The sequence below is a fragment of the Exiguobacterium sp. BMC-KP genome (assembly GCF_001275385.1).
GTDB lineage: Bacteria > Bacillota > Bacilli > Exiguobacteriales > Exiguobacteriaceae > Exiguobacterium_A.
In genome coordinates, this window is record NZ_LGIW01000015.1 from 737,567 (window position 1) to 1,655,326 (window position 917,760).

Sequence of the window (917,760 nt, forward strand, 5' to 3'; positions counted from 1 at the left end):
CACCCGGTTCAATCTTACCGCCGACGCCGTTCCACATGCCCATCGCTAGTCGTTTTTGGCGATTGACGAGTAAAAAACTGTCCGCGTGACGGATTAAACAAAGCGTATAACAATCCATGTTCATTACTCCTGTCCTAAAAAATGTGTTTGGTACAGCATCTCGAATTGAGTGGGACCTGCGACCGGCAATTCGGTCGTCGTCGTGTCTTCGATTCGTAACGTCCGCTCGGTTAACGTCTTTTGCCCGCTTGGCGTTCGCATCGCGACGAGACGACCTTTGTTGAACGGGGAAGCGTCGCTCTGCTGAATGATCTGTTCCATCTTCGATAAGTCGTCCGTCGTAATGGCTGTCTCACGGTCGAAGCGATAACCGGTCACAAAGTCTGCTTGTCCCGTCCGTAGCATTTCAAGAACATCACCTTTGCCAATTCGGTAACTACCGCTTGCGGAATGAACCGTCTCCCCATTCAATGGAACCGGAACGAGCGGTAAATTGACGCCGAAGCCGGTATCAAGTAGATGTGTCTCATCCCAAATGATTGCAACGTGTGTCGGACCCGTCGCTGACCAGGCTGCTGATTTCTGATCATAGACGGTCGCTTGCACGAGTCGGACGGGACAGTTCAATTCTAGAAGGACACGATGTAGCAGTCCGTTCAAGTCATAACAGACACCGCCGCGTCGCTCGATCAAGAATGTTTCGATGAAACGATCGTCGGTAAAGGGACGCATGCGTTTCTCGAGCACGGTCGTATTCTCGAACGGTAAATGATAGGCGAAGGCTTCCAGTAAGCTCGGTAATTGATCGAACGTGATCGTCTCAAGCGGATACTCAATCCGCTGTGCTAAGTCTTTCATCCAAGGCATCTCTAGTTCCTCCTTTATTAACTACCTGATTATCCCATATTCCTTCAGAAAATGTGGATTTCAGCCTATATTATCTGAAAATAAGGATAACCCTTTTGTTCGATGGAAATCTTTGATATGCTGAGACGGGATTAATTAAGAATGATTCTCAATGTCGAATCACGAATTAAAGGGGGTCTCACCATGAGACGGAAAACTTGGATGACAGCGTTGACGCTCCTCGTGTTGAGCAGTTTGATGCTTGCAGCTTGTTCAGGTCAAGCAGAACAAACAGATCAAAAGACGCGGACGATCACGCACGAAGCAGGAAAAACGAAGGTACCAGAAAAGCCGAAAAAGGTCGTCGCGCTTGAATTCTCATTCGTTGATGCACTAGACGAGCTCGGTATCACACCAGTCGGGATCGCACAAGAAAACAAGACCGATGTCTCCGGATTACTTGGAAAAGACATCTCGTTCACGGAAGTCGGTACACGCCAACAACCAAACCTTGAAGTGATCAGTTCTTTGCAACCGGACTTGATCATCGGCGACTTCAATCGTCACAAAGGAATTTATAAGCAATTACAAGAAATCGCACCGACGATCATTTTGAAGAGTCGCAATGCGACGTATGAAGAGAATATCGATTCGTTTAAGAAGATTGCGGAAGCGGTCGGTAAAACAAAACAGATGGACGATCGCCTTGCCCTGCATGAAGAGCGGTTAGAGGCAGCGAAGAAGAAGGTTGATCCAAAAGATGACCGTAAAGTCATGGTCGGTGTCTTCCGCGCCGATTCACTCACAGCACACGGTGAGACGTCGTTTGACGGTGAGTTACTCGAGAAGATTGGGATCGAGAACGCTGTTACGAAAACAGCGGAACCGACTGTTACGATCACGCTAGAGCAGATGGTCAAATGGGATCCGGATGTCATCTTCATGGCGGAAGCCGATCCGAAACTGCTGAAGGAATGGAAAAACAATCCGCTCTGGAATCAGATCACGGCGGTCAAGAACAAGGAAGTCTACGAAGTTAATCGTGACCTCTGGACACGCTATCGTGGACTTGACGCTGCTGAACAGATCGTTGACGAAGCGATTCAATTGTTACAACAGAAATAATGAACGACAAAAGCCGGAGCAATCTGGCTTTTCGTCTTGATGAAAGGGGAACCATCCGGTGCAGCGGAAACGTCTGATCTTTGTACTCATATTGCTCGGTTGCTTGGCAGTTTATAGTAGCCTGTTCTTTGGCATCACACAGATGAATCCGATTCACTTAGTCCAAGAGTGGATCAGTGGCACGACATCAAAAGCGGGGCTCGTCCTAACGAATCTGCGCTTGCCACGGCTTTTACTCGGATTGTTGCTCGGAGCGAATCTCGCCGTCGCGGGGGCAATCATGCAAGCCGTGACACGAAATCCGCTCGCATCACCGCAAGTGTTCGGAGTCAATGCCGGAGCGTCATTTCTCGTCGTCCTCAGTCTACTCGTCTTTCCGTCGCTCGGAACGGCAAATTTGATCTACTTCGCCTTTGCTGGCGCCTTAGTCGGCGGGGTGCTCGTCTTTTCGTTCGCCTCCGTTCGCGGGATGACAGCATTAAAACTTGCCCTCGTCGGGATGGCGATTCATCTCTTGTTAACGTCGCTGACGAAAGGCTTGATTCTCTTTAACGACCGAATCACAAACGTCTTGTACTGGCTGTCCGGTTCGCTCAGTGACGCAAGCTGGCTTGAACTACGGATCGTCTTACCGTGGTCACTTGCCGGATTGCTTCTTGCTGCAAGTCTTGCGAAATCGCTCGCTGTCTTCCAACTCGGACAAGACGTCGCGGTCGGTCTCGGTCAAAAAGTGACACGGATTCGCTTGCTTGCTGGGATCAGCGTCGTCTTACTCGCAGGCGTCACCGTTGCCGTCGCCGGAGCGATCGGCTTCATCGGATTAATGGTTCCGCATATCACGCGGCGACTCGTCGGGGAGGATTACCGGATCGTTCTGCCGGTCGCTGCCGTCATCGGTGGACTTCTACTGACGTATGCCGATGTCCTCGCACGGTTCATCGCCTATCCGTATGAGTCACCGGTCGGCATCGTGACATCGCTACTCGGTGCACCATTCTTCCTTGTTCTGGCACGACGCCAGATGAAAGGGGGATTACGATGAAAGACATGCGCCGGATCCTGATTGTCGCGGTGCTCGTGATCTTCGCGAGTTTTGCCTTACTGTCGGTCGGATCAATTCAATTATCGTTATCGGAACTATGGCAGTCATTCTTTGGTGGAAAAGATGCTTTTATCGTTCAAAATTACCGCCTACCGCGAACCGTCCTGGCCTTTTTAGCAGGTGCGAGTTTTGCCTTAGCTGGCGTCGTCTTACAAAGTGTCATCCGTAATCCATTGATTTCGCCGGATGTGATCGGAGTGACGAACGGTGCATCCTTGTTTGCCGTCTTGACGATCGCACTTGTGCCGGATGGTCCGCTCTTGTTAACGCCAATCGCCGCTTTCATTGGTGCGGCGCTTGTCATGATCGCCTTGTTGATGCTTGAGCGGGGTGGGAATGTCTCCCGTAGTTCGTTCGCGTTGCTTGGGATCGCGGTCAGTGCGATCTGTGCTTCCGGGACGGAATACCTGTTGATCAAGTTTCCACTGCAGACGAACGATTCACTCGTCTGGCTCGCTGGGAGTCTGTTCGGGAAAGGGTGGCAGGAAGTGATGATCTTAGCGCCCGTGCTCGTTGTGATTGGTGCAATCATCTTTTATCGCCATCGTCAACTCGATGTCTTATCATTAAGTGAAGAAGTCAGTATCGGTCTTGGGTTACCGATTCAGCGGACGCGGCACGTCTTCTTGGCGCTTGCTGTCGTTCTAGCTGGTGTCGCCGTCGCAACGGTCGGTGCGATTGGCTTCATCGGTTTGATTGCTCCACATATGGCACGGCGTCTCGTCGGTCATAAGCATCTAGCTGTGTTACCGATGGCACTGTTGCTCGGTGGTGGGTTACTTGTCGTCGCGGATGCGCTCGGTCGAGGGATACATCCACCACTTGAAGTACCAGCCGGATTGATCACAGCAATCATCGGTGTGCCGTATTTCCTATATCTCTTACGGAGAGAACGGACGGCATGATGTTCGATCTACCAAAAATGGAGTCCTAGCGATTACGCGAAGGACTCCATTTTTTATGAAAGGAAAGAAGTACACACCTGACGAATCATGGCGACATCTTTCTATATTTATTTGGCTTCAAGTTGGTTTGATTTTTCTACTTCTTCTTTATAGTTTGCTAAAAACTCATCAACGGAAACGTTATTAGCGTTTGGATTCGATTTAATGGTTAATTTACTCGAAGAAATCGATGTGCTTTGATCGTCTACATGGGATGGGATTTCAAGTACCAATTGATCACCTAAACCTGTCTCAAGACCACTTTTTCCAAAGTTAAAAGTTCGTGTGACATACGCTTCAGCATAATTTTTTTGATTCTCTGAATAGACTTTGACATCAGAAATTTTGTATTTGAATGAATTCAGCTGCTTTTTATCGACTTCCGTAGTGGACAAAAAAATCAATACAGCCTCATCCCCTTTAGATAACTTTGAAAGGTTAGTATGTGCTAACGGAGTGTTGTCTAAGAAATCTGCTTTTTGTTGCTCAAGCACTGTAGTGAAAAAATTGAAGGCTTGTTCCTCGGTGATGCTACTCTTAGATTTTTCTTGTGCAACATTAGAATCGGCAATCGCATTACTCCATAAGAAACCAGCATATAGGATGACACCTAAAGTGAGGGTGGAAAAAATAGCTTTTTTCACTATCGCGACCTCTTTCTGTTATTTGATTAATGTTATTATATAACAAAAAAACCAAAAAAAGGAAAGGGTATAAAAATGAGTAAATCGAATTCTAAGAAAAAAAGGAAAAAGAAATTTTTAGTACTATTTTTAGGAGTTATAGCTCTCATTGTATTACTCATGCCGGTCCTATCACCTATTCTGTTTACGGATGCTACGCCTAGAGGAGCTCTTCGACACGAACTATACAAACAAGTCTATTACTATCAAAATTACTTTGCGATTATTACGGAACAAGATCCTGTTGCAGAACCTTACCATATGTTTTGGTATGACTGGAAAAGTGAAACGGGAGGAACGCCTTTTATCTGCTATTCGAAGAAGGTCAATGAGGAAAAATATGCTGTTTCCTGCGGTACGGGTCCTTAAAGTGGTATCTTATATAAAATAGAATTGAGCTACATAAATCAGGCTTCCTGACATCGTGTAATCACGATGCTAGGTAGCCTAATTTTTAATTCATAATGTATCGATTCAAGGAGAATCTTTATGCCGAGCGGATTTCTGTACCTAGATTCAAGAAGATTTCTTCTAAGGACGCTTCTTCTACCTCGAGTCGATAAACATGGATCTGTTGTGAGACAAGATAAGCATTGATCGTCGCAATATCCTGTTCACTTTGGACGATGAACGTTGACTGAGTCGAGGAGACATTGACGTCTTTCGCAAGCGTCGACAACTTGGACTGCAAGTGTAGTTGCATCTCATTGTCGAGTAACGCATGTTTGACGTGAACGGTAATGTTGTTCTGATGCTGTTCCCGTAGCTCCTCCATCGTGCCTTGCGTCTGAATCGATCCATCCTGCATGATCGCGATTTCCGTACACAGTTTTTCGACCTCGTCCAAGTTATGAGACGTTAAAAAAATCGTCGTTCCGTCTGCTGCAATCTTACGAATCAAAGTATGGATCCCGAGAATCGAGTTGGCATCGACGCCAGAGGTCGGTTCATCTAAAAACAAGATATCCGGTCGATTGATTAAAGCTTGAGCGATGCCGAGCTTTTTTTTCATCCCGAACGAATAGTTCTTCGTTTTCATATCGATCGCGTCTTCGAGTTGTACTTCACGGAAGACTTGTTTCAACTCGTCCGTCGTCGTCTTCAGACCGAGGACTTTGCTGAAATACTTCAAGTGATCGAGCGCCGTGAAGTTTTCGTAAAAGGTCGAGTAATCCGGCAGAACGCCGATTCGGGTCCGGACGTCCTTCAAAGAATCGTTCGGCGCTCCGAGTAACTCGAACGTCCCGGACGTCGGGCGGACCAGTCCCGTGATCATATTGATGAACGTTGATTTACCGGCTCCATTTTGACCTAGGAATCCGAAGATAGCCCCTTGCTCGATCTCGAGATTCAGCTGGTTGACGACGGTCTTGTTGCCGTATTGTTTCGTTAAATTGGTTGCACGAAGGGCTAACATCAGAGATCTCTCCTTTTAAAGATAATTAGACTCGTCAAGACGAAAACAGCGATATGAATCAAGACAAGATAGGTGTAGGCAGTATTTTCTTGCGTGTAGTAGTAATACGGTGTCAGGTAAGAGATCGTATCGATGATGACATTCTTTGAAATAAGACTCCACATCCCGATGACCGGTAGCGCGATCGAGATGAAGATTCCGACGAACATCGTCATCGAGGAATTACTGACGACTGTTGAAAGAAACAACGATAATCCGATGAAATAAGAGACGAAGATGATACTTTGAATTAAATCGACGAAATGAAACGACTTTGAAAATGGAACGATCAATAAGAGGGCAACTGTCAGACAAAGCACCCAAAAGGATACGTTGCCTAAAAACTTACCGAAAATGATGTTTTCACGGGACGTTTTTGTCGCAAGAAACCGAATCGTCTTCGACTCAATCTCTTTATTGACGCTACTGTGGGAGATGCTCGTCACGAATAAGGGAGCAGCTAAAAACAGAAGTAACATCAATCCGATGATATACGCATTGTTACCTAAACCGAGTTCACTGAGTTGCCCTTTGAACTGGCTGACGAGTTTAGCAGAACCATTCGTCACCCCGAACAAGACGACGATGATCAGGATGGCACGGATGCTTTGAAAAAGTGATTTGAATTCGCGAAGCGTAATGGCAAACATATGTAGACGCACCTTTCTCTAAGTAAAATTAATATTGTCGCGCTAGCTTCTTATTCTTCGATACATTCGTGATACCAGCAATCAAGTAAGCGATTGAACCGAAAAGTCCAGCGAGTAACGTAAAAATTCCTCCGAGAATCGCCGTAATAATCAACAGCTTTCCAGCAGAACCACTTTTGCGAATCCGGACGATTGAGAAGATGCCTCCTAATGTACATAAGAGTGAGACAGCACCGATGTACAAGAAGAATTGTTGAAAGGATATGAGGATTTGAGAAGCCGTGACATCCGTGATGTTCTCGTCACGAATGAATTGATCGACCAAGTCCTTCATCCCAGCGTGATCAGCAATCGATCCAGATAACAGGAAACCTCCTAAACACAATGATCCGAACAAAACGATACCGATGACAGCAAAGATGTACTCTGTTGCTCTTTTCAAGTAAAACACTCCTTTTCCTTATTTTTCCTATTTGACATTCCTAAACTACCATGACTTGAATCTCTATTACAAGTGAAAAAATGAATATATTTTAATTATTTATTGGTTAAATGTTTAATTAATATCAAAAATACTTTAACTTTGTTTAAATAAATGCTATTGTGAATACATGGGAGGGAAATGGAAAATGAAGAAAGATGATGTTCCGGATTGGATTTTATCTCTAGAATTGGAAGAAGTGGAATTCGTGAAAAAATTTATCGTCAGTTCAGGTTCCTTGAAGGAGCTAGCAAAACATTATGATGTCTCCTATCCGACCGTCCGGATTCGCGTCGATCGTATTATTCAGAAAATCGAAGTGAATGAGAAAATCGAGAATGAACCGTTCATTACATATATTAAACAAATGGCAATTGAGGATCGCATTACGATTGAGGATGCAAAAAAAATAATCGGAAAATATCGACTTGAGAGGGGTAACAACGAATGAACTTTATCATTTCTGCTTTATTCATCACCGTCGGATTAGGATTACAGCAACTATTATCGAGTCGAAATAATCCGTATCTTGGCGTCATTATGCCAATTCTATTGACAATCGTCATGACATGGCGATACCTCGCTGGTGGGTACAATAGTTTTCTTGCCTATGCTTTAATTTTAGGATTCGGTTGGATTGTACTGTTAGTCGAATGGTCAAATGGTCGGAAATCTTTTAAAAGGCAGCAAGAAAAAGAACTAGAGCGGATGCGTGTGCACGATACATTATGATGGGGAGCATACATATTTTCTATAGGAAGACGACTTAAAAGAGGTCGTTTTTTTAGTAAACAGAAAAGAAAGATACTGCAGATCAAAGCATACAAACAGGTAAAGTAATGATTGTCAAAAGAAGCAAACGACTTTAACTTCTTCAATACAGAGTCTACGAATTCTAAAAAAAGTGAGTGGAAAAAATGAACCGTAAAATAATGACTTTCTTAACAGTATTGAGTGTTACTTTAACTAGTTCCTTCATGTATGTGGTATCTGCGGGTGGAAAACAAAAGACGCTCACGCAACAACAAAAAAATCAATATTATGAACAGTATACGATCATACTAAAGACCATAAATAAAAAGTACCAAAACGCAGAACTAGAACTAATCGAACAAAAGGATTTCAAAGAAAACGATTGGGTGACACCGAAACGTTTTCAAAAATTAGTTGATCAGCGAGTACAAGTAGAGTTCGGATCGACATTCGATTTCTCTGAAAAAGAAGCTTACTCCAAATCAAAATCGGTTCATGCAAAAGGGACGTCAGTCGCTATTTCGATCACTGGTACATTTGATACAGAACTTCGTGAGGAGGCAGGAAGACAAGTCTTTGACACTCTCACGTCTATGACGTCAAAACCTTCATCGAGTAAGGGGACATGGACGCAGCTTGGGTATAACACTACTTTGATGGATGGCGGAAGAGCATACGATGTGACGGTCAGTGGGGAATTCATTCAACATGGTATTTCTTCCAAACATAACATTTCACTGGAGTTTTATTGTAGCGCAGAAGGTGCAATCAATTAATTCAATAATTTTTTTAAGCAGAACAATAAGAGGCACTGATATGTATCATAAATGGTAGATAAAAGAGACTCTTGCATAAGGTGTAAGCGTCTCTTTTAACTGCCTTCATACGTTAAAGAAGCAAGGCAATCGACAAGTGACTTCGACATTTTTTCACAAAAATCATACGTATGATATACTAATTTATGTAAAATTTCGAAAAGAGGTGAATGATATGGATGATAAAACACAAAAAACCTTACGGATGTGGCTGAGTATTCCTAGATGGATGCGTACTCTTGTTCCGGTTCTCATATCTTTACTTGTTGTACTCGGTGCAATTTTTAAAGCAGTAGAGATGCTGATTCATCCTACTTCACTTTCGATTTCACTCTCGGATCTAGTGATTTGTTTCATCCCGTCCCTTGTTTTAACTGTAGTGATTATTAAAAATACGAAGTAATCGACAGAACACTCATATGTATAAAGGAGATGAGACGATGGATCCGCGTAAGAAAAAAGTATATTTTGTTGGATATATTCTCTTTTTAATCGTGCTATTGATAGATTATTTGTTCGTCCCGAATACAACGTTTTATTCTGTCTTATGGGTGCTGCTTAGTCTTTTCATGGCATTTAACATTTATCTGTTCTTTCTTAAACCCAAAACGGATTGAGAAAGAGCTGAAGTCATTTTTAGTAATTCGCTAGTCTAGAAAACAGCCATATTCGAATTATTAGGATGTAAAAGAAGAGGGTTAATCATTTCAATGACGAAATGATTAACCCTCTTTACTTTGATTAAATAAGATAAGTGATGTGTTGCTTACTCTACTCTATCTAGAGCAGCAGCTCCGATGACGCCTGCCTGTCCTTTCAATTCGGCAAGACGGATATCGATTTTTGAACGAAGGGACGGATATACAAGTTCCCGAACACGTTCCAGCAACGCTTCCCAGTATAACTCAGCAGATCCCGTAACACCTCCTCCAACGACGATGACTTCCGGATCAATCGTGTGGATAATGTTCGCAAGTCCAGTGGCTAGATGATTAATAAACCGATCCCGCTCTTGCGGATGGGCGAGTAATCTCTCAATGGACGAGGCATTTAGTTCAAAGGCGCGTGACTGTAGTGCTGTACCACTGGCATATCCCTCAAGTGATCCTCTATTTAACACAGGGTGCACGGGACCTGATGAGTCGATAATCGTATTGCCAATCTCACCAGCGTATCCATTAGCTCCACGGATCAGTTTTTGCTCATAGACATAACCTCCGCCTATTCCTGTACTGACAGTAACATAGTAGACAGATGATGAGTGACGTCCTGCACCGTATAACGCTTCACCGAGAGCCGCAGCATTAGCATCGTTCTCAAGCGAGACAGGTAAATCGAAGGCAGAGGAGAGTGGAGTTACTAGGTCGACCTCATCCCATCCTGGTAAATTTGGTGGAGATAACAGAAGTCCAGTTTTTGCATCGAGAGGACCGGGGGCAGCAATTCCGATGTTCGACAGGTCGAATTCTTCTGAAAAAACGTGTATTGCGTGCTTGATATTCAATAGCGTCTGGGATGGCCCTGCCATTGGATTGGTCGGGAACGATAGCTGTTTAATGATTTTATGTTGATCGACAACAGCGACACGAGTCTGCGTCCCACCGAGATCGATACCGATTCGATGTAGGGTTGTTGTTTTTAGAGAAGGACCTGTGATCAAGACGATCCCGTTTCCTTTGATGAGAAATGTGCTATCTGCCGGAAGAATCGCAGTCACTCCAACAGACAGGAGGACGTGATCCAATTCAATCGTCCCTTCGATGACTGTAATGACGCGAAATAGAGGGCTTGAATCTAACTTATGCATCGTTCTAATCGTCCATTCTTCGACAAAGAAGTCCGGTGTCTGCGTTAATCTCTTACGAAAAGGAGTGAGCATGACGGTAGGCTCTGTGTACTGAAAATGGGGGAAACGAATCACGCGACGGGCTTGTGCCAGATGGAGTGGCCGCTTCTCTCCAGACACTGGGTCAGGCCGGTCATAATCATATAGTCGATAGGTTGTATCTGAATTTTGCTGGATTTCAAGTACGACGCAACCTTTTGTCAATGCATGTACTGTTCCAGCTGGTACATAGAAAAAATCGCCTTTAGAAATCGGGACATGCTGAAGGGATTCTAGAAAAGTGCCTTGACGAATGGCTTCATCAAGATCAAAGGGAGAGAAGAAGGAATGTCCATATATGAGGGATGCGTCTTCCGGACAGTCCACGATATACCAGCATTCATTTTTTCCGAATGGTTGCTGTTCATAACGTTTGGCATCCATGTCGCTTGGGTGCACTTGAACGGATAAGTCCTCCGCAGCATCAATCCATTTTAACAACAGTGGAAAATCAGAGTTGGTCTCCATGCCAAAGATTTCAGGGTGATTTGACCATAATTCTTCTAAGGTGAGTCCCATCTTTGGACCTGACTGGACGCGTGACATGCCGTTTGGATGACTCGCTACTGTCCAGACTTCTCCCGTCCGTTGTTCTTCAGGTATCGAAAATCCGTACTCTTGAAGCTTCTGTCCGCCCCAGATTCGGTCTTTTAAAAGCGGCGTAAGATAAATTGGTTTTGGCATACAAATTCCTCCTTCATCGTATTTTCATAAACAACTCTACACTTTTATGAAATAAAAATAAACAAATTAATTATCAAGTATAGACATGGGATAATTAATCCGTATAATCAAAGTTGTAAGCGATTACAAATGAGGAGGAAATTTTAGATGAAAAAAATCATGTTGGCGTGTAGTTCAGGGATGTCGACAAGCATCCTGGTGTCAAAGATGCAGGAACATGCGAAAGAACTCGGGGAAGAAGCTAAGATTTGGGCAGTTGGACAAGATCAGGCAATGAAGGAAATGGAGGGTGCGGATGTCATCTTGATTGGACCACAAATGCGATTTCTACTATCAAAATTTCAGCAAGCGACAGAGAAACCGGTCGAAGTCATCGATATGATGGCATATGGGATGGCGGACGGAAAAGCAGCTTACGAACAAGCTGTGAAGTTAATGGGGTGAACGATATGCAGACAAATGAACAGACGATGGAGCAAATCGCATTCACGATGATCCTACACAGTGGAAATGCAAGAAGTACGATTCGTGAAGCAATCGAAGTGTACAAAGATGGCACATTCGAAGACTTCGAACTTTTGTTAGCAAATGCGAGATCTCAATTGCAAGAAGCGCACCAAGTGCACTTTAGTCAGGTTCAGAAAGAAGCAAGCGGTGAACCAACCACCCTTTCCTTACTGTTATTACATGCTGAAGATCACCTCATGTCGACGCAGACGATGCTTGATTTAACGACCGGACTCATCGAACTCATGGAACATAAGTTTTCCAAAAAATAATAAGGAGTGTTTGAAATGACTGAGAATAGTAAGTGGTTTGATTTGCTAAGTCGTTTTTTGATGCCGATGGCGGCATTTTTGAACAATAGTCGTTACTTGCAGACGTTACGTGATGCATTCATGCTTGCTTTTCCGATTACGATGTTTGGTTCCTTGATTGTCGTCGTCGCGAATCTACCGTTCCTTGATAAGTTCATGTCCCCGGGTGTCTTGGATGCCTTTAAGACATCACTTGGAAACGCTCCATCCGCCACAATGGGCATCATGTCATTGTTCGTCGTATTCGGTATCGGCTATTATCTGTCTAAAAGTTATGAGGTCGAAGCTGTATTCGGTGGTGTCATCGCACTTGTTTCGTTTTTATTACTTACTCCTTTCTTTGTTTCAATCGAAAATGTCGCCGATCCAGTAGGCAACGTCATCCCACTCGACCGTCTCGGCGCAAAGGGCATGTTCCTAGCCATGATCACGGGATTCCTAGCAGGAGAGATTTATCGCTTCATCGTTCAAAAAAACTGGACGATCAAAATGCCTGCTGGTGTGCCGACAGCAGTCGCCAAATCGTTCTCTGCCCTTGTCCCGGCATTACTTACGCTCACCGTATTCCTCGGTATTAACATTGCCGTCACTTCACTGTTAGATACGAACTTACACGATCTCATCTTCAATCTTGTTCAAAAACCACTCGTCAATCTAGGGAACGGACTCTTCCCGACATTAATCGCCATCTTCTTTGTTCAACTGTTCTGGTTTTTTGGATTGCACGGACAAGTCATCGTCAACTCGGTCATGGATCCGATTTGGAATACACTATCCCTTGAAAACTTGAATGCGTACACGTCGAACGGAGAAATTCCGAACATCATCAGTAAACAATTCATCGAGATCTACACGGTTGGAATTGGTGGTTCCGGCTCGACACTCGCTGTCGTGGTTGCCATCTTGTTATTCATGCGATCGAAACAGATGAAACAAATTGGAAAGCTGTCAATCGGACCTGGTATTTTCAACGTCAATGAACCGATGATCTTTGGACTACCAATCGTCATGAATCCATTGATCATGATTCCATGGATTGTCGCACCACTGATTACGGTGACGGTGACGTACTTCGCGATGTCAACGGGGATCGTTCCACCTCCGACTGGTGTTGCTGTACCTTGGACCGTCCCGATGTTCATCAGTGGGATGATGGCAACGAATTCGCTAGCCGGAGGGCTACTACAACTAGTCAACTTTGCAATCATCATGGCAGTCTGGTTCCCGTTCCTCGTCTTCATTGACCGATTGAATTTGAAGAAAGAACGGGAAGAAGCGAATACTACACAAGAGAAAAATCAACAGATCGGATAACGTCTACCGGATGAGTGAAAAATAAGAGATAGGATGTGCTAATAATGAATCAGATAGAGAACAAGACGACTACGATTAAAAAATATGATTTTCCGACGGATTTCTGGTGGGGTACAGCTGCCTCGGCGACTCAAATGGAAGGAGCCGCCTATGAAGGTGGAAAAGGCCCGAACATTTGGGATCACTGGTACGAGGTCGAACCGAACCGCTTTTTTGATGGTGTCAGTGCTTCAGTAGCATCTGACTTTTATCACCAGTACAAACAAGACATCGCTTTAATGAAGGATCTCGGGCACAATTCATTTCGACTATCGATTTCTTGGTCTCGTCTATTTCCAACGGGAGAAGGAAACATCAATCCGGAAGCGGTCGATTTCTACAATCGTGTAATTGACGAGTTGATTGAAGCAGGGATCGAACCGTTCGTCAATTTATATCATTTCGATATGCCGCTTGCCTTACAAGAAAAAGGAGGATGGGAAAGCAGGGAAGTCGTGATGCATTATGTTGCTTATGCCAAAACCTGCTTTGAACTGTTCGGAGACCGTGTCGGAAAATGGTTTACCCATAACGAACCAATCGTCCCGGTCGAAGGGGGCTACTTGTACGATTTTCATTATCCGAACGTCGTAGACTTTAAGCGAGCAGTCCAAGTCGCTTATCACTCGATTCTATCAAGTGCCCTTGCAATCGAAGCATACAGAGATACACAACAAACAGGGAAAATCGGGATCATTCTCAATCTGACACCGTCTTATCCAAGAAGTCAAAGTGAAGCAGATCGACAAGCGGCGCATCTCGCGGATATCCTGTTCAATCGTTCCTTCTTGGATCCATCTGTTTTAGGTACATTCCCCCCCGAATTAATCGAACTGTTAGACGAGCAGAATGCCCTCCCGACGATGGACGAGACGGACCGGCAGAAAATCGCCATGTATACGGTCGATGTGCTTGGTATCAACTACTACCAGCCGAGACGTGTCAAGGTGAAAGAACATCTTCCGAACCCGAAGGCGCCGTTCATGCCAGAGCATCTTTTCGATTACTATGAGATGCCGGGACGAAAGATGAACCGGCATCGTGGTTGGGAAATCTACGAGAAAGGCATCTATGATATCCTGACAAACGTACGTGAGAATTATGGGAACATCGAGTGCTTCATTTCAGAAAACGGAATGGGGGTAGAAGGAGAAGAACGCTACCGAGACGCGGATGGTAGTATCCAGGATGATTACCGGATCGATTTCATCGCAGAGCATCTGAAGTGGGTGCACAAAGCCTTAGAAGAAGGATCGAACGTCAAAGGCTATCATCTCTGGACCTTCATGGACAACTGGTCATGGAGTAATGCCTATAAGAACCGATATGGTTTCGTCGGTGTCGATTTGACGAATCAGACGCGAATAGTGAAAAAGAGCGGTCACTGGTTCAAGCATCTCATCGAAGGAAATGGATTCGTAAGATAAATCAAAGAGGATCAGGGTATATCTAGCCTTGATCCTCTTTTTTTGTTATATTATATGTATATGTCTATACATGGGGTGTTGTCATGTCTAATAAAAAGAAACCAAAGTATGAAAAAATTGCAGATGAATTACGGGAACGAATTCTTAATGGCGGATACAATGTCGAAGAGGCGATGCCAGATGAGATTCAACTAGCAGAAGAGTTTGAGGTCAGCCGGATGACGATGAAGCGTGCTTTAGAAATCCTCGTACTCGAGGGAATCATTTATCGTCAACGGGGGCAAGGAACATTCATCTTACCGTCAAGCTTTTCCCAAGGAAGAATCAACGTGTTAAACAAAGAGTCACAAGGGTTGACGAAGCTGCTCGGGGAGCGGGCTGTCAGAAGTGAAGTGCTTCAGTTTGAGGTTCGTTTTCCGGAAGCCGAGGTCGCGCGCCATCTGATGATCGAAAAGACCGATCCCGTCTATGAAATACGGCGTGTTCGATATGTTGACGACGAACCATATGTGATCGAACATACGTTCATGCCGTCTTCGTTGATTACTGGAGTGACGCGAGAAGTCCTCGATAGTTCGATTTACCGATATATCCAAGAAGAACTCGGTTATACGATTACGAGTTCACACAAGATGATTCGTGCAGACAAGCCGAATCAATGGGATCATGAATATCTCGGGAACGAGGAGACTGATCCCGTCATCGAAGTGGAACAAGTCGTATTCCTCGGTAATGGGAAACCGTTCGAGTATTCGTTCTCAAGACACCGTTATGATAAATTCGTCTTTACGTCTGTATACATCGGTAGATAATGCAAGCGTCGGATCACGTATACGTTTGATTTCGGACTGATGCTACGGTCATTTGTTTGATTAAATTGACTTAAGTTAGAAAGAGGATGGATTTCGACAGAGTGATTCTGCGAAGTGGTCCTCTTTTTTACTGTGTTTTAAAACTGAATGAGACGATGAGATCTTTTGACAATAAACGTTTGTCGGCGATCTTGAGAACCTGAAGCCGGTACTCCACCGTGCTCAGGTTTTTAGTCGTTTCTTGACACGACGATGAATAAAGTACGTGTTATAACGATGGAGTTTCCAGTTGAAAGGATTCATGTCATCTATCTCCTCCGAGACCTAGGAGCACTAAACTGAATATGGTGAAAAAGCTTTCGATGACTGGCAGTTACCCTTACAGGACATACTTTGTGAGACAGTGCTCACGGAACGTACGATGAAAGTTCGATATTGAGAGTATTAATCTTGTTCGGACTGGAGAATCGGTCGTGATTCCTTGCCGAGTCTCCCCATTACCTTTTAAAAGAGAGACGTAATAATTATTCGAAATAAATAAAATGTTATTTTAAGTTAATTCATTGTATAATAATTACTTATAAATGTAATTGATGTCATTTTAAAGGGGTAATGATTTTGAGAATATGTGTAGCATTCTTTTTTTCAATACTCATCTGTTTTGTATCAGGGTGTTCATCCCAACCGATGCAGCCGGCTGAGAAATCAAAGTCCACTATTCGAGAAGTTGAACTAGCGAAGGACCAGCATGCAAAAATCATCACGTTGTACCCAGCCTATATCGACTACATCAAAAAAGTTCAGAAAAAGATGAAGGATACAAACGTGACAGACGAGGATTTACAGCAAATCTTCGATAAAACCGTCCGTCGGGAACTGGATCGCATTCAGAAAGACCAGGATATCTATTTTGACTTTAAGGGGTTCAATGACGTGACTAACGCCACTTCCTATGTGAACGATTTAAAACGATTGACGAAGCGTCTGATGGATGAAGAGAAAGAAAATATGAAATCTGTTCATGAGGCACTCCGTAAATCAGCTGACCAAATTCCTGGTAAAGATAAAATCATCCTGATGTTACCATTATCGGAAGAGTATCGATATGCCGCAAAGGCGACGAGCGGGTTGATGGGTTTTGCGATGAGCGATGGTAGCATGGTGATTATGTTAGGTGAAGAGTATACGCCCGAAATTCTGAAGTACGCCGTCGCACATGAGTATAATCATTCCGTAGTGAACGAACATCCTGAAATCAGGCAACCAAGTTCCATCGACTATCTCATATTCGAAGGTAAAGCGGAGGTGTTTGCGCAAGAACTTTATCCAGAAGCTCCCCCTATAGAAACGGAGAAGATGGCCTCCAGCGATAAAAAGAAGATACTCGAACAGGTCAAGAACAACTCCTTAAGCTATGAAGAACTTAGCACTGGAAGTGAAGCGAAGGAGATTCCTCGATTGACGATTTACAGCCTAGGAACGGAGTTAATGTCAGATTTTCGACAAAAAAAATCTGAGCAGACGTTACAAGAGTTCTCATTAACACCGCTTTCAGATGTCATTCATAAAGGAAAGTTTAAATCGGTTCTTGAGTAAAAATGAAAAGGTGTATTTCTAAAAAACTGACTTTTGCAGAGGATAGTAAAAACTTTGATCTAAAAGGTCAAAACTCCAAAAGCAATCGAAGATATAATGGGGGATGTGAAGAGAGTACGGTCAGATAAAGTTGTGATGAAATGGTTGCGTGACGATCTACTGAATATATAAGAACGTTTTCTCTCTTGCATATGTTCTAGAGGGGGAACGTTTTTTTTAGACAGTCATATCTTTTTAAAAGGATAGACATTCGACATCCTGTTTGAACTATACGATTTTATGCGAATATCCCTAAAAAATTCAAGACAGATAGTACAAACAAAATTAAAAGAACTGTCATTAAAATAAAGGCTAACACTTTACCTACACCTCTATTACTAAAGATAGCAGCTAATAATGCAAGGACCAGACCACCAATGAGGATGGCGTCGCCCCAAAACCCGTTGATCGGGAATGTAAAAAGTACCAAGAAAGTAAGAATCATTAATCCGATAGAAATCCAGCCGAGTTTTGCTCTCAAGAAAATACCTCCTTTTATTTCTATAAATTCCATTATTAGTATACAAAAAAGAGTGATGTTAAAACAATTAAAAGTGTATGTTTTACTTCTAGACGTCTGTCTTCCTATCTATTGTATTAGAAATTTATTGATGCTAATTTAAAATAAATTACTGCCTATAGCCAGTCCAAATTTTTGTACAGAAAAGAAAATTTTTTGAACAAACACCGTAAAAAAATTCTTTTTCAGTTACTTAACGCGTCAGATTTCATTATTCCCTTATGCATCTTTTTATAATGACAAGAGTTTTTGGTAAAAATCATTAAAATAAACTTACTTTTTAATACAAATAGAAGGTCGTATGGTAGAGTGATGGTGGTCGAGTATTAGCTACGAACAAAGGAGATTTGAAGATGTTATCTTGGCTCGGTATACATAAGATAGAGAAACAAAGACGTCAATTTTTTGGGAATATTGAAAAGCGAACTACAACCTTAGTTTTACTGACATCTTTGTTGGTTTCATATGGAATCAAGATGTTGTTTACGTATTTAATTCCATTCGCATATTCGAAGGATCCCATCGTTGCTATTTTGCCAGGAATAATAGGAGTATTGGTTGCCGTAATATACGTATTAGTTCTAGAGAGACGACTTCAAGAGAAACACAGTGAAAACATTAAGCAAAGCTGACGAATAAATAATATAAATTGATAGATTCATGCTTGGAGGTACTTATCATGTTTACAGTCGAAAACTATATTGATTCAATTGAGGTCCATCTTGAAAAGCAGTCAGGTTTAGTGGTGGACCAACTTCAGAAAATCTTTTCTTATCCGTTCTCAAAGGACATCGAAGTACTGGACTTCACAGCATTCATTGAACCGACTAGATTTGAACTTTCGGTCATCATGTTCTCAATGGATAAAGAAGCAAATGAAGTATTTAACGAAGGAAGCGATTCAACTGTTTTTGCTGGGAGCGAAGATGTATTACAAGAAGTCGAATATCATCAAATGAACGACAGTCAACTCGATACTTTTTTTGATTTTCATGAGCAAAATGAAGAAATATTAATTTCAAAAGAACAAAACCTTTTTGCACAGTGGTTCAAAAGATGTTGGGAAAAAGCTGGTGGAGCGTCACTAGATCTTCCATCGTACTTTACTTTGCACGATAGTGATGACTCTCTTGATTTAAAAAACAATTGTTGGGTGGATGCTGAAGAAAAATGGTCTTGAATCACTAAGAATGTCTATATAGGCATTCTTTTTTGTAGATTAAAATCAATCAAGCGAGATGTTTTAGAGTTGCTTAAATAAAGGGGACGTAGAGTGGAATGAATAAAACCTTAATTGGCTCGTTCCTATTCGGAAATATTTTTCTCTCCGCATGTAGCGAACATAGCGAATTTCAGAATAAGCCAATCCATGAAAAAATTGATCTAAACGTTGCTGTTGTAGGACGTTTTCCGACAGTCACGACTGAACCGAAAGTCAAGAAGATATCACTGACTGATTTAAAAGGTGATCTACAAAAGTTTGATGCGGTATTCATAGACAAGCAGCACTTACAAGCAGCATCTGAAAAAGAGTATGCGACTGTCTACAAAAAATCTAGAGTTCCTTTTTTCTTCATCGGGAGTAAAAAATCGTATGCGCCTTTCGTTGATCCAGAGATATCATATAAGGATGAAATCGAGACCGGGAGCAATAGCTATGTCACAGGAGTTTATTATGCAAAGGAAAAAGTGGAGAAGAGTTGGGAATATGGCATACATAACCCGAAACCGGACCAACAAGAAAAAGAAAACATTTTTGAAGAAATCTATAAGACGATCCTTACAGTAGATCACCCTGCTTCAGACGGAACAAGCAGTTCGTAGTAAGAGGTTAATTGTAAAAAGAATGAACGTAAGAGGTAATTGGAGATATGGGTATATCATTCTTTAGTTGTGTTAGGAGGAGCGTTACATATGTCAAAGTATGCATTGAATGACTATGCTTTTCAAGGGGAGCTAAAGAAGGTCCGAAAAGCGATCAGAAGCGGAGCAGATATCGATATGCTGGATGAGGAAGGATACAGTCCGCTACACTGGGCGATTCAAGAAGGATATCTGGATATTGTCCGGCTTTTGATTGAGAGCGGCGCAGATCTTGAAAAACTGAATCGGGAAGGGTTCTCACCCTTACATATCGCGCTACTTGATAATCAAACGGAGATTGCGATTGAAATCATTCAGCAAGGAGTATCATTCGAGATCGATACGGATGGATATAATGCGTTGCACGTGGTTGCGAGTAAAACTGGCAATTCAAAAATTCTTGAGGCGCTCGCTCGCGAAACACAATACATCAATCGATTTGATGGGGGTGGAGATGGATACGCGCCACTCCACTATGCTGCACAAGAAAATAAAGTGAAGTGTATCAACGTATTACTTCAAGCCGGGGCGGATGTGAATTTGCGCACAGTACATGGATTCACCCCATTACACACTGCGGCGGGAGAAGGAAATGCCAAAGCCGTTAAAGCACTGATTGAGGGACAGGCGGAAGTGGAAGCTGAAAACCCGCTTGATAGTCACGCGACGCCGCTGATGTTAGCAGTTAGTTATAATCACGCTAAGGTCGTTCATGAATTACTACAACACGGAGCAGATCCGAAGCATCAGGATGCCAATGGAAAAACGGCCATTGATTATGCGAAAAAATATAAAAATAAAAAAATCCTAAAATTCTTCGATGGAATGCGTTAATGGATAAATTGTCGCCCTCTTCTTTTTGAGTCTAAAAGGAAAGGGTTTTTATATGGAGTACTTCTTTCATATCAAAACTTCTTAACAAAGTAATATAAGAAACAATAAATAAAAATTCCTAAAAATGTATTATGAAATATATAATATATAGTAGAGGTTATTTTTTGGAAAGGATATTTCCTTCATGTCATGAAATGAGGATATAAAATGAATTACATCGAACATTTAGAAGCTCATTGCGGTGAAATTACAGGTCATCTCGAGATGGAAGAATTACAAGAGCAGGCGATTCAATTGGTTCAGTTTCAAAATGCACCGTTTACGAATGCGAGGATGGTGACATCACTCGGACTATTGCGCTACCCGTTGCAATTTGAGAACGGTGCCGTCGTCCATCAAGAAGTGATGCTCTCCTTCATGCAACAAGAGGCGGAGTCGGACATGATTGAATTACTCCATCGCTTGACGCTGGAAGCATTAAAGACTGGACACGCTTATGATTTAGGCGAGTACTTACCGATGCCGAATGGCTTGTTATCGAAGTATGGTTTCGCTGCCCTATACGTGACGACACCGTTCTACTTTGAAGAATCATTTCAAGTCTATAAAGGGAATTCGGCATTCGGGGAACCGGGGACGGTGTTACCAGTCTGGTTCGTACCGATCTTTGCTTCAGAAGTCGCATACATCGAACAATACGGTGTCGATGAATTTAATGAGTTGTTATATGAAACTGAGATGCAATTGCTTAATTTAAAGCGTCATCCGCTCTTTGGAGACGAAGAAGCAATCGAAGCATTGAACGCTAAGAGACAGCTCTTCGTTCTCGAGTGTGAGATTACGGATGCGTTTTTTGAAGATGACATTCAACGATCGCTAGTACTAGACGGACCAATGAATAAGGCATATGAGATAAATCTTGATTCGGAAGCACGAGGTAATGCGGTCGAAACTCAAGCTTTCCTATTTGATTTTCTAAATCATCAAAATCGTTTTCCGATCTACGCGACCTTTTTTGCTTTTAAAGGGGAGGAAAAAGACAATAAAGCGTTCTTCACGCAGCATCAAATGTCGTTCGTTTCACATGTCTTGTCTAAGCAAAAACAAACGGACGGATGGTTACGCAGAAAACGAACATCGACAAGGGAGAGTCATTACTTCACGGTCAAGATTGAAGATACTAAGATGCTTGAACTAATTCTTAAACACGCTTATGGAGTCGGAATGATGAACGAACTGTTCATGTTTTCGTATTCTGATCGTTTGTCGATTCAACGAGAGGTCGAAACGACGTTCCGAAAAACACGTGTCTTAGAAGATCGATTTGTTTATCCGGAAGAGACGACCGTCGTGATTGTCGGCGATGGTACAATGCTTTATCTGCTCTCGAACGAAGAACAATTCGCGTATGATCTTCGGACGGACTGGGCAAAACGACTACGACAACAGTTACCAAGCGATACGGTGATTCGTCAGCTAAACGGAGAATGGTTCGCGGATCTATAGGACGGGAGGAAAGTCATGCAACTCATCAAACCAATTAACGGTCAAAATCATTTTTGGCTGTTCGAGAAGGATGGACGGATACTCTACACGTATCACGGAATCATAGGAGAACGGTTAGAAGAACCAATGAGCGAGCAGAAGTTCTCGCGCTTTTTTAATCTGGATGCTTACATTGGGGAGCTCGTAGCAGAGAAAGAAAAAGACGGATATTCTGTCGTTCAAGAAGCAGATTACCACGAAATTGTCGTCGAGATATTTTGTCAGGATACAGAGTATGACGTCATTTTTGAGCATCGTTCGAACATTGAAGAAGATCTCAACGGATTTCTTATTGAAATCGGCAACGGGTATTTCTTTGAAGATGATTATGGCCCAGAAGTGATCGAATTCGTCCTTCATATCGTTGAACCGTCTTATGTCGTTGAACCCGTCATTGAATATTAAAAAAACAGTATGGTGTGACACGGCTTCGGATAGGGCAGGCAAAAGTTCATTATGGCAGGCGTTTGACCGGACTTTATCCCGCAGAAAAGAACTTTAATCGGAAAAATTAAAGACAAAAATGTATAAGAAGGAGTCATTTAGATGACAGTTCAAGTCGGCTTACCAGGCGTTACGGAAGAGAGACTACAAGAAGTAGAGGCAGTACTCGGCTTCGAGCTTCCGAAAGAACTACGAAACTGGTACAAGCGCGAAAACAAGTTCAATGTCGGTGAATGGGAGTTTCATCCGATCAAGGACGAGCAGTATATCAAGCGAACATGGGACGATCTTGTTCGTGTCAATTTGACAGATGCAAAAGAGTATCCAGAAGGGTTCTTGCGGATTGCGGCGGACGGAACAGGTGACGAACTCGGATATCAGTTACCGGACACAGAGACGATCGTCTTGTGGGACCACGATGAACAAGAGTTGTTTCCAGTAGCAGCGACATTGAATGCGTTCGTTGAAAAGGAACAACAAATGGAACAGAGTGCGGAACAAGCAGAAGACTTCTTACAGACGGTTGTTGAGACGGGTGCTGTCTATGGATTATCGAAGTTGGAACAGACGGGCTGGGCGTACTGTCCGTCGAATCAAGAGGAAACGGACGTCCTATTATTCTTTTCGACGGAAGCGGCGGCAAAAGCACTGCAAACGAAGGAATGGGCGGACTATCATCTGATTCGCTTAGACCTGGATTTGTACATGAATGGCTGGTTACCGAACATGATTAACGACGAAATGTATTGTGGCTTGAACTGGGGACCGGAGCTCGTCGGACTTGAACTGGATCCAGAAGATGTCCTAGCAGATCTGGAGGGTTAACATGATTCAGACACTCAGTAAACAGGTGGGTGGCATTACGTACTTTTGGTACTTGTATCGTGATGGTCGAACAATCCAGATCTATCACGGTGTCACCGAGCAATGGAAGTTGGATCAAGATGTCAGCGATGAGAAGAAAGAACAGTACTCGACGAGGCGTCAAGCGAAACGACGGATGGAGGAACTGATTGCCGAGAAACAAGCGGAAGGATACAAGCAGGATGATATTTACGGGATGCAACCTGGACGAAAGGAACGCGAGAAGTTTCGACGACGGACGTTCTGGTTCGCCTATATCCTTATGGGACTTGGTCTGTTTCAGTTCGTGACACCGTTCTCTGTCTTACCAATTGTAGTGTTTGGAATGGGTATTCCTTTGATGCTTTTAGCTTTTCTCGGTAAAGGTTATCTTCCTACATGGCTTCGAATCGTCTGCTTCGTTAGTTACTTTTTCATGCACGTGATTCATCAGCAGGAATCGTACATCCCGTATCTTTTCCCGGTTCTTTCGATAGGCACGGGAATACTATTATGGTTTCATCTTCGAAAAACGAGACAACAAATGAAAGTGGAGCAATGACATCTTTAAAAGGAGATGAAACATGTCGCTTCTAGATAAGTTATTACAAGACCTTATCGTTTCTGATCTACCACGTCTTCACACCGCTCTTCTTGCGAAAGATCGCGGTTTGCGTAAAGTGTGGTTGGTACATATGGATAGATTCAATGAAGAAGCGAATACATGGAACTTCGGACGTTTGTGAATTGGTTGCTATCTACCTGTGAGAGAGAGATAGACGCTTCAGTCCTCTTGATTCATCCGCTAAAAGAATGACTTCTGAAACCGATCTTGAATCAGTGGATCCGAGTTGGATGAAGAGAAAAAATAAGCGACTATCCGTTCCGGTATGATGGAAATCTGTAAGAAGGGTGATGCACCATGAAAAAGCTAGGGACGTTTACAAGTCACAAAGGGAATCTGATCGTCTCGGATCCAGCTTTCCTTGAGCCGGATGTAGAATACAACGTGACGATTCCGGTTAAACAAGGTTCGATTTGGACGATCTTCTATGACGAAGATGAGTTCGAATCAATCAATTTGCTTTACCTAACAGTGAATAAAGAAACGGAGATGGCTCCACCGGATTTTGAGCCGCTATCCGATCTAGTCGTCGTCGATTCAGCGCAGCTCGTCGTCATGAACACAGCGGATTACGGGAGACGGGAAGCCATCGATTGGGAGATTCGAAATACGCTGGAGTTCGACGAAGAAATCGACCCGTTCTATATCGCAATTTCAGACGAAATGATGGAAGACGAGATTTTCCTGTTTCCGTTCGGTGTCGCCGTTCAGTTAATGGGGGACGGGCACTATGAAGTCCTCGTCCGACGAGAAGACGAGAACGTGACAGGGATTGCGATCGTCCTCGGAGAACATGAGGCTTTTAAAGAAAACGATGACGAGGAAGAAATATCGCTGGAAGACGTCGAAGTTCCACGACTGAATCATCAGAACACTGCTTTGCCAGATGATGTTTTTCTTACGAATATCCTTCAGGCGATGCGACTATTTTATGTGAACGATCAAAAATCCTTGAAATACAGTATTCCAATCGAAGATGAGAAGGTGGAGCACAAGCTGTATTCGTATGATTATTCATCCTCCATCCAAAACTATCAAGTGTCCGTGGAGAGTCCTTGTCCAGAAGCTCGCATCCAATCATTCGAGACCAATCATTTTGTGATTCCGGAGTGGTATAAAGGTATTTTGAGAGTCTGTAACGGTGTGAGTTTTTCCGAAGAATTGAACTTAAACGGTATTCCGTTGACGAGTTGGAACGGGTTATCGCATGAGATCCAAGGCAATCTCTCGGATAGTCTCGATGAATACGCGTTAACCGAGTTCGATGCAATCCGCGACAAGTATTTCTTTTTTGGTTCGTCGTTTAAACAGGACGAATACTATGCGGTGTTGAAAGAGCGTCCGGACGAAGCCGTCTATTGCTTCGACTATAGAACGTTGAAACTCAAACCGAAGGCAACGACTTTCCAAGATATCTTCCGTGATGCGTGGCGCGCGTGTAATCTGAAAGCACTCCATAAAAGAATGTGAGGATAATCTCATGAAAATAATCTATTACCGTGAAGACTTGCTCGCACTCGAAGACCCTTTTGAATATGAGGTGGGATTACCGATTCGCATCAGAGAACTGCCGACTTCCGTCATCGAAGAAGAGATTCCGGATAGCCGGGAACAATTAGATCGTCTTCTAAAAGAGGGCTATACATTGGTCATTCAAAAACCGCGAATTCCGAATCCTCCTGTATTCGCGGGGTTACATGTGATAGCAAAGAATACGATTATGAAATTGTATATCTACCAGGCAAATCATTGTGAGGATGCGTTATGGGAGGTTCTGTCCGAGAATGAATACGATCGGCACTGGGCATCCTTTTTATTGAAAAAAATCGAAGATGTCAGATTCGAATTGCCTTACACGCAACCATCACAACACTCACTCAGACTCACTCATCTTGGTACGAATCAACTCGTGTATCTACAGTTTGAAACGTATCAAAGCGTATCGTGTCAGTGGGGTTGATAAAAACTAAAATATGAAAGGGCGAATAAATCAAAAAAGCTAATTGAGACAGACGATCCTTCAAGACAAATGTATTAGGATATATCTAAAATAATTATGTGAACGCTTAGTAATTAAGGAGAAAGAAATGAATTAAATGTAATTTTTTGATTTAGCGATAATTTAATTGAATTGGTAATTTAATTATGTAATTATATAAAAATAGGAAAAATATAATATATTTATGTATATAAAAGTAAAAAGAAGTAGAGAAAGAGGCGTTAAGGAAGAAGATGAAAAATCGATTTTTAGAGAGTGTTTTTGTAGCAATATTTATTATGGTTTTCTTTTTAATTTTCAAAGGGGTACCGGGAACGGCTGATATTTGGGTCGAATATGGAATTAAGTCTATAGGAATCGCTTTTCTTTTATTTATCATAGAAGGTTCTTTTTTTAAAAAGTCACCTCGTAAATATCCATCAAATGAATGATGAACGATAATCATAGTTTATGTCCTATATTGCTATATCAGGTGATAAGCAACGTTTTCTCACTACATTTAGTGAAATAACGTTGCTTATTTTTATTGTTGAAGTAATTTTTGATAGGTGTAGCCTTCTAAGAGATCGTCTTCCGTTGCAAATGACCATTCTTTAATCGAAGCATTCGGATGGGATGAAATGTAATGATCGATGATGTCTCGACCGAGATTATAGTTACTCCAGCGGGGAAGCTTTTTTTCAGTATTACCATCTATCATATCTTCATAAGAGGCTTCACCGCTGTGTATCAATTGTGCAACATGCTTTTTCGTTGAAGTGTCCATTGGAATAGCCCATGGTGGCTTCATACCTTTAAGGATACGCTCAGCAAAGGCATCCGCCTTTCCTTCAACGATGGCGGAATCGAGTACGTTATTCATTTGATATTCAGGTCGATCCTGAAGAATCAAGTGATGATATTCATGGGCAATCGTATACGCTAAGACATTCTCATCAAAGTCAGAGTCTAGATATAAGATAAACGTATCTTTATAAGCCGCTGCCGCTACGCCTCCCATCGATTCAGTCATTCGGATGTACTCCGAATTGAGAGGTGCAATGAAGATCGTGCTTTTTTTCTTCGGGAGAACGTCATGAGCAATAGTGTAGTTTTTGGTAATGATTTTTTTGATGTCATCTTGACGTTTGAATAAGGCGTCGATTCGATCGAGTAGCGCTTCGGGATAAGCCGTTGATTGCAACATGAAGTACTCTTTTAAAGAGGTTGGATCAAACTGCTCTTGTTTTCCAACGCGATCGATCTCATGAAGTACGTATTTCGCATAATTTTTTTTACTACATTCAGAATCGAATGCTTCAAGCGAGGCATTTAAGTATTTTTGATAAGAGACATATAGTGGAACGATGTTCAGTTCACTGTCTTGGTCGATCTTTACGGTCTCTGCTCGGGCTTGATCATTTGACGGTTCTTCCTTACATGCGGATAGAATCAATAAAGGGATACAGATAATGGGTACGATTAAGCGTTTCAACTTACGATCATCCTTTCGATCATGTACTAAAATCAACATGTTACTGTGGTAGTGTACTTATGATATTTTTATGAAACTCAGACTGATTGTAGATCGTAAATGGATAAATAACACGACATCTATTCATACAAAAGAAAGGAGTGCATGATCTTGAACGAATCCATCGTTTATTTTGTGATCCTAGTCCCCATGGTAGTGTTTGCGATCGTTTTATCCAGAGGAAAGGGCGGCTCATTGCTTGCAGGATATAATACGATGTCAGATAGTAAAAAGGAAACATATGACGAAGTCGCTTTATGTAAATTCATGGGGAAGATGATGTATGGGATTAGTTTTAGCCTATTACTAATTGCATTTAGTGAGATATCTGGGTATTCATTTTTATTTATAGTAGGCTTCGTTCTACTCTTGTTTTTTATCATCTTTGCAGGCGTCTATGCGAATACGAAGGATCGATTTAAAAAAGGGATGTAACTCCGTTCATATCAGCAAGCCTTTAGTCATTTAAATCATAATGTAATTTAGAAAAAGACCGACTAATCTTAAAATCAAAGTCAACCAACGTTTGTACATCATCATTTTTTCTGCGATAAAGTTCTTTCATGAATTGTAAGAAGATGTAGCGACATGTGTATAAATCGTCTCCTATGTCTTCTCGCATCGCTGCGTAATCAATCTCCTCACCTAGCGAATCATACACGATCGTCTCGAACTCCAGATTCGTATGCCACATGAAATCTAAAAACCCCTGTAGGACTGCTTTTGTATATGTCTCTAGTGAAAAGGTAGCCAAGAGTTGATTTTGATAATGAAATTCTACTAGTTTTTTTCGATAGAAAAATCGAAGGATGGAATGGTTAGAAATTTCTTCGTTTTCATATGGAAGTGTCCAATCGAATTTTTCGATGTGATGTAAATCGTTTGTGGATATGCTTTTTATCAATGCATGCCAAAACAGGTATAGCTCACTCACTGATGTGTTAAAAGGGAGAGGTGCCCCCTCTATACAAAAGACGACTTTTCCGGCAGGATATCCGCCAGCTCGACCAAAAGCGTAATTAAAGACAGTGTTGTCGATGAGATCGGTCATCTCTACGAATCCTGGATAGGTTTGATACATATCGAGCTCTTCTTTTTCAGGCGGAATTTCAAGATAGCTTTTAATTTCAAGATCCATAAAAACGTCCTTTCTGTTATCTCAGTGTGGTAGAAGATTTTTACAAGATTGCTTTCGTCGCTCACTAGGGTGTACTAAGCTTCTTCAATATTGTAGGCAAAAATATGTAGGGGCGGGTCCTTAGTCTCAATCGTTTCGACCAGTGTCCAACCTAATTTTTTATAATATGCAGAAGCATTATCTGTTTTTAGGTAGATTGTTTGGATTTGTCGTGACTTCGCGTAAATGATTAATTGATCGATGAGTTGTTGTCCGATGCCTTGACTTCGATAGGCATTTTCGACAACTAAAGAAGCGATCCAAGGCGAATAGGCGGGGCGTTCTTTCAAGTCATGTTCAAACAGGGAGACGGTTCCTACACATGTTAAATCGTTTAAAGCCACGAATGTCACAGGGTACGATTCATTTGGGTGATTTTCTAAAAATGTTTTCACTTCTTCGAAGGTTGTCGTCCCTTGTTTCTTTTGAATGAATTCGACATGAATCATGTTAGCGACAACTTCTAGATATTCAGGACGCTTAAAAAGCGTATCAATGATCATGGTTTTATTTCCCTTCTACAGTGAGTTAACTATTATCGGACATGTGCGTTAAAAATATATCGATTTCTGTCAGTCAAAACATACATGTAGTAACACTATCATTCATAAGAAAATAAGGAGAACTGGAATGAACTTAAAACAATACTTACAAAACAATTATGGAAGTGTGAATTTATTTGACCGATCCTTCGTCAAGAAAGATTTAGTATTGCACGTAGACTTAGTGAGAGATCTTTATCAGTTAAAGGAAAATTCAGATGAAATCAATATTGATTACTTCCATCAAGTGTATAAAAAGTCGATTGAACTGTTTGATGATATCTTCCAAGAGGAGGATCAACTTTATTTAGTCACTCACGTGAGAAGTGAACAGGGATATTATCAAAAGACAGCGACAAAAGTGCTTCGTCAGTTGAAGCGTAAAGAAGATAAATACAGAGTAAAGTATGTAGAGAAAGTGATGGATGAAGAAGAGCAAGTGGTCGAATATGCCGTTTTATTACCGAACAAAAAAGCATTAGAATACAAGCGTTTAATCAAAGCGATTTGCAATCAGGATTTCCCAACGCTACAACCAAGATTTCATCAAACCTATACATATTATCCGGAAGTCTTTTTCGTGAACGTAGATCGAAAGATCATCATGAATCTTTATGATGATCGCGGTTGTTTCCTTCTATTTGGCGATACAAAAACGTATAACATGTTTATGAATACATATCGTAATGATATTAGTTAATCGTAAACCGTATCTTCATCGCTTCACGAAATACTTAAGCTAGTGCTAAGAAGCCAATCACTGAAAAAATGAAAAAGATCAATAAAGAGGTGAGTAGCGTTAACGCGAGAATTTTACCTGTGTTTTTTAGACTTAGAATGACTGTCACTAAGGCGAGTGTTATACCCGCTACCATATAATTAGTTCCCCAAAAACCATTGAAAGGCAAGAACTTGAACGATATAAAAGTAAAGACGACGATTCCTATCGAGATCCATCCTAGATGTTTCCGCATAAACTACCTCCTCTTAAAATTTATATATATAGACATAATTTGGTTCTTTTTAAGTATAACATTACAAATGTTGGTGGATAAAGAGTTTTGCAGTAGTCGCTTCCATATAGCCTGCTTAAAAGGCTTATCATACAAAGAGGTGACGATTGATTGATCGTCGGAAGTCAGCTCGTCAAGGGACTTACGAACAAGCAGGATACAATGGAATAGTCATCGATCAATAAAGAATCCCTCACTCGATTCAGAATGAGGGATTGCGTCGTTTCATCATTAAATCGTCAATTCGATCACATTACCTTCCGGATCCGCAATCGTACTTTCATAATAGCCATCTCCCGTCGTCCGTGGACCATCAAGATGCGTTATACCTGCGTCCCGTAACCGAGCCGTCCAGTCATCGACTGCTTGTTTACTTCCAAGTGAAAAGGCGAAGTGGGCATAACCGAGTGTACTGAATGCTTTTTCTGTAATGTCCGTCCGTTTCATCAACTCAAGACGCGCACCACTCGAGAATGTCAGGAAATACGATGTAAAGCCTTTCGTCGGATTATGGTAGCGCTCACCTGTCCTCGCATCAAAATGCGTTTCATAGAACTGACGCATTCCTTCCAGATCTGCCACCCAGAGAGCGATATGTTCAATCTTCATTTTTACTCATCCTTTCTTCATTAAGAGGCTTTGGCTAATCGTTGTTTGAATAACATCCGGTTCAAGCCTTCCGTTGCAATCAGCATCAAGAAAATCAGTCCAATCGCGAACCAATGGAACAGCGACAGTGAATATGTCGTCGCGAGCCAACCGAACAGTGGGGGCATGAACGTACTGCCGGTATAGGCGAATGCCATCTGCACGCCCATCAGACGTTGCGCCGCGGCCTCCCCGAACCGAACCGGTGTCTCATGAAGCATTGCCGGATAAATCGGTGCGAGACCGAGCCCGACAAGGACGAAGCCGAGCGGCATCCAGGCAGAGGGTGCGAGGATGAAGCAAGCAGCACCAACTAAGGCGGTCCATTGACCGACACGAATTAAGCGACGATTCGACCAACGGAGAGAGAGAAAACCACTAATGAAGCGACCCGCGGTGATACTGCCATAATAGACGGAGATCCAAGTTGCGGCCGACGTCACCGAAAACGACCGGACTTGGACGAGATAACTGCTCCCCCACAGACCGACGACCGCTTCAGCACCGCAATAAAAGCAAAATGCAGCGAGGGCAGCCATCAGTCCGCGTGGCTTGCCGGACGATGTATGAGTAGTATGGATTTGTTCAGAAACGTGTTTCGGAGCGCGTTTCCAGAGCGGTAAACTGACGATCAAGATGATCATCAAGACCAGTTGTAGCGCACCGACGATGAGGTACCCAGAGCGCCATCCGGAATCGAGCAACACACCAGCCATGATGAGCGGACCAGCCGTCGCACCGATGCCCCAGAAGCAATGGAGCCAGTTCATATGATGGGCTTGATAGTGGGTAGCGACGAAATGATTCAGTGCCGCGTCGACGACACCGGCACCCAGTCCAAGCGGAATTGCAAGGACGAAGAGCCAAATCAAGGACGGGGCTACGAAAAAGCCGAGCAATGCAACTGCTGTTAGTCCAGCGGAAGCTGCCGTGATGGGTCCTGTCGAATAACGCTCAATCAAGCGACCGCTAAATAGACTTGAGACGATCGTTCCGGCAGCAATCGTCATGAAGAGCCAACCTGCCATATCAAGTGGTGCACCGAGATCGAGCCGCATCACAGGCCACGCTGTGCCGAGCAAGGCGTCCGGCAGTCCGAGACTGATGAAAGCTAGATAAATCAGAGGTAACAATAAACGAGTCATCGGGATAGTCCTCCTAACGGAATCTGTTCAATGAACGACTGAATGCCGAGTTGCATCAGACCGTCCAGATAATCGGTTTCCCAGTCGCTTTCGCGCAACTGTGGTAACTTGTCGAGCGGAAATCGCTTGGCGCATTGGTCCGTCAAATGTGTCAATACGTCATTTGTGACGTCTGATGCCGCAAATAAGATGACGTCCGGATTTAAGGTGACGGTAAAGGAGAGAATGATCCGGCTTAATGCTTCGTACCACTCGTCAGTATGTGGTGAAGTATTTGCGAGGACTTGACCGACGTTCCGCTGCTCGTCAAACGGAATGAACGAGATTTCTCCAGCGAAGTGATGTGCGCCACGGACGATGCGCCCGGATACGGCGACACCGGCGCCCGGACCGTTCGTTCCGAGGTAAACGTAAACAGTCGTCTCGCTTTCCTGAGACGGAGCGATGACAGCCGCGTTCATGTCATTTTCGACGACGACCGGTCGAGCGAACCGGTCAGTCAGTTCTTGCTGTAAGCGGCGACCGTCTACCGTCGGATAATCCGGGGCAAACAGAATCAATCCCGTAGCATCAACGGCACCCGCTACACCAATCGCAAGTGTTTGAACGCGCGGGTGATTGTCTAGTAACGTTGTCAGCGTTTTCAATAAAGTCGAAAAATGATCCGACGAATCAATCGATAAGCGATCCGCCGTAATCAGGTTGCCACCGACGTCGTCGATCCTATACTTGAGATACGTCCGTTCGATGAATAGGGCGAGTCCATGAAAGCGATCCGTACGGTACCGGTATCGTTTTGCTGGACGTCCTCCACGAATCAACTCAAGCGGCGTCTCTTCGATTTCCTGAGCGGTGAGCAACTGATCGATCTGTTTACTCGTTGTCGGAAAACTGACGCCTAATATTTGTTGAATGGCAGGAATCGTATCCAGACGCTCAACTAAAAAAGCGTGACGAGTCCGTGAAATGAGATCAGTCAAAAGGAAATCCTCCTATCCGAATTACTTATTAAATTATTTTAATAAGTGTCGTTTTGAGTATATCAGATTAGGTGGAGAAGGCAAGTTTAAAAAGGAGGTGTAGGAGTAGAATAATTAAGAAAATAACGTTTCATTTTTCATGCGTCTGGTTAATAGTATAAATAGATAAAAAATTTTAGTCATATATCTTTAATTCATACTATTCCGATTTGTAATATCTTGGATGGCTTGTAACGGGAGGTAGATGGCGAGAGGAGTTAATAACCATGACCACCCCACTATCAATTGATCTAGGGTCCCAAGATATTTTAGCTGCGATGCGCGATAACGTTGCAATGATCCGCTTTGATCGTCAACGCCGCGTTGTCGACGTCAATGGGTTGTTTGCGAAGACAATGAAATATAAACGAGAAGAAATGATTGGAATGCAACATCATCTCTTCTGTACGACAGAGTTTGCGATGAGTGACAGTTATCAAGCATTTTGGCATAAGCTATTCAGTGGATTCAGTGCGGCAGATAAAATTGAGCGAATTGATGCTCATGGTCAGTCGATTTGGCTTGAGGCAACGTACATGCCAATTTACGATGGAACAGAAGTGACGGGCGTCTTGAAGATTGCTTCTGATATCACGGACCGTCAGCAAATAATTCAACAGTTCGCGACATCGTTTGATGTGATTGCTAGTGATTTGAATTTGCGTTCGACGAAAGGTGAGCGGGAGAGTGTTGCATTACGTCAAACGATTGAGCAGATGGCAGAGACGACCCGTGATAATCATCAGACGATTGAACGCCTGCAACGCCAGGCGCAAGATATCGCGCAAGTGACCGAGACAATCAAAACGATTGCGTCACAGACGAATCTCTTGTCACTCAATGCATCGATCGAGGCAGCGCGAGCTGGTGAACACGGAAAAGGATTCAACGTCGTGGCAACAGAGGTTCGGAACCTGTCGAAACTTGTTGAACAAGCCGTCGTCGATGTCCGACAGACGACGCAGCGAATGAATGATGAATTGCAGCGGATTGCCCGCGCAATGACACACGCAACTGTCGATGCAAAGGAGAGTGTTACCGTCGTCGCAGAAACAGTCGAACGGTTCCATGACGTCCAGAGTGCGGCATCGACGTTGACCAAGACGGCACGTGATTTTACAAAAGCGATATAAGCTAGTAAACGATAGGCGGCATTCCGGTAAAACGGGGTGTCGTATTTTTTTAGAAGACTATTCGGATGTTGGAATAATATGTTAATATACAACAAAACGAAAGGGAGCGATTTTTGAATGACTATCCGCACAGCCCGTCCTGATGATTTTCAGGCATTGATTCCACTATTTCAACAAATCCACGATCAGCATGTTGCCTTACGCCCTGACCACTACCGTCCGCATGAGATGCCGGTACCGGAAGACTTATTCTTGTCCCAACTCGAGAACCCGGCTTATACCTTACTCGTCGCCGAGCATGACGGACTTGCTGGTGTGATCGTCTTAAAAGAAGACATCGTCGAAGGAAGTGGCTTCGTCTTCGATAAACATTACTTACACGTTATCAGTTTAGTTGTTTCAGATACGCATCAAAAACAAGGTGTCGGAAAACGATTGATGCAAGCGGCTTACGCACATGCTGAAACGATCGGGTGCGACCGGATTGAGCTCGGCGTCGATGATGCTAATCTAGAGGCAATCGCTTTTTACGAAGCGCTTGGGATGGATGTCCGCTCAAGACGAATGGAATGGAAAGTGACGTCAAGCAGGGAAACGACGATGTGACGTCAAACAACAGATACTAGAAAGGGGAGATGTCATGTTCGCTTTACACGTTTCAGAGAAAATTTCATTACGCTTGATTGAGCGGCATCATGCAGAGGAATTATTCGCACTCGTCGATGCCAACCGTGAACATCTGCGCGAGTGGCTCGGTTGGGTCGACGGCGCGACAGATGCGACTACATATCGGGAAACGATCATTCCTGCCTGGTTAGAAGAGTTTGCAAACGGTAACGGTTTTACGTGCGGCATCTATTTAGAAAATGAACTCGTCGGAACGCTTTCCTTACACGAGATCAATCGAAGTCTCGAAATGACATCAATCGGCTATTATTTAGCGGGGAACGGTCTTAGAAAAGGCATCATGACTGACGTCGTCCGATACGTGACGAACTATTGCTTCGAAACACTCAACTTGAACCGGGTCGTCATCGAGTGTGCGACGCAGAACATGCGGAGTAGACGGATTCCAGAGCGGCTTGGTTTTACGGAAGAGGGTGTCTTACGGGACACTGAGAAATTGTACGGTGTCTATCATGATGTCGCCGTCTATGCGATGTTACGTCGGGACTGGTCAGCAAAAACGCAGGAGGTGACGACATGCGCATCGAGCAAATGAATCAAGCGACGTATGACGCTTATCTACCGGTCGCAATCGAGGAATATGCGGCAGAAAAATGTCGTGCGGGTACGTGGGCGGAAAACGAGGCGCCTGAGAAGGCGACGCAAGAATTCGCGACGTTATTACCAGATGGTCTGAAAACGAAGGATCATTATTTGTTTACGTTTCGTGATGAGACAGGTCATGATATCGGGATGGTTTGGATTCATGTGACGGAGGAGTCACGCGGACGTGCTGCCTTCATCTTCGACGTCAAAATTTCGTCAGATAAGCAGAATCAAGGCTATGGCAAGGAAGCACTTCGATTACTAGAAGTGATGGTAAAACGGATGAACGTCAAGAAAATTTCGTTACATGTCTTCGCGCATAACGAACGGGCGATTCATGTCTATGACTCGCTTGGGTATGAGAAGACAGATTACTATATGTCGAAGTCGTTGACGGATTAATAGTGAAAACCCGCCCAGATGGAGGGCGGGTTTTCTTATAAAATCGGCGATAATAATCGGGAGATACTCTCTTTGAAACGGATGACCCGCGGACGAGCAGCATATTTTTCAATCGTCAGTCGTTCGCTATCCGCGACATCGGACAAAAAGAGCAGTTCCAATTCCTCTGCTACAGCTTGATGATACAGAATCGCATTCATCTCGAAATTCAATCGAAAACTACGCGCGTCGATGTTCGTCGTTCCGACCGAAGCGATCTTACCGTCGACGACGATCGTCTTCGCATGCATAAAACCGAGTTCATACGTATAGACTTCGGCACCATGTTGAATCAATTCACCGACAGAGGCATAGGTTGCCCAGTAGACAAACGGATGATCCGGTTGATTCGGAATCATGATTTTTAGTGTCACACCTGAGGCGAGCGCAATTTTGCAAGCATCCATGAAACTAGCATCTGGGATAAAGTAGGGAGACTGGATGTAAATTGATTTTTCAGCGGAATGGATCATTTGAATCAGCATGTTCTTCAAGTATTCCGTTTCAGAATTCGGACCGGACGTGACGATTTGAATCGGAACGTGATCGGTTGATGTTTCGAGCGGCGGAATCGGTGCGGTCGACCAATCCGTTCGCTTCCTACTTGCCGCATCCCAGTCTTGTTCAAAATGATATTCGAGTTCTTCGACGACGGGACCGAGGACGCGCAGATGCGTATCACGCCAGTAGCCAAAGTGTTCGTCCTCTCCCAGATATTCTGATCCAACATTAAAACCACCGATATAGCCGATTTGTCGATCAATCGTACATAGTTTTCGATGATTTCGATTGTTGATTCGCAGGTTTAGAATGCCGAGTGGGGAAGAGAAGAACGAACGAACTTCACCACCATCTTGTTTGAATACTTCAAAGTCCTTTGATTTGAGCTTCCACGATCCAACGGCATCATAAAGGATGCGGACCTTGACGCCCCGTTTTGCCTGATCGAACAAGGCGGACAGCAATCTATCTCCAAGCGGATCGCGTTTTAAGATGAAATATTGAATATTGATTTCTACACGTGCGTTTCGAATATCGGCGAGTAAGGTATCGAATTTCTGATGACCATCGAACAAGGTCCGAACGTCCGTCGCTTCCGTTAAGAGGGCGTCCGCCGTCCGGTTCGCTTGAACAATCTTGCGGTACTGGAAAATCAGATTGTCAGAATGGAGTGGTTCGTTCTCTTGCATCTTGATGTCATGATCCCGTAAACGTTGGCGTTCTTTTGGCACATGGTAAAACGCATCCTGTTTTAAGGATCGACCGAGCAGTAAGTAAATCAAGAAGCCAAGGACTGGAACGAAAAAGAGAATCATCAACCATGCCCACGTCGCACTGACGTCACGTCGCTCAAAGAACAGGATGGCAATCGCCGCTGTAATATTTGCGATGACGATCGCGTAGAGCAAGATTGATAAAATCAGGGTATAGTCCATCAATACGAACACCTCGTTTTCAATTAGGATGATTTTGACGGGAGGGAGAAAGGGTGATCTTAGAGTGGTTCCGTTTCATCTCGAGTATCGTGTTCATCCCGATTTCAGATGATTTATTAGTCATGCGTCAAATAAGTAGTTGGTTGCGACACGGTCACCAACCGATCGTGATTTTTCTGTTAGTCTGGTCTGCCTGTTTCGTTTGCTTTAATCTCTTCTACGGTATTCCTCGTTTGTTTCGAGAACTCCCTTTCTTTCAAAAGCTCTTAACGAATAAACATCTCGCAAAAGCAGAAGCCGTTCTTCAGGAGAAAGGAACAGCTGCTATCGCCACCTCATTTTTCCTTCCGGGTGTCCGTCGCCCGATTCATTATATGGCAGGATTACTTGCTTATCCGTTTCGCCCTTATATCATCGTGACGTTCGCTGGTACAGGTATTTATGCGTTAGTCTGGACGATTCTGATCAATCGTTTAGGAGCCTATGGACTGTTGAATCGCTTTTCCACCTGGTGGGCAACGCATGGCGGTGTTTTGTTACTACCTGGTATCGTGGTCTTATGTGGCATCTTATGTTGGGTCTTTCGGGACACGATCCGGAACTGGTTCATCCGTTCGTAGGGCGTGATTTCGGAGTTGTGCCAGCTTCATGATGTTAAGAACCGTGACTTTCGCGACGGCATAAAACGGAACGGCGAGTAACATACCGAGAATCCCTGCGAGTTGCCCAGCGACAAGTAAGACGACCGTGATCGTAATCGGATGAACTTTTAGTGACTTTCCTTGAACGAGTGGGGAGATGACGTTGGCATCGAGTTGTTGCACGATCGTAATACCGATGATGGCATATAATCCTTTGATCGGTTCATCTAAAAAGCCGATTACGACTGCTGGGGCGGCACCAAGGAATGGTCCGAGGTACGGGATGATGTTCGTCGCAAAGATGAATAGTCCAAGTGGTAAAAAATACGGAATATCAAGCCACCAGAGAACAACTGTTGCGAGACTTCCGACGAATGTACAGACGATTAGTTGAGCTCGGACATATGAGCGAATCGTTCCATTCATATCCTTTAAAATGAGTAAGGCTTCCTCTCGATAACTCAACGGAATGAAGCGAACGATGGCGTAAGGTAACTTTTTCCCATCAACGAGCATGAAGACATATAAGAACAGGGCGATGAACAACGTGAAGACCGTTGAAGCAATGAACTGAATCAACCATAAGATGGATCCGGCAATCGACGAGAAGAGATTCCCAAGAAGTGACGACGCACTTTTCATCGAACTCTCAAAGGAAGAAATATTGTCGTCAAGGGATGGAATGGACGTTCCATATTTCGCGTATAAGGATAAGACTTGAGCATACAAGCGTTCGGCGAATCCAGGTACGGCAGCGACGAAGGCGAGAAGTTGTTTCGTGATGAGCGGGAATAAGGTTAGGAAGAATAGGATGACGAAACTGAACAAGAGTGCTAAGACGATGAAAATCGCCAATTTACGGGAGTGGAGACGACGTTCGAGTAAATCGACGAAGCCGACAGATAGATAAAATAAGATACCAGCTAAGATGAAAGGGGTGAAAATCGTCGTGAAGAGGACAAATAACGGATAAAAGAGAAAGTCGACGAGCCGCGCCATATAAATGATACTGAGGATGAGCAAGATGAACAGACCAATACGAAAGGAACGATTGGAAATCAATCTGGACAAGGCAATACCTCCTCTAAGATTCATGGATATGATATCCTTTCCCCAAAATAACTAAAATAATTGGAAAAGGATGAATTAGTGATTCTTTTTTCACATATATTTGTTAATTTTTCGGTGGAATGGGTAATTGTAAGTTATGCTGTTTAGACATGTGATTTGTCGTCAGTCTATCCCTTTTTTCCACCTCAAGACGTTCCTTTACCTCATCCTTCATGCGTACATAGTCAGTCCTGAACGTCACTCCTCCTTTCTCGTCCGTATAATCACTCGTACCCCCTCATCAATCACTTCAATTCTTTCGTCTCAGATATCTTATTAGTTCACTAAATTCCTCTGCATACGTCTTGTCCTGTTTTTTTATAATGACAAAGTTGCTTAGATGAAAAGGAGGAATCGTGATGTCAACAGCTCGACTCATTCAAGAATTCAAGGAACTCGTACGAATCGACTCTGTATCTTTTGCAGAAGGTCCATTCCAGCGGGAGTTGATTCAGCGTTTTCAAGCTCTCGGTCTAACGATTGAGGAAGATACATCAAAAGAAAAAACGGGACTTGGAGCAAATAACTTCATTGCCCGGCTTGAGGGGGATGCATCGGTCGAACCACTCTTTTTTTCATCGCATATGGATACGGTCTCTCCTGGTCAAGGCATTCAACCGTGTGAACGAGACGGTCGGATCGAATCTGATCAGACGACGATTCTTGGAGCGGATGATAAGGCAGGAATCGCAATCATGCTCGAAGTGATCAAGCGTCTAAAAGAGCAACAAATCCCGCATGGTCCCCTCGAATTTATTCTGACGGCAGGTGAGGAAGTGGGATTGTTAGGCGCAAAAGCTGTCGATATGGAAATGTTACGGGCAACGTATGGTTATGTCCTTGATAACGGTGGTCCAGTCGGTGGAATCATCACGACGAGTCCATCGATGTATCGATTGGATGTAAAAGTGACTGGACGAGCTGCTCATGCTGGTCTGGAACCGGAAAAAGGGATATCAGCAATTGAAGTTTCTGCTCAAGCGATTAGTCGAATGAAACTAGGACGGATTGATCACGAAACGACAGCGAACATCGGTCTCGTACAAGGGGGAACGGCGATGAACGTCGTCATGGAACAGTTAGAATTCGTGGGAGAAGTCCGCTCGTTTGATCATTATAAGTGCTTGGAGCAAGTCAAAATGATGGAAACGCTGCTAAACGAAGCGGTCTCGACATACGGAGCAAAACTGGAATTTCATGCGACACCACTCATCACGGGATATCACTTTGAAGAGACACATCCGTTACTCGTCCATGCTAAAACATGTCTTGAAACAATCGGAAGACGTGCTCGATTTGAACGAAGTGGCGGAGGCACAGATGCTAATGTCTTCAATGAACGAGGGAAAGTCGTCGTGAATCTATCGATTGGATATGATGAAATTCATACAGTGAATGAATATATTCCGATTGATGAGTTCGAACAAGCCGTCATCCTCGCTCTTAAGCTCGTACAGCAGATGCCCTCGTTCTCAGTATGACGGTGTTTACTATGGCAAACAGCTACTTCAGCGAACCGAAAAAATGCGAATCGTCATCATGAAACGTTCCAAATATCCTTCTTCCATCCAATCAATTGTTGTTCCTTCATTATCGTTTTCAGCGTCGCTGATGTTCACGGTTTAGGGTTTACTACCAACCGGTCGTCTGAAAAGGAGGAACACGCATGCAACCGATCATCGCCTTTACGATCATCATGCTCATCTGGACAGTCAGCGATTATATCTCGAAAAAAACGAAGGCCTTATTATCTTCCTTATTCGTTGCTTCAATCATCTTCTTGATCGGATTTAAGACGAATCTTTTTCCAGAAGATTTGTTACCGACATCTTCGTTGTTACCACTCGGTCAAACCGTCGTCGGGATGATCATCGTCCACCTCGGAACATTGATTAGTCTCGATGAATTCAAACGTCAGTGGAAAACGTTTTTGATCGGGGTATCAGCGGTGATCGGGATTAGTGTCTTATTGTTTACGATTGGTCGATTACTCCTAGATACCAATTATGTATTAAGTGCGATTGCCGCTGTCAGTGGTGGTACGATTTCCGTCATCATCGTTCAAGAGCAAGCACTCAATGCCGGACTGATCTCTGTCGCGGTTTTTCCAGTCTTGATTGCTGCTTTACAAGGATTAATCGGTTTTCCGCTGACTTCGATCATTCTTCGAAAAGAAGCACTTCGGATTCGAGAAGGTGTTCGGGATGGTAGTATCACGAAACGAGTAGAAATCAATCCAGAACAAGCAACGAAGAAACAAACGATTCTTCCGGAGCCGTTTCAAACGACGGCAGGTACGTTGTTTGTCGTTGGAGTAGTCGTCATCGTCTCCTCGTTTCTAAGTGGGTTGACGAACGGATGGCTCAATACGTTCGTCATTGCCTTATTACTTGGTATCGCTTTACGGGCAACTGGCATATTGAAACCAAACGTCTTGAACGGAATCGATGCCTACGGTCTGATGATGCTTGCGATTTTATTGATCATCTTTGGACCGCTTGCAACGACTTCATTTGCGGACCTCGTCGAACTACTTGTACCACTTATCATCGCCTTTTTCCTTGGTGTTCTTGGCATCGTTTTATTCGCGATGCTTGCAGGGAAGTTGCTCGGGTATTCCTATCCGATGGCGATTGCAATCGGTTTGACGTCTTTATATGGTTTTCCAGGTACATTGATCCTCAGTCAAGAAGCAGCTAAAAATATCGGGGAGACGGAAGATGAGGTCCGAATCATTGAAGATGAAATCTTACCAAAGATGGTCGTTGCCGGTTTTTCGACGGTGACAATCACATCCGTCTTCATTACCGGTATATTAGCGTCGTTCATCTATTGAATGGAGGAATGGAAGATGGGGTTTCAAGAGGATATCAGTCGTCTGAAACAGTATTCGGGTGAGTCAGTTTTATCCGTATACTTGAGTACGGCACCTGACAAACGGAATCAATGGCAAACGGTCTTACGCAATGAACGAAAACGCATCCTGTCTGAACACGAAAATCAATCAGCGATTGAGAAGTGCTTTGATGCTGTGGAACGGGCGATTCAAGAACGTCGAACGCAACTCTTACGGAGTGTCGTTACCTTTTTTACGAGCGATGGTCAATTGAAGGAACTACATCTGTTACAAGTAGACGTGACCGACGAAGTCAGCTACGGACCAAAAGCAAACGTCAATCAATTAGAGGTCCTCGATCATCAGTTTCCGAGAACAGGTATCGTTTTGACACATCTTGATTCTGCGACGATACTTGATGTCCGGATCGGAGAAGTTGAGTCAAAACGGGACTATGAACTTGATTTAGACACGGGACAGTGGCGTCGTTATCAAGGACGTAGTGCACGACAAGGTGCGTCAAGCAGTAGTCAGTCGGACGATTTTCAAGCACGTGTCAATCAGCAAGCAGAGCGCTTCTATCGCGATTTAGCGTCTGAGATCGATACATTACGACAGACACAAGACTGGGAACGGCTGATTTTAATTGGTGAGCGGAGTCAGGCGAGTTATTTGGAACAAGCGTTGAAGGCGAAACCGGATCAAGTGATTCATAAAAATTTATCGCAAGCGAGTAATCAACAGTTACTCCAACATGTATTTTGAACAAAAACTCCCTTAGTGAATCGTTCACTAGGGGAGTTCGTCTGTTAACGCCATGTTTGTAATGTATTCGCGAACTGGATGTTTGTCTCAAGTTCTCCTGTGATCTCGCTTGCTGCAAAGTCATTGCCAGCAAGCCAGTCGGCAAAGTCGAACGTGACCGGTTGCTGATCACCACCGAGGGCGAACCAGACCTTTAACTCTTCTGGGAAGTAGGCAGACGTATGAATCGTGCCTGCCCACTGGGCATACAGATCGGCAAAGACTCCTTTATCGGTATCGTTGAGAAGACGAAATGCTGATTCTGCGTCTTGAATCATATGTTGATGGGTCTTCAGCTCCATCATCCGGCGTTTTGAGTCATCGAGGTGGTAGCGATTCTCATGTTGAAGCAAGTCGAAATGGTTCGTGCACATATTCGACTCTCTCACTTGAACGTCGCGTGCCGTCGCCTCGATGACGAACGAACGCGCCGATTTGTCATGGACGACGTACGTGAACGAACCGCGATGCGGAATTTCTTTTACGAGTGAGATCGCATCATCAACTGATGTACACATTTCTAAAATAATTCGTCCAATCATGAAGCTAACGAATCCGTCTCCTGGGCGACGACGGTTAATGAAATTATAGCCCATCGCAAGACCATGTTCATTCATCCCGTCCATTCGTCCGGTCACACGCGAGGCCGGACCGATGATCGCTGAACCACCGTCGTTCGGTTGAAAGACAGAAAATCGTCCATCATACGTCATCGGATGGTAGTCGTAATTACGGACGAGGAAGTTATCGCCGGTCATAATCGAACAACCGCTTTTTGGTCCTTCGACCCGGTAATGCCCGAAATGGAGTAACGTATCCGGAAGTGATAATTCGAGTTCGTCCTGGAGTCCGAGTAACTCGTCCCAAATATGCGGAGCATATCGAAGAAACATCTCCTTCGTTTCGACCGGATCGACTTGAAAACGCGGAACTCGAATTTTCCAGTTGTCCTCCCGGTTATGGAGCATCTGGTTGCGTTTGACGTAACGTCCTTGTTCGCGACCAAAATCGTAATGACTGCCGCGGAATTGGGTGATCTCATTAGCTACACGTTGCATGCGACTCATCCTTTCTTTGACTGCTGTACGATGATTATATCGAACGACAGACGGAAAGTCGTACCGTAGGTCTTTGTGTTAGCACATTAAAATACAGGAATATTGAATATTTAGTCAACTATTTAAATCCTGAACCGATAAAAAAACGGGAGGGGATAGAATGAAACACATGTCAGTCAGACGGAAGATACAAGCTTTGATCGCAACAGCCGTCGTTGCGATGCTATTAATCGCGGGAGCAGGACTCTATTTTCTAAATCAGATGTCGAATGCTTCACGCACGATGTATCAGGAAAATCTGTTACCAATTCAAGAAGTAGCCCAGATTCGAATCGATACACGTGCGCTCGACTCATTTTTAGTCGAGATGATTTTGACGAAAGATGCGACACGTATTGATGAGTTACAAGCTGAAATCGATACGCGCCAAGCGCAGATTCGCTCATCTGTCAATAAAGTTGCAGATACAGGACAATTCACGAAACAGTCCGAAAAACAATTAGAGGACTTAAAGGATAACGTCCTTGCCTACGACAATGGGATGAGTATCGTTCAGGATGCCGCATCACGAAATGAAAATGAGGAAGCGTATAAATCCTATTCTGAAAATCTCGAACAGGTTCGGGATAATGTTGCGAGTTCAGCAAAATCCTTGATGGCCTCGATGACAAAACAAGCGAAGGAACTAAATGCACAAAATCAGGCAGAAAAACAGACAGCCTTTTACTTAATGCTTGGAATCATCTTAGTAGGAGTCATCTTATTTGTCGGACTCGCTTTATACATCATTCGGTTGATTACACGTCCGATTCGTCAATTACAAGGGTGGATGGATCAGTCTGGTAACGGTGATTTGACGGTTCGAGGCGACTATGATTCGAAAGACGAACTCGGTCAATTGACGACGTCATTTAACGACATGATTATCTCGCAACAGCAGGTCGTTCTCGAACTAACAGGAACGGCAGAACGTGTCGCTGTTGCGTCGGACGAACTAAGTGTGAATGCGGAATCTACGACGAAAGCGACGGAAATGGTCGCTGTAACGATGGAAGAGATGGCAAGCGGTGCGAGCCAGCAGCTTCATCAAGTCTCAGACGCTTCCCGGACAATCGAAGAACTGACGACGTCCGTCCGCTATGTTGCGGGTAATGCACAACAGATGACGGAGCGGACTTCAGACGCTATGGATAAGGTCGCGCTCGGTGGTCAAGTCGTTGGAACACTCGGTACACAAATGGGACGAATTCAAGAAGATTTCAACCGTCTCAGTCAGGTCATCGATGGCCTCGGAAATCGGTCACAAGAAATCGGACAAATCACGGATTCAATCAAAGGTGTTGCTGCACAGACGAATTTACTAGCGTTAAATGCGGCAATCGAAGCTGCACGCGCTGGGGAACAAGGACGCGGGTTCGCTGTCGTCGCTGCTGAGGTCAAGACATTGGCTGAACAATCTGCCGTCTCAGCGAAACAGATTGAGACATTGATTCGAATCATTCAGCAAGAGACCGAAGCATCGGTCGTCTCAATGGAAAAAGTATCAACGGAGATGACGAGCGGGATTGAAGTCGTCGATCAAGCCGGTGCTTCATTTGCCGATATCGAGACAGCTATCACCGACGTGACAGGGCACGTCGAAGAAGTATCTGGAGCTGTCCAAGAAATGGCAGCAGCGAGTGAACAGATTGCTTCTGTCATGCGAACGATTCAAGCGGTGACGGAAGGAACAGCTGCCGGCACACAAAATATTTCTGCTTCGACTGAGGAACAAATGGCATCGATGGAAGAAATCTCATCGGCGTCACAATCCCTTGCGACGATGGCGGATGATTTGAAACAAGTGACAGGTCGATTTACCGTATAAAGGAACATGCAAAAGACCTCGATGATTCAATCGTCGAGGTCTTTTTTTGTATGGGAATCTATGGAAAAATTAAAGGGAAGTCAAGATCGTATGTCGTATCTATTTAGTAAGGCTGAATCGATTAGGAGGAACTACATATGGAATTTCAAACACTTAGGACAGATAGACTTGATTTGGTACGTGTTTCAGCAGACCATGTCGACGAACTATATACGATATTGTCCGATCTACGCGTAACACGTTTCTATGGAATTGATCCATTGACATCAATCGAAGAAGCAGAACAAATCATTGCATCATTTGATCAAACGTTTATCGTAAGACGCGGTATTCGTTGGGGAATGATTGATCGACATACGGGACGCTTCATCGGAACGGTCGGACTTAATAACTGGAGTCCGTATGCGAAGAAAGCAGAACTTGGATTCGAATTGCACCCAGATTTCTGGCGACAAGGCTATGTATCGGAAGCTGTCCAGGAAGTCATCCGTTTTTCATTTGAAGAGCTAGCTCTCTATCGATTAGGAGCGGTGACATTTCTTGAGAACGAAGCATCGTATCGCTTACTTGAAAAACTCGGTTTTCGGTTTGAGGGTGTTTTACGTGGCTACCTCTATCAATGCGAACAATCGCACGACGCTCGCATGTACGGACGCTTATGTACAGATATCGTTACGAGTGCGGCAACGATTGAAGAAACTGTTTGACGGCGCGGCGGGACCTTAAGTGAATGATCCGTTTATCGGTAGTAGTTTCAAGTGTTGAAAGAATATCTGGGCGTTTATCAACCGGAAAACGCCAAATCCATTTTAGAAAATTGAGTGAGAACTTCTCGGAGCAACCTGCCGCCATGTCCGGTCGACTGGTCTTGCGATAGCGCCATGTCCGTTTTAGTGCTCGGTAAAGACAAAGCGTCCGCGGTAAATCAAGGAAGATGATCGTATCAGCTGCGTTGATTCGTAAATCGAGCGTTCCACCGTAGTTACCATCGATGATCCATGTGTCGCGTGATGTAAGTGTTTGTTGAATTAAGCGTTGTTCGTTTCGGGGAACCGCTTGCCAGTTGGCACGCCATAATAAGGCGTCAAGGTGATCGACGGGATAGTCGAGTTTCTCTTTCAGCGCACGGGCAAGAGTTGATTTGCCGGATCCACCAGATCCTATCAAAATGATTTTCCGCATGATGTACCTCCTATTTTTTGTCATAGAGATTGATCATACCATGATTTTCTATCCAATCAAAGAAGAAATGGAGCGATCCAAATGGTACCTAGTTTTATTCTTGAAGGAATGACAATTGTTTTCATACTACTCGTAATCGGATGCGGCGTGATTTTTCTCCCGGCACGCTGGAAGCGATATGGATTGATTCTCCTTGGTTTAGTGGCAATTGGATGTAGTTCCTTTTGGTATGTACGTCCGACGCTTGTGGATCATCAAATCGTGGAGAATGCTGAGCAATTAAAAGAAGAGCTAAAACGTCAATTCGCGGATGAAGCGTACACGATAAAAAAACAAAAATTTTCGTATGAGTCTTCGTCGAGTCCGTATCCAATCGAAGTCGAATTTGAGAACGAACCTAACGCAACCTATTTTTTACGGATGGATGGGGACCGGATTACGTTGTCAGGTTTTATCATAAAAAACGAAGATGTCGATTACGAATTACAGCATGTATTCAAATAAAGACCGGATGCTATAACATCCGGTCTTTGGATTAAATGGATTTTGTTTTTTGTGCTGCGGACATCGTCTTGACTGCGAAGAAGGCAATCAGACCGAATCCTACTTTATTGATCAAGTCGGCAAAATTATAAATCAATTCGCGGACGAGCTGCACCTCGATGCCGGGTGCAAATAAGGTGACGGCGTAACCGACCGGATAGATTGCCCAGCCAATCAAGATGAACAAGCGCATTTGCAGCAAGGCTTTTCGAATCGGTGCGGGTTTATCTTCAGCGGCTTTCGTGACATTCGTGAACAAGAGATAAATGATATAAAACCATGCGATACAACCAACGACGTATGCCCAAAGACCGAGTTGTGTGAAGCCACCCGCTAGATTGATGGACGACTCTCCGATATAACCACCGATGATCATGATGATGTCCGCGATGACGAGTTTCGTCAGAAGGGAACGTCCTTTCCCACCTTTTAAACCGAGTAACAGTGGAAACTTGATCAACAAGAGAGGCGTCGTCACAAGCCAATCGATGTAGCGGATTTCAGTCGGAAAGCCATCGATCTCCGACAACAAACCGGATTCCCCAACAGCCTGCTTCATGAAATAGTAATGAATCGCGGCGACGAACGTGACGAGTGCAGCGACTGTTGCGGTCGAGCGGTATTCTGGGGCGAGGGAATTTCGTTCGACGAGAAAATAGAGCGTACCAGCGGCCATTCCGACAAATCCGACCCAGAACATGTACTGGGTCGCAAGAACGAGAAGGTTGACATCTTCCATGTGATTCGACTCCTTTTCGTAAGTGGGCACGACCTTTCATACTTCTATTTTATAAAGAAGGAAGCAGTAAAACGTCATGTCAAAACGCTTTGAATGTGCCGTCTATCAACGGGTTGACAACATTTCGACACACTTGAGGAGGAGTGACAGATGACGATTAAACGAACAGACCATATCAGCTTGAATGTCGAGAATCTTGAAGAAGCGATTCGCTTTTTTACGCTTTGTGGTCTTGAAGTGCGCGAACGGTGGGAGATGGAAGGAACACTCCTAGATCAGCTACTAGACTTAAAAGGGGCAAAAACGGAATGTGTCGCACTCGGATTACCAGGTGAAACAATCTGGTTTGAACTCGTTCGCTTTAAGGAGCCGCGTGATTCTTCTAAGAAAATTCATCCGGTCTACGCGAATGGATTCCGTCATCTCTGTTTTGAAGTAACGGCACTCGACGCACTCATCAATCGTCTAGCGAATATTGGCTATCATCCGATCGGAAGCGTAGCGGATTATGAACGCGACTATCGTCTCTGTTATGTACGTGGACCAGAAGGTGTGATTGTTGAGCTGGCAGAAAAAATCGATCCCAATTAAAGATAGGAATAAAAATAATTACTATTAATTTAAGATGACGGCACCCTCGCATTTGTGAGGATGTCAACTTGTTTAAGATATTGCAGGAAAAGGAATTAAAAAAACCGTAGAGTAATATTAGAGAACGCAATCGACTCGAGAGGGGAAAAAGATGAAAGCGAAGCGCTTAACAGGGTACGGTGTTGCCACATTATTCGCCATGAGTTTGATGGTGTCAGGTTGCGGAAATGACGACACTTCGACAGACAAAGTCGAAGAAGGGTCGACGAATTCGAACACGACAGACGATACGATGAACAATGACGATACGATGCAAGATAAGGATACCGTAACGAAAAATGCCGATACGGATTATGGCTTCAACAGTCTATCGATTGAGGCGGACGTCGACGGGGATAATGATGCCATTGATATTAGTTATGACCGGGATAACGATGGCACGGAAGCGGAATACCGTTATAAGGGAGAGCAAAAGCAAGGGGACGACGCGATGACGGAACTCGATGCGAAGCTCAAGAACTTAAAGATTGATGCGGATACATCAGAAGCAGACGTCATCGGGGAGGTCGAGCGTGTGTTTGCGATCCAAGATGCTTCACGCTTAGAAGTTGACATCGAATTCTCAGACGGGACCGAAAAAGAGTATAAAAAATAAACAAGAGGTCTACGCTCTATGGGGCGTAGACCTCTTGAGTTAGTGAAGCGTCAAATGAGCGAGAACGCCATAATGGTCACTCGGTAGCGGATGATGTGTCAGTCGCTTGTTTCCGATCAGTTGCACATGCTGTAATGTCACCGGCGAAGGCGAACGCTGACAAAGTAACCAATCGTACCGAACGGGTGTCGTGACGCCGTCATTCGATGCCAAGTGTGGATTCGTCACGGGATTAAGCGTCGCAGCTGCGACTTGACCGGTTCGCGTAGCAAAACTGTCAGCGAGGTCGACCCACTCGCGTAGCGCAGCGTGATGAAGGGGCGACCCCGGACAATCATTAAAGTCTCCACCTAAGAACTCGATCGTCGCGTCATCAGTTTGCGAGGCGATCCATTCGTTGACGAATTGTAGTTGATCGAGACGGATGTCTGAGGCGCGCCAGTTAAAATGAATATTCGTTACCGCAAATTGGACACCATCCATTGTGAAAGGGATTCGAATCGCACAGTGGTGGTTAATGTTTCTTGTCGCAACCGCGCTTGAATCCGTCCGCTCAAACGGCAGTTTCGTCAAAATGGCAAGTCCCTCATCCGGTGAATCCATGTAAGGATCCATCATCATATAAGGGTATCCGGTTGCTTGCGCCAAATGCTCGGCGATCGAGACGAACGGTTCGTCTGGCTGAAACGTCGACATGACTTCTTGCAACAGGAGAATATCTGGTTGATGCTGTTTGATTTCTGCGCACAACGCCTTGAACCGTTCTTGTCGTTTGTGCGGATGATGCCAAATGTTATAGGTCGCGATCGATAACGAATGACTCATAGGTGTAAGCCCATCAGGACGGTATCGTAATAACAGCCGTCCGATAGTAACCGGTCATGACGAAGTCGTCCTTCTTCTTGAAATCCATGTCGCTGATAGAGCCGTATGGCACCAAGATTCGTTTCAACGACCTCAAGCTGAATCTTGAGGAGCGATTGCGCTTTCGCCCAAGCAATCATCCGTACCATGAGCTGACTCCCAATGCCTTGTCCCCAATCGGATTGAAGTACTCCGAGTCCGAACGATGCCTTGTGCGAGAAGCGTTTCAAGTGAAATCCGCGACAGCGAGCATAAGCGATCAGTTGTCCATCGCGCTCGACGACGAGGATACGATCAAGCACCGATGTATCACATAATTGGTTCGCGAAATCCGTCGCCGACATCACGTCCTCACCGGGCATCCGGTCAAAGTATTCCGTTTCTGCGTCGAGTGCTTGACGGAGTTCAGCGAGTGCTTCAGCGTCACTTAGTCGAGCCGGTCGAATCTGATAACGTTGTGTATCAAACGAGTGGTGCATCGTCTGCATATGTAATCCTCCGTTCGAATTGGAATATGATAACATTATGGCAGGAATGGTATCATTTGTAAATTTAAGGGGGGGACAGTTTGAAGATTCGCTTAGGAACAATAGAGGACGGGACGTTCGTCCGCGAGCAGTTGATCGCCTATAATCGGCAGCATGTCCATGAAGCCTTATATGAGCAATCCGGAGAACTTTGTTTTACAGCTTATAATGAGACGGGCGATTGCATCGGAGGCATTACCGCTTCTTACGGTTGGCAACATATTCATGTCCAGTTTCTTTGGGTGAGCGATACATCACGACAGGCAGGTGTCGGAACCCGCCTGCTGCAAGCAATCGAAGGATATGCGAAGGAAGCAAGGTGTACGAAAATTCTTTTGGACACGTTTGATTTTCAAGCACCAGACTTTTACCGCAAACATGGTTATGAAGAGTATGGACGCCTGACCGATCATCCATCGAATGGACAAACTCAATATTTCTTCGTCAAGCGACTTTAACGCCGGACGTGCACAATCCAAGCCGACATGTACGTAAGTGTTCCGATTGATAAGACAAGAGCAATCGCATAAAAGGGAAACGCTGGATACAGTTGAAGTAACGGTTGCTCAAACAAAAAGGCAATCATTAGAATGGGAAGGCTGATCATAAAAGCAACGTACGCTGCTCGAGTCGCTTTACCGGTGATCAATGCCTCACGTTCGTCGGAGTCGGAAAATTCTGCTGTTGCGAACGAACGCGAACGGTCTTCTCGTAAGAAATAACTGACGACCGAAAGGATAATCGCAATCACTAGGACTGGAAGGACACCCATTAGATTTAATTCCAGCGACAATCCCGTACCGGATACCGGGTCATCTTGAAATAACTGCAGATTAGCATGAATGGCACTGATGAGATAAGCAGCTAAAAAGTAGAGACAGCAATTAAGTAAGGATTGAGTAACGACACGTTTCATCGGGATTCCTCCTCTAATTGAAATAGTTCTTCGATGGGTCGATCGAATACACGAGCAATCTGCATCGCAAGTAAGAGCGACGGCGTATAGCTTCCTTTTTCAAGCGAGATGACGGTTTGGCGTGTCACGCCGATTCGTTCCGCGAACTGCTCCTGCGTCCACTTGTTCTGTTGGCGATAGAGGCGGACTTGATTCGTCAGCTTCATCTGACGACCTCCTTTCCAGTTGTTTACATTGTAAAGTCTGGTTTACATTTTGTAAAGTCAACTTTACTTATTCAGTATGAAAAACCACCGAATCGTTTCGATTCAGTGGTGAAGCCGTACATGATCGATTGTGACTCATCGTATAAAAGAGAGAAGTCCTCCCTTAATAATCACAGGAGGTACGGCGTTACAATGACTGCTAAGAGACATGAGAACGTCGTAACGACTTGGTGATGACGTAAGGATAGGAAAAGCGTGATTAACCCGGTGATCGTTATGCCGGATAAAATCCATCCTACTAAAAACTCCGTGTCATTTGAAGCAATCGGAATGCTCAATAAATAAGCTGTCGCATGCGGAAAGTAATTCATAGCATCTAAAAGGATACCGCCAAAGACACCAATCAGCAGTAAGCCGATCGACAGACGGAATAGTGATTTACGTTTAATCATACAGATACTCCTGTCTTGTTCGATTTGACGCGTGAGTTTGTTATTTTGCGTCTATTTACTTGAATTCTACAAAAAGAGTCGAATCCCTCTCTGTTATCTTTCTCGGAACTTTATCAAAAATCCTTGCATCTACACATCAAACGGAATATTCAGACAATTATCGGGTATTCTCTTGAAAACACCATCGCCGATTCAGTGGAGAGGAGAAGAGAAGATGATGCCTGAACTGATACCGGATGACCGTGAGCTTGAACGAAGGATTCGGATTGTCCATTTGTTGCGAAAACTGGGCAAGACAGACGAAGCGATTGCCCGATCCTTGTATGTACCGGTCGAATGGGTTCAATCCATTTATGAAGAAGACGACTGGCAGCAAATGCAATCATCCTAAGGCAAGGACATCTCGTCCTTGTTTTTTCGCGTGTTCCAGTATACTGAAATAAGAAGAACAGCTAGAGAGGATGAAAAGTGATGAACATTGCCATCATTGGGGCGGGAATCAGTGGGCTGTATCTCGCGACGCGCCTGCAGGAGCTTGGACACAACGTGACGATCTATGAAGCACGTGACCGAATTGGTGGACGAATCGAGACAGTTGATTTCGACCTAGCAGGACAAACGTACGCTTTTGATCTTGGACCAACTTGGTTTTGGCCGGATAGTGAACCGCTGATGGTCGATTTGATCGATCGGTTGGATTTACCGACAATAGAACAGTATTCGACCGGAACTCTCCGACTCGAACGGGCGGGGCAACCGATTGAGTCACATGTAGTCGCAAGTCAACCGACGGCGTTGCGTCTCCGTGACGGAATTCGTTCTGTTGCGACAGCACTCGCTGCACAACTCAAACCGGGAACGATTCAACTCAAGTCTCCCATCAGTCAGATCGATGCGACGGATCGGAGCGTCATCAGATTCGAAAAGAGGAGTCAGCCGTACGACGAGATTGTCCTTGCACTTCCACCGCGTCTAGCAGCGAAATTATCGTACGAACCTGCCTTACCGGAAACAATCCTAGATGAACTCGAAGCATTACCGACCTGGATGGCGCAACAAGCCAAATGTCTAGTTCTGTACGAGAAACCGTTTTGGCGTGAATTTGGTTGGTCCGGTCAAGCAATCAGCTGGAGCGGGATGTTGCAAGAGATCCATGACGCTTCTCCAAAAGACGGACTTGGAGCATTGTTCGGTTTTTTCCGTACGGCGGCGAGCGAACGACAAACACTGACAGAGGCTGAAATCCAGGAAGCCGTCCTTGAACAGTTGACTCGTTTGTTCGGTGAACAAGCGCTTCAACCGATTGGGTGGGCATATAAAGACTGGTCATCCGACGTATGGACAGCGACACGCGCGGATGCTACTCCACTAGTCGCTTTCCCTGACTATCATACGATTGATTTCGGAGCGGAACACGCAGCGATTTCCCTGATTGGAACAGAGACGGATGCCAGTCATGGTGGGCATCTAGAGGGTGCCTTACGATCCGTTGAACGCTATTTAGAAAAGAGAGGAGAAGAAACATGATCGAGACGCTACATTATGATGTGTTCACAACGACACCTGGAGCAGGTAATCCAGCTGGGGTCGTCTTAGACGCTGATCATTTAACAGAGCTTGAGATGCAACGGATTGCGCGGACGAATGGATTCACAGAGACGACGTTTGTCCTGTCGTCTGATCAGGCAGACTATCGCATGCGTTACTTTGCACCGGAACGAGAGATGAACTTATGCGGACACGGCACGATTGCTGCACTGACTGCTTTAGAGGTAACCGAACGTTTACCGATGACGCTCCAAATCGAGACGAAATCAGGAATCTTACCAGCGTCACGATTAGCAAACGGGATGTTTCGTTTGCAACAAGGGCGACCTAAGCTTCAATCATTCAATGGTGAGATCAATCAAGTCTTAGCATCGATTGGGCTAGAGTTAAAACATCTTGATCACCGATGGCCAGTCGTATACGGTAGTACAGGGAACTGGACACTTGTGTTGCCGATTCGACGTCTCGAAGACTTTCAGCAGATGATACCTGATAATGCGTGTTTCGCAGACATTCTTTCAAATCATCCCGAGGCATCGATTCATCCGATCTGTTTAGATACATATGAGGAACAGGCGACCATGCATGGACGACACTTTTCGGCAACGGGAGCAGGTAGTATCGAAGATTCAGTTACGGGAACAGCGAGTGGGGTGATGGGCGCCTATTACCGAAAATTCATCCAACCAGCAACAGCGGAAACAACGATCATCGTCGAACAAGGACACGAGATGGGACGACCCGGTCAGGTCGGAATCCGGATTTCCGGTGCAGGTCTTGATCACAGCAACTGGAAGGTCGAGATGGAGGGACAAGCTGTTTTTGTTGGTGCAAAGAAAGTGGGGGAGGAGAAAGATGTTGAAGCATTTCATTTGGGATTTTGATGGGACGTTGTTTGATACGTATCCCGTATTGGTCGATGTATTCGTGGAAATGCTCGAACGTGAGGGACGAACGGTCGAGCGTGAACGAGTCGCTCAGCTGATGGCGATTTCGGCTAAAACGACGTATGAGGCATTTGCCGTATCGGATGAATTCATCACGACATACAAACAACAGAAGACAACGATCGAGTTGGACCGCTCTCGTCCATTTTCGGGAATTCAGAAACTGTTAAAGGCGCTCTCGGAGAGAGGTGCGACGCACCATATCGTCACCCACCGTGGGCAGTCGATTCACGCTTTACTTAACAAGAATCAGTTGACGCATCACTTTCAAGATATCCTGACGGCTGAACAAGGTTTCGCCCGGAAACCAGATCCAGAAGCTGTTCAGTACCTGATCGAACAGCATCAATTGCAACCGTCTGAAACGATCATGATTGGCGATCGGGAACTCGACGTCTTAGCCGGACATCACGCTGGCATCGCTACATGTCTGATCAGCAATCAACCGAGTAAGACGGTTGCGACCTACACGGTGCATTCTCCAGGTCGATTAAACGAACTCTTCCTGACATAACAACAGCCCCGCTTCCATTGAAGGAAACGGGGCTGTTGAGTTAAGAAGACAATCGATCGGCTTCGGTTGCTTCGATGCGTGGGGCGCGCCAGAAATATGTCAGTAAAATACCGACCGCAAGCATCGCTGTTGCGAAATAGAACGGATAGTTCAGATTGACATCGAACAATAAACCACCGACGATGGGGCCGAGAATGTTCCCGATACTCGTAAACATCGAGTTCATCCCACCGACGAATCCTTGTTCGTTACCTGCGATCTTTGAGAGATAGGTCGTAACGGCAGGTCGCATCAAGTCGAACCCGACGAACACGACCATCGTCACGAGAATGATCGAGATGTAGTTCGTGACGAATGTCATCAAGACGACAAGTAACGTCGAACCGATCAAACTATAACGAATCAAGCGAATCTCACCGAACCACCGTGTCAATCGATCGAACAATCCGACTTGGACGATGACACCGACGATCGCACCAAGCGAAATCGCAAGGGCGATATCTTTCGCCGTGAAGCCGAACTTACGGTCGACGAACAAGGCGAATAACGACTCAAACGAGGCAAGACCGAACGACGAAATCAAGAGGACAAGAAAAGCGATGAAATAGAGTGGGCTGAAGACTTTACGGAAACCAGTCTGTTGCTTAACGGATGTAGTAGCTTCATAGTGCCGTTCTGGTTCTTTAAGCGTAAAGACGGATAAGACCATCGCCGTTAGTCCGAACGCTGCGGCGAAAAAGAATGGCATCCGTGTCCCGAGATCAGCGAGGAATCCACCAATTCCTGGTCCGATGATGAAACCAGTCGAGATGGCGGCAGACATGTAACCGAGCGCTTTCGGGCGGGTTTCGTTCGTCGTGATATCAGCAATGAATGCCGTGACGGCAGGCATGATGAAGGCAGCACTGACACCACCGAGAATCCGGGATGCGAACAGGACTTCGACGCTTTGACCAAGACCGAACAAGAGCTCGGACATGCTGAAGATGAACAAGCCGATGATGATCATTGGTTTACGCCCATATTTATCGACGGCTCGTCCCGCAAGCGGAGAGAGAATCAGTTGCGCAAAGGCGAAGGCGGAGACCATGTATCCGACCGTCGCTCCGGAAATGTTGAGCTCGTTCATGATTGTCGGTGTGACAGGAATGACGAGACCGATGCCTAAAAAGGCGATGAATAAGTTGAGTAAGAGTGTACTCAGAATCAATGAATTGTTTTGCATAGTTCACCTCAGTTAAATTAAATCATTTTTGACATACCACGCCAGACAATCGGCCAGACGGCTTGTTGTCTCTTGTGAAACGCGTCGACGCCGTTATAGACGAGTTCTGTCAACGTGCCTTCGGCGACGGTCAAATAGGCGAGTGCGGCACTTTTATAGTCCGTTGAATACAGAATCTGTTCTGTCCGGTCTCGTTCACGGAGTAGACGAGTCAAGAGATCATGGAGCGAATCAAAAAACGGATTGAACCGCTCCGTCATTTCTTGTTCGAGTTTCTCGGGTGGAAAATAAGCAGCTCGAAGAATGAATCGCATCAGGATGTCATCTTGCTGTTCTGAAATGAACCAGTCGAAGAAACCATGCAACGATTGCTCGAGCGGCTGCTGGCGCGTTTTCGTAAAATACGTCGCGAAGCGTCGTTTCTGCTCCTGCAACGCATACGTCGTCGCTTGCAAGAATAAGTCGTCCTTGCCTTTATAATGCGCATAGATAGACGGTTTCTTAATACCGACCTCTGTCGCAATTTCTTGTAGCGATGCTCCTTCATAGCCGTGTGCGGCAAAATGATGGATGCTCGTCTGTAATAATTGTTGAGCTTTCAGGTCAATCACCTTCCTAACGGTCGTTAGGTAACACTTTAACAGTAATATTTAAATGAAGTCAATTAGATTATCTTCACGTACAAAAAAACTGACTCCGCGTTTGCGGAGTCAGTTGTGTTGATTGATCTTATTTGTTCATCACACGACCGCGAGTAGCAACGCGTGAACCGACGATACCAGCAAATGATGTGAAGATGAGTGTCAGAAGCAGTCCAACGAATGCCCAAATCGAAATTTTTGATGCTGTTTGTGTCGCTTGTTCCGTTTGCTCACGAACATCTTGGACCGTTTTCTTCAAGTCTGCAGAAGTCTCGTCAAGCGTTTGCTTGGCGTCATTGATTTGTTGCGTTGTTTCTTTCGTTGCTGTATTGAGACCATCAACGATGTTTTGCGTCGCTTCTTCCGCCTCAGCACCTGTGAGATCGGTATTTTTCGCAACAGCGTCAGCAATCTTATCTTCATCGACCGATTTCTCGATTTTTTCAGCACGTGCTGTTAATGAATCCCCGAGATCTTGGACGATTGTATCGAAGTTTTCTGGTTTTGTGATGGCTTCTTTACCAGCAGCCGTGACGTCATCTTTGACGGCGTCGAGCTGACCTTGCAAGTAGTTCGGTTGTAATTCTTTGATGTCTGTATCCTTAAGAATTTCATCGACATTTCCTTCGAGCTCTTTAGTATCAATATTTGAAACGTTTTTCGTGACCGAATCAAAGCCTTTTGTTGCAGCATCCGTTGCTGTTGACGCAACAGATCCAATACCACTACCTGCCGCACCACCGACTGTTCCGAGTAATGAACCGACGGATTGTAATGTATTGACCGTCGTGAATGTCAAGAGAGCGAACAAGAGGATGACACTCGTTGACCAAGTCAAGAAACCGTGGACGAGACCAGCGCGAGCTGACGTCACACCGGACACGAATCCAGCGACGAATAACGAGATGAGCAATGAAAGGATTGCCCAGACGATTAATCCTGTACCGACACCATCGAACGGATTATTTGACGTCACGTCTGTGACACCGAGTCCGATTGCCGAACCAATTAAACTAAATAGAATTAATAAAGATAAGAATGATACCACACCTGCAAAAATCGAGCTCCATGAGATGTTACGACCTGCATCGTCCGCTTCCGGTCGGAAATGTGACGAAAAGCCTCTGTTTGTTTTTTCCATAATAAGCACTACCTCTCCCCAAATTGGTCTTTCAAGTTTGAGATGTTCATGAATGTAAAAGCTTCATCTCAAGTTTCTTACGCGCATAGCTCTTATATTACCGATAAGTTAGAGGGAGAAACCTAGTATTGCAAGTACATGATTAATGGTCGCCTGAACTTCAATGAAGTGTTTTGGATTGCGTTTGAAGAAAAAGCATCGTACACTTTTATCAAGTGTCACGTTGTACTGTACAGTTTAAAAATCAAAAGGAGGTGATCCCCCGTACTTGGGGGATACAAGTTGGACATCGTCTTAACACTGAATTTGTTGTTACTTGTCGTATTGATTGGTTTGACCGCGTTTTTCGTAGGCTCGGAGTTTGCTGTCGTTAAAGTCCGGATGTCACGTCTTGACCAGATGGTGCAAGAAGGAAAAAAGGGTGCTGCGCTTGCGAAGAAGGTGGCAGGCGATTTAGATTACTATTTGTCTGCCTGTCAGCTTGGTATCACGATTACAGCGCTTGGACTCGGGGCACTCGGGAAACCGACTGTTGAGAAGTTATTGACACCGGTCTTTGATGAACTCGGTGTTGCAGTGGCTATCTCGACACTTCTGTCCTATAGTATCGCGTTCATCTTCGTCACGTTTTTACACGTCGTCGTTGGTGAACTGGCACCGAAAACGCTCGCGATTCAGTATGCAGAACGCATGACGTTGTTACTTGCACCGGCACTCTATGTATTCGGGAAAGTCATGTATCCATTCATCTGGATTATGAACGGTTCCGCCCGCGTTCTCCTTCGGATGTTTGGCGTTCGACCAGCTGGTCACGAAGAAGCCCACTCGGAAGAAGAATTGAAAATTATCATGGCGCAAAGTTTTCAAAGTGGTGAAATCAATCAATCAGAACTCGACCTGATGCAAAATGTCTTCGCTTTTGATGAGCGCGTCACGCGTGACATCATGGTGCCACGCATGAACATGTTGGTCATTTCCGACGAGATAAACTGGGAAGACCTTTTACAGACGATGTCAGACAATCCGTATACGCGTTATCCGGTCAGTGAAGGAACGGATAAGGACCGGATTAGCGGCTATATCAACGTTAAAGAAGTGCTCGCATATCATGCTGTACAACATGAACGAGAACTTGCATCGTTCATCAAGCCACTTCCAGTCGTCTCAGAATTGACGCCGCTTCAGGAAACACTCCTGAAGATGAAACAGACACGATCGCACATCGCACTTGTCATTGATGAGTATGGTGGGACATCTGGTTTAATCACGATGGAGGATATCTTGGAGGAAATCGTCGGTGATATCCGTGATGAATTCGATGAAGCGGAACAAGCAGAAATCGAACAGTTACCGGACGGCGCTTATCGCTTAGCCGGAACCGTTTTACTCGTCGAAATCGAAGAACGATTTGGTCTTCGTTTTGCAGAAGCAGAGGCGGTCGATACGGTCGGCGGTTATATTCAATCGCGAACGACTGATTTTAAACAAGGAACCATCGTCACGGATGAAGCCTTCACGCTTGAAATCATGCGATCTGCCCAATATCAGATTCATGACGTTAAGTTGACATTGACGCCACGTTAATAGAAAGACCCGTTTTGTCTAGTAGTTCAATCTACTAAGCAAAACGGGTCTTGTTTATTGCGCGGAAGAGAGAGGAGTCTCGTCCGATGGTAACTGTTCTTTCAAATATAGAGAAAAAGCTTCCACCGACAAGGGACGAGCATAATGATAGCCTTGACCGATATGACAACCAATTGACTTCAAATACAGATGTTGTGCTTCTGTTTCGACACCTTCCGCAATCATCGTCAAATTAAGCGTCTGTCCCATTGCGATGATATGTGGTAGTAAGGCAGCACCACTCGATGTTTCTGGGCAACCGTCGACAAACGATTTATCGATCTTTAAGGCATGAACGGGTAGTTGATGCAGAACAGAGAGAGACGAGAAACCGGTTCCGAAGTCATCGATAGCACAGTGGATTCCCTGATTGCGGAGCATCTGCAACATCTTTCGACTGTCGGTGACGTCTTGTAAAACGCTCTCTGTGATCTCGAGCTCAAGATGTTCCGGGGACAACTGCGTCTCGCTTAAAGTTTCTTGGATCATACTCATGAAATGTTGATCCTTGAACTGTGGAACGGAGATATTGACGGCAACGACAAGTGGATAGCCTTGCTCATGCCAGCTGCGTGTCGTGCGACATGCCGTCTTTAAAATCCAGCGTCCGAGTGCGATGATGTGACCACTCTCTTCTGCGATCGAAATGAACTCGACGGGAGAAATCCGACCGAAAACGGGGTGATTCCAGCGAATGAGTACTTCCATGCCGATTGGTCGTTTCGTCAAAAGGTCGACTTTTGGCTGATAGACCAGTTCGAATTCTTCTTTTTCGATTGCCGCTACTAAATCAGCTTCGAGTTGGATCTTACGACTGAACCATTGATGGAGTTGTTCATCGTACCGGATACAGTGCATTGGTCCCTGTTTTTTTGCCTGAAGCAGTGCTGTATCGAGACAGGGTAGAATGTCTTGATGTAAAGCCGCGTCTTCGACAAGACAACTACCGGCATGGATAGTGACTTGGATCGAGTAGCCACGAAGTCGGAACGGGCGCACGAATTGGTGTATTAAGGCGTCTTCGAGTGCGGTCAACGATTCATCTGTTGCATACGGTAGGACAAGTGCAAACTCATCGCCACCAATGCGGTAAATCTCTAACTCATCGTGACGTAACAGGCGTAGCCGATTAGCGGTCTCGATCAAAACGCGGTCACCTATCGCATGCCCCATCGTGTCATTGACGATGGTTAAACGATGTAAGTCAAGTGAAATGACGGCATAAGAACGAGGTAAATCGGACGAGAGCCGTTCCATGAATTGGTGACGATTCGCGAGTTGTGTCAGTTGATCATGATAAGCGATGAACGTGACTTCTTCAAGTAGCCGGTTGTTACTACGCAACGTAAAGATTTGCCGACCGAGAACGAGAAAGAACAGCAACAACCAGCCAATTGATAGAATATTGAGGTACCAGCCGTAGGTAGATAAAACGAATCCTGTCAGTAGACCGATACTGATATAAGGCAAGATGAAATCGCGTTCCGTTACGGTGCGATGGGAGCGGAAAAGTCGTTCTTGTCGTGGATTGTGTCGGCCCTCTAAATGTCCACTCCATCCAATCGACAGCAGCGCGATGACCCAGAATATATCGACGAGATGTTCGAGAAATGGGCTACTACTAAACGTGAGGACGGTGAACATGACATCACCAGACACTTGAATCAAAAAACCAAGGACGAGAAAACGATGATGCGGTTTTCCGTGATTATAACGAACGTGATAATAAAGGATCGCACTGAAAAAGAGTAGCAATAAATCAGCGATCAGAAATCCGAATGTCGAAATCGTTCGTTCAAGTGTCGGGTTCAAGATCTCAAAGTACGGTTGTAACAAATAATACTCACTCATGACGAAAGCTGTCGTCATGAAGACAACTAAATTGAAGATATAATTTTTATTTGTGAAATTCAATCCGATGCTCCGCATCTTTGTGATTAAGGCTAAGACATAGCTGAAGTAAGCCAAACACCAAAGAATAGTCGAAGCAATCGGTTCATCGATTCGACCGTCTTTTACTTGACCGATTAGCCACACGCCATTACCGAGAACATGCAAAAGAAGGCCCGTGCACAAGAAACTTAAAAAACGGAGGTGCGGATTGCGGCGTTCGATGCGTGCCCGAGCCATCCAGTAGACGGCAATGAGACCCGCGATCATATGCAAGGCGTTAATTCCGATAAGGTGTGCCCATTCTTCAGTCGGACCAAAACGAATCCAGCTATAGAATATAAGGAACACAGGTAAGACGATGAAAGATACGTAACGCCACATGAGTCGAACGGACCTCCTTATTTGAGAAGTAAAGAGCATTATATAGATATCGGTCAATTTTTCCATTTTTAAAGAAAAAATAACCATTCTTCGTAAAAGACATCCGTGTCTTAAGAGTCAACGCGAAACATGCATGCCAATGTAATATGAAAAATTTTGGTTTTCTTAAATTATCCATTCAAATGTCATATACAGGCGACGATATAGAAAGTGAAGTCCACCTTTGAATGAAGGAGAGAAGCATATGAAGTGGTTCACGAAATCAGCATCACCGTCCTTTGATGGGCTCATCGAAGTCGAACGTCCCCATGTCGTGTTGAATGTTCCGTCATCCTTACATGAACAATTGCGTTTAATCGATTTACAAGCTGTCGATTTACAAATTGTACGGGTCATCCGCGAAGATGTATCCCGTTGGATGCCGAGTATGGTCGACGCGTTCTACGAGGAGCTGGTCCGTGTTCCATCCCTTCGTCAGTTAATCGAACATCATTCGACACTCGAACGATTAAAAGGTACGCTCGCCCGACATATTCTACAAATGTTCGATGGTCATGTCACGATGGAGTACATCGAAGCGCGACGTCGAATTGCCGAACGCCATGTTCAAATCGGATTGCATAATAAGTGGTACATTGCTGCATTCCAAAAAGTCTGGAACGTTCTTAGTGAGAAGATTGATGGCAGTGATTGGCCGGAAGTGGAACGTGTCCGGATCATGCGCTCGGCAGGGAAATTGTTCAACTTGGAACAACAGATCGTCATGACGATGTATGAAGATCAAATTGATGAGGAACGACAAGCGATCGCAACAGCGAAACGTCATGTCGGAGATGGCGTGCAAAAGTCGACGGAAGAACTTGCTGCCATGAGTGAAGAATCATCCGCGAATTTCCAAGAAATCGAGCGTCACGCAAAACATGTCTCGACGACGACGGATGCAATCTCGGTTCAATTGACGGAAGCCGTTGGCGAAGCAGAAGCAGGTGTTGTTCTAGTCGAAGAGGAGACACGACGCTTTCAGGATGTCGTTGCAGATTTATCACGAACGACCGAACAAGTCGCTGAACTGTCAAGCTTGTCGCAAGAAATCGAGCGGATTGCCGGAATGGTGACGACGATTTCTGATCAGACGAACTTGCTCAGTCTGAACGCTTCGATCGAAGCAGCGCGTGCTGGTGAGATGGGTCGCGGCTTCACGGTTGTCGCGCAAGAGATTCGTAAACTGGCTGAAGAGAGTAAACAATCGGCAGCTGAGACATCGCGGATTGCGCAAGAAATCACGCAAAAGATGCTCGTCGTCTCGGAACGGATGGGAACGACTGAGACAGCAGTTGTCAGGACGACGTCCGAGATGCAACAAGTCGTTCGTGCCTTTTCACGGATTTCTGAACAGACGGATGCTGTATCGCGTCAAATTCACGAACTATCGACGGATACAAAGGATGTCGCTGGAACGATTGAAGGTATGCGGAAGATCGCAGAAGCGATTGCTGAGACGGCAGATGATTTACAGGAAGTTGCTGCAACGCTGTGATTTGGTTCTCCTTTCTCTAAGAAAGGAGGATTTTTTTGTCGGTTTATGGAAAAATGAAAAGGGAGGTGTTGGTGATTCATGGTTCAGAGTCTAATATTGATTGTCTTATGCTTTGTCGCTTTAATGGGACATTACGTGATGACAGGAGAACTTGCCCCACGTGAGTTGTACGGATTACTCGGACTATTGGGTGTTGCTTTCTTGATCGGTGGGATTGAATGGTGGCAAATTCGGCGAGATTTGCGTTATCGAGGACTAGAAGAGGGGATGTCCGTTCGCTTCGCGGACCGGGCAAGCCGAAAGACGAATACGGTCTATTTAGCGCATGAACGGTGGCTGACGTTCTCACGTCAGTATGCCACGTGGTGGCAGGCGATCCTTGCGCGCTTTGAGAAGTTCGAATCGTTTTTCCTCGACGTGAAGTTTGAAGGGGATGGGGAACGATTACAAATCAAAGAGACAAGGACGGAGTGGTTACGCAATACGACACATTTCGTGATTCGGCAAGACGGACGCGATGTCGGAACGATCCGTACTGACGCGGCAGTTCGTCAGCAATTACGGCTACAAGAAGTCTTACTTGTCTCGTATGCCGGTCAGGAGTACCAGATTCGGTCCTCGACGGTCACGCGAAAGGTCGGCGTCTATCAAGATGGAAACTGCATCGCGACGGGATCACGACATGGGGCACAACTCGTCTTTGATTGTGACACGAATGAACGACTATTAGCCGTCGCAAGCATGATCGTCTTTCGACTGGTCTATTCGAAGTAATTTTATTTCAAATACCTTATTTGAAAAGACATAATAATGATACGATTTCAAAGAATTCCAGAGTTACATACCGAACGACTCCGATTACGGAAAATCCGAGTGTCTGACACGGAAGCCATATTTCAGAACTGGTTATCGGACGTCCGTGTCATGCGCCATTTGATCAAGGGACCACACGAGACGATCACCCAGACGAAAGCACGCGTAACAGAAATCCTCCTTTCTTACGAAAACGAAAACTTTTGTTATTGGGGGATGGAAGAGAAACGAACTGGGAATCTGATCGGCGTCATCGATCTATTCGCTTTTGATGCAACGACAGACCACTGTGAAGTCGGCTATTGTATCGGATACGATTGGTGGAACAACGGATAAGGTAGTGAAGCGTTATCAGAAGTCCTTGCCTTCGGTTTTCAAGAAATGCAGATCCATAAGATCTCAGCAGCCCATAATTGCGACAATCCAGCTTCTGGACGGATCATGCAGAAGGTCGGAATGATCCAAGAAGGGACTGAACGAGCGATGATCCGCAATGCCGCAGGGAATACAAGGATTGTGCGATCTATGGATTGCTTCGTGAAACGTATGACTTAAAACAGAATCAATAATAAGAAAAACGCGATGTTCCATCAAAATGAGGCGCATCGCGTTTTAAATTAACCTGTTTTTCGAATCGATTCGAACAACCGTCCCTTATAGACGTCGGCAATCGTATTGAGGAAGGTCTCACTTAACTTTTTCGGGAAGAATGGTTTCGCGTACACATAATGGTAGGCCTTCTTCAAGTCATCCCATTGTGTACACGGCTCTGTTTGGCGGAACCGAGCGACATCGATGATCCGTGTTCCGTTCGCCGTCAAGAGGATGTTTCGCAAGTGAATGTCTGAAGGATTTAAACCAACGGACCGCGCTTGTGCTAAAGCCGCATCGACCGTCGTCAAGACGGATTCCGGAATGAACGTCCCACTGACGAGACATTCAAACAATGTTTGACCTTCAATGTATTCAAGTACGATATAATCCGTACCATATTCATATACTTGCGCATACGTTGGAAAATCAGTCAACTGTGCGTAGATGCTACCCTCGAGGTTGGCAAGCGTTCGAAACGACGGGTAAAACTTCTTGATGACACGATCCGTTCCTTGGACTCGAAAAACGAACGCACTTCGTCCTGTCCCGATCAACTCGAGTTCGCTCGGATGACTTTCAATCGTGCACACGATGCCCGTTTCTTTCAATTGGATCGATTGTGCTAGCTCAGCGTCTGTTTTCAATGCTGTCACTTCCTTTCCTCCTTCATTTCTTATACCCATTATACGCTCATCTGACAGGAAAAGTTTCAAAAATCGCTTGTGTGTGAAAGTTTTGAACATTATGTGATATGCTAAAAATGCTACACTGTTACATACTTCAAGGGGGTTTTTAATCATGTCAACGACACAACAATGGCGCGACCATTTTGATGGTCTTCGCGCATACGAAGAAGCCGTCGCATTACTCTACTGGGATATGCGGACGTACATGCCGGAACAAGGAGCAACGAACCGTTCAGCCTCAATCGGATTCCTCTCGACGGAAAGCTTCCGTCGCCGGACAGGTGCGACGTACCAACAACTACTCACGGCGATGGAGCAAGAGACATTGACGGGGATTGAGGCAATTTCGTTCGCAAAAGCAAAAGAAGCGTTTGACCGCGATTCGAAGATTCCAGAAGCCGAGTACCAAACGTTCATTACCTTGATCTCGGAAGCCGAGAGTGTCTGGGAAAAGGCAAAAGATGCGAACGATTGGTCGATGTTTGAACCATACCTCGAGAAAATCGTGGCGATGGAACGCAAATTCGTTGAGTACTGGGGATATGACGCGCATCCGTACGACGCATTGCTGCATGACTACGAGCCAGGAATGACGGTCGCGACACTCGATCCATTGTTCGCTGAACTTCGTCAAGCAATCATCGGTCTACTTGGGCAGCTCGAAGGAAAAGACTTCCCGACGCTCGATTGGTCAGCAGACCGCGAGACACAGATCGCCTTGAACCAAGAATGGCTCCGCGATATCGGTTACGACTTCACGTCTGGTCGCTTGGATGAGACGGTTCACCCGTTCCAGACGACGATCAACCGGAAGGACGCGCGGATCACGACGAAATACGATGAGAACGACTACCGGAACTCGGTCTTCGGCACGATGCACGAAGCCGGACACGCAACGTATGAGCAAGGCATTGAACCAGAGCTCGATTCACTCGGACTTGGTGACGGTGCTTCGATGGGAATTCATGAATCACAATCGTTGTTCTTTGAGAACTTCATCGGACGTAACCAAGGCTTCTTAGAAGCACGTTATCATGGCTTACAACAAGCGATTCCGTCACTTGCTGACGTCCCGTTTGAACGCTTCTATGCAGCGGTCAACGAAGTCAAACCGTCACTCATTCGGATTGAAGCCGATGAACTGACATATGCGCTCCATATCATCATCCGGTATGAGCTTGAAAAACGCCTCATGACAAACGAACTCGAAGTCAAGGATCTGCCGCAAGAATGGAATCATCTTTATAAAGAGTATCTCGGTGTTGATGTCCCGAGTGACGATAAAGGCGTTTTACAAGACGTGCACTGGTCAGGTGGATCGTTCGGTTACTTCCCAAGTTATGCCCTTGGTCTCGTCTACGCGGCACAACTGAATGAAGCGCTTCGTCGTGACGTCGACAATGTCGATGGTCTGATTGCAGCCGGAACGCTTGCGCCAATCAAAGGCTGGTTGAAAGAAAACATCCATCGTCACGGGAAATCAAAGACACCGGCTGAATTGATCGAAGCGGCAACCGGACAATCGATTTCCGTCACACCACTTGTCAACTATTTGACGAAGAAATACACGCGTGTCGTCGAGGCACTCTAATGTTATGGTTCGCACACCGTGGTGTCAGTGATCGCTTTCCCGAGAACACGCTCGAAGCGATCGCTGCTGCAATCGAAGATGATGTTGATGGTGTTGAATTCGATGTCCATTTCTCAAAGGACGGTGTCGGCGTCATCATCCATGATGAGACCGTCAACCGGACGACGAACGGGACAGGGCGCGTCGTCGACATGACGTTCTCAGAACTGCAAACACTCGATGCCGGAGCACGCTTCAAAGGTGATCCGATCAAAACGAAGATTCCGACACTTGACGAAGTGTTGACGATCCTTGCGCCAGCGACACTCCGACTCAACATCGAGCTGAAGACGGATACGATCCGGTATGATGGACTTGAAGCCTATGTCCTTGAGCGTTGCGCGGCGCATGGTATCGCGACGGACCGGCTGTTGTTCAGTTCGTTCAATCATTATTCGGTCGCCTTGATTCGTAAGCTCGACCCAAGCGTCGAGACGGCGATTCTATATCCGTATCCGATCTATCATCCGGAAGAACAAGCCCTCCGGATTGGTGCGACTGGAGTTCATCCCGATTATCGACGGGTGACGGAAGCGGACGTCGCATTTGCTCACGCGCAAGACGTTACAGTCCGTGTCTATACACCGAAGACAGTTGAAGACGTCCGACAGATGCAAGCCATCGGTGTCGACGCTGTTATCGTCAATGATCCGAAAGGAATGCGCGACAAACTCGAAGGATAAGGAGGAGGAAGGGATGCGTAAGGACTACGTTTTCGTCATCAGTTTGTCGCTCGTCGCGTTATTCGTCGGACTCCAGCTCGGTTTTGCCCGCTTGCCGGAACCGAAACCGAAGCAAGTCGCAACGACACCGATGCGCCCTGCTGACTATAAGACAGGACTGACGTCAGCAAAACGTGAATTGAAGCAAATTCAACGCTTCACCTTAAAAAGCACTCTTCCTGCTAACGGAACGACCGTGACGTGGATCTACGAGACACCATCCGACGAACGGATCGCTGTCGATTGGTACTACGTCGAAAGTTATCCGGAGGCACAGGTCCAGATGACACGTAACGAGACGTCACGCATCATTTCGTATGAACGCTACCTGATCGTCATCCGACCGATATACGGGACGGTCGTCGATAGCGAACTCGAACAGTTCGCACTCCGTTTTACGGGTTACTTTACGACACAACAACAGGGGGAAAACGATGTCAGGTAAAATCATTCTTTTGATTGGTGGATCGGGCAGCGGAAAGTCTTCCCTGATCAAACGCTTGCGGACAGAATATACGCATGTCCGGTTCATCCCGTCTGTGACGACACGACCGAAACGTCCGACGGAAATCGATGGAGCAAGCTACCGCTTCGTCGACGTCAAGACGTTCCAGCAACTGATCCAAGACGATGGATTCATCGAATACGCCCATGTCCACCGGGCGTGGTATGGCACACCGCGTCAAGCATACGTTGATGTCCTTGAACAGGATCAGATCGTCATCAAGGATATCGACCCAAAAGGGGCGGCGAACTTCAAGCGCTTATTTAACGATCAAGTGATTACGATCTTCGTTTCGGTCCCACCCGACTTAATGAAGGAACGACTCTTGATGCGTGGTGATACACCAGAGTTCGAAGCGCGACTCGTCGATTACGAGGAAGCGTGGAAAGAGCGCGATCATTATGACTACATGATTGAAAACATTGATTTTGAGACGGCGTACGCCGATCTCCTTAAGATCATCGCTGGTTATATTCCAAAGGCATGACGAAGAGGACGCAAGTGAGCGTCCTCTTTTCGTCTGCAGAAAGGAGTGTCTATGCTACCCGATCATCCATTGTTACAGACAATTCAAACCGTTAAGCGGCTTCCGGGTCGATCGAATCAAACCGTCTGGTCCGTTAAGACGGCAACAGCGCACTACATCGTCAAGACTGTCATGGATCCGACCAGTCGTCAATATGAACGAGAAGCGAACTTGTTGATCCCAGAACAACATGGCATCGCTCATGCCTTACCACTAGCGACAGGACAAACAGCAACGATTGCGTACGGCATTTATCCGTATCTATCTGGACAAACCGTCCGAAGCGTGCTCCAGGAAACACCGGAACGAGCGACCGAACTCGGTCAGGAGACAGGAAAAGCATTGAAACGTATCCATGAGGTACCTGCTCCAAGTGAGATGACGTCTTGGAGTATACGCTGTCAGGCGAAACATGACCGTGATCGCCCAGCAGTTGAGGACTTGCTTGCATCAGAGTGGATCGAGCGACTCGATCAGTTCATCGGCGAACGACTTGCGTTACTTGAGACGCGTCCGAACCATCTGCAGCATGATGATGTTCATCTCGATAATCTACTCGTGCAAGACGGACATCTATCTGCTTTCCTTGATTACGGGAACCATGATTACGGTGATCCGTGGCATGATTTCGTCAAATGCGGGTTGTTTCAAGTCGAGATGAGTCCCGTCTTTGCCCGTAACATGATTAATGGATATTTTGAAAACGAAGTGTCGTCTAACTTTTGGCAAGTCTACAGTCTTTACATGGCGATGGTCGTCTTCTCCTCACTTGTCTGGACAAAGCGGTTTGATGCAAGTCAGGTGCCAGTGATGCAACGACGCGTCCAGCGGATCATTCAGGATCACGATGGGTTTCGACGCGACATGCCGCTTTGGTATGAGACGTAAAAAAACAACGGGTTCGTCTCTCGTTGAAGAGAAATGAACCCGTTGTTTTTAGTGAACCTTTAAATGAAAAAAGAGATTACCATTCGAATCCTTCTTCACTATACTTGCCGTTCGAATTAAAGAATCGTTCTTCTGTTTTACCGTTGACGGTATTCGTATACACGACGTAGACGTCGAGATGATCATTTTGGTCCGCCATTTTTTTAGCAGCTTTTTTAGCATCGGCTTCGTTCATGTACGTTTCCGACTTGTCTGCTTTCCCGTGTTTTTCTTGACCTTGTTCTTCATATCCTTCTACTGTCCAAAGTTTTTTTGATGACATCATTAACATCCTTTCCTTCCAAAGCGAGTTCGCTTGGCTGTTACATTATGCTGTGCAGACCAATCCACCGTCAACTGTTGCTGATCATTCTTTGACGATCTCGTCTAAATGATCGGCATAATAACGGAGTGCTCGGTCAAATGTCTGGATCGATGTATCCGACGACGTTGTAGCAAGCGTCTTGAGCAAACGACCGACCGCCTGATCGGCTTGACCGAGATTATACTCCGTCATCGCGAGAAATGCGTGTAAGGCGTGGGCATCCGGAAACTCAAGCAATGCACGATGGAGAACGTCTGACGCTTCTTGAAACTGTCCGATGACGCGGTATGTACTGCCGAGCCCGATATAGGCTTGCAAGCGGTCTTCACCGATAAGACCGAGCGCTAGAGCCCGTTCATAATAGGGGACAGCAGCATACTCCTCACCAAGGCTATCGTGACACCACGCCATCTGATAGAGAACAGTTGGATTGTCAGGTGCCGTTTCGACATACCGACGGACGACTTCTTTTGCTGTTTCATACTGTCCCGTCTTTCGTAATTGATGAACCGATTCGAAATCAAACATCGCGTTTCCTCCTCTTTGCGTCCACTAAAAAACGGACCCGGTCGTCCTTGACCGGATCCGTTCCATCGAACAGCTTAGACTGTTTTTTCAAGCTTTGTTAAGAGCGTCCGGAACAGTTCAAGTTCCTGATCCGAGAAGTCCTCGAAGACGTCTGCGAGGTAATCCATCTTCATCGACTCGAGTTTTTCATATAACTCGATGCCTTTCGGTGTTGCCCGGAGTTCAACGACGCGACGATCAAGTTCGCTACGCTCGCGTGAGATCAACTCTTTTTTCGTCAATTCGTCAGCCAGTGCCGTGATCATACTCGCTGAGAACTGAAACTCTTGCGAGAGAGCAGAGGCGATTTGCGGACTGTTCGCACAAAGTGATTTTAAGATGAAGAATTCGTTGCGTGTCAAATAAGTCGTGAACATGCTACGCACGTCCTTTTTGATTGCGCGGTAGTTCATCCGTAATCCTTTTTCCGTATCAACGATCAACTGATCGCGTTGTGCCACTTCTAGTGTAGTTGCCATGTATCCTTCACTCTTTCTATACCGTAGTTTCTTCACTCGTGATTTAGTATAGTGAAAAATTTTAGTTTAATCAATATTTTTCTCTTGAATCATCTGTTTCGACAGCACGGGCGACTTGGGCAACGATCTCTTCGACGTTGCGTAGCTCTGGGTAAAAGCGGCGGAAGAAGTAATCAATCCGGTGTGTGTCTTCCCCGGCGATCGTCAATGCCATGCAGATATAAGCGATTCCAATTCCTTGACGGGGGAGGAATGGATTCGGCATGACCTTCGCACAACGCAGGGCGAGCGGGCTGTGCGTCGTCACGGCTTCAATCAATTCCCCGTATGTTCGAATATCGACATAGTGGAACATCCGGATCAATTCATTGATCAATTGTTGATCGGAATCGAGCATCATCTGCGATGTGACGAGTCGTTTATCGAGCTCGTTAATGACCGGGGAGTGGTCGATGAAGTAGTTCAAGTTGTCTGCTGTGATCCGGACTTGGTGGGGATCAGACAAGATCTGCTGAACGGTCTCGTCTTCGAATTGTTTCAATTGTTTTTTGATGTTGACGAATTCCTGATCGGCGATCTCGAGCAGTCCTGCGACTCGGCTGAAGCTACGCCGGACTTCTGCCGGAACGCTGTTCGGATTTTTATACCCAAGGTCATGCTCGATCTCCGCCCATGCGTGCTGAAGAATTGAGCGGACCTGAATTTCAGCCGTGTAGTCCTTGAAACGACCATACTCGCTAAGAGCCAGTCGCTGATCGCTCAGTGACGCGACAAAGTGGACCGAGAGATAACCGAATTCTGTCGTATCAAGCAAAGTCGACTTGTCGACGGATTGATCCCGGTCGATCGCGAACTCGTTTTCAATGATTCGTGCTGCTTCTCGGACATCGTCATGGAAATAAGTGACGATCCGAATCCCAGTCAAATCATGGACGTCCTTGAGTGAACGGTATTTATTCGGTTGCCGTAAAACTTTTTGATACAGACTTTCAGAGTCTTTCGTCCGAGCGACGATTGAGTGGTATTTGATTCCTGCTGCGTCCAGTAGCTCGGACAGAAGCATCTTCAATTTGTCGGCGTACGCATCATATTCTTCCTTATCGTTGACATATTCAAGCATCATCGTATTTAAATCTTGTGATTGCACCGTTTCGCACCTTCCTCATCCTGTAGTCATCTAGCCATATTGTAGCACTCTGCTTTGTTAAACGCACAGCAAGACCCTGTTTGAAGCAGTACGATTCGTGGGAAAAAGACAAGTAGTACGTTTCCGGGAGGAGATTGAAAATGGAAATAGTGGATGCCCGTGCTTTACCCGCCGATCATATGGATGTCTTGCATGTCACCCCGTCGTCAATCTATTTTCGACGCCGTCTTGATGACGCCCGTTACCATATCAGCCGGTATGATCTTGAAGACCAGGAACAAGTCGATTTGACGCCTGAAGCCTTAACCGACCACGGACCAACCCGTCCGTTCGTCCGACACGGGAAAGTCTATTGTCTGAATGAACATACACAAGAGCAGGGTGGCGAAACAGAAGTACTTGTCATCGATCTGATGTCCGGTAAACGGGAACAGATTGCTTCGTTTTATGTCGAAGGAGATTTGACGCTTTACTGGGTACTCAATGAAAACTATCTTGTGTTTTTGCAGACAACGGATACGACGTCCGCATTTCTGTATGACGTTACAGAGGACTCTCGCCAAACGATTCGCGATCAACGACTGTATGGAATGACGGAGAACTACCGGGAGCTCTATTTTTTCCTCGTCACTTTAGAAGATAAGGAATACATCGTCTGTAACGCCCGGCTCGATGAGTTCTCGTTCTATGACGCGCTTGAAAGTGGCGTCATCTCACCGGAAGATCCGATCGACCACTCGGAAAGCTTGTTGATTGCTCCGCTCCCGACCTTGATCGAGGAGATTGAACAAGGCGTCGAGCACTTATCATTTGCGACTTTACTAAAATTAGACGGAGAAGGGGACACCGTTCAGTATCTCGGGGAACAGGAAGGTCACTTGATTTTCAGTGCCTATACCGACCGGCTGAACGAAGAAGTTTTTTACCGGATCGATACGGAAGCGAGTGTCGAAGAGGTCGCAAGGATTCAGTGGAGTGACTATGAACCACTTGACTTCACCTATGACGACGTCGAGTCGACAATCTTTATCGTCAATGACCGGTCCGAGCATCATCATGAAGTGATCAATTTACGCAACGGTGCCCGATTCCTTGATAAAGAACCGTTCGAGCGTGTCTTACGGGGGCGCTTCTATTTACACGAAGCAATCGGCGACGACGCTGAACCGATGGTCACGGTTTACGACTCGGAACACAACGAACGGTATCGGTTTGAAGACGCATATTATGTCACCGTGTCCGGGGAACTCGTCATTTTATCGGTCCATCAGTTATGATACAAGCGGTTGTTCTCTTTATGAGAGCAGCCGCTTATCAAATAAAAATAAATTATTTCAAATACCGTTATTATAATAAAAAAGAAAAACCAGCCGAGAGTAAACCCCAGGCTGGCTAGAAATGCTACACTTATTCTGCGTCAGTCGTACGTGTATAGACATCGACTTGGATGTTTCCAGCAGTCGCACGTGAGTAAGGGCAGACCGTATGCGCGACTTTCGCGAGTTCAGCAGCCGCTTCTTCCGAGATTCCGCGGACGAGAACGTCAAGTTCGACTGAAAGCATGAATCCGTCAGCTGCTTCGTTTAATGTAACGTGCGCTGTAACTTCACTACCGTCATGTTTGATGCCTTGTTTACGAGCGACCATGTTTAAAGCAGAGTCGAAACATGCAGAGTATCCTGCAGCAAAGAGTTGCTCTGGGTTCGTCGCTTGTTTTTTCGATCCTGGTACCGGCATTGCAAGAGCGACGTCAAGAATTCCGTCCTCCGATACGACGCGTCCGTCGCGACCTCCGACAGCTGTTGCAGATGATGTGAACATTGGTTTCATGTGTGTAACTCCCTTTCGTTGTTAGATTCAAATAAGTAGCTTACAATTAGATTGTATACAATTTAAATCGAATTGCAACTCGTTTGCTCACGATTGGAGGAATTTTTTATGAACCCGTTAGCCTTAGATGAACAACTCTGTTTTCCGTTTTATGCGATTTCGCGCGAGATCACGCGTCGATACCGACCGTTACTTGAGCCACTCGGTCTGACGTACCCACAATATCTCGTCATGCTCGTCGTCTGGGAAGAAGAGGGGCAGTCGCTTAAAGCAATCGGTGAACGGCTCCATCTCGATTCCGGTACATTGACACCACTCCTAAAAAAACTCGAAGCCGCTGAGTTGCTACGACGGGTTCGAAAACCGGAAGACGAACGTCATATCCAAATCTTTTTGACGGATGCCGGTCGCGCGTTACGAAAACAAGCTGAGAGCGTTCCGCTTGATCTCGTCCGGACACTTGATGTCGACGAAGAAGACTTACAAGTCGTCAAAGCGGCACTCAATCGTCTCGTCATGAAAATGAGCGACCCGGATTAACCGGATCGCTCATTGTCTTATTTACGGCGGAAGCCTTCTTCTTCAAGATAGTTTGCTGCTTCCTTATACGAGTTGAACGCACCATCGAGGAGATCGCCTGCGTAGACGAGCCACGTATCGATATCTTCATTGAGTAACGTCAATTCGAAGTGGTTATCGTTGATCCATGTTTCTTCAAGTGTTTCGACGGACTGGACCGTTGAGAGCTCTTTGATCGCATCTTCTAATAAGAGAATTAGAGCAGGTTCTGAGAATTCACGGATATTGACGAAGCCTTTTTCATCCGTTTCGTATCCTGGTAGACCAGCTGCATAGACAAAACCATTACCGTTCGGATGCAAATGATAGACGAGATTCTTCTTCTCATATTGACTATCCGGTAATTGGAAATTGACGCGCTTCAGCGAGACATCTTTTCGGACGAGCTGTGGGAAAGTCTCGATAATTCGTAGTTTTTCTTCAAAAGTTAACATGGTTCCTCCTTGGTGTTACAGTTCTTCACTTCTATATATGCGATGAAATCGAACAAAATGTCAACCGCTGTATGAAACCCAGCAACGATTTTAACCGTAAATGGAAACGAAAGGAAGTGTTTTTGATGTCTACTGTACAATGGCATACGTTGCCAGAACGATCGATCCGGGCAGAACGACTCGGATTGATTCCGCTCCATGGATTGATTGCCATCATCTTGATTGGTACGACGATCACTCAAATCATGTGGCTCGAGCTGACGCCTTGGTGGATGGGAATCGCTGCTTTGCTTTGGCTCATTTACTTCATTCCCCGTATCGTCTACATACCCGTTCTTCGTTTGAAGTATATGCGTTTTCGAATCGATGAGGAATTTCTCATCGTTCGTAACGGGATCTTTTTCCGCCGCGAAGTGACGGTGCCACTCGTGAAGGTGCAACTGATTGACAGTCAATCGGGACCGATCTTGCGGCGCTACGACTTGATCACGCTCGACGTCCGGACAGCATCCGGATTCGTCACGTTAGCTCGTCTTGACCGTGCCCAAGGGGACGAACTGCGAACACAAGTCGAACGATTCGCGAAACTTGAGGAGCGGGAGGAGGAATCGTTATGACACGGCGCGTCCATCCGCTGTTCATTTTGATGTCGAGCATCTCGATCATCCGTTCACTCCTGATTCCGTTTGCCGCCTTGATTTTAAATGCGATCCGTAAAGGGGAGATCAATACCTACACGTGGATTGGCATCAGTGTTGGGATTTTGTTCGTCATCCTCTACGGGGTCGCTTCTTGGTATTTTTATACGTTTACGATTGATGCTGAGACGATTCGTGTCCGCAAAGGCATTTTTCAAAAAAGTGAACGGACGACGCAACGCAAACGCATCGAGTCAATCGGGATTCAGCAAAACGTCATCGAACGACTGCTGCGTCTCGCGACGTTGACGGTCGAGACGTCGTCCGAGAGTGGAACTCCGGAAGTCGAGCTGAAAGGAATCCAGCTCGATTTTGCGAAGGAGCTGAAGTCGTCGATTAAAAACGATGGATCCGTCGTCGCTAAGGAAGAATCTGAAGAAATCGCCTATACGATTCCTGTTCGTGATTTAGCCTTGGCAGGTGCCTTATCAGGACGCGTCGGACTGGCACTCGTTGGGATCGGTACTGCTTATCAGTTCATCGACCAATTCATCGAACGATATGTCGACCGACTGTTCTCGGAACTCGCCCATTTGTCATTAGTCGTTTTAAGTGGGCTCGGCATTCTTGTTCTCCTCGTCATCTACATCGGCTCGATCATCGTCTATATTTTGAAATACGGCTCATACCGCGCTGTCTTGCAACACAATCGCTTGTTGATCGGCTACGGGATGTTGAACCGGACCGAAGTCGCATTTCACGCTGATAAGATTCAAGCCCTCGTCATTCAAGAAAGCTGGATTCAGCGTTTGATTGGTCGAGCGAGTCTATCCTTACACATCATCTCAGCGACCGGGGAGAAGGAGCGTCTGTTGCTCCATCCATTCATCCGAACGAACGAGATCGATGGATTCCTTGCGACATACCTACCGCGCTTTCGCCAATTCAGACCTCAGTACGAGGTCGCACCGATCGGCTTCCGTTACCGGGTCCGTTGGCCGTTGCTCGGTTATGCGCTTCTGTTTACTGCACTGAGCAGTGTCGTGATCATTGTCCTTGATTCCTCGTGGCGCTTCTTGATCTTGCTACTGTTCATCTGGTTACCGTTCTATTATTTGGCAGTGCGGAGCGGCTACCGAAAGACACGGTTTGGAACCGCACACGATCTCTTGATGTTACGCAAACAATGGGTACAAAAAGAGACGGTGTATACGCCACGACTGAAGATTGAGGAATTAACCTGGTCTGTCTCCCGCTGGCTCGAAGCAAAAGAGATTGCCCGAATTCAGATTCAACTACGAGGCAATACGGCGTTTAATGCCCTCTATTTCGAACGAACGGATATTGACACCTTACAACGGTGGTATAAACAATCGTTCCTTTCGAAGTCGTTAGCAGGGGAAGCTGAAACCGACGACGAATAAGGAAAGACTCACTGTCGGAAAGGAAGCGAATCGCATGCGCAAATGGGGAATCGGCATCGTATTGCTCGTCACGTGTCTGCTACTATATATCGTCTATGATGGATACCGAATTCAGAAAACATTAATCGGTCAGTCGAATGCCTCTCCAATTTTAAAATCAACGAGCGAGCAACAAGTGAGCCAAGACGAAACATGGTTCAAACAAACGAGCGAAACACAACAATGGTCAAAAGACGGACTCGTCCGTTTCGGTCGTTATCTAGCTGCTAGCGATAGCAAACAGACGGTCCTCCTCGTACCGGACGAGATTGGATTTTCGCAGACCGGTGCCTACGCACTGGCTCGCTATTATCATGATGCTGATTTTAACGTTCTCTTGATTGAACGTCGTGGACAGGAACGAAGCGGTGGGGTCCGGAATTACGGATGGCTCGATCGACTGGATGTCTTAGAGTGGACGCAGCGACTGCTTGCTGAAAACGGGAATGATACTCGGATCGTCTATCACGGACTTGGTGTTGGCGGTGCGACTGTCTTACTCGCTACTGGTGAGACTTTACCGACACAAGTTCGCGCCGTCGTCGCTGAAGGAGCTTACGCTCGGCTTGACGACTGGTTCAGTCTACTCGCCGATGAACAGATCCGTTACCCAGCACTTCCGTCTCTAACGGTCGCGAGCATGTGGAATAAGGGCGAACAGGATTTCTTTTATGGTGATGTCTCCGTGACCCGCCAAGCAACGAAAAGTCGTGTTCCGACGATGTTTATCCACGGACTAAAGGACGAACTCGTTCCGGTCCGGATGATGTATGAACTGTATCAAGCGAAGACCGGTCTCAAACAATTGTACCCAGTTCGTCATGCCGGGCATGATGAGACGTATACACTTGATCCGGACAACTACGAAAAACGATTACGCTTATTTCTGCAGCCGTACTTGCGGGATATGTAAAATAGAGGAGAAGTCGTCATGCACACTACACAGATATCCCATTACTGGGTCGGTTCCGATGAACCATTCGTCGACACACAACAGATCAATCAGTTCGGTCGGGTGACGCTCGGGCGATTCGGTGGTTGCGCAAGGAGCGGTCAGTATAAAAACGAAGACGGGGCTGCCATTCTGATCGGAGACAACTGGGAGATGACCGTCGTTTTAGACGCCCATAAAACGGCAGATAGTGCAGCACTTGTCTTACAGCAGTTCGCCCAACATGAGTCGCGGATCCGAGATGATTTAGATGCCCCACTTGCTGAAGCATTCGGACGAATCGAGACGACCGTGTTGGATTTGTTTCAAGACCCGGATTTTTTAGCAGCCTGTACAACGTTACAAGGCGAGACAGCATGTTTGATCGCTGTTCGAAAAGGACGGTTTATCTGGTGGTTATCTGTCGGAGACGTCGTCTTGTATCTGTTTCATCCAGAGTTGATGGGTATGGGACAAGCCGCTTTGAACCAGCGACAGTTCTATGAATGGATCGGACGCGCCAACACATTTGCTTTACCGGTCCCGAGTTATACGCGTGGCATCCGCGAGTTGCGGCAAGGGGAGAACCGATTGTTCGTGACGACGGACGGTCTGCTTGAGTGCCCCGGGACACCGTATGCTGAACCAAAGCAGATGGAGGAAACTTTACAATCAGGTGGTGTCGCTGAACTGCTCGCAACAATCGAAGCACATGGCGTTCGCGACAGCACGACGGTCGTCACGTGGACGGTCACGATTGAAGAGACGGTCACTCAACCCAGTGATACATGAAACAACCCGCGTCTCATCAAGAGCGCGGGTTGTTGTTATTCTGTTTCAGGCGTTTGTTCCTGTTGCTGATCGAGTTCGACCGGTTCTTGGTCAACGGGTGGCTTCGCTTCAGCCAACGGGAAGGCGATGCCCGCGCTTGTCAGCAAGGTGATCAAGGCGGCGCTCGTCAAAGTTTGACGCATAGTCCGACACGTCCTTTCTGTCTAATTCCGACACTATATTTTAATAATTCTGAACATTCTTCATCGTTTCGTCAAGCAATCTTTTACTTCCACTACGTATTTTTCCCAAAAACCCAGTATACTTAAACATGAAAAAGGGGGAAATCGATTGAAATTAACGAAAGCCAACACTCGTCTATTAGAAACTGTTTTACCACGATTGAATCTGAACGTCGCAGAACCAGACCGAACGGAGATCGAAGACCGCCTGCGGGCAGATATTTACGAAGCCCAGCGCAAACAACGACCGTTTGAAGAAATACACGGTGTATCCGTCGAAGCGCGACTTGATCAAATGATCGCTGAGTTACCGCAACGACACCGGATGGAGACGCAAAAGCGCTGGACGCGAAACTACGTCTCATCGATTTTGATGTTCATCTTCATCGAAGGGATCGATGGATTGTTCCAGTTTGCCTTGATCGATTACTTATTCTTCTCGATCATCGCCTTGTTCTTGATCGACGCGATGTCACAAGTCATCACGGCACCAAAACTCAAGCAAGTCAAGCCGAGGGTATGGATTCAATTCGTCATCAGCTTCATTTTATTCTCAACCTACAAGGCACTGCTCGTAACGGTTTTCCCGGCACCTGACGTCTTGATTCAAGTCAGCGGAACGCCGTCTTATATCATCGGTATCGCGGGACTCGTTGGTCTGTATATCTACTGGTCGAAGAATCCGTTACGAAAACGCGGCGCGTAATTCGCGAGAGGGGATGGTTGCGTGGAGTTCACACATTGGAAACGACGACTACAAGATCATTTCGAACGTATGGGGTTCTCCCTACTGACGGAACGCTTAGCATCGCAGGACATGGTTAAGCTCGAAGCGACACACGGTGCGTTCCTATTTTTTCCGGTGACGATCCATCTCTATGAACGATCCGGTTGGAAGATGATCGCGTTTGAAGCAGAGACGCAGGAGGAGCCGCAACTCGTCGAGCAACAGATTGCCTCTTTGTTCCAACTCTTGATGGTGACGTTTCAAGAAGAAGAGCGCGAGTTCCTACTTGGATTTCATGCCAATACCGGGCGTTACCTGACAGACCGTAATGCACCCGTCGGACGGCTCGTTCGTTTGATTGAAGAATGTTGGTATGACGGTGACGTCCTTCGGGTCGAAACGTTTGATCCGTTTCCAGGACTATTCGTCGCCCCACCTTTTGCGCACCAAAGTTATGCCTTCATGCCGGAAGAACGGACATGGCGCTTATCTGTCGGGCGCACTGGACGACCGGCGAACGACTACCGTTTCGACGGAACGATTCTAGCGCCACACCGGTTACCGGAATCTGAACTGTTCACGATGACACCACTGACGGCGCCTCTTGAAGACGATCAAGCTATCCGTCACTTGCTTGAGAAGGAGCGACAAACGATTGCTGCGTTCCATGAACGGGCGATGAATACGATCCGCGTGTACGATCCGTCTTTCGGTTTTGCTTGGCGCGGGACACAGACGTTTTTCCACGGTGTTCCGGTCAATCCGTTCGCGCAACGGTTGTGGCTCGAGAACGGTGTCACCCGTTACCGAATCTTACAACAAGGTTCGACGCGTTTGCTCGCCTCCGGTGAGACCTGTGACGCTGTCATCGAGATGCTCGACGATGCCATTAGTAGCGGTGAACCGGACGGTCAACCGGTCAGTCCGATTGGTCAACTGATCCTCGGGGTTTGGCAACAGATTGAGTCGGATGAGGCGACGTATATCACGCAGGTCGACTGCCGTGGCATCTCACGCACGCAAGCCGATAATCGAATCCGTCACGCCTTAGCGCGGCAAGAGACGATTAATTGGGTGCACCGAGCACCGAACGAAAACGATGTCTGCCGCTTTGCCGGCTTGAAGCTGACGTTTCCGCATCGTCCGCCTGGCGTCGTCACGATTGAGCGATCGGAAACAGAATAAAATGACCCGTTACGTCCGCTATCAAGCAGACGTAACGGGTCATTTTTAATGTGTGGGTCGCGCCATTCGATTGAACAAGACCGACAAGCTGTAATAGAGCATGGCTGTCAGTCCAGCTATTCCAAATGACATCGGCAGGTCAAATGAGTCTTTCGTTGTAAAAGCAAGTAGGATACTAGCAATCAAGACACCTGCTAGACCATACCCAAGAACCGTCGGCACAAAAGCGAGTGTCGTCGATGACCGATTGATGATCATGCCGATGATAAAATCGAGTAAGAAGCCAGATAGCAGGATGATCGGCAACGCAAACAGGACGTATGCCAAAAATGTTGAACCGAGTGAGTCATACATCGTATTCGGTTCCCTTTTCGCGAGTGGTGTATAAGAGATGTACGTCAGGACGGTACAAACAAGCATGGTCGTCAAGATGACAGCAGATAATCGTTTCAGCATCAAGGTGCCTCCTTTATTTTCCTTTTTGAGTATACCAATCCAAATCAAAAAAACACACCCTCTGCAAGGATGTGTTTAGCGCAACCTATAGGCCAAGCGACAGAATCAATCGTCGAACGTCCTGATCCGCTTGTTTTGGGGTCAAAATTAACAGTTGATCGTCTACTAGGACACGCGTCTGTCCGCGCGGGGTCAAGATTTCGTCTTCGCGAATGATGGCGACGACAAGTACATCTTGCGGCATCTCGATATCTTGCAGTGTCTTCCCGGCAATCACACTTTTGGCTGAAACCTGGACTTCGATGATTTCCGCTTGGGGATGGGTCACGGTCATGAATTTCAGGAATGGTTCGACCGTCGTGTCGGGTAGAGTCTCAAGCCCCATCCGACGAACGATCCACGGTAAGGCTGTTCCTTGCAAAAGAGCAGACGTCATGACCGTAAAGAAGACGATATTGAAAAGAAGCGGTGCTTCTGCGAGACCACTGGAGAGCGGATACGTTGCGAGGATGATCGGTACAGCTCCCCGTAGACCGGCTGCCGTGATGACACTCTGTTCTTTGAACGTATAACGGAACGGTAGTAGAGATAACACAACGGCTAGTGGACGAGCGAGCAAAATCAGCGTCAGAACGATGACAGCCGAGACGAACAATGTCCGTGGATCAAGCAATTGTTTTGGGAAGACGAGCAACCCAAGCATGATGAACATGCCAATCTCCGCTAAATGCGACAAACTGCCACTAAATCGCTTGAGCGTCTCACGGTAAATCATATCGTGGTTATTAATCCAGATTCCGGTCAGATAGACAGCGAGAAATCCGCTGGCGTGTAAGATCGTCGCGAGCCCATACGAGAAGAGGGCACCGCTAAACAAGAGTGTCGGATAAAGGGCAGACGACGGCAACTGGATTCGATTTAATAACTGCGTAACAGCATATCCAATCGCTAGACCAACAACTGTTCCGAGACCCATCTCGTAGATGAAGGAAAGAATACCAGCACCGATAGAAAACGATTCCGGCGCTAACGCAAATGACGTAAACAGAATCGTCAGGAAGACGGCCATCGGATCATTTGTTCCAGACTCCGCTTCGAGCGTATGTTTGACTTTCGCATCGACCGGTCGTCCGCTGAGCAGGGAAAAGACAGCGGCCGCATCGGTTGAGCCGACGAGCGCTCCGATCAGTAGGGAGACAGGCCAAGAGAAATCGAGGAGAACATGTGCGACGACAGCAATGATGCCGGTCGTCGCGAGGACGCCAACGGTCGCGAGCGACAAAGCAGCAGGAAGGATTTTGCGAAAGTGTGTCCACTTCGTATGCAAACCACCGTCAAACAGAATCAGGACGAGTGCCATCGTCCCAAAGAGACGGGCTTGCTCGAAATCACCGAAGTTGATGATGCCCGTGACGTCAGAACCAGCGACGATCCCGACGACGACGAACAGGATCAATGTCGGCACGTTCAATCGGACGGCAAACTTCGTTGTAATGATCGCAATCAGTAATAAGGTTCCTGCGACAAATAAAATCGTACCTTCTTCCATCCGACCACCTCTTTCCTGATGACATGCTCTCCTTTAAGTATACGTTACTTTTTGAAAATTTCGAAAAATAACATCAAAACGAGGTGTATAAACGAATAGAAAAAGGAAAACTAGAAACAGAACTATTGTATTCAATACGAAACATCAAGGAGGAAAAGGGATGAACATCTGTATCGTCACAGGTGCCAACTCCGGTATGGGGATGGTCACGATTCAAGAGTTATTAGAGCGAGGAGATCGGGTCATCGCTACTGTCCGCTCACAGAAAAAAGCGACGGCGCTCGTCCAACTATTGCGGGAACACGGTGTATCGCATACGCACCTAGAAGTCGAAATCGTGCAACTGGATCAACTTGATTCTGTCCGTCAATTCGCGGACCGACTATTCGAGATGGTCGGTCGGATCGACCGGTTAATTCTGAACGCCGGCGTCATGGTGCCTCCGTATCACGTCACGAAGGATGGATTCGAATCACAATTTCAAGTCAATTATTTGAGTCACTTCTATTTAATCGAACGCCTATTGCCGTTACTGGAAAAAGGGAACGATCCCCGCGTCATCTCGATTTCGTCGCTTGCTGGTGAAGGGGGCTTGATTCGGACCGATGTCGAGCTTGAAGCAATCGCTCACGTCAAAAAAGAACATTACAGTCCGATGCGATCGTACCGGGAATCAAAACTCTTGCAGATGATTCATATGCGTGAACTTGCTGAAAAACATGGTGATCGAATCACATTCGTCAGCGTGCACCCGGGGATCGTCAATACGGACCTGTTCTACCGCGGCAAGTACGGCAAGGTGATGAAGACGTTACTCAAACCAGTCGCACAAGTCGGATACTGGACCGGAAAACTTTATACACCGGAATACGGTGCAAAGACGGCACTGTATCTGGCAACAACTGATGAACCGCTTGATAACGGCGGCTATTATGCCGACTCCGCACCCCGTCTTAGCAATCCGATCGTTGAGGATGACGAGTACCGGGCACAAGCTCGAAATCTATCACGACGTTGGGTCGAACTCGCCTAAATAAAAAAACGACCGGCTCGTGGGAAGCCGGTCGTTATCCGTTGTGACGACTGGGGGTCAGATCACTCCTCAAGGATACGTTACATTGAAATAAAATTGTAGAATATGAAAAAAATCACAAAATAATGTGCAAACGTGAAATCTTGAAGCAAAAAGGTTTTCTTCTCGCGTCACATTCGTTAGGATAGAGAAGAATTTTTTTGTAACAGGAGGAATAACATGATACGACAAGCTACATCAAAAGACGTTCGAAACATCGCAACCCTACTTGAGCAAAAAGCGCTCTCACTCAAAGCCAGTGGCAGTAGCCAGTGGTCTGCTTATCTTGAACAAGACATCAAGCAACTCGTCGCGCGAGATTTAGAAGCAGGTCGCCTATATGTCTTTGAGGATCAGAACGAGCTGCTTGGTTCCGTTGCCCTGCTTCCTTCGCTCGAATGGGATCAATCCTTGTGGGATGATGTAGAAGGTCTGTATATTCATCGAATCGTTGTCAGTGACCGCGCAAAAGGACGTGGGGTCGGACGGAAACTACTGGAGCACGCGATTACTGTAACAGAGGACGAAGGCGAAATCCTTCGACTCGACTGCCTCGCGACGAACGAGTTTCTCAATGCCTATTACGCGTCCTTCGGATTCGTTCACCAAGGAACACGTGACGGCTTCTCGATTTACGAGTATGAACGCATCGAAGCGACTGCTTGAAGCGGTTCAATCAAGACAACGATCGCTTCGTTTGGTATGGTAATAGAAAAAGAACGGTTCAAGGAGTGATCGGATGCGACTGAATATCGGCTTCATCGGCTTTGGCAAAAGCACGACCCGTTACCATCTACCGTACGTGATGATTGAGGATAACTATCACGTCACCTGGATTTACAATCGGAAGGAAAAACCGGAGCTGTTCGCATCCTACCAGGATCGACTGCCGGACGCCCGTTTTACGACGGACCTCTCCGAGATGCTTGCTGACCCAAAACTTGACGTTGTCGTCATCAATACACCACCGGCGACTCATTTTGAGTATGCGTTACGCGCGTTGCAACATCAAAAACATGTCCTCGTCGAAAAACCGTTTACCGTGACGGAAGAAGAGACGCAACGTTTATTTGCGGAAGCAGCTACGCAAGGCGTTAAAATTCTCGCGTATCAAAATCGGCGTTACGATAGCGACTTCCAAGTCGTAGCCCAAATCATCCGTTCTGGAAAACTCGGTCGTCTCGTTGAAGTCGTCTCGCATTTTGACTTATTCCGACCGGAAGCAGCATCAGCGGACGCTCGTCATGAGAATGGAGCGCTCTACGGGCTTGGCGTCCATACGCTCGACCAAATCATCGCCCTATTCGGAAAACCGGATAAGGTCGCTTTTGACGTGCGCAGTGTTCGACTGCCGAATAATCCAGACGATGCGTTTGCAATCGATCTCTATTACCAGGATCTGAAGGTGAGCGTCCGGACGAGTCACGTCGCACTCGCTCCGGCACCCCGCTGGATGCTGCACGGGACGAACGGGACATTCATCAAACAACACGTCGACCGACAAGAACTTGATCTAAAAGCGAACTACTTCCCAGGGGAAGAAGGATTCGGTGAGGATTCCGAAGACGATTATGGTCGTCTAATCTATCACGACGAACATGGTCACTTACAAGATGTCCGGATTCCAAGTCCCGTCGGTGATTATGGCAAGCTGTATCGCGCGTTTTATCGTAGTATCGTCGAAGATGCTCCACTTCCGGTCAAGGAAGAGGATACGTTGTTCGTTTCCCATCTGCTTGAACAAGCTTTTGCGCAACCGTCACCATATATCTTAACGGTTAAAAATTAAATTTTATTTTGATTTCAGAAAGATGACAACTCGACTGTGCCTGTAGGCATAGTCGAGTTTTTTTGATATAACCATTACGTGCATTCCTAATTTTTCAGATTTTTCTAAAGAAATGTTGATTATTTTTTCAAAAAGTTGGGAAAAGAGGAGTGTCTCACCATACTACTTTACAGGGGGTCTATCATGAAACGTTTTATTTCTACATTCTTGGTTGCACTTATCATCGTTGGCGTACTCAGTCCTTCGTTGATTGCTGAAGCGGCGACAAAATTGACGGTAACGACGGATGTCCTACGCGTCCGTGAAAAACCATCGACGTCGAGTAAAATACTCGGAAAGATTTACAAAGGCAACGTCTACACATCAAAAGGAACATCTGGCAGCTGGTATAAAATCAGCTACAAATCCCGCACTGGCTACATACACAAAGATTATGTCAAATCGTCTTCGTCGAAATACACGTCAACGGGTACGAAGTATACGACAGTCGGAACGCTTAACGTCCGGACGGGAGCAGGAACGAAGTATAAGGTAGTAGGGCAATTGAATAAAGGTGTTGCTGTCGCGACATATGGGACGTCAGGTAGCTGGACACGGATTCTTTATAAGGGAAGCTATCGTTATATCTCGACGCAATACGTGTCGAAGTCAAAACCATCAACATCAACGAAGAAGTTGAATGTCCCGTATTATAACCAATATTCACTTGGTTATCCGTCGGGTTGTGAGTTCGTCTCGTTGAAGATGGCACTCGAATACAAGAAAAAGGCGGTTTCTGCTGCGTCGCTTTACAATCAGATGCCAAAGAGCATGAAAAATGCGACATATAAGAACGGAAAATACTACTGGGCAGATCCTGAAAAAATGTTCACAGGAAATCCAGCTGGCACACTCGATTATTATAAGAACTGGGGCATCTATCCGAAAGGAATCTTACCACTCGCAAAAAAATACCGCAGTGGTGCTGTTGATATCTCAAAACAAGGTGTTTCAAAGATTGAAAGTGAAATTCGTAGCGGGAATCCGGTCATCGTTTGGGCAACCGTTGACTTCAAGAATCCATACGGCTACTTCTCTTGGACTAAACCTGATGGTAAGAAATTCACGGGCTATCGCAACTATCACGTCATGCTCGTAACAGGTGTTTCAAGCGGCGCGTTTTACGTCTCGGATCCATACCGTGGCAAGTACAGCGTTAGCCGTTCACAGTTCACGTCCGTTTTCAATCAAACAGGACAATATGCACTATCTGTTCGCTAATCAGTTCATCCGGTCGCTTTTTTGCGACCGGATTTTTTTAATTGTTTTTCAAGTCAAGGCTGTCTTTGGTCGAAAATCTACCGTAAAATGAAGGGATTCACCTGCTAGGTGTGTAAAAGAATGTCAATGTATCCATGAAAGGAAGTGAAGAGATGGAAGATCCACGGATCACGCGTCTCGAACAGGAGGTCGCAGCGTTACGACAACGGGTTGCGAAGCTTGAAGATCAGCATGTCGCTCCCGTCGCACCTGAACCAATCGAACCAGCGTCAAGTATCGAACGCCCGAAACCACGTCCTGCTTATACGAAACGAAAACCAGTCGTCCCTCAGCCGACAATAAAAGAAAAACGATCGCGCGAAGAATGGGAACAGGTCATTGCGACCGTCTGGTTACCACGCATTGGAGCGATATTCGCAGCGCTCGGTGCCTTGTTTCTCTTCTCTTATGCATCCGTTGCCGGTTTGATCAGCCCACCAGTCCGAATCGGGAGTGGGGTATTGATCGGTCTACTCGTCATCGCTCTTGGAGAATATCAGTATGAGAAAAAACGGCGCGAGCTCGGCGTCGGACTCGTCGCGACTGGAACGATTGTCTCCTTAGCAGCATTATTTGCTGGAATGGCCTTATATCAATTTTATCCACCATCTTTAGCTTTTTTACTTGAGCTCGTCGTCGTCTTCATTGCGTACGGATTAATGCTCTGGATGCGGTCGCAAGCCTTGTTAGTCCTTGTGTCCATCACTGGCTTCTTATTACCGTATCTACAACTATCGGACGACCCGAATTTACCGCTCTTCTTACTATACGAAGTCGTCCTTTTCGCAGCGATCTTCTTCGCCGTTGATCGACTGAAAGCAAAGAAGGCGTTCGTGTTTGCTTGGGTCATCTTTACGATTGCACTCGCGTTTGGTCTACTGTCGTTGACGCTCTCTTGGTACGACTATGATGCACCGCGCCTTGATGAATGGTCGGTATTGCTCGCGACACTCTTTGGTTACGGTGCGACTTCATTTGTCGGAAGACGCATCCAGTTTCAACCGAACGTTCCAAGCTGGCTGGCTGGAGGTGTCGTCATCCTGGCGTTACTGATTCTCGATTGGTCGTTCGGAGCACTTGCAGCGATTCTGTTCGCTGGCATTGCCTACTTCCTTGCTGAACGGTTGAAGGATCCCGCCCAAAACGGAGTCGGGCACATTGCTTTACTAGCTGCTGTCCTGTTGATTCCAGCCGATGAACTTAGCTGGACGTATCAATTGCGTTATCTTCTAATTGCCGGCTTGATTGCTGCATTTTGGTTTGTTCCGCGTGCACGAATGCCGCATCAACGATTGTTCAACGTCGGCTTGTACGTCATCTTCATTTTCTCGGCTGTCGCCGACTATGAAACCTATCAACGACTCGGTCTTTCGTATGCGTTGACGGTGCTCGCGATGATTCTTGCTTCGACGGCATTCGTCTTACTTCTCGTTCGGACGCATCATGACCCTGTCTGGAAGGGGGCGTGGCAACTCGTACTCGTCTTAGCTGCGATTGGCGTCTTTACGACCTATACGTTGATCATCATGGAACTACCGTTCTATCGTGGTCTTGAGGAAACGGCGCGCAGTACGACATTGTCCGCTGCCTATATCGTCCTGGCACTCGTACTCGTTGCCATCGGACGCATGCGGACATCGTCGACGTGGCGGCTGTCCGGGTTATTGTTACTGACGGTCAGTGCCGTCAAACTCTTGCTGTTCGATTTGTCGTTCCTAAGTTTGTTCCAAAAAGCGTTCGTCTTCATTGGCTTCGGAATCGTTACGTTCATCATTTCACGGACGTACTTCAAAAAACGAAAAGAAAAAGTCTGATGAAAAGCTTGGATTGGTCAAAATGACCGATTCAAGCTTTTTTATTGCTCAAAAGTTTTTATTGATAACGATTATCATTGTCGTTTATACTGATGAAGGAACTGACTTAATTAGTAACAGGGGGAACTATACATGAAACAAGCATTACTGATGACAGGGGCACTCACGATTGTTTTAGCGGGTTGTAGCGAAGCAAAACAAGCGGAGACACCGGCACCGAAAAAACCGAATTTCGATCAGGTCGTCACCGATTACCGAACGTATGCGATTAATGAAATCGATACATTTGTCCGTGAAACAGAAAAATTCACCGATGCTGTTCAAGCTGGCAAGTTAGAAGAGGCAAAAGCGTTGTACGCGCCAACGCGGATGTACTACGAACGTGCAGAACCGATTGCAGAAGTGTTCGGAGACCTCGATCCAAAAATCGACGCCCGAGCAGGCGACGTCAAAGCTTCTGAATGGGGTGGCTATCACCGGATTGAGCAAGGATTATTCGAAAAGGGAACGACAAAAGGATATGAAGCGTACGCGAAACAATTGATGAAAGACGTCCATTTACTACGAGCAAAGGTCGAGACGGTCGACGTGACACCAGAATTACTCGTTACCGGGGCGACGGATTTACTCAACGAAGTCTCGACATCCAAAGTGACGGGTGAAGAAGACCGTTATTCGCATACGGACTTATATGACTTCGCAGCAAACGTCGAGGGTGCTGAAAAAATTTACGAGCTACTGAATCCAGCACTTCAGAAACAAGATGCAGCATTATCAAAAGAAATCGCGGCTCGCTTTAAGGATGTCCACGCCTTACTCGACGCCAAGAAAAAGGGTGATGGTTATGTCTTATACACAAGTCTCTCGAAACAAGACGTTAAGCAGATGAGTGTCGCAATCAACGAACTCGCTGAACCGCTCTCGAAGATGGGCATCGTATTGGAGGGATAAGCATGAAACCACTACAAGAAGGCGTCACGCGGCGTGATGTCCTAAAAGTCGCCGGATTGACAAGTCTCGGTGCTGCTCTGTACGCCAGTGGTCTTGAGAAATTTCTTCCTCGAACGTTGACCGTAGAAGCGAGTGATCAAGAGCCGTTTTACGGGACGTACCAAGCAGGAATTCTAACGCCACCACAAAATCATGTCCAAGTCGTGGCGTTTGATATCAAGACGGAGCGACGCGATGAACTCGTTGATTTACTAAAACGCTGGACGCGGTTATGTGCCCGACTTGCGGCCGGGTTACCTTACGGAGATTCTGACTCCCGTTATGTCCCACCGGAAGACACAGGAGAGGCGGACGGATTATCTGCCGGTCACTTGACGTTTACGTTCGGTTGCGGCCCGAGTCTATTTGACGGTCGTTTCGGAATCGGACATAAGCGACCGGACGCCCTCCAACCGTTGCCAACGTTTGATCTTGACCGCTTAGACGAAAAATGGAGCGGAGGCGATCTTGTCGTCCAAGTGTGTGGGGACGATGCTCAAGTCGTCTTCCATGCAATTCGTAATCTCGTTCGTGTTGGTCGCGGAACAGTCGCGATGCGCTGGTCCCAAGCTGGCTTCCAGCGTAGTAAAGCAGCAGATGCGTCTGGCGGCACACCGCGCAATCTGTTTGGCTTTAAGGACGGGACCGGTAATCCCGACGTCTCAAAGAAACAGGTCCGTAAAGACGCTCTCTTTTGCCAGTGGCAGGACGGGACACCGTGGCTGACTAACGGATCATTTCTCGTTGTTCGACGAATTCAGATGCATCTTGAAGTCTGGGACCGGACGATTTTGAAAGAACAGGAACGGACCTTCGGACGCGAACGCGCTTCCGGGGCACCACTTGGTTCAAAGGATGAGTTCGCTTCTGTTACACCAGCGAAACGGCAGGCGCGTGGCGAAGCTGCCTTACCGACGGATTCCCATACAGCCGTTGCGCACGGTGACGGGAAGACAGCGATTTTACGCCGTTCCTACTCGTATCAGGACGGAATCGATGAAAAAACGGGCGCCCTCGACGCGGGGCTACTCTTTTTGTCATATCAGCGGTCGCCGAAACAATTCATCGAGATTCAACGCCGGCTTGCCGCGCAAGATCGACTGAATGAATACATTACGCACCGGGGGAGCGCTATCTTTGCTTGCTTTGGTGGAATCTCGAAAGGAGGCTACATTGGTGATGCGTTATTTGCGTAATCTTATCCTTTTACTTGTACTCCTTGTAGCCGGTCAACACGCGGTGCCTGTCCATGCCGCTTCGACGGACGATCTTTATGTCGCGATCGGACAAGCGCTGTCTGCTGTCGCAAGTGAAGATCGCACAGCACTCAATCAAGCAATCAATGAACTGGATCAAGCTGCTCACGACTTACCTGAACAGCAAACGGCAATCACAAAAGCCGTAAAACAGGTCGATGCCAATCGGTCGGCAGCGTTTCCCGAGGTCCGCGAGCAACTGACAACACTTTCTGCCGCTGTCCGAAAACAGGAAGAAGCAACGAAACCGAAGACGGATCCGGTTGCGAAGGCAAAGGTTAAACAGTTACTCTCATTAACTCAAGAGATGCGTCAGGTCAAAGCAAGTGAACGCCAGGCAGCAGAACAACAATTGTTAACCGCTTGGTCGTCGCATGAAAGTCTTGTTCGCAATGAGAGTGTCGGCCACTATGGCAACATCGAGATGGCGCTTGCCTCAATCCGGATTGCAGCGGCGCGAAAGCCCGCGGATACGAAAGAGTGGGCGGCGGCACTTGATCAATTTGATATTGCGGTTCAGTCATTCCTCGACGGAGATCAAGTCAAAGCGAAGAAAACAGGACTCCAGTCTTTGCTGACACCGCTCGAACAAGCGCAAACCGCACTTGCAGCAAACGACTTACCTAAAGCAAAACAGGCACTGGAATCGTTTCTGAAGACATGGCCACGCGCAGAAGGGGAAGTCCGAACTCGCAATGAAGGGCTCTATTCCCAGCTGGAGTCGGACGTTCCGCTATTACTCGCTCGTTTGACGCCTGAAACACGGAAAGCGACCGCACAAGAACTCCAGTCGTTCGAAAATGCTATTGCACAATTACAAACTAAGACCCGCTACACGTTTGTCGATGCGATGCTTGTCATGTTGCGCGAAGGTCTCGAAGCGTTACTAATTGTCAGCGCGCTCGTTGCCTTCGCACGGAAAAGTCAGTCGAAACAAGAAGGGAAGGTCTGGGCAGGTGCTGGTCTTGGTCTGTTAGCGAGTGGTCTGTTAGCGCTTATCTTACAGACAGTCTTCCAAGCTTCGTTCGCGGCAACGGGTCGGGAACAAATCGAAGGCTATACGGGCATCGTCGCGGTCGTTGTCATGTTGTTCGTCGGCTACTGGTTGCACTCAAAGAGCGCTGTCGCCAAACGAAAACACTTTTTATCGACGCTTTCAACGACATCCTTGTTCTTCGTCAGTTTTTTGACGATTTTCCGAGAAGGAGCAGAGACATTGTTATTCTATATCGGAATGGCACCAGCGATGACGAAGACCGCCTTACTGTCAGGAATCGGGCTCGCAATCGTCATCATCGGTCTTGTCTCATATGCCGTCATCCAAATCGGTGTCCGCTTACCGATTCATCGTTTGTTCCAAGTCGCGTCATGGTTGATTTATCTGATGGCGTTTAAGATTCTTGGGACAAGTCTACACGCGTTGCAACTGACGAACGTCTTGCCAATTCATCCGATTAATGGACTTGGAACGGTTGGTTGGCTCGGTTTTTATCCGACGCTAGAGACGCTCGTACCACAAGTCGCCCTCATCGTGCTGGTTGCTTTGTTTACAACGTGGCAAAAGCGGCGTGCGTCATCAATCCAGAAAGCAGCTTGATTCATTTTTCAATTTTAGGTTTCATCTATTATGTTTCGGGTATAACTTCCTATCAGCAGCTTACTGCATGAAGGAGAGGGATTTTTATGCTTGAAACACGCATCGTGCGAAACATGACCGCTGTCGACGCAGAAGTGACGAGCCTCAAATCAAGTGGCTATTCGAATAAACAGATTTACATCTTTGCAAAAGACGAAGAACTCGCGGAACGCATCGCGAATGATACACAGACGTTACCGTACCGCGTAACGAAAAAGTCGTTCTTCGATACCTTGTTGTCAGCCGTCCGGAGCAACCGAAAAGACCGGATCGCGCAATTATCCGAACTCGGCATGACGAAAGATGTCGCTGAAGGGCTAGAAGACGAAGTCCGTCACGGTCGGATCGTCATCGTTGGATCGAAATCCGACTTACTGAACCCAGCGTTTGCAGCGTCTTATGTGACAGATGAAGCAACAGATTATGGAGCTGGTGTACCTAAGCTTGAGGATGAAGAAACGACGACGACGTTACCCGCGGATCAAAATGTAAAGTTAAAAGATGAATAATACTTAAGCCTTCTGTTTCTCCGTTTAGAGACAGGAGGTTTTTGTTTAGCCTTCTCTTGGAAGGGAATGGGAAAGCTGAGAGGAGGAAGAATGATGCATTTCTTATATATCGGCTATTACAATGCGGAACAAATGGACGCTTTATCGAAAGATGAAATCAATACGTTGATGGCTCGATGTGACTCACTTATGGAGACGTTCAATGAACAAGTCAATATCATTTCAGACTGGCACCCGGGTCTAGCGACACAAGCATTTTATTGGAAGGATGGAGTCGTACAGAAAAAAGTAGAACCGGATCGTACGCATGGAGAACAAATCGGTAGTCTGATTGTCTTTGAAGCACGGGATTTTGATCAGGCGATGGAACTCGCTTCTCTTCACCCGACAACTCAAGTCGCAGAAGGGGAAATTTACGGCTGGCATGCTGAAATCCGTCCGTTATCGGAGGAATCCTGATGTATGGATTATTAACGACGTTTACGACCCAACCTGAGCAACGCGATCAAGTTACCCGTTTACTACTTGAAGCAGCAACTTCTTTAGAAACACATCCAGACTGTCACCAGTACATCATTAGTATTTCAGAAGAACCTGATGTTTTGTATGTCCGCGAAATTTGGACGGATGCCAGTGCGCATCTTGCATCCTTAGAGTTACCTCTGACACGTCAATTGATTGCGCAAGCACGACCATTGCTCCAACACGTCGAACGTGTTCTTGAGGATCGTCCCATTGGAGGAAAAGGCTTATAATGGTAAACAAAAACCCCTTCTTTTACGTAAGAAGGGGTTGAATCGTTTAATGCGTTGTCCATTCGATATCAACGACGTCCGACGCTCGAATCATCCGGCACATACCGGTCGACGTGACGAGTTCAATCGTTCCACGATCGTGGAAGATCGCTTGAATCGATCCGGATACCGGATCGAGTTGTTTTAATCGGACTTGGACCGTTTGTCCTGTCCTGACGGCACGTTCCATAATGTGTTGTAAAGAAAGCCGATCACGAATAAGCGTCTCTTCGCGTGATTGATACAAATGTTCGAGATGAAGGATGTGCTGGCGTGAAGTCAGTTGTTTCCACTTGCGATTCGATCGTTTTTTAGATGCGAACATGGCTGACCACCTCCTGAATTGAGTCGTGCACTCTTTTTCAGTTATTTCCCTTCACGAATAATGCTTAAACACGTGCCCCTGACATTTTTTCGCGGAACGCTGCAATGGCTGCGAGGGCTTGCTCATCTTGTTCGACTTCGCCTGGTGCATTTCCTTCAGCAAGAATCGCTGTCTCAAGCGTCGCGCCGAGGAATGACGCAATGTGCTCAAACTGTGTGACGAGTGCTTGTCCTTTGACGCGCGGATCATCTCCACCGACTGCGATCAAGTGGAATCGTTTCCCCTGCATCCGACGTTTGAAGTCGAGTTCTTCGTCGCGGAGTGACTCACTGAATCGGTCGATGAATAATTTCATCTTCGTCGACATCGAGTACCAATAGATTGGCGTGATGAACAGGATATCCTCGTGAAGAAGCATCTCTTCGACGATTCGACGATAGTCATCCCCAATCGGTAAAAAGCCACCATGGTGACGGCGATCCTCAATCGGCTGGATGGAAACGTTCGCTAAATCAACCGAAGTGTGTGCGATACCTTTCAGCGCTTCTTCTCCTAGCCATTCACTGTTTCCTTTGCGTGAGCTCCCAAAAATCGTATACATAACGTGCATCTCCTTTTGATTTCGATTTTCTTATTCTATGCCAATCTTCACTGTCAATACACCGATATGCTCACAATTGGTTTTGAATAAGGGTTTTGCGGAAAAAGACAAGAAGACGAAAAACAAATAGGGGAGGAACAGTCGAATGGAGAGAACTACGCTCATTGCGCTAGAAAAACACTTATATGCTATCCACCTCGAGATGGATGGACTGGCGCGTTTAATCACGAAACAATTGATTCACTTAAGCCAAGTGGCTGCATCCGTCGAACATTTTCGACGGATGAGCTTTGATATTTATAAACATCGGACGTCACTCGAGCAAATTCCGTCACAAGTCTTATATGAGACGGCACTGGATTACGAAGACTGGCTCGATGAAGAGTTTGATGAGATTCCTTCTAGCTGGCAGCTCGCGACAAAAGAAGAAGAGGCACTCGAGCAACTGTGGTGGTTCGAGTTCTCCCGTATTCAAGCCGAACTCGAAGAATGGCTCAGTCTTTATCTGATTCGCCGGATTCGAGAAGATGTCCGCTATATGCCGCCAGTGATTGAAAAGAATGCTTATGCCTTATCAGAGGATGCCAGACACGTCTTTTGGCGTCTTTTACAACGCTCCGTTGCAAAGCCTTCATCGAAAATCAAGGCAAACCAACTGTCATGCCGAATGGGAATCGCCGAAATTGCTCGCTGTGCCCGACTCAATCAAGATCGAACACGCCGTGCGATTGGTGAACTGACGAGTCGCGGTCTGATCGCAATCGAAGAAGATGACGAAAAGCTGAAAATGCGGCTCCGTCTTCAAGTCATCTGATTTAATCGGATGAATCGTTCAATCATCCGCTCGTCACGACGCGCAGATGGACCGATCCAAATCAGATGCCCTGGACTCTTCGATTCAATGAACTGGGCATGTCGAATTGCACGTCGTGCATGTTCGGCGTGCTCAAATGGAACAGCACGGTCTGACTTCGAATGAACGATCAAAACGGGACAAGCGACAGATTCGAGTCGTTCGCGTTCCAAGTCTTGTGTGATATCGAACAAGACACCTCGTCCAGGACCGTTCTGGAGACCCACTTCATACAGCAACGACGTATCCGTCTCACTGATGTGAGTACGGATCGTTTCGCGTGGTAACAGACTCGTCATCTCCACCATTCGAACAGCCGCTTCTTCAGGAAATTTACGGATCTTATCTTTCACGTATGTCCAGAGCCCCCACTGAATGAACTGTAAGGGACGCTGTAAGACCGGTTGAATGAGAAGACGATGGTAGGGAAGAGAGATCCGGTGTGTCATCGCACAAGCTAAGACGAGTGCCTGGACAGCTGTATCCTGTCCCGCAAGAGCAATAGCCGTCGGTCCACCTGCTGAGATCCCGTAAACGGTGTAACGCTTAATCTGACGGGACGCAAGCCATCCTGCATAAAATGCGGCGAGTGTCTCTGGACTGTCTGCTAGTTGAAGCGGTGTTCGTCCGTATCCCGGTCGTGACGGAACGATGACACGATACCCTGCTGCAATCAAATTTTCAACATGGTAGACTTCCCGATAATCGGATTGTGTTCCATGAATCAACAGGATAACAGGACCGCTCCCGCTATCCCGGTAATCAAAGCGCTGACCATTCCATTCTGCGATATTATGCATCCAAATTCTCCTATCTCTTAATATTTACCATATTATTGTTAATCTCATATTCATTTTCATGTATACTGTAAAGTATAACCAAACCATTGTGACTTAGGAAATGAGGATGCGTAGTGTCAAATGAAAAATTAACGAACCGTGATCGCTTACTTGCTGTACGAGAAATCTTCGAACGTCAATCAGACGAAGAAAATACTTTGACGCTTGAGGAATTGAGCATAGAACTCTCGAAACGAGGGCTGATCGAGAAGCTATCCCGAAAATCGCTGAAAGATGACATTGCGGCACTTGCTAAATCTGGCTTCGACGTCGTGGCGGAAGAGACGAAAAATGGACTTGCCATTCCGTATCATCTCGTCAGTCGTCCATTTGAGCATCATCAACTCCGATTGCTCGTTGATGCGATCGCCAGTGCAAAATTCATATCGGAAAGTGAGACGACGGCGCTCGTCAAAACGATTCAATCTCTGACAAGTGATAAAATGGCAAAGTCGCTTCAGCCGGTCTTACATACCGTTAAAAAACCAAAGGGAATGACGTCACGTTCAATCGATACGATTCAAAAGGCAATAAGTGAGAATCTCGTCATCAGTTTTCAGTACCAAGGAAAATTCAATGAACGGACACGAAAGTTCGAGTTACGAAAGGATGGGGAGCATTACCTCGTCTCTCCGGCACATCTTTTAATGGATAACGGAAATTACTATTTGATTGGACGCGACGAACGAATCAAACAGATTCGGACATATCGCATTGATCGAATTGTTGACTGTAAACCATTCGAACCGATGGAAGAACCAGTTGATGTCGAACCAAGCTATTTAAGCAACATGTTCAATATGTATGGGGGAGAGAATGAGCAACTGACACTCAAATTCCAAGAAAGTCTAATGCCGACTGTCGTCGATCGTTTTGGAACAGACATTCGTTGTCGTCGTCTTGACGACGTCTGGTTCGAAGTTAAAGTCGATGCACTCTTTTCAGATGGTTTCATGATGTGGCTAATCCAGTTTGGTAATCAAGCAGAAATTATCGCACCAGTCGAGCGACGGGAGACATTCAAACAAAAAGTGGCAGGTCTTGCATCAATGTACCAAGTTAAGACACCTGTTATCTAAAAATATCGAGCAAAGTTCACTTGACCGTGGATTTTGCTCTTTTGTGTTGACGTAAAGAGAACTTTTTGTCGTTTTTTGTCGGATATTCATATTTGAATATTTTAAGCTAAAAGTTCCAGTTACTATTAAGAGTATCTGATACTTATGTAGGAGGAACGACATGCAACAGATGGAAAAAAGTCAGCAAAACGGGTGGCGAAAGCTAGGTGCTTTCCTCTTCTTCGTTTGTTTATCCTATACGTCTTGGTACTTATTCTCACTTTTTGTCTTTCATCTCGTGTTCCCTGAAGATGTCGTGACATCACTAGACATCGTCGTGTTCGGATTTAGTCCGGTCATTGCTCTTGTTGTCACCGTCGCCTCGTTACGTCTGATTGAACGACGCATGAAGCCTAAATTCACACCGCTTTTATTCATTGGATATACCCTTTCGACAAGTGTATTGATTTATTACTCAGTTGCCAACGCGCTTTTGCCCCGACTGTGACTTGCAACTCCTAAGCAATTGGCATATGCTACGCTTATAGCTTGCTAGGTAAGGGGGGATACGATGAACGCACAGTATATCCTCGACTGGATGCCGCTCGTGATTCCTGTCGGTGCCATCGTTTTTATTGTCATCATTGCAAAAAAAGCTTCGAAAATCGATGCTGAAAAGTAAAAAGACTCCAATTAGGGGTCTTTTTTTATTGGTTATTTTTGATACTTTATTCATACGATTTCCCTTTTGTACAAAAACATAGCGTCATGCGTTTCTATGGTATAAATGAAATAGGTGAAAGACCTAATATTAGGAAATCATGGAGGGACAGATGAGAAAGAGAACCGTCATGACTTTACTTGCACTCAGTATATTGTTTACGGTGTGTCTACTGAAAAAAACGGCATTGACGCCAAAAGCCAGTTCCATCGATCTCACCATCGCCGTCGTCGGAACGGCTCCAGTACTAGCGCAATCACCGGACTTCCATTCGATTGAGTTGCAGGAGATCAAAGGAGATTTACACCGTTACGATGCCGTCATGATCATGCCCGACTATCTAAAAGCGGCAGCAGGACGTGAATATGCCACCGTTTACCAAAAAGCGCATATTCCATTTTTCTTCATAGGCTCTCAAAAATCAGTCGAACCGTTTCTTGATCCTAACCTCTCTTACGAGGGGAGCATTTCGGTACCGAATCCGACGTTTGCGTCCGGTATGTTATATGACGATACGCATGAGACGACTTGGTTGTTCGGTGAGGGAATCGAACGACCGAATCGTTCGGAGCAATTCCAGATCTATCACTCGATCTTTCAAACGATTGAACAGCGTCATCTGACAGAATAATGTACCCGAAATGAAGAACAGACCGAAGCAAAAAGAAGTACATCCACTTCTGAGCGCTTCGGTCTGTTCTGCGTTAATCGAGTTGTTTCGTCGGTGCTAAGACGATTTCCCGGATATTGACATATTGGGGTTGTTCGAAAGCAAATAGGACGGTATCCGCGACAACCTGCGGATCGAGTCCACCGTCAATCGACTGTTTCCATTCGTTATAACCGTCTTTGATCGCGTCACTTGTCGTGTGACCGAGTAATTCTGTCTCGACGACACCTGGGGCAATCGTCATGACACGGACGCCATGCGACGCGACTTCTCCTCGGACGTTCTCACTCATCGCATGAACGGCGAATTTCGTCCCGACATATGCCGCATGATCCGCGAACGTCTTTTTCCCGGCAATCGAGCTAATATTGATGATCGTACCGGTCTTGCGTTTCACCATCGATGGTAGGACAGCCTGCATGCCGTGTAAGACACCCAGTGCATTGACATCAAACATCTCGTCCCATTCTGCTGGGTCTTGCGTCTCGATTTGACCGAGAAGCATCCGTCCTGCATTGTTGATGATCGCTTCGACCGGACCGAACGCTTCCGTTGCTTCCGCTAATGAAGCGTCGAGGGCAGCGCGGTCCGTTGCTGCGACTTGGCGGATCAAGACATCATCCGAGGCAAGACTCGCAAGACGGTCAATCCGACGTCCGAGCAATAAGACACGGTACCCTTTCTGAATGAACGTTTGAGCAATGGCATACCCGATTCCTGATGTAGCACCGGTGATCGCGATGAATCCTGTTTTCATGATATCGTCTCCTTATTTGATATGATAGATTGAAGATAACAGAGGGAAGTCGTTCCGAAAAGTACGCACTTTTTGGTCAGTGAGTTACCTTTTGGTAAGGGAGTGGGTAGTAGATCGTGTATTTAAATGAGTTCGACGCGACGATGCGACAGATTCAAGGAAAGTGGAAAGTCATGATCTTATATGAACTACATGAAGAAGGGACGGTGCGCTTCAACACGCTCGAGCGTTATATCCAGGACGTCTCACCGAAGACACTGACGCAACAGTTGAAGCAACTCGAGCAGGATGGACTAATCACACGGACGGTTTATCCGGAAGTACCACCACGTGTCGAATATGCCTTAAGCGCTAAAGGTTCGTCTTTGATTCCGTTACTCGATGCAATCTGCGACTGGGGACTTGCGACGACATCCCGGAACCAATTGATGCGGACGTTATGCGACGACGAAGCCCCTGCTCCATGAGCAAGGGCTTTTCGTTAACGTTCGATTTGTTCACGTACTTGCCGACGGAAGGTCTGAATATCGTAGGCAGGTTCACTTGGGCTAAACTCGATACCGTCAATCAGACGCGCGTTTTGGACCGTGTCTGGGAACTCGATTCGCGTCAGCCACTCAAGCGTCGTCTCCTCATGCCGTCTTGGGAAAGCTTGCTCGAGCTGAGAAGCAATCTTCAGTAACGGATGATGACTGTGACGCTTGGGAGCATGTGTCCGTATTTGTTTGGACTGCTTGACGGTTTGTTCTTTTTCGATTGCTATGACTTTTCGCTTCCTGATGACATAGAGGGTGATGGCAACAAAGATGACAGTTAGAAACGTCGTTGCGATCCAAATCCAATCCGGTGGTCCTGTTTGGACGACTTCTTGCTTGATCCCTTGTACACCTTTGATGTTATTCAACCCCATTGCCCGATTCGTCATCGTATCCGCTTTTCGACCAAGCGGTTCTGTCCAAAGGAATAGCGAACCGAAAGCTTCAAAGAGTGGCCGAATCGCACTCGTGACCGATCCGACGAGTGCTTCTTTAGTGAGCCGGAAGACGAAAGCGACAATCAGCCCCGTGCTAAGTACGATAGCGATCGTCGGGAAGATGCGTCGCCACTCCGTCATGTAGGTGACGACGAATGGATACGCGACAACGAGAAGCAGGAGTAGAAAGGCACCAATCGATGGCGTCATTCCTGGGAATAGAATCATCGCGACACCGATGATCATCGCACTAGTAGCATAACGCCAGGCAGAGTCGACTGTATCAAGAAACGCAGACCACGTGATGAAAACAAAGGCTAAGACGCTAGCTAGGGGAGATAGGAAAAATAATAACCCAGCTGCGAGTAATTGGAGTCCAATCCGGAGCGAACGGTGCGGTACGAAGGCAAGTGCCGGGAAAACGAGCGCTAGGTAGAACGGAACAGGTAACAGGCTCGCAAGGAACATCCACCAGAGTATCATGCGCTCACTCCTTTCTGCCGGTGACCAAGATGGATTTCCGCCGTCGTCGACGGCACGCTACGCTGCAGTCGTTTCGTGAAGTAACGACGCTCAAGCGGTAAGTCGTATTCCGAAATCCGGGCAAGGCATTCCATCGTTCGCAGGAATTGATGTTTTCCCGTACCAGACGGGACATGGTACCACTGACCTGACCGATTTACCATCGAGATCCAGAGACTGTAGGAAGCACCTTGTTTCTCGAGTTCACGAATGATGGTCGCAGCGCGAGATAAGAGTTTCTCGAAGTCAGAGCGAAGGGCGAGCCCGTCTGCTGACAAGCCATCGACGATCACGGCATAGTCATGATTGCGTTTGCGGTCATATTGATACGAGTACAGTTCGTTCGTCTTTGCATAGGCAGACCAATAGATGGATTTCGCATCTCCAGAGTAGGGTACGACGGAATGAAAACTCGACCGATCGGTGAACGGACTCGATCGATCAATCGTCTCACCTGGAATCATCCGCTCATTCCATTCGACGGACGCTGGTGCAAAGTCGGGGAAGACATGACCCAACTCGTGGATATCAAGCGTTACATAGATCGTCGTTAGATGAAACGGATCCGAGATCATGACGTCAAACGATTGAATCCGGATCGTTCCCCGGTGGGCAGCGATGACATCGATTGAAAACGGAACGGTCGTCTGTTTGCCGACGTACAAATGTTGACGCCAAAATTGACTACTCGCATCAGGAAATTTGATTTGATCACCGAGCAAACCGGAAATCGTGATCCGACCGAGCGGCAACTTCGTCGTGTTCGACAGTTCGAACGGTATCTGGATCGTTTCTTCCCGAAACGCCCGAACCGTTTCAAGGAGTTTGACTCGGATTCGCTTTGCGACATATTCGAGATAGTAGGGCATTACCCAACCATATAACGTGTAGGCGAATAACAAAGCCGCGATCCAGACCGGTCCGTAGAGACCGACGATAATCCCACTTACACCCGTCATCGTAAGAATGATAAGGTTAAACGCTTTTGGTATGATCAACTGCATTGTTTACACCTCAGTCGGGACAGTCAACGAATCAAGAACCTGCTCGACGAGACGTTCGTTCGACAGCTTCAGCGTTGCCTCGAGTGTCAGGACCAGTCGGTGAGCGAGGAGTGGCGTTGCCAAGTGTTTGACGTCTTCAGGTGTCACGTACGTCCGCTCCTGCATCCAGGCACGTGCTTTCGCTGCTTTCAAGAGTGCAAGCGTTGCCCGTGGACTTGGTCCGATCTCAACGTCACGATGGGCACGGAGGGCGTCACAGACGTCGAGTAAGTAGTTTTCGACGCTATCCTCGATTGAGACAGCAACGACCTCTTCTTTCCAGTCATTCAGCTGCTCGAGTGGGATTTGCAGTTCGGCTGCTGTCAGGTGAGCCCCGCGTAATAATGCTTTTTCCGCCTGACGTGTCAGGGGAGCAAACGACAACTTAAACAAGAAACGGTCAAGTTGCGCATGGGGTAGCGGGAACGTTCCGTGTCCGTCGAACGGGTTTTGCGTCGCGATGACAAGAAAGTGTTGGGGTAACGTATAGGACGTATCGCCAATCGTCACTTGCGCTTCCGCCATTGCTTCTAGTAACGCCGACTGGGTCCGTGGTGTCGTCCGGTTGATTTCATCGACGAGTACGATGTTCGCAAACAGTGGACCAAAGCGTTGCTCGAACGATCCTGTCAGCGGATTGAACAGCTCCATTCCAAGTAGATCGGTCGGTAACGTATCCGCTGTACATTGAACACGCGAGAATTTGGCATCAAGCGTCTGTGCTAGTGCTTTGGCTAGCGTCGTTTTACCGGTCCCCGGACGATCTTCTAGTAGTACATGCCCTTCAGCGAGTAATCCCATCAGTAAATGATCGATCACATCGTCCTGACCAAGGACAGATTGTTTAAGTGATGTACGTAACGTTTGAAACATGGATGATTCCCCCTTTAAGATGCATCGTATTTCTAAAGTGTACGAAAATTCAGAAAAAACTGCTAGTGGTTTTCCTGAAACCACTAATTATGAAATACGTCTCTTTACTATACTACCAGTTTCATCCAAAAGTTTCGTGAAATATTAAAAAAATTGAAGCAGGATGATGAAGTCACTTAGCGAATACATGAGATATAGTCATTACGATAGGGAGGGTGGAGAGATGAAACCACATACGACCGAATTCAATACTACTCCAGGTAAGCAACAAGATGTTGCCTACAGTCCAATCGATGCGTATCAACGTGCTGTTTCCGGAGGACCACCGAATCGACGAGCTTTTGCAGCGATTCGTCGACTACCGATCGGATTACGAATACTCACCTATACGCTAGGTTCCTTATTCACAGCAGGGATCATCGCTGGTCTCGTTATCAGTCTACTCAATTAAAAAAGACTCCCTCAGTCTCCTGAGGAAGTCGCTTCAATCTTCAAAGAGGTCATCCATCAACGCGGTGATCTCTTTTTTGCGTACATTCGTCTCATCGCGCAAGATGCGAATCGAGCGCCCCGTCCAATCGAGTCGATCACCAATCGTTGCCTGCCGCGGCAAACGACTTTTTGGTAACGTGATTGTCTCGCGTTCGTCCGTCTCACAAATGGCTAAATCATCTTCAAAATCAGATAAGGTAAGTCTCATCTGATTCACCTCCGCATTCGATTAGTCCGGTCGCAAATCGGTCCGGTTTGACTCCTTGATCCCGTTACCGCTTGAGATATACTGAATCGTTCCGTTTTTATCCGTTCGATCAACCATAATCCGTTCCGTCTTCAATTCCTGTAAGACAGAGGGGCGTGGATGACGATAGGCGTTGTCCTTACCAGCTGAGATCAAGGCTCGTTTGGGGGCGACGGCTTGTAAGAAGGGCAGGGAAGACGACGTCTCTGCTCCGTGATGACCAAGTTTTAGAACATCAGCGCGAAGATCTTCGTCCGACTCAAGCAATTGTTGCTCGGTCCGAATCGGTGCATCCCCCATGAAGAGGAATCGGTCCTGTCCGTTCTCGACGCGAAGGACAGCACTCCAACTGTTGAGATCCTGTGTTCCGTCTGTCAGTGGAGCAAGAAACGTAAAACGTGCGACTTCACTCGGGATCTCAAGACCCGCTTTGACCGACTTGATTGTCACGCCTTTCCGTTTGACGGCAAGGAGGAAGTCGCGATAGGTCTCCGTCGTATGCGTGACGCGCGGAGCATAGACACTCTCAACCGGAAACGCATCGAGGACCGTATCAAGTCCACCAATATGGTCAGCGTCTGGATGTGTTGCGACAATGGCGGTCAGGCGTTTCACACCGAGTTCGTTTAGATAACGGACGACATCTTCCCCTTTGCCGTTATTCCCGCCATCAATCAAGATCGCATCTTCTTTCGTTCGGATGAACGTGCTATCTCCTTGCCCGACGTCGAAACCATAGACCTCCATCTGACCTGCCGTTGGGGCAGGGGGTGTCTCATCGTCCCGTGTCGTATAGAAGATGACGATCAAGCAGAGTGCTAGTAAAATCGTTGATCCCCACTTCAACATGTCGGATCCTCTTTCTCGAACAGATAGAGCATACCGTTACGCGGATGACCGAACCGTGGTCCGCGGTAACCGCGACGCTTCAAGGCAGCACGCATCAAAATCATCATGCCACCATGACCGACGAGTAAGACCCGTTCATCATCCTCGAACATCAATTGATTCAACAGAACCTCGATTCGTTCATTTGCCTCTTTGATCTCTGCTTGAATCCGTTTACTGAATGGTGCAGCAAGTCGACCGAGGACTGCCCAACCAAGGAATGGTAACCGTAGATTCGACCGAATCGTCGGAAATGGTACCTCACGCAGTAGGTCCGTTACGATGATCTCTTTATCGTAGACGCTCTGAGCTGTCTGTACGGCACGCGGCATACTACTGGCATAACAGACCGTCCAATCGATCTGACCAAGCTCTTCAGGCTGAATATCGATGTCTGACGTATCATAGCGTTCGATCCACTTTTCAATATCGCTGGCACTGATCCAGCCTTTTGTCGGGTATCCTTCCGTCACCCGGTGATGTCTCACTAATCCAATTTGTTTCATGTTTCGTGCGACGGTCAAGACCGTCTCCCTCACTTTCATTCATCGTTTAGAGTGCGACACGCATCGCAAGTCCACATAAAATCGCACCTAAAATACTGAGCAAGCTCCCAATGATGTAATATTCCGCAAAACGGCGATCTTCAAACTGTTTAAAACGGGCTAGTGCCTTCAAGGCAATAATGAATCCGATGGCGCCAGTTGCATTCGTGACGACGAGCAGGGTGATGATCGCCCGTTCAACGAGACCGATATAGCGCCCGATTCCGTTCAATTCCGTCGTATAACTACGGGCGGAGTCTTCGACTTCGTGTGTAACAGTCCGTGAGACACCGTCCAATTGCTCCTTCCGTGTCACTTTCCGCTCAAAATGCGCTTCGATCAATCGTGGCGCAAATGGGGCAAGCATCAAAGCAATCCCGTGACCGAGTAGTTCTGTCGTCACTAAGCTGAAGCAGAGAATCCAGAGGACTTGCTCGGGTCGCGAGAACGACAGTGACCAATCAATCGGGACGAACAACCACGTCAAAGCAATGATGGCAGCAATATGTAACGCTTGATCGATCCAGTAAGCAGCGGCTTGCTTCACGCGACGTTTGAGCGGGGAGGCGTCGAGTAGGGCGTGAAACACGAGAATACTACCGCCAAGCAACCCGGCGCTTTCTAAGCTTAACGTCCCTCGTATGACGAAGAACGCGAGGACAAATAACATCAAAGCACCGTGAACAGCGAGATGTTGGACTAAAATCCGTCGATTTCGCTGTTTATGCAATGCCATCTGTTTCGTCTGCAATGGAAAGTCAGCAAGTAAGTGAACAAGCAATAGACTAAGTAATACGGTCACCGAATCGCCTCCCACACCTGGAATTGCTCTAGTGCCTGCGTTAAGGCGGTTTCCAGACGCTTACGTTGCTTTCGCTGCGAGCGGGAGACGAGCTTCGCGACATTCGCGCGGGCATCTTGTTCTTTAAAGCCCATCTTCAGACCAATCTCTTCATACGTGTCATCTGGGTATTGATCCATCAACCGGTGCAGTTCAATCTGGCGATCCGTTTTCCCAAAGTACGCTGGATAAAGCATCTCAAGATAACCGTTCAGCAGGGCGGTTGGTAAGTAGGGCGGTCCGGCAAACGCAATCCGTGACGAGAGCGTCTTCGCCTGCTCCTGTGCTTCAAACGCATGAATGATCGCACTACCATTGGCTTCTTCAGCCTGTATCGTCGAAATCGTCTCATATTGACCAAAACCGATCCCGATATAGCCCGGTAAGTCTTGATTCAACAGTTGCAAGATGATCGGATAACTCACGGGATAATCCGCGAATACAGCTAATAAACTGTCACCAGACTTGATTTGGAACGGAACGATACTTGCTGGAAATGCCGTGTTTAACTCATCAGCCAGTGTTCGGAGTGTCTGCAATAACGTTTCTTTGCTTGAATAATCGCGGGAGCCTTTGACATCAAACGATAAGGCAACAGCTTGCATAGCAATTCCTCCAGTCTAAATGTTGCCACAAAACCAGCAACATTTTATTTGTTACCGATAAAAAGGTAACATTCGCAGTGTTACTGTTATTAGAGTAACAAAAAATGACGGGGAAGACCAACAGGACGATAGACCGATTTTTTAACGACAGGGGGATTGATGAATAAGAATTAATTCTCGTTTTTTTATTCAAGTTAACATAACATATATTATCAATAGTTATAAGAATTTGTCTCACAAGCAAGGTAAACTTAAGATAGTGAGACAAAACAAAAAAACACGGGATTAACCGTGTTTTCGACAATCATACGGACGTGTCCGTTCCAATCGATGAATCAAACGATCTAAGAAAATATGATGGCGGCGTTCGAGTTGCGTAATCCGTTCGAGCGGCAACCACGCGAAATCAAAGAAATCACCGCAATCCTGACCGTCACCAGCAACACAATGCGTCCAACGGTTCTCTTGGCATTCGATGTGTGCATGGTAGAAATACGTATAATGAACCCGCATGCGCTCTGGGTACCGCATCTCTTCTTCGCCGACATACTGGACGGATGCTAACGAGAGACCACTTTCCTCAAGCGTCTCACGAACAGCCGCTTCTTTTGCGATTTCAGCATCTTCGATCGTACCTGCGGGGATCTGCCAATCACTCTCAGGAGCCGATTGTGGATGAAAAACAAGTAGTTCCCATCCGTTAGGTTTTTCCCGAGTGATATAGATTGCTACTTTTTCGCGACGTCTGAATTTCATCTTCATCACCTCTCCAAGGTCGGCAGATTGCACAACAAGCAGCTAAAGGGACGGTCCCGTAGCTGCTTGATCGATTGACGCTATAAGCAAAGCTGCGGAGACGCGTGACCCGACGCTTGATTGTGACGAATCGTGACCTGACTATTTCTTCTATTGTAGCCGTTATTGGTCGGTGTTTCAATTTGTAAACGATATTTCTCGTGATAAATCTCAAAATTCCGAGCATTCGTCTCAAAATCACCCTCTCCTGCCCCGCTAGATGCAAAAAAGCTCCCCCGTTAACCGGAGGAGCCGCATCTTATCGTGTATACCAATCGAGCAATGGACCGAATTTATCTTCGTCATAGGCAAATGAACCGTTCGACAGGCGGTCGAGGAACGATAACGAGCTGATTTGGATCGTTTTTTCCTGCTCTTTCCCGCTGAGAACCAATTCTTTCGCTTGCGTGACGTCAATCAGCGCTGCGACTTGGTGTGGTTTTGATTTCAAATCACGGAGCAACTGTAAGCCACGGAGTGCACGGCTCGAGACTTGGAACTGATCCGCGAGACGCATTTTCTTCAAAGCACCCCGTTGCGTTAAGAGAACGATCTGTGGTGCTTCCTTGAAGCCAATTGCGCCAGCGACAACATCCTGATCCTTCAAGTTGATTGCTTTGACACCAGCTGCCCGGACACCAACGACTGGGACGTCGTCTTCCGTGAACCAGAGACCGAAGCCATTCTGTGTCGCGAGGAAGAGGTCGGTTTGACCCGTCGAGACCTGCGCATACAAGACTTCATCATCTGCCTTTAGACGGACGCCTTGGAGCGGTTTTGACTTCCGCTGCGCATTGTAGTCACTCAGTTTCGAGCGTTTAACCATCCCTTGACGTGTGACGAACAAGCAATGCTGTGCTTCGTCGAACGAACGGACGAGATCTGCCGAAAGGACTCGGTCGCCCGGTTCGAGTGGAACGAGGTTCGCAACGTGTTGACCGCCATCTTTCCACTTCGTATCCGGCAATTGGTGGACTGGGATCAGCAAGTAATTGCCGCGAACGGTCCAGACGATCAAATGATCCGTCGTCATCGCTTGCCCTTGGAGCAACGGACGATCTTGTTCTTTCAAGTCCGGCAAGTCGTTCGAGGCACCGAATGAACGGAGTGACGAGCGTTTGACATAGCCATTTTTCGATAAGAAGACCATCGTTTCCTCGACGGCGATCATGACTTCCGTCTTCAGCTTCAGCTCTTCGACTTCCGCTTCGATCGTCGAACGACGTTTATCCGCCACTTGTTCCTTCAAGACCGTCAATTCCTTGATGATGAGACGATTACGGGTCTTTTCATCGTTGAGGATTTTCTCAAGACGAGCAATTTCCTTCTCGAGTTTCGCCGCTTCTTCCTGCAACTCGACGATATCGGTATTCGTTAACCGGTAAAGTTGAAGCATGACGACAGCTTCCGCTTGACGGTCCGTGAAGTTGAACCGCGTGATCAGCTTGTCCTTCGCATCCGCTTTGTTTGACGCAGAACGGATCAAGGCAAGCGTCTCATCGAGGACAGAGATTGCTGTCATCAAGGCAGAGACGACTTCCTGACGACGTTTCGCTTGCTCGAGATCAAACGCTGTCCGGCGAATGACGACTTCCTTAACGTGTGCGAGGTAAGCATCGAGCAGCGTCAAGACACCCATTTGCCGCGGTGTCCGCTCGTGGATCGCGACCATATTGTAGTTATAAGCAATTTGTAAGTCAGTCTGTTTGAGGTAGAAGTGCAAGACACCTTCTGCGTCCGCTTCCTTCTTCAACTCGATGACGACCCGTAACCCGTCGCGATCGGTCTCGTCGCGGACTTCCGCAACACCTTCGACCTTCTTATCAAGACGGAGTTCTTCCATCCGTTTGACGAGGTTCGCTTTGTTGACCTCATATGGGAGTTCAGTGATGACGATTTGCTGACGACCACCACGCAGTGTCTCGATCGTTGAGCGCGAACGAATGATGACTTTCCCGCGTCCTGTTTCGAACGCTTTCTTGATGCCGTCAAGACCTTGCACAACACCACCGGTCGGGAAATCAGGACCTTGCATGTGTGTTAACAAGTCATCGACGTTCTGAACCGTACCAGAGATCCGACCGATGGCAGCATCGAGGACTTCTCCCGCGTGGTGCGGTGGAATCTCGGTTGCGTAACCAGCAGAAATCCCTGTCGAACCGTTCATCAGTAAGTTCGGCAGCAGTGACGGTAAGACGAGTGGTTCTTCTGTTGTATCATCGAAGTTCAGCGTGTAATCGACAGTTTGTTTGTTGATCCCGTCGAGAATCAGGCTCGAGACTTTCGAAAGACGGGCTTCCGTATACCGCATTGCTGCCGCACTATCGCCGTCAATCGATCCATTGTTTCCTTGCATATCGATCAACGGATAACGCAGTTTCCACTCTTGACTCAGACGGACCATTGCTTCATAGACCGAAGAGTCACCGTGTGGGTGATAGTTACCGATGACGACACCGACCGTTTTAGCTGATTTTCGGTAAGCGCGGTCGAACAGGTTGCCTTCCGTATGCATCGCATACAGAATACGGCGTTGGACCGGTTTCAGACCATCCCGGGCATCCGGCAAGGCACGATCTTGAATGATATATTTCGAATAACGACCAAACCGGTCGCCGACGACTTGCTCAAGCGACAGGTTCAGGATGTTTTGTAGATTAGACATGTTCGTTCACACTCTCTTTCGTCACGTGCTCGTTCTCGATGATCGAGAGGTCTTCCGCGAGACCGAAGGCGACATTATCCTCGATCCACGTCCGGCGGTGTCCGACATTGTCTCCCATTAAGACAGACACGCGTTTTTCGGCAACCGCAGCATCGTCGATCGTGACCCGAATCAACGTCCGTGTCTCGGGATCCATCGTTGTTTCCCAAAGCTGCGGTGCATTCATCTCACCGAGTCCTTTATAACGCTGGATCATATAGCCTTTACCGAACTTCTTCGTCGTTTTCTTGAGGGTCTCTTCGTCCCAGACATATTCAAATTTCTCCGATTTGCCTTTTCCTTTTGAGACGCGGTAGAGCGGTGGTAAGGCAACGAATACCTTCCCGGCATCAATCAATGGACGCATATAGCGGAAGAAGAACGTCAGCAATAAGACTTGGATATGCGCGCCGTCGGTATCGGCATCGGTCATGATGATGACTTTGTCGAAGTTACAATCCGATAAGTCGAAATCAGCTCCGACACCGCCACCAATCGCGTGAATAATCGTGTTGATTTCTTCATTCTTCATGATATCGGCAAGTTTTGCTTTTTCCGTGTTCAAGACCTTACCACGAAGTGGAAGGATCGCTTGGAACGTCCGGTTTCGTCCTTGTTTCGCAGAACCACCGGCTGAATCACCCTCGACGAGGAACAATTCGTTTTTGTCCGAGTTCTTTGAAGCCGCAGGCGTCAGTTTCCCGTTCAAGATGCTCGACCGTTTCTTCTTTTTCCCGTTGCGTGCTTCTTCGCGGGCTTTGCGCGCTGCTTCACGGGCTTGCGCTGCCCGGATTGCTTTTTTGATCAAGAGCGTCGCCGTTTGTGGGTTCTCTTCCAAGTACGTCGAGAGTCGACGGCTAATGACAGCGTCACAGCTTGTTCGCGCTTCTGGCGAACCGAGTTTCGACTTCGTTTGCCCTTCGAACTGGAGGAATTCTTCCGGAATCCGAATTGAGACGATCATCGTCAACCCTTCACGGATATCGTTTCCGTCGAGGTTCTTATCCTTTTCCTTCAAGAGCGTGTTCTTCCGAGCATATTCATTCATGACCCGTGTCATTGCTGTTTTTGCGCCGACTTCATGTGTGCCACCGTCGCGTGTCCGGACGTTATTGACGAACGAAAGAACGTTTTCTGAGTAGGCATCCGTGAACTGAAAAGCGATATCGACTTCAATCTCGTTTTCTGTTCCTTCGAACGCGACTGTCGGATGAAGTGTATCTTTATCATCATTCAAGTACTGGACGAACTCACTGACACCGTCTTCATACTGGAAAATATCTAATTTATCGGACCGTTCGTCCGTCAACGTAATCTTCAGACCTTTTAGCAAGAAGGCTGATTCGCGTAAGCGTTCCGCGAGCGTATCGTAGTTGTATGTCAACGTACTGAAGATCGAGCCGTCTGGCTTAAAGTAGACGCTCGTTCCTTTTTGACGTGTCGTACCCGTTTCAAGCAACGTCGTCTTCGGCATCCCACCGTTTTCAAACGTTTGCTCATATTGTTTCCCGTTACGGAAGATCGTCACTTTCAAGTCGGTTGATAAGGCGTTAACAACGGACGCTCCGACGCCGTGTAAGCCACCGGACGTCTTGTAACCACCCTGACCAAACTTACCACCGGCATGTAACACAGTGAAGATGACTTCTGCTGTTGGTTTACCAGACGCATGCATCCCTGTTGGCATTCCGCGTCCGTGGTCACGAACCGTAATCGCATTATCTTTATGAATCGTTACATCAATTTGTTCCCCGAAACCTGCAAGCGCCTCATCGATTGCGTTATCAACGATCTCGTAGACGAGATGGTGAAGTCCGCGGTGATCGGTTGAGCCGATATACATACCTGGGCGCTTCCGGACTGCTTCGAGTCCTTCAAGCACCTGTATGGCATCATCATTGTAGTTATTTAAGTCTGTCGCCATTCATTTCACCTCAAAATTCAAAATTACGACGTCGTTTTTACAAACGTTCGTTCGTTATTTCGAGTAGTCTGTCTCTAATTGTAGGCATCTTCTTGCTTCCTGACAAGCATAACCTGTAAAGCGCATGAAAAAAGACACCTTCACGAACCGGTGAAGATGCCTAAAATCGTACGATTACTCACAGATATTGATGCTCGATTTTGATGCAACGATTCTCAATATATGGAATTCCAGCACCAAGTGCGAGACTCTCTGCTTCGACACTCGATAGTCCGAGTTGATTCCAAATCATTCCGACATCCCCGTGAGCGACAGCATCTTTTGCAACATCTGCTAAAAACTCAGAACGACGGAAGACATCGACGATATCGATGTGTCCTGGAATGCTCGCGACGGTTGGATAAACCTTTTGACCGTTCCATTCGTTTAACGTTGGATTGACCGGAATGACTTCATATCCATGTTGGACTAAGTAGTCGGCAATCCAGTTTGCTGTCTTTCCGGAATCACTCGAGACACCAACGATGGCAATTCGTTTTGCATCCTTCAAATATTGACGTGCTTGCTGATCGGTAATCATTTAGAACTCCCCCTTATGAAAATAACTCTTGCCTAACAGTCTATACCCGAACCAAGATGAAGTATGCGAAATCGAGCACGTTTTCGACGTTTTTCAGAAATCGTCTTGAAATCAAATGAGTCGACCGATGACCCGTCGAACAAGTTCTCGATGCAACTGAGAGCGAAATTGAATATTCATTCTTTTTCGATGAATTAGTTTACATAATATTATTATTGTTATTACATACAAGTTATTAGGTTAAAAATACTTAAATTCTCTATAAAATCTCACGTGCATCGAGTTGACCAATGACCCGTCTGACACCTTGTCGATGCAACTGAGAGCTCCCTGTCTGACAATTTAACGTTGCGTGAAATAACTATTTCACGCAAACAAGTGTTTGTCGTACCAACGTTTGGTATACTACTACTAGAGGGGTGATTGTTGGATGAGTTTATTTAAAAACCTAGGAAAAACGATACATAAAACGACCGTTTCGGCTACAGCACCAGCGATTCCTGGTTACGAGCGGATGCCGCGCTTCATTCAGTCCTATTTGGATCAGTTGGCAGCCAAACATTTCTCATTAGCGACGATGCGTCGGTACGTCTATGACTACGAAGCGTTCTTTCAGTTCGTTGCTGCAGCGTCTGGTGAAGAAGTAACGGCGCGAGATATTCCACTTGAGTCATTCGTCGAGATTGACGCAGCAGGGATCGAAGCGTACGCCGAATACCTGGCCTTAACAAAACAAAATGCACCAAGCGTCATCAACCGGAAGTTATCAGCATTACAATCATTATTCCGTTATTTGGTCGATACGGGTCTACTGTCGGAAAATCCAGTCGCTAAAGTCAATCGACCGAAACAAGCGAAACGGGAGCCGGTCTACCTGACGAAACGTGAATGGGACGAACTGATTCAATTGTTACCATCGAACGTCGAGATGAATGCCCGCGAAGCGTCGCATTATGAACGGGATCGTGTCCGCGATGTGACGTTATTCCAATTACTTGGTTATAGTGGAATGCGTTTGAGTGAGATGACACAACTCGTCTGGAACGATGTCGATTTCCATGAAAACACGCTCCGCGTTATCGGAAAAGGCAATAAAGAACGGTTGATTCCGCTCGCGAAACCAGCGCGGATTGCCTTACGCAAATACGCGATTCATTATCAAATGCCAACGAGTGGCGCTGTACCCGTCTTCCAAAAACACGGGAAACCACTCAGCCCACGAGCCGTTCAACACATTCTGCAGCGGCATACTGAACGATTAAAACCAGTTCTCCCCTTTTTAGAACGCAAAAAAATTACACCACATAAGCTGCGGCATACGTTTGCGACGCGACTTGCGACCGGCGGCGTTGATGTCCTAACGATTCAGCAGTTACTGGGTCATGAATCGGTCGCAACGACGCAAGTCTATGCCCATATTGGTGATTCTGAGAAAAAACGCGCTGTCGATTTATTTGATGGTGAACGATAATTATATTATGTCAACTAAAGGAGGGATAGCATGAATTACGGGCTCAGTGAACGTAAAATCAAACAGATGTCTGATGCCTATGCCTTTCGACGAGGTAAGAAGTATGTCACCGCTCGAAAGGTCACGTTACACAATTACCGGATGGGCGACGAACTGATCGAGGCAAGCGTCGACGGTGAGGAACGATTCACGGTGACGGTCCGTGTTAAAGCGCACGGTGTTGACGCGGGTTGTAACTGTCCGTCGCTTGCGATGGATACATCATTTTGCGGACATATCGTCGCTGTCTTACTGGCGATGCATCATGTGCAGGCGCACGGTACACCGACGCCACTGTCGCCGCAAATCCGTCCGTTCACGGCAATTCAAGTCGACGACGCCGGTGCGCGCAACTATTTACGAAGTCTCACATCCGACCGTCGGGTGGCAATCCATTTTGAATTGACAGGACCCGTCGTCACGCTTAAGCGCTTATCGGACAATCAGCAGCATCAGTTGTCCCTATCCTACTTCGATCGTTTGCTCGGACAGACGCAGTATTTGCAACGGGTCGCGGATGTCTCGTTTAGTCCTGAGTTACAAGAACGAATCGTCTCCGGTACACCAACCGTTAAACTACAGCTTGACCGAACGGCTCAGGAAGTCGAGGTCCGCGTAACATTCGATTACGACGGCATTCAACTCAACCCTCTGGATGAGACAATCTACGCAGGTCGGGATCACTCAACGGAGCAGAGTATCTTACGTTTCTTGCGTGAATTTCAAGCTACACCAAAGGATTTGCATTACATCATTGCAAGTGACGCCGCGCAGTATGCCTTTCTACGGAGTCTGCTGGACGAACGGGTCGCACTCGGTCACTTAGAGTTATTCGCGACGCAAGCGATCCGGACGACATTACCGAAAGGACCATTTCATCCACGGATCGACGTCGACGTGACCGACCGACTCGACTGGCTCGTCTTCAACTTTTCGATGGACGGAATTCCAGAAGATGAGCTGAAACGTGTCCTAAAGTCGCTCGTCTTACAAAAACGCTATCACCGGTTGAAGTCTGGTCAATTCGTGTCGCTAGAAACCCGCGCCTTCGAGCAGTTGCAACGGGTCCTCGCCCAGATGGAAGCAAGTGAACGAGACTTACGCGACGGGCGAATCGTCTTACCCGCCGTCCGGAACATGAAGCATCTGATTGGTGCCTCTGTCCTGCATCTGCATGCCAATTTGCTCGAGAAATGGCTCGAATTGAAATCGGGACAAGGAATCCGGCTCAAATTGCCGAATTCGTTAGAATCACGACTCTATCCGTATCAACGGACGGGCATTCAATTTCTGAAGAATTTAGAGGCAACAGGGTGTCACGGGATTTTAGCCGATGAGATGGGGCTCGGGAAGACGATTCAAGCGATTGGTTATATAGCAACGATTCCGGACAGTCGTGCCCTGATCGTTGCACCGGCATCACTACTGCGAAACTGGGAGGCGGAACTGAAACGTTTTTTACCCGATCGACCGATTCATATCGTGACAGGCTCTCAAGCCGTCCGACTCCGTGAGCTGGAACACTTATCCGAAGATACGGTGACGATTGTCTCCTATACGACGCTTCGAAGCGACGTCCGTCGTCATCCCATATATGACGTCGTCTTCTTTGACGAAGCCCAACACTTAAAGAACCCGCAAGCACAAACGGTCAGTCAACTACGGCATTTGAAGGCAAAACGTCGGTTTGCTTTAACGGGAACGCCGCTTGAAAATCGTCCACGTGATATCTGGTCGATCTTTCATGTCTTATTCCCGGAATTACTCCCGGATCTAGCGACGTTTGAGAAGTGGTCGTTCGATGACATGCAACAGTTCATTCAACCGTTCTTATTACGACGCGAGAAACACGATGTCTTACAAGACTTACCGAAGAAACAGATCGAACATCATTATGTTGAGCTCGGACCGAATCAAAAACGGTTATATGCGTCGTATCTCGCCAAACTGCAACTCGAGACGCTACAACATTTAGACGAGACGAAACGTGAGGATCGCTTGAAGTTACTGGCTGGATTAACACGGTTACGGCAAATTTGTAACGATCCAGGATTATTCGTCGAGAGGTACACGGGGGAAGCGACAAAACGAACGCGACTCCAGTCGTTGATTGCTGAAAAACGAGCGGCCGGGAAGCGGATTTTAATATTTTCGCAGTATACGCAGATGCTTGAACGTATTCGCTCGGATCTCGCACAACGTCACCTTCCCCACTTCCTCTTGACGGGTGAGACACCGCTTGAAGATCGGGTTGCATTATGCGATCGGTTCAATGACGGTGAAGTCGATCTCTTCTTGATTTCCCTTAAGGCTGGTGGAACGGGACTCAATCTCGCGTCCGCCGATACCGTCATTCTCTTTGATAGTTGGTGGAATCCGGCCGTCGAACAACAGGCAGCCGACCGTGCCCATCGTCTCGGACAACAGTCTGACGTGACAGTCATCAAATTACTGACTCGCGGGACGATCGAAGAGAAAATGACAGAATTACAAGATCGAAAAGCACAAATGATTGATGCTGTCTTAACGGCACCGGACAGTGATGCTTTGACCGTTAAGGAACTCGTTCATCTCGTAACGACAAAGGAGGAACAACGGTGATCCTTGATCTCCTACTTGGTTATCTCATCGGCAGCATCCTTGGCGGGACACTTTGGAAGTACATCAGCCGCACTGATTTGGCACAAGTCGGCTCGGGAAACATCGGCGCCCGTAACGCCCATCGCGCCGGTGGGATTCCGGCCTTTTTATTCGTCTACTTGTTTGATGCTACGAAGACAGTCCTCGCCTTGCATCTAACAGACGCGTTTTACCCCGTCGCTCTTGCCGTGCTCATCGGTCACTTGTTTCCGCTGTTTCATCCGCGAAGCGGTGGCAAAGGGTACGCTGTTTTTTCGGGCATCGTCTTTTCCATTACACCATGGGCATACCTAGGTGGATTAGGCATACTCGGTCTATCTTATCTCGTAACGAAAGATAGCGTCAAAGCGGGGCTGATTCCGGTTATTCTACTCCCATTACTACCAGTCTCCTTTAATGCGGGACCAATCAATATCTTGTGTACAGTCGCTATGAGTCTACTTGTCCTGTGGGCTCATGATGCACTTCATAAGCCAGTCATTACATAAGGAGGACGTCTCGATGATCGAATTTTCTATTGCAACTGCGGACGACGCGGAAGCAATCCATGAATTGAACTACCTCACTTTCACGGAAGAGATTCCGCAGCATCAACCGAACATCGAACGAAAGCGAATTGATCGTTTCCATGATCAGAACACTTACTTAATTGGTAAGGAAGACGATCGACTCGTTGCCATGATCGCCATTCGAACGAATCGTCCCTTTTCGCTTGAAGAAAAAGGGGTGACGCTAGACGAGACACTGACAGCCCCAGCAGAAATTCGCTTACTCAGCGTTCGACCAGAATACCGCAATAGCCGTACATTCATGCAATTGATGCGGTTTTTGATGGTCTATCTTGAGCGGGAAACAATTGACTACGTCTATATCAGTGGGACGACGCGAGAAGCGAAACTCTATGCCCGGTTCGGTTTCATACCATTTGCACCGACGCTCGGTAGTGGTGACGCTCAGTTCGTACCGATGTTGTTGTCGCGCGCGACATACGAACGCTCCGTCATCGCGGACGTCTTACGTCCTTTGCATTTTCTAGCGGGACCAGTCGAAGTCGCGCCGACGGTTCGCCAAGCGGCGCAACAAGCACCGCGTCCGCACCGGACAGCATCGATGCGACAACTTGATCGAGACTTACGAGGTCGTATGTGTCACTTGCTGGATCTTCCGCATGTCTCGATGGCTGTCGGTAGCGGCACCCTTGCGAACGATATCGTGGCGCAACAACTCAGCGGACATGGGTTAATCCTAAACGGAGGTGAGTTTGGTCAACGCTTGATCGATCATGCGGCACGTGCCGGAAAGTCATTTGACATCCATCTACTTCCGCTTGGTCATCCAATCAACGTGGAACAACTTGCACATCAATTGAATGAGACGACGTATGACTGGGTCTGGTTGACACATTGTGAGACGTCGACCGGTGTCCTCTATGACCTCGATGCGGTAAAAGCGCTGCTCCATCAACGAACCGCACTCGTCGTCGATGCGATCAGTGCTGTTGGGACTGGACGTTTTTCATACGCCGGTTGCACTTTCGTCACGACCGTTTCTGGAAAAGCGATTGGGGGATTACCAGGTCTTACGTTCATCGGGCACGTAGATAACGTCTTACCTTCTCCCTCTATTCCACGTTATCTGGATCTCGGTCTCTATGCGGATGGAATTGCTTTTTCTGGCTCCTCAAATCTGTTGCTCGCCTGTCAGGCAGCACTGGACGCTCTCGATCTCGATCAAGCAGCAATTAAGATGACTTATCTCGAACAAGCCGTCCGCGCAACGGGCTTTCAATTGCTCGCTCAACAAGAAGCACAAGCACCAGGCATTTTAACCATCGTTCATCCGTCAGCAACTGATGTAGGCGATGCTCTTCGGATTCAGGGGTATCACGTCCAGTATGAAAGCGACTATCTCGTTCGCAATCAGTGGCTTCAAATTTCGACGATGGGGCAGACGACGATGCGGCAAATCGAACGTCTCGTTCGTGTGTTAGTCCGTGAAAATCAACGAATCACCATAAAAAATGAAAAAAACGAAAGACCTCTCAACCCTTGATTTCAAGCGGTTTGGAGGTCTTTCGACTTTAAAAAAATAAAAAAAGAGGTTTAAGGATTTAAAACATAGGGGTATAAACTCATTAGCACCGCATCAAACCGGTGACTTACTCACACATGTTTCTCAATATCAGCGTAATGACCTGGGAGAGAAATGCAAAGTCACGAAAGCGTCAGATTCAAGAGAGTCTGAAACCGATGGTCTTAGCATGATTTCATATTGTTCAGGATTCGTCCTGCTCCTACATTCATTACCTTTTGAGGGCTATACTAAATTCAAGGGGGAAATGAACATGTCAGTTAAATTAACAGTCGAAAAACGCGAGGTACGTCCACGCTCACTCCGTAAACAATTACGTCATGAAGGAAAAGCTCTTGGTGTCGTGTATGGTTACAAAGTGGAAAGTACACCAATCGCATTCGAAGAAAAAGAATTGTTAAAAATCGTTCGTGAGAACGGTGAGAACGTCTTGATTTCACTTAAACTCGACGGAAAAAACGTTAACGTCTTGATTAACCGTCGTGACATGGATGTCTTCACACCAACAGTTGATCACGTTGAATTCATCGCTGTGAAAATGGATGAAGAAACAGAAGTGGAAGCAGACGTTGTACTCGTTGGCGAAGCAGCCGGTGCAAAAGTTGGTGGATTCCTCTCACAAACACTCTTTAAAGTAACAGTTGCAGCTACACCAGATAAATTACCAGAGAACGTCGAAGTTGACGTCACGAACCTCGAAATCGGAGATTCAATCTCTGTAGCCGATCTTCCAGAGCAAAAAGATTTCCGTATCGTCACTGAAGGTGACATTCAAGTCGCAGCAGTCGTCGAGTCTACACTCGAGCAGGATCTTGAAGAAATCGAAGAAGCGGAAGCAGAGGCACAAGCTGAAGCTGGCGAAGAAAATGAAGGCGAAGCAACAGAAGCGTCTTCAGAAGAAGCAGCTGAAGAGAACGAAGACAACAAATAAGCTATCCAACGATACGCCCCAAGTGGCGTATCGTTTTTTTGTGTCTTGACAATAGACAGAAGATTGCCTAAAGTGAACAGCGTATCAACTATTCACTATATCCACTAGGGGAGCCCATTGGCTGAGACGATTCACTTCGGACCCTTCGAACCTGATCTAGTTCATACTAGCGTAGGAAAGTGGAGCGATCACATCCAATGACTCCTGCTACGCGCAGTTTTTCTGAGGACCGCTCTCTTTTTTACGGAGGGCGGTCTTTTTTGTTGTCTCCCCCATTCTAAGGAGGACGTATCTAATGCAACACTGGAAAATGAAAGAAATCATGGTCATGATGATGCTCGCCGTCGCTTGCGGTGTCATCTATCTCGGTTGGTCGACACTGTGGTTACCGATGTCTGCGATCTTCGGTCCCGTTGGTGCTAACTGGATGTTCGGGATTTGGATCATCGCAAGTCCGCTTGTCGCAGCAATCATCCAAAAGCCAGGTGCCGCGTTAATTGCGGAAGTCGTCGCAGCAGCAGTCGAACTGTTCACGGGGAGTCACTTCGGATTATCGGCACTGTTAATTGGTGTCTGCCAAGGTCTTGGTGCGGAACTCGTCTTTGCGATGACGCGTTACCGTCGTTATGACGCATGGACACTGATGTTGTCTGGTGTCGGAGCAGCAGTCGGAAGTATCGTCTACAGCCTGGTTGCGAATGGCTTTGGTTATTACACGACGACGACGTTACTCGTGACGATTGGACTACAATTGATCAGCGGTGCATTACTTGGTGGCTTACTCGCATGGATTCTCGTCCGTCGCCTCGTTGCGACTGGTGTGTTAAGTGGTTTTGCAGCCGGACGTGTGAAACGGGAGGTCGCATGATTACCGTTGACGACCTAAGTATTCGTTATCCCGGTCAGATGAAATCAGTGCTCGATCATGTAACGCTAACGATCGACCAAGGAACGACGCTTCTACTTGGCCGTAGCGGAAGTGGTAAGACAACGTTGCTTCATGCGCTTGCTGGACTGACGCCAGAGACAATCGAAGTCGAACAGACTGGCACGGTGAGCCGATCCGGTTCTGTCGGCATTCTGTTCCAAAATCCAGACGAGCAATTTTGCATGGAAACGATTGGACGTGAAATCGCCTTTAGCTTAGAAAACAAATCAATCCCACGCGCGGAGATGGATGAACGAATTGAGCAGTTGCTGGTACTCGTCGGTCTTCCCCTCCCCTTTTCAACACCAATCGCTAGTCTCTCTGGGGGAATGAAACAGCGACTGGCGCTCGCTGCAGTCCTAGCACTCGAACCAACCATTCTACTACTCGATGAACCGACGGCGCAGATTGATCCGATCGGACAACACGAACTGATGGCATTGATCTTTCGAATCCAGAAAGAGCACGATTTAACGATTGTGTTAATCGAGCACCAACTCGATGTCTGTTTACCGTATGTCGACCAAGTCGTCTTACTTGAAGAAGGAACGATTACCGTGACAGCGCATCCACGAGACCTGTTTCCACATGCCTACGTGCGGCTTCAATCAAAAGGCATCGCCGTTCCGTCGCTCTTTCCTTATACACTTGAGACATTACCAGCGGATGGACCACAAGCGGCACGACTTTTCGCGCCTCCCCCTGTCGTTCCAGCAGGACTTCCCTTGTTGCACGTTTCTGAATTGTCGACAAAAGCACCTTATCCGCTGACCGGTGCGACGTTTTCGCTTCAAACGAGTGAATGGGTCATGCTACTTGGAGCAAACGGTTCTGGAAAAAGTACGCTCCTCGCGACACTTGGTCGGTTTCTTCCTCAGCGCGGAACATATCAATTCCGCAATCGTCCGGCTCATCGGTATTCCAAGCATCATTTTTACGAACAAGTCGGCTACGTCTTTCAACAACCAGATCTGCAGTTTCTCAAGCTGACAGTCGAAGCGGAAATCGACTGGAGTCACCGGGGAGTGACGAGCAATGAACGCGCAGCGTTACTCGACCGGTTGGAACTGACATCTGTCAAACAACAATCGCCGCTTGCTCTCAGTACCGGGCAACAAAGACGGCTCAGTGTCGCAACGATGCTCGGCCAGACGAAAGACTTGTTGTTGCTCGATGAGCCGACGTTCGGACAGGACGGGTTGACGACGCGGCGTTTAATGGAGCAGTTATTGACGGAGCAACAGAACGGAACGACGCTCGTCATGGCAACGCATGATATGGAGCTCGTCGCCCGTTACGCCCATCGTGTTCTCGTCATGGAGCAAGGACAGATCGTTTTTGATGGTCGTCCGAATGAATTGTTCGCTGATATTGCCTTACTTACGCGCTGTCAGCTCCAACGTCCGCTTTCTTACCAACGTCAGGAGGTGCATCACGTTGCAAACGAATGCGTCCCTGTTCGCTAAGCTCAATCCTGTCATCAAAGGAAGCGGATTGTTTTTAATCATGTTTGCCCTGATTGCAACAACCGATTGGGACAAGACGCTCGTGTTCCTTGGACTGGCAATTGGTTTATTACTTCTGTCCGGCTGGGGTCCCATCGATTTCTTGAAACGGCTCGCACCTTACAGTCTGTTGTTCGTGCTGACATTCTGGATGATGGCTGCTTTCGGTAAAGGAACAGACACCATCTGGTCATTCGGTTGGTTCCATGTCACGACAGAGAGCATCATGCATGGCTGGTTACTCGCCCTACGAATGGCAACGTTCGTCTGCTTGAGCCTCGCCTTCGTCACAACGACTGATGCGACACGGTTTGTAATGAGCTTAATTCATCAGACGAAGTTATCGCCCCGCTTCGCCTATGGCTTTCTCGCTGGGATCCGCTTTCTTCCGCAATTAATCGAAGAGGTGCGAGTCTTACGACAAGTCCGGATGATCCGCAACGTTCACAGTCGCTTCCCAGGTGACGCCTTTCTGTCGATCGGTTTACCTCTCTTTACACGTTCAATCCAGCGAGCAGAACGGATGGCCATCGCCATGGAAGCACGGCACTTCTCAGCAGAGCGGACGTATTATGAGATTCCGGAGGTTAGTCGTCGGGATATCATGTATCTACTCGCCATCGTGTCGTTCATTTGTCTCATCTTTTTGCTATGATTACCACCACCCGTATCCGGGTACAATTTAGCAAGACAGATTGAAGGAGAACGACATGAAACGAATCATCTTGATTGGTGCAGGTCATGCCCATCTGCATTGCATTACAGAGGGACCAACAGAAGACGTCGAGTGGTTAATTTTGAACGCCTCGACGTATCAATACTACTCGGGTATGTATTCAGGACTTGCAGACGGTACATACGATATCGATGAAATTCGTGTCGACGTGGCCGCTTTATGTCATGCCCATGATAAACAGTTCATAGAAGAGACTGTCGTAAAGATTGATCCTGTTAAAAAAGTCGTCTTCGGTGCATCTGGCAGACACTACACCTATGATGTCGCTTCAACGAACATTGGCTCGTTTGACTGGACAGAAAATACGACACGTTTATCGATCAAGCCGAATTATCGCTTACCGGATACATTAAAGCGTCTGCAACAAGCAAAGCGTCCGGTCGTCATTGGAAGCGGCGTAGCTGCCGTCGAGATGGCAGCGTCCTTGAAAGCAGCGGGTGTACCGATCACACTCATCACGGATCCAAAGTTACTTTCAGGGCATCCAGCAGCGGAAGCCATTACACGACGCTTACAAGCACTCGAAGTTCATTGGATTCGGGAACGTCCTCTAGATGACGAACCACCACTTCGCTTTAAGCAACACCCACCCATCGAGTCGGATGCGATCATCCGCTTAACGGGTGCCAAAGCACCGGCATTGTTTGCAGGTAGCGATCTCTACACGGAAGACGGATTCCTACTCGTCAATGAACAGTTGCAAGCGCTCGATCATCCGAGTCTATTTGCTGCAGGTGACGCGGCGACCCTCGTCGCGTATCCTGAGATTCCGAAAAATGGTGTCACAGCCGTCCGGCAAGCACCGATTTTACTAGCAAACCTCTTACGGTACGTCCAGGAAGAGGCACTGCAAACCTATCGTCCGCAAACGAACTATTTGACGATTTTATCGATGGGACCGCGTCATGCTGTTTCAATGTACGGCAATCAGTATTCGACTCACCCGTTCGGTTGGTACCTCAAGCGCTGGATCGATCAACGGTTCATGCGGAAGTATCGCCCTTAAAAAGTGTGCGCCGGCGCACGCTTTTTTCTGTACACAAAAACAAGCCATGGACGCGTGTCCATGGCTTGTTGGATTAGACGGTTTGATTTCCTTTGACATACGACAGTAATGTCTCATTGAACTTTTCTTGTTCGTCAAGCAACATGCCGTGTCCACTCTCTTCGAAGACTTCAAGTCGCGCATGTGGAATTTCCTTTTGCATTTCTCCGGCAAATTCGAACGGACAGACTTGATCTTTTTTACCATGGATGATCAACGTATCGACTTTGATGTCTCCGAGTTTCCCACGTAAATCTTCGTCGCGCAAGGCGATCGCTGACTGAATCGTTCCGTGGGATGAAGCGGCGATACTAAGACCGTGGAACCATTGTTGAAGTGGTTCTGGATGTTCTTTCGCAAAGAAGATTTCCCCGAATCCTTTAAGCATCGACGGACGATCTTGTTTCGTATCGGCAATCAACGCATCGACTTCTTCTTTTGTCATCCCGTATGGATAACCGTCGCGTTGTGTAAAGACAGGTGCCGCAGCTCCAGCGAGAACGAGCTTACTGACTTTTGAATCCCCGTATTGAAAGAGATAGGACAAGGCGATTCCTCCTCCCATCGAGAAGCCGAGCAACGTGACATTCGTTAATTTCAGCTGTTCGATGACTTCATTAATGTCAGACGCCATCGTCTTATAATCGTATCCCGTTGCTGGTGCATCTGATTTGCCATAACCGCGATAATCGATTCCGACGTAACGGTACCCTTCTTCGACGAGCAAGTTCTTTTGATACTCGAACATGTTATTGTTTGCCGGCCAGCCGTGTAAAAAGACGACCGGTTGACCCGACCCGACATCCTCGACATAAATTTTCGTGCCATCAACTGCTTGAATGAATGTACCCATCATAAAACCCCCATAGTAATAGATTGACCGTGCATGCATCTATTATTCCCGAGTCAAGAGATATCAAACATCTTGATGCTAAAGTATTATAGAAAATTCTGTCTATTATAGAAATTATGGTAAAATATAGTCACCAGTATAAAGGGGGTTTTCCATGAGACGCTATATACATACCGGTATTCTCGCAGGCGTAGTCCTACTTGCCGGATGCGGTAAAGAACAATACTTAGATCTTACATACGATGCCAATTACTGGGGCGGTATTTCGACTACCTTTGATGGTCAAGAGATACCGGATCTCCCCAAAAAACAAACTGCTGCTTTGTTGAAGGGTTGTCAGCAAAAATCTGACATGAAGAGCTTACCTGACCGATACGTGCAACACGAAGGATTCGATTTGTATTTCCTTCCTGCAAATATCCAAGGGCGTGAGTTCCAACACGCTCGTTTCCTATCAGACGAAAAAAAAGACTATCTGGCATGTCAGCCGATACGCCATGCGGATTATGCGGTCCATCAGATTAAACGAAGTGATTATCCATTTGTCGATTGGTCGAAAAAACCGATAAAACCTAAGTCAACGGTCGTTCGTTTTGAAGACGTTCCAAAAGAGGTGACGGATCAACAACAACAGGAAAATGAAGAAAGTAAAGACACGAAAGGACTTGGTCGTTACCTCTTCCCATCATATCAATTGTCCTTACCACCGGAAGGACAGTTCGTCGTCTTTACGAAAGAAAAAGACAAAGAAGAAACACTTTTTGCGTCGACCGAGCCCCTGTCAGGCTCCGAATTGAATCTAGCTTTCCGCGTTGTTCCCGATATCGGATTGCAAAACTCATCGATCGAGCTAAGGATTAGTGGTGGTTATACCGGAGCGGCACCTAGTATTCAAGAGTTCGTTAAAGGTCAATCGTACCAAATCGAGCGAAAACAACTTCCGGACCAGCTTTCTGTAGGACAGACCGTTCACTTCGCAACTGTGCGCAAACAAGACGAAGGCAAGATCGTTCAGGAAACATCGATTTATCTGCGTCTTAATCAGAACTACAAAAAACCTGTGAACCACAAAAATAGATTTCTAGATGATACATCAACTGGATATGTCGGGTTCATCCATCAATCACCGAAAGAGCTCGTACAGAATGATTATAAATTTATTTCAGCGATTCCGGATAAATTAGCAAAAAAGATTGCTCAGGAATTAAAAGAAACCGACGTCCTGGAGCCACAAGGAACAAAACTGAAGCAGAAAAAATTAACCTTGATTCGCCAAGGGAAAAGCCAAACGTTTGAGCTATTCGAACGTAAGCGATCAAAAAAACTTGAAATCTATGTCGTCAAAAAGGGAACAAAGAATGGTGCGAAGCTGTCGGGTACGACAAGTGAAGCACTTAGTGAGGTGCTTAACAAATGAATAAACGTTACTGGATTGGACTCACACTTGGAGCAACGCTCGCGTTAAGCGGTTGTCAAAGTGACGCGCCGAATTTCAAATGGGATTACTTATCGAAATTGTATGATGGAGCGCGATTTAAAGGCAAAGAACCTCCGAAGATGTTATCGGAAAAGGAAATGAGTATCATCATGAAAACGTGTCGGTCAAAAGCCGTAAAAGCTCCGAAAAATTATTCTTCCGGTGACATGTTCTCCGTCGTGATGACGGCACCGTTTGAAGATTATTTAGGACAGATGGCTCGTTATGTCCAGTCTGGAGAACAGACATATCTGTATTGTCAGAATATGGCTGACAGCGAGTATCATCTATTATCAACCAAACAAGATGTCTTTACGAAAACGAAGCTGGTTGAACATCCGAACGAGTTAGAAGTACAGCCAGACACCATTAAAAAAGACGACTGGTTCTCACGAGATGATAAAATCATAAACGGTTCTGTTCGAAAATTAGAGCTACCTGGATCAGGTTACTTGGTGATGAAAGCGACTGATGTGACGAAAAAAGACGAACGAAAGACATTCGTCGTCTATGCAGAAGCCCTCACTCCTTTTACTGAAGATACGAAGCTTTATCTGACGTACAATGAGAAATATAATGAGAATGACGATATATCGTATAACTCCTTTGTACGCATACCGCAATTAATCAGTGGACAGCAGATGGAGACATCGATTCATGCGATGAAACAGCCAGGAAAAGTCCGCTTCATTCCTGGTGACGGTACACCGGAACGTTACGGCACGCTTATCGCGACAGAAAAAAACGGACGCCAATTCCGCTACGAATTGTCGATTCAGCACACGATGAAACGTCCGCCTGAGCTTGCTCAACAGGATATATCGGAAGAAGATGTTCTATCAAATCTCAATGACATAACACTCTTCCATAAAAAGCAGTTCAAGCATTATCTTTATGATCAAAGTGATTTCTCTTATGAAGATCGCCTTAAAGTCGAGGATACGATCATGATGACCAGTGATGAATCCGGGAAATTAAAAAAAGCAATCAAGGCGAGTGAGCAGGCTGACGTAAGGGGTAAACGTGCGAAGTGGAAGTACTTGACGTTCCGAAAAGAAGTGAAAGGACAACAATACGAAGTTTATCTCGATAAGCGTGTCAAAAAGACCGACATCTATTTAAAAGATCCGAAGCGTGACGTGTCAATTCACCTATCGGCAGAAGGTCGTGACATCCTCCTTCCTTTGTTCGAACAATATGAAAAATGATTCACACCGTATAGACGAGGTGCTGCACTAAATAAATCAAACTACACCAAAAAATGAAGGCGATCCCCTCGTGTAACCACTCTTTGCGTGTCAGTGGTTCTCGTAAAAAGGAGACGCAGGCAAACAGTAAGGCAAAGAAGTAGAGATAAATGAATCCTCCGCTCGTCAAGAAACCGAAGAGCAGAATCATACCGCTAAGGACGGATAGGCTGGAGACGACAGGTTTCCGGTATACCATGAGGTGTCACCTCGTTTCGTCTTTTTGTTATGATATACCCAGATTACGGTAAAACAATCTATTTCAATGTACTAGACAACACCCCTTGAGAGACGTCCTCCCAAGGGGTGTTGTATTCATTCGGTTACGGCGCCGTGATCGGCGACGATCGCATATTCCGTGACGGTATTTGAGGTGACGAGCGGTTTAACTTCGGACGTTCCGTTATCCCGCTTATGGTGAACCCCTTTATACGCTTGACTCTCCTGCCATGCATGAAACGCCGCTTGATTCGACCATGTCGTCATGATCGTAACGATGTCTTCATGATCTTGACTGATATCGACGAGGACTTGCATCCGGTGGAACCCTTCCATCCGTTCGATTCCTTTCGTCGTTTTAAAACGCGCTGCGACCTGATCTGCAGCTCCTTTAACGACGTGTAACTGGTTCATGACGATCCACATGTTACCTTCCCCCTTTTTTCGTATTCAGTATACTAAAAGTCACCACGCGTTGAAAACGCGGATGCGTTATCGCTCGGTAACGTCAGACGTTGGATCGTCTCTTTTCCATCCACATTCGTCGCAATCATCTCAAAGTAGAGCGAATGCGGGAACGCGTCCGGCAATAGCTGAACGGTATGGAAACGCTCCTGACCGGATAGCGACAGCGACCGTTGCATCGGTCGCAGCGGTTCATCTCCGTCAGCAGTGATCTTAAATGGCTCGAACCGGATTGTCTGCAGTTGCTTCGACGCATTCATACCATACGCAACCAGATATCGTCCTTCTGTCGTCTTCAGCAATCGCCCTTCGAACCAGTCCGCTTCCGTTGTCTGCTTCGAACGAATGATTCGATTGATTCGTTGTTCGTCGCCTGATTGACGAAGGATGACAAACAATCGATCTTGCTTCGATTCTAGATAGGCGACGGCATAATGCTCAGACAGTCGTTCGACGAAGTAGACGTCACGTGCCTCAACCGGTGTGCGCGTCATTTTTGAATAAAGATGAGCGACTTGTTGCGCTGTGAACGAACTGGTCGCTTGACGTTGCTGCATGCCCGTCAACGTTCCAAGTGCTAGTCCGACGACTAAAATGAAGAGGAGTCGTCGTTTCATAGGTCGACCTGCTTGACGAGTAGATGATAGCTCATTCCAGGCGGATAATCGTCGATTCGTCCAACTTCGACGAATCCGTGTCGCTCATAAAATGGAAGCGCTTGAAAGGAGAACGTCTCGACGCGAATTCGCTGAACACCCGCTTCACGTGCCCATTCTTCTAGTCGGTTGAGTAATGTTGCACCTAGTCCGCTCCCCCGCTCTTCCTCAACGACGAAGAACCATTCGATATGTAACCAGCCCCAGTAGACTTCCCCTGAGATACCACCGATGCGATGGTCGTCACGATTCGCAAGTAACGTGAAGGCTTGTGTTCCCTCTGAACGTTTTGTCGCATGAAACGATGAACGATCGACATTGTATTGACGCACTTGTTGTCGTAGCCAGTCCTGTCCGTCTTCATTTTCATTTAGTTGAAATTGCAGCATAGCCGAACTCCTTTCTTGCTATAGTAGTCGTAGAGGTGAATACGATGGAACCCACGTTCCAGATTGATTGTACGCATTGTTTTGGTCTCTATTGCACGGTGCTCACCTTTTCGAAATCAATTGATTTCAGTCATGATAAACCGGAAGCAACACCGTGTCACGAACTTGTCACGGACTACAGCTGTCGCATTCAAGCTCAGTATAGCGGAAGACGCGATCAGACACCACACGACTGAGCCGGGAAACCGTTACAAGGACGTGATTTTTCAGGTGCCAGTGTTCAGAATCAGTGGTTACTTGAGACAAGCTTGTCACGCAGTAATCTACGCCGAGTCGACTTTCTCGGTGCCGATTTACGGGATTGTAATGTCAAAGATGCGAGACTGACGGACGTACTCTTTTTGACGCAAGCACAAATCAATGCCGCGATCGGTAATGCAGCGACACAATTACCGAGTCGTTTGCTTCGTCCTTCTCACTATGGATCTACGAAACAAGGAGACGCATTTTCGAATCATCGACCGAAAGTGTGCCTCCTTGTTTTACATACTTTTATTTACCAAGCGAAAATCCGTCAAAATAGCGTCCGCCAAACGGTGCGAGATAAGCATCAAGCAGTTCGATGACCTCTCGGCGATCATCCGATTGGTAATATAGCTCGAATGCCGCTGTATGTCGACTCGCATAGTCTTCATTAAATTCTGCAAGTGCGCGGATCGCCCACTTCCCTTGCCCGATGTAACAACGATTAGCGCGGAGGATAAATTCGATGCTCTGTTCATACAAACGCGACGCAATCGCAAGACCTTCCGCGCGGTTCGTTACACTCTCGAAATCATCAAGCAAATCACTTAAAAAATAACGCGTACGCTCTTGTTCCGAATTCGTCCAAGCGATCGGTCCGTCTGCTAATTGTTGAATGGCTTCCTTACGGATGGATGCAAGGTGTGGATGATCCTTGATCGTCCAGCTGTCAGCAATCATTCGTTGCAGGGACGGGCGATCACGTTCCCGGTCACTCTCGAAAAAAGGCTGTATTGTCTCAAACGAATGAACGAACGCTTCGACCGGGACACCGTCATGGAGGAACGATTCCCGAAACGCTTGTCGTCGACTTGTTTCAAAGATGATCAAATCGACGTCTGACTGTGCAGTCGCCTGCCCTCGCGTATGACTGCCGGCAAGTAAGACGGCACAGTAATCCGGATACCGCGACGCAACGAGCGGCATGATCCAGTCACACCACTCATCACGTGTCCACTCAATCTTCAATTTGTTCACCGATGCCGGAGAAGACGGCGAGTTCGTCACCCGGCACGGCAACAATCGTTGCATCGGCTCGGTGCGGGGCGAGACCGATATCGATCGCCCAAGACTCGTAATATGTATCCGACCCATTTAAGACGAGCGTTTGTCCATTGCTGAACGTCAAGAATAGATGCGGCGCGGTCTTGCCGATCCGGACACCTGTTATCCGTTCAGCGTGAAGCGAGACGATTAAGTGCAACATCTCTTCCTTCGTTGCATGGCGAACGACCCAATCTTGCGTCGTCTCGACATCTCCATAAAAGAGACGATCCGTCTCGATCCGGAGTCGAAGTTCAGGAGCTGTCGAATCAAATAGATTGATGAATTCGAGTGTGACGTATCCTGCGACATGGACCGTTGATAATTGTGTACCGATGAAATACGTCGTCAAGAGTTGACGGGCGAGTTGATGATCTTCTTTGTTCACGATGAGCACCTCATTTAGAAAAGAATGAATGATGAAACGATAAGTCCGATAAGCTTCTTCCACTCAATTTACCACAAATTAGTCGATACGAACATGAGAAGAAAGACGTGTTTTCGGTTTTCTGCGGCACGAAGGCAAGAATACGGTATACTGATGAGGAACTGACGTCGATCTTGATCGACAGAGAGGAGCTCAACCCATGCAATATTTCTACATGAGACCCTACCCGGATGATCCAGATTGTTCTGCCCAACAAGCAGAAGCGGACCGAATCGATGTGACGACACGTGTCGTTGAGACTCATGATTCGGCAAAACGACGAACGGAACTCGAACAGATGCTTGAGACGCTTCAGACGGGAGACGAAATCGTCGTCACGCACCTCTATGTTCTGGCAGACTCGACCCGCCATTTGATCGAGATGCTTGAGCACATGGAGTCACGTGGCGCAACCGTCTGGTCGCTTCGCGAAAACATTCGTACAATCGAGCGTGCATCCTTATCGTTTCTTGAAACGGCACGACATCTCGTTCAATTACAAAGCGACGTCATCAGTATGTCGACGCGTGCCGGAATAACGAAGGCAAAAGAACAAGGAAAACAGACAGGTCGTCCCCGTAAAGCAGATGAGAACGTCCGTCGCGCGATTGCGATGTATCAAAGTAAAAACTATTCGCTCGCAGATATCCGTGAGCAGACAGGTATTAGTAAAAGTACACTGTATCGTTATCTCGAAAGCGAGACGATCGATACAACAGAAAAAGGCTGATTTCCACTACGGAATCAGCCTTTTTGTTAGCTATTTTGCTTTAATGTGTTGCCGAGCCATTTTTGGAGGGCCTTTCCACCTTCATAAAACGAACTGTCGCGTAATTCATACGTATGACCGCCTTTTTCAATCAAGTCGAGGAACGTATCGCCGACGTCTCGGTTTTCCCATTTTCGTTGGTCCGTCAAGTACTTGAAGCCGAAGTTACATTCAACATTGAAAATGATATGGAACGGTTCCTTAAACGATTGAACGGCACGAATCATCTCAACTATAATCATTCGTTTCGGTGATGACGCTTCGAATGTATCGAACAATGTCGTCCGTCGTCCGTGAAACTCGATGACGCGGATCGCCCGACCGGTGTCGGCTTTAAAGTCATAACTCGTCCGAATCGAGACGATGATTTCACGTTGGTCTGGTTGTACTGGCATGGTGTATCGCATCCTTTCTCTCGGTCGATTATAGCATGGACCTGCTTGATTTTAATAGACGTCCTCGATTCGGTCTCAAGAAGGATTGTCGTACCCTAAAATTTGTCTTATACTAAAATTACCAAATACATAAAGGAGCGTTTTCGTGAAACATCTATTTTCGATACTCCTCTCGGCGAGTTTGTTGTTTACGGGATGCTACTGTTCCCTTGACGAACGCACGGACGAGCCGCATTTCAAATCACGTGCCCGCTCGATCTCCTCGTATCATACTTTCGATATCGAATATGCGAAAGGACTACGCAAGGAGCAGGTCTCAAACCGTACGGTCACCGTGACGGATTCAAATGGAGAGCGGATGCAAACGGAGATTGAAGTCTTAGACGGCAAAGAAATCCGAATCAAACCACCGCGCACAGGATACAAAAAAGGACGTCGTTACATCATCCACATTCGGGATTCGATCGACGCCCGAAAACAAGTACATACGAATACGATTCGGGAACGAACCTTCACTGTCGACCGCTGACAGCCAAGGTTCGTTTTTATTTGGAACGAGCCGGAAATACGGTATAACTCATCGAGATAACACCATCGATTACAAGAACGAGTCCCCACAGTTGTAACGTCCGCAAGAGGCTTTCCGTTTGATCCGTATTTCCGAGCCAGAGAATCATGGCTCCGAGTAAGGCACCGCCAATCAAAAATGCCAAGATATGCCGATAGAATCCGTTGCGTTCCCGTCGCGCACGCGATATGCGCTCCTTTGCTACTTGTTCCTTCAGGATTACACGACGGTACATCCCGTCTGCCCAGGCAATCATCTGCTTTCCGAATGCGAGTGATACGCCGATGTAAATCGCAGCAAGTCCGTGTGCAAGCGTTGCTGTGCTGCCGCGACTTAAGTCAAACACCGTTAAGACGAGTAAGACGATATCAATGACGGGTGATATCGCCATTAACCGAAATCCAAGTTTTTCTCGCCTGAATCCATAACGAACGATTAATCCTGCGACGATGAATACCCAAAATAGAATTTCACAACAAACGATTGCCCAAGCGACAAGTTGCATCGTGATCCTCTCCTTTTTTAATACGACTGTATTATAAAGATATCATCACTTCCATCACTTGACCAGTCTTTTTAATACATTCGTACTAAAAAGCTGATATACTGAATGTATGCCAAAACAAGTCAATCACGAAGAACGAAAACGCCTCATCGCAGAAGCGACGTGGCGCACGATTTCTCATGTCGGTATTGAACAAGCTAGCGTCCGGACGATTGCCAAGGAAGCTGGACTGTCCCTTGGTGCCTTACGGTATTACTTCACGACCCAGGAAGAATTGCTCCGTTTTTCGATGCAACTCGTTCAAGAACGGGTCCAAGAACGCATTACAATCATTTTCGAGAGAGGAGGAACACCAGAAGAGACGTTATGCAACGTCTTACTCGAAGTCTTACCCTATGCACCCGAGCATCAGCTTGAGATGCAGGTCTGGTTCCAATTCATGATGTCTGCGTATGCGTCTCAATCAACAGAAAATCCGGACGACATTTACCACATGTGTCAAGTATTACTGACACGGATTCCGGACGGTACGCTCCGAGCAGGTATCGACATCGAGCTTGAGAGCGAACGTCTCGCAGCACTCGTTGATGGGTTAGCCTTTCATGCGCTGTTTCGACCAGAACGTCTCCCGAAAGAACGATTGCGTCATGTCCTTGTCCATCACTTGAATGCCTTATTCGTCCGTCCTATAGCGATCGACGACAAATAACCCGAAGCTCCTTCACTTACATGAGGGAACTTCGGGTTATTCATTGTCTCACTTCGACGAGGATCAACGATAAAGAGCGAATTAAAAAGAACGTCAGAAACGCTGCCCAGACTCCTTGATTGTCAAAACTTGATGTCGACAGCAGCACAATCGCAAAACCGATCCCTGCTTGAATCATCGAGTTCCGGACCGGTGTTGCTTCAACCCGCCCAGCAAAAATCCCTTCGTAAATCATCGCCCACCCAGCAATCAGCGGTAGGATAATGATCCAGAGGTAATAATCGCGTGCCGCGTCTAATATCGCCTCTTCTGATGTAAACAACTGAAGCAGCGGTGTCTCAAGGAATAGGAGTACTAGTGACCAGAAGACGACCGAGTAGAATCCGAACGTCCGTGCCAAGCGGACACTCGTCCGGTATCCGTTCTGATCCTGATCTCCTCGTGCACGACCGACGAGAACGGTGGATGCATGACCGAGTCCACCGAACCAATAAGAAATCAAATACTGAATCTGCAGGAGAATCGCATTGGCTGCAAGGATATCCGGTCCGTATTGTCCTCCCGCTCGTGTAAACCAGCCGGTAACAAGTAGCAGGAAAATCGTTCGAATGAATAAATCGCGATTAACGCGAAAGAATTGTCGATAAGCTTTCCAGGCGGTCAAGTCACGCAGTTCGTCGCGCGTCATCGACAAATGACTCCGAATCAGATAGAGACTGCAGACGACAATGCTGATTTCCGCGATGACGGTCGCCATCGCGATTCCGGCAACACCAGCATCCAGTCCGTAGACGAATCCAATATCGAGCACGATGTTGACCCCGATACTGAATAATTGGACGAACAAAGCATGTTTGACTTGTCCCGTCCCGATTAACCAGCCGAGTAACGCATAGCCCATCAAGACGAATGGTGCGCCAATCATCCGGTACGAGATGTACGATTTGACCGTATCGAGCAAATCAACAGGTGGCGCAAGTAAATAGAGTCCCATCTGTTCGAGCGGCTGGCGGAACAATAGAATGAGTAGACCGATACAGGCTGCTAAGAACAGCGGTCGGTAGAGTGATGTCCGTAAGGCATGCGCGTCATTTGCTCCGCTTGCCTGAGCACTGAATCCTGTCGTACTGACTTTCAAGAAGCCGAACAACCAGTAGATCGTGTTAAAGAAGACAGCTCCGACCGCGATGCCGCCAATCGCTTGCGGATCACCGGATTGTCCGATGACGACAGTGTCGGTCACACCAAGCAGCGGTGTCGCAATACTTGAGAGAATCAAAGGATAGGCAAGTAACCAAAACGTTTTGTGGTTCGGTTGAGTACTCACCATGTGCCGGCCTCCACGAATCGTTGCGTATAGGAACCACCAGATTCGAGTCGATCAATCACATCAACAGCATGACCGTCTCGTAAGACGAGTGTTTCTGCACACAGACGACGGATGAAGTCGATATCATGCGAGATCAATACAAAACTGACACCGAGTGTTTGCTGTAAGTGTTCCAGTAGTTCGATGATACGCGCCCGGGATACGACATCAAGACCTGTCGTTGGTTCATCCATCACGATCATGTCGGGTTCAATCGAGATTGCGCGGGCAATCGCAGCACGCTGAATTTGTCCCCCACTCAATTGATGAGGAAATCGGTCGAATAGTCGTGCCTCTAGCCCGACAGCATCGGCAAGTGTCGTAATGAGATCCTCTTCTGACGTTGCTGGAAAATGCCGCAAGATTGGGCGATGACAACGAAATGGTTCAAGAATCGAATCGCGGACCGACCATTCTGGATTAAAGGAAGCGAGCGGATGCTGAAAGACGGCTTGAATAGCTCGTCGTTCGTTTTGTTGTCCACTCGGAAATGCCTTTCCATGTAAGAAAATCGCACCATGAGAGGGCTCGAGTAGACCAAGGATCAATCGTCCGAGTGTCGTCTTCCCGCTCCCACTTTCACCAATGATGCCAACAGACGACTTTGCCATCACTTGAAACGAGATATTCGAGAGGATCGACCGCTCCTTCATCTGATAAGTAAGGTTTGTTACGGATAAGACAGATGACATGAACTCTTCCTTTCTTCCAGTGATATACGATGCGCTTGCATCAAGGTCATCGTGAACGGATGACGACTTTGTTTCATCATCTGCGGTGTTCCCGTCTCAACGATCCGCCCTTCCTGCATCAAGACGAGCTGGTCGCCATAATGTAAAGCAGGTCCTAATTCATGGGTGACGAACAAGATCGTTGCACCGTACTGGTGTTGGTATTCGGTCAACCAGTCGAGTAAACGACGTGTCAAGACGGGATCAAGTGCCGTCGTTAACTCATCCGCTAAAATCACACGCGGTTTTAAGGCAACGGCAATCAGGATTGCGAACCGTTGCAATTGCCCACCACTTAACTCAGATGGAAACCGGTCCAACCATACAGGGTCTAACTCGAGCGTTCGCAAAACATGATCGATGTGAGGTTGATCGACCTTTCGTTTATGCGCACGATACGTATCCCGTAACATCTGACGCATCGTTAAAAACGGAAGAAACGCATCCGTATATTGTTGAGGAATGTAACCAATATCGAGTCCTCGTCGAAGTGGTACTTCCGAGGTGACTTCCCCACTAGACGACATCCCGTCCGGCAATCGATTTAGTAACCGTTTCAGTAAGAGCGTCTTGCCGCTTCCGCTCGCTCCGACGAGACAGACGAATTGATAAGCCGGTAGCGATAAAGTCACGTCATGCAGAAGGACGTGTTTCGCCTGAACGCGTAAGTTTCGAATCTGAATCATATGATGGTCCTCCTTTTTTCTTCATCCACCGGGTCCACCCCATCGTCACAACGACAGTGAAGACGATACAGGCACCTGGTAAAAGCATGAGTCGAGGAGCCGAGCTGAAATAAGGACGTCCTTCGTTCAGCATTGCTCCCCATTCTGGAAATGGCGCCTGGATACCAAGACCGATATAAGAGAACGCTGACAAGAATAAAATGACTTTTCCGACATCCAAACTCATCAGGACGACAACTTGACGGATGATCGATGGAAGGATGTGGCGTCGTAAAATCATCTTGTCCGTTAGACCATTGATTCGTGCCATGCTGATGTATGGTTTTTGAATTGTTTCGGTCACGAGTGTCTCACTTAATCGCGCGTAAGAGATCCATTTGATGAGTAAAATTGCAAAGATTAGGCTTTGTGGACTTGCCCCAACTAATCCAGCGATGACGAGTGCTAGAACGGTATCCGGAAAAATGACGAGACCATCTGCTAATCGGTGAATCAACCGATTGAGACGTCCACCATAAAATCCAGCAATACAACCAAGGAACGTACCGATGATTGCAGTGAGTAAAACAGTAAGTAAGCTGAAACCTAAGGATATCAAACCAGCTAAAAAAAGACGAGCTGCGAAATCTCGTCCTAAACCGTCTGTTCCAAGCCAATGTTCAAGAGAAGAGGGTTCAAGTCTCTTCGTTACTCTTGTTACAAAAGGATTGATAAATACGGTGTATGAAATAAATAGTATTAAACATCCCCCGAAAACCATCATTCTTTTTTTCATCAATCTACGCTCCTTTTCCAATCTGGTCGTAATGCCTGGTTCAGCGACCGGATTCCCTGATGCAAGACGAGAATGAAGCCTGTCGTCAGCAAGATGTATCCTTGGATTAGCGGATAATCACGTTGTAAAATCGCATCGACCATCAACTTCCCGACACCCGGATACGCGAACAGGACTTCAAGGACGACGACGCCTCCGGCAAGACTACCGAGCGTCAGACCAAATACGGATAGGACCGGTGGCATACTCCCTCGTAACGCATAACGCCAAAGGATCGTCCGCTCGGATATCCCACGCATCCGAGCTAATTCGATGTACGGTTGGTTCAGTTCACGCCGTAAATTCAGTCGAATCAATGGGATATAGACGCTCGCAAGCGGAAAACCAAGTGAAAGTGCCGGGAGAACGAGTGACGTCATTCCCCCTCGTCCCATCACGGGAAGCCAGCCAAGGCGGACGGCAAACAGATCTACGAGTAACAGACCAATCCAAAAACCAGGTATCGCTGCACCAGTGACACTGACGATGTTTGCAAGTCGCACGACGTAGTCACTCGTTGTCAATGCACTGCCGATTCCAAGTGGTAACGCAATCAATAACGCAATCGCAATTCCTCCGATTGCCAATTCTATCGTCACGAGATAACTCTCACGCAACATCTCGATTACCGGTCGACCCGTTTGCAATGAGTCTCCAAGCTGTAAGGTGAGGATGTCTTGCAGCCAACGAACGTATTGAACGAGCAACGGCTGATCGTATCCTAATTCACGGCGTGCGGCCTCGATTTGTTCGGGTGTTGCTGATAATTCATCGATATTTAATAACGTCAATACTGGATCTCCCGGTAATAAACGCAATAAACTAAAGCAACTAAACGTCATGATGAGCGTAAATAGACTCAGCGATAACAAGCGCTTGACGATTGGATGCATTACTCGTTTACCTGAAGTGTATTGGTGATCATATAGTACTCACTCTTCTCCGTTTTCCACCCTTTGACACGTTTGCCGTCGTAAGCGACAAGCGTTGAAGGATGGAGCAAGAAGCTATTGTAGCGATTTTGATCGACATATCGTGCGATCTGCTCAGCAATGCGTGAACGCTCATCGACCTTAATCGTCCGGTTCAACGTCTCGATCTGTTTCGTCAAAACTGGATCCGAAACGCCACTGAAGTTCAGTCCTCCGTTTGGATGATAGGTCGCATTCAAGTAATACCCGGCATCGCCACGTGGAGCTGTCAGATTACTGTACGTCGCGATATCCCAGTCCCGGTTACTCGCCATGTATTCTTCTGGGACATCGATCTGTTTAATTGTGATCGTTACGCCAATCTTTTTCGCGTCATCTTGAATGACTTGGGCGATCAACGGCAGGTCTGGTCGAGCCGCATACGTCAATAAGGTCAGTTTTAAAGGACGACCGTCCTTTTGCATCCGTCCATTTTGTTTTGTATACCCGGCTTGTTTGAGCCATTCTTCAGGCGTCTTCTGGTCTTGTTGCGGATAATTCGGAGCAAATGGGAATGACGAGAGGAACGGACCACGCGCTGGCATCGCATATCCTTGGAGGACGTGATCGACGAGTTGCTTTCGATTGATCAAAGCATCCATTGCCCGTCGGACTTCAAGCGATTGCATCGGACCGTTCGCGACATTCATCGTCAACTGATGGACACGGAACGTATCCGTCGCTTGGACTGTCAACCCTTCAGACTTCAATTGCTTGACACTCTCGATTTCCGGACGATAGACGATGTCCGCCTGTCCGGCACGCAAAGCGTTCGTCCGTGCGCCAGCATCTTCGTTAAAAACAAAATCAACGGAATCAAGTTTCGCTTGTTCTTGCCAGTAGGATGTAAAACGTTTTAACTCGACTTTTGTTCCCGGAGCGAACCGCTCGACTTGGAACGGTCCAGTTCCCATCGGTTCCTTCGTTACCCCGCTCGCTTCCGTGTCGATGATTGCTGTGTTCGGATTGACAAGTTCCGAGATGAACTCCGGATAAGTCGACTTCGTTTGGATGAGCACATCTGGTCCATCCGTTTTGATCGTCTCGATGTTCAAAGCATTTTTGACACCTGGATTTTCGTCGATCGAGCGTTCGAGAGACGATTTGACGGCCGCAGCATCAAGTCGTTTCCCGTTATGGAACGTCACGTCTTTCTGTAAGACGATCCGCCACGTTCGCTTTCCTTCGTAGGACCAACTCTTCGCAAGCCACGGTTCGACCGTCAATCGTTCGTCATCGAGACGGACGAGCGTCTCCGTCACCCCCGCGCGAAGCGGAACATAACTGCTGTCCCGATGCGGATCGAGTGATTGTGTCGCGAAGTTATAGACGAACGTCAAATGGTTTTGCTCTTGTGGCGTATCAGAGGAGGCACAACCGGCAAGTGTCAATCCGAGGAAGACACTACCGATGAGGCTCGCTGTTTTATATGTAGACATTGTTCTCCACCTTTAATTCGGAATAATTACGTTTTACATCATATCGTAATGATTCCGATTTAACAAGCGTCTTTTCTATTTCTCGATAGTGATAACGTCATTTAAAAATACCGAATCAACAACAAGCGAACAGCTCGTGTGATTCGGTATCGATGTGTGTCACAAAACATTGACGAATTGTTTTGCCTGACGCTCGAGTTGTTTCGCTGAATCAGCCAACTGATCGAACTCACTGACCGTATGCTCGAGTTGACCCGTACTGTCCTTGACCTTAGACGAAATCCGCTCGATGCTGTGCGAGACGTCCTCGATCCGCTCGACGATTCCCTCAATATTTTCCTTAATCTCCCCGATTGAATGTGAGACCTTGTTCGACAGATTCCGGACTTCGGTCGCGACGACATCGAACCCGCGCCCATGTTCACCAGCACGTGCTGCCTCGATCGCAGCATTTAAGGCGAGCAGATTTGTTTGTGCGGCGATATCACGGATCGTTTTGACGATGTCAGTGATCGAGTTCGCATCTTTACGCAAGGCAACTAGACTCGACAAGTTCTCAATAGACTCCGCCTCGACTTGTTGAACGGTCGCAAGGACATTTAAACCATCTTGTCGACCACTTTCCGATTTGACCGTTAAAAATGCTGAGGTTTCGTTGAGCTCAGCCGCCATTCGTAACACGTCCTGCTGGCGAATCGTGATGTCCGATGCAATTTTCGAGACCCCTACGACCCGTCGTCCGTCATCGGAGTAAATCGGCATATACGTTGCTTCGAGCCACTTCTGTTGTCCGTCAGCAGCACGGCGTTCAATCTTATCCTGATACGTGATGCCTTGCATCAATTTTCGCCAAAACACCTCGTAATCTGGACTATTCACATACTCTGGAAAACAAAGATCACGGTGATACTTACCAATTAGTTCTTTTACCTTATATCCCATTGTTCTAGCAAATAGTTCATTCACGTACGCGACCTTCCGTCGATCATCAAAACGAATGATCGCTAGATTTTGTTCGATTGCCCGGATGACTTGTGTGTCGGTGACCTGTGTTGCTTGCTCATGCATCGACATGCCGATTCCTCCCTGGATTCAAACTAAGGTTTGTTCACCTATTGTAATATTATCCCTTATATCGACAAGTTCCTGCTATTTTAAACTGCAATCTAGTAAACAAGATATTTAATTCAATATGCACTCCATCCACCGTCGGCAACGACAATCGCACCGTTGATAAAGCTTGCTTCATCGGACACGAGGAATAATGCCAATTTTGCGACCTCATCCGGATGACCGGCACGGGGATTGAGTCCCATACCAAGCATCGCTCGTCCCATTCCGAATTCGTTTAGATTCGTCATCGATTGCCCGATGTTCGTCTCGACGGCTCCGGGTGCGATTCCGTTACACCGGATTCCTTCTCCAGCATAAAAGAAGGCAGTATTTTTCGTCAGACCGATGACGGCATGTTTGGATGCCGTATATGCCGCTCCTGCTCGGGCACCATTCAGACCACCGATTGAGATATTATTCAGAATCACGCCACCTCCGACTTCTTTAAAGTGTTTGACCGCTTCACGCATCAGACGCATCGTTCCCGTCGTATTGACTGCAAGGACATGATCCCAGCGTTCATCCGAGATGTCTGCCACGCCTTCCATCCCGTCCATGATCCCAGCATTATTGACGAGAACGTCCAGTTGTCCATAAGCATCAAGTGCTTGTTTAATGAGTTCTCCTGCTGCGCTAGACTTGGCGATATCGCTTACAACAGCAATCGCTTCTCCACCTGCTTCCTTGATTTCGGTAGCGACTCGTTCGACGGTTTCTAATCGAATGTCCGCTGCAACGACCCGTGCGCCTTCTTGTGCAAACAATTTTGCCATGGCTTCACCCATTCCAGAACCAGCACCCGTGATGATGATCGTTTTTCCTGTTAGTCGCATCGTGAATCATCCTTTCGTCTATCGTGATACTAATCTATTCCCGTTCTCATCATCAAATGTATCAAACGTCATGTCGATTCGATGAAAAAAGACCCGACGATTTCGTCAGGTCCTATAACAAGTACGTTGCAATTGGTTCATCGCGACTTCAGCACGTAGTCGCCGTCCGATTTTCACCGATGCTTGGAACTTACTCGGATCAAATAATCTAAAGCGACTATTAATCCAGTCTTGTCGATAGATCATGTGCGATTATCTAACGATTTCTTCATCTGACACTGTTCCATGTTTATTTCAGCACAGTCGAAATCATCCACACCAAACTCGAAACCACAACATGAACAAATTTCGTTACTCCCAGCATAGTGTTCATAATATGGCGGATCATCGAGTTCATCAAATCCACATACGGGACAGAGATAATGCGAATCGTTTTGTTTCAAAGATGCATCCCCTTTTCAAACAATGATCAAGCTTATATATCTATCGTACCTCATTCATCCACCACTTTTAAATATTACGTCATTTTTTTACATACATGAAAAAAGACCCGACGATTTCCGTCGGATCCTTCGACTTGCTTATTGTAGTTCGCGGCTTTTTTCTTCTTGCTCGTTGTTCGATTTATTTTTCGCTTCGAACTCCGCACGTGTCATGACGTCCTCGACATGCATGTTCACTTCGACGACTTCAAGACCTGTCATGTCACTGATCGATTTTTTGATTTTAGCGACTGTCTCTTGGAAAATCGACGGAATATTTTTGCCGTATTCGACGATGACTTTCAAATCAAGTGCCACTTGACGTTCCCCGACTTCGGCACCGATTCCTTTTGTAATGTCTTCCGTGCTCCGGAGACGATCCGTCAGTCCACTCATGAATCCACCACTCATTGACAAGATGCCTGTCACTTCATTCGACGCGATCCCTGCGATTTTTTTGATGACTTGATCTTCGAACGTCAATTTATTCTCGCGTACCACTTCGTTTTCAGTTGTTGTGTTTACTTCGTTTGCCATTTGAAATCTCTCCTTTTGAATGTTTAGTAAATTATATATGAATCAGTCCCGTTGAAAGAACTGAATCCACCCTTCAATATCGAGCGCACCATCGCGCCACTTTCCAATTAAAAATCCAATCGCTGCGAAGGCGACGATAAGGATTGTCGGACCAAAGCCAATCGTCAAGAATAAGATGGCGAGGATCAGACCGGCAAGTCCCCCGATCAGTCGGAACCGATACGGATAGAGTGCTTCTCTTGTCTTCATATTCCCGCTCCTCCTTTAGACGACACGTTCCGATGTTTTCGTTTTCGTGTCACTAATCGTGACTTTCGTACTCGTTACCGGCAACTCAAGTAAAGATTCGACAGCTTGTTTAGCTCGTTCTTGAATATCCTTCGCAATCGTCGGTAAACCCTCTTGTCCAAAGACCGAGCAGTCGACTTTTAGGGCGACCGTCTCTTTTTTCGAATGAATGTCGGCATGAACACGCGGTGTTCGTACGCCACCGATTCCACGAATCGACTCTAATGCCGTCCGTTCGATCGTTTCCTTCGAAATTGTGATTGTTCCGTCACCTGTTTGAATCAACAGACGTTGACCTTTCGAGCGGCTAAATAGTCCTGTGAATAATAGAATGACGAATACGAATGCTAAAAATCCTCCAATAGATAGAACGGTATAGCTATACCATTGCTGATCCTGCCACTGCTCGATTAACGAACTAAGGCGTGGAACATCATACACACCGAGCACAAGCAGCCCGACACTGATTAGTCCGAGTATGCCTATGATGACGAGTAAGAATCGATTGAACCCATTCATCTGCACCTCTCCTTTACAATTGTTATCTTCTTTCACCTAGGTGATTCAACACATGAAATATTATGTGTATGATGTGTTTATTCCCGTTCATTCGAACCCGAAACATTTAAATACACTTTTGTTAAAATGTTCATATATTCTGATTATTCAGACTAAATAAGTCGAAACTAGTGCCTTATTTACTATATTTCACGAAAAAAGACCTCTTCCAACTTAAAAAGAGGTCAACGATCGTTTTATTTATCATTAAACATACATTTCGTCAATATGTTTTTTTCGTTATTCATTTCACATCAATTGGAAAGGCAAAATCACCGTTCCCTTCTTTCCAATCGGCTGTAATCTGATAGACATACTTTCCGGAAGTTGAAGGAAGTGTGATCTGCCTAGTCTTCTTATATGTTTTCATCTCTTTATGATCTTTGACCGACCATAAGACAATCGTGACAGACTTCGGAGCTGGTTCCTCTTCAAAACGAATCGTCAATCGATCTTCAGGATTTGCTTGCGTACTCGGATCGCCTTTTACTAAATCGACGGCTTCCGACTTCGTATCAGCTACTTCTCCACGAAACATTCCTGACCAACTATAGGTGCCGGTATATACCTTCACCTCCCGATCTTCGATGGTCGCGGTAGGTTCAGGTGGTTGATGCCGAAATGGATCAAGTGATAAAAACCATCCGATTGCAATCACGATCAATCCAATAAAGAGATACCGTTTCATGAACAAACCTCCTATACGATGTTTTTAAATCAATAAAAGCGGCAATACCTCTCAAGGAGTACGTTATTTAGAAGGAGGAGTTCAGATGATTCAAGATAAAGTCGTCATCATTACAGGGGCATCAAGCGGTATTGGGGAAGCAACAGCGAAAGAACTTGCGAAACAAGGTGCAAAACTTGTTCTTGCTGCACGCCGGGAAGATCGTTTGCAAGAACTCGTCAAAGCGGTTGAAGCGGAAGGTGGTCAAGCCGTTTATCAATTGACGGACGTCACCGACCGTGAGCAAGTCGATGCACTCGCTAAACTTGCGAAAGACAAGTTTGGCTCAGTTGATGTCATCGTCAACAACGCTGGATTGATGCCACTATCACACCTCCATAAAAATCAGCAGGACGAATGGAACACAATGGTCGACGTCAACATTAAAGGTGTCCTTCACGGAATTGGAGCAGTCCTCCCGTATATGCGCGATCAAAAAAGCGGTCACGTCATCAACATCTCGTCCGTTGCAGGTCATGAAGTCATGCCGTCGAGTGCCGTCTATAGCGGGACGAAATTCGCCGTTCGCGCGATCACGGAAGGTCTTCGTAAGGAAGAATCGGTCGATAATCATATCCGTGCAACGATCATCTCACCGGGAGCGGTCGATACGGAATTGAAAGACCATATCTCGGATGAAGAGATTAAACAAGGGATCGGTGACTTGAAAGCCATCGATGCAAGCGCAATTGCGCGTGCCATCGCCTATGCTATTAACGAACCAGAGGATGTCGCGATCAACGAAATCTTGATTCGTCCGACAGCGCAACGTTAATTGAATGAAGACTTGTAGACAGGACCCCTCATTAGCAAAACAGCTAACGAGGGGTCCTGTTATGTTTAGAGAAGTCGCTCCGCGATCAGCTGGTACGACTGCAATCGTTTTTCTTGATCAAAGGCATTGTTGATCAGTAAAAACTGATCCGTTTGATAACGCGTTGCTAATGCCTCAAGCTCGCGCGCAACAACGTCCGGTGTCCCGACAATCGCCCGCCGTCGATCTTTACGGATCCGTTCCGCTTGAACGTCATTCCAGACCTTTGCTTCAGTCGAAGCAAACGACGGGACGATTGAATTCCCGAGTCGGACGCCTTGAATCCAGGCATCCTGTGTTCGAGCGAGACGTTCTGCTTCTTCTTGCGTCGGTGCACAGATGACGAAAACGCAGACGATGATGTCTGTTCCTCCTGCCTCGCGATAAGCAGCGAGTGTCTCTTCCCAACGATCCGGATTGATAAAGTGACCAAAAACGAGACCACGGTTTTGTTCTGCTGCAATCCGGGCGCTGCGTGGGGAAAGGCCCAGAATCGAGATCGGCGACGGTTGTCGGTCCCGTGGTGTTGTCTTGACGATCCGGTACGGGTGTCGATTCGATAAACCGTCTGTCAAAAAGCCCGCCGTTTCATTGACAAGTCGACTAAACTCAGCCGCTCGGTTTTCTTCTCCGTCCGTCAAAGCAAGTCGTGTCCGCTCGCTTCCACCTGGCGAATTGCCGATTCCAAGTTCGATCCGTCCTGGATAAAAGGCGTCGAGTGTCGCAAAACTCTCGGCGACTTTCAGGGGATGATACTGCGGTAGCAATACTCCACCTGAACCAAGTTTAATTGTCGCCGTCTTCGCACCCATCCGGGCGATGAACAACTCTGGTGCCGCACTGAGCAACCCATTCGTATTATGATGTTCGGCGAACCAGTACCGCTCATAACCAAGTCGCTCGGCTTCTATGACGAGTCGTTCCGTTGCTTCCATTGTGGCTTCGACCGTATCGCCCTCATGTAACGGTACTTGATCCAGTATTCCTAATCGCATCACGCATTCCTCCTCTACCCTTTAAGTGTAAGGGGTGGAGGAAGGGAGTTCAAAAACGAGGCTCAGACATGAACGAGACGGTCTTCGATGATGACGCCATCTCGCATCTCAATCGTTCGGTTCGCCCGTTCCGCAAGTGCCGGGTCGTGCGTGACGAATAACACGCCGCAGCCCTTTTCTTCGTTTAATGATCGTAAGAGATTGAAAATGATTTCTCCCGTATCCGTATCGAGATTGCCCGTCGGCTCATCGGCAAGCAGCCATTTCGGTTCATGGACGAGTGCTCGCGCAACGGCGACACGTTGTTGTTGTCCACCAGAGAGTTGCGACGGCAAACTGCCTGCTTTATCAGCGAGACCGACTTGCGCGAGTAACTGCTCTGCGCGTTCTTTTTTATCATATGGTACTTTCCGACCGAACAGTGGTGCCATGACATTTTCAAGCGCCGTCAGCGTCGGAATCAAATGAAACTGTTGGAAGATGAAGCCGATGTTCTCGAAGCGGAAGTCGGATAGTTCCTTACTTTTCAATTTGTTGATCGGTTTCCCGTCATAATGCAACTCCCCACTCGTCGGACGATCAAGCGTCCCGATCAAACTGAGTAACGTCGACTTTCCAGAACCCGATGGTCCGATGATCGAGATGAAGTCACCCGCTTCAAGTGTCACATCGATATCTTGTAACGCATGTGTCTCGACACCGTCTCCCGAAAATGATTTTCCCATCTGTTTGCATTGAAATGTTCCTTCCATATGTAAGCCCTCCATATATTCGTGATACCGTACTATTCAAGAATATATTGGGAATTCCTTCTAAATGAAAGGAAATAAAAAACAGTATTCTTTAAAAACAAGAATACTGTCAAGAAATACGTGGTTGAATAGAAACGAAATTTTTACGATAGGCAATCTCATACGGTAAGACGAACAACAGACAAGCAAGACCCGTGAATTGGATCATGCTACCGATTGGTGGTAAAGGTGACAAGGATGCCTCGTGCCACGCTTCATATAAACCGATAAATAGAAACAAGACGACGGCACTCGTCGTCACATAGATGAGTAGACGAAGGGTTAACGGATAGTGGCGAACAATCCATAACATTGGTAAACCAAAGATAAAATAGGATAACGTCATCGCAAACGTCCCGAACTGATAGACGATTTCAAAGTCAATCGTCGTCAGGAACGAATACGCCGTGAACGCTAAGAACGAAAGAATCGTCACGACAGCCGCATAACTGATCCAGCGCATACGGTTGGCTCCTCTCCTGAATGTCGTTCCTGTCCGCGCGATCGCGACAGAAACCGGATATGTACAATTAGTGTAGGCAGTCCGATTTCATTTGTCAATTGTCTTTAGATTGACTTATTCAGTCAATGAATGATTGCGTTGGAAACGGATTCATTGAATAATGGAAAAAATGGACTAGGAAAGTGAGGTTTTACCGATGGATGAACAGCTAACGATGTTTCGTGACCGCTTTGAGGCCACTCCTGATCGCCATGATGGACTCTCGTATGATGAGGTCGAGACACGTCTGACATCTTCAAAACGAGCAGCACTTGTATGGATGGAACAAACAGGTGGCGAGCCGAATGTCGTAAAACTAGAAGGAAGACTTGTCATCACCGACACTGTCAAAGAGAGTCCAATTGGTCGACGGAGTGTCTGTTTTGACGAAGCCGCTCGTCTTAGTCGAAAGAAAAATGCCCCTGTTGCTAGTATTGAATCGTTGATCGAAACGTTCGACTTACACCTATTGACACCAGAACAATATCAAGAACTTCAGACACAGTTTTCGTTTGACGAAAAGACTTCCAGTTGGCTTGCGACACCAGACATGATCCATCAAAAAGGTGGCGCCTTGTTCGGAGATCGTCGTTACGAAACGACCTTCGTCTATCACAATGGGGCAGATTCCTATTATGCCAGTCGTGGATTTCGTGTCTTCCTTGAACTCGATTAAATGAAAACATTCCGCTCAAAATAGCGGAATGTTTTTTGACAATTATAGGGAATAATACCCAATTATGATATGATGAGGCAAGAGTACGGGAGGTGAACATCATATTTGTGTTGGGATTGATTATTGGTAGTCTCGTAATGTTGCTTAGTTTTCGGTTATTTCGGCAGCAACAACCGGATACGATTGCGTTATGTAAAGATATCTTTTATGTGTTTGAAGTCCAGCCGGAATATCGATTCCGATATATCAGTCCGTCCCTCGATGATCATATCGGCAAAGGGGTCGCAGCCGCGAGTTATATTGATCCGGATGAGTGTTTTGCCCGGATTCATCCAGAAGACATCGAGGTCTTAATGTCGAAGATTTCGGGTGACTGCGATTACGATCAGCCATTTCGCCAGCGCTGGCGGACAAATGACGGGACGTACATCTGGTTCGAAGAATATGCGACACCGATTCGTGAAAATGGACAGATCGTTGCCATTCAAGGTGTAATCCGCAACATTGATGACCAGTTAAAATCACAACAAGCGTTGCTTGCTCAATACCGAACGGATTCCTTAACGCGGCTCGGTAACCGACACGCCTTCAATGAAGTGGTTCGCAAATTGGATCAAGCGGAAACGACATATGGTCTGATTCTGCTTGACTTGAATGAACTAAAAGAACTGAACGACAGATTCGGTCATGCTGTCGGTGATGCATTACTGGAACAGACAGGACTCTGCATTCGTCGCTTAACGGATCATGGTTACCGGATTGGCGGCGACGAATTCGTCTTGATTGACTACAGTCCGTCCCTCACTTCTTTTGAATCGTTCGTCGAACACGTCCACTCGACGTTTGCGACGCACGAAATCGGACTCGCAATCGGTGCCGTCCATACGACAACAGGACGCCGAATCGACGACGTCCTGCATGAGGCAGATGCGCGGATGTATCAAGAGAAGATGAAGAAACGCTTAAGTCGACAATACTGATTGACGCATCTTGCGTAACAACTCATTGAATCGCTCCGGTTGATCGAGATTCGCTGTATGCCCTGCTCCTTCGATTGGTAAAGCGGTGACGTTCGGCACGTGTGCCGTAACGAAAGCGGCTGCGTCAACTTCATAGTTTTCATTCGTCCCGTTCATGATGACGACCGGAAGCGTGATCGACTGCAGCATCGTCTCCGTCATTGTCGGGAAACGGAACGTCATCAAATCGAGGACTGCTCGTGCCGTCGTTTTCCAAGTCGGACCATGCAGTTGTTCGAACTGAAGCGCAATGTCCGGTGCATGCTGATCGATGTTGAGGAAATAGTCCCGTTGCTCGTGCATCAACGGTTCCATCGCTTCCGGAATGAACGGTGAATAACCCGTCACGATAACACCTTCGAGTTCGACCGGTGGATCGAGTGCCAATTGCATCGCAAGCGTCGCCCCAAGCGACAAGCCGAGAATCCATCCTGGACCTTCCTGTGCCATTCGTTCACGGATGGCATCTGTTGCTTGTTGTAAGTAATCGTCCGATGCTGGTTCCGTCGTGAACCCGTGCCCTGGTAGATCAATCGGAACGAACGTAAAATCAGCCGCGAGAGCGGATAGTTGTGGTGCAAAATGTGTGTCTGCCGTGCCCATTAAGCCATGTAGTACATACAAGCGTGTCATACGGTAAACTCCTTCGGTTGATGTAGTGTCAAAATCGCGCTTGCGACGACGTCCGGACAATCATGATGCATTAGGTGTGATGCGCCCGGAACGAACGTCACGTTCGCCTGATAGGATAGATTCGCCTGTCGCCGGATTAAATCCTGCCATTTATTTTCCATTCGTTCGAGTTCATCTTCCGGAAAACCGGCTGCCATCATCGTCTGGATCGATTTCGTTTTATCCCGACCGAGAACAGTCATCGGGAACCCAAGGTCGCGCATGAGTGGTTGAAGCGCCTTCGCATCAGTCTTCCACTTTGAAATGATGGCATGCATTGCCTGGTAATACGCTGGGTTCCAGTCCGTGCGGTCGTCACCATCCGGGAATCGATCGCGGAGGTCGGTTGCTGTCGCTAGCTCCGCGAATCGTTCGATCCAGACGGCGTCGTCCCCTTCTTGATCGAGTGTCGGTGTATCGAGCTGATCGAGTTCTTGTAAGTCAACGGATGTCGCATCAACGAGGACGAGTCCAGCTACATGCTCCGGCTGTCGTAAGGCAAAAGCTTGCGCGACGAGTCCACCGTAAGAATGTCCGACGAGTGTGACCGGAGTCGTGATGTCCGCCACATTAAGGATCTGTTCGATTTGCTGCAAGATGCCTGTCGTTCCGTTCATATAATCTTCCGACCATTCGTGCGGATGGAAGCTGACGACCCGGTAGTCCAGTGCTAGTTTCGTCAGAATGTCCGACCAGTCCTGATACGTCCCACCAAGCGAGGGTAATAACAACAACGGTCGACCTGTCGAACCGTTATCATAGTATGTCACTTGTTTCCCTTGTTGCTGAATCGTTCGTTCCATTAAAATCACTCCTCTATATTGTGAAAGGTGTTGTTGATCTTGATTCGTGCGCTATTGTTTGATTTAGACGAGACGTTACATGACCGAAGCGGGTCTCTTCCGTACTTTCTTGAGAACCAATATGAGCGTTTTTCAGCTTACGTCTCGCATATTCCGCTAGACGAGTACGTCAGCGTCTTCCTAGAGCTTGATCAAGGCGGGCGGGTCTGGAAGGACGTCGTCTATGCTGAAATGATTTGTCGCTTCCAGTTGTCGCTTTCTGTTGAAGTACTGCTACACGACTACGTGACGCGTTACCCGACCTTCGCAAGTAGCTTTCCGGGAGTCGACGCCTTTTTTGCGCAATTACCGCCTGATCTACCGATTGGTTTGCTATCGAACGGTCGGACGACGTTTCAACGTGCAGTCCTTGAAGCGATTGGACTCACTTCTGCCTTTACGCAAATCGGAATCTCGGAGCAAGAAGGCTTACGTAAACCGGATCCAGCGTTTTTCTTACGTGTGACAGACCGTTTAGGTGTTCGTCCAGAAGAGGTGCTGTTTGTTGGAGACAACTACGATCACGATATCTTACCGGCACGCGCACTCGGTATGCAGGCGATTTGGAAGCGCACGGGCGATGTTGCGTTGACCGACACACACTTTTCGGACTGGCATCAGTTGCCGCTTCCGTTACAAAATCTTATTCCAAAGGAGATTCATCCATGACTGAACAGATTCGCCGTTTCCAACCTGAAGATTTTGATCAGATTCATCGCTTGAACGAACAAGAAGGCTGGCAGGATCTCGTCGCTGAGAAAGAGCGGACGCGCCATGCATGGATCAATGCGAATGCCGCATACGTCCTCGAATGCGACGGACAAGTCCTTGCTTATGTCCGCGCTTTATCGGATGGTTACGTGACGACGTTCGTCTGCGAGCTTCTCGTCAGTCGCAAGGCGCGCAAGCAAGGATACGGACAACAGTTGCTCAATTATCTGAAGCACACCTACCCGACTCGCATTGATCTACTGGCAACCCGTCAGTCTGCTCCTTTCTATGAAGAGCAAGGATTTCGTGCTTTCCATGGTTTTCGTCAATCACAATGACGGTAACGACTTCGAGTAACTCGTACTCGTCACCCCGTAACCCATCGCCTGATAAAAGTGATGGGCTGCTTCGCGTTCTGGGCGATTGCCACTATTCAGTAAGATAACAGTCGCTCCTCTCGCTTGTGCCCAGTCTTCCGCTGCTTGGATTAAGCGGCGACCTATTCCCCGTCGACGATGCGTCGCATTGACGACGAAAGCAACGATCCGGACATAGGTCGTATCATGCTCGAACGCTTGCGCCTGAAATAGACCGACGCAGCCGAGAAGGATCCCGTCTTCTTCTAGAACAAGCAAATCATAATCCGAATGACGCGTGACCCGCGTAAATCGTTCACGTAACACATTCTCGCTTGCCGGATATCCGAGCTGCGCGATTAAACCGACCAATTGCGGCAAATCGCTAGTTGTCCAGGACCGAACGTTCATCTCTCTTCCCTCCTTTTTACCGTTCTGGTGACAGAATCATCACCCGTTCTCGTCCCTCTTCCTGACCAACGACCAGCACGTGCTCAGACACTGGATCGTCGTTGACTCGATAGACGGTAAACGCTTCGAGGTTCGACGAAAAATCAGATGTGTCTTGTTCCAGTCCCGTATCGTTCAAGACATCATCAGTAACACCAAGTCGTTTCCCTTTCAATTGTTGCCAGTCTAAATTCGTCATCTCTTTTGCTACTGTGTAAAACTGTTCATCATAATACATGCCGACCCTCATCGATTGCGATGATTGTTCGGGAATAGTCTCTTGTAAGGAACTAACACCGATGATTGTAAGACCGACGGCGAGAAAAGCGGCTTGTAGGGAACGCCGGCGTCGTTTCGCTTTCCGAATGCCTTGGACCGTTCGTTGTCTGACGGATGACGGTACATCAATCAAGATTGATCGCTCATGACTCATAGGCTCATCCCCTTTTGTCGTCGACGTACTTTTTCGAGAGCGCGGTATAGTGTGCTTTTGATTGTACTCAGTGGAACGTCAAACATACTCGCGATTTCCTGCAAGGACAAATCCTCTTCATACCGCAAGTAAACGATTGAGCGTTCGGTCGGCTCGAGGATCTCGAGTAAATCCTTTAGATACAAACGATCAACGAGACGCTCTTCAAACGACGCGGTTGGGCTGCGTTCAACTGTCAACGGTTGAAACGACGCACGTTGTTGCTTAAACGCACAATTCATCGTGATCCGCGTCAACCACGTCCTAAAATACGAGGCATTACGCAGACTCTTTCGGGCACGCCACGCTCGATATGCGACCTCTTGGACGTTCTCGAGTGCTGCCGACTCTTCTTTCAAATAAATGAAAGAAATGCGGTATACATAGTCCTCTTCTGCAAATAACGCTGCTTCAAAGGCAGTATCCGATAATGCCCCTGACTTTCGAAACACATCACTCGCCTCCTTTCTGCAATCACTCCCCTATTAGATACGCGTCACGTTAAAAAAGTTTCAATTTTTTCAAATTTTTCTTATAATTCCCTTTTCTTGCATGATTGAATTCGATAGGATGGGAAGCAGAGAGGATGATGAACGTGATGAAAGAGCTTACATATTTACCAAATCTTACACATTTTGAAGGGGTGGTTTCCATTCATCAGGAAGGAGAACTGATCTTTAGCCACGCTGACGGATTTGCGCATCGGGGATATCGTGTATTGAATACAGAGACGACGCGCTTCGGAATTGCTTCTGGCGCGAAACTCTTCACAGCGGTCGCCATCTTACGTCTTACGGTTAGTCGAGACTGGTCAACTAGCACTCGATCAATCCATTGCAACGATTCTTCCGGACATAGGAATTGATTTAGATGGCGTGACCGTACATCATTTGTTAACCCATACGTCAGGGATCGGTGATTATTTTGATGAGGAAACGATGACTGATTTTGAGGATGTTTTTCAAGATACCCCAATGTATCGCTTGCGTCGCCCGACCGATTTTTTGCCATTATTTCGTGATCAAAAAAGACAGTTCACTGCAGGCGAACGCTTTCACTACAACAATGCGGGGTATATCTTGCTTGGTCTCGTAATTGAACAACTCACTCAGCAAACCTTTACGGACCATATCACGAACGAATTATTCGCTCGCACCGAAATGACACAGTCTGGTTACTTCCGACTCGACGCCTTACCAACGGATACAGCGATTGGACACATCGAAGAGGCGGATGGATCGTGGCGAACGAATCACTATGCGTTACCGATCATCGGCGGACCGGATGGTGGTGCTTTCCTCACAGCAGCAGATATGGAACGATTTTCGCGCAGTCTCTTAACACACCAACTATTGTCTGAAACGATGACTACGCAACTCTTCCATCCCCATGTCGGTGTCAATGATGTAGCGTCTTACGGTTATGGTGTCTGGCTGAAACAACTCGACGCCACCCGCGAGAAATGGCACATCATGGGCTACGACCCGGGTGTCAGCTTCCATTCCGCTTATTATCAGCAAACCAATACGATTGTCACCGTCTTATCGAATACGTCTGACGGAGCCTACGCGCTCGTTCAAACTATCGAACAACTTTTATTTGAGAAAGGAATCCATACATGAAACTCTATATCGCTTCGCGCTTCGACCACACGTTGACCGTCCGCTGGCTCCGCGATGAACTCCGCTTGCGTGGTCATGATTTAACATACGACTGGACGATGAATGATCGGGCAGAGGATCCCGAAGCATTACGAAACATTGGTCTTTCTGAATTCGAAGCCGTCCAGCAAGCAGACGCCTTCGTCCTCGTGTTACCAGCAGGAAAAAGTAGCCACGTCGAACTCGGGGTTGCGCTCGCGACGAATCGCCCGATCTACTTATGCATGCCGGACGCAACCTACTTCACCGGTCCATTAGCAAGCACGTTTTATCATATCGGACGAACGACTCCTTGCTTCGGTACGAAGGAAGAGTGGCTAACGCAAATTATTGCCGATCGCTCACCGGAGGAACAACTGACGTCATGAGGACAGTCCTGCTAACAATCGGTCCGACACACGCTGGGAAAACGACGTTCGCCAAAAAACTTGCCCACTGTCTCCCCTCAAGCCTTGTCATCGATCAGGATCTTCAGGCGCGTTTTTTGCTCGGTCATTATCCGGAACTCGTCCCGACAGAAGGGGCAAATCATATCAAGCATGACTTGACGAAGTGGCTGATGGGGCGGGCAATCTCTTCGTCCATCGAGACGATCATCCTCTGTAACGCGAACCTCACACGGACCGGTCGAAAACAACTGTTGCAACACTTTCCCCGTTCGATCTTCCGCTCGATCCTCGTCTGGTTCGACTTACCTGAAGCGATGCTTGTTGACCGACTGACCCATTCGACACGCGATGGACGAGAGATCCGAGGCGACTCGTCGTACGATGAAATCTATCAACGACAACGGATCGAGCCACCTGCTCCCGGTGAAGCGGACCAAATCGTTCATTTTCGTTCAACGAAAGAGATCGAAACGTTTTTCGAGCACATCGTGGATCAATCATTTGATTCTTTCTTCGATGGCGAGTCGACGCCATGATGTTGACGTAACGCACGATTGAAGTTGGCAATCAAGGCACTGATCATGCCGATGCCAAGTAAAACATATCCCATCGAGAAAATCTTACCGAGCGGCGTCACAGGATGAAGATCACCATAACCAACCGTCGTCAGCGTCATGACCGACAAATACAGAGCATCGAGGTAACCAAGTGACTCAACACCATGATAAAAGAACATGCCAATCGCGAGTAACAATACGACGGATCCCATGACAGCTTGCTGCTCCTGCTGCTTGAAGAGGATCCGTAGCACATGGTACATATTCTTGAATACGATGAAAAATGCCAGCATGAGAATCGACCTTCTTTCGGCTTTTTAATACTCGATTCCCGTCTCATAGAAGAGACAATCCGTTTCTTCTAAATGGGTTCAGAATAATCCGACAATATGTAATCGATTACAATTCTAACACCGAAAGAGGTGACCGTTATGTCTGAAGAACAACGATTGACTGGCGGAAATGTCTCCGCTGTCTATCAAAAAGGCAACTATGTCTATCGTACACAAAATGAGAACAGTCCAAATGTTCACCGTCTATTACGCCATTTAGAAGCGAAACATTTATCCGGTGTTCCCCGCTTCGTCGGCATCGACGAACAAAATCGAGAGATCCTGACCTTCCTCCCCGGTGAGACGGCAGACTATCCGCTAAAAGCGTACATGTGGCGAGACGATGTCTTAGAAGACGTCGCGCGTTTGATGCGCAAGTATCATGACGCAACAGTCGACTTCGAAACCGGTAACTGGGAACCATTGCTTAATACCCCTACTCCATACGAAGTCATCTGCCACAATGATTTTGCTGTCTACAATACGATTTTTAAGGATCAACGTCTTAGTGGTGTGATCGACTTTGATTTTGCAGCACCCGGACCACGTGCATGGGATATCGTCTACGCCCTCTATACGTTCGTCCCGCTCAGTAGTAGACGGCAAGCACCTGACGGATCCGTTATCGATTATGTATCGGAACAGGATGACGCGCGCTTCGCAGAGCGCGTGAGTCGATTCCTTGATGCTTATGGTTATGAAGGTCCACGTTCCGAATTACTACCGATGTTATTGTTGCGCGTCGAAGCCCTCTATCTGTTGATTGACCAAAAAGCTGCGGACGGTGATGTTGCCTTCATCAAGATGAAAGAAGAAGGTCACGACGCACATTATCGTGCGGAATACCGTTTCATCGCGGAACATGGGGATAAGTGGTTCATCGATCAATCTTCGATAAAATAATGTTCGTCGACCTCGTTCATCACAAAGGAGTGACTTTTTTGAAGATTATTGATCTCGATTTTTTACTGACGACTGAAGAATATGATCTCGAACTGGATACGATGTCGTTAAAGGCAAACGACCATTATGCGATTGATTTCTATTTTTATGGAGCTGACGAAACATTCAAACTTTTGATTGACGATCCTTCGCGTGATTACTTTTTGATGCGTTTTGAAAAGTACGCTGTTTTTCTAGGGACATTGCAAGAGCATGGCATCATCGACGAGAAGCTTCGAAATCCATATCCAGTCGTGAAGTCAAAAGAATCGATATTTGGAGAGTTCGCTGCAAAGTATATGAAAACGAAGGAAATTTATACTGAACGGGGCGACTTGCACTTATTTGCCATCAGGACACATGAACAGGATTTTTACATTTTGTCCTACAGCGATCCAATCATCATTGATCATATGGCGAAAGAGGATTGAACAGCAGATGGTTTTACATTATAAAAAGAGGAGGATGAACGTATCTTGAATAAATCACTGATAGTACTTTTAACCGCTCCCCTTCTGCTTTTATCCGCTTGTACAGAAGAGCAAAAGACAACACAGCCTACTACTAAAATGATGTCAAAGAGTACAAAAGTATAATCTGAATCTGTAAAAATTGATGACGAAAGTAAATTGAACATTGTTTTTCTCTATGAACCATACAAAAAATATCTACAAGCGTCCTTAAAAAACAATGATCCTGAAGTCGATAAAAAGAATTATACGAAGTATGTCTTAAGCTACATCGACAAAATCGGGGAAAAGGAGCAGTTCGCGACAGCCGACTTAAAAGGTTCTCTGATGTTGCAATCAACCGTATACGAACAAGAGCTACTCGATAAAATCGAGAACTTGATGAAACAACAGGACAACATTAAAAAAATCATCAAAAACAATTACATCGCTTCACATAAAATCCTTCCCAAAAAGAAAAGTACTATTATTGTCGGCCCCATTAATCCTGAATCTTCTCTCGATATCCAGCCGATGAAAGGTGTTACAGGAGCAGCCTATAAAGATGCCTTCATTCTCTACCTGGATCCAAACTACGATCAAGACGTCTTAGCATATACGACGGCACATGAATATCATCACTTAGTCCTCATGGATACACCCGATTTTAGTTTAAATACGATTCTTAATTCCGTCATTATCGAAGGAAAGGCAGATGCCTTTGCCGACCGAATCGTCAAAGGCGTTTCCATTCCTTGGAATGTCGAGATGGATGAAGCGACGAAGAAACATGTCGCGCATCTCGTCAACAGCTATGAAGTATCGCAACTCGACTTTATCCTGGGTAACGAACAAAAAGAGCTTCCTCGCTGGAGTAACTATATGTTAGGGCGTGATATCCTCAATCATTATTTTAAATCGCATCCCGACCAGTCCATCGCTGACTGGACCTATACGGATCAATTAGATATCTTAAAAGGATACAAGTATCAAAAGATTCTTGAGCAATGAGGTGCTTTCATGAAATACACATGTCCCGTATGCGGATATGACCAAATGGACGATGTCGCTTATTACGCGAACAATGATGCTTCGTTCGAACTTTGTTCTTGTTGCGGCTTTCAGTTCGGAGTAGACGATGATGTCGAAATCGAGGATGGTATCTTCTTATCAAGAAGTGAAGCACACGACTTGTATCGTGCGAACTGGCTCAAGGACGGTGCTAAAATCTTTAGTGATTATGCCTATACACCTGATCAAGACGCAGGTGAACCTTTGAAAAGAAGGATACTACACAAACAATTACGAAGGATGCATATCAAGCTAGACAACTAAGCTGAATCCACATTGATGACTTACGCAAATGAAAAGGAGCGCAACACTTCACGATAACATCGTGTAAGTCCGCGCTTCTTTTTGTCTGTCATCATTCACGCGTCTCGTGCGCCGTTAACGTAACGGTCACGATTGCGCCTTGATCTGGATGATTCTCAATCGTCAACTCACCATCATGTAAATCAATGATTCGTTTAACGATCGATAATCCAAGACCATGTCCTTCATTCGCTCGTGACTGTTCGCCCTGATAAAAGCGATCGAATACGTACGGTAAGTCCTGTTCTGCGATTCCTGGTCCTTCATCGCGGATCGTGACACGAATGTTCTTTCCTTCACGTAAGGTAACTTCTAATACTCCCGACTCTGGCGAAAACCGAATCGCGTTCTCAAGCAGATTGAGCCAGACGTGCTGCATCAGTTCCTCTTCCCACTCGACGGACACTTCTGGTAAATCAAGCTCCAGTCGAAGTGATATCTCCGTCCACTGCCGTTCCAGTAGTAAAAGACATGTCCGAAGTTGTTCATCAAGTCGATACCGTTTCCGCTCGATGATCGTCTGATGATCAAGCCGCGATAAGCGGACGAGATTCGACGTCAAGCGTGATAGACGGGTGCTCTCTTGCTCCATGATCGTCAAGTACTGCTGCCGTTTATCCGAGTTTTCTTCTGTCTGTAACAACCTAGAAAATCCTTGAATCGAAGCAATCGGTGTCTTCAGCTCATGCGAGATCGAGGCAACGAGATCTTTTGCGAGATGGTCGTTTCGTCGCAGTGCTTCGGTCATGTGGTTGAAGTTTTCAACGAGGAGTGCGACCTCATCATTTCCACCTTCCTTGATCGAGACATCATAGTTTCCGTTCGTCACTTCAATCGCCGCTTCACTGATGCTACGAATCCGTCGTGTCACGAGCGTGACGGCAAGCCAGGTCAGGATGAAGGCGACGCCGATCGTGATGACGATACCGATTCCAGCTGACGTTCGTAATCCGTCAAGGATGCGTTGTCCGGCAATCGGTGTCGAGACGAGATATCCTGTCTCCGTCTCGCGAATGTATTGCGACGGTTCGAGCCACGCCCCATCGATCGTGATTTCACCCTTTTGCTGTAATTGGTCACGTTCTGACGACGATAATGACTGTACTTGATTGAGCGACGTGTATTGTGTCGTCTGAATCAAAGACTGATCCATATACTGACTCGCCTCAGCGAACGACAGATTTTGGTCTTGCATCAATCGTTCAATCTGATCCGTTCGTTGTTGCAATTGATTATTTAGGTCTTGATCGACTTCTTGGAACTGGAACCAGACCGTCATGACGAATGGTAAAAGAAGTGGCAGTAACAACAAACCGAATAGGATCACGAAAAAACGACCGGAAATCGAGCGGACGAAGCGCTTCACTGGATCACTCCTTTATATCCGAGTCCCCAGACCGTCTCGATCGTAAAATCATCATAGTCACTGAACTTGTCACGCAACCGTTTGATGTGAACATCAACCGTCCGACTGTCGCTCTCGGCGTCATATCCCCAAATCTCATCCATCAATTGCTGGCGTGTAAAAATTTGTTTTGGATGTGCTAATAAGCGATAGAGCAGTTGGAATTCTTTCTGTGGTAACGGCATCTCCCCACGAGGCGTCACGACCGTTGCGTCCGTTATCCGTAGTTGCAGGGCACCCACGATTAATTCTTGTGCTGCTACGATCTTTGACCGACGTAGCAACGCGCGGATTCGTAGTAAGAGTTCATCTAAGTCAACTGGTTTGACCATATAATCATCAGCACCCGTCGTAAAACCAGCTTCTTTATCTTGAAAGGAATCCAGTACCGTCAACATCAAGACAGGCTGTTCGTATCCTGATTCACGCAGCAACTCAACCAGTTCGATCCCTGAGACGTGCGGCATCATCACATCCGTTACGACGAGATCGACGTGTTGTTGATCCAGTTGATCGAGTGCGTCTTTCCCGTCTCTCGATTCAATCACCGTAAAGCCGGCGGACCGGAGTGTCTCGCCGAGTAACAGACGGACATTCCGGTCATCTTCGGCAATCAAAATCGTTACCATCGTCCTCCTCCTTCACTTAAACATTTCGTAAGGCTTCGATCGGATTCAAACGAGATGCCTTTCGCGCTGGCATATAACCGAACAAGACACCGACACCGATCGAGAATCCGGCGGCAAGCAGAATCGTACTCACGGAGAGCGTGAACGGTGTACTGATCATCAGACTGACGCCAAATGCGAGCATCGCTCCGACAAGAATTCCGATCACTCCACCCATCAAGGACAGCAAAATCGATTCCAAGAGGAACTGTAGGCGTATCGTACGTGGTTTCGCACCGAGTGCTATTCGTAAGCCAATCTCCGTCGTTCGTTCCGTGACCGAGACGAGCATCATGTTCATGATGCCGATCCCGCCGACGATCAAGGAAATCGACGCAATACCCGTCAACAAGAGCGAGAGCATCGTATTGATTTGGTCAATCGAATCGAGGGCTTCATCCAAGCTGACGACGTTATACGTATCGTCGCGTCCGTTATAGAACTGGTACAGCTTTGCCGTGACATCCCGTTTGACGGTCGCGACGTCAGCTGCGTCCGTCTTGAAGATATCCACTTGCTTAACGGCTGTCACCCCAAGCGTCCGCAGGGCCGTCGTATACGGGATGACGATTTGATCGCCATCCGCGTCACTGACACCGACGATCCGATAATTGAGTCCATCGAGCTTGATCGTCTTACCGATCGCGACCTGACCCGGATAGAGTGTTCGGGCGACGGATGGACTGACGACGGCGACATGCGTCTGTTGTTTCACATCACTGATGACGATGCCGCGTCCTTGCGGGACATCTTCAGATTCCCGGTAATAGATGTGATTTCGCCCTTCGATCGTCACCAGGTCGAGTGAGTGATTTTCGACACGGATGTCCCGGACCGTCGAGACGGTCGGTGAGACACCGCGTGTTCCTTTAATCGTGTTTAACTCTTCCAGTTGTGCAGGTGATAATCCTTCTTTCAACGGCGTCTCTGTCGTTTGGACCGTTAATTTATTGGCACCGAACGAGGCGACCTCTTCATTGATTGAGGCCGTCGCGCCGTTGACGATTGAAATCAAGGCGATGATCGATGCGACACCGATGATGACACCGAGCGTTGTCAAGAACGACCGCATCTTATGATGCCAGATATTCGACCATGCCATCCGTAACGTTTCGCGAATCATGTCGTCACCTCCGTCACCTGACCATCTTCGATCCGGATGATCCGGCGGGCTTGCTTAGCAATATTGACATCGTGTGTGATCATGATGATCGTCTTCCCTTCCTCTGAGAGGCTCTCGAACAACTCCATGATTTGTTTCCCTGTCTTTTGATCGAGCGCTCCGGTCGGCTCATCGGCGAGTAAGATCGTCGGTCGCGTCACGAGCGCTCGGGCAATCGCCACCCGTTGCTGTTGACCACCGGACAGTTGACTCGGTAAGGCATCGGCTTTATCTGTCAATCCGACACGTTCCAATAGCTCAAGCGAGCGCTCGCGGCGCTCTTTGCGCGAGACCCCGGCATAGATGAGCGGTAATTCAACGTTTTGTAAGACGCTCATGCGCGGTAGCAACTGGAACTGTTGAAAGATGAAGCCAATCTCTTCATTGCGAATCGTCGCCAGCTGATCCTCTGATAGATCGTGGACGAGCTGCTCCTGCAAACGATAGATTCCACTTGAAGCAACATCGAGGCACCCGATGATATTCATCAACGTTGATTTTCCAGACCCCGAAGGTCCGAGGATCGTCACATATTCACCAGCCTCGATCGTCAGCGATACTCGATCGAGGACGATGTGACGATTGGTTCCTTCGCCGTAAGTTTTTTGGATTTCTTGCAAGTCAACGACCGGCATCAGGACGCACCTCCTGGTGGAGTCGGAAGTAGACCGGAACTACCGTTTTTACTCGGCAGGAAAACTTCGTCCCCAGCAGACAATCCGTCCTTGATCTCAATATCCTGTCCGTCCGTCACGCCCGTCTCGATGTATTGACGAGTCGTTTCCCCGTCTTTTTTCACATATACATACGGACGATCCGACTTCGAATACGAAATGACATCGAGCGATAATACAGGTACATCTTGTGCGAGTTGATATGGTAAACGTCCCTCGACCGTCATTCCGGGTAACCAGTTTGACGAGCTCGGTACCGATACATTTGCATTGAAATACGTACTTCCATTTTCCGTCACAGCTTCCGGACTAATCGATTCGACCTTCCCTTTGATGGTTTTATCAGATGCATCCGTCTGTAGTTCAATCGTATCTTCAACTTCAATCCGTTCGATATCTTGTTCATCAATTTTCAGACGAGCGATCAACTCTTTGTTGTCTGCAACAACGAAGAGGATAGTATTCGGGGCATAAACTTCGCCTTCCGTGACGTCAAGACGAACGAGTTGTCCGGAGCGAGGTGCCTTGAAATCTTCTCCTCCTTCGACGCTGACGATCGTTTGACCCGACTTAACGGTATCTCCTTCTTCAAAGCGAACGTCGGTGACACGGACATCACGATCACTGATGACCGTCTGTCGATCTTTCGCTTCAAGCGTGCCCGAGAAGTAGAAGAATGTTTGTAATGTCTTCGACTCGACGACCTCCTTCGTTCCTTGTGCCTCTCCTCGTCCTAAAAAGAGCGTGGAACCGATTAACAGGAGTACCAGGATGACCCCTCCACTGATCCAGTACCATTTCTTGCGTGTTCGTTTCATGTTAAATGCCTCCCTTGATTGGTGTTAATCCGATCATAGGGAGAAGTTATGAACCAACTATGAACAAATATAAAAAAAGTGGTTGGATCAGAAACAAAAACGCAATAGACAAAATTTTCTAAAAATAATACACTGAACATAACCAAATTATGTAAAAGGAGTGGTCATATGGATATTACCTTTCAAGATATTTCGCATACATTCGAACGAAACGGTGTCCGGACCGATGTCTTGCATCAACTAAACGGTCAGTTTTCGCAAAGTGAGGTGACGGCACTCGTCGGTCCATCCGGTTCTGGAAAATCAACGTTCCTGAGTCTCCTTGGTTCGCTTGATCGTCCAACGTCCGGTCAGATCCTCTATGACGGGCAGGACATCACGTCTTGGAAGAACAAACGGTTATCGCAATTCCGCTCGCAAGAGATCGGCTTCATCTTCCAGCAGTTTCACTTATTACCGGCGCTGACGGTGTCTGAGAACTTAAAGGTCGCCTTGTTAAAGCAAAAGACATCCTTCAATCAAGAGGAGCGAATTCTCGAACTGCTCGAACGGGTTGGACTCGACGATAAACGGAATGCTCTACCTGCTCAATTATCCGGTGGACAACAACAACGGGTCGCGATTGCCCGTGCCCTGCTTCACCATCCGCAATGGATTCTCGCGGACGAGCCGACCGGTAATCTCGATTCCGTGACCGGTGACGCAATCTTTGAGTTGTTACTAGAGCTGCATCGTGAAGCTAAGTGTGGCGTTTTATTTGTCACACACGACCTAGAACTCGCCGAACGTGCTGACCGGATTCTCTTCATGCAGGATGGACGAATCGTTGAAGATCGCCGGAAGCGCACGGTGCAAAGTGTCTAAGTATTGTTAATGAGGAGGTGTCTCGCGTTGCACACGTTTCGTGCCAAATTAATCACGAGCTTTGTCGGCTCACTTGTCGTTTTTCTGTTACTATCGGTATCGACGCAGTCCGCGTATGAAGCGTTTCAAAATGCGGACTTCTCGGAACAGGAGACGACGATCGTACGAGATTGTAATCATGATGACTTATCAAAACTTATTTTCAAAAAAAATAGTTGTACACTCGATAACACAATCGACGAAAATTCTGAAGGTGAAATTTTAGGTATAAGTACAGGTAAAACGGAAAAAGTGGATGGAACAGCACGTGGAAAAGCCAATGCTACCAAGTCGCCAGGCTTTTTGGAATCAGCAGAAGAACAGGCAGGCTCTAGTTTTTCAATCATCCTTCTCTTGTTGCTTCTTGTCGGAAGTTTCATCATTTATTTTGTAATCAAAAAACGAAAGCGACTCACAGGAAAACATCCTTTAGAGAGTGCGGAGGATATGCAAGATCAATCAAACTTTTCTTTCAAGAATAAAACTTCTTCTACAATCACTCAGTCGATACCTACTCCTCCTATCGAATCACTGCGCCTGATGCTATTTGATTTTAATCAACGATTACCACGTGCCCTCAAACGGCGAAGTCATGAATCGTTGACGGATTGGACGGAGCGCATTCATCTGGTGACGCCACTCTCCCCTTATTTCGTCACCCGCTACGCGACACGAGCAGAAGTAGAAGCACTCGATGCACAAGCGATTCACCATTTCGAACAAGATCTTGCGCGTTATTTAAAGACGCAGCTCTCCCAATAACAAGCAAAGGAGACTACATATGTTACGCTTCGTCATTAATCAGTGGCGCCGGCAGCGCGGGAAATTCATTCTGACGCTCGTCGGTGCCCTCATCATCAGTGCTGGACTCAGTTTGATGTTCAACCTCACCGACTCCAGTCAAGGGACGGTCGAACAAACGTTACAAAAGAAATGGTCGTCTGCCTATGACATCGTCGTGCGACCGAAGGGAAGTCAACTTGCAAGTGAGTCGAATGATTTACTGGAACCGAACTATTTGAATGGAATCGACGGAGGAATTTCCTTCAAACAATACGAAACCATCAAGAAAATGAGGGACATTGAAATTGCAGCTCCGGTTGCTGTTATGGGATATGTAAACTCTGTTACTTCGTTTAAAAATGTATTGAAGTTTCCAAGCGAACCCGGTATGTATCGTCTAACAGAAACGAATTTTATCGAAAATGGTTTTACGAGAGAACGTCAATCGCATAGCGTCATCCATATCTCTCAAGGTACGAAAGTAAATGTTCCGAAAAATGCTTCTTTTTTCAATGAACCCATTGAAACGTTTAAAAATGCAATTGCAAGAAACCCAGTATTGATTGTTGGAATCGACCCTGTCGAGGAAGCTCGACTTGTCGGATTAGATAAAAGTGTTCGCTTAAATAAAAAGTCTCGATATTTCAACAGCACAGATCAACATCAATCCGGTAATTATTCGGACGAACACATTATACCCGTCTTAATCAATCCGAACTCCTTTAACAAAGGAAGCTATGAATACACAATCGAAAAATTAGATGCCCCCTTTAAAACAGAGCAGGATCAAAAGAAGTTGATTGATGGTCTAGTAAAAAAACAGCCAAAACGTTCAGTTCTTCATTCAGCGTTAACTACGTACCCTACAAAAAAAATACAGCATCTTGAAATTCCAGCATCTAAAGTGGAAGAAAACTATCTTCAAACACTTATAGAAAAGACAAATTCTACGTATGTTGATATGACAAGCGCTGAAGGAGCCCAACTACTTTATAAATCTGGACAACTCTCGTTTAAGCCAGCCAATAGTCCATATCCAAGTCGCTGGAAGACTGCCTATGAAGTATCGGCTTCGCCAACTAAGATCAAAAATTGGACATTTGGAAAACAATTTTTACCTACAAAAGGTTTCCGTTCCCTTGAATCCGTCGGACGTAAGGTCAAAAAGCCAAAACCAGGAGAGTTGGATACTGTCTTCCCATATCTTGCATTCAAGGTCGTCGGCTTATATGATCCGAATAACATCAAGGTCTCAAAGGACCCACTAAACGAGTTACCGATGGAAACTTATCGTCCCTCGTCTGCAGATCTTGTTTTAGATGCAAAGGGCGAACCCGTCAACCCTGCAAAATCAATTGATACATCTGGTAATCCTGTTGGTCTTTTGACAAGTTCACCAAATATCTTAACGACGATCGATAGTGCACGGGCAATCAATGGCGAACAAGCTATTTCTTCGATTCGTCTGAAAGTCAAAGGTGCAACGACCGTCAGTGAAGAGTCAGAACAACTGCTTCAAGATGTGAAACAACAAATTGAACAAGAAACTGGATTGATCGCTACCATTACAAAAGGTTCATCTCCTCAACCCGTCGTCACGAAGGTCGTCGATGACGGCAAAACGCTCGGTTGGATTGAACAACCATGGATCCACATCGGTGCCGCGATGACAATCTTCCGCGAGACGAGCGTCGGTTTCTCCGGTGTCATCTTCGCGATGCTCGCCGTCGCAATCGTCTATGTCCTCGCGACGAGTTATGTCTCGATGCTCGCCCGCCGGAAAGAATTCGCCGTCTTACTCGCACTCGGCTGGCGGACGAAGGATCTCTACAAAATCGTCTTGATCGAGGCGTCGATCCTCGCCGGATTCGTCTCAATAGTCGCCTTGATCGTCGAAGGGATCTTCTCGCTCGTTCGGAACGAAGCGATGAACGGCTGGAGTCTCGTCTGGATTGCACTGTTCAGTCTCGTCATCTACCTGGCAGGTGCGATGTGGTCGGCGTGGACGATTCGCCGCATCTCACCGTACGAAGCGATCAAGACCGGTGAGTATGCAAAGGCGGCTCGCGTCGGACTGAAGCTTCGTTCGACCGCGACACTTGCACTAAAGGAACTGATCGGGAAATGGAATCGCAATAGCCTGTCCGTCCTCTCGATTGCTTTACCGACAGCTCTCTTGACCTTCTTCCTGTTCGTGACGTTCCATTTACAGGGTGTCCTTTACACGTCGTGGCTTGGTCAGTTCGTTGCCCTGCAAGTCGGTCCGATGCATTACGTGACGATGAGTGTTGCAATCACGATCGCCATTTTGACGACGGGGGAAATCATGTGGCAAAACGTCACCGATCGCCGCGCTTCACTTGCTGTCTTAAAAGCGCTCGGTTGGACGAACGGAGCGATTCGACAATTGATCGTCCTCGAAGGTTTCTTCGTTGGTCTGATTTCCGGCATCATTGGACTGATCATCTCCTATACGACAATCTATGTCTTATATGATCTCGTCCCTTGGAATGAACCGTTATTGATTGGCGTATCCTTCGCTTTACCAATCTTATTCGGTGTCATCGCTGCCTTCATCCCAGCGCAACTGGCAGCACGTGTTCAACCGTATCAAGAACTCAAAGATGCAGCTTAATATTTTGTAGCGAGGGACAGCAGACGTTGTCCCTCTCTTTAAAGGAGGAATGACGATGTTGCGTTTTGTCTTGAATCAATGGCGCCGGCAGCGCGGGAAATTTATTTTGACACTCGTCGGCGCGCTGATCATCAGTGCCGGACTCAGTCTGATGTTCAACTTGACGGACTCGAGTCAAGGAACGGTCGAACAGACGTTACAGAAAAAATGGTCATCCGCCTACGATATCGTCGTGCGACCGAAAGGCAGTCAGATGACGACCGAGTCGAGTAAGTTACTCGAACCGAATTATCTCAATGGAATCAACGGTGGGATTTCGTTTAAACAGTACCAACAAATTAAACAAATGAACGAGATTGATATCGCAGCTCCGGTTGCTGTCATGGGATACGCTAATATCGGTATCTCGATTCCAAATCAAATCCACTTTCCGGACAAGCCTGGTATTTATCGACTGAGTAATTCACATTATGGCGCTGGTGGATTTTCGAAAGAACTCATTGCACAGGATGGTGCCTACTTTTCAACTATGGAAGAGCCTCTCGTTCCTCCGAACACGCGATTGATCCATCTTCAAAATCCGCAAGATTTTTCATCCGTACAACCCTTTACCTATAGTCTCATCGTCGGAATCGATCCGGAGGCGGAAGCGCAACTCGTCGGTTTGGATAAGAGCATCCTGAATCAGAAGAAGTTTCGTTACTTCAACCAGGAGGATGTTCCCTCAGCCAGCAAGGAGAGTTCCAACCAATTCAATATTCCGGTATTGATTAACCCAAAATCCTTCAATACGGGATATAGTCAATTTAAGTTAGAACAAGTTAACGTCGATCTGAAAACGAAACAAGCACGCGACACATTTTATCAACGACTAGCTCAATCGAACGCTCCTCAACCTCTCGATCAAGAAAAACGAAAGATCATCCAAGACATTAAAGTCGATGCCTCTAAAGTCGAGAGCGCTTTTTTTGATTCCCTACTCGGTCAAAAAACTAAGGTACTTCCGCATTCGGAAGCAAATACTAACGCTCAACTCGTCGCCCAGACAGGCTCATTGACTTATCAAACGATGAAGAGTCCGTTCCCTACACGATGGGAGAATGCTTATGAAGTACATACAGCACCTACTGCATTCAAAAACACGATATTATCGTCCTCTTATCTTCCGAAACGCGGCTTCCGGACGGTAGATTCTTATGAAATAAAAATGAAAAAATCGGATGGATCTGCTTTTAAATCAATGAATCCTTATCTGACATTTGATGTCGTCGGTTTGTATGATCCAAACAAGATCAATGTCTCCAAAGATCCATTAAACGAATTACCGATGGAGACCTATCGACCATCGGCTGCGAGTATCGTACTTGACTCAAAAAATGAACCGGTCAATCCTGCCCAACCGATCAACACGACCGGGAATCCAATTGGTCTGTTGACGAACTCTCCAAACGTGCTCACGACAATCGATAGTGTCCAAAAGGTGATGGGTGATCAATCGATTTCATCGATTCGATTAAAAGTAAAGGGTGCTTCTTCTGTCGGTGAACAGTCGGATAAAACCTTACAACGCATCAAGTCGGAAATCGAACGAGAGACTGGTCTTATCGCTACGATCACCAAAGGTTCCTCTCCTCAACCGGTCGTCACGAAGGTTGTCGATGAAGGGAAGACGCTCGGTTGGATCGAACAACCATGGATCCACATCGGTGCTGCGATCACAATCTTCCGCGAGACGAGCGTCGGATTTTCAGGTGTCATCTTCGCGATGCTTGCGGTCGCGATCGTCTATGTCCTCGCGACGAGTTATGTATCAATGCTCGCCCGCCGGAAAGAATTCGCTGTCTTACTCGCTCTCGGCTGGCGGACGAAGGACCTCTACAAAATCGTTTTGATCGAGGCGGCAATCCTCGCCGGATTCGTCTCAACAGTCGCCTTGATTGTCGAAGGCATCTTCTCGCTCGTTCGGAGCGAAGCGATGAACGGCTGGAGCCTTCTCTGGATCGCGCTGTTCAGTCTCGTCATCTACCTGGCAGGTGCGACGTGGTCAGCGTGGACGATTCGTCGGATCTCACCATACGAAGCAATCAAGACCGGTGAATATGCAAAGGCAGCTCGTGTCGGACTAAAGCTTCGTTCGACGGTGACGCTCGCACTAAAGGAATTGATTGGGAAATGGAAACGTAATAGTTTATCCGTTCTCTCAATCGCTTTACCGACAGCTCTCTTGACATTCTTCTTATTCGTGACGTTCCATTTACAGGGTGTTCTTTACACGTCGTGGCTTGGTCAATTCGTTGCCCTGCAAGTCGGTCCGATGCATTATGTGACGATGGGTGTTGCGATCACGATCGCTATTTTAACGACGGGTGAGATCATGTGGCAAAACGTCACCGATCGCCGCGCCTCACTCGCCGTTCTAAAAGCACTCGGCTGGACGAACGGCTCAATCCGTCAATTGATTGTCTTCGAAGGCTTCCTCGTCGGTCTCATCTCCGGAGTCATTGGGCTGATTGTCGCCTACTCGACGATTTACGTTCTATACGATCTTGTTCCCTGGAATGAGCCGTTGTTGATTGGCGTATCGCTCGTCCTACCGATTCTGTTCGGTGTCATCGCAGCTTTCATCCCAGCACAACTGGCGGCACGTGTGCAACCGTACCAAGAACTCAAAGATGCTTCGTAAACTAAGGAGTTGTACACATGAATTCTATTCAAGCAATATTTCTTGACCGAGACGGAACGATTGGTGGAGATGCCACCGTCCACTATCCTGGAACGTTTGCGTTATTTTCTTACGTTCCTTCGCTAATCGAACGCTTACGTGATCAAGGGATTTTACTGATTGCGTTTACGAATCAACCTGGTATCTCAAAAGGACTCGCGCGTGAAGAGGAGTTTCGGACTGAATTACAGGACTTCGGCTTTGATGACACGCTGATTTGTCCGCATGCAGCGGAAGATCGATGCTCTTGTCGCAAACCATCACCAAATTTATTACGGCAAGCACAAGTAAAACACGCTCTCCGACTCAATCAATGTGTCGTCATCGGGGACCGCTGGAGCGATATGGTGGCAGCTGCGCATGCCGGGTGTATCAAAATCTTAGTCCGAACCGGTGCCGGAGAGAGTTCCATTCGCGAATACGCTGACCGGGTGGAACAAGCAAACGTCGACTATATTGCCGACGACTTGGCAGAGGCGATCGCTTGGCTCGATACGCAAAACTGAATAAACGAAAAGGCGCGGTTCCTTATTAGGAAATTGCGCCTTTTGTTATTTCTTGGAACGTTTAAGTTGAGAAGATGGGAGGATATTGTGCACTAACACAAATATGAGTGCAAACCATTTCGTGAGTTTGTACCACCGCATCCTTTAGACGATACTTTAATAGTGTCACTCCTGAAATGTAACAATTACTAGTCATATTTTGTGACTCATAAAGTATATGATATCTTTTAAAAATTGATTTTTCTCTTGTAAATTCAACATACAGATATTTTTCTCATCATAACGAGTTAAATAATACACATTTTGATTAGTTCCAAGTTCAATTCGTTTACACCATTCATGAAAGGTTTCCGAACGTAGCCTTCTTAAATTCAGCGGGAGTGTTTGATTTAAACGTATGACAGCTTCTCGTATGGCGTTATTCAGTGAACTTTCTTCACCTTCGTAATCGTTAGTTACATTATTGTATATCATCGTCGTTTCTTCTAATTTAAATTGACTTAAATAGGGGTTTTTATCAAATAGGACGTTACGCTTTTTCCGTGATCGAAATCCATACAAAAAAAGAATCACGATAGATATTATAAAAAAATAATATTTCATATTTTTAATATTCTCAACGACGTCATTTATAATTTTTTCTAACTTTGATTTTTTTAATTGCGCTGCTTTCACATCTTCCTTAAATAAGTATACTTTTGGATTTACCGAGTTCATTTTCTCATTTTTCCCCTTTGTATCTTTAGGAGCATATCTTTTTTTTAGGAGATTAGGAAGTATTTCGCTTGCATGTCTAAAGTATTGTCCTGAAGAAGCATCAAGGTTTTTTTTGTGATAATAACTGTATGCGTATGACGTTGATTCTTTAATGATACTTATCAAAAAAATAACCATTAGTACGTGTAAGACTATCTTTTTCAGCATGACTTAATCAATCTCCTTTCAACTAATGAGGAAACATCATAATAATTTTCTTAATATTCTGAATTTATATTATGTAAAAGATTGAAGGAAACTTTTAGGGATAGCATTCTTTCATGTCGAGAGAAGATAGAAGAACGTTAGTGAAATAATCGACGACGATCAACTCGAATGTATTTTGATGTTATTGTAACTTCAAATTAATACGTAGTTTTGCTCCATCTAAAATCTAGACGTAACTCAAAAAATCTCTCTTCAAAAAGTAGATAGTTTTTATTATTTCAACTGTCTATTTTTGAGAGAGCATATAACAATGGGAGTCGCGCCTTTGTTATTTCTTTGAACGTCCCGGTTGAGAAGATGTGTAGACACTGACCGCCAACACAAATAAGATTGAAAACCATGTCCAAAATGACATGCCACCGCCTCCTTGTGATGATGCTTGGGTACATTAACTGTCTTCTTGTTCTTACCAATAAATTCCTGCATTCATTTATTAGCAATTTTTCTTAATAGATAAAGCGCGTAGGTGATCGATGAACAGTCTTCGCCATGAGAATGATATAAATACTTCCGAAATACACGTTCATAGCTAGATTAAAACCTGACATGTTGTTGCCACTTATGTTTTAAAGAGTCTTATATTTAATCTACTATAATAATGCAATAGTCTATGTTTCCCCGCCTTACAATTATGTAATAATTTTCAATAAACCTTCATTTTTAGTAGATACACGTTACACTGAACGTACGAAATAGAGGTGAATACATTGCAATTAACATTTGAGTACATGCCTTATTATTACGATGATAATCTTCAGTTGATTCCAAATGATTTTTCAGACCCTGATAATCTGCGTTTCGTCATCGAACAAAACTACACATCAGCCTTTAGTATCTTTACGAATCCAGACGATGAATCGTCTTCATTTGAAAGTTCATTTCTTGAGCAGTGGCTTCATCGATTACAAGCCTTCCCACTATTCGTCTGTGTAGAGGTGAATCGTTATGACGAAGAAGAGTTTGAAGCGTTATGTCGATTTTATTCGATTACATATAATGATTTAACACCACTTGCGGACAAACGATTCATCGTCGCTGAACTGAAGCATGCCGAAGACTTTCAACGATTGTATTCTTACATCCATCCCCACGCGAGTTGGAATGATCTTGTCATCTGGTCAACCAAACCAAATGTCTTCCGGATTGAATACCGAACGCACTACTACTCCGAACGACCAGAAAAAACGGTCATCGTCGCCATGCAGGAAAAAATGTCTGTCTTTGCGTTCAGCTACGATGCAGATGTCGTGAATGTCGTCTCGAATCAACCGTTTTTCGAGACAGCCGATCGCTTATTCCAAACCTTACCTGACTTCGTCGTTCCGACTTTAGATGACGCTATCGAAGACATACAAGAAAAGGAGTGAACGAGTTGCACCCATTAACGAAAGATTTAATCTCCCATATCCAAGATAAATATCAACTGAACGACTATGCCTTACATGAATCCTTCTATCGCCGTGAAAAAATTCATGGTGAGACGCAGTACTTGCTTGAGACATGTTGGTTCCCCATCAATCACGGTCCATGGTCTGAAGACGAGAGTTATCCGGACGGTACGATTGAGATTCAAGTCGATACAGTTACACGACGAACGACATCAATCAACAAACATGGTGATGTCACGATTCATTCTCTTCCAGAGGACTTGCGTGATTCAGACACACAGACTGCCTGGCTTGAGCAAGAGTTAGGAATGCCGTTCAACCAGGAGTTCATGTTACTGAAGCACCAAGATTCGCTGTATCAGTATGTCGGCTGCCAAAACGGAATTCGCCTCTTCCCTGGTTTTTTCATTTCGCTTGAATTGAAGGACGATGGAGCGCTTGATTTTTTCAGTGTGTATGGAACCCCCGCCCTGAGCAACAAGTATCCGACTGAATCGTTTTTACTGTCACCTGTACAAATCACACCGATCATTTCAGAACAGGTACGGTTCTTTTTTGCACCTGATGAGCAACAACGCAAACTAGCATATGCGATTCAAGAAATCTTTATTTCTCAAGACGGCTCGCGCACGTATCCTTTGGATGATCCAGACAGTTCAGCCGTCATGGTAAACGAAGTCGTGACATGGGACAAACCCTCTACGTTCTCCTACACGCGTAAATGGATTAAGCGGCAAGACACCGTCACAGCACGCGATGCCGAAGCTCAAACGCCACACCCGGATTACCGCCCGTTGACGGACGAGACGCTAGCGACTTGTATGTCGATTGCTGTAGACGTCATCGCTGCCGAGTATCCTGAGGAGTCAGGAGCGTGGACGATTCAAGAAATCAATCGGGATTTTCCATTCATTAACGTAGTAGTACGCCGAACACATGACGACATAAGTCTCGCTTACAAACGTCGTTTGACGATTCTCCTGATAGAAGAAACTTATGAAGTCAGCCTAATCGTTGATAACGAGTCGATTATCGCGCTCTACCATGACTCGACGCAACCGTTGCCTAATAGCGTGCCAAAAGAAGTCATACGTGACGTACTCATGCCTTATCTGACATTAAAACCCTATTATGTCTTCGACCAGGTGCTCGATCAGTACGTTCTCTGCGGACTACTCGACTCTGATCATGCTTACTTACCGGCAACGAACGAAGTCGTTTTATTGCGCGACTTATGAGTCAGTTCCGCCATTGATCTATCCGATTCCTTATTGCTTTTGGAAGAACGAGTCGTCTCAGCTGTTTCAGTCGTTCTCGGTCCGCTTCCTGCTCAGCAAGATAGTGTTCAATCATTGCGACCTTTTGTTCTCGTCCTGGAATCAGTTGATAGATGACATACCAATCGACGAGTGACATAAATGGAAGTCCTGTCTCATTAATCGTTTGTTCAGCAAACGGATAGACGAAGATCCCCTCGTCATGGCGAATCTGAAGTCCGCTCATCAGATCGACATCGATATCATGAATGATAAATTCTTGGAACACCTGTGTCGCGTATAGTGACATCTTGTCTTGTTCGACGATGGTTCCCATTTCCGATAACACTTGGACTGCTCGTTCGACGTCTTCTAGCGCGACAACGAGGTCGATGTCATGCGGAGTGACAGGCAGTCCATGATGTGCTAACAGCAATGAACCACCGATACCGAAGCGAATTTGCTCTTGTTGTAATGCCTTAACGATATAGGCTACTACTTCCTGTAAGTTCATCGCCGGAACCCCGCTGCTCGAAACGGTCCTTCCATTGAAATCGTAAAGACGATCCGAGCAATCTCTTCCGGTGTTGTTTCGTTCGGATGACTCAACCACGATTCAATCACTCCAAGGTGGGCAGCAGAAAGATAGGCGACGAGGTAGTCTTCCGGAACGAGCCGTTCTCCCTGTTCCGGAAGTCCTGAGAACAGAATCTGTTGCATGTAATCGCGGACCCGGTTCCGAAACATTCCGTCACTCGCCGGGCTAAGTAAAATCCGCATCAGTGTCCGGTGCTCATAAAGGAACGTCAGAAACGGAATGATCCGTCGGTACGGAGATGATTCCGATTTATTGATTAGGACGAACGGAATCTCCCGTTCGAACGTCGCTTCAATCTTTTCAAAGATCTCATTCGTCATCCGTTCGAGCAGTTCGTATTTATCCGCGTAATGATGATAGAATGTCCCTCGGTTGACTTCAGCGCGTTCCGTCAATAACTTGATCGTCACGGCGTCAAAGCCGACTTCGTCGATCAGCTGAAGGAACGTCTCGCGAATTCGTCGGTCGGTTCGAATGATGCGTAAATCTTGTTTTTTCATCAAAATCGCCTCTTTCTTCAACAGTTTGTCGGGATATGTCGCTTAAGCAACAGATGGACATCAATTGGTCATTGCTCCCATTTTCTCTCCCTTTTATAATGAAATTAATCAACACATTGTTCAATAATTATTTTATAAAAGGAGGGAAATACGATGGATTTACGACTACACGGTGTATCGAAATCGTTTCATCAACAGGACGTCCTCCAACAAATTGATCTCCTGATTCCGTCTGGTGAGATTTGTGGATTGCTTGGTCCGTCAGGGTCTGGCAAGACGACGTTGATTCGCTTGATGATTGGCGCGATTCAAGCAGATTCAGGAACGATTCAAATCGGTGACAATTCGATGCCAAACTTCAAGATGTTATCGAAGATCGGTTTCATGCCACAAAATGATGCCTTATATGAGGATTTATCTGGCCTTGCGAACCTACAGTTTTTCGGTTCCTTATACAACATGTCTCGTCAGGACTTAGCGAAACGAATCGAAGAGGTCTTGACGCTCGTCGATTTAACGAATGATCAAAAAAAGCTCGTCCGTCATTATTCCGGTGGGATGAAGAAACGGTTGTCCCTCGCCATCTCAATCCTACATCGTCCGAGCATTCTATTCCTGGATGAACCGACCGTCGGAATTGATCCCGTGTTACGCCGACAGATTTGGAATCAATTCCAAGCGATTCGTGCGCAAGGTACGACGATTGTCGTCTCGACCCACGTCATGGATGAAATCAATGAGTGTGACCGGGCGGCATTGATCTATAACGGTCGAATCATCGCTTATGACCCCCTCGACCGTTTGCTCGCACAGACGGAAAACGGAAAAGTTGAAGAACTATTCCTGCTCGCCGGAAAGGACGTGACGTGATGTGGCAACTCGCACGACGGGTCATCCGTCAAACGTTGAACGATAAACGAAGCGTCGGACTGATTTTACTTGCTCCGTTATTAATCTTCAACTTGATCTATTTCTTGCTCGGAAACGATGACTACACGCCAGTCGTCGCCATTGACCAGGATGTACCAGCTCCGGTCTCACAAGCGATTGAAAACCAGGATTTGTCGATCAAAGCGTATAGCGGTAGTGATGCGGACGCCTATCTGAAAGATCACAAAACGGTCGACGTCGTCTTAGAGATGAGCGACAATCAGCTGTCCTTAAGTCTCCGCGAACCATCGACGAAAAGTTCGAAAGCACTACGCGAGATTCAAGCTGGACTTGCGTCACTGCAACCGACGATGCAACTTAAGACGAACTATCTCTACGGAGATGTCGATCAATCGACGTTTGACGCGCTCGGTTTCGTTTTTTTATCACTATTCTCCTTCTTTTTCGTCTTCATCTTATCAGCGATGGCACTCGTCAAGGAGCGCAGTGGTGGCACGCTCGAGCGCTTGATGATGACACCGATTCGCCAAACGGATGTCATCTTCGGCTATACGCTCGGTTATAGCGTTTTTGCTTCCATCCAAGCCATTCTTGTCGTACTATATGCGACGATCGTTCTTGATCTGCCATCTGCAGGCTCGATCATCTGGGTCTTCCTGACGATGCTCGGACTTGCCGTTGTGGCGGTCTTGTTCGGGGCAACGATTTCGATCTTTGCCCAGTCTGAATTACAAGTTGTCCAGTTAATTCCTTTTACGATCATTCCGCAAATTTTCTTCTCCGGTTTGATTCCGCTTGATTTGATTCCGTACGGACTCGGGAACATCGGATATATCACCCCGATCTTCTACGGGGCGAGTGCAATCAAGGAAGTGCTTGTCTACGGCAATGGTTGGTCAAGTATCTGGCCGTTCTGGCTCGGACTATTCCTTTATGGTGCAGCACTGTTCCTCTTAAATATGCTCGCCCTCAACAAGTATCGTGGACATCAAAAAAGACACGGCTGATTATACGAGCCGTGTCTGATTTTGCTTAAGTTGTTCGAGGAAAGCAGTCCGTCGAGCAGAATCAAGTGTCTGCTCTGCCACGTCGGCATACCGAACGAGCTGATAGACCTCATGCGGAACCGTGACCTCTAGGCGTGTTAACCACTCCGTCAGCGTCTCATGTGTCCGCCGTTGCTGCGCTGGAGCAAGTGACCGATTGAACGCGCGCACCGCTTCACGAATTTTTGAATCAAGGATACTGCCTTCTAAGGAGAACTGGATTTCAGACGTTAGCGGAAGCGATAGAGCGGTTCGTTTTGGTTGATGTTTTGATGGGAATGACCACTGCATGCGGTTGAATCGTTGTCGACGATACAGATAGATGATGATGACTAGAGCGACAATCCAAGGAGCAACGCGAGTGATTTGATTGATTGCATCCGTCCATGATCCCTTTTCCACTTCAACAACAGGTTTCTTATCCGGCTCTTTCCGATATCCTTTGTGCCCATTTTTTGAAGAGCTCAGTGCCTTTGTGATCAAATCTTTTTTCGCATAGATGACTTTTTTAGTCGGTAAAATTGTGCTCGGGACATGTACCCAGTTTCCCGTCGACTGATCGATCGGAGGATCGACTAATGCTTGATACGACAGTTTTACACCAACGACGCCTAAAAATAGCAATACGCATGTCATGAAAGTCATTCCAATCATTCGACTTCTCATTTCATCCTGCACCTCCAAAAGGAAATTGAACTCCTTAACACAAGATCTTTTCCCATATGTTACCATGAAAGGAGGCGATTCAGATGAGTTACGAAAAAGTATTTCAAATGCCGATGCAACAGCTGTACAACGTATACCTACAAAAAGTAGAGCGCAAGCAACGGACGCAAGAGGAGCTGGTTGAAATCATGCTTTGGTTAACCGGACACACGCAAGCATCGTTTGAACAAGCAAAACAAGCGCAAACCGTCGCAGCCTTTTTCGAACAAGCACCCGATTTGAACGAACGTCGATTTTTAGTCACTGGTGTCATCTGCGGGATTCGAGTCGAGAACTTAACAGATCCACACATCCGTAACATCCGGATTCTCGATAAACTCGTTGATGAACTGGCAAAAGGAAAAGTATTATCTAAGATTTTACGATAAGGAGGAATGCTGATGTCTACGATACTCAGTACACTGGCCATCCTCATCATGGTGACCAGTGTGGCTTATTTCATCGTCTATCAAGTGAAACGAAACAAAGGTACCCATCGTTCACCTGTCTATCGACTCGTCTTTAGTGGTCTGTTAGTTGGTTTGATGGTTAGTTATTTTTTGTTGACGTGAGTCGTTTTTTTCAGTTTTGTTTTTAAATATTAAAAACATTAATACAGTATTTGAAATAATAAAGGAGGTATACGTTTGAAGATTCGAAAATGGCTCCTTCCGCTCTTACTACTCATCTGTCTTGTCTCACCAAATGCCGCAACATCCTATGTGAAATGGACGGTCGCTCCGACTGGTCACTACCTAGAACGGCTTCAAGCGGCTAACATTTCTTATAAAGTCCGGCAACAGACACTCTACATTCAAGAAAAGGATCTCCATCGCGTCACGACGTGCTGTACGTAATTCCTATACAAAATCCCCTCATTTCAGTCCGAAATGAGGGGATTTTGTATAGGAAAAGATTTAGCGAATCGTTTTCAACGCCGTTGCCCACGGGATGACTTGATCGAGCATTTGGTTGACCGACGTTTCTTGAACGACTGCGGCTTTGAGAACCGATCCGTTCTCAAAATCGGTGAACAAGGACAACGCAGGATGCACCCGGACGTCGGCGATCAATAATTCCCCTAAGATGCCGCGCAAATGTTCTGCTGCCCGTGCCCCACCGACAGAACCGTAGGAGACAATCCCTGCTGCTTTATTGTTCCATTCGACGCGGAGATAATCGAGTGCGTTCTTGAGTGACGCTGCAATCGAGTGGTTGTATTCTTGCACGATGAAGACGAAGCCGTCTTGCGCTGCGACATCCTTCGACCAAGCAGCAGCACCCGATGCATCCCCGTCTTTTTCACCAAGGAGTGGTAATTTGTAGTCAGCGATATCAAGAATCGTATAGTTTGCATCATCCCGTTGATCGGCGAGTTGTTTGACCCAGTTCCCAACTTGTGGGCTGAGACGTCCTTCACGTGTTGATCCTAAGATGATGCCGATGTTTAATTTCTCCATCTTCATTTCCTCCTCTTATTTAAATGCTGTCAGTTTAGTTTTTTTTAAAGATATTCTTTTTCAATTTTCCGTGTGCTCCGGACCGTATCGATCGGACGGACCATTTGTTCGATCTGTGCTCGTTGCGGCTCGAGGAATGGTGGTAACGACAATTTCTCCCCGACCGTTTCGTAAGGTTCGTCCCCCATGAAACCCGGACCATCCGTTGCCCACTCGAACAAGACACCACGTGCGACACGGGCATAGAGTGATTCGAAGAAGAACCGATCGACGTAGCCCGATGTGTTGAAGCGCAACTGTTGCATCCGTTCGATCCATTCCTGTAAGGCAGCCGTATCTTCGACGCGGAAGGCGACATGGTGGACCGTTCCAAAACCTTGACGTCCACTCGGCAGGACGACGTTATGCTCGACGATGACTTGGGCACCGTTTCCGCCTTCACCCATCTCGAACAAGTGCAGTGAACCAGCTTGATCGACTTCGCGCATTAACATCGCTTGTTCGAGTACGGCTTTTAAATTATCGAATTCCGCAATTCGGATGTGAATCGGACCGAGTCCTGTGATCGCAAACTCGAGTGGCACCGGACCGTTTTGCCACGGTGTGCCAGACGCGACACCTTGATTGTGCTCGTCAGAAATCAACATATATTGTTGCTCATCGAAATCGACGAACGAGAGCGTCTGTTTACCGAACTGTTCTTTGATGCCACGGTGCTTGACGTCGTATTTGTCAAACCGTTTGATCCAGTACTCGAGTGCGGCATCCGTCGGGACACGGAACGCTGTCTTGAAGATTTCATTCGTCCCGTGTGATCCTTTTTGAATACCAGGAAAATCAAAGAACGTCATATCCGTGCCGGCAGATCCTTTATCATCAGCGAAGAATAAGTGATACGTCTGAATATCATCCTGATTGACGGTTTTTTTGACCAATCGCATCCCTAGGACATTGGTAAAGAAGTCATAGTTTTTCTCAGCACTGCTCGTAATCGCTGTAACGTGGTGGATACCTTTTAGTTCATTCATGAAAAATCGCTCCTCTAATCGTTATTATCTCGAATTCGAGATATCAGTTTAAAAAAATTTATTTACCCTTTGCTTGATAGCCGATCGTTTTTGCTGTCTCGATGAAAGCTTCGAGATTTGACGGGTCTATCCCTCGAAATACTTGATTGATCGCTTGCTCGTGCTCCGGAAAAATCGTTTCCATCAGTTGTTGTCCTTCAGAGGTCAGTTCCGCAAATGTCACGCGCCGATCCTCTGGACAGGCTTTACGGAAAACGTAGTTCTTTTTTTCGAGCTTATCGATCACATACGTGATACTACTACTCGTAATCAAGACTTTTTTCCCAATCAGTTGGATCGGTTGCCTTCCCCTATGATACAGCAACTCAAGAACTGAAAAATCGGTCGGATTCAGTCCCCACTGCGCAACGTCCTTCTTGATGACTTCATGTAGCGCGTCAACTGCCCGCACCATGACTGTCAATGCTTTCAAATTCGGATTCGGTCGTGTCATTTCGTTCACCTCTTTTGTATCTTCAATTCATATATCTTTAATTCGAGATAAATATAACACCTCTGTTTTTATTCGTCAACCGTTTTGATTTTTTAAAATTTCTAGTATGACTTTTCGAAAGTTCGAGGTGTTCATCCTCATTTATACAGCTCGTATCCTTCACCTAACATATACTGATCCGTCTCAGATTGAATATACGCCGTATCGTCGGGCAATCCGATCGCACTTTCCATTTGAGGAAGGTAGTCCTGAAAACGAGCTGCCCTTCTTTCTTGATTTAAATGCGGACAGAGACAGCCACTGAGCCAGCTTTGTCCTGTATCAAGACAGTAATCGTTACCACTTTCTATCGTGCGAATCCCGTATTCCATCGGATAAATTGCCCCAGCACTAACACCGACGTACCACGTTCCACGCTCGACCGCTTGCTTGAGAAGTACACCCATTCCAGTGTCCTCAAGAGTCTTAGCGAGTAACGGATAATGACCACCTCCGACATAGATGATGTCGGCGTGCTGTAAGAGTTGTCGTTGTGTATCGATCGTTTGGTTATCGTCAAACAATGTGACGATTGAGACGGTCGCGCCAAGTGCTTCATATGTAGCGCGAAATTGTTCTTGATACAATCGCTCGTCCCGACTTGCCGTCGGCAGGAAAACGATATGTGGCGCATGTTTCGTCAGTTGAACAACATGACGATTGATGACTTGATGGGACGGCGCAATTAGTTGTCCGCCGCCGATTAGCATAAGGTTCATCTTTTTCTCCTTTGGAACGACTTTTAGAAAAAGGAATACAGACCATGTTCGTAATAATCAAATTCAGGTGTAGTCAGTCGATTGAAGCGATAGCCTTGATAGAAGGCATCCAACGCTTCTGGATCATCGATAATTGGACTGATCGCAAGAGCGATATCATACCGTCGATCGCCTGGTTTCATCGCTCCGACATCGATGAATGACATCGTACCGTCTGCTGCGACCAATAGGTTGTCCGTCGTACAGTCGCCATGAATCCAACTAGCAGCAATCGGATTCGGACAGGAAGACTTTAATCGTTTCAGTAAATCCATCGTTCCGGACGTCCAACCCGATGCGACATAACGTTCTGCCGTCATGAGCCGATCCGTTAACCAAATATCCGACATTCCTACTGTCGCTCGCAGATGAAAATTGAAGAGATAGGTTCCGAACGCTTGCCACAGCTGAATCCGTTGTTCGCTTGTCACCTGTTCTAATGCACTCGTCAACGTGATCCCATCCCGCCACCCCATCAAAAGAAGACTCTGCTGTTCTGTCTTTAAAAAGCCGACATACTCAGGTAGGAACCCTGCTTCTCGTTGCATCCATTCTTTTAAGATGATCGCTTCTTCTGCGAGCCATTCCTGGTATCTTGCTTACGTAGCAGTTTTCAGTAAGTATTTTTCTGTTTTCGTTTCAACTCGGTAGACCGTCGATGTTCCGCCTTGTTCACTGAGTTTTTCAAAAGACTCGAACGATTCCTTCAGTTGTTCGATGATTAGACGGGTCGCTTCCGTCATATCGTATACCCCGTAAATGGCACTGGCGTCGACAATCGAATCCAGGTCGATGGTTTTCCGTAAACAGACGCGTCATCGAGAAAACGTTCTAGTGTTGCAACAGACGCCGTTTGCAACTTGACCATGAAGTTATAGCTACCGGTCAGGCGGTGGCACTCGACGACTTCTGGATGTCCTTTACAAAATTCAATCAAACCCGCACAACGTGTCTCTTCGAACATGACGATCGCGAGTAACCCTTGCGCGAGTGCTTCTGGATTAATGACAGCGCGAAATCCTTCAATGATCCCTGCGTCCTCCATTTTTCGGACCCGTTCGATGACGGCAGGTGCCGATAATCCGATTTGTCGTCCGAGTTCCGACCATGGGATCCGGGCATCGTCCTGCAATATCCGAACGATTTGTTGATCAATCTGGTCCATTTTCCATCCTCCTTCTGATTCAAAACCACTTTCTTCAAATTAACATGGAATCAAAGGAAAATATAGCCTTTTACTTTATTCTGCTTCTATGTTCATCGAGTAGTATTTCTTATACTACTAACAGGAGGTGATACTTATGGAACCAACCTGTGTCCGGTGTGAAGAAACGATTGAAACGACGATTTATCAGTGCTCGCACGCTTGTACATTTTGCGAACCGTGTACAAAAACACTCGATCATATTTGCCAAAACTGCGGCGAGATGCTCGAACCTAAACTAGAAATCACGAAGTGAACAGCCTGATGGATTTTCAAATGAATCAGTAAGATTACATATTGTTTTTGTTGGTCTCGAATTCACTTGCTACCTGAAAATGAAAAGGAGATGTGCTGAAATCAGCGCATCTCCTTTTCATGTCAGTCAGATATGATTATGCTTCAAAGTCAGCATTCAGCGTCAACTCTTTCCATGACTCAATACTTTCGCTCATCGTACTCAACTTATACGTAGCAGCTTGATAGGCATCTTTTCCAAGCAATAAACGTAGTGGTGGTTCGTCGGATTCAATGATTGTTAAAATGGCCTCAGCAGCCTTTTCAGGATCCCCTGCTTCTTGTCCGCTCTGAGTTGATACCCCTTGAATCATCTGACCTACCACCGAATCGCGTAATTCTGGAATCTCTGTTTCTGTTTTAACAGATGAACGCCCGCCCCAATCCGTTCTGAAACTACTTGGTTCGATCAATGACACGTTGATGTTAAACGGCGCTACTTCCTGTGCCAAGCTCTCTGATACACCTTCTACAGCATATTTCGTTGCATGGTAGTACCCGAGCGTCGGGAAGGAGACTAGTCCACCAATCGAAGAGAAGTTTATGATGTGACCGCCTTGCTGATGTCGCATATGAGGTAACACTTCATTTGTAACACTCATCAATCCCCAGAAGTTAATCTCAAACATCTTCCGTGTTTCTTCTTCAACGCTTTCTTCCACAGATCCAAAATAACCAATTCCGGCATTGTTGACCAATACGTCAATCCGACCAAACGTATCGATCGTTTGTTTAACTGCTGCTTTTACTTGCGTTTGATTCGTGACATCTAACGTTAACGCAATCGCTTTTGATTCGTTTCCAGCGACCAAATCTTGAACTTGCTCGACATTACGAGCCGTGACCGCTACTTTATATCCTGCCTTAATCGCTTTTTCGGCAATTTGGCGTCCGAAGCCTGTCGAACATCCTGTAATGAATAATACTTTTTCTGACATGACCTTCACTCCTTGAATTGTTTGTATGAATCGAATGCCTTTACAGCATATTTCTTCAAGTTAAGTTTAAGTCAAGGGATAAGTATACAAAGTCTTCACATCTATTCATATCTTCCATAGCAGTGCTTCTACCGACTAACGATTAGATGTATACATCGCGTCAAGTAACATCGAACAGGATGAAGATCAAATCAAAAATTTCCCGCCATCTCTTTCGTGAATCATCGCATCGTAGATTGCTACTTTACGGTTAATTTTTTCAAGGTTACTAAACATTTGTGCCATTTTTGCTTCCACGGATTGCTTATGAGCAAATAAAAATGCACGACGCTCCTCTAATGAGACGGACTCATCCTGAATCAGTACGACATAAGCTTTTATTTCATCAATCGTCATTCCTGTGTTCCGTAGCGCAATTACCAACTGTAACCACTCGAGTTCCGGTTGTGTATATTTTCGACGACCACCAGTATCTCGATTTATTTGAGGAAGAAGTCCTTTCTTCTCATAAAATCGGAGCGTTGATGCTGGCAATCCGAACATTTTTTCCACTTCGTTGATACTATACATTTTCTTTACCTCCAGCGGTCGATAAGATATACGATAAGCAATTGGATTGACTTAAACTTAAGTTTAAGTGATAGGCTTGCCGTGTATTCATAACACTATACACGAACAGACTTCATTCTCAATCGGAATGGCTTCATTCGATCAAAAAAGAAGGTAGGGAAACTTAAATGCATTATACAAAGTTAGGAAATACGGGTCTTGAAATTTCACGAATCGCACTAGGCGGAATGAGTTATGGAGATCCAACGCGTGGAGTCCATCGCTGGACGTTAGATGAGGCAGCAAGTCGCCCGTTACTTAAACAAGCACTAGACTTAGGAATCAACTTCATTGATACCGCTAATGCCTATCAAGGTGGGAGTAGTGAAGAAATTATCGGTAGAGTAGTAAGCGAGTATGCGAACCGAGATGATATCGTTTTAGCTACGAAAGTGTATGGCCAAACACGCGAAGGACAAAATAACCGAGGTCTCTCTCGTAAAGCTATCTTCTCAGAGGTTGATCATAGCCTTCGCCGTCTAGGAACGGATTATATCGATCTTTACCAAATCCACCGCTGGGATTATGATACACCGATTGAAGAAACGATGGAGGCACTTCATGATGTAGTCAAGTCTGGAAAAGTACGATATCTCGGTGCTTCTTCTATGTATACATGGCAATTCCAAAAAGCGAATCATGTAGCAAAACAACACGGCTGGACACCATTCGTCAGCATGCAAAACCACTTGAATCTACTCTATCGAGAAGAAGAGCGAGAAATGTTACCCTACTGCCAAGACGAAAAGATTGGTGTGATCCCATGGAGCCCTTTAGCACGGGGTCGATTAACGAGAGACTGGGAAGAAGTAAGTACACGTTCTGAAAATGATGCGTTTGCTAATCACCTGTATCATGCAACTGAAGCAGCCGACCGTCAAGTCGTCGCTGCTGTTAAACAAATTGCAGAAGAACGTGGCATTTCTCGTGCCCAGATTGCTTTGGCATGGGTCTTACAAAAACAACCCGTTTCAGCACCGATCATTGGAGCGACTAAAGCACATCACTTAACGGATGCCGTTTCTGCTCTAGACATCGAATTATCGATAGCAGAAATTAAACGATTGGAAGAGTGCTATATTCCACATGAAGTCGTAGGATTCTCTTAATACGCAAGAGATGACGACTATTATATACTTTTGAAAAATTATGACCAAAGATTAAAAAGACGGGTGCCGCAGCATCCGTCTTTTGTCTGTTCAGATCGTCTCTTGCGACTGTCGTTCGGCTAATCGTCCTTTCGCTTGTTCTTGGTGCGGTTTGATCGCCGACTCCCCAAGTGCTTTTGCAAGACCCCGGGTCGGAAGATTGACATACATCGACTCATAATTGCTGACTTCGAACGTCTCGTGAAAGATCCCGACCGCTTCAGATGTTCGTGCCTTCTGATTGAATCGTTTCCACGCTGTTAAATGACGGGAACCATGGGCATATGCCATCAGCTCTTCTGTTGAACGCCAGTACTGGATCAACGTTACGGAACGCCAACCGACAAGTGACTCATGCGAAATCAGTCCGACATCGTTCTCATAACACTCTTGCAGCATCGGTCCCATCGCTTGGACCGTCGCTAACCATTGCCGGACGGAGCGTAGGCGATTGATTCGTAGCCCGATAATGAACACGACGACGTCTTTATTCGGAGTCGCAATGATCCGTTTCATGTCAATTTCCTCCTTCAAGGGTTTCGAGGGAAGCGTCACACCAGTCGAGTAACGCACGTGTCTTTCGAATGCCATAATCAAGCGTCAATAACCAATAAACGGCGTCGTTTGATTCGGGGTAGGAACGAATCATCGTCTCGATTGCCTGATACGTCTCGAGCCGTTCTTCGAGCAAGCGCGCATGCTCCTGAATCTTCTGTAGCGTGACATCTTTTGAAGCATGCCTTGCAAAATAAAGCTTCAACAATAAGTCGTTTCGTTGCACCGGCAATTCAACGGACGGTTCAGCTACCCATCGTTCGAGTTCCATATGTCCGTTTTCCGTCAAGGCGAATTGTTTTCGCTCCCCATCCGTGACCTCTTCCACGATCAATCCTTCCGCTTCTAACCGTTTCAGTGTCGGGTAGACTTGTCCGAAACTGATTTTCCAAAAGTGATTCAAGCTCGTGTCGATCGTATGCTTCATCTCATAACCGGACGTACAACCGCTCGCCAAGAGTCCGAGAATCGCGTAACGGGTCATGTTTTCTTTTGGCATCGGTCCCTCCTATATCTAAAAGATAGTATCTTTTAGATATAGTTCCCGTTCATGCAAAAGACAAACTGGAAATTTATTGGTCGAAGAAGGATTTTGCTTTTTTGATCCGAATTCATATTCATATACTTAATTAAAAGGAGTTCTCACATGACATACGCTAAAGCCTCTATCTTCTTCAGTCTGCTCGGTCTATTCATCGCTTATATGATTTTCCCACCGCTCAACTGGTCGTTCGGATCAAACTCGATGATCACGATTCCAATCGGACTGGCTATCTATCTTATCGGGATCGGACTCGGGATCGTCGCTTTCAGACGACGGGAGCCCGGGATCCTTAAATATATCAGTCTCACCTGTGCCGTTCCGCTTGGCGTACTGCTACTGGTTTTCCTAGGTTTCATCTTTAGCGGGCAGATTTAATCGTCTGCTGAAAGTTGTTCATGAGACGCTTTCCCGACGGCATCGAATGTCAACTGGTGAATCGCTGGGCTTGTCATCGCGTCAAGCCATTCGTTCGCTGCTCGCCTAGTATATCTTCCAAGAACTAACGACAGTACGAGACCATGCGTCGCGACAACTACTTGCTGATTCGGATGCGTGTCACGGAGCTTTTTAATGGCTACTACAGCACGACCAAGTGCCATGCGATTCGACTCTCCACCAACTTCAGAGTAATCGACGTCTAGAAATGACTGACTCAATACTTCCTCGAGTCGCTCAGACGTTAATCGTTCATCAAGTGGTTGAAACAGTCGTTCTTGAAACGGAACCGTCATGATCTGCATGTTTCGTTGATTCGCAAGCGGTCGGACAGAATCACTCGCCCGTCGCATCGGACTCGAGTAAATGGCGTCAATCGGTATCGCTTCAAAGAACGCTACTAGTTCCTGCGCTTGCAGTTGACCTGCATCGGTTAAGCCTCGTTCACGATCACTCCCCGTTTTGACCGATTCACAATGTCGGACGAAGTAAATCGTTATCATCGCAACTTGACCCAATTTCCTTCGGATATCACGTCCACGTTCGAACCAATGACACGGATCGCCGTCGCGTCATCGATTGCGTACGCTGGATTCGTCAGCGTCTTTGCCCACTCTTTTGCTGTTTGCATGTGATTATCCGGTAACTGCGGGTGATCGAGATGCGGGAAAATCGAAAAATCGACGAGGCCGAGTGTTGCGTCTGATTGCTCCGGCGTCTTCTGCCATCCGACGAAATACGTTCCGATTCGTGGCGTAAGTACCATGCTACCGGCACTCATCCCGAGATAAACACCGGTCAGTTCAGGCAACATTCGATCAAATCCAGATTCGACGAACCAGTGATGCAAAAACAAAGGGTCCCCACCATTGACGAGGATGACGTCCGCTTTCTCGACAGCAGGTCGCCATGTTTCTTCCGCAAGCGCTGGTATGGCTGACAGTTCCAGTAATCCAACCGATTTCCAATCTAAACCGACCATCGGTGCCTCATCCTTACCTTGAATAAAGTTGGTAGCAAGTTCTACTCCGTTCGGTAACGCGTATGACGCCGTTGTAATTGCAACGGCGTGACATGCTTCAATCGGTTTTCCAAGCATCTCGAGTAACCCTTGATGAATCGATTCATTTTGTACTCCACCAGAAGTTAATAAGTACTTCATCTTAACGCCTCCTCTACTTTGATTCAGTTTACAATATTTGTGCGTTTCTGGTATCCTTACTTTTATTCCCACTAAAATAGGAGGAATCGTATGTCTTTTGATTTCATGACGTTACCTGAAACGACGTTACACTATCGTTTACTTCTTGGAGATCCTGCTCAACCAACTTTTATTTTTGAGAACGGATATGGTCAAGATCTTTCAACTTGGCATCCAATCCTAGATCAGATTGAGGCACTTGGTACGATTTTGATGTACGACCGTACGAACACCGGCGGCAGTAAGCCGCACGACTCTGAGACAAGTCAACAGAGCGTGAATCGTCTTCATCGGTTGATTTGCACATTATCGCTTAAACCACCATTTATACTTGTTGGTCACTCCTATGGTGGTACGTTAATTCGACAATTTGCATCGCAGTACCCAAATGAAGTAAGTGGACTATTGCTTATCGATGCAACACCAGAGTCTTATATCCAACGCTTCTTACCAGTGATGCCAAAATCGTTCCAATCCAAGTATCAAAATCAATTTACGCTCGAGTGTTCATACGTCGATTTCAAAGAAAGTATTGAGTCGACAAATACAGATGTCACTTATGCGTTTCCTCTCATCGTTCTATCTGCTGATAAAAAAGAGCATTACTTTCGCGAAGCGCAACTATTGTGGCATGAGTTGCAACGAAAGACTGCTAGACAGTCACTTCGAGGATCATTTATTAGTGTTTCTGATAGTGGTCACTTCATTCATCACGATGTGCCAGATAAAGTCATCCATGCCTTACAATCATTAGTTTCAGAGTGTTCTTAACCTTTTTAGTAATCGGAACTTTTTTCCAATTCAATTCGTACATAAAGAGAAGCTTTTATCGACACATCCAAAGGAGGTCCCTATGTATTCGATTCCTAGCTATTTCACACTCTACTTAAAAATCATGCTGACGGATAAGATCCCTGTCTTTTGGTCGTTGATTTTTCCATTGATTCTCGCCTTCGTTTTCGGATCACGACTCGACTTCACGGGTGCTCGTTTTTTATCGTTTCTCGCGCTATTTTGGGGATACATTCTACTATCGATTTATGTCAACAGCATCGGGCTGCAACTTGCGCGGATGCGGGAGCATGGCTTGATGAAGACGTACATCATGATTTCAGGTAGTAAGATCGGCTGTATTTTAGCGCTCATTCTTGTCCAACTCGTCTTTGCAGCGGTCAGCTTGACGGTGTTCACGACGGTTTTGATGCTCGTATTTGGTTTCTTCTCGATCTCAACCTTATTACTCGCATACCTTGTCTTATTACTGAGCATTCCGTTCGCCTTTGCGAGCATTGCGTTGACGATGTTACCGGCAAAGATTTCGAGCATGTCGACATTAATCAACATCGTCATGTATCCACTGTTCTTGTTCGCGAATAGCCAACCGGATCGCTGGTTCAGTTATTTGAATCCATTTTATGTCATGAAATCACTCGGTCTCGCTGTCTCTGAGAACGTTACAGGAGCATCGTTACTTTTATTAACGATCGTACTCGTTGTTTATTTGTTACTTGGTCTATTCTCTGTCAAACGCTTTAATCTCATGTCATTGCTGACCCGATAGGAGGATTCATATGCATGTTCAACATCTACGCTTCAGTTATCCGAAATCGCCCGACCTCTTACATGACGTTTCTTTTTCACTCGTTCCCGGAAAACTGAACGTCTTGATTGGCATGAACGGTGCTGGAAAAACGACGCTGTTCGATTGTATGACTGGTGCCTTACCAATCACGTCCGGGGAGCTTGACTTACCTGATATGTCAGACATTCTCTATTTGACACAATTCATCTATTACTCAGATGAATTGAAAGGAAAAGATGTCGCTGTCTTCGTCGGTCGACTCGCCCGTCTGAAAGAGTATCGCAAGCAAGAAACGTATACGCGACATTTGAAACAGCCACGCGAACTTGACTTGTTCGCACACCTCTGGCAAATGAAAATCGGTAAAATGTCCGCCGGGGAAAAGAAATGGCTGTTCGTGACACTCTTGACGACGGTGCCACGTTCACTCTACATCTTTGACGAGCCGACGAGTGGCGTTGATCCGGCAACACGACTCCATATCATGCGGCGCTTCGACCAGATGACGGCAAATGGACAAACCTGTCTCTTTTCGACGCATCAACTGCATGATTTATTGCATACCGATGCACATGTCATCTTCCTTCATCAAGGTCGTATCCTGTACGAAGGTGACTTTAAGGATTGGTTGAACCGATTTGAGACGACAGATCCGGACGTTGCCTTTGTCCAAATGCTTGAACTGGCAGGATGATAAAAACCACCTCTTTTTCTGGAGGTGGTTTTTTGTAATATTTGAAATACAGGTTTCTTTTAAACATGTACAGGATATACACATTATAAGAAAGGAGGTTTCTTTATGAACTTTATATCTGGTCACGCATTTGTTCGCATGATTGATTCAGTCTTTACGGCAGAGATTTGGAATCGGCATATCCTGTACATCACTGCAAATTCAGCAGTCGTACAATTGAAAAAGCGATATGCCACCGACATTTCGATTTCATCCACTTCTACAGAACTGCATATCTCGTTTCTCGTTCATTTACCTACACTTGAAAAACGTGTAGTCATCAAACAGAACAATCAAGAGACGCATCAATTTTTCTTCGATCCTTTTGCTTCGATTGAACATGTAACGTCTAGTTTAAAACCATGGTCTAATGTAGGAAGCTTCAACAAGGAGGAAGACGCGTATGCCAACTAGCACTTTAGAACAACGCATGAATGCCGTCCTCGATTGTTTGGCAGCCACTAAGGATTATCAACACATCGCCGGACGGCATGATGTATCGTATCAACAATTATATAATTGGGTCCGTCGTTATGAATCTGGTGGTATTTCCGCCTTGATGGACCGTCGTGGTCGGAAATTACGTAGCGAACGACTTACTTCGACTCAGCATATGCCTTGAAACGATCAAGGATCGCCTGCCAACCCGCTTGTTGCATCTCAGGCGGGTTCATCGTTTCCGCATCAAACGTCTCGACTACCTCTGTTTGTTCTCCATTTCTTGAAAAGTCAATCGACACCTGACGTCCATCTTCGAGGACATAGACGATTCGCTGATGTGGAACGATCATCTCGTACGTACCAGTGAAATCAAATCCCATGCTGCCATCTTTTGCTTCCATACGGTTCGTGAATTGACCGCCGACCGTCAAATCATTCTCTGACGCTGTCGTATGCCAATCATCTGATGCTGCATTCCAGCGTTTGATGTCTTCTGGTGCATTCCACATTTCCCACACCGTCTCGACTGGACGGTCAATTACGGCTTGAATCGTCAGTTTCGTCATCATCATTCCTCCTTTTAATTGAACTACCCTCTCTTTTTCGAGGATGCCTATCCAAATTCCTTGTGTCGATTCATTAATTCGGTGGGGACTTTGGACTTTTTGTTTTCCATACTATAAATAAAAGAATCGCTGGAATAAGACAAATGATCACGTCTTGAATCGTCGGTAGATGTAACGCTCGACTTGTTAAAAAACGAACGCCTTCAATCGTCCAAACCGTTAATAAGAAGGCTGTCAACGCTGCGAGTCGCCATCGTCTCGGAATACGGATCCAGTAAGCGAGGAGTCGCTCCGATTTCTTCATCCTCATTCCACCTTTCGAACCGCTTTCAGGAAGCTTTGTTCCGTTTTATATGAGACATCGCGCCACATGAAACGTTTCGTATCCTTGAACGTATTTTTTTCAAACTGGTTCCCAGAACTCGTCTTGAAGTAATGGGCGACACTTAACGAACCGCTGAACGTGTTCCCGATGATTTTGTTGTCACGAACATCGTGCTGGACAAGCAATTGACCACCTTCGAGTCCTTTCGTATCGTTCCCTATCAACTGGTTTTGCTCAATCCGAACTCGTTTTGTCCCGCCGCGTTTCGCATCATAGCCGCCAATCGCGATACCGGTGTAAACATTGCGCCGCAAATCGTTTTGACGAACGATGACATCTTCTGCGTATCGTCCGGCATGTTCACTCGTTACTTCAATTCCGATATCACTCGCTTCGACAAGATTTTTCTCGATCGTTAAGTCTTTTCCACCATCGACATAGATACCGGCTGCGTTGTATTCCTTGCCGTAAGCAGGATTTCCGTAGCTCGACGTCCGGTAAACTCGATTTTCCGACACGACTCCCTCACGGACGTAGTCGTCTTTTTTCGATCGCGCGATTCCTTCATACCCGATCAAATCAATCCCGATGTTGTCGTTATCCCGTAAGACGTTCTTCGTCACACGGAAATGTTTGACGTTTCCGTTTAAGACGAGGGCTTCGCTGAAACCGAGACGATTCTGCTCAACTCGGTTTCCCGTGACAGTCAAGTGACGAATCGCTTCCGTTCCATACACAGCAATCCCATGCGCATTCCCATCTGTTACTAACGTCTTGATGTGACGAACTGTATTGTTCTTCAACGTGATATGCGACCCTGATCCTGTGACTAAAATACCGATTGGTGTGGCGTCCGCTCGTTTGGATTGAACGGCTTCAATCGTTAGACCTTGAACGGTCACGTATTGCCGATCCTTGATTTTTATGATTGGTAATACGTCATCCCGATCTTTGATTTTTTCCCCACTTAAGACGACCTGTTCGTCTTGATAATTTCGGAAAGTGATCGGTTGCTGTTTTGTTCCACTATATCTAACGCTCATCGCTTCATGATACGTTCCTTTTCGCAGGTAGACGGTCGTTCCGGCAGTCGCTTTTTTTGTCGCCTGTCGTACCGTTTTAAGCGGATGCTTCAACGTTCCGCTATTTTCGTCACTGCCGTTCGGTGCAACGTATATCGATTTTGCCTTCGATTCGGCCTCATCACTTGTCGAGGCACAACCGACGAGTAGGACGGTCGCTACTAACCATTTGCCTTTCATGATTTCCTCCTTTATTTAGCAAGAACAATGTTGGTATAATCTAGGTATTATTTCTATTTTTTGAATATTTTAATTTTTATCCTGATTCCCTATGACTATGGAAAAGAGGAATACGTCATGAAATATGCGCTTTTATTCTCCCTTCCCTTGTTGCTTGCTGGTTGTGCAATGGAAGCAACCGTCCTTCCAAAAGAAACCGTCAAGATCAAGAAGTCTTCCTTTTCAATTACACCCTCTACCGCAAAGGAAGCGTCACTTAAACAACAGACTTTTTACTTTTCCGGTACACTTGATAGCCCTCTCTACTTACAAGCTGTCCAATTTGATGACACAGCATCACCACAAATGCTGATCGACAAACCAATTCCAGCCGGTACATACGATCGGACGCCGTTCCAGTTGACGTATGATTTGGATCTGTTAAAGGATTCGCATGCCTTTACGTATTCTCTTGATGCGAACAATGGTATTCCTGAAACGAAGACAGCGTACACCTTACCTCAAAGTGTCCAGACTGACAGCGGTCAATTCAATGATCAGAAACAGACGAATGTTTCGTTTTATCCCTTACTACTAAAACGCTATACGACCGGAGAGACGATCATCGGTCGGTCGATTGATGCCCTACGATCGCCACATCTCAAAGTAGGAAAAGACGAAGGGGCAATTTTGATTTATTTGACGAAAACAAAGTAAGGAAAGCGACGTATCGAGGGAAGATACGTCGTTTTTAGTCCGCTAAGACGTGCGACATGTCAGCTTCTAATTGAATCAATGCTTCTCCGTTCTTATATTCAACAATCGTCAAACTCGTTCCATGAATGAACGGTGGATCCCATAACGTCGCGAACGGTTTCTGTTGGAAATGCGTCAGCAAAATATTCAGGAAGATGCCATGCGTCACGATCAAGATGTTCTCGTCTTCCTCGTGATCAGCAAGTCGTTCCAAAAACGATAGGATACGCTCGCGGACCTCGTCAAACGATTCCCCGGATTCCGGTATGTATTCGTGTGGTGTTTGCCAAAATGCCGCATGGGCTAGAGGATGCGCCACTTCGATTTCCGATGTCGTTCGTCCTTCCCAGGTCCCCATATGCATTTCTCGCAAACGTTCGTCGACTGTGACTGGAATCGACGGATCAAGATTCATCATCCGAACCGTTTCTCGAACGCGCCCAATCGGACTAACGTACAGGTGATCCAGTGGAATGTCACGTAAGCGGTGACCGAGGTCCTGCGCATTTCGTCTGCCTTTTTCTGTTAAGGGGGAGTCTTCCCAGCCTTGCATCCGTTTTTCTAAGTTCCATTCCGTCTCGCCATGCCGTGTAATATAGAGTGTTGGCATCTGGATCATCCTCTCGACTTTTTGTTTCTTTAAAAAGTGTATCAAACTCTTACTGCTTTTTCCTGTAACTAGCGGAAAACGAACCAAAACGTGAAATCGAGTGATCCGTTCGGTATGATCAAGGTAGACATAAAGGAGGAATTCGATGAATCGCCAAGAGATGCTTGACCTTGCCAAACAGATCCGTTCGGATGAGGATCGTCCTCAAGTCACGCCTCCTCATCCACCGCAAGCTGTAACGACTACGCTACAGGTGCCGACGTCAATCGGCGAAGTGCGAGTATTACTCCACTCTCCAATTGATGCAACTGAAACGTTACCTGGATTCATCAGTTTCCACGGTGGCGGTTTCATCACCGGATCGCCAGAGATGGATGAACCATGGAATCTGTTTCTCGCAGAGAACGTCAACTGTCATGTTCTCAATATTGAGTATCCGCTAGCCCCGGAGCATCCGTTTCCTGTTCCGGTCCACATCGCTTATGAAGTCGTTCAGTGGATTTTTAAGCAGTCCGAGACGCTTCATCTCGATCCTTCACGAATCGCGATCGGCGGTCATAGTGCTGGTGGCAATCTCGCGGCGGCAATCTCTTTATGGAATGCCGAACAGGCAAGCCCCCTACCGCTCATTGCTCAACTCCTGGATTATCCTCCGCTTGATCTCGCGACGGATCCAGCGGATAAACCGTTCTTTGAGGAGGCGATTCCGGTCGAACAAGCCCGGCAGTTCAATGCGATGTACATCTCTCGTGCGGAAGACGCATATCACCACCTCGCTTCGCCACTTTATGCAGCTCAACTCGAAGCGTTACCACAGACGCTTGTCCTGACGGCTGAGCATGACTCTCTCGCACAGGAAGCACGACAGTACGCGAAACGGCTTCAAGCAGCAGGCGTTGCTGTCGAACACCAAGAGTTCGCAGGTCAAGCTCATGCCTTTACACACCACGGTGACGCAGTCGTCGCGCTGAAGGCTTGGCAACGTATGGCGTATTATCTTAAATCGGTCTATCGTTCGTGATCAAAAAAAGAGACGTCTGGGCAGAGACGTCTCTTTTGTATGTTTGACCCGCTCAACTGTTTACTCCGTGAGAAGCGGTTCAATCGGACTATCCGGTGATTGCTGTATCAATCGCATGATCGTCTCTTCCGGTCGATCACTGACGATCCATATCACGTCTGCTCCTCTTTGATAGGTAAGACTCAGCTGTTTCCATTGTTTTTGAACATGGACTTGTAGCTCGTTGATAGTGCGCGTCCGTTTTCCGAATCGCGCTGGAACATCCTCACTTTTCAACTGTGTCTCAATCACTGTATAATGACGATTCGTTACTAAGGTCGTCTTCATTTTTTCCTTGTTTCCTTCCTACGCTAGACTTCCTTCGATCGTCTCACCTTTCGTTGATTGATCCCAAATGAAATCCATTGAACTGCTTATCATCCATTCATGGCGTAAGCTCCTTTCTTATTCATGTCTGTATATGTAGACTCGGATCGTCTCTCCATCCTTTCTCACTCACACGACGCTGAAAGATCGAATGACGATCCCCACTAACCTGAAAAGATGGGGTTGGACGAATGATCCGATCAGTAAAGTCATCTGCGCCGTAAGGAAGATACAGTTCAAAATCTGGTCGTCTCGTCACACCGATTGCCGTGACCGTCTCCGGAAACTGCGCGATTGCATCTTGCGCCGATGCATACGGTGGCAAATCATTGACTGTATGCATACGTGCCTGATTCTTAACCGACCATGGTAAATCAATTTGTGTATTCAAGCATTGTTCATACTGCTTTTCCGTTTCTTCTGAAATATCCAATGAATCAAAATAGACGATATCAATATCCGATGTACCGTGACGTTTAACGTTCCAAATTTTTGAGCGTAAGACACCCGCACAAATCCACCAATCGGGTAGATTAAGTCGTGCTACGATAGTCAGTAATTGTTGCAATTCTAAATCGTTTTGTAGACGATATTCTATTTCAATGCGATTCATCATTTCATTCCTTCCGTTTCCTTATTATTCAATTCTACCTTATTTTATCAACTGGGTAATCGTTTCCTTATTTTTACACTATTTTCACCAATTGACTTGTTTCCATTCCTTGTAAATAGTATATTTTATATAAATATTCTGACTATTCTATCAAAAAAGGAGTGTTTTTATGTCACATACTCGTAAAACGATTCCCGTATTGATTACTTCTCTTGCTCTAATTGGTGGCGGCGGTTGGTACTGGTCATCACATCAGGAAAAACCGGTCAACGTCTCTTCCCAAACGAAACTGGCAGGTGTGAACGAGAAGAAGGAGGATCGCATCTTAAACATTGACGAATTGATGAAACAAGGACTCGTCAAGACCTATCCCGGTGATCCCAAATTAAAAGCGAAGACCTTCCGTGCCGAGGCTCTTCTTTCTTCTCCACCAAAAGAGTTGAAGCTGAAAGACAAAACAGGTTATCGCTATGTCACCATCCCACTCGTTATGCACGACACATCTGATAATTTTGGTGCATACAGTGTCTATAAACCGAATTTGTTTGTTCTTAATGATGGTAAAGGGCACGAGTACGATGTCGTCGATTACGTCAATCATAATCCAAAGGCGTGGAAGAACAGTCATCAATATTATTCTCCATATCGCGCTCAAATCGATTTGGTCTATCAAGTACCTGAAGAAACGAAGACATTTGTTTTATTTGCGGCTTCCGATGCGTTTCCGAAAACACATACAATTAAAATCGAACTGTGATCCATTGCGCTTGCATCATGTGCAAGCGCTTTTTACATAAGAAGTTGAAATAGAAAGGATGTGCAAATATGTTGCGATTTATTTGGAATTCGTGGTGGCGCAATAAAGAGCGATTTATCCTCTTACTCGTCGGAGTTCTTGTTGTCAGTACGGGTCTGAGTTACTTAATTGGAACGACACAAGCAAATAACGGTACAGTCGTCGATGAACTGCAAAAACGTTGGAAATCTTCCTACGATATTGTCGTGCGTCCACCGAATAGCCGAAGTGTGACGGAAGACCTTAAACTACTTGAGCCGAACTATATGAGTAGTCTTGATGGTGGAATCACGATGAAACAATATAAAACGATTCAAGCGCTTGCTGATGTCGAAGTCGCAGCTCCAATTGCGATGATCGGAAACCACTCTACGGGAGCACCTGTTGGTACGCACCGGTTTGACGATTACGGTGTCTATAAGCTGACGATCACCGATAAACAGAATACCGGCTTGAACGTCGAAAAGTACTCTTCCGTTAGTTATCTCGCTGCCGGATGGACACCGGATGAAAATGCAACACGTTCCGGCGTCGCACCTGCTGTTCTTGGTGAAGATCCGTTATTAGAATTCGGAAGCGATACGATGATTGCCGGAATTGATCCCAAAGCAGAAGCCCGCTTAATCGGACTAGATAGCGCGACAATCAGCGGAAAACATAGTCGTTACTTTGACAAACAAGACACAGCAAACGTCGTTGATCCTGAACTCGGAACGGTTGAGATGCCCATTTTGATGAGCGAACGGGAATATGTCGATGCGTCACGGACGTATACGTATGAGAAATTAGACCTCCCGCTTATTAATGACTCGATTCAAGAGACAATTCAAGATGTCACAAAGCGTGGCGGTGAAAAGTTTCTAAATACGCTACAGACGACTGACGACCCTGCAAAGACGTATTCAGTCACAACGCAGGACGTTCAAAAAACATTGCTAAAACAGATCATGACGGACTCGTTTCCTGAGCTACCGTCAGGAAATTCCGAATGGCTGATCCTAAAGCCGTCGCCGATTAGTTACCAGTCGATTTCTAGCCCTTTTAAGTCGCGCTGGCCGTTCAGTTATCAAGTTGAACCGAAGAAAGTCGATCCGGATTCATTACTTGCGAAACGAACGATGTACCGGGAAGCACGAATGTTCGGAAAGACGAGTGATGATTGGCCACGGATTCGCTTAAACTACATCGGAGTCTTCAATCCGAAGAAACTGAATTTATCGAAGGATCCATTGACGGAACTACCGATGGAGACGTATTTCCCTGCAAAGGCACAATGGGTCATGGATAAGAATGATCGTCCGGTTAACCCCGTCAAGGATGTCAAACCAACAAACGATTCATATGATTTCCTGACGAAACCCCCTTCGATGTTGACGACGCTTGATGCCGCCTTCAAGATTCGCGGCGAAAAAGCGATCTCTGTCATACGCGTCAATGTAAAAGGCGTCGATCAGATGAATGCAGCGAGTGAGCAAAAACTCCAAGACGTCGCGAAAGAAATTGAGGAAAAGACCGGTCTGATTACGGATATCACGCTTGGTTCCTCTCCCCAGCTCGCTTTGACGTACTTGCCTGGACTTGAAAAACAATCAGCCCTCGGATGGGTCCAACAACCGTGGATCAAGCTTGGTTCTTCAATGACGATTTTCCAAGAAGCGAAAGTCGGCATGTCTGGTGTCATCGCTAGTGTCATTGCGGTTGCGCTCGTCTATGTCTTTAGTTCGAATATCATTCTGCTCTATGCACGAAAAAAAGAATTCGCAATTCTGTTGTCTCTCGGCTGGCGCCCGCGTCAACTCTCTAAGTTACTGTTTCTTGAAGCGACTTTACTCGGGTCTCTCGTAGCGTTAATTGCCTGGTCAATCCTCGGAACGTTTTGGTTAACGACTGATCATCCAATCGCCCTAGGACGAATTCTTTTAATTGGACTTGCCGGCCTACTCATTTACTGGGGTGGTACGCTCGTACCAATGGCATTAATTCGTAGAATCAAACCGTACGAAAGTATTCGCTCTGGTGAAGTATCTCGCTCTCGCAGATTCGTACGCTCACAATCGATTCTTGGAATGGGCATAAATCAACTTGTCACATACTGGCAACGTACGATTCTTTCAATCATTTCAATTGCCTTACCGACAAGTTTGTTTATCTTCTTCCTCTTCGTGACATTCCGCTTAAAAGGCGTTCTCTATGCGACATGGCTAGGTGAATATGTCGCCTTAGAAGTCGGTACGATGCATTATGTTGCGATGGGAGTTGCCTTATTGATTGCCATCTTGACGACGACAGAGATTCTTTGGCAAAACGTCAATGAACGTCGGAGTCAACTCGCAGTCTTAAAAGCGACGGGTTGGCAAGACGGATTGATTCGTCGTCTCGTCTTACTTGAAGGTTTACTAACAGGATTACTAGCCGGGATCATCGGTCTTCTCTTTGCTCTTGCGATGATTTGGCAAGTGTATCGTCAATTCCCGACAACGGAACTCGGTTTCTTATCTGCAACGATTCTAATTCCGCTCCTGACAGGTGTCATCGGAGCGATTTTACCAGCACAGCGCGCTGTCCGTATCGTTCCAAACGCGGCGATCAGTAACATAAGTGCCAATTCTAAAGAAACAGAACGTCGTTTCAAGCTAGCACTTTCATCCATCGGTGCTGTGTTATTCATCGGAGTCCTATCGCTCTTCTTATTCGCCACGAATGAAGGACCAGTCGAACAAACATCGACTGCGAAAGCACCAAAAGTTATCACGACCGGCAGTAAGATTTCCGATGGCTTGACGGGTGCAAAACGACAACTCGATGCGACACCAAAAGAATCTTCCGGAGTGATCGAAGAAACGATGGCAAAAGGAACGATTAAGACTTTCCCCGGAGACCCTGCCGTTAAAGACACAAGTTTCTGGGTAGGTAAGTTATTGAAACAACCACCTAGCTCCTTGAAATTGAAAGAAAAAGCCGGGTATCGATATATTACGGTTCCGACCTTTTATCAAGATCTCAACTATCTAGAAGCTGGTGAAGAGAGTTACTATTTCCCGAATCGTTTCCAGATGACAGGAGTCAGTGGTGTCTATGAACCGATTGATTATGAAAATAAAAACGAAAAGACATGGAAACAAGGAATAAAATATGTAGCACCGGGAAAATCACATGTGAATCTTGTCTATCAAGTACCTGCGGATGAGACAGAATTCGTCATGTTCGTTTCCGGAGATAACTTTGCAAAAACGATTGCCATTAAGATTGATTTAAGGAAATGACCGAAAACAGCTCGTTCTCAACGTATTCCATCATACGTTTGAACGAGCTGCTTTTTAAATTCGAATTAGAATGATGCCACCTAGCATGACGAGTAGACTGACAATCTGTACACCCGTGACCGGTTGTTTTTTTGCACCGAACCAGCCGAAACGGTCAATTAATAAGCTTCCAGTCAGTAAGCCAATCGTGACGATGACGACAGCGAGTCCCGTACCAACGAGCGGAACGATGAACGCATTACCGGCAACGAACAATGCACCAATCAATCCCCCGATCCAAATCCACGCGGGAAGTGGTTGCGTACGATCCATTTGCCACTTCGTTCGTAGGATCAGATTCAAGAGCAGTAAGGTGACCGTTCCGATGACGAACGAGATTAATGCCCCTTTCACAGCTGACCCGAGAACACTTCCGAGATGGCCATTGATGGCTGTTTGGGCTGCGCTCATCATTCCGGTCAGAACTCCGAGAATACGCCAAACGAGTAACGAGTTCTCTCGTGACTCCACATGTTGCTTCTGTCGCCGTGCCAAATAGTCACCGAGCGCGACCGTCCCAACGACGCCGAGCAAAACAAGAATTGCTCCGATGATTCGTGTTAGCGAGAGTGTTGTAATGTTCGCCTCAAATAACCCGAAATGATCAATCAACAGCCCCATGACGACTTGACCGAAAATCGGCATGATGACCGTTTGAACACCTCCGAGACGAGGAAACAGCAAGATGTTCCCAGTCAAATAGATGACGCCAAGCAGTCCACCACCCCAAATCCAGAACGGTTCGTCAGCAGTAGCCGTGAGACCTGTGAGATTACCATCGACAAGCAACACGAGAAGTAGTAAAAATAGTGAGCCAATCGAAAAAGAAATCAGCGAAGCAAGGAACGGTGAACCGACGACGTCTCGCAGTCGTGTATTGACACTCGTTTGAACCGGAACGAGTAACCCGATGATGAATCCAATGATGATCGCAAGCATACGAGGACCTCCTTTTTCATGTGCTTCTCCATCATACGGTAGCCTCTCGTGCTGAAGCGACAGGAATGCTCAAAAAGAGCCGGTTCAATGACCGGCTCTCCAATTCAAATCTTTTTCCACGACTTTGGATACGTACGCAGTTCTTTCTTCGTTGGATGCTCAGCGTCGAGACGCCGTCCGTTTCTCTCAAAACTAGTATCCAACGTGAGAAAGACGACAACAAATAAAGCATAGACAAAAATATTCGGGAAAAGTGGTAAATCAAACATAAATAGTACGGGATAGAACAATCCGATCAAAATGATGAACACAAAATTCGTCATGTACTGTAACTGAATATTCTTTTTCATTCGTCGTTTTTCCGTCAATTCTATATCTCGTTCCGCTTCTATCATGTGAATCCGCGCAATCCAAATCAATGCTGCAATAAGCATCACGAACGGCCAATATGCTTCATGAAACGTGACGACTAAAAATATACTGATGCCATAGAACAACGAACTATAAAATCGTGGTTTTGCGAGTTGACGTTTTTCTTCCTGGATATAAGAGATTCGTTCTGCTTTCGTTTTCACCGATATTCCCCCAACTGACTTTAATTCTTCTTTCAATTCGGTCGAACGGTCCGTGATCGTCCGATATACTCGACTTTATTCCGAAGTACACGATACATCCGGTATTCCCCCGTCGGTGCGGACTTCAGCTGAACAGCAATTTGATGACGCCGTGATTTTGACGATTCTGACGCTACGAAGTACGGTTTGACCGACGTGATGTTATCACGTCCAAACTGCTTCGTTACATGTCGAACGACTTGCACTTCAACGATTTGCTCATAGGTCGCATCACGTTCATCCGCGATCATCCACCACCCGACACCGCTGATCAACAGTAGTAATAGAATCGCTCCCATCGTTTTTCGCATCCCGATCCCCCCGGTTCACTTGCCCTTACTTACTGTTTCAATTCGTGAACGAGGTTTTCCTGCTTCCGTCGGGTGACGAACCAAGCGATGCCGACGACTAGTACTACCAAACCGGCAATGGTTCCAGCAATCGTCGGTACGTTGAAATAGAATGATCCTGTATCATCAATCCGTGTCACGAACAATGTTGCGCCAAATCCACTGATTAGTCCGAAGATGACGCCGCTCCCAATGAACAAAAGCATTTGAACGAGTGTCAACTGACGGAGCTCGTTTCGTTTCAATGCAATCGTTCGTAACAAGGCATACTCGCCTCGTTTCCCACTTACGAAACTAAGTAAGGCATTAGCAAGTCCGAACCAGACGGAACCACTCATGACGACGAGCGCAATCAAGAAGACGAACCAGCGCTCCGTCGTTTGTTGCTCCGCATCGCGAAGCGCGTCAGATAGTCGATTAACTTGCAATGTCGGATAACTTTGCGTGATCTCTGATAATTTTTTGGTCACTTGCGCCTTCTTTAACTCGGACGGAACGTCGATGTAGACATTCAAGATTTGATCGTTCGGTTGTCGCAGCTGCTCGTTCCGCCAATCGACGAAGACGTCTGGTGCTATCTTCTTTTCGATTCCAACGATTCGGAATTGACCGACCGAAACGCTTTTTTCTTGCTCCCCGTCCCATCGCCCGAGCGGCAACGTATCGCCTATTTGGAGACTATATTTTTTAGCGAAGGCATGTGAGACGATGATCCCTTCTGTGTCACTCGTCTGTTCTCCCTCTAAGACGTCGAGGCGACGATAGTCCGTCACTTCGTATTCGATCGAGACATCTTTTTGCGGTGATTGGTATTCGAAGGAATTTCGAGACGACAGGAAAGTCGCTTTTGCGCCAGGTAGGTCAGTTTCAATGTGTCGAATCAATTGTAGCGGGTTCCCTTGTGTTCCCTCATCCAAGCGACTCTTTAAGACGACTTCTGTCGGGTATTGGCTGATGATGTACTTCCGTTCGTTTTGTTGTACTGTCTCAAGGAACGTCGATCCGATGACGACGATGATGATCAATACTTGAACGATCATCATCAACCAGGCATTTTTTCGTAGTTGTGGCAACACACCCCGGAATGCGACGAAACTCGTCGGTCCCGCTAACCGTCGAACGATTGGTTCCGTTCGATGAAGAATCTCCTTCAAGAGAAGGGGTGTTGCAAGATACATCGACAGTAAAAAAGCAACGGTCGCACCGAGCCAAGCAATCGCTCGTGCTCCCTCCGTGCTCGCAATCACTTCAGCAAATAAGATCAAGCTGGCAGTCAACCCACTACTAGCGAGAACAAGGCGTTTTCGTCGCGTCGATCGTGACGCCGTTTTCAGATTGTCTCGTAGGACGTGAAGCGGCAACACATCCCGTTTTCGGTACGCTGTACTCGCGAGCAACATCAGAATCAACAAGGAACTGCCGAACGTGATGAGTCCTAAGAAAGCACGATGTTCGAGTAAGAGTGAGACGATCATCTTACCTTCAGCAGGCCATACAAATTGACCGAGTAACGGTAAGCAAATCCCACCTAGAATCGCGAGCACCGTTCCTGCTAAGACGATCAAGCCGGATTGAACGAGGAACAACTGAAACAGCTGTCGGGTCGTCGCCCCAAGCGTCCGCATGATCGCAAATTGGACAGTATGTTTGCGCAAGTATAAATCGAAGTTTGCGATTAAGATCAAGCCAGAGACGACCAGAATCAGCAATGACAAGATCCCGATGTAACCGTTCAGTGCCGGTGAGAGTGCTTGTCCTTCCGAAAGCTCAACACGGAGCTTCGGATTCGATTGGACGAGCGTATCGGCATAGCGTACGACATCCGTCCCTTCTTTCATATCGAGCAAAATCGCTTTAGTTTCGCTTGTGTGATGCTTCTGCAGATCAGCATATGAAAGCAGGACTTGATCTTGCGCGTTCTTTGATGTTTTGGTGTCCGGTAGAATCTCGCGAATCTGATACGTTTCTTCCCCGACACGTAGCGCTTGCCCGACAGTACGGTCAAGCGACGTCGCAAGTTTAGCTGACAGGATCGCTTCTCCTCGTTGCAAATCGGTCGTGAAGTGGTACCGACTTTTCGTTAACGCATCCGATTGAACACCAATCGTTTCGACGTCGGCCATCGTTTGACCAGAAATTCGTGCTGTTGACTGTAAGATTGGCTCTGTGCGTAAGATACCTTTATCCTTCTTGAGTTGCTCAAGCAAGGTCTGTTCCGTCCGCTCGCCTTCAGGTGAATATTTGATTGTCAGATCGACTTGACCGTATGTTAGCTGTCGATCCGTTTCGATTGTTGCTTGATTATGTAACAAAAAGATCACCATCGTTAAGACAAGACCGATTGAAATCATGACACTTCCGATTGACGTCAATAAAATCATCGGACTTTTACGATACAGTCGATGCGCGAGTCGAAAGAGATGTTGTCGCTTCATATGACCCCCACGAACTGCTCATACGTTGCTAAAATCGGTGCCACGTCTCCTGTCGACAGCTGATCGGCGACGATTTGACCGTCATGGAAGTAAAGTACCCGCTTCGCATGAGCGGCTACAGTCGCATCATGCGTCACGAGCAGGATACTCGTCTGTTGTTCCCGATTGAGTTCTTGCAACAACTGCATGATTTCAGCGGATGTCTTAAAATCGAGGTTTCCCGTCGGTTCATCAGCTAAGATGATCGGCGGTCGACTGATCAAGGCACGGGCGATCGCTACCCGCTGTTGTTGTCCACCCGATAACTCTTGCGGTCGATGACCTTTCCACTTGGTCAGTCCGACACGATTGAGCCAAGTTTCGACCTCTTGATTGATCGTTTGATCATCCATTCCTTTCAGCATCAACGGTAAAGCGATATTTTCATGGACCGTCAAGTCATCGAGTAAATGAAACGACTGAAAGATGAAACCGATATGCTGTTGTCGGTATAGCGTGGCTGCGGGTTCAGTGAAAATGTCCCGTTGTCGTTTTCCCTTTAGCGTCAACGTTCCACCGGTTGGTGCGTCAAGCGCCCCTAAAATATTCAATAAGGTACTTTTTCCAGAGCCACTCGTACCCATGATGGCGATGAAGCCACCTTCTTCTAAAGTGAAGGAAACTTGTTTTAGCGCTTCAACCGTCTCTGTTCCCCGTGTATAGATTTTTGATAATCGTTCGACTTCCAATAAAGCTGACACGTACATCCCTCCTATAATATCCAGCATCTATTATACCCAATATAAGGATTATTTAGAAGTAAATGCAAAAAACCTCATCAAACGATGAGGTTTTGCATTTTACTATCGGACATATTTAAGTGGAATCAAGTCCGCAATCCGGACTTTCGTCAATTGTTCGTCCAGATTCAAGAGGACGAAAGCATCTGGTGCATAATCAGAAATCAGTTCGCGACACATGCCGCATGGACTGACGACACGAATCGTTCGGTCTGTCTCGTCCGAATAGGGATGTCGCACGGCAACAATCGTCTCAAAATCCGTTAATCCATCCGTGATGGCGGAACCGATCGTGATGGCTTCCGCACAGACCGTCACACGTCCGATATAGGCTTCGACATGAACACCGGTTTTTGTTGCGCCATCTTTTGTCCGTAAAGCGGCAGCGACATGATGTTTGTCGTCAGCATAGCGGCTTTGAATCGTTTCGGTTGCTAGTTCGACCAGTTGCAGGTCGGCTTCTGTAATGGGATATGTTTGCATGTCATACTCCTTATGTGTCTTTTTTCTTATAGGTTAAACCGATGAATTGTGCTTTTTCATTGAAGAGTCGGCGGTAGGATAAAAAACCGACGAGGACGGATGCCATCGCTGCTGTCGTCAAAATCAGGAACAAAATCAACAGTTGGTAGAGGACTGCTTCCATCGGATCGGCGCCACCGATAATCAAACCGCTCATCATCCCGGGTAGTTGGACGAGTCCCATCGTCTTTTGCGCTTCGATCGTCGGAATCATACTCGTCCGGATCGCGCCTTTTAAGCTCGTATCGATTGCGGTCTTCGCATCCCCACCAAGCGAGAGAATTAGTTCGATGACCTCGTCGCTCCGTTCGACCTCGTCCTTGAACTTATTGAGAAACAGTAAGGAGAGAATCATACAGTTCCCGATGACCATCCCACTGATTGGAATGACTTGCTGCGCTTCGAACGGAATGATCTGTAATCCGAGCAAAATGCCCATCGTCAATGCTTCGACCGCAATCAGTGTGAACAAGATGATCCACTGGATTCCGGGAATCCCGTCCCCTTTACGGATGACGTTCAGTGTCGCTGCACCAATCATCAACAAAATCATCAGTAACATGAAAATTGGACTGCCGCTTTCAAAGACGAACGTCAGAATATAACCGATGATCAAGAGTTGAACGATTGATCGAACGGTTGCGATGAGGATGTCCTTCTCTAGACCAAGCCGTAACGTCCGCGCTAAGACGAGGGGGATCAGAATGAAGATGAGCGAAGTCGCCAGTTGGAGATAACTCATACCGATTCCCCCTTCAAGAACGCTTGCGTCTCTGCTTGACCACTTGTAGCGAGTTCCTTGAATGCACCAGACTCGATCAATCGTCCATCCTTTAAAAACCAGACGTCGTCGCTGACCCGCTTGGCTTGCTCTAAGTCATGCGTAATCCAAATGATCGTCGTCTGTAACTCCTGCTGTAAATCAAGAATTAACTTCTCAATCTCCTGGACCATCCGGTAATCGAGACTTGCCGTGATTTCGTCAAGCAACAGGACGTCCGGTCGATTGACGAGTGTCCGTGCGATTCCGAGTCGGCTCCGTTCACCACCCGACAAATCTTTGACGGGTCGCTCAAGTTCGACGGATAGGTCGACTTGTTGTAGCAAACGTTCCGCCTCTTCGCGCGGTAACGATTCACCGAAGATTGATTTCGGTAAATTGATATTATCGTAGACGGTACCCGGAATCATCGGCGCGCTTTGGAACGCCATCCCGATCCGTTTGCGGACATCGAGCAAATTCATCTGCTCAAGTGGTTCGCCTCGAAAACAAATTTCGCCGCGATCGGGAGAAATTAGTCCATTGATGTGTTTCAATGTAGTCGATTTCCCGGCACCACTCGGTCCGACGAGCGTTGTAATGACACCTTCGCGGAACTCACCTGTTATTTCGTGTAAGATGTGTTGATAGCTGACTTCGTGAAACGTAAGAATCGACATACCGTGTGTTCACCTGACTTTCTACAAGTTTCGGGTAATGCTCCTGTATTGTTGTACCCGAAATTGAGTCGCTTTAGTACGTCAGGGGACACTTGATTACGTATGAATGATTTCTCCGGCAAAATCATATGGTACCGTTCGACCAGCAAAAAGCGATTCTTTTGATGTTTCTGGAAGATTGAGATGTTTGAATGCTTCCTCGCGGTCCATCCAGACGAGTCCGGAGATCTCTTCTGGAACATTCGTTTTTAACTGACCTGTTGTAATTTCACCTGCGAAGAAGAAAAACAGACAGTGTTCGCCAGCTTGCGGAAAAAATGCTTCCGCCACATGAACGATATCCCCTGGAATGATAGAGAAGCCCGTCTCCTCCAACACTTCGCGTGTAATTGCAGTATGTAGCGTTTCGTCATGTTCGACCGTTCCACCGGGCAATGTATAGTAGTCACCGTGATTTCCACGATTCTCAACCATCAATAATTGATTGCCTGTAGTGTTGAATAATGTCGCATAGACGATGTTTTTACGTATATTCATGTTCGTCCTCCTATCGTTTTGTACATCTGTCGCTCCGGATTAAGACTTTCTCTTCTTAACATCTTCGTCGTCTGATTGATCCAACTCATTTATCCAAGCTTCGATTTGACCTTCTAGGAATGTCAGCAACTCTCTCATTTCCACATCACTCGGTAAGAATGACACACCCGCTCTCGCATAAACTTCTTGAACCGAATGGGTTTGACTAAGCGCTAAAGCTGCAAGAAAGTCTTTCATCATTTGGTCAGGATCTTTCGTAAAACGGTGATACAACTGAAGAGCAGCAATTTGGGCGATCGCATATTCAATGTAATAGAACGGCGTCTCAAAGAGATGAATGACACTCATCCATTCGAGTCCTTTCCAATCAGGCGTCTCCGACCAATCGAGGACGTCCGTATCATACGTATCCCGGAGACGTGCAAAAGAAGCTTGCCGTTCTTCCGGCAGATGGTCCGAGTGAGCATAAAGCCATGACTGGAAACGATCAACGATGATTGTTTGCGGCAAGAACTCCACTATAGAACGAATTTGTTCGAGTTTCGCTCGGGCAACGTCTCTTTTATCTGGAATCACTTGGTACCACTCGTTCATCGTCAACAGTTCAAGCGACATGGCGGCGAATTCCCCGACTTCGAGCGGAATCGGTTGAAGTCCATCATACGTCTCTTTCATCGCATCATGATGGACGGCATGCCCCATCTCGTGCATGAAAATGACGAGATCATCGAATGTCTGCATGCGACTCATGAACAAGAACGATTGTCGTTCGACGGGTAAATACTCGCAGAATCCACCACCAGCCTTATTCGACCTGGCCCCGATATCGAGATGTTCCGCTTGGCGCATCTCTTTTAGGATGTCAGCAAAAGTCGGATGAACGCTCTCAAGAATCGCTTGTGCCTTGCCTAAGAATGAAGCGTCAGAACCGGTTACGTGATGATCAATCTGCGTATAGGCTGATTGCCGAACGTCCCACGGATGGAGAGTCTGTTTGCCAAGAAACGATTGTTGCTCGAGCTGAAATAGCTGTTTAACCGGCAGAAAATAAGTTTGAATGATGCTGGGGTAATGATCGACATCCTTGCTTGTATAATCGATACGTCCGAGCTCCGCAAAAGCCAATTCTTCGTATCCCGCCTGATGGCTTGCAGAAGCACGCACTTGTCGCAAGTCGACGAGTTGCGAAAATAATCGTTGAATGACAGATTCATTCGTCTGGAACCCTTCTTCAATCGATAAGAATGCTTGTTTCCGTGTCGACTCATCCGCATCAAATAATGCGGCATAGAGATCAGAAACCGCTTCTCCCGTTCGTGTCAGCATTGTTGCCTCAATCCGAAGATACTCTTGGATGAGACGCGCTTCCTCTTCCGTCACACGCGTCGCTCTGAGTGACTGTTTCCAGAGTGCTCGCGTTCGGAGCTTGACGTCGTCGCGCGAGATAAGATCGATTTTTACCGAACGTCTTAACGTATCGAGTTTGTCTGATAGCTGCTGACGTCCTTGTTCGTATGTATTAGTTGCGACCGAGTCTGTCACGTCTTGGAGATACGTGATTTTTTGTTTGAGCAGTGTCTCTTCGATTTGTAGAACCAATGCGATTTGGCACGTAACATCCTCATCATGATAAAAAACATCGTTTACAGATGACTGAGATTTCATCGACGTGTTTCACATCTCCTTTCGACTTATTCTAGTATACAATTTATCCCATCAGTATGATTGATTTCTATATCGATGACTATCATATTATCTTTTTTGACTATTATCGTTGTCAAAAAGACTATGATAAGTTACATTATATAGGAGGTGAATCACTATATGAAATCCCGTTTAAAAGAATTACGTGCTCGTCACGGGTGGAATCAGTCTGAACTGGCGCGGCGTGCAAACATTTCGCGCCAGACGATCAGCTTAATCGAGCGTGAAGAATTCATGCCTTCGCTACTGATCGCTGTCAAAATTTCTCGTGTGTTTAATACGCCGTTAGAAGAAATTTTTTATTTCGATGAGGAGGAATTAATATGAAAAAAGAAGCGATCAAAGTCATCATCGCAGCACTGCTCGGTTTCATTAGTAGTTATATCGTCATGTCTGTCTTCAAACATACCAGTTTGTCACAGTTTGAACTATCGATTTATCTTAATTACATATTCACTGGTCTTTTCGTTATCTTGACGGTTTTTACTCTCAGTTATATCGTGCGCTATTTGCAAATTCGTCAATTGACTCGACTCACTGTTTCTTCAGACGACGAGGATGCGATTGACGGTCAAGTGAATCGATACTATGCGGATGGCATGATGATAGTTCAAATCTCTACTCTTCTCAGCATCGGTCTCGCATCTTTTAGCATCATCGAAAATCATTTCGGACTTCATTTGATACTGAGCAGTTTCTTTTTTGTTATCAGTAGTTTTGCATCCTATTATTATCTTAATCTTATGCGTCATATCTACCCAAACAGAGATTTCCCAAAGTACTCGGAAACAAACTATGTCAAAAAGCTATTTGCCGCCTCAGATGACGGAGAACGACACGTCATGTTAGAAGGTCTCATTCGTTCACAATCTTCGTTGCAACTCCTATTGATGGGTGTCATCGTCGTATTGGTCATTTATTCGTATGAAACCGGACAGTCTCAGATCTTCGCAATCAGTTTATTGATTATCGCCTTGATTTGGAGCAACGCGAAATATTTCCTTTATGTACGTAACCGCTAAAAAGGAGCATCCGGTCGATTGACCGGATGCTCCTTGACATTCCTTCAAAAATCACGATGATTTTGTTGCTGATGGACGTCGTGCTGGTTCAGCGTATACTCCTGATCGTCGAGCGAACGATGTTTCGACTGACTGCGCGCTGAAATGAACCAGACGACTCCACCGACGGCAAGAAAAATAGCAATGAAAATCATAGACACCCTCCTTTAGATTCCTTTTTTACTTTATTCTTCCAACACTCTTGATTATCCTTTACGATGAGGTAGAAGATAAAAATATCAAGGAGGCGTTAGGATGTTTGGTAAAGAACCGACATGCATTCATTGTGGCAAAACGATCGAAGGAAACGAAAAGGTTTACATTCAGATGCGTTATCCAAAACATCGTGGGATGACGGAAGTAAAAGCTTACTTAAAAAGCGAAGGTCGTTTCATTTGTGAGAAATGTTTCGCTGAAAAAACGGAGTCAAAGGAGTAAGCACCCATGAACTTAAACGAGAGTACGATTTTGATTACAGGGATGACCGGGACGCTTGGCTCACGTGTCGCGCGTCGCGTCCTAAAAGAAGCGCGTGAAGTGCGCGGTTTGTATCGCTCCAAGGAACAAGCGGACCAATACGCTTTCAATGGTGTCCACGCAGTCATCGGTGAGCTTGGTCATCCAGCTTCGCTTCTTGCAGCACTCCAAGGCGTTGATCTGTTGATTCACTGTGCTGCCTATCTCGGGGACGATGCTGACTTAGCTCAGGAAGCAAATGTCACAGGTGTACAACATCTCGCAGATGCTGCGACAACAGCTCGTGTCAAGCGCATCATTCACATCTCGACGACTTCCGTGTACGGAGAAGTAGTGAGTGGACATTTTACGGAAACGTCACCACTTCTATCGTCAGAGCACGTCTACATCCATACAAAGCAGGCATCCGAACGCCTGTTACAGGAAAACACACCCGATTCCGATTTAATCATCTTACGCCCAGGATCAATTTGTGCGGAAGAACAATCCTACTGGGGAGATCGACAAGTCGAGCGGATGAAAGAAGCGGATATGATTACTTGGGTGCACCCGGACGATGTCGTCCCGTGGGTCCATACGGATAATCTAGTCGAGATGATTGTCCTTGCCGCAACAAATGCGCATAATGGGGACATCTTCAATGCGATCGATGCGAATCTACCTGAGACGGATTTCCGGATGAAGTTGATCACAGCAAGTGGCACGGCGTTCAAAGTGCCAGACCGTGCAGCGGAACACGCGACATTTGCGAATGACCGGATCAAGCAACTCGGTTATATTCCGATTCGTACTCCTGAATCAACGGTTGAACAGTTGGTGAAATCGTTTTAATAACAAGAGAGGCATCGAATCGAGTGATTCGGTGCCTCTTTTTATGCTTATCTTACCGACATCCACTTCATCCAGAGATTCCGGTCATGCGCTCGTAATTCTTTTATTGTTAGAACGACTTGTTCCGTTCCAAGTACTCGTTCCGCTTCAGAGATACCACTTTTCCCAAGCGAGCGATCGAGATTAAATTTCAGCCAGTCGAGCTTTCCTTGGACACTGCTATCAATGACGTGCGTCCAGTCGACACCAGGCAAACGTTGGTTTGTCGCGTAACCATCAAGAAATACGTTAAATCGATTACGATCGAACGTATTGTCTTCTTTCTTTGACCAATAACAGGCTGTCTCGAACACGTCAACAGCTCGATGAATCAGACCCGCAGACTCCCAGTCAATCAGGACTGGACCCTTGAGTGTCCAGAGGACGTTCTTTGGATCGAGATCACGATGACTGACAATCCAGTCTACTGGCAGTTGTCTCTGTGCTTCCTGTGCTAGTCTTTCTATTCGTTGCAGATGTTCCTGCTCTTCCATGAATAGATGCAACCACTTTGCTTGCTGCCGTTTTCCTTCTTTTAAATGACCGTCCCAATCGATTGAAGTACTCGAGGTATCCGGCTTTAAAAACCCAGTTGTCGCTACCGTAAGTCCATGCAACCGTCCTAATTGAACTCCAATTTGTCGTGCATGTGCCGATCGAAGCTGATCGGCTGATAACGTCTTGCCATCAATCCAATCAAACAAAAGGTAATCCGAGCCGTCAATCGTCTGCACTGCTTGATTGTTGACGCGACGTGCTGGTAATGCTGCTAAGTGAAATGACGCTTGCATGGCGACCTCTTCAGACATCTTAAAATTATTTCGTGCTTCAGGGCGTCGCATGATGTCGGGATTCAATCGTTTTAAAACGTAAGATCCAGTCGTCGTCTGTAGTCGCCATGTCTCATGCAGGAGTCCCCCTGTCAATCGTACAGGTTCGCTAATCATTTGCCCTAATAAAAAACGTTCACAAATCAAATTCATCGTTTGTTGCATCATATTCTCCATTTCATTCGTTCCAACCGAACCGTGAAATGCTACACTAGTTTTGCATGATTTCATTGAACACGAAGGAAGGTTTTAGCATGAAACAAATTCATCACATCTGTATTCAGACGACGGACTACGCTGCGTCTAAACAATTTTATGAACAGCTTGGGTTCTCTCTCGTTCAAGAGTCACCTGGTTTTCACGACCGCACCTTTAACAGCTGGTTACGACTCGGTGATTTCTATATCGAATTGCAAACACCCAAATCGGGTCAGCCATTCACCGATTATACGAAACAAGCAGCGGGTCCCGTCCATTTCGCACTTTACGTTGACGACTTGCAAGAAGAAGTAGCACGCTTGGAACGACTCGGGATGCCTTTCCTACCGAAACACGGCGGAAACATCTACTTCGTCGTTGATGGTCACCTCAGCAAATTAAAAGCACCCGAAGGAACAATCATCGAGTTACGGGATACGTTTGCGATCTCTTAATTTCGATTCAACCGCCCATAATAAGGCGGTTTTTATATTGTCCAAACCAGTACTTTGTGTTACTATATAGCGGTAATCATTAATACTAAGTAGCTGATTTATTAAGTATCGAGGTGAATAATTTGGAAAATATCACAGAATTGCTCAAAGGTATACTTGAAGGATGTGTACTTGAGATCATTAGCCGCGGTGAAACTTATGGTTATGAAATCACTCAACAGTTACGTCAACTCGGATTCTCAGATGTCGTGGAAGGGACAGTCTATACAATCACGATGCGCTTAGAAAAGCAGCAGCTCGTTCATATCGAAAAAAAAGCATCAACAATGGGACCTCCTCGAAAATTTTATACGCTAAACGAAGCAGGACACGATCGTTTACGTATCTTTTGGGAAAAATGGGCGTTCGTATCTGACAAAATGCAAGAACTGCAGCAGTTAAAACAAGAAGGGAGTACGAGATGATGAGAATATTCGAGCGGATCACCGGTAGTATGGAAGCTAAACGAGAATGGCGGTCGATGGAGAAGCGGGCTAAATCTCTTCCTCCTCGCTACTATGAGGCTTATCAAGCGATTCAACGCTATTTAAATGTCACGGGTGGACTAACGAGTTGGCAAAGTAGTCATCGTGTACTGACCGTCGTCCTCGAGTTGATGGAACAAGCCGCCTTCGAGCAAAAACCAGTGACAGATTTCACTGGAGAGGATGTTGCTGCGTTTTGTGATGAGTTAGTGAAGGACGAGCAGTCTTGGCAAACATCGTACCGTCATAAATTGAATGAAACCATTCGTCAGAATTCATGATGACGTATGGAGTAAAGGGATGTGTCAGACACATTCCTTTTTTGTATTCATCAAATCCGTCGATTGACAAATATTAATACGATTGGAAATAACAGGATTTGCCCTCCTAATGCTAGCAACAGAGCAAATTGAATGTCTTGAATGATCGACAGATTGACGAGAATCAAGATTAAAAAAAGATATCCGATACTTACGAGATAAGCCATATGTCCACTACGGATTTTAACCGCTCCTTGGCGCTCATCATACGGTTCGTTCGGTGAGAATACCGTTCCTGAGATACGTGACGTGACGCCAGCTAAAACGAGGATGATCCCGAGAGTTTTAGCCGCCGGATCTGTCATTGTTAAGTACAGACCTACTCCAATTAAAATGATGTCTAAGAACACATTGACTCGCTTCATTTTATTCACTCCTCGTTCGTTCGATTCGGTATAAAGATGTCTTCGATTCGCCGCTCAAACAGATCAGCTAGTGTAAACGCGAGGTCGAGTGACGGATTATACCGCTCTTTTTCGATGGAAATGACCGTCTGACGCGACACGGTCAATCGTTTTGCCAGTTCGCCTTGCGACCAGCCTCGTTCTTCGCGCATCTCCTTGACCTTATTTTTCATGATTTCACCTCGTAGTCCCATTATATGTAAATAACACACTAACTGTCAAGTTTCCTTTACATCCTCTCCATACGCTCCCACATGATATACCGATCGTCTCTCCCGACCTGAATCAATCCCGCTTTTTCGAGTACTCGGATTGATGCTTGATTCGTCGACTCCGTCTTCGCAAGTACCACTGTCACTTCCGTTTGTTCAAACGCCCATTCAATCAATGCTTGAACTGCTTCCGTCGCAAACCCTTGATTGTGATACGCTGGTAACAGACCATAACCGATTTCGACCGCTTGTCGTATGTCCGGCTTCCCCTTGAATCCGATATCCCCGATTACTTGACCATCCTTTGTCATAACGAGCCAGCTACCCCAGTATAGTAGCGAGGGATCTGACGCTATCGACATCAAATGATGCTGAACTTCTGGACCATTGTCATACTGCTGTTGTTGTAAACGTGTCACATCATTCGCCGTACACGGATGAATCGTCAATCGTTCTGTTTGAAGGATTACCATTACTTTGTCTCCTTTTTGATTACGTTTGCCACCACTGTTGTAGGTAACGTTGGATATACCAACAAACGATAAAAAGACTTGTTGCACCGAGTATACTGTAAAAAATAGGAATACCTAAGCGGATCAATCCGTATAAAACGGCAAGTAATAAAAACGTCGCCGGTAATCCGAGCAACACACACTTTAAGAATGTACTTAGTTCTGCCCGTTCACTTCCTTGTTTAACGAGCCAGGCAAAGCTTATCAGACTGACGACGGGCAATGCAGACAACACACCACCCAGTGACGGTGAACGCCGGGCGACTTCCGTGACGAGACCGATGATCAGTGCGCTCGACAGCACCTTAACGAGAAAAGCAGTCATCTGCCGCCTCCCGCAACAATCGAAACGCCTGTTCAATCGCCTGTTGGTCTGTTTTTGACATCGTAGCAAGGACTTGATTTAACCGCTCGGGATCGAGTTCTGTATGACGACGAACGATTGTATCCCCTATGTCTGTCAAACCAATCGTCACTTGGCGTTGGTCTTTTGGATTCCGTTTTTTTTCGATATAATCTAATTTCTCCAACTTTTTGACATGCTCGGACGTCGTATTATGTGAGAGGCGAAATGCCTCGGCAATCTGCTTGATCGTCGGATTCACTGCAAATTGAATATATTGCAAAATACGCACACTTTGGTGAGATAGGTTTTCCTCGAATCGTGGATGTAGTTGATAATATATTTTTGCAAAATCAGCTGAAATCATGATGCTCCCCCTTATATCGTATAAAACGAATATATCGTAAATTACGATATATTAATAGAGAAAGAGGTGTATTTCATGAAAAAGATGTCAGCGACTATAGGATTAGTTGCGCTTTGTCTCAGCGGATGCTTAGCGGAGACGACGATGACAACGACGGACCTCATCGCGGCGGAAGCCATTAAACAAGCTCAAGACGTCATCCGCTTGAACGATCGCGTGTATCGACTAGATCAGGTCGTAACCGTCTCCGATCTCTCCTTGACTCCTGGTCCACGTGTTCAAGAAATAGCATCCGAAAAGACGCTAAAGGACGGCATGGCAACTCGTCTTAAGAGCGGTACGGTCATCTATCAAGAAAAAGATGATACGATGTTTTTATATGTGCAGCGAAACAAGAAGTGGTATCGCTATCAATCCATCCCTGAAGGATGAGGAGGAAGACAGATGCAGTATCCAACGACATTGGGCACGAAAAATGGCTACATCCACAATCCAACTTCCGCTGAAGCGATTCCTGTCCGTTATCGTGCCGTAATTCAGGACGTCGTCGCCTATGTACAAACCTTATCCGCGTTTCATGGCGTGTACTTGTATGGCAGCGTCGCCAAAGGAACGGCGCGTCCCTTTGAATCCGACCTCGATTTTACACTGATTTTGACAGAACCGTTGACGGAAGAAGAACACATGCAGTTAGATGAACGGACAGAAGACTGGTTGAAGGACTATCCATTCGTCACCAAAATCGATTATGACATCGGTCTGCTTGGGGACGTCATACGGGATGACGAAGCACTTCGTTGGGGCGTCTGGTTGAAATCCGTCAACTTGTTTTTGGCAGGCGAAAATCTCCAAAGCCGATTTCCATCCCTTCGCCCGACACGTGCTCTTGGCTTCGCGTTAAACAGTGAAGTATGTGAGCAGTTGAAAACGGATTTATTTCTCCTAGAAACCGGTCAGGTCGCTTTGCTTTATTCCGATTCGATCGTGAAACGGATTATTCGGAGCACCTATCACCTCATCTTAGAAGAAGATCAAAGCTTCGTGCATGACCTAGAGACACTCCGTCCGCTCCTGCTTCATTATTTTCCTGACGAACCGCGCTTTTTGTCACTGTTCGCCGCTTACGATACACACCAAATCGTTTCGCTAGAGGATGTCCACTACTTTGTAGACTGGTTCGCGTCTCGGATGTCGGACGAATCAATCCTTTAATTGAAACAGACCAGTCCACAGTCCAGCATGACCAAATAATGCCTCCGGATTGTCAACGGGTTTCATTTCCGTTAGTTCGATGACGTCAAATGCATCGAATATGGAGAGTAATCGCTCTTTCGTGTATCCGAGTCCACCTTGGAGACTATTTTCTTGATAGACCTCCCAGTCCGTCAACGTCGCCCCGCCAAGCGGACCGCCCGCAACAAAACACGTCAATCCGAAATATCCTCCGGGGCGCAACATCTCCTTCAGTCGCGTCACATAAGTCACACGTCGATGTGGCGCCATATGATGAAAACAGCCGGAATCGTAAATGAAATCATATGTATTCTGTTCGGTCGTCTCTAGAAAATCTTGCTTTCGAAACGCAACGTGCGCTCCAGTCTGTTGCGCTTGTTCTGTTGCCCAGTCTAACGCGGTTGCTGAAAGATCCAGTCCCGTCACCGAGAAACCGTGTGTTGCGAGATAAATCGCATTTCGACCCGGTCCTGTTCCGAGATCTAATGCGTCACCAGGCGAGAGCCAGCCCTCTTCGACGTAGCGAACTAAGTTCTCATCCGGAATGTTCTTAAAAAACGGGACCGGTTTCGACCGATCTTCATAGAACTTGTCCCAAAACGGTTCTGGTTCACGCAATCGTGCGTCGAGCATCTTTAAAATATCCTCCATCGTATCAATCGTCTGTGTTTCTGTCATTGATCAATTCCCCCTCTTTTCTTCTATAATATTATATTCGTGTTTTAGCTCTGATTTTCCTGTATTTCCTGGATAAAAATGCGCTATTTTTCTTACCTTACGATATTGTTAGTATGTTCTCGCAATCCCTCATGCTACACTAGCCTGTAATTGAAACAACCATTCAAAAGGGAGATATCTTGCATGCGTCAACATCCGACTTCCACTTCCGCCTTAGCAACGGATGAGAAGATCATCCGCTTGATTCAAGGTCTTCATCAAATGCACCATTCACCTATGAAAGCTACCCATTATCAAAAGTTAGCAGCTCAACTTCCTTACCCTTCGCTTGAAGAAATCAACGCCAGATTCGGTTCGTGGGCACACCTATTAGAACGAGCCGGAATCGTCAAGGCTTCCCATTTATCGACGAAAGAACGCATGACGTTGAACCGTCCGGCTGCGGTCAAGCGAACGAAGCGGTGGTCGATCGAAGAGAGCGTCGCCTTTTATGTCGCTCAAAAAGGAACGAACATGACGATTCGCTCCTACACGGAATTGCGAGATCTACACCCCGAGATGCTGAGTGCGAATACGATCATTCGTCGGTTCGGAACCTGGAAAAAGGCCTTGGCACACTTCGATCTCACCTCGAACGGCTTCTTCACCAATCAAGACTGCTTAGACGCTCTTCAACAAGCTGCAGCCACACATGGACCGCTTCTAACGAGTCAACAATATGCCAAGTGGGCGCGAGCGCACCAAGCACCTTCACTGACGTTGTTGATTGAGCGCTTCTCCAGTTGGCGCGAAGCTTTACGTCGTCTCGACATCGAATAAAAAGGATCGTGCCCGCTGATTGATTCGACGGGACACGATCCTTTTTGATTATTGTTTTGGCAATCGTAAGAGCTCATGATCCGCTCCTTTAGCACATTGGCGTAACGTATAGACCGACTGTTCCTTCTCAGTTGTCTTGACGAGTCTCTTACAGACTTCGTTTTTACGATCATCGTCTGTCGTACCGAATTGATCACGCGATGAATCAGACGTGTATTGATACGACTTGCCATCATACTTGACGTCATACAATACCGGGTCTCCTTCAGTCGTAAATGCCGTGATGCGGATCTGATCTGATTTGCCTTGCGTTGACTTCTTTAAAAAGGACTCGAATCGGTCGCTGTTCGTAACATCATTCTGGACGATGATGTCGCCATTCTCTTTCGCCTCTTCCATCGTATATTTTCCACAACCGGCTAAACAAAGCAGACATACTATAAGACCGAGCTTCCGCATCCCTCACCGACTCCTTCTCAACGTTTCGTTAATAATCGTTCAAGGCGATACAGTTGCGACGTAAAGCCTTCCTTCATCCCCATACCGAGTACTTCTTGCACGGCTGCTTCTGTCTCATAGGTCGACTCGAAGACGATCAACGTCGTCTCCCCGTGGTCGAGGAATGTCGTGACATTCTCGCTTCCTGGCAAATGTTCAGAGATCGCTCCTGACGCGTCCGAGAAATAATCGGCATGACTATACGTGTTCGGAGCATGGATATGTCTGAAAATCGCTTTTCCCCACGACTCCATTCCGTAAAAGTCACCTTGCGCCGGATCAACACAGCGCATGCAATAATGCCATACACCACCCGGTTGGAACTCAAACGTCTTGATCATCGTCTCCCAGCCTTCCGGTCCCCACCACGCTTCGAGCTGCTCTTTTTCCGTGAATGCGGCAAAGACGCTATCTCGTGGCGCCTCGCACGTCCATTCCATTCGTAGCGTCTTTCCCTCAATCGAAGTCTTCAATTCCTTTTTCATTCGTCCCGTCTCCCTTCACGTTCGGCTGAATCTGCTTCAAATGTGCGTCTAGACGATGCATGCGGGCTTCCATTTGTACAAGCGAGTTGCTCCACATGACGAGCTCTCGAAACGCTTCTGGGCGAAGGCTATACAAGCGACGATTCGCCTGCCGTTCGACAGTGATTAGTTCCGCGTCAAGCAACAGCTTCAAATGCTTCGAGGTTTGCGGTTGGCGTAAGTGTAGTTGTTCAGCTAACTCATTGACGGAGCGAGGACCGTTTCGTAACGCTTCAATGAGTTGGAGCCGTGTCGCGTCTCCGAGAGCTGAGAATCGTATTGGTATCCGATCATTCATATCCGTTCACCTCTTTATTTTATATATTCCCAATTTAGAATATTCCAAACTAAGAATATAGAAAATGCAAAATGATTGTCAGATGCGTTCAAATGGCGTACGTTCTAAACAACCTGTATGAAAAGAGCGTGAACCAATGAAGACCGAATGGATGGAAGCATTCCTCGTCACCGCGGAGACCGGTAGCCTGACGAAAGCAAGCGAAGTACTGCATATGACGCAACCGGCGTTAAGTAAACAAATCAAAAGTCTTGAGAGTGCACTCGACGTCTCGTTGTTACACCGTTCGGCACATGGTGTCACGTTGACGACAGCTGGCGAAATCGTCTTTGAAGAGAGCCGTGAACTGCTTGACCGGATCGATCAGATGAAACGACGGATCGGTACGATCAACGAACGGACGACCTTAACGCTCGGATCATGGCCAAGCGTCGCGATGACGTATCTCCCGCGTCACGTCTCGCGTCAAGCGACGGCTCCGGATCTCAAGTTGAAGACGGCGCATACGACGATCGATTTGATGCAAGGTCTTGAAGAACGCCGATACGATGCTGTCTTACTCGACGATCGTCACCATGTCCATCCGTATCATACGACGCATTTGTATACGGAGAACTTTTTACTTTACGTGCATCGAGACGATGAACGATTCACGAGTTGTACGTCTGTAGCGTTTGATCAAATTCGAGATGCCTCTTTCTTATCGCTTCCGATTGATTGCGATTCGACGAACATCTTAAAGGACGCGTTCATCGAGCGAGGTGCTGTCTATCAATCAGAAAATGAGATGGAATTCGGATCAAGCGTCCTCGGTTTCATCCGTGCAGGACTTGGTATCGCTCTATTGCCGGAGATTTTCCAAGATGGACTGTCACCTGAAATCAAGACGTTACCGGTCGACGGGTTTGATGTCGTCCGCGAATTGTCACTCGTCTCACGAGACGCCTCCCATCATGCGATCCTGCTTGATTTACTCGGTCAGTCGCGCTGAAGGTGCACTTGTAGTTCATGTCTCAAATCATCGACCTGATCTTGTGAAATCGCCGAGTCCGGTGTCTCACCGTACCGGACAAGATGATAGATCGATGGATCGAGCGTGACATCAATCCGCTGTAACCATTCGCCGACCGTCTCTTCGGAGCGGCGGCGTTTTTGTCGTGTCAGTTGCCGATCGAACGTTTGCAACAGGCGACGAATTTCTGACTCTGATTCTTCACCGATAAACGTTTGTTTCATCGAACGCTTTGGAGTAAACAGCGGCGGTGGATCCATTAAATCGTCGGCTACGTTCTCTCGTTTCCGTCGCTTTCGCCATCGCTTCATGAAGTAACGTACACTGAAGAAGACGATCAGTAGTATGACAAGACCGACAATGACGTAGAAGGTAGTAATACCTAAAGTATCCCCATCCTCCCCGCTGCTCTGTATCTCATTTTTCGGTTTTTTCTCTACTTTTGGTTTAATGTTCGTTTCTTCACCATCGTTCGCCATAAAGCGCATTTCATAAGATGCCGGTTCATAAAAGAAATAACGGTAAACTTCCGTACCGACCAATTGAATCGCAGCAAGGCTTACGAGTGCTATACATAATGTCACAACTAACCCACGTTTCATCCTATCCCTCCTTTTCAATATTTTACCATCTCCATTCTACCTCGGAGTGATTTTTCTTTCTTTTCAGTCAATTTTTCATTAGAGTAAGTGGTGACTCTCATTAAAAGGACGTGACATCATGTATCTTCCAAGTTTTTCGTTAACCGATCAGACATTTCTCATCACAGGGGCTGGGCGAGGTATTGGACGGGCGCTCGCTATCGGGATGGCAGAAGCTGGTGCTGACATCATTCTCGTCGCCCGGACGGAACGAGATTTGAAGGAGACGGCACAAGAAATCGAACGCCTCGGTCGAACGGCTTACATACTCCCATGCGACATCACTGACCGGAAACAAGTCATCGAGACGGTTGCTCGTGCTTATGAACAAGTGCCGCAGATTGACGGGCTCGTCAATAACGCCGGAATGAACATTCGCTCGAAGGCACTTGACGTAACGGAAGACGAGTGGGAAACGATTCATCAGACTAATCTGAAATCTGCCTTCTTCTTTGCTCAGGAAGTCGGGAAACGGATGCAAGAGACAGGTGGAAGTATTCTCAATATCGCCTCCGTCGCGGGCCACGTCGCCTTACGGACCGGTGTCGTATATGCGACGACGAAAGCGGCGATGATTCAGATGACGAAAGTGTTAGCCCTCGAGTGGGGACCACAAAACATTCGTGTCAACGCAATCGGACCGTGGTATTTTAAAACACCGCTGACGGAACCCTTACTAAAAGATCCTACATATCTGCAGGAAATCGTTGACGTGACACCGCTCGGTCGGGTTGGTGAATTAGAAGAGCTCGTTGGTCCAGCTGTTTTCTTATCATCTGCCGCTGCCCGTTACGTGACCGGACAAACACTTTATGTCGATGGCGGGATGACGATTAAGGGTTTTTAAATCAGAAGAAGACGGATGCTCACATGCCCATCCGTCTTCTCGTATTTGAAAGGAGCTCCATCATGCCTACTACACTCAAACAAATCGCACTTGTCGCAGGAGCCTCCCGTGGTGCCGGACGTGGAATCGCCTATGCTTTAGGTGACGTCGGGATGATCGTTTACGTCACGGGACGGAGTACGGTCGAACAGACGACGGACAACCGAAGCGAGACGATCGAGGAGACGGCTGCTGGAGTCACGGCACGTGGCGGACTTGGTATCTCAGTCGTATGTGACCACACGAATCAAACAGACATCGATCGTTTAGTTCAACAGATTCGACGTCAACATGGTCGAATCGACCTCCTCGTCAATTGTGTGTTTGGTGGTTCCGAAAGCCACTTGCCTTCCGGAACCGGTCGACGGTTTTGGGAGCGACCACCAGAACACTGGGACGCGATGATGTCCGCCGGACCAAAAGCATACGTGTGGACGATTCGCGCTGCAATGCCATTACTTCAACAGAGTCCAGCTGCGCTTATCGTCAATCTGACGTCATTCACTCCAGATCAAGTAGCCGGGAATCTCTATTATGATCTAGCAATGCAAACGATCAATCGAATGACGCACGTCATGGCAAGTGAGTTAGATCAAACGACTATCTCCGTCATCGCACTTTGTCCCGGTTTCATTCGGACGGAACGAGTCGTCGATGCCGGATTCGCGAGTGCTGCGACCGAATCGACTGCTTATATCGGACGAGCTGTTGCAGCGCTAATCGCAGATGACGACGTGAGCCGTTATTCTGGGCAAGCCGTCTTCGTTGCAGATCTCGCGAAGTTCTATCAATTTACGGATCAGGACGGGACGCAGCCACTATCGTTTTAATTGCTTTACTCGATGGATTCTACTAGTTTTCAAACATTCACTTCCGTTCTGGCCGTGCTGAATCAAAAATTTCTTTCGCATCAAAGAACGGATCGAGTACGTTCGTCTTTCCAGCAACGGCTTGACGTAAACGAATCCCGTCAACATTGATCCGAGCTTGGCGGAAGTAGTCGGGACCAACTTGTTTCCACGCATGTTGACTCGCATCAACATTGAAGAAATAACGGAAACCACTATCGATGAGTAAACGATATTTCTCACCCGAATAATCATGCCAATCCCCGACATCACTGCCATATGGATAAATCAGTTGCGTTGTTTTTCCGATCAATGGTTCTACGTCCTGTTTATAGCGTTTTAAATCCGCACGGATCGTAGAAACTGACTCTTTTCCGACCCAGATATGTCCGTACGTATGACTCGCGAACTGCCAGCCGTCCTTGTTTAATGCGACGGCTGTCTGCTTCGCTTGTTTTCGTGTCGTTTCGACCTTTTCATTGTGCCCGTATTGGTTGTAAGAAGAACGATACCCGAGCACTCCGTTATAGCCTGTGATTCCGAGCAACCCTTTCGCGCCTTTATACGAAAAGTCAGGATGGGACTGGACGAACGCGTCAACGATTGGTACGAGATCATAGGCACCATCGGGCTTTCCGACCATCGTATTGACAATTTTGCCGTCCTTCACTTTTAAATTCTTCGCAAATCCATCCCCTTCCATGTATTCGTAATAATTGACGTCATCCTGCGACAGTACGAGTGGCTGTTTTCCTTTCGGTAAACGAATCGGCGTCTCAACGATTTTGCCTTGCACGTCTTTTGCTAAATCCGTCGGTCGTAAAAGCACATAGCCTTTTTTGTATAAAGCGTCTAATATCCGTTCGAATTCCTGTTGCGTCACCATATAATCGTCGTATCCTGCTTCCTTCCGGTCGCCGTCGAATGCTTGTTTTGGATCTGCAATCAAAGAATGGAAAAAGAGGTGTGGCACTGGTTTTGTTATAGTGACAAGCGACTGCTTCGCCTGTTCATATTCTTCCGACTTCTGAATTGTCTCTTTTGTCCGAAGAGGCTTTAACACCTTAATCGCTCGCGCATAATCGTATTGAGAAGCGTAACGCTCAGCACGCTGTATTGTCTTTTCTATGTATGACTGTTGTGAGATTTGTCTTTTTTGCTGTGTCTCGCGTGGTTTTACAGACTTCTTCTCGACGACTTCTTTCTCTCCACATCCACTTAGTAGTAGACTCAGCGCCACACCGCCAATGATCCATTTCCGTTTCATGACTTTCGACCCCTTTATCAATTTCGACGTTTTCATTTCCATTTATTTTAACTATTCCCGATTGTTCAGTCGATTAACTACTTTTCTGAGTCATTCCGTTTCGTTATGACTGTCCATCCAAAGCGGAACTTCCGTTCATTACGGATGAGGTGTTTAATAAAGGACGTAATGAAATTCACGGAGGTGCAATAACATGATTGAAAAGAACTTAATTAATGGTGAATGGTACGACACAACAGAAACGATTCCGGTCTATGACCCAGCAACAAAAACGTTGCTTGGACATGTTCCGGCCAGCTCAGCGGAAGACGCACAGCGTTCTGTTGACGCAGCGAGCGAGGCATTTGTGAAGTGGTCAAACGAAACAGCAGATACACGAGCGAACTTGGTTGACGCGTGGTATCGCTTGATCAACGAACATCGTGAGGAACTCGCACGGATCATGACGACGGAACAAGGGAAACCGTACATCGAAGCACTCGGCGAAGTTGATTACGGTAATCAATACGTGCGTTGGTACGCAGAAGAAGCACGCCGGATTTACGGTGAAACGATTCCTGCTTCTGTTCCGGGGAAACGACTCTTCGTCGAGAAAGAACCAGTCGGTGTCGTCGCAGCAATCACACCATGGAACTTCCCAGCAGCGATGATCACACGTAAACTTGCACCGGCTCTTGCAGCGGGTTGTACGATCGTCCTTAAACCGTCGGAAGAGACACCGTTCACGGCACTTCGCCTCGTTGAACTAGCAGAAGAAGCAGGTATCCCTAAAGGTGTCATCAACGTCCTAACAGGTGACGCGGCAACAATCAGTGGTGTGTGGCAAGCCGATTCCCGTGTTCGTAAAATCACGTTCACAGGTTCAACAGCCGTTGGGAAATTGATCATGCGTCAAGCAGCCGATACGATGAAAAAACTATCACTTGAACTCGGCGGTCATGCTCCATTCATCGTCACTGAAAACGCGGATCTCGACAAAGCCGTCGAAGGTGCGATGCGCTCGAAATTCCGCAACGGTGGTCAAGCCTGTGTCGCAACGAACCGTTTCTACGTGCAAGCGTCTGTTCTTGACGAGTTTACGGAAAAATTCACAGCTGCCGTCAAACAACTGCAAGTCGGTAACGGCATGGACGCTGATTCGACAGTTGGTCCATTGATCAATGCGAAAGCTGTCGCGAAAGTCAAAGCACATATCGATGATGCTGTCGCAAAAGGTGCAACAATCCTGACAGGTGGTACGATTGACGAATCAGTTGGTCATTTCGTCACACCAACCGTTCTTGCGAATGTCACAGAAGATATGCTCTGCATGCAGGAAGAAACGTTTGGTCCACTCGCACCAATCTCTGTCTTTGAGACACTCGATGAAGTCATCGAACGGGCGAACAACACACCATACGGACTTGCAGCTTACGCGTTCTCAGAACGCATCGATGAAGCGTTACTGCTCGGAAAACGACTCGAATACGGAATCGTTGGTCTAAACGATGGCGCGCCATCTGCTGCACAAGCTCCATTTGGTGGCTATAAAGAGAGTGGTCTTGGCCGTGAAGGTGGCGTCTACGGCATCGAAGATTATCTCGAAGTTAAATACTTGTCACTCGGTTAATCGATTTAGCGATACGTTTGAAACGAATGCTCTTCACTCCTAGGTCACCCCTCATTTCTTGAGTGAAATGAGGGTTTTTTGTATGACTCATACTTGCATACTATTTTATAAGGTATGATTGGATTCAAATGTTTTTACGAAAAGGAGTGATTAAAGAATGAACGTCATCACCTTTGGTCAAAAAGATAAGAATCAACGCTACATAACAAGACCAGCTGTTTATGCTATCGTGATCGACACTCAAATCAATAAAATCGCCATCATTCAAAAAAGTGACGGCAAACTCTTTCTTCCAGGTGGCGGAATCGAGGCACATGAAACACATGAAGAATGTCTTACAAGAGAGGTACTAGAAGAAACCGGAATGGAGATCGAAATCAGTAATTTCATCGGACAGGCAAGTCAATATTTCTATTCACAAAATGAAACGACGTATTACTTGAATGAAGGGTATTTCTATCATTGCCATGCTGGACAAAGCATACATGACCCCATCGAAGACGATCACCAATTAATATGGATTGACCCCGTTTCTGCGATAGAAGGCTTATTCCACGCACATCAACGCTGGGCAGTCCAAAAAACGCTACAGTTGATTTAATTCGAGACAAACAAAAGGTGCACGATTCTCTTCAGAGAAAACGTGCACCTAATTTTATTGCAACTAACCTTTTTGAAAACAAATTACCTAATAGTTATTCCACGTATTCGTAGAGAACAACGCTCTCGATATAATGAATGAAGCGGCGTAATTCCTTCTCCTCTTCGTTCGAGAGATCCCCTTCTTTCGACATATTGGCGATTTCAAGACGCTGGACTTCGATGGCTTTCAAGCAGAGCTCTTCCTTCTGCTGATCGACATCCTTACCACCAATTGGTGACGACCAACGCGTATGTTTGAAGCGAAGTCGTTTATAGAACTCGAGCACACTTTGAACGACGTCTGGTGGATAAGACGTGCGGCAATTCTCGAGGCGTTCGATCACTGTGCCCATTACCTTTTCATACAGTTCATGCTCGACTTGTGTCATTTGAATCAACGCATCAGACGACATGTTTGATCGTTTGCGTTTCCACCACAATTTACGAATCGGCTGAACGATCTGGAAGCGCGAATCCTTGCCGATTGCCTTACGACGATTTTCGATTGAGCGGAAGACATCCTTCTTCAGCAAATCAGGCACCTTGTGTTCAGCGACAAAACGCTTTGATTCTTCTTTTTCCCACTGGACAGCTTCAAGACGAAGTGCTTTCAATTGGTCATTGAATTGATCGAGCTCTTCCTGACTTTTTTCTTGGGCACGAAGTAACCGGAGCATTACATGATACTCATTGAGGAGATCGAACGCAACGACTGCGTTCTCTTCGTCTGTTACTTGTTTGATTTCCGAAATCGCACGACGAATCATCCGCTGTTTTTGAGCATTCAAGTCGAGTGGGATCGGTGTTGCCGCCTCACCACGGTTCAAGACTGGTAAGAGAATCGTTGCAAGAACGAGCGTGTAGATGATGACGCCCGCCGCAAGGAAGATGATTAGCGAACGTTCCGGGAAGGCTTCGCCGGACTCTGTCAAAAATGGCAACGACAGGACACCGACCATCGTGATCGTTCCACGTACTCCGACAAGTGTTGTGATCAAATCTTGTTTAAACGATGGTCGACGGTGATCACGATCTTCTTTTTTGAAGAAGCGATGATCAAACCAGTTGAAGAACATCGTCCAAACAAGGCGGATCGCGAGGATAAACGAACCAATCTCGATGACGTATAACATCAGACGCCAATTGTTGATGGCATCATCTGCAAAAATTTCCCGAGTTGCTTCAGGCAATGTCAAACCAAGTAACAAGAAGATGATCCCGTTTAAGGTATAGGCGATCATCGTCCAAATGTTATCCGTCAATGTTTGCTCTTGTGCAAAGAACGTTTCGGTTCGCTCTTTGATCAAGGCGTGTAAGATACCACCTGTGACGACGGCAATGACGCCTGACGCATGAAATCCTTCTTCAGCAACGAAGAAGATGATAAATGGTGTCAAGATTTGCAGTAAAGCGTAGAAGACGACATCTTCAATACCCGCTCGACGCAAGCGAACCTTGAGAAAGTTCATCGCGAGCGAAATTAACAATCCGATCAACGCTCCAACGAAGAACATATAAAAGAACTCTGTCGTCGCACTCTGAATCGAGAAATAACCTGTGACGACAGCAGCAACGGCGTAACTGAACGCAACTAATCCCGATGCATCATTGATCAGCGATTCTCCGCGAACGAGTGTTAAAATCTGTTCTGGAATCTGGACGCGTTTTGCAATCCCATTGACGGCAATCGGATCCGTCGGTGATAAAATCGCTGCTAAGGCAAACGCAGCAGCTACTGGAATGACCGGAATCAACCAATTGATGAAGTATCCTCCGACGATTGTCGTCAACAAGACGAGGATGATCGCATTACCGAAGATTGCTGTTCGCATCCGCCATAAATCTTCACGCGGAAAATGAGAGCTATCGTTATAAAGCAATGGCGCAATGAATAATAGGAGGAACCACTCGGATTCGACCTCGATTGTAAAGCCACTCATTAGAAGAGCGGCAACGGTTCCGGCAATAATTTGAATCAAAGCCGTTGGGATGAAACGAATGTAATGTCCGATGACTTGCGTCAGTAGGATGAGCGCAAGCATCAATAAAATAAGTGATAGTGTTTCCATGGAAGACCCCTTCCTCTATTGTTTCTTTCTACCTATATCCTAACATAGTTTTTTTAACGATCCTGTCCGAACGTCTTATCGGATCGTTGCACAGCAATCATTTCTTCTGCTTGACGAATCAATTGTTCTCGGAATTCCTGTGGTTCTAGGACTCGAACTTCCGGACCGAGCCGCATCAATTGTCGTCCTAAAAAAGCGAGCTCCTCAGTAGGAATTTGCCATGTATGTTCCCTTTGAGAAGGCAATACTCCTTCTAGCAATCGCTCGCCTAAAGGTGATATTTCTAGTTTTATGGTCGTCATCGGTACGTGCGTCATGTTCAGTTCTAGGTCAGAAAAGTTCAAATCATTCGCTGGCAAGTCATGAAGCGATACGTCTAGAACTCGATCGACACGGAATTGACGCAATCCACGGTCTGTCCGTCCATAAAAATACCAACGATTATGTTCAAACGATAAGCCGATTGGATCCACTACGATCGATTTTTGACCTTTTATCGTCTCATAGAGAATATTCCCCATCTGTCCGCTCTCTAACAGGTCCAGTAACGCTGGATTTTGCGGTGACGGTGGTGTATCCACTGCTTGAAAGCGAAAACGCTTTTGCCACCTTACAATCTGTTGTTCCGTCATTGTTGGTAACTCATTCGCATAGCGTTCTGCGACTTCCTGCCTGATTTCCCCAAATGGAAAATCAGGAATCTGCCCGACCCATTCGAGTAAAATGAACAAGACGATTGTTTCTTCATTCGTTAAGACAAGCGGTGGCATATTTCGGTGCGGTAGCATCCGGTACCCGCCCGCCACACCCGGTTCACTATAGATCGGATAACCATTCGCTTCAAGCACCGTCATGTCTCGTTGGATCGTCCGGATCGACACGTCGAACTCTTCTGCCAGTATTCGGGCAGAGACGCGTTCTCCACGATTTAAATAACGGACTAACCGCCATTGTCTTATATTCATAACTTTCCTCCTTGAATGACGACATCTTTTGTCGTCATTATACGCTAAGATAACTTTATACAATTCTTAAGGAGGAATAATAATGTCTCACTCTACGACCGTACTCTATATCGCTTGCAGTCTTGATGGGAAAATTGCCAGACATGATGGTTCCCTTGACTGGTTATTTGCTGTTGCTGGAGACGGGGACAATGGCTATCAAAATTTTTATGAACAGATTGGCGCCGTCATCATGGGTCGGAAAACGTATGATGACGTCTTGAAACTCAGCGAGACGTATCCATATGCAGATATCCCGAGTTATGTATACAGTCGAACTCCACGAACGTCCGAGTCTGTGACCTTCACCGATGAACCGCTTGATCAATTACTCAAGCGAATCACACCGACAATTGAAGGAAAAGTCTGGCTCGTCGGTGGCGGCGAATTGATTCAAGAAGCGCTACGATTACAGTGCGTCAGTTCAATCGAACTCGCGATTGCCCCTGTCATTCTCGGAACGGGTATCCCGTTATTTCCAGAAGGAACTGTTGAGACGAAACTTCGCTTGAAGGACAGTCGTCAATCGGGACAATTCCTGATGGCGACATATGATGTCTTGAATTAAACAAAACAACAGCCAGTTCGTGAAATCCGAACTGGCTGTCCGTTTACATCGTATTATGCATTTTTCTTTGCCTTTTTCTCTTTCGGTTCCGTCCATTTGAAGATTTTATTCATGACGTTGTAAATCCGTTTTGATTCCTTCGTCATCAATGGTCCGAGGATTGCGAGAATTAAGACATACAGAGCCGAGAATGGTGACAAGATATCCATCAATCCACCGGCGATTCCGAGATTCGCGACGATGATCGAGAACTCACCACGCGAGACGATCGTCAAGCCAATGTTTGAAGATGCTTTATGCGATAATCCGGCTTTACGGCCCGCAATCATACCGGCAACATAGTTTCCGATGATCGTGATGACGACGGCACCGAGAGCGAGCCAGACGGCGTCAAGGAGCATCGTCGGATCGATACTTAATCCGAAACTGAAGAAGAAGATGGCACCGAAGAAATCACGGAACGGTACGACGAGATGTTCGATCCGTTCGCCTTGATCGGTTTCTGAGAAAACGAGACCGAGTAACAAGGCACCAATTGCTTCTGCGACATGGATCGTTTCTGAAAAACCAGCGATGAAGAACAGAGATGCAAAAACAACGATGATGAAGACTTCATCCGAAGCAATTTTCAGCATTTTGTTTAAAAGTGGTGTCGCTTTCCGAGCAACGATGAAGAACAGCAACATATAGCCGAGGGCGATTAAAATTGAGGTAAGTGACGCGAGCAATGTTGTCCCACCACCGAGAAGGAGTCCGGATAAAACCGACAAGTAGACCGCGAGGAAGATGTCCTCGAACATGATGATCCCAAGAATCAGCTCGGTCTCGGTATTACCAGTCCGGCGTAAGTCGACCAGGACTTTTGCGACAATCGCACTCGAGGAGATCGTGATAATTCCGGCGATGACGAGCACTTCATACAGTGGGAATCCGGCGATGAATCCGTATAAGAGACCCCCGGTAAAGTTAATTGATAGATAAATCGTTCCACTCGTGACGATTGATTTTCCAGATCGGATCAATTTACCAATCGAGAACTCGAGTCCAAGATAGAACAAGAGGAACAGAACGCCGATTCGTCCGAGGAAACTGATAAACTCAGCACTTTCAATGAACTTGAAGTCTAGTATCCCGATTGTCGGAGCGTGCGGTCCAACAATCATTCCTAAAATGATTAAAAATGGAATGATCGAGAAGTTAAGTTTGTTCGCGAGCAATGCCGCGATCGCCACTAAGATAAGCGCGGTACCGACTTCAAATATGAGATGATCCATATATTATCCGCCTCCTTCGATTGAGAATAATGCTTTCGTGATGTGACGGATGTTTTGACGTTCTCCTGACAGAACGATCGTATCACCGGCTTCAAGTCGTGTATCTGGTCCCGGGTTGAGTGACTTCGAACGGTCATGCTTAAGCACCGCAATGATTGAAATATCGTAATGGTTACGGACATCGAGTTCACCAATCGTCCGATTGTTGACTTTTGAATCTTGACCGACTTTGAACCACTCGATGACGAGATCATCAAACGCTAGTTCAATCTTTTCAAGGTCCTTCGGCTTATAGGATAATCCTCCGAGAATTCCTGCCATCTGACGTGCTTCTGCATCATTAAATGTCACACTCGAGATGCTCTCATCAAAATCATCATCATCATAATGATGCATCTCTCGGCGTCCGTCGTCGTGGACGATGACGACCACCTTATCTCCTCGTGTTGTGATGCCTTCAAACTTCCGTCCGATTCCTGGTAAGTCTACTTCGCGCATATCCATCTGTTATTTCCTCCTTTTTTGATTTTACAAATGATGATTCGCTTTGTGGATGAGTGCTTTGAATGTCTCATCACTCAATATATCTTGAAGGTCATGCAGCTGTTTCAAATCCGCTTTCGCCATGATGACAAATCCGTCCTCCTCAATGAATGCCACGCGATCTCCTTCCTCTACTTGCAAGGCTTGCCGAATTTTTTTAGGGATGGTGATCTGTCCTTTTGACGTTAACTTTGATAGCTCCATCACGAACTTCCTTCTTTCTGTATTTTTCTTGTATTCCTTACTTCCTTACTTTTCTTATTTTTAGTATAACATAGACCCAATCTTATTCCGAGTGTTTTGCTTTGAATTAAAATAAAAAAATTGATTCTCTTATTGTTTAACCTTTGCCAGATAAATCTGTTCATAACAAATTAAAATGAATGATGAATATAGAAAAAACGCATCCTATTCTTAACAGATGCGTTCATTCGTCATATCGTCATATGGTATCTTTACTATTTGTTTTATTCGTCACACCATCTTAGGATTGGTTTGATGGTTTAGAAAGTCTGATTAACCTGATGTGGTTTAGTCTATTGAACGGATTTTGCTACATAGTATTTGGAACCATAAGATGGATCATATCAATCGTTCGGCGATGATGCTTTTGATATATCGACCCTTACACCTTTTTTACGTAAGTGATGAATGGACCGTTCAATCGCTGTTTCGATATAGCCGTCCAATTGATGCGGTAACAAAATCTCATATTCTTGTTGCAGAACGGTTCGTCGATCCTCCTCTACCTCTCTAATGAAATGCGGAAGTGCTTTCCATCTCGACTGCATACGTACCTCATTAAGCACTCCGAATAGTGCCTGCTCATCCCAACTTACGAACGAAGCAATTCACGTATTAAACCTGCGGAAATCATTATGATATCTTGAACCGATTGAGGAGTCTGTTACGATCGCTTGCCGTAACCAACTCATATAAAAACCGCGTAACCAAATATCATCTGCTATCAGATGAACGTAATATCCACACCGAAATGATTGATTCCATGAAGTTGATTCTCCCCAAAATGTCTCGTAATCAATTGCTCGTGTTCCACTCTCTAATTCACCCGTATAATAGTGGGCTTGCTCCTTGTCGCCGTAACGGGCATCCGGCGCGACTGTTCCGAGAAGGAATCGAGCAGGTTCTAGTTCCGGAAGTAACGTAATCAATCGTTGTCCGATGTAAGCATGCATTAGCCGTGAACCCATCTTACTTAATTCCCTTCGTAATCACTGCGCGTGATCGCATAAATCTTTAAATCCCAGAAACGATCTTTAACGTATAAAGCACTCCGAGAGACACCTTCAAACGTCATACCGATCTTTTCCATGACACGCGCTGATCCATCGTTCGCAACAAAACAGCGAGCTTGAATACGCTCGAGTCCGAGTGTCTCAAAACCATACTGCACGAGACGCGCTGCTGCTTCCGGCATCAAACCCTTCCCCCAGTAGTCGCGCGACAACGCATAACCGAGTTCTGCTTGCTGTTGCTCAAACGAGACTTTAATGAAGTCAATCGTGCCGATAACTCGACCGCTTGTTTTGTCTTCGATTGCCCAAGGGGCTGGATTTCCTTGTTCATATTGTCGAAGAATATATTCGACGAATTTCTCGGAATCTGTGAGGGTTTCGTGGGCATGCCAACTGACATACCGCGCTGTCTCTTCATCTTTTGTATAGGCATAGATATCTGCTGCATCTCCAGCGCGAACCGAACGTAAACGAAGCCGCTCTGTTTCGAGTACAGGTAATGCCTGATATAAATCAACCGTTGATAACATGATTGAACCCTTCTTCCCTTGATTTTTTCCAAGTATACCCACTCTTTGATAAAAAGTATAGAGATATACGAAAACGTTATCAGAATTTTCTGGTATACTATTGGAAAATGATGTAAGAAAGGATGCTGTCATGACTTCTCGGGAACGGACTCTCTTAAGTGCGCTTGGTATTTCGCAGTTCGGCGACTTCATTTATCTCGTTGCGATCAACGTCTATATTTATCGCTTGACTGGCTCCGCATCCGCTGTCGCTGTGCTTTGGATCATCAGCCCTGTCGTCTCCCTCGTTATCAAGTCGTTCGCTGGTAGCTGGGTCGACCGCTCCGACTTACGCCGCCTGTTGATTCAGACTGATTTATTGCGTGCTTTTTTAATCGGTATTTTGCCGTTTCTACCGTTATCGATGCTTTACATCGACTTGATTGCCTTAGCTGTCATCAAAGCAGTCGTCGAACCCGCTACCTTAACCTACGTCGCGACGCTTGTTCCGCAAACAGACCGGATATCTTTTAATGCCTATCGTAGTCTGATCACGTCAGGTGCCTTTTTGATTGGTCCGGCTCTCGCTGGTGGACTGCTTTATATTGCATCTGCTGACCTTGCCATTTGGCTCAACGCAATCTCGTTTCTCGTGTCAGCTGTTCTGTTGATGCGGCTGCCGCATTTTTCCGCTTCAATTGAACGAGGGATGAAGCTGCAAGACGTCCTGTCCGATTGGCGGCTTGTCTACCAGTTCAGTAAAGACGCGCGTTATATGACCGGACTGTATATCCTCGCGATGCTGATGATGATTGCGACACTTGCACTCGATACACAGGAAGTCGTCTTTTTACAGCGAAGCATCGGTTTATCAGAAACCGACTACGGTTTGTTGATGAGTTTGACAGGGATCGGTTCTGTTACCGGTAGCTGGTTCGTCGCCCGTTATGCCAAAACGCTCTCCGTTCGAACATTATTAACGATTGGATATACGTTTGTCGCTATCGGTTACATGCTGTACGCAGTTGCAGATTCGTTTTCAATCGTCTGCACCGGTTTCCTGTTGCTCGGATGTTTTCACGCATTCGCAGGTACCGGTTTTCTGACCTTCCAACAGACGAACATTCCGCTTCACTTGATGGGACGCTTTACAAGTCTATACGGTGTCGGTGTCAGTCTGCTACAAATTATAGCGATTGTCAGTATCGGTCTACTCGGTGATATTTGGTCGATTCGCTTTAGTACAATCCTATTTGCTGGTCTCCTCGTGATCGTGACGATCTGCTTTCTTGGAATGGTTCTCCTCCCGAGAAAACAACGGTATTTCACAACGGAAGAAGTCAAAGAAGAACAACATGCTTAAAAACAGGGAACCCAGTCAGCGCGAGGTTCCCTGTTTGAGTTGCTGTTCTAAACGTTTTTTCATAACTTCGGCATGTGCGACGAGATGAAAAGATCCATCTTCTAGTTGTTTCTGGAGCCGTTTTGCCTCCGCCCAAGCGAGCGCGTAGTCTGCTTGTGAGACATCCCCTTGCTCCCGTGCTGCTTCCAGTTCATCCGCGTCGACTAGTAAGACTTGTCCCGACGGCAGAGCGATCAGATCGAGAAATAGATCCTCCCAGTAAATACGTCCGTCCTCGACCCCAGTACGAAGACAGATATCGACATAGGTCTGAACTAACCGACCAGAAGCATCAAACATCGAGGTCACCGCGTGATGAGCATCGTTTGGAAATTGTTGTACCCAGACGTAACCATCATCAGCGATTCGAATCGTTTCGTCACCATAACGGACATCTAATGGTGAAGCGACTTCAATAAGCTGAAGAAGCGTCACTTGCCCTTGAAACACTTCATTCTCGACCTGTTCTTGAACATAGTGTCGCTGTATAATACGATGCCAGTCACGCCGATCGGCATAGCGTTTTTTTATCATCTACCTGTCCTCCGTTTTTCTCTAGTGTGCCATACCTATCCTCTTTTTCATTCCAATCCTTTTAAAAAAAGAGGCAACGGATTTTTCCGTCGCCTCGCTTCATCATTTTGCTGTCTCTGAACCGTGTAACGCAGCACCATTCGTCTCAATAACGTGACGATACCAGTCAAACGAATCCTTTTTCATTCGTTCCATCGTTCCGTTCCCTTCGTTATCTCGATCGACGTAAATCATACCGTAGCGTTTTTTCATCTCCCCTGTCGTAAAGGAGACTATATCAATGACGCCCCACGGCGTATACCCGATTAGCTCAACGCCATCTTCAAGGACGGCTGTTTTGAACGCTTCGATGTGTGCACGCAAGTAATCAATTCGCGCCGTATCATGAATCTGACCATCCTCGATTGTATCAATCGCACCAAAACCATTCTCGACGATGAACAACGGAATCTGGTACCGGTCATACAGACGGTTCATCGCGTAACGAAGACCGACCGGATCAATCGCCCAGCCCCAGTCACTCGACTGGATGTATGGATTCTCAACACCGTTTGCGAGACCACCGTTGACGATGTTACCCGTGTTATTGACGACAGCATCATGTTTGACGGTCGTCGACATGTAGTAACTGAATCCGAGATAGTCAACAGTTCCGTTGCGTAAGATTTCCGAATCACCGTCTAAAATCGGAATATTATACCCTTCCCGCTTGAACTCATTCAATGCGTAAGACGGATAATAACCACGGACTTGGACGTCCGGGAAGAAGTAACGCTGACGCATCGATGTTTCAGCAAGCAGAATATCTTCCGGGTGCGATGAGTACGGATAGATTGGTACGTGTGAAACCATTGCTCCAATCTTAAAGTCCGGATTGATCGCTTTTCCTTTGGCAACGGCAAGCGCACTCGCGAGCAACTCATGATGTCCCGTTTGATACATGACTTCCATCGCGTTTTCTTCCGGATCGAGTAAGACACCAGAATTCGTCCAGAGGAATAATGGATTGCTAACGTCCATCTTGTTGTTGATTTCGTTGAACGTCATCCAGTACTTAACTTTGTCTTTATAGCGCGTGAAACAGACTTCTGCGAATTTCTCGAAGAACAGCGCCACTTTCCGATTACGGAAACCGCCATATTCACGCGCAAGGTGAAGTGGCATCTCAAAATGCGACAATGTAATGATTGGCTCAATGCCATATTTCAGTAATTCATCGAAGACGTCATCATAGAACTGGAGCCCTTCTTCGTTCGGTTCCGCTTCGTCTCCGTTCGGGAAAATCCGACTCCAACCGATCGATGTCCGAAGGCACTTCAGTCCCATTTCAGCGAATAGCGCGATATCTTCTTTATAACGGTGATAAAAATCAATCGCCTCGTGGTTCGGATAGAATTCATTCTCCTCTACCTGATCCGTGATACGTCGTGCGACGCCGTGTGCTCCTGCCGTCAATACATCAACGACGCTCGGTCCTTTGCCACCAGCGTTCCAGCCACCCTCGAATTGATGCGCTGCTAGCGCACCACCCCATAGAAAATCGTTTGGTAATGTCTTCATCTTCATGTCCTCCTTCTATTTCTCTTACTTGATGATTGTTAAAATCCGTGTATTTGCCGTCGTGACGGTCTCGTCCGTCGGCAAGATTTGCGCATAACTTTGGGTGTTCGTGATGATGATCGGCGTAATCGTCTCGAGTCCATGCGCTTCAATCGCTGTAGCATCAAACGTCACCAATCGATCACCGGTCTTCACCGCTTCACCTTCTTTCACGTGGAGCGTAAATGGCTTCCCGTCAAGCGTCACCGTCTCGAGACCGACATGGATCAAAACTTCGACGCCGCTCGTTGACCGTAGCCCGATTGCGTGACCAGATGGGGCAATCATGACGACGGTTCCTTCAAATGGTGCCGTCACCTCATTGCCTGTTGGACGAATCGCTACTCCCTGACCCATTGCCCCCGAAGCAAAGACGGGATCTGGTACATCCGATAAGGCAACGATTGTTCCTTCAAGCGGTGCACGCAACGTCTCTTCGTTCGTCAGTGTCGCACTGACTTCTTGTTCAGCTACAGGTGTCGCTGTCGTTTCAGTCGCGACGACAGGTGCTGCTTGTTCACCAAAACCGAATACTTGAATCAAAACAATCGGCAGAATCAAGGCAATCGCTGTTCCAATCAATAAACCGATGATGGACGACGGGTAGTCAGAATCAATTCCGTTGACGAGTGTCAATGGTCCCGGTAATCCGGCATAGGCAAAGTAATACGGTTTAAAGAAACTCGCCGTGACAGCACCGATTGCACCAGAGATACAACCATAGATGAAGGGCTTCTTAAAGCGAAGCGTCACGCCATAAATGGCTGGTTCTGTGATCCCGAAAATACCCGTCAATCCGGCTGAGACACCAACTTTTTTCGTTTCTTTATTTCGTGCTTTTAAGATAACGCCGATGACGGCACCAATTTGAGCGATGACAGCAATCGTTTGATACGCTTGGAACGAATCGCGACCGTATTGCTCGAAGTTCGCGAGAACCATCGGCGTGACACCCCAGTGAACACCGAAGATGACGATGACTTGCCAGAAGCCACCAATGATCAGACCAGCGACCGCAGGAGCATTCTCTGCTAAGTAGTTATACCCGTTTGCAATCCCTTCTGCACCAAGTGTCGTAATCGGTCCAATCAATAGAATCGTAAGTGGAACCATTAACACCATGCTGAAGAACGGAACGAACAATGGACGAATGACTTCATGGATCGTCTTGTTCAGGAATTTTTCGACATAAGACAGAATCCAGACGAGGAATAATGGCGGTAACACGGATGACGTATAGGTTGTTCCGGATAAAGCAATTCCTAGAAACGTGATGGATTCACCAGCAGTGATACGCGTCGCGATGTCCGCCCACGTCGGACTGACCAGTGCCGCACTACAGGCAACAGCGATGAAGGCGTTGACCTTAAAATGATTCGCTGCCGTAATGGCAATGAAGATCGGTAAGAACGTGAATGGTGCCCATGAGATAAAACTGAAGACTTCATAGGTACCCGTCTTTGCGAATGCCGGAAAAGCAAGTGTCGTCAAAATCAAAGTTCCCTGCAGAATCCCCGCTGCAGCCAAGATATAGACGAATGGTGCAAAAACGGCTGACATCGTTGCAATGATTCGGTTGAGGACCGTCCCTTTCGGTGCCTCTTCCGCTTCTGGCTGATCAAGATTGACGAGCTTCAGAAATTCTTGATGGACTTCACCTACGTGTTGACCAATGACGATTTGAAACTGTCCTCCTGACTCGACGACTGTAATGACGCCAGGTAATGTACTGACCGTTTCTTTCGCTGCCGGGTCCGATCGTTTTAAGACAAGACGAAGCCGTGTAGCGCATCGAACAGCACTGATGACGTTCTCTTCTCCACCGACGGCTTCTAAAATCGAGTGCGCCAGTCGTTGATAATCGCGAACCTTACCCATATTGTGACCTCCCCTGAATATGACGCGTTGAATACCCTTTCATTTTAATTGTACATGAACAATTAATCAATACATAAATAATTTAATTGAACATTATATTAATCAAAAGATAGCTTATGCTATACTGAACGAAGAAAAAGTTCGTAAGAAAAGAAGGTGTCCTATGCTGAAATATCAACAGACTGCTGATGAAATCGAGCAATACATAGAACAACATGAGTTAAAGCAAGGCGATAAACTCCCCATTCTCGAAGAATTAATTCGCCAGTTCGCTGTCAGTAAGACGACGATGACAAAATCACTCGAATTACTCGAACGAAAAGGGATCATCTTTCAAGTCAGAGGAAGCGGCATTTTTGTCCGGAAGACGAACCGCGCTGGCTACATTCGTCTGTTTTCTACACAAGGCTTTAAGCAGAACCTTGTCGACCATACGATTGAATCGTCCGTACTAGCACTCGATCAACTCGCTGCAACGGAGAGCATCGCCAAAAATCTTGGTATCGATTCGGGTGAGACGGTATATTACGTCAAGCGGATTCGCTATATCGACGGCAAGATCCTGTGCCTTGAGGAATCCTATTATCGCCAATCGATCGTCCCGTATTTAAATCGCGAAATCGTCGAGCAGTCGATTTTCGAATACTTAGAGACGGCATTGCAATTGAACATCGGATTTTCTGATATGTACATGCATGTAGGAAAACTCAACGCTATATCTGCAGCACACCTCGAACTTCAAGAAGGTGATCCTGGATTAACAATCGAGACGGTTTTTCACTTAACGAATGGTCGTCCGTTCGACTATTCCGTCATTACGTATCATTACGAACACTCGCAGTTTGTCGTCCAAGCAAACGGATTATTCCTTTAATGAAACGAAAAAAAAACGAAATCTGATGATCGTCCTCATTTTAGTGAAGACATTTCATCGGATTTCGCTTTTTCTTTTAAGAAACTAATTAATGCTATTATACAGAATGGATAGATTATTAATACGCCAATCAGTAATAAACCAAGTACCGGGCTCGGAAAATCGGCTGGACGCGTGACGGGAAACCATCGACTCATTGCATACACCATCAAGACGAAATACAGTGCCCAACTGAGACATAGCGCCCATGTGAGTCGACTTCGAACCATCGCCTCCTGCATAAGGCAGATTGATTTAAAGAATAAGATGATGCACAAAATAACCAACAGAATGTCCAATATGTAAAACATCCGGTAAGATAAGCCAGTTATCCGAATGATTCGTTCAATATTTACTGTCATTTCAGTTGGGATGAATAAAATTATGGCAAAAAACAGACTCCAACCATTCCATTTCACAAATAATCGCACCTTCTATATACCAATTTCTTCTTTACTAGAAGCCTCTAGATAGAGTTCCCCGTCAAACGTCGTCAAGGCAATCACTTTTCCGTCTCTTTCATACCAAGCCGTTGCCCCTTCACGATCAAGTTCTTCCCACCCTGCTTGGCGAATCCACGTTCCATACAATACACCTGGACCATCTGTTTCTGAAACGAGATGGGTTTCGATTTTCAACTCCCCTTGCTTTTCGACTACCGTTGCAAAGCGAGGGACAGGAAATCCTGATACTGTTGACTCCTGAAAACCGATATACCAACCGCCAGCAATGACTATAAAAGTAATCGACACAATCGCTATCCATTTCTTTTTCATACGCACTCTCCTTCACTTTTCCATCTCCATCTTCAACTTGCCAATAAATGGTCTTCATTTCCTCATTCTACAGACGGATTACTGATTTTTTAGTTATGAAAACATCTGAAATTTGTTTTTGATTTATGAAAACAATTAAATTTTTTTCAATTTTTTTCATGAAAAATGCACACCCGTGTTCGTCCTTACAGTAGCAACGGTTTGACAACTCCCGGCACAGAGCCATTTTCAGTCGTTTTCAACTGATTAAGCAGATTAGCAACTTGACTTCATTTTCTGCTATGGTACGATACGAACTTATCAAAGGGAGTGAACAGAACTTATGAAATTCAGAAAAGAAAAAGTCAATGTCGTCGACATGAAGCAAACCAAAAAAAGTGTCTACGCGACCGGAATTGGGAATGCGATGGAATGGTTCGATTTTGGTCTTTATTCCTATCTCGCAATCATCATCAGTCAAAACTTCTTTAGTGCTGTTGAAAATGATGAACTGAAGCTTGTCTTTACATTTGCGACGTTTGCGATCGCTTTTTTAATGCGACCAATCGGCGGAATCGTCTTTGGACGAATTGGAGATCGACTCGGACGAAAGGTCGTCTTGACGACAACGATTGTCATGATGGCTGGATCGACACTCATCATCGGGTTATTACCAACCTATGACCAAATCGGGATTTGGGCACCGATTCTATTATTGTTAGCCCGTATCCTGCAAGGTTTTTCAACAGGTGGTGAATACGCCGGCGCAATGGTCTATATCGCCGAATCGTCACCCGACAATAAACGAAGCGCTCTCGGAAGTGGACTTGAAATCGGGACACTCGGTGGGTATATCTTAGCGTCGTTACTCGCAACAACGCTTTTCGTCACATTATCAGATGATCAAATGGCATCGTGGGGATGGCGTATCCCATTCATTCTTGGAGCACCACTCGGTTTGTTTGGCCTCTACTTACGTCGCCACTTGGATGAATCACCGATCTTCGAAAACGAAATTAATGAGAATACGGAAGAACCTGCGACATTCCGCGAAATCCTTCGTGATCATAAACGTGATATTATCGTTTGCTTCATCGCTGTCGCCTTCTTCAATATTACGAACTATATGCTCTTATCGTACATGCCATCGTACCTCAATGAAGTCATCGGCATGTCAAGCTCGACAAGTACGATCTTAATTACCGGTGTTATGGTGATCATGATTCCACTCGCTTATTTCTTCGGGAAACTAAGTGATAAAAAAGGGAATCGTAAAATCGTCTTGTTCGCACTAGCAGGTCTATCATTACTATCCATCGTATCGTTCTTCTTGATTGGACTAAAACCACTCTTGTTCGTCGGAATCGGTATCTTCATCCTCGGTTTCTTCCTGGCGATCTTTGAAGGTACGATGCCAAGTCTACTGCCAAGTATCTTTTATACAGATGTTCGTTACCGGACGCTTTCCGTCACATTCAACGTCTCGGTTTCAATCTTTGGTGGTACGACGCCACTTGTGTCAACATGGCTCGTCCATACGACTCAAAATCCGCTTGCTCCTGCCTTTTATTTAACGGCAGTCAGTGTCATCGGATTCGTCACGTTCTTCTTCTTCTTTAAAAATACAGCCGGTAAAGCACTCAAAGGGTCGCATCCAACTGTATCCAGTGAAAAAGAAGTTTCAACAATTGCGAAAAAACCGGAAGATGCCCTCTGGTGGGCAGAGTAATTCCTATAGTAAAGAGCCGTCTTCTTCATGAAGACGGCTCCTTTTAGTAGACAGCCCTTAACTCTTGGACGACACGATCAGCGACAGCCAGTTCCTGCTCTTGCGCAAAATCGAACTGACAACCGATCGCAACCAATCCGTTCGCATGTGCCGCTTTGAAATCAGACAACCGGTCACCGACAACATAGCCTGATGTAATATCATGCGTCTGACAAATTTCACGGACTAGTGCGGATTTATCACCTGAAGCGATATCTTCAATGCTATAGACATGATCAATATACGCTTCAAGTCCATATGTGCTCACGATTGCTGATAAGTAGGATGGCCAACCGTTACTAGCGATAAAGACTCGGTGACCAACTTGTTTTAGGCGAGCCAGTAACTCCACTGTTCCCGGATAAAGCTGACCATGCCCCGCTTCGACTGCCTGCTCTAAGCTGCGCCGAAACTTGAGATCTGCAGCCTGTTGGTCTGCGGCTGAAAAATCCGGCAGCAACGTCTTCCAGACCTCTGGTAACGATACACCCATGATTTGCTGATAGAGGGCGAGAGGTGTCTCGCCTTCCCAGCGCCCCTCCTGTCGTAAATCATGAAAGACGTCTTCTAACGCACGAGCCAGTACGGCATTCGTTTGAAACAGCGTACCATCCATATCAAAAATATAGTGAGTCATTCATGTTCCCCTTCCTGCTCTCGCTTTATCTGCTGCACCATTGCTTCTAACGACAAGTCTTCGACAAATAGACGATCCGATGCTCGTTGATCCTGATCCAACCACCAATGTTTCATGTCCACTTCAGAAAACTCTGTCGGCTGACGCAAAGCGTGGCGAAGAACTGTTTCTTCAAATGAGACATCAAAATAATAAGCTGCGTAGCATGATCCAAAGCGACGTTCTAACCGATCGAGCATCTCACCGTACCGATCTTGGGCGAGAATTCCTTCCAGCAGAATCGTCGCATGGCGTCCGTTTGCAAGCATGATTAGATCTTCTATCCAGTGAATTGCGGGATTCCCAGCTACATCCTTGACGTTCAACATCTCTCTTCGAATAACATCTTGAGAAAAGAGAATTGTATCCGGTAAAGCTGATTGTAACGCTTTCGCAAGTGTCGTTTTCCCGCTACCGGAGTTTCCGCGGATGACGATCAAGCGTGACTTCATGTCGTGAACCAGTCCCCGTTCAAGGCAGCGATATACCGTTCTGCTGAGCGAGCGACGACTTCAGACGCACCCGTTTCAATTTTTCGATGAAAGGCATCGTATAATTTCTCAAATGCAAGCGGACGTAGCGACTCTGCCATCCGTTCGACCGTCTTTGCCGGAAGTGGAATCACATTCGGATAGCTGTACATGAAACTGACCCACGCTCGATCGGCAACGATCCGAATGATGTCTCCTGTTAACAACAACCCAGCTGATACATCTTTCCGTTCACAGATGACTGCTCCTTTAAAGTGACCACCCACGCGATGTAAGATCAGGTCGTCTGATAATTCCAAGCGTTCACCGCTCCAGAAAGTGATTCGCTCACTTGGTCGTGTTACGAATGATGCATCGTCCTCATGAATATAGATTGGCACATCAAAGGTTTCTGCCCATTCGACTTGTGTCGCGTAATAATGCGGATGCGATAATGCAATCGCGTGGATCCCGCCTAATTCGTTGATCTGTTCTATAGTTATTGAATCAAGATATGTAATGCAGTCCCATAACAGGTTATACGATGTTCCTTGGACGAGGTATGCTGTTTGCCCGATACCGAATGCTGGTGTCGTCTGAATTGCATAGACGCCTGCTCCATCGTCTGTAATCACATTTTGATATGTTCCTGAGGCTTTCATTTCAGTAAGCTTCGTCCACGTTTGTCCTGTCGGATTGACGTATTGTCGTTCCTCTAGACAAATCGGACAAATTTCGCGTTCTGGATTGATTTGTTCGACGCCACACGTCGTACAGATGATGGTTTCCATATCATCATTCCTTTCCAATTCAAAAATGATTTTCCTGATATATCATAACATATTCCATTTATAGGGATATCATACAGGAATCATTTTGAATGAAACGAATAAAGACTCTGTACTAAAGAATCGAAGGAGGAAATTCCCATGTCGACCTCGACTCATCTTATTGCTCCCCGACTGAACGCAGTCTTTTTACATGTACAGGATATGCAACGGTCAGCAGCCTGGTACCATCAGTTACTTCAGCTCCCATTTGATTCGTTCCTCGTCGCTTCTCCTGTCTATAATGTCCCACTTCAAGGTCCAACCAGCTTGACACTTGATGACCATGCGAACGACCCAACGTATCGACATCAACCTTCTTGACAACCCTTGTTTAATTTTTACACGACGGACATTGATGCATCTTATCAGTTCGTATTGTCATTTCAAGCACCTATCATCCGCGACATCGAACGTTTCGATGATTTTGCTTATTTTACGTTTGCTGATCCTGATGGTAATGTTTTGATGCTCTGTACAGGATAAAAATAAATCAGGTCATACCACACTTGTGGCATGACCTGATTTTATTTAACATGACGTTCCATTATTATTGATGACACTTTGAAAGCGGTTCGTAAACTGATTAATGGCCTCTTCTGTATCCAGTACTCCAGAAAACCAAGTCTTCTTGTCATTAGAAAACGTGAGGTGTAGCGATTCTTCAATGACGGACTTTACCTCTAGAGTAGCAACTATATCTGATGTCATTAATGTTTTTTTTGATAGAGTGACCAGTTCATTCGTCAACGTTTCGCGCGTATCTTCAGATGTCTTCTCATGAAGAAGATCAACTGTCTTGTGAAGCATGACAGCTTTTGAAACGCGCGATAGATTCAACTCACGGATTTCAAAAGTGTAGACGCCCTCTTGTTCCTGCGGACGTTGGACGATGAATCGTGGAGAATGTACTAAGTGTTGAATGAAGTGAATAAACATTTCGATGGTCATTTCGGACATTCCGAAACCCTCCCTTTTACGTGGATCAATGGACAAATACCTTTAATCCTTTATCTAAATGGCCAAAAAAAGCCCTGTATAAAAGTTAACCCGGTGAGATGGAAATAAAACCTCCCCTCTGTAAAGTTATACCACAAAAACAAGTACAAAGTGTACATGTTTTTGTTCTAAAAACAAGATTCGTCTAGTGTCCGAATCTTGTTTATAGTAACATAAAAGATACTAGTTTTAGTCATAATTAACACCATCATCTGATAAAAATATGTATTATTTTATTATGTACACGATTAAAGAGTCAGAGAATATCATTCCTTCTCTGACTCTTCGCATCAACCGTCCGTCGTTGGCGCTATTAAATCTTGTAACGTGTATGCCTGTAACGCATCCGTAAAGGACATGAATGCTTGATCAAACGCTTGTCGTGTGTTTTGCAAACTACCATTTTTATTTGGAACTGTCACATTTTCAAGATAGGATACTTCTTCAAATAAATGAACGATTTCTCCTAACGTAATTGTCTCTGGGGATTTTGCTAATTTGAATCCACCATTACGCCCTTGTACGGAAATGATGAGACCAAACTTGCTCAATGAATGGACAATCTTCATCAAATGATTTTTAGAAATATCATAATGGGTTGCCACTTCTTGAATTTGTACGAGCCGAGTCGGATGCGACGCTGCGAAGATAAGCACACGAATGGCATAGTCCGTAGAGCGAGTCATCTTCATCCATTTCACCTTCTTTTTCTTTCCTTTATATAAACATAGTACAGAAGCTCACTCATTTTCACAATCAATAGTATGGCTTAAAGTGTCATTTAGAGTGATTATGCACATATGTATATCGTTTATCTTAAAGGATGTGAAGTGTCAAAATCTAGGGATTTTTTCGGAAAGAGGCAAAATGATATTTCAATCGATGATGCAAATCATGTGGCTTATTCAATGTCTGTGATAAGATTTCTTTAAAACATGTATATCTATAGTTTGTTTATATCTCTCTAGAAAGAGGTCTCGTCATGAAGTGGCTCTCATCAAGTATATTTCATCGATTTTATATTCTATTGCTTTCGAATTTCCTGATTTTCGCAAGCATTGGCGTCCTAACATTTTACGTTGCTCAAAAAGAACTCGAGCAACATCGAACTTCATCACAGATGATCACACTTCAGAAAACGCAAGCTCGCACACTTTGGAATGAAGCCCAACAAGTCAATCTTCAAGTCCAACAAATCGACTTTAATGATCAGGACGACCTTAAACAGGTGAATCAACGATTGGAACGTTTACGACAACACGTTCAATCATTTAATCAACGTTATTCGAATTTATCGGATGAACGTTTTGTGCATCAACTCGTTCAATTTTCGGGATTTTTAGAACAGGAGCTCACTTTGCAAGTAGTCACGGATAACCAAAAGCTGGTTCAACAGTCTGATTCCATCGTCAACGACTACTTTCGAATGATTCATAACGAAGAGAAAAAAGTGCAACAATTGCTACAGCAACGAACCGTTGAAGTATTAGGATACGCCTTTGGAGTAATGATCATCGCTTTTTGTCTTCTCAGTTACTTGATATTAAGACTTGTGCGGTCTTTCCGAACAGATTTACTCGATCTTGTCGAACAAACGAAACAACCTGACCGATTGGAGCATAACGATTATCAAACTCGCCATGATGAGATCGGTATACTTGGAAAGTCTATGCAGCAAATGACGACATTGCTTGCTTTTGAACATCAACAAACGCAAGCTGTCAATACAAAACTCCAAGAGTCTATAGGGCAACAAAAGATATTCGAGCGGCAACTTCAATTCCAAAATCAGTTAGCGACTCAAATTTTACGCTATCAATCAACATCAGGTCTTCACACTTGGTTGCAAGCAATCGGTACGCATTTCAGAGCGACCCATGTCCATTTTTCACCGCAGTCGAATGATTTAGAACACGTTCATATTGCACTAACAAACGAACCGACATGTGATCAAGAACGACTCGCGTTAGAAGCGAAGACCGAGCTGGATGCCTCCATTCACTTGATTGAGATGGATCAGTTAACACTGTGTGCTCTTCCATTACACAGTTCATCAAAATTCATCGGTACATTAACCTTACAATTTCATCGTCCGTTCACGGATACAATCGCACTTCAAAAAACGACACATTTACTGAATATCGGATTGATGCGCTTGCTCGATGATATCCGTATAAAAGATCACCATCAATTGATTCAGCGCATCTTAAATGGTCTTCGAGAAGCGATCCTGTTTGTCGATGTCTCGAACATGAATATTTTTACGAATCAAATGTTTCATCAATTGTTCTCGAACTGGTCACCTTCTGAAAAACAATCAGAAAGCCTATCATTCGTTATCGAAACCTTCGAGCCATTACTTCTCGAAACTGAAGCACTATATGCATATGTTGAACGAATCAAAGCTGGCTTCGAGCACGGATCAATCGTTCCTGCTCAGGATTTTTCAATGCCAGACGACCGACATTTACGACTCTACACAGAATTTTTGCCAGAGCGGCAAGGTATTCTGCTTGTTTTTCGAGAGCGGACTGTTGAAGTCAACTATGCAAAAAAAGAGCAAGACTTCATTTCGGTTTTATCTCATGAGTTACGAACACCACTTGCCTCCATTGAAGGCTTTAGTGAACTGATGTTACACCGAACGTTGTCTCCTGAAAAACAACGGAAATACTTAGAGACCATGCGGAGTGAGACGCAACGTCTCAGTCAACTATTAACAGAATTTCTTGACTACCAGCGTTTAAGTCATCAAAAAGAAACATATCAGCTCGAATCGTTTTGTATCGAACATATGCTCATCGAGTTAACGGAGTGGTTGAACGTCGTGACAGCGACACATCATTTGCACATCCAAACCGATGGTCCTTGTCTGATCACAGCGGATCAAGAAAAAATTCGGAGAGTTTTATTAAACATTTTAAATAATGCGATAAAATATTCTCCCGTTGATTCAAATATCCACGTCTCGTTAGCGTGCTTTGAAGCTGAAGTTGTCATTACCATTAGTGATGATGGATATGGTATTCCAAAGCAAGACCTTCCTTATCTCTTCGATCCGTATTACCGCGTCGAACATGCGGATCATGTCCAAGTTCAAGGAACAGGTCTCGGTTTACCGATCTGTAAGGAAATCATTGAAGGGCATGGAGGACGAATTACCGTACATTCAGAAATCGGAAAAGGATCTGACTTTTTTATCCGTTTACCTCGTGATGAAGAGTGGAACAAAAATTAATAACATGTATAAGAACAGTATAAATAATCTACAACTAGGAAGTGAAGAACGTGGAAGCTGATTTAAATCAAATCGTCCGCTGTTTAAATCAAGATTTTAAACAGCAAAGAACCGTCTTCAGTGCAATGGCGCTGAAAGAGACCAATCCCTGTATCGTCTTGATGGAAGATCATCGTCGAAGACGGATGGACCATGCCTTGTATCAATATCCAGATTTTATCGCAGAGCTGGAATCACATATTTACCGATGTTTAATTGATGTCCGGGGAGCCCGTGAATCGGCTTCCCCTTCCGAAATTTTTATTTCTAAAGCACAACTCTATTCGCCTTATCATTATTTAGTCACCTTTTTATGAGAGGAGTCCGCCATGACTGTTCAAGAAAATACAGCACTGTTGATCATCGATGTCATCAATAAGATGGATTTCGAAGGAGCTGAGCAATTATTGCAACAGACACTCCCTGTCCTTGCACCACTCTCACAATTAAAACAACATTGTAAACGACAAAACATCCCAGTGATTTACGTCAACGATAACTTTGGTCTCTGGCAAGAGAACGTTAATCAAATCGTAGATGAGTGTCGCGGTGGTCTTGGGGATATACTCATCGATGCCTTACATCCAGAAGAAAATGATTATTTCATCATCAAGCCAAAGCACTCAGGATTTTTCGGTACCCAACTTGATATTTTATTGAAGCATTTGGAAGTTTCACGTCTCATCATCACTGGACTAACGACAGATATGTGTATTTTATTTACCGCAAATGATGCCTACATGCGTGAATATTCTATTCATGTCCCAGCAGACTGTACGGCAGCGAAAACCGCTATTGCCAAAGATCACGCATTGGAAATTCTCAGTACGACATTATCTTTGGATTGCTCTGAGAGTTCCAAGTTGATACAAAAAGAATAATTAAGGTTGCGTTTCTGATACGTATGTAACACATTACTATCTTTTCCAGTTTAATTGAGCTGTTAGTCCTCGATGAATTCGTGAACGGTTCGAAGTCCTTCACGGTTTGGAAAGTATGAAGTAGTGAACATTCCCATTATTCATGAGTTAACTACTCACTTCAACATATCAATAAAGAAGAAGAAACAGGTTTGAAAGAGACCGATTAAGGAATATAACATGTGTGAGTTGTATATGTTTAAAACTTAAAGGGGGTTCTTTTCATGTTTCGCCATCAAAAGGAATTACAATTCGAAGTCAAGGTTGATCGACCCGATCCAAAACTCGCTCGGGCCGTACAAGAAGTACTCGGTGGACAATTCGGTGAGATGACGGTCATGATGCAGTATCTTTTCCAAGGCTTTAATTGTCGAGGGGAAGAAAAGTACAAGGACATGCTGATGGATATCGGGACAGAAGAAATTGGGCATGTTGAAATGCTATGTTCCCTCATTTCTCAATTGCTCGACGGGGCATCACCAGATGATCAGGCAGAAGCTGCTAAGGATCCGGCGACGGCAGCCATTCTCGGGGGAATGAATCCGCAACACCTTCTTGTCAGCGGTCTCGGTGGATTGCCATCGAACGCAAACGGTATACCATGGAACGGTTCTTATATCGTTGCGAGTGGTAATTTGTTAGCAGATATGCGCTCGAATCTACATGCGGAATCACAAGGTCGACTCCAAGTCGCCCGCCTCTATCATATGACGACGGATGAAGGCGTTCGTGCTACCTTCCGTAAGATGCTTGCCCGTGACCGCTATCACCAGTATCAATGGATGGCAGCAATCGAAGAACTCGAGACGAAAAATGGAGTCGTCGTTCCGGCTACTTTTGCACCTGAAGATGAGATGGAAGCGCAACCTCATGCTTATGAGTTCTGGGATCTATCCGAAGGCACAGCTTCAAAAGAAGGGCGTTGGGCTCAAGGGGAAGCTCAAGACGGAACCGGTGAATTTGTTCATCTGGAAAATCCAGCACCGCAAGGGAACATTCCGAACATGAAGGTGCCTGCGCACCAACTTCACCACGATCTAGCAGAAAAAACAGGAATGCAAAACGTCAAAGATACGGTCAAACGTATGCTACATGATAAGGAGTGAGATTAATGGCTAAATCATCACTTGCAATCCATGAAACACTCGAAATTCATGAAATCATGACAATGAAACAAGCCTGTCTCGTTAAAGCCATCGCCGTTCGTTCATTCGTTAAAGATGAGACGCTAGAAAAATTGATTGCGCAAGACATCAAAGATAGCGAACAAGCATTAAGCGATTTACAAAAACTATTGGCAAATCATGAAGGAGGCGATTCACATGAATGAAGCTCTCCAATCGATTAGCCGTCCTAGTAAAAAACGCGACGAGTTGATTGCAACGGACTTCTTGATCAGCAGCAAATCACTTGTCCGCGCTTATGCTGTCGCAATTACAGAAACGGCTTCTCCTGATGTGCGGAAAGTCTTGACTGAACAGCTGAACAAAGCGATTCAGACGCACGTTGCGATCGCTGGATACATGATTGATCACGATATGTACCACGCACATGATCTTAAAAAGCAATTAAAACACGATCAAGAAAAACTAGAAGTCGCAAAAGGATTACTATGATGTTTCCCCTTCCCTTCTGATCATGGAGCGGAAGGGGTTTTCTTTCAGAATTTATGTAAGGAGCGATCAACCTCATGATTGATATCAATCACATTTACATCAAACAGATCGGCGAAACCTTTTGTCTCACTTGGGAAGGGACAAGTCATGTCCGTTTACTCTTAAATGGTGTACCTTGCATCATCAAAGATACGAATACCTATCAAACCGACACACTACCTTTATTTGAGCCTCAGTCGTTCGAACTGATCGATTCCGATTCAAAAACACGTATCGTCACTGCTCTCGTTTCAAGTACGGATGATTTGTTCTGGAACCGTAAAATGACCGTCCTGATTCAACAAAATCATACTGTCCGGCTGTTATGGGGCGAAATTCCAGAAGTATCACATTATACTGTCTTTCAAGATGGACATCGCTTAGGTGACACAACGGCTTCCGAATGGACCAGCACGATTAATCCTGAACAGTTTACACGGTTCGAAATCCGAGTGCTCCGTCCCATTTCAAGAAAATCGGTACCGTTCGCACGGATAATCGAGACGTTTGCCCGCGTTACGAATTTGGTAAAACAAGAACCGGACCGGGAACGAGAGCATGAACAATACGTGCTTTATTACTCTTTGTATCCGGCACCTACTCCGCATCTGAAATTTTCTACTTTTCGGTTACGTGTGCTGACGTTCATTGCTCCTCCGATTCTCGTGAACCCGAATCCATTTTCTCCGCATCGTTATTTCGAAGGAGACGCGCGACAGTATTCGCCTTTTTCAAACGAATATCGAACCTTTACAGAAGTCATCACCTTTAATGAGGGGTCCTCTCATGAACTAATAAAACAGGCAAATCCGACTCGGTCTTTTGATGCACGTCATCAGTTATATCGAGAGGATATCGCTTCGACACAGCAAGTCTACTTGTCAGATCAATCACTAACTCGATATACGCTCCACCACTCAGTAGGTAATCCACTCGTCGTCTCACCTAATATCGACTATGAAATTAACGTATCACATCAATCAAATCTTTGGCGTATCGCCGGAATCCATCTTCAATCACCACATCATGAAGTGTACTTAGATGAAGGAGATGATTGTTTCGAAACCATCCACCAAGCCCATGATTTAGGCTTAAGTTTCCTTGGTGACCCGTTGCCCAGTTGTCACTGGCTGCATATGACGAATCAATGAACAAAAAGGAAGCCGCGACCAATTCGTCGCGGCTTTTCCTATTTAGTCATGAAATCGAGCACGTGTCTCCGGAGACGGGAGTGCGCACTCTTGTTTTTGCCCAAACCAGCGATGGCGATTGCTCGCAACGAGATCATAGACGCGATCGCGGAGTGAACGTGGAACAATGCGAAGTACACTCAAGAGACGCCATCCTCCTTGTAAATGACGGGCAATCCGTAACGCTGCGTTCGATTTGATATAAGGTACACCCCGGTCAATCACGACGACACTGTCGATGGATTCGGGGAGATGATGACGCCGGATGAGTTCTTGTCCTGTCTCCCCTTGTAACGAAGCAAAATCATGGTATCCTTGGTCTCGTTTTAAGATGAACTGGACGCTTGCGTCACAGAGATTACATTCTCCATCAAATAAGACGATTGCTTTCATGATTGATTCATCCTTCCTAATCCGTATAACGAATCATTTCGTACACTTTCTCTTTACCACACTTTAGGCAAAAACATGCATTTAATTAGTATGTTAAATACTGATAACGCTTTCTTTACATACCTCGCTTACGCTATACTGTTTCTGTAAACATTTGGATGATAAAATAACTCATCTAGCGTTTTAAATGCATCTTTACTTAAAGGAGAATACATATGACGACACGACCGATTGCCATCGTAACCGGAGCCAGTCAGACGCGTGATATTGGTGCTGCTATTTGCCGTCAGCTCGCTACGGCTGGTCATGATCTGGTCTTTACTTATTTTAAAGCAACAGCGGATTGGCCAGCTAGTTTTTCGACTGAACTTCAGGACCAAGGTGCACGCGTTCTTGCGATTGAGCTCGATTTAAGTCAAGCAGATGCTGCTGACGAATTATTCGCGCAAGTAAAGGACTTCGGAACACCAAGTGTTCTCATCAATAATGCTGCTCATTCAACGATGACGGATTGGCAGACGCTTGACGCGAAAAGCCTCGACCAACACTATGCGGTCAATCTCCGTGCGCCACTATTGCTTGCAACACGGTTTACGAACCGATTCGTTGAGGCGAACCTGACGTCCGGACGCATCATTCAATTGACGTCCGGTCAGGATCTCGGTCCGATGCCAGACGAAATTGCTTATGCTACAACAAAAGGTGCCTTATCGACCTTTACGAAAACATACGCTGCAGCCGTTGCACCGCTTGGTATCACCGTTAATGCCGTCAATCCAGGTCCGACTGACTCGACGTGGATGGATGAGGCAACACGGACAGCGCTTAAAACTAGTTTTCCGTTCGGACGAATTGGTGCTCCTGAAGATGTCGCGCGATTGATTCAATTTCTCGTCAGTCCAGATGGTAGCTGGGTGACTGGACAGATCGTTCATTCCGAAGGTGGCTTTCAACGCTAAACATCAGGATTTAGACAATAATGACCCCTGACTACTTCGATCGGGGGTCATTCCGTTATCGAAAGACGGGTCCAGTTTCTATCAAAAAGTCGTTCCAAGCCGTTTGATGCAAGTCACTATAAAGTTGTGGCATCTGCTCTCTTTCAAAAAAAGCAACGTCTAGTGATTCATCGGGATCAATCGTCAGCTGTCCACCGTTGATGTGGCAAACGAAAAAGTGAACGATCGGTTGAGCGACGTCCCCCGTCGGATAAACCTCTTCATATTTCGAGTAGACCCCACTCAGACGTTCAATTGTGACATGAAATCCGGTCTCTTCAAAAATCTCACGCTGCGCAGCTTCTACGAGTGATTCTCCAAGTTCAAGCGCTCCACCCGGAAATCCCCATGCTTTCTGTTCACGTCGTTTTTGCAGGATAATGCGTCCTTCATCATCTAAGACGATCCCACCGGAAAAGTTTAACATCACTTTTTCCTGACCGACCTTACTGCGGAGAAAACGAATGTAGTCCATCTGTCGCCTCCAACTGTTTGAATTGTTTTAGCCAGTCAATCAATTGCTCAATCATCATGTCCGACACGGTGTGATTGATTGCAGTAAAAATACGTAATTCGATTGCTTGATGAAAACCTGCTTGAATAGCTGACTCAAAATAAGTCTGTTGAATGGGTAACGGTATGATCTCATCAGCATCTCCGTGTAGGAGCAACCGCGGACGTTTATCCATTACTTCAATCGGATCAAGCATCCATGGCGCCACTCCTTGAAGTGGCGGTCGACCGTCTCGTTTTCGGAATTGACGTTCGGCTTCAAGATAAGCGCCGCCACCATTGATTGCAACGAGGGCTTTGATTGGGTAACGTGCCAAGATTCCATGCGCAATGAAGCCACCCATCGACACACCGATGACGATCACATCTGAAGCATTCCAACCTGACTGCTTAATGATTTCTGCCGCTTCCGTAATCGATTGCTCAACGACCGACCAAAAATAGGTCGTTGTAACGTCCGGCTCAAATGGATTGTCGAGTGGCTCTCGCTGGTCGTGTCGAATGAGTTCAGGAATGAAGACATCGTATCCTTCCTCAGCGAGTTGCTCAGCAAACGCCAGATAGGAAACAGCTGTCCCACCCCAACCATGATAGAGTAGGATCGCTCCCGTTGGTTGAGAAGCTCGAACGATATGGACACGAAAATCAAGCTTCATTTCTTTTCTCCTCTTTCATGCGGACGATCGTCTGTGCGAAGTCATCTTCCGGTAATCGTCGACCGTCCTTAAGGAAAGGTTTCCAGTACGGACGAATCTTAAAAAGTGAGATCGTATCACGATAAACCGTTCGTCGGACAATCTGTTTCGTCGTCAACGGTAATCCGTCCTCACTTTCGACCTGAATGCCACAGATCTGACCACCAATCGATTTTCCGTTCAACAGTTTTAATTGTGCGATTTCCGCCAAGAAACTAACAGTCGGTTGCGTGACGACGGAATGGACGACTTCTGATTTCACACGTCGTAAGACTGTCTTTTCGATGACGACAGAAAGTCCGAGATAAACAGCTTGGTTGATGATGTATGCGCCAATTCTTCGTTTTGTCATTGAATGCATGAATGACCCTCCTTATACGTTAAAATAAACGACTGCGCCGAGTGCACTGACGGCAACCAAATAAAAGACGATTGCAAGTCGTTTATTCGCGGCAGAGATATCTTTTCTGACGAGGATTTTACTATACCGAAACGTCAAAAATGCGAACACGAGCAATGCTACGATTACTAATGGTTCCATTTGATCCCCTCTTTTCTCTCTTATTTTACATGATATCCGTTCTTAAATTGTTATATTTTACAAGTAAAGTAGTATGTGATTGTTCCATACATAATCGATCTTATTTTGAAATGAGGTTTTAACTTTGAAGACTGCAACTACTTGTTGTCTCGTCGCGTCTAAAACACCTGGTTATCTCACTCGGGAACTCCCGTCACTCGGCATTCATGACGTTCACATTCGCACGCTTGCTGGTGCCGTCAGTATTGGCGCCGAGCTCCCGCAATGGCTTGAACAAGACATGACGATAACCGACTATCACTATCCGCTCGAGACTGGCTATGAGAGTTACGGCGAAGTGCTAGCTATTGGTGACTCGGTCCAAATCGTCAAGCCCGGTGATCGTGTCATTAGCTTTTACGGACATCAAGATCATGCAATCGTACCTGAATCGAAGGTCATTCCCGTTCCTGCCCACGTCTCGCCACGTGAAGCCTTGCTACTAATTCTGTCTTGTGACGCGGCAAAAGGCGTCCGAAAACTTACATTGACGCCCGACTCCAGTGTCTTAGTTTCCGGAATGGGTACGATTGGTTTACTCGCGGTACACTACTTACGGCATTACGTTAACGTTCGTCAGATTGATATCATCGAGCCGATCGCCTCCCGAGCTGAGTTAGCGCGTCAATTAGGTGCACGTTTTGTCACACCGGATTCAGACATGTATGACGTCGCCATCGAATGTTCCGGACGTCAAGCCGCTTTTGCCGAGCTTCAGTCTGCTGTCCGCCCTCATGGTGAAATCTGTGTTTTATCGGACGGCAACCGGGAAGCCTTGACGTTGACTCCTGCGTTTCATGCGAAAGAACTCCAAATCGTTGCATCCAGTGACGGCTGGGACTACCGTCAGCATGCAGACTGGCTTTTTGCAGACGAGCGTCACGCAACCTTACCCGATTTATTCGAACAGGAGACAACGTTTAGCAATCTCGCAAATTGTTTCACTTCCTTGATGCAATCAACGGAACTACCGATCAAAGTATTCGTCGATTATGAGCAGACGAGTTGAACACCGTTCGGATCCGTCCCTACTAATGACGCGTCAGAGAAGACTGCTTCTTGCAAGACGGTCTTCTCCCCGCGAACAGTTTGAATGTGCGGAATCGGTCTGTCAAACAGCTTCACTAGATCTTTTTCTAATCCTTCGCGTGGCGTCGATAGGACGAGTCGCACGAGTTCCGTTCCGTCAGCATCTGCAATCGCATCGTCGTGCGTTTGCAACTCAATTCGCAATCCGTACGGCGTCTGCAAGAACGTACGTCGTTCATTCGCTTGAACTGTAAACGATAATGTTTCTGCGCGGTCGAGAATCGTTTGTAAGTCATCCGACTGAATCAAAAACCCGATATGGTCGAAACGTACCGTCTTTCCGAATCCAATCGTTACGTTGACCGCCCCCCGCTTCATTTCAATGATTCGAAACAGGATGTGATCCGTTCGAAAGTCGTCCCATGTCAGTGGCGGATTAAATGTATTAAATTCTCCTTCTTTTTTCCCGATGCGCTGGGAAACGTGAAATCCACGTGCCGTATACCAGGCTTCTGTTTCCTCCAAATGTGGTGTCCAAATATGATAATGAAATAGCATTTACATACACTCCTTTCGATTATTCCAATCGTTCCATGTCATCACTTCAACTTGGTTCGATTCGTTCAAATACTGTCGTAATAATGGGAGATGTGCTGCACCATACAGACAAACGATCCGTTCGGTCGTCTGAGCGAGTTTTAGTAGACGAGTGACAATCTTTTGATTACGAACATGCCAATAGCGTTCGATCCAGATTCGACCACTCTTGAGTCGTTCGATTTCTTCATAAACTGTAGCTGACGCTGTAATCGTCTGTTCAGCGTGTAATAGATCGAGCCAATCAGAAAACGATAACTGCTCCATCGCTTGTTGCAACTGATGCGTCCGCTTCGTCTCAGTAGCGACGATCGTCTCGAACTCTTCTGGATGAAGCGCACTAATCTCCCCTAAATCCGGGACGCCTTTGACAGATTCATTCCAGTCCACTCCGTGTAGATGCGCTAGTCCTGCCATTCGTGCCAAGCGAAAACCAATTTGTTGCCGTTCATTATTGGTTAAATCACTCTCGTGTTGATATGTTTCATATGTATGTTGCACGTCATCCATCCGTTCAGGTGCCGTTTCAAGCGCAACGCATGTTGGTCGAAATGTGTTCAATCGAGTAACGACTTCTTTGATTTCACGTTGCCGTCGTTTTGACGTAACATCAAAAATCGTCGGACGAATCATATCTCCATTCGCTGGTCGATCGAGATGGAATAGACCAATCAGTAAAACCTGAGGTTTCATTCACACCCCTCCTTTTCCTGATTTTACCTTATCCACTTCTGCTATTGCGACAATTACTTATCGTGAATTTAATCAAACGATCTTACGTTAAAGGATCAACACCATTTACTGTATACATGCGAATTAACAGGTAAACAGCTTAATATATGGTATTATTATACAAATTTATATAAGGAGGCTCTCATGAAAAAAATACTTGTCATCTTTTCAATCGGATTTTTCTTTGTATTGATTGGGTGTAGTCAGGCTAGTACAGAAGAAAACGGTAGCTACGCCATGATTGTCATCGTTAATCACAAAGAATATTGTGGAACAGAAGAAAAATTAGATGCATCAAAACAACAAGGTGGAGAGATTAGTAAAATACTTAAGAAAACAAAAGCGTCTGAAATGCCCTAAGAGAACAGTCAATCGAATTCTTTTCCGGTCGGATCCATCATCTATTCTGTTAAAGGAACAGAAGATTTTATTATTGTAAAAGATCTCGATGATAAAAAGTGGCTTTTACAAAAGGTACGGGATATTGAAAAATAGTTGAATTGACTTAAATTTGTGAGTCATTATCAAACAATTTGTATTTTTAACTAGAAAACACAGGAACGACTTGCTTATGAGGCGTATAGTTGTAACCTTTTTCTCATCGCTTTAACTAGCACTCTAAAATAAACGCTACCATACAAAAAGTGGACAGATTACGTCTGTCCACTCGAGTCATCCTGTTAAGCTAGATTTGACTAGTAAAATTTTTCCGCTTTCCTCGGCATCGATAAAAGAGACCGCTCTAACATCCAACTTAATTTCACGTCCGAACAGCAAATACAGTCGCTCCATCAGAAGTTGTTCGTCTGCATCATTGAACCTCTCCGCGTCAGGCACATAGTAGATCGAGACACTGTCCGGTGTCTCCTGCACGTACTGAATCCGTTCAATGCTATTGGGTAAATGTTTAACGAGACTAGACAATTGCGCTTCAAAAATCTTTTGTCCATCCGGTTTTTGGACGAACGCGCGTCCCCTTCCATCAATCGAATCGATGATCGGTCCCGGGTGACCACAGGAGCAGGTACGCTGACTGAGCGTCATCCGATCCCCGACCCGGTATCGAATGAGTGGTGTCCCATGTGTATCAAAACTCGTCACGAGAATCTCCCCGTCTACATCCAGTTCAATGATTCCCATCTCATGATGCAAATGTTTTTGCCCAAACCGACATTCCGAGACGATTGGTGCACCTTCAGACGATGCATATTGATCAAAAACTGGTCCGTGAAACATTTCTTCGATGACTTGACGCTCCTCCGTCTCGATTCGTTCAGCCGTCGGAAAGATCGCAATCGGTTGACAGGTTAAGCGAATTCCTTCTCGTTTCGCAAACCGGGCAAGTTCAATCATCGCAGATGGAAGACCATCCATTGTTTCTGGTTGAAAACGCTCAATCGCTTCTAAATACGCTGCCATCGTCCGTGGAGACAATCTTTTCACCGTAAATAAGAGTTGATTCGATGCTCGATTCATTCGCCAATACACATCCGTCTGTTGCCGCTTTGGTACTAAATCTTGCGCTGTAAAACTTACACGACGCATCCCACGTCGCACTCCATGCGTCGCCTTGAAATAATCGAGATGTGCCATGCGAATTTGCATATCCGGTACGGTGTAGCGCACTTGCAGTGACATGCCAGTTGTTCCACCCGTTTTTCCGATAATCGGTGCAGGGATGTCCGTTCGAATTTCCTCCATCCGCGTTCGTAATATTTCTTTTGATAACACAGGGATATTTTTGAGTTCTAATAAATCTTTTAAAGGTAAGGTAATGTCATTTGAAATGAGAAGATGGTTGTAATAAGGGCTGTGCTCAGCACAGAAGCGAAGGAAGTCATTCAAACGATCAAGTTGGTCTGCTTCGACGTCAATCGTCATATGCTCTCGCTTGAGGAGCGTCTGAAGTCGTTCTTGATAGACCGGTCCATAACGTTCGCGATGCAATTGATACCCATAGAGGGTTGTGAAGAGGTCTTGGAGAAATAGAGGAGAGCGATTGTAGATCTGCTCTTTGATACCCATGTCATCACGTCCTTTCACAAGGGAGGTAACGGTTTCGATGATTCTACGATAGCGTATGTACCTGACAGGAAAATGACAAAAAGAGGGAAACTGTCTATCTGACAAATTGAGGTCGTCTCGGACAGGTTAATTGAACATCACACCACTATACTGAAGTCAAGGAGGTGAGAAGATGTGGCTCGAATCGATTCAACGTGTCATTGATCATATCGAAAATCATTTAGAAGATCCGCTTGATCTCAACGTGTTGACGAAAGTGGCTCAAATGCAGCCTTATCCTTTACAACGGACATTTTCGTTTCTTGCGATGATGACGTTGCCGGAATATATCCGGGGACGACGGCTAACACTTGCTGCACAACAGTTGATTCAAACGGACGAAAAAATCATTGATCTCGCCCTACGATTTGGTTATGAGACGCCTGAAGCTTTCTCAAAAGCCTTTAAACGACAACATGGCTGTTCTCCAACGTTGATGCGAAGCGAGCGCCGTCCGATTCACGCCTATAACCGCCTGAGTATTCAGGTGACATTGAAAGGAATGGAGCAAATGAACTATCAACTCATCGAACGACCTGCTTTACAAATTTCCGGCTGGCGGAAAAACTTCCCGACGAAAGATGGTGCCCAACAACAGTTGATTCCATTATTTTGGAATGACGTGAACCATTCTGGTCAAGACGCTACCTTATTCAAACAAAACGATGGTCAGATTGAAGGTGTGATTGGTGTTTGCTCCAACTTTACGGAAGAATCGATGGATTATTGGATTGCGACGACAACTAAGGAAGTACTATCTGGTCAGGAAACGATGACGATTCCAGCGAGTCTTTGGGCAACGTTCCCAGTCGTCGGTCCGATGCCGCATGCCATTCAAGAGATGTGGCATCGGATCTATCAAGAATGGCTCCCCTCACATGGATATGATCCCCTTCCTCATGCCGAACTCGAAGTCTATTCGTCAGGCGATCCGTCTGCATCTGATTATCAATCGGCTATCTGGATTCCGGTGCGTCCACGAGACTAAGTTCTTTCCAACACTAAAAGGCGAGGTCAGCGCTGACCTCGCCTTTATCAAGTTATTCATCAGACGTACTGTTGTTTGATCAATAACGTTTTTCCGCTGATTTCTTTCGGAATTTCGGATACTGCTCGCATGACGACATTTAATTGTCCGTCAAACAATCGATCTAAGATGAAAAATAGTTTTTTCTCATGTTCTGTTTCAAAACACCGCTCATCCGGTACATATAAAAGAATGACCTCATCTTGCGTCTCTTGAATATATTGTACGCGTTCGATACAGTTCGGGAACGCCCGAACGATGCCAGCGAGTTCGCCTTCAAAAACACGATGTCCGTTTCTTAACTGAATGAAGCTTCGCCCGCGTCCGTCGATTGAAGCAATAATTGGTCCTTGGTGACCGCACGGACATGTTTCTTGACTCATTGTCATACGATCGCCGACGCGGTATCGGACAAGCGGCGTCCCATGTGTATCAAAACTCGTGACGAGAATTTCCCCATCTTCATCGCGTTCAATGATTCCCATCTCATAATGGAGATGTTTTTTTCCATACGGACATTCTGCGACAATCGGTGCCCCTTCTGACGACGCATACTGATCATAGATGGGTGCATGAAAGACGTCTTCGACGAGTGCTCGTTCTTCTGCCGTCATCATCTCTGCCGTTGGAAAAATCGCTTTCGGACGAAACGTACAGGTCATGCCATACTTTTTAGCATATCGCGCCACTTCAATCATTCCTGAAGGCAATCCGTCAATCGATTCTGGCTGAAACCGATTGAGTTGTTCGATGTATGCAGCAGCCGTTTTCGGATTGATGTTCTTAATCGAAAACAACATCTGATTGATGACTTTGTTCGTCCGCCAATAAACGGGTGCCTTTTGCTGAGGTGACGCTAGTGTTTGACCTGTAAAACTCGCACGACGCATCCCTTGATCGACTCCATGGGTCCACTTGAAAAAGTCGAGATGTGCCATCCGGATTTGCATATCTTCTTTCGTGTAATGGACTTGAATCGACTTTCCTGTCGTCCCGCCTGTTTTTCCGAGAATCGGCGCGTGAACTCGAGCATGGACGGCTTCGTTCTGCTGTCGTAAGAGTTCCTTAGTCAATGGTGGAATCTGTTTTAGTTCGTCGATTGACCGTAAGGGAAGATTCAAAGAGATTGAAGAAAATAATTCTTCATAATATGGACTATACGTTTGGCAAAAGGAGAGGAAGTCGTTCAATCGCAGCAACTGTTCTGCTTGTACGTCATTTGACTGCCCAATCTTCTGCTTCAGCTCTTGTAACCGTTGCTGGTACGTTGCACCGTAACGTTCGTGGAACAGACGACGTCCTTGTAACGTTGTCAACAAGTTTTGAATGAAGATCGGTGAATGAAAGTAGATTGATTCTTTGAGCTGCATGATGTCACTCCTTCCATAGTTTGACCACCTTTTACTGATACTTTCATCTTATTTCCAGTCGTCGCCCATCTCAATTAGTTCTTCGTGAATAAACTTAGCTTTTATTTTCATGGCGATTTATTTTTATGAACTTCGATTCACAAACATCTTCTCATTCGTATTCTAAATTACAACTTTATCTCTATTTATTAATCACACAAAAAATCTGGACAACGAAGTGTCTACTTACTTCGTTGTCCAGATTTTTTGTGTGATTACAATTCATAACCTAGATGTTTGCCTTTCAAGCACTCTCATTCCATAAGTCCGCAATTTAATGGATTCAAGCACGATCATCATCTGTTGCTCATCCAATCGCTCAATCAGCTCGATGATCGTAATCGTTGTCCGACCGTTATAGAGCTGAACAAGTAAGTTAGCAATGACGTCTTTACTCGCGTCTAAAAATCGTTCTGCTAGAAATTCACGATCAAAAAACTCACCGCTGTCCGGGAAAAAATAGTCTGAGAAGCGCTCTAGTATTTGTGGATGTGCAGTGGCAAGATACAGCATTGAAAGCATTGCCGAATCCTGTCGTTGTCTTGGTTTCAAGCGTCTCCACAACAGATCGAATCGTCGCTCATGTCCATCTTGCATGAATTGTATCGTCTGCATGGTTGAAGCCCCCTCTTTTTAATCCATTTCCTCATTTTGTCTTCATATATCTCTATTCCCTATTCCATTCAACTGAATCGTCATGGTCTCGCGATTGAATCAACTTAATTGAGGGTACATTACAACAGATAATGAGAGAGGAGTTTTCACCCATGTCAACGCGTTTAGCTTTAGCCGGAGCTACTGGATACATCGGTCACAATTTACTGAATGAATTAAAGAAAAAATATGACGTCATTGCCCTTTCACGAAATGGTGATGATAAAGACAATGAAGAACGCGTCGAGTGGCGATCGTGCGATCTTTTTTCCCTTGACAATACGATTGATGGTATGAAAGGTGCAGACATCGCTGTTTATCTCGTACATTCGATGATGCCTTCAGCTAAATTGACGCAAGGATCGTTTGAAAATATGGACTTACTGTTAGCCGATAACTTTGCTCGTGCTGCAAAAGAAAATGGTATCCGACAAATCATCTATTTGAGTGGTATTATCCCCGAGGAGACAGAAGATCTATCCCGTCACTTAAAAAGTCGCCTCGAAGTCGAACGCGTTCTCGGTGCTTACGGGACACCAGTGACGACGATTCGTGCCGCATTGATCGTTGGTCCAAAAGGCTCATCGTTCCCGATCTTATCAAAACTCGTTAAACGACTACCGATCATGGCATTGCCACGATGGACGCGCAATAAGACGCACCCTGTTGCTTTACCCGACGTCATTCATGCGCTCGGTGAAAGTGTCGACCGTGATGACGTCAAAGATCGCGCAATCGATATCGGTGGACCGGAAGCGATGACCTATAAAGAGATGATTCTTAAAACAGCAGATATCATGGGGAAACGTCAACCGACGATCGACATACCTTTGCTGACCGTTAAATTGTCTCGTCTGTGGGTCACACTCGTATCTGGCGAACCGAAGGAAACCGTCTATCCACTCGTCGAAAGCATGGTGCATGAGATGGTCGCCGATCCAGAAAAAATGGTTCCAGGTATCAGTGATGGGAAAATCACATTTGAACAGTCGGTTCGAGATGCGTTAAAAGAAGAAGAGGAACAACAAGGCTCTTCGTCCTCCTCTTCTTCAAAACCAGACGTCCTTGACGTTCGTTCAGTGCAACGTGTCCTTCTCCCGAAGGAGCGCGATGCTGACTGGGCTGCCGACGATTATATGGACTGGTTGTCATCATTTGCGCGCCCCTTCCTATCATCATCCGTGAAGGATCAAGTCGTCGGAATCCATATTCCGTTTTACGAACAACCCCTTCTTGAACTGACGAAGGAGCCGGTCCACGATCGGCAAATGGCGACGTACCGGATTACCGGTGGCCTGTTCGCAAAAGTTGCACAAGATAGCCGTGGACGGATTGAATTCCGACAAATCCCAGGTACACAGGAATGTATCATCGCCATCCATGAGTTCGTTCCTGCGTTGCCATGGGTACTCTATAAGGCGACTCAGGCAAATGTTCATTTACTCGTCATGTACCTCTTTAAATTACACTTGTTACGTCGGGTTCACTCGACTGAACAAGAATCAACACATGCGGACGAAATCGTTCCGTCGACTTAATCAGCATCAACGATCCTCCCCTTGCCGGGCGGATCGTTTTTTTGTCGCTTCCAGAAGGATGACGAAACTGAAAAAATCGTGATACACTGAACGGTGACTGAAAGAAAGGGGTTTCATCGCATGCGCTCATTTGAGGAACGATTAACGAACCAGCTCGAGGCGACCGCTTCACTCGCCACATTGATTCAACCTTCAACGGATCAACTCCGTTTAGATAAATTAGATAAATTCGCCATGAAGTTACTGAAACGAGAGTTCACGATTGCGTTTGCCGGACATTTCTCGGCCGGAAAGTCGAGCATGATCAATGCTTTAACAGGTGAGTCCGTCTTACCAACGAGTCCGATTCCGACAAGTGCGAACATCGTGACACTTCAGCAAGGTGACGCCGATGAAGCGATCGTTCACTTTCATGAACGACCTTCTGTACGCTTAACAAACGAAGAACAACATGAACACCTTCAATCGCTTGGAAGAAGTGGCGATGTCCGGCAAATCGATTTGACGCATGCCGCGTCTGAGCTTCCATCTGGTCTCGTCTTGATGGATACTCCAGGGGTCGACTCGGTTGACGACGCCCACCGTGTATCAACGGAATCGGCATTACACTTAGCAGACATCTTGTTTTATGTCATGGACTACAACCATGTCCAATCGGAATTGAACTTCATGGTGACCGATGAATTACAATCCGCAGTACCTGAATTGTATTTAATCGTCAACCAAATCGATAAACATCGTGATGATGAACTATCCTTTGAGGCGTTCCGTCGCTCGGTCCATGCCTCATTCGCGGAGCACGGTGTTGTGCCAAAAGGCATCTTCTTTACGAGCTTACGGAACCCAGGTCATCCACACAACGACTTCACAGAAGTCGAACAACTGGTCAAAAAAAGCATTCGCGATGCTCAACCAAAATTATTGACTTCCGCTACCCTAACACTTGAAAGTCTTCATCAGGAGCATATGAGTTTTCTTACTCGCCTCGTCTCGGAAGCCGATGAGACAATGGCAGAGCAGTTAAATAATGCTGAACGAAACGATCCGACAACGGTGCAAGCAGCGTTAGCACATGTATCGCATCAATTAGAAGCGCGTCAACCAGACCGCTGGGTACAGACATTTTCTCTGCACCGAGATCAGCTCTTGAAAAACGCGACGTTGATGCCGTTTGAGTTACGTGAGAAGATGCGTCGTTTCCTCGAATCCCGTCAGCGTGATTTCAAGGTCGGACTATTCCGTAGTACGAAAAAAACGGAAGCGGCTCAAGCAGAGATTGCGCAAGACGTCATGCGTGCCTATCAGACGGTCACGGCGTCCGAAATTTCGCTCCACCTTCGTAACTTGATGAAACAATCATTACGCGAACTTGATCTCTTGCAGGATACACACATCGTGACGATCGATCAGTTATCACTTGATCCACCGCTTTCCGTACTCGAAAGTGCATTACCAACCGGCATTACGATTACAGGGGAATCGGTGCTTCAGTTTACGAATCGTGTTGTCGAGCAGACGCAGGCTTGGTTCGTCAAAGAGACGAACGCGTGGCGGGAACGCGTACGCCAAGAGTTAACGGTGGCTTTCCCGAAAGAACAAGCCGAACTATTGCAACAACAAACGCTCCTGCAGCAAAAGTGGGATAGTGTTCAGACCTGGCAACAGGCTACTGCGGCTCTCGCGCGCTATGAGAGTGGTGTTGTCAATCCGTCTGAAACGCAACTCGAACAAGCACGAACTCAAGTTTCTGTTTGGAAAGAACAATTGGTGCAGCAGGAAGCAGCGATCGTTTCCTTTACAGGTTTTGAGTCGGTGACAGAGGCAACTGCGTTTGAACTTGCAACGACGATGACCGAACAACAGCCTGTCCGTTATGCGCCAGAAGACGTAGCTCAAATTCGTCACTACTTGAATGGACTACAAGGGTTTGAAGAAGCCGTTGCTTATTTAAATGACAAACTAGACCGACTGACACATCAGTCATTCACGATCGCCTTATTTGGTGCCTTTAGTGCTGGGAAATCATCATTTTGTAATGCCTTGCTCGGAAATAAGGTACTTCCAGTCTCTCCGAATCCAACGACGGCTTCCATCAACCGGATTCATCCCGTTGATGACAAACACGCTCATGGTACTGCAGAAGTCACGTTCAAGTCGGAAGCTGCAATGGTTGAGGATTTAAATGAAGCGATGATGAACACGATGACGTTTGAGTCAACCAAACAAGCATACGAGACGCTCTTGCCACGTGCTGCCACGTTGACGGATCCATTCCTTCGCGCCTTCTTGAAGGGATTCCCTGACGTCCATGCCTTCATCGGAACCGTCCAGACCGTTGACGAGGAAGCATTTAGATCCTATGTCGCAAAAGAAGAGCGAAGCTGTTTCGTTGATGTCATCGATTTCTACTACGATAGTCCGTTAACACGACTCGGGGTCACGCTCGTCGATACACCAGGAGCCGATTCAATCAATGCTCGTCATACGGATGTTGCTTTTGATTACATCAAAAATGCCGATGCGATTTTATTCGTCACCTATTTTAATCATGCCTTCGCTCGGGCAGATCGTGAATTCTTGATTCAACTCGGTCGTGTTAAAGACGCGTTTGAACTCGATAAGATGTTCTTCCTCGTTAATGCGATCGATCTCGCTTCCTCAGACAGTGAACGTCAAGATGTCTTGAATTATGTCGCGACGGAACTCCAACGCTTCGGGATTCGGTCGCCGCGGCTTTACGGGGTCTCGAGTCTACAAGGACTCGCTGAAAAACAACAAGGACTAACCGAAGCGACATCCGGTTTACCTGTATTCGAGGAGGCATTCCATCACTTCTTAGCAGAAGACTTGACCGGACTCGCTAAAGTTTCCTTATCGGAGCAGACGGAAAAGACCGTCCAACGACTCGAACGGTTCATTGCTGCAACAGAAGCGAACCTCTTACGAAAAGAAGAACGATTGATTGAGCTGTCTGCGTTAGAACAACAAGTGACGGATCGGTTCCAAGAGAATCGCGCCGCTTTGATCGAGCCTGCGCTGAAAGCGGAAATCCACGAATTGTTGCACCATGTCGTACAGCGCATTTACTATCGTTTCCCTGACTTTTTCAAAGAAGCGTACAATCCAGTCCGCTTCGCACAAGCAGCTAAGGCGGCGGCACTACAAGATGCATTGACAGAATTATTAACGTTTCTTCGGTTTGATTTTGAACAGGAGCTACGGGTCACGCATTTCCGTATCGATCAATGGCTTGAAGCAGCGTTGATCCGTCGACAACAAGAAGAGCAACAACTCCTTGAACAATGGAACGAATCGTTCCAGCTCGCGCCAGTTACAGTATCTCCATTGGGCGAGATGACCTTCGATGGTCCCTTCCAGGATGCGACACCTTACGTCAGCGTAAAACGCCACTTCCGGAATGCAAAAGCCTTTTTCGAGAAAAACGAGAAGGAACAGCTTAAAGAGGAACTTGCGACGTTAACGAAACAGGATGCACTCACGTATACCGCTGTTCAAGAAGAACGATTGCTTGCAGTCGCAATGGCACATCTAGATGTTTCCTTGACGTCTCTTTCAGAGAATCTGTTACGCCAAGCACTTGAACAACTCGAGAGTGAACGCGCGACGTTACAGGAACAAGAGACGCTGACGCCTTATAAACAAGCAGCCGATCAGATCCGTCGTCAGACGCAACACGTCACATCATCCTAAATAGTTCAATCAATAAAGACCGAAGCGCGATGTGCTCCGGTCTTTTTGTTGTATTTTTCATCATCGAGCGGGAGTCGGCCAGTACGATTGAAAATAGTGAACGATGTATTGGTGGACGTGTCGGACGACGGGTCTCAAGTCTGTGCCAACAAGTCGATTTAATGAGACATCCCATAACATTGGCGGATCAAACGGGATAATCCTAACATCATCCGCATGATGGAAACGGAGAATCGGTTCCGGGAGGATCGAGATGACATCGAGTTCTTGAACCATCCCGATCAATAAGTCCCACGCCCCTGACATGAAGAAGATATTCGGTTCTTGCTGTACCTTTCGAAACTCTGAAAGTATTTGATGATGCAACATGAATCGGTCGTTCAAGATTACGAGTGGTTCGTCTCCGATGTCGAGATACGAAATAGCGGCTTTTGCTTGAAAAGGATGGTTCGGACGAACCGCCACGACAACCTCATCTTCAATCAATCGAAAACGTTCAATGCCGTATGATTCACCTGGTTCGATTAATACCGCTAAATCAAGTTCTTCGAGCAACAGCCGTCGCTTCAGTTCAAATGCTCCTTCTTCAATGATTTCAAGCTCAATTCCAGGATGTTCCGCCATGAACTTCGGAATCAACTGTGAAAACAAGACTGGTAAGATAACCGGTGGGATCCCAAGTCGGACTTTTCCTCGAACGACGCTTGATCGTTCACGTAGATGTCCCATTAACGCTTGATGTCGTGCTAGAACGATTTTCGCATCCTCATACAATTGACGTCCTGTTTCGGATAATCCTGTCAACCGTCCATGTTTACGAATGAACAGTTCAACTTGTTCGATCTGTTCGAAATCGCGTATCATCTGACTCAGCGCCGGTTGGGAAATCGACAAGTGCTTCGAGGCACGTGTTAAGTTATACCCGTGCTCGACAATCGTCGTAAAAAAGAGTAACTGTCGAATATCCATCTACATCTCCCCTTACTCATCGAACCAGCGATTTTTTTTGAAAAATAGAATCATGCCTAAAGCGAGAAGCGCCATTGCCCCTAATGTCACAAAATAACCATACCGAGTTGTTAGTTCTGGCATGTGCTCGAAGTTCATACCGTATATTCCGGCGATAAACGTCAGTGGCATGAAAATCGTCGTAAAAATCGTCAACGTCTTCATGATGCTATTCATTCGGTACGAGTTAAGGGAAATGAAATTATCTCGAAATTCAGACGTCATCAATCGGTTGTATTCAATCATTTCCGATAACTTCAGTAAGTGATCGTATAAATCGCGAAAGAATGCCTGCTTCTTCGGATGAATCGATAGTCGTTTTGATTCGATGACGCGATATAGTAAGTCCCGCATCGGCATGACAGTTCGCGAGATCCGCAGTAAACGGGCTCGTAGCTCAAAGATTTCTTCCATCAAGCGACGATCGTTGCCTCGCTTCCGGTAACGTTCCTCGAGCGTAAACAGTTCATCTTCTGTCGCATGAACAATCGGAAAATAACCGTCAACGATCTTATCCATGATTTTATGTACGAGATCGACCGTCTCTTGTTTGACGAGACGCTGACTATATTGCTCAAATACAACATCGATTTCTGGTGAAGGTTGCTCATGGTAGCTGACGAGATGTCGATCGCTTGCGAACAAATTGATTTCGCGATTCGTCAAGGTTCCCTCATCGAGCGCATGGAGAACAAAAAAACTATGGTCCGTATAATACTCGAGCTTCGGACGTTGTAAGTAGTGGAAACAATCTTCAACCGCCAGCGGATGGAAATCAAAAGCATCAATCAACATTTGTTTTTCAGTAGCTGTCGGTTGGTCGAAATCAACGAAATAACTTTTTATGCCCGGCTCTTGTGTCCGAAAGACGTCATCAGTCAAAATAAGCTCATCGTCGGCATTGATCAGAATACAACGAATCAACTTTTCCTCCTCCTTTTGCTATGTAAGCGTACTATATTTTTACGTATACAACAAAAAAGGATTCCAGAAACGGAATCCTTTTTCTTATGGACAATCAACCATGTTCAATATAAAAGCCACTCCAATAGACTTGACGATACGTAAACTCTTTCCCACTTTTTGTCGTCACAAGCATCTCATCTTCTGCCATGACAGCGATTTTAATTGGTACTTCTCCATGGTCCGTCAAATAGTTCAGAATCTCAAGATGCCGATTCAACCAAAGGCGACGGCGGAACCAACGAAAACGACTAAATGCTGCACTGAAGTGGAGTAAGGCGAGTGCTAAGATGATCAAAGCAAAAGGAAGTGGAATATCGAACAAAGCAATCAAATATACATCTGCGATGATCAGTGATAACGAGAGACCCATTTCCGTCATCTCCATGAAAGATGCTTTATAGGTCGCAAAGTAAGTCATCACGCGAAACAGGAAGATAATCGTGAGGTACGGTACGAAATACATTTGAAACACATGGTCCGTGCCGCTGTTGACGAACATGAGCAGTGGCAGGAAGAATAGCAATTTCCAGATTAGGATGGCGGAATAAAATAAAGTATGATCCGTGTAGCGTTTGCGTACGATGGCTTGACTCATATTCATTGCCTTCCCCTCCTTCATGATGGACCGTTTCAAAGTCGATGATGACAGGACATGATGCCTATAAGGGTATGTTTCCGAATTCAACTGTTTTTAATCATCTAAATCACAGTTTTAAAAAACTGTATGTTTAGTATACGTCAGGATCCGTCAAATGGTTCACTTTCCCCATCATTTCCCATCATTCGATGTGCTCCTAATTGTAAGCCTGCTCTTGCTAGTCGCCTTGAACTTCTACTGCTACAATATAAGATATTCCAATTGAACAGAATCGAGTTGAATTTTTCATGTACACCCATATTATCATCGGTGCCGGAATTCTCGGTGCCTCGACAGCGTATCACTTATCGAAGGCTGGTGAACGCGTCTTACTCGTCGATCGAAAGGAACCCGGTCGTGCCTCTCATGCTGCAGCAGGCATCATCTGTCCATGGATGACACAACGACGGAATAAGGCATGGTACAAATTAGCGAATAACGGTGCCCATTTTTATAAGACACTGATTCCGGAACTCGAAGCACTCGGTGAAACGAGTACAGGGTATCAACAAGTTGGAACGATTGCCCTGCATGAAACATCAAAAATCGAGAAGATGGAGACGATTGCACATAATCGTTTACCAGAAGCTCCTGCCATCGAACGCATCGAGCGACTCGACCAAGACCGCGTCAAAGCGCTCTTCCCGCTCGTCGAACAGATTGAAGATGCCTTGTTCGTTTCCGGTGGCGCTCGTGTTGACGGTCGTGCCTTATGTGCTGCTTTGATCCGTGGCGCTGTTGAGCATGGTGCAACCATAATGAACGGAGATGCGTCTCTTGTCATAGACAACGGGGTCGTTACAGGGATTGAAATCGACGACAAGCAATACACAGCTGATCAATTCATATTAACGGCCGGCGTCTGGTTAAACGACCTCCTTCGTCCGCTTGATCTTAAAATTGATTTACATCCGGAAAAGGGACAGATCCTTCAGCTCGACTTGACCGATTCGACATCTACGACTTGGCCCGTCATCATGGGTCAGCGCGGCTTGTATCTCGTCTCAATCCATGAAGGAAAACTGATTGTCGGTTCAACGCATGAAAAACAGATCGACTACGACTTGAAACCGACCGTCAAGGGGATGTACGCCTTATTGAATCGGGCTTTACCCGTCTTACCGAGTCTCGAAGAAACAACGATCGACGAACTTCGCATCGGCTTGCGCCCGTATACGAAAAATTCATTGCCCGTGATCGGTCCTCTTCAAGATCATCCGAATGTGTTTTTAGCGAACGGTCTTGGGGCATCCGGTTTGACGATCGGACCGTATCTCGGTAGCCAACTAGCGAAGCTTGCGAGCCACCAAACGCCTGATATTGAATGGTCGACTTATGAACCAACTTACGTACCAATCGAATCCTGACTACATGTCTCTGAAAGGAAGTACACCATTGTCTATGAAACCAGTCGTTTTTCTTGATTTATTCAATGCTTTAGATCTACGTGTCGGGACGATCCTTTCCATCTCAGACTACGCAGACGGAATGGTTCAGCTTGAACTACAATTCGACGGATTCACGCGTCGTTTTTCGCTTGCTTGGGAATCACTTCGCCCAGATGTCCATGAATTACTTGGAAAACAAGCAATCGCCGTGTTAAATATACCTGGTCATATCCCTGAAGAATCTGGTCGGTTACTTGAGATCGGGCGAGCGGAACAATGGATGCCGATTCTCGTCGTACCAGAACACCCGATTCCGGAAGGTGCTCGTGTCGAGTAATGCCAATTCAATTTTTGAAAAAACACTCCCTTATGTCACTTCTAAATGGAAGCTTACATATGGGAGTGTTTTACTTAGTAAAACATCAGTCTATTACATTTTTTCTAGATAGTGTACGCTGAATCGTTCATCGGCATCCATCCAGCAGTTGACCGGATGGAACCCACTTTGACGGGCAAGTATCTCAAACTCTTCTTTACTATATTTGTAGGAGTTTTCCGTATGGATCGTTTCTCCTTGTTTAAATGGAACCGTCACGTCGCCCACTTGTACGAGCTGGTCCAACTGACTCCGAAGGTGCATCTCAATACGTCCTTTTTCCTCATTATAGAACGCATGGTGTTCAAAACGAGTGATATCGAACGTTCCATCGAGCATCTGGTTCAAATGCGTCAACATATTCAAGTTAAACGCTGCCGTAACACCTGCTGCATCGTTATAGGCACGTTCAAGGACATCAGTCGATTTTTTCAGATCGACGCCAATCAAAAATCCATCGCCACTTTCGAGTATCCGCGACGAATGACGTAAAAAGCGCATCGCTTCCTCTGGCTCAAAGTTTCCGATCGTCGAACCTGGGAAAAAGATGACACGTTTTTGTGATTCCTCGACTGGTAAAGAAATTGATTGCGAGTAATCACCGCAAACGGCCTTGATGTGTAAAGCAGGATATCGTTCAGAGAGTTGGCGCGCGGACTCCATTAAAAAGTCTTTTGAGATATCGATGGGCATATAGGTATCGAGATGTGTGAATGTCTCCAGTAACATCTGGATTTTACGGCTACTCCCACTACCGTACTCAATTAACGTATGCACATCGCCAATACTGCGAGCGATTTCTGTTCGATAGTTTTCTAAAATAGCGATTTCCGTTCGTGTCGGATAATATTCCGGTTGATGCGTAATCTGTTCAAACAACTGAGATCCGATGTGATCATAAAAATATTTTGCTGGTAAGACCTTCTGCTCGCGCATCAGACCGTCGATGACCTCTAAGCGCATGTTTTGTTGCGGCGTATATAAATCGTAGCCAATGACTGTCTCTCGCATCACATGTCACCCGCCAATCGGAAGCCGCCAAATAACCAGCGTTTATCGGGTGGGAAGAAGTTACGATACGTCTCGCGAATATGATCATCCGGCGTCACGCAAGCACCACCACGTAATACCATCTGATTACACATGAACTTCGCGTTGTACTCGCCAAGTGCCCCTTCAAGCGGTTTGCTGCCAGGGTAAGAACTATACGGACTAGACGTCCATTCCCAGACGTTTCCGAACATACTCGCAAGCGTCGTCTCTGATTCTTCGACTGCTACGGGATGGAACGTTCCATTTCCCATCATATTTCGTTTTGTTACGGAATCGACTTGGCGAGAAGCCCATTCCCACTCCGCTTCTGTCGGCAACCGTTTCCCTTGGTAACGACTATAAGCGTCCGCTTCATAAAAGCTGACATGACAGACCGGTTCGTCAAGTCGAAGTGGTGCGACGCCATTCATCGTAAAGATCGTCCAATCCCCCGCTTCATCCTTCATCCAATATAAAGGTGCTTTCCAGCCTTCTTTTTGGACAGTCGCGTAGCCATCCGACAACCAATACTCCGATTTTTCATAACCACCTGCTTCAATGAACGCCAAATATTCCCCGTTTGTGACGGGACGCGTCGCTAATTCAAACGGATGAAGCCATGTTTTATGGCGCGGACTTTCGTTGTCAAATGCAAAACCGTCTCCTGTGTGACCAATCTCAACGAGTCCTTCCTCGAATGGAATAAAAGATGTTTCTTTAACCGCTGTTGCAGGTGCGTCTTTTGTCATCGTCTTTGACTGATAGGCAGGTAAAAGAGGATTTGTGAAAAAGTTATACTTCACGTCCGTCAAAATCAGTTCCTGATGCTGTTGTTCATGTTGGAGTCCCATCTCAACTAGCGCCTCCACTTTCTGTTGGTCTTCCGGTGTCCGTTCTTGCTTCAAGAACTCGACCATCTGTTCATCGACATATGCCCGGTAAGCGATGATGTCCTCGACCGTCGGACGCGATAACATCCCTCGTTGCTGTCGGGGTTGATAAGGACCGATTGAGTTGTAGTACGAGTTAAATAAATAATTGTATTTTGGATGGTAGACTTGATAACCTTCACTATATTCTTGTAAAATCATCCGTTCAAAAAACCATGTCGTATGTGCAATGTGCCACTTTGGTGGACTAACGTCCGAACTGGCTTGAATGACAAAATCTTCTGCTTCAAGCGGTTCAATCAAGGCAATCGTTTGATTCCGAACGGTGGCGAATTTTTCGATTAAGTACGATGTCGTTTCAAATAACATGTCAATCACTCCCTATCCAAAATATTCCGAATCTTTAGGTCCATATGATGTATACCCCTCCTATGGAAGAGTTATGCTAAGGAAATAAAAAAAGTCCGCTCCATTAAGAGCAGACTCATTTTATTAAAATACTTTATCACCATTAAAGATTGAGTTCTTGACGACGACATAATCGACCGTACGAATCGCTTGCAGTTTGTTCCCACCAGCGTACGAAATCGCTGATTGCAGATCTTGCTCCATCTCGATCAACGTATCTGTCAGACTACCTTTATGTTCGACGAACATTTTCTTTCCTTCAACGTTCTTACGTTCCCCTTTTTGGAACTCAGACGCCGAGCCGAAGTATTCCTTGACGAGCACTCCGTCCACTTCATGTGTCTCACCTGGTGATTCTTCATGTCCTGCAAAGAGGGAACCAATCATGACCATCGAAGCACCGAATCGAACTGACTTTGCGATATCCCCATGCGTCCGAATACCACCATCAGCGATGATTGGTTTACTTGCCGCTTTCGCACACCAACGAAGTGCCGCTAGCTGCCAACCGCCCGTACCGAATCCTGTCTTAATCTTCGTGATACAGACCTTACCCGGTCCGATGCCTACTTTTGTTGCGTCTGCTCCCGCGTTTTCTAATTCGCGAACCGCTTCCGGTGTACCGACATTACCAGCGATGACAAAACTTGCCGGTAGAAGTGACTTGATGTGACGAATCATCTGAATGACGGCTTCTGAATGACCGTGCGCGATATCGATTGTAATGTATTCAGGAACCAATCCTTCTGCTGCGAGCTGTTCAATCAGCTGATATTCTTCTTCTTTGACGCCAACACTAATCGAAGCGAACAGTTCACGCTCTTGCATCATGCGAACGAATGCGAGACGACGTGCCGGTTCGAACCGGTGCATGATATAGAAATAATCGCCTTCTGCTAAGAATATCGCAATTGATTCATCAATGATCGTTTGCATGTTTGCCGGTACGACCGGAAGCTTAAAACGACGGCCACCGAATTCCACTGACGTATCACATTCCGAACGGCTACCAACGATTGATTTCGCTGGAATTAATTGAATATCTTCATAATCGAATACTACATCCATGAAAAACACCTCTAATTACGAATATTTTTTTAAATAATGGCGATAATCATTCGCCCCTTGACTACTATATCGAACTGCTATTACGCTGTCAAAGAAATTTTCGTGTTTTTAAGGTTTTTCATGAACTTTTTTAGTCATAAATAAAATAACGTTCGGTTTTTAAAGGTTTTGTTGTTGTAAATCAATCAACCAGCGCTCTTCCCACTCGAAATAACTTGTTGCCTCTGATTTCTCAAACACTTGATCGGGATAAGGCAACGCAAGTGGCGGACGCTCATTTTTCGGAAAATAAGCCAGTTGCTCGGACTCCCTATCGATTGCTTCAAGCGTTCCACCGACTACTTCACACTCGAATACCGTTGCTACATATTCAACTTCGTTTCCGTCTGGATATTTAAAGCGAAACGACTCCCCACCGAATGTCGCGATCAGGCGGACGGGTCGAACGAATAGACCCGTTTCTTCATAAACTTCGCGAATGACGGCTTGTGCATGAGATTCCCCTAGTTCAATCGCCCCGGCAGGCAAACTCCAAAATGGACCACCTGGATCTTGGAATAGGATGTGACCCGCTTCGTTACGGATGATTGCTGCGACGCATGGTGTAAACAGACGTTGTGTTCCGACATGTTGCCGTAGATTAGCATAATAATCAGAGATTGGCATGACGTAACTCCTCCCGGTCTTCTTTTAATAGAGCAAACAGAATAAAATCTTCCCATGCTTCATTGATGAAGAGATTTTGCTTTGCTATTCCTTCTTGACGAAATCCGACTTTTTCAAGAACACGGATCGATCCGATGTTTGCTGGCATGACTTCAGCACGAATCCGGTGGAACTGATGAACATCAAATAAGTGATCCACGAACAATCCGACCGCTTGAGCCATGTACCCTCGTCTTGAGAAGGAAGCATCCAACTGATAGCCGATCATGCACGTTTCTGCCGGTCCCCGCTGGATGAACATCGCTGAGACATCCCCAATCAATTGATCCGTTTCTGATAAAAAAACACCGTAAGCATAATACGCATCTTGTTTCATCAACTCTTGATGGCGCTGTATCCGTTCCCGCTGTCCTTCGACTGTATACTGTTCAGGCAACGGTTTAACCGGCATCCAGTGTTCGAAGTGTTCGCGGTTTCGCAAGTTCATTTCAAGAATAGTTGCTGCGTCCTCGAGAATATACGGACGAATGTAAATCGGTAACATCATTATTCCTCCTTTAGGTCATTATCTTTAGTTCAAGAAGTTTGGGTGTTTCATAATTTTTCTAGCGGGAATCTACATAATAGTTCATTACATTACAGTGACAGCATACTATAGAGAAAACTGTCGAAGAAGGAGTGACCTATGTATTCAGACACTGATTTGCTTCATCAAATCAAACGGCGTGATCCTGTCGCGCTTGAACGATTATATGATCGTTATGAAAAAACACTCTTTCTTTTATTTCGTCGTACACAAGTCGATGAAGCACTCATCCATTCTGCAATGACCGAATTATTCCGCACCGTTTGGGAACAACCAGCCCGATATCCAAATTTCCAAGGATTTATTTTGCATACATTACGGCAACTAAGTAACAAAAGAGAAGCTACTCCGACACGGTGAAAGAACACGTTATATTTTTTCGACACGGGTAGAATGAACCCTTTAAATCAATGATTTATTTAGAGAAGAACAGCTTAGTTTGTTCTTTTTTTGTTTTGTCCTTTCTTTTTCGATACAGGCATGCTATATTATTAAGTAATTATTGTTGTTCGGTGGAGATACGAAGTGTTTCACTTTATATTCGATGAAATTGATCACGGTAGTAATAATCAGTGTGCCAGTCACACGCAGGAGGCAATACACATGGAACAAGGTAAAGTAAAATGGTTTAACGCAGAAAAAGGATTCGGCTTCATCGAGCGCGAAAGCGGAGACGACGTATTCGTACACTTCTCAGCAATCCAATCTGAAGGTTTCAAATCACTTGACGAAGGTCAAGAGGTTTCTTTCGAAGTTGAAGAAGGCCAACGTGGACCACAAGCAACTAACGTTGTAAAACTTTAATTTCCTTTAGACCCTGCTTTGGCAGGGTCTTTTTTTGTGTCTAAATGTGCTACACTGACGATTCAAGAAGAGAGGAGTTTTTTTTATGACGCTCGAGAATACCATGCATCAGTTGCAAGAATCGATGCTAAAAGGAGATTTGACACAAGTCTCTCACCTGTTGTCGCCTGAATTTACATTTATCGATGCTTTAGGTCGGTCGTTTGATGCTGAGACGTATCTCGATCATTATGTCGATCCAGAAAACATTCGCTGGTTGTCACGAACTGATGATTTTTCATACATCGACCACTTCGAAGATACAGCGATTCAATATAGTTTGACAGAGGATCGGTTTGAATACGGCACGACGCAGTACGTCGGTCGTTTCCGTGTCGTTTCGGTCTATCGAGCGACAACTGAGGGCTGGAAATGGCACTTTGGTCAACTGACATCTCTTGATCCGTCGTAACGGATTGAGAGGTGTCTTTTTATTTTCATTTTTCCATTCATCGACAGTTGGAATTGCTTCTCATTTTTCATTCCGTTACACTTGAGTGGTACATATTTTCTGAAAATTCAAGAAGGAGTGTCCATCATGACGGTTTATAACTTCTCTGCCGGTCCGGCAGTCCTCCCTGCACCGGTCTTATTGAAGGCACAATCTGAACTACTCAATTATGAAAACTCAGGACAATCCGTTCTTGAAATGAGTCATCGTTCGCCAATTTTCGAATCGATTCGAGATGCAGCTGAACAATCATTGCGAAGGTTGATGTCGATTCCCGATACGTACTCCGTGCTGTTTATTCAAGGTGGAGCGACACTTCAATTTTCAATGTTACCGCAAAATTTGGCGACTAGGACGGGACGGATTGATTTTATTGATACCGGCGACTGGTCGACAAAAGCAATTGCGGATGCCAAACAGTATGCGACGGTCCAAGTCCTCGCCTCTTCCGCAAATGATGGTTATCGCTTTATTCCGGATGGACCATTTACGTCTTCAAGCGACTATCTGCATATTACTTGGAACAACACTTTAGAAGGAACGACATATCAGACACCACCCAAAGTCGATGTACCACTCGTTGCCGACGTCTCGTCCTCTATTTTGTCTGAACCGATACCAATCGAAGCCTTTGATGTCTTATATGCGGGTGCTCAAAAAAATTTAGGTGTCGCCGGCTTGACAGTTGTCATCATTAAGAATGACTTACTTGATCGTGTCCCTGATACGATCGGTGCCTACTTACGGTATGATATCCATGCGAAACAGCGTTCTCTTTACAATACGCCGCCAACGTTTAGTCTTTATATGACGAAATTGGTGCTCGAGTGGATTGAGGAGACAGGGCTTGAGACGATCACAGCGCGAAATGCCTCACAAGCACAACTCTTATATGAAGCAATCGATCAGTCGACTGTCTTTCATAATCATGTTGCCGTAAAGGATCGAAGTCGAATGAACCTCCCATTCTCGACCGGAAGCGAGACGGAAGACGCTACCTTCTTAGCTTTCGCCGAACGCCACAATCTTATTAACCTTGCTGGACATCGCTCGATTGGCGGAATGCGTGCGAGTCTCTATAACGCCATGCCGACTGAAGGGGTCGAAGCACTTATTCACATCATGCACCGTTTTGAACAGGGGGAACGTTAAATGTATCAAGTGCAATTATGGAACGACGTATCAGATAAAGGATTAAAACGATTTACAGAAGACTATCACGTTCAGCGCGAGTCAGAAAATCCAGATGCTTTTCTCGTCCGCAGTAAGGATTTGCATGATATGCGTTTTCCCGACAGTCTAAAAGCTGTCGCCCGTGCTGGCGTCGGTGTCAATACGATTCCGCTCGATCAACTCGCTAATCGTGGAATTCCAGTCTTTTCGACACCTGGCGCCAATGCCAATGCCGTCAAGGAACTTGTTATCGGAAGCTTATTCCTGACCGCACGAAAACTCGTCCCGAGTCTACTTTGGACGAATAATCTACGCGGACCGGATATTCCGGAACGAATCGAAGCGAACAAAAAGCAGTTCGTCGGAACAGAATTACTGGGGAAACGAATCGGAATCGTTGGACTTGGAGCGATTGGTGCGAGCTTAGCTAACACCCTTCACGAGCTTGGTATGACGGTTACCGGTTACGACCCACACATGTCGGTCGAATCGGCGTGGCGTGTCTCGAATCAAATTCACCGCGCGACGCAACTAGAAGAGTTACTCGCGACAAGCGACTACATCACGCTACATCTCCCGCTCGTTGACGCAACGACTGGTTTATTAGATGCTGCACTCTTCTCGAAAATGAAGCACGGTGCGACGTTACTCAATTTCTCGCGTGGAGAACTCGTCGATGAACAGGCGTTAGCCGATGTTCTTCGATCCGGTCGCCTTGCCAACTATGTGACCGATTTCCCAAATGCCTTTATTTTATCTCTTCCACGGGTGATTCCGTTACCGCATATCGGCGCATCAACGAGTGAGGCGGAAGAGAATTGTGCCATCATGGCTGTCGATCAGCTCCGGCTATTTCTTGAGACAGGAAACATTCGTAATGCTGTCAACTTCCCTGCAGTTGAGTTACCGTACACTGGAAAACGACGGATCACGATTGCTCACCACAATATTCCGAACATGGTCGGTCAAATCGCATCCGTATTAGCACAAGAATCCATCAATATCGCGAATATGATCAACGGAAGTAAAGATGCGATTGCTTATACAATCATCGATATCGATAATCATGCGGAAGAGACGATCTCGCTCGACCGTCTAAATCAAATTCCTGGCGTCTTGAAAACACGCCTACTTTAAAAGGAGTGATCCCATGCCAACATTCGAACCCTTTGCGGCGTTACGACCGGATTCAAAGTATGCAGCAGACTTTTCTGCCTTACCTTATGATGTCTATTCCCGCGAGGAAGCACGCGCTGAGATTCGTCGACGTCCACTGTCTTTTTTACGGATTGATAAAGCAGAAGCAACACTTCCTTCGCTCATTGCCGAAGACGATCCACGCGTTTATCAACAAGCAACTCTTGCTTTTGAAGAGAGTCAGACGAATGGTATCTTACAACTCGATCCGGACGAGACGTATTATATTTATCAATTATCAGATGGGACACATACGCAATCTGGTTTCGTCGGTTGTGTTGCCGTCGATGATTACGAGACGAATCAAATTCGTAAACATGAATTCACGCGTCCGGATAAAGAACGCGATCGTGTCCGTCACGTCGAACATCTAGAGGCTCACACAGGTCCAATTTTGCTCGCCCATCAAACGGATACCCAACTGCAAGAGATCGTCACGACGATTACTGCCGGTGATCCACTATATGATTTTACAGTTGACGGGATCACGCACCGGGTTTTCAAAGTGGTCGACCGAAATCATCTGTTGACAATTGGTAGCCAGTTTGCACGACACGATGCTCTCTACATCGCCGATGGTCACCATCGCGCTGCAGCTGCTGCCATCGCTGCTAGCCAAACTAATCAAGAGGAGGCACAGCGCTTTCTCGGTGTCTCGTTCCCACAAGATGAATTACGAATCCTCGGGTACCATCGTGTCATTGAAGATCTATATGGTCAATCTGTCGTTGACTTCCTTGAACGCTTAGCACATCGGTTTACAATCGCAAAAGGACGTGCTGAACAAACAAAGCAACATCAAATCGAAATGTACCTCAATCGACAATGGTATACGCTCACGTACGTTTCTGAGCGAACAGGGACAAAGGCGAACCTAGACGTCTCGATTCTTCAAGAAGAGCTCCTCACACCGTTACTTGGCATTGAAGATCCACGGACAGATGCGCGTATTCAATTCGTCGGTGGTCATAAAGGCTATGACGGACTCGAACAGCTTGTCGATGCCGGGCGTGCGGCAGTTGCCTTTCACTTGCATCCGACCTCGATTGAAGACTTGATGACAGTAGCTGATGCGGGAGAAGTCATGCCACCAAAATCGACTTGGTTCGAACCAAAACTACGAAGTGGATTGTTGATTCATCCGTTTCGTTCTTGAAAAATCATGCTTTAAAAAAGCAAGACGTGGACAACTTGTCCATGTCTTGCTTTTTTAAAGCATGTACTTCCCCTTAAAGTTGTCGCAAAATAACGGCCGACAAAGCCGGTATTTGAACAGCTTCTGACGCCGTTGTCTCGTCAAATAGATTCTTAAATGTTCCTTCAAGCGAAAAAATCTGTACTTCTTCGCTTACATTGACTGCAAGCAAATAAACATGGTCGCCCTGACGTCGTTCGACCACCATAAGTTGTTTGGACTCGTCAGCTAACTGAAAATGATACGTTCCGTCATTTGCTAAAATCGGGTGCTCTTTTCGAAGTGCAATTAATCGTGTCACATAGTCAAATAATTCATGATTCTGCTTCGTCTCATCCCACTCCATACAGGCACGATTGGAAGGATCTTGCCCTCCGGTCATTCCAATCTCATCACCGTAATAAATGACCGGTGTACCAGGAAACGTCAATAATGTAGCGAAAAGTAATTTCATCCGGTCGACGTTGCCTTTCGCCCGTGTTAATGCACGTGGTGTGTCGTGTGAGTCGATTAAGTTAAACATCACTTCGTTGACGTTTTGAGAGTGCCAGTTTAGATTCCGGCTGACCGCGTATGAGAAATCACGGACAGTTGTCTCGCCCGTCGCAAAACAAGTGAGAAAACTCTCTGTTAATCCGTAATTCATGACAGCATCGAATTGATCGCCAAGTAACCACGGTTGTGAATCCGTCCAGCATTCGCCGACGATATAGCACGTGCCGTTCGCAGCCCGAACTTCCTTACGAAATTCACGCCAAAACGCATGATCGACTTCACTAGCAACATCAAGACGCCAACCGTCGATTCCGAATTCTTCAACCCAGTAGCGTCCGACATGGAGCAAGTATTGTTTTACGTCCGGATGAGCAGTATTCAACTTAGGCATGTTCCGTTCAAAGGCAAACACTTCGTAATTCGGAAGCGACGGATCGACTGGGAACGAATCAATAGTGAACCAATTGGCGTACTTCGAGTCTTGTCCATTTTTTAAGACGTCTTGGAATGCTGGATGCTCTTCACTAATATGATTGAAGACGGCATCAAGTAACACACGGATACCGTTCTCATGCAACATCCCAATCATTTTACGAAACGTTTCCTCGTCTCCGAATGCCGGGTCGAGCTTCAAATAATCGAGTGTGTCGTACTTATGATTCGATGGCGCTTCAAAAACAGGGCAGAAATAGACACCAGTGACACCGAGTCGTTTTAAGTGATCGACATGATCGATGATCCCTTGAAAGTCTCCACCAAAGAAATTTTGAAAAGCTGGCGCTTCACTCCCCCATTTTTTCGTTCCCGCAGGATCATTCGTTGGATCTCCATTTGCGAATCGTTCTGGGAAAATTTGATACCAGACCGTGTCTTTGACCCAGTCCGGTGTATCAAAGACATCCGTCGCATGAACGTACGGGACGGAAAAATAGTAGCCCGGATGATCAAGTGGTGCTTCGCCATACCAGCCACGCTCCGTTAACACAGCTGTCGTATCACCATGCACTTCAAACCCATATCGTACACGTTTTCGTTCTGGACGGATTGCAACGAACCAGTAGTCATACGTTGCGTCACTTCCATTGTATTGCATCGGTGTTCGCTGTACTTTCCATGACTTCTCTTTCTCCGGATCAAAATTCCAATCGCGATCTTCTTCCTTCTCTGCTTCCCATTCATAGGGATCACCATGAATTAAATTTACTTCACGAACATCATCCTTAGCCGTCATAAGTCGAATATGGACGGTCCTTTGATCATAGGCATAAACGAATGGTGATAATGCGCGATGAACTACCCCAGCTTGATTCAAATTCTGCCACTCTCCCTTAAATTGATATATCTCTAACGGTAAAGTTCCTTTCTTCAGCTTCACCTAAACGTTTTTAAAGGAAATTCAACTGTTCCACCGACATTTTAGTTCAGTCTGTCAGGTAGTTTAAGGTATACTGATAACGCATAGGAAATCACGGATTTCTGACATTACGGAAAGAGAGTGGATACGAAATGGGTCGTAAATGGAATAACATTAAAGAAAAAAAGGCATCAAAAGACAAAAATACGAGTCGGATCTACGCAAAGTTCGGTCGTGAGATTTACGTAGCGGCAAAACAAGGAGAACCAGATCCTGAATCTAACCAAGCATTGAAGGTCGTTTTAGAACGAGCGAAGACATATAACGTTCCCCGTGCAATCGTCGATCGCGCAATCGAAAAAGCAAAAGGTGGAGCGGAAGAAAACTACGATGTGCTTCGGTATGAGGGATTCGGACCAAGCGGTTCAATGGTAATTGTTGAAACATTGACGAACAACGTCAACCGGACAGCTTCAGACGTCCGCGCTGCGTTTGGCAAAAATGGCGGAAACATGGGCGTTAGTGGATCCGTCGCTTACATGTTCGATGCGACTGCTATCTTTGCGTTTGAAGGAAAATCGGCAGATGACGTATTAGAATTGATGATGGAAGCGGATATTGATGTCCGCGATATCCTCGAAGAAGACGAGTCTGTCATCATCTATGCCGAGCCGGAACAGTTCCATGCTGTTCAAGAAGCGTTAAAAGCTGCAGGTATTACAGAGTTCTCACTTGCTGAACTCGTCATGCTGGCGCAAAATGAAGTCGCTTTGTCTGAAGACGACGTTGCACAATTCGAGAAAATGATTGATGCACTTGAAGACTTGGAAGATGTTCAACAGGTTTATCATAACGTAGAGCTATAATTAAAAAAGACAAGGAGCTGGTCACGACCAGCTCCTTGTCTTTTTTATTGTAGAATCCCTATATCGGTTAACGCCCAAACTCGGTAACGCACCGTCTGCACTCATCATAATGTATGAAACGCGTTTCATAACAAGAAGAAAAAAAGATTCATTTCTAATGTTTATTTCTTCAAGTTAATGGGAATAGTAATATTCGGAGTTGATTATAACTTATTTTGTTTTGAAGAAATAAAGGGAGGAACGAACGATGACATATTCTTTAATCGAAACATTCAAACACATCGTAAGCGAGGCAACCCGCTTTAAGCGCGTTGATTTCGGAGGTTACGACATTTATATGCAGACAACAGACGGACGAACAATTACGGCACACATCCGCTACGATGGTGGTGGTACAGACTTTAACGAGGCCTACCTGATGCTTGAATCAAGTACTGGTCAACGCCGTACGGTAACATTAACACTCTATCAGTTCGAACATCTCTCTTCTTATACGGCACACAGTGAACGGACACATGCCCTTGTCACAACGAGTGCTTGATTCAAAAAACACGCCTCTCATTCGAGAGACGTGTTTTTTAGTCTTCTTCTTGCTCTAGACGTTCGAGTTCCGCATGTGTTTGTGGAAATCCATTCGCTTGCCAGTCAGCGCGATGAATGGAGTCCAGTTGCGTTAAACCAACTTCTGCCGGATCGCGCTTCGCATCAACACTTGGTCGATGGTCAATATCGTCAGATGATGTTTTCCGTTGTTGATATTGTTGATATGCGATTGTTCCAATCGCTGCTAATCCACCTAAAATGACACCTGTCTTAAATGTGGCACGCATGAGATTTCCCCCTCTATGATCGATACATTGACTCTTGATAACTGTACCCGTGTTGACTGAATTTGAATCCTTTCCATGAGTTATCAACCGTTTTTTAAAAAAAATCAAAAAAAAAATTTAGTCTTTTCTGCCGTGTTCCTACATATTTAATAATTACGAGGAAAAATGGCTCTATCCCTTATGCTTCAACGCTTCACGTCATGCAAGAAGGAAAAAAGTACGCTATACTTGATTCAGAAACATCTTCGACGAACAAAATGAATCATGTCTTCTACTGGACAGTTCCGAGCTTCAATGGCTTGCGTTCGCGTCCCTTTTTCATTTTTGGTCGTCGATGTCACAAAGGAGGGAATTTCGTGTCCGTGATGCACGGGGCTATCTTACTGCCCATATTGATCAGTCTTTTCATTCCGCTTCTAGCGAAACGAATTCCGACTATTCATACCGGTTGGTTTGTACTTGTCGTACCTGTACTGCTCGTTTCGTATTTTAGCCGCTTTCTCCCTGGTACGATGTCGGGTGAGACGTATACGGCACGCATGCCATGGTTACCATCGCTCGGTATCGATTTCGTTACGTATCTTGACGGACTTGGCTTGTTATTCGCATTGTTGATTACCGGAATTGGTTCACTCGTCGTTCTTTATTCCATTTTTTATCTTGATGCGAAAAAAGAGTCACTCGGAACGTTTTATGTCTATTTATTAATGTTCATGACTGCAATGCTTGGTGTCGTGCTGTCAGACAACATGGTCGTTCTCTATCTATTCTGGGAATTGACATCAATCTCGTCTTTCTTATTGATTGCCTACTGGTACGAGCGTGAACGCTCTCGCTATGGCGCTCAAAAATCAATGCTGATCACTGTCTTCGGTGGACTGGCAATGCTTGGTGGAATCGCGATCCTCTCCACATTAAGCGGCTCACTCAGTATCCGGGAGACGTATGCATCGCTTGCATCAATTCAAGGCGAGCCATTCTTTACGGTTGCACTTGTCTTGTTCCTGCTAGCAGCGTTCACGAAATCCGCACAGTTTCCGTTCCATATCTGGTTACCGGATGCGATGGAAGCACCGACCCCTGTCAGTGCCTACTTGCACTCGGCAACGATGGTCAAAGCAGGCTTATATCTCGTTGCTCGTTTTAGCCCAATCTTCGCAGATGAGTCACTTTGGTTTTATCTCGTCTCATCTGTCGGAATATTCACCTTATTCTGGGGTTCATTGAATGCAGTGAAACAACATGATTTAAAAGGTATTCTCGCCTACTCAACGATTTCTCAGCTTGGATTGATCATGTCCTTACTCGGACTCGGAGCAGCCGCCCTGCACGTCGACGTGTTAGACGATGGACTGTACACAATTGCAACAGTCGCTGCAATCTTCCATTTGATCAACCACGCGACATTCAAAGGTAGTCTGTTCATGATGGCAGGAATCGTCGATCACGAGACCGGCACGCGCGATATCCGTAAACTCGGTGGACTTGCACAATTGATGCCGATCTCGATGACGATTGCGATGATCGGGACACTATCAATGGCAGGGATTCCACCGTTCAATGGTTTCTTAAGTAAAGAGATGTTCTTGACGGGAGTTCTTGAAGTCTCCGGATCAGACTTGTTTAACTTGCCGTCTTACGGATGGATCATTCCTGTCCTTGCCGTCGTCGGAAGCATCTTTACATTCGTCTACAGCATCTTGATCGTCCGGAAAACGTTCTTCGGTAAACGCCAAGACGACCAGTTGCCGAAAACACCACACGAGGCACCGATTGGTATGTTGATTCCACCACTCGTCCTTGTATCGCTCGTCGTCATCATCGGACTCTTCCCGAATCTTTTGTCGAATACATTGATTCGACCAGCAGTCGAAGCGATATTACCTCAAGTCGTTGATGCCGGTGGCAAGATTGATGTTCACATTACGATGTGGCACGGATTTAAACTAGAATTTTTCCTGACGTTACTCATTTTTACAGTCGGGTTTATCTTGTACAAGACACTGCCACGTTGGCAATCGCTTTATAACCGGATGCCACGTGCCATCTCACTCAACCATCAATATGACGCTCTGCTACGTCGTGGAGAGCAAACATCGACACGGATCCATGATACGGTCATGACCGGGTATATGCGGTCATACCTTGTCTATATCTTTGGTTTCATCGTCATCTTGATCTTAACAGCATTATACGGGTTCGACGCCTTCCGCTTCGCGGTTGATCCAATTAGCTCGATTCATGCTTACGAGATCATCTTAGCACTCGTCCTTGTCTCGAGTGCCCTCTCGATCACCTTTGCACGCTCGCGTCTGACATCAATCATCTTACTTGGTGTAACAGGTTATACGGTCGCTCTGTTCTTCGTCTTGTTCCGGGCACCAGACCTTGCTTTGACGCAACTCGTCATCGAGACGGTATCGGTCGCCTTGTTCTTACTCGTCTTTTATCGTTTGCCGGAAATCAGTCGGAAAGAAGAACGAATTCCGTTTAAGCTCGGAAATGCTTTAATCTCAGCACTCGTCGGATTGACGGTGACACTTGTCGCACTTGCTTCGCTCAGTCAGCGTTCATTTGCTTCGATTGCTAAATATTACATTGACAACGTCGCTGATCTTGCTGCTGGTGGGAACATGGTCAACGTCATTCTCGTCGACTTCCGTGGATTTGATACGTTGTTTGAGATTGCGGTTCTCGCACTTGCCGGAATCGGAATTTTCACGATGATTAAATTCAGACGAACAGGAGGGATGGATAAATGAAAAAGCAGGCAAAAAAGCATACGAATGATGTCATCTTAGAGTCCGCGACTTCCTTCATTACGTTCATCATCTTCCTGTTTGCTGTCTACTTGTTCTTTGCCGGACACTATACACCAGGTGGCGGTTTCATTGGCGGTCTCGTAACATCTTCTGCTCTCGTCTTGATCTTACTAGCTTATGATATCAAGACATTGCGCCGGATTTTGCCATTTGATTATAAATGGATCACAGCGCTTGGCATGTTGATTGCCGTACTAACGGCTTCAGGAGCGCTCGTGTTCAACGTGCCGTTCTTCACGCATGCGCATGATTATTTTAATCTGCCGTTGTTCGGCAAGACATCGCTTCACACAGCGATGTTGTTCGACCTCGGTGTATACCTTGTCGTCGTCGGTGTGACGATGACAATTATTCAAACGATTGGGGAGAGTGATTAATATGGAAATCATCATGGCGATCGCCGCAGGCATCCTAACGATGTGTGCCATTTATCTCATTCTTTCGAAAAGCATTCTTCGTATTATCATCGGAACAGGATTACTCAGTCACGCTGCTCATCTACTCGTCATGACAATGGGTGGATTAAAACGTGGTGCAGCTCCCGTTTTAAAGGATGGCGTGACTTCCTATACGGATCCACTACCACAAGCACTCGTTTTGACTGCCATCGTCATTAGCTTTGGTGTCACCGCCTTTTTCTTGGTGCTTGCGTATCGCGCTTACCAAGAGCTCGGAACCGATAATATCGAAGAGATGAAAGGAACCGATTCGAATGATTAACTTACCGCTATTACCGATCATCATCCCTTTGTTGACTGGTGTCATCTTAATGTTTTTCCCGCGACACCTCAAAGGACAACGAATCGTTTCCATCTTTTCGACGATTTTGACTGTCTGTGCATCCATTTACCTGGTTTTGACTGTCCGCTCAAATGGCATTTTGACTGTCACACTAGGTAGCTGGCCAGCGCCTTTTGGTATCACGCTCGTCTCTGACATGTTGTCTGCTTTACTCGTCACAACGACGAGCATACTTGTCCTAAGTATCATCTGGTATGCGATCGTTTATTTGAGCGATGCTTATCAACGGTATTACTATTTCATTGCCGTTCAGTTCCTGCTTGTTGGTGTCAACGGTGCCTTTACGACTGGCGATATCTTTAACATGTTTGTCTTCTTCGAAGTCTTCCTGATTTCGTCTTATGTCTTAATCGTTCTCGGCGGAAAGCCGGCACAATTACGAGAATCACTCAAGTATCTCTTGATTAACGTCATCTCGTCCGCCTTGTTCGTCATGACGGTTGCCTTCTTGTACGGCATCATTGGTTCACTCAGCATGGCGGATATCAGTCAGAAAATCACAGAGATCGGACAGCCAGCGATCCTAAACGTCATCGCCTTGTTATTCCTTGTCGTTTTCGGGTTAAAAGGTGCGATTTTCCCGCTCTACTTCTGGTTACCAGGCTCTTATCAAGTGCCACCGACCCCTGTTCTTGCCCTATTCGGTGCCTTATTGACGAAGGTTGGGGTATACGGGATTTTACGGACGTATAGTTTGTTCTTCTCAAACGAGATCGGAACGATTCATCAAATCTTAAGCGTCCTTGCCCTTAGTACAATCATCATCGGTGTCATTGGTGCGTTAGCGACACGGGATGCGAAACAAATCATCATTTACAACATCATCGTGGCTGTTGGGGTCATCTTGTATGGGGTTTCCCTCATGACACCACAAGCCCTAGAAGGGGCGATTTTCTACCTTCTTCACGATATGGTGATCAAGGCCGCATTGTTCTTACTCGTCGGTATCATGGTCGGAATCGCTGGTTCGAGTAAGCTGAAGGATATGGGTGGTATGATCAAAGCCTATCCTGTACTCGGTTGGACATTCTTCATCGCAGCGTTATCACTTGCCGGAATTCCACCACTTAGTGGATTCATCGGGAAATTCCTGATTGTTCGTGGCGGCATTGAAGCCGGTGAGTTGGTTGGACCAATCATCGTTTTACTATCGAGTTTGCTTGTCTTGTATTCCGTCGTCCAATTGTTCATGCGTGCCTTTTGGGGAACACCAAAGACATACTCAGGTGAAAAACAAGCGCTTGTTCCACGACTGCTGGCTCCTACGATTGCCTTAGTTGCGCTTAGCGTCCTCTATGGCGTAGGCGCTGAGGCGATGCGTCCACTCATTCAACAAGCCGTTGAACCGTTAACGAATCCAACGCTTTATATCGATGCCGTATTAAAAGGAGGTCGTTAATTCATGGCATTTCAAGTCTTGCTCAACTTATTTCTTGCATTCTTGTGGATGTTTCTTGCGAATAATTTCTCGGCCTCCGGTTTCGTCATCGGCTATGCACTAGGTCTGATTGCGATGTTCGCTTTCCGCCGCGGCTTTAAAGGTCGTTTTTATCTCGGACCCGTCGTCGCGCTCGTTTTGTTGTTTTTCCGCTTTCTCTACGAACTGGTCGTAGCGAACATCGATGTTCTAAAGATCATCTTAAAGCCGAAATTAGATATTCAGCCCGGTATCTTCGCCTATGAGACAGAACTCGATCAACCGTGGCAAGTCACATTGTTATCGATGCTGATTACCTTGACACCTGGAACACTTGTCGTCGATATCTCGGACGATAATAAGACACTTTATATTCATGCGCTTCATATGCCAGAAGTCGACGAAGCCGTCGCATCGATTCGCGATAGTTTTGAGAAAGCCATTCTGGAGGTGAGTCGGTGATGTTCGATATTTTAATCTATGTCGCACTCGGAGGCGTCTTCCTTTCAATGCTTGGCCTGTTTTACCGTGTCATTAAAGGTCCAAGTGTTGCGGATCGTGTTATCGCCTTAGATTCGATTGGTATCAGCTTGATTTCAATCGTTGGTCTTGTCTCGATCATCTTACGGACGAGCGACTACCTCGAAGTCATTCTTTTGATTGGTATACTCGCCTTCATCGGTACGGTTGCCTTTTCAAAATATATCGAGAAAGGAGAGATCATCGAACGTGATCGCAATCAATGAATTGATCGTCGCGGTCTTCGCCTTGCTCGGTATGGGATTTAGTCTCGTCACTGCGCTTGGGCTGATCCGCCTACCCGATGTTTATACGCGTGCTCACGCAGCATCTAAAAGTGCAACATTAGGCGTCATGTCGATTTTGATCGGCGTCATCATCTATTTCGTCACAGAAGACGGATTTTTCTCCTCTCGTGTCGTGCTCGGTATTCTATTCGTGCTCATCACAGCACCGATTGGGGGGCATTTAATCGCTCGTGCTGCGTATTACAGCAATGTCCCCTTGTGGAAATCGTCCGTTCGAGACGACTTATCCAAGAATAAAGAACATGTAGAACCAAAAAAACGCCAAGATGACGTATGAGTGTATCGATATGACAAAACCCTCGCTTCCATTGACGGAAACGAGGGTTTTTGATTAGGAACGCTGTAAGGGTGAAGAATCAAATAAGAGCGCCAACTCATCACGATTATCAAGCAACTCTTCTAGCGTATGCTGTTCCAGTTCTCGGATAAATGCTCGCAGTGCTCGCCCAAGTACACCTTTTAAACGACATCCAGGCTCAATGATACAATGGCCGTTGCTCCCAAAACACTCGACGATATCCATCGGTTCCATCTCGCGAACAACTTTCCCAATGTTAATGTCTTTTGGGTCACGTATTAAACGAAGCCCTCCTGAGCGACCTCTTGTTGATTCAACATATCCAAGTTTCGCTAACTGTTGAGTCACTTTCATTAAATGGTTGGATGAGATGCCATAATGCTGTGCAATCTGCGGCATTGGTGTGATGACATCCCGGTGCACTCCGAGATACATCAACACACGTAAACCATAATCCGTATACTGTGTAATTCTCACGATTTTCACTCCATTCTTTCCCAAAACTGCACTATTATCGTATCATGAAACAATAAAATCGCTACATTCTTTTATCTCATAATTTTTATATATGATGATACTCTATGTAGTTTACGAAAGAGATGAAATATTAGATTTAAAATACCAGATTTTTTACTCAAAAAAATACTTTTCCATTTCAAAATAGAAACAGAAAAGTACCTCTTAAATAACGTTATCAGATTTTTTGAAATGCTTTAGTAACTGCATTAAACCGATCCGCATAGTTTGTAAAGACACCTGTAGCTCCGTAGTCAAGCATACGAACCATATCCGCCTTTTCATTCACTGTATATGGATGTAGTAATAAATCATGTTTACGGATCGCGGTAACATTTTCGCGTGTCAAAGCCTTAAATGAAGGACCGACACCAACAGCATATTGTCGAATCGCTTTTAATCGTTCATCCGTTAATGTTTTAACTTCACCTGCTTCCATCAACTGAATAAGCGGTACATTCGAATCTAGAGCTCTGACTTTTTGAAGACTTTCTTCACTAAACGATTGAATTAAGACTTGACCTGGTTTTACACGATCACTCGATAAATCATAAGCTTTTAAGGTATCGAGTAGCTTCTGCTCCATACCAGGATAAACATCTGGTGATTTCGTTTCGATATAATAGTTCGCATGTTTACCATAAATCGAGAAAATTTCTTCAAGTGTAGGGACTTTCAAACCAACGTATGATTTGTTTGCCAGTGATGGATTTGCTTCATTGAACCAACTTCCTGCGTCTAGTTGTTTAATTTCTGATAACGTCATCTCTTTGACGGCACCTGTTCCGTTCGTCGTTCGATCGACGGTTTCGTCATGCATCGCAATCAATTGACCATCCTTCGTCATCTGTAGATCAATCTCGATGTAATCCGCTTTGAATTTCTTATATCCCATTTCGTAAGCCGGCATTGTATGCTCTGGTGCATATCCTGAAGCACCACGATGAGCAACATTAATGATCCGATTTGGGTCCAGCAAGGATTTTCCTTTTGATTGTGCTCCTGCATCTTCTGTTGCAAGACCTGTACTTAATATAGCTCCTGCAACCATCGTCAGTCCGAATTGTTTCAACATAATTGATTCCCCCTTGAAATATTCTTACAAGACTAATCCTAAATCGTATGTATGAAGCTGATATAGAGAAGATGTAAACTTCATTTCGTGATTTGATGACAAAGTGTTATCACGCCATAGAAAAAGACCCGCCAAAAAACGGGTCTTTTCTAATTGATTATGATTACGCCTCAAAAATCAATGATTCTGGATCTTCGAGCAAGTCTTTAATATGCTTCAGGAATGTAACAGCTTCTTTTCCATCAACGATCCGGTGATCATATGAGAGTGCAACATACATCATCGGACGGTTTTCCATGCGTTCTGCATCAATCGCAACAGGGCGCAAGTTGATCGCGTGCATACCGAGAATTGCTACTTGTGGACCGTTTAAGATTGGCGTCGACATGAGTGAACCGAACGTACCACCATTCGTGATCGTAAATGTACCACCTGTCAAATCAGATAGACCGAGTTTATTGTCACGTGCTTTGACAGCTAATTGAATGATGTCTTTTTCAATCTCAGCGAAGTTCTTCTTGTCCGCATCACGAACAACAGGAACGACAAGACCATCTGGTGCTGAAACGGCAATGCCGATATCGTAGAATTTTTTCAGGACGATTTCATCACCTTGAATCTCAGCATTTAAGTATGGCATCTTTTTAAGTGCTGCTACTGCTGCTTTCGTAAAGAATGACATGAAGCCAAGTTTAACTTCATTTTCTTTAACGAACTTTTCTTGACGACGTTTACGGAGTGCCATGACAGCAGACATATCGATTTCATTGAATGTCGTCAACATCGCTGCCGTTTGTTGAACTTCAACAAGACGATTCGCAATCGTCTTCCGTCGGCGTGACATCTTGATTCGCTCTTCTGGTTTACCAGGAGCGGCTGCTGGAGCTGGTGTCGGTGCAGCTGGCTTCGCAGCCGCCGGTTTTGCTTGCTCACGTGGTGCTACTTCAAACGTTGCAACGTCTTGGACACGAATCCGACCGAGTGGATCTTGTGTCGCGACTTGTGCTAAATCAATTCCTTTTTCACGAGCCAATTTACGAGCAGCTGGTGAAGCAATCGGACGATCCGCAACAGATGTACTTTCCGTCGCTGCAGCAGCAACGGGTTGCTCCGCTTTTTCTTCTGCTTTCGGTGTCTCTTTTGGCGCTTCTTGTGACGTTTGCGTCGTTGCTGGTTTTGGAGCTTCGCCTCCAGCAGAGATGACAGCAATCGTTTCCCCAACGCGGACTGTATCTCCCTCAGCAGCCATCACTTCCGTCAACGTACCCGCTTCATCTGACGGTACTTCGATGTTAACCTTATCTGTCTCAAGCTCAACGATGGCTTCCCCTTTTTCAACGTGATCACCTGGTTGTTTTAACCAAGACGCCACCGTTCCTTCTGTAATTGATTCGGCAAGTTCTGGTACTTTGATTTCCATCGTATTCTCCCCCTATGACTCGATTCTATATTAAGTTATGATGTGTGATTCGATACGTGTGATGGTGCTGTTGGTGTAGCAGTAGAAGCTGTCAACGCATCATTGATGATACGTGCCTGCTCTACTTTATGACCTGATGGGTCACCTTCAGCTGTACTTGAGCGACGACGACGACCGATGTAACGAACCGTTTGAATGTCGTTCGGTGCAACCGTCTCAAGACGTGGTTCTATAAATGACCAAGCACCCATATTTTTCGGTTCTTCTTGCACCCAGACCATCTCTTCGACGGATTCATATCGCGCGATGACTTCTTTTAGAGCTTTAGCCGGGAATGGATACAGTTCCTCGACACGAACGATCTGTAGCCAATCCAGATTCTCGTCTGATTTTGAAACAGCTTCTGCCAAATCGATTGCCATCTTACCAGAACAGAACACAAGGCGCTTGACACGCTCTGGTGCCTCACCAAGACCTGCTTGCTCGATGACACGGCGGAAGCTACCTTCCGTCAATTCAGAGACGTCAGATGTTGCAAGTGGATGGCGCAAGAGACTCTTCGGTGTCATGACGACGAGCGGGCGAACTTCCTCTTTTCCGAGAATCGCTGCTTGTCGACGTAACAAGTGGAAGTACTGAGCCGCACTCGATACGTTTGCGACCGTCCAGTTCTTCTCACCCGATAATGTCAAGAAACGTTCGAGACGACCACTCGAGTGTTCCGGTCCTTGTCCTTCATATCCGTGAGGAAGCAACATAACAAGACCTGACGTTTGTCCCCATTTTGCGCGGCTTGCTGAGATGAACTGGTCGAAAATGACTTGACCTGAGTTCGCAAAGTCGCCATACTGTGCTTCCCATAAGACAAGCGTTTCTGGTGCAAAGACATTATAGCCGTATTCAAAGCCAAGAACACCCGCCTCAGAGAGTGGACTGTTATAGACCGAGAACGAAGCTGTTGCCGTTGATAAAGCATGAAGTGGCGAGAATCCTTCTCCCGTTTTCACATCATGAAGATTGATATTCCGTTGTGCGAACGTTCCCCGTTCAGAATCTTGCCCGCTCAAGCGAATTGGTGTTCCATCCGAGAGAATCGAAGCGAACGCCAAGGTTTCAGCGTGACCCCAATCAATCCCGTTCTTCGTTGAGAACGCATCCGTCCGGCGCTTCAGAACCTTCTCAAGTTTATGGAACACTTGGAAGCCATCCGGCCATTGTAATAATTCTTCGTTGTACGCTGTTAGTGTTTCGATCGAGACACCTGTCTCGATTGTCGGTACGCCTTTAAAGACGACGTCCGGCATGACCCCACCATACTCTTTCTCCGCATTCGGTACTTTTTCACGAGCCGCTTTCATATGATCATTGATCGATGTCTCAATCGTTTGGATTTCCTCAGCTGTCGCATCCCCGTTCGCAACAAGCGTTTTTCCATATAAGACACGAATCGGATCATGTTTATGAATCAAATCGTATAAGACCGGATTTGTGTTCATTGGTTCATCCATTTCGTTATGACCAAAACGACGGTATCCAATCAAATCGATCATGACATCCTTCTTAAACGTCGCCCGGTACTCACTCGCGAGTAACGCAACAGCGAGACAGCTCTCCGGCTCATCCGCATTAACATGGAAGACTGGAATCTCGTAACCCTTAGCCAGGTCACTTGAGTAGCGCGTCGAACGCGAATCCGTTGGTTCTGTCGTAAAGCCGATCGTATTGTTCGCAATGATGTGAATCGTTCCGCCCGTGTTGTATCCTTTGAGGTTCGCTAAGTTCAGTGTCTCAGCAACGATTCCCTGTCCAGGGAACGCAGCATCCCCGTGAATCAGGATTGCAGCAGCGGCTGCTTGCTCTTGGCGTGGTGCACCTTTTTGCGTCCGATCATCTTGCGCTGCACGCGTGAAGCCTTCAACGACTGGGTCGACGAACTCAAGGTGCGATGGGTTGTTCGCAAGTGTCATCCGAACGTCGCGTGTCTTTTGCTCAAGTTTACGGTTTAATCCGAGGTGATACTTGACGTCTCCCGTCCAACCGTACGTGATGCCGATTGAGCCTTCAGACGGCACGAGGTCGTGGTTCGGTGCATGTTGGAACTCAGCAAAGATCATTTCATATGGTTTGCCGAGGACGTGAGCCAAAACGTTCAACCGTCCACGGTGTGCCATTCCAATATTGATCGTCTCCGACCCGTTCGAAATAAGGTGTCCGACGATCGTATCAAGCAATGGTACCATCGCGTCAAGTCCTTCGATGGAGAATCGCTTTTGACCGACATATGTTTTATGCAGGTATTTTTCAAATAGATCTGTCTCAGCCAAACGTTTGAACAATTGTTTCTTTTGTTCAGCGTCAAGTGTCGCTGTCAAAGCCCCTTGTTCGATTTTCTGACGAAGCCATTTCTTTTCATCCAAATCATCGACATGTTGGAATTCAACAGCTGCGGCACCTGTATACTGTGCTTTTAAATGCTCGATCCCTTCGAACGCGTCCTGTATACCAGGTTGTGGCTCTGGACAAACGAGTGAGACCGGCATTTTGCGAAGATCTGCTTCAGTCAAACCGTATTGATTTAATTCGAATAAACCTGTTTCTCGCGGATGGTCCTTCAGCGGATAGATATCCGCCGCAAGATGTCCTTTTGCACGAATTTGTTCCGCTAAACGATTCGCCGCAAGATATTTTTCGAAATCTCCTGTCTCGACTTGCATCGGTGTGACTGGTTCCGTCACTGGTGCGCCGTGCTCTTCGAAATAAGCACGCGTCTCCTCATCAACAGATGTTTTGTCTTCTAAAAAACGCTCGTACAATTCAATGATGTAGCCAAGGTTTGGTCCATAGAATGCTTGTTGATCTTGCTCGTGGCCTGCCATGTACGGTTCCCCCCGTTTCTATATTTCTCCCCACACACCTAATGGTTGTAAGATGTGTTTCCAGCCCTCTACCTGTTAGCGCTTTCAAAAGGACTTGCATTGATGAAGCGCTGAACGTCATGATACGGAATGTTTGCGTCATTCTTTCATGAAAGTGCCTTCGTTACTATATTACTACTCTTTTCTTGTGTGTGCATTTCGAATTCCCAAATTCTTGCGCTCAAATGTATAAGTTTTTCTTATGACCCCTTGATCAGTAATTTATGAACAAGTAAAAACCGACGTATCTGCACCGAGATACGTCGGTTTGATCATAATACCTTACTGAGAAACGATTGAGTCCGTTCATGTTGCGGAGCATCAAACAATGCTTGTGGCACATTCTCTTCGACGATGTATCCACCATCCATGAACAGAACGCGATCGCCAACTTCACGAGCAAATCCCATCTCATGAGTCACGACGACCATCGTCATCCCTTCAAGAGCGAGTTGTTTCATGACGGCAAGCACGTCACCGACCATTTCTGGGTCAAGTGCAGACGTCGGCTCGTCAAATAACATGATTTTTGGATTCATCGCGAGCGCTCGAGCAATCGCAACTCGTTGCTTTTGACCCCCAGACAACTCTCCCGGATAATTGTCAGCTTTTTCACGTAATCCGACTTTATCAAGGAGTTCAAGTGCTCGTTTTTTCGCCTGTTCTTTATCCGATTTACGGACTTTAATTGGTGCAAGGGTGACGTTCTCAAGTACAGTTTTATGCGGGAAAAGATTAAAGTGTTGAAAAACCATCCCGACTTCTTCTCGGACTTTGTTAATATCAACTTTTGAACTCGTAATATCATGATTATCGATGATGACCGTACCACCCGTAATCTCCTCTAGACGATTCAAGCAGCGAAGGAACGTGCTTTTACCAGATCCAGACGGACCAATGACACAAACGACTTCTTTTTCGGCAATCGAAACGTTAATATCTTTTAGGACCTCGTTCGAACCAAATGATTTCTTTAGATTCTTCACTTCAATGATACTCATCGTAATGTAAACCTCCGTTCCAAGAACTTCGCCACTAAGGACAATAGATAAATGATGACGAAGTACATCAATCCGACAACGGACCAGACGATGAATGGTTCAAACGTCGTTGACTGCTGGACTTGTCCTTGTTGTGTCAAGTCAGCAATTCCGATGATCGACAGCAACGACGTATCCTTTAAGCTAATGATCGATTGGTTCGTAATCGTTGGTAACATCCGCCGAAATGCTTGTGGCAGGATAATTTGTACCATCGTTTGACGCCCTGTCATCCCGAGTGAACGGGCTGCTTCTGTTTGTCCTTTATCAATCGACTGGATACCTGCTCGAATGATTTCCGCAAAATACGCGCCGGCATTGATTGCGACCGTCAGTATCCCTGCATACATTCGGTCCATTGATAACCATTCGAGCGAATTAAGTCCAAAATAGATGAAGAATAACTGGACGATGAACGGTGTTCCGCGAATGACATCAATATAGATAATCGCAATTCCGTTTAAAATCTTTGATGGAGACAAACGCATCAAGGCAACGACTAATCCGATCAGAAAACCGACGATGACAGCAATGATGAAAATATACAACGTGACTTGAAGCCCTTCCAAGAAAAATGGAAATGCGGTTTTGACCACTTCCATTGGCTATCCCACTCCCTTATCGCCTTGCGACTTATTTTAAATACGTGTCGACGATTTTGTCGTATTCACCGTTTTCTTTCAGGTTCGCAAGTCCTTTGTTGATTTTCTTCATCAGATCTTCGTTCTCACCTTTTAAGACAGCGATTCCATAATTATCTCCGTTGAGACGATCTCCGACCAGTTTTAATCCAAGATTTTGTTGTTTGTTTGCATACGAGATGACTGGATAATCTTCAATCAAGGCTGCTGCGTTACCGTTCTTCACTTCTTGGAACATTGCTGGACTATCATTGAACTGCGTGACTGTGAAACCAAGTTTATCTGCGTTATCCGTTGCATATTTTGCGCCAGTCGTTCCTTTTTTGACGGCTACTTTTTTCCCTTTAAGATCGTTGACAGATTTGATACCATTTTCATCTTCTTTGACGACTAGAATAAGACCAGCTTTGAAGTATGGATCTGAGAATGTAACGACTTTTTTCCGTTCTGGTGTAATACTCATCCCAGCAATCGCAACGTCCAATTGATTCGCTTGTAGAGCCGGAATGATACCGCTAAAGTCCATTGCTTCGAATTGAATCTTAAAGTTCTGATCTTTGGCGATTGCTTTCATGAGATCAATATCAATTCCTTTGTACGTATCTCCGTCTTTATACTCGAACGGTGGATACGTAACGTCGATACCTACCTTATACGTCTTTCCTTCTGACGACTCTTCTTCTTTTGAACCGATACTACATGCACCAAGCACGAGAATACAGCTCATCAAGAGCGCTAGCAAGATACTCCCTTTTTTCATGTTTGCTTCCCCTCTCCTATGTCTTAAAGAATGTTGTCTCCACTTAGTACTTTCCCTGAAGAGTACCCTCTTTAAAACGTATTTTACCAGAAAAATTCTAAAAAGATAAACTTTTCTGAATGTTTATTCGATACAGCCGTTTTCTATTCAAACAAAAAAAGTAGGCAATCCATCATTGGATTGCCTACTTCAACCATTTATGCCGCCGAGAGGACTTGAACCTCCACGGTGTTGCCACCACTAGATTCTGAGTCTAGCGCGTCTACCAGTTCCGCCACGACGACGTTGATTTATGATATTAATATAGCGGGTAATGAACTGAGTTGTCAATCATTTCGCAAGATGCTCCGCACGAACTTCTCAACGACCTCGTCATATAATGCGGGGTCTTCAAAATAGGCCATAGCATGCGCAGCGTTCGGAATGACGACAAGTTCTTTTTCCGTCGGACATGCTTCGTATAACTCATACACCATCTCCGTTGGAACGAACGTATCCGCTCCACCATGAATGAAGAGGATTGGCACCTGTGCTTTTTTAACTTGTTTTAAAGCAGATGCTTCTCGGAAGGAGTAACCAGCTTTCAGTTTCGTCAACAGACTTGTCATGCCTAAAAACGGGAAATGTGGCAATCGATACATTCGTTTCATCTGATATGCAAGGACTGCATTGACGGACGTATAGGCACAATCCGAAATGATCCCTTTAATTTGTGGTGGAAGTTGTTCGCCGCTTGTCATTAAGACGGTTGCGCCTCCCATCGAAACGCCATGTAAGAACAACTTCGCATCTTGTCCGATTCGTTCGATCAGATAGTTCGACCAGCTAAGGCAGTCTTCACGATCATGCCATCCGAATCCAATATAATGACCGTCGCTCATCCCGTGTCCGCGGTTGTCAGGCATCATAACGTGAAAACCAGCTTGATGGTATAAATAGGCGAAGCCAGCTAAATCCGTACCGACGCCTCCATATCCATGCACAAGGATGACAATTCGATCAGACGGCACTACTGCCGGAAGAAAATGTCCACGTAATGTTAAACCATCCTTAGCTTGAATCTCGATTCGCTCAAGCGGTTGTTCCTTGATCCATGTCTGACCAGGTTGCATCAATCGGACCATCTCGTCACTTAAGTCTCGATTATTCGATAAGAAGGGTTTTGGATTCGTAGCAATCGCCATTTCATAAAAATAATAACTTGCTGCCACTAGTCCGGATCCGATGACCCCTAAACCAATTTTTGTTCTCCGACGCATCTGCTTCACTCCCTCTTTCAGTTATAACTCGATTTTCAATTGAGCAGTATGGTCGTCTTCTTCATCCTGCAAGACTTGTTGACGTAATCGTTGTTCCTGTTGCTGGCGCCGGTAAGCAAACTCTTGTACGAGCTCTGCTCCTGTAAAACCGTCTTCTACGAGTTCGCTTAAGAGTTCGGTCTCTGTCTCGACGACCTCACCGGGACGTCGCATGACGAGAACATCTCCTACTTGCGCGACCAACAACTCATCTTCTAATCGTAGTGCATCATAAAAAGGTTCCGGTAACGTCATCCGACGTGTCTCCGGGTTGATGTGGACTCGTTTATAAACGCCTAATGCTTGAAACTTACGACGTGCCATTGAGTGCTCTCCTTTTAATTAAACGTAATATCAATTCGTGAGTCTTTTCCTTGAATGCGTATTGTACCTGTCGCCCCATTGACTAAGGTCAATTGCGGTGGTTGATGACCGATATCAAGGTCATATAAGACCGGTAAGCCCGTTTCATCTGATAGATTTTGATACACGTGTAGCCATGTCAGATCTTCAACAATCTGCGCAGACGTGCGACCAAATAAAAAGCCAGACGCATGATTGAACCAGCCGGCGTATGCCATTTGTCGTAATGTCCGATGTACCTCTGCTGAATTTGCTTCTGACACCTCGAAATACCAAAGAATTGCTTCCCCGTTTAACTCGTCTCGCTGGAACCGATCAACATCTCCATATGGTGTTCCAATCAAATGACGAATCGTCTCAAGACAACCGCCAAGCAATCGTCCTGTCACTTCTGTTCGCTCATCGAGTGCTTTCCATTCTGTCTGTTCCGTCAGTTGAAAGATAGAACGCTCCGCATGTTCATCGCTTACCCAATCAGCTTGATAACGATCGGAAGCCCATTGTGTGACGCTTCCTCCCGATACCGTTGCTAATACCCGTCGCCATGCACTTCTCGTCTCATCCCATTCTTCACTCCGAAGTTCAATGAAATTCGGACCATGTGCTGTCGCGATCCCTGTCTGAAGCGTCAGACTGAGTAATAATGTACTGATGTCTGAATAACCAAGCAGCCATTTCACTTGATAAGCAGATGGCGTCAATTCAGGTAAAATGTCAATCGCACGTTCTCCGCCAAATGGCGGGATGACGGCATCAATCGTCTTATCCGTCATCATGCGATTTAATTCTTCAGCTCTTTGCTTGACCGGCGCACTTTCAGCGTATTGATGCGACCAAATCGTTTCGCCTAAACGGACGGTCATTTGTCGTGCTTGTACCTGTTCTACTGCTCGTTCAACCCATTTATGTTGTTGTTCGCGTAATCCAGAGGAGGGCGCCGTCACTCCGATCGTTTGACCTGTCCAACCTAAAAATGGATATTTCATGGTGACCTCCTATAGTTCGTATTTTTAATATATGTTTCCGTCCAAATATGTGTTTATTATACCGTTATTGTTCTCCATTACCAACTTTTATCCCGCTAGCATATTGCGACCCGAACAAAAAAGTACGATTCTATCTGAGCGACGAGATCTTGGATGTCGCATAGACGAAACCGTACTTTATCTATTTATTAGTTTGAAGCTGACAGCTCAGCGTATTCCTCTTTCGTGAACGCACGGGAACGTGTCAAAAAACGTTTTCCTTCGACACCTTCAAGTGAGAACATTCCACCCCGACCATTCACGACATCAATGATGAGCTGGGTATGTTTCCAGTATTCATACTGATCTTCGTGAATGTAAAACGGACAGCCACCAATCTCTCCGAGTTTTTTATCCTGATCTCCAAGGAAAAGATCGCCCTGCGCAAAACACATCGGGGAACTGCCATCGCAACAACCACCAGATTGATGAAACATCAACGGACCGTGTTTTTCTCTCAACTGGTCGATCAATTCAAGACAAGCTGCCGTCGCCTGAACACGTTCCACCATTTGCATCCACGTCCTTTCTGACTTAGAAGAAACCGAGTTTATTCGGGTTGTAGCTAACGAGTAGATTTTTCGTCCGTTGGTAATGGTTGAGCATCATTTTGTGGTTTTCACGTCCGATACCTGACATTTTGTAACCGCCAAATGCTGCGTGAGCTGGGTATTGGTGATAACAGTTCGTCCAGACGCGCCCAGCTTCGATCGCACGACCAAACCGGTAAGCACGGTTCATATCACGCGTCCAAACGCCGGCTCCAAGACCGTACAGCGTATCATTCGCAATCTCAAGCGCTTCTTCTTCCGTCTTGAATGTCGTGACCGACAAGACCGGTCCGAAAATTTCTTCTTGGAAGATTCGCATTTTATTGTGCCCTTTGAAGATCGTTGGTTGGATGTAATAACCTTCCGCAAGATCCCCTTCTAACATGTTGCGTTCTCCACCGACGAGACATTCGGCGCCTTCAGACTTACCGATTTCGAGATACGAAAGAATTTTCTCCATCTGCTCGTTCGATGCTTGAGCACCCATCATGACATCCGCATCAAGTGGATTTCCGATTTTTATGGCTTTGACGCGCTCAAGAACACGTTCCATGAACGGCTCATAGATTGATTCTTGAATCAAGGCACGCGAAGGACATGTACAAACTTCGCCTTGGTTTAATGCGAACATCAGTAATCCTTCGATTGCTTTATCGAAGAAGGCATCATCTGCCTGCATGATATCCTCAAAGAAGATATTTGGGGATTTTCCACCGAGCTCGAGTGTGACCGGAATCAAGTTTTGCGAAGCATACTGCATGATCAAGCGTCCTGTTGTCGTCTCACCCGTAAAGGCGATTTTGGCGATTCGTTTGCTCGAGGCGAGCGGTTTCCCAGCTTCGAGACCAAAGCCGTTGACGATGTTAAGAACACCCGCTGGTAGTAAATCCTCAATGAGCTCAACGAGTACCATGATGCTCGCTGGTGTTTGTTCTGCCGGTTTTAAGACGACGCAGTTTCCTGCTGCGAGTGCTGGTGCTAGTTTCCAGACAGCCATCAAGAGTGGGAAGTTCCACGGAATGATTTGACCGACGACGCCAAGTGGCTCGTGGAAGTGATACGCCACCGTATCTTGGTCGAGTTCCCCGACTGAACCTTCTTGTGCACGAATGACTCCAGCGAAATAGCGGAAGTGGTCAATCGCGAGTGGTAAGTCCGCGTTGAGTGTCTCACGGACTGCTTTCCCGTTTTCGAGTGTTTCCGCATAAGCGAGCATCTCGAGATTTTCTTCCATTCGATTGGCGATCTTATTTAAAATATTTGAACGTTCCGTTACAGATGTTTTTCCCCATGCTTCTTTCGCAGCATGCGCTGCGTCAAGAGCGAGTTCGATGTCTTCCTTAGTAGAACGAGCGACTTGGCACAAAACCTTACCGGTAACAGGTGTCACATTATCAAAATATTCTCCCCCGACAGGTGCCGTCCACTTTCCATTAATGTAGTTTTCATACCGTTCCTTGTACTGTACTTTTGACCCTTGCTTGTTCGGAATGTCGTAAATCATGCGTTATTTCCTCCCTTAACTAAAATGGTCAAGCAGTGAGACGGTTGTTTGTATGCGCTTACATTTTAAAACAGGCTAAAACAGCCCTCTCGATACCATCGTACCAAAATTATATGAAAAGTCAAAAAATTCCGGTAACTATTTATGTTTTTTTCGAAAAAAAACATCTCCGTTTTCAGGAGATGTCTTATGGTCAAGACCGCGTTGGGTCAATCCCATCTTCTTGGTCAGATGGCGTATCGGAACTACCAAAGTCACTTACCTTCGAGAAACCGTCCGTATCGCCATCGATGTCTTTTCCACGTGCTGTCACAGATGGGTCGAGCACGTCTTCTTCGCTTGGTCGCGAATTGGGATCGTTTTCGTTTTGTTCCGCTTCTTCTTTCGCATGCTCGATACATAATAACGTTTCCGGAATGATATCAAGACGTTCGATTTCAATCTCTTTTCCACAAATTTTACAAGTACCGTATGTTCCATCTTCAATTGCTTTGAGAGCGCGATCGACATCCGACAGCATATCTTCTTGCATTTCCGTAATCGCTTGATCGCGTTCGCGTAAGAACAACTCGTCACCTGAATCGGCAGGATGATTATCGTAACTCGACAATTCGCCTTCATCGTAATCCGTATCGCGTTGTTCAATATTTGATGTTGTTTTCTCTTTTTCTTTTAATAAACGTTGTTTGAATTCTTCCGTCTGTTGTTTTGATAACATGTTTATTCGACTCCCCTTCATTAGCACCTCTGTTAAGAATGTAGCCTATTCAGAGAAGAGTTAAACCATTATGAACATTTGTACGAACGAATCGACCCATGCAAATCACAGATGACCGTCATACATTCATTTCCGTCATTAAAACAAATCTGGTGCGATCGTCCGTTTTTGGATGTCGAGATATCGTCAATCCATAGTTGTGAAGCATCTGCTGAAGACAACATGGCGATCTTGTCGCGAATCAAAAATAAATCAAACGGCAATAAATTTAAGGACTGAATCGACAATCCATGTTTACGAAACAATGGATCAAGTTGATACTGAGAAAGACTGTACAAGCACTTCTCCGCCCCACCGATTAGTAACTGAATCGAATGAGACGGTTCATGGCTATCGATCCTTTCCTTATGAAGGATAATCCGTCCTCGAACACCTGACTCATTAAAGATACGTTGTGTATCTTCTTGAGAAAGACGTGTTCCACCGTCTTTAACCTTCAATACGATATGTGCGAATTCTGCAAAATCCGGTTTACCGATCTCAAGCGCTGGGATATGACGGACTTCTTCGCGCTCAATGATTTCAATTAAGTCACGTTCGACTTGGATACTAACAGTACCTGTCGAAAAGACACGAACATCAATTACAAATTGATCAAGTACCGTATTTACTTCAATCGTATACGTCAAATCCAGATTTTTTTCCTGTTCCACTAATAAGCGATTCAATATAAGTTGATGTAATAAGTGGACTGGCGTTTGAGATAAAAATTGACTGGAATAAATCAAGTGTTTTGGTCCTGTTCCTTTTGTTACTTTCGGTCGTGCTCCATTTAATCTATATACGTTGACTTTATAATTTAACATATGCTCACCTTCTCTTACCTGAAAAATCGGAATAGAGATGTTCCGTTTATATAGCGTACAATGTATTTCAATCATTAAATATTCGAAAACGAATATTCCAAATTGAATATACACATAGCATTTAATTTGTGATAGATGTCTTTGTTCCGTTCTATTCAATAATAAAAAAACACCTTCCCACACGACGTGAAAGGTGTTAATTATACGAGAGACTTACGCAATCGAATTAACTTGTTGTTGCATTGCTTCATAATGTTCGACGATTCGAGAGCCAAGTGGATCCGTTGCTGATAATTGGAGATATGCGTTTAAGGCGTCTTCAATTCCATTTTTCGAGATATACGCATTTAATTCTGAAGATTCTGAATCATTTGGATCGAAATAGGTCAATGCAGCTGCAATTCCTCGTGCTAATCCGTCCGCTTCGATTCCTCGCTCCATCAATTCCTTCGCAGGTTTGACGAGTCGGTCACTTGGGCTCAGTTTACGAATCGGTGAGCGGGCAACACGAATGATTTCATCGTGAATCCGTGGATTCTCAAAGCGTTTCATATTCTTTTGGATATAAGCGCTATGATCGACTGGGTTGAAACCATACTTTTCAAGTAACAACCAACCTGTTTCGTATAGTGCTGTCTGGACACCACGACGAATGCGGGGATCCGTTAGACTTTCGGCAATCGTCTCTTTCTGGAACAGTGCCCCGAGATACGAAGCAATTGCATGTCCCGTATTGACAGTGAAGAGCTTCCGCTCGATGAACGGTTCGATGTTCTCGACATAGGTTACGCCTTCAATCCGTGGGTACCCTTCCGGAAGTCCTCTCGTCTCAATCACCCATTCGAAGAACTCTTCGACTTCGACGTACAACGGATCTTCATGATGCTGAAGTGGTACGATCCGGTCCACCGCTGCATTCGGGAAATACCGATTCTCAGCAATCGGATGGTGTTTTGCGACTTCTGCTTGTAGATGTTTTGATCCACCAATCATGTTCTCGCAAGCAATGACATAGACGGGTGTTTGATTATCACGTTGCCGTAACCCTTCCGCAATCAAAGGAGCTACTTTTGATAACAGGCTAGGTCCAACTGCTGTCGTAATCACGTCCGCCTCGCGAATCGCCGCGATGACCTGTTCAGGTTCAGTAATGCTATTAAGCGCTGTGACACCCTTGACATGTTCACGCCCACCTTGCTCTGAGGCATATCCGACCTCATAGGTGTTTCTTGCTTTTAACGCATCTACGACCGTCGTATTGACATCAACGAAACAGACTTCGTAGCCTGTTTTGACGAGTTGTAAGCCGATGAATCCGCGTCCAATGTTTCCGGCACCAAAATGGATGGCTTTCATGCTTACACCTCCGCTGTTAACAAAGCGATGATTTCTTCTTTTGATGTCGCTGCCACAATGCGATTTACGTTTTCTTCGTCAGAGCAGATGACTGCGATATTTGATAGTAACTCAAGATGCTCATCACCAACACCGGCTATCCCGATGACAAGTCGTGCTTGTTCCGTTCCAAATGTTACGCCTTGCGGTACTTGCAAAATCGATAGACCAGTTTTTTTGACTTGTGATTTTGCCGCCTCTGTTCCGTGGGGAATCGCAACATCGTTGCCGATGTAGACCGTTGATAACGCATGACGCTCATGCATCGATTCGATGTATCCAGCTTCGACATATCCGTAATCGACGAGAAGTTGACCAGCAGCCGTAATGGCTGCTGTCTCGTCTGCAAATTGTTGATCGAGTAATACAAGTTCCGGTGAAAGGTTCATAGTCGTTGTCATGTTTATTCCTCCTTGAGTATCTCTATCTTTTTTTAAGAAATTTTGTTGCGTGCTGTTTCGATTTCATGCACAAGTTGATCATAATATCCGGCATTTAAGAAGTTATCGACTGACCGATGTTCTGCCGTTGGTACTTGCTCCATCGCCCGCTCCGTCAAATCACGATGCGTGATGATCAGTTCCGCGTTTTCTGGCAATTGACTGATTGACGTATTCGTCACCTTGATGGGTAACCCCGCCTTATTGATTTTATTACGAAGGACGGATGCTCCCATCGCACTCGAACCCATACCCGCGTCACAAGCGAAAATGATATGTTCGACTTCCGCGAGCGGTTTCGCTTCAGCTGATACGAGCGTCGAAGCGATCGATTGTTTTCCTTTCATCGCACTGACGTTCGCGCTTGCTTCTTCAAGCGATGTTTCTTTTGCTTTACTCGTTTTCAGAAGAATAGTCGAGACCAAGAATGTCACGGTTGCAGAGACAAGAACTCCAGCAATCAATCCGAGGTAAGAACCACGTGATGCCATAAGGAAAACAGCAATGATACTACCTGGAGAAGCCGGTGCAACTAATCCAACATCAAATAGAACGAATGTGAGAATACCGCTCATTCCACCAGCAATCATTGCAAGTAGTAAGACTGGTTTCATCAAGACATATGGGAAGTAGATCTCGTGAATTCCACCGATGAATTGAATGAATGCTGCACCTGGTGCTGTTTTCTTTGCTGCACCCGATCCGAAGAACGAATAAGCAAGCAATAGACCAAGACCTGGACCCGGGTTTGCTTCGAGTAGGAACAGCACCGATTTACCAACTTCATTTGCCTGATCAAGACCAAGTGGGCTGAGGATACCGTGGTTAATAGCGTTATTTAAGAATAAAATTTTTGCGGGTTCGATAAATAAACTAGCAAGCGGTAATAAGTTCGCGCTGACGATTGCACCAACTGCTGCTGCCATGATATCGTCAAGACTTGTCATGAGTGGACCGAATACTTTGAAACCGCCGAGCATCAATAATCCACCGATGATCCCGACAGAGAAGTTATTGACGAGCATCTCAAGACCTGGTTTGATTTTTCCTTCAATCAGTTGATCAAACTTTTTAATGACATATCCGCCAAGTGGTCCCATGATCATGGCACCGAGGAACATCGGAATCTCTGTTCCAACGATGACCCCCATTGTTGCGAGGGCACCGACGACGCCGCCTCTGACGTCATGCATTAGTTTCCCACCTGTGTACCCGATCAGCAACGGTAAGAGATAGGTAATCGTCGGACCGACGAGTTCACCGAGATCCTTATTTGGTGCCCATCCGGTTGGGATGAAGAGTGCCGTGATGATCCCCCAAGCGATGAATGCACCGATGTTTGGCATGACCATACCACTTAAAAAGCTTCCGAACCGTTGTACTTGAACACGGATCCCCCGTGCTCCATTTTGAGCTGTCGCCATTGCGTTAGCCTCCGTTTCATGTATGAGTTGATAAGATGATTGCATTGCTATGCCCTTATTGTAAGAGCACTGCAAGCGCTTACTCAATCTTTCCTAGTTCAGTCTTTGTCCAAGAAGTTGGACAGATGGAAAAGAAGCTTGCTACACCTAAAAAAAATCCCTGTCACTTCAGCAATCGAGTGACAAGGATATCTGTTAAGAATGACCAAGAACTTGGTCGATGACCGTTCGAAACGTTTGATTCAGAAGCGAGCGAATCGTTTGTTCTTCACCGAATTCGAATTGATCCATTTGCTCAGGACTTTCGATGATCGCGGCACTGATTGAACTGAGTAATTCGAGTAACTCGTTTGATGTCTCTTCTGGTGCGACGAGAACGAGAAGCCGTTCGACGGACTGCAACTGTTGATCCATCCCAAGTAAATCGATCGGCTCAGGCAGTTCAAAGATCAGGAAGCCGCCCTGTTGTATCGTCGTATCCCGTCCATGGAATAAGGCAAGCCGCGTACCTGGAATACCGAGACCCGACATCTCATGACGGCGTAACAATTGTGCGGATAGCGCTACTGCAGACTTCGCCAACCCTTGTTCGACCATGCGCGTACTGATCTCAAACAATAAGGATTCAATCCCTTCGTCCACGCGTTCCAAACGGTCCATCTTGAATCCGTTCGTCACTTGAATGGCTGACGTAACGAGACGTTGCAATTGCTCAAGGTCGAGCCATTCCGATTTATGTTGCCGTGGTGCTGGTTGAAAGGATTTTGGTAAAGCGAGAATCAACTTACGAATCCGTTCAACCTCGTCTTGTGGAAGTAACGGATTGACGAGTAGATGTGGTGGACGAATATCAGGTAACGGTACAGTCGATAAGACGAAATCATACGATTCAATAGGTAATCGTTCAATCCCAAATAAGGATGAATTATCGATATGCTCAAGTTCAGCGAACTCTTGCCGTAAGCGATTCATTAATAATTTTGAAGAACCGAGTCCAGCAGAACAGACAACTAAGACACGATAAGGTAACTTAGGAGTTGGTTTACTCAGAACAGCACCAAAGTGCATGACCCAAAACGCTAAATCCACGTCTTCGAATGTAGCATCGGTGAAGATCGAGAGCGCTGCCTGTTTGACCGCATCAAACAGACGGGGATATTCTCGTTCGATTTGTTTGATGACATACGACGGATTCACGCTATTTTGACGGGTGTACGATTGAATATGCGATACAAGTCCCCGCTCTAACGCATGATCCTTCGTAAAGTTTGTTCCATACAAAAGAGATACCTGCTCAATCAATCGTTTGACACGCAGTCGAGTGACGAGTTCTTCTGTATCTCCCTCATCTGATTGAAAGAACGTTCGTAACTCTTCCGATAACCATTGGCGTTCAGCAATTGATAACGGATCAGGCAATCGCTGTTCGACCCGTTCTACCCAATTGAGAATCTCGACCGGATAAGCCTTCAATTCGTAAGTCATCGGAAATTGATCTTTCCGCAACGCTTGTAAGGCCAGGCTGAGTGTCGCGCGCATGATTTGCCGGTCATTCAATCGTCCCTCTTTTGTCAACGGTGCAATGACTGCGTAAGCTTGATTGATCATCTCGAGCCATGAAGTTCGGTTCATTCGTAACAAGTGAGGTAACTGACCAGCGTCTCCCTGCAACAACCGATAGAAAGCGAGGACATCCCATTGTGTAAAGATCAATGAGATTAATAAGCGGCGTTTGTTGATCTCTTCTCCGATAACTTCGGCACCAATACCTTTTTTACGCTTGATTTCAAGATTGTATTGGAGGAACCAATCATCGATTCGTTCCAAATCCTGACTGACTGTGCTCGGTGCTACATACATCGCATGTGCAATCGCTTGTAATTTGACCATTTCGTTCTCTTGCAGTAGCCGATATGCCAGTTCGACTTGGCGATCCTCTGCAGTTGGTAATTGTTTATGTGACAACAATAATTGTTCCCGCAATTCATGTTTGGCTTCATCCGTTCCTTCAATCAATAATCCTCTGCCACGGACGTATGTCAGACGTAAGTCGTGCCCTTCCAAAGACTGGGCAAGACGATCTCGTTCCCGCTGAACCGTTCGTTCCGAGGTCTCGAGCGTTTCAGCAATTTCTTGTATTTGAACGGGTTCCTCACGTGTTAGGAGGAAAAATAAGATATCGTGTTCTCGTGGTGTGAACTCAGTCATTTTGCCTCACTCTTTTCTGCCAAGATTCGAGGACGACATCGTATGCAACCGGGTCAAGAATCTGGTCAACTGGATGGACGTGACATTGGACTTTCCAGACGTGACGATGAATGAGCTGTGTTTCTCCAACAATAAAACATGCCTGGTCAGGGAGTTCATTGATTCGACATGTTTTGACGTACGCTGAGATACCACGCTCACATAAACGCTTTCTCAAAATTGCAGCCCTCATGATACTACTCGCCATACCACTCTCGCATACGAAATAGATGATTTCTGAATCCATCTGTCACTCCTCCTCTTCATTTTATAAGAATAGCAGAAATATTTTCGGTGTTTCATCCCTAAACGACGTCAATAGTTATTTTTGAATTGACATTTAAGTTAGACAAATACAAAAAAGCCTGGATTTCTGAAGTTACCAGAAAATCCAGACTATATAATTCAGCCAGTTTGTTGCATCGTTCTTAAATATTGCCCGACCGCTTCTGCGACTTCACGACCCTCGCGAATCGCCCAAACGATGAGTGATTGCCCACGTCTTGCATCACCTGCAGCAAATACGCCTGGACGGTTCGTCGCGTAACGCGTCGTCTTGATTTTCCCGCGCTCCGATGCAACCGCTAAATGCTCGAGCACGTTTTCTTCCACCCCACTGAACCCGATAGCAATCCAGACTTGATCGACTGGGAAGTAACGATCGCTCCCTTCGACTTCCCCAAAAATCACCTCACCCGATTCATTTGTTGTTTTCGTTGTCTGAATCGTCCAGACACCGGTGACTTGACCAGATTCACTCGTCGTAAACCGCTTGATGGCGATCAAGTATTCACGTGGATCCCGACCGAACTGTTGCAATGCCTCCGCATAGCCATAATCAATCGAATAGAGTAACGGTGTGTCCGGCCACATGTTTCCGGTTGCACGTGTCGTGCCCGGTTGTTCATGTTTACCGAATTGGACAACGGAGCGACACCGTTGTCGAAGCGCTGTTGCTACACAGTCTGCTCCTGTATCGCCCCCACCAATGACGAGAATATCTTTATCTCTTGCGTCATGATCAGGAGACAACGGTTCTTGCGAGAGCACGTGACGCGTCACGCCAGTCAGATAATCCATCGCATAACCGACTCCTCGCGTTGGTGCTTCTGTTAATTTGCGAGGTTCCGTCGCACCGACACACAAGATGACAGCGTCATATTCTGCTTCAAGTGTCGCTAACGTAATGTCTGTGCCAATCGTGACATTCGTCCGAAAGCGAATCCCTTCAGCTTCTAATAAATCAACACGTCGTTGTACGACTTTTTTATCAAGTTTCATCGCTGGTATTCCATACGTTAATAATCCACCGACACGGTCTTCCCGTTCAAAGACAGTGACCTGGTGCCCGGCTTGATTCAGCTGATCAGCAGCTGCAAGACCAGCAGGACCCGAGCCGACAATGGCAACGGAATGTGTCGAACGTATCGTTGGGATTCGAGGCACGACCCATCCTTTTTCAAACCCGATGTCAATGATCGACCGTTCGATATCCTTGATTGCAACTGCAGGTTCATGAATCGATAACGTACACGACCCTTCGCATGGTGCCGGGCAGACGCGACCTGTGAATTCAGGAAAATTGTTTGTCTCAAGCAATCGATCGAGTGCTTCTTGAAAACGTCCTTCCTCTACAAGTAAGTTCCATTCCGGAATCAGGTTATAGACTGGACAACCAATCTTCACTTGATCAAACACTTCTCCTACATGGCAAAACGGTGTGCCGCAGTCCATACACCGACTGGCTTGTTGACTCGCTTCCGCTTCCGTCAAAGCTGTCTTGTATTCGTTAAAGTCACTCACTCGTTCGCTTGGATGTCGTTCCGTACCGCTCGAACGAGCGACTGTCATGAATTGATCGCGTCGTTTCATCGTACCCCTCCTGTTCTTCGTCCAAGATGTGTCTCGAATGCGAGCAACATTGCTTCTTCGGTGTTGTGTCCCTGTTTTGCGAAATCAGCCATCAGTGTCGTGACTTTTTCATATGTCGATGGGATGACACGGATGAACGAATGAATGACATGATCCCAGTTCGCAAGAATCGCATCGCCTTGTTCACTTCCGGTTCGTGCGACATGACGCTCAATGAACGTCTTCAGTCGTGTAATCTCTTCGACATTCGTAACAGGTCCTGTCGTGACGAGTTCACGGTTGACGCGTTGCAAAAATTGTTCGGGATTGCGCGGTAACACATACGCGACACCACCAGACATCCCGGCTGCAAAGTTTTTTCCGACATCGCCAAGGACGACGACCGAACCACCTGTCATATACTCAAGTCCATGGTTTCCGATTCCTTCAACAACGGCGACGGCTCCACTGTTTCGAACAGCAAAGCGCTCACCCGCCTGTCCATTGACATACAGCTCACCACTTGTCGCCCCGTAGAGGGCAACGTTCCCGATAATAGACTGATCGGACGAGACGAATGGAATCGTTCGTGGTGGATGAACGGCTACGATCCCGCCGGACAATCCTTTTCCAACGTAATCGTTCGCTTCTCCTGTGACATCAATCGTCATTCCACGCGGTACATACGCCCCAAGACTCTGACCGGCAGAACCAGTCAATTCGAGCTTCAGACGATCCGTCGGCAGACCGAGTGCGCCAAAACGTCGGGTTAGCATCGCACCGGTTTGTGTTCCGATTGCACGATCCGTATTTTGAACAGCTAATCGAATCGTCTGTGGATGAGTAAAATCTGCTGCTTCTAAATAAGGTGCAACTTCACGTGCGTCGAAGGAACGGTCGACATGATGATGCTGTTGTTCTGCCGGACCATGCGAGACATGAACGAGGAGGCGTGAGAAGTCAAGACTCTTCGCTTTCCAGTGCGTCCGTTGTCGTTCTGACGGTTCGAGTAAATCCGTCCGACCAACAAGATCCTGTAGACGTCGCACACCAAGCTGCGCTAAATGTTCGCGTACTTCCTCCGCTATGAACGTCATGAAGTGGACGACGTCATCAGCAGATCCCGTAAATTTTTTTCGGAGCTCCGGGTCTTGTGTCGCAACACCAACCGGACACGTATCAAGATGACAAGCACGCATCATGATACATCCGACAGCGATGAGTGGTGCTGTCGCGAAACCATATTCGTTTGCACCTAACATTGCTGCTAAGATGACATCCCGTCCGGTCAACAGTTTTCCGTCTGTCTCGAGTACGACACGTTCTCGTAAGCCGTTTAATGTCAACGTTTGATGCGTCTCTGCAAGTCCAAGTTCCCACGGTAGACCCGCATGTTGAATGCTTGTCTTTGGCGAAGCACCCGTGCCGCCATCATGCCCACTGATTACGATGACATCCGCAAGTCCTTTCGCTACTCCGGCAGCAATCGTTCCAACGCCACCTTTTGCGACGAGTTTGACGCTAATCCGCGCTTGATCGTTTGCGCGCTTCAAGTCATGAATCAACTGGGCTAAATCTTCAATCGAATAGATATCATGATGGGGTGGTGGAGAAATTAATCCAACACCAGGTGTCGATGCACGCACACGCGCAATCCACGGGTAGACTTTTTCACCTGGCAATTGCCCTCCCTCTCCTGGTTTTGCACCTTGAGCCACCTTTATTTGTAATTCGTCCGCATGAACAAGGTAATGACTCGTCACTCCGAAACGACCAGAGGCAATCTGCTTGATCCGACTCATCCGGAAGTCACCATTCTCGTCGCGTTCGTATCGTTCCTCTTCTTCGCCGCCTTCACCGCTATTGCTCTTACCGCCCAAGCGGTTCATCGCGATTGCAAGCGTCTCGTGCGCTTCTTTTGAAAGTGATCCGTATGACATCGCACCCGTTTTAAAATACTTGACGATTTCGCTGACAGGCTCAACTTCGTCAATCGAGATCGCTGTTGTTTCTTTGAACGTCAACAGGTGTCGTAACACCGTTGCCGGTTCCTCCTGAATGCGTTGTACATACTTTTGATAGAGCCGGTAATCATTTGTGCGGCACGCATGTTGCAGCAAATGAATCGTCGCTGGGTTAAACGCATGATGTTCTCCTGCTTGACGGTACCGGAAGACACTACCGGATTCTAAATGAATCCGCTCGTCAGCAATCCGTTGTGCCCGTCGGACTTCTTCTTCCATCAATTCGATCGTCATCCCGCTCAGTTGAGATACCGTACCTGTGAAGTGTTGCTCGATGACCGTTCGATCAATCCCGACCGCTTCAAAAATTTGTGCCCCTCGATAACTAAAGACCGTCGAAATACCCATTTTCGACATGACTTTAACGACGCCTTCCGTGACTGCTTTTTGATAACGTTTTTCTACATCCGGTAATCGATCCCCGATGGCGTCATCAATCGTCGCATAGGCAAGATACGGATAGATTGCATCTGCGCCGTATCCGATCAACGTGGCGATATGGTGGACTTCACGTACTTCTCCTCCCTCGACAATCAAGCTGAGGTTTGTGCGTAATCCCTTTCGGATCAACGCATGATGAATTGCGCTGGTCGCAAGCAGAATCGGCATCGGCAATGTTCCTGGTCGGACGAGACGATCCGATAACATCAATAACTCATACCCGTTCCGTGCAGCGGTCACAGCCTCATCAACGACCATCTCGAGCGCTTCCTCAAGCGAATCAGTAAACGTCGTCGAAATCGTTTTTTGCTTAAATCCACATTGTTTAAGTGCATGGGCTTCGTCCGGTCTTAGAATCGGCGTCTCCAACCGAACACGACGACAGTTCGCGCGGTTCGGCGTCAGTAGCTCCCCTTGTCGACCAAGCCATGTCAGCGTCGAGGTGACGATGTCTTCTCGTAACGCATCGATTGGTGGGTTCGTCACTTGTGCGAATAGTTGTTTAAAATAGCGGAATAAGGATTGAGGACGTTCGCTTAGGACAGCTAAAGGGATGTCCGTCCCCATCGCACCTAACGGATCTTTTTGTTCTTCGACGAGTGGAATCAAGTATTGATCGATATCTTCACGGGTATATCCAAAGTGTCGTTGTTTCGTACCAAGTTCGACGAGCGTTTCCTTGAAGTCGTTACTTGAAAGGGAAACGACTTCTTGCGCGAGCCACTCCGCATATGGATGCCGTGTCGCAAGCTCCCGTTTAATTTCTTCGTCTGCGATTAACTGACCAGACGCAAAATCGAGTAAAAGCAGTTCACCTGGTGCTAAGCGTTTTTTGTATAAAATGTCTTGTTCACGAAGAGGGAGTACCCCTGCTTCAGACGACAACATGAAGTGTCCATCGCGTAACAGAACATATCGCGCCGGACGTAGACCATTTCGGTCAAGCGTCGCACCAATTTGTTTCCCGTTCGTAAAGACGATGGCAGAAGGACCATCCCACGGTTCAATCATGCTACTGTGGTACTCATAATAGGCGCGCTTTGCCGGTCTAATTTCGGCGTGTTCAAATGGTTCCGGTACGAGCATCAGTGCTGTCTCAGCGAGCGATAGACCTGACAGATGAAGAAATTCAAAGGCATTATCAAGCATCGATGAATCGCTACCCGTCTCATCTAGAATCGGTAACACTTCCTCTGCCCGATTGCCGTAAGTCGTCTCAGCTAATCGACGTTCTCGACCTCGCATTGCTCGAATGTTTCCTTGCAACGTATTGATCTCACCATTGTGAATCAAATAACGGTTCGGATGAGCACGTTTCCAACTCGGGAACGTATTCGTACTAAAGCGCGAATGTACGATACCAAACCCTGACTGATAGCGTTCGTCCCGTAAATCATCGAAGTATGCGCGCAGTTGATCTGTCGTCACGAGCCCCTTATAAACGATCGTCTCACTCGAGCTACTAAGGACGTACTGTTCAAGACCAAGTTGCTCTGATTCACGTTCAAACGCTCGACGAATTAAAAAGAGTGTTCGTTCGAATGTCAATCCTTCCATCGCCTGTGCGCCAATGAAGCATTGACGAATGACTGGCTCTGTCCGGCGTGCACCCGATCCTAGCACTTCGGACTGCACAGGTACGGTCCGCCATCCTAAAACGTCTTGCCCTTCCGTCAAGATGATTGACTCTAAAGTTCGTTCGAGTCGCATCCGTTCCCGTTCTTCACGTGGTAGGAACACCATGAATACGCCATAATCTCCTTTTTTCGGGAATGAAATGTGACGAACTGTTTCACGAAACAGTCGATCTGGTAATTGTGTCAAGATACCCGCCCCGTCTCCGGTCTTCGCATCGCTCCCTTGCCCACCACGGTGCTCCATTTGACAAAGCATGGCCAATGCATGTTCAACGATTTCATGACTCGCTCGTCCTGTTTGATGTGCGTAAACCCCAATCCCGCACGCATCATGTTCCATTCGAGGGTCGTATAACCCCTGCTGTTCAGGGTATTGATGAAATGTCATAGTAGCACTCTCCTTGCCTTCTTAATTTTCTGTATATTCAGTTAAATTATACTTTACACTCTTTTATGTTTATTCGCTACTATGCATAATCACCATCCGATTCTTCATATCGATACAGAATTGGCATATATCAACATTGATAACGCTTACATACAATTGGATATTCATTCATTATTTTTTTTGTTTGAATTCGACACTTTGCACGCGTATTACTTTGCCCGAACATGTGATTCCGTGGTATTTTTAAGTAGGAACAGCGATACTGATCACGAAAAAAAGAGAGGAATAATACGATGAAAAAAACAATGCAATGGACGGGGCTCTTGATCGCAGGTAGCTCAATCCTATTAAGTGCATGCGGTCAGCAAGAAGAGAAGACAACCGCATTTGATAAGATCCAAAAAGAAGGGACAATCGTCGTCGCGACGGCTGGTACACTGTACCCGACATCTTATCATGATGAAAAAAGTAATAAATTGACGGGCTTTGATGTTGAAGTCGTCAAGGAAGTAGCAAATCGTTTGGATTTAAAAGTGAAATTCAAAGAGATGTCATTTGATGGCATGTTAACTAGCGTGAATACAGGTCAAGTGGATCTTGCTGCTAACGATATTACGATCACTGATGATCGAAAAGAAAAATTCGCTTTCTCAAAACCATACAAATATACGTATGGAACGGCAATCGTTCGAAAAAGTGATTTATCAGGAATCAAGTCACTGGAAGACTTGAAAGGTAAAAAAGCTGCTGGCGAAGCCACTACGACGTATATGCAAATCGCTAAAAAATATGGCGCGAAAGAAGTCACATACGATAATGCGACGAACGATCAATATCTACGTGATGTCTCAAATGGGCGGACAGATGTTATCTTAAATGACTATTACTTGCAAACACTTGCTGTCGATTTCTTCAAGGACTTCGATATTACGATCCATCCTGATATTGCTTACAATCCGAGTCAAGTCGGGTTGATCATGGACTTGGATAACAAGGAACTCCAATCCAACATTAACGAGCAACTTGATAAAATGAAGGAAGACGGTACCTTAAAAGACATTTCGAAGCAGTTTTATGCCGGAAAAGATGTCTCCCAAATGCCTGACGTCAAAACGACGATCGTCGATGTGAACTGACGATGTCATCGATTGATTGGCGGTCCGTCTTTAACCCGGAATTAGCGGTCGAATCATTTCCTTATATTTTGAGTGGACTGGGTCAGACGCTATGGATTTCTTTGCTCAGCATGGCTATTGGTCTCGGAATTGGTTTAATTCTTGCTCTTTGTCGTCTATCTCACCTTCGACTATTACGCATTGGAGCCAGTGCCTACATCTCATTTATGCGCGGTGTTCCGATTCTTGTATTGCTGTTCATGTTATATTTCGGACTGCCAGTCATTAACATTCAACTGGACGCGTTAACGGCTGCAATTACTGGTTTTAGTTTGAATAGTGCCGCGTACATGGCAGAGATTATTCGTTCTTCCTTACTATCGATTGACAGTGGACAGGAAGAGGCCGCAGCATCACTTGGTTTATCCAAGTATCGGACGTTTGTTGGAATCATTTTGCCGCAAGCGATTCGAATTGCCATCCCGCCACTTTCAAATGTATTACTTGATCTTGTCAAAGCGTCATCGCTTGCTGCTATGATCACTGTCCCTGAAATTTTTCAAAAGGCTAAAATTGTCGGTGGACGTGAATTCGACTACATGACCGTTTACTTTGTCGTGGCTTTTATCTACTGGGGCATTTGTTCCTGTATCGCCGTCATCCAAGAGATACTGGAACGACGTTTCGCCCGGTATTTATGACACGTCTCATGCAAATAGGCGCTGGACCACGTCCACCGCCTATTTACATTTTATTTTTTTCAAGACATCGTTATCCTTCCCGGTACATCACTAAATAATCTTCTAATTGGCGCGGTTGTAATGGTCGATGAAAGAGATACCCTTGCAACGTATGGCATCCTAATTGTTCGAGCAATGCCGCCTCTTCTTCTAATTCAATACCTTCGGCTACGATTGTCATCTCTAATCGTTTTCCTAACTGAATGATCGTCTCGATCATCGCCCGCTTCTTCTCAGACTGAATGGCTTCTTGGACGATTTCTTTTGGAATCTTTAACTGATCGAACGGTAGCTCAACTAACGGTTGCATCGATGAGAAGCCCGTCCCGAAATCATCCAAGGCAATCCGAATACCATACAAATGTAATGCATTCAGCGTCTCGGTAATTTGATCCGTTCCTTCAATAAAAATATGCTCCGTCATCTCGATTTCGAGTAATGATGGAGGAAAACCTGACTGTTTTAAGATCGCTAATACGCGATCCGTAAAATCTGGTTGACGCAATTCCCATGGCGAAACATTCACTGAAATCGTTAAAGGTTCCTTCCCCTCTTCCAACCATACTTTTCCTTGGAAACACGCTTGACGCATGACCCAATTACCTAGTGTCTCAATGAAACGAGTCCGTTCGGCGAGTGGGATGAACTCAATAGGTGGAACAAGACCGTATTCTGGATGATTCCAACGGATTAAAGCCTCTACTCCAGTAATTTGTCTCGTTTTTGCATTGACTTGAGGTTGAAATAAAACAAAAAAGTCACGATCCAACTCTGCATCATATAAGTCGCGCGTTAGCTGAAGTGCTCGTTTTCGTTCGTTCTGAGTTGCTAAATCTGTAATTGCAAAGGTGTTTTTCCGATTTGATTTAGCAGTAAATAAGGCAATTTCAGCATCATTGATGACATGGTCCGTTGTTTCTTCATTCATATACGAAACACCGATGCTCGCGGTGACATTAATTTGCTTAAAATCAATTTGAACGCGTTCTGATACACTCGATAAAATCTCGTCACAAAGAGTTCTTGCATCGTAATGTTTTGGTGCATGCATTAAAAAGGCACTTCCACTCGCTTTCGCAATCGTGCAATCTGCAAAACGATTCATTAATCTCCTACCAATGATGTGTAAGGTACGGTCACCTGTTCGATAACCGAATGCATCATTAACCGTTTTAAAATCGTCAAGATCAACAAGGCAAATCAAGTCGCCTTCTTGTTTCTTCTTCTCCACTTCGATGACAAAAGAAGAGCGATTTGATAATCCTGTCACAGGATCAGTGAAAGCTTGTTCTTGTAAACGAGCTAAGTAGTCGATATTTCTTTCGAGGCGAGTAACGTATTGATTATGGATCAATAAACTAATGATCGTTGCAATCAAGATGAGTCCGATTCGCGCGATATGATCAGATGCAAACATCGTGGTATTTTCAAGTGACGGAGTTTGATACCAAATATAAAGAAGTGAAACCGTCGTGATACTCGTTGCATACATTAGCATCGTTCGGTTGATGACGACAAGAGACGCTAAAATGAAAAGAAGTGCGCATGCCCAAACTGTTTGAACACCGCGATCAATAAACGGATAATAAATGTATGGAATCAATAAAAAAACGCTCGACATCATATGTGGCTTTAATCGATCCGACAACGTACTTTTACCGATAAAATATTGAACTAGTCCAGCGCTCGCTATAATGATTGCCCGTAGCCAATCATCTCCATTTAAACCAGAGCGACTGAAGACATTTGCGATAATGTATAAAATGGCACCACAACTCGTCAATACAAAAATGATCATCCCGAACAACTGATAGTTTGCCCGAATTTCTCGATGATATTGCAGACTGTTGGAAGAACGTCGCTGTGTATTCACCGCCATCCCCTCTTTCTAGTTCCTGACGTTTATTTTCCTTATCGGAATCAAATTAAAACCTGAATTTTCTAAAAATAATAAAATAATGGGAAGTCATGATTTTGAGTAGAACGGGAATAGAAAGACATAGAAAGGAGCGATTAAGATGTCACACTTACTATTCATCGAAGCAAACGATAGTACGCATCAAAAAAAAGGCATTAGCTCTGAATTGAACGCTGCCTTCTTGAATGCTTATCGTGAAACTCATCCTGATGACAAGATTACGGTTTTGAATTTATTCGAGGAACGACTTCCCTTTTTTGACTTGAAACTTGCGAACGCGGCAAGTCGACTATTTAAAGGAGAAGAATTAACCGGGGAGTATGCCACACATGCGCAACGACTTCAAGAATACCTAAATGGATTCTTAGACGCCGATAAGGTTGTCTTTTCATTTCCGATGTGGAACTTAACGGTTCCGGCACCGCTTCACAACTATATGGATTATCTCGCTCAAGCTGGGCAAACATTCCGGTATACAGCGGAAGGATCGATTGGTTTAGTAGAAAATAAACAAGTATTATTGATTCATTCACGCGGCGGCGATTACTCGACTCAAGACAAAGCACCAAGCGAACATGCAGTTCGCTATATGCTAGACTTGTTAGCATTCTTTGGAATTAATGATGTATCGACTGTCATTTTAGAAGGACATCAGCAATATCCGGAACGTGCATCTGAATTAATTGATCAGGCACTTATCTCATGTAAAAAAATGGGAGAACAGTTCTAAACACGAAATAAAACAAAGGATCCATTTTTTTCAAGTAAGATTTTCTCATGAACAGATAGATTGAATGTACGGAATAATGAATACGCCATTGTAAAGTCACGTTGTATGTCAGAGGGGTTACCATTCAATTTTTTTTTAAAGTAACCTCTTTGATAATACAATTGACCTAACAGTTGACCATCCTCAATTTGCAAGCTCTCTTGAATACCTTGTTCAGTAACCTCTAAACCAATTTGATTTCGATTTTGTTCGGATAGTTGCTTCGCATAATTGTAGAGAATCTTAATTCGAACCTTTTTCAGTTCAATCGTATCAAAATTAAATTGAAGCAATTCTTGAAAGTTTTTTTCTGCTGAATCAAATTTCTCATGCTCAATAAAAGAAATCGCGATTGCCATTTTAATTCTTAAATAAAGCGTTGGAGATTTGAATTGTAATGACGTATTCATCAATAATTGTTTAAATTCACTAATGGTTTCGAGATAAGTTCTAAAATTTCGTTTTTCATGAATGATAATTTCATAATACATTGCTAAAAATTTTATCTCATCATAGTCTATTTTGTTTTTTATATCATCAATAATGATGCAGGCTTCTTCAAATTGATGACCTTGTAACAATCTCAATAATTGTTGATCATAAGATGTATACATATCACTCCGAAGATGATCTTCAAACAACATGGACAGTGGTACCTTAAGACGTTTCGCAACTTGTTGTAACCAATCAATTGTTGGTGAATTTTTACCATTTTCCACCTTACTAATTTCAGCTTGACTACATATCCCCTCACTTAACTCTGCTTGAGTCATGTTTTTTTCTCTTCGAATCCGTTTGATTTCATATCCGATTGATGAAGATAAATGACTCATCTGTTTTTCTCCTTCACTTATTTTTAAAATTCAAAGTATAAAAAATCGCCTTTACCATTTAATACTATTTCAGCGTGATTATGATTGTCTAATGCGTGAAATATGGTGTACGCGTGAGTAAATGCTTCTTGAATGTCTTTACGTGAGTATTCTAACTCTTCATAAAAACAACCTCGTTGATAAAAAAAATGACCTAACAATGACGTATCTTTTCTCTCAAGAGATGATTGGATACCTTCTTCTGTTATTTGTAGTCCCTTTTTAAAATCAGATTGAAAATATAGCTGCTGCGCAAAATTATACATGATTTTAGATTTTAGTTTCATCAAATCATATGTCAAATAATCATACTCTAATAATTCTTCGTATACTTTTCTTGCATATTGATAATGATGATTTAAATAATAATAGTTTGCGACAGACATTTTGATTCTTAAGAAAATGGAAGGATATTCGATTTCCATTTGTTTTTGATCTGATAAGTAGAGTAGTTGAGAAATACAAGTTCGATAATCGATATCTTTTTTGCCTTCACGAGCTATCCACTCAAAATAACGAATCAATAATTGAACAGATGAAGGTAAATCATTCGGTGTTTGTTTGATGAAATCAAGCATGTCATCATAACGGTGTCTTCTAGAAAAATCAGACAATTGTATATCATATTGTTGAAATAGACTTGTCTCATTCAGATCAATGAAGAGCTGAGCCGTTGAAATATGGAGATTTTGAGATAACCGTTGAACAATATCTATCGTCGGCATAATCTTTCCATTTTCAATTTTACTCAACTCTGCTTGGCTACATACATCCTTTGCTAATTCTGTTTGCGTTAAATTTCTATCAATACGTAGTTTTTTGATATGTTGACCGAATGCTTCGATTTCCACATTTTCTACTCCTTTTCTCCATTTTTGTGTTCAATCAGCAACGTACTTAATATTTCATTAAAAATATAAGTCCGCTCTAATATCTTTTTGTTAATATTTAGAAATTGCTTTATTGTGAAAATAATATTCTCATTTTAGAAAAATCCAGATTGATTTCAGATGCTCGTACTATTTTTTCTGTGATAAATCATTCGATTAACGAAAAAAATTAAGCTATCTTTATAGCATATGCGACTCATTCAGCCATCTAACTGAAATAAATCAATTTTATATTTTTTGAAAAAAACCTTCTTGACAGGCAAGAAGGTTAGCACATTCTTTACATTCACAAAGAGGACAATATATAGAGTAGAGTACTTCATTTGGAGAATAACAGTATTGTATTCTATACATTGAATTTAAGCGGATAATCATGTAAAGAAGTGCATTACGTCGACTCAAAAGTGAATAATAAGTGTTCCTCTTTTAATTCAACAACCTTTTGTTTGGTCGATTTAAACTCAAATGCGTGCAGCAAGGTGTAGGCAACTGTATAGGTTTTTTGAAACGAATCTATTCCAACCGCCTCTTGATAGTTACCTAATTGAAAATACAAGTGCCCTAAAAGAAAGGTTTGTTGATGGCTTAAACATAATTCGATTCCTTTTTGAATATATACTTTAGATTCTTCAAACAGATCTTGATACAAAAGAATTTGAGCATGATTAAAATAAATCTTGATTAAAGAAGTAACATATAACGAACTATTAAGGTTCTCTAATAAAACTTCAATATCTAAATAAGCACTCTTCGTTAAGTGAAATAGATCATGTTCTGCATACAAATTGGCAATCGCTGTCTTAATTCGAATAAATAGGGGAATTGATTCGCTTTGAACATCCCATTCAATTAGAAGGTTACTTAATAAGGAAGCCGCAGTTCTAAAATCAAACAGATCTTGCTTTAAGCCGACAATGATTTGAAAATATTCACTTAGTATGATGATTTCTATATTTTCCTTATCGTCGTACTTAGAAATGTATTGCTTGATTTGCTCATACGCTTCTTCTCGAAGTAACTCTGAAACAGTCTGATCAAAGTATTCCATTTCTTCGTTCGCTTGAAGCTCTTCGAATAAAAGTGCAATCGGAACTTTTAGTCGAATGGCAATTTGCTGTATCAAATCTACAGTAGGTGAATTTAAACCATTCTCAATTTTACTAATTTCAGCTTGGCTACAAATGCCATTACACAGTTCGCTTTGTGTTATCTGTTTTTCGATACGTATCTGTTTTATTTTTGTACCAATCGATGAAGTTAGTGAATTCATATTCATCATTTCTCACTCGCTTTCATCTATTGGGAATAACAACAGTTCTGATAAATGTACTTCAAGGATTTTTTGGTAAGCATGATTGTTTGTTGCAATGAAAAAGGAATAGGCAATCGTATATGCTTCTCTAATATCATTCTTAGCGGCATGTAAGGATTCCAAAAAGAAACCTTTTTGATAATAAAAGTGACCAAGATACGTGAGATCTTGCAAGTTTTTTGTCTCTTCAATCACTTGCTCTACTTCCCGTAATCCTTCTTCGAATCGCTTTAGTCTATATAAGTTCCTTAAATAATTGTACATGATTTTCATTTTAATTTTTTTATATTCACGAGTCTGATAAGGCATTTTCAATATGCCTTCATAAATTTGATGAGAATGCGTATATTCTTCGTGATTCGTATATAAAACTGCAATTGCCATTTGAATTCGAATATAAAGCAGAAATGACTTTTTCATGATTTCCTTCTGCGCGACTAATTGAAGCAATGATGTAATACATGAACGGAAATCAATATTTCCTCTTTCATATTCAAGCAGGACTTGATAATAGTGAAGAAAAATTTTAATTTCAAATATAGTTGTTGATTTGGAATAATGAGTTAACTCCGCTGACATTTCTCCATATGTTTTTTCTCGAAAATGACGTAACATTTGCTGGTCAATTTCGTTCAACTTTTGAGAAACTTGTTCATCCGAAAAAAATAAAGAAATGGATATTCGTAGTTTTCTACAAATCTGTTGTAATAAATCAATTGTTGGAGTGTTTCTTCCATTCTCGATTTTACTAATTTCAGCTTGACTACAAATGCCTTTGCATAGTTCCTTTTGAGTCATCCCTTTTTCTAATCGTAACATCTTAATTTTTTTGCCAATCGATGAAGTTGTCAAATCTATCATCGTTTGTTCACTCACTTTCATCTATCGGGAATAAGATATTCTCAAAAAAATACGTATTAAGAATTTTTAGGTACGAATAGTTCTTTGTCGCAATAAAAAAAGAATAGGCAGTCGTATAAGCTTCTCTCACAGAAACTTCCGATAAGTTTAATGCTTCTAAAAGAATACCTTTTTGAAAGTAGAACTGCCCGAGGTACGTTAAATCTTGTAGTTGTTTCGTCTCTTCGATCACTTGCTGAACTTCCTGTAATCCTTCTTCGAAGCGTTCAGAATCAACTAAATTTCTTATGAAATTATACATGATTTTCATTCGAATCTTTTTATATTCTCGTGTTTGATAAGATAACGTTAGCAGTTCTTTATAAATTTGATGAGCATGTGTGTATTCTTCATGATTCGTATAGAGAACAGCAATTACCATTTGAATTCGTGTATACAGAAGAAATGACTTTTCTTCAACTCCCTGCAGTCTCACCACTTGCAACAATGAGGCGATACATGTCCGAAAATCAACATTCCCTCTCTCATACTCTAGTAATTCTTGATGATATCGAATTAAAATTTGAATTTCGATAGCGCTATTTGATTTTTTATATAACTCTAAATCATTTGCCATATTTGAGTAAGTCTTTTCTCGTAAATGACGAATCATCTTTTGATCAATCTCATTCAATTTTTGTGAGACGATTTCATCTTCAAAAAATAACGACATCGGTATACGTAGTCTTCGACAAATCTGCTGGAGCAAATCGATCGTCGGAGAATTCCGACCGTTTTCAATTTTACTGATCTCAGCTTGACTACAAATTCCTTCACAAAGATCTTTTTGTGTCATTCTCTGTTTTTTTCTTTCTTGCTTAATTTTATCGCCAACGGAATGAATGACTGGATGCATGTGGGTCACTCCTCAAATCAAAAATAACGAACTCACAAAAAAAGTCTTCCGTTTCAAGTATATATCACTTGAGACGAAAGACGCGTGTATGCTTCCGGCGAGAATCGAACTCGCACTGCAGCATTACCATTGCTGAGGTCTGCCATTAACCTACGGAAGCCTAGAAAATCTGATTCTAGTATAACTTACAAAGAAAAACAAAACAAGAAGTTGATACGTTTACCGCTCAACTTCTTGTCACTTTTTTACAGTGTTGTTTTCGTTAACGAGTTATCATAGACGACTAAAACTGAATAATGTTCATCCGCTTTAGACGCGACGAATGTTGAAAACTTTAATGTAATGATGGCGTTTGACCCAACACCATTATTCTCAAAAAATTCGTTTAGTCTTTCCTCTAATTCTTCAGGCGATCGCCCGACGACTACTTTAGAATGCAACATGATCATCACTCCGTTCCGTTATGGTAGGTTCGAAGTTAGTAATTTCCTTATCGAATAAAAGTTAAACCTTTATTTTTCCGACTTGCCCGACACTCTCTTCATCCGCTATGGTGAAATAGAGTAGAAAAACTTAAAAAGAACAGGAAGTGAAGTCTGATGGAACAGACCAATTTCGATGAACAAATTGAGAAACGAAATACGGGATCCGTTAAATGGGACGGACTCCCTTCGCTTTATGGATCAGATGAATTGATTCCAATGTGGGTCGCTGATATGGATGTCCGTCCGCCACATCATCTGACAGAACGATTGACTAGACGTGCTGCCACTGGTCATTTCGGCTATTCAATGTTCGAAGATGAAGCAAAGCAAGCTATTCTTCACTGGTTTCAAAAACGATATGATATTCCCGTCAAAGCCGAATCGATTCTTTACTCAAGCGGAGTCGTTCCTGGACTTGCACATACTTTACTTGCATTGACTGAACCAGATGATCAAATCATCATCCAGACACCTGTCTATCCTCCATTTCACCAGATCATCGAGTCCAATCAACGACAGATTGTTGAAAACCCGCTCCTTCTAGAAGGCGAAACGTATCGAACTGACTTTGCTCTCCTTGCGCAACAAATGCAATCAGCACAGATGATGATTCTTTGTAGTCCTCACAATCCAAGTGGTAAAGTCTTTTCGAAAGAAGAGTTATCTCAAATCGTGGAGTTAGCGAAGCAACACGATGTCTATCTTGTATCTGATGAAATCCATGCCGATCTTGTTTATAAAGGTTCCGCGCATACACCTATACTTGCCTTTGATTATGAAAAACTGATTTTAGTCAGCGCTCCCTCTAAAACGTTTAACATTCCTGGGTTATATGCCTCTTATCTGATCGTACCCGATCTTTCGATTCGTCAACGAATCGAGAAAGTCCAGCAACGCCATTTCGTTCATCCCAATGCATTGGCTTCAACTGCTATCACAGCAGCATACGGTGATGCTATGAGTGAACAGTGGCTCTCACAATTACTTGTTTATTTAGAAGGCAATCGTGACCATGCGGTTCAACGTATTCGTCAAGAAATGCCGAAATTAGAAGTCGTTGTTCCAGAAGCGACTTTCCTTTTATGGATCGACTTCAAGGCTCTTGAACTCGATAATAAAACGCGCGCCGACTGGCTTGTCAAAGAAGCAAAACTCGCTTTGACACACGGTTCTTCGTTCGGATCAGGTGGCGAAACATTTGAGCGCTTAAACATCGGATGCCCTCGTGCGCAATTAGATCAAGCATTAGACCGTTTAAGCACCGCATATCAACGGTTTTGGATCCATTAACATGATACGAATGATCCTAATTTCTTAGGGTCATTCTTTTTTATTTAAGTATTCATAATTTTCGAAAGAGTATAACCGTATAAAATAGAAGAAACTTTCTCGAAAGAGACGGCGGACGGCTTGATTCCATGCCAATGCTGAGAACTGCTGACAAGATAAAATAATGTGCGTTCCCCTGTGCATGTGCAGAAATCGTGCAGGTCGATTCCGTTTGCTTCATACCCACGCGGGGTATAGATAAGCATTGACCGCCGGACTGTTTCACACAAGGAGGAGCACATGAAAGTTTTGCTCGTGAACAAGACGCAGATCGCGCTGGCTGGAGAGGCACCTGAGATCCTCGCCGCTTTCGAACGCCTTACGCAAGGCTTGCAGGTCGACATCGTACGCCAGACGGAGACGTTGATGGAACTCGACGTCAGCGAGAGCCAGGCGAAGCGGGAGCGCGTCACGGAACAATTGAAGATGCGACTGGGAGCGTCCTAACGGGCGCTCTTTTTGTGCATAGAAAAAGACCTCCCGCTAATGCAGAAGGTCTGAAAAATTCAAAAAGAAAAGCCCTTTAAGGGCCCGCATGGGACGGCGTACACACAGCACGCTTAATAATTACTATCGTGATCCACGCGTGAACAGTGTTAGTTGTCTAACCTGTAACTGAATAATAACACTACTATCAAACGTTGTAAATAATCCTGAGTGTTTTTTTGTTTTTATTTTTTTATGTTTATTTTGGACATCTAATGCAGTTGTGATTGTCCAAATTTAGTTGCGTCATTTGTCTTTTTCGCGCTAAGTTCCAAATTCGATTCGCTAATATATCACTAGCTTGTATCATAAAATCATTATGAGAAGTTTTGTATTGAATGTTGACTCGTAATGTAGAATTAAACAGCTTTTTTCTAACCGTGGAATAATCGAAACTGACAATACCTTTAGAAAATTCTTCGTGTATCGACTCTTCTAAACCATAGTAACCATTGGTCGATGTCGGTTGCTCATCAATAAAAATATTTAAATGAGTTGGGGCATTCGGGTTTACTTTGTTTTCTCTTATTAATACTTCAAGTTTTCTTTTTATAGCCATCTTCAGAGCATAATCTTTAAAACGATGTCGAGAAAGTTTGTCTTCCATTATACTATCATACATATGCTCGATTTCGGTAATCACCGAAAATGATTCAACGTCTTTCATTATCCCCATTAAAGATCTTTTATGTTTATTTTGTAAAAAACAAGCTTTGGCTTCTGCAATTCCAAGGTCCTTACAAATGCTCAATGCCAATTTACGGTATCGTCGTGTAGTTCTTTCTCGAACTGCTTTATCCAAGAATACGAATCCACCATAAACAAAATGTCCTGATTCTTCTTTTTTATGTAGAACTCCAGAATCGTCTGCGTAAAATGTTATTGTCTGCATTTAAAAGTTCCTCTCGTAAATTAATGTTTCCATTATATCACCCCGATTCTTTTTATTCTCTAAAAAAAGGAAAAAAGCCCACCCGTGAGGGTAGGCGTAAAGTTAGATGTCTTTGAGTTTGTTGTAGGCTTTCTTATCGTCTAGCGCCTTCTGCATACCTTGCGCTTCCGACGTGATGTTGTTGTTCTTCCACCAGGCGATGATGAGACCGATGACACCGATCGCACCCGTGACGAATCCGTCCACCTTTTCCGATTCGAACGGAAGTGGATCGTACCCCATCGCAAGCAGAGTCGCATTGAGCATTGCATACAACGGAACGGCGAGGCGGATAAAAGCAACTGTTTTTTCGTTCATGTTGATTCCCCGTTTCTTAGAAAAGTGTGTTCCATGTTGCGAGACCAACAACTTTGTCTGCTTCGAGCTTTTTACGCTTCTGATATGCCCCGACCTTGTCAGCCGTCTGCTTATCGTACTTGCCTGTGACAGACGCTCCGACGGCACGCTGGATGCGTTCGATGTCTTTCTTGGCCATGCCCTTCGCACCGATGTAAAGCGGCTTGCCCGGATACGGTACGATTGCCTTGCCGTCGCCTTGCGGTTTAGCAGCAGGCTTTGGCGTCGGTTTTGATGCAGGTTTAGAAACAGGTGCTTTCGAGACGGAAGGCTTCTTCTTCCCACCAGCCGCATCGTACAACTGATAGTGCGGGTAGTCAGGGAAGCCCTTCCAGTCACCGCCCCACTCCATGCCACGCTTCTTCATCGCCGCGACGATTGCCGAGAGCTTGCTGTTGCCGGGTGAGTAGAAGTTTGACTTCGTGCCATCATCTGAGTAGACGAAGAGATCGACCGCGACACCGAAGTTGTGATTCGATTGACCGCCTCGTGCTCCAGTGACGATCGGACCAGGTTTCGTGCGGCCCTGCGCGTAGAGTGCGTCCTGCTCTGCTTTCGAACGGTAGCCTTGCGCGACCCCGACGTAGATGCCTTTCGGCGCGAGTTCCTTGATGACGGCACGGGTGATGTCTGCGACGTCCTTGTCCATGCCCGGTGCGTTCAGCTTACGGTTGGCTTTCTCGATCAGCCAGTTGACGGATAATGTCATGGTGTAGCCTCCTTATTTATAGAAGATGCCGAGGATTGTTGCGATGCCGCCGAGTGTCGGGACGACGATGAGCGACCACTTGCCGAACGCCGCCCATGCCCGTTCACTCCGCTTGTCTTTCACCTCGACGTTGAGTGTCTGTTCCTTATGCTTGCGTGCCGCTTCATTTTCGAGCGCTGCGGAGAGCTGTGAGATGACGAGTTCCTGCGACTTGAATAGCCCCCTCGTCATTTCCTGTGAATCCCGGATGACCGATCGTGTCTCGCGCGAGTTATCGTTCAGCGTCGACTCGATCTTGGTTTGCGAACGTTCGACAGCGCTTAACTTGTCATTGATTGACGTGATGTCAAGACGCATCTTCTCATCCGATTTTTCGAGTGAGGCAATCCTAAGACCATGATCTTGAACGGTCTGTACGATGGATTCCATGTTTTCCGCTCCTTCCAAGCGATGACCCCCTAGTGTATTTAAGTTGTGTATGAGGTAAAAAGAAAAAGCGCCCCGAAGGGCGCTGTGATGTATTTATTCAGCGAGTTCGGGGACGCCTGACTCAACCAAGATTTCTTTCACCGCTGGTTGGAGCGAAGAAGGAACCTCTGCGAATGTCAATTTTCCTAAGATAATGCGTTGTGCAAGTAGCAATGCCATCATAACCTCACCTCCTTTCCCTCCGAATACAAACCATAAAAAAAGACGCCTCATCATGGCATCGTGGTTAAAATCAATTCCGTCACAACATCTTCCAAAAACTGATACTGCGTCGTCTGTGCTTGGTTTTGCAATTGCAACATTTGGTTCTTACGTTCCATGTCTTTCAAGCGTTCACTGAAGGGTTTATCCGGTGGCTGAGAGGGCGTCGGATTGAACGGTTGCCACTTGATCTCGCCACCTACGACCTTGACCGCCTGCTGTGTCATGAAGTCCTCCTTATGCTGATCCCAAGCAAGTTTCAATACGCCGATGATGTTCTTATCTACCGCTTTCAGTTGCGGGTACGTCGCCACGTCTTGCGCGAACGTCGTCTCCCGAATCCAGACGCCCTCGTTCTGATTGACGATAACGAGGACATCGCCCGTGACGTTGTTGTAATAGATTTTGCCGTTTACCTTTGGCATCGCGCCACCTCCTTAATTATCCAATTGCAATCCATGTATAGTTGATTGACGCATTGACACCGGTCGAAAACCTAAAACCATTCGGATAGATTGTTGCACTAGCGGAAGAACCAGGCGTCGAGTTATTACTAGATGATATAGAAGCCATAGCAACATATCTTGAGTCAACTGCATTAGTTAATTCGGGTGATGCATAAGTTCCGAATGTAGCGTTATTGCTGTTGTACCAGACTACAAGTTGAGGTTTGAAAGAAAGACCGGTTACAGTAAGGGAAGAAGATGAACCGTCAGATGTCGTTATACCAGAAGCGAATTTCTTAAATACACCACTCGCCAACTGCGCACTAATCGCATCGAACGAGCTTCCCGCCGGTAAGCCGACCTGCGTTGCAAGGGCGTCCCGCTTCGTGCTGATGCGGTCTTTGCCGTCCTTCGCCGCTTTCGCACCTTCGAGCAGTGACGCATCGTTCGCCAGCGCCTTGTTGAAGGTGTACGTCTGCGTGTTCGACATGCCGTTGCTATCTGTCACCGTGACGCTGATCGTGTGCGTGTTGTAGTATTTCAGCGCGTCCCAGTTCGTTTGAGGAATCGTGAACGTGCGGGATAAACTCGCAGGGTTGCTGTAGGTGTTGACCGTCGTCCCGTTGACTTTCTCGACGATGGACGTGATGGTGCTACCACTTTCCGGCGTGACCGTATACGAGAGGACGGATGAAGCGGTCTTATCGCCCAGTGCGCCGGATGCCGGAGAGACCGAAGCACCAGTGAAGTACGTCCCGCTGAAATAGGCGCCGGATGTCGATTGGCGAGTCAGTGGCGGTGTCGTCATACTGAGTTTAAACGTGTTGTCGAACAGCGTCGAAACGTTCGTGTAGCCATCGCCCGTGAGCGTCGTGGTAGCGCCCCACGTCCCGTTGAACACCTTTAGCGCCGTTTGCGTCGTCGTCGCGTTTTGCGCGTCCCATGTCAGCAGGACTTTACCTTGCGCATCTGCCGTAAGGGAAGCGTTCATCTGGTCGTAGGTGTTCCCTGTCGTCTGCTTCGTAGGTGTCGCCCATGTTACACCACCGTCGTCAGAATACGAGGTGCGTATATTGAACTTCGCGCTGTCTGTTGCGTCCTTACCTTGCCATGCGACCCACATGCGACCGTTTGCGAGACCATTGATGGATTGCGGGACGAAGATGGCGGATGGATTAGATTGAGCGTAAGATGCCCCTAAAAACACTAATCTACTTTTCCAAGGTGAGTTCGGGAAGGAAGAACCGTCATCTGTAAATTGTTTGTTAGTAATAATAATCCGATATGTTCCGTTGTTATTAAGCTCATAAACAATAGCAGGAATACCACTCTTATCAAAAACAACTGATGGATTTTGCAGAAACTGGGTTGTCGATGTACCGATTGTTACCTGCTCCACCGCACCCCACGTCACCGAACCGTCCGCCGCAATCGTACCCTTCGCATACCGGATGTTGAAGCTGTTCGGGTACGTGCCGTTTTTCGACGACCAAGCAGCGTGGATTTCCGTGCCGGTATCGTTGATGGCAGTAGATACCGCACCCATCGCCGTTTGCCCGGTATCGATGTTTTGCGCCGTGCCTTGCAAGACGCCAGAATCGTTGTAGCGATAATGTTTGACGCCCGATGTCGAGAAGGAGACCGTGACGTGAATGTCGTTCCCCTTCGCCGCAAGCGTTACATCATTGACTGCTTCCGTGACCGTGACGAGTTGCGCCCAGGCCGTGCCGCCATCGAGCGATTTGTGCAGCTGCCATGATGTCGTCGAGGTACGAACCGCTGAGATAAGCGCACCGTTGAGAAGGCGAACAATCTTCCGCCCGCCATTACCCGCCGTACTCAGCCCCGTACCCGTCGCAACCGTTGCGTTATTGATCGTAGGCATTACATCACTCCTAACTGCTGCGCGGTCGTCACGATGCTCGTTCGTGTACCGGCAAGTGTCTGTCCGATTTCAGCGAGCGCGCCTTCGACCTTCGTAGACGTAAAGTAATCGTTGGCGTCTGCAATCGTGATGTCGTTCGCGGTGCTGGCAAGAGTCGGGAGTTGTGTCGTCGGAACTTTGCCACCTACGAGTGAGGCGACACCGTCCGTTGCACCTTTTTGGCTCGATGGGATCGCCGCGTCCGCCTTGTCCTTGATGGTCTTAGCTGCTGTATCGACCGCGTCCGCTAAGGCGTTCAAGTCTCGGACGACGTCCGCTGTGTTCGTATTATCAATCTTAGGAAGATTAAAGTGTGTCGTCGGCATGTCAGTCTCCTTCCGTCGTGAGAATTTGTTCGTAGATCAAGCCACTATCTTTCAGCTCTTGATACGTCGCATACAGCGTCTTGATGTCGCCATACGTGTTGTAGCGATACTTGTAGACGATGTCGAAGTATGCCGGGATGGATCGCGCAAGCGCGTCCTGTACGTCCTTGATGCGTGTCGGAATGCCGAGCTGGTCGGCGAACTCGATCGTGTAGAGGAACGTATCGTAGTTGATCGTGATGTTGACGAGTCCACCGGCAAAGGCTGACGCGACGTTCTCAAGATCCTCGACCGTTAAGACCTTCCCGCCTCGTTTCGCCGCTCGGATGCGACCCCGTCGTTCGTCAAGTGTCCGCGCCACCCCGTCCCGTAAGCCGTAGAAGTCCTCTTTCAAGGACAAACCCCAGTCCGTCGCTGTCGCCGTCATCATCTCGGAATAGAGGTAACGGTCGAGCATCTCCTGCTCCCGTCCGAGAGCGAACGCAGAGGCGAGGAAAATGCTCGCCATGTCGAAGTTCTCCCGCCAGTACGGAGCGGACATCGTGAACATCTCTTCTTGCATATCACGGGAAAGCGTCGTCACTGGGATCATGTGAAGGTCACCGTCCCAAGCGTCGCGATCTGTTTGTCCCCGACGACGAGGTTCGCACTCGCCCCGTTGACCGTGAAGCCCGACACGTCGACGAGCAACGGTTGATCGAGCAACAGGTTCAAGATTTGCGTATAGCGGATGACTTCCCCGCTGAACGCGAGGTTCGCAAGATAGTCTTGTAATGCTTGCGAGAAGCTCGTCACGAGGTCGCTCATGTTCGCCCCGTCAATCAGGACGACATTGCCTGCGACGTTGACCGGAAGTGCGGTCGGTGCGAGGACGACGTTGTTCGCAATTAGTGATGCGCGGGCATTGATCTTGCTTTGCGCTTCTGCGACCTGTCCTGCGGTCGGCATCCCGCTGGCTTGCGCGACGAGGATGGTCACGCTACCCGGTGACGGATCTGCCCGGAAGACTTTCGCCCGAGTGATGCCCGTTGCTTCGAGCGCCCATGACTTGTAGTCCTCTGGGTTACCAGCGCCCGACTGATTTTGTGCTGCCGTCAGCATTCGCGCTTTCAGTTCGGAGTCGCTCTCTTGATCAACCCCTGCTGTCGTCGGGATGGCATTCGTCACCGACACGAGGTCTTTCAAGTCACCGTCGACCGTATTGATCGCACCGGGCACGACGTTGTAGATTGCACCCATCTCGCTCGCGGTCGCCGTACTCGTCGCCGTTCCGGGAATCGGATAGTCAGGGTCTGGCTGTTCCTCTGGTGGCGTCAGGACGACGTCTGCATCAAGCACGAACGCAAGGTCATTGCCTGTCAGCAGAATTGTGCCTTGCGGGACTGTCAGCGCCACGTTCGAACTGAGGGTGACCGGAACGATTGCCTTGACGCCTGGCTTACGTCCGTCGGGTAAGACGTCTTTTGCGTGCTCGTCTAAAAAACCACCGTAAGAAAGTTGTGGGATGGCAGCACGAACGCCGAACCGAATGTCATTGGAAATATTAGCTCCTATTTTTGCGATAGGTCTCGTCGCATCCCAAATAGGTTCCCCAATTTGAGTATTTGCTTTAGCATCATTTTCTTCTACAATCTGAATCATCAATTCATGTAATTCTTCAGATGTCACCATCAAAATTTCTAGCTTTGAATTAATTTCAAATTCCGAATCCACTTATCTCCACCTCCTCAGTAACTCCACCAACAGGAGTGATATAAAAGCTAAAAGATACGGTATCTCCACCGAGATTAATGTTTCCAACGCTTATAGACTCTACATCAATTAGTTCAACTAATGCCAACTCACAAATTGCTTGTATTTCATCTTCAATATCTTCGATGGATAAAAATGTTTTACCAATTAATGAATGAAGATAGGAACCGTAGAAATCTGATTCTAAGGCATTATTCAATGGTAAATCTGAATAAACATCTACTTGTCCACGTGGAGTAACAATATATTTTGCAACACGGTTAACCGTTGCTAGTTCACCATCAACTTTTCCCTTAAATCGTCCATTTTTCCAATCTATAGCCCATGTTTCAGTCCTAGGATTGCTCCCAATTTCTTGATTAGCCACTAAATTATTTTCGTTATTCACATCATTGATTCCGACTAAAATTTCATCAAAAATATCAAGAAGATCTCCCATAGTTCATCTCCTTAAAAATCAAAGTACTTTTCTGGATCCACTTTATTCTTTATTCCTTGAGCCCAAACAGGATCACAGACTTCAAAGTGTAGGTGAGCCCTGTCTGACCAACCTGTGTTTCCGACTACACCAATTTGTTGACCCGCCTTAACATAGGATCCTGGCTTATGTGGTGAAGCGACGTTCATATGCGCATATACAAACTGTTTTTCTCCACCTCCAAGTGCCCCTTGTGCAATGACACACCAGCCGTAGCTATTAGAGTAATAATTGCGTAAGATCAGGAGATTCGTGACTGCCTTGAGTGGAGTACCAATTGGGGCTAGTAAATCAATTCCAGCATGTTGAGTAGTTCCGGTAATATAGTTCACTATTGTTTTGAATCGGTAATCACCAATGGTGTAGTTTTTTTTATCTATCGGCAAAACTGCGCCTTTAACACCTACGGGACGTTCTTCACCAAACTCACTATCTACAGGAGGGGCATATTCCGGTTCTGGTGTTTCGTCGTATTTGGAGAGTGTAAGATCCATCTTGTGACCATATTGATCAATCGTATGTCGATGTTTTTTTACATACCATGTTCCTTTCGTGCTAGCGATCGAAGTTTCAAATTCTACTTTTCGACCTGCGATTCCTAAAGCATGCCCTGGTAATGTTACATTGACGTCACGTTCTTCTCTCATTAACGTATCTTGAATCTTTTTGACCGCAACGTTCATTTCTGATTTGGAGCTATATTTACCTGATACTTGCTTTACGATTACGCCGATTTTACTACCGAGATTCACATTATCAACGCTACCGTACGTGACTTTAGATTGACTCTTCTTTGTTTTTCCGCCAGTAGGAATCTTATCTGAATCTGTAATAAGTGAATCCGGATCTCCCCCAAAACCTGCATATAAAACCTGCGCCCATTCTCGATAATGCAATGGATAATCATAGTTTGAATAACCAACCCAAAAATGCGCCATCTCAACAACGCTCATTTTCTTTCCTAATCTTTTTGCAACGTTCGCTTTCTCATTTAAAAAAATATCTGCCGCTTTCTCCATATTGTACTTACCTGTCAGGAGTCGGTTTGCATCAACGGTTGTATCCACTGCACCCGGAATAATTTGAAATAACCCAAGCGCTTGACCATACTGCGTAGGAGGTCCAACAGCCTTTTCTCTTCCTCCTGATTCAATCGCCATAATCACTTTTAAGAAAAGCGGATCTATTCCTTTTTCCTTACCGATTTTGACCATTAAATCATTCCACTTATCCGTTCCTGCCAAAGAACTCCCCCAGCCATCTCGAACGTTAATTGAATCTGGTCCCTTATAGTCAGCAGATGTTTTTAAGGTACTTGAAGTATCTGAACTTCCTGTCGGTTTAGAACCTGTTTCAATTTCTCCCGTATAATCAATTGCTGTGTAAGTGTTCTGAGCATTTATGACTGATTGGACTTCATTAGCTGCCTCCCGTGTAATGACGACACCTTCAGTTGCCCCTCTTTCTCTTAGCTCGAGTTTCCCTGCATTCGCTCGGACGTAATACCGTTTGTTCGTTTCAACCCGCTCCATGCCCATGACCGTCAATAATATTTCTTGTATGCTCGTATTCACGAATTCTAAACCGAAGTATTTTTTCTTCGTCTTCGCAACGAACCCGACCTTTTGCCCGATTTCTTCAACCAGGCGGACGAACAGCTTTTCGAGCGTGATTTCCTGCGAGACGACGGTCGTCTCACTCCGGTACAGGTAATAGGCTTGATCATGGCAAGTCAACATCACACTACCGTCACCATTACGCTCGCATTTAAAGACTCTTCCATCAAAAAGAAGTTTTCCCGAGTCAGCATACACTCGGATTCGCTCTCCTGTGTCATATGGAACACCTGCTGAAGAACTGATTAAAACTATGGCAGTCTGATAAAAGTTATCTACACCACCGGCGATGTCTACAGATTGAACGTAGGGTGTGATTTCATAACGTTTTTTATTCTTACGATGATAATAATAGACGCTCATGTAAGCCTCACCAGCACATAGTAACGATTAATAATACAATCCTGTTCCATCAGCACACGATCGCCCTCCTTCACCTTCTTGACGATGTCTGAATTCCATCCAGCTCCTTTTATACTAACGTTCGACCCGTCAGGACGAACTTCGAGTGGACTCAAGCCGGTTACTGTCCCTTCTAAAATTCGAACGGGAGGTTTCGGCATTTGTTTGATCAAGTGCTCGATGATCTCTTCAACCCAACTCATGAAAACGCCCCCTATTTCACTTTTTTCGTCTTGACCTTAGGTTTACGTTCTTGATGAATTTGCATGGTATAGACGATGTCGTAAGTTCCTGCTTCATAGCTCCATTCGAAGCTTCGGATATTCGCCCAGAAGGCACGGCGCATCGCCGGAATCTTAACGAGCAGTTTGCTCTCGTTTTCCTGACGATCCTCGAACCATTTCGCGAGTACAACCGGGTTCGAATAGCTCGTCTGTGCGAATGAATACCTTTGTCCGGGGAAGAAAGACTGGATTGGGAACGAGATCGGACTCAAGGCGCCGGTACGTGTATGTGTACGACGGTTGATCGTCCCAATATCTTCATAGCTTCGCGTTCGCGAGAAAGGCAATGTCTCAGGTAGTACAGGTATTTTTTTAGTTGTCGTTTTATTTACTTTGACCTTTTTGTTTTTATACACATATACCGTCACGTATTTACCATTCACTTTTCTCTTCTCAGCGACCTTCACACGCTTATTTTCGGATTTTGTATAGTGATGCTCAAAGTAAATATCGATCGTACTTTTGCTCATCTTTGTGCTCCCATCAGTCCGACTTCATGCGCGATTCTTTTTCCTAGCTTTTCAATATCAGCTTCTTCACGCATCGTGACAGGTCCATTTATATTGACCGTGACATTAGAACCTGATCCACCCATTTTGCCTTTGCGATATTCAGCGTTTTCTTGTTTAGTAAGAATCCCTTCCCCTTCATGAAGATTAGCTCTGTAATCATCTCTAGGAACATACGAAAGACCGAGCGCGTGTGAACCTTCCCACCAACGTTTATCGCCTTTTTTCATACGTTCTGAAGGCATTCCCTCAATCATCCAACCAAGAAGTCCACGACCACCTTTCGCGCCCTCAGGGAGCCACCATCCACCTTTATCGATTTGCTTTTGCATGCCACCTTCTTGACCAATACCAGTTACCTTACCGAGTTTGTCTCCCAACTTGTCGACTTCTTCAATTCCTTTTCGGATAGAATCAATTTTTTCAGAAATACCTGTCAGGATTCCCCCGAATGAATCAAATGCTTCTTTCGGATCTTTTAAATCAGTGCCTGTCAAAATCTCGACAAATGATGTAAATGTCTTCCCACTAGACTTCAAAATATCTTCAAGACCATCAAATGTTTTTGATGACCATTCCGTGATGTCGCTCCATGTAATTTCAACGCCGTCACCTAACCCGAATACATCTTGCAAGAAACCTTGGAATTTACCACTCATCGTACTAGTAAACTGATCCATACCATCTTGATCTTCGAATAATTTGTTCATGCTCTTCATCGCTGGACGAATTTCTTCAAGCATGCCTTTCCCGACTGTCGCAAAGACGCCTTGTGTGTTCGATTTCAACTTCTCCCATTGCCCGGAGGTTGATTCGTTGATTTTTTTAACATATTCTTCTGTAAATCCTTGTTGCCCAAGTAGCTGATCGACGGCTTCGAGGTTGGTCAGCCAGTCATTACTCGAACTCACACCGGCAGCAGACAATGTCGCACGGGACATGTTGAATCGTTCCGCGATTGACGTCATATCACCGGTCATGACTTCACTGATGGCTGTCTTCGCACCTTCCATCCCGCCACCCATCGCTTCGGAGGGGTTCTTTGTCGCGAGTCGTTCCGTGATACCAAGACCTTTCGCAATCTGTTCCGGGTCCTTCGTGTTGTTCAGGAACATCTGCGCCGTGTCCATGAACGGTTGATCCGCGAACATCGATTCCATGCCCTTCGCCTTCGTCAGGTCGTAGATCTGTTTTCCGAGCTCCGGACTTCCACTCAATCCTGTGATACTCATCTGTGTCATCTCAGCCGTCATGGCTGGGGAAATCATGCCGTCGATGATCCCTTTAACCGCGAGACCGCCAAGGGCGACCCCTGCGACGCCTGCCGCTGCCGTGACGCTCCCGAGCAACCCGATGACGCCACCGAGTCCTGTTGACAAACGTCCCACGGCACTCCGTCCCTCGTCTCCGATGCGGTTGAATCCGCTCCCGAGTCGTGTCAGGAAATTGCTCGAATGACTCATTTCCTCGTTCGTCTTTTTGACAGCATCCGACATCTTCAGGAACTTGCCATTCGCATCCCGCAAGCGTCCGTTGGCATCACGGTAGCTTCCGTCTAGTTGATTCGTCGCAGCGGAGACCGTCTTCGTCTTACTTGTCAGCTCATCCATGCCTCGGGAGGTCTTACGTGCCTGCTGCTCCATGGCGCTGAGTCGACTGGACGCCATGTCTTTTGCGTCGAAGACGACGGTATATCGTTTTTCTGCCATTTACATCACCCTCCCGATTCCCTTGGATAGTCGTTCCTGTTCTTCTTCAAGTTGTACGATCAACGAAAGAAACGCGATACGCTTTTCGTCTTCCGACCAGCGAAATGCTTCGTGCGGAGGGATGCCATGCAGACGGAACAGGTGATGATAGAAGAAATCATCCGTAACAGGCTCGTCTTTCAACCTACTCAATCCATCTGCCCGCAACCCTCGCATTAGTTTTTTAGTGCATCGTTTTCCTTCTTCACCTTGTCGAGTCGGATAAAGCCGAGACATTCCTTCGCCGCTTGGTGGATGACGAGTTCTTCTGCCAACGTGACGACTTTCTTGACGATTTCGGTTGCATCCCATGTCCCAAGTGCTTCATAGAGTTCACCTGTGAACACCGGATTTTCGTTATGATCGTGAAGGCTCCGTACGACAACAAGGGCATCGAGTCGCTCAACATATACGCTATGCGGCAGTTCTTTTTCTCCCTGTGTCTGTGAAGCTTCCTTTTCAAGCTCTTTATACAAGGCTTTGTCGAGTTTGACGTAGAACGGGGTATCCGCGAGACCTTTCAGTTCAACCTCGACTTTCACTTCTTCTTCTTGTCGTTTCAACAACTTCTCGATCAGCGATTGGTTCGCCATATGTGTTTCCTCCTTCAGTTTTGGAATAAGTAAAAAAGAGCGGTTGCCCGCTCTTAGTCTCGATCATCACCGTTCTTCAATTTGATGCCTGTCGCGACGAACGGGAACTCTTTCTTAACGACTTCCCCGACCGTCCAGTTGGCGATGTCGCCTGACGTGAACTGGCAATCGATGATTTGGTAGGAGAAGCGCTCACCTGACTCGTAATCCTCGAGCTCTGCGAGGAAATCGATGCGATCCTGCCCTTCTTTATTTAAAGCTGATAGAAGGAGCTTCTGGAGCGTCGATGTGTATTCGAATCCGGCGATCGTACCAGAAATCTTAATACTTTTGTTTTTGTACTGCGTGACAATATTACGAGGTACGAGGACATCTTGTTTGTCAATGTCCAACTTGATTTGAATACGGTCGATGTAGGTCAGACGAGTCCCTGTGCTGTAGTAGAGCGCAAGTCCCGTCCCGAGCATCGTGCGTTTGCCATCGAATGCCATGGATTAAGCACCTCCTGTCGCTGCTGTCGCGGCTACGCTACCGATCTGGAAGTCGATGAAGAACTTCTCAGCGGCGTCAATGAAGTATCCGCGCGTCAGCAAGTAGATTTTGTCGCCTTCCGACACATAGTCCGGATGCAAGGTCGTTTGTGTTCCTGGTGCGAGTACACCTTCGTTGATGAGGGCATCGTTGAAATTGTTGAGCGCACCCGTCAGGATGTCTTGACCTGGTAGATCGTTGTTGATCTTGCCGATGAATCCACTCTCGATCGCATCGTTGAGCGTCGTCTGATAGACGGCTGCGTTGTAGGCGATCCGGAGTTTCCCACCAGAGTGGTGCGGCTTGCTCGGGTTCGTGCCTTCGATGACCTTGCTCGACGTGATCGCCGCTTCCAAGACGACCTGATTGCCGTTATGGATCGGAATCGCGATGCCTGCCGTATACAAGTCTTCACGCTGTGCTTTCGTCAGACGGCGCTCGACATCCGCGAGGAAATCGATGCTCTGGCGTGTGAGCGAGCCTTGTGTCATGCCACGACCGCCCTGTTTCCCTGCGATCCATGCCGCAAGTTCTCCAGGCGAGATGGTATTGCCGTCGATGTCGACGCCACCCATTCCGACGTACATGATGTCGCCGTGCTTACCTGTTGCGTACAGGTTCTTGATCGCCGTGTTGTCCGCGAGTCCTGCCGCACCCCCTGCGACGACGACGAAGTTCTTGCCGTCGAGTGCACCAGCGATACGCCATGCTTTCAGGTCATCGACCTCATCCGAGGTCACGTCGCGTCCGACCGTTGCGACATCGAAGTAGTACGGGTCGAGTTGCGCAAGTCCGTCTGCGAGTGTCTCTGCGTCCTTCAAGACGTATGCCACGATCTGTCGTGCTCCGCCTGCGAAGCAGCGTTTTGCGAACTGATAGTTCGATACGCCAAGTGCTGTGAGTGCCTCCCCGACGTTGTTCAAGGTGACGACCATGCCTTTGTTCGCGGCAAGACCGTTCGTGACCATGCCGATGACGCCCCGTTGTCCAGGACGGATGACTTGGTCCTGCATCTTCTCGATGACCATGTATAGCCCCGGGAGGATCGGTTCTGGTCCATTCTTGTCCCAATATGCCATGTATGTGCTCCTTTCCTAATTCAAAAAAGTAGCGACCCGATTGACGACCGGACCGCGGGTGATGATCTGTTCTGTCTCCTCATGCCACGTCACCGTCAGCGTGACCGCCCCGACCGTATCGACCGGGTTCTCGATGGCGCGGATCTTCGCATCCTGCAAGATGAAGCGTCCGGCGATCGTGTTGTTCTGCGCATAGAGCGGAATCCTGTTGCCTTGCCGTTCTAGGGCATAGAACACCTTCTCGGCGTCCGCTAAGGCTTGCGACCGTTTCGGTGCGAAGAAGGTCACCGTCGCCATGACGAGCCGTCGTGAGATGGCACTGGCGTGCGGGAGTGCTTCCGATAAAGGAGCGGACAAGAAAAGGCAACGCTCTGTGAACGTCGCCGGTACTTGGTCCGTATAGAATTTCGTGATGCCCGATTCCGCGCGACAGAAGGCGAGGAACGAGTTTTGTTTCTGGATCGCCATGCTCAGCCTCCTAACCGACGCTTGACGAGTGCATCGATTTTCTTTTGAATGCCGACCGACATGTATTGCTCGGAAACCGCGACCGCGAAGTCGAAGAAATGCGTCGGTTCGACGAATGACTTGCGTCCTGCCGTCCAGTGGCCATCGTTGACGAATTCCGCATAGCCGTTCGTGGTTCCGGCTTCGACCTCATAGCCATTCTTGCGTTTCTCGAACACGTTGAAGCTATTACCCAGTGAAAAGCTATTCAACATGTCACGGGTGTCGACGAGTTGTTGCCGCACGATTTCTTTCCGGGTCTCGGCTAGAAGTTCAGCCCCGACCGCGTCCATGATGAGCGGGATCGCCTTGTCGAAGTCGCCGCGAATCCGGTCCATGTCCCGTGCAAACTCATCGAATCCATTCATAGCGGTGCCTCCCGCCGAAGCGGACACTCGATATGATGCTGTTTGACCTTGTGCGGCTTCCCAGCGATGTAGACCGACCCGTCGATCACGACCTTGTCCCCTTCCAGGAGGTCAGCCGTAATCTTGAAATGCGCGAGGTCGTCCGAAGACGAGACCCGCATGCTATCGGTCTGAATGAGCGCTCCCCGCCCTCTGACGAGGTAACAGGGCACGTTCACAGCGTCCGGTGTGATCGGATACGAAAAAGCGTCCTCTGACGGGAGACCATAGCCCCCGCCCGAAGACGTCTTGTCAAGATGATAGATACTGGCGCGGTCGGAGAGTAGCTTATCGTAACTCATAGGTACCGCATCCTAACTTGTGGCGCTTCAGAGGCGACGGGCTTGACGTAGGATTCGAGCAAGGCTGTGATTTCGGGTTTCCCCCGCAACCCTGCCGAATCTGCCATCGTGTAGCTATAATCACCAATCTTCTCGCTCTTATAGCCCTTCACCGCGCTCTCATCGAGGGCAGACAGGGCATAGTATTCAGCGAGCTTCTTGCACGCGAGCTTGACGCGGACAGGAACGGTCGGATACTCATTCGTCGGGAACTCATGGTGGACATAATCGAAGATGTCGGCTTCCGCTTGAATGATGTCGTCGGTCAATTGCTGATCCGTGCGCCCCTTGACCGTGTCGAAGCTGGTATAGGCGCGGAGTTCGCTTGGTGTGATGACGGGCATCAGACCCCTCCTTCCTGCGTCGCGAGGATCGCGTCAATCAATTGTGCTTTCGTCAGGCTCGAGCGCCCGGCGATGTTCAAGTCCGTCGCGATCTCGTAGACTTCATCCTTGGTCATCGCGGCCAACTGTTCACGATCGTAAACAGGCTCCTCACTCATCAGAGCGAAAGGAGCCGGGTCAGGGTGTGACGTCTGCGTCGATGTAAACGAGCGCTTTCGGTGTACGGATGACGAAGTCGACGCTTGAGAGGACGAAGTGGTATGTTGCTTGCTTCGCCATCGCTTCAGGACCTTCACCAGTACGCGAGTACTGCACGTCGAATCCAGTGACGACCGTCAAGTTCTCGAGCGGCGTGAAGAGGACTGTATCTTCGACGATGTGGTCGACGACTTCGATGTCGTAACCGTGAAGACGCGTCAAGACACCATTAACAAGAACTGCATCCCCGAGTGCTGTAGGGCGAGCAATGACTTCTGCTTGAAGCGCAGTATGCGTCCCGCGACCCATGACCCAAACGAATGTACCAGCACGGAGTTGTTCTGGCGCGACTTTAATTGGCACGACTTGAAGGTCAGCAATCTTGATTGCACCCGTGACGTCGTGTTTGATCGTGTCTACATTCGTACGAGCAAGTTTAAGGAATCCGTCGTCGAGCTTGATGAAAGCGTCTGCCGAAGATTTGTCGCCGTTGAACGCGAGGTCTTGCAAATCCGCGCCGAACTGTTGCTGGATCATCGATGCGATGATGTCCTCGACGTTCTGACCGCGTGAACGCGCTGTGTAGTAGACGTTGTCGTTCTCGAACCATGCGTCTGTGTAGACAGGAACGAGCGAGAACGGAACCGTACGTTCTTCTGCGTGATCCGTACCATCTGGCGTCGTGTTGATGCCTTGGTGTAATTTCAAGCGGCGTTTTTTGACACCGAGCATGTCGATCGCACCGTTTGCGGATTTAGCAGAGTAGTAGTTCAATTTCGCAAGCGTTGACCCCGAAGCGACGACGTCTTGCATGAAAGCACGTCCGTCATCCGCTGGGAGTGTGACGTTGTTTGACTTCTTAATATTGTCCATCTGTTTTTGGAGCATTTCAGTAGTGTTCAATGGGTTCATCCTCTCTCTTATCCAAAGTGACTTGCGTATGAAGCTTTATCTGGGACTTCTGCCTTCTCGACGGCTTCGTGTGAAGCGGGGAGCGGTCGGACAGATAGCTGTTTTTCGAGTTCTGCGATCTTCGCCTGTGCTTTCTCCAGTTCAGTTACTTCTGGTTCCGCCTCAGGTGCATCGACTTCCGGTTCAGCGGCTTCTGGTGCTTCCGGTTGCGCTGGTTCTTCTTCTTTTGCGACAGGGAGTGCCGCTTTGAGGAGATCCAATACCTCGCCCTTGAACGAGTCTTTAAACGCGTCGAGTTCTTTCTGCAATTGTTCCTGTGTCATGTCTGTCACCTCCTCTCCCGGTTCGTCTGGTAGAATCCCCATGTCTTTGAGAACTTCCGTGACGGAATCTTTCACCTTGGCGAGGAATGACTTGCCGTCCTCTGCCTTCTCGATGACCTCGCCCATGCCAGCGAGTGAGAAGCCTGTGAACTCCCCCTTCTGGATGCCGGACCAGACCTCGTCCGCGACCTTGACTGCCATCACCCATGTGCCTTTGGTGACCGTCTCGCCACCGAGTTCGAAGTCAGCGGGTGCGATATAGGACTCGATGACATCCCCGACTTGCGAGGTGAAGTCGTGCTGCTTGTCGATTTGGCGGTAATCCTTGAGGAAGATGTGTGCCGCCTTCTCGATCTCTTCCGCCGTCATGTAGTCGTCGTGTGCGTCCTTGACGAGCGGTTCATAGACGATGCCGTAGGCAATCTGTTGCGACGCATCCTGCTTGAGGATGTTCATGTCGCGGGAAACGTTTGGCTGTTCCTCACTCTTGGTCAACAAAAAAGACCGCTTGTTAGCAGCCTTGTCGACAATGGAGACGTGAGAAACGACGAGATTCTTGATTTCACGTGGCATAGGAGCCCTCCTATTCAAATTGTGCGATAACGCCCTGACGGATCGCGTTCTTCTCTTCAGCCGATAAGCCGAGGATGTTCGGATCTACGACGGGTGTCGTCGTGCAGTGACAGTTGATACGTTGTTTCGCGGATAAGGACGTGTCACGCGGATAGCGCGCCAGTTCCCCCTCGACGTCGAAGAAATCGTTGAGTCCCTTCTGTGTCCCGCTGAGTGCGACGTGGGAAGCGCGGGGTTTGTTCTTGCGTCCTCCGCTGTGCAACCACTCGACGCCTGTGACAGCGGGTGATTGCCGGTAGGCTTCATCGTCCCCGACACTGGCAGCAGTCAGCGTCTCCGTGATGGCAATGCGTCGTGCCCGCGCGCGGTCGAAGTCCGGTTCATCCTTGAGTGCTTGAATGACGTCATGGACGCTCCCACGTTGTTCTAGGGTGCTTGCGATGACTTGCGTCACCTTGTTCGCCGTGTTCTGGTCGAGGACACGCCCGAGTTCGTCGCTGTAGGCTTGCATGAAGCGGATGCGACTCGGACTGACCGCTTGGAAGACGACGTCCTTATCGATGCGCGCCATCGTCGTGCTGGCGATGTGCGACGCGACTTCTTGCAGGTGTGGCATCAAGGCGAGCGAGACCGCAGGAGCCATCGTCGTTGTTGCTAAGACGCCCGGCAGTCCCATGCTGAACGCGAACCCCATCGTTTGCCCGACTTCTTCGTAGAAGAGGTTGATTGCCGTGATGTAGTCCTTCCGGTGCTCCCGCAGGAGCCGAGCCAACACCGCTTCGAGTCCGTTGATCCGTTCAATCAGGTATTCGACCTCTGGGAAGTCCTTCAGCAGACCGCGCAGTTCATCGTCGTCCGCCTTCGTGATGAAGGAGATGTCACACATCGCCCTCACCCTTCCAACCACCGACGACATCGTTCAGCTCTGTGAGCTCGTCACGTACGTCTTTGAGCACGTCCTTGATGATGCCACCCTCCGCCTTGGCTAAGGCTTCTCCCGTCGCTTGTGCGAGCTGTTGCGTCGGATTAGGGACAGCATCGCCCGAAGGCAAGTCGTACTTCTCGTCTGGTAGCGGTTCGAGTTCCTTGCCGAGCAATGGACCGATGACCGCCCGCTTCTCGTTGACGGAAAGGGATGCCCCTGTCTTGTCGAGTGCGGAGATGATCAGTTCGCCATCCGTGAGTTCTGGTGCACCGAGCGCTACCTTCACATGCTTGAAGCCGTAGGAAGGCAATAGCAAGCGGTTGAACAGCATCTCGATCTCGACGCGTTCGGGTTGGAAGACCTGTTCCTCTGCGATGCGGCGTGCTTCCTCGACCGTGGCGCGGTTGTAGTCGCTCGACAGCCCCACGTAGACCGGAGGCAAGCGGAAGACGGACAACAGCTTGTCCCGTGCCTTGTCGTCGTACTCCAAGAACAAAGCGTCCTTCTGGAGCATGTCGGTCATCGATTTGAGTTCGACCTTTGGTGCTTGCTTGCTTTCGCCTGTCGGATCTTCGTCGACGCCATCCAGTTCGATGACAAGAATCTTGTGTTGGGCGTTCTCGTTGCCGACATCATTCGCATATTGGCTTAATTGTTGTTCACTCGCTTCCGACAGTTGACCGTTCGAAACGATGATTGCCGCAGGAAGGTGACGCCCTTGCGTGAAGTAACGGTAGTTCAGTTCTTCCGCTTTGCGTGCCCCTGCGAGTGATGGGACATGCCCAATCCAGCGCGGGATGCCATAATCCGCGTCTCCGAGCTTCCAGTGCACGATCTCCGTTGCCGTCCCGACTGCACCCTCCGGTAGATAGTCACCTGTCAGGCGGTCCATCGGTCGCGGATCATTGAACTGCTTGAAGAACAGTTTCTGACCAAGTCGGAACCGTCGAAAGGCACGCTGTGCGGTCTTCTTGGCGCCCATCCGCTCGATCGTCACCTCGACGGGTGCACCGGGCTTGCTGACTTGCATGTCATCAGGATTGACGCGGATCAGTTCGATGACATCACCCTTCGGATCACGTAAAACTTCAATGAACGCCTCTCCGATGGTCTCGCGGTCGATGACCAACTGCTTGAACACCTTCGTCAGCGGTTCGTCGAAACCCATCCAGTCGAGCGTCTCCTGTAGTTTGTTCCATTCCGCTTCTTTTGCGGCATCATCCGACGTCTCCTCGACGTATTCCGGCATGAACCCATACCCGGCGATGTTGTGCGCATAGGCATCGATGGACTGGCGCAAGATGGTCGACTGTTCCACCATCAGACGGAGTGATTTGCGTTCGTACGGTGGCGCAACCCACGTCCCGCTCTCCGATTCCGTCAGGAGCGACTTGACGACGGGCAACTTCACGCTATCCGCACTCTTAATCAAATGTGCTTTCATCTATCCACCTCCTAGAAACTCAATTTTCTTCCCTCACGTCGCTTCTTCGGCTTGACGTGGAGATACTCGACGGCATACCTAAGCGCGTCCATCAAGTGGTTGTAATCGTCAATCGGCTTGTTGACGGACTCGCCACTCAAGCGGTCCTTGTCCCAGACATAGTTGTTGATCTCGATGATGAAGTTCGTACAGCGAGGATGAATGATAATCTCGTACTCCTGCAAGCGGGTGATCCCGTGCATGACGCTGTCCTTGCCCTTACGTGCCCCTGTGACACGGGTGATGCCAGAGCGACGTAATTCCTCAATCGTCTTCGGCTCCGCGCTGTCGGCAACGATATGGCGCTTGTGGACCTGCTTGTACTTAAGCATCGAAGCAATCTCGCTGTTGAGCATGCCCGTCTGGTAATGCTCGTCACAGACGTATAGCTTCTTGTTCTCCTCATCCACCTGAATGTCGATGAACGCGGTCGGATCGGTCGCAAACCCGAAGTCGAGTCCGGCATAGTTCGGAAGGTCGTCCCGTCGTGTGAATTCCTCGACACGGAACCGTTCGAATACCAGTCCATCAGCAATCCCCCACTCGCCGTCGCAAACAATCTTCGCCCGGCGTGGGTTCGTGTGATACAAGTCCTCGTAGCGTGCTCTATCCACCTCATCGAGCCATTCATTGACGCGGAACGTCGTCGTCGTGCTGAATGTGTTACTTCGTCGCGTCGCTTCATCGAAGAAGACCTTCTTGAGCCAGTGCCGCTCACTCCACGGGTTGAACGTGATCGTGACCTGCTTGAAGAAGTCGTCCGACTCATGACTCCCCCGAATCGATTCCACGACCGTCGAGAACTTGTGCTCCGTCTCGATCTCGAACGCTTCCTCGAACCATGCCCAACAAAGCATGCCGTGCTCGACAGTAATCGACGTAATCTTGAGTGGGTCATCCAGTCCGCGGAACAGAATCTTTTGCCCCGTCGGCTTGTACGTCAGTTCCGGCAGGGACTCATTCGTCTTCCACAGGTGTTTGACGCCTAGCCGTGCGATCGCCCACTTCAAGTCGGTATACGTCGATTGCTTGAGCGTATTCGAGAAGCGGCGCACGACGAGTAGGTTCGCCCACGGGTGTTTCATGATCCGTTCGACGAAGTTGATGGCAGCGGTCTTCGATTTCTTCGACCCCCGTGATCCCTTGACGACGCGGTAGAACGATTTGTCATGCCAGAAGCGGTTGTATCCGCCTCCGATTAAGTCTTTGATGCTGACGACTGGACCCTCAATCATCCTCGGGCACATCCTCGACGAACGTCGGTGTCTTGACCTCTAACTCCGTGACGTCCGTGAACAAGCGGTAGCGTTTCCCGAGCAGTTCAGCGGCTTTCGTCCGTTCGGATACGGTTGGCGTCTCTTTCGACACGATCTGGAAACCTTGCCCCTGTCCGACGAGGACGGTCCCCTTTTCTTCTCCGCGTAGGACGCCCGTGAGGTACTCTAGGACTTCGTCTTGCGAGGCGATGAGGGCGGTGGTCTTACTTTTCATCCGTTCGTCTATATAGGAACGAATATTAAGTTTTGTTAAGTTCTGCACTCCAATTACCGCTGCTGTTTTTTCGCTGTATCCTGCCCGTATTGCCGCCTGTGTTGCGTTCAAATCAATCAGATATTCGTCACAAAATCGTTGTTGCTTTGGTGTCATCCTTGCCACTTCCTCACCCCCTCTCTCATGCTCTGCATCCAACCGACCGTATCGGCTCGACGCAAGGCACAAAAAAAGACACCGGTTAGGGCGTCTCACGTTACTTTGTAATTTTCTCGAATGCCTCTAGAGCACTCTTGGATAACTTGAGATATTCATCCGAATTATGGTCTGTAGACATCAACTCGTAATGTTCCTCAATTGAATCATTGATTCGATTTTGAAGCGTCTTATCATCATTGATCAACGCATCTTTATAATACGGCGCCAATGCTGCGACGAATCCTGTGTACGCCATACCAGTCTCTAGTGCATCAGCGTTTAAAACCCCGCCTAGCCCACTTCGTCCTACCCCGTTAAAACTTTGACGAAAAGCTAGTTCCATCTCTACGAAAAATTGATGATTCATTCGTTTCACTCCTTATTCAGAATAAGAAGATTTTACCATAACGTTTAGCCATTCAATAAATCGTTTTATCTTCAGCCCTTTGAACATTCGGCAGTGCATGTCGTATAGGATACGTTTGAACTCGTTGATTTCTTCTTCGACTGTTTTCAAATCACCAATCCTCCTCTTCATAAATCGAAGAGTCGACCATACTTCCACAGTCTTTACATTCGTATATTCCTTGACTCCATTCTTCTGTTTCTCCTCCGCATAGTTCACACGTTTCTGCCATCCTTCTTCCTCCCTTACCTCACTCCAGGCGGTTCGCCCCTGTCTAACGTCAACCGGTACAACATGTGACTCTCGTTCTTCGTACGCCCATCGCAATCCTCAATGCAGATAATCGCTGTCTCGCTGTACAGCGTGGTGATCACACCACTACGGTTCGGCAAGGATTTATACGTCGTCTTCACGCGGTCATGCAGTTTCAGTTTCGACAAGTGCCTTCTCTCCCTTCGTGTACTCCAAGCAACGGGCGGTACCCACTGGTTGCAGGACACGAAAAAGGGACCCCACGCAGTCGTAGTATCCCTTCTTGCTCATATCTGTTACACGGGTAAGGATTTACACCTTACATAGTGGTTCTCATCGGTCATGTTTGCTTCTATACCACCAAAGTTAGGAGTCTTTCACTCTCTCGATGCCCCGACCAAGTGCGTCTACTTATTCCGCCACCGTGTAACTATCATATTCATATCGATCTCCCCTGTAGGATTTGAACCTACGACCTCTTGGTCCCAAACCAAGCGCTCTACCAAGCTGAGCTAAGGAGAGGTAAAAAAACCGCCTGAAACCGCAACAGACGGTTTCTATTTCCCTTACGCTAGGAAAGGTTGCTCGGACAAACGCTCGCAATCCATATCAGTACGACTACATACATTGCTCTAGCTTATCCTGCAAACAACGCACGACCACTCCGCCCTGCTACGACGACTCGGAAGTCTTTCTATGTGTGTGGCTGCGTCATGCGCTGTTCGCAAGGGATAAACGTCCGATCACGCAAGGAGTGGATGACCTGTCGCTTATCCGTTGATGTACCTGCCCACTCGAAAGGAGGAACGTGTGGATTTGTACAGTACAAGCATATCGCAGAAAAGCGCGCCATCCCTTGCCGTTTCCTTTACTTATCCTTTACCTGAAAAAGACGCCCCGAAGGACGTCCCTCTCAGTCTTCTTCAATTTCTCGTAACCGTTCCACCAGGTGCAGATAGTTATATCCATCGAGTATGACCCCACCTTGAAAGAATTCCGTGACCGTCACAATCGTCCCGTCTTCGATGGCCTCGTTCGGGTGCGGGCGGAGTGCCTGACTCACGACGTACCGATAGGACTTACCAACTTCAATGTTCATTCTGCTTCCTCCATTCCTATAAATCCATGCCGTCTCAATGCCCTATATACCTTACCTTGCGAACATCCGAAGTCCTTCGCGATCTGCTTATACGTCCGTCCCCAGTTCACACGCTGATGGTACAAATAGAAGAAGGTGATTTCTTCCTTATTCCCACTTTTCGGTGTTCGTGCCGTCGACCTTGCCGCCTTCTTCCATTCCACTACCAGCTCGAAGTGCTCCATGTAGCGATAGAGCGTGTTCTTCGAGACGTGGAGGTGCTGGGTGATGCCTGGTAACCTCACGCCCTCCTGCCGCATCTGGATCGCTTCCTTGCATTCGTCACGGGTCAAGGTCATGCGTTGCTTCCATGTGCTCATACCGCCCCTCCTTAAAATAACTTCTCCTGGTAATCCCCTCGCGCGCTCTCCCGTTCCATGTTGCGCTTGATTGCCGCGAAACGCGCCTCCTGTGCGTCGTCCCACTCGCTGTGTACCTCGACTTGCGCGCGCATCACCCAGACGCGTGAGCGGCTGATGACGCGCCCTCGTTGCGGGTATTCGCTGTGCTTATGGTGCTTGACCCACGACGTGAAGTGAAGGCGCTCCCCCTCGACGTCGAGTAATCCGAAAGTTCGTTCCTGATCCTGCGTATAGGTCGCGGCGTAGATCCCGTCCTGCATCATTGGTTGTCCCAGTTATCGATTTCAACTGCAAATCCTCGTTCTTGAAGAATTTGCGTTGTTCCTTCGTGGCAAGAACCGTAAAAAGAATGAGTTGAGAGATAAAGACGATCTTCTGCATCCGTTTTGCTTTTCACCCAACCGCATCCCATATCCAAGTCGATCTTTAGATAGTGAGTATCTGACTTGCACTGGTTCAATTCTTCCCATGACTTAACCAATGTTCTATTGTTCATCTCGTCATCTCCCTATTATTTTTACTTTTTATCCAGAACCACCGAGAGGCGCATGCCCCTCAGTAGCCGTCTCCGAAATGGTCGTGCACGATGCCAAGTAGCTTGTTCTTGATGCCGTAGTACGTCCGTGTCGAGCTGATCCGCATCTCGTGCATCACCGCGTCGTCCGAGCGGAAGTATTTCGGGTCGTAGAGTAGCTCCCACAGCAGGCGTTGCTGGTCGTCGATGAGTGATTCGTGGATGCGACAGAGAATCGTGTAGCGCTTGAGCAACATCTCGACCTCGCTCATCGTCAGTGCGTACCGTTCAACCTTGCTGCTTGGTGCCTGGTGCGTCTGGACCTCACTCGGGTTGTAGCCGGGCGTCATCTTCGTCGCCGCCATCTCTGCCATCGCCCGTTTGCTCTCGATCCGGCTCGGGAGCGTGAAGTATTCCTTCAGGTGCTTGCCCGCCGCCTTGCGTTGCTCCTTCGTCAGCTTCGTCTCGAACAGGCGCTCCTGCATCAGTATGCCTCCATGATGCGACGGTAGTTGATGCCTTGTTTGTGTTCATACATGCCGATGATGTCCGTCTCCGTGTACCCGAACCATTCGAGGATGATGGACCATGCGGCGAACATCTTCGCGTTGCGATCAGATTGCATCAAACAGAGGTAGAGCCGGTCGAGCTTCTCGTTCTGGAGAAACAGCGTGTCCTGCTCGAACAGTGCCCGCTCGTATTCCACGCGCCGCGCAGATGCCTTCGGGTGATCCGTCATGAGCAGCGAGGCGTAGAAGTGGAGCCAGTCGATTGCTTCCTCGAGCAACTTCTTTGGGTCGCACTTCCCGTTGCTCCAGTATTTGAACGTCTTCGTCTCGTTGATGGTCTCTCCCGCTTCGACGACCATCGCGACATAGCGTTTTGTGTGCAGATCGTTCGCAAATTCATCCGGTGTGATGCCGCGTGACGCGCAGATGCTTTCATCGAGCGTGACTTGTTTCTGGCAAATCGCTTCGAGTGTGTCAAGCGAGAGGATGAGTGGGCGTGGTTCGTGTGTCATATGTGGTAGCTCCTTCTATGTGTGGGATAGGTCATTCTGGTTTGCGTTTGATCGGGAAGTCGTACTTTTCGCGAAAACGAAGAAGTGTACTGTCCGAGATGCCATGTTTCCGTGCAATCTCCGTATACTTTAGTTCACCCTGTGCTAAGTCATCCGCGAGTTCGAGTTCGTTTATATCAAGCGTGCGATAGTTTGTCGGGCGCCGTTCAATCTCAGCATCGTCCATCCAGGTTCTCAAGACTTCGCGATCCACTTTGAGCATCTTGGCAATTTTATCGAGCGACTTCTTTTCTAGCTCGTACCAGACGTAGAGTTGTTCATCCGTCGGTCGTTTATCTTCACTCGGGCGCTTGTAGTCACCGACGTTTACTTCCATCACCCTGCACCACTTGGTGACCGTCGCAGGAGAGACGCCGTAGTGTGCCGCGACGTCGATTCCTTTTCCCAATCGATCAAATTGTTCCAAGAAATCGGAACGGTCAGGCATGGGCACCCACTTCGGTACAGGGATTTCGAATTGCTTGATCAATTTCTCGATATGGTAGCGATCGACTCCCGACCATTCGCTGTACTGGCGAATCGAGATGTTGCGATCGATGAGGTAATGCTTCAACTCGGAAGCAGATGGAACATACATGACGTTCTCCTTTCTAGTCGTCTAGCTAAGTGACGGAGCGATGAAGTTTAAATCAAACAAGAACTTCCCATTCTCCGTTAGAAATCGCTTTGAACGGGATATAATCGATTGTTCCATCACTCACGTATTGCACTTTGAAACACATTCTTGGCTCAAGGTTTTCTGGTGTATATTGAACCAGTGATAAGACTTTTGGATTTTCCTGATCGTGTCTAAAGTTATAGTGATGAAGTGATTTCAAATACATGCATTTTCCTCCTCGGATTTATAGTTTAATCGCGTCCAGCCAATCCACCGCGCACCCGTTCGTCGCTGCGATCTCTACCCCGGACGCCTCGAATGTCGCGAGCGGAATCGATGCCCGGTTGCTGTATTTCGTCCAGCCGTCCCACGCCTTCAGGAACGCGTCTGGCGGGAGCAGGTACATCTTGCCTATGTCACTGAAGCGGACGAGCAGGAAGGTGGTCGTATGAAGCTTGTCGAGCGTGCGGATCGTCTCCGCCTGGTGCGCCTTGATGTTCTTCAGCGGGAAGCTCTTGCCCTTCGTCTGCTTGGCTTCGAAGAACACGCCCCGTCCGCCCTCTAGCGTCCCGAAGTAGTCGAGTCCGTTCGCTTCGGCGTAGATGGTCTTGATGATCTTGCCTGCGTTGCCCCGGATCGTCTTGACGCCCGGCTCACTCTTGAAGATGAGCGCCTTGCCTTGCAGCTTGTACACTTGGTTCGCTTGCGTGATCATCGTCTCGAATTCTTTGCCTGCCCGTTGTGATGCTCTTGCCATCGTGTCCAGCCATCCTTTCGTAATGCGTCGTATTCGTGTGCGTAGAAGTTGCCATACTGCCACGCGCGTTCCGTGCACCCGTCCCCGCGTTTCTCGAGCTTGTACAGCGTCACGCCCCGTAAGAGATGCGTCCGCTTCACACCCGGTGCAGTCCGCGCCATCCGCGTACCTCCTGCTCCTTCTCGACGTAGCGCCGTGTCTGGGTCTGCCGTGCCTCCAAGGTCGTCGCGAACGGTGTCCAGCCCGTCATGCGGTAGTAGTTGAGCGCGTCGCGGTAGCTGAGTTCCCGGTGCGTGCCCTTCTTGATGTTGTAGACGTCGTACTTCGTGCCGAGTGACAGTTGCAGGTCGCCCCGGATGAGCACGATCCGTCCGCTGTACTGGCTGAGGTAATCCGTCAACTGCTTGAACTGCTTGACCTTCGTCATCTTCATCTGTGTCATCCCCCGTATTCGAATATGAGTGAGTAGAGTGTCGTCTTCGGCAATTCTTGGTCGTACACGGCGATGAGCGTCCACCCACGCCCTGTGAAGTCTCGTACGATGGCGTCTCGTCGTGTTTCGCCTCTGGCGCGTCGAAAGGTCCGTTCCCCAATCGGTGGCGTCAGCTTCGAGCGAGGACTGGGTTTTCGACGCATTCGAGGCGACGACGTAGCCGCGCATTCTCGCTTTGCAGCCGCAAGTTCTCGACGAGCAACTCCTCGTACGTCTTCTGCTTTTTTGGCATCATCGGTGCCTCCAGGAGCGGGTCCTTGATGCCGGTGCCTTCAATCTGGATCTCGACGACGCCCTCTTGTTCGAGCAAGCCATACACTTCCGAGACGGTCATGCCGAGTGCCTTGCCGATATAGGCGAGCGAACGGCCATCCGTGTAGAGCGTGAGGGCGGTGCGTCGTCTGCGTTTGATCTCGCGAGCGTCCGGGTTCATAGAACTTCCTCCTTATGCCAGTTGCGTCCGTATTTTGTGATGACGTCACGTTGTAAGTCTCGAAATAATCCTCTGCTGTGTTCAAGATCGCGTTGAAGTCTTCGCACGGTAGCATTCATTGTGTCGACGTAGCTGGATCGACCAGATTTGTACAGTTTGTCTGCTTCTCTAGAAAGTGATCTTAAAAGTGACATCATTAGGACATCCTCACTCACTAGCGGTATCTGGCGAATCGCGCGCTTTTTACTTTGTGTTCCGATATATACGCCGACATGCTTCGGGATTTCATCTTTTACTTTTTGATACAGTTCATCCGTCATTACATAGTAGTTGTAGTGCCCACAAAAACTATTTTTGGCTTTACTCCGGAAATCAGATACAGAAACTTTAATCTCGTAGCATCGGAAGATTCCTTTTGAATCGAGCGTCATATAATCTACTCGCTCATTTCCGCCGATACCGATCGTGACTTCGTAGCAACAATAAATCCCCAGCTTCTTTGTAGCCGTGTAGATGTCTGTTTCAAGCCGTACCGTCTCTTCTGTCTTAGCCAATAGTTACTCCCCCGCTCTTCATCGCATTTCCTCCTCGATGACGAAGCGGACCTCCGTCTGTTTGATCAGCTTGCCGTCCTGCTCGACGACGTCGAACTTCGTCTTGATGCGGGCGTTGTCGATCTGGTGGGCGACGTAATGCACCCATTTGTCCTTCGCGGTGTTGCGCGCCTCTGCGATGGCGTCGGTCATGTCCAGTTCCTCCTTCGATAGTTGGGCGATCGTGTAGCGTTCCGAGAAACCGTCCTCCTCGATCGTGACGGCGACTTCTTGCGTACTCTCGACGGCATCGGTGAGTCCGAGTAAAGTCAGTCGCTTGTCGAGCGCGTCATACGTCGTCTTGAGGGCGACACGGAGTTGTTGCTTGGTCTTGCCTTCCTTCACCATCGCGACGAGCATCTCGTCCGTCACACGCGGTTTGCGTCCTTGTTTGACGGGTGGCTTGTTCGCTGCTTGGTCACGCTTGATGCGTTTGACACGACTCGACAGCGTACCGGGCGTCAGGTCGAAGTCCTTCTCGATGGCGTGGCGGGTCTCGCCGTCAGCCAGACGACGAATGATCTCGTCGTCGGTGATCAGCACGGTCTTGCGGTCGGTGTTGCTCCGCTTGATCGGGGTGACGTTGCTGGCATCGATGATGGCTTGGACGCTTGCGACGGTCAGGTTGTCCGTAGCGGCGATCTGTTCAGCGGTCATGCCGCGTTCGTAGCGTTTCAGGATCAATTCGGGTGTCATGGGCGATCCTCCATTAAAATCACGACTTTCCCATTTTCATGAGCCGCTGCACTGACGATGCGAAGCGCTGGGTGAATGTTTTTCTTGAACTCATGGAGCGTCCCGTTGTGAAAATGTTGGATTGGAATGCGGTTGTCCTGACGCGGGTCTTCATGCGGAGTGATACGTTCGCATCGCGCTAAAATAAGTTCATACGGTTTGTGTTCGAAAGCGTATTCGACCTTCCAGTCCGTCCGGTAGTCCCACTCGCTGATTTTTAAATCGTGGACTGTCTCCTCACCCAAATAACGACTAAATACTTTCAATTCGCGATCAATGATACGTAATCCGATAGTCCGTGAATCAAGCTCTGTATACGCTTCTTCAAACTCACCCTGCAATAGTCCGTCAATAACTTGTCCGGTTGTTAACATACTTTCTCCCCCTTAAAAATTCAGTTTTGCCAGTCGGTAATCGTCCCCGTACATCTTCACGACTTCAGCGTCGTCGAGGATGCGGGAGAAGTTCCGTTGCCCGATCCGTGCCCGTAAGTCTGTACCTTTCAGGTTCGTCGTGTAGATCGTCGCCTTGCCGAGCCGAGCGTCGAGTACCTGGAACAGGACGTCGTTGCTGAACGTGTCCGTGTCGATCGTCGTCTTGCTGCTGTCCGTGTACTTGATTTGCTCCGCCCCGATGTCGTCTAAGACCAGGAGCGTGACGTCCGCTAAGCTCGTGATGATGTCGTCCTGTGACCCTTCGTTGCCGAACGTGCCCTTGATCTTCGTCAGGAGACGGGGAAGCGAGATGAAGACCGCGCTCTCGCCCTGCTCCTTGACCGCATTGACCGCCGCCATACTCAGGTGACTCTTTCCCGTCCCGTAGCTTCCAGAGACGAGGAGCGTGCCTTTGAGCGTCTGCGTGAAGTGTTCGAACTTCCGCTTCGCTTCTGCGAGCTCGGGTGACGTCGGTGCGTATTGTGCAAACGACGCATGCATCAGTTTCTCGTTGATCGTCGAGCCAGAAGAAAACGTGTCTTCGAGCTTGCGCCGGATTATCTGCCGTTCGTTCTCGATTGCTTGTCTTGCGATGGCGAGGTCTTCGCACTTGCAGCCTTTGACGGCTTCGAAGTATTCCCCAACCTTCGGACCGAACGCGTATTGCTGGCGGACGACCTCGATCTCCTGCCCGCATCCTTGACAGGTACGGCGGGCGACAATCTCTTGCGTGAGGTCGGCTTGGGTCAGTCGTGTGATGGATTGCATGGTCTCGCCTCCTAGAAGGGAAGTTCTTTCCCGAATGATGGATCGTACTGACTGTGGTCTGGTGTCGCTGAGGTGCGGACGACGTGCGTCTCGTTCAGGTAGCTTTCGAACTTCGTCCCGAACAAGGTCTCCGGTCGAATGAACTTGCTCATCTTCGGATCGTGCGTCCAGTCGCGGATCTTGTTGTCGATGACCTTCTTGAAGTCGTCTAGGGTGAAGCCGTCTTTGATGCGTGCGTTGATGTGGCGACGAGCGGTCTTGGAGGTGGCTTTGTATTTCTTACTCGCCTTCATGTTGAGGTAATAGATAATGTCATGAGCCAACGTCGAGTCTTGCTCGACAATGGTTTTATTAGGTTCATCATTATTAGTGGAATCATTATTAGTACAATCATTATTAGTAGTGTCGGATTTACCGTCCGCGGATTCTCCGTCCGCGGGTTTTCCGTCGACGGATTTCCAGTCAACGGTGGGTTGTGGCGTTTCATATAGCCACATCTCCACTGTCGCGAAGGTCCCATCCGACTTCTTTGATTGTCGTTTGACGAGGTAGCCGAAGGTCTGAAGTTCTCGCATCGTCTTGCGGATCGAGTCGCGACCGTTCGTGAAGTGTTTCTGTAGTTCTGTTTCGTAGAAGACCCAATCGTCGGGCATGGACATCATGTAGGAATGGAGTCCCTTCGCCTGAAGGGAAAGACGGCTATCATGTAACACCGTCTTATCCAGCGAGACGAAGCGACCAGCTTCCTTCTTAGTTCTGACTGCTGGCATGCTGTTCACTCCTTAGTCGGGCAAAGCTCGTAGTATAGTTTCTGCATCAATTCATAGTGTCGACGGAGTAGGTCGTAACGATTGATATACACGTCGTACTTGCTGACCTCTCCGAAGCAAAGTGTCGTCACTTGTGCCATTTGAGAAGGGATGACATGAATGTTTTCAACCTGTTTCTGCTCATCCAGTCTTACGCAGATGTAGAAGTCACAAGTCGGTTGCTTCTTGTTCGTGGCGAATGTGACGACACGGTTTTCACCCCGTAGCATGTAAGAAGAGCCGACCTTCACATCAACCTTCGTTGTACCGTTCACCAGTAAGTCGTAAGGATGCTTCGTGCTCATCTGTTCAACCTCGAATCCGAGATCCAATAAGATTTGCTCGATGTATTCCTCATAGTCGTTACCAGTGTTCGTTTCTGACTTTTTGTTATCCAGACCAAGTTTTTTCGCCCATCCTCGATATGATCCGTGTTTGCAAATCGCGTTGTGAAGCGCTTCGTCTTGCGTCACTTCTCTTACTTGCGCTGATGATGGCATGTAATCAATTTCGAGAGAGCGAACGACTTCTAGAATCGCTCGTTCAATTCGTTCATCCGTCCAATATCTTGTCTTACCTAAACGTCGCTCGTTCAAAATGGAAGCTCCGATTCCGACAAGTCGAACGGTACATCGTTGCGACCGTTATTGCTGAATGGATCAGCGCCGAATCCTGCTGGTGCTTCCTGCTTCGGTGGAGTCGTCTGCGGTGCTGATGCGCCGTCCTTCTTCGATTCGAGGAACCGGACATTGTCTGCGACGACCTCTGCGCGATATCGACGTTGCCCGTCCTTGTCCTCGTAGCTGCTGATTTGTAAGCGACCCTCGACGCCAGCGAGGGAACCTTTCTTCAAGTACTGGGCGACGTTCTCAGCTTGTTTGCGCCATACCGTGCAATCGATGAAGTCTGTCTCTTTCTTGCCGTCCTGCCCTGTGAAGGGACGGTCGCAAGCGAGGGTGAAGCGTGTGACGGCGATTCCTGATTGTGTATAACGCATTTCAGGATCACGTACTAATCTGCCTACTAATACAACTCGGTTAATCATGATGTTGCCTCCTCAAATGCGTTTTTAAGTTGTTCACGTTCTAACTGGACTTTCAGGAACTCTTCGTGCGTCAGTTCTTCCAGTTGTTCTTCCGGTACGTCGTGGGCGTGGTCCCAAGTCAGATAAAAATCGTCAGCGTAGTGGAAGTGACGCATACCTGAATACTGAGAGAACCCTGACATGAAGAGGATGACTCCGATGTTTTCAACGTTTACCGAATATTTGGAGACAATCTCGGCGAAAGATTTCGCTAACTCTTTTCCTACCTTCAGATTCATTTTTGGAGTGTAGCCGTTCGCTTTTGGATGTGGTCGGAATGTTTTCTGTTTCTCTTGATCCAGTGCCTTAAACGCTTCTGGCGTGATGACGAGTTGTTTCGGTGATTTGAAGTATTCCTTCGATGTTTCGATGCCTAAAAGTTCACTCACTTCCTTGTGGACATCAAGCCATTTAGAATCCGCTTCGTAGTTTGCCTTGAACCCTTTATATAGAAAGCTGTCTCGTTCTAACTTTGCGTATCGCGTCATGTTTTATCTCCTCCCGAGCGCCCTTAGCGGACGCTCTTTTCGTAGTCTTGGTGGTGCAGGGCGTTCTCGCGTTCTTCTTCTAAGCAGACGTCACAGACGAGCTGTCCGAAGACGTCGCGGTCCCCGCCGAACGGAATCATCTGCTGGCAACGGGAACACTCTTCTAGCGTTTCGTATTCGTCCATCATCTTCATGCCGATTCCTCCTTGTTCGCCTCAGCCGCTTCTTTCTTCGCGTTATCGATCCAACTTTCGAGACCGCCTTTCATCTTGACCGCCAAGTCGCGTTCGAGTACTTTTTGTCCGTCCCAGTTGACGGTTTCAAGGACCTTCTCACGGGAGACACTTCGTAACCCTGCGAAGAGGTCGACGAGCTTGTTCAGCGTTTCATGTTCCGCCTTCGTCGCCATGATCGGCTTCGGTGGCGTCGGGTTCTTCGAGGCGTTGTCGTTCGCCCCGTTTGCGTCGTCATCCGTCTCACTAGCGATGCCGAAGATGGAAGAGAGCGTATAGCGTCGAGCGTAGGTGATGGCTGACCCGACGGCTTGCGGGGTCGCCTTCTGTCCGATCGGGAGCAAGAGCGGTTCGAACTCGATCCATTCACCCGATTCGTGCATGAGGAGCGTCTGGACGCCTGCCTTGTCGTTCTCAGTCACTGTGGTCTGGATGTAGCTTAGACCGTGCTTAGGAGCCGTCTCTGCGATGCTGTCGACCACGTTGTCGAGTGGGACGTAGGTCGATTTGAAGTGCGGGTTCTTCGCCGACTTCTTCGGCTGGGTCACGTCCTTCTGAAAGGCAGCGAGTGCCTTCGCGATGCTTGCGATGGAGTCTGATCGTTTCATGTCCGTTCCTCCTCTAGCAGATGCGGATGTTCATAGACATTGCCGACTATTTTGAATTGGAGCGATTCCGAAAAGGCTTCGGTCGGGTAGTCGAGATAAAATTCATAGAAGTCTTTCAGATTGAACCGGTAGTCGTCCCAGATGACCAAGAAGTTTTTATCAGCAAATTCGAGAATGTCACCTTCATAAATCTCGACGCCGTTCTTGTCTTTTTGTCCGGTGTATTGCATGTATTGCAGATGTTCTAATTTCGGGAACCAATCTTCTCCAAGGTCATAACCCACGAATGAACCACCACTGCAAAGTTCGAATTGGACATCTTCTTCTTCTCCGATGAAGTACATTCGGTCTTTCACGTTGTCCCAAGCTCGAAACTTAATCTCTCTCATGTCCGTTCCTCCTTATTTGATTTGTAGGTTCGCCTTCGTCACCAGCTGGGCGCCGGCGATGACTTCCCCTGCCTTGAGCGCTTTGCTGATCGCTGTCTTGTCGGGATCCGTCGTCGTCTTCGTGCGTAGGAATCCGACGGGCAATGCTTCAGCGTCCGTGATCTCGACGCTCGTGCTCTTGCGGTAGGACACCGTGTACAGCGTCGTCTCGAGCTTCTTCAGGTCCGCGACGTTCAGGCACTCGTCGACGTATTCTTCGAGCCGCTTCGCCTTCACCTCGCGCAACTTGCGGCGTTCAGCGAGCCGTTGTTCCTCTGCCTTGAGCGCGGCGGCTTCGTTGAGGAGATGCTGGCGGAAGTGGAGCACGCTCTCGACCTTGCCTTCGAGGGCTTCGTCGAGTGCTTCGAGGGTGTCCGCGATGACGTCTGAACCCTGCATGTCTTCGAGGTCGAAGGAGGCGATGGCGTTCAGCAGTTGTTGCTTCTGTGCGGAGAGTGCGTATAGGGTTGTCATGTCCATTCCTCCTGTGGCACGTCTTCGATTGGGATGCATTTTTCGAGTTCGTCATAGTCCGATGAACCAACTGCCGCTTGGTTAAATTTCACGTTAACGACTGATGCAAAAGGCGTTTCAATCGCTTTCATGAATTCAGTGTCGAACCCAACTTTGTGCCATGTGTCGTTAACATCTTTAAATGCTCCGACCCACTCATCCGGTCGTGCCAACATCTCAGCGCGGACGTCGAACGGCTTTTTGATGTACCAATGTTCTTCGATGACATCGTTAAACATGATTGACGATGGCGAACCGTTATCTTCTCCACCTAAGAAGTAATGCAGTGTAAAACCTTTCATACAGTAAGTGCGACCTGTCGAGCTGAATACATGTTCTCCATCCAACCATTTCGCAATAGCTTCTTGCCAACTGATTTCCTTGAATCGTTTCATGTCCATATTCGTTTCCTCCTTAGCGTCCGAGATCCCGTAAGATTTCCATCGCTTGATTTGTATAGTCTTGCAGTTCGGCACGTTGCTCATCGTTTAAACCGAATCGGTCGTGTGCGTCGGTGATGAGTTCAATCAGTTCAATCAATTTCGGTTGCGCCTCTGCGACTTCCGATGCTCGTTCTGCGAGAGTTTGGAGTGTCATAACGCCACCACCTTCGCGTCGATCGAGTCCTCTGCGGTGAGGAACAGGTTGTTCTGTTCGTCGAGGGCGTTCTCGATCGTGTACAGCTCGTTATGCACCTGTTTGAGGAAAGCGTGCACCGGGTGGTTCGCGTCGAGTTGGTATGCCGCATTAGCGAGATGTTGATAAGACGCCGTGAGCGCTGCGTGGATCGCGTCGATCTTGACCGGACCCTTTGCGACGAGGTTGAGTATCTCGGGTGTCGTCTGCACGATTGCCGGAAGTGCGCGTCCAATTTTGTGTGTCGTGACCATATCGTTTCCTCCTTGTGAGGGTGCATGCTACAATGAAAATGTCGAGTAATCAGAGAGCATGACGCCTTGTGTGTAGTGCTTTTTTATTTGCCGTAAATCCGTTCCAGTTCGTCCACGTTGAGCAGCAGGACGAGGACTGAGATGAGTAAGCCGAGTTTCAGAACCATGCGTGCTTGCGCTCCACGTAGAGGGTAGCGAGCGTGACCGGTACGATGATCAGGTTGACCATGCCGAGGTAGTAGAAGAAAGCGATCATCAGCTTGCCTCTCCGAGCAGTTTCGTCATGAAGTAAATCTGTCCCTTACCCGTGACCTTCGTCGTGCGTGTGATCCGCACCGTGCCGTCCGGGTTATTGTTCGTGCGTTCCAGTACCTCGAACCAACCGCGCTCGACCGAGTATTGCGTCGGCTCGTTGTAGTGCGCGCCCTTCTTGCCGAGATAACCGTTCTCCCGCATCCAAGCGAACAAGCGATTCTGCCCCATCTTGAGACCGTTCTGGCTGATCAGTTTTGCGAGTTGCCCGACTAGGATGCTCGTCTGACTCGTCGAGACCGCTTCTGCGAACAGGACTTGCGGACGCTGTGCTTCGAGTTGCGTCGTCGCCGCTTCCTTTTCGTGTTGCAGACGTTCGATTGTCGACTGAGCGATGAGTAAGCCGCGTGCCATGATTTCTTCCGGTGATTCGTCAGCTCGGGCGATCATGTAGCCACCGTCCTTACGGATCGATGGGAGGACTTCACCTGTCACCCATTTGCGGAATCGTTTCGCTTGCGGTTTGCGACTATCGAGGATGACGTCATAGAGTCCGTCTTCGTTGATGACCGTGACTTGTTGCTTTCCACCAGCTGTTTGAAGGGTATAAGTTGAACTTACTCCCTCTGAAAGTCGATTCTTCACGACTCCAGGGTTAGTTAAATCGAGCACCTTACATACATCTGCTAAAACGAACAAGAGTTCATCTGGTGTACCGACGACGCGGACCTCGTTTCCTTCAAATACCTTAGTGAGTTGATTCATGTTATTGCCTCCTATTTTCTGATTGACTTGATTTCCAACGCCCCCTTTTTTCCAGTATGTAGTTGATATACTGAGATAGAAGGAGGTGATACATATGAAACTTGATCATGATTGCGTACGAGAAACTTTGCTTTCGATTGAAGAAAATGAACTGACAACGGAATATCGAATGATTACTTTGCTTAAAAATCCTCGATTAGATCAGTTCAGTCCAGATATTATCTTTCATGTATTGCAGACACTAGAATCTGCCGGCTTTATAAGAGGCGAAGAGATTAAGTTGCCTGGAGGTAACTTTAACTTTGTCATCAAAGAAATGACCTGGCAGGGTCACGCCTTCCTCGATAACATTCGCGATGATGCTGTTTGGAAAGAAGTTAACGAACTTTCATCAAAATTCGAGAGTGTTTCGCTAAATGTCTTGGCAGAGACGGCTGCGAGCTTGTTAAAAGAACGTTTAGGAAATTAAATTCAGGGTTATTTTGTGCGCTGATAGATTGCTATGAGGAGGTCATCAATTTCTTTGATGGCTTCTTCGCCTGCGTTTGTTTGGATATACTCACCTTCAGTTGCGAACACATGTAGTTCAATCTCCAATGTGACGCGGCACTGTGTAGAACCTTTGCTGAAGTCTTTATTGACTTTCAAAATTTGCCCTCCGACTTGCTCCCCTTGTTTCGAATCAGCTGATTTGTTGAGCTGTTTCATGATTGCATTACCGATCACTTCGATGTTTTCTGTGTGCTTTTCCATGTGTACTACCTCCTTATTTTTGTTTGCTGCGCATCCACGCATCGAGATCGTCGCGATGATACCGGACGCTCCGGTTGCATTTGGATGCCTTCAGTTCGCCATCCATTCGTGCGTTGTATAGTGTGAACTGAGAGAAGCCGGTGTATTCTTTTGCTTCCTTTTCGCTCATCCAGACCTTCGCGGTGTGTTGATCGAGCGCTTCCCGAATCCGTTCATCGATGAGTGCCGTGAGTGATTCCGGGGTAAAGGTCAACATGATTGTTTGTTGCATGATGTCACCACCTTTGTTATCCTGAATTACGGGATAAAATAAATCATTTTACCTGTAAATCGGGTATTTTTCTGCAAAAAAAAGTTCTTCGACGGAAACCTCTAGGATTTCCGCGATCGATAGTGCAAGTCCAACTTGTAGACCGCGTCTTCCACGCTCGATATCGCTATACATCTGTGGGCGAATCCCTAAGCATTTCGCAATGTAGATTTGCGTCATACCGATCGAAAGACGTTTCATCCGAAGCGCCTGACGTACTTCTTCTGGCATGTCTGTCACCTCTTTTCTTCGTTGTGTCTGTCTTACACTTATTACTATATACCTGTAAAACGGGTAAGTCAACCCGTAAAACGGGATTATTTTACTTTGTTTTGCGGAAATACCTGTAAATCGGGTACAATTGACCTCGAAGTAGTCATATCGTGGTCATTTTGTAGTACATTCATTTTGTGAGGAATTCGGCGCATTATATAGAAGGAGAGACGATATGATGGAGACTATAGTAAAGGGTGTGCAGTTCATGACGGAGGAAGAGCGGCTTGCGAAGATGGCGAGTCGAATAAGAGAACTTCGATCTAAAAAAGGAATTACGCAACTAGAAATGGCGAAACGTTTAGGGAGATCCCAGTCCGCTTACGGGGCATGGGAGTCAGGCGAACGATTCCCGCCGACTGATGTCATGCCGGAGCTAGTAGAAAAATTAGATACAAGTTTTGATTACCTATATTCTAGAAGTGACGATCCTTATCCAAAGTCTGAACAAGAGTTGATATTGAAAGCGGAAGAGAAGACGTTATTGAAATTATTAAATATAACTGAATCTGAAGCGAATATTTTAGGTAGAGAACGATTGAATACCTTATTTAATTTTTATAGATTCCAATTGAATGAAGCATTAAACGAATATAACAATAATAAAGATATAACGAACGAAAAAAAGAAGGACGAGCAGTGAGGAATCTCACTCTTCGTCCTTTTTTTCATGGGCTAAAGCCTCTATCATCATGTCATTTAAGGTGTAAGGAACTTTCTCTAACTTACCAGTGTGCGGACTGAGCACGTGCTTGATCCGCTGCGTGTTCAAGATGGATTCAATTGACGGGTGAGCTGGACTCTTCTTCTTTACTACTAACACAAAACCGCCTCGTTTCGATTGAAATACGAACGCCTATTCTTATGTTTCTTTACTCATAGTAAATAACTTTGGAAAATAATGCAATAGACCTATTACAATATTTAACCACGTTTGTTAGATATTCGTTCGACATGAAGGGTCAGACTTTGTCGAATGATATTTACTATATCGCATAAAATGGCGTCATATCGGGAACCTCCTTAGTATAGAATAAGTATGGATATGCATAACAGATATGGAACGTATCGGATTTATTTTAAAATAGACTAGGAGGATATATTATGGAGGAACGGAGACGTTCGAATAGGCGTAAGTCCGGACTCGGTGGCAAGGGGACGTTGTTCGCCATTCTCGGGGTTGTTGTGATCGGGACGGCAGGCGGTATTTATAGCAATCAGAACGAAAAACCGATTGATACGAAGCAGGAAGTTAAGGCACAAGATGAGAAAAGCGAGTCTTCAACGAAACAATTCAAGACGAGCGTCAAGGTTCAGTCCCCCTCTGACATTACGGATCCTGAGAAGATTCAAGCAGCTCTTGATGCTGGTCCAGACAGTCTTAAAGATACGATTGATGCTACGGATCAATTCGTCGACCGTTTGATGACGAAACAAGAGGCTGTTCGAAAAGCGAAGAAGCTGCCAATCAAGGATTTCCAGCAGACGATCACGAAAGATGTCGTCCAACAGATTGATGATCAAATTACTTCCCTGAATGAAGCATCGCAGACCGCCCATACGATGGCGATGGGACTTCTCTTGAATCAAGAGAAAGGTGCGACATTCGAGAATACAGAAGGACTCGACTATCAAAACCTCGAGCAACTCTCACAGAACTTAAGCGCGATGGCCTCTAGTTTCGAAACCTACGCAATGGCAAAGAATTTCGAGTCATGGGACGAGGCTTCCTCTTACCTTCCGAATCGACGCGACAAATCGTTGCTCGCAGTCCCACTGAATGAGGCAATCACGAAAACAGTTGAATCCAATTTCGAACCGATCATCGCAGAACCCGTGACGGAAGAAGGGAATACGGATGAGGAATTAGATACGAGCCCGGAGCAAACTGATGCCGAGCGATATCCAGAAGCTATCACAAGTGTTTTTAAAATATCCGAAGCTATGAATGCTATCTATACAACCGCTGATGAGTTACAACAACGGTTCACCCCGTATAAGAAAGAAGACGGGTTTAGTCAATTTGAATACATCTCTGTAGAAGACTTAGATGATTTATACAGATTTGACGCAACTGTATCGAATGAAATTACAGCTAGCATTCACTTCAAAGCACCCGTTTATACAACGGATGGATTTACGCAAGCTATGGATTCACACCGAATTATTATAAAAGAATTAGATCAACTGAGTACACTTCTTGAAGTATACCCAAGTAAATTTCGACAAGATCCAGGAGGTACACTTACGAAAGCAAAAAGTCACCTTGAACGAATCAAAACAGCGGCTCAAATTGAACGACCAGGCTTTGCAAAATTCTTTAAAACTGCTGGATCAGAAGCGAATTAAACGTAGTACACTGAAGGCACTCAGGTGCCTTTTCTTACAGACACGATTCGAACGTATGTACGTAAAAGGAGGAACATCATGAACTACAAGATCATCAAGCTCGACAACGGCAAGTATTGGACCCGCCTCTCGCTCACCGATCGCAACGGCGTCCGGCATCAACCGAGCAAGACGGCAGACACGCAACGGGAAATCAAACGCTGGGCGCAGGACATGATCCGCAAGAACGAGGATGGGTTGATTGGAAAAAAGACAGGGCTCGATCTCGAAGCCTTGACGAGTGAATACCTCGTCGAGAAGCAAGGCATCCTCAAGGAGATGACGCTGTATGCCCGTCGCGTTTCCCTTGGTCCCTTCCTGCGTGTATTCGGTAGCCGGAAAGTAAGCAGTCTGAACAAGCGAGAGATCACGTCTTGGCTCGACCGACATGCACGGGAACGCCAGCTGAAGGCGAACTCCCGGAACTCGATCGCCCGGCACATCAACTCTCTTCTCTCCTATAGTTATGAAGCAGGCTACCATTCCGACAAGGAACTGCGGATCGCGATGTTACGCAGTCCGAAGGAGCGGGAACGGGTATTATGGACGATCGAACACATCAAATTATTCGAAGAACTGTACTGGTTCGAGCCGCGCGCGAAGCTCTATATCCTACTCGCCCACACCGGACTCCGGAGCAACGAGGCGCGTTCGCTCGGTTGGGAGCATATCGACTTCAAGAACGGCACGATCCGTGTCGAACGCCAAGCGCTGATGTCGGCACAAGCGGGCATCAAGCGATGGACGACCCTCAAGTCCGGCAACGCTCGTGTCGTCCCGATGAGCCGTCATCTCCGGACGTTCCTCGAGCGGTGGCGCTTCGAACAGATGACATGGTTGAACGAGAGTGGGCATGAGAACGTACAGGATCTCGTCTTCACTTCCGAGAACGGCAAGTATATCTATGACAAGTTGACGATGCCCCACTTCCGGCTCCTCGCGAAATCTGCCGGACTCCCGGTCATCACGCTGCACACACTCCGTCATACGTATGCGACACTCTTGATCCAACAAGGACTTCCGCTCACCGGCATCCAGGCGATCCTTGGTCATGCAGATTTGTCGACGACGGTCCAGACGTATCTCCATGTGACGGACGAAATGAAAGACCGCGCACGGGATCTCCTCGACGAGATGTACGAAGAAAAAACGGTCTGATTTTTCGGTAGAATGTGCAGAAATCGTGCAGGTATTCATTTTGCGTAAACCTCCAAAAAAGGCGAATCCGTTGCGGTTCAACGGGTTTGCTACCCTTAGTTTCGAAATAGTTAGAATCTTCGAAATTAATGAACTTTAATAGGGACTAAAAGCGTCCCGACCCCTTAAGGCACTAGGCGTGGCGGCACTTTTCATGAATTTGACGTTACTTGCAAAGTCGTTTTATCCCCTGTAAGGTGGGGAACATATCATTTGGCGAACGAGGTGTTACATGCTTTTTCGCTAAAAAAACTATTGCATTTGGAGGATTTAACTTTATGACGCAAGAATGGATTTCGATCATCCTGTATCTTGTTCTCATGTTGGCAATCGGTTATTTTGCCTACAAGCGAACGACGAATACAGAAGATTACATGTTAGGCGGACGCGATCTCGGTCCTGGTGTTACAGCACTATCTGCTGGTGCATCGGATATGAGTGGATGGATGCTCATGGGACTTCCCGGCGCCATGTATGCAACAGGTGTTTCAGCACTTTGGCTAGCACTCGGATTATTGATTGGATGTTACGTGAACTACATTGTACTCGCTCCACGTTTTCGTCTCTATACGGAAATGGCAAACGACTCCATTACGATCCCTGATTTCTTAGAGAATCGTTTTGAAGACAAATCACGTGTGCTTCGTACCGTATCAGCACTCGTCATTATCATTTTCTTTACGTTCTACACATCAGCTGGAATCGTATCTGGCGGAAAATTATTCGTCAGCTCATTTGGATTTGATTACCACTATGGTATGCTCTTGACGATTGCGGTCGTAATCGCCTACACCCTTTTCGGCGGTTTTCTCGCAGTTAGTTGGACCGATTTCGTCCAGGGCTGTATCATGTTTGTCGCACTCGTTCTTGTACCGATCGTCGCATTAACAGACGTTGGTGGAGTTGATGGTGCGTACAATTACGCTGAAAACCTAGACCCTTCGCTGTTTGATCCATTTAAAGGGACAACGATTCTCGGAATCATTGGATTCCTTGCCTGGGGACTTGGTTACTTTGGTCAACCACACATCATTGTCCGCTTTATGGCAATTCGCTCTGTCAAGGACTTAAAAAGTGCCCGCCGTATCGGTATCGGTTGGATGTTCGTCTCAATCATAGGTGCGATGATGACAGGACTTGTCGGTATTGCTTACTTTGAAGGACAAGGCAATGGACTCGGCGATCCAGAGACAGTCTTCATCCGTTTCTCAGATGTTCTGTTCCATCCGTATATCACAGGATTCTTGATGGCTGCGATTCTCGCTGCAATCATGTCGACGATTTCGTCACAATTGCTTGTCACATCAAGTGCGTTGACAGAAGACTTTTATAAAACGTTCTTGAAAAAAGATGCATCAGATAAAGAACTCGTTCTAACAGGTCGAATTGCTGTTCTTGTCGTTGCCATCATCGCAAGTGTACTCGCTTGGAATCCGTCAGCAACGATTCTTGCACTTGTCGGTTATGCATGGGCTGGATTCGGTTCTGCCTTTGGTCCGATCATCTTACTTTCCCTTTACTGGAAACGCATGACGAAACAAGGTGCGTTAGCTGGTATCATCTCAGGTGCCTTGACCGTCATCATCTGGGTCCAACTCGGACTTAGCACGACACTTTACGAAATGGTTCCTGGATTCTTCACAAGCTTGATCTTCACAGTTGTCGTCAGCTTAATGACGAAACAACCAGTCAATGCTGTTCAGGAAACGTTCGAAGAGATGGAAGACGAATTAAAAGACGCAGTTCAATAATTAGCAACAACTAGTAAGACCTCTGCCGTTCAAACGGCAGAGGTCTTTTTTGGTCTTACAATTCGATGACACCATAATGTAACTTTGACGTCTTACGCTTTGTTCGTCCAAACCCATAGCGTTCAAATAGTGGACTCTCATAATGCGCTTTAAGGACGATACGCTGGCTCGCCACACGTTTTGCTTCCATGATCGTTTCAACTGATAACGTTTCATAGTTTGCAAGCGTTCGAAGCGGATCGAGATGCGTCGATTCCGATACCGTCCGTTCAAACATCGGATCAAAATAGATGACATCAAAACTATCGTCAGGACATTGCTTTAAAAACTCCAAATGATGTTCCATTCGAACCTCGATTCGTCGCATCGCTTGATTGATTGGCGAATAGGACTCTTCCCAGCGCTGTAACCCCTGTTTGACAACGAAAGCGGTCTCAGTTCGACTCTCGAGTCCTATGAGTTGTCCCGTCTCACCAACGGCATGACTCATGACGATCGCATCTGCACCAAGACCTAGTGTACAGTCAAGCACACGCATTCCTTCAGATAAACGACCGATCGTAACTAGTGGATCTCCTCCACCTGCGTCGATTTGTTTAATGCGAAAGACGGCACTTGATGGATGAAAAAAGAATGATATCTTCTCTCCGAGTGGATAAAGCTCTAGTCGTTGTTTATCGACGACAAGTACAGGTAATCCTGTTTCTTGCTGTAATTGTTCAATCCCTTTCTTCTTACGCGCGATGTAAACGAAATGAATCATCTCATCCGCTAATAGCTGCTTCACACGATGGCGGACGTCTTCGGTCGGACGAAGACACGTCGTCAGTCCAATCGTTGGTTTCATAATTCTTTCCTCCATAAAAAAATAAGCCAGCCGGAGCTAGCTCATTTCTTTTTCTTTAATAATCCTTCGATGTCTTCAATCAATGCCTTTTTCGAAATCAGGTCTTCTTGCTTTTCCTGTTCGACTTTTGCATCCACCGTCGTCCGCTTCATGAGTGCTTGAAGTGTCTCATCGATGCTTGATTTCAAATGATCGCGGTCTTCTTTGTTAAGGGAAAGATCATGTTGAACTTCGTCCCCTTGTTCATCTAATTGGCGTAAGCGTTCCGTCAATTGTTTCGCTTCACGATTCAAGTCCGAATACAATCGTTCGATTTGCTCTAGACGCAATTTGATTCCGTCACGTTCTGTGAACACGTTTTCCAGCCCCTTCCAGTATGCAGTTGTCTACATCATTACTTTACCATATTCCGAGGCAATTAAAACAATCACAAGATGATTACAAATTGACTTTTTTTAAATTTCTTCCTGCGGATTGGTTCCAGTTAATTTTTGCAATTGCAAGGAGGGTATCGCTATAATGTAAACGAGGCATCAATCGTTGAAGGAGGATTTTGTGATGGAATTAAGACGTCGAGCATTACGTCATGTCGATCAAGCTGAGTATGAACATTTCTTGAAGTATGGCGAGCAAGCATATGGACTGACTCCGCAAGAAATCAAAGGGTATGACCATGAGCTTGGAGAAGAGCGGGCTTTTGATTCCGTCGAGCACAGTTATCCTGAAGATTATTACTTTGATATCGTTGAAGCAGATACGATCGTTGGACGGGTTCTGCTTTTAAAAATGGGTCACTATTTCCAACTTGATTTTATGGTGTTTGATTCTTACACTCATAGAGGTCTAGCTACGCAGGCCGTCGCAGAAGCTTTATCACATTCGCAGGTACTAGATCGCCACGAAGTACGCGCACGCGTACTCGATCAGTCACCACACGCTCTTTATGCGAAACGGATTCTAGAATTGAACGATTTTACATGGACAGAGAACTATTACGTCAAAGGAAGACGTCGTCGGTATTCTTTGCAACGACTCGGATAAAGAACGTTTGAAAGACCATGAGCTCATGGTCTTTTTTTTGTCGGCTTCTAACATACCATCGCCTTTGACAGGTGATCATTTTCAGCGTAAAATTTTCATTTGTATGAACAGAAAGGAGTACACCTCATGAACGAATGGTTATGGATCCCTTCTATCTTCTTGACGATGGGATTATTGGTCTTCAGTTATTATCTTTTTGGAAAAACCGGATTGTTGATGTGGATTGCCATCGCAACAATCATCGCAAACATCCAAGTTACTCAAACCGTCGATATTTTTGGCTTCGTCTTTACGTTAGGAAACGTCGTGTATGGTAGTTGTTATCTTGCGACAGATATTCTAAATGAAAAATACGGAAAGAAAGTCGCTCGTAAAGGGGTCTATATGGGTTTCTTCTCCCTGATCACGACGACCGTCCTCATGCAATTTAGTCTCTTCTATACACCACTTGCGGATAAGGCAGCACTTGAAACATCTGATTCCTTACATTTATTGTTCGGACTCTTACCATGGATTGCTGTTGGTAGTCTTGCGGCTTATCTCGTCTCGCAACTATTTGATGTCTTCATCTATTCGAAGATCCGTCAGAAGACAGGCGAACGGAAACTTTGGTTACGAACAACTGGTTCAACCGTATTAAGCCAGTTACTCGATACGTTGACGTTTTGTGCGATTGCCTTTCACGATATGCCCTTCTCCATTTGGTGGCAAATCTTCTTGACGACATATCTTGCGAAATTCGTCGTGGCTTGGTTTGCAACACCATTCATGTATTGGGCAAAACGAATTCATCCGACGAAACAGTCGACAGATGCTGCAGCGTAACATAAAAAAGAACTAGATGACTTGACGAAATTGTCGGATAATAGAGGTGGAGGTGCCTGCATGAAAATCAAACGAAATGAACCGTTTCGCTATACGTTAAAAACGCCAATAACAGGCGAATTTTATTTATTAAAAAACGAACAACGTACACCGAACGGACTAATGAAAATTCATAACATCTCACCAAATGGTTTAGCTATTAGTACCGCACTGAAACTCCCACTTCAAAAATCAATGAAAATCGTCGTGGAGTTCTCATTGATCGAGGGTCAAGAGCCACTCTGCATTGAAGGGTATCTCTTACACGAAAAACCGGTCGGTCCCGAGAGTTTGTACGGCATCCGCCTTAATCCTTCAACGACAGATCGTGAGACGATCATCGCTCAAGTTAAACAGGTTGCTCAACTGGAGCGATAATAACACAATGATCAAAAGAGACACTGCTCGTTCATGAGCAGTGTCTCTTTTTTTGTTAGTAGAATTACCCCTCAAACGTTCGGAAGACGACTGCTTCGTACGGTCGAAGTATGAGTTCTCCTGACACCTCAACCTCATCGTAATTCCCGATGATACGGTCTGACGTATCATGCGCAACTGGAATGGTTACATCGTGATCTGCAAACGAGCAATAAACGTACCATGTTTCGCCTTCGAGTGTTCGCGAATACGCGTATACTTCCCGATGTTCTTCGAGTATTAGTTCATATCGTCCGTATACGACGAGTTCATGATCGTGTCGTAGACGAATCAAATGTTGATAGTAATAGAAAATGGATTGCTCATTTGCTAGTGCTTGTTCGACGTTGATTTCTGGATAATTCGGATTTACCTTCAACCATGGTGTTCCAGTCGAGAAACCAGCATTTTCCGACGCATTCCACTGCATCGGTGTCCGAGCGTTGTCACGTCCTTTAATGTGGATCGATCGTAACAATTCAGCTGGTGAAGCTCCTTGTTCTGTTCGTTCTTTCCACATGTTTCGAATTTCGATATCTTCATAGTCAGCGATATCCTCAAAAGCGACGTTCGTCATCCCGATTTCTTCGCCTTGATAGATATATGGTGTCCCTTTTAATAAGTGCAACAGTGTAGCAAGCATTTTCGCTGACTCGACGCGATACGTCGAGTCATTACCAAATCGACTGACGACACGTGGTTGGTCATGGTTGTTCCAATAAAGTGAATTCCAGCCCGTCTCATGTAACGCCGTCTGCCATTTGGTGAAGTTTTGCTTTAGTTTAAGCAAATCAAACGGAATGACATCCCATTTCCCATTCGGACCTGAATCAAGATCCATATGTTCGAACGTAAAGACCATGTTGACCTCTTGACGTGCCGGGTCCGTATAAAGGATTGCATCATCCGTTGTTGCTCCTGGCATCTCACCGACTGTCAGGACATCATACTTTCCGAACGATGCTTCATTCATCTCATGTAAAAACTCATGGACACGTGGTCCGTTGATATAATGTTCTCCACCATCTCCATACAATGCTCCTGGATGAACGGTTGCATCTGGTAATCCTGGTGTCTTCGAAATCAAGTTGATGACATCCATTCGGAATCCATCAATCCCTCGATCCAACCAACGGCGAATCATGCCATATACATCGTGACGCATCTGCTCATTTTCCCAGTTCAAATCTGGTTGTTTCTTCGAGAACAAATGTAAGTAATATTCATTCGTTGCTTCATCATATTCCCACGCTGGACCTGAGAAAATCGAGCCCCAATTGTTCGGCAGAGAACCGTCCGGGTTGGCTGGGCGCCACATGTAATAATCTCGATATGGATTGTCTTTACTTTGACGTGATTCAGCGAACCATTGGTGTTCATCCGACGAGTGATTAATGACGAGATCCATGACGATTTTGATGTCTCGTGCATGTGCTTCATCTAAAAGACGATCAAAATCATCCATCGTTCCAAATTCCTTCATGATTGCTTCGTAATCCCGGATATCGTATCCATTATCGTCATTCGGTGAATCATAGACAGGGCTCAACCATATGACGTCGATACCAAGTTTTTTTAAATAATCCAACTTTTCAATGATTCCGTTTAAGTCACCGATCCCATCCCCATTCGAATCGTTATAACTACGTGGGTAAATTTGATAAACGACACTATCATGCCACCATTTTCGTTCCATCCTCTACACACTCTCCTTTTTATGTACCTTATCGTGCCACAATTTGAGCAAACGATTGCATCGAAATTTAAAAGCGCTTTCAATTCTCACAACGTCATCTTAACACGTCCCTCAGAGGCGCTCAAGCGAGAATTGAAACTTATTTGGTATCATGAAATATAAACTACCTGTGTTTATGAACGTCATGTTGACGGGAAAGAAAAGTATGAGAAAGGAGTGTGGACGAATGTATCGTCGGTATTTACTTTTCCTAGTGTGGGCAGTTGCTATTGTATTCATTTTGTTATTTGGAAATAACCGTGTTTTTCCGGAAGGGTTTTTGATTTCTTTTTTACGATTTGACCAAAGTCAGTTTGATACATCCGTTTTAAGTTTATTTTCCTTACTCGGTGTCTACCCATTCGCTTTCTTTTTATTATTCTTAGATGAAAAGCGATTCATGCGTCCTGGCCCGCTCGTTGCAAGCATCGGGTCGTTCTTTTTAGGTGCTTTCGTATTAATGCCTTACGTTGCACTCGCTATTCCAAGAAAAACATTTCTCCCTTTTCGTCGTCGAGGCTGGATTCCGACCGTCGTAGCATTACTCAGTGTCGTGACGACTTTATTGCTTTGGATTGCCCTCGCTCGGTCCGATTGGAGTATTTTCCTTACGTATTTTAAAACCAATCAATTCGTCCGGACGATGACCGTCGATCTATTATTGTTCTATATTCTTCAAGTCTATCTGTTAAGAAGAATACGTCTGCGCAATGCACAAACGTTGCAATGGCAGGACGTAATTCCTCTCTTCGGCTTATTCCGTTACCTATTTGCAAAACATTTGCCGGCATCCTCGAAATCTTAATTTATGGTACAATGAAGTTTGGATTTTTTTAAAAGGAGCTGTCATCCGATGGAACAATATCATGCACTTTGCGAACACATTTTGGAACACGGAACAAAAAAAGAAGACCGGACGGGAACGGGAACACTCAGCGTATTTGGTCATCAAATGCGCTTCTCCCTTCAAGATGGCTTTCCGCTCATTACGACGAAAAAGTTACATATGAAGTCGATCATCCATGAGTTGATCTGGTTCATCTCTGGCGATACGAATATTCGTTATTTACAAGAAAATGGTGTGCGTATTTGGAACGAATGGGCAGATGAGAATGGAGACTTGGGTCCTGTTTACGGGGCACAGTGGCGCTCTTTCCCACGTCCTGACGGTACGACGGTCGATCAACTCGCACAAGTCATCGAACAAATTAAAACAAACCCAGATTCCCGTCGCTTGGTTGTCAGCGCTTGGAATCCTGGTCAAGTCGATGAGATGGCTTTACCTCCATGTCATCTCTTATTCCAGTTTTATGTAGCTGATGGAAAACTATCGTGTCAGCTGTATCAACGCTCAGCTGACGTTTTCCTTGGTGTACCATTTAATATTGCATCTTATGCCTTACTGACACATATGATTGCTCATGTCTGCGGTCTTGAAGTCGGTGACTTCGTTCATACGCTTGGTGATGCTCATATCTATTCAAATCATATTGAACAAGTCAATCTTCAGTTGACGCGTACACCAAAAAAATTACCGACTTTACGTTTCGCTCGAACAGTCGAGCGAATCGAAGACTTCCGCTTCAAAGACATCATCATTGAAGGCTATGATCCAGATCCGCATATCAAAGGTGTGGTAGCTGTATGATTACACATATCGTAGCGTATACAAAAAACCGTGTCATCGGTCGTGACAATGCGATGCCTTGGCATCTTCCAGCTGATTTGGCACACTTCAAGCGTACGACGATTGGCAAACCGATCATCATGGGACGAAAGACGTTCGAATCAATTGGACGTCCGTTGCCCGGTCGAGAGAACATTGTCATAACGCGCGATCAAACGTTTGTAGCAGAAGGCGTCACGATTTGGCATGATCTATCCGCTTTACAACCGTATGTCGATTCAGAAGAAGAAGTCTTTTTGATTGGTGGAGGAGAATTGTTCGCTCAAACACTTCCTCTTATTCGACGTCTGTACGTAACCGAAATTGATGCGGTTCTTTCTGGAGACGTTCATTATCCTGAGATCCCGTCTTCCTTTCAGATCACTTCTGAAACACGTTATGACGCCGTCGAGGGAAACGATTACCCGTTCATCATTCGTCGATACGATCAGTAACTAAAAAACCAGCCACATTGTTCCGAATACCGGAACTGCGTGGCTGGTTTTTTTACGGAATTTGCATGATCCATTCTACAATCCATTCCTCCATATCGGACTCTAAGTTAGCAGTCATAATATAGTCTGTAGCACCGCGAGATAATGCATCTGCTAGACAATCGTCTTCTTGATCCGTAACGACTAAAACGTCAATGATCGACTCACGTTGCTGTTTCCACTCTTCTAAACGACAAAAGTTCTCTGTTGCTAACTCAGCGAGCGAAAGAATCACTAATTGTAATGGTGTCTTCCGTTGATCAGCTAACGGAATCACTTCAATGTGGTATTTCGGATGATTTGGCATATCAAGTGTATGTAACTGTTTGAGTAGCCTCTCCTCCACTCGAATATAAACCGATGATTTTTCGATAGATATTGCAGTAGAATAGGAAATCACCTGATTACGTCCGTTACGTTTCGCTTGATATAAAGCTTCATCTGCCTCTGCAGTTGACTGAGCAAGTGATGTATGAACATCAAAAGAAAAGGATAGACCAATCGAAACAGTCACTTTTAATCCATTCGCAAAGATATGGCGCTCGACACGCTCGCGTATTTTATTCATACTCGCAACGGCTTGAGATAATGTTTCTGCTGAAAACAACAAGATGAACTCCTCACCACCAAAACGAATGAATTCGTCATCCAGTCGAGCAGCTTGTTGAACGACGGTAGCTAGTTCTGAAAGGACCACATCCCCCGTCGGATGTCCATGTAAATCATTGATACGCTTAAAATGATCGATGTCAAAAATCGCTAGCCCAAATGTCCGCTGTTCACGCTCTAGACGTGCTAGGCGACGGTCAAAAGCATTTTGAAGGTATTTCCGGTTATAAGCACCCGTCAACTCATCCACTAAGATCGTCGACGATACAATTCGCAGTTTTCGTAAAAGTCTTGCCAAGCGAACATGTCGTTCTTCGTTCGTCACTGTTTCGTCCCAGTAGTCATCTGCCCCCATCTCATAACTGATCTGACGAATTTCCGACCGATTCGGACCGACGATGATGACTGGAACGAATGCAGATTCCATTTGCTTGATGAACTTTTGGAACAGTTCTAACGAATCCACGATACATGCATGGTCGATAATGACAGCATCCATCGCAATATCATGAGAAATCGATAAGGTGTCTTCGATCGAACTGAAAAACCGTGACATATAGCGTGCCTGTTCGAGCGACTTTTTCCATTTGATATTCTCAAGGAATCGTTTCGTCACGGTGACGACTAATTCCTTCCGAATTCGATTCGCACGTGAGCGTTCCGATAACTGATCGACGATGGGTTGTAGTAATTCTTTGACGACCGGCTGCGAAATGACCGCATTCATTTGCTCCCAAGTAACTTTTTCTCGACTCACTTGATCGGCAAGTCCTTTGAAGAGTTCGTCTCTACCGAGTCCTTCCATCCAGCTTGCTAATGCTAGTAATTCTGTCCGCGGTACGGTTGACATCCGAAGTAACGTCTCCACCATGATAATGGTTTGTTGAAGTTGTTTTTCTGTCCGCTTTCGACCCCGTTCCATGAAAATCCCCTCTCTTTCTATACATCCGAAGAACATTCCTCGGATAAAGAGAAAGCGAGGGCATTCCCCCGCTTTTTCAACTCACGCTTTTAGATTTGGACGGACCATATCTGCTGGTACGATCCATTGATCATATTGTTCTTCTGTTAAAAGACCTGTAGCAAGTGCCGCCTCTTTTAATGTAGAGCCCGACTTATGCGCTGCTTTCGCAATTTTCGCTGCATTCTCATATCCGATGTGCGGATTGAGTGCTGTCACGAGCATAAGCGAACGTTCGACGTTCTCAGCGATGACCGATTGCTCTGGCTCAATTCCGATCGCACAATGGTCATTAAAGGAATGCAAGGCATCTGTCAGTAAACGAACAGACTGAATGAAGTTATACATAATTACCGGTTTGAAGACGTTTAGTTCAAAGTTTCCTTGGCTCGCAGCGAAACCAATCGTTGCATCATTACCAAGAACTTGTGCTGCCACCATTGTCAACGCTTCACTTTGAGTCGGGTTGACTTTCCCTGGCATGATTGAACTACCTGGTTCGTTTTCTGGAATCGTGATCTCACCAATTCCCGCTCGCGGACCTGACGCAAGCCAACGAACGTCATTCGCAATCTTCATCGCATCCATTGCTAGTGCTTTGACGGCACCGTGCGTAAAGACGAGTTGATCGTGGCTCGTTAAGGCGTGGAATTTATTTTCCGCACTCGTAAACGCAAAGCCAGTTTCTTCGCTCATCTTTTTCGCTGCCAAATCACCAAACTCGGGATGAGCATTGATGCCAGTTCCAACTGCTGTACCACCGATTGCGAGTTCCGTTAAGGGATCAAGCGTCCGTTCGACCATCTGCTTTGAGAGCTCAAGCATCCGTACCCATCCACTGATTTCTTGACCGAGTGTAATTGGAGTTGCATCTTGTAAATGCGTCCGTCCAATCTTGACAATATCAGCAAAGGCCTTTGCTTTTTCATCCAGTGTCGCGTGAAGCGCATCGATCGCTGGGAACAATGATTCCAGTAATACCGTCTTCGCTGCTAAATGCATCGCTGTCGGATATGTATCGTTTGAACTTTGTGATTTGTTAACGTCATCATTCGGATGGATCGTCGTTTCACTACCTTGTTCTTTTAGTTTTCGTGTCGCGACCCGAGCGATCACTTCATTGACGTTCATATTAGATTGTGTTCCTGAACCTGTTTGCCAAACGACAAGTGGAAACTCATCATCAAATTTCCCCGCGATGATTTCGTCACAAACTTCAGCAATGACACCAGCCTTTTCCGCCTCGAGTACGCCTAAGTCACGATTCGCGAGTGCTGCTCCCTTTTTCAGGACTGCGAAGGCACGAATGACTTCAATCGGCATTTTTTCGGTTCCGATTTTAAAGTTTTCCAAACTACGTTGTGTTTGAGCGCCCCATTCTTGCGCTTCCGGTACACGAATTTCCCCCATCGTGTCACGTTCTAGACGGTATTCCATAAACAAATTCCCCCTTTTGATTACTTCTCCTATAGTTTACCGCAAAAGCAGATAGAATGGGAATGAGAGAGACAGTTTTGGGGAATAGTTTATTATCGAAAAAAGGAGTGAAGATTTCATGTGGTTGATCAATTTAATGATTGTCTTACTATTAATTCTAGCAAACGGAGTGTTTGCGATGACCGAACTCGCTTTGCTGTCTTCAAAACGGTCAAAATTAGAAAAAGCAGCGAATGATGGTAAAAAGTCAGCCCATGTTGCGTTAGAACTACTCGATCGACCAACTGATCTGCTATCGACTGTACAAGTCGGCATCACATTGATCGGAATCATTAACGGTGCCTTTGGTGGTGCTGCTCTCTCAGGTCCGGTCATCAATTGGCTCGCCCAATTTGGATGGATTGCCCCTTACGCTAGTACGATTGGTTATATTCTTGTTGTGACGGTCATCACTTATATATCCCTCGTCATTGGTGAACTTGTTCCAAAACGGATTGCGCTCGTCAGTCCTGAACGAGTAACGATGTGGCTTGCCCCACCGATGCGCTTTTTCTCAATCATTCTCCGGCCATTCATCTGGGTCCTCAGTAAATCAACCAGCTCGATCTTCCGCTTGATTGGTCTCGATCGATTGCAAACGGAGGACGAAACAGAAGATGAAGTCCGCCAATTACTGATCCGTGGTACTCAAGAAGGCACGTTTAATCGCTCGGAAGCCGAGCAAGTCTCTCGTGTCTTTGATTTCCATGATTTATACGCTTACGAACTGATGGAGCCACGGACGGTTACCGAATGGATTGATTTAGCCGATGATCCTGATACGATTTTACGCGAACTAAAGGAAGCGCGACATCGTAACTTACCTGTTGGTCATAGCGACTTGGATCACTTCGTCGGCTTCATCGATGCGAAAGAAGTCCTATCGACGGAACAACCTGTTCAAGAACTTGAACGACTGATTCAATCCCCACTCATCGTGCCGCGTCAATTGAAAGCAACGGTTTTGCTTGAGCGGATGCGAAAAGAGACGGTATCGATTGCTTTCGTTTTAGATGAGTACGGTGGTTTTCTCGGTATGATCACTTTATTCGACATCCTCGAAGCATTCGTCGGTGAGATTTCGAGCGTCGAAGAAGAACCGGAACTCGTCATGCGTAAGGATGGATCCTTTCTTGCGGATGGATTATTGCATATCGATGATTTAAAGCGAACGCTTGGTTATACAGAGGATCTACCAGGTGAACAGTTAAATGCTTATCATACGGTTGCCGGCTTAATTTTGTATACGCTAGGCGATGTACCTTCTCGCGGTAGTACTGTCGAGATTGGTCCGTATCGATTTGAAGTTGTTGACTTAGATGGACGTCGCGTCGATCAAATCCTTATTGAACGAATTGAACATGAACAAACACCCCTACCGTGATGATAGGGGTGTTTCAGTGTGCATTAGACTTCATACAAGCGTAACGCCTCGCGTGCTACACGATCTGCCTTATTCTCGGATCGCGGAATCCACTTCACGAATGCAAGCGGTAAAAGTTGGTAGCGCTCAAAGGCAGGATCAAAGATCGTCTGTGTTCGTTTGTTCTTGACGAATTCGCGTTCGACTGCAAGTGCAACCGCTTCTGAATCGGTCCGAAACGAGATGACGCTTTCTCCTTGTGTGATGAGTTCATGTGCCCACTCAACTGCTTTTGCAAAAGCGATGAATTCTGCTTCATGATTATTGATTGCTTGGATTTGATACATTTTCTCCGTGACTTCGCCCTCGGAATTTTTACTAAAGAGCCCCACCGCCGCTTCGTCGTTTGAGGGACGGACCGTGCCGTCAAAATAAAGTTCAACCATGTTCAATTGCCGCCTCGATTCCTTTTCGTATCGCCTGTTCATCCAGTCCTTTACCAATGAAGACGAGCGTCGTCTTTGGTTGTTCACTGAACGGTTCTCGGATGGCTGTTCCGTAAATCATTCCCGTTCCTTGAAGAATGACTTTTCGTTCCGTATCTGAAAAATGGATGATCCCTTTATACCGATAGAGATCTTCTGCATACGCTTCTAAAACTTCACGCAGGACCATCCCAAATCGATTTCGATTCAACGGTCGTTCTTCGACAATCGTCAGTGCCGTGAAATCTTCGACTGACTGATGGAGCTGATCCGTTTGCTGACTGAGCCGTACTTGTTCTTCTTTTGGAAAGTGGAACGTTTCAAACAATTGACTAGATTCAACTTGTCCTAGTTCCGTCTCGATAATAGCTGCTGAAGGATTGCGTTCGCGTAGCAAAGCAATCAATGTTTCGCGATCCGACGCATTGACTAAATCGATTTTGTTCAAAAGAAGGACATCTGCAAATCCGATTTGTTTCACGTTTTCCTGGAACCTCAATTGACGTTCCAAATGGTACGCATCAATGACCGTAACGACACTTGAAATTTGATAAAACTGTTCAACGGCTGGTTCAAAATAGAATGTCTGCAGAATCGGTCCTGGATCAGCAACACCTGTCGTCTCAATCAATAAGCGATCAAACGATAGTTCGCCATCTCGACGGCGTTTGGCAATCCGAAGTAAAGCATCCCGTAAATCGCCTCGAATCGAACAACAAATGCAACCATTCGTCAGTTCAATCATCTCTTCATCACTACGCTCGATCAACGCTTCATCAATATGAACGGAACCTACTTCGTTAACGAGTAAGGCAAACTTTTCAGTTGGTTGAGAGACGAGATGATTGAGTAACGTGGTTTTACCGGCACCTAAAAAACCAGTGATGACGGTCGTACGTATTTTGTCTTGCATGATTTCACTCCTTAGCGTCCTTGTTGCTGACGCCATTTTTCTTTTCGTGCATCGAGCAGATCAATCGCATGGAGATACCAAGCGTCTGTCGTTTGTGGTGTAACACTTGATCCCCACTCGCGTTTACCATGATGTGATAATACCATATGCATGAGACGATGATAGACCGCACGCGTTAATCGAATATCTTCTAGTCGAAGCGTTTGCTCGAGCACGAAGCATCCGTATGGCATATGGCCGATCAATACACCATCTGGATCAAGTGCAATGCCTGCCACTTCTTCTTCTTCTTCCGTCACCTGCAATAGTCTTGAAAAACGATCTTCCGAAGCCCCTGCATGTGTATACTCCCATAGTTTTCCGATGTCATGCAGTAAAATACCGAGTAATAATTCATTTGGGTTTGGACGTTGGTCTAACAGGGCAATACCTTTTGCAGCTTGATAGAGCGCATCAAAACTGTCATCCCAAGAAAATTGGCGTATCTCACGTTCGCCCGCTTGGAATAGTTCATTTTTATGATCAGCTTCTGCTTCTTGGATACATTTGAGAAGCGTCAAGTAGGGTTGTTCACTGTCGCAAATACCTCGACCGATCGTCATCATACAAGCTGTATGTTTGAGTAGTCCACCAATATAGGCATGGTGATGAAAAAGAGCAGCCGGTCGTGTTGAGAAGTCCGTCCAGTACTGCCGCAATATCGAAAGCGCAATCTCTTGATAAGGAGAATCAAGCTGACCGACTAATCCAAGCAATTGATCGCGGTATGTTTCAAGCGACTCATCTGCCGGTAACTGGGGCAAGAACTGTGTCGGTGATGCATCGTGGATTGGTGTGACACGCTGAACCGTCAACGATTTATTGCCCGATTGCGGTGGATATTCCTCTACCTTCGCCTCGACTCGAACGATTCGTGTCTCGAGATACGGACGGAGTGCTTCTTCTGCTGTTCCTTGATTGATCCATTGTTTTCCCTTGCAAGATCCTGCTGGTGAGTTGAACGTGAATTGTAACCATTCTCGCCCAGTTTGACCAGTACGGATTTCACCAGAGGCAACAAGTAAGACCTCTTCAACTCGTTCACCGGGTGCAAGTGTATCCATCGAAAGCCCAATCGGTTGATCCGAATGGTGGATAGAAAAAGCATCATTTTCATAAGGAGGCATTGTCACTTCTGGAAGTGCCTTAAATAATTGAATCACATCGTCTCACTCCTTTTTCTTCATTCATATCATAGCAGACACGATTTCATCACGACTACTATTAAACAGATATTGTAAGCGTTTTCTAAATGAATTATGATGAAATTGGAAGTCTACTTTATTGCCTAAAGGAGGAGAAAAGATGATTCGACCACTTACTCATTTATACAGTGAAGCTGTCGCCACACTCGATCAATGGGATGCAACAGAAATCGTGACACGCGATCAAATTCGGCAAGCTGTTCAATTGTACGATCCGTATCAAATGCAAACGTCATATGCACTCGAGCAATTGTTGATCCATGAATTACGTGAAGCTTGTCACCTTGTGCAAGAGCAAGGACTAACGCTGGCTGATGTACAAACAGAATTACTCATCCTCTCTGCGTTTCAAAGTGATGCGGGCTATCAGGCAGAAGAGATTCAAGATATGTCGCCGACTGCCATTAAACGGCATTTGTCTTCTCTTGATGCTGCTTTTAATCGAGTTTTGCATCAATTGTTTTTACATCAGTCGCAACCAGACATTCTCTGTCAACGGTTCTTGACGATTCTCGCAGGCGCGGTCGCCACAAAATGTGCAATCCGTGCTAAGCGTCTTAAGGAAGCGACACTTGTACATCCATAACAAAAAAATCCTGACTCGCATGAGTCAGGATTTTTTATTCAACGACCTGGCATTCCAGCTCCTTGATTGGTTTTGTATGAAAATGCGGCGTTCCGCTTCGTCATATTCTATAGTCATCATGACAAACTATTCAAGCGCTGTCAATTCTTTTCTAAAAAAAAAGTGGACCGATTTTCGATTGAAAATCAGTCCGAATGGAAGAGTGAATAATTACCATGGCAATGCTTGATTTCATCATACAATGCAATGGAAGCGTTTACAACCCTTTTTCGTTAAATTTTTTCAAGAAAATATTCGTTTGCGATTGGCAAGTGGATGACTTCGATTCCACTTTGACGCATCAGGTTCAATCCGTCCCCATATTCATATCCTGTTGAATAGACGACACGATCGATTTTCGAGGCAATCAGCGCTAAACTGCACGCGTGACATGGACTATGTGTGACGTAAGCTGTCGCATGTCGCGCACTCGTCGAGTCGGCTGCTAGTTTGCCGAGTGCATTGATTTCGGCATGAATTTCATGCTGTTTCGACCATTCATGATGTTCCTCTTGATTTTCACAACGATAAAACTGAACACCATCTCGTTCCATCGACTCTTCACTAATCGGGTGATCAGGTCGTGATGTATAGAGAATACCATCTTGCTTTAAGTAGATTTCATTACAATTCACATGTTGACTGGGTGTTCCGTTTATCCCAATCGAAATCGGTTTCTCATCTTTGACGATGACACAAGCAACAGACTTGGATGCACATTTAGAATGACGATCTGCCATCATCCGTGCAAATAATAACCACGTCGTATCCCACTTCAACTGCTTCTCTTCGCTTTTCATTCCTAATCCTTCCTTTCATGAAGGAAAGGAACACGAAAACTCGTGTTCCTTAGTATGGTCGATTCGGTAGTTCTCTACTTTTTGAAGCGACTTCGATGACTTTTTGTTTCAATTCGTTCTCCATTCGCTCAAGTTCATGCTCTGCGTCACGACGCTTCTGTTTTCCTTCTTGTTGGATACGTAATGTCTCATCAAGTGTCTCGATCAAGTTTTGATGTGCAACCTTTAATGACTCAACAGATACGATGCCTTTTTCGTTTTCTTCAGCAATCTCGATAGACGATTCCTTTAGCAACTTCGAATTTTGCTCAAGTAATTGATTCGTTGTATTGGTGACATCCTTTTGCATTTCAAGAGCTGCCTTTTGACGTGACAAGCTTAAGGATAGGACCACTTGGTTCTTCCACAGTGGAATCGTATTGACGACCGCTGATTCGATCTTTTCTGCTAAAATTTGATTATTTTGCTGAATGACTCGAATTTGCGGCGCCATTTGAAGACTGATCGTGCGTGACAATTTTAGGTCATGGATTTTCTTTTCAAAACGATCGGTTAATTGAATCAAGTCATTCAATTCTTGTAATTTTGTCTGATCCCGCGATACTTCAACTTCCGTTCGTAGAGGTTCGATCTCATGTTGACGAACGTGAGCAATTTTTGTTTCCCCAGCAGCAATATAAACGTTCAATTCTTCGAAATAACGCTTATTCTTTTGGTACATTTGATCAAGTAATGTGATGTCCTTCATCAATCCGAACTTCGAACGATCTAGATTGTGTACGACTTCTTCCAGATACGCACTCATCTTCTCGTATTGTAAGAAGTACGTCTCCGCTTTTTTCTTCGCCCGACCAATGACCGGTACGTTCGACCAGAAACTCTTTTTTTCTTGGAGCGTGTCTGGATCCATTTGGCGGACACGTTGCATTAAATCACTCAACAATTTCCCTGCTTCGCCGCCATCCTTCATCTTCACTTCACTTAAGACTTGATCAGAGAATTGGGATAACTCACGTTGGACAGGCGCCCCAAACTGCATGACGGCATCCGTTTTCTGAAGATCAATCACCTGCAGTAGACGTTCAATCTTTTGTCGTTGTTCTGACGGAACATCTGAAGGAATCATCTCTTCAACCGGTCGCACCGGCATTTTAGGTGGTGTCTCTGCTACGTTCAGATCGACCGACGGATCAGAAATCGTCGGTTGATCTTGCTCATCAGGCCATTGTTGCCATGTATCTTTATCAGAATGGGTCATGTCGGTAACTCTCCTCCTGTTTTCGTTGTTCAGTCTCTTGCGTCAGCACCTTTTCAATCGTCAAAAGTTCCCGTTCTAAATCAACGGTATCCCCTTCAAGCAACAAGGTTTGTTGTTGTTTCAACTTTTGACCAATCATCTTCAAGTTCGAAATCAACTGATTTTTCGTATCCAATTGAACTTGTGCACCCCGGCGTTCCAAATCGGCATATTTTTCTGAAATCGACAATAAGGAATCCAGGTAGAATGTAAAGAAGTCCCGAACTTTTTTGACATCGCGTGGACTTTCATACAACTCCTCGAACAACACATGCGCTTCACGCGATACGATTCGCATCTCACTTCTGATTTCACTATCTCGAATGGACGGAACGATTTGATCGTACGTTTGGATTTTCGCAAATCCTTCTTCAATTGTCCGTTGTAATACTTGAAGCTCCAAGTCATCCGTCTCTTCAAAACGACGCGTCGCCCGTTCTGGTTTTAAAATGACACTTCCAACGAATTCCTCTTCATCGTCAAGAAGTAATTTCTTTTTCACGTTTTTTCGCTTGATTTCAGTCGACTTCCGTTCTGTCCGATATCGTCGACCTGGTTTTGTCCGGTAACCGCTCCAAATGAACCACAAACCAAGAGCGATGAAGATTCCCGAGAAGTTGAACGTATCGGCTAATTGTAGAAATACGAACATCATACCGATGGAACCAAATATCCACCATGAAGACTTCATGTCATCCCCTCTTCCTTCTTGCTGATTCTTCTATCAGGTTTACGTGTCTTTATTTTAACATTACGTACGGTCTAACAAAAAGTTTCCCGTTTTTGCGAAATGTTATGCCTCATGTATTTATATTTCACCATACTTTTTAAGGAATGACATCCGACCGAAGAATGAACTATTCGTTCTTTCCTTCTTTGTATTACTTCATAACAAATAAGGTAGTCGACTGTATTGGTCGACTACCTTATGGAGAAGAATACATTTGTTATCCAAACAATGGCCAGACAAGAATAATGAGAATCGCGATTGGACTCAAGTAACAGACACTAACTCGCCAGATTGGGACCATTTTCTTCATCATTGGACTAGTCACCAATTCTTGCTCGACAAGTGCACGGTCTAACTTATAACCGGCAAAAATAGAAATTAATAATGCACCGATTGGCATCAAAATATTCGAGACAAGGAAATCGACGCTGTCAAAGAACGTTTTCCCCATGAATTGAGTATCACCTAAGATTCCGAATGAGAGTGCAGACGGAATGCCGACAATGGCGATTGCTAGCGTTGCAAGCCATGTTGTCCGCTTTTTATCACGCATCGTCGCGTTTTCTTTACGATCCGTTAAGGAAGCAACAACGACTTCAAGCATCGCAATCGATGAAGTAATCGAAGCGAAAGCGAATAAAAGGAAGAACAACGTCAAGAAGACCGAGCCAAACTGAATTTGACTGAAGACGGTTGGTAAGACGATAAAGAGTAACGCCGGTCCTTCTGCTGGATCAAGACCTGAAGCAAAAACAGCTGGGAAAATCGCAAATCCTGCAAGTAACGAGACAGCAACGTTCATTGTAACGATCCAAGCTGCAGAACGATTGATCTCTCCACGTTCTTTCATATAGGAAGCATACGTTAGCATCGCTGAAACACCGAGCGATAGTGAGAAGAATGCTTGACCGAGCGCACTAAGCACTGATGTTCGATTCAAGACCGAGAAATCAGGCTGTATGAAGAATTTAACACCTTCCATTGCCCCATCGAGTGTCAAAGAGCGGACAACGAGAACAATGAAACAAACGAATAATAAGGGCATCATGATTTTACTCATTTTTTCAATACCAGATTGAACCCCACGTAATACGATCCAACATGTCAATGCGAGGAAAATCAATTGTCCTGAAATGACATACATCGGTGAGGCTGAAATCGTACCAAACAGTTCACCAAGCGCACCACTGTCCATCGTTGTTAAGCGACCAGTAAAGCCAAGGATCGTGTAAATCAAGACCCATCCACCGATTACGCTGTAGAAAGAGAGCAACAAGAAACATGCGATGACACCAAGGACACCAATAAACGTGAATTTCTTATGACCAAGCGCCGAGAATGCTCGAAGCGCCGTTTTCCCGCTCGTTCGACCGATTAAAAATTCGGCAATCAAGACAGGCAGTCCAAGTAGTAAGGTAAACACGAGGAACAAGAGTAAAAAGGCGCCGCCTCCGTTTGTCCCAGTCGTGTACGGAAATTTCCAGATGGCCCCCAGACCAATGGCGGATCCCGCTGCTGCTAAAATAAATCCAACTTTTGAAGCCCATGCGTTTCCTTTCATGGTGCTCCACCTCCTTTTCAAAATACTTTTTCATTGTACAGAAAGAATCTGTGAAAGTCATCCTTTATCGGATATTTTCTTTAAAGCGTCAAAGCATAACCGCATATATGTAATGAAACATATAAAAAGAAGATCATTTTTTACAACGACCTTCTCTTCATTCATATTTTATTATTGTATGCCTCCGTACATTCGAAGGTATTCCGGTAGCACTTTAACAGTAATTGGTGTATGAATCGCTTTTTCACCATCTGTATCAATTACTTTTGCATTTTTCGTCTTTAACTGAAAACCGCTTGTCAAAATGTGCGTAAAGGACGGATCATTAGCAAGACCAATTTTTTGAAGGATGACATCGCGAATCGTCGTTAGATTTACTTCATCAACGATGACTAAATCAAGCTTCCCGTCATTATACGCTCCATCTGATAAATTCGTTTCAATTCCGCCAAGTGATTCTCCATTTGCCGCAAGAATCAGTACCGCTTCGCCAGTCATATGACGACCTTCATCTAAGATCAATTCATATTCGAATGGTTTTGCTTCTAAACTCGATCGGATAGTCGATAAATAATACCCCATCTTACCAAGACGTGCTTTTTCTTCTGTATCAATGCCTATCGATGCTTCTGCGACAAGACCAACACCAAGGAAGTTCAAGAAATAGCTATCTTCGACTTGTCCAAGGTCGACTTGAACGACATGTTGCATCGCAATCGCTTCTGCAGCAAGCCGTGGAGCCATCGGTAAGCCAAGTGTTCGCGCAAAATCGTTACACGTTCCTCCAGGAATGATACCAAGAATCGGACGATCGTCTAGTTTTGCGACACCGTTAATCGTCTCAAAAACTGTTCCATCTCCACCGATAACGACAACAGCATCAAACGCGGATGACTCTTCCGCAAATTGCATCGCATCTCCTGCTTGCCTCGTATTTTTAATAACGATCTCGTCGAATAACGTACTTAACGGTTCGATAACTTCTCCGAGTAACCCCGTACCATTTGTTCCGGCTGTCGGATTACTGATCAGTAATAATTTCATTGGATGATGCCTTCTTTCTTCAGATAATCGCGAGCGACTTCATTCGCCGTCTTCCCACCGTATGCGACAGCTTCATTCATCTTCGACATTTCTTCATCAGAGATTTTACCCGATAATTGCTCAAGTGCTTGTTCTACTTCTGGATACTCATCGATCGTTTCTTGACGCAGAAGGGGAGCTCCTTCGTATGGCGGGAATAATTGTTGATCGTCCTTTAAAACGACCATATCGTATTTAGCGATTTCAGGATCCGTCGAGTAGGCATCAATGACATCAATTTCCCCCGACTCGATTGCTTTATAGCGTAATTTCGGTTCCATCGTGACGACTTTCTTGAAATTGACATCATATTTATCTTGAATTCCTTTATAGCCATCTTGACGATCTTTGAACTCTAGTGTAAATCCAGCCGTCAACTGATTAGCGACCTGCTTCAAGTCAGAAATCGATTTCAAATCATATCGTTCTGCTAATTTTCGTGGAACAGCCACTGCATACGTATTGTTATAGTTCATTGGCGGTAAAAGCGCCAATTGTTGTTTCTCTAGTCCTGCTTTAGCTTGTTCATAAACTTCTTTTGCATCGTTTGATTTCGGTTTTTCGTTCGTCAAACTAGCGAGTACAGTTCCTGTAAACTCTGGGTATGCATCGATGTCTCCTGACTCAAGTGCCTTGTAAACAAACGTCGTCTTACCGAAGTTTGGTTTGACTTGAACGGTTAAATCAGTCTCATCTTCAATGACAATCTTATACATATTCATTAAAATTTCCGGTTCTACACCAAGTTTACCGGCCACAACGAGATCCGGTCGTTCACTACGTCCGAACGCGAATGGTGCTGCGACGATTGCGACCATCAAGACGACTGCCGTCACGAGGCGTGCTGTTTGCCGTTTCCGGGTCGCTACTTCCGTTTGACGTAACAATCCATCAAATAATAGCGCGAGGAGTGCTGCTGGAATCGCACCCAGCAACAGTAGATAGTTATCATTTCGATCGATTCCTAGAAGAATGATCGATCCTAAGCCCCCAGCACCAATCAAGGCAGCAATTGTTGCCGTACCAATGATCAATACCATGGCTGTTCGAATGCCCGCCATCATGACAGGCAAAGCTAACGGGAGTTCGACTTTCCAAAGACTTTGCATCGGGGTCATCCCACAAGCTCGTGCTGCTTCCTTGATCGAAGGATCGACTTCGGCAAGACCCGTGTAGGTATTACGAACGATTGGTAATAAAGAATATAGGACAAGTGCAATAATGGACGGAACTGTACCGATTCCGACAAGTGGTATCATCAGACCGAGTAGGGCGAGTGATGGAATCGTCTGGATGACAGAGGTTACACCGATCGACCACTCACTCAGACGTTTGTTGCGTGATAAATAAATCCCCAGTGGAATAGCGATGACACATGCGATCAGCAGAGATATAACGGATAACTGAATATGCTCAATTAGTGCTTGAAGCAATTCCGTCTCTCGGTCCTGATATGTTTCGATCAATCCATTCATTCGACACTCCCCCTGACTTGACGCATGAACTCTTGAACGAATGGATCGTTGCTGGCTAGTACTTCTTCTTTCGTACCAATGAAAGCAATCTCTCCAGCATTCATTAGACAAATGCGACTGCCCAGTTTTAATGCTTCGTTCATATCGTGCGTGACGAACAAAATGGTTTTTCCAAGCTCTTCGTTTAGATGCAACAAATCATTCTGCAATTGTTCCCGTGAAATGGGATCAAGTGCAGAAAATGGTTCATCCATCAAGATGACGTCCTGTTCTGCTGCGAGTGCGCGCATGACGCCGACACGTTGTTGTTGTCCCCCAGATAGTTCACTTGGATATTTTTTCTTAAGCGATGTGTTCAACCCTGTCAGTCTGAATAGTTCCTCGACCCGACGCGTCACTTTTTGTTTGTCCCATTTCAATAATTCGGGTACGACGCTGACATTTTCCTCAATCGTCATGTGTGGAAATAGGGCAATCTGTTGCAAAACGTATCCAATTCGACGCCGGAGTTCATGTTCATTAATTGACATGATCGGTTCACCGTCAATCCAAATTTGCCCCTCCGTATGATCAATCAACCGATTAACCATTTTCATTGTCGTTGTTTTACCGCAACCTGAAGGACCAATCAAGCAAAAAATCTCGCCTTGTTCAACAGTGAAGTTGACGTGTTGTACTGCCTTTGTTCCGTCTGCATACGTTTTGCCGACATCCTTAAATTCAATCACGTATCATCCCTCGTTTCCCCTGTTTATTATCTTTGTAAAATTCCCCTTTCTCGAGCATTCTAAAACCTATTATGTCCACTCCTTATCCTGTTTTTCTCATTTTACATTCATGCAAATCAGTTTAGAAAAACAAAAAAAGACGGTGGAATCGATCCACCGTCTGACTGTTTGATTCTATTATTCGAATGTCACCGTTACATGGCGGCGACCCCATTCTAACGCCTCTTGTTTTGATCCAACTAGAAGATCCATGATTTTTCCACGAATCGCACCACCTGTATCGAGGGCAATCGCATCCCCGAACCCTTCAACGTGTACCTTAGTTCCAAGGGGCACGACCGATGGATCGACTGCTACAATCCGACGTCCTTCGTATGTAATCGTATTCGTGACGTCATAACCCGATGCCGTTAATGCACGACCGTTATACAGGCGACTTCCATTGTTTTCTGGATTTGTCGTATATGCTGTCGTCTCAAATGTTTCCGTACGTTTCGCTGAACGATTGGACTTTGTTTGCGAACGACTTTGTTTCTTTGCCTGTTGCGCTTTCTTTTTAGCATCTATTTTTGCTTTCTGTCCGGCTTTTTCTTTCTGTTCTGCTTGTAAGCGTGCCTGTTTTCGTGCTTCTGCTTGTTCCAGCTTCTTTTGAGCAGCTTGACGTTTCATTTCTAACGGATTTTGTACGATCGTCTTCTCCGTACCAATACCGATTTGTGCTGCTGATGCTTCATGATGTGGCAAAAGAATAAATATGAATCCCGCTAAACAAAGGGATAATAGGAATGATGTTCGTTTCATGTTGATGCCAACCTTTCTTGCCGTTTTACGACCCGCACAACGTATCACGGTGACAAACGGTTTGAAAAGCGAACACCATGAATTGAAATATATCTGTCAAAAAGTAACGAAACGGTTACACGCTTACAAAAAACGCTCTCATCCGTTGTGTAGCAACGCTTTTATATTTTGTAACCGTTCTGTTACGATTTACTCTTTGTTACTCTTCTGTAATAAATGTATTTTTTCGATGTTTTCAGTTATTTTGTCCAATTTTCTCTTCACTCGTCTAAAGTAGCAGTTCATTATTATTCACTTATCTGGATGAACATGAAAAAAGCACACCGTATGAACTGGTGTGCTCTCATACATTATTTTGTTTTACGTTCTAACAGTTCAATTTCTGACTTTAATAACACTTGTTTTTCAAACTCCAAACCGAGTGACTCAAAGTTTTTCGTATGAGATAGGTCACCAACGACTGTATTTGTCAATACAGCTGTCACTTCCGCAACCCAGCCATCTTTTGTTTTTACCATATCGCCAACGATATAATCGAATAACTCTTCTGTTTCTTCCATCTGACTCATCTCCTGACACGTTCAATTACAGTTAATCATATAAAATAACGACCGAAAAAGCTAGTCACGCGTTAATTGAGCCAAGAACTGGCGCAAGATTTTAGCAGTTAGTCCCCAAATCAGATAGTCCCCATGCTCATAAAAATGCTCCGTGACCGTATACGTGCGATCCAAGTAGGCTTCACGATTCGCCATTCGTTCTGTTGGGACCTCTTTTCCTGGTCGGATTCGCCACTCCATATCCCCTTTGATTGGTTTTGAAGTCATCAACTCTTTTAATGATACGAGAAACACATGATCGACTTCTGCTGGAGAAGGCTTAAAATCCGTCGCATGAAGGATACCGAGATACGGATAAATGATTGACCGATTTGGTGTCACAAGCGGCTCTAACGTTCCAATCAGTTCAACTTCTGAAGCTTTGACATTCAATTCTTCGACCGTCTCACGGATAGCTGCTGCTTTTGGTGATTCGCCATCATCGATTCGCCCGCCTGGAAACGCGATTTCACCTGGCTGTGAACGCAGTGTCTTGGCGCGTACTTGAAATAACAAATAGACTTCGCCATCCTGTTCGACCAACGGAACGAGTACGGCTGCCGCATGACGAGGTAAACGTTCTTCAGAATCTACATACTGCTTTCGGATATCGGCTAAGTTCACCTGTTTCATCGCCCTTCTTGTGCAACATGATGGTACGCTTCTTCAAGATGGCGCATACGAACGATTAAATCCGCATTTTTAGCGATCCGATCTGATAAGATTGATCCTGCTACCGTCTTGTAGTAGGCGTTTAAAGCATTGCGCTTGGTCAGATGCGCCTCGTTCTGACGGATATATTCCTTAAAGTTCGCAATCAATCGTTCTGTCGTAAAAAGTTGTTCGTTCACAAGTTTCATCCTTTCACACGTCGAGCGTGTCATCAATAGTTTAATGGTAACGAGTTTTGGCTAAGATGTAAATTAAGGGGGGTTATCCGTGAATAAAAAATTAGATGTCCTCATTATTGGTGCCGGACCAACCGGTTTAACACTCGCACTCGCACTCTCGCGCTATGGATTATCCTTCCGCATCGTTGAACGTGCAAGTGGACCATCTGTCGTCTCCAAAGCCATCGGCATTCAAGCACGTTCCCTTGAATTGTTCGCAAGACTTGGTGTGGCAGAAGACTTAATGGAAAATGCGATTAAAATCAATCAGGGAAACCTCTATGTTAATGGCGCATGGCAGGCAAAACTTGATTTTACTGATTTAAATACACCTTTTCCGTTTGTTACGCTCTTGCCCCAAAGTGAGACGGAACGGATTCTCGAAGCACAACTCGCCGCTTACGGGCATAGCGTTGAACGAGAGACGGAATTAACGGGATTCGCTCAATTCCCAACGTTTGTCACCGCTTCCTTACAACATAAAGGAGAAACGGAGACAGTTGATGCCTCTTTTATTATCGGAGCTGATGGTGCAAATAGTTTCGTCCGTCGGGAACTCGGACTTCCATTTAGCGGTAAGTCTTTTAAAGAATCTTGGGCACTGGCAGATATCGAGGTCGATTGGCCACTTTCTTCCGAAGAAGTACACATTTTCTTCTCTGATCATGGCGTCATCGAGTCGTTTCCTCTTCAATCGAATCTATTTCGCATCACCGGCAATCTAACGAGCGGACCTGTTCCGACGGATCATAATGCGATTGATGATTTTTTGAAAAATCGAGCTAAAGTTCCGTTTAAGCTCAAAAAAGTCCATTGGTACTCGATGTTCCGCGTTCATAATCGGATCATTGAGAAGTTCGGACATCATCGCATCTATCTGATTGGGGATGCGGCTCACATCAATTCTCCCGTCGGTGGTCAAGGGATGAATACTGGTATTGCCGATGCGATGAATCTTGCATGGAAACTTTGGTGCGTCCACCAGTTCAAGGCGAGCTTTCCGTTACTCGACTCCTATAGCGTCGAACGGCGAGAAGCGGCACAAGGGATCTTAAGGTCAACGAATCTTGCGACGGAACTCTTGCAAATCAACATTCCCTTTTTGTTACCGTTGCAAGAGAAAGTCATTCGAAATAGTCTCAAAATCGCACCACTGCATCATTTCGTAACGAATCGAATCGCTCAGCTCAACAGTCACTACCCAGCGAGTTCAACATTCGTCACACAAGGACGCTTCAGTCCATTGACGCCAAAACCAGGTGAACCAATGCCTTATAGTGAAGTCGTTCATCCGCGAACGAAAAAGAATGAACTCTTGTTGCGTCGCGCTGACCGAAATTTCTTATTACTATTGTTCTTACCGAAGAATGCTACAGATGATCTTCTTGAACCATTTAAGGAATTAGCTTATACGTATCCGGATCTCTTTGAAACAGTGCCAATTCATCAATCCTTAAAAGAAGATGGTGTCGTCGATCAAGGCGGTGAACTCGCACGACGCTTCGGTATCAAACAGTCCGGATTATACTTGATTCGCCCCGACGGTTATATTGCTTATCGCCAACAAGGTTTAAAAAGTAAATCATTCGCTCGGTATGTTGAACGTTTACTTTATGCGCGATAACTCGGTATGATAGTAGATGAGGTGAACATCTATATGGATATACAACTGATTCGAACGGTTTTAATCATTCTTCTCATTGTCGCGTTTCTTGTCATCGTCAGTAGACGAACAAAGGAAAATCTTCGCTGGTCGCTTCTTGGAGAGGCTTTTGGTGAAAAAGGGGAAGATTTATTGAAGGATGCTGCTCGACTAGAGGCAGCTGAACTAGACATTCGCGTTGAGCGTGGTATTAAGACTTCGTTTTTGTTCCGACGTTTCAGCAAAGACTTGGACGATCGCGTTGCGGTCTATGTCTTAAAAGAAGATCTAACACAAGCTGAGGAAATTCTTGCGACACGACCGAGACGTTAAATTGATCAAGATATCACCAAAAAGGCAGTGAAGCGAACGCTTCACTGCCTTTTCTCATTCTTGGTGCTGGGCGAGATAAAATGCAACTTGTTTTCGTTCTTGTTCTTGAACAGGTGAAGATTTCTTTGAGACGATGAATGCTCGTACATCTTTGAACGTATGTCCTGTCGGAAATTTAATGCGTTCCGTCCGCATCTGTGGTGCCTTCGGGAAAAGGGTCATAGCATGAATCGGAATGGTCACCCCTTGCTCCTTCAACGCTTTACGAACAGCTTGAACGATTCGCTTCGATTGATCAATTGGATGAGGTGTAAACAATCTCTTTCCATGAACAGGATCCATCACGTGGCACGATTCCTCTGTCATCCATTCTATAGCAGCATCGTTTTGCAACAAGAGAAATAGTCCTTTCGGTCCAATTAGAGCAAAAGGGATGGTAATCGTGTCCGAAAGGCGAATGCGTTCAAATAACATCCAATCAAAACGACACACATGACGGATTTCATTACAAAGCGCATCTGTTTCGTACGTCGTCGTATTCACTTGTTTATTTCCAAAGAAACGGCGACGTGGTGGTTCCGGAACCGAAGCTGTCATGACTTGTAACATGATTCATCATCCTTTGTAGTATGTATTATTAGTTATCTTAACACCGTTTTCCTTCAGATGATGATTCTTTCAAAAAGAAGGCAATCAAAAAAGATATTCCTGACCAATTGGCAGAAATATCTTTTTGATTCATTAGTCTTGGTGCGGTCGTCCGAAGACCGCCTTCTCGAGATTTGAGATGCGACGCAACATGTCATAGTTGGATGAACTAGAAACTTGCGGCTCCGATTGTTCGACGCGACGTTCCTCCCGTTTTTCCGGTTGAACAGGCGCTTGTTTCAACGACTCATTCTCTTTCTTCAGACGTTCGATTTCACGTTCGAATCCTTCATAATCTTTAATGATTTGATCCAAGTATCCATCGACATCCTCGATGACGTAGCCACGGAGGCCGGTCTTGAATTCTTTTTTATAAATATCGTCCGCTGTCAACAATGGCTTATACATCCTCTTCACTCCCACTGGTCATTGTGTTGTAATTCTTGTTCGAGCCAAGATAAATCATCTTGCGTAATCAAAAACAACTGATAATCGGATTGTTCCATTTCCATTCTAGCACGCTCTACTAAAAATTTCGCTGATCCTCCATGTTCTTCATCAAAAACCGATAACAACCCTTGGCTTTTTTGAATCATGAATTCCGTTTTATTACGTAACTGTGATGGATCCGTGTACGGTTTCTGACTAATTGCTTCCACAAAGTCAGCTTGTTCAAGGATTGAAAGATACTGTGCTTGCACAGGTTCTTTCCAGCGTGCCTCCTGCTCTAGAAATGGCAAGAGGATACCTAGACGAATATCTGGATAGTCTTCCTTCAATTCTAGAATGACCTCGCACGCCCAGATTTCACAGCCAGGTGACGCACTCGTAATGAACCACTCCGTTCCACGATCTTCAATTAAGCGAATTATCCGCTCTCGGTAGGCTGCCTTTAAGACACGGATACCGGGATGTTTTTGATCGAAGATGCCTAGTTCATTTGGCTTGTACCCTGTGATGGCAACCACTTTCACGCGTTACACTTCCTTTTCAACCGACGTCCTCGATGATCAAGCTCTGCTAAGATTCGTTCTTTTTTCGTAATTAACCAATGGTGGCGTTCGACTTGGTGTCGTGCTCGTTCAGTATAATCATAAGCAAGCACTGGATCTTTTGCAATGTGCTCCGCCCATTTCGCGAGTTCGATATACCCCAAGTAACTATCACTTTTTAAGAAACATTCTCGAGCTTGTTCATGGTTTTTCATTTTTTTATGCAAATACCCTTTTCGCAGCCACCCTTCTGGCGATAACTCTTTGACCTGCTGAAAATGAGCATGGGATCCTTCATGGATTCCGAGATCTGCTAACCAAATCGCGATGTTCTCTTGAATCGGTGAAGGTGCCTCTGCCCGATGCGTGACGAGTCGGTTGCACGTGTCATACAGACTAACGAGAGTCAGGCAGTCATCAAGATGATGTTGTAAGACGCCTGTCATGATATCGGGATGCTGATGTTCGACGTACTGGAAGTAATGCATAGGCGCCAAAAATCCAGGTAAATCTCCCTCTCGTTCGAACCCGATTCGCTCTTCCATCGCTGTTAATCGATAAGAGTCGTACATTCCTTTGAAAATTCGCCGTGCAACATGCAGTAAATCAAGATGACCGACTTTCGGTAACCGCGGAACGCGTTCCCGCACGAAGACATGTCGTGTCTTGATTTGTGGCCAGTCAAAACTTTTACCGTTATAGGTTACGAACCGGACATCATCTCCGATGTCGTGCAGAAAGTGATGATAAAAGGCAGCTTCAAAGTGTGGATGTGGTAAGAAATACTGACGCATCAGTAACCCGCACTGCTCAAAGCGAGCAAAACCAAGCAAAAAGATTGTCGTTCCGGTTCCTCGTAATCCTGTCGTCTCTGTATCAAAGAAGATGACCTGCTCGAGCGGGACGTCCAGCGCAAGCGGTGGATGCGGCAGTTGTAAGGACTCATACACTTCCGCAAAGCTTCGATCTCCATGACGGTCCGTTAACGCATACCGTTTGTCGATCCGAACAATCCACTCTTCTTCAAAAGTTAAGATGTCGGCCCCTCGATCAATCCAAGCCTGCTGCTCGTCGGTCCATCCGACTAGTCTCTTCGCTGTTTCCGTTTCAGAAGCGGAAGAAGCAGGAGTATCCGGTGCGACGTCTGATGTAGATTTCAGCATGCGTCTAAGACGATTTTTCATGATAGTTCCTTCTCCATTTCTGCTAATAACTGAATCGTTCGTTCTTTTTCATCTGCGACACCAACCATACCGATACACGCAGGACAACCGTCCTGACAAGGACACGTGATGATTGAATCTCGTGCTGCACGCAACATGACACCGCGTTGCTTATAGATCGACTGCGCTAGACCAACACCACCAGGGTAACGATCATACAGATAGACGGTAGGCTGTTGTGTGTGTGTCGCTTTGACTTGTGGCACGACAAAGACGTCACTCGCATCACACATCAAATAAAGCGGTGCAACACGCCGTAGACTATTCGCGACGCCTTCTAACACTTGCTCTAGCTCTGTCGAGGAGCGTGCGTGATCAGGTAAAGTGAACCAGACACCTGTCGTGTGAATTTCTCGTTCCGGTAAATGAATCGGACCAGAGCCGATGTTCTCATGGGTGCCGAACTTAATCTTCTTAAACATCGTCGCCATCCCACGAACGCTGACATCGCCACGGGCAACACTATATTCTCCTTCAGCGTATCGTTCGTCTTCTTCGAGTACAGAAAGGTCGACTGAAAAATTAGCATCTGTATAATAATCAACGTCTACGGCACGGACGAAGGCTTTTTTCTCTTCAAAATCTAAATGTTCGACTTGATATTGATCCGCTCCATGAAGATAAATCGCCTCGTCATGTAACAACGTCATCGCACTGAATGTATCCATCTCACCAATGACCCGATTCGGTACCTCTGTCTGGTCAACGATGATGACGTTCTCTTGATCACTCGATCGAAGCGAAATTCCGTGCGCCGGGAACGCATCGTTCATCCAATAATAACGTTCGCCTCTTTCGTGCAAGACACGCTCTTCGACTAAGTACTCCAGGATATCCTCCGTCTCAAGTGTCCCGAATGACTCTCCTTTTGTAAAGGGTAGTTCAAACGCTGCACATTTGACATGATCTACTGCAATGATCAGATTATCTGGATCGAGGCGTGCTGCTTCTGGTGATTGATTCAAGAACAGTTCTGGACGTTCTGCGACGTATTGATCGAGCATACCGGAAGAAGCGACAAGGATGATCAAGGCATCATCTTGACGGCGGCCAGCGCGACCTGCTTGCTGCCAGAGCGAAGCAATCGTTCCCGGATAGCCATTCATGATACAGACTTGCAGTTGACCGATATCGACACCAAGTTCGAGAGCATTCGTCGAGACGATACCCGTGATCTCACCTTGTCGTAATCGACGTTCGATATCACGTCGTTCACTTGGCAAGTATCCTCCTCGATACCCTTCGATTGATCGTGGACCAAGTTCATGCGGGTAGATGCTTCGTAGATACGTCAATAAGACTTCGACGCGGACACGTGACCGTGCAAAGATAATCGTTTGGAATTTTTTCTTGATGAAGCGCATCGCCAGTTGTTTCGTCTCAAGCGTCGCTGAACGTCGTATCCCAAGTTGCGCATTGACGATGGGCGGTTGATAAACGAGAAAATGTTTACGTCCAGTTGGCGCACCATTCTCATCAATCAGACCGACTTTTTTTTCCGTTAATCGTTCTGCCAGTTCCTTTGGATTGGCGATCGTCGCACTCGTCATGATAAAAACCGGGTCACTCCCGTAATAACGACAAATCCGTCGTAGCCGACGAATGACATTCGCGACATGACTACCAAACACACCACGGTACGTGTGTAACTCATCAATGACGATATATTTAAGATTCTCAAATAATTCAATCCATTTGGTATGGTGTGGCAAAATCCCGGAATGTAGCATATCCGGATTCGTAATGACGATGTTCCCTGCTTTTCGTACTTTTGTTCGAATCGTTGGTGATGTGTCCCCGTCATAGGTAAAACAACGGATTGGGGCTTCTAATTGATCGATCAGTTCCAGTAACTCACTATTTTGATCTTGTGCGAGAGCTTTCGTGGGATAAAGATACAATGCTCGCGCGTTCGGATGCTGTAATAGATGCGATAAGACCGGTAAATTAAAACAGTAAGTCTTTCCTGATGCGGTTGGTGTGACGATGACCGTCGACTCTCCCGCTTGTACACGTTCATACGCTAACCCTTGATGACGGTATAACTGGTTAATTCCACGTATTCGTAGCGCTTGTCGCAAACGATCTGGTAGTTGTTCTGGAAAATCGACATAACGTCCCGCTGTCGCTTCCATTGTTTTCATATACGTAATCCGCTCCATGAACGAGCGGTCTTGTTTGAGTTCTTCAAGAAATGCAACGAGCGTTTGTTTCGCTTGCATGCCTTCACTTCCTTCCACTTCTCTCATTATACAAAAAAAGAGGCAAGACCAAAGAACGATCTACTCGTCTTTGGTCTTGTCTACTTTACAGGTGATGATCTTTCATTAATTCTCAGAGTCATCTCCACTATTATTCGGATTATTATTATTGTTATTGTTGTTGTTTCGTTCCGCTGGTGCATTGGAGTTACTTTGAGCATTTGCACCATCATTCGATGAAGATTCATCCGTCGTTGGTTCATCCGTCGTTGGTTCATCCGTCGTTGGTTCATCCGTCGTTGGTTCATCCGTCGTTGGTTCATCCGTCGTCGGTTCATCCGTCGTCGGTTCATCCGTCGTCGGTTCATCCGTCGTCGGTTCATCCGTCGTCGGTTCATCCGTCGTCGGCTCATCTGTCGTTGGTTCATCCGTCGTCGGTTCATCTGCTTCAGGATCTGTGACCGTGACCGTCGTTGAGACTGGACCTGATTCCTCGCCAGAAGCTTTCGCAACGACTTGGAATGTCGATCGTCCTGGTTTCAAACCATTGATGGCGATACGATTTGTAGTGCTCGTTCCGACTGTCGATGACTTCCCATCAGCATCTGTCATCGTCACTTCAAACGATACATCATCATACCCATTGGCTCGTAACGCAGCATCGTTATAGTTCCAAGTTAGTTCACCGCTCTTTGTGTCTTCATCGTAAGATGCTTGTAATCCAGTCGGAGCGGGTACTGTCTTTTTTTCAACGACAGGCTCTTTCGTCCCTTTCACATACAATTCATTTCCGATACTAAGGACAGAACTAGGTTGTTTGAATGGTGCTGGTGTACGATCGCGTGTTTTTGTGATGAAATCTTTCCAGATTTGCTGTGCCATCGTGCTGTTATACGGACCACTTAGTCCAGATCCATTGTTATTTCCAGACTTCGTCGTTCCTGTCCAGACACTGATTGAGACATCAGACGTATACCCTGCAAACCAGACATCTTTATAAGCATTCGTAGTCCCAGTCTTACCGGCTGCATCAAATGACAATCCGGCGCTTGGGAACGTACCACCTGGTTTTAAGACATCACGAAGCATATCCGTTAACATGTATGCCGTGTAGTCTTCCATCGCTTTTTTCGATTTGACAGGCGACTTGATTTTTGATCCATCACTATATTCAATCGATTTGATCAGGTGTGGCTTAATATAATCGCCACCGTTTCCGAGTGTCGCGTAAGCTCCAGCCATCTCAGTCGTATTGAATCCGTGTTTCATCCCACCAATTGCATAAGCTGGAGAAATCGATTCATCGTTTTCTAATTTCAAACCTGATTTTTCAGCAAATGTTTGAACTTGGTCACCACCGATTTCTTGGAACGTTTGAATAGCTGGTGTGTTCGCTGAGATTTTTAACCAATGACGAATTGTGTTCGTACCACGGTATCCATCATAATAGTTTCCAATCTCTTTGCCGTTGACTTCTGTTGGTTTATCCGTCAATTGTTTCGCAGTCGACCATTTATCATTTTCGATTGCTGGACCATAGGCAAAGAATGGTTTTGCAGACGATCCCGGTTGATGTGGCTCATTTGCGTAGTTACGTCGCGCTGTACCTTTACCTGGATTTTTTCCGTCAACGACAGCTAAAATCTCACCCGTTTGTGTATTCACCGCCGAAGCAGCTGTTTCTGCATATTCGGGCATCTTAACGATTTGATCTTTTTTGATTGCTTCATTCATATAGTCATGCATCGGTTTATCGATCGATGTATAGATTTTTAACCCTTGACCATAGATGTCTTTCCCTTCTAAGCCAAAATCATCTTCTAACTCTTTTGATACCATATCGAAGATGACACTATCATAAGACTCATCCTTTGTTGACTTCGGTGCCGGATTGATCAATTTTGAGATCGGCTGCTTCACTGCTTTATCTCGTTGTGCTTCTGTAATGACGCCTGTCGTCTGCATCGCATTGAGGACTTGCGTCTGACGCCATTTCGTTAACTTTGGATCTCCTTTAATTGGATCATATGCTGTCGGACGCTGCGGGAGTCCTGCAAGCATCGCAGCTTCCGCATAATTTAATTTATTTACAGGCTTATTGAAGTATGCTTTTGAAGCTGTCTGGATCCCGAATGAATTTTGTCCATAATAGTTTTTGTTCAAATACATCTCTAAAATTTGATCTTTCGTATAGTCCTGTTCTAAACGAATCGCGAGCCATTGCTCTTGGACTTTCCGTGTAATCGTCTTATCAAAGCTGAGGAACGATTGTTTGACGACCTGTTGTGTAATCGTCGAAGCCCCTTCAGAACCAAATCCGTCTGTCACGTTTGCAATGATGGCTCCACCAAGACGACGGAAATCGATCCCGTTGTGCTGATAGAAACGACGATCCTCGATCGAAATGAATGCGTCCTTCACTACTTCTGGGACTTCATCAATCGAGACGTACTCTCGGCTCGTTCCGCCTTTCGTAATTTCTTTCTTATTGCTTGCGTAAATTTTTAGCGGCAACGCATCACGTAATTCTGCTTCATCCAGTTCAGGAGCAGTAGCTACGGCATATGCTGCAAAACCACCACCAATCAGCATCATTAAGATGAATAGACCGGTAGCAATCAACAATAATTTTTTCCAAAGTGGACCTTTCCCACCAGAACCGCCACCTGACTTCTTCTTTTGAGGACGTTTTGTCCGTTTCATCTTTTTCTCAGATGACTTGGTCTCTTCACGACGTGCGACACGACTTCTTTCCATATGCTATCCTTCTCCTTCAATCAAAAAGTGTCTGAATTGAAATATAGTTCGTCCACTGCCTTTAAATAATCGATGGCAGGGTACGCTCCAGTCTCGACTTTAATACCGTCTTGTTCGATTGCTGTCAGCGGAATTGATTTCCGTCCGCTTTCTAGCTGATCCCACCAGGGGAACACGTGCTCGACTGAAAGCACATATTGCACATTATACAGACTGAATCGAATGATGACAAAACAAATTCCTCCATGTTCGACACATTGACGCATGTGTGCGATTTGATGGGGGTGAAAATTTTTTATTGGGAAAGAGGTTTTATTCGTCGTCTCTTTCGCTTCGAAATCAATATATTTTCCACGATACACACCATTATAATCGGTTGTCGACGGTTGCTTGAAATAGGCCTCCTTAACGACAGCAGCCGATCGCTTTGGATAATCGACTTGGACAATTTGTAACGGAGTGGGTTTCTTGTGAATGATTGCCCGATTATGGGTTAGATAAAACGTATTGCTTTCATTCAATAATTTTTCGAGCGTCATTCCTCGATTTGAAAAGGTTGACTCGGTTGATCGCGCCTTCTTAATTTGGGTTCCATGCGACTCGAGTGGCTTTTGAAATTTTTTCCCATTCGGGTAATTCAAAACGATTCCCCTCCTATCGCGTTTATTGTACCATGATATGTGATTGTACCGTATCGGCCGAGAGGAGTAGTTAAAAACCAATGACAATTGAACCGTTATTACAAGAGATTGAACGTATTTATCAAGAAGGACGTGCCGGAACCGAATATGACTTTAATCGAGACGTCGTGCCGTTCGTTGAACGAGCTGATCAATTGATAGCTGAGTGGCAAATGAATGCCCAAGATAGTCCTTACCTACGACCGAGCATGGTTGAAAGTGCAGTCGATCAACTGAAGCAAATTTCTGTTCAAGCCTTTCAACCGAAAACGAGTCTGAAACGTTTTAATGAAACGATTAAATCCGTTCGTTATATTGATCGATTAATGAACGGAGAAGAATAACAATTAAAAACAGGAATTATCTTCCTTGAGTCGAACACCTTATCTATGAGGAAATGTTTCTAAGTTTCCACTTGTCGGGCTATAGCTTTTCAGCCGCCTAGCGTGTAAAGTGGCATCAAGAGCATTTCTTTCTAAAAGACTGTGTAATTATCGTGCAATTGGAGGAGATTCATTTGAACAAACGGGTACAATCGAACGTCAAAGGCGTTGATGTCAAAGGATTTCCTAAGAACTCAACCCCTGCCCCGAAGAAATACATTATGTTCGTCGACGAAACTGGGACGCCAAAGGGTAATACACAATTCAACTTAACCGGCGTCTTGATGGAATATAAATATGCCATTGATTCGGATGAGACAGGTGAACCAAGTCCGCTTCGCAAACGCTTGATGGATTTCAAGGCAAAAGTCTTTGAAGATCCACATATTCCGCTCCATCTTAAAGAAATCTTAAAAGCGGAGCATCCTTACGGTAAGGAAGACGGCATCACGATTGATATGTTGCGTCACTTTTGGATTGCCTTGCCGGAATTTCTCGTTGATATCGATTGTACGATCGTCAGTGTCGAAGTCGATAAACAGAAGCTACAAGACTTTTTCTCGACTCCGAAGGATCCGTATGTCGTCGCCTTCGCTCATTTGATGAAGTCATTTTATTCCTTCCTCGATGAGACAGAAGCAACGAGTGCTCGCGTCGTTCTTGAGAGTCGTGATGATTATCAGAACTTGTTGATTCAAAAAGCGTTTTTCGATATCTTCAATTCAGGAACGGTTCATCTCGACGTCGAAAAAAGTCGTCAAAAAATCAAAGGCTTCATCTTTGCTGAAAAAGACAGCGACCTCTACCAATCCGGTCTTGAGATTGCCGATTTGGTCTGCTTACCTTTATCCCGCGTTCGTCGAGGTGTCATCGAGGTAAAACCACGGTTTGTCCATTATGGGGACGAAAACCGGATTTTTAAGGCCATCAAAGATAAAATTTATATTCGCCGCGATAGCCCAGACCAAGATTTCCGAAACTGGGGCTTCAAGAAGGTACCGATCACGAAAAAGCGTCGTGAGTGGTCTGATACTCCTTGGAATGGATAATATGCATAAAAACAGTGGATCCGAAACCGGATCCACTGTTTTTATGGTGTAGCTAATCCTTTTGTTCTTTTTTTGCCCTCTCGACACATGTCGAGTAACGGGCATGCTTCACAGTTCGGACGTTGTGCCTTACAGTGATACCGTCCAAAAAAGATGAACTGATGATGCAGTTTCGACCAACGCTCTCGCTTGAAACGACGCATCAAGGTCGCTTCGACCTGTGTGACGTTATCTTTCCAGCGACAGATCCCGAGGCGTTTTGAAACACGTTCAACATGTGTGTCGACAGCAAATGCCGGGACATCGAAAGCAACAGATAAGACAACGTTCGCCGTCTTACGTCCAACACCAGGCAATGCTTCTAGACCCGCTCGCTCTGTCGGAACTTCACCGTCATGTCGTTCGAGTAATTGTGCCGCAAGCGCCTTGATGTTTTTCGCTTTATTCCGATACAAACCAAGACGTTTAATTTTATCTTCGATTTCCTCGACCGGTGCCGCAGCAAGTGAAGAGGGATCCGGATAAGCTGCAAATAATCCAGGCGTCACCTGATTGACAAGTACGTCGGTCGCTTGTGCACTCAGTGCAACGGCGACGACTAGTTCAAACGGATTGCGGTGAATCAGCTCACAAAATGCATCCGGAAACATCTCTTCTAACGTCGCTTCAATCCGATCGATTTCAGCCTTCCGTAACATCTACTCAGCCTCCCCGTCCGGCAAGATCCTCAAGTGTTTTAATGCCTTCGCGTTCCCACGTTCGTAGAATTTGATTGATATAAGTCATCTTGCGAACGTTATGATAGACCGCTTCTCGAAGTGCAGCAAGTACAAGCTCTTCCGAAATATTCTCGATCGTCAACCACTGGATGATCTGCTCCATTTGGAACGGTGACATCATCCCGAGTTCTCGTTCGAATTGTTGGAAGACAGACGGGTTGATCGTATCAAAGTTCGGTGCTTCCTGTTCGGGTGGTGCCATCAGCTTTTCATAAAGTGGAACAAGCGAATAGCGTTCTGATCCACTGACGTTCTCCATCGCAAGCAGCCCTTTTTGTAACAAACCAAGCGTCGTCTCAATGGTTTCCGTCTCAGATAATCCGAGACGATTACTTAACTCTTCCGGAGAAGGCATTTCCATCCCTTCCGCCCGACAAGCGAATAATTGACCAATTAACGTGAACTCGACAAAACTAATGCCTAACCGTTTTGCCTCCGTGAACAACCGCTTCGGTAAGACGACCGTCCCTTCCTCGAATAATTGAACTAAATTATGATTCATCGTATTTCCTCGATTCTCTAGTCTAAACAAGAAATCGACCCGTCGAGACGATGGGTCGATGTTTTTCCTTACTGCTTATGGATAGAGGCGGTTCAGCAAACGTGGGAACGGAATCGTTTCCCGAACGTGCTCGACACCTGTAATCCAAGCGACTGTCCGCTCTAAACCAAGACCGAAGCCACTGTGTGGAACAGAACCGTATTGGCGTGTTTCGAGATACCATTTATAAGCACCCGTTTCGTCAAGACCATGTTTCTTCATCTCAGCGAGGAGTTTCTCGTGATCTTCTTCACGTTGCGATCCTCCGACGATTTCACCATAGCCTTCAGGAGCAATCAAATCATCACATAGAACGAAGTCTGGGTTTTCCGGATCTTCTTTCATGTAGAACGGTTTAATTGCTTTAGGCCAGTGCGTGATGAAGACAGGACGTGCAAAGCTGTTGGCGATTGCAGTCTCGTGTGGTGCTCCGAAATCGTCTCCGAATTCGATATCGTCGAATCCTTGCTCTTTGAGCATGTCGATCGCTTCCGTATACTTGACGCGCGGGAACGGTGCGTTGATGTTTTCAAGGACCGTCAAGTCACGACCAAGCAACTCGAGTTCAGCACGACAGTTTTTTAATGCCGATTGAACGAGATGCGAGACGTAGTTTTCCTGAACCTCGAGGTTCATCTCGTGATCGTGGAACGCCATCTCAGGCTCCATCATCCAGAATTCGATCAAGTGACGGCGTGTCTTTGATTTTTCAGCACGGAACGTTGGTCCGAACGAGAAGACCTTACCAAGTGCCATTGCTGCCGCTTCCATGTAGAGTTGACCTGATTGTGACAGGTAGGCATCTTCATCGAAATATTTCGTGTGGAACAATTCTGTCGTTCCTTCTGGTGCACTACCAGTTAAGATTGGCGGATCGACTTTGATGAATCCTTCTTGGTTGAAGAATTCGTACGTCGCACGAATCAATTCGTTTCGGACGACCATTACAGCGTGCTGACGTTTCGAACGTAACCAAAGGTGGCGATTATCCATCAAGAAGTCTGTACCGTGTGCTTTTGGTGTAATTGGATAATCGATTGCTTCATGGATGACTTCAATCTTTGAAATTTCCATTTCATGACCGATCGCTGTCCGACCACCATCTGATTTAATGACACCTGTCACCCAAAGTGATGATTCTTGTGTTAAGCCTTTTGCTTGTTTGAACAAGTCTTCGCCAACTGTTTCTTTAACGACAACCCCTTGCATGAAACCAGAGCCATCTCGTAGTTGGAGGAAGGCGATTTTACCGCTTGAGCGTTTGTTCGCTAACCAACACCCAATCGTCACTTCTTCTCCTACATGTTTGTTTACATCCCGAATCATTGCTTTCAACAGTCAACATCCTCTCTCTATTAAACGGCTGTATGTGCCGTGATGAATCCTTCAATCCGGTCGAGTGCCTCTAAGACACGCGCCGGATCTGTCGCGTAAGATAGACGGACATAGTCCGGTGCCCCAAATCCTGAACCCGGAATCAAGGCGACTTTTGCTTCAGATAACACAGCTGTACACCAGTCATCGACATTATCGAATCCACACATCTCGGCAGCCTGCTTTGCATGTGGGAACAAGTAGAATGCTCCTTCCGGCTTCAGACACGTCAATCCTTTAATTTCGATGAGTCGTGCGTAGATTTTTTCAAGTCGCTCCTCGAAGATGACACGCATCGCTTCGACCGGTGCATCTCCTTCTGCATATGCAGCAACCGACGCCGCTTGCGCAATCGATGTCGGATTCGATGTCGAGTGACTCGCTAAGTTCGTCATCGCCGCGATGATCTCTTTCGGTCCGATCGCATATCCGATCCGCCAACCTGTCATCGCATGGGATTTTGAGACACCATTGATGATGACCGTCCGTTCGCGCATTTCTGGTAAAGAAGCGATTGAGATATGCGTCGCACCGTTATAAAGTAACTTCTCATAAATCTCGTCACTAATGACGAGTAAGTCATGCTTGATTGCGATATCCGCTACCATCTCAAGCTCTTCTTTTGAATAGACCATTCCCGTCGGATTTGATGGCGAGTTCAAGACAAGTGCTTTCGTGTTCGGTGTGATATGTTGCTCGAGCAATTCCCGTGTCACTTTAAAACGAGACGATTCATCTGTTTCAAGAATGACAGGGACGCCGTCACTGAGTTTGATTTGTTCCGGATAACTGACCCAATAAGGTGCTGGGACGATGACTTCATCGCCTGGATCGAGAATCGCTTGGAATAATGTCGAAAGTGCATGTTTTGCTCCTGAAGCTACCATGACTTCCGAGCGTTCATATGGCATCCATAAGTCACGGCGTGTCTTTTCAATGATCGCATCTTTCAAGGCAACAGTTCCGCCAGACGGCGTATACTTCGTATCGCCCGCTTCTGCTGCTTCAAATGCTGCTTGGATGATGAATTCCGGTGTATTGAAGTCGGGCTCTCCCGCACCTAAACCGATGATGTCTTGACCTTCTTCACGTAGTGCCTTGGCTTTCGCTGTAATGGCTAGCGTTGTAGATGGTGTCAATTGTCGTACGCGTTTCGATAACATGTCGCCCACTCCCTTTACTTGATTCGTAATCGTTTGATGAAAGAACCTTCTTGATACGTATAATACGAATAATCATAGCCTGTTTCCGTCTTCGAAACGATCTCGATGACGGCACGATCCTCAAAGCCGTACTTAGCAGACACGATGTCCCCTAGTTCTGGATGATCTGCGACGACTGTCTTAATGGCAATACCATCAGCAATCGGTCGTGTCTCAATCTTTCCTTTTTTCGGAACGAACGCCCGTACCGCCTGTCCGCTCTGCTTCATCGTAAAAACGACATATTGGCGTTTCCCGTTAAAGACAGATTCGAACCGGACGTCCGTCGGTTTGAGTTCTTTTTTCAGACGCGTCTCTGCTTGTTCAGCGACGCTCTGTTCCCGGTCCTTTGCCTCAGCGATCGTCACCTGATAAACGGCGGTGCCAAGTACAGTCAAAAGGATGAGTGCACTCAGCAGACCAAGCGTAATTTTCCACTTCATGTGCGGTAGATGGTAAAGACCATCTGCTCCTTGTCTTTTTCATCGAGAGCAAGACCGAACATTAAATCTTCCGTCTTTAGCGTCCGATTCAATAAGTCGACGATTTTATACGTATCGTCATGGCGGTTCACTTTGACGGTCGCAAGTGTTTCAATTTTTGAATCCATCTGTATGTCCTCCCTCATTTTTCTCTATCTATTATAATGCGATAGGGTTTATCTGAATAGACTCAATCGCCATCATTCAAGAACAATTCTAATTCTGCTGTTAGTTCGTCGAGTGGTTTTGATAAAACAGGAACTTTCGGAAGACTCGTGACGAAGCGTTTTCCGTAACGCGTCGTTTCAATCCGGCGATCAAGTACGAAGACAACACCTCGATCGTTCGTCGTCCGAATCAGACGACCAAATCCTTGCTTAAACCGAATGATTGCTTGCGGTAGACTGTACTCGAAAAATGATGATTTTCCGAGTTTCTCAATGCGTTCTGACCGTGCTTGGACGATTGGTTGATCAGGTGGAGCAAACGGTAAACGAACGATGACGAGACAACTGAGGTCATCTCCGGGAATGTCGACACCTTCCCAAAAGCTAGCAGTTCCGAACAAGATACAGGCATCAAGTTGCTTGAACTGCTTCATGAGTCGTTGCCGCGAACCTTGCGTGACGCCTTGCGATAACAGTGTAAAGCGTTCCGGAAGCAACGGTTTCGTTGCCTCATGCGTCAGTCTTAATAAATCGTTTGATGTAAATAAGACGAGCATTCGCCCTTCCGTTACCTCCGCGATCTGTAAGATTGCTTCCGCGATCGTTTCCGCGAATTCCGGTAACGGAACATCTTGTAATAACGGAAGATCCGTTGGAATCATCAATCGTACATTATCCGCATACCCAAACGGTGAAGGGACGACGAACCGTCGTGTATCAAAAGCGTCAAGTCCTAATCGGTTCTCAATGAATTGGAACTTGTTCGAGACGGTCAACGTCGCAGACGTAAGGATACATGTTCGTTTCGAAAAAACATCGCGTCGCAGTCGCTCTGAAATATCGATCGGTTGGGTATACACCCGTGTCAGTTTCCGGTTCTTCACGGACGTCTCGATCCAAGATACCGTTTCGTCGTGCGGTGCAAGCATCGTCTCGAAGATGGCGAGTTCTGCTTCTTCGATTTGTGACGTAATCGCTTTTAAATCGGCAACGAGTGAACGCTCGCGATAACTCATCTGTTCCCGATGTTCATGGAACAGTTTGTGAATGGCACGGATGGCCTGACGTAAGCGGCGCAAAACCAATTCCACCCGTTTGGCACTCTCCTGAACGGCACGCATCGAGCGATCGAGTCGCTTAAAACGAATGCTGACCATCCCTTCCCGTCGTGCTTTTCGGGAAGCCAATTCAAGTCCATACGCTTGAATGATCATCAATAGACCGTCTGCTTCTTCGAGCAACGTCGTCAATGCCTCATCAACCGTCTCACTGTGCGCTTCGACCATCTCGGAAATGTCCCATTCCTCCGACAGATCAAGCAAGCGGTGTAACAGTTTTTTATCGGACGAATACCCAAGCTGTCGGAACAGACGATCAAACGTATGTCCATCAAAGACGAGACCAAAATGATGACTCGCAACTTCTTCGATTTGGTGCGCCTCGTCGAGGATCAACGGACTTCCTTTCGGTAAGACTCCTGCCTCGAATTGCAAGTCACTAAATAACAAAGCATGGTTCGTGACGATGATCGTCGCATCTTTCGCTTGGCGAATCGCATGCTGAAAGAAGTCCCGACTGTACCATGGATCAAATCGTCCAAGCTGTGACTGACTATCGGACTGAATCAACTGCTTGATCCCGATATTTCCTTGTGCCGCACCACCCGGTAAGCTGACTTCTTCTAAATCTCCCGTTTCCGTCTCCGTTAACCAGACGAGCAGAATCGCTTTTGCGAGCGTAAAGTTGTAAGCATCTTCTTGATCATTTAAGAAAAATTCGAACTTCCGTAAATCGATATAGTTACTCCGTCCTTTGAGAAGCGCAATCTGAACTGGCGCATCGAACAGTTGACGTAACAACGGTAAATCACGCGCAAACAGTTGTTCCTGTAATTGAATCGTATGCGTACTGACGACGATCGGTACTTCATGTTCGAGCGCGTAATGCGCTGCCGGGACAAGATAACCGAGCGATTTTCCGGTTCCTGTCCCTGCTTCGACGAGTAACGGCGCTTCTTGATCAAGCGACTGATAGACATGCCGCATCATTTCGAGTTGCCCACGACGTTCTTCATACCCTTCGAACAAACGAGGAAACGTGACAGCATTTAATTCGTCAACAAACGGTCCGAACGGTTCAAGAACGGGCGGATGCGTCAAGCGTTCGATCGTCTGACGTTTTTTTAAGGCGATTTTTCGAAAACGGTCGAATCGTACATCCTCTTCGATACCGACCAAGCGAATCGCATGATCAATTTCCTCTTCGATGGCGCTGAACAGACGTGGTGATAAACGTCTTAAGTGCTTCAACGTCTCAAGCGGCAACGTATGTAGTCGTTTGAGTAGTTCAAGTAACAATTCAGCTGTCGCTGAAGCATCACTTCCTGCCCGGTGCGCTTCTTGATGAGCAAGGCTTAAAGACTCTGACAGATGCGAGAGCGCATGACTTTCCGCTGTTGGAAGTAAGATCCGCGCAAGTTCGACCGTATCGATGACCGGTCCCGAATACGGCAAATAGCCTTCTTCTTCTAATGCATCATTTAAAAAATTCAAATCGAACTGCACATTATGGGCGACAAAGACACCACCATCGAGTAATGACAAAACGCGTGGTGCGATGATATCAAATGTCTCGGCATCTTTGACATCCTCATCCGTAATGCCCGTCAACTGGGAAATGAACGGAGGAATCGGCTGTGTCGGACGTACGAAGGCAGACAATTGTTCTGTCAATTGTCCATCCTCAATGACCGCCATTCCGATCTCAATCATCTCATCGCCAGCTTTTATGGAGTGACCTGTCGTTTCCAGGTCGACTACGACGTATTTTTTCTTCAACACTGATCCTCCACCTTTAATCCATCCTCTCCATGATTGGATGGCATCTCATTCTTCATCTTAACAAAAAAAGAGACCCGCTGGCATGATCGGGTCTCTAAAATTTCATAAGATCGTGTGGGCGATTTCTTGAGACAACATTTGTGTGATGTCATTTTGTTCGTTCAAAACAGCTACTTTTGGTACGTGCGTCGCGATTTCTTCCGTCGATAGTTGTGCATACGCCATGATAATGACTTCATCACCGACTTGGAAATGGCGTGCTGCTGCACCGTTCAAACAGATGACACCTGATCCACGTGCACCTTTGATGGCATACGTTTCAATCCGCGCACCGTTCTGATTGTTCGTCACTTGTACTTTTTCGTTTTCCAAAATCCCGACAGCGTCGAGTAAATCCTCATCAATCGTAATCGATCCAACGTAGTGTAAGTTCGCCTCAGTTACCCGGGCTTTGTGTAGTTTGGCGTGCATGAATGTGCGTAACATCGTCATGCTCCTCTCGTATATAGTAAATTATCGATCAAGCGTGCCGATGCAAACTGCACGGCGACAGCTAGGAGAATCGTCGTCGTTTGTTCAGTGACGGGTCGTAGCGATGGATAGTCGACGGCTTCGACGTAATCAATCGTCGTCCCATCAAATTGCAGCGCATCGCGCGTCTGCTCGAGAACTATTTCGATCGCTTCACCTTGGTCAAGCGCTTGTTTCGCTTGCTGCAGTGCCTGCTGGATACCTGGGGCTTGCGTGCGTTCCGTATCCGATAGATAGACATTACGTGACGATTTCGCCAGTCCATCCTCTTCGCGAATGATTGGGCAACGAACGATTTCAACTGGAACGAAATAGTCTGCAACGTACGCTTCGATCAACGCAAGTTGTTGGGCATCTTTTAAACCGAAGTACGCCCGAGTTGGACGAACGACGTTCAATAGTTTGCTGACGACTGTCAACACACCGTCAAAATGCCCCGGTCGAGACGCACCACATAAGACATCGTCCCCCGAACGGACCGTAACACGAGCCATATCGAGCGGATACATCGTCTCATTCGTCGGATAAAACAGATAATCGACCCCTTCTGCTTCCGCAATCTTCTGATCGCGTTCTGCGTCTCGTGGATAACGATCCAAGTCTTCATTTGGTCCGAATTGCGTCGGATTGACAAAAATACTCAAGACAACGACATCATTCTCTTGGCGTGCTTGTTTGAGCAATGAGGCATGTCCTTCATGCAAGAATCCCATCGTCGGTACGAACCCGATAGAATCGTGTCCTGATAAGACGTCCCGTAACGCTTTTACATCTTGAATGATTTTCATTCCTTGTTTCCTCCGTAAAGCGCACCAATTAGCTCTTCATCCATTTGGAATGAATGAGCAAGTTCCGGGAACGTTCCTGCTTTCACATCTTTGACATAAGCCGCAATCGCTTCTGTTCCTGAAGCATTCCAGTTCGTGTACGCTTTAACGAACTTCGGTAAACGACCAACCCCATACGTCAAGATATCATGATAGACAAGGACTTGACCGGCAACATCAGCTCCGGCACCAATCCCGATGACAGGAATCGTAACCAGTTCTTGAATCCGCTTTGCGAGCGGGTGTGGCACACACTCAAGTACGAGCATCTTCGCACCAGCACGCTCTGCTTCCAAACTATCTGCAATCAGTTGTTCGGCTGCTTCTAATGATTTCCCTTGGACTTTGAATCCTTCCAGGACTCCAACGGATTGTGGTGTTAATCCGAGATGCGCGACGCAAGGCATTCCAGCATCCGTCAAACGACGAATCGTTTTTAAGATGTCTCCTGCCCCTTCTAGTTTCAGAGCGTCTGCCTGCGATTCTTGGAAGATGCGCGCTGCAGCTTCGAGTGTTCGATCAAATGAACCGTGGTAACTTGCGAACGGCATATCGACGATCATGAACGTTTGTGGTGCTCCCCGGCGTACTGCGCGCGCATGATGGACCATGTCGTCGACCGTGACGGCAATCGTTGAATCATAGCCGAGGATGACGTTCCCGAGGGAGTCCCCGACGAGCAGCATATCAACACCTGCTGCTTCCGATAATTTTGCTGAAGGATAGTCATATGCTGTCAACATGACGAGCTTTTCACCAGCTTGTTGTTTTTTTAATAGTGGACCCATTGTGTGCATTGTGTTCTCTCCTTACGTGTGTAGGGAGGACAAAAGGAAAACGCCTTTCTTTCCAAAATAAACGCATGCGGAAAGAAGGCGGAATAATTGAATATCGTCCTTCTGTCCCTGTCCGTTAAGATCAAGGCAGTTGAAACAGCTAAAACTGGCACCTGTCAATTCGGTATGGTTCCAATAAGCGGATACCATCCGTGGCTTTATTATACATGACAGGAAAAGGTCCCTGCAAACCGTCTGATTCAAGAACTCACTCTTTTTCCCAGTAAACGAGCTCAGCTGAGTGAAAACGAGTCTCGCCCGCGTCGGTCTGGATCCGAATCGTTCCGGTCTCGTCAATACCAAGCAGTGTTCCAGAAGCTGTCGCTTGGCGCGTCCGTAAAGTTACGGTTTCGTTCAATCGGTCAGCAAGGTCTTCCCAATCGGCAACAAACGAACCAAATCCTAATTCAAGCCATTGTGTATAAAGCAGTTCGAACTGATTAAGGAAACGACCGACGACTTCCGCTCGACGAAACGACTGTCCCGTCTCTTTTGCGAGGGAAGTCGCCCGATTCTCGATTCCTTCAGAGAACTGTTGATGGTGCACATTGATGCCAATTCCAATAATGACGGAACTAATCCGATCTGCCTCGGTCTGCATCTCAGTCAAGATGCCGGCGACCTTTCGACCATGAATCAGGATGTCGTTCGGCCATTTAATAGTGACTGGTGTATCAAGAGAACGTAATGTTTTCGCCAGTGCAATACCGGCTACGAGCGTTAATTGTCCGGCTTGATGCATCGGTACATCCGGACGGACGAGTAGACTCATCGCGATACCCTTGTTCTTTGCTTCATGCCAGGTCCGTCCTAGTTGCCCTCGTCCATTCGTCTGATGATCGCAGACGACGAGGGTTCCTTCTGCTGCTTGCTGCTGCGCTTGTTCGTGTGCAATCCGCTGCGTTGTATCGAGTTCGTCAAAATGAAGGATTTGTTGACCAAGACGTGATGTCGTTAACCATTGTTCAATCGCGATTGGTGTCAATAAATCACCTTCGTCGACTAATTGATAGCCTTGTTTTTTATTGGAGATGATGTGATAGCCTTCATCCTTTAATGTTTGCATATGTTTCCAAATGGCGGTACGTGAAATATTTAGAGTCTCTGCTAATTCTTGTCCTGAATACCAAGTCCGCTTGCGTAGTGCCATCAGGATTTGTTCTCGGACTGTATGTGCCAACGGTTTACCTCCTCCATCAATGTGGCTTGATCATTTCGGAAAGCCTGTTCGATGACGCCGTACTCTAGATGCAACAGCGCTTCTTTGATCTGTTGTTTTCGAAGACCAAAACGAATCATATCTTTTCCGTCTACTGCAAGCTCTTTTCGTCCACGAATCGGTAAGTCCGATCGATCCGGATAATCGATTCCTGTCATTTGGCGCAGCATGTCCAGTTCCTCATCCGATAACTGATACCGATCCCAATCCGTTAAAGGACGATGGAGCAGTGGGACCAGGCGCGCAGCGAGCTGCATTTGTTGTTTCGACCGTTTCCAACGGGTTAATTGCTCACGCGTTAGACCGGCATCGAGCACAAGTGTCCAGACGGCGTCCTTTGAGACGCCTCGTAGTGATTGCTTAGCAAGAGCTTCTATAATCACTGCGTCCATCCCGGGTAGGTACTCTTCAATCCCAGTCCGTAGTATCGCGTTAAGTGCCTGCTGCTTTCCTGGTCCGAGTAATAGCTTTTCAAACTCAATCGCAATCCGCTCAATCGCAACAGCAGCTAGATGTGGGGCGAGTTCTGTAATCGCTTGTTCAGTTGTAGGATCAAGATCGAACTCGAGTTGACTCATGAAACGAAATGCCCGCATCATGCGAAGTGCGTCCTCATTAAAGCGTTCCTTCGGCGCACCGACCGTACGGATGATCCGCTCTTTGATGTCACGTTCACCGCCAAATAAATCGACGCGCCCCGTAGGTCTAAGTGCCATTGCATTAATCGTGAAGTCACGTCGTGTCAAATCTTCTTCCAGACTTACGCCAAGCGTTACCGCATCCGGACGCCTGCGATCGCTATATGTCGCTTCCGAACGGAATGTCGTGATTTCATACGGCACGTGGTTTAGGACGACTGTCACGGTTCCGTGCTCAAGGCCTGTCGGAATGACGACCGGGAATAAATCGATGATCTGTTCCGGTAACATTGAACTGGCTAAGTCATAGTCTCCTGGTATTCGGTCAAGCAACATGTCACGAACGGCGCCACCCACGATGTAGGCTTCACCCCCCGCCTGTTCGATCGTTTCAATGATGTGATGTGCGCCTTCAAGCAAGTTCATGACGTGCACACACCCGTTCATACACTTGTTCATAGCGACGGACGATCTCATTCGAATCGAAACGACGACGCGTATCGCGAATCCCCTCTTCTCTCATTCGTTCGCGTAACATCGGATCATCTGCAAGTTCACCGATACGCGCTGCAGCCATTTTGACATCGTAGGTCGGAACGATATACCCAGTCACCCCGTCCTGAATGACTTCTGGTAATCCACCTGCTGTCGAAACGACACTCGGGACACCAATCGCCATTGCTTCGAGAACGACAAGTCCAAACGCCTCTTTTTCAGACAACAAGACATGAATGTCGCTGATGGCGAGCAATTGCGCGACATGTTCCTGTTTACCGGCAAAGATGACCTTATCGTCAATACCAAGTTCCTTCGCACGCCGTCTCGTTTGCCCCATCTCTGGACCATCGCCGACGAGCAATAGACGCATCTTCCGATCTTTCGCTGCGATTGCGAATGCCGCAAGTGTATCGTCGATTCGTTTGACGGGTCGGAAGTTCGAGATATGAATGACAACGACTTCATCTGACTCGATGCCGTAGTGTCGTTTCAAACGTTCGTCACGCATCGGATAATAGACACTCTCATCAATCGAGTTCGCAATGACATCGATGTCGTAGTGCGCGTTAAGCGTTGCATTCGTCTCAAGCGCTAGACTTTCTGAGACGGCCGTAACCGCATCCGATCGTTCGATACCATACCGGATGGCCGGTTGCATCTCTAAGTCTTGTCCGATGACCGTGATGTCCGTACCATGCAACGTCGTCACGACAGCGACACCTTTTTTCTTCGCCATGTTTCGACCGAGATCAGCACAGACCGCATGCGGCACAGCATAATGGGCATGAATGACATCAAGATCGAATAGATCAATAATTTCTGCTACTTTCGATGCTAGTGTAATGTCATAAGGGGGATATTTAAAAACGGAATACTGGTTGACTTCCACCAAGTGTACCGTGATGTTCGGGCGATATTCCGTCAGTCGAAACGGCATGCTCGACGTAATGAAGTGAACGTCATGTCCACGATCCGCCAGTTTCATACCGAGCTCCGTTGCGACGACGCCACTCCCGCCAACAGAGGGATAACAAAGGATTCCAATTGCTTTTTTCATGATACAACCACACTCTCTTTATGACTTCTATTCGTCTCTATTCTAAGCAATATCGATCGGAATGACCATACTGATCACTTTTCGACTGATTTTCCGAGGAAAAGCTAGTCTTTTTCCTACCGTGCCGTTACCCTAGAGAAAGAGTCTTGATTTGAAAGGAGCATACGGAAATGGCACCTCCATTCCAGTTTCCGATTCGGATCCAGAACATCCTCTGGATTCTAGTCGGATCATTCATTTTTGCTTTTGGTATTTATCATTTTAACGTTCAAAACGAATTGGCAGAGGGTGGGTTCACCGGAATCACGTTGATCTTAAAAGGTCTGTTTGGGTTATCGCCCTCCATCACGAACTTAGTGTTGAACGTTCCTCTGTTTTTCGTCAGTTATAAAATTCTTGGTCGGACGACCTTCGTCTATACGTTGATTGGGACATTCAGCTTTTCCTTTTGGTACGGACTAATCTCGAAGTATTCACCACTCGTGATTGACCTTCGAGACGATATGGTCCTCGCTGCTTTGTTCGCTGGTGTTTTCATCGGGGTCGGTCTCGGCATCATCTTCAACAACGGCGGTACGACAGGTGGTGTCGATATTATCGCGCGTCTGACGAAACGTTACTTCGGATGGTCGATTGGTCGCACGTTCTTGATCTTCGATTTCTTCGTCATCGTCGCTTCCTTGACGTATCTCGACTATAAACAGGCGATGTATACGTTACTCGCCGTCTACGTCGGTGCTCGTGTCATTGATTGGATGCAAGAAGGTACGTACGCCGGAAAAGCGGCAATGATTATCAGTGATCACCGGACGGAAATCGCGGACGGGATTCATGCAACAATGAATCGCGGTACGACACGTCTCATTGCGAAAGGCGGTTATTCGGGACGCGACCTCGAAGTGTTATATGTCGTTGTCGCCCGCAACGAGATCAATCGCTTGAAGACACTTGTTAAAAGTGTCGATCAACATGCTTTCATTACGTTACATGATGTCTATGAAGTGACGGGAGAAGGGTTTACGTTCGATGAAAACCGGGTTCCGATCAAAGAAACCTAAGTAGACAAAAACACGGATTGCTCGTTTGAGCAATCCGTGTTTTTTACTTAATCATCACTTGACGGGTTAAAAACGATCAATGCAAGACGAAGGAATTCGGCAACGGCAACAAGTGTTGCAGCTACATACGTCCAAGCCGCTGCATTTAAGACACGGCGTGAACCACGCTCTTCTTCCGCATCGATGATTCCGTGTTCCGTCAACTGTGCCATTGCTCGGTTTGAGGCATCAAACTCGACCGGTAACGTGACGAGTTGGAAAATGACGGCACCAAGCATCAGGACGACACCAAGCATCGCTAGACCACTCAACCCAGCAAATAGACCAACCAACAACAGCGGGAACGATAAATTCGACGTGATCGACGCGACAGGCGCAATCCGGTGACGGACACGCATCATGTTATAATCCGTCGCATCTTGAATGACGTGACCGATTTCGTGTGCTGCAATCGAGACAGCTGAGACCGTCGAACCGTAGTAAACGTCTTCAGACAAACGAACGACTTTGTTCGTCGGATCATAATGATCGGACATCGTTCCACCGATCGGCTCGAGTCGAACGTTCGTGATTCCGTTTTGCTTCATGATGAAGTCTGCAACCTGCGCTCCCGTCACCCCACTCTGAATCGGAACATCTTGATACTTTTTATACGTACTCCGCACGCGCATCTGAGCCCAAATCGGGACGATGATGATGATCGCGAGATAGATCAAATAGTTTGCCACGAGACATCGTTCCTTTCTTTTTTTGATTATAGGTCTATTTTATGTTCAAGTGATCTTATTGTCAATTGAATCGCGCACGACAAGGAGATATCCCATCAAAAGACATAATCCCGTCAACCAGAAGGAACCATATCCGATCCACTGGATATGTTCAGCGAGTGCCGGGTAACGTGGCCATTGCCCGAGGACATAATCGACAACGTCGTTATGAATGACCCAAATCGCGACAAGAACGAGTTCCTTTACACGAAACGTCATTAGTGGACTATACAGTAACGCTTGGAAAGCCATCGCCCCGTGTGACACCATCAACATCAGTGCCATCGCTGTTAAGAACGAATCTTCTGTTCCGAGCTGATTCAACATCAAGGCATTCATAACGACTGCCCAAACCCCGTATTTGATCAATGTCACGAAGGCAAGTGCTTCAATCAATCGAGAACGTCGTCCAAAGATCCAGAGAAAGACAATGATCGTAAAGAACAGTGATGCTGTTGGGCTATCTGGTATGAACGGATAATAGTACCACTTCGATGTCGCAAGTTGTGGTTCGTACCAGTAGTAACCGTATAAAGTGCCTGCTAAGTTGATCAATCCGACGACCCAGAGCACCGCTTTATGACGGAGTAACATAAGTAATCCTTGCAATCGTTTCACCTCATCATCGACAAAAGCCGGAGGATTGCTCCCCCGGCTTTTGGCTTATTTATTATTTTCGCCGCCTTCACCGTATGAAGCGATGAATTTCGCAAGTTCCTTATGATCCGCATCTGATCCTTTGAACTGACCAGCAGGCATCGAACCGACACCTTTGACTGCAATATCATAAATCTCTTTTTCTGTCTTTTTCGTACCGACGAGCGCTGGAGCTGCTGCGCCACCCTCGAGGTTCTTACCATGACAGTTGACACATGACTGGTTCGAATAAATTTCGTATCCTTTTGCCGATGTATCAATTTTCGGTCCTTCGTCCATCGTCAACTCACCTTGTTTGTGGATTGTATCCCAGTGAGTCGTTTGAACAGATTCCCACGTCAAGAAGACGATCGAGACGACTGCAAGGAGCATCATGCTGACTGCGATCGGACGTTTCGCTGGACGACGTTCAAGACCTTGGTCGAGCCATGGCGCGACGAGAAGTGCTGTGAACGCAAGACCTGGAAGAATGACCGTACCCATCAAGATGTATGGACCTGCAGCAAATTGGTATTTCAAGAGCTGATAGAGGAATAGGAAGTACCAGTCCGGAAGTGGAATGTACGACGTATTCGTCGGATCGGCAATGTTTTGAAGTGGTGCTGCTTCTACGATTGTCAGTGTCATGAAGCCGATCAAGAAGACCGCTCCAACCATCCATTCGCGAAGTAAGAAGTTTGGCCAGAACGCTTCCGTTCGACCTGGATATTCCGAATAGTCTTTCGACTTGTTCGGCATCCGGTTGTTGATCGACACCCGTGAATCGGTGACGAATTTCATTCCTTTACCACGATGCATCGTGTTCTCCCCCTTTTTTGTTGTCTAGATGATAGTCGGTTTAAAGTGGTCCAGAGATCCCTTGTTTACGGATCATCATGAAGTGGGCCCCGAGCAAGACGAACAATGCTGCAGGAAGGAAGAAGACGTGAATCGCAAAGAATCGAGCGATTGTACTTGCGCCGACGATTTCTCCACCCGCAAGGAGGGTCTTCGCGATACCACCGATGACCGGAATACTTTCAGCAATCTGAATTGTAACTTTCGTTGCGAACAAGGCTTTCATGTCCCAAGGCAATAGGTATCCTGTCAGACCGAGAGCTAAGACGACGAAGAACAAGAGTACTCCGACAACCCAGTTCAATTCACGTGGTTTTTTGTATGAACCAGTGAAGAAGACACGTAATGTATGTAAGAACAACATTACGATAACAACAGATGCGCCCCAGTGGTGCATACCACGAACAATTTGTCCGTGCGCGACTTCGTTTTGAAGATAATAGACGGACGCGTGTGCGTTGATGATGTCCGGTACATAATACATCGTCAAGAACATCCCCGAAAGAATCTGGATGACGATCGTAAAGAACGTCAATCCGCCAAAACAATAAACGAAAGCTGAAAAGTTATGTGCCGGGTTGACGTGCTCCGGTACTTCATGATCGGCGATGTCTCGCCAGAGCGGCGTAATGTCAACGCGCTCATCAATCCAATCATAGATTTTTTGCATCATCGCTTACGCACCTCTTTCGACTGGTTTACCAAGATAGAGGTAACCATCTTTCTGTTGCATTTCATACTCATCGAGTGGTTTCGTTGGAGGCGTACCAGGTACGTTCGTGCCATCCTTCGTATACCGTCCGAAGTGACATGGGCAATAGAATTGCTCCGGGTGCGTTGGATCTGCGCCGAAGCTGACTTGGCAACCTAAGTGTTTACAAATCGGTGAAAGAGCAAGAATTTCTCCCTTATCATCTTTGAACACCCAGGCAGACAATGTTTCTTCGAACTCATACCACGCATCTTGCGTTTGTTTCTTGAAGTCGACCCGTTTTGGTTCTGTCGTGATATCCGACAACTTCATTACTTTTACTTTATCGCCTGCTCCTGATTTCTTCAGGACTGGATCAACTGCGAAGTTGACCATCGGCATGACCATTGTCGCCGCCATGAAACCGCCGACGCCTGTCAATGTATACGTCAAGAATTGACGACGTGTTACGTTAGACCCGTTTTGAGCCATCTCGATCCCCCCTTGTGATGTACGCTGTGCCCCAAGACGACAGTACTTCACACAAATTTCTCACATGGTAATAGTATCTTAATAAAATCATTGCGTCAACCGCTTCATAGCGCGGTCCAACGGTTTCCTAACTGTTCGAGAACTTGTCCAACAAAATTCCCGACCATCTGACCTTGTTGGTCACGACTCATCGTCTCAAGAGCTAGACGTGGCACGTAGATAATCTCTTCGGCGGCAGTCTCCTTCCACCTTAAATCAGCGGTGATGAAGGTGATGAAACGGAATTGCCCGGAAGCAGCCGCTTGACGCCATCCTTCCAACTGTCCGATCGATGGTGTATCGATGTATGTCATGGCAGGTAAGAGCAATGCCCGTCCGGATAGCTGACGTTCAACTTCGGACGCCACCGTCAATGTCATGTCTGCGCATTCTGCGTAAGCATGCATCGCCTCATCGAAACCGATCGGAAGCAAAGGCACGATCAGCGTATCGATATACGCTTGTTCGCTTCGTGTCCGCTGTACGTCGGATGGTTTGAAACGCAAGTCATTTCCCCCTTTCTTTCGTACTTACAATTCGTCACATTTAATGTATCATATCCGCATTTCCTCCTGCTGTCTTAATGTGAACGTTTTATGAAATTCCGGTCTATTTTTCTTCATATTTTGCACAAATCTTCACATACAAAAAGGACCTTATCACCTTCAAGAGGTGATAAGGTCCTACTGTTAAGGTAGTTGACTTCGAACGAGTCGTAACTGTTCGGAAAGGGAGTGGAAACGGTGTTGATCGCGTGCATCGAGTGCTTCATCAATCAAGCGGACCAATCGTTCTTCTTCTTGTCGATTGACCGTGACCGCGATGAAATGCGTCGCTTCATCTGCTAAGCGCGGTTCAACAGCAACTTCTGGACGAAATGGATTCTCTTCGAGGAGAGACAGATACTCATCATCCATCATCATACCTTGGAAATTTAACTCAATATAAATTTCTTCTGAAGTCAGACGAATATCATGATAGGCTTTTTCTGGGTCTAGCGTCGTGACATCTCCTTTTTTGAAGAGAAACGGTTCTGCATCGAATCCATATGTCGTCATGATGATGGCTTTCGGAGCGAACGTTGCATTTTGAACGAAGTGAACCTGTTCGAGTTTTGCCTCATTACGCAACCAGTAATCAATGATCCATTTCGCTTCCCGTCGCTTTAACGTGTAATAGGTCAAGATGCGGCGTAAGAATCGCTGCTTTCTCTCTATCATCTCAATCCTACTCCCTTCTCCCGTGAAGTCATCCATCCATTCGTTCAACATAGTCAACGAGTTCGTTATCTTCTGGTGTCAACTGGGCAGCACGACGGAGGAGACGTTGTCCTTCTTCACGCCGTCCTTCCTCGACGAGTGCAAAACCATACTCTTTCAAGAAGAGCGCGTCTTCTGTAAATGCGCCCTCGACTATCGCATAATTCTCCATCGCTTGTGTATATTCCTCTAAGGCATATAAAGCACGTGCCCGATACCATGTCAAAATTGGAGCCGTCACGTGTTCTTCGATGGCTGAGATCGTTTCGATCATCGCATCATGGTCCTCGTCTTCAGCAAGTAACGATAACAAACGTTCCGCCGCAACGATCGATTCAGGATTCAAGGCAAGTGCCTCACGTAAAGCTTGTACACTTCCTGCGCGATCACCGAGCTTCAGAAGGAATAAGGCTTCCATCGTCCGCAATTCGTCATTGTAATCGTCACGCTCCATCCCTTGCTTGATTACGTTCAGTGCTTCTTTTGTCAGACCGAGTTCGGCTTGGCTTTCCGCATATGGAACATACGCAGACGTATAATCTGGATCCTGCGCAATCAATTGTTGGAATGTCTCGACCGCTTTTTGGTGTTGACCGACTCGGTGAGCCGTCATCGCAAGACCAAACAACGTATGCAAGTCAGACCGTTCCGCAACGGCACGTTCATACAGTGGAATCGCATCTTCAAACTGTCCTGTCATCGCAAGTGATTCCGCATAAAGGGCATCGAGTGGCAATTCAGCACGTAACTCCGGACGTTCTGCGATTTCAGCGAATAATGGTACTGCTTGATCGAAAGCGCCAAGCGTCATGTAGAGCTCAGCTAATCCGTAAGCGAGCAACGGTTCTTCCGGCGCAAGATTACGTGCTTCCTTCAATTTCGCTAATGCCACTTCGTCGAGTCCTTGTGACTGATAGAGATCTGCGAGTAACACGAGCGAACGGGGACCGTATTCCATGTCCGACGTATCAACCTGCTCGAGCACGGAAATCGCTTCCTCTTCGCGATCCAAATCGATATAACACTCCGCCAGTAACAAGGCAACTCCTGCGTTACCCGCGTATTCGACATAAAGCGGTGCTAAGAGATCAACCGCTCGGTCAGATAATCCGAGTTCGATATAGAGATCGGCAACGGCGAGGCGGTCCTCATCCGTTCCTGTCTTTTCAAGTTGTTCTAATGCTGCTAAAGCTTCCGAAGTATGACCGTGTTCTAATTCTTCGATGATGCCATTCAATAGTTGTTCATTCAAGGCAAGCGCCCCACTTTCTGTTATCCGCCTGTATCTTATTCAGAACGGTCGGATTGAAGTTTCTTTAAATCATCATAGAACGTTGGATAGCTGACTTCAACTACTTCGCGTCCATGAACGTTAATTTCCGGATTGATCGTCGCCGCAATCGTCAACATCATCGCGAGCCGGTGATCGCCCGCACTATCCACTTCAGCTGCTAATAAGGGAGTTGGACCTTCAATGATCATGCCGTCATCCGTCGCTTCGATGTTTGCCCCGAGACGACTTAATGCCGCCACGACCGTTGCGATACGATCCGTCTCTTTGACGCGGAGTTCTTCTGCATCCCGAATGACCGTTCGTCCATCCGCTTGTGTCGCAAGTAACGCGAGCAATGGAATTTCATCAATCAAGGAAGGAATCTGGTCGCCTTCGACCGTGACCGCCTGCAACGATGTCGTCTCCACAGTCACATCTGCTGTCTCTTCTCCGCCTGCTTCCGAACGGTGATTGATTTCGACACTTGCACCCATTTGTCGTAACGTTTGTAAGAAACCGATACGCGTTGGATTCATCAAGACGTGCGTCGTCGTGATGCGACTATCTTGTCCGATTGCTGCCGCTGTCCACCAGAACGCTGCTGACGACGGATCACCTGGAATGTCGAGTGACGTCGCTTGCAGACGAACAGGACCTTGGAGGCGAATATGACGACCATCTTCGAAGTCATCAATCGATATGTCGACACCAAATTGCGGCAACATCCGCTCCGTATGATCTCTAGACAAGATCGGCTCGATGACCGTCGTTTCTCCTGTCGCATGAAGACCCGCGAGCAACACAGCACTTTTCACTTGGGCACTTGCAACGGGTAACGTATACGTCGTTCCGACAAGCGGAGTGCCTGTGATGTGTAGTGGCGCAGTTTCACCAGTTACGTTCGCCCCAAATAAAGCAAGTGGTTCCGTGATCCGTTTCATCGGGCGTCTACGCAATGAATCATCTCCATCGAGTGCATACGTCGCTTGACCGCCAGCCAATATACCACTTAAAAGACGAATCGTCGTACCTGAGTTTCCGCAGTCGATCGTCGCTTCTTGAAACGTCTCCGTTCCAGTGATTCGAATTTCCTCTGGTGTTCGCTCGATATGTGCACCAAGTGACTGCATCGCATCTAGTGAAGCGAGACAATCGGCTCCTTCGAGTGCATTTCTGACACGTGTCGTTCCTTCAGCAATTCCTCCGAACAAGAAGGCACGATGTGTCATTGATTTATCGCCTGGTACTTGTACTGTTCCTCTTAAGCCCATTCTAAACACCTCACAGTTTGATTAAATGCTTGGCGCAATCGTTCTTCGCTCATCGCCTCTAGGACGAATCGTCCTTCCTTCTCAAGGACGAATCGAATCGTTGCTTGTTGATTCTTTTTGTCGCGACGCATCAGTTTAAGATACGTTGTAAATGATCTCCGCTTTGGTAATACCGTACCAAGACGACGAAGCAATCGTCCGAGTTGTTCTGCCTGCTTTTCGTTTCCTTCAAGGAATTTGACGAACACGAGTCCAATCCCTACTGCTTCTCCATGCGCAAGACCAGGACTAGCATATTCGACAGCGTGACCGAACGTGTGCCCATAATTCAAGAACGCCCGCATCCCTTGCTCCGTCTCATCTTGTTCGACAATATCGCGTTTGACGCTAATACCGCGGGCGAGCCAGTCTTCTAAATCGAGTCCTTTGACGGCGTCTAGTGAGACATCAAGTAACGTGTCTGCAAACGACGGACGCGCGAGGAATCCATGCTTGACTAACTCAAAGAAGCCACTTCGCCATTCCCGGTCCGGTAATGTCTGAAGAAGCGCCAAATCATACACGACACCACTCGGTTGATAAAATGCACCGACCAAGTTTTTCCCAAGAGATAGGTTCAGACCAACTTTTCCACCGACACTTGAATCGTGTGCTAACAATGTCGTCGGAATTTGAATGAACGGGATACCACGCAAGAAAGTGGCAGCAACGAATCCTGCTAAGTCGCCAATCATGCCACCTCCAAACGCAAGGATGATACTGTGACGCGTCATCTCGAAACGGATTCCCTCTTCTAATAACGAACCATAGGTCGTTAACGATTTACTCTGTTCCCCAGCCGCAACCGTGCTAATATGAATAGCTGCCGAAACAGATGTAGCCGCTAACGCCTTTTGTAATGTATTCAAGTGCAACTGATGTACCGTTTCATCCGTGATGATCCAGATCTGATCCGCAGCTTGAAGAGCCGGGAGATGCGACAGCCGCGATAGAGTATCAGCTCCAATAAGTACAGGGTATGACGCATTCAACCGAATATCGAGCTCGATCAAAACGTCCGAACCTCCTCTTTGTAAGCAGCGACAGCAGCTTGAAGACGATCAAGTGTGGATGTCCCGAACATTTCAAGGATAGCGACCGCGATTTCAAACGCAACGACGGCTTCAAGGACCACGGATGCAGCAGGAACCGCACAGGCATCACTTCGTTCGATTTGTGCCGTAAACGCTTCCTTCGTTTCGATATCAACCGATTGAAGTGGACGATAGAGCGTCGGAATCGGCTTCATTGCTACCTGGACACGAATTGGCATCCCTGTCGACATCCCGCCTTCGATTCCACCTAAATGGTTCGTTCGTCGTTGATACCCTGATGCATCATGAATGATTTCATCCTGGACAGTACTACCCTTACGACGACCAAGTTCATACCCATCCCCAAAACCGACTGATTTCATCGCATTGACACTGATCACAGCTTGTGCGATTCGACTGTCGAGTTTGAGGTCGTTTTGAGTGAAAGAACCGACTCCTGGCATCATGCCCGTCACGACGATTTCAATCTCGCCACCAAGTGTATCTCCTTCTTTTTTAGCCGCATCAATTTCTTCCATCATCCGTTGTCCTGCCACCTCATCCGCACAACGAACGGGTGAAGCATCAATTGTTTCCTGATGTTCAACTGGATCTTTCCAAGGTGCATCAATTCCACCGATCGACCGGACGTGCGAGAACACTTCGATACCGAGTTCATGAAGTAATTGTTTAGCGAAGGCGCCGACGGCTACACGTGCTGCCGTCTCACGAGCTGAGGAACGTTCTAGTACGTCGCGTAAGTCGCGATGACCGTACTTCAAACCTCCCACGAGATCAGCATGTCCGGGACGCGGGCGTGTCAACGTCCGAGGACGTTCCAGCTGTTCTTTAAGCGGTTCTGCTTGCATGACTTGTGTCCAGTGCGCATGATCCTTATTTTCGATGAACAAACTGATGGGTGATCCCGTCGTGTATCCATGACGAATCCCACCACGTGCATCAATTTGATCTTGTTCGATTTGCATCCGTCGACCGCGTCCATATCCACCTTGGCGACGTGTCATCTCGCGCTGAATCGCTTCGAAATCAATCGTGAGTCCTGCCGGCATTCCATCTATAATGACGGTCAACCCTTTTCCGTGTGATTCTCCTGCTGTCATGTAACGCATTCGCTTCATCCCTTTCTGTTCAACCGATTTTTTCGTAAAAGAAGCTTTGTTTCATCTTCAATCCAAATCGTTCAGGTTGGAATATTTGCTCCGTTCCACCAACGAAAAGAATTCCGCCCGGTTTTAAGGCATCGACGAACGAACGATAGACATGTGCTTTCGCTTCTTCTGTAAAATAAATCAGTACATTGCGGCAGATAATTAGATCAAATCCCGTATCGTACCGGTCTCCTAACAGATTATGTTTACTAAAACGAACGAGTCGCTTAATTTCAGGAACGACTTCAAACGTCTGCTCTTGCTCAATGAAATATTTCTTTTTGCGCGCTTCTACGACTTCATTCAAAGCGGAGGCGCCGTATCGTCCAAGCTTTGCCTTTTCAAGGACGAGATCATCCAAATCCGTTGCTTGAATCGTAAAAGCGGACGGGTCGAGCCGTTCACTTAAAATCATCGCAAGGGAGTACGGTTCTTCTCCGGTCGAACAAGCTGCGCTCCATGTCCGGATACGTCCGTGTGCGCGCGACTCAAGGATCGGTAAGATGTCTTGTTCTAATTGTTGCCAACGTATCGGATTACGGAAAAATTCACTGACGTTGATCGTCATCCGATCTAAAAATTCTTCGTATAACGATGTACTCTTATCCATTGCCTGCATATAAGACGCAAATGTACTGTAGCCTTTTTTATCACGTAACGCTGTCAATCGCCGTTTCATCTGTGCTTCTTTATACTGACCGAGATCAATCCCTGATTTGGTCTTGAACCGTTGAATGAAAAGTTCATAATCTTCCAATTGGCACACCTCGCTCACTCTCGATATCGAATGGTCATCTCGATGACCAGTTCAACTTATTTTCTATAGTAGCATAAAGCTATAGGCATTCCAAAAAGCAATTAGATAATCTGGTCATTCCGTTTTACAAGAATACGACAAAAGGGATTCGATCAAATCGAATCCCTTCCCCGTTGTCTTTTTATTCATGTATTACGCGTTGACTGGCTGTCCTTGAAACCAAAGCGTAAGCTCACGCCCCGCACTTTCGATACTATCCGAACCATGAATGACGTTCTCACTCATCGTGTTCGCGAAATCACCACGAATCGTTCCAGGTGCTGCTTCTAGAGGTTTTGTTTTCCCAATCATCAAACGAGAAACAGCAACGACGTCTGTTCCTTCGACGCGAAGTGCGACAACAGGACCCGATGTGAGGAAAGTGACCAACTCTCCGAAGAACGGTTTCTCAGCATGCTCTTCGTAATGTGCTTTTGCGAGTTCTTCTGTAACATTCATCATTTTCATTTCGCGAATGATGAATCCTTTGCGTTCGATCCGTCCGATGATTTCCCCAATCAATCCACGTTCTACGCCATCTGGTTTAACCATCAAAAATGTCTGTTCCATCTCTAGTTCCCCCTATGAAATGCTTTTAGAAAAGCGCTTACATAGTCAGTTTACTGGCTTTTGTGAAGAACAGCAAGAAATTTTTGACAATCTTCATCCTTTTCGTTTTCCAACGTAGCGTGCTACTTCTTCAAGCGATCGTTTGGCTGATGATTTAGGTAATGGTTCAAGACGTTTGATCGCACGGTGGATATAGTGATCGACCGTTTGTTGCGTCCGTTCGAGGGCGCCTGAAGTTTGAAGAAACGACAGCAACGGTGCTACTTCTTCATGTGTTGGCATACTCTCGATTTGCGAAAGACGTTCGTAAAAGGTAGCATTCTCTGCACCATAAAAGACAGGTAATGTTTTGTGTCCATGACGCAGATCCTCTGCTACCGGCTTACCAAGTTCTGTACGATTCGCTGTGAAATCAAGCAAGTCGTCAGCAATTTGAAAAGCGAGTCCGATATCTCGCCCAAACAACCGTAACGCTTTCGTATCGGCTGCAGAACAATTCGCAACAATTGCACCCAGATGACAGCTCGCTTCAATCAGAATAGCTGTCTTTCGTTCAATTCGTTTGATATATCGTTTAATCGACTGTTCCCAATCGTATTGGTCATAAATTTGCTCAATCTCACCTTCACAAATTTCACGCATCGTATGAACCATGACTTGGACCAGTTCCGGCTTCCCGACTTCACCAATCAACCGAACGGCTTCTCCAAACAAATAATTGCCCGAATACAGCGCCACTTCCTCATCAAAATATTGCATGACGGTGGGTTTTCCTCGACGTAGTTCTGCGTCATCAATGACATCATCGTGGACGAGTGATGCCATATGGACAAGTTCAAGGCTTGCCGCTACACGAATCAGTTCATCTCGATCTGCCTCACCGAACTTGGATGCGAGCAAGACGAATGCTGGTCGAATTCGTTTCCCACCAGCTTTCAGCAATTGTTTTCCTGCTGCATCGATCGTTGGTTCTTCAGAAGCGATATGATTGATCAGAAAACGATCGACTAAATTAACTTCCTTCGTGACATCACGGTATATGGAATGCAGTGACATCTCACCACTTCTTCCCAAGGTGCATCGCAGCAGCCCCACCCGCGAATGCTTTGACTTCCACTTGCATGAAGCCTGCTTGTTCGAAGAGTTGTTTCAGTTCGACGCGGTCGAGGAATACTTCCGTCGATTCTTGTAGCCAGTTATATTGATCATATGATTTTGCAAGCAATCGACCGACTTGCGGCATGATTTTTCCGAAGTATAACGAATACGCTTCGCGGAAAATCGGAGCAGTCGGTTGACTCGTTTCAAGACAAACGACCGTTCCACCTGGTTTTAAGACACGATGCATCTCTTTGATGACCTGTAGGTAATCGGGTACGTTTCGTAAACCGAAGCCGATTGTTACGTAATCAAATGAGTTATCGCCAAATGGAAGATCCATTGCATTTCCATGAATCAACTCGATGTTTTTCATATCAAGCGCCTCTACTTTTCCCACGCCGACTTTCAACATGTTCTCTGAAAAATCAAGTCCTTTGATTACACCTGTCGGACCTGCTGCTTTCGCCAGTTGAATCGTCCAATCCGCTGTTCCACAACAAAGATCGAGACATTTAGCACCTGGGAAGACTTGCATCCGGCGCATCGTCTCGCGTCTCCATAATTTATGCAATCGGAAACTGATGACCGAATTCATTTGATCATAGTTCGAAGATATCGATTGGAATACTTCATATACTTTTTTCTCTTTATCTTTTGTCTGCACACTGCTCACCCTTTCCAAGATCTCATGCTACCGCCATCTGCTCGAGATGTGATAACAGTAATTTCTGTGCGACCAGATCTAATTGTTCTGCCTGTTGCTGAATGATCTGCCGCCCCTGTCGTGTCAGCCATTCTCGTTTGGTGATTGCCGCGAGTCCTTGCATTAAGCCGAACTCTGCCGTTAACCATAAGAGAACCCGTTCTTCCGTCGATTCATAATTCATTTCGTGTAAGGCACACTTCGCTTCATTGACACGTTGAATGGTCCGTCCGAGTGAGACGAGAATCTCTTTTGGCAACCCAGCTAACTGTTCAAAGAAATAGCTCGAGAATAAATCTCCTGCTAACACAAGAAGCTGCCGTTCCTTCGAACCACGTTGCGTCTCATTGACACGCTCATGCAAACGTAAGGCGACTTGTGCGAAATGAATCGCTTTGACAAGTGCCTCAGCGTCCAACGTGTCATGCTGAGCGACATCAATCAACCAACTGATCTGTTCACGATCGATGGAAGGGAAATCCACATGTCGAGCCAATCGTGTCGTTTGTTTAGTGGTGAGTGCAGTGATGATTTCATCCACGCGCAGCTCATGTTGTTCCATGCTTTTACCCCCCGATCTCCAGTGCCATCTCGTTGATGGACGTTCTTCTTTTTTAATATACCATAATCGGTGGGCTTTCACGCTTCTGAATGTCCACAAAAAAGCCGCCCGAGAAAATCTCGGGCGACTATGTAGCCGGATTACTTCACAGCATCTTTCAATGCTTTACCTGGTTTGAAGGCAGGTACTTTGCTTGCTGGAATCTCGATATCTTCTTTCGTACGTGGGTTGCGACCTTTACGGGCTGCACGCTCACGGACTTCGAAGTTACCAAATCCAATCAATTGGACTTTTTCTCCAGACTGAAGTGTCTCAGTGATCGATTCGAATGTTGATTCGACAACTTTCGTCACGTCTTTTTTCGTAAGACCTGATTTTTCGACGACTGCTTGAATGAGTTCAGTTTTGTTCATTACTTTCACCCCCTCCCAATCACTTCTTCGAGGGTAATCATACCCCATAAACGTTGCTATTACAACATTTTCGTGTAAATAACGTTCAATTTTCAGATTCTTCGCTCGATTTCTCTGAAAACACAGGTTCGCCTTTTTCGTTTATCGTGTAGCTTTGAGAATAGGCAGGAACAAAAGGCTGATCTTCATAGAGTAAATACCGAATATCTTGACCAACTTTCGGCTTTTTCTTCGCAGTTTGCACCGCTTTCTTCAACTCTGGCAAATAGTTGATGAAGAGTCGTCCTTGACCATCGACATAAATCGATAATTTTTCATCTGAGTACGGACTTGGAACGGTCGGTTCTTTTTTGATAAATAATTTTTTATAGTCAAGTGTAAACTGGTTCTTACCAAATGAACCTTTGAAGGGATACTTATCATTCTTTTTCCGATAAGCATCAATTCGGACTTGAAGTTTTTGTAACTCTTCCGCAACAAGTAAATCCATCAACTTAACGGTTGGTTTCGTCTCGACATCGACAAGCAAGTAAATGAACGTTCCCCCACCTTCGAAGCTGTTCGTTGGTGGATCACTCATATATCGCGGTATCAACCGCCCAAGTTCGATTTGGTAACGCTCCATAAGCGGAGTATCGGCTTCCATCGTCTTGATTGGTAGTACACCTGTATCTTTTTGATATGCATCGACAGCATCCTGAACGGTACGTAACTGTTGCGGATACGGTACACGGTTAGACGGTTTTTGGCTATCCGGAAAGAGACAGCCGGATAATAACGTCACCGGAATGAGCATGAATAGCACGAACCATTTTTTCATGCGCTCGGCCCCGCCATGACGATGAATACCATGATGATTGACGCGACGATGAAACAAACGAATGCCAAGGTTGATACAAGAATCTGCCATATCCCTTTCAACTTCGTCCGACTGACGGTGACCAGTAAGACACTGATCGCAAAGAGTCCGATGCCAGCGAACGAAATCCACATTTTTAATAATCCTGGACTCAAGGTTTCCACCCCACTCCGTTAATCTTTCGTCGTGAAGAGATGCTCGATCTCATTTTTTTGTGGTCGTTGCATCAACTTTTTGACTTCTTCTTCAGGTGTATGACCGTCAAAGAGAACATGGTAGAGAGCAGAAGTAATTGGCAGTTCACACTGTTTCGTCTCCGCTAAATCATACGCCGCTTGGGTCGCACGAACGCCTTCAACGACCATTCCCATGTTTTCAAGCACAGTCTCTAATTTTTCACCTCGACCGATGGCATTCCCCGCACGCCAATTTCGACTATGAACCGATGTACAGGTAACGATCAAGTCCCCCATACCCGTCAATCCAGTAAACGTCATCGGATTAGCTCCAAGCATCGTACCGAGACGCGCCATTTCGACCATCCCACGTGTAATCAGAGCTGCTTTCGCGTTGTCACCATAACCAAGACCATCCGTCATACCAGCGGCAAGTGCAATAATGTTCTTCAGTGCACCACCGAGTTCTGCACCAATGATGTCCGCATTCAGATAGACACGGAAGTTTTCATTCGTGAACAGTTCCTGAACACGCCCTGCTTCTTCTAAGTCATCCGATGCAATCGTTACCGTCGTTGGTTTACGTAACGCAACCTCTTCAGCATGTGAAGGACCCGTCAATACACAAATAGCTTTACGCTTCGCTGGATCGACCTCTGCTTCGATTAACTCTGACAATCGAAGATGTGTCTTCGGCTCGATCCCTTTCGATGCATGGATCAGAACAACCGGTTCCGTCAACAGCTCATTTAATTGACGAGAAACTGCTCGAATCGCAGAGGATGGTGTGACGATTAAGATATGCGTCGCCCCTTCTACCGCCTCTTTGAGATCTGTCGTTGCTTTTAATGCTTTTGGTAACGCAACACCTGGCAAGAACTGCGTATTTTCATGATGCTCATTGATTCGATCAACATTAATTTGCTCACGACCATAAAGAATGACTTCCTGATCATTATCAGCTAAGACGAGCGAGAGGGCTGTTCCCCAGCTTCCCGCTCCGATGACTGCGATTTTGGTCATACTGACTCACCTCATTATTGTTTTTGACGAGCTAAAATCCGGATTGGTGTACCTGTAAAATCAAATGCTTCCCGAATCCGGTTCTCGAGATATCGTTTATAAGAGAAGTGCAGCAATTCTGGATCATTAACGAATAAGACGAACGTTGGTGGTCGTGACGCGACTTGAGTCGCGTAGTTAATCCGAAGACGAACCCCTTTATCTGTCGGCGCTGGGTTCATCGCGACAGCGTCAACGATGACATCGTTCAAGACACTTGTCTGAATCCGTTGCGCATGACTGTGCGCAGCTTGTTGAATGACTGGTAATAAAGTCTGCAAGCGACGTTTTGTTTTCGCCGAAACGAAGACGATAGGTGCATAGTCAAGGAAACGGAATTCTTCACGAATTTCTTCTTCCATTTTCTTCATCGTCTTATCATCTTTTTCGACAGCGTCCCATTTGTTGACGACGATGACGATCGCACGTCCTGCTTCATGCGCATATCCTGCTACTTTTTTATCTTGCTCGATGATACCTTCTTCACCATCAAGAACGACACAGACGACATCCGCCCGCTCGATTGCTTTTTGTGCACGCATGACACTAAAACGTTCCGTCGATTCATAGACTTTTCCACGTTTTCGCATCCCTGCCGTATCAATGATGACGTATTCTTGTTCATCTCGCGAAAACGGTGTATCGATGGCATCACGTGTCGTACCAGCGATGCTCGAGACGATGACACGTTCTTCACCAAGAATCGAATTCGTCATACTTGATTTCCCAACGTTTGGGCGACCAATCAAGGCAAACTTAATCGTACCTTCATCGTATTCCAACTCTTCTTTATCTGGTGCAAGTTCAAGGACGCGGTCAAGTAAGTCACCAAGACCAAGACCATGCGTACCAGAAATCGGGAACAAGTCTCCGAATCCAAGTGAGTAGAATTCATACATTAAATCACGCATTTCAAAATTATCTACTTTGTTAACAGCTACGACGACTGGTTTGTTCGAACGGAATAACATGTTCGCAACTTCCTCATCTGCTGCTGTGATTCCTTCGCGTCCATTCACCATGAAAATGATGACGTCCGCTTCATCAATGGCGAGCTCCGCCTGATGACGCATCATTTGAAGTAGGGGCTCATCCCCAACTTCGATTCCACCTGTATCAATCAAATGAAAATGACGATTCAGCCATTCTCCAGTTCCGTAAATACGGTCGCGGGTAACGCCTGGCTTGTCTTCTACGATTGAAACCCGATCTCCAATCACCCGGTTAAAAATCGTCGACTTTCCGATATTTGGGCGACCTACGATCGCCACGACTGGAATTGCCATCCCAACACCTTCTTTCTCTTCTCTCGCTTCATAGCCGTTCTATTGTATCAAATCAAACTCTCATATACCATAACAAACCGCATATAAAAAGCGGACACGCTTGTGTCCGCTTTGTGTCATGCTTTATTCTTTCGCCTCTGAGTCCTCTTCTGTCAAATCAGCAACAGAAAATCCTTCTGATTGATTCGTGTAATCTGAGTAGTCTTCAGAAGACGCTTCTTCCTCTTCAAGAACACGTGTTGATAGCGAAATCTTATGCTCATCGAGACGCACTTCTAATACTTTCGCTTCAATTTCTTGCCCTTCTTCGAGTACTTCCGAAGGCGATCCAATATGGCGGTTTGCAATTTGTGAGATATGCAAAAGTCCTTCTACTTGTGGCGCAAGTTCAATGAAAGCACCAAACTGGACGAGACGGCGTACACGTCCCTTGACGATATCCCCAGCTTCGATTTTCCCTTCCATCTGTTGCCATGGACCCGGTTGTGTTTCCTTAATCGATAACTTGACCTTCTCAGTATCACGGTCAACACCAAGTACTTTAACTTCGACTTTTTGACCTTCCGTGACGATATCTGAAGGACGTTCGACACGATGATGCGCCATTTCTGAGATATGAACGAGTCCGTCGACGCCACCGATATCTACAAACGCGCCGAAATCTGTCAAACGCTGGACCGTTCCTTCAAGGACTTGACCCACTTCTAGATTTTCAAGTGTCTCTTTTTTCTTCGCATTCAATTCACCTTCAACAACTGCTTTATGCGAGAGAATGACACGGTTCTTTTCTTGATCGAGTTCAACGACCTTAACTTCGATCGAACGACCGATATAGTCTGAGAAATCCTCGACATAATGCCGCTCGACGAGCGACGCCGGAATAAATCCTCGAACGCCAATATCAACAACGAGACCACCTTTGACGATGTCTTTGACGACAACTTCAAAGATTTCACCTGATTTGTACTTCTCTTCTACTTGCTCCCACGCTTTGAGTGCGTCAATTTCTCGTTTTGAGACGACAACCTCTTCATCCGTGATTTTCTTGACCTTCACTTGTAGTTCATCTCCGACGTTCAACACGCCACGAATGTCATCAAGATGGAGACTCGATACTTCGCTAATCGGTAAGATGGCTTCTGTTTTATATCCGATATCAATGAGTGCTTGCTTGTCTTCAATTTTCACGACCATTCCGGTAACTACCTGGTCCCGATGAATTTCAAAATCAGGCATATCTTTCATTTCTTCGACCATTCCAAAACAACCTCCTCACGATGAGTACAAGAAACGCATGACACATGTCAATACGTTTATCCTGCTTCTAACTTCTTACAATTCTGACTATTTGTCAAGGTATTAAGCGTGATTGAAGTAGACGGATTTGATTTCGTCCATGATTCGATCAGAAATCGATTTTGCTGCCCCACGTTGATCACGTAAATCCGAAATATCAACCGGTTTTCCGATTGCGACGTGCATCCGTTTAAAAGGACGGTATGATCCGATGATAGCAATCGGTAAAATCTGAGCAGTCGACCGCAAGGCGAAGAATCCAACACCCGGTTGCGCTGAAGTGAATTCACCTGGTGCAGAACGTGTTCCTTCCGGGAAAATACCAACAGTTTCATCCGAATTCAATAACTCGATCGTTCGCTTTAAGGCTTGACGATCTCCTTGACCGCGACCGACAGGATATGTTCCTGCCGCAATCATCAACTGTTTTAAGGCAGGAACTTTAAACAATTCTTCTTTTGCCATGTAACGAACCGCACGCTTCGGTGGGATCGCACTGACGAGGAAGACCGGATCCCAGTTCGAACTGTGATTGGCACAGACGAGTAAAGACCCATCCTTTGGAATGTTCTCTTGCCCCGTCACCTTCACACGAAAGACTATTTTGGCAATGACCCAGACGACGAACCGCGCAATTCGATAAACGGTATCTTGACGTTTCATTTTAAAACACCTTCTGCTAGTTCCATCAATCGGACGACGACATCATCAATCGTCATCTCTGTCGTGTCCAGATAAAGCGCGTCGTCCGCTTGGCGTAATGGCGATACTTCACGCTCACTGTCTCGTTTATCACGTAACGCGATCTCTTCTTGAAGAATCGTGATGTCACTATCCATCCCACGCGCGATGTTTTCACGATGTCTACGAGCTGCTCGTTCCTCAACGGTTGCCGTCAAAAAGACTTTTAATTCTGCATCAGGTAACACGACTGTACCGATATCACGTCCATCCATGACGATGCCACCGCGCTCAGCTAATTTCCGTTGTGCCGTAACAAGCGCAGCCCGGACTTCTTTTTGTCGAGCGACGAACGAGACATTATTCGTGATTTCGATTGAACGAATCGCATCCGTCACTTCGCGATCACCAATAAAGACACGTTGCCCGTTTTCACCTGGTGTTAAACGAATATCCAGCGATTTCATCAATTCACCGAGCACTTCACCATTGTTGAGATCAAGCGATTGTTCAAGTGCTGCTAGCGTCACAGCTCGGTACATAGCTCCTGTATCGATATATACATAGTCAAGGCGCGCTGCCAATTGTTTTGCGATCGTACTTTTCCCAGCACCCGCTGGTCCATCTAAAGCGATTTGAATCTTTTTCATCATCATCCATCCTGTCCTTCCATCTTCCCTCTAATTGATAGGGATTCATTCTTCCGAACGTTATCATAGCAAAAAAATACGGTCAGGTGAATGGATTCATGCCCCTTCTTGAACTTTTCATTTGCATTTGATAACAATGACGCAACACAAGTTCACGACTTCTGTCAGGAATCATCGTAAATTGGAATGCTAATTCATATCTTTCTTCACGACGATCGATTCGAACGAGTTCAGCAACAACGTCTAGTGTACTTGATACCCCTTCACCAGTAGGTAAAATGAATGTCATCTCTACCTCTTCGTCTTTTTGAATCGGTAATTGATCTGATAAAATCATCATTCCGCCTGCTGATAGATCGAGCGTCACTGTCGTGAACGGATCGAATTGCGTTTTATGTGGGTGTACGGCGACATCCAGTATTTGTGGCACTCGAACGAACTGACGCCGTTGGATTCGCTCGATTTGATCGTCCTTCGGTCGTTTTAAAGCATATCGTTGACCACGAAGTGGATCGTTTTGTCGTTCGACGACGACCGTATCAAAACCAAATAATTTACCTTTTTCCTTAAAGAAATAAAAAGACACTTCTTCTTGCTCTGACAAAATGAATGTTTTTAGCGTCGCGACCTCACTCGGTGCTTCAATCCATATCAAACGGTTTGTCACAGCCGTTACCTTTGAGCGACCTTGTCGATCCTCACTATTCGAAAGCATTACCAAATCCCCGATTTCCATCATACTACTTCGCTCCTACTCTCTATTTGATGCCATCTGAATGTTGTTTTTTTCGTTTAAATCGTCGATTCAAGCGATTGGCACCTCTTACTTGAAATAATCCGATTGTCCATAAGATCATCATGAAGACAATCGGCAAAAAAGATATACCACCATTTTCCAATATTAACAAATTAAATAAGATATGCGCAAATACCGGAAGCGCAATCGATAATGATAACCACCGGTAAGGATGAGGCGAGAATTTCGCCATCCCCATGAAGAACCCCATGATGACCGCAAATAAAGCATGCCCAGATACTGGCAACAAGGCACGGAAGAGCATATGTTCGACGGTTCCATTCACCATCAAATATAAAATATTCTCAAGTGTTGCAAATCCAAGAGAACACGCGACCGCATAGATGATACCATCGTAATAATCGTTAAAACGCTGATGAATATAAACCGTATAAAAGACGACGAACCATTTGGCAAACTCTTCTGTAACTGCTGTTCGGACCAATTTCACCTCTTCACGTCCGCCAAATTCCGTTTGGATAATATAGTCGATGAACATCAAGGGAAAGACGAGTAAAATGCCAAAGATGAAACTACGGAGGATATATCCGACCGGCTCCGATTCATGTTCGTGACGTAGATAAAAATAAGTTAGGAGTGCGATGCCTGGGGCAACTCCGGAGAAAACGATTTGAACCACGCTTCCTCTCCCCCTTTCTTCCTCCTTATAAGAATAAAGGTTTCTTGGAAAAAAGAAAACGTCCTCGTTGTTTCAAGAGGGAAAAAGGTTACAATATGGAAGAACGAATCGAATACGTTATAGAAAGTAGGTGAAGGTCTTTTGTCTTCTGACACAGACCATTTAACATGAAATCATTATTACTCATTCATACGGGTGGAACGATTGCCATGGCGCAAGATCACTCCGGTCACGTCTTACCGAATGACATCAATCCACTCGATGCTTCACTTCCGCGAGCAACAGATATCGCCAACATCACGACGCGTCACTTCGCAAATTTGCCTTCTCCGCATATGACACCTGACATCATGCTCCGTCTCGCGCATTTCATCGAGAGTGAGCTAGCAAAAGAACACTATGATGGCGTCGTCATCACCCACGGTACGGATACCCTTGAAGAAACTGCTTATTTCTTACATTTGACGCTTGGTGCTCCTATTCCGATCGTCTTGACAGGAGCCATGCGTTCTTCCAATGAAGTCGGATCTGACGGCGAGTTTAATTTGATCACAGCTCTTCGCGTCGCCGTCAGTGAAGCCGCTCGTGGAAAAGGCGTCCTTGTCGTCTTCAACGGAGAAATTCATTCAGCATTCAACGTCACGAAAACGCATACGTCATCCGTCGATACGTTTAAATCCGTTCATTTCGGAAATCTCGGGATGGTGACGAAGGACCACGTCTATTTATTCAACACACCGCTTCTGAAGCAAACACATATGGTGACGTCACTCTCAAAACGGGTCGCCGTTCTAAAAGTCTATGCCGGTATGGAACCAGATTTATTACTTGCCGTAAAACAACTCGGTTATGACGGACTCGTCCTAGAAGTTCTCGGTCAAGGGAATGTTCCTCCAAGTATCGTCGATGCGATCGCCGAACTGATTACCGTCATGCCAATCGTCATCGTCAGTCGCTGTTTCAATGGAATCGTTCAAGACGTTTACGGTTATACGGGTGGAGGACAACAATTAAAAGAACTCGGTGTCATTTTCTCAAATGGACTGAATTCGCAAAAAGCACGCCTTAAGTTGATGGTTGAACTTGAAATCGATGCGTCACAACCAGAACTTGAAGAGTCATTCCGTGTTGAATAAATGAAAAAACCTCTCGATCCGGACATCTACTTTCCGAATCGAGAGGTTTTGTTTAGGCTTGGATTGATGCACCACGTAACCGTTCGACGAGATGGTTCGCAATGTTTTCACCATGAAAACGTCCATTTTCAATAAATATCTTATTAGCATCGTATCCTGCTGCAACGACGCCTGCAATATAGATACCTGGTACGTTCGATTCCATCGTCTCTTCATCATGACTCGGAATGCCGGTCTCACGATCAATCGTGATACCCGTATCAGCAAACAAACCGATGTCTGGTGTATATCCTGTCATCGCAAATACAAAATCGGCACGGACGGTCCGTTTGTCGCCATCTATTTGATAAACGACTTCTTGCTCTGTAATCGCTTCGATCGTTGCATCAAAAATCATCTTGACCTTTTCTGAACGAACAAGTGATTCGAAGTTCGGCAACACCCACGGTTTGATGGACGGACTATATTCCGGCCCCCGATAAAGAACGGTCACACGTGCTCCCGCTTTTTCAAGTTCGATTGCTGCATCGACACTTGAATTCTTCCCACCGATGACGACGACATCCTGATCAAAATACGGATGTCCTTCCGTGAAGTAGTGCGATACATGAGGCAACGTTTCTCCTGGAACGTCCATGCGGTTCGGTAATCCATAATAACCTGTCGCAAGCACAACGGAACGCGCCTCTCGGCGTCTTTTTTCCCCAGAACGTTCTGAATGGATAATGAAATGATCCGCTTGACGTTCAATGTGCTCGACCGTCTCAAATGGACGAATCGTCAACTTCTTTCGTTTGACGACTTCTCGGTAGTACACGAGAGCATCGAGACGTCGTGGTTTTAATTCCTTATTGATGAACGGTACACCACCGATTTCTAATTTCTCACTACTTGAAAAAAACGTTTGATGCGTCGGATAACGATAGATTGCTTCGACGATATTTCCCTTTTCGAGAACTTCGACGTCTAGTCCTCGATCTTGCATTTCGATTGCTGCAGATAACCCACACGGTCCCGCACCGATTACGATACAATCTAACATTCGAATATCTCCTCTTCCGGTTGCTTTTTTTTATATCTTAGCAAATCTCATCCAGAGACGAAAGAAATTGCAACAGTAAAACACCCGCTCCTCATCATAAGGAACGGGTGTAGCACATATTACGTCAGACCCAACCACGGAAACGAGATGCTTCCGCCATCTTCCGGACGCCGACCATGTAAGCAGCAAGACGCATATCGACATTTCGCGTCTGCGCTGTCTGATAGACTTGGTTGAATGAGTTGACGAGGACTTTCTCGAGTTTCTCGTGGACCTCTTCTTCTGTCCAATAGTATCCTTGGTTGTTTTGTACCCACTCGAAGTAAGAAACCGTTACACCACCACTCGAAGCTAGAACATCCGGAACGATCAGGATGTCGCGTTCAGCGAGAATTTTCGTCGCTTCGTTCGTCGTCGGACCGTTAGCCGCTTCGACGACGATCGCTGCTTTGATATCATGCGCGTTGTCTTCTGTGATTTGATTCTCGATTGCTGCTGGAACAAGAATATCACATTCGAGTTCAAGCAATTCTTTGTTCGAAATCGTATTTTTGAACAATGTCGTCACTGTTCCGAACGAGTCGCGACGGTCGAGAAGATATGGAATATCAAGTCCGTTCGGATCATGAAGTGCTCCATAAGCATCACTGATCGCGATGACTTTTGCACCTAAGTCATACATGAACTTCGATAAGAAACTTCCTGCATTCCCAAATCCTTGAACGACGACACGTGCGCCTTCAAGCGTGATACCCTTTTTAGCAGCTGCTTCTCGGATCATGATTGCGACACCTTTCGCCGTTGCTGTCTCGCGACCATGTGAGCCACCTAGGACGAGTGGTTTCCCTGTAATGAAGCCTGGCGAGTTGAATTCATCGATTCGGCTGTATTCATCCATCATCCATGCCATGATTTGTGAGTTCGTAAAGACGTCAGGAGCTGGAATATCCTTAGTCGGTCCAACAATTTGACTGATAGCACGGACATACCCACGGCTAAGACGTTCAATTTCACGGAAGCTCATCTCACGTGGATCACAGATGATGCCGCCTTTTCCTCCGCCATATGGTAAGTCAACGATACCCGCCTTTAGACTCATCCAGACGGATAATGCCTTGACTTCGACTTCCGTCACGTTCGGGTGAAAACGGATTCCACCTTTCGTTGGTCCAACGGCATCGTTATGTTGCGCTCGATATCCTGTGAAGATTTTTGTCGAACCATCATCCATCCGCACCGGAATCCGAACTGTTAACATCCGAAGTGGTTCTTTAAGTAATTCATACATTTCGTCCGGATACCCTAGTTTTCCTAGTGCTTCCTTGACGATTTCTTGTGTCGCTTCCAGTACGTTCTTGCGGTGATTCGCATGTTGTTGGTCAGTGATCATTCCAACGTTCCTCCCCATAAGTGGCATCCCCTATGCCGTTTCCTTGTTCGGATAAAGTATACTCTTTTCTCGAACGTAATGAAAGGGGTTACGCCTATATTTGTAAGCGCTTTCCCACTTCTTTTATTAGGATATCATTGATTCGGCTGTTTTGTTTGACGATGTCGTTCGATTGCAAGTTCCATGAAATATTCGACCAATTCCGGATATTCGATCCCTACCGCCCGTGCGCCGTCCGGGAATAAACTTGTTGAAGTCATACCAGGGAGTGTATTTGTCTCCAAAATGACTGGATTTCCGGATTCCGGAACAAGGAAATCAGATCGTGAGTATCCTGCACAACCGAGTACTTGATGTGCTTTAACAGCCCATTCCTGCAGTTTCGCTGTCGTCTCTTTGTCAAGTTCAGCAGGACAAATATGTTCCGAACCTCCGATTGCGTATTTTGACTCATAGTCATAAAAGGCATTCTTCGGAATAATCTCGATGACAGGTAATGCTTTTTCTACCCCTTTGTGACCAACGACTGGAACCGTCACTTCGCGTCCTTTAATGAATTGCTCGACGAGCACCGCATCATCTGCTTCAAATGCCTTAGCGATTCCTTCGCGTAACATCGTCTCATCTTGTGCAATCGTCAATCCGTTGGATGATCCTTCCTGCGCTGGTTTAACGACACAAGGAAATTGTCCATTCCATTCCGCGATTTTTTCTTCGATATCATCTTGATGCTCTAACAACACATCGCGCGCAATCGTAATACCTGCTTTATCAAAATGAACTTTTGATCGTGCCTTATCCATCGCAAGTGCTGACGCTAAAACACCTGAACCTGTGTATGGAATATCTGCAAGTTCAAGTAACGCTTGCACGCGTCCATCTTCACCAATCTTTCCGTGAAGAGCGATGACAGCCACATCTACATCGAGTTGGAAGAGTTCATGTGCCCGATCAGGATGGAAATCAACAGCCGTGACCTGATGTCCTTTACTGTTTAATGCTTCCATGATCGATTTTCCACTGTTTAATGAAACCTCCCGTTCACCCGAAGTCCCACCATATAACACTGCCACTTTCATCCTACTTCACTCCTTCTTCTTACGTTCAATGATTATCATACCATCCTTCTGACTATGAAAAAATACAAAATGGTGCCACTTCGGACAGAAGATAAAAAGGTGCGACATTGCCTTAAGAGGCAACATCACACCTGATGTTTTAAATGTTGAACTGTTCAGCAATCGTTGCAACGGCATGTTCCGACTGAATCGTCTTTCCATACTCCGCCATGACAAGCGGACTTTTCGGGCTCGGTTCACCGTATTCCGATAGAATCGTCGTCACCGTACGTTCTAGTGCGTCGTTCATTCGTTCCTGGAAATAAAGATAATAGCTGCCTTCGAAGAAATAAAGACTACCGCCTGTCTCCGTATATGTCATATGCCGTAATAACCCATGGCTCGCCTGAATGACATCTTCGAGCGAATGCAAAGCATACAAGACGTGATGGACGATGTCGACTGTCATCCGGATTTCGACTTGATCGAACTCTTCATTCATCTCTTCCGGTAAATCACCTTCACGGCGTACATCAACGAGCATACCGTCATTTGGGAAGAACGTGACGAAAAATTCGAGTGTTCCTGCTGCCTGAAAACCAAAATTCGATTCAGCTTCTTCTAATAAGTTACGCAATAAAGCTTGTCCCTTTCCGACAGCCAACGTTTCTGGTCGGACGTCGTGAAGCGATAACTCTTGCTTTGTGATGAAGACACGAAGGTGTCCTTGTTTCATTTGTTCAAACCTCATATAGACTCCTCCAGTCAAAACCGGAAACACAGATGTCTCCGTTCGTTATGAACCATACTATACACCAGTTGTCGGAGTGAGTCGACTTAACCAACTTTTCCAAGATTGATCGTCTGCACCAAGCAAATGTGGACCATATCGTTCCGGGAGCTGATCGACCGCATAACCACCAAGACCAATCTCAAGATCCGGAAAATCAGACATCAAGTGTGCTAGTGCTTCATCAAGTAACGGTAAATGATCCGATAACGTGCAAGATAGAATGACCGCTTTCGGTTGCAACTGATGGGTGACCGTCACTAAATCCTGGACTGGTATTCCGGAACCAAGGAAAATAACATCAAATCCAGATTGACGTAAATAAAGCGTAAAGAAAAGTAATCCGAGTTCGTGTTCTTCTTCGGGCGCACACACACAGACGATTCGCGGTAAAAACGGATTGATCGGCATTTGTAACGATAGTGTCGAGAGGCGTGCTCTTAGAAATGCCGTTGCAAAATGCTCGTGCGCAATCGTAATTTCTCCCGACTCCCACTTCACTCCAATCTCATGTAAGAGTGGACCGACGATGTCCTGAATGACTTTATCGAAGCTAAACATCGAGAATGCTTTATTCATGATGTCATGCGCATGTCGTTCTTCAAAGTTCGTCAATGCCTGGAACAACTGATCTCGCAGTTCGACTCCGTAATCGTGCGGTACTTCAGCACGATTAACAGGCATTTCGTACAATTGAATTGCTTTAGAGACAGACAATCCCTCTTTTTGTTTATCGACGATCCAGCGTAGTTTCGCGACGTCGTTATCACTATAAATTCGATGTCCGGATTCACTTCGATCCGGATCGAGCACCTGATATCTCCGCTCCCAAGCACGAATGGTCGTCGGGTTGAGTCCCACTAACGCAGCGACTGCTTTGATATTATATTTCCCACGATCCATGCATCGTGCCTCCTTCCCCTTCCTTTCTAGTATACGCTGAAAGGAAAAAAATCTCTGTTCACAATGTGCCCTTACATCATGAAACCGATGGAGACGAAGGCGATGATGATCGTGATCATGAGTACCGTCAGCGTGATGGCTAGCGGATTTTTTCGAAATGGCTGTTTTAATCGTTCATTTCGAACGTGTTCGATACGCGAAGAACGCGGTGGCAATAACTGATCCTCTTCGCTCTGATGCAACCGTCGTTGATCTTGTTTACTCAATGTTCATCACCTTTTCTTGAAAAATATAAGGATATTTTCTAGTTTACACCGAATATGGTGATGAAAAAAAGACTTGTTCTAAACGTATTTTCCAATCTACCGGTTGCGGCATCTTTCTCTTCACTGGATTTTCCCACTCAATTGTTCCACATACATCACAACAACGGGGTTGAACGACTGCCGCTTCATCAAAATGATGTAATAACATCGTCCGTCGACATTCGTTCCGGTGAATATAGTTCATCATTTGCTTGACCTCTTGTCGTTTGAGTTGTTTACGTTCCGTTTGCCACTGGGTAATGCGTTCCTTCGACCAACCGTTCTCGAGTTGCGACTTTAGGAGCCGATATGCCGGGTCTTCCGGATTAAGACGCAGACGACTTTCTATCTTAGTGTATGATTCACCTCGGTTCATGCCTTGTTGCAACTGATCAATCCATAGAGCGGGTGCATATTGTGTATCAATCAAGTACGTTTGTAATTGCTCGTCTTGAGCAGCATACAGCAAAATGGCCGTCGCCTCTTTTCCGTCTCGACCCGCGCGTCCGACTTCCTGCATATAGGCTTCAAGCGTCGCAGGCATCGTATAGTGAATGACCGATCGAACATTGCCCTTATCAACGCCCATCCCAAAAGCACTCGTGCAAACGAGACAATCAATTTCATCATGAAGAAACTGTTGTTGAACAAGCTGGCGGTCTTCAATCGTTAATCCAGCGTGATAGTAGGTCGCTCCTTCAATGATTTCCGCAATCCGTTCCGCTTCTTTACGAGTTGTCGTATAGATAACGCACGGACGAGCGATGCGTGTCATCCATCGTTGTAGTACGGCATCTTTTTCATCTCGATCGACGCAATCGACGACATACTGGAGTTCTGGTCGATTAATAGAACGACGAATGACTTTTGGGTCACGCATACGTAATTGTGTTCGAATATCCTCCTCCACAGCACGCGTCGCGGTTGCTGTTAAGGCGAGGCATGGCGGAAAACCGAGTTCTTGCCGGATTTGACCGAGTCTTGCATACTCCGGTCGAAACTCGTGTCCCCACTGTGAGATACAATGTGCTTCATCTACGACAAATAATGCGATGTTGACCTGCTTTAAGCGAGCTCGAATCTGCGGTAATGCGAGTTGTTCCGGCGATAAGTAAAGATACCGAAGATGTTCGAGGACAGATAAGATCTGTTCTTTCTCATCTCGCGTCTCGACAGAAGTTAACTTAGCGACAGACCGTTCTCCCCTGCGTTTGATTTGCATGACTTGATCTTCAATCAACGAGAGTAACGGCGACAGAATCAATGTCAGTCCTTCACCTTGGACATAAGAAGGAAACTGATAACAGACAGATTTGCCTCCACCTGTCGGCAAGATGGCAAGCGTGTCGTGTCCGTTCAGGATGGATTCGATGATTGGGCGTTGTCCGGGTCGAAACACTTCATAACCGAAATGACGATGCAATAACGCTTCCATTAAATCCCCTCCCATTTGCTACGTGCTAGCACAAGTCGAATCTGAAAATAGGATGCGTCTGTCTGCATATCACTTTTGATTCGCTTGAGTGCGTAAGTTTCGAGTTGTTGTGAAATACGACGAATTTCTTCTTGCTGAGCGGGTATAACAAAATGATCCAACGGAAAAGAAGAAGCATACATGGCGATTTCGACGAGATGATCTTCCATCGTACTATTTTTTAGTCGTCTCCGAATCGCAACATCTTCAACCGATATTCCCTGCTGCAATAACTCCCATGTCGTTTGAGCAGACTGCGTCATTTTAGATGTGTGTAGATCAGCACCGATCTGTTTTAGGAGTGGTGCTTTTTCTAAGTCAGCGATGCACTTTCGCCAAGCGATTGTAAATTCGAACTGGACAGTCTCAACATCCACCTTCATCATGTGTGCCAATTGCGGATAGGACCATCCTGCTTGCACGCCAGACAATCGATAACTAATTAACGTCGCCTCTCGCTCTGGCAAACGCTCAAAGAGCCGTATTAACTCTTGGTGCATATCATGTAACCAATTCGATCGATTCGAAATGGTTGGAAGAACACTCTTTACCCATTCGCGAACAATCGTCTCCTGTTGCACGGGAATGAACGGTTGTTTCGCTTCTAAACAAATCAGCGTTTGAACGAGCAGACTGAGTCGTTTCCACATCATCTCGGCATATCCACGTAGTTCACCACCTAATTGATCGATGACTACACTACTCGATTGACCCACTAGTCGCGTACCTTCATTCGTCAGTCGCAATGTCTCTTGCCGTTCGATCCACTGTTTCTCGGCAAGCTCAGTTAAGATCGATTCAAATCGTTGTTTACTAACTGTAACGGTACCGAACGTCGACTCCAAATCATAAAAATGAGCATCTTGCAGGGAAGTGGCTGACTTCTTCCCTTGAAAAACATGATAAAGACTCCGATCCGATCGTTCATTTCGAAGACGCTGAATCGATTCCAGAAAAATACGCTCCAGTAAAGAAACTTCCATATGTCACGCTCCCTTCTGATTTCTATTGTTCACCTATTTAGGTATGATACCTGTCCATTTTCGTTCGTTACGTTTTAGACATACCATTTGCGGGCATGTGATGATATATACATTTTCTGTTGTCACTTACGCTTCGTCATTGAAATGCAACGATGAGTCCGATACAATGACATATAGATGAGAACAGCGTGTTTCAATAATGTTTTCGTATAGAGAGGAGACCGTTCAATGGCTAAATTTACGATTGTCGACAAAGATACATGCATCGCATGTGGTGCTTGTGGAGCAGCTGCACCAGATATCTATGATTATGATGATGAGGGTTTGGCGTATGTCATTCTTGATGATAACAATGGTACTGCCGAAATTCCAGAAGCATTATTCGACGATATGATTGATGCATTCGAAGGATGCCCAACGGATTCAATCAAAGTAGCAGATGAATCATTCGAAGGCGATGCGTTAAAATTCGAATAAGTGAATAAAAAAAGATGTTTCCTCGCGAAACATCTTTTTTTATTCACTCTTTTTCGAACTCGATGAATGGTCATGTTTTAAAAAACCGGACGTTGCCGATTGGCAATGTCCGGTTCTTGATTGGTAAAATTTTAGCGTTTTCCTTTGATATACGGTATACCAACTGCTTTTGGCGCATCCGCACGACCAACGACACCAGCGAGTGCCAAGATCGTCAATAAATACGGTGCAATCAATAGATAAACTTGTGGAATCTGATCAAGTAAAGGCAATTGCTGACCAATGATTGAAATCGCTTGAGCGAATCCGAAGAAGAGCGCAGCTCCCATCGCACCAAGCGGATTCCATTTTCCGAAGATCATCGCAGCGATTGCGAGGAACCCTTGACCGAGGATCGTCGTGACACTGAAGTTCAATGAAATGGATGTTGCGTAGACAGCACCGGCAAGACCACCAAAACCACCAGAGATCATGACACCGATGAAACGCATCTTCGTAACGTTAATTCCCATCGTGTCCGCTGCCATCGGGTGTTCCCCAACAGAACGAAGACGAAGACCGAATGGTGTCTTAAAGATGATATACCACGCAACGAAGGCAAGAACGATCGCGATATACGATGTGTAATAAACGTTCGCAAAGAACATTTTCAAGACCGGAATGTCAGACAAGAATGGTACGTTTTCTTTCGAGATACGGTTTGGAATCGAGTCTGTCTGTCCTTTTTCATAAAGCGCACGGACAAGGAAGATCGCAAGACCGACTGAAAGCAAATTGATTGCCACTCCAAGAACCGTTTGGTCTGCACGGAAAAGGATTGCTGGAATCGCAAGGAAGAGCGAGAAGACCGCTCCGACGATGATTGCGATCAGCATCGCTAGCCATGGGCTCGCAGCACCTAATCCCATTTTTGATAGTGTTAACGCTGTGACAACACCTGTGAAAGCACCCATGACCATTAATCCTTCTAATGCGATGTTAACGACGCCTGAACGCTCACTGAAAATGCCACCAAGTGCTGCAATGATCAATGGAGCCGAATAGGCAAGTGCGATTGGCACGATGATATAAAGTACTTCAAGAAAACCCATTATTGACCGGCTCCTTTCGCTTTTTTAGATTCTTTCTTAACCGTGAACTTCTCAATGACGAGACGAATCGCGTAACCAGAAGCAACGAAAATGATAATGAACGCAATGATGATCTTAATCAATTCAGGCGGAATACCGATCTGTTGCATCGACAGACCACCGATGTTAAGTCCCGCAAACAGTAATGCCGCGAGAACGACACCGATTGGGTTATTCGCACCTAATAAGGCAACCGCAATTCCGTCAAATCCAACTCCTGTAAAGGATGCGTTTAGTGTCATGTTTTGGAATGTCCCAAGACCTTCCATCGCTCCAGCGAGCCCTGCAAACACACCTGAGATGACGAACGATAGGATGATGTTACGGTTAACGCCCATCCCTGCATATTCTGCAGCATTTTTGTTGAATCCAACTGCTCGGAGTTCATAACCAAGCGTTGTTTTCCACAAGATGAACCAGAAGACAAGCGCTGCGATGACTGCGATGAAGATTCCGTTGTGCAACCGTGAGAAATCAGTGATTTCTTGCAAGAACGGAGACGCAAGGGATGCTGATTCTTTTACGGATTCCGTCCGTTCGTTCGTAATTCCGATGACGTGACGTAAAATATCATTCGTAACATATAACGCGATATAGTTCATCATGATCGACGTGATAACTTCGTGCACGTGGAACTTCGCTTTTAAGATACCTGGAATCGAAGCCCAAAGTGCACCAGCTAATCCTGCACCGATTAATGCAAGCGGTAAATGAATCGCTGTCGGTAAATCAAACTCGATTCCGATCCAAACTGCGACCATCCACCCGACGAGTACTTGACCTTCAACCCCGATATTAAAGAGTCCAGTCCGAAAGGCAAACGCGACCGCGAGACCGGCAAAGATTAACGGAGCTGCTGCTCGTAATGTTTCACCGATACTGTATGGTTCGCCAAAAATACCATAGAATAACTGATCAAAACCGGCTATCGGATCGTATCCGCCGATGAGCATGACAATCGCCCCGACGACCATTCCAAGGATGATGGAAAGAATCGGAATGAGGATGCCGTAAAAACGCTCTAACTTCATGAATGACCTACCTCCTCTTTCTTACCGCCGGCCATCAGGAAGCCAAGCTCGATCTCATTCGTTTCTTTTGGATCCAAGAAGGCAACTGTTTTCCCTTCATAAAGAACAGCAATCCGGTCTGATACTTGAAGGATTTCTTCAAGTTCGAATGAAATCAATAGGACAGCGCGCCCTTTTTCACGTTCGAGAACCAACTGTTCATGAATAAACTCGATTGCTCCGACATCAAGACCACGTGTCGGCTGTGCTGCAATCAACAAATCTGGTGAACGATCGACTTCTCGCGCAATGATTGCTTTCTGTTGGTTACCACCTGACAAAGCACGAGCAAACGTCTCTGGACTCGGAGTTCGGACGTCGAACTTCTCGATGAGCGTTTTGGCTTTTTCCATGACTTGTTTATAGTTCATGATGCCCGCTTTTGAATACGGTTGTTGATAATACGTTTGCAAGACCATGTTATGCCCGATTGAATAATCGAGGACAAGTCCGTGTTTATGACGGTCTTGTGGGATATGACCGACACCAGACTCTGTCACTTTACGTGGTTTTAAGTTTTTGATTGATTTATTGTTGAGGAAAATCTCACCGCTGTCTGCTTTACGAAGACCTGTGATCGCCTCAATCAATTCTGTTTGCCCGTTGCCATCGATTCCGGCAATTCCGACGATCTCTCCGGCACGAATGTCGAGATTCAATCCATCGACAGCTTTGATGCCGCGACTGTCCTTGACGACCAAATCCTTGATGTCGAGAACAAGTTCTTGTGGATTTGCCTTGGAATACTCCGCATTAAAGTTTACTTCACGACCTACCATCATTTCAGCAAGACGGGATTGAGTCATCGTCTCATCGATATCGACCGTTCCGATATATTTACCTCGGCGAATCGTCGTACAGCGATCAGCTACTTCCATGATTTCCTTCAGTTTATGCGTGATGAGGATGATCGACTTTCCTTCTGCGATCAAGCGATTCATGATTTGAATTAATTCCTTGATCTCTTGTGGTGTCAAGACAGCAGATGGTTCATCGAAGATCAAGATATCTGCACCACGGTACAACGTCTTCAAAATTTCAACACGCTGTTGCATTCCGACTGAGATATCCTCGATTTTTGCATCAGGATCAACAGCAAGACCATACTGTTCAGAAATCTGGCGTACCTTCTCACGTGCAGATGCACGGTCGATCTTAATTCCCGCACGTGGCTCTGCACCTAAAATGATGTTTTCAGTAACAGTGAAATTTTGAACGAGCATGAAGTGTTGGTGCACCATTCCGATTCCTAGATCGTTCGCGACGTTCGGACTCGTAATATTGACTTTTTCACCACGTACACGAATTTCTCCAGCCTCAGGCTGATACAAACCAAATAAGACGTTCATCAGCGTCGATTTTCCGGCACCGTTTTCACCAAGTAAAGCGTGAATCTCACCTTTCCGAAGCTGGAGCGTGATGTTATCATTTGCGACGAAACTGCCAAACTCTTTTCTGATGTTTAGCATCTCAATGACGTATTCCAAGAAAATCCACTCCCATGTTTAGTTTAAAAGGGGGAGTCGCAATGCTAGCGACCCCCGCTTTCATTATTATTTCAGTGACGCTTCGTATTCTTTGTACTCGTCGTCTGTCGATGGGACTTTGATGTCGCCATCGATGATTTGTTTTTTGTACTCTTCGACTTTGTCGAGTGCTTCTTTCGAAACGTTGTCTTTCGAAGGTGCGATATCAACACCACCGTCTTTTAGACCGAACTCAACGACTTTACCTGCTGGGAAGTTGCCGTCTTTCGTATCTTTAGCGACTTGCTGGACTGCTGTATCAACACGTTTGACCATTGACGTCAATGTGACGTTCTCAGGCATACCTTCTTCGACTTGGTCACGGTCTACACCGATAACCCAAACGTCTTCACCGTTTTTCTTACGGTTTTTCGCTTCTGTGAATACCCCTTGTCCTGTACCACCAGCTGCGTGATAGATGACGTCGACTTTTTTACCGTACATACCTGAAGCGATTGCTTGTCCTTTTTCAGCAGCATTGAAGTCTTCTGCATATTGTACTTCGATGTCTGCATCAGGGTTGACTGCTTTAACGCCTGCTTTGAATCCACTTTCAAACTTTTTGATCAAATCAGAGTTAACGCCACCGACGAATCCGACTTTATCTGATTTCGTCGTCAATCCAGCAACAACACCCACGAGGAACGATCCTTCGTTTTCTTTGAAGACGATTGACGCGACGTTTGGCTTGTCGACAACCATATCAACGAGTGCAAAGTTGCTCTTTTTGAACTGATCCGCTACTTTACCGATGTCTTCACCCATCAAGAATCCGATACCGAGGATCAAGTCGTATTTAGCACGAGCTAATTGCTGAAGGTTTGGTTGGTAATCCGATTGTTTTGCAGATTGAAGATATTTGTAGCCAGTACCTTCTTTTAAGTCATTGTCTTTTCCGAACTTCTGGATACCTTCCCAAGCAGATTGGTTGAATGATTTATCATCCACGCCGCCTGTATCTGTAACCATACCTACTTTAAAGCCTTCTGATTTGCTACCGCTACCTGAATCTTTTGAATCGTCGTTGCCACCACATGCTGCAAGGACCGAACTCATTGCTAAACCTGTTGCTGCTAATGCGAGAAGTGACTTCTTTTTCATCTGGAAAATCCCCTTTCGAATATGGTCATACAAAGTTCAAGACTACGTCTAGCACCCGAGGCTGGCGATGAGGAGCGTTACGTAGGTTATGACGGAAAGCGCTTTCAGTATTCATCCTAAAACAATGGCTCACACACGTTTACGGATGACGTGGAAATCAAACTTATCTGCTCGGAAGTAGTTCGCTGAAAAAAGAACGGAACGATCGAGCTCATCATAATGCGTCTGGCGCAATGCGAGCAAAGGTTGGTCCGTATGTAATTGTTCAGCGATTTTCGGATCAATACGCGGCTCGATATGCGTCACGGCATGTGTGACACGTCGTCCGAGTTCTTTTTCTAGAGCATCAAATAATGATGTCGAAGAGGTGAACTGCTCTTCATTTTTAATATAATGGCTTGGAATCTTATCGATACAATAGACGACAGGAACATCTCCTGCGAGTCGGATTCGTTCGATTCGATAAACCAATTCATCCGGACCAAGTTGAAAGCGTTCTCGGTCGCGCTCAGTCGGTTGGACCATCTCGGATGATAACACTTCTGATGTCGGAATCATACCTGCACGTGCAATCATTTCTGTCACACTGTATAACTCCTCAATGCCAGAAGTAAACGGTGGTCTTGCATTGATAAACGTACCGACACCGTGTTTACGGATGACGATGTTCTCATCTTCAAGAATTCGTAATGCCTCTCGAAGAGTAGCTCGACTGACGCCAAGTTGCTTTGAAAGTTCAAACTCTGAAGGGAGCTTCTCGCCTTCCTTGTAAACGCCGTCATCGATGTCAGACTTGATTTTTTCAATCACACGTAAATAAAGCAAACGATGATCTAATTTAATCGACATGACGCATCTCCATCCTCTATCTAGTTGTAACCAGTGCTCAGACTTCTGACGTATGAGAACTCCAGCCAAGATAAGTATATGACGCCCAACACAATCCTGCAATCATTTTGTAACAGGTTAGAAGTCTGACTTCTGGCGCTTTTGTAACCCTTTTCATAACGCAATCAATAATGGAAGAAAATAGGGCATTCTACCTAAGAATGCCCTTTCTCTTTTCAACGCTTATTGCTCAGGTACTTCGATTTTTCCAGAAACGACATCCGCTTTTGCTTTTTCAAGCACCGTCATCGTCTTCTTCGAAATTTTTTCTGACGGAACAACATCAACGCCATCTTCTTTCAGACCATAACGAATCGTTTTTCCACCTTCGAGTTTACCGTCTTTCGCTGCGTTTGCTGTATCTTCGACTGCACGATCAACACGCTTAATGACAGATGTCAATGTTACATCTTCAGGCATACCTTCTTCTTTTTGGTCACGATCGACACCGATAACCGAAACATCTTCACCATTTTTCTTACGATTCTTCGCTTCTGTGAAGACACCATTTCCTGTCCCACCTGCTGCTGGGAAGATAATATCTGCTCCTTTACCGTACATACCTGCTGCGATGGCTTGACCTTTTTCTGGCGCTGCGAAATCTTCAGCATACTGAACATCAATTTTAATCTTCGGATTGACGGATTTAGCACCTGCTTCGAAACCAGCACGGAACCGCTCGATAACGTCCATCTTCATTCCACCAACGAAACCGATGTGATCTTTTTTAGTTTCCATTGCAGCAACGATCCCCGCGAGATACGCTCCCTCATTTTCCTTGAATGTAATCGACGTGACGTTTTTTCCTTCAACGACGTTATCAACGATTGCAAATTGTGTGTCTTTAAATTGATCCGCAACTGTTTTGATATCCTCATTGAACGTGTTCCCGATTCCGAAGACTAAATCTTCTCCACCACGAGCAAGACGTGATAAATTCGGCTGATAATCTTGTTGTGATTTAGATTGTAGATAAGAGAAGCCTTCGTTTTTTTGAAGTTTGTTGTCTTTTCCGTATGCTTGAAGTCCTTCCCAAGCTGATTGGTTGAACGATTTGTCATCGATTCCACCCTTGTCTGCTACCATTGCAACAGAGAATTGATCTTTTTGATCGGCTTTCTCACCAGAACCACCACAAGCAGCAAGACCAACCGTTGCTACTGACATCATCGATACGATCACGTGTTTCTTCTTCATCTTATCCATCTCCTCTACATTTATGAGAGCGCTTTCATTATCTATTTGTGAAAAAGTCGCTCCCAGACCTTAGTCAAAGGTCGGTCTCTCATATGACTGAGTATGCCAAAAAGTCTTTCGAAAATCAACAGACGTCTGACAACTATTTTCATGAAAGCGATTTTATTTTTGTTTGATTCTAGATTTTTCCCATTCATTTCTATTTATACAAAATCATCCTCTGTTTTGATCCTTTATATTTTTATATGAACGAGGTTCTCCTTCTATCAAGCCATTATTCTAAAAAAAGAAAAGGAAGTCCCGGAATAATCCGTGACTTCCTTTTCAATCGATCAACGTCCCATGACACGACGTGGTTTCGATCCCTCAGACGGACCAATCAATCCGTTTTCTTCTAACGCATCGATTAGACGGGCTGCGCGGTTATAACCAATCCGGTACTTTCGTTGAATCATTGAAGTCGATGCCGTCTCTTGGGTCAGAATGAACTGGACAACTTCATCATAAAGAGGATCATCGACTTCTGTTTCCCCTTCCGGTACATCTTTTGGAATCATCGCTTCAACGTATTGTGCCTTTTGTTGACTGATGACATGATTGACGACCTTCTCGACTTCTTCATCCGATAGGAAGGCACCTTGTACGCGGACGGGTTTGTTCATGCCGTTACCGAGTAACAACATATCTCCTCGTCCAAGCAACTTATCAGCACCTCCTGTATCAAGAATCGTCCGTGAGTCTGTCGCACTCGAGACACTAAATGCGATACGCGATGGAATATTCGCCTTGATGACACCCGTGATGATATCAACACTCGGTCGTTGCGTCGCGATGACCATATGAATTCCTGCCGCTCGTGCCATTTGTGCAAGACGCATGATCGCATCTTCGACTTCATTTGACGCAACCATCATCAAGTCTGCCAACTCATCGACGATGACGACGATGTACGGTAATCGTTGATGAACTTTTTCCTCTGCGTTCATCTTATCAATCAATGCATTGTAGCCTTCAATGTTTCTTGCTCCGTTTTGGCTGAAGATCTCATAACGACGTTCCATTTCTGAGACGACTTGTTTTAACGCCTGTGCCGCTTTTTTCGGATCAGTGACAACTGGTGCTAAGAGATGTGGAATCCCATTATAGACATTCAACTCGACCATTTTCGGATCGATCATCATCAGACGGACTTCATCCGGTCGTGCGCGCATTAATATCGAGACAATCATACCGTTAATACAGACCGATTTACCAGAACCGGTTGAACCGGCAACTAAGACGTGTGGCATCTTATTCAACTTTGCCGTTACCGTCTCACCAGAAATACTTCGTCCAAGCGCTACAAGTAATCGATCGCTATCCGATTGTACACTTTCTGCGCCAAGTACTTCTCGAAGGGAGACCATCGCGACTTCACGGTTTGGAACTTCAATCCCAACAGCAGCTTTCCCCGGAATCGGTGCTTCGATCCGAATATCTTTCGCCGCTAACGCAAGCGCTAAATCATCGGCGAGTCCAGTAATTCGACTAAGCTTGATGCCCTGCTTTGGTTCAATTTCATATTTCGTAACACTCGGTCCTAAGTGAATTTTTAAGACTTTCGCTCCAATTCCGAATGATTTTAAGGTTGCAATCAATTTCGTCGCGTTATCCTTTAGTCGTTTATTCTCACCCGATAAGTCTTTTGACGTCGGCTCGGCTAATAAATCAAGCGACGGCAGTTGATATCCATCTGGTGTCTCCGTCATCGTCAGTGGTCCTTGTGTCTCCGCTGCTTGCGGTTCAACATGATCAGCAAAACCAATGATTGGTACGTCTTGAATGTTGACCGAAGGATCCTCTGCTTCTTGTTCCGTTTCCACCGGTTCCTCGACAGTTGCCGGTCGCAACGTCTTCGGTTTTTTCTCACGGACCGGTTTCGGCGTCAGCTCTTTTTCGACACGAGGACGAGGTATCCGTTCACGATTGCGAAACTCTTCTATGCGTTCCCGAAGTCCGAGCCAGAGTTCTCCATAGAACGCTGGTCGAAGTAAATGAACGGCTGTCCCAATAAAGAACAGGCCAATCAAAAAGGCACCACTGCTTGAGATGTAATAGGCTGCGTTTTGATAAAGCCATCCGTTTAAGATACCGCGGGGTGCACCAAGTATCAAATCGATCCAGACAACTAAACCGATCAGTAACATCGACCATGCCCATTTTTGTGCGCGCGAAGCAGACGACAGTAGTAAGAGTAGGACAGCACCAATCCCTCCATATAATAAGGAACCAAACTGACCAATCAGTCGTTCTCCTCCGTCAGCTAGCGTCAGTCCGACTTTTCCGAACTCTCCAAAAGCGAGGAAGAAGGCAAGCAGTGAGACGATTGCGATGATGGTCGCATATGTACGATAAGCAATCGGCTGACGTTGTTTCTTAGCTGCCGGTCGTTTCCGTGGCGGCGTTTTTTTTCGTACGGGTTTTCGTTTCGTCGTCGCCATACGTCATCCCTCCTGATAAAAAAACGGCTCAGTGGACCAGGTATTGGTCAATCTGAGCCGCTTGTTTGTTAAATCTCCATGATGATTGGAAGAATCATCGGGCGGCGTTTCGTCTGTTCATAGAGATAAGCACTCAGTTTATCTCGAATCAGCGATTTCATTTCCGTCCAATCCAATTCTCCGTTTAATTTACCTTGCAGTTGTTTCGCAACGATTCGGTTCGCTTCATTAATCATATCCTCTGATTCGCGCATGTAGACGAATCCACGAGAGATGATTTCTGGTCCCGAGACGATCGTCTTGTTTTTCCGACTGATCGTAATGACACAGAGGACGACACCGTCTTGCGATAACAAGCGACGATCGCGAAGCACGATGTTTCCAACATCACCGACACCGATTCCATCAATCAAGACGTTACCAGCGTTAACTTTACGTGACATCCGTGCTTTTCGTTTCTCAAACTCAACGACATCACCATTTTCGATGATGAAGATGTTGTTTGCATTGACACCCACTGTTTGTGCTAGACGACTATGTGCCTTTTGCATCCGGAATTCACCGTGGATCGGTAAGAAGAATTTCGGTTTGATCAAGTTGAGCATCAATTTTAAGTCTTCTGCATGACCGTGACCTGAAACGTGCACTTTTCGTTGGTTATAAATGACATTCGCACCCGCACGGAATAATAGGTCGATTGTTTTCGAAACCGACTTTTCATTACCTGGAATCGGCGAAGCCGCAACGACGACGGTATCGTTTAAGCGAATGTTAACTTGCTTATGCGCGTTACGTGCCATTCGTGTCAAGGCTGCCATCGGCTCACCTTGCGATCCTGTCGTCAAGATGACGACTTGGTTATCGTCGAGGCGGTTGATGTCAGACAGATCAATCAGTGTTTTTTGTTTAAAGCGTAAGTAATTCAAACGCTGTGCCACTTCGACGTTGTTGACCATACTCCGACCGACGACTGCTACTTTACGATTATTCGCTTCTGCTGCTGCAAACACTTGTTGCAAACGATGAATGTTCGAAGCGAATGAAGCGACGATGACACGACCTGGTGCCTCATAGATGACATCGTTGAGTTCAGAACCGACGATCGATTCTGACCCAGACATCCCTGGTCGCTCTGCATTCGTCGAGTCAGACAGTAAGCAAAGTACTCCCCGTTGACCAATCGCTGCAATTTTCCCGAAGTCTGCCTGTTTTCCATCGACTGGTGTGTAATCGAACTTGAAATCCCCCGTATGGACGATGGCACCTTGAGACGTTTGAATACAAACCCCGACTGCATCCGGAATCGAGTGGTTGACCCGGAAGAACGTAATAAAATGACCTGCAACGGTTAATTTCGTCTTGGCATCAATTGGACGAAGATCTGCCTTTTTCAATAAACCGGCTTCTTTTAATTTGTGTTCAATCAAACCGAGCGTTAAACGTGTTCCGTAAACTGGTACCTTCAAGTCACGTAAGACGTAACTGAGTGCCCCGATATGATCCTCGTGACCATGGGTAATGAAAATCCCCTGAATCCGCTCTTTGTTTTCTTTTAAATAACTGATGTCTGGAATGACTTTATCGATTCCAAGCATCTCGTCTCCTGGGAACATTAATCCGGCATCGATGACGAAGATGTCCTCGTCGAGTTCGACGACGTACATGTTCTTCCCGATCTCACCGGCGCCACCAAGAGCAAAGACGCTTACTTTTTCCGTCTTCTTCTTTGACACAACATGACCTCCTATAATTCATATTCACTTTTCGTGAGCCGTCCACTTATCACTATCACTATTCTAGCCGAATTTTCACAATCTGCCAACAAAACGACTAGGAAATCTAAAAAAAACGTCATTCCTGCCACATTACTCCAGGAATGACGTTGATCATGTATTCAACAGGTCTTCGACTTCTTCCGTCCGTTTTGCTTTTTCCGAACGACTTGGACGTTCCCCATCCTTCAGTTCGTCAAGCGAATATCCGAACGTCATCTCGAAGTGTGGATAGTCGACGAATCGTTTCCAGTCGCCTCCCCATTCAAAACCAAGTGCTTTACCAATATCAGCGACTTCACGCCAGTCACTTTTCCCTGACCGATTCCCATCGTACTCAAGATCATACGATATCTGTCCGTTCACCAGTTGTACGAAATCGACAGCGAGTCCATAATTATGCATCGATTCACCACCGCGTGCATTTGTGACGACTTCGCCTGCCTCAGAACGCCCCTGTTCATAAAGCGCGTTCTGTTGCTGAATCGAGCGGTACCCTTGCGTAATCTTAATATCGATATTGTAGCAAGAGTGGGCAACTCGGATCAGATCTTTTGCTCCTGCTTCAACAGCTGGGTGCAGACGTTTCAGGTTCGCTTCGCTTGCGTTAATCAATCGATTTTCACCCGCTTCGTCTCGTGGACAACTCTCGATTCCGAGCTCTGGCTGATCCATTAAAATCGTCGGCATCCGATTCATGGATGCCGCAAGAAACAATCCAACCGCAAACATCGTCAATAAAAACACGATCCAACCGAAGATTGTCCCCCGTTTCATCAGCGACGGAGTTTCTTCCGCAATTTTTGGAGAATCGGTAACCCTGTTTCAAGTAATAGATACAAGGGACGATTAAGCACGTAATCGAACTCACCAATCTTTTCGATCATCCGACTACCCCAACCTGATTTAAAGGCGTAGAGTCCCGCATAATGGTCGTCTGGATCGGTCGAACCGCTAACTCCACCGAAGTCATAGGAGAGCGCTCCATGTTCTTTCGCATATTGCATCATCGTCCATTGCATCAAGTGGTTCGGCATGAACTCCCGGTACTCGTTTGACGATGCGCCGTATAAGTAATACGAACGTCGACCAGCGAGCGTTAATAACCCACCAGACAAGATGACACCGTTTGGATGTTTCGCAGCAATCGTCATCAGTTCCGTCTTCGACTTCTCTGCTTTTTCAATTTGTGCTGTCGTCTGTTCCAAGCGGTTGTTTAAGCTCTTCAACTTCTTCTCAGCTGTTTCTTTCTCCAGCTGACGATGAATCTTCGAGAGTTCCTTATCGGCTTGAAGCAATAATGCTTCCGTGTTTTCAAGCGCACGGACGACATCAAGTTTCGTCAAGAACAAAACAGCGTCCCCTTGTGGGTGCAGATGATCGTACAGATTTTCGAAGTAATCCAGACCACGAATCGAGAAACCATCCCGCTCGCCCGTCTCGACCATCAGTTTCGCAAATGTTTTGAGTCCTTCGCGATCGACTTGTTCGCAAACGATACCTTTGCGTTCAGCAAGGCGTACATTATAGCGAAACTTCGAATGGAAACCATCGAAGATTTCTTTTTCTGTCCCTTCAAGACTCGTCTCCATCGTAAAACGTGGTTGTGCATAGTCAAAACCACCACCGAAGCCATTATGTTTAAATCCGAGACCTTGCATCTCCTGTAACAGCCCAGGGTATTCTTCTCGCTCGACGTTTGGATCAAATTTAATCGCGATCGACTTGTGTTGTTTTGCGACACGAATCGCTTCGTCACGAAGGGCACGGAGTGCGTCCGTATCCATATAATCGACGACGAAACCACGTGGCGCATAACAAAGCGTAAACGGTAACTTCGGTACTTTCTTGAATAAGAGCAGCCCGACTCCGGCAATCTCACCGGAAGTCGTTCCGACTGCAATGCGTTCATGTGTCCATCCAGTTGCGCTCTTGACTTCACCCCACGCAGGAAGCTGAAGTAAATCGCCTTTTGGATGTGTTTTTACGAATGTTTCAAATTGATCTATGGTTACAACGATTGGTTGATAAGTCACTTCTGTTCCTCCATTTGCCGTATCATCTCTTTGACGATGACTTCCTCATCGAGAGGAATTTTCTCATCCTCAATAATTTGATATTTTTCATGGCCCTTACCGGCTAAGATGACGATATTGTCTGGTCGCGCAAGACGTGCTGCGTAACGGACTGCCTCTTCTCGATCGCCGATCTCGACGAATTGATCGTGAGTCATCCCTTTTGCAATGCCAGACGTAATCGAATCATATGCTTCATATCGTGGATCATCCGTCGTGATGACGACCGTTCCTGCATAGGTCGAAGCGAGTTCACCCATTTTTGGTCGTTTCGTCACGTCACGGTTTCCACCTGTACCAATGAGGAAAACAATCTTTTCCTTCGGTACATCGACAAGTGCTTTCAGACATTGTTCAATGCCATCTGGCGTATGTGCATAATCGACATAGACGTTATACCCGTCGATTGGCAACCGTTGCATCCGTCCTTTTGCCGGACGGATCGCTGAGATGGCTCCTGCAATCGTCGCTAAATCATATCCGCAAGACAAAAGGATTCCTGTCGCAAGCAATAAATTATAGACATTGAAGCGACCGATGAAGTTCGCCGTGACATCGACTTGTTCTTCCTTGTACAACATCGTGAATGTCGTTTGTTGAAGCGACTGATGGATGTTCGTCGCTCGAAGATCCGCCATATTGTCAATACCGTACGTCATGACACGAGCACCTGTCATCATCTCATACAATTCACTCGTCGGATCATCAGCGTTCAAAACTGCGACTTTTTCTGTCGTCAGCCGTTGTCCAAGTTGTGCGAATAACAACCCTTTTGCGCGCGCGTAATTCTCAAACGTTTTATGAAAATCGAGATGATCATGCGTTAAATTCGTAAATCCAGCTACGTCGTAATCAACACCTGTCACCCGGCCAAGCTCTAATCCGTGCGAAGATACTTCCATGATGACATCTTGGACCTCTTCTTCGTGCATCTGGTGGAGAAAGGCTTGCAGTTCAGAACTTTGAGGTGTCGTATTACGGCTTGGTACGACGCGGTCGCCAATCTTGACTTCAACCGTCCCGATGATGCCCGTCTTCCGACCAAGGTGCGCTAATATATCACGGACGATCGTCGTCGTCGTCGTTTTCCCATTCGTTCCTGTAATACCGATCATCCGCATCTTTTCAGAAGGATAATCATAGAATTTACCAGCCAACTCGGCAATGGCACGTGATGTACTGCGAACAAGAATGACAGGAATCGACACGTCGACCGGTTGTTCCGCGACAATTGCGACTGCTCCTTGTGCTTCCGCCTGTTTAACATAGTCGTGCCCATCAACAGTGTACCCTTTGATGGCAACGAACAATGTGCCCGGTTTAACATCCCGTGAATCGGTCGTGATGGACGTAACGTCCACCTCTACCATTCGTTCGATTTTTTGCGTCTGTATGACTTGAATCAGTTCAGCTAAATTCAACGGTATTCCTTCTTTCTCGACATCGTCATTTCATGTGTTACATCTATTCCGTTCTACTGTCAGGCTTCCTCTTCATCATCATCGTCTGCCGGAAGAATATAGGCCTTTGCCGGTTCCTCCGAAAAGATGTACTGAATCAGTTCCTCGATATCCGACGGACGAATCCGTTCGACATCCGCTAACACTTCTTCTAGTGACGGATGACGGTGCAGGTGCAACTCATTCCGTGCATTTCGGTTCATGTGGCTCGAAGTGCCTTCGTTCCCCAAGATGAGAGAACCTTTCAGCTGCTCAATTCCATCTTCCAGTTCCTTAGCCGATAATCCATCCTGCTTCAATCGATTAATTTCAGCTGCTAGGACCTGTTCGACTTCTTCGACCGATTCCGGTGACGTCCCGACATAAATCGTAAACGTTCCGTGATCGTCAAACGTCGTGTAATACGAAAAGACTGAATAAGCAAGACCACGTTCCTCTCGAATCGATTGGAACAAACGACTCGACATCGTTGCACCGAATGCATTATTGAGTAAGGCGAGGGCAGGCAAACGTGGATCAGCAGAAGGAATCGCACGGAAATTATAACAAATATGTGCCTGTTCCGTATCCTTTTCCTTACGAATCACACCATTTTGTAACCTTGGTGACGTCGTTTGACGTGTTTTCTCGCGTGATACAAGAATCGACATTCGCTCCGTAATCTGCGTAATCAACTCGTCTGTTACGTTCCCGGCAACGGAAATAACGATTTGATCCGGCGCATACGCTTCTTCAAGATACTGTCCAATCATCTTCCGATCAATCCGAAGCACACTTTCCTCCGTTCCAAGAATCGGACGTGCCATGACATCCTCACCGTATGCTGCAATCGCTAGCAGTTCGTGGACAAGATCATCCGGTGTGTCATCGTACATTTTAATCTCTTCGATGACGACCTTTTTCTCTTTTTCCAGTTCATCCGCGTCAAACGTCGATTCGAGGAACATGTCCGCTAATACCTGAAAGGCTTCTCCCGCATGCTCATCTAATGTCTTGACGTAATAGCACGTTTGATCCTTACTCGTGAACGCATTAATATTTCCACCAAGTCGGTCAAAGTAAACCGCAATCTCTTTTGCCGTATGGCGTTTTGTTCCCTTGAACATCATATGCTCAATCAGATGACTGATGCCATGCTCTTCGCTATGTTCAGTCCGACTCCCTGCTTGAATGAAGATGCCTGTCGCAACGCTGCGTGCTTCCGGCATCCGCTCAACGATTAGTCGAACCCCGTTTTCTAGTTGTATCCGTTCGATCATAGTAATTCCTCCAAATATAGGAAACAAGGTGGCTCTCGTTGCATTCTCTGCACCGTCGAGCCACCTTGGATTCATTAGTTACGACGTGGTGGACGTTGTCCGTCACGTGGTGGGCGTGAACCCTGGTCCCGGCGTGGCGGGCGGTTCTCACGCTCTGTCTTTTTCTTTTCTTCGTATGCGGCACGATCTTCTTCGCTTAAGCCTTCAACGAGTAAGACTTTGTGCGAAGCGTTGACGCGACCTTTGTCATCGATTTCCGTAACACGGACTTTTAGCTTATCACCAAGTTTAACGACATCTTCCGTTTGACCAACACGGTTAAGTGCAAGTTCCGAAATGTGGACGAGGGCGTCTTTTCCTTTGAACAATTCGACGAATGCACCGAATTTTTCAACGCGACGGACAGTTCCATCGAACTCTTCACCGATGACGACTTCACGGACGATATCTTCGACCAATTGACGGGCACGATCGATACCTGCTTGATCTGTCGAAGCGATGAAGACTGTTCCGTCTTGATCGATGTCGATCTTAACGCCTGTCTCATCGATGATACCGTTGATGACTTTACCACCAGGTCCGATCACATCACGAATTTTATCTGGATTGATTTTGAGTGTGACGATTTTCGGCGCGTATTGCGACAATTCGACACGTGGTTCAGCGATGACAGTCTGCATATGCTCAAGGATGTGCAGACGACCAAGACGTGCTTGTTCGAGTGCTTCTTCAAGAATTTGACGTGTGATTCCGCCAATTTTCATATCCATTTGTAGAGCTGTAACACCTTCGTGAGTTCCAGCGACTTTAAAGTCCATATCGCCGAGATGATCTTCCATCCCTTGAATATCTGTCAAGATCGAGTAGTGATCGCCTTCCATGATCAAGCCCATCGCGATACCAGCGACAGGTGCTTTGAGTGGAACACCCGCATCCATCATAGCAAGGATCGAACCACAGATTGACGCCTGTGACGAAGAACCGTTCGACTCAAGAACTTCTGACACGAGACGAATCGTGTACGGGAAATCAACTTCATTCGGAAGTACTGGTAAGAGTGCGCGTTCTCCAAGTGCACCGTGACCGATTTCACGACGACCTGGTGCACGCATTGGACGTGCTTCCCCGACTGAGAATGGTGGGAAGTTATAGTGGTGCATGAAACGTTTCTCTTCTTTCAAACCAAGTCCATCGATGATTTGAGCGTCGCCCGCAACACCGAGTGTCGCAACAGACAAGACTTGTGTTTGACCGCGTGTGAACAAACCTGAACCGTGTGCACGTGGTAAGAGACCAACTTCTGAATCGAGTGGACGAATCTCAGCAAGACCACGACCATCCGGACGAACTTTGTCTTCCGTGATGAGACGACGGACTTCGTCTTTGACGAACTTGTTGAGAACGCCTGATACTTCTGACAGTTGCTCTGCTGTGACTGACTCGTCAGCTGCATACAACTCGATGTATTTTTCGATGACTTCATTGATAGCAACGTCACGCGCTTGTTTTTCTTCGACTTGAACCGCTTGTGTGACTTCTGCCAATGCTTCTGCTTTCAGGCGATTGACGATTGTCTCATCGAAGCTTGATACCGTATATTCGAATTTTTCTTTACCGACTTGAGCAACGATTTCTTCTTGGAACGCAATCATTTCCTTGATGACATCGTGTCCAAGCAAGATCGCTTCAAGCATCGCTTGTTCTGATACTTCCTTCGCACCTGCTTCAACCATGTTGACGGCATGTTTTGTTCCGGCAACTTGGAGATCGATGTCGCTGACTTCCATTTGTGCTGAAGTCGGGTTCACGACGAATTCACCGTCGACGCGACCGATCGTAACGCCGGCGATTGGACCATCGAATGGAATATCTGAAATCGAAAGCGCAATCGAAGCACCGATCATCGCTGCAACTTCTGGTGAATTGTCAGCATCTGACGAAAGAACCGTTGTCGCCACTTGTACATCGTGACGGAAGCCGTCTGGGAATAATGGACGGATCGGACGGTCAATCAGACGCGAAGTCAAGATGGCACTCTCTCCAGGACGTCCTTCACGTTTAAGGAATCCACCTGGGATTTTCCCTGCCGCATATAATTTTTCTTCATAGTTCACTGTTAATGGGAAGAAATCTAAGTCCTTCGGTTGTTTTGATGCAACGACCGTAGCAAGAACGGCTGTATCGCCGTAACGAATCAATGCTGCTCCGTTCGCCTGTTTTGCTAATTGACCGATTTCAATCGTTAATGGACGTCCACCGAGTTCGGTCGAAAACGTCTGTTTTGTTTGTGACATGCACAAATCTCCTCTCACTGCTATCCGTTTTTTCATTCAAATCTAATTATGTAGGTTCTTGCGCAAAAAGTCCATGAATCGGCAAAAAAAAGAAACAGGAGACGATGCTCCTGCTTCCCTACCTCGTTCTCGTCGGGATTAGCGACGGAGACCAAGACGCTCGATCAACGAACGGTAACGTGCAACATCCTTGTTACGAAGGTATGTGAGCAAGTTACGGCGACGACCGACCATTTTCAAGAGACCACGACGTGAGTGGTGATCCTTTTTGTGTGTACGTAAGTGATCGTTCAAAGTTGTGATTTGTTCAGTCAAAACAGCAACTTGTACTTCCGGCGAACCAGTATCGCCTTGTTTCGTAGCATATGCTTCGATAATTTCGTTTTTACGTTCTTTTGTGAGTGCCATTGTCACTCCACCTCCATCTTATGAATGACCGTATTCCCGAGCATCGGATGGTGAGACCAGATGCCAAGTGAATCGGCTGTACGTGATCGTACTGACCTATCATAACGAACCCTGTCCGTACTGTCAAACGCTTAATCGTGCATTTGCTTCTTCGCGGTCACGCGCTAATTGTTCTTTTAATTGATCGATGCCGTTAAACGCTTTTTCATCCCGTAAGTAAGCGATCCATTCAAGTGTCAGTTCTTGATCATAGAGGTCTTCGTCAAAATCAAGCAGATGCGTCTCGATACTTACGTCTCCCGTCTCATAAAACGTCGGTCGTCTCCCAACATTCGTCATCGCCTTGAACCGACGACCGTCTGCTAAGCGAACGAATGTCGCATACACACCGAGTTTCGGAATGACGTAAGAAAATTCCGGACGCATGTTGGCTGTCGGGAAGCCGATTTGCCGTCCGCGTGCGTCACCGTGAATGATCGTTCCTTTGATTTGATAGGGTTCACCGAGCAAATGCGCAGCCTGTTCGACTTCACCTGCAGCAAGTAAACGTCGAATCCGGGTCGAACTGATTTTTTCCGCTTCTTCTTGAAATTCCGCAACGACAGTATGTGTAAACGTGTCCCGACTGTGGAAATCAAGTGTCGCCATTTTACCTGCTCCGAAGCGACCATAGGAATAATCAAATCCTGCGACAACGTGTTCTGCTCCGGATGCAATCAGATATTCGTCAACGAAGGCTTGCGGTGATAATTCCGAAAAGGGAATTGTAAACTCAATCACATAAACACGATCGGCACCGAGCTGTTCGATTTTCTCTAATTTACGTTCAAGTGGTGTGATGTAGCGGACCGGTTCATCGCCTTTACCAAGTACTTGTTTCGGATGCGGATCAAACGTCATGACAGCTAAGGGCAAGCGACGAGCCTCCGCCTCTTTGCGAGCTGCTGCGATGACCTGCTGATGCCCGAGATGTACGCCGTCAAAAAAGCCGAGTGCGACGACGGCAGGGTCTTTTTGAGGCTGTTCCGGATATGTCAAATGTATGATGTCCATGATGCTCTCTCCGATCTTAATCGATTTGTAGCATGACCTCGACGCGTGCTACCTGTTCTTCTGGAAGACGTCGATATAGCGCTAAAGGTACGTCTTCTTCATTATAGACAGTAAACAGCTCGAATTCGACTGGAATGCTCGTCAGCTTCGCTCCATTTAAGACACGCTGTGCTGTCGACGCATCGACCGTCAAGCGTGGCCATTTTTGAATGACGTGTTCAATCGGTAGAACGTGTTGCATCCGTTCTTCAACCGTCTCATACGATTCAAGCGTCTCAAGTGTCACGGTATCCGTCTCAGCGATGGCACCAGAGCTTGTCCGGCGTAGTTCACTCATGTGTGCCGCGTAACCAAGTCGTTCTCCGATCTCGACCGCTAATGTCCGAATATACGTCCCTTTTCCACAAGCGATATCAAGACGGAAGCGACAGAGACCGTCTTCAAATACAATATCTGATGTTCGTTCTAGTCGATCGATGCGGACGATGCGCGTCGGACGCTCAACTTCAATTCCTTTTCGGGCATATTCATATAATTTTTTCCCATTCACTTTAACAGCTGAATAATATGGTGGTGTCTGCTCGATCTCTCCTGTCAATTGAGTCAAGATGTCCGCAATTGCTTCCTCGGTAATACTTCCCGGTTCAACCGCTGTTTCGCGAACTGTTTCTCCGTGCGCATCTTCCGTTGTCGTCGCAAAGCCGATCGTCACTTCCGCTGCGTAGCGCTTTCCTTCATCCGTGATGAAGCGGGCAAGCTTCGTCGCTCGACCAAGACAAATCGGTAAGACTCCCGTTACTTCCGGGTCGAGTGTCCCTGTATGTCCAACTTTTTTCGTCTGAAACAAGCGACGTAGACGAAAGACACAATCGTGACTCGTCATACCCGCTGGTTTATCTAACGGTAATACTCCGATGGGTTCCACGTTATTTCCTCCTTGAAAAAAGGCAACCACACACGTGGCTGCCTTAGGTGTTAATCTTTGTTCAAATTCCGAAGCAACTCATCAATGCGTGATCCGTACTCGACAGAAGAATCGACCTCGAACAATAGTTCAGGTGTTTTCCGTAGACGAATCCGTGATCCGATTTCCTTGCGCATAAAGCCTTTTGATCTTTCAAGACCGATGCGCGCATCCTCACGTGCTTTATCGTCACCGAGGACCGAGTAGAAGATCGTCGCTTGTTGTAAGTCTCCTGTCACTTCGACACCTGTGACGGTAATCGTCTTGACGCGAGGATCCTTGACATCTTTGATGAGCAGTTGCGTAATTTCCTTACGCATCTGTTCGGCGACACGATTCGAGCGTAAACTCATAGTTATTCCCTCCAGTTCGGAAGAATGGATTCCGTTCTGTTACTTCCGTTTAACTTCTTCCATGATGAACGCTTCGATGACATCATCAACTTTGATATCATCATATTTTTCAATCTTAATTCCACACTCATAGCCAGTAGCGACTTCTTTGACATCATCTTTGAAACGACGAAGTGTATCGAGTTTTCCTTCGTAGATGACGATACTGTCACGTACGACACGGACGCCTGCATCACGTGTTAACTTACCTTCCGTGACATATCCACCTGCGATCGTACCGACTTTCGATACTTTGATGACATCGCGGACTTCAGCTTGACCGATGATTTTCTCAACGAATTCAGGATCAAGAAGACCTTTCATCGCTTGCTCGATTTCTTCGATTGCGTTATAGATGATCCGATGAAGACGAATTTCGACTTTTTCCTGATCCGCCATCGATTTGGCGTTACCATCTGGCCGGACGTTGAATCCGATGATGATCGCATTCGCTGCCGAAGCAAGGATGACGTCACCTTCCGTGATAGCACCGACACCTGAGTGTACGATGTTAATTTTAACACCTTCGACATCAATTTTCTTCAATGAACCGGCTAAGGCTTCAACTGAACCTTGAACGTCACCTTTGATGATGATGTTAAGGTCTTTGACTTCGCCTTCTTTAATGCGGTCGAAGAGATCTTCTAAGCTGACTTTCGCCGAATCACGACGTTGTGCTTCGATTTCACGTTGGTAACGCGCTTCACCGATTTGACGAGCTTTTTTCTCATCTTCGAATGCGAAGAATTGATCGCCTGCTTTCGGTACGTCGTTTAAACCTGTGATTTCGATTGGCGTCGATGGTCCAACTTCTTTAACACGACGACCGATATCGTTGACCATTGCCCGGATACGACCGAACGTATGACCGACAACGATTGGATCCCCAACACGGAGTGTACCGTGTTGAACGAGAAGCGTTGCAACTGGTCCACGTCCTTTATCGAGTTTCGCCTCGATGACTGTACCACGACCATGCATTTCTGGTGTTGATTTATATTCTTGAACTTCTGAAACGAGAAGAATCATTTCGAGCAATTCATCGATTCCGTCACCTTTAAGTGCTGAAACCGGTACGAAGATCGTATCGCCACCCCAGTCTTCTGCAACGAGTTCGAACTCTGTCAATTCTTGTTTGACACGGTCTGGGTTAGCACCCTCTTTGTCCATCTTGTTGACAGCTACGATGATTGGAACACCAGCTGCTTTCGCGTGGCTGATTGCTTCTTCCGTTTGTGGCATGACACCATCATCCGCTGCAACGACGATGATCGCGATATCCGTGACATCTGCTCCACGTGCACGCATTGTTGTAAATGCCGCGTGACCTGGTGTATCAAGGAATGTGATTTTCTTACCGTCGATTTCAACTTGGTACGCACCGATGTGCTGTGTGATCCCGCCGGCTTCGCCTGCAGTGACCTTCGTGTTACGGATTGAATCGAGCAAAGTCGTTTTACCGTGGTCGACGTGTCCCATGATCGTAACGACCGGTGGACGCTCAGACAATTCGTACTGGTCGAGGTTCAATTCGTATTGATCAAAGTCCGTCTCATCGACTTGGACTGTCTTTTCGACTTCAAAACCGAACTCTGTTGCAAGCAGTTCAACTGTTTCGTCATCGAGATCTTGGTTGATCGTCGCCATGACACCGAGACCCATCAATTTCATAATCAATTCATTCGGTTTTTTCGCCATTTTTTCAGCAAGTTCACCGACTGTCAAGTTGTCAGAGTATTGAACGACGTTTGCCATCGCCTCTTCTTGTGCCCGACGAGCTGCTTTCCGTTGACTCGACTTCGAGTTCGGATCCGCTACTTCGAGTTTACGTGGTTCTGCTTTCTTTTGGTTCGGACGACGTTTGCCGCCACGGTTGTTACGGTTGCCGAATTCTGGGCGTCCGCCTTTGCTGTTACGTGATTGGTTACCTGCTGGTTTGTTTGTACTTCCTGGTCGGTTCGGTTTATTATCTGATTTCACTTGTTTTGGAGCCTCCGTCTTTTGAGCCCGATATTTCTCGGGATTAAATACTTGATCGAGTTGCTGTACTGTCTGTTCATCTAATACTGCCATGTGATTCTTGACTGGTTTCTCCAGCTTTTCAAGCTGGGTGATGACCTGCTTACTTGTTACGTTTTGTTCCTTGGCGAATTCGTATACACGTTTACCCAAAGGATCCACCTCCAATTAGTCGTTCGAGAGGAGTTCAGTTAGCTTTTTCGCAAATCCGGCTTCATTGACTGACACGACAACACGCGCATCCTTTCCTAATGCTTGACCGAGAATCGTCCGGTCGGCGACTTCTAGGTAAGGAACTTGATAACTCGTACATTTATCTGTGACTTTCTTACGCGTGGCAGCCCCCGCATCTGCTGCTAAGAGAACAAGCTTCGCTTGTCCTCCTCGTACTTCTTTCAGTACGAGTTCTTCTCCAGTCGTCACTTTCCTAGCTCGATTCGCGAGACCGAGAAGGGATTCCCATTTACTCATGCGTACCTCCCGCGAGTTCTAGCAATTCATCGTATAAGGCATCTGTCGTCTTGACCTTCAAATGATGATCGAGCGTCCGTTTTTTCTTCGCCGTCGCAATGACTGCCGCATCTTTTGATAAATAGGCACCCCGCCCATTCATCTTACCATTTAAATCGATGACGACCTCTTGTTCAGGTGTCCGGACGACACGAATTAATTCTTTTTTCGGTTTCATTTCTTGTGTGATGACACACTTGCGTAATGGTACCTTTTTTTGCACGAATTATTCCTCGCCTTCAACTTGGACCGCTTCTACTGTCGGCTCTTCCGTTGCGAAGACATCTTCGAGATCCATCGATTCTGCTTCAGACTCACTCTTGATGTCGATCTTCCATCCTGTCAATTTTGCTGCAAGACGCGCGTTTTGACCACGCTTCCCGATTGCAAGTGACAGTTGGAAATCTGGAACAACGACGATCGTTGCCTTCGCTGGTTCGTTGACATAAACAGCAACGACTTGAGCAGGGCTGAGTGCATTCGCGACATATTCTTTCGGATCATCCGAGTAACGAACGATATCGATTTTTTCTCCGTTCAGATCATTGACGATACGCTGAACACGTGCGCCTTTTTGTCCGACACATGCACCAACTGGATCGATGTCATCCGCTGCGACTGCGATTTTCGAGCGGTCGCCCGCTTCACGTGCAACAGATTTAACTTCGACTTCGCCACTTGAAATTTCCGGTACTTCGATTTCAAAGAGACGTTTTAAGAGACCTGGGTGTGTCCGTGATACGAGAATCGAGGCACCTGATCCTTTGACCATTGGATCAACTTTCGTGACGTACACTTTAATGCGATCACGAATCCCGAAACGTTCATTCGGCATTTGCTCGTGTGTCGTCAAGACGGCTTCGATACCTTCTAGGTTCACGTACAAGTTCCGTGCATCTTGACGTTCGACGATACCCGTCATGATTTCATCTTCACGATCCGCGAAGTGATTATAGATGCGTTCGCGTTCTGCTTCACGCATTTTTTGTGTGACGATCTGTTTCGCCGTTTGTGCCGCAACACGACCAAAGTCGCCTGGCGTCACTTCGACTTTATGGAAATCGCCGAGTTCATAGGTTGGATCGATTTCATGTGCTTCTTCAAGCGAGAGTTGCTCTTCCGGTTGCGTCAATCGTTCAACGACTTCCTTAAGCGCGAAGACACGAATATCTCCTGTCTGCTGGTCGAATTCGACCTTTACAGCCTCCGACTCTTTTCCGAAGTTACGTCGGTACGCTGAAATCAATGCCTGTTCGAGCGCATCGATGATGATATTCTTATCAATTTCCTTCTCTTTCGCGATTTGATTGATCGCCTCGAGTAACTGTGGTCCCATCGTTCTCTTCCTTTCCGTCAGAACATTACCGCAAGTCGCGCAAGTGCAATCTTGTCGACCGGTATCTCAATTTTCAATTTTCTTGTTTTGACACGCACTTCGATTTCAAGCATCTCAGGTGTGTACGATAGCAACGTTCCCTCGAATTCAACTGCATTCTTCACTGGATCGTGCGTTTTGATGTACACATGTTTCCCGATTGCTTTTTCGAAATCCTCGTCTTTCTTCAGTGGACGTTCCGCTCCTGGACTAGCGACGTCGAGGTAATACGGCTCGTCGATCGGATCATTATCATTCAATGCTTCCGATAACTGTTCATTGATTTTGACGCAGTCTTCAAGATCTACGCCACCCTCTTTGTCGATGGAGACACGTAGGAACCAATCCGCCCCTTCTTTGACGAATTCAACGTCGACTAGCTCCATCCCCTCTCGTTCGACGATTGGTTTTGCGAGCGCTTCGACCTTTTCCGTTACGTTCGTCATCTTCATCCTCCTTCAAAAAACAAACAAGAAAGGAGCAGGTCCCCCTACTCCTTCCAAGTCGTAGTATAAAAAACATTTCCTCACTCAATATAGCATAGGAAAGCGCTCAAAGCAAGTGTTCCTAAGGGCTTACAAGTCGAACAAGGAGAGCTGATTCTCGTCTGGTAACCCTTCGAGACAACCCAGGTTATCGAGGGTCTCGATGATGGATTTCGACAACTTCGCGCGTTTTTGAAGGTCTTCCTTCGAGAGGAATTCTCCGCCTTTACGTGCTTCGACGATTTGCTTCGCAGCGTTCGTCCCAAGACCTGTCACGGCATCAAACGGCGGTAACAATGTATCCCCATCAATCAAGAATTCTGATGCGCTCGAACGGTAGAGATCGACTTTCTGGAATGTAAAGCCGCGTTCAATCATCTCGAGCGCAATTTCAAGGACTGTATACAAGCCTTTATCCTTCGCCGTCGCTTCAAAACCTTTATCCTTAATGTCTTGTAAGACTTTACGAACGGCAGCAGAGCCCTTATTCATCGCACCGATATCAAAGTCACCCGCACGTACCGTAAAGTACGAAGCATAGTAATACATCGGATGGTGAACTTTATAGTAAGCAATCCGAACCGCCATCAAGACGTAAGCGGCAGCGTGGGCTTTTGGGAACATGTACTTGATTTTCTTGCAAGAGTCGATGTACCAGAGTGGCACGTCGTTCTCGATCATCGCCTCTTCCATATCAATCGAGAGCCCTTTCCCTTTACGGACCGACTCCATGATCTTAAAGGCAAGCGACGGTTCAAGACCGGCATAGATCAAGTAGACCATGATGTCATCTCGACAACCGATGACGTCTTTTAACTCACATGTTCCGTTGTAAATCAGTTCACTTGCATTTCCAAGCCAGACATCCGTTCCGTGTGAGAGTCCAGAAATCTGAACAAGTTCCGAGAACGTCGTCGGTTTTGTCTCCTCTAGCATTTGGCGAACGAACTTAGTCCCAAACTCCGGAATACCGAGCGTTCCTGTTTTTGAATCAATCTGCTCAGGTGTCACACCGATTGATTCCGTCGAACTGAAGATTTTCATGACTTCTGGGTCATCAACAGGAATCGTCTTTGGGTCACGTCCTGATAAATCTTGTAGCATCCGAATCATTGTCGGATCATCGTGACCGAGGATATCGAGTTTGAGTAAGTTATCGTGAATCGAGTGGAAATCGAAGTGTGTCGTTTTCCATTCAGAACCCATGTCATCCGCTGGATATTGAATCGGACTGATATCGTAGATGTCCATGTAGTCCGGTACGACGATGATTCCGCCTGGGTGTTGTCCGGTTGTTCGTTTGACACCGGTGACTCCGCTAACGAGACGATCGACTTCCGCATTCCGGTACGTCAACTCATTCTCTGACTGATACCCTTTGACATATCCATACGCTGTTTTCTCGGCAATCGTTCCGATCGTTCCGGCACGATAGACGTAATCGTCACCGAACAGGACTTTCGTATAAGCATGCGCTTGCGGCTGATATTCCCCACTGAAGTTCAAATCGATATCTGGTACTTTATCCCCTTTAAAACCAAGGAATGTCTCAAACGGAATATCATGACCGTCTTTAAATAGCGGAATATCACATTTCGAACACGATTTGTCCGGTAAATCAAATCCTGAACCGACGGAACCGTCATCAAAGAATTCTGATTCCTTACAATTCGGACAGACATAATGCGGAGGTAATGGATTAACTTCCGTGATTTCCGTCATCGTCGCAACAAGGCTCGATCCGACCGACCCCCGTGAACCGACCAAATAACCATCGTCGAGTGACTTTTTAACGAGCTTGTGCGAAATCAGATAAATAACGGCGAATCCGTGACCAATAATCGACTTCAGCTCTTTTTCAAGTCGTGCTTCGACAATTTCGGGTAATGTCTCCCCATAAATCCGATGTGCCATATCATATGACAAGTTTCGGACTTCTTCATCTGCGCCTTCAATCTTTGGTGTATACAAATCTTTTGGAATGATGTCGATATTCTCGAACTGTTCCGCGACGGCTTGACTATTCGTGATGACGAGACGTTCCGACACATCTGGTCCGAGGAACTTGAAGTCGTCCATCATTTCCTTCGTCGTGCGGAAATGAGCTGGTGGCAATTGTTTCCGCATATTCAACATGTTCGCTCCGCCTTGTGTCCGAATCAAAATCTCTCGGTACGTCGCGTCATGCTGATCGAGGTAATGCACATTCCCTGTCGCGACCGGTAAGATATCATGTTCTTCTGCGACGCGGATGATTTTCTTGATCAGTTCACGCAGTTCAAGTTCATTCTGAACGATTTCCCGTTCAATCAAATGACCGTACATCGCGGGTGGCTGAATCTCGATGAAATCATAGAACTGCATGACCTTCGCTAAATCCTCATCCGATTTATTCAGGGCAGCATCAAAGACTTCGCCGTTATCGCATGCAGAACCGATGATTAATCCATCACGGTGCGCGACGAGTTGTGAACGTGGTGTTCGCACGACACGGTGAACGTGTTTCGTGTGGGCAAGCGAAATCAATTGGTACAAATTCTTCAAGCCCGTCCGGTTTTTCGCGTAAACCGTCGCATGGTATGGTCGTGCCCGCGAGATATCTTTCCCCATCTCCCGGTTAAGTGAGGCATGAGTCTTCATGTCGAACATCTCATCCGCCATTTGAAGCAATTTGACCATCAAATATCCCGTCGCTTCCGCGTCATAGATGGCGCGGTGATGCTGCGTCAATTCGATGTCAAATCGTTTCGCGAGTGTATTCAATCGGTGGTTTTTTAATGTCGGCATCAACACACGCGCTAGTTCTAATGTATCGATGACAGGTAACAGTGACTCCTCATGACCACCAGACCGGAGCGTCGCATTTAAGAATCCAATATCAAACGAGGCGTTATGGGCAACAAGAATCGAGTCACCTGCCCAGTCCATGAATTCCTTAACGACTTGTTCTGGATCTGGTTGTCCCCGGACCATATCATCGGTAATGCCTGTCAAATCAATCGTCGTTGCCGATAGGAGATGCTTCGGATCTGCGAACGCTTCGAATTTATCGATGATATCGCCATCATAGATTTTGACAGCTGCGAGTTCGATGATTTTGTTGTACATCGCTGATAAACCCGTCGTCTCAACGTCAAAGACAACAAACGTTGCGTCATCTAAATTTCGATCAATCGGATGATAAGCGACTTGCACCCCGTCATTAACGACGTTTGCTTCAATTCCGTATAGCACCTTAATATCGTTTTTCTTTCCAGCATAGTAAGCATCCGGAAAACTTTGGGCACCGGCATGATCGGTGATTGCTACAGCAGGATGTCCCCACTTTGCTGCCCGTTCAACGTATTTCGTCACGTTCATGACGGCGTCCATCTGACTCATTTGCGAGTGCGCATGTAATTCGACGCGCTTCTCACCTGCCCAAGGATCAGCTGGTGCTTCCATCTTCACTTCTGATAGTTGAGCAATCATCATACAGAGATCGCGAAGGAATGTATCGAATTCGACTCGACCTGCCGCTTGAATCCACATGCCTTTTTTGATCGCCGAGAGGATTTTAACATCCGTCTCGTCACGCGCGAACATCTTGACGACAAGCGAGTCCGTATAATCCGTCATCTTAAACGTAAAGATCGTCTTCCCGCTTCGTAGTTCACGACTTTCTGCTGAGAAGACGAGACCACGAATGGCAATTCGTCGCTCTTCGTCCTGAATCGTCTTGATTGGGACAATCTCATCTTGAATCGGTTTCCCGATTCGGATATCGACAGGACCTTCATCATCATCTCGTGTCTGCTCCCGTTTAAATTGCAATTCGAGCATCCGCTTTGCTTCTTCCATGTCTTCCTGCTTCACCTGATTGCGCAACTCTTCTTGTTTCGACTCGTTAATCTGAACAATCGGTTCACAGTTGAACTTCGGGAATCCGTAAGCACTATAGAGTAACTGTAACTCACCACATAGGCTACTTTTCAAGAAACCTGCTTCTGGTTCACTCCGGACTGGAATGAATAATTTCTGTTCTTTGAACTCTGGTAAGACACGTCCAAGTTGAGTTCGCATCGCTGATGAAACATCCGCGAGATCCTGAACGACATATGGCCAGTAGTCATGATACATACGCTCGTCTGGACGGCTATCTGCATGCAATATGATTTTGACTTCGGCAAATTGTTGATACCGACTGACTAAACGACTCGTGAAGAGTTGATAGACGTTTTGTGGTAAAACGTGTGGCAAGCGGATCTCAAATGTCCACGTGGCTTTAGCTTTATTGACGCGAAGCTTTTCGAGAACTGCTTCGTGAAAGTATTCTTCAATAATCCCGTTCGGTAATTCCAAGTCACTGAGTAACAGTGACATGCGTTGTTGTGTATCCACTCGCAATTGTGCTGTCTGATCGCTTCACACCGTGACAGCAACTCCTCCTCCTCTTGCGGATTGCCCAAGGGGCGAATGGGTGTGAGACAAGAAAACAGTCACTTTATGAAAAGTGACCGTCTCCATCCTTTATTCTAAACCTTCATAGAGTGAACGAACAGCCTCAACGACTTGTTCTTGTCCAACTTCTTCTGCATCGCCACCACGACGTGCTTTTAATTCAACGATTCCTTCTGCCGCTTTTTTCCCGACGTTCAAACGAACCGGTAGACCAATCAAATCCGCATCAGCGAACTTGACGCCTGCCCGTTCTTTCCGGTCGTCAAGGAGAACACTGAATCCTGCAGCTGTCAACTCACGGTATAATGTTTCTCCGAGCTCGAGTTGTTCTGCATTTTTACCGTTGACGACGATTAAATGAACATCGTATGGAGCGATCGCTTTGGGCCAAATGATTCCACGCTCGTCATAATGTTGTTCGACGACTGCCGACAATGTCCGCGAGACACCGATACCGTAACAACCCATGATGAGAGGTTGTGCCTTACCGCCTTCATCGAGGAATGTCGCTCCCATTCCTTCTGAGTAACGTGTTCCGAGTTTGAAGACTTGACCCACTTCGATTCCACGAGCGAATTTAACGTTACCGTTACCGTCTGGTGAGACGTCACCTTCTTCAACGAAGCGCAAGTCTGTATAGTCTGCTTCGAAATCACGGCTTGGATCAACATGAATATAATGCGTTTCTGCTTTATTCGCACCACAGACCGCATTCGTCAAGGCACGAATCGCGTAATCTGCAACGATCTTCATGTCAGCACCAATCGGTCCAAGCGTTCCTGGTGTTGAGTGAAGCGCTGCTTCAATCTCTTCATCACTTGCCATTGTGATATCAAGTGCACCGAGATAGTTCTTCAACTTGATGTCATTGACTTCATGATCGCCACGAACAAGCGCCATGACAAGCCCTTGTTCCGTTTTGAAGATGACCGTCTTGATTGATTCGTTAGCTGGCAAGTTCAAATGTGCACTGACTGCTTCAATCGTCTTCGCATCTGCCGTATGCACTTCTTCCAGCGCTTCTGGTGCTTTGTCTTGCTTTGGATAAGCATCGATTGATTCAGCCATCTCTAAGTTTGCTGCGTAATCCGACTGATCCGAATAGACGATCGTGTCTTCACCGATTGCCGCTAAGGCATGAAACTCATGTGTTCCGCTACCACCGATTGCGCCAGAATCGGCGACGACCGGACGGAATTCAAGACCGACACGTGTAAAGATCCGCGAATACGTATCAAACATATTTTGATATTCTTCGTCTAAGCTCTCTTGTGACGAGTGGAATGAATAGGCATCCTTCATGATGAACTCACGACCACGTAATAAACCAAAACGTGGACGACGTTCGTCACGATACTTCATTTGAATCTGGAAGAGGTTGACTGGCAACTTCTTGTACGAGTTCAACTCATCTCGGACAATCGATGTGATCAGTTCTTCGTGTGTCGCACCAAGTGCAAAACGACGATCGTGACGATCCGTTAAACGCATTAATTCAGGTCCATAGATATCCCAGCGACCTGTCTCTTCCCAAAGTTCAGCTGGCTGAATCGCTGGCATGAGTAATTCTTGCGCCCCTGCTGCATCTAATTCTTCACGGATGATCGTCTCGATGTTTGCGAGAACTCGTTTTGCGAGTGGTAAATACGAATAGATCCCAGCGGCATTTTGACGTATAAATCCTGCACGAAGCAAGAGTTGGTGACTGATGGCTTCTGCATCAGATGGTACTTCACGCAACGTTGGCATGAATAGTTTTGATTGTTTCATAATGAGTCACGAACTCCTTTGACTGAGTGATTAATTAAAAGAACTTTTGAATGTCGTTCCAAGTGACGACGAGCATGAGTAACATTAAGAGCGCAAAACCAACGAAGTGAACCAATCCTTCTTTTTGAGGATCAACCGGTTTTCCGCGTAAGGCTTCAAGGAAGAGGAACAGCAATCGTCCACCGTCAAGCGCTGGAAGTGGTAACAAGTTAAAGACCGCTAAGTTGACGGACAACAGTGCTGTCCATGTCAACAGCATCGAGAATCCACTATCTGCGACCTGATCAGTCATTTTGACGATTCCGACTGGTCCTGATAACTGATCGACACCAACGACACCAGTCACGAGATCTCCAACGGCACCGACGATAAGTGTCGACATCCGCCATGTTTCAGAGACACCTGTTTGAAGAGCTGTCCCGAATGATTTTTCTGTCTCATTCGTGACACCAATGATACCAACCTTCTGTTCTCCTTGTTGTTGTACTTTAGGAGTGATCTCGGTTGTCGTCTCTTTCCCATCACGCTCATATTCCACTTCTGTTGCTTTACCAGCGCGGTCTTGGAATCCAGCACGTAAATCCGTCCATTTTGCTGTATCCTGTCCGTTGACTGAGACAATCCGGTCTCCTTCAACAAGTCCAGCTTTGTCAGCCGGTGAACCTTTTTGTACTGTTCCGATGACGCTTTCCCCTGTCGGAGAACCGTTATACAGGGCAAGGCCGAATAGAATGACGAACGCAAGAACGAAGTTCATGAACGGTCCTGCAGCGATGGCAAGGACGCGTTTCCATACGGATTTCGATCCAAATGTGCGATCATACGGGGCGATTTGTGTCCGTGTCTGACCTTCGACGAGAAACGCTGTTGGTGAGACGGGGTACCGGACCGTTGTCTCATCCTGTAACCCAACGAGTTCGAGTTGATGCAGTAGATCAATCCGCTCAACTGTGACGACTTGATCGACTTGCGGCTGATCCGCATCGAAATAAATCGTCTCGATGACACCCGCTTTTAACTGTAATCCGACAGTTTGACCTGACTTGATTTCAACGAGTTCAGGTTCTTCTCCCGCCATTTTGACGTAACCACCAATCGGTAATAGGCGAACTGTATACAACGTCTCATTTTTAAACACTGAAAAAATCTTCGGTCCAAATCCAATTGCGAATTCACGACAGAGAATACCTGCCCGCTTCGCCATTACGAGATGACCCCATTCATGGACGGCGACGAGTACACCGAACATCAGTACGATTGAAATAAAGGTCGTCATTACTTATCCCATCCTTAGTTAGCGAATGTAAGAGACGATACGAACTCACGCGCCCATCGGTCTGCCGCAAGGATTTGATCCAAGGATGGCTCTTCGATAAGGTCGTGAGCTTGAAGCGCCGCCTCAACGCTCGCTTCGATTTCTAAAAAGCGAATGTCCCCTTTTAAAAAGCGGTCCACTGCTTGTTCGTTCGCAGCATTGAGTACTGATGGCATCGAACCACCGGCTTGACCAGCTTCAAAAGCAAGTCGTAACAATGGATAACGGTCGAATGAAGCATCAGCAAAGTGTAAGCGTCCGATTTGCTTTAAGTTTAACCGTTCTCCCCCTTGGATTTCAAGGCGGGACGGATATGTAAGAGCGTACTGAATCGGCTCCCGCATGTCTGGCATGCCAAGTTGCGCCATTACTGCACCATCGTTGAACTCAACCATCGAGTGGATGATTGATTCCCGGTGAATGACGACATCAATATCCGCATAGTCGACATCAAATAACCAATGCGCTTCAATGACTTCGAACCCTTTGTTCATCATCGTTGCGGAATCAATCGTGATTTTCGCTCCCATCGACCAGTTTGGATGTGCAAGAGCTTGTTCGACCGTAACGTCTGCTAATTCTTCACGTGTTTGATCGCGGAAGCTTCCGCCTGACGCCGTCAAGATGATTTGACGCACATCCTCACGTCGTTCCCCGTTCAAACATTGGAAGATTGCTGCATGTTCACTATCGACCGGTAAGATAGTGACGTTTTTTTCGCGTGCTCGTTTCATGACGAGATGACCTGCTGTTACGAGTGTTTCTTTATTCGCTAACCCAATCGTTTTGCCAGCCTCAATCGCTGCAAGCGTCGGACGTAAACCAACGGCACCAACGACCGCTGTAATGACCGTATCGACTTCGGGATGCGTCACGATCTCAAGCAGTCCTTCTTCGCCAATGACGATCGTCGGCTGATATGTTAAGTGACGCTCAAGTTCTTGGCGAGTCGTTTCATCCTGTACACCGACAAGCATCGGCTGCAAACGGTTCAACCACGGTACGGCAACCGTCGTATTCCGTCCAAATGCAAAACTCGTCAATTCAAAAAGATCAGGATTAGCCGCAATGACGTCAAGCGTTTGCGTACCAATCGATCCTGTCCCGCCGATGATACTGATTTTCTTCATATGAAGCGCCTCCTCAAGCAAAGATATCAAGTACGACGAGGACCGTAAAGACGATCATCATGCTGTCGAACCGATCTAAAATACCACCATGACCCGGTAGTAACGTTCCAGAATCCTTTACACCGTAGTGGCGTTTGTAGGCTGACTGGACCAAATCACCAAGTTGACCCACGACGGCAACGATGATGGCAAGTAAAATGACTTTTCCAAAACCAACTGTCGGTTCAATGCTTTCGAACACGACACCAAGTAAGATGGCGAGTATGACACCACCGACTGCCCCTTCAATTGTTTTATTCGGGCTAATCGATGGCCACAGTTTATTCTTACCAAATCGTTTCCCGACGAAGTACGCTCCGGAATCGGTAAACCAAATCAAGAGAATGATTAAGAGTGACCATGTTAATCCGTGTTCGAGTAAGCGGATGTAGGCGAATGACGCAAAACCGACACCGACATAAACGGCAGTCAATAGCAAAAAGGCAACATCGTCAAATGTAAAGACGTTCTTTGAAAAGACATTCCAGAACAGACCGACTAACAAGATGATCATCGCCCAAGCGATAGGTGAGAGTCCGATTGGAAGTGTCCGATCAACTGCCTCCTCATAAATACCGATAAACGGCAATAGCGTTCCAATTCCAAATAAAATCCTTGGAATACGTGAGCCACTCCATTGTCGCATCCGGACGAGTTCGGTATACCCGAGAATCGTTAAGACTACCATAAACGCTAAAAAGGGTAGTCCACCGATGTACAAAAGTGCCAAAAAGATGGCGCCCGCCCATATCCCTGTAATAATTCGAGTTTTCATAAGCTAGTTCCTCATTTTAATCAGACGCCGCCGAACCGGCGTGTCCGTTGATTGTAATCTTCAATTGCAGCTAGAAATGCCTCACGACGAAATTCCGGCCACAGGATATCTGTGAAATAAAACTCTGCATAGGCTGCTTGCCACAGCAAGAAGTTCGACAGGCGTTGTTCCCCGCTTGTCCGAATCACAAAATCGACATCCGTCACGGATCCTGTCATCAACTCGCGTTCAATCGTCTCCGGTGTAATCGCATCCGGTGACAATAAGCCTGCTTGGACTTGGGCGCCCAGTTTTTGCATGACTTGCACAAGTTCATCGCGTCCTCCATAATTCAGAGCGAAAATCAGACGAAGTCCTGTATTGTGTTGCGTATCCAGCTTCGCTTGTTCGACCGCCTCGCGCGTGAAATGAGGGAGGCGAGATACTTCACCTGCTACCTCGACTTTAACATTTTGGGCATCGAGTTCTTTTAAATCTGATTCTAAAAACTGAGCTGGGAGCTTCATTAGAAAATTTACTTCTTCTTCTGGACGCGTCCAGTTTTCAGTTGAGAAGGCATACAGTGTCAAGCTTTTGATACCAAGCTCATTGGCGACTCGAACAACTTCTCGAATCGATTTCATACCTTCACGATGTCCCATGATTCGTGGAAGCCCACGTTTTTTTGCCCATCGTCCATTTCCATCCATAATAATGGCAACATGTTCAGGCACCCGCTCATAGGTTTCGGTTTCTTTCGTCTGATTCAACCATTGAAACATTCGCACTTCCTCCTCTCTCAATTATGAAGAAAGGGACTCTTCGTGTGACAAAGAGTCCCCCCCATGACGATCCGTCGCGTCATACTTCCATGATTTCTTGTTCTTTTTCCGTTGCCGTTTGATCAAGTTGTTTGACGAACTTGTCTGTCAACGTCTGAACATCTTCTGTGTAACCACGCAGATCGTCTTCTGTCAATGCACCATCTTTTTCTTGTTTTTTCAACTGTTCGTTCGTATCACGACGAATGTTACGGAGCGCAACTTTTCCTTCTTCCGTATACTTCTTGACGAGTTTAACAAGTTCCTTCCGACGCTCTTCCGTTAATGGTGGAATCGCAAGACGGATGACTGTACCATCAGATGACGGTGCAAGACCAAGATCAGCACGTTGAATCGCTTTTTCGATCTCGCTGACCATTGACTTATCCCAAGGAGTGATCAAGATCAGGCGTGCTTCTGGTGTGTTGACATTCGCTACTTGATTCAGCGGTGTTGGTGAACCATAGTATTCGACTTGAACGGGATCTAAAATGGCAACATTCGCACGACCTGCACGGAGTGTTGCAAGTTCCTTTTTAAGTGAAAGATGTGCTTTTTCCATCCGTTCTTCGGCTTGTTTCAAGATTTCTTTTGACATATTATTTCCCCCTTACGATTGTCCCGATTTCGTCACCGATGACGACACGTTTGATGTTTCCTTCTTCCATCAACGAGAAGACGATGAGCGGGATGTCATTGTCCATACAAAGTGATGTAGCTGTAGAATCCATGACTTGAAGTCCATCTTTTAAAACATCCAAGTAAGAAAGTGTCTCGAATTTCTTCGCTTCTGGATCAACATTTGGATCAGCTGAGTACACACCATCGACGTTGTTTTTTGCCATCAAGATGACTTCTGCTTCGATTTCTGCCGCACGAAGCGCAGCCGTCGTATCAGTCGAGAAGTACGGATTCCCTGTACCTGCTGCAAAGATGACAACGCGCCCTTTTTCCAGGTGACGCATTGCGCGGCGACGGATATATGGTTCTGCTACTTGGCGCATCTCGATTGATGTTTGAACACGCGTTTCAACACCTACATCTTCTAAACTGTCTTGAAGCGCAAGCGAGTTCATGACTGTCGCTAGCATCCCCATATAATCGGCATTGGCCCGGTCCATCCCAAGTTCTGCTCCTGTTTTACCACGCCAAATATTTCCAGCTCCGACAACGACCGCTACTTCGACATTCAATTCAATTAATTCGCGAATCTGTTCCGAGATAGATTTGACGATGACAGGATTGATCCCAAACCCTTGATCTCCTGCGAGCGCTTCTCCGCTCAATTTTAACACAATCCGGTTATATTTCGGTTGCATGACTATGTCCCCCTTGCTAAATTCCGTAAAAAAGGAACACGAACCACTTCCACACGAAAGTGGATTGAAGCATACGTGTTCCTTCTCTTGTCATCAGGATGATCCCGATTCTTATTTTTTAAGTTGGTTCATAACTTCTTCAGCGAAGTTCTCTTCGCGTTTTTCCATACCTTCTCCAACTTCGAAGCGTACGAATGACACGACTTTACCGCCTTTAGATTCTACATATTTACCAACTTTGAAGTCTGGATCCTTAACGAACGTTTGATCGACGAGGCAGATTTCCTCGAAGAACTTGTTCATACGACCAACGATCATTTTTTCAACGATGTTAGCTGGTTTTCCTTCGTTCAATGCTTGCTCAGTAAGAACTTTTTCTTCACGTGCTTTTTCTTCTTCTGTAACAGAAGTACGGTCAACGTAAAGTGGACGAGCTGCTGCGATGTGCATTGCAACGTCTTTTGCAACTGTTTCATCTGTCGTACCTTCGATAACGACGACTGAACCGATGCGTCCACCCATGTGGAGGTAAGAACCGAATGCTGCGTCATCTGCTTTTGTGAAGAGAGCTACGCGACGGAGTGAAATTTTCTCTCCGATTGTAGAAGCTTCTTCTGAGATGTACGTGTCGATTGTTTTACCTGCTTCGTATTCAGAAGCGAGCGCTGCTTCAGCAGTCTCAGAACCGTTACGAAGAACAGCATCAGCGATGTTTTGAACGAGCGTTTGGAAACGTTCGTTTTTCGCAACGAAGTCTGTTTCTGAGTTGATTTCGACGAGTGCTGCTTTGTTGCCATCAACTGCAACTGCAGTCAACCCTTCAGCTGCGATACGATCGCCTTTTGCTGCTGCTTTAGCGATTCCTTTTTCACGCAAGAAATCTACTGCTGCGTTCATGTCACCGTCAGTTTCAACGAGTGCTTTTTTGCAGTCTAGCATACCTGCACCTGTTTTTTCACGAAGTTCTTTAACCATTGCTGCTGTAATAGCCATTCGATATTCCTCCTTATAACGTCCTTATTTTCAAAAAAAAGGTGATAAAAGGTCGATTCCCTTTATCACCTGGCATCACGAATTACTCAGCGTCTGCTACTACTTCTTCAGTAGTTTCAGGTGCTACGTTATCTTCGCCTTGTTTAACTTCGAGGATTGCGTCAGCCATTTTACCAGTGAGCAATTTGACTGCACGGATCGCATCGTCGTTCGCTGGGATGACGTAGTCGATTTCGTCTGGATCACAGTTAGTATCAACAATCGCAACGATTGGGATGTTGAGTTTGTGTGCTTCTGCAATCGCGATACGCTCTTTGCGTGGGTCAACGATGAAGAGTGCATCCGGAACGCCTGGCATATCTTTGATACCGCCGAGGAATTTCTCAAGACGAGTCATTTCTTTTTTAAGAATGATGACTTCTTTTTTAGGAAGAACTTCGAATGTACCGTTCTCTTCCATTTTTTCGAGTTGTTTCAAACGGTTGATACGTTTTTTGATTGTAGAGAAGTTCGTGAGAGTTCCACCCAACCAACGTTCGTTGATGAAGTATTGTCCTGCACGGATCGCTTCTTCTTTCACAGTGTCTTGTGCTTGTTTTTTCGTACCAACGAAAAGAACGTTTCCGCCTTCAGACGCTACTTCACGGATGAAGTTATAAGCTTCGTCTACTTTTTTGACCGTTTTTTGAAGGTCGATGATGTAGATTCCGTTCCGTTCTGTGAAGATGTATTTCGCCATTTTTGGGTTCCAACGGCGTGTTTGGTGACCGAAGTGTACACCAGCTTCTAACAATTGTTTCATCGAGATTACTGCCATGATGAATTCCTCCTTTTGGGTTTTAGATGTCCTCCGCGATGATCGTCTATCCAGCTAACCTATTAAAGGCACCGCAGCTGGCGATACATGCGTGCGTAATTAACACCGTAGACTAATATAGCATAAAGATTAACGAGGAGCAACCTTCGTTTGACGAGAAAGTTTTGCGATCAAAGCGACCTCACCCGTTCCTCGATTCAAAGAACGAGCGAGTGTCTCAAGATCTGTCCCTTCGCGTAACGCCTGTTCAACATCTGTTAAGACTTGTTCTTCTGTTAAGTCCTGTTCTTCGATCTGTATTTCAGAAAGAACTGATGCTTTAAGAAATGATTCGGTTTGTTCATTTTGCACAACATTTTCCTCAGATAAGACTGATTCCGTTGATAGGTTCTGATGTGCTTCATTTATAACATTGGATGAGGCTTCAGCTTTTGAGTTCTGCTCGGTCATTTCACTCACTTGTTCCATAAAGCTTAATAAAACTTGCTCTGTTTCGCTTTTTTCACGTTCCAAACGGGAGATACGATCTTTTAAATCCGCTTGCTGACGAAACAGTAAGAGTAATGCGTAGCATATAAGAGCTGCTAAAAGTATATACACGACTGTCATGATTGATTTCCTTTCACATTGCGACACGATCTGCTAAGTATGCACTTCCCAATGCATTTTTTAATTTACGTAATGCTTTGGAATGGATTTGAGAAATCCGAGATGTAGACAGTTCAAGGATTTCTCCAATCTCGGTCAACGTTAATTCTTCGTAATAGAACAACGAAACGACCAGTTGTTCTTTTTCAGACAGTTCTTTAACTTCCTCTGCTAATTTAGCAATCAATTCACGCATCAATAACATGTCTTCCGGAGTCGCAGTATCAGGGTCTAGATAGGAAACGGTCATTGCTTTGCCTTCATCTTGTAAGGTGACGGCTTCATCAATCGATAATACGTTTGCAAAATAACTTTCAGCTAACGCACTCTTCACTTCATCCGTAGACATTTCCACGATCGAAGATACTTCTTCAATCGTCGGAGTTCTTTGAAGAGATTGCTCTAGTATTTCAACAGCTGCTTCGACCCGCTTTGCTTTTTCTCGTAAAGAACGTGGTAACCAATCGATTTTTCGCAATCCATCTAGAATTGCTCCTCGAATCCGAAAGGCGGCATACGTGTCGAATTTATTATTATGATTTTGATCGAATTTTTGAAGAGCATCGTACAATCCCATCATTCCTAAACTTTTCAATTCATCCCGATCGACACTTTTAGGTAATGTTGCACTTAGGCGTTGAACATGATATTGAACGAGGGGCTCGTAATTCAAAAGTAATTCATCTGCTACCGTGATATCACGTGTCGATAGCCATCGATCCCAAAGTTGTTGTAATTCCTCACGCATGACCATTCCTCCTCTATATTTCCAACGTCCCGACATTTACTGTCCGGATAACGAGACGTCCTGACTTTGAGTGGAACTCGATCGTCCGTCCATTCGTGCCACCTACATCTTCTGCAACGAGTGGGATTCCTGTCTTTTGTAACATATCTTTGACGGACGCAATGTTTCGTTCTCCAATTCGCATTGATTCATGCTCGTATTTGAATTGAAACATCTGTGCACCACCAGCAATCTTAGCGCGTAAACGTAATGCACCATTTGCTCGTAGGCGTTTTACGATTTCTAGAATAGCAGTATCTGCGAATTTACCGATTTCAGCCTCGCGATTGCGACTAATTGCTGAATCTGGCAACATGACATGTGCCATACTTGATAATCCTCGCTCTTGATCATAAATGACGACCCCAACGCAAGAACCAAGTCCAGCAGTACGAAGAATGACAGGTTGTTTACTAATCGCGTATTCTGCAATTCCAATGCGTATGAGTTCATCCATCAATATCCACACCCAATCGCTGAAAAACTGTCTGAAACGCATTTGCTTCAGGAAGGAGAAGCAAGTGTCCAGTCAATTCATTCCCGGCACTAGAAAGATGAGTGTCGATATACAATGCCATATTTCCTGGTGTTGAAGATTCAAGCAATGCCACCTCGAGTAGAGCTCCAACCATATCAAATGCAGAAGCAGGAACGCTGACTTGGAGGGATAAATTCAACCAATCTGAAATCGAGCGTGCATATGCACCAATAAGTATATTCCCGATTTCCTCCCAGGCAGAAACCCCCATTTCATGTGAATCAGAGAAAAATTGGAATTCAGATTTCATAAGCTGTCCAATTAACTTTTCTGCATCATGAAGTGGCATTAAAAAAAGCAATGTCGCTCGAATATCTCCTGAGAACCGCAACAACGCACCAGCAGTGTAAGCTTCTGCACCACCAACACGATCTATGATCGTCGTAAACGATTCTAGTTCGGCTGACGGCACTTCGATTTCAATCGGTTTCCCTAATAGTGTAGATAACGCTGTAGCAGCATGACCTGCTCCGATATTTCCAATTTCTTTGAAAATATCTTTTTGGTCTGAGTTAAGCATGAACGATATCCTCAAATAATCGATTTGGTTCGATTAAAGAAAACAGTTGGTCTTCTCCTTTTGCGACTGCCGTTAGATAAGATGCATCTTCTTGTTTTTGTTCCCCCAAAGGCTCGATTCTAACTTCAGAGGATTCTACGACTTCATTCGCTCGATCAACGATGAATCCAGCGTCTCCATGCTCAAGTGTGGCAATGATGATTCGTGTTTCTTCGGTTTCTTCAATCACGTCAAAACCTAAACGTGAACGTAAATCGATCACAGGCGTTACAACTCCACGCAAATTGATTACACCTTTTACGTAAGAAGCAGCATTCGGAATTCGTGTAATGGGAATAAGACGTTCAATTGAACGAACAGATTGTACGTCAATCCCATATGAATTCTCTTCTAGTTGAAAAACAACCCACTTTTGTTCCATCTTCAATTCCCTCACTTTCGTAATAGAGCATTACTGTCAATGATTAATGCCACTTGTCCATCACCAAGTATAGTTGCTCCGGAAATAGCTCGAATACCTTCTAGATAACTACCTAATGGTTTCATGACAATTTCTTGTTGCCCAATCAATTCAGAGACAATTAAACCTGCCAGTTTTTCACCACTACGAACAACGACAACCGAGTAGGCATCCGCATCATGTTGTGGTAAACCGTATACTTCATTCAAAGAAATTAAAGGTACGAGTTGTCCACGGAAATCGAATACTTTTTCTCGGTGAGCCTGAAGAATGGAAGTGCTTCGTAACGATGTTGTCTCAATGATTGCTGTCAATGGAATCGCATACGTTTCTTTACCAAGTTCAACCAACATTGCTGAAATGATTGATAGCGTAAGTGGTAGACTAATTCTGAAAATCGTACCTTCACCACGACGTGTTTCTACGAATACTTCTCCACCAAGAGATTCAATCTTTGATTTAACAACATCGAGTCCAACACCTCGTCCAGACAAATCCGTCACCGTTTCTGCTGTTGAGAAACCTGGAGCGAACAGTAACATCGATGCTTCTTCGATTGTTAATAGCGCAGCCTCTTCTTCCGTAATTAGCTCCTTCTCAATCGCAATTCGCGTGACGCGTTCATGATTGATTCCAGCACCGTCGTCTTCAATCTCAATGAAGACTCGATTTCCCGAATGATAAGCGCGTAATGATAAATTCCCTTCAACAGGTTTCCCAGCAAGAATCCGGTCCGCCTTATTTTCGATTCCATGATCGATTGCGTTACGAATCAAGTGAACAAGTGGATCACCAATCTCATCGATGACTGTTCGATCCAACTCGGTTTCAGCACCAGTGATATGAAGTTTTATGTGTTTTCCGACATCTTTGGATACAGAACGTACCATTCGTGGGAAACGATTAAATACTTGTTCAATCGGCATCATACGTAAAGTCAATACGAGAGACTGTAATTCGTTCGTACCGCGCTTAATTCGCTCGACAGTATCCGTTAGTTCAGGAGAACCGACTTCTGCCGCAATTCGTTCTAAGCGTCCTCGATCGATGATGAACTCCTCAAATAAGTTCATGAGACGATCAATCCGTTCAAGATTGACACGAATCGTTTTTGAAGCGACTGGTGCCGTAACATCTATTGGTTCACTCGTAGAAGTTGACTCTTTTTGAGTCTCTTTAGTAACGGGTTCTTGTTGTAACGTAGAAGTGGCAACTTCCGCTTCTGACGTCGTCTCAAAAGGAACGATGGAAACGTTCGCCACTTCTGATACAGCTTCAACTGCTTCTCGAATAGTCTCTTTTTCACTCTGTGTTACGAATAGAATCTCAAATGAAGTATCAAAATGTTCTTGCTCTAAGTCATCTGAAGTCGGATTGGAGAGGATGACGTCTCCAAGTGATTGAAGACGATCAAACACCATATAAACGCGAGCAGCCTTTAGGATGACATCAGCTGATAGTTCGACTGATAACACGTACGCTTGATAGCCTGCTGCAATCGATTGTTGGACGACCGCTTTTGAATAGACATCACATTCAAAATTCTGTTGCGTCGTAGGTAGAACATTCGTTTCGACCTGTACATCATTCGGTTGAATGAACCGCTTCAATCGATTTACCGTCTCCGTTACATCTAATTTCCCTTTCCCGCCTCGACTAATATCTTCAACCATCGTCTCAAGCTGTTCTGCTGCGACGAATAATACATCAATTAGTTCGGGGGTGGCTGGTTGTTTTTTAGAACGAACTAAATCGAGCGCGCTCTCCATTTCATGTGTTAAGTCAGCAATAGCATCATACCCCATCGTTCCCGCCATTCCTTTGAGTGTGTGAGCTGACCGAAAAATTTGATCAATGACAGCTTCGTCATCCATACGTTGTTCGAAATCCAATAAGCTAGTATTAATCGCTTGAAGATGCTCCATTGATTCATCAAGGAACAACCCTACATATTCATTTAAGTCCATGAATGATTTCCTCCTTTATTTCCAACTTAATGGACATGATCCTTCCCATGCTTTAGTCGACTTAATAATCGATCTAAAAACTTTCGCTCTTTTACGCGAACACCCGTCAACGAAGTAGTAATGTGATCCATTCGCCAACTGACATGACTTTTTCGATCCATGATATAAAATGGCATTTGTGCTTTAACCGCTTTCACAACTGTTTGATCTTCAGGTAGAAAACCAATGAAACGTAATGATTTTTTTAAAAATTGAGAGCTGACTAATTCGAGACGATCGAATGTTTCAAGAGCCTCTTCACCATTAGTAGCTCGATTGACAATCACAGAGATGGGCAATTCATTCGCATGATGATGTGCTAATTTTACAAACGCATACCCATCCATGATGGAAGTAGGTTCTGGTGTAACAACCAGCCATGCTTCATCTGCGCTACCGATGAAATCAAACGTTTGATGATTAGCACCAGCACCTAGATCGAGTAATACGTAATCATATTCATAGAAGAATCGGAATTCACGTAGTAAAAAGGTAATATCGTCACTCGTAAAATTTGTCAATTCTGCGAATCCACTTCCACCATGAATGAACTGAAGGGTTGATGAATACTCTACAATTGACTGTTGTAGTGACTCTCTCCTCTTCACACATTCCATCAGTGATAACTTAGAAGATTTACCAAGTAAAATACCAATGTTGGCCATACCGATATCTAAATCGATGATAAGTACCTTCTTGTTTTGAAGAGATAGAGCAACACCTAAATTGACAGCGACGTTCGTTTTCCCGACGCCACCTTTACCACTGACAATTGCAATTGTTTTAGTCTCATTTACGGATAATTTAGAGCGTAGGACTCGAGCTTGATCTTCTTGCATCATCCCATTCCTCTCTCGACGACCATCTGGGATATCTCTTCTACAGAACTGAACGTGATATCTTCAGGCACCTCTTGACCAGTAGTTATACAATAAATTGGTAAGTCACTCGCTTCTGCGAGACCAACAATTGACCATAATTCACTTGTCTCGTCCGCTTTTGAGAAAATAAATCCAGATACAGGTACGGATTGAAAGCGATCATACATACGAAGTAGATCTTGGTACTTCGCAGTCAAACTAAGTACAAGAAAAACATCTGTATCTTCGAAATCATGTCGACTTTTTAATTGTTCAACATACCCCGCATCGAGAAAATTCCTACCTGCTGTATCAATTAGAACGATATCGCACGATTGTAAAGCTACTTTCGCTTGTTCGAAGTCATGCAGGTCGTATGCGACATGGATTGGGATATCTAAAATATCTGCATATGTCTTTAATTGCTCAATAGCAGATATTCGATACGTATCCGTCGTAATGAGACCGACACGTTTTTTCTCAGTTAACGTATAATAAGCTGCTAATTTTGCAATCGTAGTCGTCTTTCCGACTCCTGTAGGACCTGTTAACATGATGAATTTCGAGTGCGTCGTTTTCGTTCGAATCTTTGTTTGAACCTCTTCGAGTAGGACAGTGTTCAATTCAGTTTGCTGCGTTTGATAATAGGTCGACACAAGTTTCTCATGTAACTGCTCTGCCAACTGATTCAGTGCTGGCTCGGCCAGTAACTTCGAATAGTGTCTGAGCTCTCTTGGTAATGGTCTTTCTCCTACGGTAATGATTGTAGGACGATCTGCGATTGATCGTATTTCTAATTGGTTCACACGAGGACTCACTCTAGACGGTAGTTCAACTTTAACATCCGATTTGTCTTCCACATGTTCATCAACTGAACCGACTAACTCCACTTTTCGCTTAGCAAAGACTCCGAAAATACCGCCGACTTTTATATGCCTTGTATTTAAAATGATAGCCTCTTCGCCTAACTCTTGTTTGATTCGCTCCATGGCTTCAGCTACCGTATCTGCTACGATTTTTTTTACTATCATCGCTTATATCACCCCAATACTCTTCACTTCGATTGTCGGCATTAATTCGTTATACGATAAGACCGGTATATCTGGGAAGTATCGTTCTGTCAACTGACGGACGAACATCCGAATACTTGGAGAAGTCAGAATGATTGGATGTGCGCCGTAGCGTTCGAACTCCAGTGTTCGCTCTTGAAGCGTTTCGATGAAGCGACTCGCTTTTTCGGGATCAAGCGCTAAATAATTACCAAACTCCGTCTTCTGAATCGCCGACTGAATATCGAGTTCCATCTCACTTGAGACTGTTACGACGTGTAACACCTCGCCTTGCATGACCTGTTCAGTAATTTGACGTGATAAGGATTGGCGAACATACTCTGCTAGCAGTTCACTATCCTTGGTTACTGCTGCATAATCAGCCAGTGTTTCAAAAATCAATGGTAGATTTCGAATTGAAATTTTCTCTTTTAATAGTTGAACGAATACTTTTTGTAAATCTCCAATTGATAGTAATTGCGGCGTAACTTCCTCCACTAGAATCGGATGCGATTCCTTCAAATGATCGACCAATTGTTTCGTTTCTTCCCGGCCGAGTAATTCAGCTGCATGTTTCTTTAAGAGTTCTGTTAGATGAGTAGCTACAACAGATGGTGGATCAACTACCGTATAGCCTGACATTTCTGCTCGACTTCGTGTCTGCTCATCAATCCATAGTGCCGGCATACCAAATGCCGGTTCGACTGTCTCGATGCCGCGGATTTCTGGATCGTCGACACCTGGACTCATTGCTAAATAATGATCGAGCAACAATTCTCCGCTTGCCATCTCACTTCCACGAATCTTGATTCGATACTGATTCGGTGATAACTGTAAGTGGTCGCGAATCCGAACGGTCGGTAGAACAAAACCAAGCTCAAGGGCCAGCTGTCTTCGAATCATAACGACACGGTCCAGTAAGTCTCCCCCTTGCGCTTCATCAGCGAGTGGAATCAAACCGTAACCAAATTCGAATTCAATCGTATCGACATTCAGTAAGGAAATGACTGATTCGCTTGATCGTAAATTTTCGCTTGGTGCTTCTTCGACAGCCACCTCTTCTTGCATCGTCTTTGTCGTCTGCTTCATTCGCCAAGCAAAGAATCCAAACAACGCTGCAATCGGCATCGTGACGTAATCTGGAATCGCAGTGAACAATCCGAGTAAGAAAATCGCTCCTGCCGCAATTCCAACGAGAAGTGGTGTCCGTGTCAATTGACCGATGACATCCTCACCGAGATTTCCGTCAGATGTAGAACGTGTGACGATGATACCAGTCGCAACTGAAATCAAAAGCGCTGGAATCTGACTGACGAGACCATCACCAACTGTTAGCAACGTATACAAATTTACAGATTCCATCATCGGTAACCCTTGCTGGACGACACCAATGATCATTCCGAAAATCAAGTTGATGATGACGATGATGATTCCGGCAATCGCATCTCCTTTAACAAACTTTGAAGCTCCGTCCATCGCTCCATAAAAATCTGCTTCCGATTGTATCTTTTGGCGGCGAGTCCGTGCTTGTAGTTCATCAATCATGCCAGAATTTAAATCGGCATCGATTGCCATTTGTTTCCCTGGCATCGCATCGAGTGTAAAACGTGCCGAAACTTCCGATACTCGTTCTGAACCCTTTGTGATAACAAGAAACTGGATCAAGACGAGAATCAAGAAAACAACGAAGCCAACAAGGGCATTACCGCCGACAACAAAACTACCGAAAGCTTCGATGACTTCGCCACCGTTTCCGTTTGATAAAATCGCCCGTGTCGTTGAGACATTGAGCGCGAGACGAAACAGCGTAACGATCAGTAATAATGTTGGAAATACAGAAAACTCAAGTGCCTCTTTGGCATTCATCGCAACGAGTAGTACCATCAAGGCAATTAGAATATTGATGATGATTAAAAAATCGAGCATGATAGCAGGCAGTGGAATGACGAGCATGAAGACGATCATGATGACGCCTAGCAGAACTGTTAAATCTCGTGTTGATATACTCATGATGCTTCATCCTTTCATTTTGCTTGTTTCAGTTGATAGACAAAGGCGAGTGTTTCAGCGAGCGCCTGATAGAACGATTCATCCACTGCCATACCAATTTCTGATTGAGCGAACAACGCCCGCGCGAGCGGACGGTTTTCAACAATCGGGACATCAGCTGCTGTCGCCTTCTCCCGAATCCGGAACGCGACAGCATCTACGCCTTTCGCAACGACGATCGGTGCCATATGTTTTCCGTCATCGTATTGGATCGCTACCGCATAATGTGTCGGGTTCGTGATGACGACATCGGCATTTGGTATTTCTTGCATCATCCGCCGCATCGCCATCTCCCGTTGTTGTTGTTTGATTTTTCCTTTGATTTGAGGGTCACCTTCCGTATTCTTATGTTCGTCCTTTAAATCTTGTTTACTCATTCGAATCGACTTCTCAAAATCAAATTTTTGATAAGCAAAGTCTAAAATGGCTAACGCAATTAAAGCGATACTAACGGACAAACCGAGTAAAAATGTTAAATGACCAATAATAGCTAAAGCATCGCCAATCGGTTCCGAAGTCAACCGCGAAATTTCGACCTTGTTGTTCCATAGGACCGTACCACTCGTCACACCGATGACAAGCAGTTTAAAAACGGATTTTAGAAACTCGACGAGCGCTTTGACGCTAACGATGCGTTTGACACCTTGCAGTGGATTGATACGATCTAGTTTAGGTTGAATCGCCTCACCACTCAGAAGTACACCAATCTGGACGAAATTTCCTAGAATACCGATAACAACCGCAGTTAAGAAAAACGGTGCAACGAGAATTCCCATCTGAATGAGCATCTCGACTAGTATCTGTTCGATCCGTCCCTCCTCGACAGCCTGCAAGACTTGACTTGCACTGAGACCATCTTGTAAAACAAGCACGAATCGCCTTCCTAGAAATGGACCAAAAAAATAGAGGACGAGAAACATCGCGAATAACATAAAACTACTCGTCAAATCCGCTGATTTTGCGACTTGACCCTTCTTACGAGAGTCATCCCGCTTTCGAGGTGTCGCCTTCTCCGTCTTTTCACCAGCGAAATACTGAAGGTCAAGGCGTAATCGATATGTATACATGTCCTTAACCTCCTAGTAATCGAATGGCATCTGCAAGTACATCTTGTAGTAATGGGACGAATCGACCAATCCCTGTGATCGTCGCACCTGCTAATAAAAACAAGATGGCGTACCCCATCAAAAGTTTGACTGAAAAACCAATTGCAAAAATGTTGAATTGGGGTGCCGTTTTCGCTAAAAAACCGAGTGCGAGATCGACTAAAAATAGTGAAACAACTAGTGGCATTGCCATTTGCAAAGCGGTCAGCATTGCAAGACCAACGACACGGATGACCAAACTCATTCCTGCGTCACCAGACACCGCTATCAGACTACCCGGCGGAAAGATTTGAAAACTCGTATAGATTCCGTCAAGTAAAATCAGATGCATATCGGAAGCGAGTAGGACGAGTAACGTCAGCATGTAATAAAATCGTCCAACGATGGGTGATTGTCCGCCAAACATCGGATCATAAGCCGAAGCCATCGCAAGTCCCATCTGCAAATCGATGATCGAACCAGCAATTTGTGGCGCATACAATAAAAAACTGGCAAGTAAGCCTAGAGCTAAACCAATCAGGACTTCCGTTCCCATTCGAAAGAAAAAATCGAAATCTTCTACGCGGACATCTGTCTTCACGGCGTAACTCGCAAAGTAAGCTAAACCTGCCGCTAGCGCCAATTTATGCTGCGCAGGTAATTGCTTTGACGAGAACAAGGGAGCCGCAACGAGGAAACCGACGATTCGTCCAAAGACGAGCAGAAAGACACTCAGGAAAGAAAGTAACGTCATTTTCGGGAAACCTCAGCGATTTGCTTAAATAGATCAATCGTAAAGGTCTGTAACTCCTGCATGATCCATGGACCGAAAAAGACGAGTGCTAAAAAGACGGCAACGATCTTCGGAACGAACGATAACGTTTGTTCCTGAATCTGCGTCGTCGCCTGTAAGATACTGACGAGTAGACCGACAACGAGCGAGACGAGTAACAAGGGAGCTGAAACTTTGAGTAATGTCCAGACAGCAGAACTTGCCAACTGAATAATCATTTCTTGAGTCATCTTCTCTCCCCCTAACGCATACTGACAAGCAACGATTCAACGATCAGGTGCCAGCCGTCAACTAAAATAAATAACAATAATTTAAACGGTAACGCAATCATGACAGGTGGCAACATCATCATCCCCATCGACATCAGGACGCTTGAAACAACCATATCAATGACAAGGAAAGGTATGAAGATCATGAACCCGATTTGAAACGCCGTTTTTAATTCACTGATCGCATATGCTGGAACGAGTGCGACAAGTGGAATATCTTCAATCTTTTTTGGTTTTTCATAATTACCGTATTTTAAAAACAACTCTAAATCGTTCGTGCGCGTGTGCTTCGACATGAACCGTTTCATCGTGTCTCCCGCATTATCAAACGCTTCATCTTGACTAATTTTATCTGCCATATATGGTTTAAGAGCCGTCGTGTTTAATTCAGATAAGACAGGCGACATGACGAATAACGTGATGAACAAAGCGAGTCCGACGAGTAACTGGTTCGGTGGCGTCTGTTGCGTTCCGAGAGCCGAACGGACGAAAGACAATACGACGACGACACGTGTGAAACAGGTCATTAAGATGAGTAGTGACGGTGCAAGCGATAACAACGTCAATAACACGAGCAGTTTAATGGATGTCGCTGTTCCTGACGGAGTATCGAGTGATATCAGATTCTCAATCGTATTCATGAGCGCCCTCGATTCTTTTGCAGTTGTTCGAGTTGTTGTTTAAACGTCTCAAGAAACGGTGATGGTGATGATTTAGGAGAAGACTCTTCAAAATCCGTCGATTCGTATCCTTCAAAATCATCCAAAGTGTCTAATAATTGTACATTTTCACCAACACCGACGACGTAAATCTTACCTTGTATCTTGACTAACTGGACCGATCGATCTTTCCCAAGTGGTACTCCACCTAGATGTGTCAATCGTCCAGAATGTCTAACACCTCGCGTCCGTTCATGAATGAATCGTGTCACAAGGATGAATCCGCCGATCAAGACGATCAGAACGACGACTCCTTTAAAAATGGTCAACGCCATGGAAGGACTCTCATCGACTTGCTGAGTCGCCGGTGCATCGTTCTGAGTTGGATTTAATTTTTCTTCGACTGTTTCTGCATTTACGGGAAGCGCAAGCAAAAACAGTAGACAAATCAGCAAAGTCACTTTTTTCATGACGAGACAGTTTTCGAGACCGCTTCAAGTACACGATCTGCTTGGAACGGTTTGACGATGAAATCTTTCGCACCTGCTTGAATCGCATCGATAACCATCGACTGTTGTCCCATTGCTGAACACATGATGACTTTGGCAGCCGGATTAATTGCTTTAATTTCTTTTAAAGCAGAGATTCCATCCATTTCTGGCATCGTGATATCAAGTGTGACGAGATCTGGTGTTAATTCCTTATACTTCGAAACAGCCTCTAATCCATTCTCCGCTTCACCAACGACATCATAGCCGTTCTTCGATAAAATTTCCTTGATCATCATTCGCATGAAAGCAGCGTCATCTACGATTAATACTTTTGCACTCATTATATAGTTCCTCCTTAGAACATCCGAAGACGTTCTTTTGTATTTACGATTTCTGTAATACGTACTCCGAAATTTTCTTCAATGACAACGACTTCTCCAGTCGCAATCAACGTATTATTTACAAACACATCTACTGGTTCACCTGCTAATTTATCAAGTTCAATGATGGAACCTTGCGTCAGTTCTAAAATATCTCTAACCGATCGTCGCGTACGTCCTAGTTCAACCGTGACGTTCAATGGCACGTCATACAACATACCAATATTAGAAGGTGTTCCGTCTACTTGTGCATCACTTAATTGACCGAATTGGACAGGACTGACAGCAACACTCTCTTTCACTACTTGCTCCTGAACTGGAGCAGGTTTTGCAGGCGGCGGAGAAGCTTCAACGGCTGGTGACGGCTTAGGTTGAGTATGTGCCGCAGGTTGAACCGGTGAAGGTTCATGTGATACTTCAGTACTCGCTAAGAACAACTTTTGAATGAGTTGTTTCGAAAACTCGAGCGGTGCCAACTGTACGATTTTCGAATCAATCAATGTACCGATTTTCAAATCGAACTCAATGATGACCATGCTGTCCCAAAGAGAGAAACTATCTACGATACTTTTCTCTTGAGAAAAATCAAAGATTTCAACAGCTGGAGGTGAGATATCAATTCTCATGGAGAATACCGTTGACATCGATGTAGCGGCAGCTCCCATCATTTGGTTCATCGCTTCTTGTACAGCTGAGAGCGCAATCGGCTCCATCTCAGCAGTCTCATCAATGACACCATCTCCACCCATCATTAAGTTCGCAATAATGGAGGCATCTCGTTGTGTTAAGATGAGGACATTTTCACCTTTAAAACCTTCTGTATATCCAACGCGTAAAGCAACATGCGGAATTGGATACCGACTTCTTAGTTCATCCATCGTAATCATTCGAACATGTGGCGTCGTGATTTCTACTTTTTGATTCAATAACGCGGATAAAGCCGTAGCTGAATTCCCTAAAGAAATATTCCCAACTTCTCCAAGTGCATCGATTTCCATTTCGTCTAAAACTTCTTCATCAGATTGGCTATCGCTCACATCATCAGAATCAGATGGCGCTCCTCTTAATAAAGCATCGATCTCATCTTGCGAAAGCATATCGCTCATGTTATTCCTCCTCAATTCGTTGTATGACTTGTAAAGCGAGATGCTTCCCATTTAGACCTGGTCGCGCCTTGAACATTTTACGATCATCGACGAACAGTTCAACCGGATCAGATGTACGTGTCTTCAGGGATAGACAGTCGCCAACTTCGAGGTGTAACAACTCACCAAACGACAGATCCGTCTGGCCAAGCACTGCTTTCAAATCGACGACAGAACTCATTAATTGAGTCTGCATATGTTCAGACGCTTGATCATTGATTGATTTACGTTTATCTTGTTGCATCCAAAAATGACTGGATAGTTTAGGTAAAATCGGTTCCAACGTGACGAAAGGTAAACATACATTTAATGTGCCACTCACTTCGCCGACAGTTACATAAATGGACACGAGTATAACCGTTTCGTTTGGAGAAACGAGCTGAAGAAATTGTGGATTAATCTCAAGATCATCATATTCAGCTTCTAATTCTGTAATCGATTCCCATGCTGCTCCGTATTGTACGAATGCTCGTTTAAACAACTGCGTTAAAATTCGTGTTTCAATTTCTGTTAAGTTCTCAATTTTGTTCATTCCTTCGCCCGGTCCACCAAGAAGTCGATCTAACATCGCATATGCAATGTTTGGATTCACTTCAAAAATGACTTTCCCGTCTAATGGCTGAAGGTTGACCAAATTGATTAATGTCATATTTGGAATAGAATGAATAAATTCGTCATAAGGCAGTTGTTCCACCGTATTCACAGTAAACTGGACATATGTTCTTAACTGAGCTGAAAAGTGAGTCGTTAGCACTCGAGCAAATTGCTCATGAATGCGCGTTAAATTTCGTAATTGGTCTTTAGAGAAACGAAGAGCACGCTTGAAATCATACACTTTAACGCGCCGCTCTTCTTCTTGACTCCTGATTTCCTCAACTTCCATATCTCCACTTGAAATAGCTGATAGCAAGGCGTCAATTTCATGTTGTGATAATACTTCGCTCATGCTGCCACCTCACTGGATGATTTTTTTCGTAGTATAGACACGTTGGACATCACCCTCTTGGATGAGTTTTTTGAACTGGACACGTAATTTTTCTTCCAGTTTCTCCATGTCGGCTTTCGAATCCAAATCCGATTTTTTCATGGTAGATAAATCCCCAAGAATGATGTTGTTAATTTGGAATTTACGCAATTCTAAATCATCTCGTGTTTTTTGATCATCGGTTACAATTGTAAATTGTACATTCAAGAAACGTTCGTCTGAAATGTTCGTCGTCAAATCATCAGTCTGAAGACTACGTGCATCAAGCTCTTCTCCAGTCGGCTGTTCTACTTTTGCTTTCGTTTCATCTGGAGCAATCAAATATTTCATTACCATGTACCCAGCTCCAACCATCATGAGAGCAACGATGACCATGATTAATGGTAATTTAAGCTTACTTTTCTTTTTCTCTTCTTCCGCCATCATCGATCCTCCTTACACTCGTCAAGCCGGTCAATCCGATTTGACGATAAAATTGAATTGCTGCCTCCGTCACTTCCTCCATCGATTCTTGTACGACATACGTTTGTCCACCAATGAGGTGAATCGTCGTATCAGGAGTCGAACGAATGGATTCAATCAAGCTGGCATTAATGACTAATGGTGTTTTCCGTAACGTCGTTAACTGAATCATCGTTTCAGATTGACGAGTTCTTCTAACACTTGGTCACTCGTTGTAATAATTCGTGTGTTTGCCTGGAAACCACGCTGTGCAATGATCATTTCCGTAAATTCTTCTGACAAATCGACGTTTGACATCTCGAGTGTCCCGGATGTCAATTGACCGAGACCTTTAGTGCTCGGTGTTCCTATTGCTGCTCCACCTGAGTTTTGCGAAGCCGAGAATAAGTTCACGCCTGATTTTTCAAGACCACCCGGGTTAGGGAAGTTTGCTAATGTAATGTACCCTACCGTAGTTAACGCACCTGTATTATTTACATAAGTGACTAATCCATCTTTCCCAATAGATAAGTTTCGTGCATCGGTAGGGATTTTTAATTTTTGGTAACCGGCAGTCGGCGTTGCAGGTGCATCCGGTAAGTTGTTAGGAACAGGAACGGTTGGAACAGTAGCTGTTCCAGTACCAACAACGTAGTTTCCATCACCAGTAACGATGTTTCCATCTAAATCTGTATAGAAGTTTCCAGATCTCGTATATCGAACACCTTCCGCTGTCATGACTTGATAGAATCCTTCTCCTGAAATCCCGACGTCAAGCGTCCGACCTGTATTTTGAAGTGCTCCTTGGTTGTAAACGTTATCGACTGTTGACATCGATGCCCCGAGACCAACTTGTTTTGGGTTTGTTCCCCCGACATTACCACCAGCACCTGAAGCAGATCCGACAGATTGGTTAACTAAATCCTTGAACGTGACACGCCCTTTTTTATAACCGAATGTATTGACGTTTGCGATGTTGTTACCGACGACATCCAATTTCGTTTGGAAGTTTTTCAATCCACTGATTCCTGAATACATTGAACGTAACATTATTTTTCCTCCTTAGATTTGATTTGCGTCAGGTCATACACACTGACCCGTTTACCGTTCGATAATTCAGCGATGACATCCACACCATCTCGTTTGACACTTAGTACAGTTGCTGTCTCTTCCGTTGAAGAGGTTTCACCCTCAGCGTTAGAAGACGGTGTATAACTGACATCTTTTCCAATCAGGTTACTGTACGTCATTAGCGCACCTGCATGCTGGTTTAGGATCATCGTTTCCATGCCTTTTCCAATCGATTGCATCTGTTCTAACGAAGAAAACTGAGCCATTTGGGCAATGAACTCTTTATCTTCCATTGGAGCTGTTGGATCTTGGTTCGATAACTGGGCGATTAAAATCTTCATGAACATATCTTTATCCATCGAGTTGTTGGATACGGTTTGCTTTTTTTCAGGTAACTGAAACGAAGAACCGTCATTTTTAATCCCTTCCGTCATCTTCTTCCTCCTCTCGCTCTTCTTCTTGCTGATGTGAAGAAGATTCCTGTTTTTCCTGTTCACGTCGTTCTGAAGAGAATCCTTGTTCAAATTCTCTTGCTGCCGTAGCAATGATACCTGTTTCGATTTTCACAACCGGACTCTGTTGATGTAGTGTCGTATGTAGTTTTCCGAGTTGTTGTTCAATCAATTGCTTTGTTTGCTCATTCGCCATGAAAAGCTTAATCGTAAGTTCATTTCCTTTTCGATCTACTTGAACGACTAGTTCACCTAACTGTTCAGGATATAAACGAATAGAGATTTTTGAAGAACCATCTTTACCGTTTATAAAAGGTGCTTGTTTTAACGCCGCTTCGATTCGATTCACGATTTGCTCATCGACTGGTAAAAACGGAACTGTGCGATTCACACTATTGAAAAGTAGCGCATGATTCATTCGGTTTACACTTACTGCTGGAGCTGCTGTATTGGCTTTAATATCTTGTTCTAATGCCGAGGATGGCTCTTGACTTTGTTTCTGAACGACATTCGCCATTTTATTCTGACCCGTTTCCATCAACTTCTCTTTTGACGAAGTCAGCTCATTTTTGACGGGTAGAATCAAATTCTCCATGTTTTCTTCTACTGGAGACGTCCCGATACTCTGCACAGGATTTGCTTCTGGCTTCAATTGCTGATTCTGTTTCTGCAATACATTTCCTATCAATGTATTGATTTGAGCGGGAGTGATGGATGATTGATCGAGTAGCTGAACAGCAGATTCGATATTTCCTTCTTGAATCGCCTTTAAAATCTGAACAATCTCTCGATGCTTCACCGAGTGAATTGGAAGGCTACTAACTTCAGGTTGCTCCAGCACTTCTAAAATCATTTCTGGGTGATCCATAAGCGACTGGATATTTTGAAGCAATACAGCCTTTTCAGATTTTCCATCTACATCTACACGTTCCGAATCTTTTAGTGATACATCCGGAATTCCTTGATTTACAGTCAAGTCATTCTTCGTTAGAAATTGCAAAAGCGTCGCAAATTTACCGGCTGCATCTGTTGCGTTCCCCATCTCATCGGTACCTATCGCTGTTCCTTGTACCGGATTCATTTGAAGATCTGAAATATTCATGTCCTCACCTCTATTCCGAAGATAATAGTTGAGTTAATGCTGCTGCTTTTTTTGCATCCATTTTGGCAATGATTGCAGCTTGCTGTTCTGCATCGATGTTCTCGATGATCGAAACCACTTCAGTTGGGCTGAGCTCATTAAAGATTAACGCAGCTTCTTTAGGTGACATTTCAGCATATACATCAGATACTGGTGTTTTCTTAGTTTTCTTCTCACTCGCAGAAGTAGTTGAAGCAGCAGGAGCTGATGCTTTTTTCAACTGATCCCGTTCTGAAATTAGTTTTGTGATTTCTTGTTCTTTCACTTGCAACGTTTGCTTTTGTTCTTCTTTTTCATTGCGTAATTTCTTGATTTCGCTGTTTGCTACTTTTAAACGTTTGACCAACTCTTGGTCATTAGAGGTAGCAGTAGATTTTGCTGTTTTTTCTGTATCGAACGGTAAAGATAATAATGGTCTTCCGTTCGCATAATTCAACACGAAGTATGCTGTCAGCAAGATGATGATAAACGGGATGATCACTAAAGGTAATATCCACTGCTTTGATGTTTTTTGTTCACTCATATCATTTGACCTCTTTTAAAGTGTAGAAGAGATAGCTCATCTAGTTGATTTTGTTCTAATATCGCAAGTTCTCGCCTTACTTCAAAAAAATGATTTTCTTGCAGTTTGGTGAATTTTTTCTCTTCAATCATGGCTTCTTTCAAATCCGACTGAGCCTTTTCATATACATTTTTAGCTTGTGTCACAAACAACTGTTGTCTCTCGATTTGTTGTTTTACAACATCTCTAGCTCTTTCACGATATTGCGAATCAACCAACTCGATTCTTCCAATCTGATTTTGTTCTTTTAAAAATGTTTCATAACGAATCAACAAATGGTAAAGCTTTTGCATCTCGTCTTCATATCGCATCTTTTTTTCAGCTGTTTCTTTCGAGACTCGATCCTTTTCCGCTTCAGCGAGCGGAATTATTCGTTCGTATATCGTTCGCATGTCCGCTCTCCTTATGGAATAATCTGAAATAGCCTTTCAATTGCAGCATCTAAATCACTCACTTCATGGACAGACTGTTTTAGAAATTCGATGAGTTGAGGGTAAATTTGAATAGCCCGATCGATTTCTGGATTTGTTCCGCTTTTATACGCTCCAATGTTAATCAAATCTTCCGCATCTAAATAAGTAGAAAGAAGCTGACGAAAAACGATGGCCTTTTGTTTATGCTCTTCTGAAGTGATTTGATTCATGACACGACTGATGGAGCGTAATACATGAATCGCAGGATATTGTCCTTTGTTCGCCAAATTCCGATCCAGTACAAAGTGACCATCCAAAATTCCACGTACAGCATCTGCAATCGGTTCATTCATATCATCCCCATCAACCAAGACAGTGTAGAACGCGGTAATAGAACCTTGTTCAGTCTTACCGCTTCGCTCTAAAAGTTGCGGAAGTAGTGCAAAGACACTTGGTGTATATCCTTTTGAAGCGGGAGGTTCACCTGTTGCTAGTCCGATTTCACGTTGTGCCATTGCGAATCGTGTAACGGAGTCCATCATAAGGACAACATTTTTCCCTTGATCTCGAAAGTACTCAGCAATCGCCGTCGCAGTGTAAGCTCCTTTAAGTCGGACTAAGGGCGATTGATCACTTGTTGCAACAACGATGATCGACCGACTCATTCCTTCCTCGCCTAATTCAGCTTCGATGAACTCTTTAACTTCACGTCCACGCTCTCCAATTAAAGCAATCACGTTGATATCCGCAGTCGATCGTTTTGCAATCATTCCTAGAAGTGTTGACTTCCCGACACCCGATCCCGCAAATAACCCAACACGCTGTCCTTCACCTACTGTTAACAACGTATCAATCGCTCGTATGCCAGTAGAGAGTACTTCACTAATGCGTGGACGACTTAACGGGCTTGGTGGCTTCCTAACAATTGATGTTGTTTTTAAATGATCCAGATTTTCACCGTCTAACGGTCTTCCTAGTCCATCTAACACTTGACCGATCAATTCTTCCCCTACAGGAACATGTAACGGTTTGCCTGAAGCAATAACGATAGACCCTGGAGCGATTGCCGTCGTTTCACCATAAGGCATAAGTAAAACATGCCCCTCTTTAAAGCCAACGACCTCTGCTTCAATTTCATGATGCGCGTTCAATTGAATAAAACAGCGTTCTCCAATTGATACAGCCGTTGGTCCTCTCGATTCGATCATCAACCCGATTACTTGGACAACTTTTCCTGAATGTCGAAGAAGATCATCAAATTTAATGTCTTGAATCGCTTCTTGCAAATGTTGAACTTTATACATCCGTCAACACCTCAAAAATCTTTTTCTCAAGATTTTTAAAACTGGAGTGTAAACCACCAGTAATAGCACCATTTTCAGAATCGATTCTAAAATCACGTGGGGACAATTCTGGATCTAACCGAAGTTGAACACTGACTGTTGCCCCAAGAATGGATTGAATCTTATCTTCCATCATGACTAAACGTTCAAAATCTTGAGGTGAGGCATAGATAAACAACTTCTCACGATCTCTAAACTGAATCAGTAGTTTATGAATCATTTTGTACAATGTCTCTTCATCGGAATCTAATAGATTTTCTAGGAATAAATGCGTCGTTTGAAGAGCAGCTACACATAGATCATGTTCCATCATCATGAGTTTCTCTTGAAAACGTTGCTCTAATTTCTCACTTAATGCATTTAAGTCTGTCATTGCCTTATCATACGTTGCTAAGCCACTAGATTGCCCTTCAACAAATCCTGCTTCATACCCTTGCAGCGTTGCCGCCTCGAGCGTTCTTACCTTTTCTTGTTCAAATTGCTCTAGTCTTAATTCTTGTTCTTCCATCAATCGTTTTTCTAAAAGTGTCAATTGATTCTGACGTTCTAACCATTCTTCTTCATAGGAAATCGTAACGAGATTACTGTCATGATCAACGTTTTCAGACGAAGCTACTGGTTGATGAATCAAACGCTGTGATTTAGACAGGACACTCTGTCGTTTAATGACGTTAGACAACGATATCATCTCCTCCACCGCGTGCGACGACGATCTCACCCATATCTTCTAAACGACGAATGATACCGACGATTCGACTTTGCGCTTCTTCTACGTCGCGTAATCGAACTGGACCCATGAACTCCATATCTTCCTTGAACGACTCGACCATCCGCTGAGACATGTTCCGGTACACCATGTCTTTAACGTCATCAGATGATACTTTCAATGCTAAAAGGAGATCCTCATTTGAAACTTCACGAATGATACGTTGAATCGCACGTGCATCCAATGTGACGATATCCTCAAATACGAACATCCGCTTTTTGATTTCCTCAGCTAATTCAGGATCTTGAATTTCAAGCGTATCCAAAATCGTTCGTTCAGTCGTTCGGTCAACACCATTTAACACTTGAACGACCGCTTCAATTCCGCCTGACTGAGCATAATCTTGCATTCCTGCTTGAGACAGATTCCGTTCTAAAATCAATTCAACCTCGCTAATGATTTCTGGATTCATTCGATCCATCGTAGCAATTCGTCTTGCTACATCCGACTGTGCCTCTGCCGGAAGCTCAGAAAGGATTTGCCCTGACTTCGCTGGATCCAAATGAGCCAGCACTAAAGCAATCGTTTGAGGATGTTCGTTTTGAATGAAATTTAATAATTGTTTTGAGTCTGCTTTTCGTGCAAATTCAAATGGACGTACTTGAAGTGTTGACGTGAGGCGATGGATGAGTTCCATCGCCTTCTCTTCACCAACCGCTTTTTCTAAAACGGATTTTGCAAAACCGATACCACCTTGCGTGATATAGTTTTGTGCCATCGCTAAATCATGGAATTCATCGAGAACACCCGCTTTATCTTCAGGATCAATCCGTTTCATACTTGAAATTTGTAACGTCAACCATTCCATCTCTTCTTCACTTAAATGCTTATATACATTTGCCGCGACTTCTGGACCTAATGAAATCATTAGGACGGCAGCCTTTTCACGACTATTCATCTCTAATTTCTTCATAGGATCAATCCTCCGCTAACCAAGTTCTAAGCAGTTTTGCAAATTCGTCTGGATTTGACGCTGCTAATTTTTCCAATTGTTTTCGTTTTTGAGCTTCATTGCTATTATCTTCAGTTGATAGCTCCGGAATTTCTGTTTCAATTGGAGTCCATTCCTCTAAGCTCTCTTCTTCGTCTTTTTTACGTTTACGAACCATGAAGAAAATCATACCTATGATGACTAAGGCTGCTGCACCTAATGCAAACCAAACCCACATAGGGATTGCTTCTGAAGTAGCCGTCTGTTTCGTTGTCGTGTTGGCAAACGGTCGGGACATGACAACTACTTTGTTCGTTAATTCCGCATCTGTTAACGTCGTTTTAGCATCTTTTTTCGTAATGGATGTTCGGATGATGGAATACATCATCGTCTGCAAGTCTGTTTGTAACTGTGGGTCAATTTGAGTCTGACCCTTTGGTGGTTCTACTATGATTTGAATTCCTAAGTCACGAATTTCATACGGTGCCCCAGAAATCTGTTTCGTGATTCGATTTACTTCATAGTTAATAATGTCGTGTGTTTTATCGCTCGTATCTCCAGCTTGACCATTTCCTGTCGGGAAATTGATTGTTTCATTTTCACCAGTTCCGGCAGTTCCTTGGTTCGCTGCACCTGTGTATGCTTCAGCTACTTTTTCTGCCGAAGTGACGATTCCTTGGATTTTATCTGGATCTACTGGTTCCACTAGCTTTTGTTCTTCTTGACGTTTCGTAACATCTACATCGGCTGTGACCGATACGAGTGCTTTTTGTGGTCCAAGAACAACAGAAAGCATTTGTTGGATTTGTTTACGTAAATCATTCTCCGTTGTTTTCTTAAGCGCCATCGGATCTGTACCACCGGCCGTTTGTGTCGCATTACCCGGTTCGTAGTACGTAAAGTACTGATCCATGATCGTAATGTTTTCTTCCTTGAGATTTGGAATACTCTTTGCAATCAAATGATATAGACCTTGAACCGTTTGGTTATTCAAGTTACTTCCTGCGCTTGATGTCAAGACAACAGACACCGTCGAAGATTCTTTTTCGTCAGATAAAAAGACGCTTTTTTCAGGAAGAGTGATCATGACTTTCGCAGATTCAATTCCGTTGACTTGCGTAATCAAGTTTTCAAGCTCCGTCTGCATCGTATCCCGTTCCAAAATATTCATTTCTTTATCCGTTGTTCCGAATCCCGCATTTTCACTAAAGAAGGAATAATCAATTTGACCAGACTTTGGAATACCAGCCGATGCTAATTCGACTTTTAAATTCTCGACATTCGCCTCCGGAACAAGAATTGTCACGCCATTAGCTTCACTAACGACTTCAGATGGAATACCATCCTCGTTTAGTTTTTCCGTCACTTGTCCGGCTTCTTGTGGTGATAATTTTGAATAAAGGGGTGTCATCGTTGGTTTCGACAACCAGAGAATAGCGACGATCAATGCTGCTAAAACGACGATAATACTTCCAAGAATCGTCGCCTTTTTAGCGAGTGACCATGATTTCCACGTTGTATTAATGGTGTTCCATCTTGCTTTTAATCCTTCGTTCATTCAACATCTCCCACGCTTTCCTTAACATTCACAGTTGCATACGCATCATTTCTTGGTATGCTTCGATGCCCTTATTCCGGACCTCAATGGCGAGTTGCATAGAGAGAGATGCTTCTTCTGTTTTAATCATAATATTATGTAGATCTGTCGACTTACCCGTCGCCAAATCTACTCGTGCTTGAGATGAAGCGCTTTGTGTAGCGTTTAATCCATTCATTGCTTGACTTAACACTTCGCTAAAATCACTTGGTGTGGTTTTAGGAGTCATTTGATTTTGAAGAATTGGTTGTAATCCTTGAATCGCTTGAATTGCCATGGTCATACATCATCCCTTCATTCTTACTTACCGATCTCCATCGCTTTAACGAGCATTGCTTTCGTCGCGTTAAGAGCTGTCACGTTTGCTTCATAAGATCGTGTCGCACCCATCATATCAACCATTTCTTTTAAAATATCGACATTCGGCATTTTGACATACCCAAGCTCGTCGGCATCAGGATGACTTGGGTTGTATTCTAATTTAAAAGGCTCTTCATCTTTTCGAAGTTCACTAACCGTCACACCATTAGCTGTTTCTTTAAGAACCGCTAATTTACGAGCATAGGGTTGCCACTGACCATCTACAAGTTCCCCCCGTGTCGTTTGAGCATTTGCGATATTTGCTGAGACCGTATCGAGCCGAAGACGTTGTGCAGTTAATCCTGATGCAGAAGTATGAAATCCACCGAACATACTCACTTTTATCTGCCTCCTCTAATTACTGATTGGATCCCTGAGAATTTACGATTCAACTGTTCTACTAATGCCTCATACTCGATCTGATTGCGTGATAATTCAGACATCTCGAAATCGATATCGACACCATTTCCATCGTTGCGCATAGAAGTCGATTGCTCAACGATTGAACCTTGTGCATCAATCTGAGCATGACGCTTTAGACTCATTTTCATTTGAGAGTCTAGTACATCCGAAAACACTAAACGCTGTGCTTTGTATCCAGGTGTATCAACATTCGCGATATTTTTAGATATTACTTTTTGAGAATCTACAGTACGATTGACTGCTTTGGTAAGTAAAGAATAATCGGAGCCTAACCAATCCATGTATCCGCCCTCCATATATGAATAGTTTGGAATTGAAGAATATTAAAACTAGTAAGTCATTAGTAACATATCTGAAATAATTGAAACAAATAGGTCAATGTTTGAAAAGGATAAATTTTAAAAAAAGGGTAATGAGATGTTGATTTTTCACCTTTAATTACCATTTTGTTCAAAAATGATAAATATTACCTATGCATCTACTAAAAGAAAAATGTTTAATTAATAAAAATGAACTAATTTATTATTTACATAAAATGTCTAAAGAAAGATTTAAAATATTTCGTTCATAAGCAACAGAATTGATTATACATCTAATGCGGATTGAAAAAAACACCAAATTGTAATTTCTTTGAATAAATATAAAAATAGTCCCTTCTCTTTTAACTTTTTTATCCACCCCTTTTATTGGTATTCCACTTCACTAAAACTCCATAAAAAAAACGATTCTTCTCACCATGGAAAAGAATCGTTCATCAGATACAGACGTTGGAATCACTAATGAAAATCCCCCTGTATCTCATCATTATTTTTTAGTTCGATTTAATTCGTTCTAATTCATAAAGGAAGTTGTCGTTCAAGATTTTAATGTACGTTCCTTTCATTCCGAGTGAACGTGACTCGATGACACCAGCACTTTCGAGCTTACGAAGCGCGTTGACGATAACGGAACGAGTGATACCGACGCGATCCGCAATCTTTGAAGCGACGAGTAACCCTTCATTTCCTTCGAGTTCTTCGAAGATATGTTCAATCGCTTCGAGTTCAGAATAAGACAATGAATTGATTGCCATCTGGACAACTGCTTTCTTACGTGCCTTGTCTTCTGCCTCATGTGCCTTCTCACGAAGGATTTCCATTCCAACGACTGTCGCACCGTACTCAGCAAGCACAAGGTCTTCTTCGTTGAAGTCTTCGACCATACGACCAAGGACAAGCGTACCAAGTCGTTCTCCACCACCGATAATGGGTACGATCGTCGTTTTCGACGTTTCGAACGTATCACGGTTGTCGACTGGGAATGCCGTATGTTCGCTATCGATGGCAATGTTTGCTGTCGTTTCAGTGACGTTAAATAATTTTTTCGTATAATCTTCCGGGAATTGACGTTCTTCTAAGAAACCACGGACCCGGTCATTTTCGATTTGTTGCTTGATTGCGATACCCAGTAACTTACCGCGCCGACTTACGATGAACGTGTTTGATTCCATGACTTCACTGAGACGGTCAGCCATGACCTTGAAATCAACATGTGTGCTCGCTTCCTGTTGTAACATCGTATTCAGCTTCCGCGTTTTCGCCAATAAATTCATTTTTTCTTCCTCCACTTTATAAGATGAACTGACTTAAGTCACGATCATCTGCTACTTTTCCAACTCGATCCGTCACGTATTGTGGCGTGATCGTCACATCCGTTTCCGGCATGTCTGCTGCTTCAAAGGATAATTCTTCGAGGACACGCTCCATGATCGTATACAATCGTCGCGCTCCGATATTATCCGTCTCATCGTTCACTTGTGCAGCAATCCGTGCGATTTCACGAATGGCTTCTTCTGTAAAGGTGACATGAACGTGTTCTGCCCCTAGTAATGCTTTATATTGTTTGAGTAATGCTTGATTCGGTTCAGTCAAAATTTTCACAAAGTCATCTTCTGTCAAACTGTCGAGTTCGACACGAATCGGGAAACGACCTTGGAGTTCAGGAATCAGATCAGATGGTTTTGCCATGTGGAAGGCACCCGCAGCGATAAATAAGATATGATCCGTCTTGACTGGTCCATATTTCGTGACGATTGTTGATCCTTCAACGATCGGCAAGATATCCCGCTGAACACCTTCCCGTGAAACACCAGCTGAATCATGTCCTTTTGTCGCAATCTTATCGATCTCATCGACGAAGATAATGCCCATTTGTTCTGCACGACGTACTGCTTCGTCATGGACTTCGTTCAAGTCAAGCAGTCGTTCCGCTTCTTCTGCCGTTAAGATTGGACGTGCTTCCTTGACCGTGAGTTGACGCTTCTTCGTTTTCTTCGGCATGACTTGTCCGAGCATATCCTGAAGATTCGCGAGTCCTTCCATGCCTTGTTGCCCTGAGAACAAATCAACTTGCCGTTCTTCAACATCGACTTCGATCATCCGATCTTCAAGTTGACCGGTCAGCAATTGCTGTCGGAGTAGCGAACGATCTGCTGTCGCTTCCGATGTATCCGGCTCTTGTTGCTTTTGGTTGCCACCGAACAACATTTCAAATGGATTCGTTCCGCCCCCAAGACCAGATGACGCTTTTTTGCCAGACAACGCATCAACGATTCGCTCATTCGCTACTGCTTCCGCTCGATCTTTGAGTGCTTCTTTTTTCTCATCTTTGACAAGACGGAGAGAAGCTTCCACCAGATCCCGCACCATGGATTCCACGTCACGACCGACATACCCTACCTCAGTGAACTTCGTCGCTTCGATCTTGACAAACGGTGCCCGGACGAGTTTTGCAAGCCGTCGTGCAATCTCTGTCTTTCCGACACCCGTCGGTCCGATCATCAGAATGTTCTTTGGTGTGACTTCATCTCGCATCGACGCATCGAGCAACTGTCGACGGTATCGATTTCGTAAAGCAATCGCCACCGCTCGTTTTGCATCTGCTTGCCCGATGACATGTTCATTCAACTTCTCGACGATTTGTCTTGGCGTCAATTCATGCATGGTCGTTGCCTCCGATCGTTTCTAGGATGATTTGATCGTTCGTAAAGACACAGAGTTCCCCAGCCGTTTCAAGCGCTGCTCGGGCAATTTCTTCTGCTGTGAGATGACTAGCATGTCGAGCTAACGCACGACCTGCAGCAAGCGCATAGTTACCACCTGAACCGATGGCAAGAATACCGTCGTCCGGTTCAATGACTTCACCGTTTCCGGATACGAGCAATAGATGTGTACCATCCATGACAAGTAAGAGTGCTTCTAATTGACGCAACATCTTATCTCCACGCCATTCCTTTGCTAGTTCAACTGCTGCCCGTTGTAAGTTCCCGTTATACATTTCGAGCTTTGCTTCGAATTTCTCAAAGAGTGTAAACGCATCTGCAACACTTCCTGCAAATCCGGCAATGACTTTGCCACCATAGAGGCGCCGTACTTTTTTCGCACTTTTCTTCATGATGACTTGGTTTCCGAAAGTCACCTGTCCGTCCCCGCTCATCGCGGATTGTCCGTTATGTTGAATCGCAAAAATCGTCGTTGCATGAAACATGAGTGTTTCCTCCCTTAGGCACGAGGATGTGCTTGTTGATAAACATGTCGCAATCGTTCCGTCGTTACGTGTGTATACTGTCCGGTCGTCGACAGCGATGCATGACCGAGTAACTCTTGGACGACTCGCAAATCGGCGCCTCTCTCCAGTAAATCAGTAGCGAAACTATGACGAAGTGCATGTGGTGTCACATGTTTCCCAACGAGCTGCTCCCCTTTTTTCATGATCTTTCGAATCGCATCCGTCGTTAATCGACGCCCTGAATGAGACAAGAATAACGCTTGTTCATGACCCGTGACTGGATCTCGTGATGGTAAGTATTGTTCTAATGCTTCTTTTGCAAAGGTTCCAATTGGCGCGATGCGCTCTTTCCCACCTTTTCCATACACATGAACGTAAGAGTTGTCAGACGCGAGGTCACGAAGATCCAGTTGAACGATCTCGCTGACCCGCATCCCCGTCGCATATAAAAGTTCCACTAGCGCTACATTCCGGTTACCGAGCGTATCACTCGATCGAAAAGCATCGAGGAAACGTTCATATTCCGTAGGAACGAGGAATGTCGGAAGTCCTTGTTGTCGTTTTGGTGCTTTTAATCCATCAAATGGATTCGGTTCATCGGTGTCACGTGTCAAAAAACGACCAAATTGTTTGAGGCAGGAAACTTTTTGTGCAATCGTTGCCTGCGCCAGCTCCTGATCGTAAAGAGCATACAAATAACGCCGTGCACTTGCCAATTCAATCGATCGTAACTGATGATCGCGGCAAAAAGCGGCGTATTGTCGAAGTGTTTGATCATAAGAGCGACCTGTATTCGGAGATAATTGACGTTCAATATGAACATACCGCATGAACTCTTCTAGCAGTCGCTCAAAAGCAGTGTCTATCTCCATGAATGCGCCCCCTTCTGACCATTTCATTCTCGAATCGCCCTTAGCATAGCACAGACCAAGTAGTCTGACAATAGACCAAAAACCGAAAAATTAACGAAATTATCGCGCTTTTGTGACAAATTAAGAAATGGGGAGAAAGAGCGCTGAATCACGCCTTTCTCCCCATCAAAAATCACATATCCGTAAAATCTTTGATTGCTTCAAGTGCTCGCTCTGCATAGAGCGCATACTTCTCTGGTTTTTTCATTCGAACTGGGTGACCAGCGAGTGCTGGCACCAATCCGAAGTTGGCATTCATTGGCTGGAAGTTCTTCCCTTCCGTCGTCGTGATATAGTGCGACATCGCACCCATCATCGTCTCTTGTGGGAACGCAACCGGTTCTGCCTCATTAATGAGACGCGCCGCGTTGATCCCTGCTGTCAAACCTGACGCTGCAGACTCGACATATCCTTCAACACCTGTCATTTGTCCAGCAAAGAACAAGTCGTCACGTGTACGTGTCTGATACGTTGGTTTTAACAAGTTTGGTGAGTTAACGAACGTATTACGATGCATAACGCCATAACGGACGATTTCTGCATTCTCAAGACCAGGAATCAGTCGGATGATTCGTTTTTGTTCGCCCCATTTTAAATGCGTTTGGAATCCAACAAGGTTGAATAATGTTCCGGCTGAATTGTCCTGACGTAACTGGACAACAGCATAAGGTCGTTTACCTGTCTTCGGATCTTCGAGTCCAACTGGCTTCATTGGTCCAAACAATAATGTTTTCGGTCCACGTGAAGCGAGAACTTCAAATGGCATACATCCTTCGAAGTAAATCTCTTTTTCGAATTCCTTGAGTGGCACGACTTCGGCATTGATTAATTCATCATAGAAGAGTTGGAATTCTTCTTCCGTCATTGGGCAATTCAAGTAGGCTGCTTCACCCTTATCGTAACGTGATTTCAAGTACACCTTCTCACGATCGATCGTGTCCCCATCGAGAATTGGTGCCGCTGCATCGAAGAAGTACAGATAGTCTTCACCTGTGAATTGTTTGAGTGATTCCGATAACGCAGCACTCGTCAGTGGACCAGTCGCGACGATCGTTGGACCATCTGGAATCGCTTCGATTTCTTCATGATGGACCGTGACGTTCGGATGGTTTTTCAACGTTTCCGTCACGTATCCTGCAAAGTCATGTCGGTCGACGGCAAGTGCGCCACCTGCTGGGACACTTGCTAAGTCTGCTGCTTTCATGATTAAGGAATCGAGCTGACGCATCTCTTCCTTTAAAACACCGACTGCATTCGTTAACTGGTTTGCTCGAAGTGAATTCGAACAGACGAGTTCAGCGAATTGGTCTGTATGGTGCGCGGGTGTCTGCTTGACAGGCCGCATTTCATATAAGTCTACTTGTACGCCGCGTTTTGCAAGTTGCCATGCTGCTTCAGAACCTGCAAGTCCCGCGCCGATTACCGTTACACGTTTCAACGGTCATTCCTCCTCTTGCTCCTGATCGATGCGTGTTTCATGATGTCCACAAGATGTACATTCTACTTTCACACCGTTCTTGATTTTCTTTTGTACCATCATACTGCTACAAACCGGACATGGTTCTTCGACCGGTTTATCCCATGAGACGAACTCACACTCTGGATAGTTCGAGCATCCGTAGAACAAACGACCTTTTTTACTCCGTCGTTCAACGATGTCACCTGTTCCACATGTCGGACACTTCACACCAATCTCAACTTGGATTGGTTTCGTGTTGCGACATTCTGGGAAGTTCGAGCACGCCATGAACTTACCATAACGTCCCATTTTGATGACCATAGCATGACCACAGACTTCACAATCTTCACCGGCGGGTTCATCCTTGATTTCAATCTTCTCAATCTCTGCTTCTGCTCGCGTCAGACGCTTCGCAAACGATTTGTAAATTGGATCGACGACTTCCGTCCACTGCATGTCACCTTTTTCGATCGCATCGAGTAACGCTTCCATGTCTGCCGTGAACTGAACGGTGATGAACTCTTGGAAATAATCACTGATCATGTCGATGACAAGTTCCCCAAGTTCTGTCGGTAAGAATTTCTTCTCTTCGAGCGTCACGTAGCCACGCTTTTGAATCGTGTCTAGCGTTGGTGCGTATGTCGACGGACGACCAATCCCGAGTTCTTCCATTGCCCGGACAAGACGTGCCTCCGTATAACGTGGTGGCGGCTGTGTGAAGTGTTGTTTCGGTTCAATCGCTGACTGCTTCAGTTCTTCCCCTTCATCAAGTGGAGGAAGTAATCCTTCTTTGACGTCGGTGACTGCTTCGTCATCTGTATCTTCGATGTAGACTTTCATGAAGCCTGGGAATTTAACCGTCGATCCGTTCGCACGGAATGTGACGTCGTTCGATAGGAGATCAATTTTAACGGTATCGAGAATCGCCGGCGCCATCTGACTCGCGACGAATCGTTCCCAGATCAATTTGTATAGGCGGAACTGATCACGTGAGAGATACGATTTGACGAGTTGAGGCTCGCGCATCGTTGAAGTCGGACGAACTGCTTCGTGCGCATCCTGAGAGTTTGCTGATTTCTTCTCTTTGCGTTTCTCACTTGCGATATATTCTTTTCCGTAAGCTTGTTCGATGAAACCATGCGCTTCAAGATTCGCTGTTTCAGACGTCCGGGTCGAATCGGTACGCATGTACGTGATCAAACCGACCGTTCCTTCTTTTCCGATCTCAATTCCTTCGTATAGCTGTTGCGCAATCATCATCGTCTTCTTCGCCCGGAAGTTTAGTTTACGCGCCGCTTCCTGTTGCAAGGAACTTGTCGTAAAAGGTAGCGCTGGATTTCGCTTCCGTTCTTTTTTCGTGACCGAATCGACCGTGAAGTCTTCCGAGAGTTGATTCAAGATTTGATCGACTTCTTCTTGCGAATGAAGTTCACGTTTCTTACCATCAACTCCATAGAAGTTCGCTTCGAGCTTTTCACCGTTTGCATCAAGTTCTAGTTTGATCGTCCAGTATTCTTCTGGCATGAACGCATTAATTTCTTGCTCCCGATCGATGATCATCTTGACAGCAACGGATTGAACGCGTCCTGCAGACAATCCTTTTTTAATCTTTTTCCATAATAACGGACTCATGCTGTAACCGACAAGGCGGTCCAAGATACGACGTGCTTGCTGTGCATCGACAAGATCATAGTTGAGCTTGCGTGGTCGCTTGAACGAATCCTTGATAGCATCCTTCGTGATTTCATTGAAGACTACGCGGCATTCCGTTGACTCATCAACGCCTAGTGCTTTTGCTAAATGCCATGCGATCGCTTCCCCCTCACGGTCGGGGTCGGCTGCGAGATAGATTTTTTGTGCTTTTTTCGCAGCTGTCTTGAGTTCTTTTAAGACCGGACCTTTACCACGAATCGTGATATATTTCGGTTCATAGTCATGTTCGACGTCGACTCCCATTTGGCTTTTCGGCAAGTCAATGACGTGCCCCATCGACGCTTTCACGGTATAGTTGGATCCGAGATAACGTTTAATGGTTTTTGCCTTAGCGGGTGACTCGACGATTACTAGATATTTTGCCATTGCAATCGCTCCCTATTAGAGGCGTACTCGTATTTTAATCTCACTTATCATAGTAGTCTCGATTCCCATTTGTCAACGTTCAGCCGAATACTTTTTGAAACTTCTTCCGGATCAAGGAGTGGAATCGCTCCTTCTGCGATCAATTGATTCGTTCCTGTAAAGAACGATTCAGTCGGGCAACCGGGTAGACAATAGACATCTTTCCCTTGATCGAGGGCGTGACTTGCTGTGTTCATCGTACCACTTCGTTTTGCTGCTTCAACGATAATCAACGATGAGGATAACCCAGCAATGATTCGGTTTCGTTCTAAAAATTGAATTTTTTGAATCGGTGTTCCGGGTGGGTATTCGGAGAGAAGAAGACCGTGTGAGAGGATCCGCTCAAAAAGAGTGGAATGGGAAGTAGGATAAAGTCGATCAAGTCCTCCAGCGAGAACAGCAATTGTTTTCTGTTGATGTTTTAAGGAAAGGCGATGAACGAGGGCATCAATACCATAAGCTCCACCGGAGACGGTGACGAGATCTGGATGAAAGAAGGATTGCAGGAAACGCATCCGGGAAAGATGTTGCGGTGAAGGAGTTCGGCTACCAATGATACTGACGCGCGGAAGAGTCAGGTGAGAGGGATCACCGCGATAAAAGAGGGCATAGACAGGTTGAGGGATCGTAAGTAACATCGCCGGAAACAGCGGATCCCCTTTAACTAAAATCGACTGCTCGATCTGCTCTAGAAGTAGCGCTTGTTCATAACGATTTCGAAGACGTTTGGAAACAGGCAGTTCATGACTTGGAACGATGCCGAATTGCTCAATCAACTGGACGATCGTGTATGGTACCTGACACATCGCGAAGCGGACATACAGTTCACGTTTCATTAGATCAACGCTCCTTATTATATAGAAGAAAGCCGTCCTGATTTGATCAGGACAGCTTCTTTTTTTTGAATTATTTGACTGTGCTGTTCGTTACACACTCGTCATAGATACCTGCTTCTTTAATGACACGGATTAACGTCTCACCAATGATTGCTGGTGTTTCTGCTACTTCAATTCCGTTCGCACGAAGTGTCTTGATTTTTTCAGCAGCTGTACCTTTACCACCAGAGATAATCGCACCTGCGTGACCCATCCGTTTACCAGCTGGAGCCGTTTGACCGCCGATGAAGCCGATAACTGGCTTCGTCATGTTCGCTTTGACCCATTCAGCAGCTTCTTCTTCCGCTGTTCCACCGATTTCGCCAAGCATGATGACTGCTTTTGTTTCTGGATCTTCATTGAACGCTTTGAGCGTATCGATGAAGTCTGTTCCGTTGACCGGATCTCCCCCGATACCGACAGCTGTCGATTGACCAATACCTGCTGTCGTCAATTGATGGACAGCCTCATATGTCAATGTCCCAGAACGCGAGACGATTCCGACATGACCTGGTGTATGGATATATCCTGGCATGATACCAAGCTTCGCAACACCTGGAGTGATGACGCCTGGACAGTTCGGTCCGATGAGACGAACTGGCTTGCCATCGAGGTAACGTTTTACTTTGACCATATCAAGAACTGGAATACCTTCTGTGATACAGATGATCAGTGCGATGTTCGCATCTGCTGCTTCCATGATTGCATCCGCTGCGAATGCTGGTGGTACGTAGATGATAGATGCGTTCGCACCCGTTTTTTCGACTGCTTGTGCGACCGTATCAAAAACAGGAACACCACCGAGTACTTCCGTACCGCCTTTTCCTGGTGTAACACCGCCTACGAGGTTTGTTCCGTAGTCGATCATCTGTTCACCATGGAACATTCCTTGGTTACCTGTAATCCCCTGAATAATAACTTTCGTCGATTCGTTCACCCAAATACTCATCTTTAGCTCCCCCTTACTTCACGAGCGCAGCGATTTTTTCTGCGCCGTCTGCCATTGATGTAGCTGCTGTAATCGCTAGACCTGAATCTTTGAGAATTTGTTTCCCTGCATCAACGTTCGTACCTTCAAGACGAACGACGAGTGGAAGTTCGAGTCCGACTTCTTTTGTCGCCGCAACGATACCTTCAGCAATGACATCACATTTCATGATTCCACCGAAGATGTTGACGAAAATCCCTTTAACGTTCTCGTCTGATAAAATCAGTTTGAAGGCTTCTGTTACTTTCTCCTTCGTCGCACCACCACCGACATCAAGGAAGTTCGCAGGATCACCACTGAAGTGTTTGATGATATCCATCGTCGCCATGGCAAGACCAGCACCATTGACGAGACAGCCGATATTCCCATCAAGCGCGATATAGTTCAAATCACTCTTCGACGCTTCGACTTCACGTGGATCTTCTTCTGTTTCGTCACGTAACGCTACGATATCCGCATGACGATACAATGCGTTTGAATCGAAGTTCAACTTCGCATCGAGTGCGATGACTTCGCCATCCTTCGTCGTAACGAGTGGGTTGATTTCTGCAATCGAACAATCCTTGTCGACGAAGAAATTATAGAGTTTTGTGACCATACCGACGAACTTGTTGACGAGCTTCACTGGAACGCCCATTGCGAACGCAAGTTTACGCGCTTGGAACCCTTGAAGACCGACTGCAGGATCGACGACTTCTTTAATGATTTTTTCTGGTGTCGCTTCCGCCACCTCTTCGATGTCCATACCACCTTCACTTGAACCCATGATGACGACACGACCTGTCACACGATCAAGTACGATTCCAAGATAGTATTCTTTGTCAATCGCACAACCTTCTTCGACGAGAAGACGTTGAACGACTTTTCCTTCTGGACCTGTTTGGTGCGTGACGAGCGTTTTGCCGAGTAACTCCGTCGCATATTCCTTCACTTCTTCTTGCGATTTTGCAAGCTTGACGCCACCTGCTTTACCGCGTCCCCCCGCGTGAATTTGAGCTTTAACGACTTTAATCGGGCCTGACAATTGTTCTGATGCATCAACCGCCTCTTCGACGGTGAAGGCTGCGATTCCGTTTGGTACGGGTACACCGTACGAACGAAGTAATTCTTTTGCCTGATACTCATGTACATTCATGAAAAAATCCCCCTTAACCCCTTTAGTTTCGGCTCTTTCATTGTAGTTAAAATTGGAAGCGCTGTCTATCGTTATCGACCGAAAGCTTTATTTTTTCAGAATTTCATCTTGATCGAGACGATATAAAAAGGCAAATAACTCGGCGATGACACCATATAATTCTTCTGGAATCTGTTCTGATACTTGAACAGCATCAAGTAACGTCATCAACGTCTCGTCCTGTCGAATTGGAATATCATGTTTTAATGCTTCTTCCAGAATTCGTTCCGCGATATGTTCCGATCCCTTAGCGACGACTTTTGGGGCATGCATCTGTTCTTCGTAAGATAAGGCAATCGCTTTTTTCATATATGAAGATCCACCCTTCCGTTGCGCGTCGAGATGTCATGCGGTACGCGCTCTTTCGTCTGTTCGACCCAATCGAATCGCGTCAAGGCATAGCCCTGTTCCTCGAGTCGTGCTTGAATCTGAGGCGTATAGGCTTGCATGAACGTATCGACGTGCGCATTTGGATGGAATACAGAAATCGAAACGTTACGATCTGCAATCAAGACGTCAACTGCAACCTCGCCAAGCCTTGGTAATTGCAAATACAAGACGACTCGGGCATGATTCGGATCAAACGTCCGTTCGAACGGTGCTTCCATCATGAGGTCGACATCTTCAAACGGTCCAAACTGAGGTAATTGAAATAAATATACTCCTTTACCGGCTTCATTCGTTGCTTGAACGAGTTGTTGCGCTAAAATTTGATCGCTTGTCTTTCGATCAAGCGTTCGACCTGTCTCGTCCCCCTTTGCCAATTGAACGAGTTCCGTAAGGGCATGCTTTAACTGCTTTGCTTCTCCCTCCGTCACTGGTTGACCGAGTTGCCTTAGTAGTTCCCGTGTTTCCGCAGTCGGTACAGTCTGGCGTTGTAAAAAGGAATCGAGTAGCTGTGGTAAAGCTGACTTTTGCGGAACCGTCTCGGTCGATATGATTTTTAGGACTGGTTGCCCCTCTGCTGAAACGACTTGAAAACGATACATATTGCCTTCTTTTAGTTCAGCAGTCGTTCCTGCCGTCAAAACACGTTGACCGACTTGTAGCTCCATCAATCCGTCCGGTAGAAGCTTTAATACTTTACCGACGATGTTCGCACCTTCACGTAATGGTAGGTTCGCATGATCGATGATTTTAAATGGTAGTAAGGCACGATGTTCGATTTGCATGATCGTTTCCTCCTAGAGGCGTTCTTTGACAGGGCGGAATGTTTTTCGATGAATCGGTGTCACACCTAGTGTATCGAGTGCCTGCAAATGCGTCGGTGTTCCGTAACCTGCGTGTGATTCAAATCCGTATCCCGGATAGTTGATCGCATATTCTTCCATCATTGCATCGCGTGTCTCTTTCGCAACGACACTTGCTGCTGCGATCGAGACACTTCGCGCATCTCCTTTGATGAGTGAGAGTTGTGGTGTATCGCCTTCGAGTGTCATCGCATCAACGAGTAAGGCATCTGGTTGCAATTGACGGACAGCGTTTTGCATCGCCTGTTTCGACGCTTGATAGATGTTGATTTCGTCAATTTCAGCCGGTTCGATGATTCCAACAGCAATCTCAGCCACTTCTTGTAGATGCTTCAGTGCTGCTTGTCGTTGTGTTTTACTCATCTGTTTCGAATCCGTTAATCCCGGATGATAGAAACCGTCTGGTAAGATGACAGCTGCTGCAACGACGGGACCAGCCAGCGGCCCTCGTCCGACTTCGTCAACCCCGGCAATTCGCACGTATCCTTGCTGACGATACTGTTCCTCGAATGCAAGCCGTTCCTTAAAATCCATTCGTTGTTGCTCCTCGAGCGCGAATCGTCGTTCTGTCTGACGAAACAGTGTATGCACCCCTTTTCGCGCATCTGTCGCAAGTTCCTGCTTCAATTGAATAAATTCTTCTAGTGTTGCCTGGTACAATCGTTGTTTTAATTCTGCTATTTTCATACATCCTGCTCCTTTGAAAAAAACTTGGACATCAAAAGATGTCCAAGTCCGTTATTCATTCGTTTCCCACTCTTCGACCGTTTCAAGCGTCACACGTCCAAGCTTTTCCGTCCGGAGCTCATGCAGTAGCATTTCGCTTGTCCGCTCGAAATCGACATACCCACCTGAGACGAAGCCACGTTTTTTACCAATTGCTTCGAGTACATCGACCGCTTCTCCAGATACTTCGTCGAGTCGATAACGTTCACGTAACTGTTCCGGATACCGCGTCTTTAGCTCACGAAGAGCAAATAGCGCGATATCGTCGATGTTTAAGATATCATCCTTGATGGCACCGGTAGCCGCTAGACGGTAGCCGACGACTTGATCGTCGAACTTCGGCCAGAGGATACCTGGTGTATCGAGTAATTCCATCTCACCTGTCTTCATCTTGATCCACTGCTGGCGTTTCGTCACACCAGGACGGTCACCAGTGATCGCGATGTTCCGACCAGCGAGTCGATTAATGAGCGTCGATTTCCCGACGTTTGGAATACCGATGATCAAGGCACGAATTGCACTCGGATTCCGACCTTTTTCTCGCATCCGTGCATGTTTTTCTTTCATTAAACGTAACGCACCTTCATGGATTTGATTCAATCCCTTGTTATGCTTCGCATCAACCGCGACGACATCAACACCATCTGCTCGTAATGCGTTCATCCATTGTTCCGTCAATCGTTTATCCGCCATGTCTGCCTTATTGAGGACGATCAGTCGCGGCTTACCTGCTGTTATCTGTTCGACCATCGGATTACGACTCGACATCGGAAGACGTGCATCGACAAGTTCGATGACCACATCAATCAACTTTAATTTTTCTGTGACTTCCCGACGTGCTTTGGCCATGTGACCGGGGAACCATTGAATCGTCATTTCCTTCACCTCGTTCATATATTCCTGGACTTCTTGCTGATCATACGATACCCGAAAAAACATCCACTCCCTAGTATACGCAACTTCAGACAAGAAAAGAAGATGAGGTGCTTACTTTTCACGGTAAGCATCTCATCTTCTTTCATTTTAATCGACAGAGCGCAAGTCGTTGAATGGGTAGAAAACGAAGTTCGTCGTTCCGACGATTTGATCCTCATCCACAAAACCGATATCGCGACTATCTTTTGAATTTTGACGGTTGTCTCCCATGACGAAGACTTTTCCTTTTGGAACGGTCGTTTCTCCCGTTCGCTCTTCAAGCGTGAAGTCTTCCGTCAACGGTACACCACTCATCTGAGCTTTGTATTCTTTCAAGTACGGTTCGGCGACTTTCTTATCGTTGACATACAATGTATCGTCTTTGTAATACATCGTATCTCCCGGAACAGCGATGACACGTTTGATGTAGTCTCGTGTTTCTGTTGCATGGAAGACGACGATATCGCCTCTTTCTGGTTCATTAAAATAGTATGGGATCTTATTGACGATCATTCGATCCGCATTGTGTAAGGTTGGCATCATCGATTCCCCATCAACGATGACGGGTACGAACAGGAACGTTCGAATGATGAACGCGATGACGAGCGCTACAACGAGCGCCTTTACCCAACTGAATAACTCCTTCACGAATTCCACTCCCTTGATTAACGCAATTTCTTCCTAAGGACTAGTATACGCATAAACTGCAAAAAAAAGAAGCTTGTCCGGAGACAAGCCACTTTTTCACATGATTAACGACGAATTTCTTTAATACGCGCCGCTTTACCACGAAGGTTACGGAGGTAGTAAAGTTTCGCACGACGGACTTTACCGTAGCGAACGACTTCGATTTGTGCAACACGTGGTGAGTGGAGCGGGAAAGCACGCTCAACGCCAACTCCGTAAGAAATTTTACGGACTGTGAATGTTTCACTGATGCCGCCACCGTGACGTTTGATGACTACGCCTTCGAAAAGCTGGATCCGCTCACGCGTACCCTCGACGACTTTAACGTGTACACGGACTGTATCCCCAGGACGGAACGCAGGGACGTCTGACTTGATTTGTTCTTGTGTAAGTTCACGGAACAATTGTTGTGTGTTCATGAATGATTTCTCCTTTTTTCACCAATGTTCTTATCTTCATTTGCTTCAAGCATCCGACAGCGGAACATCGTTAATGGGTGGCTTTTGCCACATGTTTTAACTTATCATAGATTCAGTCGTTTGACAATCCTGAAATCGAGTCTAAATAACGCTGGTCTTCTTCTGTTAACGGTGCATCAACGAGAAGATCGGGGCGACGCTCATATGTCCGTTTCAGCGACTGTTCACGTCGCCACTGTGCAATGCGCGCATGATTGCCTGATAACAAGACGTCTGGTACCCGGTGTCCAGCATATTCAGCTGGACGTGTATAATGTGGATACTCGAGAAGACCCGTCGAGAACGAATCATCTTCGTGACTCGCGGACGCACCGAGCACGTCTGGTAAGAGACGAACGACGGCATCGATCATCGTCATCGCAGCAAGTTCTCCCCCTGTTAAGACGAAGTCTCCGAGCGAAACCTCATCCGTCACAAGCTGATCATGGATTCGTTGATCAAACCCTTCATAGTGACCGCATAAAAAGACCAGTTCTTCTTCTTTTGCCCACTCTTCTGCCATCCGTTGCGAAAATCGTTTTCCTGTCGGTGTCATGACGATAATTCGTCGCTTCCGTTCCGGTAGACTCGCGATCGCATCAAAAACGGGTTGCGGTGTCAACAGCATCCCCGCTCCGCCACCATATGGATAATCATCGACCTTGCCATGACGATTCGTCGAGAAGTCACGAAAATTAATCGTTTCAAGCATGACGCGTTCCTCGTCCTGTGCTCGCTTGACAATCGAATGATCGAGCGCTGAAAACATCTCTGGAAACAGCGTCAACACACGAATGTTCATTCCTCGATCAATCCTGGAAGCGGTGTGATTTGGATGCGTTTTTGCTCCACGTCAACGGAAGCGACGACTTGTTCGATATAGGGAATCAAGACATCTTTCTTTCCGTCCCGTTTGATCGTCCAGACATCATTTGCACCCGTCTCGAGAATGTCGGATACGACACCGATTTTCGTCTCACCGTCGTAGACCGTGCAGCCGATGATTTCGTGATAGTAAAATTCATGTTCGTCTAAGTCCTGCAAGTCTTCTGCGTGGACATAGAGTTTCAATCCTTTGTACTTCTCGACGTCATTGATATGATGCATTCCTTTGAGCGTCACCATAATGAATTGTTTATGTTTCCGGTAACCACTGATCGTCACCGGCGTATATGTGCCTTCAGAGCCAAGAAAGACTTCTTTCCCGACCTTAAAGCGTTCTTCCGGGAAATCCGTGCTTGCTAGTAGCTTTAATTCCCCTTTTAGACCGTGCGTGTTGGCGATTTTTGCAATTTCCAACCATTCCATTCGTTTCACTTCCTTTCTTGAATTAAAAAAAGGAGGTAAGCTTTCGCTCACCTCCTAACGTCTTACTTCGCGAGTTTCGCGTTGTGGAATTTCTCCATGATACCAGCTTGTGAGAAGAGGTTACGAACTGTGTCCGAAGGTTTAGCACCTTCAGAGAGCCATTTAAGAGCTAGCTCTTCGTTGATTTTAACTTCTGCTTCTGGTTTAGCAACTGGATTGTAGTATCCGATTTGCTCGATGAAACGACCATCACGTGGTGCACGTGAGTCTGCTACTACCACACGGTAGAAAGGTGATTTTTTTGCGCCCATGCGCTTAAGACGAATTTTAACTGCCATTCGTAAGTCCCTCCAAATAATAAATAATTTTTTCGTTTAGTCAAATTGACAACTTCATTAGTATACAACGTTACAGCAAAAGAGAAAAGACTTTTAAAAGAATGGAAGGCCAAAGCCTTTCTTTTTCCCTTTGCCCATCTGTCCGGAAAATTGTTTCATCATTTTCCGCATGTCTTCAAACTGTTTAATGAGACGGTTGACTTCTTGAATACTACGTCCACTACCACGGGCAATCCGCTTCCGGCGACTCGCATTCAAGATTTCGGGTTCAGTCCGCTCTCGCTTCGTCATCGATTGGATAATCGCTTCGACATACACGAGTTGCTTCTCATCGATTTGGGCGTTTTTCAACCCCTTCATCTTCCCTTTTCCTGCCCCAGGGATCATTCCCAACAGTTCGTCGAGTGGACCCATCTGTTTGACCTGCTGCAACTGCTCGATGAAATCATCGAATGTAAACGATGCATCGCGCATTTTGCTTTCTAACTCTTTGGCACGCGTAGCGTCCATTTGTGACTCTGCTTTTTCAATCAGCGTCAGCATGTCTCCCATGCCTAAAATCCGAGACGCCATCCGCTCGGGATAGAATGGTTCGATGGCATCGAGCTTCTCTCCAAGACCGACGAATTTAATCGGTGCTCCGGTGACTGCCTTGATGGAGAGTGCTGCACCACCTCGCGTATCTCCGTCGAGCTTCGTCAGAACGACCCCCGTCACGCCAAGTTTCTCGTTGAAACTCTCTGCGACGTTGACGGCATCCTGACCCGTCATCGAATCGACGACAAGGAAGATTTCATGCGGTTTGGCGATTTCCTTAACATCAACGAGTTCCTGCATCAGTTCCTCGTCGACATGTAGGCGACCTGCCGTATCGATCAACACGATATCGTGATGATGCTCTTTTGCATAATCGAGTGCACCGGTAACGATTTCTTGCGGACTGACCTGATCTCCCATTGAGAAGACCGGTAACTCCAATTGTTTTCCGAGTGTCTCTAATTGTTTGATTGCTGCCGGACGATAAATATCCGCTGCAACAAGCAAAGGACTACGATTATGTTTTTTACGTAAATGATTGGCTAGTTTACCAGTTGTCGTTGTTTTACCTGCCCCTTGCAGACCTGTCATCATAATGACGGTCGGAGGACGGTTCGCAAGCGTCAATGGTGATACTTCCGTACCCATCAGATTCGTCAATTCGTCATGGACGATCTTAACGACTTGTTGTCCTGGCGTCAAAGACGTCATGACATCCTGTCCGACAGCACGTTCCTTTACATCATTTACGAATTGTTTGACGACCTTGAAGTTGACGTCGGCTTCGAGTAGCGCTAAGCGAACTTCGCGCATCATCTCTTTGACGTCTGCTTCAGAAATCTTACCTTTACCTCGCATTTTAGCGAGACTGGCTTGAAGCCGTTCCGATAATCCTTCGAATGCCATTAAGAATGCCTCCTACTCTAATTGCTCCAATGTCTCAATGATCACTAGGGCTTCACCCGGAAGGTCGCATTGCTTTAGCTGATCGAGTAACTGTTTTCGCCGCTCATGTTTCTTAAACAGCGATAATCGTTCCTCATATTGCTCAAGCATGGCTTCCGTGCGTTTTATGTTGTCGTAGACTGCTTGTCGGCTGACTTCAAACTCATCGGCGATCTCACCTAAGGAAAAGTCATCTAAGTAATAGAGTGACATATAGTTCCGTTGTTTTGGTGTCAAAAGCTCCTGATAAAAGTCAATCAGATAGTTCATCCGGTTCGTTTTATCAAGTGTCATCCGAGCACCTCCGCAATGTTAAGTGAAATTCCTTTACAGATAGTATAGTACAGCCCTCACAGTGTGTTGTCAAGTTTTTTTCTTTACATGAAACGTCGCTTATTCTGCGCTTTCTTCCGTGTCGACGTTTTCTCTTTCTTCAAAGACATCACCAAACAGTCCATATACGAATTGTTCTGCATCAAATGGTTGTAAATCATCGATTTTTTCACCGAGACCGACGAACTTGACCGGTAGATTCAGCTCGTTCTTGATGGCAAGAACAATCCCACCTTTTGCTGTTCCGTCAAGCTTCGTCAAGACGATCCCACTGACGTTCGTCGCTTGTTTAAAGGCTTTTGCTTGCACCATCGCATTTTGTCCTGTCGTCGCGTCAAGTGCCAGTATCACTTCATGTGGCGCTCCTGGAATTTCACGTTCGATGACGCGTTTGACTTTTTCAAGCTCGTTCATCAAATTGACCTTATTTTGAAGGCGTCCTGCTGTATCACAAATCAAGACGTCGACTTTACGTGCTTTCGCTGCTTGAACGGCGTCGTAGACGACAGCAGCTGGGTCTGATCCTTCCCCTTGACGGATGACCGGTACACCAGAGCGTTCGCCCCAGACCTGCAGTTGATCAATCGCACCCGCACGGAACGTATCTCCTGCCGCTAACATGACACTCTTACCTTCTTGTTTTAATCGATTCGCAAGTTTCCCGATTGTCGTCGTCTTCCCGACACCGTTGACACCAACGAAAAGAATGACGTTCAGCTCATGATCGAGATCGAGTGCTGTCTCTTCCTCTTCGACTAACATGTTCGCGACGACTTCGACGAGGACGTCTCGGACTTGTTTTGGATCTTTGACGTTACGGCGTTTGACTTCTGTTTTTAACTCCTCGACTAAATCCATCGTCGTCGTTACACCGACGTCGGCTTGGATTAAGACTTCTTCTAACTCTTCAAAGAAATCTTCATCGACTTCGCGGAAGCGGTAGACGAGATCATTGACGGCACTCGCTAGTCCGTCACGTGTCTTTGTCAAACCTTCCGTGAATTTCGTCGTGACTTCTTGGGTCGAAGTCGTCAAGCGGTCTTTCAGTTTTTTAAAGAAACTCATTGTTTAATCTCCTTTGGTTCTTCACTTAATGTACGTCGTGCCTCTTCTAGTTTAACGGATAACACTTCAGATATCCCGTTTTGCTGCATCGTGACACCATATAGAACGTCTGCCGCCTCCATCGTCCCTTTACGATGGGTGATGATGACGAACTGTGTATCGCGCGCCAATTGATGGACGAACTCTCCAAATCGAGCGACGTTCGCTTCGTCAAGCGCCGCTTCGACCTCATCGAGAACGCAGAATGGTACCGGACGTGTCTTTAAAATCGCAAATAATAAAGCGATTGCCGTCAAGGCACGTTCTCCACCTGACAAGAGCGACAGATTCTGTAGCTTTTTACCGGGTGGCTTCGCAACGATATCAATTCCACTCGTCAACAGGTCACTCGGATCAACGAGGACTAGATCGGCTTCTCCGCCACCGAACAACTCGCGGAATGTTTCCCGGAAATGCTCACGGACAGCATCATACGTTTGACGGAACAACCGAATGACTTCTCGGTCCATCTCTTCGATGACGCCATAGAGATCCGTTTTAGCAGCGACAAGGTCATCTCGTTGCGCCGACAGGAACGTAAACCGTTCATCGACTTCCGCGAATTCCTCAATCGCACCGATGTTGACGATGCCGATCTCTTCGAGTTGGCGTTTAAGCAGATGAATTTCTTCTTTCGCTTCTTCATATGATAGATCGAGCGGTGCAATCAACTCGAGCAGTAACCCCATCTCATCGAGCATTTCTTGTCTTGTTTCAAGACGTGTACTCGTTTTCCCTTGCGAAAGACGCAGTTGCTCAAGCGTCTGTTTCGTCGTTTGTTGGTCGTCCTTCGTTTTCGCTTCGCGAATCCGGATCAATCGCAGAGATTCCGCTTTTATTTGAATCCGTTGTCCGATTGCGACGAGATCAGCTTCGACTTGTTGTTGTTTTTGCTCCTGTTCACGCTGTTCTGCGTGTAGAGCATCGATTTTCGCTTCATCGAACCCTTCGAGAACATGACGTAAGTCACGTCGTTTATGTCCTCGTTCGAGTTTCGCGTGACTCACCTGTTCCGTCAGACGTTCGATATCTTGAGTAAGCTGCGCTTGTTTCATTTGAATCGTCCGCTCTTCGAGAACCGCCTCAGCCTGTTCCTTCTTCAGTTCGTCCATCGTGACGGCACCACGGGCTTGAGCATCTTTAAGACGATCAAGGGCTTGTCTGAGCTCTGTTTGACGCGCTGTCCATTTCGCAATCTCGACTTCGGACGTCTCGATGATCCGGCGTGCTTCCTGTTCTTGTTCAAGCACGCGTGCCATTTGTCGATCTTCAACCGATAATTCAGACGTCGTGACAGCGAGATGACGATTTGCATCCGCTAACGTATCGCGCGATTGTTCCAATTGTCCTTGTAATGCTTGGATCGTTTCCGTGCGCGCTCGCGCAGTAGCATCGAGCGTCTGAATTACCTCTCGAAGATCTTCTAAGCGGCGTATCTGCTCCCGAATGACAGCTTGCCCACGTGTCAATCCCTCTTTTAACTCTTCGAGCTCACGCGATTGACTGAACAATGGTGTACCTTTTTTACGACTTCCGCCGGTCATCGTTCCACCGACGTTGACAACGTCACCTTCAAGCGTGACGAGACGATAACGATGACCTGTCGAACGGGCAATTTGGTTCGCCTGTTCAAGCGACTCGACGACAAGTGTCGTCCCGAGTAAGTTCATTTTTAACTTTGTCAACGTCTCGTCTGTCGTCACGAGATCACTCGCGATCCCGACGAATCCAGACATCCCGCCGACTTGTTCTTGTACCGAACGGTTGACTTCACGTGCTTGTAGCGATGCGAGCGGCATGAATGTTGCTCGCCCAGCATTTAATCGTCTGAGTTCTTGAATCAAACGGCGACCGGTCGCATCGGTATCGACGACGATATTCTGCATCGCTCCACCGAGCGCTGTCTCGATTGCTGCTTCAAAGCGCGCCGGTACCGAAATCAATTCTGCGACCGCACCGTGGATTCCCGGATGATGATCCCGTTGTTTCAAGATCGTCTTAACCGCACCGAAGTAACCACTATAATCCGCTTTGACGGATTCGAGGAATTCAATCCGGTCTTCCGTCTTATGGCGACGGCGCTCTAAATCAGCAACGGATTGTTCGACTTGACGTAAGACGTGTTGTTGTTCGTTTCTCGCCGTAAGTGCCGCTGTCTCTTCCTCGGTTGCTTGATCTAGCTTCGTCCGAATCGAAGCAACGTCCGCTTCGAGTCGAGCGACGTCTTCTTCTAGCTGGCGACGAATTGACTGCTTCGAACCACTATCTGCCGTAAAGGAGCGTTGCTGTTCTTCCGCCTGTACGAGATCTTGCTTCGCTCGATTGAAAGCATTATTCGTCGCAGCCAACCGGCTTGCCACTTCAAAAGCTTCCGAACGTAACACTTCGGCTTCTTTATCAAAGTCACGATCTGTTTGTGTCAGCGCTTGATCAGCACGTTCTCGCTCAGCCGTGATGCGTGTCACTTCCTGATCGACCTCTGCTTGGCGTTCTTGCAAAGCGGTTAGTTCAAGTTCCAGTTCCTTGACACGTTCTTCGACGACGGCGACTTCTTGCTCAAGTCGCTCCTTCGTCTCGGTGCCGTGCTTCTCACGCTCTTTCGCTAGGTTAAGGGCGCCTTGGATCTCAACGAGTCGCGTCGAAACATATCGGAGTTGCTCCTGTAATGCGTTTTCTTGTTGTCGTTCTTCTTCAAGCTCCGATTCTTGTTTTTCCCGGGACACGACGGTCTCTTCATAGGTTGTCTTTTGAGACGTAAGTCGTTCTTCACATTGTTCGATGTCACGCGCCAATGTTTCGAGTTCCGTCTGATACGTCGTGATCTCTTGTGCGAGAATACCTCTCTCTAATTCGTCATGACGTTCGCGAGCGACGAGATACTCTTTTGCAAGTGCCGCTTGTTCGCGTAACGGCTCGATTCGACCACCAAGCTCATATAAAATATCATCGACACGCGATAGATTCGTTTCCGTATCACTTAGTTTTCGTTCTGCTTGTTTCTTCCGGTGACGATATTTCAAAACGCCTGCCGCTTCCTCAATGACAGCACGACGTTCTTCTGGTTTCCCTGAGATGACTTGTTCGACTCGTCCTTGTCCGATGATCGCAAACGCGTCACGGGACAGACCTGTGTCCATGAATAGGTCGAGAACGTCCTTCAGACGACACGGTTTTTTATTTAAAAAATAATCGCTATCTCCATTGCGACTGACACGCCGCGTGACGCTGATCTCTTGATAAGGTAACGCGACCGTTCCCGACTCATTGTCTAAGACTAGCGTCACCTCAGCAAATTGTTTCCGATGTTCGGACAGACTACCAGCAAAAATGACATCTTCCATTTTTGCTCCACGTAGCGATTTCGCCGATTGTTCCCCGAGTACCCAGCGAACAGCATCCGATATATTTGATTTTCCACTTCCGTTCGGTCCAACGACTGCCGTGACGCCTGGAAGGAATTCTAGTTCAGTTCGACTAGCAAAAGATTTGAAGCCATTGATTTCAATTCGTTTTAAGTACATCTTGATCACCCGTATGTTTAAATTTCTTTTGAATTTCTTTCAGTTTACCATAGCCGAAACGCTAGCAACATGATAGGTTTTAAGGTAGTATCACGCGAAACAAGAAGAAGAGGAGCGAATAACACGATGACGATTGAACAAATGATTGAAGCGATCTTAGATAAATTGAACATCATCAACAAAGGGGTCATTAAAGCAGACCAGTTCGATGGCTCAAAAAACGAAGACTTAAAAGAGATTTATGAGTTCGTCATGATGCGAGACTCGCTATCACTCGCAGAAGTCGACGCAATCGTCGACGAGTTGAAATCCCTTAAGACCGTTTAATCGAGTAAGCACCACACGATAAAAGCCGATCATCTCTCAAGCGCGTGAGAGATGATCGGCTTTTTGTTGCTTAAAACTGTTTCTTTAATTCAAGTAAAGCTTGTTTTGCTGCTTGTTGTTCTGCCTCTTTTTTCGACCGCCCTGTCCCGATACCTTCGAGTTCATCAGCAACTTGGACACGTGAGATGAACTCCCGACTATGCGCTGGACCACGTTCTTCGATGATTTCATACTCAATGACACCTAGACCGACACGTTGAATGGCTTCTTGTAATTGACTCTTAAAATCCGTCTGCTCTTCGAAGAAGCCTGTCGCCACTTTCGGAAAAACCGCTTCGGCGAGGAATCGTTCGGCTGCTTCGATACCTTGATCGAGATACAAGGCTCCAATGAAGGATTCGAAGACATCCGCAAGCAAGGCTGGACGATTCCGACCACCGGTCAGTTCTTCCCCCTTACCTAACAGAATCATATCGGAAAACTGATAGTGATTCGCAAATTGAACGAGTGACGGTTCGCAGACGATCGCCGCTCGCAATTTCGTTAATTCCCCCTCGGAACGTTCCGGGTAGTGTTCGAATAGATAGCGTGATACCGTCAATTCTAGGACCGCATCCCCTAAAAATTCAAGGCGTTCGTTATCTCCTTCAGACTCGCGTTGTTCATTGACGAACGAAGAGTGTGTGAAGGCTTGTTTTAATAGCTCGACATTAGAAAACGTGATGTTAAGACGCTCTTGTAACGCTTCGAATTTCTGCTCGATTTGAGCGAGCGTTCGCGCATCTTTACGCCGTTTTACATAGGGTCCTTTTCGGACGCGACGTCCTTTTTGATTCGTCATAGTTCCTCCTAAACAGCTAAAGCCCACCGCAAACTGCGGTGGGTCAGCTTCAATGATCAGACTTGTGTTTCGATGTAGCTAACGACATCGCCGACAGTCTTCAAGTTTTCTGCTTGCTCATCTTCGATCGTGATTTCGAACTTGTCTTCTAAGTCCATGACGAGTTCCATAACTTCTAGAGAGTCAGCACCGAGGTCGTCTTTGAACGATTTATCGAGTGTGATTTCACTTTGTTCTTTTCCTAATTTTTCTGCGATTGCTTCTTGTACGTCTACTAAGATTTGTTCTTTTGTCATTTTAAAATCCCTCCATGAGTTGAGTATATAAGATGATTGCCGATTTGGCAAAGTACTACCGTTACTTCTGTTACATCGTCATGCCGCCATCAACAGCAAGTGTTTGACCGGTGATGTAACGGGCTTCATCTGAAGCGATGAAACTGACGAGTGATGCGATATCGTCTGTTTGACCGAAGCGTTTCAACGGAATTTGCCCAAGTGACAGGTTCCGCTGTTCTTCCGTCAATTCATCCGTCATGTCCGTTTCGATGAATCCCGGACAGATCGCATTGACTGTGACGCCTTTACTAGCGAGTTCCCGTGCGACGGATTTCGTCAGCCCGATCAGTCCCGCTTTCGCTGCGACATAGTTGGCTTGTCCCGGATTGCCGGAAATCCCGACGACCGACGCGATATTGATGATACGACCGCTTGTTTTTAACAACGGACGCGTCGCCGCTTGTGTGACAAGGAACGCCCCTTTGAGGTTCGTATCGATGACAGCATCAAAATCCGCTTCCTTCATGCGCATCAATAAGCCATCACGCGTAATTCCGGCATTGTTGACGACACAATCCAGTTGACCGAACGTATCAATTGTCTGTTTGATCATTTGCTTAACAGCATCTGCTTCAGCCACATTCGCTTGAATCGCGAGTGCTTCACCGCCTGCTTCTTTGATCTCACGGACGACAGCTTCCGCCTTGTCCGTACTTCCTGCATAGTTGACGACGACACGGAAACCGTCTGTTGCCAATCGCTTAGCGATGGCAGCGCCGATTCCACGCGATGCGCCCGTGACGAGTGCTACTTTACTCAACGAATTCCCTCCGCTTCCAATTGCTCAAGTGTCGTGATGCTGATGATTTTCGCATCTTTTTTGATTCTTTTCACGAGACCGCTAAGCGGAGACGACGGACCAAACTCGATGAATGTATCAGCACCTTCTTCGATCAGACGCTCGACACATGATTCGAATCGAACAGGTGAGTACAACTGCTGAACGAGCAAACGAATCAATTCATCAGGTTGATCGTGGAACGCACTGTCGACGTTCGAGATGAACTTCGTCTTCGCCGCTTCAAACGGTGACGAGACGAGAATGTCTTCGAATCGTGGTGCGAATGGTGTCATGAGCGACGAGTGGAACGCACCCGAAACATCGAGTGGTAACACACGTTTTGCCCCAAGTTCTTTTAACTTCGCTGTGGCAGATTCAACCGCTGCGATTTGTCCTGAGATGACGAATTGTCCAGGACAGTTGTAGTTAGCGATTTGAACGATTTCTCCCGTTGCCGCAATTGATTCGACCGCGTGATGCGCTGCTTCGACATCATTCATGCCGATGACCGCCGCCATCGTCCCACCTGTGACTTGATTCATGAGTTTTCCGCGTTCGCGGACGAGATAGACGGCTTCAGACGGTGTGATGACAGAAGCTGCGACTAGCGCGCTGTACTCTCCGACACTATGTCCGAGTACGAAATCAGGTGTATGTCCTTGTGATGCATACTGCTGTGCGAGTAGCGCACTATGTGCGACGATGGCTGGTTGAGCGATATCTGTCGCTTTCAATTCGTCCTTCGTTCCTGTCGTCATCAGCGTCGTCAGATCCAGACCAATTCGCGTTCCGAGGTCAGCGAGTGCTTGGCGTGTCTCTTCTTGCGTGATGAGCGTCTGTCCCATTCCAGGGGTTTGTGATCCTTGTCCCGGAAACATCCAAACTGTTTTCCCCATCTCGTCTCACTCCTTCTTAACGTGCTTCAGTTGCTTTCGCCTGAACGATTTTGGAAACGACTTCTTGTTCGACCATCTTTTCCGCCTGAGCAAGCGCCCGGCTAAACGCATAGGCATTACTTGAACCATGTGCCTTAATGACCGGAGCCGCAATCCCAAATAATCCAGCCCCGCCATATTCTTCATAGGCGAGCAACTGCTTCATTTTTTTCAACTTCGGTTTTAGTACGAGAGCGGCGAGCTTTGATGTCCATGAGCTCATGAATTGTTCCTTCATCACGCCCATGATCATGCTTGCTGCACCTTCAGTACTTTTAAGTAACGTATTACCGGCAAAACCTTCCGTGACGATGACATCGACGTCACCGCTCATCGCTTCTCTCGCCTCGACGTTCCCAACGAAATGAATCGGGGCTGTCTCAAGTAACGGATACGTTTCCTTCGTCAGTGCATTCCCTTTACCGGCTTCTGATCCGATATTGAGGAGTCCGACTTTCGGACGCGTGATGCCGCGAACTTGTTCTGCGTAGACAGAACCCATGATGGCATAATCGAGCAAATGCTCTGCCTTCGCATCCGGGTTGGCGCCAACATCTAAGATGACGACACCTTTCCCATTACGTGTCGGGAAGGTCGGGGCCAGTGCAGGACGGTCAACTCCTTCGATACGACCGATGACGAACAATCCGGCAGTCATGAGCGCTCCCGTGTTGCCTGCTGAAATCAAGGCATCTGCCTCTCCCGATTTCACCAGGTTTGCAGCCACAACGAGTGAGCTATCTTTCTTGCGGCGAATCGCACGTACCGGTTCATCTTCTCCGGTGATGACGGATGCCGCGTGGACAATCGTCACGCGCGGATCCTCGATTTTGTATGAGCGTAACTTCAACTCATCTCCGACTAATCGGATATCGATGTTTTCGTTTGGACGTTCTGCCAAGTAGGCAACGACCCCTTCTACGCTGGCACGAGGTGCGTGGTCGCCCCCCATAGCGTCAACTGCTAAAATCATTTTGATTCCTCCTTACTACTTCGATACACCGTAAATTCACCAATGAAGACACATTCTTCACCGACATAACTCTCTACCGTGATGTCAGAACGTCCATCTTGACGATGCGAACTGACGAATGCCTTGGCAACGACGCGTTCCCCGACATGGACGGAACGTGTGAACTGGACGTTCGCACGTGTCGTCAACGCAAGTTCATCGTCGATGAGCGCAATCGCAAGCGAGTTCGCCTGTGCGAACAAAATATGTCCGCGGGCGATCGCATTCCGACTAAACGCATGTTCCGGCAAAATCTCAAGGATCGAGATGGCAGATGTATCGAGTTTCAGGTCAATCATATCACCAATGACTTCATTTTCAGTCAACGTACGCACATCATCCAGGCGTTCGGTCGCGACGTGCTTAATTCGCTCCCGTAATTCCGGAATCTTTAATTCCATCCGGTCCAGACGAATCGTTTGGATACTGACACGAAATCGTGTCGCCAGCGCTTCATCCGTTATGAACGGATTTTGCTCGATTGTCTGTAATAACTCTTGTTGTCTCTCTTTTTTAGGTACCCGCATGTATGTTCCTCCCACAAGAAGGATGACCACTATTATTACCTGGTACTAACAGTAGTATATATCCCTTGTTGTTCACTTTCAAGTATTATTCGATTCTTTCTCCTTCAAGCAGCCCTTGCCGTTCGATAAATTCACGTAAGATACTATATTCTGGCGCTTGCCAAAAGGCATCCGATCGCAGTAATCGGACCGCATCCTGTCGTGCCGTTTCCATGACTTGAATGTCGAGTGCTGGATCGGTCAAGACGAATCGCGGTAACCCACTCTGTTCGGTTCCGAAGAAATTACCAGCACCACGCAACTTTAAATCTTTCTCCGCTAATTTAAAGCCGTCGTTCGTCTCCGTCATCGTTTTGATGCGTTCCTTCCCCGTGTCTGAAGATGGATCAGCAATCAGAATACAGTAAGACTGGGCGTCCCCTCGTCCAACGCGCCCTCTCAACTGGTGGAGTTGGGCGAGTCCGAAACGTTCCGCGTCATGAATGACGATAATCGATGCGTTCGGCACGTTCACCCCGACCTCAACGACTGTCGTCGAAACAAGGATTTGAACGGCGTTTTCCTTGAACGCCTGCATGACATCATCTTTTTCGGAAGACGTCAGGCGCCCATGCATCAAACCGACTTGATACGGTTCGAACCGCTCGGTCAGTATTGCATGTAATTCAATTGCATTTTGAACCTCAAGTGATTCGGATTCCTCGATCAATGGCGTGATGACGTAGGCTTGTCGTCCTTGCGACAATTCTTTCTCGACGAACCCGAAGACGCGCTCCATCTGTTGCGGTTTCGCCCAGTAGGTCTCGATTTCCTTTCGTCCCGCCGGCATCTCATCGATGATCGAAACATCCATATCGCCGAAAACCGATATCGCAAGCGTACGCGGAATCGGTGTTGCTGTCATATATAATACATCTGCTTGTTCTGCTTTTGCCCGCAGACGTTTCCGCTGTTCGACACCGAATCGATGTTGTTCATCGGTGATGACGAGATGTAATGCCTTGAACTGAACCGTATCTTGAATCAATGCATGTGTTCCGACTAAGACGTCAATCTCTCCCGTTACAAGCGCTTCTAGTAAGTGCACGCGTGCTTTTCCTTTAACGGAACTCGTCAGTAGACCGACGCGAATCCCAAATGGTTCAAGCAATGGAGCGAGCGACGCCGCATGCTGTTCCGCTAAAATTTCTGTCGGTACCATCAAAGCACCTTGTTTTCCAGCACGAACCGTCGCAAATAGTGCAATCGCTGCGATGACAGTCTTTCCGCTTCCAACATCCCCTTGCAACAATCGATTCATCCGTTCGCCACGTCCGATGTCGTCTAAAATTTCTTTTGTCACGCGCTGTTGCGCGCCTGTCAGTGGAAACGGTAGACTCTGGATGAAATTCGCTATATCCGCTTCATGCAGAGGCAAGGCAGCCCCTTGACCTTTTCGTCGTCCAAGACGTAACGCCTGTAACTTCAGCTGAAAATAAAGGCATTCCTCATACACATAACTCCGACGAGCTGCCGTTAACTCTTTTCGATTCGTCGGGAAATGAAGTGCCTTTAGCATCGTCATCCGGTCTTGCAATCGGTATGTCTTGCGAATACTGTCAGGAATCCGCTCACCTAACGTCTCCGTCTCTTTAAACGCTAAGTCAACGACACGACGGAACGTCTTCATACGCATATCGCCACGTAACGAGTAAACTGGTGTCAATTCACCCTCAATCGCTCCAAATTGCAATTCCGTCGCAGAAATTGTCATCCGGTGTAAATCCCATTTGCCACTAACCGTCACTTCTGCTCCGAGTTGCAGTTGGTCTTTGTAAAATGCTCGGTTGAACATCGTTACGGTCACACTATACCGTTCTTCGACGAGCAAGCGGAAGGTCAAGCGATTTTTTCCTTTTCCGTAATAGCGCACAAGTGGTTCAGACTGGACTTGTCCCGTGAATTTGACTTTATCTTCGTGAATCGCTTCCGTTAGACTTCCCGTCACGAAATCGTCATAACGAAACGGGACGTGCTCAAGCACGTCCGCAACGGTGAGAATATTCATCTCTTCTAGTTTTTTCGCCAAATCCCGTCCGACACCTTTTAATGTCTTGACGTCACGTGATGGATTCATTCGATAACTCTCCGAAGATTTTTGCTTCGAGCCAGCGACCCGTTGGCGTATTTGCGAGTCCACCTTTTGCAGTTTCGCGAAGCGCAGATGGCATCATCTGACCAATTTCATGCATGGCTGAGATGACTTCATCGCACGGAATCCGTGACGTGATTCCAGCGAGTGCCATGTCGGCAGCGACGACTGCATTCGCTCCACCCATCGCATTTCGTTTGACGCACGGTACTTCTACGAGTCCGGCGACCGGATCACAGACGAGTCCGAGCATGTTCTTCAGCGCAATTGCAAACGCGTGTGCCGATTGATCCGGTGTCCCGCCTGCCATCTCAACGATCGCAGCTGCTGCCATCGCTGTTGCTGAACCGACCTCTGCCTGACAGCCACCAGCTGCTCCGGAGATCGACGCATTGTTCGCAACGACGAAGCCGAACGCCCCGGATGTGAACAAGAAACGTAACATCTGCTCACGCGTCGGATTCAAGCGATCTTTGACCGCAAACAACGTACCAGGTACTACTCCGGCACTCCCTGCCGTTGGTGTCGCACAAATTTTCCCCATGGCAGCGTTGACTTCGTTCGTCCCGATTGCCTTACTGACAGCATCAAGTAGCAGGTCTCCTGACAAACCTTTACCTGAAGCACGATACCGCTGAAGCAACACAGCGTCCCCGCCTGTTAATCCAGTCACCGACTGGACACCTTCTCCATCAAGTGAACGAGCAACTGCCTCTTCCATGACTTGTAGGTTTCGCTCCATCATCGCATAAACTTCATCCCGCTCTAAATGACGAACCGTCATCTCTTGTTCGATCATGACTTCCGAAATCGGAATGTTTCGTTCCGTCGCGATGGCGACGAGTTCTTTTACGGATTTAAACATATCTTCACTCTCCCATCATGACGGCACGCTCGACTTGAGGTAACCGATCGATTTCTTCCAACACTTCTGCTGTAATTCGGTCATCAATTTCAATCGCCATAAGTGCTTGTTTTCCTTTTTCGTGCCGTGAGACTTCCATGTGACCGATATTGATTTCGTAATCAGCCAGTATGCTCGTCACGGCAGCAATCGCACCGAACCGGTCATGGTGTAAGACGACGAGTGCCGGTCCCCCACCGGACAAACGAAGCGGTACACCATTTAGTTCTGTGATCTCAATCGTTCCCCCACCAATTGAAATCCCGACAAGTTCAAACTCTTCTATGCCATTCGTCAAGTGGACACGTGCCGTATTCGGATGATCCGTCAATGCTTCACTCGTCTCAAAATGAATCTCGATCCCTTTTGATTTTGCGATATCGATCGATTGTGGAATTCGGTCGTCAAACGTGTCGTATCCGAGTACACCGCCAATGATCGCGACGTCCGTGCCGTGTCCACGATACGTATCAGCAAATGACCCATAAAACGTGATATGGATGACTGTTGGTGTTTCCCCGAACAATTTCCCCGCCATCAATCCAATCCGTGCAGCTCCCGCTGTATGCGAGCTTGATGGACCAACCATGACTGGTCCGATGATGTCAAAGACGCTACGATATTTCATCTCTTTTCCCCTCTCTATGAAACAAACGAAATCCCACCTCTATTATCGCAGATGGTGGGATTCGTGAAAAGGCTAGTCGCCTTTTTTCAGTATGATGGTTTTATTCGACGCTTAAAATGTACGAATAAAGTGGTTGTTTGCCGTCGTGCACTTCCACTTCAGCATCCGGATTGACCGATTCGATATATTCGACGAGTGACTCGACTTCTTCCGTTGAGACGCCTTCACCGTAAAGAACCGTGATGATCTCATCGTCTTCCGTGACGAGTGTATCGACGAGTTTCTTAACAGCACCAAGACTTGATCCGTCCGTAGCAACGATTTGTTTTTCAGCAATCGCCATATGATCGTCTTTCTTGATTTCTACACCATCGATGTTCGTATCACGTACAGCATATGTGACTTGACCCGATTTAACAGCTGCAATCGCATCTGCCATATGCGCTTCGTTCTCTTCGACAGTCGCTTCCGGGTTATAGACGATTATTGCCGCCAACCCTTGTGGGACTGTTTTTGATTTCACGACCGTCACACCGCAAGAAGCAACAGATGCTGCTTGTTCAGCGGCCATGATGATGTTCGAGTTGTTCGGGTAGACATAAACGTGTTCCGCGTGTGCATCCTCAATCGCCTTAACGATATCTTCCGTCGACGGGTTCATCGTTTGTCCGCCTTCGATGACGACACTGACACCGAGTGATTTGAAGAGTTCACTGATTCCTTCACCCATTGCGACTGTCACGAGGGCAGCTTTCGCTTTTGCCTTCGGTGCAGCAACTGGAGTGACTTGGTTCGCGCCTTCTTCTTCAAGGATTGTTGAATGTTGTTGACGCATGTTTTCAATTTTAACAGCGACGAGTTCGCCAAAGCGTTGTCCTTTTGTGATGACTTCTCCTGGTGTTTCAACGTGAACGTGAACTTTAAGGAGTTCTTCATCCGCGACGACGAGCAACGAATCACCGAATTCCGCTAATTCGTTTCGGAAGTCTTCTTCGCTGAACGGTGCATTCGCGAGCTTGTCATCCTGGAAACGCACCATGATCTCCGTGCAGTAGCCGTAGTGGATTTCTTCTGTCGACATGAAGCTTTGAGCCGTTTTGTGATGCTCTGCTTCGACGAGTGCTTCCATGACAGGCGCATGCGGCTTATCCAGTTCTTTTCCTTCAAGCGTTGCAAGGAATCCTTCATAGATACAGACGAGACCTTGACCACCTGAATCAACGACACCTACTTCTTTTAATACTGGAAGAAGATCGGGTGTTCCGTCGAGTGATACTTTCGACGCTTCGACGAGCTGACGCATCAACTCTAAGAAATCCGTCGTCGTCTCAGATTGTGCGATAGCCGCAACAGCTGTTTCACGGGCAACCGTCAAGATTGTTCCTTCGACTGGCTTCATGACCGCTTTGTATGCTGTGTCGACACCTTTTTGTAACGCATCTGCGAATTCCTTCGTATCAATCGTCGTTTTTCCTTCGATTGATTTTGAGAATCCACGGAACAATTGACTCAAGATGACGCCCGAGTTTCCGCGTGCACCCATTAATAATCCACGCGCAAATACGTTCGCGACTTCCGATACAGAATCCGCTGTCGATTTACCTGCTTCTTTTGCACCTGAAGTCATCGTCAAATTCATGTTCGTTCCCGTATCACCATCTGGCACAGGGAAGACATTCAATGAATCGACGAAATCTGCATTTTGATAGAGATTCGCCGCGCCATTTTGAATCATCTTGACTAACTGCGCTCCTGTTAAACGATCTACACTCACTAAAGTTTCCTCCTCTATTCCCGCCTTAGACATTCGTCAAGCGGACTCCTTGGACAAAGATGTTCACAGATGTCACGTCAAGACCTAGTGCCTGACTGAGCGTGTATTTCACGCGACTCTGTACGTTATTCGCCACCTCTGAGATTTTCGTTCCATAACTTACGATGATATGCATATCGATATGGACCTGCTCTGAAGCCTGTCGAACGATGACACCGCGTGCAAAGTTCTCACGTTTTAAGAGTTCAGCAAGACCATCCTTGATTTGAGATTGGGATGCCATACCAACGACACCAAAACATTCCATTGCTGCGCCGCCCGCAAGTTGCGCGACGACATCATTATCTACATCAATCTTTCCATAGGTCGTTTTCATCTCGATCGCCACCTGAGTAGCCCCCTTTGAATATTGTATTCTTCTCATAATTCTACTATAAGGACCTACTATTGAAAAGTCGCCGTACTGACTATACAATGAATAAGTGAAAAATAGTAGCGGTCAAATGAACTTTTACCATCATCCTCATCCATTATTTTAAATTTCGAGGTTGCCTGTCAAGTTTTTTTCTTGTCAGCTACTTTTTTTATGTTGCAACCGCCTTGACACCATGCTAAGATAGCAAAGTGTCTATTAGGACGAACGCAAAACAACATAAAAGGAGGCGGAACGCATGGCACGTAAATGCTACGTTACTGGGAAATCGCCAAAGTCGGGTAACAACCGTTCACACGCATTGAACAAAACAAAACGTACTTGGGGAGTCAACGTACAAAAAGTACGTATCCTCGTCGACGGTAAGCCGAAAAAGGTTTGGGTTTCAGCTCGAGCTCTTAAATCAGGTAAAGTCGAACGCGTATAAGGCGCAACACCGGATGGGAATCTTCCCCTCCGGTTTTTTTATACCCTCATTTATTTTTCTCATAAACTAATTGTCGCTTTTATTGAAAACGCTTACAATAGGAAGGTACTTTATTTTGTCAGAATTGGGGGAAGTCATCATGCAACTCAAACGAGAGATGACGAGTCGACACCTGTTCATGATCTCACTCGGTGGGATCATCGGAACAGGCTTATTTCTAGGGTCAGGGTTAACGATTTCACAAGCGGGACCTCTCGGGGCGGTCCTCAGTTACATCGTGGGTGGGACCATCATGTATCTGACGATGTTATGTTTAGGAGAGTTAGCGGTCTATATGCCGGTCTCAGGGTCATTTCAGACCTATACGACCCGTTTCATCGGACCAGGAATCGGTTTTGCCGTCGGTTGGATTTATTGGCTCGGCTGGGCTGTGACGGTTGCACTCGAAATCACGGCAGCTGGCAGTTTGATGGATCGTTGGTTTCCAAACGTGCCGGTCGTCGTCTGGTGTACTGTCTTTACGGTCTTACTATTCGGTCTGAATGCCGTCTCAGCAAAAGCGTTCGGTGAAGCAGAATTCTGGTTCTCAAGTTTGAAGGTACTCGCGATTCTCTTCTTCATCGTTCTCGGCGGCGCTGCTTGGTTCGGTTGGTTACCGATGGAAGCAGATCGTCCAACATCGTTGTTCGCGAACTTTACGGCAAGCGGTTGGTTTCCAAATGGAATCCTCGGTGTCTTGACGACGATGATTGCCGTCAACTTCGCTTTCCAAGGAACCGAATTGATTGGTGTCGCGGCTGGGGAGTCCGACACACCTGAAAAATCGATTCCAAAAGCGATTCGGAATACAGTCTGGCGTACGTTCATTTTCTTTGTCTTATCAATTACAATCGTTGGTGCCTTAATTCCATATGAGACAGCTGGAGGAGTCAGTAGCCCGTTCATCATGGTCTTTGATGCGATTGGTATCCCGTATGCTGCTGATTTGATGAATATCGTCGTTTTGACAGCACTATTATCTGTTGGAAACTCAGGACTTTACGCTGCAACGCGAATGTTATGGGCAATGTCGCAGGAAGGAATGATTTCAAAAAAATTATCTTACGTGAATGCACGTGGTGTACCTATGCGTGCCTTACTCTTTACAATGATGTTTGCGATGCTTTCGCTACTGACAGCATTTTTCGCAGAGGATACCGTCTTTATCTGGCTCTTGTCCTTAGCCGGTCTCGGTGCTCAGGTCGGTTGGATTTCCATCTCTGCGTCTCAGCTCGCATTTCGTCGGCAGTTCTTACGAAACGGACATGATCTATCCGAATTGAAATTCAAGACACCGCTTTATCCGGTGTTACCGCTGATTTCATTGACGTTAAACGTCGTCGTCCTCGTTAGTCTTGCGTTTCAAGCGGATCAACGGATCGCCCTATACATCGGTGTTCCATTCTTCCTCGTCATGTGGGGAAGCTATCATCTCTTCGTCAAAGGAAAACATCTAGCAGCACAAAGCGACATCCGTGTCGCTCCCTCTCAACTCGAAGAATAACGATATGAAAAGAGGCCGCGGATCATCCACGGCCTCTTTTCATATGCTTGTTCTATTCCTTAAGTGTTCGCATCATCAGTAGTTCTCCTTGATGGAGCTCTACTTTCGCTTCTGACGCACTCCATTCATTGCTGACGGTCAATGAGCCTCCAACAGGAACCGAATGCGCATCGAGTGGGTATTTGACTCCAGATAAGCTTAGGATCGACGCCACAAGTGGAATGAATGAGAGATAATGATAGCTTCCTGCCTTAACTGCATATGTCCCCACTGCCAAATACCGTACCTCTTCTCGTTTCGTGACGAGTCGTGCCTTAGGATATTGTTTTAACAAATAGACATTTTGAACGGTCATGTCGAGTCGTCCGCCTGTCGCTCCAATGATGATGATCTCCTCACCCCGTTTCATCTCTGATACGGTACGGAGGGAAAGTTCGAGATCCGTTTCATCTTTCTCTGCCGGATGGACGATTGCATCTTCAGGTACATAGCCAAGTGAATCAAAATCACCAATCATCATATCGCATGTCAACCCAAACGATTCAATCGTTTGAACACCACCATCAACACCAACGATGAAATCACCGGGCTGGCAAAACGTCCGTAAGTCAGGTACCTCTTCTTGCGGACCCGCACAGACAAGAATCGCCCGCATATTAAACACCTCGTGCTGAATAGCGAAGTAAGCGTGGTGCAGTCGTGAAGAGAAGACCTGCGACGACACCACAAAGAACGTAAGACGGAACCATGTATGTCGCATTATAAATCAACGAATATGGTATGACTGGACCCTCAGCATACTCGGCAAAAAAGACGATTCCGCTGATGACATGACAGATATAACGGAGTCCCGCTCCTAAAAGCGTCGCAAGTAGGACAAACGTCATCAAGCGTTTCTTCTGTCCGTTACGCGCGGCTTGTCTAACTTGACGTGCAAACAGCCCACTTAATCCGACGACTCCATATGCAATCGTATAATCGAGTAGTGGTTGAACGACCGTCAAAACTTGTGGGGCGAACATCAATTGAATCGTACCGACAAGTGCTCCAGTGACGACACCTCCGACGACACCATGGCGAAACGCCATGACGAAGATGGGAAGCATCGCTAAGCTGATTGAGCCCCCTTGTGGCATTTTGAATGGAATCAATAAATCAAAGACGACTCCGAGACTGGCGAAGATGGCAATTTCCATCATCATTTGTAACCGTTTCATGCTAATTTCCTCCTTCATGGAATAAAACGGGACGCAAAAAGGCAGTACGACGAACGCCGTACTGCCTGCGTGCGCCACATCCCTACGTCCGTTTGAACGGAACAGGTTCGAAGGGTTAAAGTCAAAAGACTCCTCTCAGCCGCTTTTCAAGCGACACCCCTTGCGGTCATCATATTTCGTTTTCTCGTTCTTATTATACGGCAGCCCCTTGACGAATGCTAGTGATTGCTTCCGCATAATCCGATGCATTGTAGATCGCTGATCCTGCGACAAGGACGTTGGCACCATTATCGATGCATAACTTTGCCGTTTCCGGATTGACCCCACCATCAATCTCGATTTCAAATGTAAGACCACGATCTGCCTTCATTTGTGCAAGTGTTGCGAGCTTCGGCATGACACTCTCGATGAACGCCTGACCACCAAAACCTGGATTGACTGTCATCAACAAGACCATATCGACATCCTGAAGAATGTGTTCAATCATCGATAGTGATGTATGTGGATTCAAGACGACCCCCGCCTTCGCACCTGCCGCTTTGATTTGTTGCAAGACACGATGGACATGATTCGTCGCTTCGACATGGAACGTCACGATGTCGGCTCCTGCCTTGACGAAATCTTCGACGAATCGTTCGGGTTGATCAATCATCAAATGGACATCAAGAACCATATCTGTCTTTTGACGTAGGCTGCTTAACACAGGTAAACCGAATGAGATGTTCGGGACGAACTGACCATCCATGACGTCGAAATGAATGTAGTCTGCTCCTGCCGCCTCAACCGCTTTGACATCACGCTCGAGATTCGCAAAATCTGCTGATAAGATCGATGGTGCAATTTTAATCATCTTCAATACCTCCGGGCTCGATACTTGATTTCGTCTATAAACATACCATAATTTTCATAGCGGGAGGACATGATTTCTTGTGCCTCGACCGCCTCCTTGACGGCACAACCGGGTTCATTCAAATGCAAACATCCCCGGTATTTACAATCGTCTTGCACAGCCACGAATTCAGGAAAACTCCATCGCACATCCTCTATTTCCATTTCATAAGGAAAGTCTAAATTCGAGAACCCTGGCGTATCGGCAATCAATCCTTCCGCAAGCGGCATCAACGTAACGTGACGGGTTGTATGACGCCCACGTCCAAGTGATTTCGAGATGGCACTCGTTTCTAGATCAAGAGATGGTTCGAGTGCGTTCAACAGCGAGCTTTTTCCGACACCTGATTGTCCGGCAAGAACACTTGTTTTGCCTGCAAGTAATGGTCTGACTTGCTCGACACCTGTCAACGTCTCACTCGATGTCTCGATGACCGTATAGCCAATCTTCCGATAAGCAACAATCGCGTCTCGGACAGCCGGTCCCTTGACATCATCGAGCAGATCCATCTTCGTTAACAAGATGACGGGTTGAATTTCCTTCGCTTCGATCAATACGAGAAACCGATCAAGCAGATGGGCTGAAAAGTCAGGTTCTGCTGCTGAGACGACAAGCAATGCTTGATCGATATTCGCGACAGGAGGACGTACTAAAAAATTGTCACGCTCCTTCACTTCAAGAATATACCCGGTCTCACTCTCGATATGAAGGACGACTTCGTCTCCAACTACCGGACTGATACCACGTTTCCGGAAGTTTCCTCTTGCTCGTGAACGGACTTCCCCTTCTGGCGTCATAACGTCATAAAAGCCGCCCTGCAACCGTATGATCGTTCCTTCTCGATTTTCTTCGATGCGCTGTTCCGTCATCCTATGCACTCCTTTTTCATCACATTCATTGTGCGTCTTTTGCTTGATTGTACGTGATGGTTTTTGAACGATACACCGTATCGTCTTTATAGATCGTAATTTTTCCTTCTTCTCCCGGATCAATTGTCACCGGCACGTCGAACGTCTCATCTTGATCAATGGATTCCTCGATGACAGTCCGTTTCCCTTTCGCATCTTCCGTCTCGATGCGGATAACTTGTTTAGGCGGCGTATCTTCGTCCTCTTCAGATACTGCATCGTACACGACTTTTTCTGGGAACGTTGCTGTTACTGTTTTTTCTTCCTCCCCTTTAGAGATGAAGACGGTCACTGAGTCGTTTGGTTCGACTTGGGCACCTGCTTGCGGAAACTGACGAATGACTTGGTCGAGCTTCACGTCACTCGAAAATTCTTGTTCGAACGTTCCGTCTAACCCAACTTTATCCAAGTAAGCTTTTGCCTCATCACTCGATAAGTTTGTCAAATCTTTCAATTCGAAAGAGGATGTCCCCTCAGATACAGTAATCGTAATCGTTTGTTCTTTAGCGATCACTTCCGTTCCAGCGGAAATCGACTGCCGGATGACATTTCCTCGATCTATCTCATCCGACTTCTCTCGCTCGACTTCGACTTTTGCGAATCCAGCTTCTTTTAACGTTGCAATCGCTTCTTTTTCAGCCTCATCTGTTACATCTGGCACTTCGACTGGCTCACTTCCCGTAGAGACGACTAAATTAACTGTCGACCCTTTTTTCACCTGTGCTTTTTCACGAGGTGTCTGACTGATGACGTCACCCTCATCGACCGTATCGCTACTTCGTTCTGTCGTTTCAACGACGAACCCGAGTTTCTCTAACTTCGTTTCCGCTTCGTCTCCATCCATTTTGACGACAGATGGTACGGTGACGCTTGGATCTGGCCACATCGCAAACGTCGTAGCTGCTCCACCAAGTAACAAAAGCAATAAGAGAACGATCCACCAGCGTTTTTTCTTTTTCTTCTCCGATGATTTCGGTTGAACTGTAGTGACAGAAGGTGATTCCGGTTCCGATTTTGACTCTTCTGGCGCTTGTACTGGTGCCAAGACCATCGTCTTTTCCATCTCATCCTCTTCTGCACCACGGATGCCTTCATTTGCTCGTTCATCAGACAATGCCGTTACCATATCTGTTTTAAAAGCTGCAACGGACTGTTGTCGATCATGAGGTGCTTTTGAGAGCGCCTGCATGATACAGTTTTCAAGTGCTTGCGGCACTCTTGGATTCAAGACAGATGGACGGCGCGGCGTATCTTGGAGGTGCTTCAGCGCAATCGCGACCGGTGAGTCTCCTTCAAATGGTACTTGCCCTGTGACAAGTTCGTATAAGACAGCACCGAGGGAATAGATATCTGATTTCTCATCCGCAAATTTACCTTTAGCTTGTTCTGGTGAAAAATAGTGAACGGACCCAAGGACAGACATCGTATGCGTCAGCGTCGCATTCGACATCGCTACGGCGATTCCAAAATCCGTTACTTTGACGGTACCGTCTTCTCGGATCAACATGTTTTGCGGTTTAATATCGCGATGGATGATCCGGTGTGCATGAGCGTGATCGATCGCATCACAAATTTGAGCGATGATATCGACTGCTTGTGGCACAGGTAATGCTTGATTTTCACAAAATGTCTTTAATGTCATACCATCGATATATTCCATGACGATGTAATAGATGGCATCTTCTTCGCCTACATCATAGACGGCAACGATGTTTGGATGATTCAAGCTGGTAGCAGCATGTGCTTCACGTTCGAATCGACGGATGAACTGTTCGTCATGCGAGAATTCAGTCCGTAAAATCTTAATGGCAACATGACGCTTTAAAATCTCATCATAGGCTTGATAGACATTTGCCATCCCGCCACTTCCAACTAGCCGTTCTATGCGGTAGCGGTCATTTAATCGATCTCCGTATCGCATATTCAGACCCTCTTTCTTTCTTTGAACCGGATGGCGGCAATCGTAATATTATCTGCGCCTCCTCGAGCATTCGCTTCTTTCACCAATCGTCCGACAATTTCTTCAAGCGGTTCATCTTGTAAGATGATTTGCTCGATAACATCGTCCGGTACTTCATCGGTTAATCCGTCACTACAGACGAGGACGAGATCATAATCTGGAGCATCTCTAACTTGGATGTCAACTTCAACCGTTTCGTTCGAGCCAACCGATCGTGTGATGACATTCTTGCGTGGATGGTTTTCGACTTCCTCATCAGAAAGTTCTCCCATTTGCCGTAACATATTGACGTATGAATGATCATCCGTCAATTGCTTCAACGTCGTTCCTTCAAGAGCATACACTCTACTATCACCGACATGACCAATGACAAGCAACTCCTCGACCCAGCATACACAGGCAATGGTCGTTCCGACGATTGCGAGCTGCTCGTCTTTTGAAAACTGAAGAATGCGATCATTCGCCTCAGCTACGCGTTGTTCAATCCATTCTGATAGTTCCATAGGACGGTCGGGCATACGCGAAAAAGATGTCTCGAACACCTCGCGAACGATGGCACTCGCAATATCACCAGCAGCGTGACCACCCATACCATCTGCAACAACGGCAAGTCCACGCTCTATATCCCCGACGAGTAACACTGTATCTTCGTTTTTTGTCCTGACTTTTCCAGTAGTCGACAGATGAGCTAACTCCATGACAGTCCTCCGTTCGTATCAATCTTCTCGTTTTTTAAAGGCCGCGATGTAGAAACCATCTGTTCCGACTGTCGTCGGTAACAGCTTGAGTTCTGCACGATCCCCAATTAAATGACGGACGGATTCTGGCATCCGTGTAGCAAAGGACGCATCGAAGTCAAATCCCTGACTGAGGATGAATGCCGTCTGTTCTTCATTTTCCACTGGATCTATCGTACACGTCGAATAGACGAATGTTCCACCCTTTTTGACGAGTGGTAAGACAGACGTCAAAATATCTCGTTGAATCTTCGGGAGTTGTTCAAGTTGTTCTGGACGCTTCGTCCATTTGATGTCCGGCTTTCTCCGAATGACACCAAGTCCTGAACAAGGCGCATCGACAAGAATCCGATCAAACGATTCTGCTTCGAAGCGTTCCCCTGCTTTGCGTGCATCTAACGCTTCTGCTTTGACAGTCGTCAGACCTAATCGCATCGCCTGCTGATCAATCAATTTAATTTTATGTGGATGAAGATCAAGTGCTTGTAATGTTCCTGTCGTCAAGCCTTCAGCAATATGCATTGCCTTCCCACCAGGTGCTGCACAACTATCGAGAACATAATCAGACGTTTTTGCTCCGAGCGCACGCGCGACGAGCATTGAACTCTCATCCTGCAAGGAAAGATATCCCCGTTCAATCAAATCGGTTTTTTGAACACTTCCACGTTCGATTTCGAGACCGTCTGGCGCAACAGCAGATGGTTTTGCCGTCACACCTTGGTCAAGCAGAAGCGCGATTGCTTCTTCCGGAGTCGTTTTCGTCCGATTGATGCGAACCGTGACCGGTGCAGGCGTATTATTCAACTGACAGATGCGTAGCGTTTCATCCGTACCGAACAGTTCGATCCAACGCTCGACGAGCCATTGCGGATGACTCGTTTCAATACTAATCCGTTTTGCAACCGGCTCAATCTCGTTGAAATCAGGCATACCTGCACGTAGTACGTTCCGAAGGACCCCATTGACAACTTTTGAGACATGGACTTTCCCACGTTTTTTGGCAATTTCAACAGCTTCATGAATGACGGCATGATCCGGGACACGGTCAAGATAAAACAACTGATAGACACTCATTCGTAACAACGGACGCATGAATGGATCGAGTTTTTTCTGTTTCGCTAAATATGGTTCTAAAATATAATCAAGCGTCAATTCACGACTGAGCGTCCCGTAGACGAGTTCCGTGAACAAGCCGACATCCGACGCCGAGATGGCACGTTTTTCAAGCATTTGGTGGACCGTAATTGTTGAGAAGGCGCCACCTTGTCCGATTTTCATTAGTGTCGTTACTGCTGCGTCGCGTACATTCATGCGTTCTCACCTACTTGTTGTCCGAGTTCAAGCGATTGACCGATCCCCCGCATGAACGTGGCACCATCCATTCGTTTTTTTCCTGACGGCTGTAAATCAATCAACTTCAACGCTGTCTCGGAACCCGTTGCGATGACTGGACCATCAGCTTCTAATGCGATGATTTCACCCGGTCGTCCCGTTCCTGCGACTTTCGTTGCGAAAAAGACTTTTAATCGGTCTGTTCCAAGCATCGTATACGTACTCGGGAATGGATTCATCCCACGAATTTGATCGTAGAGTGACTCACCCGGTAGCGTAAAATCAAGTCGTTCCCGCTCACGTGAAATGTTTGGTGCAAATGTTGCTTCTTCCTCGACTTGCGCTTCCGGTGTCAATTCACCTGCTAATAGATGTGGTAACGTTTCAAGTAAGAGGCGCGCTCCTGCGTCCGCTAACTTCTCAAACATCGAACCGGCTGTATCGTTCTCTTCGATTGGAACGATGATTTTTGACAACATATCACCTGCGTCTAGCCGATCAACCATATACATAATTGTCACGCCTGTCTCTTTTTCTCCATCAATGATCGCTTGGTGAATCGGTGCACCTCCACGATATTTCGGTAAGAGTGACGCGTGAACATTAATCGCCCCAAAACGTGGTGCTTCGAGAATAGCTGTCGGGACGATCTGACCGTAGGCTGCTGTGATGATGAGGTCTGGATTTAGATCAAGCACGTCCTGGTAATCATCACGAATACGCTTCGGTTGCAACACAGGAATGTCGTGTTCCATCGCGACGAGTTTTACAGGTGTCGGTTTGACTTCTCGTTTTCGTCCGACTGGTTTATCCGGTTGTGAGACGACGCCGACGACATCATATCCGGCATCGATGACTTCACGCAGCGTTCCTGCTGCAAACTCAGGCGTACCCATGAAGACGACGCGCGGTTTTTCTTGTTCGACGAGTTTATCCGTGAACAGGACACCATCTAAATGATCCATCTCGTGTTGAATCGCTCGTGCAAAAAAGCCATTCGCTTTAATTTTGATTGTTCGTCCGAGACGATCCTGTGACTTGACGACGATACGGTCAAACCGTTCGACTGGTCCAAAGATCCCCGGCATACTGAGACATCCTTCATCATCGATTTGCGAACCGTCCGCTTCGATAATTTCCGGATTGATCAGCTCAATTGGTCCCGTCTCATCATCGGTATGAACGACGGCTACACGAATCGGCTGGTTGATTTGCGGTGCGGCTAAACCAACCCCGTCATATTCGTACATCGTATCGAACATCCGGTCGATCATCTTACCGAGCTTCTTATCGAATTTCGTGACAGGTTCACACACCTGTCGTAATACATCACTTGGTACTTCTACTACTTTATACATACAGACACCTCACATGAATACAAATGGATTCAAGTCAATCGCGACTTGTGTTTTTGATTTTTGACGACGGGATAAGATATCACGGAGATGTGTCCGGACATCCTCCTGTCCTTTATGTTTAATTAAGACCTGTTGCCGATACATATTTTTCAGTCGAGCGAGTGGTGCATCAAACGGTCCATTGACGACTAAATCCTCAGATTCAAAGGCACGAAGCTCGGAAGCGATTTGCTGCGCTTCTGCTTGTGCTTCGAGCGGATGCGCTGCTGAGACTGTAATCAGACCAAGGAACCAAAACGGTGGATGCCCGCCGAGCTTGCGCAACTGCATCTCTCGCTTATAGAACGTTTCGAAATCATGCTGTTTGGCAGTTTGAATGACGTAATGTTCCGGATTATACGTCTGGATGATCGACTGTCCGGCGAGTTGACCTCGTCCGGCACGACCGGATACTTGAGTGATCAACTGGAACGTGCGCTCACTTGCCCGAAAATCTGGAATACCAAGCGTCGCATCGGCAGCAATCACCCCGACGAGTGTAACGTTCGGAAAGTCGAGACCTTTTGCGATCATCTGTGTTCCGAGCAGAATGTTTCCTTCTTTGCGTTCAAAGGCATCGAGTAACTTCTCATGCGCTCCTTTACGCGACGTCGTGTCCTGATCCATCCGGATGATTCGCGCTTCCGGAATCAAATGCGCCAACTCTTCCTCAATCTTTTGTGTACCGGTTCCGAACTGACGAATTTTCGTCGATTCACAGGACGGACAAGTCTTGGGCATCGCGGCTTCAAACCCACAATAGTGGCACTTCAACCGATCTTCATGCTGATGATACGTTAAATTGACGGCACAATGCGGACATTGCAACGTCTCCCCACAATCCCGACATAAGACGAACGTCGTGTACCCGCGACGGTTCAAAAGTAAGACTGTCTGTTCACCGCGTTCGATGCGTTCTTTGATCCCTTCGACTAATGCGAGGCTAAACGGCGTACGATTACCCCGCTCCAGTTCCTTACGCATATCAACGATGTCGACAGGCGGTAATTCCCCACCGAAGCGTTCCCGAAGCGGTAAATAGCGATAGACCCCTTTTTGTGCCCGTGCATACGTCTCAAGTAATGGCGTCGCACTACCGAGTACAACCGGACAGCGATGATAGGCCGCTCGCCACTTCGCAACATCTCGCGTGTGATAGCGTGGATTTTCTTCTTGTTTATAGGTTGTTTCATGTTCTTCATCGAGAATGATGATTCCGATGTTCGTTAGCGGTGCAAAGACGGCGGACCGTGCCCCGACGACGACATCGACTTCCCCTTGAGCAATTTTGCGCCATTCATCATATTTTTCTCCGAGCGATAATCCGCTATGCAAGACGGCAACACGTTCGCCAAAACGACGTTTGAACCGTTTGACCATCATTGGTGTCAGACTAATCTCAGGAACGAGCAAGATCGCTTGTCTACCGCGTTCAAGTTGGGCATGAATCGACTCAAGATACACTTCCGTTTTCCCGCTTCCTGTTACACCGTGTAACAAGAACGTTCCGGTCTCTGCTTCAGCGGTAATCGACGAGACAGCTTCCTGTTGTTTCTCTGTTAAAGAGGATGGAACAAAGATATCTTGGACGAGATGTTCATACGGATTCCGTCGCACATCGATCGTCTCGACTTGAATGATGTGCTTTTTCTCCAGTGCATTCAATGTCGCACTCGTTGCACCTGTTGCCTGCTTCACTTCACTCCACAGGGCGTTCGGGAATTCCTGGATATAGGTATAAAGCGCCGCTTGTTGGCTCGCTTGTTTCGTAAAGGTTGCCTGTTCCTCAAGAAGACGGATTCGTTTATCCGTTTTAGATGTCTTTTTTTCGCGAATGACCGGTTGAAGTGTCACTTCAGCTTGCTTCGCTGCCGTCAAAACGATTTGCTGCACTTCCGTTGGTAATTGACTCATTTTCTTACCGTGATAGATCCGCAGGGGACCTGATTCTACCATGACCAGTTTATCATAACTCACCTTTAAGGCAGCAGGCAGCATCGCGAGTAATGCCGTCGCTTGAAAACACAATGTCGTTTCTGATAGATAAGCGGATAACTCGAGCAATTCCTCCGTATAGGTTGGCGTTTCATCGAGAACACGCACGATTGATTTGACGTTTGTCAAATCAGACGTCGCTTTCGTTCCGACGACAATCCCAAGCAACGCACGTGGACCGAATGGCACCTCAACGCGCATCCCGGGAACGATCAACTCTTGCCAGAGTTCCGGAACAGCGTAATCAAACGGACGATCGACGGTTGCTGCTGCGACGTCGACGATGACTTCGGCAATCATGCCAACGCCTCTGCAAATTGACGCATGAGTGTTTTCGCAAGCGTCGATTTTAATTGCTGGTCATAACGCGTGACGGAATCGTTCTTTCCAAAGACGACGACTTCATTTTCATCACTGACGAATCCGATATCAGATCGTGACACATCATTCGCGACGATGAAATCGGCTTTCTTTCGGACGAGCTTTTGTTTCGCGAACATCTCGACATCGGTCGTCTCAGCCGCAAATCCGACTAATAGCTGATGTTGTTTCTGCTCACCAAGCGTCTTCAGAATATCGGTTGTCTCTTCAAGTTCAATTCGAAGTGGTCCGTGGATTTTCTTCTGCTTCTGATCGTATTGGACAGATGGTCGATAATCAGCAACGGCTGCGGACATGATGACGATATCTTGCGTCTCATAGTCACGTAACATAGCCTCGAGCATCTCTTCTCCCGACTCAACGGCAATCGTTGCGATACCAGTCGGTAACCCGATCCGAAGTGGACCATGGACGAGCGTGACATCAGCCCCTGCATCTCGTGCCGCTTCCGCTAGCGCAATACCTGTTTTCCCTGAAGAGTCATTCGTTAAGTAACGAACCGGATCGATCCGTTCTACTGTCGGTCCTGCACTGATCAAGACTTTTCGTCCGGCTAGATACTTCTCTTCAAAGAAGGTCGATAATGTGGCAACCAAATCTTCAGGCTCAGGCAGACGTCCTTTTCCGACCCAACCACATGCGAGATTGCCGACTCCCGGTGCAATCACCTGGACACCGTCCTGCTTCAATTGTTCAATGTTCCGGACTGTCGCAGGATGTTCAAGCATGTTAACATTCATCGCTGGTGCGACGATGACGGGACACGTCGCTGCAAGAATCGTCGTCGTAATGAAATCATCCGCGATTCCGTGTGCGAGTTTTGCAACTAAATTCGCTGTCGCTGGTGCGACGACGATCAAATCCGCTTCGTCCGCTAAATCGATATGAGCGATTTTTGAAGGATCGTGCTCGATGAAGACATTGTCGTAGACCGCTTTTCGTGTCAGTGCCTCGAATGTCGTCTTCCCGACGAACTGTTGGGCATTGCGCGTCATCGCGACTTGGACATGTGCGCCTGCTTGAACGAGTTTTGAAGCGAGTGCAGCTGACTTATAGGAAGCGATTCCACCGCCGACACACAGTAGGATGTTTCGGTTGGTTAACATGTAGGTATCCTCCTTATTGAAAAAAACAGCCACGATGACAAGTGGCTGCTTCAAAATTAGTCTTGCGGTTGGTTCGTGACGGATATTTCTTCGAAATAAAGCTCTTCTAAAGCTTTCCCGACCGGTTTATGCGATTTTGGGTTCGTGACTTTCACGCGTTTCCCGTCTTGGATTTGACGCGCACGCTTAGCGGCAACTGTAACGATCGTATATTTCGATGGTACTTTCTTTTGAAGCTTATCAACTGATGGATATAACATATCACTTAACCTCCATGGCTTTTTTATATAGGGACGCGACACGTTCCCGACTGCAATGTTCCGCTGTGACGATTGCTTGAATACGATCACAGGCTTTATGAATTTCGTCGTTCGTCACGACATAGTCATACGCATCCATCATCTCGATCTCTTCTTTAGCGACGAGAAGACGTTGCTTAATGACTTCCTCCGATTCCGTTCCACGCCCTACGAGGCGGTTCCGTAATTCCTGGAGGCTTGGAGGTGCAAGGAATAAGAAGACAGCTTCCGGAAAATGTTCTTTGACCTGCATGGCCCCTTGAACTTCGATTTCGAGAATGACGTCTTTTCCTTCATCTAGGATCTGGTTCACCCATTCAACTGGTGTTCCATAATAGTTCCCTACGAATTCAGCATATTCCAAGAGTTGATTGTTCGCAATCATCTCTTCGAATTCTTCACGCGATTTAAAGAAATAGTGGACACCATCTATTTCTCCTTCGCGCGGTTGGCGCGTCGTACAGGATACCGAGTAATGCAGATCGTTATCCTGATCTTCGCGCAAGGCACGACAGACCGTTCCCTTTCCGACACCACTTGGACCAGATAATACGAGTAATAAGCCACGCTCTTTGAAAATCACTTCAAAACCCCTCCATCTCACAAACTTCACATTGTTTCATATTAGCAGTAGAGACGGGAAGTTCGCAAGTCATCTTTTTTTAGCTCGACTGCTTTATCATACCATAACGATGCCATTTCTGTTACCTTTAGAAAGTGAGAACGAAATCAAGAAAGAAGGTAATCGTATGGCTTTTGACGGATTGATGACGACACGTGTCGTCGAAGAACTCCAACCGCTCGTCGGAGGACGGATCAATAAGGTATACCAACCTTATACATTGGATTTAGTATTCCAGATCCGGGCCGAGCGAAAAAACGTATTATTGCTCGCCTCTGCGAATGCCATGTATGCACGGATGCACATTACATCGGAAACAGTCAGCAACCCGAGTGAACCTCCGCTCTTTTGTATGATGCTCCGTAAGCATGTCGAAGGTGGGTTCATTGAATCAATCGAACAACTGGAACGTGACCGAATCATCGTCCTGCGTGTCCGCTCCCGAAACGAACTCGGTGATGAGGAAGCGAAAAAAATCTATGTCGAGTTGATGGGACGTCACTCAAACATCATTTTGACGGACGGGCAGGATAAGATTCTCGATGCAATCAAACACTTGCCCCTCAGTCAAAATACATTCCGAACCATCATGCCAGGCATGACCTATCAACTCCCACCGGCACAGGATAAAGTCGATCCACTCACGGGAGATATCGAAAAGACACTCCACCGGATTGACTGGAACGCCGGTAAACTAGATCGACAGCTACTTGGTCTCTTCAGTGGTCTGTCTCCACAAATTGCAAAGGAAGTCGTTACGCGGGCAGGTCTTGCGAACCGGATGAATCTCGCTACCGCTTTCCAGGACGTCCTAAAAGAACTAAACGGCCCTTATGTATTGCAACGGATGGAAGGCGGCAAGGAACGCTTTGCACCGGTCCGCTTAACGGAAGGATCGGTCATCGATGAGAAGACATTCGAGACGAGTGGTCAAGTCCTCGACGCATTCTTCCATCAAAAAGCAAATCGCGATCGTGTCAAACAACAAGCGGCTGATCTCGAACGGTTCATCAAGAGTGAGTACGATAAGAATATCTTAAAGCGATCAAAACTCGAAAAAGATTTAGAAGCGACGTTACGGATGGACGAATGGAAGCATAAAGGGGAACTACTGACGACCTACCTTTATCAGCTCGAACGCGGAATGAAAGAAGCGACCGTCGTTGATTATTATGATCCAGATGGTGCTGAAATCACGATCACGCTTGATCCTCGTTTTTCACCGAACGAGAACGCACAACGTTATTACAAACGGTATAACAAATTAAAAACCGCCAAAGTCGAAGTCGCGCGCCAGCTTGAGAAGAATCAGGCTGAGATTGCGTATTTCGAAGGTTTGCTTGCCCAACTCGATGTCGCATCACCAGAAGATATTCGGGAAATGCGTGAGGAGCTCGTCGAAGAAGGATATCTACGCGAACGTCAAAAGAAGAAAAAGAAACCCCAGCTCCCACAACTCGAAGAATATCGTTCTTCGACCGGTCTCTCGTTCTTCGTCGGAAAGAATAATAAACAAAATGATTACGCGACGTTCAAATTTGGACGCCGATCCGATACATGGCTACACACGAAGGATATCCCGGGATCCCATGTCATCATTCAAAGTGATACACCGGATGAGACGACATTGAAGGAAGCAGCAATCGTCGCGGCTTACTACTCGAAGGCACGGGAATCAAGCCAAGTTCCCGTTGACTTCACGGAACTACGCTATGTCAAAAAACCGAGTGGTGCGAAACCTGGATTCGTCATTTATACGGATCAAACGACGCTTTACGTCACGCCAGATCCAGATGTCGTCCAGTCTTTACGCCAATAATTTTACACAAAAACCGCTGTATTCCTACTAAAGAATAAGGAATACAGCGGTTTTTCGTCGTCATTTCATTTTTTCTAATTGTTCCCGGTAATCGAGCAGATGCCCATGGATGATGTCTTTCGCTTCACTTAATTCTTGATCAAATGAGAACATCGCTTGTTTTCGTTCATGTGAGAAAATGACATCATAATGATGGCTGAGTAAGAAATCGATTTCCTGACCGAGCGTTTTTTCCTGTTCTTCTGTCATCGGGATATCTCGGTGACTCGCAATACTTTCAAGTAAGACGAGCAATTTGTCTTCGAGATCGACGAGTTCCTTCAACCGAATGAACGCTTCACTTTGACCACTTGCCATCAACGGATACTTTTGATCTTCTTGGAGCATCAACATCATCTCTTCATGTTTGAGAATTTGTTTACGCACAGCAAGCAAGCGACCATCATCTTGCACAAGGCTTCGCCAATCTTCCATCAACTGTTGCGTCGTCTTCTTAACGAGTAACAGTAAGCGATCCTCATAATGCGGTGGGAAGACGATATAATTGACGACGACGGCAGATAATACACCGACGACGGTCAATAACGACCGTGATAAGGCGTAGTGCACATAATCGGCAGTCGGACTCTCGAACATCAATACGATCGCGAAAGCAGCGAACGTCGACATATCTGTTCGCCCAATCATCGAATTGAGCACGAGTGAGACGACGACAGCGAGTCCGATCGTTAATGGATTCGCACCAAGTGTTGCGACAATCGCAAGTCCACACATCAATCCGAGCACTGTTCCGAAAATTCGATTGAAGACGATTTTGAATGAACGATGGATTGTCGGTTGCATCGCAACGATTGCTGCTACGGCGCCCATACCTGAGTAAATACCGAACACATACCAGGAGATGCTAAGTGCAAGAGCAACTGCAATCCCCGTTTTGACCGTCCGTAATCCAATCCTAAATTTTAACTTCACTCGAGCGTCACCTGCCCGACTTCACTATTGACTGTCACTTCTGGCTTCTCTTGTTTTGACAGTTCATAAATCGTCTCGTCCTTATTCTTTTGTTTCGTATATCGGTCAGAGGCTTTAATGTCGCCTCCCGTATCGATCGTAATCGTACCAGCTGCTTTATCCGGTTTTAATTTTATTGCACCGTCAATCGTTGTAACATCAAGGCTCAACTTCGCCATATATTCTGCCAGCGAAACACTCTCGGCTGTCACTTGCGCATGGACGGCATCCATTTCCTTGACGGAAATCGCTTGTGTTGCATTCAGTGTAATCTCATCACCTTTTACCTTATCGAGACTCATCGATTCACCACTCATCTCAATCGTTTTCGCGTAAATGCCCATTCCTTTCAACGTTCCAGCATCGACATCAACACGGTTCATATAGCTTGGTAGTCCAACTTGAATCGTATAATCTGCCGTCTTTTCACTCGGACGATTGCCTAGTCGGGACAGCCAACCATCTCGCCCTGTCACCGTCACTGTATTCGTCGACGTACTGATTTTCAGTCGTTTTCCACTCGATGCACTATCAACGAGCTTGATTTGGACGTTTCCATCTGTGCTTCGTACGAATTGTACCGTCGCGTGCGGCGCCTCGATAGCGAGTGATTTGTAGCGATTCGTCGTCTTGAATGACTCGCCACGTGATAATGATTCTGTTGAGACGAGTAATGTGATCGTATAGATGATGATAAGTCCGAGAATGACACCACCGTACAAGTAAATTGGCCGTTTCACTGGTCCTCTTTCACCTATTCGGTTCAATCGGGCATCCATCTTTTGTTTTTGTTTATTTTTTAAGCGCGTAAACGATGATTGTTTTCGTTTACGCACACTTCTACTATTATGCTCTTCCATGTCAGTCCCTCCATCTCATGTCTACCATTATTCCGAATATCCGAATCGGCTGTCAACAGCCCCCTTCTTATCATAGAAGAAGTTCACCGTTTCGCCATCGGGCGGAAGAAGGAAGACTACCCCCAATGAACCACTGACATTTCCAAAAATAAGCCGACAAAAAGGAGAGGAACGATGACGTGTCCTCTCCTTTCATAAGATACGAATTACAGTTCGAGTGACTCACCGATTGCAAGCGGATGACCGGTTTGACCTTGAGCTTCAATCTTTTCGCAGAACGCTTTTGCATCTTGTTTAATCAAATCAAATGTATCGTAATGGATGGGGACAACAGCTTTTGCTTGCAACATATCTGCCGCAATCAATGCGTCATCCGGTCCCATCGTGAAGTTATCACCAATCGGTAAAAAGGCTAAGTCGATTTCGTGATGAGCGCCGTAAAGGGCTAAATCCCCGAACAGTGCTGTATCACCAGCATGATAGATTTCTTTGCCTTCAATCGTCAGCAAGAATCCAGCTGGCATTCCCATATAGGTAATGGTTTGTTTTTCTTCGTCAATGATGCTTGATGAGTGGAATGCCTGTGTCATCTTGACTTTACCAAACGGAAATTCAAATTGTCCGCCAAGATTCATCGGATGAACGTTAAGCCCTTTAAAGCTTAAATACGTCGCCAGTTCATGTGTTGCGATGATCGTCGCCCCCGTTGCTTTTGCGATACGCTCCGCATCAAGCATATGATCGGCATGCGCATGTGTTAATAAAATAAAGTCTGCCTTGACGTCATCTGGATTCGTCGTCGCTTTTTCATTGCCACTAAAGAATGGATCGATGACAAGATGGTGACCATTTGTTTCAATCGTTACTGTTGACTGTCCGTGATAAGTTAGCTTCATTTACTTCACTGCCTCTCGATTAGGATTCGGATAATTGATTCCCTTCCCCCCATGCGCATAAACCTTTCATGGCAGGTTGCAGTGTGAATGCCACGTCCGTCAACTTATATTCGACGTGCAGAACTGCCTCGTCGTATTCAATTCGTTCAATCATTCCGAGTCGTTCGAGTTCTTTTAACTGATCGGTCAAGACTTTACGAGAAATCCCAGGAATCGCACGTTGTAACTCTAAAAAACGTTTCGGACCGTTCTCTAACGTGCAATATAATTGTGGACGCCATTTTCCGCCGATGATGGCGAGCGCCCGATTGACCGGAAATTGTTCTGTCGACATATTGTTCTCTCCTCCACAGTAGTTACTTCAAAGTGCGTACTATGCAATCGAGTGTAGCGTAAGTTAGAGTATGCGTAAATCATTATGCAAAAGGAGTGTTACACATGACGTATCCACGTAATTTTTCGCACATCGGTCTTTCTGTACCAAATCTCGACGAAGCCGTCCATTTTTATCAAGAGGTGATGGGCTGGTATATCATCATGGAACCATCCGACGTATTAGAGGATGACTCCGCGATTGGAGTCATGTGCACAGACGTCTTTGGTGCAGGATGGAACAAGTTCCGGATTGCTCACATGGCGACAGGTGACCGGATTGGCATCGAACTGTTCGAATTCCCGAACAATGAGCAACCAGAAAACAACTTCGAATTCTGGAAAACAGGTATCTTCCATTATGCGATTCAAGATCCTGACGTCGAAGGACTCGTTGAAAAAATCGTTGCTCACGGTGGCAAACAACGGATGCCGATCCGTGAGTACTACCCGGGAGACAAACCATACCGAATGGTCTACTGTGAGGACCCATTCGGCAACCTCGTTGAAATTTACTCTCATTCATATGAACTGACGTATTCGGAAGGAGCGTATTAAGATGAAAGCATGGTTAAACCATTCAGGTACAGCAATTGATCAATGGACGTTCGAAGAAGTCGAGACACCAACGCCTGGAGAAGGGCAAGCTTTAATTCGTGTCAAGACGGTCGCGTTAAACCCCGTCGACTATAAAGCAACGAATAATCCAGCATGGACGTTTCCCCATATTCCAGGTGTTGATTTAGCTGGCGTCGTCGAACAAATCGGACCTGGCGCAGAAGTGAAAATTGGCGACCGTGTAGCGATTCATACCAATCTACAACGCAATGGTGCATTTGCTGAGTTCGCGCTCGTCGATACACGTGCCCTCGCTCTGATTCCGGAAGACGTCTCATTCGCTGAAGCCGCTGCGATTCTGTGCGCTGGGATGACTGCTTATGAAGCGATCGTTCAAAAGATGAACACGACAGGTAAAGAGACGATTCTCATTCATGCTGGTGCAGGTGGTGTCGGCGGCATCGGCATCCAACTCGCAAAACGGCTTGGTCTTTCCGTCGCGACGACTGCTTCGACGGAAAATCATGAATGGGTGAAGCAACTTGGTGCAGACCTCGCCATTGATTACAAAAAAGAAAACGTCACAGAGGTCATTCGAGACTGGACGAAAGGTCGTGGTGCGGACTTAATTTTCAATACGGTTGGTCGAGAGGAAGCTACAGCGGATCTTGGGCGTCTTGCATTCTCAGGTCAACTTGCCTTTATTGCTGGCGGTCCTGATCAATCCGTCATTAAGCCATTCACACTCTCCCCTTCGATTCACGAAGTGGCACTTGCTGCTGCTTACGCAAGCGAAGATGACCGAGCAATCCGTAACCTTGGGCTTATGGCAAGTGAATTACTGAAACTCGTCGCAGCAAAAGAACTCGATCCACTCGTCACGGAAGAGATTCCAGCAGCGGACATCGTAAAAGGATTACAACGTTTATCCGAACGTCACGTCCGTGGTAAAATCATCGCTAAATTTAACTAATATTTGCTGTGGCACAAAACAGCCGACTGTCCTTAGATAATAGGACGGTCGGCTGTTGTTTTACTTTATGATTGCTTAGACGTGCACTCTGGTTAACGATACCTCTCTTGTTTCTTAATATGTAAGGATCGTCCGACTAACTCGAAGCCAACGTGCTGATAAATTTTATTCGCTGTTTGATTTGCCCAATCGGTATATAGCGTCACGACTGGGTAAGATTGCAGCAAGTGTTCAGAGAGTTTAGCTACGAGATAAGAAGCATATCCATTTCCGCGTAGCTCCTTTGGAGTATAGACGTAAGAGATCGTAATACCGGTTTGTGTCGGACGCGTAGCTGCTGCCATTGCAACGAGCATTGATCCACTGAACAATCCGAACAAACTTCCTTGTTCGATGTGTCGCGTCATCGACTGATGGAGTTGCGTGAGTTGTCGATCGGACGGACGCGATTCGACTTCATTCAAAAAACCCGTCGCAAACTGGATTGCATGCCGTGATTCTTGTTTCGGGATCGCTTTAAAAATGACACCTTCAGGTATGCGCGGCATCACTACCTTCGTCAAGGCATACACTCCCTGCTCCATATGCACATCATAGATCGAATGCGGTAATAACAGCGGTTCTAAGATCGACTGTTCTCCAACGAACCCTGGACTATCCAAAATACGCGCTAGCTTTCGGATACCCTCTTTTGAAAACACATCACCTGCAACGATCGCTTGCTCCGGTATCGTTTGCAAAATGACGAGTCGTCGATTGCCTTCTTGTGCCGTTGCCATCAGGAGCGGCTCATCCCCCCGTTCCAATATACCTAGAATCAACTGATGCGTATCTGGACGTTCAAGTAGAAACGGAAGGACGACCATTTTGAATTGTTCATAATCACGATAATGTGTCACCATAGTCGACGACCTCCTTTATTTCTATAGTGTACCAAATCATATACTAGAAATCGTAGGTCGTCCGACGGAATCTATCGGTTTTTACACGTTTGCGGTAAAACGTTCGCTCCAAGCAACTGGGTCCTTCGACCAATCTGCCAATTGTTCCTGTTCTTCTACTGTAATATCACCTTGTTGTTGTGCCGTTTCGAGTAACGCTTCGAACGTCAGTAATGCATCCGCGTCAACCTTCGCGTCTCGGAGATTGTTCTTCAAGGGTTCCATCCCGTAAGAGAAGATCGCTTGGATCCGAATGACGTTCGCTCCCTTTGCTTGGAGTGCTTCTGCTGCCTCAATTGCAGACATCCCCGTTGATAATAAGTCTTCAATGACGACGACGCGTTGGCCTGGTTGAATGACACCTTCGATTTGGTTACCTTTCCCATGTTTCTTACTGCCACTACGCACGTATACCATCGGTAACCCTAATCGTTCCGCGACGAATGCCGCGTGAGGAATACCTGCTGTCGCTGTTCCGGCAACGACTTCGATTCCTAAACCCTTCACTTTCTCAGCTAGGGCATCGGCAATCAAGGAGCGGACTTCTGGGTACGAAAGGGTCAACCGATTATCGCAATAGATCGGCGAACGGAGCCCACTTGCCCACGTATACGGATTGTTTGGAGATAACGTGACAGCTTTGATACGGAGTAATGCATTTGCAATTGGATTTACCATGATAATTGACCCTTCCATTCTTCGAGTAACGTTTGATAGATCTGTTCGGGCTGTTTGGCACGTGTAATCGGGCGACCAATTACTAAATCCGTCGCTCCATTTCGACGCGCATCAAGAACGGTCGCGACTCGCTTTTGATCATCTGCTTCACTGCTAGAAGGACGAATACCTGGTGTGACAAAACGGAAGTCCGTTCGGCAACCTTTGATTAGTTCAGGAAGATCGAGCGCCGAACAGACAATACCATCTAGTCCTGCTGCATCTGCCAGTTGCGCATACTCACGAACGACTACTGGCATCGCTCCTTCAATCTTTAAGTCGCGTAACATCGCTTCATCCGTCGATGTCAACTGTGTCACGCCGATCAGCTGTGTCGCGGCGTTCGTTTCACGAAGTCCTTCTCGCGCAGCAATCATCATCTCTTTCCCACCGGCAACATGGACGTTCGTTAATTCGACGCCTAATTGTCCGATGATGCGCATCGTCCGGCGCGCCGTCTCTGGAATGTCATGGACTTTGACATCGAGGAATACCGCGTGCCCACGTTCGACGAGTTTGCGGACGAACGGTCTTCCCGCTGCATAAAACAATTCCATCCCAACTTTTACGGCTGGTCGTGTCTCTTCGAACCGTTCGAGGAACGAAAACACTTCTGCTTCGGTCGGAAAATCAAGCGCGATGTAAAGTTGATTCATATGCTTTCCCCCTGATGTCTAGAATATGATCGATGCCAAGTTCATCCATGCGACCCGGTAACTGCTGGATCAATTCTTGACAGATGTATGGATTGACGAAGTTTGCAGTACCGACGGCGACAGCGGAAGCCCCGGCGTAAATCATTTCTAAGACGTCATCGACTTCCATCACGCCCCCCATCCCGATGATTGGAATCGAGACGGCTTGAGCGACATCATGAATCATCCGAATCGCGACTGGTTTGATCGATGGACCAGATAATCCACCAATCCGGTTGGCAAGGATTGGCTGTCCCGTTCGGACATCGATTCGCATCCCAACGAGTGTGTTGATCATCGTCAGTCCGTCCGCACCTGCTGCTTCGACGGCACGCGCCATCTCGACGATTGAAGTGACATTCGGTGAAAGCTTAACGTAAACCGGTTTGCTCGAGACCTGTTTGACGCGACGCGTTAATTCAGCGGCAAGCAACGGATCCGTTCCGAACTGGATTCCACCTGATTTGACGTTCGGACAGGAGATATTTAATTCCAGTGCATGAATGCCAGAATGACGACTCATTTTTTCTGCAACAAGCTCATACTCTTCCGGTGTCGAACCGGCGACATTCGCGATGATTGCTGTATCAAACGTCTCGAGGAACGGTAGTTTTTTCGTTAAGATGCCATCAACACCCGGATTTTGGAGACCGATTGCATTCAACATCCCCATTCCACTCTCCGCGACACGCGGCGTCGGATTTCCGTAACGTTCTTCGCCCGTCGCTGCTTTGATCATGATTGCCCCAAGCTCTGATAAATCATATAACTTCGCGTATTCCTCACCGAATCCAAAACATCCAGATGCCGGCATGATCGGGTTTTTCAAGGAAAGTCCCGGCAACTCGACACGTAATCGTTCCGTCATAATACGACCTCCTCTGCCCGAAAGACTGGACCATCGGAACAAGTCTTGACGTACCCGCCTGTTGGTGTTTTACAGACACAGGCAAAACAAGCACCGATGCCGCATCCCATTCGATTTTCGATGGAGAGATACTTATGCTCAATCGGTTGTTGCTGGAGCGACCGCAACATCGGCTCTGGCCCGCAAGCGAGCAACACATCATAGCTTTCCGGACGTAAGGCAACCGTAACGAACCCTTTCGTTCCATGCGTCCCATCGACCGTCGTGACCGTCGTCTTACCGAGCGCTTGGAATTCCGCTTCGTAAAAGACGCTCGTTGCCGTATCAAATCCTAGAATCGCTTCACATGTCACACCACGCACGACGAGTTGACGCATCGTCTCATACAGCGGCGGCACCCCAATCCCTCCACCAACGAGAACGACCCGTTGATCTCGGTTGATGGCGTTGATCGGAAAACCGTTTCCGAGTGGTCCGAGGGCATCGATTTTGTCGTCGGGACGCAAGGAAGCTAGTTCTGCTGTCCCTTGTCCGATTTCTTTAAAGAGAAACGTAATCAGGTCATGATCGACCCGAGCAATCGAGATCGGTCGGCGTAAGAGTGGACCGACGCGTAGATGCATGAATCGCCCCGGCGCAATGTCTTGCGGTTGCTCGAGGCGACAAACGAGTTCCGTCGCGCCTTGAGCTACCGTTCGTCGAGAGACGACCGTCAAGAGTTGCTTCATTGGATCACCACTTTCTTTTCGTGTGTGAAGGCTTGAATCGCACTCGCTTCGAACGAGCGACTCTCGATGACGCGTAGAATCGCTTCCGCCGTATCGAGTGATGTTAGACAAACGACTTGATTCTCCGCTGCTGCCCGTCGAATGATGAAGCCGTCTTTTGTGACTTGTGAGTCGCGACTCATCGTATTGATGACATACTCGATCTCACCTTTTTCAATCACGTCGAGCATCGATTCGGAAGACGAGTCGATTTTACCGACCGTCTGAACCGGTAACCCTTGCTCCGTCAAGTACGCTGCCGTCCCTTCCGTTGCAAGCAACGTGAATCCAAGTGATGCAAAGCGTCGTGCAAGATCCGTCATTTCTGCTTTGTCTGGATCTGCGACCGTCAAGAGGACACGACCGTGTTCTGGAATTGCCATCCCGGAAGCAAGTAATCCTTTGTAGAGTGCTTTTTCGAGCGTACGGTCCGTTCCGATGACTTCTCCAGTCGATTTCATTTCTGGTCCGAGCGTTGGATCGACTTCTTTAAGCTTCGCAAACGAGAAGACCGGTACTTTGACTGAGACGAGTGGTTCTTCTGGTAAGACACCACTTGTTAACCCGTAAGAAGCGAGCGTTTCACCGAGAATGATGTCTGTTGCGAGACGCGCGACCGGAAGACCTGTAACTTTCGAGATAAACGGCACCGTTCGGCTGGCACGCGGGTTGACTTCAAGGACATAGAGAGCGCCGTCCGCGTAGACGAACTGGATGTTGAGCAATCCCTTGATACCGAAGGCTTTGGCGATCCGCGTCGTATAATCGACGATCCGGTCCTTGATGACTTGTGATACGCGTTGTGGTGGATAGACTCCGATCGAGTCACCCGAGTGAACCCCGGCCCGTTCGATATGCTCCATAATGCCGGGGATGACGACGTCCGTTCCATCGCAGATCGCATCGACTTCAAGCTCGATTCCTGTCAGATACCGATCGACGAGGACTGGTCGCTCCGGTGAGGCAATGACTGCATGTTTCATGTAATGTTCGAGTTCTTCTTGCGCATAGACGATTTCCATTGCTCGTCCACCAAGGACATATGATGGGCGAACGAGTACCGGGTACCCGAGTGACGCCGCTGCTGTGACTGCTTCTTCAACCGTCACCGCTGTTTTTCCTGGTGGTTGTGGAATGTCGAGTGCTGTTAATGCCGATTCGAACTGTTTTCGATCCTCTGCCCGGTCTAGATCTTCAAGCGACGTTCCAAGAATTTTCACACCTTCTGCCGCTAATGATTCGGCTAAGTTGATCGCCGTCTGTCCACCGAACTGGACGATGACACCGAGTGGACGTTCGTTTCGGATGACTTCGAGGACATCCTCCGTCGTCAATGGTTCAAAGTAGAGCCGATCGGAAATCGAGAAGTCGGTCGACACGGTTTCCGGATTGTTGTTGACGATGATCGCTTCATAGCCAGCTTGACGAATCGCTTGAATCGAATGGACTGTCGCATAGTCGAACTCGACTCCTTGACCAATCCGGATCGGACCCGATCCTAAGACGAGGATCGAAGAACGGTTCGTCGCGATTGCCTCATTTTCGCGTTCGTATGTTCCATAGTAGTACGGCGTATCAGAGGCGAACTCTGCCGCACACGTATCGACCATTTTGTAGACTGGATGAATCGTTTGCGCTTCACGCATCCGGCGAATCTCTGTTTCCGTTTGTCCTGTAATCCGAGCAAGCATTGGGTCACTGAATCCATACCGTTTCACATGAAGGAGCAGTTCAGGCGTCAAACCAGTAGCGACCGATTGCTCAAGTTGCCAAATGTGCTGGAGCTTTTCGAGGAATAAGCGATCAATTGCCGTCCAAGCATGAATCTGTTCGACGCTATAGCCGCGGACAAAACCAGCGTACAAGGCGAAGAGTCGATCATCCGTCGCCTGGCGAATCGCTTGTTGCAACGCATCATCTGCCATTTCGATGAAGCGTGGCATGTACAAATCCGCTGTACCGATTTCAAGCGAACGAACGGCTTTCAGTAATGCCTCTTCCATCGTCCGTCCCATTGCCATGACCTCACCGGTCGCCTTCATCTGAGTTCCGAGCGTCCGGTCTGCCGTTTCGAATTTATCGAATGGCCAGCGCGGAATTTTAGCGACGACATAATCGAGTGCCGGTTCAAACGAAGCAAAGCTCGTCTCGGTGATCGGGTTCTTTAATTCAGATAAGGCATACCCGACGGCAATCTTCGCAGCAAGCTTTGCGATCGGATAACCGGTCGCTTTTGAAGCAAGTGCTGACGAGCGGGAAACACGTGGATTGACTTCGATGACATAGTAGTCGAAACTCGTTGGATCTAGCGCGAACTGGATGTTACATCCACCTTCGATTCCAAGTGCGCGAATGATATCGAGCGAGACGTTACGTAGCAATTGATAATCACGGTCCGATAGTGTTTGCGTCGGAGCGAAGACGATTGAGTCTCCGGTATGAACACCGACCGGGTCGAAGTTTTCCATCGCACAGACGATGATGGCTTGGTTCGTTGCATCACGCATGACTTCGAATTCGACCTCTTTCATCCCGGCAATCGATTTTTCAAGTAGTACTTGTGTTGCTGGACTTGCCTTGAGTCCCCCTTCGACGATTCGCGTGAACTCTTCTGGTGTATTGGCGATTCCACCACCCGTTCCTCCGAGTGTATATGCCGGACGGATGATGATTGGTAGACCGATCTGTTGTCGGAATTGTTGTGCTTCTTCGAGCGTATGCACGATTTCACTATCCGGTACGCCATGTCCGCGTCTAAACATCAGTTGACGGAACAAATCACGATCTTCTGCCTCTTCGATGGCTGATAATTTCGTTCCGAGCAACTCGACATTGTATTCAGCAAGGATACCAAGACGATCTAGTTCAACAGCCAAGTTCAAACCCGTCTGACCGCCAAGTGTCGCAAGTAAGGCATCTGGTCGTTCCTTCCGGATGATTCGCGAGACGAACTCCGCTTGAAGAGGCTCGATGTAGACACGATCCGCAACTGTTGGATCCGTCATGATTGTTGCCGGATTCGAGTTGACGAGGATGACTTCATATCCTTCTTCCTTCAAGGCTTGACACGCTTGTGTTCCTGCGTAGTCGAATTCAGCTGCTTGTCCGATGACGATTGGACCGGACCCGATAACGAGAATCTTCTGGATATCTTGACGTTTAGGCATGAGAGACCTCCTGTTGTTTCGTGATTTCTTCTAAAAACTGTTGGAATAGACCGTTCGCATCCATTGGACCGGGTGATGCTTCCGGATGATACTGAACTGAGAAGACGGATGCTGACGTATGACGGATGCCTTCGACCGTTCCATCGTTGATTGCGAGATGCGTCACTTCAAGCACGGTATCGCGCAATGAGTGTTCGTCGACGGCATATCCATGGTTTTGCGACGTGATGTCGACACGACCTGTCCGGATATCTTGCACGGGATGATTCGCACCCCGGTGACCGAATGGCAGTTTGAACGTATCCGCGCCATGTGCTAGTGCGATCAACTGGTGCCCAAGACAAATTCCGAAGATGACGACTTTCCCTGTCAATTCTTGAATCAGCGGAATCGCTGTCGGGACATCCTTTGGATTCCCTGGTCCGTTCGACAGCATCACACCGTCTGGACGATAGCGTAAGACTTCCGTTGCGCTCACGTCGTATGGCACAACGACGACTTCACAGCCCCGTTTGACAAGTTCGCGGACGATTCCGAGCTTCGCTCCGAAGTCAACGAGGACGATTCGTGGTCCAGCTCCTGGGATGATATACGCTCGTTCCGTTGAAGCACGTTTGACTTGATCTGTCTCGATTGGTGCATCTTGCAGGTGGTTTAATTCCTCTTCTAGGTTGAACTCTCCGTCAACGAGTCGACCGCGCATGACGCCTTTAGAGCGAATATGTCGTGTTAATTGACGCGTATCGACTCCACTTAATCCTGGAATATCAAGATCTCGAAGAGCTTCATCGAGCGACATCTCACTGCGGAAGTTCGACGGTGTTTGACAATGTTCGCGAACAATCAATGCTTTAGCGAGTGGACGCGTCGTTTCATAGTCTTCTCGATTGATTCCGTAATTGCCGATCAACGGATTCGTCAGCACGATCATCTGATCACAGTAAGATGGATCCGATAGCATCTCTTGATAACCAGTCATTCCGGTTTGGAAGACGACCTCTCCTGTTGTTGTCGTGTCCGATCCAAACGCCGTTCCTTCAAACGTCATACCATCCTCTAACACCAGTGTCCGTTTACGCATGTGCTGTGTCCTCCTTGAATACGATTTCTCCCTTGACGAGCGTCATGACTGGGAATCCTTTTAACCGTTCTCCTGCGAACGGTGTGTTCTTACCTTTTGAACGGAATCGTTCCGGTGAAACCGTTCGCTCCGTCTCTAGATCAAGCAGGACTAAGTCTGCTTCCGCCCCCACTTCAAGTTTGCCGTAAGGTAGTTCAAAAATCGCTGCTGCCTTGTCCGTCAAATTCCGGATCAGTGTCTCAATTGTCATCTTGCCTTCAGCGACGAGCTTCGTATAAAGGAGCGGGAATGCTGTCTCGAATCCTGTGATGCCAAACGGTGCGCGTTCGATACCGAGTGCCTTTTCTTCTGCCGCATGGGGCGCGTGATCGGTCGCGATACAATCAATCGTTCCGTCTGCTAGTCCTTCGAGCAATGCTTGACGATCCGCTTCACTTCGCAGGGGAGGGTTCATTTTAAAGTTCGGATCCTGGTCTTTAATGTCCTCATCGATCAATACGAGATGGTGCGGTGTGACTTCTGCCGTCACACGGATGCCTGCTCGTTTGGCGTCACGAATGACACGAACGGATTCTTTCGTCGAGACATGACAGACGTGATAATGACAACCGGTCTCTTCGGCAATCAGGACATCCCGGGCGATATGGATGCTTTCTGCAAGTGATGGAATGCCTTGCAAACCTTCCCGTCGACTGTAACTTCCTTCATGGACACATCCCGCTTTCAACGAATCATCTTCGCAATGCGCAACGATTGTTTTTCCAAGGTGGGCTGCTTGTTGCATCGCCGTTCGCATGACAGCTGCCGTCTGGACCCCGACACCGTCATCCGTGAATGCCACAGCATCCGTTAATTGATCGAACGCGACGAGTTCTTGTCCGAGTTGATTTTTTGAAATCGCCGCGTAAGGCAAAACCCGGACAGATGCCGTCTCTTCAATCTTTTGGAACAAGGCATCAAGTGTTTGCCGATCGTCCGGTACGGGACGCGTATTCGGCATCGGGCAAATCGTCGTGAATCCTCCTGCTGCAGCCGCTGCCGTGCCGGTTGCTATCGTTTCCTTATGTTCGCCGCCTGGTTCCCGGAGGTGGACATGGATATCGACGAATCCTGGTGAGACGAATAATCCGGACGCATCGATGACCATTTCCCCAGCTTGCGGTGTTGCTGCTAAATCCGTAATTTTCCCGGCTTCGATTCGAATATCCCCCGTCCGAACTTGTCCCGCCTCGTACCATCTTGCATTCTCAATTCGTGTTGTCATCTTTATCGTCTCCTTTGATTGATTTCGTTGAAAAGCACCATTCGAGAATCGCCATGCGGGCAAAGACACCGTTTTTCATCTGTTCAAAGATTCGCGATCGCGGGTGTTCGACCAGTTCGTCAGCAATCTCGACTCCCCGATTGACCGGTGCCGGATGAAGCACGATCGCGGAATGCTTCAGGCGGTTCATCCGCTCATGTGTCAATCCATACGTCGCGTGATAGACTGCTGGATCAAATCGAGTCGTCCCGTCATGCCGTTCGTGCTGGACACGCAGTAACATCAAGATGTCGCACTGTTCGACGGCTTCATCCATCGGAAGATACGGTATCCCCATCGCAGGGTCGTACCACTCAACTGGTCCTGATCCATAGACGATGGCACCGAGTCGCTTTAAGATATCCGCATTCGACCGGGCGACGCGACTATGTTGTAAGTCCCCACAGATGACGACGACTTTTCCTTCGACCGTTCCGTACGTCTCGACGATCGTCATCAGATCGAGTAAGGACTGGGACGGGTGTTGACCGCTCCCGTCTCCCGCATTGATGATCGGAATATCGAGCGTTGCTAGTAGTTCTTCGTAATAACCGGTCGCCCCGTGACGAATGACCAACCCATCGGCGCCGATTGCCTCAAGCGTCTTGCACGTATCGCGTAACGTCTCCCCTTTTTGCACGGATGACGTCGCTGTTTCAAACGGCAGTAGATGCATATTCAAGCGATGCTCTGCCATTTCAAAGGAAGAGCGTGTCCGGGTCGAGTTTTCAAAGAACAGATTGACGAGTGTCTTATCGGAAAAATCTGGTGCTGGCTCGCCCCGTTTAAAAGCGAGACTGCGTTCAATCAACGAATTGATCTCTGTCGTGGATAAGCTTTCTAAATTGACGAAATGCCGGTTTTTTAGAATCGTCTTCATATCATTCACTCCTTTTCAGGTCATGAAAAAGGCGCACCTTCTAAGTGAAGGTGCGCCGAAAGAAGGCAGAGTGATTCCCTGCATCTTTTCATGGCCTTCACTTTATCGTTCTCTCGGAACGTCTTAAAAGTTGTTAGCTACGGATTGAGTTATAGAGGTTTCCGTTGTTTCTTCGACCTGCTCTGTCGTTTTCGGAAGGACTAGATTCAGGATGATTCCAAGAATCGTCGCCAGTGCCATCCCTTCGAGAGAGAAGTTGCCGATTTTGAGCGCCGCGCCTCCGATGCCTGTGACGAGAATGACGGCTGTGATCGTCAAGTTCCGTTTATCGGCAAGGTCAATCTTACTTTCCGTCAGCGTCCGGAGACCGTTCGAAGCGATGACTCCGAATAAGAGGATACTAATCCCGCCCATGACCGGTGTCGGAATCGTCTTGATGAATCCTTCGACGTATCCAAGGAATCCGAAGCTGATCGCAAGCACTGCTGCACCACCGAGGACATAAACACTGTAGACGCGTGTGATCGACATGACTCCGTTGTTCTCACCATACGTCGTCACCGGTGGTCCGCCAAGCATCGACGCGACTGTCTTCGCAATCCCGTCGCCCAGTACGGTCCGGTGCATCCCTGGATCAAGGAGCGTCTCGCGCCCGATGATGCGTGATGTCACTTTTTGTTCGCCGATGTGTTCCGTCAGTGTGACGAGCGTCACGGGAACGATCAGAAGCAAGGCGGCTGTATTCCACGATGGTGTGTAATTCAGGAACGGAATCGTGAAGTCCGGCACGTGGAAGAACGTGGCTTGTTGCAGTGGTGTGAAATCAATGATTCCGACAGATGCCGCGACGAGATAACCAACCGTGATCCCGAACAGGATCGGTATCGTACTCCACATCCCTTTTAAATATGTCATCGCGAGAAGTGTGACACCGAGTGTCACCATCGCGACGAGGAAATACAGTCCGTTGTACTTACCGTCTGCTCCATTCATCGCCATGTTGACAGCGGTCGGCGCAAGCGATAACCCGATGACCATGATGACCGGTCCGATGACGACCGGTGGGAGTAAGCGGAGCAACCAAGCAGCTCCCGTGTAGCGGATGAGGAGTGAGACGAGTCCGTAGACGAATCCAGCGACCATCCCACCGAGTAAAGCATCCTCGACACCCCACCGTTCACTGACGGCGATGATCGGGGCGATGTAGGCAAAACTTGAACCAAGGTATGTGGGTACTTTAAAGCGGGTGACGGCGAGGAAAATCAGTGTGCCGACTCCGCTTGCGACGAGCGCGACCGATGTGTTGAGTCCCGTTAAAAGCGGGACGAGCACGGTCGCACCAAACATCGCGAAGACGTGTTGTAGGCTGAGCATCAGCCAGTTTAGAGGATGGGTAGGTACTTCTTGTACATCAAGTACTGCGGCATGTTTTGCCATATGGATGACTCCCTTTCTGGTCTCTCTGGACCACCTTAAAGGTTTTGAATTTTAGCGTTTAATGAATACTTGATCGGCTTCATCGACTTCAGCGAGCGCGACGACGACTTGCTCATCGCGTGACGTCGGAACGTTTTTGCCGATGAAGTCCGGACGGATCGGTAACTCCCGATGTCCGCGGTCGACGAGGACAGCGAGTTGAATCATACTCGGTCTTCCGTGGTCGACGAGTGCGTCCATCGCGGCGCGAACCGTTCGACCTGTGTAAAGCACGTCGTCAACGAGGACGACGATTTTTCCGGTGATGTTTTCCGGTAGATCAGAACCTTTGATTTCCGGCTCTAAACTGCGCTTTGACAAGTCATCCCGGTACATTGAGATGTCGACAACACCGAGTAAAACCGGTTTGCCTTCGATCTGTTCGATCCGCTTCGCAAGGCGGCGCGCGAGTGTCTCGCCACGCGTCTTGATTCCAACGATCATTAAATCAGCAATGCCTTTGTTACGTTCGATGATTTCATGAGCGATCCGTGTCAATGCACGTCCAATCGCGGCTTCATCTAAGATGACGGCTGGTTTCATAGTTTCTCCTTTCATACAAAAGACCTTCTGCGGAAATCCGCAGAAGGTCATCGAAGACAGAATCATGGCATACGTATTGTATGCATGCCTACGCACGTTTGTGGTAGGTTCTCCCTTTCGCAGCCTCTCCGGACTCGATTAAAGGTGATACTAGTTTGGTAGGATCGTCGCTCGGACGACCGAAGTGTCAGTAGAGGATGTCTCGCATCGCTCTCTAGGTGATACTCTACCGTTTTATTAGAAAAACGTCAAGACTCTAATTCAAGTTTTTTCAGTTGACCAATCTCGAATGTCATCTCTTCTGGGAGTGGTGCTTCAAAACGCATCCATTCGCCTGTCCGTGGATGTTCGAAGCCAAGAACCGCAGCGTGCAAGGCTTGACCATTCATTTTCATCGTCTTACGTGGACCGTATTTCGGATCACCGGCAAGCGGGAAACCGATATAGCGCATGTGCACACGAATCTGGTGTGTCCGACCTGTTTCGAGTTTACATTCAACGACTGTGAATCCTTCGTACCGGTCGAGAACACGGAAATGAGTTACGGCAGACTTCGAATTCTTATCCGTCACCGTCATCCGTTGACGATCGTTCTTGTCGCGTCCGATTGGTGCTTCAATCGTTCCGAGTTCGTGTGGAATCTCACCGTGTACGAGCGCGATGTAGAGGCGTTCCGTCGTTTTCTCTTTCAGCTGATGCGCGAGTGATTCATGCGCTAAGTCGTTCTTAGCAACCATCAACAGACCAGAGGTGTCCTTATCGATCCGGTGAACGATTCCTGGGCGTTTGACACCATTGATGCCTGAGAGATCCTGACAATGATGTAATAAGGCGTTGACGAGCGTCCCTGAGACATGGCCTGCCGCTGGGTGGACGACCATTCCTTTTGGTTTGTTGACGACGATGACATCCGAGTCCTCATAGACGACTTCAAGCGGGATATCTTCTGGTAAAATCTCGAGTTCTACCGCTTCCGGGATGTGAACGGCAATCGATTCCGTTCCCGATAATTTATAGTTCGGTTTAACGACACGACCGTCGACTTCGACGCGTCCCGCTTTCAACCATTCCTGTACTTGCGAACGCGACCATTCGTTTTGTTCTGCGAGCCATTTATCAATGCGCCCTGTCGCTCCATCCGCTTGTACGGACCATGTTTCTACTTCATTCATTTATCCATCGTTCCTTTCTTAGTCAACCGTTCTTCGAACATGACGCTGATCAGCATCGTAATGACACCAAACGTCAAACAGACGTCTGCGACATTGAAGATTGGGAAATTATAGCCGAACGGGAAGAAGTGGAAGAAATCAACGACTTCTCCTCGTGCCATTCGATCGATGAAGTTCCCAATCGCACCACTGAGTAGTAACGCGATGCTCCAAGCAAATACCTTATTTTTCGTGCCTTCCTTGTAGAGGAAGTAAATCAATCCAATGACGACGACGACCGTGACGATGAAGAAGAACCCGAATTTGCCTTCAAGCATCCCCCACGCCGCGCCTCGATTTCGATACGAGTTGAGATAAAAGAAATCCGGAATGACCGTGATCGCTTGACCAATCGTCATATTTTGAACGACGATCCATTTTGTCAACTGGTCGACTCCAACGAGTAAAGCAGCAATCCCTAAGTAAAGCCACATCCTATTGTCCTCCGCATCCAAAAATAATGAGGGACGTCCTGCGAAGTCGCAGCCGCCCCTCCCTTTGTATCATTATAAAGAATTGACGACCTCAGTACAACGTGGGCAAAGCGTCGGATGAGCCGGATCTTGTCCGAGTTCCGTCGAATATGTCCAACAACGTTCACATTTTTCACCGTCAGCTTTTTGAACCGTGATGCCTGTCGTCTCATACATCTTATCCGCTGTTTCAACGAATTCGAGTTGTGAGACTTGGAGTAACTGTTCGAGATGATCAATCGTTTCGAGCAAGGCTTTCGTTTCTTCTTTCGGCGCAAGCAGAAGCTTCGCTTCAAGTGTCTTACCGACGAGTTTCTCAACACGTGCTTCCTCGAGTGCTTTCAAGACATCATTGCGGAACGTCAAGAACGCATTCCATTTCTCGATGAGGGCAAGTCCTTCTTCTGAGACTTCGACCGTTTCCGGAAGGTCCGTCAAGAAGATACTCTTCGTCTCTACAGCTGGTACGAACTCCCAAGCTTCGTCTGCCGTGTGTGGCAAGACAGGTGCCATCAATTGTAACAAAGCGACAACTGTATCATACATGACCGTCTGAACCGCACGACGTGATGTGGCGTCCGCTTTTTCGATGTACAGGATATCTTTCGTGTAATCGAGATAGAACGATGACAAATCAAGGACACAGAAGTTGTGAAGCAATTGATAGACCGACATGAAGTCGTACGCATCATAGGCAGCTTTTACTTTACCAACCAGTTGGTCAAGTTTCGTCCGCATGAAACGGTCTGACTCTGGTAAGTCTTCGAATGCGACACGGTGCGTTGCAGGATCAAATTGATCCAAGTTTCCGAGGAGGAAACGAACCGTATTCCGGATTTTCCGGTATGACTCTGAGACTTGTTTGAAGTTATCCATCGATGCACGAACATCGGCTTGATAATCGACAGATGCCACCCACAAGCGAAGAATCTCAGCTCCGAATTGTTGCATGACTTGAATCGGCGCGATTGTATTTCCAATCGATTTCGACATCTTGCGCCCTTGACCATCGAGGACGAATCCGTGACTGACGACTGCTTTGTATGGTGCTTTTCCTGTCGTTGCGACGGCTGTCGATAACGACGAGTTGAACCAACCACGGTATTGGTCAGATCCTTCTAGATAGAGATCCGCTGGACGTGTCAATTCAGGACGTGTCGCGAGGACACCCGCATGTGATGAACCAGAATCGAACCAGACATCCATGATGTCCGTTTCTTTTTTGAAGATACCGTTCGGGCTTGCTGGATGTGTGAACCCTTCAGGAAGCAAGTCGACTGCGTCACGCTCATACCAGACGTTTGATCCGTGAGCTGCGAACAGATTCGCGATATGATCAATCGTTTCCGGTGTGACGATTTCCGTACCATCTTCAGCGTAGAAGATTGGAAGTGGTACACCCCATGCACGTTGACGCGAGATGACCCAGTCGCCACGGTCTTTGAACATGTTGTGAAGTCGTGTTTCGCCCCACTCTGGTACCCACTGGACACCTTTGATTTCATCAAGGATTTCCGCACGGAAGTCTTTGATTGAAGCGAACCATTGTGGCGTCGCACGGAAGATGACCGGTTTTTTCGTCCGCCAGTCATGTGGATACGAGTGTTTGATGAACGACAGTTTTAAAAGTGCTCCTGCTTCTTCAAGCGCAAGACCAATTTCTTTATTCGCATCTTCATAGAACATGCCTTCGAATCCAGGCGCTTCCGCTGTCATGACCCCTTTATCATCGACTGGGCAAAGGACGTCAAGACCGTACGCTTGACCGATGCGGAAGTCATCTTCCCCGTGACCTGGAGCGGTATGAACGACACCTGTCGCTTCGGCTGTAACATGATCGCCGAGCATGACGAGTGATTCACGGTCATAAAGTGGATGTTTCGCTTTCATGTACTCGAAGTCCGCACCATTGAAGACGCGTCCGACAGTTGCATCTTCCCATCCGAGTGCTTCGATGACTTCAGGAACGAGCGTTTCTGCCACGATATAGCCTTTTCCTTGGTACTCGATCCGTGCATATGTTAATTCAGCACTGACAGAGATTCCAAGGTTCGCTGGAATCGTCCATGGTGTCGTCGTCCAGATAACGAAATGATCCGTCGGCTCAAGGATGTTTTTCCCATCCATGACTTGGAATGCGACATAGATTGCAGCTGAACGTTTATCCTGATATTCGATTTCTGCTTCAGCTAATGCCGATTCAGAAGAAGGTGACCAATAGACAGGTTTTTTCCCTTTGTAAATATAGCCTTTGTTTGCCATATCTCCGAATAACCGAATTTGAGCTGCTTCAAATTCCGGCTGAAGCGTGATATATGGATTGTCATAATCCCCAAGAACGCCAAGACGTTTGAATTGGTCACGTTGGTGATCCACTTGCTCCAGTGCATACTTCGCACACAACTCACGGAATTCTGCGACTGTCATCGATTTACGATCAACACCGGCTTTTTGAAGTGCTGTTTCAATCGGTAATCCGTGTGTATCCCAACCTGGTACGTAAGGCGACTGGAAGCCATTCATTGATTTATAACGGACGATGATGTCTTTTAAGACTTTATTTAATCCGTGACCCATATGGATATCACCGTTCGCATACGGAGGACCATCGTGGAGGATGAATGTTGGTTTCCCAGCATTCTTTTCCTGTACAGCAGCGTAGAGGTTCATCTCTTCCCAACGTGCTTGCATATCTGGTTCACGTTTTGGTAAGTTGCCTCGCATTAAAAATTCCGTTTTCATCATCAATAAGGTTTCTTTGTAATCCATCTGACCATCTCTCACCTTTCGCTTTAAAAGTACAAAAAAAGCCAAGCTCATCCCTGAGATAGGGACGAGCTTGGCTGAACTCGCGGTACCACCCTACTAATCCTGCTCTTCCATTCGAAGACACAGAACCGCTTAAGTACTCGATAACGGGAGTGAACCGGCATGGCTTACTGTTCAGCGAACGTTCAGTCATGCACTCCAAGGGGATACCCCATCTTTTTCGTTGCTCGGGCTTCCACCATTCCCCGATTCGCTGTCAACCGTCAAAGATGCGACGTGTCCTTATCATTGATTTTATTTATACGACATCGTCGTCATTATACGCAACTGCTGGAACATCGTCAAGCGCTCCACGAGAAGAGAAATCAAACGCATCCCAGTCGTGGCTCGTTAATAATTCCATCTGCGCATCGATCAACACTTTGAACCGATTGCGGTAAAGCTCGATTTTCTTGCGCATCTGCTCGACTTCGAAGTCCGTCCGTTGCGCCCGACGCTGTGCTGCGTCTTGCAACTGCTCTGCTTCGCGTTCTGCTTGTTTTAGGATTAAGCTAGCTTCTTTTGAAGCATTCGCTTTCACTTCCTCAGCTGCTTCTTGTGCAACGATGATCGATTTATTTAATGTTTCTTCCATCGAACTGAAGTAATCGACGCGTGCTTGCATATTTTGAATGACTTCCTGTTGTTGACGATTCTCACGTAACAACAATTCGAAATCCTTGATGACTTGATCCAAAAATTCGTTAACTTCATCTTCGTCATAGCCGCGAAACTTTCGTGTGAACTCCTTATTATGAATATCGAGTGGCGTTAATGGCATGATGGATTCCTCCTTCGCATTTATCTTATCCTTTTAAAATACCGTATTGTAGTTTGATCCGGTCCCGCTTCGTCGATCCAAGAATTGCAATCAACTTGACGCGTCCTGTTCCACGTAGTGAGAGTAAGTCGCCTTCTTGAAGCATGAAACTCGAATCATCCACTACTTTATAATTGACCTTACTTTCACCCTGTTTAATGAGCGCCTGTGCTTTTTGACGCGAGAAGCCGAGAATTTCACTCACGACTGTATCGAATCGAAGTGAACTTACGAATCCGAGTGTCTCTTCCCACTCTTGTTCCTTCACTTTCAAACGATCTTCTGCTTCTACACGCGAAAGACGAATCTTCGTCTTTCCAGCTCGTTCAACGTTTGCTTCGATATATGTCGCGACTTCGTCTGCGACGGCAAACTGTACTTGATCCTGGATGATGACGTCACCAAATTTGGCTCGTTTCAATCCGACGTTCAATAATGTACCAGTGACTTGACGATGAGAAAGTTCAACGAATTTAGTAGGATAATGAATGCGATAAATGGAAATGTCAAAGTCATCCGCGTTGTATTCATAATAATCTGGTGCGAGGATTGCCCGTTTACGTTCAGAGCCTTCAAAACCGCCCTCAAAAAAGAGGGCGCATTTCGAACCGACGAGTTCTTGTGTGATTTGTTGTTCACGAGGATCTAGAAAATCTGTTAATTTGAACGTATAGGTCGCTTCCACATGATCAATCCAGTTCAAGACTGAATCGACGAATTCCCGCTCGCTTCCGCGATAATGATCATAGACACTCATACTAAAAAGATAGCTCGGATACCAGATTGAGCCAAGTTCAAGACGAGGAAGGCTACAATCGGCGAGATATCTAGCATGCCCCCGATAGGCGGGATGATTCGACGGAAGGGCGCTAGGAATGGCTCGACTAACATTGCGAGCACTTGTCCGAATTTTGAGTCACGGGCATTCGGGAACCACGATAGTAAAATATAAACAATCATGACATAGCTATAATATTGCAGCAATGTGCTTAATGTACGACCAATCGCGTACATTACTTGTGAATCCATACTTACCACCCCTTATGATTAATATCATCTTCTCCAAGTAAATTCGAGATGCTTCCTGCTAACTCGACATTGTTCGGGACACAGAGGAGGGTATTCTGACTGATCGTCGTGATCGTTCCATCAAGAGCGAACACAACACCAGATAAGAAGTTAATCATCTGTCGTGATTGATCTTTTGACATACGCTGCATATTGACGATGACCGCACGATTCTGACGAAGATGTTCCCCAATTTCTTGGGCTTCGTTAAAGACACGTGGTTCACTCAAGATGACTTGCGATTTCGCTTTTTTCGTCCCGTGAAGCGGCACGATATTCGATTGTCTCACACTGTCCTCCTTTTGAGTAACACTCGGGGTAGATTCCTCGTAATACTCTTCGTACTCTTGTTGCGACGTACCTCTACCTTTATTTATTGTAGCATCATTTTCATATTCAAGTTCATCTAAATCGTCGCTGTTGCCGAGAAATAGATTTTGCATTTTTGATTTAAAGCCCATATCCATTCTCCCTTCTTCTCGTTTAGGTGTGAACGAGCGTTGTTCCAATTCGGACGAACGTCGCCCCTTCTTCGATGGCAATCTCAAAATCAGATGACATCCCCATGGATAACTCTGTACATGGAGCATACGACAATTTTTTCGCCTTGACCTCTTCTTGCAATGTTTTTAACGACCGGAATACCTCACGTATACGTGCCTCATCTTCTGTTAATGGTGCCATCGTCATCAATCCGATGACACGAATCGCTGGATACTGACCGATTTCATGTAAAAACGATGGTAGATCCTCCGGTGCGATCCCTTGCTTCGATTCTTCCCTAGAAACATTGACTTGAATAAAGCAATCAATCGTCCGGTCTGTCCGTTTATTGATCTCTTCCGCCAGATGAAGGCGATCGAGGGAATGTAGCACGTCAATGGCATCGATGATTTGACGAACTTTACGTGTCTGTAGTGTGCCGATGAAATGCCACGTACAAGCTGATCGTCCAAGTTCTGCCTGCTTTTCAAGCAACCCATCCGGTCGATTTTCTCCGAGATGTGTCACGCCCGCTGCTAATAATTCAGAAGCAACTTGACTTGAGACTGATTTCGTCACACCAATCAGCTGTACCTGCTTTTTGAAAGAACTCTTTTCAGTTGCTTGTTCCATTCGTTGTGTAACATCTTGTACATTTTCAAGAATTGACATCCAATGACTCCTTTACGATCAAACTTGCAAACCGACCACCGTGGTCGCCGTGGCGATAAGAGAAGTAATCTTCCGCCTGACAGTGTGTACATAGACCTGAGTCAAGGACATCGCCCACTCCACATCGTTCAGCTAGCGCAGCATTCGTTTTTTGTAGCGATAACATCGCTTTTCCATCTTCCTTGCGTATGTAAGGAGACTCGTCTAGTTCGAGCGCATCAATGGCATCGATGACAGGTTGATCGACTTCGTAACAACAATCACGAATCGATGGACCGATGACCATCTGAATAGAAGATCGACTAGCACCCGCACGTTCCATTTGTTTTACTGTTTCTTCGACGATATTACTAACGGTTCCACGCCACCCAGCGTGCGTATTCGCGATGATTCCTGTCGTCGGATCACAGAAAATTAATGGAACACAGTCAGCAAACAACATCATTAGTAAGACATTCGAATCGGTCGTCACCAATCCATCTGTACCCGGAATCGCCGTTTCGTAATCCAAAGCACCGCGCCCAGACTCAAGTGTCGTCACTTGTTCGACATGATTACCGTGAATTTGCTGTGCCCAAATCGAGTTCTCAAGTGATAAATCAAGCTGGCGTGCGATGACTTGTCGGTTCTGAATGACGCCATCCCGATCATCGTTGACATGCAGTCCTAGATTTCCATTCTCATGTGGTGCTGCAAATTTCGTCGTAAAGGCGGCACGTACGGTACCAGTTGGTGTATCCCATTTGATCCATTGTCCAAACATGTTCATGCCTCCCTCAGTTTTAAAAAAAGAGGCGCCGCTTTCGCGACACCTCTTGGTTTAGCAGTCGTGTCACTGGAACATCGATTAACGATTATTCCGGCGAAGGAAAGATGGGATGTCCATCGTTTCTTCGACATCTGGCGCTTTAGCCGGTTCAGGATTCGAGCTGACAGGTGTCTCTTCGACTTGTGGTTTTGACTCCTCAGTTGGTGGTGGAGTCGCTTGTTTTTTCTTCAAGAGATTCTTCATCATCTCTTGTGCTGACGGAATTTCGAAATCGAGTGGTTCATTTTCGAATTCTGTCGCGATAACCGTGACGATGATCTCATCTTCTAGGTTGTCGTTGATGACAGAACCGAAAATCAAGTTGACTTCCTCATCTGCTGCACTCTGGACGATTTGTGCTGCTTCCGTTACCTCGTACAAGCTGAGGTTCGCACTACCGGTAATGTTCATCAGAACACCTTTTGCTCCTTCGATCGATGTCTCAAGCAATGGGCTCGAAATCGCCTTTTTCGCTGCTTCTGTCGCACGGTGTTCACCTGTTGCAACACCTACACCCATCAATGCAGAACCTTTTTCAGTCATGATCGTCTTCACATCAGCAAAGTCGAGGTTGATGAGACCAGGTACAGCGATCAAGTCGGTAATACCTTGTACACCTTGACGCAAGACGTTATCCGCTTCTTTGAACGCTTCAAGCATTGGTGTGTTACGATCAACGATTTCAAGCAATTTATCATTCGGGATGACGATTAACGTATCAACTTTTTCTTTGAAGTTCTGGACACCTGAGACGGCATGTTGCATGCGTTTGCGTCCTTCAAACATAAATGGTTTTGTTACGACACCGACTGTCAATGCACCGATTTCTTTTGAAATCTCAGCGATGACAGGAGCAGCTCCCGTTCCTGTTCCGCCACCCATTCCTGCTGTGACGAAGACCATGTCCGCACCTGAAAGGATTTCTGTTAATTGTTCACGACTCTCTTCTGCCGCTTTTTTACCGATTTCCGGATTGGCACCAGCACCAAGACCGCGTGTTAATTTTGCACCAAGTTGAAGCTTCACATCAGCTTGTGACATGTTCAATGCCTGCGCATCCGTGTTTACGGCGATGAATTCTACGCCTTGGACACCGTGTTCAATCATTCGGTTGACGGCGTTCGAACCGCCACCACCTACACCGATGACCTTGATTTTTGCTACTTGGTCCATCATTTCATCAAAATGCAACATAAAAAGGGCCCCCTAATATTTTTTACTCATTGGATTTTTTGTAGGCATTAACCAAAGAATTTCTCAAAGAAACTGCTGAATGACTTTTTCTCTTTTGGAGGCTGTTCACGTGTCGACCGTTCTTCTCGAGTAGGTGACGTCTGTTCGTTCATGAGCAGTGCATCCTGTTCATGTCCGTGCGCTACGACTTCCTTCTCTTCCGCCCGATCAAAACCTGATTTCGATACGGCGCTTCTTGAAAGGACATAACGTAGCATACCGGCTGCAACCGCATATTTTGGATGACGAATACCGAGACTGGCAGGTTGATAGACGTTGACGCTCTGCTTAAAGATTCGTTTTCCTAACTGGTCGATGCCAGGTAGTGAAGAACTTCCTCCACATAAGATCAAACCACTATTCATGTGAGAGTACCCAGCTTGAGTCATTCGTTTTTGAATCATCTCGAAAATTTCCTCGAGTCGTGCTTCAAGGACAAAGCCGATTTCTGACTGTGGTTCAAAACGATGTTCTCCGTTGATCGTGACGTAAGAAACTTTCTCTTCCGGATCACCGAGTGCTTCAAGCGCCACACCGTACTCTTCTTTTGCCAGTTTTGCATCTTGGTACTTACAATTCATCTTATACGTCAAATCACGTGTCAGATGATCGCCACCATATGGTAACGTCGTCGAGTAGACAAGATCGTTCTTTTCATAGATTGAAAGTGTCGTCGTCTCGTGTCCGATGTCAATGATCCCAACACCAAGTTCGAGTTCATCAATCGATGCTGCGATTCTAGATACCGCTAAACTCTCCAGCACATATCCAGCAAGCTCTAAACCAGCCCGTTCAATGGAACGTTTAATGCTATGTAGGATCGTCTTCGCACCAATAATGAGCTTCCCTGTTACTTCGAGACGATAACCGATCATTCCTCTCGGATCAGTGATTTCTGTCTGCTGATCGACTGTAAACGTCTTCGGCAAGACATCCACAACACTTAGTTCGTTTGGAATTCGCATGACCATTGCAGAATGTAGCACATCCTTCACATCATCATCCGTGATTTCATTATCCTCACCTTTGATCGACGTCATGCCTTGGCAATCCTTCACTTGAATGTGTTCGCCAGAAATAGCGACATATACTTCACCAATTGGTTCACCAAGTGTACGTTCCACTTCTGTGACCGCTTGTTTAATGGCATGTACTGTTTGATCGATGTCAACGATGACACCTCGTTTAACACCCGCGGATGGTGCAGAACCTTCAGCAAGAACGTTCAGCGTTCCACCAAGTAGTTCACCGACGATGAGTTTCACCTCCGATGTCCCAATGTCGAGCGCGGCAATCGTACCTTTCGTTTCCATGGGAGTGACACCTCCACTTTCATAATACTAATCCTTTTTATTCCTAATTATATTCTAGGAATGGGACAGGCTTCTTCTCGTTTAAGTCTACACTATATAAATACTTACGAAAAGAAGTTATTGCCCGTCTTAGCGTCCTAATAGATTACGATTTGATGACGATTCGAACAAAGGTCGACGAATGAAAACACACGTTTGTTTTTTATTCATCACCCTAGTGTGAATCTTCTATTTTTTCCCTTTATATGGTTTGAAATAGATGCCACCATCAATCGTAATCGTTCCTGTCTTTCCTTTCGGTAAGGCAGAAATGACTTTAACGTATTCATTCAAGGAATTTGAAAAAGCAGACGTACTAAGTAATACCGTATTCCCATCCGTCATGAATAATTTCAGACCGCCTTTGTCAGTCTTATCATTTGCGACGATTTCTGAGATCCGGCTGCGTACTTTCGGTTCGATTTTAACGAGTTCCTTCGTTAATCGATTTAAGGACTGATCTGTGAACCCAGTCAAGATTGGTGCGTCGAACAATTCTTCCTTCGATTTTCCAGGAATGATTGTCCCGTCCGCAAGTACGATTCGATCCCCCGGTTTATCCTTCGCATAAGCAATTTCTTTCTCTTCCGTCACCGTGACACGATATTGATGTAAAAATTGCTTTTGCATCGTCGCTTCCTGAATGCCTGGAACCTTTTCAATTCGTTCAAGAACGTCTTCTTCCGATATATTAAAGGCATGTGTCTCGTTCACCTTAATTCCTGATGCCTTCAAGATATCTGATGTTTTGACATTAAGGTTACCATCGATATCAAATCGAGCGACCCGAGAATAGCTCGACTGTAGATAAAAAACAACACCGACTAGTAGTCCAATCAAGATTAAGACATAGATAAGTCTTCGGTTAGCTTTTTTGCGACGTTGTTCACGGATATAAGGTATCTTATCCTCGAGACTGCGGACGTTCTCGTCCTCTTGTGGTCGTCCTGTCCTCCGTTCCCTCACGTCTTATTCCCCCTCTATAACGTAACAGTTCATTTCCCTATCGGTCTTTTCCTGCAATAGTTTAGTATTTTTGTTCCGTCAGCCGTAACAATTCATCGACTAAGTCACGTGAAGCATTCGGCATACCAAGAGCTAATGCTGCTTGAGACATCTCTTGTTGTTGTGCTAATGCTTTTTCACACGCCTCAAATAACCGATCACCTGACAGCTCTTGTTCACGAATCAATAGACTTGCACCTGTCTCGACGAGCGATGAGGCATTGACTTCTTGATGATTTTCCGTCACGTAAGGACTTGGGATGAGGATACTCGGTAATCCGAGTGTCGTCAGCTCGGCAAGCGTACTTGCCCCTGAACGCGAAATGACAAGTTGACTGGCTTTTAGGATGTTTGGTAAATCATACACGAATGGACGAAGTTGAATCCGTTCTGGAACGGAGCCAACACGTGAAGCAATCGTATCGTAATGAATTTGACCGGTTACGAAGAGTAGTGACCATCCTGCTTGTTCAACTTTTGGCATCATGTCAACGACTGCTTCATTGATGGCAGGCGCACCACGACTACCACCGTAGATAACGACGAGTGGACGACCTTCCTCAAAACCGAAACGTTGCCGCTCTTCGAGTGGATTGATTTTAAGCTCTGCCACTTCAGAAGCACGCGGATTACCAATCAAAACAGTCTTTGATTCATTTTTGCCGAAGTGGTGTCCTGAACCTTTAAAAGAGAGCGCAACACGATCGACATACCGTGCTAAAAATTTATTCGTGATACCTGGTAAACTGTTCTGTTCATGGACGAGTGTCTTGAATCCCATTTTTGCAGCCGTATATAATACCGGTCCACAGACGAATCCACCTGTACCGACGACGATATCCGGTTGGAACTGGCGCAGAAGTTTGCGAACACGACGAACACTCTTGATGAATCGGATTCCGGTCTTGACGTTCTCAAAAGATAACGAACGACGAATACCCGAAATTTCGATTGATTCAAATGAAATTCCCGCTCGGCGAACGATATCTGCTTCTAAACCATTCTCCGTTCCAATATAAAGGACCTCACATGACGTGCGTTGTTCAAGTTCCCGAATCATGGCAAGCGCAGGATAGATATGCCCCCCTGTACCGCCTCCAGAGACGACGATTTTCATACTGTTGTTCCTCCTACCTGATGTACGGCACGAACGAAATGCTCGCCGCGCTCCTCATATGTCTTATATTGATCCCAACTTGCAGATGCCGGAGACAAGAGAATGATATCACCAGGTTGTGATGTTTCAAACGCCACCTTCACTGCTTCATCCATTGTCTCAACGACTGTCGAAGGATAACCGTTTTCTGATGCAAGCGTCCCAAAACGGTGACCCGTCTCACCAAGTCCAATGACATGTTTAACATGCTTCATTGCACCAAGTAACGGTGTTAAATCCGCTCCACGCTCGAGTCCACCACATAACCAAATGATTGGTGCTGTAAATCCAGATAAGGCTGCTTCTGTCGCGACATTATTCGTCGCTTTCGAGTCGTTGTATACTTTTCGACCAGCAATTTCACCGACGAACTGTGTCCGGTGCTCTACACCACCGAATGTCCGTAGCACATGCTGGATGTCAGATACTGCGAGGTTAAATGGTTCAACTAGTGTTAAGGCTGCAAGAACGTTCTCGACATTATGTCCACCGCCGAGAGCGAGTTCATCGACAGGTAAGATACTCGTCCCATTGATCGTCAACGTATCATTCATGACTTCTGCATACGCCGATTGACGACGCGAGAACAAGAGCGGCGTTACTTTAGCAGACGTACCGAGCACACGAACGGATACGTCATCTGCGTTCAAGACAAGACGATCTGCTTCTTTCATGTTCTTGAAAATCCGAGCTTTTGCTTCACCATATGATTCAAAATCACCATGATAATCCAGATGTGCCGGTGATAAATTCAAAAAGGCTGCCGTGTACGGTCGGAATTGCTCAATCCCCATCAATTGAAAACTTGATAATTCAATGACGATGATGTCATCTTGTTTCGCCTGACTTGCGATTTCAATTGCCGGGAATCCAATGTTTCCTGCCAAATGAACACGCCGAGACCCCGTTTTTAACAATTCGTGAACAAGTGTCGTCGTCGTCGTTTTCCCGTTTGATCCTGTAATGGCAATCCACGTCGCATCTGTTGCTTGATACGCCATTTCTACTTCTGTCCAAATCGGAATATTGCGTCGTAGCGCTTCTTGTAATAAATCGATTTGATACGGAATTCCTGGATTCTTGACGATTAGATCGATGCCATCGAGTAGTGCTAACGGGTGCTCACCGTAGACCGTTTTGACGTCGAGTGATGCAAGCGCTGCTTGATCACTCTCGGACGGAGTTTTCCCGTCATTCACTGTTACCTCTGCACCGACACTCACTAAATAACGAGCGGCTGCGATTCCACTTTTCGCCGTTCCGAGAACGAGCACTTTTTGATCATTCCATTGTCGTTGTTCCATTGTTGAATCGCTCACTTTCTCTCTTCGTTTTTTTATTGGATGAATAGGTAGGCGATGAATGCCATCAAACAGCTGATTCCTGCGAATGTACCGACGATCCGCCATTCACTCCAACCGACCATTTCGAAGTGGTGGTGAATTGGACTCATTTTAAAGATTCGTTTCCCTGTCGTTTTAAAGGAGATGACTTGTAAAATGACTGATAATGTCTCAACAACGAAGACGATACCGATTAAGACAAGTAGTAATTCCAGTTTTAACACGATCGATAGCCCGGCTAGCGCAGCACCAAGTGCAAGTGAACCGGTATCACCCATAAAGATTTTTGCTGGATGAGCATTGAATATAAGGAATCCAATCAATGCACCAACTGCTGAGAAAGCAAAACAAGCTGCTCCCACTTCATCTGCGATGAACCAACTGTATAATCCGAAAAACAGGAATGTTGGAATCGCTGTAAACGAGACAAGACCATCTAGACCGTCTGTCAAATTGACCGCATTCGAGAAGCCGACTAACCAGAACAAGGCAACAAACGGGTAGATGATTCCAAAATCAAGCTCGAAGTCTGTAAACGGAATCGACAGATAGGTCGCATCACTCGTAAAACCACCGCTCAACCAGACGAACAACACTCCGACGACGATTTGTCCTATTAATTTTTGTTTCGAATTCAGACCGAGGTTACGCTTCTTGACGACTTTGATGTAATCATCGATGAATCCGATGACGCCGTAGGCTAATGTTAAAAAGAGTAACGATAACTGTGTCGTCGATAAATCGCCCATGACGAGTGCACCGAGAACACTGATGATCATCGCCACAAGAATGACGATTCCACCCATCGTCGGTGTTCCTGATTTGACTTGGTGCCATTGTGGTCCCTCTTCCCGAATTTCCTGACCGAACTTCAGTCGGTGTAGAAACGGAATCGCTTTAGGCATGACGAGCAGTACAACAAGAAATGCAAGAATAAGACTGATAAATAATGTGATCATAGCAGACACCCTTTTTCAAAAATTAGTTTTCGTTCAGATAGGTCAATATCCGTTCGAGCGCCATCCCACGTGACGCTTTCAATAAGACAATCGTTCGTTCTCCAAGTAGCGGATACAACTGTTTAGCAGCATCCTCGACTGTTGCCGCAAATTGGACTTGGACGGATGGATCGCTGATTCCTTCAGCAATCCACGCGCCCTTCTCCCCTACTAGGATAGCATGCGAGACAGGTAACGCAATCCGCTTTCCGACCGAGGCATGTAACAAGCGTTCCTGTTCCCCTAATTCATACATATCACCAAGCACGAGAACGCGCGTCGTATAACCTTCTAATGCAGTAATCGTTTCAATCGCTGCATTCATCGATGTTGGACTAGCATTATACGCATCATTGATGACCGCAGTCTCTTCATAGAGTAGTCGCTCCATCCGCATCGGTGTCAATTCAACAGCATCAAACCCTTCTTGAATCCGTGTATCGGTTACTCCAAGTGCACGCGCTGTTGCGATCGCGTACGCTGCATTTCGAACTTGGTGTTTCCCGAGCACGGGTAGATGAAACGCGGTGCCATCGTAAGCAAAAGCTGTGCCGAAGAACGTCGCGTCCGTTGGCTCGATCCGGTACGTATTTCCAATCTGATAACCGATTTTTTCCGCTTCAACTTCTGCAAGCAGTGGTTCATCACCATCAACGAATAAATGACCCCCTGGTTTGAGTCCAGAACGAATCTCAAGTTTCGCTTTAGCGATTCCACTACGTCCGCCGACTTGCTCCGCATGCGATTCACCGATGTTCGTGACGAGTGCGATATCTGGCTCAGCAAGATTCGATAAGAATTCGATATCTCCAAAACCGTTCATTCCCATCTCGAGCACGGCGACTTCCGTATCAGCAGGCATCATCAAAATGGTTAAGGGCATGCCAATATCCGAATTGAAGTTTCCTTGTGTCTTATGTGTCTTGAACGTCGTCTTGAGTACACTTTCGACCATATCCTTCGTCGACGTCTTTCCGTTCGATCCAGTGATGGCGACAATCTTTGGTGCAATCTGTATTAAGTATTGTTTAGCGATTTGTTGTAATGCTACGAGCGGCTCATCCACTTCTAAGAAAACGATATCGATAGCAGGACGAGTAATCCCTTTCTTCCATAATGTAACGATGGCTCCTTGTCCTTTAGCCCCCTCAAGGAATCGATGACCATCGACGCGCGCTCCTTGAATCGGAATGTAGAGACCATCTTCGAGTAGCGCACGTGAATCCGTCGCAAAATGACGGACGACACGGTCGTCTTTTACATCGAGATGCAACCACTCAGCGATTTGCGTAATTGTTAACATGATATATTCCTCCATTCGATGACAGCAAAAGAGGACGAATGCAAAAGTCAACGAATGACTCCTGTTCGTCCTCGTCTTCCTGTAGAAATCAGGAAACTTGCTCTACCGTTAATCTTTAGGTTCAGCTAGTTCGACCGTCAACTTTCCATTTTCCTTCACTAGTGTACCAGTTCGAGCCGATTGTTTGGTTACAAAACCTTTACCGATGACGTCGAGCTTCAAGTCATATAAGCTGACGAGCTTTTTGACGTCTCGCTGCGACCAACCAGTAATATCCGGCATCTTGAACGTATTTGATGTCTTCAGTAAGACACGCTCTCCACTGACGAACTCTTGACCGCGAGAAGGTATTTGTGAAACGACTTCTGCACCCTCACCGAGGATGATTGGAACCGCTTCTTGCTCTTTTGCCAAATCCGTTGCTTGCCGCACACTCTTCTGGATATAGCTAGGTGTTATCTTTGCCTTAACGTCAACCGAATCTTTCTGCGTTTCTGGTTGAATGCTTCGATACTGTAGTGCCGTATTCATGACACCTTTGAACACAGGACTCATGATAAGTGGTCCAGAAACTGACGATTCATTTTTCGACGGACGATCGACTGCAATATACATGATCAATTCCGGATCATCTTTCGGAGCCATACCGATGAATGAGTGAATAAATTGTCCTTGAATGTATTTCCCATTCTCAGAAATTTGAGCTGTACCCGTCTTACCGATGACACGGTAATCTTTCAGCTTATACATTTGACCGGTTCCGATTTTACTGTTGACGACACCGTCAAGTGCTTCGCGGGTCGCCTTTGCAGCTTCAGCAGAAATCGGTTTACCTACGACCTCTGTTTTTGCTCGATATGGTGCTTTATCCGTATGATCCGCTTTTTGAATAATGTGCGGTTTGACCATCTCACCGTCACCAGCGATTGCTGTTGCCCCTTGAAGCAGTTGCATCGGCGTAACCGCTGTTGATTGCCCCCATGAGGTAATGAGTGCATTCAATGGTTTTGACAAATCAGATTGACTATTTACTTCTCCCGAGATGTCTATACCCGTTCGTTGGTCAAAATGAAACTTCTTAAAGTAATCTTTATACCGTTCGATTCCAAGTTTTTCTGCAGTCAACTTTGAGAACATGACGTTTGAGGAGTGATAGACGCCCTCGATCATCGGGATCGTGCCCCAACCGACATCATTGTAATCTTTGATAACGGTTCCTTTATAGTTATAACTACCCGATTTATACATCTCATTCGGGCGGAAGACTCCGGCATCGATTGCTGCTGCAAGCGTAAAGATTTTCATCGTCGAACCAGGTTCGAATCGTGATGACACGGCGAAGTTCGTAAAGTCCTTCATGTCACGTAGATTTGGGTTGAATGATGGTCGATCCGCCATGGCGAGGATTTCACCGGTCTTCGCATCCATGACGATGCCTGTCGCATTTTTGGGCTTATACGTGTTGTACATTTTTTGCATCTCTTTTTCAAGCGACTGTTGAATACGATGATCAATCGTCAAATAGAGATTCGATCCATCCTTGGGCTCGTTCGAAACACGAGACGACCCTTGAATCAAGGGATTTCCACTACGGTCTTTCTCAAAGACACGCGCTCCGTAAGATTCGCTTAAAGCGTCATCATATTGTTTCTCGATTCCCATTTGTCCTTGTAATGCGACACGACCATTTTCCTCCGTAATCTTTTGAACGAACCCAAGCGTATCCGACAAGAAAATGCCATTCGGATAGTAACGTTTTGGCTCTTCGATCATTCGAATTCCAGGGAGCTTGAGCTTATCGATTTTTTCTTTTTGATCAAGCGTCAGATCATTCCCTTTTTTCCCGAATTCAATTTGAGATCGCTCTTTGTTTTCAATCAAATAGGTCTCTAGTTCCTTCGTTGTCATTCCAAGAATCGGCGCAAGACCTTCAGCCGTCTTCTTGAAGTCGACGATCGTCTCATCTGGATCTTTGACGCCACCAAGTCGATAAATCCCAATTAGATGATAGGATGGAACGTTGATGGCAATCGGAGATCCGAGACGGTCGAATATCTCGCCTCGTTCAGCACCAAGTGTTTCTTGTGATTCCCATCGTTTCTTCTCCGCATACGCAATCATATCTTCACCATGAAACTGTTTGGTCGTTGCTAAGTACAAAAATCGGCCAATGAACACAAAAAAGAGAGTAGCAAATATCATCATGATAAAGGCTACTCTCCAACGGGATTTTTTCAGTGGATTCATTTAGGAATCACCTTGATGTTCCCTTTACGCATATCAAGACCCTGTTCTTTCGCAATCTTATAAATCCGTTCTGGAGAGCTTAAGTTCGTGACCTCTAGTTGTAAACGTTCGTTTTCCTTGTTGAGGGTCTGTGTGACTTGATTTTCTTTTGCTAAGTCACGGCTAACATTATATGCCTCATTGTGTGTACTGATCGTCAAACTCCCAAATAACACAAGACCACCAATCATCGCACTGTATAAGAATTTTTCAAAAGGATACAAGCGATACTTCGGACGGACGGCGACGCGACGCGCAATATCTTCCGTCTTCCGTGGTTCCTGAACAGGTTGTTGACGAACGGGTTGAACCGTTTGGACCGATTTACGAAGTGGTTCTGCCATTGGAATGCTCCTCTCAAGATTCTTTCATTTTTTCAGCAATTCGTAATTTTGCCGATCGGGCACGACGGTTGTCATCGAGTTCCTCGACGCCAGCCGTAATTGGCTTGCGTGTAACGAGTCGAAGTTCCGGCTCCATTTCGACGGGAATCATCGGTAAGCCCGGCGGTAGCTCGGGTAGTGATGATTTTTCTTTAATTGCTTGCTTACACATGCGATCTTCAAGTGAATGGAACGTGATGACACATAGACGTCCACCGACTCGTAATACATCAATTGCTTGGTGTACCGCACGGTCAAACACATTCAGTTCGTCATTGACGGCAATCCGGATTGCTTGGAATGTCCGTTTCGCAGGATGTCCGCCTTTGCGACGTGCTGGTGCAGGAATCGCATCCTTAATCAATTCGACGAGTTCGAATGTCGTCTCAATCGGGCGCTCTTCCCGTGCTTTTTCGATTTTACGCGCAATTTGTTTTGAGAATTTCTCTTCCCCGTATGTAAAGAAGATACGTACGAGATCATTATACGGCCACTCATTGACGACTTCGTAGGCAGAAAGTGGAGAAGATTGATCCATGCGCATGTCGAGACGTGCGTCGTGATTATAACTAAATCCTCGTTCCCCTTCGTCTAATTGTGGTGAAGAGACACCGAGATCGAATAAGATGCCGTCCACTTTCTCGACGCCATGTGCTGCTAGTTGATCTTTTAAATAAGCAAAATTACTCTTTATTAAAGTAAAGCGACCTTCATACGCCGCGAGACGTTCTGCTGCATGAGCGAGTGCGACATCATCTTGATCAAATGCATACAGATGACCGGTCGTCAATTGCTTGACGATCTCTTCGCTGTGTCCTGCTCCGCCCAATGTACAATCGACGTAAATACCGTCGGGTTTAATCGCGAGTCCTTCGATTGACTCCCATTTCAAAACTGTTTCATGCTCAAACATGTCCTGCCTCACCTTTCACTGTCCTTGAAGGACGTTACTCTTTTTCAATGTATCATATTCTCTCGTGAAAACGTTACGAAAATGAGACAGTTTTCTAGATTTATTTAACTTTTGTGTAATTTTCGCTAAAAAAACGAAAAAACCTGCTTGTTTCAGCAGGTTTAGAGGAAAATCTTCAGTTGGTCACTCGTGTTCGCTTCATAGGCTTTCCTTAAGTCCCGAACAAAATTAAGACCATGATGATTCAACCACGGTAGGACAGAATGAACCCGTTCTTGTGGCGCTCCATCAGGAAGCAGATGATAGGCAGTCTCTTTATATTGCCGCGTCTGTCGGTCGAACTGACGTCGATCCTCTGCTAACAGACCGGCAATCGATTGCTCGAGTTGTTTCTTGATCTTCTCACTCTTGCTCGAAGTCCGCAGGAGATGGTGTTCGAGTGAAAGGAACTCGGAGACAAAACTATCTTTTAGCATCGCCGCCGTATGCAAACGTTCTGTCATCTTCTCTTCTGAATAGACCGGAATCGGAACGCCTGACTGAATGATTTTTTCAATCGATACGTCTAGTTTGGCGAGACGTTTTTCATCGCTACGGCGCACAAGTAATCCGCCCATGCGGGGAATCAAAAGTGGCATCGTCCAATTCAGATGATGGAAGAGCGGTCGTAATCGCGTCCAGTAGGCTAATTCCCCTGGACCGCCGATATAAGCAAGCGTCGGGAATAAGTAATCCTGCATCAATGGACGCGTGACGACACTGTTTGAGAACCGCTCTGGACTGGCATACAGTAACGCAATCAACTCAAGCTCTGTATACTGCTTCCCTTGTTTTGTTTCAAACCCGTCTGCCGTCGGATAAAGCAACTGACGACCGTGATCATCAATGAAGAGGTGTGCTGCTTCTTCGTTCAAAAATGTATCAGGTAATTCTGTCGTTTGCGCAATTCCATCCGAAAGAGCACGTCTAAACTCCGCATTGTCTTGAATCAATCGTTCAAAGAACGGAATTTCAAATTCACGGACCACTTGTGTATCAGCATCAAAGAAGACGACATCAAAATCGATCAGTTCACCGATTAATTGTGAAAAGAACATACCGTATGACGTACATTCCTCAACGAGTTGCTTTAGACGCAAGACTAATTGTTTCGTATGCACCGTCTCTGGCATTGCTCGGAACGTCTCTTCGATCATTCCAAGAAGTGCTGACTGATCAAAAGAGAGTCGACTGACTGAGCGGGCAATCGATTCTGCTGGTGCGATCGCAATCTTTCGCGTTTGAAAATCTGCTGTCGGAACATAGACATGGTTAATTTCATCAAAATCATGATCTTCGGTCGCGAGCCAAAAAATCGGAACGACAGGACGTTCGAGCGTCGATTCCGCCTGCTGCGCGACCTTAAGACAGGTCAACAATTTATAGATCGCATATAATGGTCCGCCAAAGATGCCGGTTTGTTGTCCTGTAACGACAGCTTGGGCTTCACCTGTACGTAGTTGTGCGACGCGTTCCCGCAACCGCTCCGTCATGTTCGGATTTTGACGTTCGAGTTCGTCCGTTAGCTTCGCGAGGTGAGGATAGTGACGCTCTTCTAACAAGCGACTTCTCGACTGTAAACCGTTCTCCCCAATGTGGTCGACATATGTTAAGAATTCTTCTCGTGAAGCACGATGCATCAACGAGTTATCATCATATAAGGCTTCAAATGGTTGTACCTTCAAACAAAATCCCTTCTTTCTTACCTAACTGGTCAGCTGATGAACAGTTGACGTATACCAAGCACAAACAATACGAAATGAACAGGTAATGCCAGCAAGATAATGATCCGCCAACTATGTCGAATCATTTGTCTCAAATCGACATCGAGTTGTCGAATCCGTTGCCAGAGCGCATTTAACGCAAAAACCAACAGCACAGCGATGATGATCCATCCCAGATAGTTCGTTCCGGTCAAGGCGATTAATGCAACATGAATCGCATAAAGAACGATAAACGTTCCGAAATCGAGTGCAAATCGAACTGCCTTCCCATGCTTTCGAAACAGAAGTAGAAAGATGAGATACAACGCAATCAGGCTGAATAAAGGAAAAATGATGAAGACCGTCACTGCGGACCCTCCCTCTGTTTGATCTGTTCATAATAAAAAGATAAGCGCGGTGTCACAGTCGTCGCTTGACGTAACGCATATCCGAGTATCGGTTCTACTTCTGTTTGTCGCCCGTGCTCAAGATCCCGTAACATGGAAGAACGATTTTTGCTCGTATTCTTCATGATTCGCTCGATTTCGGAATAAGTAATGTCGTGGTGTGGGAAGATCGTCCGCATCTCGTCAAACAATTGACGGGCTTCTTGTCGATAAGGCATATCAAGTAAGCATCCATTCTCGACGCCGTAAAAGGCAGTCACTGGATTGATGACGACGTTAATGAACAGTTTCGTCAATAAGACAGCTTCCATATCTGATTCGAATTCAAAACATAGCTGTTTTGAGGATAAGTTCGAAATCGCTTCGTTACCGTAACGGATGCGTCCTTTCCCAGTATGCTTGACCTCAAACGGTGCAGTGCGCATGGCACCATGCTCGACGACACCGAATAAGACATGTGGCAATCGCTCTTTCCACTGTAGATGGTCCATCCCGTTTTGCAGGAACATGACAGGACACGTTAGTCGTTCTAGTATTGGAATCACACTTTTTATATCATACGACTTTGTCGCAACAAATACCAAGTCTTCTGACTCGAGTCGATCAATCTTCCGAACCCGTACGAGGCGGCTCGCTTGTCCGTCTAGAATGACCGGTCGTTCTTCTTCTTGTTCTTGTCGTGTATAGAGCGTGACTGAATGTTCTTCCGATAAATAAGAGGCAAGCAATAAACCGATGGCTCCCGCGCCAATGATTCCAATATTCATCTCAATCTTTTCCCCTTTCATGAAAAAAGCGACCTTAAAACCGATTTCTCGATTCGAAGGTCGCTTTTATACCGATCAATCAGCTTACTTGCTGACGATTTCTTTACCTTTGTACGAGCCACATGCTTTACAAACACGGTGTGAAAGTTTCATTTCACCACAGTTTGGGCACTCGACCATACCTGGTACACGGAGTTTGAAATGAGTACGGCGAAGACGTTTGCGTGTTTTCGACGTTCTGCGGAATGGTACTGCCATCGTTGTCCACCTCCTTGAAAAAATACACTCGCCTTTACTTCAGAAATCAGGAATCCTGATCTTTTTTAAAGAACTGAGCGAGACCCGCGAGTCGCGGATCAATTTTTGGTTCGGTTTCCTCTGGATCTTCTTCAGAAAGAATCGTCCAGCCTTCCCCCTCAACCAACTGATTCTCTTCATCATCCCCATGCACTTGCACTGGCACATGAAGTAAAATCAATTCTTGCACGAGCGGTCGAAGATCGACCGTATTCCCGATTGGTACGTTGATGTCATCTGCTTCATTCGAAACAGCATCAACTTCAAGCAGGAATGGCTCGATGGATTCAATCTCGAATGGATAAGCAACGTCACTTAGCGTCCGGGCATCCGGAAGCGTCATTTCGCCGGTAATCCGAAGATTGAATATTAATTGATTCGATGTAAACGATGCATTTGCACGAACGTGCACAGGTTGCACCGCCCGGATATCCGGATGGAGGGCGACTAGCTCATTGAGCTCGATCGTCTCGTTAACCTGAAGTTGACCCAGATTACGCAATTTATTCAATTGCATCAGGGACCATTTCATCCGAATCACCTCAATTGCAACAATATGAATTATAGAGAGGACATCTTGTTTTGTCAATGTTTTTTCTTTACACTGAAATCGCTAGAGAACGAACACTTTTGGACGTCTTCATCCATATTACCGCACTTAATTCGGTTTGCAAAGGAGAAAGTTTTCATGAGGATGACAGCTATCATTTCAGAGTACAATCCGTTTCACAATGGACACTACTATCAAGCGACGACAGCACGACGGGAAACAGGTGCTGATGTCATCGTCGCCATCATGAGCGGGACGTTCATGCAGCGGGGTGAACCCGCATTTACGGATAAATGGACACGCGCTCAAGCAGCAGTTGCTAGCGGTGCCGTTGACCTTGTCCTTGAACTTCCCTTTTATTTCGCCGTCCAGCGTGCAGATCGCTTTGCGCGTGGCGGTGTGACGATTGCCGAGACGATCGGTTGCCAGTCACTTTCGTTTGGAAGTGAGTGTGGCGAGATCGAACCGTTTCTACACGCCGCATCGGAACAGATCGAAGAGACACCTGCATACAAGCAAGCATTACGCGACGGATTAGCATCTGGTCTCTCTTCTGCCCTCGCCGCTAGCCAAGCATTCAAGAGAGTCTCTCAAACGCTTGATTTGACGCAACCGAATAATACGCTTGGTTATTATTACGCTCGCGCCGCAAAAACGCTCGCGCTTCACACGACGCAGCGAATCGGAAGCGGCTACCATGACCTATCAACTGGAGATATCATGAGCGCCACCGCAATACGTGCCCATCATCAAACACATGGTCAGTTGCTCGCGCTTCCCGCACAGACGGAGGATGTCTTGACGAACGCCTCTTTCGCCAATTTTTCACACTATTACCCGTGGATTCGACAACGTCTATTAACGACGCCACTTTCAGAGTTGGTACGGATTGCTGGGATCGATACTTCGTTAGCTCCACGACTCGTGGAAGGAGCGAAACATGCAGTAACGTTCGATACTTTCCTGAATTACGTTAAAACACGCCGTTATACGCGAACAAGCCTGCAACGTGCCCTGATCTATCTTTTAACGACAACGACAGCAGAGGAGGTCGCACGGATCGATTACGACCATGTCGATTTTGTTCGCCCTCTCGCCTTTTCAGAACACGGACGACAGGCACTCAAAACCATTAAAACGCGGACTCCTATATTCAGTACGTTCACGAGTCATCCTTGGCTAACGAAAGAAAGCCAAGTGACAGCTGCATACGCACTGCCCTTGGCTCGTTACGACGCGTTGCTCGAACACCGTCGTTTTCCTTATTTCGCTGGAAGATCTTCTAAATAATCAATCGCGTCTTCAACTGTCTTAATCGGAACGAGCTTCATGTTCGTTCCGAGTTTTTTTATGGACGGTTTTGCTTCTTTATAGTTTTCCCCTGCCGGTACGAACATGATTTCTGCTTCTGCCTCGTCAGCAGCGACAACCTTTTGCCATGCTCCACCAATTGGTCCAACCTTTCCACCTTCTTCAATCGTTCCAGTGCCGGCGATTTTATGTCCTTTCGCCAAGTCCCCTGGTGTCAATTGATCATAGATTTCAAGCGTGAACATCATCCCAGCAGAAGGTCCACCGACGTCTTCGACGCGAAACTCAATCTCAGGATCCGTCGTCACGTTTGAAATTGGGAGCGGTTCGTAAATACCGAGCCCGACTCGTTTGACCTCTTTTGATAACTGGTCTACGCGAATTGTCGTCTTCTTCACTTCCGATTTACGCGTGAACTGAATCGCAACTGGCGTTTTCGCTTTTTTTGCTTGAATCGTCTTCATGAATCCGTCAAACGAGGCTATCGGTTTCCCGTCAACGTCGGTAATGCGGTCGCCTGCCTTTAACTTCCCTTCAGCTGGACCACCTGGAATGACACCGGATACGTAGACCCCATTGAAATCGACATCGACCTTTTGATCCGCCAATTCATACGCTTCAATCGTCGCGTTATGTTGTGCTTCTTCCATGTATAGCTTCTGACGCGTTTCATACTGTGCGTCTGACTCGCCGTCATACAGATAATCACTTACACTCGATGTTTCTGAAAACGGCAGGAACAGGCTTTCTACAAGGAAATAAGGCGTTGCTCGACGCTGTGCGATCGTCAGCATCATTAAGTCTCCTGGTTCCTTATCGCCTCCAGACACATCGATTAAGTCTTCAGTCGACGTTGCATCACCTGGATACGAAATGAAATAAGGAAGTGGTACGAAAAATACGATCAAGGCAGCGATGATCGCTGCTAGGGCGGGTTTCCATGCTTTCATCACAATTCTCCCTTCGTATATTTCTGACGTAACGCTTCTTCGACAGAAGGCGGTACGAGGTCAGCAACCGAGGCACCATATTTAGCAGCTTCCTTGACGATTGAAGAACTTAAAAAAGAGTACTGATTATTCGTCATCATGAACAGTGTTTCGATTTGATCGTTCATCTTCTTGTTGATGGATGCGACTTGCATTTCATATTCAAAGTCCGAGACAGCTCGCAGTCCGCGGACGATAGCAGTCGCGCCGACTTCCGCCGCATAATCGACAAGTAGACCATTAAAGGAGTCAACCTTGATTTGCGGTAAATGAGACGTCACATCGGCGATCAATTCCATCCGTTCTTGGACCGAAAACAATGGTTGCTTCGAAGAATTGTTCAATACGGCAACGATGATCTCATCAAAAATCGGAACAGCACGCTCGATGATGTCTAAATGTCCGTTCGTGATTGGATCAAAGCTACCTGGGCAAATGGCGATTCGTTTCATACCTGGTCTTCCTCCGCTTCCATGAATTCGTACAACGTGATCGAGATGACAGCGGAATAACGAAGTCGACGCACGACTTCAAGCCGTCCGATCTGGTCCGGTAATTCAACAGCAGAGTCATGTTCACACACGATGACACCATTGTCCGTCAGCATATCGTGCTGTTCTATGTACGTGACATGTTCTGTCAATCGTTCTTTAGCATAAGGAGGATCTAAATAAATCAATTTAAATGGTTCCTCAGATGCTAGTTCAGCTAAAGCGACGGCTACATCCTTTTTCAAAACACGTGCTTGATCCGTATAATGCGTCGTTCGTAAGTTATCTTGGATCGTTTGGACGGCCTTATGATGTTGGTCGACGAAAACTGCTTCCTCGCATCCTCTTGAAAGAGACTCGATACCAAGACCACCACTCCCCGCAAATAGATCAAGCGCTCGTCCTCCGTTGAAATACGGACCGATGACATTGAATAATGATTCCTTGACCTTATCCGTCGTTGGTCGTGTCTGATCCCCCGGTACTGCTTTTAGTCGTGTTCCTTTACGTTCCCCTGAAATGACTCGCATTTCCTTCATTCCTTTCAACAAAGAAGCGACGAGGATGTCCTCATCGCTCCATGGATTATGCTTCTTCAGGCATTTTGCCTTTTTTGTTCGCGAACGTCTCCGTGATGAACGGTCGTTCTGAACGTTTGATCGATTCGACGAACGGGAGAGTCGAAATGACTTCCATCACCTGTTCATGCTGATCTAAATCGACATACAGATGAACGTATCGTTCACGCTTAGACGTAAAGTAGACGTTCCCGTAACGGCGTAATTGACGGGATGCTTTCATCGCATTGACATAGACGATGAGTCCCACTCGTTCCTTGATCACGCCAGCCTACCCCCTTCACTTCGTTATCCGCTACAGCTACAGCTGCCACCGGTCGAACAACCTCCGGCGCATCCTTGGTCAAAGAACGGATTTCCCGTTGGTACTTTGATTTGCGGTGATACTTCTCCAGCAAGTTTCAGACTGATTTGTCCAAGTAACGTCTCGAGTTGTTTTTCCGCTTTTTTGAACTGTGCAACTTCTTCTTGTAAATCCAGTCGCCGTTTGACTTCGTGGACCTTTTTCGTGATCGTCTGGTAGTCAGGATGATAACGTCCAAATCGTTGCACGAGTTCATAGTCCTCCTTGACTTGATGAAAGTCACGGATGACGGACTGTGCCTCTACTGACTCTTGCTGTGCTTGTTTTGCACATCTATATGCTTGCCCCGTTTCACTTTGAGCGAGAGATCGAATGAGGTCTTCCGCTGCGTTGATGAGGTCAATCGTCTTATCGGTATATATCACAACGAATCTCCTCCTTAACTTTACCATCTTATCATAACATTTCTCTCCCTCCTAGCCTGTTGAATTGTGTATAATTTGTTCAGAAGGAAGGAATGAACTCTATGCAACTGCTCTCTTTTAATATGTTCCGGACGATTGGAATCAAGACGGAACATGCCAAATCAGATTATCACTTTGATTCCTTAAAAAAAATCGAACAAGCGGATGTTGTCTTGTTCCCGGAATATTGGCAAATCCACTCGATCATCTATGGCATGAAAAAGCCGATTTTTCCATCGGCTGCTACATTCCATTTAGGACATGATAAAATTGAAATGACACGGATTTTTCAAACCGTCATTCCAGATCACATCCCGCGAACAGGCATCTACGGAAAAAATGAATTCACCGTCGATCGTGTCTTACGTGAATTTTCTTTTCCGTTCGTCGCTAAGACGGTTCGTAGTTCAATGGGACAAGGTGTTCACCTCATCAAAAATGAAGCGGACTGGAAAAAATACACGGATACGCATGAGACATTTTATATTCAGGAGTATATCCCGAATGAGAAAGATTTGCGTATCGTCGTCGTTGGCGATCAAGTTCTCGCTGCGTACTGGCGCGTCGGTGGTGCTCAGTTCTTGAATAACGTCGCTCAAGGTGGCGTCCTTGACTTTGATGATGTGCCACAAGATGCGATTGATTTCGTGCTCGAGCTGGCGAAACGGCTCGATATCGATCATGCTGGTTTCGATCTCATCATTCGTGACGGACACTGGTACGTTCTTGAGTTCAACGTCTTCTTCGGTGGTGAAGGACTCAATCATCTTGGCATCCATGCACCAGATACGATTCTTGAATATATCGAACGAAAATATGGAAGTTCATGAATTCTTCAAAATGACTTCACATCTTTTGCGTCACCATTTCATTCATTATGGTATGATAGTTTGGAAAGACTAGTATCTACTAGCAAACTGGGGTATAGGGGGATTCAAACATGAAGTTTGAACAATATGGTATCGAAGGCAAGGAACTGAAGTTCGGTCTTCTCGAAACAATCATGGATCATCACCGTTTCGTTCGTGAAGGACAATGGGATTACGAACGTGCGATGTATGACATGAAGTACGAAAAACAATCAACGGGTGAAGTATTCTACCTGCGTGTTCCAGTCTATGCGATTCAAGGTGAGATTGAAGATCGTCACGCTGTCGTTCGAATGATGACACCACTTCTCGGTAAACACTACTATCCGCACGGTGTCGAGTATGATGAGACGTTCCCTCCGGAAATCGTCAAGGATTGCGAACGTCGTTTAGCAGCATTGCTCGAAACACTCGAAAAATAAGTTCTACACGTAGAGGTTCCAATTAGGAACCTCTATTTTTTTATTCTTCATTTTGTACAAAAAAGCCAATGAACTCGCATCACTTGCGAAGTCATTGGCTGATTCATCTATCGGATTGTTGTCACGTAACGTAGTTCTTTACATCTTAACGCGCAACGAATTGTACATAGGATACGACATCGTCTCCGAGCTGAATCCCAAGCTGCTCGCGCACATGAAGATAGAGTGCGTGAAGTGACGTTGCCGGTGCATCTACCTTTACACTGAAAGCAATCTCTTCTCGGTCCATCCGCTTGATTCGGGAATGGTTTACGCCATAATCTTCGATCGCACAAGCAAGTAATTCCTCGATGGCTTGAACAGAGACGGTAATATCTCCTTGCAAGTACTCTTCATAAGTCATCTTCCTTCACTCCTTCGCTAATTGTGTGACCGAAGACATGACCTCTTCTAAGTCGACCGGTTCATCTGGCGTCTTCGCCATTGAAGAGATCGCCCGTACTTTATTCTCACGGTCTAAAATGAACATTTGTGTTCCGTGAGTAACTAAGCCACTCTCCGCCTTCGAATAATAGAAGTTCAACTGACGTGTCAACCGGTCGATGACGACCGGGTCTCCCGTCAATACCTTCCACCCTTTAGCATCTGCTTCAAAGTTCGAAGCATACGATTTCAAGACTTTTGGTGTGTCGACTTTTGGGTCAACCGTCACAGCCACAAGTTCTACGTCGCTTCCGTATAACTCTTCACTCCGTAGCTTTTTCTCAAGCTTTCGGTAATCATTTAGCGTCAACGGACAAATATCAGGACAGTTCGAGTAGAAGAACGTCAATACTTTGACCTTTCCATCTTCCGAATTGAATGATTTTCCGTCTACGGCATTCGTTAATTCAAATTGTGTAGGTTCAGCAATGACAGGTAACTTTTCTTTCATGAAGAAATAATAATACCCCCCGGCTGCCGCAACTAAGACAAGGACGACGGCAGCGACCGTCAAGTAACTATTCTTTTTCAAGTTGGCTCCCCCTTAATGACTCCAGATCGCCCGGAATACGTTCGTCGTCTCACCCGGATCGTAGACGACATATAATAAGCAGTACACGATGACCCCAGTGATGGCTGTCAAAAACCAAATGATCGAGGCAACTGGTCCGATTTTGCGGTGACGCGCAAAGTTCTTCTTATACGCGTGATAAAGTGCCATCAGTCCGAGCACCCCACCTGACGTCGCAAGTAGGATGTGGAAGATCAAGAATCCCGTATAGTAAGGCTTGACGGATTCAGGACCACCAAAGGCTGTATTACCAAGCAAAATCGTCCGCAAGGCATACATGATGAAAAACAATAAGGCAAGTGCAGCAGCAATCGTCATCACGGTTTGGTGAGCTTTCATGTTACGACGCGTCTGGGCAATCAAGAACCAGCCAATCGCTACGAAAATCGCGCTGATGACAATCAGCGATACACAAATCAACGGCAAATAACTCATGTTCCAACTTCCTCCAATTTAATCCGCTTTTGGCGTGAAGGACATGCCTTCATCCACGGCAGTACTTTTCGAACGACGTACCCATGTAAAGAAGGTCAATCCGAAGAATAGACCGTATACGAGTTCTTGACCGAGCTTCATGAGGACACCACCGAAACGTTGATCCTCTAGTAAATCATCAGTCGTTCCAAGCAGTCGTTCCAGATTCAAGCCACTTAAATCATTGTTTGGCATACAGTAAGCGAGTACTTTCGCAAATGTTGCCGGATCTTGATAAGCTTGATACTGGAAACTTTGACTGAAGATCATAAAAGCACAGGCAGGTGTCAGCAGGACACCGTTCGCAACGATATATACCATCTTCTTCAAATCAGAAAGGCTATCCGCCTCATTGACAGGTGCAATGATTGGATACCACATCGTCATGCTCAAGAAAATCAGTGTGCCGTGGAACAGACGGTGAACGGTATAGTTCGTCAAGACATAGTCAAAAATAAATGGCATGTGATAGAACGTAAATAAGGCATTAAAGACGACAAGTGCAATCAACGGCTTGATGAAGAATTTTAGGATCTTCCCAAGGTACGGTGTATCGAACAAGCGCTTATAAAGCCACTCTGGTATCGCAATCAACAAGAGCGGCGGTGCGACCATATAGACGAATACCATCTGCAACATATGTGCAGAGAAGGTGATATGCGCTAGCAGGTCTAACGGACTTCCAAAACCGATGTAAAAAACGATCAATGCCGCGAGCATCGAAAACTTTTGCCCAAGCGTTGTTTCCGGCTCATCCGGACGACGCAACTTTTCTGTCACGACAGCATATAGGACATACAATCCAACGAGTATCAACGCATAATACGGACTCCATAAGACAGTCCATTCGAATTGCGAAAGTGCTCCCCTTAAATTGCCTAACATATTTCTTCACCCCGTTCCTTTCTCTTACAAACTAAGATTACCGTTCCCCTATTTCATTGTAAAGGTTTCTCATAAAACGATTCCAAAATAAAAGACCATCCTGCTAAACGTTAGCAGAATGGTCACAATTCTTACCAGATCAAAAGACGAAGTGTTGCAACGATCGTCAAAGCGACGAAGATGCCAAGACCCATCATGACTTTGATCCATGTGTTGCCTTTGTTGTTCATATGCATGAACATGTAAAGCTGAAGATAAACTTGAACGATTGCCATGATGATCAAGAACCCACCAGCTGCCCAGTGTGGCATGAGATCAGCCATAACAGCACCAAAGGCGATGAGTGTCAAGAAAATCATGAGTGCGAAACTGATGAGTTGCAGTTGTGTCTCACGACCACGCTCTGCTTTCATCTCAAGCTCGATTTGATTGCGCGTAAGTTGCGGTTCGTGTTTTTCCATCTTATTTCACCATCCCCATGAGGTAGACGACTGAGAAGATAAAGACCCAGACGACGTCAATGAAGTGCCAGTAAAGACTTGAAACATAGTACTTCGGCGCATTCACGACTGTAATGCCACGGTTCCAGTTCCGGATGAGCAATGTCGAAATCCAGAGAAGACCGAACAAGACGTGTCCACCGTGGAATCCAACGAGTGTATAGAAGGCAGAACCAAAAGCACTCGAAGTGAATGTGTGACCGATGTGGTAGTAGTGATTGAACTCGTAAATCTCACCCGCCAAGAATGCTAATCCAAGAACGAGCGTGATGATCAACCACATTTTCATTTTCTTAACATCATTACGTTTCATTGCCATCATCGCAAGAACACTTGTGAGTGAACTTGTAAGAAGAAGCATCGTCATGATGAAGACGAGACCCATCTCAAAGATGTCATAACTGCGTAATCCTTCTTTTGCACCAGAGTTATGAAGTCCGATGTATGTCCCGAAGAGAGAGGCGAACAATGTCGTCTCTCCTCCAAGGAAGAACCAGAAGGCTACATATTTATTCTTACCCTCAAGTGTTGCTTTTTCAACATGATCCGGAATACCCGTGATCGGGTTGTTCGGTAATGAATGATGACCCATCTTACTTCGCCTCCTTTTCTGCTTCAAGGCGTAGATCTTCTTCGACGACTGATTTCGGGATGTAATATCCTTCATCGTCGATCCAAGAACGGAAGAACATCGCGATGAATGTCATCGCAAGACCGATCAAGGCAATGACAAGACCGACAGTTCCGTAATCTAGGCGAAGAATGAATCCAAGACCTGCAAGGAACAGACCGACTGACATGACGAATGGCAAGATCGAGTTGTTCGGCATATGGATATCGCCGACTTCTTCAGAAACAGAAACTGTTTTGTTCCCCGCCATTTTTTCGAGCCAATACGTATCTAAACCTTTGACGAGTGGAATTTGTGCGAAGTTGTACTCAGGAGTTGGAACCGGAAGTGTCCACTCAAGCGTACGTCCATCACCCCAAACGTCGCGTTTTACATATTCTTTTGACATCAATGCAGCAACGATCGAGATGACGAGAATGATCGTCGATACACCCATGAAGGCTGCACCGATAGAAGAAAGTAAGTTCATTGTTTCCCAACCTTGGTTTGGCAAGTACGTGAAGACACGACGTGGCATACCTGTAAGACCGAGAATGTGTTGTGGGAAGAACGTCAAATGGAAGCCAATGAAGAACAACCAGAATTGAATTTTACCCCAGAACTCGTTAAGCTGTTTCCCAAACATGAGTGGGAACCAGTAGTACAGACCTGCGAAGAGACCGAAGACAACCCCACCAACGATAACGTAGTGGAAGTGAGCTACTACGAAGTAACTGTCATGGTACTGATAATCGGCAGGTGCTACTGAAAGCATGACCCCTGTCATACCACCAACAAGGAATGATGGAATGAATGCGACCGAGTAAAGCATTGCAACTGGGAACGTCAACTTACCGCCCCATAGTGTAAAGAGCCAGTTGAAGATTTTGACCCCTGTCGGTACAGCGATTGCCATCGTCGCTACTGCGAAGATTGCGTTTGCAACTGGACCAAGTCCAACTGTGAACATGTGGTGGACCCAAACCATGAATCCGAGGAAACCAATCAACATTGTCGCAAAGACCATCGTCGTGTAACCGAAAAGACGTTTACGAGCAAACGTAGGAATGATTTCAGAGAAAATACCGAATGCTGGCAAGATCAAGATATAAACTTCCGGGTGACCAAAGATCCAGAAGAGATGTTCCCAAATGACGATGTTCCCGCCCGCTGCCGGGTCAAAGAAGTGAGCACCGAAGAGTCGCTCGAACGTCAAGAGGAATAATCCAACCGTAAGTGGTGGGAATGCGAAAACGATCAAGGCAGAAGCAACGAATGCTGTCCATGTGAAGAGTGGCATCCGCATTAGTTTCATACCTGGTGCACGCATGTTCAAAATCGTAACGAGGAAGTTAATCCCCCCCATAAGTGTACCAAAACCAGAAATCTGTAACCCGAGTGAGTAGAAGTCAACACCGAGTGACTCTGGTACTGTCGAGAGTGGCGCGTATGCTGTCCACCCAGCGTTTGGTGCAGCGCCAAAGAACCAAGAAAGGTTCAGTAAGACTCCACCGAAGAAGAACAACCAGAAACCGAGTGCATTCAAGAACGGGAACGCAACGTCGCGTGCTCCGATTTGAAGTGGTACTGCGGCGTTCATATACCCAATCAACATTGGCATCGCTGCCAAGAAGATCATTGTCGTACCGTGCATCGTAATCAATTGGTTAAAGAGTTCACCGCTGACGAAATCGTTCATCGGTTTAATCAATTGAAAACGAATCATTAGGGCTTCTACGCCACCAACTAGAAGGAAGAACAATCCAGAGATGATGTAGAGAATCCCGATTTTCTTATGGTCGACTGTCGTTAGCCAGTCCATGATGCCGCTTTTCTTCTGCGGCATACCCATAGTATGTGTCCCCACTATGATTCCCCCTTAAAAAATTATTGGAGCTTTTTGTCCAATAGATAATCTGCCAATTCGCTCAATTCTTCATCGCTAATCTTATCTTCAGAGAATCCAGGCATTTTTGTACCTTGTTTCTCTTTTTGAGGATCGCGAATCCATTTTTCGAGGTTTTCTTTATCATGCTTGAGGTAACCCGCAATACGCTGACGATCACCGAAGTTCGTCAAGCTAGGTGCGACTTTCCCGCCGCCATGACAGCTGAGACAGTTCTGGGCGTAGACTTGCTCACCAGTCGTCCAGTTCTTTTCATTCTTTTTATCGAGCTGTTTTGTTTCTGCTTCTTTTGCAGATTTCATGTCTTTCAACCACTTGTCGTAGTCATCCTGCTCCATCGCAACGACTTTAAAGTCCATCAATGCGTGAGAAGGACCACACAACTCGGCACATTTACCGTAGTACGTGCCTGCTTCTTTTGCTTGTAACCACATTTCGTTGTCAAGACCTGGGTTTGTATCTGTCTTACCAGAAAGAGCTGGTACCCAGAATGAGTGGATGACGTCTTTAGACGTCAAGTTAACCGCAACACGTTTACCGACTGGGATGACAAGTTCTTGTCCTGTCGAAACACCCTTGTCTGGATATTCGAATTCCCACCAGTAAAGGTTTGCTGTAACGTTGATTTGTTCGTTTTTCTTTGCTTCTTTTGCATCTGCAAGTTCAACCGTTGTTTTGATCGTCGGAATTGCAAGAACGATCAAGAGAAGGATCGGAATGACTGTCCAGATGATTTCAAGCGTATGGTTCCCTTCGACTTGCTTCGGAACCGTGTTATCACCTGATTTACGACGGAATTTCATAAGTACGTAAATATAAATGACGGCTACGATCGCAAGGACGAACAACATGACCCACAAGCTAAGCTTGATGATTTCAAGTTGCATTTCAGCGCCTTCTCCGCGAGGCTGTAGCGCAGACAATTCCGGAATTCCACAACCTGATAACATAAGTGCCATCAAGCCGATTGGAAGAAGCCGGAAGAGCATTTTTACTGATTTTTTCACAACCATCCCCACTTTCTTTGTCCCCAATTTTGTCTTTCGTAATGGTGTACGTGAATTATGTCAAATCGTTTTAGAGAGAAACGAGTACGACCGTCACGATCCAAGCCGTGAAATAAAAGAGTGAGAAGAAGAACATCTTCGACGCCCATTTGATTTCGGCTTGTTCATCTTGGATCTTCAGACCTTTCAGTCCCATATAGAGCCAATATCCACCGAGCAGTGCCATAACGATCATGTAAATGATGCCATAGTGTGCTAAGAGGAGTGATGATGGAATGAGTACTGCAATCCACCATACAATTTGTCGTTTCGTGATCGCGAATCCGTTTACGACAGGTAACATCGGGATACCTGCTGCCCGATACTCCTCTGTCCGTCGCATCGCGAGTGCAAGGAAATGTGGTGGTTGCCACACGAACATGATGAGGAATAAAATCCACGCATCAATGTGAAGCGTCGGAGTGACTGCCGCAAATCCAATGATTGGTGGCACAGCTCCTGAAATACCACCTACGACTGTATTGATCGTATGTGTCCGTTTTAACCACATCGTATAAATCACGACGTAAACGAATGATCCGATCAATCCGAACACTGCCGCCACATGGTTGACGATCAACAACAATACCGTACCGGTCGCAAGAATACCGAGTCCTAGTGCGAGTATCCGCTGTCCATCCATCTTCCCAGTAACGCTTGGTCTTCCCATCGTCCGCTCCATCTTGTAATCGATGTCCCGGTCAATGTAGTTATTGAGGTAGCAACTTCCGGCAATGACCAATCCACTCCCGAGAAGCGTCCACAGTAACATCCACTTGGTTTGCCATAAATACAACAGGACATCATCCGTTATGTACGATGCCGCTACGACATACCCTGCGAAGACCGTAATTAGATTGGCACGGACAATCCCCATTTTTGCTAGGGTAATATAGTCCTTGAATGTTGGCTGATCTGTTTGCTCGATTGCCATATCCAGTGCCTCTCCAGTAACTTTCGCCATGCTGTTCCCTCCTTTTCACCGTCTGCTTCTGTTTAGCACCTAGGCTTCACGTAATTTCTTCACAGAAATAACACAGACATGCCACGAAACGCCCTTTTCTCTATAAAAGATACCACATAATCAGGACCGTGACGTATGAAAATACTTTCGACATAATGAACAAAATGTGAAATCTATGTGATTTTCATCACAGTTCACCATATTTACCTAATACTAGAATAGCGTTGTTCTAAAAGATTGCAACCCTTTCAGGGCTTTTTATGCGATACTAGTCCTATGGAAATCCATGTATTTCGTATTTTTTTAGAAAGGTGGTGTCCAAATCTTGAATCGAAAACTTTCGATGTTTTCAGCCTTCGTCACGTTTACCATGATGATCGTCTTGCTGATGGGTGGGACAGTCACAAAAACGGATTCAGGCGATGGTTGCGGAACGGATTGGCCACTCTGTCATGGGGAACTCATTCCGACGAACCCAAGTGTTGAAACGATGATTGAATATAGTCACCGTGCTGTAACTGGAGTCGTTGGACTCTTAATCATCGCCTTATGTCTCTGGACGCTCGTTGCTTTCAAGGATCGGCTCGATACGAAGATCTTCGCGTTTCTCGCCTTCATCTTCATGTTGATTCAATCGATCGTCGGAGCTGGTGCTGTCGTTTGGCAACAATCGGACCTCGTCATGGCGTTACATTTCGGTATCTCCTTGATTTCTTTTGCTTCGCTGTTGATTTTGACGTTGTTGATCATGGAGCGTCCTGGTCAGGAATTCAGGGAATCGGTCCCAGCATTCTTGCGGAAGCTTTTATACGGTCTACTCATCTACACGCTAATCGTCGTTTATACCGGTGCTTACGTACGTCACGTCGGCGCTACATATGCTTGCGTTGGTTGGCCGGTCTGTTCTCAACCGTCCATGACGTTTGAGGCGTGGGTGCAGATGATTCACCGGATCATGGCAGGATTATTGTTCCTATTCACTTTATTTGTCCATGTCGTCGCGATTCGTTTAAAACACCGGACGACAACGATTGGAATGGCGTTCGCGACATTCTTCATCACATGCCAAGTTGCTACAGGCGCTTGGATCGTCCTTGGTGGACACGCGACGTATGTCCCGTTACTACATGCTTTCTTGATTACATGTTACTTCGGTGTCTTATCTTACCTGACGTATCATGCATTCCGAACGCGTAAGGCACATAGTCGTCTTCAATAAGATCATAAAGAAAGGATGTTCCTCCGCCGAGGAACATCCTTTCTTTATTTAAACCGAGCAATCGCACGCTTTCGTGCTTCATCGTGTGCAACGATCGGTTCTGGGTATCTATAGTCTTCTCGTTGTTGTTGCGTAGGTTCATGAATATACTTCTTTGATAAATCCTTGATCTCCGTGACGTACTTTCGAATGAATTCTCCGTCTTTATCAAATTTCTTTGATTGTGTCGTTGGATTGAAGACACGGAAGTACGGGACGGCATCCGTTCCGACAGATGCTGCCCATTGCCATCCTCCGATATTCGATGCCGCTTCATAATCGACGAGTTTCTGTTGGAAGTACTGTTCACCCTTCTGCCAGTCAATCAATAAATCCTTCGTTAGGAAAGAAGCAACAATCATTCGGAGACGATTATGCATCCAGCCTGTTTGATTCAGTTGTCGCATCGCTGCGTCGACGATTGGATAACCCGTCTTGCCTTCACACCACGCTTTGAAGCCCTCTTCATCCTTCTCCCACTCGATTTCCCGGTATTGTGTGTTAATGGCTTGTCGTTTTGATTCTGGGAAGTGCATCAAAATCATGTAGTAGAATTCTCGCCAAATGAGTTCGGTGATGAATGTCTGCTTTCCTTTTGATTCCTTCGCATCTTGAACAGTTGCATAGACGGTTCGAATACCGATTTCTCCAGTTCGTAAATAACGAGAAAGCAAACTCGTGCCGTCAACAGCCGGAAGATCACGATTCTCGTCATACGCTTCAAGTGATTGTTCGACGAACGTTTTCAAACGTTGTTGCGCCTGTTTTTCGCCCGGATGAAAGACTGCGTCTGACTGTGCCTTCTTGAAATAGCCTTCGATGAAGCTATTATCGTGCTGACGTTTTTGATAATGATCTCGTAATTTTTGCCATTTGACTTCGTATGCCGCAGGAACGTCTTTTTTTACGAACGCATTCTTATACGGTGTGAAGACTTTATAAAACGTTCCATCCTGCTTTTTAATGTCATGTGGGTGAAGCAGATGACGATCTAGTAAACGCTCTGTTTGACGATTTCCTCGCTTCTTGATGATGCCTTCATCTCGAGTCTTGAACGGTTCTACGTATTCAGCATTAAACAAGAGAATATCTGCGTCATCGGTCGCATCTAAGAAAGCCTGTTCATCGCCTTCGATGAAGCGAATCGGTAGCTCTTTTTCTTTACAAGCATTCGAAAAAACTTCGAGCGCTTGAAAGAAATATTGTTGGCGTGCTTCATATTCCCCGATGTAATCTGGATTGAGCCAAAAGACGAATTCTACAGTCGCCTTCGGATTTTCTTCTAGTAATTCAATGGCACGTGCCAACATGTGGTTATCCTGTAATCGAAAATCACTTCGAACCCAACAAATAATGTTCAATCGTATCCTCTCCTACTACATATTGAATGAAAAACAGGCAGCCCGCCGAGCGTGCGCCTGTTTTTCATTGTGACCTTATACGAATTCAATCAACAAGTCTTGGCTAGCGATTGCTTCGCCTTCCTTGACGTGGACTGCTTTAATCTCACCATCTTCTGGTGCTTGGATCGTCGTTTCCATCTTCATCGCTTCCGTAACGAGAAGTTGTTCTCCTTTACGGACGCGTGTACCCGTCTCAACGAGTACCTTCAGAACGCTACCCGGCATGGATGCACCGATTTGTTTTGCGTTACTCCGGTCCGCTTTCGGGCGACTCGATGAACTTTCTTTGATGCTGATGTCTTTTACTTCGACTTCACGTGGGACACCGTTCATCTCGTAATAGATTGTCCGCATGCCATGATCGTCTGGCTGACCAATCTGAATCAACTTGAGGTAAAGTGTCTTGCCTCGTTCGATTTCGACCTCGATCGTTTCACCTAGACGCATTCCATGGAAGAATGTATTCGTATCAAGAACGGAAATGTCACCATATCGCGCTACGTATGAACTATAGTCCATGAAGACTTTTGGATAGAGCGCGTAAGCGAGTGCGTCAAACTCTGTAACCGGTCGTTCGAGTTTTTCAAATAACTCGTGTTTGATCGCATCAAAGTTGAGTGGCTCCATCATCTTACCAGGACGTTCCGTCAGCGGAGCAGCTCCTTTGAGAATTGCCCGTTGAACGTCTTGCGGGAAACCATCCGGTGGTGTTCCAAGTTCTCCTTTCATCAGTTCGACGACTGAATCTGGGAAATCAAGTCCGCTTGCTCGATGCAAGACATCTTCTTCCGTCAAATGATGTTGGACCATGAAGAGCGCCATATCTCCGACGACTTTCGATGATGGTGTAACTTTGACGATATCGCCAAACAGCATGTTGACACGCGCATACATCTCCTTGACTTCAGACCAACGATCCGCAAGACCGACAGCTTTTGCTTGTTGCTGTAAGTTCGAGTATTGTCCACCTGGCATCTCGTGGTCGTAGACCGTTGGATTCGGTGCAATCATATCGAGTTCAAATGCTTGGTAGAGATGACGTACATCTTGCCAATAATCCGAGATCTGTTCAAACTTCTGCGCTGACACGAGCGGCTGACGTGGATGACCACTTAAGGCATGAATCAAACTACCACCCGCTGGTTGACTCGTCAGTCCAGACATACTTGATGCTGCAACGTCGACAACATCAACACCGGCATCAATCGCACGCGCATACGTGTAGATACCGTTTCCACTCGCATCATGTGTATGAAGATGGATTGGTAACGATACGGCATCTTTAAGTGCTGACACGAGCGCATAAGCTGCTTCCGGTTTCAGAAGACCTGCCATATCCTTGATTGCAATGATGTGGGCGCCACTTTCTTCGAGTTGTTTCGCCAAATTGACGTAATACGGCAGATGATATTTCGGACGATTCGCATCGAATAGATCGCCTGTATAACAGACAGCTGCTTCCGCGATTTTACCTGTTGGCAAGACTGCATCGATTGCGAGTTGAATCGACTCCGGGTTATTCAGGCTATCGAAAATCCGGAAGACGTCGACTCCAGCTTGTGCTGCTTCTTTGACGAACGCATGGATGACGTTGTCCGGATAGTTCTTGTAGCCAACAGCATTCGCACCACGAAGCAACATTTGAATCAAGACGTTCGGCATCTTTTCACGCAATTTCATCAAGCGAACCCATGGATCCTCCGATAAGAATCGGTAAGCAACATCGAACGTCGCACCACCCCAGGCTTCGACAGAGAACAATTCTGGTAACAGTTTCGCTTCTGCCTCTGCGATGGCGACGAGATCCTTCGTCCGCATTCGTGTCGCAAGTAGCGACTGATGAGCATCACGGAATGTCGTATCGGTCAATAGAACATTTTCTTGTGCTGTCAACCATTTCGCGACGGTTTCCGGACCTTCCGCATCAAGAATTGCTTTTGCTCCCGGTGTGTAATCCGCGGAAAGAATCTTTGGAACCCGGACATCGCGTGCAAGCGGTTTGTCCAATTTTCCGATTCCCGGGAATCCATTGACGGAAACCTCTCCGATGTATGTCAAGAGCTTCGTTCCTCGGTCTTGACGTTTTGGGAAGATGAATAACTCTTGCGTATCATCGATGAACGACGTGTTGTAATCACCACTAACGAACGCATGATGCTTCAAGACGTTGCTCAAGAACGGAATGTTCGTTTTAATACCACGGATGCGGAATTCACTAAGGTTTCGACGCATCTTCGCGACGGCTTGATCGTAAGTTAAACCATGCGTCGAGATTTTAACGAGAAGCGAATCATAGTACGGTGAAATCTCTGCTCCGACATAGGCATTCCCACCATCGAGACGTACTCCAAAACCACCCGGTGAACGGTAGGCTTTAATCTTCCCTGTATCCGGTAAGAAGCCGTTCTCAGGATCTTCCGATGTAATACGACTCTGGATCGCAAAACCAAGCATCTTAATCTCTTCTTGTTGTGGTATACCAACGAGGTCGCTATGTAACGATTCACCTTCAGCGACACGAATTTGAGTCTGAACGATATCGATGCCCGTGATCATCTCTGTAATCGTATGTTCGACTTGAACACGTGGGTTGACTTCGATGAAATAGAATGATTCATCTTGCGTGACGAGGAACTCGACCGTTCCTGCATTTTCGTATCCGACATGTTTCATCAACGTGACGGCTGCGTCACAAATCTTTTGTCGACCTTCATCTGAAAGTGTCACACATGGTGCCACTTCAACGACTTTTTGGTGACGACGTTGCACAGAACAATCCCGTTCAAACAGGTGAATGATATTTCCATGCGCGTCTCCGATGATTTGGACTTCAATATGTTTTGGACGTTCAATCAATTTTTCAACGTAAATCTCATCAGAACCGAATGCCTTCAGAGCTTCTGATTTCGCGCGTTCGATCATGTCTGGAAGCTCTTCTTCTGTCCGGACGACACGCATACCACGTCCACCGCCACCAAGCGATGCTTTGACCATTAGCGGATAGCCTGCTTTTTCTGCAAACGCATAGGCTTCGTCAATCGACGAGATTGGACCATCCGTTCCTGGGATGACAGGAAGACCCGCTTCAATCGCTGTCGTCCGTGCCCGTACTTTATCCCCGAATTTGTAAAGATGGTCTTCTTGCGGTCCGATGAAGATGATACCTTCTTCGCGACAACGTTTTGCCAGCTCAATGTTCTCAGAGAGGAATCCATAACCAGGATGGATCGCATCACATTCGGCTTTTTTCGCTGTTGCAATGATATCTTCAATATCGAGATAAGCTTCGATCGGTTTTTTTCCTTCTCCGATCCGGTACGCTTCATCGGCTTTATAGCGATGAAGAGAACCCATGTCCTCTCGCGAATAAATGGCAACGGTACGAATACCGAGTTCTGTCGCTGCACGGAAAACGCGAATCGCGATTTCCCCGCGGTTTGCTACGAGAATCTTCTGGATTTTAGTCAACTGATGCTCCCCCTTTAGTTAATGAGCTTGTGGCACTCATCGAACGTGCAGTCCGCACTTCTTTCTGATAAGCCACTCGATATTTGTTTTGCATGGAAATGTTCGCCATTACACCAAGCATCGTACTCATGACGAGTAACGATGAACCGCCGTAACTGATGAATGGCAAGGTAACACCTGTTCCCGGAAAGAGACCAGACATCGCCGCGATATTGATACATGTCTGAATAAAGATGATACCTGAGATGCCGAGCGCAAGCATACTCGAGTAAAGTGAGACACACCGATTAGCGATGATTGCCCCTTGAATCATCAAGTAGAACAATAGACCGAGCACGACGAGAACACCCACAAATCCAAGCTCCTCTGAGATGATCGACATAATATAGTCGGTTTCAGGTTCCGGCAAATAACCGTACTTCTGAAAACTATTCCCTAGACCGACCCCAAATACCCCCCCGTGGGCAATTGATATAACGGAATTGATAAGCTGATATCCCTTTCCTTCCGCATCGAGAAATGGATTTAAACTTGCTTGAATCCGTTGCATCTGATTATCAGAAAAGTTATTCCAAGCATACATGAAAATGAGTGGAACACTAATGGCACAAAGAGCGATGTATCCACTAGGTAATCCAACAGCGAATAGGATCATCGCCGTGACAAGTAAAAGTATGAATAAACCACCATCATCCGGTTGCATACGAATGATAATCGCATATGGTGCCAGTAACACGACCATTGGAATCAAAATCCAGTCCGAGAAACTAAGTAGAATGCGTCGTCCTGAAGTCGTCCCTTTAATTTGACGATGAATGAAATGATGTACGATTCCAATCACCCCGTCCATTTTTCCTTTATGTTTTTGATCAAAATAACTGGCAAGTCCTACGACGAGGACGAATTTACAGAGTTCGATCGGTTGAATCAAGAAGATACCGAAGTTCAACCACGCGCGGGCGCCGTTTAGTGGAACCGAGAACAACGTTGCCATCAACATCAACCATGTAATCAAATAAAGGATTAAACGAATGACCGGTCCACGGAACACCTCATGGTTAATTTGCGAAACGAAAAGGAACAGCACGATAGCCATCGCATCAAACATCAACTGCTTCTCAAAGAAGGACGTATTCGCATAATCTCCACCGTTCCACACGCTCGCACTATAGACCATGACCGTACTGATTGCCATGAGGATGAGCATCGTAAAGAATAGACCATAATCAAAAAATGCTCGTTTTTCTTTAAACTTCGCTAACATATGTACACGTCCTTTTTTTATTCTCTAAAAAAAAATACCCAAACGCCGCATTTCACGTTTGAGTAGAAAATCAGCACGTCTCCGCATCATGTAAATCAGATAATTGCTGTTCAAGTGATTCGAGCAATTGTTTCCCTTCACCCGCATCAATCAGTTCCAGACGTACCGCAAAATCAATCTGACGGGACAATCCGAACATTTGTGTATCCAATACTTCCTCGTAAAGAGGACATTGTGGCATCGTTAAATTCGCAAGCTGGACCTCGATCAACCGGCGGATTTTTTGTGCATCCGCTTCTAGTAGCTCAAGAGCGCGCTGGCGATGAACTGTCTCGATTTCAGTTGACAATCCAATCCCTCCTCATCAAATGACGCGTTCCTGTTATAGCTAAACTTTACCTTACTTTCGCCAACAATTCAACGTTTCGGTATAATGGATTTGTTGGACTTACACATTTAGGGGGTAGAACAAATGATTTTTCCGATTAACGGTAAAGTACGGCACCAGTTGACGATTGATCCGACAGTCTGGATCTTTGACGAACGAAAGGTTGCGATTGAGAAAATCGGGCAACCAGCAGACACGAGTGAACAAGAAGCATACTACGCAAAAATGGGGGCTGCGTGGGATAAAGGCATCATGGAAGGAAGTCGAACGGATCATAATCGTCCGATGACACGTGCTGAAAAAGAAGCCGCACTTCAAGGTTCGTTTGCGATGGCACTTGCACCGTTCATTCGGAACGCTGAGCTCTTACCAGATGCAATTGCTATTCGGTTCGAAGGCGAAGAAACGGTCGAGCTACCGCTTGAACAACTCGATGAAGTATATCTTCAATTCTCACAAGACGGCAAGGTATTAGCAGATGGACCAGTTCACCTATTGCACGGACAACGGATCGTTAAATCCGTTCATACAGTCACCGTCCTATAACGAAAATGTGGTGCGCCTGAATAGACGCACCACATTTTTTATAATAAATCGGCTGCGAGACGCGCTAGATTCGAGCGCTCCCCTTTGACGAGTTTGACGTGTCCAGTCATCTTCTCGTTTTTGAGTCGTTCTACGGCATAGGATAGACCATTCGAATACTCATCTAAATATGGATGGTCGATTTGCTGTGGATCACCGACTAATACGATTTTCGAATTTTCTCCGACACGAGTCAAAATCGTCTTCACTTCATGTTTAGTCAAATTCTGTGCTTCATCGATGATGATGAATTGTCCCGGCATACTCCGTCCTCGGATATACGTTAACGCTTCGAGTTGAATCGTCTTCATTCCTGCAAGAATGTTACCAAGTTCGTCCCCCGATCCCGTATTGAAGAGGTGCTCAAGGTTATCGTAAATCGGTTGCATCCACGGACGAAGTTTTTCTTCCATTTCACCTGGCAAGTAGCCAATATCATTTCCCATCGGCACGACCGGACGCGCAACGACGAGTTTTTTATATTTATGCTCATCTTCTACTTGCAGGAGACCCGCAGCGAGTGCGAGTAATGTTTTCCCAGTACCTGCCTTCCCAACGAGTGTGACAAGTGGTACATCGTCACGTAGTAATAGTTCAAATGCCATCCGTTGTTGAACATTTCGTGGAACGACGCCCCAGACTTGATCGACATCGATTGAAAGCGCCCGAATGATTGGCAAGTTCTGATCGACAACAGCAATGGCAGAGGCTTTTGACATATTACTTTTTAGAATGACGAATTCATTCGGCTGCACTTTTTCTGGCAACACATCAACAGAAAGTCGTTTGTCCTGATAGAAGGCATCAATATATTCCTGATCGACGGTTACTTCGATGAACCCTGTATAGAGACCGGTCAGATCAGCGATATGATCCGTCATATAATCTTCAGCGACTAAACCGTATGCATCTGCTTTGACACGGACTAAGATATCTTTTGAGACAAGAATGACATCTCGTGGTGTCGCTTCGGCTTGTTGTTCACGATGAATCGACCATGCGAGCTCGATGATTTTGTTATCGTTTGATTCATGCATAAACGGAGAACCTTCGTGAATAGAATCGCCAATATCGACGCGAAGAATACCACCGTTTCCAAGCGGAACTCCCGCATGAAGCTGACCCGTTTCCCGCAATTGGTCTAAAATCCGTGCTGTTTCTCTTGCGTTGCGCCCAACTTCATCCATATTGCGCTTTTTTCCATCTAGTTCTTCTAGTACGATCGCTGGTATGACGACATCATGCTCTTGAAACTGAAAAAGAGAGAGTGGATCGTGAAGCATGACATTAGTATCAAGTACGTATATTTTCTTCATTCCATCGTTCGCCCCTTTAGAGTCGAGTTTGTGATGAATGTTACGCTTTTAGGATGCGATGAACAAGTTGATCCAACCGTTCGGCCGCCTGTTCATCATATGTTTTTTCAATGGTCGGTCGTTGCGTGACAGCTGCTCCGTAAAACAAGATGTCACGTACCTCTTCGACGCGTCCTTCATAAAAAGAGAGCGGAAGTGGAAGCGGTTCTTGCGGCGTAAATCCCTTGACGTTTGTACAGGTCAGGCTATACGCCGACTGTTCTGCAAAAAAGATTAATGTGAAAACCGGATGTTCTCGTAACGTTTTGACTAAATGAGAATCTGCTTCGATTGCAAAACGAAGCGTTTGCGAATCCGTTGCATGTACCCAACTGATCGCATGTGTGATGGGCCAATGTTTAGATTGATCGTGTGTGATCAGAAAAACGAGCGGTAATTGTGATAAAGCATCCAGTTGATCTGAACTGAGTTGTTGTTCTACTTTATTTGCCATGACATCACCCCCTCTATGACTTAGTGATGATATTTCGAGATATACTTCTCGATTCCCTTTTTTACATCTGAATAATCTTCTAATATGATATACTAAGAAAAAAAGGGAGGACCTGACATGCGAGTGAAATGTACGATTTGCGATAAGCGTGAAACGATTGATGATTGGTCCTTCACAGCGAAGCGATTACGCAATAAACCAGTCCGTGTCCACCTCTGTGATGAGTGCCGATCGCGTGTAGAAGAGCGGACACTTGAACGCCATGCTTCTGGACAATTTCATCTATACCCATCTTGGGAAACAAAACGAAAACACTGGTAACTAAAAGGTCTGCGGGGAATTTCCCTGACAGACCTTTTTCGTTCATCGATCGATTCGAATCAATCGATCATCCTCAGCTGACGGCTTCCCTCTACCGTCTGTATTGTTCGTAATATAATAAATCGACGTATCATCAATCCACACATCGCGAATCCGACCTTGATTTTTGACGATCGTTGTGACCTGTTTCGTCTTTAGATCAATCGCTTGTAATCGTTGACCGACAAGCGTTGCAAAGTACAACGTATCATCTGCTTCTGCAATTCCACTAGGTGCAACGGACTGCTCTCCTACTTCGTACCATGGTGTCACGAGTCCATCTGCTGTTTCTTTTCCTTCAATCGTCGGCCATCCATAATTCTTTTTCTCGATTCGATTGATTTCATCATGTCCACTTTGTCCGTGCTCGCTTGCGTACAGTTGATCATCGACGAAAACGAGCCCTTGTGGATTCCGGTGACCGATACTGTAGACATATCCTTTTTGATTCCCCTCGAACGGTTTTCCTTCCGGTGTGATGCGTAAAATTTTTCCTGCAAGTGAATCGATGTCTTGCGCCAGCTCAGGTTTTGCCGCGTCTCCTGCTGTCACGTAAAGCGCCCCTTCAGGTCCCCACTCAAGTCGACCTCCGTTGTGAATCGATGCTCCCGGAATGTCGTCGAGTAGAATACGTTCTTGCGTCCATTGATTACCTTCTTCTTTTATCGCGATGACGCGATTCGTCGCTTGTCCTTGTTTTGCGTACGTATGGTAGACGTATGCCGTCTTATTATCCTTAAAATCAGGATCAAGTACCATCCCGAGCAATCCACCTTCTCCTTCAGCAAGTACATCTTCCTTCAGTTGCAAGCGCATCCTCTCATAATCACCTTGTTTTCCTTTGACGATCGTTCCCTCTCGTTCTGTGATATAGAATGTCTCTCCTTCTCGAACGATGTTCCACGGTGCATTTAGCTCTTTAAATACGACGCCTTCTTGCGTTTGAGATGATTGCGTCGCTTTTTGATCGCCTGAATCCTGCTGATTGTTTCCTTGTGTCGTCTGATTCATTTCCTTTGTTGACGATTCTTCTGAAGTTTGTGTACAGCCCATCAGAACAATCGTTAACAAAAGGGGTATGACATACCTTATTTTCAATATTTTCTCCCCCTTTTATTATTATTGTTCCCGCTTCCCTTTAAATCATGCATTCGAATTGTCTCAAAAAAAAGAACGAACCTCCGAAGAGATTCGTTCTTTTGATTCATGACATGCTTCTGTTAAGAAGCTGTCCGTTCACGTTCACGCTTGACCATCCACATCCGGAAGCGATAAATGCCAAGGACGACGACCATCGCAAGGAGTACTTCAGGAATCGGCCATGTCCAGAAGACAAGCGTCAATGCTGCCGAGAAGACGGCGAGCAATAGATAGACGATCAGTGATTTCCACCATGCTAGTTCCTTAGCAAATCCTAACTTAAAGACGACAAGCGTCAAAATGACGACGGTGATCATCAAAGGATAAAATCCCGCTTCGATGTTATTCGGATCACTTCCGATACCGAGAAGTTTCGCGATGAACGGAATATCGTATTTCGAGAAATCAGAAGCAACGGCAGCTTGTGCATTCATTGCCAGTCCCCCTATTCGTTCAAGACTTAATCTTTACCTAGACGACGACGTTTTTCTTGCTTTTCACGTTCGTTCTTGTTCAAGACTTGTTTACGGAGACGAACCGATTGTGGTGTGATTTCACAGTACTCATCTTCGTTCAAGAATGTCAACGACTCTTCAAGTGAGAAGACACGTGGACGTTTAAGAACGTTCGTTGAATCTTTTGCAGATGCACGCATGTTCGTTAATTGTTTTGCTTTAACGACATTGACAGCGAGATCGACATCACGGTTACATTCGCCGATGATCATACCTTCGTATACTTCAAGACCAGGCTCGATGAAGATTGTTCCGCGGTCTTCAAGAGCTGAAATCGCGTAAGCAGTTGCTTTACCTGTTTCGATCGAAACCATAACTCCACTACGACGACCACCGATATCCGCTTGGATGAACGGACGGTATTCTTCGAATGTGTGATTCATGATTCCGTATCCGCGTGTAGCAGAAAGGAATTCGTTACGGTAACCGATCAAACCACGTGAAGGAACGATGAATTCCATTTTCGTTTGACCGTTGTCCATAGTTTGCATGTTCGTCAATTCACCTTTACGGAGACCGATCGATTCCATGACAGAACCTGTGTACTCTTCCGGTGTATCGATGACGACGCGCTCGAATGGCTCGACTTTGACGCCTTCTTCTTCTTTGATGATTACTTGCGGTTTCGATACTTGAATTTCGTATCCTTCACGGCGCATGTTTTCGATCAAGATCCCCAGGTGAAGTTCCCCACGACCAGATACGATCCAGCGGTCCGGTGAATCCGTATTTTCGATACGGAGTGAAACGTCTGTTTCGAGTTCTTTTTCAAGACGCTCTTCGATTTTACGTGAAGTAACGAGATCCCCTTCACGACCAGCGAATGGCGAGTTGTTGACGATGAATGTCATTTGAAGCGTTGGCTCATCGATACGTAATAGTGGGAGTGGATCAACGTGTGAAGTCGGGCAAACCGTCTCACCGACGTTGATGTCTTCCATACCAGCGATCGCGATCAAGTCTCCTGCTTTTGCAGTTTCGATTTCGACACGTTTAAGACCGAAGTAACCGAACAACTTCGTAACGCGGAAGTTTTTCGTTGAACCATCAAGTTTCGAAAGCGAAACGCTATCGCCAACTTTGATTTCCCCACGGAAGACACGACCGACACCGATCCGTCCGAGGTAGTTATCATAATCAAGCATCGTCACTTGGAACTGAAGCGGCTCCATTGTGTTATCGACAGGTGCTGGTGTGTGCTCAAGAATTAAATCAAGAACGTTTGTGATTGTATCTTCTTGTTTCTCTAATTCAGGTTCAAATGAACTTGAGCCGTTGACTGCCGATGCATAAACGACTGGGAATTCGAGTTGATCTTCGTCAGCTCCGAGGTCGATCAAGAGATCAACGACTTCGTCGACGACTTCAAGAGGACGGACCATCGGTTTGTCAATTTTGTTGACGACGACGATTGGTTGAAGTCCTTGCTCGAGCGCTTTTTTCAAAACGAAACGTGTTTGTGGCATACAGCCTTCACGTGCATCGACAACGAGGATAACGCCATCAACCATACGCATGATTCGCTCAACTTCTCCACCGAAATCGGCGTGTCCTGGCGTATCAACGATGTTGATGCGTGTGTTCTTGTAGTCAATTGCAGTGTTTTTCGCAAGAATCGTGATTCCACGTTCCCGCTCGATGTCATTTGAGTCCATTGCGCGTTCTTCGACTTGTTCGTTCGTACGGAACGTACCAGACTGTTTCAAAAGTTCATCGACTAAAGTTGTTTTACCATGGTCAACGTGGGCGATAATCGCAACGTTGCGTAAATCATTTCGTACTAATGTTGTCATAGGTGTGTACCTCTTTCTATTCATTTAAATAAATCTTATCATACTTTCGGTCAACTTTAAGAGTATAGCACAGGTAGAGTCCTAATTGGCAATGACTAAGATTCGACATCACTCCGAAAGCCTTTTCATTACGCTTCATTCACGCTACACTGTTAACGTACTCACGGGTAGAGGGGGAAAAGAACATGCGTCTGCTATTTTTATTACTCGCCATGCTTGCCGTAGGATCCATGGCAGCCATCGGCATCTTCATCGCAGAACAAAACGTACCGATGACGATCGCCTCTGTCATCTTGATGATTGTTGCGATGGGTGCCGGATTCGTTTTAAAGGCACGTTTACGAAAACAAGCATGAGCAAAAAGGTTTCTTTCGTTCAAGACGAAAGAAACCTTTTTTCAATCCTCTTGTGTTTGAACGAACGTCAATACATCCTCTACGAATGTATGGCTCCCTGCTAATACACTCGTTTGTTCGAGAAATGACATCGATTCACCTGTGATCGTACCGACACGCCCACCAACCTCTTCAATCAACAATTGACCGGCTGCGTAATCCCAAGGCATGTTACGCATCGTAATATACCCATCTACTCTACCGGCAGCAGTCCATGCGAGTTCAAGTGAAGCTGCACCGATTGCTCTCACCCCTACTGCGTGTCGTACGAGCGGTGCGAGACGATCTGTGTTGATTCGACGGTTCGGTGTGACCCATGTCGCATTCATACAAATGATTGCTTCTTTCACACTTCGCTCTGTCAGTTGTGGTAATCGAATTCCGTTTTGATAAGCCCCTTGCCCTTTGATGACATGGAACATCTCGTCTGCCATGACATCGTAAACGAATCCGTACCGCAATTCTCCTTCTATCATAATGGCAATCGAGATGGCGAACATTCGTTTTTGACGGATGAAATTCATCGTTCCATCAATCGGATCAACGAACCAGATCGTTCCTTCAAGTGTATCCGGTCGAACGACCCGACCTTCTTCTCCATAAATGTGATGATCTGGATATCGATCAAGAATACCTCGAATCAACAAATCTTCGACCGCTTGATCAATTTCCGTTACTAAATCACTTTTCCCCGTTTTTTGTTCAATGTGATACGACACATCAATCTTTTCGCGAATGTACTTCCCTGCGCGCTTAATCAAATCTATCGCATCCAACTCGATTTGCATCGTACTTCACTCCTTCATCATCGTTTCCAGCTTCTTCTATAGTAACAAAAAAAGAAAACCAGCGAACGATTCGCTGGTTGAAGTATTGATATTTTGTTATAAGGTAGAGACAAGGACGTTGAAATCAAGCTTCAAGACGTACCATCTCTTGGCGATATTTTTCGAGGCGCTCTTTACTTGCACCAACAGCTTCTGCGTCACTTGCCACCATGGCATCATGCAATGTAGCAAGCTCATAATCGATTTCAAGACGCAACACAGGAATGCGTTTTTCTGCATCTTTTCTTTTGTATGCTTCTATCACTTGTTTCACAGTAACCACACTCCTTCGCGGGATAAACAGAGGTTTAATTTGTCAGACAATTGCGACTTATTAGTGGATTGAATCTATAATAGTACGATTCAAGTTAGATGTAAAGCATCTAATTTTAAAAAATACAGTTTCACATATTTGTAAGGACAACGTCTTGTATGTAGTATATAGCCGCTTCCTTTCCACTTTAAACAAATGTTGATCATTTCCCGCACATTTCCAGTCGAATCAAAGAAGGACTCCTACACGATCGCGTAGGAGTCCTATCTACTTCATTCAGTTATTTTTTCATCCGAACGAGCGGCTCTTCTTGACGTTTTGCCTGTTGCATTGTCCGATAACTCGAGCATCCCGTCTCTTCCATATAAAACTGATCCCACTGTTTCTCCTCGGACTTCGAGGTAACGATTTGTTTAAATTCACGATAGGCTTCGAGTAATCGTTGGCGTTCAACACCTGTCTCATAGGCTTGCTCGACTAAATTAAAGAAGTCGATGACTTTTACGATTTCTTCAGTTGACCAATCGGAATTAAGCGGATAATTCAATGCCATCATTCCCACTTCCTTTCTGCACTTTTCTATTTTACACGGAAAAGAAGCATAAAACAGTTGCAACCATCCGAAAACTTGTTATAGTTAGCTTGTTTGATTGTATTTTTATTCGGTTTTAAGGGGGGAAATCTGGTGCAAACAAAAAGCTTAACACAGCTCGATACACCTTTATTCGATGCGCTACTTGCGCATGCGAAACGTCAACCAATTCAATTTCATATTCCCGGTCATAAAAATGGTCAAGGAATGGATCCAGCCTTTCGATCGTTCATCGGTCAGAATGCGCTCGATATCGATTTAATCAATATCGCTCCCCTTGATGATCTCCATCATCCAAAGGCAATCATCAAGGAAGCTCATCAATTGGCAGCACAAGCCTTCCAGGCCGACGAAACATTCTTTTCCGTACAAGGAACATCAACAGCAATCATGGCGATGATCATGAGTGTCGTCGGACCTGACGATAAAATTCTCGTTCCTCGGAACGTTCATAAATCGGTGATGTCAGCTATCGTTCTTTCTGGTGCGCATCCGATTTTCATTCACCCTGAGTTTGATGAGACGTTTGGTATCGCTCACGGCATCACACCAAGCGCAGTAGAACGTGCTCTTGCTCTTCACCCGGACACGAAAGCCGTCCTCGTCATTAACCCGACTTACTTCGGCGTTGCTGGTGACTTAGAGAGCATCGTCAAGCTATCCCATAGCAAAGGTATTCCGGTACTCGTCGACGAAGCACACGGCGTTCATATCGCGTTCCACGAAGATATGCCGCTCTCTGCGATGCAAGCTGGCGCCGATCTTGCCGCAACAAGTGTTCATAAACTCGGTGGATCACTGACAGGAAGTTCTGTTTTAAATGTCCGTCGTGGTCTTGTCTCTCCGGATAAAGTCCAAGCGGTGTTATCGATGTTGACGACGACATCAACTTCTTACCTATTGCTCGCATCTCTTGACTGCGCACGGCGTCATCTCGCGATTAACGGTGAGGCGATGAATCGTCGAGCGCTTGAACTCGCTACACGGATGCGTTTCGGATTAGCGAAGCTTCCTTATCTCGCTGTCTTCGGCGAATCCGATCTTCACTCGAGTGCGACATTTGCCTTTGATCCAACGAAAGTCCTCGTTTCCGTTAAAGGACTCGGCATTTCTGGTCATCTCGTTGAGGAATTCTTACGCGATGAGCACCGCATTGAAGTCGAGCTCTCTGATTTGAATAACATCCTTGTTATCATTACGTCTGGTGATTCGGAAGAGACAATTGATGCGTTCCTGCACGCTATGTCGTTACTCGTTGCACGTTATCAAAATAATGGTGCTAAGACAGTCGATCACTCGATCGTTCTTCCAGACATCCCGGCACTTGCCCTTAGCCCGCGTGATGCATTCTATGAAGAAACAGAAACGATTCCTTTAGTGGATGCAGTCGGACGGATTTCAGCTGAATTCATGATGGTGTATCCACCTGGTATTCCAATCTTCATCCCGGGTGAGATGATTACGACAGATAACCTGGCTTATATTAAAGAAAATATTGAAGCGGGTCTTCCGGTTCAAGGCCTTGAGGATCATTCACTCAAGACAATTAAAGTCATTCAACAATCGAATGCGATTCGTTAAGTACGCAAAAACAGCAATCCTTAAACCTGAGGATTGCTGTTTTTTTGATTGAGTCCTTTTATTCGGCATACTCATCATTTGGTGAACAAGGAATGAATGCCGCTAGTGCTTCACCAATCGCTTCAACATCTTCTCGTTCAATCGCAAACGTACGTACTAAGACTTCTCCATTTAACACATCCTGTTGATCGAGTAACGCTGACTGACCACCGGTTAAACTGACGACAAGCACTTTCCCAAAAAATTGTCCTGTACAGACGACAGCAAAATCATAGCGGGCTAGTGCTGTCGTCCAGCCGACAAAGCGTACCTTATCCATCTCCGATACGTAATAGAGCTCTTCTAAGGCAGTCACGGATTCCATGTGCGTCCACCCTCTCCGATTTTTACTCTTCCTTTTCCTTTTTTAAATCAAGACCAAACAAAAAAACACCTTATTCACGGTCGGCTCCCCGTGAATAAGGTGTTTCGGAATTATTTAATGATGTGGATTGGGCTACCGATTGCAACTTCAGCAGTTTCCATTGCGATTTCACCGAGTGATGGGTGCGCGTGGATTGTGAGTGCGATATCTTCAGCAGTCATACCAGACTCGATTGCGAGTCCCATTTCAGCGATCATATCAGATGCGCCTGTACCAGCGATTTGCGCGCCGATCAAGAGACCATCTGATTTACGAGTGATCATTTTCAAGAAGCCGTCTGGCTCATTGAGTGCAAGTGCACGACCATTCGCAGCGTAAGGGAATTTAGACGCGACATAGTCGAGTCCTTCTTCTTTCGCTTGTGCTTCCGTGTAACCGACTGTAGCGAGTTCTGGGTCTGTGAAGACGACCGCTGGAATCGCACTGTAGTCGAGGTATGCAGGATGTCCTGCAGCTGCTTCAGCAGCAATTTTAGCTTCGAATGAAGCTTTGTGTGCAAGTGGTGGTCCTGGAACGATATCACCGATTGCGTAGATGTTTTCGTTCGAAGTACGACACTGATCATCGATTTCAACAAGACCGCGGTCGCTGACTTTGACTTCTGCCATTTCAAGACCAAGATCGTTTGTGTTCGGGCGACGACCAACAGTGACGAGGACGTAGTCCGCTTCAACTGTTTGTGCTTCACCGTTAACTTCGAATGTTACTTTTACGCCGTCTTCCGACTCTTCCACACTTTGAGCAAGTGCTTCGTTGTGGATTGTGATGTTACCTTTTTGTTTGAGCTTTTTCTTAACGACTTGCGTCATAGCAGGCTCAAATCCAGAAAGGATATCTTTTGTTCCTTCAAGAATGACGACTTCTGTATCGAAGTTCGCATACGCTGTACCAAGCTCCATCCCGATGTATCCGCCACCGATGACGATGAGTTTTTTCGGGATTTCAGGAAGGTTCAATGCGCCTGTTGAAGAAAGAACACGTTTTGACCATTTGAAAGCTGGAAGTTCAATTGGAGTCGAACCTGTCGCGATGATACATTTCTTGAATTTATAAGGAGTCGAAGAATCTTCGTTGATGATACGAACTGTGTCTTCTGATTGGAAGTATGCTTCTCCAACGACAGTCTCGACTTTGTTCCCTTTAAGAAGACCACTAACGCCGCCAGTCAATTTGTTGACGACTGATTGTTTCCAAGTTTGAACTTTCGAGAAATCGACAGTTGCATTCTCAGAAGTGATCCCCATGTCGCTTGAACCTTTAGCATGCTGGAAGTTATGTCCTGCAGTGATCAAGGCTTTTGACGGGATACATCCAACGTTTAAGCAGACACCGCCGACGTTTTCACGTTCAACGATTGTTACTTTCATACCGAGTTGCGCGCCGCGGATTGCAGCAACGTAACCACCAGGGCCAGCCCCGATTACGAGTAAATCTGTTTCTTGTGCGAATTCACCTACTACCATTGCTTATCCCTCCATGATGAGAAGTTGTGGGTCGTTCAATAGGCGTTTAACTAAGTTAAGCGCATTTTGTGCAGTTGCACCATCGATGAGACGGTGGTCGAAGCTGAATGAAAGTGCAAGAACTGGTGCAGCAACGATTTCGCCGTTTTTAACGACTGCTTTTTCAGCGATACGGCCGATACCTAAAATTGCAACTTCCGGGTGGTTGATGACTGGTGTGAACCATTGACCGCCAGCAGAACCGATGTTAGTGATCGTGATTGATCCACCTTTCATCTCGTCGCCAGAAAGTTTACCTTCGCGTGCTTTACCAGCAAGGTCGTTGATGTCGTCAGCGAGTGAGAAGATCGATTTGCGATCTGCATCTTTAACGACTGGTACGACAAGACCGTTGTCTGTATCTGCAGCGATACCGATGTTGAAGTAGTTTTTGTAGACGATTTCTTCGTTTACATCGTCGATTGATGCGTTGATTGCTGGGTATTTTTTAGCAGCAGCAGTCAATGCTTTTACGACGAATGGAAGGTAAGTCAATTTCGTACCTTGAGCAGCCGCAACTTCTTTGAAGTTTTTACGGAGTGCTACGAGGTTCGTCACATCGACTTCGTCCATGAGTGTTACGTGTGGAGCTGTATGTTTCGAGTTAACCATTGCTTTCGAAATCGCTTTACGGATTCCTTTGATTTTCTCGCGTGTTTCAAGTTCAGGTTGAGCAGCAACGTAAGGCTTAACTTCTGTTTTTGGTGCAGAAGCTGCAGCTGGTGCTTTTTCTTCTGTTGCTGGTGCTTCAGAAGTTTGACCACCGTTTGCGAATGCATCGATGTCTTCTTTAACGACACGACCGTTGTCTCCAGAACCTTGGACTTCACGGATGTCGATACCTTTTTCACGTGCATATTTACGGACAGAAGGCATTGCGATAACGCGTTCTGATTTATGGATTTGAACCTCATTTGGTTTGTCTTCCACTTTTTGATCCGTATCTTGAACGTCTTTAGCGTTGTCTTCAGCTTTTGGTTGCTCTGCTTCTTCAGAAGGAGCAGAACCTTCGCCTTCGACTTCGAATGTGATGAGGACGTCGCCAACGACAGCTACGACACCTTCGTCAACTTTTACTTCTTTGACAGTACCATCAACTGGTGATGGGATTTCAACGACTGCTTTATCGTTTTGTACTTCAAGAAGAACGTCGTCTTCCTTGACAGTGTCGCCCGCTTTTACGAACCACTTTACGATTTCACCTTCATGAATACCCTCACCGATATCCGGCAATTTGAATTCAAATAAACCCATTTGAATATGCCTCCTTTTAGTTCACTCTTCTAGTCGATTGTTATCTGTAAAAACGGAAGCAAGGAGAGAATAGAACCCTCTCCTTATTTTCCGAAATGCTCTTAGAAATTGTAGACAGTTTTGACTTTCTCAACGATATCTTTGTGATCTGGGATCCAGACGTCTTCACCTTGTGCGAATGGGAAGATTGTATCTGGTGCAGCAACACGAAGAATCGGTGCTTCGAGGTCAAGGATTGCGCGCTCTTGGATTTCAGTTGCAACCATTGCAGCGATACCCGCTTGTTTTTGTGCTTCTTGAACGACGACGACACGGTTTGTTTTCTTGACAGAAGCAAGAATCGTATCGATGTCGATCGGGCTGATTGTCATCAAATCGATGATTTCAACGCTGATGTTTTCTTTTTCGAGCTCTTCCGCTGCTTTAAGTGAAGCGTGTACCATCGCACCGTAAGTGACGATTGTGACATCTGTACCTTCACGTTTTACATCAGCTTTTCCGAGTTCGATCGTGTAATCGCCCTCTGGCACTTCACCGCGGAATGAACGGTAGAGTTTCATGTGCTCGAGGAAGACGACTGGATCGTTGTCACGGATTGATGCGATCAAGAGACCTTTTGCATCGTATGGTGTTGAAGGAATGACAACTTTAAGTCCTGGTGACTGAGCCATGAGTCCTTCAAGGTTATCTGCGTGAAGTTCCGGTGTTTTTACACCGCCACCGAATGGTGAACGGATTGTAACAGGTGCACTGTAAGTGCCGCCTGAACGGTAACGGAGACGCGCAAGTTGTGCTGCGACTGAATCGAATACTTCGAATACGAATCCGAAGAATTGGATTTCCATGATTGGACGGAATCCTGTCAGACTGAATCCGACAGCAAGACCACCAATACCTGATTCCGCAAGTGGTGTATCGAAGACGCGGTCTTCGCCGAGCTCATCTTGAAGACCTTCTGTCGCACGGAATACCCCACCGTTTTTACCGACGTCTTCACCGAACAAGAGAACTTGTTCGTCGCGTTTCATCTCGACGCGCATTGCGTCAGTGATCGCTTGGATCATCGTCATTTGTGCCATGGGTTATTTCGACTCCTTTGCTGTATACTCATCAAGCTGCTCTTGCAGGTTTTGTGGAAGCTTTTCAGCCATCACGTTGATGAAATCTGTAACTTTTTGTTTTGGTTCTTTGTCAGCTTGTGCAAGTGCTTCCTTCACGTCAGCTTTTGCTTGCTCGATGACTTCATTCTCTTTATCTTCGTTCCAAAGACCTTTTGTTTCCATGAAAGCACGGAAACGGACGAGTGGATCTTGTGCTTGGTACTCATCATCCATGTCTTTTGTACGGTATCGTGTTGGATCATCACCAGCGAGTGTGTGTGGTCCGTAACGGTAAGTCAATGTTTCGATCAATGTTGGAACACCGTTAAGTGCTTCAACACGAGCTTGTTTCGTAGCTGCGTATACAGCGAGAACGTCCATACCGTCGACTTGGATACCGTTGATACCAGCAGCAACAGCTTTTTGAGCGATTGTTTTCGCCATTGATTGCTTTTCGACTGGTGTCGAGATTGCGAAACGGTTGTTTTGAACGACGAAGATAGCAGGTGCTTTGAAAGCTCCAGCGAAGTTCATTCCTTCATAGAAGTCCCCTTGTGAAGAACCACCATCACCTGTGTAAGTGATCGCAACTTGTTCTTTACCGCTTTTCTTAAGACCGAGAGCAACACCAGCCGCTTGAACGATCTGCGCACCGATGATGATTTGTGGCATTAAGACGTTAACACCTTCAGGAATCTTACCACCTGTGATGTGACCGCGTGAGAACAAGAATGCTTTGTAAAGTGGGAAGCCATGGAAGACCATTTGTGGAATATCACGGTATCCAGGAAGAATCCAGTCATCTTTATCCAAAGCGAATTGCGTACCGATCATTGACGCTTCTTGTCCAGCTACTGGAGCATAGAAACCAAGACGTCCTTGACGGTTAAGTGAGATTGCACGTTGGTCCCAGATACGTGTGTATACGAGACGGCGCATTAATTCCGTAAGCTCTTCATCCGAGAGATCTGGCATAGCGTCTTTATTGACGACTTCACCTTTCTCGTCAAGAATGCGGAACGTTTCAAAGTTTTCTTCCACGTTTTTAAACATGTTTACGTTCATCTTTTCACCTCATCCTTTCACTGCGTTCAGCGAAATATTCCTCTGACTGATTTGCCCACATAACAATAGTGTCCAAAAAACGAAGTCCCGTGTGACTATCCTTTGAACATGTGTCTGTGTACCTATTCAGTTGAGTAAACTGTATTATCATGAATCGACACGTTGTAGTGTCTTGTTCATTACGTTACAAGTATAAATCTGTAACACCTTAAAATCAAAGGAAATGTTTTATTTTTTTCGCTCTTTATATTGTGAATTCAATCACAAAACAAGAATATTCCATCTTCTGTATCATTCGATAATTTCCTACTGTGTTAGTTGTCATCATTCCCCACTTTCCTATGCTATACTTTTTGTAGACGAAAGGAGTGTTGTTCATGATTACCATGAATGAAATCGTACGTGAAGACGTTCCGACTCTTCACGAACGGTCAGTAGAAGTGACCTTCCCTCTCAGCGATGAGGATAAGGAAACGATGCGACTCATGCGCGAGTTCCTCGCCAACAGTCAAGATGATGAAATTGCGAAGAAATACGATTTAAGAAGTGGTATCGGACTTGCCGCGCCACAAATCGGTGTCAACAAGCGCATGTTCGCGATCCGCTTACCGGATGGTGATGATTTGTTGGAATTTGGTATCTATAACCCAAAAATCATCAGTCATTCCGTCGAGCAGACCTATTTAACTGGCGGCGAAGGATGTTTGTCCGTCGACCGTGAAGTAGAAGGACATGTACCGCGCTATATGCGTATTACCCTAACTGGCATCGATCATAACGGAAATCCTGTAAAATTACGTTTAAAAGGGATGAAAGCAATCGTCTGTCAGCATGAATATGACCATTTAGATGGCGTCATGTTTTACGATCGAATTGATAAAAAAGAGCCATTTAAGGAATATGGTCCTGCTACGTAATAAAAAAACTCGTTTCCAAAGCGGAAACGAGTTTTTTTATTATACTTCCATGATGATCGGCATGACCATCGGATGGCGCTGTGTCTTTTCTGTTAAATACGGTGTGAGCGTATCATTGATGACTTGTTTGATGTCTGTCCATTTCGTGTTGCGGTTCGCAAGTGATTGATCAAGCGAACGCTTGAGTAGACGCTCAGCATCTTTAATCAGATTACCTGATTCACGCATGTAGACGAAACCACGCGAGATGATATCTGGTCCTGAGACAAGACGATTCGTCTTCGAGTCGAGGGTAACGACGACGACGACGAGCCCTTCTTCCGAGAGAATACGACGATCGCGCAAGACGATGTTTCCGATATCCCCAATCCCTTTTCCATCAACATAGACGGCATTTGCTTGAATCTTACCAGTGATAGCAGCAGCGTTCGCATCTAATGCTAATACTTCACCGTTATCCATGACGAAACAGTTTTCTTCCGGTACACCAGCATCCATCGCAAGCGACATATGTTTTTTCAGCATCCGGTATTCCCCGTGAATCGGCATGAAATACTTTGGATTCAATAGACGTAACATGAGCAGTTGCTCTTGTTGACTACCGTGACCCGATGTATGAATATCATTTAGTTTACCGTACATGACATCCGCTCCAGCTTTATACAGCTGGTTGATCGTCTTCCCGACAGAAACGACGTTCCCTGGAATCGGTGACGAAGAGAAGATGACAAGATCATCTGGAATGATTGAGATTTGACGGTGTGTTCCGTTTGCAATGCGGCTAAGTGCTGCCATCGGTTCACCTTGCGAACCGGTACAAAGGATCGTCAATTCGTTTGATTTATAACGTTTCATCTCGTTTGGCTCGATGATCGTACCCTTCGGCGCTTTGATGAAATCAAGTTCTTGACCAATCATCATGACCTTGTCCATACTACGTCCGAAGACGACGATTTTACGTCCTGCTTCAACAGAAGCATTGACGACTTGTTGTAAACGATAGATATTCGACGCGAATGTCGCGAAGATGATCCGTCCTTCTGCTTTGCGGAAGATGTCTGAGATCGTTTCACCGACGACGCGTTCACTCATCGTAAACCCTTCCACTTCTGCATTCGTTGAGTCCGATAGAAGACACAATACGCCTTCTTTACCGAGTTCAGCCATTTTCGCTAAATCAGCTGGTTCTCCAACTGGTGTGAAATCGAACTTGAAATCCCCCGTATGAACGATGTTCCCTTGTGGCGTTTTAACGACGACACCGAACGAATTCGGAATCGAGTGTGTCGTACGGAAGAACGAGATGCTTGTCTTCCGGAACTTGATAATCGAATCCTCATCGATTTCATGCAGTTCCGCGTTACGAAGCAAACCGTGCTCTTCTAGTTTCACCTTGATGAGACCCATCGCGATCTTTCCTGCGTAAATCGGTAAGTTCACTTGTTTAAGCAAGAAAGGAAGACCGCCAATGTGGTCTTCATGACCGTGAGTGATGAAGACTCCTTTGACCTTATCCTTGTTCTTGATCAAATAAGTGTAATCTGGAATGACATAGTCGATTCCGAGTAATTCATCTTCGGGGAACATGACACCCGCGTCAATGACGATGATCTCATCTTGGAATTGAACGACATATGTGTTCTTTCCGATTTCCCCGAGTCCACCGAGTGCGAAGACGGCGGCTTGATGGTTTTTGACGAACTTCATTCGAATGTCGCAACCTTGAAATCAGGATGTTGTTGTTCGTATGTCAAAAATTCTCCACTAACTTCGCGGATGAACTCGATGTTGATATCTTTGAGGTGGTCAATCGTTGATCGCACGTCACGAATGCTTTCCCCTTCTACATACATTGTTTCTGTCCGTTCACGAACAGGTGCTTCCGAACGAAGCGGTTGGTAAAATACTTTAAAAATCATGCCTAGCAACTCCTTATCAGTACATTGTTTTTTGTCCTTAGTACAGTATACACGATACATGGACTATTTTTCATCCTTATTCCGCATGTTCCCTTCCGGCAACACGCTTTTGGTTATGCTATACTTTCTCATGAATAGGTCACTTCGACCAAATAAAAAGAGAAGGTGAAACCATGGCAAATCAGAAAGTCGTCTTTTTCGATATCGACGGAACCTTATTGCATGATGGTCATTTTGTTCCAGAATCAACAAAACAGGCAATTCGCCAACTTCAAGAAAACGGTGTCTATGTAGCACTTGCAACCGGCCGCGGACCTGCGATGTTATCCGGAATTCGTGAACTGCTCAACATCGATACGATCATCGGCTATAACGGGCAAATCGTCGTTCATCAAAATGAAATCATCTATAAGCGTCCGCAACCTAAAGCCGATTTGACACAATTGACGCAACAAGCAAAGGAAAACGGGCATACACTCGTCTACCTAGGTGAAACAAAGGGCTTCACGACGAAATCGAATGATTTTCATGTCGTTGATTCGCTCGGTGACCTTGATATGCCATTACCAATTCACGATGAAGAAGCATTCTTATCCCAGGATGTTTTCCAAACACTCGTCTACTGTACGGCAGAAGAAGAAGCAGATTACGTCAAACGATATGACGCCTTCGATTTCATTCGTTGGCATCAACATGCAATGGATGTCATCAATGTCGGGTCTTCGAAAGCAGAAGGCATCAAACAATTTCTGAAGTTGACGAACATTCGTCGTGAGGATACCTTTGCATTCGGTGATGCTCTCAACGATCTAGAGATGCTCCGTTACGTCGGAACTGGTATCGCGATGGGCAACGGGCTTCCACAAACGAAAGCTGCTGCTGACTATGTTACGAAATCCATCCTTGAAGACGGTATCGCACACGGATTAAAAGAATTTCAACTCATTTAACAGATAGTTGTAAAGCTGAGGCATGCCTCAGCTTTTTTTAGTTCTTCACTTTATGAATCGCGCGCTCTAAACGATCGAGATCCTCGTTTTCGCCAATGACGACAAGGTAATCACCTTTTTCAATGACTTCATCTGCTTGCAAAGAGATCATGACGTTTTCGCCACGTTTAATAGCGACGACGTTCGCACCATATTTGCTCCGTAGATCAAGATCAATCAATGTTTGTTTTGCCATCCGATCACTGACTTTAATCTCGACGATCGAAAATTCTTGAGATAAGTCGAGATAATCAAGAATATTTGAACTCATTAAACCATTTGCAATTCGGACCCCCATATCACGTTCTGGGTGAACGATGAAATCCGCTCCGATTTTCCGTAATACTTTTTCGTGGTAGTCGTTCGTTGCTTTGACGGTAATTGATTGTACTCCGAGTTCTTTTAAAATCAACGTCGTCAAAATTGAAGCTTGAATATTTTCCCCAATGGCGACGATGACATGATCGAAGTTCCGGATTCCTAAGCTCTTTAGGACGTTCTCATCTGTCGTATCCGCAATGACAGAATGCGTCGCAATTCCCATGAATTCATTGACTCGCTCTTCATCTGAATCAATCGCTAAGACATCGTAACCATTTTTTGATAGTTCCCGGACGATGGAGCCACCAAAACGCCCTAGTCCAATTACTGCAAACTCTCCATTCATTTTCACAACTCTCCTTCACAATCGCTCTTCCTTAGTAGTGTACCCGATTCATTTTAAAAATACTATAAACGCCTCTGCGAATCGCAGAGGCGTTTATTCATCCATTATTTTGATGATTTTCCACGTACATAATCGTTATCGAACAAGAAGAGTCGTAAGATCAAGTACAACGCCGGAATCAAGAGTAAGAGTCCGAAGATGAAGACGACGACGAGTGCGGAAGCCATCGTTTCGTTAACAACCGCTTTGTTGATATCGATATATGGATACAAGATATACGGTAAGTGCGTATAACCGTAACCGAACCACGCCACTCCATACTGTAGCATGACCGCAACGAAGGCAATTCCGTAATTCTTCTTCATGTAGACAAGTGTCACAGCAATGAGGAAGAAGATGAAACTAGCAGCGAACCACCACCAGTTGCCGTTTAAAATATTTTCATAGTGCCATGCCGCTTGATTTTTCAATCCGAAGAAGACGAGTGCACAGACAAGAATCGTTGGTCCACTCCAGAAGAGCGCCCATTTACGAATCAATGGCGTAGCCCCTTCATCCTTCGCTTTATCTGCGTAGAATAAAAGGAACATCGCACTGATGTAAAGGACTGATACGATCGCAAGTGCTACGACCGACCAAGAGTAAAAGTTCGAGAATAATTTTGTTCCTAAAAATTCGACCGTTTCATTCGTTTTGCGAATGAATCCGCCTTGACTAATCGTCAGTGTCGTTGACATCGCTGCCGGAATCAATAAACCAGTTGCTCCATATAAGAACGTATAGAACATGCTGTTGTTTGATCCATAATTGGCGAATGCATAGAAGCTACCACGAATCGCAATCAACACAAGAACGATTGAGGCTGGCACGAGTAGTGCCGTACCGAAATAGTAAGCGGTATCCGGGAAGAACCCGACTAGTCCGACGAAGAAGAATACGAAGAAGACGTTCGTTACCTCCCACACTGGTGAGAGATAACGAAGAATCAATCGATTCGTCAAGTGATCCCGCTTCGTATATTTTGAATAAAAGGCGTAAAATCCAGCACCGAAGTCAATTGAGGCAACGATGAGATATCCGTACAGGAAAGTCCAAAGGACCGTAATTCCTAGTGTTTGAACGTCCAAATCGTTCCCTCCTTACTTGTTATCATCCACGAACATTGCTTCCCCACGAGCGTGGTGATTCTCAGCAAGTTCTTGAAGTTCTTTTCCAACCGGGTTTTTCTTGAACATCCGTAATAATACGACTGTACAAATCGTACCGAGCATCAAGTACAAGGCACTGAATAAAATCAACATCGGACCAACAGCCGTTGACGTCGTCGCTGCATCTGCTGTCCGCATGATACCGTAAAGCGTCCAAGGCTGACGTCCAATTTCGGCATACATCCAACCTGCTTCAATTGAAACCATCGCTAGAGGTCCACCGATGAAAATACCTCTTAGAATCCACTTATTATACGGATTCAATTTTTTGAGACGGAATGCCAAGATGAACAAGGCAGAAATAGCAGCTAAATACATACCAATCGAGACCATGATATCGAAGAAATAGTGAACGATTAGTGGTGCCTGATCTTCTTTTGCGAACTCATTTAAGCCAATGACTTCTGTATCAGGTGCCCCACCTGCAAGAATTGAGAGTGCATATGGGATTTTAACGGCTCCCTTGATTTCATAGCTACCGTCTTCTTGCTGATCAAGTATCCCACCAAAAATCAATTCTGCTTCACTTGTCGTATCAAAGTGCCATTCCGCTGCTGCTAATTTCTCTGGTTGGTATTTCGCCAAGTATTTCCCTGAGAAGTCCCCGACAAGTGCAGTCGAGAAGGCGAAAATTAATCCAGCCATGACCGTTAAGCGAAGTGCTTTTTTATGATACGCCGTTTCCGCTGCTGAAAGTGTTTTTTTCCGAAGCAGATGGAATGCAGCGATTGCCGCCAAGATGAAGGCGACTGTCAAGTAAGCTGACACGATGACGTGTGTCGCCTTCGTCGGTGTTGCCGTATTGAACATTGCTTTTAACGGTTCGATTTGTGTGAGTGTCCCGTTGACGATCTTAAACCCTTCTGGTGAGTTCATGAAAGAGTTGACCGTCGTAATGAAGAACGCTGATGCTGTCGCACCGATGACGACTGGAATCCCAATCAACCAGTGTAACCATGGGTTTTTGAAGCGATCCCATGTGTACAGGTAAATACCGAGGAAAATCGCTTCAAAGAAGAATGCGAATGTTTCCATGAATAGTGGTAGTGCGATTGTTTGACCTGCCACTTGCATGAGTGACGGCCAAAGTAGTGATAATTGCAACCCGATTGCCGTCCCTGTTACGACACCGACTGCTACGGTGACGACGTATCCACGTGTCCATCGTCTTGCTAATAAGATATAATCCGGATCTTTTCGTTTCAGACCGATGAATTCAGCTGCAAGTACCATGAGTGGTACCCCGACGCCGATCGTCGCGAATATAATGTGAAACGCTAATGTGAGCCCTGTCAACAATCGACTGAGCACTACGGGATCATTGAACATGTATATAGCCCCCTCTTCCTAAAACATACTTCTCTATATGGTCTATAACCGTATCATAGAGAACATAACCCTTTATGTCTGTTTATAATGTTTGATGTAACAAATTGTTCACATGTGCACGTGATTTTTTTCACAAAATGTTCGAAAACTCCTATTCTTACATATATAAAAAGCTTTCCCATTCTTGATTTCGAAAGGGAAAGCACGATATCCTTCATTATTTCATAAAACTTTTTAAACATACTCTCGGAAATAATGATCCAATAAATCGATCACGAACGGTATGGCCGATTCGTCCGGGTTTAATGTTGGTTGATGTAATCCAGAGGTCGGATTATCAACCCCAAGCCAAAACATCATCCCTGGAATTTCCTTAAGCATGAAACCAAAGTCTTCTCCTGTCATTGCCGCGTCACACTCAATATAGTTCGCATTCATCTTGACGAATGACGAAAATTTATCGACGATTTGCCGGTCATTGACGACTTCGTAATACCGATTTCCGAATTGTAAATCGATCTTGACCCCAAACGAAGCTTCGATTCCACGAATGATATCACGAACGCGTCGTTCAAGTTTTTCCATGTCTTCTCCATTGAGTGCACGCATCGTTCCGTCAAGAACCGCTCTACCGGCAATGACGTTTTCCCGAATTCCAGCATCGACCTTTCCAATCGTGATGACACTGCAGTTCATCGGATTGATCGATCGGCTGACGATCGTTTGTAGTTGCATGATGAGAGCGGCTTGAGCAACAACGGTATCAATCGTCAAGTGAGGAAACGCCGCATGACCACTTTGACCATAAATCGTAATATGAACTTCTCGAGCACTCGCGAATAAGACACCGGGACGACTGGCAATCGTACCGACTGGATATTCCGGTGCGACATGTAGACCATACATCTCACTTGGATGGTATTTTTCAAACAACGGACTTTTAATCATCGGTTCCGCCCCGCCCGGTCCTTCTTCCGCTGGTTGGAATAAAAAGACGACATCATCCATGACAGGTAACTCAACGATTCGTTGTATCAATCCTAACGCAATCGACGTATGCATATCATGACCACAGGCATGCATGAAGCCTGGATGTTCTGAGCAAAACGGAAGCCCTGTTGCTTCTTCGATCGGTAATCCATCAATATCTGCTCGGTAACCGATCGTCCGGTTTCCGGTCAATCCTTTCACTCGGACGAACACACCTGTTTCAAACGTATCATACGTGACACGATCTGGTGGATAGGCACGAATTTGTTCCAATATAAAAGCTTGCGTCTTAAATTCCTTGAACCCTGGTTCTGGTATTTTATGAAGCGCGCGCCGCATTTCAATGGCGTATTCCATCTGACTGACTTCCTCCTTCTTCTTTTACGATGTCCCAAAATGCTTGGACTTGTTTTAATTCAAGCATCGATTCCGTAGACAAGATCCACGTATCTCGCTTTAGTACTTTTCCGGATGAGGTCTTCAACGGAAGTTGCATAACTTCATTCGAGTGCTGAATCGTCGACTCAGGCAGGATTGCAAAACCAATCCCATGTAGCGCCATCTGTTTGCATGTCTCGATTTGATCGACGACAAGTGTCCGAGATGGTGGACTTGCGAACCGATCTTGCCACCATTCTAAAATTTCTTGATAGTAAGTCGAATCACTCTTGAACTGAATGAATGGTCGATCTGTTACGCGCAACTGCTCGATCGACGTCAGTTCACTATCGACGAGATAGAGCGGATCTGAGAACAGGCGCTCTTTGACACCTTTCCAATCTGGATTTCCACGAATGATACCGATATGAAAGTGCTCTTCTAACATATGACGCATCATCTCACTGGACCATCCTGTGACGAGCTGAACGCGAACATGCGGGTAGCGTTCAACGAATCGCTTCAAGACACGCGGGAGCCAGTACTGACCCATGATGGAGGCGACTGCAATCCGAAGTGTCCCATAGACGGCACCTTCTTCTGCCGTCAATTCACTTTTTAGTTCGAGTTCTTTTCGATTCATCTCTTTCGCGAGACCAATCACTTTTTCTCCTTGAGGTGTGATACTTAAGCCACGCGATGAACGGATGAATAGTTTTGTTCCCCAACGTCTCTCGATCGCAACAAGACGTTGACTAAGCGCAGGTTGCGAAACGAATAATCGTTCAGCGGCCCGCCTCATATTTAATTCTTCCGATAAAGTGATCAACATTTCCATTTCAGACACTTGCAATGTGAGATTCGACTCCTCATGATATAAGATGGCATTAGTTTAACACGTTAGAAAGGACGATACATATGACACGCTATCATTTTATGTTCATCATCTCAACGATTGCAACGCTCGGCAGTCTCTATTTCAGTGAAATTCGCGGGTTCATCCCTTGTCCACTCTGTTGGTGGCAACGGCTATTCATGTATACGACAGCCTTTTATTTGCTTATCTCGCTGTTCCGATCGAAAACGATTGATCCTCTATTCGTTCGCCTATATGTGCTAGCCGGTTTTGGCGTCGCCTTATACCATGTCATCCTTGAGCGTTTACCCGATGGGGAAGCATTATGTACGAGCGGATGCCTCATCAAATGGGTCAACTACTTTGGTTTCTTGACAATCCCGATGATGAGTCTCATCGCCTTTACATTGCTATTGATTTTAGCGTTCTATCCAGCACGTTCAAACAACGAAGCGTAAGAAGTAACATCTTTAAAGGACTAAAAGTAAGGAGAAGCCGATTGCGCTTCTCCTTATTTGTATCGTTTAGTATCATGTCCATCGATTGAAGACGCTCACTGCGCTTGAAAATGCTAACTCTGAGAGTTGCCCTGTCCCTTCACACCAATCTCCGACGAATGCAACGTCCGCATGGTCAGGAAGCTGCGTCGAAAGAGGAGTTTGTCCCATCTTCCATTTGATTTCTTGAACGACTGCCCGTTTGATCGTTCTTTCTGCGACGATACGCTTACGCCAGTCTGCGAAATGAAGGTCTAGCATCTGTTCGATTCCAGATCGAACATGTTCAATGTAACCCGGATCTTCTAAACGATCGTGCTCGAGATAGGCGATCGCTTGAAGCACTTGACCATTTTTCGGTGCAAGACTTGTATCATAATGCGATAAATCCGTGATGAAAGCACGATGCGCTCGGTCATAGATATAGGAATAAGGTGTTTGAATATAAGGCTGTAGTCCAAGATCATACACGAATACTTCTACCGGTTCATGACTAGCATATGGTGTAACGAATTGTTGTATTGTAGGCGGTGTCGCCATTTTTAGGATTTCGCGTGGCGGTATGGCAAAGATGATTCGTTCTACGGTCCATTCCTGCTTTTTTCGATCTCGAATCAGAAATCCTGACGTAGTCGACTCAACTGCTGTTATTTTCGTTTTCTTCAGGATTGATCCCTGATTTTCTAATATGATTCGTTCTAGCTCCTGCACTAATCCTTGCCACCCTCCCTCAATATAGGAGACAGGCTTACGTGTCCGAAAAAGTTTTTGATAATACTCGAAGTAAACGTCTGAAGGAATCTTCTCCGGTTCCGCCGTAAAAAAGTTCGTCGATGCCAAATCAAGCATCAACTGCGCGACTTGTTCATCGACTTGTTCTATTTTTAACCATTGTCCGATTGATTGTTGCGGATCGCCTCGTTCCACCCGTAAAATCGTTTTAATGATTTCCCATGTAAACCGGACCTTGTTCGTTCCTTCGATGACCTCCGTTTTCAACAATCCCCAGGCGTTCGCAGGTACAGCCGTCAAATGACCTGAAAACTCATATTTCGCACGACTCGCCGAAAAATCAAGCCATGTCACTTCGATTCCGAGTTGTTTCGTTAATTTTCGAAGAATGGATTGATCGCGTCCATATATAGCATGAGCGCCGTAATTAAACGTATATCCTTTTACGGTTTGAGAGGTAGCACGTCCTCCGAGTAATCCAGCATCAAAGAGCATGACTGCTTCTCCTTGTTTTGCGAATAATGCCGCTGCAGTTAACCCGGATAATCCCCCACCTATGATACCAATCGTCATACCTTCGCCTCCTCAACAATCATTTCTATTCTTTTCCCATAACAGTCAAAGAGAAATCGAAGAAGATGAAAAAAAAGACATGATTTCAAACATGAAATCACGTCTTCTTATTCACGATTATGCTTTCCACCAGTCGTCGAGTGGCGAGACTGGCATATGATGCTTATGCCCAACACGTTTATACTGCGTTTCTAACTTCTCTTGGCTAGTTGCTGAAATCGTTTTGCCTTCCAAGTAATCATCAATTTCTTCGTAGGTCATACCAAGCGCTACTTCGTCTGGTAATGCCGGACGGTTTTCTTCAAGATCTGCCGTCGGAATTTTTTCAATTAAAACCTCTGGTGCATTTAGATAACGTAAGAGTTGCTTTCCTTGGCGTTTATTCAAACCTGTTAATGGCGTTAAATCACAAGCACCATCACCATGTTTCGTATAGAATCCTGTCACGAATTCGGCTGCATGATCCGTTCCAACGACGAGACATCCATAATGAGCGGCTAAATCATACTGGCTTTTCATTCGTTCACGCGCTTTCGTATTTCCTTTACTAAAGTCGGAAAGTTCTGCGCCTGTAGCTTCTTCGAACGCTTGCATCGATGCTTCGACCGCTGGTTTGATATTTACACGGAGTGAATGATCCGGTTGAATGAACGTCAATGCCGTTTGTGCATCTGCTTCGTCCTGCTGTTCTCCGTAAGGTAAGCGGACCGCGTAAAATGCGACATCTTTCCCTTCTTCTTTTCGTAGTTCTTCAACGGCTAGTTGGCATAGACGCCCCGCGAGCGATGAATCTTGTCCTCCAGAGATACCTAAAACAAATCCTTTAGCCCCTGTATGTTTTAAGTATGCCTTTAAGAACGATACACGTTTACTTACTTCTTGTGCTGGGTCAATGACAGGTTTTACGCCTGTTACTTGAATGATTTCTTGCTGCATGAATCTCTTCACTCCTTCATATCGTATTGTTCATCAATTTGAATTAAGCTTTTGACGATCCGTCGTTTGTTTTTCATTTGCTCCCTTGAACTGGCGAATGGTTGCAACACGTACTTCTGTACTATCGCCTGAGTCCCGGATTGGTACTTCCACTGTGTAGCGTTTGATTTCACCTTTCGTAAATGTATCCTTTTCAATAGCTTGTGTGAACACTTGCTCTTTCTCAAAATCATACGTTACGTGTTGATTGGCATCAATTAATTGAGCCTGGAAACGTTGTGAGGATGGATACGTCACGTTTACACTATGATCATTCGGATTCGTTAACAAAATGTTTAATTGAATCATGTCATCTTGTTCTGTCATCTTGACTGCAATCTGAATCGGTTCGTTCATCGTTTTGGTTGCCTGTTGTTTCTTTTCCTGGCACCCCGCAAGACAAATAGTCAGAGAAAGTAGAACGAAAAAGAGACGTTTCATCTCATCCCTCCTTAATCTAAATCAATTTTATCACAAAAAAAAAGCGAAAGAGGATTCTCCTCTTTCGCGCGTTAATTTGCTTATGCTACAGGTAAAGTCGATGGATTCATATTAAATGAAAACAATTGCTCAAGTCCTGTCGCAAACAATTCATCACAAATATCTTCAGCAGCGTTAGCTGGTGCGACTAACGTAATTGTCCGACTGTCAACTGTCTCGATCGTCACGTATACCCCCATTGCTGTTCGTTCTTTGTATCCTACTGCTAAATCTGTTTCAGCGAAAAGTAACATATCCCCGATTCTCCCCTTTTCTCATTCATATGTTCAGTCAAGAGATGACCTACATGTTTCGAATTCGTTATTGTAGGTTTACTGTACCAAAGAGCTAAAAAAAGAAGAGAATTGTCATTCGACATTTCATTTCAAAACAATATTTCAATCAAAGAAGGAATATTTTGGAATTATCTATTTAATTGCTACATGCAAGCTTTTTAACGAGCATTCCCAACACATTTCATTTTGGTTTCAAAAAGATGACAACACAAATTTGATTTTTTTACCATCGTTATTGAGAAACAGGGAAAATATACCTAGATAATTGATGACTCATTTTGTCGAATGATTGCTCGATACAGTATTTTTTCGAGTTCTTATGAACTTTCATCAATCAATCGATTCATTTGCTGCCAGACCGTCCCTAGTGCTTCTTCCCCACTTTCAATCCGGGTTAAAGCAAGTTCCGCCTGTAGGGCTACTTCATACTCGCGATCCCGACTTGCTTCACGTAATCTCGGAATCGACTGTTCCGTTCCTACATCAAATAAGAACCGAGCAGCACGCCAGCGTACTAATTTATTTTTATCCGTCAACGCTTCCATCATCATCGGTTCAGCTTCAGGCATCGCCCAATCCGAAATCGTATCACCGGCTGTCCGACGAACGATACCCGACGGATCGTGCAGCGCACTTGTCAAATACTCTAACAACTCTTCCCGATGATCCTCGAACATCCCGAGCTTCACAATCGCTTGACGACGAATTTGCATCTTCTCATCCTGTAATAATCGGGCATACGCCGGAACCCATTCCATCTCAACAGGTAATTCATCAAGTGCCGCAAATCGTTCTTTCCAATCGTTCGACTGAATCGCTTGCCCACTGAACATAATATCTTCTCCTGCTGCGAGCGACTTAAGACGCTCCAAACGTTCGATTGGATAAGCAATCTCAATCTCATGTGCTACTTCGCGCAAACTCTCATCAAGATCACCGTATCGAGGTGCTTGTTCCACCCATCGTCTGTCACTGATGACGTTTTGGACGAATGGTTGGACGAATAACGCCGCTTCTCGGAAACGTTCTGACAATCCTTCCCGTTTTTCTTCTAATCCCTTCACACCTTTGATTTGCATTGGCACGCCTAAAATGAACTGAACGAATAGATGGACAGGTTCATACTCAGCATCCGTCTCGTGCTGTTCTACATCATTTAATGTTTCTCCAAATGCACGTCGTATATCGATGACAAGCGAACGCCAATCATATTTCGGATAACGTTCGATCGACAAAAAGTCACTGACCTGATAGACGAATTTAACACCTGGAATTTCAAGCAATCGCTGTATGTGTTCTGGTGCTCCAAATGCATGCTCAAAAGTCTGCCCTTTTTCCGAGAAATTTTCATCGACGATGACTTTCATGTTATTTGGACTTGGTGTTGGCTCAATCGCTACGATTTTCATGTATATCCCCTCCATTTCTATCATTTCAGAAATCCAATCTGAAATGCAAAGCAAATGCCCTACAGAAATGACCGTAGGGCAAAATCGTTACTTGAATGCTTCCTCGATGATCGCAACGAATGCATCCGGTGTTTCAAGCATCCCCATGTGTCCACTTTCTGTTGAGCGATGTAAGAGATGGTCGTTCACTGGTGCAAAGGCATTTTCTTTTGAAATCAATTGATCTTTCTTACCATGAATAATGACACCTTTGACTGTTGATTCAGTCAGCGCTCTTGTCATATCTCGGCGATCTCGCATCGCAGAAAGCGCGCGGATAGCTCCTTCGACTGTCATCATATATCCGATCTCAAGTGCTTCAGCAACCGCAAATTCATCTGCCCCTTCCGCGAATAAGGATGGAACGAGACCATTGACGAATTCTCTTACGCCGACTTCTTCGACACGCGTGATGTTTTGGTTCCGTTTTTGTTTCGCTTGTTCATCATCTGCTTTTGCTGTCGAATACACAAGACCGTACCCGCTGATTTGATCGGCATACGCTTCTACGATTGCCGCGGTAATGTATCCGCCAAAGGAATGTCCAATGATGATTGGATTTTCAATACCACGTCGCTCAAGATCATGCATGACCCATTCGGCAAACCCCTCAATCGTATCTGGTCCGACATCGAGTCCCTCGTGCCCCGGTAAGCTTAACGGCAATACATCGAAAGAATGTCGTAAATTCGCCTCTACTCGATTAAAATAATCTGTTCCTCCTGTAAATCCATGTAGGAGCACAAGTGTTTGTTTTTCCATTGACTACCTCATCCCTTCCATTCAGATGCGAGCATACGATACATCGTCAAATCCATGAAACGACCATGACTGTATGCATAATCTTCTAATAATCCTTCAGCTTGAAATCCTAATTTTTGTACTAATGCATTGGAAGCGATATTTTCAGGTGCAACGAGAGCACTAATCCGGTGGAGAGCAAATTCTTCAAAGCCATATGTCAGAACAGCCCTCGCCGCTTCCGAAGCGACACCACGTTGCCAATGATCTTGACTGACTTCAAAACCAATCTCCGCCCGATGATATTGAGAGAGCCAGTTATGAAAACCGATCGTCCCGATCAATTGATTCGTTTGCGCATCAGCAATTGCCCAGCGAATCGCTTTACCTTGCGTGAACTGTTCCTTAAAGTAACTGATGACATTTTTGGCTTCATAGACCGTCACGAGCGGATCCGATCCATAATAGTACATGACTTCATCATCTGATAAGATTTTAAACAATTCACGTGCGTCGCGGTTTTCGAGCTCACGTAATATGAAGCGCTCGGTCCGCAATTCCGGGAATGGCTTTCGCAAGCCCCACATGCTCCATCACCCCTCTTTATGCTTCTCTATGTAGTATGCCCGTTTTCAGAAGTAAATATCCTTTCAGGCAATTCGAAGTTTTGCTACTATTAAATTATGAAGTAATTAGTCATGGAAAGGAAGCGAAGTGGTATGTCGAGTGCGTTACTTTACTTATATGAGGACGAGGAAAATCAACGGTTGACGATGTCGGGGGTCCATTTCTCTGATTTCGCTGCAGCAGTCGATTTGAAACGTCCTTTACTCATTTCAGGAAGTAATTTCAAACAGACGAAACAATCTTTTCGAACGATGCTTCATTATATCGAAGCACATGAAATCGAACAGTTTTCACAATCAACGGATATTCAGCGTCATCCTTTGATTGCTATTGATATTCGCTCATCCCATTCGCTCGATGTATTGACGGATGTCGAAATCGCGGAATTATTATTTCTAATGCATATGAAACGAGGAACACCACTTCCCTTCCTTGACTCGATCGAGAATGAACTGGTTTATTTTAGCGAATACGATGGTCTTCATGCTTCTGTTTATTTAAAAGATTGGTCACGAGTGGAACAACTGATCGCCGACCTCGTCCAACGGAAATTTCGACAGCATGCTCGATCCGTTGCCTCGATTGCTTTAACAGCTGAAATCATGATTCACATCCGTCAACTTCTCGGAGAAGGCGTTTTGATTGATTTTGAAAGTGCAAAACGATCTGTTTTCTCAAGAAATATTACAATCCCCGTATATGTGGCAGGACGATATGAAGATATGAGTGTATTACGTGAAGATTTTGAAGCAGAGAAAGAATCAATCCTTCGACGAGGAACGTTAGTTTGTCGCAAGAAGAAATGGAGTTTTGAGTTAGATTGACCTTTAGCATCTTTTTCTTTTTGGAAAAGGATGCTTTTGTTCTATTTGAATTTTAAATGACGACTCCCTCTTAACAACTATTTCTCTCTATATGACAATATCTTTAAAAAATTATTCGAATTTTCACACAAAATAAGACTAGCATCTTGTGAAGACTTCGCTATAATGAGGATAACCTTTTAAAGATAGAAGTTAGACCCGGTTTTTTATAGGGAAAGCACTGGAATCAGCAGAAGGAGGAATTCAATATGGATCAGTTAAAAGTGAACGGAATTGGCTCATTCACGAAATTTGCGACAAATGGGAACATCCTGAAATTAAAGGATGCAACGCTCGGTGAAGTGAAATTGTCGCTGAATGAAGCGAGTTCAATGACCATCGCCCCGGTCGATGAAGAAAACGGTCTTTTCATCATCAAAGGGCAACAGCAGGAATCGCTTGTGGAACTGACGTTACCGCGTCAATCCTGTGAGGTCGTTCACGCTTGGCTCCTCCATAAATTAAAACGCCATAAAAAAACACGCTCGATTGCAACGAGCTGATATTTTTATCTGAAACGCCTCAAACAGAGAATCCTATTTCTGCTCGAGGCGTTCTCTATTTTAAAAAACTCGGCGGTGAATTTTCAGAAAATATTGTTTTATTAGATTCATCATGTTATTCTTAGAAAAATTCAAACAGGAGGTTTTAAACATGACACACGCTACACTCATCCAAGAACGACTGATTGTGATTAAGAGTAGGGACTGAAGATTCATTTCTCGTTTGAGAAAATGAAGATCCAGGCCCTTTTCGTCATTTCGACAAGGCGTCTGAGCAAACGACGCCTATCCACAAATTTAGTGGATGAGGCTTTTTTTATGAAATTAGGATGAATGGAGGACAACACATGTTTAAGACAAAAGATACATTTGCTTTAGGATTTATGATTTTTGCTTTATTTTTCGGTGCGGGTAACCTGATCTTCCCACCGGAACTCGGTGCGCTTGCGGGTTCACAGTTCCTTCCTGCCATCCTTGGTTTTATCGTAACGGGTGTCGGTCTTCCTTTACTCGGCTTACTGGCAGTTGCCTCTATCGGAGGTGGCATCAAAACACTTGCTGCACCGCTCCCACGTTTTGTAGGTGCTGCCTTGACGTTCGCACTCTATGTTGCGATCGGTCCCTTTTTCGGGATTCCGCGAACATCCGTCGTCACGTATGAGCTCGGAGTCGTACCATTCCTTGGTGCTCCCTCACAAATGACGTTGATCATCTCATCGAGTCTCTTTTTCCTTTCCACGCTTTATCTTGTACTACGACCAGGAAAATTACTCGAGATCATCGGGCGTTTCATCACACCATTATTACTGATTGCTCTTGCCGCATTAAGCATCAGTAGCATCGTTTCGCCACTTTCGAGTGTCGCTTCACCGAACGAGGCGTATGAGACGACTGGACAGGCATTCATTCAAGGTTTCCTTCAAGGATACTTAACGCTTGATGCACTCGGTGCCTTGGTATTTGGTGTCGTCGTACTGCATACATTGAAAAGCCGCGGCGTTCATGAACGAAATGCACAATTTAAAGTCGTCACTCGTGCCGGAATCATCGCTGCCACTGCTTTGACTCTCGTCTATGTCGGACTTGGAATGATCGGACGTAACACATTTGCCGCCATCGGAAAAGTTGATGGTCCAGCACTTCTTCAGCATTATGCAAATACTGCATTCGGCTCAATCGGTTTAGCTGTACTTGGTCTTGCGATCTTGCTTGCATGTTTGACGACATCAGTTGGTCTCGTCACCGCATTTGCAGAATATATGATGACGATTTCCAACCGTGTATCTTTAAAGGCGGCAAGTATCTTCACGACTGTTCTTGGTCTTACGGTATCCATCGTCGGATTGCAGACATTGTTATCCATCGCTGTTCCGGTATTGATGTTCCTTTATCCAATCGTCATCGTCTTGATCGCATTGACATTCATGCGTCATCTGTTCCGTCGTAAGTCGGTCGTTTATCAATCAACTCTTGGAGTAACGATTTTCTTCTCATTCTGTAGTGCGTTGAATCAACTTTCGCTTTTCCCGGGAAATCTTAAAACGTTCTATCAATCCTTACCTTTAGTAGATCAAAGTTTAGAATGGTTATTCCCAACACTCATCGCCTTCGGTATCAGTTCATGGTTTGGACACGTTTCCAGTGCTTCTATTACACAAAAACGCGCTAGCTAGTGATTCCGCTTTCATCGCTATGGTATGATGAACAAAATGGTTATATTAATGGAGGCGTCATATACATGGATAAGATTGCTTGGATTACCGACAGCATGGCTTTTTTTGAGCCAGGAGAGGCTGAAAAAATCGGAGTCCATGTGATACCGACTTTACTCATCTTAAACGGAGAGTCTTACCGGGAGTATGTCGATATCTCGATTGAACAGCTTGATCAAAAAATGCGAGAAGATGCTCACGCTTCACCGACGACTTCTCAACCATCATTCGGTGACTTCGTGACCTTGTATGAACAATTACTTGAAGATGGCTATGATTACGGGTATGCGATTCATATCACGAGTGGATTGAGCGGCACGTATTCGAGTTCCGTCGCTGCAGCTGAAGCCGTCGGTTTCCCCTTATACGCAATTGATTCGTATACAGGTGCTGCGAATCAGCAAGAACTTGTCCGAATCGCACAACGACTCGTTGCTGCTGGTAAAGGTCCAGATGAAGTCATGTCTACGCTTGAGACATTCAAGCACAAATCGCATTTTTATCTGATCATCGGAAATATGGAGACGATGCGACGGAGCGGACGTGTCTCTGGAAGTCAATTTTTATTAGCAAACATGCTCAATATTAAACCAATTGCTCAATTTAATGAGGAAGGACGACTTGTCCCATTTAAAAAAGTCCGTTCCATCAAAAAAGCTTTTAAAGAAATGGTCAGTGAAATTTCATCAAAAGTCAGTGCTCATGGTGTATATGATCGGACGCTTTATGTCAGTCACACGCTCGCTCATGCTGCTGCTGAAGAACTAAAACGTTTGATCGTAACAGAACATCCTGGAATCAATGTCCACATCACACAATTCGGTCCTTCTATCTTGGCACACGCTGGTGCTGAGACGGTCGGTGTGTATTGGTTCGATGAGATTCCTTTACCGGCAACTTGATATCTTACGCTAAACGATGAAAACCGGACGGTCTGTTTGAGACCGTCCGGTTTTTTCATGTTGTTTCATATTTAAGAAATAATTCTTCTAATAACAAAGCTTCATCCGTTGTCCGCTGAATAGGATCATGCGGAAGTGTGATTAAACTTGATAATGTTTCAGAAGGATATACATCAAACGATACTTGCTCCATTTCAATGAGATACTCAAGAATCGAATCAAGGGATGTTTTTTTATTAAATTGCCGTAACCAATTTTCGTATCGACGATCCACTTTCCCGTCTTTAAGCAAAACTTCTCCACCGGCAATGATTGCCCATTTAGGTGGCGCATCGATTTGAAAGAGTTCCAACTGCTGGTACTCTTCCTTCGTTCGTTTCGTCACCGGAATGACACCGTCGATTGATACTAATCGCTTTAATCTAAGATGCGCTCGCATCGTCATGAAGCGCGGTCGTCCAGCGACTCGTTCGACAAGTAAAGTCGGTTTATCGATGGAACGCATCGTCTCTTCATCAAACAATAAGCTATGATCTACATCTAACACTAACATCAAGCCACTCCTTTTTTTCTGCGTGAGATAATAAAGGCATAGGAGCTACAAAGAATAATCGCAGCAAAACAATAACCACCGATTACATCTGAGAAATAGTGAACGTTCAGAATGATTCGTGAAGCTCCCATGGCGAGAAACAATCCAATCGTCAATACGGATACAAGAACCTTCCCACCCGTTTTAAGATGGCGGAAAGCGACAACAAGAAATCCAGCATAGACGGCAAATGCCATGGCAGAATGACCGCTCGGAAAACTGTATCCTACGCCGCCAACCAGTTCATTTAATGACGGACGCTCTCGAACAAAGGCAAACTTAACGACCTGATTCAACACCCCTACTGATATCGCCATTATCACATACCAAATGCTTGCGATGCGGTCTCGCCACAAGACATAGCTGAGTATTCCAAGTAACGCCGTCATCGTCATCGCCCCTGGACCTGAGCCTAGTTGAGTGAACCAAGAGACGTAATCTCCTGGAACCTGTTGAGACATGTACGACGATAATTGTGCATCAAATAAAAAGTAACCCGTCATACGAATCGAGACAGCAATAATCACGAATAGGACAACCGCGATAGATGCACCCACCCAAGCTGTTCTTGCACCCCGCATCAGTATGTTCCCTTACGTTCTTCTAATTCTTCTGCTGAATAGTCTTCCTTATCTCGTAAACGATGTGCTAGACGTCCGGATGCGTTTGCCGCAATCGCTGCTACGATATCATCCATGAACGTATTGACTTTTCCGTCTCCAAGCTTCGTATCGAGTTCTTTGATGATTCCGACCTTTGCTTTATCTAAATATCCAAATGTCGTTACAGCAATCGACCCATACGTATTGACGGCACCAATCGCAATCGTCTCATCGACGCCAAATAGTCCTTCATCGCTTTGGATGATGGACAAGAGTGGTTCTGATAATAAACCCTTTTCTGCCAAGATGTCTAGTTCTGCTCCGACGAGAATCGCATGTTGTAATTCACGTTTTTCAAGAACACGTTCAACAGAACTAACACATGTCTCGATTGTCAGATCCACTGTGTATGGGGCTTGCATTTGGTACACGATTTCAGCAATCGCGTGGATTGTCACCCCGCGTTCATGTAGCTTATCAATTGCTGCTTGTTTGACCTCTTTTGAATGTGTTTTCTTCATGACTGTATCCACCTCTCCAACAAAGTACCTCATTAGTATACACGGATTCTAAAGCTCCTCTCAAACTTCTTTGACATCGAAGCCAGAATCCGTCATGATTATTTTGTAAAGCGTTATCATTTCAGGGGAAAGTAGGGGATTTTCGATGAACATCGGGGTTGTATTGTTTCCATCGAAACGCGTTCAAGATTTTGCCAATTCATATCGAAAGAGATATGACTCGAAGTATGCACTAATCACACCTCACATCACGCTACGGGAGCGGATGGAGATGGACGAGACAGAATTAGACCATATCGTCACTGAATTGAATCGGATTGCATCTGAGACTAAGCCAGTCAATCTGCACATTCAAGGAGCTCGTTCGTTTCATCCGACGAACAATGTTTTGTTCCTTAAAGTGATGCCAACCGATGAATTAGAGCAATTACATCGCGCTCTGCATACGGGTCCACTCGAACATAAGCCAAAATATGATTTCTTGCCGCATATCACGATTGGTCAAGAACTGTCCGATGTCGAACTGTTCGATGTGCTAGAACGTCTCAAAATGGAAGATATTCGCTTCCAAGAGGATGTAACGAAAATGGCGTTATTGTATGAATTAGAAAATGGTGCTTGGAGTGTCTATGAGACATTCCGCTTCACAGGTCAATGAATGATTAAACTTCCCGGTCGAAGCTTCGACCGGGAAGTTTTAGTTCTGGCAACACACCATATGCATTTGCCTGTTCTTCTAAAAAATCCTGGGTTTCATGTTCTCGGTAAGGATCGACTGGGCGTATCGGTTGAACCCGAGCGACCGGCTCAGTCTTTAACTGTGGATCGACACGTACTTGACGGTTCACATATTGTACAACTGTAAAATCGATTGCATTCATCCATTACACTTCCTCTCTCCTTCATCATGTTCATATTTGACACTTCCCCGATCCAGCACAAAAAAAACCAAGCCCCCTTCTCAGGAAAGCTTGATTCAATCTGTTATCTATTAAAGAATGTGGAATCCACTATCGACGTGAAGGATTTCTCCTGTTACGCCACTCGACATTTGTGAAAGCAAGAACAGTCCACTTTGACCGATTTGCTCTGTCGTGACGTTACGGTGAAGTGGCGCACGTTCTTCGATGCTATCGAGAATTGAGTTGAAATCGCCGACACCTTTTGCTGATACTGTCCGGATCGGACCAGCTGAGATTGCATTGACACGAACACCTTGCTGACCGTATTCAGCAGCTAAGTAACGAACACTTGCATCTAGTGCTGCTTTTGCGACACCCATGACGTTATAGTTCGGAACCATCTTCTCGCCGCCTAGATACGTCAATGTGATGACGGATGCGTCTTCCGTGAAGAAATCTTTCGCCGCCTTGACGACTGCCGTCAAGCTGTAGGCAGAGATATCGAGTGCTTGCGCGAATTGTTCGCGTGTCACACCAGAAAACTCACCACGAAGTGCTTCTTTATCTGCGAATGCGATCGAGTGTGCAATCCCCGAAATCTTACCATGATCCGCATGAATCGTTTGGAAGACCTGCTCGATTTCTTCATCACTTGTAACGTCACACGTATAATAAGAAGCCGGACGTGACAATTCTTGCCCTAATTTTTCAAGTGGTGCCTTAAAACGCTCCCCGACATATGTAAATGCCAGGCTTGCTCCAGCAGCGTCAAGCGCACGTGCGATGCCCCATGCAATCGAGCGTTGGTTGATGACGCCCATGACGACGTACGTCTTGCCTTCGAGTGAAGGATAAATATTCATGATAAAGTCCCCCTTGAATTAGTACCTGGTAATAAAACCTATCTTCAGGTTACAAAAACGTAACGCTTCTGTCAACCATCGCTCTTGATATTGCGAATTTGATAAATTACGGTAATATAGAGAATGATAGAAAGTAGGGATGAAATGAATCGATTCAAATCATTTACACAACGTTATGATCATACGTTGCTTTTTTTACTCGCCTGTCTGATGGTCATCAGCGTCATCGCCATCTATACGGCTCAACCTTCGCTTAAAGGTGCGATCAGTGCCATCAACTTCTCTGCCAAACAAATTCAATGGTATGTCATCGGATTCATGGCGCTATCCGTCGTCATTTTCATCGATTATGAACAGTTGAAGCGATTCCACTGGTTTTTATATGGAGCAGGTATCTTATCATTAATCGGTCTTGTCATTTTCCGTGGCACACCAATCGTCACTGAAATCAAAGGAGCATATGGTTGGTATCAGTTCCCAGTCATCGGTACTGTGCAACCGGCCGAGTTCATGAAATTCTTTTTGATTGTTTCGCTCGCTGCCGTCATCACCGAACACAATGCACGCTATGTTCAGCATGAACGTGACTTCTTATTACTTATCAAAATGGTCGCTGTCACTGCCTTGCCACTTGGTCTTATCATCATCCAGCCCGATTTAGGGATCGGTTTGATTCTCTGTGTCATCCTAGCATGTGCGATGTTATTATCAGGACTGAACTGGAAATGGCTTTTAACGATGTTTGGTCTGTTCGCAGGTGCTGTCATCATCTTCTTTTACCTATTCTTTTTCCAGAACGATTTACTCGCAACCTTTTTCCCGGGTCACGCGATGAACCGGATCATGGCTTGGTTGCAGCCTTTCGAATATGCGGATGATCTGTCGTATCAGCTCGTCCAAGCAATCAACGCGACAGGTTCAGGTCAAATGTTCGGCGTTGGTTACGGTAAACTGCAAGTATTCGTTCCCGAGTTGCATACAGACTTCATCTTTACGACGATTGCCTCACATTATGGTTTCATCGGTGCTGCCATCGTATTGATCGTCTTGTTCCTTTTCGTCTATCGCTTGATTCAAATTGCACTGGAGACGGCGGATCCATTTGGGACCTATATCGTGACAGGATACGTCGCGATGTTTACGTTCCAGATCTTCCAAAACATCGGGATGACGATCGGTGTCTTACCAATCACAGGTCTCCCTCTACCGTTCATCAGTTACGGTGGATCGACGATGATCGTAAACCTCGTCGGTCTAGGATTAATCATGGCAATCGCTTCTCAGTCACGGATTTCCATGTTCGATGAAGATTAAGCGTACGTTTAAAAGGCAGTGGACTTGATCCACTGCCTTTTAGCGTATATCAATCATTCAATTCGGAGATCCTCAGGAAGCGGTGCCTCAAATCGAACCCGTTCTCCTGTTGCAGGATGAAGAAACGATGCTAACGCACTATGAAGTGCCTGACGCGGCAGTAACGGCTGACCCTGATACATCGTATCACCAATCAAAGGATGACCAAGAAACGCAAGGTGGACACGAATTTGATGTGTCCGTCCTGTCTCTAGTCGAATATCAAGTAACGACAGCTCTTGGTCAAAGGCTTGAACTGGACGGCTATTTAAAATATGAGTAATAGCCCGTTGACCATCTGGTCGTACCATCCGTTCCATGAAGGAATGATCGGTTTGACCGATTGGCTGATTAATCGTTTGTGCTGGTACGTGTCCAGGTGCATAGGCTAAATAATGTCGTTCTAGCTCATTTGACTTTTGCATAAGACTCATCCGGTGATGGGCTAATCCATGTTTCGCAAATAAGACAAGACCACTCGTGTCACGGTCAAGACGATTAACGATATGAATCGCATATGGGATTCCTTGTTTTCGATAATAACCAAGGACATAATTCGACAATGAGCGTTCCGGATGTAATCGTGAAGGGATTGATGCCATACCCGGCGGTTTATTGACGACAAGTAGCCACTCATCTTCAAACAGGATATCAAGTTCTCCTTCTGTCGCAATCATATCGGGTGCTGGCGTCTCCTCCGGGAAAAAGACATGGACATGATCGCCCGCACGCAAGACATCATGAACATTGACGTGTTGCCCGTTGCTCGTAATATCCCCGTGATTTTTGATTGATACTAACATTTTTCGCGAGATCCCTAAACGCGTCGTGCAAAAATGACTGACACGCCATCCGTCTTCGAGATCGCTTACCGTCTGTTGTAGCTGAAATCCATTCATATTTCCATTCCCTTTACATGCTACATTAACGTCTTTCGTCTGCTAGGAAAGATTCCCGAACCCGCTGCCAGAACGGGAAAGAACGAAAACGAGCAAATTTCACTTTTTTATCTGAGACTCGGCACCGAATCGACGTTACGTTTTGATGAATGATTGAAGCATAGTGGTCATACGTCATTTGAAAATCAATTGGGTTGACTGGACGAATTTCGACATCATGATGTTTCGGTAACAACATCGGCGAGCCAATCGTCCGGTAAACACGATTATTGATCGATGCCATCTCTGTAATTTGAATTGCTTCGAGCGCTGGGTGGACGATTGCTCCGCCGAGCGCTTTATTGTATGCTGTCGAACCTGATGGTGTCGATACACATAATCCATCACCACGGAACGTCTCGAAGTAATCACCTCGAATCGACAAATCGCAGACGAGCGTTTGGTTAAAACTCTTAATCGTACATTCATTCAAGGCTAGTAGTTGGTTGTGAGAACCGTCCGCATAATCAATCGAAAGTTCAAGCAATGGATATTGAACCGTCGCTAAATCCTGCTTCGCGATATGATCGATCAGTTCATCCATTTCTTCCGGGCGCCAATCCGCATAAAAACCGAGATGCCCCGTATGAATTCCAACAAGAGTGATCGTCTCTACTTGATCGAGATACGAATGAAACGCCTGTAACATCGTTCCGTCTCCACCAATCGAGACGACGATTTCCGGTTGACTGACATCAAGGACGCATCCCCGATTCGTCAATGCCTGCTCGAGCTCTTGTTTAAGTGCATGTGAACGCTCATCATCGCGAGCCGTGATTGCAAAACGCATGGTCATCCCCCTACTCTTTTAATCGTTCGGACGCCTTGGCGTCACGTTGAAAGACGAGTTGTGCGTCTTGAATTTCTACTTTCAGTTGACTCATTTCCGCATCGAGCAAAAACGCTGCTTCTGCCGCACGTCGCAGTCGCTCACGCGTCTCTTCCGGAATATTGCCTTGATATTTGTAATTCAACGAGTGTTCGATCGTTGCCCAGAAGTTCATCGCAAGTGTCCGAATTTGGATCTCCACTAACGTCGGTACTTCCCCTTCGATTGTCTGAACCGGATAAGCAATGATAACGTGATACGATCGATAACCACTATCCTTCTTTTGAGTAATGTAGTTTCGTTCCTCGACGATCTTAAAATCACCACGCGAACGCAATAGTTCAAGGACATGAATGATATCATCAACGAATTGACACATGATACGTAATCCGGCGATATCCTGCATATCTTGTTCTAAAGAATCCCGCGCAATTGCTTTTCGTTCCGCTTTTTGAAGAATGCTTTTTACAGGTTTGACCCGTCCTGTGACAAATTCAATCGGTGAATGTTCTCCCCGTTGCTGAAATTGTTTACGAATCGCTTTTAGCTTGACTTTCAACTCATCGACCGCGATTTGGTACGGTGCAAGAAATAAATCCCAATTTTCTTTTGTCATCTGATTTGTCACCACTTTTAATCGAATAGTATTGGTTCAGTGCGTGTTCCTACCTCATTCATGTTATCATATTTTCAGACATTCAACTAGAAAGGCGTGATTCCGATTAGACAAGAATTGGAAATCGAATTTAAGAACTTATTGTCTGAACAAGAATACCTATCGTTATTTACCCATTATGCATCAACTAAACAACCCATTTGGCAAGCAAATGATTATTTTGATACGCCTGATTTTGAACTTCGAAAAAAAGGTGCTGCTTTACGAATCCGTGAAAAAAAGCAAGGACTCGTCCTTACTTTAAAACAACCTCACGAAGATGGATTGCTTGAAACGCATGTTACGTTATCAGCAAATGAAGCGGAAGACCTATTTAAATATGGTCTGATTCATTCTGATGAGATGAATCACCAGCTAAAATCGTTTGACTTACAAGGATCTTTAGAGCATTTAGGTCGATTAGAGACGGAACGAATCGACATCGTGCTTCCGGAAGGTTTACTCGTCCTTGATAAAAGTCGTTATCTCGGACATACCGATTATGAGTTAGAGTTTGAAGTCAGCAACTTCAAACAAGGGCAAAAGGACTTCGAGCAACTCCTTTTAGAACACGACATTCCACAGCGTGAAACAAAAAATAAAATCGTTCGCTTCATGGAACGTAAAGCGCTTTCTTGATTTCTCGTGTAGAAGTGAACAAGCAAAACCTTTGCTCTTTCTTTTTTTTCGTTGCTAAAATAGGGTAACGATAACAACAGGAAGGGGTGAACGGATGGAACACGCACAATGTAACGGATCATATTGTTCATTGGACGAACCATCGATTCAACAACCGACGAAACCTCTGGAAATCTATCATTTTCTAGATGTGACACAAACGGATGGTTTACGGTTGATACCCGTTCTCAAGAAACTGGAACTAGAATATGGTCATTTGTTCCGTCTTCGGACGATTGCGACGATTCCATGTGCTCCATCACGATCTGCATGCGACATGTCACCACTCGTCATTCTAAAAGCGATCGAACTGCAAGGAAAAACGTTTGGTATGCGGTTCATGCGACGCCTTCGGATGCTTCATAACGTCGAAGGAGAAAGTGCATATAGTCGTCCATCGTTGATGCGACTAGCAGAAGCATTAACGGAGTATGGTTTGGATTTAGATGAGTTCCATCGCGATGTGTCGTCAGACACAATTCAGCAAATGCTCGAGAAAGAAACCGAACTAGTCACCGAATGGGATGTTCGGATTCTTCCGACACTCGCTTTTGTCGGTGACGAGGAAGCCATCAAAGCAGAAGGACCTTATGAGTATTTGGTGTATGTTTCGATCTTAAGTGAGTTACTGGATCATACAATCGAAAAACAACCGAAGCCACCACTTGAACAATTCTTGAGACGGTATGAAACAGCAACTACGGCTGAAATTGCCTTTATTTATGACGCTCCTGAATCCCAGATTGAACATGAACTAAAAAAACTAGTCTTGCAACAGAAATGTGCTTCTCTATCATACTGTGATGGAAAAGTATGGCGTCATTTAAAAGATTCAGCACATGCATGATATAACAATAAAAGGACAGTGAAGTCTGCTTCACTGTCCTTTTTATACTCACTCATAGAAAAAGAAAAAGTCCTTCATGACGAAAAGGACTTTTTCTTTTGATCATTGGATGGGGGAAAAAGAGAATCGACTGGGGAATGTGACCCTCTTCACAATATAAGTATATCGTGAGACTATACTCTTTTCCACCATTTGTTCACTTTGTCACAAAGATGTCACTCTGCCAACAAAGCTTCGAATTCATCTAGGACGCGTTCAAATTGACGAAGTGCTGCTTCGACTGGTGCTTTTGTTGTCATATCAACACCAGCAGCTTTTAGCACTTCGATTGGATAATCGCTTGATCCTGCTTTTAAGAAATTATTGATGTAACGCTCTACAGCCGGTTGTCCTTCTTCTAGGATTTGATCCGTCAATGCAGCAGCCGCTGAAATGCCTGTTGCATACTGATAGACATAGTAATTGTAATAGAAGTGTGGAATTCGAGCCCACTCCAAACCAATCTCTTCGTCTAATACAATCTCTTCCCCGAAGTATTTTTGATTCAAGGCATAATACGTCGACGTCAAGAATTCTGGTGTCAACGATTGTCCAAGACGCGCAGCATCATGAATTGCATGTTCGAACTCAGCGAACATTGTTTGTCGGAACAATGTTCCACGGAATGTTTCAAGTTGATTGTTCAACAGATAAAGTTTTTCTTTACGATCCGTCACTTTTTTCAATAGATAATCATTCAACAGCGCTTCATTCGTCGTTGAAGCAACTTCTGCGACGAAAATTGAATAGTCACCGTATGGGTATGGTTGTGATTTCCGCGTGTAGTAGCTATGAACCGAATGTCCGAATTCATGTGCGAGCGTAAAGAGGTTATTGATGTTATCTTGCCAGTTCATTAAAATGAATGGTTGTGTATCATAAGCACCAGAAGAGTAAGCCCCACTACGTTTACCACGCGTTTCTCGAACATCGACCCAGCGCTCAGACAATCCTTCTTCGAGAATATGTTTATATTCTGCTCCAAGCGGCGCGAGCCCTTCGACCATCAATTGTTTCGCTTCCTCATAAGAGACTTTCATTTCAACTTCAGAAACGAGCGGTGTATACATATCATACATGTGTAATTCGTCGAGTCCGAGTACCCGTTTACGTAAAGCTACGTAGCGATGAAGTAACGGTAAATGCTCATGTACCGCTTCAACTAATCCATCATAGACGGATTCAGGAATCGCATTACCATGTAATGCGGCTGCACGTGCCGACGGGAACTTCCGAACATCTGCATAGAAGTTATCCTTCTTGACTGATCCTGCAAGTGTCGAAGCAAGTGTATTCGTATACTTCGCATACGTTCCGTACATCGCTTTAAATGCGGCTTCCCGAACAGAACGGTCAGACGACTCAAGGAATGTGATGAAGCGACCATGTGTCAATTCTGTCTCTTCCCCGTCCTCACCTTTGATTTTCGGGAATGTCAAATCTGCATTATTCAGCATACCGAACGTCGTACCCGATTGACCGAGTACTTCTCCTGCTTTCGCAAGAATCGCTTCTTCCGCTTCTGTCAGCACGTGTTCGCGCTCTTGATTCAACTCATCAAATGCATGACGATACATCGCGAGATCCGTATTCTCATTGAGATATGTCTCAATCGTCGCTTCAGGTACAGCCAACAATTCTGGTGTCATGAAAGCAAGTGTTGCTCCGATTTGCGATGCTAGCGTCCGAGCACGGTCATTCATGGCTTGGTAGAAACTATCCGCTGTATTTTCGTCATAACGCATGTGCGCGTATGTATAGAGCTTATAAAGACGTCTAGAGACTTCATCTCGTAGCTGTAACCCTTCATATAGCGTTTCCGCACTCTGACCAAGACGTCCCTTATACTCGACGAGTAATGGGAGCATTGCTTTCACCGATTCGAATTCTTCTTCCCATACTTCGTTTGATGCGTAAATCGATTCTAGGTTCCACGTTTCTGTAACGTCAACATCTTGACGTGTTAATACTTCTGCCATTTGCCTCACTCCTTTAATTCAGTTATACTTGTTTTCTTTTCGACAAACAATTGAAGTGCTCCTGCTAGAACAGCCTATTCGTCTCCTCAATCCGCTCCATCCATTCCTTGATGAGTGAATCCATCACAGGTCTTTCAATCGAAAGGTTCAATTGTTGTAGCAGATGATGGATTGCATGTTCCAGATGGATCGACGTGTATCTCCCTTTTAGCCTTAAAAAGACTGCGATTTGAAACTCAAAAGGATGGACTGGAATAGATAACAAGTGGGTGATGGGAAGAAAGACAAAAGATGGTAGGTTCTGCAGATGAAAACCTGCTTGATAAAGTGGAAGTCTTAGAATACGCGGAGGTAAAGAGGTATGAAAAGGTCGCTGACGATAGCGGTGAACGATTCCTTGCCATCGAGCCATTGAAAATTTCCGAGGAAATGAAGGTAGTTCAGTTGAAAGAAAGTCAGATAAAGAAAGTGATTGAACCGTACAATAGACATGATGCTTCGCAAAAGGAATCGGATGTCGGAATCGTCGAATTTGATTCTCGACAATCAGATCCAAATATTCATTTTGTAGGAATGCTTGTCTCATCCATCCTTGCAATCGAATCGTGACACCTTGTGAAGGATGAAACCCGATCCAACGAACTGTCCGTTCTTGTTTCGCATCAAGTTTTGCTCGTCTCATCCATTCATCTGCCGACATCGGCGAGCACTGAATTTCAATACCAAGTTGCTTTTCTGGGAGCCATAGATCAAAGCGACGTTGTCCCGTTATCCATTCAGTTTCAACTTGAATGCCTGCGGTCATCAAGGAGTCTGCAATCCGCTGTTTCCAAGATATATGCAATCTACTCTCTCCTGAACAAGCTGAGATATGCGCAAAATGCGGTCGCCGTCCTTGCCTGACGCGCAACAGCTTCAGGCAATACGGACACCGTAAGGACATGGCTTTCAAGTCATGGATCGAAAATCTATGAATCATGATGCGTTTACCAGAGTCATCAATAGCTTCGAACATCAGCATCGTTCCCCTTTTTACTAAAGTAAAGGCGAGAATAAGCGCGAAATCGATTCAATTAAACGACGACGTAATGGACGACGATGGAACAAATCAGCATCAACTTCTGTCGAATGGCTAAAATCTTCATAAAAATCACGCGTTAATTCATGAACAGAGTTTGTTCCGTACAAAAAAGCGTTCACTTCGAAATTCAAATGAAAACTGCGTAAATCCATGTTCGCAGTTCCGATCGTTGCGATGGCGTCGTCAACGACGATGACTTTAGAATGCATGAAGCCCTTATTGTACTCATAAATTTTTACACCAGCTTGCAGTAGATCATCAAAATAAGAGCGACTCGCATAGAAAACGATTTTATGATCCGGAAAGCTCGGGAGTAAAATACGAACATCAATCCCTGCCATAGCAGCGGTCTTCAGCGCTGTCATAAGGTCTTCGTCAGGTATGAGGTACGGGGAAGCGATATAGACGGACTCACGTGCTTCCGTAATAAGTCCGAAGTAAAGCGACTTCATTGCCTCGTGCGGTTCATCAGGTCCACTCGCAATGATCTGTACACCTCCAGTTGCTTCTTCGACATTCTCCAGTGACTCCATATAAAACGGCGTAAAAAGTCGTTCCCCTGTCATGTAGTACCAATCTTGGAGAAAAATCAGTTGGAGTTCAGAGACAGCTTCTCCTCGAACAAGAAGATGGGTATCGCGCCAAAACCCAAAATGTTGATTGCGACCGATGTATTCATCCCCAATGTTAATCCCGCCTGTAAAAGCAACTGTCCCATCGATAACGACGATCTTTCGATGATTCCGGTAGTTCGATTTACTCGAAATGAAAGGTAACACGACTGGGAAAAATGCTCGAACCTCTACACCAGCCTCTTGTAGCTTCTTGAAATAATGCTTATCTGTCGAAAAACAACCGACAGCATCATAGAGAAAGCGAACCTCAATTCCTTGCTTGGCCTTTTCAATCAATGCTTCTTGTAACTGAAGTGCGAGTTGATCATCTCGTACGATGTAATATTCCAAATGAATATGATGTTGTGCTTGGCGGATTTCCTCTAAAAGAATCGGAAACTTCTCCTGCCCATTCGTCAAGATGCGTGTATGTGTATTATACGAAATTGGTAGTCGACTGATCGAATCGATAAGTGTAACAACTTTTCCGTAACGTCCTTCTTGGAACACTGATTGGTGTACCTCTGTCTTAAACTGGGTACGATATTTAATGTAAGACTCTTCATCAAGCATGGCTTTTAACCGAAACATTCGTTTTCGACGGTAGTTCTGGCCGAACGTGAAATACACGAAAACGCCAACGACAGGCAGTGCCATCATGACGAGTGCCCAGACGAGTGTTCGTTCCGGGTTTCGATTTTCAAGTAAAATGATGACGAACACGCTCATGACGACCAAGATGATGACGATGGACAGCCAACCTACCATATAAACGCTCCAATAGTAGGATAAAAAGGCGATCAAGCCGATGGTCAAGATGAGGGTCATGAGAAGTTGTACACGTCGTAGCATGAATCCCCCTCCTTTTTTTGTATGTAGTACAAATCGTATTTAGACTGATGACAGAAAGGAAGCGTTTAAATGGGTACGTATATCATTACTGGTGCAACAAGTGGAATTGGTGAAGCAACTTCCCTTCAGCTCATTCGGGAGGGACACACCGTCCTTGCAATTGGTCGTAATAAGGAAAAAGGATCCTCACTCGAATCAAGCGGAGAAGGACGTTTATATTTCTTCCCTGTCGACTTAGCGGATTCCTCTGCAATCGATGCGTTCTTTGAAGAAACACAAGAGGATTTCCCTGAAATCGATGGGATTTTCAACAATGCTGGTACCTTTGGAAAACCCGTTGCACCCGAACGCGTCTCCGATCAGCAAAAAGAAGTATTCCAAGTCAATTATCACTCTCCCGAACGAATCATCCAGTTAGCAACGAAACGCTTCTCAAAAGGTGCTTCCATCGTCAACAATAGTGCCATCGTAGGTCACGTTAAGTTCCCAGCAATGCTATTGCCTTATGCATCGTCTAAGAGCGCTCTACTGACGCTTACGAAGACATATGCAGCACGATTTCATGGGAAGTACAGATTTAACGCCATTTGCCCAGGACCAGTCGATACAGCGCTTAGTCACGCGTTATATGGCGGGAAAGATAAATTTGACCTAGCAATGAAACACCACCTTCGTGGCGAGCCTGCGCAACCTTCTGAGATTGCAGAGGTCGTTTGCTTCTTACTATCTAATAAAGCGAGCTATATTAATGGGCAAGCACTCGTTGTAGATGGTGGCTATACCCTCACTTAATATCAGAATAAAAGGAGGTATCACAAAATGTGATCCTCCTTTTATTCGCACTTTTTCTGACCTCAGTTCGGAAAATGTTTCCGAATGAATGGAAAGACATCCGAGGTAATGATTTGTTTCCCGTATTCAGCAACAGGATGTATTGTTTGTTCACTGAATTGAAGATACTCTGCAATTAAACTCATGACGTTTTCTTGTGCTTCTCCGTTCACATCATCTTCGAAATGAACATGCAGTAAATAGAGTCCATCTTTTTGATAAAGCGCTGTTTCAAGTTCTGCAAACACAGGAGCATTCGCATATTGACTGAGCGCGATGATATGTTCGAAATCGCGAGTTTCAAATAAAACATCTTGGCTTAGCTCTGTATCTTTATCTTCTGTCTCAGACATCGCTGATCGTAAAAGTGAATCGAGTTCGTCTTCATCGACTTGCTCACCATCAACTGCATTTTTTGCGATCGTCACAGTGACTTCAAGACCTTTTTCAAAAGCTTGCACTTGTATCCATAGTGGACCTTCGAAGGAGATGGACTCTTTTTCATTCGCTTCGTCCATCATCTGCCAGAATAACTGTTCTCCCCGTTCCCGGTTATACCAAATTTCATCTCGGGCAAAACCACGGCGTTCGATGTCGGTGTACGTGATGAAGAACTTTACCGTATTGTCATTGACGCGTTCGATTTTCAATCTGTCCACTCCTTTCTTCCCGTTCCTTATCTAGAATACGAACGAGGATATGACTTGGATTCATACTATCTAAATCCCAAGGATATATTTCTATTCCTTTGTTATCTTTATTTTAACCTTTTTTATCGGTAACAAAAAGCACACTGCTCACGAAGCAGCGTGCTTTTTAAAATTACTCGTTTACAAGACGCTGCGCTTCCAAAAGTTGGAACGTACGCACCTTGCGTGGTAAGAATCGGCGGATTTCATCCTCGTTATATCCAACTTGAAGACGCTTCTCATCAATCAAAATTGGACGACGTAATAATCCTGGGTATTCTTGAATCAAATCGTATAGGTGCTGCAACGATAAGTTTTCAACTGAAACATCGAGTTTCGAGAAGACTTTTGAACGAGTTGAGATGATCTCATCCGTTCCATCTTCCGTCATACGAAGAATCTGTTTGATTTCATCGAGCGATAAAGGTTCTGAAAAAATATTACGTTCAACGAACGGGATTTCATGTTCTTCAAGCCACGCGCGTGCTTTCCGACAAGAAGTACAACTTGGTGAAGTATAGAGTGTTACCATTGAAAAACATCCTCCCCCTGATTTAACATCATTCAATATCTATGTGCATAAGCAAATATTGATGATGGTTCTATTACTTGACAGTTTACATCTAATAAAGCAGAAAACCTAGCTTTTTTATAAAGATGAAAGAACTTTTCGTAAAAAAGCTTGTTAAAGCCACCACGTGGCTTTAACAAGCTGGCGTGTGATCAAATGGCTGAGAAATCGTCTCTTTTGCTTTAGGAAGTTTCATTTCTTTCAGTTTTTTCTCTAAAATATCCCGCAAAAGGCGTTTCTTCAGCTTTTTCTTCTTATCACGTTCTTTCATATTCCGACACCCCAATCGGCCCGAAACAGAACTAACAACCATACGAAAGCGAATAAATCATCTTCTACATTAGTAAGTATACCACGTATCTTAAAATTCTATTCCTACTTTAAGCAATTAAATATGTGAGATTGTCGATTGATGGAGGAATAACAGTTGCAATTTCTTTCAATTTTCTGTAGAGTGTATAGAAATATCTACTCTCAGGAAGGAGTTTTTCATTCATGGCATTAACACTCGTTACTATTCTCGATCATCCGATCGCTCAAAAATATTTATCCCGTTCTGGCTTGAATCATGCGATTTCAGTAGCAGAACGTGCACTGACTCTCGCTACGAAACGGGGCTTAGATGCTGACACTGCTACGAAAGCAGCACTCCTCCATGATATCGGTCATTACGAATGGTATACCGATGGCACTTGGAATTACGATCTCTATCGTCAAAATGATATTCATGCCATTAAAGGGGCTGAACGTGCCCATAAACTTTTGATTCGCCTTGGCGAAGAACCAGCACGTGCAAAGGAAATCGCACTTGCTGTACTCTTGCATACGGATTCTTATCTCCCACCAGGTGCAATCAACCGGACACCGCTTCAACAACTTGTTCACGATGCGGATACACTAGAAGAACAACCAGGCGGATTACACCATTATGAAAAAATCGACTTCGACGAAGCCATCCGTCGTCTTGACGCAATTGATTCAGTCGTTCACCGATTTGCTCATCTCCCACGAATTGCATCAGAAAATTAAAAGGCATTTCCACGATCAACGTGGAAATGCCTTTTTTGCTTTAACGATTATACGAGTTGCGCTTGATATGCTTCAAGTTCTGCATCAGTCATCGAAACAAAGTGACCTGGTTCGATTTCGCGAAGCGGCGGGATACTCGAATCTTCATCCGATTTCCCAACGGGTCCGCTCGTTGGACGATCAAAGATAATCCGTTTACGTGTCCGCTCGTGCTCTGGATCCGGAAGCGGGATCGCAGATAAAAGCGACTTCGTATACGCATGAACTGGATTCTCATATAGACGATCCGCGTCACACAATTCAACGAGGTGACCTTGGTACATAACACCAATCCGGTCTGAGATATACTTGACCATCGATAAATCGTGGGCGATGAACAAGTATGTCAAACTGCGATCACGTTGCAGTTTTTTCATCAAGTTGACGACTTGGGCTTGAATCGATACGTCAAGTGCTGAAATCGGCTCATCTGCGATGATGAAATCCGGTTCTACAGCAAGTGCACGTGCGATACCGATCCGTTGACGCTGACCACCTGAGAATTCGTGTGGGTAACGGCTCGCGTGTTCCTTTGTCAAACCAACCGTTTCAAGCAAATCATACACACGGTTATTCCGCTCCTCTTTCGATTTCGCTAGACCGTGGATATCAATTCCTTCAGCAATGATATCTCCGACTGTCATCCGTGGGTTTAAAGAAGCATACGGATCTTGGAAGATCATTTGCATCGCACGGTTGAACTTCAACTTTTCCTTACGCGATTTTTTCGCGTGGACGTTTTCACCTTTGAAGTTGACTTCGCCATCTGTCGCATCATACAAACCGATGATCGAACGACCAGTTGTTGATTTACCACAGCCTGACTCGCCTACGAGACCAAGCACTTCTCCTTCATAGATATCGAATGAGAGACCATCGACCGCCTTAACGACACGACCACGACCAATATTGAAATGTTGCTTTAAGTTTTTTACTTCAAGTAGTTTCTTACGGTTTTCCATTACTTCAGACCGCCTTTCAGAAGCGATTTTGAGAACACGCTGTCCGGACGGTATTTTAATGCCAAGTCGCGGATTGCTGCAGGTGGTTCAACATATGGTGCTTGTGGATGAAGCAACCACGTCGCAGCTTCGTGTGTATCTGAGATCTTGAAGAAAGGTGGTTCCTTCTCAAAATCAATTTTCATCGCGTATTTGTTACGCGGTGCAAACGCATCACCGACCGGTGGATGCATAAGGTTCGGTGGAGTTCCCGGAATCGCCGGAAGATCTTGCGAACGGTCATCAGATGGACGCGGCATCGAACCAAGTAGTCCCCAAGTATATGGATGACGTGGCTCGTAGAAGATCTCATCTACCGTACCTTTTTCAATCAATTTACCAGCATACATAACGGCTACCCGGTCAGCCATATTCGCTACAACACCTAAGTCGTGCGTAATGAAAATAATCGCTGTACCCGTTTTTTGCTGAATATCTTTCAATAATTCAAGAATTTGAGCTTGAATCGTAACATCGAGTGCAGTCGTCGGTTCATCAGCAATCAATACTTTCGGGTTACAAGCAAGTGCAATCGCGATGACGATCCGCTGACGCATCCCACCCGATAATTGGTGTGGATATTGTTTAAGACGCGCTTCTGGATTCGGAATCCCTACGAGTGTTAAAAGTTCAAGTGTACGTTTTTTCGCTGCATCGCCAGTCAATCCTTGGTGACGTTTTAGCCCTTCAGCGATCTGTTTAAAAATCGTCATCGTCGGGTTAAGTGATGTCATTGGATCCTGGAAGATCATTGCGATATCACGACCGCGAACTTTTTGCATTTCTTTATCGGAAAGCTTAACCAAGTCGCGGCCTTCGAATAAAATCTCACCTTGAGTGATTTCACCTGGTGGGTTTGGAATCAAACGCATGATGGCTTTTGAAGTAACCGATTTACCAGAACCGGACTCACCAACGATTGCGAGTGTTTCACCTTTTTTTAAATCAAACGATACACCGCGGACGGCTTGAACCGTCCCGGCATACGTATGGAAAGCGACATTCAGGTCGCGAACAGATAAAATAGTTTCCATTGTGAATGAGCTCCTCTCTAGTTTCCGTTAGCGTCGTAAACGTGGGTCAAACGCATCACGCAGTCCATCTGCCAACATATTGAAGCTGACCATGAGGAGTACGATGACCGTCGATGGGACAACGAGCAAGTAAGGGAACGTTTTTAATTCCTTGTACCCTTCGTTGATCAATGTACCGAGTGACGGTTGTGGTGGTGCAAGTCCTAAACCGATGAAGCTTAAGAATGCTTCGAAGAAGATTGCCCCAGGAATTGTGAACATGAGTGAGATAATGATCGTTCCCAAAGTATTTGGAATCAAATGTTTGAAGATCAATCGTGCGCTAGAAGCACCAAGTGTCCGTGCTGCGAGAACAAACTCTTGGTTCTTTAGTTTCAGAATTTGACCACGTACAAGTCGACTCATCCCAATCCAACCGGTAATCGTCATCGCAAGGATGATCGTCGTAATCCCTGGTTCAAGAATCAAGATGAACAAGATAATCAAAATCAAGTTCGGTACACCTGTTAAAATTTCAGCGATCCGTTGCATGATGTTATCGACACGTCCACCATAATAAGCAGAAATTCCGCCGTATGTGACACCAACGAGAACGTCAATGAGCGCTGCCATCAAACCGATGAATAACGAAATCTTCGTTCCTTCCCAGACACGTGACCAAAGATCACGACCGAGATGGTCCGTTCCGAACCAGAAGTTCTCTGTCACTTGTTTTTGTTTGTAGAAATCAATCGGTGTCTCACCAAGTGTCGCCATACCGTCAAAACCAGCCCACTCTAATCCCGTAACTTTAGGTGGAAGTTTAGCTTGCGTGATTGTTTGGGTATAAGGGTCATTACCAGATAACGCTGGTCCGACCAATGACATGATTGCGATGATGACGATGACAGCAAGAGAAAGAATTGCCGCTTTGTTCTTACGTAGACGCATCCAAGCATCTTGCCAGAAGTTTAAACTTTTACCGGCAAGACGCTCTCCTGCCTGTTCATTGAACTCAACATGTTGGAACAGTGATGAATCAAACTGTTCTGCTTTTGCATTTGAATTTTGTTCAGCCATTATTTGTTACCCCCCAAACGAATCCGTGGATCAACGACACCATACAGCAAATCGACGATCAAAATCATGAGAATGAAGACTGCTGAGAAGAACAACGTCGTACCCATGATAACTGTGTAGTCGTTTGTTGTGATTGATGATACGAATAGCTCACCAAGACCAGGTACAGCGAAGATTTTTTCAATGACGAGTGTTCCCGTAATTAATGCGGCTGTCATTGGTCCAAGAATCGTGATTGCCGGAATCAAGGCGTTTCGAACCATGTGTTTCCAAGTAATCGACTGACCATCTAGGCCTTTTGCTTTAGCTAACGTGACATAATCTTGGTTCGTTACTTCTAGCATCTCGGTTCGGACGAATCGAGCAATCGAGGCCGTAACCCCAAGTGATAACGATACGGTCGGCAAGATAGTATGCGCCGGGCTTTCCCAGAACGCGACTGGCAAAACGCCCCATTTCACGCCAACATAGTATTGAAGGAGTGAGGCGAACACGAAGGACGGTACCGAAATTCCGATAACCGATACGAACATCGCACCGTAATCGACCACTGTGTTGTGACGAAGTGCCGCAATAACACCTAGGACGAGTCCTAAAAGTACTCCAAGTACTAATGCTTGAATTCCTAACTGAGCCGATGGTCCGATTCGTTCAGAAATCAAATCCGTCACCGGGCGGCTATCATATTTAAACGAAATACCGAGATCCCCTTGGAACAAGTTAACCATATACGCTGCATAGCGTTGTGGTAGTGGATCATTCAAGTTGTACTTATCCCGAAGGATATTCAACTGTTCAGGAGAAAGTTTCTCCTGGTTTTGGAACGGTGAACCTGGTAGCAGATCCATCAGGAAGAAAGTGAACGAAGCGATGAGTAAAAACGTCAGTACGCCGTAAACCAGGCGTTGAGCTAAATAACGGCCCATAAGATGGCACCCCCTATAAAGATTTTCTGTTTTTTTCGAAACATCAATAAAATCAGTATGACCCACAATTGTCGGAACATTCAAGAATTTTGTCATAAAAATTTAAAAATTCTTTTTTATTGTGCATTGATTTGATGTTCGCTTGGATGTTTTTCTAATTTCATCCAATAGTCAGAATTTTTCGTTTGATTTCATTATACTTTGCTAACAAAGTAATTAGAACCACTTTTTTACGAAAATTTCACATTTCCTATAAAAATGAGTTTCCATTCATAAAAAGTAGTATAAAACAGGAGCGTACCCGAACTGATCAGGGGACGCTCCCATTCTCGATTACTTAATATCAACGTATTTGTATTGGAAATCTGCTCCGAACAACTGACGGTTGAAATCTTTAACCGTCGGACGGCTCAAGTATGCAGAACCAGATTGATAAATTGGTGCGATCGCTTGATCTTTTTCGATCAATTGTGCTTCCGCTTGTTTGAAGAGTTCAAGACGTTTTGTTAAATCCGACTCTTCATTTGCAGCGTTCAACAATTTATCATAGGCAGATGATTTATACTTGACGTCGTTTTGGCTGTTTGTTGATTCGAAGATAGAGAGGTTAGACATTGGATCTTGGTAGTCTGGACCCCAGAGTGAGTAAGAGATTTGGTAGTCCCCTTTTGCTTCAAGATCGAGTTTGTTCTTGAACGGCTGTTGCTTGATGGCAACTGTGACGTTTGGAAGATTCTTCTCAATTTGACCTTTCATATACTCACCGATTTTTTTCGCATCTTCACTATCGAATGAGAGCAATTCAATCGTTGTTTTTTTGTTACCATTTGCTTTTTTCCAAAGATCTGCTGCTTCTTTAGCATCACGATCGAACCAGTTGATGTCGCTCGTATAATCTTTACCTGATGCATCTTTAACAAATTCTTTTGGAATGAAGCTTGTTGTTGGAATCGATCCGTTCGCAAGAAGCGTATCCGTGATTCCTTTTGGATCGATGGCACGAGCAATAGCTTTACGTGCATTGACGTTCTTCATCGTTGCATCTTCATTGTTGAATTTCAAATAAGCGATCGAAGAACGAAGAGCTGTTTTGAATTCAGGCTTAGATTTATAAGCTTCAACTTGCTCTGAAGTCAGAGCTGCATAATCAATCTCATTTGAATCGTAAAGATTCGCTACTGTTGACGTATCCTTAACGACACTGATCGTAACTTCGTCTAATTTGACGGCATCTTTATCCCAATAGTTGTCGTTCTTTTTTAGAACACGTTTTGAATCCGTTTTCCAAGATTCCCAAACAAAAGGACCGTTATAAAGCAATTTATCTGGTTGAAGCGAGAAGTCTTTTTCATTCTTTTTGTAGAAATCTTCGCTAATTGGTGTATACGTACCGAATGATGTCAGTGAAAGGAAGTAAGGAGCTGGACGCTCAAGTTTTACTTCTAGCGTTTTGTCATCGATTGCTTTAACACCGAGTTCGTCAACAGATTTTTTACCTTTTGTCACATCAGAGCCGTTTTTTAACGTGTCAAAGATGTACGAGTAACCAGAACCTGTTTTCGGATCAGCTGCACGTTTCCAAGCAAATTCGAAATCTTGTGCCTTGACTGGCGTACCATCAGACCATTTCGAATCACGAAGTGTGAACGTATACGTTAAATTGTCACTTGAAATATCTGTTTTTTCTGCAAGTGCTGGAATCGCTTTTCCGTCTTTATCTAAACGATAAAGACCTTCCATCGTGTTCCCGATCATGTTGAACGCGACAGCATCCGTTGCTTTTGCTGGGTCAACTGTCGTGATATCCGATGTATCCGTCAAACGCAAATTTTTCTTTCCGTCTTTCGAACCTGAATCACTATCTCCTCCACCTGTCGAACATCCAGCAAGCACAGCGCTTCCTGCAAGCATGACGGATAAAGCAAGACCGACTGTTTTTTTCTTCATCGGTAAGTCATCTCCTTTTCAATTTCCAAGTTGCCATAATGCCTATGACATCAATAACGTCCCGTCGAAACTGCAATGTATTCCCCAAAATCCATTGACCTAGTTTCAAAAACCTAAACGAAGTGATAAATTGATTTTATGTGAGAATAGCATTAACGTCAAGTGAATAGTCATACTATTTGCTATTTTGCATTATTCCTTTGTTACCGATTCGTAACAAGAGAAAAAGTTTCGTATACTAAGGGTATCAATGCATCAAAGGGGGATTTTCATGCGATCGACGTATTTCCGACCGATCATCATCGCGGTCATTCTTGTTCTGCTTTACACGATTTGGGCAACCATGACGGATTCGACACACGGTATCTTGTATCATCTGTCTGGCGGTTTGTTCATAGCAGGATTCTTGTTAATTGCGGTAGGATTCTTCTCGAACATGTCTGCTAACGGTTTCTTTCGCGGCATGACAGCTGGCTTTAAAAAACAACGGGAAGCGAAACTTCGAGAAATCGATGGCGATTACTATGAAGATGATGAAGAAGAGGAAGAAGTCCTTCGTAAACAACAAAATCGTGCTTCTGCCCGAACGAAACCCTATGTTTCTAGCGGGATTATCTTCATCATCGTCTCGCTGATCATCTCTTACTTTTAACCGAAATCAACGTGACGTGTTCTCTATGGTATGGTAAAATCAAGCTAACTAAACAAGAAAACATGACGACAAAGAGTAGTAACTTAGGTACATCCCTTTCAGAGAGTCCATGGTGCTGGAAATGGACAGGTGATGCCTACGTGAATGGACTTTCGAGTGGCTGATTCGAATCAAGTAGAGTCAGATGGGGTTGCCCATTATAGCAAATTGAGCGGCTATATTAAATAGCAACTTGGGTGGCAACGCGATGAATCGTCCCTTGATTTTCAAGGGACGTTTTTTATTTTGATTTTATTATTTGGAGGGATTTCATTATGAAAACGATTTTCTCAGGTATCAAACCAACGGGAACAGTAACACTTGGAAACTACTTAGGTGCTATGAAACACTTCGTTAACTTACAAGACGGTCATAATGCGTATTATTGTGTCGTTGACTTGCACTCGATCACGGTTGATATCGATCGCGTAGAACTGATGAACAATACACGCGCACTCGCAGCTCTTTACATCGCAAGTGGTTTGAATCCAGAAAAATCAACGATCTTCGTTCAATCTGAAGTCAAAGCGCATGCGCAACTCGGCTGGATGTTGACTTGTCTTTCCGGGATGGGTGAGCTTGAGCGTATGACACAGTATAAAGATAAATCACAAGGAAAAGATCGGATTGGTGCAGGTTTGTTTGTTTATCCAACACTCATGGCAGCCGATATCTTACTTTATGATGCGGAACTCGTTCCTGTTGGAGATGATCAAAAACAACACATTGAGTTAACGCGTGATCTCGCTCAACGTTTCAATAGTCGTTATTATGAGACGTTCACATTACCAGAACCGATCATCGCTGAATCCGGTGCTCGAATCATGAGTTTGACAACTCCAGATAAGAAAATGTCAAAATCTGATCAGAATCCAAAAGGCTTCATCTCGATGCTTGATGCACCAGATGTCATTCGTAAAAAAGTAAAATCAGCTGTCACGGACTCTGAAGGTATCGTAAAATTCGACCGAGAAAACAAACCAGGTGTGTCAAATTTACTCGAGATTTACTCTCTACTCGCAGGTATCTCGATTTCAGATCTCGAAGCAAAATACGAAGGTTCGAACTATGGAACATTTAAAGCAGATGTCGCAGAAGCCATCATTACAGAACTCGAACCGATTCAACAGCGTTATTATGAATTGATTGATTCAGAAGAGCTCGATCAAATTCTCGACGCTGGACGGGATCGTGCTGAAGCAGTCGCTGCAAAAAAACTAGCAAAAATCGAAAAAGCCATGGGCTTACAACGAAAACGTGCCAAAGTAAAAAAATAAATTCTACGCAAAAAAGATCGGAATGTTCCGGTCTTTTGTGTTTTTGCAAACAAAAAACTGCTTCCGATTTTATCGGAAGCAGTTTTCTTTGCTTATTTTCCTTCGATCGAAGCCCATTTGTATGAGAAGTCTGCGCCGAAGTTATGTTCGACGATTCCTTTGACGTATGGTTTAACGAGGAATGCGCGTCCACGCTGATAAACAGGTGAAATCGCTGCTGAATCAAGAAGAATTTTCTCAGCTTCTTGCAATTCAGACCAACGTTTTGCTGCATCTGTTTGCGTTTTTGCATCTTTGATGAGTTTATCGTACTCTTCATTTGACCATTTACCACGGTTGTATGGTCCGCCAGTGACGAAGAGATCGAGGAACGTCATTGGATCTTGATAGTCAGGACCCCAGCCCGCTACTGAGAACTCGAATTCACCTTTGTTCTCAAGATCGAGTTTGTTTTTGAACGGTTGCTGCTTGATCGTAACCTTCATACCTGGAAGGTTTTTCTCAAGTTCACCTTTTAAGAACTCACCGATTTTCTTCGAATCATCGCTATCGTAGTTCAAGAGCTCAAGTTCAACCGATTTTTGACCAATTTCTTTTAAGCCCTCTTCCCAGAGTTTTTTCGCTTCATCTGCATTGTATTCGTTGAATGTTGGATACTTTTCACGGAAGTCTTTTCCGTCAGCATCTTTCGCGAAATCTTTTGGTACAAGATAGTTTGCTGGAAGCGATCCATTTGCAAGGATAACATCCGTGATTCCTTTTTTGTTGTAACCCATGTCGATGGCACGACGGATTTTTTCGTTATCCAGCGCTTTTACCTTCGTGTTGAGGTAAAGGTAGAAGATTGTTGATTCACCTTTTGTTTTGAAGTCTTTATTATCTTTGTACTGGGCAACGAACTCAGAAGTTAGACCTGTACGGTCGATGTCACCTTTTTCGTAAAGGTTAACACCTGTCGCTGTCTCTTTAACAACCTTAACGTTGATCGTTTTAAGTTTGACCGCATCTTTATCCCAGTAGTTATCGTTTTTGACCATCTTCCAGCCTTGCTCACGTGTCCATTCTGTTAATTTGAATGGTCCGTTGTAAAGCGATTTATCTGCAGTCGAACCGAAATCTTTCCCGATTTTCTTCGAAAGTTCTTCTGATTTCGGCATGAATGGTCCGAATCCAGTTAATCCGAGGAAGTAGTCCGCAGGTGCTTTTAATTTAACTTCGAACGTTTTGTCATCGATTGCTTTAACGCCGACAGCATCACGATCGCCTTTTTTCGTGTTGTATTCTTCTGCACCTTCGATGTTGTAGAAGACGTATGCATACTGTGAAGCGTTCTCTGGATTAAGAACTTCTTTCCATGCATATTCGAAATCTTTAGCCGTGAGCGGTGTACCATCAGACCATTTCGCATCACGCAATTTGAACGTGTATGTTAATTTGTCTTCCGATACTTCGTGGCTTTCAGCAATACCTGGTGTTGGTTGCTGCTTGTCATCAAGACGGTATAGACCTTCCATCGTGTTGTTCAACACGTTGAATGAGACTGAATCCGTAGAAGTCGTCGGGTTCAGTGTAGGAATATCAGCTGACTCAATCAAGTTAAGCGTTTGTTCACTTGATTTTTTACTTGAATCTGTGTCGCCCGATTTGTCGCCTGAATCTGTCGTCGAACAAGCTGCGAGGAACGCACTTGATACGAGAGCTACTGATGTAGCTAGAGCAAAGCTTTTCTTTTTCATGTTACGATGACCCCCCTAAAATTCTAAAAACATGATAATGTCAGGTTTTTGACCGAAAAAAAAAGAATTACTATATTCGAATCAAACCCTTCGTTACAAATAGTTTACAATGTTCTGATAATTTTGCAAACCTTTTATCCGATTTTTCTAAATATTTTTTCAAAAAAGACTGGGACCATCTGAAAAAACGGTCCCAATTAGGCGTTTATTTAAGAACTTTCAGAGCTCGAAGTAGGTATTCTGGTCCATAAATTGGCACTTCAATTCCTTGAATCGTATCAGAAACATATAATTTTTCAGTTGTCTGATACAAAGGAACGATGACAGCATCTTGTATCGTTAATTGTCTTTCAGCTTGGTGATATATTGCTTGCTTCTTGTTCACATCACGTGTCTGTCGTGCTTTTTCAATCATTTGATCGTATGTCTCTGAGCGATAATTGACGGAATTCAACGGATTATCTGAGACGAACTGGTTTAAATAGGCAAGCGGACCTGGATAATCTGGCATCCATCCCGTTAACGTCATCGCATACTGCGCTGACTGTTCTTTATCTAGTTTCTCTTCAATCGCAACTGGTTTAAGGACGATATCAATATCGGACAACTGTTTCTCAAGATATGTCTCGAGTTGATGACCAATCCTCTTTGCCTGTGGATCCTCGAAATTAAGCATCTCGATTCGTTGTTTTTTCTGTTTCTTGGTTTTTTCTTGTTTTACTTGTATCGGTTCTGTCATCAATCCGTTCGTATCTGTGACAACGAATCGATTGGTTGGAATACCTGCATATCCTAAAGGAAGTTGAACCGATTCTTTCTCCATCAACGCTTGCGCAATCCGCTTTCGGAGAGTCTTTTCGCGAAAGGCTTCATTTTTTTGATTAAATGCGATATAAAAGACACCGCTCCGTTTTTTTTGATACGTTGGTCGAGAGACTTGATCTTCTTGTGTCTCGACACTCTCTTGTAACGGGAGAATTGCCGCTTTACTGTTTTCATACGTACTCCATTGCGTCTGATGATCAGAAATAATCCGACTTTTAACCTCGCCTACTGTGACGACGCTTTGCTGATGATATTGATCATTTTTCTTGAGTGTATATCCGCTTTTAGACATCTCTTTTAATATAAATGCGCCATTACCAGTGAGTTCTTGCCACTTTTTAGATTCCGGTTGTGGGTAAAAAACGGACATCGCCAGTAACTCCTTTAGATTCGAAACTGGCTGATTCAATGTGATGATGAGTCGGTCATTCTCTTGTGCCTTGACCCCTAGGCGCTCTGGTTTCATTTTCCCGTCATTGACGGCACGTCCATTTTCAAATACTTCAAATAAGAAACCATATGGAGAATTTGTTTTATTGGCAGCGACACGTCGGAAACTATCGACAAAGTCTTGCGCCGTAACTCGCTGACCCAGTGCATTTTTCGTTTGTTTGAGTTGAATCGTATAAGTCAAACGATCTTTTGAAACCGACATATCTTGTGCTAGTCCTCTGCGGACAGATGTTCCAGAAGTAAATACATACAATCCTTCATACAGTTGTGCTAATAACGTCTGAGAACGGCTATCCGTTGCTAACGCAATATCGGATGTCTTCGGGAGTGATGATTCAATTAATTCAACCTTCATGGCCTGTGTTTTCTGATCTGTTTTAGCTTTTTGAGACGATGATAGACGATATATGAGTGTACCACTGAGCCCAATCAATAAAAATAGGACCAGTACTATGATTGATGTTTTTTTTGTAATGTTAGTCATAAACGACTCCTTTCTGCGTCAGACACGCATTTCTCTATTGAATCAGAAATCTAACAAAAAAGCGACCCCCTGGATTTTTCAAGGGAATCGCTTGAGCTTAAGCTTCGTAACGTTTGAAGACGAGTGATGCGTTGTGTCCGCCAAATCCGAGTGAGTTACTGAGCGCATAATTGATTTCGACGTTACGTGCACCTTCTGTCACGTAGTCGAGGTCACAACCTTCGCTTGGCTGTTTCAGATGAATCGTCGGGTGAACCGTTTGTTCTTGTAACGATTTAATTGTTGCAATCGCCTCGACACCACCTGCGCCACCAAGTAAGTGACCGATCATCGATTTCGTCGAGTTAACGACGAGTTGTTTTGCCTGTTCACCGAAGACACTGTGAATCGCTTTCGTTTCCAAGACATCGTTCATCGGTGTACTCGTTCCGTGCGCATTGATGTATCCAACCGCTTCAGGGGCAATACCAGCATCTTGGATTGCCATTGCCATCGCACGTGCTCCACCGTCACCATCTGGATCTGGAGCTGTAATGTGGTAGGCATCCGCTGTTAACCCATACCCACTGACTTCCGCATAGATTTTCGCACCACGTGCTACTGCATGCTCGTATTCCTCAAGAATCAAGATACCTGCGCCTTCTCCCATGACGAATCCGTCACGTCCTTCATCAAATGGACGACTTGCCGTCTCAGGATCATGATTCGTCGACATCGCTTTGTTCGCACAAAAACCAGCGAATGCTAAGTTCGTAATCGGCGCTTCTGCTCCACCAGCAATCATGACATCCGCATCGCCACGCTCGATGACACGGAGTGCTTCTCCGATTGCATTCGTTCCTGAAGCACATGCTGTAACAGAACAGTTATTCGGTCCCTTGGCTCCGGTATAGATCGATACCTGACCGCTTGCCATGTTCGGGATCATCATTGGAATGAAAAATGGACTGACACGACGATGTCCACGCTCAAAGTAGATTTTTGCTTGTTTTTCGATCGTCTCAACGCCACCGATTCCTGATCCAATCCAGACACCTGTACGTTCAGCAATTGACTTGATGTCAATTCCAGCGTCTTGAACAGCTTCCATACTTGCAACGAGTGAGTAATGAACGAATCGATCCATCTTACGCGCTTCTTTTGCCTCGATGAACTCTGTGACATCAAAGTTTTGCAATTCTCCTGTAACCTTCGTCGGATATTCATCGATATCAAGACGTTCCATCGGACGAATTCCGTTCGTTCCTTCTTTCAGTGCTTCCCAAAATGTATTGGCATCATTCCCAATTGGTGTCAGTGCTCCGATTCCTGTGACTACAACGCGTTTTCTCATCATCTTATGTGTTCTCTCCTTTAGTCCAAGTAATGTATGCTGCTCCCCATGTCAATCCGGCACCAAACCCAGCAAGTACAAGCTTCGTACCTGGCGTCAGACGCCCTTGCTGACGTGCTTCTTCGAGTGCGAGTGGGATCGAAGCAGCGGATGTATTCGCATGCTCATCGATCGTGACGATGACTTTTTCTTGCGGTATATGCAGTCGTTCGCACGCTGCATCAATAATGCGTAGGTTCGCCTGATGCGGAATTAAAATATCAACATCTTCAAGCGTACTATCTGCTTTTTGAATGACTTTCTCAACGATTTCCGGTAATTTGCGAACGGCGAACTTAAAGACTTCGCGACCGTTCATCTCAATCGGTCCATCGATATCTTTAAACAATAGATGTGCTCCGCGTCCATCGGTTCCGAGTTCAAAGGCATTCAATCCAGCCTGTTCGGTTGGTCCAATGACAACTGCTCCTGCACCATCTCCGAATAAAATTGCTGTGGATCGGTCTGACCAGTCAACGATACTCGACATTTTTTCAGCACCGATGACAAGCGCATGTTTGCCTTCAACTGTCGCTAACATGCTAGCAGCTGTTTGTAGTGCAAAGATGAACCCACTACATGCCGCACTGATATCGAAAGCTGTCGCTCCTCGTGCCCCAAGACGCTCTTGAACGATACAGGCTGTAGAAGGAAAGGCACGTCCTGTTGCCGTTCCAACAACGATCAATCCGATATCCTCAACTGTTAAACCAGCATCATCAAGCGCTTTCTGTGCAGCTTCCGTCGCTAAATCTGTTACATCGACATCATCGGCTGCGATTCGTCGTGCACCAATCCCTGTCCGTGTCCGAATCCATTCATCACTCGTATCGAGCGTCGTTGCTAATTCATCATTCGTCACGCGACGTGACGGCAAAGACGTTCCTAATCCTACAATCCCGATCTTCATAAGGCATCCCCTTTTATTATTAGTATCTGGTACTAATATAAAGCGTTAATTCGCTTTTGTCAAAGAAAAAAGGAAGGACTTGGTCTCCCACGTCCTCCCTTTCACCTTACTCTGCTAACGTTCGAACGACTTCCATGACCATTTTTGCGGAATTGATTGACGCAATCTCGAGGAATTCATCAAACGAGAGTGACGCTTCTTCATTTGCGCTATCAGAAATCGAGCGTGTTACGACGAATGGTACACCAAACTGATGACATACTTGTGCAATTGGTGCTGCTTCCATCTCAACGGCTGCAACTTCTGGGAAATGTGCTTTGATTTGAGCAGAACGCTCTGAATCATGGATGAATGAATCACCTGTTGCAATCAATCCGTGAACGACACGAATCGCATCCATGCGCTCGATGACAGCTTCTGCTGTTGCAACGAGCTTCGGATCTGCTTGATAGGCAGCTGGCATTCCAGGTACCTGTCCATATTCGTATCCAAATGCTGTCACGTCGACGTCATGGTGGCGCACTTCCGTTGAGACGACGACGTCCCCGATTGTTAAACCATCTTTAAATCCGCCAGCTGATCCCGTATTGATGACAGCACTTGGCTTATAGTGATCAAGTAAAAGTGTCGTACCGATTGCAGCATTTACTTTTCCGATCCCTGATTTTAAGATAACGACGGGAACACTATTCAAAAGACCTTCATAAAAATGATAGTTCGCGATGACTGTATCTTTACGTTCCGACAATTCGTTACGCAATAAGTTGACTTCTTCTTCCATTGCGCCGATGATTGCGATTGGCATATTGCATTCCTCCATCAAACAGAAAGCCGGATTGCTCCGGCTCCTGACTTCTTTATTTAATCGATGTAATTTTTACTGCGTACTCGCCGCCTGGTGCTGGAACAGAGACTTGATCTCCGACTTGATGTCCCATTAAGCTCTTCGCAATTGGTGATTCGTTCGAGATTTTTCCTGTAAATGGATCTGCTTCCGCACTACCAACGATTGTATACGTATCTTCTTCATTATCTTCGACACTCAAGAATGTTACTGTCGTTCCGATACCGACGACCGAGATGTCCTTCTCTTCTTCTGAGATGATCGCAACGTTACGAAGCATCTCTTCAAGTTGAGCAATTCGACCTTCGACCATTGCTTGTTCTTCTTTTGCCGAATCATATTCTGCGTTCTCTGAAAGGTCACCGAACGAACGGGCGATCTTAATGTTCTCGACAACTTCTTTCCGGCGGACTGACTTCAATTCATTCAATTCATTTTCAATGTTCGCTTTACCTTCAAGCGTCATGTAGTATTGCTTTTCTGCCATTTTTGTCACGCTCCTTTTTATTCCACTAGTATAGTATATTCACATCTTTTTTGGAATCAATATCCTCTTTGATCGAGTGCTGAACGATAATCAAGAATTGCTCGGATCTTCGTCACGAGTAAATCGATGGCGACATGATTCTCTCCACCTTCTGGTACGATGATATCCGCATAACGTTTTGTCGGTTCACAGAACTGCAGATGCATCGGACGAACGACGTTCGTATACTGCTCGACGACTGAATCAATCGAACGTCCCCGTTCATTGATATCACGCTGCATCCGGCGAAGAATACGGACATCTGCATCCGTGTCGACGAACACCTTAATATCCATTAGTTCCCGTAACCGTTCGTCTTCAAGCGCTAAAATTCCTTCTACGATGATGACATCGCGTGGTTCAAGACGAATCGTCTCTTGTGCCCGTGTGTGGGCGACATAGTCATATACCGGTTTTTCAACGGCAATGTTTTCACGGAGCGACTGAATGTGTTCGATCAACAGACCATTATCAAAAGCGAACGGATGATCATAATTCGTCTGATACCGCTCCTCCATTGATAAATCACTTTGATCTTTATAGTACGCGTCTTGCTCAATCATGACGATTGATTCACTTGGAAACGCATCGACGAGTGAACGAGCCACCGTCGTTTTCCCTGAACCCGTTCCGCCCGCTACGCCTATTACTACCGGTTTTTGCATGTCATTCGTTCCTCCATCATTTTGACTTTTTCCGACTGACGGATACACCGTCACCGAGCGGAAAAATCGTCGTATCATATTGTTCTTGTTCCATCATCCAAACCGTAAATTCCTTGACGAGACGTACCAGTCGACGTCTTCTTCGATCAAATGTCTTCGGATCAGGCTCGAGGACATCTCCATGTAAGAAGAGATTATCTGTATACAGCACGCCGCCCTCTGGAATGAGTCGACCATACCCAGCAAAGAATTTCTTATATTGTCCTTTTGCGGCATCAATGAAGACTGCATCGAACTGCTCTTCAAGGGTTTCGGCTAATTCTACTGCATCACCAAAAATGATGTCAATCCGGTCTGCCACATCTGACCGAGCGATGAAGGTTTTTGCTTCTTCATATCGTTTCGCATTTCGTTCAATCGTCGTAATGTGTGCATCCGGTAACGCGCGTGCCATCCGGATAGCACTATATCCGATTGCTGTTCCGACTTCTAAAATACGCTTCGGTTGTTGTAATCGCAGGAGCGATAACAAGACTTCGGAACCGGTCAGTTCGATGATTGGTATATGATGTTCTTCCGCGTAACGCTCCATCTCCATCAGTAGAGCATCGCGAGGATGAATCATCGATTCGACATAGGTCGTGAAATCCTTCACGCCATTCACTCCCTCTTCCGCATAAACAGGTTGACTTGAAGCGAACTTCCCGCTTCAACCCAACCCGTTGCTCATTGCTCTTTACTCGCTTCGTATTCTACCCATTCCGGTTTATACTTCACGACGTTTCGTTGATGTTCTTCATATGTCTCTTCATATAGAATCTGTCCTCGTGGATGTTTATCACTTGGTGGACGGGCGAAGAAATAGACATATTTTGTTTTATTCGGGTTTAAAACAGCCAACACAGAATCTTTACTGACTGTTGAAATCGGACCGATTGGAATCCCTTCGTACTTATACGTGTTGTACTTCGAGTTATTCTCAAGATCCTTCAGCGTCGTTAACGCCGTATTTTCACCTGTGCCATACCAAACGGTTGGATCGGATTGGAGTTTCATCCCATCATCCAATCGATTTTTGAAAACACCGGCGATTTCACGACGATCATCTGGTGTCGCCGCTTCACGCTCAACCATAGAACCGAGGCTGAGTACTTCATGGAAGGTCATGCCTGATTTTCGAATAGCATCCTCATTTTCATCGTAAACTTTTTCTGTTTCATCGAGCATCGTCTCGACGATTTGATTGATACTTTTTCCTTTATCAAACTCATACGTTGCTGGGAAGAGATAGCCTTCAAGTGCATATAAGACACCATCTTTCTTCACTTCGTCCGTCAACATCGGATATTTTTCAATCATTCCATCGATGAACGTCGCATCTGTCAATTCTTTTCGAACTGTCTCTTCTTTGAATTTTGTTGCTTTCGCAATCAAAGCGATTTGACGATCCATCGTGATACCTTCTGGTAACGTGATTTTCACATCCGCTGCCTTCATGACCGTTCCCGTCTTCAATTCATTGATGATTTCATCCGGAGACATGGCTTGTGACAGGGTATACGTACCCGCCTGGAATGACGATTCATTCTTATAACGGACGTAATAACGGAAAATTGTCTCGTTCGCAATCAAGTCTTTTTCCTTTAGTAGAGAAGCAATCGTACTCGTTCCTGCTCCTAAAGGAACTTCGACTTTGACGGATTTCGTCGCTTCTTCATCGACCGGTTCAAGCGCATTTTTCAAAAAGACATAGACGACCGCACTGGCAACTAGAAAAATCGTCAACAATACAGAAAGGATGATCAGCGTAATCCGGCGTGATGTCCGGCGTCGCCTTTTTTCGATTTCGGCATTTTGCTTCCATTCGTTTTCCATCGGTTCCTCCTTCTTCTCTTAAAACAAGGTGACATCGTAAGAGAAAGTCTCTTACGATGTCACCTGTCATGAGTCGGGTTAGTCTAACTGATCTTCAAGCGTGTTAAAGACTTCTTCGATTTCATCCCAAGTCTCTGTATCATCTTCATCGATTGGTACGAGATTGAAGTCGTTGTCTCCATCACCGTATTCATCGAGTTCGTAAACAAAGATATCGACTTCTTCTGCTTCGTCATAATCTGCTCCGATTGGCTCGAGGAAGATGTACGTCTTGCTCGAACGTGGGCTTTCATAACGTAGACGTTCTGCGAATTCGAAATCATTTCCTTCGCCGTCCGGAATTACGTAACGTGTTGGTTCATTCTGTTGCATCAGTGATCCGCTCCTTTAACGCAAGCTCGAGTTCATCCCAAGTTTGCTCATCATTTTCATCAATCAGGCTCAATTCAAAATCATCTTCGCCTTCTCCATATTCATCGATCTCACAGATGATCAAATCATCTGCTCCTTCGTCAGGGTTACCGATCATTTCAAGAAACAGATAGGTTTTTCCTGTACGTTCACTCGAGTAACGGTACCATTCTTCGAAAAGATGTTCCCCGCCCTCTTCATCTGGAAAGAGATACTGACGTTTTTCTTCAGCCATCGGTTTCTCCCCCTTCATCGGTTCGTCCGATCCAAATACGATTGCAGGATCATGACAGCAGCCATCTTATCGATGACTTGTTTGCGTTTCTTACGACTAACATCGGCATCGATCAGCATCCGTTCTGCTTGCATCGTCGTCAAACGTTCATCCATGAAGACGACCTCAAGTCCAGTATGCTGTTCGATTTCCTTCGCAAAGGCTTGACTCGCCTCTGCACGAGGACCGATGGAACCGTTCATGTTTTTCGGAAGACCAATGACTAAGATTTCGACATTGTATGTCTTCATGATGACATCGAGCCGTTTGAAGGCTTCTGGATAATCGGGTTCCGTCCACTTGACCGTCTCGACGCCTTGTGCCGTCCAGCCCATCAAGTCACTGACCGCTACTCCAATCGTCTTCGAACCGACATCTAGTCCCATTGCACGTTTCATTTTGAATTTCCACTCTCCGCCAAATAAGATTTCACGAGTTCTTCGAGCAATTCGTCGCGTTCAATCTTACGAATTAAGTTACGTGCGTCATTATGACGAGGAATGTAAGCAGGATCTCCAGATAGGAGATAGCCGACGATTTGGTTGATCGGATGATATCCTTTTTCTTCTAAAGCATGATAGACCGTCAACAACACATCACGTGTCGCTGCCTTGTTATCGTCTTCTGGAAAGTTAAATTTCATCGTTTGATCCATCTGACTCACGTTCATCACCTCTTTCATATACACTACGTTTCTATTATGCCAGTGATTGCACGTATTGTGAAGCGTACGCGAGTGCTTCTTCTAATTTCGACGCATCTTTTCCGCCAGCTTGAGCCATGTCAGGGCGACCGCCACCACCACCGCCACAGCGTGTTGCGACTTCCTTGATCAATTTACCAGCATGGTATCCTTGGTCAATTAAATCTTTTGAGACGCTTGCGACGAGATTGACTTTCTCACCTTGCGCACTACCGAGTACGATGATTGCTGAGCCGATCGAGCTCTTTAACTCATCCATCATGCCACGAAGTGCATCCATGTCTGAGACATCGACACGTTTTGCAAGGACACGTACACCGTTGATTTCTTCGACATCATCCTTAAGCGAAGCTGCTTCGATGTTTGCAAGTTTTGCTTGCAACGATTCGTTTGCTCGTTCTGTCTCACGGAGCTGTTGTTGCAACGCTTCGATACGGACAGGAACTTCTGTCGTCTTCGTCTTTAGAACAGACGCTGCTTGCTCAAGTGTTTCTAAGTGCTGATTCATGACACGATATGCGCCTGCACCCGTTACGGCTTCGATTCGGCGTGTACCTGCTCCGATACCAGACTCTGAAACGATCTTGAACAAGCCGATTTCTGCTGTGTTCCCGACGTGGATCCCGCCACACAATTCAATCGAGTATGTGCCCGCTGAGACAACACGAACTGTTTCACCGTACTTCTCACCGAACAATGCCATTGCACCTTTTGCTTTTGCATCAGCAATGTTCATCTCTTCGATATCGACCGGTAGAGATGCCCAGATCGCTTGGTTAACGTCTTGTTCGATTTTCGTCAATTCTTCTTGTGTCACGGCACCAAAGTGTGAGAAGTCAAAACGAAGACGTTCTGGAGAAACGAGTGATCCCGCTTGGTTGACGTGTGTGCCGAGCGTATCTTTTAATGCTTTATGAAGCAAGTGTGTTGCCGTATGGTTTTTCGTGACCGCTTTACGTTCTGCTGCTTCGACGTTTGCAACGACGTCTGCTGCTTCAGTTGCAATCCCTGTACGGACGATGACTGTGTGCAAGTTTTGACCGTTCGGTGCTTTTTGAACATCTTTGACATCAAGAACGAAGTCTTTGCCTTCGATTGTTCCTGTATCTGCGACTTCACCACCACTTTCAGCATAGAACGGTGTGATGTCGAGAATAACTTGTGCTTCTTCACCAGCAGCCACTTCTGTGACTCGTTCTCCATCATGCAACAATGCGATGATTTTTGCATCCGCCTTAAGGTCGGTATAGCCGACGAACGTACTTTTATCTTTTAGCGTCGAGAGGACTTCCGATTGCTGTTGCATCGAACCACTCTCTTCACGCGCTGCACGCGCACGCTGGCGTTGTGCATCCATCGCTTGTTTGAAGCCTTCTTCATCAACAGACATTTGATGATCTTCAGCATACTCGACCGTCAATTCAAGTGGGAAACCGTATGTGTCATAAAGACGGAACGCATCTTCACCACTGATGACATGCTCACCGTTTGCTTTAGAATTCTGAGCCACTGTGTTCAAGATTGCAAGACCGTCATGAAGTGTCTCGTGGAAACGCTCTTCTTCATTTTTGATGACACGTTTGATGAAGTCTGCTTTTTCTGGAACTTGTGGGTAGAAGTCGACCATGACATTACCGACCGTATCGACGAGTTCATACATGAACGGACGCTCGATGCCAAGCATCTTCGCATAACGAACTGCACGGCGCAATAAACGACGAAGGACATATCCGCGACCTTCATTCGAAGGAAGCGCACCGTCACCGATTGCGAATGAAACCGTACGGATGTGGTCTGCGATGACTTTGAACGCTACATCGAGTTTCGAGTCGTCACGGTAGATTTTGCCGCTAATCTCTTCTGTTTTATGGATGATTGGCATGAACAGATCCGTATCGAAGTTCGTTGGGACATCCTGCATGACACATGCCATCCGTTCGAGTCCCATTCCTGTATCGATGTTTTTACGTGGAAGCTCCGTGTAGTTGCCGTGTCCATCGTGGTTGTATTGACTGAAGACGATATTCCAGATCTCAAGATAACGTTCGTTTTCACCACCTGGGTAAAGTTCTGAATCGTTCGGATCATCTCCGAAAGCTGGTCCACGGTCGAAGAAGATTTCCGTATTCGGACCGGATGGACCTTCACCGATTTCCCAGAAGTTATCTTCTAGTGGAATGATTCGTTCAGCTGGTACGCCGAGTTCTAACCAGATTTGACGTGCTGCGTCATCTTCCGGGTGAATCGTGACCGAGAGACGTTCCGGATCAAGACCGTACCAGTCATCGCTCGTTAAGAGTTCCCAGCCCCATTTGATGGCATCTTCGCGGAAGTAATCACCGACGGAGAAGTTCCCGAGCATCTCAAAGAATGTATGGTGACGTGCTGTTTTCCCGACGTTTTCGATATCGTTCGTCCGGATTGATTTTTGTGCGTTGACGATACGTGGATTGTCAGGAATGACGCGACCATCAAAATATTTTTTGAGTGTCGCAACACCTGAGTTGATCCACAAGAGTGATGGATCTTCGACCGGTACGAGTGAAGCACTCGGTTCGATCGCATGTCCTTTACTCTGGAAGAAATCGAGATACATCTGACGGATTTGTGCACCCGTTAATGGTTTTAATGCTTTCATGAAAAGTTACCCCCATTGTTTTATTTGGACGCAAAAAAGCGATGCTTTCATCCCTGAAAAGGGACGAAAGCATCGCTTCCGTGGTACCACCCTCGTTCGTAAGCAACGACATTGCTTACCTCGAACATCTGATAACGGGGATGACCCGCAGGTGTTTACACCCGACTCCGGAAGGAGCTTCAAAGGAACTCGAGAAAGTGATTGCAGCAGGCTCACTTCTCTCTGGACTCGAGTTTTCCTTTTACTTATCTTCCATCAACGTGTTACGTCCATTCATCTACCGTGATTATTACCTATCGAACAGCATCCGTCAAGTCTTTGTCACGCCACCAAGTCGTTCAATCAATCGTGTTCGGCGACGTGGTTCCTCTTCTTGTGACGCTTTATGGAACGCACGCGGATCACCAAACAACAGGAGACTCGACTTTGCCCGAGTGACCGCCGTATAAATTAAATTTCGGGAATGTTTGAACGCTCCTGTGAAATAGACCGGCATTAAGACGATTGGAAACTCAGACCCTTGCGCCTTATGGATCGTGATGGCATAGGCATGTGTGAATTGATCCCAGTCACTCCGGTTATACTCGACTTCCGTTTGATCGAAACGGGCGATGATTTTATCAACTTTATCGACATTTTCTTTGGCGAAAAAGATATTAACGATTTCCCCAATATCCCCGTTATAGACGTTTTCTTCCGCATTGTTGACGAGTTGGAGAATTTTATCTCCAGTCCGATAAATCCGCGTACCTTGTTTGACTTCGCGTTTTTTCGGCTCTTCTGGGTTATAGACACGTTGTAAGGCGACATTTAATTCGTCAATCCCGACCTGACCACGATAGGTCGGCGCGAGGACCTGAACATCGAATTTCGAATAGCCTTTCGCAAGCGCTTTTTCCGCAAAGGCAGAAATGCCGCGTAACGTCTCTTGCGGTGAAGCTGTATAGAATCGGCGATCCGCGAGTGGTGCTAGTAAATCAGAAGACGTCGTCCGATTCTTCAAATCGTGAGCGAGTCGTAATATCGAGGAATCTTCCGCTTGACGATGGACGACGTTCAAGCGAACGACCGGAATTCCTTCCGTATCCATCAAGTCAGCGAGGACTTGTCCCGGACCAACGGACGGTAACTGATCGCGGTCACCGACGAACAGGATTTTCATTCCGTTCGGTACGGCACGGAGCAAACTCGATAACAGATAGATATCAATCATCGACGACTCATCGATGATCAGTACCTTTCCTGTAATCGGCTGATCCTCATTCAATTGAAAGTTCGTTCCGTCATACTTCAAGAGGCGATGAATCGTCATCGCTGGTACGTCCGTTGCTTCCGACAGCCGTTTTGCGGCGCGTCCGGTCGGCGCAACGAGAACATACGGATAAACATCACCTGTCTTGACGCGGCTCTTCTCAAGCGGCCAGTCATGGATTTCCTGCAGTGCATGTAAAATTCCTTTAATGACGGTCGTCTTACCCGTACCCGGTCCACCGGTTAGCACCATCAGCGGTGCTTTGACCGCTAACTCGATTGCTTCCCGCTGTTGTGCTGCATATTCCATCCCGAACTGTTCTTCGAGATGACCAATCGCTTCAAGGATCGTCGCGACATCGACTTCCTGTTCGGCACCGTTCGCCATGACGCGTGCTAGTTCCTTCGCAGCTCGGACTTCTGCATAAAAGATTGTCGGCAGATACAAGCAACCTTCCTCAAGCTTGACCTTATCCTCAGCGAGTAACAGTTCAATTGCTTGTTCCAATCGTTCGCCTGGATCTTCACCTAATAAACGGGGCGCCCGTTGGAGTAACGAGTCGACCGTTGCAAAGGCATGCCCTTCGCCTGCTTCTTGTTCTAGTATGTGCATGATTGAAGCCGCGACACGCTCCGGATGTAGCCCGACAAGTCCGAGGTGTGACGCAATATGATCGGCTGTCTTAAAACCAATCCCGTTCACTTCATACATTAAGGAATATGGATTCTCCCGAATCCGTGCCATGGCGTCTCCTTCGTAAGCAGCATAAATCTTTGCCGCTAGCTTCGGTGTGACATCAAACGGTGCTAAAAACAGCATCAACTGATCGACACCATACAACGTAGCGAGTCGACTCAAAATGATGTCTGCCTGTTTTTGTTTTAATCCGGGAACTTGGTTGAGGACACGCTCGTCCTTTAAAATAAGATCCACTGCCTCTTCTCCGAGAGCATCGACGATATTTTTCGCTGTCTTCGGTCCAATGCCGGTGAACGAACCATTCGTCAAGAAGCGGACCGTTGCATGTTTTGTCATCGGAACTGAACGACGAATCAGTTCCGCTTTCAGTTGTTTCCCGAAACGTGGATGATCAACGAGACGACCGAAGGCTTGATAGGTGCCTCCGAGTTCAATCCCGACACCAGTGCCCGTAATGACGAGTTCGGTTTCTTTTAGTTCAAAGTTTTTTTCTTTGACGGCGACCAATACAATGGAGTGTGCTTCTTCCTCAGAAGAAAAGAGCACACGTTTGACGCGTCCGACGACTTGATGGGGGTGCTCCATCACTCCACCTTCTTTCTCTCTTTTTCATTCGCTGCTTTCATCATAGCATTCGTTTACCAGATTTTAAATCAGGGAAACATACCGTGAAACATTTCGTTACGAGGAGGAGTTCAAGGATGGCACGTTTACCGATTGCAGGTTTGTGTGAATTAGTACTGGAAGTCGAGGATATGGATCGCGCTGTTCGCTTTTGGAACGGAACACTGGGCATTCCGATCGTCGAACAATGGGCACCTGAGGATGCAGAACCAAGCAAGGAACAATCCGAACAGGACGGCGTCTGGGCGACGTGGCTGTATATTGGTGGCAACACACGACTTGGTCTGTGGTTAAAACGAGACTTCACGATGGAGGAACGAACGGTCAAGCACTTACCTGTATCCGAATGGGATACGTTATATGATGAAGGCGGCGTCCATGTGCACTGCGCCTTTTACGTCGAAAAAGAAGAGTTCCAACAAGCGCTCAATCAACTACGGGAAGCATCGATTACCGTGAAGTTAAGAGAATGGGATGAACAAGAGACATCCAATCAAAAAGAGCATTCGGCTTATTTCAAGGATACGGAGAACAATGTCATCGAACTGTATACGAAAAACATGGATGAAGCCTATGAAGATTTTTCGGGACCTCCCCTCCGCGTCATCCGTGAAGTTGGGAATTGAATAAAACACAAAAAGACGACTCCACAAGGAATCGTCTTTTTTAGATCAGTCTGCTTGTTTCAACAATGCATCCATCTTCGCTTTTGCATCTCGTGCGAGAGCGTGTTCTGGCTGATAGGCAAGAACAGCTTCGAGTTCTGCATAACACGCTTCCTGTTGACCAAGGAAAGCAAGAGCAATGGCATAGTTGTACCGTGCATCCGTATGCGTTTCGTCAAGCATCAAGACGTGCTCGAACATTTCGACTGCTTCTTCCAACTTCTCGTTTTGCGCTAAGGCCAGTCCGTATTGGAACGCAATCTCGATGTCGACGCCATTCAATTCTGAAGCGCGTTGCAAACGAGGTAAGCCGCGTACCGGATCACCGAGTTTTTGATACGTCATCCCAAGCATGAAATGGAGATCTGCATCGTCAAGCCCATATAATAAGGCTGCCCGCAATGATTCTTCTGCTTCGACAAGTTGATCGGCAGCAAAAAACAGTGCACCTTTTGCATAATAGGCACTCGCGAACGTATTGTCGATCATTAGTGCTCGTTCGTAAAACCGGAGCGCACGATCTGCATCGTTCATCGATTGTAATAACGTTCCGAGATTGACATACGCTGTCGGATCTTTTGGATTTTCTTCAATCGCGTCGTTAAATGCTTGCGCTGCTAATTCATAATTCCCAGCTTCTAAATGCCGGAATCCTACTTCATTATAGTTCATCTTCTTTTGCTCCTTACGCTAGATAAGCGAGGCGTTCGCCTGCTTTATAAGCTGCATCGATCGTCGCGCCACCGAGGCAGATATCTCCATCATAGAATACGACAGCTTGTCCTGGTGTGATCGCACGTTGACGTTCGTCAAACGAGACATCGAGTCCATCTTCAAGGACACGAACCGTGACGGCTGTATCTTGTTGACGGTATCGGAATTTTGCTGTGCAACGGAACGTTTCACCGACCGGACGTTCAGTTGTCCAGCTGACATCTGAAGCAAGCAATCCTTCCGAATACAACAATTCGTTATGGAATCCTTGATCGACATAGAGAATGTTCTCCTCTAGATTTTTCCCAACGACGAACCAAGGTTCTCCGTCGCCACCGATGCCGAGTCCGTGACGTTGTCCCATCGTATAATACATCAACCCATCGTGACGTCCCATGACGTTGCCGTCAAGCGTACGCATCTCACCAGGTTGCGCCGGTAGATATTGACCGAGAAACTGCTTGAAGTTTCGCTCCCCGATGAAGCAAATACCCGTCGAGTCTTTTTTCTTCGCTGTCGCGAGGTTCGCTTCTTCTGCAATCCGGCGTACTTCTGATTTTTCCATGTGCCCGATCGGGAACATCGCTTTTGCGATTTGTTCTTGAGATAATTGGTTCAAGAAATACGTTTGGTCCTTGTTCGTATCGACACCACGAAGCAGTTTGTGTTCTCCGTCTTCATAAACGGCACGCGCATAATGACCTGTCGCTACGAAATCGGCACCAAGGCGCATCGCGTGATCGAGGAAGGCTTTGAACTTGATTTCCTTGTTACACATGACGTCCGGATTCGGCGTCCGACCGAGTTTATATTCATCGAGGAAGTACGTGAAGACTTTATCCCAGTACTCTTTCTCGAAATTGACCGCATAATACGGAATGCCGATTTGATTGGCTACTGCGATGACGTCTTCATAATCTTCCGTCGCCGTACAAAAGCCGTTCTCATCCGTGTCATCCCAGTTTTTCATGAAGATTCCGATGACGTTATAACCCTGCTCTTTTAATAAATGAGCTGTCACCGAGGAATCAACACCGCCCGACATTCCAACGACGACTGTCGTTTCACTTGGAGCTTTCGCTCGTGTATTCATTCATTTCACCTCTTAGTTAATTCTGAAACGATTTTACGACATCTTGCAAGGCTTGTGCGAGTAGTTCGACTTGCGAGATATCATTTCCATGACCAAAACTGATTCGGACCGATGCTCGTGTCCGTTCATCTTCGCCATACATGGCGGATAGGACATGCGATGGTTCGACAGATCCTGCCGTACACGCACTCCCACTCGATACCGCCATCTGACGCATATCGAGCATGATCAAGAACGGTTCGATCTCGATACGTGGGAAGTAGAGATTGAGGACATTTGGTAAACCCTCTTGCCCGTTGATTTCATAATTGATGCCACTCTCATCTAAACGTGTCAGCAAAACACTACGGAGCTGTTTAATGTGGTTCTTTTGTTGATCGCGCTCTGCGATCATCAGTTCGAGCGCTTTCGCTAAACCGACGACACCAGGTACGTTTTCCGTACCAGCGCGACGCTTACGTTCCTGCTCTCCACCAAACGTCTGAGGCGCTAACTTCACACCGGTCCGGACATATAACAGTCCGATTCCTTTTGGACCATTAATCTTGTGACCCGATGCTGAGAGTAAATCGACCTGTAACGCTTCGACATCGATTGCTTGTTTTCCGAACACTTGCACCGCGTCCGTATGGAACAAAATACCGCGTTCCCGTAAAAATCGACCGAATATCGCAATCGGCTGGATCGTTCCGACTTCATTGTTGCCGAACATGATTGAGACGAGCGTCGTATCTTCCCGGATTGCTTTTTGTAAGGCAGTCAATGAAACGACACCAGAAGACGGTACATCGAGATACGTGACGTCATAGCCTTGTTCTTCGAGCTCTTCGAACGCACGAAGCACGGCATGATGCTCAAAACGTGTCGTAATAAGATGTCGTCCTTTTTCACGCGCTGCCTCGGCTGCTCCAAAGATGGCGTAGTTATCCGACTCCGTTCCACCACTTGTGAAAATCAGTTCTGTTGGTTTCGCGTTCAATTCTTGCGCAATCTGCCGTCGTGCTTGATCGATTGCTGCTCGAGCAGAGCGACCAGCCGCGTGAACACTTGATGGATTTCCATACTGTTCAAGTAAATAAGGTGTCATCGCCGCTAGGACTTCCGGACGCATCGGCGTCGTCGCCGAATGGTCAAAGTAATTCATTCATCTTCACCTCTCAAATATAGAACATATAACCTGTATCTTCTTCTTCTGCTAAATCTTGCAATGTTGTTGAATCAAGAACCTGGTCAACCGCTTGTTGAATCTTATCCCACAGCTTCCGTTTCGTGACCTCGTCACACGCGTCGCCTTCAACGACGACGAGTGGTCCTTCAAGTAAACGGATGATTTCACCCGCCGTGATGCTTTGTGCTTCACGACCGAGCTTATATCCACCGTATGCACCACGAACACTTTTGACGAGACCCCCGTTACGAAGCGGTGCAATCAATTGTTCGAGATAGTGCTCAGATAAGTCATACATCTGGGCGATTTTCTTTAAAGACAATGGTTTGGATTCAGCTTCTTTCGCGAGTGCGATCATGATCGTCAGACCATATCGCCCTTTCGTTGAGATTTTCATCATGCGAAGGATCATCCTTTCTAGTATAGTAGTAGCTAAAAGTGGAAGGAGCGTATGTGTATGGCACATTTATTTGAATCCCAGTCCCCTGCCGGACCGCTCGCAAATCGGATGCGTCCGCAGAATCTGGATGAGATTGTTGGGCAACACCATCTGATTGGAGAGACGACGCTCCTGCGGCGTGCCATCCTAGCTGACCGTCTTGGAACCGTCATTTTCTACGGTCCACCTGGAACTGGTAAGACGACGCTCGCGCGCGTCATCTCTAGTTATACGAAATCAGCGTTTGAGCAACTGAATGCGGTCACTGCAAAACTGGAACAATTACGAGAAATTCTAAAAGCAGCTGAAGCTCGTCTCCAGTTCGAAGATCAAAAAACGATCCTCTTTCTTGACGAGATCCATCGTTTCAATAAGATGCAACAGGACGCCTTACTACCGGCACTTGAAGCGGGTACGATCACATTGATCGGGGCGACGACGGAAAATCCGAGTTTTGAAGTCAACGCCGCACTCTTGTCTCGAGCAACAGTCTTTCGTTTTGAACCACCGACAGCAGATGATTTACGAATCGTCCTTGATCGGACCCTGAAGGATGCGGATCGTGGTCTTGGCAAATACCCGATCACGATCACGGATGAAGCGATCGATCATTACGTCAAGTTATCGGATGGCGATTACCGGGCATTGTTGAATGCACTTGAACTCGCTGTCTTGACGACACCGGAAATCGATGGTCAGATTACGATTGATCTCGCTGTCGCCGAGGAATCGATTCAGCAAAAAGCATTGAAATACGATAAGGACGGTGACCGTCATTATGATGTCATCTCTGCCTTCATTAAATCGATTCGAGGTTCCGATCCGGACGCCGCGCTCTACTGGCTCGCTGTCATGATTGAAGCCGGTGAAAGCCCACGCTTTATCGTCCGCCGTCTCTATGTCCATGCAGCAGAAGACATCGGTCTGTCTGATCCGCAAGCCTTACTAATGGTCGATGCGTGTGCACGTGCTTGTGAATACGTCGGTTTTCCGGAAGCACGAATCCCGCTCGCTGAAACGGTCTTGTATCTCGCGACGGCACCGAAATCGAATACTGTCATCTCAGCGATTGATCAAGCATTGACGCTCGTTCGTCGCTCGGACGGGGGACCGGTCCCACCGCACTTGCGCGATGCCCATCACCCAGGTGCCGCAGCACTTGGAAATGGCGTCACCTATCAATATCCGCACGATTTTGAGCACGCTTATGTCCCCCAGAATTATTGGCCCGAGAACCTCGCTCGGACGAAACCAGTCTTTTATCGTCCTAGTCCACGTGGGTTTGAGAAACAATTGCAAGCTCGTCTTGATTTTTGGAACAAACAAACAGCTACACATCAGAAAAAGCGACCATAAGGTCGCTTTTTTTTAACGAACGCGCTCAATCGTCACGCCGGCTTCACGGACAATCTCATTGATGACATAGCTTGCTGCAATCAACCCACCGACTGATGGAACGAACGCATTCGAACTTGGTGGCATCTTCGCCTTACGAATCGCCGCTGCATCGTTTCCGACGACTTGGCGGACTTCTTCGATGATCTTAACAGGTGGCTCGTCGGAGAAGACGACAGGGACACCTTTATGAATACCGGCTTTCCGGAGTCTTGTCCGAATGACCTTCGCCAGTGGATCATAACTTGTATCTTTGATGTCAACGATCTTGATGCGTGTCGGATCCATCTTGTTTGCCATTCCCATGCTCGAGATGATCGGGATGTTACGCTTCTTGCATTCTTGAATCAAGTGAATTTTGAACGAGACCGTGTCCGAAGCATCGATGACATAATCCGGCTTCTGTTCAAAAAATGACTCGAATGTTTCTTCATTATAGAACATCTTCAAACGAACGATTTCAAGGTCCGGATTGATTAACGCAAGACGTTCTGCCATGGCATCGACCTTCGGCTGACCGACGGTCGGGAGCAAGGCATGGATTTGTCGGTTGACGTTCGTGATGTCAATGTCATCCTTATCAACAAGAATCAAACGGCCTACACCACTACGGGCAAGTGCTTCTGCTGAGAACGATCCAACGCCACCGATCCCTAGAATAGCGACAGACTTGGATGCCAATGCGTCAAGTCCAGTTTTACCAATTGCTAGTTCATTACGCGAAAATTGATGTAACATCTCATAACCTCACAATACTCATACTGTTTTACTCGGAATTATATCATAAAAAAAAACGTCATGCGACGTATCAAACAATAAAATAATAAGACGATGGGACCCGAAGTGCCGTGTCGATACCTTATTTTTGAACCTGCTGTGCAGGTGGGTGTCTTATCCGATTCCTATTCGTACGTCCTCCTGCTGTGTTACGAGGCATGTACTACTAGTTGGAACGTCAAACTCCCTATCAAAAAAGAGTGGCTCAAAGATAAAAGGCGGCTCTCGTACAATTCAGGAACCCCATCTGATGCATTTAATATAGCATCCTCCCTTCTGAAATGCAACTACTTCCCACTCCAGAAAAGAATGCTTTTTTCAGGTCCAACGTTTCGTGAAGTATTGATTCGGATCATATCGCTGTTGTTGGAATACGGGGTCGAATCTTGGTGTCCGCGTCGCATTTCCGACACCCGCGATAAACGCCCAGTTACCATAATTCGAAGCGACATCATAATCGACTAATTGCTGTTCAAAATACCTTGCTCCGATACGCCAGTCCTGCTTTAACTCGTGGATGAGATAACTCGCAACGATCTGCCTTCCTCGGTTCGACATCCACCCCGTTTCTCTAATCTCGTTCATGAAGGCATCGACGAATGGAACACCGGTTTCGCCCTTTATCCAACGTTCAACTGCTGCTTGGTCAGTCTTCCATGTACGTTGCCCTTCTTGTAGTCCACTTGATCGAAAAAGACGACTTCCCGTTTCGCGCATCGTCAAATGGAAAAAGTCACGCCATAACAGTTCGAAATACAACCAATACGTCGATTCATTTGCTCCTTTTTCTCGCTCTGCTTTCTGCAATTCAGCCATGACGCGACGCGGTGATAGTGACCCGTTTGCCAACCAAGCAGACAACTTTGAGGAATCATTTCGTAAGAACCCATTGCGTGTTTCTTTATAGGTAAACACGGGCTCAGCAAGATATTCTTGCAAACGTGCCCTCCCCGCTGATTCTCCCCCACGAAACGGAAACGCAATCTCTGGATCTGCTTCAACCGACTCCTCTTTCATTAAATGAATTCCTGATGGTGGATCAAGCGGATCGTAAAACGTACCTTTTGCTTCGACTCGTTTTCGAAATGCCGTAAAGACGCGCTTTAGTTCATCACTTCCAATATCTTCTCGACGATGCAACATCTGTGTCTCCAAAGAGCGCGTCGTATATTTGTCTTCGATATATTTCTCACTTGTTGCTTCTTCCGTTCCGGTCATCTTATGGAAATAGACCGTCTCATCCGGTTGCAAGTAAGAGTCGAGCACTTCAAGCACCTTACCCTCTAGAATATCTAACGTAATTCCGATTTGGGACAGATGAATAGCTAAATTCTCTAGCGTCTCCTGTTCGAATCGTTCTTGTTGTGTACCTCTCTTAAAATCTCGTTTCTTTTGATTTTTAACGTAGACCGCACGAATCGTGTTATGTTCTTCACACGCACTCCGAAGTGCTTCATGGTCATCGACACGTAAATCATTGCGATACCAGACGACTGCTCCCATATTGATCGTCTCCCTTCTCCTTATACTATGACCCGACTACAGTACTTGGAAAACCACTTGATGTGCCGATGAGGTTTTAAGACGTTGTTTTCGTGGAATATGATTAGTACAACAAACTAGAGGAGTGAATGAATCAATGGCAGCAAAACGTGGTAAACTCAGAACATTAATGACGCTTGTAACGACGGTTGGACCAATCGTCTATAAATTCTATAAAAAGCAACAATCTAAAAAATCAATCAATAACCCTAAATAAAAAATGGACGTCTCCTCATCGGAGCGTCCATTTTTTAACGTTTACTGACACCTTCACTCGCTTCTACATAAAAACGCCAAGGATAGGTCGTCGCTTCTCCTGCATTCGGAATACCGATTCGTGTCGTCTCGACGATCGAATCGACTGGATCAGCAACAAGTCGAAAGCGAGATTGATAGAGATCTTGACCTGAGTCCGCTGTCGTTAAATCGAACCCTTGGCACAACTTCGCTGGTCCATTGACAAGATTTCGTCGTTGAACATTCGTCAGTTCTTCGTAAGAACAACCAAAACGACGTTTTGCGACTAGATCGTGTCCACTGATGATTTCTGCCCCTCGTAATAAAAGTCCATATCCTTCCCCTTCATGCCCACAGACGACATTCATGCAGTGATGCATACCATATGTGAAATAAACATACAGATGTCCTGGTGGACCGAACATCGGTGCTGTCCGTTTCGTAGGTTTACCGGAAAACGAGTGCGCTGCTTGATCGTGAGGGCCAAGATACGCTTCGACTTCGACGATTCGCATCGTCACCTCATCAACCGTGATCTGTGTCCCTAAGAAATCTGGTCCGACTTCAACGGGTGAGCGTTCAAAAAACTGTCGTTCCATTCGTACTTCCTCCTCTATGAAACAAGCGAATCTTCCTATACTGGAAGATTCGCTTGTCGTAGTTTACGATTGTTTAACTGCTGTCCGAATCGAAAGATCGTTCAATTGAGCATCCGAAACCGGGCTCGGTGCTGCCGTCAACAGATCACTTGCTGATGCTGTTTTCGGGAACGCGATCGTATCGCGTAAGTTCGAACGTCCTGCGAGCAACATGACGAGACGATCGAGTCCAAGTGCGATACCTGCATGTGGTGGAGTTCCGTATTCGAATGCCTCCATCAAGAAGCCGAACTGCTCGTTTGCTTCTTCTTCTGTGAAGCCAAGCAATTTGAACATCCGCTCTTGGATATCCCGTTCGTAAATCCGTTGTGATCCACCGCCAAGCTCATAACCGTTCAAGACGAGGTCATAAGCGACTGCGAGGACTTTTCCAGGATCCGTCTCGAGTAATTCAAGATCTTCACGACGCGGCATCGTGAACGGGTGGTGGTTCGCGTAGAAACGACCATCCTCTTCTTCGTATGTGACGAGTGGGAAGTCCGTCACCCAGAGGAAGTTGAAGACCGACTCATCGATCAAGTCAAGTTCCTTCGCTAACTTCTGACGGAGGGCTCCTAAGCTGTCTGCTACGATCGATGCTTTGGCTGCGACGAATAATAACAAGTCGCCTGCTTCTGCATCGGTCGCCGCTGTCAGACGCGCCGTTGCTTCTTCGTCGAAGAATTTCGCGATTGGACCGTTCAATCCATCAGCTGTCACTTTGACCCAAGCGAGACCTTTCGCGCCATAAATCGCCGTGAATTCTTGTAACTTATCAATGTCTTTACGTGAGAAACGCTCAGCTGCACCTTTGACGTTCAACGCCTTAACTTCGCCACCTGCTTCAAGTGCCATATCGAATACTTTGAATCCTGCACCTTTTACCGCTTCCGCAACATCGATCAATTCGAGACCAAAGCGTGTATCTGGTTTATCCGAGCCATAACGACTCATTGCTTCTGCATATGGCATGCGTGGGAATGGTGTCACGATCTCTTTGCCAAGCGTTTCTTTCATGACACGTGTCATCATCGACTCCATCATCGCATACAAGTCTTCGATGTCCATGAAGCTCGTCTCGATATCGACTTGCGTGAATTCCGGTTGACGGTCTGCTCGTAAGTCTTCGTCACGGAAACAACGCGCAATTTGGAAGTAGCGCTCAAAACCAGACACCATCAGCAATTGTTTGAACAATTGTGGGGATTGTGGCAAGGCATAAAATTCACCTGGGTGAACACGACTTGGGACGAGATAGTCACGTGCGCCTTCTGGTGTTGATTTTGTTAAGATCGGCGTCTCCACTTCAAGGAAGTCCTGTTCATCGAGGAAATTCCGCATGATGTTCGATGCTTTCGAACGAAGACGGAATGTCTCTTGAAGCGATGGACGACGTAAGTCGAGGTAACGGTATTTGAGACGTAAATCTTCTGACGTCTGCTCCGCTTCTTCACTGATCGGGAATGGTGTCATCTTCGCTGCGTTTAAAATGACAACTTCGTCTGCGACGACTTCGACTTGCCCAGTTGGGATGTTCGGGTTTGGATTCTCACGTGCGATGACGTGTCCTTTAATGTCAAGGACATACTCCGAACGAATCGATTCAGCAAGACGGTGTGCCTGCTCGTTTTCCGGTTGGAAGACGATTTGGACGATACCACTCCGGTCACGGAGATCAAGGAAGATCAAACCTCCTAAGTCACGTCGTTTTTGAACCCATCCTTTAAGTTGAACGTGTTGTCCGATGACGTCTTCCGTCACCTGACCGTTCATATGCGTGCGTCCGATCATTGTGCTTCCTCCTTTAATTTCGCGACGATCGTATCAGCGACTGCTGATAACGGAACGTCCGTCTGTTCCCCTGTAGCCATGTTCTTGAGTGCCGCTGCGCCACGCTCGACTTCTTCATCCCCTAGGATGACCGTGTAGCGTGCCTTTAAGCGATCGGCTGCTTTGAATTGTCCTTTGAATTTCCGACCAAGATAATCCCGATCGGCGACAAGTCCTTCAAGACGCATCAGTTGTAAGAGACGTGTTGCCGTCTTTTCGACTTCGTCACTACCTTGCGCAACAATGAAGACATCGATTTGATCGTCAACGACTGGTAAGACGTTCTCATTTTCAAGTGCCATCAAGAGGCGCTCGATGCCGATTCCGAATCCAATCCCTGGTGTTGCCGGTCCACCGATTTGTTCGACGAGACCATTGTAACGTCCACCGCCACAGAGTGTCGTGATTGCACCGAAACCTTCTGCTTCCGACATGATCTCAAACGCCGTGTGATTGTAATAGTCGAGTCCGCGGACAAGTGTTGGATCAACGACATACTCGATACCGAGTGCGTCAAGGTGAAGTAAGACTTCATCGAAGTAGGCTTTTGATGCTGGATTTAAGTAATCGAGAATCGATGGTGCCGTCGCCATGCTCGGGTGATCGCGGTCGACCTTACAGTCGAGGACACGAAGTGGATTCGTTTCGAGTCGGTTCTGGCAGTCCTGACATAACTCGTGAACGACTGGTTTGAAGTGGTCAACGAGTGCTGCCCGGTGCGCCGCGCGACTTTCGTGATCACCGAGTGTATTGATGACAAGCTTAAGGTGCTTCAATCCGAAAGAACGATAAATGCTCATTGCGAGACTGATTACTTCCGCATCGATTGCCGGTTGTTCACTTCCGAGTGCTTCGACTCCGTATTGGTGCAACTGACGGAAACGACCTGCTTGCGGACGTTCATAACGGAACATCGGTCCGATATAGAACAATTTCGTCGGTTGGTTCGGTGAACCGAACAATTTGTTCGTCACGAATGAACGAACGACAGCAGCCGTTCCTTCTGGACGTAACGTCAACTGATCTTTCCCCCGTTTCTCAAGCATGAACATCTCTTTTTGGACGATATCCGTCGTCTCACCGACGCCACGTTTGAAGAGTTCTGTCTCCTCAAAAATCGGCGTCCGGATTTCCTTATAGTTATAACGCTTACTGATTTCACGTAATTGTTGTTCGATGTACTGCCAACGTTCGACTGTTCCTGGAAGGACATCAAACGTACCGCGTGGTAATTTCATCTCAAATTCCTCCTTTTTTGAATACAAAAAAGTCCTCGTCCGCAAAGGGACGAGAACTTGAAGATCCCGTGGTACCACCCTGGTTGTCAAATCACATTTGACCACTCGGTGCAGTTAACGCCTGCGTACGACCTTCCCTACTACCGGTTCAGGAAGATACCTCGGAAGGGTCTTTCATCGAGTTCGTCTGTTCGCCCTTCCAGCCAAGGGGCGACTCTCTAAGCAGACGAGGTCTTGATTACTCCTCTTCGTCTTCGGTCGTATGAATCATTTGGTTACGTTTAATATTGCCTCGTCTCTCGGTTCCTGTCAAGCGTTTGCTTCTTTTTCAAGAATCAATGTCACCGGTCCATCATTGACGAGCGCAATATCCATCATCGCTCCGAATTGTCCTGTTTCGACCGTCAGTCCTTGCGAACGAAGGCGTTCATTGAACGCTTCATACAATTCATTAGCAACATCCGGCTTCGCCGCTTCCGTGAAGGCAGGACGACGACCTTTTTTGACGTCACCATACAACGTGAACTGCGAGACGGATAAAATCTGACCATCGACATCTTGCAATGAGCGGTTCATCCGTTCTTCCTCATCTTCAAATACGCGGAGTCCAGCAATTTTATCAGCTAACCAGTTCACTTGTTCGATCGTATCTTCATGCGTGACCCCGACGAGCAAGAGGAATCCCTGCTTGATCTGACCGATGACCTCCTGATCGACTGTGACACTTGCTTCTTTGACTCGTTGTAATACGACTCGCATGACTCATCCGCTCCTTACGTCATCATGACGCGATGTACAGCATACACGTCAGAGATTTGTTTGATCCGATCGACAACCTTCTGTAAATGATTGACGTTGTTGATTGCGATCGTCATCGTGATTTTTGCTTGCTTACTGTCGTCGCCTTTCCCGCTAACGGCAACGATATTCGTATTCGTCGCAGATACCGACTGCAGGACATCGTTTAATAATCCTGCCCGGTCGAATCCAGAGATTTCGATTTCAACATTATAGCTTTTGACTGCTTTGCCTTCATGTTCCCACTCGACTTCAAGCAGACGTTCCGGATTTTGTTCATGAATGACGTTCAAGCAATCGGTCCGGTGAATTGAGACACCACGTCCACGTGTGATATATCCAACGATATCGTCACCCGGAACCGGGTTACAACAGCGACTCATGCGAACGAGCATGTTATCGATCCCTTTAACGCGAACGCCTTCCGGATTTTCCTTCTTCGGACGATCGAACGTTTTCATCTCACTGATTGCTTCGTTGAGTTCAAGATTTTTAGATTCTTTGTCTTTGCGTAATTTTTCCGTCAATTTATGCGCGACTTGTGCAGCAGTTAGACCATGATAGCCAACAGCAGCATACATATCTTCTTCTTGCGCGAAGTTGAACTTCCGCGTCACGTCTGCAAGTGTCTTCTCATTGATGACTTCTTTCGGCTCGAATCCAAGTTTCTTGACTTCCGCTTCAATCAGTTCCCGTCCTTTTGAGACATTCTCTTCCCGTTGCTGACGTTTGAACCATTGGCGAATCTTATTTTTCGCTTGACTCGACACACAGATTTTAAGCCAATCCTTACTAGGACCGTAGCTGTGCTTCGACGTGACGATTTCGATGATGTCACCTGTCTTCAGCTTATAATCGATTGGCACCATCCGACCGTTGACTTTCGCACCAATCGTCCGGTGACCGATTTCCGTGTGAATTCGGTAAGCATAATCAATCGGAACAGAGCCTTTCGGCAACTCGATGACGTCACCCTTTGGCGTAAAGACATATAACATGTCGCTAAAGAAATCGACTTTGACTGATTCCATGAACTCTTCAGCATCTGCTGTATCCTTCTGCAACTCAAGAATTTCGCGGAAATGGGCAATCTTATCCTCAAAGCCTGATTTTGCTTCCTGTTCCTTGCCTTCCTTATACGCCCAGTGAGCGGCAATCCCGTACTCGGCAATAAAGTGCATATCTCGCGTCCGTATTTGGACCTCGAGTGGCTCGCCTTTCGGTCCGATGACCGTCGTATGCAGCGATTGATACATGTTCGGCTTCGGCATCGCGATATAATCCTTGAAGCGTCCTGGCATCGGTTTATATTGCGTATGAATGATTCCGAGAACGGCGTAACAGTCCTTGATCGAATCGACGATGATCCGGACAGCCATCAAGTCATAGATTTCGCTGAACTCTTTTTTCGAGTTTTGCATTTTGTTATAAATCGAGTAAATATGCTTCGGACGTCCATCGACTTCCGCTGCGATTTGCACATCATCGAGTACTTCGTTGACCTCTTCGATGACCGAACTGACGAGTGCTTCCCGCTCCGTCCGTTTTTGTTTCATCATCGAGACGATCCGGTAGTACTGTTGCGGATTGATATAACGCAGACTGATATCCTCAAGCTCCCACTTGATCGTCGAAATCCCGAGACGATGGGCAAGCGGCGCAAAGATTTCAAGTGTCTCTTCTGCCTTTTGGACTTGCTTTTCCTTGACCATGTGTTGCAATGTCCGCATGTTGTGCAGACGGTCAGCGAGTTTGATCAAAATGACGCGAATGTCTTCTGCCATCGCGATAAACATCTTACGATGGTTTTCAGCAAGCTCTTCACGCTTTGATTTATATTTGATTTTCCCGAGTTTCGTCACGCCATCAACAAGCATCGCGACGTCAGGGCCGAATCGTTCAGTTAATTCTTCGAGTGTAATGTCCGTATCTTCGACGACATCATGAAGAAGCGCAGCGACGATCGTCGTTGCATCCAAACCAATATCGACTAAGATACCGGCAACTTGTACCGGATGAATGATGTACGGTTCCCCGGAACGGCGGAATTGACCATCATGTTCGTCCTTTGCGAATTGGTAAGCCCGTTCGATGTCTTTGACTTCAGCTTGCGTCATGTATTCCGCACATCGAGCGAGAAGGTCTTCTACATTTACGATTTGTTTGTTTGTCATCCCTTTTCCTCACCCAGTCCCCGGGATCGTCTGCAACGGAATCCCTAATATATAATTCTTATTATCGTGAAATCTTGAGAAGATGTCAAAATAAAAAGAAATACCCCCTTGGTCACCATGTACCAAGAGAGTATGTATGCTTTAGTCTTCGTAGCGAATCAATGAAAGAATATCGTATCCTTCGAGTTTCTCGCGTCCACCAAGACCATCGAGTTCAATCAAGAATCCGATTCCGGCAACCGTTCCGCCTAATTTTTCAATCATTTGGATTGTCGCTTCGATTGTACCACCTGTCGCAAGTAAGTCGTCGAGGATGACGACACGTTGTCCCGGTTGGATGGCATCTTCGTGCATCGTCAAGACATCTTTTCCGTACTCAAGACCATACTCGACACGGACTGTCTCACGCGGTAATTTTCCTTCTTTACGAACAGGAACAAATCCGATTTCCATTGCGTAAGCTGCTGGACACCCAACAACGAATCCACGAGCTTCCGGACCTGCGATGACATCTGCACCTTTGCTACGTGCGTACTCGACGAGTGCGTCGACCGATTGTTTATATGCCGGTCCATTTTGCATGAGTGATGTAATATCTTTGAAACTGATTCCTTCTTTCGGCCAGTTTTCGACCTCTTTTATATGCTGTTTGAACTCCATGTCTTTTCCTCCTGCTTCGCCGCTTCTACCAAAGTATCAAAACGCTCTTTCAACTGAGCGAGTGACGAATAAATGTATTGTTGCTCAAGCTCTTGACGCGCTTCATGACGCTGGTACGTCGGAGCTTCCGTCAGATCTCGTTTTGCAGCATTTGGGTTTACACCCGGCAGCCCGTCCTCCATTGTAACAAGAAAATCAAGTTCCGAGAATACCGAATGCATAAAGTTAATCGATCGTTTCGTCCATTTTCGCGATTTCGACAAACGTACAAGCCCCATTCGAAGCTCGTCTCGTGGACATTTCGCAAAATACTGGAAGTAATGCTTGAAGTCTTCACGCGACGGAATCGTCTCGAAATAATAACCTTCGTCCTTAAAGGCACAGTAAATCCGTTCTGCCTGTTGTACGTATGGATGAAACGCCTCTTCCTCTTCCGGCAGATCCAAGAAAACGATATTTCGTCGAACCGGACCATTCAATGGGCGTTCGGCATACTTCTCTTTTACCTCATCGGTGAAAGCAACGAACGTCGTCGTCTCGTGCGGTAAAGCGAACAGCTCACTTAAAGGACGTTTCCCCCCACGATAATCAAACACTTGGACATCTTCGACTGCGACGTCTTGAATCATCAACTGCGGTTTACGGAAGCCATTCCATTCATTGATGTTCAGACTCCCCATCAAGTGCATTTCCGATAAGGTCGAGACTTCATCGACGAGATCACCGAATCCAAATCCGATCGCGTCAAGTTCTTTCCCGTTGCCTGATAGTAGTGCTTTGACATGCGTCAAGTCGCGACCAATCCGTTTCATGTCACGAATCTTCGCTTGCTCGATGACGATCCGTGGTGCAGGATTACCCATCCCGAACGGTGCCAGTCGTTGAATATCTTCAATCAACTGAATCGAGACGTCACTGACTTGTAAACGTAGGTCGACATCGATCGTCGCGATGAAAGCATCATCCGGCAAACTGCTCGCCTGTTCATTCAACCGATGGCGTAACGCCTCGACATCATCAGAAGAAAGGGTCATCCCAGCTGCCGCTGGATGTCCTCCGAAGTGCGGCAAGATATCTTCACACTTCGTCAGTTCAGCAAACAAATCAAATGCAGGAATCGAACGTCCAGAACCCTTAGCTGTTCCTTTTTCAGCATCATGACACAGCATGATGACGGGACGATGATATTTTTCAACGAGTCGTGACGCGACGATGCCGACGACACCTGGATTCCAATCTTCCGCATCAACGACGAGTACACGGTCTTCTTTGAAGCGTTCTTCGACAAGTGCCGTTGCTTCCTCCGCAATCTGCTTAACGATATCTTGGCGTTGTTTATTTTGTTGGTCGAGCTGTTTTGCTAGATGCAGTGCTTCATCCTTACTTTCCGCTAGCAACATCTCGAGCGCTGGCATCGCAGAATCAAGACGTCCTGCTGCATTGATGCGTGGACCAAACGCAAATCCAACCGACTCTTCCGTCAGTTCGTCCTCAGTTAAACTGCAAACGTCACGTAACGCAAGGATACCTGGACGCTCACTCGCATTCAGCGCTTCAATGCCACGAATCGCCAGCAAGCGGTTTTCACCGACGAGTGGGACGAGATCGGCAATCGTTCCGAGCACTGCTAGATCGAGTAACTCGACTGGTTCACGTTCAAGGAGTGCATGCGCGACTTTAAAGGCAACACCCGCTCCAGCAAGCTTTGAGAATGGATAGTCTGGATCAACTCCCGGATGAATCAACGCAAACGCATCGGGTAACGTTTCTTTGGCTTCGTGGTGATCGGTGATAATTAAATCGACACCGAGCTCTTTGAGAACATTTGCTTCATGGATGCCGGAAATCCCACAGTCAACGGTAATGACGAGACTGAACCCTTCTTCTGCAGCCCATCGGAATGCCGCTTCGTTGGGTCCGTATCCTTCCGTGAAACGGTTCGGGATATAACACTCCGCCATGCCACCGATTTCGATCAAGGCATGCCAAAGTATCGCAGCTGAACTCACGCCATCGACGTCATAATCCCCATAAATTAAAATCATCTCACCCTCGTTGACGGCACGTTGAATCCGCTCAACGACTTTTGGCATGTCTTTAAAAGCAAATGGGTCATGGAATGCCATTTGATCGATCTCTAAAAAATCACGGGCTGCTTCACGTGTCGTGAACCCCCGTTGGACAAGTAGTTGTGCGACGTACGGAGAGATTGTGCCATCCGCCGTCAATTGTTCGATTTGTTCTGAATCAATGACTTTATCAAGCCATGTTTTTTTAGCATGGTACATCTCAAACCCTCCAATCAACTTCCCCATTATAATAGAAAATCCGCATCAGCGATAGCTGATGCGGATACTCTTTTAGGAAGCGCGTTTCGTCCGACCGAGTGTCCGACCTTTCATGACGAGCCAGAGTTGTGCGGCAATGAAGATCGAAGAATACATTCCCATGATCAAGCCGACAAGCAAGGCAAGACTGAATCCACGGATCGCTTCGCTACCGAAGATATAAAGCGCTGCTGCCGTCATAATGACCGTGATGACTGTATTGATCGAGCGGATGATCGTCTGTTGAATTGACTCATTGACAATATGTGCCAATTCATCAAACGAGACTTTCCGTCCACCTTTTTCAGCCAATCCGAGATTTTCTCGTACCCTGTCAAACGTAACGATCGTATCGTTGACGGAGTAGCCGATAATCGTCAAGACGGCGGCGATGAAGTAAAGATTAACCTCAATCTGGAACAACGAGAAGAAAGCGATGATCATTAACGCATCATGCAATAGGGCAAGCACTGTCGCAATCCCGTATAACGGTTGGAATCGGAACGAGACATAGATGACAATCCCGAGTGACGCGAGTAAGACGGCATAAATCGCGTTACGCGCGATTTCTTGACCGACTTGCGCCGAAACTGTCGAAATGCTCGGTTCTTTTTTGTATTTGGCTTCAATCGTTTGTTTCATTTCAGAAATTTGGTCTTGGCTGAATTCCCCAACGAACGTGACGTTCGCTAGTTTTCCACCTTGCGCAAATTGTATGCCGTCAATTTCCGCAGCATCGATTCCAGCATCTTCAATGACAGAGCGGACGTCCGCTTCTTTGATTTGATTCGTCGATGAAATCTCGACGCGTGTTCCTTGCGTAAAGTCGATCCCGAGATTGAGACCACGGAACGACAACAAGAGTATCGAAATGATGACAAGCGCAATCGTGATTGCGAAATAGATTTTTCGATGTTTGACGTAATCGAATTTCGTAGGATTAAAGCTCACGGATTTCACTCTCCTTTACACCGAACCATGATTTCTTCTTATCGAACCATCGGCTACTGACAAGGAGTTGCATCAGGTAACGTGAGACAAAGACGTTCGTGACGAACGTGACGGCAATCGAGACCATCAACATGATGGCAAATCCTTTGACCGTACTTGTACCGAAGTAGTACAACACGCCAGCAGAGATTAACGTCGTCAAGTTGGCATCAAGAATCGTACCGAACGAACGGCGGTTACCGGCTTTAAATGCTGACAAGACGGACTTTCCACTTCGTAATTCATCTTTGATCCGTTCTGCGGTGATGATATTTGCATCAACCGCCATACCGACACCAAGAACGAGAGCCGCGATTCCTGGTAAGGTGAGGACGGCATTGATCCCGTTAAAGAAGATCATGACGAGATAGATGTAGAACAGCAAGGTAATGATTGACACGAATCCAGAGATTCGGTAGAAAAGCAGCATGAATAAGAAGACAGCTGCAACACCAATGGCTGACGCGAAGAGCGTCTGATCAAGTGCGTCCTGTCCAAAAGCAGCCGAGACCGACGTCGAGTAGATTTCCTCGAGTTTGACCGGCAGTGCCCCAGCGTTCAGGATCGAAGATAACTGTTTCCCGTACGCGGCATCGATATCACCACCAGAAATGATCGCTTTATCAGAGTTGATCGGCTCTCGTACAGATGCATCTGAGACAATCTTCGAGTTCGCTTTTTGAATCTCTTTTTCGTACGTGTCACCTTTCTCATAATCAAGCCAGATGACGAGACGATTTGCAGGCGCTTGCATTTGCGAAATCTTTTGTGTCACATCATAGAATTTTTGTTTTGATTTAAGCGAAAGTTCTACAAGCGGCTGGTTCGTTTGTGGATCATAACCAACTTTTGCTCCTTTAGCTTTTAAGTCTGAACCGTCAAGCAACAATTTATCGTTGATATCACGGAATGACAATTGCGCCGTCGACGATAGAATTTGACGTGCTTCGGTTTGATCCTTGACGCCAGCAAGCTGGACACGAATCCGGTTGTTACCTTCGATCCGAATATCCGGCTCGGAGACACCGAGAACGTTGACACGGTTCTCGATTGCCGTCAACGTTGCACTCATCGCATTCTGATCGATGACGTCTCCTTCTTTCAGTGGTTGTACTTCATACAAGACTTCAAAGCCACCCTTGAGGTCAAGGCCAAGCTTCGTATCCTTCAACAACCATGACGATGTCGTACCGATCAGTACGAGCAACGCGATGACGACGATGAAGAATGTGGCAAGTTTCCCTTTCTTGATCATGCTACATTGTCCTTTCTCTAGTTCCCAGTATATTTTCAGACAACTTTGTTCTCCTACCCTAGCTTACAAAAGAAATGGTAATCTTAGCAAACGTTTTTCTCATATATAAACAGAAAAGACGCTCCGGAATCCGGAAAGCGCCTTTTCAATGCCTTATTCGACCGTTTCGTCGCCCATGACAGTTGTTGATTTTTTCGTCACTTCTGCGATAGCACTCCGGTTGAATGTCAATTGTGAGTTACCTGACTTCAATGTCACCGTTGTGTCGTCGACTTTTTGGACAACCCCGTGAAGACCACCGATCGTAACGATCGAATCGCCGCGTGAGAGTTCAGTTTGCATCTGACGCACTTGCTTCTGGCGTTTGTTCTGTGGACGGATCAACAAGAAATAGAACACCACGAAGATCAAGATCATCGGGAGAAATGCAAAGATACCACTTCCCATTTGTATCAACTCCTTTATCATTCAAATCACGTTCATTATACCGTGAAAGAATTAATTTGTCAGACGATTTGTCAGAAATTCTTTGCGTTCGGTAAATTGTAACCGTATTCTTCGAAGAATTCTTCCTTAAAATCAAGTAGACGATCCTCACGAATCGCTTGGCGAACGCCTTCCATCAACTTAACGAGGAAGTGAAGATTGTGTGTCGAACAAAGATGAAGTCCGAACGTTTCTTGCGCGCGGATCAAGTGATGAATGTATGAACGCGAGTAGTTCTTACATGCGTAGCAATCACATTTCTCATCGAGTGGACGGAAATCACGTGCATATTTTGCATTTCGAACGACAAGACGTCCTTGCGATGTCATCAATGTACCATTGCGTGCAATCCGTGTCGGAAGAACACAGTCGAACATATCAATTCCACGAATCGCGCCTTCAATCAACGCATCCGGCGAACCGACGCCCATCAAATAACGTGGTTTATCTTCTGGCATGAGTGGTGTCGTAAATTCGAGTGCCCGGTACATGACATCTTTTGGCTCACCGACCGAGAGACCACCGACCGCATAACCTGGGAAATCAAGTGCTACGAGATCTTTCGCACTTTGACGACGTAAGTCTTCATATTCGCCACCTTGGATGATTCCGAACAGTGCTTGATCTTGCGGACGTTCGTGCGCTGCAAGACAGCGTTCTGCCCAGCGGCTTGTCCGTTCGACAGATGCTTTCATGTACTCATGAGAGGCAGGATACGGTGGGCACTCGTCAAACGCCATCATGATGTCTGAACCGAGTGCATTTTGGATTTCCATCGCTTTTTCCGGTGATAAGAACAATTTGTCCCCGTTCAAGTGGTTCCGGAAATGAACGCCCTCTTCCGAAATATTACGTAAGTCAGCGAGTGAGAAGACTTGGAAGCCACCTGAATCCGTGAGAATTGCGCCATCCCAGTTCATGAATTTATGCAGGCCGCCCGCTTCCTTGATGACGTCATGTCCAGGACGCACCCATAGGTGATACGTGTTCGCGAGGATGATGTTCGCGTTCATGTCCTTGATTTGTTCCGGTGCCATCGTCTTGACCGTCGCTTGTGTTCCAACCGGCATGAAGACCGGTGTTTCGAAACTACCGTGCGGCGTGTGGACGATTCCTAACCGCGCTCCGGATTGTTTACATGTTTTGATATGTTCGTATGTTACCGCGTGTTTTGTCATTAGTTTCGTTCCTCTCTCGTTAAGAACATCGCATCACCAAAACTAAAGAAACGATAGCCGTTCGCGACTGCTTCTTCGTAGGCGTGCAGAATGTGTTCCCGTGTCGATAATGCAGACACGAGCATGATCAATGTGGATTTCGGTAGATGGAAGTTCGTGATCAATCCATCGATTCCTTTGACTTCTTGCCCTGGGAAGATGAAGATATCCGTCCAGCCCGTTGCTTCGACGAAGTCGCCGTGGTCACGGATGACCGTTTCAAGCGTTCGTGTCGATGTCGTTCCGACCGCGATGATCCGTCCACCTTGTTTGCGTGTTTCACGTAGCAGCGCGGCTGAGCTTTCCGGCAGTTCATAGTACTCACTGTGCATCTTATGACTATCGACGTCATCGACCGATACGGGACGGAATGTGCCGAGCCCGACGTGTAGCGTCAACGGTGCGATTTGAACGCCTTTCGCTTTTAACGCTCCAAGCAACTCGGGTGTAAAGTGAAGACCAGCCGTTGGTGCTGCGGCACTGCCGCGCTCTCGTGCGTAGACCGTCTGGTAACGATCCTGATCTTCGAGTTGTTCATGAATATATGGCGGCAAGGGCATTGTTCCGAGTTGGTCGAGGACTTCATAGAAAATTCCGTCATAGAAAAACTTCAGAATTCGTCCCCCGTCTTCCAGTGCTTCGACACATTCAGCACGGAGTAATCCGTCACCAAATGATAGAATCGTTCCCGGTTTGACACGTTTTGCGGGTTTCGCAAGTGTTTCCCAGACATCGTCACTCGTCTGCTTCAACAGCAACAACTCAATCTTCCCACCAGTCTCTTCCTTTACACCAAAGAGACGTGCCGGTAAGACCTTTGTATCGTTGATGACGAGTGTATCGCCCTCACGGAAATGGTCGACGATATCATGGAAGTGCTGATGCTGAATCGCACCAGTCTCCCGGTCGAGTACCATCAATTTCGAACTCGTCCGGTCGAGCAATGGCACTTGGGCAATTTGTTCTTCTGGTAAATGAAAATCAAATAAGTTTACATCCATTGGTTCAATTTCCTTCTTTCAGTCCTAAATGTTGGCGAGCGAACGGTGTTAAGACACGTCCGCGCGGGGTACGTTGTAAAAAGCCTTGTTGCAATAGATATGGTTCATAGACATCCTCGATCGTCTGGGCATCTTCCCCAATCGTCGCTGCGATCGTCTCAAGTCCAACTGGACCACCGGCAAACCGCTCTGCTAGTGAGCGCAGTAAACGGTGGTCGACATCGTCGAGCCCTAGCGCATCGACATGCAAGCGATCAAGCGCACTCGTTGCGAGCACGGCATCGATGTCCGTTTGATGCGCGACTTGCGCAAAATCACGAACACGTCGTAACAATCGATTCGCGACACGTGGTGTTCCCCGTGAACGCAGGGCGATGGCTTCTGCTGCGAGACGATCCGCTTCAAATCCGAACAGACGCGATGTCCGCGTCACGATGGCAGACAACTCTGACATCGTATAATATTCCAGCTTCAGCGTCACGCCAAAACGATCACGTAGCGGTGCCGATAACATTCCGGCACGCGTCGTCGCTCCGACGAGCGTAAATGGTGGTAAGTCGATCCGCACGCTTCGCGCAAGTTCCCCTTGACCGATGACGATATCGAGACAATAATCTTCCATTGCTGGATAGAGAATCTCTTCGATTGACCGACTCAACCGGTGTATCTCATCGATGAAGAGCACGTCTCCTGGTTCAAGCGATGAGAGGATCGCCGCCAGATCACCCGGTCGCTCGATCGCAGGACCGGCAGTCGTCTTAATGCCGACTCCCATCTCGTTCGCAATGATTGTTGCAAGCGTCGTCTTACCGAGACCCGGAGGGCCATAGAGAAGCACGTGATCGAGTGTTTCCTGACGGATTTTTGCCGCTTCGATGAAGACACTCAAGTTTCCCTTCGCTTTCTCCTGCCCGATGTACTGCTCGAGCGTCTGAGGACGCAGACTCCACTCTTCTTGATCTTCCGCATGGGCGGATTCTGACAAAATGCGCTCTTCCATGTCCTCACCTCACATTCAATAACAACTGGAGTGCCCGTTTGACATATTGATCCGTCGACAGGACTTCTGCCTGCAACGCTTTTTTGACTTTTTCGACTTCTCGATCACTGTAACCGAGTGCCATTAGAGCCTCACACGCTTCGTTCAACTCAGCGTTACCTTGCGCAAACAAACCTTCGCTCGGCACGTAGTCTGGTGCGAGCTCCGCTAACTTGCCTTTTAGGTCAAGTGTCATTTGCTTCGCTGTTTTCTTGCCGACACCTGGGAACTTGACGAGATAACTTTCCTTCTCTTGTTCGATCGCTTCAACGAGCGCATCGACATTACCCGATGCGACGATTGCGAGCGCTCCTTTTGGTCCGATCCCTGTTACACCAAGCAACTTCGTGAACAAGGCACGCTCACGCCGGGAACGGAATCCGAATAAGACTTCTTGGTCCTCACGGACATAGTGATACGTATATACGATGATCTGTTCGTCTCCGGTCCGATAAAAAAACGGGTTCGGTGCTACGATTTTGTAGCCAATCCCGCCGACTTCTACCGTCACGAATTCTGCACAGACATAAGCGACTTCGCCGCGTACGAATTCTATCAATGTGGAACGCTCCCATCTATAAACAAACTCTCGTGTTATTGTAGCATACATCTTCGTTTGGCTTCAAAGCGTTCTTCAGCAAAAATCGATACATACGTTCGCTCTCGAAACCTAAAAATTAAAAAGCGTAATCGCTTACGCGACCACGCTACACATCTGTACTTACGATCTTTCGAGCATCAGCTTGAGTGCCAATACAGCATTCCGTGTCGTTTCTTCGTCGACTGTGATGATATTGACCGGTTCCCCTGCTTCGACCTGTTCGAGCGCCCACGCTAAGTGCGGTAAGTCAATCCGGTTCATTGTCAGACACGGGCACATGAACGGATTGAGCGATACGATATCGAGATCCGGATGAGTCGTTGCGAGTCGATTCACAAGGTTCATCTCTGTTCCGATCGCCCATTTTGTTCCCGGTGCAGCCTGCTCGATTTGCTGAATGATATACGCTGTTGATCCGTTAAAATCAGATGCCGCCACGACTTCATGGGAACATTCAGGGTGAACGAGAATCTTTCGCTCCGGGTCTGTCTTGCGGAACTGTTCGATTTGTCCGACTGTGAATTTTTCATGTACCGAGCAATGCCCTTTCCATAAGATGACGCGGACATCTTGATCATTTCCCCCAAAGACAAGTTCGTCCTTAATCGGATCCCAAATCGCCATCTGCTCTAACGGAATCCCGAGCGCATGTGCCGTATTGCGACCGAGATGTTGATCGGGTAGAAAGAATAAGATATCTCTTTCAGCAAGTGCCCACTCGACCATTTGGACAGCGTTCGAAGACGTCACCGTTGCGCCACCGTGTTTACCAACGAATGCTTTGATCGCAGCTGTTGAATTGACATACGTCAACGGCAAGATTGACTCACCGAACCGCTCTGTCAAAATCGTGAATGCGCGTTCCGTTTGTGTATCGTTCGCCATATCCGCCATCGAACACCCGGCACGCATGTCAGGTAGGACGACCGTGTGTGACGTATCCGTCAGCATGTCCGCTGTCTCCGCCATGAAGTGAACGCCACAGAAGACCGTGTATTCCGCTTCTGTCATCTGCTTCGCGACTTGCGCGAGCTGGAGCGAATCTCCTGTCGCATCCGCGAACTGAACGACTTCATCCTTTTGATAGTGATGGGCAGGTAAAAATAAGCGACTCCCCATCCGTGCTTTGACCCCTTCAATGATCGCAATCAAGTCTGCTTCTGATTGCTGTAAGTACGACGCCGGAATCCCCTCATGACGTAATAAGTCAAATGACATCTTTTTTTCCTCCTTCGATTTTCATACTGATATCAAGCGCTGTTGCTGAATGGGTGAGTGCGCCAAGCGAGATGACATTTGCGCCGCTATCCGCGTAGTCGGGTAACGTCTCAATCGTGATCCCGCCAGAAAGTTCGACCGTGATCTGCGGTGGAATCAGTTGCCGGAGCTGTTTGATTTCTGCCGGTGTCCGGTTGTCGAGCATGATGATATCGACTCCTGCTGCCACTGCTTCAAGCACTTCTGCTTCCGTCTCGACTTCGACTTCGATTGGTGTCGTATGACCCGCGACTCGTTTTGCTCGCATCACTGCTTCTGTAATCGATCCTGCGACTGTGATGTGATTATCTTTAATCATGACCGCATCATCGAGTCTCCCGCGGTGACTGTACCCACCACCGACACGCACGGCATGTTTCTCTAGCATCCGTAATCCAGGCGTCGTCTTTCGTGTATCCGTGATCCGGATCCGTCCTGCTGCCACTTCGACCGCTTGACGTGTTTTTGTCGCGATGCCGGATAGACGCTGGACAAGATTCAAGGCGACCCGTTCCCCGCTTAAGATGTCCTGTAATGAACCCGACCACTCAGCAAGTAACGTTCCGCGCGTCACGACAGTGCCTTCTGCTACATGAATCGTCACATCAACCTGTAAAAGATGTGCCATCTCACGAATGACGTCTTCCCCACAAAAGATGCCGTCTTCTTTTGCTAGAAAACGCCCCTTTCCTCGCTCTTGTCCTGTCAGACATCCTTCACTCGTAATATCCCAGTGTCCGATGTCCTCCACTAAAAATGTTTCCAGTTGCTGCCGTAACTGCCATTTGTTCAACGTTCTCATCCTCTCCTGTCAATCGAACCCGTGCCCCTTCAAGCAACAAACATGCCGTGACGTAACGTAATCGATTTTTTTCCGCGTCCTGTCCTGATTCCTCTAACGTCCACCTTCTTAATTCATCCAAGCAATCCTGTATTTGTTTAACGTTCATTTCAACGCCAATCACTTTTGACACACAAGCTGTTACGGAACGTAAAGTTCCCGAACGTCGTTTGACTCGTCCTACCGCAAGCTCCGGCAACAACTGTAGCTGTTCCGTCACTGCTTTCCCCATGACGACACACTCAAGCAGTGAGTTCGATGCCAAGCGATTTCGACCATGCAGTCCGATTGACGCCGTCTCGCCGACCGCATAAAGTCCTGGAACATTCGTCTGTCCTGTAAGGTCCGTCTCGATTCCCCCCATCAAGAAATGAATACCTGGTGCGATTTCAACGAGATCCGGATTTATGTTCAGTTTTTCACATTTTTCAACAAACGTTGGAAACCGTTTTGCACGATCGACGACTTTTGATGTATCAAGATAAACGGGTTCCTGTTTTCGAACCTCATGGATTCGTTTTGCTACTTCATCTCGCGCCGCTAAATCTTGCATCGGGTGATCCGCCATGATTCGGTCACCGCTTTTCGTCACAAGAATGGCTCCTGCTCCACGTAATGCTTCCGTGATTAAGCCTTCCGATCGTCCATTATGAACAAGTACTGTCGGGTGATGCTGAATATACCCGAGGTCACGGATCGTCGCACCTGCCTCAAAGGCAAGCGCAATACCATCTCCTTGAATCATAGGTTCATTCGTTGATGCAGCAAATAATCCACCAACTCCACCCGTTGCAAGAATCGTGGCTCGCGCCAAAATCTCAATCGGTTCACCGTTCCTGTATCCGACGGCACCTAACACCTGTCCATCAACTTGAATCAATTCCGTAATATACGTTTGCTCGAGAATCGGGAACGGTACGTACGGCATCAATGTTTCCATGATTCGTTTACCAGTCTCGTCCCCACCAGAGTGATAGATCCGAGGCAAGCGGTGTGCCCCTTCTCGACCAAGCAAGTACCCAGCATCATCTTGATCAAACTGGACACCATACCGTAATAGAAATTCTATCGCCTCAGTTCCTGAACGCGTCACGTAATCAACAACGGTTTCCTTAATTCGTCCTTTCGCCGCCTGGCACGTATCTTCAAAATGACCTTGATGATCGACTTCTGCATAAGATGATGCGATTCCACCTTGTGCTCGAACGGAATTCGTCTCAAAACGAGTTCCTTTTGTAACGAGTAACGATTCGGTACCTGGTGGAAGATGCAAGGCGACAGAAATTGCCGCAAGCCCTGTTCCGATGATCAACACATCTGTCTCGAGTCTTTTATGTAAAGACATATGTTTTACACCTCTATATCTAAATGTTTACTATTGACTTGACAATAAGTTTGGCATACTTTTAGCTGAGTGACAAGACGAAAGGACAGGATTTTTCATGATCTATCTCGATTACGCAGCTACCACTCCGCTACACCCACAAGCGCTCGATCATTATCAGCAAGCCGCTCAGTCGTTCTACGGCAACAGTTCTTCCCTTCATGACATCGGTGGTGACGCAGAACGTTTGTTAGAACGAGCACGTCACTATCTGATGCAACAGTTGAACCAACAAGAGGGTACCGTCATCTTTACAGGAAGCGGATCCGAAGCGAATTACATCGCTTTGACTCACTTAATGCGTCAAAGTCGTAAGACAACTGTCTTGACACTTCAATGTGAGCACGATTCGGTTTTGCTCCCACTTGCGCGCTGGGCACAAGAAACACGTCACCTTACTTTATTACCGGACGGAACATTTGATTGGGATCAATTCGTCACGGCGTGTACGGACGACATCGGTATCGTCTCAATTCAACACGTCAATTCGGATACGGGATTCCGGTTTCCAGTCGAACGGATTGCCGCCTATTGTCAATCACGTGGAATTCTATTTCATTGCGATGGGGTTCAAGGATTTTTAAAAGACGATATCAACATTGACGCCTTTGACGCCTACACGATGAGTAGCCATAAGGTATATGGACCAAAAGGATTAGGTGCCCTCTACCTGCGGCGACCGCTCTTTAGTCCCTACTACGAAGGACATCACGAGTTCGGGATTCGCCCAGGCACAGTCGACGTTCCAGGAATTGCCGCATTCATTGCTGCTTGCGAAGCCACGCGACTAGAAAATCCAGGAATTCAAGATTCAAGTCAGGTATTTCGTGGTATGCTAAAAAAAACATTGTCTTCGTCTCGTTACGCAATTATTGAGTCACCGATTCAACTCGCTTCCATCTGTGCCATCCATACAAAACAACGTGATGGTCAATATGTGTTGCTTGCATTGAATCGTGCTGGAATAGCAGTTTCCGCTGGTAGCGCTTGTCGAGCTGGAGAAAACGGTCCAAACGCGACATTGCGTGCGATCGGCTTTGACGAGTCAGCTGCTCATGGGTTGATTCGATTTAGCTTTGGAAGAAAAACGACGAACGAAGAAATCGCACAGTGCATTGATGTGTTGAACACGATTTGATGACACTGGAGAAAGGTAGGAGACATGATGGGGAAACGCATCTCCGGAGAAGAACGTCGGAAAGCATTACTTCGTATGATTGAAGAGAGTGAACAACCTGTCACGGGAACAGCACTCGCTAAACAAGCAGGAGTTAGTCGTCAAGTGATCGTACAGGATTTATCATTGTTAAAAGCAAAAGGATATCCTGTCATTGCGACAGCTCGTGGTTATTTCATCAATGATCCGGAAGTCGATGGATCGAAATTTCGCCGCAAAATCGTTTGTCGTCATGGCATCGATCAGTTAAAGGATGAGTGTGACGCCATCGTCGATGAGGGAGTCGTCATTCGTGATGTCATCATCGAACATCCCGTTTATGGTTTCATTACGGGAGAATTGATGCTGAAAAGTCGTCGCGATGTCCGCGTATTACTTGAGCAACTGAAGGAGACACAAGCTACTCCACTTTCGAGCCTGACGGACGGAGTTCATATCCATACCCTCGAAGCCGATCACGAAGAAGCACTCGAAGCAGCGATTGCAAAACTCGATCGCCTCGGGATTCTCGTTTCAGAACTTGATGTCTGAACATACAAAAACCGCCTATTCCTAGAGAATAAGCGGTTTTTGTATTTAAATCGGTTCAAGTCGTGGATCTGGCATCGCAGATGAACGATCAAAAGTCGCTAAGACTTTTCGGACGCGTCGGTTTTCGATATGCAAGACGGTCAACGTGACGCGTTCATAATGCATCGCCGTTCCGACTTCCGGTAACTGTCCACTCTCTTCCATGATCCAACCACCTAGAGACTGGGCATCCGTATCTGGCATCGTCAATTGAAATTGCTGACAAAAGTCTTCAATATCATACTCTGCTAGACACTCATACTGCTCCGGACCAATTCGTTTCGTATATTCCAATGATTCATCGTGTTCATCCCAAATCTCACCAACAATCTCCTCTAAAATATCTTCGAGCGTGATGAGACCCGCCGTGCCTCCAAATTCATCGAGGACGACAGCCATATGAGATTGTTTGATTTTGAGTTCTGGTAATAAATCCATCAATCGTGTCTGTGGGACGACGAATGACACGGGTCGAATCCATTCTCGGATTTCAACGGAGCCGTTCTTCACATACGCTCGTAGGAAGTCCCGTTCCGATAATACACCAATGACATGATCAATCGAGTCCTTATAGACCGGTAGACGGGAATAGCCGCCTTTTTGTACTTCTGTGAGGATGTCTTCGAGCCGCGCATCGATATCGATCGCTTGAATGTCGATCCGAGGTGTCAATGCATCCTCGACCGTCGCATGTTGAAAATCAACCGCTTGATGGACGAGTTCCGCCTCTGCAAGCCCCATGATGCCCTCTTCCTGACTGATATCGACGAGTGCCTTGAGTTCCTGTTCTGTCACGAGTGGTCCTTTCGGATCCGCTCCAATCAACCGCAACGCCAACTGACGTAAGCGGAGTAACAGGAAAACGAGCGGTCGAAAACATAGTAAGAAGAAACGAAGCGGACGCCCGATTAACAAAACGTAACGTTCTGTATGCTCACGGGCATATGACTTCGGAATCAATTCTCCAAACAACAGCAACAAAAAGAATAGCGCAAGAAACGCTACAGTCTTCGTCGCCACTGTCTCGACGAACTGGATGATCCACCAGCCGCCGAACAAGACGAACCCAACATTGACGAGTGTATTACCAATCAAAATCGAAGTCAGTGTCTCTTCATAACGTTGAAGCAAACGAAACACGCGGGACGCACGCGCGTCCCCTGCTTCTGACTGATGCAGCAACCGCAACCGATTAACACTCGCTAGTGCCGTCTCGGATGAGGAGAAGAACGCGGATAACACGAGAATCGGAATTAACCAAACGAATGAAATCATGGGCAATGGGTCCACGATGCTTTCACACTCCGTTTCCTAATGGAATGAACCGCTTAGAATGATGACTCGACGAATTCGAACTCGAAATCACGAATTCGAACGACATCACCGTCAATCGCACCAAGACGACGTAACTCTTCGTCGACACCCATTTGACGAAGTGTCCGAGCGAAACGTTTAATCGATTCTTCACGCATGAAGTTCGTCATCGTGAAGAGTTTTTCGATCCGTGGTCCTTTGATGACGAAGCAGTCGTCTTCATCTTTCGAAATCGTAAAGCCAGCTTCTGGTGCTTCGTAACCATAGACGACACGTGGTGTCGCTGTTTTCTCTTCGAGTTCCTCTAAACCGAATTCTGGTGTCGCATCGACGAGGTCAGCGATTCGGAATAAGAGATCACGCAACCCTTGACGTGTTGCTGCTGAAATCTCGAATACTTCAAGATCCGGGAAAGCTTCCTTGAATGCTTCGAGATGTTCTGCCGCATCCGGCATGTCCATCTTGTTCGCGACGACAACTTGTGGACGCTCTGTCAAACGAAGATTATAGTCCGCGAGTTCTTTATTGATGATATTGTAGTCTTCGATTGGATCGCGTCCTTCCATTCCACTCATGTCGATGACGTGTACGATGACTTTCGTCCGCTCGACGTGACGGAGGAACTGGTGACCGAGTCCAACACCTTCACTTGCTCCTTCAATCAATCCTGGCAAGTCAGCCATGACGAAACTACGGCTATCTTCCGTTTCGACGACACCGATGTTCGGTGTGATCGTCGTAAAGTGATACGCGCCGATTTTCGGACGTGCTGCTGAAACGACCGATAACATCGTTGATTTCCCGACACTCGGGAAGCCGACGAGACCAACGTCTGCTAGCATCTTCAGTTCAAGCTTCAAGTACTTCTCTTCTCCTGGCTCACCGTTTTCAGCGTGCTCAGGCGCTGGGTTGGCTGGTGTCGCAAAGCGTGTATTCCCACGTCCGCCACGTCCACCTTTTGCGACGATTGCTTGTTGTCCGTGATGGACGAGGTCAGCGATGACCGCATTTGTATCATCATCGTAGACAACCGTACCCGGTGGGACCTTGACGACTAAATGCTCGGCTTTACGACCGTGCATCCCTTTTGACATTCCGTTTTCACCTTGAACTGCTTTAAAGTGACGTTTGTAACGGAAGTCCATCAATGTCCGAAGTCCTTCGTCGACTTCGAGGACGACGTGAGCTCCATGACCACCGTCACCGCCGGCTGGGCCACCGTCTGGAACGTATTTCTCGCGACGGAACGCTACTTGCCCACGTCCTCCGTCACCTGCTTTTACATAAATATTTACCTGATCGACAAACATGTCGGATCCCTCCTCTTACTTCTCTTCCTCAAACGGAAGACTTTCAATCTCAATCACACACTCATTTTCCGTCTGCGACTCGATTTCCATCGGCGTCACTAGATCTTCAAGGCGCGACATATCTAGTAGATCCCGATAGATCTCGATGGTCACGCCCTCGTGGAAGGTCACGGATACTTCTCCTACTCCTACATCAATCATGGCGATGGCTGCTTCGACGAGTTGTTTCAACCGCTCATCTTCCATGTGGGGTGCTCCGATGACATCATACGTCACAGTTTTGCCTGACCATTCAGCTTGTAGTAACGCCAGTGCGGTTTTCGGCAATCCGATTCGCCCTAGACGTCCTTCCCGAGATGCTTGATCTCGGTATGCCGAACAGATTGACTCGACTGCTTGTTCGTCTCCGATCGCGCCATACGAACGGACGAGTTGTATCCGGTTCAACCACTCGTGACGAAGAGTCTTTAAAAGATCAAGTACCTGTTGTTCCTCCATCGGTCGTTCCCTCCTAAAAAAAACAGACCCTAACCCTCGAAAGTGGCTAGAGTCTGCTTCGTCGATCCTTATGCTGGGTAAACGCTGACTTGTTTCTTGTCGCGTCCGAGACGTTCGAAACGAACGACACCAGTTGCAGTTGCGAAAAGTGTATCATCGCCACCACGTCCGACGTTCATACCTGGGTGAATCTTCGTACCGCGTTGACGGTAGAGGATTGAACCAGCAGAAACAGTTTGACCGTCTGCACGTTTCGCCCCAAGGCGTTTCGATTGCGAGTCACGACCGTTCTTTGTCGAACCTACCCCTTTTTTCGATGCGAAGAACTGAAGATTAAGTTTCAACATGTGGAATCCACCTCCTATACTTGTTCAAGTTGGATAAACTCACCGTAACTTTCAGCGATGGTACCAAGCTGGACCAAAGTCGCCTCCAGTAACAATTGGGTGCGTTCACTGACATCCGGTGCTAAGTCAGCGTACGGTTCTACATAAAAGTAGCCACCTTCTTGTTGTTCTGCCATTTCAAGGAGCAGGACCTGCCCGAGTAATGCTTCTATGGCATTATATGCCCCGAAGATCACCGACGAGACGCCGGCACAGACAAGGTCGAGACCTGGTTCTGCAAACTCGGCATGTCCTGTCACTTCGATGGAGCGGACGAGTTCCGCTTCATCTCGTCGAATCTTGACACGTATCATGGCTTACGCTTCGATTTTCTCGATGCGGACCTTCGTGTAAGGTTGACGGTGACCTTGCTTACGACGGTAGTTCTTTTTCGCTTTCATTTTGAAGACAGTGATCTTTTTCGCGCGAGCGTGTTTGATGACCGTTGCTACGACCTTCGCACCTTCTACGAGTGGAGCGCCGACTTTAACATCGTCACCACCAAGGATCAATACTTCACCAAATTCGACTGTGCTGTCGACGTCTGCGTTTAATTTCTCAACGTAGATTTCTTGGCCAGCTTCGACTTTGACTTGTTTACCACCAGTTTTGATAATTGCGTACATTACGTGCACCTCCTCTTAGGAACTCAGACTCGCCATCGCGGGCAGCAGATGCTTTAAAACCCGGTCTGTGCGGTTGTAGTCATTTGGTGCTTCCAAACGAACTAACGTTATTCAGAATACCAAACGTTCTTCCACCTTGTCAATGCTGTTCTGAAGGATTATTCCGATCGCTTGATGAAATCGAGACAGTCCTGTGACGCCCCCGTGAAAAGGACGGCGGGATCACCTTCAAGCACATGCACTTCGAGCGGTTGGCGAGAAACGAATTCGTCTTGTATCAGGTGACGCGGTGCCCGAATCACGACTGCTTCGGCATAAGTCGCGATTTCAAGCAACTTTGGTTCGATCAACCGATAGACGCTTAATCGTGTCCACTGACCGGATTCCTGTGAGCGTTCCTGTAGTGATTTTCCGTGACGTTGTCGTGTCAGTTCGCATAAGCCCATTTTCGTGAATCCGTAGACCTCGATTTGTTTCGTCTCGAGTGCTGCTCGCTCTTTGAGGAGTTGGGTCACCCGTGTCTGACCTTTACTTGAGCCGCGAAGGAAGTCGATCGCAACCATTCCACTAATGTTGCGCAATCGTAATTGGCGCATGACTTCGACAGCAGCCGCTTCATTGATCTGGTCAAACGTCCGCTTTTGTTCCTTGACGGAAATCGTCTTTCCGCTGTTGACGTCGATGACCGTCATCGTCTCAACTTCTTCAATCAAGAGATACGCCCCTCCGTCAAGCCAGACGACACGTTGCATCGCCCTCTCGATTGCCCCATCAATTTTCTCCATCTCTGGCAAGCGTCCTTTTCGTAACGAGCGTTCGACAGAAAGACCAAGTAGTTCAAGTCGTTCCTTTTCCTGACGCGTCATAACGAGTGCTTCCGTGACGTGTGGAAGCCGTTTTGCTTCTTGGACGATCAACGCCTCGTCTTGTTCGAGACGTGGTGCTTGCATCAGCTCTTTATGTCGTGTCCGCAACGATTGCAGCTCTTGCTTTAATTCCTCAATCGATGCTTTTGCTGCCTCCGTCCGGTAGAGAATCCCTTCTTCGTCTGTCGTCGTCAGTTGCTCCGCTAGCTGACGCTGAACGACTAAATCTAGCTTCCGACTAAAACGGACACGCCGACCGTACGGGAAATAGACGAGATAACGCCCCCCATAAGTGATGTTCTGCGTCACCTTATGTTGTTTCGGTGCGACGCCTTCCTTAACGACCTGGACGAGTAACGTTTGTCCGACCTGGACGGCTTGACCGATCGTCGGTACATCCGGATAACGACGCAGCGCTTCAATCGTCTCGTTTAGTGGTAAATAAAGCGGCGTTCCATCGGTCGCGATTAAGAAGGCCGCTCCGAGTGTCGGATGCAGCCGATCGACTTTCGCATAAACGAATGTACCAACGCGAATCTCGTCACGCATCCGTTCATGGTATTCAATCAATCGTCCCCCTTCGACCAATGCCAGTCGTTCAAGCGAGGCGGTCTGTTCACTAATCCATCGCATACTGATCCCTCCAAAAAAATTAGACTAGGCGCGACGATGTCGTCCTAGTCTAATTTCCCATTCTTATTTCATCCCAAGCATCTTCTTCAATTTGACGAAGAACCCTTTTTGCGGTTGTTCATTTAAATCGAGCAGCGGTACGGACTCTCCCAGAATCCGGCGCGCGATGTTTCGGTAGCCGAGTCCAGCCCGGTTATCCGGATTCATCGTCACGGGAACACCACGGTGGGAAGCAGCGATGACTTCCTCATCATCGATGATCAGACCAAGCAGATCAATCGAGAGGATACGCATGATCTCATCGATGTCGAGCATATCACCAGACGCCATCATGTGTGAACGGACCCGGTTAATGACGAGTTTTGGAACAATGTTACGTTCTGAACGCTCGAGCATTCCGATGATCCGGTCCGCATCCTGGACGGCTGCTTTTTCTGGTGTCGTCACGACGACGGCTTCATCCGCTCCAGCGATTGCATTCATAAACCCTTGTTCGATTCCTGCTGGGCAGTCAATCAAGACAAAGTCGTATTCGAGTTTCAGTGTATCGATGATTGCCTTCACCTGTTCGGGTGTGACGGAGGACTTATCCTTTGATTGAGCAGCAGGCAACAGATACATCTCTTCAAAACGTTTATCGCGGACGAGCGCTTGGTGCAACTTACATTGCCCTGTCACGACGTCAACGATGTTATAGATACTCCGGTTATCGAGACCAAGCACGATATCCAGATTGCGTAACCCGATATCCGTATCGACGAGACAAACCGAATGTCCCATCAACGCAAGTGCTGTTCCGATATTTGCAGTCGTCGTCGTTTTTCCGACGCCACCTTTCCCGGATGTGACGACGATGGCGCGTCCCATGTTCGTCTTCGCCTCCATATGTACCTGTTCTTTCACTTGTTCCATATCCGTCACCCTCTTTCACTATCAATCGCAAACTGATCCATCCGCGCAAGCGGAACGGTTTGAAGGCGGGAAAATTCGACCCCGTCTTCGCCTAAAAATGCACAACCCATGTCAAGAGCAGGAATCGGTGCGTCATCCGGTTCCTCATGGATGGTTCCAGCGACCGCGACCCATTTCGGTTGAAGCACACTCGCCGCGATGACCGCTTCCGTATTACCACCCTTACCTGCATGAACGGTACCACGCAAAGCACCGAGACAATAGATACTTCCTGTCGCATGGACGACCGCTCCCGGATTGATATCTCCGATAATGACGATCGAACCTTCGACGTCTAATACGTGCCCACTGCGTGCCGTTCCACCGAAGTAGTGGAACGTTCGCTCACCGTACAAGGCTTTTGCCTCGTCCTTCGTGATGCACTCACTGTCGTAACCTTTGAAAGAGAAGGAATCATGTCGCGCGACGATAGATTCGACGGCCGTCAACACTCCTTCATCGACATAACGTCGACCGAAGAAGAAGGTGATCGGTACGGCGCGTCCGTTCTCGACGGATTTGTCCGCAAGCGTCAACTCTAAATCGTCAAGAAATTCATCCACACTGCACCTTTCATTCACATAGACGGCGAGGCCACCACGATGACCTTTCATCGTTACATAACGTTTACGCTCAATCATGACTCATCCTCTTTTCTCGTCAAGGGTAGATTGCACGAGTCGGGTCATCGGATAATACAAGATGATGATCCCGATTAGCTGGGCAACCAGACTCCTTGGAATGATCTGTGTCGCAAGTTCCTGGAAGGAAACGCCGACACCAACGACCGAAGCCGTGAAGAAATATATATCGAGTTCATACAAAATGGCACTAAACGTGAACGTGACGAGAATCGTCAATACGTTCTCCTTTACATATTTTAGCACGAAGCTACTAAAAAGCGGAATGGCGGATAACGCAAATAAGTAAATACCAATGATGTCTGAATAAACGAAATCATATAGCAATCCAAAGACGAGACCGAATCCAAGTGCCTGTTCAAGTTTTCCGTACCGACCGAGAAACATCAACCCAATCAAAGTTGTATGAATGACGTACGGCGACCCATCTCCAAGAGGTCCTGCAAACAACGTCCCTTCTAAGATAAAAAGAAGGAACACGGCGAAAAACAACTTAACGTTATTCACGAGTGTCCCCTCCCTTATCGGTCTCAGCGAAAGGTTCCTTCGCTTCGCGTTCAATCACGAAGACATGACCGAACTGTTCGAAGTCTGCTGCCGGTTTGACGTATGCGATTTTCGAAGCCCCATACTGATCGGATTTCACTTCCTCGATTTTTCCGATGACGATCCCGCTCGGATATTTCCCCCCGAGACCAGACGTCGTAACGGTCTGCCCTTTTTTCAGCTTCGCGTCGTTCGGAATTTTCGTGAACTTGAGTAATTTCGTCTCATCATCAAAACCTTCGATCGTTCCGAAGACTCCTTTTCCTTTCGTGTCGTCTGCCGTTGCCGAGACGTTATTCGTCCGACTCGTATCTGACATTAACTGCACGAGGGAAGTATAAGCGCTCGCCTGGATGACGCGACCGATTAGTCCATCTGCTGTTACGACGGCCATGTTCGGCTTGACTCCTTTTTGTTCTCCGATGTTGATTGTGACGAACCGTTGCCATTCGGACGATGTCCGACCGATCATCTCTGCTGGTAACAATTTGTAGTCGCGAATCGATCCGTTCAGGTCGAGCATATCTTTCAATTCTTTATTCTCACGTTCAAGATCACGGACTTTGACGGCGTTACCGGCATAGTCACTCAAGCGTGATTTCAAGTGTTCATTCTCTTTGTACACGTCACGCACTTCTTTAATCGAAGTGACCGTATCATCAATCCAGCCAATCGGTGTCGCGAAAAGGCGTTGACCGACGCCCACAGTATCCCGCACGAAGCTTTGATACCAGTGGGATTGGTTACGCCCTTGCAGCGAAATTCCGATCAAGATCACCAAAAGGAGAAAACTAAGGAGTGTGATGAGCAGTTTTCGATTATTTAAAAATCGCTTCATCGCTCATCCCGTCCTTATCTTTTTTGCGAGATGCCTGATTTCGAACGAAGGACATTCATCATCTCGAGTGATTTTCCTGTACCGATTGCGACGCAATCGAGTGCATTTTCTGCAACGAGTGTCAAAATACGTGTTTCGTCTTCAATGACAGCGTCGAGGTTCTTCAAGAGTGCCCCGCCGCCTGTCAAGACGATTCCGCGGTCCATGACGTCTGCTGATAATTCAGGAGGTGTCTGCTCAAGTGTATGCTTCACACCAGCAAGAATCGCATCTACTGTATCCGAAAGTGCGTCACAAATTTCAGCACTTGTGACTTCGATTTGTTTTGGAAGACCTGTCACAAGATCGCGTCCACGGATTTCCATCGTTTCATTTTCTGACTCTTCATCGATGCGAGCGTAACCAATCGTCATTTTCAACGTCTCAGCTGTCCGCTCCCCGATCATCAAGTTGTATTTCGATTTGATGTAACGAATGATCGATTCATCCATCTCATCGCCACCGACACGGATCGATTGGCTCGTTACGATACCACCGAGTGAGATGACCGCAACTTCTGTCGTACCACCACCGATGTCGACGACCATCGAGCCTGTTGGTTCTGAAACAGGAAGACCCGCTCCGATCGCTGCTGCAAATGGTTCTTCGATTGTGTACGCTTCACGCGCACCTGCGAGTTTCGCTGCATCTTCAACGGCACGTTTTTCGACCGATGTGATACCGCTTGGTACACAAATCATGACGTTCGTTTTTGAAGAGAATAAGCCTTTTTTCTTCGAAGCTTGATCCATGAAATATTTGATCATCGTAGCGGTTGTTTCATAATCCGCGATAACCCCGTCTTTCATCGGGCGTCGTGCAGTCACGTTACCCGGCGTACGACCAATCATGTTTTTCGCCGCGTTACCGACAGCTTCAATTTTTCCTGTATCTGTACGGAATGCGACGACAGACGGTTCGCGAACAACAATCCCTTGCCCCTTTACATATACAAGTGTGTTAGCCGTACCTAAGTCAATGCCGATTTCACGGCTGAATGATCCAAACATTATTCAAAAAACCCCTCTCTGAGAATACACTTCACTAATTATAACGGAAAAGCCTTCATTGGAAAGCGTTAAAACGTTACAGCTTGTTTACAGTTCGCCTTAGAAAACACACAAAAAAACGTCTAACGGAAAGAATCGAATCTTTCCCTTCAGACGTTATTCTTACATAAATCCGCGCTGTTTCATACTAATAAATTGTCCATGCCCGATGATGATGTGGTCAAGACAACTAATTCCAACGAGGCGTCCTGCCTCAACGAGCCGTTCTGAAACCTCAATATCTTCGCGACTCGGAGTCGGATCACCAGACGGATGATTGTGGACGGCGATAAAGTTCGCAGCCGAGCAGCGAATCGCTTCCCGGAAGACGTCTCGTGGGTGGACGATCGACGTGTTCAATCCTCCAATGAATAACGTCTTTTTCGAGACGACCTCATTTTTCGTATTTAAATATAAACAGATGAAGTGTTCCTGCTGATAAAGACGCATCTCTTCAAGCAATAATTCTGCAGCATCTTCCGGTGAACGGATCGTCGGTCGAACCCACTTCGGTTCCGTGACGAGACGACGACCGAGTTCCAGTCCCGCCATGATTTGTAATGCCTTGGCCTTCCCGACTCCAGGTGCTTTTTCGAGTCCTCCGACTCCGGCTGCCTCGAGTTCAATCAACGAAGGATAAATGTGCAGCAATTCTTCCGCGATTTCAAGCGGTGTCCGGTCGCGCGTCCCACTTCGGACGAGACACGCCAGCAACTCGACTGTCGTCGCCTGTGCCAAGCCTTTCAACTGAACCATATCTTTCGGCCATTCAATCACAGCATCCGACCTCTCTGTTTCAGGATTACGCAAACATCGGCTTGATTTTAAAAGACGCGAGACGTTTTGTGATTTCGTGGATCGGCAATCCGACGACATTATAATAATCGCCCTCGATTGCCTCGACGAATAGACCACCCATCGCTTGGATGCCATACCCGCCTGCTTTATCGTAGGGCTCAGTCGTCGCGATATAACCTTCAATCCACTCGTCCGGCAATGCACCAAAACGGACGTGGGTCGTCACGTCAAACGTCTCCTCCTTCTCACCAAAACGAATCGTCACCCCTGTCACGACTTCATGAGCGCGTCCCGACAGACGTGCGAGCATCGCTCGTGCCTCGATCATATCTGACGGCTTCTCGAGAATCATATCGTCAATGGCAACGACTGTATCAGCAGCTAGAATGACTCCATCTGCTGTGATTGCTCGTGCTTTCTTTTGCGACAAATGACGGACGTATTCATGCGGTGACATCGGGTACGGTGCCTCTTCGACGACATTCGCTGGTATGACTGCGTGAGCGATTCCGATTTGTTGCAAGAGTTCCGTCCGGCGTGGTGAAGCCGACGCTAGAATCAAGTGTGGTTGCGTTACCATTAGTATCACGTTCTTTCCCGTTAATTTCGAATCGGATAATTCGAGTCATCGTTTAGTCTAACAAAAAATAAGCGGTCCCTAACAGAGTAGGAACCGCCAAATTCATCTTAATTTCCTGTCACATCAACAAAAGGATCTGACTTCGGTGTCTTCTCTTTAAGTGGTGTCTGTTTATCAGGCGTCAACTTCGTTAAATCCGGACGGTAATAGGATTCGATTTCGACCGTGAAAGATAGCATTTCGTTTTCCAATTGAATCGCTCCACCGCCTGGTCCTTGTTCTTCTGGACCAGTCAACTGAATCTGACGAAGAATCGTAATCCGATCGGTTCGTTCAATTTGCTTGAGGAATGCCACCAACTCAAGATAAGACGGTGCTTCAATCGTCAAGGAAGCCGGTAACGGTGTTGCATTTGTAGACGGAGTAGTCGCTGTAGGTGTGGTCGCTTGATCAGACTCGGTCGCCATCGCTCCATCAACAGCAGGCGTTGACGTGACAGGCGACTGTGGTGTCGTCTCTGTAGACTGACCAAATGTAATTGACTGTACTTTCACTCCGGCAATCTGACTTGCTGCATTAATCGCGTCGATAACATCATCATTCGATACAGTCACAGGCACTTTTTGCTGTAAAAAGCTAGATTCTGCTACGTCCACTTTTTGCTCGTTTGCTTTTGCTTGCTCTAACGCCATTTGCTCCCGTTTAAGTGTCGCCTCTTTCCGTTGCAAGGTTTGATGTGTCATATACGTCGTATATCCAAAATACCCTACACCACCTAAAACGATGAGGATCGATAAAAAGAGAAGGAGGTAGCTACTATATCGCTTCAATTTTCAGGCACCTCCTCAACCTCTGTAGAGATGACTTCTCCTGAAGGATCATCCGGTGTTTGACCGTCTCCTTCAACTTCTGGCTCAGATGGTTTATCTTCTTCCGGTACTGCTGGGTCTGCCTCATTGGTCTCTCCCTTAACAACCTCCTCAGGATTGACATTCATAGAAAACTGACCGATGTATCGCGGTTCTTCTGTCTTCGTGTCATCGTTCGGAGTAATTTCCGTCGTTGGAATCTCTTGACCGGTCGCTGGATCAACCGTTGTCGTTGTCACGACATCCGTTTTTTCGTTCATCGTTTTCGTCGTCACGCTCGCAAGCGTCGTACCGGAAAACACTTTATCAGTCAATAATTCCCGATAAAAATCATTCAATTCATCGAGTGTCTCGAACTGAGCCGTCATGGATACCGTATCATCTGCTCCATAGGCGTATTGAAGTATATAGCCGCGTTCCGGTAAGTAACGTGTAATCCGTTCAAGTGTTGGCACAGCAGGCTTAGGCGCCTCTTCGAGTGACTCGACTGTCTGCTTCAATTGAACGACCTCTTGTTTAGACGACTGATCGGATTCAGATTGTAATTGTCGAACGATTTGAATCTGATCGTCTACGGATTCCACCCGGTTAGCGAACTGATCGGTTTGCCAGTATAAATAACCACCAATTAATCCACCAAATAACAATAAAATCAGCGAAGCGACAAGCGGATATTTCGGTGCCTCGTCACTTTCCGGTAAAAGATTGATACGATCCGGTCGCACAGTGGCTAGACCAACGATCGGTAAATAGATGCGTGGAACCGATTGACTATCAATCGTCATCATGTCCGGCACTTCATCTAACTGAAGATCAAAGTTCGAGCGGAATCGCGTCGCTAATTCATCTCGAAACGGGAAGTCTCCTGCCAAGACGACTGTCTTAATTTCTCGACTTTCTCGAGCGAGCGAGAACCGATAAAAATCCAGTACCCGTGAAAATTCCAGCAGCATTTCATCCAAGACAAGTTCAACCGTCTGATCATCCGATCGATAGCGGTAATGCAATTGATCCTCGATGACATCTACATCCCAAGCATCTGCCGAAAACGTATCTACCGAACGAATCAGACGTGGTACACGGTCTTCGATAATAATCAATTGATGGTTCGTTGCGTTCGCATTCCAAATTAGTAGCGTATCGGTATCCGCTGCCGGATAGTGCGCTTCAAGACCAAAATAGGTTGCCAGTGGTTGTGGTTCCGCAGCCACTAACCGAAGATGTTTTTGTTTAAACAATTGCGTATATTGTTTCAGCGCTTCATTCGGGGCTGCATACAGCATGATTTCACGCTTTTCACCGTCTTCAAGGACAGTGTAATCGAAGTATGGTTCTTCAAAGGGAAGGACGATGCTATGACCAATCTCCATGAATAAATAACCCCGAATTTGATTCGTCGCAATTGTCTCCGGAATATCAAGCTTCCGCGCAAGTACGAGTGAACCATCTAGCGCAAGAACGGCTTTCGATCCGCGTGGAACCTTCAATTTCGTCAACAGACTATCAAAAATCAAATCGAGCGAAGCTTCCGGTTGAAGCCATCCGCCCTGTAAGGTACCTGCCGGAAGAGACACGACAGCGCGTCGTTTCAAGACACCTTTTTTGACGACCGCACCAAAAATAGCGACGTCCGTAAAATTAAAATAAACATATGTACCTTTACGCCGTTGCGTCATATGTACGTTCTTCCTTTCTTAAAGCAGTAAATCGAGGTACCACGACACCCAATCATCCGCAAAATAATATGTAAGTAATGTCCCGATCGCAATGGATGGAACGAATGGAATCGGTTGTTTTCGCTTGACGCGTCCAAGTCCAAGAAGCGTCAGTCCGATCACTGAACCAACAAATGCTGAGACAAATAAAGCAATAACGACGTGAAGCGGTCCGAGAAAAATCCCAAGTAGTCCGAAGAGCTTGACATCTCCTGCTCCCATGCCGCGTCGTGAGACAAGAAAAATGATGAACAATAGAACGAATCCAACGATTCCTCCAATAATTGGATTATACCAGTTTTCAAGTGGAGAAAGGTAGCGCACAATCAAGGCAATTGGTAAAAAGAACAGTAAAATTTTGTTTGGTATAAGCATGTACGCAAGATCAGACATTGTAAGAATAAACAATAGACTAGTCAGAGCGAGTGTCAGCGCAAGTTCCATTGACCAACCGCACTGCCAAAAGGCATACGCGTAGAGCACGCCACCAACTAGTTCAAGCGCTGGATACTTGAATGAAATCGACTGTCCACAAGAACGACACTTCCCACCGAGTACTACATATCCGAGTACTGGCGTCAGTTCGAGTGGTCCAAGCACATGTCCACAGGTCGGGCAATGGGAACGTGGATGAACGATCGACTCCCCGACCGGAACACGCAAACCAACGACATTCGTAAACGATGTGATCAACAAACCTAACAAGAAAAAATATACCGTGAAGACGATCGTCATAACACGACCTCCCTTTCAAAAAAGTTCAGAAAAAAACCCCCGAGTAGGGGGGAAAGTTATGTTAGTAATTATTCTTTTTCTTTAACCGCACTACGTTTTAAAGCTGATGGAGCTGCAGCTGCGAAATAAGTATAATCAGCTGATTTACTTGTTAATGTAACTGCATATGTGTAAGTACCATTGGATTCAGTAATTACTACATATGAATCTTTATAGTCTGCATCCGAATTTAATGCATCCTTCATATCATCAATATATTTTTTTAAAGAATCCGTTCTCGGTGTAGCTTCTGTTCCTTTCGAAACTGTATTAGCTGAAATAGCTGTATTATTACTGTTGACTCCAACCTTAACCGTCTCACCAGGCTGTACAGGATTTGAAGATGTATAGAGCTTCGCTGCTGCAACTAATTGCTTCGCATCAGAAACAACTGCATCCTTACGTGAGTTCTCAATCAATCCACCGATTGCGACGACAGCGATTGCTGCGATGATACCTAAGATAACGACAACGACGAGTAACTCAATCAATGTCAGTCCGCGCTCATCGCGCATTTGTTTTGCATCTAACCAGATTTCTTTTAACCGTTCGATCATTTCATTATGCCTCCCTAGTGCTTTTTTACTGTTCTTGGTTAGTAGGACTTACTATCCAAACGAATACTATTATAGTAGCACCACATTTTTTGTAGTTTATGTCTTTTTTTAACAACAGGTAAATGTTTTTACAATTGTCAACTTGCTTGAATATCAGAATAAATCTTAAACATTGGTACGACGACAGCAATGACGATGACGCCAACGATCGCAGCTAAGACAACGATCAATAACGGTTCGATGATCGATTTCAAACGATCCGTCGTTGTTTCAACTTCGGTTTCGTAGAAGTTCGCGACTTCTGTCAACATCGAATCGAGGCGACCTGACTCTTCCCCAATCGCAATCATCTGCGTGACGAGTGGCGGGAAATATTTGTTTCGTTCCAAAGGTTCGTGCATCGGAATACCACGCGACATCGCTTCATTCGCACCAGCGATTCCTTTACGGATGATCCGATTCGTAACGATTCGTTCGGTAATATCAAGGGATGCTAAAATCGGCACCGACGCATTAAGCAATACGGATAGACCACGTGTCATCAGAGCGATTTGTGATTTTTGAATCAGCGGTCCGAAGACTGGAATCATTAACAAGAAACGGTCAAAGAAGAGACGCTGGCGCTCATTCTTAAGATTAAAATACAATAGTCCGATCAAACCAAATGCAATTAATAGCAGTACCCACCAATAGGCGACGAAAAAGTCAGATACTGCAACGACGAGTTTCGTAATCAAGGGCAATTCACTACCAAGCTGATCAAAGATTGAGGCAAACGTCGGTACAACATTCATCATTAGGAAGACCACGACGCCGATTGCGACAAGCGAGACAACCGCCGGGTAGATTAAAGCGGAGATGACTTTTCGTTTGATCTCGTATTGCTTTTGTAACTGCGTCACGATATTATCTAACGCCTCTTCGAGATTACCACTCGCTTCCCCCGCCATCGCCATACTGACGAAAAACGTATCGAATACACGAGGATGTTTTTCGATTGCCTGGGAAAACTGAATCCCACTACGCAAATCATCTTCTACTTCGACAAGCGCTCGCTCGAGTGGTTTTGATTCTGTTTGTTTACGTAGAATTTCGGTTGCTCTCACAATCGAAACACCTGAGCGGACGAGCGTCGCAAACTGACGCGCATACATGACGAGGTGTTCAATCTTAGGTTTAGCACTTAAAAACGTAATCTCGGTATTTAACCCTTTTGATTCTTGTTTTTCAAGCAATGTTACGGCAATTTGATCCGTTCGAAGACGTTCTGCCGCCTCTCGCTTTGACAAGGCAGTGATCTTGCCCTTCTTTCGTTTTCCAGCCATCGTTCGGCCTTCGTAAATAAATACTGCCATCCCTTCACCCCGATATGTATGGTGTTGCAGCAGATGCCGGAATCAAACCGCGGCTGACCAAATCTTGTAAAGCCATCTGCATCGTTTGCATGCCATATTGTTTACCCGTCTGTAAAACGGATTGAATCTGATATTCCTTACCCGTCCGAATCAAGTTGGAGACGGCTGGTGTATCAACCATAATTTCTAAGGCCGCAACACGTCCCGTTCCATCTGATCGTGGCATGAGGCGTTGCGAGATGACGCCTGCTAATACGTTCGCTAGCTGTGCCCGAATCTGATCTTGTTGCTCCGACGGGAATACATCGATGATTCGACTGACCGTCGACGCAGCTGTTGCCGTATGCACCGTCGCAAAGACGAGATGACCCGTTTCTGCAGCCGTTACCGCTGTTGCAATCGTTTCAAGATCGCGCATTTCTCCCAGTAAAATAACATCCGGGTCCTGACGAAGTGCTGAACGCAATCCCGTCGAAAAACGAGGTGCGTCAATTCCAATCTCACGCTGGTCGATTAAGCTTTTTCGATGACTATGTAAGTACTCAATCGGATCTTCCAGTGTAATGATTCGTTTATACATCGTTTGATTGATTTCGTTAATCATCGCAGCAAGCGTCGTCGACTTACCGGAACCAGTCGGACCGGTCACAAGAATGAGACCGTGTGGCTTCGTCAGAAAACGCTTGATTACCGGAGGAAGTCCCAGCTGTTCGAGTGAGGGAACTTCTGTCGGGATTGTTCGAAAGGCCATTGATAATGCTCCTCGTTGATAAAAACAATTGACCCGGTATCGTGCAACACCCGTCACACCAAATGAAAAATCAATATCTCGATCTTGTTTCAGTTGCTGATACATGTCTTCCGTAATCAAAGATTGGACAAATCCATCAATAATGACAGGCTTCATCTTCTCTGATCCATATGGCGTCAACGTCCCATTGATTCGAAAAACAGGTGGGGATCCGGCCGTTAAGTGGACATCGGATGCCCCCCGTTCTTTCGAAGACCGAAGAATATCTTCGATTTGGGCACGTTCCATCGTTTGATTCATTCTGAAATCACCGTCCGTAAAATCTCTTCAGTCGTTGTAATGCCATCTGCTACCTTCGATAGACCATCGGCAAGCAAGAAACGTTGACCTTGCGATTTAACGTATGCGGTCACGTCACTTTCCGTCGATTGATTCATGATCATGCGTCGCAAGACTTCATCAATCATGATGACTTCCTGAATCGCGACACGTCCGCGATATCCAGTCATGTTACAAGAAGAACAGCCACGTCCTCGCATGACAGTCGTCGCCTCGATTCCTTCTTGATCAAACAGTTCCTGTTCCCGCGTTGACAGCGGATGGACTTCTCCACAGTCCCGACAAACACGGCGGACGAGTCGTTGTGCGATTAACCCACTAAGCGAAGCTGCAACGAGGAACGATTCAACGCCCATATCGATTAATCGTGTAATTGAACTAACTGCTGAGTTTGTATGGAGCGTCGATAGAACTAAGTGTCCTGTCAAAGAAGCACGAATCGAAATTTCTGCTGTTTCAATATCGCGAATCTCACCGACCATGACGACGTTCGGATCTTGACGGAGAATCGAACGGAGACCACTCGCAAACGTCAAGCCGATCTTCGCATTAACTTGGACCTGGTTGATGCCATCCACTTGATATTCGACAGGATCTTCGACGGTGATGATGTTCCGTGACTCGTCATTCAACTCATTTAATGCCGCATACAACGTCGATGATTTCCCTGAACCGGTTGGTCCGGTAATCAAAATAATACCGTTCGGTCGTTTTAACATTTCTCGGAACTGTGATTCATTCCGTGAGCTGAAACCAATTTTAGAGATTGAAATATTCGAATTGGAACTATCAAGAATTCGAATAACGACTTTTTCCCCGTATACGGTAGGTAATGTAGAAACACGGAAGTCGTAGGCTAGTCCATTAAATACATATTTAATTCGTCCATCTTGCGGTAACCGGGATTCAGTAATATCAAGCTCACTCATGACCTTGATCCGTGTCGTTAAAATACTTTGAATCTGCTTCGGATAATTGTTTTCAGTTCGAAGTTCTCCATCGATTCGAATTCGAATCGTCATCGATGTTTCCTGTGGATCCATATGAATGTCGGATGCCCGTTGCGCAATCGCATTTTCTAAAATTTGATTAACGAGTCGAATGATCGGTGCATCTTCACGAGTCACCACGTCGCGCGACTGGTCCATCTCAGTCATATCATCAGACTCCAACAAATCGCGTAGCGATGAATCGATATCATAATATTTCAAAATCGTTCGTCTGATTTCGTCCCGTGTCGCGATACCTACGTCAATCACTAGACCCGTCTGCATCCGTAAATCATCGATTGCAATCAAATCCATCGGATCCGCCATAGCAATAAATAAACGATTCCCTTCACGATAGACCGGAACTAACGTATGTCGCTGCGCTAATTCTTTCGAAATCAACTTTGTTACCGCGACATCGACCGGATAATTATACAGTTGAATGATCGGAATCTTTAATTGATGATGGAGCGCTTCTAGTAACTGTTGTTCCGTCAAATGACCGAGGCGGAGTAACGCGTCACCCAATTTTTCAGTTGGTCGTTTTACAGAAAGTGCCTCATCGATTTGACTCTCTGTCACTAAACTCTCTTCGATTAACATTTCACCGAGTCGTTTTCGCTTCATCGCCATTTAGTCCGTCATCCTTCCGCATGCCATGATTCGTCTTCAATCATTACAGTTCGCTTTTGTTTCTTTTCATCAATCAGACTCGTAACGCCTCCCGTTACGACACACAGTAATACCATACCGATTGCTACAAAGGGATTACTAATCCAATCCAACTGAACACTGAAATAGATCAGTGTCACAATGATAATCGCTGCGATAGATAATACTGACTTCGCCTGAATCGAGGTCACATATGGAATCGTCACCGCAAACATCAATCCACAAATGATTGTCGCAAGTCCGATGATGATTCCAAGTTCAATTGCAATCGTCGTCCAATTCATACTCTTCCCTCCTCGTTTAGCCGACAGCTTCTCCTGTCGACTCATCTTCTACCGGTGAAGCGGGATCACCTTGATCATTCTCATCTGGTGTCGCTGGTGAATCTGGACTGTCCGGTGAAGTAGGTGTCTCTGGCGTTTCAACTGTTCCATCCGTTTGTGGATCTTCAGAATTCGGATCAGTTGATGTTTCTGAATCCGTTTCTTCAGGTGGTGTTTCTTCAGATGGCGTTTCTTCGGTTGGTGGAACCACGACAGGAGCTTGTTCTTCTTGACTACTCTTTGTGATGACAGCTGGCACCGCTGCATAAAAATCTAAAGAAAGTAGTTTTTTCTTTTCGCCCTTAGCTGTTTTCATTACACGGTAGACTTCAATCGATTTCCCTTCTTCACCGGCTTGCGTGTCATTTGTCGTCCCGGCTGAAAGAGTAGCTGAGTAACGTGTAATGGTTCTAAATGGAATCGTCTTTTCACCTTCCATCACAACAGTCACTGCCTCTTTTATTGGGGCTCCGCGTAGTTCAATCGTCACGTCGCTTCCCTCTTGCGTGGCGACGAGGCGATAAATCGATGCTTGCGTATTTCGAACAGCAAAATCTGTTTTTTCGTCAATTTTGACATCGTATCCTAGCGTAATATCATCGGGGAGTGTCGCATGTGGCATCCGTTCCACGATTTCAAATGGTGTTTTTGCGAACAATTCGTATAATTTACTTCCAACGTAAGAAGCAGCAATTGGATCCATGCCATACGTTTTTACATTCATTAATTGATCCGGCTTAATTTCGACGTTAGCCATACTTGTGATCATCTGTTCCTCTGCTGCTGAACGTGTTGAGAACGTGACACTCGATACGACCTCACCTTCAGCAGACGACACTGACGTTTGTGAAGGATCAAAATTCCCTTCAGCTAATGTCTTGCTTGTATTCGTTAACCATGTTTTAAATGCTTCCGTTTGTTCTTGCGAATAGCTGACAGGTTGTGTAGATAGGAAACTTTGTAGCATTTCCTCATCGATTGAGAGAATTAAGTCTCCCCCCGTTTTCAGAGATGCTTTTTTAACAGATTCCTCAGAATCAAATGTCACTAATTCAGTTGGTACCGGTAAAGTTTCTTCTCCTGTACCCGTCGTCAACGGTGTTTTTTTGGACCATTCTGTAATCGCTTTTTGGACTGCGGATTCAGCTTCTTTACGACTCATCCCGCTTACGGGAACAGATCCAACTTTAGCTGTTTCAGAAAAAGTCGTCTGTTCGGTCGCCTTTCCGGTAAAAGAAATTAAGGCGAACGATGGTACATAAATCAAAGCTACGAGTAAGACGAGTAAAAGTGTATGTATAACAAAACGCTTTGGATTGATCATCATCTGTTTCCTTTCTGTATGAATTAATCATTTCAGGTGCCTAGTATTTCCATTATAATGAATATCATGATGAAACATAAGTCTATCCTGACAATTCTTTTCTCTAACTGTGAATGTCTGTAGGTTTTGAACTTCATCCAATTGATGTTTTTTCCGATAGAAATGAAGAGGTGAGCATATGCAACACAAACAAGACGGATTTTCATTAATCGAGGTTCTTGTCAGTATTACGATTCTGTCGATTATCTCTGTCTCATTGATCAGTATCTTTTCGCAATCTCTTTCAGCATCACGCACTAGCACGGAATTGACGTTTGCGAACTATTTAGCTAAAAATGCTACTTCTTACATAAAGCGAGAAGCGATTGAAGCGAAAACGAATGAAGCCTTTTCTTTTGTTTCATTATCTCAAGAAGCACTGAATGCCGTTTATCTGAATGGAAATTACGTGATTCCAGAACCCGGCACTCCTTCTTGTGGTGTATCGGCTATTTGCACGTCAATTTTTACTGATCCTGAAATCAACAATATTTCATTTGATGTGAAGTACAGTGTGACACCTCATAAAATGGAAGGTGAAGTGAATCCAAATCTACTCGATCTTTATGTATACGTGTATGTAGAAGGAACGACTGAACCGATTACGACTTTGAAAGGATCGATTACGAATGCGACGCTCAACCAAAGCTTTCCAACAACAAAGTGAAGGATTCACACTCGTCGAACTACTTGTCTCAATCGTCGTTGCTTCTATTTTCAGTGCTGTCATCTTAACGGTATTCATTTCCGGAACGAAAAGTTTTCGAGCGACTGGTATCATTAGTGAATTACGTAGTGAAGCGGATAGTCGAATCGGCATCATTTTAAATGAGGTCAGTGGCTTTGATGCGATTCGCATCGATGAAGCGAAAACGCTCTCTTTTTATAAAAGAACATTGCCTACGCTGAACAATGACACGGGATTACTCGAACGAGCTAGTGGATTTCAACCGTTCAATGCAACAGAAGAGGCTTCAGCATCCACATCTACCGTAAAACCTGTTACATATACATTCCTGACCGAACAGCAACAAGGCGATAAACTTGTCTATACGTCAGAGCCGCAATCGATCGATGAGCAATCCGAACTTTTTCAAACCTTCACATTATCTAGTCCTGAATATCAAACGATCACCGGAAGTACGTATCCTGGTCGTTATGTCATCCATGGGATTTTGACCATCACGACTCGAATCCAGTCAACTGATCAAGAAGAAGTACAAACCTTCACGAGTACGATTGGATTTTGATCTAGAAAGGAATTAATCATGCGTAAATCCGAACAAGGTTATACTTTATTATTCGTACTCGTCACGCTAACGGTACTTTCCGTTCTTGCCATAGCCACGATTGGTATCAGTCTACAGTCCACACGATTAACTGAGATCCGCGAAACAGATATCGACGTTGAGACATCCACTCAAAATGATTTGGATCAAGCCGTTGCTGCATTACAGCAAATCGTTGTCAAGACAACTGGCACTTCACCGACAACGTCGTCTCAAACTTTATTCAATAACTTGAACAGTTCAATCATTTCACCTTTAAAATCTATCGTTCCAAATGTCACCATCGAAGTGAACGATACCGCTTCAAATATCCGAGTCAAAGCGTTAGATTTAACAGCATCGGTCACGAAACAAAAAGGAGACCAACCTGCGATTCGTAAAACGTACCGTCAACGTGTGTATTTATCTGCCATTCCGAGTTTTTTATACTATACACTCGGCTCGGATAATCAAGTCATCCTCAACGGTGCACCTTTGATTGAAGGTAATATCTTCTCGCGAAATCCTTTGAAAGCAACCGCTACTCCTTATTTTAAATACAATAATGAAAATGGTAAGTTCACGAATACACAAGCACTGCCCTATGTCGCTGGTCAAGTACGCGTTTTTCAAGAAAAAAATCTACCCTTACTTCAATGCGAAGATTATTTCTCATGTGACCGCAGCATTTTTGACCCCAAAGCTTCAACCGAATTAGTCGCAACGAAAGAAGCACTCGTTCCATTTGACTTCAACTATGCCTTGAATGATTTTTTGAAGTTACCGACAAATACACCTCTTGCGCAAATTACTACGTCCTTAAAAGATTCCGCTATTCCACAATCTGTCTTGCCTGGTCCTTTTTTAACGACACTTGATACGAAACGACAGATGATTAGCCCAGCACCGAACACAAACAATACGATTACATTGACAGATGATTTAGTGCAAGAAACACTAGAGCCCTTAATCATTAATGGGAATCTGACGATTTCTTCTCTAAATCCTGTTGACCAACCATTAGAAATCAAACGTCCTCTTGTCGTCTTAGGTAACCTTCTCGTTCGAGGGAATGTTGGTTTTGCGACAACGATTTATACGACAGGTACAAGTCGTCTCGATGATGCGAATATCCAAGGTCTCACTTCCTCAACGAAACAAAACACTTTAATCCTACTGAGTAAAGGAACACTCGTCATTAACCGGGTGAATAAATTTTCAACACCCCGAACGACTACACCCGACTTAAATGCTTTCCTTTACAGCGATGACGATCAAATCAATACGATCTACTCTGTCGGGTCAACGATGAACGTACATGGTGGAATCTTTACGAGAGGGAAACTAGAAGTAAACGCCTATCGTGGAAAACTCGATTTAGCAGAGAATCAGTTTCCTGCCAATGTGACGGATCTAGAACGACTCATGATCGCCAATAAATCTTCGGATGCTGAGGCTTCTCGATTACGCATGGCCTATGATGCAACCGTTTTGAAAAATCCAACTTCCTTATTACCTTTAAATCGCTCTGTCCAAATGTATGTCGAAACACCAAAACGCATTCAACAGTAATCATAAGAGCCCCTCATCAACTTGATGAGGGGCTCTCTGTCATTGCTTAAAATGTCGTAGCGCGATACATTTTTGCTATCTTCTTTACTTGTTTTGTTTCCACTTTTGCCTCGTGCTGCTTTAACAATTCAAATAAGTCTTTTCGATTTTGCTTGACTGTCTCATAAATCGGACGTTCTTTTCCTAGGTTTGGATCGGCACCAGCCCCTAGAAGTAACTCGATGACTGTCTCATTTTGATCAAGTGTGGCATAAAATAAAGGGGTATGACCGTACGCATCGATTCGATTTAAATCTTTAGACGTTGCGCGCTTGACGAGTAAAGCATACGCATCACTGGAACGATTCACACTCGTTGCCACATGAAGGACAGATTGTTTTTTCTGATTTAACTGATTCACTTTTGCTCCCTTTTTAAGCCAAGTAGCCACTGTATCCCGAGGAGCAAATTGCGCCGCATAAAACCAATTCATTTGATTTTGAGATGTCTTAGAATCTAATAGCAATTCAGCCTTTTCAAATGCAAGCGTCTCTTGAAAACGACCAATATAACGATTTTTTTCCGATGTAGACATGTCTGAACTCTTTAACGCGGATGCTAATTCCGTAGGCTTTTCTGAACGTAACGCCTGTTCTAGTTCAGTTTTTCGATTCGATTGGATGACGTAACTTGTAACTCCGACTCCAGTCAAAATCACGATCAACAGGATGACAACGATGCGTTTTCGTTTCATATCCAACTTCCCCACTTTTTAATATACATCTCCATCCAAGTCGGTTGATCCTGAATCTGAACCAATCGTCACCTTGAATGTTGTACTCAAAGGTGTTTTCTGATCATTTTTCAAGACTTCCAACACATCTTTATTTTCTTTTAGCACAGTGACTTTAATGCGAGCCACACCAGGACGTAACGGTTGCAACGCTTGGCCCGTCGGATCGATTTTGACGTACTCTTTCCCTTGCGTCACTTCCATCCGGTAAAATCGTTCAGTCGTCGTTTCCGGGAACCATCCTAAGAGTGGTCGTTTGTTTTCATCCTTCATCGTCATGATTAAATCATCAGCTGTTACATTGATCGGGTTCTCACGGACTCGAACGAGTGTCTTCGCTACCGTATCTGGGAAATCCGTCAACGTGAGTAATGCTTCGACAGCTCCATTCGGAGTACCGGTCTTACCTGTAATCGTATAACCGTTCGCTGTTGGTGTCAGTTCAATCGCACTACTCAACGTGGACGTCGTAAATGATAACGGGTAATTCGGTTTGAATGTTGCCGTCACATCTTGTTTCGATCCAACCCAGAGTTCAAGATTACTTGGGGCGACCGCTAGTTCTGGTAACTTCACTTGAATCGTATATGTCGTAGACTGAGCAAGATATGTCGAGCTTCCCGCTTCTGCCGGAACGACAGCTTTAACTGTAATCGTTCCCGGTGTTTTCCCGGTCAAATCTAATGTGTTTTTCGATAAACCGTTCGTTTTGACATGCGAATCATTCGTGATGATCCATTGAATTGGTGTCTCGTTTCCTGAAATCATCGAAGCGAGTCCCGTCATGGATTTCGTTTCACCAACGTACAGTGTATCCGGTACGTTTCTTACAATCAGTCCACCAAATACATCATTGATCACGAGATCAGATGTCGTCGTGAGTTCTTTTCCATTACCTACAGGAACGACTAATTTGATTTGTGTCGTACCGACTTTTTTCGGTTTAATGACTCCTGCTTCATCGATTGAGGCAATCGTCGGATCGACGATCGACCATTTCAACGTTCCGTATTGGCTACCTGTCGGATTAATTTCTGGCAAGACTTTATACGATGGTGTCGTGATATCCATCTTGACGGATGGAATCTTCGCACTTGTCGCAAATGCCGGTGTCAATGCGTAGCCCAGTGTCGGAAATGCTTGTGGATCATTATTTACTGTCGTTAGTTTATCTGAACGATTTGTTTCATTTTTATAGACATTTTTAGTTGATGTTAGCACATTATCTTTTTTATCGAGCGTGTAAATTCCCGCAGATTCTTTAGCTTTTACTTTTACTTTAAATGTTATTTCTGATTGTTTAGCTACCCACTGCCCTTGGTAAATGCCGTCAAGTGCTTCATCGTATTCAATGTTTGGTGCGTAGCCCTTTATAGATTGTCCAGAAATAATAGCATCCTTTAACCCACTCGTTGAAACCACCTCTAAATTACTCGGTAATTTTTCATTGAACAGTATATTTTCCATCGTCACAGAAAATTTCCCTTTGATATAGCCATTCTCTCCGATAGCTTCTTGTTGTTTCATAGGTGTTGTTTTAATGGTATATGAAATTTCAGCCGTCTCACCATTAGGAATAGTAGCCGGATCGATAGAACGAGATAATACGAAAGGAGCAGAAACAGCAGGTCGAACAACTTGAACGGTCCGTGTCTCGATCGCCTTAGCTCCCCGTTGATCCTCTGCTTCGATTCGAATCGTAACACTTGTTTTACCTATTAATTTTGATTCAAACGATTGACTGACGAACGAGTTATTTTTTAAGTTGTTGTTTTCAAAGACTTTCTCATTATCAATATAGATCCGTGTCTTTAACTCACGATCTTGTAGGTCGTAGTCGTTGACTTGATAAGAAATCGTCAACGGCTCATTCTCAAGATAGCTCGATTTGTCCGTTGGCAAGATGTTCTTGATTAATGGTTTGTGGTTCGCACCGATGAAAGCGCGATACATCGTATTCGAGAACAATTCTTTTTCTTGTTGTTGATTAAAAGTCGAAGTATGTCCTGCTCCGGAATACGTAACATTTCCTTTGGTATACATATAATAGTGGTTGCGCGCATCACCAATTGTTCTTCCGGCAGCCTGATTCGAACTACTGAGGTTGTTTTCACGAATGTTATACCATGGAATCAAGTCCGGTTGTTCAAGATCTAGACCAAAGTATTGATTGTGTGTCGTTGCGATAGCAACCGTATCAGCTAAGGCAAATGGATAGGAAGTCATAACCCCGGCATTTTGTTTGACTGCTTGACCAGATGTGCGAGGTGCTGCATATCCCATATTCGTAAAGTTCTTTTGACCAGCGAGATCGGCAAATTTCGTTTCCCAGAACAGCTCTGGTTTACTAGATTGAGCTGGTCTGAAGATCGTATCGTGCGTTAACATTAATCCTTGACCGGTATTCGTAAAGTCAAGGATTGCATTAGATGAAGGATCACTGAGTGCAGCAGCACCATAAGAATCTTGAAAACCAAAAATCAGCATGTCGTACGCTGTATTGAGATTTTTCGTCGAGTATGTTTTGTTAAACGTGTCAGCAGAAATGACTTCTACATTGAAATCATATAACCCATCTTGTTTTAGTAAAGTTCCTGAGTTCATAAAACCGTTTATTGAACCGGTCGTTCCGGAACGCGTGACTTGTAAAATTTTTGCTTTAGCTTCTTGATCCTGCATCAAGAAGCTTCCTATCTTATAATCCATTAGTCCGTCTTCACTTACGACTTTAATCATCCAGTTCCGTGGTCCTGTATAACTCGGTGCATCAAATTGATAAGATAAGGAACCAGAAACCGTTGCTGGTTTTTCATCGACTTTTTCAGATTCTTCAAACTGGTCATTACTATTGAAATCAATATACAACTGAACGCGTGTATTGGCTGAAGATTGATCAACTGAATAGTTGAAATCAATTGCCTTATCGGGTGATGCGGGAGCGGATTTATCAACTTTCGTTAACGAAAGACCGTTTTGTGAGACTGCTACTTTGCTTAGACGTGGTCGCTCGATTTTTTCTGATTGTAAACGCAGAAGGACTTGCTTTGTATCGGTATATGCAATCGAAGATCCTGCCGTCATACTTGGCTTAAATATTGCGGTAAAGTTACTTGACTCATGCGTTAACACATCGGAATGCAAGAAGACTGGTAATCCTTTTTGAATGTAGTTCTTCAAAATTTCATTCGCTTTTAACTTTGTAATATCATTTTCGATTTTACTGGTATTATGCTGTTTGGATTTCGAATCAGATACTGTAATCGAATAACGGTCTGTTCCAGTAAAAATAGATGGATCAAAAACGATCGCATCAAATGCACCATCAAGTGGGAAACGAGACGCATTTAACTCTTTGACCGTCATCATCTTGATTTCGTATTGACTTGTATTCAGTTCTTTTAACAATGACAACGATGTAATTGACGTTCCCGGATCAATCCGGTTCGTCGTCGACCAATCATCGCGAATTTCTAATATCTTGAATTTTTCTCCTGTTGCCGCTTTTGAATGCGGTTCATGTATATACGTAAAGCTTGAAAAAATCAGTAAGCTTGCTATTAACAATCGGACCCACTGTCTCATCGCTCATCGTCTCCTCATCATGTCTTTGAAATCCGGGACTATACTTCCCCAATTTCATTATAACGAGTGAAATCGCATTTTCCCTATTTTGTAAAAGAGTTTGTGTACATTTGCCGCACTTCACTAATGAAATAGAGCGATCCTGTCACGACATATGTCCGTTTCTTATTTAATTGAGCGAAGAACGCTTCAACTGTCGTCACGTTTCCACCATCTTGTTGTAACTCCTCTATCGTACGAGCTCTAGGAAAATCAAATGTCGTCTCATAGATATCTGATGTAATGCTACGTAACTGCGCAAGCATTGCCTCTCGGTCTTTGTCACGCAAAATCGAACAGAGCAATGTCACCGGCTTCGATTCCTCTTTTAACCGTTCAACAAGTGCCGTGATCCCTTCCGGATTATGCGCACCATCGAGAATGATTCGTGGCTTACGCGAGATGATTTCAAATCGCCCCGGATGTTTTGCTTCCCGCAGTCCTTTTCGGATCGCCGCTTTCGACCACCCGAGTCGTCGCGCACAGATGACGGCATTCGCCGCATTATGAACTTGGTGATGGCCTTCTAGACCAAGACGTGTCTCAGGAATCCCATCATATGTCGCCCAGGTCCCCGTCTCTTTTAATCGGTAGCGAATGATGGCTTCCTGACTCCATTTCAATGTCGCATTTCGGTCGCCGCAATACGCCATTAACGGTACCGTCAGTTCTTCTTGCAGTTTCCCGGCGATGACTGGTGTCCCTTGTTTGATAATGCCGAACTTTTGTAACGCGATCTCTTGGAGCGTATCTCCGAGAATTGCTTGATGGTCGTGTCCAATTGACGTGATGATCGCGGCGACCGGCTTTGTGAAGACATTCGTTGAGTCATACAGACCACCGAGTCCGACTTCATAAATGACAAAGTCGGGTCGAATCTGATCAAAGTAATAGAAGGCAAGTCCCGTCAATGCTTCGAACTCAGTTACCGTACCGAGTGCCGGATCGATATGCTGAATAGCAGACTGAACGGCGATTGCAGCCGCAACGAGATCGTCTTCCGCAATCGGCACTCCGTTTAACATAATCCGTTCCTCAAACTGAATGATGTACGGCGACGTAAATGTCCCAATCCGCAATCCTTCCGCAATCCCCATCTCACGTAAGAACGCAACCGTCGATCCTTTCCCGTTCGTGCCGGCGACATGAATCGTTGGAATCGCGTCCGGGTCAATCTGTAATTCCAGTAGCATCGCCTGCATCCGTTCAAGACCCGGTTTGACACCGAATGCTAGTAAACTCGATAACCAATCCAATACATCTTCTCGCGTCCTCATGCTGTTCGCTCCTTTAAAAAAAGTGGCTCAAGGAGACTTGAGCCACTGCTGTTATTAATGTGAGAGTTCGTTGATGCGTGCTTCGACAGCTTGACGTTTTTCCGTGTAGTCAAGTGCCTTCGCTTTTTCTTCATCAATGACATGTGCTGGTGCTTTACCGACGAAGCCAGGGTTGTTGAGTTTTTTCTCGACCCGTTCGACTTCTTTCGTATATTTGACGAGTTCCTTGTTCAAACGGGCAATTTCTTCCTCGATGTTGATCAAGTCTGCGAGCGGGATGAATAATTCTGCTCCCGTCACGATTGCACTCATCGCTTTTTCTGGTGCTGGCATCTGTTCTTCGATCCGGAGTTCAGACGCATTCGTGAACTTTTGCAAGTACGAGCTGTTTGACGACAAGTCGTCTTGAACGCGTGCATCGTTCGTCGAGATGAATAATTGAATCTGTTTCGACATCGGTGCGTTGACTTCAGCGCGGATGTTACGAACTGAACGGATAACGTTTTGAACCGCCTCGAAGGCTGGAACAGCTTCCGGGAAGTCGAGTGACGCATCACGTGTTGGCCATGCGGCACGTGTGATCGTTTCACCTTCATGCGGTAAGTGCTGCCAGATTTCTTCCGTGATAAACGGCATAAATGGATGCATCAAGCGCATGATCCGGTCGAGCGTATAGGCGAGAACCGAACGTGTCGTCTGCTTCGCTGCTTCGTCTTCCCCGTTGAGTGGTAACTTCGCCATTTCGATGTACCAGTTACAGAAATCTTCCCAAATGAAGTGGTAAAGAATACGTCCTGCTTCACCAAACTCGTATTTATCCGACAGACGTGTCACGTCATCGATCGTTGTCTGTAAGCGTGTCAGGATCCACTTGTCTGCTAGTGATTTCTCACCTGTTAAATCAATCTGATCAAACGTTAGACCATCCATGTTCATCAAAGCAAAACGGCTAGCGTTCCACAATTTGTTCGAGAAGTTCCATGTTGCTTCGATTTTTTCCCAGTAGAAGCGAAGGTCGTTTCCTGGTGTCGATCCTGTCGTTAAGAACCAACGCAGTGAATCAGCACCGTACTTCTCGATGACATCCATCGGATCAATCCCGTTACCGAGTGATTTCGACATCTTGCGTCCTTCCGAATCACGAATCAATCCGTGGATCAAGGCGTCTTGGAATGGACGTTGTCCCGTGAATTCATACGATTGGAAGATCATCCGTGATACCCAGAAAGCGATGATGTCATAACCCGTAACGAGTGTCGATGTCGGGAAGTATTTTTGATAATCCGCTGCGTCTGTGTTCGGCCAACCCATCGTCGAGAACGGCCAGAGCGCTGAAGAGAACCACGTATCGAGGACATCGTTGTCTTGCTCCCAGTTCTCGATGTCAGTTGGCGCTTCTTTACCAACGTAGACTTCGCCCGTTTCTTTATGGTACCAAGCCGGAATCCGATGTCCCCACCATAGTTGGCGGCTGACACACCAGTCACGGATGTTTTCCATCCAGCGTACATACGTGTTTTCAAAGCGTTGTGGAACGAAATTGACTTTGTCCGGTCCTTGTTGCTCCTCAAGTGCTTTTTGTGCCAGTGGTTCCATTTTAACGAACCATTGGAGTGAGAGATAGGGCTCAACGATTGCATCGGAACGTTCCGAGTGACCGACAGAGTGTAAGTGTGGCTCGATTTTAATCAAAACGCCTGCTGCTTTTAAATCTTCAACGATTTGTTTACGGCATTCGAAGCGATCCATGCCTTCGTATTTACCTGCGTTCTCGTTCATCGTTCCGTCTTCATTCATGACGAGGACACGTGGTAACTCGTGACGGTTACCGACTTCGAAGTCGTTCGGATCGTGGGCTGGTGTAATTTTCACGACGCCTGTACCGAACTCCATGTCGACATAATCATCAGCAACAATCGGAATCTCGCGACCAACGATTGGTAACGTGATCGTTTTTCCGACAAGGTGAGCATAACGCTCATCTTTCGGGTTAACGGCAATTGCTGTATCACCAAGCATCGTCTCTGGACGTGTCGTCGCCAGTTCCACGTGACCTGAACCGTCCGTTAGTGGATAGCTGAAGTGATAGAAGGCACCTTCGATGTCTTTATAGATAACTTCGATATCTGAGATTGCTGTTTTCGTTGCTGGGTCCCAGTTGACGATATATTCGCCGCGGTAGATTAAGCCTTTTTCGTAAAGTTTAACGAAGACTTCTTGAACCGCTTCTGACAATCCTTCATCAAGCGTGAAGCGTTCCCGCGAGTAATCGAGTCCAAGACCAAGTTTTGCCCATTGTGCACGGATTGTTGAGGCGTACTCTTCTTTCCATGCCCACGATTGCTCGAGGAATTTCTCACGACCCATTTCAAGACGTGATTGCCCTTCTGCCCGTAATTTTTGTTCGACTTTTGCTTGAGTCGCGATACCAGCATGGTCCATTCCTGGTAAGTAAAGGACGTCGAACCCTTGCATCCGTTTCATCCGTGTCAACATGTCTTGTAACGTCGTATCCCAAGCATGACCGAGATGTAATTTCCCTGTGACGTTCGGTGGTGGAATGACGATCGTGTATGGCTCTTTCTCTGGATCCTGATCAGCTTTGAAATAGTCACCTTTCACCCAAAAGTCGTACCATTTTTCTTCCGTTGCCTGCGGATCATACTTCGTTGGCATTGATAATTCCTGCATCCTGATCGCTCCCTTTTTGTCCATAATAAAAACGGCTTCTCTCGTCCTATGCTAAGGACGAAAGAAAGCCGTTGCTTTTTTCCGCGGTACCACCTTAGTTCATCCAAAATCGAATGCCCTCGAGCCACGTAACGTGTGGAGGACGGATATCGCTCGTAAGACTCACGATACCAGCTCGTGGGGTGACCTTCCTCCTGTTCGTCCGTCACATCTTTCAGCCAAGGATGTGTTCTCTATACCGGTACGAATACAGGACTACTCTTCCCGTCATCGCTGTTGCCATTTTCTTCTTTACTTATTTTAGCCGAGACTTCAAGTAATCGTCAAGAACTGCTTAACGACCGAATTCGATTTGGAGTTCCTTGAACGTCAATTCGACAGCTTCGATCGTCCGCTCGATGTCTTCATCCGTGTGGGCAATCGACAGGAACAGACCTTCGAATTGTGACGGTGGCAAGAAGACTCCACGTGCCGCCATTTTTTGATAATACGAACGGAACATCTCAAGGTTCGATGATTTCGCTTTTTCGAAGTTCGTGACGCGCTCATCTGTGAAGAAGACACCAAACATCGCGCCCGCCCGATTCGTCGTCAACGGAATGTTATATTTCGTTGCAGCATTCAGATAGCCTTCTGACAGACGACCTGCTTTCCGGTCGAACTCTTCGTAGTGCTCTGGTTTCAGCTGTGTCAATGTCGCTAGACCAGCTGCCATCGCAAGTGGATTTCCGGATAACGTACCCGCTTGATAGATTGGACCTTGTGGTGCGATCTGCTCCATGATGTCACGACGTCCGCCGTAAGCACCGACCGGCATTCCGCCACCGATGACTTTTCCGAGACATGTGATATCTGGTGTGACACCGAAGTATCCTTGGGCACAGTGGAAGCCGACACGGAAACCAGTCATGACTTCGTCAAAGATCAGCAATGTACCGTTTTCTGATGTGATTTCCCGTAAGCCTTCGAGGAATCCTGGTTCTGGTGGGACGAAGCCCATGTTCCCAGCAGCCGGTTCGACGATGACACCAGCGATATCGTCGCCGTGTTTTTCGAACGCAATCCGGACAGCGTCTAAATCGTTGTACGGAACTGTCAACGTCATGCTAGCGATTTGTGCTGGAACCCCTGGTGAATCCGGTAGTCCGAGTGTCGCGACACCTGAACCTGCTTTGATTAAGAGCGAGTCACCATGACCATGGTAACAACCTTCGAACTTGAGAATTTTCGTCCGACCTGTATATCCACGTGCAAGACGAAGTGCTGCCATCGTTGCTTCCGTACCTGAGTTGACCATCCGGACGACTTCAACCGATGGTACACGGCTAATGACGACTTCCGCCATCGCTGATTCGATTTCTGTTGGTGTCCCGTAACTCCACCCACGTGTCGCTTGTTCTTGGATTGCCGACGTGACGATTGGATCGGCGTGACCAAGGATCATCGGCCCCCATGACAAGACGTAATCGATGTACTCTTTCCCATCGATATCATAGAGCTTCGAACCTTTTGCGTGATCTGCAAAGATCGGTGTCATCCCAACTGATTTATAAGCACGAACCGGACTGTTAACGCCACCCGGCATGAGCGGGAGTGCCCGCTCGAATGCTGCTTTTGATTTTGAGTTCTGGTTAATTAAGCTCATTTCGACCCCTCCAGGTAACGACAAATGTCTTTTGCAAAATAGGTGATGATTAAATCAGCGCCTGCTCGTTTAAAGCCAAGCATCGTCTCAAGGACGATTCGTTCTTCATCGATCCAACCGTTTAAGGCTGCTGCTTTCACCATGGCATACTCACCTGATACGTTATAGGCGACAATCGGTAAATCGATTCGTTCGCGCACATCACGAATGATGTCCATGAACGCAAGCGCTGGTTTGACGATCATGAAGTCCGCTCCTTGATCAACGTCCGCTGTTGCTTCGCGGAACGCTTCACGACGGTTTGCTGGATCCATTTGATAACCTTTTCGGTCGCCTTCTCCTGGTGCCGAGTTCGCCGCGTCACGGAATGGACCATAATAAGCAGATGCATATTTAACGCCATAGCTCATGACCGGAATATGGCTGAAGCCGTTCTCGTCCAACCCTTGGCGAATCGCTGCGACGAATCCGTCCATCATCGATGATGGAGCGATGACGTCAGCACCCGCGCGCGCTTGTGAGATCGCTGTTTTGACGTGGAGCGGTAATGATGCATCATTATCGACCGTACCGTCCGCGACGACACCACAGTGACCCGTTGACGTATACTCACATAAGCATGTGTCGGCAATGACCGTTAGCTGCGGTGCAACCTTTTTAACGAGACGTGTCGCTTCTTGAACGATCCCATGATCGTGAAACGCGCCTGATCCTTGCTCGTCTTTTAAGTGGTCGTGCGGAACACCGAATAAGATGACGGATTCGATTCCAAGTGCGACGACTTCTTCAATCTCAGCCGTCAGATGATCGAGTGATAAGTTAAAGACGCCAGGCATCGAGCTGACTTCGCGTTTGATATCTTCGCCTTCAGCGACGAAGATCGGATAAATCAAATCCGATTTATGCAATTGGTTCTCACGGACGAGTGACCGGAGTGATGCGGTATGACGTAAACGACGGTGACGTGCGTATTCTAATGTGTTCATGCTGATTCCTCCTCAATGATACGATCAATCATGCCATCAACCGTGAATTCACGGGCGACATGGATCGGTTGAAGTCCGGCTGCTTTTGCTGCTTGCTCCGTGATCGTCCCGATGACGATGAATATCGTCTGTGGGACTAACGGCGCAATCGCTTCGACAGCAGAAGGACTCTGCAGTCCAATATAGGTAGCAGTTCTGACAAGTGCTTCAGGTAGTCGACGTGTGACGGTTTCATAGGTGATGATATCTTCAATCGTGAATCGATTCAGTTTCCGTAACTGATCGACTGGCGCTTGACGCGACCGATTTCCGCGCGCAAACACGATGTGATCATCGTCAGATAAGTGTGGCACAAGTTCTTCGACGAGCGCATCTCCTGTAAAAGTCGAAGGTATGAAATCAGCTTGTCGTCCGTACTTTAAAAGCACGTCTGCCGTCTTTCGACCGACGACCGCGATCTTGGTCTGTGTTAATTCAGACAACGCGTCAGCAATCCGGTGGACACCATTCGGACTCGTCACGACGAGCCAATCAATTCCCTGAGGCAACGTAAACGAAACGGGTCGCGTTTCAATGACCGGATAGTGTACACTCTCAATCGCAAATGCGCGTAGTCGAGCCACCTGCTCGTTCGTCGGTGGCCGACTCCCTGTAAACAGAACCTGCTTATAAGTCATCCGGAAGTGTCGCGAGAATCTCACGACCACCCGAAGCAAGCAAACGTTCGGCCACATCTTGACCGAGTTGCATCGGATCAAGACCTGATTCGCGCTCGAGTAAGATTTGCTCTCCATCAACAGATCCAATGAATCCGACAAGTGTCGTTGACATGTCTTCGTTGATCGTTGCGAATCCACCAACAGGAACATGGCAGCTACCTTCGATCGCTGCTAGGAAAGCACGCTCTGCGTAAGCCACTTTTTCTGTCATCTGATCATGGATCAGGTGCAAGAGATCACGTACTTCTTGGTCATGTTCCCGACATTCGATACCGAGGATCCCTTGACCGACGGCTGGAATCATGTCTTCTGTTGAAAGATATTCCGAAACGACGTCTTCAGACCAACCCATCCGTTGTAGACCAGCTGCTGCAAGCAGAATCCCGTCAAACGGACCATTTTTTAATTTATCGAGTCGTGTATCAATGTTTCCACGAATCGATTCGATTTTTAAATCAGGGCGGAGTTTTAGCAATTGCGATCCGCGACGTAAGCTACTCGTACCAACGATCGCACCTTCCGGCAAGGAAGCAAGACCTTCTCCTGTTTTCGTGATCAAGGCATCACGGGCATCAACACGTGCCGGTGTTGCACCGATGATAAGACCGTCTGGCAATTCAGAAGGTAAATCCTTCATGCTATGAACGGCAAAATCGATTTCTTCATCAATCATCTGCTGTTCGATCTCTTTTACGAATAATCCTTTTCCGCCGACTTTCGAGAGCGTCACATCCAAAATGCGGTCCCCTTTTGTGATGATGTTCTTGATTTCGAACTCATACGGTGCGCCGGCTTGTTTCAACTGGTCAATGACCCATTTCGTCTGTGTCATCGCTAGCTTCGAGCTTCGCGATCCAACAATGATTTTTCGCATGCTAAAATCCCCCTGTACAATGATAAAGGGGCGGCACAAGTCCGCCCCATGCATTTTCTATTGTAACACAAATCGTGCTTTGTTCATCGATTCACAGCTTTTGCTGAAGGTGTTGTCTCTTCTGAAGTCATAACGTCTTCTTCAAGACCTTCGAACAAGTCTTCGTTTAATGCAAACGTATCCATGAACTGTGCAATCCGCTCATCCGCATCTGGTTTCGCTGCCGCATCTTTGATATAAGACAACGGTTCACGTAACAACTGGTTGATGATTGATTTCATGTGTTTGCCGATGACAGTTTTTTCGCGTTTTGACATCTCCGGTAATTTCCGTTCCAAGCTCTGCATCGTTTCTTGTTGAATCCGTAATGCTTGATCTCGGAGTTCCGTGATGATTGGTACGACACCAAGTGTCGTCATCCATCCTTCAAACTCGGCAATCGCTGCTTCGATCCGTTGTTCAATCTTCGCGGCTTCTTTCATCCGTTCCGCCATGTTTTGTTGAACGATCGATGTAAGATCATCCACGTCGTATAAATGAACGCCTGGCAAATCGCCAACAGTCGGTTCGATGTCGCGTGGAACGGCGATGTCGATCAATAGGAATGGGCGATTGTGCCGGAACAGCTGTGCTGCCGCGATGTCTTCTCGTTTAATGATGGCACGTTTTGCACCCGTTGAAGAGATGACGATGTCTGCCCGAAGCAAACCGCACTGCATCTCATTAATCGAATGTGCCGATCCTTCGAACCGATTCGCGACCTCTTCTGCTTTTGCTAACGTCCGGTTAAAGACCGTGATGTCACGTGCACCAGCTTCATATAAGTTGAGCGTCGTAAGTTCGCCGGTTTCTCCCGCACCAATGACGACGATTGATTTATCTTCAAGCGATCCGAGTAACTGTTCGGCAAGCGTGACGGCAGCAGCACTGACAGAAACGGCATTTTCACCGATTCCAGTTTCTGCGTGAGCCCGTTTGGCGAGCGTGACCGCTTCTTTAAAGAGTTTGTTAAAGACCGTTCCTGTTGTTTCAAGCTTTTGTGCCATGAAGAAGCTCGTCTTGACTTGACCTAAGATTTGCGTCTCACCGACGATCATGGAATCAAGTCCACTTGTTACGCGGAACAGGTGTTTCATCGCATCGAATCCTTCGTGAATGAAGAGATACGGTTCGAGTTCTTCCATCGTCAAACCGAACCAGTTCGCGAGGAAACGTTTTGTATAATAACGTCCTGTATGTGGTTGATCCGTTACGACATATAATTCGGTCCGGTTACATGTCGAGACGATAACACTCTCAAAAATACTTTTTTCATCGCGCAATGCGACGACCGCTCCCTTCATCTCATGCTCCCCGAATGAGACTTGTTCGCGTATTGATACTGGCGCTGTTTTGTTATTCAAGCCGACCACTACGATATGCATGCGCTCTACCCCTTACGTCCAAAGATTTCGTTCCGATCTATCTTTTCGTTCTCTATCCTACATTATAACCATTATAAAAAAGATTCCAATCAATTTATAAACTAAAATGAGTCGAAGTTGTGAAATCTTCTTCATTTTTTCTCTTCTTCTACCTTATCCCTCTCTCGTAAAAATCACAAACCCCCTGCTCCTAAAAAGAGCAGAGGGTTACACTTACTTCAATGATTCGGGTGAAACCGTCACGTCTGGTACGTCGAGACGTTGTTGACGCAAACGGTAGATCCGGGCGATGTTCTGAACGACAACTTTTGAAACTGCATATGTCGGAACCGCTAAGATAACACCGATGATGCCACCAATTTTTCCGGCAACGAGTAAGACGATGATGATCGTTAACGGGTGAACCTTGAGCGTTTTCCCTTGAACATAAGGCGAGATCAAGTTTGATTCGATTTGCTGTGCTACGACGATCGTAATGATCGCATAGACCGCCTTAATCGGATCATCGATGAAGCCAACAATGACTGCTGGAACAGCACCGATGTAAGGTCCGAGGTACGGAATGATATTCGTGACCGTACAGAATAAGGCAAGCAGTAACGCATATTGAATGTCAGCGATGAAGAAACCGATCAATGACATCACACCAACACAGATCGAGACGATGACCTGTCCGTTGACGTAGTGTTTTACTGTCACATGCATGTCGTGCAAGATTTTACGTGTTTCCGTCTCATAGCTTTTCGGCAACAGTTTCACGACGGAGTCTGGAAATTTATAACCATCGAGCAGCATGTAGACTAAGATGAACGGCACTAAGACAATGATTAAGACGGTCGAAGAGATGACACCGAAAATCGTTCCAACTGACGTCGAGACGGACTTAAAGACCGTACCGATATACGATGTTGCTTCATTCGTCCACTTGTCAAATAAGTCCGTATTCTCGTGTACCCATGTCGAGATGAAACGATTGTTCATCAATTGATCGCGTAAATTTAAAGTTTGATCACGCAATTCGACGACGAGCGTCGGAATACTCGTTGCAAAATCTGTCACCTGCTCGACTAAAATCGGTCCAATCGACGCAACGGCAATCGTCAGAATCGTAATGAAACCAAGCAAGACGATCAGCACGGCAAGTCCACGTTTTTTGACCCGCTTTTGTAACGCATCAACGATACCGAGCGTAAAGTAATAGAAGATCCCCGCGATGATCAGTGGCGGGAAGATTAATGCCAACATGACACGAATCGGCTGGAATAAAAATGAGATCTTCGTTCCAACCCAGATGACGAGAAAAATCACTAAGATCCAGATTAATACTTTAAACCATTTGTTTCGAAGCAAATCCAAACTGTTCACTCTCCTTTTTATTAGATAACTATAGTTATTTTCACACACTATATTACGAAATAATAGTTTTTTCATAAAACATATCATATGTAAAATACATAAAAAAAACCTACGAAATCTTACTGATTTCATAGGGTAAAAATAAATTTATAGCAAGCGATAAATCGCTTCCCATGCTTCATCGACGCCTTCTCCTGTTTCAGATGAGAAGGGAATCAAGGTATCTTGACCGTCAAATTGCAACTTACGTTTGATTGCCGCGATATGTTTATCACGTTGACTCTTTTTGATTTTATCGAGTTTTGTCGCAACAACGATGACCGGTAGATCGTAATACTTCAAGAAATCATACATCGTTACATCATCCGCAGAAGGATCGTGACGAATATCGACGAGTTGGACAACACCTTTGAGAATTTCGCGTTGTGTGAAGTACTTCTCCATCATCTTGCCCCACGCTTCGCGTTCCGTCTTCGATACTTTTGCATACCCGTAACCGGGTACGTCGACGAACATGACTTCATCATTGATGTTAAAGAAGTTCAATGTTTGTGTTTTACCTGGTTTTGAAGACGTCCGCGCGAGCGCTTTACGTTGGACCAATTTGTTGATGAAAGAGGACTTTCCGACATTCGATCGTCCTGCGAGTGCCACTTCTGGCAACAATGGCTCCGGATAATGTTCCGGATTGACGCCACTCGTAATAAAATCAGCTTTATAAATTTTCATGTTACTCTCCTTTTAATGCATGTTCGAGCACTTGCTCCATCGTCGCGACCGGAATAAATTCCATTCCTGCGCGGACGCTTTCCGGGATATCATCGATGTCCCGCGTATTATCTTGTGGTAGAAGAACAGTCGTCAAACCAGCACGATGCGCTGCGAGCGACTTCTCTTTTAATCCACCAATTGGTAAGACACGTCCACGTAACGTGATTTCACCTGTCATCCCGACGTCACGGCGTACCGGACGCTTCGTCAAGGCGGAAATCAATGCCGTCGCGAGTGTGATTCCAGCAGATGGACCGTCTTTTGGTACGGCACCTTCAGGAACGTGAATGTGAATATCCTGCGTTTCGTAGAAGTTCGGTTCGATGCCAAGTGAAGTCGCGTTCGCTCGGACGAAGCTGTACGCGGTCTGAGCCGACTCTTGCATGACGTCTCCGAGTTTCCCAGTTAACTGCAACTTCCCTTTACCCGGAGCAAGGCTGACTTCGATCGTCAACGTATCGCCCCCAAAAGCAGTATACGCTAAACCAGTCACTGCGCCAATCATATCTTCGAGCTCACCTTGACCATAACGGTAGATCGGCTTACCTAAGAAATCATCTAGATTACGCTTCGTCACCGTCACACGCTTCTTCTCACCCATCGCGATTTGTTTCGCCGCTTTCCGACAAAGTGATCCGAGAACGCGTTCGAGATTCCGAACACCTGCTTCTCGTGTATAACGCCGGACGACTTCTTCTAGGGCATCTGCTTTGACCGTCAATTGACTCTTTTTCAAGCCGTGCTCAGCAAGTTGTTTTGACAACAAGTGACGAACAGCAATTTCCGTCTTCTCTTGTTCCGTATAGCCACCGATTTGAATCAGTTCCATCCGGTCAAGCAACGGTCCTGGAATATTCGAGACATCGTTCGCTGTCGCGATGAAGAGGACATTCGATAAATCGAACGGTTCTTCGATATAGTGATCCGAGAAGCTGTTGTTTTGTTCCGGGTCAAGGACTTCAAGCATTGCGGACGACGGATCGCCACGGAAGTCGTTTGACATCTTATCGATTTCATCGAGTAAGAAGACTGGGTTGTTCGTTCCTGCTTGTTTTAAGCCCCGAATGATTCGCCCTGGCATTGCACCGATATATGTCCGGCGATGTCCCCGAATCTCTGCTTCGTCACGTACACCACCAAGTGAGACACGAACGAATTTCCGCTCGAGTGCTGTTGCGATGGATCGTGCGAGTGACGTTTTCCCGACTCCTGGAGGTCCAGACAGACAAAGAATCGGACCGCGTAGCGAATCCGTCAACTGACGAACAGCAAGATACTCAAGAATCCGTTCTTTGACCTTCTCTAAACCATAATGGTCCTCGTCGAGCTGTTCCGAAGCTGCTGAGACGTTCAAGAAATCGTCCGTTGCTTCGTTCCACGGTAACGAGAAGAACCATTCGAGGTAGTTGCGAATGACACCATGTTCCGGACTCGTCGCTGGTACGACGGCTAAACGACTGATTTCCTTCTCGACGTTCGCAACCGTCGTTTCTGGTAAATCAAGCATCGCTAACTGCTCCCGGTATTTCGTTGCATCACTTTCAACAGAAGCGGACTCGCCGCCGAGTTCTTGTTGAATCGTCTTCAATTGTTCCCGCAAGTAATACTCGCGTTGTGATTGTTCAATCGTCTTCTTCGTCCGCTCACGCATCTCACGTTCGAGTTCGACGACTTCATATTCATGTTTCATGACGTCAAGCAACATCAATCCTCGCTCGACAGGATCTTGTTGTTCAAGGAACTCCTGTTTCTTCGAGATATCGATCGGTAATTTCGACGTGATATAGTCCGTCAGTGAATCGAGGCGTTCATAGGTCTCAAAGCGACGACGCTCATCCGTTCCGATGCCTTTGATGCGGGAAACGAGCTGACCAAACTGTTCTTTGATGAGACGGACGAGCGCTTCTTGTTTTGCCCCTTTGATGTCCATCTTCTCGATTGGTTCGATGACGGCTTGGTAGCCTTCGTCTGTCTCTTCGACATTTTCAATCCGGACGCGTTCCTTCCCGATGACACGGACACGAACCGTATCATTACCCAGTTCGCTCATCTTCGCGATTTGGACGAGTGTACCGACTTGATGTAATCCGTCAACAGACGGCTCTGCTTCCGGGTCACGTTGCGTGACGACGACGAGATCAATCTCGTGTTCCTTTGATGCTAATAATGCTTTTAAAGACACGGGACGCCCTACATCAATCGTCAACCCGATTAACGGATACGCGACGACACCGCGTAAAGGTAAAAGTGGATATTGTTTTTTCTTCATTCGAATTCCTCCTAAACAAAAAGACTCGGAAAGGCGTACAAGTAGCCTCCGAGCCGATTTGTCACGGTGTTACGCCGTTTCTTTTTCTTTCCCATGTTCAATTGTACCATCTTTCAACTCAAGCGTTGGACCACGTTTACCAGTCAACGTTTCTGCTGTAATGATGACTTTCGCGATGTCTTCACGCGATGGGATTTCGAACATGATATCTAGCATAGTTTCTTCGATGATCGAACGAAGACCACGCGCACCTGTTTTACGTTGGATCGCAAGTTTCGCAATCTCAAGAAGTGCATCTTCCGTGAAGTCGAGTTCGACATCATCAAGTTGAAGCATTTTCTTATATTGTTTAACGAGGGCGTTTTTCGGTTTCGTCAAGATTTGAACAAGTGCCTCTTCATCCAGTGGCTCGAGTGTCGCCATGACTGGCAAACGACCGATGAACTCAGGAATCAAACCAAACTTTTGAAGATCTTCTGGCAATGCAGCTGCTAGAATTTCTTTTTGTGTGAGGTTACGGTTCTCTGAATCGTTTCCGAAGCCGATGACTTTTTTACCGAGACGACGTTTGATGGACTGATCGATACCATCGAATGCTCCACCAACGATGAACAAGATGTTCGTCGTATCGATTTGGATGAATTCTTGATGCGGATGTTTCCGGCCACCTTGTGGCGGTACACTTGCAACCGTTCCTTCCAAAATCTTCAGCAAGGCTTGTTGAACACCCTCACCGGAAACGTCACGTGTGATTGATGGATTTTCTGATTTACGAGCAATCTTATCGATCTCATCAATGTAAATGATTCCTTTTTCAGCCTTCTCGACATCGTAATCCGCTGCTTGGATGAGTTTCAACAGGATGTTCTCGACGTCTTCACCGACATAACCTGCTTCCGTCAAACTTGTTGCATCTGCAATCGCAAACGGTACGTTCAAGATACGTGCCATCGTTTGGGCAAGAAGTGTTTTACCGCTACCTGTTGGCCCGATCATGACGATATTCGATTTTGAGAGCTCGACATCATCCGCGCGACCACCAGCATTGATTCGTTTGTAGTGATTATACATCGCTACAGATAACGATTTTTTCGCTTTCTCTTGACCGATGACATAATCGTCAAGTGTCGTACGAATTTCATGCGGTTTCGGAACATTCTTTAGCTCGACTTCTTCTTCTGTACCGAGTTCTTCCTCTACGATTTCATTGCAGAGTTCGATACACTCGTCGCAAATGTAAACGCCAGGTCCAGCAACAAGTTTGCGTACTTGTTCTTGTGTCTTTCCACAGAAAGAACATTTTAGCTGACCTTTTTCTTCGTTGAATTTAAACATAAAGGTCCACCCCTTTAACGTGGAAATTGTATGGACGCCTGTAGCATCCCGTCTCACGTTTTACTATTTATGATTGTAGCATGAACAAGGAAAGTCTTTCAAATCCTGGACGAACGATTTACAGTTTGATGTCCTGAACCAAGGATTGTTTGTCCTTGTTTGACCTATCGTACAAAAAAATCGACTCCAAGACCAGAAATTGGGCTTGAAGTCGATCGAAAACCATGAAATGGCTTATTTTGCTTTTGCGTTGTCGACGAGAACATCGATAGCTTTACGGAATTGAAGATCGCCTTTAAGCGTTTCAAGTCCACCTTGTGGTGCAAGCATCGTTTCAAGTTGATCTGCAGGGATGTTGTAGAGTTCTGACATTGATTGAAGTTCAGTTTGTGTTTCTTCGTCTGTTACTTCGATTTTTTCGTCAGCAACGATTTGCTTGAGGACGAGACGTGCTTTAACGCGCTCTTCCGCTTGCTCTTTCATTTCAGAACGCATTGCCTCTTCTGTCGTTCCAGTCAACTGGAAGTACATGTTGAGGTCGATACCTTGTGATTGAATACGTTGTGTGAACTCTTGGACCATACGCTCAACTTCGTTTTCGACCATGACTTCTGGAAGATCAACTGTTGCGTTTTTCGTAGCCGCTTCGACTAACTCATCGCGCATTGAAGCATCAGCTTCTTGTTTGCGTGTGTTTTCGAGACGTGTACGGATTTTTGTTTTCAACTCGTCGAGTGAAGAAACTTCTTCATCCATCTCTTTAGCGAACTCATCTGTCAATTCAGGGAGCTCTTGAGCTTTGACTTCATGGATTGTTACTTTGAATGTAACTGGTTTTCCAGCGAGTGATGCTTCGTGGTATTCCTCAGGGAATGTCACTTCAAGATCTTTTTGCTCGCCAGTTTTTAAACCGACCATCTGCTCTTCGAATCCAGGAATGAAGTTTCCAGAACCGATGACGAGTGAGTAGTTCTCAGCAGTTCCGCCGTCGAATTGGTTTTCCCCATCGAAACCTGCGAAGTCGAATACGACTGTATCGCCATTCTCGATGACGCCATCTTCTTTAACGACGAGTTCTGCACCGCGTTCTTGTAATGTTTTGAGTTCAGCGTCGACGTCTTCGTCAGTAACGTTCGTTTCAACTGCTGTGTACTCAAGACCTTTGTACTCACCGAGTGTAGCTTCAGGCTCGATGACGAACGTGATTTTGAATTCTACTGGCTTGCCTTTTTCGAGTGTTTCAACGTCGATGTTTTCAAGCGCGATTGGCTCGATTCCTGATTCGACGACTGCACCTTCGATTGTGTCCTTATAAAGGATATCGAGTGCATCTTGGTACAGTGCTTCTTCACCGTACATTTTGTTGAACATTGCGCGTGGCATTTTTCCTTTACGGAAACCTGGTGTGTTCAAAGTCTTAACGACTTTCTTGAACGCTTGGTCTACCGCTTTATCAAATGCTTCAGCAGGCGCTTCATACGTGAGGACGCCGAGGCTACCTGATTGTTTTTCCCATTTTGCAGTCATGCTGAGTCCCTCCAAAATTGTCAATTAGCGTACATGTGTGTACAACAAGTCACATTATAGCACAATCGTTCTGACGATTACCACTGTTGAACGAATCGTTTCCAGATGTCTCAATCGAAGTAAATTTGCTCGAATGCGATGACTTCCGGATAAAGAATATGTGACGCTCGATATAACTGCTGTGCTAGCGGACTTAAGACACGTCCCGCGTCTTCGGTTTCAAATGTTAGACCTGCGAGTTCTTCGCACGCCGAGAACCAATTCTCCATATCTGATCCGATGAGCTCTCGTTCTTCAAGATGAACCAATTGATCCGACCTTAAGACGAGCAATGCTCGAAACGGATCCATTCGTTGTAACATGTGAATCGATTCCAGTAACGCTTGTTGCTCCTGTTGATGGGCAAGCAACACTTCTTCTAAATCTTGGCGTGATGAAATCGTCCAGTCTACATCTAAGTGTGGCACCTGAATCATTGTCGGATATGTCAAATGATCAAGCACGCTTCCTAATAATTGATCGATGACGAGTAGACTTTGATGCGCTGTCTCTTGAGCATGAAAATACTTGTCTGTGATGTATTCCATGAGCGAAGGTGTTCGTTCGAATTCAGCACCCGTCAGACAGCGCATCTGTTCAACCCAATTCCCATGTCGTAACACATGCATCAGCTCTGTTCCGGGCGCAACCGGGCACTGCGTCATGTTACTCGTCTGAACCGTAGACGACTTTTGTTTTCGAACGCTCATCTGCTGTTTGATCTCGTCTAATCGAAGCGCCAATCCATACGGTAAGTAGGGTGATGCCGAGCGCAGTGCGAGTTTCATCGGATAGCGTTCTCCCAGCTCATAAAGAAAGAGTGCGAGCACTTGCTCAACACCCTCAACGTTAAGAAATCGTTCTGCTACAGTTTCAAATCGTTCACGATCGTTCAGTAAGAGTGGTTGAATGATATAGAGTCGGTATAAGACATCTTCTCCTGTCAGTTGATCCGTCTCTAATTCCACAATCAATTGTTCTTGCTCAGAAGCGGTCAAGCGAAGAATCCGCGCTTGTGCTGCTTCGAGTTCATGTTCCATCCAGCGCGATGTCCCCATATTCCGTCACTCCTTTATACTAAAACTGCTTATTTCGTAAACGGATCGAGTAAAGATGTCCAGTTCGTGATTGCTTCTTGCAGTTTCCCTGCTTGTTCAATGCCAAGACGATTTAACGTATCAAGAGAGACGTCTGTCTCAAGAAGTCGTGTGATATCTTCCGACTGATTCACGTACTGTTCCAGTTTTGCACTTAAATTCTGCAACTCTTGCGGTGGATTTTCAAGCCCCGCTAAGCGTTGATCGATTTGATCTAGTTCTTGATTGAATTGATCAATTGTTCCGTTTTCCTTCAACTTCTCGATTTGTTGATCCAGTGCTTGTTCTGGATTCGCCGATTCACGTGCTGTTGTAGCGGCCTCATTCAAAGAAGCGGATAAATCTGACGTAACTTGTGCCGTGTCTTTCGCAATCCCTTGGAGTTCTCCTGCATAATCAACACTATTCTTCACATCATTCACTTGTTGCTTTGCATCGTCGACTGTATTTGAAATCTCACTACATCCAGCAAGAAACGTGCTTAGTACTAGGACTGCTCCAACTTTCTTCCACATCGCATTCATCCCTTTCGAGTTCATGATACCTTAATTATAATCGAAAATCGGAATAAAAAAAAGAGACCACCCTCGTAAGGGCAGTCTCTATTTTAATTATAGCGTCCCAAGAGGGATTCGAACCCCCGACCGACGGCTTAGAAGGCCGTTGCTCTATCCTGCTGAGCTATTGGGACGTGTCAACACGAATAAACTATACTAGAACAATTCTTTCGTGTCAATCACATTACAAATATTGCATTTATTTTATTACAAAAATGTTCCGTCCAGATGGAGCGCATTTACCGGGTCACCATTTACATCAAGAAAATCGACAGAATAACGGTTTTGATCCACTTCTAGAATCGCATATGTCTTATCTGGTCGATGGCGTGGCATCCGAATCGATCCTGGATTGATGAATAAGACACCATCTCGATATTCTGCCTTTGCGACGTGAGAATGACCATACAACACGATGTCAGCTTTCTTTTCGTTCGCATGGTGCTGCAGAACATCTAGACTATATTTGACGTCTTGCCGATGCCCATGAACACAAAGTACCGCACGCCCGTCCATCTCTGACGTGACTTCTTCCGGAAAGTCGTGTCCATAATCACAATTTCCTCGCACAACACGATATGGATATAATGATTCGATGTCACGCGTCAATTGGGAGTCTCCACAATGAAATGCTACATCCACGTCTTGATGACGTTCGAAAATCGTAAGCAATTCTTGTTCTAGTCCATGGCTATCACTAACGATCAACGCTCTCATCTTCATCACACTCCTAAGAAAGTAGTTAAATCCTGTTCGAGCTTACGCAATGCATTGCCACGATGGCTAATCATTGCTTTCTCTTCTTTCGTCAACTCAGCAGCAGTTTTTCCGCTCTCCGTGACGAATAACGGATCATAACCGAAACCGTTCGAACCCTTCGCCTCAAAACCGATGTGCCCTTCCATCGTGCCGCGAACCGTCAATGTCTCACCTGTGGGTTTTGCGAGAGCAAGTACACAAACGAAACGTGCTGTCCGTTTTTCTTCCGGTAGATCGTGTAATTTCTCAAGTAACAAGGCATTGTTTGCCGTATCCGACTTTGCAAGCCCAGCAAATCGTGCCGAGTAAACTCCTGGGGCCCCGTTTAAGGCATCGACTTCAAGACCTGAATCATCAGCAAGTACCGCATGACCGAAGTACGCTGCAGCTTCTGTTGCCTTCAAGAGTGCATTTTCCTCGAATGTTTCACCCGTCTCATCCGTTTCTGGTGCATCCGCGTGATCAAGTAACGACTCGACCGTGTAACCGAGACGCCCGAGCATACTTTCGAGTTCCTTCACTTTTCCCGCGTTATGTGTTGCAACGATGATTTTCATCTATGTTCCCCCACTTCTTCTCCTACATACCACCATGACACACCGAGTGCATCACGACCGGCTTCAATCAGTTCCTTAATACCTTTTTCCCCAAGTTCGAGCATATCGAGCATCTCTTGACGAGAAAATGTTGATTCTTCTCCCGTCGCTTGCATCTCGACGATTTTACCAGATGACGTCATGACGAGGTTGAAGTCGACTTCAGCCGCAGCATCCTCTTCGTAACAAAGATCGAGCAAGACATTCGACTCAACGATTCCAACCGAAATCGCTGCGATACCTTCCTTGATGGGTGTATCCGTCAGTTTCCCGGCTTGAATCAATTGATCGACCGCTCGGACGAGTGCTAAAAAACCACCCGTGATTGATGCGGTCCGTGTGCCACCATCTGCTTGAATGACATCACAGTCGATCCAGATCGTTCGTTCGCCAAGTTTTTCTAAATCGACGACCGCCCGAAGCGAGCGGCTAATCAGACGTTGGATTTCCATCGTCCGTCCCGTCTGCTTACCACGAACGGCTTCTCGTGCTGTCCGCTGAGCGGTTGCCCGCGGTAACATCGAATACTCCGCGTTGATCCAGCCTTGGCGTTTACCGCGCAAGAACGGTGGCACTCTTTCTTCGACGGTTGCCGTACAGAGAACTTTTGTATCGCCCAGTTCAATCATAACCGAACCTTCTGCGTGTTTATTGATATCAATCGATAACTGAACAGGTCGGATACGATCCGCCGTTCGTTGGTCTATTCGCATTTAATCTTCCTCCGTTCCAAGCACGATGCGTTCTGCGTGTATCGGCTGATCGAGCCAGTCCGTCGCAATCTGATCAAATGAACGAATATCGCCTGTTGCATAATAACGATGTTCCGGTATTTGTGTCACATCTGCTGAAATCGTATTGTAATCAAGTAGTGCTGCTACCTCAAGTGCCGTCTCGTCTCCCGAAGAAATCAGCTGGACGCCTGGTCCGATGACCCGTCCAATCACATCTGCTAGAAGCGGATAATGCGTACACCCGAGAATCAATGTATCCATATCATAATTTATCAATGGTCGTAACGTATTGGCGACGACACGCTCAACGTAAGCACCATCCGTTTGCATCGACTCAACGAGCGGAACGAACGGTGGGCAAGCTAACGATTCAACGACGACTTGCCCTTCGACGTGGCGTAACGCCTTCTCGTAGGAATTGCTTGTAATCGTCATCTTCGTTCCGATGACACCAATTCGTTTCGTACGCGTCACCTTGACGGCTGCTCGCGCACCCGGATCAATGACACCGATAACAGGTATATTTAAACGTTCTCGCGCTTCTTTTAAAACAACAGCCGTTGCTGTGTTACAGGCGATTACGATCAATTTCACATCTTGTTGTACGAGATAATCAATCATCTCCCACGTAAACTCACGAATCTCTTCTTCAGGGCGTGGTCCATACGGACACCGTAAAGTATCCCCGACATAAATGATTCGCTCATGGGGCAACTGTCGCATCAATTCACGTGCGACCGTCAAACCACCGACTCCGGAATCTAGTACTCCAATCGCTCGATTCACTCTTCTCCACCTCTTTCTCACTACTCTTATGGTAACAAAAAAGGACGACGGTGCAAGACCGGCGTCCGAGAATGTACGATTACAGGATTACTGAGCAAGACCTTCGCTTGTCAGCATATCTGAAAGAGTCGTGATTGCTTCAGAAGCATCGTCACCGTTTGCAACGATTTTGATATCTGAATCTTTCGCGATTCCGAGTGAAAGAACACCCATGATTGACTTCAAGTTGACAGTCTTCCCGTTGTATTCCAAGTTGATGTCTGATTGGAATTTAGAAGCTGTGTTGACGAGCTGAGTAGCCGGACGAGCGTGAATGCCTGAATCCGCGATGACTTTGAATGTTTTTTCCATGATTAAGAAATCTCCCTTCACTAATAACGTACTAGTGAGTCGTTTTCGAATATGTGAACTCATTATCAAATGATAACGGATTCGAATCGATTCTGCAAGGAATTTTTATACGCTTCACTCCATGGGAATGCTTTCCCGGAACGGTCGATTTGGACCATTGATGTCCGTCCTGTGAACATCAGTTCCTCCTGCTCATCAAACGCTGCGTAATGTACGTCACACGATGCACTGCCGACGTGTACCGGGTATGCATAGACAGAGAGACGCGCCCGTGGATAGACTTGGCGAATGTAGTTACACTGGGCATCCGCAACGACGATGATCCCATCGTCTGCAAGCGAATATCCGGTTTCTTCTAACATCAATGTCCGAACGTCCTCGAAATAGACGAATGGTACTCGGTTATTCATATGACCGTAGGCATCAGTCTCCGCGAACCGGACGGCGACGTCAAGCCGCGTTCCGTGTTTCATCTGTTCAAGCCATGACTCGAGTTCTGGAATATAAGCTGGTACGCGCACAATGAGTTCCTCCTGTCTGAATGAAAAAAGAAGGAGCAAGCTCCTTCTTTGATAAATCATGAACTAACTGCTTCACCTGTCCGTCCTTCGTCACTACCGAAGAACTTCTTGAATGAGTGAAGTGTCGTCTGACGGTTCATTGCTGCAATCGAAGTCGTCAGCGGAATTCCCTTCGGACAAACTTCAACACAGTTTTGAGCATTACCACACTGCATGATCCCGCCGTCTTCCATCAACGCCTCAAGACGTTCTTCCTTGTGGAAAGCTCCTGTCGGATGCGAGTTGAATAGACGGACTTGCGAGATCGATGCCGGTCCGATGAATGTCGAACGATCGTTAACGTTCGGACATGCTTCGAGACATACACCGCATGTCATACATTTTGATAACTCATATGCCCATTGACGTTTGTTTTCTGGCATCCGTGGTCCTGGACCTAAATCATATGTTCCATCAATCGGAACCCACGCTTTGACTTTTTTCAACGCATCAAACATGCGCTGACGGTCAACTTGGAGGTCACGAACGATTGGGAACGTCTGCATTGGTTGAAGGCGGATCGGCTGTTCCAATTTATCAACGAGCGCCGTACACGACTGACGTGGCGTACCGTTGATGACCATGGAACAAGCACCACAAACTTCTTCTAAACAACCCATATCCCAGTTGATTGGTGTTGTTTTTTCACCCGCAGCATTCACAGGATTTCGACGAATCTCCATTAAAGCGGAAATGACGTTCATGTTTGGACGGTAAGGAATTTCAAACGCCTCATCATACGGTTTACCATCTGGTCCATCTTGACGTTGGACGATGAATTGAACCGATTTTTGCGTAGTAGATGATTCGAGTGGTGTCGCCATTATGCTTTCACCTCTTTCTTCGACTTCTTGCTGTAGTCGCGTTTCCGTGGTGGAATCAACGACGTGTCGACGTCTTCGTAGAAGATTTCCGGATGACCATTCGTATAACGCGCCATCGTCGTCTTCAAGAACTGTTCATCATTACGTTCCGGGAAGTCCGGTTTGTAGTGTGCTCCACGGCTCTCGTCGCGTTTCAACGCACCGAGTGTGATTGCCTCTGCTAAGTCAAGCATATGATCGAGCTGACGGATGAACGATGCCCCTTGGTTACTCCAACGTGCTGTATCCGTTGCCGAAATGCGTGTGAAACGATCGCGGAGTTCCTTAATTTTTGTAAGGGTTTCTTCAAGCTTATCGTTATAACGAACGACCGTGACGTTATCTGTCATGATCTCGCCAAGCTCACGGTGGATTTGATACGCATTTTCCGTACCTTCCATCGATAAGATGTCGTTGAAACGATTGATCTCTTCAATTTTATGCGCTTCGATAACTTCCTCGTTCATCTCATGAACCGATGTCTCAAGTTCGTTCATATATGCGATTGCTGATGGTCCAGCGACCATTCCGCCGTATACGGCTGAAAGAAGTGAGTTCGCTCCAAGACGGTTACCACCGTGCATCGAGTAATCGCATTCACCTGCTGCGAACAATCCAGGGATGTTCGTCATTTGATCGTAATCGACCCATAATCCGCCCATCGAATAGTGAACGGCAGGGAAGATCTTCATCGGTACTTTTCGTGGGTCGTCGCCGACGAACTTCTCGTAGATTTCAAGAATCCCACCAAGTTTAACGTCGAGTTCCTTCGCATCTTTATGCGACAAATCGAGATAGACCATGTTCTCTCCGTTGACGCCGAGTTTTTGGTTAACGCAGACGTCGAAGATTTCGCGCGTTGCGATATCTCGTGGAACAAGGTTTCCGTATGCCGGATATTTTTCTTCGAGGAAGTACCACGGTTTACCGTCTTTATACGTCCAGACACGACCGCCCTCGCCTCGTGCTGATTCACTCATGAGACGCAACTTATCGTCTCCAGGAATCGCTGTCGGGTGAATCTGAATGAACTCACCGTTCGCATAGATCGCACCTTGACGATAGACAGCAGCTGCTGCTTGTCCTGTATTGATGACCGAGTTCGTCGATTTTCCGAAGATGACCCCAGGACCACCTGTCGCGAGGATGACGGAGTCAGCCGCAAATGCTTCGATTTCCATCGTCCGGAGATTTTGACAGACCGCTCCGCGACAAATGCCGTTGTCATCGATGATTGCACGAAGGAATTCCCATCCTTCATATTTTTCTACCAAACCTTGCGCTTCGAACTTACGAACCTGCTCGTCCAGTGCGTACAACAGTTGTTGTCCTGTCGTCGCACCAGCATATGCCGTCCGGTGATGCAATGTTCCACCGAAACGTCGGAAGTCGAGCAACCCTTCCGGTGTCCGGTTGAACATGACACCCATTCGGTCGAACATATGAATGATTTTCGGTGCCGCTTCCGCCATTTTTTGAACAGGTGGTTGATTTGCGAGGAAGTCTCCCCCATATACCGTGTCATCGAAATGTTGGTATGGTGAGTCGCCTTCCCCTTTCGTATTGACTGCTCCGTTAATGCCACCTTGTGCACAAACAGAGTGTGAGCGTTTGACGGGTACGAGTGAGAATAACTTAACTGGTACGCCTTGCTCTGCTGCTTTTATCGTAGCCATCAATCCGGCAAGCCCTCCACCGATGATGACAAGATTCTTGTTCGCCATGTTGTCAGTTCCCCTTTCCTTACAACACGCCTGCAAACGTTAAGATCGAGCGTACGCCTACAAACGATAAACCGATGAATACGAGTGCTGCCACGTAAGACATCGCTCGTTGAGATGCTGGTGACTGCGTGATTCCCCACGTGATGCAGAACGTCCAAAGTCCGTTTGCTAGGTGGAAAGTCGTCGCCAAGATCCCGACGATATAAAACGCGAGCATGAATCCATTATCGACGATGTTCTGCATCATACTTGCATCGACTGCTGTTCCCATCGCAGCGGCAATCCGTGTTTCCCAAACGTGCCATGTGATGAACACGACGAGGAACACTCCGCTGAAGCGTTGCAGTACATACATCCAGTTCCGGAAGTATGTATAACGTCCTGTGTTCGCAGAACCTGTGAATGCGATGTATACACCGTAGACACCATGCAAGATGATCGGAATGAAGATGACAAAGATCTCTAAGAACAATCGATACGGAACGCTCCCCACGAATTCCGCGGCCTTATTGAAGTCCTCTTCACCACGTACGATGAAGTAGTTCGTCGTTAAGTGCGAAAGTAAAAATAACCCGATTGGAATGACGCCGAGCAGTGAGTGTATTTTACGACTCACGAAATCACGATGATTCGCCATCCAAATCCCCCCTTTTGTTTGCCAATCAACCGTTGGCGCATTTTGGTAGAAAAGCGCTTTCATAAGGAAATTCGTCTTTTCATCACTTATTCTACTCCTGTCCTTTTTAGAAGACAACCCGAGCCGTTGCATTTAACTGCAAATTTTTTTAGGAAAACAATGACCGACAAGAATCATCTCGGTATAATGGTTCTCAGATAGGAGTGAATCATGATGGACGCTACACCAAATCAAACACCACTTTTCGGTATCGAATTGATCCGAGATTATGTGCTGACCGATCTTTTAGGATCGGATTATCGGCAAGTCATTTACTGGGCAGGCAAGCGTTTGGCTCGTCAATTCCCTGTCGTCGACGAATCCGAGTTATCTTCGTTCTTCGAACAAGCAGGTTGGGGAATGCTTGAGGTCAAGAAACAGAAAGGTACTGTCATTTCGTATATTCTTTCTCCGCCTGAAACGACGAGAGACGAACGTCCACAAGGTTATTTCCAACTCGAAGCTGGTTTTCTCGCTGAACAACATTCGCGTTTTAATGCGTGTGTTGCGGAAGGATACGCTGAGGTGAATAAGGAACTCATCCAGATTACGGTCCAGATCGATCCAAAAGATCCACTTGAACCACTCGGTTGATTTATTACATAGTTCCAGACAGGAATCCTTGTTTCTCACATCGAAAAAGAACTTGAAACCTTTTGCAGTAAGTGATCGTAAAATCATTCGTACACAAATCGCGAGGAGGAACTTCACATGTTCAAAAAATTAGCAGCCGATTTAACAGGATTCAGTGATATCGGACAAGTCATTCACCCTGATGATTTCGACAAGGCAGCCGCTGACGATTATGTTTTACATGAAGACGGCGAAAAAATCTATTTCCTGATTAAATCTAAATCTGATGAGTATTGCTTTACGAACTTGGCTTTAATTCATCTAGATGGTGAAAGTGCCGTCAGTTCGAAACGCGTTTTGTATCGTTATCCATATGCCCATTATCCGATCCGTCATGTCATGTTCGAAACGGCTGGAACGGTCGACCTTGATGTCGAAATCAAATTCGAAATCGGTGGAAAACATTATTCAATCGATGTCGATAAGAAACAACTCGAACATGTGAAAGATCTTTATAAAACACTTCTTGCTATCGCTGAAAAACAGTATGAAGGACAAAAAATGCTTGAGTTCGCTAACAGTTCACTGAATCATTCGGTCACGATTCTCGGTGGTCTTCGCCAAGGTGACATGAACGTACCGCAAACGTTCAAGGAACTGTCTGAACAATCCTTCGAGTGGCTTCAAGGTCACTACCATCAGTGGAACCAGCGCGACTTCGGTTCATACTACGAGAAGTACATCAATAACTAATCTTTTGAAAATGCCGCCCTCTTCAAGAGGACGGCATTTTTTTATTCTTCATTCGCTTGACTTAAATATTCGGCAACGGTTTCCGCTAATTTCACGGGCAATCCCGCCTCTGCCAACTGCTCAATCGTCGCACGACGCAGACTACGCATCGATCCGAAATGGCGGATCAACTGTTGCCGTCGTTTCGGTCCGACTCCTGGTATCTCATCAAGCAAGGAACGGGTCATTCCTTTTGAACGGAGTGAGCGATGGAACGTGATAGCAAACCGATGCACTTCATCTTGCATGCGCTGCAGTAGATAAAACGCACTTGAACGAGGACTTAGTTCGATGAGACGAGCATCTTCTCCAAATAACAACTGACTCGTTCGGTGTTTGTCATCTTTTTTTAATGAACCGACCGGAAGGGATAAGCCAAGTTCATCTTGAATGACTTCTAAAGCAGCATTCAACTGTCCAACTCCTCCGTCAATTAAGACGAGGTCCGGAAGGCGCGCTCCTTCAAGTAACAATCGCCGATAACGGCGACGAACGATCTCACGCATCGATTCATAGTCGTCCGGTCCTTGGACTGTCCGAATCTTGAATTTCCGGTATTCCTTTTTGAGTGGTTTACCGTCTTCAAAGACGACGAGCGCCGAAACAGCGTCTGCTCCTTGGATGTTCGCATTATCGATGATCTCGATTCGTGATAATGGATGGACATCAATTGCATTCGCGAGCTCCTCGACTGCCTGCACGGTGCGTTTCTCATCTTTTGCTAACAATTCAAAGCGTTCAGATATCGCATTTTCAGCATTTTTCGTCGCTAAATCAAGTAATTTCCGCTTCGATCCTCGGACCGGAACGTGAATTTTGATTGAAAGCGCCTCTTTGAGGAGAAGCTGATTGACGAGTGGTGGTACATAGACTTCACTCGGCTTGATGTTCTTTTCATAGAATTGAACGATGAAACTCTCCAGTTCCTCGGCTGGCGTACCATAAATCGGGAAAAGCGAGACATCGCGCTCGATCATTTTCCCCCCGCGAAGGAAAAATACTTGGACACACATCCAGCCTTTATCAACGTGAATCCCGAATACATCACGTGATGTCAAATCCGCCGTGATCATATTTTGTTTGTTCATGATCGACTCAATGGCTCGCACTTGATCACGCAATTCTCCTGCACGTTCGAATTCCATCGTCTCGGCCGCTTCTGCCATCTTGTGCTTCAAGCTTTCAACGAGTTCTTTCGTGTCGCCCGATAAGAAGCGTCGGATTTCCGATACGAGTGCCTTTTGTTCCGACTCAAGATTCGGGATTTCACACGGACCGAGACATTGACCGATATGATAATACAGACAGAGTTTCTTCGGCATCGGCTGACATTTGCGTAACGGATATAAACGATCTAACAGACGTTTTGTTTCGTTCGCTGCATACGCATTCGGATACGGACCGAAGTAATGTCCGCCGTCTTTTTTTAACTTACGTGTAGTAATCAATCGTGGATAGGTCTCATTCGTAATTTTCAAGTACGGGTAAGATTTATCGTCCTTCAACATGATATTGTATTTCGGATCATGCTTTTTAATCAATGTCATCTCAAGCAATAACGCTTCTAGTTCACTCGCTGTGATGATGTATTCGAAGTCACGGACTTCCGCGACGAGACGTTCCGTCTTAATATCATGTGCTCCCGTGAAATAGGAGCGGACACGATTCTTTAGATTTTTTGCTTTTCCGACATAGATGACTTCGCCAAATTCGTTTTTGTGCAGATAACATCCCGGCTCATCAGGTAAAAGGGATAGTTTCGCTTTAATATGTTCTTGATGTCCCAAATAAATGTCTCCTTTCACCGTTTTTAGTTTTATTCGTTCGGGTAAATACCATACATTGATTATGACATATGGAGGATGAAAAATGCGTACATATGATTGCATTGTGATTGGAACGGGTTCCGCTGGAAATCAAGCGGCTTATAAATTCATTGAAAAAGGACTACGTGTTGCCATCGTTGAAAACTTCACTCCGGGTGGTACTTGCGCACAACGCGGATGTGACGCAAAAAAAATCTTACTAACAGGTAGTGAAACGAAAGATGCTGTCGAGCGCTTGCTCGGATATGGTGTTAAAGGATTGATTTCGATTGATTGGCGCCAATTGATGGAGCGAAAGAATGAATACACACGTGCTATTCCTGAGCAAACACGAAAACGGTACGCCGAAACAGACATCGACTATTTCCACGGCGAACCTCATTTCGTGTCTTCGCATCGTCTCCGAATTGGTGAAGAAGAAATCGAAGGGAAGCAGTTTTTAATCGCAACTGGATTGCGTCCTCGCGAATTATCTGTACCCGGTAGCGAACGTTTCATAACTAGTAATGAGTTTCTTGAACTGAAAGAACTTCCCCGACGACTCGTCTGTGTCGGTGGCGGTTATATCTCGTTTGAGTTCGCACATCTTGCTCGGATTGCTGGAGCAGACGTCACGATCGTCTTACGTTCTCACCCTTTAAAACAATTCGAAAGTGAATTGGTCGATGTTTTACTCGATGCCACGCGAGCACTTGGCATCTCGATCATCAAAGAGGCGGAAGTCGTCGCCTATGAAGAGGACTCACTTCGGTTGTCTAACGGTGACGTGTTGAAGACCGACGTCGTCTTGAACGCAACTGGACGTGTTGCGAGTATCGACCAGCTTGGTCTCGAAGCAATTGGCGTTGAGCATAACGAAAAAGGAATACACGTCAATGAATATCTCCAATCTTCTGTGGAACATATCTATGCTGCAGGAGACGTCGCTGTCAGCGGGAATCCTGCCTTAACACCGTTCGCTGGAACGGAAGGACGGCTCGCCGCTGATAACATGCTTGAAGGGAACAATCGGAAACTGGAGCTACTTCCGGTACCGAGTGTCGTGTTCACCGCTCCGAACCTAGCCCTCGTCGGCGAAACGGAAGCCTCTTTGAAAAAGGCCGGTATCCCTTACCGTGGTCGATTGATTGATACATCTTCCTGGCAAACGAACGCACGGATCAAAGATAGTTTTGCTCGAGCGAAAGTCCTTGTCGGTGAAGATGATCAAGTGCTCGGCGCACACTTCATCGGTGTACATGCAGCGGAACTAGCAAACTACTTCTCGTTTGCCATGCAGCACCGAATTCCAAGTACTTCGATGCAGCAGACTGGATTCGCTTACCCAACGCCCGCTTCAGACATCGCTTCGTTATTTGAAGATTGATAGGAGGTCTTTTAATGATTCAATATGGCTACACGATTCTTTATAGCGAAGATTCTTCACGGACCTTAACATTTTACCGAGACGTTCTTGGTTTATCCGTTAAAGCGGAGCATGGTAGTTACATCGAGTTCGAAACCGGTCAGACGACACTCGCTTTTAATACACGCGAAGATGTGCAACAGTTGATACCGGGTTACGCGATACCAAGTGGAAATGTACAACAGACGTTAGAGATCGGATTTGTCACGGATGACGTCCCTGCTCTTTATATAAATGTCGCAGAGGCGGGATACGAGACCGTACTCGCTCCTGTTGAAAAACCATGGGGGCAAGTCGTTGCGTACGTTCTTGATCCTGATGGTCACCTCATCGAACTTTGTTCACCAATGTAATTAAAAAATGGACCGCTCTGCCTATGCAGAGCGGTCCATTTTGATATGCAGAAAAGAATTAGTTAGATGTTTCAACGAATTCTTTAAGTGCGTCTTTTGGCATGAAGCCCATTGTTTTGTTGACAGGTTGTCCATCTTTGAAGAGAACGAGTGTCGGGATACTTTGTACTTGGAATGCTCCAGCGACTTCTGGGTTTGCATCCACGTCAACTTTGACGATTTTTACATCTTGCATGTCAGCATCGAGTTCTTCAAGAACTGGTGCGAGCATACGACATGGTCCACACCATGTTGCCCAAAAATCAACAAGGACGAGTCCTTCTTGTGTTTCTTCTTTAAATGATTGGCTAGTTGCGTGTACGATTGCCATTGATCATAACCTCCTAATGAGTAGATCAACCCGGTAAAAAAATGGGTGATCTCTTTATTGATTCGAGTATATCATAGCAGTCTCTTCCAACAAACGAAACTGCTCACGCGAAAAATCCGCAAAAACAACCGGCGCCATGACGATGGCACCGGTGTTCAAACTCATCCGTGAACGAGCATTTTTTTGAATTCAGCTGTCAATAGCGGAACGACGTCGAACAAATCGCCAACGATGCCGTAGTCAGCAACCGAGAAGATGTTCGCTTCCGGGTCTTTATTGATGGCTACAATCACTTTTGCATTCGACATTCCTGCTAAGTGTTGAATCGCACCTGAGATCCCACAAGCGATGTACAGATCCGGCGTAACGACTTTACCCGTCTGACCGATTTGCAGCGCGTAGTCACAGTAATCCGCATCACAGGCACCACGCGAAGCACCGACTGCTCCTCCGAGGACATCTGCTAGTTCTTGTAACGGGGCGAATCCATCTGAGCTCTTGACACCACGCCCACCTGCGACGATGACTTTTGCTTCTGATAAATCAACGCCACCCGTGGCTTTGCGTACGATGTCTGAGACAATCGTACGTAAATCTTTTAGTTCGACCGTAACGGATTCAACCGTCCCTTGTGAACTACCTGCTTCAAGTGGATCGATGTTGTTCGGACGGACCGTAAAGAGTGTCTTGCCTTCTGCGACTTTGACTTTTTCAAACGCTTTCCCCGAGTAGATCGGGCGAATGAATGACGCATCCGCGCCTTCCCCTTCAATCGCCGTCACATCACTGATCAAACCGGCTTGCAATTTGGCCGCGATCTTCGGTGATAGATCCTTGCCGAGCGACGTATGTCCGAAGACGAGCACGTCGGGTGATGTCCGGTTCATCAACTCGAGGAAGACTTGTCCGTAACCGTCTGGCGTGTAGTGTAGAAGACGCTCATCCTCGACGACGAGCACCTGGTCCGCTCCGCGTGATGCTAGTGCATCCGCATCCTTTGCGACATCGTGTCCAATCAGGACTGCGATGACTTCGTCAGCGACACGTCGTGCTGCTGCGATCGCCTCAAACGACACATTCCGTAAACTGCCATCCCGTGATTCTGCGAGTACTAATGCTTTTGTCATTCGTTTCTCCCCCTTAGACCACTTTTGCTTCGTTGCGTAATAATGATGCGAGCTGTGCGACTTGCTCGTTCAGTTCACCTTCAAGAATCTTACCCGCTGCTTTGTTCGGTGGTAAGAAACGCTCGATCGTCTCTAGACGTGGTGTGAGTTCGTCTTCATCAAGTTCGAGATCATCGAGTTCGAGTTCTTCTAGCGGCTTTTTCTTCGCTTTCATGATCCCCGGAAGACTTGGATAACGTGGCTCGTTCAATCCTTGTTGCGCCGTCACGAGTAACGGAAGTGTTGTTTCAATCGTTTCCGTGTCCCCTTCAGCGTCACGTGTCACGACAGCTTTCGTTCCGTCGAGCTCTAGCTTCGTAATTGTCGTCACGTAAGGAATATCAAGCAATTCTGCGACACGAGGTGCCACTTGACCGCTTCCTCCATCGACTGCGACGTTTCCGGCGATGACGAGATCAACCGTTTGTTCCTTCAAATAACCAGCGAGCACTTCAGAAATCGTAAAATGATCTGCTTCTTCAATGTCATCTTCAATGGAGATACGAACGGCTTGATCCGCTCCCATCGCGAGTGCTGTTCGTAATTCCTTGTCCGCATCTTCCGGTCCGACCGTCACGACCGTCACCGTTCCCCCTTGTGCATCACGGACACGGATTGCTTCTTCTACAGCATATTCATCATATGGATTAATGATGAACTCTGCGCCATCCTCATCGATTTGACCATTCTCGAGTTGGATTGCTTCTTCCGTATCGAATGTGCGTTTCAACAGTACATAGATTTCCATCTCATGCTCCCCCTTGTCGTCTATTCACCATCACCCTTTGTATCCGCTTACATGATTGTTTTCATGAAAAGGGCTTAACTCAGCCCTTTGATCAACATCCGATGAATCCCGTCGCGTGTCTCAAGCAACTCATATTTGAATCCACTTGCCATCCAGCTCGTCACGACCTCATCGATCGTTCCGAAAATCATCTGACGTGCCAATCGATAATCGAGTTCGTTTGAAAACTCACCTGTCGTCATTCCGTGCTTGACGACCCGATCAATCAGATGCAAGTAAGGTTTCAAGACAGCAGCGATATTTTGGCGCATGTCTTGGTTCGATTGACGTAACTCGATCTGCGTGACGACCGCCAAATCATAGTCGACGGATAATTGCTCGAGGTGCGCTTCAATCAATGCTGCCAACTGTTCCGTCGCTGACGTATAATTCGCGATTTGTCCTTCGGAATATTCGATGAAACTCCCCATTTTCGCTTGGAAGAGCGAAATCAAGAGGTGCTCCTTATTCTTGAAGTACAGATAAATCGTTCCATCCGCAACACCGGCTTCTTTTGCGATGGCAGTCACCTTCGCTCCATGGTAGCCGTTTTTGGCGATGACTTTTACAGCGGCATCAATGATGCGGTCACTCTTTGACATTGTTCGTTTCATTCCACTATCTCCTAACGCATAAAATGAATGATGGTTCATTCATATTTATTCTATCATGCCATTTTATCCTGTCAACTGCTTTCTTCGAGTTGTTTGGCACGCTCTTCTTCAACAAGAACACGACGGAGAATCTTCCCGACGAACGTTTTCGGTAACTCTTGGCGGAATTCATACTGCTTCGGTACTTTGAATGAAGCCAACTGTTTTCGACAGAATTGGTCGAGTTCTTCTTCCGTGACCGTCATCTCATCCTTGACGACGATGAACGCCTTGACGGTCTCTCCACGGTAAACATCGGGAACACCGATGACGACCGCTTCTTTGACTGCCGGATGCTCATATAAGATTTCTTCGACTTCTCGTGGATAGATGTTGAACCCGGAAGCAATGATTAAATCTTTTTTTCGATCGACGATTCGGAAGTAGTGATCCTCGCCGATATAGCCAAGGTCTCCCGTATGCAACCAACCGTTTCGTAAAACAGCTTGGGTATCTTCTGGTCGCTTCCAGTACCCTTTCATGACTTGCGGTCCTGTAACGATGATTTCGCCGATTTCACCTGGTGCAGCCGGCGTCTCACCATCCGCTTGGACGATCTTCGCTTGCGTATCAGGTACCGGAATGCCGACCGTTCCAGGAATTCGGCGGTCCCAAATACAGTTCGTATGCGTGACCGGGCTTGTTTCAGACAAACCGTATCCTTCAACGATTCGCCCCCCCGTCAACGCTTCAAATTTTTCCTGCACTTCGACTGGAAGTGGGGCTGAACCAGAAATACAAGCTTCAATCGAAGAGAGATCATATTTCTTCAGCTTCGGATGATTCAATAAACCAACATACATCGTCGGAGCACCTGGGAACAGATTCGGTTTTTCTTTATGAATCGTCTTCAGTACTTGTTCGATATCAAATTTTGGAACGATGATCTGTTCATACGCATTAAAAATACCAAAGTTGAGGTTACACGTCATCCCGTAGACATGGAAATAAGGAACGACGGCTAACAGCTTTCGTCCATCTCCTCGATTGTATTTATAGAACCATTTGTCGATTTGTTCGACGTTCGCACTCAAATTGAAGTGCGTCAACATGACACCTTTTGGAGCCCCTGTCGTTCCACCCGTATATTGAAGAACAGCGACATCTTCTTTCGGTTGAATCGTGACTGGTGCGATCGGTTCATACCCACGTAGTGATAAAAATGGAATCGAACCTGTCGTATCGATGATGATGTTGTTATCTTTCCGTGCTTTAATGGGATACAGTTTATTTTTAGGGAAGGGAAGGTAATCCGCGATACTTGTCGTCACGACCGTATTCAGTGCAGTCGCTGTCTTGACGCGAGATGCTTTTGGATAAAGTAGATCGAGTGTCACGAGCATATGCGCCCCTGAATCAACGAGAATCTGTTCGAGTTCGCGGTCCGTATAGAGCGGGTTCACTTGGACGACGATTCCCCCTGCGTAGAGGACAGCATAATAACTAATCATATACTGGGGACAGTTCGGTAACATCAGTCCGACGCGATCTCCCTTTTTAAGTCCCTGTTCCTGTAGCAGACTTCCAAAGGCACGCGCTTCATCACGTACTTCACGAAATGTCATACGTTTTCCTAAGAAACTCAAGGCACGTTGTTCCGGAAAATCAGTCGCTGCCTCATCAAGCGCCTGATAAAGCGGTACTTCTCGATAATCAATCGATGCGGGTACTTGCTCTGGATAATCAGATAACCAAACGGATTCCATACGTTTCCCTCCCTGATAATGAATTACTATTCATTTTTATTATACGTTGATTTCAATTCGACATGCCAGTAAAATCCAAAAAAAGAAATTGAATTTGCTGGTTTTTTGATTCTTTCAACCAGAATTCACGATACAAAAAAAACAGTATTCGCCCTTCTCCTTTTCGAAAGAGGACGAACACTGATTTTGCATGATTTAACGAGATGGATACGTAAATCCTTCCCCAATGACTTCCCGTACTTTATGAATGACGACGAAGGCGCGCGGGTCTGCTGCTTCGACGATTTGCTTCAAAGGCGCAAGTTGTCGTTTATCGACGATCATATATAACATATCATTCTTTTGTTTCGTGAAATGACCATGACTATGAATGACTGTTGCGCTACGACCAAGTGTCTCTGTTAGAATCGTCGCAATCTCTTCTTGGCGATGGCTGATGATCGTGACCGCTTCACGGACGTTCAATCCTTCACTGACGAGATCAATCAAGTACGAGCCAATGATGATCGCAATCAACGTATACAGCATCGTCTCTTCTCCAAATAGAAAACCCGATGCACCGACGACTGCGACATCGATGATGAACATCGAGACTGCGATACTAAGATTCAAATATTTATTCATGAGTCGAGCGATGATGACGCCCCCACCCGTCGTTCCTCCTGCTCGAATGACGAGACCAATTCCAACACCAATCAGAATTCCCGCATAGACCGTACCAATCAAGCGGCTATCTGACGAAGTCGCAAGACTTGCTGTTGAGGAGAGGACAAACGATGTGACTGCGACTGAGATGACGGAATAGAGCATCGTCTTCCGGCTGAGGAATCGATAACCGACGACGAATAGCAAAGCGTTCGCAATCAGTGACACAAGTCCTGTATCCCATCCGTACAGATAGTAGAAAATGACCGTGATCCCGATCAATCCACCTTCTGATAAGTCGTTTGGAATCGTAAAGTAGTTGATCCCAAAAGCGAGAATCGCCGATCCAACGACAACCCAAAAAATATCCTTCCAAGAGATCAGTTGCATCGCTTCAAAAGCACGGCGTCTTGTTTCTGCCGTTGTTGTTTTTCGTACGTTCATATGCGTTCCTCCTTTTTTGATTAGGCGTGGCTTCCAATAAAAATTCCGTACTGAAACGATGTCAGTACGGAATGATCACACGGTAAGACCGGTTCTTTTAATTAAATACAATCCAGAGGATACCGACGACCAAAAAGGCGATCGAAACCCCGAACATGATTTTCGCTAAACGTTCTAACACGGATTCACCCCACTAACGCTGATCCGATGACGTAGGACATGCCGATTGATAAGGCACATGAAATGATTCCGACGGCAATATTGCCATTCTCGATTTCACGGTCTACCGGCAAATTCGGTGTCAGGAATTCAAAGATCCAGTATGTCGATATCAATAATAAGAAGCCAAAGGCACTTTCAAGAAATATCGACCCGACTCGTTCTTCCCCCTGAACAGCGAAATGAACGATATTGGCGAGTCCGATGATTTTTCCACCTGTTGCTAACGCAACAGCGATATTGCCACTCTTGATATGTTCCCAGTTTTTATATCGGGTTGTCAACTCAAAAAGTGCAAGTCCTAAAATGATCAGTAATCCCGCGACCGAATAGAGCGCTGTCGTATAGACATAGACGTTCTCAAAAATGTTCATCTTACTTTCCTCATTTCAGTTCGATGATCGTCACACCGTGTCCGCCTTCACCTTGTCCACCTAGGCGATGACCTTTGACGTGACGATGACCTTTCAAGAATTCTTGGACACCTTGACGCATCGCTCCCGTACCAAGACCATGAATGACACGAATGTGGTCGTAGTTCGATAACAAGGCTTGGTCCATGAAGCGCTCAAGCTTCGACAGCCCTTCTTCGACACGTACGCCACGCAAATCGAGTTCAGCTGAAGGTGCCGATTGTTTCGTGATACTTGTTCCACCAGAACGCCCTTTTGTTTGCGGACGTTTTGGTGTACTGCCGATCTTCGCGAGATCTTCCGGCTTGACGTTCACCTTCATGATCCCGACTTGAACCGTATACTCTCCGTTTGCCTGTTGGTTAATGATATAGCCTTTTTGATTGAAGGTCGTAACTTTGACTTCTTCCCCTTTATCAAAACGTGGCGTTTGGTCGTATTTCGCTTTCACTTTCGCAATTCGCTTCTCTTGCAAGCTCGGTTTCGCATCTTCAAGTTTTTTACGTGCTTCGATCAGTTCATGCTCTTTGACGGCACCAGCATCACGTAATTCCTTCAAGCGCTTAATGACGCCTTCCGCTTCTTTTTGCGCACGTTCGACAGCACGCGTTGCTTTTTCTTCTGCTTTTGCCAAAATCTCATTCTTTTCTACCTGGATTTCGGCTTGTTCTTGCTCGAATTGCTCACGCTCTGCAACGAGTCGTTTCTTCTCTTCTAGCAACTGAGACTCTAACGTTTCAGCACGTTGTTTCGCTTCTTCCAATCGTTCGATCATCGTCTCGACGGACTGAGCGTCGCTACCGATTTGACCACGTGCTGCGTCGATAATCCGGTCTTCGAGTCCGAGGCGTTTTGAAATCTCAAACGCATTCGATCGTCCAGGTACACCGATGAGTAGTCGATACGTCGGACTAAGTGATTCGACATCGAATTCCATCGATGCATTGACGACTCCTTCTCGGTTATATCCGTATGCTTTTAACTCCGAATAGTGCGTCGTCGCTGCAACGCGCGCTCCGCGGCGTTTGACTTCATCTAGAATCGCGATTGCTAGGGCAGCACCCTCTGTCGGGTCCGTTCCGGCACCTAACTCATCAAACAGGACCAAACTCATGAAATCGATTTTCTCCATCATCGAGACGATGTTCGTCATATGCGAACTGAACGTCGATAAGTTTTGTTCAATCGACTGTTCATCCCCGATATCGGCATAAATCGCATCGAAGACACTGAGCTCTGTCTCATCTGCTGCCGGCACGTATAGTCCTGATTGCACCATCAATTGTAGAAGACCGATTGTTTTGAGGGTGACTGTCTTACCACCGGTGTTTGGACCGGTGATGACGAGTGACGTAAAATCACCACCAAGCGATACAGTAATCGGTACGACTTCCTCCTTCGGAATGAACGGATGGCGTGCTTCCTTCAGAATGATATGGCGATTTTCATTCAAACGCGGTTCGACAGCTCCGATTTGATGACCGTATAATGCTTTCGCCATGATGAAATCGAGTTCAGCTAGGACATCGAGATTGATGCGAAGCGAATCACCGACACTACCGACAAGTGCTGATAGTTGGGCGAGGATTCGTTCGATTTCAGCTCGTTCTTTCAAACGCGCTTCTTGAATCTCGTTATTTGCAGAAACGACAGCTTGTGGTTCGATGAATAACGTTGCACCGGACGCCGACTGGTCATGGACGATTCCCCCGAATGCTTGACGGTACTCTTGTTTGACCGGTACACAATACCGATCATTTCGCATCGTCACGATTGCGTCAGACAACATTTTCGCTTTACTGCGTAAGACGTTATCGATTTTTGAGCGAACCTGTCCTTCGAGCGAGCGCAACTGACTGCGTAACGCTCGTAATTTATCACTTGCTGAATCTTGGACAGTTCCCTGATCATCGATCGCATGACGAATGCCTTGTTCGATTTCAACGAGCTTCGTGATTTGCTCGATTCGACTATCAAGGCGTGGTAATCGTAGATCTGCATGATCCTCGTGTAGTCGTTCTTGGAACGCCTTCACTTGTCGTCCGGAATAGACGACGTCTGCGACAGATAATAATTCACTTGTCGAGAGGACAGAGCCAATCTCTGCCCGCTTGACCTCACTCCGGACATCTGTCAATCCACCGAACGGATAACGGTCACGCAAGCGATAGACCGTTGTTGCTTCTGTCGTGACAGCTAACAATTCCTTGACCTGCTCGAACTCTTCCGCAGGACGCATCGCTCGAACGAACTGTGCACCAAGTGAGCTTGCCGTGAAGGCGAGCATATTTTCTTTTAGCTTTTCATATTCTAATACGCGTAATGCGTTGGCATTCATTTAATCCACTCCTAAACGTTTTCGACCGAAGAATGCAAGTGCCTCTTCGGCACTCCACGTATTGATGACATCAGACGCCTCCAAATAGGCTTTACGTGCATGAAGGACACCAAGTTTCATATCTTCTAACATTTCTGGTCGGTGTGTATCCGTATTGATCAAAATCTTTACTCCGGCAGCCTTGGCTTTCGCAAGGGAACTTGCCGTCAAATCGAATCGCGCTGGGTTTGCGTTCATCTCAAGTGCTGTTCCTGTCTCTGCTGCTAATTCGATCAATCGATCGACGTTGACGGCATACCCTTCACGTCTACCGATGATTCGTCCCGTCGGATGGGCAATGAGAGAGACGTATGGATTACGACAAGCATTTTCGAGTCGTTGCATGATTTCTTCTTCTGTCTGATCAAACTTCGAGTGGATGGATGCAATGACATAATCCATCTCTTGTAAGAAGTCATCTTCATAGTCAAGTGATCCATCGGGCAAAATATCCATCTCGACACCACATAAAATCGTCATCTCGGGATGCTTTGCTCGCGCTGCTTCAATCTCGACGCGTTGTGCACGCAAGCGATCTTCCGTCAATCCATTGACGAACTTCATGTACTTGCTGTGATCGGTGATCGCTATCCACGTATAGCCTCGTGCTGCACATGCATCGACTAATTCTTCGACAGACAAGGTACCATCTGACCACGTCGTATGCATATGAACATCCGCCTGAATGTCTTGTTCAATCAAGAGTTTTGATAAATCCTGTTCGAACTCTTGCCGTTCCGCCCGTAATTCCGGTGCGATGAACGGTAAGTCATACCGTGCAAATAATTCTTCTTCCGTCTTTGGCTGCACTAAACCGTTCTCCGTCTCGACACCATATTCAGAAATACTCTCTCCCCGTTCTTTGGCGAGTTGACGCATCCGAACATTATGATCTTTTGAACCCGTGAAATGGTGTAACGTTGACGCGTACGCCGCGTCATCCACGATTCGGAAATCAACCGCGATATAATAGACATCTCGTTTTAAGACGAGTGACACTTTCGTACTACCAGCAGCGATGACTTCATCAATCAGCGATAGTTCAAGAAGTTGCTCCTTGATCCGTTCCGGTTCGTTCGTCGAAAGGATGAAATCAAGATCCTTACATGTCTCTTCTGCCCGTCGGAAACTTCCACCGACTTCGAAGCGGATGACTTCATCAAACGTTGCAAGTGTCTGATTTAATTCAGCAACGACCTTTCGCATAACACCGTATGGCAGACGCTCTGGTCGTGTTTCAAACGTTTCGAGCGCTTTGACGTATTTCTCGACCGTCTTCTTACCAAATCCAGGCATCGCCTCGACTGTACCATCCGCTAATTTCTCTGCAAAGGAATCCGCATCAATGACACCGACTTCATGCAGTTTAGCAAGTTTCTTACCACCAAGACCCGGAATTTTTAGTAAGGCGATCAACCCTTCCGGTACTTCTTGTTCGAGTTCCGTCAAAGCAGTACTCGTTCCGGTTTGTCGATATTCTTCCAGTACGGCAGCCGTTCCCTTACCAATCCCTTTCATCGCCGTGAAATCTTCGATCTCCATGAAGTCTGCATCAGACGCTTCGAGGATACTTGCTGCTTTTCGAAAAGCATTGATTTTAAATGGATTTTCCCCTTTGACCTCTAGGTAGACGGATATCCGTTCCAAGTGACGCATCGCATCTTGAATCGTACGCATCTGCAATTCTCCCCTCAAAAAAAGCTCCCATTTAACGGGAGCATGTTTATTTTATCAATCCAACTTTGTCCATCAGCCAGTTCGCAAGAAGCGGTGTATGCTGGATGATGAAGCTTGCTAAACTCGAATCTGCGATCGCATCTTGTATCGACTGGATCGGTACGAATGCTGCTAGGAACAAGAGTAAGAAGACAAAAATGTACATTTCGATAAAGCCGAAGACGCCACCTAATAATCCCTTAACTTGTTTTAAGATCGGTACGTTCGTCAACGAATCAAACATCGACAACAAGATTGCTAAGATGATTTTTGTACCGAAGAACAAAACGATGAACCAAAAGGCTTTGTAGAACACCTCATCGAGTCGTGCTGAACTCGGAATCGAAAACATCGTTAAGTCGATTCCCGCATCATCTAGCGTCGACGGATACGGTACCCACAAACGGAATTTCGTCGCTAGCTCTTCATAAAACGACAAGGCGACGATAAAAGAAATGATCAGGCTGAGCAAATGCCCGGCCTGCAATACGACTCCCCGTCGGACTCCCGTCATGACGCCTAAGGCGAGAAGTAATAAGATAACGAAAGAAATCATAGTTTATAGTTCACCCAAATTCTTTTTTATTTTTACATAATCACTACCAATATTAAGCGCCGCTAGGACGGCGATTTGACGAACGTCGAGTTGTGGTGCTTGTTCTCGGATTTCTCGAATTTTCGTATCCACGAGGAGACCCACTTCGCGTACGTGTTCTGGCGACTCCGTTCCGACAATCGTATAATCATTGCCTGCGATATGAATCGTCGTCCGGTTCAACCCTTCTGAATCAGCCATTTTTCTGTCCTCCTCATACTTTGCTTCTTTCATATAGTACCATCATTTTCGTTTTAGGAAAAGAAGTCCCCCATCGGTCTTAAGGATGGTATGCTTAATCCCGGAAAGGGAGGTTATCTCGTGGGAACTACCGTTTTACGCTTATCTAAAGAAAAGCAAGACCTCATCATACAAGAGTTTAAACAAGGACAGACGAAGAGTCCACCCTATGCACGATTCGCCGTCAAAGTACCGGGTTGCGTCATCACGATTTACAATTCTGGAAAAGTGATGTTTCAAGGAACGGAGGCAGAAGCCATCGCATCACGATATGGTACGGCTACACCAACGAAATCAAAGGAACCCGTTGTATCAACGTTACCAGATGGTTTTGCTGAATGGTCCGTCGCAGGTAGCGATGAAGTCGGCAAAGGTGACTTCTTTGGTCCGCTCGTCGTCGTTGCTTCTTTCGTTGATCGCAAGCACATCGCACTACTGCGGGAACTCGGTGTTCGTGATTCAAAACACCTGAATGATACCGAGATTCGTCGGATTGCTCGTGATCTTCACGCGGTCATTCCATATACGTATCGCGTCTTACACAATCCAGAATACAATCAGATGCAACAGACGATGACACAAGGAAAGATGACTGCTCTGATGCATAATGATGTACTTGAGCGACTTCTTGACCAACTGGAGACAAAACCAGAAGCGATTTTGATTGATCAGTTCGCTGAGAAAAATGTCTACTATAAACACTTATCTGGTGTTATGAATCCCGTTCGAGAAAATGTCTACTTCTCGACCAAGGCGGAACAACTCCATGTCGCCGTCGCTGCCTCATCGATCATTGCTCGTGCGATTTTTCTGAAGGAAATGGACAAGTTGAGTGAAACAACAGGTGTCATCATTCCTAAAGGTGCTGGCGCGAAGGTCGATCAGGTCGCTGCTTCACTGATCTTACGTCATGGAGCTGACAAACTACGTGACTGGACGAAAGCCCATTTTGCCAATACGAAAAAGGCACAACAACTAGCTACGAAGCGAAACCGACCATGACCCTTGCGGAATGGTCGGTTTTTTTAAATGACAGATTCACCTTCAGACAACCGTTCTAATTCTGCAAGCAAGATAGTTTTTTCATTAAAAGGAATCGTTTTTGTACCGATTCGCTCTACTTCGTCGTGACCTTTCCCAACGATGACGATCCGTTGTCCTTCATGAGCGAGATGTGCAGCTTGTACAAGGGCTTCATGACGGGACGGATGACAACCAATGACACGTTCTTGCTGAATATCAGCAATCAACTCTTCGATGATTTGTTCCGGTTCTTCCGATCTCGCATCATGAACGGTCACGATAATTTTCGAGCAATATTTACTTGCGATTCGCCCCATCTCCGCTCGTTTTGTACGGTCACGTTCTCCGGCCGCACTTAAGACGACCGCTAGTGACTCTCCTGAAGAAGTAAGTGCCTCTAAACATTTTTCTAGACCATCCGGTGTATGCGCATAATCGAGATAGATTTCACAAGGATCCCAGGCGAGCCGTTCGAGTCGTCCTTTCGGTAACTCTAACCCGGGAATATGACGAATCAGCGCGTACAGATTGGCGTCGCCCGCCCGCAATAATCCCATTGCCGCCGCTAAATTCGCTGCATTGAATTCACCAAGTAGAGCTGTCGGCACACGCGTCGTCGTCTCATCGATGCGCACGTTAACAGTATCCGTCAGCCATTCGACTGCGATTTGTGACGTGCGGTACGGTTGAGTCGTATACCAAATGACCGGTTGCAAGGGTGCGGCTTCTCGCATGACGCGACTCCAACCATCTTCTCGATTCAAGACGATGGCCCGTCCACTCGACGCAGCAACTTGCTGAAATAACAAGGCTTTCGTCTTTGCGTAATCTTCCATTGAATGATGATAATCAAGGTGGTCATGTGTCAGATTCGTAAATGCTGCTGAGTGGAAGGACACCCCTTCTACTCGACCTTCAGCTAGTGCGTGAGAAGACACTTCGATGATGCAATCTGTCACACCTTTTTCGACCATTTCAAACAATAAACGATGTAGGATGATGGCTTCAGGCGTCGTATTGGGCGTCTCAATGAGTTCTTCATCGATTCGTGCGCCGACCGTGCTGATCATGCCGGCTTTCACACCTGTTGCTCGAAAGAGATCGTAAGCCAATTTTGTCGTCGTCGTTTTCCCATTCGTGCCGGTCACACCGTAGACGCGCATTTTTCGACTCGGTTGATCGTAAAAGGAATCTGCTACTTTCCCGGCAGCCCTCTTGGTATTTTCGATTAGAATAACAGGAATCGTCATATCCTTTAATGCTTCTTCCGCTAAAATGGCAGCTGCTCCATTGCGTTCAGCTTCTCTTGCATATCGATGACCATCTACCGTGTAGCCGCGAACACAAATAAACAGACTTCCTGGTATCACTTTTCGTGAATCTGTTTCAATACTCGTAATCATCGGATTTGAATCTGTTTGCAAGTTGAAAAGTGATATTAATGATGATAAAGATTTCGGACGAGGCTTCATGATGTTTGCTTCCCTTCCTTGTCTCAAGATTCGCTTTATTTGGTTTAATATAAATGACTTGATGCATCATTTGTATATCTTCACCTAAACTTCAGATGAGTATGTTACAACTAACGATGAGGTGAACGATATGACGCATATTTTAATCGCAGAAGATGAATACGATATCAGGGAACTACTAACAGAATTATTGAACTCCAATGGATACGTAGTAACTAGCGCAGCAAACGGCATGGAAGCCTTACAACTTTACCGATCAAGCTCGTTTGATTTAATCATATTAGATATCATGATGCCTTTCTTCGATGGTTTTGAGGTCGCACGCAACATTCGTAAAGAATCACAAACGCCGATTATTTTTTTAACCGCTCTGCAAGATGAAGAGAACCAAGTGAAAGGGTTTGATCTCGGAATCGATGATTACATTGCAAAACCTTTTTCCCTTCGTATTTTACTCAGACGGATTGAAGCCGTTATCAGACGCATACAATCAAATGAAGTAGAATCACTCTCATTTCGAGAGATTACCCTTTTTCCATCAAGCTATAACGTATTCATTTCCGGAAATCCGACGACATTAACACTTAAGGAATTTCAAATTCTTCATTTACTACTCGAATATCCCGGTCGTGTACTCGAACGAGAACAGCTGATTCAGCAACTTTGGGGGTTTGATGCCCTCGGAGATACGCGATTCTTGGATACACATATTAAAAACCTAAGAAAAAAAATAAACGTACCTTACATTCAAACGGTGAAAGGAGTCGGCTATAAGCTTGAAGCACCTAACTAAACGTCAAGGAATCACTGCTAAATTATTTCTTTTGACGATGAGCTTACTCATCGTCGCTGTCCTCTCGACGGTCGGTTTTCTATATGCCTCGCTACCTTCGTATTATCAGTCCTATCGAGAAGAACAATTTCATTCGACGATGGCATCTATTAAACAAAAAAGTAAAGAACGTTCAATCGAAGAACTCATTCCATTGCTTGATCAACTGACAGACAAAGGAATTCGTTTTTCACTTTGGACGGAGGACGACCAACTTTTATATGCACCAGGTTTTGGTCGCGGACCGATTCGCCGCACTACAGATAACTCTCCCGCCGGAACGATCCAAGATTCGGTTCCACTGCAACTGAACAATCAAACCGTTACCCTCGATGCCGATCAAATGATTCAACCGATTGATGAGGTTAAAGCTGTCTTGTTAAAACTAGCACCCTATATCGTTTTCCCGCTTCTATTGTTAGCAGGTCTCGCTGCCTATCTTTACTCACGTACCATCTCTCGACCGCTACTCTCCATCAATCAAGCGACGAAGGAATTAGCGAATTTAAACTTTGCTATCCGTACCCATCACCACTCGACGGATGAACTGGGTGATTTATCAAGAAACATCAATCAGCTCGCCACAACACTGGAGGTGACGATGGATTCTTTACATGCCTCCAATGAACGCCTTCGTCTAGAAGCGGAAAAAGATCGATTACGTGACGCGGAACGAAGACAGCTATTCCTCGCTATCTCCCATGAGTTAAAAACACCCGTTACGATCATCAAAGGTCAAGTTGAAGGGATGCTCTTGAATCTAGGGGTCTACCGCGACCGTGATTATTATTTGGAACGCGCTAGTCAGGTGATTGAAAACATGGAGCGCCTGATTGCTGCGTTGCTCGAAGTCGCCCGTGTCGAACAAATGGCACTCCACTTCGAGGAAACGAACCTTCGTCTCCTACTCGAACAACAACTTGATCAATTCGGACAACTCATTCATGATCGACAGTTACTCGTGATTTCACCCAAGGAAGACTGGAACGTCAACACGGATCGTCACTTATTGGAGCGTGCTTTTCATAACGTGTTGATGAATGCCATCTCGTATACGGCTCCCGGCGGAACGATTCTAATCGAGATGACTAGTGAACGAAGCGGTGTGACGCTAACGATCACGAACTCGCCGACCATTCAAGATTCCAGTGATACTGCGGCATGGTTCCATCCCCTTACTCGCGCTGAACAATCACGAAATCGAATTCATGGTGGCAGTGGTCTCGGACTTTATTTAGTACATCAGATCATGGATCGATTAGACTTAAAGACAACTTTGGCTGGAACACCTGATCAAGTACGATTCACAACGTTTTTTAAGACTACTCCCTGATTTCTACTTGCCAAAGAAGTAAGGAATCCGCTATACTCCTTTAAGTTAACTAGTTAACTTAAAGGAGGTTTTTTTATGTCATCCCAACAAGAAGATATTCTCGGACAACTGTCAAAAGTTGCTCGCCTCGTCAAACGAGACATCGATGCCACGTTGACACAATATTCGTTACACACCGGACAATGGGCACTCTTAAAGGCAGTATCCTTACTTGAACCGGTCTCACAGGTCACTCTGTCGAAATACTTAGTCATCGAAAAACCAGCTGTCACAAAAACAGTCGCCCGATTAGAAGAACTAGGATTCATCTTTCGACAGAACTCGGGACGTCATCGTCTGGTCGAGTTGACCTCGCAGGCGCGCGACTTGTTTCATACGATTGATGCATCCGTACAACAAGCACATCGTACATTTTTAGACGAACTATCTCCAGAAGACCAGTCTACCTTAGAGCGTCTGATGACTCAGCTACTGCATACTCATCGTCAGGTCGAACAGGAGGAATCATCGTGAACCGTTTATTCCACCGGCATTATTTGACGACATTACTCGTCAATCTCTTATTGTTCATAACGTTTTACTTATTGAATGCGTCCCTGCCTCTACTTGCCGCTCAAAAATTCGAGGTATCACAAGGCTCACTCGGATGGGTTGTGACAGCATTCGTACTCGCGACGGTCTGCTCACGTCCATTGATTGGTCATTGGCTCGATCGATACGAACTGAAACGAATGTTACTGTTATCAGCTAGTCTGTTTACCCTCTTTAGCTGTCTCTACTTGATCATCCTCCCGATCGAGTCATTCGGTCTATTACTCATCATTCGTGTGTTACATGGATTCAGTTTCGGTATGATTTCTTCTTCACTGAGTTTAAGCGTCACGACTTTGATTCCTAAGCAACGTCAGGGTGAAGGAATGGGCTACTTCGTTCTTTCGATGAATCTCGCTTCCGTCCTCGGTCCTGTCATCGGATTGACATTGATTGCTCATGATGTCATGGTCTGGTATTTCATGACAGTCGCTTTGCTCGCCATCTGTTCATTTCTTTTCGTGATCCGTTTACCGTTGACGAGCAGTCATATTCCGCACACATCACCATTTCGGCTCCGCCAATCGCTCTTCTTAGCCAGTCCCGTCTTATTGCTGGCTACGAGCTTTGCGGGAATTGCGATTTCTAGTACTTCTGCATTCATCTCCTTGTATGCCGATTCCATTCACCATGTGGCGTATGCCTCTTACTTTTATGGACTGGCTGCACTCGGTATGGTAGCCATTCGTCCACTAGCCGGTAAACGGTTCGACCGGAAAGGACCAGCTTCCGTGCTTGTTCCGTCCTATGGTTTGTATGCGGTTGGATTCCTAGTGCTCGGATTCTTTCCAACACTCTACGGTTTATTGTCCGCCGCCCTCATCATCGGCATCGGTTCCGCCTCCATCTTCCCAGGATTGCAGACGGTCATGTTGACGCATGCAGCTCCTGCACAAAAAGGCAAAGCCATCTCTACATTTTTCCTCGCCTATGACAGCGGCTTTGGCATAGGTGCCTTTCTTCTATCGGGCATCGCGGCAAAAACTGGGTACTCAAATATGTTTTTGATTTGCAGTCTCGTCGTCGTCAGCAGCGGACTCTTATACGGGTATTCGAGACGTTCCTCCGCTACAGCAAACAATCAGGACATTGCCTCATAAGCAAAGAAGGGTCTCTCATCAATCGATGAGAGACCCTTCTTTTAATACATCCATCCGTCACTTCAACGAGCTGGTATGACCTGCCCTTCAATGCTAGGTTTTTTTTCGACGAATCGTTGTTTCTTCAGTTCAATGATTTGATCAGCAGCACGTGCGACTTCTGCCGAGTGGGTCACTGCGATGATGCAACGATTGGAATCATGCGCTAGTTGTTGGAACAAACGAATGATTTCCGTAGCTGTTTTTTCATCGAGTGCACCCGTCGGTTCGTCTGCCAGTATGATTGGCGCTTCTGTCGCCAAAGCCCGCGCAATGGCCACTCGTTGCTGCTGACCACCACTCAACTGTAAAACATTTTTTTTCGCATGTGTTTCATCGATACCCACCTGTTCCAACAATTCAAGGGCTCGTTTCTTTTTTTCCTTGATCTGTCGTCCACTCAATTCAAGTGCGACGATGACATTGTCAAGAGCATGCATATAGGTTAATAAATTAAAGGATTGAAAGACAGTCGCTGCATGACGCGATCGATACGTCGTCAGTCCGATTTTTCTCAAGTCACGTCCTTCATATTGTATTTGTCCTTCCGTTGGTGCGTCCAATCCACTGAGTAAACTCAGCGCGGTCGTCTTACCGGAACCCGATTCTCCAAGAATCGCATAAAATCTTCCCGCCTTAAACTGCATGGATACCTCATTCAAAATTCGTTGCTGCTTTCCTGCTGATGTATACGCATACGATACCTTCGTCATTTCTAAAATCGTCATCTGATTAATCCTCCCGTAATAAGATTTCTTTTGGATTCATTCGTAATAATATAAGTGATGGTAATAAAACGGATAAAAAGACGATCAGACTTCCGATTTGAACGACTTGCGTTAATGTCGCCCAGTCAATTTTTGTCGTCATCTCCGTAATTTGAGGAATGCTAGCGAGGAGTTGTTGACCTCGACCACCCGGACCTCCGAATCCATCTGTCGCAACAGAACTTGCCGCTTCTGTCACTTCACGATTTAATAATTGGTCCGTCATGAATTGTGATGTCATTCCTCCCGTCGCATATGTGATGAGAAACGCAATTGCCGCAATCGCAAATGTTTCAACTAATAATTGCCCCATCAGCTTCGAGCGTTTTTCGCCCATTGCCATCAAGATGCCCATCTCTTTCCGACGTTCACGGACAGACAGCAAAATCAAAAGTGCCAGAATCAAACCGCCTGCGACACTAACGAGATATACAACTGATTTTGAGAAGGAAGCAACTTGTTCAATCGGTCCGACCATTTTCTGATAAGCCGCGTCATTCGCATCCAACGTGTATGTGTCCCAATCCACTGATGAAATCGCTTTTGCCTTTTGTTTGAACGCCTCAATTTCAGACGGATCCTTTAAGGAGTAAACGACACTTGACGCACTTACTGTCCCATCCTCGGTCGCAAAGTCAGCAAGCGTCTCATTTGATACATACATTTGATTCATTGGATCCATGAATCCTGCAGCACGGAAACTCGCATCAGAACTCGCGTCTGTCGATGCAGAAAGCCCGATGATCGTCAATTTTTGTGTTTCATTCGTCGTCGTCGATTTCAGTTTGAAGGTATCTCCTACTTTAAGATCGTTTTCAGTTGCTAGATTTTCATCGATGACCACACTATTTTCTTTCGCCTCAGGCGTCACTGCTACACCATCAACGATTTTTAATGTTCCGTTCGAAAATGAATCAAGTAACTCCATGTTCGTCACACCGTTCAACGAAAAGTCGGGTGTCGTCATTCCTTCTGGCATTCCACCACCTGGTCCACCACCTGTATTCGTTGATTCACTTTCAATCGGTTCAATATCGCTTGCCGTTGCCGTCGCTTGCGAAAGATAATTGGTTGACTTCACTGCATCTAGTTGTTCGATCGCTTCAACTTCTTTCATCGAAATCTTAACTTCCTCTGGTCTTCCACGTTCTCCAGAAGCTTGTCGCTCCTGCATTTGTTTTTGTCGATCGACTTGTAACGTCACGGTAGCTCCAAGCTCTTTTCTTGCCTCTTCTCCAGCTGATTTTGCTGCATTCTGAATCGCGAATCCTGACAGAACCAGCGATCCGATCACCGTCAAAATAATCAACATGATCATTGTCTTGCCCTTTCGCGCAATAATACTCTTTCCAGCCCGTTTCAAAAAATTCATGTGTCCTGTTCCTCCTTTTATCGTCTGCATTCATCTTATGAAACGAATCTGTAGCTTGACTGTAGTTCGACTGTATCTTGAACGAAGAAACGATATTAAACAAAAAAATGCAATTCTTTTCAGTTAAGAAAAGAATTGCATTTTACCTTTAATCCGAAAAAACAGGTAGCCGTGGAATCTTCATCATGATTCACGTCCCATCCAATCATCTAATTACGCGCGAAGTTCCGCATTGAACGTTTCTTTCACTGCGTCGACGACACGTTGTTGTGCTGTCGTAATTTCTTCATCTACTAATGTTCGTTCCTTGTTTTGGTAACGAAGAGAGAACGCGAACGACTTTTCATGTTCGCCAACGTTTTCTCCTGTGTAGACATCGAATAATTCAATTGCTTGCAGGAGCGGACCCGCTGCTTCTGTCATGACATCGACGATGGATTGTGCCGTCACTGATCGTTCGACGACGATCGCTAAGTCACGTGTCATCGATGGGAAACGTGAAATTTCCGAGTAGACCTGTTCTTCTTTCGAACGTAGTGCCATCGCTTCTAATTCAAAGACGTACACTTCTTTCAATCCATACTGTTCTTTTGACAGGCCTGGATGTACTTGACCGACAAATCCGATTGCTTCTCCGTCCAGTAGAATCCGCGCTGTACGTCCGGGGTGCATCGATGGAATGTTTGCCGCCTCGAACGTCAATGTGATGCCAGATGCAGATGCTAGTGTCTCGACGATCCCTTTCATGACGAAGAAATCTGTTTTAACAAGTGTTCCGTGAGCACGATGTTGTTCTGACACACCGACTGCGACGCCACCAATCATTTCTTGTTCGATTGGAAGTGTCTCAAGTGATGCATCTCGTTGTAGATACACACTACCAAGTTCATAGAATGCGACGTCAGCATGCTGTCGAGCGACGTTATGTTGTGCGACTTCAAGCAATCCTGGAATGAGGGATGTCCGCAGTGTCGAACGTGCTTCACTGATTGGCATCGCGAGTTTGACCGGATGCAGGTCTTCCCGTTCATTGAATTGCATCGCCCGTTGTTCGCTCGTCAACGAATACGTGATCGCTTGCGAAAGACCTGCCCCTTGTAATGTCCGGCGTAATTGACGACGATGGACGTTGCGTTTCGGTAAGAAACCACGGCTTGCTTCAGACGGTAGACTTGAAGTCAGTGCATCATAACCATAAAGCCGTGCGACTTCTTCTGACAAATCAGCTGGAATTTTCAAGTCTTGGCGGCGAGTCGGTACGCTGACCGTTAAGGCATCCCCCGACAACTCAACACCGAGACCGAGACGTTCAAGCAACGTTTGCATGACCGTTCCTTCAATCTCCATCCCTAGACGGTGATTGATGTATGAAACACTCGCTTCAATCAAATGATCGTCTAACTCAAGCGTTCCAGCTTGAGCGATACCCGCTTGAACCGTTCCACCTGAGAGTTCAGCGATCAACGCTGCTGCACGATCAAGCGCTAACAAGACACGACGTGGGTCAACGCCTTTTTCGAATCGCGCGCTTGAATCCGAACGGAGTCCAAGAACACGGCTCGTCTTCCGGACAGAAATCGGTGCGAAATAAGCAGACTCTAAAATGATCGATGTCGTACTTCCGTCCACTTCTGTATTTGCTCCACCCATGACACCAGCAAGTGCTACTGGGCGTTCTCCGTCTGTGATGACGAGCATCGAAGAATCAAGTGTCCGCTCGACTTCGTCTAACGTCGTGAATGCTTCACCTGCATGTGCTTGACGCACGACGATTTGTTTCCCGAGTTTTTCCGCATCGAATGAATGAAGCGGCTGACCTGTTTCAAGTAAAACGAAGTTCGTGACGTCGACGACGTTATTGATTGGACGAATGCCATTTGCGATCAAGCGGTTTTTTAACCAAGTCGGTGATTCTTGAATCGTCACCCCTTGGATTTCTCGTGCCGCGTAGAACGGGCAGTCTTCTGAATCAAGCGTCACGTTGACTGTCGTCGCAGATTCTGCTTCTTTGACATCAACGACCGGGAACGTTGGTGTTGTATCATAAAGCGCAGCCACTTCGTGTGCGACACCATACATGCTGAGGCAATCCGAGCGGTTCGGTGTCAAGCCAAGTTCTAGGATTTCGTCACGTAGACCGAGTAATTCTAAAACATCTTGTCCCGGTGTGACTGGTTCACGGAACGTATGAATCCCATCTTGCTCATCTTCTCGGATATATTTCTTTTCGAATCCGAGTTCTTCAAGTGAACAGATCATCCCTTCCGAGACGACACCGCGCAATTTTGCACGTTTGATTTTAATCCCTGGTAACCGAGCTCCGACACGCGCGACAATGACATCTTGTCCTGCTTCGACGTTCGGTGCACCACAAACGATTTGGACGGGTTCTTCTTGTCCGATGTCAACTGTCGTGACGTTTAACTTATCCGCTTCTGGATGTTTTTCTTTCGTTAACACACGTCCGACGACGATGTTGTTCAACGACTCATCTCGGACATCGACGCCTTCGACTTCAATTCCACTCTTCGTAATTAAATCAGCCAAGTCCTGTCCTGAAATATGACTGACATCCACATATTCGTTCAACCATTGTTTTGAGACTAACATCTGCGTTCCTCCTTAAAACTGTTCGCTGAAGCGAACGTCATTCGTATAGAAGTGGCGAATATCATCGACACCATATTTCAACATGGCAATCCGTTCGATTCCCATACCGAAAGCGAATCCTGACATTTTCGTACTATCGTACTCTGCCATTTCAAGAACGTGCGGATGAACCATTCCGGCTCCCAAAATTTCAATCCAGCCTGTTTGCTTACAGATGTTACATCCCTTACCGCCACACTTGAAACAAGAGACGTCGACTTCGACTGAAGGCTCCGTGAACGGGAAGAAACTTGGACGCAAGCGGACTTCACGTGCTTCACCGAACATCTGCTTCGCAAATGCTTCAAGCGTTCCTTTTAAATCTGCCATCGAAATCGATTCTCCAACGACAAGTCCTTCGACCTGCATGAATTGGTGAGAGTGCGTCGCATCATCTTCATCTCGGCGATACACTTTACCTGGGCAAAGAATGCGGATCGGTTCTCCTTTGGAAGCAAGCATCGTCCGGGCTTGAACTGGCGACGTATGTGTCCGCATCAAAATTTCTTCCGTAATGTAGAATGAGTCCTGCATATCACGTGCCGGGTGATCCTTCGGTAAATTCAACATCTCGAAATTGAAAAGGTCTTGCTCGACTTCTGGTCCTTCAGCAATCGTATAACCGAGTCCGACGAAAATGTCTTCGATTTCATCTGTCACTTGTTGTAGCAAATGTGCATGACCGACTTTTTTCGGACGTCCTGGTAACGTGACGTCAATCGCTTCTGTTGCGAGTTTCGCATCCATTTCCTGTTGCTTAACAGCTGTCAAACGTTGTTCGAGTTGCTCTTGGATTGCTTGACGGACTGTATTTGCGATTTCACCGACGACTGGTCGTTCTTCCGCTGATAACTTCCCCATTCCTCGTAGTACTTCTGTGATGGGTCCCTTTTTTCCAAGGTATTTGACTCGAACATCGTTGAGTTCTTTTTGTGTTGTTGCTTGATTGACTAATGCCACTGCTTCATCGCGTAACGCTTCTAATTGCTCGCGCATCTTTCCCACTCCTTTAATTGATGACATAAAAAAACGTCCCTCCGGCAAATGCCGAAGGGACGATGTAAACACCGTGGTACCACCCTTGTTTGACTTTCCAAACGAAAAGTCCTCCAATTGCGCGATAACGGGCGCATCCCGTCACGATCTCTCGTGCGACTCCGGAGTGAATTCGGTTAGCAGATTCACGAAGCAGTTTTCAGTCTACGACCGCTTCTCCCTGATTGAATCGTTCCCTAACGTACTCTGTTCCATCAACGTCCATGATGTATTCCTGATGTTCACTTTAGCACGAACGCCTGTCGGTTTCAATCCACGCTTGCAAAATGATAAAGCAAGATTCCTGCTGCTACTGCCGCATTCAATGACTCTGCTTTACCACGGATCGGGATGTAGGCACGTTCATCACAGTAAGAAAGTAACTCTGGTGAAACACCTTGTCCTTCATTTCCAATGATTAAACCAAGTGCATCCATTGGTGCGATCGTTTGATAAGACGTCGCTCCTTCTAATGCTGTTCCGATCACTGCAATACCTTGTTCATGCAAGGCATTGACCGCTTCTTCGAGTGGCATCGTGATGACAGGCAGATGGAACAACGACCCTTGTGTCGCACGGATGACTTTTCCGTTATACACGTCAACTGTTCCCGGTCCAACGATGACACCATCGAATCCAGCAGCGTCAGCTGTCCGAATCATCGTTCCAACGTTTCCTGGATCTTGAAGACGATCAAGTAACAAATAACGCCCACGTTCCAGTTGTGCCGAAGCTTGTTTCATTTCACAGACGGCAAAGATACCTTGCGACGTCTCTGTCTCAGCCAGTACTTTGATGACAGCTTCATCGATTGTAAAGACATCGGCATTTCGTTTCCATGAACCTGGTACTTGATATGATTCTCGAACGATTACTTCTTTGATGATTCCAGCGCGAACCGCCTCTTCAACTAGGTGTTCCCCTTCAATCAAAAAGCGGTTCGTCTGCAAACGTCCTTTTTTCGTTAAGAGTTTTTTCCATTGTTTAACGATTTCGTTCTTTGCTGATGCGATGTGCTTCATTGTTATAATTACCCCTCGTAGATCGCTTGGACTGTCTCAGCATCAAGGCGTTTCGTGACAGCGACGACTAAATCGACCGCTGCTTCGAAATCGGCTTTATGCATGATCGAGACGTTCGTATGCAAGTAGCGAATCGGCACTGTCAATGCAAGTGATGGAACACCTGTATTAGACAAGTGGAACTTCGCTGCATCCGTTCCGCCACCTGGCGTTAAGTCCAGTTGATACTTGATATTTTCTTCTGTTGCGACTTTCGTCACGAAATCGATCAATCCACGATGCGCGATCATTGTTGCGTCGAACATGATGACTTGAACACCTTCACCGAGTTTCGACAATGCCTCGCGATCCGTCATTCCTGGTGTATCGCCAGGAATACCTGTATCGACTGCAAACGCAATCGATGGTTTGAGCATATGTGCGACGGTTTGAGCACCGCGCAATCCGACTTCTTCTTGGACTGTCGCTCCTGCGAAAATCGTGTTTGGATGCCCGTCTGCTTTTAAGCGTTTAATTGCCTCAATGGCGATGGCGCAACCAATCCGGTTGTCCCATGCTTTTGCCATCAAGAAATTCTCATTTTTCATCACAGTAAATTCGCAATGTGGAACGACCGTATCACCCGGACGAATTCCCCAACCGTCGACTTCTTCTTTAGAGGAAGCACCGATATCGATGAACATGTCCTTGATGTCGACCGGCTTATTGCGCGCTTCCGGTGGTAAAACATGAGGTGGTTTTGCGCCGATTACACCTGGAATGACTTCACCAGATGACGTCACAATATTCATACGCTGTGCCAAGAGGACCTGCCCCCACCAACCACCGAGTGGCTGGAAACGAAGAAATCCTTTTTCATCGATCTTCGTAACCATGAATCCGACTTCATCCATGTGAGCAGCAATCAAAACGCGTGGTGCATCTTCGCCTGCGCCTTTATGTTCCGCAAACAGACTTCCGAGACCATCTTGATGAAACGCTTCTGCATGGGGTTCCAAATATTCACGCATGAGGCTCCGGACTTCCTTTTCGTTTCCCGGTACACCTGTTGCGTCCGTAAGACGTTTTAGCATATGTAATTGTTCATTCATCTGATTTCCTCCTTAGTAACCGTTGTCTTGTCGCACATGGTTTGCTTCATTTTTAGAAATGTAAGCCTTGAAAATCATATCCTGTGTAAAGCCTAGTGTAGCACCTAAGGCGAGGTATGCACCAATCAGAACATCATAACTTTGTTCCGTTCGCGAAATCGCGAAGACGTTCGTTTTGTTATAGACATCTAAAAAGGCATCTGTTGCCGTCAAATAAAAATCACCTTCTGCAAAATGATTCTTCTTGTACTCAAGTGCTAGACCTAGTGAGAGTAGAAAATGGACGCCATCGACATATTCCTCAAGAATTGTGACTTGAGCGGATGGTCCCTTCTTCGACCAGAACTTGAAGCAACGTGTCTCATTCGCAAGTTCACCGAGTTCGACCAATAAGGCGAGCAACCGCTCGTCGAATTGATTGCCTGTCAATTGATGTTCTGACTGAATCCGTTTATCCAACTGTTCTTGCATCTCAAAAAGTGTCAACCAATCCATCTTTAATTCTCCTTCTATCTAAAAAAATCATATGACCGTCTATCGACGTGCCCTCTTATTTTATCATTAAATCGAAAAAAACGTCGGAGAATTAAATTCCCCGACGAATTGTAGAACTTAAGCGTTCAATTTTGCTTTTGCTGTGTCAGCAAGTGAAGCAAATGCAGTTGCATCTGTAACTGCGAGGTCAGCGAGCATCTTACGGTTAACGTCGATACCTGCTAATTTAAGACCATGCATCATGCGGCTGTAAGAAAGACCGTTGATACGTGCTGCCGCATTGATCCGAGTGATCCAGAGGCGACGGAAGTCACGTTTCTTTTGACGACGGTCACGGTAAGCGTACATGAGAGATTTCATGACTTGCTGTTTCGCAACCTTGAAGAGTGTATGTTTCGAGCCGTAGTAGCCCTTAGCTAATTTGAGTTGTTTTTTACGACGTTGACGAGTCGTATATCCGCCTTTTACGCGTGGCATATAAATTCCCTCCTAAATCTGTATACGATTGGATAAATTACTTCGCGATCATGTGACGGATGCGTTTGAAGTCACCCGTAGATACCATGCTAGCTTTACGTAATTTACGTTTCGCTTTTGTTGATTTGTTACCGAACAAGTGGCTTGTGTAAGCACGACCACGTTTCAATTTGCCAGAAGCAGTACGTTTGAAACGTTTAGAAGCACCGCGGTGCGATTTCATTTTAGGCATGAGAGATTCCCTCCTACTTCGATTCGATTAGTCTTCTTTCTTAGGAGCAAGCACGAGGAACATGCTGCGTCCTTCCATCTTCGGTCTCTGTTCCACAACACCGAACTCACTTAAATCCGTTGCGAGGCGTTCGAGAACGCGTCTACCGATTTCCGAGTGAGTGATGGCACGACCGCGGAAACGAATACTCGCTTTCACTTTGTTACCATTCTCCAAGAATTTCTTCGCATTACGGAATTTCGTTTGGAAGTCGTTCTCCTCGATTGTCGGGCTAAGACGAACTTCTTTCATCTGAATCACTTTCTGATTCTTCCGAGTTTCTTTGTCCTTCTTTTGCATCTCGAAACGGTATTTACCGTAGTCCATGATCTTACAAACTGGCGGCGTCGCTTGTGGAGCGACCATGACGAGGTCAAGTTCCGCTTCCTCAGCGAGACGTAACGCTTCGTTGCGTGATTGGACACCTAGTTGAGCACCATCCGCTCCGATAAGACGAACTTCTCGGGCACGGATGCTTTCATTGATTAACAGATCTTTGCTAATGGTTAGCACCTCCATCGTGCATTGCACGAAAAATGAATGATAGAAAACGCTATAAAAAAAGCGTCGGCAGTTTTTCCCGCCCACACTCATAAGGAACGCCAAGGCACAGCATTCGCTATACATTGCGTATCTTCATGATGAACCAGTACGAGTTATCGTACATGGTGAGAAGCGGGATGCTTCTGCTTTGTTGTCATTTCACTTTGCTATCATAGCACTTGTTTTCCCGTGATGTCAAGCCGCTTTCTATGTTCTTACTGAACGTTGCTCACATACTTGATTATAATAGCAATCCTTTGGCGGATAAGCAAGAAGTTTCTAACCTGTTTTTCACGGGTACATTCATAATGTGCAAAAAAAGATTCAGAACATTCGCAAGCAAAACTGTTTATTTAGAATGATTATTGTTTTATAATTAATTTAATCTTACATAAAGGGGAGAATAACAGATGAATGAAAAACGATTAACGACCAATCAAGGTGTACCAATCGGTGACAATCAGAATTCACGTACGGCTGGACGTCGTGGACCGACATTGTTAGAAGACTATCAATTAATTGAAAAGATGGCCCATTTCGACCGGGAACGTGTACCTGAGCGTGTCGTACATGCTCGTGGATTCGGTGCTCACGGTGTCTTCACTGTCAAAAATTCGATGAAAAAGTACACGAAAGCAGCGTTTTTACAAGAAGAAGGTACGGAAGTTCCTGTCTTTGCCCGCTTCTCGACTGTTATTCACGGCACACACTCTCCAGAGACGTTACGTGACCCACGCGGTTTCTCTGTTAAGTTCTATACAGAAGAAGGAAACTGGGATTTCGTCGGGAACAACCTTCCTGTCTTCTTTATTCGTGACGCAATGAAGTTTCCGGATATGGTCCATTCACTCAAACCAGATCCACGCACGAATATTCAAGATCCTGACCGTTATTGGGATTTCATGACGCTTCGTCCAGAATCGACGAATATGCTCATGCATCTCTTTACAGATGAAGGGATTCCTGCAAGCTACCGTAAAATGCGTGGTTCTTCCGTCCACTCGTTTAAATGGGTGAATGCACACGGTAACACGGTTTATGTGAAACTACGCTGGGTACCAAAAGCTGGTGTTCACAATCTCTCAGCTGAAGAAGCAACAGAGATTCAAGGAAAAGACTTCAACCATGCTTCAAACGATACATTCCAAGCAATTGAAGACGGTGATTACCCGGAATGGGATCTGTTCGTACAGGTACTCGATCCGGCTGACGTCGATCAGTTCGATTTCGATCCGCTCGATGCGACAAAAGATTGGTTCGAAGATGTCATCCCATTCCAACACGTCGGTACAATGACATTGAACAAAAATGTCGATAACTACTTTGCTGAAACGGAATCAGTTGGTTTTAACCCAGGTGTCTTGATTCCAGGTATGTTGCCATCTGAAGATAAGTTATTACAAGGTCGCTTGTTCTCTTACTCAGATACACAACGCTATCGTATTGGTACGAACTACCAACAACTTCCGATCAACTGTCCGTTTGCACAAGTGAACAACTACCAACGTGACGGTGCAATGCCGGTTGGTCAGCAAACGAGTCCGGTCAACTATGAACCGAACCGTTATCAAGAAGAACCAAAAGAGACACCAGAGTACACGGAAGAAAATCAACCGTTGCTTGATGATAAACATGGTCGTCTCGAAATCGAGAAGACGAACAACTTCGGTCAAGCCGGCGAAGTCTACCGCCGGATGACGGAAGAAGAGCAAGCGGCTCTCTTGAAAAACCTCGTTAATGATCTCGAGCAAGTGCGCCATGAGAACACGGTTTTACTTGCGATTTGTAACTTCTATCGCGCCGATGCTTCACTCGGTCAGAAGCTATCAGAAGCGCTTCAAGTCGATATCGAACCATTCTTGCAACAAATGCGTTCATAATTACAAAACAAGCACCCTTGACTTCTGTCTTGGGTGCTTGTTTTTAGTTTAATATGAAACGAAGTCGTACCGCTCGGCTGTTGCATACGTATATTCATTCAACTTCGTGAACAAAACAATTTTTCCTAACCCAACATCTTTGACACTATTTTGTTGCATGTATTGTTTCTCTGTTTCCGTAAAGGTATTGTAAATCGGTGCATATCCGTCACTTTGGAATGGTTGCATCTGAATGGCACGATCGGCGTTTTCGAATGTATTATAGCGAATCGTCCCGCCAATGATACCTCGACCTAAAATCGTCATCGCCTTTCCATCAGCCCGGTGTACATCTCGAATCGTATTGTTGATGACAGTTGGATTTTTCCAGTTCATCATCGAAATGGCATAATCCTTCGTTTTTTCGATTAAGTTGTTTTCGATCCGGATATTCGTGTGTAAACGATTCTCTGTATATTGATGTGTTCCGATGGCGACATTGATATTGGAAAAGATATTATTACGAATTGTAATATCCGTATTCGGAGTACCATCTTGGACAGACCACTTCCACGGAAAACCCTTCGTGATTGGATCCGGTGTATCTAAGTTGATCGATTCGTTTGGTCCCGTATTCGCTATCATCGTCGCATCCACGAACTTCATATTTTCAATCGTCGCGTTTTTCGTCGCATCTAACTCCATCGCATGTGATCCTTTTTGATTACGGACCGTGATGCCACCGATGTATAAGTTTTGGTTATGCGCGATCGCAAAGGCAGATCCTCGTGAAAAACCGTTTAGGTCAATCTGGGCATTTCCCTTTCCGATGATCCGTGCATTCTTTGTACCATTATATTTCGACATTTTTGTATTTAGACGTAACACAGATGGTGCCACTAGATCAAAAACACTCGTCGTCGCGCTGATTTTCGACGTCCCCGTTTCAGATGTCTTTTTGATGATGACCCCATCTTCTAAAATGACTGTCGTATTCGATGGAATCCCGACACGTAGAGGGGAAAGATATGTTCCTTTTGATAAAATAAGCGTACCTCCCCCTTCTTTTTCAAGTCTTTCTAAATAAGAACGCATCGTATAGTGATTCCGGGTTTTCGCATTGTATGTCGTGTACTTTCGAATTAAAGGATCAATCGCTTCCGTTTTAGGTGTAATGCGATATGTCTTTTTAGTTGTAGCTGCTTTTGGCTGTTCAACGGAACATCCCATGAACAAGATTGAAGCAGCAAGCGTAAGCGGTAGTGTTCGTTTCAATGTCATACTTCCTTTCCACGTCGTAAAACAAATTTATCCATTTCCCATTACATTCTAATCGTTTTCCAAATAAAAATAAATATTTCCATCTTCTTTTTTTAAAACTAACTCTCTCTTCTTTATCGGATAAACTGCATTTGATTTAAAGGACATACAAAAAACCGATCATCCCATAAAGTGGACAACCGGTTATATTTCATTATTTTGAACGGTTTGCGATTTCTTGCTCTAAATCTGCAACGAATTGTTCGAGTGATGCATTACTCGAATCTTTTGAACCGTAGCGACGAATGTTGACTTCGCGTGCTTCTACTTCTTTGTCACCTAAAACGAGCATGACCGGTACTTTATTGACTTGTGCTTCACGGATACGATAACCGAGTTTCTCGTCACGGAAATCTGTTTCGACGCGGATTCCCTTTTTCAACAGGATCGCTTTGATTTCACGGGCATAGTCTTCATGAACACCAGAAACCGGAATCAATTTCACCTGAACGGGTGCGAGCCATGTTGGGAACGCTCCTTTGTATTCTTCAATCAAGTAAGCAACGAATCGTTCCATTGTTGATACTACACCTCGGTGTAAGACGACTGGACGGTGATCTTGTCCGTCGTTACCTTTGTATGTCAATTCGAATCGCTCTGGTAAGAGGAAGTCGAGTTGAACTGTTGAGAGCGTCTCATCTTTGCCAAGTGCTGTTCGAACTTGAACGTCAAGCTTCGGTCCGTAGAATGCGGCTTCGCCTTCTGCTTCGAAGTATTCGAGTTCGAGCTCATCCATTGTTTCTTTCAGCTCACGCTGCGCCATTTCCCAAATTGCATCGTTATCGAAGTACTTCTCTTTATCCGCTGGGTCACGATACGAAAGACGGAACTTGTAATCTGTAATCCCGAAGTCGGCATAGACTTCTTGAATGAGATGAACGATTGCTTTGAACTCGTCTTTCATTTGGTCAGGACGGACGAACGTGTGCCCATCGTTGAGAACCATGTAACGAACACGTTGGAGTCCAGTTAAGGCACCAGACATCTCATACCGGTGCATGCCACCAAGCTCAGCGACACGAAGCGGTAAATCACGGTACGAACGTGGTTCATTCTTGTAGACCATCATATGGTGCGGACAGTTCATTGGACGAAGAACGAGTTCTTCGTTATCCATCTCCATTTTCGGGAACATGTCATCTTGATAATGATCCCAATGACCCGATGTTTTGTACAAATCAACTGAACCAAGAACTGGTGTGTAGACATGCTCATAGCCAAGTTCGAGTTCTTTATCAACGATATAACGCTCGACTGTCCGACGGATGGCTGCCCCTTTTGGTAACCACATTGGGAGTCCTTGACCAACTTCTTGAGAAGTGAAGAATAAGCCAAGTTCTTTACCGAGCTTACGGTGATCGCGCTCTTTCGCTTCAGCGAGGAAGTGGAGATGTTGTTTCAACTGATCTTTTGTTGCCCATGCTGTACCGTAAATCCGTTGAAGCATCTTGTTTTTTGAATCACCACGCCAGTAAGCACCAGCAATGCTCATCAATTTGAAGACTTGTAACTTCGCTGTTGCTGGCACATGTGGTCCACGGCAGAGATCGAAGAATTCGCCTTGACGGTAAATTGTCAAATCCTGATCAGCAGGAATCGATTCGATCAATTCAACTTTCAACGGATCGTTGAGTTCTTTATAAATCGCGAGTGCTTCGTCACGTGAGACGACTTCGCGTTCGATCGACAAGTTCTCACCCGCGATTTTGTTCATCATCTTCTCGATTTCCGGAAGATCTTCTTCAGTTAGACGACGTTCCATATCGATATCGTAGTAGAAACCATTCTCGATTGTCGGTCCGATCCCGAGATGAATCGTTTCATCTGGGTACAGGCGTTTGATTGCTTGTGCCATCAAGTGAGCCGATGAGTGACGAATCAAGTCGAGACCTTCTTCTGAATCCGGCATGATCAATTCGATTGTGCCATCCTCTTCGATTGGACGACGGTAATCGATTACGTGTCCATTTAGTTTTGCAGCAAATGCTTTTTTACGAAGTCCTGGGCTGATTGAAGCCGCAACCTCTTCCGCTGTCGTGCCGGCTGCGAATTCCTTTAAAGCGCCATCTGGAAATGTAAGTGCGATGTTTGACATGACTGTTTCCCCCTTATACAAAATAAAAAAGACTCATCCCTAAAAAAGGGACGAGTCTTAATCTCGTGGTACCACCCTCGTTCCCGCACCAGATGCTGGTTCGGCTCGAACACGCGTTAACGGGCGTGAGGCGCAAACGGATTAGCCCCGTTCGTGCTATGAGGGAGTAAAGACATGAATGATTCCATGAGAAGCTTCCACCATTCTTCTCTCGCTAGTTTGGTTCATTTCATTCTTCGTATCCTCAATCGTTGCATCGTCTATTGACGTGTCATTAGTATAACGAATTCGCTACTTCCTTGACAAGGAAAATTAGTAGCGCCGTCGATTTTCACCGAGGAACTCGATCGGTTGTGTTGTCGTCCGAATTCGTTCCATCAGTCGTGCAGCCTTTAACTTATCCCCTTGATCATTCGTAATTCCAAAATGAAGTTCCAATTCATCATAAGACAAGTTTGAGCTGAATAACGTCGGCAGACGATGCATCATCCGGTACTGTAAGATGATCCCGAATAATTCATCTCGTACCCACGGACTGATCGACTCCGCACCGATATCATCAATTAATAAGACCGGAATCGTTTGGAATCCTTCAAGGAACGTATCAAACGAGTCGGAGCGAATCCGTCGTTTCGCCTCGGCAACAAACCCTGGGGCATGAACGAGAATCGTCGCAATTCGTTCTTTTTTCAAAGCATTTCCGATCGCAGCTAAGAGATACGTTTTCCCAACACCAAAGCTCCCGTGTAGATAGAGTCCCTTCACTTGCTCTTTTGAGCGCAGATGATTCAGGAACTGAGAAGCTGCACGTAAGGCAAGCTTCCGATCCGTCGTCGATAAGTCAAAATCACTAAAGTTCGCATCGCGTACTTCGTCCGGAAGGAACAGGCTCTTGAATTTTTTCTCAAGTGCGCGTTCATCCTCTCGGTCTTTGAGCGCTTGCGATTTCTCATACGAAACGACGATCTGTCCTTTTTCGACATGTAGGATCGGCTGATAGCCTTCGATAACGGCTTTATTTTCAATCAGTCGATTGCCATCCATCTGCTCTGCGTATTCATTCAGTTTGAGCATACCACGCTCGATCATCCGTTGATCGATTTCCGGATGAGTCCTTAAAAACATGACGACACCTGGATGCGATAACACTCGTTGTTGAATCGCTCGAACCGATTCTGCGACGTCTGGTCGGCTTAATATTTTTTCGATAGATGATTGGATATGTTCCATGTCCCGACTCCTTTAGTTCCCCTTCAGTTCCCGTAAGATCCGTTCCATCTCTTCATCGTCCGGAACATCTGCTTCGAAACTCGCTTTTTTAGATGCTTCATATTGCTGTTGTTTCGCTTTTTCTTCTTGTAGCCACTTTGGATTTGGACCACCGTTTGTATTACTCGTTCGTCCTCGACGTCCACCAACGGTCTGACGCGAACGTTCTTGTTTTTGCTCCTGCTTCTTCGCAATCAAGTCATCCTGCTCCTGTGTCTTCGCTAGTGCTTCGGACGCTGTTACGTATCCTTTTTGTTTCCAATCATCGACGATTGATAAAAGGAAATTTTTACTGAAGCGATTATCCTTTTTGACGACAAGGGCATAGTAGTACGCGGCGTTGACGATCCCAGACGACATCTCATAATCAATGATCAATTGCTGGATCAACTCTTCATCTCGCTCAGATAATGCTTTGACCTTTCGCAACTTCGCGACATAGTGCTTCGGGTGAGTGCTTTCCATCGTCTCCGTCGCTTCGATGTCTCCAACTTCGACCGAATCTTGTGAAGCGACTTTCGCCTTCTTCTCTCGACTGAGCTTTTGTTTCGCTGATAACATCATCTGTTTACAGCGTTCTTGTTTCTCAGCATCGGTCATCGGCAGATACGCTTCGTGCCGGAAACGGGCATTCAACAGTTCCGCCATCAGTGCTTCATTCGACTGGGTGACATAGGCAAGCTTAACAAGCAGATGATCGATTGCCTTTGAATAAAATGTTCGCGGTAGGAAACGATCCGTTTGTCGCTTCATCTCTTCTAGGTCAAACGAATAATCAAATTCATACACTGCGCGCTCTTGTTTCGCATAGGCTTTTGGCTGATGCGCGGAAGCAAGACCTGCTTTCACATCGAATACTTGATCAAACCGGATCGTCCGGTCGACGATATTCTTCGGAAGCGGCTCCGTCCGGAAACGATGCTGCAAGGACCGGAAACGAATTTCACCAACGCGATAAAAGAGCAGACTCGATAACACTCCGTCATTTAAAAAAGTATTCGGCGCGAGTGGTACCCGGATTTGATAGATATAGCGATACGCTGCTTGGCGTGCTTCAAACGTCCGAATCAACCCGATGCCTTCTAGCTTGAATAGCTCTTCCTTGAACTCATCGACAGAAAAACCAAGTAACGTTCCAAGTTCCGCATGAGAGATATATTGGGATTTCGTTTTCCCCGGAATCATCTCGCTCCAAAACGTTTGATACAGTCCAAGCGCTTTGACACCAATGATCGGTTGGTACAAATAATATAAAGATTGATAGGCTTCACGGTCGACGACTCCATTGCTCATCACTAAGCAAAGATCGGTACCGGAAAGTTCACGTTCTACCATCTGACTCGTCCTTTCCTTAGGGAGAAAAAGAGAGGTACGCTGACCGGACAGGCGACCTCTCTTCTATCACGTTAAATTCTCACGGTCATTTTCCTGATGACGCTCCATTAGTTCAGAGAGCTCTTGGAAAAAGACATTGATGTCCTTGAATTGTTTATAAACACTCGCAAAGCGGACGTATGCCACTTCGTCGACCGATGCTAGCTCATTTAATACAAGGCGCCCGACTTGTTCACTTGGAATCTCGTGCTGAGCTGTCGCCCGTAATGCCTTTTCGACTCGACTGACGACTGTTTCCAGCTGTTCAATTGAAATCGGGCGTTTTTCACAGGCACGCACGAGTCCCCGTAAAATTTTCTCACGATTGAACTCATCGCGTGTTCCGTCTTTCTTTACGATGATTAAAGGGGTCTGCTCGACCATTTCGAATGTCGTAAAGCGATAGCCGCAAGACTCACATTCTCGTCTTCTACGAATCGAACCAAAATCCTGGACCGGTCTTGAATCCAGTACTTTTGTTCCGTTAAAATTACAGGCTGGACAGCGCATGCCGTACCTCCGTTCACGTGATTTCTTTTGTTCCAATCATTTTCAATCGATAGCCTGCATCAAGTGACGCATAGATGCGCTCGATGTGTTTCTCGAGATCAGGCCCGAGGAGGCTTTCCCGGTGTAAGAATAGATCGACCGCTGTTCTGCCGCCTGCTACCATGATAACAGTCGCGAGTCCATCGACTTCTTTTAACGTAAAGGCTAATTCTCCACGTCCCGCGTCAACACGACGAACCGTTCCGCCATCTTGTTTTAAGATATTTTCTAAACCAGCAAACAACATCTCGACTGTTGCTGCGTAATAATGCGTGCGTAAGTTTTCATTTTTATGTGTATCGGATGTCTCTAGCTGTTTTTGCAACCGTTCTTTCAGTCCCATGGTCATCCTCTTTTCTTTGTTTCTTCTACTATTAAGAATAACAGACGTCAGACATATTAAAAAGCCCTCGTCTGAACGACGAGGGCTTGACGAATTCGTGTGTATTGTCAGTTGACGTGCTGGACAGTAGCCGCTGGAACTTGAACAGGTCCCATACCACGTGGAATTTCGACATTTTCACGGATTTTCGCATCAAGCTTTTCAGCAATGTAGTTCGCTGCGATGGCTGGATCGATCCGATCCCCACAAGTAAAGACATCAACCGATGCATACCCGTGCTCTGGGAAACTGTGAATCGTCAAGTGCGATTCAGAGATAATGACGACGCCACTGACGCCGTGTGGTGCAAACTTGTGGAATGCTACTTCTCGTACTTCTGCACCTGCTTGAAGTGCTGCGTCAACGAAAAGTCGTTCAACGAATTCCATGTCGTTCAATTTTTCAGGATTACAATCCCAAAGTTCTGCAATAATGTGTCTTCCCATAGTATCCATTTGTGGATCCCCCCTACATTCAATGGTCTTCAAAGTAGTTGATCACTTACTTTGCGCCTGAGTCGTTCGCACCCACGGGGGAAAGTTAGTCCAGAGAGGTCCTAACCCTTTAAGCTGCGATTGCCAGACCGATTGAAGTTCACGATTTGAATTATAGCGAGTATCAAAAAGATACACAAGGATAAATTTCAAAAATTAATACATTTCTAGAAAAAAAACGGGACAGACCCCGTCGTTACTGGAATCTGCCCGCTTCAATTAATTCAGTTCAAGTTCTTTTTCAACCGTTCCCATTGCTTCAAGATGCGCAGAAACGAGGTGAACAAGATCGACGACACGGCAAGAATAACCCCACTCATTATCGTACCAAGCAAGGACCTTCACCTGACGACCGCCCATGACCATCGTTGAAAGTCCATCAACGACCGTTGAACGTTCTTCTCCGTTAAAGTCGATTGAGACGAGCGGTTCCATCGTCATCCCAAGGATTCCTTCGAGCGCACCGTCTGCTGCTTTCGTAAAGGCTTCGTTCACTTCAGCTACCGTCGTATCACGACTGACTTCGACGACAAGGTCAACGAGTGAAACGTTCGGTGTCGGAACACGAAGCGCGAGTCCATTCAATTTTCCCTCTAAATGCGGCAAGACGAGCGAAATCGCTTTTGCTGCACCCGTCGATGTTGGAATGATGGATGATCCACACGCACGAGCGCGACGTAAATCCTTATGTGGATTATCAATATTATTTTGATCGTTCGTAAACGCGTGAACCGTCGTTACGAGACCTGATTCAATCCCAAAAGCTCGGTCGATGACTTGAACGACGGGTGCGAGACAATTCGTCGTACAAGACGCGTTTGAGACGATAGCATCTGTTTCATGATCATACATGTCATCATTGACACCCATGACGATCGTCCGGACATCTCCTTTAGCAGGTGCCGTAATAACGACCTTTTTCGCCCCTGCTACTAAATGTTTTGCAGCACCCGTATCCGAATTGAACTTTCCTGTCGCTTCAACGACGATATCGATGCCGAGTTCCCCCCACGGCAACAGTTCAGGATTACGTTCACTGACGATTTGAATCTCTTTTCCGTCAACCATCAACGCCCCATCGATGATGTCGACCGGATAATTGAATTTCCCGTGTACCGTGTCGTACTTGATTAAATGTGCGAGCGTTTCGACTGGATAACTCGCATTGATTGCTACGACTTCGCTTTTCCCCTCAGCGATCAGACGTCGAAAGACCATTCGACCAATTCGACCAAAACCATTGACTGCCACCTTGACTCCCATGTGCGGATCCCCCTTCAATGTGACGGATGTAGCTCCGTTTACAGATAGAACTATATCACGAAATGTAAGCGATTTCATTATGTTCTCTAAAAAAAGTGAGAGAAGATGGAAACTTCTCTCACTTCACGGTTTTTCTATTCCGTTATCACGTGTCTTGTTCATCATATCGTACTAACCACTCATCGATTTGGTGGTATAACGAATCGAGACTACCGTCATTGAAGAGCACATCATCTGCAAGCTCTTTTTTCTGTTCGATACTTAGTTGTGCATGAATACGTGCATACGCTTCTGTTTCTGATAAATCATTACGTTGCATCAGTCGTCTTAACTGCATGTCTTCTGGACAATAGACGACGACGACTCGTTCGAACAAGTTTCGCCAATCCCCTTCGAGCAATAACGGAATATCAAATACGATGAGTGCATGTCCTGAACGTTCATAGGCATCTGCTTCATCGAGCATCTGTTGTCGGATGCTAGGATGCATCAACTGATTCAGCTGTTGTCGTTTTTCACTATCCTGAAAAATGATTTGTCCGAGCTTTGGACGGACAAGAAGTCCTTCTTCGAACGCTTCCGGGAATGCCTGCTTGACCGCATCATAGGCTCGACCTCCTGGTTCCACGACTTCTCGCGCAACGAGATCCGCATCGATGACCGCTATTCCTTTTTGTTTCAGATAGCTAGAAACCGTACTTTTGCCGGTTGCGATACTCCCTGTCAGACCGACTCTCATAAGGCGACCTGTTGACACGTCGGACAGAAATGTGTTCCCCGTCCACCAACTTTGATTTTTTCGATGGCTGTACCGCAACGAGGACATGGTTCTCCTTTTTGACCATATACCGCAAGTTGAAGCTGGAATTCACCTTTTCCTGACGGTGAAACATAACTTCGAATCGTGCTTCCGCCCGCTTCCACTGCTTGTCGTAAGACGTCAACACCCGCTTGATGAATGCGCGAGATATCGTCAAGTGTCAAAGCACCGGCTTTCGTCAACGGATGAACGCGTGCTGCGTGAAGTGTCTCATCGACATAAATGTTACCGAGACCAAGGAAGATCGATTGGTCGAGCAATGCCGTTTTGATTGGACTTCTTTTTTTACGAATTAAATTCTCCGCCAACACCTCTGCCGTGAACTCCGGATCAAACGGTTCACGCTCTAGTTGCGCTAATGGAGCAGTCTGCATCGCTGTTTCCTTATCACGCAACTCCATCGTTCCGAACTTCCGGACGTCATTATAGTGCAGTTCTGAACCATCCGTGAAACGGAAGACGACATGGGTATGTTTATCCCGCTCGACTGGTTGCGGATACGGGAAGTACTTCCCTTCCATTCGCAAATGACTGACGAGATAAAAACGATCGAAATCAAAGAGTAGGAACTTTCCGCGCCGTTCGACGCGTTCGATCCGTTCTTGATGTAAGGCATCTGCAAATGGCGCCACTTCCATCCCCCGAATCATCTTCGGATGATAGACTTTGACGGAAGAGACTGTTTTTCCAGAGACCGCACGTTCTAAACTGCGGCGAACGGTCTCGACTTCAGGTAATTCAGGCACGTCTATTCCTCCTTGCTTACTTCGTTTCGTACCACGTATGGCCTGCGCCACCATCAACGCGAAGCGGTACGGATAATTCGACGGTCTGCTCCATCGCTTGTTTGACAAGCGCTTGTAAAGCGTCGAGCTCTTCGTCTGGTGCTTCAAAAATCAATTCATCGTGTACTTGCAACAACAGGCGTGCTTTTAGATCCGATGCTTGTAAGGCAGCATGAACATCAAGCATCGCTTTTTTAATGATATCTGCAGCCGAACCTTGAATCGGCGTATTGATCGCCGTACGTTCGGCAAAACCGCGTAAGTTAAAGTTTTTCGAATTGATATCCGGAATATTACGGCGACGGTTCATCAACGTTTCGACGAATCCATTCGCTCGTGCCGTCTCGATCGCTGTATCCATGAACTGTTTGATTTGCGGGAACAGCTCGAAATAACGATCGATGAACGATTGTGCTTCCTTACGCGTGATGTTCAAGTTTTGTGACAGTCCATAATCGCTGATTCCATAAATGATTCCGAAGTTGACAGCTTTCGCCTGACGCCGCATGTTTCCTGTGACATCTTCCGGTTCAACACCAAAGACGCTACTTGCCGTCTGGGTATGGATGTCCTCATCATGTAAGAACGCATCGACAAGCGTCTGATCCTGCGACATATCCGCCATGACACGTAATTCGATTTGTGAATAATCGGCAGCGTACAGTGACCAGCCTGTCTCACTTGGAACGAAGGCTTTTCGAATCTTTCGTCCTTCTTCGATCCGAATCGGGATATTCTGAAGGTTCGGATTGACCGAACTTAAACGGCCGGTCTGGGCAATCGTCTGAGCAAAACGGGTATGAATCTTTCCATCTTCCTTGATGACTTTTTGTAATCCTTCGACATACGTCGACTGTAATTTTTGGAGCTCCCGGTATAACATGATATGATCGATGACCGGATGCAGTGGACGCAATTTTTCAAGGACGTCTGCGGCAGTCGAGTAACCGGTCTTTGTTTTCTTGAAAGCAGGCAGTTCGAGCTTTTCAAACAAAATCACACCGAGTTGTTTCGGTGAATTGATATTGAACGACTCACCGGCCGCCTCAAAGACCAATGTCTCAAGTTCCGTTAAACGCCCGGCCAGATCCGCTTGCATCTCTTGAAGCGTCGCGACGTCGACACGAATCCCTGTCCACTCCATCTCAGCGAGAACACCGGATAGTGGACGCTCTAACGTTTCATACAACTCATACTGCTGATTCGCCTTCAACTCTTCCCGGACTTTCGGGAACAATAATTCGATCATCCGTGCTTTTTCTGCAAGATAGGGGTGTAGCGTTTCATCATCTGGTGCCAGACGTTTCGCCCCCTTACCAAGTACCGCTTCCTCGTTCGGCGCCATTAAAGCATAGTGACCAGCAATTGAAGCGAGCGTCGTCCCGCCACTTAAGTTCAATAAGTAACCAGCTAATAACAGATCCTCGTACCCATTCAACGTCAAGCCATGTTTACGCAATGCGAATGCAACTTGTTTGGCATCGAGACAAATTTTCCGGTGTTCCGATTCGATCCACTGGCGGAATGCCGCATCCTCGACGAGTGTTGGCGCAGCAACATAGATTGTCTCTGGCGTCGCGATCGCAAACCCGATGATGTCTTCTTCCATATAATCTTCTCGAAGCTGTTCCGCAACCAATACGGCATCGGTGACACCTTCAGGAAGTGACGTGATCGTCACGACGTTCAACTGCTCTTTATCTTCTTCTTTGACGACCGGCGCAAACCGATTCGTCAACGACTTGAAGCCAAGCGACTGGAACAATGAATAAGGCACTTGTGTATCGATATCACGAATTTGCAAATCATCTAGCGTCGTCTCAAGCGGGACATCGATCTTGATCGTCGCGAGTTCTTTCGAGAGTCGCGCTAACTCCTCGTTCGCGATGACTTTTTCCTTCTGCTTCCCTTTTAAGTCCTCGACGTGCTCATACAGCCCCTCAACAGAACCGTATGCCGAAATTAATTTAACCGCCGTCTTTTCACCAATCCCAGGAATCCCCGGAATATTATCTGACTTATCCCCCATTAACCCCTTCAGATCAATCATTTGAATCGGTTTAAGACCACCGTATGTCTCAGCGAACAGTTCCTCAGTCATGCACTGGACGTCTGTGATGCCACGCTTCGTGATCAAGACTTCGACTTTATCCGTGACGAGTTGAAGTAAATCCTTATCACCCGTGACGATCCGCGTCCGATCCGTCGGCATCGTCCGTGCGAGCGTTCCGATTAAATCATCTGCCTCATAGCGATGGAGTTCCATCATTTGAATGCCGAGCGCTTCGCAGATGTCCCGAACGATTGGAAATTGCTCACGTAGTTCGGACGGTGTCTTTTCCCGACTTCCTTTATACTCCTGATAGACATCATGACGGAACGTTTCACTCGAAGCATCGAAGGCAACGAGCATATGGGTTGGTTGTTCTTCCTCGAGCAACTTCAATAACATCATCGTAAAGCCGTAAGCTGCATTCGTATTTCGTCCTTGCGCATCCGTCATTGGTGGTAATGCGAAAAACGCCCGATAGGTCAACGAGTTCCCATCAATCAATAGCAATTTATTTTCCATCATCTACGCCCCTTTAATCGATTTTCTGTTCCTATTGTATCACTCTGCACACATTTGTTCGCTAAAAACGACCAAAAAAAGACGATTGACTCACGAAGAGTCAATCGCCAAGGGCATGACGACATGGGAGCTGATCCAGTCGCCATACAGATGATGAAGAAGGTACTTTCATCATAAGATACGTCTATTAAGGAAATGTGAATCTACTGTGAAATTCAGCCATGTTTTGGTAAACGAATCGTAAACGTCGTTCCTTGCTGTTCCGCCGATTCGATTTCGATCTCACCGTGGTGAAGGTCGACGATGTGCTTCACGATGGCAAGTCCAAGACCGGTACCTCCGGAATTACGGCTGCGCGCCTTATCGACGCGATAGAAACGTTCGAAAATGCGTTGTGTTTCCTTCGGATGGATACCGATTCCGTCATCTTTAATGATGAGTTGAACAGACTCTTCTCCATCTTCAAGTTGAATCCACACGTTTCCACCGTTCGGTGTGTAATTCAATGCATTTGCGACCAAGTTGACGACAACTTGTTTTAAACGATTCAAATCCGCTCGAATGAAGACTTCATCTTCTGTTTCGATATGAATCGTCATCTCTTTTTCTGTCGCTCGTCGATGCAAAAGTGCTGCCGTTTCACGAACAAGACTCGTCACATCAACAATGGCCGTCTCAAGCTGATAATTATCTTGTTCCAGACGCGAGAGTTCGAGTAAATCTTCCACCAAGGACTGCATCCGTTCGGATTCATCGTGAATGATTCGTAAAAACTGTTCTCGGATTTCCGGAACATCTTGCGCACCATCAAGTAATGTCTCGGCAAATCCTTTGATGGAAGTGAGCGGTGTCTTCAATTCATGACTGACATTCGCAACGAAATCTTTGCGCATCTGCTCCAGCTTTTTAATTTCCGTGATATCGTTGAAAACAACGGTCGTTCCTTGCACGCGGCCATTTTTATCAAAAATCGGAGCGGCACTAACCATAAACGTTCGACTATTAATACCGAATCGGACACTCGATTGTTTCCGGTTCGGTTTTTCGGTCAAATAAACGTCTTCAATTACTTGGCTCATCTTCTCATTTGGAAGCACGCGGTAATACAATTTCCCACTAGATGGTTCATGAATGTTGAACATCTCCCGGTAGGTGCGATTGACGAGGAGAACGTAGCCTTTCTCATCAATCAGCATGAGACCTGCTCCCATATATTCAATCAACGATTCAAGACGCGCCCTTTGCATCGCTTCACCAGACGATGCATTCTCAAGATTACGTGCTAATAAATTGATCGAACGTCCTAAATCACGTGATTCATCCGGTGCCGCTAACTCATAGACACGTGATTTGTAGTTTCCATGGGACAGTTCATGCAAAACATCTGTCGCTTCAGCAATTGGACGTAAAAATCGTTTCGTCGACCGATAGATCGTTAAGAATATAATTACTAACGAGGCGAGCAGGGACAATATAATGACTGTCCAAATCCGAGAATAGATGACATTCAAGTCTTTGGCGTAACGAATGAAGCTGACGTATACTTCTCCTCCATTCGAAGTTGGCACAGGTTTTGTAAATTGGACCACACTATCATCTGTCTTCGATTCAAATGTCCCCTCATCAGGAATAGCTGAGAAATTAACTGTCGCTACCTTTACTTTCGTGACGTCGACCGGTGTACCGGCAATGATTTCCCCGCGTCCATTAAATAAAATCATGTCGAAATTCGATTCGGCGTACAATTGATTCACATACTCGGCCATCTCAGAAACATCACGCCCCTGTAAGATCGTCTCGACAAGAGACGTTTCATCCATCAGCTTCTCTTTTTCATTTTGAACATAAAACTCTTTAAAGGATTGTCCCAGTAGAAAACCGAGCGCAATCAGTACGAGACTGATGAATGAGAACATTTTGAAGATGAAACGCTTTCGATACTTACTCATTCTGGTTTCGGCTCTTCCATCTTGTAACCTAAACCACGAATCGTTTTAATATAAATCGGTTTTTTCGTATTCGGTTCGATTTTTTCCCGGACGTGACTAATATGGACATCTACAATACGCGTATCGCCAACAAAGTCATAGTTCCAGATCGCAGATAGTAACTGATCGCGAGTCAAAACGCGTCCTTTATTCTTTGCAAGATAAACAAGTAACTCAAATTCTTTTGGTGTGAGCTCAAGCCGCTCTTCCGCCTTAAAAGCTTCATAATTATCCGGAACGATTTTGACGTCGCCAATTAAAATTGTACCGTCCGTCACTTCTTCTGGAGAGGATACTTGATGACTCATCCGTCGTAAAATCGCCTTTACGCGAGCAACAACTTCACGCGGGCTGAACGGTTTTGTCAAATAGTCGTCAGCACCGAGTTCAAGACCGAGGACTTTATCGAACTCATCATCTTTTGCCGTCAACATCAAGATGGGTGTATTGATTTTTTGCTGGCGAAGACGTTTACATACTTCAAGACCATCGAGCTCCGGTAGCATCAAATCTAGGACGATCAATGCAGCATCTTGTTTTTCCGCTAATTTTAAACCAGACATCCCATCATGTGCTGTTTCTACAATGAAACCGGCTTGTTCTAAGTTAAACTTCAACAACGTTGCAATCGACAATTCATCATCTACCACGATAATTTTATCTTTCAAACCTTGCATCCCCCTCAAGTTTGCTTCTTTTCGAATGAGGAATTCCGTGGAATCCGCTTCGTCTGTCTTCATCTTAACGACTTTTAATGGAAAACCACAAATCTTTCTGCGATTTCTTTACATAATCTTTAAAGGAGTACACGGATTCCTCCTGTTGATTCGTGTAAAACGTTCGAAAATGGGGAATCATTAGATATCGTTAACTTGTAGGAGGTCAAGTGTATGGAATGGAATCATCCCCTTTTTGCAGCCATCACAGCATGGTTCATCGCTCAAGCAGCGAAGCTCGTCACAAGTCTAGTACGGACACGGAAATTTGATTTAGAAATCATGTTCGCTTCCGGTGGTATGCCTAGTTCACATAGCTCGACTGTCGTCGCGTTAGCTGTCGTCATCGGTTTTCAGGAAGGATTCTCTTCCTCTATTTTTGCGCTTGCCGCCGTCTTTGCAACAATCATTATGTATGATGCGACTGGTGTCCGACAAGCAGTTGGTGTTCAAGCAAAATTGCTTAATGACTACTTCAAAGGGATTCGTCACGAGACTCCTCTTTTGAATGAACTCGTTGGTCATACTGAGTTTCAAGTATTCGTTGGTCTCCTACTCGGACTAGCTGTCGGTTTCCTATGGCCCATCTTCTTCTTTTAATTCCACGATATACAACAGCCCATCCAAAAATCGGATGGGCTGTTTGCGTATGAGATAGACTATGGTTTTAAGACGACCTTGATACATCCATCTGTCCGATCATTAAATGTTTGATAGGCAGAAGCAGCATCATCAAGTGCGACTCGATGCGTCACGATATCTGTTGGATCAAATTCTTTGTTGATGATTTTTTGAAACAGTTCCGGCATCAAATGGACGACGGGTGCTTGTCCCATTTTCAGCGTAATATTTCGAGTAAAGAAATCACCAAGCGGGAATTGATTATATTTTTTAGCGTAGACGCCCGTCAACTGTACGGTACCAAATTTCCGGACAGCATCCTTTGCAATATCGATGGCACTTAACGTTCCACCTTGCAGACCAATCTTTTGTTCAATTTTTTCTACAGGGGACATTTTTCCGTCAAAACCGACGCAATCAATGACGACATCTGCCCCACCTTGCGTCAACTCTTTGATATACGCACCACTTTCTGCGTGATCTGAGAAGTTTACCGTCTCGACTTTATTCGTGACTTTAGCATGATTTAATCGATACACTTGATCATCTACCGCAATGACTCGTTTTGCCCCTTGCATCCATGCAAATTTTTGTGTCATCAGTCCAACCGGTCCTGATCCGAGTACAACGACCGTATCTCCTTTTTTCACACCTGCATGTAAGACACTCCAATACGCCGTAGGTAAAACGTCAGATAAGAACAATAACGCCTCATCTTCTAGTTCACATGATTCAGGAATCACGAGTGGCATGAAATTCCCGAACGGAACTTTTAAATATTCCGCCTGACCACCAGGATGTCCACCAAACTCTTCTGTGAAACCGAAATACCCACCTGTATCGACATGGGGATTTCCGTTCGAGTTATCGCATTGACTTTCCATATCATGTTCACAAAAGAAACAGTGACCACAAGCAACGTTAAATGGTAACACAACGCGGTCTCCTCGCTTGACCTTCGTCACACCTGGTCCCACTTCTTCAACGATGCCCATCGGTTCATGACCAATGACATAGTCTTTGTGAGCCGGCATATTCCCTTGATAGATGTGTAAGTCTGAACCACAAATGGCAGTCGATGTGATTTTGACGATAATGTCATCGTTTTTTTCAATCGATGGATCCTTTACTTGCTTGACTTGGACATTTTTTGTTCCTTGGTATGTTACGGCGCGCATGTAAAATCCCCCTTAGTGGAATAGAATGACGTACCTTTATCCTTACCCTAATACTAGCATTTTCTCTACATGTTTATTAAAATTGGAACTTTTCTCCTACGTGTATCGTATGCTATAAAATAAGTCATTATACGTTATTAACCCATGAATGAAAGGAGATACTCGCGTGGCACGCTGTACCGTTTGTCGTCAATCCTGGTCTGCTCGAACAATCTATCGTTTGATGTGGTCTGCTCACGGATTACCTTGCCCATACTGTCAGAATCCGCAACACCTACATATGGAACATCAAGGTTATTTTGTAAGGATCGGTTATTTGATTCCTTGGCTGACGTTCCTTCTCATACTGGTCTGTCCTTGGTATGCCAAATTGTCACACCATGCTTCCCCCTATCGGTTATGAGAAGACGAAAAAGACGAACCTGTCGCAAAGGACAGGTTCGTCTTTTTAAATTCAGGATTTTAATAAGTCGAGTACCGAACGGACGGTAGATGCAGATCGGTTCAGTGCTTCTTGTTCATCAGTAGTTAGCTCGAGTTCATACACATGCTCGACACCGTTCCCGCCAAGAATGACGGGTACACCGAAGTACATATCGTTGTATCCATATTCGCCTTCGAGATAAGCGATTGCTGGAAGAATACGTCGCTGGTCTTTTAAAATCGCTTCAACCATTTCAGCGATTGCCGCTGCCGGTGCATAATATGCAGAACCGTTTCCGAGTAACTGAACGATTTCACCGCCCCCTTTACGGGTCCGATTGACGATCGCATCCAGTCGCTCCTTCGATACGAGCTTCTCGATTGGGATTCCCCCCGCCTGAGAATAGCGCAGTAGTGGTACCATGTCATCTCCGTGTCCACCGAGCACGAATCCTGATACGTCCTTCACAGAAACGTTAAGTTCTTCTGCTAGGAACGTTCGAAAACGCGCCGTATCGAGGACTCCCGATTGACCGATAACACGCTCCTTCGGAAAACCAGATGCTTGATAGACTGCATACGTCATCGCATCAACCGGATTCGTCAAGACGATGATGATTGATCCCGGTGCGTAAGTGACGATTTCCTTCGTCACAGCTGTCATGACAGCGGCATTCGTACTTACAAGGTCTTCACGGCTCATACCCGGCTTTCGAGCAATGCCGGCAGTGATGACGACGATATCCGCGCCTTTAATGTCTGCATAATCCGATGTCCCTGTTACCGAAGCATCAAATCCGAGGATCGGCGCCGCCTCTTGCATATCGAGCGCCTTTCCTTTCGTCGGATCCTCTTGCTCTGGTCGGTCGACGAGGACGATATCCCCTAACTCTTGCTGGGCAAGATAGAGTGCCGTCGTCGCGCCCGTAAAGCCACTTCCTATGACTGCGATCTTCTTCCGTCTGTTCATCGACTCATTCCTCCTGATCGGATTACATGTTTTTGATGAGTTCGTCCGCGAATTCAGAACACTTCACTTCAGTCGCACCATCCATGAGACGCGCGAAATCGTATGTGACGACTTTTGCTTCGATCGAAGTTTCCATCGATTTGATGATGAGATCTGCCGCTTCGTTCCAGCCAAGGTGACGGAACATCATTTCGCCTGACAAGATGACAGATGATGGGTTTACTTTATCAAGTCCAGCGTATTTCGGTGCTGTACCGTGAGTTGCTTCAAAGATTGCGTGACCTGTCATGTAGTTGATGTTTGCTCCAGGTGCGATTCCGATACCACCGACTTGTGCAGCAAGTGCATCTGAGATGTAGTCACCGTTCAAGTTCATTGTTGCAACGACATCGAACTCTTTTGGACGAGTCAAGATTTGTTGTAAGAAGATATCAGCGATTGAGTCTTTTACGATCAACTTACCAGCAGCTTCTGCGTCTGCTTGTGCTTTGTTCGCAGCATCTGTTCCTTCTTCTTCTTTGATGCGATCGTACTGGTTCCAAGTGAAGACATGCTCTGCGTATTCACGTTCAGCAAGCTCGTAGCCCCAGTTTTTAAAAGCACCTTCCGTGAACTTCATGATGTTCCCTTTATGAACGAGCGTCAATGAAGCGCGTTTGTTCTCGAGTGCGTATTCGATTGCTGCACGAACGAGGCGTTCTGTTCCCTCTTTTGAAATCGGTTTGATTCCAAGACCAGATGTCTCAGGGAAGCGGATTTTATTGACACCCATTTCGTTTTGAAGGAATTGAAGCAGTTTTTCAGCGCCTTCGCTGCCTTCTGCGTATTCGATTCCTGCGTAGATGTCTTCAGTGTTTTCACGGAAGATGACCATGTCTGTATCTTCTGGGCGTTTAACCGGTGAAGGTACACCTGTGAAGTAACGGACTGGACGAAGGCATGTGTACAAATCAAGCTCTTGACGAAGTGCAACGTTCAATGAACGAATACCGCCGCCGACTGGTGTCGTAAGTGGTCCTTTGATTGCGATGATGTGCTCACGAATGAGGTCAAGTGTCTCTTCTGGTAACCAGTTGCCTGTTTTGTTGAATGCTTTTTCACCAGCGTAGACTTCTTTCCATTCGATCTTCTTTTCACCGTTGTATGCTTTTTCAACTGCTGCATCAAATACACGTACTGCTGCATTCCAGATGTCAGGTCCTGTTCCGTCACCAATGATGAATGGAATGATTGGTGAGTTTGGAACTTGAAGTGTACCGTTCGTTACTGTGATGTTTTCGCCTTGAAGTGTAGCCATGTCTAAAAATCCCCCTTAAGTAATTGTAATCTACATCAAAAATCAGGAGAGGATTACTCCTCTCCGTCCTTTTAACGTTCTTCAATGGACACGTATGTCCGGTGCGTTTCACCCGTATAGTCTGCACGCGGGCGAATCAGACGGTTATCGCTATATTGCTCTAAAATGTGCGCCAACCAACCTGACATCCGACTTACAGCAAAGATTGGAGTGAATAGTTCAGTATCAAGTCCAAGTGCATGGTACGTAGAAGCAGAATAGAAATCAACATTTGGTTTCAATCCTTTTTCCGACTGGACGATCTCATCGATCTTAACTGACATCTCGTACCACTTCGGCTCCCCGATTTGAGCAGTCAGCTGACGGCTCATTTCTTGAAGATGCTTCGCGCGTGGATCGCCGTCCTTGTAGACACGGTGACCGAAGCCCATGATTTTTTGCTTGTTCTCAAGTTTATTATGAACATACTCGTCAACCTTTTCAACCGAATCAATTTCAAGCAACATCTTCATGACGGCTTCATTCGCTCCACCGTGAAGTGGTCCTTTTAATGCCCCCATCGCTGCCGTCACACCTGAGTAGACGTCAGAGAGTGTTGCAACACAAACACGTGCCGTGAACGTCGAAGCGTTCAACTCGTGATCTGCATGAAGAACGAGCGCTTGGTTGAAGGCTTTTTCTGCAACTTCCGTTGGCTCTTCACCTGTCAACATGAACAAGAAGTTCCCTGCGTAGGAAAGACCTGTTTTAGGCGCAATCGGCTCTTGCCCTTTTTTAATGCGTGCGTAAGCTGTAACAAGCGTTGCGATTTGTGCTTGTAATTTGATGGCTTTAGCGTAATTCGCCTCAGTCGACATATCTTCCGATGTCTCATCGTAAAGCGCAAGTTGAGAGAGCGCTGTCCGAATCGTCGCCATCGCATTTGCTGACTTCGGTGCTGCCTTCATTGTCTCGAGAACGGCAGTTGCGACTGTCGCTTCGGAAATCAATGCTTCCGACAGTTGCTTCAATTCCTCTTCTTTTGGTAGACGGTCGTTCCACAATAAGAAGACGACTTCCTCAAATGAGGCGTGCTCCGCCAAATCATCAATTGTATAACCGCCGTACGTCAATTGACCATCGATGATCGAGCTGATTTTCGATGAAGTCGCGACGATTCCTTCTAAACCTTTAGTTTGTGTCATGACAATAATCCCCCTTTTTTCCCCCAGAAATTTAAAACGCTTTCATTTCCGTATTGAAAAAAAGACGTCCACTCAAGAGTCGTTCCCCATGCTTGTACCGCTGTACTCTTGAATAGACCATCTTGTTTCTGTTCTTAGTATAAACAAAAATACCCAAAAAGTGAATGAACTTGCATACTATTATCAAAAAATTAATTCGGTCACCCTGCTGATTCGACTCATCCAGTGAACGCTTTTGCAATGACATCCCACATTCCGATGACGAGCGCAGCGATTCCAGCACCGATTAACGGACCGACCGGTACCCCTCGGAAAAGCCCGACTGCAAGAATCGTTCCAGCTAGTAGCGCCGTTGTAACGAGCGGATCTTCTTTCATCAAACCAACACCGTGTGCCGCGACGATCGCAACAAAGATTCCTGATAAAAATGAGATAATGCCGATATGTCCCCGAATGCTTTGTAGTAGTTCTTTAAATCCGATGTCACCTGTTGCAATCGGTACAAGAATAGCTGCTGTGATCAACGTAACGCCCCATGTGATTCCTTTTGCCTGCAAAGAAGGAAACAGTCGACCATCCAGACCAATCGCCTTGATGATCAATAGGAAGGCTGCAGCGATGATCAATGATTTATTTTGTGCGATGACCCCGATGAAGACGAGGGCAATCAAAAATAGATAAGCTTCCATACGTCCTCCTCATGAAAAAAGACGGACATGACCTAAGTCACGTCCGTCATGAATGGATTATGCGTTATACAGTTTACCTGTCAATGGATCGATTGAGATCATTTGACCGTCTTTGAAGACTGTCAATGCATCTTCAACACCAACGATGACTGGTTTACCGAGTGATGGTCCAACGATTCCAGCATGGCTTGTTAATCCGCCATCTACTGTAATCATCGCAGCAGCCATCTCGATTGCAGGCATCATGTCACGATCTGTTGAGTTCGTAACGAGGATCATCCCTGGCTTCGCTTTTGCGTTTGCTTCTTCAGCGTTTTTTGCAATGACGACTTCACCAACGACACCACGTTCACCGATTCCACGACCGTTTGCAATTTCTTTACCAACGATGTGGATTTTCAACATGTTCGTTGTACCAGCAGTCAAAGCAGGAATACCTGCTGAGATGACGACGAGATCACCGTCTGTAACGAAACCAGCATCTTTAGCCGTATCTGCAGCAAGTGTCAACATATCATCCGTATTGTCTGAAAGATGATCAACGACGATTGGGTACACGCCCCATACGATGTTCAACTGACGTGCGACACGTGCGCTTGGTGTAACCGCAACGATGTTAGGCTCCGGACGGTATTTCGAGATACGTGCAGCTGTGTAACCCGATTGTGTCGGTGTCAAAATCGCTTTTGCATCCAAGTTGATCGCAGTGTGCGTAACCGCTTGAGCGATTGCATCCGTCACTGTGTGCTCACTACGTGTCTGACGATCTTTCAACAACAGTTTGTAGTCGAGCATTTTTTCTGTACGTTTTGCGATCGAGTGCATCATTTGGACAGATTCGATTGGGTAGTCCCCTGCTGCTGTCTCACCTGAGAGCATGATTGCATCTGTTCCGTCAAGAATCGCGTTTGCGACGTCTGATGCTTCAGCACGTGTCGGACGTGGGAAACGTTGCATCGAGTCAAGCATTTGAGTTGCTGTGATGACTGGCTTACCGAAGTCGTTACAAAGCTTGATCAAGTCTTTTTGAGTTGGTGTGACTTCTTCCGTTGGGATCTCGATACCGAGGTCACCACGCGCTACCATCAAACCATCCGAAATCGCGAGGATTTCTTCGATGTTATCGACACCTTCTTGGTTCTCGATTTTCGGGAAGATTTTGATGTGGCTTGCATTGTTTTTCTCGAGCAATTGGCGGATTGCAACGACGTCAGATGCACGACGTACGAAAGATGCAGCGATCAAATCGATGTCGCTCTTGATACCGAATTCGATATCAGCAATGTCTTTTTCAGTCAAAGCAGGAAGGTTAACCTTCACGTTTGGCAAGTTGACACCTTTTTTCGTTTTGATGACACCTTCGTTTTCGATTGAGCAACGAAGCTCACGGTTTGGAAGTTTTTCAACGACTTTAAGACCGATGAGACCATCATCAAGCATGATCATCGAACCGACTTCGACGTCATCGTAAAGTCCTTCGTATGTGACAGAGAACTTGTCTTTTGTTCCGACGATTTCGTTCGCATCACCACTGACGATGATGACTTCTTGTCCACGTACGAGAAGCGCTTTTCCTTCTTCAAACGAATGTGTACGGATTTCCGGACCTTTCGTATCGAGAAGGATCGTAACGATTTTGTTTGCTTCTTCTGCTGCACGACGGATATCCGTGATGCGTGCACCGTGCTCTTCATAATCGCCGTGTGAGAAATTCAAACGAGCGACGTTCATACCTGCTTCAATCATTTCTGGAAGACGTTTTTCTGACGCCGGTCCAATCGTACATACAATTTTAGTTCTACGCATATTCCATAAACCTCCTACGGTGTTTGGCCAAGTTCTCTTGCCCATTTCAATCCTATCGACGTCTGTTAAGACGTCTGTTAAATCGAAAGCTGTTTTGAAAGCTCAAGGATTTCAAGATCCAGCTCGTGTTTATTTTCATCGAGTGCCTCATCGATATCGAGATCTATCATTTTACCGCCACGTACACCTACGACGCGCCCTTGTTTTCCTTCAAGAAGAATTTCGACAGCATGTGCCCCCATCCGACTTGCGAGTACGCGGTCTGCTGCAGTTGGCGCTCCACCACGTTGAACGTGACCAAGAACCGTGACGCGTGTATCAAGTCCTGTCTCTTTTGCGATTGCGTCACCAACATCTTGTGCGCGACCCGCTCCTTCAGCGACGATGACGATTGAGTGTTTTTTACCTCGGTCAACACCACTTTGAATACGAGAAAGAACTTCTTTTAAATCTTCAGGACGCTCGGGTACGAGAATCGATTCTGCTCCACCAGCAAGTCCTGCGTATAATGCGATATCGCCTGCATCGCGTCCCATGACTTCAATGACATATGTCCGCTCATGTGATGATGCCGTATCACGAATTTTATCAATGGCTTCAAGCGCTGTGTTGAGCGCTGTATCAAACCCAATTGTATAATCCGTTCCTGGGATATCATTATCGATTGTACCTGGAAGTCCGATTGTCGGGAAACCGAGTCCCGTCAATTTTTGGGCACCACGATACGACCCGTCTCCACCTACAACGACGAGTGCATCAATTTCAAATTTCTTAAGATTGACGACTGCTTTCGCACGTCCTTCTTCCGTACGGAACTCTGGACAACGTGCCGAACGTAGGAACGTTCCACCTCGTTGAATGATGTCACCGACTGATCCAAGATTCAACTGGACGAGATCCCCATTAATCAATCCTTGATAACCGTTGTAGACACCAAATACTTCTAAGCCATGAAAAATCGCTTTACGCGTGACAGCACGCACCGCAGCATTCATACCTGGTGCATCACCGCCACTCGTTAAGACAGCAATCCGTTTTAAACTCACGTTAATCACCTCTCCATTAATCTGAATCTAAAATAGCACGTTGTTTTCTTGTTTTACAACAGGGCAGATTGCATAAACTTTCACTTGCTTTTTCATCCCTGATTCCGGAAATGAGCAGTATCAATCATGATAGCGATTACATGGTGCTTATGTGCCAATTTGGTGATATTTTTCAGTCCGTTGATCGATGAGCTCTTCCTTGGTCAGATGAACCAAAGTTTCGAGCTTCTGTACCAATACAGTTTTTAATTTATCTGCCTGTAATGACACATCAAGATGCGCCCCTCCGACGACTTCTGGAATGATCGCATCCGCAATCCCGAGTCGCAATAAATCGGGCGCTGTGATTTTCATCGATTCCGCAGCTTTTTCCGCAAGACTCGCGTCTTTCCAGAGTAATGCCGCAGCACCTTCAGGAGAAATGACGGAATACGTTGAGTTTTCGAGCATCAAGAGTTGATCACACACTCCGATTCCTAGAGCACCACCTGAACCGCCCTCACCGATGACGATTGAGACGATTGGTACCGTCATACCAGCCATCTCAAACAAGTTCTTTGCGATCGCTTCACTTTGACCGCGCTCTTCTGCAGCGCGTCCAGGATATGCTCCCTTCGTGTCGATGAACGTGATAATTGGTCGATTGAATTTTTCTGCTTGTTGCATGAGACGTAATGCTTTTCGGTACCCTTCCGGATGCGGCATCCCGAAATTACGACGAATGTTTTCTTTAGTATCTTTTCCTCGTTGGTGACCGATGATCGTCACCGGACGACCATTCAATGTTCCGATTCCACCGACGATTGCCGCATCATCGTACCCATGACGATCTCCGTGCAATTCGATGAAATCTTCACAGATGGATTCAATGTAATCAAGTGTCGTTGGACGTTCTGGATGACGTGCCAACTGAACACGATTCCACGCTTTCATATTCCCGTAAATATCGAGTTCTAACCGATGAAGACGTTCTTCAAGAAGTTGAAGTTCTTCCTTGAAATCAAGTCCTTGTGTTTCCGCCATATCGTGGAGCTCAAGAATTTTTTCACGTAAAGCGATGACTGGTTGGTCAAATGGTTGCATGGTTCGTTCCCTCCGCATGTAGCTTTAAGATTCGCGTATAGTACGTCTTCAGATCATGTCGTGATACGACATCGTCCAGTTGACCTGCTTGTAATAAGAACTCTGCTGTTTGGAAATCTTCCGGTAGTTTTTCTCGAATCGTTTGTTCAATGATCCGTCGACCTGCGAACCCGATTAATGCACCTGGTTCAGCGATGTTGAAGTCACCGAGCATTGCAAAACTTGCTGATACACCACCGGTTGTCGGATGGGTCATACAAGAAATATAAAGTAATCCAGCATCTGAATGCTGTTTTAAGAAGAGACTCGATTTCGCCATCTGCATGAGACTAACCATCCCCTCTTGCATCCGGGCTCCGCCTGAAGCTGAGAAAATCGTGACAGGTAAACGATGTTTCGTTGCATAACGAACCGCTTCAGAAATTGCAGCACCGACTGCCGCTCCCATTGAACCCATCCGGAATCGTGCATCCATGACACAAGCGACGAGTGGGTGACCATTCACATTCCCGACGCCACAGACGATTGCTTCCTCAAGACCTGTTCTGACTTGGTCGCCTTTTAATTTTTCCGGATAGTCCTGGAAACCGAGTGGATCCGCTTGAACTACCGGCAGATCGAAATACGTTACTGAGTCTTCATCGAATAACTGTGTAAAACGTTCTTGAGCGGTCAATGGATGATGATACCCACATGAACAGACACGTAAGTTCGCCTCCAGTTGTTTCGTATATTGGATCAATTTACATTTCGGACATTTTGTCATTAGGCCAACCGGCACATCGACACGCTGTTCCTTTGAAGTCAGCGTGACGAATTTTTTAGGTTTTCGAAAAAATGCTTGCACGTTCAGTTCCCCCTTGTCATCCTATGGGCGGTTCAAGAGTTGTTCCCGTTCCGCCTGCGTATAGAGTTCCCCTTGACCGAAGCTTTTATGGAAGGCATTGACTTGTCGCCAGATTCGTTCAAACAAATCGTTATCGACCGTCTGAATCAACGTCTCACGAAACGCAGCATCGGATGCAACGACTGGTGTAAGCACCGAAATGTCATCCAGTTGCGTGAGCGCTGCTTGCTCAAGCAAGCGAAGCGTTCCTGCCAAGTCTTCGAACTTCGAATCGCCAGTCACTAAGAATTGAGCAATGATTTGAATATAGGTATGATCGTCACGGTTCAATAGAAAGCTTCCGCCCCCATGCCGCGTCTCGACGATCCCTAAATATGCGAGTGTCCGCAATGCTTCTCGTACGGACGGTCGGCTGATGGATAAACGTTCTGCCAGTTCCCGCTCTGATGGAATCCGGTCTCCTGGAACTAATCCATCTTGTTCGATCATCAATTTAATCGCCGCGATATTGGCTTCAAACGCATTTCGTTTCTTCTCCATATCGATACGGCACCACCTTTCTGACCCTTCAGTCGGTTGCTTCAATCGGTGGCATTGGTCAGACCAATTACCCCTTATTATAACAAATCTTATTACCTAGTACTAGTTTGAGCGAGGGACATTTTTTAAGACGACATGGTCTTCACCAAACTGCATACGTAGACGAGCCATTAATTCCTCGTCATGGCGAACCGCGTAAAGAGATGGTAACGATTTCGTCTCACGTGAATCGGCGTAGCGAACGACGACCGGAATATCACCTGGTACCGTTTCAAGCAACTGCTCGAGAGCGGCAAGCTCATTTTTCGACGTTAATTTGATGAACAAAACATCTTGTCCAAGCGGTCGAAGGCGTTCCAATATGAATTGACGCTCCCCTTCGCGATCTTGAACCTTTAATTCAATTAACAAGACATTCCCCAAATAAAGCGACCGACGAAATCGTTCATATTGACTCGGGAAGATGACAACCTCTTCATTCGAATAACCGTCGACTGCTTGAATGACCGCCATCGTTTGACCACGTTTCGTCTTAAATTCTCGAAGTTGATCAATATAGCAGACTAAATAATGCGTATCTGCTCCTACTCCAAGGTCATGGAAATAAGCAGATTCAACTGGAGCTTTCATCGCTGTCGTTAATGGCGAATACGTTAACCAGAACCCTAATGATTCTCGTTCTAGACGTGCCCAGTCAGAATCGCTACGGTTCGATGATTTTTGCGTCCGACGTTTCCCAAGGATGGCTAATTCATCCGGCAATAAAGTATTCGATGACTCTGTAAAATATTCAAGGACCTCTTGTTCAGCAAGCCCGCGATCTCCATGCGTCGCGCGATCGAACGCGCCACTGTAGAGTAACAATTCAATTTTCGCACGTTCTTTTTTGCCCCAACCGACTTGAGTCAATAGATCAGCAATCGTCGCCGCATGCTTCGATGCCTCTTTCAACCGCTCGAATTCTCGTTCAGAAATACCTTTGATGACATGGATTCCGAGTCGAATCCCTTTACCTTCTAGCGAAGAACGGTAATCTGAAATCCAGATATCGGGTGGCAAGATTGGAAGACGTCGTTCGCGCATCAATCGGACAAGACGTTCCGGTTGTTCCACTGAAACGAGTAAGAAAATATGAGGGAAATGGGCTTTGATGTACCCGAGTGCATAACTGATTTTTGAATAGGCGACCGCATGGCTTCGGTTGAATCCATATCCAGCAAATCGTTCGATTTGCTCATATAAGGAACTTGCTATCGTATCATCGAATCCGTTCGATTTTGCTCCTTCAAGGAACCGAACTCGCTCCTGTTCAAGGGAATCCGTACTTTTCTTCGAAATCGCACGACGTAGTATATCAGCTTGCGCCAGCGTAAAACCGGCTACTCGGCGCGTGATCTCCATGACTTGCTCCTGATAGACGATGATGCCATACGTTGGTGCAAGCACTTCTTCTAACACCGGATGCAACATCTGATAAGGTTGACCGGCTTTTCGCTTCGCGTATAAATCAATGAATTTCATCGGTCCCGGACGATAGAGTGACATCGTTGCTACCAAATCCTCGAATCGATTTGGTTTTACGTCGCGGAGTGTCTGCTTCATTCCTGACGATTCGAATTGGAAGATGTCATCTGTTTCGGCACGGGAAAAGACTTGAAATGTCGCGCGGTCTTCCTCTGGAATTTGCGTGAGTGTAAAGGATGGATGTTCTCGTCGAATCAATTCTTCCATCCGGCGCAAACGACTTAAATTCCGTAATCCTAACAAGTCAATCTTCAACAATCCTTGACGTTCTAATGCCTGCATCAGAAACTGTGTCACGTACCGTTCGTTTGGACCCGCTTCAATTGGCGTCGTCTCGACGAGGTTTTCTGAACCGATGACGACGCCGGCTGCGTGAACCGACCGTTGTCGCGGGAGACCTTCGACTGCTTGCGCAAGTTGCAAGAGTTGTCGACGCTTTTCACTTCCAGAAAACCAACGATACATCTGTTTATTTTGTTCGATCCCTTGTAACGTCGTTGATTTCCCGAGCTGTTTAACGGCCGCATCTAATTCATCCTTCGAAAACTCTAGCGTTCGTCCGACGTCTCGCAGAGCAGCTTTCGCACCAAGCGTCGATAATGTACCAATCTGCGCAACATGATCTTGCCCATAACGCATCACAAGATCTTCTAATACTTCTTCTCGCCGTTCATCTTCGATATCGATATCGATATCCGGCATCGAAATCCGCTCCGGGTTCAAGAATCGTTCGAATAGTAGTCCATATTTCAATGGATCAACCGTCGTAATACCAAGTGCGTAGCTGACGAGCGAACCAGCTGCTGAACCACGACCTGGTCCAACAAAGATGCCTTTCGCTTTCGCGCGTCGGACAAGTTCTTCAACGATCAAGAAATAGTCGGCAAATCCTGTCCTATCAATGACAGACAACTCATAGGCGAGCCTTTCCCGTGCCTCTTTACTTTCATGACCATGCGCTAGTAATCCTTCTTCGGCATGCATCCGTAACAACGCATTCGAATCTTCTGCGACGCGTGGTAATGGACGTTGTTGAAACGGTAGTTCTAAGCGTTCAGATGTCGCAGCAAACTGCTCTGCCATCGTAATTTCTCGCTCGGTAAAATCTTCCAGTAATTCTTCACGCGTCTTCAAATGCATTAGACGATCTGTTTTTTGATCTTGGAACGTCGTCGCTTCACGAATGGCACGAATCGCTTGATAAGCTGCTGCTTCATCTCGACGGAGGTAACGCACAGGGTCAACCGGAATCGTCTCAATACCAAGCGCTGCTGCTACTTCCCGGTAACGCGTGCGACTCTCTCGTTCGACGGTCGAACGACTAGAGACTACTCCCATGTATGTATGCGCCCCCTGAACGTGCCCCATCCATTGAACGAAAGAACGGCGTAGACGTGTCACATCTTCAGATGCCTGACGCAGCGGAACGAGTACTGCAATGAGCGCTGAGACATCTGTATCCTTCTGCCTGCTTGCTAGTCGATACAATTGGCGAAGCCCATCAGAAGAAAAAGCAAACCATAAGATACAAAACTCTTCTTCTTCAATTCGTTGCTCCCAGCCGACGACCGGGTGCATATTCCGACGCTGACACACATCGATGAATGCAGGAACTCCTGTCAATGTCGTCTCACAGATGACCGCTCGCCCAATTTGACGACGGACAAGCTCGTCTAAATATGTCTCGATTCGAACTAAACTTTGTAATGGACTAAATTGCGTCCGAACATTTATATGCATCTTTCATTCTCCTTTCTCTTCTGATGGAGGTTTCTAAAAGTTTTCAGAACATTCATATCTAACTGACTCAAGTACTCGCCATCTGATTTATTATTCGCTACAATAAGTATAGAAATATCATGACAGGTACGGAAGGAGCGTTTCTCATGATTTTAAATCGTAGTCAAATCGCACGTGAAAAAGTCGAACAATTAAAGCTCGGTGTTACCGCTTTTACTGAAACGGAAGAAATCGCTGAGAAAATTCGCAAGTCTGTCGCTGAACTTCAACTGAATGTCATTGAAGATCACACAGATCGTGGCGTTTGGTTCATTCCGCAAGACAAGACAAAAACGCAATAAGCGTAAAAAGGCTGTTCGTTTCGCTTCCTCAATGAGAGGAGTGAGACCGAGCAGCCTTTTTCCATTTAAAACTGGAAGTTAGCAGCGACCTCATCCAGACGATGGACGACACGTTCGACTTCACTCAACTGTTCAATCGTTGCCCCTGAAGCCATCGGATGTCCACCACCATTGAATTCTTTTGCTACTTCATTAATGACGGGACCTTTCGAACGAATCCGAACGCGAACTTCCTGATCCGTTTCGAGGAATAGCGCCCAACATTTCATCCCTTTTAAACCAGCGAAGCTATTGACGAGCAAAGATGCTTGTTCAACCGTCGCCCCGAATTGTTTCAATGTATCCTGTGTCAAAATGACATATCCGACACCTTGGTCCGTCAATTGAATATGTTGGAGAACATATCCTTGTAGATGAAGAGCCGAAAGTTCCGTTTCGTACATATTACGGTACAACCAATCCGTATCGATTCCCGCGTCAATCAGTTGTGCTGCGACTTCAAACGTTCGTTTCGTCGTGCCACGGAATTGGAAACGTCCTGTATCACCGACAATTCCAGCGTAGAATTGAATGGCAGCAGCTGTTGGAATGTCATATTCCCACTCATTCAATACATGAACGAGTAATTCAGACGTCGAGCTCATCGTCGTATCGACGAGTTGCACGGGCGCGTACGGATCTTCATCCGGGTGATGATCGATTTTAATGATGTTTTTCCCTGTCATCGCGAGTTTCCCATCAATCCGAGCTTGGTTCGCTGTATCCAGGATTACGACTAACGCTTCTTTGTATAATACCTCGTCTACTTGGTCGAGTTCACCCATGAACGACAGTGATGTTGCCATCTCACCTACCGATAAAATCGTTTTACTCGGGAATTGGTGTTGCAACGTCAATTGTAAGCCGAACTGACTACCGAGTGCATCGGGATCCGGACGTTCATGACGGTGAATGATAATCGTATCTGCCGCTTCAATTAGTTGTTTGATTTGCTCTTTCACTGTGCACAGCTCCTCTAATCTTGATATGATACTAGATGAAGACAAAAAGGAGGTCCTTTTAACATGCAATTCATCCTAATCGCCCTGATCGTTTTCTCGCTTGGTGGGTATTTGTTAGCAAAACGCCGCGCGTTCCATACGAAAAGCACGAATCGAAAGTACTTGTTCAATACGCAAGCAAGCATTTGGTTGAGTCTGTTCGTCATTCTGTTCGCCGTCAATCAGTTCGTTTCTGGGAACGGGTTAACGACGCTCGTCGGAAAAATCGTTTGTTCTGTTTTAATCATCGTTGGTGTAGCTTCGTTCATCGCTGGATTCGTACGATATAAAAAGATTTATCCGTATGTTGTCCGCGAGATGGAGCAATCATAAGCAAAATTCAGAGGAACCGAAGTCAATTGACTTCGGTTCTTTTTATATGCTGTTAACGATCAATGAGTTGGGACGTCACGAGCGCCTTCGCTACAATTTGTGTCCCTTGGTACATTTCGACATCGACCTTCCCAAATTTCCGACCGACGTCAAAGACATTGGCTCGAATCGTTACCGTACTTTCAATTTGAACGGGTTTAATGAAATAGATGCTGACATTCTCGATGACAAGATCACCTTTTTTCATATGGCGTAACATCCGTGTCGCTCCTTCGACTAAAAGTGTCGTTAACACACCACTCGAAGCAGTGCCCATGAAGTTCGTCATTTGCGGTGAGACTTCAAGCGATAAGTACGGTCCCCGTTCGTCCTCCGCTGCTTTGATTTGTCCTGTAATCAAATCGTCGAACGTCTCCCCAACCTGCGGCTGACGATTCGCGAGTTGTAATGCTTTTAAGACATCTTGACGACTAATGATCCCGAGCAATCGACCATACTGATCGATGACAGGCAACATCTCGATTCCTTCCCAGACCATCTGATGCGCGGAGTTCGTGACGCTCGTTCGAATACCGACTGTGATCGGATGCCGTGTCATGACTTTTTCAACAGCCCAGTCATGTGGACGGTCAATGATGTCCTTCGCTGTCACGACACCAACGACCTTCATTTGTTCGTCGATGACCGGGTAACGATTGTGTTTCGTCTGTTCGTTTAGCTCATGCCAGCGTGAAATCGGATCCGTCGTCTGTAAATAGAACGTGTCATGTAATGGGATTAAGATGTCCGAGACGAGTAAGATTTCCTTTTTGATCAATCGATCATAGATTGCTCGGTTAATCATCGTTGCGACCGTGAAGGTATCATATGACGTCGAAATGATTGGCAACTCCATCTCATCTGCTAATCGTTTCGCATCCTCTGTCGTATCGAATCCACCGGTGATTAACACGGCAGCCCCTGCTTCAAGCACGAGTTCATGCGCTTTTTCGCGATTTCCAATGATGACGAGACTATCGACATCGATATAACGCATCATCGCTTCGAGTTTCATTGCGCCAATGACGAATTTCGTCAGTGTCTTGTGTAATCCATTTCGTCCACCGAGGACCTGACCATCAACGATGTTCACGACTTCCGCAAACGTCAGCTTCTCGATATTTTCTTTTTGTTTCTTTTTAATCCGAATCGTTCCGACTCGCTCAATTGTCGAAACGAAACCAAGATTCTCCGCTTCTTTGATCGCGCGATAGGCCGTTCCTTCGGATACGGTCAAGTCCTTCGCGATTTGTCGGACCGAAATCTTCGTCCCGACATCAAGATCTTCGATATGTCGAATGATCTGTTCGTGTTTCGTAGGCATACTGTATCCCTTCTTTTCCTTTTTTCTACTCTCCTGTCATTATACTGTACTACTCCAAAGATGAAAACGTGTACTAGTCTGATTTACGATAAATGTTTTTCGAATCGGACGATGGTATACTTATGTAGAAAATGAGTAGAGAGGTGGAGTCATATATGAGCGAACGTACGAATCAAATTAGTGATTTCTTGAAAGAACAAGGAATTGATTTAGCTGTCATTACTTCGAAGGCGAACGTCTTTTATTTCTCAGGAGTCTACGCTGAACCCCACGAACGTGTCATGGCGGTCCTCGTCGATGTAACTGGCAAGCATGTATTATTCTGCCCAGCGCTCGAAGCAAGTATCGTTGCAGCGAGTCCTTGGGAAGGAGACGTCGTGACGTATGAGGATCACGAAAATCCATTCGATCGTCTAGCCGAATTATTCAAGACATTCGAACACTCCAATAACCGGATTGGTATCGAAGGTGAACATATGACATTCAGCCGCTATCAGGAGTTGAGTTCACGTCTCGAGAACGCAGCGATTCTCGATATCGGTGAGTCGTTACAGAGACTGCGCTTGAAAAAAACAACAGAAGAGATTGCGATTCTCCAAGAAGCAGCACAACTTGCAGACGAAGCAATTGAGATCGGGAAACAAGCGATTCGTCCTGGTATCACAGAAATCGAAGTCATTGCAGAAATCGAATATGAAATGAAGAAAAAAGGTGTCCGCGAGATGTCGTTCGATACGCTCGTCCTCTTCGGTGCAAACAGTGCTGATCCGCACGGTGTACCAGGCGATCGTGTCATCCAAGATGGCGACTTCGTTCTATTCGATCTAGGCGTCGTTTGGAAAGGCTACTGCTCGGATATTACTCGGACCTTCATTTATGGTGAAGCAAACGAGGAACAGAAAAAAATCTACGAAACGGTTCGTCGAGCACTCGAAGCTGCGACAAAAGCGAGTCAGATCGGTACGACACTCGGTTCATTAGATAAGGCAGCACGTGATGTGATCACTGAAGCTGGATACGGTCAGTACTTCACGCACCGCGTTGGTCATGGACTCGGCATCGAGGTTCACGAATTCCCATCTCTTGCGTCAAACAACTTACTGACGGCTGAAGCTGGTATCGTCTATACACTCGAACCAGGCATCTACGTCCCAGGAGTCGGCGGTGTCCGCATCGAAGATGATATTCATCTCACTGCTGAAGGTCCAGTTGCGTTGACTCGCACACCAAAACACCTTCAATCGATTCCGTCTTCTTAAATCTAAAACGATATGAAAACACCTAAGCTAATCGATAGCTTAGGTGTTTTCATATTCACTTACGCGATTGATGGACGACGTTGACGCCACCTGTCACATCAAGAATTGCTCCCGTGATCATACTCGATTCTTCTGCAAGTAAGAAGGAGATCGCCCGAGCGATGTCTTCTCCGACACCCGTTCTTCCGACTGGTGTCGCTTCATCTTGCTCTGCTTCAGAAATTCGCTTTGTTTTATTGTCACCGACGATATTTCCGGGATTGACCATATTGACTGTAATGCCATGCTCTGCTTCTTCAAGCGCCACACTCTTCGTCAAACTCACCATACCGCTTTTAGCAGCTGCGAATGCTGCCCGGCACACCCACCCTGGAGCCGTTGCGCTTTCCGGAAAACCATATGTGATGATCCGACCATATGTCTGCTCGCGCATGACAGGCAACACTTGACGCAACAACCAAAAACTCGCGGTCAGGTTTCCAGTAATGACTTCATTCCATTCTTGATCGGTATAATCGACTAATGCTTTCCGTTCAAAAATATAGGGTCCTGCATTAAGTATCAACGCATCAATTCGACCTTGTTCGTCAATCGCTTGTTGAGTGGCGCGCTTCAACTCTTCTTGATTCGTTACATCTGCTTGAATCGTCACTAGATTTGGATGTTCGAACTCGGGTTCAGATCGATGAAACGCTGTTACTTTCCATCCTTCTTCCAGTAACTGGCGTGTCACTCGCTCTCCCAGTCCTTTTGTACCTGCCGTAATTAATGCGTGCCTCATCTTGGCATCGCCCCCTTTCACTGACTCCATCTTACGACGTAATCGAAAGGAAGGACAATTTTTAGAACTCGTTGAATGTTTCGTCCGCTCCCAATGAGAGAATGGTATAATTAGGGTGTACTCATCATATCGATTACGAAGGGATGGATTCATCATGGCAATCGTCTATCATAATGTACTTGTAGCAGTAGATGGCTCAAAAGAGGCAGAACGTGCCTTCGAGACGGCAATCGATGTTTCATTGCGAAATGATGCAAAACTAATCATCGCACATGTCATTGATACACGGACATTCGCAACAGTAGAAGCATATGACCGTACTATCACGGAACGTGCTGAATCTTACGCGAAGGAATTGCTAGACGAATATGTCAAGACCGCTCAAGATCGCGGTGTACAGGAAGTCGAAGTAGCGATTGAATACGGCTCACCAAAAGTGACGATCGCAAAAAAACTTGCTCCTAATCACGATGCTGACTTGATTATCTGTGGCGCAACTGGTTTAAACGCTGTTGAGCGTTTCTTCATCGGTAGCGTCTCTGAAAGTATTACGCGTTATGCAAAATGCGATGTCTTGATCGTCCGTTTATGAATCACTCTTCTACAAAAAGCGGATCTTCCTTTATTTTTTAGGAAGATCCGCTTTTTGATGTTCTACTCAAACAAAAAACCATCGAACCGATGTCCGATGGTTTGAAATCATTTGTATTTTACTGTGACCGTACGGCGACCCCAGTTAAATGCTTCTGAACGAGAGTAATAAAGAATGTCCATCTTCTTACCTTTGATGGCACCACCAGTATCGGCAGCTGTGTACGTTCCTTTTAATTTCCCTTTGTAATACACTTTTACTGTTGAACGAAGTGGAATCACACGTGGATCAACGGCTACGACTTTCTTTTTTGAGCTTTTGATGTTCCAACCGATTGCTGTTAGATTACCACTGCCTGGATCATATGGCGTGTAAGCTGTTGCACTCACGTTCGTGACTGTCTTCCAACCGCCTGTCGATTGTTTTTTCGATCCACTCGACTTTACAACTTTTGAGTATTTCGCACTAAGATAGGCTGTTTTTCCTTTATAGCTTACTTTATACCAGCTACCTGTTTTTGCTTTATAAGATAATGTTTGATTCTTATATAGAAGACCGAGTTTTTTCGACGAAGTAGTAGCTTTTTGACGAATGACTAGGCTATCGACTGTTGACTTGACGCTTTTCTTAGTGGCAGCTTCCGCTTGAAGACCTGCGAACGAACTGAGTGCTAACACGACCGTTAAAACACTTGCGAGCATTCGTTTCATCATGTATTTTCTCCTCCATCATTGTTTCGTGTTTGTTAACTGAGATTAATATACATGACAAAACGAGACAGTGCCGTTACATATAGACCACAAAAATATGTCTGTACTATTACTTTTGTGTTACAAAAGACTCATTTTTTTAAGAAATCATCCTTTTTTAAGTTTATTTTTACGATAGTAATGATTCTTTTTTTATTATATGACAAACTCCGTAATAATAGATCGTGTGTTCGCATTTCAGTATTTATAGATTTCATCAAAAAAAGGATCGAATCGTCATAATAACGATTCGATCCTTACGAGATGATTATGCGTTTTGAGCAACCAATCCACCAACACGAACTGTATCGCGAGCAATCATCAATTCTTCATTCGTCGGAATGATGATGACTTTAACCGGTGAGTGTGGATAGTTAATGAAGAGTTCTTCTCCACGAGCTCCGTTGTTGAGTGATGGATCCCAGTAAACGCCCATGAATTCAAGACCACGTAAAACACGCTCGCGGATTGAATCTGAATTCTCTCCGACGCCAGCTGTGAAGATGATTGCATCGACACCGTTCATCTCAGCAGCATATTGTCCGATGTAACCGTGAATACGGTTCGCGAAGATACGCAGCGCCATCTCTGAACGGTGGTTCCCTTCTTTAGCAGCCGTTTGGACATCACGCAAGTCACTTGAGAGACCTGATAAACCGTAGATTCCAGATTCTTTGTTCATGACATTCAAGACGTCTTCTGCTGTTTTCCCTGTTTTTTCCATCAAGAATGGAATCAAGGCTGGGTCAAGCGAACCAGAACGTGTTCCCATCGTGATTCCTTCAAGCGGTGTGAAGCCCATCGTCGTATCGATCGATTCGCCACCAGAAACTGCTGCGATCGATGCTCCGCTACCTAAGTGACACGAGATTAAACGGAGATCTTTTAGTGGACGACCGAGCAATTCAGATGCACGTTCCGTAACGTATTTGTGGCTCGTACCGTGGAAACCATATTTACGAATACCGTATTCTGTGTAGTAATCATACGGCAAGCTGTAAAGGAAGTTTTCTTCCGGCATTGTTTGGTGGAACGCTGTATCGAAGACCGCTACTTGTGGTACTTCTGGGAGCAATGCTTGGAATGCTCGAATTCCGATCAAGTTTGGTGGAATGTGAAGTGGTCCGAGTTCTGTATACGATTCGATATCTTGCATGACTTCGTCTGTGATCAATACAGAGTCAGCATATTTTTCTTTACCGTGAAGAACACGATGTCCGACACCTTTAATCTCATCGTAAGAAGAAATGATTCCGAACTCCATCAATTTTTCGAGTGACAACTCGACTGCTTCTTTATGTGTAGCAAGTGGGAGAACATCTGTATACTTTTGTCCTTCACCATATTTAATCGTAAAGATTGCATCGTCTTTACCGACACGTTCAACGAGTCCGATTGCGATCATCGTTTCGTTCGGCATTTCGAGCAATTGGAACTTCAAAGACGAACTACCTGCGTTTACCGCCATAATTTTTGCCATGATTTTTCCCCTTTTCCATTTGAATCCAATGAACATTCACATCTGTTTAGGTTTTCTTCTATTTCTGTTCTACAACTAGAATAGTCAAATTAACGACAGATTTCAATCACTTTGCGTAATTCATTTTAATTCTGTGTTAATCCATTCATCAATCTGTTTCACCATTCCACCAAACGAGCGGACATCCGTGAAGGATGGTAACTCTGCAAGTAATGCTTGTTTAGGCATCTTCATACCAGCTAAATGATTGCGAACGATCAAGTAGCTTTTTGCTGCCTGTTCTTGTTTGAACATCGTGAGTGGTAGCTGCAAAATACCGATGACATGCGCTTTTGATTCGAAGTACTGTTTCAATTTTCCTTCGGTATCATGTTGAAACAGTCCGTTTGGAATGACGAAGACACCAAATCCACCTGGTTTGACGTATTGCATCGCCTGTTCGATCAATAAGAAATGACTATAGCTCATACCTTCGTCCCGTTTCAAGATGTAAGACGCAGATGCCTCCTCGTCCGGATAATAGCCGACGGGAAGATCAGCCATCGCAAGATCAACTGGATCAAGTAACAACGGTCGTAATGCATCTTGATGGGTATACGTGACTGGATAATCAAGCAGTTCCGTTACCGCTGCCGATAAACGGATCAACGTCTCATCTACCTCAACTGCTTCAGCAGATGTACCAGTCGAAAGCTGACTTAAGACAGCATGTAACATACCACCTGTTCCACTTCCTAATTCAAGTAGACGGATGTCCTCCTTACCTACCAATTTCCCGATTAGATAACCAGCAAACAAAGCGACACTGTCTGGTGTTGGTAAATGATTCGGTTGTGCTTGTTTCATCCCTTCAAGAATAGCAAGCGATACTGCTTTACGAATGACCTCTTTGTCTACATTTTCAGTATGGCGGTCGTTCAACCGATCAATCACTGTCGTCAACGCTTCTAAATAGGGCATATCGAGATCACGTTCGATTTGTTTTGTTTGACGTGTTAATTCCTTATATAACTTTTCTAACGGCTCCATGTACGTCATCCTCTCCAAAACGAAACGGCCCCCCGTATAGCGGGAGCCGTTTCTATCATTAGTTCCATTGTAACGCTTCAGCGGCGTTTGTAAACCATTCTTACTTCGCTTCGCGCGCTGCAGCAAGTGCCGCTTCGAAATTGACTTCGTCTGTCGATTCTTCGAGGTATTCGACATACGTGATTTCGTTGTTCGAATTAAGGACGAAGACAGAGCGAGCAAGTAAACGTAATTCTTCGATTGCTACACCATACTGTGTTCCGAATGAAAGGTCACGGTGATCAGACAACGTCACGACTTGATCGAGACCGCTTGAAGCACACCAACGACGTTGAGCGAATGGGAGATCGTTTGAGATCGTCATGACCGTCACACCCTCGATTGTTGCCGCTTCTTCGTTGAACTTACGCGTCTGTGCATCGCATACACCTGTATCGATCGATGGAACGACACTGATGATTCGAACACCTTGATATGTATCGCGTGTTACAGGTGATAAGTCGTTAGCAAGTACTTGAAAATCAGGTGCTGTTTGTCCGACTTGAACAGACGTACCTTGAAGTGTGATTGGATTTCCTTTAAATGTTGCCATGTGAATTCCCCTTTTCCCCTGATCGGATATACTTTATTTTCTATTTAACTATAGGAATGATCAGAGGAGATGGCAAGCATTCTGCTACAATTCATGGTCTTCAGTATCCGTCTTTCCAAAAAACAGGTATAATGAAAGAGTTCATGAAACGCTTTCAAGGGGGAATTAACCATGGCTCGAAATAATGTCTACCTGTACTACCGAAATACACAAAGACACGAAACGCAGGTACGAAAGTTGATCGATGTCGGAACACGATACGGGTTGAATGTCGTCCAAGATCATCGACAAGCAAACATCATCGTTTCGATTGGTGGAGATGGAGCGTTTCTGCAAGCCGCACGTTTCACCGGTTTCCGTGATGACGCGATCTATGTTGGATTCGCCGAGGGACCAAACTCGTTCTATTGTGATTTCGATATCAATGACCTTTCTGCTGTTGAAGCCATCTTTAAAGAGACAGGTAATCGTGTCTCAGATGGTGAAATCGAAGTGCGTCGTTACCCATTGCTCGAGGCATCCATCAACGGTGGACCACCGATGCTTTGTCTAAACGAATGTTCTGTTAAGTCAAGCATCATCAAATCACTTGCAATCGAAGTTTATATCGATGATTTCCTATTCGAGACATTCCGTGGGGATGGAATGGTCATCTCAACACCAACTGGCTCAACGGCTTATAACAAGTCACTCTCAGGTGCAATCGTCGACCCGTTGATTCATTGTCTTCAAGTCAGCGAAATTGCTTCCGTCAACAACAACCGGTATCGGACGCTTGGCTCTGCTTTCCTATTGAACCGCGGACGTAAACTCTCGTTACGCATCATTGAAGACGGAAACGATTATCCGATCATCGGGATGGATAACGAAGCACTCAGCCTGACACGTACGGATTCCGTCGATATCCAACTCTCTGAAAAAGAACTTAAAACCGTCAAATTGACGAATAATACATTTTGGCATAAGATTCAACGCTCATTCTTATGACAACAAAAAAATCTGCCTCCTCAGGCAGATTTTTTTGTTGCGTCTTCCGTTACGTCACCCCTTATACTCCAATCAAAGGAGGTACACAGATGACTTATTCTACTCAGGAAATCGCTAACCTTGCCGGTGTCACGAAGCGAACGTTGTATCATTACGAAACAGTCGGACTCTTAGTACCCCGGCGCACTGATACCGATCACCGGTGTTACAGCAGGGAAGATCTATTACGCTTGCAACAGATATTATTTTATCGCTCTCTCGATTTTCCACTGTCAGAAATCCAAGGGTTACTCAAACAATCGGATTCCAATCATCATACGATACTGAAAAAACAAATTGCACTACTTCAAGAAAAAGCTTCGTATTATCAGGCACTCGCTGAACTCGCTGAACAGACATTACTCACTTTAAAAGGAGGAATCCCAATGAAAGACGAACAATTATTCCGTGGTTTACGTCACGAAGAGATCGTCATGCACGAAAAACAACATGCAGATGAAGTCGAGGAACACTACGGCGACACTGACTTATATCGGATTAGTGCAAAAAGACAAAAACAACGTACTCCGAATGAGAAAGAACGACTGAGCACCATGCACAAACAACTCGATCAACGCTTGACGATCCTTTACCGCGACGGACACAAGGTGACGGGTGCAGACGTTCAACAAGTCGTCAAAGAACAACATGACTTCATCGATACGTACTATTATCCATGTGAGTTATCTATTTTCGAGTCACTCGGTCAGATGTATGTGTCCGACGAACGGTTTCGTGCCTATTACGATACGTATGCACCTGGACTATCTTCTTTCTATTCGAAGGCTATTTCGCACTATGCACAAGCAACATCAAACTAAGGCTGTTTCTGCTTGATAGACGATTTTTCCAGCTTGAACAGTCTCCACTAAACGGTTATTCAAGATGGCTTCACCACGCAAGCGATAGAAGTCTTGTTCAAAGATGACGAAGTCGGCATCGTAGCCTGGTAGGAGTAACCCTTTGCGTCCATGTGTCTCGGTCGCGAGATGTGGATTTTTCGTAAAGAGTAATAAGGCTTCGTACATCGATAACGTCTCATTCGTCTTATTGACACGTCCTGCTGTTCCTTCCGTCGCCGCATAAAGGGAACGTCGGACATCAGGGTCAGAGATCGGCGCATCTGCCCCACCACATAATAACGCACCCGTCTCTGCTAACGAACGTAAACGATAACTCCAGTCTAAGCGGTTCAACCCAAGTCGATCGACGATGAAGTCTGCATCGTCTAGTAAAAAGACCGGTTGGACGTCAATTAGGACAGGAAGCTTTCGAATCCGAGCAAGCGTTTCCGGACGAACAACCGTCGCATGGATGATTCGGTCCCGCTTGCCTTTTGGTGCCGGATATTTCTCAAGTACTTGCACGAATCGTTCGATTGCCAAATCACCAATGACGTGCGCCGCAACTGTGAATCCGTAACTACGTGCTCGTTTGACAAGTTGCTCAAGCTGTTCTGGTGTATGCACTTCGATGCCACGTGTCGTCGGATCATCAGAATAGCCACGACCAAGTAGAGCGGTCCGTCCTCCGAGTGCGCCGTCGACGAATAGCTTCATCGCACCAATTGACATCGTTGATGGCAGAGTTGGCTGCTGTTGTACGAACTCATCGATGACAAGATGATGAACGAGCAGGTGTGTATGGAACCCTGTCTCTTCTGTCACTTCCTTATAGGCTTGGAGGATTTCCGCGACATCGCCGTGATACGATAAATCTTCTGTATGGGCAGCAATGATGCCGTATTGATACAAACTCTTGATTGCTGACCGGAGTGACGATTTGTTTCGCTCTAAGTTTCCAGCTTGTAACGCATATAAAGGTTCAAGCGCCGTATCGTATAGAAATCCGTCAGCTTCTCCGTTATCCGCTAGACCGACCTTTCCACCATCGATGACAGTCGATGCTTTATAGCCGAGCTGTTGGAATAAGACATCGTTGACAAGTGCAGTATGTCGATCTGTTCGTTTTAATAAGGCAGGCGCGTCCGGGAATAGCTGGTTCAACCATGCTTTTGTTGGCGCGCGATCAAGTTTCGTTTCGTCATATCCTTCCGCCACGTGGATTCCGTTGATTGGTTCTGCCTTGAGGAATGCTTGTCCTAACTCTCCAAGCGTCGTATAACGCGAGGCATCGACACGGTTGATCGCTTCCCCGTAACCAATCAGATGAATATGCGCGTCTGTGAAGGCTGGATAAACAGCTTTTCCGTTCAAGTCTTGAATCTGATGAATGCGTCTACCGAAACGTCGGCGTAGTTTTCCTTCTTCACCCATCGCGATGATTCTTGTCTCCTCGACAAACATCGCTGAATGGACATCCTCTTCATGTGCCATTGTCCGAATCAACCCATTTACGTATAGTGTTCCCATTCTGCTCACTCCTCTTTTTACAAAAATAGGGTGACCATGACGGTCACCCTGAATTGTCGATCCTGATTTAAACGTGCAGTGTTTCCTCTGGTGCACACGACCGTTTAATGCGCTCGATCGCGTCCGGATCGTATTCATTTAGGACACGTTCCGCTAAGACAATCGTTCGTTCATAGTCTCCCGCTAAGAACTTCGTTTCCGCGATCGTCAGCGACATATGTATCTCGTTGTCGTGGCGACGGTATCGGTTCGCATACTGGACGAGTCGTTCTGCATACGTGACTTCGAACACTAATGTATCTAACCGTTCTTGCACATGTTTAAACGTTTCTTGGACGTCCTGGCTTTGTGCAACGATCGATCGGACATTAAACGGCAACTCTTCGAGCCGCGTCTCAAGCGTCTGTAGCGAACGGTTCGCATTCCGTAGTGCTTCTTCGACTTCCGTTGGTAAGTTCGGTAATCCAAGTCGTTTCAGACGAAGACGTGTTTGTGAGAGCTGATGGCGCCACGCGACGATTCGTTCGCGAACTTCTGTCTCTTCTTTTCGAAGCGCTTGAAGCTCGACCGTAAAGCGTTCGTATTGAATCATCAACTGTTCTTCGAGTCGAATCGCATCGCGCATTTGATCTTCGAGCATACTGAACGGAATGATTTTTCCAGCAATCGACTCATCGAGATCTTTTGCTGCTTCGAATAACAGCTCTTCGTCACGCTGAATTGTTTCATAATGAATTCCAAGATCTGCTGAGATTTCATACTTTTCACGTAAAATACTGAACTCTTGTGCTAACTGACGAATCCGTTCACGCATCCGTAATGCTTTTTGTTTCAAGGATTGGTTTTCTTTTTTCACTTGGTGGCGCGCATCAACTTCACGACGGAACGTATCGTACATTTGATCAACGTCGGCTGACAACTGTTGAATCGCCTCTTCTAAACCGTCGACTTCAAGTCTCTCGATTTTTTCAGAAAGACTCAAGCGCTGTTCCTCGAACCGTTTGATCTCAGATTGTAGACCGAGTGGTTCAAGTGGATACCCATCTAACGACATTTCCTTATAACCCGCTCCAAGCTGATCAATCCGTTGACGCAATTCATGAGCGAGAATCTTCCATTGTTTCGGTACGAGTTCGACAAGTTGACGTGTCGTTGCTACTTCTTGTTCAAGCAACAAGCTTGTTTCATACGCCTTCGTCACTTCGCCTGAGGCTTCGTACTGGCACATCTCATTCCAATGCGCATCGATTTGTTCACTTCGTTCTTCTAGACGCGCGAGCGCCGGTCCGAACGAATTCGCTTGAATCAGTAATGATTTCCGAACTTGTCCTGAATCAGCCTCACCTTGCGCTTTCAGTTCTGCTAGAACCGATTGATTCGTTTTGAACGTCGACATCTCGACGAGCATCTCATCAATCAATCCTTCAAGTTCCGCAATTAATTGTTCCGTTACTTCGAGGTCATTCTTGACGGCGATGAACCGATATTTATCGAGCGCTTCTTCCGCACGGTAAAGTGTCTCATCGATTTGGGCGACGTGGACTGTTAGTAACTCTTCCCACGCTTGATGCCAGGAGCTGAACTTCGTCTCCGTCTCACCCGCCATCGGAAGTTGCTTTAAGTCCTGCAACTCCTTTGGAATCGATGCACTGACGATGCCTTGTTTTCGCATATCAAGTTCATCGATTTTCGTGTAGTATTTTTTTCGACTGATCATGCTAAATAGCATGACGAGTAATACGATGACGATGACTCCGATCACCCATGCCCACATTTGTCACGACCTCCACTCTGTCGTACGACTTTAGATTTTCTCTAAATCGCAATAATCTTATCCTTATAATAGTATAGCGCAACCGTTTTGCATAGATTTACAAGGGCTTTTCCTGATTTCTTCCGCTCTTTTGAATCCTTTTCCCAAAAATCAATTGTTTGTCAGCCGCACGAAAACTCGTTAAACTAAAAAAAATACGCTTTTCACGGGAGGAATTTTTATTATGTTCGAAACAAAGACATATGAAGGTGACCGGACGAAACAATATGACATGCTTTCAAAACAACTTGATGCGTTATTAATGGGAGAAGAGAATCAAGTCGCAAACTTGTCGAATGCGAGTGCGTTACTGAATCAGTTCCTCGACCGCATCAACTGGGTCGGCTTCTATTTGACAGATACAGAACAAAACCAACTCGTCCTCGGACCGTTCCAAGGACTTCCAGCATGTGTTCGTATTCCATTCGGTCGTGGTGTCTGTGGAACGTCAGCAGCCGAACAAACGACACAACGCATTGAAGACGTCCATCAGTTCCCAGGTCATATCGCGTGTGACGCGGCTTCGAATTCAGAAATCGTCATTCCACTCGTCAAAGACGGTCAAACGATCGGCGTACTTGATATCGACAGCCCAGAATTCAACCGTTTCGATGAAGTCGATCAAGCTGGTTTAGAAGCTTTCTGTACGACACTGCTTCGTCATCTGTAATTCTGATTGACAGTCGATTGTCCACACCGTATACTTGTAAAAGTGCAGAAATGATAACGATAGCGGTCAAATCGCTTACGTATCACATTTCATGACTCGGTGAATAACCGGAGGGGCATCGTGTAACTTTGCTATCAAGCGAGGGTGCCACATCATGAAATGGGCGTAATGTGGGTTTGATGGCGTTATTATTTTTATGCAAATAATAACGAACAATAAGGAGGAGTCTTATTATGGCTCGCTATACAGGTCCAGCTTGGAAACTCTCACGTCGTCTCGGTATCTCACTTACTGAAACAGGAAAAGAAATCGCAAAACGCCCTTACGCACCAGGTCAACACGGTAACAGCCGTCGTAAAGTATCTGAGTACGGTCTTCAACTTCAAGCGAAGCAAACACTTCGTCACATGTATGGAGTAAACGAACGCCAATTCAACCGTATCTTCAACGATGCTGGCAAAATGCCTGGTATCCACGGTGAGAACTTCATGTTCTTACTCGAAGCACGTCTTGATAACGTCGTTTACCGTATGGGTATGGCTCGTACACGTCGTGCTGCTCGTCAGCTCGTCAACCACGGTCACATCCAAGTTGATGGACAACGCGTTGATATCCCATCATTCCGCGTGAAACCAGGTCAAACGATCTCAGTTCGCGAAAAATCGAAGAACTTTGTCGTTATCAAAGAAGCACTCGAAGTTGCTCCAGCAACTAAAGACTTCGTTACTTTCGATGCTGAGAAGCTCGAAGGAACATTCGTCCGTCTTCCTGAGCGTTCTGAATTGAACGATCAAATCCAAGAACAACTCGTCGTCGAGTACTACTCACGTTAATCGATTGTTCCAGCACTCACTTCGGTGGGTGCTTTTTTTGTGCTTATCATAAAAATGTATACCTGGTCTTAAAAAAAGAGTGACGTCATTTATTCATTTGTGTTAACCTTTAATTATACATAGTTAACACAAATAGAAAAGAGGACTTCATTCATGAAAACAAGAGATTTAACGTTCATCGCCTTAGGCGCTGCCATCATTGCAGCCGTCAGTTCTATGCCACAAATCCAACTCGTCGGTGCTGTTCCGATCACACTCCAGATGCTCGCCATCATGACGGTCAGTGCGATCCTCGGTGGAAAACGTGGCGGACTCGCTGTCTTGATCTTCCTATTGCTTGCAGCAGCTGGTCTACCCGTTCTTGGAGGAAAAGGTGGACTTGCTCCGTTCGTCGGACCAACTGCCGGTTATTTGATTGCCTTTCCGATTGCCGGATTCTTCATCGGATTCGTCGCTGAAAAAACGCGTCGCTTCGTCCCCTTATTCATCGGGATGATCGTCTTTGGACTCGGTTTAGTTTATCTACTTGGAACATTTGGTCTGATGGCTGTTCTCGATTTGTCGTTTAAAGACGCTTTTGCGATCAACTACCCCTTCGTCCTATGGGATACGATCAAAGCAGTCGTCGCTACGACAATCGCCGTTCGTTTATTGCCACTCCGCTTATTCCGGACAGCTTAAAAAAACGCTCCCTGTACATAAAACAGGGAGCGTTTCGTATATCATCAAGCATGCTCGACGACGAAGTATTTTTTCTTTCCGCGACGTACGATCGTAAAGCGACCGATTGCATCTGCTTCAGTGATTTCTTTCGTTAAGTCTTGCTCGCGCTCTCCGTTTAGGTAAATTGCACCGTTCGTCACATCTTCACGTGCTTGACGTTTTGACGGACTGATTTTCGCCTCAACGAGAACGTCGACGAGGTTCTTCGATTCACCAAGCGTAAAGCGTGGCATTCCTTTGAACGCATCTTCGATATCTTCGACTTGCAGGGATTTGATATCTCCACTAAAGAGTGCAGTCGTGATACGTTGTGCTTGCGTCAGACCTTCTTCACCGTGGACGAGAACTGTCATCTCTTCAGCGAGACGACGTTGTGCAACGCGCTTCTCTGGTGCCGCTTTGACTTCCTCTGCGAGTGCATCAAGCTCTTCATGCGTCAAGAACGTGAAGTATTTCAAGAATTTGATGACGTCGAGATCGTCGACGTTGAACCAGAACTGGTAGAACTCGTACGGTGACGTTTTGTCAGCATCTAACCAAACTGCACCGCCAGCTGTCTTACCAAATTTCTGACCGTCTGCTTTTGTAACGAGCGGCACCGTCAAACCGAATGCTTTTTCTTCGTGACCAACGCGACGGATCAGCTCCATCCCCGCTGTGATGTTTCCCCACTGATCACTACCTCCGACTTGGAGACGGCATCCTTGATCTTCATAGAGTTTCAAGAAGTCAAACGATTGAAGTAACATGTATGAGAACTCTGTGAACGAGATCCCGTTTTGAAGTCGTGAATCAACAGAGTCCTTCGCAAGCATGTAGCTGACCGGGAAGTGTTTTCCGATATCGCGTAAGAAATCGATGATCGTCAAATCTTTCGTCCAGTCCAGGTTATTCGCGATCGTGACCGGGTTTTCTCCTTCAAGTGGTAAGAAGCGCGATAATTGACCTTTAATCCGGTTCGCGAACTCTTCAACGATATCCGATGTATTTAAAGAACGTTCCGTTGCGCGACCACTTGGGTCTCCAATCATTCCCGTCGCCCCACCAACGAGACCTACGACATGGTGACCTGCTTGTTGGAATCGTTTTAAAACTAAGATTGGCAACAAGTGTCCGATATGCAACGAATCAGCTGTTGGATCGAAACCCGTGTATAGCGTCGTCGGTGTCTCGAGTAATGTTTTAAGTCCTTCTTCATCCGTCATTTGGTTAATTAAACCGCGAAATTCTAAATCTTCTAATAACGTCATTATGTTTCCTCCTAAAGTTCACTTTTACAATAAAAAACCGCCCCTTCGTATAAAACGAAGGGACGGAAGATTCCGTGGTACCACCCTGATTGCCCTTTAAATAAAAGGACCACTTGGTTCGTCGATAACGGGACGACCGCTTGATTTCTCAAGAAACTCCTGGAAGCGTAATTCATAAGTTCACTGTGTCCTAGTTCGCAGCACCACTAGGTCTCTGTCACAGGGAGTGACTTACTACTGTATTCCGATCACTGTTTAACGTATCATATGAAAATAAGATGGTTTCATGATACGTCGAAGATGAATCCACTGTCAAGCCAAAATTCAGCAATGGATTTATGGTATAATACGTCTATCTGTGATTTAATATTAATTTACACCTAAGTTTAAGATGCAAAGGAGATCATTTATGCGCGAGAACTGGTCCAAGTTTTGGAATCACCCCCGGACGAAAGCCGTTCGGCACTGGTCGAATATCACATACGATGTTTCATGGAACATCATTTTATTCCTCATCATAGCAGTGTTGCTCATTGGAAGCTTCTCCGTCGGAGCCGCCGGTGGATACTTCGCTTCACTTGTCAAAGGCACAAAAGCTCCTCCATTGACGGAAATGAAGCAACAAGTCAATAGCTATGCGGTGACGAGTCAGATTTATTGGGGAAGCGGCGAGAAGTTGACGAACGTCTCTACTGATGAAGAACGTCAACCCGTTGATATTAAAAACATCTCTCCCTATTTATTGGATGCCGTCTTATCAACTGAAGATACTGATTTTTATCAGCACGATGGGGTTGTCCCAAAAGCAACATTACGTGCAGTCTTGCAAGAACTGACGAATTCCGCGTCACGGACTGGCGGAAGTACGTTGACTCAACAATTAATCAAAAACCAAATTTTGACGAATGAAGTCTCGTTCGAACGGAAAGCAAAAGAAATCATCTTGGCGCTACGCCTCGAAAACGCGATGTCAAAAGATGAAATTCTTCAAGCTTATTTGAATGTCGTCTCATTTGGTCGAAATTCACTCGGACGTAATATTGCCGGAATTGAAGCGGCTTCTCAAGGTGTCTTTAATAAATCGGCGAAAAAGCTGACATTACCACAAGCAGCCTTCCTCGCTGGTATTCCGAAAAACCCATACTATTACACACCTTATCTACAAGGTGGCGTCGTCAAGAAAGATTTGACGCCAAGTATCAATCGGATGAAGACCGTCTTAAAACGGATGTATGTCGCAAAAAATATTACAAAAGAGCAATATGAAAAAGCACTCAAACACGATATCACGAAAGACTTTGCGAAACAGTCGAAACGTTCACGTGATACGTACCCGTACGTCTATGACTTAGCAGAGCGTGAAGCGACAAAAATCATGACGAAGTACTTGATGAAACAAGATGGAATCAAAGAAGATGAAGTCAAACCGTCAGAACTAGCGGAAGTTCGAGCAAACTATCAAGATCAAGCACTTGTTGCACTCCGTCAGGGTGGGTACAAAGTTCACTTGACACTAGACAAGAAAATTCATGAATCCATGCAGCAACCTGCGAAGAATAACGGTAACTTCCCTGGCAGCATGCAGTACAAGCAAGTCGTGGATCCAAAAACAAAAAAAACCGTTTCAAAACAAGATCCCGAAGAAACAGCAGCTGTCATGGTTCAAAATGAGACGGGTCGTATCCTCGGATTCGTCGGTGGGCGTTATATGGATGGAAAAGCCGATGACTTCAACCGGGCATTCCAAGCCAAACGCCAAATTGGATCAACAGCAAAACCAATCCTCGTTTACTCAAACGGGATTGAGAACGGTTTGATTACTCCAGAATCAACCGTTAATGATGAAGAATACTATTATCAAACCGTACCACGTCAACCAGGTGATCGCCCAATCAAGAATGAAGGCGGTCGTTATCGTGGGAACGTGACGGTTCGTACCGCACTTGAACTTTCACTAAACGTACCTGCTGTTAAAATCTACGAGAAAATGAATATGTCAAACTCGATTCAAAAACTCGTCGATATGGGAGTTGAAGTACCAGATGCGATTCGTTATGCCCCTTCAGCCGCACTCGGTACGATGGAAATCACACCGGTCGAACTCGCTGGTGCTTACGCGACACTCGCGAACTACGGCGAATTCGTTCAACCATATGTCATCTCGAAAATCACGAAAGACGGGAAAGACATCTATAAAGCAAAACCGAAGAAAAAGCGGATTTATGAACCACGCACTGCTTACTTGACGCTTGATATGATGCGCGGTGTCTTTACGAGAGGTACAGCAACATTTGCAAAAGACCGATTGAATGTACCTGGAGACTGGGCAGGTAAAACAGGTACGACGAACGATGTAAAAGACTCTTACCTTGTTGGTTCAACACCTGGTGTCACCCTTGCCGTTTGGACTGGACATGACCAGAACAATTCACTCATCGGTCCGACGACGTATTATCAACGCACACAGACGCTGTGGTCACAAATGGCGAACGCAGCATATAGTGCTAATAACAGCTACTTCAAATCAGGTGCTCGTTTCACACAACCATCTTCTGTTTCCGCAGACGATTTCAAAAACAGTGGTCGTTTCAAAGAAGAAGATAAAAAGAAAAAAGCCGAAGAGGCGAAGAAAAAAGCAGAAGCTGAGAAAAAGAAAGAAGAAGCAGCTAAGCGAGCAGAAGAAGAAGCTAAGAGAGCGGAAGAACAGAAACAAGAAGCGCAACAAAACGAACAACAAGCTGAAGCAGATGCGAAGAAAAAAGCAGAGGAAGACGCAAAACGTGCTGCCGATGCAAAAGCGAAAGCCGAGGCAGAAGCTAAGAAGAAAGCGGAAGCTGACGCTAAGAAAAAAGAAGCAGATGCAAAGAAACAACAAGAGCAACAGAAAAAGCAAGATGAAAAGAAAAACGACGCTACTTCTGAAAACTAACAAAAAGGATGGATCACCTGTTATGGTGATCCATCCTTTTTTGCGTTCAATCTTCCATCGTTGAAAGATCTCCTGTTTCGAGATTTAACTCCCATGCTTTCAGAACACGACGCATAATTTTACCACTTCGTGTCTTCGGCAATTTATCCCGGAAATCAATTTCTCGTGGCGCCGCATGAGCAGCGAGACCTTCTTTGACAAATGCCTGAATTTCTTGTTTTAGTTCATCCGTTGGCTCGTAACCATCACGTAAGGCAATGAATGCCTTGATGATTTCACCGCGAACCGGATCTGGTTTCCCGATGACTCCAGCTTCTGCGACCGCTGGATGTTCAACGAGACGACTTTCGACCTCGAACGGACCGACTCGTTCTCCAGCTGTCATGATGACGTCATCAACGCGCCCTTGGAACCAGAAGTAACCTTCATCGTCCATATAAGCAGAGTCACCTGATACATACCATCCTTTGAAGAAATATGATTCGTATTTCTGCGGATTGTTCCAGATCTGACGCATCATCGACGGCCATGGTGTTTTTAAGGCAAGATTCCCCATTCGGAATGGTGGTAACTCATTTCCTTGATCATCGACGATTGCTGCTTGTGTTCCTGGAATCGGTTTCCCCATTGATCCCGGTTTAATATCCATCGACTTGTAATTACAAATCATCATCGCACCTGTCTCCGTCATCCACCACGTATCATGAATGCGTTGATCGAACGCTTCTTTGCCCCAACGAATGACTTCTGGGTTCAATGGCTCTCCGACGGATAATACATGACGAAGACTTGATAGATCATGATGATTCGCAACATCCGCGCCAGCTCCCATTAACATGCGGAAAGCGGTCGGTGCGCTATACCAAACCGTTACTTTATACTTCTCGATGACACTGTACCAGAAGTCTGGATTGAAGCGTCCACCGACGACGATGTTCGTTGCCCCATTCAAGAACGGAGCGAAGATACCGTAACTCGTTCCTGTGACCCAGCCTGGGTCAGCCGTGCACCAGTAGACATCGTCTTCTTGTAGATCAAGTACCCAGCGCCCCGTCATCAAGTGCTGAATCATCGCATTCTGAACATGGAGAACACCTTTGGGTTTCCCTGTTGATCCCGAAGTATAATGCAAAATCAATCCGTCTTCGCGATCTAACCAAACTGGTTCGAACACATCAGATGCTTGATCAAATGCTTTGCGGAAATCGATTAGTGTTTCTGATTCTTCCACGCCTTCGTCGACAAGCACTACCTTTTCAAGTGAGCCCAGTTCCCCAACTGGAACACGTGGGAGCAATGCCTTCGTCGTCACGAGTAACTTCGCTTCAGAATCGAGCAAACGATCGCGAACCGCTTGTTCCATGAATGCTTCAAACAATGGACCGACGATTGCCCCTACTTTCAGTGCGCCAAGTAAGGCAAAATACAATTCCGGCGAGCGTGGCATGAAGATGAAAATCCGGTCACCCGTTTTGACCCCTGCATCCACTAATACGTTTGCCGCTTTATTCGTCAACCGTTTCATATCTGCATATGTGAAGCGTTGTTCCGTCGTTCCATCGAAATAAATCAGCGCATCCTTGTTCGCCCGCTCGCCTTCTGCGTGACGATCGATTGCTTCATGGGCCATGTTGACTTTCCCCGTTGTCGCCCACGAAAAGTACTGCTCAGCATCTTTCCATTCATACGCGTTCGTCTCATCATACTCTGCTAACCAATGCTTCCCCGGAAGCGCTTTCAAAACTTTCATGTCTCGTTCCTCCCCTTCTATGTTCTCTTCTTTATTATAAGCTAGTTATCCGTCAGTTCAATCCATTTGCCGTCAATTTGTTAAAAAATCCCTCTCTTTGCTCAAGCGCTTTCGTCTATAATGAATAGGAAGGTGGTGACGCTTACATGTTTGAAAAACAATTCAATCATCGGACGCATGAAACATCACTCGGTCCTGTCGACATCGAAGGTCCCGTACCGAGTCAAACACTAGCAACGTATACACTCGATTCAGGGTTGACAGCTTTTCGTCCACCCGCTGAACAACACCAAGCGCTCGTTGAGATCGCCGACCTCGAGGAGGGACGCATCATCGTCGCTCGTCAAGGAACGGAAATCATCGGTTATGTGACTTACTTATATCCTGACCCTTATGAAACATGGAGTGAAGGGAACAATCCGTACATTCTGGAACTCGGAGCAATCGAAGTCTCCTCTCGATTCCGCGGACAGCAAATCGGAAAAAAATTACTTGAGATCTCCATGCTCGACCCTGCCATGGAACATTATTTAATTTTAACGACTGAATATTACTGGCACTGGGACTTAAAAGGGAGTGGACTATCCGTCTGGGATTACCGAAAAATCATGGAGAAGATGATGAACCATGGTGGCCTCGTCTTCTTTCCGACGGATGATCCGGAAATCGCCTCTCATCCCGCTAATTGTTTGATGGCGCGTATCGGAAAACACGTCTCCCCTGAAGTTGTCGCTCACTTTGATGCGTTACGCTTAAGAAGACGTTTCATGTACGACTGAGATCGAGGAGGAATCGTCATGTTAATTGAACAAATCATGAATACGACGTGCATCACGATGCAACCGACGAATTCCATCGCTCATGCGGTTGAACTCATGCAACGTCATAAAATTCGTCATGTTCTTGTCGTCAATGCGCGGCACGAACTTGTTGGTCTTGTCGGATTAAAGGAAATTCAAAGCGCAAGTAGTATCTTTCATCCGGATACAGCAAAACAAGACCTACAGTATCCGGTCTCAAGCATTATGATCGAGAGCCCTATCACGGCTCATCCACTTGATTTTCTCGAAGATGCAGCTGTCTTGTTTTATGAATATCGATTGACTTGTCTACCAATCGTCCGTGGTCGACGACTCGTTGGGGTCGTAACGGAAACAGATCTATTACGAACATTTGTACAGTTAACCGGTGCACTCGAGCCAAGTTCCCAAATTGAAATTCGTGTCGAGAATACGGCAGGTACGTTAGCAAAGATTGCTACACTGCTTGCTAAAACGAATATCAATATCTTAAATGTACTCGTCTATCCAACAGACGATCCGTACGTCCGGATCGTTGCGTTTCGTGTCCAGACGATGAATCCGATTCGGATCATCGAGAAGTTGCGCAAAGAAGGATTTGATGTACTTGGACCGGATGTGAGCAGATGAAGGATTTCGCTTATCTCTACAGTCCAGAAGAAGCGGCTTATCGATTTTCCGAAACCCATCCGTTTAACCCAATCCGTCTCGAATTAACCGTTTCCTTGCTCGAAGCGATGCATCAATTAGATGGCATACCTTGTATCGCACCGCGTCATGCGACCGATGAAGAACTGGCACTCGTTCATGATCAGGACTACATCGCTGCCGTTAAAGCAGCCGGAACCGGAGCATTAACACCACTAAAGGCACAGATGTATGGTCTTGGAACAGAAGATACTCCTTTATTTCAAAACATGCACGCGGGTGCCTCGCTCCTTGTCGGTGGTACGATTGAAGCGTGTGACCTCGTCTTATCTGGTCAATATAAACGGACCTTTCATATCGGTGGCGGATTACATCACGGATTCCGTGGACGTGCCTCTGGTTTTTGTGTCTACAATGATACGGCCGTCGCCATGGCAGCGATGATTGAAAAGTATCACTGCAAAATTCTTTATGTCGATACGGACGCTCATCATGGGGATGGTGTGCAATGGGCCTTTTATAATCGAAAGGACGTCATGACGTTGTCGCTCCATGAGACGGGTCGCTATTTGTTTCCAGGAACGGGCATGGTAACGGAACGGGGTTCTGAAGAAGGTTATGGATTTAGCTGGAATGTACCACTTGATGCTTTCACAGAAGACGATTCGTTTTTACTCGCTTATGAAACGGCTCTCTTTGAAGCATGTGAATTGTTCCAACCCGATCTCATCATCACGCAAAATGGTGCTGATGCGCACGTGCTTGATCCACTGACCCATCTATCCTTAACAATGAAAAGTTATGAGCAGATACCTCAAATCGCCGTCGCTGCTGCAAATAAATATACGAATGGAAAGATCGTCGCACTCGGTGGCGGCGGTTACGACTGGTATCGTGTCGTTCCTCGCGCGTGGAGTCAGGTGTTTGCTGCTATGACGGAACAAGCTCCGTTTCATGGTGAGATTCCTGTTTCATGGCAGGAACGCTGGAGTGGACAGGAAACAGTCCCACCAACACACTGGCATGATAAGTCACCACTCTATCCCGCCATCCCACGACGTCCTGAAATTGAAGAGAAAAATTGGGAGACCGTCAAACGATTGATTTGGCCATTCGTCAGCGATGAGCGCAAGAAACAACTGACAACGATTTCCCCCTATTCCGCCGATTAATTGACTTTTTATCTTCACATTTATTTCGTTCGGAGTTCACATCTTGTTGCTATACTAAATATGGAATTTTTACTTAGTAAATGAATAGTTGGGGGAATCATCATGAAAAAGGCATGGCTTTATTCCGGTCTCATTCTGTCGACGGGGATCGTACTCGCAGGGTGCGGCAATGAAAAACAGGCAATGGACCACGAAAACATGCAAGGGTCAGGAAAACCGACTGTCGAGGTCAATGTCGACGTTCCAGCAAAGACCATGGAAGAAGATAAAGTTGTTTTCAAGGCGTCAGCTGTCGAACAGAAGAAACCAGTCAACCTCGAAGACGTAACATTTGAAGTCTGGGAAGCTGGCAAACAAGACGGTGCGCACCAAAAATTCAAGGCAAGCTTGAAAAAGACAGGTTCTTATCAAGCAGAAGCCAAACTTGCTGAAGGCGAATACGAAGGTCTCTATCATATCAATGATAAAAAAGGACTTCATCACATGGATAAAATCTCATTCGTCGTCATGGATCATTCGCATGAAAAAGAAGAAGCTTCACATGAGCACGGACATGATCATGAAGCCATTGAAGGTCTTTCTGTTCATTATATGGGTGCAACAAAAGTGAAAGCGGGTGCTACACTTCCCGTCTCCTTTCACGTATTCCTTGATGGAAAACCATTAAAGGCTAACGTTCAAGTCGAAGTCATTGAAACCGGTATTGAAAAACATAACTATGTACCATTAATCAATAAAGGTGATGCGTACAGTGGAAACGTTACATTGACAGCACCCGGTCAGACGACAGTTCGTCTCCATGTCGAGAATGACCAACTCCACCATCACCAAGATGAAAACATTACGGTCACAGAATAAAAAAACGTCTCTTTTTTCAAGCAACTGCTTGAGAGAAGAGACGTTTTTTCGATTAAGGGCGCGTGGAATCCCGTTGTTCGATTCGGTGTGGTAACGTGACATCGTTTGTTTCGATTTCTTCTTTGTTCAAGATTTTCGTCAATAGACGCATCGAAACTGCTCCGATATCATACATTGGTTGAACGACTGTTGTCAGTTTTGGACGAATCATCGTTGCAAGACGTGTATTATCGTGTCCGATGACTTCGAAATCTTCTGGTACACGATGTCCAGCATCTTGTAAGGCATGAATGACACCAAGAGCCATCTCATCCGTTCCAGCGAAAATCGCACGTGGGCAGTCTGCTCCTAGTTCGAGCAATTGATTCATCGCTTTCATTCCTGAATCATACGTATAGTTTCCAAGAACGACATTCTGCTCATTAAACGGAAGATTTGCTTCTTCGAGTGCCCGGCGATAACCAGCAAATTTCTTTTCGCCATTGATTTGCTGTTCAAGTGGTCCTGTGATGAATCCAATTCGTTCATGTCCACGATCGATCAATGATTTGACAGCATCATGCGCAGCACTTTCATAATCGATATTGACGGCAGGAAGATCGTAGTCCTGGTTTAACGTTGCAGCAAGAACGATCGGCACAGGGGATGTCTTGAACTCACGTACGAGATCCTCGTGTAAGCGTCCACCCATGAAGATGATTCCATCGACTTGTTTCCCAAGTAGCGTATTGAGCAAGTGAATCTCTTTTTCACGGTTTTGGTCAGAGTTACATAAAATGATGTTATATTTATACATCGTCGCGACATCTTCAATTCCGCGAGCTAAATCGGCAAAGAAGATGTTCGAGATATCAGGTACGATGACACCGACAGTCGTCGTCTTTTTACTTGCAAGTCCACGTGCAACAGCGTTCGGACGGTAACCGAGCTGTTCAATCGCATCTTGGACCTTCTTTCGTGTAGATGGTTTGACATTCGGGTTCCCGTTGACGACACGCGATACAGTCGCCATCGAAACAGCTGCCTCTCGTGCGACATCGTAAATCGTAATATTACTATTCAAAACAAATTCCTCCTTTAGTATGATCCATCTCAAGTGTTTTCATTTCGTTTTCATTTTTAGGCAACACGAAAGGAAGACAGGAAAAGATAGTTTTCTTTTCCCATTCTTCCTTCATTGTAAAACGTTTTCATTCGCTTTAGGTTACCCTTTTTCGAAAATCATTGAACGTTTAGTGCCGGAAAGGTAGTCGTCAAGTTTTCGATGAACGTATCGAATTCTTGGAAATCGAGTTGTTGGTTCGCATCAGACAGTGCAAGTGCTGGGAAAGGATGGACTTCGACCATGACAGCGTCAGCACCAATCGCGTATGCTGCTTTTGCTGTTGGTAAGAGCAAATCCTTACGCCCTGTCGAGTGCGTCACATCGACCATTACCGGAAGATGTGTTTCTTGCTTCAGAATCGGAACAGCTGAGATATCAAGCGTATTCCGCGTCGCGCGTTCGTACGTTCGAATACCACGCTCACATAAGATGACTTGATCGTTTCCGCTTGCCATGATGTACTCGGCAGCGTACATGAACTCTTCAAGTGTTGCAGCAAGTCCTCGCTTCAAGAGAACCGGTTTATTCGTACGCCCGACCTCTTTGAGTAAGTCGAAGTTTTGCATGTTGCGGGCACCGACTTGAATGATATCGACATATGGTAAAGCAGATTCAACGGCACTCGGTGTCATGATTTCAGTGATGACATGTAAACCGTGCGCGTCCGCTGCTTTTTTCAACATTTTTAGACCCTCGAGTCCAAGACCTTGGAAGTCATAAGGCGATGTACGTGGTTTGTACGCTCCGCCGCGCATGAATTTCACGCCATGTTTCGCGAGTTGTTCTGCGACTTCGAATACTTGTTCTTCGCTCTCGACCGCACACGGTCCAGCGATCAACTGTTGTGAACCGTCTCCGATGACGGCGTCTCCAATCCGGATAATCGTATTCGTCGGTTTTTGTTTCCGTGATACAAGTAATTTCCGAGTCCGGTCTTCTCCTTGCAATTCGAGAGAAGCTTTGAAAATTTCTTTAAATACATGCTGAAGGCGTCCTGTTTCAAAAGGTCCATGGTTATTAGCGGCAATTGATTCAAGCATTTGGCGTTCTCGTACAGGGTCGTAACGATCAAGCCCTTGTGCTCGTTTGACTTTTCCGATTTCGACGGCAATTTGACCACGTCTGTTCATCAATTCCAATAATTCTGCATTCACTAAATCGAGTTCATCACGTAATCTTTTTAATTCTGCATGTTGATCCATGTCCTACCACTCCCTAATCAGCATATAGCTCGTAATAGCAACTAATTATAGCGAACTCTTTCCGTGTTGTACATAAAGAAGCTGCATGATTTCTTAAAATATGAAAATAAATTACGTTTTTTCATATAACTTTTCTATATCTATATTTTTAGAAAACATGAAAAAAGAGCCCTCGCGACGAGAGCTCCTCATTGAATCTTATTTTTTATGATTCACATCTGACTGTGGATCATTATCTTCATCTTGTTCTTCTGCTAACTGTTCCCGTAACTCAGTAAGATCAACGACCGTCTCCGTATCGATTTCTTCTGCAACAGACGCACCGTCAACCTCGTCTCCGATTTCACGTTCGATGTCACGTACGAGTTGCTCTGCTTCTGCGAGAGCAGCGTCAATACTTGCTTGATCTTTTTCAAAGCCAGCATATTGTGCCGCTTCTTGGACCGTTGAATTGTTCTTTGCTTTTTCGATGACTGGTGCTGCCTTGTCTTTCGCTAGCTGGATCCACTCACCTACGATTGGTTCTGCTTTTTCACGAACGACTTGTGTTTGTTCCGTCAATCGTTGACGAGCAGGCGCTGTACGCTCGTCAATCATGTCACGCATTTCACGACCTGATTTTGGGCTAGAAAGGAGAGCTGCTGCAGCACCAATCAATCCACCTACAATGATTCCGGCAAGAAAGCCTCCTCCTTTAGAAGAGTCTTGCGCTTGATATGGGTGTTGTTTCGTCATGATTTAAGATCTCCCTTCAACTCATCTGGAATACTTTCGACATCCGGTACAGAGACGACTTCCGGTGTAACCGGTGCCTCTGCCTTTTTCCGGAATCGACGACGTGGCTTTTTCTCAACCGTCGTCGTTGCTGTCGAATGATTTTGAACCGTCGTTTCTGCCGGTTTATTTTTTTTGAATAATTCTACAGCGACTGAACCCCAACGGACTGCTTGTGCAATCTGATCTTTATTCGTATCCGCCGCACCAGCAACCGTATCAGATACCGTCCGGACAGAGTCTGTCACTTTGTTTAAGGACGTACCGAGTTCTTCGATCGAGTTTGCGACAGGTGCAAGCAATTCTGTTTTTTCTTCGATCGTATCGACAAGACGATTCGTCTTATGTAACAACGCTGTCGTCTCCATCATGATACCGTCTAGTTGACGTTCAAGTCCTGCTGTCGTGTTGGCTACATTGTTGAGCGTCTTACTCGCAGCACCTAGTACACGGGCAAGGAAAATGACGAGCACTACGAATGCGATCGCAGCGACTAATCCGGCGATTCCGCCTAATGTGATTTCCATGGTTCTTGCCTCCAATTTTTTTGCATAGTCTTTTGTTGTTAGTTCGACGTGTAGCAAGTCGTTCCTGCTACTCCAAATGGTTTATTTCCGTTACAATGATAAATGAAACCTACATAATCCATTTCAAGGGGGAAATATCATGCGTGACCCACGTCTTACTCAACTGGCAACGAATTTAATTAATTATTCTGTTGCCCTTGAACCTGGTGAAAAAGTCTTGATTGAAAACTTCGGCATCGAACGAGAACTGGTCGAAGCACTCGTTGAAGCTGCCTACGCGACCGGCGGTCATCCGTTCGTCTTACTTAAGGATAATCGTATCCTACGAAAATTATACCGAAATGCTTCAGAAGAGCAACTCCAATTGATAGCAGACATTGAACGCAAACAGATGCAAGCGATGGATGCATACATCGGACTACGCGCTGGTGATAACATCAACGAACTCTCAGATGTTCCAGCTGAACAAATGAAGCTGTACGGTCAAACGATTGGTAAGATGCATACACAAGATCGTGTCAAAGGAACAAAATGGGTCGTCCTCCGCTTCCCAACCGCATCAATGGCGCAACTAGCTAACCAATCGACAGAAGCATTTGAAGACTTCTACTTTGATGTCTGTACGCTGGATTACGAAAAAATGGGACAAGCGATGGAACCACTCGTTGACTTGATGAACCGGACGGATCGCGTCCGCCTCGTCGGACCTGGAACGGATCTCTCATTCTCGATCAAGGACATCCCAGCAATCAAGTGTGCCGGAAATGCCAACATTCCGGACGGTGAAGTCTTTACTGCGCCTGTTAAGGATTCCGTCAATGGTGTCATCTCGTATAACACGCCGTCACCATATCATGGATTCACATTCGAAAATGTCACATTGACGTTCAAAGACGGTAAAATCGTCGAAGCGACGGCGAATGATACAGATCGGATCAATCAAGTCTTTGATACAGATGCTGGTTCTCGATTCGTCGGTGAATTCGCGATTGGTGTCAACCCATTCATTCAACATCCGATGAAGGATATTCTGTTTGATGAGAAGATTGATGGCAGTTTCCACTTCACACCGGGTCAAGCGTACGAAGAAGCTTACAACGGCAATGATTCATCAGTTCACTGGGATCTCGTTAACATTCAACGTCCTGATTACGGCGGTGGTGAGATTTGGTTCGATGATGTCTTGATCCGTAAAGACGGACGTTTCGTCCTTCCAGAACTCGAAGTATTAAATCCTGAAAATCTCAAATAAGAAAAAGCGGATGGCTGGTCCAATAAAAGGACCGTGTCATCCGTTTTCTTTATCTTATTTTTTCAATGTCGCGCGAAGCATCCAAATCTGTTTTTCGATTTCCTTCGCTTGACCAAGTAGATCATCTTCAACCGTTACATCCTGCGCCTCAAGATGTTCAATTGCATCGAGCATCTCTTTACGAACTTGTTGGAAATCTTTAATGACAGAATCAATCATCTCATCTGCCGTCAAACCAGATTTCGCTTCTTCGAGTGTTGTTTGCTCTAAATATTCTTTTAATGTCGCTGAAGGTGTCCCATTGTTCATTAAGAGACGCTCTGCGACGACATCATATTGCTCAGACACCCATGTATAGAGTTCTTCTAGCTTCACATGAAGCGTTAAGAAGTCTGGTCCTTTAATATACCAGTGATAATTGTGGAGTTTAACGAACAGCACCCCATAGTTTGCCACCTGTTGATTCAAAGCTGTTTTTGCGTGATTACTGATCATCTGATATTCCCCTCTCCTGATTTCAAATGACGTTCTATTTCATCTTTATCCTTAAATAACAAAGGATAAACATCATTTTCAGGAAGAGTGCTTCATCGAGGACGTTTTAGACCTTTCAACATGTAGCCACCTTTGAAATCGACAGAATCGAATGCGACGAGGAATGCTTTTGGTTCATATTCCTCGACGAGATTACGAAGCACTTTCATGCGTGTTCGGGCTGCAAGAACATCTAATCGATAGCGGACACCATCGCGCCCTTGCCCTTGGTAATGCGTCACACCGAATCCATTATCCCGAATGAGTTGAATCAGTTCTGCTGGAAATTCTTGCGTATGCACTTGAATCATATTGTAACCGATGGCGAGTTTTCGTTCGACATAACCACCGACGAGTATCCCAAGACCAAATCCCAACGCATAGACGACCATGCCAAGCGTCGTCAAATCTTGAAAGACAATCCCTAGTGCAAAAATGTAAATCAATGTTTCGACCGTTCCGAATAATCCTGCAATGACGGTCCGTCCTTTTACAAGCATGATGGTCCGTAATGTCAAAACAGGAACGTAAATCAACTGGAGCAATAAGATGAGTAAAATCTGTCCCATGGTGTCTTTCCTCTCTGTAATAACTTCAACACATACACACTATTTCAAACTTTATTTCAAGATGCAATCTTATTTTAGATTTTCCTTATCTGTTTTTTTAAATTACTATCATAATTCAAAAATACGACAAAAAAACGTCACTCCGGTCGAGTGACGTTTGTTGATCTGTTGTTTATTTAACGCTTTGATACTGATGCTGATACGTTTGGATATCGCCCGCTCCCATGAACAGAAGCACAGCATTTTCGTGCTGACGTAGGACTGAAACATTATCGCGTGTCAGAATTGAAGCTTGCGGAATTTTCTCCTGCAAATCTTCGACTCGAACTTGCCCTTCCTGCTCACGTGCCGAACCAAAGATTTCGCATAAATATGTCACATCTGCTTCACGTAAAGATGTCGCGAAATCATCCATGAATGATTTCAAGCGTGTGTACGTATGCGGTTGGAAAATCGCGACAACTTCACGGTCCGGGTATTTCTTCCGTGCCGATTCAATCGTTGCACTGATTTCCTTTGGATGATGCGCGTAGTCATCAACTAGAATTTGCGTACCGAATTCCGACTCGCTAAAACGGCGTTTCACACCACCGAACGTTGCTAAGCGTTCAGCTACGTCCTCTTTGCTTAATCCTTCATACTGACAGATCGCAATGACAGAGAGTGCATTTAAGACATGATGACGACCGAATCCTGGGATAAGGAACGTGCCGTAGAAATCATCACGCAAATAGACATCAAATGACGTACCGTCTGGTGTTGACGTCGCATTTTCCGCGCGGAAATCATTGTTTTCTCCAAATCCATAATAGAGAACCGGTACATTCGCTTGAATGTTTTGAAGATGCTCGTCATCCCCACAAGCAACGATTGCTTGCTTGACCTGCATCGCCATCTCTTGGAATGCCGAAACGACATCATCAATTCCTGTGAAATAATCCGAATGATCGAAGTCGATATTCGTCATGATAGCGTAGTCCGGCTTGTAATATAAGAAGTGACGTTTGTATTCACATGCCTCGAAGACAAATGCCTTCGCATCCTCTACACCTGCTCCTGTACCGTCTCCGATCAAGAAAGCCGTTGGTGTGATTCCACTTAAGACGTGCGAAAGTAAACCTGTCGTCGACGTTTTTCCGTGTGAGCCTGTAATGGCGACTGAACGATATTCATTTGCTAAGTGTCCTAAGAAATCGTAATAATGATGGATGGTTAAACCAAGTTCATTTGCCCGTGCGATTTCTGGATGATCATCTCCAAAGGCATTCCCTTGGATGATGACATAGTCTTCTTTGATGTTATCCGCATTAAACGGGAAAAATGGAATTCCCTTAGCTCGTAACGCGTCTTCAGTAAAAATGTGCTTTTCGATGTCTGAACCTTGTACCTCATGATTCATCTCATGTAGTACTTGGGCGAGCGCGCTCATCCCTGTTCCTTTGATTCCAACAAAATGATACTTTGTCATATAAAAGCCCTCCAATTCACGTTCCGGTCCGTACCATCGGGCTCGGGTACAAAACCTGTACCATTATAGCAAACCGATTTATTTTTTACCATGTAAATTATTTTGTTCTCGACGTGCGCGATACATCGCCATCAAGTCTTTCGTCGTCATGACGACGTTAACAGGCGGACCGACCGGCTTTTTCACTTCCGACTGAACAGGAGCTTGCGCTTCGGCAACAGGTGTATCTGGAATCAACGTGACGTTTTCAGGTAGTTGCTCCTCAATTTCTCGATCATCGGTAAACAATTCACTTGATGTCTCCGCTGGAACAATCGATTCTTCAACGGTTTCACTAGTAAGAAGCGTTTCAATTACGGACTCTGATGCCGTCTCTGCAACGTCCGTTTCTTCTGCTTCTGATAGGTTTGGCAACTCTTCTTCGCTCACATATTCTTGATGTACTTCAGGTTCCGGTACGAGTAATTCAACGTCCGTCACCGGCACAATACCAGCATCTGCTTCCGCTTCGTCTAAGACGACGTCTGGCGCGATCATTTCTTGATCAGTCAAAGTAACCTCATCAGTAATTCCCTGTTCATCTGTATCTAAAACCTGTCCAATGGTTTTTGTTTCTTCCACAGCTTCTACCGTTTCGGGTACAGATTGTTTGGGACGTTGGAATCCATAAATCGGTGAAGGAACATCCGTCAAAACGAAGCGATCTTCACGCTCCTCTTTTTTCGGACGCTCCACCGGCTTCGTCTCACGTTCCCCCGCAAGCTCACGACGAATCCGGGCAGCCTGCTCTTTTAGTGACTGTTCATAACGATTACTCATACGTTCACCCCTCCATCTTGTTAAAAAATCGGTCGAATCATCGACCGATTGAGAATGCTTCCCCTACTACTTTTGTATCATCGAGTACAAGAATCCCTTTTTCTTGTGGTGCATCGGCAAGACCGAGTTCACGCGCTGAACAGAGCATACCGCTTGAAGGTACGCCGCGTAGCGCTGAAGGACGGATGATTAAACCGGATGGCATGACTGCGCCTGGTTTAGCAACGACGACTTTTTGACCCGTCGCTACATTTGGCGCTCCACAAACGATTTGTAAAGTTCCGTTATCTACTTCTACCTGACAGACCGATAATTTATCAGCATCCGGATGCTTCTCGCAAGAAGCAACGAATCCAACAACGAATTTCGGAGAATAATCAACGTGTTCGAGTGATAATTTGATCTCTCGTTTCGCAAGTTCTTCTTGAATACGCGTTGCGAATTCTTCCGTCAATTCAACCGGTCCTTGTGTCTCAATCGTAAATGTATTCGAAGCATCAAACAAGTTGTAACCGACGATACGATCACCATGTTTGATTGTCGCTACATCTCCTTCACGAGTCGCTGTCACTTCCGCACGCGGTGCGTCTTCCAAAATGATCATTAAGACGTCGCCGACGCCCTCTTTATTATAAAACACATTCATTCAATCCATGACTCCCTTCCGTCTTTCTCACAATGCCTATTGTATCAGATTCTTCACTCTTTCGGCTGCTTGTTTTTCGCGAGGACGAAGACCGGTTCCAGATTACCATCTTCGTATAGGAATGGCAGCGCCGTGACCGGAACACGACCATTCGAGAAGAAATCAAACATAAGCTGTTGTAAGACATCGTATCCAGCATCATTACGAATATCAGCAAAAATCAGCACGTCCTGATGCGGAATGCCGACCGCAAATTCTCCCTCGATTTGAGCTGCATAATCTGCTAGCAATGTCTTGTTCAACACACGACTCGCCTCATATCCATCACCGAGACTCAAGAAATAAAAGATATTACCCGCTACTTCATCTTGCTTAAATGGCGCTTCAAGCGACTTCACATTAAAACGGGCAGCTTCTGATAACTGTTCAGCCGTCCACTCTGCAGATGCTAGTAGCTCTTCATCAATCAAACGATAAGTAGCTCCTAAATCGAGTGCATACATGATTTTCGTTTCACCCGTGTGTGGTGTACTGACAAGCGTTTTCCCCTCTTTTGTCGTATCGGCAAACGATTTAGCACGAATGACAGGGAAGATTTTTTGTTCCTGCCCAACGAGTGAGACCTGATCCGTCTGACCGAGAACAGCACGGATATATTCAATCGTCTCTTCAACTGCGATGACACCTCTTCGTTTTGCTTTAGCGACAAGCGGATTTAATCCGACATCAACGCCTGACTTATCGTGTTTACGCTCAATCCGTAATACGGACTTTTCACGATCGAAGTACGTCGTGTAACCCTCTTCTTCAAATGTTTGCGTCATCATTCTTCGGATTTGTTGTAGTTCCATTTGAATTCACCCTTTCTATCATGAAAAAAAGCGAGTCAGCGCTCGCTTTTTTCTTAAACCGTTTCTAAAAATGCTGTCACCTGTTCTGGTGTCTTCCGCTCTTTACCAACATAACGACCCGTCTCTCCACCATCACGGAACGCGACGAAACTCGGGATTCCGAAGATGTCCATTTCCTGGGCAATTTCAATATGATCGTCGCGATCGACATAGTAAAACTCGAATCCGTTAAACGTTTGCTCGATTTCCGGCATGAACGGATCTAAGAAGCGGCAGTCCGGGCACCAGTTTGCTGAGAATAAAAAGACGGCATTTCCTTGTTTTGCCGTATCGAATTCTTGTTTTGATTGTAGTGTTTTCATGATGATTTCCTCCTTTGATTTCCCTAGAAGTCATTGTTCTCATCATAGCATATTCAATTGTGACTGTGCGTTTTCGTGCTTGGTTTGCTATACTGCAACTAGAAAACACCGAGAAAGGACTTCACTATGGCAGATCAACCAATCAAACATCCGTTCGAACGCTTCGTCGGCTTCGTTGGCATGACGAGTTGTTTACGTTACGGCTATTCCTTTATTGATTCCGAACGAAGCTTACCGGAAATCTTTTTATATTTGGTCGTCGGGTTTGCGCTTATCATTCTACTTGAAGCACTCGGGAAACGACTCGCTCGGAAATTACCGGTCGTGCGCATGCGATATCTGACACCACTTTATTTGATTTACCTTTATGTCTTTTTTACGAGCTTTTATTCGAGTTCATTCGGATTCGCTTTATGAAAAAAGCTGATTCAAAAGTCAAATGTTTGTTTGTGCACCATTCGGTCAAACAAGCATTCTTTTGAATCAGCTTTTTGTACTCAATATTCGATTTTTAAATCACCATCTTGAATCCGACCAAAGCGTCGCAGGACACGATAAATGAGATAGCTGATAATACCAGGCGCAATGAAACAGAGAACAGCAACTGCTATGTAATACTCCATTTCGAATCCCATTGTTTTTAATAACATTAACGGACCAACGAATCCACTCGTTCCCATACCAGAGCCTTCTGGATTGCTCTCAAGCATCAATAGAACAGTTGCAAATGGCGCTAATATAGCACCGGCTACAGTCGGCGGTAGAAGGATCCAAGGATTTCGAATGATATTTCCGACCTGTAACATCGATGTACCAATCCCTTGAGCAACTACGCCACCAATCCCGTTATCACGGTAACTGATGACCCCAAAACCAATCATTTGAGCTGCACATCCAATCGTCGCTGCACCAGCAGCGAGTCCATCTAAGCCAAGCATGATCCCAAGTGCGGCACTCGATATTGGCGCCGTCAAGGCAAGACCCATGACGGTAGCGATGAAGATCCCCATGAATAGCGGTTCACGTTCCGTTCCCCAGCGAATCAACTCACCAAGATCCGTCATCCCTTTTCCAATCCACTTACCCGCGTAACGTCCAGCAAAAAATCCAGCTACTAACGTGACGAACGGTGTCAACAAAATATCAAGTCGCGTCGTCTTCGAAACGAGTTTTCCGATTTCTGTTGCAAGTAACGTTGCAATATAGCTACCTGCTGGACCTCCCGCTTCGTACCCAAATGCGCCAACCGCAACTGCTGCGAATAAGATGAGTGGCGGTGCTTCAAGTGCAAACGCTACGGCAACACCGATTGCTGGTCCGGTCAAAGCAATCGCCTGCTCTCCTAGTTGAATGAGGAACTTTGCTTCGATACCCCGATCAACTAACCCTTCGCCGATCGTCCGAACAATCAATCCCATGATCAGCGAACTAAACAAACCAAGAGCCATATAACTTAATACGGTAATGAAATATACTTTAGGGCTTAGTGAAATCCCTTTTTCCTTAAACATCTTGTCACGTCCTTTTCTCAACATCGCGTATCATTATATCAAATCTCCTTTCCATCCGACTAGACTGTTTTTTCAACTGACAAGACAGATCGTGACATCGCTACATTCCCTCTAAGCAAAAATAGACGACGGATTACGCATCCGCCGTCTATTTCATGAGGAGACCATCCCCGTCCGTTATTTACTTGACTTGCAATGTTGCAAGCGTCGTCGTATCAAGATTCGTGACGAGTTTTCGCAGCAATTCCTTCGCCGCGTCATAATCATCTGTATGCATGATCGACGCATGGGTATGGATATAGCGTGCTGGTAAACCAACGACTGTCGTCGGAATCCCGTTATTCGAACGATGAATGACACCACCGTCAGTTCCGCCAGCACCGACATAGTATTGGTACGGAATTTTGTTCGATTCTGCGGTATCGAGAACGTAATCCGTCATTTCTTTCGAAAGAATCATGACGCTGTCTTTAATACGGAGCAATGGTCCTTGTCCGAGTTGACCGAACTCCGTTTTGTCTCCTGACGCATCATTAGCAGGCGAAGCGTCGACGACGAACGCTACATCAGGATCGATGAGTGCTGTTGCTGTTTGTGCACCGCGCAATCCGACTTCTTCTTGAACGGTTGCACCAGAGAATAAAATGTTCGGATGATCCGCTGCTGTTGTTTCTTCCAATAGCTCGACTGCCATTCCAACACCATAGCGATTATCCCACGCTTTTGCCATGATTTTCTTCGGATTCGCCATCGGTGTGAACGGGAAAAATGGTACAGCAGGAATACCTGGTCGTACACCAAAGGATTCCGCTTCTTCTTTTGAGTCAGCCCCGATATCGATGAACATATCTTTGATTGCCATCGGCTTATTTCGCACTTCTTCTGTTAATAAGTGTGGTGGAATCGACGCGATAACACCAGGAATGACTCCGTTGTCCGTACAGATCGAGAAGCGTTGCGCAAGCAATACTTGACTCCACCAGCCACCGAGTGGTTGGATCCGTAACATCCCGTTCTTCGTGATTTGCGTCACCATGAAGGCTACTTCGTCCATGTGTCCGGCAACCATGACTTTCGGTCCTGTCGCATCTCCTGTTCGTTTTCCGAAAATCGATCCTAGTCCATCTGTGACGATTTCATCCGTGACGGGTGTGATGCGTTCGCGAACGAACTGACGAACATCGTGTTCAAACCCTGGTGCTCCATTTAATTCTGTCAGTGTTCGAAATAACTCTCTCGTTTTTTCATTCATATGTATCGCCTCCTGATTCCCATTATACAAAAAATTGCTTCAATCACTTAACCTTTTGTTTCTCTCTGAACGAATTATTTGGTACAGTAGGAATAGAACCTGTAAGGAGGGGAATTTTAATGAAAAAACGCTATTGGATTATCGGATTGGCAGCAGCTGTCGTCGCCGCTTTCGCAGTGAAGAAAGCCGTTGACAACAAACAACTTTCTGCCGAGGAAGCGCTCGAAATCACGAAACGCACATTTTCAGCAAAAGGACGTGTCCAAGGTGCATGGATCTCTGCAACACCAGAGGCTTACGCATATGAGTCACGTGACTACCAAAGCTACAAAGGTGGCATCTCGGTCCTTGAAGGTGATGACGAAAAAACGTATCAATTCACAGTCGATGCCGAAACTGGCGCATTACTCGAATACGCTTAATCAAAAGACCGTGCTTCGATCGACGAAGTACGGTCTTTTTTCCACGTTCCTATAAAGGAGGTATGATTCATGTCGACTCTTGCTATGATTTTCGTTATTCTCGTCGCTTTGGAACACTTTTATATTTTAGCACTTGAAATGTTCTTTCTTTCTTCCAAAGCTGCTCGTCGGACGTTCGGTTTGACGGACGAAGCTGTTGCATCAAAACAGATTCAGACACTTTTCGCGAACCAAGGATTATACAATGGGTTTTTAGCAGCTGGACTTGTATTCGGATTGATTCGTGAGGATATTGCGGTTCAACTGTTCTTTTTAGCTTGTGTGATCATTGCAGCTTTGTATGGTGCCTTGACGGCAAATCGGTCTATTTTATTAAAACAAGGATTACCTGCCATACTCGCTTTCATCTTCGTACTACTTGCATAAGAAAAGCCACTATCCGATTGGATAGAGGCTTTTTTCTTGATTAACGTGGGTTATCGTTGCGTTCGTAGATCGGGTTCATGTATTCCGTTGTCGAGTATAGACGCGGAACAACAATGTACAAGACGATTGCTGGTACAGCGATGATCAACAACATCAAGAGTACCGGTAACCAGTAAACGACTTTTTGATGAAGATTATCCGAGTTGCTGTCGATGTATTCTTTTACGCCATCAACTTTTGCAGCGTCGGCACTCGTCAACAATTTACCGCTATCGGCATTGAAGAAGTGGATTTCACGTTTAATCGTGACGAAGATACCATCACGGACTGTCTTGATGACAGCAATTCCACCGATGACTTCTTCTCCTTTTTCGTTCGTGAACGTTTTCGGATCCTCGATTTTGACCGAACCTTTTTTATAATCGTAATGCGTCGTTGGTAATTCCTCGTTTAATGCTTTCGTCATTTCTGAGGTATCAACCGCAGCAAGTACCGATTGACCGATACTTAATGCGAGAAAGAGCGCCGTTACGAAGGCTAAGCTTTTCTGCCACATCCCCAAATTCCCCCTTTACCTATAAGTACAAGTTCTTCAGTCAACAACATTGTACCAATTAATAAGAAAAAAGTGTGAAAGAAATACCAGGAAAATAAGAAAACTTTTTGTCTAAATTAATTTTGATACGTTGCTTCCATCCGATAAATTGGTTGACCCATTGAAGAAAAGCGTTCTTCATACTCTGTTCGGACGTTATCTTCCGGTTCATTCGCATGTAAATCAAGCGACATCCAGTCAAAACGCATCCCGTATGCCGACATCGTCATCAAACTCGATTCAAACAATTTGCGATTGTCGGTCTTGAAATGAATTTGTCCCTTCGCCGGCAAAATATCTTCGTATGTCGAGAGGAACGTTTTATACGTCAAACGACGCTTCGCGTGACGTGTCTTCGGCCAAGGATCAGAGAAGTTTAAATAAACGCGTGCCACTTCTCCTTTTTCAAAGTAATCGCGTAAATCTTTTGCATCGACCGTCAAGACGCGAACATTTGCTTGAGGAGCTTCAACTAATTTTTGAACAATCGTCACTGCCACACTCTCGAATAGTTCAATCGCAATGAAGTTAATATCCGGATGCTGGTTCGCCATTCCCGTAATGAAGGCACCTTTTCCTGATCCCACTTCGATGTAAATTGGATTGTTATTCTTAAACTCTGTAGCCCATGTCCCTTTCAGGCTTGTTGGTTCTGCTATATAGATCGAGGATTGTTCCTTCATATAATCCTGCGCCCATGGTTTATGTCGTAAACGCACTGTCGTTCATCCTTTCCAAACTTAAATTATCCGCAGATAAGTTTATCATGATTCGGGTAATTATATAAGAACTTCTTCGATTCCGATCGAAGAATGTTCAGCAGTTCGTCACTTGAGAAACAGTGAGCATTCTAATACACTTAAGGTACGTAAGAACCGAAAAGGAGGGCTATTACTGTGGAAGACTTCTTGATTAGTTGGGCATCTCCCATCGTTCTCGTCATGGGCATTAGTGCCTTATTCGTCTGGGCGACTTTCGGAAAAGTCGATGTCGAATAAGGACCACCTCTGTACCTTGTGTAATTATACACAAGGTACTTTTTTTATTCTCTGAACGATTTTAGGTTGGTTTTACCATGAAACAGATGTATACTTTTTTTGAAACAGATTATTTATTACAGCTATCGGACACCAAAAAACGTTGGTAAAAAGGAGAATTGTAATGAACGAGAATAAAAACAGTGATTCAAAAGAACTAGTACAGAAAAAAACAGGTGCAGACTTAGTCGTCGATTCACTCATCGAACAGGGTGTTGATTACATTTTTGGTATTCCTGGTGCAAAAATTGATTCCGTCTTCAATGTGTTACAGGACCGGGGACCTGAACTCATCGTTGCACGCCACGAGCAAAATGCTGCATTCATGGCACAAGCCATCGGACGCTTAACTGATAAACCAGGTGTTGTACTTGTAACATCCGGTCCAGGAGCATCAAATTTAGCTACAGGACTTGTAACAGCAAACTCTGAAGGTGATCCAGTCGTTGCAATCGCTGGAGCCGTCACACGAGCGGATCGTTTAAAACGAACACATCAGTCAATGGACAACCAAGCACTCTTTACACCCATTACGAACTTCAGTGCAGAAGTACAAGATGCCGATAACATTCCAGAAGTATTATCGAATGCATTCCGAACGGCAGAAACGACATCAGGTGCTGCTTTCGTTAGTATTCCGCAAGACGTTGGATTAAACGAAGCGAATGTCACAGCATTCCGCGCTGTCGAAGCACCTAAGCTTGGTGTTGCACCAGAAGCTTGGGTCAACGAAACAGCTCGTCTGATTCAAGATGCAAAACTGCCTGTATTGTTACTCGGTATGCGTGCTAGTCAACCTGACGTCGTACACGCGATTCGTTCGCTACTCAAAAACGTCTCAATTCCTGTCGTTCAGACATTCCAAGCAGCCGGTACTTTATCACGTGAGCTCGAATCGAACTTCTACGGACGTGTCGGATTGTTCCGCAATCAGCCGGGTGACGCGTTGCTTGCCGAAGCTGATTTAGTCCTCTCAATCGGTTATGATCCAATCGGTTACGATCCAAAGTTCTGGAATCAACCGACGCACGACCGGACGCTTGTTCACATCGATCAAATGCGTGCTGAAATCGATCATTTCTATCGCCCAGACCGCGAACTCGTTGGTGATATGGCGAAAACGGTCGACGCAATTGCTGAGCGCCTGAACCCGCTGACGTTACCGGAAAGTTCTGTTCAATTCCTCGAAGGATTACATCAACGCCTTGTCGATCGTGATGTTCCTCCTGTCACGGATTCTCCATTGACGCACCCGCTCTATTTCATGAAGACGTTACGTGAAAAAATTGCGGATGATGTCACGGTAACGGTCGATGTCGGTTCACACTACATTTGGATGGCACGTCATTTCCGTTCATATGAACCGCGTCATCTCCTCTTTAGTAACGGGATGCAAACGCTTGGTGTCGCACTTCCTTGGGCGATTGCCGCAACACTCGTACGCCCTGGTAAGAAAGCCGTCTCGATTTCGGGTGACGGTGGATTCCTCTTCTCTGCAATGGAACTCGAAACAGCTGTCCGTTTGAACTCACCGCTCGTCCATTTCGTATGGCGTGATAGTGGATTCGATATGGTCGCGTTCCAACAAGAGATGAAATACAACCGGAAATCCGGTACGTCGTTCGGTGATGTCGATCTTGTCAAATATGCTGAGAGCTTTGGAGCAAAAGGACTACGTGTCAATCATCCATCTGAATTAGCAACAATCATGGATGAAGCACTCGCGACAGAGGGACCAGTCATCGTTGATGTTCCGATCGATTATCGCGATAACATTGCATTAGGGGAACAAGTCCATCTCGATCAATTGAACTAAGGAGGATTCACATGGCACACGATAAAACACTCGTCCAGATTTCAACGATGATGGCACTACTTGACGGAGTATTCGAAAGTGACGTCACATACGCTTCCGTTCTTGATCAACGCGATTTCGGTATTGGAACGTTTGATCACTTAGATGGGGAAATGATCGGATTTGATGGTGAGTTCTATCAACTCCGCTCAGATGGTAGCGCCCGACCACTTCAACCCGAGACGACGACACCTTTCGCAACATTAACCCGTTTCGAGGCGGAGCAAACTTTCACTGTGACGGAAGAGATGTCGAAAGCGACGTTCGAGCACTGGCTGAGTGAACAACTCCCTACGATCAATAGCTTTTACGCTATCCGGATTGATGGAACGTTCACGAAAGTACAAACACGCACCGTCGCACGTCAGGAGAAACCGTTCGTTCCGATTACGGAAGCTGTCGCTTCTCAAAGCGCGCGTACGTTCGAACAGACTAAAGGAACGCTTGCCGGTTACTATACGCCACGATTTGGTCACGGTATCGCCGTCGCCGGATATCATCTTCATTTCATCGATGCAGCTCGCGAAGGTGGAGGTCACGTTTTTGACTACACAGTCAAGAACGTCACCGTCACGTTCGAAGAAAAGCCACAACTGGATTTACGTTTACCAACGACAGAAGCGTATCGGTCAGCGGATCTTGAAAGTCACGATATCGAAAAAGAGATTAAAATCGCAGAAGGTTAAGCAAAAAGCGTGTCGTTCCCTTTCGGAATGACACGCTTTTTAATCGTTCGAGTATTCAAGTAGCTGTTCAAGGAAGTGATAACTGTCTTCGACATCTGGGTGACGCATATCTTCATACCAATAAAGCGATAATACCGCTTGCGCTACGACGTACCAATGCATGCGCTGTTTCAGATCACTCGTCAGTGGATGACCATAATGTTCAAACCATTCTGGCCAAGCTGCTTCGTCAACGTAACTGTATAACATCATCCCTAAATCATACGCTCGGTCAGCAATGATCGCATCATCCCAATCATTTAGGTAGAGCTGACCATCCGCTCCCGTCAACCAATTATTATGATTTAAATCGGAATGACAGACGACTTGTTCATCTGTTCTTACATGTTCCAGGTTTTGTTCAAGATACACCATCGCATGTTCTACGAGGTCCGGATTCTCTAAATCCTCTGGTTGAAAATACAAACGGCATTGTCGCAATAATTCATCCGGCTCGATCGGGCGCTGATCAAGCTGTTGAAGCATGAACAACAATTCCTTCGAATCATGGATTTTCCCAAGCAAACGAGCCACTTCAGGACGCTCCATCATTTCCGGCTCCAATTCGTCTCCTTCAATGAACTGTTGGGCACTGATGACGTCCCCACTATAAATCCGTTTCGTCCACAATAATTTCGGGACGATTCCGTCTGCGGATAAAATCGCCAAAAACGGCGATGAATTTCGTTTTAAGAACAACTTCGATTGCCCGGTTGAAGCAATGTACGCTTCTCCTGTGATTCCACCTGCTGGCGTAAGGGTCCAGCCTTCGCCAAGCGCATCTAAAATATCTAATTCCATTATAATCCGCTCAACTTTTTTAGTAGATTTGCCTGAGGCACAATGCTTATCTTAACACGTCGCAATCGTCGTTGACAACGGAAGGACTTGAATCCTGTCGACACCTTTTAGAAGCGGGTCGACCGAGGCATCATCGCCTTGTACATGCACGTTCCAGCGCGAATGATCAAGTGAGACTTCAACGATTTCATGTGTCGTATTGTAGACGATGAGCGTTCGTTGCCATGCATCATACGAGTGGACCGCTCCAAGCTCGTAGGCGATGACTCCCGGACGTAAATCGATGAAATGAAGCAACTCTCGAATCTGATTCGCTCGGTGCAGGCGGAATCCGCCATGCATTCTACGAATCTGTAAAATCGTCTTGATGTACGCCACTAGGGAACGATGCTCATCTCGGCGCTCCCAGTCCATTCGATTGATTTCATCCGGTGCATTATAGCTGTTTTCGACGCCTTGTTTTGTTCGTAAGAACTCTTGACCTGCATGAAGAAACGGAATCCCTTGCGCAAGCAAGGCAATCGTCTGAGCAAGACGGCTCATTCGTAATAACTGTTGTTCATCCGCTTCAGGACAGGATAACTTCAATTTATCGTACAGCGTATGATTATCATGCGCCTCAACATAATTGATGGAGTAGGTAGGTTCCGGAAAACGACCGTATGTTTGATTGTCGATATGAACACTTCCTGCGATCCCGTTTCGAACCTCCCCTTCCTTCCAACCGTCTCCCGCAACGAATCCTCGGTCAAACTCACTAAACGTCGATCCTTTTAACGCATCTCGGAAGACATCATTAAAATGGGAAATTCGGGGCATTTGAGCAGCCGAGGCGCTCATCGCCTTTAGTCGCTCCGGCAATGCCGTCGCAAGATCCCATCCTTCCCCGTACACAAGAATCGTCGGGTCAATCGCATCGAGTGCCGCGCGAACATCATTCATCGTCTCAATGTCATGAATGCCCATCAAATCAAATCGAAAGGCATCAATCCGGTAGACACGAGCAAAGTATGTCAAACAATCGACAATGAGTCGGCGCATCATAAATCGTTCGGAAGCAGTATCATTTCCCACACCTGTTCCATTCGAGAGTATCCCGTCTACTTCATAGCGGAAATAATAACCGGGAACGAGCTGTTCGAGTGAAGAACGCTCACGAACAAATACGTGATTCATGACGACATCGAATGTGACACGAATCCCTGCTTCATGAAGTCGCTCTACCATTTCTGCATATTCTCGAACGCGAACGAGCGGTTCGACCGAACTCGCGTAACTCCCAGCTAGTCCGAACCAAAGCATCGGATCATATCCCCAGTTGTACGGCGTCCGCGTTCGTTCATCGGTCGTCTCGAAAAAGTGAACTGGCAGAAGTTGCAAATGAGTAATCCCAAGATCAAGGAGATAATTGAGTCCCGTTGCATGACCACGCGGGGAGACCGTTCCTCGTTCCGTCATCCCTGCATATTGCCCCGGATAACTCGAACCGGCTGAACGATCAATCGTGAAATCACGAATGTTCGCTTCGTAGATGACAGCGTCCGACGGTTTGACGAACAGAGGACGCGCGACCCGCTTCGGGAACCAATCGGAGATCGTTCGCTCGACGTCTACGATGACACCGTATCGCCCATTCTCTGATATGACACTAGCGTATGGATCAACGACCTCGTATGTCCCAAGATACGTCGTCACTTCATACCGATACCAACACTCAGCAAGATCACGCCCAAGCTCGAGACGATAAGCTCCCTGCTCTTGTCGTTTCATGTCGTGCCTTCCGAGTACCTGTTCATCTTGATCGTACACGACACACACGATCCGTTCTGCGACCGGTGACCAAACAGCAAAATGAAATATCCCCTCTTCTTCCCAGACGCCTAACTTCTCTTCGTAACGATACTTTCGTTCAAATGCTTCTGTCCGTACTAACCGATCTGGAACAACACGGATGGATTTCCCCGTCCCAAATACCTCATACCGACATTCTAGCTCGACCGGCTCAAGAACCATCAATTCATAAATTACCAATTGTTCTTCACGATGTATTTCGACCTGTTGAATTGGTAGTGACTGTCCATCACATTCAAGCGACCAGTGGATTGACGAATTGCCTTCAACCTCGACCCGGATGCTTTGAAAAGATAGGAATTCCGCCCGCGCCAACGGTATCGCAACTTCTTGATTCGTCATCTCTTTCGCAACGACAATGCCGTCGCTCCCTCCCCTACTCTTGAATTCGAGACTGCCCCTCACTTTGAATTGCCATTTGAAACTGAATCGATACCGTTTCTTTTAAGATTTTTTCGCACACTCGCATCTGAAAAGCTTTCGTGTGTGTCGCGTTCATATTCATCCGCTTCAACCATTTAGGAAACTCAACTTTATTAACGTAAGTCGTCGTCGTCTCTTTTGGAATCTTATCAAAATAACCACTAGGAGCTAAGATGACTCGTTCGATCGGTAAATCGTAATCTTGCCCGAGAATCGTATGCAAAATATCTTCCGTCCGTTTTAAACCGATATTTGGATTTAAGATTTGCTTCGCAGATGCCTTAAATGGCTGCTCGCGCCATAACTTATCACGTCGGATATGATAGATACTCTCTTCACCGTCGAGCCATTCCATGATGTAAATCGCAGAAGGACCGACAATGAATGGACTCAATTCGACTTCCCCGACTTGATATTGAATGACAGCGCGATAAAACATGGCGTATTGTTCATTTAGTAAATGTAGCATTTGATAGAAGTCTAAATGACGTTTCAATGGAATTCGCCAAATATCTTCTTCAGTAGCACCACCAGCGACATTCAATAGTTTTTGTAATTCAAGACGCTTTTTGTACCATTTATCGAATGCTCTTCGTGACAACTGTTTACCTGGAAGTTGAATGACTTCACTTTTCTTCATGACCTGCCACCATTTTTTAGGTCGGATCAACATCTCTCCCGGAAACAATTCTCCAGTTTCCCATTTTCGATAGACATTGGCATAATCAAGCGCTTGATGTTCACTAACTCGCTTCGTCATCTCGAGCGGATTTTTTTCAAATCGACTATCTAAGTCATATAGTTTCATCAAGATTGCGATGGGGATCACCTCATTCCTCTTTACCTAAACGAATCCGGTAAACTGGTTCATATCGCGGTGAAACGTCTGGTCGAACTTCAAATAAAACGAGTTCACGAACGGTCCATTCCACGAGTTGTATTGGACTCGTCGTCCATGCATCTGCTTCGGCGCGCCATTTCTTCGCGATCGTGACATGCGGAACGAACGGTTTAGTCACATGTGGATCGATTTGATCCACTAATTGAAATAATTCTTTCGCTTCTGTCCCGAATCCAACGACACGCGGCCGTTCGTCTCGACCGAACGCGACCAAGCGATCAAATCGGAGTACAAATGGTTCGACGGTCCGCGCGATCTTCTGCAATTGCTGTTCCCACGAATGTCGTTCTTTTTCCTCCAATGCTCCAAAAAAACGAAGCGTCAAATGGTACTCTTCTTGCGTATAGACGTTTCGAAAATAATCAGCTAAAGATAATTGTCCAGCAAGCTTTGCTAACTCTCCAGAAGGAATCGGCAAGGCGACGAAAAAGTGTCGTTCCTGTCTCAACGTAGTGTTCACTCCTTAATACGACCACTGATCCCATATAAAATAGCACCGAGGATACTACTACTTGTATATACCCAAAAGACGGTATAGATTGTACTTTCCTCGAGTACAAAACCACTCATCAGATTAAACAACGCTGTCGCGAGTCCCGTCGTCGTTGCCATATATGTACTGACGGCTGTCGCGACCATCGTTTCTGGAACGAGTGACCGAACATAATCTAGAGCGACAGGGATTAGCAGACCGACAATCATCCCTTGCATCGCTGATAATATCCAGAGCATGACGATCGGAAGTTCTAACGCAATCATCGCCGTCCGGGCAGCTGATAACAAGGAGACGAATACAAGGACTGGAATTGCTCCGAATCGTAACAAGAGACGCGATGCAATGCGCATGAACGGGATTTCGCACAGAACGGCGACAAAGAACAAGGTCCCAACAAGCGCCGTCGTCTCTCCACGTATCGTCACGTAGCTACCAAAGTAATAGTTATTGGCAAAAATCGGTCCGAAAATCAAACTTCCACCTGCTAAGAACAACAGGAAACGTCGATTCGAAAATAATTGTTTTAACGGTACTTGTTGTTGATGTGAAACGTGGACACTACCTGTCTCTTCAATGCCGATTAGCACAAGGAAACCAAGAACCCATGCTGCACCAGTTGCGTAAAAAATCAGATCGAGTCCGCCACTCTCGGTGATTTGCCCAAGAACGAAAACGGCTAAAGCGAAACCTGCCGATCCGAACAGACGCAAGGCACCATAATCCACTTTCCGCTTTCGCGTATACTCGATCGCTAACGTATCGACGAGCGGAATATGCGCGCACTGGAACAGCGCCCAGACACAAGAAATCAATAGTAATAATAAATAAGCAGATGTCAGTAAGTAACTTAATGTGAAGACTCCAGCTGCGAGCATCGCGACGAGCAGGAGTCTTTTCGGCTTCCCGAGTCGATCTGCCGCAATTCCCCAAACGGGTTGCAAGAAAATCGATAGAACGGGACCAATCGCAACGATCGTACCGATTTCTGAAGCTGACAGCCCGAAAGCATCATTCGAGAAATAAAGCGCGAGATATGGAATGAGTGCTCCTTGCCCAAAGAAAATAAAGAAATATAACGCTTGGAAATGATAAGTTTGACGATTTTTCACACGGAACTTCCTTTCAAGAAGCAATCCCCCCATCTTCACGATGCGGGGATCATCAATCATTATTTTGCGAGCTCATAAATCGCTTCTGCGTAGATTGCGACAGCAAGCAATAGTTCATCGAAATCAACATACTCATCGACTTGATGCGCAACTTCAGGACCACCTGGGAAGACTGGACCAAAAGCAACTCCTGCCGTCAACGAACGCGCATATGTGCCGCCGCCAATCGCAATCAAATCCGCCGATTGATTCGTATGGCGCTCATAGACGGCACTTAACGTCTTAATCAATTCATGGTTCGGATCAACATGGTGCGGTGTCATGTGCGTTCGCGTCTGCAACTCGAAGCCATATCCCGCCGCTGCTTCCTTAATGATTTGCAAACGTTCCGTAAAGTCTGCCGTATAAGGATAACGGATGTTGATTGAAGCCGTTCCTTGTTCTTCTGCATAGCGGAATACACCACCATTGATCGTCAAATCCCCTGTTTCGTCTGAAGCAGCGACACCAATCGCCACGCCGCGAGAATCACGGAACATGTGCGTTACGAGTTCAATATAACGACGACCATTGTAGTCTAAGTGCAACGTATTGAGGAAACGCGCTAAATGTAAAGCCGCATTTTTACCGTTATCCGGCTCCATCGCATGCGCTGCGACACCATTGACATCAAGCACGAGACCTTCTGTTTCTTGCTTGACTGTTCCCGTTAAACCTTGTTCTTCGAGATAGGCATGGAAATCCGCTTCAAGCGTCCCTACTTCAACAACACGAAGAAGCGCTCGGGCATGTCCAGGTACCATATTCGGACGTTCGCCACCTTCAAAACGGACGAGATGATACCCTGTATCAGATGCCTGAGCTGGTTTTCCTTGGATCAACAACCCGTCATAGAGTCCTTTTTCCGCATTGATGATCGGAAAATCCGCATCTGGTGCAAATCCGAGCGTTGGCATTTCTTCATGTTTGAAGTAATGATTGACACAACGCCATTCACTCTCTTCATCTCCTCCGGCAATCAGACGAATGCGTTTTGAGAGTGGCAACCCAAGTTCTTTGACGATTTTCAAGGCATAATAAGCTGCCATCGTCGGTCCTTTATCATCGATTGCGCCACGAGCATATAATTTCCCGTCAACAAGCGTCGGATTGAATGGACCATATGTCCAGTGATCACCACCAGCTGGTACGACGTCTAAATGACAGAGAATACCAAGTAACTCTTCTCCTTGACCATACTCCAAATGCCCTGCGTATCCATCGACATTTTTCGTCTTGAATCCATCGCGTTCCCCTGTTGCGAGCATCCAATCTAGTGCCCGTTTAACTTCTTGACCAAACGGTGCGCCCTCTTCAATCGTTGATTCATCGAGTACACTCGGAATCCGCAATAGTTCTTTTAAATCTTCTAATAAGCCCTCACGACGTGCGAGTACTTCTTCTTTCCAATTCACCATCTGATTTCGCTCCTTCATTCTGGTTTGAATTCGTTTCCTATACACCTTCCTAGTATAGCGAATATTCGTTCAGATACGAACATCCAAATTCTGTTTTCTTATCTTTTCTTATAAATAACGAACATTTAAAATAAAAAAAATCTGTAATTATCGACTTTACAAACCATTTGATTATGTTTTTTCTGCAAACGTTCGGTTAAACCACTTGCAATTTAACATCAAAACGTTATACTAAAGGCGAAACAACTGGATATTGCATTGTCTTTTGTCACCCGAAGCTTTAGAACACTATTCTATCCATTGGGGGAGTGGTTATACCAATGAAAGATTCTACAGACCGTATGTTGACCCGGATTAAATCGATTTATCTCTACATCCAAGAGAACGGAGCTACTACGACAGCAGAGTTGGTTGAAGAGTTTGGCATCACTTCAAGGACCGTCCAGCGGGATTTGAACGTGCTTGAATACAACAATCTCATTGTGAGCCCTCGACGCGGTACATGGACGTCGAGCAAGAAACAAAAGCAAGCGGGTTGATCCACTGTTTCACTATATCTATCTTTCGATGACGCGATTCTTCGCGTCTTTTTTTGTTATCTTTTTTAAAACGTGGGGTATAGCTATTGGGAGAAGGAGTTGAGGAGAATGAATATTTTAATCATTGGAGCAAACGGAACAACTGGACGAAAGATGGTCGAACTGATCGCTAAACAAGGCGATCACCAAGCAATCGCTGTCGTACGAGAAGAAAATCAAATCAACGATTTGATTGCACTCGGTGCATCAGAAGTCAGACTTGGGGATTTGACGAAGGATGTAAGTGGTGTTGTCAGTAACGCGGACGTTGTTATCTTTGCAGCGGGTGCCGGTGGTGCATCAGACGAATTGACGCGTGCCGTCGATAAAGAAGGTGCGATTAAAGTCATCGATGCTGCAAAAGCAAACGGGATTGATCGTTTCTTGATGCTCAGTTCGGTCGGCACAGAAGAACCAAAGGGTGAACTGAAAGTATATCTTGAATCAAAAGCAGCAGCTGATACGCACTTACAAGAAAGTGGACTTAACTATACGATCGTACGTCCCGGTCCACTCAGCTATGATGATCCAGCAGGTACAATCGAAACGAAAGAACATTTCGATTCATATGAGGATCGTAAAGTCTCTCGTGATGATGTGGCAGCGCTATTCGTACACTTGATTGATCATCCAACACAGTCACGTCTTTTCGAAGTACTCAGTGGCCCTTACCCAATTGCAGAAGCATTGCGTAATCAATAAGTGACGCCCATAACAAAAGGCGATGGAATGTACGCTCATTCCATCGCCTTTTCATTTTGATTATTCAGGTTGCCAATCAAACAAGGATAGTTCTTCTTGCGTCAATTCACGGTAATCACCGAGTGCAAGTGACGGATCGAGTTCTAACCGACCAATCGAACGTCGCTTCAAGAATGTGACCTCTTTCCCGAGCGCCAGCATCATTCGCTTAACTTGGTGGAACTTCCCTTCTGTAATCGTCAATTCAAGTGTTGAATCCGTCTCCGTCGTTGATAAGATGACCAGTTTACCTGGTTTAGCTTGGTAACCGTCTTCTAAGGTGACACCTTCCTCAATCGCCTCGACGTCCTCTTGCGTCAGCACACCCGTCACTTCCGCGTAATACGTTTTTTCGACGTGCTTCTTCGGTGACATCAAAGCATGGTTAAACGATCCATCGTTCGTCAACAACAACAAGCCTTCCGTATCTTTATCGAGTCGTCCGACCGGGAACGGTTTGAAATAGGTCACGTCTTCAAACAACAAATCGATGACCGTTTCATCCCGTTTATCCTCAGTCGCACTAATAACACCCGGTGGTTTATTCATCATCAAGTAGATATATTTTTGATACGTGACCGGTTCGCCGTACATCAAAACATCTTGTGTTTTAACATCGACATGTTGTTTTGGATCACGAACGATCTCACCATCGACTTGAATCGCTCCTGCTTTTAGCAGCAATTTTACTTCTTTTCGGGAGCCTGCTCCCATGTTGGATAATAATTTATCTAGACGCATGACCTCGTCCTCGTTTCAATGAAATTTTACGCCCTAATACGACTTCTGCTAAGCCACTCCAGATTGAGAGCCCTGCAAAAATGATAATTCCGACTGCAGCACCCACAATGAGAATCAACAGGGATGCCCATGTCGATGACGGAAGTATGGATACAAGACCCCATTTTATAAGTGCGACACTCGCTCCCATCAAGGCGCTTAGGATCAAAATCAACGATGTCCGGCGCAAGACCGTACTGAACGGAAACTTCACCGTTTGTGTAATCCGGAAGAACATCAAACCTGTTGCGACAAGATAGCCGATGATCGTTGCATATCCAGCACCTGTTCCATCACCTGTCAAATGAATTAATGGAGCATTCAAGAGATACTTCGCGAGTAGTCCAGCGAGCGTTGCAACGATTGTGAAATATTGACGGTTGATTCCCTGTAAGACCGCTGCCGTAACGGAATACAATGCGAGGAACAACGCACTTGGTGCATAACTTAATAGATAGACCCATGCTGCTTGATCTTTCGGGAAGAGAACATGAAATGTCTCTTCACTCAGAAGAATCATACCGACGACTGCTGGAATCGTCACGAAGAAGACAAGTTGATAAATCTGCGAAATTTGAGCACGCACTTTCCGCATATCTCCTTGTGTAAAGGACGCTGTCAATAGCGGTGTCGCAGATAACGATAGCCCTGTTGCGACCGATACTGGAATTAACACGATTTTGTGACTATCTGCAATCAGATAGGCAGTCGCGTTTCCGGCTGCTTCTAAGGTATAGCCGATACTCTGTAACGCGGCGTTCATCGTGTTTTGGTCGATGACTTGATAAAGTGGTGTTGAAATACCCACCATGACGATTGGAATAGCATAAGCTAACAGTTCTTTATAAAGATCCGTTAACGGGCGATCCTGTGAACGGACAGTTTGCGTAGCACGAAGTTCCTGCAAACCGCTTGCACGTTTACGGAAATAATACACAAGAACTGCGACACTACCAATTGCTCCAATGAATGCACTAAACGTCGCGATCGTCGCAGCAAAAGCTACTCCTGAATCAAATAGATAAATCGCGATACTGACTCCCGCAAGCAGGAAGATGATTCGAACGATTTGCTCCAAAATTTGCGAAATCGCTGTCGGTCCCATCGATTGATACCCTTGGAAATATCCGCGCGTCATACTCATCGGCGGAATCAAGAGTAAGGCAAAACTGACTCCGCGAATCGTCATCGTGACGGCATCGACGTACGCCGCTGAATCAACGTCTCCACCAGGAATTGCCCGATGCGCTAAATACGGTGCAAGGAAGAATAAAGCGAGAAAGGAAACGACGCCGGTCAAAGACATGATTTTCAGACCAGACCGATATAATCGTTCACTCGTATCGTATTCACCCAGTGCATTATATTTGGCAACAAATTTCGAGACAGCAACGGGAATCCCTGCTGTCGCAATACCAATCATGATCGTGTAGTAGTTATAGGCATAGGTATAGAACATAATGCCGGTTGCACCGACCATAAATTGAAACGGAAAAAGATAAATCAAACCGAGTGCGCGAGAAATCAGTGACGCACCGGACAGGAGCATCGTTCCACGAACGAATCCTGCATTACCAGAAGTAGTGGACTGTTTATTGTTGACTGTGGACATGGTAACATCCCTCACACTTTCTAATTTTTAAACTCAACCCTTCACAGAGCTGTCTCATTATACAAGTTCTCTCGTACACAATTGCAAATCATTATACCGCTGTCCTTCTCGAATTGAAAGAGACGGTTTGTTTACAGTCGCAACTTCTGCTAAAGTGAAACAAGCAGAATTCTATGAATGAGGTGACCACATGTACGATGTAATCGTAATCGGAGGCGGGCCGAGCGGCTTAATGGCGACGCTTGCCTCTTTACAGGCAGGAGCCCGAACACTCTTGCTCGATAAAGGGAATAAATTAGGGCGGAAGCTCGCAATTTCTGGTGGTGGACGGTGTAACGTCACAAATCGGAAACCACTCGATGAGCTTGTCCAGTCGATTCCAGGAAACGGACGTTTCCTTTATAGTGCTTTTTCGCAATTTAATAATGAATCGATCATCGAACTTTTCGAAGGGTTTGGTGTCGCACTTAAAGAAGAGGATAACGGTCGTATGTTCCCTGTCTCGGATAAGGCAGCAGACGTCGTCCGTGTATTGATTGATCAGATCCGAGCCCATGGCGCCGAGATTCAAACGGATGCACAAGTCGCAACACTCGACTTTCATCCGGACGGTTCGTTTGCGGCTGTCATCTTAGAAAACGGTATGCGTCTTGAAGCAAAAAGCTGTATCGTCGCAGTTGGTGGACAATCTGTTCCCCATACCGGCTCGACGGGTGACGGCTATCCATGGGCAGAAAAAGCAGGTCATACGATCACAGAACTTTTCCCGACAGAAGTACCCATCTTATTAGGCGATACATTCATTCACGAAAAAACATTACAAGGACTTTCTCTTAGAGACGTTGCTTTAACGGTTCATGGTAAAAAAGATAAGGCGATCAAGACGCATACAGGTGACCTTCTCTTTACGCACTTCGGTTTGAGCGGTCCGATTGCTTTACGGTGTAGCCAGTATACGATCAAGGAGCGGAAGCGGTCGAAGGAAACGATCGTCCATTTATCAATCGATCTCTTCCCAGATGAATCACTTGGTGCGCTAACGGAACGCTTTCAAGCAGCGCTTGCAGCAAATCCGAAGAAAACGGTTCGTAATGCACTCCGTGGATTTGTACCGGAACGTCTGCTTGAACTTCTTTTTGCTCAAATCGGATTTGGGGATGAAGTCTGTACACAAGTCAAGAAACAGGACTGGACGGACTTCCTACAAAAGTTAAAACGGTTCCCACTGAAAGCAACCGGAACACTTGATTTCGATAAAGCTTTCGTCACGGGTGGCGGTGTCTCGATTAAAGAGATTGATCCAAAAACGATGATGTCGAAAAAAGCGGAGCGATTGTTCTTCGCTGGCGAAATTCTTGATATCCACGGCTATACAGGTGGTTACAACATTACAGCTGCATTCGTGACCGGACATTGTGCCGGTAGTCACGCTGCAGAGATGGCACATGACGCCGTCTCTTAATATGAACAAGACCCGACTTCTCTACTAAATAGAGGAATCGGGTCTTTTCGTATCATGCTTTAATCAATTGGTGTGAACGATCGGCTCGAGAATTTATCCGTGACGACTAACGCAAACAACTCGTTATCCTGTACGAAGATTCCTTTTGAACCATATACCTTCGGACTAGCTGTTTCCCCTGTAATTGTTTGATCTTTCCGATCAATCGAGTAGAGATAGAGTGCTTCTGAGTCTAGCGTATAAATTCGACCTTGGCGTTCAGCAAGACCAATCGGACGGAATTCAGATTCAAATGCTTTTTTGGCATCACTTCGCATACCATCTGCTGCTTCGACCTTTTCCCGTTTGATGACTGATAGATAAGGCGGTTTCTGTTTTTTCTTTAACGCACGCTTTTTCTTCTCTGAAGCGTCTGGATCAATCTTGATTTCATCCTGTTTCATCGCAAAGTAAGTTAATTCGACACGTCCAATCGAGCGTATATGGTTGATCGTATAGAATTCTTTTTTCTTCACGTCATATCCAAGACCATGGAAACTGTCCCGAATCGTTGTTCCTTGCACTTTTTCACGTTTTTCTTCGCTCCAGACACCATCTTTTCGCGTAATCGTGATAAGAATCTGATTCGACGTCAACAAGGCGACTGTCTCCCCGTCAACGAGAGTCATTCCGTCAAGACCAGCGAGCAAGAGCTTTCCTTCTTCCAACTGGAAAGAGGCATTAATTCGTTCCCCGGTCCCACTAATTTCAAAGAAACGATAATCGTCTGTTACGACGAGGTACGAACCAATGGAATCATCATATAACATCTGTTGAACATTTTTGATTAACGGCTCTTCTGGATTCGGAATGGCTGAAGGCGTTTTCGATGGCACCTGTTTGACAGCTGCCTGATGCTGCGATTGCGTCTCGATTTTCGCGAACGTTTCCTGAATACGCGACAACGTCTCTGGTTTTGAGAAGACGAGCAGAACACAGAGGATCAGTCCCGAAACGACAGCAAAAATCGTTGTATAGACTATATAAGATCGTTTCATTGATGGTAATCGCCTTTCTTTCTCGGTTTCTGATTCAGTGTAGCAGAAGGACGTTCAAAAAAAAAGCGGACTTGCGACGGAAATGAAGAAACCCCTTCCATACGCGTCATGCGAATGAAAGGGGTTATGGCTTAGTTTGCCACGATATTGATCAATTTTTTCGGTACGACGATGACTTTACGAACTGTCTTATCGCCGATCCATTCTTGTGTTTTTTCATCAGCAAACGCAAGTGCTTCGATTTCTTCTTTTGTCGCATCGATGTTGATTTCGATTTTCGAGCGAACTTTTCCGTTCACTTGAATAACGAATTCCATTGTATCGCTGACGAGTTTCGATTCATCGAATGTTGGCCATGCCGCATACGTCAATGTCTCTTCAAATCCAAGCTGTTCCCACAGTTCTTCACCAAGGTGTGGTGCGACCGGTGTTAACAATTGGACGAATCCACGAAGGAAGTGACGCGGAAGGACTGGCTGTTTGTTAGCTTCATTGACGAAGACCATGAGTTGTGAAATTCCGGTATTGAACTGAATGTTCGCGAAGTCTTCCGTGACCTTCTTGACAGTCTGATGATATGTCCGTTCGAAGTCAGCATCGACTTCCGTGACGTCTTGAATGTCCGCTGTCCGTTCAAACAAACGCCAGACGCGGTCAAGGAAACGACGCGCCCCATCAAGACCATTTTCAGACCAAGAAACCGATGCATCCAGTGGTCCCATGAACATTTCGTAAAGACGCAATGTATCGGCACCATGTGACTTGACGATTTCATCCGGATTGATGACGTTACCGCGTGATTTCGACATTTTCTCGTTATTTTCTCCAAGAATCATTCCTTGGTTGTATAATTTTTGGAATGGCTCTTTTGTTGGCACGACACCTGCATCATACAAGACTTTATGCCAGAAGCGTGCATACAACAAGTGGAGAACAGCGTGTTCTGCCCCACCGATATAAATGTCAACTGGGAGCCAGTATTTTAATTTTTCTGGGTCTGCAATCGCTTCTTCATTGTGTGGATCGATGAAACGAAGGTAGTACCAGCAGCTTCCGCCCCATTGTGGCATCGTATTCGTCTCGCGACGCCCTTTCATCCCTGTTTCAGGATCCGTATAATCCAACCAATCTTCCGCAAGCGCAAGTGGTGATTCCCCAGTACCAGACGGTTTGATTTCCGGAATGATTGGAAGTTCAAGCGGTAATTCCTCTTGACTGAGCGTTTTCATTGAACCATCTTCCATATGAACGACCGGAATCGGCTCACCCCAATACCGTTGACGACTGAATAGCCAGTCACGGAGGCGATACGTGATTTTTTTACGACCGACTTGGTTCGTTTCGAGTTCAGCAATCATCGTCTCGATTGCTTCTTGTTTTCCGAGCCCATCGAGCATGTGTGAATTGACGTGTTCGCCCTCTCCCGTGTAAGCCGCTTCATCAACGTTTCCACCTGCGACGACTTCAACGATTGGTAAGTCGAACTGCTTCGCGAATTCGTGGTCACGCTCATCATGTCCTGGAACAGCCATGATCGCACCTGTTCCGTAAGATGCAAGGACGTAATCAGCAATCCAGATTGGAAGACGATCGCCTGAAATCGGATTGACAGCGAAAGCACCTGTGAAGACGCCTGTTTTTTCCTTCGCTAAATCTGTCCGCTCAAGATCAGATTTCGTTTGGACTTGCGCGATGTACGCATCGACTGCTTCCTGATGATCAGCTGTCGTGATGTCAGCAACGAATGGATGCTCTGGCGCAAGCACGAGGTACGTCGCACCAAAGATTGTATCCGGACGCGTCGTAAAGACCGTGACTTGTTTTTTATGTCCGTCAATCGTGAAATCAATTTCAGCACCTTCTGATTTCCCGATCCAGTTCCGTTGCATCTCTTTAACAGAGTCCGGCCAATCGAGATCATCGAGATCATCAAGAAGACGATCCGCATATTCCGTGATTTTTAAGACCCACTGACGCATCGGAACACGAACGACTGGATGATTTCCGCGTTCGGATAATCCGTCGATGACTTCTTCGTTCGCAAGAACCGTTCCAAGTGCTGGGCACCAGTTGACTGCGACTTCGTCGACGAATGCAAGTCCTTTTTCGTATAATTTCGTAAAGATCCATTGTGTCCATTTATAATATTTCGGATCTGTCGTGTTGATTTCGCGATCCCAGTCATATGAGAATCCAAGTTCTTTTAGCTGACGTTTGAATGTCTCAATGTTTTGAGCTGTGAATTCGCGTGGGTCGTTCCCTGTATCGAGGGCATATTGCTCTGCCGGTAATCCGAACGCATCCCATCCCATCGGGTGAAGGACGTTATATCCTTGCATCCGTTTCATTCGTGCGAGGATATCCGTTGCTGTGTAACCTTCTGGGTGACCAACGTGGAGTCCAGCACCTGACGGATACGGGAACATATCGAGGGCATAAAACCCTTCTTTTTCTGGATCTTCTGTCGTGACAAAGGCGTTGTCTTGATCCCAACGCGCCTGCCATTTTGGTTCGATTTCGCGATGATTGTACGGCATGTCTTTTCCTCCTCTAATCTAAAAAAACCGGTCTTCCGCCCCTAAGAAAAGGGACGAAAGACCGGTTTGGCTTCCGCGGTACCACCCACGTTGTCTGTCTATGACAGACCGCTTGATTCACGGATAACGGTGTGAAAGACCGGATTCGCTACTACGACTTCACGAATCGTGCTCCCTGACGAGTTCACGGTTGTTACCGACTGGTTCGCACCTTCCACCAGCTCTCTTGACGGCACCTTTCCCCTACTACTTCAGTTCCATGCATTTGACTATCTTTTCCTAGTGTAATCTGTTTCTTCCTCAAGCGTCAACGCTTCCGTAAAATTTCCTCGATTTCTGCATGCGATTGCGCTACATGATCCGCTTGTTCTAGGCGTTGCATCGGCATCCGGTCATCGAGGAGCGCAATGACTTCCATTCCCGCTGCCTTCGCACCGATCATTCCGTTCGCAGCATCTTCAATGACGAGACAATTCTCAGGCGGATGTCCAATTCGTGATGCTGCGAGTCGAAAAATTGCAGGATCGGGTTTGGAACGGACGACCTCTTCCCCGCTAACATAGTGTGTGATCGGAAGCTCATAATGACGGATGACACGTTCGATTTTTTGAAGCGAACTTGAGGAGGCGATACCGATATCGTAACCAAGATTCACAGCTTGTTCGATGACTCGTTTGACCCCTTCTTTTAATCCACACTCTTCTGGTTTTGCATGAATTTGAAATAACCGATGTTCTTCTTCAAGTAACGTACTGGCTGTTTCTTTTAGCTGATGTTCAGTGACGAGTTCTTCCCACATCTCATCACCTGTTTTTCCCATGAACGTCGCATACTGAACTGGGTCGAGTGGAATCGATAACGTTTTAAACATCTGCTGATGGACCTCGAAGTAACGAATTTCACTATCTAAAATCACACCGTCCATATCAAAAATCAGACCGCGTTTTTTCATGACACATCCCCCTTTAGTCACTTTTCTGATATCAGCATATCAAAAAAACGACTACACGATGTAGCCGTTTT

General features: G+C 46.0%; 997 protein-coding genes, 4 tRNA genes, 1 other RNA gene, 3 pseudogenes, 2 riboswitches and 8 other annotated features (1 of these 1015 running past the window's edge). Of the genes and pseudogenes, 279 read left to right on the forward strand and 726 right to left on the reverse strand.

All coding sequences use genetic code 11. The features are described from left to right. Both ADM98_RS09445 and ADM98_RS09450 read right to left on the reverse strand, forming a co-directional pair. Positions 1–118: the start of an NUDIX hydrolase gene (locus ADM98_RS09445; protein WP_053453270.1), read on the reverse strand. The gene continues 353 nt to the left of window position 1, outside the view; 118 of the gene's 471 nt are visible here — the first part of the coding sequence; it begins with the start codon at positions 116–118; its stop codon lies beyond the left edge, outside the window. Positions 119–123: 5 nt separating this feature from the next. Further along, on the reverse strand, positions 124–867 hold the full coding sequence (locus ADM98_RS09450) for an arylamine N-acetyltransferase family protein (protein ID WP_053453271.1): 744 nt from the start codon (positions 865–867) through the stop codon (positions 124–126). A 183-nt stretch (positions 868–1,050) separates the two neighbouring features. Between ADM98_RS09450 and ADM98_RS09455 the strand changes: the two genes are divergently transcribed. The 3 genes from ADM98_RS09455 to ADM98_RS09465 are packed head-to-tail and all read left to right on the forward strand — an operon-like array spanning position 1,051 to position 3,978. Continuing rightward, positions 1,051–1,971 carry an ABC transporter substrate-binding protein gene (locus ADM98_RS09455; protein WP_053453272.1) on the forward strand — a complete coding sequence of 307 codons (921 nt, stop codon included), beginning with the start codon at positions 1,051–1,053 and terminating at the stop codon, positions 1,969–1,971. A 58-nt stretch (positions 1,972–2,029) separates the two neighbouring features. Continuing rightward, a complete protein-coding gene (locus tag ADM98_RS09460) occupies positions 2,030–3,013 on the forward strand; it encodes a FecCD family ABC transporter permease (protein ID WP_053453273.1) in 984 nt (327 codons plus the stop codon). Beyond that, positions 3,010–3,978, forward strand: a complete 969-nt coding sequence (locus ADM98_RS09465; protein WP_235504867.1) for a FecCD family ABC transporter permease — start codon at positions 3,010–3,012, stop codon at positions 3,976–3,978. The genes ADM98_RS09460 and ADM98_RS09465 overlap by 4 nt, the downstream gene beginning before the upstream one ends. A 107-nt stretch (positions 3,979–4,085) precedes the next feature. Here the strand turns inward: ADM98_RS09465 and ADM98_RS09470 are convergent, their stop codons facing one another. Then, positions 4,086–4,661, reverse strand: coding sequence for a hypothetical protein (locus tag ADM98_RS09470; protein WP_053453274.1), 576 nt, complete (start codon positions 4,659–4,661; stop codon positions 4,086–4,088). A 75-nt stretch (positions 4,662–4,736) separates the two neighbouring features. Between ADM98_RS09470 and ADM98_RS09475 the strand changes: the two genes are divergently transcribed. Then, the gene (locus ADM98_RS09475) at positions 4,737–5,069 is read left to right on the forward strand and encodes a hypothetical protein (protein ID WP_053453275.1); all 333 of its coding nucleotides are present in this window, start codon (positions 4,737–4,739) and stop codon (positions 5,067–5,069) included. A gap of 118 nt (positions 5,070–5,187) precedes the next feature. On the opposite strand, the gene ADM98_RS09480 is transcribed toward ADM98_RS09475, so the two are convergent. The 3 genes from ADM98_RS09480 to ADM98_RS09490 are packed head-to-tail and all read right to left on the reverse strand — an operon-like array spanning position 5,188 to position 7,248. Beyond that, complete coding sequence (locus ADM98_RS09480) at positions 5,188–6,117, reverse strand: ABC transporter ATP-binding protein (protein WP_053453276.1); 930 nt, start codon at positions 6,115–6,117, stop codon at positions 5,188–5,190. Next, positions 6,117–6,806, reverse strand: coding sequence for an ABC transporter permease (locus ADM98_RS09485; protein WP_053453277.1), 690 nt, complete (start codon positions 6,804–6,806; stop codon positions 6,117–6,119). The genes ADM98_RS09480 and ADM98_RS09485 overlap by 1 nt, the downstream gene beginning before the upstream one ends. Before the next feature lie 28 nt (positions 6,807–6,834). Continuing rightward, the gene (locus ADM98_RS09490) at positions 6,835–7,248 is read right to left on the reverse strand and encodes a DUF4064 domain-containing protein (protein ID WP_053453278.1); all 414 of its coding nucleotides are present in this window, start codon (positions 7,246–7,248) and stop codon (positions 6,835–6,837) included. 187 nt (positions 7,249–7,435) lie between these two features. Here ADM98_RS09490 and ADM98_RS09495 point away from each other — a divergent pair, with 187 nt between their 5' ends. The 4 genes from ADM98_RS09495 (at position 7,436) to ADM98_RS09510 (ending at position 9,258) form a co-directional block, all read left to right on the forward strand. After that, the gene (locus tag ADM98_RS09495; protein WP_053453279.1) at positions 7,436–7,738 is read left to right on the forward strand and encodes a DUF2089 family protein; all 303 of its coding nucleotides are present in this window, start codon (positions 7,436–7,438) and stop codon (positions 7,736–7,738) included. Then, positions 7,735–8,019, forward strand: coding sequence for a hypothetical protein (locus ADM98_RS09500; RefSeq protein WP_053453280.1), 285 nt, complete (start codon positions 7,735–7,737; stop codon positions 8,017–8,019). Before ADM98_RS09495 ends, ADM98_RS09500 begins: the two co-directional genes overlap by 4 nt. Before the next feature lie 185 nt (positions 8,020–8,204). Next, complete coding sequence (locus ADM98_RS09505) at positions 8,205–8,816, forward strand: hypothetical protein (protein ID WP_053453281.1); 612 nt, start codon at positions 8,205–8,207, stop codon at positions 8,814–8,816. Between the two features lie 214 nt (positions 8,817–9,030). Then, positions 9,031–9,258, forward strand: a complete 228-nt coding sequence (locus tag ADM98_RS09510; RefSeq protein WP_053453282.1) for a hypothetical protein — start codon at positions 9,031–9,033, stop codon at positions 9,256–9,258. Positions 9,259–9,621: 363 nt separating this feature from the next. Here the strand turns inward: ADM98_RS09510 and ADM98_RS09515 are convergent, their stop codons facing one another. Next, positions 9,622–11,424: a type I phosphomannose isomerase catalytic subunit gene (locus ADM98_RS09515; RefSeq protein ID WP_053453283.1), complete on the reverse strand. Its 1,803-nt coding sequence runs from the start codon at positions 11,422–11,424 to the stop codon at positions 9,622–9,624. A 147-nt stretch (positions 11,425–11,571) separates the two neighbouring features. On the opposite strand from ADM98_RS09515, the gene ADM98_RS09520 reads away from it, so the two are divergent. From ADM98_RS09520 to ADM98_RS09545, 6 genes are all read left to right on the forward strand, one after another. Beyond that, on the forward strand, positions 11,572–11,868 hold the full coding sequence (locus ADM98_RS09520; protein WP_053453284.1) for a PTS sugar transporter subunit IIB: 297 nt from the start codon (positions 11,572–11,574) through the stop codon (positions 11,866–11,868). Between the two features lie 5 nt (positions 11,869–11,873). After that, complete coding sequence (locus ADM98_RS09525) at positions 11,874–12,203, forward strand: PTS lactose/cellobiose transporter subunit IIA (RefSeq protein WP_053453285.1); 330 nt, start codon at positions 11,874–11,876, stop codon at positions 12,201–12,203. 15 nt (positions 12,204–12,218) lie between these two features. Then, positions 12,219–13,556: a PTS cellobiose transporter subunit IIC gene (celB, locus tag ADM98_RS09530; RefSeq protein WP_053453286.1), complete on the forward strand. Its 1,338-nt coding sequence runs from the start codon at positions 12,219–12,221 to the stop codon at positions 13,554–13,556. A 44-nt stretch (positions 13,557–13,600) separates the two neighbouring features. Further along, positions 13,601–15,022, forward strand: a complete 1,422-nt coding sequence (locus ADM98_RS09535; RefSeq protein ID WP_152910967.1) for a glycoside hydrolase family 1 protein — start codon at positions 13,601–13,603, stop codon at positions 15,020–15,022. Positions 15,023–15,105: 83 nt separating this feature from the next. Then, positions 15,106–15,834 carry a GntR family transcriptional regulator gene (locus ADM98_RS09540; RefSeq protein WP_053453287.1) on the forward strand — a complete coding sequence of 243 codons (729 nt, stop codon included), beginning with the start codon at positions 15,106–15,108 and terminating at the stop codon, positions 15,832–15,834. Between the two features lie 687 nt (positions 15,835–16,521). Beyond that, complete coding sequence (locus tag ADM98_RS09545) at positions 16,522–17,430, forward strand: DUF2268 domain-containing protein (RefSeq protein WP_053453288.1); 909 nt, start codon at positions 16,522–16,524, stop codon at positions 17,428–17,430. 277 nt (positions 17,431–17,707) lie between these two features. Here the strand turns inward: ADM98_RS09545 and ADM98_RS09550 are convergent, their stop codons facing one another. After that, entirely contained in the window at positions 17,708–17,950 is a 243-nt protein-coding gene (locus ADM98_RS09550) for a hypothetical protein (protein WP_053453289.1), read from the reverse strand. A gap of 718 nt (positions 17,951–18,668) precedes the next feature. On the opposite strand from ADM98_RS09550, the gene ADM98_RS09560 reads away from it, so the two are divergent. From ADM98_RS09560 to ADM98_RS09605, 11 genes are all read left to right on the forward strand, one after another. Continuing rightward, complete coding sequence (locus ADM98_RS09560; RefSeq protein ID WP_053453291.1) at positions 18,669–19,169, forward strand: hypothetical protein; 501 nt, start codon at positions 18,669–18,671, stop codon at positions 19,167–19,169. A gap of 98 nt (positions 19,170–19,267) precedes the next feature. Continuing rightward, positions 19,268–19,813 carry a hypothetical protein gene (locus ADM98_RS09565; protein WP_053453292.1) on the forward strand — a complete coding sequence of 182 codons (546 nt, stop codon included), beginning with the start codon at positions 19,268–19,270 and terminating at the stop codon, positions 19,811–19,813. A 90-nt stretch (positions 19,814–19,903) separates the two neighbouring features. Next, a complete protein-coding gene (locus ADM98_RS09570; RefSeq protein WP_053453293.1) occupies positions 19,904–20,686 on the forward strand; it encodes an ankyrin repeat domain-containing protein in 783 nt (260 codons plus the stop codon). Between the two features lie 207 nt (positions 20,687–20,893). Next, on the forward strand, positions 20,894–22,192 hold the full coding sequence (locus ADM98_RS09575) for a suppressor of fused domain protein (RefSeq protein ID WP_053453294.1): 1,299 nt from the start codon (positions 20,894–20,896) through the stop codon (positions 22,190–22,192). Positions 22,193–22,207: 15 nt separating this feature from the next. Continuing rightward, positions 22,208–22,636: a hypothetical protein gene (locus ADM98_RS09580; protein ID WP_053453295.1), complete on the forward strand. Its 429-nt coding sequence runs from the start codon at positions 22,208–22,210 to the stop codon at positions 22,634–22,636. A 141-nt stretch (positions 22,637–22,777) separates the two neighbouring features. Continuing rightward, a complete protein-coding gene (locus tag ADM98_RS17155) occupies positions 22,778–23,500 on the forward strand; it encodes a DUF2750 domain-containing protein (protein WP_082318531.1) in 723 nt (240 codons plus the stop codon). A 1-nt stretch (position 23,501) separates the two neighbouring features. Further along, positions 23,502–24,080 carry a hypothetical protein gene (locus ADM98_RS09590; protein WP_053453296.1) on the forward strand — a complete coding sequence of 193 codons (579 nt, stop codon included), beginning with the start codon at positions 23,502–23,504 and terminating at the stop codon, positions 24,078–24,080. Between the two features lie 22 nt (positions 24,081–24,102). After that, positions 24,103–24,264 carry a hypothetical protein gene (locus tag ADM98_RS17355; protein ID WP_160315932.1) on the forward strand — a complete coding sequence of 54 codons (162 nt, stop codon included), beginning with the start codon at positions 24,103–24,105 and terminating at the stop codon, positions 24,262–24,264. 176 nt (positions 24,265–24,440) lie between these two features. Then, on the forward strand, positions 24,441–25,613 hold the full coding sequence (locus tag ADM98_RS09595) for an SMI1/KNR4 family protein (RefSeq protein WP_053453297.1): 1,173 nt from the start codon (positions 24,441–24,443) through the stop codon (positions 25,611–25,613). Between the two features lie 10 nt (positions 25,614–25,623). Further along, positions 25,624–26,103, forward strand: a complete 480-nt coding sequence (locus ADM98_RS09600; RefSeq protein ID WP_053453298.1) for a hypothetical protein — start codon at positions 25,624–25,626, stop codon at positions 26,101–26,103. A gap of 272 nt (positions 26,104–26,375) precedes the next feature. After that, positions 26,376–26,573: a hypothetical protein gene (locus tag ADM98_RS09605; protein WP_053453299.1), complete on the forward strand. Its 198-nt coding sequence runs from the start codon at positions 26,376–26,378 to the stop codon at positions 26,571–26,573. A gap of 92 nt (positions 26,574–26,665) precedes the next feature. On the opposite strand, the gene ADM98_RS09610 is transcribed toward ADM98_RS09605, so the two are convergent. After that, positions 26,666–27,616 carry a DUF2268 domain-containing protein gene (locus ADM98_RS09610; RefSeq protein WP_053453300.1) on the reverse strand — a complete coding sequence of 317 codons (951 nt, stop codon included), beginning with the start codon at positions 27,614–27,616 and terminating at the stop codon, positions 26,666–26,668. 150 nt (positions 27,617–27,766) lie between these two features. On the opposite strand from ADM98_RS09610, the gene ADM98_RS09615 reads away from it, so the two are divergent. Next, complete coding sequence (locus ADM98_RS09615; RefSeq protein WP_235504868.1) at positions 27,767–28,090, forward strand: DUF3784 domain-containing protein; 324 nt, start codon at positions 27,767–27,769, stop codon at positions 28,088–28,090. A gap of 22 nt (positions 28,091–28,112) precedes the next feature. Here the strand turns inward: ADM98_RS09615 and ADM98_RS09620 are convergent, their stop codons facing one another. Together ADM98_RS09620 and ADM98_RS09625 are read right to left on the reverse strand one after the other, a co-directional pair. Continuing rightward, the gene (locus ADM98_RS09620; RefSeq protein ID WP_053453302.1) at positions 28,113–28,793 is read right to left on the reverse strand and encodes a hypothetical protein; all 681 of its coding nucleotides are present in this window, start codon (positions 28,791–28,793) and stop codon (positions 28,113–28,115) included. Between the two features lie 74 nt (positions 28,794–28,867). Further along, positions 28,868–29,335 (reverse strand): GNAT family N-acetyltransferase, encoded by a 468-nt coding sequence (locus ADM98_RS09625; protein WP_053453303.1) that lies wholly within the window; start codon positions 29,333–29,335, stop codon positions 28,868–28,870. Positions 29,336–29,462: 127 nt separating this feature from the next. Here ADM98_RS09625 and ADM98_RS09630 point away from each other — a divergent pair, with 127 nt between their 5' ends. Beyond that, positions 29,463–30,074, forward strand: coding sequence for a DUF3885 domain-containing protein (locus ADM98_RS09630; protein ID WP_053453304.1), 612 nt, complete (start codon positions 29,463–29,465; stop codon positions 30,072–30,074). Positions 30,075–30,108: 34 nt separating this feature from the next. Here ADM98_RS09630 and ADM98_RS09635 read toward each other — a convergent pair whose 3' ends face one another. From ADM98_RS09635 to ADM98_RS09650, 4 genes are all read right to left on the reverse strand, one after another. Then, the gene (locus ADM98_RS09635) at positions 30,109–30,348 is read right to left on the reverse strand and encodes a hypothetical protein (RefSeq protein ID WP_053453305.1); all 240 of its coding nucleotides are present in this window, start codon (positions 30,346–30,348) and stop codon (positions 30,109–30,111) included. Positions 30,349–30,618: 270 nt separating this feature from the next. Next, positions 30,619–30,996 carry a VOC family protein gene (locus ADM98_RS09640; protein ID WP_053453306.1) on the reverse strand — a complete coding sequence of 126 codons (378 nt, stop codon included), beginning with the start codon at positions 30,994–30,996 and terminating at the stop codon, positions 30,619–30,621. Between the two features lie 20 nt (positions 30,997–31,016). Continuing rightward, positions 31,017–32,180 (reverse strand): MFS transporter, encoded by a 1,164-nt coding sequence (locus ADM98_RS09645; RefSeq protein WP_053453307.1) that lies wholly within the window; start codon positions 32,178–32,180, stop codon positions 31,017–31,019. After that, positions 32,177–33,160: an ROK family protein gene (locus ADM98_RS09650; protein WP_053453308.1), complete on the reverse strand. Its 984-nt coding sequence runs from the start codon at positions 33,158–33,160 to the stop codon at positions 32,177–32,179. The genes ADM98_RS09645 and ADM98_RS09650 overlap by 4 nt, the downstream gene beginning before the upstream one ends. A gap of 266 nt (positions 33,161–33,426) precedes the next feature. Between ADM98_RS09650 and ADM98_RS17685 the strand changes: the two genes are divergently transcribed. The 4 genes from ADM98_RS17685 to ADM98_RS09670 all read left to right on the forward strand — a co-directional run bounded on the left by ADM98_RS17685 (position 33,427) and on the right by ADM98_RS09670 (position 36,006). Then, positions 33,427–34,332: a methyl-accepting chemotaxis protein gene (locus ADM98_RS17685; RefSeq protein WP_053453309.1), complete on the forward strand. Its 906-nt coding sequence runs from the start codon at positions 33,427–33,429 to the stop codon at positions 34,330–34,332. A 117-nt stretch (positions 34,333–34,449) separates the two neighbouring features. Then, positions 34,450–34,938: a GNAT family N-acetyltransferase gene (locus ADM98_RS09660; RefSeq protein WP_053453310.1), complete on the forward strand. Its 489-nt coding sequence runs from the start codon at positions 34,450–34,452 to the stop codon at positions 34,936–34,938. A 34-nt stretch (positions 34,939–34,972) separates the two neighbouring features. Continuing rightward, positions 34,973–35,554: a GNAT family N-acetyltransferase gene (locus ADM98_RS09665; protein WP_053453311.1), complete on the forward strand. Its 582-nt coding sequence runs from the start codon at positions 34,973–34,975 to the stop codon at positions 35,552–35,554. Next, on the forward strand, positions 35,536–36,006 hold the full coding sequence (locus ADM98_RS09670; protein WP_053453312.1) for a GNAT family N-acetyltransferase: 471 nt from the start codon (positions 35,536–35,538) through the stop codon (positions 36,004–36,006). Before ADM98_RS09665 ends, ADM98_RS09670 begins: the two co-directional genes overlap by 19 nt. 35 nt (positions 36,007–36,041) lie before the next feature. On the opposite strand, the gene cls (ADM98_RS09675) is transcribed toward ADM98_RS09670, so the two are convergent. Continuing rightward, a complete protein-coding gene (gene cls, locus ADM98_RS09675; protein WP_053453313.1) occupies positions 36,042–37,481 on the reverse strand; it encodes a cardiolipin synthase in 1,440 nt (479 codons plus the stop codon). 53 nt (positions 37,482–37,534) lie between these two features. Between cls (ADM98_RS09675) and ADM98_RS09680 the strand changes: the two genes are divergently transcribed. Then, positions 37,535–38,101 (forward strand): DedA family protein, encoded by a 567-nt coding sequence (locus ADM98_RS09680; RefSeq protein WP_053453314.1) that lies wholly within the window; start codon positions 37,535–37,537, stop codon positions 38,099–38,101. On the opposite strand, the gene ADM98_RS09685 is transcribed toward ADM98_RS09680, so the two are convergent. Continuing rightward, entirely contained in the window at positions 38,051–39,193 is a 1,143-nt protein-coding gene (locus ADM98_RS09685) for an AI-2E family transporter (RefSeq protein WP_235504869.1), read from the reverse strand. The two genes, ADM98_RS09680 and ADM98_RS09685, sit on opposite strands and share 51 nt — an antisense overlap. A 398-nt stretch (positions 39,194–39,591) precedes the next feature. Here ADM98_RS09685 and ADM98_RS09690 point away from each other — a divergent pair, with 398 nt between their 5' ends. The 3 genes from ADM98_RS09690 (at position 39,592) to ADM98_RS09700 (ending at position 42,833) form a co-directional block, all read left to right on the forward strand. Then, positions 39,592–40,713 (forward strand): M20/M25/M40 family metallo-hydrolase, encoded by a 1,122-nt coding sequence (locus tag ADM98_RS09690; RefSeq protein WP_053453316.1) that lies wholly within the window; start codon positions 39,592–39,594, stop codon positions 40,711–40,713. Between the two features lie 185 nt (positions 40,714–40,898). Continuing rightward, positions 40,899–42,068, forward strand: coding sequence for a hypothetical protein (locus ADM98_RS09695; protein ID WP_053453317.1), 1,170 nt, complete (start codon positions 40,899–40,901; stop codon positions 42,066–42,068). 15 nt (positions 42,069–42,083) lie between these two features. Beyond that, a complete protein-coding gene (locus ADM98_RS09700; protein ID WP_053453318.1) occupies positions 42,084–42,833 on the forward strand; it encodes a VLRF1 family aeRF1-type release factor in 750 nt (249 codons plus the stop codon). 44 nt (positions 42,834–42,877) lie between these two features. Here the strand turns inward: ADM98_RS09700 and ADM98_RS09705 are convergent, their stop codons facing one another. After that, positions 42,878–43,930, reverse strand: coding sequence for a C45 family autoproteolytic acyltransferase/hydolase (locus ADM98_RS09705; protein ID WP_053453319.1), 1,053 nt, complete (start codon positions 43,928–43,930; stop codon positions 42,878–42,880). Between the two features lie 160 nt (positions 43,931–44,090). Here ADM98_RS09705 and ADM98_RS09710 point away from each other — a divergent pair, with 160 nt between their 5' ends. Continuing rightward, complete coding sequence (locus ADM98_RS09710) at positions 44,091–45,797, forward strand: methyl-accepting chemotaxis protein (protein WP_053453320.1); 1,707 nt, start codon at positions 44,091–44,093, stop codon at positions 45,795–45,797. A 137-nt stretch (positions 45,798–45,934) separates the two neighbouring features. Continuing rightward, positions 45,935–46,504: a GNAT family N-acetyltransferase gene (locus ADM98_RS09715; protein WP_053453321.1), complete on the forward strand. Its 570-nt coding sequence runs from the start codon at positions 45,935–45,937 to the stop codon at positions 46,502–46,504. On the opposite strand, the gene ADM98_RS09720 is transcribed toward ADM98_RS09715, so the two are convergent. Continuing rightward, positions 46,470–46,979: a DNA topology modulation protein gene (locus ADM98_RS09720; RefSeq protein ID WP_053453322.1), complete on the reverse strand. Its 510-nt coding sequence runs from the start codon at positions 46,977–46,979 to the stop codon at positions 46,470–46,472. The two genes, ADM98_RS09715 and ADM98_RS09720, sit on opposite strands and share 35 nt — an antisense overlap. 81 nt (positions 46,980–47,060) lie before the next feature. Between ADM98_RS09720 and ADM98_RS09725 the strand changes: the two genes are divergently transcribed. Beyond that, on the forward strand, positions 47,061–47,483 hold the full coding sequence (locus tag ADM98_RS09725) for a hypothetical protein (RefSeq protein WP_053453323.1): 423 nt from the start codon (positions 47,061–47,063) through the stop codon (positions 47,481–47,483). 31 nt (positions 47,484–47,514) lie between these two features. On the opposite strand, the gene ADM98_RS09730 is transcribed toward ADM98_RS09725, so the two are convergent. Beyond that, positions 47,515–48,261, reverse strand: a complete 747-nt coding sequence (locus tag ADM98_RS09730) for a bacteriorhodopsin (protein WP_053453324.1) — start codon at positions 48,259–48,261, stop codon at positions 47,515–47,517. Between the two features lie 150 nt (positions 48,262–48,411). Here ADM98_RS09730 and ADM98_RS09735 point away from each other — a divergent pair, with 150 nt between their 5' ends. Further along, positions 48,412–48,852 (forward strand): VOC family protein, encoded by a 441-nt coding sequence (locus ADM98_RS09735; protein ID WP_053453325.1) that lies wholly within the window; start codon positions 48,412–48,414, stop codon positions 48,850–48,852. 151 nt (positions 48,853–49,003) lie between these two features. Then, positions 49,004–49,507, forward strand: coding sequence for a YusW family protein (locus ADM98_RS09740; RefSeq protein ID WP_235504870.1), 504 nt, complete (start codon positions 49,004–49,006; stop codon positions 49,505–49,507). Positions 49,508–49,546: 39 nt separating this feature from the next. Here ADM98_RS09740 and ADM98_RS09745 read toward each other — a convergent pair whose 3' ends face one another. Both ADM98_RS09745 and ADM98_RS09750 read right to left on the reverse strand, forming a co-directional pair. After that, on the reverse strand, positions 49,547–50,332 hold the full coding sequence (locus ADM98_RS09745; RefSeq protein WP_053453326.1) for an endonuclease/exonuclease/phosphatase family protein: 786 nt from the start codon (positions 50,330–50,332) through the stop codon (positions 49,547–49,549). Beyond that, entirely contained in the window at positions 50,329–50,859 is a 531-nt protein-coding gene (locus tag ADM98_RS09750) for a GNAT family N-acetyltransferase (protein ID WP_160315933.1), read from the reverse strand. Before ADM98_RS09750 ends, ADM98_RS09745 begins: the two co-directional genes overlap by 4 nt. A gap of 80 nt (positions 50,860–50,939) precedes the next feature. Here ADM98_RS09750 and ADM98_RS09755 point away from each other — a divergent pair, with 80 nt between their 5' ends. Next, on the forward strand, positions 50,940–51,356 hold the full coding sequence (locus tag ADM98_RS09755; RefSeq protein ID WP_053453327.1) for a GNAT family N-acetyltransferase: 417 nt from the start codon (positions 50,940–50,942) through the stop codon (positions 51,354–51,356). Here ADM98_RS09755 and ADM98_RS09760 read toward each other — a convergent pair. From ADM98_RS09760 to ADM98_RS09770, 3 genes are all read right to left on the reverse strand, one after another. After that, complete coding sequence (locus tag ADM98_RS09760) at positions 51,353–51,814, reverse strand: hypothetical protein (RefSeq protein WP_053453328.1); 462 nt, start codon at positions 51,812–51,814, stop codon at positions 51,353–51,355. The genes ADM98_RS09755 and ADM98_RS09760 overlap by 4 nt on opposite strands. Continuing rightward, complete coding sequence (locus tag ADM98_RS09765; protein ID WP_053453329.1) at positions 51,811–52,020, reverse strand: helix-turn-helix transcriptional regulator; 210 nt, start codon at positions 52,018–52,020, stop codon at positions 51,811–51,813. Before ADM98_RS09765 ends, ADM98_RS09760 begins: the two co-directional genes overlap by 4 nt. A 170-nt stretch (positions 52,021–52,190) precedes the next feature. Beyond that, complete coding sequence (locus ADM98_RS09770; protein WP_053453330.1) at positions 52,191–52,472, reverse strand: hypothetical protein; 282 nt, start codon at positions 52,470–52,472, stop codon at positions 52,191–52,193. 214 nt (positions 52,473–52,686) lie between these two features. Between ADM98_RS09770 and ADM98_RS17470 the strand changes: the two genes are divergently transcribed. The 4 genes from ADM98_RS17470 (at position 52,687) to ADM98_RS09785 (ending at position 55,481) form a co-directional block, all read left to right on the forward strand. Beyond that, positions 52,687–52,863, forward strand: coding sequence for a hypothetical protein (locus ADM98_RS17470; RefSeq protein ID WP_200904894.1), 177 nt, complete (start codon positions 52,687–52,689; stop codon positions 52,861–52,863). Between the two features lie 80 nt (positions 52,864–52,943). Further along, positions 52,944–53,999 (forward strand): flavin monoamine oxidase family protein, encoded by a 1,056-nt coding sequence (locus tag ADM98_RS09775; protein ID WP_053453331.1) that lies wholly within the window; start codon positions 52,944–52,946, stop codon positions 53,997–53,999. Beyond that, a complete protein-coding gene (locus ADM98_RS09780) occupies positions 53,996–54,904 on the forward strand; it encodes a PhzF family phenazine biosynthesis protein (RefSeq protein WP_053453332.1) in 909 nt (302 codons plus the stop codon). The genes ADM98_RS09775 and ADM98_RS09780 overlap by 4 nt, the downstream gene beginning before the upstream one ends. Continuing rightward, the gene (locus ADM98_RS09785) at positions 54,876–55,481 is read left to right on the forward strand and encodes an HAD-IA family hydrolase (RefSeq protein WP_053453333.1); all 606 of its coding nucleotides are present in this window, start codon (positions 54,876–54,878) and stop codon (positions 55,479–55,481) included. The genes ADM98_RS09780 and ADM98_RS09785 overlap by 29 nt, the downstream gene beginning before the upstream one ends. Before the next feature lie 40 nt (positions 55,482–55,521). On the opposite strand, the gene ADM98_RS09790 is transcribed toward ADM98_RS09785, so the two are convergent. From ADM98_RS09790 to ADM98_RS09800, 3 genes are all read right to left on the reverse strand, one after another. Next, complete coding sequence (locus ADM98_RS09790) at positions 55,522–56,706, reverse strand: MFS transporter (RefSeq protein ID WP_053453334.1); 1,185 nt, start codon at positions 56,704–56,706, stop codon at positions 55,522–55,524. A 17-nt stretch (positions 56,707–56,723) separates the two neighbouring features. Continuing rightward, complete coding sequence (locus ADM98_RS09795; protein WP_235504871.1) at positions 56,724–57,317, reverse strand: TetR/AcrR family transcriptional regulator; 594 nt, start codon at positions 57,315–57,317, stop codon at positions 56,724–56,726. Between the two features lie 118 nt (positions 57,318–57,435). Further along, a complete protein-coding gene (locus ADM98_RS09800) occupies positions 57,436–58,488 on the reverse strand; it encodes a hypothetical protein (RefSeq protein ID WP_053453335.1) in 1,053 nt (350 codons plus the stop codon). Positions 58,489–58,770: 282 nt separating this feature from the next. Between ADM98_RS09800 and ADM98_RS09805 the strand changes: the two genes are divergently transcribed. Beyond that, the gene (locus ADM98_RS09805; RefSeq protein WP_053453336.1) at positions 58,771–60,072 is read left to right on the forward strand and encodes a hemolysin family protein; all 1,302 of its coding nucleotides are present in this window, start codon (positions 58,771–58,773) and stop codon (positions 60,070–60,072) included. A 54-nt stretch (positions 60,073–60,126) separates the two neighbouring features. On the opposite strand, the gene ADM98_RS09810 is transcribed toward ADM98_RS09805, so the two are convergent. Further along, the gene (locus ADM98_RS09810; protein WP_053453337.1) at positions 60,127–62,385 is read right to left on the reverse strand and encodes a putative bifunctional diguanylate cyclase/phosphodiesterase; all 2,259 of its coding nucleotides are present in this window, start codon (positions 62,383–62,385) and stop codon (positions 60,127–60,129) included. A gap of 244 nt (positions 62,386–62,629) precedes the next feature. Between ADM98_RS09810 and ADM98_RS09815 the strand changes: the two genes are divergently transcribed. The 3 genes and pseudogenes from ADM98_RS09815 to ADM98_RS09825 all read left to right on the forward strand — a co-directional run bounded on the left by ADM98_RS09815 (position 62,630) and on the right by ADM98_RS09825 (position 65,290). Further along, entirely contained in the window at positions 62,630–63,922 is a 1,293-nt protein-coding gene (locus ADM98_RS09815) for a globin-coupled sensor protein (RefSeq protein WP_053453338.1), read from the forward strand. Between the two features lie 78 nt (positions 63,923–64,000). After that, positions 64,001–64,696, forward strand: a complete 696-nt coding sequence (locus ADM98_RS09820; protein WP_053453339.1) for a hypothetical protein — start codon at positions 64,001–64,003, stop codon at positions 64,694–64,696. A 36-nt stretch (positions 64,697–64,732) separates the two neighbouring features. Further along, a pseudogene (locus ADM98_RS09825) lies at positions 64,733–65,290 on the forward strand (GNAT family N-acetyltransferase). A 62-nt stretch (positions 65,291–65,352) separates the two neighbouring features. Here the strand turns inward: ADM98_RS09825 and ADM98_RS09830 are convergent. Beyond that, a complete protein-coding gene (locus ADM98_RS09830; RefSeq protein ID WP_235504872.1) occupies positions 65,353–65,982 on the reverse strand; it encodes a lipopolysaccharide core heptose(II) kinase RfaY in 630 nt (209 codons plus the stop codon). Between the two features lie 145 nt (positions 65,983–66,127). Here ADM98_RS09830 and ADM98_RS09835 point away from each other — a divergent pair, with 145 nt between their 5' ends. From ADM98_RS09835 to ADM98_RS09855, 5 genes are all read left to right on the forward strand, one after another. Next, the gene (locus ADM98_RS09835) at positions 66,128–67,606 is read left to right on the forward strand and encodes a carboxypeptidase M32 (RefSeq protein ID WP_053453340.1); all 1,479 of its coding nucleotides are present in this window, start codon (positions 66,128–66,130) and stop codon (positions 67,604–67,606) included. Further along, the gene (locus tag ADM98_RS09840) at positions 67,606–68,328 is read left to right on the forward strand and encodes a glycerophosphodiester phosphodiesterase (protein WP_053453341.1); all 723 of its coding nucleotides are present in this window, start codon (positions 67,606–67,608) and stop codon (positions 68,326–68,328) included. The genes ADM98_RS09835 and ADM98_RS09840 overlap by 1 nt, the downstream gene beginning before the upstream one ends. Before the next feature lie 13 nt (positions 68,329–68,341). After that, positions 68,342–68,812: a hypothetical protein gene (locus ADM98_RS09845; protein ID WP_053453342.1), complete on the forward strand. Its 471-nt coding sequence runs from the start codon at positions 68,342–68,344 to the stop codon at positions 68,810–68,812. After that, complete coding sequence (locus ADM98_RS09850; RefSeq protein WP_053453343.1) at positions 68,802–69,359, forward strand: guanylate kinase; 558 nt, start codon at positions 68,802–68,804, stop codon at positions 69,357–69,359. Before ADM98_RS09845 ends, ADM98_RS09850 begins: the two co-directional genes overlap by 11 nt. A gap of 69 nt (positions 69,360–69,428) precedes the next feature. Next, the gene (locus ADM98_RS09855) at positions 69,429–70,286 is read left to right on the forward strand and encodes an aminoglycoside phosphotransferase family protein (RefSeq protein WP_160315934.1); all 858 of its coding nucleotides are present in this window, start codon (positions 69,429–69,431) and stop codon (positions 70,284–70,286) included. A 76-nt stretch (positions 70,287–70,362) separates the two neighbouring features. On the opposite strand, the gene ADM98_RS09860 is transcribed toward ADM98_RS09855, so the two are convergent. From ADM98_RS09860 to ADM98_RS09875, 4 genes are all read right to left on the reverse strand, one after another. Further along, a complete protein-coding gene (locus ADM98_RS09860; protein ID WP_053454528.1) occupies positions 70,363–70,608 on the reverse strand; it encodes a hypothetical protein in 246 nt (81 codons plus the stop codon). An 84-nt stretch (positions 70,609–70,692) separates the two neighbouring features. Then, a complete protein-coding gene (locus ADM98_RS09865) occupies positions 70,693–71,178 on the reverse strand; it encodes a tetratricopeptide repeat protein (RefSeq protein WP_082318535.1) in 486 nt (161 codons plus the stop codon). 74 nt (positions 71,179–71,252) lie between these two features. Beyond that, entirely contained in the window at positions 71,253–71,696 is a 444-nt protein-coding gene (locus ADM98_RS09870) for a MarR family winged helix-turn-helix transcriptional regulator (RefSeq protein ID WP_053453345.1), read from the reverse strand. 70 nt (positions 71,697–71,766) lie between these two features. Beyond that, positions 71,767–72,843 carry a GTP pyrophosphokinase gene (locus ADM98_RS09875; protein WP_235504873.1) on the reverse strand — a complete coding sequence of 359 codons (1,077 nt, stop codon included), beginning with the start codon at positions 72,841–72,843 and terminating at the stop codon, positions 71,767–71,769. 140 nt (positions 72,844–72,983) lie between these two features. Here ADM98_RS09875 and ADM98_RS09880 point away from each other — a divergent pair, with 140 nt between their 5' ends. Then, positions 72,984–74,120, forward strand: a complete 1,137-nt coding sequence (locus tag ADM98_RS09880) for a hypothetical protein (RefSeq protein WP_053453346.1) — start codon at positions 72,984–72,986, stop codon at positions 74,118–74,120. Between the two features lie 130 nt (positions 74,121–74,250). Here the strand turns inward: ADM98_RS09880 and ADM98_RS09885 are convergent, their stop codons facing one another. Continuing rightward, entirely contained in the window at positions 74,251–74,673 is a 423-nt protein-coding gene (locus ADM98_RS09885) for an organic hydroperoxide resistance protein (RefSeq protein WP_023468292.1), read from the reverse strand. Positions 74,674–74,781: 108 nt separating this feature from the next. On the opposite strand from ADM98_RS09885, the gene ADM98_RS09890 reads away from it, so the two are divergent. Then, positions 74,782–75,213 carry a MarR family winged helix-turn-helix transcriptional regulator gene (locus ADM98_RS09890; protein WP_053453347.1) on the forward strand — a complete coding sequence of 144 codons (432 nt, stop codon included), beginning with the start codon at positions 74,782–74,784 and terminating at the stop codon, positions 75,211–75,213. A gap of 17 nt (positions 75,214–75,230) precedes the next feature. On the opposite strand, the gene ADM98_RS09895 is transcribed toward ADM98_RS09890, so the two are convergent. After that, complete coding sequence (locus tag ADM98_RS09895) at positions 75,231–75,686, reverse strand: hypothetical protein (RefSeq protein ID WP_053453348.1); 456 nt, start codon at positions 75,684–75,686, stop codon at positions 75,231–75,233. A 125-nt stretch (positions 75,687–75,811) separates the two neighbouring features. On the opposite strand from ADM98_RS09895, the gene ADM98_RS09900 reads away from it, so the two are divergent. The 4 genes from ADM98_RS09900 to ADM98_RS09915 are packed head-to-tail and all read left to right on the forward strand — an operon-like array spanning position 75,812 to position 79,510. Then, entirely contained in the window at positions 75,812–76,303 is a 492-nt protein-coding gene (locus ADM98_RS09900; RefSeq protein WP_053453349.1) for a PH domain-containing protein, read from the forward strand. After that, positions 76,300–77,748: a PH domain-containing protein gene (locus ADM98_RS09905; RefSeq protein ID WP_053453350.1), complete on the forward strand. Its 1,449-nt coding sequence runs from the start codon at positions 76,300–76,302 to the stop codon at positions 77,746–77,748. The genes ADM98_RS09900 and ADM98_RS09905 overlap by 4 nt, the downstream gene beginning before the upstream one ends. Positions 77,749–77,782: 34 nt before the next feature. Continuing rightward, the gene (locus ADM98_RS09910) at positions 77,783–78,700 is read left to right on the forward strand and encodes an alpha/beta hydrolase (RefSeq protein ID WP_053453351.1); all 918 of its coding nucleotides are present in this window, start codon (positions 77,783–77,785) and stop codon (positions 78,698–78,700) included. Positions 78,701–78,718: 18 nt separating this feature from the next. Next, positions 78,719–79,510 (forward strand): protein phosphatase 2C domain-containing protein, encoded by a 792-nt coding sequence (locus tag ADM98_RS09915; protein ID WP_053453352.1) that lies wholly within the window; start codon positions 78,719–78,721, stop codon positions 79,508–79,510. A gap of 35 nt (positions 79,511–79,545) precedes the next feature. On the opposite strand, the gene ADM98_RS17360 is transcribed toward ADM98_RS09915, so the two are convergent. Continuing rightward, entirely contained in the window at positions 79,546–79,692 is a 147-nt protein-coding gene (locus ADM98_RS17360) for a hypothetical protein (protein ID WP_023468299.1), read from the reverse strand. Between the two features lie 148 nt (positions 79,693–79,840). Between ADM98_RS17360 and ADM98_RS09920 the strand changes: the two genes are divergently transcribed. Together ADM98_RS09920 and ADM98_RS09925 are read left to right on the forward strand one after the other, a co-directional pair. Further along, positions 79,841–80,437: a DUF1129 family protein gene (locus ADM98_RS09920; RefSeq protein ID WP_053453353.1), complete on the forward strand. Its 597-nt coding sequence runs from the start codon at positions 79,841–79,843 to the stop codon at positions 80,435–80,437. A gap of 21 nt (positions 80,438–80,458) precedes the next feature. Further along, positions 80,459–81,643, forward strand: coding sequence for a hypothetical protein (locus tag ADM98_RS09925; protein WP_053453354.1), 1,185 nt, complete (start codon positions 80,459–80,461; stop codon positions 81,641–81,643). A 45-nt stretch (positions 81,644–81,688) separates the two neighbouring features. On the opposite strand, the gene ADM98_RS09930 is transcribed toward ADM98_RS09925, so the two are convergent. Both ADM98_RS09930 and ADM98_RS09935 read right to left on the reverse strand, forming a co-directional pair. Further along, the gene (locus ADM98_RS09930; RefSeq protein ID WP_053453355.1) at positions 81,689–82,099 is read right to left on the reverse strand and encodes a hypothetical protein; all 411 of its coding nucleotides are present in this window, start codon (positions 82,097–82,099) and stop codon (positions 81,689–81,691) included. An 85-nt stretch (positions 82,100–82,184) separates the two neighbouring features. After that, entirely contained in the window at positions 82,185–83,648 is a 1,464-nt protein-coding gene (locus ADM98_RS09935; RefSeq protein ID WP_053453356.1) for a potassium/proton antiporter, read from the reverse strand. A 160-nt stretch (positions 83,649–83,808) separates the two neighbouring features. Here ADM98_RS09935 and ADM98_RS09940 point away from each other — a divergent pair, with 160 nt between their 5' ends. From ADM98_RS09940 to ADM98_RS09990, 11 genes are all read left to right on the forward strand, one after another. Next, the gene (locus tag ADM98_RS09940) at positions 83,809–84,681 is read left to right on the forward strand and encodes an SDR family NAD(P)-dependent oxidoreductase (RefSeq protein ID WP_053453357.1); all 873 of its coding nucleotides are present in this window, start codon (positions 83,809–83,811) and stop codon (positions 84,679–84,681) included. A 219-nt stretch (positions 84,682–84,900) separates the two neighbouring features. Then, the gene (locus ADM98_RS09945) at positions 84,901–85,386 is read left to right on the forward strand and encodes a GNAT family N-acetyltransferase (protein WP_053453358.1); all 486 of its coding nucleotides are present in this window, start codon (positions 84,901–84,903) and stop codon (positions 85,384–85,386) included. Positions 85,387–85,459: 73 nt separating this feature from the next. After that, positions 85,460–86,509 carry an oxidoreductase gene (locus ADM98_RS09950; protein WP_053453359.1) on the forward strand — a complete coding sequence of 350 codons (1,050 nt, stop codon included), beginning with the start codon at positions 85,460–85,462 and terminating at the stop codon, positions 86,507–86,509. A gap of 183 nt (positions 86,510–86,692) precedes the next feature. Then, the gene (locus ADM98_RS09955) at positions 86,693–87,769 is read left to right on the forward strand and encodes a C39 family peptidase (protein ID WP_053453360.1); all 1,077 of its coding nucleotides are present in this window, start codon (positions 86,693–86,695) and stop codon (positions 87,767–87,769) included. A gap of 152 nt (positions 87,770–87,921) precedes the next feature. Then, complete coding sequence (locus tag ADM98_RS09960) at positions 87,922–89,622, forward strand: DUF2339 domain-containing protein (RefSeq protein ID WP_053453361.1); 1,701 nt, start codon at positions 87,922–87,924, stop codon at positions 89,620–89,622. A 132-nt stretch (positions 89,623–89,754) separates the two neighbouring features. After that, positions 89,755–90,573 carry an iron uptake system protein EfeO gene (gene efeO, locus ADM98_RS09965; RefSeq protein ID WP_053453362.1) on the forward strand — a complete coding sequence of 273 codons (819 nt, stop codon included), beginning with the start codon at positions 89,755–89,757 and terminating at the stop codon, positions 90,571–90,573. A gap of 2 nt (positions 90,574–90,575) precedes the next feature. Beyond that, the gene (gene efeB, locus ADM98_RS09970; protein ID WP_442855414.1) at positions 90,576–91,808 is read left to right on the forward strand and encodes an iron uptake transporter deferrochelatase/peroxidase subunit; all 1,233 of its coding nucleotides are present in this window, start codon (positions 90,576–90,578) and stop codon (positions 91,806–91,808) included. Then, entirely contained in the window at positions 91,792–93,465 is a 1,674-nt protein-coding gene (locus ADM98_RS09975; RefSeq protein ID WP_053453364.1) for an FTR1 family protein, read from the forward strand. Before efeB ends, ADM98_RS09975 begins: the two co-directional genes overlap by 17 nt. 86 nt (positions 93,466–93,551) lie before the next feature. Continuing rightward, positions 93,552–94,013: a general stress protein gene (locus ADM98_RS09980; RefSeq protein WP_053453365.1), complete on the forward strand. Its 462-nt coding sequence runs from the start codon at positions 93,552–93,554 to the stop codon at positions 94,011–94,013. 93 nt (positions 94,014–94,106) lie between these two features. Beyond that, positions 94,107–94,472 (forward strand): YciI family protein, encoded by a 366-nt coding sequence (locus ADM98_RS09985; protein ID WP_053453366.1) that lies wholly within the window; start codon positions 94,107–94,109, stop codon positions 94,470–94,472. Next, the gene (locus ADM98_RS09990) at positions 94,472–94,768 is read left to right on the forward strand and encodes a putative quinol monooxygenase (RefSeq protein WP_235504874.1); all 297 of its coding nucleotides are present in this window, start codon (positions 94,472–94,474) and stop codon (positions 94,766–94,768) included. Before ADM98_RS09985 ends, ADM98_RS09990 begins: the two co-directional genes overlap by 1 nt. Positions 94,769–94,814: 46 nt before the next feature. Here ADM98_RS09990 and ADM98_RS09995 read toward each other — a convergent pair whose 3' ends face one another. Then, positions 94,815–95,132, reverse strand: a complete 318-nt coding sequence (locus ADM98_RS09995; protein WP_053453368.1) for a hypothetical protein — start codon at positions 95,130–95,132, stop codon at positions 94,815–94,817. A gap of 64 nt (positions 95,133–95,196) precedes the next feature. After that, positions 95,197–95,733, reverse strand: coding sequence for a flavodoxin family protein (locus ADM98_RS10000; RefSeq protein WP_053453369.1), 537 nt, complete (start codon positions 95,731–95,733; stop codon positions 95,197–95,199). A gap of 145 nt (positions 95,734–95,878) precedes the next feature. Here ADM98_RS10000 and ADM98_RS10005 point away from each other — a divergent pair, with 145 nt between their 5' ends. After that, positions 95,879–96,547, forward strand: coding sequence for a hypothetical protein (locus tag ADM98_RS10005; RefSeq protein WP_053453370.1), 669 nt, complete (start codon positions 95,879–95,881; stop codon positions 96,545–96,547). Here the strand turns inward: ADM98_RS10005 and ADM98_RS10010 are convergent. Continuing rightward, positions 96,535–97,386 carry an alpha/beta fold hydrolase gene (locus ADM98_RS10010; RefSeq protein ID WP_053453371.1) on the reverse strand — a complete coding sequence of 284 codons (852 nt, stop codon included), beginning with the start codon at positions 97,384–97,386 and terminating at the stop codon, positions 96,535–96,537. The genes ADM98_RS10005 and ADM98_RS10010 overlap by 13 nt on opposite strands. Before the next feature lie 113 nt (positions 97,387–97,499). On the opposite strand from ADM98_RS10010, the gene ADM98_RS10015 reads away from it, so the two are divergent. From ADM98_RS10015 to ADM98_RS10025, 3 genes are all read left to right on the forward strand, one after another. Continuing rightward, positions 97,500–98,504 carry a helix-turn-helix transcriptional regulator gene (locus tag ADM98_RS10015; RefSeq protein WP_053453372.1) on the forward strand — a complete coding sequence of 335 codons (1,005 nt, stop codon included), beginning with the start codon at positions 97,500–97,502 and terminating at the stop codon, positions 98,502–98,504. A gap of 160 nt (positions 98,505–98,664) precedes the next feature. Further along, a complete protein-coding gene (locus ADM98_RS10020) occupies positions 98,665–98,991 on the forward strand; it encodes a hypothetical protein (protein ID WP_053453373.1) in 327 nt (108 codons plus the stop codon). A 325-nt stretch (positions 98,992–99,316) separates the two neighbouring features. Further along, the gene (locus ADM98_RS10025; RefSeq protein WP_152910970.1) at positions 99,317–99,835 is read left to right on the forward strand and encodes a hypothetical protein; all 519 of its coding nucleotides are present in this window, start codon (positions 99,317–99,319) and stop codon (positions 99,833–99,835) included. 73 nt (positions 99,836–99,908) lie between these two features. Here ADM98_RS10025 and ADM98_RS10030 read toward each other — a convergent pair whose 3' ends face one another. Further along, positions 99,909–100,631 carry an SDR family oxidoreductase gene (locus ADM98_RS10030; protein WP_053453375.1) on the reverse strand — a complete coding sequence of 241 codons (723 nt, stop codon included), beginning with the start codon at positions 100,629–100,631 and terminating at the stop codon, positions 99,909–99,911. A gap of 116 nt (positions 100,632–100,747) precedes the next feature. Between ADM98_RS10030 and ADM98_RS10035 the strand changes: the two genes are divergently transcribed. Further along, the gene (locus ADM98_RS10035) at positions 100,748–101,098 is read left to right on the forward strand and encodes a winged helix-turn-helix transcriptional regulator (RefSeq protein ID WP_326933872.1); all 351 of its coding nucleotides are present in this window, start codon (positions 100,748–100,750) and stop codon (positions 101,096–101,098) included. 14 nt (positions 101,099–101,112) lie between these two features. On the opposite strand, the gene ADM98_RS10040 is transcribed toward ADM98_RS10035, so the two are convergent. Genes ADM98_RS10040 through ADM98_RS10050 form a run of 3 tightly spaced genes read right to left on the reverse strand, consistent with a single transcriptional unit; the run spans position 101,113 to position 104,042 of the window. Then, complete coding sequence (locus ADM98_RS10040) at positions 101,113–102,087, reverse strand: hypothetical protein (protein ID WP_053453376.1); 975 nt, start codon at positions 102,085–102,087, stop codon at positions 101,113–101,115. After that, complete coding sequence (locus tag ADM98_RS10045; RefSeq protein ID WP_053453377.1) at positions 102,084–103,130, reverse strand: DUF58 domain-containing protein; 1,047 nt, start codon at positions 103,128–103,130, stop codon at positions 102,084–102,086. Before ADM98_RS10045 ends, ADM98_RS10040 begins: the two co-directional genes overlap by 4 nt. A gap of 3 nt (positions 103,131–103,133) precedes the next feature. After that, positions 103,134–104,042, reverse strand: a complete 909-nt coding sequence (locus ADM98_RS10050; RefSeq protein WP_053453378.1) for an AAA family ATPase — start codon at positions 104,040–104,042, stop codon at positions 103,134–103,136. Positions 104,043–104,265: 223 nt separating this feature from the next. Between ADM98_RS10050 and ADM98_RS10055 the strand changes: the two genes are divergently transcribed. Then, the gene (locus ADM98_RS10055; RefSeq protein WP_053453379.1) at positions 104,266–104,493 is read left to right on the forward strand and encodes a hypothetical protein; all 228 of its coding nucleotides are present in this window, start codon (positions 104,266–104,268) and stop codon (positions 104,491–104,493) included. 33 nt (positions 104,494–104,526) lie between these two features. Here ADM98_RS10055 and ADM98_RS10060 read toward each other — a convergent pair whose 3' ends face one another. From ADM98_RS10060 to ADM98_RS10100, 9 genes are all read right to left on the reverse strand, one after another. Beyond that, on the reverse strand, positions 104,527–104,742 hold the full coding sequence (locus ADM98_RS10060) for a DUF3006 domain-containing protein (RefSeq protein ID WP_053453380.1): 216 nt from the start codon (positions 104,740–104,742) through the stop codon (positions 104,527–104,529). Between the two features lie 21 nt (positions 104,743–104,763). Beyond that, positions 104,764–105,630 carry a ComEC/Rec2 family competence protein gene (locus ADM98_RS10065; RefSeq protein WP_235504875.1) on the reverse strand — a complete coding sequence of 289 codons (867 nt, stop codon included), beginning with the start codon at positions 105,628–105,630 and terminating at the stop codon, positions 104,764–104,766. Further along, a complete protein-coding gene (locus ADM98_RS10070; RefSeq protein ID WP_235504876.1) occupies positions 105,624–106,214 on the reverse strand; it encodes a histidine phosphatase family protein in 591 nt (196 codons plus the stop codon). The genes ADM98_RS10065 and ADM98_RS10070 overlap by 7 nt, the downstream gene beginning before the upstream one ends. A 7-nt stretch (positions 106,215–106,221) precedes the next feature. Continuing rightward, positions 106,222–107,016: a DUF3307 domain-containing protein gene (locus ADM98_RS10075; protein WP_053453381.1), complete on the reverse strand. Its 795-nt coding sequence runs from the start codon at positions 107,014–107,016 to the stop codon at positions 106,222–106,224. Then, positions 107,013–107,660: a hypothetical protein gene (locus ADM98_RS10080; protein WP_053453382.1), complete on the reverse strand. Its 648-nt coding sequence runs from the start codon at positions 107,658–107,660 to the stop codon at positions 107,013–107,015. Before ADM98_RS10080 ends, ADM98_RS10075 begins: the two co-directional genes overlap by 4 nt. 285 nt (positions 107,661–107,945) lie before the next feature. Beyond that, complete coding sequence (locus ADM98_RS10085) at positions 107,946–108,416, reverse strand: NUDIX domain-containing protein (protein WP_235504877.1); 471 nt, start codon at positions 108,414–108,416, stop codon at positions 107,946–107,948. 298 nt (positions 108,417–108,714) lie between these two features. After that, on the reverse strand, positions 108,715–111,120 hold the full coding sequence (gene parC, locus ADM98_RS10090) for a DNA topoisomerase IV subunit A (protein WP_053453384.1): 2,406 nt from the start codon (positions 111,118–111,120) through the stop codon (positions 108,715–108,717). Further along, a complete protein-coding gene (gene parE / locus ADM98_RS10095) occupies positions 111,113–113,083 on the reverse strand; it encodes a DNA topoisomerase IV subunit B (protein WP_053453385.1) in 1,971 nt (656 codons plus the stop codon). Before parE ends, parC begins: the two co-directional genes overlap by 8 nt. A gap of 178 nt (positions 113,084–113,261) precedes the next feature. Next, entirely contained in the window at positions 113,262–113,663 is a 402-nt protein-coding gene (locus ADM98_RS10100) for a CoA-binding protein (RefSeq protein WP_053453386.1), read from the reverse strand. Positions 113,664–114,093: 430 nt separating this feature from the next. Here ADM98_RS10100 and ADM98_RS10105 point away from each other — a divergent pair, with 430 nt between their 5' ends. The 9 genes from ADM98_RS10105 (at position 114,094) to ADM98_RS10145 (ending at position 125,010) form a co-directional block, all read left to right on the forward strand. Then, positions 114,094–115,134 (forward strand): tyrosine-type recombinase/integrase, encoded by a 1,041-nt coding sequence (locus ADM98_RS10105; RefSeq protein WP_053453387.1) that lies wholly within the window; start codon positions 114,094–114,096, stop codon positions 115,132–115,134. Between the two features lie 30 nt (positions 115,135–115,164). After that, on the forward strand, positions 115,165–117,774 hold the full coding sequence (locus ADM98_RS10110) for a DEAD/DEAH box helicase (RefSeq protein ID WP_053453388.1): 2,610 nt from the start codon (positions 115,165–115,167) through the stop codon (positions 117,772–117,774). After that, positions 117,771–118,301, forward strand: a complete 531-nt coding sequence (locus tag ADM98_RS10115) for a glycerol-3-phosphate acyltransferase (protein ID WP_053453389.1) — start codon at positions 117,771–117,773, stop codon at positions 118,299–118,301. The genes ADM98_RS10110 and ADM98_RS10115 overlap by 4 nt, the downstream gene beginning before the upstream one ends. A gap of 13 nt (positions 118,302–118,314) precedes the next feature. Beyond that, positions 118,315–119,865, forward strand: a complete 1,551-nt coding sequence (locus ADM98_RS10120; RefSeq protein WP_053453390.1) for a GNAT family N-acetyltransferase — start codon at positions 118,315–118,317, stop codon at positions 119,863–119,865. A 292-nt stretch (positions 119,866–120,157) separates the two neighbouring features. Continuing rightward, on the forward strand, positions 120,158–120,835 hold the full coding sequence (locus ADM98_RS10125; protein ID WP_053453391.1) for a 50S ribosomal protein L25/general stress protein Ctc: 678 nt from the start codon (positions 120,158–120,160) through the stop codon (positions 120,833–120,835). 96 nt (positions 120,836–120,931) lie between these two features. Beyond that, positions 120,932–121,030: riboswitch (TPP riboswitch) on the forward strand. Positions 121,031–121,130: 100 nt separating this feature from the next. Further along, on the forward strand, positions 121,131–121,703 hold the full coding sequence (locus ADM98_RS10130; protein WP_053453392.1) for an ECF transporter S component: 573 nt from the start codon (positions 121,131–121,133) through the stop codon (positions 121,701–121,703). Beyond that, positions 121,700–123,229 carry an ABC transporter ATP-binding protein gene (locus ADM98_RS10135; RefSeq protein ID WP_053453393.1) on the forward strand — a complete coding sequence of 510 codons (1,530 nt, stop codon included), beginning with the start codon at positions 121,700–121,702 and terminating at the stop codon, positions 123,227–123,229. The genes ADM98_RS10130 and ADM98_RS10135 overlap by 4 nt, the downstream gene beginning before the upstream one ends. Then, positions 123,201–123,923, forward strand: coding sequence for an energy-coupling factor transporter transmembrane component T family protein (locus ADM98_RS10140; protein WP_235504878.1), 723 nt, complete (start codon positions 123,201–123,203; stop codon positions 123,921–123,923). The genes ADM98_RS10135 and ADM98_RS10140 overlap by 29 nt, the downstream gene beginning before the upstream one ends. 55 nt (positions 123,924–123,978) lie before the next feature. After that, positions 123,979–125,010 (forward strand): NAD(P)/FAD-dependent oxidoreductase, encoded by a 1,032-nt coding sequence (locus tag ADM98_RS10145; protein ID WP_053453394.1) that lies wholly within the window; start codon positions 123,979–123,981, stop codon positions 125,008–125,010. Between the two features lie 73 nt (positions 125,011–125,083). Here ADM98_RS10145 and ADM98_RS10150 read toward each other — a convergent pair whose 3' ends face one another. Beyond that, complete coding sequence (locus ADM98_RS10150) at positions 125,084–125,902, reverse strand: alpha/beta fold hydrolase (RefSeq protein ID WP_053453395.1); 819 nt, start codon at positions 125,900–125,902, stop codon at positions 125,084–125,086. A gap of 154 nt (positions 125,903–126,056) precedes the next feature. On the opposite strand from ADM98_RS10150, the gene ADM98_RS10155 reads away from it, so the two are divergent. Further along, positions 126,057–127,319: a hypothetical protein gene (locus ADM98_RS10155; protein ID WP_053453396.1), complete on the forward strand. Its 1,263-nt coding sequence runs from the start codon at positions 126,057–126,059 to the stop codon at positions 127,317–127,319. Then, positions 127,316–128,587: a hypothetical protein gene (locus ADM98_RS10160; protein ID WP_053453397.1), complete on the forward strand. Its 1,272-nt coding sequence runs from the start codon at positions 127,316–127,318 to the stop codon at positions 128,585–128,587. Before ADM98_RS10155 ends, ADM98_RS10160 begins: the two co-directional genes overlap by 4 nt. Before the next feature lies 1 nt (position 128,588). Here ADM98_RS10160 and ADM98_RS10165 read toward each other — a convergent pair whose 3' ends face one another. The 4 genes from ADM98_RS10165 to ADM98_RS10180 all read right to left on the reverse strand — a co-directional run bounded on the left by ADM98_RS10165 (position 128,589) and on the right by ADM98_RS10180 (position 130,355). Then, positions 128,589–128,825: a hypothetical protein gene (locus ADM98_RS10165; protein ID WP_053453398.1), complete on the reverse strand. Its 237-nt coding sequence runs from the start codon at positions 128,823–128,825 to the stop codon at positions 128,589–128,591. Positions 128,826–128,941: 116 nt separating this feature from the next. After that, positions 128,942–129,271: an antibiotic biosynthesis monooxygenase gene (locus ADM98_RS10170; RefSeq protein WP_053453399.1), complete on the reverse strand. Its 330-nt coding sequence runs from the start codon at positions 129,269–129,271 to the stop codon at positions 128,942–128,944. A 32-nt stretch (positions 129,272–129,303) separates the two neighbouring features. Then, positions 129,304–129,927 carry a hypothetical protein gene (locus ADM98_RS10175; protein ID WP_053453400.1) on the reverse strand — a complete coding sequence of 208 codons (624 nt, stop codon included), beginning with the start codon at positions 129,925–129,927 and terminating at the stop codon, positions 129,304–129,306. Next, positions 129,924–130,355 (reverse strand): GNAT family N-acetyltransferase, encoded by a 432-nt coding sequence (locus tag ADM98_RS10180; RefSeq protein WP_053453401.1) that lies wholly within the window; start codon positions 130,353–130,355, stop codon positions 129,924–129,926. The genes ADM98_RS10175 and ADM98_RS10180 overlap by 4 nt, the downstream gene beginning before the upstream one ends. Positions 130,356–130,399: 44 nt before the next feature. On the opposite strand from ADM98_RS10180, the gene ADM98_RS17475 reads away from it, so the two are divergent. Beyond that, entirely contained in the window at positions 130,400–130,591 is a 192-nt protein-coding gene (locus ADM98_RS17475; RefSeq protein ID WP_200904895.1) for a hypothetical protein, read from the forward strand. A gap of 36 nt (positions 130,592–130,627) precedes the next feature. Continuing rightward, positions 130,628–130,981: pseudogene (locus tag ADM98_RS17735) on the forward strand (pentapeptide repeat-containing protein); the annotation flags it as partial. On the opposite strand, the gene ADM98_RS10185 reads toward ADM98_RS17735, so the two are convergent. Further along, entirely contained in the window at positions 130,908–131,690 is a 783-nt protein-coding gene (locus ADM98_RS10185; protein WP_235504879.1) for a nucleotidyltransferase domain-containing protein, read from the reverse strand. The pseudogene ADM98_RS17735 and the gene ADM98_RS10185 overlap by 74 nt on opposite strands. Continuing rightward, entirely contained in the window at positions 131,617–132,090 is a 474-nt protein-coding gene (locus tag ADM98_RS10190; RefSeq protein WP_053454534.1) for a hypothetical protein, read from the reverse strand. Before ADM98_RS10190 ends, ADM98_RS10185 begins: the two co-directional genes overlap by 74 nt. A 214-nt stretch (positions 132,091–132,304) precedes the next feature. Here ADM98_RS10190 and ADM98_RS10195 point away from each other — a divergent pair, with 214 nt between their 5' ends. Then, positions 132,305–132,859, forward strand: coding sequence for a recombinase family protein (locus tag ADM98_RS10195; protein ID WP_326933873.1), 555 nt, complete (start codon positions 132,305–132,307; stop codon positions 132,857–132,859). Positions 132,860–132,885: 26 nt separating this feature from the next. Here ADM98_RS10195 and ADM98_RS10200 read toward each other — a convergent pair whose 3' ends face one another. After that, a complete protein-coding gene (locus ADM98_RS10200) occupies positions 132,886–133,293 on the reverse strand; it encodes a hypothetical protein (RefSeq protein ID WP_053453404.1) in 408 nt (135 codons plus the stop codon). Positions 133,294–133,438: 145 nt separating this feature from the next. Between ADM98_RS10200 and ADM98_RS10205 the strand changes: the two genes are divergently transcribed. Beyond that, positions 133,439–133,822, forward strand: a complete 384-nt coding sequence (locus ADM98_RS10205; protein ID WP_053453405.1) for a hypothetical protein — start codon at positions 133,439–133,441, stop codon at positions 133,820–133,822. A gap of 16 nt (positions 133,823–133,838) precedes the next feature. Here the strand turns inward: ADM98_RS10205 and ADM98_RS10210 are convergent, their stop codons facing one another. Next, positions 133,839–134,366, reverse strand: a complete 528-nt coding sequence (locus tag ADM98_RS10210) for a hypothetical protein (RefSeq protein ID WP_053453406.1) — start codon at positions 134,364–134,366, stop codon at positions 133,839–133,841. A gap of 109 nt (positions 134,367–134,475) precedes the next feature. Between ADM98_RS10210 and ADM98_RS10215 the strand changes: the two genes are divergently transcribed. Continuing rightward, positions 134,476–135,075, forward strand: a complete 600-nt coding sequence (locus ADM98_RS10215; protein ID WP_053453407.1) for a TetR/AcrR family transcriptional regulator — start codon at positions 134,476–134,478, stop codon at positions 135,073–135,075. 40 nt (positions 135,076–135,115) lie between these two features. Here ADM98_RS10215 and ADM98_RS10220 read toward each other — a convergent pair whose 3' ends face one another. From ADM98_RS10220 to ADM98_RS10275, 13 genes are all read right to left on the reverse strand, one after another. Then, positions 135,116–136,405, reverse strand: a complete 1,290-nt coding sequence (locus ADM98_RS10220) for an MATE family efflux transporter (protein ID WP_053453408.1) — start codon at positions 136,403–136,405, stop codon at positions 135,116–135,118. Further along, positions 136,399–137,136, reverse strand: a complete 738-nt coding sequence (locus ADM98_RS10225) for an ABC transporter ATP-binding protein (RefSeq protein ID WP_053453409.1) — start codon at positions 137,134–137,136, stop codon at positions 136,399–136,401. The genes ADM98_RS10220 and ADM98_RS10225 overlap by 7 nt, the downstream gene beginning before the upstream one ends. Beyond that, positions 137,115–137,861, reverse strand: coding sequence for an ABC transporter ATP-binding protein (locus ADM98_RS10230; protein ID WP_053453410.1), 747 nt, complete (start codon positions 137,859–137,861; stop codon positions 137,115–137,117). Before ADM98_RS10230 ends, ADM98_RS10225 begins: the two co-directional genes overlap by 22 nt. Further along, positions 137,809–138,459 carry an ABC transporter permease gene (locus tag ADM98_RS10235; protein WP_160315935.1) on the reverse strand — a complete coding sequence of 217 codons (651 nt, stop codon included), beginning with the start codon at positions 138,457–138,459 and terminating at the stop codon, positions 137,809–137,811. Before ADM98_RS10235 ends, ADM98_RS10230 begins: the two co-directional genes overlap by 53 nt. A 176-nt stretch (positions 138,460–138,635) precedes the next feature. Then, positions 138,636–139,568 carry an ABC transporter permease gene (locus tag ADM98_RS10240; RefSeq protein ID WP_053453412.1) on the reverse strand — a complete coding sequence of 311 codons (933 nt, stop codon included), beginning with the start codon at positions 139,566–139,568 and terminating at the stop codon, positions 138,636–138,638. Beyond that, positions 139,568–141,085: a nickel ABC transporter substrate-binding protein gene (nikA, locus tag ADM98_RS10245; protein ID WP_053453413.1), complete on the reverse strand. Its 1,518-nt coding sequence runs from the start codon at positions 141,083–141,085 to the stop codon at positions 139,568–139,570. Before nikA ends, ADM98_RS10240 begins: the two co-directional genes overlap by 1 nt. Positions 141,086–141,244: 159 nt before the next feature. Then, positions 141,245–142,159, reverse strand: a complete 915-nt coding sequence (locus ADM98_RS17690) for a methyl-accepting chemotaxis protein (protein WP_326933874.1) — start codon at positions 142,157–142,159, stop codon at positions 141,245–141,247. Between the two features lie 113 nt (positions 142,160–142,272). Next, positions 142,273–143,031, reverse strand: a complete 759-nt coding sequence (locus tag ADM98_RS10255) for a glucose 1-dehydrogenase (RefSeq protein ID WP_053453414.1) — start codon at positions 143,029–143,031, stop codon at positions 142,273–142,275. 105 nt (positions 143,032–143,136) lie between these two features. Continuing rightward, entirely contained in the window at positions 143,137–143,277 is a 141-nt protein-coding gene (locus tag ADM98_RS17365; protein ID WP_160315936.1) for a hypothetical protein, read from the reverse strand. A gap of 335 nt (positions 143,278–143,612) precedes the next feature. After that, on the reverse strand, positions 143,613–144,050 hold the full coding sequence (locus tag ADM98_RS10260) for an Asp23/Gls24 family envelope stress response protein (RefSeq protein ID WP_053453415.1): 438 nt from the start codon (positions 144,048–144,050) through the stop codon (positions 143,613–143,615). 42 nt (positions 144,051–144,092) lie between these two features. After that, on the reverse strand, positions 144,093–144,299 hold the full coding sequence (locus tag ADM98_RS10265; RefSeq protein WP_035407857.1) for a DUF2273 domain-containing protein: 207 nt from the start codon (positions 144,297–144,299) through the stop codon (positions 144,093–144,095). Positions 144,300–144,314: 15 nt separating this feature from the next. Next, entirely contained in the window at positions 144,315–144,857 is a 543-nt protein-coding gene (gene amaP / locus ADM98_RS10270; RefSeq protein ID WP_053453416.1) for an alkaline shock response membrane anchor protein AmaP, read from the reverse strand. Between the two features lie 283 nt (positions 144,858–145,140). Next, positions 145,141–145,584, reverse strand: coding sequence for a hypothetical protein (locus tag ADM98_RS10275; protein ID WP_053453417.1), 444 nt, complete (start codon positions 145,582–145,584; stop codon positions 145,141–145,143). Between the two features lie 85 nt (positions 145,585–145,669). Between ADM98_RS10275 and ADM98_RS10280 the strand changes: the two genes are divergently transcribed. Continuing rightward, on the forward strand, positions 145,670–146,398 hold the full coding sequence (locus tag ADM98_RS10280; protein ID WP_053453418.1) for an SDR family oxidoreductase: 729 nt from the start codon (positions 145,670–145,672) through the stop codon (positions 146,396–146,398). Positions 146,399–146,463: 65 nt separating this feature from the next. On the opposite strand, the gene ADM98_RS10285 is transcribed toward ADM98_RS10280, so the two are convergent. The 3 genes from ADM98_RS10285 to ADM98_RS10295 all read right to left on the reverse strand — a co-directional run bounded on the left by ADM98_RS10285 (position 146,464) and on the right by ADM98_RS10295 (position 148,686). After that, a complete protein-coding gene (locus ADM98_RS10285) occupies positions 146,464–147,432 on the reverse strand; it encodes an LLM class flavin-dependent oxidoreductase (protein WP_053453419.1) in 969 nt (322 codons plus the stop codon). A 62-nt stretch (positions 147,433–147,494) separates the two neighbouring features. Beyond that, positions 147,495–148,184: an ABC transporter ATP-binding protein gene (locus ADM98_RS10290; protein WP_053453420.1), complete on the reverse strand. Its 690-nt coding sequence runs from the start codon at positions 148,182–148,184 to the stop codon at positions 147,495–147,497. Positions 148,185–148,293: 109 nt separating this feature from the next. Continuing rightward, a complete protein-coding gene (locus ADM98_RS10295; protein WP_053453421.1) occupies positions 148,294–148,686 on the reverse strand; it encodes a hypothetical protein in 393 nt (130 codons plus the stop codon). A gap of 196 nt (positions 148,687–148,882) precedes the next feature. Between ADM98_RS10295 and ADM98_RS10300 the strand changes: the two genes are divergently transcribed. Then, positions 148,883–149,401: a DUF4256 domain-containing protein gene (locus tag ADM98_RS10300; protein ID WP_053453422.1), complete on the forward strand. Its 519-nt coding sequence runs from the start codon at positions 148,883–148,885 to the stop codon at positions 149,399–149,401. A gap of 107 nt (positions 149,402–149,508) precedes the next feature. Beyond that, positions 149,509–150,381, forward strand: a complete 873-nt coding sequence (locus ADM98_RS10305) for a sensor domain-containing diguanylate cyclase (protein WP_053453423.1) — start codon at positions 149,509–149,511, stop codon at positions 150,379–150,381. Here the strand turns inward: ADM98_RS10305 and ADM98_RS10310 are convergent. Both ADM98_RS10310 and ADM98_RS10315 read right to left on the reverse strand, forming a co-directional pair. Further along, complete coding sequence (locus tag ADM98_RS10310; RefSeq protein WP_053453424.1) at positions 150,364–151,053, reverse strand: alpha/beta fold hydrolase; 690 nt, start codon at positions 151,051–151,053, stop codon at positions 150,364–150,366. The two genes, ADM98_RS10305 and ADM98_RS10310, sit on opposite strands and share 18 nt — an antisense overlap. Continuing rightward, positions 151,050–151,895, reverse strand: coding sequence for an alpha/beta fold hydrolase (locus ADM98_RS10315; protein ID WP_053453425.1), 846 nt, complete (start codon positions 151,893–151,895; stop codon positions 151,050–151,052). Before ADM98_RS10315 ends, ADM98_RS10310 begins: the two co-directional genes overlap by 4 nt. 39 nt (positions 151,896–151,934) lie before the next feature. On the opposite strand from ADM98_RS10315, the gene ADM98_RS10320 reads away from it, so the two are divergent. Together ADM98_RS10320 and ADM98_RS10325 are read left to right on the forward strand one after the other, a co-directional pair. Then, positions 151,935–152,603 (forward strand): HAD family hydrolase, encoded by a 669-nt coding sequence (locus ADM98_RS10320; protein WP_053453426.1) that lies wholly within the window; start codon positions 151,935–151,937, stop codon positions 152,601–152,603. Next, positions 152,600–152,983, forward strand: a complete 384-nt coding sequence (locus tag ADM98_RS10325) for a GNAT family N-acetyltransferase (protein WP_053453427.1) — start codon at positions 152,600–152,602, stop codon at positions 152,981–152,983. Before ADM98_RS10320 ends, ADM98_RS10325 begins: the two co-directional genes overlap by 4 nt. Here the strand turns inward: ADM98_RS10325 and ADM98_RS10330 are convergent. From ADM98_RS10330 to ADM98_RS10340, 3 genes are read right to left on the reverse strand one after another with little or no spacing between them, the layout of a single operon-like run. Next, a complete protein-coding gene (locus ADM98_RS10330; protein WP_053453428.1) occupies positions 152,975–153,412 on the reverse strand; it encodes a GNAT family N-acetyltransferase in 438 nt (145 codons plus the stop codon). The two genes, ADM98_RS10325 and ADM98_RS10330, sit on opposite strands and share 9 nt — an antisense overlap. 16 nt (positions 153,413–153,428) lie before the next feature. Beyond that, complete coding sequence (locus ADM98_RS10335; RefSeq protein ID WP_053453429.1) at positions 153,429–153,884, reverse strand: hypothetical protein; 456 nt, start codon at positions 153,882–153,884, stop codon at positions 153,429–153,431. Beyond that, entirely contained in the window at positions 153,881–154,375 is a 495-nt protein-coding gene (locus ADM98_RS10340; RefSeq protein WP_053453430.1) for a sigma-70 family RNA polymerase sigma factor, read from the reverse strand. The genes ADM98_RS10335 and ADM98_RS10340 overlap by 4 nt, the downstream gene beginning before the upstream one ends. A 146-nt stretch (positions 154,376–154,521) precedes the next feature. Between ADM98_RS10340 and ADM98_RS17660 the strand changes: the two genes are divergently transcribed. The 4 genes from ADM98_RS17660 to ADM98_RS10355 are packed head-to-tail and all read left to right on the forward strand — an operon-like array spanning position 154,522 to position 156,509. Beyond that, positions 154,522–154,788 (forward strand): serine hydrolase, encoded by a 267-nt coding sequence (locus ADM98_RS17660; RefSeq protein WP_268760718.1) that lies wholly within the window; start codon positions 154,522–154,524, stop codon positions 154,786–154,788. Beyond that, complete coding sequence (locus ADM98_RS10345; protein ID WP_053453431.1) at positions 154,670–155,545, forward strand: serine hydrolase domain-containing protein; 876 nt, start codon at positions 154,670–154,672, stop codon at positions 155,543–155,545. The genes ADM98_RS17660 and ADM98_RS10345 overlap by 119 nt, the downstream gene beginning before the upstream one ends. Continuing rightward, on the forward strand, positions 155,542–155,952 hold the full coding sequence (locus tag ADM98_RS17370; RefSeq protein WP_053453432.1) for a hypothetical protein: 411 nt from the start codon (positions 155,542–155,544) through the stop codon (positions 155,950–155,952). The genes ADM98_RS10345 and ADM98_RS17370 overlap by 4 nt, the downstream gene beginning before the upstream one ends. Beyond that, the gene (locus ADM98_RS10355; protein WP_053453433.1) at positions 155,949–156,509 is read left to right on the forward strand and encodes an AAA family ATPase; all 561 of its coding nucleotides are present in this window, start codon (positions 155,949–155,951) and stop codon (positions 156,507–156,509) included. Before ADM98_RS17370 ends, ADM98_RS10355 begins: the two co-directional genes overlap by 4 nt. Here the strand turns inward: ADM98_RS10355 and ADM98_RS10360 are convergent. Then, positions 156,467–156,823, reverse strand: a complete 357-nt coding sequence (locus tag ADM98_RS10360; RefSeq protein WP_053453434.1) for a potassium channel family protein — start codon at positions 156,821–156,823, stop codon at positions 156,467–156,469. The two genes, ADM98_RS10355 and ADM98_RS10360, sit on opposite strands and share 43 nt — an antisense overlap. A gap of 138 nt (positions 156,824–156,961) precedes the next feature. Here ADM98_RS10360 and ADM98_RS10365 point away from each other — a divergent pair, with 138 nt between their 5' ends. The 4 genes from ADM98_RS10365 (at position 156,962) to ADM98_RS10380 (ending at position 159,588) form a co-directional block, all read left to right on the forward strand. Continuing rightward, positions 156,962–157,765, forward strand: a complete 804-nt coding sequence (locus ADM98_RS10365; RefSeq protein WP_053453435.1) for a phosphotransferase enzyme family protein — start codon at positions 156,962–156,964, stop codon at positions 157,763–157,765. A 38-nt stretch (positions 157,766–157,803) separates the two neighbouring features. Next, positions 157,804–158,235: a hypothetical protein gene (locus ADM98_RS10370; protein WP_152548183.1), complete on the forward strand. Its 432-nt coding sequence runs from the start codon at positions 157,804–157,806 to the stop codon at positions 158,233–158,235. 198 nt (positions 158,236–158,433) lie between these two features. After that, positions 158,434–159,264, forward strand: a complete 831-nt coding sequence (locus ADM98_RS10375) for a DUF2268 domain-containing protein (protein ID WP_235504880.1) — start codon at positions 158,434–158,436, stop codon at positions 159,262–159,264. Between the two features lie 9 nt (positions 159,265–159,273). After that, entirely contained in the window at positions 159,274–159,588 is a 315-nt protein-coding gene (locus ADM98_RS10380) for a hypothetical protein (protein WP_053453436.1), read from the forward strand. Between the two features lie 91 nt (positions 159,589–159,679). On the opposite strand, the gene ADM98_RS10385 is transcribed toward ADM98_RS10380, so the two are convergent. From ADM98_RS10385 to ADM98_RS10405, 5 genes are read right to left on the reverse strand one after another with little or no spacing between them, the layout of a single operon-like run. Continuing rightward, positions 159,680–160,993, reverse strand: a complete 1,314-nt coding sequence (locus tag ADM98_RS10385; RefSeq protein WP_053453437.1) for a HAMP domain-containing sensor histidine kinase — start codon at positions 160,991–160,993, stop codon at positions 159,680–159,682. Next, positions 160,990–161,661 (reverse strand): response regulator transcription factor, encoded by a 672-nt coding sequence (locus tag ADM98_RS10390; protein WP_053453438.1) that lies wholly within the window; start codon positions 161,659–161,661, stop codon positions 160,990–160,992. Before ADM98_RS10390 ends, ADM98_RS10385 begins: the two co-directional genes overlap by 4 nt. A gap of 16 nt (positions 161,662–161,677) precedes the next feature. Then, positions 161,678–162,823, reverse strand: coding sequence for an ABC transporter permease (locus ADM98_RS10395; RefSeq protein WP_053453439.1), 1,146 nt, complete (start codon positions 162,821–162,823; stop codon positions 161,678–161,680). Beyond that, positions 162,820–163,497, reverse strand: coding sequence for an ABC transporter ATP-binding protein (locus tag ADM98_RS10400; protein WP_053453440.1), 678 nt, complete (start codon positions 163,495–163,497; stop codon positions 162,820–162,822). Before ADM98_RS10400 ends, ADM98_RS10395 begins: the two co-directional genes overlap by 4 nt. Then, positions 163,497–164,354 (reverse strand): efflux RND transporter periplasmic adaptor subunit, encoded by an 858-nt coding sequence (locus ADM98_RS10405; protein WP_053453441.1) that lies wholly within the window; start codon positions 164,352–164,354, stop codon positions 163,497–163,499. Before ADM98_RS10405 ends, ADM98_RS10400 begins: the two co-directional genes overlap by 1 nt. 168 nt (positions 164,355–164,522) lie before the next feature. On the opposite strand from ADM98_RS10405, the gene ADM98_RS10410 reads away from it, so the two are divergent. Genes ADM98_RS10410 through ADM98_RS10430 form a run of 5 tightly spaced genes read left to right on the forward strand, consistent with a single transcriptional unit; the run spans position 164,523 to position 171,903 of the window. Next, on the forward strand, positions 164,523–165,218 hold the full coding sequence (locus tag ADM98_RS10410; RefSeq protein ID WP_082318541.1) for an ABC transporter ATP-binding protein: 696 nt from the start codon (positions 164,523–164,525) through the stop codon (positions 165,216–165,218). A gap of 27 nt (positions 165,219–165,245) precedes the next feature. Beyond that, positions 165,246–166,019, forward strand: a complete 774-nt coding sequence (locus ADM98_RS10415; RefSeq protein ID WP_053453442.1) for a hypothetical protein — start codon at positions 165,246–165,248, stop codon at positions 166,017–166,019. Positions 166,020–166,038: 19 nt separating this feature from the next. Then, positions 166,039–168,675 (forward strand): ABC transporter permease, encoded by a 2,637-nt coding sequence (locus ADM98_RS10420; protein WP_053453443.1) that lies wholly within the window; start codon positions 166,039–166,041, stop codon positions 168,673–168,675. A gap of 55 nt (positions 168,676–168,730) precedes the next feature. After that, positions 168,731–171,358: an ABC transporter permease gene (locus tag ADM98_RS10425; protein ID WP_053453444.1), complete on the forward strand. Its 2,628-nt coding sequence runs from the start codon at positions 168,731–168,733 to the stop codon at positions 171,356–171,358. 17 nt (positions 171,359–171,375) lie between these two features. Beyond that, positions 171,376–171,903, forward strand: a complete 528-nt coding sequence (locus ADM98_RS10430) for an HAD-IIIA family hydrolase (protein ID WP_053453445.1) — start codon at positions 171,376–171,378, stop codon at positions 171,901–171,903. A gap of 192 nt (positions 171,904–172,095) precedes the next feature. Here ADM98_RS10430 and ADM98_RS10435 read toward each other — a convergent pair whose 3' ends face one another. Further along, positions 172,096–172,827, reverse strand: coding sequence for a hypothetical protein (locus ADM98_RS10435; protein ID WP_053453446.1), 732 nt, complete (start codon positions 172,825–172,827; stop codon positions 172,096–172,098). Between the two features lie 788 nt (positions 172,828–173,615). On the opposite strand from ADM98_RS10435, the gene ADM98_RS10440 reads away from it, so the two are divergent. After that, on the forward strand, positions 173,616–174,254 hold the full coding sequence (locus ADM98_RS10440; protein ID WP_160315937.1) for a hypothetical protein: 639 nt from the start codon (positions 173,616–173,618) through the stop codon (positions 174,252–174,254). A 5-nt stretch (positions 174,255–174,259) separates the two neighbouring features. Continuing rightward, the gene (locus tag ADM98_RS10445; protein ID WP_053453448.1) at positions 174,260–175,513 is read left to right on the forward strand and encodes a hypothetical protein; all 1,254 of its coding nucleotides are present in this window, start codon (positions 174,260–174,262) and stop codon (positions 175,511–175,513) included. A 1-nt stretch (position 175,514) separates the two neighbouring features. Here the strand turns inward: ADM98_RS10445 and ADM98_RS10450 are convergent, their stop codons facing one another. Together ADM98_RS10450 and ADM98_RS10455 are read right to left on the reverse strand one after the other, a co-directional pair. Further along, on the reverse strand, positions 175,515–176,045 hold the full coding sequence (locus ADM98_RS10450) for a nucleotidyltransferase domain-containing protein (protein ID WP_053453449.1): 531 nt from the start codon (positions 176,043–176,045) through the stop codon (positions 175,515–175,517). Then, positions 176,042–176,629 carry a TetR/AcrR family transcriptional regulator gene (locus ADM98_RS10455; protein ID WP_053453450.1) on the reverse strand — a complete coding sequence of 196 codons (588 nt, stop codon included), beginning with the start codon at positions 176,627–176,629 and terminating at the stop codon, positions 176,042–176,044. The genes ADM98_RS10450 and ADM98_RS10455 overlap by 4 nt, the downstream gene beginning before the upstream one ends. Positions 176,630–176,782: 153 nt before the next feature. Here ADM98_RS10455 and ADM98_RS10460 point away from each other — a divergent pair, with 153 nt between their 5' ends. Beyond that, a complete protein-coding gene (locus tag ADM98_RS10460) occupies positions 176,783–177,499 on the forward strand; it encodes an ABC transporter ATP-binding protein (protein WP_053453451.1) in 717 nt (238 codons plus the stop codon). Further along, a complete protein-coding gene (locus tag ADM98_RS10465; protein ID WP_053453452.1) occupies positions 177,499–178,527 on the forward strand; it encodes an ABC transporter permease in 1,029 nt (342 codons plus the stop codon). The genes ADM98_RS10460 and ADM98_RS10465 overlap by 1 nt, the downstream gene beginning before the upstream one ends. On the opposite strand, the gene ADM98_RS10470 is transcribed toward ADM98_RS10465, so the two are convergent. Further along, positions 178,528–179,202 carry a DUF4129 domain-containing protein gene (locus ADM98_RS10470; RefSeq protein ID WP_160315938.1) on the reverse strand — a complete coding sequence of 225 codons (675 nt, stop codon included), beginning with the start codon at positions 179,200–179,202 and terminating at the stop codon, positions 178,528–178,530. A 113-nt stretch (positions 179,203–179,315) separates the two neighbouring features. On the opposite strand from ADM98_RS10470, the gene ADM98_RS10475 reads away from it, so the two are divergent. The 3 genes from ADM98_RS10475 to ADM98_RS10480 all read left to right on the forward strand — a co-directional run bounded on the left by ADM98_RS10475 (position 179,316) and on the right by ADM98_RS10480 (position 180,128). Next, on the forward strand, positions 179,316–179,660 hold the full coding sequence (locus ADM98_RS10475) for a DUF2200 family protein (protein WP_053453454.1): 345 nt from the start codon (positions 179,316–179,318) through the stop codon (positions 179,658–179,660). A gap of 12 nt (positions 179,661–179,672) precedes the next feature. Next, positions 179,673–179,843 (forward strand): hypothetical protein, encoded by a 171-nt coding sequence (locus ADM98_RS17375; protein WP_160315939.1) that lies wholly within the window; start codon positions 179,673–179,675, stop codon positions 179,841–179,843. 75 nt (positions 179,844–179,918) lie between these two features. Continuing rightward, positions 179,919–180,128 carry a hypothetical protein gene (locus ADM98_RS10480; RefSeq protein WP_053453455.1) on the forward strand — a complete coding sequence of 70 codons (210 nt, stop codon included), beginning with the start codon at positions 179,919–179,921 and terminating at the stop codon, positions 180,126–180,128. A gap of 60 nt (positions 180,129–180,188) precedes the next feature. Here ADM98_RS10480 and ADM98_RS10485 read toward each other — a convergent pair whose 3' ends face one another. From ADM98_RS10485 to ADM98_RS10510, 7 genes are all read right to left on the reverse strand, one after another. Continuing rightward, on the reverse strand, positions 180,189–180,731 hold the full coding sequence (locus ADM98_RS10485; RefSeq protein WP_053453456.1) for an NADPH-dependent FMN reductase: 543 nt from the start codon (positions 180,729–180,731) through the stop codon (positions 180,189–180,191). A gap of 44 nt (positions 180,732–180,775) precedes the next feature. Further along, entirely contained in the window at positions 180,776–181,759 is a 984-nt protein-coding gene (locus ADM98_RS10490; protein WP_035397186.1) for a ring-cleaving dioxygenase, read from the reverse strand. A 58-nt stretch (positions 181,760–181,817) separates the two neighbouring features. Continuing rightward, positions 181,818–182,252, reverse strand: coding sequence for a MarR family winged helix-turn-helix transcriptional regulator (locus ADM98_RS10495; protein ID WP_053453457.1), 435 nt, complete (start codon positions 182,250–182,252; stop codon positions 181,818–181,820). A 137-nt stretch (positions 182,253–182,389) separates the two neighbouring features. Continuing rightward, positions 182,390–183,010, reverse strand: a complete 621-nt coding sequence (locus ADM98_RS10500; protein WP_053453458.1) for a Type 1 glutamine amidotransferase-like domain-containing protein — start codon at positions 183,008–183,010, stop codon at positions 182,390–182,392. 23 nt (positions 183,011–183,033) lie between these two features. After that, complete coding sequence (locus ADM98_RS10505; RefSeq protein ID WP_053453459.1) at positions 183,034–183,597, reverse strand: phosphotransferase family protein; 564 nt, start codon at positions 183,595–183,597, stop codon at positions 183,034–183,036. Positions 183,598–183,648: 51 nt separating this feature from the next. After that, positions 183,649–183,792: a hypothetical protein gene (locus tag ADM98_RS17380; protein ID WP_160315940.1), complete on the reverse strand. Its 144-nt coding sequence runs from the start codon at positions 183,790–183,792 to the stop codon at positions 183,649–183,651. Further along, positions 183,789–184,214: an Lrp/AsnC family transcriptional regulator gene (locus ADM98_RS10510; protein WP_053453460.1), complete on the reverse strand. Its 426-nt coding sequence runs from the start codon at positions 184,212–184,214 to the stop codon at positions 183,789–183,791. Before ADM98_RS10510 ends, ADM98_RS17380 begins: the two co-directional genes overlap by 4 nt. A gap of 136 nt (positions 184,215–184,350) precedes the next feature. On the opposite strand from ADM98_RS10510, the gene ADM98_RS17165 reads away from it, so the two are divergent. Further along, on the forward strand, positions 184,351–184,509 hold the full coding sequence (locus tag ADM98_RS17165; RefSeq protein ID WP_082318543.1) for a DUF1272 domain-containing protein: 159 nt from the start codon (positions 184,351–184,353) through the stop codon (positions 184,507–184,509). Positions 184,510–184,645: 136 nt separating this feature from the next. On the opposite strand, the gene ADM98_RS10515 is transcribed toward ADM98_RS17165, so the two are convergent. Both ADM98_RS10515 and ADM98_RS10520 read right to left on the reverse strand, forming a co-directional pair. After that, positions 184,646–185,485: an oxidoreductase gene (locus ADM98_RS10515; protein ID WP_053453461.1), complete on the reverse strand. Its 840-nt coding sequence runs from the start codon at positions 185,483–185,485 to the stop codon at positions 184,646–184,648. Between the two features lie 186 nt (positions 185,486–185,671). Beyond that, positions 185,672–186,055: a MerR family transcriptional regulator gene (locus ADM98_RS10520; protein WP_053453462.1), complete on the reverse strand. Its 384-nt coding sequence runs from the start codon at positions 186,053–186,055 to the stop codon at positions 185,672–185,674. 167 nt (positions 186,056–186,222) lie between these two features. On the opposite strand from ADM98_RS10520, the gene ADM98_RS10525 reads away from it, so the two are divergent. After that, entirely contained in the window at positions 186,223–187,203 is a 981-nt protein-coding gene (locus ADM98_RS10525) for an aldo/keto reductase (RefSeq protein ID WP_053453463.1), read from the forward strand. A gap of 90 nt (positions 187,204–187,293) precedes the next feature. On the opposite strand, the gene ADM98_RS10530 is transcribed toward ADM98_RS10525, so the two are convergent. Further along, complete coding sequence (locus ADM98_RS10530; protein ID WP_053453464.1) at positions 187,294–187,758, reverse strand: DUF4188 domain-containing protein; 465 nt, start codon at positions 187,756–187,758, stop codon at positions 187,294–187,296. A 1-nt stretch (position 187,759) separates the two neighbouring features. Continuing rightward, positions 187,760–188,296 carry a PadR family transcriptional regulator gene (locus ADM98_RS10535; RefSeq protein WP_053453465.1) on the reverse strand — a complete coding sequence of 179 codons (537 nt, stop codon included), beginning with the start codon at positions 188,294–188,296 and terminating at the stop codon, positions 187,760–187,762. A gap of 147 nt (positions 188,297–188,443) precedes the next feature. On the opposite strand from ADM98_RS10535, the gene ADM98_RS10540 reads away from it, so the two are divergent. Next, positions 188,444–188,716, forward strand: a complete 273-nt coding sequence (locus ADM98_RS10540; RefSeq protein ID WP_053453466.1) for a hypothetical protein — start codon at positions 188,444–188,446, stop codon at positions 188,714–188,716. Here ADM98_RS10540 and ADM98_RS10545 read toward each other — a convergent pair. Together ADM98_RS10545 and ADM98_RS10550 are read right to left on the reverse strand one after the other, a co-directional pair. Further along, entirely contained in the window at positions 188,713–189,279 is a 567-nt protein-coding gene (locus ADM98_RS10545; RefSeq protein WP_053453467.1) for a histidine phosphatase family protein, read from the reverse strand. The two genes, ADM98_RS10540 and ADM98_RS10545, sit on opposite strands and share 4 nt — an antisense overlap. Beyond that, positions 189,276–189,938 (reverse strand): Type 1 glutamine amidotransferase-like domain-containing protein, encoded by a 663-nt coding sequence (locus ADM98_RS10550; protein WP_053453468.1) that lies wholly within the window; start codon positions 189,936–189,938, stop codon positions 189,276–189,278. The genes ADM98_RS10545 and ADM98_RS10550 overlap by 4 nt, the downstream gene beginning before the upstream one ends. Positions 189,939–190,028: 90 nt before the next feature. Between ADM98_RS10550 and ADM98_RS10555 the strand changes: the two genes are divergently transcribed. From ADM98_RS10555 to ADM98_RS10575, 5 genes are all read left to right on the forward strand, one after another. After that, positions 190,029–190,748, forward strand: a complete 720-nt coding sequence (locus tag ADM98_RS10555) for an alpha/beta fold hydrolase (protein ID WP_053453469.1) — start codon at positions 190,029–190,031, stop codon at positions 190,746–190,748. A gap of 82 nt (positions 190,749–190,830) precedes the next feature. Further along, a complete protein-coding gene (locus ADM98_RS10560) occupies positions 190,831–191,538 on the forward strand; it encodes a hypothetical protein (RefSeq protein ID WP_053453470.1) in 708 nt (235 codons plus the stop codon). 10 nt (positions 191,539–191,548) lie between these two features. Further along, positions 191,549–192,253 (forward strand): ATP-binding cassette domain-containing protein, encoded by a 705-nt coding sequence (locus ADM98_RS10565; RefSeq protein WP_053453471.1) that lies wholly within the window; start codon positions 191,549–191,551, stop codon positions 192,251–192,253. A gap of 105 nt (positions 192,254–192,358) precedes the next feature. Beyond that, a complete protein-coding gene (locus tag ADM98_RS10570) occupies positions 192,359–192,706 on the forward strand; it encodes a hypothetical protein (protein ID WP_053453472.1) in 348 nt (115 codons plus the stop codon). After that, positions 192,696–192,914 (forward strand): helix-turn-helix domain-containing protein, encoded by a 219-nt coding sequence (locus tag ADM98_RS10575; RefSeq protein ID WP_053453473.1) that lies wholly within the window; start codon positions 192,696–192,698, stop codon positions 192,912–192,914. The genes ADM98_RS10570 and ADM98_RS10575 overlap by 11 nt, the downstream gene beginning before the upstream one ends. Here the strand turns inward: ADM98_RS10575 and ADM98_RS10580 are convergent. From ADM98_RS10580 to ADM98_RS10590, 3 genes are all read right to left on the reverse strand, one after another. Next, the gene (locus tag ADM98_RS10580) at positions 192,889–193,299 is read right to left on the reverse strand and encodes an SRPBCC family protein (RefSeq protein WP_326933876.1); all 411 of its coding nucleotides are present in this window, start codon (positions 193,297–193,299) and stop codon (positions 192,889–192,891) included. The two genes, ADM98_RS10575 and ADM98_RS10580, sit on opposite strands and share 26 nt — an antisense overlap. 73 nt (positions 193,300–193,372) lie before the next feature. Beyond that, a complete protein-coding gene (locus ADM98_RS10585; RefSeq protein WP_053453475.1) occupies positions 193,373–193,603 on the reverse strand; it encodes a hypothetical protein in 231 nt (76 codons plus the stop codon). A 2-nt stretch (positions 193,604–193,605) separates the two neighbouring features. Further along, complete coding sequence (locus ADM98_RS10590; RefSeq protein WP_053453476.1) at positions 193,606–194,886, reverse strand: right-handed parallel beta-helix repeat-containing protein; 1,281 nt, start codon at positions 194,884–194,886, stop codon at positions 193,606–193,608. A 117-nt stretch (positions 194,887–195,003) separates the two neighbouring features. Between ADM98_RS10590 and ADM98_RS10595 the strand changes: the two genes are divergently transcribed. Beyond that, entirely contained in the window at positions 195,004–195,582 is a 579-nt protein-coding gene (locus ADM98_RS10595) for a hypothetical protein (protein ID WP_053453477.1), read from the forward strand. A 34-nt stretch (positions 195,583–195,616) separates the two neighbouring features. Here ADM98_RS10595 and ADM98_RS10600 read toward each other — a convergent pair whose 3' ends face one another. Beyond that, complete coding sequence (locus tag ADM98_RS10600) at positions 195,617–196,231, reverse strand: histidine phosphatase family protein (protein WP_053453478.1); 615 nt, start codon at positions 196,229–196,231, stop codon at positions 195,617–195,619. Between the two features lie 145 nt (positions 196,232–196,376). On the opposite strand from ADM98_RS10600, the gene ADM98_RS10605 reads away from it, so the two are divergent. Next, complete coding sequence (locus ADM98_RS10605) at positions 196,377–197,252, forward strand: alpha/beta hydrolase (protein WP_053453479.1); 876 nt, start codon at positions 196,377–196,379, stop codon at positions 197,250–197,252. Positions 197,253–197,312: 60 nt separating this feature from the next. Here ADM98_RS10605 and ADM98_RS10610 read toward each other — a convergent pair whose 3' ends face one another. Continuing rightward, entirely contained in the window at positions 197,313–197,579 is a 267-nt protein-coding gene (locus ADM98_RS10610) for a hypothetical protein (protein WP_053453480.1), read from the reverse strand. 121 nt (positions 197,580–197,700) lie between these two features. Further along, positions 197,701–198,231 (reverse strand): nucleotidyltransferase family protein, encoded by a 531-nt coding sequence (locus ADM98_RS10615; RefSeq protein ID WP_235504881.1) that lies wholly within the window; start codon positions 198,229–198,231, stop codon positions 197,701–197,703. Positions 198,232–198,400: 169 nt separating this feature from the next. Between ADM98_RS10615 and ADM98_RS10620 the strand changes: the two genes are divergently transcribed. Both ADM98_RS10620 and ADM98_RS10625 read left to right on the forward strand, forming a co-directional pair. Continuing rightward, positions 198,401–198,988 (forward strand): hypothetical protein, encoded by a 588-nt coding sequence (locus ADM98_RS10620; RefSeq protein WP_053453482.1) that lies wholly within the window; start codon positions 198,401–198,403, stop codon positions 198,986–198,988. Positions 198,989–199,056: 68 nt separating this feature from the next. Then, positions 199,057–202,290 (forward strand): FtsX-like permease family protein, encoded by a 3,234-nt coding sequence (locus ADM98_RS10625; protein ID WP_053453483.1) that lies wholly within the window; start codon positions 199,057–199,059, stop codon positions 202,288–202,290. Positions 202,291–202,344: 54 nt separating this feature from the next. On the opposite strand, the gene ADM98_RS10630 is transcribed toward ADM98_RS10625, so the two are convergent. From ADM98_RS10630 to ADM98_RS10675, 10 genes are all read right to left on the reverse strand, one after another. Beyond that, the gene (locus tag ADM98_RS10630; protein ID WP_053453484.1) at positions 202,345–203,268 is read right to left on the reverse strand and encodes a DMT family transporter; all 924 of its coding nucleotides are present in this window, start codon (positions 203,266–203,268) and stop codon (positions 202,345–202,347) included. Positions 203,269–203,372: 104 nt separating this feature from the next. Continuing rightward, positions 203,373–203,843: a hypothetical protein gene (locus ADM98_RS10635; RefSeq protein ID WP_053453485.1), complete on the reverse strand. Its 471-nt coding sequence runs from the start codon at positions 203,841–203,843 to the stop codon at positions 203,373–203,375. A gap of 32 nt (positions 203,844–203,875) precedes the next feature. Next, on the reverse strand, positions 203,876–204,193 hold the full coding sequence (locus tag ADM98_RS10640) for a hypothetical protein (RefSeq protein ID WP_053453486.1): 318 nt from the start codon (positions 204,191–204,193) through the stop codon (positions 203,876–203,878). 29 nt (positions 204,194–204,222) lie between these two features. After that, positions 204,223–206,667 carry an ABC transporter permease gene (locus ADM98_RS10645; protein WP_053453487.1) on the reverse strand — a complete coding sequence of 815 codons (2,445 nt, stop codon included), beginning with the start codon at positions 206,665–206,667 and terminating at the stop codon, positions 204,223–204,225. After that, complete coding sequence (locus tag ADM98_RS10650) at positions 206,664–207,413, reverse strand: ABC transporter ATP-binding protein (protein ID WP_053453488.1); 750 nt, start codon at positions 207,411–207,413, stop codon at positions 206,664–206,666. The genes ADM98_RS10645 and ADM98_RS10650 overlap by 4 nt, the downstream gene beginning before the upstream one ends. A gap of 96 nt (positions 207,414–207,509) precedes the next feature. Further along, positions 207,510–207,929, reverse strand: coding sequence for a cytidine deaminase (locus ADM98_RS10655; protein ID WP_053453489.1), 420 nt, complete (start codon positions 207,927–207,929; stop codon positions 207,510–207,512). Positions 207,930–207,939: 10 nt separating this feature from the next. Then, the gene (locus ADM98_RS10660; protein ID WP_053453490.1) at positions 207,940–208,710 is read right to left on the reverse strand and encodes an ABC transporter permease; all 771 of its coding nucleotides are present in this window, start codon (positions 208,708–208,710) and stop codon (positions 207,940–207,942) included. Beyond that, positions 208,707–209,408, reverse strand: coding sequence for an ABC transporter ATP-binding protein (locus ADM98_RS10665; protein WP_053453491.1), 702 nt, complete (start codon positions 209,406–209,408; stop codon positions 208,707–208,709). The genes ADM98_RS10660 and ADM98_RS10665 overlap by 4 nt, the downstream gene beginning before the upstream one ends. A gap of 96 nt (positions 209,409–209,504) precedes the next feature. Then, positions 209,505–209,945 (reverse strand): NUDIX domain-containing protein, encoded by a 441-nt coding sequence (locus tag ADM98_RS10670; protein ID WP_082318545.1) that lies wholly within the window; start codon positions 209,943–209,945, stop codon positions 209,505–209,507. 39 nt (positions 209,946–209,984) lie between these two features. Then, positions 209,985–211,610 carry a M3 family metallopeptidase gene (locus ADM98_RS10675; protein WP_053453492.1) on the reverse strand — a complete coding sequence of 542 codons (1,626 nt, stop codon included), beginning with the start codon at positions 211,608–211,610 and terminating at the stop codon, positions 209,985–209,987. A 159-nt stretch (positions 211,611–211,769) separates the two neighbouring features. Here ADM98_RS10675 and ADM98_RS10680 point away from each other — a divergent pair, with 159 nt between their 5' ends. Together ADM98_RS10680 and ADM98_RS10685 are read left to right on the forward strand one after the other, a co-directional pair. Continuing rightward, a complete protein-coding gene (locus tag ADM98_RS10680) occupies positions 211,770–211,976 on the forward strand; it encodes a helix-turn-helix transcriptional regulator (RefSeq protein WP_053453493.1) in 207 nt (68 codons plus the stop codon). Continuing rightward, entirely contained in the window at positions 211,973–212,671 is a 699-nt protein-coding gene (locus tag ADM98_RS10685) for a DUF3169 family protein (protein ID WP_053453494.1), read from the forward strand. The genes ADM98_RS10680 and ADM98_RS10685 overlap by 4 nt, the downstream gene beginning before the upstream one ends. Positions 212,672–212,715: 44 nt before the next feature. On the opposite strand, the gene ADM98_RS17385 is transcribed toward ADM98_RS10685, so the two are convergent. Beyond that, a complete protein-coding gene (locus ADM98_RS17385; protein ID WP_023468457.1) occupies positions 212,716–212,865 on the reverse strand; it encodes a hypothetical protein in 150 nt (49 codons plus the stop codon). A gap of 100 nt (positions 212,866–212,965) precedes the next feature. Between ADM98_RS17385 and ADM98_RS10690 the strand changes: the two genes are divergently transcribed. Further along, complete coding sequence (locus ADM98_RS10690) at positions 212,966–213,148, forward strand: hypothetical protein (protein WP_035407678.1); 183 nt, start codon at positions 212,966–212,968, stop codon at positions 213,146–213,148. 6 nt (positions 213,149–213,154) lie between these two features. Then, positions 213,155–214,018 carry an NAD-dependent epimerase/dehydratase family protein gene (locus tag ADM98_RS10695; RefSeq protein WP_053453495.1) on the forward strand — a complete coding sequence of 288 codons (864 nt, stop codon included), beginning with the start codon at positions 213,155–213,157 and terminating at the stop codon, positions 214,016–214,018. Between the two features lie 47 nt (positions 214,019–214,065). On the opposite strand, the gene ADM98_RS10700 is transcribed toward ADM98_RS10695, so the two are convergent. Further along, the gene (locus ADM98_RS10700) at positions 214,066–215,055 is read right to left on the reverse strand and encodes a phosphotransferase (protein ID WP_160315941.1); all 990 of its coding nucleotides are present in this window, start codon (positions 215,053–215,055) and stop codon (positions 214,066–214,068) included. Positions 215,056–215,141: 86 nt separating this feature from the next. On the opposite strand from ADM98_RS10700, the gene ADM98_RS10705 reads away from it, so the two are divergent. From ADM98_RS10705 to ADM98_RS10715, 3 genes are all read left to right on the forward strand, one after another. Continuing rightward, a complete protein-coding gene (locus ADM98_RS10705; protein ID WP_053453497.1) occupies positions 215,142–215,540 on the forward strand; it encodes a VOC family protein in 399 nt (132 codons plus the stop codon). A gap of 122 nt (positions 215,541–215,662) precedes the next feature. Beyond that, positions 215,663–216,004 carry a PadR family transcriptional regulator gene (locus ADM98_RS10710; RefSeq protein ID WP_023468462.1) on the forward strand — a complete coding sequence of 114 codons (342 nt, stop codon included), beginning with the start codon at positions 215,663–215,665 and terminating at the stop codon, positions 216,002–216,004. Further along, positions 216,001–216,345: a DUF1048 domain-containing protein gene (locus ADM98_RS10715; RefSeq protein WP_326933877.1), complete on the forward strand. Its 345-nt coding sequence runs from the start codon at positions 216,001–216,003 to the stop codon at positions 216,343–216,345. Before ADM98_RS10710 ends, ADM98_RS10715 begins: the two co-directional genes overlap by 4 nt. A 50-nt stretch (positions 216,346–216,395) precedes the next feature. On the opposite strand, the gene ADM98_RS10720 is transcribed toward ADM98_RS10715, so the two are convergent. From ADM98_RS10720 to ADM98_RS10740, 5 genes are read right to left on the reverse strand one after another with little or no spacing between them, the layout of a single operon-like run. Continuing rightward, positions 216,396–216,749 carry a hypothetical protein gene (locus tag ADM98_RS10720; protein WP_053453498.1) on the reverse strand — a complete coding sequence of 118 codons (354 nt, stop codon included), beginning with the start codon at positions 216,747–216,749 and terminating at the stop codon, positions 216,396–216,398. Positions 216,750–216,754: 5 nt separating this feature from the next. Continuing rightward, positions 216,755–216,961, reverse strand: coding sequence for a helix-turn-helix transcriptional regulator (locus ADM98_RS10725; RefSeq protein ID WP_053454538.1), 207 nt, complete (start codon positions 216,959–216,961; stop codon positions 216,755–216,757). A gap of 56 nt (positions 216,962–217,017) precedes the next feature. Further along, positions 217,018–217,473 carry a GNAT family N-acetyltransferase gene (locus ADM98_RS10730; RefSeq protein WP_053453499.1) on the reverse strand — a complete coding sequence of 152 codons (456 nt, stop codon included), beginning with the start codon at positions 217,471–217,473 and terminating at the stop codon, positions 217,018–217,020. A gap of 19 nt (positions 217,474–217,492) precedes the next feature. Next, positions 217,493–217,837 carry a DUF3147 family protein gene (locus ADM98_RS10735; protein WP_235504882.1) on the reverse strand — a complete coding sequence of 115 codons (345 nt, stop codon included), beginning with the start codon at positions 217,835–217,837 and terminating at the stop codon, positions 217,493–217,495. Further along, on the reverse strand, positions 217,818–218,222 hold the full coding sequence (locus ADM98_RS10740; RefSeq protein WP_053453500.1) for a MarR family winged helix-turn-helix transcriptional regulator: 405 nt from the start codon (positions 218,220–218,222) through the stop codon (positions 217,818–217,820). The genes ADM98_RS10735 and ADM98_RS10740 overlap by 20 nt, the downstream gene beginning before the upstream one ends. A gap of 75 nt (positions 218,223–218,297) precedes the next feature. On the opposite strand from ADM98_RS10740, the gene ADM98_RS10745 reads away from it, so the two are divergent. After that, the gene (locus ADM98_RS10745) at positions 218,298–218,654 is read left to right on the forward strand and encodes a hypothetical protein (RefSeq protein WP_053453501.1); all 357 of its coding nucleotides are present in this window, start codon (positions 218,298–218,300) and stop codon (positions 218,652–218,654) included. Positions 218,655–218,666: 12 nt separating this feature from the next. Further along, positions 218,667–219,434, forward strand: coding sequence for a nucleotidyltransferase domain-containing protein (locus tag ADM98_RS10750; protein WP_053453502.1), 768 nt, complete (start codon positions 218,667–218,669; stop codon positions 219,432–219,434). Here the strand turns inward: ADM98_RS10750 and ADM98_RS10755 are convergent. Continuing rightward, positions 219,423–220,133 (reverse strand): SAM-dependent methyltransferase, encoded by a 711-nt coding sequence (locus tag ADM98_RS10755; protein ID WP_053453503.1) that lies wholly within the window; start codon positions 220,131–220,133, stop codon positions 219,423–219,425. The genes ADM98_RS10750 and ADM98_RS10755 overlap by 12 nt on opposite strands. A 183-nt stretch (positions 220,134–220,316) precedes the next feature. On the opposite strand from ADM98_RS10755, the gene ADM98_RS10760 reads away from it, so the two are divergent. After that, positions 220,317–220,952, forward strand: coding sequence for a homing endonuclease associated repeat-containing protein (locus ADM98_RS10760; RefSeq protein WP_053453504.1), 636 nt, complete (start codon positions 220,317–220,319; stop codon positions 220,950–220,952). Positions 220,953–221,000: 48 nt separating this feature from the next. On the opposite strand, the gene ADM98_RS10765 is transcribed toward ADM98_RS10760, so the two are convergent. Genes ADM98_RS10765 through ADM98_RS10775 form a run of 3 tightly spaced genes read right to left on the reverse strand, consistent with a single transcriptional unit; the run spans position 221,001 to position 222,272 of the window. Beyond that, positions 221,001–221,411: a DUF4362 domain-containing protein gene (locus ADM98_RS10765; protein WP_053453505.1), complete on the reverse strand. Its 411-nt coding sequence runs from the start codon at positions 221,409–221,411 to the stop codon at positions 221,001–221,003. Between the two features lie 17 nt (positions 221,412–221,428). Beyond that, positions 221,429–221,935: an SRPBCC family protein gene (locus tag ADM98_RS10770; RefSeq protein ID WP_053453506.1), complete on the reverse strand. Its 507-nt coding sequence runs from the start codon at positions 221,933–221,935 to the stop codon at positions 221,429–221,431. After that, complete coding sequence (locus ADM98_RS10775; protein WP_053453507.1) at positions 221,907–222,272, reverse strand: ArsR/SmtB family transcription factor; 366 nt, start codon at positions 222,270–222,272, stop codon at positions 221,907–221,909. The genes ADM98_RS10770 and ADM98_RS10775 overlap by 29 nt, the downstream gene beginning before the upstream one ends. A gap of 136 nt (positions 222,273–222,408) precedes the next feature. On the opposite strand from ADM98_RS10775, the gene ADM98_RS10780 reads away from it, so the two are divergent. Next, the gene (locus ADM98_RS10780) at positions 222,409–223,263 is read left to right on the forward strand and encodes a LysR family transcriptional regulator (protein ID WP_053453508.1); all 855 of its coding nucleotides are present in this window, start codon (positions 222,409–222,411) and stop codon (positions 223,261–223,263) included. Here ADM98_RS10780 and ADM98_RS10785 read toward each other — a convergent pair. Then, positions 223,251–223,886: a hypothetical protein gene (locus tag ADM98_RS10785; RefSeq protein ID WP_053453509.1), complete on the reverse strand. Its 636-nt coding sequence runs from the start codon at positions 223,884–223,886 to the stop codon at positions 223,251–223,253. The two genes, ADM98_RS10780 and ADM98_RS10785, sit on opposite strands and share 13 nt — an antisense overlap. Positions 223,887–224,004: 118 nt before the next feature. Here ADM98_RS10785 and ADM98_RS10790 point away from each other — a divergent pair, with 118 nt between their 5' ends. Together ADM98_RS10790 and ADM98_RS10795 are read left to right on the forward strand one after the other, a co-directional pair. After that, on the forward strand, positions 224,005–224,772 hold the full coding sequence (locus tag ADM98_RS10790; RefSeq protein ID WP_053453510.1) for an SDR family NAD(P)-dependent oxidoreductase: 768 nt from the start codon (positions 224,005–224,007) through the stop codon (positions 224,770–224,772). A gap of 62 nt (positions 224,773–224,834) precedes the next feature. After that, positions 224,835–225,641 carry an SDR family NAD(P)-dependent oxidoreductase gene (locus ADM98_RS10795; RefSeq protein WP_160315942.1) on the forward strand — a complete coding sequence of 269 codons (807 nt, stop codon included), beginning with the start codon at positions 224,835–224,837 and terminating at the stop codon, positions 225,639–225,641. A 37-nt stretch (positions 225,642–225,678) separates the two neighbouring features. Here ADM98_RS10795 and ADM98_RS10800 read toward each other — a convergent pair whose 3' ends face one another. Continuing rightward, positions 225,679–226,926 (reverse strand): polysaccharide deacetylase family protein, encoded by a 1,248-nt coding sequence (locus tag ADM98_RS10800; RefSeq protein ID WP_053453511.1) that lies wholly within the window; start codon positions 226,924–226,926, stop codon positions 225,679–225,681. Between the two features lie 193 nt (positions 226,927–227,119). Between ADM98_RS10800 and ADM98_RS10805 the strand changes: the two genes are divergently transcribed. Both ADM98_RS10805 and ADM98_RS10810 read left to right on the forward strand, forming a co-directional pair. Further along, on the forward strand, positions 227,120–228,535 hold the full coding sequence (locus ADM98_RS10805; protein ID WP_053453512.1) for an NAD-dependent succinate-semialdehyde dehydrogenase: 1,416 nt from the start codon (positions 227,120–227,122) through the stop codon (positions 228,533–228,535). Between the two features lie 157 nt (positions 228,536–228,692). Next, positions 228,693–229,136 (forward strand): NUDIX hydrolase, encoded by a 444-nt coding sequence (locus tag ADM98_RS10810; RefSeq protein ID WP_053453513.1) that lies wholly within the window; start codon positions 228,693–228,695, stop codon positions 229,134–229,136. Positions 229,137–229,230: 94 nt separating this feature from the next. On the opposite strand, the gene ADM98_RS10815 is transcribed toward ADM98_RS10810, so the two are convergent. Further along, positions 229,231–231,246 carry a Na+/H+ antiporter gene (locus ADM98_RS10815; RefSeq protein ID WP_053453514.1) on the reverse strand — a complete coding sequence of 672 codons (2,016 nt, stop codon included), beginning with the start codon at positions 231,244–231,246 and terminating at the stop codon, positions 229,231–229,233. A 53-nt stretch (positions 231,247–231,299) separates the two neighbouring features. Next, a complete protein-coding gene (locus ADM98_RS10820; RefSeq protein ID WP_053453515.1) occupies positions 231,300–232,211 on the reverse strand; it encodes a helix-turn-helix transcriptional regulator in 912 nt (303 codons plus the stop codon). Positions 232,212–232,293: 82 nt separating this feature from the next. On the opposite strand from ADM98_RS10820, the gene ADM98_RS10825 reads away from it, so the two are divergent. Next, positions 232,294–232,818: a dihydrofolate reductase family protein gene (locus ADM98_RS10825; protein WP_053453516.1), complete on the forward strand. Its 525-nt coding sequence runs from the start codon at positions 232,294–232,296 to the stop codon at positions 232,816–232,818. 53 nt (positions 232,819–232,871) lie between these two features. On the opposite strand, the gene ADM98_RS10830 is transcribed toward ADM98_RS10825, so the two are convergent. The 6 genes from ADM98_RS10830 to ADM98_RS10855 all read right to left on the reverse strand — a co-directional run bounded on the left by ADM98_RS10830 (position 232,872) and on the right by ADM98_RS10855 (position 236,421). Then, positions 232,872–234,092, reverse strand: a complete 1,221-nt coding sequence (locus tag ADM98_RS10830) for a cation:proton antiporter (RefSeq protein ID WP_053453517.1) — start codon at positions 234,090–234,092, stop codon at positions 232,872–232,874. Positions 234,093–234,095: 3 nt separating this feature from the next. Further along, positions 234,096–234,596: a cation:proton antiporter regulatory subunit gene (locus ADM98_RS10835; protein WP_029341865.1), complete on the reverse strand. Its 501-nt coding sequence runs from the start codon at positions 234,594–234,596 to the stop codon at positions 234,096–234,098. A 24-nt stretch (positions 234,597–234,620) separates the two neighbouring features. After that, the gene (locus tag ADM98_RS10840; RefSeq protein ID WP_035407592.1) at positions 234,621–234,839 is read right to left on the reverse strand and encodes an AbrB/MazE/SpoVT family DNA-binding domain-containing protein; all 219 of its coding nucleotides are present in this window, start codon (positions 234,837–234,839) and stop codon (positions 234,621–234,623) included. A 383-nt stretch (positions 234,840–235,222) separates the two neighbouring features. Continuing rightward, positions 235,223–235,426 (reverse strand): hypothetical protein, encoded by a 204-nt coding sequence (locus ADM98_RS10845; RefSeq protein WP_053453518.1) that lies wholly within the window; start codon positions 235,424–235,426, stop codon positions 235,223–235,225. A 60-nt stretch (positions 235,427–235,486) separates the two neighbouring features. Continuing rightward, positions 235,487–235,846: a zinc dependent phospholipase C family protein gene (locus ADM98_RS10850; protein ID WP_053453519.1), complete on the reverse strand. Its 360-nt coding sequence runs from the start codon at positions 235,844–235,846 to the stop codon at positions 235,487–235,489. A gap of 5 nt (positions 235,847–235,851) precedes the next feature. Beyond that, a complete protein-coding gene (locus ADM98_RS10855) occupies positions 235,852–236,421 on the reverse strand; it encodes a GNAT family N-acetyltransferase (RefSeq protein ID WP_053453520.1) in 570 nt (189 codons plus the stop codon). Between the two features lie 130 nt (positions 236,422–236,551). On the opposite strand from ADM98_RS10855, the gene ADM98_RS10860 reads away from it, so the two are divergent. Continuing rightward, on the forward strand, positions 236,552–237,763 hold the full coding sequence (locus ADM98_RS10860; protein WP_053453521.1) for an MFS transporter: 1,212 nt from the start codon (positions 236,552–236,554) through the stop codon (positions 237,761–237,763). Between the two features lie 15 nt (positions 237,764–237,778). On the opposite strand, the gene ADM98_RS10865 is transcribed toward ADM98_RS10860, so the two are convergent. The 3 genes from ADM98_RS10865 to ADM98_RS10875 all read right to left on the reverse strand — a co-directional run bounded on the left by ADM98_RS10865 (position 237,779) and on the right by ADM98_RS10875 (position 241,813). Continuing rightward, positions 237,779–238,336: a DUF402 domain-containing protein gene (locus ADM98_RS10865; RefSeq protein WP_053453522.1), complete on the reverse strand. Its 558-nt coding sequence runs from the start codon at positions 238,334–238,336 to the stop codon at positions 237,779–237,781. A 102-nt stretch (positions 238,337–238,438) separates the two neighbouring features. Next, the gene (bglA, locus tag ADM98_RS10870; RefSeq protein WP_053453523.1) at positions 238,439–239,896 is read right to left on the reverse strand and encodes a 6-phospho-beta-glucosidase BglA; all 1,458 of its coding nucleotides are present in this window, start codon (positions 239,894–239,896) and stop codon (positions 238,439–238,441) included. A gap of 24 nt (positions 239,897–239,920) precedes the next feature. After that, on the reverse strand, positions 239,921–241,813 hold the full coding sequence (locus ADM98_RS10875) for a beta-glucoside-specific PTS transporter subunit IIABC (protein WP_053453524.1): 1,893 nt from the start codon (positions 241,811–241,813) through the stop codon (positions 239,921–239,923). A 163-nt stretch (positions 241,814–241,976) separates the two neighbouring features. Here ADM98_RS10875 and ADM98_RS10880 point away from each other — a divergent pair, with 163 nt between their 5' ends. Beyond that, the gene (locus ADM98_RS10880; protein WP_053453525.1) at positions 241,977–242,687 is read left to right on the forward strand and encodes a GntR family transcriptional regulator; all 711 of its coding nucleotides are present in this window, start codon (positions 241,977–241,979) and stop codon (positions 242,685–242,687) included. Positions 242,688–242,722: 35 nt separating this feature from the next. On the opposite strand, the gene ADM98_RS17250 is transcribed toward ADM98_RS10880, so the two are convergent. Then, positions 242,723–242,956, reverse strand: coding sequence for a hypothetical protein (locus tag ADM98_RS17250; RefSeq protein WP_152910972.1), 234 nt, complete (start codon positions 242,954–242,956; stop codon positions 242,723–242,725). A 204-nt stretch (positions 242,957–243,160) separates the two neighbouring features. Beyond that, positions 243,161–243,502: a hypothetical protein gene (locus tag ADM98_RS10890; protein ID WP_053453527.1), complete on the reverse strand. Its 342-nt coding sequence runs from the start codon at positions 243,500–243,502 to the stop codon at positions 243,161–243,163. Between the two features lie 322 nt (positions 243,503–243,824). Between ADM98_RS10890 and ADM98_RS10895 the strand changes: the two genes are divergently transcribed. After that, the gene (locus ADM98_RS10895) at positions 243,825–245,210 is read left to right on the forward strand and encodes an MFS transporter (RefSeq protein WP_053453528.1); all 1,386 of its coding nucleotides are present in this window, start codon (positions 243,825–243,827) and stop codon (positions 245,208–245,210) included. A gap of 43 nt (positions 245,211–245,253) precedes the next feature. Here ADM98_RS10895 and ADM98_RS10900 read toward each other — a convergent pair whose 3' ends face one another. Genes ADM98_RS10900 through ADM98_RS10910 form a run of 3 tightly spaced genes read right to left on the reverse strand, consistent with a single transcriptional unit; the run spans position 245,254 to position 247,186 of the window. Next, a complete protein-coding gene (locus ADM98_RS10900) occupies positions 245,254–245,886 on the reverse strand; it encodes an HAD hydrolase-like protein (protein WP_053453529.1) in 633 nt (210 codons plus the stop codon). Beyond that, positions 245,883–246,377: an AAA family ATPase gene (locus ADM98_RS10905; protein ID WP_053453530.1), complete on the reverse strand. Its 495-nt coding sequence runs from the start codon at positions 246,375–246,377 to the stop codon at positions 245,883–245,885. Before ADM98_RS10905 ends, ADM98_RS10900 begins: the two co-directional genes overlap by 4 nt. Beyond that, entirely contained in the window at positions 246,374–247,186 is an 813-nt protein-coding gene (locus tag ADM98_RS10910; protein WP_053453531.1) for an MBL fold metallo-hydrolase, read from the reverse strand. The genes ADM98_RS10905 and ADM98_RS10910 overlap by 4 nt, the downstream gene beginning before the upstream one ends. Positions 247,187–247,324: 138 nt before the next feature. Here ADM98_RS10910 and ADM98_RS17615 point away from each other — a divergent pair, with 138 nt between their 5' ends. Next, positions 247,325–247,546: a VOC family protein gene (locus tag ADM98_RS17615; RefSeq protein ID WP_235504883.1), complete on the forward strand. Its 222-nt coding sequence runs from the start codon at positions 247,325–247,327 to the stop codon at positions 247,544–247,546. Between the two features lie 6 nt (positions 247,547–247,552). Beyond that, entirely contained in the window at positions 247,553–247,708 is a 156-nt protein-coding gene (locus ADM98_RS17620) for a VOC family protein (RefSeq protein WP_235504884.1), read from the forward strand. Between the two features lie 45 nt (positions 247,709–247,753). On the opposite strand, the gene ADM98_RS10920 is transcribed toward ADM98_RS17620, so the two are convergent. Beyond that, on the reverse strand, positions 247,754–248,182 hold the full coding sequence (locus tag ADM98_RS10920) for a hypothetical protein (protein ID WP_053453532.1): 429 nt from the start codon (positions 248,180–248,182) through the stop codon (positions 247,754–247,756). 329 nt (positions 248,183–248,511) lie between these two features. After that, the gene (locus ADM98_RS10925; protein WP_235504885.1) at positions 248,512–248,907 is read right to left on the reverse strand and encodes an RrF2 family transcriptional regulator; all 396 of its coding nucleotides are present in this window, start codon (positions 248,905–248,907) and stop codon (positions 248,512–248,514) included. A gap of 296 nt (positions 248,908–249,203) precedes the next feature. Here ADM98_RS10925 and ADM98_RS10930 point away from each other — a divergent pair, with 296 nt between their 5' ends. From ADM98_RS10930 to ADM98_RS10960, 7 genes are all read left to right on the forward strand, one after another. After that, positions 249,204–251,459, forward strand: coding sequence for a sensor histidine kinase (locus ADM98_RS10930; RefSeq protein WP_053453534.1), 2,256 nt, complete (start codon positions 249,204–249,206; stop codon positions 251,457–251,459). 50 nt (positions 251,460–251,509) lie between these two features. Further along, positions 251,510–251,815 carry a hypothetical protein gene (locus ADM98_RS10935; RefSeq protein WP_053453535.1) on the forward strand — a complete coding sequence of 102 codons (306 nt, stop codon included), beginning with the start codon at positions 251,510–251,512 and terminating at the stop codon, positions 251,813–251,815. A gap of 12 nt (positions 251,816–251,827) precedes the next feature. Beyond that, positions 251,828–252,379, forward strand: coding sequence for a cysteine hydrolase family protein (locus ADM98_RS10940; RefSeq protein WP_053453536.1), 552 nt, complete (start codon positions 251,828–251,830; stop codon positions 252,377–252,379). Between the two features lie 263 nt (positions 252,380–252,642). Next, a complete protein-coding gene (locus ADM98_RS10945) occupies positions 252,643–253,524 on the forward strand; it encodes a manganese catalase family protein (protein ID WP_053453537.1) in 882 nt (293 codons plus the stop codon). A 5-nt stretch (positions 253,525–253,529) separates the two neighbouring features. After that, positions 253,530–253,748 (forward strand): hypothetical protein, encoded by a 219-nt coding sequence (locus tag ADM98_RS10950; RefSeq protein WP_053453538.1) that lies wholly within the window; start codon positions 253,530–253,532, stop codon positions 253,746–253,748. Beyond that, positions 253,741–254,034, forward strand: a complete 294-nt coding sequence (locus tag ADM98_RS10955; RefSeq protein WP_053453539.1) for a spore coat protein — start codon at positions 253,741–253,743, stop codon at positions 254,032–254,034. The genes ADM98_RS10950 and ADM98_RS10955 overlap by 8 nt, the downstream gene beginning before the upstream one ends. A gap of 74 nt (positions 254,035–254,108) precedes the next feature. Further along, the gene (locus ADM98_RS10960) at positions 254,109–255,224 is read left to right on the forward strand and encodes a hypothetical protein (protein WP_053453540.1); all 1,116 of its coding nucleotides are present in this window, start codon (positions 254,109–254,111) and stop codon (positions 255,222–255,224) included. 42 nt (positions 255,225–255,266) lie between these two features. Here the strand turns inward: ADM98_RS10960 and ADM98_RS10965 are convergent, their stop codons facing one another. Continuing rightward, complete coding sequence (locus tag ADM98_RS10965; protein WP_053453541.1) at positions 255,267–255,656, reverse strand: thiol-disulfide oxidoreductase DCC family protein; 390 nt, start codon at positions 255,654–255,656, stop codon at positions 255,267–255,269. 209 nt (positions 255,657–255,865) lie between these two features. Here ADM98_RS10965 and ADM98_RS10970 point away from each other — a divergent pair, with 209 nt between their 5' ends. Beyond that, positions 255,866–256,615 carry an SDR family oxidoreductase gene (locus ADM98_RS10970; protein WP_442855422.1) on the forward strand — a complete coding sequence of 250 codons (750 nt, stop codon included), beginning with the start codon at positions 255,866–255,868 and terminating at the stop codon, positions 256,613–256,615. A 55-nt stretch (positions 256,616–256,670) separates the two neighbouring features. Here the strand turns inward: ADM98_RS10970 and ADM98_RS10975 are convergent, their stop codons facing one another. From ADM98_RS10975 to ADM98_RS17390, 4 genes are read right to left on the reverse strand one after another with little or no spacing between them, the layout of a single operon-like run. Beyond that, positions 256,671–257,129 (reverse strand): NUDIX hydrolase, encoded by a 459-nt coding sequence (locus ADM98_RS10975; RefSeq protein WP_053453543.1) that lies wholly within the window; start codon positions 257,127–257,129, stop codon positions 256,671–256,673. After that, complete coding sequence (locus ADM98_RS10980) at positions 257,101–257,823, reverse strand: alpha/beta hydrolase (RefSeq protein ID WP_053453544.1); 723 nt, start codon at positions 257,821–257,823, stop codon at positions 257,101–257,103. Before ADM98_RS10980 ends, ADM98_RS10975 begins: the two co-directional genes overlap by 29 nt. After that, entirely contained in the window at positions 257,813–258,223 is a 411-nt protein-coding gene (locus tag ADM98_RS10985) for an RDD family protein (protein ID WP_053453545.1), read from the reverse strand. Before ADM98_RS10985 ends, ADM98_RS10980 begins: the two co-directional genes overlap by 11 nt. A 12-nt stretch (positions 258,224–258,235) precedes the next feature. Beyond that, a complete protein-coding gene (locus ADM98_RS17390) occupies positions 258,236–258,403 on the reverse strand; it encodes a hypothetical protein (RefSeq protein ID WP_160315943.1) in 168 nt (55 codons plus the stop codon). 124 nt (positions 258,404–258,527) lie between these two features. Here ADM98_RS17390 and ADM98_RS10990 point away from each other — a divergent pair, with 124 nt between their 5' ends. Then, entirely contained in the window at positions 258,528–259,451 is a 924-nt protein-coding gene (locus tag ADM98_RS10990; protein WP_053453546.1) for a zinc-dependent alcohol dehydrogenase, read from the forward strand. Here the strand turns inward: ADM98_RS10990 and ADM98_RS10995 are convergent. Beyond that, complete coding sequence (locus tag ADM98_RS10995; RefSeq protein ID WP_053453547.1) at positions 259,433–260,029, reverse strand: glyoxalase/bleomycin resistance/dioxygenase family protein; 597 nt, start codon at positions 260,027–260,029, stop codon at positions 259,433–259,435. The genes ADM98_RS10990 and ADM98_RS10995 overlap by 19 nt on opposite strands. Then, positions 260,030–260,761 carry a DUF5694 domain-containing protein gene (locus ADM98_RS11000; protein WP_053453548.1) on the reverse strand — a complete coding sequence of 244 codons (732 nt, stop codon included), beginning with the start codon at positions 260,759–260,761 and terminating at the stop codon, positions 260,030–260,032. A 183-nt stretch (positions 260,762–260,944) separates the two neighbouring features. On the opposite strand from ADM98_RS11000, the gene ADM98_RS11005 reads away from it, so the two are divergent. Further along, positions 260,945–261,160 carry a hypothetical protein gene (locus ADM98_RS11005; RefSeq protein WP_053453549.1) on the forward strand — a complete coding sequence of 72 codons (216 nt, stop codon included), beginning with the start codon at positions 260,945–260,947 and terminating at the stop codon, positions 261,158–261,160. Positions 261,161–261,472: 312 nt separating this feature from the next. Here ADM98_RS11005 and ADM98_RS11010 read toward each other — a convergent pair whose 3' ends face one another. Then, on the reverse strand, positions 261,473–262,825 hold the full coding sequence (locus tag ADM98_RS11010) for a phenylacetate--CoA ligase family protein (RefSeq protein WP_053453550.1): 1,353 nt from the start codon (positions 262,823–262,825) through the stop codon (positions 261,473–261,475). Positions 262,826–262,997: 172 nt separating this feature from the next. Between ADM98_RS11010 and ADM98_RS11015 the strand changes: the two genes are divergently transcribed. Further along, complete coding sequence (locus ADM98_RS11015) at positions 262,998–263,852, forward strand: AraC family transcriptional regulator (RefSeq protein WP_053453551.1); 855 nt, start codon at positions 262,998–263,000, stop codon at positions 263,850–263,852. 59 nt (positions 263,853–263,911) lie between these two features. Here ADM98_RS11015 and ADM98_RS11020 read toward each other — a convergent pair whose 3' ends face one another. Both ADM98_RS11020 and ADM98_RS11025 read right to left on the reverse strand, forming a co-directional pair. Next, the gene (locus ADM98_RS11020) at positions 263,912–265,261 is read right to left on the reverse strand and encodes a phenylacetate--CoA ligase family protein (protein WP_053453552.1); all 1,350 of its coding nucleotides are present in this window, start codon (positions 265,259–265,261) and stop codon (positions 263,912–263,914) included. Between the two features lie 261 nt (positions 265,262–265,522). Next, positions 265,523–265,915, reverse strand: coding sequence for a hypothetical protein (locus ADM98_RS11025; RefSeq protein ID WP_053453553.1), 393 nt, complete (start codon positions 265,913–265,915; stop codon positions 265,523–265,525). 152 nt (positions 265,916–266,067) lie between these two features. Between ADM98_RS11025 and ADM98_RS11030 the strand changes: the two genes are divergently transcribed. Together ADM98_RS11030 and ADM98_RS11035 are read left to right on the forward strand one after the other, a co-directional pair. Beyond that, entirely contained in the window at positions 266,068–267,492 is a 1,425-nt protein-coding gene (locus tag ADM98_RS11030; protein WP_053453554.1) for an NAD(P)H-binding protein, read from the forward strand. 120 nt (positions 267,493–267,612) lie between these two features. Continuing rightward, complete coding sequence (locus ADM98_RS11035) at positions 267,613–271,203, forward strand: dynamin family protein (RefSeq protein ID WP_053453555.1); 3,591 nt, start codon at positions 267,613–267,615, stop codon at positions 271,201–271,203. A 60-nt stretch (positions 271,204–271,263) separates the two neighbouring features. Here the strand turns inward: ADM98_RS11035 and ADM98_RS11040 are convergent, their stop codons facing one another. The 3 genes from ADM98_RS11040 to ADM98_RS11050 all read right to left on the reverse strand — a co-directional run bounded on the left by ADM98_RS11040 (position 271,264) and on the right by ADM98_RS11050 (position 273,778). Then, positions 271,264–272,172, reverse strand: a complete 909-nt coding sequence (locus ADM98_RS11040; RefSeq protein ID WP_053453556.1) for a LysR family transcriptional regulator — start codon at positions 272,170–272,172, stop codon at positions 271,264–271,266. A gap of 12 nt (positions 272,173–272,184) precedes the next feature. Continuing rightward, complete coding sequence (gene corA, locus ADM98_RS11045; protein ID WP_053453557.1) at positions 272,185–273,135, reverse strand: magnesium/cobalt transporter CorA; 951 nt, start codon at positions 273,133–273,135, stop codon at positions 272,185–272,187. Between the two features lie 94 nt (positions 273,136–273,229). Further along, positions 273,230–273,778 (reverse strand): hypothetical protein, encoded by a 549-nt coding sequence (locus ADM98_RS11050; protein WP_053453558.1) that lies wholly within the window; start codon positions 273,776–273,778, stop codon positions 273,230–273,232. A gap of 284 nt (positions 273,779–274,062) precedes the next feature. Here ADM98_RS11050 and ADM98_RS11055 point away from each other — a divergent pair, with 284 nt between their 5' ends. Both ADM98_RS11055 and ADM98_RS11060 read left to right on the forward strand, forming a co-directional pair. Further along, positions 274,063–275,181, forward strand: a complete 1,119-nt coding sequence (locus ADM98_RS11055; protein WP_053453559.1) for an NAD(P)/FAD-dependent oxidoreductase — start codon at positions 274,063–274,065, stop codon at positions 275,179–275,181. Positions 275,182–275,215: 34 nt separating this feature from the next. Further along, on the forward strand, positions 275,216–275,539 hold the full coding sequence (locus ADM98_RS11060; RefSeq protein WP_053453560.1) for a hypothetical protein: 324 nt from the start codon (positions 275,216–275,218) through the stop codon (positions 275,537–275,539). A 93-nt stretch (positions 275,540–275,632) separates the two neighbouring features. Here the strand turns inward: ADM98_RS11060 and egtD are convergent, their stop codons facing one another. The 5 genes from egtD to ADM98_RS11085 form a co-directional block, all read right to left on the reverse strand. After that, positions 275,633–276,589 (reverse strand): L-histidine N(alpha)-methyltransferase, encoded by a 957-nt coding sequence (gene egtD / locus ADM98_RS11065; protein WP_053453561.1) that lies wholly within the window; start codon positions 276,587–276,589, stop codon positions 275,633–275,635. Next, positions 276,589–277,869: an ergothioneine biosynthesis protein EgtB gene (egtB, locus tag ADM98_RS11070; protein ID WP_053453562.1), complete on the reverse strand. Its 1,281-nt coding sequence runs from the start codon at positions 277,867–277,869 to the stop codon at positions 276,589–276,591. Before egtB ends, egtD begins: the two co-directional genes overlap by 1 nt. A 123-nt stretch (positions 277,870–277,992) precedes the next feature. Beyond that, positions 277,993–278,976, reverse strand: coding sequence for a GMP reductase (gene guaC, locus ADM98_RS11075; RefSeq protein ID WP_053453563.1), 984 nt, complete (start codon positions 278,974–278,976; stop codon positions 277,993–277,995). 159 nt (positions 278,977–279,135) lie between these two features. Continuing rightward, positions 279,136–279,642: an NUDIX domain-containing protein gene (locus tag ADM98_RS11080; RefSeq protein WP_053453564.1), complete on the reverse strand. Its 507-nt coding sequence runs from the start codon at positions 279,640–279,642 to the stop codon at positions 279,136–279,138. Then, the gene (locus ADM98_RS11085; protein ID WP_053453565.1) at positions 279,629–280,186 is read right to left on the reverse strand and encodes a GNAT family N-acetyltransferase; all 558 of its coding nucleotides are present in this window, start codon (positions 280,184–280,186) and stop codon (positions 279,629–279,631) included. The genes ADM98_RS11080 and ADM98_RS11085 overlap by 14 nt, the downstream gene beginning before the upstream one ends. A 141-nt stretch (positions 280,187–280,327) precedes the next feature. Between ADM98_RS11085 and ADM98_RS11090 the strand changes: the two genes are divergently transcribed. The 6 genes from ADM98_RS11090 to ADM98_RS11115 all read left to right on the forward strand — a co-directional run bounded on the left by ADM98_RS11090 (position 280,328) and on the right by ADM98_RS11115 (position 285,048). Next, on the forward strand, positions 280,328–280,588 hold the full coding sequence (locus ADM98_RS11090; protein ID WP_053453566.1) for a hypothetical protein: 261 nt from the start codon (positions 280,328–280,330) through the stop codon (positions 280,586–280,588). Between the two features lie 243 nt (positions 280,589–280,831). Further along, complete coding sequence (locus ADM98_RS11095) at positions 280,832–281,032, forward strand: cold-shock protein (protein WP_023468529.1); 201 nt, start codon at positions 280,832–280,834, stop codon at positions 281,030–281,032. An 85-nt stretch (positions 281,033–281,117) separates the two neighbouring features. Beyond that, complete coding sequence (locus tag ADM98_RS11100) at positions 281,118–281,483, forward strand: nuclear transport factor 2 family protein (protein WP_053453567.1); 366 nt, start codon at positions 281,118–281,120, stop codon at positions 281,481–281,483. A gap of 126 nt (positions 281,484–281,609) precedes the next feature. Beyond that, positions 281,610–282,674: a 3-phosphoserine/phosphohydroxythreonine transaminase gene (gene serC, locus ADM98_RS11105; protein ID WP_053453568.1), complete on the forward strand. Its 1,065-nt coding sequence runs from the start codon at positions 281,610–281,612 to the stop codon at positions 282,672–282,674. Further along, complete coding sequence (locus tag ADM98_RS11110; RefSeq protein WP_053453569.1) at positions 282,675–283,832, forward strand: phosphoglycerate dehydrogenase; 1,158 nt, start codon at positions 282,675–282,677, stop codon at positions 283,830–283,832. 13 nt (positions 283,833–283,845) lie between these two features. Continuing rightward, a complete protein-coding gene (locus tag ADM98_RS11115) occupies positions 283,846–285,048 on the forward strand; it encodes a DUF1015 domain-containing protein (protein WP_053453570.1) in 1,203 nt (400 codons plus the stop codon). Positions 285,049–285,121: 73 nt separating this feature from the next. Here the strand turns inward: ADM98_RS11115 and ADM98_RS11120 are convergent, their stop codons facing one another. Beyond that, on the reverse strand, positions 285,122–286,894 hold the full coding sequence (locus tag ADM98_RS11120) for a glycoside hydrolase family 13 protein (RefSeq protein WP_053453571.1): 1,773 nt from the start codon (positions 286,892–286,894) through the stop codon (positions 285,122–285,124). Between the two features lie 194 nt (positions 286,895–287,088). Here ADM98_RS11120 and ADM98_RS11125 point away from each other — a divergent pair, with 194 nt between their 5' ends. After that, on the forward strand, positions 287,089–287,802 hold the full coding sequence (locus tag ADM98_RS11125) for a YebC/PmpR family DNA-binding transcriptional regulator (protein ID WP_053453572.1): 714 nt from the start codon (positions 287,089–287,091) through the stop codon (positions 287,800–287,802). 247 nt (positions 287,803–288,049) lie between these two features. After that, the gene (locus tag ADM98_RS11130) at positions 288,050–288,343 is read left to right on the forward strand and encodes a hypothetical protein (RefSeq protein ID WP_053453573.1); all 294 of its coding nucleotides are present in this window, start codon (positions 288,050–288,052) and stop codon (positions 288,341–288,343) included. 37 nt (positions 288,344–288,380) lie between these two features. Here the strand turns inward: ADM98_RS11130 and ADM98_RS11135 are convergent, their stop codons facing one another. Beyond that, positions 288,381–288,632: a hypothetical protein gene (locus ADM98_RS11135; RefSeq protein WP_053453574.1), complete on the reverse strand. Its 252-nt coding sequence runs from the start codon at positions 288,630–288,632 to the stop codon at positions 288,381–288,383. Positions 288,633–288,988: 356 nt separating this feature from the next. On the opposite strand from ADM98_RS11135, the gene ADM98_RS11140 reads away from it, so the two are divergent. Genes ADM98_RS11140 through mnhG form a run of 7 tightly spaced genes read left to right on the forward strand, consistent with a single transcriptional unit; the run spans position 288,989 to position 294,776 of the window. Continuing rightward, positions 288,989–291,394, forward strand: coding sequence for a Na+/H+ antiporter subunit A (locus ADM98_RS11140; RefSeq protein ID WP_053453575.1), 2,406 nt, complete (start codon positions 288,989–288,991; stop codon positions 291,392–291,394). After that, complete coding sequence (locus ADM98_RS11145) at positions 291,391–291,831, forward strand: Na(+)/H(+) antiporter subunit B (RefSeq protein ID WP_053453576.1); 441 nt, start codon at positions 291,391–291,393, stop codon at positions 291,829–291,831. Before ADM98_RS11140 ends, ADM98_RS11145 begins: the two co-directional genes overlap by 4 nt. 1 nt (position 291,832) lies before the next feature. Beyond that, positions 291,833–292,174 carry a Na(+)/H(+) antiporter subunit C gene (locus ADM98_RS11150; protein ID WP_023468540.1) on the forward strand — a complete coding sequence of 114 codons (342 nt, stop codon included), beginning with the start codon at positions 291,833–291,835 and terminating at the stop codon, positions 292,172–292,174. Further along, entirely contained in the window at positions 292,167–293,654 is a 1,488-nt protein-coding gene (locus tag ADM98_RS11155) for a Na+/H+ antiporter subunit D (RefSeq protein WP_053453577.1), read from the forward strand. The genes ADM98_RS11150 and ADM98_RS11155 overlap by 8 nt, the downstream gene beginning before the upstream one ends. Positions 293,655–293,657: 3 nt before the next feature. Then, positions 293,658–294,134, forward strand: a complete 477-nt coding sequence (locus ADM98_RS11160; protein WP_053453578.1) for a Na+/H+ antiporter subunit E — start codon at positions 293,658–293,660, stop codon at positions 294,132–294,134. 47 nt (positions 294,135–294,181) lie between these two features. Further along, positions 294,182–294,418 carry a Na(+)/H(+) antiporter subunit F1 gene (locus ADM98_RS11165; protein WP_369792030.1) on the forward strand — a complete coding sequence of 79 codons (237 nt, stop codon included), beginning with the start codon at positions 294,182–294,184 and terminating at the stop codon, positions 294,416–294,418. Continuing rightward, positions 294,402–294,776: a monovalent cation/H(+) antiporter subunit G gene (gene mnhG, locus ADM98_RS11170; protein WP_082318548.1), complete on the forward strand. Its 375-nt coding sequence runs from the start codon at positions 294,402–294,404 to the stop codon at positions 294,774–294,776. The genes ADM98_RS11165 and mnhG overlap by 17 nt, the downstream gene beginning before the upstream one ends. Positions 294,777–294,830: 54 nt before the next feature. Here the strand turns inward: mnhG and ADM98_RS11175 are convergent, their stop codons facing one another. The 22 genes from ADM98_RS11175 to gltB form a co-directional block, all read right to left on the reverse strand. After that, positions 294,831–295,274, reverse strand: a complete 444-nt coding sequence (locus tag ADM98_RS11175) for an Rrf2 family transcriptional regulator (protein WP_053453580.1) — start codon at positions 295,272–295,274, stop codon at positions 294,831–294,833. 217 nt (positions 295,275–295,491) lie between these two features. After that, positions 295,492–296,388: a glycerophosphodiester phosphodiesterase gene (locus tag ADM98_RS11180; protein WP_053453581.1), complete on the reverse strand. Its 897-nt coding sequence runs from the start codon at positions 296,386–296,388 to the stop codon at positions 295,492–295,494. Positions 296,389–296,551: 163 nt separating this feature from the next. Continuing rightward, positions 296,552–297,808 carry a 2-oxoglutarate dehydrogenase complex dihydrolipoyllysine-residue succinyltransferase gene (gene odhB / locus ADM98_RS11185; protein WP_053453582.1) on the reverse strand — a complete coding sequence of 419 codons (1,257 nt, stop codon included), beginning with the start codon at positions 297,806–297,808 and terminating at the stop codon, positions 296,552–296,554. A 35-nt stretch (positions 297,809–297,843) separates the two neighbouring features. Next, positions 297,844–300,684 (reverse strand): 2-oxoglutarate dehydrogenase E1 component, encoded by a 2,841-nt coding sequence (locus ADM98_RS11190; RefSeq protein WP_053453583.1) that lies wholly within the window; start codon positions 300,682–300,684, stop codon positions 297,844–297,846. A gap of 311 nt (positions 300,685–300,995) precedes the next feature. Further along, positions 300,996–301,724 (reverse strand): amino acid ABC transporter ATP-binding protein, encoded by a 729-nt coding sequence (locus tag ADM98_RS11195; RefSeq protein WP_053453584.1) that lies wholly within the window; start codon positions 301,722–301,724, stop codon positions 300,996–300,998. Next, positions 301,721–302,365 carry an amino acid ABC transporter permease gene (locus ADM98_RS11200; RefSeq protein ID WP_053453585.1) on the reverse strand — a complete coding sequence of 215 codons (645 nt, stop codon included), beginning with the start codon at positions 302,363–302,365 and terminating at the stop codon, positions 301,721–301,723. Before ADM98_RS11200 ends, ADM98_RS11195 begins: the two co-directional genes overlap by 4 nt. A 31-nt stretch (positions 302,366–302,396) precedes the next feature. Beyond that, positions 302,397–303,164, reverse strand: a complete 768-nt coding sequence (locus ADM98_RS11205) for a transporter substrate-binding domain-containing protein (protein ID WP_053453586.1) — start codon at positions 303,162–303,164, stop codon at positions 302,397–302,399. Positions 303,165–303,364: 200 nt separating this feature from the next. Next, a tRNA-Leu gene (locus ADM98_RS11210) sits at positions 303,365–303,448 on the reverse strand. 42 nt (positions 303,449–303,490) lie between these two features. Further along, on the reverse strand, positions 303,491–304,423 hold the full coding sequence (locus ADM98_RS11215; protein WP_053453587.1) for an alpha/beta hydrolase: 933 nt from the start codon (positions 304,421–304,423) through the stop codon (positions 303,491–303,493). A 21-nt stretch (positions 304,424–304,444) separates the two neighbouring features. Then, positions 304,445–304,786 (reverse strand): hypothetical protein, encoded by a 342-nt coding sequence (locus tag ADM98_RS11220; protein ID WP_053453588.1) that lies wholly within the window; start codon positions 304,784–304,786, stop codon positions 304,445–304,447. A 14-nt stretch (positions 304,787–304,800) separates the two neighbouring features. Continuing rightward, positions 304,801–305,811 carry a S66 family peptidase gene (locus tag ADM98_RS11225; protein ID WP_053453589.1) on the reverse strand — a complete coding sequence of 337 codons (1,011 nt, stop codon included), beginning with the start codon at positions 305,809–305,811 and terminating at the stop codon, positions 304,801–304,803. 188 nt (positions 305,812–305,999) lie between these two features. Beyond that, entirely contained in the window at positions 306,000–306,362 is a 363-nt protein-coding gene (locus ADM98_RS11230) for a DUF779 domain-containing protein (RefSeq protein ID WP_053453590.1), read from the reverse strand. Between the two features lie 22 nt (positions 306,363–306,384). Continuing rightward, positions 306,385–307,905 (reverse strand): aldehyde dehydrogenase, encoded by a 1,521-nt coding sequence (gene adh / locus ADM98_RS11235; protein ID WP_053453591.1) that lies wholly within the window; start codon positions 307,903–307,905, stop codon positions 306,385–306,387. A 193-nt stretch (positions 307,906–308,098) separates the two neighbouring features. After that, positions 308,099–308,623, reverse strand: coding sequence for a TraR/DksA C4-type zinc finger protein (locus ADM98_RS11240; RefSeq protein WP_053453592.1), 525 nt, complete (start codon positions 308,621–308,623; stop codon positions 308,099–308,101). A gap of 68 nt (positions 308,624–308,691) precedes the next feature. Beyond that, complete coding sequence (locus ADM98_RS11245; protein ID WP_053453593.1) at positions 308,692–309,489, reverse strand: hypothetical protein; 798 nt, start codon at positions 309,487–309,489, stop codon at positions 308,692–308,694. A gap of 213 nt (positions 309,490–309,702) precedes the next feature. Beyond that, the gene (locus ADM98_RS11250; RefSeq protein WP_053453594.1) at positions 309,703–310,845 is read right to left on the reverse strand and encodes a mannitol-1-phosphate 5-dehydrogenase; all 1,143 of its coding nucleotides are present in this window, start codon (positions 310,843–310,845) and stop codon (positions 309,703–309,705) included. 2 nt (positions 310,846–310,847) lie between these two features. Continuing rightward, the gene (locus ADM98_RS11255; protein ID WP_200904897.1) at positions 310,848–311,285 is read right to left on the reverse strand and encodes a PTS sugar transporter subunit IIA; all 438 of its coding nucleotides are present in this window, start codon (positions 311,283–311,285) and stop codon (positions 310,848–310,850) included. Between the two features lie 32 nt (positions 311,286–311,317). Beyond that, the gene (locus ADM98_RS11260) at positions 311,318–312,748 is read right to left on the reverse strand and encodes a PTS mannitol transporter subunit IICB (protein ID WP_053453595.1); all 1,431 of its coding nucleotides are present in this window, start codon (positions 312,746–312,748) and stop codon (positions 311,318–311,320) included. Between the two features lie 195 nt (positions 312,749–312,943). Next, on the reverse strand, positions 312,944–314,956 hold the full coding sequence (locus tag ADM98_RS11265) for a BglG family transcription antiterminator (RefSeq protein WP_053453596.1): 2,013 nt from the start codon (positions 314,954–314,956) through the stop codon (positions 312,944–312,946). Continuing rightward, positions 314,949–315,242 carry a hypothetical protein gene (locus tag ADM98_RS11270; RefSeq protein ID WP_053453597.1) on the reverse strand — a complete coding sequence of 98 codons (294 nt, stop codon included), beginning with the start codon at positions 315,240–315,242 and terminating at the stop codon, positions 314,949–314,951. The genes ADM98_RS11265 and ADM98_RS11270 overlap by 8 nt, the downstream gene beginning before the upstream one ends. Positions 315,243–315,400: 158 nt before the next feature. Beyond that, complete coding sequence (locus ADM98_RS11275; RefSeq protein WP_053453598.1) at positions 315,401–316,867, reverse strand: glutamate synthase subunit beta; 1,467 nt, start codon at positions 316,865–316,867, stop codon at positions 315,401–315,403. Further along, entirely contained in the window at positions 316,864–321,336 is a 4,473-nt protein-coding gene (gene gltB / locus ADM98_RS11280) for a glutamate synthase large subunit (RefSeq protein ID WP_053453599.1), read from the reverse strand. The genes ADM98_RS11275 and gltB overlap by 4 nt, the downstream gene beginning before the upstream one ends. Positions 321,337–321,629: 293 nt before the next feature. Here gltB and ADM98_RS11285 point away from each other — a divergent pair, with 293 nt between their 5' ends. Further along, entirely contained in the window at positions 321,630–322,472 is an 843-nt protein-coding gene (locus ADM98_RS11285; protein ID WP_053453600.1) for a transporter substrate-binding domain-containing protein, read from the forward strand. 2 nt (positions 322,473–322,474) lie between these two features. Beyond that, the gene (locus ADM98_RS11290; RefSeq protein ID WP_053453601.1) at positions 322,475–323,152 is read left to right on the forward strand and encodes an amino acid ABC transporter permease; all 678 of its coding nucleotides are present in this window, start codon (positions 322,475–322,477) and stop codon (positions 323,150–323,152) included. Positions 323,153–323,222: 70 nt separating this feature from the next. On the opposite strand, the gene ADM98_RS11295 is transcribed toward ADM98_RS11290, so the two are convergent. Then, positions 323,223–325,064, reverse strand: coding sequence for a putative bifunctional diguanylate cyclase/phosphodiesterase (locus ADM98_RS11295; protein WP_442855415.1), 1,842 nt, complete (start codon positions 325,062–325,064; stop codon positions 323,223–323,225). 145 nt (positions 325,065–325,209) lie between these two features. On the opposite strand from ADM98_RS11295, the gene ADM98_RS11300 reads away from it, so the two are divergent. Then, positions 325,210–325,839: an FMN-dependent NADH-azoreductase gene (locus ADM98_RS11300; protein WP_053453603.1), complete on the forward strand. Its 630-nt coding sequence runs from the start codon at positions 325,210–325,212 to the stop codon at positions 325,837–325,839. Here the strand turns inward: ADM98_RS11300 and ADM98_RS11305 are convergent. From ADM98_RS11305 to ADM98_RS11335, 7 genes are all read right to left on the reverse strand, one after another. Continuing rightward, a complete protein-coding gene (locus ADM98_RS11305; RefSeq protein ID WP_053453604.1) occupies positions 325,836–326,711 on the reverse strand; it encodes a helix-turn-helix domain-containing protein in 876 nt (291 codons plus the stop codon). The two genes, ADM98_RS11300 and ADM98_RS11305, sit on opposite strands and share 4 nt — an antisense overlap. A 23-nt stretch (positions 326,712–326,734) precedes the next feature. Beyond that, positions 326,735–327,601, reverse strand: a complete 867-nt coding sequence (locus ADM98_RS11310) for a helix-turn-helix domain-containing protein (protein WP_053453605.1) — start codon at positions 327,599–327,601, stop codon at positions 326,735–326,737. 427 nt (positions 327,602–328,028) lie between these two features. Next, positions 328,029–328,910 (reverse strand): helix-turn-helix domain-containing protein, encoded by an 882-nt coding sequence (locus ADM98_RS11315; RefSeq protein WP_053453606.1) that lies wholly within the window; start codon positions 328,908–328,910, stop codon positions 328,029–328,031. 12 nt (positions 328,911–328,922) lie between these two features. Then, complete coding sequence (locus tag ADM98_RS11320) at positions 328,923–329,813, reverse strand: helix-turn-helix domain-containing protein (RefSeq protein WP_053453607.1); 891 nt, start codon at positions 329,811–329,813, stop codon at positions 328,923–328,925. Positions 329,814–329,820: 7 nt separating this feature from the next. Next, entirely contained in the window at positions 329,821–330,708 is an 888-nt protein-coding gene (locus ADM98_RS11325) for a helix-turn-helix domain-containing protein (RefSeq protein ID WP_053453608.1), read from the reverse strand. Positions 330,709–330,797: 89 nt separating this feature from the next. Next, positions 330,798–330,868 (reverse strand) — tRNA-Thr (locus tag ADM98_RS11330). Positions 330,869–330,953: 85 nt separating this feature from the next. Further along, positions 330,954–331,151: a hypothetical protein gene (locus ADM98_RS11335; RefSeq protein WP_023468575.1), complete on the reverse strand. Its 198-nt coding sequence runs from the start codon at positions 331,149–331,151 to the stop codon at positions 330,954–330,956. A 156-nt stretch (positions 331,152–331,307) separates the two neighbouring features. On the opposite strand from ADM98_RS11335, the gene ADM98_RS11340 reads away from it, so the two are divergent. Both ADM98_RS11340 and ADM98_RS11345 read left to right on the forward strand, forming a co-directional pair. Further along, complete coding sequence (locus tag ADM98_RS11340; protein WP_053453609.1) at positions 331,308–332,483, forward strand: MalY/PatB family protein; 1,176 nt, start codon at positions 331,308–331,310, stop codon at positions 332,481–332,483. A 279-nt stretch (positions 332,484–332,762) separates the two neighbouring features. After that, entirely contained in the window at positions 332,763–332,969 is a 207-nt protein-coding gene (locus ADM98_RS11345) for a hypothetical protein (RefSeq protein WP_053453610.1), read from the forward strand. A 238-nt stretch (positions 332,970–333,207) separates the two neighbouring features. On the opposite strand, the gene ADM98_RS11350 is transcribed toward ADM98_RS11345, so the two are convergent. From ADM98_RS11350 to ADM98_RS11635, 61 genes are all read right to left on the reverse strand, one after another. Further along, entirely contained in the window at positions 333,208–333,900 is a 693-nt protein-coding gene (locus tag ADM98_RS11350; protein ID WP_053453611.1) for a DUF3800 domain-containing protein, read from the reverse strand. A gap of 102 nt (positions 333,901–334,002) precedes the next feature. Beyond that, a complete protein-coding gene (locus ADM98_RS11355; protein ID WP_053453612.1) occupies positions 334,003–334,257 on the reverse strand; it encodes a phage holin in 255 nt (84 codons plus the stop codon). Positions 334,258–334,273: 16 nt separating this feature from the next. Next, positions 334,274–335,005: a M15 family metallopeptidase gene (locus ADM98_RS11360; protein WP_053453613.1), complete on the reverse strand. Its 732-nt coding sequence runs from the start codon at positions 335,003–335,005 to the stop codon at positions 334,274–334,276. A gap of 12 nt (positions 335,006–335,017) precedes the next feature. Continuing rightward, positions 335,018–335,434, reverse strand: coding sequence for a hypothetical protein (locus ADM98_RS11365; protein WP_152910974.1), 417 nt, complete (start codon positions 335,432–335,434; stop codon positions 335,018–335,020). Positions 335,435–335,527: 93 nt separating this feature from the next. Continuing rightward, the gene (locus ADM98_RS17665) at positions 335,528–335,656 is read right to left on the reverse strand and encodes a hypothetical protein (RefSeq protein WP_268760720.1); all 129 of its coding nucleotides are present in this window, start codon (positions 335,654–335,656) and stop codon (positions 335,528–335,530) included. Positions 335,657–335,706: 50 nt separating this feature from the next. Further along, positions 335,707–336,120, reverse strand: a complete 414-nt coding sequence (locus ADM98_RS11375; RefSeq protein ID WP_053453616.1) for a hypothetical protein — start codon at positions 336,118–336,120, stop codon at positions 335,707–335,709. A gap of 16 nt (positions 336,121–336,136) precedes the next feature. Next, positions 336,137–338,026 carry a hypothetical protein gene (locus ADM98_RS11380; RefSeq protein WP_053453617.1) on the reverse strand — a complete coding sequence of 630 codons (1,890 nt, stop codon included), beginning with the start codon at positions 338,024–338,026 and terminating at the stop codon, positions 336,137–336,139. After that, positions 338,026–338,391, reverse strand: a complete 366-nt coding sequence (locus ADM98_RS11385; protein ID WP_053453618.1) for a hypothetical protein — start codon at positions 338,389–338,391, stop codon at positions 338,026–338,028. Before ADM98_RS11385 ends, ADM98_RS11380 begins: the two co-directional genes overlap by 1 nt. Before the next feature lies 1 nt (position 338,392). Continuing rightward, on the reverse strand, positions 338,393–338,983 hold the full coding sequence (locus tag ADM98_RS11390; RefSeq protein ID WP_053453619.1) for a putative phage tail protein: 591 nt from the start codon (positions 338,981–338,983) through the stop codon (positions 338,393–338,395). Next, on the reverse strand, positions 338,980–340,104 hold the full coding sequence (locus ADM98_RS11395) for a baseplate J/gp47 family protein (protein WP_053453620.1): 1,125 nt from the start codon (positions 340,102–340,104) through the stop codon (positions 338,980–338,982). The genes ADM98_RS11390 and ADM98_RS11395 overlap by 4 nt, the downstream gene beginning before the upstream one ends. Next, positions 340,088–340,582, reverse strand: coding sequence for a DUF2634 domain-containing protein (locus ADM98_RS11400; protein ID WP_053453621.1), 495 nt, complete (start codon positions 340,580–340,582; stop codon positions 340,088–340,090). The genes ADM98_RS11395 and ADM98_RS11400 overlap by 17 nt, the downstream gene beginning before the upstream one ends. An 11-nt stretch (positions 340,583–340,593) precedes the next feature. Next, positions 340,594–342,600, reverse strand: coding sequence for an XkdQ/YqbQ family protein (locus ADM98_RS11405; RefSeq protein ID WP_053453622.1), 2,007 nt, complete (start codon positions 342,598–342,600; stop codon positions 340,594–340,596). Beyond that, complete coding sequence (locus ADM98_RS11410; protein WP_053453623.1) at positions 342,597–342,842, reverse strand: hypothetical protein; 246 nt, start codon at positions 342,840–342,842, stop codon at positions 342,597–342,599. The genes ADM98_RS11405 and ADM98_RS11410 overlap by 4 nt, the downstream gene beginning before the upstream one ends. Positions 342,843–342,853: 11 nt before the next feature. Then, positions 342,854–343,393 carry a hypothetical protein gene (locus ADM98_RS11415; protein ID WP_053453624.1) on the reverse strand — a complete coding sequence of 180 codons (540 nt, stop codon included), beginning with the start codon at positions 343,391–343,393 and terminating at the stop codon, positions 342,854–342,856. Then, on the reverse strand, positions 343,390–345,141 hold the full coding sequence (locus tag ADM98_RS11420; protein WP_053453625.1) for a hypothetical protein: 1,752 nt from the start codon (positions 345,139–345,141) through the stop codon (positions 343,390–343,392). Before ADM98_RS11420 ends, ADM98_RS11415 begins: the two co-directional genes overlap by 4 nt. Next, entirely contained in the window at positions 345,142–345,357 is a 216-nt protein-coding gene (locus tag ADM98_RS11425) for a hypothetical protein (protein WP_053453626.1), read from the reverse strand. After that, the gene (locus ADM98_RS11430) at positions 345,357–345,773 is read right to left on the reverse strand and encodes a hypothetical protein (RefSeq protein WP_053453627.1); all 417 of its coding nucleotides are present in this window, start codon (positions 345,771–345,773) and stop codon (positions 345,357–345,359) included. The genes ADM98_RS11425 and ADM98_RS11430 overlap by 1 nt, the downstream gene beginning before the upstream one ends. A 53-nt stretch (positions 345,774–345,826) precedes the next feature. Then, positions 345,827–346,264, reverse strand: a complete 438-nt coding sequence (locus tag ADM98_RS11435) for a phage tail tube protein (RefSeq protein WP_053453628.1) — start codon at positions 346,262–346,264, stop codon at positions 345,827–345,829. Positions 346,265–346,267: 3 nt separating this feature from the next. Next, entirely contained in the window at positions 346,268–347,383 is a 1,116-nt protein-coding gene (locus tag ADM98_RS11440) for a phage tail sheath subtilisin-like domain-containing protein (RefSeq protein WP_053453629.1), read from the reverse strand. Between the two features lie 15 nt (positions 347,384–347,398). Beyond that, entirely contained in the window at positions 347,399–347,851 is a 453-nt protein-coding gene (locus ADM98_RS11445) for a hypothetical protein (RefSeq protein ID WP_053453630.1), read from the reverse strand. A gap of 2 nt (positions 347,852–347,853) precedes the next feature. Continuing rightward, positions 347,854–348,258, reverse strand: coding sequence for an HK97 gp10 family phage protein (locus ADM98_RS11450; RefSeq protein WP_053453631.1), 405 nt, complete (start codon positions 348,256–348,258; stop codon positions 347,854–347,856). After that, a complete protein-coding gene (locus ADM98_RS11455; protein ID WP_053453632.1) occupies positions 348,255–348,599 on the reverse strand; it encodes a DUF3599 family protein in 345 nt (114 codons plus the stop codon). The genes ADM98_RS11450 and ADM98_RS11455 overlap by 4 nt, the downstream gene beginning before the upstream one ends. After that, a complete protein-coding gene (gene yqbG, locus ADM98_RS11460) occupies positions 348,596–348,982 on the reverse strand; it encodes a protein YqbG (RefSeq protein ID WP_053453633.1) in 387 nt (128 codons plus the stop codon). Before yqbG ends, ADM98_RS11455 begins: the two co-directional genes overlap by 4 nt. Further along, complete coding sequence (locus tag ADM98_RS17170; protein WP_082318551.1) at positions 348,982–349,140, reverse strand: Rho termination factor N-terminal domain-containing protein; 159 nt, start codon at positions 349,138–349,140, stop codon at positions 348,982–348,984. The genes yqbG and ADM98_RS17170 overlap by 1 nt, the downstream gene beginning before the upstream one ends. Positions 349,141–349,159: 19 nt before the next feature. Further along, positions 349,160–350,083: a phage major capsid family protein gene (locus ADM98_RS11465; RefSeq protein ID WP_200904898.1), complete on the reverse strand. Its 924-nt coding sequence runs from the start codon at positions 350,081–350,083 to the stop codon at positions 349,160–349,162. Between the two features lie 17 nt (positions 350,084–350,100). Then, complete coding sequence (locus ADM98_RS11470; RefSeq protein WP_053453635.1) at positions 350,101–350,988, reverse strand: XkdF-like putative serine protease domain-containing protein; 888 nt, start codon at positions 350,986–350,988, stop codon at positions 350,101–350,103. Between the two features lie 10 nt (positions 350,989–350,998). After that, a complete protein-coding gene (locus ADM98_RS11475) occupies positions 350,999–351,874 on the reverse strand; it encodes a phage minor head protein (protein ID WP_053453636.1) in 876 nt (291 codons plus the stop codon). Beyond that, the gene (locus ADM98_RS11480) at positions 351,867–353,357 is read right to left on the reverse strand and encodes a phage portal protein (protein WP_053453637.1); all 1,491 of its coding nucleotides are present in this window, start codon (positions 353,355–353,357) and stop codon (positions 351,867–351,869) included. Before ADM98_RS11480 ends, ADM98_RS11475 begins: the two co-directional genes overlap by 8 nt. A gap of 11 nt (positions 353,358–353,368) precedes the next feature. Next, a complete protein-coding gene (locus ADM98_RS11485; RefSeq protein ID WP_053453638.1) occupies positions 353,369–354,631 on the reverse strand; it encodes a PBSX family phage terminase large subunit in 1,263 nt (420 codons plus the stop codon). Next, positions 354,624–355,043, reverse strand: a complete 420-nt coding sequence (locus ADM98_RS11490; RefSeq protein WP_053453639.1) for a terminase small subunit — start codon at positions 355,041–355,043, stop codon at positions 354,624–354,626. The genes ADM98_RS11485 and ADM98_RS11490 overlap by 8 nt, the downstream gene beginning before the upstream one ends. A gap of 100 nt (positions 355,044–355,143) precedes the next feature. Further along, positions 355,144–355,452, reverse strand: a complete 309-nt coding sequence (locus ADM98_RS11495; protein ID WP_053453640.1) for a hypothetical protein — start codon at positions 355,450–355,452, stop codon at positions 355,144–355,146. A gap of 739 nt (positions 355,453–356,191) precedes the next feature. Next, positions 356,192–356,265: transfer RNA gene (locus ADM98_RS11505), tRNA-Pro, on the reverse strand. Between the two features lie 391 nt (positions 356,266–356,656). Further along, positions 356,657–356,842 carry a hypothetical protein gene (locus ADM98_RS11510; protein ID WP_053453642.1) on the reverse strand — a complete coding sequence of 62 codons (186 nt, stop codon included), beginning with the start codon at positions 356,840–356,842 and terminating at the stop codon, positions 356,657–356,659. Next, complete coding sequence (locus tag ADM98_RS11515) at positions 356,839–357,201, reverse strand: hypothetical protein (protein ID WP_053453643.1); 363 nt, start codon at positions 357,199–357,201, stop codon at positions 356,839–356,841. The genes ADM98_RS11510 and ADM98_RS11515 overlap by 4 nt, the downstream gene beginning before the upstream one ends. Before the next feature lie 11 nt (positions 357,202–357,212). Further along, complete coding sequence (locus tag ADM98_RS11520; protein WP_053453644.1) at positions 357,213–357,506, reverse strand: hypothetical protein; 294 nt, start codon at positions 357,504–357,506, stop codon at positions 357,213–357,215. Continuing rightward, positions 357,503–357,739, reverse strand: coding sequence for a hypothetical protein (locus ADM98_RS11525; RefSeq protein WP_053453645.1), 237 nt, complete (start codon positions 357,737–357,739; stop codon positions 357,503–357,505). The genes ADM98_RS11520 and ADM98_RS11525 overlap by 4 nt, the downstream gene beginning before the upstream one ends. Before the next feature lie 59 nt (positions 357,740–357,798). Further along, entirely contained in the window at positions 357,799–358,242 is a 444-nt protein-coding gene (locus ADM98_RS11530; RefSeq protein ID WP_053453646.1) for a hypothetical protein, read from the reverse strand. Continuing rightward, the gene (locus ADM98_RS11535; protein WP_053453647.1) at positions 358,242–358,778 is read right to left on the reverse strand and encodes a dUTPase; all 537 of its coding nucleotides are present in this window, start codon (positions 358,776–358,778) and stop codon (positions 358,242–358,244) included. The genes ADM98_RS11530 and ADM98_RS11535 overlap by 1 nt, the downstream gene beginning before the upstream one ends. Before the next feature lie 31 nt (positions 358,779–358,809). Continuing rightward, a complete protein-coding gene (locus ADM98_RS11540) occupies positions 358,810–359,415 on the reverse strand; it encodes a hypothetical protein (RefSeq protein WP_053453648.1) in 606 nt (201 codons plus the stop codon). A 52-nt stretch (positions 359,416–359,467) separates the two neighbouring features. Next, positions 359,468–359,662 carry a hypothetical protein gene (locus ADM98_RS11545; protein WP_053453649.1) on the reverse strand — a complete coding sequence of 65 codons (195 nt, stop codon included), beginning with the start codon at positions 359,660–359,662 and terminating at the stop codon, positions 359,468–359,470. 18 nt (positions 359,663–359,680) lie between these two features. Beyond that, entirely contained in the window at positions 359,681–360,151 is a 471-nt protein-coding gene (locus tag ADM98_RS11550) for a Holliday junction resolvase RecU (RefSeq protein ID WP_160315944.1), read from the reverse strand. Further along, complete coding sequence (locus tag ADM98_RS17255) at positions 360,148–360,354, reverse strand: hypothetical protein (protein ID WP_152910977.1); 207 nt, start codon at positions 360,352–360,354, stop codon at positions 360,148–360,150. Before ADM98_RS17255 ends, ADM98_RS11550 begins: the two co-directional genes overlap by 4 nt. Continuing rightward, positions 360,330–360,626, reverse strand: coding sequence for a hypothetical protein (locus ADM98_RS11555; RefSeq protein WP_053453651.1), 297 nt, complete (start codon positions 360,624–360,626; stop codon positions 360,330–360,332). The genes ADM98_RS17255 and ADM98_RS11555 overlap by 25 nt, the downstream gene beginning before the upstream one ends. Before the next feature lie 5 nt (positions 360,627–360,631). After that, a complete protein-coding gene (locus ADM98_RS17260; RefSeq protein WP_152910978.1) occupies positions 360,632–360,829 on the reverse strand; it encodes a hypothetical protein in 198 nt (65 codons plus the stop codon). After that, complete coding sequence (locus tag ADM98_RS11560) at positions 360,796–361,119, reverse strand: hypothetical protein (protein WP_053453652.1); 324 nt, start codon at positions 361,117–361,119, stop codon at positions 360,796–360,798. Before ADM98_RS11560 ends, ADM98_RS17260 begins: the two co-directional genes overlap by 34 nt. After that, on the reverse strand, positions 361,116–361,673 hold the full coding sequence (locus ADM98_RS11565) for an MmcB family DNA repair protein (protein WP_053453653.1): 558 nt from the start codon (positions 361,671–361,673) through the stop codon (positions 361,116–361,118). The genes ADM98_RS11560 and ADM98_RS11565 overlap by 4 nt, the downstream gene beginning before the upstream one ends. Positions 361,674–361,691: 18 nt before the next feature. Further along, positions 361,692–362,408 carry a hypothetical protein gene (locus ADM98_RS11570; RefSeq protein WP_053453654.1) on the reverse strand — a complete coding sequence of 239 codons (717 nt, stop codon included), beginning with the start codon at positions 362,406–362,408 and terminating at the stop codon, positions 361,692–361,694. Further along, entirely contained in the window at positions 362,405–362,821 is a 417-nt protein-coding gene (locus ADM98_RS11575; protein ID WP_053453655.1) for a hypothetical protein, read from the reverse strand. Before ADM98_RS11575 ends, ADM98_RS11570 begins: the two co-directional genes overlap by 4 nt. A gap of 12 nt (positions 362,822–362,833) precedes the next feature. Continuing rightward, positions 362,834–363,649, reverse strand: a complete 816-nt coding sequence (locus ADM98_RS11580) for an ATP-binding protein (protein WP_053453656.1) — start codon at positions 363,647–363,649, stop codon at positions 362,834–362,836. An 11-nt stretch (positions 363,650–363,660) separates the two neighbouring features. Further along, positions 363,661–364,302: a conserved phage C-terminal domain-containing protein gene (locus ADM98_RS11585; RefSeq protein ID WP_160315945.1), complete on the reverse strand. Its 642-nt coding sequence runs from the start codon at positions 364,300–364,302 to the stop codon at positions 363,661–363,663. A gap of 122 nt (positions 364,303–364,424) precedes the next feature. Further along, positions 364,425–365,054 (reverse strand): hypothetical protein, encoded by a 630-nt coding sequence (locus ADM98_RS11590; RefSeq protein ID WP_053453658.1) that lies wholly within the window; start codon positions 365,052–365,054, stop codon positions 364,425–364,427. Then, positions 365,051–365,503, reverse strand: coding sequence for a single-stranded DNA-binding protein (locus ADM98_RS11595; protein WP_053453659.1), 453 nt, complete (start codon positions 365,501–365,503; stop codon positions 365,051–365,053). Before ADM98_RS11595 ends, ADM98_RS11590 begins: the two co-directional genes overlap by 4 nt. Continuing rightward, positions 365,500–366,030 (reverse strand): hypothetical protein, encoded by a 531-nt coding sequence (locus ADM98_RS11600; RefSeq protein WP_053453660.1) that lies wholly within the window; start codon positions 366,028–366,030, stop codon positions 365,500–365,502. Before ADM98_RS11600 ends, ADM98_RS11595 begins: the two co-directional genes overlap by 4 nt. Positions 366,031–366,053: 23 nt before the next feature. Next, positions 366,054–366,224 carry a hypothetical protein gene (locus ADM98_RS17395; RefSeq protein ID WP_160315946.1) on the reverse strand — a complete coding sequence of 57 codons (171 nt, stop codon included), beginning with the start codon at positions 366,222–366,224 and terminating at the stop codon, positions 366,054–366,056. Continuing rightward, entirely contained in the window at positions 366,221–366,871 is a 651-nt protein-coding gene (locus tag ADM98_RS11605; protein WP_053453661.1) for an ERF family protein, read from the reverse strand. The genes ADM98_RS17395 and ADM98_RS11605 overlap by 4 nt, the downstream gene beginning before the upstream one ends. After that, complete coding sequence (locus tag ADM98_RS11610) at positions 366,868–367,260, reverse strand: YopX family protein (protein ID WP_053453662.1); 393 nt, start codon at positions 367,258–367,260, stop codon at positions 366,868–366,870. The genes ADM98_RS11605 and ADM98_RS11610 overlap by 4 nt, the downstream gene beginning before the upstream one ends. A gap of 12 nt (positions 367,261–367,272) precedes the next feature. Next, complete coding sequence (locus ADM98_RS11615; RefSeq protein ID WP_053453663.1) at positions 367,273–367,773, reverse strand: siphovirus Gp157 family protein; 501 nt, start codon at positions 367,771–367,773, stop codon at positions 367,273–367,275. Further along, complete coding sequence (locus ADM98_RS11620) at positions 367,770–368,213, reverse strand: hypothetical protein (protein WP_053453664.1); 444 nt, start codon at positions 368,211–368,213, stop codon at positions 367,770–367,772. The genes ADM98_RS11615 and ADM98_RS11620 overlap by 4 nt, the downstream gene beginning before the upstream one ends. A 13-nt stretch (positions 368,214–368,226) precedes the next feature. Next, a complete protein-coding gene (locus ADM98_RS11625; RefSeq protein ID WP_053453665.1) occupies positions 368,227–368,409 on the reverse strand; it encodes a hypothetical protein in 183 nt (60 codons plus the stop codon). Further along, a complete protein-coding gene (locus ADM98_RS11630; protein WP_053453666.1) occupies positions 368,406–368,702 on the reverse strand; it encodes a hypothetical protein in 297 nt (98 codons plus the stop codon). The genes ADM98_RS11625 and ADM98_RS11630 overlap by 4 nt, the downstream gene beginning before the upstream one ends. 255 nt (positions 368,703–368,957) lie before the next feature. Continuing rightward, the gene (locus tag ADM98_RS11635) at positions 368,958–369,719 is read right to left on the reverse strand and encodes a phage antirepressor KilAC domain-containing protein (protein ID WP_053453667.1); all 762 of its coding nucleotides are present in this window, start codon (positions 369,717–369,719) and stop codon (positions 368,958–368,960) included. 94 nt (positions 369,720–369,813) lie between these two features. Here ADM98_RS11635 and ADM98_RS11640 point away from each other — a divergent pair, with 94 nt between their 5' ends. After that, positions 369,814–370,188 (forward strand): DUF2513 domain-containing protein, encoded by a 375-nt coding sequence (locus tag ADM98_RS11640; RefSeq protein WP_053453668.1) that lies wholly within the window; start codon positions 369,814–369,816, stop codon positions 370,186–370,188. Positions 370,189–370,196: 8 nt separating this feature from the next. Here ADM98_RS11640 and ADM98_RS11645 read toward each other — a convergent pair whose 3' ends face one another. Genes ADM98_RS11645 through ADM98_RS11655 form a run of 3 tightly spaced genes read right to left on the reverse strand, consistent with a single transcriptional unit; the run spans position 370,197 to position 371,013 of the window. Further along, positions 370,197–370,472 carry a hypothetical protein gene (locus ADM98_RS11645; RefSeq protein ID WP_053453669.1) on the reverse strand — a complete coding sequence of 92 codons (276 nt, stop codon included), beginning with the start codon at positions 370,470–370,472 and terminating at the stop codon, positions 370,197–370,199. Between the two features lie 13 nt (positions 370,473–370,485). Then, positions 370,486–370,743 (reverse strand): helix-turn-helix domain-containing protein, encoded by a 258-nt coding sequence (locus tag ADM98_RS17485; protein WP_053453670.1) that lies wholly within the window; start codon positions 370,741–370,743, stop codon positions 370,486–370,488. A 48-nt stretch (positions 370,744–370,791) separates the two neighbouring features. Beyond that, positions 370,792–371,013 (reverse strand): helix-turn-helix transcriptional regulator, encoded by a 222-nt coding sequence (locus ADM98_RS11655; protein WP_053453671.1) that lies wholly within the window; start codon positions 371,011–371,013, stop codon positions 370,792–370,794. A gap of 217 nt (positions 371,014–371,230) precedes the next feature. Here ADM98_RS11655 and ADM98_RS11660 point away from each other — a divergent pair, with 217 nt between their 5' ends. From ADM98_RS11660 to putP, 4 genes are all read left to right on the forward strand, one after another. Continuing rightward, positions 371,231–371,698: a helix-turn-helix domain-containing protein gene (locus ADM98_RS11660; RefSeq protein WP_053453672.1), complete on the forward strand. Its 468-nt coding sequence runs from the start codon at positions 371,231–371,233 to the stop codon at positions 371,696–371,698. A 461-nt stretch (positions 371,699–372,159) separates the two neighbouring features. After that, positions 372,160–373,404: a hypothetical protein gene (locus ADM98_RS11665; protein ID WP_053453673.1), complete on the forward strand. Its 1,245-nt coding sequence runs from the start codon at positions 372,160–372,162 to the stop codon at positions 373,402–373,404. Positions 373,405–373,482: 78 nt separating this feature from the next. Then, complete coding sequence (locus ADM98_RS11670; RefSeq protein WP_053453674.1) at positions 373,483–374,601, forward strand: tyrosine-type recombinase/integrase; 1,119 nt, start codon at positions 373,483–373,485, stop codon at positions 374,599–374,601. A gap of 317 nt (positions 374,602–374,918) precedes the next feature. Further along, a complete protein-coding gene (gene putP / locus ADM98_RS11675) occupies positions 374,919–376,391 on the forward strand; it encodes a sodium/proline symporter PutP (protein ID WP_053453675.1) in 1,473 nt (490 codons plus the stop codon). Positions 376,392–376,446: 55 nt separating this feature from the next. Here putP and ADM98_RS11680 read toward each other — a convergent pair whose 3' ends face one another. Both ADM98_RS11680 and ADM98_RS11685 read right to left on the reverse strand, forming a co-directional pair. Then, positions 376,447–377,238, reverse strand: a complete 792-nt coding sequence (locus tag ADM98_RS11680) for a class I SAM-dependent methyltransferase (RefSeq protein ID WP_053453676.1) — start codon at positions 377,236–377,238, stop codon at positions 376,447–376,449. 41 nt (positions 377,239–377,279) lie between these two features. After that, complete coding sequence (locus ADM98_RS11685; RefSeq protein ID WP_023468579.1) at positions 377,280–377,594, reverse strand: hypothetical protein; 315 nt, start codon at positions 377,592–377,594, stop codon at positions 377,280–377,282. 202 nt (positions 377,595–377,796) lie between these two features. On the opposite strand from ADM98_RS11685, the gene ADM98_RS11690 reads away from it, so the two are divergent. The 3 genes from ADM98_RS11690 (at position 377,797) to ADM98_RS11700 (ending at position 379,521) form a co-directional block, all read left to right on the forward strand. Beyond that, a complete protein-coding gene (locus ADM98_RS11690) occupies positions 377,797–378,279 on the forward strand; it encodes a GNAT family N-acetyltransferase (RefSeq protein ID WP_053453677.1) in 483 nt (160 codons plus the stop codon). A 126-nt stretch (positions 378,280–378,405) separates the two neighbouring features. After that, positions 378,406–379,104 (forward strand): queuosine precursor transporter, encoded by a 699-nt coding sequence (locus ADM98_RS11695; protein WP_053453678.1) that lies wholly within the window; start codon positions 378,406–378,408, stop codon positions 379,102–379,104. Positions 379,105–379,164: 60 nt separating this feature from the next. After that, positions 379,165–379,521, forward strand: a complete 357-nt coding sequence (locus ADM98_RS11700) for a PilZ domain-containing protein (protein WP_053453679.1) — start codon at positions 379,165–379,167, stop codon at positions 379,519–379,521. A 64-nt stretch (positions 379,522–379,585) separates the two neighbouring features. On the opposite strand, the gene ADM98_RS11705 is transcribed toward ADM98_RS11700, so the two are convergent. Next, entirely contained in the window at positions 379,586–381,256 is a 1,671-nt protein-coding gene (locus ADM98_RS11705) for a glycoside hydrolase family 13 protein (protein WP_053453680.1), read from the reverse strand. A 226-nt stretch (positions 381,257–381,482) separates the two neighbouring features. Between ADM98_RS11705 and ADM98_RS11710 the strand changes: the two genes are divergently transcribed. From ADM98_RS11710 to ADM98_RS11720, 3 genes are read left to right on the forward strand one after another with little or no spacing between them, the layout of a single operon-like run. Continuing rightward, positions 381,483–382,100, forward strand: coding sequence for a hypothetical protein (locus ADM98_RS11710; protein WP_053453681.1), 618 nt, complete (start codon positions 381,483–381,485; stop codon positions 382,098–382,100). Between the two features lie 48 nt (positions 382,101–382,148). Next, entirely contained in the window at positions 382,149–382,943 is a 795-nt protein-coding gene (locus tag ADM98_RS11715) for a thymidylate synthase (RefSeq protein ID WP_053453682.1), read from the forward strand. After that, complete coding sequence (locus ADM98_RS11720; RefSeq protein ID WP_053453683.1) at positions 382,940–383,416, forward strand: dihydrofolate reductase; 477 nt, start codon at positions 382,940–382,942, stop codon at positions 383,414–383,416. Before ADM98_RS11715 ends, ADM98_RS11720 begins: the two co-directional genes overlap by 4 nt. A 52-nt stretch (positions 383,417–383,468) precedes the next feature. Here the strand turns inward: ADM98_RS11720 and ADM98_RS11725 are convergent, their stop codons facing one another. Next, the gene (locus ADM98_RS11725; RefSeq protein ID WP_053453684.1) at positions 383,469–384,986 is read right to left on the reverse strand and encodes a GGDEF domain-containing protein; all 1,518 of its coding nucleotides are present in this window, start codon (positions 384,984–384,986) and stop codon (positions 383,469–383,471) included. An 81-nt stretch (positions 384,987–385,067) separates the two neighbouring features. Beyond that, positions 385,068–386,462, reverse strand: coding sequence for a class II fumarate hydratase (fumC, locus tag ADM98_RS11730; protein ID WP_053453685.1), 1,395 nt, complete (start codon positions 386,460–386,462; stop codon positions 385,068–385,070). A 118-nt stretch (positions 386,463–386,580) separates the two neighbouring features. Here fumC and ADM98_RS11735 point away from each other — a divergent pair, with 118 nt between their 5' ends. Further along, positions 386,581–387,885 (forward strand): hemolysin family protein, encoded by a 1,305-nt coding sequence (locus ADM98_RS11735; protein WP_053453686.1) that lies wholly within the window; start codon positions 386,581–386,583, stop codon positions 387,883–387,885. A gap of 23 nt (positions 387,886–387,908) precedes the next feature. On the opposite strand, the gene ADM98_RS11740 is transcribed toward ADM98_RS11735, so the two are convergent. The 3 genes from ADM98_RS11740 to ADM98_RS11750 are packed head-to-tail and all read right to left on the reverse strand — an operon-like array spanning position 387,909 to position 390,464. Next, on the reverse strand, positions 387,909–388,310 hold the full coding sequence (locus ADM98_RS11740) for a reverse transcriptase-like protein (protein ID WP_053453687.1): 402 nt from the start codon (positions 388,308–388,310) through the stop codon (positions 387,909–387,911). Continuing rightward, on the reverse strand, positions 388,303–389,262 hold the full coding sequence (locus ADM98_RS11745) for a CobW family GTP-binding protein (protein WP_053453688.1): 960 nt from the start codon (positions 389,260–389,262) through the stop codon (positions 388,303–388,305). Before ADM98_RS11745 ends, ADM98_RS11740 begins: the two co-directional genes overlap by 8 nt. Positions 389,263–389,273: 11 nt before the next feature. Beyond that, the gene (locus ADM98_RS11750; protein ID WP_053453689.1) at positions 389,274–390,464 is read right to left on the reverse strand and encodes an HD domain-containing protein; all 1,191 of its coding nucleotides are present in this window, start codon (positions 390,462–390,464) and stop codon (positions 389,274–389,276) included. A 142-nt stretch (positions 390,465–390,606) separates the two neighbouring features. Between ADM98_RS11750 and ADM98_RS11755 the strand changes: the two genes are divergently transcribed. Beyond that, positions 390,607–391,092: a hypothetical protein gene (locus ADM98_RS11755; RefSeq protein ID WP_053453690.1), complete on the forward strand. Its 486-nt coding sequence runs from the start codon at positions 390,607–390,609 to the stop codon at positions 391,090–391,092. A gap of 272 nt (positions 391,093–391,364) precedes the next feature. On the opposite strand, the gene ADM98_RS11765 is transcribed toward ADM98_RS11755, so the two are convergent. The 11 genes from ADM98_RS11765 to yvfG all read right to left on the reverse strand — a co-directional run bounded on the left by ADM98_RS11765 (position 391,365) and on the right by yvfG (position 401,056). After that, the gene (locus ADM98_RS11765) at positions 391,365–391,931 is read right to left on the reverse strand and encodes a deoxycytidylate deaminase (protein WP_053453692.1); all 567 of its coding nucleotides are present in this window, start codon (positions 391,929–391,931) and stop codon (positions 391,365–391,367) included. Positions 391,932–391,980: 49 nt separating this feature from the next. Then, the gene (locus ADM98_RS11770; RefSeq protein ID WP_053453693.1) at positions 391,981–393,189 is read right to left on the reverse strand and encodes a toxic anion resistance protein; all 1,209 of its coding nucleotides are present in this window, start codon (positions 393,187–393,189) and stop codon (positions 391,981–391,983) included. Further along, positions 393,176–393,919, reverse strand: a complete 744-nt coding sequence (locus tag ADM98_RS11775; RefSeq protein ID WP_053453694.1) for a 5-bromo-4-chloroindolyl phosphate hydrolysis family protein — start codon at positions 393,917–393,919, stop codon at positions 393,176–393,178. Before ADM98_RS11775 ends, ADM98_RS11770 begins: the two co-directional genes overlap by 14 nt. Before the next feature lie 256 nt (positions 393,920–394,175). Then, positions 394,176–395,519 carry a sodium-dependent transporter gene (locus ADM98_RS11780; protein ID WP_053453695.1) on the reverse strand — a complete coding sequence of 448 codons (1,344 nt, stop codon included), beginning with the start codon at positions 395,517–395,519 and terminating at the stop codon, positions 394,176–394,178. Between the two features lie 171 nt (positions 395,520–395,690). Next, the gene (locus ADM98_RS11785; protein WP_053453696.1) at positions 395,691–396,563 is read right to left on the reverse strand and encodes a diacylglycerol/lipid kinase family protein; all 873 of its coding nucleotides are present in this window, start codon (positions 396,561–396,563) and stop codon (positions 395,691–395,693) included. Beyond that, the gene (locus ADM98_RS11790; protein ID WP_053453697.1) at positions 396,560–398,077 is read right to left on the reverse strand and encodes an ABC transporter permease/substrate-binding protein; all 1,518 of its coding nucleotides are present in this window, start codon (positions 398,075–398,077) and stop codon (positions 396,560–396,562) included. Before ADM98_RS11790 ends, ADM98_RS11785 begins: the two co-directional genes overlap by 4 nt. Beyond that, on the reverse strand, positions 398,074–398,805 hold the full coding sequence (locus ADM98_RS11795; protein ID WP_053453698.1) for an ABC transporter ATP-binding protein: 732 nt from the start codon (positions 398,803–398,805) through the stop codon (positions 398,074–398,076). The genes ADM98_RS11790 and ADM98_RS11795 overlap by 4 nt, the downstream gene beginning before the upstream one ends. Positions 398,806–398,982: 177 nt before the next feature. Next, positions 398,983–399,606, reverse strand: coding sequence for a 3D domain-containing protein (locus tag ADM98_RS11800; protein WP_053453699.1), 624 nt, complete (start codon positions 399,604–399,606; stop codon positions 398,983–398,985). A 350-nt stretch (positions 399,607–399,956) separates the two neighbouring features. Next, positions 399,957–400,166, reverse strand: coding sequence for a hypothetical protein (locus ADM98_RS11805; protein ID WP_053453700.1), 210 nt, complete (start codon positions 400,164–400,166; stop codon positions 399,957–399,959). A gap of 60 nt (positions 400,167–400,226) precedes the next feature. Further along, entirely contained in the window at positions 400,227–400,838 is a 612-nt protein-coding gene (locus tag ADM98_RS11810) for an NUDIX hydrolase (RefSeq protein WP_053453701.1), read from the reverse strand. Further along, on the reverse strand, positions 400,835–401,056 hold the full coding sequence (gene yvfG, locus ADM98_RS11815) for a protein YvfG (RefSeq protein WP_035407279.1): 222 nt from the start codon (positions 401,054–401,056) through the stop codon (positions 400,835–400,837). Before yvfG ends, ADM98_RS11810 begins: the two co-directional genes overlap by 4 nt. Positions 401,057–401,144: 88 nt before the next feature. Here yvfG and ADM98_RS11820 point away from each other — a divergent pair, with 88 nt between their 5' ends. Then, on the forward strand, positions 401,145–402,719 hold the full coding sequence (locus ADM98_RS11820; protein WP_053453702.1) for an FAD-dependent monooxygenase: 1,575 nt from the start codon (positions 401,145–401,147) through the stop codon (positions 402,717–402,719). Between the two features lie 33 nt (positions 402,720–402,752). Next, on the forward strand, positions 402,753–403,070 hold the full coding sequence (locus tag ADM98_RS11825) for a hypothetical protein (protein WP_053453703.1): 318 nt from the start codon (positions 402,753–402,755) through the stop codon (positions 403,068–403,070). A gap of 54 nt (positions 403,071–403,124) precedes the next feature. Here ADM98_RS11825 and ADM98_RS11830 read toward each other — a convergent pair whose 3' ends face one another. The 7 genes from ADM98_RS11830 to recU form a co-directional block, all read right to left on the reverse strand. Next, the gene (locus ADM98_RS11830) at positions 403,125–403,679 is read right to left on the reverse strand and encodes a nuclease-related domain-containing protein (protein WP_053453704.1); all 555 of its coding nucleotides are present in this window, start codon (positions 403,677–403,679) and stop codon (positions 403,125–403,127) included. Positions 403,680–403,811: 132 nt separating this feature from the next. Further along, positions 403,812–404,126 (reverse strand): cell division regulator GpsB, encoded by a 315-nt coding sequence (gpsB, locus tag ADM98_RS11835; RefSeq protein WP_053453705.1) that lies wholly within the window; start codon positions 404,124–404,126, stop codon positions 403,812–403,814. Between the two features lie 5 nt (positions 404,127–404,131). Beyond that, positions 404,132–404,692, reverse strand: coding sequence for an SLOG family protein (locus ADM98_RS11840; protein WP_053453706.1), 561 nt, complete (start codon positions 404,690–404,692; stop codon positions 404,132–404,134). Then, positions 404,689–405,873: a ribonuclease H-like domain-containing protein gene (locus ADM98_RS11845; protein WP_235504886.1), complete on the reverse strand. Its 1,185-nt coding sequence runs from the start codon at positions 405,871–405,873 to the stop codon at positions 404,689–404,691. The genes ADM98_RS11840 and ADM98_RS11845 overlap by 4 nt, the downstream gene beginning before the upstream one ends. A 17-nt stretch (positions 405,874–405,890) precedes the next feature. Next, on the reverse strand, positions 405,891–408,155 hold the full coding sequence (locus tag ADM98_RS11850; protein WP_053453708.1) for a DEAD/DEAH box helicase: 2,265 nt from the start codon (positions 408,153–408,155) through the stop codon (positions 405,891–405,893). A 105-nt stretch (positions 408,156–408,260) separates the two neighbouring features. After that, complete coding sequence (locus tag ADM98_RS11855) at positions 408,261–410,891, reverse strand: PBP1A family penicillin-binding protein (protein WP_053453709.1); 2,631 nt, start codon at positions 410,889–410,891, stop codon at positions 408,261–408,263. A gap of 20 nt (positions 410,892–410,911) precedes the next feature. Further along, a complete protein-coding gene (gene recU / locus ADM98_RS11860; protein WP_053454543.1) occupies positions 410,912–411,538 on the reverse strand; it encodes a Holliday junction resolvase RecU in 627 nt (208 codons plus the stop codon). A gap of 74 nt (positions 411,539–411,612) precedes the next feature. Between recU and ADM98_RS11865 the strand changes: the two genes are divergently transcribed. Both ADM98_RS11865 and ADM98_RS11870 read left to right on the forward strand, forming a co-directional pair. Next, on the forward strand, positions 411,613–411,915 hold the full coding sequence (locus ADM98_RS11865) for a DUF1798 family protein (RefSeq protein ID WP_053453710.1): 303 nt from the start codon (positions 411,613–411,615) through the stop codon (positions 411,913–411,915). Positions 411,916–412,088: 173 nt separating this feature from the next. Further along, positions 412,089–413,003, forward strand: coding sequence for a DUF3800 domain-containing protein (locus tag ADM98_RS11870; RefSeq protein WP_053453711.1), 915 nt, complete (start codon positions 412,089–412,091; stop codon positions 413,001–413,003). Positions 413,004–413,044: 41 nt separating this feature from the next. Here the strand turns inward: ADM98_RS11870 and nth are convergent, their stop codons facing one another. From nth to bshA, 13 genes are all read right to left on the reverse strand, one after another. Next, on the reverse strand, positions 413,045–413,701 hold the full coding sequence (gene nth / locus ADM98_RS11875) for an endonuclease III (RefSeq protein WP_053453712.1): 657 nt from the start codon (positions 413,699–413,701) through the stop codon (positions 413,045–413,047). Positions 413,702–413,705: 4 nt separating this feature from the next. Then, a complete protein-coding gene (locus ADM98_RS11880; RefSeq protein WP_053453713.1) occupies positions 413,706–414,284 on the reverse strand; it encodes a DnaD domain-containing protein in 579 nt (192 codons plus the stop codon). 75 nt (positions 414,285–414,359) lie between these two features. After that, complete coding sequence (gene asnS / locus ADM98_RS11885; RefSeq protein WP_235504924.1) at positions 414,360–415,649, reverse strand: asparagine--tRNA ligase; 1,290 nt, start codon at positions 415,647–415,649, stop codon at positions 414,360–414,362. A 29-nt stretch (positions 415,650–415,678) separates the two neighbouring features. Then, a complete protein-coding gene (locus ADM98_RS11890) occupies positions 415,679–416,860 on the reverse strand; it encodes a pyridoxal phosphate-dependent aminotransferase (protein ID WP_053453715.1) in 1,182 nt (393 codons plus the stop codon). A 14-nt stretch (positions 416,861–416,874) separates the two neighbouring features. Next, positions 416,875–417,342, reverse strand: a complete 468-nt coding sequence (locus ADM98_RS11895; RefSeq protein WP_053453716.1) for a hypothetical protein — start codon at positions 417,340–417,342, stop codon at positions 416,875–416,877. Then, complete coding sequence (locus ADM98_RS17175; protein ID WP_012370646.1) at positions 417,339–417,509, reverse strand: YpmA family protein; 171 nt, start codon at positions 417,507–417,509, stop codon at positions 417,339–417,341. The genes ADM98_RS11895 and ADM98_RS17175 overlap by 4 nt, the downstream gene beginning before the upstream one ends. Before the next feature lie 62 nt (positions 417,510–417,571). Next, positions 417,572–420,388, reverse strand: coding sequence for an ATP-dependent DNA helicase DinG (gene dinG, locus ADM98_RS11900; RefSeq protein WP_235504887.1), 2,817 nt, complete (start codon positions 420,386–420,388; stop codon positions 417,572–417,574). Positions 420,389–420,490: 102 nt separating this feature from the next. Next, positions 420,491–420,874, reverse strand: coding sequence for an aspartate 1-decarboxylase (gene panD, locus ADM98_RS11905; protein WP_053453717.1), 384 nt, complete (start codon positions 420,872–420,874; stop codon positions 420,491–420,493). 2 nt (positions 420,875–420,876) lie between these two features. Continuing rightward, positions 420,877–421,707, reverse strand: coding sequence for a pantoate--beta-alanine ligase (gene panC / locus ADM98_RS11910; RefSeq protein ID WP_053453718.1), 831 nt, complete (start codon positions 421,705–421,707; stop codon positions 420,877–420,879). Further along, complete coding sequence (panB, locus tag ADM98_RS11915) at positions 421,704–422,543, reverse strand: 3-methyl-2-oxobutanoate hydroxymethyltransferase (protein WP_053453719.1); 840 nt, start codon at positions 422,541–422,543, stop codon at positions 421,704–421,706. The genes panC and panB overlap by 4 nt, the downstream gene beginning before the upstream one ends. Positions 422,544–422,790: 247 nt before the next feature. Then, on the reverse strand, positions 422,791–423,762 hold the full coding sequence (locus tag ADM98_RS11920) for a biotin--[acetyl-CoA-carboxylase] ligase (RefSeq protein WP_235504888.1): 972 nt from the start codon (positions 423,760–423,762) through the stop codon (positions 422,791–422,793). Beyond that, the gene (locus ADM98_RS11925; RefSeq protein WP_235504889.1) at positions 423,732–424,865 is read right to left on the reverse strand and encodes a CCA tRNA nucleotidyltransferase; all 1,134 of its coding nucleotides are present in this window, start codon (positions 424,863–424,865) and stop codon (positions 423,732–423,734) included. The genes ADM98_RS11920 and ADM98_RS11925 overlap by 31 nt, the downstream gene beginning before the upstream one ends. Beyond that, positions 424,852–425,994 (reverse strand): N-acetyl-alpha-D-glucosaminyl L-malate synthase BshA, encoded by a 1,143-nt coding sequence (gene bshA, locus ADM98_RS11930; protein ID WP_053453720.1) that lies wholly within the window; start codon positions 425,992–425,994, stop codon positions 424,852–424,854. Before bshA ends, ADM98_RS11925 begins: the two co-directional genes overlap by 14 nt. A 170-nt stretch (positions 425,995–426,164) precedes the next feature. Between bshA and ADM98_RS11935 the strand changes: the two genes are divergently transcribed. Beyond that, complete coding sequence (locus ADM98_RS11935; RefSeq protein WP_053453721.1) at positions 426,165–427,052, forward strand: YitT family protein; 888 nt, start codon at positions 426,165–426,167, stop codon at positions 427,050–427,052. A 47-nt stretch (positions 427,053–427,099) separates the two neighbouring features. On the opposite strand, the gene ADM98_RS11940 is transcribed toward ADM98_RS11935, so the two are convergent. The 26 genes from ADM98_RS11940 to prsW form a co-directional block, all read right to left on the reverse strand. After that, a complete protein-coding gene (locus tag ADM98_RS11940) occupies positions 427,100–427,780 on the reverse strand; it encodes a zinc metallopeptidase (RefSeq protein WP_082318557.1) in 681 nt (226 codons plus the stop codon). 45 nt (positions 427,781–427,825) lie between these two features. Then, the gene (locus tag ADM98_RS11945) at positions 427,826–428,413 is read right to left on the reverse strand and encodes a DUF1405 domain-containing protein (RefSeq protein WP_053454548.1); all 588 of its coding nucleotides are present in this window, start codon (positions 428,411–428,413) and stop codon (positions 427,826–427,828) included. A 69-nt stretch (positions 428,414–428,482) separates the two neighbouring features. Continuing rightward, positions 428,483–429,274, reverse strand: a complete 792-nt coding sequence (locus ADM98_RS11950) for a menaquinol-cytochrome c reductase cytochrome b/c subunit (RefSeq protein ID WP_053453722.1) — start codon at positions 429,272–429,274, stop codon at positions 428,483–428,485. Between the two features lie 40 nt (positions 429,275–429,314). Further along, on the reverse strand, positions 429,315–429,986 hold the full coding sequence (qcrB, locus tag ADM98_RS11955; protein WP_012370658.1) for a menaquinol-cytochrome c reductase cytochrome b subunit: 672 nt from the start codon (positions 429,984–429,986) through the stop codon (positions 429,315–429,317). Between the two features lie 3 nt (positions 429,987–429,989). Continuing rightward, positions 429,990–430,496 carry a ubiquinol-cytochrome c reductase iron-sulfur subunit gene (locus ADM98_RS11960; RefSeq protein WP_035396830.1) on the reverse strand — a complete coding sequence of 169 codons (507 nt, stop codon included), beginning with the start codon at positions 430,494–430,496 and terminating at the stop codon, positions 429,990–429,992. Positions 430,497–430,600: 104 nt separating this feature from the next. After that, a complete protein-coding gene (locus tag ADM98_RS11965) occupies positions 430,601–431,041 on the reverse strand; it encodes a DUF2487 family protein (RefSeq protein ID WP_053453723.1) in 441 nt (146 codons plus the stop codon). A 183-nt stretch (positions 431,042–431,224) separates the two neighbouring features. After that, a complete protein-coding gene (locus ADM98_RS11970) occupies positions 431,225–431,755 on the reverse strand; it encodes a ReoY family proteolytic degradation factor (RefSeq protein ID WP_053453724.1) in 531 nt (176 codons plus the stop codon). 28 nt (positions 431,756–431,783) lie between these two features. Continuing rightward, positions 431,784–433,046, reverse strand: coding sequence for a tetratricopeptide repeat protein (locus ADM98_RS11975; protein WP_053453725.1), 1,263 nt, complete (start codon positions 433,044–433,046; stop codon positions 431,784–431,786). A 35-nt stretch (positions 433,047–433,081) separates the two neighbouring features. After that, positions 433,082–434,338 carry a 3-phosphoshikimate 1-carboxyvinyltransferase gene (gene aroA / locus ADM98_RS11980; RefSeq protein WP_053453726.1) on the reverse strand — a complete coding sequence of 419 codons (1,257 nt, stop codon included), beginning with the start codon at positions 434,336–434,338 and terminating at the stop codon, positions 433,082–433,084. After that, positions 434,329–435,390 (reverse strand): 3-dehydroquinate synthase, encoded by a 1,062-nt coding sequence (aroB, locus tag ADM98_RS11985; protein ID WP_053453727.1) that lies wholly within the window; start codon positions 435,388–435,390, stop codon positions 434,329–434,331. Before aroB ends, aroA begins: the two co-directional genes overlap by 10 nt. Continuing rightward, on the reverse strand, positions 435,387–436,541 hold the full coding sequence (aroC, locus tag ADM98_RS11990; RefSeq protein ID WP_053453728.1) for a chorismate synthase: 1,155 nt from the start codon (positions 436,539–436,541) through the stop codon (positions 435,387–435,389). The genes aroB and aroC overlap by 4 nt, the downstream gene beginning before the upstream one ends. A gap of 19 nt (positions 436,542–436,560) precedes the next feature. Further along, positions 436,561–437,337 (reverse strand): CheR family methyltransferase, encoded by a 777-nt coding sequence (locus tag ADM98_RS11995; RefSeq protein WP_053453729.1) that lies wholly within the window; start codon positions 437,335–437,337, stop codon positions 436,561–436,563. A gap of 192 nt (positions 437,338–437,529) precedes the next feature. Then, on the reverse strand, positions 437,530–437,946 hold the full coding sequence (gene ndk / locus ADM98_RS12000) for a nucleoside-diphosphate kinase (protein WP_053453730.1): 417 nt from the start codon (positions 437,944–437,946) through the stop codon (positions 437,530–437,532). A gap of 93 nt (positions 437,947–438,039) precedes the next feature. Continuing rightward, positions 438,040–439,002 (reverse strand): polyprenyl synthetase family protein, encoded by a 963-nt coding sequence (locus tag ADM98_RS12005; RefSeq protein WP_053453731.1) that lies wholly within the window; start codon positions 439,000–439,002, stop codon positions 438,040–438,042. Position 439,003: 1 nt separating this feature from the next. Then, a complete protein-coding gene (locus ADM98_RS12010) occupies positions 439,004–439,711 on the reverse strand; it encodes a demethylmenaquinone methyltransferase (protein WP_053453732.1) in 708 nt (235 codons plus the stop codon). A gap of 22 nt (positions 439,712–439,733) precedes the next feature. After that, a complete protein-coding gene (locus ADM98_RS12015) occupies positions 439,734–440,312 on the reverse strand; it encodes a heptaprenyl diphosphate synthase component 1 (RefSeq protein ID WP_053453733.1) in 579 nt (192 codons plus the stop codon). 140 nt (positions 440,313–440,452) lie between these two features. Beyond that, complete coding sequence (locus ADM98_RS12020; RefSeq protein ID WP_012370671.1) at positions 440,453–440,725, reverse strand: HU family DNA-binding protein; 273 nt, start codon at positions 440,723–440,725, stop codon at positions 440,453–440,455. 85 nt (positions 440,726–440,810) lie between these two features. Continuing rightward, the gene (locus tag ADM98_RS12025; protein ID WP_053453734.1) at positions 440,811–441,545 is read right to left on the reverse strand and encodes a hypothetical protein; all 735 of its coding nucleotides are present in this window, start codon (positions 441,543–441,545) and stop codon (positions 440,811–440,813) included. Continuing rightward, entirely contained in the window at positions 441,542–441,739 is a 198-nt protein-coding gene (locus ADM98_RS17180) for a DUF2768 domain-containing protein (RefSeq protein ID WP_231496841.1), read from the reverse strand. The genes ADM98_RS12025 and ADM98_RS17180 overlap by 4 nt, the downstream gene beginning before the upstream one ends. Positions 441,740–441,757: 18 nt before the next feature. Beyond that, a complete protein-coding gene (locus tag ADM98_RS12030) occupies positions 441,758–442,783 on the reverse strand; it encodes an NAD(P)H-dependent glycerol-3-phosphate dehydrogenase (RefSeq protein ID WP_053453735.1) in 1,026 nt (341 codons plus the stop codon). Between the two features lie 14 nt (positions 442,784–442,797). Beyond that, positions 442,798–444,108, reverse strand: a complete 1,311-nt coding sequence (der, locus tag ADM98_RS12035) for a ribosome biogenesis GTPase Der (RefSeq protein ID WP_053453736.1) — start codon at positions 444,106–444,108, stop codon at positions 442,798–442,800. 123 nt (positions 444,109–444,231) lie between these two features. Continuing rightward, positions 444,232–445,365: a 30S ribosomal protein S1 gene (gene rpsA / locus ADM98_RS12040; protein ID WP_053453737.1), complete on the reverse strand. Its 1,134-nt coding sequence runs from the start codon at positions 445,363–445,365 to the stop codon at positions 444,232–444,234. Between the two features lie 102 nt (positions 445,366–445,467). Continuing rightward, complete coding sequence (locus ADM98_RS12045; protein ID WP_053453738.1) at positions 445,468–446,067, reverse strand: lysophospholipid acyltransferase family protein; 600 nt, start codon at positions 446,065–446,067, stop codon at positions 445,468–445,470. Next, positions 446,064–446,738 (reverse strand): (d)CMP kinase, encoded by a 675-nt coding sequence (cmk, locus tag ADM98_RS12050; protein ID WP_053454549.1) that lies wholly within the window; start codon positions 446,736–446,738, stop codon positions 446,064–446,066. Before cmk ends, ADM98_RS12045 begins: the two co-directional genes overlap by 4 nt. A 79-nt stretch (positions 446,739–446,817) precedes the next feature. Beyond that, positions 446,818–447,474, reverse strand: coding sequence for a flagellar brake protein (locus tag ADM98_RS12055; protein ID WP_053453739.1), 657 nt, complete (start codon positions 447,472–447,474; stop codon positions 446,818–446,820). Between the two features lie 19 nt (positions 447,475–447,493). Further along, positions 447,494–448,171, reverse strand: a complete 678-nt coding sequence (gene prsW, locus ADM98_RS12060; protein ID WP_053453740.1) for a glutamic-type intramembrane protease PrsW — start codon at positions 448,169–448,171, stop codon at positions 447,494–447,496. Between the two features lie 167 nt (positions 448,172–448,338). Between prsW and ADM98_RS12065 the strand changes: the two genes are divergently transcribed. Further along, positions 448,339–449,307, forward strand: a complete 969-nt coding sequence (locus tag ADM98_RS12065) for an asparaginase (RefSeq protein ID WP_053453741.1) — start codon at positions 448,339–448,341, stop codon at positions 449,305–449,307. Positions 449,308–449,359: 52 nt separating this feature from the next. Here ADM98_RS12065 and ADM98_RS12070 read toward each other — a convergent pair whose 3' ends face one another. The 8 genes from ADM98_RS12070 to ADM98_RS12105 all read right to left on the reverse strand — a co-directional run bounded on the left by ADM98_RS12070 (position 449,360) and on the right by ADM98_RS12105 (position 457,252). Next, on the reverse strand, positions 449,360–450,349 hold the full coding sequence (locus ADM98_RS12070) for a YpdA family putative bacillithiol disulfide reductase (RefSeq protein ID WP_053453742.1): 990 nt from the start codon (positions 450,347–450,349) through the stop codon (positions 449,360–449,362). Between the two features lie 124 nt (positions 450,350–450,473). After that, complete coding sequence (locus tag ADM98_RS12075; protein WP_053453743.1) at positions 450,474–451,739, reverse strand: Glu/Leu/Phe/Val family dehydrogenase; 1,266 nt, start codon at positions 451,737–451,739, stop codon at positions 450,474–450,476. A gap of 134 nt (positions 451,740–451,873) precedes the next feature. Further along, positions 451,874–452,818 carry a D-alanine--D-alanine ligase gene (locus tag ADM98_RS12080; RefSeq protein ID WP_053453744.1) on the reverse strand — a complete coding sequence of 315 codons (945 nt, stop codon included), beginning with the start codon at positions 452,816–452,818 and terminating at the stop codon, positions 451,874–451,876. Between the two features lie 139 nt (positions 452,819–452,957). After that, entirely contained in the window at positions 452,958–453,548 is a 591-nt protein-coding gene (locus tag ADM98_RS12085; RefSeq protein ID WP_053453745.1) for an adaptor protein MecA, read from the reverse strand. A 57-nt stretch (positions 453,549–453,605) separates the two neighbouring features. Then, positions 453,606–454,490 carry a MerR family transcriptional regulator gene (locus ADM98_RS12090; protein WP_053453746.1) on the reverse strand — a complete coding sequence of 295 codons (885 nt, stop codon included), beginning with the start codon at positions 454,488–454,490 and terminating at the stop codon, positions 453,606–453,608. A gap of 71 nt (positions 454,491–454,561) precedes the next feature. Then, positions 454,562–454,756, reverse strand: coding sequence for a hypothetical protein (locus tag ADM98_RS12095; protein ID WP_053453747.1), 195 nt, complete (start codon positions 454,754–454,756; stop codon positions 454,562–454,564). Positions 454,757–454,799: 43 nt separating this feature from the next. Further along, positions 454,800–456,230: a RecQ family ATP-dependent DNA helicase gene (locus ADM98_RS12100; RefSeq protein ID WP_235504891.1), complete on the reverse strand. Its 1,431-nt coding sequence runs from the start codon at positions 456,228–456,230 to the stop codon at positions 454,800–454,802. Then, positions 456,230–457,252 carry a helix-turn-helix domain-containing protein gene (locus ADM98_RS12105; protein ID WP_053453749.1) on the reverse strand — a complete coding sequence of 341 codons (1,023 nt, stop codon included), beginning with the start codon at positions 457,250–457,252 and terminating at the stop codon, positions 456,230–456,232. Before ADM98_RS12105 ends, ADM98_RS12100 begins: the two co-directional genes overlap by 1 nt. Before the next feature lie 228 nt (positions 457,253–457,480). On the opposite strand from ADM98_RS12105, the gene ADM98_RS12110 reads away from it, so the two are divergent. Beyond that, a complete protein-coding gene (locus ADM98_RS12110) occupies positions 457,481–457,729 on the forward strand; it encodes a ferredoxin (RefSeq protein ID WP_029342027.1) in 249 nt (82 codons plus the stop codon). A gap of 131 nt (positions 457,730–457,860) precedes the next feature. Here the strand turns inward: ADM98_RS12110 and ADM98_RS12115 are convergent, their stop codons facing one another. From ADM98_RS12115 to smc, 85 genes are all read right to left on the reverse strand, one after another. After that, positions 457,861–458,820 (reverse strand): ABC transporter permease, encoded by a 960-nt coding sequence (locus tag ADM98_RS12115; RefSeq protein ID WP_053453750.1) that lies wholly within the window; start codon positions 458,818–458,820, stop codon positions 457,861–457,863. Then, entirely contained in the window at positions 458,820–459,890 is a 1,071-nt protein-coding gene (locus tag ADM98_RS12120; RefSeq protein WP_053453751.1) for an ABC transporter permease, read from the reverse strand. Before ADM98_RS12120 ends, ADM98_RS12115 begins: the two co-directional genes overlap by 1 nt. Continuing rightward, entirely contained in the window at positions 459,887–461,416 is a 1,530-nt protein-coding gene (locus ADM98_RS12125; protein ID WP_053453752.1) for an ABC transporter ATP-binding protein, read from the reverse strand. The genes ADM98_RS12120 and ADM98_RS12125 overlap by 4 nt, the downstream gene beginning before the upstream one ends. A 66-nt stretch (positions 461,417–461,482) precedes the next feature. Beyond that, positions 461,483–462,556 (reverse strand): BMP family lipoprotein, encoded by a 1,074-nt coding sequence (locus ADM98_RS12130; RefSeq protein WP_053453753.1) that lies wholly within the window; start codon positions 462,554–462,556, stop codon positions 461,483–461,485. Positions 462,557–462,685: 129 nt separating this feature from the next. Next, positions 462,686–463,405, reverse strand: coding sequence for a GntR family transcriptional regulator (locus ADM98_RS12135; RefSeq protein WP_035407101.1), 720 nt, complete (start codon positions 463,403–463,405; stop codon positions 462,686–462,688). Between the two features lie 222 nt (positions 463,406–463,627). Next, the gene (locus ADM98_RS12140; RefSeq protein WP_053453754.1) at positions 463,628–464,641 is read right to left on the reverse strand and encodes a BMP family lipoprotein; all 1,014 of its coding nucleotides are present in this window, start codon (positions 464,639–464,641) and stop codon (positions 463,628–463,630) included. 332 nt (positions 464,642–464,973) lie between these two features. Further along, positions 464,974–467,121: a DNA translocase FtsK gene (locus ADM98_RS12145; protein WP_053453755.1), complete on the reverse strand. Its 2,148-nt coding sequence runs from the start codon at positions 467,119–467,121 to the stop codon at positions 464,974–464,976. Between the two features lie 68 nt (positions 467,122–467,189). After that, positions 467,190–468,854, reverse strand: coding sequence for a ribonuclease J (locus ADM98_RS12150; RefSeq protein WP_023468670.1), 1,665 nt, complete (start codon positions 468,852–468,854; stop codon positions 467,190–467,192). A 153-nt stretch (positions 468,855–469,007) separates the two neighbouring features. Beyond that, positions 469,008–469,670: a M15 family metallopeptidase gene (locus ADM98_RS12155; protein ID WP_053453756.1), complete on the reverse strand. Its 663-nt coding sequence runs from the start codon at positions 469,668–469,670 to the stop codon at positions 469,008–469,010. Continuing rightward, positions 469,670–470,929: a lipid II:glycine glycyltransferase FemX gene (locus ADM98_RS12160; protein WP_053453757.1), complete on the reverse strand. Its 1,260-nt coding sequence runs from the start codon at positions 470,927–470,929 to the stop codon at positions 469,670–469,672. The genes ADM98_RS12155 and ADM98_RS12160 overlap by 1 nt, the downstream gene beginning before the upstream one ends. Next, complete coding sequence (locus tag ADM98_RS12165; protein WP_053453758.1) at positions 470,926–472,389, reverse strand: UDP-N-acetylmuramoyl-L-alanyl-D-glutamate--2,6-diaminopimelate ligase; 1,464 nt, start codon at positions 472,387–472,389, stop codon at positions 470,926–470,928. The genes ADM98_RS12160 and ADM98_RS12165 overlap by 4 nt, the downstream gene beginning before the upstream one ends. A gap of 59 nt (positions 472,390–472,448) precedes the next feature. Further along, entirely contained in the window at positions 472,449–473,687 is a 1,239-nt protein-coding gene (locus tag ADM98_RS12170; RefSeq protein WP_053453759.1) for a M16 family metallopeptidase, read from the reverse strand. A gap of 74 nt (positions 473,688–473,761) precedes the next feature. Continuing rightward, positions 473,762–475,981 (reverse strand): polyribonucleotide nucleotidyltransferase, encoded by a 2,220-nt coding sequence (gene pnp / locus ADM98_RS12175; protein WP_053453760.1) that lies wholly within the window; start codon positions 475,979–475,981, stop codon positions 473,762–473,764. Positions 475,982–476,119: 138 nt separating this feature from the next. Beyond that, positions 476,120–476,389 carry a 30S ribosomal protein S15 gene (gene rpsO / locus ADM98_RS12180; protein WP_023468676.1) on the reverse strand — a complete coding sequence of 90 codons (270 nt, stop codon included), beginning with the start codon at positions 476,387–476,389 and terminating at the stop codon, positions 476,120–476,122. A gap of 123 nt (positions 476,390–476,512) precedes the next feature. Beyond that, positions 476,513–477,442 (reverse strand): bifunctional riboflavin kinase/FAD synthetase, encoded by a 930-nt coding sequence (locus tag ADM98_RS12185; protein WP_053453761.1) that lies wholly within the window; start codon positions 477,440–477,442, stop codon positions 476,513–476,515. A gap of 16 nt (positions 477,443–477,458) precedes the next feature. Next, positions 477,459–478,367 (reverse strand): tRNA pseudouridine(55) synthase TruB, encoded by a 909-nt coding sequence (truB, locus tag ADM98_RS12190; RefSeq protein WP_053453762.1) that lies wholly within the window; start codon positions 478,365–478,367, stop codon positions 477,459–477,461. Positions 478,368–478,417: 50 nt separating this feature from the next. Next, positions 478,418–478,759, reverse strand: a complete 342-nt coding sequence (rbfA, locus tag ADM98_RS12195; RefSeq protein ID WP_053453763.1) for a 30S ribosome-binding factor RbfA — start codon at positions 478,757–478,759, stop codon at positions 478,418–478,420. A gap of 39 nt (positions 478,760–478,798) precedes the next feature. After that, positions 478,799–480,970 (reverse strand): translation initiation factor IF-2, encoded by a 2,172-nt coding sequence (infB, locus tag ADM98_RS12200; protein ID WP_053453764.1) that lies wholly within the window; start codon positions 480,968–480,970, stop codon positions 478,799–478,801. A gap of 15 nt (positions 480,971–480,985) precedes the next feature. Beyond that, positions 480,986–481,288, reverse strand: coding sequence for a YlxQ family RNA-binding protein (locus ADM98_RS12205; protein WP_023468681.1), 303 nt, complete (start codon positions 481,286–481,288; stop codon positions 480,986–480,988). Continuing rightward, positions 481,281–481,550: an RNase P modulator RnpM gene (gene rnpM / locus ADM98_RS12210; protein WP_082318558.1), complete on the reverse strand. Its 270-nt coding sequence runs from the start codon at positions 481,548–481,550 to the stop codon at positions 481,281–481,283. The genes ADM98_RS12205 and rnpM overlap by 8 nt, the downstream gene beginning before the upstream one ends. A gap of 3 nt (positions 481,551–481,553) precedes the next feature. Next, the gene (gene nusA, locus ADM98_RS12215; RefSeq protein ID WP_053453765.1) at positions 481,554–482,663 is read right to left on the reverse strand and encodes a transcription termination factor NusA; all 1,110 of its coding nucleotides are present in this window, start codon (positions 482,661–482,663) and stop codon (positions 481,554–481,556) included. A gap of 17 nt (positions 482,664–482,680) precedes the next feature. Beyond that, positions 482,681–483,148 carry a ribosome maturation factor RimP gene (gene rimP / locus ADM98_RS12220; protein WP_053453766.1) on the reverse strand — a complete coding sequence of 156 codons (468 nt, stop codon included), beginning with the start codon at positions 483,146–483,148 and terminating at the stop codon, positions 482,681–482,683. 129 nt (positions 483,149–483,277) lie between these two features. Next, entirely contained in the window at positions 483,278–487,549 is a 4,272-nt protein-coding gene (locus ADM98_RS12225) for a PolC-type DNA polymerase III (RefSeq protein ID WP_200904913.1), read from the reverse strand. A 147-nt stretch (positions 487,550–487,696) separates the two neighbouring features. Further along, positions 487,697–489,397 carry a proline--tRNA ligase gene (locus ADM98_RS12230; protein ID WP_053453767.1) on the reverse strand — a complete coding sequence of 567 codons (1,701 nt, stop codon included), beginning with the start codon at positions 489,395–489,397 and terminating at the stop codon, positions 487,697–487,699. A 34-nt stretch (positions 489,398–489,431) separates the two neighbouring features. Further along, positions 489,432–490,673 (reverse strand): RIP metalloprotease RseP, encoded by a 1,242-nt coding sequence (rseP, locus tag ADM98_RS12235; RefSeq protein ID WP_053453768.1) that lies wholly within the window; start codon positions 490,671–490,673, stop codon positions 489,432–489,434. Positions 490,674–490,687: 14 nt separating this feature from the next. Beyond that, a complete protein-coding gene (locus ADM98_RS12240) occupies positions 490,688–491,842 on the reverse strand; it encodes a 1-deoxy-D-xylulose-5-phosphate reductoisomerase (protein ID WP_053453769.1) in 1,155 nt (384 codons plus the stop codon). Positions 491,843–491,855: 13 nt separating this feature from the next. Beyond that, entirely contained in the window at positions 491,856–492,656 is an 801-nt protein-coding gene (locus ADM98_RS12245; RefSeq protein ID WP_053453770.1) for a phosphatidate cytidylyltransferase, read from the reverse strand. 20 nt (positions 492,657–492,676) lie between these two features. Continuing rightward, on the reverse strand, positions 492,677–493,417 hold the full coding sequence (locus tag ADM98_RS12250; RefSeq protein WP_053453771.1) for an isoprenyl transferase: 741 nt from the start codon (positions 493,415–493,417) through the stop codon (positions 492,677–492,679). A gap of 79 nt (positions 493,418–493,496) precedes the next feature. Beyond that, entirely contained in the window at positions 493,497–494,054 is a 558-nt protein-coding gene (frr, locus tag ADM98_RS12255; protein ID WP_023468691.1) for a ribosome recycling factor, read from the reverse strand. A 1-nt stretch (position 494,055) separates the two neighbouring features. Next, positions 494,056–494,775, reverse strand: a complete 720-nt coding sequence (pyrH, locus tag ADM98_RS12260) for a UMP kinase (RefSeq protein ID WP_053453772.1) — start codon at positions 494,773–494,775, stop codon at positions 494,056–494,058. A gap of 111 nt (positions 494,776–494,886) precedes the next feature. Then, positions 494,887–495,768, reverse strand: coding sequence for a translation elongation factor Ts (gene tsf / locus ADM98_RS12265; protein WP_029342048.1), 882 nt, complete (start codon positions 495,766–495,768; stop codon positions 494,887–494,889). Between the two features lie 82 nt (positions 495,769–495,850). Further along, positions 495,851–496,585 carry a 30S ribosomal protein S2 gene (gene rpsB, locus ADM98_RS12270; protein ID WP_012370721.1) on the reverse strand — a complete coding sequence of 245 codons (735 nt, stop codon included), beginning with the start codon at positions 496,583–496,585 and terminating at the stop codon, positions 495,851–495,853. Between the two features lie 129 nt (positions 496,586–496,714). Continuing rightward, positions 496,715–497,185 (reverse strand): hypothetical protein, encoded by a 471-nt coding sequence (locus ADM98_RS12275; RefSeq protein WP_160315947.1) that lies wholly within the window; start codon positions 497,183–497,185, stop codon positions 496,715–496,717. Positions 497,186–497,207: 22 nt separating this feature from the next. Then, complete coding sequence (locus ADM98_RS12280; RefSeq protein ID WP_053453774.1) at positions 497,208–497,981, reverse strand: FliA/WhiG family RNA polymerase sigma factor; 774 nt, start codon at positions 497,979–497,981, stop codon at positions 497,208–497,210. A 13-nt stretch (positions 497,982–497,994) separates the two neighbouring features. Beyond that, positions 497,995–498,477 (reverse strand): chemotaxis protein CheD, encoded by a 483-nt coding sequence (locus ADM98_RS12285; protein WP_023468696.1) that lies wholly within the window; start codon positions 498,475–498,477, stop codon positions 497,995–497,997. Continuing rightward, positions 498,470–499,078 (reverse strand): chemotaxis protein CheC, encoded by a 609-nt coding sequence (locus ADM98_RS12290; RefSeq protein ID WP_053453775.1) that lies wholly within the window; start codon positions 499,076–499,078, stop codon positions 498,470–498,472. The genes ADM98_RS12285 and ADM98_RS12290 overlap by 8 nt, the downstream gene beginning before the upstream one ends. Further along, entirely contained in the window at positions 499,071–499,499 is a 429-nt protein-coding gene (locus ADM98_RS12295) for a chemotaxis protein CheW (RefSeq protein ID WP_023468698.1), read from the reverse strand. The genes ADM98_RS12290 and ADM98_RS12295 overlap by 8 nt, the downstream gene beginning before the upstream one ends. An 11-nt stretch (positions 499,500–499,510) precedes the next feature. Next, positions 499,511–501,505, reverse strand: coding sequence for a chemotaxis protein CheA (locus ADM98_RS12300; protein ID WP_053453776.1), 1,995 nt, complete (start codon positions 501,503–501,505; stop codon positions 499,511–499,513). Between the two features lie 26 nt (positions 501,506–501,531). After that, a complete protein-coding gene (locus ADM98_RS12305) occupies positions 501,532–502,386 on the reverse strand; it encodes a MinD/ParA family protein (RefSeq protein WP_053453777.1) in 855 nt (284 codons plus the stop codon). Continuing rightward, the gene (locus ADM98_RS12310; protein WP_053453778.1) at positions 502,383–503,435 is read right to left on the reverse strand and encodes a GTP-binding protein; all 1,053 of its coding nucleotides are present in this window, start codon (positions 503,433–503,435) and stop codon (positions 502,383–502,385) included. Before ADM98_RS12310 ends, ADM98_RS12305 begins: the two co-directional genes overlap by 4 nt. Positions 503,436–503,438: 3 nt before the next feature. Then, complete coding sequence (flhA, locus tag ADM98_RS12315) at positions 503,439–505,463, reverse strand: flagellar biosynthesis protein FlhA (RefSeq protein ID WP_053453779.1); 2,025 nt, start codon at positions 505,461–505,463, stop codon at positions 503,439–503,441. Between the two features lie 14 nt (positions 505,464–505,477). Next, positions 505,478–506,569, reverse strand: a complete 1,092-nt coding sequence (gene flhB, locus ADM98_RS12320; RefSeq protein ID WP_053453780.1) for a flagellar biosynthesis protein FlhB — start codon at positions 506,567–506,569, stop codon at positions 505,478–505,480. Between the two features lie 4 nt (positions 506,570–506,573). Continuing rightward, positions 506,574–507,341 (reverse strand): flagellar biosynthetic protein FliR, encoded by a 768-nt coding sequence (gene fliR, locus ADM98_RS12325; protein WP_053453781.1) that lies wholly within the window; start codon positions 507,339–507,341, stop codon positions 506,574–506,576. After that, the gene (gene fliQ / locus ADM98_RS12330; protein ID WP_023468705.1) at positions 507,338–507,610 is read right to left on the reverse strand and encodes a flagellar biosynthesis protein FliQ; all 273 of its coding nucleotides are present in this window, start codon (positions 507,608–507,610) and stop codon (positions 507,338–507,340) included. Before fliQ ends, fliR begins: the two co-directional genes overlap by 4 nt. A gap of 11 nt (positions 507,611–507,621) precedes the next feature. Next, positions 507,622–508,290 (reverse strand): flagellar type III secretion system pore protein FliP, encoded by a 669-nt coding sequence (gene fliP / locus ADM98_RS12335; protein WP_053453782.1) that lies wholly within the window; start codon positions 508,288–508,290, stop codon positions 507,622–507,624. Continuing rightward, positions 508,287–508,778 (reverse strand): flagellar biosynthetic protein FliO, encoded by a 492-nt coding sequence (locus tag ADM98_RS12340; protein WP_053453783.1) that lies wholly within the window; start codon positions 508,776–508,778, stop codon positions 508,287–508,289. Before ADM98_RS12340 ends, fliP begins: the two co-directional genes overlap by 4 nt. After that, a complete protein-coding gene (locus ADM98_RS12345; protein ID WP_023468708.1) occupies positions 508,775–509,140 on the reverse strand; it encodes a response regulator in 366 nt (121 codons plus the stop codon). The genes ADM98_RS12340 and ADM98_RS12345 overlap by 4 nt, the downstream gene beginning before the upstream one ends. A gap of 14 nt (positions 509,141–509,154) precedes the next feature. Continuing rightward, positions 509,155–510,285, reverse strand: a complete 1,131-nt coding sequence (fliY, locus tag ADM98_RS12350; RefSeq protein WP_053453784.1) for a flagellar motor switch phosphatase FliY — start codon at positions 510,283–510,285, stop codon at positions 509,155–509,157. A gap of 1 nt (position 510,286) precedes the next feature. After that, complete coding sequence (gene fliM, locus ADM98_RS12355) at positions 510,287–511,270, reverse strand: flagellar motor switch protein FliM (protein WP_023468710.1); 984 nt, start codon at positions 511,268–511,270, stop codon at positions 510,287–510,289. A 9-nt stretch (positions 511,271–511,279) separates the two neighbouring features. Next, positions 511,280–511,732, reverse strand: a complete 453-nt coding sequence (locus tag ADM98_RS12360; RefSeq protein WP_023468711.1) for a flagellar basal body-associated FliL family protein — start codon at positions 511,730–511,732, stop codon at positions 511,280–511,282. Continuing rightward, positions 511,704–511,943, reverse strand: coding sequence for a flagellar FlbD family protein (locus ADM98_RS12365; protein ID WP_023468712.1), 240 nt, complete (start codon positions 511,941–511,943; stop codon positions 511,704–511,706). Before ADM98_RS12365 ends, ADM98_RS12360 begins: the two co-directional genes overlap by 29 nt. After that, positions 511,940–512,800, reverse strand: a complete 861-nt coding sequence (gene flgG / locus ADM98_RS12370; protein WP_053453785.1) for a flagellar basal body rod protein FlgG — start codon at positions 512,798–512,800, stop codon at positions 511,940–511,942. The genes ADM98_RS12365 and flgG overlap by 4 nt, the downstream gene beginning before the upstream one ends. Next, complete coding sequence (flgD, locus tag ADM98_RS12375; RefSeq protein WP_053453786.1) at positions 512,800–513,255, reverse strand: flagellar hook assembly protein FlgD; 456 nt, start codon at positions 513,253–513,255, stop codon at positions 512,800–512,802. Before flgD ends, flgG begins: the two co-directional genes overlap by 1 nt. After that, positions 513,239–514,375: a flagellar hook-length control protein FliK gene (locus tag ADM98_RS12380; protein ID WP_053453787.1), complete on the reverse strand. Its 1,137-nt coding sequence runs from the start codon at positions 514,373–514,375 to the stop codon at positions 513,239–513,241. The genes flgD and ADM98_RS12380 overlap by 17 nt, the downstream gene beginning before the upstream one ends. 10 nt (positions 514,376–514,385) lie before the next feature. Continuing rightward, complete coding sequence (locus ADM98_RS12385; protein ID WP_053453788.1) at positions 514,386–514,937, reverse strand: MotE family protein; 552 nt, start codon at positions 514,935–514,937, stop codon at positions 514,386–514,388. Next, complete coding sequence (locus ADM98_RS12390) at positions 514,934–515,368, reverse strand: flagellar export protein FliJ (RefSeq protein ID WP_053453789.1); 435 nt, start codon at positions 515,366–515,368, stop codon at positions 514,934–514,936. Before ADM98_RS12390 ends, ADM98_RS12385 begins: the two co-directional genes overlap by 4 nt. Before the next feature lie 11 nt (positions 515,369–515,379). Then, positions 515,380–516,693 carry a flagellar protein export ATPase FliI gene (fliI, locus tag ADM98_RS12395; RefSeq protein ID WP_053453790.1) on the reverse strand — a complete coding sequence of 438 codons (1,314 nt, stop codon included), beginning with the start codon at positions 516,691–516,693 and terminating at the stop codon, positions 515,380–515,382. After that, on the reverse strand, positions 516,686–517,411 hold the full coding sequence (locus ADM98_RS12400) for a FliH/SctL family protein (protein WP_053453791.1): 726 nt from the start codon (positions 517,409–517,411) through the stop codon (positions 516,686–516,688). Before ADM98_RS12400 ends, fliI begins: the two co-directional genes overlap by 8 nt. Beyond that, on the reverse strand, positions 517,404–518,411 hold the full coding sequence (fliG, locus tag ADM98_RS12405; protein ID WP_023468720.1) for a flagellar motor switch protein FliG: 1,008 nt from the start codon (positions 518,409–518,411) through the stop codon (positions 517,404–517,406). The genes ADM98_RS12400 and fliG overlap by 8 nt, the downstream gene beginning before the upstream one ends. 4 nt (positions 518,412–518,415) lie before the next feature. Then, positions 518,416–519,987: a flagellar basal-body MS-ring/collar protein FliF gene (gene fliF, locus ADM98_RS12410; RefSeq protein ID WP_053453792.1), complete on the reverse strand. Its 1,572-nt coding sequence runs from the start codon at positions 519,985–519,987 to the stop codon at positions 518,416–518,418. A gap of 28 nt (positions 519,988–520,015) precedes the next feature. After that, complete coding sequence (gene fliE / locus ADM98_RS12415; RefSeq protein WP_035396905.1) at positions 520,016–520,303, reverse strand: flagellar hook-basal body complex protein FliE; 288 nt, start codon at positions 520,301–520,303, stop codon at positions 520,016–520,018. A 23-nt stretch (positions 520,304–520,326) separates the two neighbouring features. Beyond that, a complete protein-coding gene (gene flgC, locus ADM98_RS12420; RefSeq protein WP_023468723.1) occupies positions 520,327–520,725 on the reverse strand; it encodes a flagellar basal body rod protein FlgC in 399 nt (132 codons plus the stop codon). A gap of 2 nt (positions 520,726–520,727) precedes the next feature. After that, entirely contained in the window at positions 520,728–521,090 is a 363-nt protein-coding gene (gene flgB / locus ADM98_RS12425) for a flagellar basal body rod protein FlgB (protein WP_023468724.1), read from the reverse strand. 530 nt (positions 521,091–521,620) lie between these two features. After that, positions 521,621–522,400 (reverse strand): GTP-sensing pleiotropic transcriptional regulator CodY, encoded by a 780-nt coding sequence (codY, locus tag ADM98_RS12430; protein WP_023468725.1) that lies wholly within the window; start codon positions 522,398–522,400, stop codon positions 521,621–521,623. Between the two features lie 16 nt (positions 522,401–522,416). Continuing rightward, on the reverse strand, positions 522,417–523,790 hold the full coding sequence (gene hslU / locus ADM98_RS12435) for an ATP-dependent protease ATPase subunit HslU (protein ID WP_035406964.1): 1,374 nt from the start codon (positions 523,788–523,790) through the stop codon (positions 522,417–522,419). Then, positions 523,783–524,334 (reverse strand): ATP-dependent protease subunit HslV, encoded by a 552-nt coding sequence (hslV, locus tag ADM98_RS12440; RefSeq protein WP_023468727.1) that lies wholly within the window; start codon positions 524,332–524,334, stop codon positions 523,783–523,785. Before hslV ends, hslU begins: the two co-directional genes overlap by 8 nt. A gap of 14 nt (positions 524,335–524,348) precedes the next feature. After that, a complete protein-coding gene (locus ADM98_RS12445) occupies positions 524,349–525,227 on the reverse strand; it encodes a tyrosine recombinase XerC (protein ID WP_053453793.1) in 879 nt (292 codons plus the stop codon). A gap of 172 nt (positions 525,228–525,399) precedes the next feature. Beyond that, positions 525,400–526,704 carry an FADH(2)-oxidizing methylenetetrahydrofolate--tRNA-(uracil(54)-C(5))-methyltransferase TrmFO gene (gene trmFO, locus ADM98_RS12450; RefSeq protein ID WP_053453794.1) on the reverse strand — a complete coding sequence of 435 codons (1,305 nt, stop codon included), beginning with the start codon at positions 526,702–526,704 and terminating at the stop codon, positions 525,400–525,402. Positions 526,705–526,707: 3 nt separating this feature from the next. Further along, on the reverse strand, positions 526,708–528,804 hold the full coding sequence (gene topA / locus ADM98_RS12455) for a type I DNA topoisomerase (protein WP_053453795.1): 2,097 nt from the start codon (positions 528,802–528,804) through the stop codon (positions 526,708–526,710). A 47-nt stretch (positions 528,805–528,851) separates the two neighbouring features. After that, positions 528,852–529,679 (reverse strand): DNA-processing protein DprA, encoded by an 828-nt coding sequence (gene dprA, locus ADM98_RS12460; RefSeq protein ID WP_053453796.1) that lies wholly within the window; start codon positions 529,677–529,679, stop codon positions 528,852–528,854. A 70-nt stretch (positions 529,680–529,749) separates the two neighbouring features. Further along, positions 529,750–530,667 (reverse strand): succinate--CoA ligase subunit alpha, encoded by a 918-nt coding sequence (gene sucD, locus ADM98_RS12465; protein WP_053453797.1) that lies wholly within the window; start codon positions 530,665–530,667, stop codon positions 529,750–529,752. A 13-nt stretch (positions 530,668–530,680) separates the two neighbouring features. Beyond that, on the reverse strand, positions 530,681–531,841 hold the full coding sequence (gene sucC / locus ADM98_RS12470; protein ID WP_050677483.1) for an ADP-forming succinate--CoA ligase subunit beta: 1,161 nt from the start codon (positions 531,839–531,841) through the stop codon (positions 530,681–530,683). Between the two features lie 87 nt (positions 531,842–531,928). After that, on the reverse strand, positions 531,929–532,189 hold the full coding sequence (locus ADM98_RS12475) for an EscU/YscU/HrcU family type III secretion system export apparatus switch protein (RefSeq protein ID WP_023468733.1): 261 nt from the start codon (positions 532,187–532,189) through the stop codon (positions 531,929–531,931). Beyond that, entirely contained in the window at positions 532,186–533,052 is an 867-nt protein-coding gene (locus tag ADM98_RS12480; protein WP_053453798.1) for a flagellar hook-length control protein FliK, read from the reverse strand. Before ADM98_RS12480 ends, ADM98_RS12475 begins: the two co-directional genes overlap by 4 nt. A gap of 12 nt (positions 533,053–533,064) precedes the next feature. Then, positions 533,065–533,817, reverse strand: coding sequence for a ribonuclease HII (locus ADM98_RS12485; RefSeq protein ID WP_053453799.1), 753 nt, complete (start codon positions 533,815–533,817; stop codon positions 533,065–533,067). A 51-nt stretch (positions 533,818–533,868) separates the two neighbouring features. Then, a complete protein-coding gene (gene ylqF / locus ADM98_RS12490) occupies positions 533,869–534,732 on the reverse strand; it encodes a ribosome biogenesis GTPase YlqF (protein WP_050677486.1) in 864 nt (287 codons plus the stop codon). A gap of 147 nt (positions 534,733–534,879) precedes the next feature. Beyond that, on the reverse strand, positions 534,880–535,419 hold the full coding sequence (gene lepB / locus ADM98_RS12495) for a signal peptidase I (RefSeq protein ID WP_053453800.1): 540 nt from the start codon (positions 535,417–535,419) through the stop codon (positions 534,880–534,882). Positions 535,420–535,523: 104 nt separating this feature from the next. Continuing rightward, positions 535,524–535,877, reverse strand: coding sequence for a 50S ribosomal protein L19 (gene rplS, locus ADM98_RS12500; protein ID WP_023468738.1), 354 nt, complete (start codon positions 535,875–535,877; stop codon positions 535,524–535,526). Between the two features lie 112 nt (positions 535,878–535,989). After that, complete coding sequence (gene trmD / locus ADM98_RS12505) at positions 535,990–536,718, reverse strand: tRNA (guanosine(37)-N1)-methyltransferase TrmD (RefSeq protein ID WP_053453801.1); 729 nt, start codon at positions 536,716–536,718, stop codon at positions 535,990–535,992. Further along, positions 536,715–537,224, reverse strand: a complete 510-nt coding sequence (gene rimM, locus ADM98_RS12510) for a ribosome maturation factor RimM (protein WP_053453802.1) — start codon at positions 537,222–537,224, stop codon at positions 536,715–536,717. The genes trmD and rimM overlap by 4 nt, the downstream gene beginning before the upstream one ends. A gap of 62 nt (positions 537,225–537,286) precedes the next feature. After that, positions 537,287–537,562, reverse strand: coding sequence for a 30S ribosomal protein S16 (gene rpsP, locus ADM98_RS12515; protein ID WP_023468741.1), 276 nt, complete (start codon positions 537,560–537,562; stop codon positions 537,287–537,289). A gap of 93 nt (positions 537,563–537,655) precedes the next feature. Beyond that, positions 537,656–539,005 carry a signal recognition particle protein gene (gene ffh / locus ADM98_RS12520; RefSeq protein WP_053453803.1) on the reverse strand — a complete coding sequence of 450 codons (1,350 nt, stop codon included), beginning with the start codon at positions 539,003–539,005 and terminating at the stop codon, positions 537,656–537,658. 12 nt (positions 539,006–539,017) lie between these two features. Next, a complete protein-coding gene (locus ADM98_RS12525) occupies positions 539,018–539,338 on the reverse strand; it encodes a putative DNA-binding protein (RefSeq protein ID WP_023468743.1) in 321 nt (106 codons plus the stop codon). Positions 539,339–539,437: 99 nt separating this feature from the next. After that, positions 539,438–540,442: a signal recognition particle-docking protein FtsY gene (ftsY, locus tag ADM98_RS12530; protein WP_053453804.1), complete on the reverse strand. Its 1,005-nt coding sequence runs from the start codon at positions 540,440–540,442 to the stop codon at positions 539,438–539,440. Next, entirely contained in the window at positions 540,439–544,002 is a 3,564-nt protein-coding gene (gene smc / locus ADM98_RS12535) for a chromosome segregation protein SMC (protein ID WP_053453805.1), read from the reverse strand. Before smc ends, ftsY begins: the two co-directional genes overlap by 4 nt. A 126-nt stretch (positions 544,003–544,128) precedes the next feature. Here smc and ADM98_RS12540 point away from each other — a divergent pair, with 126 nt between their 5' ends. Then, positions 544,129–544,329 (forward strand): DUF1128 family protein, encoded by a 201-nt coding sequence (locus ADM98_RS12540; RefSeq protein WP_029342093.1) that lies wholly within the window; start codon positions 544,129–544,131, stop codon positions 544,327–544,329. Positions 544,330–544,399: 70 nt separating this feature from the next. Here the strand turns inward: ADM98_RS12540 and rnc are convergent, their stop codons facing one another. The 11 genes from rnc to ADM98_RS12595 all read right to left on the reverse strand — a co-directional run bounded on the left by rnc (position 544,400) and on the right by ADM98_RS12595 (position 554,588). Then, positions 544,400–545,170 (reverse strand): ribonuclease III, encoded by a 771-nt coding sequence (gene rnc, locus ADM98_RS12545; protein WP_023468747.1) that lies wholly within the window; start codon positions 545,168–545,170, stop codon positions 544,400–544,402. A 56-nt stretch (positions 545,171–545,226) separates the two neighbouring features. Further along, the gene (gene acpP / locus ADM98_RS12550) at positions 545,227–545,466 is read right to left on the reverse strand and encodes an acyl carrier protein (RefSeq protein ID WP_053453806.1); all 240 of its coding nucleotides are present in this window, start codon (positions 545,464–545,466) and stop codon (positions 545,227–545,229) included. Between the two features lie 70 nt (positions 545,467–545,536). Beyond that, positions 545,537–546,268, reverse strand: a complete 732-nt coding sequence (gene fabG / locus ADM98_RS12555) for a 3-oxoacyl-[acyl-carrier-protein] reductase (RefSeq protein ID WP_035396763.1) — start codon at positions 546,266–546,268, stop codon at positions 545,537–545,539. Then, positions 546,265–547,185: an ACP S-malonyltransferase gene (gene fabD / locus ADM98_RS12560; protein ID WP_053453807.1), complete on the reverse strand. Its 921-nt coding sequence runs from the start codon at positions 547,183–547,185 to the stop codon at positions 546,265–546,267. The genes fabG and fabD overlap by 4 nt, the downstream gene beginning before the upstream one ends. A 16-nt stretch (positions 547,186–547,201) precedes the next feature. Further along, positions 547,202–548,197: a phosphate acyltransferase PlsX gene (gene plsX, locus ADM98_RS12565; protein WP_053453808.1), complete on the reverse strand. Its 996-nt coding sequence runs from the start codon at positions 548,195–548,197 to the stop codon at positions 547,202–547,204. Further along, positions 548,194–548,763 carry a transcription factor FapR gene (gene fapR, locus ADM98_RS12570; RefSeq protein WP_023468752.1) on the reverse strand — a complete coding sequence of 190 codons (570 nt, stop codon included), beginning with the start codon at positions 548,761–548,763 and terminating at the stop codon, positions 548,194–548,196. Before fapR ends, plsX begins: the two co-directional genes overlap by 4 nt. Positions 548,764–548,848: 85 nt before the next feature. Beyond that, entirely contained in the window at positions 548,849–550,879 is a 2,031-nt protein-coding gene (gene recG / locus ADM98_RS12575) for an ATP-dependent DNA helicase RecG (RefSeq protein ID WP_053453809.1), read from the reverse strand. Continuing rightward, complete coding sequence (sdaAA, locus tag ADM98_RS12580) at positions 550,863–551,759, reverse strand: L-serine ammonia-lyase, iron-sulfur-dependent, subunit alpha (protein WP_053453810.1); 897 nt, start codon at positions 551,757–551,759, stop codon at positions 550,863–550,865. Before sdaAA ends, recG begins: the two co-directional genes overlap by 17 nt. Positions 551,760–551,763: 4 nt before the next feature. Then, positions 551,764–552,426 (reverse strand): L-serine ammonia-lyase, iron-sulfur-dependent subunit beta, encoded by a 663-nt coding sequence (gene sdaAB / locus ADM98_RS12585; RefSeq protein ID WP_053453811.1) that lies wholly within the window; start codon positions 552,424–552,426, stop codon positions 551,764–551,766. Between the two features lie 100 nt (positions 552,427–552,526). Then, positions 552,527–554,200, reverse strand: coding sequence for a DAK2 domain-containing protein (locus ADM98_RS12590; RefSeq protein ID WP_442855417.1), 1,674 nt, complete (start codon positions 554,198–554,200; stop codon positions 552,527–552,529). 25 nt (positions 554,201–554,225) lie between these two features. Next, positions 554,226–554,588 carry an Asp23/Gls24 family envelope stress response protein gene (locus tag ADM98_RS12595; protein WP_023468757.1) on the reverse strand — a complete coding sequence of 121 codons (363 nt, stop codon included), beginning with the start codon at positions 554,586–554,588 and terminating at the stop codon, positions 554,226–554,228. Positions 554,589–554,871: 283 nt separating this feature from the next. Between ADM98_RS12595 and rpmB the strand changes: the two genes are divergently transcribed. Further along, entirely contained in the window at positions 554,872–555,060 is a 189-nt protein-coding gene (gene rpmB, locus ADM98_RS12600; protein WP_023468758.1) for a 50S ribosomal protein L28, read from the forward strand. A gap of 139 nt (positions 555,061–555,199) precedes the next feature. After that, positions 555,200–556,603, forward strand: a complete 1,404-nt coding sequence (locus ADM98_RS12605) for an amino acid permease (RefSeq protein ID WP_053454552.1) — start codon at positions 555,200–555,202, stop codon at positions 556,601–556,603. Between the two features lie 52 nt (positions 556,604–556,655). Here ADM98_RS12605 and ADM98_RS12610 read toward each other — a convergent pair whose 3' ends face one another. From ADM98_RS12610 to gmk, 13 genes and pseudogenes are all read right to left on the reverse strand, one after another. Next, the gene (locus ADM98_RS12610; protein ID WP_053453813.1) at positions 556,656–557,258 is read right to left on the reverse strand and encodes a thiamine diphosphokinase; all 603 of its coding nucleotides are present in this window, start codon (positions 557,256–557,258) and stop codon (positions 556,656–556,658) included. Position 557,259: 1 nt separating this feature from the next. Next, a complete protein-coding gene (thiT, locus tag ADM98_RS12615; RefSeq protein ID WP_053453814.1) occupies positions 557,260–557,820 on the reverse strand; it encodes an energy-coupled thiamine transporter ThiT in 561 nt (186 codons plus the stop codon). 62 nt (positions 557,821–557,882) lie between these two features. Next, positions 557,883–557,991, reverse strand: a riboswitch (TPP riboswitch). 22 nt (positions 557,992–558,013) lie between these two features. Beyond that, entirely contained in the window at positions 558,014–558,670 is a 657-nt protein-coding gene (gene rpe, locus ADM98_RS12620; RefSeq protein WP_053453815.1) for a ribulose-phosphate 3-epimerase, read from the reverse strand. A 2-nt stretch (positions 558,671–558,672) separates the two neighbouring features. Next, a complete protein-coding gene (gene rsgA / locus ADM98_RS12625) occupies positions 558,673–559,578 on the reverse strand; it encodes a ribosome small subunit-dependent GTPase A (RefSeq protein WP_053453816.1) in 906 nt (301 codons plus the stop codon). Positions 559,579–559,603: 25 nt separating this feature from the next. Beyond that, positions 559,604–561,538 carry a Stk1 family PASTA domain-containing Ser/Thr kinase gene (pknB, locus tag ADM98_RS12630; protein WP_053453817.1) on the reverse strand — a complete coding sequence of 645 codons (1,935 nt, stop codon included), beginning with the start codon at positions 561,536–561,538 and terminating at the stop codon, positions 559,604–559,606. A 2-nt stretch (positions 561,539–561,540) separates the two neighbouring features. After that, entirely contained in the window at positions 561,541–562,275 is a 735-nt protein-coding gene (locus ADM98_RS12635) for a Stp1/IreP family PP2C-type Ser/Thr phosphatase (protein WP_053453818.1), read from the reverse strand. Positions 562,276–562,293: 18 nt separating this feature from the next. Beyond that, entirely contained in the window at positions 562,294–563,625 is a 1,332-nt protein-coding gene (gene rsmB / locus ADM98_RS12640; protein ID WP_053453819.1) for a 16S rRNA (cytosine(967)-C(5))-methyltransferase RsmB, read from the reverse strand. Next, positions 563,622–564,542 (reverse strand): methionyl-tRNA formyltransferase, encoded by a 921-nt coding sequence (gene fmt, locus ADM98_RS12645; protein ID WP_326933887.1) that lies wholly within the window; start codon positions 564,540–564,542, stop codon positions 563,622–563,624. Before fmt ends, rsmB begins: the two co-directional genes overlap by 4 nt. Before the next feature lie 24 nt (positions 564,543–564,566). After that, positions 564,567–565,004: pseudogene (def, locus tag ADM98_RS17695) on the reverse strand (peptide deformylase); the annotation flags it as partial. A gap of 9 nt (positions 565,005–565,013) precedes the next feature. Further along, positions 565,014–567,338: a primosomal protein N' gene (priA, locus tag ADM98_RS12650; protein ID WP_053453820.1), complete on the reverse strand. Its 2,325-nt coding sequence runs from the start codon at positions 567,336–567,338 to the stop codon at positions 565,014–565,016. Continuing rightward, entirely contained in the window at positions 567,335–568,525 is a 1,191-nt protein-coding gene (gene coaBC, locus ADM98_RS12655) for a bifunctional phosphopantothenoylcysteine decarboxylase/phosphopantothenate--cysteine ligase CoaBC (RefSeq protein ID WP_053453821.1), read from the reverse strand. The genes priA and coaBC overlap by 4 nt, the downstream gene beginning before the upstream one ends. Before the next feature lie 56 nt (positions 568,526–568,581). Continuing rightward, positions 568,582–568,785 carry a DNA-directed RNA polymerase subunit omega gene (gene rpoZ / locus ADM98_RS12660; RefSeq protein WP_053453822.1) on the reverse strand — a complete coding sequence of 68 codons (204 nt, stop codon included), beginning with the start codon at positions 568,783–568,785 and terminating at the stop codon, positions 568,582–568,584. A 1-nt stretch (position 568,786) separates the two neighbouring features. Continuing rightward, entirely contained in the window at positions 568,787–569,404 is a 618-nt protein-coding gene (gene gmk, locus ADM98_RS12665; protein ID WP_197484513.1) for a guanylate kinase, read from the reverse strand. Positions 569,405–569,573: 169 nt separating this feature from the next. On the opposite strand from gmk, the gene ADM98_RS12670 reads away from it, so the two are divergent. Beyond that, the gene (locus ADM98_RS12670) at positions 569,574–571,265 is read left to right on the forward strand and encodes an Rqc2 family fibronectin-binding protein (protein ID WP_053453824.1); all 1,692 of its coding nucleotides are present in this window, start codon (positions 569,574–569,576) and stop codon (positions 571,263–571,265) included. Positions 571,266–571,325: 60 nt separating this feature from the next. Here ADM98_RS12670 and ADM98_RS12675 read toward each other — a convergent pair whose 3' ends face one another. From ADM98_RS12675 to ADM98_RS12690, 4 genes are all read right to left on the reverse strand, one after another. Beyond that, complete coding sequence (locus tag ADM98_RS12675) at positions 571,326–572,237, reverse strand: FUSC family protein (protein WP_053453825.1); 912 nt, start codon at positions 572,235–572,237, stop codon at positions 571,326–571,328. Continuing rightward, the gene (locus tag ADM98_RS12680; RefSeq protein ID WP_053453826.1) at positions 572,234–573,136 is read right to left on the reverse strand and encodes a DUF4097 family beta strand repeat-containing protein; all 903 of its coding nucleotides are present in this window, start codon (positions 573,134–573,136) and stop codon (positions 572,234–572,236) included. The genes ADM98_RS12675 and ADM98_RS12680 overlap by 4 nt, the downstream gene beginning before the upstream one ends. Before the next feature lie 206 nt (positions 573,137–573,342). Beyond that, complete coding sequence (locus ADM98_RS12685) at positions 573,343–574,032, reverse strand: metal-dependent hydrolase (protein WP_053453827.1); 690 nt, start codon at positions 574,030–574,032, stop codon at positions 573,343–573,345. Between the two features lie 19 nt (positions 574,033–574,051). Then, complete coding sequence (locus ADM98_RS12690; RefSeq protein WP_053453828.1) at positions 574,052–574,366, reverse strand: winged helix-turn-helix transcriptional regulator; 315 nt, start codon at positions 574,364–574,366, stop codon at positions 574,052–574,054. A gap of 104 nt (positions 574,367–574,470) precedes the next feature. Here ADM98_RS12690 and ADM98_RS12695 point away from each other — a divergent pair, with 104 nt between their 5' ends. Both ADM98_RS12695 and ADM98_RS12700 read left to right on the forward strand, forming a co-directional pair. Continuing rightward, positions 574,471–574,962, forward strand: a complete 492-nt coding sequence (locus ADM98_RS12695) for a lactoylglutathione lyase family protein (RefSeq protein ID WP_053453829.1) — start codon at positions 574,471–574,473, stop codon at positions 574,960–574,962. Between the two features lies 1 nt (position 574,963). Further along, positions 574,964–575,935: a zinc-binding dehydrogenase gene (locus ADM98_RS12700; RefSeq protein WP_053453830.1), complete on the forward strand. Its 972-nt coding sequence runs from the start codon at positions 574,964–574,966 to the stop codon at positions 575,933–575,935. Positions 575,936–576,027: 92 nt separating this feature from the next. Here ADM98_RS12700 and ADM98_RS12705 read toward each other — a convergent pair whose 3' ends face one another. From ADM98_RS12705 to ADM98_RS12875, 35 genes are all read right to left on the reverse strand, one after another. Further along, positions 576,028–576,837: a GNAT family N-acetyltransferase gene (locus tag ADM98_RS12705; RefSeq protein WP_053453831.1), complete on the reverse strand. Its 810-nt coding sequence runs from the start codon at positions 576,835–576,837 to the stop codon at positions 576,028–576,030. 81 nt (positions 576,838–576,918) lie between these two features. Further along, the gene (gene pyrE, locus ADM98_RS12710) at positions 576,919–577,560 is read right to left on the reverse strand and encodes an orotate phosphoribosyltransferase (protein WP_442855423.1); all 642 of its coding nucleotides are present in this window, start codon (positions 577,558–577,560) and stop codon (positions 576,919–576,921) included. After that, entirely contained in the window at positions 577,548–578,249 is a 702-nt protein-coding gene (gene pyrF, locus ADM98_RS12715; protein ID WP_053453833.1) for an orotidine-5'-phosphate decarboxylase, read from the reverse strand. The genes pyrE and pyrF overlap by 13 nt, the downstream gene beginning before the upstream one ends. Continuing rightward, positions 578,224–579,156 carry a dihydroorotate dehydrogenase gene (locus ADM98_RS12720; protein WP_053453834.1) on the reverse strand — a complete coding sequence of 311 codons (933 nt, stop codon included), beginning with the start codon at positions 579,154–579,156 and terminating at the stop codon, positions 578,224–578,226. The genes pyrF and ADM98_RS12720 overlap by 26 nt, the downstream gene beginning before the upstream one ends. Further along, positions 579,153–579,884, reverse strand: coding sequence for an iron-sulfur cluster-binding protein (locus tag ADM98_RS12725; RefSeq protein WP_053453835.1), 732 nt, complete (start codon positions 579,882–579,884; stop codon positions 579,153–579,155). Before ADM98_RS12725 ends, ADM98_RS12720 begins: the two co-directional genes overlap by 4 nt. Continuing rightward, the gene (carB, locus tag ADM98_RS12730) at positions 579,881–583,090 is read right to left on the reverse strand and encodes a carbamoyl-phosphate synthase large subunit (RefSeq protein WP_053453836.1); all 3,210 of its coding nucleotides are present in this window, start codon (positions 583,088–583,090) and stop codon (positions 579,881–579,883) included. Before carB ends, ADM98_RS12725 begins: the two co-directional genes overlap by 4 nt. Further along, positions 583,083–584,171 carry a carbamoyl phosphate synthase small subunit gene (locus tag ADM98_RS12735; protein ID WP_053453837.1) on the reverse strand — a complete coding sequence of 363 codons (1,089 nt, stop codon included), beginning with the start codon at positions 584,169–584,171 and terminating at the stop codon, positions 583,083–583,085. The genes carB and ADM98_RS12735 overlap by 8 nt, the downstream gene beginning before the upstream one ends. Then, a complete protein-coding gene (locus ADM98_RS12740) occupies positions 584,164–585,435 on the reverse strand; it encodes a dihydroorotase (protein ID WP_053453838.1) in 1,272 nt (423 codons plus the stop codon). Before ADM98_RS12740 ends, ADM98_RS12735 begins: the two co-directional genes overlap by 8 nt. Continuing rightward, a complete protein-coding gene (locus tag ADM98_RS12745; protein WP_053453839.1) occupies positions 585,419–586,354 on the reverse strand; it encodes an aspartate carbamoyltransferase catalytic subunit in 936 nt (311 codons plus the stop codon). Before ADM98_RS12745 ends, ADM98_RS12740 begins: the two co-directional genes overlap by 17 nt. Positions 586,355–586,477: 123 nt before the next feature. Then, on the reverse strand, positions 586,478–587,791 hold the full coding sequence (locus ADM98_RS12750; RefSeq protein WP_053453840.1) for a uracil-xanthine permease family protein: 1,314 nt from the start codon (positions 587,789–587,791) through the stop codon (positions 586,478–586,480). Positions 587,792–587,842: 51 nt separating this feature from the next. Then, a complete protein-coding gene (pyrR, locus tag ADM98_RS12755) occupies positions 587,843–588,373 on the reverse strand; it encodes a bifunctional pyr operon transcriptional regulator/uracil phosphoribosyltransferase PyrR (protein ID WP_053454554.1) in 531 nt (176 codons plus the stop codon). 248 nt (positions 588,374–588,621) lie between these two features. Then, positions 588,622–589,545, reverse strand: coding sequence for an RluA family pseudouridine synthase (locus ADM98_RS12760; protein ID WP_053453841.1), 924 nt, complete (start codon positions 589,543–589,545; stop codon positions 588,622–588,624). Continuing rightward, positions 589,542–590,018 carry a signal peptidase II gene (gene lspA / locus ADM98_RS12765; protein ID WP_053453842.1) on the reverse strand — a complete coding sequence of 159 codons (477 nt, stop codon included), beginning with the start codon at positions 590,016–590,018 and terminating at the stop codon, positions 589,542–589,544. The genes ADM98_RS12760 and lspA overlap by 4 nt, the downstream gene beginning before the upstream one ends. A 72-nt stretch (positions 590,019–590,090) precedes the next feature. Then, complete coding sequence (gene ileS / locus ADM98_RS12770) at positions 590,091–592,826, reverse strand: isoleucine--tRNA ligase (RefSeq protein WP_053453843.1); 2,736 nt, start codon at positions 592,824–592,826, stop codon at positions 590,091–590,093. A gap of 57 nt (positions 592,827–592,883) precedes the next feature. Then, positions 592,884–593,124 (reverse strand) — a binding site (T-box leader). Next, the gene (locus ADM98_RS12775; protein ID WP_023468794.1) at positions 593,125–593,646 is read right to left on the reverse strand and encodes a DivIVA domain-containing protein; all 522 of its coding nucleotides are present in this window, start codon (positions 593,644–593,646) and stop codon (positions 593,125–593,127) included. 25 nt (positions 593,647–593,671) lie between these two features. Further along, positions 593,672–594,442: a YlmH family RNA-binding protein gene (locus tag ADM98_RS12780; RefSeq protein WP_053453844.1), complete on the reverse strand. Its 771-nt coding sequence runs from the start codon at positions 594,440–594,442 to the stop codon at positions 593,672–593,674. Next, a complete protein-coding gene (locus ADM98_RS12785) occupies positions 594,439–594,714 on the reverse strand; it encodes a YggT family protein (RefSeq protein ID WP_023468796.1) in 276 nt (91 codons plus the stop codon). Before ADM98_RS12785 ends, ADM98_RS12780 begins: the two co-directional genes overlap by 4 nt. A 2-nt stretch (positions 594,715–594,716) precedes the next feature. Next, positions 594,717–595,196 carry a cell division protein SepF gene (locus ADM98_RS12790; RefSeq protein ID WP_235504892.1) on the reverse strand — a complete coding sequence of 160 codons (480 nt, stop codon included), beginning with the start codon at positions 595,194–595,196 and terminating at the stop codon, positions 594,717–594,719. A 40-nt stretch (positions 595,197–595,236) separates the two neighbouring features. Continuing rightward, entirely contained in the window at positions 595,237–595,908 is a 672-nt protein-coding gene (locus tag ADM98_RS12795) for a YggS family pyridoxal phosphate-dependent enzyme (protein WP_053453846.1), read from the reverse strand. Further along, positions 595,895–596,671: a peptidoglycan editing factor PgeF gene (gene pgeF, locus ADM98_RS12800; RefSeq protein WP_053453847.1), complete on the reverse strand. Its 777-nt coding sequence runs from the start codon at positions 596,669–596,671 to the stop codon at positions 595,895–595,897. Before pgeF ends, ADM98_RS12795 begins: the two co-directional genes overlap by 14 nt. A gap of 84 nt (positions 596,672–596,755) precedes the next feature. Further along, entirely contained in the window at positions 596,756–597,910 is a 1,155-nt protein-coding gene (ftsZ, locus tag ADM98_RS12805; RefSeq protein ID WP_029342137.1) for a cell division protein FtsZ, read from the reverse strand. 47 nt (positions 597,911–597,957) lie between these two features. Continuing rightward, positions 597,958–599,262, reverse strand: a complete 1,305-nt coding sequence (ftsA, locus tag ADM98_RS12810; protein WP_053453848.1) for a cell division protein FtsA — start codon at positions 599,260–599,262, stop codon at positions 597,958–597,960. Positions 599,263–599,490: 228 nt separating this feature from the next. Continuing rightward, complete coding sequence (locus ADM98_RS12815; protein WP_053453849.1) at positions 599,491–600,267, reverse strand: cell division protein FtsQ/DivIB; 777 nt, start codon at positions 600,265–600,267, stop codon at positions 599,491–599,493. Between the two features lie 61 nt (positions 600,268–600,328). Next, positions 600,329–601,423: an undecaprenyldiphospho-muramoylpentapeptide beta-N-acetylglucosaminyltransferase gene (murG, locus tag ADM98_RS12820; RefSeq protein WP_053453850.1), complete on the reverse strand. Its 1,095-nt coding sequence runs from the start codon at positions 601,421–601,423 to the stop codon at positions 600,329–600,331. Further along, positions 601,420–602,766, reverse strand: coding sequence for a UDP-N-acetylmuramoyl-L-alanine--D-glutamate ligase (gene murD, locus ADM98_RS12825; RefSeq protein WP_053453851.1), 1,347 nt, complete (start codon positions 602,764–602,766; stop codon positions 601,420–601,422). Before murD ends, murG begins: the two co-directional genes overlap by 4 nt. Positions 602,767–602,798: 32 nt before the next feature. Then, positions 602,799–603,764 (reverse strand): phospho-N-acetylmuramoyl-pentapeptide-transferase, encoded by a 966-nt coding sequence (mraY, locus tag ADM98_RS12830; RefSeq protein WP_053453852.1) that lies wholly within the window; start codon positions 603,762–603,764, stop codon positions 602,799–602,801. Positions 603,765–603,786: 22 nt separating this feature from the next. After that, positions 603,787–605,106: a UDP-N-acetylmuramoyl-tripeptide--D-alanyl-D-alanine ligase gene (locus tag ADM98_RS12835; RefSeq protein ID WP_235504893.1), complete on the reverse strand. Its 1,320-nt coding sequence runs from the start codon at positions 605,104–605,106 to the stop codon at positions 603,787–603,789. Between the two features lie 108 nt (positions 605,107–605,214). Beyond that, complete coding sequence (locus ADM98_RS12840; RefSeq protein ID WP_235504894.1) at positions 605,215–607,227, reverse strand: penicillin-binding protein; 2,013 nt, start codon at positions 607,225–607,227, stop codon at positions 605,215–605,217. 122 nt (positions 607,228–607,349) lie between these two features. Further along, positions 607,350–607,736: a cell division protein FtsL gene (ftsL, locus tag ADM98_RS12845; protein ID WP_053453854.1), complete on the reverse strand. Its 387-nt coding sequence runs from the start codon at positions 607,734–607,736 to the stop codon at positions 607,350–607,352. Between the two features lie 13 nt (positions 607,737–607,749). Beyond that, complete coding sequence (gene rsmH / locus ADM98_RS12850; protein ID WP_053453855.1) at positions 607,750–608,688, reverse strand: 16S rRNA (cytosine(1402)-N(4))-methyltransferase RsmH; 939 nt, start codon at positions 608,686–608,688, stop codon at positions 607,750–607,752. Between the two features lie 161 nt (positions 608,689–608,849). Next, a complete protein-coding gene (gene bshC / locus ADM98_RS12855; protein WP_053453856.1) occupies positions 608,850–610,412 on the reverse strand; it encodes a bacillithiol biosynthesis cysteine-adding enzyme BshC in 1,563 nt (520 codons plus the stop codon). Between the two features lie 29 nt (positions 610,413–610,441). Beyond that, positions 610,442–610,798, reverse strand: coding sequence for a DUF3397 domain-containing protein (locus ADM98_RS12860; protein WP_053453857.1), 357 nt, complete (start codon positions 610,796–610,798; stop codon positions 610,442–610,444). Next, positions 610,795–611,604 carry a ketopantoate reductase family protein gene (locus ADM98_RS12865; protein ID WP_053454556.1) on the reverse strand — a complete coding sequence of 270 codons (810 nt, stop codon included), beginning with the start codon at positions 611,602–611,604 and terminating at the stop codon, positions 610,795–610,797. Before ADM98_RS12865 ends, ADM98_RS12860 begins: the two co-directional genes overlap by 4 nt. Before the next feature lie 84 nt (positions 611,605–611,688). Further along, on the reverse strand, positions 611,689–611,862 hold the full coding sequence (gene rpmF, locus ADM98_RS12870) for a 50S ribosomal protein L32 (RefSeq protein ID WP_012370841.1): 174 nt from the start codon (positions 611,860–611,862) through the stop codon (positions 611,689–611,691). Between the two features lie 46 nt (positions 611,863–611,908). Next, on the reverse strand, positions 611,909–612,418 hold the full coding sequence (locus ADM98_RS12875) for a YceD family protein (RefSeq protein WP_235504895.1): 510 nt from the start codon (positions 612,416–612,418) through the stop codon (positions 611,909–611,911). Positions 612,419–612,589: 171 nt separating this feature from the next. Here ADM98_RS12875 and ADM98_RS12880 point away from each other — a divergent pair, with 171 nt between their 5' ends. Then, positions 612,590–613,741, forward strand: a complete 1,152-nt coding sequence (locus ADM98_RS12880; RefSeq protein ID WP_053453858.1) for a tRNA(Met) cytidine acetate ligase — start codon at positions 612,590–612,592, stop codon at positions 613,739–613,741. Here ADM98_RS12880 and ADM98_RS12885 read toward each other — a convergent pair. The 5 genes from ADM98_RS12885 to ADM98_RS12905 are packed head-to-tail and all read right to left on the reverse strand — an operon-like array spanning position 613,714 to position 616,549. Continuing rightward, positions 613,714–614,712, reverse strand: a complete 999-nt coding sequence (locus tag ADM98_RS12885; RefSeq protein ID WP_053453859.1) for a SepM family pheromone-processing serine protease — start codon at positions 614,710–614,712, stop codon at positions 613,714–613,716. The genes ADM98_RS12880 and ADM98_RS12885 overlap by 28 nt on opposite strands. Next, the gene (gene coaD / locus ADM98_RS12890) at positions 614,712–615,203 is read right to left on the reverse strand and encodes a pantetheine-phosphate adenylyltransferase (RefSeq protein WP_029342153.1); all 492 of its coding nucleotides are present in this window, start codon (positions 615,201–615,203) and stop codon (positions 614,712–614,714) included. Before coaD ends, ADM98_RS12885 begins: the two co-directional genes overlap by 1 nt. Beyond that, positions 615,200–615,781: a 16S rRNA (guanine(966)-N(2))-methyltransferase RsmD gene (gene rsmD, locus ADM98_RS12895; RefSeq protein WP_082318562.1), complete on the reverse strand. Its 582-nt coding sequence runs from the start codon at positions 615,779–615,781 to the stop codon at positions 615,200–615,202. The genes coaD and rsmD overlap by 4 nt, the downstream gene beginning before the upstream one ends. A 46-nt stretch (positions 615,782–615,827) precedes the next feature. Further along, positions 615,828–616,085: a YlbG family protein gene (locus ADM98_RS12900; protein WP_023468818.1), complete on the reverse strand. Its 258-nt coding sequence runs from the start codon at positions 616,083–616,085 to the stop codon at positions 615,828–615,830. Between the two features lie 23 nt (positions 616,086–616,108). Then, positions 616,109–616,549 carry a YlbF family regulator gene (locus tag ADM98_RS12905; RefSeq protein WP_035406766.1) on the reverse strand — a complete coding sequence of 147 codons (441 nt, stop codon included), beginning with the start codon at positions 616,547–616,549 and terminating at the stop codon, positions 616,109–616,111. A 101-nt stretch (positions 616,550–616,650) separates the two neighbouring features. On the opposite strand from ADM98_RS12905, the gene ADM98_RS12910 reads away from it, so the two are divergent. Both ADM98_RS12910 and ADM98_RS12915 read left to right on the forward strand, forming a co-directional pair. Then, the gene (locus ADM98_RS12910; RefSeq protein ID WP_235504896.1) at positions 616,651–617,418 is read left to right on the forward strand and encodes an ATP-grasp domain-containing protein; all 768 of its coding nucleotides are present in this window, start codon (positions 616,651–616,653) and stop codon (positions 617,416–617,418) included. 110 nt (positions 617,419–617,528) lie between these two features. Beyond that, entirely contained in the window at positions 617,529–617,879 is a 351-nt protein-coding gene (locus tag ADM98_RS12915) for a YugN family protein (protein WP_035406760.1), read from the forward strand. 145 nt (positions 617,880–618,024) lie between these two features. Here ADM98_RS12915 and ADM98_RS12920 read toward each other — a convergent pair whose 3' ends face one another. The 9 genes from ADM98_RS12920 to cyoE all read right to left on the reverse strand — a co-directional run bounded on the left by ADM98_RS12920 (position 618,025) and on the right by cyoE (position 625,318). Then, positions 618,025–618,282, reverse strand: a complete 258-nt coding sequence (locus ADM98_RS12920; RefSeq protein WP_053453862.1) for a hypothetical protein — start codon at positions 618,280–618,282, stop codon at positions 618,025–618,027. A gap of 6 nt (positions 618,283–618,288) precedes the next feature. After that, positions 618,289–618,894: an SCO family protein gene (locus ADM98_RS12925; RefSeq protein ID WP_053453863.1), complete on the reverse strand. Its 606-nt coding sequence runs from the start codon at positions 618,892–618,894 to the stop codon at positions 618,289–618,291. A 12-nt stretch (positions 618,895–618,906) separates the two neighbouring features. After that, complete coding sequence (locus tag ADM98_RS12930; RefSeq protein WP_053453864.1) at positions 618,907–619,368, reverse strand: DUF420 domain-containing protein; 462 nt, start codon at positions 619,366–619,368, stop codon at positions 618,907–618,909. A gap of 18 nt (positions 619,369–619,386) precedes the next feature. Further along, positions 619,387–620,292, reverse strand: a complete 906-nt coding sequence (gene ctaG, locus ADM98_RS12935; RefSeq protein WP_053453865.1) for a cytochrome c oxidase assembly factor CtaG — start codon at positions 620,290–620,292, stop codon at positions 619,387–619,389. A 131-nt stretch (positions 620,293–620,423) separates the two neighbouring features. Next, complete coding sequence (locus tag ADM98_RS12940; protein ID WP_029342160.1) at positions 620,424–620,753, reverse strand: cytochrome C oxidase subunit IV family protein; 330 nt, start codon at positions 620,751–620,753, stop codon at positions 620,424–620,426. A gap of 1 nt (position 620,754) precedes the next feature. Beyond that, positions 620,755–621,384 carry a cytochrome (ubi)quinol oxidase subunit III gene (locus tag ADM98_RS12945; RefSeq protein WP_053453866.1) on the reverse strand — a complete coding sequence of 210 codons (630 nt, stop codon included), beginning with the start codon at positions 621,382–621,384 and terminating at the stop codon, positions 620,755–620,757. 1 nt (position 621,385) lies between these two features. Then, on the reverse strand, positions 621,386–623,254 hold the full coding sequence (gene ctaD / locus ADM98_RS12950) for a cytochrome c oxidase subunit I (protein WP_052018991.1): 1,869 nt from the start codon (positions 623,252–623,254) through the stop codon (positions 621,386–621,388). Positions 623,255–623,289: 35 nt separating this feature from the next. Beyond that, entirely contained in the window at positions 623,290–624,321 is a 1,032-nt protein-coding gene (gene coxB, locus ADM98_RS12955; RefSeq protein WP_081780348.1) for a cytochrome c oxidase subunit II, read from the reverse strand. 64 nt (positions 624,322–624,385) lie between these two features. Then, positions 624,386–625,318 (reverse strand): heme o synthase, encoded by a 933-nt coding sequence (gene cyoE / locus ADM98_RS12960; RefSeq protein WP_053453867.1) that lies wholly within the window; start codon positions 625,316–625,318, stop codon positions 624,386–624,388. A 343-nt stretch (positions 625,319–625,661) separates the two neighbouring features. Here cyoE and ADM98_RS12965 point away from each other — a divergent pair, with 343 nt between their 5' ends. After that, the gene (locus ADM98_RS12965) at positions 625,662–626,537 is read left to right on the forward strand and encodes a COX15/CtaA family protein (protein ID WP_442855418.1); all 876 of its coding nucleotides are present in this window, start codon (positions 625,662–625,664) and stop codon (positions 626,535–626,537) included. A 44-nt stretch (positions 626,538–626,581) separates the two neighbouring features. Here the strand turns inward: ADM98_RS12965 and ADM98_RS12970 are convergent, their stop codons facing one another. From ADM98_RS12970 to ADM98_RS12985, 4 genes are all read right to left on the reverse strand, one after another. Continuing rightward, the gene (locus tag ADM98_RS12970; protein WP_082318563.1) at positions 626,582–627,937 is read right to left on the reverse strand and encodes a cryptochrome/photolyase family protein; all 1,356 of its coding nucleotides are present in this window, start codon (positions 627,935–627,937) and stop codon (positions 626,582–626,584) included. A 75-nt stretch (positions 627,938–628,012) separates the two neighbouring features. After that, positions 628,013–631,447 carry a pyruvate carboxylase gene (locus tag ADM98_RS12975; RefSeq protein WP_053453869.1) on the reverse strand — a complete coding sequence of 1,145 codons (3,435 nt, stop codon included), beginning with the start codon at positions 631,445–631,447 and terminating at the stop codon, positions 628,013–628,015. Next, on the reverse strand, positions 631,440–632,711 hold the full coding sequence (locus ADM98_RS12980; RefSeq protein WP_053453870.1) for an FtsW/RodA/SpoVE family cell cycle protein: 1,272 nt from the start codon (positions 632,709–632,711) through the stop codon (positions 631,440–631,442). Before ADM98_RS12980 ends, ADM98_RS12975 begins: the two co-directional genes overlap by 8 nt. A 70-nt stretch (positions 632,712–632,781) precedes the next feature. Further along, positions 632,782–633,060 carry a YlaN family protein gene (locus tag ADM98_RS12985; protein ID WP_023468835.1) on the reverse strand — a complete coding sequence of 93 codons (279 nt, stop codon included), beginning with the start codon at positions 633,058–633,060 and terminating at the stop codon, positions 632,782–632,784. A gap of 123 nt (positions 633,061–633,183) precedes the next feature. On the opposite strand from ADM98_RS12985, the gene ADM98_RS12990 reads away from it, so the two are divergent. Beyond that, positions 633,184–633,645 (forward strand): hypothetical protein, encoded by a 462-nt coding sequence (locus tag ADM98_RS12990; RefSeq protein WP_053453871.1) that lies wholly within the window; start codon positions 633,184–633,186, stop codon positions 633,643–633,645. A gap of 38 nt (positions 633,646–633,683) precedes the next feature. On the opposite strand, the gene ADM98_RS12995 is transcribed toward ADM98_RS12990, so the two are convergent. Further along, positions 633,684–635,000 (reverse strand): PhoH family protein, encoded by a 1,317-nt coding sequence (locus tag ADM98_RS12995; protein WP_053453872.1) that lies wholly within the window; start codon positions 634,998–635,000, stop codon positions 633,684–633,686. 40 nt (positions 635,001–635,040) lie between these two features. Further along, the gene (locus ADM98_RS13000; protein WP_053453873.1) at positions 635,041–635,493 is read right to left on the reverse strand and encodes a hypothetical protein; all 453 of its coding nucleotides are present in this window, start codon (positions 635,491–635,493) and stop codon (positions 635,041–635,043) included. 117 nt (positions 635,494–635,610) lie between these two features. Between ADM98_RS13000 and ADM98_RS13005 the strand changes: the two genes are divergently transcribed. Beyond that, entirely contained in the window at positions 635,611–635,814 is a 204-nt protein-coding gene (locus ADM98_RS13005) for a YlaI family protein (RefSeq protein WP_053453874.1), read from the forward strand. A 42-nt stretch (positions 635,815–635,856) separates the two neighbouring features. Here ADM98_RS13005 and ADM98_RS13010 read toward each other — a convergent pair whose 3' ends face one another. The 3 genes from ADM98_RS13010 to typA form a co-directional block, all read right to left on the reverse strand. Then, complete coding sequence (locus ADM98_RS13010) at positions 635,857–636,924, reverse strand: PQQ-dependent sugar dehydrogenase (RefSeq protein ID WP_053453875.1); 1,068 nt, start codon at positions 636,922–636,924, stop codon at positions 635,857–635,859. Between the two features lie 149 nt (positions 636,925–637,073). After that, a complete protein-coding gene (locus ADM98_RS13015) occupies positions 637,074–637,427 on the reverse strand; it encodes a YlaH-like family protein (RefSeq protein ID WP_053453876.1) in 354 nt (117 codons plus the stop codon). Positions 637,428–637,453: 26 nt separating this feature from the next. Then, on the reverse strand, positions 637,454–639,301 hold the full coding sequence (gene typA, locus ADM98_RS13020) for a translational GTPase TypA (RefSeq protein ID WP_053453877.1): 1,848 nt from the start codon (positions 639,299–639,301) through the stop codon (positions 637,454–637,456). Between the two features lie 185 nt (positions 639,302–639,486). Here typA and ADM98_RS17400 point away from each other — a divergent pair, with 185 nt between their 5' ends. Continuing rightward, positions 639,487–639,657, forward strand: a complete 171-nt coding sequence (locus ADM98_RS17400) for a DUF5325 family protein (RefSeq protein ID WP_023468843.1) — start codon at positions 639,487–639,489, stop codon at positions 639,655–639,657. Positions 639,658–639,698: 41 nt separating this feature from the next. On the opposite strand, the gene ADM98_RS13025 is transcribed toward ADM98_RS17400, so the two are convergent. From ADM98_RS13025 to ADM98_RS13035, 3 genes are all read right to left on the reverse strand, one after another. Beyond that, a complete protein-coding gene (locus tag ADM98_RS13025; RefSeq protein WP_053453878.1) occupies positions 639,699–640,484 on the reverse strand; it encodes an inositol monophosphatase family protein in 786 nt (261 codons plus the stop codon). A 124-nt stretch (positions 640,485–640,608) separates the two neighbouring features. Continuing rightward, the gene (locus tag ADM98_RS13030; protein ID WP_023468845.1) at positions 640,609–640,797 is read right to left on the reverse strand and encodes a hypothetical protein; all 189 of its coding nucleotides are present in this window, start codon (positions 640,795–640,797) and stop codon (positions 640,609–640,611) included. A 280-nt stretch (positions 640,798–641,077) separates the two neighbouring features. Continuing rightward, positions 641,078–641,353, reverse strand: coding sequence for a UPF0223 family protein (locus tag ADM98_RS13035; RefSeq protein ID WP_235504897.1), 276 nt, complete (start codon positions 641,351–641,353; stop codon positions 641,078–641,080). A 129-nt stretch (positions 641,354–641,482) separates the two neighbouring features. On the opposite strand from ADM98_RS13035, the gene ADM98_RS13040 reads away from it, so the two are divergent. After that, a complete protein-coding gene (locus tag ADM98_RS13040; RefSeq protein ID WP_053453880.1) occupies positions 641,483–642,970 on the forward strand; it encodes an aminotransferase class I/II-fold pyridoxal phosphate-dependent enzyme in 1,488 nt (495 codons plus the stop codon). 58 nt (positions 642,971–643,028) lie between these two features. On the opposite strand, the gene ADM98_RS13045 is transcribed toward ADM98_RS13040, so the two are convergent. The 5 genes from ADM98_RS13045 to pdhA all read right to left on the reverse strand — a co-directional run bounded on the left by ADM98_RS13045 (position 643,029) and on the right by pdhA (position 648,315). Beyond that, positions 643,029–643,334, reverse strand: a complete 306-nt coding sequence (locus tag ADM98_RS13045; RefSeq protein WP_053453881.1) for an SAV0927 family protein — start codon at positions 643,332–643,334, stop codon at positions 643,029–643,031. Between the two features lie 110 nt (positions 643,335–643,444). Further along, positions 643,445–644,857, reverse strand: a complete 1,413-nt coding sequence (lpdA, locus tag ADM98_RS13050) for a dihydrolipoyl dehydrogenase (protein WP_053453882.1) — start codon at positions 644,855–644,857, stop codon at positions 643,445–643,447. Positions 644,858–644,860: 3 nt separating this feature from the next. Next, positions 644,861–646,150: a dihydrolipoamide acetyltransferase family protein gene (locus tag ADM98_RS13055; RefSeq protein ID WP_053453883.1), complete on the reverse strand. Its 1,290-nt coding sequence runs from the start codon at positions 646,148–646,150 to the stop codon at positions 644,861–644,863. A gap of 101 nt (positions 646,151–646,251) precedes the next feature. Next, positions 646,252–647,229: an alpha-ketoacid dehydrogenase subunit beta gene (locus tag ADM98_RS13060; protein WP_023468851.1), complete on the reverse strand. Its 978-nt coding sequence runs from the start codon at positions 647,227–647,229 to the stop codon at positions 646,252–646,254. Positions 647,230–647,232: 3 nt separating this feature from the next. After that, positions 647,233–648,315, reverse strand: a complete 1,083-nt coding sequence (pdhA, locus tag ADM98_RS13065; RefSeq protein WP_053453884.1) for a pyruvate dehydrogenase (acetyl-transferring) E1 component subunit alpha — start codon at positions 648,313–648,315, stop codon at positions 647,233–647,235. A gap of 377 nt (positions 648,316–648,692) precedes the next feature. On the opposite strand from pdhA, the gene def (ADM98_RS13070) reads away from it, so the two are divergent. Next, positions 648,693–649,232 (forward strand): peptide deformylase, encoded by a 540-nt coding sequence (def, locus tag ADM98_RS13070; protein ID WP_053453885.1) that lies wholly within the window; start codon positions 648,693–648,695, stop codon positions 649,230–649,232. A 39-nt stretch (positions 649,233–649,271) separates the two neighbouring features. On the opposite strand, the gene rnjA is transcribed toward def (ADM98_RS13070), so the two are convergent. Next, positions 649,272–650,939: a ribonuclease J1 gene (gene rnjA, locus ADM98_RS13075; RefSeq protein ID WP_035406688.1), complete on the reverse strand. Its 1,668-nt coding sequence runs from the start codon at positions 650,937–650,939 to the stop codon at positions 649,272–649,274. After that, positions 650,936–651,151, reverse strand: a complete 216-nt coding sequence (locus ADM98_RS13080; protein WP_023468855.1) for a DNA-dependent RNA polymerase subunit epsilon — start codon at positions 651,149–651,151, stop codon at positions 650,936–650,938. Before ADM98_RS13080 ends, rnjA begins: the two co-directional genes overlap by 4 nt. Before the next feature lie 173 nt (positions 651,152–651,324). On the opposite strand from ADM98_RS13080, the gene ADM98_RS13085 reads away from it, so the two are divergent. Continuing rightward, the gene (locus ADM98_RS13085) at positions 651,325–652,101 is read left to right on the forward strand and encodes a Cof-type HAD-IIB family hydrolase (RefSeq protein ID WP_053453886.1); all 777 of its coding nucleotides are present in this window, start codon (positions 651,325–651,327) and stop codon (positions 652,099–652,101) included. Positions 652,102–652,138: 37 nt separating this feature from the next. Here the strand turns inward: ADM98_RS13085 and ADM98_RS13090 are convergent, their stop codons facing one another. The 5 genes from ADM98_RS13090 to ADM98_RS13110 all read right to left on the reverse strand — a co-directional run bounded on the left by ADM98_RS13090 (position 652,139) and on the right by ADM98_RS13110 (position 657,565). Then, positions 652,139–652,807, reverse strand: a complete 669-nt coding sequence (locus tag ADM98_RS13090) for a potassium channel family protein (RefSeq protein ID WP_035406684.1) — start codon at positions 652,805–652,807, stop codon at positions 652,139–652,141. 104 nt (positions 652,808–652,911) lie between these two features. Further along, positions 652,912–653,934: a cytochrome d ubiquinol oxidase subunit II gene (locus ADM98_RS13095; protein WP_053453887.1), complete on the reverse strand. Its 1,023-nt coding sequence runs from the start codon at positions 653,932–653,934 to the stop codon at positions 652,912–652,914. A 12-nt stretch (positions 653,935–653,946) separates the two neighbouring features. Then, positions 653,947–655,344 (reverse strand): cytochrome ubiquinol oxidase subunit I, encoded by a 1,398-nt coding sequence (locus ADM98_RS13100; protein WP_053453888.1) that lies wholly within the window; start codon positions 655,342–655,344, stop codon positions 653,947–653,949. Between the two features lie 234 nt (positions 655,345–655,578). Next, positions 655,579–656,691, reverse strand: coding sequence for an N-acetyldiaminopimelate deacetylase (locus tag ADM98_RS13105; protein WP_053453889.1), 1,113 nt, complete (start codon positions 656,689–656,691; stop codon positions 655,579–655,581). Continuing rightward, positions 656,675–657,565 (reverse strand): LysR family transcriptional regulator, encoded by an 891-nt coding sequence (locus ADM98_RS13110; RefSeq protein ID WP_053453890.1) that lies wholly within the window; start codon positions 657,563–657,565, stop codon positions 656,675–656,677. The genes ADM98_RS13105 and ADM98_RS13110 overlap by 17 nt, the downstream gene beginning before the upstream one ends. Before the next feature lie 65 nt (positions 657,566–657,630). On the opposite strand from ADM98_RS13110, the gene ADM98_RS13115 reads away from it, so the two are divergent. Then, positions 657,631–658,026, forward strand: coding sequence for a disulfide bond formation protein B (locus tag ADM98_RS13115; RefSeq protein WP_023468862.1), 396 nt, complete (start codon positions 657,631–657,633; stop codon positions 658,024–658,026). 72 nt (positions 658,027–658,098) lie between these two features. On the opposite strand, the gene ADM98_RS13120 is transcribed toward ADM98_RS13115, so the two are convergent. The 7 genes from ADM98_RS13120 to ADM98_RS13150 all read right to left on the reverse strand — a co-directional run bounded on the left by ADM98_RS13120 (position 658,099) and on the right by ADM98_RS13150 (position 663,897). Then, positions 658,099–659,370, reverse strand: coding sequence for an FAD-dependent oxidoreductase (locus ADM98_RS13120; RefSeq protein WP_053453891.1), 1,272 nt, complete (start codon positions 659,368–659,370; stop codon positions 658,099–658,101). A gap of 117 nt (positions 659,371–659,487) precedes the next feature. Further along, positions 659,488–660,306 (reverse strand): ammonia-dependent NAD(+) synthetase, encoded by an 819-nt coding sequence (gene nadE / locus ADM98_RS13125; protein WP_053453892.1) that lies wholly within the window; start codon positions 660,304–660,306, stop codon positions 659,488–659,490. Positions 660,307–660,339: 33 nt separating this feature from the next. After that, positions 660,340–660,786 (reverse strand): BsuPI-related putative proteinase inhibitor, encoded by a 447-nt coding sequence (locus ADM98_RS13130; protein WP_053453893.1) that lies wholly within the window; start codon positions 660,784–660,786, stop codon positions 660,340–660,342. A gap of 80 nt (positions 660,787–660,866) precedes the next feature. Further along, positions 660,867–661,079 carry a hypothetical protein gene (locus tag ADM98_RS13135; RefSeq protein ID WP_053453894.1) on the reverse strand — a complete coding sequence of 71 codons (213 nt, stop codon included), beginning with the start codon at positions 661,077–661,079 and terminating at the stop codon, positions 660,867–660,869. A gap of 359 nt (positions 661,080–661,438) precedes the next feature. Continuing rightward, positions 661,439–662,530 (reverse strand): conserved virulence factor C family protein, encoded by a 1,092-nt coding sequence (locus ADM98_RS13140; protein ID WP_053453895.1) that lies wholly within the window; start codon positions 662,528–662,530, stop codon positions 661,439–661,441. An 87-nt stretch (positions 662,531–662,617) separates the two neighbouring features. Further along, positions 662,618–663,331 carry an alpha/beta fold hydrolase gene (locus ADM98_RS13145; protein ID WP_053453896.1) on the reverse strand — a complete coding sequence of 238 codons (714 nt, stop codon included), beginning with the start codon at positions 663,329–663,331 and terminating at the stop codon, positions 662,618–662,620. Positions 663,332–663,339: 8 nt separating this feature from the next. Further along, positions 663,340–663,897: a GNAT family N-acetyltransferase gene (locus tag ADM98_RS13150; protein ID WP_053453897.1), complete on the reverse strand. Its 558-nt coding sequence runs from the start codon at positions 663,895–663,897 to the stop codon at positions 663,340–663,342. 132 nt (positions 663,898–664,029) lie between these two features. Between ADM98_RS13150 and ADM98_RS13155 the strand changes: the two genes are divergently transcribed. The 4 genes from ADM98_RS13155 (at position 664,030) to ADM98_RS13170 (ending at position 667,917) form a co-directional block, all read left to right on the forward strand. Further along, positions 664,030–664,761, forward strand: a complete 732-nt coding sequence (locus ADM98_RS13155; protein WP_053453898.1) for a hypothetical protein — start codon at positions 664,030–664,032, stop codon at positions 664,759–664,761. 248 nt (positions 664,762–665,009) lie between these two features. Then, positions 665,010–665,303, forward strand: a complete 294-nt coding sequence (locus ADM98_RS13160) for a hypothetical protein (protein WP_050677561.1) — start codon at positions 665,010–665,012, stop codon at positions 665,301–665,303. Positions 665,304–665,650: 347 nt separating this feature from the next. Then, positions 665,651–666,976 carry a branched-chain amino acid transport system II carrier protein gene (gene brnQ, locus ADM98_RS13165; protein WP_053453899.1) on the forward strand — a complete coding sequence of 442 codons (1,326 nt, stop codon included), beginning with the start codon at positions 665,651–665,653 and terminating at the stop codon, positions 666,974–666,976. A 65-nt stretch (positions 666,977–667,041) separates the two neighbouring features. Beyond that, positions 667,042–667,917 carry a DegV family protein gene (locus ADM98_RS13170; RefSeq protein ID WP_053453900.1) on the forward strand — a complete coding sequence of 292 codons (876 nt, stop codon included), beginning with the start codon at positions 667,042–667,044 and terminating at the stop codon, positions 667,915–667,917. Between the two features lie 55 nt (positions 667,918–667,972). On the opposite strand, the gene ADM98_RS13175 is transcribed toward ADM98_RS13170, so the two are convergent. From ADM98_RS13175 to ADM98_RS13185, 3 genes are read right to left on the reverse strand one after another with little or no spacing between them, the layout of a single operon-like run. Beyond that, positions 667,973–668,470, reverse strand: a complete 498-nt coding sequence (locus ADM98_RS13175) for a hypothetical protein (protein ID WP_053453901.1) — start codon at positions 668,468–668,470, stop codon at positions 667,973–667,975. Continuing rightward, entirely contained in the window at positions 668,470–669,090 is a 621-nt protein-coding gene (locus ADM98_RS13180; RefSeq protein ID WP_053453902.1) for a phosphatase PAP2 family protein, read from the reverse strand. The genes ADM98_RS13175 and ADM98_RS13180 overlap by 1 nt, the downstream gene beginning before the upstream one ends. Continuing rightward, on the reverse strand, positions 669,090–669,632 hold the full coding sequence (locus ADM98_RS13185; RefSeq protein ID WP_034786059.1) for a phosphatidylglycerophosphatase A family protein: 543 nt from the start codon (positions 669,630–669,632) through the stop codon (positions 669,090–669,092). Before ADM98_RS13185 ends, ADM98_RS13180 begins: the two co-directional genes overlap by 1 nt. 145 nt (positions 669,633–669,777) lie before the next feature. Here ADM98_RS13185 and ADM98_RS13190 point away from each other — a divergent pair, with 145 nt between their 5' ends. After that, entirely contained in the window at positions 669,778–670,290 is a 513-nt protein-coding gene (locus ADM98_RS13190) for a YjcG family protein (RefSeq protein ID WP_053453903.1), read from the forward strand. Between the two features lie 4 nt (positions 670,291–670,294). Here the strand turns inward: ADM98_RS13190 and ADM98_RS13195 are convergent, their stop codons facing one another. Both ADM98_RS13195 and fabI read right to left on the reverse strand, forming a co-directional pair. Beyond that, a complete protein-coding gene (locus ADM98_RS13195) occupies positions 670,295–670,513 on the reverse strand; it encodes a hypothetical protein (protein WP_035406634.1) in 219 nt (72 codons plus the stop codon). 110 nt (positions 670,514–670,623) lie between these two features. Then, entirely contained in the window at positions 670,624–671,397 is a 774-nt protein-coding gene (gene fabI, locus ADM98_RS13200) for an enoyl-ACP reductase FabI (RefSeq protein ID WP_029342212.1), read from the reverse strand. 144 nt (positions 671,398–671,541) lie between these two features. On the opposite strand from fabI, the gene ADM98_RS13205 reads away from it, so the two are divergent. Beyond that, a complete protein-coding gene (locus ADM98_RS13205) occupies positions 671,542–672,711 on the forward strand; it encodes an FtsW/RodA/SpoVE family cell cycle protein (protein ID WP_053453904.1) in 1,170 nt (389 codons plus the stop codon). A gap of 53 nt (positions 672,712–672,764) precedes the next feature. On the opposite strand, the gene ADM98_RS13210 is transcribed toward ADM98_RS13205, so the two are convergent. The 3 genes from ADM98_RS13210 to ADM98_RS13220 are packed head-to-tail and all read right to left on the reverse strand — an operon-like array spanning position 672,765 to position 675,133. Continuing rightward, positions 672,765–673,649 (reverse strand): RluA family pseudouridine synthase, encoded by an 885-nt coding sequence (locus tag ADM98_RS13210; RefSeq protein WP_053453905.1) that lies wholly within the window; start codon positions 673,647–673,649, stop codon positions 672,765–672,767. Between the two features lie 25 nt (positions 673,650–673,674). Then, positions 673,675–674,478: an NAD kinase gene (locus tag ADM98_RS13215; RefSeq protein WP_053453906.1), complete on the reverse strand. Its 804-nt coding sequence runs from the start codon at positions 674,476–674,478 to the stop codon at positions 673,675–673,677. A gap of 10 nt (positions 674,479–674,488) precedes the next feature. Continuing rightward, positions 674,489–675,133, reverse strand: coding sequence for a GTP pyrophosphokinase (locus ADM98_RS13220; protein ID WP_053453907.1), 645 nt, complete (start codon positions 675,131–675,133; stop codon positions 674,489–674,491). A gap of 117 nt (positions 675,134–675,250) precedes the next feature. On the opposite strand from ADM98_RS13220, the gene ADM98_RS13225 reads away from it, so the two are divergent. Together ADM98_RS13225 and ADM98_RS13230 are read left to right on the forward strand one after the other, a co-directional pair. Continuing rightward, a complete protein-coding gene (locus ADM98_RS13225; protein WP_053454558.1) occupies positions 675,251–675,811 on the forward strand; it encodes a CYTH domain-containing protein in 561 nt (186 codons plus the stop codon). Positions 675,812–675,905: 94 nt separating this feature from the next. After that, positions 675,906–676,697, forward strand: a complete 792-nt coding sequence (locus tag ADM98_RS13230) for a DsbA family protein (RefSeq protein WP_050677567.1) — start codon at positions 675,906–675,908, stop codon at positions 676,695–676,697. Positions 676,698–676,912: 215 nt separating this feature from the next. Here the strand turns inward: ADM98_RS13230 and pepF are convergent, their stop codons facing one another. The 3 genes from pepF to cls (ADM98_RS13245) all read right to left on the reverse strand — a co-directional run bounded on the left by pepF (position 676,913) and on the right by cls (ADM98_RS13245) (position 681,262). Next, positions 676,913–678,715 (reverse strand): oligoendopeptidase F, encoded by a 1,803-nt coding sequence (gene pepF / locus ADM98_RS13235; protein WP_053453908.1) that lies wholly within the window; start codon positions 678,713–678,715, stop codon positions 676,913–676,915. Between the two features lie 64 nt (positions 678,716–678,779). Further along, positions 678,780–679,730 (reverse strand): competence protein CoiA family protein, encoded by a 951-nt coding sequence (locus ADM98_RS13240; RefSeq protein WP_160315948.1) that lies wholly within the window; start codon positions 679,728–679,730, stop codon positions 678,780–678,782. A 20-nt stretch (positions 679,731–679,750) separates the two neighbouring features. Continuing rightward, a complete protein-coding gene (cls, locus tag ADM98_RS13245; protein ID WP_053453910.1) occupies positions 679,751–681,262 on the reverse strand; it encodes a cardiolipin synthase in 1,512 nt (503 codons plus the stop codon). Positions 681,263–681,331: 69 nt separating this feature from the next. On the opposite strand from cls (ADM98_RS13245), the gene ADM98_RS13250 reads away from it, so the two are divergent. Further along, positions 681,332–682,054, forward strand: coding sequence for an SDR family NAD(P)-dependent oxidoreductase (locus tag ADM98_RS13250; RefSeq protein ID WP_053453911.1), 723 nt, complete (start codon positions 681,332–681,334; stop codon positions 682,052–682,054). A 62-nt stretch (positions 682,055–682,116) separates the two neighbouring features. On the opposite strand, the gene mecA is transcribed toward ADM98_RS13250, so the two are convergent. The 3 genes from mecA to ADM98_RS17495 form a co-directional block, all read right to left on the reverse strand. Beyond that, on the reverse strand, positions 682,117–682,743 hold the full coding sequence (gene mecA, locus ADM98_RS13255; RefSeq protein WP_053453912.1) for an adaptor protein MecA: 627 nt from the start codon (positions 682,741–682,743) through the stop codon (positions 682,117–682,119). A gap of 172 nt (positions 682,744–682,915) precedes the next feature. Beyond that, positions 682,916–683,314 carry a transcriptional regulator SpxA gene (gene spxA, locus ADM98_RS13260; protein ID WP_012370920.1) on the reverse strand — a complete coding sequence of 133 codons (399 nt, stop codon included), beginning with the start codon at positions 683,312–683,314 and terminating at the stop codon, positions 682,916–682,918. 172 nt (positions 683,315–683,486) lie between these two features. Then, positions 683,487–683,624, reverse strand: a complete 138-nt coding sequence (locus ADM98_RS17495; RefSeq protein WP_023468890.1) for a hypothetical protein — start codon at positions 683,622–683,624, stop codon at positions 683,487–683,489. A 224-nt stretch (positions 683,625–683,848) separates the two neighbouring features. Between ADM98_RS17495 and ADM98_RS13265 the strand changes: the two genes are divergently transcribed. After that, the gene (locus tag ADM98_RS13265; RefSeq protein ID WP_053453913.1) at positions 683,849–684,382 is read left to right on the forward strand and encodes an HD domain-containing protein; all 534 of its coding nucleotides are present in this window, start codon (positions 683,849–683,851) and stop codon (positions 684,380–684,382) included. Positions 684,383–684,429: 47 nt separating this feature from the next. On the opposite strand, the gene ADM98_RS13270 is transcribed toward ADM98_RS13265, so the two are convergent. The 5 genes from ADM98_RS13270 to ADM98_RS13290 form a co-directional block, all read right to left on the reverse strand. Beyond that, positions 684,430–685,383: an ABC transporter ATP-binding protein gene (locus ADM98_RS13270; RefSeq protein WP_053453914.1), complete on the reverse strand. Its 954-nt coding sequence runs from the start codon at positions 685,381–685,383 to the stop codon at positions 684,430–684,432. Then, entirely contained in the window at positions 685,383–686,456 is a 1,074-nt protein-coding gene (locus ADM98_RS13275; protein WP_053453915.1) for an ABC transporter ATP-binding protein, read from the reverse strand. The genes ADM98_RS13270 and ADM98_RS13275 overlap by 1 nt, the downstream gene beginning before the upstream one ends. 27 nt (positions 686,457–686,483) lie before the next feature. Then, positions 686,484–687,515: an oligopeptide ABC transporter permease gene (gene opp3C, locus ADM98_RS13280; protein WP_053453916.1), complete on the reverse strand. Its 1,032-nt coding sequence runs from the start codon at positions 687,513–687,515 to the stop codon at positions 686,484–686,486. Then, positions 687,515–688,441, reverse strand: a complete 927-nt coding sequence (gene opp3b, locus ADM98_RS13285; RefSeq protein ID WP_053453917.1) for an oligopeptide ABC transporter permease — start codon at positions 688,439–688,441, stop codon at positions 687,515–687,517. Before opp3b ends, opp3C begins: the two co-directional genes overlap by 1 nt. A 333-nt stretch (positions 688,442–688,774) precedes the next feature. After that, positions 688,775–690,388 (reverse strand): peptide ABC transporter substrate-binding protein, encoded by a 1,614-nt coding sequence (locus ADM98_RS13290; protein WP_053453918.1) that lies wholly within the window; start codon positions 690,386–690,388, stop codon positions 688,775–688,777. Positions 690,389–690,659: 271 nt separating this feature from the next. Here ADM98_RS13290 and ADM98_RS13295 point away from each other — a divergent pair, with 271 nt between their 5' ends. Both ADM98_RS13295 and trpS read left to right on the forward strand, forming a co-directional pair. After that, the gene (locus tag ADM98_RS13295) at positions 690,660–691,040 is read left to right on the forward strand and encodes a DUF3899 domain-containing protein (RefSeq protein ID WP_053453919.1); all 381 of its coding nucleotides are present in this window, start codon (positions 690,660–690,662) and stop codon (positions 691,038–691,040) included. A 56-nt stretch (positions 691,041–691,096) separates the two neighbouring features. Next, positions 691,097–691,303 (forward strand) — a binding site (T-box leader). 51 nt (positions 691,304–691,354) lie between these two features. Further along, a complete protein-coding gene (gene trpS, locus ADM98_RS13300; protein WP_053453920.1) occupies positions 691,355–692,356 on the forward strand; it encodes a tryptophan--tRNA ligase in 1,002 nt (333 codons plus the stop codon). A gap of 92 nt (positions 692,357–692,448) precedes the next feature. On the opposite strand, the gene ADM98_RS13305 is transcribed toward trpS, so the two are convergent. From ADM98_RS13305 to recD2, 15 genes are all read right to left on the reverse strand, one after another. Continuing rightward, entirely contained in the window at positions 692,449–694,092 is a 1,644-nt protein-coding gene (locus tag ADM98_RS13305; protein ID WP_053453921.1) for a peptide ABC transporter substrate-binding protein, read from the reverse strand. A gap of 205 nt (positions 694,093–694,297) precedes the next feature. Further along, positions 694,298–695,854: a peptide ABC transporter substrate-binding protein gene (locus tag ADM98_RS13310; RefSeq protein WP_053453922.1), complete on the reverse strand. Its 1,557-nt coding sequence runs from the start codon at positions 695,852–695,854 to the stop codon at positions 694,298–694,300. A 97-nt stretch (positions 695,855–695,951) separates the two neighbouring features. Continuing rightward, positions 695,952–697,190, reverse strand: coding sequence for a beta-ketoacyl-ACP synthase II (fabF, locus tag ADM98_RS13315; protein ID WP_053453923.1), 1,239 nt, complete (start codon positions 697,188–697,190; stop codon positions 695,952–695,954). Position 697,191: 1 nt separating this feature from the next. Then, positions 697,192–698,136: a beta-ketoacyl-ACP synthase III gene (locus tag ADM98_RS13320; RefSeq protein ID WP_053453924.1), complete on the reverse strand. Its 945-nt coding sequence runs from the start codon at positions 698,134–698,136 to the stop codon at positions 697,192–697,194. Positions 698,137–698,242: 106 nt separating this feature from the next. Continuing rightward, on the reverse strand, positions 698,243–698,941 hold the full coding sequence (mtnN, locus tag ADM98_RS13325; protein WP_053453925.1) for a 5'-methylthioadenosine/S-adenosylhomocysteine nucleosidase: 699 nt from the start codon (positions 698,939–698,941) through the stop codon (positions 698,243–698,245). A gap of 52 nt (positions 698,942–698,993) precedes the next feature. After that, a complete protein-coding gene (gene greA, locus ADM98_RS13330; protein ID WP_029342224.1) occupies positions 698,994–699,467 on the reverse strand; it encodes a transcription elongation factor GreA in 474 nt (157 codons plus the stop codon). Between the two features lie 56 nt (positions 699,468–699,523). Then, entirely contained in the window at positions 699,524–700,171 is a 648-nt protein-coding gene (gene udk, locus ADM98_RS13335; RefSeq protein WP_023468905.1) for a uridine kinase, read from the reverse strand. A 16-nt stretch (positions 700,172–700,187) separates the two neighbouring features. Continuing rightward, entirely contained in the window at positions 700,188–700,826 is a 639-nt protein-coding gene (locus ADM98_RS13340; RefSeq protein ID WP_053453926.1) for an O-methyltransferase, read from the reverse strand. A 71-nt stretch (positions 700,827–700,897) separates the two neighbouring features. After that, complete coding sequence (mltG, locus tag ADM98_RS13345) at positions 700,898–702,046, reverse strand: endolytic transglycosylase MltG (RefSeq protein ID WP_053453927.1); 1,149 nt, start codon at positions 702,044–702,046, stop codon at positions 700,898–700,900. 78 nt (positions 702,047–702,124) lie between these two features. Next, a complete protein-coding gene (locus tag ADM98_RS13350; RefSeq protein WP_053453928.1) occupies positions 702,125–702,418 on the reverse strand; it encodes a DUF1292 domain-containing protein in 294 nt (97 codons plus the stop codon). After that, a complete protein-coding gene (locus ADM98_RS13355) occupies positions 702,405–702,692 on the reverse strand; it encodes a DUF1292 domain-containing protein (protein ID WP_023468909.1) in 288 nt (95 codons plus the stop codon). Before ADM98_RS13355 ends, ADM98_RS13350 begins: the two co-directional genes overlap by 14 nt. 14 nt (positions 702,693–702,706) lie before the next feature. Continuing rightward, the gene (gene ruvX / locus ADM98_RS13360; protein ID WP_053453929.1) at positions 702,707–703,129 is read right to left on the reverse strand and encodes a Holliday junction resolvase RuvX; all 423 of its coding nucleotides are present in this window, start codon (positions 703,127–703,129) and stop codon (positions 702,707–702,709) included. Then, complete coding sequence (locus ADM98_RS13365; protein ID WP_029342229.1) at positions 703,126–703,395, reverse strand: IreB family regulatory phosphoprotein; 270 nt, start codon at positions 703,393–703,395, stop codon at positions 703,126–703,128. Before ADM98_RS13365 ends, ruvX begins: the two co-directional genes overlap by 4 nt. Positions 703,396–703,429: 34 nt before the next feature. After that, on the reverse strand, positions 703,430–706,072 hold the full coding sequence (gene alaS / locus ADM98_RS13370) for an alanine--tRNA ligase (protein WP_053453930.1): 2,643 nt from the start codon (positions 706,070–706,072) through the stop codon (positions 703,430–703,432). 56 nt (positions 706,073–706,128) lie between these two features. Beyond that, positions 706,129–706,340: a binding site (T-box leader), on the reverse strand. Positions 706,341–706,382: 42 nt separating this feature from the next. Continuing rightward, entirely contained in the window at positions 706,383–708,608 is a 2,226-nt protein-coding gene (gene recD2 / locus ADM98_RS13375) for an SF1B family DNA helicase RecD2 (RefSeq protein ID WP_053453931.1), read from the reverse strand. Between the two features lie 116 nt (positions 708,609–708,724). Here recD2 and ADM98_RS13380 point away from each other — a divergent pair, with 116 nt between their 5' ends. After that, on the forward strand, positions 708,725–709,273 hold the full coding sequence (locus ADM98_RS13380) for a VOC family protein (RefSeq protein ID WP_053453932.1): 549 nt from the start codon (positions 708,725–708,727) through the stop codon (positions 709,271–709,273). A gap of 45 nt (positions 709,274–709,318) precedes the next feature. Here the strand turns inward: ADM98_RS13380 and ADM98_RS13385 are convergent, their stop codons facing one another. From ADM98_RS13385 to cymR, 4 genes are read right to left on the reverse strand one after another with little or no spacing between them, the layout of a single operon-like run. Next, on the reverse strand, positions 709,319–709,984 hold the full coding sequence (locus tag ADM98_RS13385; RefSeq protein ID WP_053453933.1) for a tetratricopeptide repeat protein: 666 nt from the start codon (positions 709,982–709,984) through the stop codon (positions 709,319–709,321). A gap of 13 nt (positions 709,985–709,997) precedes the next feature. Next, positions 709,998–711,119 carry a tRNA 2-thiouridine(34) synthase MnmA gene (mnmA, locus tag ADM98_RS13390; protein WP_053453934.1) on the reverse strand — a complete coding sequence of 374 codons (1,122 nt, stop codon included), beginning with the start codon at positions 711,117–711,119 and terminating at the stop codon, positions 709,998–710,000. Between the two features lie 16 nt (positions 711,120–711,135). Then, positions 711,136–712,263: a cysteine desulfurase family protein gene (locus ADM98_RS13395; RefSeq protein ID WP_053453935.1), complete on the reverse strand. Its 1,128-nt coding sequence runs from the start codon at positions 712,261–712,263 to the stop codon at positions 711,136–711,138. Positions 712,264–712,276: 13 nt separating this feature from the next. Continuing rightward, complete coding sequence (cymR, locus tag ADM98_RS13400; protein ID WP_053454559.1) at positions 712,277–712,684, reverse strand: cysteine metabolism transcriptional regulator CymR; 408 nt, start codon at positions 712,682–712,684, stop codon at positions 712,277–712,279. A gap of 60 nt (positions 712,685–712,744) precedes the next feature. Here cymR and ADM98_RS13405 point away from each other — a divergent pair, with 60 nt between their 5' ends. After that, entirely contained in the window at positions 712,745–714,082 is a 1,338-nt protein-coding gene (locus tag ADM98_RS13405) for a replication-associated recombination protein A (protein ID WP_053453936.1), read from the forward strand. Positions 714,083–714,094: 12 nt separating this feature from the next. On the opposite strand, the gene ADM98_RS13410 is transcribed toward ADM98_RS13405, so the two are convergent. From ADM98_RS13410 to ADM98_RS13495, 20 genes are all read right to left on the reverse strand, one after another. Further along, positions 714,095–714,859 carry a tRNA threonylcarbamoyladenosine dehydratase gene (locus tag ADM98_RS13410; RefSeq protein ID WP_053453937.1) on the reverse strand — a complete coding sequence of 255 codons (765 nt, stop codon included), beginning with the start codon at positions 714,857–714,859 and terminating at the stop codon, positions 714,095–714,097. A gap of 93 nt (positions 714,860–714,952) precedes the next feature. Next, a non-coding RNA gene (ssrS, locus tag ADM98_RS17185) (6S RNA) lies at positions 714,953–715,142 on the reverse strand. A 74-nt stretch (positions 715,143–715,216) separates the two neighbouring features. Further along, entirely contained in the window at positions 715,217–716,401 is a 1,185-nt protein-coding gene (locus ADM98_RS13415) for a DASH family cryptochrome (protein WP_053453938.1), read from the reverse strand. Between the two features lie 290 nt (positions 716,402–716,691). Next, complete coding sequence (locus ADM98_RS13420) at positions 716,692–717,276, reverse strand: DNA-3-methyladenine glycosylase (RefSeq protein ID WP_053453939.1); 585 nt, start codon at positions 717,274–717,276, stop codon at positions 716,692–716,694. A 63-nt stretch (positions 717,277–717,339) separates the two neighbouring features. Beyond that, a complete protein-coding gene (aspS, locus tag ADM98_RS13425) occupies positions 717,340–719,106 on the reverse strand; it encodes an aspartate--tRNA ligase (protein WP_053453940.1) in 1,767 nt (588 codons plus the stop codon). Continuing rightward, entirely contained in the window at positions 719,103–720,383 is a 1,281-nt protein-coding gene (hisS, locus tag ADM98_RS13430) for a histidine--tRNA ligase (protein ID WP_053453941.1), read from the reverse strand. Before hisS ends, aspS begins: the two co-directional genes overlap by 4 nt. Before the next feature lie 42 nt (positions 720,384–720,425). Continuing rightward, positions 720,426–720,647: a binding site (T-box leader), on the reverse strand. 45 nt (positions 720,648–720,692) lie between these two features. Beyond that, complete coding sequence (gene dtd, locus ADM98_RS13435; protein ID WP_053453942.1) at positions 720,693–721,142, reverse strand: D-aminoacyl-tRNA deacylase; 450 nt, start codon at positions 721,140–721,142, stop codon at positions 720,693–720,695. 14 nt (positions 721,143–721,156) lie between these two features. Continuing rightward, entirely contained in the window at positions 721,157–723,355 is a 2,199-nt protein-coding gene (locus ADM98_RS13440; protein ID WP_053453943.1) for a RelA/SpoT family protein, read from the reverse strand. A 141-nt stretch (positions 723,356–723,496) separates the two neighbouring features. Further along, the gene (locus tag ADM98_RS13445; protein WP_035406521.1) at positions 723,497–724,015 is read right to left on the reverse strand and encodes an adenine phosphoribosyltransferase; all 519 of its coding nucleotides are present in this window, start codon (positions 724,013–724,015) and stop codon (positions 723,497–723,499) included. Beyond that, a complete protein-coding gene (recJ, locus tag ADM98_RS13450; protein WP_053453944.1) occupies positions 723,994–726,303 on the reverse strand; it encodes a single-stranded-DNA-specific exonuclease RecJ in 2,310 nt (769 codons plus the stop codon). The genes ADM98_RS13445 and recJ overlap by 22 nt, the downstream gene beginning before the upstream one ends. Positions 726,304–726,375: 72 nt before the next feature. Next, the gene (gene secF, locus ADM98_RS17190; protein ID WP_082318565.1) at positions 726,376–727,293 is read right to left on the reverse strand and encodes a protein translocase subunit SecF; all 918 of its coding nucleotides are present in this window, start codon (positions 727,291–727,293) and stop codon (positions 726,376–726,378) included. Continuing rightward, on the reverse strand, positions 727,283–728,587 hold the full coding sequence (gene secD / locus ADM98_RS17195; protein WP_082318566.1) for a protein translocase subunit SecD: 1,305 nt from the start codon (positions 728,585–728,587) through the stop codon (positions 727,283–727,285). Before secD ends, secF begins: the two co-directional genes overlap by 11 nt. 153 nt (positions 728,588–728,740) lie before the next feature. After that, the gene (gene yajC, locus ADM98_RS13460; RefSeq protein WP_053453945.1) at positions 728,741–729,034 is read right to left on the reverse strand and encodes a preprotein translocase subunit YajC; all 294 of its coding nucleotides are present in this window, start codon (positions 729,032–729,034) and stop codon (positions 728,741–728,743) included. A gap of 71 nt (positions 729,035–729,105) precedes the next feature. Next, complete coding sequence (gene tgt, locus ADM98_RS13465) at positions 729,106–730,251, reverse strand: tRNA guanosine(34) transglycosylase Tgt (protein WP_035406513.1); 1,146 nt, start codon at positions 730,249–730,251, stop codon at positions 729,106–729,108. Next, positions 730,251–731,291 carry a tRNA preQ1(34) S-adenosylmethionine ribosyltransferase-isomerase QueA gene (queA, locus tag ADM98_RS13470; RefSeq protein ID WP_053453946.1) on the reverse strand — a complete coding sequence of 347 codons (1,041 nt, stop codon included), beginning with the start codon at positions 731,289–731,291 and terminating at the stop codon, positions 730,251–730,253. Before queA ends, tgt begins: the two co-directional genes overlap by 1 nt. Before the next feature lie 4 nt (positions 731,292–731,295). Next, positions 731,296–732,291 carry a Holliday junction branch migration DNA helicase RuvB gene (ruvB, locus tag ADM98_RS13475; RefSeq protein WP_053453947.1) on the reverse strand — a complete coding sequence of 332 codons (996 nt, stop codon included), beginning with the start codon at positions 732,289–732,291 and terminating at the stop codon, positions 731,296–731,298. A gap of 4 nt (positions 732,292–732,295) precedes the next feature. Continuing rightward, positions 732,296–732,889, reverse strand: a complete 594-nt coding sequence (gene ruvA, locus ADM98_RS13480) for a Holliday junction branch migration protein RuvA (protein WP_053453948.1) — start codon at positions 732,887–732,889, stop codon at positions 732,296–732,298. Positions 732,890–733,051: 162 nt separating this feature from the next. After that, the gene (gene nadA / locus ADM98_RS13485) at positions 733,052–734,149 is read right to left on the reverse strand and encodes a quinolinate synthase NadA (RefSeq protein WP_053453949.1); all 1,098 of its coding nucleotides are present in this window, start codon (positions 734,147–734,149) and stop codon (positions 733,052–733,054) included. Next, positions 734,139–734,981: a carboxylating nicotinate-nucleotide diphosphorylase gene (gene nadC / locus ADM98_RS13490; protein ID WP_053453950.1), complete on the reverse strand. Its 843-nt coding sequence runs from the start codon at positions 734,979–734,981 to the stop codon at positions 734,139–734,141. The genes nadA and nadC overlap by 11 nt, the downstream gene beginning before the upstream one ends. After that, on the reverse strand, positions 734,905–736,374 hold the full coding sequence (locus ADM98_RS13495; RefSeq protein ID WP_053453951.1) for an L-aspartate oxidase: 1,470 nt from the start codon (positions 736,372–736,374) through the stop codon (positions 734,905–734,907). Before ADM98_RS13495 ends, nadC begins: the two co-directional genes overlap by 77 nt. Before the next feature lie 97 nt (positions 736,375–736,471). On the opposite strand from ADM98_RS13495, the gene ADM98_RS13500 reads away from it, so the two are divergent. Together ADM98_RS13500 and ADM98_RS13505 are read left to right on the forward strand one after the other, a co-directional pair. Further along, positions 736,472–737,551, forward strand: a complete 1,080-nt coding sequence (locus ADM98_RS13500) for a cysteine desulfurase family protein (RefSeq protein WP_053453952.1) — start codon at positions 736,472–736,474, stop codon at positions 737,549–737,551. A gap of 24 nt (positions 737,552–737,575) precedes the next feature. After that, positions 737,576–738,121, forward strand: coding sequence for a transcription repressor NadR (locus ADM98_RS13505; RefSeq protein WP_235504898.1), 546 nt, complete (start codon positions 737,576–737,578; stop codon positions 738,119–738,121). 45 nt (positions 738,122–738,166) lie between these two features. On the opposite strand, the gene ADM98_RS13510 is transcribed toward ADM98_RS13505, so the two are convergent. The 23 genes from ADM98_RS13510 to ADM98_RS13620 all read right to left on the reverse strand — a co-directional run bounded on the left by ADM98_RS13510 (position 738,167) and on the right by ADM98_RS13620 (position 758,906). Beyond that, positions 738,167–739,435: a hemolysin family protein gene (locus tag ADM98_RS13510; protein ID WP_235504899.1), complete on the reverse strand. Its 1,269-nt coding sequence runs from the start codon at positions 739,433–739,435 to the stop codon at positions 738,167–738,169. 53 nt (positions 739,436–739,488) lie between these two features. Beyond that, positions 739,489–740,784 (reverse strand): GTPase ObgE, encoded by a 1,296-nt coding sequence (gene obgE / locus ADM98_RS13515; protein WP_053453955.1) that lies wholly within the window; start codon positions 740,782–740,784, stop codon positions 739,489–739,491. Positions 740,785–740,799: 15 nt separating this feature from the next. Then, positions 740,800–741,282: a Spo0B domain-containing protein gene (locus ADM98_RS13520; protein WP_053453956.1), complete on the reverse strand. Its 483-nt coding sequence runs from the start codon at positions 741,280–741,282 to the stop codon at positions 740,800–740,802. 68 nt (positions 741,283–741,350) lie between these two features. Next, positions 741,351–741,629, reverse strand: coding sequence for a 50S ribosomal protein L27 (gene rpmA, locus ADM98_RS13525; RefSeq protein WP_012370976.1), 279 nt, complete (start codon positions 741,627–741,629; stop codon positions 741,351–741,353). 14 nt (positions 741,630–741,643) lie between these two features. Further along, entirely contained in the window at positions 741,644–741,982 is a 339-nt protein-coding gene (locus ADM98_RS13530; RefSeq protein ID WP_023468945.1) for a ribosomal-processing cysteine protease Prp, read from the reverse strand. Between the two features lie 3 nt (positions 741,983–741,985). After that, positions 741,986–742,294: a 50S ribosomal protein L21 gene (gene rplU, locus ADM98_RS13535; protein ID WP_012370978.1), complete on the reverse strand. Its 309-nt coding sequence runs from the start codon at positions 742,292–742,294 to the stop codon at positions 741,986–741,988. A 15-nt stretch (positions 742,295–742,309) separates the two neighbouring features. Next, positions 742,310–742,379 (reverse strand) — a sequence feature (ribosomal protein L21 leader region). Between the two features lie 73 nt (positions 742,380–742,452). Next, on the reverse strand, positions 742,453–743,793 hold the full coding sequence (locus tag ADM98_RS13540; RefSeq protein WP_053453957.1) for a ribonuclease E/G: 1,341 nt from the start codon (positions 743,791–743,793) through the stop codon (positions 742,453–742,455). 63 nt (positions 743,794–743,856) lie between these two features. Beyond that, positions 743,857–744,660: a septum site-determining protein MinD gene (minD, locus tag ADM98_RS13545; protein WP_029342255.1), complete on the reverse strand. Its 804-nt coding sequence runs from the start codon at positions 744,658–744,660 to the stop codon at positions 743,857–743,859. A 50-nt stretch (positions 744,661–744,710) separates the two neighbouring features. Further along, a complete protein-coding gene (locus ADM98_RS13550) occupies positions 744,711–745,385 on the reverse strand; it encodes a septum site-determining protein MinC (RefSeq protein ID WP_053453958.1) in 675 nt (224 codons plus the stop codon). 3 nt (positions 745,386–745,388) lie between these two features. After that, a complete protein-coding gene (gene mreD, locus ADM98_RS13555) occupies positions 745,389–745,892 on the reverse strand; it encodes a rod shape-determining protein MreD (RefSeq protein WP_035406481.1) in 504 nt (167 codons plus the stop codon). After that, complete coding sequence (mreC, locus tag ADM98_RS13560; protein WP_053453959.1) at positions 745,885–746,769, reverse strand: rod shape-determining protein MreC; 885 nt, start codon at positions 746,767–746,769, stop codon at positions 745,885–745,887. Before mreC ends, mreD begins: the two co-directional genes overlap by 8 nt. A gap of 14 nt (positions 746,770–746,783) precedes the next feature. Continuing rightward, positions 746,784–747,818, reverse strand: coding sequence for a rod shape-determining protein (locus ADM98_RS13565; protein ID WP_023468951.1), 1,035 nt, complete (start codon positions 747,816–747,818; stop codon positions 746,784–746,786). A 162-nt stretch (positions 747,819–747,980) separates the two neighbouring features. After that, a complete protein-coding gene (radC, locus tag ADM98_RS13570; RefSeq protein WP_053454560.1) occupies positions 747,981–748,613 on the reverse strand; it encodes a RadC family protein in 633 nt (210 codons plus the stop codon). 46 nt (positions 748,614–748,659) lie between these two features. Further along, positions 748,660–749,235, reverse strand: a complete 576-nt coding sequence (locus tag ADM98_RS13575; protein WP_053453960.1) for a Maf family protein — start codon at positions 749,233–749,235, stop codon at positions 748,660–748,662. Positions 749,236–749,342: 107 nt separating this feature from the next. Continuing rightward, complete coding sequence (locus ADM98_RS13580; RefSeq protein WP_053453961.1) at positions 749,343–750,065, reverse strand: hypothetical protein; 723 nt, start codon at positions 750,063–750,065, stop codon at positions 749,343–749,345. Continuing rightward, positions 750,062–751,780: a fimbrial assembly protein gene (locus ADM98_RS13585; protein ID WP_053453962.1), complete on the reverse strand. Its 1,719-nt coding sequence runs from the start codon at positions 751,778–751,780 to the stop codon at positions 750,062–750,064. The genes ADM98_RS13580 and ADM98_RS13585 overlap by 4 nt, the downstream gene beginning before the upstream one ends. A gap of 18 nt (positions 751,781–751,798) precedes the next feature. Beyond that, positions 751,799–752,554: a prepilin peptidase gene (locus tag ADM98_RS13590; protein WP_053453963.1), complete on the reverse strand. Its 756-nt coding sequence runs from the start codon at positions 752,552–752,554 to the stop codon at positions 751,799–751,801. 68 nt (positions 752,555–752,622) lie between these two features. After that, positions 752,623–753,150: a type II secretion system protein gene (locus ADM98_RS13595; RefSeq protein ID WP_053453964.1), complete on the reverse strand. Its 528-nt coding sequence runs from the start codon at positions 753,148–753,150 to the stop codon at positions 752,623–752,625. A 137-nt stretch (positions 753,151–753,287) separates the two neighbouring features. After that, complete coding sequence (locus tag ADM98_RS13600; RefSeq protein WP_235504900.1) at positions 753,288–754,475, reverse strand: type II secretion system F family protein; 1,188 nt, start codon at positions 754,473–754,475, stop codon at positions 753,288–753,290. Between the two features lie 34 nt (positions 754,476–754,509). Further along, the gene (locus ADM98_RS13605) at positions 754,510–755,544 is read right to left on the reverse strand and encodes a type IV pilus twitching motility protein PilT (protein WP_200904900.1); all 1,035 of its coding nucleotides are present in this window, start codon (positions 755,542–755,544) and stop codon (positions 754,510–754,512) included. Positions 755,545–755,552: 8 nt separating this feature from the next. Continuing rightward, positions 755,553–757,217, reverse strand: coding sequence for a GspE/PulE family protein (locus ADM98_RS13610; protein WP_053453966.1), 1,665 nt, complete (start codon positions 757,215–757,217; stop codon positions 755,553–755,555). Positions 757,218–757,225: 8 nt separating this feature from the next. Beyond that, positions 757,226–757,540 (reverse strand): hypothetical protein, encoded by a 315-nt coding sequence (locus tag ADM98_RS13615; protein WP_053453967.1) that lies wholly within the window; start codon positions 757,538–757,540, stop codon positions 757,226–757,228. Between the two features lie 16 nt (positions 757,541–757,556). After that, positions 757,557–758,906, reverse strand: coding sequence for a G5 domain-containing protein (locus ADM98_RS13620; RefSeq protein WP_053453968.1), 1,350 nt, complete (start codon positions 758,904–758,906; stop codon positions 757,557–757,559). Between the two features lie 175 nt (positions 758,907–759,081). On the opposite strand from ADM98_RS13620, the gene ADM98_RS13625 reads away from it, so the two are divergent. Genes ADM98_RS13625 through ADM98_RS13635 form a run of 3 tightly spaced genes read left to right on the forward strand, consistent with a single transcriptional unit; the run spans position 759,082 to position 761,782 of the window. After that, positions 759,082–759,609, forward strand: coding sequence for a type IV pilus modification PilV family protein (locus ADM98_RS13625; protein ID WP_053453969.1), 528 nt, complete (start codon positions 759,082–759,084; stop codon positions 759,607–759,609). After that, positions 759,572–760,192, forward strand: a complete 621-nt coding sequence (locus tag ADM98_RS13630) for a prepilin-type N-terminal cleavage/methylation domain-containing protein (RefSeq protein WP_053453970.1) — start codon at positions 759,572–759,574, stop codon at positions 760,190–760,192. Before ADM98_RS13625 ends, ADM98_RS13630 begins: the two co-directional genes overlap by 38 nt. A gap of 18 nt (positions 760,193–760,210) precedes the next feature. Continuing rightward, positions 760,211–761,782, forward strand: coding sequence for a type II secretion system protein (locus ADM98_RS13635; RefSeq protein WP_053453971.1), 1,572 nt, complete (start codon positions 760,211–760,213; stop codon positions 761,780–761,782). Positions 761,783–761,828: 46 nt separating this feature from the next. Here ADM98_RS13635 and ADM98_RS13640 read toward each other — a convergent pair whose 3' ends face one another. The 26 genes from ADM98_RS13640 to ADM98_RS13765 all read right to left on the reverse strand — a co-directional run bounded on the left by ADM98_RS13640 (position 761,829) and on the right by ADM98_RS13765 (position 791,752). After that, the gene (locus ADM98_RS13640) at positions 761,829–762,515 is read right to left on the reverse strand and encodes an ankyrin repeat domain-containing protein (protein WP_053453972.1); all 687 of its coding nucleotides are present in this window, start codon (positions 762,513–762,515) and stop codon (positions 761,829–761,831) included. Between the two features lie 18 nt (positions 762,516–762,533). After that, positions 762,534–766,136, reverse strand: a complete 3,603-nt coding sequence (locus tag ADM98_RS13645; RefSeq protein ID WP_053453973.1) for a DUF5057 domain-containing protein — start codon at positions 766,134–766,136, stop codon at positions 762,534–762,536. Between the two features lie 83 nt (positions 766,137–766,219). Beyond that, positions 766,220–767,452 carry a bifunctional folylpolyglutamate synthase/dihydrofolate synthase gene (locus ADM98_RS13650; protein ID WP_053453974.1) on the reverse strand — a complete coding sequence of 411 codons (1,233 nt, stop codon included), beginning with the start codon at positions 767,450–767,452 and terminating at the stop codon, positions 766,220–766,222. Between the two features lie 54 nt (positions 767,453–767,506). Continuing rightward, positions 767,507–770,143, reverse strand: coding sequence for a valine--tRNA ligase (locus tag ADM98_RS13655; RefSeq protein ID WP_053453975.1), 2,637 nt, complete (start codon positions 770,141–770,143; stop codon positions 767,507–767,509). A gap of 50 nt (positions 770,144–770,193) precedes the next feature. Next, positions 770,194–770,423 (reverse strand) — a binding site (T-box leader). A gap of 54 nt (positions 770,424–770,477) precedes the next feature. Next, the gene (gene hemL / locus ADM98_RS13660; RefSeq protein WP_053453976.1) at positions 770,478–771,788 is read right to left on the reverse strand and encodes a glutamate-1-semialdehyde 2,1-aminomutase; all 1,311 of its coding nucleotides are present in this window, start codon (positions 771,786–771,788) and stop codon (positions 770,478–770,480) included. Further along, positions 771,785–772,774, reverse strand: a complete 990-nt coding sequence (hemB, locus tag ADM98_RS13665) for a porphobilinogen synthase (protein WP_053453977.1) — start codon at positions 772,772–772,774, stop codon at positions 771,785–771,787. The genes hemL and hemB overlap by 4 nt, the downstream gene beginning before the upstream one ends. Then, positions 772,771–773,451 (reverse strand): uroporphyrinogen-III synthase, encoded by a 681-nt coding sequence (locus tag ADM98_RS13670; RefSeq protein ID WP_053453978.1) that lies wholly within the window; start codon positions 773,449–773,451, stop codon positions 772,771–772,773. Before ADM98_RS13670 ends, hemB begins: the two co-directional genes overlap by 4 nt. Next, positions 773,441–774,367 carry a hydroxymethylbilane synthase gene (gene hemC, locus ADM98_RS13675; RefSeq protein ID WP_053453979.1) on the reverse strand — a complete coding sequence of 309 codons (927 nt, stop codon included), beginning with the start codon at positions 774,365–774,367 and terminating at the stop codon, positions 773,441–773,443. The genes ADM98_RS13670 and hemC overlap by 11 nt, the downstream gene beginning before the upstream one ends. A gap of 83 nt (positions 774,368–774,450) precedes the next feature. Beyond that, positions 774,451–775,791 carry a glutamyl-tRNA reductase gene (gene hemA / locus ADM98_RS13680; protein ID WP_053453980.1) on the reverse strand — a complete coding sequence of 447 codons (1,341 nt, stop codon included), beginning with the start codon at positions 775,789–775,791 and terminating at the stop codon, positions 774,451–774,453. A 213-nt stretch (positions 775,792–776,004) separates the two neighbouring features. Beyond that, positions 776,005–777,147: an AI-2E family transporter gene (locus ADM98_RS13685; RefSeq protein WP_053453981.1), complete on the reverse strand. Its 1,143-nt coding sequence runs from the start codon at positions 777,145–777,147 to the stop codon at positions 776,005–776,007. A gap of 147 nt (positions 777,148–777,294) precedes the next feature. Next, complete coding sequence (yihA, locus tag ADM98_RS13690) at positions 777,295–777,876, reverse strand: ribosome biogenesis GTP-binding protein YihA/YsxC (protein ID WP_053453982.1); 582 nt, start codon at positions 777,874–777,876, stop codon at positions 777,295–777,297. Between the two features lies 1 nt (position 777,877). Then, positions 777,878–780,187: an endopeptidase La gene (gene lon, locus ADM98_RS13695; protein WP_053453983.1), complete on the reverse strand. Its 2,310-nt coding sequence runs from the start codon at positions 780,185–780,187 to the stop codon at positions 777,878–777,880. A 69-nt stretch (positions 780,188–780,256) separates the two neighbouring features. Further along, a complete protein-coding gene (clpX, locus tag ADM98_RS13700; RefSeq protein WP_053453984.1) occupies positions 780,257–781,522 on the reverse strand; it encodes an ATP-dependent protease ATP-binding subunit ClpX in 1,266 nt (421 codons plus the stop codon). Positions 781,523–781,756: 234 nt separating this feature from the next. Continuing rightward, entirely contained in the window at positions 781,757–783,049 is a 1,293-nt protein-coding gene (gene tig, locus ADM98_RS13705) for a trigger factor (RefSeq protein ID WP_023468978.1), read from the reverse strand. 110 nt (positions 783,050–783,159) lie between these two features. Continuing rightward, on the reverse strand, positions 783,160–784,146 hold the full coding sequence (locus ADM98_RS13710) for a hypothetical protein (RefSeq protein WP_053453985.1): 987 nt from the start codon (positions 784,144–784,146) through the stop codon (positions 783,160–783,162). Between the two features lie 29 nt (positions 784,147–784,175). Beyond that, positions 784,176–784,700: a hypothetical protein gene (locus ADM98_RS13715; protein ID WP_235504901.1), complete on the reverse strand. Its 525-nt coding sequence runs from the start codon at positions 784,698–784,700 to the stop codon at positions 784,176–784,178. A 102-nt stretch (positions 784,701–784,802) separates the two neighbouring features. Then, a tRNA-Arg gene (locus ADM98_RS13720) sits at positions 784,803–784,876 on the reverse strand. A 73-nt stretch (positions 784,877–784,949) separates the two neighbouring features. Continuing rightward, a complete protein-coding gene (locus tag ADM98_RS13725; protein WP_053453987.1) occupies positions 784,950–785,459 on the reverse strand; it encodes a metallophosphoesterase family protein in 510 nt (169 codons plus the stop codon). A 5-nt stretch (positions 785,460–785,464) separates the two neighbouring features. Further along, the gene (locus ADM98_RS13730) at positions 785,465–786,058 is read right to left on the reverse strand and encodes an XTP/dITP diphosphatase (RefSeq protein WP_053453988.1); all 594 of its coding nucleotides are present in this window, start codon (positions 786,056–786,058) and stop codon (positions 785,465–785,467) included. Continuing rightward, positions 786,055–786,810 (reverse strand): ribonuclease PH, encoded by a 756-nt coding sequence (gene rph / locus ADM98_RS13735; RefSeq protein WP_053453989.1) that lies wholly within the window; start codon positions 786,808–786,810, stop codon positions 786,055–786,057. Before rph ends, ADM98_RS13730 begins: the two co-directional genes overlap by 4 nt. Continuing rightward, a complete protein-coding gene (gene racE, locus ADM98_RS13740; protein WP_053453990.1) occupies positions 786,811–787,617 on the reverse strand; it encodes a glutamate racemase in 807 nt (268 codons plus the stop codon). It lies immediately after the preceding gene. Positions 787,618–787,704: 87 nt separating this feature from the next. After that, the gene (locus ADM98_RS13745; protein WP_012371023.1) at positions 787,705–787,968 is read right to left on the reverse strand and encodes a phosphocarrier protein HPr; all 264 of its coding nucleotides are present in this window, start codon (positions 787,966–787,968) and stop codon (positions 787,705–787,707) included. A 65-nt stretch (positions 787,969–788,033) separates the two neighbouring features. Then, on the reverse strand, positions 788,034–788,489 hold the full coding sequence (locus ADM98_RS13750; RefSeq protein ID WP_053453991.1) for an acyl-CoA thioesterase: 456 nt from the start codon (positions 788,487–788,489) through the stop codon (positions 788,034–788,036). 56 nt (positions 788,490–788,545) lie between these two features. Next, positions 788,546–789,352, reverse strand: coding sequence for a succinate dehydrogenase iron-sulfur subunit (sdhB, locus tag ADM98_RS13755; RefSeq protein WP_023468986.1), 807 nt, complete (start codon positions 789,350–789,352; stop codon positions 788,546–788,548). Continuing rightward, positions 789,352–791,115: a succinate dehydrogenase flavoprotein subunit gene (gene sdhA, locus ADM98_RS13760; protein ID WP_053453992.1), complete on the reverse strand. Its 1,764-nt coding sequence runs from the start codon at positions 791,113–791,115 to the stop codon at positions 789,352–789,354. The genes sdhB and sdhA overlap by 1 nt, the downstream gene beginning before the upstream one ends. A 19-nt stretch (positions 791,116–791,134) precedes the next feature. Continuing rightward, positions 791,135–791,752, reverse strand: a complete 618-nt coding sequence (locus ADM98_RS13765) for a succinate dehydrogenase cytochrome b558 subunit (RefSeq protein ID WP_053453993.1) — start codon at positions 791,750–791,752, stop codon at positions 791,135–791,137. Positions 791,753–791,962: 210 nt separating this feature from the next. Between ADM98_RS13765 and ADM98_RS13770 the strand changes: the two genes are divergently transcribed. Both ADM98_RS13770 and ADM98_RS13775 read left to right on the forward strand, forming a co-directional pair. After that, on the forward strand, positions 791,963–792,385 hold the full coding sequence (locus tag ADM98_RS13770) for a DUF2507 domain-containing protein (RefSeq protein ID WP_235504902.1): 423 nt from the start codon (positions 791,963–791,965) through the stop codon (positions 792,383–792,385). A gap of 117 nt (positions 792,386–792,502) precedes the next feature. Then, positions 792,503–793,117 (forward strand): PH domain-containing protein, encoded by a 615-nt coding sequence (locus ADM98_RS13775; protein ID WP_023468990.1) that lies wholly within the window; start codon positions 792,503–792,505, stop codon positions 793,115–793,117. Between the two features lie 41 nt (positions 793,118–793,158). Here the strand turns inward: ADM98_RS13775 and uvrC are convergent, their stop codons facing one another. Further along, positions 793,159–794,943, reverse strand: a complete 1,785-nt coding sequence (gene uvrC / locus ADM98_RS13780) for an excinuclease ABC subunit UvrC (protein ID WP_053453995.1) — start codon at positions 794,941–794,943, stop codon at positions 793,159–793,161. 82 nt (positions 794,944–795,025) lie between these two features. On the opposite strand from uvrC, the gene ADM98_RS13785 reads away from it, so the two are divergent. Together ADM98_RS13785 and ADM98_RS13790 are read left to right on the forward strand one after the other, a co-directional pair. Continuing rightward, a complete protein-coding gene (locus tag ADM98_RS13785; protein ID WP_053453996.1) occupies positions 795,026–796,348 on the forward strand; it encodes a dihydrolipoyl dehydrogenase family protein in 1,323 nt (440 codons plus the stop codon). Positions 796,349–796,362: 14 nt separating this feature from the next. Then, a complete protein-coding gene (locus tag ADM98_RS13790; protein ID WP_053453997.1) occupies positions 796,363–796,740 on the forward strand; it encodes a VOC family protein in 378 nt (125 codons plus the stop codon). A 58-nt stretch (positions 796,741–796,798) separates the two neighbouring features. On the opposite strand, the gene trxA is transcribed toward ADM98_RS13790, so the two are convergent. From trxA to zapA, 11 genes are all read right to left on the reverse strand, one after another. Further along, positions 796,799–797,110 carry a thioredoxin gene (trxA, locus tag ADM98_RS13795; protein WP_023468994.1) on the reverse strand — a complete coding sequence of 104 codons (312 nt, stop codon included), beginning with the start codon at positions 797,108–797,110 and terminating at the stop codon, positions 796,799–796,801. A gap of 161 nt (positions 797,111–797,271) precedes the next feature. Then, positions 797,272–798,237 carry an electron transfer flavoprotein subunit alpha/FixB family protein gene (locus ADM98_RS13800; RefSeq protein WP_053453998.1) on the reverse strand — a complete coding sequence of 322 codons (966 nt, stop codon included), beginning with the start codon at positions 798,235–798,237 and terminating at the stop codon, positions 797,272–797,274. A 13-nt stretch (positions 798,238–798,250) separates the two neighbouring features. Next, entirely contained in the window at positions 798,251–799,024 is a 774-nt protein-coding gene (locus tag ADM98_RS13805) for an electron transfer flavoprotein subunit beta/FixA family protein (protein WP_023468996.1), read from the reverse strand. A gap of 74 nt (positions 799,025–799,098) precedes the next feature. Continuing rightward, on the reverse strand, positions 799,099–799,677 hold the full coding sequence (locus tag ADM98_RS13810; RefSeq protein ID WP_053453999.1) for a TetR/AcrR family transcriptional regulator: 579 nt from the start codon (positions 799,675–799,677) through the stop codon (positions 799,099–799,101). A 71-nt stretch (positions 799,678–799,748) separates the two neighbouring features. Beyond that, positions 799,749–801,422, reverse strand: a complete 1,674-nt coding sequence (locus ADM98_RS13815) for an AMP-binding protein (RefSeq protein WP_053454000.1) — start codon at positions 801,420–801,422, stop codon at positions 799,749–799,751. A 195-nt stretch (positions 801,423–801,617) separates the two neighbouring features. Next, positions 801,618–802,511 (reverse strand): YitT family protein, encoded by an 894-nt coding sequence (locus tag ADM98_RS13820; RefSeq protein ID WP_053454001.1) that lies wholly within the window; start codon positions 802,509–802,511, stop codon positions 801,618–801,620. Between the two features lie 185 nt (positions 802,512–802,696). Next, positions 802,697–803,104, reverse strand: coding sequence for a DUF350 domain-containing protein (locus tag ADM98_RS13825; RefSeq protein WP_023469001.1), 408 nt, complete (start codon positions 803,102–803,104; stop codon positions 802,697–802,699). Between the two features lie 10 nt (positions 803,105–803,114). Beyond that, positions 803,115–805,481 (reverse strand): endonuclease MutS2, encoded by a 2,367-nt coding sequence (locus ADM98_RS13830; protein WP_053454002.1) that lies wholly within the window; start codon positions 805,479–805,481, stop codon positions 803,115–803,117. Continuing rightward, positions 805,482–807,197, reverse strand: coding sequence for a DNA polymerase/3'-5' exonuclease PolX (polX, locus tag ADM98_RS13835; RefSeq protein WP_053454003.1), 1,716 nt, complete (start codon positions 807,195–807,197; stop codon positions 805,482–805,484). It lies immediately after the preceding gene. A 46-nt stretch (positions 807,198–807,243) separates the two neighbouring features. After that, a complete protein-coding gene (locus ADM98_RS13840) occupies positions 807,244–807,792 on the reverse strand; it encodes a CvpA family protein (RefSeq protein ID WP_053454004.1) in 549 nt (182 codons plus the stop codon). Positions 807,793–807,795: 3 nt separating this feature from the next. Next, positions 807,796–808,032 (reverse strand): cell division protein ZapA, encoded by a 237-nt coding sequence (zapA, locus tag ADM98_RS13845; RefSeq protein ID WP_029342308.1) that lies wholly within the window; start codon positions 808,030–808,032, stop codon positions 807,796–807,798. A gap of 120 nt (positions 808,033–808,152) precedes the next feature. Between zapA and rnhC the strand changes: the two genes are divergently transcribed. Further along, entirely contained in the window at positions 808,153–809,073 is a 921-nt protein-coding gene (gene rnhC, locus ADM98_RS13850) for a ribonuclease HIII (RefSeq protein WP_152910981.1), read from the forward strand. Between the two features lie 23 nt (positions 809,074–809,096). Here rnhC and ADM98_RS13855 read toward each other — a convergent pair whose 3' ends face one another. Beyond that, on the reverse strand, positions 809,097–810,497 hold the full coding sequence (locus ADM98_RS13855) for a UDP-N-acetylmuramoyl-L-alanyl-D-glutamate--2,6-diaminopimelate ligase (protein ID WP_235504903.1): 1,401 nt from the start codon (positions 810,495–810,497) through the stop codon (positions 809,097–809,099). A gap of 199 nt (positions 810,498–810,696) precedes the next feature. Here ADM98_RS13855 and ADM98_RS13860 point away from each other — a divergent pair, with 199 nt between their 5' ends. The 4 genes from ADM98_RS13860 to ADM98_RS13875 all read left to right on the forward strand — a co-directional run bounded on the left by ADM98_RS13860 (position 810,697) and on the right by ADM98_RS13875 (position 814,422). Beyond that, positions 810,697–811,359, forward strand: a complete 663-nt coding sequence (locus tag ADM98_RS13860) for a response regulator transcription factor (RefSeq protein ID WP_053454007.1) — start codon at positions 810,697–810,699, stop codon at positions 811,357–811,359. Then, on the forward strand, positions 811,343–812,731 hold the full coding sequence (locus ADM98_RS13865; RefSeq protein ID WP_053454008.1) for a sensor histidine kinase: 1,389 nt from the start codon (positions 811,343–811,345) through the stop codon (positions 812,729–812,731). The genes ADM98_RS13860 and ADM98_RS13865 overlap by 17 nt, the downstream gene beginning before the upstream one ends. Before the next feature lie 75 nt (positions 812,732–812,806). Then, positions 812,807–813,244: a MarR family winged helix-turn-helix transcriptional regulator gene (locus tag ADM98_RS13870; protein WP_053454009.1), complete on the forward strand. Its 438-nt coding sequence runs from the start codon at positions 812,807–812,809 to the stop codon at positions 813,242–813,244. Next, complete coding sequence (locus tag ADM98_RS13875) at positions 813,241–814,422, forward strand: MFS transporter (RefSeq protein ID WP_235504904.1); 1,182 nt, start codon at positions 813,241–813,243, stop codon at positions 814,420–814,422. The genes ADM98_RS13870 and ADM98_RS13875 overlap by 4 nt, the downstream gene beginning before the upstream one ends. A 62-nt stretch (positions 814,423–814,484) precedes the next feature. Here the strand turns inward: ADM98_RS13875 and ADM98_RS13880 are convergent, their stop codons facing one another. The 10 genes from ADM98_RS13880 to infC all read right to left on the reverse strand — a co-directional run bounded on the left by ADM98_RS13880 (position 814,485) and on the right by infC (position 824,159). Next, positions 814,485–815,189 (reverse strand): ABC transporter ATP-binding protein, encoded by a 705-nt coding sequence (locus ADM98_RS13880; protein WP_053454011.1) that lies wholly within the window; start codon positions 815,187–815,189, stop codon positions 814,485–814,487. A 4-nt stretch (positions 815,190–815,193) separates the two neighbouring features. Beyond that, on the reverse strand, positions 815,194–816,600 hold the full coding sequence (locus ADM98_RS13885) for an ABC transporter permease (RefSeq protein ID WP_053454012.1): 1,407 nt from the start codon (positions 816,598–816,600) through the stop codon (positions 815,194–815,196). A gap of 213 nt (positions 816,601–816,813) precedes the next feature. Next, positions 816,814–819,210: a phenylalanine--tRNA ligase subunit beta gene (pheT, locus tag ADM98_RS13890; protein WP_053454013.1), complete on the reverse strand. Its 2,397-nt coding sequence runs from the start codon at positions 819,208–819,210 to the stop codon at positions 816,814–816,816. Between the two features lie 12 nt (positions 819,211–819,222). Continuing rightward, positions 819,223–820,245, reverse strand: coding sequence for a phenylalanine--tRNA ligase subunit alpha (gene pheS / locus ADM98_RS13895; protein WP_053454014.1), 1,023 nt, complete (start codon positions 820,243–820,245; stop codon positions 819,223–819,225). A 308-nt stretch (positions 820,246–820,553) separates the two neighbouring features. Further along, positions 820,554–821,306, reverse strand: a complete 753-nt coding sequence (locus ADM98_RS13900) for a TrmH family RNA methyltransferase (protein WP_053454015.1) — start codon at positions 821,304–821,306, stop codon at positions 820,554–820,556. 8 nt (positions 821,307–821,314) lie between these two features. Then, on the reverse strand, positions 821,315–822,397 hold the full coding sequence (locus tag ADM98_RS13905; protein ID WP_053454016.1) for a M42 family metallopeptidase: 1,083 nt from the start codon (positions 822,395–822,397) through the stop codon (positions 821,315–821,317). Between the two features lie 12 nt (positions 822,398–822,409). Further along, positions 822,410–822,892 (reverse strand): dUTP diphosphatase, encoded by a 483-nt coding sequence (locus ADM98_RS13910; protein ID WP_053454017.1) that lies wholly within the window; start codon positions 822,890–822,892, stop codon positions 822,410–822,412. A 117-nt stretch (positions 822,893–823,009) separates the two neighbouring features. Then, a complete protein-coding gene (rplT, locus tag ADM98_RS13915) occupies positions 823,010–823,369 on the reverse strand; it encodes a 50S ribosomal protein L20 (RefSeq protein ID WP_012371057.1) in 360 nt (119 codons plus the stop codon). Between the two features lie 37 nt (positions 823,370–823,406). Beyond that, entirely contained in the window at positions 823,407–823,601 is a 195-nt protein-coding gene (gene rpmI / locus ADM98_RS13920; RefSeq protein WP_023469015.1) for a 50S ribosomal protein L35, read from the reverse strand. A 27-nt stretch (positions 823,602–823,628) separates the two neighbouring features. Further along, the gene (infC, locus tag ADM98_RS13925) at positions 823,629–824,159 is read right to left on the reverse strand and encodes a translation initiation factor IF-3 (RefSeq protein ID WP_035406328.1); all 531 of its coding nucleotides are present in this window, start codon (positions 824,157–824,159) and stop codon (positions 823,629–823,631) included. Between the two features lie 434 nt (positions 824,160–824,593). On the opposite strand from infC, the gene ADM98_RS13930 reads away from it, so the two are divergent. Continuing rightward, positions 824,594–826,063: a catalase gene (locus tag ADM98_RS13930; RefSeq protein WP_053454018.1), complete on the forward strand. Its 1,470-nt coding sequence runs from the start codon at positions 824,594–824,596 to the stop codon at positions 826,061–826,063. A 48-nt stretch (positions 826,064–826,111) separates the two neighbouring features. Here the strand turns inward: ADM98_RS13930 and ADM98_RS13935 are convergent, their stop codons facing one another. The 13 genes from ADM98_RS13935 to ADM98_RS13995 all read right to left on the reverse strand — a co-directional run bounded on the left by ADM98_RS13935 (position 826,112) and on the right by ADM98_RS13995 (position 841,621). After that, the gene (locus ADM98_RS13935; protein WP_053454019.1) at positions 826,112–827,317 is read right to left on the reverse strand and encodes a right-handed parallel beta-helix repeat-containing protein; all 1,206 of its coding nucleotides are present in this window, start codon (positions 827,315–827,317) and stop codon (positions 826,112–826,114) included. A gap of 199 nt (positions 827,318–827,516) precedes the next feature. Then, a complete protein-coding gene (gene thrS, locus ADM98_RS13940) occupies positions 827,517–829,457 on the reverse strand; it encodes a threonine--tRNA ligase (protein ID WP_053454020.1) in 1,941 nt (646 codons plus the stop codon). A 312-nt stretch (positions 829,458–829,769) separates the two neighbouring features. Further along, the gene (dnaI, locus tag ADM98_RS13945; protein ID WP_053454021.1) at positions 829,770–830,687 is read right to left on the reverse strand and encodes a primosomal protein DnaI; all 918 of its coding nucleotides are present in this window, start codon (positions 830,685–830,687) and stop codon (positions 829,770–829,772) included. A 12-nt stretch (positions 830,688–830,699) separates the two neighbouring features. Then, the gene (locus tag ADM98_RS13950) at positions 830,700–832,061 is read right to left on the reverse strand and encodes a replication initiation and membrane attachment family protein (RefSeq protein WP_053454022.1); all 1,362 of its coding nucleotides are present in this window, start codon (positions 832,059–832,061) and stop codon (positions 830,700–830,702) included. Positions 832,062–832,127: 66 nt separating this feature from the next. Further along, complete coding sequence (gene nrdR / locus ADM98_RS13955) at positions 832,128–832,610, reverse strand: transcriptional regulator NrdR (RefSeq protein WP_053454023.1); 483 nt, start codon at positions 832,608–832,610, stop codon at positions 832,128–832,130. Between the two features lie 13 nt (positions 832,611–832,623). Continuing rightward, positions 832,624–832,992 (reverse strand): hypothetical protein, encoded by a 369-nt coding sequence (locus tag ADM98_RS13960; RefSeq protein WP_053454024.1) that lies wholly within the window; start codon positions 832,990–832,992, stop codon positions 832,624–832,626. A 107-nt stretch (positions 832,993–833,099) separates the two neighbouring features. Continuing rightward, positions 833,100–833,486 carry an adenosylmethionine decarboxylase gene (gene speD, locus ADM98_RS13965; RefSeq protein ID WP_023469024.1) on the reverse strand — a complete coding sequence of 129 codons (387 nt, stop codon included), beginning with the start codon at positions 833,484–833,486 and terminating at the stop codon, positions 833,100–833,102. Positions 833,487–833,744: 258 nt separating this feature from the next. Continuing rightward, positions 833,745–834,788 (reverse strand): glyceraldehyde-3-phosphate dehydrogenase, encoded by a 1,044-nt coding sequence (locus ADM98_RS13970; RefSeq protein ID WP_053454025.1) that lies wholly within the window; start codon positions 834,786–834,788, stop codon positions 833,745–833,747. 145 nt (positions 834,789–834,933) lie between these two features. After that, entirely contained in the window at positions 834,934–835,527 is a 594-nt protein-coding gene (coaE, locus tag ADM98_RS13975; RefSeq protein ID WP_053454026.1) for a dephospho-CoA kinase, read from the reverse strand. Then, positions 835,524–836,354: a DNA-formamidopyrimidine glycosylase gene (mutM, locus tag ADM98_RS13980; protein ID WP_053454027.1), complete on the reverse strand. Its 831-nt coding sequence runs from the start codon at positions 836,352–836,354 to the stop codon at positions 835,524–835,526. The genes coaE and mutM overlap by 4 nt, the downstream gene beginning before the upstream one ends. 16 nt (positions 836,355–836,370) lie before the next feature. Next, entirely contained in the window at positions 836,371–838,968 is a 2,598-nt protein-coding gene (gene polA / locus ADM98_RS13985) for a DNA polymerase I (RefSeq protein ID WP_053454028.1), read from the reverse strand. A 212-nt stretch (positions 838,969–839,180) separates the two neighbouring features. Next, on the reverse strand, positions 839,181–840,914 hold the full coding sequence (gene pnpS / locus ADM98_RS13990; RefSeq protein ID WP_053454029.1) for a two-component system histidine kinase PnpS: 1,734 nt from the start codon (positions 840,912–840,914) through the stop codon (positions 839,181–839,183). After that, the gene (locus tag ADM98_RS13995; RefSeq protein ID WP_053454561.1) at positions 840,911–841,621 is read right to left on the reverse strand and encodes a response regulator transcription factor; all 711 of its coding nucleotides are present in this window, start codon (positions 841,619–841,621) and stop codon (positions 840,911–840,913) included. Before ADM98_RS13995 ends, pnpS begins: the two co-directional genes overlap by 4 nt. Before the next feature lie 222 nt (positions 841,622–841,843). On the opposite strand from ADM98_RS13995, the gene ADM98_RS14000 reads away from it, so the two are divergent. Beyond that, positions 841,844–842,269, forward strand: a complete 426-nt coding sequence (locus ADM98_RS14000) for a divergent PAP2 family protein (protein ID WP_053454030.1) — start codon at positions 841,844–841,846, stop codon at positions 842,267–842,269. 59 nt (positions 842,270–842,328) lie between these two features. Here ADM98_RS14000 and ADM98_RS14005 read toward each other — a convergent pair whose 3' ends face one another. From ADM98_RS14005 to dnaE, 11 genes are all read right to left on the reverse strand, one after another. Continuing rightward, the gene (locus tag ADM98_RS14005; RefSeq protein WP_053454031.1) at positions 842,329–843,468 is read right to left on the reverse strand and encodes a zinc-dependent alcohol dehydrogenase; all 1,140 of its coding nucleotides are present in this window, start codon (positions 843,466–843,468) and stop codon (positions 842,329–842,331) included. A gap of 454 nt (positions 843,469–843,922) precedes the next feature. Then, entirely contained in the window at positions 843,923–844,861 is a 939-nt protein-coding gene (gene mdh, locus ADM98_RS14010) for a malate dehydrogenase (protein WP_053454032.1), read from the reverse strand. Positions 844,862–844,883: 22 nt separating this feature from the next. After that, positions 844,884–846,158, reverse strand: a complete 1,275-nt coding sequence (gene icd / locus ADM98_RS14015) for an NADP-dependent isocitrate dehydrogenase (RefSeq protein ID WP_053454033.1) — start codon at positions 846,156–846,158, stop codon at positions 844,884–844,886. Between the two features lie 71 nt (positions 846,159–846,229). Next, positions 846,230–847,342 carry a citrate synthase gene (citZ, locus tag ADM98_RS14020; protein WP_053454034.1) on the reverse strand — a complete coding sequence of 371 codons (1,113 nt, stop codon included), beginning with the start codon at positions 847,340–847,342 and terminating at the stop codon, positions 846,230–846,232. A 218-nt stretch (positions 847,343–847,560) separates the two neighbouring features. After that, on the reverse strand, positions 847,561–848,031 hold the full coding sequence (locus ADM98_RS14025) for a DUF441 domain-containing protein (RefSeq protein ID WP_047393544.1): 471 nt from the start codon (positions 848,029–848,031) through the stop codon (positions 847,561–847,563). Between the two features lie 57 nt (positions 848,032–848,088). Next, positions 848,089–849,837 carry a pyruvate kinase gene (gene pyk, locus ADM98_RS14030; protein ID WP_053454035.1) on the reverse strand — a complete coding sequence of 583 codons (1,749 nt, stop codon included), beginning with the start codon at positions 849,835–849,837 and terminating at the stop codon, positions 848,089–848,091. Positions 849,838–849,914: 77 nt separating this feature from the next. Beyond that, positions 849,915–850,883: a 6-phosphofructokinase gene (gene pfkA, locus ADM98_RS14035; protein WP_082318568.1), complete on the reverse strand. Its 969-nt coding sequence runs from the start codon at positions 850,881–850,883 to the stop codon at positions 849,915–849,917. A 147-nt stretch (positions 850,884–851,030) separates the two neighbouring features. Beyond that, positions 851,031–851,966, reverse strand: a complete 936-nt coding sequence (gene accA, locus ADM98_RS14040) for an acetyl-CoA carboxylase carboxyl transferase subunit alpha (RefSeq protein WP_053454036.1) — start codon at positions 851,964–851,966, stop codon at positions 851,031–851,033. Continuing rightward, complete coding sequence (accD, locus tag ADM98_RS14045) at positions 851,953–852,813, reverse strand: acetyl-CoA carboxylase, carboxyltransferase subunit beta (protein ID WP_053454037.1); 861 nt, start codon at positions 852,811–852,813, stop codon at positions 851,953–851,955. Before accD ends, accA begins: the two co-directional genes overlap by 14 nt. A gap of 21 nt (positions 852,814–852,834) precedes the next feature. Further along, on the reverse strand, positions 852,835–853,353 hold the full coding sequence (locus ADM98_RS14050) for a FadR/GntR family transcriptional regulator (RefSeq protein WP_053454038.1): 519 nt from the start codon (positions 853,351–853,353) through the stop codon (positions 852,835–852,837). 102 nt (positions 853,354–853,455) lie between these two features. Next, a complete protein-coding gene (gene dnaE / locus ADM98_RS14055; RefSeq protein WP_053454039.1) occupies positions 853,456–856,617 on the reverse strand; it encodes a DNA polymerase III subunit alpha in 3,162 nt (1,053 codons plus the stop codon). Positions 856,618–856,763: 146 nt separating this feature from the next. On the opposite strand from dnaE, the gene ADM98_RS14060 reads away from it, so the two are divergent. Beyond that, complete coding sequence (locus ADM98_RS14060) at positions 856,764–856,958, forward strand: hypothetical protein (RefSeq protein WP_050677656.1); 195 nt, start codon at positions 856,764–856,766, stop codon at positions 856,956–856,958. A 65-nt stretch (positions 856,959–857,023) separates the two neighbouring features. Here ADM98_RS14060 and ADM98_RS14065 read toward each other — a convergent pair whose 3' ends face one another. Then, entirely contained in the window at positions 857,024–857,959 is a 936-nt protein-coding gene (locus ADM98_RS14065) for a DHH family phosphoesterase (RefSeq protein ID WP_053454040.1), read from the reverse strand. A gap of 63 nt (positions 857,960–858,022) precedes the next feature. Here ADM98_RS14065 and ADM98_RS14070 point away from each other — a divergent pair, with 63 nt between their 5' ends. After that, the gene (locus tag ADM98_RS14070; protein WP_053454041.1) at positions 858,023–858,331 is read left to right on the forward strand and encodes a YtpI family protein; all 309 of its coding nucleotides are present in this window, start codon (positions 858,023–858,025) and stop codon (positions 858,329–858,331) included. A 52-nt stretch (positions 858,332–858,383) separates the two neighbouring features. Here ADM98_RS14070 and ADM98_RS14075 read toward each other — a convergent pair whose 3' ends face one another. Continuing rightward, positions 858,384–859,694 (reverse strand): DRTGG domain-containing protein, encoded by a 1,311-nt coding sequence (locus ADM98_RS14075; protein WP_023469046.1) that lies wholly within the window; start codon positions 859,692–859,694, stop codon positions 858,384–858,386. A gap of 155 nt (positions 859,695–859,849) precedes the next feature. On the opposite strand from ADM98_RS14075, the gene ADM98_RS14080 reads away from it, so the two are divergent. After that, a complete protein-coding gene (locus tag ADM98_RS14080) occupies positions 859,850–860,953 on the forward strand; it encodes a M24 family metallopeptidase (protein WP_053454042.1) in 1,104 nt (367 codons plus the stop codon). Positions 860,954–861,008: 55 nt separating this feature from the next. On the opposite strand, the gene ADM98_RS14085 is transcribed toward ADM98_RS14080, so the two are convergent. After that, positions 861,009–861,734: an SDR family oxidoreductase gene (locus tag ADM98_RS14085; protein WP_053454043.1), complete on the reverse strand. Its 726-nt coding sequence runs from the start codon at positions 861,732–861,734 to the stop codon at positions 861,009–861,011. Between the two features lie 154 nt (positions 861,735–861,888). Between ADM98_RS14085 and ADM98_RS14090 the strand changes: the two genes are divergently transcribed. Continuing rightward, complete coding sequence (locus ADM98_RS14090; protein ID WP_029342342.1) at positions 861,889–862,326, forward strand: universal stress protein; 438 nt, start codon at positions 861,889–861,891, stop codon at positions 862,324–862,326. A gap of 107 nt (positions 862,327–862,433) precedes the next feature. Here ADM98_RS14090 and ADM98_RS14095 read toward each other — a convergent pair whose 3' ends face one another. From ADM98_RS14095 to tpx, 4 genes are all read right to left on the reverse strand, one after another. Further along, positions 862,434–863,039: a 3D domain-containing protein gene (locus ADM98_RS14095; RefSeq protein ID WP_053454044.1), complete on the reverse strand. Its 606-nt coding sequence runs from the start codon at positions 863,037–863,039 to the stop codon at positions 862,434–862,436. Between the two features lie 304 nt (positions 863,040–863,343). Beyond that, positions 863,344–864,555 (reverse strand): acetate kinase, encoded by a 1,212-nt coding sequence (locus ADM98_RS14100; protein ID WP_053454045.1) that lies wholly within the window; start codon positions 864,553–864,555, stop codon positions 863,344–863,346. Between the two features lie 120 nt (positions 864,556–864,675). Beyond that, positions 864,676–865,584 carry a class I SAM-dependent methyltransferase gene (locus ADM98_RS14105; protein WP_053454046.1) on the reverse strand — a complete coding sequence of 303 codons (909 nt, stop codon included), beginning with the start codon at positions 865,582–865,584 and terminating at the stop codon, positions 864,676–864,678. A 100-nt stretch (positions 865,585–865,684) separates the two neighbouring features. After that, positions 865,685–866,182: a thiol peroxidase gene (gene tpx, locus ADM98_RS14110; protein ID WP_152910982.1), complete on the reverse strand. Its 498-nt coding sequence runs from the start codon at positions 866,180–866,182 to the stop codon at positions 865,685–865,687. A 165-nt stretch (positions 866,183–866,347) separates the two neighbouring features. On the opposite strand from tpx, the gene ADM98_RS14115 reads away from it, so the two are divergent. Beyond that, the gene (locus tag ADM98_RS14115; RefSeq protein WP_023469054.1) at positions 866,348–867,163 is read left to right on the forward strand and encodes an NAD kinase; all 816 of its coding nucleotides are present in this window, start codon (positions 866,348–866,350) and stop codon (positions 867,161–867,163) included. A gap of 89 nt (positions 867,164–867,252) precedes the next feature. Further along, the gene (locus ADM98_RS14120; RefSeq protein WP_053454048.1) at positions 867,253–868,023 is read left to right on the forward strand and encodes a MerR family transcriptional regulator; all 771 of its coding nucleotides are present in this window, start codon (positions 867,253–867,255) and stop codon (positions 868,021–868,023) included. Here the strand turns inward: ADM98_RS14120 and ADM98_RS14125 are convergent. Next, positions 868,015–869,574, reverse strand: a complete 1,560-nt coding sequence (locus ADM98_RS14125) for an amidohydrolase (protein WP_053454049.1) — start codon at positions 869,572–869,574, stop codon at positions 868,015–868,017. The two genes, ADM98_RS14120 and ADM98_RS14125, sit on opposite strands and share 9 nt — an antisense overlap. 67 nt (positions 869,575–869,641) lie before the next feature. Then, the gene (gene ezrA / locus ADM98_RS14130; protein ID WP_053454050.1) at positions 869,642–871,348 is read right to left on the reverse strand and encodes a septation ring formation regulator EzrA; all 1,707 of its coding nucleotides are present in this window, start codon (positions 871,346–871,348) and stop codon (positions 869,642–869,644) included. Between the two features lie 223 nt (positions 871,349–871,571). Between ezrA and ADM98_RS14135 the strand changes: the two genes are divergently transcribed. From ADM98_RS14135 to ADM98_RS14145, 3 genes are all read left to right on the forward strand, one after another. Further along, positions 871,572–872,057, forward strand: a complete 486-nt coding sequence (locus ADM98_RS14135; protein WP_053454051.1) for a GAF domain-containing protein — start codon at positions 871,572–871,574, stop codon at positions 872,055–872,057. A gap of 233 nt (positions 872,058–872,290) precedes the next feature. Beyond that, positions 872,291–872,890: a 30S ribosomal protein S4 gene (rpsD, locus tag ADM98_RS14140; RefSeq protein ID WP_023469059.1), complete on the forward strand. Its 600-nt coding sequence runs from the start codon at positions 872,291–872,293 to the stop codon at positions 872,888–872,890. 153 nt (positions 872,891–873,043) lie between these two features. Then, positions 873,044–873,571: a biotin transporter BioY gene (locus ADM98_RS14145; protein ID WP_053454052.1), complete on the forward strand. Its 528-nt coding sequence runs from the start codon at positions 873,044–873,046 to the stop codon at positions 873,569–873,571. 44 nt (positions 873,572–873,615) lie between these two features. Here the strand turns inward: ADM98_RS14145 and tyrS are convergent, their stop codons facing one another. Then, entirely contained in the window at positions 873,616–874,866 is a 1,251-nt protein-coding gene (gene tyrS, locus ADM98_RS14150; RefSeq protein WP_326933888.1) for a tyrosine--tRNA ligase, read from the reverse strand. Positions 874,867–874,918: 52 nt separating this feature from the next. Next, positions 874,919–875,124, reverse strand: a binding site (T-box leader). Between the two features lie 148 nt (positions 875,125–875,272). Here tyrS and ADM98_RS14155 point away from each other — a divergent pair. Further along, positions 875,273–877,792: a transglycosylase domain-containing protein gene (locus ADM98_RS14155; RefSeq protein ID WP_053454054.1), complete on the forward strand. Its 2,520-nt coding sequence runs from the start codon at positions 875,273–875,275 to the stop codon at positions 877,790–877,792. Positions 877,793–877,838: 46 nt separating this feature from the next. Here the strand turns inward: ADM98_RS14155 and acsA are convergent, their stop codons facing one another. Continuing rightward, complete coding sequence (acsA, locus tag ADM98_RS14160; protein WP_053454055.1) at positions 877,839–879,542, reverse strand: acetate--CoA ligase; 1,704 nt, start codon at positions 879,540–879,542, stop codon at positions 877,839–877,841. 146 nt (positions 879,543–879,688) lie between these two features. Between acsA and ADM98_RS14165 the strand changes: the two genes are divergently transcribed. The 4 genes from ADM98_RS14165 (at position 879,689) to ADM98_RS14180 (ending at position 883,020) form a co-directional block, all read left to right on the forward strand. Beyond that, positions 879,689–880,321 carry a GNAT family N-acetyltransferase gene (locus ADM98_RS14165; protein WP_023469064.1) on the forward strand — a complete coding sequence of 211 codons (633 nt, stop codon included), beginning with the start codon at positions 879,689–879,691 and terminating at the stop codon, positions 880,319–880,321. 18 nt (positions 880,322–880,339) lie between these two features. Continuing rightward, positions 880,340–880,972 carry an acetoin utilization AcuB family protein gene (locus tag ADM98_RS14170; RefSeq protein ID WP_053454056.1) on the forward strand — a complete coding sequence of 211 codons (633 nt, stop codon included), beginning with the start codon at positions 880,340–880,342 and terminating at the stop codon, positions 880,970–880,972. Beyond that, positions 880,969–882,162 (forward strand): acetoin utilization protein AcuC, encoded by a 1,194-nt coding sequence (locus tag ADM98_RS14175; RefSeq protein ID WP_053454057.1) that lies wholly within the window; start codon positions 880,969–880,971, stop codon positions 882,160–882,162. The genes ADM98_RS14170 and ADM98_RS14175 overlap by 4 nt, the downstream gene beginning before the upstream one ends. Positions 882,163–882,264: 102 nt before the next feature. Beyond that, entirely contained in the window at positions 882,265–883,020 is a 756-nt protein-coding gene (locus ADM98_RS14180; protein ID WP_152910983.1) for a FixH family protein, read from the forward strand. Between the two features lie 52 nt (positions 883,021–883,072). Here the strand turns inward: ADM98_RS14180 and ccpA are convergent, their stop codons facing one another. The 4 genes from ccpA to ADM98_RS14200 all read right to left on the reverse strand — a co-directional run bounded on the left by ccpA (position 883,073) and on the right by ADM98_RS14200 (position 886,628). Further along, complete coding sequence (ccpA, locus tag ADM98_RS14185) at positions 883,073–884,083, reverse strand: catabolite control protein A (protein WP_082318570.1); 1,011 nt, start codon at positions 884,081–884,083, stop codon at positions 883,073–883,075. A 158-nt stretch (positions 884,084–884,241) separates the two neighbouring features. Then, on the reverse strand, positions 884,242–885,327 hold the full coding sequence (locus ADM98_RS14190; RefSeq protein ID WP_053454059.1) for a bifunctional 3-deoxy-7-phosphoheptulonate synthase/chorismate mutase: 1,086 nt from the start codon (positions 885,325–885,327) through the stop codon (positions 884,242–884,244). A gap of 198 nt (positions 885,328–885,525) precedes the next feature. After that, on the reverse strand, positions 885,526–886,062 hold the full coding sequence (locus ADM98_RS14195) for a YtxH domain-containing protein (RefSeq protein WP_053454060.1): 537 nt from the start codon (positions 886,060–886,062) through the stop codon (positions 885,526–885,528). Further along, positions 886,059–886,628 (reverse strand): DUF948 domain-containing protein, encoded by a 570-nt coding sequence (locus tag ADM98_RS14200; RefSeq protein ID WP_053454061.1) that lies wholly within the window; start codon positions 886,626–886,628, stop codon positions 886,059–886,061. The genes ADM98_RS14195 and ADM98_RS14200 overlap by 4 nt, the downstream gene beginning before the upstream one ends. A 139-nt stretch (positions 886,629–886,767) precedes the next feature. Here ADM98_RS14200 and ADM98_RS14205 point away from each other — a divergent pair, with 139 nt between their 5' ends. Next, positions 886,768–887,880: an aminopeptidase gene (locus ADM98_RS14205; RefSeq protein ID WP_053454062.1), complete on the forward strand. Its 1,113-nt coding sequence runs from the start codon at positions 886,768–886,770 to the stop codon at positions 887,878–887,880. A gap of 54 nt (positions 887,881–887,934) precedes the next feature. On the opposite strand, the gene ADM98_RS14210 is transcribed toward ADM98_RS14205, so the two are convergent. The 7 genes from ADM98_RS14210 to ADM98_RS14240 all read right to left on the reverse strand — a co-directional run bounded on the left by ADM98_RS14210 (position 887,935) and on the right by ADM98_RS14240 (position 893,129). Then, complete coding sequence (locus tag ADM98_RS14210) at positions 887,935–888,375, reverse strand: Dps family protein (protein WP_053454063.1); 441 nt, start codon at positions 888,373–888,375, stop codon at positions 887,935–887,937. Positions 888,376–888,467: 92 nt separating this feature from the next. Next, positions 888,468–888,983, reverse strand: coding sequence for a DUF2179 domain-containing protein (locus ADM98_RS14215; protein ID WP_053454064.1), 516 nt, complete (start codon positions 888,981–888,983; stop codon positions 888,468–888,470). Positions 888,984–889,155: 172 nt separating this feature from the next. Next, entirely contained in the window at positions 889,156–890,451 is a 1,296-nt protein-coding gene (gene murC / locus ADM98_RS14220; RefSeq protein ID WP_053454065.1) for a UDP-N-acetylmuramate--L-alanine ligase, read from the reverse strand. Between the two features lie 78 nt (positions 890,452–890,529). Continuing rightward, complete coding sequence (locus ADM98_RS14225) at positions 890,530–891,270, reverse strand: hypothetical protein (protein ID WP_053454066.1); 741 nt, start codon at positions 891,268–891,270, stop codon at positions 890,530–890,532. 37 nt (positions 891,271–891,307) lie between these two features. Then, entirely contained in the window at positions 891,308–891,916 is a 609-nt protein-coding gene (gene ytpR, locus ADM98_RS14230; RefSeq protein ID WP_053454067.1) for a YtpR family tRNA-binding protein, read from the reverse strand. A 53-nt stretch (positions 891,917–891,969) separates the two neighbouring features. Next, positions 891,970–892,767 carry a DUF1444 domain-containing protein gene (locus ADM98_RS14235; protein ID WP_053454068.1) on the reverse strand — a complete coding sequence of 266 codons (798 nt, stop codon included), beginning with the start codon at positions 892,765–892,767 and terminating at the stop codon, positions 891,970–891,972. A 53-nt stretch (positions 892,768–892,820) separates the two neighbouring features. Beyond that, the gene (locus tag ADM98_RS14240) at positions 892,821–893,129 is read right to left on the reverse strand and encodes a thioredoxin family protein (RefSeq protein ID WP_053454069.1); all 309 of its coding nucleotides are present in this window, start codon (positions 893,127–893,129) and stop codon (positions 892,821–892,823) included. 126 nt (positions 893,130–893,255) lie between these two features. Here ADM98_RS14240 and ADM98_RS14245 point away from each other — a divergent pair, with 126 nt between their 5' ends. Beyond that, complete coding sequence (locus ADM98_RS14245; RefSeq protein WP_053454070.1) at positions 893,256–893,546, forward strand: hypothetical protein; 291 nt, start codon at positions 893,256–893,258, stop codon at positions 893,544–893,546. An 80-nt stretch (positions 893,547–893,626) separates the two neighbouring features. Here ADM98_RS14245 and ADM98_RS14250 read toward each other — a convergent pair whose 3' ends face one another. After that, positions 893,627–894,640, reverse strand: coding sequence for a PTS transporter subunit IIC (locus ADM98_RS14250; protein ID WP_053454071.1), 1,014 nt, complete (start codon positions 894,638–894,640; stop codon positions 893,627–893,629). Positions 894,641–894,821: 181 nt separating this feature from the next. Continuing rightward, positions 894,822–895,892 carry a M42 family metallopeptidase gene (locus ADM98_RS14255; protein ID WP_053454072.1) on the reverse strand — a complete coding sequence of 357 codons (1,071 nt, stop codon included), beginning with the start codon at positions 895,890–895,892 and terminating at the stop codon, positions 894,822–894,824. Positions 895,893–896,011: 119 nt separating this feature from the next. On the opposite strand from ADM98_RS14255, the gene ADM98_RS14260 reads away from it, so the two are divergent. Then, complete coding sequence (locus tag ADM98_RS14260; protein WP_012371126.1) at positions 896,012–896,314, forward strand: PepSY domain-containing protein; 303 nt, start codon at positions 896,012–896,014, stop codon at positions 896,312–896,314. Between the two features lie 69 nt (positions 896,315–896,383). Further along, positions 896,384–896,740, forward strand: a complete 357-nt coding sequence (locus ADM98_RS14265) for a DUF1304 domain-containing protein (protein ID WP_053454073.1) — start codon at positions 896,384–896,386, stop codon at positions 896,738–896,740. Between the two features lie 40 nt (positions 896,741–896,780). On the opposite strand, the gene ADM98_RS14270 is transcribed toward ADM98_RS14265, so the two are convergent. Together ADM98_RS14270 and trmB are read right to left on the reverse strand one after the other, a co-directional pair. Further along, positions 896,781–897,296, reverse strand: a complete 516-nt coding sequence (locus ADM98_RS14270) for a hypothetical protein (protein WP_053454074.1) — start codon at positions 897,294–897,296, stop codon at positions 896,781–896,783. A gap of 116 nt (positions 897,297–897,412) precedes the next feature. Then, entirely contained in the window at positions 897,413–898,054 is a 642-nt protein-coding gene (trmB, locus tag ADM98_RS14275; protein ID WP_053454075.1) for a tRNA (guanosine(46)-N7)-methyltransferase TrmB, read from the reverse strand. A gap of 177 nt (positions 898,055–898,231) precedes the next feature. Here trmB and cydS point away from each other — a divergent pair, with 177 nt between their 5' ends. The 3 genes from cydS (at position 898,232) to budA (ending at position 900,913) form a co-directional block, all read left to right on the forward strand. After that, positions 898,232–898,333 (forward strand): cytochrome bd oxidase small subunit CydS, encoded by a 102-nt coding sequence (cydS, locus tag ADM98_RS17740; protein WP_442855420.1) that lies wholly within the window; start codon positions 898,232–898,234, stop codon positions 898,331–898,333. A gap of 163 nt (positions 898,334–898,496) precedes the next feature. Next, complete coding sequence (alsS, locus tag ADM98_RS14280; RefSeq protein ID WP_053454076.1) at positions 898,497–900,188, forward strand: acetolactate synthase AlsS; 1,692 nt, start codon at positions 898,497–898,499, stop codon at positions 900,186–900,188. Between the two features lie 11 nt (positions 900,189–900,199). Next, positions 900,200–900,913 carry an acetolactate decarboxylase gene (gene budA, locus ADM98_RS14285; RefSeq protein ID WP_053454077.1) on the forward strand — a complete coding sequence of 238 codons (714 nt, stop codon included), beginning with the start codon at positions 900,200–900,202 and terminating at the stop codon, positions 900,911–900,913. A gap of 39 nt (positions 900,914–900,952) precedes the next feature. On the opposite strand, the gene ADM98_RS14290 is transcribed toward budA, so the two are convergent. Genes ADM98_RS14290 through pepV form a run of 6 tightly spaced genes read right to left on the reverse strand, consistent with a single transcriptional unit; the run spans position 900,953 to position 907,990 of the window. Next, the gene (locus ADM98_RS14290) at positions 900,953–901,753 is read right to left on the reverse strand and encodes a phosphotransferase family protein (RefSeq protein WP_053454078.1); all 801 of its coding nucleotides are present in this window, start codon (positions 901,751–901,753) and stop codon (positions 900,953–900,955) included. Positions 901,754–901,804: 51 nt separating this feature from the next. Then, a complete protein-coding gene (pulA, locus tag ADM98_RS14295) occupies positions 901,805–903,946 on the reverse strand; it encodes a type I pullulanase (RefSeq protein WP_053454079.1) in 2,142 nt (713 codons plus the stop codon). A 34-nt stretch (positions 903,947–903,980) separates the two neighbouring features. Next, positions 903,981–904,835 (reverse strand): hypothetical protein, encoded by an 855-nt coding sequence (locus ADM98_RS14300; protein ID WP_235504905.1) that lies wholly within the window; start codon positions 904,833–904,835, stop codon positions 903,981–903,983. Positions 904,836–904,857: 22 nt separating this feature from the next. After that, positions 904,858–905,376 carry an RNA 2',3'-cyclic phosphodiesterase gene (gene thpR, locus ADM98_RS14305; RefSeq protein ID WP_053454080.1) on the reverse strand — a complete coding sequence of 173 codons (519 nt, stop codon included), beginning with the start codon at positions 905,374–905,376 and terminating at the stop codon, positions 904,858–904,860. Positions 905,377–905,384: 8 nt separating this feature from the next. Then, entirely contained in the window at positions 905,385–906,533 is a 1,149-nt protein-coding gene (locus ADM98_RS14310; RefSeq protein WP_053454081.1) for an MFS transporter, read from the reverse strand. 59 nt (positions 906,534–906,592) lie between these two features. Continuing rightward, entirely contained in the window at positions 906,593–907,990 is a 1,398-nt protein-coding gene (gene pepV / locus ADM98_RS14315) for a dipeptidase PepV (protein WP_053454082.1), read from the reverse strand. 320 nt (positions 907,991–908,310) lie between these two features. Here pepV and ADM98_RS14320 point away from each other — a divergent pair, with 320 nt between their 5' ends. Both ADM98_RS14320 and ADM98_RS14325 read left to right on the forward strand, forming a co-directional pair. Further along, positions 908,311–908,529 (forward strand): DeoR family transcriptional regulator, encoded by a 219-nt coding sequence (locus ADM98_RS14320; protein WP_023469095.1) that lies wholly within the window; start codon positions 908,311–908,313, stop codon positions 908,527–908,529. A gap of 108 nt (positions 908,530–908,637) precedes the next feature. Further along, positions 908,638–909,270: an SDR family oxidoreductase gene (locus ADM98_RS14325; RefSeq protein WP_053454083.1), complete on the forward strand. Its 633-nt coding sequence runs from the start codon at positions 908,638–908,640 to the stop codon at positions 909,268–909,270. Between the two features lie 60 nt (positions 909,271–909,330). Here the strand turns inward: ADM98_RS14325 and ADM98_RS14330 are convergent, their stop codons facing one another. Both ADM98_RS14330 and ADM98_RS14335 read right to left on the reverse strand, forming a co-directional pair. Continuing rightward, positions 909,331–910,050, reverse strand: coding sequence for a pseudouridine synthase (locus ADM98_RS14330; protein WP_053454084.1), 720 nt, complete (start codon positions 910,048–910,050; stop codon positions 909,331–909,333). Further along, positions 910,037–911,701, reverse strand: a complete 1,665-nt coding sequence (locus tag ADM98_RS14335; RefSeq protein ID WP_053454085.1) for a putative polysaccharide biosynthesis protein — start codon at positions 911,699–911,701, stop codon at positions 910,037–910,039. The genes ADM98_RS14330 and ADM98_RS14335 overlap by 14 nt, the downstream gene beginning before the upstream one ends. A 190-nt stretch (positions 911,702–911,891) precedes the next feature. Here ADM98_RS14335 and ADM98_RS14340 point away from each other — a divergent pair, with 190 nt between their 5' ends. Further along, a complete protein-coding gene (locus ADM98_RS14340) occupies positions 911,892–913,163 on the forward strand; it encodes an NAD(P)/FAD-dependent oxidoreductase (protein ID WP_053454086.1) in 1,272 nt (423 codons plus the stop codon). Between the two features lie 59 nt (positions 913,164–913,222). On the opposite strand, the gene ADM98_RS14345 is transcribed toward ADM98_RS14340, so the two are convergent. The 3 genes from ADM98_RS14345 to ADM98_RS14355 form a co-directional block, all read right to left on the reverse strand. Then, the gene (locus tag ADM98_RS14345; protein ID WP_053454087.1) at positions 913,223–914,200 is read right to left on the reverse strand and encodes a hypothetical protein; all 978 of its coding nucleotides are present in this window, start codon (positions 914,198–914,200) and stop codon (positions 913,223–913,225) included. A gap of 131 nt (positions 914,201–914,331) precedes the next feature. Beyond that, positions 914,332–916,737 (reverse strand): leucine--tRNA ligase, encoded by a 2,406-nt coding sequence (gene leuS, locus ADM98_RS14350; protein ID WP_053454088.1) that lies wholly within the window; start codon positions 916,735–916,737, stop codon positions 914,332–914,334. A gap of 46 nt (positions 916,738–916,783) precedes the next feature. Then, positions 916,784–917,006, reverse strand: a binding site (T-box leader). A gap of 38 nt (positions 917,007–917,044) precedes the next feature. Beyond that, positions 917,045–917,689, reverse strand: a complete 645-nt coding sequence (locus ADM98_RS14355; protein ID WP_053454089.1) for an HAD family hydrolase — start codon at positions 917,687–917,689, stop codon at positions 917,045–917,047. Positions 917,690–917,760 lie beyond the last annotated feature (71 nt).

What these genes read in the sequence shown, in the direction of transcription:
- ADM98_RS14095 (WP_053454044.1), bottom strand. Translation starts at nt 863,039, where the DNA reads ATGATGAAACGAATGCTCGCAAGTGTTTTAACGGTCGTGTTAGCACTC.
- lpdA (WP_053453882.1), bottom strand. Translation starts at nt 644,857, where the DNA reads ATGGTAGTAGGTGAATTCGCACAAGAAACAGATTTACTCGTAATCGGG.
- ADM98_RS12725 (WP_053453835.1), bottom strand. Translation starts at nt 579,884, where the DNA reads ATGAAGCAACTCTTGACGGTCGTCTCTCGACGAACGGTAGCTCAAGGC.
- ADM98_RS12690 (WP_053453828.1), bottom strand. Translation starts at nt 574,366, where the DNA reads ATGTCGACAGAACAATTTCCGGTCAATCGGGCGCTCGCCATCATCGGC.
- ADM98_RS12475 (WP_023468733.1), bottom strand. Translation starts at nt 532,189, where the DNA reads ATGAAAAAAGCGATTGCCTTATCTTACGAAGAACAGATGCATGCCCCA.
- ADM98_RS09895 (WP_053453348.1), bottom strand. Translation starts at nt 75,686, where the DNA reads ATGTTAACTTTTGAAGAAAAACTACGAATTATCGAGACTTTCCCACAG.
- ADM98_RS10620 (WP_053453482.1), top strand. Translation starts at nt 198,401, where the DNA reads ATGTCACATACTCGTAAAACGATTCCCGTATTGATTACTTCTCTTGCT.
- ADM98_RS13220 (WP_053453907.1), bottom strand. Translation starts at nt 675,133, where the DNA reads ATGACAAAAGAAAATTGGGATTTATTTCTTGCACCGTACCAAATCGCG.
- yihA (WP_053453982.1), bottom strand. Translation starts at nt 777,876, where the DNA reads ATGAAAATTTATAAAGCTGATTTTATTACGAGTGGCGTCAATCCGGAA.
- trxA (WP_023468994.1), bottom strand. Translation starts at nt 797,110, where the DNA reads ATGGCAATCGTACACGCAACTAGCCAATCATTTAAAGAAGAAACACAA.
- ADM98_RS09760 (WP_053453328.1), bottom strand. Translation starts at nt 51,814, where the DNA reads ATGAAACGTGTCGTTACTCAATCCTTACTTAATTGCTGTCTCTACTTT.
- ADM98_RS13840 (WP_053454004.1), bottom strand. Translation starts at nt 807,792, where the DNA reads ATGATTTCTTTCGTTATCTTATTACTTCTCGCCTTAGGCGTCATGACG.
- rpmF (WP_012370841.1), bottom strand. Translation starts at nt 611,862, where the DNA reads ATGGCAGTACCATTCCGCAGAACGTCGAAAACACGCAAACGTCTTCGC.
- ADM98_RS09845 (WP_053453342.1), top strand. Translation starts at nt 68,342, where the DNA reads ATGCGTAAGGACTACGTTTTCGTCATCAGTTTGTCGCTCGTCGCGTTA.
- ADM98_RS10940 (WP_053453536.1), top strand. Translation starts at nt 251,828, where the DNA reads ATGACTGTTCAAGAAAATACAGCACTGTTGATCATCGATGTCATCAAT.
- ADM98_RS14255 (WP_053454072.1), bottom strand. Translation starts at nt 895,892, where the DNA reads ATGAATGAAAAAACGAGAGAGTTATTTCGAACACTGACAGAATTAAAT.
- ADM98_RS17250 (WP_152910972.1), bottom strand. Translation starts at nt 242,956, where the DNA reads ATGGTTCGAAGTCGACTCACATGGGCGCTATGTCTCAGTTGGGCACTG.
- ADM98_RS14090 (WP_029342342.1), top strand. Translation starts at nt 861,889, where the DNA reads ATGGCAATCGTCTATCATAATGTACTTGTAGCAGTAGATGGCTCAAAA.
- fliR (WP_053453781.1), bottom strand. Translation starts at nt 507,341, where the DNA reads ATGACGTTACTTTCTTTCCTGAGTGTCTTTCTGCTCGTCTTTGGACGA.
- ADM98_RS11290 (WP_053453601.1), top strand. Translation starts at nt 322,475, where the DNA reads ATGTCATCGATTGATTGGCGGTCCGTCTTTAACCCGGAATTAGCGGTC.
- ADM98_RS13745 (WP_012371023.1), bottom strand. Translation starts at nt 787,968, where the DNA reads ATGGAAAAAACATTCAAAGTCATCGCGGATTCAGGCATTCACGCTCGT.
- ADM98_RS13205 (WP_053453904.1), top strand. Translation starts at nt 671,542, where the DNA reads ATGAATCGATTCAAATCATTTACACAACGTTATGATCATACGTTGCTT.
- ADM98_RS11630 (WP_053453666.1), bottom strand. Translation starts at nt 368,702, where the DNA reads ATGGTCACGACACACAAAATTGGACGCGCACTTCCGGCAATCGTGCAG.
- ADM98_RS12540 (WP_029342093.1), top strand. Translation starts at nt 544,129, where the DNA reads ATGACGATTGAACAAATGATTGAAGCGATCTTAGATAAATTGAACATC.
- ADM98_RS10400 (WP_053453440.1), bottom strand. Translation starts at nt 163,497, where the DNA reads ATGCCGGTCGTTGACTTGCAAGAAATCCAAAAAACTTACGGCGAAGGA.
- ADM98_RS11385 (WP_053453618.1), bottom strand. Translation starts at nt 338,391, where the DNA reads ATGCCGACGACACACTTTAATCTTCCTAAGATTGATAATACGAACACA.
- ADM98_RS12110 (WP_029342027.1), top strand. Translation starts at nt 457,481, where the DNA reads ATGGCTAAATTTACGATTGTCGACAAAGATACATGCATCGCATGTGGT.
- sucC (WP_050677483.1), bottom strand. Translation starts at nt 531,841, where the DNA reads ATGAATGTACATGAGTATCAGGCAAAAGAATTACTTCGTTCGTACGGT.
- ADM98_RS11285 (WP_053453600.1), top strand. Translation starts at nt 321,630, where the DNA reads ATGAAAAAAACAATGCAATGGACGGGGCTCTTGATCGCAGGTAGCTCA.
- ADM98_RS10275 (WP_053453417.1), bottom strand. Translation starts at nt 145,584, where the DNA reads ATGAAACGGTATCTCTTTATTGGATTGATCGTGATTGCAATCGGATGG.
- ADM98_RS13900 (WP_053454015.1), bottom strand. Translation starts at nt 821,306, where the DNA reads ATGAAGCACATCGCATCAGCAAAGAACGAAATCGTTAAACAATGGAAA.
- ADM98_RS14025 (WP_047393544.1), bottom strand. Translation starts at nt 848,031, where the DNA reads ATGGAAGCTTATCTATTTTTGATTGCCCTCGTCTTCATCGGGGTCATC.
- guaC (WP_053453563.1), bottom strand. Translation starts at nt 278,976, where the DNA reads ATGGATGTAGTATTCGATTATGAAGATATTCAATTAATTCCAGCGAAA.
- ADM98_RS09870 (WP_053453345.1), bottom strand. Translation starts at nt 71,696, where the DNA reads ATGGCAACTACACTAGAAGTGGCACAACGCGATCAGTTGATCGTTGAT.
- ADM98_RS11335 (WP_023468575.1), bottom strand. Translation starts at nt 331,151, where the DNA reads ATGTTGCATTCTAAAGTAGTCGTCGGGCGATCGCCTGAAGAATTAGAG.
- hemB (WP_053453977.1), bottom strand. Translation starts at nt 772,774, where the DNA reads ATGAACACATTAGAATACGCACGTCACCGTCGTTTACGTCATACCGCA.
- rsgA (WP_053453816.1), bottom strand. Translation starts at nt 559,578, where the DNA reads ATGACGGAACAGCGCATCGAAGAAAATCGAGAAGGAACGATCATACGG.
- ADM98_RS13870 (WP_053454009.1), top strand. Translation starts at nt 812,807, where the DNA reads ATGTCATCCCAACAAGAAGATATTCTCGGACAACTGTCAAAAGTTGCT.
- ADM98_RS11970 (WP_053453724.1), bottom strand. Translation starts at nt 431,755, where the DNA reads ATGATAGAGAGAAAGCAGCGATTCTTACGCCGCATCTTGACCTATTAC.
- ADM98_RS11485 (WP_053453638.1), bottom strand. Translation starts at nt 354,631, where the DNA reads ATGATTGAGGGTCCAGTCGTCAGCATCAAAGACTTAATCGGAGGCGGA.
- ADM98_RS10430 (WP_053453445.1), top strand. Translation starts at nt 171,376, where the DNA reads ATGAATTCTATTCAAGCAATATTTCTTGACCGAGACGGAACGATTGGT.
- opp3C (WP_053453916.1), bottom strand. Translation starts at nt 687,515, where the DNA reads ATGGCTGAACAAAATTCAAATGCAAAAGCAGAACAGTTTGATTCATCA.
- aroA (WP_053453726.1), bottom strand. Translation starts at nt 434,338, where the DNA reads ATGGGCTTAAGAGGAACAGTACAAGTACCAGGCGATAAATCAATGACA.
- ADM98_RS12185 (WP_053453761.1), bottom strand. Translation starts at nt 477,442, where the DNA reads ATGGACATCATACATTTGACATATCCGGAACAGCCTCAAAAAGACCCT.
- ADM98_RS11535 (WP_053453647.1), bottom strand. Translation starts at nt 358,778, where the DNA reads ATGACACACGAACCACGCCCACTCATCCTCTCGCTTGACACACTCGAA.
- ADM98_RS17380 (WP_160315940.1), bottom strand. Translation starts at nt 183,792, where the DNA reads ATGACGGAAGCGACCCGTCTAATCATCGAACAACTGAAGGAATCGTTC.
- ADM98_RS13115 (WP_023468862.1), top strand. Translation starts at nt 657,631, where the DNA reads ATGACACGCTATCATTTTATGTTCATCATCTCAACGATTGCAACGCTC.
- ADM98_RS11205 (WP_053453586.1), bottom strand. Translation starts at nt 303,164, where the DNA reads ATGAAAAAAGGGAGTATCTTGCTAGCGCTCTTGATGAGCTGTATTCTC.
- ADM98_RS09915 (WP_053453352.1), top strand. Translation starts at nt 78,719, where the DNA reads ATGCACACTACACAGATATCCCATTACTGGGTCGGTTCCGATGAACCA.
- ADM98_RS10100 (WP_053453386.1), bottom strand. Translation starts at nt 113,663, where the DNA reads ATGATTACCGATCAGCAAGCACGTCAATATTTGAAGGATGCAAAACGA.
- ADM98_RS10895 (WP_053453528.1), top strand. Translation starts at nt 243,825, where the DNA reads ATGAAATTCAGAAAAGAAAAAGTCAATGTCGTCGACATGAAGCAAACC.
- ruvX (WP_053453929.1), bottom strand. Translation starts at nt 703,129, where the DNA reads ATGAAACGTGCAATGGGACTAGATGTCGGTTCGAAGACGATTGGAGTA.
- ADM98_RS09580 (WP_053453295.1), top strand. Translation starts at nt 22,208, where the DNA reads ATGCAACTCATCAAACCAATTAACGGTCAAAATCATTTTTGGCTGTTC.
- ADM98_RS12030 (WP_053453735.1), bottom strand. Translation starts at nt 442,783, where the DNA reads ATGACCAAAATCGCAGTCATCGGAGCGGGAAGCTGGGGAACAGCCCTC.
- ADM98_RS10890 (WP_053453527.1), bottom strand. Translation starts at nt 243,502, where the DNA reads ATGAAAAAGAAATGGATAGCGATTGTGTCGATTACTTTTATAGTCATT.
- ADM98_RS09890 (WP_053453347.1), top strand. Translation starts at nt 74,782, where the DNA reads ATGAACCCGTTAGCCTTAGATGAACAACTCTGTTTTCCGTTTTATGCG.
- pnpS (WP_053454029.1), bottom strand. Translation starts at nt 840,914, where the DNA reads ATGAGTAAGTATCGAAAGCGTTTCATCTTCAAAATGTTCTCATTCATC.
- ADM98_RS09535 (WP_152910967.1), top strand. Translation starts at nt 13,601, where the DNA reads ATGAATCAGATAGAGAACAAGACGACTACGATTAAAAAATATGATTTT.
- ADM98_RS13825 (WP_023469001.1), bottom strand. Translation starts at nt 803,104, where the DNA reads ATGAACATTTTTGAGAACGTCTATGTCTATACGACAGCGCTCTATTCG.
- ADM98_RS12735 (WP_053453837.1), bottom strand. Translation starts at nt 584,171, where the DNA reads ATGCGTAAACGGACACTGGTGTTAGAGGATGGTATGACGTTTGAAGGA.
- mnmA (WP_053453934.1), bottom strand. Translation starts at nt 711,119, where the DNA reads ATGAATACACGAGCGAAAGCTCCAAGTGAAACGACAGTCGTCGTTGGA.
- ADM98_RS09485 (WP_053453277.1), bottom strand. Translation starts at nt 6,806, where the DNA reads ATGTTTGCCATTACGCTTCGCGAATTCAAATCACTTTTTCAAAGCATC.
- ADM98_RS13150 (WP_053453897.1), bottom strand. Translation starts at nt 663,897, where the DNA reads ATGTGGGGCTTGCGAAAGCCATTCCCGGAATTGCGGACCGAGCGCTTC.
- ADM98_RS12930 (WP_053453864.1), bottom strand. Translation starts at nt 619,368, where the DNA reads ATGAGTTATTTGCCGTTGATTTGTGTATCGCTGATTGTCATCAGCGCG.
- ezrA (WP_053454050.1), bottom strand. Translation starts at nt 871,348, where the DNA reads ATGTGGGCATGGGTGATCGGAGTCATCGTCATCGTATTACTCGTCATG.
- ADM98_RS11490 (WP_053453639.1), bottom strand. Translation starts at nt 355,043, where the DNA reads ATGACACCAAAGCAACAACGATTTTGTGACGAATATCTGATTGATTTG.
- ADM98_RS09590 (WP_053453296.1), top strand. Translation starts at nt 23,502, where the DNA reads ATGATTCAGACACTCAGTAAACAGGTGGGTGGCATTACGTACTTTTGG.
- carB (WP_053453836.1), bottom strand. Translation starts at nt 583,090, where the DNA reads ATGCCTAAACGTCAAGATATCCAGAAGATTCTCGTTATCGGGTCCGGT.
- ADM98_RS13635 (WP_053453971.1), top strand. Translation starts at nt 760,211, where the DNA reads ATGCGTAAATCCGAACAAGGTTATACTTTATTATTCGTACTCGTCACG.
- ADM98_RS12920 (WP_053453862.1), bottom strand. Translation starts at nt 618,282, where the DNA reads ATGACTTATGAAGAGTACTTGCAAGGAGATATTACCGTCTCTGTTCAA.
- nth (WP_053453712.1), bottom strand. Translation starts at nt 413,701, where the DNA reads ATGTTACGGAAGGCTGAAATCGATCGGATTGAAGCGACGTTAGAAGAG.
- ADM98_RS10220 (WP_053453408.1), bottom strand. Translation starts at nt 136,405, where the DNA reads ATGGTGAGTACTCAACCGAACCACAAAACGTTTTGGTTACTTGCCTAT.
- ADM98_RS09780 (WP_053453332.1), top strand. Translation starts at nt 53,996, where the DNA reads ATGATCGAGACGCTACATTATGATGTGTTCACAACGACACCTGGAGCA.
- ADM98_RS09945 (WP_053453358.1), top strand. Translation starts at nt 84,901, where the DNA reads ATGATACGACAAGCTACATCAAAAGACGTTCGAAACATCGCAACCCTA.
- ADM98_RS10810 (WP_053453513.1), top strand. Translation starts at nt 228,693, where the DNA reads ATGAACGTCATCACCTTTGGTCAAAAAGATAAGAATCAACGCTACATA.
- ADM98_RS10285 (WP_053453419.1), bottom strand. Translation starts at nt 147,432, where the DNA reads ATGCGATTAGGAATACTGGATCAAGTACCGTTACATGAGGGCGATACG.
- serC (WP_053453568.1), top strand. Translation starts at nt 281,610, where the DNA reads ATGACGGTTTATAACTTCTCTGCCGGTCCGGCAGTCCTCCCTGCACCG.
- ADM98_RS12700 (WP_053453830.1), top strand. Translation starts at nt 574,964, where the DNA reads ATGAAAGCATGGTTAAACCATTCAGGTACAGCAATTGATCAATGGACG.
- recG (WP_053453809.1), bottom strand. Translation starts at nt 550,879, where the DNA reads ATGAATCCATCACGTGACGTCAAGACATTAAAAGGTGTCGGACGGGAT.
- ADM98_RS11610 (WP_053453662.1), bottom strand. Translation starts at nt 367,260, where the DNA reads ATGAGAGAGATTAAGTTTCGAGCTTGGGACAACGTGAAAGACCGAATG.
- ADM98_RS14165 (WP_023469064.1), top strand. Translation starts at nt 879,689, where the DNA reads ATGTTTGAAAAACAATTCAATCATCGGACGCATGAAACATCACTCGGT.
- ADM98_RS09950 (WP_053453359.1), top strand. Translation starts at nt 85,460, where the DNA reads ATGCGACTGAATATCGGCTTCATCGGCTTTGGCAAAAGCACGACCCGT.
- ADM98_RS10290 (WP_053453420.1), bottom strand. Translation starts at nt 148,184, where the DNA reads ATGGAAGGAACATTTCAATGCAAACAGATGGGAAAATCATTTTCGGGA.
- ctaG (WP_053453865.1), bottom strand. Translation starts at nt 620,292, where the DNA reads ATGTTAGGCAATTTAAGGGGAGCACTTTCGCAATTCGAATGGACTGTC.
- polA (WP_053454028.1), bottom strand. Translation starts at nt 838,968, where the DNA reads ATGATGGAAAATAAATTGCTATTGATTGATGGGAACTCGTTGACCTAT.
- opp3b (WP_053453917.1), bottom strand. Translation starts at nt 688,441, where the DNA reads ATGGGCCGTTATTTAGCTCAACGCCTGGTTTACGGCGTACTGACGTTT.
- ADM98_RS11425 (WP_053453626.1), bottom strand. Translation starts at nt 345,357, where the DNA reads ATGCGAGGGTTGCGGGCAGATGGATTGAGTAGGTTGAAAGACGAGCCT.
- ADM98_RS13175 (WP_053453901.1), bottom strand. Translation starts at nt 668,470, where the DNA reads ATGTTAGTGTTAGATGTAGATCATAGCTTATTGTTTGATGAAGAGACG.
- ADM98_RS11420 (WP_053453625.1), bottom strand. Translation starts at nt 345,141, where the DNA reads ATGGCAGAAAAACGATATACCGTCGTCTTCGACGCAAAAGACATGGCG.
- ADM98_RS13725 (WP_053453987.1), bottom strand. Translation starts at nt 785,459, where the DNA reads ATGAGAGCGTTGATCGTTAGTGATAGCCATGGACTAGAACAAGAATTG.
- ADM98_RS09620 (WP_053453302.1), bottom strand. Translation starts at nt 28,793, where the DNA reads ATGGATCTTGAAATTAAAAGCTATCTTGAAATTCCGCCTGAAAAAGAA.
- ADM98_RS14005 (WP_053454031.1), bottom strand. Translation starts at nt 843,468, where the DNA reads ATGCGCGCCGTAACATACCAAGGAACAAAAAATGTCCAAGTCAAGCAA.
- ADM98_RS17660 (WP_268760718.1), top strand. Translation starts at nt 154,522, where the DNA reads ATGAAAGAGCTTACATATTTACCAAATCTTACACATTTTGAAGGGGTG.
- ADM98_RS12670 (WP_053453824.1), top strand. Translation starts at nt 569,574, where the DNA reads ATGGCTTTTGACGGATTGATGACGACACGTGTCGTCGAAGAACTCCAA.
- ADM98_RS12940 (WP_029342160.1), bottom strand. Translation starts at nt 620,753, where the DNA reads ATGGAAAAACACGAACCGCAACTTACGCGCAATCAAATCGAGCTTGAG.
- ADM98_RS11340 (WP_053453609.1), top strand. Translation starts at nt 331,308, where the DNA reads ATGGAACAGACCAATTTCGATGAACAAATTGAGAAACGAAATACGGGA.
- smc (WP_053453805.1), bottom strand. Translation starts at nt 544,002, where the DNA reads ATGTACTTAAAACGAATTGAAATCAATGGCTTCAAATCTTTTGCTAGT.
- ADM98_RS10025 (WP_152910970.1), top strand. Translation starts at nt 99,317, where the DNA reads ATGAGAAAGAGAACCGTCATGACTTTACTTGCACTCAGTATATTGTTT.
- ADM98_RS11545 (WP_053453649.1), bottom strand. Translation starts at nt 359,662, where the DNA reads ATGTATTTGAAATCACTTCATCACTATAACTTTAGACACGATCAGGAA.
- ADM98_RS11020 (WP_053453552.1), bottom strand. Translation starts at nt 265,261, where the DNA reads ATGCAGCTCAAAGAATCAATCTACTTTCATTCACCGATCTTCATTCAA.
- ADM98_RS11245 (WP_053453593.1), bottom strand. Translation starts at nt 309,489, where the DNA reads ATGTTAAATTATAAAGTCAACGTATATAGATTAAATGGAGCACGACCG.
- ADM98_RS14320 (WP_023469095.1), top strand. Translation starts at nt 908,311, where the DNA reads ATGAAAGATTCTACAGACCGTATGTTGACCCGGATTAAATCGATTTAT.
- ADM98_RS12685 (WP_053453827.1), bottom strand. Translation starts at nt 574,032, where the DNA reads ATGAAGCTAACTTATCACGGACAGTCAACAGTAACGATTGAAACAAAT.
- ADM98_RS14225 (WP_053454066.1), bottom strand. Translation starts at nt 891,270, where the DNA reads ATGAGTAATCGTTATGAACAGTCACTAAAAGAGCAGGCTGCCCGGATT.
- frr (WP_023468691.1), bottom strand. Translation starts at nt 494,054, where the DNA reads ATGTCAAAAGAAATCTTGAAACAAGCCGAAGAACGGATGGAAAAAGCA.
- ADM98_RS10640 (WP_053453486.1), bottom strand. Translation starts at nt 204,193, where the DNA reads ATGCGAAAAACGATGGGAGCGATTCTATTACTACTGTTGATCAGCGGT.
- tgt (WP_035406513.1), bottom strand. Translation starts at nt 730,251, where the DNA reads ATGACAAAACACGCGGTAACATACGAACATATCAAAACATGTAAACAA.
- rpmB (WP_023468758.1), top strand. Translation starts at nt 554,872, where the DNA reads ATGGCACGTAAATGCTACGTTACTGGGAAATCGCCAAAGTCGGGTAAC.
- ADM98_RS10020 (WP_053453373.1), top strand. Translation starts at nt 98,665, where the DNA reads ATGCAACAGATGGAAAAAAGTCAGCAAAACGGGTGGCGAAAGCTAGGT.
- ADM98_RS10080 (WP_053453382.1), bottom strand. Translation starts at nt 107,660, where the DNA reads ATGCAAGCTGTTGCCTTATCGTTTGATGTCAAAGGCTCCCGCGATTAT.
- ADM98_RS12285 (WP_023468696.1), bottom strand. Translation starts at nt 498,477, where the DNA reads ATGGATGAACTCATACGCATTGGAATTGCAGAATACGCGATTAGTAAA.
- ADM98_RS10225 (WP_053453409.1), bottom strand. Translation starts at nt 137,136, where the DNA reads ATGTCATCTGTCTTATCCGTAACAAACCTTACTTATCAGATGAAGGAG.
- ADM98_RS10730 (WP_053453499.1), bottom strand. Translation starts at nt 217,473, where the DNA reads ATGGTAATCCTTCAAACAGAACGATTGACGATTCATCCGTGTACGGCG.
- rplS (WP_023468738.1), bottom strand. Translation starts at nt 535,877, where the DNA reads ATGAACACACAACAATTGTTCCGTGAACTTACACAAGAACAAATCAAG.
- ADM98_RS13265 (WP_053453913.1), top strand. Translation starts at nt 683,849, where the DNA reads ATGGCATTAACACTCGTTACTATTCTCGATCATCCGATCGCTCAAAAA.
- ADM98_RS13395 (WP_053453935.1), bottom strand. Translation starts at nt 712,263, where the DNA reads ATGAATTACTTTGACCATTCGGCGACGACGCCGATGCGTCCGGAAGTC.
- secD (WP_082318566.1), bottom strand. Translation starts at nt 728,587, where the DNA reads ATGATCAAGAAAGGGAAACTTGCCACATTCTTCATCGTCGTCATCGCG.
- ADM98_RS13320 (WP_053453924.1), bottom strand. Translation starts at nt 698,136, where the DNA reads ATGAAGATCGGGATTGTAGGATTAGGAACGTCTTTGCCGTCACGTCGC.
- ADM98_RS09705 (WP_053453319.1), bottom strand. Translation starts at nt 43,930, where the DNA reads ATGCAACGTGTAGCTAATGAGATCACCCAATTCCGCGGCAGTCATTAC.
- ADM98_RS11155 (WP_053453577.1), top strand. Translation starts at nt 292,167, where the DNA reads ATGATTAACTTACCGCTATTACCGATCATCATCCCTTTGTTGACTGGT.
- ADM98_RS11305 (WP_053453604.1), bottom strand. Translation starts at nt 326,711, where the DNA reads ATGAGTCATTTATCTTCATCAATCGGATATGAAATCAAACGGATTCGA.
- ADM98_RS11145 (WP_053453576.1), top strand. Translation starts at nt 291,391, where the DNA reads ATGAAAAAGCAGGCAAAAAAGCATACGAATGATGTCATCTTAGAGTCC.
- ADM98_RS11060 (WP_053453560.1), top strand. Translation starts at nt 275,216, where the DNA reads ATGAAACCAGTCGTTTTTCTTGATTTATTCAATGCTTTAGATCTACGT.
- ADM98_RS11615 (WP_053453663.1), bottom strand. Translation starts at nt 367,773, where the DNA reads ATGACAACCCTATACGCACTCTCCGCACAGAAGCAACAACTGCTGAAC.
- rpoZ (WP_053453822.1), bottom strand. Translation starts at nt 568,785, where the DNA reads ATGTTATATCCATCAGTTGATAAGCTTCAAAAGAAAGTACCATCGAAA.
- ADM98_RS14100 (WP_053454045.1), bottom strand. Translation starts at nt 864,555, where the DNA reads ATGGCAAAAATTATGGCGGTAAACGCAGGTAGTTCGTCTTTGAAGTTC.
- rpmA (WP_012370976.1), bottom strand. Translation starts at nt 741,629, where the DNA reads ATGTTGAAACTTAATCTTCAGTTCTTCGCATCGAAAAAAGGGGTAGGT.
- ADM98_RS10945 (WP_053453537.1), top strand. Translation starts at nt 252,643, where the DNA reads ATGTTTCGCCATCAAAAGGAATTACAATTCGAAGTCAAGGTTGATCGA.
- ADM98_RS17355 (WP_160315932.1), top strand. Translation starts at nt 24,103, where the DNA reads ATGTCGCTTCTAGATAAGTTATTACAAGACCTTATCGTTTCTGATCTA.
- ADM98_RS12885 (WP_053453859.1), bottom strand. Translation starts at nt 614,712, where the DNA reads ATGAAAGCATGGAAACCCGCCCTAGCAGCGATCATCGCTGCCTTGATC.
- ADM98_RS11660 (WP_053453672.1), top strand. Translation starts at nt 371,231, where the DNA reads ATGATGGAGACTATAGTAAAGGGTGTGCAGTTCATGACGGAGGAAGAG.
- flhA (WP_053453779.1), bottom strand. Translation starts at nt 505,463, where the DNA reads ATGAGTATATCAACACGAGATTTAACAGTTCTGCTAGGCGTCATCATG.
- ADM98_RS10470 (WP_160315938.1), bottom strand. Translation starts at nt 179,202, where the DNA reads ATGACATGCGTATTGCTATTTTTAGGCGTCGTTGGTGTAAAACTGTCG.
- ADM98_RS11540 (WP_053453648.1), bottom strand. Translation starts at nt 359,415, where the DNA reads ATGTATGTTCCATCTGCTTCCGAGTTGAAGCATTACCTCATCGATCGC.
- ADM98_RS17170 (WP_082318551.1), bottom strand. Translation starts at nt 349,140, where the DNA reads ATGAGTGAGGAGCCTGTTTACGATCGTGAACAGTTGGCCGCGATGACC.
- ADM98_RS12740 (WP_053453838.1), bottom strand. Translation starts at nt 585,435, where the DNA reads ATGACAACACGAATTGAGAATGCAAGATGGTACGAGGCGGGACAAGTT.
- sdaAB (WP_053453811.1), bottom strand. Translation starts at nt 552,426, where the DNA reads ATGAAATATCGTAGCGTCTTTGACATCATCGGACCAGTCATGGTTGGT.
- ADM98_RS10150 (WP_053453395.1), bottom strand. Translation starts at nt 125,902, where the DNA reads ATGGGTACATTCATTCAAGCAGTTGATGGCACGAAAATTTATGTCGAG.
- trpS (WP_053453920.1), top strand. Translation starts at nt 691,355, where the DNA reads ATGAAAACGATTTTCTCAGGTATCAAACCAACGGGAACAGTAACACTT.
- ADM98_RS09465 (WP_235504867.1), top strand. Translation starts at nt 3,010, where the DNA reads ATGAAAGACATGCGCCGGATCCTGATTGTCGCGGTGCTCGTGATCTTC.
- ADM98_RS10540 (WP_053453466.1), top strand. Translation starts at nt 188,444, where the DNA reads ATGACATACGCTAAAGCCTCTATCTTCTTCAGTCTGCTCGGTCTATTC.
- pyrR (WP_053454554.1), bottom strand. Translation starts at nt 588,373, where the DNA reads ATGAAACCAGCCGTCATCTTAGATGAAGCCGCGATTGGACGTGCATTG.
- ADM98_RS12910 (WP_235504896.1), top strand. Translation starts at nt 616,651, where the DNA reads ATGCAACTGCTCTCTTTTAATATGTTCCGGACGATTGGAATCAAGACG.
- ADM98_RS14120 (WP_053454048.1), top strand. Translation starts at nt 867,253, where the DNA reads ATGACTTATTCTACTCAGGAAATCGCTAACCTTGCCGGTGTCACGAAG.
- ADM98_RS11230 (WP_053453590.1), bottom strand. Translation starts at nt 306,362, where the DNA reads ATGGTGGAACGTGTTCAGGCGACGGCAGCTTGTCTTGAATTGATCGAC.
- nikA (WP_053453413.1), bottom strand. Translation starts at nt 141,085, where the DNA reads ATGTCTACATATAAAACAGCGAGCCTCATCGGTAGTGTCTTCCTCGGA.
- ADM98_RS13610 (WP_053453966.1), bottom strand. Translation starts at nt 757,217, where the DNA reads ATGGCGATGAAGCGAAAACGACTCGGTGAAATGTTAATCGAAGAGAGT.
- ADM98_RS10055 (WP_053453379.1), top strand. Translation starts at nt 104,266, where the DNA reads ATGAAACCACATACGACCGAATTCAATACTACTCCAGGTAAGCAACAA.
- ADM98_RS11200 (WP_053453585.1), bottom strand. Translation starts at nt 302,365, where the DNA reads ATGGAAGTGGTCAAAACCGCATTTCCATTTTTCTTGGAAGGGCTTCAA.
- ADM98_RS11925 (WP_235504889.1), bottom strand. Translation starts at nt 424,865, where the DNA reads ATGAACTTGCTTGAAGGCGCACATCACATCATTGAAACGATCGAACAG.
- ADM98_RS17485 (WP_053453670.1), bottom strand. Translation starts at nt 370,743, where the DNA reads ATGCAACAAACAATCATGTTGACCTTTACCCCGGAATCACTCACGGCA.
- ADM98_RS10160 (WP_053453397.1), top strand. Translation starts at nt 127,316, where the DNA reads ATGAATAAACGTTACTGGATTGGACTCACACTTGGAGCAACGCTCGCG.
- ADM98_RS13530 (WP_023468945.1), bottom strand. Translation starts at nt 741,982, where the DNA reads ATGATACGTGTCAAGATTCGACGAGATGAAGCGGAACTCGTCCGCTCC.
- priA (WP_053453820.1), bottom strand. Translation starts at nt 567,338, where the DNA reads ATGATTGCCGAAGTCATCGTCGACGTCGCAGCAGCAACCGTCGATCGT.
- dnaE (WP_053454039.1), bottom strand. Translation starts at nt 856,617, where the DNA reads ATGCATATAAATGTTCGGACGCAATTTAGTCCATTACAAAGTTTAGTT.
- ADM98_RS10830 (WP_053453517.1), bottom strand. Translation starts at nt 234,092, where the DNA reads ATGGATCATCTCATATTTGAAGTCGGTACCGCGCTTATCTTAGTGGCG.
- ADM98_RS10450 (WP_053453449.1), bottom strand. Translation starts at nt 176,045, where the DNA reads ATGAACTTACAGGAAGTAGTAGCCTATATCGTTAAGGCATTACAACAA.
- ADM98_RS10610 (WP_053453480.1), bottom strand. Translation starts at nt 197,579, where the DNA reads ATGAAGACGACCTTAGTAACGAATCGTCATTATACAGTGATTGAGACA.
- ADM98_RS14000 (WP_053454030.1), top strand. Translation starts at nt 841,844, where the DNA reads ATGGAATGGAATCATCCCCTTTTTGCAGCCATCACAGCATGGTTCATC.
- ADM98_RS10655 (WP_053453489.1), bottom strand. Translation starts at nt 207,929, where the DNA reads ATGCAAACATATCCCATTACAGAAGCCGACCTGCAACTGGTCGAACTA.
- coaE (WP_053454026.1), bottom strand. Translation starts at nt 835,527, where the DNA reads ATGAGAGTCGGTCTGACAGGGAGTATCGCAACCGGCAAAAGTACGGTT.
- sucD (WP_053453797.1), bottom strand. Translation starts at nt 530,667, where the DNA reads ATGAGTATTTGGGTGAACGAATCGACGAAAGTTATTATTCAGGGGATT.
- ADM98_RS11430 (WP_053453627.1), bottom strand. Translation starts at nt 345,773, where the DNA reads ATGGCGAACCAATCGCTGATCGAGAAGTTGTTGAAACGACAAGAAGAA.
- ADM98_RS10800 (WP_053453511.1), bottom strand. Translation starts at nt 226,926, where the DNA reads ATGAAACGGAAATGGATCATTGGCGGTGTGGCGCTGAGTCTACTACTA.
- ADM98_RS10705 (WP_053453497.1), top strand. Translation starts at nt 215,142, where the DNA reads ATGAAACAAATTCATCACATCTGTATTCAGACGACGGACTACGCTGCG.
- ADM98_RS11325 (WP_053453608.1), bottom strand. Translation starts at nt 330,708, where the DNA reads ATGCATCCAGTCATTCATTCCGTTGGCGATAAAATTAAGCAAGAAAGA.
- ADM98_RS09960 (WP_053453361.1), top strand. Translation starts at nt 87,922, where the DNA reads ATGGAAGATCCACGGATCACGCGTCTCGAACAGGAGGTCGCAGCGTTA.
- ADM98_RS11725 (WP_053453684.1), bottom strand. Translation starts at nt 384,986, where the DNA reads ATGGAACGGGGTCGAAAGCGGACAGAAAAACAACTTCAACAAACCATT.
- ADM98_RS11600 (WP_053453660.1), bottom strand. Translation starts at nt 366,030, where the DNA reads ATGACGCGATACGCAAAGTTAGAACGAGACAGCTTTCTATATAAAGGG.
- lspA (WP_053453842.1), bottom strand. Translation starts at nt 590,018, where the DNA reads ATGTGGCTTTACTTAGGGATTGCTGCTTTACTCGTTGGAGTCGACCAG.
- ADM98_RS10565 (WP_053453471.1), top strand. Translation starts at nt 191,549, where the DNA reads ATGCATGTTCAACATCTACGCTTCAGTTATCCGAAATCGCCCGACCTC.
- ADM98_RS10840 (WP_035407592.1), bottom strand. Translation starts at nt 234,839, where the DNA reads ATGGAGCTATCAAAGTTAACGTCAAAAGGACAGATCACCATCCCTAAA.
- ADM98_RS17475 (WP_200904895.1), top strand. Translation starts at nt 130,400, where the DNA reads ATGGAACCCACGTTCCAGATTGATTGTACGCATTGTTTTGGTCTCTAT.
- ADM98_RS10550 (WP_053453468.1), bottom strand. Translation starts at nt 189,938, where the DNA reads ATGAAGTACTTATTAACTTCTGGTGGAGTACAAAATGAATCGATTCAT.
- ADM98_RS09690 (WP_053453316.1), top strand. Translation starts at nt 39,592, where the DNA reads ATGTCAACAGCTCGACTCATTCAAGAATTCAAGGAACTCGTACGAATC.
- ADM98_RS13565 (WP_023468951.1), bottom strand. Translation starts at nt 747,818, where the DNA reads ATGTTTGGATCATTCAGCCGTGAAATCGGCATTGACTTAGGTACGGCT.
- rpmI (WP_023469015.1), bottom strand. Translation starts at nt 823,601, where the DNA reads ATGCCTAAAATGAAATCGCACCGCGGTGCTTCTAAACGTTTCAAACGT.
- panB (WP_053453719.1), bottom strand. Translation starts at nt 422,543, where the DNA reads ATGCACACAATGGGTCCACTATTAAAAAAACAACAAGCTGGTGAAAAG.
- ADM98_RS13810 (WP_053453999.1), bottom strand. Translation starts at nt 799,677, where the DNA reads ATGAAACGAACAATGTCAAAGAGTGACCGCATCATTGATGCCGCTGTA.
- ADM98_RS14235 (WP_053454068.1), bottom strand. Translation starts at nt 892,767, where the DNA reads ATGGAACTACAACAAATCCGAAGAATGATGACGCAAACATTTGAAGAA.
- ADM98_RS10790 (WP_053453510.1), top strand. Translation starts at nt 224,005, where the DNA reads ATGTATCTTCCAAGTTTTTCGTTAACCGATCAGACATTTCTCATCACA.
- ADM98_RS10965 (WP_053453541.1), bottom strand. Translation starts at nt 255,656, where the DNA reads ATGAAAGCAATCGTCTTATTTGATGGAGAATGTAATCTCTGTGACGCA.
- der (WP_053453736.1), bottom strand. Translation starts at nt 444,108, where the DNA reads ATGGCAATTCCAGTCGTGGCGATCGTAGGTCGCCCAAATATCGGAAAG.
- ADM98_RS09540 (WP_053453287.1), top strand. Translation starts at nt 15,106, where the DNA reads ATGTCTAATAAAAAGAAACCAAAGTATGAAAAAATTGCAGATGAATTA.
- fliQ (WP_023468705.1), bottom strand. Translation starts at nt 507,610, where the DNA reads ATGACTCAAGAAATGATTATTCAGTTGGCAAGTTCTGCTGTCTGGACA.
- odhB (WP_053453582.1), bottom strand. Translation starts at nt 297,808, where the DNA reads ATGGAAATCAAAGTACCAGAACTTGCCGAATCAATTACAGAAGGAACG.
- rpsB (WP_012370721.1), bottom strand. Translation starts at nt 496,585, where the DNA reads ATGGCAGTAATCTCGATGAAACAATTGTTAGAAGCTGGTGTACACTTC.
- ADM98_RS14115 (WP_023469054.1), top strand. Translation starts at nt 866,348, where the DNA reads ATGGCTCGAAATAATGTCTACCTGTACTACCGAAATACACAAAGACAC.
- ADM98_RS09455 (WP_053453272.1), top strand. Translation starts at nt 1,051, where the DNA reads ATGAGACGGAAAACTTGGATGACAGCGTTGACGCTCCTCGTGTTGAGC.
- ADM98_RS12020 (WP_012370671.1), bottom strand. Translation starts at nt 440,725, where the DNA reads ATGAACAAAACTGAACTCATTCAAGCAGTCGTCGAAAAATCAGGTCTT.
- ADM98_RS12705 (WP_053453831.1), bottom strand. Translation starts at nt 576,837, where the DNA reads ATGGTGACACATTATCGTGATTATGAACAATTCAAAATGGTCGTCCTT.
- ADM98_RS10630 (WP_053453484.1), bottom strand. Translation starts at nt 203,268, where the DNA reads ATGCTTGCGATCATCATTGGATTCATCATCGGGTTACTCGTTCCGGTT.
- ADM98_RS11375 (WP_053453616.1), bottom strand. Translation starts at nt 336,120, where the DNA reads ATGCCAAAGGTAAACGGCAAAATCTATTACAACAACGTCACGGGCGAT.
- murD (WP_053453851.1), bottom strand. Translation starts at nt 602,766, where the DNA reads ATGGAACAACGACAATGGAATGATCAAAAAGTGCTCGTTCTCGGAACG.
- ADM98_RS11865 (WP_053453710.1), top strand. Translation starts at nt 411,613, where the DNA reads ATGACAATTGAACCGTTATTACAAGAGATTGAACGTATTTATCAAGAA.
- acsA (WP_053454055.1), bottom strand. Translation starts at nt 879,542, where the DNA reads ATGAAAGTTTTGAAAGCGCTTCCGGGGAAGCATTGGTTAGCAGAGTAT.
- mdh (WP_053454032.1), bottom strand. Translation starts at nt 844,861, where the DNA reads ATGAACAGACGGAAGAAGATCGCAGTCATAGGAAGTGGCTTTACGGGC.
- ADM98_RS09450 (WP_053453271.1), bottom strand. Translation starts at nt 867, where the DNA reads ATGCCTTGGATGAAAGACTTAGCACAGCGGATTGAGTATCCGCTTGAG.
- ADM98_RS13650 (WP_053453974.1), bottom strand. Translation starts at nt 767,452, where the DNA reads ATGAGGACGCGAGAAGATGTATTGGATTGGTTATCGAGTTTACTAGCA.
- rnc (WP_023468747.1), bottom strand. Translation starts at nt 545,170, where the DNA reads ATGACGAATCAAAAAGGACGTCGCGTCCGAAAAGGACCCTATGTAAAA.
- ADM98_RS12295 (WP_023468698.1), bottom strand. Translation starts at nt 499,499, where the DNA reads ATGGAACAAAAGTGGGTTGTTTTTCAACTAGAAGAGAATTCATATGGG.
- ADM98_RS11265 (WP_053453596.1), bottom strand. Translation starts at nt 314,956, where the DNA reads ATGACTGAGTTCACACCACGAGAACACGATATCTTATTTTTCCTCCTA.
- ADM98_RS12205 (WP_023468681.1), bottom strand. Translation starts at nt 481,288, where the DNA reads ATGAGTAAATGGGAATCCCTTCTCGGTCTCGCGAATCGAGCTAGGAAA.
- ADM98_RS17690 (WP_326933874.1), bottom strand. Translation starts at nt 142,159, where the DNA reads ATGTCGATGCATGAGCAAGCAACACAGGTCACCGACACACAAGTCATC.
- ADM98_RS10660 (WP_053453490.1), bottom strand. Translation starts at nt 208,710, where the DNA reads ATGAGTTATCTCCAACTGGCGACTTCGCTCATCTTCATTCTGATCCCC.
- ADM98_RS13270 (WP_053453914.1), bottom strand. Translation starts at nt 685,383, where the DNA reads ATGGAAAACCGTAAGAAACTACTTGAAGTAAAAAACTTAAAGCAACAT.
- ADM98_RS10760 (WP_053453504.1), top strand. Translation starts at nt 220,317, where the DNA reads ATGCGTCAACATCCGACTTCCACTTCCGCCTTAGCAACGGATGAGAAG.
- ADM98_RS12875 (WP_235504895.1), bottom strand. Translation starts at nt 612,418, where the DNA reads ATGCAATTGAATAAATTGCGTAATCTGGGTCAACTTCAGGTTAACGAG.
- fliI (WP_053453790.1), bottom strand. Translation starts at nt 516,693, where the DNA reads ATGTATAAAGTTCAACATTTGCAAGAAGCGATTCAAGACATTAAATTT.
- ADM98_RS12280 (WP_053453774.1), bottom strand. Translation starts at nt 497,981, where the DNA reads ATGCGTGAGGAATTACAACAACTTTGGGATCGATGGCTATCGACACGT.
- cymR (WP_053454559.1), bottom strand. Translation starts at nt 712,684, where the DNA reads ATGAAAATCTCAACGAAAGGGCGATATGGTCTGACGATCATGATCGCA.
- ADM98_RS10395 (WP_053453439.1), bottom strand. Translation starts at nt 162,823, where the DNA reads ATGATTCGCGAAACGTTACGGATGGCATGGTCGAATATCTGGCATCAT.
- ADM98_RS09720 (WP_053453322.1), bottom strand. Translation starts at nt 46,979, where the DNA reads ATGCGGAAAATCATTTTGATAGGATCTGGTGGATCCGGCAAATCAACT.
- ADM98_RS10410 (WP_082318541.1), top strand. Translation starts at nt 164,523, where the DNA reads ATGGATATTACCTTTCAAGATATTTCGCATACATTCGAACGAAACGGT.
- cls (WP_053453313.1), bottom strand. Translation starts at nt 37,481, where the DNA reads ATGGACTATACCCTGATTTTATCAATCTTGCTCTACGCGATCGTCATC.
- ADM98_RS12290 (WP_053453775.1), bottom strand. Translation starts at nt 499,078, where the DNA reads ATGCTTAACTCAGACCAAAAAGATATTTTCAAAGAAATTGGAAATATC.
- ADM98_RS10670 (WP_082318545.1), bottom strand. Translation starts at nt 209,945, where the DNA reads ATGAATATACGTAAAAACATCGTCTATGCGACATTATTCAACACTACA.
- ADM98_RS13185 (WP_034786059.1), bottom strand. Translation starts at nt 669,632, where the DNA reads ATGAAGAAAACACATTCAAAAGAGGTCAAACAAGCAGCAATTGATAAG.
- ADM98_RS17255 (WP_152910977.1), bottom strand. Translation starts at nt 360,354, where the DNA reads ATGGCGCGGACTGCACCGGGTGTGAAGCGGACGCATCTCTTACGGGGC.
- ADM98_RS12745 (WP_053453839.1), bottom strand. Translation starts at nt 586,354, where the DNA reads ATGAAGACGATTCTAAAAAACCGGCATTTCGTCAATTTAGAAAGCTTA.
- ADM98_RS09740 (WP_235504870.1), top strand. Translation starts at nt 49,004, where the DNA reads ATGAAAGCGAAGCGCTTAACAGGGTACGGTGTTGCCACATTATTCGCC.
- ADM98_RS13600 (WP_235504900.1), bottom strand. Translation starts at nt 754,475, where the DNA reads ATGGCTGGAAAACGAAAGAAGGGCAAGATCACTGCCTTGTCAAAGCGA.
- greA (WP_029342224.1), bottom strand. Translation starts at nt 699,467, where the DNA reads ATGGCAGAAAAGCAATACTACATGACGCTTGAAGGTAAAGCGAACATT.
- ADM98_RS09765 (WP_053453329.1), bottom strand. Translation starts at nt 52,020, where the DNA reads ATGAAGCTGACGAATCAAGTCCGCCTCTATCGCCAACAGAACAAGTGG.
- aroC (WP_053453728.1), bottom strand. Translation starts at nt 436,541, where the DNA reads ATGCGTTACATGACAGCAGGAGAATCACACGGAAAAGGGTTGACCGTC.
- ADM98_RS10330 (WP_053453428.1), bottom strand. Translation starts at nt 153,412, where the DNA reads ATGAACGTTCGGTCCTGGACAACTAGCGATTTGCCGCAATTGGTCGGT.
- ADM98_RS10185 (WP_235504879.1), bottom strand. Translation starts at nt 131,690, where the DNA reads ATGCAACGATTGTTGCCGTGCCGGGTGACGAACTCGCCGTCTTCTCCG.
- ADM98_RS09520 (WP_053453284.1), top strand. Translation starts at nt 11,572, where the DNA reads ATGAAAAAAATCATGTTGGCGTGTAGTTCAGGGATGTCGACAAGCATC.
- budA (WP_053454077.1), top strand. Translation starts at nt 900,200, where the DNA reads ATGGCACACGATAAAACACTCGTCCAGATTTCAACGATGATGGCACTA.
- ADM98_RS12080 (WP_053453744.1), bottom strand. Translation starts at nt 452,818, where the DNA reads ATGAAAGTGGCAGTGTTATATGGTGGGACTTCGGGTGAACGGGAGGTT.
- ytpR (WP_053454067.1), bottom strand. Translation starts at nt 891,916, where the DNA reads ATGAATGTGTTTTATAATAAAGAGGGCGTCGGCGACGTCTTAATGATC.
- ADM98_RS10860 (WP_053453521.1), top strand. Translation starts at nt 236,552, where the DNA reads ATGACTTCTCGGGAACGGACTCTCTTAAGTGCGCTTGGTATTTCGCAG.
- ADM98_RS14145 (WP_053454052.1), top strand. Translation starts at nt 873,044, where the DNA reads ATGAAAACAAGAGATTTAACGTTCATCGCCTTAGGCGCTGCCATCATT.
- ADM98_RS13620 (WP_053453968.1), bottom strand. Translation starts at nt 758,906, where the DNA reads ATGATGATCAATCCAAAGCGTTTTGTTATACATACACTTTTACTCGTC.
- ADM98_RS11695 (WP_053453678.1), top strand. Translation starts at nt 378,406, where the DNA reads ATGAACGAATGGTTATGGATCCCTTCTATCTTCTTGACGATGGGATTA.
- ADM98_RS11450 (WP_053453631.1), bottom strand. Translation starts at nt 348,258, where the DNA reads ATGAATGGATTCGATGAGTTTGCACGGGACATGGACCGGATTCGCGGC.
- ADM98_RS10560 (WP_053453470.1), top strand. Translation starts at nt 190,831, where the DNA reads ATGTATTCGATTCCTAGCTATTTCACACTCTACTTAAAAATCATGCTG.
- ADM98_RS11525 (WP_053453645.1), bottom strand. Translation starts at nt 357,739, where the DNA reads ATGAACAATAGAACATTGGTTAAGTCATGGGAAGAATTGAACCAGTGC.
- ADM98_RS10765 (WP_053453505.1), bottom strand. Translation starts at nt 221,411, where the DNA reads ATGCGGAAGCTCGGTCTTATAGTATGTCTGCTTTGTTTAGCCGGTTGT.
- ADM98_RS10910 (WP_053453531.1), bottom strand. Translation starts at nt 247,186, where the DNA reads ATGGAAACCATCATCTGTACGACGTGTGGCGTCGAACAAATCAATCCA.
- ADM98_RS11275 (WP_053453598.1), bottom strand. Translation starts at nt 316,867, where the DNA reads ATGAAACGACGCGATCAATTCATGACAGTCGCTCGTTCGAGCGGTACG.
- ADM98_RS10105 (WP_053453387.1), top strand. Translation starts at nt 114,094, where the DNA reads ATGAGTTTATTTAAAAACCTAGGAAAAACGATACATAAAACGACCGTT.
- ADM98_RS13160 (WP_050677561.1), top strand. Translation starts at nt 665,010, where the DNA reads ATGGATCAGTTAAAAGTGAACGGAATTGGCTCATTCACGAAATTTGCG.
- ADM98_RS13790 (WP_053453997.1), top strand. Translation starts at nt 796,363, where the DNA reads ATGATTCAATATGGCTACACGATTCTTTATAGCGAAGATTCTTCACGG.
- ADM98_RS12070 (WP_053453742.1), bottom strand. Translation starts at nt 450,349, where the DNA reads ATGTTAGATTGTATCGTAATCGGTGCGGGACCGTGTGGGTTATCTGCA.
- ADM98_RS12720 (WP_053453834.1), bottom strand. Translation starts at nt 579,156, where the DNA reads ATGACGGAACGATTACGTGTCGAGTTGCCGGGACTTTCCTTGAAAAAC.
- ADM98_RS10995 (WP_053453547.1), bottom strand. Translation starts at nt 260,029, where the DNA reads ATGCTATTTCATTATCATATTTGGACACCACATTTGGAGGAAACAGAA.
- ADM98_RS13240 (WP_160315948.1), bottom strand. Translation starts at nt 679,730, where the DNA reads ATGTTCGAAGCTATTGATGACTCTGGTAAACGCATCATGATTCATAGA.
- ADM98_RS10795 (WP_160315942.1), top strand. Translation starts at nt 224,835, where the DNA reads ATGCCTACTACACTCAAACAAATCGCACTTGTCGCAGGAGCCTCCCGT.
- murG (WP_053453850.1), bottom strand. Translation starts at nt 601,423, where the DNA reads ATGAAAATCGTCGTCTCTGGAGGCGGTACAGGGGGGCATATCTATCCT.
- ADM98_RS10920 (WP_053453532.1), bottom strand. Translation starts at nt 248,182, where the DNA reads ATGTCCGAAATGACCATCGAAATGTTTATTCACTTCATTCAACACTTA.
- ADM98_RS13950 (WP_053454022.1), bottom strand. Translation starts at nt 832,061, where the DNA reads ATGGTAGAACGTGAACTTTCCGGTACCGATCTTTGCTTAGTGATGAGC.
- ADM98_RS10955 (WP_053453539.1), top strand. Translation starts at nt 253,741, where the DNA reads ATGAATGAAGCTCTCCAATCGATTAGCCGTCCTAGTAAAAAACGCGAC.
- ADM98_RS11755 (WP_053453690.1), top strand. Translation starts at nt 390,607, where the DNA reads ATGATTCGACCACTTACTCATTTATACAGTGAAGCTGTCGCCACACTC.
- ADM98_RS09750 (WP_160315933.1), bottom strand. Translation starts at nt 50,859, where the DNA reads ATGCAGACGATGCACCACTCGTTTGATACACAACGTTATCAGATTCGA.
- ADM98_RS13080 (WP_023468855.1), bottom strand. Translation starts at nt 651,151, where the DNA reads ATGATTTTTAAAGTATTTTACCAACCGCTTCGTTCGGAAGCACCTGTT.
- ADM98_RS14215 (WP_053454064.1), bottom strand. Translation starts at nt 888,983, where the DNA reads ATGGGACAGATTTTACTCATCTTATTGCTCCAGTTGATTTACGTTCCT.
- sdhB (WP_023468986.1), bottom strand. Translation starts at nt 789,352, where the DNA reads ATGGCGACACCACTCGAATCATCTACTACGCAAAAATCGGTTCAATTC.
- ADM98_RS10975 (WP_053453543.1), bottom strand. Translation starts at nt 257,129, where the DNA reads ATGGACTACATTCGTTTTCTCCGCAGTAAGGTCGGTCAGGAAAAAGTG.
- ADM98_RS12090 (WP_053453746.1), bottom strand. Translation starts at nt 454,490, where the DNA reads ATGGATCGTGGGAAATATAATATCAAAGCAGTCGCTGCGTTAGTGGGA.
- rpsA (WP_053453737.1), bottom strand. Translation starts at nt 445,365, where the DNA reads ATGGTCGAAGAAATGAAAGATATGCCTGATTTTGAAATTCATCGGGAC.
- rbfA (WP_053453763.1), bottom strand. Translation starts at nt 478,759, where the DNA reads ATGAGTTTACGCTCGAATCGTGTCGCCGAACAGATGCGTAAGGAAATT.
- ADM98_RS11410 (WP_053453623.1), bottom strand. Translation starts at nt 342,842, where the DNA reads ATGAGTTGGGTTGAAGAGATCATCGAGCACTTGATCAAACAAATGCCG.
- panC (WP_053453718.1), bottom strand. Translation starts at nt 421,707, where the DNA reads ATGAAAATCATTCAAGATGTAAAAGCGTTACGGGACGTCTTATCAGGA.
- ADM98_RS09775 (WP_053453331.1), top strand. Translation starts at nt 52,944, where the DNA reads ATGAACATTGCCATCATTGGGGCGGGAATCAGTGGGCTGTATCTCGCG.
- ADM98_RS17175 (WP_012370646.1), bottom strand. Translation starts at nt 417,509, where the DNA reads ATGGATTCAAAAATTGAAACACTTGCGACCGTCAAAGTGAACCGCCAT.
- ADM98_RS17615 (WP_235504883.1), top strand. Translation starts at nt 247,325, where the DNA reads ATGTCGACCTCGACTCATCTTATTGCTCCCCGACTGAACGCAGTCTTT.
- ADM98_RS12105 (WP_053453749.1), bottom strand. Translation starts at nt 457,252, where the DNA reads ATGGAAGTTTCTTTACTGGAGCGTATTTTTCTGGAATCGATTCAGCGT.
- ADM98_RS09695 (WP_053453317.1), top strand. Translation starts at nt 40,899, where the DNA reads ATGCAACCGATCATCGCCTTTACGATCATCATGCTCATCTGGACAGTC.
- ADM98_RS12965 (WP_442855418.1), top strand. Translation starts at nt 625,662, where the DNA reads ATGTTTTCAGCCTTCGTCACGTTTACCATGATGATCGTCTTGCTGATG.
- ADM98_RS17400 (WP_023468843.1), top strand. Translation starts at nt 639,487, where the DNA reads ATGCGTCTGCTATTTTTATTACTCGCCATGCTTGCCGTAGGATCCATG.
- ADM98_RS11475 (WP_053453636.1), bottom strand. Translation starts at nt 351,874, where the DNA reads ATGTGTGACATCTCCTTCATCACGAAGGCGGACGACGATGAACTGCGC.
- ADM98_RS11935 (WP_053453721.1), top strand. Translation starts at nt 426,165, where the DNA reads ATGGCACCTCCATTCCAGTTTCCGATTCGGATCCAGAACATCCTCTGG.
- ADM98_RS10005 (WP_053453370.1), top strand. Translation starts at nt 95,879, where the DNA reads ATGGAGAGAACTACGCTCATTGCGCTAGAAAAACACTTATATGCTATC.
- ADM98_RS10605 (WP_053453479.1), top strand. Translation starts at nt 196,377, where the DNA reads ATGAATCGCCAAGAGATGCTTGACCTTGCCAAACAGATCCGTTCGGAT.
- ADM98_RS12145 (WP_053453755.1), bottom strand. Translation starts at nt 467,121, where the DNA reads ATGGCGACGACGAAACGAAAACCCGTACGAAAAAAAACGCCGCCACGG.
- ADM98_RS10905 (WP_053453530.1), bottom strand. Translation starts at nt 246,377, where the DNA reads ATGAAGTCACGCTTGATCGTCATCCGCGGAAACTCCGGTAGCGGGAAA.
- topA (WP_053453795.1), bottom strand. Translation starts at nt 528,804, where the DNA reads ATGGCAAAATATCTAGTAATCGTCGAGTCACCCGCTAAGGCAAAAACC.
- ADM98_RS11880 (WP_053453713.1), bottom strand. Translation starts at nt 414,284, where the DNA reads ATGAATCATAATTTAGTTCAATTATTCGAGGAAGGGACGGTCGTCTTA.
- ADM98_RS09815 (WP_053453338.1), top strand. Translation starts at nt 62,630, where the DNA reads ATGAAGTGGTTCACGAAATCAGCATCACCGTCCTTTGATGGGCTCATC.
- ADM98_RS11705 (WP_053453680.1), bottom strand. Translation starts at nt 381,256, where the DNA reads ATGGAACGAAAATGGTGGCATGATAGTGTCGTTTATCAAATTTACCCA.
- ADM98_RS13540 (WP_053453957.1), bottom strand. Translation starts at nt 743,793, where the DNA reads ATGCGATGGATTAGTGAACAGACCGCCTCGCTTGAACGACTGGCATTG.
- ADM98_RS10300 (WP_053453422.1), top strand. Translation starts at nt 148,883, where the DNA reads ATGGATGAACAGCTAACGATGTTTCGTGACCGCTTTGAGGCCACTCCT.
- ADM98_RS09785 (WP_053453333.1), top strand. Translation starts at nt 54,876, where the DNA reads ATGTTGAAGCATTTCATTTGGGATTTTGATGGGACGTTGTTTGATACG.
- pheT (WP_053454013.1), bottom strand. Translation starts at nt 819,210, where the DNA reads ATGTTAGTCTCAAAACAATGGTTGAACGAATATGTGGATGTCAGTCAT.
- ADM98_RS09665 (WP_053453311.1), top strand. Translation starts at nt 34,973, where the DNA reads ATGTTCGCTTTACACGTTTCAGAGAAAATTTCATTACGCTTGATTGAG.
- ADM98_RS10675 (WP_053453492.1), bottom strand. Translation starts at nt 211,610, where the DNA reads ATGAAATCTCAGTCATCTGTAAACGATGTTTTTTATCATGATGAGGAT.
- ADM98_RS13090 (WP_035406684.1), bottom strand. Translation starts at nt 652,807, where the DNA reads ATGAATGGAGAGTTTGCAGTAATTGGACTAGGGCGTTTTGGTGGCTCC.
- ADM98_RS11380 (WP_053453617.1), bottom strand. Translation starts at nt 338,026, where the DNA reads ATGCCTACGATCAATAACGCAACGGTTGCGACGGGTACGGGGCTGAGT.
- ADM98_RS10855 (WP_053453520.1), bottom strand. Translation starts at nt 236,421, where the DNA reads ATGTTATCAACGGTTGATTTATATCAGGCATTACCTGTACTCGAAACA.
- ADM98_RS11560 (WP_053453652.1), bottom strand. Translation starts at nt 361,119, where the DNA reads ATGAACCCGGACGCTCGCGAGATCAAACGCAGACGACGCACCGCCCTC.
- ADM98_RS09635 (WP_053453305.1), bottom strand. Translation starts at nt 30,348, where the DNA reads ATGCGGAAACATCTAGGATGGATCTCGATAGGAATCGTCGTCTTTACT.
- cyoE (WP_053453867.1), bottom strand. Translation starts at nt 625,318, where the DNA reads ATGGCGAAAGTTACTGGAGAGGCACTGGATATGGCAATCGAGCAAACA.
- ADM98_RS12230 (WP_053453767.1), bottom strand. Translation starts at nt 489,397, where the DNA reads ATGAAACAATCAAAACTATTCATGCCAACGTTGCGTGAAGTACCATCT.
- ftsL (WP_053453854.1), bottom strand. Translation starts at nt 607,736, where the DNA reads ATGGCAGAACCACTTCGTAAATCGGTCCAAACGGTTCAACCCGTTCGT.
- ADM98_RS14075 (WP_023469046.1), bottom strand. Translation starts at nt 859,694, where the DNA reads ATGCCTACGAAACACGAACAGATCATTCGACATATCGAAGATCTTGAT.
- accA (WP_053454036.1), bottom strand. Translation starts at nt 851,966, where the DNA reads ATGCAACCATTTGACCAACCAGTCATCGCTTTACGTGAAAAAATTCTT.
- ADM98_RS10845 (WP_053453518.1), bottom strand. Translation starts at nt 235,426, where the DNA reads ATGCAGTCGAGATGGAAAGCACTTCCGCATTTCATTAGAGAGGTAGAG.
- ADM98_RS11180 (WP_053453581.1), bottom strand. Translation starts at nt 296,388, where the DNA reads ATGTTGAAACAATTCGGACTGACGATGGTTGCAGGAGCTATATTAAGT.
- ADM98_RS11035 (WP_053453555.1), top strand. Translation starts at nt 267,613, where the DNA reads ATGCGCTCATTTGAGGAACGATTAACGAACCAGCTCGAGGCGACCGCT.
- ADM98_RS11405 (WP_053453622.1), bottom strand. Translation starts at nt 342,600, where the DNA reads ATGAGCGTCTATTATTATCATCGTAAGAATAAAAAACGTTATGAAATC.
- ftsA (WP_053453848.1), bottom strand. Translation starts at nt 599,262, where the DNA reads ATGGAAACGAAAGGTACGATTGCCGCGCTCGACATTGGGACATCGGAG.
- ADM98_RS13630 (WP_053453970.1), top strand. Translation starts at nt 759,572, where the DNA reads ATGCGACGCTCAACCAAAGCTTTCCAACAACAAAGTGAAGGATTCACA.
- ADM98_RS11260 (WP_053453595.1), bottom strand. Translation starts at nt 312,748, where the DNA reads ATGGCGACAGCTCAAAATGGAGCACGGGGGATCCGTGTTCAAGTACAA.
- ADM98_RS11225 (WP_053453589.1), bottom strand. Translation starts at nt 305,811, where the DNA reads ATGAAATATCCATTTTTAGGTTGGACAGGTCAAACGATCGGAGTGACG.
- citZ (WP_053454034.1), bottom strand. Translation starts at nt 847,342, where the DNA reads ATGACACAAACTAAAGGTTTAGAAGGAATCGTCGCGACTTCATCGAAA.
- rsmD (WP_082318562.1), bottom strand. Translation starts at nt 615,781, where the DNA reads ATGAAGGAAATGCGAGTCATTTCAGGGGAACGTAAAGGAACACGACTA.
- ADM98_RS14330 (WP_053454084.1), bottom strand. Translation starts at nt 910,050, where the DNA reads ATGCGTCTAGATAAATTATTATCCAACATGGGAGCAGGCTCCCGAAAA.
- ADM98_RS09820 (WP_053453339.1), top strand. Translation starts at nt 64,001, where the DNA reads ATGGTTCAGAGTCTAATATTGATTGTCTTATGCTTTGTCGCTTTAATG.
- ADM98_RS14240 (WP_053454069.1), bottom strand. Translation starts at nt 893,129, where the DNA reads ATGAAAACACTACAATCAAAACAAGAATTCGATACGGCAAAACAAGGA.
- ADM98_RS11090 (WP_053453566.1), top strand. Translation starts at nt 280,328, where the DNA reads ATGTATTCAGACACTGATTTGCTTCATCAAATCAAACGGCGTGATCCT.
- ADM98_RS13350 (WP_053453928.1), bottom strand. Translation starts at nt 702,418, where the DNA reads ATGCAACAGAATGAACCAACACGTTACGTAATTCCGGACGGCGAAGGA.
- ADM98_RS10785 (WP_053453509.1), bottom strand. Translation starts at nt 223,886, where the DNA reads ATGAAACGTGGGTTAGTTGTGACATTATGTATAGCACTCGTAAGCCTT.
- ADM98_RS11110 (WP_053453569.1), top strand. Translation starts at nt 282,675, where the DNA reads ATGTATCAAGTGCAATTATGGAACGACGTATCAGATAAAGGATTAAAA.
- ADM98_RS13405 (WP_053453936.1), top strand. Translation starts at nt 712,745, where the DNA reads ATGGCACATTTATTTGAATCCCAGTCCCCTGCCGGACCGCTCGCAAAT.
- nadE (WP_053453892.1), bottom strand. Translation starts at nt 660,306, where the DNA reads ATGCAGCAAGAAATCATTCAAGTAACAGGCGTAAAACCTGTCATTGAC.
- ADM98_RS09525 (WP_053453285.1), top strand. Translation starts at nt 11,874, where the DNA reads ATGCAGACAAATGAACAGACGATGGAGCAAATCGCATTCACGATGATC.
- ADM98_RS09715 (WP_053453321.1), top strand. Translation starts at nt 45,935, where the DNA reads ATGGAATTTCAAACACTTAGGACAGATAGACTTGATTTGGTACGTGTT.
- ADM98_RS10310 (WP_053453424.1), bottom strand. Translation starts at nt 151,053, where the DNA reads ATGACACGCTTGTATGTACTACATGGCTTAATGGGCACGGCAGACACA.
- ADM98_RS13970 (WP_053454025.1), bottom strand. Translation starts at nt 834,788, where the DNA reads ATGGGAGTCAAGGTGGCAGTCAATGGTTTTGGTCGAATTGGTCGAATG.
- ADM98_RS11025 (WP_053453553.1), bottom strand. Translation starts at nt 265,915, where the DNA reads ATGCAGACGATACAATTCATGCAAGATGGACATGAGCGACGATTCGAT.
- ADM98_RS10425 (WP_053453444.1), top strand. Translation starts at nt 168,731, where the DNA reads ATGTTGCGTTTTGTCTTGAATCAATGGCGCCGGCAGCGCGGGAAATTT.
- ADM98_RS10750 (WP_053453502.1), top strand. Translation starts at nt 218,667, where the DNA reads ATGCAGTATCCAACGACATTGGGCACGAAAAATGGCTACATCCACAAT.
- ADM98_RS11950 (WP_053453722.1), bottom strand. Translation starts at nt 429,274, where the DNA reads ATGCATCGTGGTAAAGGAATGAAATTCGTCACCGATTCACGGGTGTCG.
- ctaD (WP_052018991.1), bottom strand. Translation starts at nt 623,254, where the DNA reads ATGGGTATGCCGCAGAAGAAAAGCGGCATCATGGACTGGCTAACGACA.
- ADM98_RS10455 (WP_053453450.1), bottom strand. Translation starts at nt 176,629, where the DNA reads ATGAAAAAACAAGATTTACGCATCATTCGAACCGACCGACGAATTCGC.
- ADM98_RS10735 (WP_235504882.1), bottom strand. Translation starts at nt 217,837, where the DNA reads ATGACTGCTTTTCTCGTTAAGGTGCTGTCGAGCGCACTGATCATCGGT.
- ADM98_RS10690 (WP_035407678.1), top strand. Translation starts at nt 212,966, where the DNA reads ATGTTTGGTAAAGAACCGACATGCATTCATTGTGGCAAAACGATCGAA.
- fliM (WP_023468710.1), bottom strand. Translation starts at nt 511,270, where the DNA reads ATGAGCGAAGTATTATCACAACATGAAATTGACGCCTTGCTATCAGCT.
- ADM98_RS12345 (WP_023468708.1), bottom strand. Translation starts at nt 509,140, where the DNA reads ATGAGTGCAAAAGTATTAATCGTAGATGACGCTGCTTTCATGCGAATG.
- ADM98_RS09885 (WP_023468292.1), bottom strand. Translation starts at nt 74,673, where the DNA reads ATGAAACCAATGTTCACATCATCTGCAACAGCTGTCGGAGGTCGCGAC.
- ADM98_RS10665 (WP_053453491.1), bottom strand. Translation starts at nt 209,408, where the DNA reads ATGTCGATTCTTACGTTTCACGAAGTCAGCTATCAACACATCTTACAC.
- ADM98_RS09670 (WP_053453312.1), top strand. Translation starts at nt 35,536, where the DNA reads ATGCGCATCGAGCAAATGAATCAAGCGACGTATGACGCTTATCTACCG.
- ADM98_RS10070 (WP_235504876.1), bottom strand. Translation starts at nt 106,214, where the DNA reads ATGAAAGTGAGGGAGACGGTCTTGACCGTCGCACGAAACATGAAACAA.
- ileS (WP_053453843.1), bottom strand. Translation starts at nt 592,826, where the DNA reads ATGGATTACAAAGAAACCTTATTGATGATGAAAACGGAATTTTTAATG.
- typA (WP_053453877.1), bottom strand. Translation starts at nt 639,301, where the DNA reads ATGACAACATTAGTACGAAATGATTTACGCAACGTTGCGATTATCGCC.
- rph (WP_053453989.1), bottom strand. Translation starts at nt 786,810, where the DNA reads ATGCGAATAGACCAACGAACGGCGGATCGTATCCGACCTGTTCAGTTA.
- ADM98_RS11845 (WP_235504886.1), bottom strand. Translation starts at nt 405,873, where the DNA reads ATGCTGAAATCTACATCAGACGTCGCACCGGATACTCCTGCTTCTTCC.
- ADM98_RS11270 (WP_053453597.1), bottom strand. Translation starts at nt 315,242, where the DNA reads ATGGATTCAGAAATCATCTATTTCGTATGCGAGAGTGGTATGGCGAGT.
- ADM98_RS10315 (WP_053453425.1), bottom strand. Translation starts at nt 151,895, where the DNA reads ATGGAACGAACGATTCAGCAACAAGGGAAACAAGTGACATACTATGAT.
- ADM98_RS09600 (WP_053453298.1), top strand. Translation starts at nt 25,624, where the DNA reads ATGAAAATAATCTATTACCGTGAAGACTTGCTCGCACTCGAAGACCCT.
- ADM98_RS12775 (WP_023468794.1), bottom strand. Translation starts at nt 593,646, where the DNA reads ATGCCATTAACGCCACTCGATATTCATAATAAGGAGTTCACACGAAAG.
- ADM98_RS12075 (WP_053453743.1), bottom strand. Translation starts at nt 451,739, where the DNA reads ATGATCACTGACCAACAACATGCGAATCACCGCAAGAACGTACTGGAA.
- ADM98_RS10600 (WP_053453478.1), bottom strand. Translation starts at nt 196,231, where the DNA reads ATGCCAACACTCTATATTACACGGCATGGCGAGACGGAATGGAACTTA.
- ADM98_RS11510 (WP_053453642.1), bottom strand. Translation starts at nt 356,842, where the DNA reads ATGAACATTGAAGTTGGTAAGTCCTATCGGTACGTCGTGAGTCAGGCA.
- ADM98_RS11220 (WP_053453588.1), bottom strand. Translation starts at nt 304,786, where the DNA reads ATGGCACGTCGTAAGTTTCAAGCATTAGGCGTTTATAAACGAGTCCAC.
- ADM98_RS14105 (WP_053454046.1), bottom strand. Translation starts at nt 865,584, where the DNA reads ATGGAGCCGTTAGAAAAGTTATATAAGGAATTAACACGTCAAACAAAA.
- gpsB (WP_053453705.1), bottom strand. Translation starts at nt 404,126, where the DNA reads ATGTATAAGCCATTGTTGACAGCGGACGATATTTATAAAAAAGAATTC.
- ADM98_RS11255 (WP_200904897.1), bottom strand. Translation starts at nt 311,285, where the DNA reads ATGACAACGACTATGAACCTTTCACCGGAACTTGTATTACTCGATCAA.
- ADM98_RS14335 (WP_053454085.1), bottom strand. Translation starts at nt 911,701, where the DNA reads ATGTCCACAGTCAACAATAAACAGTCCACTACTTCTGGTAATGCAGGA.
- ADM98_RS12310 (WP_053453778.1), bottom strand. Translation starts at nt 503,435, where the DNA reads ATGATAGTAAAAAAAATCGTAGCAGATACGGTAGCTGAAGCCATGGAG.
- ADM98_RS10085 (WP_235504877.1), bottom strand. Translation starts at nt 108,416, where the DNA reads ATGAAATTCAGACGTCGCGAAAAAGTAGCAATCTATATCACTCGGGAA.
- ADM98_RS09860 (WP_053454528.1), bottom strand. Translation starts at nt 70,608, where the DNA reads ATGTCATCAAAAAAACTTTGGACAGTAGAAGGATATGAAGAACAAGGT.
- fmt (WP_326933887.1), bottom strand. Translation starts at nt 564,542, where the DNA reads ATGGGTACGCCTGAGTTTGCAGCAGGAACGCTGCGTGAAGTCATCGAT.
- ADM98_RS12680 (WP_053453826.1), bottom strand. Translation starts at nt 573,136, where the DNA reads ATGGAAGAGCATAATAGTAGAAGTGTGCGTAAACGAAAACAATCATCG.
- ADM98_RS13295 (WP_053453919.1), top strand. Translation starts at nt 690,660, where the DNA reads ATGCGATCGACGTATTTCCGACCGATCATCATCGCGGTCATTCTTGTT.
- ADM98_RS13805 (WP_023468996.1), bottom strand. Translation starts at nt 799,024, where the DNA reads ATGGAAATCTATGTACTGTTGAAACGCACATTCGATACGGAAGAAGCA.
- cls (WP_053453910.1), bottom strand. Translation starts at nt 681,262, where the DNA reads ATGCTACGACGTGTACAACTTCTCATGACCCTCATCTTGACCATCGGC.
- fapR (WP_023468752.1), bottom strand. Translation starts at nt 548,763, where the DNA reads ATGCGGGTACCTAAAAAAGAGAGACAACAAGAGTTATTACAGACAATC.
- ADM98_RS09880 (WP_053453346.1), top strand. Translation starts at nt 72,984, where the DNA reads ATGGAAATAGTGGATGCCCGTGCTTTACCCGCCGATCATATGGATGTC.
- ADM98_RS11350 (WP_053453611.1), bottom strand. Translation starts at nt 333,900, where the DNA reads ATGCAGACAATAACATTTTACGCAGACGATTCTGGAGTTCTACATAAA.
- ADM98_RS13005 (WP_053453874.1), top strand. Translation starts at nt 635,611, where the DNA reads ATGCGAGTGAAATGTACGATTTGCGATAAGCGTGAAACGATTGATGAT.
- ADM98_RS14170 (WP_053454056.1), top strand. Translation starts at nt 880,340, where the DNA reads ATGTTAATTGAACAAATCATGAATACGACGTGCATCACGATGCAACCG.
- ADM98_RS12695 (WP_053453829.1), top strand. Translation starts at nt 574,471, where the DNA reads ATGACGTATCCACGTAATTTTTCGCACATCGGTCTTTCTGTACCAAAT.
- ADM98_RS13305 (WP_053453921.1), bottom strand. Translation starts at nt 694,092, where the DNA reads ATGAAAAAGAAAAGCTTTGCTCTAGCTACATCAGTAGCTCTCGTATCA.
- ADM98_RS13180 (WP_053453902.1), bottom strand. Translation starts at nt 669,090, where the DNA reads ATGCGGGGTGCAAGAACAGCTTGGGTGGGTGCATCTATCGCGGTTGTC.
- ADM98_RS11000 (WP_053453548.1), bottom strand. Translation starts at nt 260,761, where the DNA reads ATGAAACCTCAGGTTTTACTGATTGGTCTATTCCATCTCGATCGACCA.
- ADM98_RS10695 (WP_053453495.1), top strand. Translation starts at nt 213,155, where the DNA reads ATGAACTTAAACGAGAGTACGATTTTGATTACAGGGATGACCGGGACG.
- codY (WP_023468725.1), bottom strand. Translation starts at nt 522,400, where the DNA reads ATGAATTTATTGGCGAAAACGCGGAAGCTGAATACGATGTTACAACAG.
- ADM98_RS10700 (WP_160315941.1), bottom strand. Translation starts at nt 215,055, where the DNA reads ATGATGCAACAAACGATGAATTTGATTTGTGAACGTTTTTTATTAGGG.
- egtB (WP_053453562.1), bottom strand. Translation starts at nt 277,869, where the DNA reads ATGTTATTTGAAACGACATCGTACTTAATCGAAAAATTCGCCACCGTT.
- ADM98_RS14345 (WP_053454087.1), bottom strand. Translation starts at nt 914,200, where the DNA reads ATGAAACGATCTTATATAGTCTATACAACGATTTTTGCTGTCGTTTCG.
- ADM98_RS11300 (WP_053453603.1), top strand. Translation starts at nt 325,210, where the DNA reads ATGTCACACTTACTATTCATCGAAGCAAACGATAGTACGCATCAAAAA.
- ADM98_RS11480 (WP_053453637.1), bottom strand. Translation starts at nt 353,357, where the DNA reads ATGAAAGCACATTTGATTAAGAGTGCGGATAGCGTGAAGTTGCCCGTC.
- adh (WP_053453591.1), bottom strand. Translation starts at nt 307,905, where the DNA reads ATGATTTACGACATTCCGAACAAGCAAGGGTCAAAAGTACAGTACAAG.
- ADM98_RS10485 (WP_053453456.1), bottom strand. Translation starts at nt 180,731, where the DNA reads ATGGAGAAATTAAACATCGGCATCATCTTAGGATCAACACGTGAAGGA.
- ADM98_RS09790 (WP_053453334.1), bottom strand. Translation starts at nt 56,706, where the DNA reads ATGCAAAACAATTCATTGATTCTGAGTACACTCTTACTCAACTTATTC.
- ADM98_RS12240 (WP_053453769.1), bottom strand. Translation starts at nt 491,842, where the DNA reads ATGAAGAAAATCAGTATCATCGGCGGGACAGGATCGATTGGTACGCAA.
- leuS (WP_053454088.1), bottom strand. Translation starts at nt 916,737, where the DNA reads ATGCCGTACAATCATCGCGAAATCGAACCAAAATGGCAGGCGCGTTGG.
- putP (WP_053453675.1), top strand. Translation starts at nt 374,919, where the DNA reads ATGACGCAAGAATGGATTTCGATCATCCTGTATCTTGTTCTCATGTTG.
- ADM98_RS10240 (WP_053453412.1), bottom strand. Translation starts at nt 139,568, where the DNA reads ATGCATCCAATCGTCAAGCGCTTGTTATCGCTGAGTCTATTTACGCTC.
- mtnN (WP_053453925.1), bottom strand. Translation starts at nt 698,941, where the DNA reads ATGCCAATCGCAATCATCGGCGCAATGGAAGAAGAAGTCAACTTATTG.
- ADM98_RS12085 (WP_053453745.1), bottom strand. Translation starts at nt 453,548, where the DNA reads ATGAGGTTTGAACAAATGAAACAAGGACACCTTCGTGTCTTCATCACA.
- ADM98_RS09505 (WP_053453281.1), top strand. Translation starts at nt 8,205, where the DNA reads ATGAACCGTAAAATAATGACTTTCTTAACAGTATTGAGTGTTACTTTA.
- ADM98_RS14050 (WP_053454038.1), bottom strand. Translation starts at nt 853,353, where the DNA reads ATGGAGAAGAAACGAAATGCGTTTGAAGCCAATATCGCGGCGATTAAA.
- pnp (WP_053453760.1), bottom strand. Translation starts at nt 475,981, where the DNA reads ATGTCACAAACAAAACAGACGTTTTCGACCGAACTCGGTGGACGTCCA.
- ADM98_RS17375 (WP_160315939.1), top strand. Translation starts at nt 179,673, where the DNA reads ATGTCTACGATACTCAGTACACTGGCCATCCTCATCATGGTGACCAGT.
- ADM98_RS11800 (WP_053453699.1), bottom strand. Translation starts at nt 399,606, where the DNA reads ATGAAACGAACATCATTCCTATTATCCCTTTGTTTAGCGGGATTCATA.
- nrdR (WP_053454023.1), bottom strand. Translation starts at nt 832,610, where the DNA reads ATGCGCTGTCCAGCCTGTAATTTTAACGGAACAAAAGTACTGGATTCA.
- ADM98_RS09910 (WP_053453351.1), top strand. Translation starts at nt 77,783, where the DNA reads ATGCGCAAATGGGGAATCGGCATCGTATTGCTCGTCACGTGTCTGCTA.
- ADM98_RS13195 (WP_035406634.1), bottom strand. Translation starts at nt 670,513, where the DNA reads ATGAATGCAATCGATTTTACAGTTGTACAATATGTGAACCGTCAAGTA.
- ADM98_RS11655 (WP_053453671.1), bottom strand. Translation starts at nt 371,013, where the DNA reads ATGCCAGAAGAAGTACGTCAGGCGCTTCGGATGAAACGTCTTTCGATC.
- ADM98_RS12360 (WP_023468711.1), bottom strand. Translation starts at nt 511,732, where the DNA reads ATGGCGGAAGAAGAGAAAAAGAAAAGTAAGCTTAAATTACCATTAATC.
- ADM98_RS12115 (WP_053453750.1), bottom strand. Translation starts at nt 458,820, where the DNA reads ATGGGTTTTCTTGAAGTACTTTATATCATCGTGCCAATCGCACTTGCC.
- ADM98_RS13035 (WP_235504897.1), bottom strand. Translation starts at nt 641,353, where the DNA reads ATGATGGCATTGAATTATCCGCTTAATTCCGATTGGTCAACTGAAGAA.
- ADM98_RS12015 (WP_053453733.1), bottom strand. Translation starts at nt 440,312, where the DNA reads ATGGAACAACATGAGCTGCGCGTGGATGAAATCATCACTGCACTCACC.
- fliY (WP_053453784.1), bottom strand. Translation starts at nt 510,285, where the DNA reads ATGAGCGATATGCTTTCGCAAGATGAGATCGATGCTTTATTAAGAGGA.
- ADM98_RS17495 (WP_023468890.1), bottom strand. Translation starts at nt 683,624, where the DNA reads ATGAAAGAACGTGATAAGAAGAAAAAGCTGAAGAAACGCCTTTTGCGG.
- ADM98_RS11585 (WP_160315945.1), bottom strand. Translation starts at nt 364,302, where the DNA reads ATGCCCGACGATTGGGTCTTCTACGAAACAGAACTACAGAAACACTTC.
- fabI (WP_029342212.1), bottom strand. Translation starts at nt 671,397, where the DNA reads ATGAATATTTATCCTTCACTCGAAGGCAAGACGTACGTCGTCATGGGC.
- ADM98_RS13190 (WP_053453903.1), top strand. Translation starts at nt 669,778, where the DNA reads ATGAACATCGGGGTTGTATTGTTTCCATCGAAACGCGTTCAAGATTTT.
- ADM98_RS13060 (WP_023468851.1), bottom strand. Translation starts at nt 647,229, where the DNA reads ATGGCACAAATGACGATGATCCAAGCGATCACTGACGCAATGCGCGTC.
- ADM98_RS10815 (WP_053453514.1), bottom strand. Translation starts at nt 231,246, where the DNA reads ATGGAAACACTATCACTTATTTTATTGATGCTTGCGCTCATCCTACTG.
- ADM98_RS09630 (WP_053453304.1), top strand. Translation starts at nt 29,463, where the DNA reads ATGAACTTAAAACAATACTTACAAAACAATTATGGAAGTGTGAATTTA.
- rpe (WP_053453815.1), bottom strand. Translation starts at nt 558,670, where the DNA reads ATGATTAAAATTGCACCATCGATCTTATCAGCAGATTTTGCGAATCTC.
- ADM98_RS10715 (WP_326933877.1), top strand. Translation starts at nt 216,001, where the DNA reads ATGATGAGAATATTCGAGCGGATCACCGGTAGTATGGAAGCTAAACGA.
- ADM98_RS11515 (WP_053453643.1), bottom strand. Translation starts at nt 357,201, where the DNA reads ATGAGCACATGGAAGCAACGCATGACCTTGACCCGTGACGAATGCAAG.
- ADM98_RS11765 (WP_053453692.1), bottom strand. Translation starts at nt 391,931, where the DNA reads ATGAAAAGCGAAGAGAAGCAGTTGAAGTGGGATACGACGTGGTTATTA.
- ADM98_RS12635 (WP_053453818.1), bottom strand. Translation starts at nt 562,275, where the DNA reads ATGGAGTTAGCTCATCTGTCGACTACTGGAAAAGTCAGGACAAAAAAC.
- rseP (WP_053453768.1), bottom strand. Translation starts at nt 490,673, where the DNA reads ATGACGACCTTTATTTCAATCGTACTGATGTTCGGTGTACTCGTCGCC.
- ADM98_RS10170 (WP_053453399.1), bottom strand. Translation starts at nt 129,271, where the DNA reads ATGTGGATCGTCATGAACCAGTTACACGTCGTTAAAGGAGCTGCAGAT.
- ADM98_RS13785 (WP_053453996.1), top strand. Translation starts at nt 795,026, where the DNA reads ATGCGTACATATGATTGCATTGTGATTGGAACGGGTTCCGCTGGAAAT.
- ADM98_RS11530 (WP_053453646.1), bottom strand. Translation starts at nt 358,242, where the DNA reads ATGCAGGAGCGCCTGTTCGAGACGAAGCTGACGAAGGAGCAACGCAAG.
- ADM98_RS10570 (WP_053453472.1), top strand. Translation starts at nt 192,359, where the DNA reads ATGAACTTTATATCTGGTCACGCATTTGTTCGCATGATTGATTCAGTC.
- ADM98_RS11240 (WP_053453592.1), bottom strand. Translation starts at nt 308,623, where the DNA reads ATGTTATCAAAACAACAGACGGAAGAATTCAAACAACGTTTATTAAAA.
- ADM98_RS09995 (WP_053453368.1), bottom strand. Translation starts at nt 95,132, where the DNA reads ATGTTCGCATCTAAAAAACGATCGAATCGCAAGTGGAAACAACTGACT.
- pulA (WP_053454079.1), bottom strand. Translation starts at nt 903,946, where the DNA reads ATGACGAATCAAGAAGTTGCGATACCGTTGGCGCGGGCGGAATTCCTA.
- ADM98_RS10060 (WP_053453380.1), bottom strand. Translation starts at nt 104,742, where the DNA reads ATGAGACTTACCTTATCTGATTTTGAAGATGATTTAGCCATTTGTGAG.
- bshA (WP_053453720.1), bottom strand. Translation starts at nt 425,994, where the DNA reads ATGAAAAAAGCAATTGGAATCCTTTGTTATCCCTCTGTTGGCGGGAGT.
- ADM98_RS11595 (WP_053453659.1), bottom strand. Translation starts at nt 365,503, where the DNA reads ATGATTAACCGAGTTGTATTAGTAGGCAGATTAGTACGTGATCCTGAA.
- ADM98_RS11855 (WP_053453709.1), bottom strand. Translation starts at nt 410,891, where the DNA reads ATGGAAAGAAGTCGTGTCGCACGTCGTGAAGAGACCAAGTCATCTGAG.
- ADM98_RS11320 (WP_053453607.1), bottom strand. Translation starts at nt 329,813, where the DNA reads ATGATAGATTTGACAACTTCATCGATTGGCAAAAAAATTAAGATGTTA.
- ADM98_RS09495 (WP_053453279.1), top strand. Translation starts at nt 7,436, where the DNA reads ATGAAGAAAGATGATGTTCCGGATTGGATTTTATCTCTAGAATTGGAA.
- ADM98_RS10155 (WP_053453396.1), top strand. Translation starts at nt 126,057, where the DNA reads ATGAGACGCTATATACATACCGGTATTCTCGCAGGCGTAGTCCTACTT.
- ylqF (WP_050677486.1), bottom strand. Translation starts at nt 534,732, where the DNA reads ATGACGATTCAATGGTTCCCCGGTCACATGGCCAAAGCACGTCGGGAA.
- ADM98_RS10165 (WP_053453398.1), bottom strand. Translation starts at nt 128,825, where the DNA reads ATGGTATACCGGAAACCTGTCGTCTCCAGCCTATCCGTCCTTAGCGGT.
- ADM98_RS09865 (WP_082318535.1), bottom strand. Translation starts at nt 71,178, where the DNA reads ATGTTTGATTTCGAATCGGTTCATCAATTACGAAAGACGGGACAGTAT.
- ADM98_RS10960 (WP_053453540.1), top strand. Translation starts at nt 254,109, where the DNA reads ATGATTGATATCAATCACATTTACATCAAACAGATCGGCGAAACCTTT.
- ADM98_RS12605 (WP_053454552.1), top strand. Translation starts at nt 555,200, where the DNA reads ATGCAACTCAAACGAGAGATGACGAGTCGACACCTGTTCATGATCTCA.
- pepV (WP_053454082.1), bottom strand. Translation starts at nt 907,990, where the DNA reads ATGGTGAATTGGAAAGAAGAAGTACTCGCACGTCGTGAGGGCTTATTA.
- ADM98_RS12380 (WP_053453787.1), bottom strand. Translation starts at nt 514,375, where the DNA reads ATGAATATTTCAGATCTTCAAATGAATCCGGTACAAGGAACAGCGATA.
- ADM98_RS13520 (WP_053453956.1), bottom strand. Translation starts at nt 741,282, where the DNA reads ATGGAGGAACAACAGGTACTTGATCTTTTAAAGACTCTTCGTCACGAG.
- ADM98_RS17665 (WP_268760720.1), bottom strand. Translation starts at nt 335,656, where the DNA reads ATGATGGCATTGCTACTTGCACAACGCATTATCTTAGGAAAATTGACA.
- efeB (WP_442855414.1), top strand. Translation starts at nt 90,576, where the DNA reads ATGAAACCACTACAAGAAGGCGTCACGCGGCGTGATGTCCTAAAAGTC.
- ADM98_RS09930 (WP_053453355.1), bottom strand. Translation starts at nt 82,099, where the DNA reads ATGCTGAAACGATTATCTGCTGTCATCTTGACGACCATGCTTGTTTGT.
- ADM98_RS13085 (WP_053453886.1), top strand. Translation starts at nt 651,325, where the DNA reads ATGGCAAATCAGAAAGTCGTCTTTTTCGATATCGACGGAACCTTATTG.
- ADM98_RS12300 (WP_053453776.1), bottom strand. Translation starts at nt 501,505, where the DNA reads ATGGACTTAAATGAATATGTAGGGTTGTTCCTTGATGAATCAATGGAG.
- ADM98_RS09990 (WP_235504874.1), top strand. Translation starts at nt 94,472, where the DNA reads ATGTATGGATTATTAACGACGTTTACGACCCAACCTGAGCAACGCGAT.
- ADM98_RS13960 (WP_053454024.1), bottom strand. Translation starts at nt 832,992, where the DNA reads ATGGGACTGAAAGAACGGTTGCAAAAACAGCTAGAGACATCCGATACA.
- ADM98_RS13595 (WP_053453964.1), bottom strand. Translation starts at nt 753,150, where the DNA reads ATGATCGAACGGTTAAAAGAAATCTGGTTAGATGCAAAACAAATGCGC.
- ADM98_RS10030 (WP_053453375.1), bottom strand. Translation starts at nt 100,631, where the DNA reads ATGAAAACAGGATTCATCGCGATCACCGGTGCTACATCAGGAATCGGG.
- ADM98_RS11470 (WP_053453635.1), bottom strand. Translation starts at nt 350,988, where the DNA reads ATGCCACGTGAAATCAAGAATCTCGTCGTTTCTCACGTCTCCATTGTC.
- gltB (WP_053453599.1), bottom strand. Translation starts at nt 321,336, where the DNA reads ATGACATTTCATCAATACCCTGAACAGCAGGGGTTATACGACCCTCGA.
- ADM98_RS13230 (WP_050677567.1), top strand. Translation starts at nt 675,906, where the DNA reads ATGGAACACGCACAATGTAACGGATCATATTGTTCATTGGACGAACCA.
- ADM98_RS12305 (WP_053453777.1), bottom strand. Translation starts at nt 502,386, where the DNA reads ATGATGCAAGAAGATCAAGCTCGAGTCCTACGCTCTAAATTATCCGTA.
- ADM98_RS11770 (WP_053453693.1), bottom strand. Translation starts at nt 393,189, where the DNA reads ATGACCCATTCTGATAAAGATACATGGCAACAATGGCCTGATGAGCAA.
- rsmB (WP_053453819.1), bottom strand. Translation starts at nt 563,625, where the DNA reads ATGAATGTACGCGACGCAGCAGTAACGACACTAATGAAAATCGGACAA.
- ADM98_RS09985 (WP_053453366.1), top strand. Translation starts at nt 94,107, where the DNA reads ATGCATTTCTTATATATCGGCTATTACAATGCGGAACAAATGGACGCT.
- alsS (WP_053454076.1), top strand. Translation starts at nt 898,497, where the DNA reads ATGAACGAGAATAAAAACAGTGATTCAAAAGAACTAGTACAGAAAAAA.
- ADM98_RS12250 (WP_053453771.1), bottom strand. Translation starts at nt 493,417, where the DNA reads ATGTTTCAATGGTTGAATCAGACGAAAGAAACCGAAACCTATGAGCGG.
- thrS (WP_053454020.1), bottom strand. Translation starts at nt 829,457, where the DNA reads ATGTCAAACATCGCACTTACATTTCCAGATGGCGCTTTAAAGGAATTC.
- ftsZ (WP_029342137.1), bottom strand. Translation starts at nt 597,910, where the DNA reads ATGTTGCATTTTGATGAAATGATGGACCAAGTAGCAAAAATCAAGGTC.
- ADM98_RS12780 (WP_053453844.1), bottom strand. Translation starts at nt 594,442, where the DNA reads ATGAGTGTCTATGATCATTATCGCGGAAGCGAGCGGGAATTCGTCGAT.
- ADM98_RS13885 (WP_053454012.1), bottom strand. Translation starts at nt 816,600, where the DNA reads ATGAATTTTTTGAAACGGGCTGGAAAGAGTATTATTGCGCGAAAGGGC.
- ADM98_RS10215 (WP_053453407.1), top strand. Translation starts at nt 134,476, where the DNA reads ATGCCAAAACAAGTCAATCACGAAGAACGAAAACGCCTCATCGCAGAA.
- ADM98_RS13800 (WP_053453998.1), bottom strand. Translation starts at nt 798,237, where the DNA reads ATGACAAAAGCATTAGTACTCGCAGAATCACGGGATGGCAGTTTACGG.
- ADM98_RS11715 (WP_053453682.1), top strand. Translation starts at nt 382,149, where the DNA reads ATGGAACAATATCATGCACTTTGCGAACACATTTTGGAACACGGAACA.
- ADM98_RS11415 (WP_053453624.1), bottom strand. Translation starts at nt 343,393, where the DNA reads ATGAGCAAAAGTACGATCGATATTTACTTTGAGCATCACTATACAAAA.
- ADM98_RS13585 (WP_053453962.1), bottom strand. Translation starts at nt 751,780, where the DNA reads ATGACGCAACGGCGTAAAGGTACATATGTTTATTTTAATTTTACGGAC.
- mreC (WP_053453959.1), bottom strand. Translation starts at nt 746,769, where the DNA reads ATGAAGCGATTTTTAAATAATCGAAAACTGCTCATCACACTCCTTAGT.
- ADM98_RS12135 (WP_035407101.1), bottom strand. Translation starts at nt 463,405, where the DNA reads ATGTCGATTAAATTAGATCATCGTTTGCTTTATTTACGTGTGATTGAA.
- ADM98_RS10380 (WP_053453436.1), top strand. Translation starts at nt 159,274, where the DNA reads ATGAAATACACATGTCCCGTATGCGGATATGACCAAATGGACGATGTC.
- rsmH (WP_053453855.1), bottom strand. Translation starts at nt 608,688, where the DNA reads ATGTTTGAGCATGAAACAGTTTTGAAATGGGAGTCAATCGAAGGACTC.
- ADM98_RS10900 (WP_053453529.1), bottom strand. Translation starts at nt 245,886, where the DNA reads ATGACTCACTATATTTTTGATATGGATGGTACGCTGTTTCAAACGAAT.
- ADM98_RS11790 (WP_053453697.1), bottom strand. Translation starts at nt 398,077, where the DNA reads ATGAATGGATTGATCGAAACATATCAGGACCGAGAGACGGAATTGCTT.
- ADM98_RS11625 (WP_053453665.1), bottom strand. Translation starts at nt 368,409, where the DNA reads ATGACACTCCAAACTCTCGCAGAACGAGCATCGGAAGTCGCAGAGGCG.
- ADM98_RS10295 (WP_053453421.1), bottom strand. Translation starts at nt 148,686, where the DNA reads ATGCGCTGGATCAGTTATGCGGCTGTCGTGACGATTCTTTCGTTCTTA.
- rpsO (WP_023468676.1), bottom strand. Translation starts at nt 476,389, where the DNA reads ATGGCACTCACAAAAGAACGTAAAAACGAAATTATCGAAGCATATGCT.
- ADM98_RS14250 (WP_053454071.1), bottom strand. Translation starts at nt 894,640, where the DNA reads ATGTTTAAGGAAAAAGGGATTTCACTAAGCCCTAAAGTATATTTCATT.
- ADM98_RS13170 (WP_053453900.1), top strand. Translation starts at nt 667,042, where the DNA reads ATGGATAAGATTGCTTGGATTACCGACAGCATGGCTTTTTTTGAGCCA.
- ADM98_RS11645 (WP_053453669.1), bottom strand. Translation starts at nt 370,472, where the DNA reads ATGGAAAAGCACACAGAAAACATCGAAGTGATCGGTAATGCAATCATG.
- ADM98_RS12170 (WP_053453759.1), bottom strand. Translation starts at nt 473,687, where the DNA reads ATGATCGAACGGATACAACTAGAAAACGGGGTTCGACTAATCGTTGAG.
- ADM98_RS11945 (WP_053454548.1), bottom strand. Translation starts at nt 428,413, where the DNA reads ATGTTACTCCGTCATAAAGCGGTGCTCTGGGTCGTCGGATTGATCAAC.
- asnS (WP_235504924.1), bottom strand. Translation starts at nt 415,649, where the DNA reads ATGATTCGGGATGTAAACAAACATGTAGGAGAAGAAGTGACGATTGGG.
- ADM98_RS10500 (WP_053453458.1), bottom strand. Translation starts at nt 183,010, where the DNA reads ATGAACCTTATGCTAATCGGCGGCGGACAACTAATTGCGCCGTCCCAT.
- coaD (WP_029342153.1), bottom strand. Translation starts at nt 615,203, where the DNA reads ATGAAACGAATCGCCATTTGCCCAGGTAGCTTTGATCCAATCACGAAC.
- ADM98_RS11005 (WP_053453549.1), top strand. Translation starts at nt 260,945, where the DNA reads ATGAAAAAAATACTTGTCATCTTTTCAATCGGATTTTTCTTTGTATTG.
- ADM98_RS10740 (WP_053453500.1), bottom strand. Translation starts at nt 218,222, where the DNA reads ATGATTTCAGCTGATTTTGCAAAAATATATTATCAACTACATCCACGA.
- ADM98_RS11895 (WP_053453716.1), bottom strand. Translation starts at nt 417,342, where the DNA reads ATGAAGTGGAAAATTACGCTTGGTCTGCTGAGTGCACTCATCCTTTTG.
- sdhA (WP_053453992.1), bottom strand. Translation starts at nt 791,115, where the DNA reads ATGGCGAACAAGAATCTTGTCATCATCGGTGGAGGGCTTGCCGGATTG.
- ADM98_RS09800 (WP_053453335.1), bottom strand. Translation starts at nt 58,488, where the DNA reads ATGGAAAAAACAAACAGAGGCTTTTCGTCACATTTCCGACCGGAAGCG.
- ADM98_RS11520 (WP_053453644.1), bottom strand. Translation starts at nt 357,506, where the DNA reads ATGATGCAGGACGGGATCTACGCCGCGACCTATACGCAGGATCAGGAA.
- ADM98_RS13615 (WP_053453967.1), bottom strand. Translation starts at nt 757,540, where the DNA reads ATGAATTGGACGACGATTGCAATTGAACTTGGAATCATCATCGGACTT.
- ADM98_RS10720 (WP_053453498.1), bottom strand. Translation starts at nt 216,749, where the DNA reads ATGAAGCGAGTCAATGTGTTCTTAGACATCATTTTAATTGGAGTAGGT.
- pepF (WP_053453908.1), bottom strand. Translation starts at nt 678,715, where the DNA reads ATGGCAGAAGTATTAACACGTCAAGATGTTGACGTTACAGAAACGTGG.
- ADM98_RS10010 (WP_053453371.1), bottom strand. Translation starts at nt 97,386, where the DNA reads ATGCATAATATCGCAGAATGGAATGGTCAGCGCTTTGATTACCGGGAT.
- ruvB (WP_053453947.1), bottom strand. Translation starts at nt 732,291, where the DNA reads ATGGAAGAGCGCATTTTGTCAGAATCCGCCCATGCGGAAGATCAAGAA.
- ADM98_RS13025 (WP_053453878.1), bottom strand. Translation starts at nt 640,484, where the DNA reads ATGCAAATCGAGTTGGATGCGATAGATTTGATTAAGCGCGCAGGGAAG.
- ADM98_RS11810 (WP_053453701.1), bottom strand. Translation starts at nt 400,838, where the DNA reads ATGAAACAGGTGAACTTAGCCGATATCCGAAAGCAGTATGTAGATTCT.
- ADM98_RS14195 (WP_053454060.1), bottom strand. Translation starts at nt 886,062, where the DNA reads ATGACGAAACAACACCCATATCAAGCGCAAGACTCTTCTAAAGGAGGA.
- ADM98_RS11365 (WP_152910974.1), bottom strand. Translation starts at nt 335,434, where the DNA reads ATGGAATCCATCGTACAGACCGTTCAAGATCATGGTCTTAGGATTGCC.
- tsf (WP_029342048.1), bottom strand. Translation starts at nt 495,768, where the DNA reads ATGGCTATTACAGCAGCAATGGTTAAAGAACTTCGTGAAAAAACAGGT.
- ADM98_RS13215 (WP_053453906.1), bottom strand. Translation starts at nt 674,478, where the DNA reads ATGCGTTTTGCAATCACGGCTCGCGATGATGAGCGTTCACATGCACTT.
- ADM98_RS10460 (WP_053453451.1), top strand. Translation starts at nt 176,783, where the DNA reads ATGGATTTACGACTACACGGTGTATCGAAATCGTTTCATCAACAGGAC.
- ADM98_RS13440 (WP_053453943.1), bottom strand. Translation starts at nt 723,355, where the DNA reads ATGACAAACAAACAAATCGTAAATGTAGAAGACCTTCTCGCTCGATGT.
- ADM98_RS09625 (WP_053453303.1), bottom strand. Translation starts at nt 29,335, where the DNA reads ATGATCATTGATACGCTTTTTAAGCGTCCTGAATATCTAGAAGTTGTC.
- ADM98_RS10420 (WP_053453443.1), top strand. Translation starts at nt 166,039, where the DNA reads ATGTTACGCTTCGTCATTAATCAGTGGCGCCGGCAGCGCGGGAAATTC.
- ADM98_RS10280 (WP_053453418.1), top strand. Translation starts at nt 145,670, where the DNA reads ATGATTCAAGATAAAGTCGTCATCATTACAGGGGCATCAAGCGGTATT.
- ADM98_RS12005 (WP_053453731.1), bottom strand. Translation starts at nt 439,002, where the DNA reads ATGTCACTGCATTCCATATACCGTGATGTCACGAAGGAAGTTAATTTA.
- ADM98_RS13250 (WP_053453911.1), top strand. Translation starts at nt 681,332, where the DNA reads ATGGGTACGTATATCATTACTGGTGCAACAAGTGGAATTGGTGAAGCA.
- ADM98_RS11165 (WP_369792030.1), top strand. Translation starts at nt 294,182, where the DNA reads ATGCTTGGCCTGTTTTACCGTGTCATTAAAGGTCCAAGTGTTGCGGAT.
- ADM98_RS12485 (WP_053453799.1), bottom strand. Translation starts at nt 533,817, where the DNA reads ATGAAAATAGCAGAATTAAAACAACGATTGTACCAGGCAACACTAGAA.
- ADM98_RS14325 (WP_053454083.1), top strand. Translation starts at nt 908,638, where the DNA reads ATGAATATTTTAATCATTGGAGCAAACGGAACAACTGGACGAAAGATG.
- ADM98_RS09700 (WP_053453318.1), top strand. Translation starts at nt 42,084, where the DNA reads ATGGGGTTTCAAGAGGATATCAGTCGTCTGAAACAGTATTCGGGTGAG.
- ADM98_RS10625 (WP_053453483.1), top strand. Translation starts at nt 199,057, where the DNA reads ATGTTGCGATTTATTTGGAATTCGTGGTGGCGCAATAAAGAGCGATTT.
- ADM98_RS11830 (WP_053453704.1), bottom strand. Translation starts at nt 403,679, where the DNA reads ATGTTACAAGTCATGACAGCTTCGGTTCCGGAACCACCACGTCGCCGT.
- fliE (WP_035396905.1), bottom strand. Translation starts at nt 520,303, where the DNA reads ATGGCAATTCAAGCGATTCAAGGATTACAACCAATTCTTCAAAATCAA.
- ADM98_RS09480 (WP_053453276.1), bottom strand. Translation starts at nt 6,117, where the DNA reads ATGTTAGCCCTTCGTGCAACCAATTTAACGAAACAATACGGCAACAAG.
- qcrB (WP_012370658.1), bottom strand. Translation starts at nt 429,986, where the DNA reads ATGATGCAAAAAATCTATGATTGGATTGATGAGCGCGTTGACATTACG.
- ADM98_RS11580 (WP_053453656.1), bottom strand. Translation starts at nt 363,649, where the DNA reads ATGCAATCCATCACACGACTGACCCAAGCCGACCTCACGCAAGAGATT.
- ADM98_RS11745 (WP_053453688.1), bottom strand. Translation starts at nt 389,262, where the DNA reads ATGCAAGACAAAATACGTACGACCGTCATCACTGGTTTTTTAGGTGCC.
- ADM98_RS13550 (WP_053453958.1), bottom strand. Translation starts at nt 745,385, where the DNA reads ATGATTGAGCGTAAACGTTATGTAACGATGAAAGGTCATCGTGGTGGC.
- ADM98_RS11670 (WP_053453674.1), top strand. Translation starts at nt 373,483, where the DNA reads ATGAACTACAAGATCATCAAGCTCGACAACGGCAAGTATTGGACCCGC.
- ADM98_RS12365 (WP_023468712.1), bottom strand. Translation starts at nt 511,943, where the DNA reads ATGATTCAGTTAACGACGTTACGGAAAACACCATTAGTCATTAATGCC.
- ADM98_RS11710 (WP_053453681.1), top strand. Translation starts at nt 381,483, where the DNA reads ATGTATCGTCGGTATTTACTTTTCCTAGTGTGGGCAGTTGCTATTGTA.
- ADM98_RS14175 (WP_053454057.1), top strand. Translation starts at nt 880,969, where the DNA reads ATGAAGGATTTCGCTTATCTCTACAGTCCAGAAGAAGCGGCTTATCGA.
- ADM98_RS11390 (WP_053453619.1), bottom strand. Translation starts at nt 338,983, where the DNA reads ATGATCCCAGTGACGACGCTTTCCCGTGATATGCAAGAAGAGATGTTC.
- ADM98_RS17360 (WP_023468299.1), bottom strand. Translation starts at nt 79,692, where the DNA reads ATGCGTCAAACTTTGACGAGCGCCGCCTTGATCACCTTGCTGACAAGC.
- ADM98_RS11355 (WP_053453612.1), bottom strand. Translation starts at nt 334,257, where the DNA reads ATGAACGAAAAAACAGTTGCTTTTATCCGCCTCGCCGTTCCGTTGTAT.
- ADM98_RS12750 (WP_053453840.1), bottom strand. Translation starts at nt 587,791, where the DNA reads ATGGCAAAACATGCCGCAGTACTTGATGTACAAGAAGTACCTACCCAT.
- ADM98_RS13015 (WP_053453876.1), bottom strand. Translation starts at nt 637,427, where the DNA reads ATGAATGCACAAGCTGCCGTTGCTTCTGATTTCTCGAAATACGATATT.
- ADM98_RS09510 (WP_053453282.1), top strand. Translation starts at nt 9,031, where the DNA reads ATGGATGATAAAACACAAAAAACCTTACGGATGTGGCTGAGTATTCCT.
- ADM98_RS10530 (WP_053453464.1), bottom strand. Translation starts at nt 187,758, where the DNA reads ATGAAACGGATCATTGCGACTCCGAATAAAGACGTCGTCGTGTTCATT.
- plsX (WP_053453808.1), bottom strand. Translation starts at nt 548,197, where the DNA reads ATGATTTTAGCAGTTGACGCTATGGGGGGCGACCACGCACCTCGTGCC.
- ADM98_RS17260 (WP_152910978.1), bottom strand. Translation starts at nt 360,829, where the DNA reads ATGCGTCGAAAACCCAGTCCTCGCTCGAAGCTGACGCCACCGATTGGG.
- ADM98_RS10755 (WP_053453503.1), bottom strand. Translation starts at nt 220,133, where the DNA reads ATGACAGAAACACAGACGATTGATACGATGGAGGATATTTTAAAGATG.
- ADM98_RS11010 (WP_053453550.1), bottom strand. Translation starts at nt 262,825, where the DNA reads ATGGGTATCAAAGAGCAGATCTACAATCGCTCTCCTCTATTTCTCCAA.
- ADM98_RS17155 (WP_082318531.1), top strand. Translation starts at nt 22,778, where the DNA reads ATGACAGTTCAAGTCGGCTTACCAGGCGTTACGGAAGAGAGACTACAA.
- ADM98_RS09660 (WP_053453310.1), top strand. Translation starts at nt 34,450, where the DNA reads ATGACTATCCGCACAGCCCGTCCTGATGATTTTCAGGCATTGATTCCA.
- fliF (WP_053453792.1), bottom strand. Translation starts at nt 519,987, where the DNA reads ATGAACGAAGGATTAAAAGCAAGATGGAACACCATTAATACAACGTGG.
- ADM98_RS13445 (WP_035406521.1), bottom strand. Translation starts at nt 724,015, where the DNA reads ATGGAGTTCAAACAGCATATAAAAGAGGTCGAAAACTGGCCGAAAGAA.
- ADM98_RS10875 (WP_053453524.1), bottom strand. Translation starts at nt 241,813, where the DNA reads ATGGGTAAGGTTCGCGATTATCAACGACTGGCGCACTCGATTTTAGAA.
- recD2 (WP_053453931.1), bottom strand. Translation starts at nt 708,608, where the DNA reads ATGGAGCACCCCCATCAAGTCGTCGGACGCGTCAAACGTGTGCTCTTT.
- ADM98_RS12610 (WP_053453813.1), bottom strand. Translation starts at nt 557,258, where the DNA reads ATGCGGGCGATTCTTGTCTGTGCGGGTCCGCAAGAAGAGGTACCTGAC.
- ADM98_RS09735 (WP_053453325.1), top strand. Translation starts at nt 48,412, where the DNA reads ATGACGATTAAACGAACAGACCATATCAGCTTGAATGTCGAGAATCTT.
- parC (WP_053453384.1), bottom strand. Translation starts at nt 111,120, where the DNA reads ATGTCTAATCTACAAAACATCCTGAACCTGTCGCTTGAGCAAGTCGTC.
- ADM98_RS12225 (WP_200904913.1), bottom strand. Translation starts at nt 487,549, where the DNA reads ATGTCACTGTTACTCAGTGACTTGGAATTACCGAACGGGATTATTGAA.
- ADM98_RS12065 (WP_053453741.1), top strand. Translation starts at nt 448,339, where the DNA reads ATGAAATCATTATTACTCATTCATACGGGTGGAACGATTGCCATGGCG.
- thiT (WP_053453814.1), bottom strand. Translation starts at nt 557,820, where the DNA reads ATGAAACGGTTACAAATGATGATGGAAATTGCCATCTTCGCCAGTCTC.
- ADM98_RS13055 (WP_053453883.1), bottom strand. Translation starts at nt 646,150, where the DNA reads ATGGGTTTATTTGAATTCAAATTGCCGGATATCGGTGAGGGTATTCAT.
- ADM98_RS10575 (WP_053453473.1), top strand. Translation starts at nt 192,696, where the DNA reads ATGCCAACTAGCACTTTAGAACAACGCATGAATGCCGTCCTCGATTGT.
- minD (WP_029342255.1), bottom strand. Translation starts at nt 744,660, where the DNA reads ATGGGACGCGCCATCGTCGTCACATCCGGGAAAGGTGGCGTCGGAAAA.
- ADM98_RS10645 (WP_053453487.1), bottom strand. Translation starts at nt 206,667, where the DNA reads ATGAAGCGACAACATCTCTTTCGACTCGCGCATCGACTGTATCGTAAA.
- fabD (WP_053453807.1), bottom strand. Translation starts at nt 547,185, where the DNA reads ATGGGGAAAACAGTTTGGATGTTTCCGGGACAAGGATCACAAACCCCT.
- ADM98_RS13775 (WP_023468990.1), top strand. Translation starts at nt 792,503, where the DNA reads ATGTTCAAAAAATTAGCAGCCGATTTAACAGGATTCAGTGATATCGGA.
- ADM98_RS13275 (WP_053453915.1), bottom strand. Translation starts at nt 686,456, where the DNA reads ATGGAAACTATTTTATCTGTTCGCGACCTGAATGTCGCTTTCCATACG.
- ADM98_RS09500 (WP_053453280.1), top strand. Translation starts at nt 7,735, where the DNA reads ATGAACTTTATCATTTCTGCTTTATTCATCACCGTCGGATTAGGATTA.
- pyrF (WP_053453833.1), bottom strand. Translation starts at nt 578,249, where the DNA reads ATGAATCAACTTTACATCGCGCTTGATTTTCCGACCGAAGCAGAAGTG.
- ADM98_RS10490 (WP_035397186.1), bottom strand. Translation starts at nt 181,759, where the DNA reads ATGAATGAACTAAAAGGTATCCACCACGTTACAGCGATTACGAGCAGT.
- ADM98_RS10985 (WP_053453545.1), bottom strand. Translation starts at nt 258,223, where the DNA reads ATGCATTCAATGACAAAACGAAGAATTGGCGCATACATCATCAACCAA.
- ADM98_RS13000 (WP_053453873.1), bottom strand. Translation starts at nt 635,493, where the DNA reads ATGGCAAATAAAGTAGAACAACAACTCAGTTCAGATCAACTGGATGCT.
- ADM98_RS11150 (WP_023468540.1), top strand. Translation starts at nt 291,833, where the DNA reads ATGGAAATCATCATGGCGATCGCCGCAGGCATCCTAACGATGTGTGCC.
- ADM98_RS11135 (WP_053453574.1), bottom strand. Translation starts at nt 288,632, where the DNA reads ATGCGTGCCACATTTAAGACAGGTGTCATTTTAGGTGGATTAGCAGCG.
- ADM98_RS13290 (WP_053453918.1), bottom strand. Translation starts at nt 690,388, where the DNA reads ATGAAGAAAAAAACAGTCGGTCTTGCTTTATCCGTCATGCTTGCAGGA.
- ADM98_RS11015 (WP_053453551.1), top strand. Translation starts at nt 262,998, where the DNA reads ATGTGGCTCGAATCGATTCAACGTGTCATTGATCATATCGAAAATCAT.
- ADM98_RS10260 (WP_053453415.1), bottom strand. Translation starts at nt 144,050, where the DNA reads ATGGCAAACGAAGTAAACACAACAACTGAAAACGAAGTGGTACGCGAG.
- ADM98_RS11635 (WP_053453667.1), bottom strand. Translation starts at nt 369,719, where the DNA reads ATGAATCAACTCACTAAGGTATTTGAAGGAAACGAGGTCCGCGTCGTC.
- ADM98_RS11085 (WP_053453565.1), bottom strand. Translation starts at nt 280,186, where the DNA reads ATGTTACCGATTTACATTCGTCCGTATATTCTCGAGGACGCAGCAACT.
- ADM98_RS13210 (WP_053453905.1), bottom strand. Translation starts at nt 673,649, where the DNA reads ATGAATGGATTTCAGCTACAACAGACGGTAAGCGATCTCGAAGACGGA.
- aspS (WP_053453940.1), bottom strand. Translation starts at nt 719,106, where the DNA reads ATGATCGGACGCACGCATATGAACGGTCAGGTGACGGAAGACGTCATC.
- ADM98_RS13770 (WP_235504902.1), top strand. Translation starts at nt 791,963, where the DNA reads ATGATGGACGCTACACCAAATCAAACACCACTTTTCGGTATCGAATTG.
- ADM98_RS10805 (WP_053453512.1), top strand. Translation starts at nt 227,120, where the DNA reads ATGATTGAAAAGAACTTAATTAATGGTGAATGGTACGACACAACAGAA.
- ADM98_RS10355 (WP_053453433.1), top strand. Translation starts at nt 155,949, where the DNA reads ATGAGGACAGTCCTGCTAACAATCGGTCCGACACACGCTGGGAAAACG.
- ADM98_RS12835 (WP_235504893.1), bottom strand. Translation starts at nt 605,106, where the DNA reads ATGTTAACAATTACGCAAATCGCTGAGTGGTTGCATCTCGATGTAAAA.
- ADM98_RS10615 (WP_235504881.1), bottom strand. Translation starts at nt 198,231, where the DNA reads ATGAATCGCATTGAAATAGAATATCGTCTACAAAACGATTTAGAATTG.
- pyk (WP_053454035.1), bottom strand. Translation starts at nt 849,837, where the DNA reads ATGCGTAGAACTAAAATTGTATGTACGATTGGACCGGCGTCAGAAAAA.
- murC (WP_053454065.1), bottom strand. Translation starts at nt 890,451, where the DNA reads ATGACAAAGTATCATTTTGTTGGAATCAAAGGAACAGGGATGAGCGCG.
- ADM98_RS13715 (WP_235504901.1), bottom strand. Translation starts at nt 784,700, where the DNA reads ATGTGGAAGAAAGTTGGAGCAGTCCTAGTACTAAGCACGTTTCTTGCT.
- ADM98_RS12140 (WP_053453754.1), bottom strand. Translation starts at nt 464,641, where the DNA reads ATGAAGAAGAAACACGTGATCGTATCGATGATGTCAGTAGCAACGGTT.
- ADM98_RS13120 (WP_053453891.1), bottom strand. Translation starts at nt 659,370, where the DNA reads ATGACGATTGGTATCATAGGTGGGGGATTATCCGGGTTAACTGCAGCG.
- ADM98_RS12445 (WP_053453793.1), bottom strand. Translation starts at nt 525,227, where the DNA reads ATGGAGATAGACACTGCTTTTGAGCGACTGCTAGAAGAGTTCATGCGG.
- ADM98_RS09710 (WP_053453320.1), top strand. Translation starts at nt 44,091, where the DNA reads ATGAAACACATGTCAGTCAGACGGAAGATACAAGCTTTGATCGCAACA.
- ADM98_RS09475 (WP_053453275.1), top strand. Translation starts at nt 4,737, where the DNA reads ATGAGTAAATCGAATTCTAAGAAAAAAAGGAAAAAGAAATTTTTAGTA.
- pdhA (WP_053453884.1), bottom strand. Translation starts at nt 648,315, where the DNA reads ATGAACGTAAACATGTTTAAAAACGTGGAAGAAAACTTTGAAACGTTC.
- ADM98_RS11455 (WP_053453632.1), bottom strand. Translation starts at nt 348,599, where the DNA reads ATGAGTTACGATAAGCTACTCTCCGACCGCGCCAGTATCTATCATCTT.
- ADM98_RS11445 (WP_053453630.1), bottom strand. Translation starts at nt 347,851, where the DNA reads ATGGCGATCCAGAAACAAAACTCGTTCCTCGCCTTCTGTCGCGCGGAA.
- ADM98_RS11785 (WP_053453696.1), bottom strand. Translation starts at nt 396,563, where the DNA reads ATGAAATTATTACTGATCAGTAATCCGACAGCCGGAACAAATGGTACG.
- ADM98_RS10180 (WP_053453401.1), bottom strand. Translation starts at nt 130,355, where the DNA reads ATGCTGCAATTTCAACTAAATGAAAATGAAGACGGACAGGACTGGCTA.
- ADM98_RS13645 (WP_053453973.1), bottom strand. Translation starts at nt 766,136, where the DNA reads ATGAGACAGTGGGTCCGATTGTTAATAGCAAGCTTACTGATTTTTTCA.
- ADM98_RS10585 (WP_053453475.1), bottom strand. Translation starts at nt 193,603, where the DNA reads ATGAAGAAATCGGAGCGACTCCTCGCTTACTGGATCCGTATTCCGAGA.
- ADM98_RS10130 (WP_053453392.1), top strand. Translation starts at nt 121,131, where the DNA reads ATGCAACACTGGAAAATGAAAGAAATCATGGTCATGATGATGCTCGCC.
- ADM98_RS14270 (WP_053454074.1), bottom strand. Translation starts at nt 897,296, where the DNA reads ATGTGGCAGAAAAGCTTAGCCTTCGTAACGGCGCTCTTTCTCGCATTA.
- dnaI (WP_053454021.1), bottom strand. Translation starts at nt 830,687, where the DNA reads ATGGAACATATCCAATCATCTATCGAAAAAATATTAAGCCGACCAGAC.
- ADM98_RS11960 (WP_035396830.1), bottom strand. Translation starts at nt 430,496, where the DNA reads ATGGCTCAAAACGGGTCTAACGTAACACGTCGTCAATTCTTGACGTAT.
- ADM98_RS09955 (WP_053453360.1), top strand. Translation starts at nt 86,693, where the DNA reads ATGAAACGTTTTATTTCTACATTCTTGGTTGCACTTATCATCGTTGGC.
- ADM98_RS11250 (WP_053453594.1), bottom strand. Translation starts at nt 310,845, where the DNA reads ATGAAAGCCATCCATTTTGGTGCCGGAAACATTGGACGCGGATTCATC.
- ADM98_RS14245 (WP_053454070.1), top strand. Translation starts at nt 893,256, where the DNA reads ATGGCAGATCAACCAATCAAACATCCGTTCGAACGCTTCGTCGGCTTC.
- ADM98_RS09565 (WP_053453292.1), top strand. Translation starts at nt 19,268, where the DNA reads ATGAATAAAACCTTAATTGGCTCGTTCCTATTCGGAAATATTTTTCTC.
- ADM98_RS12915 (WP_035406760.1), top strand. Translation starts at nt 617,529, where the DNA reads ATGAAGTTTGAACAATATGGTATCGAAGGCAAGGAACTGAAGTTCGGT.
- ADM98_RS14210 (WP_053454063.1), bottom strand. Translation starts at nt 888,375, where the DNA reads ATGATCAGTAATCACGCAAAAACAGCTTTGAATCAACAGGTGGCAAAC.
- ADM98_RS12945 (WP_053453866.1), bottom strand. Translation starts at nt 621,384, where the DNA reads ATGGGTCATCATTCATTACCGAACAACCCGATCACGGGTATTCCGGAT.
- ADM98_RS14080 (WP_053454042.1), top strand. Translation starts at nt 859,850, where the DNA reads ATGAGCGAACGTACGAATCAAATTAGTGATTTCTTGAAAGAACAAGGA.
- panD (WP_053453717.1), bottom strand. Translation starts at nt 420,874, where the DNA reads ATGTTACGCACATTCATGCACGCCAAACTACACAAAGCCCGGGTAACT.
- ADM98_RS11130 (WP_053453573.1), top strand. Translation starts at nt 288,050, where the DNA reads ATGACATATTCTTTAATCGAAACATTCAAACACATCGTAAGCGAGGCA.
- ADM98_RS13625 (WP_053453969.1), top strand. Translation starts at nt 759,082, where the DNA reads ATGCAACACAAACAAGACGGATTTTCATTAATCGAGGTTCTTGTCAGT.
- ADM98_RS10525 (WP_053453463.1), top strand. Translation starts at nt 186,223, where the DNA reads ATGCATTATACAAAGTTAGGAAATACGGGTCTTGAAATTTCACGAATC.
- ADM98_RS10510 (WP_053453460.1), bottom strand. Translation starts at nt 184,214, where the DNA reads ATGGACCAGATTGATCAACAAATCGTTCGGATATTGCAGGACGATGCC.
- ADM98_RS10880 (WP_053453525.1), top strand. Translation starts at nt 241,977, where the DNA reads ATGCTGAAATATCAACAGACTGCTGATGAAATCGAGCAATACATAGAA.
- hslU (WP_035406964.1), bottom strand. Translation starts at nt 523,790, where the DNA reads ATGCATGAATTGACGCCAAGACAAATCGTCGAGAAGTTGAATGAACAT.
- ADM98_RS11030 (WP_053453554.1), top strand. Translation starts at nt 266,068, where the DNA reads ATGTCAACGCGTTTAGCTTTAGCCGGAGCTACTGGATACATCGGTCAC.
- fumC (WP_053453685.1), bottom strand. Translation starts at nt 386,462, where the DNA reads ATGGAATACCGTCTAGAACGTGACACGATGGGGGAAATTCGTGTACCG.
- yqbG (WP_053453633.1), bottom strand. Translation starts at nt 348,982, where the DNA reads ATGCCCGTCATCACACCAAGCGAACTCCGCGCCTATACCAGCTTCGAC.
- ADM98_RS09980 (WP_053453365.1), top strand. Translation starts at nt 93,552, where the DNA reads ATGCTTGAAACACGCATCGTGCGAAACATGACCGCTGTCGACGCAGAA.
- ADM98_RS13045 (WP_053453881.1), bottom strand. Translation starts at nt 643,334, where the DNA reads ATGGAATCCGTGACTGCCTTAGAAGAGCTCTATTACGTATCGGAGATG.
- brnQ (WP_053453899.1), top strand. Translation starts at nt 665,651, where the DNA reads ATGTTTAAGACAAAAGATACATTTGCTTTAGGATTTATGATTTTTGCT.
- ADM98_RS10335 (WP_053453429.1), bottom strand. Translation starts at nt 153,884, where the DNA reads ATGAGTCATGAGCGATCAATCTTGATTGATGTACCGTCATCCGTCAGA.
- ADM98_RS10835 (WP_029341865.1), bottom strand. Translation starts at nt 234,596, where the DNA reads ATGGATATGCGCGAAGTAGACTTACCAGGAATCGGACGGAAGTTTGAA.
- ADM98_RS13415 (WP_053453938.1), bottom strand. Translation starts at nt 716,401, where the DNA reads ATGGGAGCAGTCGTCTGGTATCGCAATGATTTACGTGTCGATGACCAT.
- ADM98_RS11665 (WP_053453673.1), top strand. Translation starts at nt 372,160, where the DNA reads ATGGAGGAACGGAGACGTTCGAATAGGCGTAAGTCCGGACTCGGTGGC.
- speD (WP_023469024.1), bottom strand. Translation starts at nt 833,486, where the DNA reads ATGGATACTATGGGAAGACACATTATTGCAGAACTTTGGGATTGTAAT.
- ADM98_RS11100 (WP_053453567.1), top strand. Translation starts at nt 281,118, where the DNA reads ATGACGCTCGAGAATACCATGCATCAGTTGCAAGAATCGATGCTAAAA.
- ADM98_RS10685 (WP_053453494.1), top strand. Translation starts at nt 211,973, where the DNA reads ATGAAAAAAGAAGCGATCAAAGTCATCATCGCAGCACTGCTCGGTTTC.
- ADM98_RS13830 (WP_053454002.1), bottom strand. Translation starts at nt 805,481, where the DNA reads ATGAATGCCAACGCATTACGCGTATTAGAATATGAAAAGCTAAAAGAA.
- flgB (WP_023468724.1), bottom strand. Translation starts at nt 521,090, where the DNA reads ATGGATTGGTTAGGCTCCGATTATTCTTTACTTACCAAAGCAGTCAAT.
- sdaAA (WP_053453810.1), bottom strand. Translation starts at nt 551,759, where the DNA reads ATGTTTAAATCCGTAAAAGAACTCGTCGCCATCGCGACGGAACGAAAC.
- ADM98_RS12785 (WP_023468796.1), bottom strand. Translation starts at nt 594,714, where the DNA reads ATGGATTCACAAGTAATGTACGCGATTGGTCGTACATTAAGCACATTG.
- ADM98_RS09940 (WP_053453357.1), top strand. Translation starts at nt 83,809, where the DNA reads ATGAACATCTGTATCGTCACAGGTGCCAACTCCGGTATGGGGATGGTC.
- ADM98_RS11825 (WP_053453703.1), top strand. Translation starts at nt 402,753, where the DNA reads ATGGATATACAACTGATTCGAACGGTTTTAATCATTCTTCTCATTGTC.
- rimM (WP_053453802.1), bottom strand. Translation starts at nt 537,224, where the DNA reads ATGGAATGGTTGGAAATTGCAAAAATCGCCAACACGCACGGTCTAAAA.
- fabF (WP_053453923.1), bottom strand. Translation starts at nt 697,190, where the DNA reads ATGATGAGAAAACGCGTTGTAGTCACAGGAATCGGAGCACTGACACCA.
- yajC (WP_053453945.1), bottom strand. Translation starts at nt 729,034, where the DNA reads ATGGGAAGTGGTATCTTTGCATTTCTCCCGATGATCTTGATCTTCGTG.
- ADM98_RS14205 (WP_053454062.1), top strand. Translation starts at nt 886,768, where the DNA reads ATGCGTGACCCACGTCTTACTCAACTGGCAACGAATTTAATTAATTAT.
- ADM98_RS09905 (WP_053453350.1), top strand. Translation starts at nt 76,300, where the DNA reads ATGACACGGCGCGTCCATCCGCTGTTCATTTTGATGTCGAGCATCTCG.
- hemL (WP_053453976.1), bottom strand. Translation starts at nt 771,788, where the DNA reads ATGAGCTTAATTAACCAGAACTCAAAATCAAAAGCAGCATTCGAGCGG.
- ADM98_RS13385 (WP_053453933.1), bottom strand. Translation starts at nt 709,984, where the DNA reads ATGAACTATAATGAAGTAGGATTCCGGCATTTAGAAGCTGGGAATTAT.
- ADM98_RS10210 (WP_053453406.1), bottom strand. Translation starts at nt 134,366, where the DNA reads ATGCAACTTGTCGCTTGGGCAATCGTTTGTTGTGAAATTCTATTTTGG.
- ADM98_RS14135 (WP_053454051.1), top strand. Translation starts at nt 871,572, where the DNA reads ATGTTCGAAACAAAGACATATGAAGGTGACCGGACGAAACAATATGAC.
- ADM98_RS13135 (WP_053453894.1), bottom strand. Translation starts at nt 661,079, where the DNA reads ATGTTACTTTTCGCTGAAACAGATTTAGCAGTAGGATACAAAGAACGA.
- udk (WP_023468905.1), bottom strand. Translation starts at nt 700,171, where the DNA reads ATGCAAAAACCGGTAGTAATAGGCGTAGCGGGCGGAACGGGTTCAGGG.
- ADM98_RS10930 (WP_053453534.1), top strand. Translation starts at nt 249,204, where the DNA reads ATGAAGTGGCTCTCATCAAGTATATTTCATCGATTTTATATTCTATTG.
- ADM98_RS14340 (WP_053454086.1), top strand. Translation starts at nt 911,892, where the DNA reads ATGTACGATGTAATCGTAATCGGAGGCGGGCCGAGCGGCTTAATGGCG.
- ADM98_RS17685 (WP_053453309.1), top strand. Translation starts at nt 33,427, where the DNA reads ATGACCACCCCACTATCAATTGATCTAGGGTCCCAAGATATTTTAGCT.
- ADM98_RS10110 (WP_053453388.1), top strand. Translation starts at nt 115,165, where the DNA reads ATGAATTACGGGCTCAGTGAACGTAAAATCAAACAGATGTCTGATGCC.
- ADM98_RS11740 (WP_053453687.1), bottom strand. Translation starts at nt 388,310, where the DNA reads ATGGTTGAACTTTATTTTGACGGCACGGTCCGTCCCTCAAACGACGAA.
- nadA (WP_053453949.1), bottom strand. Translation starts at nt 734,149, where the DNA reads ATGTCATTTGACTTATTACGTCATGAGGGGATTCCGGCGTCGTACTTA.
- pheS (WP_053454014.1), bottom strand. Translation starts at nt 820,245, where the DNA reads ATGCGCGAGCAATTAGAAGCGTTACGCGATGAAGCAGTGGCATTAGTC.
- ADM98_RS10865 (WP_053453522.1), bottom strand. Translation starts at nt 238,336, where the DNA reads ATGATAAAAAAACGCTATGCCGATCGGCGTGACTGGCATCGTATTATA.
- ADM98_RS10825 (WP_053453516.1), top strand. Translation starts at nt 232,294, where the DNA reads ATGTCTCACTCTACGACCGTACTCTATATCGCTTGCAGTCTTGATGGG.
- ADM98_RS11495 (WP_053453640.1), bottom strand. Translation starts at nt 355,452, where the DNA reads ATGAATCATCAATTTTTCGTAGAGATGGAACTAGCTTTTCGTCAAAGT.
- ADM98_RS10820 (WP_053453515.1), bottom strand. Translation starts at nt 232,211, where the DNA reads ATGAATATAAGACAATGGCGGTTAGTCCGTTATTTAAATCGTGGAGAA.
- ADM98_RS09850 (WP_053453343.1), top strand. Translation starts at nt 68,802, where the DNA reads ATGTCAGGTAAAATCATTCTTTTGATTGGTGGATCGGGCAGCGGAAAG.
- ADM98_RS11190 (WP_053453583.1), bottom strand. Translation starts at nt 300,684, where the DNA reads ATGGCAGGCCACGAGCAAGATCAACAAGCATTCTATGGACCAAACCTT.
- ADM98_RS13495 (WP_053453951.1), bottom strand. Translation starts at nt 736,374, where the DNA reads ATGTCTTTACATAAAAGACTCGAGACAGATGTGTTGATCATCGGAACA.
- ADM98_RS17385 (WP_023468457.1), bottom strand. Translation starts at nt 212,865, where the DNA reads ATGATTTTCATTGCTATTTTTCTTGCCGTCGGTGGAGTCGTCTGGTTC.
- ADM98_RS12990 (WP_053453871.1), top strand. Translation starts at nt 633,184, where the DNA reads ATGATTTTTCCGATTAACGGTAAAGTACGGCACCAGTTGACGATTGAT.
- cmk (WP_053454549.1), bottom strand. Translation starts at nt 446,738, where the DNA reads ATGATGAAAAAGATTCAAATCGCTTTAGATGGACCAGCGGGTGCTGGG.
- ADM98_RS13880 (WP_053454011.1), bottom strand. Translation starts at nt 815,189, where the DNA reads ATGACGATTTTAGAAATGACGAAGGTATCGTATGCGTATACATCAGCA.
- ADM98_RS12760 (WP_053453841.1), bottom strand. Translation starts at nt 589,545, where the DNA reads ATGAATGAAGTAGAAACATGGTCCGTACAAGCGGATGGAGCGACAGGG.
- ADM98_RS09545 (WP_053453288.1), top strand. Translation starts at nt 16,522, where the DNA reads ATGCAGCCGGCTGAGAAATCAAAGTCCACTATTCGAGAAGTTGAACTA.
- ADM98_RS09840 (WP_053453341.1), top strand. Translation starts at nt 67,606, where the DNA reads ATGTTATGGTTCGCACACCGTGGTGTCAGTGATCGCTTTCCCGAGAAC.
- ADM98_RS11040 (WP_053453556.1), bottom strand. Translation starts at nt 272,172, where the DNA reads ATGGATATTCGACAGTTACTCTTTTTTACGACGATTGTCGAGCACGGG.
- ADM98_RS14200 (WP_053454061.1), bottom strand. Translation starts at nt 886,628, where the DNA reads ATGGAAATCACATTAGGCGGAATCGCCGGATTAGTCGCTGCGATCGCA.
- ADM98_RS14125 (WP_053454049.1), bottom strand. Translation starts at nt 869,574, where the DNA reads ATGGGAACACTATACGTAAATGGGTTGATTCGGACAATGGCACATGAA.
- ADM98_RS17395 (WP_160315946.1), bottom strand. Translation starts at nt 366,224, where the DNA reads ATGAAGATGATGGACGAATACGAAACGCTAGAAGAGTGTTCCCGTTGC.
- bglA (WP_053453523.1), bottom strand. Translation starts at nt 239,896, where the DNA reads ATGAAGACATTACCAAACGATTTTCTATGGGGTGGTGCGCTAGCAGCG.
- fliP (WP_053453782.1), bottom strand. Translation starts at nt 508,290, where the DNA reads ATGAATACGATTGAGAATCTGATATCACTCGATACTCCGTCAGGAACA.
- acpP (WP_053453806.1), bottom strand. Translation starts at nt 545,466, where the DNA reads ATGACAAAAGAACAAATCTTAGTAGACGTACAAGAAGCAATCGCAGAA.
- ADM98_RS12795 (WP_053453846.1), bottom strand. Translation starts at nt 595,908, where the DNA reads ATGTCAATTCTTGAAAATGTACAAGATGTTACACAACGAATGGAACAA.
- ADM98_RS14180 (WP_152910983.1), top strand. Translation starts at nt 882,265, where the DNA reads ATGAAAAAGGCATGGCTTTATTCCGGTCTCATTCTGTCGACGGGGATC.
- obgE (WP_053453955.1), bottom strand. Translation starts at nt 740,784, where the DNA reads ATGTTTGTCGATCAGGTAAATATTTATGTAAAAGCAGGTGACGGAGGA.
- rplU (WP_012370978.1), bottom strand. Translation starts at nt 742,294, where the DNA reads ATGTACGCAATTATCAAAACTGGTGGTAAACAAGTCAAAGTCGAAGCT.
- ADM98_RS11720 (WP_053453683.1), top strand. Translation starts at nt 382,940, where the DNA reads ATGATTACACATATCGTAGCGTATACAAAAAACCGTGTCATCGGTCGT.
- ADM98_RS11550 (WP_160315944.1), bottom strand. Translation starts at nt 360,151, where the DNA reads ATGATCACGCAAGCGAACCAAGTGTACAAGCTGCAAGGCAAGGCGCTC.
- ADM98_RS10505 (WP_053453459.1), bottom strand. Translation starts at nt 183,597, where the DNA reads ATGCAACGAGAAGCAGGGTTCCTACCTGAGTATGTCGGCTTTTTAAAG.
- ADM98_RS13605 (WP_200904900.1), bottom strand. Translation starts at nt 755,544, where the DNA reads ATGGAACGTGCCCAAATCGAAGATATTCTTCGGTCTTCGAAAGAACGG.
- ADM98_RS10000 (WP_053453369.1), bottom strand. Translation starts at nt 95,733, where the DNA reads ATGTATACGATTTTTGGGAGCTCACGCAAAGGAAACAGTGAATGGCTA.
- ADM98_RS13420 (WP_053453939.1), bottom strand. Translation starts at nt 717,276, where the DNA reads ATGGAACGACAGTTTTTTGAACGCTCACCCGTTGAAGTCGGACCAGAT.
- ADM98_RS09595 (WP_053453297.1), top strand. Translation starts at nt 24,441, where the DNA reads ATGAAAAAGCTAGGGACGTTTACAAGTCACAAAGGGAATCTGATCGTC.
- ADM98_RS10850 (WP_053453519.1), bottom strand. Translation starts at nt 235,846, where the DNA reads ATGGGTTCACGGCTAATGCATGCTTACATCGGACAACGATTGATTACG.
- clpX (WP_053453984.1), bottom strand. Translation starts at nt 781,522, where the DNA reads ATGTTTAAATTCAACGAAGAAAAAGGTCAGCTAAAATGTTCTTTCTGT.
- ADM98_RS14060 (WP_050677656.1), top strand. Translation starts at nt 856,764, where the DNA reads ATGATTTTAAATCGTAGTCAAATCGCACGTGAAAAAGTCGAACAATTA.
- ADM98_RS12865 (WP_053454556.1), bottom strand. Translation starts at nt 611,604, where the DNA reads ATGAATATTGGAATCATTGGCGCGGGAGCCATCGGTTTATTGCTTGCC.
- spxA (WP_012370920.1), bottom strand. Translation starts at nt 683,314, where the DNA reads ATGGTAACACTCTATACTTCACCAAGTTGTACTTCTTGTCGGAAAGCA.
- ADM98_RS11780 (WP_053453695.1), bottom strand. Translation starts at nt 395,519, where the DNA reads ATGAAAGGAAACGCATGGGCTTCAAAAGTTGGATTTATTTTAGCAGCA.
- ADM98_RS13410 (WP_053453937.1), bottom strand. Translation starts at nt 714,859, where the DNA reads ATGTTACATCAATTTTCGCGTAATGAACTAGCAATTGGTAAAACTGGA.
- ADM98_RS14070 (WP_053454041.1), top strand. Translation starts at nt 858,023, where the DNA reads ATGCAATTCATCCTAATCGCCCTGATCGTTTTCTCGCTTGGTGGGTAT.
- ADM98_RS13590 (WP_053453963.1), bottom strand. Translation starts at nt 752,554, where the DNA reads ATGACGATCGTCTTCACGGTATATTTTTTCTTGTTAGGTTTGTTGATC.
- ADM98_RS13670 (WP_053453978.1), bottom strand. Translation starts at nt 773,451, where the DNA reads ATGACTTATAAGCAGGTTCTGTTTACAGGGAGTCGGCCACCGACGAAC.
- ADM98_RS09935 (WP_053453356.1), bottom strand. Translation starts at nt 83,648, where the DNA reads ATGGAAGAAGGTACGATTTTATTTGTCGCAGGAACCTTATTACTGATT.
- ADM98_RS11575 (WP_053453655.1), bottom strand. Translation starts at nt 362,821, where the DNA reads ATGTTAACAACCGGACAAGTTATTGACGGACTATTGCAGGGTGAGTTT.
- infC (WP_035406328.1), bottom strand. Translation starts at nt 824,159, where the DNA reads ATGGAGGTGCTAACCATTAGCAAAGATCTGTTAATCAATGAAAGCATC.
- trmD (WP_053453801.1), bottom strand. Translation starts at nt 536,718, where the DNA reads ATGAACATTCGTGTGTTGACGCTGTTTCCAGAGATGTTTTCAGCGCTC.
- ADM98_RS13510 (WP_235504899.1), bottom strand. Translation starts at nt 739,435, where the DNA reads ATGATTTCATTCGTTTGGTTAATTCCGATTCTCGTGTTATCCGCGTTC.
- dtd (WP_053453942.1), bottom strand. Translation starts at nt 721,142, where the DNA reads ATGCGAGTCGTATTACAACGAGTCAAAGAAGCAAGTGTCACAGTCGAT.
- alaS (WP_053453930.1), bottom strand. Translation starts at nt 706,072, where the DNA reads ATGAAAGCATTAAAACCATTAACGGGTGCACAAATCCGTCAGATGTAT.
- ADM98_RS17165 (WP_082318543.1), top strand. Translation starts at nt 184,351, where the DNA reads ATGGAACCAACCTGTGTCCGGTGTGAAGAAACGATTGAAACGACGATT.
- nusA (WP_053453765.1), bottom strand. Translation starts at nt 482,663, where the DNA reads ATGGGACCACAGTTACTCGAGGCGATCAATCAAATCGCGAAAGAGAAG.
- rimP (WP_053453766.1), bottom strand. Translation starts at nt 483,148, where the DNA reads ATGACGAACGTAACGGAAAAGGTCGAAGCGCTCGCAAAACCAATCGTC.
- ADM98_RS13575 (WP_053453960.1), bottom strand. Translation starts at nt 749,235, where the DNA reads ATGGTAACGCAACCACACTTGATTCTAGCGTCGGCTTCACCACGCCGG.
- ADM98_RS13855 (WP_235504903.1), bottom strand. Translation starts at nt 810,497, where the DNA reads ATGATTACGAGTATTGAAACAGATTCACGAAAAGTGATACCAGGAAGT.
- ADM98_RS10050 (WP_053453378.1), bottom strand. Translation starts at nt 104,042, where the DNA reads ATGTTTCAAACGTTACGTACATCACTTAAACAATCTGTCCTTGGTCAG.
- ADM98_RS11050 (WP_053453558.1), bottom strand. Translation starts at nt 273,778, where the DNA reads ATGAATATGAGTCAAGCCATCGTACGCAAACGCTACACGGATCATACT.
- ADM98_RS11435 (WP_053453628.1), bottom strand. Translation starts at nt 346,264, where the DNA reads ATGGCATTCGATGGCAAACGCACGATGCTCGGGACGGGACTTGCGCTC.
- ADM98_RS13145 (WP_053453896.1), bottom strand. Translation starts at nt 663,331, where the DNA reads ATGGAAAAACAAACACTTGTGCTCCTACATGGATTTACAGGAGGAACA.
- parE (WP_053453385.1), bottom strand. Translation starts at nt 113,083, where the DNA reads ATGGCGACAGACTTAAATAACTACAATGATGATGCCATACAGGTGCTT.
- ADM98_RS11095 (WP_023468529.1), top strand. Translation starts at nt 280,832, where the DNA reads ATGGAACAAGGTAAAGTAAAATGGTTTAACGCAGAAAAAGGATTCGGC.
- ADM98_RS13860 (WP_053454007.1), top strand. Translation starts at nt 810,697, where the DNA reads ATGACGCATATTTTAATCGCAGAAGATGAATACGATATCAGGGAACTA.
- hisS (WP_053453941.1), bottom strand. Translation starts at nt 720,383, where the DNA reads ATGAAATTACCACGCGGTACGTTTGATGTCCTTCCAGGAACAGTCGAA.
- ADM98_RS09645 (WP_053453307.1), bottom strand. Translation starts at nt 32,180, where the DNA reads ATGACTCGTTTATTGTTACCTCTGATTTATCTAGCTTTCATCAGTCTC.
- ADM98_RS10265 (WP_035407857.1), bottom strand. Translation starts at nt 144,299, where the DNA reads ATGAAGACAAGAGAAGCACTCTATCCGTATCGGTTCCGACTGATCGGG.
- ADM98_RS10780 (WP_053453508.1), top strand. Translation starts at nt 222,409, where the DNA reads ATGAAGACCGAATGGATGGAAGCATTCCTCGTCACCGCGGAGACCGGT.
- ADM98_RS10360 (WP_053453434.1), bottom strand. Translation starts at nt 156,823, where the DNA reads ATGCTGGCATTTTTCATCGTATTCAAGAATATGTACCATGTGCTACGG.
- icd (WP_053454033.1), bottom strand. Translation starts at nt 846,158, where the DNA reads ATGGCTACACTTCAAGGCGAAAACATCACAGTAACGAACGGTACACTT.
- ADM98_RS09515 (WP_053453283.1), bottom strand. Translation starts at nt 11,424, where the DNA reads ATGCCAAAACCAATTTATCTTACGCCGCTTTTAAAAGACCGAATCTGG.
- ADM98_RS10175 (WP_053453400.1), bottom strand. Translation starts at nt 129,927, where the DNA reads ATGAAACGACGACTCCTCTTCATTTTAGTCGTCGGACTAGCACTTGGA.
- ADM98_RS13655 (WP_053453975.1), bottom strand. Translation starts at nt 770,143, where the DNA reads ATGCAGGAATTATCAATGCCAACGAAGTATGATCCGCAGGCAACGGAA.
- ADM98_RS10325 (WP_053453427.1), top strand. Translation starts at nt 152,600, where the DNA reads ATGACTGAACAGATTCGCCGTTTCCAACCTGAAGATTTTGATCAGATT.
- ADM98_RS11640 (WP_053453668.1), top strand. Translation starts at nt 369,814, where the DNA reads ATGAAACTTGATCATGATTGCGTACGAGAAACTTTGCTTTCGATTGAA.
- coaBC (WP_053453821.1), bottom strand. Translation starts at nt 568,525, where the DNA reads ATGTTAACCAACCGAAACATCCTACTGTGTGTCGGCGGTGGAATCGCT.
- ffh (WP_053453803.1), bottom strand. Translation starts at nt 539,005, where the DNA reads ATGGCATTCGAAGGATTATCGGAACGGCTTCAAGCCAGTCTCGCTAAA.
- mltG (WP_053453927.1), bottom strand. Translation starts at nt 702,046, where the DNA reads ATGGAAAACGAATGGAAGCAAAATGCCGAAATCGAAAAAAGGCGACGC.
- ADM98_RS11805 (WP_053453700.1), bottom strand. Translation starts at nt 400,166, where the DNA reads ATGGAAGAAACAGAAGAGTTATTCGATTATATCGTTGGCGATATGGTA.
- polX (WP_053454003.1), bottom strand. Translation starts at nt 807,197, where the DNA reads ATGCGTACGATTCAAGATGCGATGCGTCACTTGGAACGGATATCCGTC.
- ADM98_RS12120 (WP_053453751.1), bottom strand. Translation starts at nt 459,890, where the DNA reads ATGAAGTTAGAGCGTTTTTACGGCATCCTCATTCCGATTCTTTCCATC.
- ADM98_RS13905 (WP_053454016.1), bottom strand. Translation starts at nt 822,397, where the DNA reads ATGAATGAACAATTACATATGCTAAAACGTCTTACGGACGCAACAGGT.
- ADM98_RS10230 (WP_053453410.1), bottom strand. Translation starts at nt 137,861, where the DNA reads ATGATTCAGATTCGAAACTTACGCGTTCAGGCGAAACACGTCCTTCTG.
- ADM98_RS10475 (WP_053453454.1), top strand. Translation starts at nt 179,316, where the DNA reads ATGAGTTACGAAAAAGTATTTCAAATGCCGATGCAACAGCTGTACAAC.
- ADM98_RS11700 (WP_053453679.1), top strand. Translation starts at nt 379,165, where the DNA reads ATGAAAATCAAACGAAATGAACCGTTTCGCTATACGTTAAAAACGCCA.
- ADM98_RS10465 (WP_053453452.1), top strand. Translation starts at nt 177,499, where the DNA reads ATGTGGCAACTCGCACGACGGGTCATCCGTCAAACGTTGAACGATAAA.
- ADM98_RS13140 (WP_053453895.1), bottom strand. Translation starts at nt 662,530, where the DNA reads ATGAAAATCGTAGCGATTGAGCCAACACCAAGTCCAAATAACATGAAA.
- ADM98_RS11080 (WP_053453564.1), bottom strand. Translation starts at nt 279,642, where the DNA reads ATGCCAATCTCTGATTATTATGCTAATCTACGGCAACATGTCGGAACA.
- ADM98_RS10680 (WP_053453493.1), top strand. Translation starts at nt 211,770, where the DNA reads ATGAAATCCCGTTTAAAAGAATTACGTGCTCGTCACGGGTGGAATCAG.
- ADM98_RS10440 (WP_160315937.1), top strand. Translation starts at nt 173,616, where the DNA reads ATGCCTTATTATTACGATGATAATCTTCAGTTGATTCCAAATGATTTT.
- ADM98_RS11115 (WP_053453570.1), top strand. Translation starts at nt 283,846, where the DNA reads ATGCCAACATTCGAACCCTTTGCGGCGTTACGACCGGATTCAAAGTAT.
- ADM98_RS09640 (WP_053453306.1), bottom strand. Translation starts at nt 30,996, where the DNA reads ATGAAGATTGAACATATCGCTCTCTGGGTGGCAGATCTGGAAGGAATG.
- ADM98_RS10405 (WP_053453441.1), bottom strand. Translation starts at nt 164,354, where the DNA reads ATGAAACGAACACGCAAGAAATGGTACTGGATCAGTGGAGGGGTCATC.
- ADM98_RS11345 (WP_053453610.1), top strand. Translation starts at nt 332,763, where the DNA reads ATGAAAGTTTTGCTCGTGAACAAGACGCAGATCGCGCTGGCTGGAGAG.
- ADM98_RS14260 (WP_012371126.1), top strand. Translation starts at nt 896,012, where the DNA reads ATGAAAAAACGCTATTGGATTATCGGATTGGCAGCAGCTGTCGTCGCC.
- ADM98_RS10120 (WP_053453390.1), top strand. Translation starts at nt 118,315, where the DNA reads ATGATCGAATTTTCTATTGCAACTGCGGACGACGCGGAAGCAATCCAT.
- rpsD (WP_023469059.1), top strand. Translation starts at nt 872,291, where the DNA reads ATGGCTCGCTATACAGGTCCAGCTTGGAAACTCTCACGTCGTCTCGGT.
- ADM98_RS09730 (WP_053453324.1), bottom strand. Translation starts at nt 48,261, where the DNA reads ATGGAAGATGTCAACCTTCTCGTTCTTGCGACCCAGTACATGTTCTGG.
- ADM98_RS09975 (WP_053453364.1), top strand. Translation starts at nt 91,792, where the DNA reads ATGCGTTATTTGCGTAATCTTATCCTTTTACTTGTACTCCTTGTAGCC.
- fliG (WP_023468720.1), bottom strand. Translation starts at nt 518,411, where the DNA reads ATGAAGAAATTAGAGATGAATAGTCGTGAAAAGGCTGCCGTCCTAATG.
- ADM98_RS13930 (WP_053454018.1), top strand. Translation starts at nt 824,594, where the DNA reads ATGAATGAAAAACGATTAACGACCAATCAAGGTGTACCAATCGGTGAC.
- efeO (WP_053453362.1), top strand. Translation starts at nt 89,755, where the DNA reads ATGAAACAAGCATTACTGATGACAGGGGCACTCACGATTGTTTTAGCG.
- ADM98_RS13130 (WP_053453893.1), bottom strand. Translation starts at nt 660,786, where the DNA reads ATGAAACGTCTCTTTTTCGTTCTACTTTCTCTGACTATTTGTCTTGCG.
- ADM98_RS11570 (WP_053453654.1), bottom strand. Translation starts at nt 362,408, where the DNA reads ATGACACCCGAATTGATCCTGAAACGCTACGAACGCGGCATGACCGCT.
- ADM98_RS10555 (WP_053453469.1), top strand. Translation starts at nt 190,029, where the DNA reads ATGTCTTTTGATTTCATGACGTTACCTGAAACGACGTTACACTATCGT.
- radC (WP_053454560.1), bottom strand. Translation starts at nt 748,613, where the DNA reads ATGGTTCAGTTGAAAGGCTTGGCACAGGCGACGACAGTCGAGTTGCTG.
- ADM98_RS11735 (WP_053453686.1), top strand. Translation starts at nt 386,581, where the DNA reads ATGTGGTTGATCAATTTAATGATTGTCTTACTATTAATTCTAGCAAAC.
- ADM98_RS10595 (WP_053453477.1), top strand. Translation starts at nt 195,004, where the DNA reads ATGAAATATGCGCTTTTATTCTCCCTTCCCTTGTTGCTTGCTGGTTGT.
- ADM98_RS11195 (WP_053453584.1), bottom strand. Translation starts at nt 301,724, where the DNA reads ATGAGTATCATTGAAGTGAAGAATCTAAAGAAATCATTTGGTTCGAAC.
- coxB (WP_081780348.1), bottom strand. Translation starts at nt 624,321, where the DNA reads ATGGTTGTGAAAAAATCAGTAAAAATGCTCTTCCGGCTTCTTCCAATC.
- ADM98_RS17390 (WP_160315943.1), bottom strand. Translation starts at nt 258,403, where the DNA reads ATGGAACCATTAGTAATCGTAGCATTGCTCGTGTTCGCATTTTTGACG.
- queA (WP_053453946.1), bottom strand. Translation starts at nt 731,291, where the DNA reads ATGGATGTAAACTTATTTGATTTTCATTTACCAGAAGAACAAATTGCC.
- recJ (WP_053453944.1), bottom strand. Translation starts at nt 726,303, where the DNA reads ATGTACCATGCTAAAAAAACATGGCTTGATAAAGTCATTGATTCAGAA.
- rpsP (WP_023468741.1), bottom strand. Translation starts at nt 537,562, where the DNA reads ATGGCAGTTAAAATTCGTCTTAAGCGCATGGGCGCAAAAAAATCACCT.
- ADM98_RS11775 (WP_053453694.1), bottom strand. Translation starts at nt 393,919, where the DNA reads ATGAAGTCTTCATGGTGGATATTTGGTTCCATCGGTATGATGTTCGTA.
- lon (WP_053453983.1), bottom strand. Translation starts at nt 780,187, where the DNA reads ATGAAGAAAAAACAATATCCACTTTTACCTTTACGCGGTGTCGTCGCG.
- ADM98_RS13640 (WP_053453972.1), bottom strand. Translation starts at nt 762,515, where the DNA reads ATGAAACGAAAACGCATCGTTGTCATCCTGTTGATCGTGATTTTGACT.
- hemA (WP_053453980.1), bottom strand. Translation starts at nt 775,791, where the DNA reads ATGCATATCGTAGTGGTCGGCTTGAATAACAAAACAGCGCCAGTATCA.
- ADM98_RS10255 (WP_053453414.1), bottom strand. Translation starts at nt 143,031, where the DNA reads ATGCGACTAACAGGAAAAACGATCATCATCACGGGTGCTGGTTCTGGA.
- ADM98_RS09725 (WP_053453323.1), top strand. Translation starts at nt 47,061, where the DNA reads ATGGTACCTAGTTTTATTCTTGAAGGAATGACAATTGTTTTCATACTA.
- ADM98_RS10045 (WP_053453377.1), bottom strand. Translation starts at nt 103,130, where the DNA reads ATGCAGTTGATCATACCAAAAGCGTTTAACCTTATCATTCTTACGATG.
- ADM98_RS13500 (WP_053453952.1), top strand. Translation starts at nt 736,472, where the DNA reads ATGATCTATCTCGATTACGCAGCTACCACTCCGCTACACCCACAAGCG.
- ADM98_RS12025 (WP_053453734.1), bottom strand. Translation starts at nt 441,545, where the DNA reads ATGAAAAAATGGTTCGTGCTATTCATGCTCATTCCGGTGACGTTATTA.
- ADM98_RS09810 (WP_053453337.1), bottom strand. Translation starts at nt 62,385, where the DNA reads ATGTGGCGTTACGTATCTTTCATCGTCTTACCTGTGTTCCTTATATTC.
- ADM98_RS13310 (WP_053453922.1), bottom strand. Translation starts at nt 695,854, where the DNA reads ATGACTAACATTACAAAAAAAACATCAATCATAGTACTGGTCCTATTT.
- ADM98_RS10580 (WP_326933876.1), bottom strand. Translation starts at nt 193,299, where the DNA reads ATGACGAAACTGACGATTCAAGCCGTAATTGACCGTCCAGTCGAGACG.
- ADM98_RS13105 (WP_053453889.1), bottom strand. Translation starts at nt 656,691, where the DNA reads ATGGAATACGCCATTGAAATGCGGCGCGCGCTTCATAAAATACCAGAA.
- ADM98_RS11555 (WP_053453651.1), bottom strand. Translation starts at nt 360,626, where the DNA reads ATGAAGATGACGAAGGTCAAGCAGTTCAAGCAGTTGACGGATTACCTC.
- ADM98_RS11315 (WP_053453606.1), bottom strand. Translation starts at nt 328,910, where the DNA reads ATGAATTCACTAACTTCATCGATTGGTACAAAAATAAAACAGATACGT.
- rplT (WP_012371057.1), bottom strand. Translation starts at nt 823,369, where the DNA reads ATGCCACGCGTAAAAGGCGGATATACGACTCGTCAACGTCGTAAAAAA.
- ADM98_RS13380 (WP_053453932.1), top strand. Translation starts at nt 708,725, where the DNA reads ATGGCACGTTTACCGATTGCAGGTTTGTGTGAATTAGTACTGGAAGTC.
- ADM98_RS09745 (WP_053453326.1), bottom strand. Translation starts at nt 50,332, where the DNA reads ATGAGTCATTCGTTATCGATCGCGACCTATAACATTTGGCATCATCCG.
- flgD (WP_053453786.1), bottom strand. Translation starts at nt 513,255, where the DNA reads ATGACGGAAGGGATTAAAAATGACGGTTCTTCGTTTCAGTTACCTGAA.
- ADM98_RS12790 (WP_235504892.1), bottom strand. Translation starts at nt 595,196, where the DNA reads ATGCAAAATCTATTTCTCGGCAACAGCGACGATTTAGATGAACTTGAA.
- mraY (WP_053453852.1), bottom strand. Translation starts at nt 603,764, where the DNA reads ATGATCACATTATTTATCAGTCTTATTCTTGCATTTCTTGTTGTACTG.
- hemC (WP_053453979.1), bottom strand. Translation starts at nt 774,367, where the DNA reads ATGCGAAAAATCATTGTTGGATCGCGAAGCTCGAAGCTAGCGATGACA.
- ADM98_RS14355 (WP_053454089.1), bottom strand. Translation starts at nt 917,689, where the DNA reads ATGAAAAAACGCGGTCTGATTTTTGATATGGACGGTGTGATTTTAGAT.
- ADM98_RS09835 (WP_053453340.1), top strand. Translation starts at nt 66,128, where the DNA reads ATGTCAACGACACAACAATGGCGCGACCATTTTGATGGTCTTCGCGCA.
- ADM98_RS12045 (WP_053453738.1), bottom strand. Translation starts at nt 446,067, where the DNA reads ATGAAACGTCAAGATACCGTTTATCGAATTGCGCGGTTCGTCGTCTGG.
- ADM98_RS11890 (WP_053453715.1), bottom strand. Translation starts at nt 416,860, where the DNA reads ATGTTATCGAAACGCGTACGACAATTGACACCATCTACAACGCTAGCC.
- ADM98_RS14290 (WP_053454078.1), bottom strand. Translation starts at nt 901,753, where the DNA reads ATGGAATTAGATATTTTAGATGCGCTTGGCGAAGGCTGGACCCTTACG.
- ADM98_RS13730 (WP_053453988.1), bottom strand. Translation starts at nt 786,058, where the DNA reads ATGAAAATCATCGTTGCAACACATAACGCGGGAAAAGTGAAGGAACTC.
- ftsY (WP_053453804.1), bottom strand. Translation starts at nt 540,442, where the DNA reads ATGAGTTTCTTTAAAAAACTGAAAGACCGCTTGACGACTTCGACCCAA.
- ADM98_RS11620 (WP_053453664.1), bottom strand. Translation starts at nt 368,213, where the DNA reads ATGGACATGAAACGATTCAAGGAAATCAGTTGGCAAGAAGCTATTGCG.
- ADM98_RS10195 (WP_326933873.1), top strand. Translation starts at nt 132,305, where the DNA reads ATGAGACCCTACCCGGATGATCCAGATTGTTCTGCCCAACAAGCAGAA.
- ADM98_RS13100 (WP_053453888.1), bottom strand. Translation starts at nt 655,344, where the DNA reads ATGTTCAATGATCCCGTAGTGCTCAGTCGATTGTTGACAGGGCTCACA.
- ADM98_RS10435 (WP_053453446.1), bottom strand. Translation starts at nt 172,827, where the DNA reads ATGCTGAAAAAGATAGTCTTACACGTACTAATGGTTATTTTTTTGATA.
- ADM98_RS10365 (WP_053453435.1), top strand. Translation starts at nt 156,962, where the DNA reads ATGTCTGAAGAACAACGATTGACTGGCGGAAATGTCTCCGCTGTCTAT.
- ADM98_RS11605 (WP_053453661.1), bottom strand. Translation starts at nt 366,871, where the DNA reads ATGAAACGATCAGACTCCATCGCAAGCATCGCGAAGGCACTCGCTGCC.
- pyrH (WP_053453772.1), bottom strand. Translation starts at nt 494,775, where the DNA reads ATGCAACCGAAATATAACCGGATTGTGTTAAAATTGAGCGGAGAAGCG.
- ADM98_RS10145 (WP_053453394.1), top strand. Translation starts at nt 123,979, where the DNA reads ATGAAACGAATCATCTTGATTGGTGCAGGTCATGCCCATCTGCATTGC.
- ADM98_RS13815 (WP_053454000.1), bottom strand. Translation starts at nt 801,422, where the DNA reads ATGGAATCCGTTTGGTTATCTGATTATCCAGAGCAAGTACCCGCATCG.
- ADM98_RS10590 (WP_053453476.1), bottom strand. Translation starts at nt 194,886, where the DNA reads ATGAAAGGCAAATGGTTAGTAGCGACCGTCCTACTCGTCGGTTGTGCC.
- ADM98_RS09900 (WP_053453349.1), top strand. Translation starts at nt 75,812, where the DNA reads ATGTCTACTGTACAATGGCATACGTTGCCAGAACGATCGATCCGGGCA.
- ADM98_RS10065 (WP_235504875.1), bottom strand. Translation starts at nt 105,630, where the DNA reads ATGTTGAAGTGGGGATCAACGATTTTACTAGCACTCTGCTTGATCGTC.
- tig (WP_023468978.1), bottom strand. Translation starts at nt 783,049, where the DNA reads ATGACTGCAAAATGGGAAAAACAATCAGGTAGCCTCGGCGTCCTCACG.
- ADM98_RS13505 (WP_235504898.1), top strand. Translation starts at nt 737,576, where the DNA reads ATGATGGGGAAACGCATCTCCGGAGAAGAACGTCGGAAAGCATTACTT.
- ADM98_RS12390 (WP_053453789.1), bottom strand. Translation starts at nt 515,368, where the DNA reads ATGCGAACGATATACGAACGAATAATTCCGCTCGCTGAAGCGGAAAAG.
- ADM98_RS12385 (WP_053453788.1), bottom strand. Translation starts at nt 514,937, where the DNA reads ATGAGTGAACAAAAAACATCAAAGCAGTGGATATTACCTTTAGTGATC.
- ADM98_RS09605 (WP_053453299.1), top strand. Translation starts at nt 26,376, where the DNA reads ATGAAAAATCGATTTTTAGAGAGTGTTTTTGTAGCAATATTTATTATG.
- ADM98_RS17365 (WP_160315936.1), bottom strand. Translation starts at nt 143,277, where the DNA reads ATGATCTATCGACAAGACTGGATTAATAGTCGCTTTAGATTATTTGAT.
- ADM98_RS11360 (WP_053453613.1), bottom strand. Translation starts at nt 335,005, where the DNA reads ATGACATTATCCGTCAACTGGCTGATCGAGAAAGCCAACCGTAAGCTG.
- ADM98_RS12100 (WP_235504891.1), bottom strand. Translation starts at nt 456,230, where the DNA reads ATGGAAGCGTTATTGCATCGTCATTTCGGTTATGAAGTGTTTCGACCC.
- ADM98_RS10495 (WP_053453457.1), bottom strand. Translation starts at nt 182,252, where the DNA reads ATGACACGACCGAATCCGAATTTGAAAGCATTGACAGTCATGGTGCGG.
- ADM98_RS13910 (WP_053454017.1), bottom strand. Translation starts at nt 822,892, where the DNA reads ATGGATTGGTTGACACTTTTTGAGATGCAAGAACAGTTGGATAAACGG.
- ADM98_RS10725 (WP_053454538.1), bottom strand. Translation starts at nt 216,961, where the DNA reads ATGAAAAATAAGGTCAAGGAGATGCGCGAAGAACGAGGCTGGTCGCAA.
- rnjA (WP_035406688.1), bottom strand. Translation starts at nt 650,939, where the DNA reads ATGAAGTTCGTCAAAAACCATCAAGCCGCCGTCTTCGCACTCGGTGGA.
- ADM98_RS10535 (WP_053453465.1), bottom strand. Translation starts at nt 188,296, where the DNA reads ATGCCAAAAGAAAACATGACCCGTTACGCGATTCTCGGACTCTTGGCG.
- ADM98_RS11215 (WP_053453587.1), bottom strand. Translation starts at nt 304,423, where the DNA reads ATGCGTCGGAGAACAAAAATTGGTTTAGGGGTCATCGGATCCGGACTA.
- ADM98_RS10135 (WP_053453393.1), top strand. Translation starts at nt 121,700, where the DNA reads ATGATTACCGTTGACGACCTAAGTATTCGTTATCCCGGTCAGATGAAA.
- ADM98_RS10040 (WP_053453376.1), bottom strand. Translation starts at nt 102,087, where the DNA reads ATGATACTCTGGTGGATGTTCCTTGCGAGCCTGTTACCTGTTCCGTTC.
- ADM98_RS12840 (WP_235504894.1), bottom strand. Translation starts at nt 607,227, where the DNA reads ATGATTGCGTATGCGGAGAAGAAACGATGGGAATCACAAGAAACACTT.
- ADM98_RS12340 (WP_053453783.1), bottom strand. Translation starts at nt 508,778, where the DNA reads ATGAAAAAAGTGACTTTGCTGATTTGTCTACTGTTTTTGCTTGCGCTT.
- ADM98_RS10775 (WP_053453507.1), bottom strand. Translation starts at nt 222,272, where the DNA reads ATGAATGATCGGATACCAATACGATTCTCAGCTCTCGGAGACGCGACA.
- ADM98_RS11850 (WP_053453708.1), bottom strand. Translation starts at nt 408,155, where the DNA reads ATGCAAGCGAAACAAACGCTCGTTGCATTTCTTGAAGAACTCAAACAA.
- ADM98_RS10520 (WP_053453462.1), bottom strand. Translation starts at nt 186,055, where the DNA reads ATGTATAGTATCAACGAAGTGGAAAAAATGTTCGGATTGCCAGCATCA.
- amaP (WP_053453416.1), bottom strand. Translation starts at nt 144,857, where the DNA reads ATGAATGGGTTCAATCGATTCTTACTCGTCATCATAGGCATACTCGGA.
- ADM98_RS13710 (WP_053453985.1), bottom strand. Translation starts at nt 784,146, where the DNA reads ATGGGGACATCGCGCTGGATGGAACATGAACTCGAAGCAGCACAAGCG.
- ADM98_RS09575 (WP_053453294.1), top strand. Translation starts at nt 20,894, where the DNA reads ATGAATTACATCGAACATTTAGAAGCTCATTGCGGTGAAATTACAGGT.
- def (WP_053453885.1), top strand. Translation starts at nt 648,693, where the DNA reads ATGATTACCATGAATGAAATCGTACGTGAAGACGTTCCGACTCTTCAC.
- ADM98_RS10925 (WP_235504885.1), bottom strand. Translation starts at nt 248,907, where the DNA reads ATGACTCGCTCTACGGACTATGCCATTCGTGTGCTTATCTTCGCAGCG.
- ADM98_RS12155 (WP_053453756.1), bottom strand. Translation starts at nt 469,670, where the DNA reads ATGAAACGGGGGACAATCTTCGGTTGGATCGTGTTTTTATTGACGATG.
- ADM98_RS09560 (WP_053453291.1), top strand. Translation starts at nt 18,669, where the DNA reads ATGTTTACAGTCGAAAACTATATTGATTCAATTGAGGTCCATCTTGAA.
- ADM98_RS14155 (WP_053454054.1), top strand. Translation starts at nt 875,273, where the DNA reads ATGCGCGAGAACTGGTCCAAGTTTTGGAATCACCCCCGGACGAAAGCC.
- ADM98_RS10980 (WP_053453544.1), bottom strand. Translation starts at nt 257,823, where the DNA reads ATGAAGCTTGATTTTCGTGTCCATATCGTTCGAGCTTCTCAACCAACG.
- ADM98_RS12880 (WP_053453858.1), top strand. Translation starts at nt 612,590, where the DNA reads ATGAGGATGACAGCTATCATTTCAGAGTACAATCCGTTTCACAATGGA.
- ADM98_RS09770 (WP_053453330.1), bottom strand. Translation starts at nt 52,472, where the DNA reads ATGATTAAACGTAAATCACTATTCCGTCTGTCGATCGGCTTACTGCTG.
- ADM98_RS11400 (WP_053453621.1), bottom strand. Translation starts at nt 340,582, where the DNA reads ATGGGAGATCTTCTTGATATTTTTGATGAAATTTTAGTCGGAATCAAT.
- ADM98_RS12245 (WP_053453770.1), bottom strand. Translation starts at nt 492,656, where the DNA reads ATGAAAACTCGAATTATTACAGGGATATGGGCGGGCGCCATCTTTTTG.
- ADM98_RS12525 (WP_023468743.1), bottom strand. Translation starts at nt 539,338, where the DNA reads ATGACACTTGATAAAACGAACCGGATGAACTATCTGATTGACTTTTAT.
- ADM98_RS10200 (WP_053453404.1), bottom strand. Translation starts at nt 133,293, where the DNA reads ATGCCAGTACAACCAGACCAACGTGAAATCATCGTCTCGATTCGGACG.
- ADM98_RS14085 (WP_053454043.1), bottom strand. Translation starts at nt 861,734, where the DNA reads ATGAGGCACGCATTAATTACGGCAGGTACAAAAGGACTGGGAGAGCGA.
- ADM98_RS13355 (WP_023468909.1), bottom strand. Translation starts at nt 702,692, where the DNA reads ATGGCTGAAGAAAAACGTCAGTATCTCTTTCCAGATGAAGAGGGCGGG.
- ADM98_RS12055 (WP_053453739.1), bottom strand. Translation starts at nt 447,474, where the DNA reads ATGATGGAAATCGGGGATTTGGTAATGCTTTCGAATAGTGAGGATCGA.
- ADM98_RS17370 (WP_053453432.1), top strand. Translation starts at nt 155,542, where the DNA reads ATGAAACTCTATATCGCTTCGCGCTTCGACCACACGTTGACCGTCCGC.
- egtD (WP_053453561.1), bottom strand. Translation starts at nt 276,589, where the DNA reads ATGCGAGAGACAGTCATTGGCTACGATTTATATACGCCGCAACAAAAC.
- ADM98_RS13155 (WP_053453898.1), top strand. Translation starts at nt 664,030, where the DNA reads ATGTCGAGTGCGTTACTTTACTTATATGAGGACGAGGAAAATCAACGG.
- ADM98_RS11055 (WP_053453559.1), top strand. Translation starts at nt 274,063, where the DNA reads ATGTACACCCATATTATCATCGGTGCCGGAATTCTCGGTGCCTCGACA.
- ADM98_RS12980 (WP_053453870.1), bottom strand. Translation starts at nt 632,711, where the DNA reads ATGTTAGCGAAGTTTAAAGAAAAACGAGCATTTTTTGATTATGGTCTA.
- ADM98_RS11680 (WP_053453676.1), bottom strand. Translation starts at nt 377,238, where the DNA reads ATGAAACCAACGATTGGACTGACGACGTGTCTTCGTCCGACCGAAGAC.
- ADM98_RS10125 (WP_053453391.1), top strand. Translation starts at nt 120,158, where the DNA reads ATGTCAGTTAAATTAACAGTCGAAAAACGCGAGGTACGTCCACGCTCA.
- ADM98_RS10650 (WP_053453488.1), bottom strand. Translation starts at nt 207,413, where the DNA reads ATGTACGTGTCAGCTTTATTGGAAGTCGAACGATTATCAAAAATCTAT.
- celB (WP_053453286.1), top strand. Translation starts at nt 12,219, where the DNA reads ATGACTGAGAATAGTAAGTGGTTTGATTTGCTAAGTCGTTTTTTGATG.
- flgG (WP_053453785.1), bottom strand. Translation starts at nt 512,800, where the DNA reads ATGTTACGTTCAATGTATTCAGGAATCAGTGGATTGAAAAACTTCCAA.
- pknB (WP_053453817.1), bottom strand. Translation starts at nt 561,538, where the DNA reads ATGCGATACGGAGATCGATTAAATGACCGCTACCGCATAGAACGGCTA.
- ADM98_RS10390 (WP_053453438.1), bottom strand. Translation starts at nt 161,661, where the DNA reads ATGGTAACGATTTTGATTGCCGAAGATGACCGGAATGTCCGTCTGTTA.
- pgeF (WP_053453847.1), bottom strand. Translation starts at nt 596,671, where the DNA reads ATGTTTGGACAATGGATCAAATGGGATACACCAACTGGTACCGTACGT.
- ADM98_RS11125 (WP_053453572.1), top strand. Translation starts at nt 287,089, where the DNA reads ATGGGTCGTAAATGGAATAACATTAAAGAAAAAAAGGCATCAAAAGAC.
- zapA (WP_029342308.1), bottom strand. Translation starts at nt 808,032, where the DNA reads ATGGCTGATTCAGAAGGGTTGAACCGGACGACGATTCATATCGCAGGC.
- ADM98_RS10545 (WP_053453467.1), bottom strand. Translation starts at nt 189,279, where the DNA reads ATGATAACGATTTACTTCGTCCGACATTGTGAATCGGTCAAAACGGGG.
- ADM98_RS09570 (WP_053453293.1), top strand. Translation starts at nt 19,904, where the DNA reads ATGTCAAAGTATGCATTGAATGACTATGCTTTTCAAGGGGAGCTAAAG.
- ADM98_RS10515 (WP_053453461.1), bottom strand. Translation starts at nt 185,485, where the DNA reads ATGTCAGAAAAAGTATTATTCATTACAGGATGTTCGACAGGCTTCGGA.
- ADM98_RS14190 (WP_053454059.1), bottom strand. Translation starts at nt 885,327, where the DNA reads ATGGATCAACATGCAGAATTAAAAAGATTACGTGATGAACTCGATTTA.
- ADM98_RS12995 (WP_053453872.1), bottom strand. Translation starts at nt 635,000, where the DNA reads ATGAAGAAAATATACGTACTTGATACTAATGTCATGCTTCACGATCCA.
- ADM98_RS13765 (WP_053453993.1), bottom strand. Translation starts at nt 791,752, where the DNA reads ATGGCGAATCATCGTGATTTCGTGAGTCGTAAAATACACTCACTGCTC.
- flhB (WP_053453780.1), bottom strand. Translation starts at nt 506,569, where the DNA reads ATGTATACATATCGATTACGCCTTGACCTTCAGTATTTCGCTGGTGAA.
- ndk (WP_053453730.1), bottom strand. Translation starts at nt 437,946, where the DNA reads ATGGAACAGACATTTTTGATGGTTAAACCAGATGGCGTAGAACGTGGA.
- ADM98_RS11690 (WP_053453677.1), top strand. Translation starts at nt 377,797, where the DNA reads ATGGAATTAAGACGTCGAGCATTACGTCATGTCGATCAAGCTGAGTAT.
- ADM98_RS11160 (WP_053453578.1), top strand. Translation starts at nt 293,658, where the DNA reads ATGGCATTTCAAGTCTTGCTCAACTTATTTCTTGCATTCTTGTGGATG.
- ADM98_RS10745 (WP_053453501.1), top strand. Translation starts at nt 218,298, where the DNA reads ATGAAAAAGATGTCAGCGACTATAGGATTAGTTGCGCTTTGTCTCAGC.
- ADM98_RS12130 (WP_053453753.1), bottom strand. Translation starts at nt 462,556, where the DNA reads ATGAAAAAGAAGTCACTTCTCGCATTAGCAGCAACAGGTTTAGCAATG.
- ADM98_RS17470 (WP_200904894.1), top strand. Translation starts at nt 52,687, where the DNA reads ATGATGCCTGAACTGATACCGGATGACCGTGAGCTTGAACGAAGGATT.
- ADM98_RS12480 (WP_053453798.1), bottom strand. Translation starts at nt 533,052, where the DNA reads ATGCAAATCGAACATCGTGCCTTACTACCATTTAAAATCATCGATCAT.
- ADM98_RS10770 (WP_053453506.1), bottom strand. Translation starts at nt 221,935, where the DNA reads ATGAAAAAGGAATTGAAGACTTCGATTGAGGGAAAGACGCTACGAATG.
- dprA (WP_053453796.1), bottom strand. Translation starts at nt 529,679, where the DNA reads ATGAAACGTGAACTGTATGTCCGCTTCGCGATGTGTCAGGTACCATAC.
- ADM98_RS10950 (WP_053453538.1), top strand. Translation starts at nt 253,530, where the DNA reads ATGGCTAAATCATCACTTGCAATCCATGAAACACTCGAAATTCATGAA.
- ADM98_RS13820 (WP_053454001.1), bottom strand. Translation starts at nt 802,511, where the DNA reads ATGAACGTACGAAAAACAACAACGGCAGAAACAAGACGCCGTGCTTTT.
- ADM98_RS14265 (WP_053454073.1), top strand. Translation starts at nt 896,384, where the DNA reads ATGTCGACTCTTGCTATGATTTTCGTTATTCTCGTCGCTTTGGAACAC.
- hslV (WP_023468727.1), bottom strand. Translation starts at nt 524,334, where the DNA reads ATGTTTCATGCAACGACGATTTTTGCGATTCAACATAACGGACAATCC.
- ADM98_RS14300 (WP_235504905.1), bottom strand. Translation starts at nt 904,835, where the DNA reads ATGAAACTATATGACTTAGATAGTCGATTTGAAAAAAATCCGCTCGAG.
- ADM98_RS11440 (WP_053453629.1), bottom strand. Translation starts at nt 347,383, where the DNA reads ATGGCATATTGGGACAAGAATGGACCAGAACCGATCCTCCCGGGGCTA.